Here is a 922,746-nt window from a genome sequence, read left to right as displayed (position 1 = left end):
TGGGTTGTACCAGAGTCGAACCAAACATCCAAAGTGTCACGAACTGCATTATATTGTTCAGCATCTGCACCAATGAACTCAGCGGCATCACGGTTGTACCAACCATCAATGCCTTCTTTTTCGATCAGTTTCGCAACTTCTTCAATGAGTTCAGGTGTGCGAGGATGCAATTCGTTGGTGTCTTTATGCACGAAGAATGGGATTGGCACACCCCAAGTACGTTGACGTGAGATACACCAGTCTGGACGACCTTCGATCATCGCTTCGATACGGTTTTTACCCCAGTCTGGAACAAACCCGATGTCATTTTCAATGGCATTTAACGCATCTTGACGTAAGCCTTTATTGTCCATGCTGATGAACCATTGTGGTGTAGCACGGAAAATAATCGGCGTTTTATGACGCCAGCAATGTGGATAGCTATGTACGATTGGTACATGTGCCCAAAGCTTGCCTGCTTCGGTTAAAGCAGCAATGATTTGCGGATTGGCTTTATAAATGTGCTCACCTGCAAAAATCGGTGCAGTAGGTAAGTACACACCATTACCGCCAACAGGATTGTCCACTTTTAGATTGTACTGTAAGCCAACTTTATAATCGTCCACACCATGACCAGGTGCAGTATGTACAGCACCCGTACCACTGGTTGCAATGACGTGTTCACCTAAGATCACAGGAACTTGACGTTCTGTAATTAAAGGATGTTGTAATTTTAAACCTTCAAGTTTTGCACCAACAAAGTCAGCTAATACTTTCGGGTCTTCGAGTTTATAACGTTCACATGCGGACTCAACCAAATCTTTCGCTAAGATGAGGTTTTGCGCGCCACGTTCAGACTGAACTTCAACCAATTGATATTCAATTTCAGCATGTAGTGCAACTGCTTGGTTGGCAGGAAGTGTCCAAGGCGTGGTTGTCCAGATTACGATATCTGTAGGATTTGCAACAGTCACACCAATTTTTGCTGAAAGATCAGCAAGGTCAACCACGCCAAAACCGACATCAATCGCGTCAGATTTTTTATCTTTATAGTCAACTTCTGCTTCAGCAAGTGAAGAACCACAATCTAGACACCAATTGACTGGTTTAAGACCCGGTTCAATATGACCCGCTTTGGCAATTTCACCCAATGAACGTACGATGTCGGCTTCTTGTTTGAAGTTCATGGTCAAATAAGGATTGTCCCAATCGCCAAACACACCCATACGCACGAAATCTTTTTTCTGAAGTTCGATTTGCGTGTAGGCATATTCACGACATGCTTTACGGAAAGTTGGAGCATCAACTTTTTGACCCACTTTACCGACTTTTTCTTCAACTTTGAGTTCGATCGGTAGACCGTGACAGTCCCAACCAGGTACATAAGGCGCATCAAAACCGTCCATGACACGGCTTTTAATGATGATGTCTTTGAGAACTTTGTTTACAGCATGCCCTAAATGGATTTGACCATTGGCATATGGAGGGCCGTCATGAAGCACATATTTTTTCTTGCCAATACGCGATGCACGAATCTGCTGATAAATGTTGTCGGCATACCACTCTTCCAACCATTTCGCTTCACGTACTGCGAGATTTGCTTTCATTGCAAATTCAGTACCTGGTAGATTCAGCGTAGATTTATAATCCACAGCATTTTCAGGAGTTTGCTTATCGCTCATGCAAGTTGTCATCCAATATTATCAGCCTGATTGCTGACGCGTTTTACAATAAAAAATTTGGGTTTAGAACGGAAAATGGGGTGTATTTTTGCGAAATTCAAGTAATCGCTCAACATCATCGTCAATTCCTGCCTGAAGTGCTTCAAGCGAAGGATAATTTAACTCGCCATGTAAATAGTCGAGAAAAGTTACCCGCATTAACAAGCCATACAGATTAGCAGAAACATCAGGGAAATGTACTTCTAATCGCCATTCAGGATGATCCTGTTTGATGGCAGGGCGAGTACCGACATGTCCAGCACCATATAAGGCATTCGTTTGGTAGCCTAAAATGCCTGTTTTATCTGGATTGTCGGCTTTGACTTTTTCAGTTAAAGATGTGGTTTCACATATCACTTCAACCCCATAAATACCATTTAAACATGGTCGATGGCGCCCCATACGAACATTGATGGTCGGGAAATTGATGGTGCGTCCAATCTGGTCGCCATATTGAACTCGTCCAATCATGCTATAAGGACGTCCCAATAATTTGGCCGCCAAAGCCAAATCGCCCGCTTGCAGCACCTGACGAATACGCGTTGAACTGACACGCTCACCATCAAATTCGATAGTGGTCAGATTGGTGACATCAAAACCATATTTTTTTAAAAATTCGCTGTTGCCCTGACGGTCTTTACCAAAGTGAAAGTCATCACCCAAAATCAGGCTTTGTGCATTGAGTTTATCTTTTAAAACATCAGCAAAATTTTCAGCGCTCAGACTACGGAATTGATTATCAAACTTCGCAATCGCAATGTAGTCCACACCCAATTCAGTCAAATATTCTACTTTTTCTCTGAGTGAGGTGATGCGTGGTGGTGCATCATAAGCTTTAAAAAATTCCAATGGTTGTGGCTCAAAAATCATCACCAATGTTTTCAGATTTTTGGCTTGAGCAACTTCCTGAAGTTGAGAAACCATGGCTTGATGTCCCAAATGGACACCATCAAAATTGCCAATCGTCACTGCGGTTTGGGGCAATTGTAAATTCGGTGCTAAGGCATTTAGACGTAACAGCTGCATGATTTCAAAATAAACTTAAAATTTGAAAGGATATATATTGCCATATTCTCACAGTTTCGTCTTTGTTGTTGTGTTTTTATCCAGAAATTTTTAATGTGAATATACATTTATATCAATAAAACTGATTCATTTTATAAAAACAAATCAATTTTATTTATTAATAAGGCCTTTTATAATCAATTTATCTGCTGAAATGAGGAAAAAGCCATGAAAAAGCCATTTTATCAACTGAAACAAAGCCGTAATGTGATTCGGCAGTTTACCCCGAACTGGTTCACCATGACCATGGGCACAGGTGTGGTGGCATTGATTTTACCCGAATTTCCATTTGCACAAGAGATTTTATGGCAAGGGGCAACAGCATTATGGCAATTCAACGCGTTTGTATTCATCGTATTTAGCTTAGTTTATGCATTACGTTGGTTGATTTATCCTCAGGAAGCAAAGCAGATTTTTTCCCACCCAAGCATGGCATTGTTTTTAGGTGCGATTCCGATGGGTTTAGCGACAGTACTCAATGGCTTTTTAAAATATGGCGTTGCATTGTATGGTGATGTCGCGATTCAGATCGCACAAGTCCTGTGGTTCGTGGATGCGATTTTAGCAGTGGGCATCGGGGTATTGGTTCCATTTTGTATGTTCTATAAGCAAGAGCATCAGTTACATAGCATGACTGCAATGTGGTTACTGCCAATCGTGGCGTGTGAAGTCACAGCAACTTCTGGTGGTTTATTGTTGGCGCATTTGGCAGCAGGGCAACAGGCAGTCGGTATTTTATTTGCAAGTTATATACTATGGGGTATGTCTGTATTGCCTGCTTTTGCAATCTTGACCATTTTAATGTTACGTCTGGCATTGCATAAACTGCCTGGCAAAGAATTGGCAATCAGTGGTTGGCTGGCTTTGGGACCGATTGGTACAGGGGCATTGGCATTGTTGGTTTTAGGTGCTCAAGCACCACAAGTCTTGGCTTATATTCAGTTAGAACAATTGGGTGTGTTCTTTAAAAATGCAGGCATCGTAGCGAGTTTTATCCTGCTTGGCTTTGGGGTGTGGTGGTTTGCCATAGCCGTGTTGACTACATTGAAACATGCGGCCACAGACTTACCGTTTAACCTCGGTTGGTGGGGACTGACATTTCCATTGGGTGTATTTACTTTGGCAGTGTTAAATCTGGGGCATCAGTTGCATGTGAGTTTTATTGTGAATACAGGTTTGGCATTTGCAGCAATTTTGATGATGCTTTGGGTCATGGTGATGGCGAAAACTTTAAAAGGCATGTACCAAGGTCATTTATTCTTTTCTCCTTGCTTAAAGGCGTTATTAGACAGCCAACAACGTTAATGTTTCAACGATAGAAATAAAAAGCCCTTAACCGAGTTGAGTTAAGGGGATGAAGAATCCCCCCTAAACTTTGATCAATATATTTTTTATTCTAGACATATGTTGCTTAGTATTGGTGAAAATATAAAAAGCAGCTTCTCAGCTGCTTTTAAAATATAAATTTATGCTTTTATTATTTTATTCAGATGGATCTTTTAGACTAAAGAACCAGTTTAAAATCAATGCTGCAAATGTTGCAGTACCAATTCCACCTAAGTTAAAGTCACCAAATTGAAGGGCAAAATCACCAGTACCTAAAATAATGGTGACTGCTGCAACCATCAAATTTTTATTTTTGGAAAAATCAACTTTATTTTCGATCCAAATTTTCGCACCTGCAATGGTAATTAGACCAAAAACCACAATCGAAGCACCTGTTAAAATTGCAGTCGGAATGGTGTGAATCACCGCACCAAACTTAGGTGAAAAACCTAAGAAAATAGCAAATACACCTGCGATGACAAAGACAATAGTCGAGTAAACTCGAGTGACCGCCATAACACCAATGTTTTCACCATAGGTGGTCATCCCTGGTGCGCCAACACCACCAGACAGTGTCGTTGCGATCCCATCTGCGACAAACGCTTTACCAATATGCGGATCAAGATTTTCACCTGTCATGGCACTAACCGCTTTGATATGACCTAAGTTTTCAGCCACTAAAATCAAAGCAATCGGAGCAATGATGAGAATAGCATTGACATCAAAAACAGGTGAGTGAAAGCTTGGGATACCAAACCAAGCAGCCTCTTGGATGGGCGCAAAGTTAATCGGTGTACCATTGCCCATGACATTGGCAACGATAAAATAGATCAAATACGCTGACAATAAACCGACTAAAAGCAATAAGCGTTGTAATAAACCTTTGGTGAATACGGCAATTGAGCCCATGCACAGTACAGTGACCAATGCCATCCACATATTAAAGTTATTACCAGCAACACCTTTGACTGTGACAGGAGCAAGGTTTAGACCAATAATCATGACGACGGCGCCTGTAACGACAGGAGGCATGAGTTTTTCGATCCATTTTGTGCCTGTCGCCATGACAATAAAACCGAAAATAGCATATAAAATACCACATGCCATAATCCCGCCTGCTGCATGGGCAATATTCACATTCGGCGCACCTGTACCTGATGCGGCATAACCTGTTGCTGCAATGACGACACCAATAAAGGCAAAGCTAGATCCTAAATAACTTGGAACTCGACCACCGGTGATGATAAAGAACAAGATCGTACAAATCCCTGACATTAAAATCGCAAGATTGGGATCGAAGCCCATTAAAAAGGGTGCGAGTACGGTTGCGCCAAACATCGCGAAAGCATGTTGGATGCCGAGAACAACACTTTGAGCAGGAGGGAGATATTCATTCGTTCCGACAGGCCGTGCATCGATACTGCCATGATAAGGACGCCATTTGGGAAACCAATTGGACATAAATTGAGCGCTCAAAAAACAAATTGCGCCCATCATACTCTTTCTGCTATTGAGTTTTAATCATTTTAGTCAAACTAAAGGGTTGCATTTATTAGGAATTATTGGTGACTTATACCATTTGGTAAAATTTTTTTAAAATCTAAATAAACAAAATCAAAGTATTAAAAATATATAAAATTAAAAAAATGCAGAATTAAATATTAATTTATGGATGAATTTTTTTATTTTTAATGAAGCGGCAAGAGACAAATTTATCCAAAAATAAAAATTTTGCCAAAAAGGGAGAGCATTTATTGTGCTCTCCTGTTTTGAGATGTCTGCTTTTTAGCCTGTGTTACGCAATCCAGCCGCAATTCCTGCAATACTCACCATCAGGGCATGATCTACAGGAGTATGTTCGGCTTGTTTTTCAACCAAATAGGCACGACGGCGTTTCATCAATTCCGCTTGTAGTAAATGCAAAGGCAATAGATACGGCTTACGTACTTTCATCGCTTGATCTAGAACATCATTTGAGCTTAAAAGTTGCGATTCACCTTTCATTGCCAACAATGTTTGTACTGCATCATGTAAGCGTTGACGTAATTCAGCCCCCAATACTTTGAGGTCTTCGTCATCGGTTAAATGCGATTCATAGTACAGTGCAATATTAGAATCTGCTTTTGACAAAACCATTTCGAGCATATCGATTAAGGTTTGGAAATATGGCCATTCTGCGAGCATTTCATCCAACAGATTTTTTTGTCCTTGATGAATCACTTGGTTAATTGCGGCACCTGTACCGAGCCATGCTGGCAGCATCAAACGGATTTGTGTCCATGCAAAGACCCATGGAATCGCACGCAATGACTCAATGCCCCCACTGACTTTACGTTTTGCAGGACGTGAACCGAGCGGCAGCATTTGCAATTCGAGTTCAGGTGTTACGGTGCGTAAGTATTTAACAAAGTGTGGGTTTTCACGTACCGTTTGACGATAGACCTGTACGGATAAATCCGTCATGGTGTGCATCAAATCACGCCATTCCTGTTTAGGTTCAGGTGGTGGTAGTAAGGTTGCTTCAAGTGTAGCAGCGGTATAAATTTCTAGATTTTGTAAGGCAATCTCTTCCAAACCAAATTTAAAGCGAATCATTTCGCCTTGTTCAGTGACGCGAATCGCACCTGAAATTGACCCTGGTGGTTGTGAGAATAATGCTTGTTGCGTTGGTGCACCACCACGACTGATTGAACCGCCACGACCATGGAACAGCGTCAATTGTACGCCGTGTTGTTTTGCCACAGCAGTTAACTCTTCTTGGGCACGATACTGTGCCCAGTTTGCTGACATGAAGCCTGCATCTTTAGCCGAGTCTGAGTAACCAATCATGACTTCGTGTTTGCCTTGAATATGCTGTTTATACCAATGCATATTGAACAAGGTGTTCATGGTATTTGCGGCACTGTCCAAATCTTTTAAAGTTTCAAATAACGGCACCACACGTAATGGATGCTCAATACCTGCTTCTTTTTGCAAGAGTAAAACAGCTAAAACATCACTTGGATATTCCGCCATAGAAATGATGTAAGCACCTAAACTTTCTTTGGGCTGTTCTGCCAACGTGCGCATTGTGGCAAACACTTCTTGTACATCAGGATGTTCAATCAGGCTATTGGCAGGTTCATTTAAATGCTTTGGCAAGAGTGGACGTTTGCTTTGTAACTCTTGAATGAGGAAATTTTGACGTGCTTGTTCTGTCCACGTTTCAAAATTGCCAAGTCCTAAATATTCGGTAATTGCTGAAATCGCTTGGCGATGACGACCTGATTCCTGACGAATATCGAGTTTGAGCAATTCAATACCGAAACAATTCACCCGATAAATAAAGTCGAGCAATTTGCCATTGGCAATTTCAGGTAAATTACTGTCAATCAATGAACGATAGCAGAGCAGCAGTGGTTGTAAGAGTTCATCTTTATGGCGAATGATCAGACTGCGGTCTACATCGGAATGTTGTCCTTGCAGCTTACTTGCTAACCATTGACGAGTAGCCTTTAAGCGGGTACGAGTTGCACGTAAATATTCACGATATGGTTCAGGATGTTCACTGCCTAAGGCTTGTTTGAGTTCATCTGAACATGCAGCGATGGACAGCTCCCAACGTAAGTCTTCAATATCACGTACATATAAGTCTGTCGCTTTCCAACGGGATAACCACAAAACTTCTTGGGTAATGTTGTGGGTCACGTTTGGATTACCATCACGGTCACCCCCCATCCATGATGCAAAGCGAATTGGCGAAATGTCTAAAGGTAAAGCTTTGTCGCAATTTTGTTGTACTAAGTCATCTAATTCACGGATGAATTTTGGCACAGCATTCCACAAGGTTTGCTCAATGGTGGTAAAGCCCCATTTTGCCTCATCTACAGGGGTTGGGCGGTGCTGACGAATTTCATCCGTTTGCCATGCAGAACAGATCAATTGTTTTAAATCTGCTAAAACCTCTGCACGTTGTTTAGGTGTAAGTTTTTGTTGGTCAAATTTGGATAGACAATTATTAATACCATCATACTTTTGAATCAAGGTACGGCGACTGACTTCAGTTGGATGTGCCGTAAGCACTAATTCGATGCTCAGTTCACAGACTTGTTGGTAAAGTTGAGTAGTCGTGATGTTCTTATTTTTAAATTGTTCAAAGAGCGGAACGAGTACATTTGGAGAGGGTTCATTTTCATCAAACTCACTTTGGCGACGACTACGCACGACATGATATTGCTCAGCAATGTTTGAAAAATTCAAAAAATGTGAAAATGCACGAGTCAGTGGCAAAATCTCATCATCTTTTAAGTGAAGAAATAATTGTTCGAGTTGTTTTTCTGCTTCAACTTGACCATCACGTGCACCTTTGGCTAAGGCACGAATTTGCTCAATTTGATTAAACAAATCTTGTCCCGCTTGTTCCTTTAGGGTTTCACCTAAAAGATTCCCGAGTAAACGTACATCCTCACGCAGTGGAGCATTAATTTGTTGAATCATTGCTATTCTCCAATTCTTATCCTGATGACTATAACTTGCTATGCTGACATTCCAAGTAGACCCCCTACAAAAGTAGAAAAGCAGTCGGCGATTTCAACAGCGATTTATATCCTTAAAAACAGTATGCCGTAAAAAAACCAGAAGTATTATTTAGAAATTCAATACATTCACATCGGGTTATAGCGTAAAAGGAATAAATCTATACTCTCTTGAATGATGAGATGTTTTTCTTGAGCATCGGGTATAGGGCGAATACCAAGTAACACTTCATGATGACGTACTCCCAATAATAACGACAGAATCAGATCAGTCTGTTTCTCGATTTCATCAGGGCGAATAAACTTAAAGGTTGTGGCTTGTTGTAAAAACTCTTGCCAAACGTTCCACATACGTTGGTGTGAAGCATTATAAAATTTTAGAGCAAGTGGATTTTTTTGTGCAGCAAGTTCGAGCAGTAAATGATCGAGTTTAAGGGCTTCAGGTAAATAAATGATATTCATTGCCAATTCACAGGCTTGATAAAAACAAGCTTTAAAATCGCTATGTGCATTTAAACCTAATGGTCGAGCATTAATGGATTCTTCACAGGTTTCCTCAATAGCACAGGTAAATAAATTTTCTTTGTCTTGAAAATGGTTATAGACCGTCAGTTTAGTCACACCTGCCGCTTTAGCAATTTGATTCATACTTGAGCCATGATAACCATGTAATAAAAACAATGCTTTGGCTGCTTCTAAAATCTGCTTTCGTTTTTCTAAGTCTTTTGGACGACCAACATGTGTGTGCACTAAATTTTCCAAAAAAAGTCAATTAGGTCATTTACTTTTGCATTCAAAAATAATTAATGTACCTTACGGTATATTAATTAAAAATTGAAAATTTTCAAAAGGAATTAAATCATGATCAGTATGTGATTGATCACAAGATCGATAAAACATTCATTTACTTGATGTCTATTCTGCCCGAAAAAAAACGTTTCAATAAGAGCATTGCGTATGAGTATTTTTAAAGCAAGTATTATTAGCATGATGGTGATGTGTAGTGTGGTTTTAGCGGGGTGTCAAAAACCAGCGCCAGAAGCGGAAGAAATTCCTTTTGTGATGGTCACACAGCCCATGACCTCGAATGAAGACCAAAAAAGTTATGCAGGTGATGTACAAGCTCGCCAAAGCACGGCATTGGCATTTCGTGTGGGGGGACAGATTACAGAACGTTATGTCGATGTTGGAGATCGGGTTAAAGTCGGGCAGATTCTGGCAAAACTTGATATTAAAGATGCTCAACTACAGCTCAACTCAGCCAAAGCGCAACTCGAAAATGCACAATCCTCAGTGAAAACTGCAGGTGATGAATTTAAACGTTTTCAACAATTGCTGCCGAGTAATGCAGTGAGCCGTTCACAATATGATGCGGTGAAAAATCAGTATGAGGCTGCGTTATCGACATTGAAACAAGCACAAGCCAATTATGAAGTGACGGCAAACCAAACGCGTTATAACCAATTGCTTGCCAATAAAAATGGGGTCATTACCCAACGTAATATTGAAGTTGGACAAGTACTGGCCGCAGGACAAACTGCTTATCAATTGGCAATTGATGGTGAGCGTGATGTTGTTATTGGTGTACCTGAACAAGCCATTACACAGATCAAAGTTGGGCAAGATGCATGGGTGACATTGTGGTCAAAACCTCAAGATAAATTTGCTGCTTATGTCCGTGAAATTTCACCTGCGGCAGACCAATCGCGTACTTTTAGTGTCAAAGTAGCATTGAGAGAAGGGCAGTCTGTCATTCAGCTTGGGCAAAGTGCACGCGTCTTCTTTAATCAAAATGTGGGGCATGTCTTAAGCGTACCGTTATCTAGTGTTTCGGCAAATAATGATCAGCCTTATGTTTGGGTGGTGAATAGCGATCAAACGATTCGTAAAGTACCTGTGCGCTTAGGCGCTTATGGACGTGACAGTGTACCCATTCTCACAGGTTTAACTACAAATGATTGGGTGGTGATCGGTGGTGTGCATTTACTGAGAGAAAAACAAAAAATTAAAGCGATCGATCGTGAAAATCGTGTTGTTAGCCTGAATAAAGGAGTGTAATGATGAATGCATTTCAATCCTTTAACTTGTCTGAATGGGCGCTGAGGAATAAAGGTTTAGTCCTTTATTTTATGATTTTGCTCGGTATAGTGGGCATATTTTCTTAGGCTCTAGACTAGCAGATTTACACTTAATTTTACCTAATGAGGTTCCACAGCTCAGTTGCTAACTCATTAGGTTCCCTCATCCAACGCCATTCAGTTTCTTTAAGATGATAATCAAAGTACTCTTTTGATATGCCGTTAAACTTTGCTAGCCTTCTTTTACAAAAGCTCCAAAATGATTCTATTCCATTTATATGACATTCTCCTCTAGCAAACTCATTTGCTCCGTGATTTACCCTAAAATGCTTTGAATAGCCCACATCAACAAGACCATTATAGCCACGCCATCCATCACTATAAATCACACTCTCAAGTGAAACTTTACCAATGATAACCTCTTGTAAAGTCTTCATTTTACAGTCAGGTACGATTTCAGTATAGACGCGCCCATTACGTTCGAATATTCCAAATACTGGCTGTTTTAGAGTCCCACGACCACGCTTTAACTTTCCATGAAACCCACGTTGCCTTTTCGCTCCAAAATAGCTTTCATCTACTTCTATTGAACCAACAAACTTAGCTCTTAAATCTGTTTGATGATCATAGATAGTTTCTCTAAAAAGCATGTACCAATAGTTAATCGTATTACGATTTAAATTGAGTAATAAGGCTGTTTTGGAAGCAGGAATATCAACACAAAAGCATTGAATAATTTTTTTAATCTTGTAGTGACTTAATTTACTGTTTTCTATCATGATTCTAGACTAACATAATCATTTTGCTAGTCTAGAGCCTTTCTTATTCTAAACTTTCTCAAAGTGAAGACCCACCATTTACCTTTAAAGTGATGGTTGTACAGACCTATTGGCCGGGGGCAACGGCAGAAGAAGTGTCATTGCAAGTGACAGATCGTATTGAAAAACAGCTGATGAGTACAGGGTTGTATGATCGGATCGCAGCATATTCACGCCCAGGTGAATCATTGGTTACATTTGTTGCCAAAGACTCGTTGAAATCTAGTGAGATTCCTGATGTGTGGTATCAAGTTCGTAAGAAAGTCGGTGACATTCAGCATCAACTGCCTAGTGGGGTGCAAGGTCCGTTTTTTAATGACGAATTTGGCGATACTTTCGGTAATATTTACGTTTTAACAGGCAAAGATTTTGACTATGCTACTTTGAAAGAATACGCAGACCGTTTACAGCTTCAGTTACAACGGGTGAAAGACGTGGGTAAAGTTGAGCTTGTGGGCTTACAAGACCAAAAAATTTGGATTGAACTGTCAAATACCAAAGCTACTCAACTGGGTATCCCTGTTACCGCCATTCAAGACGCATTACAAAAACAAAATAGCATGGCGAGTGCAGGTTTTTTTGAAACTGGTTCAGACCGTATTCAAGTCCGTGTAGGCGGTGCTTTAAAATCAGTTGATGATTTAAAACAAATGCCATTATTGGTGGGAGATAAAACCATTCAATTGGGCGATGTGGCTGAGGTTTATCGTGGTTTTAGCGAACCTGCACAGCCTCGTATGCGCTTTAATAGTGAAAATGGCATTGGGATCTCAGTGTCTATGCGCAAAGGGGGTGACATCATTGCCTTAGGCAAAAATTTAGAGACAGAATTTACCCATCTACAAAAAACCTTGCCGCTTGGGATGCAGCTACAAAAAGTATCCGATCAACCTGTGGCGGTACAACGTAGTATTCATGAGTTTATTCAGGTTTTAGCAGAAGCCGTTATTATCGTGTTATTGGTGAGTTTTTTCTCACTGGGTTTCCGTACAGGTTTGGTGGTGGCTTTTTCCATTCCATTGGTTCTTGCAATGACTTTTGCAGGGATGAATTTATTCGATGTTGGATTGCATAAAATTTCCTTGGGAGCATTGATTCTTGCCTTAGGTCTTTTGGTGGATGATGCCATTATTGCGGTTGAAATGATGGCAATTAAAATGGAACAAGGCTATAGCCGTATGAAAGCCGCGGGTTATGCATGGACAAGTACCGCTTTCCCGATGCTGACAGGGACTTTGATTACTGCCGCAGGTTTTTTGCCCATTGCAACAGCAGCGTCAAGTACAGGTGAATATACGCGTTCGATTTTCCAAGTGGTGACCATTGCATTGATTGTGTCATGGATTGCAGCTGTCGTTTTTGTCCCATATTTAGGCGACAAACTTTTACCTGATTTTAATCAAACAGTACAAAAAGCGCCGTGGTATCAACGTTTATGGGCACGTCTACGCAAGCAACATGAATCGCAGGCTATCGTGCATCATAGCAATGAACACTATGACCCTTATCAAACCAAGTTTTACCAACGTTTTAGAGCATTGGTCAATGCGTGTGTGATGTATCGTAAAACTGTCATTGCGGTCACTGTTGCTATTTTTGCTTTGTCGGTCGTGATGTTTAAGTTTGTGCCGCAGCAGTTTTTCCCACCGTCAAATCGTGCTGAAATTTTGGTTGATTTAAAATTAGAAGAAGGGGCATCTTTGGCTGCGACTGAACAAGCGGTGAAAAAGGTTGAAGCATTTTTAGCCAAACAAAAGGGCATTGATAATTATGTGGCCTATGTCGGAACAGATTCACCACGTTTTTATTTACCGCTTGATCAGCAGTTACCGCAAGCAAGTTTTGCACAGTTTGTCGTTTTGGCATCATCTTTAGATGACCGTGATGAAATTCGTCAATCCTTAGACACCCAAATTCGTCAACTGTTACCACAAGTACGTACTCGCGTGGCATTATTGGAAAATGGTCCACCTGTCGGTTATCCAATTCAATATCGTGTATCGGGTGAAGATTTAAATACCGTACGTCAGCTTGCACACAAAGTTTCAGGCATCGTAGGACAAAACACCAACACCACCAACGTGCATTTAGATTGGGGTGAGCCAAGTAAAATCATTTCATTGCAAATTGACCAAGACCGTGCACGTCAAATGGGCGTGAGCAGTGTAGATATTGCCAATTTTTTAAATAGTTCAATTTCTGGGGCAATGATTCATCAATATCGTGAAAAACGTGAGTTGATTGATATTCGCTTGCGTGGTGATCAGGCAGAACGCATCGAAGTGGGTTCACTTGCAAATTTAGCTATACCGACAACCCAAGGGGGGGCAGTGCCGTTATCGCAAATTGCCAATATTCACTATAAATTTGAGGATGGTTTGATTTGGCATCGCAATCGTTTACCGACGATTACGGTACGTGCAGATATTCGGAGCCATTTACAACCTGCCACTGTGGTGGGCGAGTTGTCTGAACAGATGGATCAACTGCGTACTGAATTGCCAAATGGTTATTTAGTTGAAGTGGGCGGAACAGTTGAAGAATCCGCTAAAGGACAAAGCTCAGTCAATGCAGGTATGCCGTTATTTCTTGCGGTTGTGTTTACCTTATTGATGATTCAGCTGAAGAGTATTTCACGTTCATTCATCGTATTTTTAACTGCGCCATTGGGTTTAATTGGCGTTGTGTTATTCTTGCTCTTGTTAAATAAGCCGTTTGGTTTTGTCGCCATGCTTGGCACGATTGCGTTATCGGGCATGATCATGCGTAACTCACTGATTCTGATTGATCAAATCGAGCAAGATATTTTATCTGGGCAGGATCCATGGAATGCTATTTTAGATGCTACAGTGCGGCGGTTTAGACCGATTATTCTAACAGCGCTCGCTGCGGTCTTGGCGATGATTCCATTATCTCGCAGTATTTTCTTTGGCCCTATGGCTGTCGCGATTATGGGCGGTTTGATCATTGCGACACTTTTAACATTATTTTTTCTACCCGCGCTTTATGCTGCATGGTTCAAAGTAAAAAAATATGCAAAATCTGCCTAGAAATTTATGAAATTTAGGTGCGAACTTTTGAAAAATTCAATATAGTAGCACCTAAAATTTTTCTAGTAAGTCGTATTAGATGTTTCCACACAAAATATGTAAAATGATGTGATGGATTGAGGTATAAAAAATCACCTATGGGGCAAGACAATCTCAAACAGCATCGTCGCTATATGACGATCTCTTACGTCTTTATGTTTCTCGCATTATTCACAATAATTAGCGCCGTTATTTCGTATTTTCTTGCACGTAAAGTTGCTGTAGCTGAAAACCCAGAGGTTTGGATTCAAGCCCAAGCTTTATGGGTCATGCGAAATATCATTATTTTTCTTCTTTTAGCTGCTTTTGCTGCTTTGTGGTTCATTCCGCTGATTTTCTTTTATTGGGACTCGATGCTTTGGGTTAAAGCATGTACTGTGATTGGGGTGGTTTTTAGCGCAATTTCATGGCTATACCTACTGAATGCATGGTTGAAAGGTTTCAATAAATATCTAAAAAGTAAAGCTGTATTCTAAATTTTTTATGAATGAACTTGTAAAAGTGGAGCAGTGTCCCCATTTTACTTGGCAGTGAAGATTGATCAAATTTTGTGGAGCATCGCCAATCATGGCTAAACGTGATTATTATGAGGTTTTAAGCGTTTCTAAAACCGCTAGTGATGATGAAATTAAAAAAGCCTACCGTAAGATGGCGATGAAATATCATCCAGACCGTAATCCAGACAACGCTGAAGCTGAAGAAAAGTTTAAAGAATGTGCTGAAGCTTATGAAGTTTTATCCGACAGCGAAAAACGTAGCATGTACGACCGCATGGGGCATCAAGCCTTTGAAGGCGGTATGGGCGGCGGTGGTTTCGGCGGTGGCGGATTCAGCGCAGAAGATATTTTCAGCCAGTTCGGCGATATTTTCGGTGGTGCTTTTGGTGGCGGTGGTCGTCAGCAACAGCGTGCACGCCGTGGGTCTGACTTACGCTATGTGATGGAACTGACTTTAGAAGAAGCTGTAAAAGGGGTGAAAAAAACCGTTACCTTTACAGCACCTGCACCATGTGATGTATGTGATGGTAAAGGGTCTAAAAATCCAAATGATGTTGAAACGTGTAAAACCTGTCATGGTGCGGGTCAAGTGCGTATGCAACAAGGTTTCTTCTCTGTTCAGCAAACCTGTAGCACATGTCGTGGACAAGGGAAAATCATTAAAAACCCATGTAATACCTGTCATGGTTCAGGGGTAAAAGATCGTCAACAAACGCTTGAAGTGACGATTCCTGCAGGTGTAGATAATGGTGATCGTGTACGTTTGACAGGTAAAGGCGAAGCCATTCGTGATGGTCAAGCCGGTGATTTGTACGTTGAAGTGGTTGTGCGTGAGCATGAAATTTTCCAACGTGATGGCGCTGACTTATATATGGATGTGCCTGTAACGATTGCAGATGCAGCTTTGGGTAAAGAAATCGAGATTCCGACTTTAGAAGGTCGTGTGAGCTTGAAAATACCTGAAGGTACACAAACAGGTAAAATGTTCCGTTTACGTGGTAAAGGTGTTAAACCTGTGCGTAGCAGTATGCAAGGTGATTTACTCTGCCGCATCGTGGTGGAAACGCCTGTTAACCTAACTGCACGACAACGTGAGTTATTGAAAGAGTTACAAGCAACTATGGATGGTGATGACAATAAATCATCACCAAAGAAAAAATCATTCTTTGACCGTTTATTTGACTAAAATAGTGTTCAAAGTAAAAAAGCCAGCTTGATTTTAAGTTGGCTTTTTTGTTTTCCCATTTTTATTTCATTAGATTTTGAGTATTGAAGTATTGTTATGAAACAAGATTTAGCCTTAGTGATGGCACTCGCAAGTGAGTCAAAAGGTTTATTCGAACAAGAGAATATCGCGGTACATTACAGTGGGATTGGTAAAGTGAATGCTGCATTTAAAGCATTTGAAATTATCCAAAACACTCAATGTAAAACTTTATTAAACTTAGGTACAGCAGGGAGCTCTGTATTTAATGCACATGAGTTGGTAGAAGTCACTACTTTTGTACAACGTGATATGGATGTATCACCTTTAGGTTTTGAGGTGGGTGTCACCCCTATGGATGAGCATTTTCCAAGTGCGATTCATTTAGAACCATACTTTAAGGATTTAGCCAAAGGTGTGTGTGGCACAGGGGATAATTTTGAAATCAGTTTACCGAAAGTATCGTGTAATTTGGTTGATATGGAAGGCTATGCCTTAGCCAAAGTCTGTAAAAAATTAGGTGTACGTTTAATTTCAGTAAAATATATTACCGATGGTGCTAACGACACAGCACATTTAGATTGGGAAGAAAATTTATTATTTGGTGCACAAAAGTTATTAGAATTATATAAAAGTATTTGAGCCCAAATAAAAAATCTGGCGACCATAGTGTTCTATGGTCGTATGCCATACAAGAATTTGCCTGTGCAAATTATCTTGGGATGACACCGTATAAAATCATATGAATCGTGTGTTGAACAGAGCGTTGGAACATCACTTTATTTTTTAAAGTTTTACCTGTCACCATCTCGATCTGGGTACTGAAATCAGCATAATTTTGAGTTAAACCCCAAATATTAATAATCAGTAGCTCAGGATCAATTTGATCGGAAATTTTACCTTGCTCTTGCCATGTCGCAATCACTTTTGCTTTACGTTTAAAAAGCTTTTTAAGTGGTCCTTTAAGGATCTGTAAAATATGGGGTGCACCTTGAATAATTTCTAAAGCGAATAATTTAGAAGCTTTAGGCTGTGTACGAGAAACCTCTATTTTAGTCGTTAAATAATGACTAAGCGCTTCAACAGGTTCTAAATCTGCTTCTAGCATTTGTAAAGGGGCAAGCCATTTTTGCATCACAGTCGTTAAGACTTCAACATATAGCGCTTCTTTATTTTCATAATAATAGAAAATATTGGATTTGTGCATTTCAGCAAGTTGGGCAATTTCCTCAAGACTTGCACCATTGAATCCGTAAATAGAAAATACGTCTAAAGCAGCATTAAGCAACTGCTGTCGTTTCTGAGCACTCTTTTTTTGTTCCATCGCATTACTGAATTAAAAAAATAATCACTAAATTGTACGGTAAAATGTCTGATTTGTGCACAGGTCTAAGTGACTATTTTTAAATATTCTTCACATTTATTATGAAGTTTTATTATTTAATCCCAAAAAGGTATTTATTTAATTTATATGCACAAAAATAATGCATACAGTAGGAAATATGGAAGAAAATAAATCTTTTTTTTTAAGCTGATTTTAATTTTAAATAGAGAAAAATTTTTAGGTTGTTAAGAATTTTTAATCAATTTAATAAAACATGTTTTCTAATTTAAAAAATAATAACTTTAAGAGATTTAAAGTTATTATTATAAAATTAAGTCGACAATACCGTATTTAAAATTTGTTGTTCCAATTCTGCAAATTTAGCACCTTTTTGTCGTGGACGGGGAAGGTCTATTTTAAATTGCTGCGCAATATGACCTTGATCAAGCAAAATAATGCGATCTGCCAATTGGACAGCTTCACTGACATCATGCGTGACTAAGATTGTGGTAAAACCTTGTTCTAACCATAATTTTTCGATCAAATTCTGCATGTCCAAGCGTGTGAGTGCATCCAATGCACCTAAAGGTTCATCAAGCAATAAGACACGTGGCGTATGTGATAATGCGCGTGCGAGTGCCGTACGTTGGCGTTGTCCACCTGAAAGTTGAGATGGCCACAGTTTGGCTTTTTCTTTTAAGCCTACTTTTTCTAATAATTGTTCGGCTTTGTCATATTGTGATTGAGCTAATCCGAGTTTGATATTATCTGCAATACTTTTCCATGGTAAAAGGCGTGGGTCTTGGAACATGACACGAATATCATCTGAGGTAATGCCTTCACGAAAGTTCTGCACAGATTTGAATTTGATCTCACCATAGCTGGGTTGTTCTAAATCTGCAATGAGACGTAAGAGGGTACTTTTACCACAACCACTACGTCCCACGATGGCAACGAATTCACCTGCTTCAATGTTGAGATCAAGGTCTTCTAGCACTTTGACGTCATCATAAAATTTATGCAATTGTTCGATGTGAATTTCTGCACCTGACTTGGTTGGTGTGCCTTGTGCATGGTCTGAAATATCGAAATGATTGACATATTGGCTGATGCTTAAATCGGTCATGAGCGTATTCCTTATTTTTGATAACCTGAATGCCAACGCAATAAATAGCGTTCTAATCCTTGTGCTAAGACATCGGCTAATTTTCCTAAAAGTGCGTAGAGTAAAATACCGACTAATACGATATCGGTTTGTAAAAACTCACGGGCATTCATGGTCATATAACCAATACCAGATTGTGCAGAAATGGTCTCAGCGACAATTAGCAGAACCCACACTAAACCTAATGCAAAACGTAAACCGACTAAAATAGAGGGCATCGCGCCAGGCAAAATAACGTCTTTATACAGTTGCCAACGTGTTAAACCATAGCTTTTCCCCATTTCAATCAATTGAGGGTCGACCGAGCGAATACCATGATAGGTATTGATATAAATTGGGAAAAATACACCTACAGCCACTAAAAATAGTTTTGCTGATTCATCAATACCAAACCAAAGAATCACGAGTGGAATCAATGCGAGTGCAGGAATGTTACGGATCATTTGCAAAGTGGTATCCAGCAAATTTGATGCAATTTTGGATGAGCCATTGAGCAGACCAAGCAATAAACCTAAACCGCCACCGACCAATAAGCCAAGTAGGGCGCGACCTGCACTGACTTTGACATGTTGCCAAAGTTCACCACTGACCAATAGCGTCCAAAAGGCGCTCACCACAGCACTTGGCGCAGGAAGAACACGGCTTTCAAGCATTCCTGTTTTTGAAGCGATTTGCCATACAATGATCAGTAAAATGGGCACAATCCAAGGCAGTAATCGCTGCCAGAATTGTGGTGTTTCACGTGAAACTGTGATGCTTTTATTTTTGAGCTGGGTCGTCATGCAAGTTCCTTTTCAGGTGTTTTTTGCTTGTTTTCCTCAGGTGTATAGTTGTTGGCAACGATTTCACCAAAAGGACCTGTTAAGTTGGGTTGAGTGAGCTTTTGACGTGTTTGCAAAGGCAACAATGGGAATACCAATTCTGCAAAACGAATCGATTCCTCTAAGTGTGGATAGCCTGAGAAAATAAAAGTACTAATACCTAAATCAGCATATTCTTGGATACGATCTGCCACTGTTTGTGGGTCACCAACCAATGCGGTACCTGCACCGCCACGGACTAAGCCCACACCTGCCCAAAGGTTAGGTGAAACTTCGAGTTTGGTACGATCACCATTATGTAACTCAGCCATGCGGCGCTGACCCACAGAATCCATTTGTTGGAATTTTTTCTGTGCCGCAGCAATGGTGGCATCATCGACATATTGAATCAGCTCTTCTGCGGCTTGCCATGCTTGTTGATTGGTTTCACGCACAATCACATGCAAGCGAATACCGTAATTGAGTTGGCGACCTTTGGCTTCAGCACGTGCTCTGACCACGGCAATTTTTTCTTTGACTGCAGCTGGTGGTTCTCCCCATGTAAGATAGGTATCGACCTGATCTGCTGCAAGTTCAATGGCATCTTCAGAAGAACCGCCGAACCACAGTGGGGGATAGGGTGTTTGAATCGGTGGATAAAGCAATTTAGCATCATCGACATGGAGGCGTTCGCCGTGAAAACTAAAAGATTCTCCGGTATGTGAACGTTTTAAAATTTCACGCCAAATGGTGGTGTATTCTGCTGCAGTTTTATAGCGTGTGGCATGGTCTTCATATAAACCATCACCTTTGAGTTCTTCTTCATCACCACCTGTAACAAGGTTAAGCAAGACACGACCATTCGATAAGCGGTCAAAAGTTGCTGCCATACGTGCAGCCAATGCAGGCGTTGTGACCCCTGGACGTAATGCAACTAAGAATTTTAAATTTTTTGTTGCATCAATCAGGCTTGCGGCTGTGATCCATGGGTCTTCACAAGAACGTCCTGTTGGAATCAAGACCCCTTCATAGCCTAAGTTGTCTACGGCAACCGCAATCTGTTTCATATAAGCATGATCTACTTGGCGAGCGCCTTTGCTTGTACCTAAATAGCGACTATCACCATGTGTTGGAATAAACCAAAAAATTTTCATTGCTCAGGTCCTTGTTGATTATTTACCAGTCCAAACGGCTAGCTTAATGTTGATCGGTTTTGGAATAATTTTGAGTTCAGCAAAACGATTTGCGAGTTGTTGCTGATCTGCGATGACTTGGGCAGTTAATGGCGCAGCACGAGAGGGTTTTGGACGTCGTTCAATAAAAACTTGGCTGACTTGAGGTTTTAAACCTGTACTTTGTCCAATGCTTTGTGCTGTTGCTGCGCGGTTGCCTTGCACCCATTTATCTGCAACATTGATTTGTTGAATAATGCTATTCACTGCTTGGGGATTTTTCTTTACAAACTCAGGCGAAGCCAAATAGAACGTATAATTTGGACTTAAGCCTTGACCTGAAGCCAATACTTTAGCTTTGTCTTCGAGTTGTGCAGAGGCAAAATAAGGATCCCAAATTGCCCATGCGTCGACCGCCCCTTTTTGAAATGCTGCTCGTGCATCAGCAGGGCTGAGCCAAATCGGTTGAATATCTGTCCACTGTAAGCCTGCTTTACGTACAGCTTGTACCAAGAGATAATGCGCACTAGAGCCTTTTTGAACAGCAATACGTTTGCCTTTTAATTGACTGAGTTGAGTCAACTTCGAGGTTTTGGGGACTAAAATGGCCGATGCCAAAGGCTTTGCAGCTTCATAAGCAATGTAATACAAGGGTTTATTGGCAGCTTGTGCGTAGACAGGTGGTGTATCGCCTGTCACACCTACATCGATAGAACCCACCGCCAATGCTTCTAAAATTTGTGGTCCTGCAGGAAATTCATTCCAAGAAATTCTGGCATTTGGAAACTCTTTTTCATATAACTTTTGTTGCTTGGCAATGGCGAAGTTAATCGAACTTTTTTGAAAGCCGATGCGTAACTCTTTGACGCTCGGATCTACTGCCCAAACTGCAGTTGTGCCCAACATCGCACAAGCAAGTAACATGGCGGTCATGCCATGACCTGAAACGTGTAACCATGATGTTGCGTGTGTATCATTTTGATGTTGGGTCATGTATATGTCCTCAGTCAGTGTGATGTTATTGGGTTTTAATTTGCCAAAATAGCTGCTTGGATATTGATTTTGTTTGGAATAAGTTTTTGTTGATAAAAGGCATCGGCAACATATTGCTGTTCTTTTGCCACTTCATTGGAAATTGGTTTTACACCAAAGCCCATACGAGAAATTGAGGTAGAGAGAATATCAGCAGATAATCCAGTTTGTTTTTCTAACAGTTTTGCCGCATCAGTTTGATGCTGAGATACCCATTGTGTGGTGGTATTGAGCTCATTCACCACTGCTTTTAAAATTTCAGGATGCTGTTCAGCAAATTTACGATCTGCCAAATAAAATTGATGATTACTTACGAGGTTTTCACCTGTTGCTAAAACTTTTGCACCCAGTTGTTGTTCAGCAGACGCAAAGAATGGATCCCAAATTACCCAAGCATCGACAGCACCTTTTTCAAATGCGGCACGTGCATCAGCAGGTGGTAAATACACCACATCAATGTCCTCAAGCTTTAAGTTGTTGGCTTCTAAGACTTTTAACAGTAAGTAATGCACGTTAGAGCCTTTATTTAAAACAACTCGTTTGCCTTTCAAGTCTTGTATAGTTTTAAGCGATGAATCTTTGGGTACGATCAAAGCTTCTGCTTTGGGTGCAGCAGGTTGGTTTGCTACATAAACTAAATTTGAGTTCGCTGCTTGAGCAAAGATGGGCGGTGCTTCACCCGCTTCTCCAAAAGACACACTGCCGACATTTAGACCTTCAAGCAGTTGTGGGCCAGCAGGAAATTCGACCCATTTCACATTGACGCCTTTTTCTTTTAAAGCTTTGTCTAAGTCGCCACGGGCTTTGATAATGGGCAATAGACCATATTTTTGATAACCAATATTTAAAGTGGTCGTTTCTGTTGGTTTAGAACATGCAGTAAGCATCATGATCGCAGCAAGACTGGCACTCAGTAGTGTGATTTTTTTCCAAGAAGGTTGAAAAAGATGTGCCATGAACAGGATGCTCCTAAACTTTCAATGTTGAACAAAGTGAATGAGCATCAGCTTAGAGATAATTCTATTTTCCAAAAAATAAGATTTTGATGATTAGACATAAAAAAAAAAGATAAAAATAAAAGTGGCAAACTTATCTAAAATTGTGCAAATAAAATACAGTGCTAAAATGCACATTGTTTTTCTAATTGATTGAGAATTATGAAATAAATCTTTTTATAAAATAAATACCTATATAAAGCAGAAGATTGACTAAGGATAAATTCAGTATGTTTCAGTATCTGAAAGAATATCCTTAGCAAAAATGAAGATAAAAGCGCTTTTGTATGGGGTTAAATACGTTTATTAAATACCATGGAATTGCGTTGATAATTATATAACGCTTGTCGTGCTTCAGGTAAATCATCAACACTCGCAGCTGCAAAACCATGTTCTAAGAACCAATGTGCGGTGCGTGTCGTCAGCACAAAGAGTTGTTGAATTTGCATGTGTTTGGCTTTTTCCTCTAAGAAATGCAAAATTTGACTGCCACGATTAGATTTTCTATAACTTGGATGAACGGCAACACAGGCAATTTCAGCAGATCGAATTTCATTGGCTGCGGCAGGAATAGGGTAGAGTGCGGCACAAGCGAGAATCGTACCATCACGTTCAATCACTGCAAATTGCTCAATTTCATTTTCTAAACGTTCGCGAGAACGGTAAACCAAAATACCTTCTTCTTCGAGTGGTCTTAATAAATTAATTAAACCGCCGACATCCCCAATATTTGCCATACGGACTTCTTCATAATGGGCATCGGTGATCATGGTGCCATGTCCATCACGAGTAAAGAGTTCTTCAATCAATGCGCCATCATAAGCATATGACAATAAATGCACACGATGCACACCTTTGAGTGAAGCTTCTTTTGCATTGTGCAAATGTAATGCAATTTCAAAATTTGAATCTTGGTATTTTAAAATATGTTGATCGAGCTGATGCGGCGTAATTTCACGTAATAGTTGCCCAAATTCATCCATCAAACCTTGCTGATTACCCAAAAAAATCAACTTATCTGCTTTGAGATGAATCGCCGTTTTAGTGGCAACTTCTTCTGCCAATAAGTTAAAGACTTCCCCCGTAGTGGAGTAACCTGTTGGACCGAGAACGACGATATTGTGATTGTCCAAATGACGTTGTATGGCTTCCGTATCAATGGTACGTACTTCACCTGTCAGTTGAAAATCTACGCCATCGCGGATGCCATAGGGTTTAGCGGTGACAAAATTACCTGAAACGACATCGATGCGCGCGCCAAACATAGGAGAGTTGGCAAGTCCCATAGACAATAATGCTTCGATTTGTAGACGAATTGAACCTACAGCATTCATCACACAGCTTAAAGCTTCGCGTGTGGTGACACGACGGTTGATATGAATTGGGCTTTGAATGCCTTTTTCTTTTAAGTTTTCATTGATTTGTGGGCGTGCACCATGCACTAAAATCAGACGAATACCTAAGGAGTGTAGGAGGGCAATATCATGAATAATATGTTGAAAATTTTCATGTTCAACCGCTTCACCACCAAACATCAGCACAAATGTTTTAGCACGATGGGCATTGATATAGGGTGCTGAATGGCGAAACCAATGCACATATTGCTGTGTTGTGCTGTGGGTGATTTCAGTATGTTCAGATTGCATATTGCCCATCTCAATGTGTGGTATTCAATAGGTAATTCTAAACAAAAAATACTGCTTCGGCATAGTGCAGAGAAAAAAACACCTGAGGTCTTTTACATAGACCCCAGGTGTTAGGAAAAAGCTTTATACCTTGTTGAGAAGATATAAAGCGTTGGGAGAGAATCTTACATTAACCGATCACTTTGACAATTTTATGATTTGTCTTATTGATCAAGACATAGTTACCGTACAACTTTGTACCATTGTTGAGTTTTGCTTGGTTTACTTAAGCTTTTATACATGTAAAAAGCCCAACAAAGTTGGGCTAATTGAAGTTTCAAGAAAAATATTGCATTAACCAATGATACGAATAATACGATTATTACGTTCATTGACTAAAATATAATCACCATTTACTTGATACCATTGTTGATATTTACCTGGCTTAGGTAAATGACGATGGTTTTTATAATTGACTTGATAACGTGAAGCACTAAATTGGCTCGGTAAATATTGTCCAGAACGCCATTCACGGCTTGGATTCACACGATGATTACGTTCATAACGATTATTGTCCCAACGGTGATCATGTCTTTGATCCCATTTTGCTTGTTGTGCATAACGGTAATTATTTTGATGATCTTGTGGAGCAGCCATTGCAGAAGTTGCTATGAATGCGCTGAGAGATAAAGCAATGCCGGTGATGACCTTGTTCATAAGATACTCCATTATGTTTTAAATTTCTTTCGATAAAGTCAATTTACGCAACAATTGGAGATAAACGGTGAGGGAGATTTAGTTGAATTGTGAAATATATGAAGATTTGATGAAGACAAAAATAAACCTATTTAGCTTGTCTTCCTCAAAATAGGATATGTTAAAAGAATGATCAACTTAGATGAGTTGTAATGGGACTTATTATTCTTTATTGTCGAGACCCTTGCAGCTCATTGCACGTAAATGGTATATGGCATTACATAAAAAATAAAAAACCCAAGCAGATGCTTGGGTAAATGATGACATAGCGGGTTACATACCACGAATACTGACAATATTATTATTGTCTGAATCGACTAAAATGTAATCATTATTAATTTTGTACCATTGTTGATTACGAGACGGCTTTGGTAAATTACTGTCTTTATAGTCTACTTTATAACGATTACCACGATAATGCTGTGGCATCACATAGCCTGTTTGCCATTTATGTTGTTGCAAACGGCGGAAACCACGCTCTTCACGTTCACGGCGTTGTTCTTTGATTTGGTCATCATCCTGTTGAAAATCACGAAATCCTTTTTTATTCCCATGACCACGCTGTTCATAGCCATCACGATCGTAATGGGGACCTGCATGCGTCATTGTGCTGACTGTAGCCAAAACACTGAAAGAAATTGCTAATGCAGTCAACATCTTTTTCATGATAAGCCCTCTTAAGTATCGTTATTCTTACACTGATCACTCTACAAGAAAATTGCAGAGAAACTGTGAAGAAAAATTGACTATTCCTTTAAAAATACAGAGATAATAAGAATACATCGTGTCATACCTTTGCATCATATAATAAAATGACAGCGTTCACCTAGGCATGAATCTGTAGATTTTATATTTCATAGACTCAAAAACGAAGTGTAACAAGGAATATCAAAAGAAATATGTTGGTCATTTTTTGAGAATTTTCTGCTGTTTTAACAGAAATATTTGTGTTTAGACTGCTCTTCACTTTTTATTTTCAAATCATAAAAATGAAATCAAATATAGACATTTAAAATAAACAATAAGTTCTGATCCAATAAAAAACCGAGCTAAAAAGCTCGGTTTTTTGAAGTATGATCCAATATTAGATATCAGATAAATCTACACCAATACGTGCAGCAACTTCTTCATAAGCTTCGACAACACCGCCTAAACCTTGACGGAAACGGTCTTTGTCGAGTTTTTTCTTGGTGTCTTTGTCCCATAAACGGCAACCATCTGGAGAGAATTCATCACCAAGAACAATACGGTCGTGGAACACACCAAATTCAAGTTTGAAGTCAACAAGAAGCATGTTGCCTTGAGCGAACAAGTCTTTAAGTACAACATTCACTTTTTGAGTGAGTTCTTTCATTTGAGCCAATTGTTCAGCAGTTGCCCAACCTAAAGCGATTGCTTGAGATTCGTTCACCATTGGGTCGCCTAAAGCATCATCTTTGAAGAACAATTCGAAAGTAGGTGGTGTAAGTTCGATACCTTCTTCAACACCTAAACGACGGCATAATGAACCTGCAGCGTAGTTACGCATTACGCATTCTACAGGGATCATTTTTAATTTTTTCACTAAAACTTCAGTTGGAGAAAGCAGTTTTTCAAAGTGAGTTTCGATACCAGCCGCAGCCAATTTTTCCATGATAAAGGCGTTAAAACGGTTATTCACCTTACCTTTACGATCTAGTTGCTCTATTTTTTCACCATTAAATGCTGAAGCATCATCACGGAAAACTAGAATTAGATGATCTGCGCTATCTGTTTCATAAACGGATTTCGCTTTACCAGTATAGAGCAAGGTTTGTTTTAACATGGGGGAACCTTTTGCAAAAAAAAATTGCCTAGAACGACTAGGCTGGCCAGTTTTGGTATATCTGGGTCAATACTTCTGCAGCGATCTCTTTATCTGCAAAAGTATTGTCTGCATTGAACAAAGCAATGGTATTGCTTGAACCTACAGAGCTTAATTTTAAAATATAAGTTTTGTCATTTAGTTTAAATGTGACCTCAGTCGCATTTTTACTTTCACCAACAACCTTATAATTTAAGCTACTGAGGGTGGCTAATGCATACTGCCAAATTATAGCAGAATCTCCGTCAACTTTAAGCAGTGGATTAGCATTTCCATCGGTTAAAAGTTGTGGATGACCTGTAGTTACAGATGCATCAGTTTGGCTTTGTTGTAATGTAGTAGTTTGTGTCACTTCAGGGCGAGGTACATCGTAGCGATTACCACGCTTGTTCTCAAACTTTGGTGCGTGTTGAAGAGCAAGCGGGTCAATCACTGGCGCTGGGTACAATGGCGTTGCTGGTCTAACAGTTGTACCTTCAGGGTATTTAAGCGTTTCAACACTGGTTGTATCTTTATAATCCAAAGAACCATTTTTGATTCCAAGTGAACTACAACCCGCTAAGCTTAAAGCTGATAGGGCAAGGGTTAAACCAAAACGTAATTGCATAATACTAAGCTCTTATTTAATGATACCCGCTGCTTTGAGTTCTTCACGCAGAGGGGTACGGTATTGTTCTGCAAGTGGAGTTAATGGCAGGCGAATACCTGTACCAATTAATTCCATTTCATGGAGTGCCCATTTCACTGGAATTGGGTTAGATTCACAAAATAAAATATTGTTTAATTTTGCAACTTGTGCATCTTTGGCTTTCGCTTCAACAGTTTGACCTGCTAATGCAGCTGCACAAAGTTCGCTCATGATTTTTGGTGCGATATTGGCAGTTACTGAGATATTCCCTTTTGCACCAACAGCGATGAGATCACATGCAGTTGCATCATCACCTGAATACACCACCATGTCTTTACCTTGTAGACCTTCGATGAGTGCTTTACCACGAGGTACATCACCCGTTGCATCTTTGATGGCAACAATGTGTGGAATATCTGCTAAACGAATGACGGTTTCATTGTGCATATCGACACCAGTACGTCCTGGTACGTTATACAGAATAATGGGTAAATCGACTGCTTCTGCTACAGCTTTATAATGTTGAAATAAGCCTTCTTGTGTTGGTTTATTATAGTAAGGAGTCACTAGAAGTGCTGCATCAGCACCGAGTTCTTTCGCTTCTTTGGTGAGCTCAATCGCTTCATGTGTTGAGTTTGCACCAGTACCGGCAATAATGGGGATACGTTTATTGGCTACACGAATAATTTCTTTAATTACTTCCGTGTGTTCTGCCATGCTAAGAGTAGAAGCTTCGCCAGTTGTACCGACTGCAACAATACTATTAGTGCCTTGTTCTATGTGCCACTCAACGAGCTTCTCGAGACCCTTCCAATCTACGCTGCCATCTTCTAACATGGGGGTGACGATTGCGACAATTGAGCCTTGAATCTGTGCTTGCTGAGTCATTTTGAAAAAATATCCTATTTATCCATTCGCAGGGTATGACATATACGATAAGAATGGTTGCGTATTTTGATTTGAGCAAAAAACAATCAATTGTTAAAAAATTGCATAATGCTTATGCAAATTATGACTGATTCAGTGAGTGAGAACAATATGCTTTAGTCAAAGCAATGAAAAACTTTATAAAAAGCAACAAATACAACACATTTTTAATGCTTTAAAATGACTTTCAGGTTTTAAAAGCAAATTTTTATAACGTGGTATGAGCGCATAAATTTAAGCCCAAATGCTAAGTTTTACTCTATTTTTGAAGTTTTAAGTATGAAATTTTTCATCTTTAAGATGAAATAGTGATTATACAAGATGATTTTCAAATTAAAGCCTACTGTTCTTTCAGGCTAAAAAATACATTTAAAGCATTTAAGCTATCGTTTTTTTATATATGGGATTTAGCATTGAGTTATTGCTGGATGAGAATGAAGCGAAAAAATATTTAGATTGTTGAGCTTTTTAATCAACTTTATTCAGCGCTTATTGTTTTTATGACTATATACATGACAGATTCAAATCAGACAATTTTTGTTTAGACGTAGAAACTGATTATTTTTATAACACTTATTGATAGTTATTTCATCGACGTTTGTACCGGATGATGCCACAGGTATTCCCTAGTAACATCAACAAGGATTTTCAATCATGGCGCAATCCCATATTTTAGATAAAAAGCATGCCACGATTACCGTACTGATCTGTTTTTTGATTGCGGTAATTGAAGGTTTGGATATTCAAGCCGCAGGTATTGCCGCAGCAGGGATTCGTGAACATTTCGCCTTAGATAGTTCACAACTGGGGGTGTTTTTTAGTGCTGGTATTTTGGGATTACTCCCTGGTGCTTTGATTGGTGGGCGTTTCGCTGATCGTATTGGGCGTAAAAAAGTTCTGATTTGGTCGACTGCAATTTTTGCAATCTTTACTTTATGTACCGTATGGGTCAATAGTTTTAATAGTTTATTAGCCGTGCGTTTTCTTGCAGGAGCGGGTCTTGGTGCTGCAATGCCGATTTTGATTACTTTGGCATCAGAAGCGGTCACACCTGAAAATCGTGGTCGTGCGGTGGGCTTGATGTATTGTGGTATGCCTGTGGGCGCTGCAATTTTATCTTTGGTGGCGAGTACGAATTTTGGTGCTGAGTGGAAAAATATTTTCTATTTGGGTGGTTTGTTGCCGATCATTGTTATTCCAATCATGATTTTATTTTTGCCTGAGTCTAAGGAATATTTAAAAGCACAAGAAAAAGTAGGGACAGCAGTGGCTGAACCACAAGCATCATTTAAAGATTTATTTAATGCACAGAATTTGGCGCGTACAGTGCTGATTTGGGTGAGTTACTTCTTTACCTTAATGGTGGTTTACATCATGTTGAGTTGGTTACCATCATTGTTTACTGAACTTGGTTTTACCCGTAAAGAAGGCGCAACAGCACAGTTCTATTTCATGGTGAGTGCAACGATTGGCACCGTGATTTTAGGCATGTTAACTGACCGTTGGAAAAAAGCCTATGTGATTACTTTGATGTATGGCGGTATTTTGGCAGGATTGTTCGCTTTAAATGCAGCAGGTTCACTCACACAAATGTATCTAGCTTCCGCATTAGTCGGTGCATTTGTGATTGGTTGTCAGGGTGTCTTGTATGCTTTTGGCAGTATTGTTTATCCAACAGAAGTACGTGGCACAGGTGTCGGTATGGCTTCTGCCGTAGGGCGTATTGGGGCAATGCTGGGTCCGACGATTGCAGGTCAGTTACTTGCCGCAGGTTTTGGGGCAGCAGGTGTGATTTCCGCTGCAATTCCATGTATTGTGATTTCTGCAATTTTTATGTTGATTTTGACCCGTCGTTTAAATGCTTAAACAGATGATTTAAGCTGTGTTTGTTTAAAATAAAACTCGCAGTAATGCGAGTTTTTTTATTGTCTAAATTTGTTGAAAATGTGGCGATGTTGCAATTCACGCTGATTTTTACGATATGTTAAAGTGAGCTGAAACAGGATTTTAAGATAGATACTATGCCAAAGAATTCAGCACTGATCGTCGTTGATGTACAAAATGGATTTACGTCAGGTGGAAATTTAGCCGTTGCTCATGCAGAGCAAATTATTCCACTGGTGAATCAACTGATTGAGAAATTTGACCATGTTATTTTGACACAGGATTGGCATCCCGAAAATCATATTTCTTTTGCTGAAAATCATCCTGATCAACAAGCTTATGATACCATTCAGGTTGATTATGGCACACAAGTTTTATGGCCAAGTCATTGTGTGCAAGGTACACAAGATGCTGATTTTCATCCTGATTTAAATACCAATACGGCGCAATTGATTGTACGTAAAGGGATGAATGTTCAGATTGATAGTTATTCAGCTTTTATGGAAGCAGATCGAAAAACCACCACAGGTTTGGCCGGTTATTTAAAAGAAAGAAAAATAGAAACAGTGTATCTCGTGGGCATTGCAACAGATTTTTGCGTGGCGTGGTCAGCAATGGATGCTGCTCAACTTGGTTTTGAAACCTATGTGATTTCAGATGCAACCAAAGCGATTGATTTACAGGGTTCATTGCAACATGCATGGCAAGAAATGCTTGCGAAGGGTGTAAAGCGTACGGTCTCTAAGCATATTTTACAGTCTGAAGATCATTGAACTGAAAAATTCTACATTTCATTTTAATCAGAAAGTGCAATGCTGTATTTTGTTGCAGTTTTCAATATATTTATACTGAATATGTTGGTTAATTTTGGTTGAAAAACGATAAATTAGGGATGATTTTGATGACAGCATTTTTGCGTTTTACCCAATTTATTCAAAAAACTTTTGCGCTATGGGTGGTTCTTTTTGCAGGCATTGCCATGCTTGCACCAGATGCTTTTGTCTGGCTAAAAGCTTATATCACATGGATGTTGGGCATCATCATGTTTGGTATGGGCATGACCATGACCTTAAATGATTTTAAAGGCGTTTTGCAAAGTCCGAAAGCAGTCTGTATCGGTGTATTGGCTCAATTTATTGTGATGCCAAGTTTGGCTTATCTGCTGTGTAAGTTATTCCAATTACCGCCAGAGATTGCGGTAGGGGTCATTTTGGTGGGCTGTTGTCCTGGGGGAACGGCATCGAATGTGATTACTTATATGGCAAAGGGCAATACCGCATTGTCTGTGGCATGTACATCAGTTTCTACGTTGCTTGCGCCTATTTTAACACCTGCGATTTTTTATCTTTTGGCGAGCCAATGGTTACAGATTGATGCTGCATCTATGTTTAGTTCTATTTTACAAGTGGTGTTATTGCCAATTGTTTTAGGGCTTGTCGCTCGCTCAATTTTAAAACAAAAAGTCGAGCACTATATTCAAGTGATGCCTTTGATTTCGGTCTTCGCAATTGTGGCGATCGTGGCAGCCATTATTGCAGGCAGTAAAGCTGCGATTTTACAGTCTGGCGCTTTGATTTTAGCTGTGGTGGTTTTACATAATGGTTTGGGCTATTTATTGGGTTTTTGGGCAGGTCGTTTCTTTCAATTGTCTTATGCTGACTGTAAAGCCGTTGCTGTTGAAGTCGGAATGCAAAATTCAGGTTTAGGGGTAGCACTGGCTGCGGTACACTTTGCAGCATCTCCTGTGACGGCTGTGCCAAGTGCTATTTTCAGCTTGTGGCATAATATTTCAGGCCCTGCATTGGCAACGTATTGGGCGAGTAAAAAAATGCCAGATGTAGCGAGTGAAGAATCAGTTTAGTCGCTAGATATTCGTGGTTGATGGAGCGCATTGTGCGCTCTTTTTTATGAGTAGAATAAACGCTTTTATGATGACAGGAGTTGACTGAGAAATTCATTTTCAGTCATGACCACAAAACCATGCTGTTGCAATAAGGCTGTTGTGACACCCACGCCTTGAATTTTTTGTCCTGTAAATGAACCATCATAAATCAGCGTTGATCCGCATGATGGACTGTTAGATTTTAAAATCACATGGGTGACTTGATGTTGCTGTGCCAAGGCTAAAGTTGCTTTTGCACCTTGTATAAATTCAGCGCTCACATCTTGTCCTGCTAAAGTGATGACTTTTGCTTTTCCTGTCCAGACGTCCACACCATCGCCACCTTGAATTTCTGCTGCTAAACGAGGGATGGATAAACCTCCTGTCACTTCAGGACAAATATACACAGCTTTTTGTTGTTCAATCAGTTGTTTGAGTTGTTGTTGGAGGCAATTTTTTGCATCGTAACGGACATTTTCACCTATGAGACATGCACTGATTAAATATTTCATAAATGATCTATTTTATTGAACCTTTAATATAAAATGAATGATGGGTAAATATATAATAATGTTTGTTTTTATTATGACAAGGTATTATATATATTTAAATAAAAATGTATTTAGAATAAATAATTATTATTAACCTATTAATGCTTTTTAAAGGTCGTTAAATTATAAGTTTTTCAGCATGTCAAATCCTTGATATAAATAATATTGATGTACAATTTTTAATCTATTTAAACTTTTAAATAACATTAAAACATCTTATTATAAAAATAATAAACATTTATTTATAATGATTTTTGTCACAATTTTTAATAAAAATGAATATTAGTTTGAGAAAATATTTTAAAGTCTAATAAATATTCAAACTTTGAGTTTTATTTTAAGCTATTTATGATTTAATCGGTGAGATTTTGCTGAATTGATTTTTAAATTGATAATCATGATATTGATTTCGATGTTAGTGCTTCTTGGCTAAACTGTTTGCAAAATTGAACTGTGATCAGAAAAGTCTTTTATTGTTTTTAGATGCGTGCGTAATATTACATCAAAAAATATCGAAGATTTAAGCATTACGGAGAATTCAATATTATCTCTAGGTACAGTTTACACATGTGTAAAGCGAAATATTTCACATTTTCTCTTAAAAAAATGAATGCTTGTATTGGGCTGAGTTTGTGTTTAAACAGTGTTGTTTATGCGGAAACTCAATCTGGTTATTTGCAAGATATGCAAAAAAATATTGCCAATTTTATTCGTCCTAAAACAGATGATTCTTTTAGTACGGTACAATTGAGTCAGTTGTCTAATTTTCAAGTTCAGCCTGATCCAATCTATCAGCAATTACCTGTAGTGGGAGTCAGTTCTGACATGGATACTACGGCATTTGAGCATACGGCTGAAGTACAGAGCCATTTAAATTTACAAGAAGCAGTACAGATTGCGGTGAAACGTAATCCTGTAATTTCTCAAGCATTAGCCAATTTAGCGGCACAAAATGCCAATATTGATGTAGCCAAAGCGCAATATTATCCACAGTTAAAGGCAGGTTTGAATACAGGTGATTTTACCTCAAGTGATCGGGGACGTCAGTTATATACGATTGAAGCCAACCAATTGCTTTATGACTTTGGTAAAGTGAAATCGAGTGTCGATACGCAAAAAAATAAATTGGAAGCTGAACAAGCCAATGTTTTGTTAAATATTGATGAGATTGCTACGGAAACAGCCCGTTCGATCATCGCAGTATTACGTTATCGGGTATTGTTGAATATCGCACAAGATCAAGTGAAGGGCGTGAGCCGTTTGCATGAAATTGCCCGTTTGCGTTCAGAAGCAGGAATTAGTAGCTATGCCGATCCTGTGCAAGCACAAAGTTATGTCGAATATGCAAAAACCTATTTATTAACACAGCAAAATAAATTGCGCCAAGAAGAACAAAAATTAAAAACTTTATTAGGTTTTGATGTCAGTCGTACAGATTTTATTATTCATGATGAATTTTTAAAGAAATCAGATCTTTATAATGCTCCACAGTTAAATACTATTCCTAGTATGATTGCAGCACAAGCTGAAATTGAAATTGCCAAAAGTCAGAAAAAACAAACAGAACTCAGTCGTTATCCAACGGTTTCATTAACTGCCTCTTTAAATCAGGCATTGAATGGTAAAAATCCAAGCACAGGAAAACAAGACGATACTGATAGTTCGATTGGTATCTCGATGACGAGTAATTTTTATCAAGGAGGGGCTGTCAGCTCTCAGATTCGTTCTGCTGCTTATGCAGAGCAAGCTGCTCGTTCTAAGCTGAATGCAACTTATTTAAATATTATGGATTCAAGCCAAATTGCGCGTGAAAATATTGAAAATATGGACAAGCAAATTTGGGTGTTAATTGACCGTGAACGTTCAACAGCAAAAACTCGTGAGCTATACGAAGAACAATACAAATTGGGCAAACGTTCGATTTTAGATTTGTTGAGTTCTGAACAGTCTTTCCATAGTTCTCGGGCTGAACGTGAATCTGCTCGCTACGACATTTATGACACACTTGCAATGTATATCAATGTGATGGGTAAGAGTCGAGATATTTACCAACTTAATAATACGAAAATTCAAGGGTTTGAAGTACAGCAATGAACCAGACACTCAATTATCAACCTTGGCTACAAGCCCTATTAACGGTTGCCCAACATTATCGTATTCAGCCCTCAGAAGAGCAGATACGCCTACAATTGGATTGGAATAAGTATCAGAATATTGATGATTTATTGCAAATCGTCACCAAACAATTGGGTTTAAATTATCGCCGTGCTGATTTTTCAAAAGATGTACTGAATCCTTGGCGTTTACCTGTGGTCATTGAGTTTAAAGATGGTCAAGTCGCTGTGATTGAAAAGGTCGATCAGCAAGGTAATGCTAGTTTACAACTCAGTGGTGATCAAGGTTTATCTCAGACATTTACGTTAAAAGCACTACAGGAAAATGCGAAACAGATTTTTATTTTTCGTCCTGAAAGTTCCATTCCTGATGCTCGTGTAGATGAGTACATTAAACCTTATGAGCAAAGTTGGTTTTGGAACATCGTATTAAAAGATTGGAAGCGTTATACCGATATTATGGTGGCTTCCATGGTCGCAAATATTTTGGCGTTAGCGACTATTGTCTTTTCGATGCAAGTATATGACCGTGTAGTGCCTTCGCAGTCGATTCCAACTTTATGGGTATTGGCAGGTGGTGTACTGATTGCGGCTATTTTCGAATTTACCTTGCGTGTTGCACGCGTGTATTTATCGGACATTATTGGTAAACGTGCTGATTTAAAAATTTCAGATCGGGTTTTTGGGCATGCCTTACGTATTCGGAATAAAGATCGTTCTAAATCTACGGGTTCTTTTATTTCACAGATTCGTGAATTAGAAGGTGTGCGTGAGTTAGTGACTTCGACCACCATCAGTGCAATGGCAGATTTACCTTTCTTCTTATTGTTCCTTGCAATTTTTTGGATTATCGGCGGTAACCTATTTTGGGTTATGTTATTTGTCGTTCCTCTCATGATTATTCCAGGTTTTATGGCGCAGAAAAAGCTTGCACAACTTGCACAAGAAGGTATGCGTGAAGGTGCTATTCGAAATGCAATTTTAGTTGAAGCGGTACAAGGGATTGAAGATATTAAATTATTACGTGCCGAAGCAAGATTTCAAAATCAGTGGAATCACATGAATGAAGTGTCTGCTGACATTAGTATGCGTCAACGTAAAATCACAGGTTGGCTCAATGCGTGGACGCAGAAAATTCAAGGTTTAGCCTATGCGATTGTAGTATTGGTTGGCTGTTTTGCGGTGATGAAAGGGGATATGACCACTGGTGCATTGGTGGCATGTTCAATTTTATCCTCACGTATGCTTGCACCGATTGCGCAAATTACAGGGGTATTAGGGCGTTGGCAGCAAGCCAAAGTGGCAAAACAGGGTTTGGATGAATTAATGAAAAAACCTGTGGATCGCCCTGATCGTGCACAACTGATTCATCGTAAAGTGATTTTAGGTGATTATGAGTTTAAAGGGGTGATGTTTAAGTATACTGAAGATGATTCTCGTCCATCTTTGTTAATCCCTCAGCTCAAAATTAATGCTGGTGAGAAAATCGCAATTTTAGGTCGAAATGGGGCAGGCAAATCAACCCTATTGCAATTATTGTCAGGTATGCAAAGTCCAGAGCAAGGTAAAATTAGCCTTGATGGGGTAGATCAATCTTTGATTGACCCTGATGATATTCGTCGTGATATGACTTTATTGAATCAAAATGCACAACTTTTTTACGGGACGATTCGCGAGAATTTAACCTTGGGTGCTCCATTAGCTACCGATCAAGATATTCTCAATGCCTTAAAAATTACTAATGCACTCGATATTGTAGAACAGAAAAAGGAAGGTTTAGATCATATTATATTAGAAGGTGGCGCTGGTTTTTCAGGTGGTCAACGACAGTCTTTGTTATTAACCCGCTCTATTTTACGTAATCCAAATATTTTATTACTCGATGAGCCTACAGCAGCATTGGATGATGTATCTGAACGTAGTTTGATTGAACATTTAAAACAATGGTCAGGACATCGTACCTTGATCGTGGCAACCCATCGTCCTGCTGTATTACAGTTGGTCGATCGTATTATTGTGATTCATGATGGAAAAATTGTGAAAGATGGTCCTCGTGATGAAATTTTGAATCCGCATCAAAATAATGCAGGAGGCACTTCAGTATGAGTTCAGCACAATTACCTGAAAATAATACAAAACAAGACAATGGCTTCGATACATTAAAGCGTCCAAGTAATCCTTCTGCACTTAAATTTTCTGAGCCTCCTCTACCCAAAGCTAGTTTAGTCATTTGGATTGTGGCGCTTGGTTTGGCTGCTTTTATTGTTTGGGCATGTATGTTCAAGCTAGAAGAGGTCTCGACTGGTACTGGCAAGGTGATTCCATCATCGAAAGAGCAAACTATTCAATCTTTAGATGGTGGTGTGGTGACCAAACTTGAAGTGAAAGAAGGTGATATTGTTGAAAAAGGGCAGATTCTTGCACAAATTGACCCGACGCGCTTTGAATCACAAGTCGGTGAAAGTTTGAGTAAATTACGTGCGATGCAAGCAACAGCGGCACGTTTAGAAGCTGAAGTAAATGGAACACGTCTGAGCTTTCCAAAAGAGGTGCGTGATATTCCAAACTTAGTCAATGAAGAAACAGCGCTCTACAGCTCTAGACGCTCAAATTTAGAGGAGTCGATTGCAGGTTTAAGACATGCTTTGTCTTTAGTTCAAAATGAATTACAAATGACTGAACCTTTGGTTGCAAAAGGTGCTGCATCTGAAGTTGAAGTATTACGCTTAAAGCGTGATATTAATAATTTTGAAAACCAAATCAATGACAAGCGTAATGATTATTACGTAAAAGCGCGTGAAGAACTTGCCAAAGCCAATGCGGATATTAAGTCTTTACAGCAAGTGGTGACAGGACGAAATGACTCAGTTAAACGTTCTGTTTTCTATGCGCCTGTGCGTGCTGTAGTCAAAGAGTTAGCAATTACGACGATTGGTGGGGTGATTCCACAAAATGGCAAACTCATGACTTTGGTTCCTTTGGATGAAAAGTTACTGATCGAAGCCCGTATTTCACCAAGAGATATTGCATTTATTCATCCTGGACAAGCAGCCCTCGTGAAAATTACAGCCTATGATTACTCAATTTATGGCGGTTTAGCGGGTAAAGTTGTGGTGATTTCTCCTGATACCATTCGAGATGAAGTAAAGCAAGATCAATTTTATTATCGTGTTTATATTCGTACAGATGTTGATAAATTAGTGAACAAAGCGGGGCAATCATTTGCGATTACACCGGGTATGGTGGCAACAGTCGATATCCGTACAGGACAAAAAACAATTATGGAATATTTACTTAAACCATTTAATAAAGCACAAGAAGCATTAAGAGAAAGATAAGTACTTAATGGATGAGAAAGCCAGTATTAAATACTGGCTTTTTTTGATTAAAATTATATAAAAATATTTCTCCAACTTTTACTTTAAATGCAATTTTTGCATTACAAATAAAATTTACATTTATTTTGATTAATGTGTTCTATGGTATTATAATATTTTTTATTGTGATATTTTTCACATTATTGTTTTAATAAAATTTAACATAAAATTTTTAAAAAATAATATAAATAAATATTTAATAATAATTTTAGATAAATTAAATAAAATCATTTTTATATGAATATTTTTTCCAATTAATTGATTTTAAAAAATAAAAATAAAAATATATTTAATATATATTTTAGTTTTTTATTAATTTGATGTAGAAGTTTTAAATATTTAATTAAATTTCACATAATATTTATTAATTTTAAATCATAAAATTATTATGTGATTTTAAAATCATAGTTGCATGGTAGGATTTCAATAATTTTTAAAATCAGTATTTTCTGATAACGGTGGAAGAATGGAAAATATATCAATAGTATCTAAGGATACTGGAAATTTATCGCTAGTAACCAGCTCAAGTTTTTCAGTTCAAGCTCCTTCTGTTGTAGTACTAAAATATAGCAAAGAGCAAATTAAAAATATGATGAGAGAGGGTGATCATTTAATTATCACACTTGATACTGGAGAAGTGATTCAAATCGAAAACTTCTTTACCTTAGATAATAGTTTAGTTTTAGAAAATAATAATGAGTTACTTTGGGTTCAATTTAATGACTTAAATAATGTTTCGTTAGAAACGATTAATTATGCAGGCTTAGATAATGTTGAACCCTTATTATATGATTCTGTAGAAGGGACATTGCCATTTATCGCAGGTATTGCGGGTGCAATAGGAACGGTTGCTTATATCGCGAATACAGATATCAGTCATAATTCTGGTAAAGATATAACAGCACCAAATGCACCAAGTGAACCGTACCGGGTTTGTCGGAGACTTTTTATTTAAGTTAGGCCACGTGACCTAACGGGTTAATCTTATCATAGTACATTGCTTCAAACTCAAAAGGCGATACATAACCCAATGCGCTGTGTACACGCTTTTTGTTGAACCAATCTACCCAATTTAATGTCGCAAGTTGTACATCCGCTAAACCTTGCCAGTCTGCTTTTAAATATTCAATCACCTCTGTTTTGTATAAGCCATTCACTGTTTCAGCCAAAGCGTTATCGTATGAATCACCGGTCGTACCGACTGATGCTCGTAAATTTGCTGCTTCTAAACGATTGGTATAGCGAATGGAAAGATATTGAACCCCTCTGTCACTATGGTGAATCACATTCTTTGGCATGTCTCGAGCATGTAACGCTTGCTCAAGTGCATCGAGCACCATATCTGTATTCATCCGTGTCGATACTTTCCATCCAACAATTGCTCGTGAGAAGACATCAATAATAAATGCAGTATAAACCCAACCTGAATTTGTTTGAATATACGTGAAGTCAGCGACCCATAGCTGGTCAGGATGATCAGCACTAAAATTGCGTTTCACCAAGTCATCTGCTCGTTTTTGATCCTCTCGGCTACGGGTAGTTTGTTTATTCTTACCACGCCAAACACCTTGTATACCTAGTTTTTGCATCAATCGAGCAACTGTACAGCGAGCAATAACATAGCCTTCACGTTTCAATTTTTGCCAAACTTTACGCACACCATATCGACCTGAACTTTCCTTCCAAATTCGTTTAATTTGTTCAGCATGATGCAAGTCATGTAGATCTCGCTTTGCTCGATGTTCTGGGTTTTCAACGAAATCTAGTGTTCGATAATAGGTAGAAGCCGCGATCGGTAAAATCCTGCAAATCGCCTCAACACCATATAACGCCTTATTGTTATGGATGAAATCTACCATTATTTGTGTGGGCGGTCGAGCTCCGCCTGGGCGAAAAAAGCGGCTGCTTTACGTAGAATTTCGTTAGCACGTTGCAGTTCTTTATTTTCACGTTCGAGTTGTTTAATACGTTCTTGATCTGAAAGTTGCTGTACTTTAATTGGGTTTTGTTTATCTAAATATTTTTGATACCAAACACGTAGAGTTTCAGGAGTACAACCTATCTTGGGAGCAATAGCGGTGATCGCAGCCCAATTCGATGGATAATCTTTCTCGGATTCAATCAATAATTCAACCGCTCTTTCTCTGATTTCAGGGGTATATTTTACTTTTTTCATCGGGACATTCTCTCAGAAAGCTTGGTCTCCGACAAACCCGGTACGGTTCAGTTTGAAGTCGAAGCAGGTGCTGGCTGGATTGAATATTTAACCAGTCTAGACATTCCTGTGGAGACCATGACAGAGCCAAATGGTAAAACCATTAAGGTGTATAATCGTCCGTTTGGTGTAGTGGCATCGATTACGCCGTGGAATTGGCCATTTATGATTGCCGTTTGGCATATTTTTCCTGCCCTCAAAACCAAAAACTGTGTAGTCAATAAACCTTCTGAATATACCCCGCTGAGCACGATTAAATTGGTTGAAATTATTAATCGTCATTTACCGCAAGGCGTATGTAATATTGTTTTAGGTCAAGGCGAGGTTGGACAAGCATTAAGTGAACATGCTGCTGTAGATAAAGTGACATTTACAGGTTCTACACGCACAGGACAAAGTATTTTGAGTCATTCTGTACGTTCATTAAAAAGTGTTGTGCTTGAATTGGGGGGTAATGATGCAGGTATTGTGCTTGAAGATGCCGATATAGAGAGGGTGGCAGAAAAGATTTTTGGTTCAGCATTTTTAAATGCAGGTCAAACCTGTGCGGCACTTAAACGCTTATATGTGCATGAAAATATTTATGATGCTCTAGTTAAAAAATTAGTCGAGATCGCAAATCAGCAAGTCATTGGCGATGGTACAGATGCTGCTGTCAGCTTTGGCCCTGTGCAAAATAAAATGCAATATGACAAAGTCAAAGCCCTCCTTCAGGATGCTGTTGCACAAGGTGGAACAGTTGTGAGCACAGCGCAAGCTTTACCAGAGACCGGTTATTTTATTGCGCCAACCATCGTGACCAATGTCCATGAAGGCATGGCTTTAGTGGATCAGGAGCAATTTGGTCCAGTTCTACCTGTACTAAAATTTAGGACTATTGATGAAGTATTACAGCGTAGCAATGCCACAGAATTTGGTTTAGGTGGTTCAGTATGGAGTCAAAATTTAGAACTTGCTGAAAATATTGCCAGTCAAATGGAAACAGGGACAGTCTGGATTAATAGCCATTCTGATTTATCTCCTGCAGCCGTTTTTGGGGGCTGGAAACTGTCTGGTTTAGGTTATTCATTTGGTTTAGACGGTTTATTGTTATTTACCCATAAACAAGCGGTTCATATTACGTCATAAAGTTTGATCAGTCCTTTGCAGGAAGCAAAGGACTTTTTGGCGTATATCTTGCTAATCATATTTCCGAACAGGATCGGTGGAAATTATGCTTAATCATCAGTTTATAACAGATTTTACTCAAAATTTTATTCAGCAAGTGAGTCGAGTCTTTGATTTTGATGGCTACTTGTTGTATTCGATTGACAACATTCACCATGCTTATAACTATCAAAATTTTAATATTCCTGCACAATCATTAACAGAATATTTAAATCGTGAAGTCGAAAATGATCCTGTATCATTTATGAAGCATTATCAACATAAAGATCATAATGTTGAACTACTGAGTGAATATACCTGTGATGATCACTATGCGGATTTTATGCAACGTTGGAAATTAAAAGATACTGCTGAAATTTTTTTTAGAAAACGTAATGGTGAACCTATTTTAGGTTTAAGTATTATTCGAGAAAAGAATAGCCAAATCTTTACTGTACAAGAAAAAAATATGTTGGATGCTTTTTGTGAGCTATCCAAAAAATATTTTTTTAATCAAACAGATCAGTTAGAAAATAGCGCAATATATGATGCTTATCATTTTACTAAAAAAGAAATCGTAGTGCTTGAATTAATATTAAGAGGTTTAAATAATCAGTCAGTTGCGCAGTATTTAAACTGTAGTTTGGCAACAGTGAAAACCCATGTACAGCATATTTATCAGAAAACAGGAATAAATAATCGTCAAGAGATTATGCTGAAGTTTTTAAAATAAAAATCATCCTTTAGGAGGATTTTTTATCGATTGAATTGCATTACTTTAAATCTATCGTCGTGTTTATTATGGATTTTGACACAATGCAATTGAATCAAATTACACAATCATTAAAAAACTTCGCAACGTTCAATGTTGCAATTGCTGCACTTGCTTTAGGGGTTCAACATCATGCATGGGCACATGGTCAAACAGCCGAAATGGTGTCCTTATATCAAAACATGAGCGATTTTGGCGCAGACGTTAAAAAAGATGATTTTACCAATACCTATACCATTGCAAAGGGGTCTTTAATTGTACGGGCAAAAGCAAATTCAGATACCGTTTTGGTCAATGGTAAAGCTTTCAAAGTCAGTGTGCCATTGGTTGAAAAAAATGGTCAGCCCGTGGTGAGTAAAGAATTTGCTTCAGAGATTTTTCAGTCAGGTTTAGATCAAACATTTAAAATTGAATCAGTTGCACATCCACTTAATAGCTTAACATCACAAGAGATTACTCAAACATTTAAAGCGATTACACAGTCAGAATATGCTTACCCAAATATGCGTTTTTCAGAAATTAAGTTGAAAGACCCTGAAAAAGAAAAAGTATGGGATGCTTTTATCGGTGGTAAAGCGTTACAAGAGGATCGAATCGCTGAGTTTACTTTGTTAAAAGGTAAGCAAGTGATCGAAGGTTTAGTCGATCTAAAAACACAAAAAGTCACGCAATGGAAAGTTTTAGACAATACGCATGGTATGGTGTTATATGACGATATGGTTGCTGTACAAGAGATTGTCACGCAAGATAAAAATTATAAAAAAGCGCTCGAAAAAAGAGGGGTTAAAGATATTTCTAAAGTTGTGACGACCCCTTTAACAGTCGGTTATTTTGGTGGTAAAGATGGTTTAGACCGTGAACTCAATGTTTTAAAAGTGGTGTCTTATTTAGATACGGGTGATGGTAATTATTGGGCACATCCGATTGAAAATCTTGTTGCAGTGGTCGATTTAGACAATAAGAAAATTGTGAAACTCGAAGAAGGTGCAATTATTCCTGTGCCGATGACGGCAAACTCTATTGCAAATAAAAATGATAAGAACCAATTTAAACCTTTAAATATCGTTGAACCTGAAGGTAAAAATTTTTCCATTACAGGACAAACCATTCATTGGGGACCTTGGTGTTTCCATGTGGGCTTAGATTCACGGGTGGGGCTAAAAGTTTCAACCGTAACTTATAAAGATAAAGGCGATAAACGTAAAGTCATGTATGAAGGCAACCTTGGGGGCATGGTTGTGCCTTATGGTGATCCTGATATGGGTTGGTACTTTAAGTCTTATCTAGACTCTGGCGAATATGGTATGGGGACACTGACGTCCTCAATTGAAAAGGGTGTAGATGCACCTGATAATGCAGTACTGCTCGATGCTGTGATTGCTGATTACACAGGTCAGCCACGTGTCATTCCCAATGCGATTGCAGTTTTCGAACGTTATGCAGGCCCTGAGTTTAAACATCAAGAAATGAATCAACCGAATATTAGTTCGGAGCGCCGTGAATTGGTGGTGCGTTGGATTAGTACGGTAGGTAATTATGACTATATTTTTGACTGGGTATTTAACAACAACGGTATTATTGGCATTAATGCGGGTGCAACAGGGATTGAAGCAGTCAAAGGCGTTAAAGCACGTACAATGCATGATGCAACAGCCAAAGAAGATACGCGTTTTGGTACGCTGATTGACCATAATATTGTCGGGACAACCCATCAACATATTTATAATTTCCGTTTGGATATGGATGTAGATGGAGGCAATAACAGTTTCGTTGAGATGGACCCTGTCGTGGCTAAAAATACCCGAGGTGGTCCGCGTAGCAGTGCGATGGAAGTCAACGAACGCATTGTCAATACTGAACAAGAAGCTGCCCAAAAATTTGATCCATCGACGATTCGTTTAATTTCCAATCTCAACAAAGAAAACCGTATGGGCAATCCTGTATCTTATCAAATGATTCCATTTGCAGGCGGCACACACCCCATTGCCAAAGGTGCGAACTTCTCGCCAGATGAATGGTTGTTTAAACGTTTAAGCTTTATGGACAAGCAAATTTGGGTCACGAAGCGAGATGCCAATGAACTATTCCCTGAAGGTAAATATTCAAATCGTTCTGTCAAAGACACAGGTCTTGGCGAGTTTGTTGCCAACAATGACAATATTAAAGATCAAGATTTGGTGGTTTGGATGACGACAGGAACTACCCATGTCGCACGTGCAGAAGAATGGCCAATTATGCCAACGGAATGGGTATATACCATGTTGAAACCTTGGAATTTCTTTGACAGTACACCCACCTTAAAAAATGACAACGAGCAACAAAAACAACAAATGCAGCATTAAAACTAATGTGCATTCTGAAAGGATCAGCTTGGTGCTGATCCTTTTTTAGATTGATCACAATGAGAAAAGACATGAACAAAAAAGTATATGCACTCAGCATTTTTACATTGTTGGGGAATGCTGCTGTACAGGCTGACAATGCGCAGATCAATGAAAACTTAAGCATCAAACCGAGTATAGACATGATGTATGGTGCGATGTACAGCAAAAAAAGTTACAACAATCCTGAAGCGCAAGATGATATTTCATGGCAAGAAGCCTATGCGTCTTATGGTGTTGAAGGGCAATATCGCTTAGGTAAAAATGAACTGTACGCCACAGTGAAAGGGCTCAGTTCAGCGACCTTTGGTGATGGCGATGCAGCAGGCTTTAGCGATGGCAGTGAGCGCAAAACAACGGTAGGTGAATGGTCACTGGGCTGGCGAAACGGTGCAGCAGATAAAGCCAAAATTGATCTGAGTATAGGTCGTCAAAGTGTGCAAATTGCAGATGGTTTTTTAGTTGCTGGTGATGCCTTAAATATGGGCAAAGGCATAGCCGATGGTGAACTCAATCGGGGTGGTGGTTATTATATTGCAGCGCGTAAAAGTTTTGATTTTACAACGGTTTTACATTCTCAATTGACGGACAGTTTAAAAAGCCATTGGTACTATTTAAAATCGGATAATCAAGCTCAATATCAACCGACTTTATGGGCAACCGATTGGCAGTATCAATTTAAAAATTATGATTTTGGACTGACGTATTTACAGATAGCAGAGCTTGAAGATCCACAGCATGAATCTGTACGTGATGATTTAAAAGATATTGCTGTTAGAGCAAAGACACAAATCAATGATCAGCTTGCTTTTAGTAGCGAATATGTCTATCAAGATCAGCAACATGAAAATGAAAATGCATGGTATATGGCATTAAATTATCAATTTGAGCACATGCCATTTCAGCCGACTTTGGGGTATCGCTTTTCATCATTTTCAGAAAATTATGATGCATTGTTTTATGGTAATACTGACGCAGGCTTTGGTACATGGTTTCAAGGTGAAGTTGCAGGAAATTATGCGGGGCCATTTAGCAGCAATGCACGTATTCATCAGGTTTCATTGCAAGCTTCCGTTAAGGAAAATTTACATTTAGGCATGTTGGCGTATCAATTTGATACGATTAAAAAAGACACAGAAAATCTAGATGCACATGAGCTTGATATCTTTGCGGTTTGGTCACCGACTCCGCATATCAATGTCATTCCTTTATTGGGGATCTTTAAACCGAAAAAAGCACTTTTAAATGGCGGATCACAAGTAAATGGTACACAGAGCAATACATATGCTCAGTTATTACTACAGTATGTTTACTAGTTATAAATATAAAAATTAACTCATCGTCATCAAACATCCAAGCAATTTCAGTTGCTTGGATGTTCAATAAAATCAATTATGTCGCAACAGCATCTAAAATCAGCTCAATACCTATTGCTGCCTTGATTTGTTCTAGCGTGACATCTTGAGCAAATTCAACATCTAATTCACCCACATAAGATGAAATCATTTTTTGATTTTTGTGGTTTGTAATAATTTACCTAAATCGAAGTCATCTACTCCAGAATGATTGGAAATACAGGTCAAACCCTTGACTGCTGTATTTTTAAAAGCATCGATGAATAGTTCAGGAATATCACATAAACCAAAGCCACCTGCCAGTTCAGCACTTGCAACCCATTTATTCATGAACGAGATCATCCCTAAAATTAAGCATCCACTTTGGCATCAGCTGCATTGTCATCTAATTCAGCAGCATGGAGAAAGTGGGTATGGTGTGGTGCACGTTTATTTTTAGACCATTCTTCTAACATTTCGTGCTTCATTTCTTCGGTGATCATTGCAATTTTTTGCGGTGCTTTTTCATCGTCATATGCCAATTCCAAACGGTGACCATTCGGATCGAAGAAATAAATCGAATGGAAAATACCATGATTAGTGATGCCTAAAACATTGACACCATTGCCTTCTAAATGCGCTTTTGCTTCTACCAACGCAGCACGATCTTTCACTTTTAATGCAATGTGTTGTACCCATTTCGGTGTATTTTCATCACGTCCCATTTCAGGTTGTGTCGGTAGCTCAAAAAATGCCAAAACGTTGCCATTACCTGCATCTAAAAATAAGTGCATATATGGGTCAAATGCTTTGGTTGAGGGCACATAGTCTTCTGCAAATGCTAAGATAAAATCCATATTGAGATTTTTTTTATACCATTCGACCGTTTCTTTTGCATCTTTACAGCGGTAAGCCACATGGTGAATTTTTTCGATTTGAATCGTCATCATTTATATCCTTATAAAAATTTTAATTTGCTTCAGCTTGTGCTTCAGGTGCTGCACGTTGAAATGCATGTAATGTGTTGCAATGTGCATAGATCGATTCAATTTTCGGATATGCAGATAAATCAATATTGAAGCGTTTCGCGTTATACACCTGTGGAATCAGACAACAATCTGCCAATGTTGCCTGTTCACCAAAACAGAATTTGCCATTTGAATGGATTAATTGAGCTTCAAGTGCTTGAAAACCTATCTCAATCCAATGCGCATACCATGCAGATTTTTGTGCATCGCTCAGCTCTAAGGTCTGTGTGAGGTACTGTAAAATGCGCAGATTGTTGAGTGGGTGAATGTCACAGGCAATGCTTAAACTAAATGCACGTACTTGGGCGCGTTGTTGTAAATCCTGTGTGAGTAGACTAGTTTCTGTGTATTTTTCATCTAAGTATTCAATGATGCTGAGCGATTGTGTTAGGGTAAAATCATCATCACAGAGGGCGGGGACAAGTCCACTCGGATTAACTTGACGATATGCAGCACTATGCTGTTCACCGCCATGATTGACCAAGTGTATAGGGATTAATTCTGCATCTAAGCCTTTTAAATTCAGTGCTATACGTACCCGATAGGCGGCTGAACTGCGAAAATAGGTGTACAGTTTCATTTACGCTATCCGTCTTATTCTGCAAAGTTAAATTGAATGGCAGGCAGAATTTTGCCTGATACAGCACCAAAGCCAATACGTACACCTTCTTTTTCACAGAAACCTTTCATCGTGACTGTATCGCCATCTTGAATAAAGGTACGTTGTTCACCATTGGCAAGTGTTAATGGTTTGGTCGCATTCCATGTGATTTCGAGCAGAGAACCGTAGGAGTTTGGCGTTGGTCCTGAAATGGTTCCTGAACCCATTAAATCACCCACTTGCACATTACATCCTGCAATCGTGTGGTGAGTTAACTGCTGTGCCATTGACCAATACATATATTTGAAATTGGTTTCACAAATGACATTTGCTTGCGTTGCACCTTCCGCTTGAATTTCTACAGACAGATGAATGTCATAGCTGTTGTTACTGTGGTCTTCACGTAAATAAGGAAGGGGCTGAGGCTCTTGTATTGGAGAATGTGTTTTAAAAGGTTCAAGCGCTTCTAAGGTCACGATCCATGGGGAGATTGAGGAAGCAAATGTTTTTGCATTGAATGGACCGAGTGGCACATATTCCCATTGCTGTAAATCACGAGCAGACCAGTCATTAAACAGCACCATGCCAAAAATATGATCCCATGCATTTTCAATTGCAATCGGTTCACCTAATGTGTTGGCTTTCCCGACGATAAAACCTGTTTCTAACTCAAAGTCGAGTTTACGGCAGGCTGAAAATTGTGGGCGATCCGCTGTTGGTAATTTAATTTGACCTGATGGACGGACAATGTTTGTGCCACTCACAATCACTGAACTTGCACGACCGTTATAGCCTACAGGTAGCTCAGACCAATTGGCTAAAAGTGCATTTTTAGGATCACGGAACATACACCCCACATTCGTTGCATGTTCTTTGGATGAGTAAAAGTCAGTATATCCCGGTATATGCACAGGAAGATGTAGGCTTACATCAACTTGTTTAAAGAAAACCTGCTCACGTAATGGTTCATTGTCACTGCTTCAGGTTCGTTTACGTGGGTTTGGATCATTTGTATCGTACTGACTATTTTCCTTTATGTTTTTTATTTCTATGGGCTACGTGGTAGCCAAAAGTACCGCAGCGTTGTATGTCCTGAATCTGATTATTCTGCAATAAAAATGCCCACAACGCTTGTGATGGCATCCGAAACAAAGTCTTAAATTTAGTATATATATGACAAGGAGTTCAATATGCATTTTCTAGCACAAGAGCCAAGAAAATCGCTTTACTATCAGTATGAAGTTTTTCCACACTTTCATAGTCAAACAGAAGTTGTGACAGACGAACAAACGGTTACTGTGGTTGGAGCAGGTCCAATCGGGATGACGACAGCACTATTGTTAGCAAAACAGGGGATCAAAGTCATTTTATTGTCTGCTGAATTACAACTGTCTGAAGGTAGTCGCGCACTGGTTTATACCAAACGTTCGATGGAAATTTTACAAGCAGCAGGTGCAGCAGAACGGATCATGTCAAAAGCTTTAGCTTGGACACATGGTAATTCAATTTATAAAGGCCAAGTTGCTTTTCGCATGGCATCACCCACCAATGAACATGATCAGTTTGCACCCTTAAATAATTTACAACAAAATTGGTTAGAGCATTTTTTATTAGAAACGATTCAAGAACAAGACAATATTGAAGTACGTTGGGGAAATAAAGTCGTCGATCACGTACAAGCACAGGATCAGGTTACTTTAACGATAGACACGCCTGAAGGAACATATCAGCATACTTCCAAATGGGTTGTTGCAGCCGATGGTGGTCGCTCCCCGATTCGTGAAAGTATGAAATTGTGGATGGAAGGAGCGAGTTATGAAGGTCGTTTTGTCATTGCGGATATTCGTATTCAGTTGGATTATCCCACTGAACGTTTAGCTTTCTTTTCACCTGATTGGAATCCTGGGAATACGATTTTAATGCATCGTGAACCCGACAATATCTGGCGTTTTGATTATCAATTAGATCCATCGATTAGCCCCGAAGAAGCATTGAAACCAGAAAATTTACATAAAGCTGTCAACGATCAATTAAAAATGATTGGGCAAGATCATCTTGAGTGGGAAATGGACTGGAGTACAGTTTATTCAGCACGTGCATTGACCTTAGATAATTATGTACATAACCGTATTATTTTCGTGGGCGATGCTGCACATTTATTACCAATTTTTGGAGTGCGTGGTGCAAATACAGGTTTTCAAGATGCACAAGATTTAGCTTGGAAATTAGCAGCCGCAGTAAAAGGTTGGGCACCTGAGAAAATCTTACAAAGCTACACTTTTGATCGTGTTGGGGCTGCACGTGAGATTATTGCTGAAGCAGGCAAATCAACGCGTTTTATGGCACCTCCTACGGATGGTTTCCGTTTACTGCGTAATGCTGTACTTTCATTGTCATTAGAACATGAGTTTGTTCGTCCACTTTATCATCGGCGCAACACTGATTCTGAAATCTTTAGTATTTTCAATAGTGTCTGATTTAATCATTAAAAATCATCCATTTATGTTGATTTTGATACTAAATTATTTGCAATAATTTACGCCTAATTTGCACCATTTCGATTAGGATTTACGCCATTTTTACGCCATAATGGCGTAAATTTGTCTGAGGCGTAAATTTTGTGGGTACTATAACACAACGAAAACTTAAGGATGGCACAATCCGTTACCGTGCAGAGATTAGAATCAATAAAAAAGGATTTCCTGTATTCAAAGAAAGCCAGACATTTTCTACAAAGCGATTAGCTAACTTATGGGTTGGTAAACGTGAAGCAGAAATTGATGAAAATCCAGAAATTTTGTTTGGTCAGCAAAATCTAATTGATTTGACCTTAAATGATGCGATCACTAAATATTTAGCAGAGGTTGGTGATCAATATGGACGTACAAAAACCTATTCGCTTAAGTTGATTCAGAAGTTACCTATTGCCCAAAATATGGTTACTGAAATAGGTTCAACTCATATTTCTAACCATGTATCCTTACGGAAAAAAGGAATTGATAAACTGAATTTACAGCCAATCGCCACTAGTACACTACAGCATGAATTATTGCACATCAGAGGAGTATTAAGCCATGCTTCAATTATGTGGAATTTAAAAGTAGATTTATCGTTATTTGATAGAACGACTGCCCAATTAAGAAAGACTCGTCAAATTTCATCTAGTCAAAAAAGAGATAGGTTACCTACTTTTGAGGAGCTAGAAAGCCTGACAAAATATTTTGTTAGAAAGTGGGATCACTCAACTTACAGTTACCCTATGCACTTAATCATGTGGTTTGCAATTTTCTCTTGCAGACGGGAAGCGGAGATTACACGGATGCAATTGGATGACTATGATGAACCGAATAAAATATGGAAAATTCGGGATTTAAAAAATCCGAATGGCTCTAAAGGCAACCACAAAGATTTTAGTGTTCATAGTGATTGTCAGCAAATGATTGATTTATTGCTTGATGGAAATGTTCGGCATCGAATGTTAAAACGAGGTTACGATGAAAATCTACTCGTGCCATTAAGTCCAAAGACAGTGGGGAGTGAATTTAGAAAGGCTTGCAAGTTGTTGGGGATAGATGACTTACATTTTCATGATTTACGTCATGAAGGCTGTACACGGTTAGCAGAGAAAGGAATGACTATTCCACAAATCCAACAAGTGAGTCTGCATGATTCGTGGAGTAGTCTAGAGCGATATGTTTCACTTAAAGTAAGAAAAAATCTTATGAGCCTGAATGATGCTTTAACACTGATTGCATGAATTTATTGAAGTCAGTAAGACTGGCACTGTATTTTTCTTCAAGTAGATAGCTTAATTCAATAATATCAACAAAATATGGTGATTTTTGGCTATCATCTATTTTAAAGCATACGAATGGAAATTCCATATTACGGGCTTTCTCTAATATTTTAGCTTTGCTAAGGTGTGGGTAATATACATTACAGACTTGCTCTAATGATGGTGTTAATGTTCTGAATTGCATGAATAAGTAATCAGAAGTTTTAATTAGTGTATTTTGCATGATGGTATCCTTATAAATAGAGGTTTAATTATCAGATAGGTAAGTTTTTGAATTTTCTTACAACAATCTTGATATCAATCATTGTGATAAATAATGAAAAAGTGGACAATGATGTTAAAAGTTAAGGTTGATTTGGTATTGACAATGGTGAAAAAAACAGAATTAAAAAAATATGCATTAAATGTTTTAGATTATTTGTATTATCACGATTATGTTTTTTTAGAGAACAATACAGATGCTAGAGAAGTTCAGTATTCGCTTATTCTAGAAATGATTGATGATTTAAATTTAGAACGAGGTTATGACGGAAAAAAAGCAGAATTATATAAGCATTTTCTGTTAAGTGGCTTTGAAATTCAGAGCAATATACTTAGGGAAGATTGTAATTTTCAATTGCTTAAAGATTTTGGTCAGCTCTATGAAAAATTATTAAATGAAGTTATAGCTTGTAATTTTTTAGAAGATGATTTTTTAAAAGACTTAGACTGTTTAATGACTAAATTTAAGAAGATAAGTAAAAATTTTATTTTTAAGTTTGTTGGGTTTTGTCTTTACTACGAGTATGGTTTTATGGCTATTGGAGGCTTAATTAGTTTGTTAAGCCGAGAGATTCTAGATTTAAAAAAGTACAGCAGTAAGTTTTGGAATGGATATGAATCATTAATGGGTGATGAGATAAGTACACGAAAAAATAAAACGGGTGAAAAGGAAATTGAAAAAAAATCTTTGGATGTTTTTTTTAGAGCAATGTTGTTTGTTGAATTTGAAATAATGAAAAATCAAATTTTTATTAAAGATAAAATAAATTTAATGACTATTGATTTTAAAAAGGATGAGGCGGAGTTAGATGAAGATATTCTATTTGCTAATTTAATAACAAAGTCGAAAAAATTAATTAATATAAAATATAAGAGTATTTCTTCTCAAGATTTTGATTTTGATAATGATTTTTTAAATTATATTTGCGATATAAGCAATAGGTTAAATCATCAGAAAATATTTTTTGATGACGTGAATGGATGTGCAGGATATATAGGTGGTTTATATGTAAAATATTCTTCAAGATATATGGAGGAGGGTGCAATTAATAAAGTACCTGAATATGAAAGTATAATAGATTTATATAGAGAAACTAATATCGCCTATGCGGAAAATGCGATTTTAATAATGGATAGGTTTGGATTTGAATTTAAAAGTTCAAGAACTCTTTATAGTTATTACCCTAAAAATAAGTTGGTTTGTAATTGGTTTGAAGAAGGTTTGTATAATAAATATATTTCATTTTTTCCTGATTATTTAATTTATTTTCATTATAAAAAGGAGAGGTTTTCTTCCCCTTTTTTTATTAATTTTATCTTAAAATAAAGAAACTCCATTATGGTCTGAACATTCTTTAATAAAACATTCATTGATTAGGCTTTCTATAACCTTTTCTTCGCTCATATTCCTTTTATATTTTATCGCGTCTAAAGCATCCCTAGTTTTTTTTGTTAAAGCATAATAATTTTCTTTTTTACCTTTGTTTTTTTGACGGTATTTTTTTTGATACCAAGCATTTGCTAGCTTATCTTTTAACGCTGCATAGATATCTTCATTCTCATCAAAAATTTTATCAAAGATAATATTAACAGTGGTTCTATACTCTTCCTCTGTTATAGGATTATATGCTGTACTATGGTATTTATTATTATGGTCATCCATATATTTCTTCGCCCATCGGTAAAAATCAATCGTATCATTTTTTATAAAATGGATCAGATGAATGTTTGTAAGTTGACTGAATTTTTCCTCAATAATGTTCAATTCAACAATGCTTTGGCTATAATCAGGATGACAAAATATAACAAATAAAAATTTAAAAAAATGATTATCTATATCATTAATAAAACTATCTCCACGTCTGAATTTTTTTTCATAATAGTTTAGTGCAAAAGCCAATAGTCTTGGATTAGATTGATATTTTGATATATCTCGCCCACGATTTTTTAAATTTAATTTAAATGTCTTAAGCTCTTCTAGATAATCATCTATATAATCCCATTCTTGAGTTGAATAGTAATTTAAAATAATTTGACGAATTTCACTTAATCCTTTAATGGTATTTAATCTTTGGATAAAAGGACGCATTAATTGTCTATCCAAATATTTTTGAAAATCCCTAAAGCTATTAGATTCAATATCCATTTCCATTAAGCATAATGCAGGTACAAGATCCACATCATTTAGTTGCTTGAGTACTTCTTTAAGCTGATTAATTTCTTCAATATTGCTCATAATTTTATCTCTTTACGAAAAACTTACTCTTAAATTTTAGATTTATTCGTTAGAGCTTCAAGTAGTTTTTTAGCCTTATTTCATGCATTTTCTCCTTATTTTTCCAAATGCTTTTTGTAGAGTGCATAGGTGGGTAGTGAGCACCGTAAAGTTGTGGTGGGAGTATCACTACCAACCCAAGTTATATTTTATGAATTACCTTGTGATGTATTGATATTTTAAGGGTACCTTGTATTTATGTAACTATAGTGTGCTAAACGACAGATAATTCAATCTTAAAAATAATAAGTAATTCTTATGGATTATGGTTTTTTAGGTTTACTTTATCTATATATGGTAAGCATTTTGAGTGGTATAGATTATTTTATTTAATGAGTTTTGTTTTATTTTTTTTGTGGGTTTTAATATTATTAATAATTTAAATAATTAATTTACAGGATTGCTCTTTATATGGTGTTAATCAGTATGAGAGGGTGATATGGGAATTAATGAATCAGAATTTTTAATAGAAATTGAAAATTACATTAGTAGTATTTGTGATTGTAAATTAAAGCCTAGAAATTTCTATAATAAATTATCTAAACTTTTAATTGATTTTAATAGTATTTATAATCCAGATTATAGTTACTTTGGTTGTATTGAAGTTTTTATTGAATTAATTTATAAGCTTCATGATTGGATTGATTGTCAAGCTGAGTTAATAAAACAATTAGAGATTTTATCATTTGTGGATATTAAATTCAGGTTTGAGTTTTATATAACTAGGCATAAACGTAAGTTAAGGGATCATCGTTATAGTGAAAATGAAAATACTGAAAGATTAGTTAGACGTATGCGGAAAGTATCAAACCGTTATTCAAGGATATTAGTAGTCAGGTTAGACCTTGCTTATAAGAAACAATATCATCATTTAATTGATGTTGCAGATCTTGATAATGATATGAGAATATTGAGACAGAGGATTAATAATCAGGATAGGATCTTTAGCGGACTAATTGAATATGCATGGGCATTAGAACAAGGAGTAAAAAAAGGTTATCACTGTCATCTACTATTAGTTTATCGAGGACATGAACATAAAAATGCCTATGGCATTGCAAAGCGTGTAGGTGATGTATGGGCTGAAATTACGGAATGCCAAGGTTATTATTTTAATTGTCATGACTTAGATTATTTAAATCAATTTGAGAAAATGGGTAGATTGGGGATAGGCATGATTTATAGAGACGATGCTGGTCAAGTAGATAATATGCTCACTACAATTCAATACCTAGTAAGGCCTGAAAAAGAACAACAACATTTAAGAGTCAAGGTATGTAAGAGAATGAGGACATTTGGTTGATCCCAAAAAATCATAAATACACATCATTAACATGAAGATTGAATGTTTCTTTTATCCTTTACATTCAAATTTACAGGCTTACTCATCAGTAAGCCTTTTTCATTTAATGAGGTTTATCTTATGAATATTACATGTCCATATTGTTGTTCAGACAATGTTAGTCGTGCAAGTGCACAGCCATCAGGCAATAACAGCTTTTCATCGATGGCAGGTGCAGGGTTGGGTGCAAGTATTGCTAAAAGTTTACCTACACCATTTTCCCCCTTACTCGGTGGGCTTGCTGGTGCCGTGGTTGGTGGTTTAATTGAGAGCTTGGTACAGCCTTCACAACCCCAACAGCCAACTGGTTATTTTCATTGCAACAATTGTCAGTGCAATTTCAACTAAGGAAAGGAGGAAGTATCATGGCACATCAAGTTGAACACATGGCGTATGTGGGTGAAACGCCTTGGCATGGTCTCGGTCATCAGCTTACGCGGGATCAGTCAATTGAGGTCTGGGCACAACAAGCAGGAATGGACTGGCGGATTGAAAGTTCAAACGTTAGTTATATGGCGCAGAATGAACGAGGACAAAGCATTATTTTACCCTATGAAGAACAAAGGGTTTTATATCGTTCTGATACCCATGCCCCTTTATCGGTGGTCAGTCAACGTTATCAAGAAGTGCAACCGATTGAGATTTTAGAATTCTACCGTGATCTAACCGAGCAATCAGGTTTTGAACTGGAAACAGCAGGTGTATTGAAAGGCGGTAAGAAATTCTGGGCGTTGGCACGTACAGGGCAAAGTAGCGCACTTAAAGCTAAGGATGTCAGTAATGGCTATATTCTGTTAGCCACAGCATGTGACGGAACGCTAGCCACAACCGCACAATTTACTTCGATCCGTGTGGTATGTAACAACACCTTAGCCATTGCGCTGAAAGGACAAAACAGCAGTGCAGGTGTGGTGAAAGTTCCTCATAGTACTAAGTTTGATGCAGAAAAGGTCAAACAACAATTGGGCATTTCGGTAGGCGCTTGGGATGAGCACATGTATGAAATGAAGCAACTCAGTCAGCGTAAAGTGAGTCAACAGGAAGCGGCAGCCTACTTTGATGCGGTGTTTAATAATACCAGTTTAAGTCTTGCTGAACAGGATGAGAACATTATCCAGTTCTATCGCAATGTGGCGAATGAAGCCAATACAACCAATAAAACTGAACCGAATGGACGAGCCATGTCGAAAGTCATGGATATGTTTAATGGTCAAGGACGGGGTGCAGAACTCAGTTCAGCCAAAGGCACAGCCTACGGCTTGCTCTGTAGCATCACTGAATTTGTGGATCACGAACGTCGGGCGATGAGTACCGACCACCGACTGGATTCTGCTTGGTTTGGTACAGGCTTAGCCATTAAACAACGAGGACTAGAACAAGCACTCAGAATGGTAGCTTAAAACACAAGTGAGTCTGATCAGTCTAAGCTTTGTTCAGTCTTATACAGCGCCTATCCCAACTCCCTTACCGCATCTTCCCGATGCGGTTTTTTATGCCGAAATTTTAATTTTTTACAGAGATGGAGCATCTCATGAATCACATCGTTGAACCACAAACCAATAAATCCACAGCATCAGCATATTTACCATCATCCCCACAATCAGTTAAACCTCATCGTTTCCATGCTAAACGCCTTGCCACAACCAAAGGCATGAGCCATGAACAATGGTTAGATGTTCGCAAACAGGGAATTGGTAGTAGTGATGCAGCAGCAGCTTGCGGACTCAATCCCCACATGAGCATGTTGGAACTATGGATGATTAAAACAGGTCGGATACAAACAGGATCTGATGCATTAACTCAAAACAATTATTCACCTTTGTATTGGGGGCATCAGCTTGAACCCTTGATTGCTCATTATTACCAACATAAAACAGGTCATAAAGTGCGGAAGGTTAATGCTGTATTACAACACCCCGATCCTGACAAATATTTTATGTTAGCTAATTTAGATTACAGTGTTGTTGGCTGTGATGAAGTGCAAATTTTAGAATGTAAATCTGTGGGTGAATGGGGCACAAAATTATGGCGTGATGGTGTACCGTTATATGTGATTATTCAAGTACAACACCAACTGGCAGTTACAGGTAAGCAGGCAGCGCATATCTGTGCCTTGATCTGCGGACATGAAGCCAAGATATTTAAAGTGGAACGCAATGAGAGCGTCATTGAGCAAATCATGGCGTCCGAACAAATATTTTGGCATTGTGTAGAACACGATCTTCCACCTAGTGTTGATGCTAGTGCATCAGCTGCCAAAGCCTTGCAGTTGCTGTATCCACAACATATCCCGTTGCAGACCGTTGATTTTTCTACGCTAGAAGGTGTTGATCAATTGTTTAGTGATCTATTACATGAGGAGGAGCAATTGCTACAACATCAGACTAAATATGACTATCTCAAGCATCGAATTCAAACACTAATGAAAGAGGCTGAAAAAGCCATTTTCTCTAAAGGGACGGTGACTTGGAAGAAATCTAAGGACAGTGTGGTATTGGATCAAAAAGCACTACTACAGGTACAGCCTGAACTCTTGCAACAATATCCTCAAAATCGCCACGGCAGTAGACGATTTAATATTTATCCTGCAACAGTATAAATAGGCTCTTTATCTACTCGCATTATTACACAGCATATCAAATCCATTCATTCCCCCCAAATTTTAAATACGTGCAAAGCCGCCCCTTTTGCCCTTTCCTTAGTGCTAAGAAAAGGGCGTTGGAGAAGCTTTGCATTTTTTAGGATCGCACCTGATTTCTCCCATAACCTGTGACTGAAAATAGTTTTTTAGGAGGGTTAAAAATATGGTGTAGGAGACAGTGCATTCAATGGATTTGGGGAATCAGTAAATAAATAAAATTAAGGAACAATGCCATGATTAAAGGTTTAGCCATTACACCGCCTGTACTTGGACGGATCAGCATTGGTAAAGTCATTGAAAAGAATGGGAAACGACTGCCTGAAAAGGACGATCAATTTACCATTACCAGTCAAATACAGAATAAAGAAGGTTGGGTGAAACATCCATTGGATGAGCAACTTCGCGCACATGCACAAAATGGAAAGCTACGTTCTATTCCTGTGCGAATGATTTTTAATGATCCTGAACTGAATCTACGGGCTGAATACACTTTGTTTGATCGGCAAACAGGGCGTCCCATTTGTATTGGCAATGGGCAAACCTGTCAAAGACTCACCCATCAAGGGGTAGAACAGCATCCTTGTCCATCCCCTGATTTATGCCCCTTGGCACAAGGTGGGCAGTGTAAACCCTTCGGACGGTTGCATGTTAATTTAGATGAGTCGGATGAACTTGGCACATTTATCTTTAGAACCACAGGTTTTAATAGTATTCGGACACTGGCAGCGAGATTGAATTATTACTATGCAGTATCCAATGGTTTGTTGTCCTGTTTACCACTACAACTAACCCTTCGAGGTAAGTCCACCACACAAAGCTATCGCACGCCTGTGTATTACGTGGATTTAACTTTAAGGGAGGGGATTCAACTTCAACAAGCGATTCAAATCGCCAAGGAGATTGATCAGCAAAGTAAGCAGAGTGGATTTAATCAAACAGCTTTAGATCAGATGGCACGGCAAGGCTTTGCCAATGCACAGTTTGAAGTGAATACCGAGGAGGGTTTGGATGTGGTAGAGGAGTTTTATACCGAAGAAACTTCTGAGCTTGAACCGCTACAGCCTAAATCTACACCTCAAGCAAAGTCAAAGTTCAAACAAGGCGAAGCCTTTGCACAGGAGATACAACAGGGCTTACAACAGAGTGTAAAAGTAGTGAATTAAATGCAGTCAAAATAGTCAGGGTAATGCCCAGATTTTAGGGTGTGTTGACATTTACAGCCGATAAATTGAGCTAAAGAGGCAACCATATAAATATACAAGCTAAAGCAACAGCGCTTTGATAGTTACGTTTTAGCTTATCGTATCTTGTGGCAATTCCTCTAAATTGTTTTAATCTACAAAATGCATTTTCAACTAAATGTCTGATTTTATACATATACCAGTCCATATCATCATTGCTAGATTTGGCATTTGATCTTCGAGGAATGTTTGCTTTCGTATTACTTTCTCTAATTTTCTTTCTGAAACTTTCTGAATCATAGCCTTTATCTGCACATAGCATTTCTGACTCTGTTAAATCTAATTTTGATACAAGATCAGGTGCAACCTTAATATCATGTGAAGTTCCATCTGAAATAATAAATTCAATAGGATTACCATTTGAATCGATTGCTAAATGTATTTTTGAACTATTACCACCAATACTTTTGGAAATACTTTGATTCTTAATACCAGCTGAATGTTGATGCGCTCGTACATGGCTCCCATCGATAAAAATCCACTCTTTATCAGCATGCTGGCTGAATAATTTAAAAATATTCATAAACTTACTATTTTTAGACCATCGATTATATTTCTTAAAAATAGAATTTGATTTACCAAACTCTTGAGGTAAATCACGCCAAGGACAGCCTGTTCTAATTCGAAATAAAATCGCTTCAATAAAATTCCGTAAATTTAATTTGAGATAAATATTAAAGTGACGGAAAATAGCAAGTAACTTGGACCAGTGTTGATCATTTAGCATTGTTCGAGGCATAGCGAGTGTAAAATTGGGTTTGGCGATTTAATTTTACTATCTCGCTATTTTTTTAATCAACAAATGTCAACAGACCCTAATTTGATTTATATACATTTTTTTGTTAATTTATGCATGGGTGAAAATAAGTAAAAAATAGAGAGGCTATAACAATTTAATACGACAAATTCATCAATGAATAATAACAGGATCAATCAAGAGTTTATTTTATGAAAATTTCAAAAGTTATTCTTTTCACAAGTGTACTTGCAATGACGACGAGTGTATTTGCAGATGATTTTATTTCTGCAAATGGGGCGAAGCTGACTGTAGGAGACTCACTCAAAAGTGTCACTACTAAACTCGGTAAACCTATAGAGCAAGCAGAAGACTTAACCATTTGGAAACTGAAAAATGGCAATCGGATAGCAGCTCATTTTGGTGAATATGGTTTAAGCAATGTCACACTGAGTGGCAAGAATGCAACAGACTATTTATCGACGGATGGCGTTAAAGTTTTTTTGAATAAAGAAAGCATTAACACCATTGAGAAAAAGCTCAAATATGGGTGCTATCACGAAGGTTGGGGTGAGGGTGCAATCGCAGATTATGTGGTTAGAAGTGGACCTGAAGGCTCTATCAATTTGATATTTAATACTTGGGGTGGGGATATCACAACCCAGCAATTAAAAAATCAAAAAGTGACAGCGCTTAGTTTAGGTGGTGATGAGCCATTTGGTGAAGAAAAGTATTGTCGTTATCCAAATTAATCAGGATTTAAAAATGAAAAAATTTCTAATAGCACTGACTGTGATGTGTAGCCATTCAGCATTTGCAGCATGCCCTAGTCAGAGTCAAACCGTATTTAGTTGTACCACAACGAATAATAAAGTGATTGAGGTATGTGATGCAGGTAAAACTATTCACTATTCATTTGGCAAGGTCAAAACCAAGCCAGAGTTGGCAATCACAGTTCCTCGAAATAAAGTGACAACGTATCAATGGGCAGGGATTGGGCGTTATGAGAATTATGCAATCAATATCCCAAATGGAAAAACGATTTATCGTGTAAGTGAGAGTTCAGACAAAATAGCACAACAATATACCGCAGGTGTTGAAGTGAGTAATGGTGATAAATTACTTGCCACAGTTGAATGTGCTGCCAATAAAAAGGTCATTAGTAAACTTGAGGGGATCAAACTTCAACCTGAAATGTAATTGATACAGCAGTTAACAAGTTGAGAATTTAAACTTTTTCTGGTCAAGCAATCTTAAAAATTAATTTTTAAGATTGCTTTTCATTGAGAATGAGCCTACTTATTTAATTTTTTTATCAAATTCTCTAAGTGCTATTAAGGTATTAAAAAATGAAATTATTTACGAACCAAGCACATTGGTCAGTCAATCAACTCATAACTCTTTTGCCCGTATAATGTCTCAAATGCCAAAACCACTTCAAGCCACCATAACCGTACTGTCGATATCAATGAAGCTCTCGAGCAGACGGCTATATGCAAACAGTTGATTTTAGAGTTATTTAGAGCGCAAAACTAAGACAGCAATAATGATCAGTATTAAAACGCCCCCAATAAATTTGCCCACAGAAGGGAACATCACCGCAGGCCAGACGATTCCACGACCAATGTGATAGGCGAATGACTTATAGCTATATTGCCCCCAGAAGTTCTGATAAACTGTAAAAAAGAAGCCAATCAAGAAATAACCACCAATCACCCAAGCTTTAATATTGTCTTTCATTTTTTATCCCCACCCACAGCAAAATTAACTAAAAGCATAAATAGACCCACCATAAGCATGAAGCCAATAAAAGGCAGACCTAAAAATGCAACAATTACAATGACAACAATAATTCCTGCAAGAAAGCGCATGACACTACTCCTTCATGCATTGCATGCCGTATCGTACAATTTCGTCTTGAAATTCTTGGGTTTGGCTAATGATATAAAATTTTTCTTCTAGTCGATCTGCACCATATTGATCTTCAATTTTTTCATAGACGCATTCACAGGTAGAACCATCAGCACCACTTGATTTACAGCCATTAACGAACTCACGTTCAGATTTACTGGCGCAACCTGTCAGTAGTAAGATCACGGCAAGTAGACTTGGGACATATAAATAAATTTTCATTGTTATTTCATCCATTTTTATTTTTTGAATATGAGTAGGGTTATGGTAAGAGATCTTATTTTTAATCAGCATGTTGCAATAAACCAAAGTACTGACGTGCAGACTCAATCCATCACTCTATAAAGTCATAGTCAAAGAATATAATTTTAGTTAAAGCTTCTAAGCATTTTTTAATTTTTGGTGAGTTTGATGAGGCAATGCTTTTGATAATAGAAGGATATCGATCAGTTGATTTACTAACCTTGATGTTAAAGATGAGATAAAGATTTGCATGGTGACTCCTGTATGTAATAAGAAGTTCTACCAAATCACTGTCAATTGATTATGGTGGCAGAACGAAAGGGGGTTGACAGACTGGACATACAGAACCAGCACGCGCGAACGCGTCCCCCTCCCGTTCTACCGCAAAGGGGGACGAGAAGGTTTCGCACATAACTCACACTCAGAAAGTATAAGTCTGATACGCTGTATGAAACGGTCTGTCAAAACCGACTGACAATGTAGGTCAGTATCTGAATGATAGAATTACCATAATTTTTAGTCAATCAATTCAAACTAAAAATAAATAAAATCAATCTTGGCTATCTTTAGATGACTTGAATAAATTAAAGTACATAGGTGCTTTACTTGTAGAAAATAGTAATACTTTTGAGCATACCTAAGAACAATGGATTCAATTTTATAAGGGGGAAAAATGAAGGGCGAGGCAAAGCAATTTTTGAAATTTATTGATGGTTCAGACAAGAGGTTCATCATTCCTGTATACCAACGTAATTATAGTTGGCAGAATAAGCATTGTGCTCAGTTACTGAATGATCTGAAAAATTTAATTGCTAAACCTGACACACCGCATTTTTTTGGCAGTATCGTTTCTAGTCATATGCAAGGTGGTAAACGTGAAGATTATTTGATTATCGATGGTCAACAGAGGCTGACAACAATCTCTATTCTATTGATTGCGATAGTTGATCTATTAAGACATAAAAAGGTAATACCTAGAGATGAACGCTTAATTGATAAAATTACTAAAAAGCATTTGGTTGATGAGTATCAGGAAGATCAGCGTAAGATTAGACTTAAACCTATTAAAGATGACTGTAAAGCATTTGATGCCTTGTTTGAGGATGAATCGGAATGGATTGAAGGCTCTAATGTAACCTCAAATTTTAGATATTTTAGAGAGCGTATTATTAATGACAAGATTGATATCGATGACTTGTATGATGCTATTTCAAGATTGCAAACCATTGATATATTTTTAGAAAAAGAAGATGATCCACAGCTTATTTTTGAGAGTTTAAATTCTACAGGACTAGAGCTGGAAGAAGGTGACAAAATTCGTAATTTTATTTTGATGGGGCTTTCCAGTGATTTACAGGAAAAATATTACGAAAGCTATTGGAATAAAATTGAAAAAAATACTCAGTTTAAAGTTAGCGAGTTTTTTAAAGATTATCTGACCTTACAGCTTAACCGTACTGTAGTGATTAAAGATATCTATTTTACTTTTAAAGAGTATGTCAAAAAGAAGAATGAGGATGTAGAAAATCTTCTGAAAGACTTACTAGAATATTCAAAGTTATATGCGATTATTTTAGATCCTGTGCAATATAGAAAAAGTTTTTCTTCGGTTTTGGTGAGGCTAAATCAGTTAGAGTTTACGGTTATTTTTCCTACGCTTTTAGCAATTTTAAAACGTTGGGATAGACAAAATATCAATGACGATGAAGTGAATGAGCTTTTACGAATTACTGAAATCTTTTTATTCAGACGTTTGATTGTTGGTTTGGCAACTAATGCATTATCTAAAATTTTTGCGACTTTAGATAAAGATATAATAAAGAGAATGCAATCAGATTCATCAGCTACATATGTTGAAGTTTATAAATATGTCTTATTGAATAAAGACGAATCTAGTCGTTTCCCAAATGATGAAGAATTTGAACAGGCATTATTTAGTCGTAATATCTATGCCATGAGTCCAAAGAACAAGGCTTATTTATTCAGCTTCTTGGAAAATGAAGAAAGTAAAGAGCAAATTAACGTCATTGAGCGTATTAAAGATGGTACTTATACGATTGAGCATATTATGCCCCAAACTCTTTCAAAGGTATGGCAACATGAACTTGGTGAACAAGCACAACAAGTTCATGAACGATGGTTGCATACTTTACCGAATCTGACTTTAACAGGATATAACAGTAAATATAGCAATCGTCCTTTTAAAGATAAGTTAGAGATTGAACATGGATTTAAAGACAGTAATTTACGTTTAAATCAATATGTTAGAGATTGCAGTCAGTGGACTGAAACAGAAATAAAAGAAAGACGAAAGAGATTGTCTGCTAAAGCATTTAAATTGTGGTATTACCCAATAACAGTTTATGCACCACCTGTACAAGACATTAATGAGTATTTACTAGAAGATGATTTTGACTTTACTGGTTGTACGTTGGTGTCGTATAGCTTGTATGGTGTAGAGTCTAAAGTTCAATCATGGAAAGAAATGCAAATGGATGTTGTGAAATACTTTTTAGAGCAACATACAGCAAAGATTATGAACTTATGTTCTGACATAAAATTTTATGATCTTGCCCTCCAAGCGACAACCAATAGTTTTACTGAGATTACTAACTCAGTTTTTCTCTATACCGATTGTTCGACCAAATCCAAAATCAATATTTTGAAAAGGGTCTTTGAACAGTGTGCAGTCGATCAATCAGAACTGAGTCTTTTGATCAAGAAACATGAAAAATTAGATATAGATAAATGACTTTTGCATGTCAAGAATATTTTATATTTATTTGAAAAACTAATAAATCAAGTGGAATATCTTGGATTTAAATTATTTATTGGGGGATTTATGGATAATTCTTTTGTCCAGCAGTTATATACATTACCAGAAATTTTTGAAGGAAAATTTTTTTATATTCCAGACTATCAGAGAGGGTATGCATGGGATGATAAACAGATAGAAGAATTACTAAAAGATGTAGAACATCTTCTTTTAGATGCTACTGCGGTCAGGCATTTCACTGGAACGCTTGTGCTTTCGCAAGTTTTGAATAAACCAAATCATTACAATATTGTAGATGGACAACAACGTTTAACGACTTTAGTCACTTTTTTGAAATGCATCACATCATTTTCTAATAAAAGCGTAAAAGAAATACTCAATTTAAAATACATAAAGCGTGGAGATATAGGTAATGAATCTTATGTTTTTAAATTGAACGTTGATACGTGTAAATTCTTTGAAAAAGTAATTCTAGCTGATGGAAATTTAGAAAATGCTCCTATTACATTAGAATCACATGAACGTTTATTCAATGCGCGAAATAAGATACATAAATGGTTATCTGACAAAATTACATCAGGCATTGATATTGAAAAAATTTTAGATGTTTTAGAAGATAGATTAGGCTTTTTAGTTTATTCACCTATTGAAGATGCTGAAACAGGAATTATGTTTGAGGTTATCAATAATAGAGGGAAACAATTGAGTGAATTAGAGAAAGTTAAAAACTATTTAATTTACTGTTCGATTAAGTTGTCAGCGCTATCACTTAGAGATGAGATTACCGACCATTGGTCTGACATATTACTTGCACTGAATAATGCAAAAAAAACATCACCTGGTGAAGAGAGCTCATTTTTAAGATATTGCCTAGTCGTCTTTTTTAAAATGAATAAGACGGATAGTCAGTACGGCTATGATGTGCTTAAGTCTCGAATAAAAATTGATGAATGTTTAAAATCCCTAGATAAAAAACATGCGGTGATTAAAAAGCTTCAAGACTTCATCTCATTTTTAAAGCTTTCAGCAAAATGGTATGAACATCTTTATGCCCCAAATTATATTGGTCTAGATAAAGCAATTCAGCCATTGATTGAAAATATTCGAGCTCAGAATGTACATGCTTCAATTATGCCGTTGTTTCTTGCTTTAGTCTTAAAAAATAAAGGAGAGGGAGCTGTTCTTGAACGACATCTTGAACTATTGGAGAAGTTAAATTTTCGAATTTATATTGCTAACAACATGACATTTAGAAAGGATACTGGGCAAGGTGATTTATACCAATATGCAAGTAAATACTATCATGACAATTTATTAAATCATTACATAGCAGAAGAAAATCGACAAATTGGTAATATAAATTTAATTAATGATGATCAAGCACTTGAATATTTATTGGTAGATTTTACACAGCGCCATGCTAGAGATAGTTGGTTTAAGGAGTCTTTCCGCTTAGATCCTAAAAACCCATTTGATTTTTACGGGTGGAGAGGGATTCGCTACTTCTTAATGAACTATGAGTCTTCTTTGCAACCTAATAAGACCATCAATATAGATAAAATTTTAAAGAGTAGATCATCTGGTAAAACCAATGATTATTTGTCAGTAGAGCATTTGTGGGCGAAAGAGAATAGAAATCTTGAGGGCCAAAATTGTAGAGAAGTTGATCGTTATCAAAAAAGAAGACTTGGCAATTTTGTGTTACTGGAACTTCGTTTAAATATTCAAGGTAGTGATGATGATGTGTGGATCAAAGCAGATCGATATCTTGATGGGTTTGAACAGGAGGCCCCAACAGATTTATATCATGTACGACTAGCAGGAAAAAGTGTTCGGAAAAACGTTAAAGCTATGAGTGATGTTAAGAAAACTATTAATTATTATTCTGATTTTTATAGTGAAATTATCGATGATCAGGAAGAGCGTTACATTAAGTTTGCAATGCAAAGATGGTCGTTAAAAGGCTATATAGGATATAAAAAGCACATAGAAGCAGTGGAAGAATGAGGTTTTATTTTTTGCAGTACGATAAAAAGTGCAAAATATATTTGCATTAATGGAAGTAACATCGTATAGTGATTTCACGCAGTAAAAAACTTCAGTAGAGGTTCTACTGCGTGAATTTGAAAAATTAGCTAATCGCCAAACCAGTAATTTTTCAAAACAAAACTCACTAATCACAGGAGACTTTGTTAAATAGGATTATATCTGAAAAATAACAAAGTACTCCAAGTTTATTAAAAGGAAAGACTATGGAGACGAAATTAAAAAATATTGCTGAGATTTATACAGGATTTACGCAACGCCCCCCTGAAAAATCAGTAAATGCTTTTGATTTAAAAACGATTCAAATTAAGGATTTAACCAAGGAACAAGTCATTATTTTAGATGATCAACTGGTTGATCTTGAGTGGTCTTATGATTCGAAGCCACAATATTTAAAGCATAATTCACTCATTGTGGTTGCTCGTGGGGAACCAAGAGCATATGTGTTCAAAGGTCAGCAAGTGGATCAGGTTGCTGTGAGTAATCAATTTATCGTTGTGAATTTGAATGTTGATAACATAAAACCCGAATTTTTAGCTTGGTACTTTAACCATTCACAAGCAATGCGATCTTATTTTGAAATGAATAGTCGAGGGTCATTGCTCATGATGCTTAGTATTTCGACCTTAAAAGAAGCTGAAATAGTTATTCCTTCTATGTTTCAACAAGAAGAGATTCTTCGACTTGCCGAAGAAGCACACAATGAAGCTTTAATATTCAAACAATTGACAGCTTTAAGAGCCGAATACAATCAAGCGAAGAGCGAACAAATTTTAGTGCAAGCCAAAGTGGCGCAATAAACCGAATTTTTGAATTGGAGAAATGAAAATGACAAATGAAGTAAATCAACACTCACAACATGGCAAAATTGTAGGATTAGTCTGGAGTATCGCCAACATTATTCGTGGCCCTTATCGTCCACCACAGTATCGTCGTGTGATGTTGCCATTAATTGTATTAGGGCGTTTTGATGCAATTCTTGCACCGTATGCAGATGAGATGAAAGCATGCTATGAAAAAGCTGTGGCGAATTTGCAAGATAAAAATCCGAATGTCTTTTTACAAAAGCAGTTGAGTCAAATTGCGGATAAAAATCGTAAACAAAATCTTTATAACATCAGTGGTTTTAATCTACAAAAACTGTTGGATGACCCAGATCAATTTACGGCAAATTTAACAAAGTATATTGATGGTTTTTCACCTAAAGCAAAGGATATTTTCGCGAAGTTTGAGTTTGCTAAAGAAATTGAAAAACTTGATGATGCAAACCGTCTGTATAAAGTTTTCCAAGAGTTCCGTAATGGTTTGGTAGAGTCAGGTTTAAGTCTTGCGCCTAGTAGTGTGAGTAATCTACAAATGGGTTACTTATTTGAAGAGTTAGTACGTAAGTTCAATGAACAGGCAAATGAGGAAGCAGGGGATCACTTTACGCCTCGTGAAGTGATTGAATTGATGGTGAATTTGATCTTTGAAGAGGATCAGAAAGAGCTTGTTAAAGCTGGCGTACACCGCAGTATTTACGACCCTACGGCTGGTACGGGCGGGATGCTGTCTGAGTCTGAAAAATTTCTTAAGAAATACAATGACAAGATTAGCCTTGATATGTATGGACAAGAGTATAACCCTGAGTCATACGCCATCTGTTGTTCTGACTTGTTGATTAAAGATGAACCTGCTGAAAACATTGTCTATGGCGATACGCTTGGTGTGAAAAATGCCAAGGAAAAAGATGGTTATGTTCCGCGTGATGGTCATGCAGATAAAGACTTCCACTATATGTTCTCAAATCCTCCTTTTGGTGTGGAATGGAAAAACCAAAAAGAATTTATTGATGAAGAAGAGAAACAGGGCTTTTCAGGTCGCTTTGGTGCAGGCTTGCCACGTATCAATGATGGATCATTGTTGTTCGCTCAACACATGATTTCTAAAATGAAGCCTTCGCCTGAAAATGGTGGGGAAGGTTCACGTATTGCCGTAGTATTTAATGGTTCACCATTATTTACAGGTGATGCAGGCAGTGGTGAAAGTAATATTCGTCGTTGGATTATCGAAAATGATTGGCTTGAAGCGATTATCGCTTTACCTGATCAGATGTTCTATAACACAGGTATTTATACTTATGTTTGGATTATTTCGAACAAAAAATCTGAGCAGCGTAAAGGTAAGGTACAGCTTATTGATGGTACGGCGCATTATCAGAAAATGGCGAAAAGTTTAGGTAACAAGCGTCATGAGTTATCTAAAGACCACATTGCTGAGCTGACTAGGTTCTATTCGAAATTTAAAGATCAAGACACCAGTGCAATGATTCAAACCAATGCTGGTGAAGCGAAGGTGTGTTCGAAGATTTTCAATAATCAAGATTTCGGTTATTTAAAGCTGACTGTAGAACGTCCTTTGCGTTTGAACTTTACAATTTCTGCTGAACGTATTGCCTTGTTGGATGATCAATCTGCTTTTGCAAGTTTAGCGAAGAGTAAGAAAGTCAAAGATACTGCTGAAATTTCGAAAGAGGAGCAAGCAGGTCGTTTACAACAGGACGCGATTAAAAAGGCACTTACAGCAAAAATTTCTGATCAGGTTTGGAAGAATCGTGATGCGTTCTTAAAAGTGCTTGAGCCAATTCTAAAAGGTCTAAGTTTTAAACTTGGTGCACCTGTGAAGAAAGCGATTTTGGAAGCGTTGTCTGAACGTGACCAAACTGCGGATGTCTGCAAAGACAGTAAAGGAAATATTGAGCCAGATACGCAATTGCGTGATACGGAACTTGTTTCATTCCCTGACAATTTGACTTTACCTTTACCTGTAAATTATGACAAAGAGCCTGACTTATCTAAGTTATTGCCATTGGTTACAACGCACTGTGAAGCGTATTTAAAGGCGGAAGTTTTACCGCATGTGGCTGATGCGTGGATTGACTATAGTAAAACTAAAGTGGGTTATGAAATTCCAATTAACCGTCATTTCTATGTCTATGAGCCACCACGTCCTTTAGAGGAAATTAAGTCTGAGATTGTTCAGCTTGAGCAGGAGATTATGCAGATGTTAGGAGGTCTGTCTGCATGAGCCAGTTACCACGTTACGAAAGTTATAAGGATAGTGGCGTGCAATGGTTAGGGGAAATCCCTAACCATTGGAATGTTAAGCAATTAAAATTTGCTGTCACTTGCAATGATGAAGCTTTAGGTGAGAACACTGAGCTAGATTATGAAATTCTATATGTTGACATTTCCAGTGTTTCTTTGACTGAAGGTATTAAGCATAAAGAAGAACTCTTATTTGAAAATGCACCATCACGAGCTAGACGAGTGGTTAAAAGTGGTGATGTGCTAGTTTCTACTGTTCGTACTTATCTAAAGGCGATCACTTATGTTGAATCTGCTGAGGAAAATTTAATTGCCTCAACAGGATTTGCAGTGCTTCGACCTTCAGAAAAGTTCGACTCAAAATTCATTGGTTATTGGATTCAGTCAGAAGGTATGGTGGGAAATATTGTCGCGAATTCTGTTGGCGTAAGTTATCCCGCTATTAATTCAACTGATTTAGTCCGATTGCCGATTGTTGAATTACCATTATCAGAACAAAAATTCATTGCAGATTTTTTAGATAAACGCCTTGCCCAAGTTGATGCTTTAATTGCCAAGCAAGAAACTCTATTGGAAAAATTGGCTGAACAACGAGTGGCTTTGATTTCTCATGCGGTGACAAAGGGCTTAAATCCTACTGTAGAGATGAAAAAAACAGGAATTAAATGGATAGGTGATATTCCTAAACATTGGAAAATAATGGGGCTTAAGAAGTCATTAGCTTCTATTGTTGATTATCGTGGTAAGACTCCTGAAAAAGTCGAACAGGGTGTTTTTTTAGTAACAGCGAGAAATATTAAAAATGGTTTTATCGACTATTCGTTATCTAAAGAATATGTCGAAGAAGATTTGTACTTAGATATTATGTCTAGAGGTTTACCAGAAATTGGAGATGTATTATTAACAACCGAAGCACCTTTAGGTGAGATTGCTCAGATTGATAAAACTGATATAGCTTTAGCTCAGCGAATTATCAAGTTTAGAGGAAAAAAAGACGTTATTAATAATACATTCTTAAAGTACTTTATGCTTTCTAGATCTTTTCAGGATAGTTTGTACACCTATTCAAGTGGATCGACTGCTATTGGTATCAAAGCTGAAAGGTTATCATATTTGAAAGTTGCTGTGCCTCCTCTAGAAGAGCAGGAGTTTATCTCAAACTTTATTGCCGAAGGAGTTCACGACATTGATGGTATGGTTGATAAAGTACATCAAACTATTCAGGTCTTAAGGGAATATCGCTCAACCTTAATCACGCAAGTGGTGACAGGGAAAATCGATGTTCGAAATCTTAAACTAAACTAAAAAATCATTGGGTCATATTTTTTTGGGGGAAATGCCATGCATAGCGAATATTATTTTGAACAAGCCATCGAGCAAAGCTTAACAACGGCTGGTGGTTATGTAAAAGGCAACCCGAAAGACTATGACCCAAGAATTGCTTTATTTCCTAAGGATGTCGTTGCCTTTATTCAGGAAACGCAACCAAAAACTTGGGAAAAAATCCATAACTCATGTAAAGATGAAACAGAAACTCGTATTGTCAATGATTTGGCACATGCCTTAGATACTGAAGGCGCATTATCGGTTTTACGCCAAGGCTTTAAATGCTTTGGTAAAAAAATCAAAATGGCATACTTTGCACCCAATACCAGTATCAATAAAACCACCCAAGAACAATACGATGCTAACGTACTCAAATGTACACGTCAGCTTCATACAGAATTTAATGAAATTCCAGATATGGTGCTTTCACTCAATGGGATTCCACTGATTACGCTTGAGCTTAAAAATGAGTTTTCAGCATCGGGTTGGAATGTTGAAGATGCCAAAATTCAATTTAAAAAAGATCGCAATGCAAAAGGACGTTTATTCGATTTTAAAAAACGTACCTTAGTTCATTTTGCTGTAGATACCTGTGACGTCTATATGACCACCAAGTTGGATGGGGAAAATACATTTTTTCTACCTTTCAACAAAGGTTATTTAAATGGTAAGGGTAATCCACCTGTAGAAGGTGATGTACGCACGCATTACCTGTGGACAGAAACTTTAGCTCGTCATAGCTTTATGGAAATCTTTGCGCGATACATGCATTTGAGTGTAGAAACCAAAAAAATTAGAACTGAAACTGGTTTTCGATACATCGAAAAAGAAACCATGATTTTCCCACGTTACCATCAATTAGATGCTGTGCGTAAATTAACGAAACACAGTAAAGCCAATGGTTCAGGTCATAATTACTTAATTCAACACTCAGCAGGCTCAGGCAAATCAAATACTATTGCTTGGCTCGCACACCAATTGGCATCGATGCATAATGCAGATGATCAGAAAATTTTTAATTCCATTATTGTGATTACTGACCGTATTGTACTTGATCGACAGTTACAAGAAACCATTGCACAGTTTGAGCATAAAGATGGTGTGGTTCAAAAGATTGATGAAAATACCTTACAGCTCACCAATGCCTTAGCTTCAAATGTACCAATCATTATTACCACAATCCAAAAATTCCCATACATCATGCAGTCTATTCGTACTCAAGCGAAAAAAGGCATTAAGGTTGATTTAAGTACAGAAGGTAAGAATTTTGCTGTTATTGTCGATGAAGCCCACAGTTCACAAAGTGGTGAAACTGCAATGGAATTGCGTAAAATTCTAAATAAGGATGGGATTGAATCTGCAATTGCTCAAGAGTTTTTAGATGATGGCGATGAGGATGAAAGCGAACTGACCGATGACGTGAAAAAGCATTTATTTGCAGAAGCGTCAAAGCGTAGTCGCCAACCTAACTTAAGTTTCTTTGCCTTTACTGCTACACCCAAATGGAAAACACTCGCTTGCTTTGATGAAGCAGGTGATAACGGAGAAGCTCCATTTCATCATTACAGTATGAAGCAGGCGGTTCAAGAAGGCTTTATTTTAGATGTGCTGGCAAACTACACGACTTATGGGCAATACTATAAATTAATCAAAATTGCTGACAATGATCCAGAACTTGCAAAAAATAAAACTAAAGCCTTAATGGCTCGTTTTGTTTCCATGCATCCAAGCGTGATTGCTCAGAAAGTAGAAATCATTGTCGAGCATTTTAGAACTGTGACGATGCATCGAATTGGTGGTCGTGCCAAAGCTATGGTTGTTACGAATTCTCGTGAGCAAGCAGTACGCTATAAACTCGCATTTGATGAATATATTAAAGAAAAAAAGTATACAGGAATTAAATCCTTAGTCGCATTTTCTGGAAAACTAGAGGTTGATGGTACTGAATATACAGAACCTAAAATGAATGGTTTTAAAGAAACTGAGCTTCCAGATCAATTTGATACTGATGATTATCAAGTACTCTTGGTTGCTGAAAAATATCAAACAGGATTTGACCAGCCCTTACTACACACCATGTTTGTAGATAAGAAGTTATCAGGAATCCAAGCAGTACAAACCTTATCTCGTCTAAACCGTTGTGCTTATGGTAAAGAAGATACTTTTGTATTGGATTTTGTGAATACCCATGAAGATATTTATAAAGCATTTAAGCCATTTTACGAGCTGACAAAACTTGGTGATATTCCAAATGAGCAAAAGTTGAATGAGCTTGGTCATACGTTGGATCAATGGAAGTTTTACTTTGATGCTGATTTAAATGAGTTTGCCAACATTTGGTTTAAGGATCGAAGCAAGCTAACGGGGCATGAACATAAGCAGTTGAATAGTATTATTGATCGTGCTGTTGATAAATATAAGAAAATTCATCCTGATGATCTTGTGCATCAACAAGAGCAACAAAAACTATTTAAAAGCCAATTACAAAGCTATTTGAATTTATATCTGTTTGTCTCGCAAATCATGGATTTTACAGATTCTGAGCATGAGCAACGCTATGCGTATTTAAAAGCATTACTACAAAAGTTACCTAAAGGCTCTAAAGAAAATGAAGTTGATTTATCAAAAATTGTTGAACTTCAATTTTATCGACTACAGAAGTTAAGTGAAAATAGTATCGATTTAGGGCATGGTGAAGCGAATGCCTTGAAAGGTTCAACGGATGTGGGAACAGGGCAGGCAGAGTCTACAGATAATGTATCGCATCTGATTGATGAATTGAATGAAGCTTTTGGCACTGATTTTACAGTAGCTGATCAATTGTTCTTTGATCAGGTTGAGCAAGCAGCTATTGAAAATGAAGAGATCGTACAAGCGGTGAATGCAAACTCTCTAGATAGTTTTACAGAGTATTTATCTGGAAAGTTAATTGATCTGTTTCTTGTTCGACTTGCAGGAAATGAGGAAGTCTGTAATAAGGTAATGAGTACGGATGAATTGCGTAAAAAGGTTGCTAAGCGATTGGCTAAGCATATTTATACACGGACGAAAAAGAAGGTTTCAAAATAGTTCTATTTAAAATTTCACGTCAAATTGTGCCGTGCTGTTGTTAATGTTTATAGACAGTATTGCACAGTTAATTTATGTTAGCATATGACAAGGTCAAATGGGCATAGAGGAGGGAATGTAATGTCAATGCATATCGACACCAACACATTGAATTATTATGTTCAAAATGCCCAAATTTCTTTGAGTGTTTTAAGAACGAAAATTAATAATTTAGATCAATTTTTAAGTGGAGAAAAACAGCCAACTTTTAATCAGTTATCTGAAATAGCAAAAAAGATTAATGTTCCAACGGGTCTTTTATTACTGAATAAAACTATTGATATTGACATCAAGCGATTGGACTTCAGGACACTTGAGTCAGATTCAATCGATGAAGCAAGTGAAGAGTTAAGAGACACCATTGCAGAAATGGAAATCAAACAGGAATTTTTGAAGAATGAAATTACTGACAATTTAGATTTTGTAGGTCAATTTTCTATTGATTCCAATTTTCTAGAGGTGGCTCAAAAAATACGTAATAAGCTAGAAATTCCTTTGTTTTTTCAGAATCAGGCTGATAATCCATTAAACTATCTACGTGATAAGATTAATGATATTGGTGTATTTGTTTTTTTTAATGGTAAAGTGAAAGACAATACACATCGTCCTCTTAGTGTGAAGGAATTCCGAGGTTTTGTATTACTTGACCATAAAGCCCCTATAATTTTTATTAATCAAAAGGATACTAAGACTGGGCAACTTTTTACATTAGTACATGAGTTAGTGCATATTTTTGTAGGTACTGAAGAAATATTTAATATTGTAGATGCTGGTGATTATCAATTTGATCGAACTGAAGCATTTATAAATAAAGTAACAGCAGAAATTTTAGTTCCCCAAGAGATTTTCTTACAGTCTAATTCAACAGATAGTAATTTTTTAGCTAGAAAATTTAAAGTCAGTGAATTTGTAATTATTAGAAGACTATTGGACTTAAATAAAATAACACGCGAAGAATACCAGAGTAGAACTAGAGACCTAAAGGAAAGTCTTGAACGTTTTTTACCAAGTGAATCTAATGGTGGAAGTTATACAAATAACATTAGATTTAGGGTCGATAATAGATTTTTTAAATATGTAATGAATGCAGTAAATCATGATCGTATCTCATATACAGATGCATTTAATATTGTAGGTGTTGGTTTTAAAGGATATAAAATTTTGATGAATAGAGGTGGCAATGACTAAGTATTTATTGGACACTAATATTTATATCAACTTTTATGAAAGATATTATCAATTTGAACCGTACCGGGTTTGTCGGAGACCAAGCTTTCTGAGAGAATGTCCCGATGAAAAAAGTAAAATATACCCCTGAAATCAGAGAAAGAGCGGTTGAATTATTGATTGAATCCGAGAAAGATTATCCATCGAATTGGGCTGCGATCACCGCTATTGCTCCCAAGATAGGTTGTACTCCTGAAACTCTACGTGTTTGGTATCAAAAATATTTAGATAAACAAAACCCAATTAAAGTACAGCAACTTTCAGATCAAGAACGTATTAAACAACTCGAACGTGAAAATAAAGAACTGCAACGTGCTAACGAAATTCTACGTAAAGCAGCCGCTTTTTTCGCCCAGGCGGAGCTCGACCGCCCACACAAATAATGGTAGATTTCATCCATAACAATAAGGCGTTATATGGTGTTGAGGCGATTTGCAGGATTTTACCGATCGCGGCTTCTACCTATTATCGAACACTAGATTTCGTTGAAAACCCAGAACATCGAGCAAAGCGAGATCTACATGACTTGCATCATGCTGAACAAATTAAACGAATTTGGAAGGAAAGTTCAGGTCGATATGGTGTGCGTAAAGTTTGGCAAAAATTGAAACGTGAAGGCTATGTTATTGCTCGCTGTACAGTTGCTCGATTGATGCAAAAACTAGGTATACAAGGTGTTTGGCGTGGTAAGAATAAACAAACTACCCGTAGCCGAGAGGATCAAAAACGAGCAGATGACTTGGTGAAACGCAATTTTAGTGCTGATCATCCTGACCAGCTATGGGTCGCTGACTTCACGTATATTCAAACAAATTCAGGTTGGGTTTATACTGCATTTATTATTGATGTCTTCTCACGAGCAATTGTTGGATGGAAAGTATCGACACGGATGAATACAGATATGGTGCTCGATGCACTTGAGCAAGCGTTACATGCTCGAGACATGCCAAAGAATGTGATTCACCATAGTGACAGAGGGGTTCAATATCTTTCCATTCGCTATACCAATCGTTTAGAAGCAGCAAATTTACGAGCATCAGTCGGTACGACCGGTGATTCATACGATAACGCTTTGGCTGAAACAGTGAATGGCTTATACAAAACAGAGGTGATTGAATATTTAAAAGCAGACTGGCAAGGTTTAGCGGATGTACAACTTGCGACATTAAATTGGGTAGATTGGTTCAACAAAAAGCGTGTACACAGCGCATTGGGTTATGTATCGCCTTTTGAGTTTGAAGCAATGTACTATGATAAGATTAACCCGTTAGGTCACGTGGCCTAACTTAAATAAAAAGTCTCCGACAAACCCGGTACGGTTCAATTTGATTTTTTTCCAAGTTTTTGGGAGAAAATTAAAGTGATCATCAATTCACAAGTAGTACTTCCAGATATTGTTGTTAATGAACATTATCAAGATGAACGTTTTAAAAAATGGCTTGAAGAACACTTTACAGGAGCTTCTTGTAGATACAAAGACTATGCTGATTTATGGGGTGAAGTTATTCAACATATTGCAACACATGATTGTTATAGTGAGAAAGCCTTAACAAATGACAAAAGTTGGACACATGAAAAAATAGCAGATGGATGGCTGATCGCAATTGCAAAAAAAGATAATTTAGTGATTGTAACAAGTGAAGTTAAAAATATTAGTTTAAATAAAAATCAACCTACGCAACACCCTAAAGTTCCTGATATTGCTTATGATTTTGGGGTTCGTTGTATCGATATGAATACTTTTTTTCAAGAGATTGGTTTAAAAATTTAGAACCAATATTTTTAATTTATTTATAAGCTAATTGAATGTGCTAGTTTTAAAAATAGTTTTTAGATTAAGTCATAAGGTTAGTTGAGTAAGCTAATAATGAAATACCAACCGCCTTATACCATCACCTCTAAAATCATTCATCTGATTGCACAGATCAGTGAGAATGTAGGGCGTTTGACTGTTTTAGAGGAAATTCAAGATAGTCTGAAATTACGCAAAGCCAATCGTATCCGTACCATTCAAGGGTCGCTTGCGATTGAAGGCAATACCCTTAGTACAGAACAAATCACGGCGATACTTAATGGTAAAACCGTAATTGCACCTCCGAAAGAAGTTCAGGAAGTACGTAACGCTATCAAAGCCTATGAAGCCTTTCAGCAGTGGCAACCAAGTCAAGAAGCCGACTTATTACAAGCGCATCAAATTTTAATGACAGGTTTGATCGATGAAATCGGTCAGTATCGTCATGGTGGTGTCGGCGTAATGTCAGGTGATCGAGTGGTGCATATGGCTCCAGCTGCGAATCAGATCAACCGCTTGATGGTTGATTTGCTCGATTGGTTGAATGACAGTGATGTGCATCCACTGATTCAAAGCTCAGTATTCCATTATGAGTTTGAATTTATTCATCCATTTGCAGATGGCAATGGTCGGATGGGGAGACTATGGCAAACATTGATCTTGAGTCGATGGAATCCAATCTTTGTTAATATCCCTGTTGAGAGCCTGATCTATCAAAACCAAAAAGCCTACTATGAGGCTTTGCAAGCTAGCACTGACCGAACAGACTCAGCCCCATTTATAGAATTCATCTTACAGATGATTTTAGATGCCATTCTGAGTTCTACTGATACCGCTCAAGATAGCGATCATGCTACCGCTCAAGTGAGCGACCAAGTTCAGCGTTTAATTTCGGCAATGAAACAAGAAGAATACACTTTGGCTGAGTTGATGCAATTGGTGGGTTTAAACCATCGAGCTACTTTTCAGAAGAATTACTTGAACCCTGCCATAGAAGCTGGTTTGATTAAACGTACCATTCCTGATAAGCCGAAGAGTCCGAAGCAAAGGTATCGTCTTAAATCATGATTTAGCTTGAAAAATATTTTGTTACATTTTTACTTAAATAGTTAGACATGAATGAGAATTAAAAAGCGTAAAGTAAGTTTTTTAATAAATAATTTATTATTAATCAATAATTTAAATAAAATTTCTCTTGATTGTGTTATCTGATTTTGATAAAAAGAAAATCACTATCAAGTATGAGATCGGTGTGATGAGTACTTTTGAAATGCAAGGTCTGACATGGAAGGCAAGGTCAAAGTGCCAACAAGATGCCATTTTGATTGAAAATAAAGTTATTCAACATGATGGACTCATCACTAAACTATATAGCCATTCTGACAAAGAACAGTGGTGTGTTGCTGTAGCGGATGGGATTAGCAATAGTCCAGCAGCTGAGCAAGCATCCTATACGGTCTTAAAAGCTTTAATGCAAAATAAAAAGATAGAACCTTGTCAAGCATTTACCATTCAGCAGTATCTTGTTGATCAATTAGCACATCAGAAAAATAGTTTTGGCGCAAGTTCAACACTCGCATTCATTCAAAATGATGGCGATCAAAGTTTTGTGACCATTCAACATCTTGGCGATAGTCGAGTTTATTTGTTTAGCCAACATGATCAAAAGTGGCATTGCCTGACTAGAGATCACAATTATCTTGAACAGTTAAGAGAAAGTGGCGAGCTAAGAGCAGGAGAAAACTACGCCAGTATTTATGGTGCATTATTACAATACTTTTGTGCTGATCCCTTGCATGAAGTGATGGATTTTACAAAAACAGAAGAATATTTGACTGAGAATGATGCCTTATTGGTTTGTACCGATGGTGTGCATGATGTGATGGAGTGTGGGGAATGGCTTCCTTTAAAAGCAGATATGGAGCTTCGAACATGGTTACTCAATATGAAAGCGTCATTAGATTCAAAACAGGCGTATGACAATGTCAGTATGGTCTTAGTACGAGCAAAAATTTAATTCATTGAGAATGGGGAAATTATGCAATCAGATGATCTTTTTGAACGTGCCAAATTATTCACAGAGGAAGTGGGTGTCGTTTCTGTATCGAGTTTACAACGCCATTTTTTAATTGGGTATTCTCATTCAGAACAGCTACTTAGCCAGTTAATTGAAGCAAATATTTGTGAATCTACAAAAACTTTTGTTCTAGATTATGGGTATGGCTATAAATTGCATCAAGGTATGAAATAACAACTTTAACAATAAAAAATTTATTTTTAGGATAATCTTTTATGGCTCAGCATCAAGTTGATCAACTGAAAACAGGGATTTGGTCATTAAAAAAATTGCTATTAAGTTTAGATCATTTGGTTATTCCTCATTACCAACGTCCGTATAAGTGGACGGAAAAGAATTTAAATGCTCTCGTTAACGACATACAAGAGCATCATGATAAATCTGCTTATCGACTAGGTACGATCGTATTACATCGTAACCCAAATAGTGATAGTGATGAAAATATAGATATTGTGGATGGACAGCAACGAACTTTAACTTTAATGCTGCTTGTTTGGGCGATTATTCAGAAGCCAGAATTAGATTTAAAACAAGAGCATCTAAACGAAGATTTAAATGAAATATCGGAGAAAATTGATGCTTTCATGAGCAAGCAAAAATTTAATAGTGATATTAGCCATTACAATATTTATCAGAACTTTAATGTCGCTAAAAGGATCGTTTCAGTAAACTTTTCGGAACAAGATATTGATTTTTTACTCAATAATTGTCAGGTTGCGGTTTTTATTTTAGATGATGTTTCAGAGGCATTTCAGTTTTTTGATTCACAAAATGCACGTGGCCGTGATTTAGAACCGCATGATCTTTTAAAAGCTTATCATCTACGAGAATTTTCTGCGCAGGAACAACACTTAAAAGCTGAAACTGTTGCTTATTGGGAAAGTTTAGACTCGGCTCATTTGGCAAAGTTATTTTCGAACTATCTATTCCGTATTCGTCTTTGGTCAAGAGGAAAGTCCGCAAGATTTTTCAATAAAGATCATGTGCATCTTTTTAAAGGTATTCATCTTGGGCAATCAGACCATCATCCATATTTAGAACCATTACGCATAGCGCATTATTTTATTGATGACTATAACGCACAATATCAACGGCAAATAGATCGACAAGAAATGAGTTTCCCATTTCAGCTTGATCAAATGATCATTAACGGTCGTCGATTTTTTGAAATGGTTGAGCTCTATGAAAAACAGATCAGTAAAGTAGTGGATCATCAAGATCAGTCTGAGAAGATTTCTATATTTGGTGCGACACTACAGGATCGAGCGAATAGAATTATCAAAATATTGAATTCATATGATGCAAGAAATAGGGATGGGGATCGTTATGTGCGAACCTTGTTTGATTCTGCATTGATTTTTTATATCGATAAATTTGCTACAGATCGGTTATCTGAAGCGATTGAAAAGATTTTTATTTGGGCATATCGCTGTCGCATTAGTCAATATTCGGTGCAATTGGCAACGATAGATAATTATGTCTTAGAAAAGAACATATTCAGTTTACTGAAATATGCTCAATCACCAAGTGAACTCATCGGATGGTCGCTCCCCATAGTCGATAAACAGCAAGGCACTAATGTTGTGCCTTTAGTTGAATTATTTAAAGAACTAAATTATCTCTAACAGGAAGATCAGAATGAAAAATGAGTCAATCCAAGCGCTTAAGGTTCAAGCCCTGTTTGAGAATAAACAGACTTATATTATCCCCATGTATCAGCGTAATTATGCTTGGGGTGAGAAAGAAATTGATCAGTTAATTTTGGATATTCAAGATTATCAAAAGCAACCTGAACAGTTAAATCAAGGGCAGACTCAAGGAAGTAAAAAATATTATATTGGAACGTTGGTTGTTTTTGAGCGTAGCAAAGGTACTTATGAAATTATCGATGGTCAGCAACGATTTACCACTTTAACCTTGTTAGCGATTTGCCTGAAACGATTATCCAAAGAAGAAAAAATTGTTCTTGATATGTCTTGGTTTAATCAATTCAATCTTGATTTTGAAAGTCGTCCAAAGTCTTCTTTAACCTTTCAGGCTTTACTTAGAGGCGATCATCTACAACATTTAAAATCATCCGAATATAACGCGGATTTAGTTCAGGGGTTTGAGTTGCTACAACGTGCAATTCAAAAAATCATCAAACAGGGTGACTTGAGTGTTTTTTGCAAATATTTATTTGAAAATGTAGTCATCACACAAGTTTTAGTTCCGAAAGATACTGATCTCAATCATTATTTTGAGGTTATGAATAACCGTGGTGAACAATTAGAAAAGCATGAAATTTTAAAAGCGCAATTGATGAGCGTATTGAATCAAATCAAAGATGAAGCAGATAAAACATCAAGCCTGACACTATTTACGAGTATTTGGGACGCGACTGCCAATATGGAGCGTTACGTTCAATATGGTTTTTCAACAACACAGCGTGATGTGATTTTTGGAAAGGATTGGGGTGATTTTGTTCCTAATGATTTTTCAGAATTACAGAAAAACTATGCAGATAATTTAGTTCAGCCTCATCAACAAAACGAATCTAAATTAAGAATTTTGGATATGCTAACTATTCCTCCTAACAACATTAAAAATCTAGATCAAAGCGAAGAAAAGCCTGAACGATTCAATAGCATTATTAATTTTCCAAATTTTTTATTACAGGTTTTACAAATTTGGCTAAATCAAACTGATCGTAATGAAAAAGTGGCATTGGATGATAAGCAACTGATTGATCAATTTGAAAAATATATCTTGTTAAAAGGGCAGGAAAACCAAGAGCATGAAAGGGTTATTGAGAATGTAAAAGGTTTTATGTTTAGCTTGCTTAAGTGCAAATTTATATTTGATCAATACATTGTTAAACGGGATTATTCTACGGATCATGATGATTGGAGCATAAAAAAACTTAAACGATATGAAAATACAGGTTCTTATGTGAATACTTTTGAGGTAAATAATACTGATATTGCTCAAAGAGTTCTCTTATTGATGACAGCATTTCATGTATCCACGCCCACCTTGTCTTATAAATATTGGTTAAATGGTGCACTGTATTGGCTTTATCAAAATAAAGATAAATCTGTGTCTGACTATTTTAATGCATTACAACATTTAGCGAGAAAGTTTATTTTTCAGCGGTATCTAAATGAAAAACAGATCGATTATTTTGATTTGATTTATGGCAATCAGACAATTGATGATTTTAAAATTGATCAATCCAAACTAAGCTTTGGCAATATTGAAAATAATTTTGTCTTTAACTATTTGGATTTTTTGATTTATTGTGATGCAGAAAATAGCAATGATAAGGTAATCAAAAACTTTAAATTTACGCAACGGAGTTCGGTTGAGCATTTTTATGCACAACAGATAGAGGGAGAGCGTGATAAATTAGATGATGAAAATTTACATCGCTTTGGGAACTTATGTCTCATTAGTTCAAGTAAAAATTCAAGCATAGGGAATCGCTTGCCAAGTGCTAAACGTGATTATTTTATGCCTGAGATAAGGAAGGGTAAAATTGATACCCTTAAATTGTATTTGATGATTCAATTGCTTGAAAAAAAAGGTGACTGGAGCACAACACAGATCGAAAAGCACGAGCAAGCTATGCTTGCTTTGTTTGAGTTAGATTACCAAGACTTTGTGAAATGAGTGTCGGTTAGTCTATTCAATGTTAAAATGAATGTATATAGAAACACCTGATAGGAAGAGGACTATGACTAAACGTTTAAGTGATTTTAAAATTGAAAATAGAAAGCCACGTTCAGCAATGGCTGGTCAACTATTATCAATTCCGTTTGATGACAACGAGGCAACAAAGCGTGTTGTAATGCATAGTGCAAAACGTGTCATTCAACAACATAAGAAAGAAATTCAAGAGTTAGCTTATAAATGAGTACCATCAATTCGACATTTGTAATCGCTGTTCATGATGAAATTTTGAGGCAAACAGGAGTTGGTCGAGAGGGGTGTCATCTTGATAAATTAGAAAGCGTGTTAAGCAGAATTGATCAACAAATGTATTACAATCAGGTTGATGATCTTTATGAAATAGCAGCTTGGTACGGTATTGCAATATCAAAAGGACATGCATTTGTTGATGGGAATAAACGCACAGGCCTTGCTGTAATGCTTACTTTTCTTGAAATTCAAGGCGTTAGTATTCAAGATAATACAGGGCTTGATGATTTAATGGTGGATATTGTTGAAAGTCAGGATGATCATGAAATTCTTGCACAAAAAGTTTCAGATTTCTTGTATGAGCTCTCAGAAATATAGTGAATTGAAGCTTTTTAGGTTAAATAATAATCAAACAAAATTAAAATAATAGAACAGCAAAATTGGATAAAATGTGGACGTTATTTGCGCCTATTTTACGCCTAAAAATTAAAATTTTTTAATAAGTTTTTGATTTAAAATATAAATAAAATTTCACTCGTCCAATCCATCATTGGCGTACCTCACGCCCGCACGCATATACACATTCACCGCTCAACAGTCTGTGTGATGACAATGCACAAATGAATGAGTTGACCGAAAACGGGGCATTGATTCCAAATATCAAATTTGCAGATCATTCATTTTTGTATGATGCAATTTCAGGTAAATTTAGCGTAATTGTATTTACTGAAAAAGGTCAATTACCTACAGCCTTGTCACAAGAAGTTCTGGCATTAAAGCAACAGGGTATTCCTGTACAAATAGTTGCCTTAGCACTTGATCAACACATGGTGGCAAAGGCAGATGTGTGCTTGAGCATCCATCCTGATATTGCAACAGAACGTTTCTTTGCATCTGTCGGCACCGTCTATTTGGTTCGTCCGGGGCATCATATTAATGGGCGTTGGCTGAGCTATCGTGAAAATGCATTAACGCAAACATTTAAACAGTTTACTGACGTTGTGGAAGGAGCAGTAGCATGAGTATTTCTATTGAACATCTAGAAAAAGTGTATGATCACTTGGCTGAAACGATTGATGCTGTACCGTTAGAAAAACGTGAATTATTTTTAGTGAAATTGGCATTACTCAGTGCCAATCAAATTCAAGATAGTGCTATTTTTCAACAATTGATTCATCAAGCAAAGCAGTTTGAAGACTAAGATTTTTCGGCTGTGCAAAGCATTAATAGATTCATTTGATGTTGCTTTGCTTATGCTTGCTTAAACTGTTGCACAAAAAAGCCAGATGTTGATCTGGCTTTTTTAATTTTTATTTTAATATTGATTATTTTTCAATGAGATGATCAAAGCTAAATCGACCTGCACCATGCAACATTAAGAAAAATAAACCACCAGCCATGGCAAAGTTTTTCATAAAGTTAATACTATCTTCTGCACCACCATGGAATAAAAATGCAGTAATTAAACTAAATACAGCTAAGCCGAGTGCTGCAAAACGTGCCTGAAAACCAAATAACAAGGCTAAACCACCACCGAATTCAACCAAAATCGTGAGTGGTAACATTGCTCCCGGCACTCCCATAGACTCCATATAACCTACGGTTGCGCTATATGCTGTGAGTTTGCCCCAACCCGCAACGATAAAGATATATGCGAGAAGTGCACGTGCAATCAATGCAAGTGTTGCATCAGTATGGGCTTGATGGACGATATTTTTGAGAACAACATTTGGATTTAACATGATGAGACCTAATTCGTATTTTTTAACATGAGCTCATGATAGTACGCTGTGATTTTTGGATAAATATGCAAAAATCAGACTTATCGTTTTATAAATGAAACGATAATAGATGTTTTTATTTACTTTTTAATACTGACTTTCATAACACAGACTGCTAGGATTTGAGCACGACTTGGCTTAGCTTTTATTTCATGAATCTCATTGATTTTATTTTACATGTTGACCAGCATTTATTTGAATTTATAACAAATTACGGTTATTGGGTTTACGGAATTTTATTCCTGATTATTTTTGTGGAAACGGGTCTAGTGGTGATGCCATTTTTACCGGGGGACAGCTTACTTTTTGCCGCAGGGGCATTGGCTGCATCTACAGGGGCAATGGATCCTGTTTTATTGGTGATTTTACTGTTTATGGCGGCAGTATTGGGTGACACATTAAATTATCACATTGGTAAATACATTGGACCAAGGGTATTTGAAATCGAATCTCGCTTTATTAACAAAGAACATTTGATTAAAACTTCACAATTCTTTGAAAAGCATGGCGGTAAAACAATTATTTTTGCTCGTTTTATTCCTTTTGCCCGTACTTTTGCGCCGTTTGTTGCTGGTGCAGGCAGTATGAATTATAAATATTTCCTGACGTATAATGTCGTAGGTGCTTTCTGTTGGGTGGGTTCATTTATCACATTGGGCTATTTGTTTGGTGGGCACCCATTGGTCAAAGATAACTTTACTCATTTGGTCTTCGGCATTATTTTCTTAAGTATTTTACCTGGTTTAATCGGTTTTATTCGTCATAAATTTTTCAATAAAGATAAAGTTTAAAAAAATTGAATCACCACAGGCAACATACATAAAATTAAAAACAGTGCTGATCCTTTATAGATACGATCAGCACTGACGCCTTTTATATTTCCTGCCAACACTGTGCGTCCCCAATAAATCCAAAACAAAGAACAGGGGATTAGACATAACACAAATACGCTCATCACCAAAAAATAATGTAAGTAGGAATCCCATGTTTCTACAGGAAAAATACCTGCGGCAAATAAAATCGTTTTTGGGTTTTTTAATGTTGTAATAAACAGTTGTGATGGCGTTAATGTCTTGTGTAACTGACTATGTGTTTTTAAATGTGAAGCTTTCCATAAATGAAATGCCAACCATAGGACGTAAATCGTACTGGCGAAATGTAAAATATCAATCAAAAATGGCCAAATTGGCAAAGTTAAATGAATCAGCAGTGCCCAAATACTGATGCCATATAGATAACCTAAAAGTTGTGCAGGGACTAAAGCAAATGTTTTTGCAATACCTTGATGATGTGCTGAACTGACTAATAATGCATTGGTGGGGCCCGGAATGAGCAGCACAGCCAACATCGCAGCAATAAATAGCCAATTTTCAATCATATAGTGCTTTCAAATAATTTTACAGGGACATACCTTAAACGAAAATATAAAAGCATAACAAGTTTTAAGATGGATTTTGCTTGAATTTTAACCCCTTTATTTAAAGGGATATGATTTAACATTTTATTTTTTATATGATTAATCTTGAAACATTTTGCTAAACATTAAAATGCATACTATGCCAACTGTAGCTCAGTATGCATATATTTGTTACTTTTTCACTTCTTGACGTTTCGGCACATAAGGACAATTTTTAAACTGTGCTGCTTGAGAAATCGCATCTTGCTGGCCATACAGATTAGCAAGCTCAGTGTTCTTGGTATTTGAAGATTGTCCCATATTGACTGAAATACTTGGACCAAAACCCCAACCGCCACGTCCCCAACCACCACCAAGTCCGACACCAACGCCCATACCTGTACGTTTTGCAGGTTGTACGCCACTGTTGATGTATTGTTGAATACGTTGAAATTCAGAATTTAACTGTGCACAATTCATCGCTTGATATTGTGTTGGTGACACATAACTTGGTTTGACTGTGGTGGCACATGCGGTTAAAACAGACAGCCCTATACCGAAAGCTGCCCATTTCATTGCATTTAAATAGCTCATTTTCATGCGATATCTCGATCTTATTTTTGCTCAATCTCATTGAACAATGATTGATATGCCTGCGTCAATTTATGATCTGTAGCAAAATAGATGAGAGGTAAGTTTTTATGATGTGACTCTTTCATAATGACTGAAGGCGGCAACATATTTTCTAATACAGGAAGGTTTTCATCTTTGAGCTGCTGTACCACTTCACGTGGTAATTTTGCTTGCGCTTGGAATTGATTGACAATAATTCCTTCAATTTCCAAACGATCATTATGGTCATCTTGGGTTTCGATAACATTTTCAATCAAAGTTTGTAAGGCGCGTTTAGAAAATACATCGCAGTCAAAAGGAATCAGTACGCGATCTGCTGTAATCAATGCCGACAACGTGAAAAAATTAAATGCAGGTGGAGTATCGATAAAAATACGCTCATATTTTCCAGTAAGGGTTTGAATCGCATCACGTAATTTATAGATTTTATGTTTGGCTTCTAATGCATGTTCCAGACTGCCCAAGGTTGGACTTGCGGGTAATACATCTAAATTTGCAAAAGGTGAGTGGTGAATATACTGTTCGAAGCCTTTATTTTTTGATTTTAATAATGACCCGATGGCATTGCCAATCAAGCCTTTTTGTTGGTTATTGCTCAAAACATCTTGGAAGAAATTTTCGATATTGGGTTCAAGTGCGGTTTTGTCTGCTGAATAAGTTGCATCATCACCTAAAAGATATTGGCTCGAATTTGCTTGCGGATCTAGATCAATCACTAAGGTTTTTAGACCAGCATTGGCACTCATTGCCGCCAAATTTACTGTAATACTCGACTTACCTACGCCACCCTTTTGGTTAAACACCACACGTGTGATCATAATTTCCTCAAATTCATTATTTTTTGACTTGTATACAGTTTAACCTAGACTGCATACAAGTAGGGAATAAGTGTCTAACAATCAACCAAAAACAGGCTTAATTAAAATCAAGGCAAGGATAGAAACAAAGGCAATAGCACCCAATACCAAGCCCGCACGACGTTGTGCCAGCAGAATCGTTTCATCTTTTTTATAAGCTTTAATTTGCGATGATAACAACACAAAAAAGAGTAATATTTTTGCGTAAAACCAAGTTTGTACTTGGAAATGATTCATAACCAATAAAGCCACACCTGTGATTACGAGCAGTGTATAAGAAAAGTGCTGTACAGCAACGAAGGCAACACGACCTTTGGGGTTTGGTTGTTGATTTTGCGTGCCAACAAATAGTGTAAATGCACGTAAAACAAAGACCAGCATTGCCAGTGCTGCACTCGACATGTGGATGATTTTAACAATTAAATGCGTATCCATATTCTACCTTATGCTTTTGGTGCATGTGCACATTCAGGGCTAGCAGGGGCTTGACCTTGCCATTCATTTGGAAGATAAGCGTGGATGGCTAAAGCATGAATTTTACCAGGACTGAGTAAATCTTTAGCTTCAGCATAGATTTTTTGATGACGTTGTACCAAACGTAAACCTGCAAAAGCTTCACTGACAATGATCACTTTGAAATGTGACTCTTTTCCTGGAAAATAGCCACCATGACCAGCTGACTCATTGACGACTTCTAAATGGGTTGGATTTAAAGTTTGTAACTGTTCAATCAATTGTTGTTCAAGGCTCATTTCACACTTCCTCAAGATTTAACTTCAATGGAGTATAACGGATTATATTTTTTGCCCCTAATCTGAGTGTGAGAGATCATAAAATGAGTTTAATTGCTTTAAAGCCTATTTGTTTTTAGGCAGAATTAGCAAAAAAATAAGTCATCTGTGTTAATTTTATGCAAATGAGCGATTTTATAACAAAAAATTGTTGACCCTGATTTTTCTTAATGTATTATAAGCCCCATGCGGGAATAGCTCAGTTGGTAGAGCATAACCTTGCCAAGGTTGGGGTCGGGAGTTCGAGTCTCCTTTCCCGCTCAAAATTTTTTTATTCAGTTTTTTATTTAAAAAATTGGACAGACTCCGCGGGAATAGCTCAGTTGGTAGAGCATAACCTTGCCAAGGTTGGGGTCGGGAGTTCGAGTCTCCTTTCCCGCTCCAAAATTTTTTTGATTTAGTTTTTTATTTAAAAAACCGAATAGACTCCGCGGGAATAGCTCAGTTGGTAGAGCATAACCTTGCCAAGGTTGGGGTCGGGAGTTCGAGTCTCCTTTCCCGCTCCAGATTCAAAAAGCCCTCATCGAAAGATGGGGGCTTTTTTATTGTTGATTTAATTGGTATTTTTTCATCTAATTCAAATTATTTACTACAGCCTAATTATAAATTTTATTCACCTTTGCTATCTTCGGTGACCAAAATGTGACCATTGTGTGCCACACTCTGTATAAAACACTTTAAATGACCTCAATCACCACCAAATTATATGTACTTTACAACTCATCCAAAGCCAAAAACTGGACCTAAAAAATAGAATTTTAGTTTAAGGCTTGAACTTATTTCTCAAGTTTGTGACCAATCACTTTTCTAAAGTGACCATCGGTGACCAAAATTTTTCCCTAAAAAAGCTCATTTTTAGATATTCATCTAGGTTTTAACTATAGCAATTCAAGTTTTGTAGATAAATTTTAACGATCGTTAAAATTCAATATCTACTTTTGTGACCAATCACGATTTCAAAGTGACCATCGGTGACCAAACTACTCTTCATTTATATGATTAGTAAGATTTTTTTCAAAAACAAATAAATCACCTACTTGAATGTCTAAATATTCACAAATACGGTCAATCGTTTCTAAGTCGATGCGAGTTAAGTCACCATTGTATAACTTATGCAAAGTCGTTTTATTGATGCCAGTCCCTCGGATCAGATCAGCAACCCTCATTTTTCGTTCAGCTAACAAAATTGGCAATTTACAAATAACCATTAATTTTTCCTCTAATACAATGAAAATTTAATTGCATTTAATTAAATTTGAGGTTATTTTACGTTTAAGGATGAAAAATTACTTACATCCGATGAATTAATATGGGAATACAATTATGACATATACATACTTAACGGCACAGCAACTCGCTGAAAAAATTCAGTACGACGCTCGGACTATTCGCAATCAACTTAAAGACAGCGTCTTTATTGAAGGTGTTCACTATATTCGTCCTTTTGGTGGGCGCAAAATTCTTTTTGTTTGGGAACGTATTGAAACCGAAATGCTTAAATTTACAGGTTTAAGCATGGATGCTCTTCAATAATTCACTAGAGGATCTATAAATATGGCGACTATCCGTGAACGAAATGGAAGACTCATTGCAGACTTCCGTTATATGGGCATTCGATGCAGAGAGACAACGAGTCTTGAAGATAATGCCTATAATCGAAGAGTCTTAAAAAAGCGTCTAGAACAACTAGAAGCGGAAATAACGCTAGGTACTTTTGAATACGAAAAGTATTTCCCTAAAAGTAAAAAAATTGATGATTTCAAAGAAAAACGAAGTCAGCAAATTGCAGTGCAAACACGAGTACCACTTTTTAAAGATTTTACAGCTTTGTGGTTTAAACAGAAACAAATCGAATGGAGAGGTTCTTATCAACAAAAAGTAGCAATTGTCATTAAAAACTACTTGTTACCTGCTTTTGGTAATCTTGTTTTAACAAAAATTAAGAAGTCAGACTTGCTGAACTTCCGTGCTTCTCTCGCCAAAGTGACACACGGAAAAAATCAAACAAGTCTGAAAGCATCAAGGATCAATCAAATCATGACACCTTTGCGTATGATACTGAATGATGCGGCTGAACGGTATAGTTTTGAGTCGCCTTATAAAAATATTAACAATTTGAAAGAAAGTAAAATCGAGGTAACTCCATTTTCTCTCGAAGAAGTACAGCAGATTCTTACGACTGTACGTGACGATTTTAAACCGTATTACACCATCCGATTTTTCACTGGTATGCGTACCAGTGAAATTGATGGGCTACAGTGGAAAAATGTAGATTTTCAACGTCGAGAAATCCATATCCGAGAAGCATTTGTAAATGGTGTACTCGGTGGTACCAAAACTTATGGTTCCGATCGAACGATTCAAATGAATGAACGTATTTATCAAGCCTTTAAACAGCAACAAAGTTTGAATAATGGAAAATCGGAATTTGTCTTCTGTAATCGAAATGGCAGTCCTTTAGACTATCGTCTTGTTAACAAACGTGTTTGGCACCCTCTGCTACGATTTCTGGGGCTGAAGTCTCGTCGCGCCTATCAGACTCGCCATACAGCAGCAACACTTTGGTTGTCTGCAGGGGAAAATCCTGAATGGATCGCACGACAGCTTGGTCACTCAACTACAGAAATGCTATTCCGAGTCTACAGTCGCTATATTCCCAATGTTACACGTCAGGATGGTAGCGCATTTGAAGCGATGCTTGCACAACTGAATGAAAAGGAGTTTTCACATGAATAGTAAATCATTCTTTGGCGGTGTTGTGGTGAGTCAAGAAGCGGATAATGTTGCTCGTTTACTGATTCAAGAGCTACATATTCAGAAATTATATAATTTAGCTTTCTTACTCAATATCAATAAATGTTTTGATAATCATCAAGCATTACGCTTGTGGCTACAAAAGTTGATGGATGATGAGCAGATCAGTTATGACGACCTAGCTCTACAAGCCCGCATTCGCCTTCGTAATTTAATTTAAACAGATCAAAAGATAAGGTCATCTAAACATGATGATCTTAGCTTTCCTATGCTTAAAAATGGTGAAAAAAATGAATAAAGATACATCCATTTGGATGCCAATTTATATTGGTGATTTACAATCAAAGTTTGCAAGAATGAGCCCAGAACAAATTGGTGCAACGTTTCTTTTGATGATGGATTTTTGGAAGAATGGTCCGATTCCAAATCAAAATGCTATCTTGGCGAGTATTACCAAGCTCCCTCAATCTAAAGTTAAATTGTTAACTCAAACCATTACAGACTTGGGTGTGTTTGAAAGTACCGCGGATCATCTAAAGTCAGACTATTTGTCTGTATTGAAAGAGCAGGCGACTTTGAATCAGAAAATGAAATCTGATAAAGCCAAGCAAGCTGCTCAAGCGCGTTGGGGTAAATCCTCAAGTCATGCTCAAGCATCGCCGAAGCTTATACCAAATGATGCTCATGTAATGCCTGAGCAAAGTTTAAGTAGTACTTTGGCAAAGCCTGAGTTATACCCTTCACCTTCACCTTCACCTTCACCTTCACCTTCACCTTCACCTTCACCTTCACCTTCACCTTCACCTTCACCTTCACCTTCAGACGTAGAAGGTTGTAATCAAAGTAAAAACTGGGTTTAGGAGGGAAATATGAAGTGCTATCTCAATTTAATCAATGACTCATCATCTCTAGCAGAGCAAGTCTGTCCTATTCATGGTCAAACAATATGGTTGATTGCAGGACATTTGATTTGTAAGGAGTGTGCTAAAACCTTGGTATCCGCAGCACAACAGTTACATGAAGATGAAATTCGTCAAAATTTAATTGATGTCAAAATCAAAAAATCTGGTTTATTAAAACGTTATGTAGAAAGTGGATTTAAAAACTATCAATGTTTGTCTTTTGGTCAGGAAAATGCAGTAAAAAATTGCCAAAATTTTGCTCAGCAGATTATAGCAGGGCAATATCCTAATTTAATTTTATATGGACATCCTGGTACTGGGAAAACACACCTGAGTGTATCAATCATTCGCAATATTATTTTAAATAGCCCTTTAACAGCTCGATATTATACCAGTGCTCAGATTGCACAATTGATGATGGATACATGGAGCGATCCTACAAAATCTGAAGCTGAAATCATTCAGCATTTGGCTGGTTTTGATCTGTTGGTGATTGATGAATATGGCTTACATGATCGTCATGAAAAGCGTTTAGAGATGGTACATAAGATTTTATACAGTCGCTATGACAGTATGAAATCAACGTTATTGATTTCCAATTTTGATATCAGAATGCTGGAAAAAGATTTAGGTGTCCGTTTGTGGTCTAGATTCCATGAAAATTCACTATTTTTAATTCCTTGTTATTGGGAGGATTGGAGAAAAAATATGTGAAATAAAATATTGATTTATATTTATTTAAATGTTTTTAAATAGATTTTAAATGTAATTGTTATTTAACGTTAAAATAGTCATAGCGAGAGTGAAATTGAGTTTAGCCATTTGATTTTCCATTCTCGCTATTTTTTAGGCATAAAATATGAATAAGACCCTAAGAAAACTAAGAGTTTATTTTTAATTGTAGGTTCAAAAGTAAAGTGCACTATTGTATTTTTAATGGGTTGATAAAATTAGATGAATTAAAAATCAAATTTTAATTGTGATGGACATAACCTGTCATTTAGAGAATTTATACTTAGAAAAGTGTTAATAAATATATTTTATTAATTTTTATTGATTTTTTTTTAAAATATTGTATTTTAAAGGAAAATTTTTGCTTACTTGAGTTGGAATGCTCATATGGTATTTACACAGCATGATGAAGGGAATCATGAGCGTTTAGCTGATCGTTTAGCTAATATTCTGACCAAATTAAATGATGGACAACATTTGCAAATCAAAACTTTAGCAGAAGAATTTAAGGTCAGTACAAGAACAATTTCTCGAGATTTTGATCGTTTAAGTGCTTCAATACCTTTACTGAGAGATGAAAAAAGTAAAAAATATTATTTACAAGAGAACTATTTAGGTAAAATTACGGCAAAAGACATCATTAATTTTGCTCAGATTTCAGGAATAAGTGATTTATATCCATCATTGGATACATCTTTTTTACGGGAAATTTTAGATAGTCGTGCGCATAAGATTTATAGTGCTAAAAATTATTCTGTCGAAGATGCTAGTCAATTTAAAGAGCTTTTCAAAATTATTAGAAAAGCCATCCAAGAGCATTACGAAATTAGTTTCTTGTATAAAGGCGTAACTAAAAATGTTCAACCTTATCGTTTAATCCATCATCATGGAAATTGGTACTTAGCTGCTGTATATAAAAATAATTTAAGAGCATATCGTTTAAGTCGAATTGAAATGTTATCTGATTCATCTGAAGTGATTTATTTTGTCGTAGATCCTTCTGTTATATCACAATTGGATAAAGAAGATACCATTTGGTTTGGGTTAGAAAAAATAGAAGTGATTTTAACTGTTCATGCTGAAGTTGCAGAGCATTTTCAAGCTCGCTCTCTCTTACCTGAGCAAAAAATAATAAGACAATTAAGTGATGGTAGTTTACTTTTATCAAGTCAAATTACTCATGCAAAACAAATTTTACCTTTGGTTCGTTATTGGATTCCTCATCTTAAAATTATGAGTCCTGAAAGGCTACAAGATGAAATGGAACAAGAAGTGAAAGAATACTTTGGTATTTGAGAACGTATGATTTTTAGACATTGTAACTGAGCGACAGCATGAGTAATGTGATTAATACAACTGACTTGTTAAAAATAAAGCAAGAAGTCCAAGCATTGTTGATAAATGGAATTTCCATTTTTGAGCAAATTGTAGATTTAGATTTATTGGAGTGTTTGGAGCAAGATAAGTCGTTTGCACAACAAGCAATTGCGGTTTTAAATGGTGAATATTTAAAACTTGAAATATTTGAAACAGTTATTGCTGTAGTAGGGACAATGAAAGCTGGTAAATCGACCACGATTAACGCCATTGTTGGTCGTGAAATTTTACCTAATCGTAATGCACCGATGACTGCAATTCCTACTTTGATTAAACATCGTAAAGGACAAAAACAGCCACATTTAACTTTTTCTAAAAAAGCTAGTCAGCCTGCAAATCAATTGGTGCGGGATTTGAAAAAGTGTTTTCAGCAAGAGCAGTATACTGCAACACTTGAAAAATTAAGAACAGATAAAGACTTGTACCTTACGGTTGAAAGAATTCAGCAAGGCATTAAAGTTGTAAATGATGCAGTGGGTGAGAAACAAATTTTCGATTTTTTAGTTTCAATCAATGATCTTGTTCGTATTGCACCACATTTTGATTTGGAATTTCCATTTGATCAATATCAGAATATAGATCAATTACCAATTATTGAGGTGGAATTTGTTTATTTAAAAGATATACCTGAACAATATGGTCAATTGGTGCTATTAGATACTCCTGGACCGAATGAAGCAGGTCAAACCCATTTACGCCCAATGTTACAAGATCAGCTGAAAAAAGCATCCGCTGTTTTAATTGTGATGGACTATACCCAACTTAAATCTGAAGCAGATGCACAGGTGCGTGAGGATATACAAAGTATTGCCCATACTGCAAAAAATCGTATTTATGCGTTAGTGAACAAATTTGATAACTGTGACCGTAATGGGATGAAAGAACCAGAGGTTAAAACATTTGTTGAGGGACTCACTGAAGGAGTGATCAAACAAGAGAATACCTATCCCGTTGCTGCTAAATGGGCTTATTTGGCAAAAAGAGCGAAAAATGAACGTTTTAAAGATGGATCTTTACCTGATGTTGAGAGCAATGGTTGGGTCGAAGATTTTTATGATGAAGCGGGCTTACGCCGTGAATCACATCGAACACCAGAACGGATTGCAGAAGCAATAGATGATTTATGGCAAGACTCTCTGTTTAGTCAGCCTTTAAAAGAGGTGATTACCATATCGTATAAAAATGCTGCTTTTGTTGCTTTGGATTCAGCAATTGATAAGTTAGATCGCTATTTGGAACAATTTAGAAAACTCTATTTTTCTACTGTGCAACCATCTTCTATAGATACATTAAAAGATGAACTAACCCGTTTGACGAAAGAATTTATCTTATTGCACAAAAAAATGGAAAAAATGTTATTACAAAATACTCATCTGTTTGGCACTGAGCGACAAAAAGTAATAAAAAAAATGGAACAGACGTATACACATATTTTTGAGAAGCAGAACTTCTTAATCCAAGTCATAGCACAAAAGCAGAGACCGAATTATTTAGAATCGAATATACAATTTTTGGAATATTCGCTTCCTAACTTAAGACAAAAGCTATTGAACATCAGCTGAGCTTTATAATTTTTTTAACAAATGAAATCGTATGGAATAAGTCAATGAATACAAGTGTTGATACTTTAAGAGAAGAAGCTCAAACTTTATTGGAACTTGAAAAAAATCTATTATCACAGATGTCAGAAAAGGGAGTATTAGATCATGCAAATGAACAAAATCAAGCGACTCTCGATACTACATCAGTCCAACAAGAACTCATGATTTTACGTGGAGAAGCACTTAAAGTCACTGAATTAGAAATGGTGCTTGCTGTTGTTGGAACGATGAAAGCTGGTAAGTCGACCACGATTAACGCCATTGTTGGTCGTGAAATTTTACCTAATCGTAATGCACCGATGACTGCAATTCCTACTTTGATTAAACATCGTAAAGGACAAAAACAGCCACATTTAACTTTTTCTAAAAAAGCCAGTCAACCTGCAAATCAATTGGTGCGGGATTTGAAAAAGTGTTTTCAGCAAGAGCAGTATACTGCAACACTTGAAAAATTAAGAACAGATAAAGACTTGTACCTTACGGTTGAAAGAATTCAACAAGGCATCAAAGTTGTAAATGATGCAGTGGGTGAGAAACAAATTTTCGATTTTTTAGTTTCAATCAATGATCTTGTTCGTATTGCACCACATTTTGATTTGGAATTTCCATTTGATCAGTATCAAGAAGTAGATCAACTTCCTGTCATTGAAGTTGAATTTGCACATTTACAGGAAATGGAAGAGCAAGGTGGCAAACTCATTTTGCTTGATACTCCGGGACCGAATGAAGCAGGTCAAACCCATTTACGCCCAATGCTACAAGATCAGCTGAAAAAAGCATCAGCTGTTTTAGCTGTAATGGATTATACCCAACTTAAATCTGAAGCAGATGCACAGGTGCGTGAGGATATACAAAGTATTGCCCATACTGCAAAAAATCGTATTTATGCGTTAGTGAACAAATTTGATAACTGTGACCGTAATGGGATGAAAGAACCAGAGGTTAAAACATTTGTTGAGGGACTCACTGAAGGGGTGATCAAACAAGAGAATACCTATCCCGTTGCTGCTAAATGGGCTTATTTGGCAAACAGGGCGAAAAACGAACGTTTTGAAGACGGTTCTTTACCTGATGTTGAGAGCAATGGTTGGGTCGAAGATTTTTATGATGAAGCGGGCTTACGCCGTGAATCACATCGAACACCAGAACGGATTGCAGAAGCGATAGATGATTTATGGCAAGACTCTCTGTTTAGTCAGCCTTTAAAAGAAGTGATTGCAGCATCGCATCAAAAGGCTGCATTTGTTGCATTAGACTCAGCAGTTGATAAGTTGGATGAATGCTCTGAAAAAATTAATACAGTGTTGAGTGTAAAAGAAACAGCCATTCATAAAACCACTGATGAGTTACAGCGAGTTATTACACAGTTAGAGCAAGATATAGCTAGTATTGATGATACACAGGATCAGGCTGAAAATTCAATTCAGGGACTTCAAAATAATTTTTCATTAGAGATTAATCAGTTTATTCATGAGCAATTTGAAGATGTTAAGAGTACTATTATTCAAAAGACTTCTGAAGGGAATGAGCAAACAAAAAAATTGGAAAAAAATAAAACTACAATTTCAAATGAGAATAAAGGAGTAGTATCGTTTATTAAACGTTATATGAAAGATAAGGCTAAAAGGTTCTTTGGTTTTGGTAATGCAAAGATTAATTTAGAAAAAGGTCATATTGAATACGATTCTAAAAATCCAATTCTTGATTTTGGGGAAGATAAAACAGCAGCAACAGATTTTTTAAAACAAATAGGTGAGATTCTTCCTGTCGTGAATATGAAGATTAATCAGGAAGTTGAGAAACAGCTAGATACATTGCTAGAAGATTTTGAAAGTGAGTTTAAAGATAAAATCTTAGTACAGGCGCAAAAATCGATTCAAAAAGTCAATCAAACCTTAAGTACAGGCGGTTTTGATGACATTCAACTCAGCCTACCTAGCCATAAACAGTTAGCATTAAAGACTTCGAGTGCGAAGATGATGAAAAATGTTATGAATGTAAAAAGTCATCAGGAAACACGATCAAGAGTGGTTGATAGTGCATGGGGCAGATTTAAAAATTGGTTTAGTGATGATTGGGGTCGTGAGGATTATACTGTGACTGTAAAAAACTATACCATTGATATGAATAAGGTTTCTGAGGAAATTCAGGTAAGTTTAGCGCAAAGCCAAAAAGAGATTCAGACTGCGTTACAGAAAGAAATTAATGCACCTCTAAAACAAGCAAGTTACCAGTTTTTTAAAGTCTTTAAGCAAAAAATTATGGGATTAACTGCGGATATTCAAAACAGTTTAGATGCCAAGCAGCAGTTTCAGCAAAATGAACAAGAAGCAATGGAGATGATTTTGGCACTCAAAAAAGAATGCCAAAATATACAGGCACGTACGCAACAGTTGAAAAGCATTGTGTTACAGAAACTTTAAGGCAAATTTTATTTTTAATTAAATCTACCGAATCGAGGTTGTTTATAACTTTTAAATAACCTCATTTTATAATGAGTGATCTATGTCTTCTCAAGTATTAGAAGTTTTACCCTGTATCGCAGATAAGTTTGTCATTGAAATTGCAAATAGTATCCAAGTGTCACAAGACCATGTGCGAGTACAGTCTAAGCGATTAGGAAAAGTCGCCCGATTAGTCGATGGTTTCACAGGTGCAGGGCAACAACGACAACAGCAAATTAATCAGAATATGACGACGGGTCTAAATGCTGCGTTTGATTGGTTAAATGCTTTGACGTGTGAATTAAGCTTAGGATTTACTGCAATAAAAGTGGTAAATCAGAAAATTACTGAAGTACAAAATGCAGTGACGGATTTAGCAGAATTTAGTTTCGAAACACGGCATCAGTTACAACAATTATCTATTAACTTACGAGATCGTTGTGATGGCTTAGATGAACGACTTTCTCTAGTTGAAGCTGAAATAGGTGCTGAGCGTCAAATTACTTTACTGTTTAAGCAATGGGAAACAGGTAGTTTTGCTCATATTTCTCCCTTGTTAAGATTGTATACCGTTTTGGAACGCCTATATTGGGGCGAGTTTGGATCTTATTACCGACAGTACAATACAAATTTTAAAGCTGAAAAAACGATTCAAAATCTAAAAGAACGAATTTGTTTAGAAGCCATTCAATGTTTAAAAAAAGATAAACAAATAGATCATGAAGAGTTTTTTCATCCATTACAGTGGGCGGAATCTCCAAAAGCATTGGATACTGATGTTATAGAAAGTTATGCATATATGGGGGATTGGGCGCATGTTGACAGAATGCCAATCCATTATTTTGCATCACAACAACCTGAACAATTATCTTTATATCTACCTCGGGTACTTACCGCTGAGGGGTTAGCACGATCTTCTTTGGATGAAATGTTTGGAGTGAGATCATGAAAATGAAGACAGGTTTGGTGTTATCTGGTGGTGGTGCAAAAGGTGCATATCATGTTGGTGTGGTCAAAGCACTTGCTGAATATGGCATTCAAGCAGATGCAATTGCTGGAGCAAGCATTGGCGCTTTAAATGGCTCTTTATTGGCAACAAGTCATTCTATGCAACAAGGTTATGAGCGTTTAAATAAAGTATGGCAACAATTAAGCCAACAATCGCCATTACGGTTTCAGTCTAAAAATGTATTTATTCCATCATATTTAGTATTGTTGGCAAGTTTTGGATTGCATTTTAATACACCTAACATGTTGCGTTATATTGCTTATCGAGGTGGAAAAGGGCTTTTAGAGGCATTTAATCTTTATCCTGATTCTTTAAAGAAATTTGAAGAAAAATTAAGTGGGGCAGACAGTGTATTGGACAATGCTCCATTGACATCATTGATAGATCAATATTTGGATTGGAAGGATTTACAGAATGGTACACCGTTATATGTTTCTGCATATAAAAGTAATGGTGGATTTTTGGATATTTTAGGCTGTATTGCTGCAATGTTAGACATTAAAAATACAGCACCATCAGAATTTTTTTGTCTGCAGCAGTTATCAGAACAAAATTGGAAGAATGCTTTAATGGCATCTGCTGCTTTACCGCTATTGTATGAAAGCCAAAAAATAAATGGGCAAGCTTATACAGATGGTGGACAAGGTGGGTGGAAAACGGTACAAGGAAATACTCCCATTACTCCATTGGTTGAAGCGAATTGTAATTTAATTATTGTCAGTCATTTATCAGATGGATCTCTGTGGGATCGTCATCGTTTTCCAGAAACTACAGTTATTGAAATACGACCACAAAAAGCAATTAACAGAGATGGGATGGCTGATTTATTGGCTTTTAAGCCATCTCGTATCAATGAATGGATGGAACAAGGTTATACAGATACAGTCGCTTGTATTGGGAAAATTAAAGAGGCTTTAGAAAATCGGAATCGCTTGAATACTGTGATGCGAACCCAGCAACAAGCAGAACAGGAAATGCTGAGTAGTTCAGAGCGTATGCAAAATATGATGGCAAAATTAAAAAAATGAGTTGATGTGAAGAAATATACGATCAACAGGGATCATTAAAAATAGTACCATACTGAGATTATGGTGCTATTTTTTGAATTATAAAATAATAATTACTACTTTAAAAATAAACATATAAATTTAATGTCTATAACCAAGCGACATCACCTGTCTGACCCTCATGTTATTTTTATAAAACAATAAACAAGGAAAAGCATTATTTACCTTGTATATTTTTATAGAATCAGAGGGTTAATCATGAAATTATTAAAAGTTTTTGCTGTTGTTGTAATGGGATGTATTTCATTTCAAAGTTATGCAGTAAGTTTAGACGTGACTGATACGTTGTATCATTTTGCAAAAAAATGTAATACGCAAGGGAAGGTGGCTTATTTTTTAGATGATACTGGTAGATGGCAAGGCTATTCTGCAAATCAAATTTATCAAGAATATAGATACATGTTGGATATGTCTTCTTTTGGATCATTGAATAGTGACTCTGCACCTTCTGTATCAAGTAATGATGTGCAGGTATATTTGAAGAATACTAGAGCAAAACGTTTAGCTGCTGCTCAAAATCATTTGATGTGTAAGTAATTAATTTTTTTAAGTTATGTTTCTTTTTGGTTTCTAAAGATGAAACTACTATTGGTTTGTCCTGCATTAGAAGTGATAAATTAAAGGTTAAAATGTTTAGCAACCTTTAAGATATTTTTACGTAGTGATTGTTTATTCATCGATATTGGGCAGAAAAACTAGTTATTTCTAGCTTCATTATAGAGTCAGCAACTCGCAGCTCATATTTTGAATCGCCTAAAATTTAATTTTAGGCTTTCCAATACAAGCTAAATGCAAACAAAACTTAAAAACCCCCAGTGCTCTTTGCTTATTTTTAGAAAAAAGCTGTAACCGAACATAATTATCACGCAAAGTGGGTGCTAATACTTTTTGAGTTCTTAATACTTTAAATAGTAAAGGTTGATTTTTACGTGTAATCAAATCACTTAAATCATTACCGGTAATATTCCAGTATTCCGTTGGGAATAAATTGTGAATTTTGCTATAAAATGCTTCAAGCTGATCCACCTTTTTGCGTGGAAAATGAATTCCTGAGTGAGATGCTGTAACACGCTCTAAAAATAACTGCAGCGCCTGAAGAATCAGTGTTGGATTGTTTTCATATTCACGCTGAAGTTTGTCGAAAAAATATGTATAGATTTTAATTTCCTCCTGTGTATCGACCTTTGCAGGTTTTAAGCCGTTCAGACGTGGCTGTCCTTTTTTTGAGGTCAGTTTCTTGAGCTCTTTGGCATTATTGAACCAATAATCAACGAGTGCAAAAGGCAGACCATATTCGGCAGCGACCTGTTGAGGATCCTCTAAGGTTTCGAGTCGATTTAAGCATTGATAAAACAGTTTAAATGATACTTTTGATTGCGGTGTACCTGCAAAAAATTGAAAATAATCATGTGGTTTATAATTGAGAACTGAAGGATCTACAAAAATAGATTCGAAATTGCTTTTTGACCATTCATTCTGTTGATTTAATAAAAGCTGACTTAATTTTTCAGCATACTGATCAAAATTAAAGGGTTTATTGGGATGAACAGAATTAAGAAATTTAAAACAAGTTAATTTAGGGGTATAGCCCATTATTTTCATGGCTAATTCAGTAGATATATCCGGTTGATGTTTGAGTAATTTTGTACCTGCAATAAAATAGCTGAGGTGGATGTAGCTTCTAAAAGTTTCAGTTGGATCAATATGACCAAGAAGGTGGGCGATGATGAACCAATGATTTTGGTCATGTGAATTGCGCAAAAGTTCTTGCCGAATCTGATGATACTCTTCTAAAGAATAATCTGTGAGCCTTTCTACCCAAGGTGAATATTCACAATTTAAAATCAAAGCAAAATGGTTTGCGGCACTATGTCTGAATGAATGAAAGGAATAATCATGGCTTTGTAAAAGTTGATTTAAGAGTGTAATCAAAGGCACGGTTACAGTATTTTTTTGCAATTTGGTCTGTTGATTCCACTCAGCAAAAATGTAATCGTTTTTAGTACCTGACAGACGTTTTTCAATAATAAATTGGTGGAATAGCTCATATTCTTTCTGTTTTAGCAAACAGTAGGTCGGAATAATACGTTCAGAACTGTCCGTTTTTAACTGGTGTAAATTCCCTTGTTTTTTTGAACCGTAAGGCTGAATCCAAATAGATAGCTTTTCTAATCCTTCTACATCACGAATGCGTAAACCCAAAATTTCATTAATACGCATCCCCGTACGATAGGCCAATATATAAATCAATTTAAGATATTGATATTGGCTATGTTCAATGAGATGTTCGGCATTTTGTTGATCTAGTGTATTGAATAACACTTTTAAAGTTTGATGCCCAATGATTCTTGACCGAGGTCGTGTTTGTGTAGCGATCATTTCAATTTCAAAAGAATCAGCATTAAATACAATTTGTTGAAACTTATGAAACCTTTTGAGCATTTGGATAATTTGGGGTTTAGATTTTTTAGCTTCGTTTTGACTAGGTTCTTCTTCTATTTTAGTTATAGACTCATCTGGAATGAATGTATTACTGATGATTTGTTCGTAAAGCTTATTAAGCAAGATATTTGGATCATCTTCATTACTTATATATTGTAGAGAATAGCTTAACCATGGCTCAGCAATACGTGTGTAATAGGTATAAATGGAATGGTCAGATAATGGATTATTGTTTTGGAATGACTTTTGAAATAGAGCAGCATCGACATTTAAAAGTGCTAAAAGAGGTGAAATTAAAGCGTTAGCGGGTTTATATAAGCTGATTAACCACAATACGATTCTTTGACTATATTCATTTAAGTTAGCATGATTCAACATGATATATTCAATGATTGAATGTTCAGTCGCGTGATCACTTTGCGTAGAACGAATAAATTTTAAAAGATCTTTATGCAGTTTAAGTGTTTGCTTCATGGCTTGATCGGATTGGACAAATGCAGGTTGAGCGGGCGCTGCACTAGATTTCTGCGGATCTGGAGATTGAGTATTTGTAATAAATTGAGGGCGATAAAAGTTTTGAAACTCGTGTTTGGATAATCCACAGGTTTGTATATTTTCAATTAAGCATTGTGACAAAGCAGGGTCAATATCGGCATCTTTCAGTTGAGTCCAATGAAAGTTAGAATGATCTCTTAATAATTTATATGTTCTACGATTAAAATCAGAATTCATCTTTGAAAAAATGAGCTGTAAATATTCGTCAACGGTTAGATTGATTTTACGAATCTGTCGCGTATTAAAATGAATTAACCATAAACGGGTAATATGATCAGGAATAAAATTACGAGACTTTCGAATGGTTTTTTCATCGATAAATAAATCCCCATAGCCCGGTGAGAGGGGAGTTAGAAATATAATATTAGTTTGATCAATACTTTGAATATTGGTTGGATTTTTTAGATATTCCAGCAAGGCATTTAATGAAGACGCTTGATTGAGTCCAGCAAATAACATGGATGAAATCAGTATATTTGCAATAATTTCATCATCTGAAAAAGATTGATGATCCTTAGCCAACTCCCAATAATCCCAAAGCTTTTCGATGATCTCATCAATTTTATACCCAGATTGAAACCATTCAGAATTTCTGACCAAGGCATCCCGTTGCATAGTAAAAGGAAGATAAGGTATTGGAAAAGGATCTAAGCGATTTTGATTTTTCTTTGAAATAAAATTTTTAAAAAATTGATGCGCTTGGATTTTCCAAGCATTACAAGTTGCATGCTGTTGGATAAATTTATAAATTTCATCATATTGATGCTCAAATTGTTCTAAATGTTTCTGATACAGTTGAGTGATATAGGGATGTAGTATTTTCTCAACATCTATTTCAATACGCTTTTTACCATCGAGCCGTTTTTGTTTTCGGCGATCTTCTGCAAATGATATTTTTTTAATTTTCTTAGAGGATGACATCAATATTAATCTCTGGAATTTGAAAAGCCGCTTTCATTTGTTGTAATACATCTGCAATTTTTGAATATTGTGAAAAGGATAAACTAGAAAAAGGATGTGCTACCTCTTGCTGCATTTGTTCATGACCGAAGAGTGCTAAAATTTCAGGTTCAGAAATTTTATCTGTTAAAAATGCACGTGCAGTATGTCGATGCCAATTGGCATGATTTAAACCGAGTTCTAAATGAAAATTTTTGACAATAGCGGGGCTAAGACTTTTCCATACGCCATCTATACATAAAGATAATAGTGGCTTTTTACTGTCGAGAATATCTTGGATATGTTGACCCATTTGCATCTCATTTTTTCCCAAATAATGTTTTATATTATTGAGAAAGCATACGAAATTTTGAACTTCTTGAACTAAGAAATCACAGAGTGGAATGATCCGACCATCACCTTGTCGTCCTCCCACTTCTTTGTCTGAAACATAGAAAATCTTCCTTTTTAAATTAAAGTTTTTTAGAAAACCTGGAAAATCAGCAACAGGTCGGGCAGATGTAAATAGCAGTAAAATATTCCACATCCAAATGCTGTAGTGATTAAACTTTCCGATCCAATCCTCAGCTGCACATTGATACATCTTCGTGGCAAGCACATTGAAAATATGTTGAATAATATGAGCTCTTGGTGCTTTTCGACTTCCAAAATTTAAAGATGAATCTAGGTGAATTTCTGTATATCGTTTTCCTAGATCTTGATTGAGTTGTTGAATAATAGAAATATATTTTTGCTGAATTTTTAATATATTGTGATGACAATATGAAATAGAGGAAGCTTGATTGGCATCAATGCCTAAGAGAATATTGGCGAGTTGTTGATCTCCTGTGAGTTCGTAAATTCTATGGTGTAATAAAGAATTTGTTTTCAATAGTGATAACTTAGGAATAAACAACTTGTTTTTTAATAGATTAATTTTTTTATAAATCGCTTCAATTTCAATCTTTTCGCCAGCCCGTAACCCGTCTATAAGCTCGTTGGCAATGGGAAGATCAAAATAAATAGTATCATTTAATAAGCCTTTGAAAGGAAATTCTTTATTCTCAAAAATGGTAAATTTTGTGGAAAGGTAATATTGCTGATTTTTATATATCAGGGTTTGTCGTGTTGTTAGATTTTTAACCCGACGACTCTGTGCTTTGATCCAATGATCCGCAGAATTTCCGGTCAGAAACATGAGCAATAAAATCAGGCTTTCTTTTTCGCCACGAAGAAAGCCGTGATATAACTCTTTTAGTAAATATTGAATACTGGATGGATTGGGATACAAGCTACTACTTGTCAGTAAATGTTCTTTTCTCTGGATATGTTTAGCAATAACCAAATGAAAGTAGTTTTGGCTACTGGTTGAATAATTTGCGATGGGTGAAATATGACTTGGATTTGTGCTAATCACTCTCGCTTCTGGTTCATCAAGTTGATTTTCAAGATTAAGTGCTTTGCTTTTAGAGACGGTGACTAGGTCAACAGTTTCTTCAATCAGTTGATCTTCATCTAAATAACGCGTTTGGATTTGTCGTTGAACATTTGCACGAGCAATTTTAGCCTTATTCTGTAGAACATAATTAAAAGGAATGCGAATGTCATTGATGAGGTGTTGATCAAATTCATCAAGTTGATCTGAATCAGTAAGAGACTCAAGATAAGTAACAAGGTCTTCTAATGAAAGTGTGGGTTCGGGTAAATACTCCGCAAAGAGTTTCAAATAATTATCAGTATTTTGGTGCTTACGTGAATGGCTTAACACCTTATTGGCATTGCGCATACGATGAAATAAGCGTTTTACAGTATTGAAATGTTCTGTGTAAGCTTCTTTAAATAAATCAGGTCGAAGCGCAGGTAAAGCCATTAAATAAATTGCAGCTTTGATCGATAACACATTCCATATCATCGCTTTATGGTGAGAATCATTTAGCTGAGCGATAGAGTTAACATACCAAACAATAGGGGTGTCACTGACTTTGCGTTTTCGGGTAGGTGCAATTATTTCAAGTGAAAATTCATCTTGAAATTGAATATCAAAATCAATTTGTTCGAGTTGTAATCCCGTTAAATAGCCCTCTGTGTTGACCGAACTAAGAAGATTAGCGACATACTGAATATGTTCTGCTGTTTTTAGATCTTCATCCGTAAACAGTTTATTCAAAATATGTTTTAAGGAAATAATCAGGCTATTGGGATCTTCAAAATTTAAACTTTCTTGGGTCATGAGGAGGTCCAAATTAAGTCAGGTGTTAATACAAAATTGGGATCATTTAACATCGCTTTTGCTATCGCACTATTTTTCTCTAAATCATCGAGTGTTTGCTTACGACGCTTTTCGATGCTTTTGATTTGTCGTTGTAATTGCTGATCTGATACCTTGAGCTCTTTGGCCAGTACCTCTAGTCCCATAGTTTTATGTGCTTTATAGGAGTATTGTTTATTGAGCCTCAGTAAACACTCGCTTGGAATATATTGATTAATAAAGGCTTGTAGTCGTTTAGGATTGAGTTTTGTTAACTGATAGGGGTACTTGCGCAGATCATGTAAAAACTCATTCCCCACATAGACTTTAAGTGCATCTATATCTTCTGCATTTTCAGGATATTGATAAACATGAAAATGAATAAATCGATCTGATTGACTAAAATAATAAAAACGTGTGAGATGATGTACGCAAACGTAACTATCATACTGAGGGGCTTTGCAAACAGCCAAATATAGGTTTGAATCAAATGATAATTCTAAGTTGAAATTTAAGCCTTTAAATAATTCTGTATAACAATTATAGATCCCAATAAAGTCTGGATGAATTTGGTGTTTAACCAGACTAATTTTTTTATCTTTAAGTATTTTGTGTCCACCTAAAATTTGATTTAAATCAATTTGAAAGGCCATCTCAAAATCCATATCTCATTATTTACTTATATATGGATACGATTGTTTTATATACAAATGCAAGTGGTGTTTTCAATATATAGTTATTTTTTACAATAAAAATACAATATCTTGTGTTTTTTATAAAATGTGATATTTCTAATCTAATCAATTTGATTTTACATTGACAGTACCACTTTTATTTAAAATGACATGATTTTTGGTTTAATCTTGAATTCATTTTAGTTGTTCAATATACAGCGATCAGATCTTATTTTTTAATAGCTTGGGAGGATAATTGAAACTACAAATCCTATCAGATACACATAATTCAGACTATCAACTGTCACTAGATGCTGATGTCATTATCCATGCAGGCGATTTTTCCAATTGTTTGAGTGGGGTCACCCACTTTGCAGAATTATGCAAAAGTCTAAATAAAAATTTTATATTTGTTTTGGGCAATCATGACTATTATGGTTCTCATTACAATGAGGTGATCGATTTTTTAACAATAAATTATCCTAATAATGCATTAAGAAATGATAACCATATAAAAATAAAAGATAAAATATTTGTTGGTGGCACGCTTTTTTCAAATTTTCGAACCAATATAGCTGATATAACTCCTGAAATGTTATTACAGTTTAAAAAAGATGCAGAGCAAAGCATTTATGATTTTCAAAAAATTACGATTGAGCCGGGCAATACATATATCAGGGCTGATGATTTCATCATGTTATTTGAACAGTATTATCAGAATATTATGCAATTTAAAAATCAAGGTAATGTCATTGTTGTGACCCATTTTCCACCGAACTTAGCATGTTTGGATCCTTACTGGGGCAATCATCCAATTGCATCTGCTTTGAATCCATATTTTATTAATGATTTGGATTTAAAGGGTTTTAAATTATGGATATCAGGGCATACACATACAGCAATTGATACCGTAGTTGATGGCTGTCATTTGGTCATTAATCCTTTGGGCTATCCACAGGAACAAGGAAAAAATGGTTTTAGAGAGAATTTAATAATAGAAATTTAAAAGGATATTAAATCAAACTGATTTTTATTTTAAATGAGTATATCAACGACAAATTTTGACGCTAAAAAATTCAACAATCATCAATAGCTTTTGCAATGTTTTGTCTATAGAGATTTGTTTTTATATCTGCTTGGTATTTTCTTGATATGAATGCCCTATTTGTGACTTCAGGGTGATATTTCATTTTTTCATAGGGACATTCTTTCAAGAAAATTGGTCTTAGATATAACTGATACGATTCATATTATTATTTTACATTTCAATAAAATATGTTGAATTTGTATTTAGGTAGTAATGGATATCCTAAATAATGTGAAATTTTATTTAAGTTTTTAATTTAATTATTAATTTTTTAAATTTGAGTCTCATCTATTGAAGATTAATAACTTTTATGTTGTTGTACAATTAATTATTTTTGATTGTACGCTTATAGAGAAAGACAGATTGTGTCGTTATAACAGAGTTAGTTCTTGAATAGGATGATAATGATGTATAATCTACTGGAGATATTCTTCCAGTTAATTTAAAGACAACTATGAGTTTTACACTACGCTTTTCAGGTCATGAGACTTTTGCATTAAGATATGGATGGCTTAATAAGTCTTATAATTTATTAGATTACAAAGAAAAAAACGAAGAAAATTTGGTTGTTGACTTAGGTGTAGGTAAAAATATGGTCAACAGTATTAAATATTGGACCGAAATTTCAGGTCTACAACCGTTAAAAGTCAGTGATCAAAAAAAAAGGTATATTTCTAACATTACAAAAATTATTAAGTTATATGATTCTTATTTAGAGAAACCGGTATCAAACTGGCTTTTGCATTATTATATTCAAAAAAATTATTCAGAATTAACTTTTTCTCGATGGTATTTCAATTTTTCAAATAAGCAGTTTTTTGATAAAAATGATTTAATTTTAGATTTAATGGATTGGCTAAACACTGAGGGTTTAAAAGTTCCTGCACTTGCAACATTACAGAAAGATTTTGACTGTTTTGCACTCTGTTATGGGAAAAAACTAAGTAAAACATTTAAAGGAGAAGATAGTTTTATCTCTCCTTTAAATGAGTTAGGTTTACTGTATCATTTAGAAACAAATAAATTTAAGTCCGATTTCACTGAGCAAAAGGGTTTAAAACCTGAAGTGTTTTTATACTGTCTTGTAGATTTTTGGCAAACATTTTTTAAAAACACTTCAACGATTAGTGTTGATAGTATTTTAACTATGCCTGGAAGCCCTGGGCGTTTGTTTAGAATCAATAATATTGGTATTGATTTTTATTTGAATCAATGTTCATTACTTGATAAAAGATTTTTTTGGTCTGATACATTAGGTATTCGTAGTCTAGCATGTGAAGATATTCAAGCTTTTGATTTAAATGAGTTATTAGGAAAAATTTATAGTGAGAGTAAGTAAGATGTCAGCGACTAATTTGAATAAATACTACCAAATTAATGTGAATCATCTACTTTCTACGCGTTTAGATACAGATATTTCAAAAGAATTTTTTGATAAGATTATTTTCCATGGTACAGCATACAATGCTTTGGCGACTATTGCGGATTCAAAATCTTCTACATTTACGATTACAGGTAGTTACGGTACAGGCAAATCAACCTTAGCTGCAATTTTGACAGGTTTTGTACATTCAGATAATAAAATTCGTGATGCTGTCAATAAAATGATTGATGATCCTGTATTATCAGCAAAACTAGAAACAGTATTTAAAACTGAAAATATTGCAAAAAAACCATGGATTACGATCAAAGCTGTAGCAGGTATTATCTCACCAACTGAATTATTTTATCGGTCAGTAGTAGATGCTGTACAGGTTGCAGGGTTATCAAAATATTTTAAAAAATCTGAATTATTAGAACAGTATCCTGAAACTGAAGCACAACTTTTAGATTGGATTATTCAAGTATTTACACAGTTACAAGATAAAATTTCTGGAACATTATTCATCTTAGATGAAATGGGGAAACTGTTAGAAACTTTAGCAAGAGGCTCTGGTAATTTACATTTTTTTCAGGATCTTTCTGAAAAAATTAATCGTTTATCTCAACCTGAATGCCCATTTATTTTTATGGGTATTTTGCATCAATCATTTGCTGATTATGCCAAAGGTTTAAGTCATCAAATTGCTTTAGAGTGGGCAAAAATTCAAGGTAGATATGTTGATATTTCTTATCGGATATCATTAGATGAATCAATTGCTTTAGTTTCAAAAACTCTAAAAAAGTCAGAGACTAAAATTCCTCAATCAGTAGATGAATATAATCATCACTTAATTGATCAGATTCAATCATTTATTGGTTCTCGTCTCTTAGAAAACAGCCCGAAAGTAAAACAATATTTTTATAATGCATTACCATTGCACCCACTTACGACTGTTTTACTTGGTGCTGTATCAAAAAGTAGTTTTAGCCAAAATGAACGGAGTATTTTTAGCTTTTTGCTTTCTGCTGAGCCGTATAGTTTAAGAAAGTTTTTAGATGCTAATACTGTATTAGAGCAGAAGTATTCTATTGTAGATTTATGGGACTATCTAAGTCATAATTTACAACATCAAATTTTAAGTTCTAAAGAAGGGCATGCTTGGAGTCTTGTTGAGCAAGCTTTGACTTTGGTCAGTCAAAAAACAAGTCAAGAAAAATTTTCGATTGCTAAAAATTTATTATATTCAAATTTAATTAAAACAATCGCAATGTTGAATATTTTTGGTAAATCCCTTGGTGTATATCCAACACATGATTTACTTAATTTTAGTTTTTATGTCTCTGAAGAAGAAACTAAACTCATTACAGAATGTTTAGATCAGTTAATGGAATGGAAGATTCTAAGTTATTGGAATAGTACACAATCCTATGAGGTTGTGACGACATCAGATTTAAATGTGCAGCAATTAATTCAAGATAAGTTAGAAACCTTAAATCCAAAACAAAATTATTTGCAATATACAGGTTATAAGGCAAATGTTGTTTTAGCGAAACGCCATTATCAAGAAAGAGGAATAATGCGTTGGATGGGGCAATACCTTATTTATAATGTGAATGAACTCAAGCAATTTTCAGAATTAGAACGTCAAAGTAATCAGTCATATAGAGACTTTGTATTAATTGCTGAAAGCTCACTAACTGATATGCAATTGATGAAGTTGTCTAAAACTCATCCAAACTTAGTGATCGCGAGTTTAAATAACTATAATGAGATTGAAAATTGGGCGAAAGAACTTTTCGTATTACAGCAAATTGTAAAAGAACAGCCTAAATTATTGATTGATCAGGTTGCGAAGAAAGAATATCAGCATCGTTGTGATTATATTTATCAACAATTAACCTTTTTGTTTAGTCATGCTTTTGAGTCTGCTACATGGTTTTACCAAGGTGAAAAACAAGCCCAAAAGCAACTTTCAGTGATTGCTTCTGAACTTGCTGATCAAATTTTTGATCAATGTCCACAGATGTTTAATGAACTTGTGGTAAGAAATGAAATTTCAAGTTCCGCAGCTTCTGGGCGAAGAAAGCTTTTAGAAAAAATGCTTCAGAGTCCAGAAATGGAAAACCTTGGTATTGAGAAATTTCCTGCCGAGAAAGCGATTTATTTATCTTGTTTGAAGCGTTTAGGTCTGCATCAATTCAATAGTGAAACACAAGAATGGGCTTTTGTAATTCCAACAGAACAAGAGGCGAAAGATTCAAAGTCAAATATTTTTTTGGAAAATGGTTTTCAGGTGATTAAAGATCATAAAGGTTTAATCACACTTGCCGATTTCTATGAGAAAGCACGATGGACGATTACACCTTTTGGTTTGCCACAAGGTATTTTACCTATATTTGCACTTGCTTTATTGCAAGCTAGGAAAGAAACGCTCGCATTTTATGATCAAGATATAACGAATGAGTTTCGTTTTATTAGTGATATAGATGAGGAATTTATCAATAAGTTGATTAAGCGTCCTCACGAAATTGCAGTAAAATATGTAAGAGGTCAGGTTGAGAAACAACAGTTTGTTGATCTCTTAGCTAATAGTATTGAAGCAAATTATGGTAGACCTATAGAAGCTACAGCATTACAAGTTGCCCGTTTCATTGTTTCTACATTGATGAAAAAGTCAAAATGGATTAAACATTCACGAAATACAGACTTTTTTACTGAAAAAACACAAAAGTTACGCGCTGTAATTTTAACAGCAGATGATCCTTTTAAACTGTTATTTGAAGATCTATATGACTTATTAGATGCTGAAAATGTACAAAATCATTCTATTCAATCGGATATGAGCAGCTTATTTTTAGAGTTGGATCAAGCAAAATCACGTTTATTACAGCAGTTTGAAACTAATTTAATTCATGAATTAGGAAGTTTAACGCCTGAACTACTTGCTCAAGCAGAGATTATTAGTCAGTCTGCTGCGGACTGGCAATTGCAAAAATTTGCCTTTCATTTAACGAAAAGTAATGATCCTTCTAAGCAATGGCTTAGTAATATTATTACCTTATTATCACAAATGCCTGAACGAGACTGGACAGATGATAGTCTTAAAAAAGCATCTCAAAATATTCCAAATTATGTGCAGCGCTTTAAGCAACTCTGCTTTTTCGTTAAAAATGGTCATCCTCAATTAAGCCAAGTAGATGAGCAAAAACATTTAGCCATTATTGTGAATACACCCCAAGGTTTTGAAGAATATAATCGTGATGTACGGATTACTCCTGAAACAGAGGAAAAAGTTTCATCTACAATAAGTTCATTTAAAAAATATCTAGATAGCAGTGATTTAAATAAAGATACTAAAGCGATTCTATTATATGAATTATTAAAGGAGTATCTAGATTTAGCACATGCTAATCAAGGAGAAAAACATGTCTCATAGAAAAGTAAAACATGTCCTTGGTCTTTCGGGGGGCAAAGATAGTGCAGCTCTCGCTGTCTACATGCGAGATCATTATCCTGAACTAGATATTGAATACTTTTTTACAGATACAGGTAAAGAATTGCCTGAGGTTATGGAATATCTTAATCAGTTAGAATCTTATTTGGGTAAGCCAATTTTACGTTTGGGTTCTGATAAAGATTTTGATTATTGGTTAAAAGAATATAATCACTTTCTACCTTCAGGACATCAGCGTTGGTGCACTGTACAGATGAAATTGGTTCCATTTGAGCAGTGGGTTAAACCATTTTTAGATAATGGTTATGAAATTATTAGTTATGTTGGTATTCGTGCAGATGAGCCTTGGCGTGAAGGTTATGTTCCAACGCAAAAATATTTAACAACCAAAATGCCATTTGCTGAGGATGGTTTGGTCAAGCAAGATATTATTGCCCTGTTGGAAAGCACAGGTTTAGGGCTGCCTAAATATTATGAATGGCGTTCACGTAGTGGGTGTACATTTTGCTTCTATCAACGGAAAATTGAATGGGTGCGTTTAAAAGAGCGACATCCTGAGAAGTTTGAAGAAGCAAAAGCATATGAAAAGCAGTTTGCAGATGATAAATCTACTAATGGTGAAACCTATTATTGGATGGGAAAAGACACGCCATTAAGTACACTTGAAGATCCTGAGCGTATTGCACAAATTAAAGCAGACCATGAAAAAAAGATGGAAAAGTTTAAGAAAAAGCGTCGTCGTAATATGTTACATGATGATCAGTTAATTGAAATGGTTGATCTAGATGCAATTTATGATGATATTGAAGGTGGTGGTGCTTGTGTAACCTGTTATAAGTAGAATACTGCAATAAGGTTCAGCAGATGTTTAGGTTTAGAGAAGTGAAGGCTGAATGTTAATGCTCCCGATCCAAAAGATGGATTCATTTTGCATTTAGAGACAAGATTTATATTCAATCTATGTTGTAAGTTTTGAGCATCTAGAGAGATGGATCCGGAAATTTGAACAACTCCTATAAGTGATACTCTGCTCCTCAAATGATGTTATAAACATCAATATATGGAGTATTTTATGGCACGTAGACCAAGAAGAAATCATTCAAACGACTTTAAGGCTAAGGTAGCACTTGCTGCGATCAAAGCAGAAAAAACACTTGCTGAATTGAGTTCTGAGTTTGATGTTCATCAAAACCAAATTATTGACTGGAAAAATCAATTGATCTCAGCTTCCTCACAAGCTTTCGATCAATCAAAAGCTCCATCAGAACCTCCCATTGATCTTAAAAAGTTACATGCAAAAATCGGTGAGCAGGCATTAGAAATTGATTTTTTAGAAGGTGTGTTGAAGAAACTGGGCCGCTTCAACCACAAAAGTTAATCGATCACTCACTTCAGATTTCAGTATCTAAACAAGCTAAGTTACTGAAAGTCTCTCGTGGTTGTTATTATTATCGCCCAAAACCTGTTAGCTCATCAGATCTGAAGCTGATGCGATGTATTGATGAATTACATATGCAATATCCTTTTGCAGGCAGTCGTATGATGCGTGATTTGTTGAATCGTCAAGGGCATCATATAGGACGACGTCATACACGTACTTTAATGAAGAAAATGGGTATTCAGGCGTTATATTGCAAACCAAATTTAAGCCAGGCTAATCAAGCTCACCGTAAATATCCATATCTGCTCAAAGGATTGGCTATTCAGCGCAGTAATCAAGTGTGGTCTACTGATATAACGTATATCCCTATGGCAAAAGGCTTTGTTTATTTATGTGCTGTGATTGATTGGCATAGCCGCAAGGTACTTGCGCATAGGGTATCGATTAGTATGGAGGTGGATTTTTGTATTTCGGCTTTAAATGAAGCGATTGAAAAATATGGATCACCTGAAATATTGAATACAGACCAAGGCAGTCAGTTCACCAGTGATGCATTTATTGATGTATTGAAATCAAATGGCATTCAAATCAGTATGGATGGTAAAGGTCGATGGGTAGATAATGTGATGGTTGAACGATTATGGCGGAGCGTTAAATATGAAGAGGTGTATCTCAAAGCTTATAGCAGTGTCACAGATGCGAAAAAGCAATTGAGTGCATATTTTGAGTTTTATAATCTGAAACGACCTCATTCGAGTCTAGACAAAATGACACCAAATGAGTTTTACTATGATCAGCTACCCCAACAAAACAAGGTGGCTTAACTAGAGCGGAATATCACTTATAAATACGCTTTTAGTTGTTCAAACAAGTGGAACCACCTCTTAGTGAAGCCTGCTAAACGGGCTCCACTAGATGCTATACCTTATAGGATGAGTTTATAAGGCATGTTCAGCAGCAGCTTACGAATAATAATTTAACCTTATGCCTGGATAGGCATTGGCAGGATTTTTCAATTCAACATTGAAAGTAGTTTCTGCTTTAACTCAGGGCTTAATGTATTAATACGCTCTGCTAAATCCTCTAATGAGATTAAATCTAAAGCAGAAGAAATTTGTTTTTGCAGTGCAAAAATCTTTTGCTCTTGTTCGTCTAATAAAGGTAAAAGTATTTGAGGAACACTATTCAGCTTCGTGCGTAATTGTATTAGTTCTACTTTGCTTGGCGATGTTGATATCAACTCACGCTCAAGAGTTGTAAACCAATGTTGAAAATGCTGCATATGACATTGATTAAACTGTTGAAGGATTTCTTGGTTTAATGCTTGTAAAATACTGATTTGATCTTCGTCGAAAATTTCTGGTGCAGCTTCAATTTTTTGAATAATTGTTCGTAGAATAGAAATATCCTGTTGAGTGAAAGAAAGTTCATTTTGTGTTTGGGTTAACCAATGTTCTGAGATTGATCTTGCTCTTTGTATATATTCATCACGAATAGGTTCAAATACTTCTTCAACAAAATCCCATTCAGCATCAATTTGTTGTTCACTTAAAAAAGCAGAAATTGCCTCATGATCTTTGGTAATCGTCTGATTTAAAAAAGCATATAATTTTTGACTAGATAAACCTTGTGTCATCCAAGACTGAATACGATCAAAGGCGAATTGCAGCTGTTTCTGAATTTTTAATATTTCATCATATTCATCAGTTGAAACAAAGAACTTTAAAAGTTCTTCAGCATCTAATAAGCGAATTTTTAAATCATTGAGCTGATTAAAACCACCATATAAATTTGTAAATTGTTGGCTCGCATCAGTAATACTTTGTCTTAAAATATTTTGCACTGCGCGAATACCATTTTGTTTTTCCACAAGTGTTTGTGTTGAGTCAAAAATTGAAGGTTTATTGTCAATATCAATTAAAAGACGATCACCTTCCTTAATTAGAATTTCTAGATCTTTCTTCTTCATTGTTTGATTCGGTGAGGTATAAATATAACTTTCGATATCTTGAAGAAGATATTTGAAGCGTTCCTTTTCCTCAACTCTTTGAATTAACTGTGCTGTTTTATCCTGTACTTTATTTGCTTCCTGTTGCATTTGTAAATTACTAAATGCGCGTTGATAGTGTTCTGATTTTTCACGGAAGTTAATAATTTCATGATGAGAGGTGAGAATGATATTATCAAAAAAGCGGTTAAATTTTGTGGATAAACTATTTTTACCTTGTGAGATATACTCATGTAAAGATGTTGATTTTGTTGGTAATTCAATATGAATTTTTTTAAGATCGATGTCTTTCGTAATTTTAAGTAAAGCTGAAGTTGCTTGTAAAAGTTTGCTATAGTCACGAATATCCGAACTTTCAAGACCTTTAAGCATTTGTGTAAAAATAGCATCAAATTTATCTTGTTGCTTTTTATATTCTTCATAGGTTGTTTTGAACTTATCGAACAATAAATTATATTGCACTTCTAAATCCAACGGAATTGGGTCTACTTTCTTTTTATTTTCAATGGATTGAAAAATATCGATCATTTTTTTTGGGTGTGATTCTTGGCTCCACTGCTTGAATAGAAGAATCCATTCATCACGTGTACTCATTTCCATTTTCTGTAATTGAGTACGTGCCAAAATATCTAAATTGAGTAAAGTCCCTGTTTTTTTATTGAGAACTAAGTTTAGCCATTCAGCGATATTCTTTGGTTTACCTTGATGTAGGATTCGATATTGTGGTGTTTCTTGCGCAAGATAAATACCTAGAATAAGTGCAAATGAACAATCATTTAAACCATAACTAGGCATTACAAGTTTTTGATACAGTGTTTTTAAATCTAAGTCAGGCTTAATCGTAAATGTAGTTTCTATAAAGTCATATAAACTTTTAACATGTTGCTGTTGGGGCAATGAGAATTTCCCAGTGATGGTATCTATTGATTGCCAATTTTTTTTAAACAGCGTGTCAAAACGGTTATGTAAAGATGTCTTTTGTCCTTGTAACCATGCAACAGAGAATTGGCGATTCACCATAATACTAAAAAGTGCGGCAATATCTGAAGGTGCTGTCGCATTATTTAAACGGAAGCCATCAAAAACAAAAGGAATGGTATTTTTATAGTTATGTTCAAATAATGCTGTTGTTACATTTTTGAGCAAGCCTAAAGGTAAATTAGGATAGTGAGGGGAGAAAAACTCCTTTTGTTTCATTAGTTTTGATGAAGTATTTTTTAATACAGTAAGTACATCATCTTTTTCTTCTTGTATAAAGCGCATGAATTGCTGTTGATCAGCAGTAGACATGATTTCAAAAGATTTAAGGCGTGCTAAAGCAGTACTGAGTTCGTCATTTTGATCATTGATATAACAAAATAGGAAAGGTAATTTGGTTAATTGATGTTTTGCTAAAACAGTTTCTAGCATGCTTTGGATTTTAGTTTGATACTGCTCTAAATTTTGCTGACTATTGACATAGATATAGATAATACGACCTTTAGCATCTTTATAGGTCATATTGTTTTGCCAATCTTGGATCAGAATTTCTAAATTTTCAGATGAAATTTGCTCAGCAACATAGCTTTTGGGTTGGAATACCCAATCAGGCGTTGAAATATTGTGTTTTTGTGCAAAGTCACACTCAACTGGACCTAAACCAATCTCATAAGACTTGCTAATAAATAGTTCACCAATATCCTGTGATGTAAATTGAGCAGCTGTTTTTTTCATCCATGCCGTGAAACTCGCTCGACTTGCTCCATCAGTTAAGAGTTCATATCGCCCTAAGTCTGAATTCCACTCAGTTGCACCTAACTCAGACAAGCCTTTGATTTGCTCTTGAATTTGAATAGCATCAAAATTTGTCAATTCTTGGAGAATTTCGTTGGCTTGAGATTGGTTGAGTTGACGTAATTTTAGGGTTTCTAAAATTGCAATCGCGGTTAAGGTTTTTGGATTATTGGCTTGAAAACCACTGTGAAATTTTTGCAAGAGCATTTGCAATGTTTCAATGACATTTGCACCTGTATCACGTTCAGCTGCAAGCATTTCATCGAGCAAATAATCATGTACAAGTTCAGCAGCCGAAACTTGGAAAAGTTGAGACTGGTTAAAGACATCTAATTGTGCAGATTTTTGTAGTAAATCTCGGATAAACGTCAATGCAGATCGTGATTGTACAGTATGGTCTTGGCGTGTGAGTAACCATGTTGCAAGCGGGTGGAGTGGCCAACAGCCTTTAGCAATTACTTGATTAAATAGGTTTTTATCATGCCAAACAGGATATAGTTTTGTTTTAGGTAAATACTGTGCAAGACGTAACCAAGATTGATGAAAGTTGTCTTCACTTGGATATTGTTGAAATAAGCGCGTTAATTCTTGTGTATCTTTTTGGATAAGATTGGCAAAAATCGTTTCTAAATTTGAAGAAAGATGGACTTTATTCGCCGTATCAAAGCGTGTGATATAGCGTTGTAATTGTCTAGAATCTTTGGCGTTAAAGCGTTTGAGATATGTTTTTAAATCGTACTGAATAAAACCAACAAATCTAACTTTATCTACATTATCTTGAATACCTTGGAAAATTTGTTGTAGTGATGAATCACCCGCAAGATCAGGTCGATCTGCGGCATATTCAAGATATCGACCAAACTCATCAAAAAGCAAAATAATATTTTCGAAAGGTTTATCTATACCACAATAACTATCACATAAGGTTTGTAATAGGTCTTGTGCAGATTCTTGACCTTCTACAGGAATAGCACTGCCCGTTACATCTAAGAAAATTTGATCGACCGCGGTGTAAACTTCTTCATCATTTTCTGCAAGTGCTTGCAAAATTTGTGCTTGATCAAATTGAACTAAGTTTTGTTGAAATTCTACAGCATAAATCTGATAACTACGCTCAACAAAGCGTTGTGCTTTATGAAAGCGTGGAGAGAGATCACGTACAGCTTGGGCATCAACAGCATGAATTTCGAGTTGTTTGAGTACAACTTTATTGAGTTGATTACCAAGATGAAAATTCCCCATGCCATCTAAGGATATGATTAAACTTGGTTTTTTGAGATATTCAAAACATTTTTTTGCACGTTGTCCAAGTGATGCATCTACACGTTCGATATGCGTTAAAATAGTTTGAGCTAAGGGTGTATTCGGTTTTGATAATAGCGTAGCTAAGGTAACTGCTAGATGTGATTTACCTGCACCATATCCTGCTGTTGCTAACCAATAAGGATTATCTTCTCGACCTTGCTGTGCGCGTGACAGGCTTTCGAGCAATTCAACAACAAGTGAAGCGGTGTCTTTCAGTGAATGTTGATCTTGCTCATTGACTGCCCCATGGTAATGCGGACCATGAAAAATAAATGATTCTGCTGCAATATTGGCTTGATCTATACGGTTTTGAAACCAACCAAGTTGTACTGCACCCTCAAAAAAACTTTGTTGATTAAACTGTACTAGTTCTTGTAATTTCATGATTATACAAGCTCACTAAAAAATTCTGCTACAACACGATTAGTAGGAAATAACTTGAGAATAAGCGCATTTCCTGTTAAGCGATCGACTTGAATAAACCCTTTTTCTGCCATCCAATCTAATAAACGATTAAAGTGTTTATTGGACCAATTCATTAATAGGTTCCAACGCGTTTGTGTTAAAAAATCATCAAAACTAATTTGTGTTTGTGATGAAAAGAGCCGATCCCATTCAAGGAATAGAAATGCGCTGTAAGCAGGGAAAAATTTATATTCTAAAGGGGCTATTAAGCGTTTGATTTCAAGTTGTGTTTGAGTTTGTTCAATCTGAAATACAGGAATTTTATAAAAAGGGGTATCTACATTTTTTTGATCATAACTTGTCAGAATGAGGCGCAGGAGCTTGGTTAAATACTTTTGATCACCACGTTTTTCTTTTACATATTGTTCAAGTTGATCAAGATTAAATGTATCTGAAATTTGATATTTACTGGAAATACAGACATCAAACCAAGCGGCATTTAAACCTTCTTGTGGCTGTTGTAGGTCAACACGATTCATCATTAAATGCATCATGAATAAACTTACATCTTCATTTAACATGCTATCTTCTTGCAAAATAGTTTCAGCTAAAGGTGTTAGTTCTAAGGTCCAAATACCTTGTGTTTTTGCAGCAAGAAGCAAACCACTACTAAAACCATAGGCGATCGTGGGTTCGACTTTTCCAGAACTAGCACCTGTAGGAATGCCTGTTAACTCTGAAATTTCATGTGTTGTGCCATGTAAAATATGACATTCATGAGTTTTAATGAGTAATTTAGCAAGTAGAAGTGGTTCTAACTTGAATGTTTGAGGAAAATTGTAAGTGAGGTTCATAGGTTAAAACCTCGTTGTTCAAGTGCCGTGATGTTGGTAAGAATAATTTTTTCGGTTAATTGACCATGCTGATCTTCGACATAACCTAAATAATAACATTGTCCTTTTTTGAGTTGATTTAATCGATCACGCCAATCATGAACACTATAGTCGGAGCTTACTTGGCTTAAAAGTTTAGCGAAACTATCAACTTCAGTTGTTGCAGGTTTAAAGAATAGTTTAGTTGACGCTTGGAAAAGACGATCTTTTTGCTCTTTATCAAAGTTACTAATGGTTTGCGTGGCTAGAATTAAGCTAATACCAAACTTACGTCCCTCACGTAGCATTTTATCAATCGGGGAACCTGATGCATGATCTAAGTTCTGCATTTCATCAAGTACAATAGTCATAGGTTTATCTTTACTGCCATGCTTTTGTACATAGGCCCAAATATCCCATAGAATAAATTCAGTGATGATTCGTTGTAAATCGAGTGGAATATTGGTCAATTGAATGACTTGTACAGGAAACTCATTTCGTAGTTTATCTTCATATAAATTATCTGTTGCATTTGTATCAAAACAATTCACTTTTACTAAAGTACGAATCTTATTAGCGACACTCTCACCACGAACACTATCTGCTTCTAAATCTTCCAAGAAATGAGTGAGTTGATATTGAGGATTATTTTCTAATCCTTGTTCTAGGACTTTATCTATAATAGCCTGCTGTTGACTGCCTAGATCTTTGTAAACAGAACTCAGAATATTTTTGACCCGAATCGCAACATTAAATGATTTTTCTTGTATCTCAATGCCTGGCGCAATTTGATTACTATAAATTTTAAATGGATTGATTGGTAATGGGTGTTTAATTACATAATAGTCTTTAGGGTTACAAATTTTTCGATACACTTCTTCTGTATGATACGTTAAGAATCCATCAGTATAATCTACAATAAAGGATGATAAGCCTACCTGCGCAAGCTCTGATAAAATGCATTGAATAGCATATGTTTTTCCTGAACCTGAAGAACCGAAAATCAGCATATGACGGTTATTCAATTGTTTATGATGGAAAGGCCAATGGATAGGTGTTAACATTTTACCAGTAGTACCAAAACAAATATTTTGTTTGACACTTTGCGATGGTACAGGTTGATCAATGTCCTCAACTACAGTATTTGGGGAGGTTGATGATAATTCCGTTGAAGACCTAGAATCTTCTATTGTTTGAAAATCAGTTAATTCCAAATCAGAGCTTGATGTTTGATCTTGTGACTGTTCTTGATTGAATGTTGAAATATCTTCATGTTTTACAACATCTATGTTTTCAGTTGTTGTAGGTTGTTGAGTATCAACTATCGCGTGAATATCTTCGATATTCGTTAACTCCAAATCCATACCTTTAAGTAAAGCCTGTTCAAAGCTCAAAGCAGAATATTGATGAACAAGATATTTCTTTTCATTACCATGCAGTGAATCATGGGTAAAGAAAAATTCTTTCGTGTCAGATAAATTCTGTTTTGTTTCAGTATTACAAATCACAATTTCAGATGACCAGTGAATTTGGTAGTTACCCTCAGAAAGTTTTTCGAGCGCAATATTCAAGTCATCTAAACGGACTTGAGCTAGATCAAGTTGAGTACGCAATACAAGCGCACGATATAATTGTCCCCACCAATAGCGACAATCATAACTGTTACTTTGTGTTTCATGAATTGGTGTAAATAATTGTTTTAAATGTAATAATCCTGCTTCTATTTGTGCTTCAGCTTTAGTTAATAATGCTTCTACTTCAGCACCGACTTTTGCTTCAATAATTTTTGCATGAATAATTGGTTGATTATTTTCACCAATTTGCAATGCAATTTTAAGTAAATCAGGGCGGTATTCTTGATCGATAAACCAATGTGGGAAGGCATCTAAAGGAATCCATTGTTCAAAAATGGCTGAATCCGTGCAGGATGTTGTTTGCATACAGAGTGCATAGCCATATAAATTACGAATAATTTCTGATTCACCTAAAATAGCTTTGATAGAGGCAACACCAGACAGACCTTCATTGAGTGTAGTAATTTTTTCTACAAGAGGTTTTAAATTACTTTCACGTAAAAATGGCATATTAGCAGAGAGATGACGACGGATTTGTGACGTTAATAAGTCATGGGCTTTTTTGTCAGCAGAAACGGTCACATTGAGTTCGCCATACGCACCATAACCTGAACTAAAGCTGATGACTTTATGGGTATGTTCAGTTTGATGTAATTTTAATAAGTGATGATCAAAATATTGATCAATATTCACCACCCATTGCGCCATTTGATGTAATTTTTCGATCAATTGTTTTGAGTTTTCATCATATTGTGTTTCTGAAATCACAAAAAATTGTTCAGAGTCTTTACGGTCTGTGACTTCTAAGCGAGCAGTTAAATCACTATGCTTGGATTGAACTTGAATTCGTCGATTACTGAGAAGAAGTTGACGACGATCAGCGGTTTGTATGTAGGTTGGTTTTGGATAATAAATAACAGGGTAGACATTTAAACGGTTTGCTGAAGCATCAAACTTATAGATTGGTGCTGCTTCTGTTTTGCCAATAGCTTGTGCTTGTAGAAAATCAAAATTAAAGGCAAGGTCGTAACTTGTCCATGGATATAATTGTTTGTCAGCATCAATTAATAGTCGTTGCTGAATCGTGGTACGTTGCGATATAAAATGCTGGATACGTAAATCTAACTTTTTATCAAGTTTACTGAACTGATCAAGTAAATGACTATGCCAAATTTGCAAGCTATTCACAGCATTTAATTGAGATAGACCCACAGTATAAATAGTTAAGTGCACCGTATAATAAGGTGTAGAATTTTTATCTTTTAATATTTCTTGCTTTAAATATTGCTGTAAACCTGAAAGTAATACTGATAGTTTAGAAACATTAATTGCTAAAATACGTAAACCATTACTCACATGATGATTTGCTAAAGCATAATCAGTTAAAACATTATAAATAATATCTTGTTCAGGTACTTTTTTGATAATTTCTTTGACGTCATCATCTTCGTCAATATCATTATCTTGTAAGAGTGCTTGAATAGACAAATCTAATTCACCTGATGGCTCACTCCCAATAAAATGTAACCATGAAAATGATTTAACTTGTGTGCTAATGCCTTGTTTTTGTTTTAAGGCTAAGAGTGGAGATTGAATTTCGGCAAGGTTACAAATGCGGTCATAAGTGAATGTTGTAGGTAAATTTTCTGATTCTTGATGATTCAGCTCAATTGCTTCATTAATGAATCGAGTTTGTGCTTGAATGAGTTCAAATACACTTGGATGAAATGCTGATAGTAAAACTTGATTAATATTGTGTAAATCTAAGCGTTCAGATTTTTCAATAAAACAGAATGCATAATAGACACGTTCAATTATTTCTTTCGCTTCAAATGTTGCGATAGTTTTGAGCTTTTCACACAATTGCGTGTAGGCTGTAATGAGTAAGTGCGATTGAGTTTGTGCAAAGTAACGCCCATGATCTAAATAGTTTTGAATAAATTGAATATAGTTGGCTTTTAACAGCAGACAAAGCTCATGTATGTCAGGATAATTTTCTAAAGAAAAGTCATGAAATACATCATGCATCTTCATTTCATTTAAACCTAAGCTTAATAAACGACATGCTTCTTGCTCATCGGTTGCATAATAAATCGCTTTAAAAACTTGCTCAGGTAAACTAAATATAGGCAAAGTATATGGAGTGTTAGATTGAAGATGACGATGTAAAATATTGGCTAAACTGACATGAATACGTTCAACTTGATATTCTGAAAATGCCCATTTGAAGGCATATTCTTCCTCTTTTTCTCCTGAAATCTTGACTTTAAATAAGACAACAGGGTTTGTGGTTTTAAAAGAATATTCAACAGTATCTTGATCATCAGATGTTAATAAGGGCGAGCAAACGAGTTCAACTTCATGGAAACCTAAATCTAGGTGATTGATTTGCTCTGCAATGCCTCCTAATGCACTATGTAAGAGCATACGGGCAAGGGCTTCATGAGCAAGATTCTGTGTTGAATTATTGTGATCAGATAAATCATGTTGGAAGTGTTTAACTGCAATATTAATCTGTGTTACTTCTGAAAAATCATTATTTTTTTGATATTGCTGTAAAGCAAAGTGTAGACCTTTTTGAACTGCCTCAAGGCTATGTCCACGGTATAGTGGAATACTTTGTTTAGGTTCAGAAGTTTTCTCTTCTTTTAATCCTAATGCTTTTACAAGGGGTAATAGATCAAGATGTTTGAGGTAATCTTTTGCTTCAGGGTGTGCACTAAAGATAAAAGCTTCAACATTCGCCAAATATGCTTCTACTTCTGTTAAAGATACTCCTTCTATGTCTTGAATTTCAAAATGATCTGCACTTAAGCTTTTGTGGATTTTTTGGAAATCATTTTTTTTACGGGCTTTTGCTTTATAACGAGCATGGCTGATAAATTCATAAGCACTTTTTAAATATTGCAAACCTTTTTTGCTTTGAAAAGCTTTTAGATCATTTTCGATATTTAAGTAAGGAATACCAATTTTAGGCAGTACTTTGAAAAAATATGAAAAAATATCATTGAATTCAGTTGGATCCTTAACATCAGCAAAACATTGCATGAGCAATTGGCTACGTTGATTGAGTGTTAAAGGAATTAGTTGATTGATACTTTCAAAAGTTGCATTGAACTGTTGAAGTTGCGATTCAGAAACATAAATATCTACACTTTCAAAAGCTGTTGTTAACCAAGTTTGATATTTTTTATCTAAAGATAACCAGATTTTTTCATCGTCACAAATAAAGAAATCCGATAAACCACCTTTGTCTGTCGTATGATCAAGCCCGACTAAAAGGATGAGCAATTGATTAACTTGTTCATCATTTAAAGTACGATTACGATACCACGTAAGTTTATCTTCATAATCTAACCAAGCATTTTTTTCTAAATCAGAAAATGCTTGTTGATCTAAAGAATTTAAGTCTTGATTTTCCCAATATTGAATAAGTCCATGAGCGACCTTGAAATAGTTTTTAAATTGATCACTCAAGGGAAGTACTTGACTTAAGTGGGTAAAAATAGTGAAAACCTGATGAGGCATTAAACTTTGTGTTACGATTCTTAATTCATTGGTTTGCAATAAATTTTCTTGAATCGTATTAACTAAAAAATTTTGATAGCTTTCTAAAAAAAAGTCGTTATTCATCTTTGTTCTCAAATTTAAGGATTTTTTACAATAGAAACAGAGTCTGATAATTCAATCAGTAGGCCTGATTGCTTTAAGCTTTCTTCAAACCAAGTTAACTTAATATCAGTGGTCGGATCGCTTGGTTGCTCGTATTGCCATTGCAAAGCTTCTTGTAATTGCTCACCAAAAAATGAAATAGCAAAATGGGTTTGAATTCTGGCTAAAAAATCGGTCATTTGAATTCGTTTTCCAGCAGGAATAAGAGTATATACAAAGAGACGAATCATATTGGCATTGAGTACAAACCGTTGATGCCCCCCTGTGATTGGGATAACAAATCCAATGGTTTTTGCCATTTTTTTGAAAACATCGAAACTTTGTTTATCAATATTTGTATATTGGCTTTCTTGAATTTTATATTTTCTACCTTCAGCACGTAAAACACGATAAATAATTTCTTCACTTTTTTGATAGGAGTTTTCTGCATATTTACGAATAGGGTCAGATGTTGTCGCCGTAGGAGAACAAGCGATCCAAGCATAATGACCATGAAAATTTTTGGTTTCTGGTGCTGTTATATCAAGTTGTCTTGAACGTGCTATGATAGAGCGTAAGACTTGCATGACACAAAGTAATTGTAATAATTCAATTTTTTCTAATTTACTAATGTTTGACTGTAAAAGTGACAAAAGCTCATTAGCAAATAGAAAGGCTTCAAATACATAGTTTTTCGGTATAGTTGCAAATGTGGCATGAGATGCTAATTTTTCTTGAGGCAAATCATAATCTTTGAGGGCATCCTCAATAAAATCACAAATTTTTTCAATGGATTGAGTTTCGCTCTTGAACAGTTTTTGCAGTTCGCTTTCAAGTTTTTGCTGTAAAAATTCTAAATTAAATTCAAGATGCTGATAGTGTTTAGAGGAAGCTTTTTCTTGAAGAAAATGCGAATTTTCTGAGATATTTGAAAATAAATAGCCCAATTGTAAAAATAAAACTTCGCCACCACGTGCCATAAAGTTATGATCACTTTGAGAAAATTCTTTGCTACTTTGCTCCCAATTATCAAAGTGCTCAGTTGTATGTGACCATGTGATTTCACGACCTAAAAGCATAGGTGTAACAGGGAGAAAGTTATACGTTGACCATGTTCTATTTTTCGCTACACCAACGAAACCATAAAGTAAGTTTTGTAAGGTTTGTACCAATTGATTTTTTTCAGTTGCTGATATTGAATTACTCATTCTAGTTTTGAGTTGTTCAAGTGCTTTTAAAAATTCATCTTGATGTACGGGGTGACGCGTTTCTAATTTTGATTGGCTAAAAAAACTAAAGAACTTTAATGCCAATCGTGTTGATGGACAATAATGCGTAGTTTGATCATTCACTTGAAAACTATTTTTGCCGAAAATATTCTCAGTATTTTCAACTTTCTCAACTTTTGCTGAATTAAAAACTAATAAAAACTCAGATAAATATTCAGTAGGTGTCTGGTCTGCATAAAATCGACGCCCAAAAATATCCAAAGCAATATTTGGTGGGGTATTAGTATTAGAAGAATTTTGTGATGGTGTATTTACCTTAGGGAAATAACTATATGTATTTAAAGTGCTCAATGAATTAATCCTCTAAAGTTAAAATTTTATTTTGTTTTGAATCTAATGAAATTTTAATGATATTTTCTTGTACTTCACCACTTGCTAAAGTACGTACAAGTGTAATCTCATCTTCCGAATCAATTTCAGAGTATTTAATTAAACTGAGTTTGAAGCGTTCTAATTGTGTTTTGTAAATAGGTGTGAGAGATTCAGTAATATTACCTTTAATGATATTTTGAATATAATCTAACAAAGGTAAACTAAGCTCTAAACGAATTTCATTATCCTTCTTCAGTGCTAAATAAGGTTGTTGCTTATTAGTACAATAATCAACAATAAATTCTTTTTCCATAAAACTACAAATTTTAATTTGTGAAATTTGGAAAACAGAGCTATCAGCGCGTTTTAATGTAATATTAAGAAATTTATCTTCATTTATACCGTTAAAAAATAAATTTAAAGCTTGTAAACTCATTTTTTTAATATGTCGGGTATATTCAGATGTGAATTTTTGATTATCTAAGCGCCACTTACTATATTTTTCAATATTAGGAGAGCTTAAAAATTGTGCTTGAGCATTCGTATAATTTGAAGGATATAAATTATAAATAAAAATTAAACGCCTTAGAGCAGCTTTAAATTGATGTGTCTGACAGTCTTGGTCTTTTTGAATAAAATTTCTAATAAAGTTATATAATGATGGATCGACTTTTTTAAAATTTTCAAGATTAGTGATCATCTTTTCAATTTCTAAACTACAGTAGCCTGCAAAATTCAAATGATGTAATGAATGAATTGCAGGGAGTTTAAAGGCTTTTTCCCAAGGTAGATTATTTTGATAACCGAAAAATAAATCACTAAAAATGATAGGTTGTGTAGGAGTCTCATCAAGTTCATAGCCTCCAGTTAATGATGCACAAAAATGTGCAAGCATTTGTCTCAGTGTTAAGCGTTTTTCATAGTTAAGCAGGTATAAATAGAGTAAACGTATACTATGAATAACGTGTTCTAGGTTATTTCTAATTGTACTATAATTTTGAATAATTGCATGTTGAGGGTAATCTTGCACTAATTTATCCCATGCACTATGTTGAATAATTTTTCTAAAAATTGATAGCGCAACTTCAATATTATCTAACTTTGCAATATTAATAATAAAAAGTTTCTTATTATTAATATTAAGGCTTAGATTTAATTGATTTAAATTTTCTAATTGGTCAGAGATATTAATTTCTTTATCAAGTAATCTGAAGATTTCAGACTCAATATCTTGTGTTAATTCAATTGATTTTAGGTATTCGGAAATAGAAGTCAAAAGAGGACCTGTATTACTAACAATTAACCAATTATTACTTTCATTAAATGCTTGAGTAAGCCATTTCTTACGTTCAATAAGACTTAGTTCACTCATATCTTTTAATATATTTAAGTTATATTTTTCAGAATACTCATGTTTTTGGAAAGTATGTTGTTGGAACTTCTTATCTAAACGCTTAATTAAGTCAAAAGCAATAGTTGATTTACCATCACCTGCATGCCCTGTAATAATGATGATATTATTTTTATCTTGTGTTAATAAATTATAAATATGATGGACAATAGGAAACTCTGAGTAGATTTCATTGAAATATGTTGTATTTACCTGTGATTCTGCTAGAGCATTTGCACCAGCAGGTGTTAAATTATGTAAAGAATTTAAGTAACTTATAAAGTCCTGTGTCATAGTGTTGTATCCCCAAATTTATTTAAAAATTTTATATTAAATTTGCTAACTGTTTTAAAAGCTCATTAATATCAGATTTTGATGTTGTTAAACCTAAACTGATGCGTATAGTTGCTAAACCTTCTTCTGTAGATAAACCTATTTCTTTTAAAACATAAGACATTTCTAAATTAAGTGATGAACAGGCTGAACCATTTGAACAGAGAAAATTTGAATTTGTGATAAATAATTGGCTTTTTAAGTTTGGAACCGTGAAGTTAATTATATGAGGTATTGCATTTTCAGTTGGAGTATTAAGTTTCCAACCTAAATCTAAAATTTTTCCTTTTAAATAATTCGATAAACTTTCAAAATGATATTTGTGTTCTGGCAGACTCTGATCTGCCACTGCAGTAGAAAATGCAAGAATGAGAGGTGTTGCAAGAGTACCTCCACGAAGTCCAAATTCTTGCCCTGCACCATGAATAATAGGATGAATTTTTGTTTCTCGGATATCTCGGATATATAAGGCACCAATGCCTTTAGGTCCATAAATTTTATGTGAAGATAGCGAAAGAAAATCAATATTTAAATCATCCACATCAATGATTATTTTTTTATATGACTGTGCTGCATCGACATGGAATTTAATATTACGTTGGAAACAAGCTTCACCAACTTCTTTGATTGGTTGAATAGAACCTAATTCATTGTTGACATGCATAATACTGACTAAGACAGTATCTTTACGCATCTGTGAGATAATATCTTGTACTCTTATAATTCCATTTTTTTGTGGTGCAATATATGTAATTTCATAATCAAATTCTTTCTTTAAATAGTTACAAATAGCTAAGATACATTTATGCTCAATTGAGCTAGTAATAATATGTTTTCCCTTATTTTGATTAGCAAGAACATAACCTTTTATTGCTAAATTATTAGATTCTGAAGCACCGCTAGTGAAAATAATTTCACTTGCATAAGCATTTATGGATTCTGAGATAATATGGCGTGCATTTTCTAACTTTTTAGCAGAGAGGCGACCTAATTTATGGGCAGCAGAAGGATTTGCATATTCATCATTAAGTGAAGATGATAATTGCATTTTCACAGATGTAAGAAGAGGAGTAGATGCCGCGAAATCTAAATAAACCATTGTCTTATCAAATTTAGGACTTTATTTGATGATACAGATTCTAATTTTAATTATCAAAAAATAATAACATTAAACGTCAATATGTGTCGCATAAGCTTATTTTAAGCTGGTGGAAATACTTATTATGAAGTATTTTAGATTTGATAATTAAAATATACTATATAAATTATATTTTGAAATGGCTTTGTTGCACAAATCTAACATAAAGGTTTATTCAGCCATATAATTTCAATATGAATAAACCTGCCCCCTAAAAGCTTATCGTAAATCAATTGGTCTTCCTATAATCGAGCCTTAATTAACCGAGGCAATATTTCATTTGGTTTGATCCAAAGACTCAGTGGTATGCACAACTACAAGGCAAAAAGGTTGAAATCAAATTTACTCCGATATAGCTATTCAATGCTGCTTAATAATCAAATCGCTATTTCGACTGTCTTTACGCATAGTCGGCTTTGTTCAACGTCTGATTAAACTGGGCGGCATAGATTGGATTGTCCCGAATATCAGTGATATTCGTACTCCACTCTTTGCAGAAGACAAACGCATATTGATATTGCAATTAGCTACCAAAAAGTAGCGGTGGGCTGCATCTATTTGTGGACTCTACTGGCTTGACGTTTCTAGGTGATGGTAAATGGAAATGCAAGAGATATGGACTTGAAGATCGTCGCCAATGGCGGAAGATCTATATTGCTATAGATGTTGAAAAGCTTCAAATACGTGCAGTATAACTCATGGAAAATCATGTCAGTGACTCACAAGTACTTGAAAATTTACTCTCTCAAATTCCCTTGGATGAAAAAATTGATTCAGTTCTATACAGAGAAATGAGTTATTGAAAACCGTCAAATGGCCAGGAAGGTCACTTTGGAAAAAGTGGTCTGGTGATCATCGTCGAAGTTTGGTGGAAACCAAGATGCATTGCATTAAATTATTAGGTGATAAATTAACAACAATGAGTTTTCTTAGTCAGGTGAATGAGATTCATGCACGCATAGTAGTCTTAAATAAATTCACAGAGTGAGGTCGTCCTCATATCCAAGTTGTCTCTTAAATTTGGCTCAATTAGGGGATTCTGCTTGTCAAACCTTTATGCAATTAAGTATTTTCAAAAATGCTTATACATAATAAATTGATGTTTGATTTATTGTATAAAAGTTAATATCCTTTGTGAAAAACATACCGATATTTCACTCGATAAGCCAAATAGTTAGTCATACGACTAAATCAAAACCTTATTTCACTGTATCCAAACAATTAACACAGAAACTAAATTAGTTTTATAAAGGGGAAAATATGGGTTTTAGATTTCGAAAAAGAATTAAAATTCTTCCAGGAGTAGAGTTAAATCTAACACATAAAGGAATTAGCAGTGCAAGTATTGGCAAAAAAGGTGCGTCTTTAAATATTGGCAAAAAAGGAATCCGAACTAACGTTGGTATTCCAGGAACAGGTCTATCTTATTCAAAGCATCGACCTTATATAAAAAAAGCTGGCGACGAAAAAAATCCAGCTCAGGAACAGCAATTGAGTTATACATCACATACCGAGCAACCAAAATCAAATGTCTGGATTTGGGTAATTTTTGGATTATTTTGTTTTATTGTCGGGGCAATTCTTTTTTAAATTTAGCTATTTTTGTACCTCAAAATACCTACTTCAATGAGTTATATGTGCTGACTTAATAGGAGGTGTTCCTTTGATGATCATTAACAATACTTAATCCGAAAATTTTTCAACCTAACCTAGGTTATAATGCATACTTTCCTAATGACAGTTGATCTAATATGAGCATTTCTAATGACCCTTTACATGGCAAAAAACTTGCTGATATTTTGGATGAATTATTGGATTACTATGGTGGCTTTGAAGGTTTAAGTTGTAAAATTGAAATTAGATGTTTTTGCATAGACCCAAGTGTTAAATCATCATTGCGATTCTTACGTACCACACCATGGGCACGTGAAAAAGTAGAAAACTTATATTTATATGTCTTACGCCAAAAGGCTAAACAGAAATCGTAGCTGTAAAAACGACTTTGTTACATAAAGGTTTGAAAGGGTGACCTATCCTAAAAGATCCAAATTTAAGAGATAACTTGGATATGAGGATGACCTCATTCTGTGAATTTATTCAAAACAGCTACGCGTGCATGAATCTCATTCACCTGACTAGGAAAGCTTCTTGCTGTTAATTTATCGCCTAATCATTTGATGCAATACATCTTGGTTTTCACCAAACGATGATTTAATTCCTACCTAGTAGATTTGTTACTATTCTTTAAAAGTAATTCCTCAAAAAAATTTAATTTTACCAAATGATATAAATAAAATTATCCACAGCCTTGAAAATCACTTTATGTGTGTAATTATTTATAAATTATGTAATTAAAAAGTGACCATAATTAAGTGACTTTAAATAATATAAAATGACATTAAATTTTAAAACTATAATAAATATTTGATTTTAAATAAATATAATTAAATACAGTTGTTGTAGTTTAAGGTAATTTATGTCGGTGACTATTGCCAAGGTTGGGGTCGGGAGTTCGAGTCTCCTTTCCCGCTCCAAAATTTTTTTGATTTAGTTTTTTATTTAAAAAACCGAATAGACTCCGCGGGAATAGCTCAGTTGGTAGAGCATAACCTTGCCAAGGTTGGGGTCGGGAGTTCGAGTCTCCTTTCCCACTCCAGATTCAAAAAGCCCTCATCGAAAGATGGGGGCTTTTTTATTGTTGATTTTATTCATATTTTTCTAGCTGTTTCAAAGTGTTTACTAGAATCTACTTATAAATTTTTTTAGCCGTCCGCATGTTTGGTGATCAAAATGTTACCATTGTGTGCCACACTCTGTATAAAGTACTTTAAATGACAAAGAGCTTTTACTAGTTGGCTGCATAGAAGAATTTCCCAGGTGAAAGTCGCCTGTTATTTCAGTATACATCACCTTAGATTGGATAAAAATTAGAATATTATTTGTGTGATTATATAAATTGCTGTTTGATTGAGTTTAGATTTTTTAACTATGGAATATATTTGTTGACCCAGTTGGGCTCTCCGTTGTATTCGCATATTTCACAAGTACATTTGTGGAAAATTATGCAAATTTGCTGCAATGGTGTGCGTCCTGCGCTGAAAAATGTTAGAATACGGCGCTTAAATCCATTTGCCTGCATAGTTGTATATCCATGACGACCAATACTCAAATTACTGAAGATCGTATCCTCATTCTGGATTTCGGTTCTCAATATAGCCAATTGATTGCACGCCGTGTTCGTGAAGCTGGTGTTTATTCTGAAATGTATGCGTTTGATATGTCAGAAGAAGACATTCGTGCATTTAACCCGAACGGGATCATTCTTTCAGGTGGTCCTGAAAGTGTGCATGAAGAAGGCAGTCCACGTGCACCAGAAATCGTCTTTAATTTAGGCGTACCAGTATTGGGCATTTGCTATGGTTTACAAACCATGTCAGAGCAACTTGGCGGTAAAGTTGAGCCAGGTGATGTACATGAGTTTGGCTATGCTGAAGTCAATATTCAGGTTCGTGACAAATTGATTGGTGATCTTGAAGATAATAAAGACCAATTGAAAGTATGGATGAGCCACGGTGATAAAGTAACGCGTATCCCTGAAGGATTCCAAGTGACTGCAAGCACACCAAGCTGTCCATTTGCGATGGTGTCGGATGAAAATCGTCGTTTCTATGGGATCCAGTTCCATCCTGAAGTGACACATACTGCCAAAGGTGCAGAGATTCTGTCTAACTTCGTTCATGGTATTTGTGGTTGCCGTAACCTTTGGAATTCTGAAAACATCATCGACTTACGTGTAGAGCAATTACGTGCGCAAATTGGTGATCAAAAAGTATTACTAGGTCTTTCAGGTGGTGTGGATTCATCTGTGGTTGCTGCACTTTTACATAAAGCGATTGGCGACCAATTGACATGTGTATTTGTGGATAATGGCTTACTTCGTTTGAACGAAGGCGAACAAGTGATGGACATGTTTGCGAAAAATATGGGCATCCGTGTGATTCGTGCCGACGCTGAAAATCGTTTCTTGTCTGCACTTGCTGGTGAAGTTGATCCTGAGAAAAAACGTAAAATCATCGGTCGTGAGTTCATCGAAGTTTTTGCTGAAGAAGCACGTAAACTTGATGGCGTAAACTTCCTTGCTCAAGGCACGATTTACCCTGACGTGATCGAATCTGCTGCAACTAAAAATGGTAAAGCGCATGTGATTAAATCACACCATAACGTGGGTGGTTTACCAGAAGATTTAGCGTTTGAATTGGTTGAGCCAATCCGTGACTTGTTTAAAGATGAAGTACGTCGTTTAGGGACAACTTTAGGTTTGCCACATGAGATGCTGTATCGTCATCCATTCCCAGGTCCAGGTTTAGGTGTTCGTATCCTCGGTGAAGTGAAAAAAGAATATGCTGACATTTTACGTTTAGCTGATGACATCTTTATGCAAGAGCTTCGTGCAAGCGGTTGGTATGACAAAACTGCGCAGGCTTTCGCTGTATTCCAACCTGTCAAATCTGTGGGTGTGGTGGGTGATGGTCGTCGTTATGCATGGGTCATCGCGCTTCGTGCGGTTGAAACGGTTGACTTTATGACGGCTCGTTTTGCACATCTTCCATACGACCTCGTAGACAAGATTTCTACACGTATTATGAATGAAATTGCAGACGTTTCTCGTGTTGTTTATGACGTTTCATCTAAACCACCTGCAACGATTGAATGGGAGTAAAATCAGGGTTTCAAAATGCAACGCATTTTGCTGATTTTACGCCAAGGGCTGTGCCCGCGGCAGTGAGGGCTTTCAAGAAACAACGTTTCTTGCCTAAATTATGCCAAGAGCTGTGCTCGCGGCAGTTAGGGCTTTCAAGTGAATATCTTTAACATTCAATAAAAAAAGACGCTTAGGCGTCTTTTTTATGCTTATAATGAATTAAAATAATACTTTAGCTTTTATCTATGACTCTGCCTACTTATGATCAATTAATGTTGCCATTAATGAAATTATTGTCTGAACTAGATGAACCAATCAAAATTTCAGATGCCGCTATAATTTTGGCAGAAAGATCAGAACTTCCTGAAGAAGTTTTATTGAAAGCTTTGCCGAGTGGAAAAAATATATTTAAAGATCGAGTAGCATGGGCGAAAACTTATCTTGTAAAGGCGGGTTTAATTTCTCAACCCAAAAGAGCATATTGTGAAATTAGTAACTTAGGTAAAACACTTGATTTTAAAAATTTAAAATCTATAACAAATGATTTCTTATCTCAATTTGAAGGATTTAATGATTTTAAATTTGGTAAGAAACAAGAAGAATTGGATATTTCACAAAATTATATATTAAAAACGAATAAATATAGAGAAAATCAAACACCTGAAGAGACGATAGAAGCTACAACAGAACTATTAATATCCAATTTGAAGAGTGAATTACTTCAAATGGTAAAAGATAAAAACCCTTCTTTTTTTGAACAATTAGTCGTTGATTTACTAGTGGCGATGGGCTATGGAGGTTCACATCAGGATGCTGCACAAGCGATTGGTAAAACCAACGATGGCGGAATTGATGGTGTAATCAGTGAAGATCGACTAGGTTTAGATAAAATCTATATTCAAGCCAAGCGGTGGGAAAATACAGTCGGTCGACCTGATATTCAGCAATTTAAGGGTGCTTTAGCAGATCAAGTAGCAAAGAAAGGTGTATTTATTACGACTTCGAATTTTAGTAAAGAAGCTATTGATTCTGCTAAGAAGTCAGGCATTGTGTTAATAGATGGAGATAAACTCACTTCATTAATGATCGAATTTGGACTTGGTGTACAAATTGAAAGAAGTTTTCATATTTATAAAATTGATCAAGATCGTTTTGATGAAGATATTCTCTAATAATCTTTCATTTTTGATATTAAGATTAAAATTCAAATAAAAGAGTATGTTACTATTTTTATCTATCTGTTAAGATGATTGTCCTGAGCATGTTTTTCATTGATGATCGTAATTTATGGATGACTTAAGTAAAACTCGTGTTCTTCACTTCACACGCTTTACACTCCAACATCATCCCAATTTTTTCTTTTCGCCCTTGTTCATTCATTACCCACGGACGATTTTGCCAAGGTGGCGTATGACGAACATGTTGCGTATGACCGCAAGCAAGCTCAGCCACCCAATGACCTTCATGGTCTATATGAAAAGCAATTATGGCTTGTTGCATATTTATCCTTAAAATATTTAAAAATATAATTCATCAAAGCTTTACTGAAAATGGCATAAATGCAAGAAAAATCTCCGCTATACTAAAACCATTAAATATTGAAAAAGAGCTTAAAAATGCGCGTACTTGTAGTGATGGACCCGATTGAAAATGTAAATCTCAAAAAAGATTCAACCATGGCAATGTTATGGGCAGCATCACGACGTGGGCATGAACTCGGCTATGCATTACAGCAAGATTTATATATTGATCAAGGTAAAGCGTTTGGCTTAATTCATCCTTTAACAGTATTTGAAGATTACAACCACTATTACGAATTGGGTGAAAAACAAAAGCAATCTTTGGCTGATTATGATGTGGTGTTGATGCGTAAAGATCCACCATTTGATATGAACTTTGTTTATACCACTTATATTTTAGAACAAGCAGAGCGTGAAGGTGCATGGATTATTAATAAGCCACAAAGCCTGCGTGACTGTAACGAAAAACTATTTGCAACTCAGTTCCCTGAGCTACAAGTGCCGACTTTAGTGACGTCACAACAAAGTCTGATTCGCGAGTTTTTAAAAGAACATGGTGATGTGATTGTTAAGCCTTTAGATGGTATGGGGGGAATGGGTATTTTCCGTTTATACCAAGATGGAGTAAATATTGGTTCAACCATTGAAATTTTAACAAATAATGGTACACAACCAATCATGGCACAGCGTTATATTCCTGAAATTGTGGATGGTGATAAACGTATTCTCATGATCAATGGTGAAGCTGTTCCATATTGCTTGGCACGTATTCCACAAAATGGAGAAGTGCGTGGTAACTTGGCAGCAGGTGGTTTAGGTGAAGCTCGACCATTGACTGAAAATGACAAAGCAATTGCAGCAAAAGTGGGTCCATTTTTAAAAGAAAAAGGCTTAGTTTTTGTTGGTTTAGATGTAATTGGTGATTATGTCACTGAAATTAATGTCACCAGCCCGACTTGTATTCGAGAAATTGATACACAATTTGGCACTTCAATTGCTGACGACTTATTTGCTGTCCTAGAAGCAGGACGTTAATCGTTTTAAGTCGGTTTGAAAACACCAGCATCAAGCTGGTGTTTTTTAATATGTCTGAAATTTTTAAATGACATTTATTGTATTTTTAAGGGGTGCGCTTTAAATAACTGCCAAACTGCGCCGATGCCAAGTAAAGATAAAGCTGTGGTAATCCAAACTATATTGCTCCAATTATGTGTATATGAAACGAGCATTCCACTCATAGGTGGCAATATAAATTGTCCAAAAGCTGAAATTTGTAATACTAAACCGACACTTGCTGCAATTGCATTCGGATGAGGTGCGTAATTTAAAGTAATCGCAAAAACGGTTGCAGGAATCAGCCCGCCTACAGCAGAAAAAATAATGACGCTTAAATATTGAATTGGAAATGGTAAATATTGATTGAATACGAACATAATGAAACACATCGTACACATGGTCAAAAAACCTGTAATGATGAGTTTTTTAGCCGTAATCCCATGGTGTAAAAGTGCACCTGCAGCCAATGTTCCCGCAATATTAGAAATAGAAACAAGAGCTGTTAATATCCCTGCAACTTGAAAATCAATTTTTGCATTGAGATAAATACTTGGTAAAAAACCAATGACGGTCAGCCATTGACTGGTATAAGCAGCAAAAATGATGGCTAAACAGACAACAGGTGCATGACGCAATGTCATTTTAACAACACTTAAAAATGATAATGATGAGGTCTGTGTTGAATGTGTACGTGGAAGACGAAGTAAAACTTGCACAATTGCGGCAAAGCCTAAACAGAGCAGTCCTAAACCAAACCAAATATGTTGCCAAGAAAAGTACTGTAATAATAACGGAATGCTGAGCATGGCAATCCCTATACCGAGTCCCATATAAGACCCCCAGATGCCCATTTTTACATTCATTTTTTGTGGATCACAGATTCTTTTTAAAATTGCAGGAGCAGTGAGGGTAATCAATAAAAAGCCAATTCCTTCAAAAAATCTAAAGAAAAATAAACTGAATAGTGAATGAATAAAAACACCACTTAAACTTGCACAGCCTAAAATGATTAAACCTGCAATAAAGCACTGTTTAAGCCCAACTTTCTCACTGAAACTTCCTAAACATAACGCAAACAACATACCTGCGGCTTGTACTAAAGACAAAGCAAGTCCTGCTTGTGCAAGATTTAGATGAAGTTGTTTTTGTAAAATAGGCAGAATAGGGGAGAGTTTACCGACATGAATCGCAGCCAAATATCCTGCTGCAATAATCCAAAGATCATGTCGTGAATTATGTTGTGTCACGATGTCTATTCTTCCATGAATAATTTTTAAGTCAAATTTGAGTATAAAGAGAATAAAATATATTTCTATAAAAACAATTTTAAGTTTATAGATAAATTTTTCATATAAAGAGAAAGATACGATAAATACTTAAGGCATACAGGAATCCCGATTTAAAATATATAAATTGTACAAAAATAAGTATTTTCTGATAGATTAATAACAAAACTAGTTTAAACTTTCAAATCAGTAGAAAAAAACAATGAAGTGTCAGGTGAAAAAAAGTAAATAAACTTTTCCCTCTCATGGTTTGTGATTACAATTGTCTGCTTAAAGACTCGTTAAATTTTATTTTTGGTATTGAAGAATTAGACTGTGAGCAAACCTCAACAAACTACACCTAAGCATGTCATGATGATGGCAGCAGGTACAGGTGGGCATGTATTTCCAGCCTTAGCGGTCGCTAAAGAGTTGCAACAACAAGGGTGCCAAGTCTCATGGTTAGCAACCCCGACGGGAATGGAAAATCGTTTATTAAAACAACATGATATTCCAATTTATCAAATTGATATTCAAGGTGTACGTGGCAATGGTCTTGTCCGTAAATTAGCAGCACCTTTTAAAATTTTAAAAGCAACCTTAAGCGCAATGCGCTATATGAAGCAGCTCAAAGTTGATGCTGTTGCAGGCTTTGGGGGGTATGTTGCAGGTCCGGGTGGTTTGGCTGCCCGTTTATTGGGTATTCCTGTGATTATTCATGAACAAAATGCTGTAGCAGGATTTACCAATACACAACTTTCACGTGTAGCAAAAAAAGTATGTCAGGCATTTCCAAATACCTTTCCTGCATCTGAAAAAATTGTGACAACAGGTAATCCTGTGCGTGCAGAAATTACCGCAATTTATAATCCATCTTATCGTTATAAAGAACGTGAAAATTCAGGTGAAACCATTCGTGTTCTCATTGTGGGTGGTTCCTTAGGTGCACAAGCTTTAAATGAATGTGTGCCACAAGCCTTGAAACAGCTTAATGTTCCACTGAGTGTTTATCATCAATGTGGTCAAAATAAGCAAGAAGCCACACAAGCTTTATATGCAAATTTACCTGAAACTTTGCATGTTGAAGTCCAGCCATTCATTGAAGATATGGCAAAAGCGTATAGTGACGCTGATTTAATTATTTGTCGTGCAGGCGCACTCACTGTAACTGAAGTTGCAACTGCGGGTGTCGCTGCGGTCTTTGTCCCTTTACCAAGCGCAGTGGATGACCATCAAACAGCAAATGCTCGTTTTTTGGAAAAAATTGGTGCTGCAAAAATTTGTCCACAAGCCACCATGACACCTGATTCGTTAAAGGATTTATTAATGCCGTTGATGAATCGCCAATTATTGATGGAAATGGCGGTTAAAGCTCGTCAACAAGCCCAACCTGACGCAACACAGCGTGTGGTTGGTTTAATTCAAGATTTGTAAGTTAGAGTTGATTATGTCTCCAACAAGCCCAGCTGATAAAGCAAAAAACCTGATTAAAATTCCTGAAATGCGCCGTATTAAGCATATCCATTTTGTGGGTATTGGTGGTGCAGGAATGTGTGGTATTGCCGAAGTATTGAAAAACCAAGGTTATAAAGTTTCAGGCTCTGATATTAAGGCATCTAAAACAACGGCACAGCTTGAAGAAAACGGGATTAAAGTTTATATCGGGCATGCAGCTCAAAATATTCAAGGTGCAAATGTATTGGTGGTTTCAACTGCCATTGACCCTGAAAATCTTGAAGTTAAAGAAGCAATTGAAAACCGCATTCCTGTTGTTCGTCGTGCCGAAATGTTGGGTGAGTTAATGCGTTATCGTCATGGGATCGCAGTTGCGGGCACGCATGGCAAAACGACAACAACCAGCTTAGTCACTTGCATGCTTGCTGAAGAAAATATGGATCCAACTTATGTGATTGGTGGATTACTCAATCGTACAGGTGTAAATGCTGCACTTGGAGCAAGCCGTTATATTGTTGCTGAAGCGGATGAGTCAGATGCATCATTCTTACACTTAGAGCCAATGGCTGCGATTGTCACGAATATTGATGCAGACCATATGGATACTTATGGTGGTAGCTTTGACGTATTAAAAGATACCTTCGTCAAGTTTTTACAAAAAATGCCATTTTATGGTTTAGCTGTCGTCTGTGGTGATGATGCCAATATTCGCGAAATTATGCCGCGTATCGGTCGTCCTGTTTTAACGTATGGTTTTAATGAAGATAATGATATTCGTGCAATCGATGTTGAACAAACAGGCATGCAATCAAGCTTTACTGTTTTACGTAAAGATCGTGAACCTTTACGTTTAACCATTAACTTGCCAGGCTTACACAATATTTTAAATGCTTTGGCTGCAATTGGTATTGCAACTGATGAAGGTGTTTCAGATGCTGCTATTGCACGTGCTTTAGAAAGCTTTAGTGGCGTGGGTCGTCGTTTCCAAGTACAAGGTGAATTTGCGCTTGGCGAAGGCAATGTAAAACTTGTCGATGACTATGGTCACCATCCTAAAGAAGTTGAAGCGACCATTAAAGCGGCACGTGCGAGTCATCCAGATCGTCGCTTAGTGATGATGTTCCAACCTCATCGTTTCAGTCGTACACGTGATTGTTTTGATGACTTTGTTGATGTGTTGTCACAAGTCGATCAACTATTACTTTTAGAGGTATATCCTGCGGGTGAAAAACCGATTGTGGGTGCGGATAGCCGCTCATTGGCGCGTAGTATTCGCCTGCGTGGCGAGGTTGAGCCGATTTTGATTGATCCTGTCGAAGGTAATTTGCAGAACGTTATACAAAAAGTGTTACAAGCGAATGACTTGTTATTAACACAAGGTGCGGGTAACGTGGGTGCAATTTCGATAGAATTGGCTCAAAATCAATTGTATTTAAAATAATTTACAATGTTGGGTTTTTATTGTTTGACAGAAAAATAGTGAAACCCAATATTTTAATTTAAATTGACTAACATATAAGTTTAAGGATTTAAACGTGTCAAATGCTTCTAAATTCGGCAAAGTAGCGGTGTTGCTTGGTGGTAAATCTGCTGAGCGTGAGGTGTCATTAGATAGTGGTAAAGCTGTATTAGAAGCATTATTACGTTCAGGAGTAAATGCTGAAAGCTTTGATCCACAAGAACGTAGTGTGACGGAACTTGTAAATTACGATCGTGCTTTTATTGTCTTGCATGGTCGTGGTGGTGAAGATGGTCAGATCCAAGGTGTTTTGGAGTGGTTAAACATTCCTTATACAGGAACTGGTGTGCAAGGTTCTGCAATTGGCATGGATAAAGTTAAAACCAAACAAATTTGGCAAGGTTCAGCATTGCCGACTGCACCGTATCGTATCATTTCTAAAGATTCAAACTTAAATGAAGTGATTGAAAGTTTAGGCTTACCTTTAATCATCAAACCTGTACATGAAGGTTCAAGTGTAGGGATGAGTAAGGTTGAAAAAGCTGAAGATCTAGCAAAAGCTATTGAAAAAGCAACAGTTCATGATGCTGTTGTGATGGCGGAAAAATGGATTACAGGGCGTGAATATACCATTGCCTTTTTAAATGGACAGGCTTTACCTGTCATTCGCTTACAACCGCCTGCGGATGTTGCATTCTATGATTATGAAGCAAAATATAACCGCAATGACGTTGAATATGGAATTCCGTGTGGTTTAAGCGAAACAGAAGAAAAACAACTGCAAGAACTATGCTTACGTGCTTTCCAAGCTGTGGGTGCAAGTGGTTGGGGGCGTATTGATGCCATGCTAGATGAACAAGGTAATTTCTGGTTGCTTGAAGTTAACACTGTGCCAGGTATGACCAGTCATTCATTAGTACCAAAAGCTGCTCAAGCGGTTGGTTATGAGTTTGATCAACTTTGTGTGGCAATTTTAGAACAGACTTTGGGCGATACACACTAATTTATGGCTCAACTCCCTGCTTCGATGCGCCGTAAAAAGGCAGCAATTACTTCAATACATGAGAAGCCGCCCACTCGTAAAGAAAAGTTAATTCATACTGGTGGGTGGGTCTTGCTGTGTGTGGCTTTTTTAGTATTGGTTGCTGGTTTGTTTGGTTTATATAAAGTTGTGACAGATGCTAAAGTCGCGACTTTGCAAGTGGTGGGTGTAGATTCACCTATCGAAAATCAAATGCTGTCGCAATATTTAGCCCCTGTGGTCAAGGATAATTATTTTACTTCTGACTTAGAGCAAATTCGAGATCGGGCATTAGAAGTATCTTGGGTAGATCGCGTTGTTGTCGCTCGTGCATGGCCCAATGGGATTCGTGTTCGAGTGATGCCACGTCATGCAATTGCACGTTGGGGAACAGGACGATTGTTGAGTGACAGTGGCGATGTGTATAGTGAAGCACAGTTACGCAATCATCAAAATTTGCCACTTTTGCATGGGCCACTGAGCCAATCTAAAGTTATGATGCGTCGCTATAATGAGATTAATCAATTATTTCATCCTACTCATCTTCGGTTGAAAGAGTTGTATTTAACAGAACGAATGACATGGTTTATGCAGTTTGATTCGGGTATGCGCATTATTGTTGACCAAGATCAAACCATGAGTAAATTACAACGTTTAAGTCATTTGGCACAAACTGATTTAAAACCTGTTTGGTCAAATATTGCTGCCATTGATTTGCGTTATCGAAATGGTCTTGCGATTCAATGGAAAGATGCAAAAATGCCAAAAATTTTAAATGGTGGCTTTGTTGTAACGAACAATGACCCAAGCGTTGCAGATCCAAGCATAGTACAGCCATAATAGATGGCTTTATAAGAGGCGATAAGCCAAAGATAAACAATATGAAGATAATGGTAGTGAAGTGATGAGTGAAGCTGTTCCCTCAGTTGTTGCGATAGACATTGGGACACATAAAGTTTCAGTTCTAATAGGTAAGGTGCATGCCCCTGATAATATTCAGGTTATTGGTATGGCAAGCGCACGTAATAAAGGCATGAATAAAGGCAAAATTGTTAGCCTAGATAAAGTGACCAATGCCATAAAACAAGCCGTGCAAGAAGCGGAAGACATGGCAGAATGTCGTGTACATTCGGCATGGGTTTCTATCCCTAGTACAGAATTACAAAGTCATTATGCTGTGGGACGTACCCCAATTGCGAATCCAGATCGAACGATTACGACTTCAGAAGTTGTTCGTGCATTAGATTTGGCTAAAGCCAGTCATTTAACTGCAGATCATTATTTAGCAACGGCTGTCCCTTTGGGCTTTGAATTGGATGATTCACAAGAATGGGTACAAAATCCAATTAATTTGACTGCACATAGTATGACTGCGCATTATCAGCTCATGATGATGCCGATTGCAACCATGCAGAATCTTGATCGTGCAATGAAAGGTGCCAATATTTCTGTTGAGAAAATGGTGGTATCTTGTTTAGCAACAGCAGAAGGTAGTTTGCTAAAAGACGAAAAAGAATATGGGGTTTGCTTGCTCGATATTGGCGCAGGCACGACCAATATTGCCGTATATATTGAAGGTCATTTGGTACTTGCACATACCATTCAACGTGGTGGTGAAAATGTCACGCGAGATATTGCAGCTGTATTACAAACCACTACAGAAGAAGCAGAGCGAATTAAGTTACTCTATGGTTGTGTAGATATTCATCAAGTCAAACCTGAGCATATGATTCAGTTTGAAGCAATTGATGGTCCACAAACCATCAGCCGCATTGAACTTGCTGAAATTATCATTGCTCGCTATGAAGAAATTTTAGGTTTGGTACGTGATGAATTAGAACAACGTGGTGCATTGCCAAGTTTATATCATGGTGTGGTATTAACAGGGGATGTATGTCAAATCGAAGGTATGGTAACGTTAGCACGTAGAATGTTAGGTGTTTCAGCACATTTGGGGAATCCCACAGTAAATGTATATGCAGATGACCAACATTTATCTGCTTTACGCCGTTCGATGTATGCAACTGCGTCAGGATTATTGTTATTTAGTCAAAGTGAAATGCAAGATGCTGTAGAAGAACCAGAAGTCAATAGCCATCGCTCAGTTTGGGAGCGTATAGCCAATGGTTGGACTGCAATGAATAACAAATTGAAAGGTATTTTTTAGGTTTGATTTTTTGGAATATTGTTAAAAAGTTGTAAGTATGTCGTCCTATACTTGACAAGTTTAACAATGAGCAGCATCCTAAAACAAATTTTATTATTGAAGATCAAGGCAGTATACGGGCTTAAGTGACTGCCATACATTAAGTAGGAAATCTAAAGGTCATGGCCTCATTTGAATTTTTAGAAGATGAACAAACCGATAGTAACGGTCAAGCCCGTTTTACTGTATTTGGTGTTGGTGGTGGTGGTGGTAATGCCGTACAGCATATGGTGCAGTCGGACATTAAAGGCGTAAAATTTGTTTGTGCAAATACGGATAAACAAGCTTTAGATCGTATGAATGCCCCATTTAAAATTCAACTCGGTGAACAAAGTACCCGTGGTTTGGGTGCAGGTGCAAACCCTGATGTAGGTCAAATTGCTGCTGAAGAAAGTCGTGAATTGATTCGCCAACACCTTGAAGGTGCGGACATGGTATTCGTGACTGCGGGTATGGGCGGTGGTACAGGTACAGGTGCTGCGCCAGTTGTTGCTGAAATTGCTCAAGAAATGGGTATTTTGACAGTGGGTGTGGTAACAACACCATTTAACTTTGAAGGTCGCCGCCGTCAACGCTCAGCAGAAAAAGGCATTGAAGCTTTAGAACAACATGTTGATTCATTGATTATTATTCCAAATCAGCGCTTACTTAGTGTGTATGGTGACATCTCTATGCAAGATGCTTACCGCAAAGCAGATGATGTATTGTTAAATGCTGTGCGTAGTATTTTTGATTTAGTTGTTCGTCCGGGTCATATTAACCTTGACTTCGCCGATTTAAAAACTGCAATGAGTACCCGTGGTTATGCCATGATGGGTGAAGGTAAGAGCAGTGGTCCAGATCGTGCTGAAGAAGCTGCACGTTTAGCGATTCGTAGCCCATTATTAGATAATGTGAATATCATGAATGCCAAAGGCGTTTTGATTAACATTACTGGTGGTGCAGATGTTACATTACGTGAAACTGAAATTATCACAGATGTTGTCAATCAGATTGTTGACCTTGATGAAGGCGAAGTCTTCTTTGGTACAGTATTTGATCCAGACGCACGTGATGAAATTCGTGTGACTGTGATTGCCACAGGTCTAACACGTAATGCCAATGAAGCAGAAGTAAAACGTCGTACTCCTGTAAGTGTTGCTGCAAATGTACAGCAATCTACTCAAAATGCTGTAGATGAGGATGATATTCCTGCGATCAGTAAGCGTCAGAACAATGATGCGCCTGTTGCGAATACCAGTGCATCACCACGTTCTACACCGATGAGCATTCAAGATTATTTGAAGAATCAACAACGTAAATAATTGATTATTTAAATAAATACTGATGATGATCGAAAAAGGCAGTAAGTTTTACTGCCTTTTTTGTTTTTTATCAATGGCTAAATGTGCTAACGTATAGCAGATTTAGGTTGAAGAACACAGAAGCATGTTGAAACAGCGTACCCTGAAACGTGTCGTGAAAGCGAGTGGCATCGGACTGCATAGTGGACAAAAAGTGATGATTAACTTTTTGCCACATGTTGCTGATGGGGGTATTGTATTTCGCCGTATTGACCTAAATCCGCCTGTAGAAATTCGTGCTGATGCTATGCTGGTGCAAGAAGCCTTTATGTGCTCCAATTTGGTTGAACATGACGCCAAAGTGGGAACGATTGAGCATGTGACGAGTGCCATTGCAGGTTTAGGCATCGACAATTTAATTATTGAAGTTTCTGCCTCTGAAATTCCGATCATGGATGGCAGTGCAGGACCATTTATCTACTTATTAATGCAAGGCGGTTTGGTTGAGCAGGATGCACCCAAAAAATTTATTCGTATGCTCAAGCCTGTAGAAGCATTAATTGAGGATAAAAAAGCTGTTTTTACCCCTCATAATGGTTTTCAAATTAATTTTGAAATTGATTTTGATCATCCAGCATTTGCTAAAGAATACCAGTCTGCAACTATTGATTTCTCGACTGAAACTTTTGTGTATGAAGTGAGTGGTGCACGTACTTTTGGTTTTATGAAGGATTTAGATTATCTCAAAGCGCATAATTTAGCGCTGGGTGCAAGCCTAGATAATGCTGTGGGGCTAGATGATACTGGGGTAGTGAATGAAGAAGGTTTACGCTTTGCAGATGAGTTTGTACGACATAAAATTTTAGATGCGGTAGGGGATTTATATTTGCTTGGTCATCAAATTATTGCCAAGTTTGACGGTTATAAATCGGGTCATGCCCTGAATAATCAGCTTTTACGCAATGTTAAAAGTGATCCAAGCAGCTATGAAATTGTAACATTTAATGACATATCTTCTTGTCCTATTCAATATGTACAGGTCTTATAAGTCCTTGCTTTTGAGTGGGTATGTTATAAAGTAACATTTAAAAATGTGACTTATTTGGCTTTTTACAAATACAATATATTAATTTTTATTTTCTTGTTTACTTTTTATTGCTTGCCAAACGTAACAAAGCTTGGCTAAGCTTAGCATCGTTCACAAAGCTTGCAGCGTGTTGTAACATTTCTTGCGTTGCGGGAGTAAGGGGTTGAACGGGTTTATTTAAAAGTATAGGTTCTACTTTTCTTGTGCGAAGGCGAATTTGAATTTTTTGTAAATCTTTCAACTCTTCTAATTGTGATAATTGAGAAATATATTGTTTTTGAAGATAACCGAGCTGACTAATCATAGCTTGATTTTCACCGGTAATCGTCAAAATACCGTATTGATAACATACGACCTGCCATACTTCGGGTTGAGGTAATAAGGGTTGAATTAATTTAGTAAGTCTTTGCCATTCGGCAACTTGCTTTTTTAGAAACGATAAGTTTCCTGTTTTTACGTGTTGTCTTGTTTGATGGAAGAGATTTTTAGGTTCAGACATACATTATTCCTACATAGTTATGTCTTATCTTAAGCCCTCGTTTCAGTAGATATCAAGGACGAGATCACTCAAGGAACTTGACTAAGAACAGTTAAAAGAGGTTTTTATGCATTCGCGACGTATTTTATTGGCATTTTCTTTAGCAGCTTCTGCTGCATCGGTTGCATTCGCAGATTTAGTTCAATTAGATGTTTCTAATCCTTCTGCTCCAGATCGTTTAGAGCAGCTTTCGAAAACATTGTCTCAAGGCTCTTATACACATCCTGATGATATGGATATTCCAGGCAGTGTAACATTTCAACCGCATTTACGTACATCAAATGAAAAATCAATTGAATTGAACAATGCAACAATTGCTCAGAAATACGGTTCAGCAGCACTTTCTTCTTCACATGTTGCATCTACAGCGTCTCGCTATTCAGCAGGCTCTCCATATTCATGGTTAGTGACGCATCCATTACCTGATTTAAAACGTGTAAGTTCAAATTATGGTGGTCGTACCATGGGTGGTCGTGCAGAAAATCACTCTGGTTTAGACATGTCAGCACCAAGTGGTACGCCAATCTATGCAACAGGTCCAGGTATTGTGACCAAGTCAGGTTGGGGTACAGGCTATGGTCAATATGTCGAAATTAACCATGGTAATGGTTATTTAACACGTTACGCACACGCTTCACGCTTAATTGCTCGTGTAGGTGATCAGGTGAAAGCAGGTGAACATATTGCTAATGTTGGTTGTACGGGGCGTTGTACAGGCCCACATTTACATTATGAAGTAGTGAAAGATGGTCAACGTAAAAATCCATCTACCTATTTAGCAATGTTGCCATAATCACGCACCATTCGATTGATGTATATTGTTTGAGTGTGGATGCATAGTGAATTCTATATTTCAATAGACTATCATCAAATAAAATCTTAAGTGTATATAAAACCGCCTTTATTGGCGGTTTTTTGTTGCTTTGTGTGAGATTTGGTCAGTATGTATTTAGCTACTAAATAATACAACAGCTCTACATTCATCTGTAACGATAACTTAACACCTCTAAAACATGATACATATAAGATATAGAAAATTAGTCTAAGGAGTAGGTGAAACATGGCGTATTATGGTGATACTGACGCACAGGAAACACAAGAATGGCAAGATGCCTTTGATTCTGTGTTGCAACATATGGGCAGTGAACGTGCTGCTTTTTTGCTCGAAAAATTATACCAACAAGCAATTTCGAAGCATGTCCCTATTCAGCGACTAAATACTCCTTACTTAAATACGATCCCAGTAGAAGAACAACCTGCTATGCCAGGTGATCCAGATATGGAGCGTCGTATCCGTGCGCTCATCCGTTGGAATGCATTGGCAATGGTTTTACGTGCCAACAAAACAGGTGATGATCTAGGTGGTCACTTGGCAAGTTTTGCATCTTCTGCGACGTTGTATGATGTTGGCTTTAACTACTTCTTCCGCGCCAATAGTGACCACTTTGGTGGTGACATGATTTACTATCAAGGTCACTGTGCACCAGGGATTTATGCACGTTCTTATTTAGAAGGGCGTTTGACTGAAGATCAGCTCAATAATTTCCGTCGTGAAGTCGGTGGTCAAGGTCTTTCAAGTTACCCACATCCTTATTTGATGCCTGATTATTGGCAGTTCCCAACCGTATCGATGGGTTTGGGGCCAATCATGTCAATTTATCAAGCACATATTCAAAAATATTTGATGAATCGTGGTTTAATCAAAGAAGAAGATCGCAAAGTTTGGGCTTACCTCGGTGATGGTGAGATGGATGAACCAGAAAGTTTAGGTGCCATTTCACTCGCAGGTCGTGAAAAATTAGACAATCTCATTTGGGTGGTGAACTGTAACTTACAGCGCCTTGATGGTCCTGTACGTGGTAACGGTAAGATTATTCAAGAACTTGAATCATTATTCCGTGGTGCAGGCTGGCGCGTGATTAAAGTCGTCTGGGGTCGTCATTGGGATCCTTTATTAGATAAAGATGCTTCAGGTGCTTTGAAAGCGCGTATGGAGGAAGCATTAGATGGTGATTATCAGCGTTACCAAGTGAAAGGTGGTGGGTATACGCGTGAGCATTTCTTTGGTAAATATCCTGAAGCGGAAGCGCTTGTTAAAGCTTTGAGCGATGAAGATATTGAGAATCTCAATCGTGGTGGTCATGACCCATACAAAGTGTATGCAGCTTATGCCGCAGCGATGACGAGTAATGGTCAACCTACAGTGATTTTGGCAAAAACCGTAAAAGGTTATGGTCTGTCTGAAGAAATTGAAGCGGTCAACAAAACGCACCAAATCAAGAAAATGCATTTGGAATCATTGAAGTATTTCCGTAACCGTTTCAATCTGCCGTTTAAAGATGAAGACTTGGAAGAGCTACCTTTCTATCGTCCAGGTGAAAACTCTCCTGAATTAAAATACATGAAAGCACGCCGTGAAGCATTAGGCGGTTATCTGCCTGCACGTCGTAAAGAAAGTGAAGCGTTGGCGATTCCTGAACTTTCAGTTTTTGATGGTGTACTCAAAGGTAGTGGCGGTAAAGAACAATCAACCACCATGGTGATGGTGCGTTTGATTGCTGCATTATTGAAAGAAAAAGCGATTAAAGATCGTGTTGTGCCAATTGTTCCTGACGAAGCACGTACCTTTGGTTTGGAAGGTATGTTCCGTCAGCTGGGTATCTATGCTGCACATGGTCAGAACTATACTCCTGAAGACCAAGAACAGCTCATGAACTATCGTGAAGCAAAAGATGGTCACATGTTGCAAGAAGGGATCAATGAAGCAGGTGCGATGAGTGCTTGGTCGGCACTAGGTACAAGTTATTCAACCAATAATTTGCCAATGATCCCGATGTATATGTACTACTCCATGTTCGGTTTCCAACGTATTGGTGATATTGCATGGGCAGCGGGTGACTCTCAAGCACAAGGTTTCTTGTGTGGTGCAACTGCAGGTCGTACAACTCTGAATGGCGAAGGCTTACAGCACCAAGATGGTCATTCACATATTTTGGCTGCAACGATTCCAAACTGTGTGGCTTATGATCCTTGCTTTGGTTATGAGTTGGCCGTGATTGTGCATGATGGTTTACAACGCATGTATGTCAATCAAGAGCGTGTGTTCTATTACTTGACACTAATGAATGAAAACTACGATCAGCCTGCATTGCCACAAGAAGCGATTGAAGGTATTAAAAAAGGTCTGTATTTATTCGAAAAAGATGACAAAGCGACAGTTCAGTTGATTGGTTCAGGTGTGATTCTGCGTGAAGTGATTAAAGCTGCACAAATCTTAAAAGATGAATATCAAATTCATGCCAATATTTGGAGTGCGACAAGCTTTAACGAGTTAGCACGCGATGGTATGGCAGTTGAAGAATACAACCGTTTACATCCACTTGAAGATGGTCAAGAGTCTTGGGTATCGCAGCAACTCCGTGGCACAGATGGTATTGTGGTTGCAGCAACCGATCATATGCGCGCATACAGTGAACAGATCCGTGCTTATCTACCAGACAGCCGTCCATATGTGACTCTGGGTACAGATGGTTATGGTCGTTCAGATACTCGTGGCAATTTGCGTAGTTATTTTGGTGTTGATGCTGCACACATTGTGGTTGCAACGCTGAAAAAACTCGCAGATGAAGGCGAAGTAGATCCACGTTTAGTGAAAGATGCGATTTCTTCATTTGAACTTGATGTTGATCGTCCAGTGGCTTGGTTACCACAGGCGCATCCTTCAGTACAAGATGTTGCAGCATATGCAGAACCAACTGAGGAGAATAAATAATGCAAGTTAAAACTCCTGATATTGGTGTAGATAAAGCCACTGTCGCTGAGATTTTGGTAAAAGTGGGTGATACGATTGCTGTAGATGACAGTATTGTATTACTCGAATCGGATAAAGCCTCTGTTGAAGTGCCAAGCACTTCGGCAGGCGTGGTTAAAAACATTGCAGTTACTGAAGGGGATGAAGTTTCTGAAGGTGCAGTGCTGATTGAAGTTGAATCTGCTGAAGCGGAAGCAACGCAATCAGAATCTACGCAAGTCGAAGAAAAAGTGGAAGTAGAACCTACACAAGCAGAAACGGTTGCTGAACAGCCCAAAGCTGAAACAGCATCTCCTGTAACAACATCGCAAACTGTTGAAGTCAAAGTCCCTGACATTGGTGTGGAAAAAGCACTGGTCGGTGAGATTTTGGTGAAAGCAGGCGATGAAATCGCGGTTGATGACAGCATCGTGGTGGTTGAATCGGACAAAGCCACTGTAGAAGTCCCGAGCACGGTTGCAGGTACTGTAGAAAGCGTGATCGTCAAAGAAGGCGACAGTGTCAAAGAGGGTGTGGTTTTAATTACTGTGAAAACAGTATCAGTTGCCCAAGAGACTGTGGCAGTTGCTGAAACCAAAGCGAGCCCTGTAGCATCTACGCCTGCTGAAGCGCCGAAAGCTGAGGCAACAACTGTACAAGCCGGCCCTGTAGAGATTGCTGTACCTGATTTGGGTGTAGATAAAGCATCTGTGTCTGAAATTTTGGTCAGCGTCGGTGATCGTGTTGAAAAAGATCAGAGTTTGGTTGTTGTTGAGTCCGATAAAGCTTCAGTTGAAGTACCAAGTACAGTTGCGGGCACGATCAAAGCAATTCATGTAAGTGAAAACCAAGACGTCAAACAAGGCATGCCTTTAGTGACGATTGATGGGGTTGCTGATGTCAAACCTTCTGAAGTTATCAAAGAAAAAGCAGCTGCCGCACAGACTGAAACAAAAGCTGCACCCAAAGCAGAAAAGGTAGTAGAGCCACAAGCACATCTTGCTCATACCTCAGATAAACTCAGCAAAGAGCAACAGGCTGAAAATGCCAAAGTCTATGCGGGTCCTGCGGTGCGTAAACTGGCTCGTGAACTTGGTGTATTGTTGGCGCAAGTCGAGTCTTCAGGTCCGCATGATCGTGTCGTCAAAGAAGATGTTTTTGCTTATGTTAAACAACGCTTAACTGCACCACCATCTGCACCACAAGCAGCAGTGACTCAGGTTGCTTCAGGCTTGCCTGCATTGCCAGACTTTAGTGCATTTGGTGGCAGTGAAATTGCACCAATGACGCGTTTACAGCAAGTGTCAGTACCACAATTGTCATTGAATAACTTTATTCCACAAGTGACGCAGTTTGATTTGGCAGACATTACTGAACTTGAAGCTTGGCGTGGTGAACTGAAAGGTAAATTCAAGCAAGATGGTATTAGCCTGACGATTTTGGCATTCATTGCTAAAGCGGTGGCATTCTTGTTGAAAGAAGAACCTTATTTTGCAGGGCACTTGGCTGATGATCAAAAGTCAGTTGTGCTACGTCATGAAATTCATATGGGTATTGCGGTTGCAACACCAGATGGCTTGACTGTTCCTGTACTGCGTAATCCTGACCAAAAATCAATTAAGCAAATTGCGATTGAATTGGGTGAGCTCAGTAAAAAAGCCCGTGATAAAAAACTTTCACCGAAAGATTTACAAGGGGCTAACTTTACCATTACCAGCTTAGGCTCCATTGGTGGCACAGCATTCACACCATTAGTGAACTGGCCGCAAGTGGCAATTTTGGGTATTTCACCTGCGACTATGCAACCTGTATGGAATGGTGAAGCTTTTGATCCAAAACTGATGTTGCCGCTTTCATTGTCTTATGATCACCGTGTGATTAATGGTGCAGATGCAGCACGTTTCACCAATAAGCTGACTAAATTATTGGCAGATATCCGTAATATTTTGCTATAAAATTAAATTTTTAATCTGAATGAGAACCTCGCTACGGCGGGGTTTTATTTTGACTAAGTTTAAAATTTATAGAAAATCGCTCAAATTTTTGCTTCGATCATAAATTGACAAGGCTGAATCAGGATTGATATTCCAAATGCTAGGTAAAGGGTGGTCAGTAAATACTTTTTTCCATTGTTTGGCTTTAATTTTTTCAAAATCAGTAAAATCCCTCAAAAACATACGCCAAAAAGATTCATAACGTTTTATTGAGGCAGAATTTTCTGTTGCATAGCCATGACTTTGTCCATTTTCAGTTTTGAAATCAAAGCCAATGAGCACAATATTTTGTGGTTGAAATAAATGGGCAATACACATTGCCTGCAAGCCGCAGTTATTGCCGTAGACCTGCATCGTTGAGCTAAAGAGCTGTTCCCACTGTGTCGGTGGCGTAATTTTGAGTTCGGTCACCGCTTTAGGATAAGTTTTGCTATTACCTAGACCACAGCCTGTGATGAAATCACCTCGAAATTCGCTTGCTAAGCGAAACTGATATTGCTCCCACCACGCATAGTCACTGTGATGAGTGATTTTTGCTGATGGAATCAGTTGAAATGCTTGATTGCAGCAGATGACGAAATGTTCGGGTGTATTCAGTGGTGTCAGATCATGTTTTTTTAATGAAGGACCACCACCAAGGACAAAAATCGTTTGAGGAGATGAGTGTTGCTCAACATATTCGGAAAAATGGGTTGTCGTCATGAGTGAAGATAGGTCTTTCAAGTAAATTATTGGAAAAATAGCTGTAAAATTTTTATAGACATTGTAAACTAGTTCTACACTTCATTGGGGAGTAGCCGCTATTCACATGCATTCTAGTTGTGAATAGGTGATGGTCAACATAATTGTTCAACAGAACATGGTCATCATAGCAAAGAACCAATCTGCTTTTTAAGCATATCTTTTGTTGGCAAGACCTTTGATTTATCACTCCGCATATTATGGTAAATATCATGATACAAGGCTAGCAGGAGGGATAAGTCATTGGTAAATATTGCTAGCCTGAGAATATGACATGTTACATGCCTTCCTCATCTCGCTTGTTGTCGTTGCCCTATCTGAAATGGGTGATAAAACACAATTACTTGCGTTACTTCTTGCGGCAAAATTTCGCAAACCTATACCGATTCTGATCGCTATTTTCTTGGCTACTGTAGTTAACCATGGGGTTTCTGCACTGCTAGGACAATGGATTACCACTGTGTTGAGTCCAACAGTACTGCTTTGGATTGTATCACTTGGCTTTATTGCGATGGCAGGTTGGATGTTGATTCCAGATGAGTTGGATGATGAGTCTGAAAGTATTAACAAATGGCAAAAATACGGTGTGTTTGGGGCAACTTTTGTGTTGTTCTTTCTGGCAGAAATTGGTGATAAAACGCAAATCGCAACCGTTGCTTTAGCTGCTCGTTTTGACAGTATCGGTTGGGTAACTTTAGGGACAACATTAGGGATTATGTTGGTGAATGCACCTGCGGTATTTATTGGCAATAAACTCGCAGAAAAATTACCAATTTCTTTGATTCATAAAATTGGTGCATTGATTTTCTTGGTGATCGGTGTTGCCGCTTTAGTACAGCATTATTTTTTCTAAAAGTTCATCGTTAAACCATTTTGGTTTTGCAGCTGCATTGAGTTGTTCATCAGCTCAATGCTATTTATTAAATATGACTGCAAAATTTCGATATCTGACATTGGGTTTTAATTGTAATTTGATCATAATACTTATAAATTATAAGGAATTTAAAATACGCTTTCGTATTCTTTCATCGGGGTTCTCATCTATAAATTGTTTGAATGACATGTTGTACTATAAATGTCTGATTGCTTGTAGAAAAAGAAAATGAAAGAAGTGAAATATATAAATAATTTTTAGAGGTTGGGGTATGGCTTTAGATCGCACCACATCGCAAGTACTGTTTGATAATGGTATACATAAATGCATTAGTTTTACGAGTTTAGTTAAAGGTGAAGGTGTACAAGCCAATCAGTTTTTAATTTTAGATCATGAAAGAGCAGCAGTGTTAGATCCCGGTGGTGATTTGACCTATGTGCCCCTCACGATGGAACTCAATAAATATACGCGTTTGCAAAATCTTGATTATGTTATGGCATCGCATCAAGACCCTGACATTATTACCTCTATGCCACGTTGGCTCGTTTATACAGATGCCAAAGTGGTGGCTTCAAAATTATGGGCACGTTTCCTACCGCATTTAAACTCAGCATTTATGAGTGATCGCATGAAAGGTGGATGGTTAGAGCGTCTGATCGAATTACCTGACCAAGGGGGCTCAATTACACTAGGACAAAGTCAAATTATTGTTGTGCCTGCACACTTTTTACATTCAGTGGGTAATTTCCAATTTTATGATCCGATTGCGAAAATTTTATTTTCAGGTGATATGGGCGCATCTATGGTCAAAGATGCTTCGAAACCCATTGATAATTTTGCAGCACATATTCCCACGATGAAAGGTTTTCATCAGCGTTATATGTGTTCAAATCGTATTATCCGTTTATGGGTGAAAATGGTACGCCAAATGGACATTGAAATGATCGTCCCACAACATGGAACGCCTTTTGTTGGTAAAGCAATGATTAATGAATTTTTGGATTGGATCGAAAATTTACAGTGCGGCATCGACTTGATGGATGAAACGGTTTTTACCTGCCCGCAATAAGCGAACAAAAAATTAGAAAAAAATATTGAGTTGAAGAAAAAATATTTTTAAGATTTGCAGTGCCAAAATCTTTTTTAAACCTCTTTCATTGTAACTTAATGGGAGAGGTTTTTTTGACCACGAGAATTTTAAAAATATGTTGTCTCAAATCCCAGCACAGGATGCGTGCTTAAGCTGTGGGGCGTGTTGCGCCTTTTTTAGAGTGTCATTTTATTGGGCAGAAGGAGAGATCATGCCCGATGATGTGGTGGAAGAATTAACCCCTGTCTATTCATGTATGAAAGGCACTAATCAAAAAAATCCACGTTGTGTCATGCTGTCAGGTGAGATTGGGCAGCAGGTGAGCTGTACGATGTATGAACAACGCAGTTCAAGCTGTAAGGAAGTTCAAGCAGGCGATGCACAGTGTAATAAAGCACGCTTTGCACATGGCTTGATTCCATTGGTTGAAATTGAACCTGTATTGCCAAGTAATGACGATGGCTACGACCAAGTGTGTTAAAGGACAGGGTATTTTTATTGCTTTAACTTTGCTTGCGGATTATGCCTATTCGACCAGTACTTTTACTTTGGCGCGAACCCATTGGCTCATGAGTGAAATGGGAATAGGCAATGCAGAGTGCACAGACACTTATGGTTTGAGTAAATAAGACTTCCCACTGCGTGGCAAAACATGGGAGGTGCAATATCGTTTTGTGGATTTAAGACTCATTTTGTATGATCCCAAGACGTATGAAATGGCATGTGTCTATGCTGCAAAGTAAGTCTTATTTTTTCATTCAACATAAAATAAGACTTCAAGTTTCTAGAGTTTGATAAATTTTGTATATATGGAAGTCCCATGCAAGTTTAAAAAAGACAATAAAAAATGAAATTTAAACGGAAATTTGTATATAATAGCTCACGGAAATTACCAGCGAGACTGTTATGTTGACCATCGTTCAAGAAGCCCTTACTTTTGATGATGTCTTATTACTCCCTGCCTATTCTACTGTCCTCCCAAAAGATGTCTCTTTAAAGACACGCCTTACCCGCGGCATTCAACTGAATATTCCTATGGTTTCAGCAGCAATGGATACTGTGACTGAGTCACGTATGGCGATTGCAATGGCGCAAAATGGCGGTATCGGTATCCTGCATAAAAACATGGACATTTCTGCTCAGGCTGCAGAAGTACGCCGTGTGAAAAAATTTGAAGCGGGTATGGTGAAAGATCCAATTACTGTGACACCAGAAACGACAGTACGTGAGTTGATTGCGATTACAGAAGCAAATAACATCAGTGGTGTACCTGTTGTAAAAGACGGTAAAGTGGTAGGTATCGTAACAGGTCGTGATACACGTTTCGAAACCAATCTTGAACAACCTGTTAGTAATATCATGACAGGTCAAGACCGTCTTGTGACAGTTCGTGAAAACGAATCTAAAGAACATATTCAAGCACTTTTACAAAAAAATCGCATCGAAAAAGTGATTGTGGTTGGTGAAAATAATGAACTAAAAGGCTTAATTACGGTGACTGACTTCCGTAAAGCTGAATTGTATCCAAACAGTTGTAAAGATGACTTGGGTCGTCTACGTGTAGGTGCTGCGGTGGGTACAGGTGTAGAAACGCCAAGCCGTGTTGAAGCATTAGTAGAAGCGGGTGTCGATGCGATTGTGGTTGATACTGCACATGGTCATTCTGCAGGTGTAATCGAGCGTGTACGTTGGGTAAAAGCGAACTATCCACAAGTGCAAGTCATTGGCGGAAACATTGCAACAGGTGATGCTGCATTGGCATTGTTAGATGCAGGTGCAGATGCGGTTAAAGTCGGTATCGGTCCTGGTTCAATTTGTACCACACGTATTGTGGCGGGCATTGGTATGCCACAAATCTCTGCGATTGATTCTGTTGCAAATGCATTGAAAGATCAAATTCCATTGATCGCAGATGGTGGTATTCGCTTCTCAGGCGATATGGCAAAAGCGATTGGTGCAGGTGCAAGTACCATCATGGTGGGTTCACTCATGGCGGGTACTGAAGAAGCACCAGGGGAAGTTGAATTCTTCCAAGGTCGTTACTATAAGGCATACCGTGGTATGGGTTCATTGGGTGCGATGGCGGGTGCGACAGGTTCTGCTGACCGTTATTTCCAAGACTCAAAAGCAGGTGCTGAAAAATTAGTACCAGAAGGGATTGAAGGTCGTGTGCCGTACAAAGGTCCAATGGGCAATATCGTGCATCAAATGATGGGTGGTTTACGTTCATCTATGGGGTATACAGGTTCTGCAACAGTTGAAGATCTACGTCAAAACGCGAAATTTGTGAAAATTACCTCAGCAGGTATGTCTGAATCACACGTGCATGATGTAACGATCACCAAAGAAGCGCCGAACTACCGTGTAGGCTAATACATCTTTTTTCGTTGTAATTTTGCATTTAAAAACCGTCATTTTATGACGGTTTTTTTATTTTGGTGTAAAGTAATGCGATTGAAAATCAACTGTTAAACAACACGATAAATAAGTGGGTAAAAAATGAGTTATTTTGGTACAGACGGGATTCGAGGCAAATTTGGTGAACTCCCAATTACCCCAGAATTTGCATTAAAATTAGGATTTGCAGCAGGAAAAGTATTAAAGCAAATTAGTCCAAAAACCAAGCCTATTGTTGTTTTAGGTAAAGATACACGTTTGTCAGGTTATATTTTAGAAGCTGCTTTACAAGCAGGATTGAATGCAGCAGGTGTGTATGTGCATTTGCTTGGTCCTTTGCCAACGCCTGCGATTGCACATTTGACCCGTGCTTTACATGCCAATTTGGGTATCGTAATTTCAGCTTCACATAACCCATATTTTGATAATGGGATTAAATTCTTTTCTGATGAAGGTAAAAAATTACCTGACGCCATTCAGGAAGCGATTAATAAAGAATTAGAAAATGACATCGTGATCGAAGACAACGCCAATTTGGGTAAAAGTGTCCGTGTTAAAGATGCCAATGGTCGTTATATCGAGTTTTGTAAGTCGACATTCCCATACCATTTCAACTTACGCCATTTAAAAATTGTGGTGGATTGTGCACATGGTGCAGCTTATAGCGTTGGACCTGCTGTTTTCCGTGAGTTGGGTGCAAAAGTTATAGCTTTATATAATGAACCAACAGGTTTAAATATTAATGAAAGTTGTGGCTCAACACACCCTGAAAAGTTACAAAAAGCAGTGGTACAACACCAAGCAGATTTAGGTATTGCTTTTGATGGCGATGCGGATCGTGTAGTTTTGGTCGATCGTCATGGTCACTTGGTTGATGGCGATGCGATTTTATATATCCTCGCAACACAAGCCGCAAACAAACCTGCGGGTATTGTGGGAACTGTGATGAGCAATATGGCATTAGAACTTGCACTTGAAAAAGCACAAGTGCCATTTGTTCGTGCCAAAGTTGGTGACCGTTATGTATTGCAGGCACTTGAAGACAATCAATGGGTGATCGGTGGTGAGCCTTCAGGTCATATTTTGACTTTAGATAAAAGTACCACAGGTGATGCGATCATTGCAGCACTACAAGTCTTGACGGTTATGGTTGAGCAAGACAAAGCTTTAGATGAATTAATCGCTGACTTTAAACTTTTGCCAAATGTTTTGGTGAATGTACGTTTAGAAGAAATGTATGACCCGTTTGCTGTACCTGCATTGGTTGCCGCATTTGATCAAGCTGAAAAGCAATTGAAAGGTCGTGGTCGTATTCTGATTCGTAAATCAGGCACTGAGCCTGTGATCCGTGTTATGGTTGAAGGGGATAATTTACAAGAAGTAACTGATCTTGCAAATCATTTGGCAGATCAAGTCCGCCAAAATGCGAAGGCTTAAAAGTTAAGGGGATAAGGTACATGAGTGATGTCATTAAAGATTTAAGTGAGCTACGTCTGACTTATGAAAAGGGTGAACTGCATGAAGATCAAGTGGATACAAATCCACATGAACAATTTCTGAATTGGTTCAATCTGGCTTTAACTGCAAAATTACATGAACCTTATGCTATGTCTTTGGCGACTGCGGATGATAAAGGTCGTCCGCATGTGCGTACTGTGCTACTGCGTGGTGCAACGGAAGCAGGTTATGATTTTTATACCAACTATGACAGTCAAAAAGGTTTAGATTTAGCTGCTAATCCTTATGCAGAAATTTTATTTTATTGGGCTGAATTAGAGCGTCAGGTGCGGATTGGTGGTTATGTCACGAAGATTTCACTTGAAGAGTCCACCGATTATTATCATAAGCGTCCACGTGATAGCCAAATTGCAGCGCATATCAGTACACCACAAAGTGGTGTGATCGAAAGTCGTGAATTACTACAACAACGTTTTCAAGCATTGCATGATCGAGTTGAGCAACAGTCTGAGCTGAATAAACCTGAATTTTGGGGTGGTTATCGTTTAGAACCACAACATTATGAATTTTGGCAAGGTCGTCCGAACCGTTTACATGATCGTCTAAGCTATGAAAAAGTGGATGCAGCTTGGCAGATTCGACGGTTAATGCCTTAAAATATGATGAAGATCAATGCTTTGTATTAAGCTATATGTAATGATGAAAAGAGATCGTTTGTGATCTCTTTTTATTTTAAGATTTAATTTTTTAAATACACAATACTTTGAGTTTCATAAATTTTTTGTCCTGAATAAGGATTATCCACTAATTTAAGATTGACACGTGCTTTACGGTCATTCAGTTCATATTCCTGATATTCATCTTCAGCAAGGTGTTGCATCATATTTTCATATGCTTGATGGTATTGCGTGCAATATTGACGGTCGCCACAGAAAGTTGAAAGGTGAACATTGTCTACATTGTCTACATTGTCTACATTGGCAATTTCCATAGATAAATAACAACTATCTGAACCACAAGCAAATGATTTTAAATAGACCTCTTCAGTCATTGTGCTAGGTAAAGCATATGCATGTTGTAGGCTGAATAGTCCAAATGCCAAAAGAATTTTTTTCATCATATCCTCATTATAAAAGTTGAATTGATTATGGTGTATAAATTTGTTGGTATTTTAAGCTAAATGACTGAATTATTTAAGGTCTAAACAAGCACTCAAAAGCTGATTGTTATATTGGACATGCTGCAAAAATCCTATGCTTGCTGAATGAAAAAGGAACTCTTTATAATCCTATTTAATTGATATGACATGTGAATGCAGTGAATAAAATTAAAATTCGACAACGACCCTTGTTAAGCTCTCCTGATGTTTTTCCGCAATTGCCACATTTCGCTGCTGAAATTTTAGCAAGACGTGGTGTGCAGTCTGAGCAAGAACTCGATTTAAAACTGAAATACTTACTTGCGCCAACCTTGAAAGGTCTTGATCAAGCCATCGAGATCATTGACCGTGCGATAGATGAACATCAAAAAATTGTGATTGTGGGTGACTACGATGCTGATGGTGCAACCAGTACCGCATTGATGATTTTAGCACTGACCGAAATGGGTGCGGATGTGCATTATCTGGTGCCTGATCGTTTTAAATATGGTTATGGCTTAACACCTAAAATTGCCGATTTGGCTTTTGAAAGTTTTCAACCTGACCTATTGATTACTGTGGACAATGGCATTTCAAGTCATGCAGGGGTGGAACAGGCACAGTCACATGCGATGCAAGTGATTATTACCGACCATCATTTAACCACTAAAGAAACACCAAAAGCTGAGGCTGTTGTGAACCCAAATCAGTTGGGCTGTGATTTTCCAAGTAAGGCATTAGCAGGGGTTGGTGTTGCCTTTTATTTGCTTGCCAATCTAAGTAGTTATCGTGGCAAACAAGGAAAGTCGGCTGCGAAGATGGCACAGTATTTAGACTTAGTGGCATTGGGAACCTATGCGGATGTGGCAAGTTTAGACTATAACAATCGCATTTTGGTAGATGCAGGTTTAAAACGCATTCAACAAAATCAATGCCGTGTTGGCATCAGTGCATTGCTCGATATCGCAGGGCGTGAACCCGCAGAGTTAAAAGCCTCAGATTTAGGTTTTGTACTCGGTCCTCGGATTAATGCTGCAGGGCGTATGGACACGATGGATATTGGCATTGAATGCCTGTTGGCAACCGATGCACAAAAAGCCTATGCCTTAGCACGCCAACTCAATGATTTAAATTTGGAACGCCGTCAAATTGAATCGCAAATGAAGCAGGAAGCTTTGCTTGAGATGGAGAAATTACAATTAGATCAAAATCATTTACCTGCCGCCTTGGTGATGTTTGATGAAGATTGGCATCAAGGCGTGATCGGCATTGTTGCGGGACGTTTAAAAGAACAGTTTCATCGCCCGAGTATCGTCTTTGCTGCGGATAAAGATGGTATTCATATCAAAGGTTCAGCTCGTTCCATTGAAGGGATCCATATTCGCGATTGCATTGAAAAAGTGGCGGAGCAGCACCCTCACTTGGTCAGTTTCTTTGGTGGGCATGCAGCAGCGGCAGGCTTAACCATCAAAAAGCAGCACTTTGAAGAATTTAAGCAGATTTTTACTGAATTGATTGCCCAATCTGAGGATGAGTTATTTCAAGCAACGTTATGGACAGATGGCGAATTACCATTGCATGAGATTCAACTGACGACCGTGAATACCATTGAAAATTTAGGCCCTTGGGGGCAAAAATTCCCTGCACCTGTATTTGAAGGGCATTTTCAGGTATTAGAACATCGTTGGCTGAAAGACGTGCATTTAAAATTGAAATTGGCACTGGGCAATGGGCAATCTGTAGATGCAATAGCATTTAATGTTGCAGATCGCTTTGATTTTGACCCTGCGAAACCACAGGTACATTTGGTTTATGAATTAGATAAAAATCAGTTCAATGGCAATGTTAGTGTGCAACTGAGAATGTTGCATTTACAACAGTAAGCTATTTTTCCATTTCCATGAAAAAACCGCTCAAAGTTGAGCGGTTTTTTGTTTTGCTAAGCTCGTTTAATCTTAGAAACGATAGCCTGCACGTACGCCATAAGTATTGTAGTCATCACCGAAGCCTACACGACCTTCCACGCTAACATTTTGATTTAAGAATTTCTTCGCAGAAATACCAAATTCATCACGTTCAGTTAAGTCATTGTTGTAGTAATCAGCACCAACACTTAATGTTTTATCTAAATATAAATCGCCACGTACTTTATATTCATCTAAGTCACCAAATGCACCATATGCTTCGAAGTTCGCATCGTATTGACCAACTTGAGTGACATATTTTGCACGTACAGTTGGGTCTACGCCGTCGTCACCATCTTTTTCATCATAGCCTGTTAAACCTAGAGCAAGTAATAAACCTGGCGCAGGTAAATAACCAACTTCAGCACCGTATGTTGTTACTTTTCTGTCAATATTGGTGTTGTCGACTTCAAGATCGTCACGACCAACATTACCACTTAAATAAAAGTCACTACCTGGTACGAAGTACTCAACGCCTGCACCATATTGTGAATCTTTGATGCCATCATTGTCGGCATAATTTACATGTGCTTTTACATTACTTGCACGGTCAAGGAAGGCTGCTTCATTTAAAGGAGCATTACGTGTTTGTACTGGGTTAAAGTAGTAAGTTCCATCTACACCGAATTGATGTGTTGCATCAAAATCATCCCAATCAGTATAAGTATAAGAACCGCCTACTTCTGCTTGATAAGCATTTGCAGTGCCTGAAACTGCGATCGCTGAAAGTGCGATTGCTGAAGCGATTGCTAATTTTTTCATGGATTCTTCTCCCCTCTGAAAGAAATATAGTTTCATCGTTTTAAATCTTTTGTTACAAGTTCAGTCTAAGGGAAATAATAAATGCGTCAATCATTGCAAAGTAACAGAACTGTAATGTTGGTAAATTAATGTAAAATTCAACAATTAAATTATTTATTTTCAATTATATATATTTATGTTTTGTTTTATTAAAACTATGTAGAAAATGTGTGTAATCTTAAATTTTGATTAAAAGTTAAACAAAATATGTAACAATACATTTTTTAGCCGTTGTCATTTTGCCAAAATATTGTGAAATTTAATTGCTCAATTGACCTCAGTATACCGCGTAAAAGTAGGCAATATTTTATAGCTGAAACAAGCAATTTATTCTAAAAATAAAAGCATTTTTTCATGTTTATATGCTCTGTGATAGAATGCCCCCGAATAAATTTTGATACATAGGATAGCACTCGTGGAAATAAATCCATTTCTAAACCAATTAAAAGACTTAAATGACCGTGGTCTTACACTACGGGGGTATCTTTGACTACGATCTAAAGAAAGAGCGTTTAGAAGAGGTTCTCCGCGAGTTAGAAGATCCTGCCATTTGGAATGACCAAAGCCGTGCACAGGCGATGGCTAAAGAAAAAGGTGAACTTGAAAACGTACTCAACGTTTTAGAAGGTTTAGCCACACAAATTGAAGATGCTCAAGCACTTTTAGACTTGGCTGTTGAAGCGGATGATGAAAGTTTATTGGTCGATGTACAAGCAGAGTTAGACACAGCAGAAGCTGAATTGGCGAAGCTTGAGTTCCGTCGTATGTTTAGTAACCCAATGGACCCGAACCCATGTTATGTGGAAATTCAGGCAGGTTCTGGCGGTACAGAAGCACAGGACTGGGCTTCGATGTTACTACGTATGTATATGCGTTGGATTGAACGTCATGGCTTTAAAGCCGAACTGATGGAAGAATCGGATGGCGATGTAGCAGGGATTAAATCTGCAACCATTCGTGTGGAAGGTGAGTATGCTTATGGTTGGTTACGTACCGAATCTGGTGTACATCGTTTAGTGCGTAAGTCACCTTTTGACTCGGGTAACCGTCGTCATACTTCATTCTCAGCAGTATTCGTTTCACCTGAAGTCGATGACAATATTGAAATTGATATTAACCCTGCCGATGTTCGCACAGATACCTACCGTGCATCAGGTGCAGGTGGTCAGCACATTAACAAAACTGACTCTGCGGTACGTTTAACACATGCACCAACAGGTATTGTGGTTGCATGTCAGAACCAACGTTCACAACATGCCAACCGTGACCATGCATGGAAACAGTTACGTGCAAAATTGTATGAACTGGAAATGAGTAAACGTAACGAGGCAGCACAGGCACTTGAAGACTCTAAGTCTGATATTGGTTGGGGCAGCCAGATTCGTTCGTATGTATTGGATGATTCACGTATTAAAGACTTGCGTACAGGCGTGGAAAATTCCAACACAGGTGCGGTTCTTGATGGTGATCTGGATAAATTTATTGAGGCGAGCTTAAAGCAAGGGCTTTAATCGCTGAAATTAAATTTTTATAAAAAGCAAAGCATTATCTGCATGTTTACAATATATCTAAAATAATCGATATTAAAATCGAAAAAATACGATATATTGAGTTTAACGATGCTGGGTAATGCTTTGTTGTGCATTTGAATATGTCTGATACGAGTTCTAAGTATGGATATTGATTTAATTTCTAAAGCTTTGGCAAATCCGACTCGACGGCAGATCTTGGCGTGGTTGAAAAACCCGCAGCAATATCTGTGCGAAGAACAGTGCGGAGGCTTTAGTCGTGGGGTCTGTGCAGGGAATATCGAAAAACTCGGTAAGGTCTCACAATCCACCATGTCAAATCATTTGTCTGTGTTACAACAGTCAGGTCTAATTCAGGCTGAAAAATATGGTCAATGGTCTTATTTTTCCCGCAATGAAGCTCTTATTCAGCAATATATTGAACATTTACAGCAAGCACTGTAAGACTCAGCAGATGCTGAGATTCTCTCTCTTTGGTGCTGAATGAGGCAAAAATGGCTGAACTGAATTCTCCGCTTATTTTAGGTGATTTACACCTTAAAAACCGTGTCATCATGGCACCTTTAACCCGTAGTCGCGCGACCATAGACCGTGTTCCTACGGCAATGATGGCAGAGTACTATGCTCAAAGAGCCAGTGCAGGTTTAATCATTTCTGAAGCGACGGTTATTTCTGAACAAGCCAATGGTTATTTAAACACGCCGGGATTATTCACCGATGCTCAGGTGGAAGGCTGGAAGCTAACCACGCAGGCAGTACATGACAAAGGTGGTTTGATTGTTGCTCAACTTTGGCATGTTGGACGAGTATCACACCCAGATTTATTGAATGGTGAAACCCCTGTTTCGGCAAGTGCAGTACAGCAAGCAGGGCAAGTCAGTTTACTACGTCCAAAACGTGAATATATTGTTCCTCGTGCATTAGAAATTTCAGAAATTAAAAGCATTGTTGAACAATATAAACAGGCTGCAATCCGTGCCAAAGACGCAGGTTTTGATGGTGTTGAACTCCATGCTGCCAATGGTTATTTGATCGATCAGTTTTTACAGAGCAAAACCAATCAGCGTGATGATGAATACGGTGGCTCTGTGGAAAACCGTGCCCGTCTATTGCTTGAAGTGACCGATGCCTTGATCGAAGTTTGGGGGGCGGGTCGTGTGGGTGTGCATTTGGCACCTCGTGGCGATGAACATGACATGGGGGATGCTGATCCACGTGAAACCTTTGGCTATGCACTTGAAGAATTGGGTAAACGTAAAATCGCGTTCTTCTTTACCCGTGAATATCTAGCAGATGACAGTATCAGCATTTATATGAAAGAACGTTCAGGTGGCGTGCCATATATTGCCAATATGAAATTAAGCCGTGCAGATGCCATTGAACTCTTAGCTTCAGGCAAAGCCGATGCGGTGTCTTTTGGTAAAGCTTATATTTCAAATCCTGATCTGTATGAACGTTTACTTCTGGATGCACCTTTGAATGAACTGGTGTTTGAAAATATGATTGGCTCACAAACAGCAGAAGGCTATATTGATTACCCTGCTTTAGCAGAAGATCCGACCGCTTAAACTTTAGCATTCAAGGTTTGAGCGTTTTATGTTGGAATGACTGAAATGTTGTTCCATCATAAATTTGTACTTGATTTCGCCCTGCTTGTTTGGCGTGATAGAGTGCTCGATCTGCTAAATAAATCGCTTGATCAATATTTGCTAAGTTGCGAGTTATGCCTAAACCAAAACTAGCCGTCAGATAAATCTGTTGACCATCATCGAGTTGTAAAGGATGGTGAGCAATCATTTTTCGACACTTTTCTGCGATTTCTAAAGCTTGTGTTTCTGTAATTTGTGGTAAAAGTAAAATAAATTCCTCACCACCATAACGCGCGACAATATCCGTTTTACGAACCGATGCAGATAACGTTTTTGCAATGTGTGTAAGTGCTAAATCACCTGTGTGATGCCCATATCGATCATTAATCGCTTTGAAATGGTCTAAATCAAGTAAAATAATGAGATAAGAAAGCTGCTGTTGTTGTAGCTCTTTGATTTTATCATCAAAAAAGCGTCGATTATATAACCCTGTTAATGGATCGATTTGGCTAATCTGTTGAAATAAAGATTCTCTATGGCGCCATTGCATGAGCAGTATTTCAAAGAAAAATAGACCTGCAAATAACACAGGAATAATGAAATAAATCATGCTATAAACCCAAAAACTATTATGATAGGGAATACTATTTAATAGTTGATGGCTAAAAATAGGTGCATAAGGAATGATATTTTTAGTGGTCAGATAAATTAGAGTGGAAAAAATAGAGGTCGCTAAAACTAAATTAAAATAAATAATTTTTTGATTAAATAAAACTAATCCGATACCTGTGACACAAACACTGGTAAATATTGTTGCGGGGCTATAGATTCCAACTAAATAACCGTCTAATATTAAAATTAAGATAAATGTTGTAATCACAAAATAGCTAAAATAATGATTTACCCATTGTTTTTTATGATTAAAAATACTGATAATAATTAAAATAGTCAGACAAATGATAGAAATAATGTTAATCGAAAGTTGATGTTTTAATAATGAAATGTTTAACCATTGCCACAGTGTTGGTGTGATTAAAATATAAACTTTCCACATAATCCAAAGTAAATGAATTAAAATAGCCAATACCAATACTAAAATACATTTATGAATAGTAGACCAACTCATAATAATGTTAGATTGTATATAATTGATCATTTTTTTTGCTAAATTATTCATGGGAGTTAGCTTAAATCATTATTTATGTATTTTTTATACATACTCTAAAATATAGAATATTTTAATAAAAAACACGGTATTTTTTACGGGAGCATTTTAAGTTAATCTTTTACTAAATTGACTCAAGATATATTTTTATATCGATTCTGAGCCAATTTTAAATAGATTGAAAAGAAAAATAATGCATAAATTATGTGTTATAAAATTATAAACCTAAATGATTATTTTCTAAATATTTTTTTATTTAAAATTATGTCTAAAAATGCGATATAAGCAGTGAGCAGCTATTGCTAACTGACTGCTTAATATTTTTTACAACGTGATTAGCTTTGATCAAGTCGATGGGCAAAGTCAGCAATATCGGCAAGTGCTTTTTTTGCTTCATCAAACCATGGACTAAACATTTGAAAGTTATGCCACATCCCTGTATAGAGTTTATAGGTGACATCTACATCGGCTTTTTTAGCTTTTTTCTCGAAACGGATTGCATCATCCATTAAGATTTCTTTTGAACCCACTTGTACAAGTGTAGGAGGGAGACCTTTAAAATCACCAAAAATAGGTGAAATTTCAGGAATAGAAGCATCTATACCTTGTGGAACATAATAACTAATCCCCGTTTCTAAGGCTTCTACAGAAAGTAAAGCATCATGTTTTTGATTATAACGTAAAGATTCACTGGTTAATGTTAAGTCTAAAAAAGGTGACATTAAAATTAAGCCACTGGGTAGATGTTCGGGATCGTCTTTTTTTAGTTTTAATGCGAGTGCTAAAGCTAAATTTGCACCGCAAGAATCACCTGAAACAATAATATCTTTGGCTTGTACACCTTGATCCATAAGCATTTGATAAATATCATAAATCGCATCGCTTGCTTCAGGATACGGGTGATCAGGCGCTAAAGGATAGTCCACATGTAAGACTTGCATTTGTGTGCGAAGTGCAATTTCAGATAAAAAAGCCCGATGTGTTTTGAGTGAACCAACGAAAAAAGCACCACCATGAATGTGAAAAATCATCTGCGTGGTTGAAGCTTGTGGCTTTATTTCTTCAGCATGTATACCTGCAATACGCAAAGAGCGCAAAACCACGCCTTTGGGTTGAGGAAAAACACGTGTCAGTTGTTCGAGAGCAAAACGTACAGCAGTCGGTGGGAGATTTAAGCGACTAGGCATTTTAAAACTGGTCTTTAAAATAGTTTCTGTGATGAATTGTTTCATTAACGGATTAATCTTCATGCTTTTTCCATTTTGTTTGGTTTTTACTGTTTTTATTTGTTGAATAACCAACATTATTTACAAGGGTACACTAAATAGTCACATTCAAAAATTGCATATTTGTTGTAATTTTTGAATACTATTACATGTTAATGATGACTAGGGAAATCAACAAAAATGAAAAAAATAGCACTAATGATGGGTTTATTGACAGTGACAGCATTTGCCAATGCCGCAGATCCACTTAACGGCACAGTATGGAAAACCATCGATGATGAAACCAAACAAGCTAAAGCAGTGGTGAAATTTACTGAACAAAAAAATGGTACGCTTTCAGCTACGATTCAAAGCATTGTGACGCCAGGTGAAGAAAATGCATGTACGAAATGTGAAGGGAAGTATCACAATAAATCGTTGAAAGGTGTCACCATTGTTTACGGTTTAAAAAATGTAAATGGTAAATATGAAGGCGGCACAATTTTAGATCCCAAAAATGGTAAAACCTATAAGCTTAAAGGTGAGTTAGCAGGTAATAAGCTTAACTTACGTGGTTATATGGGGGTTTCAGCATTGGGTCGTAATCAAACTTGGATTCGTGCCAACTAATCCTGAGTCAATGAATGATTAAAAAAAAGCTCGATGAACATATCGAGCTTTTTTATTGTTAACTTAAAAAGATAGAGTGACAGATGAGATCAAACGCTGTTTAAGTTGTTACCGCGCATTGGATATTATTGGAGTGCTTTGATTTTTTCTTCATCAAAACCGACCACGTACATGCCATCTTTTTCAATCACAGGACGTTTGATCATACTTGTGTGTATGATGAGTGCTTGAATGAGGTTCTCTTGGCTTGCTAAAGCCTCTTGTTGTTCTTGTTCAGAAAGTTTTTTCCAGGTTGTGCCTTTTTTATTGAGAATAATCTCTGCTCCTTGCTGCGTTAACCATTTTTTTAATGTGTCCGCATCTATGCCTTGTTTTTTATAATCATGAAACTCATAAGGAATGGACAATTCATTGAGTAAATCAAATGCTTTTTTCATCGAATTACAGTTTTTGATTCCGTAAATTTTCAACATAGCCGAGAACCTATTTGTCGTTAAATTTGAATACTGATAAATTTTAGGGTAGCAAAAAAATGCGATGACCAAAAACGATTTAAAATTTAAAATGAGAAATGGAAGGTGAAAATATCACTTGTCATAAAAATGAAAGATAAAGTGTTTAAATTAAGAGATATAAACATGAAGAAAAATTATAAAGATAAACAACGAAAACACTTGAAAATAACAAAGTAATTATTTAAAACATAAGAAAGAGAAAACCCGCATCTAATCATCCTGACTATGCGGGTCTCAGTACAACGTCCAATGTCAAATCCATTAAAAATATTAAACTTGCGTTTAGTATTTTCTTTTCATCCTACGGCGTCCTATCCTTTTGCTGTCATCCTGACAATGTCCCTGTGCCGTGAGACAATAATGCGCTTATTGAGGTGAAGAAAAAATACGATAACACGACAAGCATTGTACGATATTTACATATATTAAGTGAACATGTGTTCACTTAATATATTGAGAAAGGACTACAACGCGTTAAATTTGGTAATCAATAATGACCGGTGCATGGTCACTAAACCATTGTTCTTTGTAGACCCAAGCATTGACAGTGCGTGCTTTCCAGTCTGGTGAACATGCTTGATAGTCGATGCGCCAGCCCACATTTTTAGCACGAGCTTGCCCACGATTTGACCACCAAGAATAAACTTCAGCTTCTTTACGTACTTCACGGAAAGTATCTACATAGCCTAAATCATCATAAATATGGTCGAGCCAAGCACGTTCATGTGGTAAACAACCAGACGCTTTTTGGTTGCCTGACCAGTTTTTAATATCAATGCGTTTATGCACGATATTATAATCCCCACAAACGATGACGGATTTATTTTCATCACGCCATTGTTTTAAAATGATTTTATATTCTTCCAAAAAATGATCTTTACGTGTTTGTGCTTCTTCACCTGATGAGCCTGAAGGAAGGTAAAGTGAACAAATATGGATGTTTTGTTCTAAACCGAGATCAAATTCAGCACTGATAAAACGGCCCTGTGAATCGGCTAATTCAAATCCTAAACCATCTTTGACGGATACAAAAGGTAATCGGCTATAGATGGCAGTTCCTGCATAGCCAGCTTTTTCTGCGGGGAATAGGTGTGTGTACCAACCTTCAGGTTTAAACTTGTCTGTCCATTGTGCATGAGTAATGCGACTTTCTTGCATGCAGATCACGTCTGCATCGGATTGTTCCATCCAGTCAAGAAGTCCTTTGGTCACAGAAGCACGGAGACCATTTACGTTAATGGACACAACGCGTAAAATTTTTTGATCACTTGGATAGCTACTCTTTGGTATCATGCGCAAGTCTTTACCTCTATACAGAATATTTGGAGCACCTCATGTCAACGCCAGCTCAGTTTAACCCACAAGCTTTTATCGAACTCGCATTATCACGTGGTGTGCTTAAATTTGGTGAGTTTACTTTAAAATCAGGCCGTGTGAGCCCTTATTTTTTTAATGCAGGTTTGCTCAACGATGGTGAAGCATTATCGCTACTTGCACAGGGTTATGCAGATAAAATCACACAATGTAACAATGTTGAGGTGATTTTTGGCCCTGCTTATAAGGGCATTCCATTTGTTGCAGCAACAGCTGTGGCACTTTCTCAAATTCACGGTGTCAGTGTACCTTGGGGTTTTAACCGCAAAGAAGCAAAGGATCACGGTGAGGGGGGGGTATTGGTCGGTGCTGCGGTTGAAGGTAAAAAAGTGTGGATCATTGATGATGTGATCACTGCTGGAACTGCGATTCGTGAAGTTGTGACTATTTTGAAAAATGCGGGTGCAAGTATTGCAGGTGTATTGGTTGCTTTAGATCGTCAAGAAAAAGGTCAAGGCTCATTGTCTGCTATTCAAGAAGTACAAAAAGAGTTAGAAATTCCTGTACATGCTTTAATTACCATGAAAGATTTGATGGAATATTTAGACGCTAAAGGTGAAAAAGAAGCTTTGGCAAAAATGGAAGCTTATCGTGTTAAATATGGTATTTAAGCCTGTAAAAAATAATGATTTAGAGTAAGGAGCGTAAGCTCCTTATTTTGTTGGTTGATTTGTTTCAGGTGAATGGATAGATGCTTTTTTTAGTTTTAGTTGTCATCGTAATTGTACTTGGTTTTTTTATGATACAACAATTGGATGAACGACGTTGGCAACGTTATCAGTTTGAACGTGATATGTTTTTTCGTGATCATCCTTTGTTATTACAAGACATAGATGACTTTGATTATGCACTGAAATTAAGTCATGCGATGCAGCGTAAAATTATCACTGAACTGATGCTAAAACTCACAATACAACCCATCTATAAAAAAATGCGTTTACAACGCCTACCTGAAATAAGACAAGAAAAATATCATATCCAAGTGTTATTAAATGATATTAAAATCGGGGAATTAGACCGTAATTATGCGCAACAATGTGGAGAGCGTTTAGTTAAAACGGATTTTGAAATTGGTCGCCCGATTGAAGTTTTGGCAGAAATTTTGGTGTTACGTAAAAATAGTCATGAACTCACCTGTCAAATACATTTGAGTTTGCCTCAAGATCCGACACAGATCGCCAATTTATTGGTTGCTGAACAAGCAAGTTTAAAATCGAAAGTGCAAATGCCGCATAGTCAATAGATTGATCTAATTTCAATTTTTTGCTGTGATTTTTTTTACATAAGAATAAAAAAACAATTCTGTTATTGTCCTATCCTTGATATTCAGCGTATTAATTGTGCTATAGGTCAAGGATTTAAAAATTGACTACAATGTGCAATATTCAGCATGACCATAACAATTTTATGGATAGGTAATTTAGGATAACAAGATGACCAATACCAATTATACCGAGATTTCGAATTCAGACGATTGTGAAAAATACGTGAATAAATTTATTCAAGATTTTGAAATTCGCTCTGCTGAGATTGGCAAAGGCACCGTCATTAAACGTGCATTACCGAGTCGTCATAAACGCATGATTGGCGCATGGTGCTTTTTGGATCACGCAGGTCCAGTCCATTTTCCACAAGGCGATGGTTTAGATGTTGGACCACATCCACATATTGGCTTACAGACCTTTACCTGGATGATTGAAGGAACCATGATGCATACAGATAGCATTGGTTCAAAACAATTGATTCGCCCAAAACAAGTCAACTTAATGACGGCGGGTTATGGCATTTCACATACAGAAGTTGCACCAGATACTGAAACCAAGATGCATGCTGCACAGCTATGGATTGCATTGCCTGATGATAAACTCAATATGGCACCGCAGTTTGATCATTATCCAGAGTTGCCTGTCGTGATCCGAGAGGGGGTTGAATTTACAGTATTGGTTGGTGAGTATCTCGATACGACTTCGCCTGTGAAGGTCCATAGTGAACTTTTAGGCGTTGATTTAACAGCTCAAGAATCAACCACGACACGTATTCCACTTAATCCTCAGTTTGAATATGGCTTTTTAGCGTTAGAAGGCAACGCAATCATCAATGGGCATGAACTGACTGATGATAATATGGTGGTGCTAGAACCAGGTTTAAATGAAATAGAAATACAGCTTTATGCGGGTAGTCGTTTGTTGTTACTTGGTGGGGAGCCGTTTGAGTCACCGATTTTATTATGGTGGAATTTGGTTGGGCGCACGCAAGAAGAATTAAAAATTGCACGTGAGCAATGGATAAATCATGATGCGCGTTTTGGCACAATTCCTGACTATGATGGTCCTCGTTTAGAAGCACCTGCATTCCCAGATAAAATGCGCCCGTCAAAATAAGTTTTAAATGTTTAAGATCAGCTCAACATCAGATGTGTGTTGAGTTTTAACATGGCAGCTTGAGCCATATTTTAAATTCATCAGGAGAATAACCATGGCAATGATTGCACATGCAAAAGTAAAAACATTGTCTACAGCATGGTCGGGTGAAGTGACCAGTGGTCAACATCAACTCATGACAGATAAACCTGAATCTTTTGGTGGTCAAGATAAAGGCTTAGCACCCTATGATTTTATTTGTTCAGGATTAATCTCATGCACCATGATTACCTTACGTATGTATGCACAGCACAAAGGTTTTGATTTAGGTGAGTTCACTGTTGAAGCTGATTTTAATGCCAATAAAGAAGGCAAAGAATGGATTGAGCGTCGTTTGTCTTTTGAGCAAGAACTTTCTGCGGAGTTAAAACAAAAGGTCTTAGATATTTGTCAAAAAACGCCTGTCACCAAAACTTTATTGCGTAGTGTCGAGATTCAAACAACATTACTTTAAAGCAGTCATCAAAAGGTATTGTCATGGCAATGCCTTTTTTTATAACTCATCCATTTAAAAATAAGAATGCTTTAACATCTTGAAAGAGATTTGAATTTGCACAATTTTATATTTTTGCCGGGTGCTTCGGGCAGTACAGCATTTTGGCAACCTGTGGTGCAGGCTTTGCCAAGCCATTTGCATCCATCTATTGTGGCTTATCCCAGTTTTGATGGTCAGCCTGATCATGCTGAAGTACAAAGCTTTGAAGATCTACAACATTATGTATTGCAAAAGATTCAGCAGCCGAGTGTGATTGTAGCCCAATCTATGGGTGGGGTTTTTGCGGTGCAAGCGGCTTTACAAAAACCACATTTGGTTCGGGCTTTAGTTTTGGTAGCAACGTCTGGCGGTATTGATTTAAGCCCATTTGATGTGGCGAATTGGCGAGAGGATTATCAGCTTAACTTGGCTGTACCAGATTGGTTTGCGGTACATCATTCCGATGTCAGTACGCAGTTGGATCAAATACAATGTCCTGTGCTGTTGCTCTGGGGCGATGCCGATCCAATCAGTCCTGTTGCTGTGGGTGAGTATTTACAACAGAAATTACCCAAGGCTGAGCTTTTTGTGATTGCACATGGACAGCATGATTTGGCAAATGTTTATGCAGAGCAAGTGTCAAGACTCATTTTAGCGTTTTTTGCAAAGCTGCAATAAAAATGCCCAAGATAGGCTTGAGCATTTTACTGCAGTTGAATAGAAAGAATTAAGCCAAACAGTCCTGTTTAGAAACTAAATCTGGGCAACCCAATGGATTGAGTGCGCATTTTAAATCTTCGATTTGTTCGGGGGTGACATATCCTTTTGACTGTAAATATTCGGCAACCCGGTCATCACGTAGGCTGAGGAATGCGGCATCATATACTTCTAGGTCGACAAATAGGGCAGCGGTTTCTAAGCTATTAAAGCGATCAAGGAAAATGTCATCGCCATACATTAAAAAGATATGGTCATATGCTGCATGTGTGTCAACATTTAAACGCTGTGCCAAAGTGGTGGGTGAGGTTTTAACAAAGAGTAAATCAGACAATTCATCAAATTGGGTTAAGTCAAGCACATTTTCCCCTGTTTTGACTTTGCCTAACCATGCTTTAAACACCAATACTGCACCGCCACGTAATAACATACTCCAAATTTGATGACGAGTTTCATCATCTAAAGATTTACATTCCTCTTTGAGTTCTTGAATGAGTAATTCTTCTTGTTGCGCAATTTTGTCAAATAAACCTAAACCTTGTGGTTGATAAGCAGCCGATGTAAAGACATCAAATTTTAGATCTTCAAACACTTTCAACGCCAACGGTACTGCTGCTTGATAAAGTGCATTCAGTGCATGTAATTGGGCATGTTCAAGCTTGCTATGTGGAAAAACTTCTGCCCAATTAATCTCAGGCAAAATCGCATTCACGCCATACTGACGGTGGAATTGTTGTGTTTGGTGAATACCCTGTGGGACTGCTGCTGAAATGTTCATGGGAAAGCTCCTACTTTTAAATTTTTGTTGCATCATTCCAAATGCAAATTGATCAATCAATGAATAGATTTTATGAGTTATTGAAGATGCAATAGGAATACGACTAAAGTATTAGGTGTGGTTTTATTAATATTATTTTTATTGAAATCATCTATTTAAATAATTGTAACTAAGTGTACAAGTGTATAGTAATAAATTTGATTGAATTTGCCATAGAAAACATCGTGTTGAATTTTTTGGTCAATGAATTTTACTTAAATGGGCAATGTTTTGAGCATTTTCGCCTAATCGTTTTAAAACTCGGTCATTTTACTTAAAAAAAGCGCCTAAAAACGGTGTTTTTAGGCGCGATAAATGTATCAAAACATATTTTGGCGACGGTTTAAAAATGCTATTTAGAGATTTTTAAACCTGATAACCAAGAACGTAATGAGGCAGGTTTTAACGGTTTTTTCAGTAAGACAATATTCAACTCTTTTAAATGTTGTGGTAATTCAGGATCTGAGTCTGCGGTGATTAAGGCAACAGGCACATTCTCCTGACGATTTTCTATAATAAAATTTAAGCCGATTTTATTGTCATTTAAGTGTTGGTCGACCAACCATACTTGAATATTTTCCTGTTGAATGAGGTCTAATGCTTGTTCAGGTTCGGTGGCTTTAAAGACTTGATAACCCCATTTGGTCAGTAAAGTATGCATACCTTCTAAGATCGTCTCATCATTGTCTAAGCATAAAATTTTATAGGCTTTGGTGCGTAATGGGACGGCTTGTACAGGGGCTGCTACGACTTTAGGTGCATCCACAATAGGGACTTCGATCATGAAGCATGAGCCCTTACCTAATTCAGAGTAAACATGTACAGGGTAGTCGAGTAAGCTGGTCATACGTTGTACAATGGCTAAGCCAAGTCCTAAACCTTGTTCGCCCCACGGAGAGGTATGTCCACAGCGTTCAAATTCTTGGAATAGCTTAATGCGTTGTTCTTCCGCAATACCTGGCCCTGTGTCCCATACACCGATGCGAATATGCTTGCTATGAGGCGCTGAACGTAATACGCCCACCACCACGCGCCCTTTGGCTGTATAACGCAAAGCATTACTCACAAAGTTTTGAATAATACGGCGAATCCATTGTGGATCGGTATCAATCCAAAACTGCGCGTCATGTACTACTAATTTGATATTGCGCTGCGCGGCAATGGACTTGAACTGTAGTTCTAAATCGCTGAGTAAATCATGCAATGGATAAATTTGCCGTTTGGGTTGAATCGTTCCCCCTTCTAAACGGGCAATGTCCAATAGCGCAGACAGCATACTTTCTGCGCCATGTAAGGCACGATCCAGTTGTTGTAAAGTTTTACGATCTTCATCGGTTTGCACACTCTGCTCAAGCGCAGTGCTGAATAAGCGTGCGGCGTGCATAGGTTGTAATAAGTCATGACTGGCTGCGGCAATAAAGCGGCTTTTTGACATATTGGCTTTATCGGCTTGTTCACGTGCCAACTGTTGTTCTGCAAGTGCATTTGCCAATTGTTGTGTACGATCAGAAACACGCGCTTCGAGCACGGCTTCATTTTCACGGAACGCAGTAATATCGGCAAAGGTCGTCACAAAACCACCCCCTTCAATGGGGTTACCACGCATTTGAATGACACGACCATCTTTACGAATACGTTCAAATTCATGTGCACTGCCGACTTTCATCCAATGTATACGTTTGCGCACATGTTCTTCGATGGAGCCTGGACCACATTCACCACGTTCAGCGTTATAACGAATCAAATCGGCAATCGGACAGCCGACATACACCAAATCTTTGGGATAATCAAAAAGTTTGAGGTATTGGTTATTCCAAGCCACTAAACACATATTCTCATCGACGACACTCACCCCTTGTGTCATGTGGTCGATCATGGTCATGATCAGGTTTTGGTTAAACCGTTGCCATTGCGATGCCTGATCGAGAATATTGGCAACTTGTCCAAGGGCTAAGCCGTTGTTGACCATTGCTGTTGTAAGGAGTGTACGTGCAGATGCAGCACCAATTGTGCCTGCTAAATATTGTTCGGTGAAACGCCACCACATGCCATTGGCACTGCTATTTTCATTCAGTACCACATTATTCATGATACAAAATTGACGAAAAGCTTGAATGGTCGGACCTTCACCCGTAATGCGTTTGGCAAGCGTAATCAAATCGCCTACTTTTAAACGTGCTACATCATGGTTTAAATAATTGATATCTGTTGAGGTACTTTGTGCAGGTAAAGGTTTAGTTTCATAGTAGAAGAAACTTTCTGCTTGGATTTGTTCTGCAACAGATGGGCGATAAATACGAGAAACCCAAATATAGAGCATGATATTTAAACCCAATGCCCAGATCACGCCATGTGTGAGTGGTGCAAAAGATTCAAAGCCTAATAACGCCTCAGGACGTAACCACTGAATATTGAATGGGCCAGCGATTAAAAACTGATGTGAAAATTGGCTATATTCGGCAGGTAGGCTGCGTAATACAGTGGGCAGTAGGAGGGTATAAGTCCATAAAATAAAACCAATGACTAGTCCTGCGTAAACGCCTTGGCGACTACCACCACGCCAATATAACCCCCCAATTAGGGCAGGTGAAAATTGGGCAACAGCACTAAATGCCAATAGACCAAAGGTTGACAGTTGGTCAATGTCATTAAAGAAATGAAAGAATAAAAAGCCCAAGAACATCACGGCTAAAATACAAATACGCCGCGTCAATTTGAGGACTTGAGGTAAGCGTTTGTCATGGCGTGACAATAAGTTAAATCGCCACAATGCAGGCATGATTAAGTCATTGCTGAGCATAATAGACAGAGCAACAGAAGACACTAACAGCATACCTGTAGATGCAGAAAAGCCACCTAAAAATGCCAATAATGTTAGCCAATCTTGCCCATAACTCAGAGGTAAAGACAACACGGCGACATCGGGAATACTTAAGTACGAAGGTGCGGCATGCAGTGCCCAACTTGCAATGGGAATAATCGCAATAATGGTTAAAATCAGATAAGCCGCAAACCAACGCCGTGCGCCACGAATATGCTTTTCGTCACGCAATTCAACCACGGCAACATGGAACTGTCGTGGTAAACAAATGATGGCTAATGCTGCAAGTAAGGTTTGTACCCAAAAGGTTTCAGGAACACCAAATAATTGTACTTCGTGGAAGGTTTTGGTGACATCTTTAGAAATTTGCAGCAAATTGGCTGGATTTTCAAAAATAAAAAAGAATGCAACACACAATAATGCAAAAAGCTTCACAAATGACTCAAATGCAACAGCAAGCATTAAACCACCATGTTGTTCAGTATTGGCAATTTGCCGTGTACCGAACAACATCGCTAAAATTGCAAGTACAGCGGTTAATGCTAAAACCCCATTGGTCGTAGTCGATACCACTTGGGTATTATGATCAAGCATGACGGATGCACTGAGCGCAATGGCACGTAGCTGTAGTGCTAAATAAGGAATAATGGCGATGACTGCAAGGATCGTCACAAGGGAAGCCAATGTGCCACTTTTACCATAACGTGCTGCGACAAAGTCAGCAATCGAAGAAATGGCATGATGTTGACGTACACGTCCTAAACGACGCCAAATGTCATAACCGAGGCCAACAAAGAGTAGTGGGCCTAAATAGATGGGAAGGAAAATAATTCCTTCGCGAACTGCCGCACCTGTCGCACCATAAAATGTCCAAGATGAACAATAGACACCCAATGTTAGACTAAAGAGAAGCATCCGTCCTCTGGTGCTCAGTCGACTGGCATGTTTTTCACCAAAGAATGCACAGGCAAACAAAATGATGATGTAAAGGGCGAGAACCCCAATAATCAACCAACTATTCATAGCAACTACAGTTCAAAAATCTCAGACTATGATAACGCATCCATGAACTGACGCGTTCATTCTGTTCAAAATTTAACGACCAAAGTCTAAGTTACGCAGCTCAACAACATTGTTAATTTTAGCTTATCAAAATAATGATTAAAAATTGCAACCAGTGGACTGGTCGCAAATCAAGGAGCAAGATTATGGATGAGAGACAGGTAGATGCAATTCTACATAATCCAAAATTCAAAGAAATGGTGGCTAAAAAGAGTAAATTAAGCTGGACACTTACGGCAATTATGCTGTTTGTTTATGTTGGCTTTATGCTTTTAGTGGGTTACAACAAAGAGTTTTTATTGACGAAGGTATCTGAAGGTGGTGTGACCACAATCGGTATTCCTTTGGGACTAGGCATTATTGTGCTTTCTTTCGTGTTATGCGGTGTGTACTCATATATTGCCAATAATAAATTGGATAAATTGACTGAAGATGCAATGAAAGAAGTGGAAGCAATCGCACATGAAAAAGGAATGCACTAAGATGAAATGGAACTCTTTAAAAACTAAAGCAGCTCTTGCATCTACAGCACTGCTTTCAACAATTGCTCAAGCTGGTCCAGACCTTGGTGCAGCAGAACAACAAGCAACCAATTGGCATGCAATCATTATGTTTGCAGTCTTTGTTGGATTAACCTTATTTATTACTAAATGGGCAGCAAAACAAACCACAAGCACTGCGGATTTCTATACTGCGGGTGGTGGCATTTCAGGTTTCCAAAATGGTTTGGCGATTGCAGGTGACTATATGTCAGCAGCATCGTTCTTGGGTATTTCTGCGATGGTGTTTAGCTCTGGCTTTGACGGCTTGCTGTATTCACTGGGCTTCATGGTCGGTTGGCCAATCGTATTGTTCTTGGTTGCTGAACGTCTACGTAACTTGGGTAAATATAACCTTTCAGATGTAGTGTCATTCCGTTTGGAAGAAAAACCAGTACGTACCTTAGCCGCGGTCAGTTCTTTAGTTGTTGTTGCATTTTATTTGATTGCTCAAATGGTGGGTGCAGGTCAGCTCATCAAACTATTATTCGGTTTGAACTATAACATTGCGGTGGTGATCGTAGGTCTTCTGATGATGGCTTACGTGATCTTCGGTGGTATGTTGGCAACAACGTGGGTACAGATCATTAAAGCGGTAATGTTGCTTTCAGGTGCGACATTCATGGCGTTCATGGTGATGCATTCTGTAGGTTATAGCTTCTCTGAAATGTTCAAGCAATCTATTGATGTATTTGCGAAAGTACATGATGTTAGCCTAGATGAAGCTTCTAAAATTATGGGGCCGGGGAGTCTTGCTGCAAATCCATTAGATGCACTATCACTTGGTTTGGCATTAATGTTTGGTACAGCAGGTTTACCACACATTCTTATGCGTTTCTTTACTGTTAAAGATGCCAAAGAAGCACGTAAATCAGTGGTTGTGGCAACAGGTTTCATTGGTTATTTCTATCTATTAACCTTCATTATTGGTTTCGGTGCGATCCTTTTTGTATCAAACAACCCACAATTTATCGACGTTGCGAAAATGGCGGTGACTGGTAAGTTAGAGCTTGTTGGTGGTAACAACATGGCTGCAGTTCACCTTGCAGATGCTGTTGGCGGTGACTTGTTCATGGGCTTTATTTCAGCAGTAGCGTTCGCAACAATTCTTGCGGTTGTGGCTGGTTTGACTTTGTCTGGTGCATCAGCAATCTCTCATGACTTGTATGCAAACGTAATCAAGAAAGGTCAAACGACTCCTGAATCTGAATTACGTATGTCTAAGATCGCAACTTTAGGTCTAGCGATTTTCGCGATGATCCTAGGTATTTTGTTCGAGAAACAAAACGTAGCATTCATGGTGGGTTTGGCATTCTCAGTAGCGGCTTGTGCAAACTTCCCAGTACTTGTACTTTCAATGTTCTGGAAAGGTTTAACGACTCGTGGTGCAGTGATTGGTGGCGTGGTAGGTCTAGTAACAGCGGTAACATTAATCATCTTATCTAAAGCAGTTTGGGTAGATACATTAAAAATCTCTGATACGCCAATTAACTCATTCAATGGCCCTGCAATCTTTGCAATGCCATTAGCATTCATCTGTTGTTGGTTCTTCTCAATTACAGATAAATCAGCACGTGCTGAAGCAGAACGTAAAGCATTTGATGCACAATATGTTCGTTCGCAAACAGGTATTGGTATCTCTGGTGCATCTGATCACTAAGTCTGAACTTATATAAAAAAAGTCCCATCAGGGGCTTTTTTTTATGTGGGGTAGAATCTGGAATTTTAAATCTGAAATCTGAATTGCAATATAAATCCAACCATCTAAAAAACAGCGTCTTGTTTATCTGTTTTAAAGTACTCATCTCATTTTGCATTGGTTCATAGAGCTATATCGTTGTTTGCATCATGCTGTTGTTGTATGATTTTTTGCACCTTACATTCCATCACGAAAATACATGCTCAGAACCCAAGACATTTTGCGAATGTATTGATGAGTTTTTAAAATTTTCTGTAAGATAAATAACATTCAGACTAAAACAACAATGATTAGGAATAAGCATGCAAACTTTGCTTCAGTTTTGGAAAGGCTTCAAACTTTTGCCTTCAGCTTGGTTGCTTTTGGTACAACTGAGTATTTTGATTTTATATGTATTCGCGAGTAGCAGTCGCAGTTATCAAATTTTGATGTGGGCTTTAGGTGTTTTAGCTTTATTGATGATTGCTAAAGTGATTCGTCAAACACCTGTTTATAGTGTCATTGGGCTGTTTTTTGTTGCAGGCGCATTTATATTTTCAATTCTTATGTTGATTGGGCAGCGCTCTGTTGCAATGCAAATTACGGCACATAGTTTTGAAGCCATGGCTTATTTTTGTGCGGCATATGGCTTAGTTCGTTATATGTTTGAAGATCGTTATTTAACGAAGGATGAGCTTTTTGCAGCAGGGGCAGTGTTTACCCTTATCGCATGGGGATTTGCTTTTTTATATAGTATTTGTCAATTGCTTGTGCCCAATAGCTTTCAAAATCCAAATCATGTTGGAGAATACCAAACTTGGTTGGATTTACTATTTTTGAGTTTTAGTTTGCAGTCTGCGACTGGACTTTCAGATGTAATTCCACTTGCACCAGCAGCGCGTATTGTGGCGATGTTACAAATGTTCTGTGGTGTGATGTATTTAGCACTCATTGTTTCACGTTTGATTGCTTTGCATTATGTTGCACATAAAACTGAATAATTTCAATTCACTAATTTTTACAGTAACTAAACTGCATCACTTTTGTATTTGAATTATCATCTTTTTTGAGCTTTTCTTAAGCTGAGCTCGCTTTTTTTCACGCCATGTGAATGCCTTTATTGACCTTTTCGGTCTGTCCATTAATTAAAAAAATGTGAGGAAGATATGCCTTCCAAAAAGTCATCTTGGTTTGACAATGTCAATCGAAATGTATTTTTTAGTAGTGTTGGGATTATTGCAATATTTTTAGCGTTCGTGATTTTGACACCGAATGCATTTGACTTGATGACCAAGCAAATGAATCAGTGGATTACCGATTCATTTAGCTGGTTTTATGTGCTTGCCGTTGCGATTTTCCTAATTGTTTTAGTATTTATTGCTTTATCTGACATGGGTAAAATTAAACTTGGCCCTGATCATAGCCAGCCGACGTATAGCAATGGCTCTTGGTTTGCGATGCTATTTACCGCAGGTATGGGCATCGGTTTAATGTTCTTTGGGGTGGCTGAGCCAGTCATGCACTATGTTAATCCACCAACAGGTGACCCTGAAACCGTGCAAGCTGCTCAACAAGCCATGCGGATCACCTTTTTCCATTGGGGCTTACATGCATGGGCGATTTATGCATTGGTTGGTTTGACTTTGGCTTATTTTGCCTTTCGTTATCACTTACCTTTAAAAGTTCGTTCAGGGTTGTATCCTTTAATTGGGAAAAAAATTTACGGTCCAATGGGGGATGCGGTTGATACCTTTGCCACTATTGGTACAGTGTTTGGTGTGGCAACAACCTTAGGTTTTGGGGTCACACAAATTAATTCAGGTCTCAACTATTTATTGGGTTGGGAAAGTCAGATCAGTACGCAGATTATCTTAATTATTTTTGTGACTGCTTTAGCATCATTGTCTGTGTGTTTGGGCTTAGATAAAGGTATTAAGCGTTTATCGGAACTGAATTTAGTGTTGGCTCTGGCTCTATTGATCTTTGTATTTTTAGCCAGTTCAAGTATTTATATTTTACAAACTACGATTCAAAATGCTGGGCAGTATATGTCCAATTTATTTTCCATGACCTTTAACCTCTATGCGTATCAACCGAGTGGTTGGATTGGAGGATGGACAATTATGTATTGGGCATGGTGGATTTCTTGGTCACCATTTGTCGGTATGTTCATTGCACGTGTATCACGTGGTCGTACCATCCGCGAATTTATTGTCGGAGTGCTGCTGATTCCAACAGGTTTTACCCTGATTTGGATGGGATTCATGGGCAATGCTGCGTTATTTAGTATTTTAGAACAAGGAAATACCAGCCTGATTACTGCGGTGCAGCAAGATTCATCCGTAGCATTATTTGAATTTTTAAATCATTTACCCTTTGCAAGTATCTCTAGTTTTATTGCGACGATTTTAGTGATTTTATTTTTTGTGACTTCTGCCGACTCAGGTGCATTAGTTACAGATTATTTAACAGCGAAAACGGAAAACTCTCCCATTTGGCAGCGTCTATTTTGGACAGTTATCATGGCAGTGTTGTCAATTATTTTGTTAGTTGTTGGAGGCTTGGGTGCATTGCAATCGGCAACCATGATGAGTGCTTTGCCATTTACCTTGATCATGCTGTTGCTCTGTTGGGGATTACTCAAAGCATTACGCTTAGATGTAACCAAAATGCATGCTTTACAAGTTGCCCGTATTACGCCACGAGCTGTACAAAATCCAAGAAGTTGGCAACAACGCCTTGGGCTGATTATGCACTATCCGCATACCCATCAAGAGGTTGAAGAATATATACAAACAGTGGTACGCCAAGCTTTTGAAAATATTCAGCGTGAATTTAAACGTCGACATTTAGACGTGAAAATTCAGGTCGTTGAAGAAGGTTTAGTATTGAGTGTTGATCATCAAAGTGAAGTCAATTTTGTGTATAAAGTTTTGAATCATGTGACGGAAGCTGCAAGTTTCATGCTCGATGAGCAGCATGAAAATATTGATACATTTTATCAAGCAGAAGTCTTTTTACGAGAAGGTGGGCAGGGCTATGATGTGATGGACTGGACACAAGAAGATGTTCTACAAGATATTATTGACCAATATGAACGTCATTTACATTTTTTAAATGTGATTCGCAATTCAAACCTAGACTGATTTTTAAGAGATTAACAATAAAAAAAGGACTCAAATGAGTCCTTTTTTTGCTTCTGAAGAAATATTCTTAGAAACGGAATTTAGCATTAACACCTACAGTTTGAGTGTCATTTGCAGCTTTAGAGTTTGCATTTACGTAGCTTGCACCCACTGCAACAGCAGGAGTGATGAAGTAATTTACGTTTGCACCCCAAGCTGAATCAGGTGTTGCATCGAAGCTAGATTCTGCATAAGAAGCACCAACACTTAATTGTGGGTTCAAATACAAATCAGTTTTTAATTGGTAAGCAGTGTCATCACCGTATACAAGACCAGTTTCAAAACCAATCGCCATATTTGTACCGTCAATGTTACCTACATATTTAGTACGTGCAGTGATTGCATCTTGGTCATCGCCAATTGTTGCTGATTCTGCAACAGCTTTTGCAATGCCTGTACCCATCACATTGAATGCATCAAGTGCAGCTTGGTCTGCAACACTGGTATAACCTACAGCAACCAAGAAGTTTTTAGTTGCAAGCGCACCCACTTCTAATGCATAACGATCACCATTGTCGTCAGCACGATTTTGGTTTTTGCTGTCTAAAATAGTGTGGCTATAAGAAGCACTTGCATAAGCAGGAACAAATTTAGTTGGAATATAAGCTTCAGCTTTAGCACCAAAGTTATGTGCGATTACGTCAACACCATTTGAACCAACTTCGCCATAGTTATAAGCAAGCGAAACGTTAGAAGCTTGGTTTAAAAATGCAGCTTCAGCCAAAGGACCTTTAGAAGCATCAACGTTTTTAAGGTAATATGTACCTTGAATACCACCTGTAAAATCTTTGTCATTTACAGTTGTGTCGATGTATTCAGATTGACCTTGAACTTCAAATTGATACGCTTGAGCACCGGTCATGGCTAATAATAAAGCAGTGGCTAAACCGAGTTTTTTCATAATCATTTCCAGTCTATTGAAATGGGTTAAACAACCTGCATTGTATTGTAACAATATATTAAGTCAATGATGTATAAAGACATTATATTTTGAGTCAATACTCTAAATGTGTTAAAGGTTAAAAAAGAGACAGATGGCACAGCGCAAGTCAACCTCAACAAAATATCAATCAGAACAATGAAATAAACTGTGAAAAATCACAGAAAAATTACTCAACTAGATTAAATTAACAACAAACATTGATTGTTTTTAACGATTTATTTTATTTTTTTAATTGTAATAATTGATTGATTTATTTTCGTTTTTAAATATTGATTTAAAGAAGCTTAAATAAATAATTTGCTAAATTTAAACATAGTTGATGTCACTTAAATGACAGACTTGATTAAAAATAAAACAAATAAAAATATTTATGTGATTTTTTTTGCATTTTTATTTTGAATTGTGTTTTTAATCAAATCATACTAAAACAATCGGCTTTACTTTTTTGCTCAATTTTTACATAATTCTTAGATCAAATTTATATGACAAATTTGATAATTTCTTCATAGTTTTACTTTTTAATGCTCAACTTTCCCCAAGGTTGGGCTTTTTTTTTGGTTTAAATTGAATAATATTAATATTTAAAAAATATGAATAATCATATACGAATTATAACGTCTTTAGCGGAAAACGTCCTGAATCGATAAAAATCTGTAAATAATTCCAGTTTTAATTTTTATTGCACTATATTGGTGCTAATTATGATTAAGTTGGCATGGTTTTTGCCAAAAAAAACCCCAATTTCTTATCGGAATTGGGGTTTTTCGCCAAAATCTTCGGAAAATTTAGAAATTCTGCTGAGGAATATTTCTAAATCGCCCTAATGGAGTGCATTATGCACCTAATTGTTGCACTTGTAAATATTTTCTTACATCCTCGTGAAAAAATTTAGATTTTTAAAAAATAGATCAATTATGATGCTGCTTAGCGCATGTTTTTTTGAGTAAATAATGAATTATATCAAGGGTATGTTTATTTTAGGTTTGCTGAGTATGAGTTTAGGTTGCCAAAAGCAAATGTTATCTCAGACAGATGATGTGATGAAAATGCAGCAAATCGCTGAAAACTCTTCAAGAGCACAAGAAATTCCATACTTATTCGATGAGGCACATACCAAGGCCGTGATGGTGATTTATGACGGACAGCATTTTCAAAAATTTGGGAATGATTTATCTCGTGCCAATCAGGCTTTTGTTCCCGCATCAACGTTTAAAATATTGAATGCTTTGATTGGCTTACAGCATAAAAAAGCAACCCATACTGAAATTTTTAAGTGGGATGGAAAAAAGCGCAGTTTTTCAAGTTGGGAAAAAGACATGACTTTAGCGGAAGCAATGCAAGCATCGGCAGTCCCTGTGTATCAAGAGTTGGCTCGTCGGATTGGTTTAAAACTCATGCAAAGTGAAGTCAAACGTGTGGGTTTTGGTAATGCAGATATTGGTACACAAGTAGATCAATTTTGGTTAAAAGGACCATTAAAAATTACCCCGCAACAAGAAGCTAAATTTGTATATGGTTTAGCAATGGAGGAATTAGGTTTTGATGTAAAAGTACAGCAACAAGTCAAACAAATGCTGTTGATTGAACAACGCGGTGACTTAAAACTTTATGCCAAAAGTGGTTGGGCAATGGATATTGAGCCACAAGTTGGTTGGTACACAGGTTGGGTGGATGACGGGCACGGTAAAATCACCGCATTTTCTTTAAATATGACGATGCAGCATGATTGTGCTGTAGGAGAACGAAAAGAGCTGACTTTAGATGTTCTTGATAAGCTAAATATTTATAGTTATTTGAAGTAAGCAAAAAAAAAGCCCAGTCGATATAGAGGTGACTGAGCAGAAAAGGGTACAGTAAGAAACTTACAGCGATATTTAAAAAAATATATTCATTGACTTACGGTAATAAAATATATTGGTTTTTATATAATCTGTAAAACAGTTTATTTAAATAATATTAATTTGTAAAAGCGATTATTGTTTAGTCAATGTAGAAACTGAATTAAGTATTTAGACTTAATACAGCAATGAAGTCGATCAAGCCTGATCAAGCGATGTCACTAAAGGTATAAGGAGATAGATAGCTTTAGATGTATTGTAATTTATGATCATTTTTTCAATATAAACATATAAATGTAGTAGTTATTATTATTTTTAATAACATTGATTTATTTTATGCTTTGGTAAACCTTTTAATGATTACGTGTTTCTGTATCATTTTGCGTCTCAAGTCTTATCAGTCCAGTCATGAAATTATGGTTAAATATTAATTTTTTAAAAATATTTAGTTGACTATTGGTAGGATATTTTATTCCACCAATAGTCAAAAAATTAATAAGTGCAATATTTTTGTTCACCAAATGGCTCATCATCACCTATTGAAATGGTTGTTAATTTTTTATTTTTAAGGGTATTTTCATCATCATCTCCCCATGTGCTAAAGACTAAGTTCCAAGAGCCTTCAGGACCACTACGGACTACATATTCACCAATCCAACCTTCTCCCCAGCCTTGGTGATAACATCCATATTTATGCTTATTTTGTACACTGCGTAAAGTATCTTGCCCTAACACAATTTTAAATCCATGAGCATAGAGAAAGTCAGGTTTTGAACCACTGATGCTAGCATCACTTAAGCCATATTCATCAAAACTAGCAGATAGGCTGTTTCCATTTTTCAAATTCCATATTACAAAGTTGGCATTTTTTCTTTGTGGTATGCCTAATTTATTTTCTAAGTAACGTTGTGATTGACCAAGTTCAATTTTAAGTCCGTTAGCAGAAATATAATCATCATTATATGCAAATCCTGATGTGCTGATACTTGAAAGAACCATACTTATGGTGATCAACAAAGTTGATTTTTGTCTCAAAATATTCCCCTTAAAATAAAATGATAATTAAATTGTTATGTATTTGATTATATTTGTGAAATATTAATTTTAAAACGCTTTTATAAAATAAATTTTTAAAAATTCAGTCCTGCTCTTCAAGTCTGTCCTTGATTTAGCTAAAAAGGCATTGTAATAAGTGTTTGCTAAGCAAGCCGTTCATTCTTAAGACTGATTAAGCTTGATTGAAAGTTCAGTATAAGATGGATTGATAACTTGATTTGCTAAAATGGGGAAATTAAGAAGTCAAAAAATGATATGAATCAAAAATATTTATTACAAGTTTATGTTGAAATTCAAAAGCGTTAGTCATTGTGGGTAAGTATTTTGAATCGTTCTCAAGAATATGAACTTGATGATGTAATGAATGAGGCTTGGGAGTTTGCATGCTCCAAATGGAAGAAAGGGGATGTTTTTAACATTGATGATGAAAGTGATTGGAAGTATTTATATGGAGTAATTGATAAAAGTTAGTCCAATATAATGAGAAAAATATAAAATATGCAGTCAGGATTGATCAGTCATATAGTAGAGACTCTTTTGAAGAAAATGAACATCCAATTTTAAAAACTTTGTTTGCAGATGAAGATTTAGAACGTTTAAAGCAACTTGAACAATTAGAACAACAACAAGAATACGAACAAAATTTTAGCAAGCAGGTTCAACAACTAGGATATTCAAAAATAGCAGCTTTTTTACAACTCTCATATAGTTTTAATACTTCTCGAGTTCAGACAGCGCATGCTTTGAATATGTCTTATTCATGGTTTTATACAAGTGGTCAGGTTTTTCAGAAACTTTATTCTAAGCAACACTCGCTTTTTGACGATTTAAAAATAATAGTAGAACTAGAAGAACTTAAAACTTGGAGAAAATTTAAAGAAATTCACATAAAAAATACAGTAAATAAAAATCAGCTTTGCCTGAGTTTCCACTTTTAATCTGCAAACCCCTCTTTTAAAAAAGAGGGGAACGCCATTTTTAAAACTGGTTGGGAGCTTCTTATTTCAACATCGGTTTTAAGAATTTCGCAGTATGTGAAACTTTAGATTTCACTACATCTTCAGGCGTACCCTCAGCAATAATTTGCCCACCACCTGCACCACCTTCAGGACCCAAATCAATCACCCAATCCGCAGTTTTGATCACATCCAGATTATGCTCAATCACCACAATGGTATTGCCCTTATTACGCAGCTCATGAAGAATATCCAAAAGTTTCGCAATATCATGGAAATGCAGACCCGTCGTTGGCTCATCGAGTACATATAAGGTTTTACCTGTATCACGTTTAGCAAGTTCACGAGCCAATTTTACACGTTGTGCTTCACCGCCCGAAAGCGTGGTTGCAGATTGACCCAAACGGATATAACCCAAACCAACCTGATTTAAAGTTTCCAAACGACGGTGAATCACAGGAATCGCATCAAAGAAATGCATCGCATCTTCAACAGTCATACCCAAAACATCAGAAATGTTTTTGCCTTTATAGCCAACTTCTAACGTTTCACGGTTATAACGGTCACCATGACAGGCATCACATGGCACATACATATCAGGCAGGAAATGCATTGCCACTTTGATCATCCCATCACCTTCACAGGCTTCACAACGACCACCTTTGACGTTAAATGAGAAACGACCTGCGGCATAACCACGTGCTTTGGCTTCAGGGGTTTGTGCAAATAACTCACGAATTGGCGTGAATAAACCTGTATACGTCGCAGGGTTCGAACGAGGTGTGCGTCCAATCGGACTTTGGTCAATATCAACCACTTTATCCAAGAATTGCAAACCATCAATTGAGTCAAACTTTTCCGCCGTTAAGGTGGTTGCACCATTGAGTTGAGTTGCAGCCAAAGGCAATAATGTACGGTTAATCAGCGTCGATTTACCTGAACCTGATACGCCTGTAACACAAGTCATCACACCTAGAGGAATGGTTAAATCGACACTCTTTAAATTATGACCAGATGCACCCATCAATTTGATTTGTTCATCAGGTTTAGGTGGTTCAACACGTTTTTTCGGTACTTCGATTTTTAATTTGCCTGACAGATATTGACCCGTTAAAGAATTTTCATTGGCAGCCAATTCATCATAAGTACCTTCGGCAATCACATGACCACCATGCACCCCTGCACCTGGACCAATATCAATAATATGATCGGCTGCACGAATCGCATCTTCATCATGTTCAACTACGAGAACGGTATTGCCCAAGTCACGTAAGCGAACCAAGGTTTCCAGTAAGCGGTCATTGTCACGTTGATGTAAGCCAATCGAAGGCTCATCCAGCACATACATCACGCCCATCAGACCTGCACCGATTTGTGAAGCCAAACGAATACGCTGTGCTTCACCGCCTGATAAGGTTTCCGCAGAACGTGATAAGCTTAAATAGTTCAGACCAACCGATACAAGGAAGTGCAAGCGCTCACGGATTTCTTTAAAAATCTTGTCCGCAATCTCGCCTTTAGCCCCCTCAAGGTTTAAATCCTGATAATAGCTTTCCGCATCGCCAATCGACATTTTAGTGATTTCAGCAATGGTTTTGTCTTTCACCCGAACATGGCGTGAAATTTCATTCAGACGTGATCCTCCGCAGGCATCACACGCGGCATTGGAAAGATATTGTGCTAAATCGTCACGGACGTAGTTGCTTTCAGTTTCACGATAACGACGTTCCAGATGAGGCAAGATACCTTCAAAAGGCTGTACACGACTATGTTTACGTCCACGTTCATCGATATAACTTAGATCAACTTTTTCTTTGCCTGTTCCATAGAGAAATTTCTTTTTGGTATCGGCATCCAATTCATTCCAAGGCGTATCCAGTGAAAAGCCAAAATGATCAGCCACTTTTTGAATCATGGAATAATAATATGGACGTTGTCTGTCCCAACCACGGATTGCCCCTTGGCTGATCGAAATATCAGGACTTGGAATGAGTTTGTCCGCACTGAAATGGCTACGTGTGCCCAAACCATCACAAACAGGGCAGGCACCGAATGGATTATTGAATGAGAATAGGCGTGGTTCAAGTTCTGCCACAGCGCGGTCACATTCAGGGCAAGAGTGTTTGGCTGAAAATACCCGTTCAGGCTGTTCGCCATTCATCCACGATAAAATTGCAATATCACCGCCCAAACGTAGTGCGGTTTCAAAACTTTCTGCGATACGGTTGCCAAGGTCATCACGGACTTTAAAGCGATCCACCACCACTTCAATGGTGTGTTTTTTCTTTTTATCCAATTCAGGTGGTGTGTCGATATCAATCACTTCACCATCGACACGAGCACGCACGAAACCTTGGCTTTGTAACTGTTCAAATAAATTGCTGTATTCACCTTTACGCTCACGTACTACAGGCGCGAGTAACATCAGCGCTGTGCCTTCTTCTAAGGCTTTAACGGCATCGACCATTTCCGAAACAGTTTGCGCCACCATTGGCAAGTCATGCTCTGGACAGTAAGGTGTACCAACACGTGCATAAAGCAAACGCAGATAATCGTAAATTTCAGTAATGGTTCCCACAGTTGAACGTGGGTTGTGACTGGTTGATTTCTGTTCAATGGCAATCGCTGGGCTTAAACCTTCAATCGAATCAACTTCAGGTTTTTCCATTTGTGATAAAAACTGACGGGCGTATGCGGACAGTGACTCGACATAACGGCGCTGACCTTCGGCATAGAGGGTATCAAAAGCAAGGGATGATTTACCTGAGCCTGAAAGTCCCGTGATCACCACAAATTTGTCGCGTGGAATATCGAGTGACACATTTTTTAAATTATGGGTACGTGCGCCTCGAATACGGATATGACTTTGACTCATAGAACGATCTCGAATGTATGCAATTTGAAGACTATATATGATAGCGATTTAATTTTGTTCAAGCTGTATTAAATCGTTTTTTCGCGACATTTTATGTCGGATATATGAAAGATCCATTAAATCAGAACCTTTCCTTACATGTTTCAAATGCAATAAAATGAGCTTTTCATCAAGTTAAAGACCAAATTGTTGAAATCTCATTGCTGTTAAATAGCATGTTTGAACAGTAAAATGTTCTATAGAATCAATCATTCGATTTTATCAAAGCCTGATTAGCATGCCATTGCATAAGGTCTTTCAAAAATAGAGTCTAATTCTTCAAAGGCAAATACTCGTGCGGTATCATGATGTTGTCGGGCATAAAAATTAACCTCTTTTTCGAGTAAATGTTAAAATTCATTATATTGATCTTCAAAATCTGCTAAGTCGAGTAAGTCCCAACCTTTTGCAAGATGGCAATTAAATTGTGTAATAAATGCCAACATCAATTTTTGAATATGAGTATTGGTATAATAAATCAGATACGTTGCAGCAGCACTGCAATGCTGACACCCTTTTTCTAGATAAATTTCTTCATTGTTTAGCCAACAACATTGTAAATTGAAAAATGTACGACTTGCCTCTGTAGCTAAAGTTGAATTTTGCATAGGAACCTCACAACGGATCAAATTTGTACATATTGATAATAATCATTATTTTTATTAGTCATCTACTAGTTTAAATCTTTTGGCTAATCTTAACTTTTATTGATTCAATCCCCACTTTGTATGTCGTCATATCAACATTCACGAAAAAATACGTTAAAATTTACCTTGTCAGAATTTTACTTTTGGATCAGATCCACATGCTGTCTTTGTTGTTGAAATGTGTGATTGGGGCAGTCGTCGTGTTGTTGATCGCTGTATTATCTAAAAGTAAGGTGTTTTATATCGCAGGTTTAGTCCCGCTATTTCCCACATTTGCGTTGATTGCGCATGTGATTGTGGCACAAGACAAAGGTGCAGAAGCATTAAGGCAAACTGCATTGTTTGGTATCTGGTCTTTAATTCCTTATTTTGTCTATCTTTTTACGGTGTATATATTGGCAACAAAAATGCCGATTTGGTCGTGTTTGGGTGTTGCAACAGGATGCTGGATTGTGGCGGCAGTCATTTTGATTTTGGGATGGAATAGTTATTTTTCATAAATTTTTGATCAATTTATGGATACGATGATGCTGAATGAATGGTGTATGCTTAAGGCTGAAAAGTGAAAAAGTCATTTATTATTAAAATAGGGAAATCATCATGTACATCATTCAGTTGCAATATCAAAAACCATTAGAAGAAGTCGATGTTTATCTACGCGATCATGTGAAATGGTTGAAACAACAATTTGAATGTGGTCATTTCATTGCGGCAGGGCGTAAAGACCCTGTAACAGGAGGTGTACTGTTTGCGAAGAATATGCCTTTGGCTGAACTTGAAGAAATTTTAAAATTAGATCCTTTTCAGGCGGTTGCTCAGTATGACATTACAAAATTAGATGTGGGCTTAACACATGCCGATTTTGAAAATCTAAAAGGCATTTAAATTTTTTAAATCTATAATAGAACCACTTCTCTTACGCCACATCAAACGTAAGAGAAAGGTAAGATAAATAATTTTTTTTAAACTTATTGCTCATCTAAACTTAACCATTGTCTTTGATGATAAGCGCCATCCCAAAATAAATACTCAAGTTCAGCACCTTTGGTATATGCCTTATGCATTTTCTCGATGGTATCTGCATCACAACGTTCTGCAATACGGTCAATGGTGGCTAAAACATTTTTAACCGCTTCATTAAACTCTTCACCTGAATAAGTATCTACCCATGCCTGATAAGGGTTATTGGTAACAGACGCACTCACAATATCCTTGCCGACTTCTGCATAAATCCAAAAACAAGGTAATAGTGATGCTAAAACAACAGGATAACTTTCAGACCAAGCCGTTGCAGTTAAAAATGAGGTGTAATGATGACAAGCCAAAGTCAAAGGCGTATTTTCAAAATCCTCTTTGCTAATACCAAAATTTTGCATAAAACCATCATGCAAACTGCGTTCAACCACAATGGCTTCTTTAGCACCTTGGGTAAACTGAATAATGTCATCGGCATCAAATGCCTTCGCACCACACACAGCGAGGGCACGACCATATGCCACCAAATAGTGAGCATCTTGAATCACATAGTGACAAAAAGCCGCTTTGTCTAAAGTCCCTGCAGCCAGTTCTTGGTTAAATGGAAGTGCTAAGGTTTTTTGATAGAGTGCGTGATTACGTTGCCAGACATCTTGAGAAAATGACATGTAATGATTCCAAATAGTTTATAAATAATGCCTTAACTATAACAATAATTAAAAAATTTACGACCTGAAAAACCGTTTAAATCATGTCACATGTTCAAAAAAATCATACGAAGAGTTTGAGAAAAATAAATAAAAGTTGTCATAATTAGCATATCTAACTTAAACCTTGCTTTAAGTACTCTCTATTTATTTTTAGGGTTTGTACACATTTCATTCGTGCTTCACATAGATGAACTGTCAGCACACCTTAGATAAAAAATACTCATAGGTCGTTTATCATGTGGAAACATTTTGGTTTCTCAATCATCTTTTCGGTCGTGTGTCTTGCTATTTCTGCCTACTGGGGTTTTCACCATGGTCCAGAAGCTGGCTTAAAGACGATGTTCACGGCATTGACCATTACTGCAATTTTAGCGGTGATGGAAGTTTCACTTTCTTTTGATAACGCAGTTGTCAATGCTTCCGTTTTACGTGGTTGGGATCATTTCTGGAAAATGATCTTTTTAACTGTCGGTATTCTCGTTGCTGTTTTTGGTATGCGTTTAATCTTCCCAATTGTGATTGTGGCAGCAACTGCTGACATGGGCATGATGGAAGTGGTCAATATGGCACTGAATGATCCAAAGAACTATTCAGCACGTTTAATTGCCCATCATGCAGAAATTGCGGCATTTGGTGGTTCATTCCTATTATTGGTATTTTTAAATTTCTTCTTGGATGAAGGCAAAGATACCCATTGGTTCAAATGGCTTGAAGCACGTTTAGCTAATTTAGCCAATGTACCTGCAATGTCTGTATTTTTGGCATTGATTGCATTATTGATCATGGCTGCCTATGTTGACGAAGCTAAACGTCTTGTGGTGACGATGGCCGGAATTTGGGGCATCGTGATTTATATCGGGGTGCAAGTGCTGAGTCATTTACTTGGCGGTGAACCCGAAGTGGATGAAAATGGCAATGCAATTGGTCATGATGCTTCAGGTGCACCAACAGGTGCAATTAAAGCGGGTATAGGTGGTTTTATTTACCTTGAAGTGTTAGATGCATCTTTTAGTTTTGATGGGGTCATTGGTGCATTTGCCATTACTTCAGATGTCGTGATCATCATGTTAGGTCTTGCGATAGGTGCAATGTTTGTCCGTTCAATGACCATTTATCTTGTAGATAAAGGTACTTTAGATGCCTATATCTACCTTGAACATGGCGCGCACTATGCGATTGGTGCATTGGCATTTATTATGCTTGCAAGTGGTACAGGTGTACATGTACCTGAAGTGGTCACAGGCTTGATTGGTGTCGCATTTATTGTATGGGCGGTGATTGCCTCAATTCAATACAATAAACGCATTGCGCAGCATTAATGCTTTTTTAAGAAAAATGCTCATAATAAGGACGTATTTATACGTCCTTTTTTATGCGCAGAGCTCCCACAAACGAGTAGCAATATGCGATGATAGGGTGGAAATAAAGTGAAAAAAATTTTGAAAAGTTTATTGATATGATGAATTCCATAGAGCGCCGTTCCACCTTTGCACTAAGTAGTATTTTCGCCTTACGCATGTTGGGGTTGTTCATGATTATTCCTGTCTTTGCTGTTGCAGGACAGTCATATCAATATGCAACCCCAACATTGATCGGTTTGGCGGTCGGTGTTTATGGTTTGAGTCAGGCCTTATTGCAGATTCCTTTTAGCCTTTGGGCAGACCGTTTTAGTCGTAAGCCACTGATTGTGTTTGGTCTATTGTTATTTGCTTTAGGTGGTGCTGTCGCAGCCATGTCAGAAACCATTTATGGTGTGATCATCGGACGAGCCATTGCAGGAGCAGGAGCGGTGTCCGCAGTGGTGATGGCACTCTTAGCTGATGTTACCCGTGAAGAAAACCGAACCAAAGCCATGGCAGTCATGGGAATGAGTATTGGTTTATCTTTTACAGTCGCTTTTAGCTTAGGCCCTTGGCTCACCACATTGGTTGGAATTTCTGGGTTATTTTGGGTAACGACACTGATGGGATTATTGGCGATTTTGACCTTATTTTTAGTGCCAAAAACTACACGCCATCATAAAAATTTTCAGCAAGGTTATTTCACTCAACTGAAACAAGTTTTGAAAATGGGTGATCTCAATCGTTTACATGTGTCAGTATTTTCACTGCATCTTTTATTAACGGCAATGTTTGTCTATATCCCATCACAGTTGATCAATTTTGCAGGGATTCCATTATCAAAACACGGTATTGTGTATTTACCTTTACTGCTCATCAGTTTGTTTTTTGCATTTCCAAGCATTATTTTGGCTGAAAAATATCGCAAAATGCGTGGCATTTTTCTGACTGCGATTGCAGGGATCATTGCAGGTCTCATGATTTTAATTTTTGGTTATGAGTCTAAATATATTCTTTTACTGGGTTTAGGTTTGTTTTTCATTGCTTTTAATGTCATGGAAGCGTTATTGCCATCTTGGCTATCGAAAGCTGCCCCGATTCAATCTAAAGCAACAGCAATGGGTGTAAATGCTAGTGGACAGTTTTTAGGTGCATTTTTTGGTGGCACATTGGGCGGTCAATTATTGTTGTTAAATAATACGGCCATCGGTTGGAGTATCCTGACTGCTATTGCTATAATTTGGCTGCTAATCAGTTTCGGTTTGGCACAGCCTCGTTATTTAACCTCAATCGTTTTACGTTTACCTGAGGATAAACAAACCGATGATTGGACTTCTCAATTACTGACAATTCGTGGTATTGAAGAAGTGGTGGTGATGTCTGGGCAACAGGTTGCTTATATTAAAGTCGATAAACAGCAAATAGATGATGCTGGGCGACAACATTTAACGCACTTGTTTGGTAAAGAGGTAGCCATTTAAACATAACTCTTATAAAGTAAAACATAGAAATATATAGGAAGATAACATCTGATGCGTGGTGTAAATAAAGTTATATTGGTGGGTACTCTAGGTCGTGATCCTGAGACGAAGACTTTCCCAAATGGTGGTTCTCTCACCCAGTTTTCAATTGCAACAAGTGAGTCTTGGACAGATAAAAATACGGGCGAAAGAAAAGAACAAACAGAATGGCACCGTATCGTATTGCATAACCGTTTAGGTGAAATTGCACAGCAATATTTACGTAAAGGCTCAAAAGTTTATATCGAAGGTTCATTACGTACACGTCAATGGACAGACCAAAATGGTCAAGAGCGTTACACGACTGAAATTCGTGGTGAGCAAATGCAAATGCTTGACTCAAATCGTCAACAAGGCGAACAAGGTCAAGGTTTTGGTGGTGACAATGGTGGTTATAGCCAGCCACGTTTTAACAATAATCAGCAAGGTGGCTACGGTAACCAAGGCAATAACAACCCAGGTGGTTATGGCAATCCGGGCAACCAAGGTGGCTATGGTAACCAAGGTAACTATGGCAATGCGGGCAATAATGTAAATCAAGGTTTCCAATCACCGAAGCCAGCCGCTGCGCCAACACCTGCTCAAGCACCAGCAGATTTAGATGATGATCTTCCGTTTTAACTGATTAAAACAGCAGATCATCATCAAAACCCTTTGTGAACGCAGAGGGTTTTTTATTAGAAAAAATAAGAAGGGCATCACTTCTTCGCAGACACCCACATGGTAATCACTGCTTTAAATACAGTTTCTTGTTTCGTATCTTTCACTTCAACATTGACTAAATAATCACTGCCTTGATTCCATTGAAAATTTGCATCGGCAGGTGTCGCAATTGCCACTAAATCGGTATTGGCTTTTTTCAGATATTCTACGGTCATACCTTTAGGAATCCAACGATGTGTAGATGGCACTGTGGCATCGGTCATGGTTCCACCTGCAAGTTCAGCCATATTACACATCGCAATGGCGTGTACAGTGCCAATATGGTTGAGCACTGAGCGTTGTTTCTTGATTTTAATTTCGCAATAATTCGGTGCAAGTTGTTCAAAAACAGGGGAAATACTACTGAAATAGGGTGCTTTTAGGCAAAGCAATTTTGAAAATGTCCATTTCCCTGCAGGTTTATTTTTAAAGCTATTCCATAGTTTAAGTGCTTGGCTCATTGTGATGTCCCATTCTCATTAAATATTGTATATGATTCTAATACAGAATAATATTCTGTTATTGGCTCAGCAAACATATTCTGCGTAAAATTTGTCAAAGTTAGGTGGTGGAATGAAATATTGATGAAAAATACCGAATTATTACAACGCATTTATGTGGGTAAGCGTGCAGAATTAAAACGTACAATTTTGAATGAAGCTTTAGATTGCTTTTTAAAGTATGGCATCGAAACCACTAATATTGACATGATCCGAGCGCGTGCTGAGACGAGTGTCGGCGCGATTTATCATCATTTCAAAAATAAAGAAGGCATTGTTCAGACCTTATATCTGAGTGCTTTGCAAGATCAAGCACAACGCCGTGAGCAGGCATTATTACATGTACAGTCTTTAGAGGAAGCGATTCAAGCGATTGTTAGTAGTTATATTGATTGGGTGGTTGATTTCCCTGATTTTGCCCGCTTTTTATATATGTCAGCAGCTTTGGTTAACCGTAACGATGAAGATTTGGAATTAAAACACACCAATCAGTTGCGTAACCAAGAATTTATGAAGCGTATGCAATGTTTTGCAGATACTGAAAAAATGAAAAATATTCCACCAGAATTATTATTGTCTTTGATGATTGGAGCGACAGAGAGTTATTGTCGGGCATGGTTGTCACATAAAGTGAAAACCTCACCGCAAAACTATAAAAAAGTATTGGCAAATACAGCGTGGAACAATATTGCTTATTTTCCTGAATAATCTGAAGAGCCGATCAAGATGAGTATTTTTGATCTGAAAAACAGATTATTTTTATGAAAAACTTCTGTTTTACCGATACATGCATTTTGCGTATTCTAACTTCACAGACAAGCAATCCCTACAACGAATTGAAGGAATACCCAATGAGTTTAATCAATACTGAAGTCAAACCATTTCATGCAACAGCGTATAAAAATGGCGAATTTATTGAAGTTTCAGAACAAGATATGATCGGTAAATGGTCAGTAGTATTTTTCTATCCTGCTGATTTTACATTTGTTTGTCCAACTGAATTGGGCGATCTTGCAGACAATTATGCAGAATTCCAAAAAATGGGTGTAGAGATTTATTCAGTTTCAACTGATACACATTTCACACATAAAGCTTGGCATGATGCTTCTGAAGAAATCAAAAAAATCCAATACACCATGGTTGGTGATCCAACGTGGACTTTGGCCAAGAATTTTGAAGTGCTCATCGAAGCTGAAGGCTTGGCAGATCGTGGAACATTTGTAATTGATCCTGAAGGCAAGATTCAAATTATTGAAATCAATGCAGGCGGAATTGGTCGTGATGCTCAAGAGCTTTTACGTAAAGTGAAAGCAGCACAATATGTTCATACGCATCCAGGTGAAGTTTGCCCTGCAAAATGGAAAGAAGGTGAGGCGACACTTGCACCTTCAATTGATTTGATTGGTAAAATCTAAGCGTCTAAAGTTTTAAATATGTTGGTTATCAAAATCCAGAAGTCAGTCTTCTGGATTTTTTATTGGATACTATTTTGATTAAGTTATTTAAGTTAAATAGCCATCAAATTCTTTGGCATAGTCACGAATGCCCTCAACTAAGGTTTCTATCAGTTTTTCCATGACCAAGCGTTGCCCTTTACGAGATGCATAAACCAATTGGACTGTGCCAATATTGGAACACCAATCGGGCAAAATGTGGATTAAACGCCCTGATGCAATATCTTGCTGTACGGTCAAATAAGGTAGATCGGCAATGCCTAGCCCATCTAAAACAGCATAGTACGCACCTGCTAAATCGTTGCTTTTCACCCGAGGTTGTAACAATACATCAATCACCTCATTGTGGGTTTGATTGTGTAAATGCCAATGATAATTTTGTTTTTTAGTTCCCAATACAATCGTTGGATAATCATAGAGTTGCGTAATATGTTTAATTTCTTTTCCTGCTAAAACTTCAGGACTGACCACTAAGCAATGCGTTGTTTTAATTACGTCACGTACGATAATGCTCGAGTCTTCATTGGCAGAAAAATTGGTACGAATTGCAAGGTCAATGTCATCATGCAAAACATCCACACGACGGCTAGTAAGTTCCAATTCTGCTTCAACTTTCGGATATTTTTTTAGAAATTTATTTAAAATAGGGCGAATTTGGTGCTCCATCATCACGGGTGGGCAACTAATTTTAAGCATGCCATGTAATTCGGAACTTTGTTTTAATAATATACTTTGTGCAGAGTCTGCTTGTTCAATGATTTTGACACATTCATTGTAGAACTCATGCCCTAAAGGTGTGACTTTAAAATGGCGTGTGGAACGTTGAATGAGTGTGACATTGAATTTGGCTTCCAAGTCCAAAATGCGCCGACTGAGTTTAGATTTGGTAATGTCGGTTGCTTCACTGGCTGCGCTAAATCCACCATGTTTGACGACAAGGTAGAAATAATAATAGTCATCAAAAGAGTGCATCATACACCTCAAAAATGAGTAATTTTTAAGATTATACCATTTTTAAGACAATCTATTATTTATTCAGAGCGTAAACAAAAGCAACCTGAAAGGTCACTTTTGTCATATCAAATCTGAAAATTATTTCTGTTCAGTATTTTTAATATAGCTTTGGATCAAGTTGCTATAGTCAGGAATGTGCGCACCAAACAATGCACCTAAACCTTCAATATCATTACGCCAGTCACGGTGTAATTCACAAGAAGTACCGAACCATGTCATCAGTTGTGCACCAGCTTGTGACATACGATCCCATGCAGAATCACGTGTTAAATGGTTGAATGTACCAGATGCATCTGTCACCACAAAGACGTCAAAGTCTTCTGCAAGAGCGGAAAGCGTTGGAAAAGCCACACAAACTTCAGTAACAACACCAGCAATAATCAATTGCTTTTTACCTGTTGCTTTTACCGCTTTGACGAAGTCTTCATTATCCCAAGCATTGATTTGACCCGGACGAGCGATATAAGGTGCGTCAGGGAACATTTCTTTAAGCTCTGGAACAAGAGGACCATTTGGACCGTCTTCAAAACTTGTTGTTAAAATGGTTGGAAGGTTAAAGTATTTTGCAGCTGCAGCGAGTGCCAACACATTATTTTTAAATTTATCAGGATCTATATCACGAACTAAAGAAAGCAGTCCTGTTTGATGATCAACCAATAAAACGGCCGCATTGTCTTTATCTAAACGAACGTATGGTTTACCCATGGTCTATGCCTCATTATTAAAATTAAGTCTGAAAGTGTACAGCAATATCTGTGAATCAAGAGATACAGGTATTTGTACTCTATTCATCCTACGTGAAGCTGAGTTTGGTTAAAGCCCAAATACTGAGAAAAATAATCCTATTTATAAGAAAATAGCCTCATCTTTAAAATAATGTAGGACAGAGTGTCTTCCCATTTTTGAGATATAGAATGCCGAATCGTGGCTATATTCAGCATCTCAAAAATTTTAAAATGCATTCATATTATCGTTCCGCAAGAGATGGGGCATTGAAATGAAAAAAATTGTTGGCGTTTATCGTAATCAACACATGCACTGGGTTGGTGATGGCTTTCCTGTGAAAAGTTTGTTTTCTTATGATCGTTTAGGTCAAGCCATTAGTCCATTTTTACTGTTGGACTATGCATCTCCGTACCAATTCGATCCAACTCAAGTGCAACATGGTGTAGGGTCACATCCACATCGTGGTTTTGAAACAGTGACGATTGCCTATCAAGGGGAAGTGACCCATAAAGATTCGCATGGTGGCGGTGGTACGATCAAAACGGGTGATGTGCAATGGATGACAGCGGGTTCAGGCTTAGTGCATGAAGAGTTCCATTCAAAAGAGTTTGCTGAAACGGGTGGATTTTTTGAAATGGTACAGTTGTGGGTCAATTTACCTGCTGCGGATAAAATGACGGCACCAAAATATCAAGCGATTGATGCACAAGATATTCCTGTGATTCAGTTTGAACAGGATGCTGGACATTTGCGCGTGATCGCAGGTTCATTTGCAGAACAACACGGTCCTGCAACCACATTTAGCCCCGTCAATGTGTGGGATGGACGCTTAAATGCAGGGTTTTCGGAGCAAGTTTATGTGCCTGTAGACCATACCACCTTGCTTGTGGTGCTTGAGGGCGAAATGTTGCTCAATGACCATCAAGTGGTGCAAGACAATTCTTTGGTACTGTTTGGCAAAGATGGCGAAGCACAAATTCAGTTGAAAGCGCTGAAAGATACTAAGTTTTTGGTACTGACAGGTCGCCCACTGAATGAACCGATTCAAGGTTATGGGCCTTTTGTGATGAATAGCAAAGAAGAAATCGTGCAAGCTTTTGATGATTTCAATCAGGGTAAGTTCGGCGAAATTGCAATCCAACACTAAGGTAAAGGCGGATTTTCGAATCCGCTTTTTATGTATCTATATGTTTACCATGATGGTTAAGGTCATTGGAGATAAAAAAAAGGACTTCTATCCCACACTATAGAAGTCCTTTTACGCTGTAAGTTTTCTTTATACATTTCACATATTTAACCTTTAAATATGTGAAGTAGTTATCATTTATGTTGCTCATGATAATCAAAGCTTAGGTGTTTGTAAATACAACAATTGGTAAAATATTTAAATTATCTTTATATTTTTAAAAAGGTTTATTTTTAAATTTAAAAAAATTGTTATAAAAAAATAAGTTATATTCATATTGTTTAAATTATATACAGATGTATTTTTTATCAATTAGATTATATTTTTTCATTTGTGAAAAACCATAAAAACTGGAACTTTTTAATAGCCTATTTTTAAGATGCTTCATTCATAATAAAAAAAATAGTTAACGCTTGGATAATAACTTTGAATATTGCAGTGATTGGTAGTGGCATGGCTGGCCTTGCTACAGCAAGAATTCTGAAAGATGCAGGACATCATATAACCATCTTTGAAGCCTTACCTGGTCGCGGAATGGACAGTCATAGTTTAGCATTTGAAGGTGGTTTGATTGATGCACCGTTACGCGTGATGAATCCGCATTTATGGAAAAACACCTTAAGTCTTGCAACTCACTTAGGCATTAAAACCTTTCCTGTACGTACCTTTATGGCATGCAGTTGGTTGTTCGAAGATAAAACAGAAACATGGTTAACAACCACACGATCTCGCATAGGAAATTTTCCGATCATCAATAACCGTAAAGGGATTAAGCAATACGGTTGGCGTTTAGTGAAAGGCATGTTGCAACTTAAAACAGCAATTCATCAATTTTTTAAATCTAAAAATCAAGATATTACATTAGCTGAATTTATTAATCACAATGATATTGAAGAAGTATTTTGGCATGGTGCAGTCATGCCTGTGCTCTATACAATTTGTACGTGTGACCCAAAAACAATTGGTGAATGGCCAGCTAAACCGTTATTGGTTTTCCTACGCCAGTTAACAGATGGTGATGCATTGTTACGTTTGCATGGTGGTACACCTGCATTAGTTGATAAATTGGTCGAAGGCATCGATATCCATAGTGGTTCTGCTGTTTCAAAAGTTGAAGAACGCGGTGACCAAGTCTTAGTGGAAAATGTCCAAGGCGAACAATTGTTTTTTGACCGGGTCATCGTGGCAACCCCAACCAATAAACTGGAGGATTTTTTAAATCCTGAGCAGTTTGCTGAAGATCTAGCATTGTTGAAAAACTTTAAGTTTGAGCAAGGTGAGTTGGTCATGCATACCGATATTACGGTCATGCCGCCGAATCGTAAAGATTGGTGTGTACTGAGTTATATGATGGATCGTAAATTTACCAAGCAACAATTTACGGTGTGGTTAAACTCGGTTGAGCCAAGTCTCGTGGGCAAATCACCAGTGTTTCAAACGTGGCGTCCAGTCACAGCAATTGACCCGAAAAAAGTCATTTCAACGGTGACTTTGACCCGTGCGGTGGTCAACTCTGAAACAGTGGCATTGAATAAAGAATTGCAACAACGTCATCGTCAAGAAAATCGTAAAGTATTCTATTGTGGGTCTTGGTCATGTGATGGTTTGCCTATTTTAGAATCTGCGGTAACGTCAGCTATGCATATCGCCGAGATTTTTGGTGCACCATTGCCATTTGTTGATTTAAAACCTAAAGTTGAGGTTGCTCCACAACTTGGTTACTGATGTGTTATGAAATGGATTCAAGCGATACAGCAACAATTTTCACAACATAAATATGCCATCAATGCAAAAATTTTAGGTGATGATGCGCCGTATGCTTGGACAAATTTAGGATATTGGACGGCAACTACGCAGTCTTATCCACAAGCATGTCGCCAATTGGCAGATCGGTTGGCACATGCTGTCGTTTTAAATTCAAATGATCAGCTTTTAGATTTAGGCTGTGGACGAGGTGCAAGTGTATTGCATTGGCAAAATAACTATAAGATTGAAAATATTAGTGCTGTAGATTTACAGCCACAGTGCATTGTCGATCTTGAAAAAAATTTAAATTCAAATATTCAGTTTCATTGTGCTTCATTCTTAAATTTAAAAAATAGATTGACTAAAACAGATTTTGATGTGGTGCTGTGTATTGATGCTGCCTATCATAGCCCTTTATCTGCATTCTTAGACTCTATTCATTTCGTTTTAAACTCAAAGGGGCGATTAGGCTTTCATTACTTAACATGGTCTGATCAATGGCAAAATTTGTCTCGGTTAGAGCAAAAAAAATATGCGTATTTATTGAAAGCAGCCAATGTGCAGGCACAGCAACTTTTTACAAGTGCACAGACCGCAGATATCCTAAAAACATGTGGTTTTGGGCAAATTGAGATTCAAGATATTTCAGAACAAGTTTTGCATGGCTTTGCACAATATGCAGCACAACGTAAATGGCAGTATTCAGCAGCCTATGCTATAGATCTATTAAAAATCCGTATGACAGCAAAGTTATGTGAGAAACTTTTTAAGGATGGGTTAGTGCATTATGTGCAAATTACGGCACAGAAGATCTGAAGAATATAAATGAAATGCCAAAAACAACAAAGCCTCACTAAAAAGCGAGGCTAAGTATAAAATGGTGCCGGCACACGGATTCGAACTGTGGACCTACTGATTACAAGTCAGTTGCTCTACCAACTGAGCTATGCCGGCAACGTAGCGAGAATTCTACAGAAAAATGACGAGATTACAAGTCAAAAAATAAACAATTGAATCAAAATGTTGATTTATTTTTAGGGTGATGAAAATTTATTCATTTTTTAATTTTCATCACATTTAAATGACCAAAATAGAATTTATAGCTTTGCCAAAGTGGCTTGCGCTAAAGGGTGATTCGCTTGCGCTGCTTTTTGTAACCATTGTTGTGCTTGTAGTTGATCCTGTGCGATACCTATACCTGATCGATATGCTTGAGCCACTTTGAACTGTGCTTTAGCATCGCCTTGATTCGCGGCTTTTAGATACCATTGGAATGCTTCCTTGTCATTTTTTGAACCAATTAAGCCCATTTCTGCAATGGTCGCAAGGCGATATTGTGCTTGGATATGGTGCTGTTCAGCTGCCATTTTTAACCACTGAAGTGCTTTTTTATGGTCACTTTGACCTTCTTCACCATTAAAATATTTCATGCCGACTTGATATTGCGCTTCGATATCGCCTTTATTTGCAGCAGCTAAGTTCCACGCCAAAGATTGACAATCGTATGCGATTTCTTGAGATCTTGTGGTTTGATTCAATACGTTTGAAGGTGTTGATTCTGCGAATGCTACAGATTGCATAAAAAGTAAAGCACATAAAATTGATAATGAATTTTTCATACTTTTTCTTCTTAGTGTGATTTAGTTGGCATTATTTTTATCAAAGTTTAGTTATTTTGTAAACATTAAAAGATGAAAATATAAAAATATTTATTAATTATTATCTAATATTATGTTTTTAAATAATTTTATTTTAAAAGTATTAGTAAGTTTATATAAATAATTATTATAAAATTATTTAGAGGTTTTAAATAAAACCTGATTGTAAGTATTTTTTTAATTTAAAATTTAGTTTTATTAAAAAAATAACCCGCATTTATTTGCGGGTTATGTCGAAGATTTAAAATCTCAAAATAAATCAGAGTCTAAAATATATAAATACTGATATAAAAATTGACATTTACTTACTCCTTAATACTTGGTCTAAATCTTGAGCACATTCTTCTAAAGTGAGCGCCATGTCTATTTGCATTTGTGGCTTGAGTTCATTGGCAAGTTTTCTCCATTGTTCAATTAAGCGAATGGCTTTTTGCACTTTATGTTTATTGATGTCTTTTGCAAGGGTCGGGGTATATCCACCACGTTTCGCATTTTTGATTTGTTTTACAAAGTTGGCACTGTTATTCATTCTAACTCCCGAATACTAGAATCGATGTATTTCGTGTGCTTTGTTCGATTGTGCATACCGCATCTTTGATATTAAGTCTGAATCATTGCATCTAAATGATATTTAAATATGTTTTTCATTATGCTGACGTCTTTGCTGTTTTTAAAATATTCATTTTAATCATTGGGTTGTGATTTTATTTTTGAATTTATAATCTCTTTTTCGTTAGCGGGCTGTAGTGGCAGTTTGTATCTATATGTTTAATTTTAGATAAATAATTTAAGCGAAAAGAGAGATCAATAAGATAAGACGCATGTATGCGGAGGAATTGAGGATATTAAACATGATCATAACGATACCGATCTGATCCCCCAAAGCAGCTTAGATTTCAATGAATTTAGTTGGTAGTGATTAGAAATAAAAAAAGACCTAAACCCTTACAGTCTAAGTCTTTTGGTATTCCATTGGAGAACTTTGGAATTAAATTTGGCGGGAAAGAGGGAATCATATTTTAAATATAAATTATTGATTATTAATGTGATATTATATCGTATTTTTACTTTATACCCCCATTTATACCCCCATTTATACCCCCAGTACGCAAAAGTACCCCATAGTTTTCATGTTAAACGCCTCTTTCACATATTTTCAAACTTATCTATGAATGCTTGAAAGTTTACTAAAAATTGCCTTTCATATTCATCATGCTTGGCAACCATAGCCTTAAATGTCTTGTGGTGCATATTTAAAGGTTTGCTTATTCTTTTAATAAATGGCACATGGTTATAGCTCCAACCTAACTTATCCCTCATTTTGTGCATGTGATAACGTGGCTTATCTTTTTCGCTCATTTGCTGAATGGCATAGTTAGCATTATTACAATGTCTGCATGTGAAATACCCACTTTTTGATAAATACAGTTTGGCAACTCGCTTTCTACATTGTGAGGATGGACATATAAACCATGACCGTGTACCGCCGTAGTGACAAGCTGTCTGATCTATACAAATCATATAGTCATAAGACTGACCGCCACACCGATAAGAAAGCGTTAATTGTTGAGCTTGATAGCTGTAACCTATATTAGCTCGCACCTCGTTAGTGTTTGCATCTTTCCAGTAATATGAGCCTGTACCATTTTTAAAGATGCCTTGTTTCTGCATTATTCGGCTATCCATTGCTCTTAGGCTCTCAACCTGTATTTTTGATTGCTTAAACATGCTTAAAACTCACTATTTTTGGCTAAAAAAGGCTTATTTTTGATGAAAATAGGGCTAAAAATGACTAAAACTAGCTAAAAGTACCTACAGAATAGCTAAAAACAGGCTATTTTGCCTTGACGGATAACATTTTGTATAACAAGGCTCTAAGCCTTACATATCAACACTTACAGCGAATTTAAGCGTGTTTTCGTTGCATTTTTTTCCTAATGATTTAGGTAAATAGGTAGGGGGTAACCAAAAATCTAGAGGTTTAAAGCTACATGACCGCACCTATAAACATATTTTTATACGCCCGAAATTAAAAATTGAGGGTCTTGACTTGATGAATAATAAATGAGTGGTTGGAATGCTATCCCTCATGCGCTCCAGTGCATTTTATTCTACTGGTGACTTGTTCGGGTTCATTATGTTTTTCACATTTAAAATGGTGAGTTCAATCGCCTTGATCTGTAGGCAATGACAACTATAAACAACCATTCAAAAAATATTTTAGGGATTAGGGAAGTTTTAACCTCAATTTGAGGGTGGCATTTGAAATGCGACCCTTTGGGTTGTCGTCACTTTTGACGATAAGCCAAATACCTCTTTTAAGGGTGAATAAAGCAGCATTTAAAATCTATCCATTCATGATTTTTAAGGTGAACGCAAATTTGCGTTTTGTGATATGAGATTATCCCACTTCACTAAATAATTGATTTAATACCAAAGCTCAAAATTGAGCTTTGCAGTTTATTAGGGTCTGTTGACATTTGTTGATTAAAAAAATAGCGAGATAGTAAAATTAAATCGCCAAACCCAATTTTACACTCGCTATGCCTCGAACAATGCTAAATGATCAACACTGGTCCAAGTTACTTGCTATTTTCCGTCACTTTAATATTTATCTCAAATTAAATTTACGGAATTTTATTGAAGCGATTTTATTTCGAATTAGAACAGGCTGTCCTTGGCGTGATTTACCTCAAGAGTTTGGTAAATCAAATTCTATTTTTAAGAAATATAATCGATGGTCTAAAAATAGTAAGTTTATGAATATTTTTAAATTATTCAGCCAGCATGCTGATAAAGAGTGGATTTTTATCGATGGGAGCCATGTACGAGCGCATCAACATTCAGCTGGTATTAAGAATCAAAGTATTTCCAAAAGTATTGGTGGTAATAGTTCAAAAATACATTTAGCAATCGATTCAAATGGTAATCCTATTGAATTTATTATTTCAGATGGAACTTCACATGATATTAAGGTTGCACCTGATCTTGTATCAAAATTAGATTTAACAGAGTCAGAAATGCTATGTGCAGATAAAGGCTATGATTCAGAAAGTTTCAGAAAGAAAATTAGAGAAAGTAATACGAAAGCAAACATTCCTCGAAGATCAAATGCCAAATCTAGCAATGATGATATGGACTGGTATATGTATAAAATCAGACATTTAGTTGAAAATGCATTTTGTAGATTAAAACAATTTAGAGGAATTGCCACAAGATACGATAAGCTAAAACGTAACTATCAAAGCGCTGTTGCTTTAGCTTGTATATTTATATGGTTGCCTCTTTAGCTCAATTTATCGGCTGTAAATGTCAACACACCCTAAGGTCGTCAAAAGAAATGATGACGCATTGACGTTTTAAATGCGGATGGGTGTGCCGTTACATCAGACTATCGTATTCAACTTATTAAGGTCGTCAAAAAAAACGAGCTTTCAATCATCATGATTTCAGTAATAGATCCACTTGGTCACATTTAGAATCGCAGCAAGTTAAACCTCAATGGTTAAAATGACCATGCAGATATTTAAGAGCTTCTTGTGTATGTCGATAGAAAGCTAAAAAATCGACATGAGGTGTCTTATATGTCGATATGGTAAATATGAAAATAGATATACCTTTTTTCACTACTACCTATAAAAATATGATTTGCTCACTTTGTACTCAAGACTACCGTTACTCACCGTGAGTTTTACCCGGTTATAGTTTTTGTTATGTCATAATGAGTTCAATATGTAATCACTGTTACGCCATAAAAAATAGTAGTTCAATAAAAAGCCTCATTTAAGAGGCTCAATGCAGATCAAAGCAACTGTAATACATCCGCCCGAACTTCGACTATCTCCCGATCTACACCGCTTTGATCTTTCCATTTCCGTGTCCTTAAACTGCCCTCAATATAAACCTTACTGCCTTTTTTAAGGTACTTGCCTGCAATCTCTGCCAATCGGTTATTGGTACTGATTCGATGCCATTCGGTGTGTTCTTTACGTTCTCCAGTGGTTTTGTCTTTCCATTGCTCAGTCGTTGCTATGCTGAAATTGGTAATACTGCCACCATTGGGGAAATTCTTTGTTTCAGGGTCACGACCTAAAACGCCCATTAAAATAACTTTGTTCACATTTGGCATTGTTCTAAATCTCTAAAATTCTCTCAGAATGTCAATTTTTAAGGGGCAACATGGGTAACATAGGTAACATGCTTGCTATTAAAGGGTTTCAGCCTGTTACCTACTGATTTTTTAATAGGTAACGTGGGGTAACATGGGTAACAAGCGATAAAAAATTAAACTTAGTGTTAATAAATTCTTAACGTGTTACCTTTGTTACCTGTTGTTACCTCTCCATTTTTACTATAGGTAACGCCCTCAAAGCCTTTATTTATAAGGTTGTTACCTGTGTTACCTCTGTTACCTCGCTTTTTTAGGCTTCCCAACTAAAAATAGCTTCTTTAACGGCATAAACCTTAACGGCATTTTTCTTTGATGGGATTCTAACTGTCTTACTGGTCTTGCCTGTGTCATGCTCTAAGAGTTGCTCAAGCAATAAAGCCTTTGCCACTTTTCTATTGTCATGCCCTTTACACACTTCATTTTTGAATTGTTCAGGCAACACAAGAAATAATTTTTCGCCGTTCTCGATCTTCCAGTACCCCACACGGTTAATGATCTTTTCGATTTGGTCAGGGTCAGGGGTGATAGATTCAAAACGACTTGATTCATTTGCCTCAAAGAATGCCTTAACATGCAAAATATATTCTTTGGTTTGGTAGTCCCCGACATATTCAAAGTCATTGACCCAAGCATTGAATACGTCTTTCACGGCGTTGAATGCTGTACCTGTTTGCCACGCTGTAATTCCTGCCTGTGTAGCGAGTTCACCTGCAACGGCAATCAAGGCAAAGGCATTTGCAACACGGACAATATGACCTTGATTGTGTTCTGCTACTAATTCACGGTGATATTGCTCTAATAGCTGTTTAGCCTGTTGCATGACAGTGTCTTTGTCATGGGTGAGGTATTTCAACCATGCCATGCCTGCAACGCCGTAGAACTGATTAGAACGCTCAACCAATACCCTTGATTGTTTTGCACCATCTTCGGCAAAGTCGATCTGATCAAATAAACCATATTCAGACTGATCTATATCAATATCAATCAAACGGATTTCTTGCCCTAGTTTGGTCTTTTGTCCGTTCTCTTGCATGATTTCTTTCAGGCTCTTTTCACCTGTAGATAGGAAAATGACTTTCCAAGCATAAGAGGGCTTGGCTTTGATTTCCTTAGTTAGCCTTGCTTTGCCTTTACCATTGGCAAGCATGTAGGCAATGTTACCCAACTCTTTAGGGTTGGCGACCTCTCCAATCTCATCTAAGGCGAGGAATCCGTCATTGTGAATATATGCGGTATGTTCTAAAGCGTTGCCTGTTGATTTCCATGTTTTACAATAATTGCTTGGTTTACCCCATACACTACAGCCGACATATAAAGCGGTGGTTTTGCCTTTGGATGATTGTCCTTTGAAATGAACGCCTGCACCTGTCTGCTGTTCCAGTGGTGTGAGTAATTGCCCTGCAAAAGCCGAACTCAATGCCACGACTAATTTAGAGTGAGTAGACAAAGGGATAGAGATATTATTTTGCCACTGTTTTAAACTGCCTTTACTCTGATAGTTGCTATCAATGCCTTGTGTGGTTTGATAAACAATTAAATCATCCTGTTCATGCTGTCCGATCTGCTCATTGGGCAATACAAAAACATTGTCATGCCATCCAACACGATCAACACATAACGCCCTTGTATGGGTCGGGTAGCTCATCAAATAACTTTGTAGCAAATTTCTTGCTTTGCCATCGGGTGCAATGATGACCCCTTGATAAGCCAAAGCCTTGCGGAGTTCCACACCATCAGATTGGAATAGTTCCATTGATAAGGCTTGTGTGTGCTTTACACCGTCTGCATCGTACCATTCAAGCAAGCGACCCCATGCGTTATTGGTGGTGTCCCTTGTTTGTGCCAATACTCGAATAGGACTGGAAATATAGCGTCTATACTCATCATCCTTTGTTTGTTCAATGTAATACAAGCCACTATCTAAAAGATGAAATACACCATCACCATAACGAAATGGCTTGGCTAAATGTCCTTTAGGTAATGGGTCGAGTTCAGGTAATTGACTGATTGCCTCATGAATAAATGCCTGTGCTTCGGCAGCATCATTTTCTTTAATCAGTTCAGTGAAAAACTCATTTTCGCCATATTTCAAATATTGATTTAGTAAACGTCCAGCCGTGTTTTGCTCAAGCTGTTTAAATGGCTCAAGCTGCATCTGTTCAGGTCTAACAGGCATGTATAACTGTTGATAGCCTGCTTTAGATAACTGCTGAATAACATATTGTATTTGCTCAAAATCAAAGGCTTTGAGTTCTGTTAGGTTGATATTGCATAGGTTAGGCAATATCACCAATACAACGGAAAACGGCTGTAATGGTGGTTCAAAACCAATGGCAATACTGGAGGCAAGTTTAAAAAATGCCTCTAAGTTATGGGTGATGATTACAGGTTTATCTTTCTGCATTTCACCATAGCAAGCAAAGCCTTTTGCTAAACCATCAGGTATGACTTGAATACGTTGTTCATTTTGCAATACAGCACATTGCACAAGCTTAAGCTGTCCATTGACGATAGGTAGAATTAAAGGCTGCTCATACGTCAAGCCGTTAATGTCTACCTTGCATTGATCAACATAAATCGGCTGTGATGGACTGCCAAAGCGTTCAATGATGGGATGGTTTAAATATGTGTCATCCGATGGATTAAGCAGCGTACAATTTGCTAGAATCGAATCGGGTTTGATGGTGGAGGTGGTGATATTCATAGTGTCACCGCCTTTTTATTTGCTTCGTATTCTTCTCTGAATTTTTCAGCTTCTTTTTCATGATAACGGCAACGATCTTCTGCTAAATATACAAACATTTCTAAGACTTTCTCTAGGTCTGAAAAATGGTATTCAGCATTTGGATAGCGAGCCATTAAATCTTTTTTAATTTGTTTAACTTTGAGTTGCACATCTGATAGGGCGGTACTCATCCAATCCATATCGCACTCAGCCATTGAAGCTAAATCATGCATGTCACCAGCGTTATAAGTTTTAGGCGTGTTTGTAGTGTTGTTTTGATTAGGCATGATTGCCTCCTAATATTTTTGAGTTGAGAATCACGCTAACTTGAGAAATTAGGGTGAGGGGATTCACTCTCGGCATATTAGAACCGCCCGACATATTCGGCAAAACCTTATTTTGTCGTGTCATCCCCTCATAGAGGGATTGCAGCCTTGTGTGTGTAGCTGAAACACTTGTACCTTGTATTTTGAGCATAGATTGAGAGCCTATGCAAAATTTAGGCACAATAAAACCACAATGACGCTGTGGGGTGACGCTAATATGTTTTGAGAGGTCTACAGCATAACCATACTTGGGCATGTTGGCAATATTAAGTGATTTATTTTTCAGGTTTAAGCGTAAAGCCGATTTTAGATTAATCTTTGAAAACAGCATGTTATATGCCTCAAAATATTGTAGGGGTGTATCCAGTTTTGGGCATACCCCCATAGGATTTAAAATACTGTCAGAATAAATGTGAGCAAATTTGCTCATATCTAAATAGATGCACTCAGATTTGAGCGTATCTATTGCCTGAATTTTAGGGGGTGTATGATTTTTCATTGTGTAACCCCCTCAAAACTAAGTTGAATATTTGCCTTGCATGTTTGGATGCGGATAGCGTTTTGGTGCTTTTCACGTTTACGGCGGTGCATTCCAAGGCTGTGAAACGTACCTTTGTCTTTGGATATTTTTTCCTGTATGCAAAGGCGGTTTAATTCATCAAAAGCGGTTTGTCGTGCTGTAACTGAATAATTACCAGTCTTGCGAATGGTTGGCAGTACCTCTGCAAATATCCAGTTTTGAAAGTTCAATGCTTCTTGTTTATTCGATCTGAAAATGATGCGGTATAAATTAGGTTCATTTACAAACTTAACCTTTTGAGTACCGCCATTTGTAAGGATGTGGCAATCTGCCATACCCTTTGCATCTAATTCACGTAATAAGCGTGATGTACGATCTACAGATAAAACACGGCATACATCAGTAAGACAAAATAAAGGCTCACCATCGACCCCATAAACAACTCGAACGCCGTGTTCATTAAAATTAAAAATAGATGGGTTCATGCTTGCACCTCATTTAATTCATAACGAGCGTGGTAGCCGTCACGGTTTAAGTTCGGCTCTTGGTGGGTTGTAATGTCATAACCTGAACGGCGTAAACGCTGTATAACAGCACTCAGGCGATAGCAATTAAATAGATTGATTGCCTCTGCTTGGCTTAGGGTTCTGCCTTGCTTGAGGTGGTTTAAAACTTGGGTTTGATGGTTCATGTTTAAGCCCCCAATCCTTTGGACTGCATCCATGCTTGTACCTCAGATAAACGCCATACCGTTACACTGTCGGTTAGTTTGATTGGGGCAGGGAACTCGCCACGTTTAACCCATTGCCAAATTGTTTTATCAGACACACCAATCAAGCCTTTTGAGGCAGGGCGAGCATTGATATTTTTGGTTTTACCTTTGTTGATGCCACTTTTATAAGTGTGAATGGTCGCTTGCTTTTCAGGATAATTGGCAAGGTCTTTGATGCGTAAAAACTGTTCTTGGTGAAGTGATGACATAAAGCACCCATCCTATTCATAGATTGAAATAGAGAGCCTTTGCAGTTCGTTGCATCGGCTTGATGGGTGTTAGTATGTTTATGATTTTTATTGTTTTGTTCTAAATAGAATAGGTATCGTTCTATTTAGAATGACTTTCGTTCTATTTAGATTCTATTTAGAATTTTCTAAATTAAAAGCTCTATAAATTTCTTTAAATAAATTTCCGCTTGTATCTTTTTTAGGTATTTCGATACCTCTATTATTACAAAATGCTTCTAGCTGGGTATAAGCTGATTGATGCTGTGATAAGTCTAAATCCGCCATTTTTGCTAAAGCATATATGATCTGATTTATTGAATTAGCCCTTTTAGGGTGTAATTTTATCTGCTCTTTTGCTACTTCTACATTATTTTTTTTAATTCTAGAATTATTCTCAATAGGCTCTCTGTGTTTTCCATCGAGTAATAACTGTAGATCTTCACCAAAGAGATATAAGTCATCAGTTTTTATTGTAATATCTTCTATGTAATCCGATTCTGTTAAAGCAGAGCTGTCTTTAAACCAAAACCCCACCGCCCAATCGTCCTTTAAATAATCTTCGTCAACAAGAGGATAGCCATTTGCTTCTAAATCTTTACGATCTAAGATTATTTTTCTTTTTTTAGAGAACATCGCCATGTCATATAATTTAGAATAATGTAATTTGTTTGCAAAAGAGAAAAAACCTAACTTGGCTATATATTCATTAGGAATAGGGAAATAATTGTTTAGTACTGAATAAAAATTATCAAAACGAATTTCATTAAGATTTATTTCATTATAAAAAATAAAATCCTCAATATAACTCTCATTAACTACTAAAAATGAGGTTTTCTCATCACAGCAGCTTAGTAAATCTCTTATTATTGCTATATGTTCGATTATTTCATCAGGGTCGTCACTTCCCTCATAATTATCTAAATTAATAACTCCATTTTTATCATCAACACAAATATCACTTTTTTTTATAGCTAATCTAATAAATTGCTTAATACCAAGCATTAAAAAATAATTGACATCAATATCAACTCTTTGGGGGAAAAGACTATGGAACAGTCTTACAGCCTCATCCAATGTATAAAATGTTTTTAAAGGTAAACTCATCTCTTTGCCTCCCACAGCATCCCCAAAAATAAACTAGGTAAACACATTGGGTATGTGCTTGTCGGATGCCTCCTATACCTAGCAATCTAAATATATCAAAGAAACAAGTAATTGCTAGGTATTGATAGTCTTAGAAAGACTTAACTTGTCGCTTTAAATTTAAGCCCTTTTATTCTTTGGAAAAGGGACAACATTATGTCTAAGGCTATCAATGAAGTTTGCCCATTCCTGCATCATCTTGGCTCTGTACTGTAAGTGTTGAGCATGGTTATAAGCCTGTGATACTGCGTTACCTGTTTTATGTGCAAGTTGCACTTCGATAGCATCGTGCATATAACCTTGTTCGTGTAGGGTAGTGGATGCAAGTCCCCTGAATCCGTGACCTGTCATTTTGCCCATATAACCCATCGTTCTAATAGCACTGAGCAAAGCGTTATTACTAATCGTTTTCGCTGTACTGTGGTTATAAAATACAAATTGCTTATGACCTGTTAAAGGTTCGAGTTCTTTTAATAGTGCAATGGCTTGGGTAGATAACGGCACAATATGAGGTAATGCCATTTTCATTTTATGAGCAGGGATGCGCCATTCTTTCGCCTCAAAATCTATCTCGCTCCATTCCATGTTGATCAACTCGCCAGTCCTTACAAAAGTTAAAGTCATGAACTGCAAAGCGGTTTTAACCAAGAAACTACCGTGATACTTGTCCATGCGAAGCAAGAAAGGCGGAAACTCAGAAATATCAAGTCTAGCCATATTTTTAACTTTTCTCGGCTTTAAGGCTTCGCCCAAGTGCGGAGTAGGGTCATTCTCAATAAGTCCCTTACGAATAGCAAAACGGAAAACACGCCCAACCAATGGAATAGATCGCTTCGCCATTTCCTGTGCGCCTCGTGCCTCAATTCTTTGGGCGCAATCTAAAACATTTTTTCCTTTAATTTTATCAATGGGCATTTTACCTAGATAAGGAAAAATATCTTTTTCAAATGTTGTGAGGTCACGAAGATAAGTACCCTCCTTAATCATTTCTTTTCTGTTTTGCATCCATTCAAGGGCAAGGGTTTTAAAAAGGGTATCTTGATTTATTTCTTGTTGCTGCTTTTTCTTGGTTTCATTTGGATTTATCCCTTGCTGAATGAGTAACTTTGCTTGATCTCTTTCTATTCGGGCATTGGCTAATGAGATTTCAGGATATGTGCCAATACTAAAAACATTCTCTTTGCCATTCAGTCGGAATTTTAAACGCCAGTACATACCGCCACTAGGTAGCACTTCAAGGTACATACCTTTCTCATCTGTATACTTCGTTCGCTTTTCTAAAGGCTTTATCTTTCTAATTTTTGCATCTGTAAGCATGACTACACCTATTTGGGGGTATAAAAAACGGTGATTTTGGATTTATACCCCCAACTTTGTCGAAAGTTAGGCATTTTTGAGGTTTTTACTCATTTTTCTGGGGGTATAAAAAATAAAGGATTGAAAATATACCCCCATTTATACCCCCACACATACTACGATTGCAATAGATTGCATGTCATTGCGTAGGCATTAAAAAAGGCTTGAACCCTTTAGATTCAAGCCTTTCGACACTGCTTTGGAGTACAGTTCTTTACAATTTGGCGGTGAAAGAGGGATTCGAACCCTCGAAACGCTATAAACGTTTACACACTTTCCAGGCGTGCTCCTTCAGCCACTCGGACACTTCACCAAGGCGAGCGATAATAACCAAAAAAAAGCTTTATGCCAAGTTGAAACAATTGATTTAGAGCAAAAGTTTTTTTGCAGTGCTATGATTGCGAAAAAATCGTGTCTACTTTATAGAAGACGTTTTATGCAAAGCACTGCGAAAAAAACGGCATTACCTGCCATAACCCTGGCTGCACTAGGGGTCGTGTTTGGGGACATTGGAACAAGTCCTCTTTACGCATTGAGAGAGTGTTTCATCTCAGCACATATTGCAATTAATGAAGCAACTGTATTAGGCATTTTGTCACTGATTTTTTGGTGTATGACGCTCAGTATTAGTTTCAAATATATCACTGTGATTATGCGGGCTGATAACAATGGTGAGGGCGGAATTATGTCCTTACTTGCTCTCAACTTACGTTCTAACCGTATTGCAGATCACCGTAAGATTATCCTCATCGCTATCGGATTTATTGGGGCATCGCTATTTTTTGGCGATGGCATTATTACCCCCGCAATTTCAGTCATGTCCGCGATTGAAGGATTAAGTATAGCAACGCCTATTTTTGATAAATGGTTGATGCCACTCGCGATTGGAATTTTGACAGGTTTGTTTTTGGTACAACGTCATGGTACAGGAACGATGGGGAAATTCTTCGGTCCAATCACCTTACTTTGGTTCATTGCAATTGGTTTAGCGGGCATACATAGTATTGTCCAAACACCTTATGTACTTTCGATGCTGAGTCCACATTGGGCAATTAGCTTTGTTTATCATCAACCCTTTGTTGCCTTTATTGCAATGGGTGCTGTGGTATTAACCATGACAGGCGGCGAGGCACTTTATGCGGATATGGGACATTTTGGTCGCATTCCAATTAAGTTAGCATGGTTCACAGTTGTTCTTCCTGCTTTACTACTGAACTATGCTGGGCAAGGTGCGTTGTTATTACGCAATCCTCATGCAATTGAAAATCCATTTTATTTATTAGTTCCACAATGGGCATTGTATCCCATGATTGGGCTTGCGACGGCTGCGGCTGTGATTGCCTCTCAGGCTGTGATTAGCGGTGTCTTTTCCATGGCAAATCAGGCGATCCAATTACGCTATTTACCCCGTTTAACGGTGCAACATACGTCAGATGTTGAGCAAGGACAAATCTACTTACCTTTTATTAATTGGGTACTCTATATTTCAATTTTATTACTGATTCTTATTTTCCAAAGTAGTGCAAATCTAGCAAGTGCCTATGGCGTTGCTGTAACCATGACCATGCTGTGTGACACCATTTTAGTGTCTGTCGTGGCATTTGGACTGTGGCGATGGCCTATATGGAAAGTGGCTTTATTTGCAGTTCCTTTTTTACTGCTAGATTCAGTTTTTATTGCATCTACCTCATTAAAAGTATTTTCTGGAGGATGGGTTCCGATTCTCATTGGCATCATGGCCTTTACAATTTTGATGACTTGGAAAAATGGGCGTGAAATTGTATATAGCAAACTAGAAAAGGATGCATTGCCATTAAGTCTATTTATCCAAAGTGTAAGTCTAAGTAAGGAAACGATTTATGTGCCTGGTCAAGCGATTTTCTTAACAGGGAATACCAATATTGTGCCTCATGCGATGTTGCATAATATTAAGCATAATAAGGTCTTACATGAGCGTAATATCTTAGTTACCGTGATCACACGGGATGTTCCTTATGTGCCTGATCAAGAGCGTATTCGGGTTGAGGTTTTGGATGAGCATTTCCAACAAGTTTTCGTTTATTATGGTTTTAAAGATCAACCCAACATTCCTGTTGCGTTGGAACAAGCCTATGGTCAATTACGAATTCCTTATGACATGATGCAAATTTCCTTTTTCATTTCGCGTGATCGCTTAATCCATACGATTGGTGATGGTATGGCGCCATGGCGTGAGAAATTATTTATTTCTATGCAGCGTAATACCAGTCCAGTGAGTGACTTCTATCAAATTCCACCCAACCGTGTCGTGGAAATGGGCAGTCAAATCGAAATTTAACTCGTTTGTGCTACCGTCATTTAGAAGAAAGCCAAAGTATAGACTTTGGCTTTTTTTGTGTCATTGATTTTAAGCAAGATAATTCTGTTTATGCTCAACAGCCATCTAGTGCAAATGAGATCTCAACCATTTTAAATATAGTTTAGTCATTTAAACTTATAAATACTTTATATTGCGACATTATATGTCGCTGATGCATAGCTTCCCTATAACGAAACTGTCATAATTTAGATGCTAGTTTCAAGTCCAATCATTGCAAAAATAAATGCAATTAAACAATTGTTTAAGAGATGATAAAAATATATCCATACAGTTTTGTCATCTGATAATTGTAGAAGATTTATTCAATTGAAAACTAAGCACATTTCTTTCTCAAAGTTAGCCTGATAAGCTAATTTATACTCAAGTGATTGTGTGATGGCTCGTAAAAAACGTCGTAATCGAAGTACTTATTTAGGGAATGATTTGTTGAATAATTCAGTGGTAAAAATTGTTTTAGGTTTGGTCGCGACAGGTAGTTTCGCAATCGCATTTGGTCAAGAAAAAATAGCGCAATTTATTCCTTTTGTCGGTTCAAACTCATCGACCTGTTTGCAACAATTTTACCGAGATGAGCCGCCATTTTTAGTGAAAGATAGCTTGCAAAAAAATAGTTATCCTTTATGTTTCAATGGTTTCAATGTTATGTATTCAGGGGTGTCGAAAACACCTTTATGGACAGCTGAACATTTATCACCTGCGCGTTTAAGCCAAAAAATTAAACGTGAAGACAGTTTTCATGAAGAAACGCGTGTGAGCCAAAGTCATCGAGCTTTATTGTCTGACTATAGAGCATCGGGTTATGACCGTGGGCACATGTCACCGAATGCAGATATGCCAGATAAAGCCTCGCAATATGATAGCTTTTCATTGGCCAATATGGTTCCACAAGCACCAAAAAATAATCAGCAAATTTGGCGCGAGCTAGAAGAAGCCACACGTGCAATCGTCACCAAGCAAAAAAATGATGTTTATGTGGTGACGGGACCTGTATTTTCAGGTAAAAAACTGAAAACAATTGGGAATGGTGTCATTGTACCAACGGCAGTTTTCAAAGCCATTTATATCCCGAAACAGGGTGTGATTGGGGCGTATTACGCACCGAATGACAATAGTTTGAAAGTGAATGTGGTGAGTGTCTGTGCCCTAGAGGAACAGATTGGTATTAACTTATTTCCACAATTGACTGAAGAGCAGAAGCGTAATACTTATAAGCTCCCTTTGAATGCAACTCAGGTTAAAGCCACCACTAAAATTGAATATTCACATTGGGATGCAGAGAGCCAGTGTGCACCAAATGTTTCGAGTGATCAGCTTAAAGCCTTACAAAAGCAATTCCAACCAACCAATACGCCTACGGCAGCTACGACATCACCGACAGCATCACCAAAAGTAGATGAGCAAACTCAAGATGCTTTAGTCAAACAATTGGTTGAGGCATTATTGCAATATTTATTACAAATTTTGAAATAATCTCACGCACTTTTAATGAGGAAACTCTTTATACTTTTCTCATTAAATCAGATCAAAAATAAGAGAAAAATATGTTTAAAGCTTTTGAAAATGGTACAGAATCACATTCTATTCATGATTTAACTTTGGAGAATCAGGAAGATCGTATCAATATTTATGGAAACTTACAGATCGGTAAAGATCAAGAGGGTTTACAGGCTGCAAAAATTTTACAGGCCTATCTCAATGATATTGTCAAAGCATTAGAACAAGAAACGGATTTACCTGCCAAAATTAGCACGGAAATAGAAGGTGAAGTGGAAAATCCATTTCTATAAATAACATGATGTCGAAATAAAAAAACCTGCAAAATGCAGGTTTTATTTTTTGCATGCTGAGGTTATTTTTGTTGTTCGCCACCCACGACTTTATAGATGATTGCCCCAATCACAGCACCCACAATCGGTGCAACCCAGAACAACCAAACTTGGCTTAATGCTGCTGTTTCAGCAAAGAAAGCAACGGCTGTACTACGTGCAGGGTTAACGGATGTATTGGTCACTGGAATACTGATTAAATGAATTAATGTTAATGCTAAACCAATGGCAATCGGTGCGAAGCCCGCAGGTGCACGTTTGTCTGTCGCACCCATGATCACGATTAAGAAGAATGCAGTCAGTACGATTTCAATGATTAATGCAACGTGAATTCGGGATAAGAAATTTGATAAAGAATAGGCATTTGAGTCACAATTTAATCACGACAAAAAACTGAATAACCTCAAATGCCTATCGATACACAGCTTACAACACTTTTTTGTTTAATTGATGATTTTTGTGCTGATATTACCAACAATGTTGAACAATATAGGCTTACTTCAGGACAAGCTAAGCGATTGCGCCAAAGTAAAATCAGTGCTTCTGAAGTTCTCACTTTATTATTGTGGTTTCATCTAACAGGGAGTAGAAACTTCAAGGCTTTTTATCTTTATTGGGCTAAGCCTTTTCTTTGCTCTTACTTTCCAAACTTACCTAGCTATAACCGATTCATTGAATTAAAAGCAAAATATGTGATGTATTTTGTCGCTCTTATTGAGAGTTTAAAGGTGCAATCCTCTGGAATTGCTTTTATTGATTCTACCAAATTAGCTGTGTGTCATAATAAACGTATTCAGCAACACCGTGTATTTGTAGACAGCGCAAGTCGGGGGAAAACCTCTGTAGATTGGTTTTATGGTTTCAAAATTCATTTGATTTGCGATCATGTTGGACGCTTAGTTTCTTATTGTATAACAACAGGTAACGTTGATGACCGTAAAGTATTACCAGAATTAATAGAACACTCAAAATTAAAAGGTAAGTTGTTTGGTGATCGTGGCTATATTGGTAAGAATTGGAAGGATCGCCTTGCAGAAGTTGGTGTTCAACTGATTACACGTGTAAAAAGAAATATGAAACCACAAGTTTTAGATCCATTTGATCATGCTGTATTAAAAAAACGTGGAATTATTGAAGCACCATTTAATTTGATGAAAAGTCAATTTGATCTTGAACACACTCGCCATAGATCAAAAATAGGATTATTGACGACAATATTCTCAGCTTTAACCTTATATGCGTTGGTACTTGTGAATGGATATAATTCAGGAATTCAGCAGATTTTAAAACCTATTGAATTAAAATCTGCTTAAGCCGAATTCACGTTAATGCAGAAAGCATAGAATATTTACCTGGCGATAAATCACCAAAACCATTGGTTGCAAAATTACCGACACCTGTAAAGTTTGCTTGACCTTGTACAATCATGTACAGAACAAAAGCAGCTAAAGTACCACCGACCACTTGAGAAATAATATATGGGACTAAATCTTTGGCATCAAAACGACCACCGACCCATAAGCCAACACTGACCGCAGGATTAAAGTGTCCACCTGAAATATGACCAAAAGCATATGCACCTGTGAGTACAGTTAGACCAAATGCCAATGCAACTCCAGCAAATCCGATGCCAAGTTCAGGATAGGCTGCAGCTAATACCGCACTACCGCAGCCCCCAAAAACTAACCAAAATGTGCCCAAAAGCTCTGCTAAGTATTTATTCATTTCATTTACCTATTTTTGTTTGAGGTTAAATTAATATATAAACTGTGATTTATATCACATTATTTTGATTCGTAATGTAATTTATTTGATTTTTCCAAGGTGGTTTTTGCGCCATTGGCGAGGGGTTAAACCTGACCAAAGTTTAAAAGCACGTTGAAAAGCACTTTGTTCTGAATAACTCAACAGTATTGCAATTTCATGTAAACTCAAATGGGGATCTTGTAAATACTGCATTGCAAGCAATTGTCGAATTTCTTGTACACGCTCTTGATAGGTCGTATGTTGTTGTTGTAAATAGCGTTGTAATTGGCGTACGGACATGTGTAACTGCGCCGCAATTGATTCAATTTGATAGTTATTTTTTTGTAATCCTTTGAGAATACTTTGTTGTAGGCGTTCGTCAAGTTGTGTACCTTCGGGAAGTTTTTGCAGTAATTCTTTGCCTTGTTGCATCATGATTTGATGCAAAGTTGAATCAGGACTTTTACACGGTGCTGAAAATAATTTTAAGGGTAAAAGTAATTCAACTTTGGGTTGAGAAAACTTAATCGGTGCATTAAAAAACGTTTGATATATACGTGTATTTTTAGGTGGCGGTTGAATAAAGTTCACTTGTTCAATTTGAATATAGTCAAGTTGTATATAAAGGCGTAAAAAACGAACCAATAAAGCCAATGCAATCTCATCGGTAATTTGTGTTGTTAACTCAATAGGTAAAACTTCCCAACCGATTGAAATAAATTCATTTTGCACTTCAATTTTGAGTGGGCCACCGTCATAGATTAAGCGATGAAAATCATAATAACGTGTCAGTGCTTCACCTAAGGTGTCACATGACTGGGTGATATAGGCAATAATTCCTAAATGTTTCGGTTGTACATATTCCGCAATTTCTAAGCCAAGTGCAGGGCTGTGCACTTGCGCATTGATTTCATCTAAAAGCTCACGCCAAATTTGAAACTCAAAACGTTCAAGATTTTGAACACTATGCAGTTTTTCTGAAATATTAAGATTTTTTGCTTGCATATAAGTGTAGAGGAGTTGACCTAACCCCCCATAAACAGTGCCAGAATAATTTTTGAGTTGATGCATATTTTTATTTTCAAAAAAGGTTTTGTTCATATCAAATTGCATTTATACCGTGTGTTTATATCAGGGACAAGTGAGTGCATGTGAAGCGTACTAAAAAGTAAAAAAATGTCGTAATTTGTCAATAATGCCTTATAAAAGGTCAATATCTTTTCAAATAACTGTCCTAGTATGACCATAAGGTTTGAGGAGAATTCACATGATAAAGGGATTTGTTGCAGGAATCATATTTGCTAATGGCTTTGAGTGGATTGCACACAAATATATTTTGCATGGCGTTCACCGTGTAGGGCAGGCACGTTTTAGTCCTGTACCACGGAGTATGAAATCACATTGGGAACATCATCGTGAAGTACGAAAAACAGAATTTCATGATCATGGTTATGTAGAAGGATTAAGCAATTGGCGTACACGCAATGAAGTTATTTCCCTGGTGGTGGTTGCAGGTGCAGCGAGTTTAATTTTCTATCCCATTTCTAAAGGTATGGTTGCTGCATCAGTTTATAGTGCCTGTAATTATTATTATATTCATCGTCGTGCACACTTACATCCTGAATGGGCAAAACGTAAAATTCCTTGGCATTATGATCACCATATGAATTCTAATCAAGATGCCAATTGGTGTGTGACTAAACCATGGTTTGACTATATTTTAGGTACACGAGTAGTGTCATCCGCAGATTTAAAAGAGCAAAATCCTTTGGGGGTGGTATTACCGAAAAATACTGCGCAATGGTTGTCGAAGACTGTGGAGAAATTTTTCCCAGTGAAATGGGCGCAACAAAAGCAACTTAAAGTAGAAAATGACATGACTCACTTGTCATAGCATAAAAAAAAGACAATTTTGAGTGAAAAATACGTGTTTTGTCGCAAATTGTCATAAAAATAGATTTCTGATGTCAATATTGTGCATGCAATTCAGCGTAAATTTAACTCACCCAAAGATCTTTGATGAATCTATGTGCTGTAGTTTCTCTTAGGTAATGTTTAGTTTTTTATATTTCGGTTTATAGGGAGTCTTCAAGACTCCTTTTTTTTGTCTCTCAGATAGATCCATTAAGCAAAATACCGTGCTTTCGCTTTTCTTGACCGTGCGTAGAAAAGTGAAAAAATTGCTTATATTACTTTTTAAAATCGACAGGAGATGATTGCGGTTGTTATTAAATGCTCATAAATCACAAGAACGCATTTTTTGATGATGATGCCATATAAAAATAAAAAAGAGCATTCATTGAACACTCTTTTTTTGATTCTGCGACAGGCTATAAATTAAAGGCGCATTTCAATACCTTGTTCTGCAAGATATTTTTTCGCTTCAGGAATGGTGTATTGACCAAAATGGAAAATAGATGCTGCTAAAACAGCATCTGCACCACCTTTTAAAATACCATCTGCTAAATGCTGTAAATTACCGACCCCACCTGATGCAATGGTTGGAATCGTGACACGGTCATTGATATTGCGCATGAGTTCGATGTCATAACCTGCTTTGGTACCATCGGCATCCATAGAGGTGACAAGTAATTCACCTGCACCAAAGTCAGCCATTTTTACAGCCCATTCAATGGCATCAATACCAGTTGGTTTACGACCACCATGCGTGAAAATTTCCCATTTATTTTCACCTGTTTTTTTCGCATCAATGGCAACGACGATGCATTGTGCACCAAAGCGTTGAGATGCTTCTTGGACAAACTCAGGATTAAACACTGCTGCTGAGTTGATACTGACTTTGTCTGCGCCTGCATTTAACAATAAGCGAATATCTTCAACTTTACGTACACCGCCACCTACAGTTAAAGGTACAAATACGCTTTCTGCCATACGTTCAACAGTACGGTAAGTCGTATCACGTCCATTAGACGTGGCAGTGATGTCAAGGAAGGTGATTTCATCTGCACCTTGTTCATTATAACGGCGGGCTACTTCAACAGGATCGCCTGCATCACGAATATCAAGGAATTGGACACCTTTTACCACACGCCCATTATCTACATCGAGGCAAGGAATAATACGTTTAGCAAGCATAATTTTTTCCAAAAATAACAGCCGATTATGAAACTGAAGGGTGTAGGTGCTACACCTAAAACCTGAGAGAGGGTATTCTATCAAAATTATGTAAGTTTTTTCGCAGGTTTTGTATGTCGGTTTATACCACTTTGAGTTTACAGGAAGTTCAAGCTTTCGCAGCACCTTATGGATTGGAGGTGATTGAGCTGAATCCGATTCAAGGCGGCATTCAAAATACCAACTATTTTATTGTCTGTGCAAATGGTTCACAGTTTGTTTTGACCTTGTTTGAAAATATGGATGCACAAGCCGCAGGTGAGTTAGTGCCTGTGCTTGAACATTTAGGGCAGCATGATTTACCTGTTCCTGTGCCGTTGAAACATTCAGGCCAGTCGATTCACCATTTAAAAGATAAACCCGCACAGATAGCCCCACGCATGCTGGGCAACCACCCGATACCTGCCAGTTTGGCACAAGCTGAAGCCATCGCAATTGCGCAAGCAAAAATGCATGTGGCATTACAAAATTTTGCATTAACACGTAGCAGTGTACGTGACCATGATTATTGGTATCAGGTGGCACGCCAGATTCGCCCAAGCTTAGACATAGCAGACCAAACATTGCTGAATAATTTGTTGGGACTGTATGAAGCTTTAACAGTAATGTATCCAAATCGTCCAAAAGGTTTTATTCATTCTGATTTATTTCGTGACAATACCTTATTTGATGGCGATCAACTCAACGGTATTTTAGATTTTTATGAATTAAATCATGATGAATTACTGTTTGATATTGCGATTACTTTAAATGATTTCTGTACTGAATATCCTGATGTTGCATTGAATGAAGACAAAGCCATTGCCTTTTTAAATGCATACGAAACAGTACGTCCTTTAACGGCAGATGAAAAAGCTTGTTTAGAATTGTATTTGGCAATGGCAGCAGGACGTTTTTGGATGATGCGTTTACAGGTGGCGCAGATGAATGAAGCTGAAGGACGTACAGGCGAGGATATTTTGCAGAAAAATCCTTTAGAAATGCGTAATATGCTGGTAGAAAGATTGAAGTTTGTAACTGCTTAATTGTCATGATTTTGAATTGTATTCTTTTAATGGATTAGATTTCTTGCGTAAGTCGATTTGTGATTAAGATTGAATGCACAGTCTTGCGGAATATCTTCCTCACCTCTCCTTTTTCAGGAGAGGGCTAGGGAGAGAATTTATATGAAAAATCACCTTCTCCTCTTGCGCTACGCTCATCTCACAGGGAGAAGGGACTTTTCAATTCATGGTTATTTTTGACTTTTGCAAGAGAACTATTATTTTTTCTTAATATTTGGAAAATAGAAATGCGCGATCAAGGACGTTTAGTCGAATGGTTTGATGACAAAGGCTATGGCTTTATTCAACCCAATGATGAAGCCAAGGGGCGAGTCTTTCTACATATCAAAGACTTTGCACAAAAAGGACCACGACCAATTTTGGGTTGTGCTCTAGAATATAACGTTCAGGTCGATGCCAATGGACGTTATAAAGCAACACAAGTGGGTTATTTAAAAGCGTCACAAACCCAAAAGAGTGCTAAACCTAAAAATCAAAACTCAGCCAAATCAGTACAGAAAATACCACCGATGCAGGTTTTGTGTATTACCTATATTATTATTTTGGTTGGATTGACGGTGATTGGTTGGTTCAGTGGCATGATTTTATTATTGATCAGTATCATCAATGCCATGACCTATTGGTTCTATGCGCAAGACAAAGAGGCAGCGCAACAGGGCAATCGCCGTGTACCTGAAAATACTTTGCATATTTTCTCATTTTTGGGTGGGTGGCCTGCGGCATGGTTGGCACAACAACGTTTACGACATAAAACACAAAAACAACCGTTTAGAAAAATTTATTTCTGTACTATATTTTTGAATATTTTATTGATTTTATGGCTCATTTCACCTTTGAACGTATTTAAAATTTAAAGATGAGCAGTTGCCTTTATTGAGGATATAACAATGAATAGTTATACAGACACAAATAACAGCAAATCACTGACTTTGATCTTATATATTCTTTATATTATTGGAATTTTTTCAGCAGGCATTTTGGTGCTGATTGCTTTGATCATTAACTATGTCAAATTGGATTCTGTACGTGGCACGATATATGAAAGTCATTTTAAATGGCAAATTCGTACCTTTTGGGGGTATCTAATTTGGACAGTTTTGGCATTTGTACCTTTTATTTTTCTATTTTTTACCACCGATAATGTCAACGCTTTTGCGGGTGTGGCTTTAGGTGCATCTATTTTTTGTGGTGCGGTATTATTTTTCTCTTGGATTTGGATTGTATATCGGGCGATTCGTGGGATTGTCGCTTTGAATGATGATCGTGCTTTGCCTATTTAATGTATTTTAAAAATAAAAACAAGCCTGTCGCTTAGAAGTGACATGTTGAACAATAGTAGCACTCAGCATGATTATAGAACACGTTCATTTACAGATTAAGCCTGAACAAAGTCAGGCTTTTGAAGCCGCATTTCAGCAAGCAAAGGCATTTATTTATCCGATGTCGGGCTTAAATGCGGTGCAATTGATTAAAAATATTCAGGATTCACACCGTTATATTTTATTGGTATTTTGGGACAAGCTTGAAGACCATACTGAGGGTTTTCGTCAATCTGCTGAATATCAACAATGGAAAGCATTATTGCACCCATTTTATGATCCGATGCCTCAAGTTGAGTATTATCAGCCGTGTATGTTGTTGGAGAAGAAAGAGCCATCACGATGATCAACGTGATTGATTGTTTTGTAATTTTGATTTCTCCAAAAACTTTGGTCGCCATTCACTGATGATCACACCCATCACGACCAATAACCCTCCCAATAAAGCCAAGGCAGATAAACGCTCACCTGCCATACGTCCAAACACGGCTGCCCATACAGGTTCACCTGCATAAATAATGGCAGCTTGTGAGGGGTCAACTCTGCGCTGTGCCCAATTCATGACCAATTGAATCCCTGCACTTGCACAGCCTAAAGCACAGAGTACTGCCCATAATTGCCAATGAAATTGTGGCATGTGGTGTTCACCTACCAAGGGGGCAATCATAAAACAGAGGAGCGAAGCAAAAATCAGTTGAAGTACAGTGACTCGATGTACATTCACCTGACCTGCAAAGTGGCTGATCAAAATAATTTCGAAAGCAATAGCAATCGAACCCAGCAGGGTAATGATTTGTCCAAAATGTAGATGAATCGCCCCAAAACCATTGCCCGTTAAAAATACTAAACCCAAAAATGCCAAAAGTACGCCAAGCCAAGTCATGACATGTGGCACATTCTTAAAAATGAACCACATTAAAATCGGGACTAAAGGGACATAGAGGGCAGTCAAAAAAGCGGATTCACTACTACTCATGGTTTTTAAACCAATCGTTTGTAGTCCATAGCCTAAGGCAATCACTAGGCCGATACAAAAGCCTGCGAAGATTTCCTTACGGTTAAAACCTTTTAAATGTTTCCATGACAAAGCAATGACGGCAATGGCTGCGGCTGCAAAACGTAAGGCGACAAATAAAATCGGACTACTGAAATTTAAGCCGTATTGCACAGTGATAAAACTACCACCCCAAATGATGGTAATAAAGATTAAAGCCAGTTGTGGTGCTTTAGGGAAGCGGGTTGGGTTAAACATAGCACGGTGAAGAACTTAACAAGGCTGTAGTTTAACATGCTCTATTTCTTTGTTAGATCAAACTTATAGTAAGAAAATAAATAAAATTATTAAAAATCAGAGTGATATTTTACACATCATATCGTGTGTTAAAAAATAAATTTGAAGTATAAATGGAAGCATTGGCTTGGATTTTTTCATTTGTTGATGTATGCCCCATCTACGCATGATTGTATGGCTGAACTCAGTCAATGGGTGGATAGATAGTTTTAATTGATAATAAAAAAGAGGTCATATTGACCTCTTTTTTACATGTATTTTATTTGGAATAATTACAATGCTTGTTCATCTAATAACAATTGTGCTTCACGAAGGTTTAAAGTCCCTTCATAAATTGCACGACCTGTAATCGCACCTAAAATGCCTGGTTGACCTTTCAAGTTACGTACGTCATCAAGATTGGTCACACCACCTGAAGCAATCACAGGAAGACCAGAATAGGTTGCAAGATGAACAGTTTGTTCAACGTTTACACCTTGCATCATGCCATCACGCGCAATGTCAGTGTAGACAATGCTAGAAACGCCTGCATCAGCAAAACGTTTAGCTAAATCAGTCGCTTTTACATCAGTGACATTTGCCCAACCATCTGTTGCAACCATGCCATTCATGGCATCGATCCCGACAATGATATGACCTGCAAATTTCTTGCATGCTTCTTCAACAAATTCAGGTTCTTTCACAGCTTTTGTACCAATGATGACAAAAGATACGCCTGCATCTAAATAATGCTCAATGGTTTCAAGTGAACGAATACCACCACCGATTTGAATCGGTAAATCAGGTTGAGCTTTAGCGATCGCTTCAACCACAGGTTTGTGAATAGGTGTACCTGCGAAAGCACCATTTAAATCAACCAAATGCAAACGGCGTGCGCCTTCATTTACCCAATGTTGTGCAGTTGCTACAGGATCGTCAGAAAATACAGTATCGTCTTCCATACGCCCTTGTTTTAAACGGACACATTTACCATCTTTCAGGTCAATTGCAGGGATGATCAGCATGCTTTCGCTCCTTGCCCAATCTCATCAAAATTTATTGAGGCTCATCTTAGCAAAAACTTGATCATTTTCTAAGTGATAGTTTTCGCTTTATTCGGGCGAATTCTTAATTTTAGTGAAGTATTAGGAATGCTTGTTGGTAATAAGCCTAAACGCAGCAATTCCTCAAAAATCAACACAGCTGCATAAGCATCGGCTGCAGCATATTCAATTTGTGGCGTGGTTAAGGTTTTTCGAGCCCAATTTGAAGTGCTGACCGATTTACTTTTAGGAAAATTGACTTTAAATAACAATGCCATGGCATTTTTAATGCCCACAGGATTATTGAAACCAAAACTTTTAAAACATTTGGAGAGTTCAATGATGCTGTATAGCTCAATGCCTTTTTTTCGAAACAAATGTGCATCATTTTTGAGACCAAAACCCACTTTGATTTGATCTTTATTTTCAAAAATGGGTTTTAAAAAATTTAGAATTTCATCTGAAACTTGAAATAAATAGGCTTTTTCAAAGGTTGCTAACTGAATTAAATGTGGTCCTGTTTGTACATCATCTTTATGGAAGGTGGGTTTGGACTCACTGTCAAAACCCAAAACTGCTGCTATTTTAAGCTCCGCTTCGATGTTTTGACATTGTTGCACTGTGTTGATCACCACAATATTTTCCAATGCAATATTTTGAAAACGAGGCAAACTTTGGATGTATTCTTTGCTTGGCAAAGCAGAAATAGGCAGTTCCACAGACATTCAGCACATTAAAAATTCATCGTATTGTTATAACAAACTTAGATAAAAGGTGGTAGCTTTGTGAGGTGAGTAATTGGGAGGATAGGTCATGGCTGAAAAAGAGGATGATCTTTTAATTGAAGGCGCAAAACGTTTAAAGCAGTTGATTCAGGACAAAAATATTAAAGCCACTGACATTGTGAATATTTTAGAAAGCTCTAAAGGCACGATGAGCAAATGGTTGCAACACTCAACACCTTCTAGTGCGCAAAGTTTAATTGAATTGGCGCGTTTGGTGGGTATGACTGAGCGTTGGAACAGTGAAATAAAACAACAAAACCAACAAGATCAGGCTGATTTGGTCAATAAAGCTTATGTTGCATCTGAAGTAGATTTAAGCCAAGCCACCATGGAGCAGCTGATGGGAGAAATCAAAGACCGTTATGCAGCTTTAAACTTAAAAGCGGAAATTAAAATTAGTGTAGAGCCTTTAGAAGGCGGCTTTGTGACGAAAAATGAGTCAAATCATTAAGCGCTGAAGGCTTTAAGTGATCATTGACTAAAGAAAAATAGAATCGGTATCATGTAGTATCTTTGAATGATGATAAAAAATTGGCAGACCTGTGTGATGTGTAATTTTTGAAATTCAGACCCAATGTTATAAGTATATCAATCAAGCCAAATGCATTGGCTTGATTGATATTCAAATGAAAAATATTGGGTGGTGTTTCAAAAAGTATGCTGAAACAAAGCAGGTTGAATTTTGATAAAATAGAGAAATGCGAATAACTCTAGAAATCAAATGTCCAACCTGCCTCAGTGACAGTATAAAGAAAAATGGCATCAAAGTAGATGGGAAACAAAACTATCAGTGCAAAGACTGTAAACGTCAGTTTATTGGTGACCATGCTCTGAGCTATCTAGGATGTCATTCAGGCATTACTCGAAAAATATTACAGTTGATGGTCAGAGGTAGTGGTATACGAGATATCGCTGAAGTTGAGCGAATCAGTATCGGTAAAGTTTTACGTACTTTAACCGAATCGACCTACCAAATTCAGCCTAAACAAAGTCATTATGAGTCTCTTGAAGTTGATGAGTTTTGGACTTTTGTGGGAAATAAAAATAATAAACAATGGCTTATTTACGCCTACCATCGAGAAACAGGTGAGATTGTTGCTTATGTTTGGGGTAAAAGAGACTTAGCTACAGTTCAACGATTGAAGGCAAAGCTTAAACAATTAGGTATTCACTACACCCGAATTGCAAGTGATCATTGGGACAGTTTCATAACTGCTTTTAAAAACTGCAAGCAAAGTATTGGTAAATTTTTTACTGTAGGTATTGAAGGTAATAATTGCAAAATAAGGCATCGAATTAGGCGCGGTTTTAGAAGGAGTTGTAATTTTTCAAAAAAGATTGAAAACCATTTTAAAGCTTTCGACTTAACCTTTTTTTACATCAATAATGGCTTCATTTAATGTCAGCATACTTTTTGAAACACCACCAAATATTGATGCTAACGCAGTATTATTCTGAATATTCAGATGTTTGTTCTAGTTGCATTTGTTCCATCTGCATACGCATCGCTTCTGCATTTTTGACATAACTCTGATAAGCAGGAATCGCAACAGCAACCGTTAAAATAAGGCTCAGTGGAATCATAACGATATAAATCCAGCCTAAAACTTTTTCCCAGCCACGCGTTAGGCGAGGTGCACCATAATTATTATTGCCTTCATCGCCTTTGGCACAGGAAATATAAATCCAAAAAAATATCCCGACCAAGGGTATTAATAACACCAATGACAGCCAACCTGTTTTATTGAGATCATGCAAACGACGTATCGCAAAAATATAAGTAAAATAAAGCAGAATGATATAAATCAAAATGATGGGTACAAAAAAGCCAAGTGATGGACTTGCGCCATAGGACATATTTGCCATCATATTCGGTACGATGAATGCAGCGAGAACACCGCAAAACATCAAAAAGAAGCCGAGTAGCATATTCCAAGCAAGATAGGATAAACGCCCAAAGCGTCCATTTGCGCTCAGACCCGAGTCGCTAGATTGAATATTATTGTTCATTTTTTACTCAATTGAGATGGTTAGAAAATGTATTTATTAAAATTTAAACGTATGTTTTGTTTTAAATTTGATTAAATGTTAAACAAAAAAGAAAATAAATCAAATTAAGATTTTAATTTTTAGATGAAATTACGACTCAAGCTGAGCCAAATGATATTGGCTCAGCTCAAATGGGCTCAACTTTAAATATCCCATTCCACAAAGTTTTTGAGCAATTGCAAACCTGCTGTATGACTTTTTTCAGGATGGAACTGGGTTGCGAACAAGTTTTCTTTATGGATAGCTGTACAGAACTCTAAGCCATAATCACAAGTCGCAGCCACTAAGTTTTGATCTTTGGGTTCTACATAATAACTGTGCACGAAATAGAAACGCGCATCCTGATCAATATCTTTCCACATTGGATGAGAAGGATCAGCTTGATGCACTTGGTTCCAACCCATATGTGGAACTTTTAAATTTTCAATTTCAGGAAAATGCTTTACAGAACCTGCAAAGATACCTAAAGCCTCAGTACCACCATTTTCTTCTGAAGATTGCATCAAAGCTTGCATACCGACACAAATCGCAAGCACAGGTTTGTTAAATGCAGCATGACGTACGACTTCATCAATCCCTGCTTCACGCATGCCTTGCATACAGTCGCGCATTGCACCTACGCCTGGGAATACAATTTTATCTGCTTGAGCAATCAGCTTGGGATCATTGGTCACATCCACCGTTGCACCGACATGTTCAAGTGCTTTTGCTGCTGAGTGAAGATTTCCCATGCCATAGTCAAGAAGGGCAATACGGGTCATTACAATGTTCCTTTCGTAGAAGCGACTTTATCTTCAGCACGTGGGTCAATTTCACATGCCATACGCAGTGCGCGCGCAAATGCTTTAAATACACTTTCAATTTGGTGATGGCTATTTTTGCCTTTCAAATTATCGATATGAAGTGTCATCAGTGCGTGATTCACAAAGCCTTGGAAAAACTCAGAGAATAAATCGACATCGAATGTACCAATGCGCGCACGTGTAAATGGAATATCCATCCATAAACCTGGACGACCAGACAAGTCCACGACAACACGGCTTAAAGATTCATCAAGCGGTGCATAAAAATGACCATAACGTTTTAAGCCTTTTTTATCGCCGAGTGCTTGGGCAAACGCCTGTCCTAAAGTGATTCCGCAATCTTCCACAGTGTGGTGATCGTCGATTTCTAAGTCACCATCACAGTGAATATCAATGTCAAATAAACCATGACGCTTGATTTGATCAATCATATGGTCTAAAAATGGAACACCTGTATTGAGCGTGCCTTGACCTGTACCATCAAGATTCACTCGAACTCGAATTTTGGTTTCGTTGGTGTTTCTTACCACTTCACTGATACGTTGTGCCATAGACACGTTCCTCAAAAAACGTCAAAAATTAAAAGTTTGATGTAAAAGATGTTTCGCTGTGACGAAAGTGACAGCATATTAGATTGCTCAGGAGGGTTAATCAATGCCTATAACCGTACATGCTAAAACTTCACTTGAAAATGACGAAGTTCGTAATCAACTTGAGCGCCTCTACGACACTAGTCCAGAATTTGCCGATGGTAAAGATGCCATTGAACAACTTGAGCAAAACTTAGCTCAGTATACCCTACTTTACGTTGCAGAATTTAATACCAAAATTATTGGTGCAATTTGGTGTACGGGGCAAGGTGAAAGCAAAACCTTAGAAAATATTGTGGTACATCCAGCAAATCGTGGGCGTGGTGTTGCAGAACGCTTAGTGGAAGAAGCGTGCCGCCTTGAAGAAGAGAAGGGCGTGAAGAAATTTGAACCAGGCTGTGGTGCAATCCATCGGTGTTTGGCACACATCGATAAACTCTAATTTGTGTATTTTATGAAAAGCAGCTCTATTGGCTGCTTTTTTATTGTTTCTAAATACAAATGGTCATATTGCTGTAAAAATAGACTAATGAATCAATTTTTTCATTCAAGACTTGACGGCAAAAGCATTAAACTGTTTAATACGCTCCATCGGCGTGATAGCTCAGTAGGTAGAGCAACGGATTGAAAATCCGTGTGTCCCCAGTTCGATCCTGGGTCTCGCCACCATATTTAAAAACCGTATTTACGATTTCAATCTCTGATCCCATCAGAGATTTTTTTTGAGTAAAATTTACTCGAATGAATAAAAAAGTAATGATTTATATTGACTAATTTATTCAGATACGGCTTAATACACCCCATCGGCGTGATAGCTCAGTCGGTAGAGCAACGGATTGAAAATCCGTGTGTCCCCAGTTCGATCCTGGGTCTCGCCACCATATTTAAAAAAGCTCTAAATATAAATTTAGAGCTTTTTTTTGTTTAAAATTTTTAGAAAAGTTTTGAACTGGTTTTATCATCACGATATCTTTTTATTTGAAGATGAACGCGACAATAAAGCTTTATCTTGTTAGACAATATAATTTGTATCTCACCAAATTATGCGTATATTAATAAAATGAGAAATATATCACATATTAAAAAATGAAAGATCTATTTTCAAAAGACAGTCAGCTTTATCAACAAGCTCGACCAAGTTACCCGCAAGAGGTATTGCAGGAAATATTACAATATGTACCTGTGAAAAATTTTGCTTGGGATGCAGGTGCGGGATCAGGACAATTTACCCAATTGCTTGCCCCTTATTTTGATCATATTGTGGCAACAGATATAAGTGCCAATCAATTACAATTCGCCCCTTATTTTGAAAATGTTAGTTATCAGGTACAAGCGTCAGAACAAACTTCTTTTGTAGATAAGAGCTTTGATTTAATTACTGTTGCACAGGCGATCCATTGGTTTGATTTTGAAAAATTTTATAAAGAAGTTTATCGTACACTGAAGCCTACAGGAATTTTAGCGGTCATTGGTTATGGTATGATTTGTGTGCAGCAGGACAAGGTTCAGCAGCAGATTCAAACGCTTTATTTTGAAAAATTAAAAGGTTATTGGGATAGTGAGCGTCATTATATTGATGAAGGGTATAAAACAATACCTTTTCCATTTGAAGAAATAGAAGACTGTGCATTTAAGATTCAATATCAATGGTCGGCTGCACAATTGTTGAAATATTTATTGACATGGTCAGCAGTAAAACATTATTGTGAAAAAAATCAAGATCATCCATTGGTTGATTTGGCTGAAGTACTCAATGTTGAAAATGAAGATTTGGTTGTAGAGTTTCCTGTTTACTTGAGAATAGGGAAATTAAAAACATTAAAGAAAAAACGCTTTATGAAAAAATAGAATAAACATGTTAATTTATTTTTGATTACAAGATATACCTTCAACAATATACTAAGAAATATATTATTGTTAGATAAGATGAATCATGAAAGCTACATATCAACTATTACCGTTAGCTTTATTTGTATCTTTATTAAGTTCTATGGCGTATGCAACAACAGGTTATTTTATGCATGGTTATGGCGTAAAAGCACAAGGCAATGCAGGGACTTCGATTGCACAATTTCAGGATGCTTTGACTATTGCCAATAACCCTGCGGGTTTAAGTTGGATGGGTGATCGTGTCGATGTCGGGGCAACTATTTTTTCTCCTGACCGTTCTGCTCAAATCAGCGGTAACCAAATGCCTCAAGGTTATCCCAATGCCAATGGTAATTATGATGGCAATGGGCGCCAGTATTTTGTTTTACCTGAATTGGCTGTGAATCATCAAGTGAATGATCAGGTGGCTTTGGGTCTTGCGATTTATGGAAATGGCGGCATGAACACGGGCTATAAGCAAAATCCGTATGCGGCATTTGGCAATCAGGGCACTGCTGGTGTCGATTTGACCCAAGTCTTTATTTCACCTGCAGTTTCATGGAAATATGCAAAAAATCAATCGATTGGTGTAGCGACCAATATTCTATATCAGCGTTTTGAAGCTAAAGGTATAGGGGCTTTTGCTGGTTATTCTCAAGATGGTCAAAATTTAAGTAATCGTGGTAAAGATGATGCAACTGGCATTGGTGCACGCATTGGTTGGACGGGACAGTTTTTTGATGATCGTTTAACTTTAGGGGCAAGTTATTCATCTAAAATCAATGCAGATCGCTTTAAAAAATATCAGGGTTTATTTGCAGAACAAGGTGATTTTGATGTGCCTGAAAGTTATGGCATTGGTGCAGCCGTCAAAGTCACACCGAAGTTAACTGTAGCAGCGGATGTACAGCGAATTAATTATTCAGATGTTGACTCTGTTGGTCATTCATTTGATGTCGCACAGTTACAACAAGGTCATGTCTTTGGTTCGGACAACGGTCCTGGTTTTGGTTGGGATGATATCAATGTCTATAAAATTGGTGTGAGCTATCAGGCACATCCTAAGCTGACTTTACGTGCAGGCTATAGCCATAATGATCAACCGATTCGGGACAGTGAAGTGTTTTTAAATGTGCTAGCTCCGGGTGTGGTACGTGATCATCTGAGCGTAGGTGCGACGTATAATATTGATCCGCATCAGGAAATTAGTGTGGCCTATACACATGCTTTGGAGGATGAAGTAAAAGGTCCGATTTCACCGGCATTTGGTGGGGGTGAAGCGAAGTTGCAAATGAGTCAGGATATTTTGGGTTTATCTTATGGTTATAAGTTTTAGGGGTTGGGTTTAAGCTATTCATTATATTGAGTTTGGATCTCATCTAATTTGTAATGAAAGTTCCCTCTCTTTTTAAAGGAGAGGGTTAGGGTGAGGATTTTTTTGAAATACCATCTTTATTTTTCAATCCTGAATCAAACGTTTGCCTAAACAGACCACCTCAATTTCCTCATAGCCCAATTGTTCATAAAAACTTTGTACATCAATATTTTCTTTACGAACCAAAAGTTGAAGTTTTGGGCAACCGAGTGCGATTAAACGTTTTTCCAATTGTTGAATCAGTGCAGTTGCGACACCGTTGCGCTGTGCATGTGGGTGAACCGCTAAATAATTTACCCAACCACGATGCCCGTCATAGCCACCCATGACGGTTGCAATGAGTTGCTCATCTTTGACAGCCAATAAAAACAAACCATCTTGCTGCGCTGTTTTGCGGAAAATATCAATTTCAGGATTATTCCACGGACGGGTTAAATCGCAGAGCTCCCAAAGGGCGATGACATTTTCCAGATCATTTTCCTGAAACTGACGAATCATAAACATAAGGTGTACTGACCTTTTGTTTTTAAATGTTATTTGCTACAGATTAATCGAAAATTTAGACAATGATAAGTGTGATTTTTATACAATTGAATCGAAAAATTATTTTTGCACATCATCATAATTGTTGAATTGTTCGGCTGAAATGATTCTTTAAACAGCAAATATGTGCATAATGAAAAAAAGCGTAAATTTAAAACAACAAGGATATCACGTGAATAAAATGGAATTTGATTACATCATCATTGGTGGGGGGAGCTCAGGCTGTGTCTTAGCTGGGCGTTTATCGGAAGACCCAAATGTCTCGGTCTGTTTACTTGAAGTTGGTGGCGGCGGTGATGGCTGGAAAGTTGAAGTGCCCTGTGCAGCGGTGATCAGCATTCCTACAAAAATCAATAATTGGGCATTTGAAACGGTACCCCAAAAAGGACTGAATGGACGCAAGGGCTATCAGCCCCGTGGTAAGTGTTTAGGGGGTTCATCTGCGATTAATGCCATGGTGTATATCCGTGGCAATGCACAGGATTATGATCATTGGGCAGCCTTGGGTAATGATGGATGGTCGTATCAGGATGTCTTGCCCTATTTTATAAAATCTGAGAATAATCAGCGTATTCACAATGCCTATCATGGCAATGAGGGTCCATTATCTGTTACCGATTTACAAAGTGAAAATCCTTTACAAGCGCGCTATTTGGCTGCGGCAAAAGAGCAAGGCTATAAAATTCTGGATGATTTTAATGGCGCAGAACAAGAGGGCTTAGGCGTTTATCAGGTCACGCATATTAATGGTGAGCGTTGTAGTTCGGCACGGGCGTATTTATTTCCGCATCGTGAACGTAAAAATTTAACGGTTGAAATCCATGCACAGACCCAACGGATTTTGATTGAAAATGGTGTCGCTGTCGGTGTGGAATATAAACAAGCGGGACAAGTGAAGCAAATCTATGCACGCCGTGAAGTGTTACTGAGTGCAGGTGCGATGCAATCCCCACAGATTTTGATGTTGTCAGGGGTGGGTGATCAGCATGAGTTGATGGAACATGGCATTGAAGTGAAAAAGCATTTGCCGGGTGTGGGTAAAAATTTTCACGATCATCCTGACTTTATTTTTGGTTATAAAGTCGATGCAATCCCGGGTACTTTTGGTTTGTCCTTGAAAGGTTCTATAGATTTATGGGGGCAAATTCAGCGTTATCGTAAGGAACGCAAGGGGCTTATTAGTACTAATTTTGCTGAGTGTGGCGGTTTTTTAAAAAGTTCGCCTGAACAAACTTTACCGAATTTGCAGCTACATTTTGTCGTGGCACTTGTCGATAATCATGCGCGGACTATGCATATGGGACATGGGATTTCCTGCCATGTGTGTTTGTTAAATCCAAAAAGCCGCGGCACGATTAAAATCAGTGGGGCGAGTATTGATGATCCATTATTGATTGATCCTAATTTTTATGATGATGAGTCTGACTTAGAGGAAATGGTCAAAGGATTCAAGCTGACTCAAAAATTGATGCAGTCGAATGCTTTTAAAGACATCATTAAAAAAGATTTATTCACTGCGGATGTGCAAACGGATGAAGAGATTCGCCATATTCTCAGAGAGCGTTCAGATACGGTATATCATCCTGTCGGAAGTTGTAAGATGGGGGTAGATGATATGGCGGTTGTCGATGCACGTCTGCGTGTTTATGGCATTCAAAACTTGCGAGTGGTCGATGCCTCGATTATGCCAACGGTGGTCAATGGCAATACCAATGCGCCTGCAATCATGATTGCTGAAAAAGCCGTCGCGATGATTCGTCAGGATCAGGCGAGTGTCGCGTTTATTGACAAGAAAGTACGGGTCGGTGAAGTTGCATGATTGAGATTGATCAATATTGAAAAGTCCTCTTTCCCTTTGGGAGAGAGTTAGAGAGAGGGGCATATCAATTATCTCCCATTTGTGCAATAAAAAACGCCCTCACGGGCGTTTCTTATTTCAACTCAAAATTCAACATCTTAAGCAGATTTTTTCTCTTGAGTTTGTGCAGTCAACATATGACCTGTTTCTTCAAAGTTAGAGTGCCAAGAAAGTGCTTCACGGAGAATGTGAGGAGTTTGACCACCTTTTTCACATGCACGATCAAAGTAATCATTCAATGCATCACGGTACATTGGGTGCGCACAGTTATCGATGATGGCACGAGCACGTTCACGAGGCGCTAAACCACGTAAGTCTGCAAGACCTTGTTCAGTCACAAGGATGTCAACGTCATGTTCTGCATGGTCAACGTGAGAAGCAAATGGGACAACAGAAGAAATGTCGCCGCCTTTTGCAATCGATTTGGTTACGAAAATTGCAAGGTGCGCATTACGTGCGAAGTCACCTGAACCACCGATCCCGTTCATCATTTTTGTACCACATACATGCGTCGAGTTTACGTTGCCGTAAATATCAAACTCAAGTGCAGTGTTGATCCCGATGATGCCTAAACGACGAACCAATTCAGGATGGTTTGAAATTTCCTGTGGACGTAATACCAGTTTGTCTTTGTATTGTTCAAGGTTATTAAATACTTTTTCGCCATATTTAGCAGAAAGCGTAATTGAAGAACCTGAAGCAAATTTCATTTTGCCTGCATCGATTAATTCAAAAGTACAGTCTTGTAGTACTTCTGAATACATCACTAAGTCTTCGAAGTTAGATTCTTTAAGACCTGTTAATACTGCATTGGCAATTGAACCGATACCTGCTTGTAATGGACCTAAGTCTTTTGGTAGACGACCTTCAGCCACTTCTTTTTCAAAGAAAGCAATCAAGTGGTTTGCAATGCCTTGAGTCTCGTCATCTGGTTGAGTCACAGTAGATGGAGAGTCATGCAAATCATTATTAAATACAATACCTACAATTTTTGAAGGGTCGATATTGATTGCAGGTGTACCAATGCGTTCATCTACGTGAGTCAATGGAATTGGCTGACGTGTTGGGCGATAGGTTGGAATATAAATATCGTGTAAGCCTTCGAAAGCAGGGCTTAAATTGGTGTTGATTTCAACAATCACTTTTTCAGCAAAAATAGCAAAGCTAGCAGAGTTACCCACAGACGTTGTTGGGATGATGCCGCCATCTTCAGTGATTGCAACAGCTTCAATCACAGCCACATCAGGTTTTTTCAACTGAAGATTACGCATTTGCTCAACAGTTTCAGACAAGTGTTGATCGATGAACATCACTTCGCCTTTGTTGATGGCTTTACGTAGTGTGTTATCGACTTGGAAAGGTAAACGACGTGCTAAAACGCCAGCTTCCGTCAATTTTTTGTCAAGATCGTTACCCAGACTTGCGCCTGTGATTAAGGTGATTTTTAACGGATTTTTTTCCGCTTGTGCTACGAGTGCTAAAGGTACAGCTTTCGCTTCACCTGCACGGGTAAAACCACTCATCCCAACAGTCATGCCATCTTGGATAAAGGTGGCTGCTTGTTCTGCGCTCATCACTTTATTGTGCAGTGATGCTAAACGAATACGATCTAAAGACATGGTTTACGCTCAATTCTTGTTCAAAACTAGACGGATTGTACCGCCCTAAAAGTAAATTGTGCATGCCTCTAATGCTAAGGTCTAATTTTTTCACTAAATGTGGGTATAAAATTTAATGATGGTTTTTAAGTTATTATTTCGCAAGGAAATAATAGTCGCTGTTCGGAAAACAAACAAAGCTAAGTGTTTGTTTATTGAGCAATAGTTAAAAACGATCACTCAATGTTTGCTTAATCTTTTGAATTGGATTATTTACGATATTTTCTTCTGGCTCTGGTGATGAAATAGGTAAGGAAATAATTGCTTGTAGACCACCTTCAGAACGATTGTGAATCTGTAATTCACCTTGGTGAATGTCAACAATTCGTTTCACGATTGCTAAACCTAAGCCACTGCCTTGAACAGTTCTTGCGGCATTGCCACGTACAAAAGGTTGCATGAGATCTGCAATTTGGTCTTCAGGAATCCCTTCACCATGATCAGACACACTGATTTTAATTTTCTCATCTTCTACATATGCTGCAAGTTCAATCGGTTCAGCACCGTAGCGTTTTGAGTTATTAATCAAGTTACCAATCAGACGTTTTAAAGATAAGGATCGAGCTGAAATTTTCGGAATTTCTTGAGGGGTGAAGCGAATATCGAGAGGTTTAAACTGAATACTTAGCTCTTGCAACAGGCTATTAATATCAGTTTCTTGTAATTCTTCATCAGAACCATCTCGCATATAGGAAATAAATTGGTTCAAAATCGCATCCATATCCTCAACATCATAAATTAAGCCCTCTTTTAAAAAGTCTTCATCAGGCATCATTTCAGCACTGAGACGGATACGGGTCAGTGGAGTGCGTAAGTCATGAGAAATCCCTGCGAGCATGATTTGGCGATCACGTTCAGTTTGCTCTAAAGTATAAATCATATGGTTAAAGGCTTGATTGACCTCACGAATTTCTTGTGGTCCATGATTGGTTTCGAGATAGGGCGCTTTTCCTGTTTTACTATAATTATTTGCCGCATTTTGCAACCGGCGTAATGGGCGATTGAGCTGTCTCACCAAGGTTAAAATAATGGCTGCAGCAATCAATGGAACGCCCAATAACCAACCCAAAATCAGCTCAGGACTATAGTTGGCATACGTTTTTAGGGGTTCACGAACCCAGTTGCCATTCATTTCAGGGGTTTGCACCCAAATCCGTGGGCTAGGCTTAAATTGGAAGTAAACGGTTACATCTTTGAGGCCAAGTTCTTGAGCGAGTTGATGCTCAATGCGATTGGTAAAGAAATCTGCAATGATTTTATCTTTTACATTCGGATATTCTTTTGGGTCCGTAATGTATTCGACACCTACACGTTGTTTGAGCCATTCATCAATATCAAGTTGAACCTCATCATGATAAATTTGCAAGCGTGGATTATTTACCATTTCTAATTCAACGGCTAAAAAGCGTGCATGTTGTTGAATTTCAGGTAAATATAAAGTTTTCCAAAAGAACCATAAAGACATAAATAAACTGAAAAATACCACAAATAAAACCAAAACCGTGGTACGCATGGCTGCAGAACGCGGCTTGATTTTGTCAAGAAAGCGTTCCCAAGGCGTACGTTTCTTTTCTTGATAAGCAGAAAATTCAGAAAAAGCTTGTGGATCGATTGGGTCTAATTTCACAGAGGCATTCCCATGCTGTGCAATATTTTGATTGATTTCAGTGTAATGTACGTGGCGTTTAGGTCAAGCTCAAAAATGTTCGGTTATGCGTGTTTAAGCCGTTGCTGATCGCCAATAGTAAGATTGAAATGATCTAAACCTCAACTTAAAATAATAGCAATCAGATTGGTCAAAATTAACTTATTAAATAAAATAAAAGTGCTTAAGCTAAATAAAAGTCATGAGCTAATGAGAAAAAGTTGATCAAATGCAAAACTATAATGATTGTTATAGGTGGAAATTGATCAATCTAAAAGTAAAAAATGCTGATGATATTCAAGCCAGAGAAGATGATCAGCACTTTTTTAAACAGATTCATAGCAATGAATTAGAGTGACTTATTCAGCACCATCTGGAACGAAGACATAACCCACACCCCAAACCGTCTGAATATAACGTGCACGAGCAGGATTTTCTTCAATCAAGCGGCGTAAACGGGAGACTTGCACATCAATAGAACGCTCCATTGCCCCCCATTCACGACCACGGGCAAGATTCATCAATTTATCGCGAGTCAAAGGTTCACGTGGATGTTGGACCAATGCCTTAAGCACGGCAAATTCACCCGTAGTTAATGTCACCACTTGACCTTCACGGGTCAGGGTACGTGTAGATAAATCTAATGACCATGGACCAAATGACACAACTTCTACGTTTTGACTTGGTGCACCAGGTACTTCACGCACTTGACGGCGCAGTACTGCACGGATACGTGCCAATAATTCATTTGGATTAAATGGTTTTGGTAAATAGTCATCCGCGCCCGCTTCTAAGCCAGCAATACGGTCAGAATCGCTGCCACGTGCTGTGAGCATAATGATCGGGGTGTCAATATTAGACTGACGTAAACGACGACAAATGCTTAAACCGTCTTCTACAGGCAGCATAAAATCGAGCACAATCAGTGAAAATAATTCACGTTGTAATAAACGATCCATTTGGGTGGCATCGTGGGCAGTTTTAACCACAAAGCCTTTATCTTCCAAAAAGCGCTGCAAAAGGGTACGCAAACGTACATCATCATCGACCACTAAAATGCGTTCGACTCGGTCAGTTTCGTTTTGTACGACATCAGTATTTTCAGCAGGTACAACCAAACTCATGATGCACTCCCTTAATGTTATCAATTATAAATATTGGTATATCTCAGTATAATGCCTAAGTTCTTGTTAAGACTATGTATCAATTTGCTCAAAATTACAATTTTAAGCCCGATTTGAAACCAAATAACAACATCTATCAATCATTGTGAGCTTCATTTGTTTATACGTAAAAAAGTGCTTGATATGCAAATAAAATTTTCGTGAATTTAAATGGTTTGGCTAAATTTTATAAAATGTTGGCAAGACTCAAGAAAACCTCATTTTTTACATTTGCTTGAACATTTTTGAGTATTTATCAAAAAACAACGTTTTGTAAAAAAGCGTTATGGAGATACGGCATGATTTGTCATTTTAAAAATCAAAAATCATCTAGGAATATACGTTGAGACTTGATAAACAAAGCTTTAACACAGCTTAGAACTTGGCTTCTTCTAAAGTAGATGGGGATAAAACATCATTTTTTCAAGCCTTATTTTGCTTAAATACGGCGTGAAAACTGACTAAATCTATACTTTTATCATTTTTTTCATTGGAAAATTGCAAAACAATTGTGGATTTTATGGTCTTGGTCTTTATAATCACTAACTTTTAGTCCTTATCCTTGTGGAATTAAATACGATGACTGACGTAGTTCAGCAGTTGGCAAGTGAGCTTGCCGTACGTCCAAACCAAGTAGAAGCTGCCATTCAACTGATTGATGAAGGTGCCAGTGTTCCATTTATCGCACGTTACCGTAAAGAAGTGACGCAAGGCTTAGACGACGCGCAGTTACGCCAACTCGATACACGCTTAACATATTTACGTGATTTGTATGAGCGCCGTGAAAAAGTGATCGAATCACTGAAAGAACAAGACAAACTTTCTGATGACTTACTTGCACGTGTGAACGCTGCGGAAACAAAAAATGCATTAGAAGAAATTTATGCGCCTTATCGTCCAAAACGTACCAGTAAGTCGTTTAAAGCGAAAGAAGCAGGTTTAGGTCCGATTGCTGAGAAAATTCTCAGTGAAAATGTTGACCCTACAGAAGCATTAGCAGGCTTTAGCCATGAAGACTATGCAGATCTTGACAGCCAGCTGGATGCAATTCAACACATCATTATTGACGATTGGGCACAAAATATTGCGTTAACGACTGAGTTAAAAGCAACATTTGCCAAAACAGCAGTCCTTAAAAGTCTAGTCGCAAGTGATGAGAAAAAAGAAGTCGGTAAAAAATTCCGTGATTACTTCGATTTCTCTGAAAATTTAAATAAAGTCCCTTCACATCGTTTATTGGCAATGTTACGTGGTCGTCAAGAAAATGTCTTGGGCTTAAAAGTTGATGGGCAAGATGATGCACCATTGGCACGTATTGAAACTGAATATGATCTTGAAACGGTACAACCACAGACTCGACAGGATTTCTTAAAACAAACTGCAAAATTATTCTGGCTCGGTAAAGTACGTCCGACGATTGAACATTCATTATTGACAGAAAAACGTCTTGCTGCTGAAGCAGAAGCGATGAATGTATTTGCTGAAAACTTACGTCATTTGTTACTTTCTGCACCTGCGGGTTCGCGTTGTACTTTGGGTGTAGACCCTGGCATTCGCACAGGTGTAAAACTTGCAGTTGTGAATGAGTCTGGTGATGTCGTTGCACACAGTGTCATTTATCCATTTGCACCAAAAGAAGATAAAGAAGGTTCAATCACTGAACTTGCACGTCTATGCCGTGAATTCAATGTTGACCTGATTGCCATTGGTAATGGTACTGCAAGCCGTGAAACAGAAGCGGTGATCGCAGAGATGATGACTGCAAATTCTGACTTGAAATTGACTCGTGTAACTGTATCTGAAGCAGGTGCATCGGTGTATTCAGCTTCTGAATTGGCATCGAATGAGTTGCCTGATTTAGATGTGTCTATTCGTGGTGCAGTTTCAATTGCACGTCGTTTGCAAGACCCGTTAGCAGAGCTTGTGAAAATTGATCCAAAATCAATTGGTGTGGGTCAGTACCAACACGATGTTAACCAAACAGGTTTGGCAAAAACCCTTGAAGCGGTTGTTGAAGACTGTGTGAACTCTGTGGGTGTTGATGTCAATACGGCATCTGCTGCGATCTTGGGTTATATCGCGGGTTTAAACAAAGCGATTGCACAGCAAATTGTCGATTTCCGTAAAGAAAATGGTCGTTTTGACAACCGTCAAGCCTTGAAAAATGTACCTCGTTTGGGTGAGCGTACCTTTGAACAAGCTGCAGGTTTCTTGCGGATTCAGGACGGCTCAGAGCCGCTAGACGCTTCGGCTGTACACCCTGAATCATATGGTTTGGTGAACAGAATTGTGGAAGCGAAAGCAACCACAGTGAAAGATATTATTGGTAATACCGAAATCATTCGCCAAGTTAAAGCAGAAGATTTTGCAGATGACAAATTTGGTTTACCAACCATTCAAGACGTCTTGAGCGAACTTGAAAAACCAGGTCGTGATCCACGTCCTGAATTCCGTACAGCAAAATTCCGTGATGATATTACTGAAGTGGGTCAGCTTGCAGAAGGTATGCAACTTGAAGGTGTCATTACCAATGTCACTAACTTTGGTGCATTCGTGGATGTGGGTGTGCATCAAGATGGCTTAGTGCATATCTCTGAATTGGCAAATGAATTTGTATCTGATCCACATAAAGTGGTTCGTCCAGGTCAAATCGTACAAGTGCGTGTATTGACTGTAGATGCTGAGCGTAATCGTGTGAATTTGTCAATGCGTCCTGAGGGTTCAGAAGCACCTGCAAAAGCACCACGTCAAAAACGTGAGTTCAATAATGCCCATGGCGAACAACGTGGTGAGCGCAAACCTCAAGGCAAACGCCCACAAGGTGATCGTCCGCATCATCGTCATGACCATAAAGACAAACCACGTCAAGATAAGAAACCGCAAGCTGCGAAACCACAAGAAAATAAAATCGGTGGTTTAGGTGCGTTGTTATTACAAGCAGGGATTAAAGGTTCAAAATAAGTTTGAATCTTGTGGAATAAAAAACCGCCAAAAGGCGGTTTTTTATGGCTTAGTAATCAAGATTACCAATGCTCACCAGGGAATAAACGTGCATACGCTTTTTGTACGAGATTTAATTTTTCCTTCTTCCCAACAGAAGCACTTGAGCTTGGGAATAAATTAAAACCAATCGACATCAGTTTGTTATTAATCTCAGGCGCAATCGAGTAAGTAATTGATGCCAGACGTCCAAGATGAGTTGCCACTTTTTTCGGACGCTTCACGATTGCATAAGCAATCAAATCTGCGGCTTGTTCAGGCGAAAGGGTCGGCACATATTTATAAATTTTGGTCGGTGCAATCATTGGTGTACGCACAAGTGGCATGTAGACCGAGGTAATCGCAATCTTATGTGAATGCACTTCGGCAGATAGGCAGCGGCTAAACGCATCCAATGCTGCTTTTGATGCAACATATGCTGAGAAGCGAGTGGCATTTGCCAATACGCCAATCGAACTGATATTGATAATCTGACCATTTTTACGATGCATCATTTGCGGTAAAATATTGAGCACTAAACGTACTGCACCAAAATAATTTAACTGCATAGTGCGTTCAAAGTCGTGAAAACGATCAATGGACTCATGTACTGCACGGCGAATCGAACGCCCTGCATTGTTGATCAAAATATCAATATGATCGACAGATGAGATAATCTGTTTGGATACGATATCGATGGCATCCATATCATTCAAATCACATGGGAAAATATCTGCTTTTCCGCCCTTGGCTTGAATGTCTGCTTGCACTTTTTTTAGTGTTTCTTCGGTGCGTGAGACCAAAAGAACATGTGCACCTGCATCTGCAAGTTTATGTGCAACGGTTAAACCAATACCACTCGATGCGCCTGTGATTAAAACGACTTTATCCTGTACTTTTTGTTGGAAAAGTTGTTCTAGTTTTTTGTTCATATTTATTTTCCCTGTAAATAAAATATGCCATGAAACAGAGGTGTGTGAATCATTATGAAAAACGAGACTCTATAAGCGGCAAGTTTAACGGAAAATAATGAAAACGCTATAAATAAATATATGAATATAAAGTAATTTTTAGAGTAAAAGCTCTATTTTTTGAATTTTCATAATAGAATGATCAACATACATGGATTGCGTCTAAAAAGCAAAAAAGACCTGAGTTCAGGTCTTTTAAGTGTTTGAAAATTATACTTTGTCAAGTGCTTGTGCTAAATCGGCAATTAAATCATCAATATGCTCAATACCCACAGATAAGCGGACCATATCAATGCTGACGCCCGCAGCTTTGAGTTCATCTTCATTGAGCTGGCGATGGGTTGTTGTTGCAGGGTGGCACGCCAAACTTTTCGCATCACCGATATTCACTAAGCGAGTGAAAAGTTGTAATGCATCAATGAAGCGAGTTCCACCTTCACGGCCATCTTGCACACCAAAAGATAAAATAGCAGAGGGTTTACCTTTGACATATTTTTGTGCCAAAGCATGTTGTGGATGGTCTTTTAAACCTGCGTAATTGACCCATTTCACTTTTGAATGTGCTTGTAAATATTCAGCCACTTTTTGTGCATTTTCAGTATGACGTTCCATACGCAAGTTTAATGTTTCTAAACCTTGAAGAATCAGGAAAACGCTTAGAGGACTGATCGCAGCACCGGTATTGCGTAATGGTACAACACGGGCACGTGCAATATACGCCGCCTCACCTAAAGCTTCTACGTAGTTCACACCGTGATAACTTGGATCAGGCGTATTGAGCACTTTAAAGCGTTCAGGATATTTACCCCACGGGAATTTACCACTGTCCACAATCGCGCCACCGATAGAGTTACCATGACCACCAATATATTTGGTTAATGAGTGTACAACGATGTCTGCCCCATGTTCAAAGGGTTTGAGTAGGGCGGGTGTCGCAACTGTGTTGTCTACAATCACGGGTACGCCATATTCATGGGCAATTTTTGAAATCGCTTCAAGATCAATGATATTCCCAAGCGGGTTACCAATCGACTCTACAAAAACCAATTTAGTTTTGTCATCAATCAGATCATGCAAACTTTCAGGTTTTTGATAATCGAAGAAACGAACTTCGATGCCTTGCTTTGGAAGGGTGTGTGCAAATAGGTTATACGTTCCACCATAAAGCGTTGAAACAGAAACAATATTGTCACCCGCTTCAGCGATGGTTTGAATAGAATAAGTAATGGCGGACATACCCGAAGCCAATGCCAAAGCCCCAATTCCCCCTTCAAGTGCAGCAAGACGTTGCTCTAAAACGGCAGTGGTTGGGTTCATGATCCGTGTGTAGATATTGCCCTGAACTTTAAGGTCAAATAAATCTGCGCCATGTTGGGTGTCATCAAAAGCATAAGAAGTGGTTTGATAAATAGGCACAGCCACAGCTTTAGTGGTCGCTTCAGGTGTATAACCTGCATGAATCGCGAGCGTTTCATCCTTATACGTCATAGTTACGTCATCTTCGTGAGTTAAATATGAAATCAGTTTAGCATTTATTGATATGAAATAAAGCGCAAATATAATGAATATTTATCTAAAAATTTCATATAGATGATTGTTTTTCATTGAATACTGAAAAGCATTCATACTGTTAGGCTTTGATTTAAAATTAAACAGAAAAATTGTTGTAACATTCTATACAAGATGGGTGACATACCTTATGTTTTAGGGACTTTCATCGTATAATGCAGCGATTATTTTTTTGCTCATTGAGCATGGAGTTGGCAATTATCCTGATTTTTTAGGAAAAATGCGAACTCCACCATTTGGTTTTCTATTGAGGAGTCCTACGTGGCCCAATACATTTACACGATGAACCGTGTGTCGAAGATGGTTCCGCCGAAACGCGAAATCTTAAAAGACATCTCTTTATCATTCTTTCCAGGCGCAAAAATTGGTGTGCTTGGTTTAAACGGTGCAGGTAAATCTACCTTGCTTCGTATTATGGCGGGCGTAGATAAAGATTTCTCAGGTGAAGCACGTGCACAGCCAGGTATTAAAATTGGTTATTTAGAGCAAGAACCACCATTAGACGAAACTAAAGACGTGCGTGGTAACGTTGAAGATGGTTTACGTGAACCATTGGATGCTTTGGCGCGTCTTGACGAAGTATTTGCTGAATATGCGGCTGAAGATGCTGACTTCGATGCGCTTGCAAAAGAGCAAGAGAAGTTGGAAGCGATTATCCATGCTTGGGATGCACATAATATTGTCAACCAAATGGACCAAGCTGCTGCTGCGTTAAACCTTCCAGCTTGGGATGCAGACGTATCTAAGTTATCTGGTGGTGAGCGCCGTCGTGTTGCACTGTGCCGTTTGCTGTTGTCTAAACCAGACATGTTGCTTCTTGATGAACCGACGAACCATTTGGATGCATCATCTGTTGCATGGTTAGAACGTTTCTTGAAAGATTTCCCAGGTACGATCGTGGCGATTACGCATGACCGTTACTTCTTGGACAACGTGGCTGAGTGGATTCTTGAACTTGACCGTGGTATGGGTATTCCTTATCAAGGGAACTATTCTTCTTGGTTAGAGCAGAAAAATGCACGTTTAGAGCAAGAGAATAAGCAAGAAGAATCTTTTGCTAAAGCATTGAAAAAAGAACTTGAATGGGTTCGTTCAAATGCCAAAGGTCAGCAAAAGAAAAACAAAGCGCGTATGGAGCGTTTTGAAGAGCTTAACTCACGTGAGTTCCAACAGCGTAATGAAACTTCTGAAATCTACATTCCACCTGGTCCACGCCTAGGTAACAAGGTTGTAGAAGTGGAAGGCATTAGCAAATCGTTTGGTGATCGTACGCTTTATAAAGATTTATCCTTTGTTGTTCCACCTGCTGCGATTGTGGGTATTGTGGGTGAAAACGGTGCGGGTAAAACTACACTATTCCGCATGATGACAGGTGAGCAACAACCTGACACAGGTACTGTAGTGCTAGGTGAGTCAGTTAAAGTGGCTTACGTGGGTCAGATTCGTGACACGCTTGATGACAACAAAACGGTTTGGGAAGAAGTTTCTGGCGGTTTAGACATCTTACGGATCGGTGAATATGAAATTGCATCACGTGCGTATATCGGTCGCTTTAACTTTAAAGGGCAAGATCAGCAAAAACGTGTAGGTCAATTGTCAGGTGGTGAGCGTAACCGTTTACAACTTGCAAAAATCCTGCAAATGGGTGCAAACGTGATTTTACTCGATGAACCGTCAAACGACTTGGACATCGAAACTTTACGTGCGCTTGAGGATGCAATTTTGGTATTCCCAGGTACAGTGATGGTGATCTCGCATGACCGTTGGTTCTTAGACCGTATTGCAACACACATCTTGTCATTCGAAGGTGAAACACCAGAATTCTTCACAGGTAACTATGCTGAATTTGAAGAATACCGTCGTAAACGTGATGGCGATGACCTTGTAACTAAGCGTCAAAAATATCGTAAAATTGGTGTATAAATCACCATGTTGAACATAAAAAACCAGCTTTAATGCTGGTTTTTTATTATGCTGTATTATTTAAAGTCCAAAGTATTGAATTGATCAATCTTAAGCATTTATTTTGATTAAGTAATAAAGCTTGCTAAGCTCATTTGATGCTTCAATATGTCCTTGATTTGCAGCTAAATTTAACCACATTTCTGCTTTTTCTAGATTGGGTTCTAACCCCAATTGACCATTGAGATACAGCATACCCAATTTGAACTGGGCGGTACTATAACCTTGTAATGCAGCATTTAAAAAATACCAAATCGCATTGCGTTGATGGCTATTCGGATTTTCCTCTGTCAGTGTATAGGGTAGCGATGAAAAGCTATTTACAGATAAATGTTCAAAATGTTGGGCACGTTGATAACTGCGCAGGGATTCAGAAAACAAATGGCGATGTAGCACAAGACTTGTTGAAAAGTAAGAGATAATAGATTTTTTTATATAACGCTGTAATTGATTAAAATCCATTTTATTGTGCTCGCAAGACAATAAGTTACTGATAAAGAAAAAGCAAAAAAAACACCCTTTTGCTTTTTCTAGTAGGTTCTCACAAGTTTTCAAGAAACTTATGAGGTTACATGATTATCATTGTGTCGCTCTAAACTTAAAAAATTCTTAGTAAATGTTCAAAATAAATTGGTTTAGGTCAAGATAATTATGAAAATGCCAATTGATTATATGCTTTTTTCAGTTCTTCCTTTGCAAAAGGATGTCCTTGATGAGCAGCTTGTTCTAGCCACTTCTCTGCATGAATATAGCTACGATCTAAACCTAAATGTCCATTGAGATAGTTTAAGCCCATTTGATATTGTGCTTCTTGATCACCGCGTAAAGCAGCACGTAGATAGCCCCACATGATGTTGCGAGTGTCATGATTTTCTATTGAACAGCTAGATGATGGTCGTCCATTGAGTAGAGCTTCATCGTTTATGTTGATCTCAGTCATTGAGTGCGATGAAGTGCTTTCTAAAAAGCGTTTAAAAATATGTACTAACATATAAACCTCCTTGCTAATCCATTAACAAAGTTTTGTCATTACTACCTTTGAATCTAAAGTAGATATCAATAATGTAGCGTTTTTTTTAGTTTTTTCAAATAATAAATTGTAATTTGTCAATATATGAATGTATGAGTTTATATATAAAAGAACGAACGATCTGTAAATTCTTTGAAGGATCATTTATTTTTAAAATAAATTAAATTTTTATCTGTTGGTGTTGAGTGAATGTACAAAAATATGAGGGATGTTTTATTTAATTTATTTGTTTATATATTTTTAATTTATAAATAGTTATGATTTATTTTGTGTGTTATTGAAATTTATTATAGAGTAAATTTTTGTAAAATTAATGATTTAGATATTTATGAGCGCGTTTTGAAAAATGTGAATAGAAACGTGAATAAGTGAATATGCGTTAAGCGTTTAAAGTACTGTTTTTTTCATATTGAGACGTTACAATCAAAAAATCGTTGCTTTTATAGGCTGAGGTAGTGGAATGAGTGATCATCATGGGCATGACCACAGTCATGCGGTTGTGACAGAGCAAAATGCAAAAAAACTCACGATTGCGCTTATTCTTACGACGCTATTTTTGGTTGTCGAAGTCATTGCAGGCTTTTTAACACAGAGTTTGGCATTGTTGTCAGATGCGGCCCATATGTTTACAGATGCTGCTGCCTTAGCGATCGCATTGGTTGCGATTCGAGTTGGAAAACTGCCTGCAGATGATAAGCGCACTTTTGGTTATCAGCGTTTTGAGATTTTAGCTGCATTGTTCAATGCTTCTATGTTGTTCATGGTAGCGATTTATATTCTCTATGAGGCATATCAACGTTTTAGTCAGCCGCCAGAAATTCAAAGTTTAGGAATGTTGATAGTTGCTGTGATTGGCTTGGTGATTAATCTCATTTCAATGAAGATTTTAATGTCGAGTGCCAAAGATAGCCTTAATGTAAAAGGGGCTTATTTGGAGGTATTCAGTGATGCGCTTGGTTCTATTGGTGTAATTATTGGGGCAGCACTGATCTATTTTACTGGATGGGTGTGGGTGGATACCTTGATCGCGGTATTGATCGGATTTTGGGTTTTGCCACGTGCTTGGACTTTACTCAAACAAAGTATCAATATTTTATTGGAAGGTGTGCCTGAAGAAATTGATATTGAGAAATTACGCCAAGACTTATTATCTCTGCAGGGGGTGGAGAGTATCCATCAATTGAAAGTATGGGCGATTAGCTCCAAAAATGTACATTTAACTGTGCATTTATTGGCTCCAACAGCGGATCGTAATGCATTATATCAACAAGCTTTAGAGCTGCTGAGTCATGAATACGGGATCACTGAAATGACGTTGCAAATTGAAGATAACGAATGTGTGGCGCTTACTCATGAGCATGCAAAACCAGATACACATCGTGATGATGAGGGATCTACACACTCACATTCACATTAAATGAATATGAGTGTGGCTTGATCTCTTTTTAATTATTGAATATGCCATTCATGGTTGCATTCACGGCATTTCCAATGTTTATTGGCATTCATAAAAGATTGCATTGAAATTTTAAAGTCAGGTAGATCACGCCAAAAAAATACACCTGCAATGACACAGATCAGGAAAGCCACTACAGTTGCAATTTGTAGAGTTTGTCCAGCACCATCACCAAAGATCCACATTGCAATACTAATGATCACTAAAAGTAATAATACAAATACGGCAGGAATGAGGATAACCAAGCTTTTAGGTACTACAGGGCGAACTGCTGCGGTGTTACCGTTAGCAACAGGAAGAATTTTAGAACTTTGGCATTTTGGGCAACGGTATTGCATTGCGACTCCACATGATATTTTCTGATTTGATTTTAGCGGATTGTGATCAAAATAAAAAATTTTTGGCAATAAAAAAGCCACTGAATATGTCAGTGGCTTTTTCGAATTTGGCGTTCCTACGGGGATTCGAACCCCGGTTACCGCCGTGAAAGGGCGATGTCCTAGGCCTCTAGACGATAGGAACTTATGAGGCAACAGGATTAAGTTTTTCAACCATCTCGCTGTATGGGCGCTATATTAGGGGTATAACGCCCATGCGTCAACTAAAAAATTCATTAAGCTTCATCAACTGCATCATTTTTCGGCAATTTTAAGCTTTCATTGAGTTTTTCCCACGCTTTTGTTTCTTTTTTGCTCGGAACGCCGACAATTTCAAGCGCATGACGTAAACGAGCAAAGGTTAAATCTGGACCAATGGTGACCATAGACTGCATGACAGGGGTTGAAGAGGTTGAACCTGCAATGGCAATAAAGAAGGTTGGCATAAAGTCACGTAGTTTGATTTCCATCTGATTTGCCAAATCCATGAGGGTTTGGCTAACCGTGTCATTGTTCCATGTAAACATGTTCTCTAAACGCCAAATGGCAAATTGTAAGCTTTGACGAACTTGTTCTTCCGTCAATTTTTTGCTTTCAAATTGTTCTTTGGTAATGTTTGGGAATTGGTTGAAATAAAAACCTGCCCAATTGACTGCTTCAGACAATAAATTGATGCGTGGTTGAATAGCAGCAGCAATATCTTCTAAAGTTTGACGGTCAGATTTCCATGCCAATAATGTATCTAGCAGTTCAGAAGGGCTGAGACCTTTGATCCATTGACCATTTAACCAATTGAGTTTTTCCACATCAAAGATTGGTCCACCCAAAGATACACGTTGAATGTCAAAGTGTTCGATCATTTCAGCCAAAGTGAATTTTTCACGCTCATCAGGCATTGACCAACCCATACGACCTAAATAGTTCAATAGGGCTTCAGGTAGCACACCAATATTTTTATAGTAATTAATTGATGTTGGGTTTTTACGTTTAGATAATTTTGATTTATCAGGATTACGTAACAACGGCATATGGCAGAGTACAGGCATCTCCCAGCCAAAATATTGATACAATAATTGATGCTTAGGTGCAGAAGGAATCCATTCTTCACCACGAATGACATGCGTGATTTCCATCAAGTGGTCATCCACGACATTGGCTAAGTGGTAAGTTGGTAAACCATCAGTTTTGAGTAAAATTTGCATGTCGACTTGCGCCCATGGAATTTCAACTTCACCACGTAGCATATCGTTAAATTTACAAATGCCTTCGGTTGGCACTTTCATACGAATGACATGTGCTTCACCTGCTGCTAAACGGCGTTGTACTTCTTCTTCTGAAAGTAATAAACCACGTCCGTCATAACGCGGACTTTCACCACGTGCTTGCTGTTCTGCACGCATTTGATCAAGTTCTTCTGGGGTTGCAAAACAGTAGAAAGCATGACCCTTTTCAACTAAATCAAGTGCATATTGTTTATAGATGCCCATACGCTCAGATTGGCGATAGGGTGCATGTGGACCACCCACATCTGGACCTTCCGACCAATTTAAACCTAACCAACGCAATGAGTCTAAAATCATTTGTTCAGATTCAGGGGTAGAACGTAATTGGTCAGTGTCTTCGATGCGTAGAATAAATTCACCACCATGTTGTTTAGCAAAACACAGGTTAAATAACGCAATATAAGCTGTACCTACATGAGGAAAGCCTGTTGGAGACGGAGCAATACGGGTACGAACGGTCATAATCAACTATTATTCAGAATGTAAATTGGCACTATTATAACGAAAAAGCCCTATTGCTTAAGGTTTAATTCACCAATAAACGATAGGGCGTGTTCATTCTTGGGGGAATGAGGATTTAAAACAGTCTAAAGGAGTTAAAATTAAGAGTTATGCGGTTGAAAAATTGCTTGTACAAAACGAGAAAAACGTTGGTGCTGTTCTGCTAGAAAGTTTTGTGATGCAGGTGTTTTTAAAGACGTAAAAACTTTAATATCATCTTGATTTAAAAGTAGTTTGCCTTCACGTTTTTGCTGACTTAAGGCTTTTTCAATCGGTGATTTTTTGTCTGTGATCACTTGAAATGCTGTTGTATTTTGGTTGTTTGCAATCGCAGCAGCTTGCGCTGCTTCTAGACCTAAACCTAAGGTTAAGCCAAGCATAAATAATTGAACAGTACGTGATTTCATTGTATTCCCCCACCAAGGATATTATTTTTGTCTAAGAAACTCATCTTATGACGGTATTTTAACCAAAAATAGTCACAATATGTACAATAGTGTCACATATTTTTACAAAATTGACTTTTTTTGACAGTGTGTGCCAAAAAATGCGTCTAATTGTAAGAGCGGCATATTATTAGCAAAGAAATGTGTAGTTATTGTGAAGAAGTATACATTTTCATTAAAATAATCAAAATACATATTTTGAGATAAGTATCTATATTTAAATGATATCTAAAATGTAGATATAAGCTTGATTAAAAATTATAAGCATTTGATTGTAAAATAAAAAAATAACAAATAATGTGTTTTTAATATAAAAAATAAGTGTGAATTGCAATGAAAAAAATGATATGGGTTAGTCTTTTGGGTTTATTAGGACTCAATAGTGCAACATATGCGGCAAGAGAGTTTTTAAATGTTTCTTATGATCCTACACGAGAGTTTTACCAAGAATACAATAAAAATTTTGGACAGTATTGGAAGTCGAAAACAGGGCAGGATATTGATTTTAAACAGTCGCATGGGGGATCAGGTAAACAAGCACGTTCTGTGATTGATGGCTTGCAAGCTGATGTAGTGACGCTGGCTTTGGCAAATGACATTGATGAAATTGTGAAAGCGGGTCTGATACAAAAAGATTGGCAAAAAGAATTTCCAAATAATTCGGCACCTTATACTTCAACAGTAGTTTTTTTGGTACGTAAAGGTAATCCTAAGAACATTAAAGATTGGAACGATTTAATCAAACCAGGTGTTGAAATCGTCACACCAAATCCGAAAACAGGGGGAGCACCACGTTGGATTTATCTCTCTGCGTGGGGGTATGCACTCAAACAACCTGGTGGGAATGATGCTAAGGCACGTGAGTTGGTTAAAAAGCTGTATAAAAACGTCAAAGTATTAGATTCAGGGGCGCGAGGTTCATTAACTACTTTTGCTGAACGTGGCATAGGGGATGTGCTGTTGTCTTGGGAAAATGAAGCAATCTTGGCAACTTCAGGTCCTGATAAAGACAAGTATCAAATTATTTATCCATCTATCTCAATTTTAGCTGAGCCTTCGGTGGCAATTGTTGATAAAAATGTGGATAAAGATGGTAATCGTAATTTAGCCAAAGGTTATTTAAATTACTTGTATTCTCCTCAAGGGCAGGAGTTGGCAGCTAAATATCATTTCCGCCCTCGTGATGCTAAAGCTGCTGCTAAATATGCTGCTAAATTTCCAAAAATTAAATTATTTACCATTAATGATGTATTTGGTGGTTGGGCAAAAGCACAGCAAACTCATTTTGTGAATGGGGCGATCTATGACCAAATTTCCGCTGAAAAATAAAACAGAATGATTTGCATCTCTGTAGCAAAAAGAGAATTTCATATTCTCTTTTTTGTATAAGCAATGCTAAAAAATCTATAAAATATAAATAAGTAGATTGTTTTATCATTTTTATAAAGAGAAACAAATAATTAACGATTTATTTTGATATGGTTTTGAGACCCACAAGAAAATTATTAAATTGCGGTTTATCTGCTTATTTCATATATTTAGCACAATTCAAGATTTTAGTGCTGAAATGTCATGAAAATTCAAGTGAAAACATGGCTACATGTTGCATTGCTTGCAGCAGGTGTAGCGGTGACTTCAAATGTAGCGCAAGCTGCTGATCGTCAATTTTTAAATGTTTCTTATGATGCAACTCGTGAGTTCTACGATGAATTTAATCAATCGTTTGGCACATATTGGAAGAATCGTACAGGGCATACCGTAAATTTTAAACAATCACATGGTGGTTCGGGCAAGCAAGCACGTTCAGTTGTGGACGGTTTAAAAGGTGATGTGGTCACACTTGCTTTGGCGAATGATATTGAAGAAATTGTAAAATCAGGTCAGATTGATAAAGGTTGGCAGAAAGAATTTCCGTATAACTCTGCGCCTTATACTTCAACGATTGTTTTTATGGTGCGTAAAGGTAATCCAAAACATATTAAAGATTGGACAGACTTGACTAAACCAGGTGTACAGATCATTACCCCTAATCCAAAAACAGGTGGTTTACCCCGTTGGATCTATTTATCTGCATGGGGTTATGCACTGAAACAGCCAGGTGGTAATGATGCTAAGGCACGTGATTTTGTTTCAAAAATGTACCATAATGTCAAGGTAATGGACCCTGCTGCACGTGCGTCTATGACGACTTTTGCTGAGCGTGGCATTGGGGATGTTTTACTGACTTGGGAAAATGAAGCCATGATCAGTAAAAAAACGTTGGGTAATAAGTTTGATATTGTTTATCCATCAATGTCGATTTTGACTGAGCCTTCTGTTGCGATTGTAGATAAGACCGTGGCGAAAAACGGGAATAAATGGTTAGCAACAGGCTATATTAACTATTTGTATTCTCCATTAGGTCAAGACATGGCAGCACGTCATTTCTATCGTCCACGGAATGAGAAAATTTTAGCGAAGTATGCAAAACAATTCCCTGCTTTAAAAACGTTCACGATTGATGAAGTCTTTGGTGGTTGGCCTAAAGCGCAACAAACCCACTTTGTAAATGGCGGTGTGTTTGATCAAATTTATAATGACAAACGTTAATTTGGTGGTGTTTCAAAAAGTATGCTGACATTAAATGAAGCCATTATTGATGTAAAAAAAGGTTAAGTCGAAAGCTTTAAAATGGTTTTCAATCTTTTTTGAAAAATTACAACTCCTTCTAAAACCGCGCCTAATTCGATGCCTTATTTTGCAATTATTACCTTCAATACCTACAGTAAAAAATTTACCAATACTTTGCTTGCAGTTTTTAAAAGCAGTTATGAAACTGTCCCAATGATCACTTGCAATTCGGGTGTAGTGAATACCTAATTGTTTAAGCTTTGCCTTCAATCGTTGAACTGTAGCTAAGTCTCTTTTACCCCAAACATAAGCAACAATCTCACCTGTTTCTCGATGGTAGGCGTAAATAAGCCATTGTTTATTATTTTTATTTCCCACAAAAGTCCAAAACTCATCAACTTCAAGAGACTCATAATGACTTTGTTTAGGCTGAATTTGGTAGGTCGATTCGGTTAAAGTACGTAAAACTTTACCGATACTGATTCGCTCAACTTCAGCGATATCTCGTATACCACTACCTCTGACCATCAACTGTAATATTTTTCGAGTAATGCCTGAATGACATCCTAGATAGCTCAGAGCATGGTCACCAATAAACTGACGTTTACAGTCTTTGCACTGATAGTTTTGTTTCCCATCTACTTTGATGCCATTTTTCTTTATACTGTCACTGAGGCAGGTTGGACATTTGATTTCTAGAGTTATTCGCATTTCTCTATTTTATCAAAATTCAACCTGCTTTGTTTCAGCATACTTTTTGAAACACCACCGTTAATTTTTTGTGTCCTAGTATCCGAAAGCCAATCAAATAAGATTGGCTTTTTTTATTGTGTAGCATAATGAGCAATAGAGCCTAAATGCTCTTTAAGGTTTAGACCTTATTATTTGTACCCGTAGCTTGAAGATATGGCATGTGCATCACTGAGGTACTCATTTACATATAATCATTTCTAAAAAGTCTGAAAACAACTCTACTTTTACTTAAATAAACGGTTTTCCCCATCGAAAGTAATATTTTCCTACAAAAAGACGTTTGGAGCTTTGCAAAAACAAGGTAATAATGTGCAGTTACATTTTCTGACTGAATTGAACCTAAACTTATGTCCCATATTTCTGTATTGCTACATGAAACTGTTGATGCGCTCCTTGCTGACCGAGATACAGGAATTTATATTGATGGGACTTTTGGACGTGGTGGTCATACCCGATTATTACTGTCTAAATTAGATGAAAATTCACAAGTTTTTGCCTTTGATAAAGACCCTCAAGCTTTGGCGGTGGGAGCTGAACTTGAGCAAGAAGATTCACGTTTTAAAATTATTCACGCCAGTTTTGCGGACTTACAACAAGAATTGAATCAGCGTGGTATTGAACAAGTTGATGGTGTGATGGCAGATTTAGGCGTATCTTCACCTCAGCTAGATCAAGCAGAGCGTGGTTTTAGCTTTATGAAAGATGGCCCTTTAGATATGCGAATGGACAATTCGCAAGGTCAAACTGCGGCTGAATGGTTGGTTGAGGTGGATGAGGAACATTTGGCAAATGTGATTTTTCAGTATGGCGAAGAGCGTTATAGTCGCCGCATTGCCAAAGCTATTAAACAAGCAGGTTATATTGAAACCACAGCACAATTGGCGGAAATTGTAAAAGTTGCACATCCAAAATGGGAAAAAAATAAACATGCTGCAACCCGTACTTTTCAGGCGATTCGTATTGAAATTAATAAAGAATTAGATGATGTGCATACATTTTTGCCTCAAGCGGTAGAGGTATTAAAAGCACATGGGCGTTTAGCTGTTATTAGTTTTCATTCTTTAGAAGATCGAATTATTAAACAATTCATACAAAAAGAATCGACCTTAGCAGAAGATAATGGTTGGGGATTACCACAAAAAATCAGCGATACACGTCGTTTGAAAAAAATTGATCGTGTACGTGCAAGTGAAGCAGAAGTGAAAGAAAATCCACGTTCACGGAGTGCTTGGCTTCGTGTCGCAGAACGCTTAGAACCTAAAGGCGCAGAATGAAAGAAGAAATTATAGAAGAGCGGACAAATCGACAAGCAATAAAAAAAGTAGTGTATTACGCTTTTTTGTTAGTATTGGTACTAGGTAGTGCCTTTATGGTGGTGCTGCAAGTTTTTGCTTATCGTCATGATTTCCGCGAATTGAATAGCTATATGCGTGAAAGAGAAACCATTAATGCAGAGTGGGGACGTTTGTTGATCGAACAACAAACTTTTGGTGCAACTGCACAGATTGGTACACGTGCAGTGACGCAACTTCGTATGTATTCTCCACCCGCAGCGCAAACCGTTGTGATTTCATTACCGTCTGAAACTGAGCAAAAAAAATAGGCACGTTGTATGGCAGATCAGCAAAACAAAGCAACACGTCAACCACGAAAAAAACAGCAGCCTATTTCCGCTAAGTCTTCTGTTGCTGTGGATATGTGGCGTTATTATTTGATGTGGGGCGTAGTGCTCCTGTGTTTTATCATGTTGGTTGGGCGTGCTTTTTACGTGCAAGTGATTAATAAAGACTTTTTACAAAATAAAGCCAACGCTAATATTTTAAGAACAGAAAAACTCAAAGCGATGCGTGGTGTGATTAGTGATCGTCATGGTGTACCTTTGGCCATCAGTACGCCAATCATGAAAGTGGTGATTGATCCACGTGAATATTTTGAAACCAAAGCACAGTTTGACAAAGTTACTGAAGAGCTGAAAAAAACACCAGACAGTCGTAAATTAAAACGTCAATTACCTGATGAAAATTTAAATTTAGATGAACTTGCTGATGCAGTGGGTATTGATCGTGCGGATTTAAAGAAAAAATTAGCTGAGCGTCCACGTTCACGTTATTTGGTACTGAAAAAAGAAGTGCCACCGCCGCAAGCAGATTTGATTACACAGCGTAAATTTGCGGGTGTGTATTCGGAAAAAACCTATAAACGTTATTATCCACAACCGCAGCCCAATGCGCAGATTATTGGTTTGACCAATAGTGAGGGTACAGGGATTGAGGGCTTGGAAATGCAGCTCAATACCCGTTTGGCAGGTGAAGATGGCGAGCAAAGAATTTCCCGTGATAAACATGGTAATCGCATCACAATTCCTGAAGTGGTTAAAGAAGTCACGCCTGGTGAAAATATTACGCTCAGTATTGACTCACGTTTGCAATATATTATGTACCGTGAGTTGACGGCGGTAGGTGTGGCGAATAGTGCTCGCTCTGCATCTGCGATTGCAGTGGATGTAAAAACGGGTGAAATTTTAGCCATGGGGAGTTGGCCATCTTATAATCCAAATGATAAAAATGGTTTAAAAAACAAAGATGCCATGCGTAACCGTGGGGCGATTGACATGTTTGAACCTGGTTCAACCATGAAACCATTTACCGTTGCAGCAGGTTTGGAAAGTGGTAAATACACGCCAAATTCTATTGTAAATACCAGCCCTGGTTCAATGCGTTTGGGTTCACATACGATTCGTGATACGCATAACTATGGTGCATTGACAGTCACAGGTGTGATTATCAAATCTTCCAACGTGGGTTCTGCTAAAATTGCTTTATCTTTACCAAAAGAGGCTTTGCCAAGTTTCTTCCGTAAAGTCGGTTTTGGTGAGCGTTCTGCGGTGAAGTTCCCAGGCGAAAGTAGTGGTCTGGTTTTACCGCCAAATAAACTGAATTCTTCGCAAATCGGTACGATGGCCTATGGTTATGGTTTGAACGCGACGATTTTACAGTTAGCACAAGGCTATGCCATGTTAGCCAATCATGGAGTGGAATATCCACTTAGCCTATATAAACTGCAAGATCAGCCAAAAGGCAAACAGGTTTTAGAACCTAAAATTGCCGATGATGTGCTGTTGATGCTTGAGCAAGTGACCATGCCAGGTGGTACCGCTCGGCAAGCCAATATTCCCGGTTATCGTGTTGGGGGTAAAACAGGGACAGCACATAAACTGCGTCCTGACCATAAAGGGTATTCGAATACCGAGTATCGTGCGCTATTTGCGGGTGTTGCCCCGATTAGCGACCCACGTTTAGCCATTATTGTGGTCGTGGAAAATCCACGTGGGCAATATTATGGTGGTTTGGTTGCTGCCCCTGTTTTTGCAAAAATCATGCAAGAATCTTTACGTTTAATGAACGTACCCCTTGATAAACCTCTCGATTCTGTAAATCCATCCAAATAGGTGAATGATGACGATCCATTTTCAAGACATTTATCCCGTCGACAATCCCCCAACTTGGATGGTCACACCATTTCAAGGCTTTTGTTTAGATAGTCGAGCTATAAGCGCAGGGCAAATTTTTATTGCCCTGAATAGCTTTTCACAACCTGAAAAAACCTTACAATTTGCTCAGTCTGCACTAGATAAAGGTGCTTTGGCAGTGATCAGTGAGAATGATCTTACACTTGAAAATAGTTGGACGTTTCCTGATGTGCGCCAGCATATGGGGCAATGGCAAAAACAATATTTAGCAGCGACTCAACCCGTAGGTGCTGCACGTGTATTGGCTGTAACAGGGACCAATGGTAAAACCACGATTTCTCGTTTGGTTGCTGAGCTGTTGATGCTCAAAGGCAAAAAATGCGCTGTGATGGGCACCACAGGGAACGGGATTTTACCGAATCTTGAAGCCTCTTCGCATACCACTTTAGATGCGTTGCAAATGCAAAATTCACTGCATCAATTTGCTGCAAACGGTGCGGAATTTGTGTCTTTAGAAGCGAGTTCCCATGGTTTAGAGCAAGGGCGTTTGAATGGTGTTGATATTGAAATCGCTGCTTATAGTAACTTAAGTCGTGATCATTTAGATTATCACGGTACGCTTGAAGCATATGCTGAAGCCAAGTCCCGTTTGTTTAAATTTCCAAGTTTAAAAGTGGCGATCATCAATGTGGATGATGCACATGCAGACGTGATGTTGGATGCAGCGAGTAGCAATCAATCACATCCGAAAGTGTTGACTTATTCCACCTCGAAAGCCGCAGATTATCAAGTCTTTGGGATTCAATACAGTTTGGAAGGCGCAAGTTTTCATTTAAAAACTGAAAAAGGTGAATTTACCGTTAATAGTCCTTTGCTTGGGCATTTTAATATTGAAAATTTGCTTGCGAGTCTGATTATGGCTGAACAGGCAGGTTATGACTTGGCAGATCTCATTGCATTGGTCCCTCAGTTAAAAGGTGCACCAGGACGTATGCAGGTGATTCGTGATGAAGATCGTTTGTTTGTCGTGGATTATGCACATACGCCTGATGCATTGACACAGGTGTTAAAGACACTGAAACGCCATGTTGAAAATCAGTTATGGGCTGTGTTTGGTTGTGGTGGTGATCGTGATCGTGGCAAACGTCCATTGATGACCAAGGCAGCTTTGGAACAAGCCAATCCGATTATCATTACATCAGACAATCCGCGTACTGAAGATCCTGAACAAATTTTTGCAGATATGAAACGTGATGTTGACTTCAGTCAGCATGATGTTTATGAAATCCATGATCGTCGTGAAGCGATTAAATATGCGGTAAAACATGCCCAATCAGGCGATATTGTTGTGATTGCAGGAAAAGGGCATGAAGACTATCAGGAAATTGATGGCGTCCGTCATTGGTTTGATGATGTCGTTGAGGTGCAGTCTGCAGTAGATATGCACCGTCATAAAACAAATTCTCCAGCTCAGTAGGAATAGAGATGCACACCTCGACCACCAGTACTGTGCCTTTAGAGCCATGGTCAGCAGCTGAGCTTGCTGAAGCGACTCAAGGTTATTGGTATTTAGACAAAGCACCTCAAGGTGAAATAAAACGTATTTTGACAGATTCACGTCATGCTGAATCGGGTGATGCATTTCTTGCGCTTAAAGGTGAGCGTTTTGATGCACACAACTTTGTGGCACAAGTGGCAAAAAATGGTTGTCAGGTTGCCATTGTCAGTCAACCTGTTGATGCCGATATTTGTCAGCTTGTGGTTGCAGATACACGCTTAGCTTTGGGGCATTTAGGTGCATTCCGCCGTGCTCAATATCCACAGTTAAAAGTGATTGCGTTAACAGGGAGTAGTGGTAAAACCACTACCAAAGAAATGTTGGGCAGCATTCTTTCACGTCTAGCACCGACTCTGATTACCCGTGGTAATTTAAATAATGATCTAGGCGTACCGATGATGCTTTTAGAGCTTCGTGCTGAGCATCAGTATGCTGTGATGGAACTCGGTGCTAGCCATCAGGGTGAAATTGATTATACCTCGAAGCTTGTGCAACCGCATGTGGCAGGGATTTTAAATATCGGTACTGCACATTTGGGTGAGTTTGGTGGGCGTGATGGTATTTGCCGTGCCAAGTCTGAAATTTATGCGCATATCGATTCAGTAGGCACTTCGATTGTCCCTGCTCAGGATGATTTTAGCGATGCCATTCGCCAAGCTGTAAAAACTGAACAGGTGCTTAGCTTTGGTCAGGGCGGTGAAGTTTTTGCAACAGATGTGCAATTACAACCACAATCGGCAATCTTTACGCTCAATACGCCTCAGGGCACACGAACAGTGAATTTGCCTTTTGCGGGTGAGCATAATGTACACAATGCTGAAGCAGCAACTGCTTTTGCTTTAGCGATTGGCATCGCTTTAGATGATATTGTTATGGGTCTTGAGCAAGCGCAAGGGGCTAAAGGTCGTCTAAATTTTATTCAAAAAGACAATTATTTGTTTATTGATGACACCTATAATGCCAACCCAACTTCGATGCGTGCTGCGGCTGAGGTCTTAGCACAGCAAGAAGGCATCAAAGTGATGGTGATTGGGGATATTGGCGAGCTGGGTAATACTGCTGCACAACAGCATTATATGTTGGGGCGTGATCTTGTTTCGGTTAAAGGAATTAACTTTGTGGTTGCAGTGGGTGAGTTTTCACCTGCAATCCAAGAGGGTGCAAGAAGCACGCAATATGGTAAAAAATTGCAGGCGTTTTTAACACAAGCGCAAGCATTACCCCTTTTAATGAGTTTAATTGAAACGCATCAACCACAGTCCATGAGTTTCCTGTTTAAAGGTTCTCGTTATACCCATATGGAAACGTTGATGGCTGATTTGATGGAGAAAGTTTAATGCTGTTTTGGTTGTTTCAGCATCTAGCGGGTTATGAAAACTCATTTCAAGTAGTACGCTACTTGTCGCTACGTGCTTTGCTCAGTGTCTTAACGGCACTCGCAATCGGTTGGGCTTTAGGTCCTGTCATGATTCGTAAATTGCAAGCCTTAAAATATGGTCAAGCAGTCAGTTCTTTTGCACCAGAAAATCATGCGAAGAAAATGGGTACACCGACCATGGGCGGGATTTTAATTCTTTTGTCGATTGGGATTAGTACTTTACTTTGGGCAGATTTATCCAATCCTTATGTTTGGATTGTGTTGGCAGTCATGGTGATTTTTGGTGCCGTGGGTTGGGCCGATGACTGGATTAAAGTACGTTATAAAGACAATGCTGGTCTACCTGCAAAGAAAAAGTTTTTCTGGACTTCTGTAGGTTCATTAGGTGCAGGTATTGCGTTGTATATCATTTCAACGCAACAGGAAAATCCTGTACATGCAGCGAATATGTTGGATCTACTGATTCCATTTTTTAAAAACCTCAGTATTCCTTTGTCTGCAATTCCTTTTGGTATTGGCTTCATTATTTTCACTTATTTAGTGATTAATGGTGGATCAAATGCAGTCAACCTAACCGATGGTTTAGATGGTTTGGCGATCATGCCGATCGTATTGGTTGCGGCAGGTTTGGGTGTATTTGCTTACTTGGCAGGTGATATTCGTTTTGCCAATTATTTACATATTCCTTATGTAAAATATACCTCAGAACTTGTGATTGTCTGTGCGGCAATGATTGGTGCGGGTTTGGCTTTCCTTTGGTATAACGCGCATCCTGCACAGGTGTTTATGGGCGATGTTGGCGCATTATCACTCGGTGCGATGCTTGGTACAATTGCGGTTATGGTTCGCCAAGAAATCGTATTTGCCATCATGGGTGGTGTATTTGTCGTAGAAGCAATTTCGGTATTCCTACAAATCGGCTCATTGCGTATGCGGAATAAACGTGTGTTTTTAATGGCGCCTTTGCATCACCATTATGAGAAAAAAGGCTGGCGTGAAACCCAAGTCGTGATCCGTTTCTGGATTATTACAATTATGCTGGTAGTTTTAGGTCTAATGACTTTAAAATTGCGTTAAGCAAAAGTTGTTGAAGAGAGTCGGCATCTGCCGACTTTTTTTTATGGCTTTAAAATGAGTTTGGAGAAGGTTTTGAAACAAATCAGGAATGTGTTGATGTGTCCCGTGTGCCGTGAAGCACTCAGCTTAACTGAACGCACATGGCGCTGTATCAACAATCATAGCTATGATGTTGCTAAGCAAGGTTATGTCAATTTGCATGTGGTTCAGCATAAACACAGCAAAAATCCGGGCGATACACCTGAGTCTGTTCAAGCCCGTCGTGCATTTTTAAGTGCTGGCTTTTATGCACCGCTACAACAAGCTGTAGTGAATAAGATTCGTGCTTTACGTATTGAAAACTTACTTGATATTGGTTGTGGTGAAGGCTATTACACGGATGCGATGCAGCAAGAAGTCATGCAATGTGTAGGGGTGGATATTGCCAAAAATGCAGTTCAAGTTGCAGCTAAACTCAATAAAGAAGTGGATTGGGTTGTGGGTACTGGCGCAACTTTGCCTGTAATGGATCATTCAATCGACCTATGTACTAGTTTATTTAGTCCGATTCCACAAGAAGAAATTTTGCGGGTATTAAAACCTGAAGGTTATTTGATGGTGGTGACGCCCGCACCTAATCATCTCTATGCGATGCGTGAAGCTTTATTTGATGAGGTCAATGCCCATGATCCACATAAGTTTGTGGAACAGTTACAAGCACATTTCACTTTGGTGGAGCAACCGATTGTAGAATCTACATTTGAGTTAGATCAGACACAATTAAAAAATTTAATTGCAATGACCCCATATGCCTATAAAGCCAAGCCTGAAAAACGCCAAGCGCTTGAGCAGCTTGAAAAGATCAGTCTGACTGCGAGTTTTCAGGTGTATTTATTTCAGAAAAATTGATGTGATGTTTAAGTTTAAAATGTCTTAACAGCATTGGTTTGGAAATGAAAATAATAAGGTGCTTAAGTCCTCAAGATCTATAAAATATCTGCTAAATTCTTAAGCACCTAAAAATAATAACAAGATACATCACATGGATTGAGTTCTATGCAGTGCATTGTGCATAAGGTGTATGATGTAAATTGTTGATTGAATCAGAAATCAATTTAAAAACAAAAGCAATAAAATAAGCTATAGAAGAAATTTACTTTTGATCAATATTGGCAATCACCATCTGAGCAGAAATACTTCCATTTTCGGCAGCTTTCCTATACCAATAGATTGCTTTGTCTACATCACGAGGGACTCCGTTCCCATACGCGTATAGCATACCGATATAGAGCTGTGCTTTAGCATAATTTTGTTCAGAAGCTTTTAAGTACCATTCCATTGCTTTTTGGTAGTTCTCCCTGACAGAATAAGATAGTCCCACATCATATTGGGCTTCAGGATCTCCTTGTAAAGCCGCCTTGGTTTCCCATTTCAATGCTTCATCTAGGTCCTGTGCGATTCCAAGTCGTCCCGATGCATAGGCGATTGCTAAATCTTTTTGTGCACGAACATTTCCCTTTTCAGCACACTCTTTTGTTAGTTTTAAATCAAGTTTGATTAAGCCATCGATAATCGCTGCTGTTCTATTTTCATCGTTTTGTGGGCATTGTTCTGCAAATACATTTTGTGCATTTAGAGATAAGTACATTATTAGAATAGTTTGAATCATCAGTTTCATTTATAAGATCTTCTTTTGTGTGAAAAGGGCTATATTATCATCGTTTAATATTATGGTATTTTGCACAATATTTATGAATTATTTATTAGAGAGCATTTGATTCATTTTGATAAATGGTTATTAGTCAAATATCTTGGTGAATTTTACTAAAAAACAGAAATTTTGCTAAAATTCTTTTATAAATATGCCTGAGCTTTTCTATGTCCAACCTCCCTTGTCCCTGTGGTTCACCTCTATATAGTGAATGCTGTCAGCCTTTACATCTAGGACAGAAAAAAGCCGAAAGTGCAGAACAACTCATGCGTTCACGCTATAGTGCATTTGCAACGCAAGAGATTGATTACATCGTCAAAACCACTGCACTAGGGCAACAACAAGCTTTAGATGTTAACGCCATTGCAGAGTGGAGCAAAGCCAATCTTTGGTTAAAACTAGACGTGGTCCAAGCCAAAGAAAAACTGGGTAAAAACCATGCCCAAGTTGAGTTTAAAGCACACTATGCAGATGCCAATGATCAAGCCCAAAAGGTACAAATTCATCATGAAGTTTCGTATTTTGTAAAACATGAAGGGACTTGGTATTTTCTTGATCCAACTACAGATCAGCAAATCACCATGAAACAGCCATGTATTTGTGGTTCAGCTAAAAAATTTAAGCAATGTTGTGCTGAATTTTTATAACTTTTCATGCAATTTATTCTAGAATAGCGCGCATCGATAACCCTCAGTGGAAGAAGGGCAATGTTGTTGTTAGTCATCTACATTATTGCAATCACGGCTGAAGCTATGACAGGTGCACTGTCGGCAGGTCGACGTAGTATGGACTGGTTTGGTGTGGTGCTGATCGCCTGCGTAACCGCTTTGGGTGGTGGTTCAGTGCGAGATGTATTATTAGGGCACTATCCATTGACATGGGTCAAGCATCCTGAATATTTGGTGCTCACCTGTTGTGCAGCCTTTGTCACGATTTTGATTGCCAAATGGATGAAACATTTGCATTCCATTTTCCTGTTGCTGGATGCATTGGGATTGATTGGCTTTACCATTATTGGTTGTCAGATTGCTTTAGATATGGGACATGGCTTTGTGGTGTCTGCGGTTGCAGGCGTGTTGACAGGAGTCTCGGGTGGTATTTTGCGTGATATTCTGTGTAATGACGTACCGTTAGTATTCCGTCGTGAACTCTATGCCTCGATTTCTTTTGTTGCCGTGATCTTCTATTGGTTCTGTATGGATGTTGGCTTGTCATTGGAAGTGACTGTGATTTCGACTTTGATCTTTGGCTTTTCACTGCGTTGTATTGCGATTTACTTTGGTTTGGAAATGCCGAAATTTATCTATAAAGATGATGATGAACAATCTGCGTCTTCTAAAGATGAAACTTGATTAAACTGTTTAAAAGTTTTAATTTTTAAATCGATTCAAATTCGGTGCTGACTTTGCAACAGATCAGCATCTTGATTGATAATAATGACGACAATTATAAATCCTGTTGTGAAAGCAGTACCTCCAACGTTCACCGACACAGATCATTCATGTAGAGCACTCTTATGGATTTAGTTTCACGCGTACAACGCCTACCGATTGGAAAATTTCACTATACCTTGTTATGGGTGATCGGACTCGGTTGGATGTTCGATGCCATGGATACAGGATTAATCTCGTTTATCCTGACCAAAATGGCAGAAGAGTGGCAAATGACACCTTCGGAAAAAGGCTGGGTGGTGTCGATTGGTTTTGTCGGTATGGCAATTGGTGCTGTATTTTCAGGTGGATTAGCAGATCGGATTGGGCGTCGTACTGTATTTGCGATTACTTTAGTGACCTATAGCATTGCTACGGCATTATGTGCGGTTGCGCCAAACCTGACATGGTTATTGGTGTTTCGCTTTATTGTTGGGCTTGGCTTGGGTGGGCAGTTGCCTGTGGCTGTGACTTTGGTCAGTGAATACATTCCTGCACAGGTGCGTGGTCGTTTTATTGTTTTACTCGAAAGTTTTTGGGGCTTAGGTTGGCTCGTTGCTGCACTGATTTCCTATTTTGTGATTCCTGATTATGGTTGGCACATTGCCTTTTTAATCGGTGGTTTACCTGCAATTTATGTATTTATGATTCTGAAAAAAGTCCCTGAATCTGTGCCGTATTTGATCAATCGTGGACGAATCGAAGAAGCACATGCCTTAGTACAAAAGCTTGAACGTGAATGTGGCGTTGAAGTGATTGAAATTATAGAAGTAAAACCTGTTGCAGAAAAACAAAACATTTCATTTTCACAGCTTTGGTCAAATCCTTTTGCGAAACGCACGTTGATGTTGTGGTTGATTTGGTTCGGTATTGTATTTTCCTACTACGGCATTTTTACATGGCTACCGAGTTTATTGGTTAAACAAGGCTATAGCATCGTTCAGTCATTTGAATATGTGTTGGGCATGATCTTGGCACAACTGCCGGGTTATGTGGCTGCTGCTTGGTTGGTGGAAAAGTTAGGACGTAAAGCAACGTTAGCAGGCTTTATCGGCATGTGTGCAGTGTCGGCTTATTTCTTTGGGCAAGCCACTTCAGTTAGTATGATTATGCTGTGGGGTTGTTTGATGTCATTCTTTAATTTGGGGGCTTGGGGCGTTCTCTATACTTATACACCTGAACAGTACCCAACCAATATTCGTGCTTTTGGTTCAGGTTGGGCATCTGCGATTGGGCGTATGGGGGGGATCGTTGCGCCTTTAGTCGTCACGCATATGATGGTCGCAACGAATGGTTTTAGCGCGGTCTTTATGATGTTTACGGCTGTACTTTTAGGTGTGGCTGCGGTGATTTTGGTTTTGGGTGAAGAAACCAAAGGTAAGACTTTAGAAGAGATTGGTTTATAAGATGACTTAATGTGGAGAGATCAAATGGGGGATACACCTCCATTTGATCTTGCACAGTTAAAATAAAATTGTATGACTACATATTTACTTTTCTGAAATTCAAAGAAAAATGATTTTATGACAGAGAAAGTCATGAACAAAATAAAAATAATCAGTTGCCCATTGAACTAAAAATGGATAATTTTACAGCGCTAGATTTAGTGAAAGACGCAAATTGTCGCAGAGTTACAAGACTGCCCCTTGTGTCGTCTCAGTATGCGACTTAGCATAAGAACATAGAGATATAAATTTTTAGAACGCATTTATTTAGGATTAAAGGTTGTTATGACAAGCCTTGCGCATCATGCGACAGAAAACCGTTCCGTAGCAGAATTTACCGAACAAGCTTACCTCAACTATGCCATGTACGTGATTATGGATCGTGCATTGCCCCATATCAGTGATGGTTTAAAACCTGTACAGCGCCGTATTGTCTATGCGATGAGCGAGTTAGGCTTAAAAAACAGTGGTAAGCCGAAAAAATCGGCACGTACCGTCGGCGATGTGTTGGGTAAATACCATCCACATGGTGACTTGGCTTGTTATGAAGCCATGGTGTTGATGGCGCAACCCTTCAGTTATCGTTACCCATTTATTGAAGGGCAAGGTAACTGGGGTTCACCTGACGATCCTAAATCCTTTGCAGCAATGCGTTATACCGAAGCAAAACTCTCACAGTATAGTGAAGTGCTATTGTCTGAATTGGGGCAAGGCACCTGTGACTGGCAAGACAACTTTGATGGTTCGATGAAAGAACCTGTACATTTGCCTGCACGTGTACCGAATATTTTGTTAAATGGTACCACAGGCATTGCAGTCGGGATGGCGACAGACATTCCACCGCATAATTTACGAGAAGTGGTCAAAGGCACGATTGCCTTAATTCGTAATCCAAATATCAGCGATGAAAAAGTTGCCGAATACATTCCTGCACCAGACTTACCGACCAAAGCGGAAATTATTACGCCACCTGAAGAATTATTAAAATTACAAATTACAGGGCGTGGTAGCTATCGCACGCGTGCAATTTACACGATTGAAAAAAATGAAATTGTGATCACAGAGCTCCCTTATCAGGTCTCAGGTTCAAAAGTCATTACTCAGATTGCAGATCAAATGCAGGCGAAAAAATTGCCTTTGGTCAGTGACTTACGAGATGAGTCTGATCATCAAAATCCGACACGAATCGTGATTATTTTACGATCAAATCGGATCGATGCTGAAGCAGTGATGAGCCATTTATTTGCGACGACTGACTTAGAGTCGAGCTATCGTGTCAATATGAACATGATCGGCGCTGATGGTCGTCCGCAAGTGAAATCCATTCGTAAAATATTATTGGAATGGATCGAAATTCGTAAACAAACGGTCACACGCCGTCTGCAATATCATCTGAATAAAATTGAAAAGCGTTTACATATCCTCGGTGGTTTGATTATTGCTTATCTGAATATTGATGAAGTGATTCAAATTATTCGAGAAGAAGACCAACCGAAACCTGTGTTGATGTCACGCTTCAATATTGATGAAATTCAGGCAGAAGCCATTTTAGAACTTAAGTTACGCCATTTAGCAAAACTTGAAGAAATGGAAATGCGCCGTGAACAAGATGAGCTTGAAGCACGTGCTGCGGTGATTCGCGAACAATTAGAAAATCCTGAATCATTGAAAAATCTGATTATTTCTGAGCTGAAAGAAGACGCGAAAAAGTTTGGTGATGATCGCCGTTCCCCAATCGTGCAACGTGCTGAAGCACATGCGATTAAAGAACAAGATTTGATGCCGGCTGATCCTGTCACGGTGGTATTATCAGAGGCAGGTTGGATTCGTTCTGCCAAAGGTCATGAGATTGATGTCGAAAAATTGAATTTCCGTGCAGGCGATCAGTACCTTAGTTCAGCGCAAGGTAAGTCCAACCAAAAAGTCTATATTTTAGATGAAACAGGGCGTAGTTATGCACTTGCAATCAATAGCTTGCCGTCCGCACGTGGCTTGGGGGAACCGCTGAGCTCAAAACTTTCACCAGCCAATGGTGTGAGCTTTGTTCAGGTCTTGGTCGAGGAGGATGACAAAGAAATCCTTGCTGTTAGTTCTAAGGGCTACGGTTTTAAAACCCAAGCCAAACAATTGGATACCAATGCCAAAGCAGGTAAAGCTTTCTTAACGCTCTCTGATGATGCTAAAGCATTACCACTTAGAGTGATTGAAAATCATACGCATTTGGCTATACTCAGTTCAGCAGGCCGTTTACTGTGTATAGCGTTGTCAGAATTGCCAATTCTAAATAAAGGTAAAGGAAATAAGTTGATACAACTTGAAAGTGAAGATCAAATTTTAGATCTACTTACTTTCAACTTAGATGATACAATTCAATTGCTTGCAGGTCAGAAGCAATTAAAACTAAAAGGCAATGATTTATTACAGTTCATTGGTAAACGCGCGTCTAAGGGGCAACTCTTAACACGTACTTATCAAAAAGCAAATAGACTGTTGATTCAAAGATAAAACTAGCATCCATTGCTCAAAATACGTTATATATGATCTGTATTTATGAAAATGGATGCCAACATTAAGCGCAACAAGCCAAACAAATATGCTTAATGTTGAGAAAAACAGCTGAAAACTAAGGATTACTGATTGGAGAATATGGCATTATGGAAAAGATTTGGTACGCAGAATATCAAAAAACAGGCATTCCTGAGACTGTAGAATTGCCACAGGAAAATACATCGCTTATTGATGTTTTTGAGCGTAATTTCCAAAAATTTGGTTCACGAGATGCCTTTATCTTTATGGATAAGACGCTATCTTTTAGTGAATTAGAACTCGCTAGCCGTAAGTTTGCCACATATCTTCAAAGTTTAGGCTTAGCAAAGGGCAGTCGTGTTGCAGTGATGATGCCAAATGTACTGCAATATCCTGTGGTTGCTTTAGGTGTGTTCAGAGCAGGGTTAGTTTTGGTCAACGTCAACCCACTGTATACAGCACGTGAGCTTGAACATCAGCTCAATGATTCGGGTACAGAAGCACTTGTGATCATTGAAAACTTTGCTTCAGTCTATCAAAGCATTATTGGTAAAACACCCGTTAAACATGTGATTGTTGCTTCAGTGGGTGATATGTTAGGTACATTAAAAGGTACCTTGGTGAACTTTGTTTTACGTTCTGTACGTAAACAAATTCCTGCTTGGAACATTCCGGGTCATGTTAAATTCAATGCCGCAATGTCCAAAGTCAGTGCTAATAACTACAAACGCCCAACCATGACTTTGAGCGATACTGCGGTATTGCAATATACCGGTGGTACCACAGGCGTTTCAAAAGGTGCTGAACTGACACATCGCAACTTAGTGGCTAACTTGCTGCAATGTGATGGTATTTTCCAAAGTAAATTTGGTAAAGGCGATGGTGCCAAAGATGACCGTATTTTCTGTGCATTGCCGTTGTATCATATCTTTGCATTTATGGTGTGTGCACTGTATGGCATGTACAAAGGTCAAGCCAATATCTTGATTCCAAATCCACGTGACCTGCCTGCTGTGATGAAAGAGTTACGTAAGTATCAACCAGGATTCTTTCCTGCGGTGAATACGCTCTTCAATGCGTTGGTGCATAATGAAGAATTCCGTCAGCTTGATTTTAGTAAACTAAAAATGGCAATGGGCGGTGGTATGGCAGTGCTACCTTCAACAGCTGAAGAATGGAAAAAAGTCACAGGTACGGTCATTATCGAAGGATATGGTTTATCTGAAACATCTCCAGTTGCAACAGCAAATCCACCTGCATCGGATGAATTTAGCGGTACGATTGGTATTCCTTTACCATTGACTGATGTCGCAATTTTAGATGACGACGGTAATCACTTGGCACAAGGTGAGCAAGGTGAGATCTCGATTCGTGGTCCACAAGTGATGAAAGGCTATTGGAACCGTCCTGATGAAACTGCAAAAGTCATGACTGCTGACGGCTATTTCCGTACAGGCGATATCGGGATCATGAATGAACGTGGTTTCTTTAAAATTGTAGATCGTAAAAAAGACATGATTTTGGTGTCTGGTTTTAATGTTTACCCATCTGAAATCGAAGAAGTGATTGCAAAACATCCGAAAGTTTTGGAAGTTGCTGCAATTGGGGTGGAAGATGAGAAATCAGGTGAAGTGCCAAAACTGTTTGTGGTGAAAAAAGATCCGTCTTTAACCACTGAAGAAGTTTTAGCCTATGCCAAAGAAAACTTAACGGGTTATAAACGCCCACGTTATGTTGAGTTTATGGATGAATTGCCAAAATCAAATGTCGGTAAGATTTTACGTAAAGATTTGCGTAAGTAATTCAAGCTATAAAAAAGCGCCATATATTGGCGCTTTTTTTATTTGTTAAGGTTGATTTTTCCCCTGACTTTTTAAATACCATTGGTCAATATAGGGACGACCGTAACCTAAAATAGCCGTAAAAGTGAGCATCGTACCGAGTTGGCGGCCAATCGCAGACGAAGGAAAGGCTGAATAACTGAAATAAATATCGACTAAGCAATATAAAGTAATGATGGCAAACCAAAGATAAAGGTTCATCTTCAGAATACCTACCGCGTAAAAAGCGACAAGCAGCATAACGAAGGTGCCGAGTGTAGATTGCCAGTTAAAATTGGCGCAAATTACGCAAAGTAAAAACGCAGCAATCGGCAGCACAATTTTTAAAACACGATCCACTTGTTGCAGTTGTTGACGCTGTTGTTCTAAGACATTCAACAGGTCTTGCTGATCAGAAGGCTGCATGATTTCTCCATTACACAATATTTGCAAAACGCTATACTTAGAGAAAATTATAACAACATTGACGTGTTATGATATTCAACTTGTAAATTTCATGAGAATAAATTCATGTCTGGGATAAATGGCATCATATATTTAATTCTAATCGCCTGTTTATTGCCTTATATTTTTACCATTATTGCTAAGGTGACAGGTGGTTTTAAAGGCAGTGATAATCAAAATCCACGTGAATTTTTAGCAAAAACAACAGGTTTGTCGGCACGTGCCAATGCTGTACAGCAAAATAGTTTTGAAAGCTTGCCTTTATTTATTGCGGCAATTTTGATGGCTGAATATATGGTGGTACCGCAAGGCTTTACCATGATGATGGGCAGTGCTTATATTGTGCTTAGAATCATTTATGGTATTTGCTATTTATTAAACTTATCGACTTTACGTTCGATTATTTGGTTTATGTCGATGGCATGTCCAATATTTTTACTCATTACAATTATTCGAATGATTTAAAAAAATATGTAATGTGTGGCATATTCAATTGCACCATGCAAATTGTATAATTGCACCAGTTCGCTAAATTAGCGTTATAATCAGCACGATTTTAAATTGGCTTTCACTGAAAAAGAGTATCTTATGAGCTATAGCAATATCCCTGCGGGTAAAGATGCACCAAATGACATCTATGTAATTATTGAAATTCCTGCAAATGCATCTCCAATCAAATATGAAGTAGATAAAGATTCTGATGCATTATTTGTAGACCGTTTCATGGGTACTGCAATGTTCTATCCAGCAAACTACGGTTATGTACCAAACACATTATCTGAAGATGGTGACCCATTAGACGTATTGGTTGTAACACCACACCCATTGGTTCATGGTTCTGTGATTCGTTGCCGTCCAGTCGGTAAATTGAACATGGAAGATGACGGTGGTATCGATGCGAAACTTGTTGCAGTTCCGCATGAAAAATTAACACCACTTTATAAAGATGTTCAAGAATATACAGATCTTCCTCCATTGTTGATCAACCAAATTGAACATTTCTTCCAACACTACAAAGATTTAGAACCAGGTAAATGGGTTAAATTGACAGGTTGGGAAGGTTCAGAAGTTGCTAAAGCTGAAGTATTGAAATCAATCGAAGCTGCTAAAAAATAATTTGAATTGATTAAAAATTCAAAGCAATTGGGTGATCAAATGATCACCCAATTTTTTATAGATCAGATTAAAAAATAATATGATCCAAAATTAAGGTGTAACACCTTGAGGATTTCGATACCAACTTTCAATAAATAATGCTGCGGCAACACTATCCGCGGCTAAGTTTTTAGCACGACCTTGTGCCTGATAGTGATCCAGCTCATCTCTTGCTTCACGTGTCGTTAGGCGCTCATCCACCATCAAAGTTTCAATGTTGGTTTGATGACGTAAACGGCGTGCAAATTTACGGGCACGTGCTGATAATTCCGACTCGGAATCATCCATATTTAAAGGCAAACCGACCAAAAACAAATTGGGTTGATGTTGTTTTACGATTTTGAGTAATGCTTCCCAATTGGGAATTCCATCTTTCATGGGAAATAAATTGAGTGGGCTTGCACTTTCAATCAGTGATGAGCCAACCGCCATCCCCATTTTTTGCGTACCAAAGTCAAAAGCTAAAATAAGTTGTGGTTGGGATAAATCAGGCATGTCCAATCTCAGAGGCTAACCAAGTACGATCAATGCCTATTTTACGATATGCAGCGTCCCAGCGCTCGTCATAAGGTAAATTAAATACTAAATCCATGTCTGAATCACAGACTAACCAATCACCACGGGCGATTTCATTTTCCAATTGATTCTTTTCCCAGCTGGCATATCCTAATGCGATTTGATAACGTCCGACACCTTCATTGTGTGCAATCGCATCTAAAATATCTTTACTGGTGGTAATACAAATGTTTTCACCTACCGCAATCGAAGAATGCCAAGTCGGTTGACCTGTATGAAGCACAAAGCCTGCTTCGGGGCGTAAAGGGCCACCTTGTAAAACCTCATGTGGGTGAACATGGTCTGCTGCAATTTCTAAATCTGTCAATAACTCTTTAATTTGTAAGCCTGTAGGACGATTGATAATAATGCCTTGCGCACCATCGTCATCATGTCGTGCAATATAAATCACCGTATGCGAAAAAAAATCATCCGCCAAATCTGGTGGCGCAATTAAACAACGATGTTTTAAATATTGTTTAGTCACCGAAAGGCTGCTCCTTATTCTTAAAAAACGTATAAAATTATGTAAATCATTTTGAAATACCATAACTTATTTATGCTGTCTTGTGGCATGATCTTGGAAAATAAATATTTAATATGCTAAAAAATTGCAGAAAAAAGTTGAAATTAAAATTTATTGATTAATAAATGGTCGATTGGAATTTTTTAAACAGCATTAAAATAATCCTTCGACTATATATATTTGCTTAATAAAAAGTCAATAATTCTGTTAATTTAGAACAATTACTCTAGCTTTATTTAGCTTTGTTTAATGAATGAAATATGAATAATTTAATGAATAAATGTTGGATTATTGAATAAAATCATATAAATTTGTATTATTCATGTATCGAAAATTATAATTTTAAACTTTATGAAACGTTTTAATAACAAATTATTACTCATTTTATTGGCAGTTTCTTTTAATTCTCAAGCGGGGGTTTTTGGAAGTTATGATGATGAGGGGATGGCATTCAGAAGTAGTTTAAATGCCACCATGCCGACTGCATTTGCAGCAACAATCGATAAGAAAATGGATTCTAAGGACGCAATTTTGTATCACTTAGAAAAAGCACGCATTTTACAGGTCAACCAACAATACCAAGAAAGTAGTCAATTATATAAAAAAGCATTTGAATTATTGGACAAACAAAATAATCGAGCAACAGTCAGTGCTTCTCGTTTAGGTTTTAAAGCACTTTCAATGTTGAGTAATGACTCCATTGTTCCTTATGAGGTTCCACCTTATGAGCAGGTGTTAGCGCATATTTCTCAAGCTAAGAATTATATTTATCTCAAAGATGCTGAAGCAGCAGGTGTTGAGATGCGAATCGCACAACGTATTCAACGTGAAATTGAAATTAAGCATGAAAAAGAGCTAGAGAAAAAATCGGAAAAAGAAAAAGCCAAACAAGAAAATGCGCAAGCTGTGAATAATTTAGATGAAGCATTTTCAGGTTTAGACACAATTGCAGGACGTATTAAAAACACTTATCAAAATGCCTATGCCTTTTATATGGCAGCCAATTTATGGGAAGCATTAGGTGAGTATAACGATGCTTTGGTTGACTATAAAAAAGCCTATGAATTACAAGCGGACAGTAATATTGCCAAAGATGTACAGCGTTTAGATCGTATGACTGCGAAAAGTAAAGACACGGTACCTGTTGTTGTTTTTATCGAGCAAGGCATTGTGCCGAAAAAAATTGAGAATAAATTAGCGATTCCTGTGCCAAATGGTCTTGTAAATATTGCTTTTGCAACGTATGAACCGAGTACATATACCGCACCACAGAGCCTAAGAGTACGTTTAGGTGACCGTGAAACACAGCAAAGCTTTATATTAAATGATATTGGCGCATTAGCGGTTAAAGAATTAAAAGAACGCACGACAAGTACAGTCTCTAGTCAAATTGTACGTGCAACCACTAAATTTGTGGCACAGCAGCAGTTAGGACAGCATCTGGGTGCTTTGGGGCAACTTGCAGGTAACTTGATGAACGTTGCCACAGAGCGAGCTGACTTGAGAGCATGGTCAACTTTGCCAAGCAATACACAAATTGCACGCTTTGAAGTAAAGCCTGGTAGCCATAATCTACATATTTCAGGCAATGGAGCGATGAGTGACACGATAAAAGTTGATGCGAGTCCAAACCAAACTATTTTTGTCTATGTCAATGATGTCAATAATAAAATTTCAACGAGCGTTAGTGCGATTAATCATTAATCTAAAAATTGAGAAATGTATGAAAATAGCTTCAAAACTAATTTTTGCGGGTGTGCTTGTGGCAAGTCTTGCTGCGTGTACTGCACCTAATTCACTGTCTACGCAAACTGCGGCTGATGGGACTTATAGCGTAAAAACGATCAGTAATAATCCTGTGTTAAGTACGAAGGTTGGTGTGGATCGCATCAATATGACCTACGTGGGTGACCTGAAAAAAGTATCGCTAGCAATTAAAGACCGTTGGTTTGTCAGTCGCTCTTTTGAGTACAAAATTGTTTGGGTTGACGCACAAGGCATGGAAATCAATCCAGAAGGTGCGCGTTGGAAACCTATTCAGTTGACAGGTCGTGAAGTGAAAACGGTGCAATCTGTTGCGCCAAACCCATCGGCAGTTGATGTTGTTGTTTATTTGAAGAATGATTAATTAGGGTAAAATTCATGAAAATTAAATTTGTTGTTGCATCACTTTTTGCTGCGTCAGTTTTGACAGGTTGTGCGAGTACCAATGTCAGTTATGGCGATGCACAAGCTGTTGAGTCATTAACCAAGGATTTTGGTTCTACTGATTTACAAATGATTGCGGACAAAATGGTTGACGATATGTTGACATTTCCAGTGGTGGTTCAGTTAACCCAAAACCGCCGTCCTGTGATGTTTGTTGACCGTATCCGTAACAAGACGCAAGAACATATTGATACTGAATCAATTACTGACACCATTCAAAATAAACTGATTAACTCAGGTAAATTCCGTTTTGTGGATATGACGGCAGCAAATGCCATGGCTGAGCAATTAAACTACCAAAAAAATAGTGGTTTAGTGAATCAAGCGACATCTGTAAAAGCAGGTGGTCATATTGGCGCTGAGTATATGCTTAATGGTAATTTATCAAGCATTGTGAAAAACTCAGGCAATAAGAGCGATGTATATTATAAATTCACATTAAAACTTCAAAATATTCAAACAGGTATTGTTGAGTGGACCAGCGAAAAAGAAATTCGTAAGTCAGCTAAACGCTCTACTTTTGGTTTGTAATTGATAAAGTTGCAACTGCTATTCAACGCAGTTGCACGAGATCATAATCATGATGAAAAAAATTATTCTTTCAGCATTGCTTACGGCGGGTCTTTGCTCATCGGCATTTGCTGCATTAAAAGAAGTGGTTAAAGAAGCATCGGGTAGCGGTGAAACACAGCATCAGGCAATTTCTGAAGCATTACTTATTGCTGTACAGTCTGTAAATGGTGCAACGGTTTCACCACGTGCAGATCTTGAAGAAACAGTGAATATGTCCATGAGTGGTAATAATTGGAGTTATTCAGGTAAAGTTTCACCTGTATTTAGTGTGAACAGTGTTGGCTCAGGTTCAGTAACCAAGTTCCAAGTGTTGAGTGTTACGGGTTCAAAAAATAACTATCGTGCACGTGTGCGTGCGCATGTTGTTCAATATGAATCAACTGTGCAAGATCAACATTTAAGACGCATTGCCGTTTTACCCTTTCAGTTTTATGAAAAAAATAATCGCTCAGCACAATCTGACTCAGCAGGTGAGTTTAGCGAAGAATTGGCAGATGCATTGGGTAATTCTTTAGCACAATCAGGGCAATTAAGTTTGTTGGATCGTCATTATATTGATGAAATGCAATATGAAAATGCATTTTTACAATGGGATGGTGCACCACATGAGATGGCGCGTATTGGGCAAAAAGTAGGTGCAGATTATTTATTGGTTGGGCGGATCAATGATTTGTCTGCAGCAAGTTCACATCAAATGTATGGTTTAAATCAAGGTGCAGAACAAGTGCGTTTAACTTGGCGTGTGATTGAAGCAAATACCAGTAAAGTGGTGGCATCAGGTACATTTAACCGTGCGTTACCGAAAAATTCTGTGCAAAATCTGTTAAATAATAATTTAGATAACAGTAGTGCAGAAACCTTGGCTCAAAATTTAAGTCAGGAAATTTTAGTGGGTTTAAAGTTGCAGCCAAATGCCAATTATGGTTCGCAAGGTTCAAGTTTTACCCCGACCTATGACATGACACCAGGTTCAAGTGAACAGCCGATTAAGTGGTAATTTTTGATACTTTACAATAAAAAACCAGTGCATTATTCACTGGTTTTTTTTCTAGCATACATTTAACTCAAGCATGTTGAAACTTGAGTTGGCGTAACTGTTTGGCATGTTGCAAAGTCGTTTCGCTAATTTCTACACCACCTGTCATACGTGCTAATTCGAAAATGCGTTGTTCTTCCTCAAGTTCAATGATGGTACTGCTTGCAGGGTTTGTCTGTAATTTTTTCACCAATAAATGTTGATCAGATTGCGCGGCAACTTGCGCTTGATGTGTAATACATAAGATTTGTACATGTTGTGCCAAATTCGCCAATAAACGCCCGACAATTTCTGCAGTACCGCCACTGATTCCTACATCAATTTCATCAAAAACCAAAACTTCAGATTCAGTTTTTTCAGCATTCATAACCTGCATAATTAAAGCAATACGTGATAACTCACCGCCAGAGGCCACACGAGCCAAGGGTTGTGCAGGAATGCCTTTATTGGCAGTAAATAGCAGTTGAATAAAGCTTAGACCCTCGCCAGAAACCTGCTCCAATGGGTCAAATCGAAACTCAAAATGTGCTTCAGGCAGAGCCAGTTGCTTGACTTGTTCAGTGAGTTGTTTGGCAAGCGGAATAGCAGCTTCTCTACGAATTTGATCTAAATATTGAGCTTTATTTAAAAAATCTTGATGTGCAAGTTCAACTTGTTCAGCTAAAGTTTCAGGGGCTTCAAGCTGATGTAATTGTTCAAGCTCAGCTTGCCAAGTTTCATATTGCTGTTTGAGTTCATCGGGTTGGGTACGATATTTTCGTGCTAAACGGTGGAAAATCTCTAATTGTGAGTTAAGTTGCTCCATTCGTTCAGGATCAAAACTTTGTCGGTCAATAAACTGACGTAAGTTTGCTGTTGCATCTTCTAATTCACTTTGTGCATTGAGCAGTGAGTTATAAATTTCTGAAAGTTGCTCACTGCGTCCTGAATGAGATTCGATACGGCGTAAAATTGAAGATAATTCTTGTGTGATATTTTGTTCAGATTCATCTAGTGTATTTAGACTATAACTACAGTCTTGCATGATGTGTTCGTGATGGCTTAAACGGTCAAACTCTTGTTCAATCTCTTTATAATCAGTCGTGATGACATCTTCAAGTTCTTCGAGTTGTAGCTCTAAGGTTTCTATACGTTGTAGACGTGTGGCTTGAGCATCTAAAGCTGCCTGATGAAGTTTAATATTTTTTTGCCATACATTATAGGCATCACGCACAGCTTGAGCAGGTGTATGAAAGTCACTATAACGGTCTAGCCAATGTTTAGGGTAGGGGGGCTCTAACAGTTGTTGCTGGCTGTGTTGGCTATAGAGTTGTACCAATAAACGCCCGATTTCTTTGAGTTCTGACAGGCTACTTGGGCGACCATTGATCCATGCTTTGCTACGACCTGTAGCAAAAATGACTCGTCTTAAATGAATTTCACCAGACTCATCATCTAACTCATGGGTTTTTAACCATAAATCTTCTGGGCTATTGTTTTGATAACTAAAAACTGCCGTAATATCGGCTTTTTCTGCACCGTAACGCACGTAATTGGTATCTGTACGTTCACCTAAACATGCTGATAATGCATCTAAAAGAAGCGACTTTCCTGCACCTGTTTCACCTGTTAAAACATTAAAACCTTGTTCAATATCAATCGCAAGGTTATCTGCTAAAGCAAAATTAAGTAGATTTAAATGTGTCAGCATACACGCATCCAAGCTGCGAAAAGTTCAGTTCTAAGATAGTCAAGTTTTGTTGTAGTCACAAGTCAGAATAGATTCTAATGGTGAAGAATTTTGGATATTTTAGCGTAAATTAAAGCAAAAAATACCGATTCTTGGAGATAAATTTACATTTAATAAAATGCAGATTTTGTCTGGAATTATTTTCCTTAAAACAAGAGATTGATTAGTTTGGGGAGTGCAATTAAACTAGGCTGAACGACATAATATCAATGCGCATTATCTGGAGAATACGCATGCCTACTCAGTTTGATCATGTATCAGTGATAAAAAAATCAAACGTTTATTTTGGTGGTCTATGCATTAGCCACACAGTACAGTTTGAAGACGGAACGAAAAAAACGCTTGGGGTGATTTTACCAACAGAAGAAGCATTGACGTTTGAAACACATGTACCTGAACGTATGGAAATCATTTCTGGTGAATGTCGTGTCAAAATTGCAGACAATGCGGAAAGTGAATTATTCCGTGCTGGACAGTCATTTTACGTACCAGGCAACAGCCGTTTCAAAATTGAAACTGATGATGTACTTGACTATGTCTGTCATTTAGAAGGTTAAGCAAAGTTGATTCAATCGAAGATAAGCAGGGTATTTTCAGCTTAAATCGGTTAAACTAAGCACATTATGAAATCCTGTAAAGTTGGCTTTGCAGGATTTTTCTTTTCTCTCCCCAGATTTTAGTTATTAGAGGTCGTTCATGGCGAAGCCCGAGTATTATTATGGCGTGCATTCAGTTGAGTCATTATTGGAGTTGGAACCAGAACGCGTTTTAACACTTTTTACTTTAAAAGGGCGTGATGACCAACGCTTACAACATATTTTAAAAATGGCTGAGCCGTTTGGTATTAGTATTCAAAAAGCCAGTCGAGATAGCTTAGAGAAGTTAGCAGGGCAGCCTTTTCATCAAGGTGTTGTCGCAGCGGTACGTCCGCATCCTGTATTAAATGAAAAAGACTTGGAGCAATTGCTGAGTACTGAACAGCAGCCTTTATTATTGGCTTTAGATCATATTACCGATCCGCATAATTTAGGCGCATGTATTCGAACAGCAGCGGCAATGGGTGTTTCAGCAGTGATCGTGCCACGTGACCGTTCAGCAAGTTTGACGCCAACAGCACGTAAAGTCGCGGCAGGTGGTGCTGAAAAAGTTAAATTCATTCAAGTGACCAATTTGGCGCGCACTTTAGGACAAATCAAACAAGACTTTAATGTGCGTGTTGTAGGGACGATGTTGGATGAAAAAGCATTACCTATTCAACAATTTGATTTTACAGGCACAGCGATTTGTGTAGTGATGGGGGCTGAAGATACAGGCTTACGTCCAATCACGCAGGCACAATGTGACCAAACTGTATTTATTCCAATGGCTGGAAATCTACAAAGTTTGAATGTCAGTGTGGCTACAGGTATGGCACTCTACGAAGCGTGTCGTCAACGTCTGATTGACTAAGCGATATCCCCCCATTTTTATTGTTGAAATTTGAGAAAGATCATGATGACCTCCCGCACGCAAGGCTATGTTTTTGTAGCAATCACGATGTGTATTTGGGGAGGTTTTACGATTACATCAAGGCTTAATGCATTATGGCATATCAGTCCTTGGGATATTACCGCATTACGTTTTAGTTTGGCATTTTGCATTTTGATGCCGATTCTCATTTATAAAAAAGATACGGCTTTTTTATGGAAAAAAGAGCCTTTTATTCTGGCAATGTTAGGTGGGGTTACATACTGCCTGACATCCTATAGCGCTTTTCATTATGTCCCTGCTGCACATGCAGCAATTTTTTTAAATGGTTGTTTGCCGTTGTGTACTGCGCTTGCAGCTTATTTCTTATTTAAACAGCCGTTTGATCGCCATACATGGTTCAGCCTAACGATTATGCTGAGCGCGATTGCAGGCATGAGTTATCTCATGTACCAAGAAACAGGTGTTGCTTTTAGTTTCGGTGATGGCTTATTTTTTCTGAGTGCAATTTGGTGGGGCATATTTACCGTGCTGTTAAAGCAGTGGAAATTGTCAGCTTGGCATAGTATGGCAGGCGTTGCGATTTGGTCTGCATTGATCTATGTGCCGATTTATTTACTCTTTTTACCGAAGCATTTAGATCAAGCAACAGTGCCTCATTTGATGATGCAAACCATTTTTCATGGTGTTTTTGTGGTGATTGTCGCGACATTAACTTATGTTGAAGCCATTAAACGACTCGGTGCTTTCCAAACGGGGAGTATTGTGACTTTAGCACCTTTTATTGCGGCAATTATTGCTGTGCCACTGTTAGGTGAGCCATTAAGTTTAGCAATTGTATGTGGTTTGCTGGGGATGGGGATAGGAGCCTTGCAGCCGTGGCGTTGGCTTGGACGCAAAGACAGTTTGCAAGCACGATTGGATCAACAAAAAAATAAATAACATCAGCTGATGAGCGCGTGTATTCATTGCAAGGTGAATACACTTTAGTTACTTTTTAGTGTGAAAATTATTCAGCCATGTTTAGATATTTTTGATGTAAAGGGGCTAAATGTGCGTATAAGTGATCAAGATGCCCATCATTAACCACAATATCATTGGCAAGTTTTTGTTTTTCGGCTCTTGGCATTTGTGCCGCAATAATATTTTTAATCTGTTCTATATTCTGCCCATCACGTTGTGAGGCACGGAAGATTTGTAATTCTTCTGATGCATCAATTAAAAGGGTGTGTTGTGTGAGTTGATGCTGATTGGTTTCAAATAATAAGGGTGAAACCAAAATGACATACGGGCTTGTTGCAGCTTGGAGTTGTTGAATAATCGACAGGCGAATTGCAGGATGCGTAATCTTTTCTAGTGTGTGGCGAGCTGAAGGGTCTTTGAAAATATGCTCTCTTAGTGCACGACGATCAAGTTCACCATTGTCTAAAAGAACCCATTCTCCAAAACTTTGAGCAATTTGCGTTAAGGCAGGTTGCCCTTTTGCCACAATTTCACGTGCGACAAGATCTGCATCCACAACTTGGATTCCTTGGGTTTCAAACCATTGTGTTGCTGCGGTCTTCCCACTGCCAATACCACCTGTTAAACCCAAGATAAACTTCATATTTCGACCTTTTAATTTTGTCCTAAATAGACTTTCATAATTTGTTCGCCCCATAAAAAGGCAATCCAACCCGCAATTGCGATATAAGGACCAAAAGCGAAAGGCTGATTTTCTTTACGAACTTTAAGTAAAATAATACCAATAATCGCCCCCACCAAAGAGGAGAGTAAGACGATTAACGGTAGCATGAGAGGTCCCATCCATGCGCCTAGAGCAGCGAGTAATTTAAAATCGCCATAGCCCATGCCTTCTTTGCCTGTGATGATTTTAAACGCATAATAGACCACCCATAAGCATAAAAAACCGATGATATAGCCCCAAATCGCAGAAGTTGCAGAGGTATAAATGGCAAAACTATTAATACCCAAACCTAGTGCAGCTAAAGGCAAAGTGAAGCGGTCTGGCAGCAGTTGTGTATCGAAATCGATAAACGTGAGTGCAATAAGTGTCCATGTTAGGATGAGACCAAATAGCATCGCAAGCGTTGGTCCATAAACCGCAACCACTAAAAGAGAGCAACAGGCAGTTAAGACTTCAATAAATGGATAGCGAATGCTAATTGGGTTTTTACATGTGCCACATTGACCACGTAAAACTAACCAGCTGATCACAGGAATGTTTTGATACCAATGAATCGGCGATTTACATTTTGGACAAGTTGAAGCAGGTGTGCTTAATGTCAGTTTACTTTGATCAATAATGGCTTGTTCTGGATGCAGCAAGAGTTGGCATTCTTGTTGCCATTCTTGCTCCATCATTTTCGGTGTGCGATAAATCACAACATTTAAAAAACTACCAATACATAAACCAAGTAAACCAACCAAAAGATATAGTGCACTGGGTGTGATGATGAAATAGTTGAGAATATCAGCCATTAGACTACAGAACCCATTTGGAAGATTGGAAGGTACATGGCAATCACGAGGCCACCGACAAGCACCCCGAGTACAGCCATGATTAATGGCTCCATCATTGAGGTTAAGCCATCTACCGCATTATCTACTTCATTTTCAAAGTGTGTTGCGACTTTATCAAGCATGGCATCTAACGAACCTGATTCCTCCCCAATTGCAACCATTTGAATGGCCATTGAAGGGAATAAATTGGTGAGGCGCATTGCAAATTGTAATTGTTGACCTGTTGCCACGTCATCACGAATTTTCATTACGGCTTCTTCATAAACAACATTATTGGTTGCGCCTGCTGTAGATTCGAGCGCATCAATTAATGGCACACCCGCTGCAAAGGTCGTGGCAAGCGTACGACTATAACGCGCAATAATTGCTTTATAGACCAAGTCGCCAAAAATAGGGGCTTTGAGTGCAGCTTTATCTAAGAAGTCACGAAATTTTTTACTCCGCTTTTTGGTTTCAAGAAATGCAGTAATCACGACCCCAATACCAATAATCAAGATAAACCAATAGCTTTGCATCCATTTTGACATGTTGACCACCATCTGAGTGAAAGCAGGAAGATCAGCGCCAAAAGATGAGAAAAGATCTTGGAAAACGGGAACAACTTTAACCATCAAAATAATGGTAACCACGATTGCGACGACAATAACTGCAATAGGATATTTCATGGCTTTTTTAATTTTTTGTTTTAAAAGCTCACTTTTTTCTTTATAAATCGCGACACGGTCTAACATAGTTTCAAGTGCACCCGATTGTTCACCTGACTCAACCAGTGAGCAAAACAAGCGGTCGAAATATTGAGGATATTTCTTTAATGCCCCAGCAAAAGTATTCCCCCCTTCAACTTCACCTTTAATCCCTAACACGACTTCACGCATTGCGGGATTATCTAGACCTTCGGCAACAATTTCAAAGCTTTGTACTAAAGGTACCCCCGCTTTCATCATGGTCGCAAGTTGTCGAGTAAAAATCGTGATATCTAAAGTGGTGACTTTCTTTTTCATTAAACCCTCGAGAATATTTTTCTTCTTTTCTCGAATGGTTTTAATATTAATGCCTTGTTTTCTTAGTGTGACTTTGGCTAAAGCCATATTACGCGCAGGCAGTTCCCCTTTAATCTTAACCCCTTTACGATCTACCCCGTCATAAATGAATGTCGGCATCATTTGTGCTTTCTTGACAGCCATAATTGTATTCCTTTTTAGTATTCTGTTTATTCGCTGGTGACGCGATTAATTTCTTGTAGTGATGTTAAACCATTCATGACTTTAATCAGTCCTGAGCGTCGTAAATTATTAAACCCCAGTTTGGCAGATGCTTCAGCAATTTCTAAGGCATTACCATCTTCCATAATAATTTTTGAAATCTCAGGTGTCACTTTCATCACTTCATATACCCCAACACGCCCTTTATAGCCTTCACGACATTCTGGGCAACCCACAGGTTGAAACACTTGGAAATCAGGGTGTGCTAAATCCTCTTCAGTAAAGCCCATTTCTAAGAGGCTATGTTTAGGAATTTCAACAGGTGCTTTACAATGTGTACATAAGCGGCGTGCCAAACGTTGTGCAATGACGAGATTGACAGAGGTTGCAATATTAAAAGAAGGAACGCCCATATTTCTTAAACGTGTTAAGGTTTCAGGCGCACTATTGGTATGTAGTGTAGACATGACCATATGACCTGTTTGAGCTGCTTTAATCGCAATTTCAGCAGTTTCAAGGTCTCGAATCTCCCCGACCATAATGATATCAGGGTCTTGACGTAAGAAAGATTTCAAGGCGACAGAAAACGTCAGTCCGACTTTAGGATTAACATTGACCTGATTAATCCCTTCTAAGTTAATCTCTACAGGGTCTTCGGCTGTTGAAATATTAGAACTTTCAGTATTTAAAATATTTAAACCTGTATAGAGTGATACCGTTTTACCAGAGCCTGTCGGTCCTGTGATTAAGAGCATACCTTGAGGTTTATCTAAAGCTTCCATGAATAAAGCTTTTTGATCTTCCTCATAACCTAGAGCATCAATACCTAGCATCGCACTTGATGGATCTAAAATACGCAGTACGAGTTTTTCACCAAATAGCGTCGGGAGAGAGTTGACACGAAAGTCGATGGCTTTGGTTTTGGATAATTTAAGTTTAATACGACCATCTTGTGGAATACGCTTTTCAGAAATATCCATTTGTGACATCACTTTTAAGCGTGATGCGAGTCGTGTGGCAAGTTGCAGTGGGGGATTGGTAATACTTCTAAGCACACCATCTACACGATAACGCACACGATAGGATTTTTCATAAGGTTCAAAATGTAAATCTGATGCACCCATACGAATAGCATCAATAAGTAACTTATTAATATACTTTACAATCGGAGCTTCATCTTCGCTTTCATTATCGTCGTGATCATCTGCAGGATTTACATCATCAGTTGAGATGATATCAACATCAATATCATCACCACCAAAATCAAAACTGGTGTCTTCAGTAAAGTATTTTTCTAAGCATTTGACGAGTTTGTGATGTTCAACGATGACGACTTCAATATTCAAGCGACTATTAAAACGTGCAGCATCCAAAGCCTCAATATTGGTTGGATCGCTCATGGCGATATAAAGCACATTTCCACGTTGAACCAAAGGCAGCATCAGATGTTTATGTAATAAACCACTTTCAATAACATCTTTAGGGAATTGCTCGGGATCAAAGCTATCAAGGTCAAACAAAGGCTCGGCGAACTCAAGCGCAATGGTTTCAGCAATTTGCAAAGGTTTTAAATTTGCATATTCAATCAGATAAGCTACGATGTTGAGCTTACTTTTTTTAGCATTGTCTAGCGCAGATTGCATTTGTTGCGCAGCAATAACACCGTCATCGACTAAGCGACGAATAAACCCCGAAAACTTCGGAGTGCCTTGTTGTGACACCATCCCCAATACACCTTTAATTTATTTTATAATTCAAATACTGAGTACTTACAAACAGATTGATATCTGAAGACTTCTTATTATGGATCTTTTTATAGATATCTCAATAGTTTTATCGAGCAACTAAAATACATGCAACACAAGGTATCCCCATACTTTGTGTTTCATTTGTTAAAATGAATTTAAAAGCTGCAACTCGGTATTCAGTATTTTGAAGAATAATTATATTAACCAAAGATTTTGATAAGCTAAAGCACTAGACTGGATTTTTTCACTTTAAAATACAAATAAACCACTATTCTCAGGGTTAAGCGTGGTTTTGTTACAAAAAAATGCGCAGACAAAATCGTGCTTTTAAATTTTTGCAACAAGCGAATAAAGAAAAAAGCAGAAATCCTTAAAAATACGTGTAGAATGTGCACATTTTTCGATAATAGGGTTATGTGTATGTCGGGTTCGACGATTATTCCTTGGGTTGTCGGCAATTGGAAAATGAACCCAATGCAAGCGAATTCGCAGCAACTCATTCAAGATTTAAAGCAACAATTACAGCAAGAACCTATTTCTGAACAGCAATGTCATATAGGTGTAGCACCGACTACACTGACATTACTCTTTGTTCAGCAACAATTTGCAGATGCACCGAATAAAATTATCAGTGTGGCACAAGATCTTTCATCTATGGCAGGTACAGGCGCTTATACTGGTGAAGTAAGTGCAGACTTATTAAAAGATAGTGGTATTGAATTTGTTTTAATTGGACACTCAGAGCGCCGAGAAATTTTTGGTGACACTGTTTCTGTTGTGCAAGAAAAAGTTAAAAATGCTTTAAATGCGAATATGAAGATCATCTACTGTGTTGGTGAAAGTCTAACACAACGTGAAGGAGGTCAAGCAGAACAAGTTGTTTTACAGCAAATTTGTGATATCGCTGCACTTGTAAAAGCTGAACAATGGAACAATATTATTGTAGCCTATGAACCCATTTGGGCGATTGGGACAGGTAAAACAGCTTCTCCTGAAGATGCGCAAGCGATGCATGCAAAAATTCGAGAAGGTTTATCGCAAATTACGCCTCTTGGTGCAGAGATTGCCATTTTGTATGGTGGTAGTGTCAAACCAGAAAATGCTGTTGAATTGGCTGCATGTGCAGATATTAATGGTGCACTTGTGGGTGGTGCCTCTTTGAATGCTGAGTCTTTTTATCAAATTGCTCAAGCTTTCGCAAAATCAAAAAAATAGGAGTTCAGCATGCATAGTTTTGTGCTGGTAGTACATATCATTTTAGCCGTATTGATGATTGTATTGATTCTTGTACAACACGGTAAGGGTGCTGATGCAGGCGCTTCTTTTGGCGGTGGTGGTGCGGCAACAGTGTTTGGTGCCTCGGGTTCAGCAAACTTTTTAACCCGTTTGACAGCGATTTTGACAGCTTTGTTTTTTGTGACCAGTCTTAGTCTAGCAGTATTTGCAAAAAAACAAACTTCAGATGCTTATGGCCTAAAAACAGTGCAGACAACAACACAACCAGCACCTGCTACACAGTCAAATACGGGTGAAACTTCGCCAACTGCACCAAAATAAATGCAAATTTTGCAATTAAACCTTTCAATTTGTGACGCAAGCTACTAGAATGCGTCACAGCTGCGGTGGTGGTGGAATTGGTAGACACGCTACCTTGAGGTGGTAGTGCTTTCGGGCGTGGGGGTTCAAGTCCCCCCTTCCGCACCAACTTATAATCCAGAAATTTAAGTTGGTGTATGCAGCAAAATCTGTTGATGCGGGATGGAGCAGTCTGGTAGCTCGTCGGGCTCATAACCCGAAGGTCGTTGGTTCAAATCCAGCTCCCGCTACCAATCAACTTTATTTTAGATGCAAACTAAAATAAACAATTTAGTTTTAAATTGAGATAATATTTGCAATGTTGATGCGGGATGGAGCAGTCTGGTAGCTCGTCGGGCTCATAACCCGAAGGTCGTTGGTTCAAATCCAGCTCCCGCTACCAATCTTAATCAAGCTGCAACTTGGTTAAGGCGAAAAATAAATTTACGCTTGAAGTTGTTTTATTTTTTGTATATAATTTTGCAGCATTGATGCGGGATGGAGCAGTCTGGTAGCTCGTCGGGCTCATAACCCGAAGGTCGTTGGTTCAAATCCAGCTCCCGCTACCAAGTTTCTAAAAAGGGCTCACAGATAGGTGGGTCTTTTTGCATAATGGGCTAAGGTTTATTATGTGATAATAGGGGCGAATTTCGCCCTTTTTTATTGGCTATCGTGTAGTGTCGATGTGAGCCGTATAGGCAAAGTTAAAGTGTCATGTTTCACTACTACTATAGTGTGTATGGGTCTGTGGTGGTCATTTCGACCATGAATCGCACAAAATGACGAGAGTAAATGAAGCTATCAAATAAAACTCAAGCACTTCAAGATTTAATTGCTCCTGCGGTGCAAGCTTGTGATGTGGAATTGTGGGGAATTGAATTTTTACCTCAAGGTAAACGTTCATTACTCCGTATCTATATTGACAAAGAAGTTGATAAAAATGCTGAACCTGTCATCAATGAAGATGGTGAGGTTGAGTTGGGTCAAGGTATTGGCGTACAAGATTGTGTACGTGTGACTCAGCAAGTGGGTGCAATGCTAGATGTACATGACCCAATTTCGGGTGAATATGCATTGGAAGTATCATCTCCAGGGTGGGATCGTCCTTTTTTTGAACTGAAACAAATGTCTCAATATGTCGGTCAACAAGTTGCATTACGTTTAATCGCAGCTGTAGAAAACCGTCGTAAATTCCAAGCAAAGCTTGTATCTGTTGATCTTGAAAATGAAATGATTCAAGTTGAAGTTGAAAAACAACAAATCTTGGAAATTGACAGTAACAATATCGACAAAGCCAATTTAATCTATCAAGACTAAATTAATTTTAACGAATAAGAATTTGAATAGTAGGTGACTTATGGGCCGTGAAATTCTTACCGTTGCAGAGACGGTTAGTAATGAAAAAGGTGTTAGTCGTGAAGCGATCTTTGAAGCACTTGAGCAAGCACTTGTAGCTGCAACAAAGAAAAAATTCTACGAAGGCACAAATTCTGAAGAAGCACGTTTACGTGTAGAAATTGATCGTAAAACAGGTGAATACAGTACTTTCCGTCAATGGGAAGTTGTAGCTGATGAAGATCATGAAATGCCAGCATGCCAAGATGCAATTTCTGATGTTGATCCTGCAAAATGGTCAATTGGTGATATTCGTGAGCTCGAAGTACCTTCTATCGAGTTTGGTCGTATCGCTGCACAAATTGCAAAACAAGTGATTGTGCAAAAAATCCGTGAAGCGGAACGTGCATTAATTGCAGATGCATACGAGTCAAAAGTGGGTGAATTGATCTACGGTGAAGTGAAAAAACAAACCAAAGATGGCTTCATTATTGACTTAGGTGATAATGCAGAAGCATATTTAGCACGTGAAGAAATGATCCATAAAGAAATTCTTCGTCCTAAACAACGTGTAAATGCCATTTTATACAGCGTGAATAAAGAAGGTCGTGGTGCACAATTATTATTGTCACGTGCAAAACCTGAAATGTTAATGGCATTGATGAAAAAAGAAATTCCTGAAATTTCTGAAGAAATCATTGAAATTAAAGCTGCTGCACGTCAACCCGGTGTTCGTGCTAAAATTGCAGTGAAAACTAACGATCATCGTATTGATCCAGTAGGTGCTTGTATTGGTATGCGTGGTACACGTATTCAAGCCGTACAACAAGAACTCAATGGTGAGCGTATTGATGTCGTGGTTTGGTCTGATGATCCAGCACAATATATTGCAAGCGCATTAGAACCTGCGGATGTATCAGGTATTGTGATTGACGAAGAAGAACGTACAGCAGATATTATTTTTGCAACCAGTGATCAGCTTGCACGTGCAATTGGTTCACAAGGTCAAAATGTTCGTTTGGCTTCAGAACTCACAGGTTATAAGCTAAATATGATGCTTGAAGATGAGTATCGTGCTCGTCAACAAAATGAAGCTCAACAATATTTAGACATGTTTGTGACACGTCTTGATATTGAAGAAGATCTTGCAATTGCGTTAGTGGAAATGGGCTTTACTTCGCTTGAAGAAATTGCTTATGTTCCTGCTGAAACATTTGATGAGATTGAACTTGATGCTGAGCTTGTGGAAATGTTGCAAAGTCGTGCGAAAGAAGCGGCTTTGGCAGATGCATTGAAACAGCAAGAAAATATTCAAGAGCCAAGTCAAGAACTTCTAGAAATGGAAGGAGTGACTTCTGAAATTGCTTATGCTTTGGCGGCTCGTGGGGTTATTACAGTCGATGATTTGGCTGATCAGGCAACTGACGATATCGCAGATATTGAAGGTTTGGATGCTGAGAAAGCGGGTCAACTCATTATGAAAGCGCGTGAATCATGGTTTAACTAGGAGGTAATACATGACGGATAAGTCAATTAAAGAGTTAGCGGTCAGTGTAGGACTTCCTGTTGAAAAGCTCCTTGATCAGGTGCGTGAAGCTGGATTGCCACAAAAGAAAGCTGAAGACAAGATTACAACAGAACAGCAAAGTGCCCTTGTCGACCATTTGAAAAAATCACATGGTCAAGATGCGGGTAACGCAGGAAAAATCACGTTGAAACGTAAAACGACTAGTACTGCTAAAGTAGCAAGTACATCGGGTAAGGCGAAAACGATTAATGTAGAAGTACGTAAAAAGCATACTTTTACTAAGCCAGATCCAGAACAAATCAAAGCTGAGGCACTAGCAAAAGCGCAAGCGGAAGCAAAAGTTGCAGCGACACAGAAATCTAAGGTTGATGCACCTGTAAAAGAGCAAGAGAAATCTGAAAGCTCTGCAAAAGCGAATTTGGAAAAAATGCGTGCTGCTGCAAAACAGCAAACAGCTGCAAAAGAAACACCAAAAGCGGCGGTGGTGGTTAAGCGTAAATCTACGAATAAGCCAATTACCAAAGCAACCGTGAAAACGATTGAAACACCTGAACAGAAAAAAGCACGTGAAGCTGAGGCTGCAAAACTTAAAGCAGCTGAAGAAAATGCACGTCGTAAGGCAGCAGAAGAGGCGCAACAACGTACGCTAGAACAAATGCGTAAAATGGCGTCTAAATATTCAAATGAAGATACCACAGCAACCATTCGTGTTGTTGATGACTCTCCATTAGCAGCAGGTTTAGTGGGTCAAGCCTACGAAGACTCGTTTGCGAAAGAAGACCGTGAAATTAAACGTGGTACCAACACGAATAATCCACGTGGTCAAAAGAAAGGTGGTCGTCGTGGTCAAGAAGAGCAATCTTTCAGCCATAATCCACATAAACGTGGCTTAAAAACAAGCCAAGCCAATAAACATGGTTTTGAAAAACCTGTTAAAAAGCAAGTTTATGATGTTGAAATTGGTGAAACCATTGTGGTTGCTGACTTGGCTGCGAAAATGGCAGTTAAAGTCCGTGAAGTGATTAAATCACTCATGAAAATGGGTGAATTGGTTACGCAAAACCAAGCGATTGACCAAGAAATTGCAGCACTTGTTGTAGAAGAAATGGGTCATAACCCCGTATTGATTTCTGATACACAGGCGGAAGATAACTTACTTGAAGCGGCAGAAGAAGCACGTGGTGCGCAAACTACACGTCCTCCTGTCGTGACAATCATGGGTCACGTTGACCATGGTAAAACATCGTTACTTGACCGTATTCGTCGTGCCAAAGTTGCACAAGGCGAAGCAGGTGGTATTACCCAGCATATTGGTGCTTATCATGTTAAAACAGAGAAAGGCATTATTACTTTCTTAGATACACCAGGACATGCTGCCTTTACAGCAATGCGTTCACGTGGTGCGAAAGCAACGGATATCGTGGTCTTGGTTGTTGCGGCAGATGATGGTGTAATGCCACAAACTGCGGAAGCAATTGATCATGCACGTGCAGCAGGTACGCCAATTATTGTTGCTATCAACAAGATGGATAAAGAATCTGCAGATCCAGACCGCGTATTAAACGAATTAACCACCAAAGAAATCGTACCTGAACAATGGGGCGGTGATGTACCTGTTGCAATGGTTTCAGCACACTCTGGTCAAGGTATTGATGAACTTCTTGACCTCATTTCAATTCAAGCTGAATTGTTAGAATTGAAAGCATCTGAAGAAGGTGCGGCGCAAGGTGTTGTAATCGAAGCACGTGTTGATAAAGGTCGTGGTGCAGTAACTTCTATTCTTGTACAAAATGGTACATTGAATGTAGGTGACTTAGTACTTGCGGGTGCATCTTATGGTCGTGTTCGTGCAATGACCGATGAAAATGGTCAACGTATTAAATCTGCGGGTCCTTCAATTCCAGTTGAAATCTTGGGTCTTCCTGAGGCACCAATGGCGGGTGATGAAGTTCTTGTGGTTGACGATGAGAAGAAAGCACGTGAAGTTGCTGAAGCTCGTTTGGATCGTGAACGTCAAAAACGTCTTGAACGTCAATCTGCAATGCGTCTTGAAAACCTTATGGCTTCAATGGGCAAAAAAGATGTGCCGATTGTGAATGTTGTATTGAAAACAGACGTACGTGGTACATTGGAAGCATTGATTGTTGCGCTTTCTGAATTGTCTACAGACGAAGTAAAAGTCCGTGTAATCAGTTCAGGTGTCGGTGCGATCACTGAATCTGACGTAATTCTTGCTGAATCTTCAGAAGCGGTTTTACTGGGCTTTAACGTTCGTGCTGATAACACTGCACGTCAAAAAGCAGATGCTGATGACATCGACATTCGTTACTACAGCGTAATCTATCAATTGATCGATGACGTGAAAGCTGCGATGAGTGGTAAACTTGCACCAGAGCATCGTGAAACGATTCTGGGCGTGGCTGAAGTACGTGAAGTCTTCCATTCAAGTAAATTCGGTGCAGCTGCAGGTTGTATGGTACTTGAAGGTGTATTACACCGTAATAAACCGATTCGTGTCCTTCGTGATGACGTGGTTGTATTCCAAGGTGAACTTGAATCTTTACGTCGTTATAAAGACGTGGTTGAAGAAGTTCGTGCAGGTATGGAATGTGGTCTTGCAGTCAAAGGCTATAAAGACATCAAACCACAAGACAAGATCGAAGTGTATGATGTTCAACTCATTAAACGGAGTCTTTAATGGCGGGTAGTCAGCGTCTTAAGCGTATGGCAGATACAGTTCAGAGAGAACTCTCTGAACTGATTCGTCAAGAGCTGAAAGATCCACGCTTAGGTGGTCTTGTGACCATCTCAGCGGTGAAAGTCAGCCCAGACTTAGGGTATGCAGAAGTTTACGTGACTGTAATGGGGCGTGAATTAGGTGATGAACAAAGTGAAGCGGCAAATAAAGAAACTTTAGAAGTATTAAATAAAGCTTCTGGTTTCTTGCGCCATGAGTTAGGTCATCGCATTAAAACACGAATTACACCTCGTTTGCGTTTTCACTATGACAAAACCAATGCATACGGTAACTATATGTTTGGTCTGATCGCAGAAGCTGTGAAGGATTTACCTCCTTCAGAAGAAAAGAAAGATGATGAATAAAACATCTTAATCAGAGCCATCTTCGGGTGGCTTTTTGATTTTCAAGCAATTTAAAATATAAAAATGAATAAATAAAATAAATGTTCTGATATACCAAAAATGAACATAAATCGATTTTAAAAGCAGCTAATATGCTTTTAAATGAACAATTACAAATAAATACTTGAGGGTACACATGATGAATCCAATGAAAAAGGCTGCATTAGCATTAACATTAGCAAGTACATTAGCATTCTCAGGCTGTGGCTATAACACTTTGCAAGCAAAAGATGAATCTGTCACTGCTGCTTGGTCAGAAGTGGAAAACCAATATCAACGCCGTGCGGACTTAGTGCCAAACCTTGTAAATGTCGTTAAAGGTTATGCTAAACATGAAGAGCAAGTGCTAACAGAAGTGACACAAGCACGCGCCAACGTTGCAGGCTTAAAAGTGGATAAAGAAGTTTTAAATGATCCAGAACTCTTTAAAAAATATCAAGAAGCACAATCGCAAATGACAGGTGCATTATCACGCTTACTTGCTGTGACTGAAAACTATCCCGACCTCAAAGCCAATGAGCAATTCCGTGATTTGCAAGTACAGCTTGAAGGGACAGAAAACCGAATCAGTACCGCACGTACACGTTATGTAGAAACGGTGCAAGATTACAACACCTACGTACGTCAGTTCCCACAGGCAATGACTGCAAAAGTGATTGGTATGAAAACAAAACCTAACTTTAGTGCAGAAGCAGGTGCTGCCAAAGCTCCAACTGTAAATTTCTAAAAGCATCACAATTGAAAATACAGTGAGAAAACTATGATTGAAATGTGCAAATATATTCATCGTAAAATGAAAGCAGTTTTTATACTGTTGGTCTGCACGTTGCTATTTGCTTTTCAATCGTTAACGTGGGCGGAGGTGGCGACCGCAACGGACAGCATTGAAGATGCTGTGGTGATGGGGAAAGTGATTCAAAATCAAAATTCCACATCATCTAATCCACCTCAGCCAAATCAACAACCCACAACGAATACACAACAAAATACTGCACCGACTGTTGCCAATGATATGGCAGCAGGGCAAGGCACGCGTCAATTACCTACACTCAATCAACCTGTTATTGACCAAGCGAATATTCTTTCTGCGAGTGAAAAGCAAAATTTAGAAGCGCAAATTCGTAATCTGCACAATCAAGGTAAAGCACAAATTGGCGTGATTATTGTACCGACTACGGGCAATGAAGGTATTTTTGATTTTGCGATGCGTGTGGCGGAGCAGTGGAAATTGGGTTCTGCCAAACAGGACAATGGCTTATTGATCGCAGTTGCCGTGAATGACCGTAAAATTCATATTGCTACAGGTTATGGTTTAGAAGGTGTATTGCCTGATATTATGGTTAGCCGAATTATTCGAAACCAAATCACACCTTATTTTAAACAAGGGCAATATGGGCAGGGTATTCAAGCAGGTGTGACTGAAATTGAAAGAGTTTTAAATTTAGATCCAGACATTGTAAAGCAAGCTGCTGATGAATTAAAAGCACGTCAAGATCAAGCCATTCAAGAACAAGAAGCCAAAGATCGCACCATGACCACAGCGATGATTATTTTAATTATTGGTATTTTTGCCTCCTTTATTATTGGTAATCGTTTGAGTGCCTCAGTTGCAGGGGTAACTGCATTTGCTGCAGGTTTGATTTATGGGTCAGGGATTTTGATGAGCCTTGTATTGGGTTTTGGGATTTTCTTTTTACTCATCACTTCTTTAGCACAGCTTATTTTCCAAATGTTCCTGTCTGGTGGTGGACGAGGTGGAAGTGGCGGCGGCTTCGGTGGCGGTGGTGGATATAGCGGCGGCGGTGGCGGCTTTGGTGGGGGAGGTGCTTCAGGCTCATGGTAAGTAAAACAGATACAACACAAATCGTCACAGAACCCAAACTACAGCAGCATGTAGCACCGAGTTTTGCACGTTGGCTTAAGCATTTTTTTTATATGCCTGCATCGAAGCGATATTTCTCTAAAACTGATCAAATGGCGATTGCAGAGGCGGTTAAACAAGCAGAGCAAGGACATGTCGGTGAGATTCAAGTGGTGATCGAAGGGCATATTCCAAGTCATCAAGCTTACCACCAAGATACACGTTTACGTGCACAGCAACTTTTTGCTGAACTTGGGGTATGGGACACTGAAAAGAACAGTGGGATATTACTGTACTTGAACTTGTGTGAACAAAAAGTAGAAATTGTGGTCGATCGTGGTATTAAAAATGCGACTGAGCAACAGGTTTGGCAAACCATATGTGACCAAATGATCATGGAATTAAAAGCAAAACGCCATAGAAGTGCAGTGGTAGAGGGTGTTATAAGTATAGGTAATATATTGAATCTATATTATAAAAAAACAGATTTACAAGATGATAACGAGCTTTCGAATCATCCCATTATTTTAAACTAATGATGGCTCAGATTAAGTGACACAAAGTGTCACTTTTTTACATAAAGACACTTAAAAAGAACAGAAGTAAAAATTGTTGTTGTAAAAAAAGCCAAACTCGATAAGAATAGCAAAGTGTTAAATGGTTGGCGTTTTATCACTTTGGGGTTAGAGCGCAAACTACAATTGATTTTATAAAAAATTAAAATATTGGAGAAATGTTATGAACGCTCAAAAAGGTTTTACCTTGATCGATACTCCATAAGTGTCCATATAAAATGAACAATCCATAAGTAAGTCAATATGGACATAAAAATAATAAATTTGATATGAAGAATCACTATTATCTTTTTCTACTTTTTTCAATCTCCGTTTTTACTCATGCTCAAGAACTAGACTTCATTCAATATTCAGATATTTCATCAATTCCTCAAATTGTTTTGAATCCAAAAATCCAAACAGGACTTCAAACATTGTTAAAGCATGATTATCTAAAATTTCAATCTAATTTTGACAATTACTCAGCGCCATATTTACTGAAAACAGATGAGGCGCTGTATTATGAAGGTCGGTCTGTAAGCAGTTTAGATGCTTCATCCGCGATTGTGTTTAAAGATGGGCGATTGTTTGCTGCAATATATTTTTCCAATACCAAGACTTTAAAATACTTTAGCAACGATGCCAGTTGCTCAGAACAGTTACATCCTGCGATTCAAGTTTTTGCTCAGCAGCGTGAAATTCAAGGTATTGAATATGCAACAGCTCGAGCCAATACCGCTTTAAAATATAATTTTGGCCCCGCTTCAAAATGTGAAACCTATTTTAAAAAGATAGGAAGATAGCTGTGTTAGCGGCAGTGTAAAAATGCCCCCCCTTGGTTAATATAGTGGTCGATTTATTGTTCGTGTTCCATCATTGTTCATCAAAAACTTGCCTTGGAAGCAGCATGGCGTGGTGTAAGTATGAATCATCAGGTGTCGGCAAAATTAGCTTATGTGACTATTTCTGGTCGTCTAACAAGTAAGAATAACCGGTATGCTACGAACAGGAATAGGTGATTGTTTTATCTAGAAATTTGTATGATATTGTTAGATTTAAGGCTTGATCAGTAAAATTAGAGCTTGAGGTGATGCTATGACGTTATTGGAACAGCAGGTAGTACCAGCAGCTGTATTGGGAAAGTCAGTACTTAGGGCTGCTAAACTACTTTCCCTTAGTCAGTCTCAGCTCGCAATAGTGCTAGATATGGATGTTGAGGCAATCACTCAATTGCAAAACCAACCTGAATTAGATCCAAATTCTAAACAGGGGAAATTAGCACTGTTGCTGATTCGTCTATACCAGGCTTTACATGCTTTGACAGGTGGTGATCAGGCTGCGATGAAGATTTTTTTAACGTCCGAAAATAGAGTCACTAGCGGTATCCCAATTCATCAAATAGAAACGATGAGTGGCTTGATTTCTGTTCTTAATTTTGTTGAAGCCCTTGAGTGACAATATACTCCTATGGACTAACTTACAATCAACTTTCACAAATTATGTTGTGTAACGCATGTAACAAGTTGGAATTATTTAAAAAAGGATAACTAAAAATGCAACCGACTGAATTAAAACAATTACCAGACTGGCTGTTAGAACAGTTACCCCAAATAACTGAACCAGCAATTTTATCACTGCGAGATACGAAACTTGTCGTCACTTACCCTGATCGTATGGAAGCAATTCATGAAAGCTTAAAAGACGTACAACACCAGATCCATCATGTCAAACCTACAGATTTACAGATTCTACCAGAGGTTTATCAATATTTTGGTGAGAATAAAGAGAGTGGTTGCCTATTTTTTAAAACCTCTGAGCATCTTTCTAGTAGTTTGTTTTCCTACACCGATAAAAATAAATTTGAGCATTTACAATCTGCTTTACAGACTGCCTTTGAAAATGAGCAAGCATATCTCGCAAATCCAACAGACTTTTTAACTGCCTATCATTTTATTGATACACACCCAGCTTTTTGGACGGTTATTGGTGATGTACCATCATGGCACTGGAATACATGGGGGCACTGCCAAAATGTTTATCACGGTGCATATAATGATGAAGATAATGGGCAATTAGTGATTTATTTAGAAACTGGCTCACATCTCAATAAAGTAGAAGATGGTGGTAAATTATACCAAGAGCATTATCATGATTATCGTTTAGATGTTTGGGCAAATACGTTTGAACAGGCGTTTATCAAGTTGGCGGCAAAGGTGTATAAGTTTTTTGACCATCAAGGTGTTGAGCGCCTAAATGTGCCACATATAAAACCAGCATGGACGAGGGAGCTTGAAGAACGAATTGCAGAATTTAAAAAATGGAAAGATGAGGAGCTGTGAGTATTCACTATTAGGTGGCGTCCACGAGTTGTTAAAGTATGTCGCTTAAAACTTCTGCCAATGTTTGACCATTTTGACGATTGATCAATCTAGCAGACATACCAAATGCTGTCGGCCCTGTAAAATCTGCAAGTGCTGTATCCCCAATAAATAGGACTTCTGAAGCTTGGCAACCTAGTTGGTTAATGAGTGACTGATAGATTTTCGACTCAGGTTTAATTGCAGCAACTTCATAACTCCGAGCATAAGCATCAAGGGGCGGTAATAATGGAGAAACAATTTTTCCATATGGCATAGCTAAATTTGAGCATAATGCCAATTCAATCCCTAATTTCTTTAATTCTTCCAAAGTTGATAAGGTATCTTCATACAGTGTAATAGAGCGTAACTCTTTATCTAAATCATGCTCAAGTTCTTGCAAAATTGGTCTGGAATATTTACTGCTAATCGCTTTGCAAGCTCTGCCAAATTTAAATTGTGGGACATAATAAATTTGGCATCATCAGGTTTTGGTTGTCGTCCATGTTCTTTTAGCCATTTCATTAATTTTCTATATGGGGAACGTCTTTCCCCTATTTTTACAAGTGTACCAAACACGTCAAAAGCAATGACCGATGGCTCAATATGACTTGCTTTTATCGATGAATCCATATTTTTACAACCAATTAAATTAAGTTTCACTTTTAATCGAGATTACAATAAGAAGGTCCGTTAAAAATTAAGAGAGATATTTGATATCTCCCTTTGTTTATTTTATTCACTAAAGTTTGTAAACATAATTTTAGGAAAATTTTTCATAAAGTGGCGTCTAACAAGATTGAAATCACTGATATCATGTTGATTTTTTTCAAAATAGTTCACCCACGCTAAAGTCGCATCTTGGTCATTTAAGTTGGGATTAACATTCAGAAACAAAGCTAAATCAAATGTACGGTCAATATTAAACTCTTTGATTAGTGCAACAGCAGTTGAACGAACTTCCTCAGAAACAGAGAATTTTGGAGAAAAGTAGTTATTCATAGCTGAACTTCCTTAAAAAACTATATAATGAAATTTAGAACGGCTAATTTGTTTTTAATAAGACAATATAACCTGCTGTAGGTTAAATTAGCATAGTAAAAGTTATTCATCAAGTTAAATTAACCTTCTGTAGGTTAATTTTTTTAATTTAAAGGTTGTTATGATTAGATGTAGGTTGTCAAATTTGATGGGTGAGCGAAAAATTTTAAAGCTAAGTGAGGTGGCTCAAGCGACTGGTATCAATCGTAATACGCTAACAAGTCTTTACTATGATCGTGCAGTACGAATTGAACTTTCAGTCGCTGATACCTTATGTAAATATTTTAATTGTAATATGCAAGATTTATTTGAATATACCAATGAGTCTAGAAAAAGGGATGGCACTTAGTAAAATGTCATCCCTTTTTTAAAACTCAATAGGATGCTTTAAATACAACTCAGGATCATTCCAAATTTCCTGAATGTATTCTTTCGCTGCAAAGTCTCGTAGTATTCTTGCTCTTAACGTATCAAAACCATCCCAATAATCTAAATTTTTATTTGGGAGTCTATCCGCTAAATCATCAATCCAAGGAATATGATGTAATTTTTCTGCAATTGTTAAGGGATGAACTGTTCCAGTCAAAATAAGTTTAAACTGCTCTTCTGAAAGCAGATGACTATATACATTCACCTTAGATTTATAATATCGCAACAGTACTTTGGTCAATAAACAAAAATATAACAATGAGTTATATCCACCAACACCATTTACGTCACTGATATGATATGGGGGATAAAAAGTCTCAACTGCGTAATTTTCATAAATTTTAAGAATAATTAACTGCCCTGTTTCTGATAATTCGCGAATAAATTTTATTTCTTTCACTTTTGATGCAGATAAATATTCATTACTAGGGTCTGAAACTAAAAGCAGCTTTATATCTTGATCTAAATATTCATTTAAACGTATGTGCTGAATATCATATGGAGTCTGTTTACCAAAGAGTAACCAGTTTGGATTCACTGAAGTATGTTGCGCTATTTTTTCCAATTGTCCGAAGGTGGGTTCTAATTCTGCTCTAAACCATGCTTCAGCCTCATCAGCCGTATCTTCATTGATCTCAAAAGCTAATTCAGCAATTGTAAATTCATTGAAATGATAAATTTTTTTCAATTCACTTAATACAAAATTTAAACGTTCAGCTACCACTTTTTTTCGCTCTGTCGGAGATCGAGCTCGAAGAAAGTTTTCAACGATTTTTGCTGCTTCAACTTGAATATTGTCATTCATGACGAATGAATCGTAAAGTCGAGAGGTCGCTTCTGCATTGATAGAGCGTTGATTCGCTTTCGCTGCAGCATCAATTTTGGCTTTTAGCTCTTCAGGAATACGAAGATTAAATTGGATATCTTTCTTACTCATACATTTTTAAGTCGGTAAAAAATAGCACTAGCATTATGCTATAAAAAAAGAGTTGACATAAGTGTTAGCATATTGCTATGTTAGCAATATGCTAACAATTGGTGTGATGCACATGAAACAGACGAATCTTCGTTTACCCATAGATTTAGTTTTTTGGGTCAAACAAATGGCAAAGCAAAGACATCAGTCAATGAATGCTTTTTTTATTACGGAATTGGAACGATTAAGAAAAGAGGAACAGAGAGAATTGACAAAAAAGTAATTATTTTCATTCGGCAAAAAGTATAAAAGCCCATGTGGGAACATGAGCTTTTATGAATGTCTTGATTGGCGTCCAGACACTTCGATTTTGATGGATAGGGGCATTTTTGTCAATCCTATCTTAAGATCACTTTTTGCCTGTTTTTTAATAAACAGGAGGCTCAAAATGAGCACTAAACTTAAAAATGGTCAGTCACGCTACCAATCAAAAGCCAAAGTTGTGACCATTAAAAAATTTCAGTTATCGACGTTGAGAAAGGCAACTGATCGTTTAAATGATGCAGTGTTCGAAAAACATGGTGATGCGTATCTCGAATTCCCTGTGATTATCCATGGAGATGGTAGCCCTTCTGACGTTTTTAATCTGTATTTGCTGAAAAAACTTGAGCAAGCAATACAGTATGATTTTAAAACATTTGCATCTATTGCCAATCAGCTTGTTGATTTTCAGCGGTTTCTTGAAGATGAACAGCTTGACTGTTTAAAGTTTCATAAATTGAAACAACAAAACGCAATTTTTAAATATCGTACGCGTCTTATTGAACAAGCCAATGCAGGCCTAATTTCAGCCAGTTCTGCACGTGGTCGAATTAATGCAGTGGTGAATTTTTATCGATTTCTTGTCACAAAAGACTTGGTTGACCATCAACGCTATGGACTGCCATTTCAAGATGTGTACAAATATATTGCGGTAGACAATGAGTTTGGCGCACGTCGAAAAATGGCAATTAAGTCGCATGACCTTGCGATTCATGTTCCTGCTAAAGCTCATAACCCTGAGGCGATTAAGGATGGTGGTGAATTAAGTCCACTCAGCGTTGAAGAGCAAGCTATTATCTTAAAAGCATTGAAAAAATCATCACGTGAATATCAGTTGATGTTTTATCTTGCATTGTTTACAGGTGCCCGTTTACAAACGATTTGTACTCTACGAATCAAAAACTTAATTGGTCGTGAGCCTGATAATCATGGCTTTATCCGTCTGCCTGTTGGGGCTGGGACAAGCATTGATAGCAAATTTCAAAAGCCGATGACGCTGCTAATTCCGCATTGGTTAGTGCAAGATCTTAAAATTTATATCAATAGTGAGCAAGCACGTCAGCGTAGACAGAAGTCAAACTATGCTAACTCGGATGAAAACTATGTGTTTCTCACTAAGCTTGGTACACCTTTCTATACAAGCAAAGCTGAACAGCAAGAATTGACCGAGAAGATCAAAAGCTCTAACTCATTTGGGGCTAGGCTTAAACTCTATGAAGGCGAAGCGGTACGTAGTTATTTAAAAGGTGTGTTATTACCCGAAATTCGCTTGATTGATCCACAATTTAAAAGTTTTAAGTTTCATGATTTACGCGCCAGTTTTGGTATGAACCTGCTTGAAAGTCAGTTACAACACCTGCCAGAAGGTCACTCGGCGATGACAGCTGTCGAATATGTGCAAGCTCGCATGGGTCATCGCAATATCAGTACCACTTTACAGTACTTGAATTATAAATCACGACTGGAATGGCGCAGTAAAATTCAGCATGAGTATGAATCAAGTTTGATGAAGTATGTGATGTCTTCTGTTAATTCAGCAGGAGATTTGTCATGAATTTCACACGCACTCCATTGTTTGTTCATATCACCGATATCAATAAACAGCTTACTGAGCATGAGCGCCTAATACTTGTAATCAAAGATAAAACGGCCTCATTTTCTTTTAGAACTTTAGATATTGGTACATTCTTTTTTGCTAAAAGAGCATGTTCTTTCGATGTATCAGACAATGAGCTTGTCGCTTCTTTTGATGAAAAAAGACGCTATTTTTTAAAATGTTTTACAGATTATCTACTGCAAATGGATGGATCGAACCTATCAAAAGGGTTGTTCTATTCCATCATCAAGATGTTTTTGGATTGGATTGATCAACAAAAGAAAATTTTTGATTTATCCGATAAGGACAGCATGATCGATGCCTATCGTCGCTATAGTAAATCTCTGGTTGATCGGACTTTGCTTGCGGACACTGATGAAGATAACTTGGCTGCGCATACCGCAAAGCAGTATCAGCGTTATGTTGCCAAACTGATTGCATATGTATTTGATTGTCATGAAATTGATATTTCTAGTCAAGCGATGCAAGTACAGTCTCAGCGTTATGATGTGCCTATTTTACCGATTGCAGAACAAGATCATCAAAAAACTTATGCAACTTTGTTAAATGTCTTTCTTGAAATTCATCATATTGTTGTACAAGAAAATGACTTTCCTGCGCATTTTCAATCTGTAGATGACGAAGTTTTTAATTTCTATTCTGGATTTCATCATCAAGTTGAAAAACAGCATATTCAGTTCGATATGCAGAGGTATCTAGCTAAATATACGGCTATTCCATCTTTGTCAAAAATGCTAGCTGATTTTGAGTTAGAAGAAGATAGTGAGCATCGAAAGCGTATACGTGAAAACCGCAATCAAGCGATCCGTAAACTTGAAGAACGCAACAAAAATAAGCGGCATTTAGAGCGTGAAAGACTTGCATCCTACGGCCTGACCATCGGCATGCTGTTATTTATTGCACAAACTGGAGCAAATCTAGACACTGCTCAACAGTTACACCTTGATACGATGGAAATCCTACCGAGTACACAAGGCCGACGCTTTTCAGGAACGAAAAGCCGTGCAAGAGGCAAGACAGTACGGCCAGAGTTTGGAGTTAAATTTGAGCCGATTTTTAGAAAAATTTTAGAACTTCGCGCTTGGTATATTCAAGATGAGTCATGTGATTTTGTATTTCTGCTACGTAATGAAGTGCGAAAATTAAGCGCAATTGGAAATAATAAACTTCAATTACTTAAAAGATTTTTGCAGCGTATTTTCCCGAAAATGGCTTGGATCACCCCACAAGAGTGGCGCAAGCATGTTAGCAGTCAATATGTTGAATTGAGCGATGGTGATTTATTGCTTGAAGTCGAAAAAATGGGACACTCACTCGATACTGCGAAGAAAAATTACAGTCGAACTTCATTTAAAGATGCAAGCCAACAGATTTCACAATTCTTTTATGAACTGCGAGAAGTTGCAGTGTCACAAACTCGAACCGTTGAACGTATTCCTGTGCAAACGCTAGATGAGCCTGTTGATGTTCAGACCTTGCCAGTCGGGGCTTGTATGACAACAAATCTACAGCCTGAAAAAGCAACGGGTTTTGCTGCACAAGCTCCATCGCCTAACTGCCAACAATTTGAGCATTGCTTATTCTGCCAACACTATGCAGTCCACGCTGATGACGAAGATGTGCGTAAGCTTTTATCACTGAAAAGCCTGCTCGGCTACGTTAAACAAAAAGCTACGGACTTAATCAAGTGGGAACAGCAGTTTGGGGTTGTACTACACCGAATTGACGAAGTACTCAACGATTTATCAAATACTTATGAAAATTTACGTAATCGTATTTTTTCAATTCAAGAAGAAGTAGAAAGCGGTGATTTAGATGCGTATTGGCTGAATCATTTTGAATTGCTAATTGATTTGGGGTGGATATCATGAGTTCATTTAATTCGTATTTGTATGCCAGTGGCGTTGCTGAGCAGTTTTTACCAGATGAATATCGTTTGGAGAATAATCAGCTGACTGTTCCCACAAGCTTTATTTTATCCCGTATGTCAAATGGCACAACATTATCTCAATTTGGCGATGATGTTTGGGACTTTTCACCCTATCTGCCGAAGTGTCACTGTAAATTAAATTTTAAAAGCTGGTTGAAACATGCTCGTGAGAATGATTTTCTCTTCTGTCAAATACGTGCTGAAATGAAAAAAATCATTTTTGCGTTGCTTTATATAAAATCAGGTAAGTCGATTATTAAAAGTGTTGAGCAACGCCATCTTGTCTTGCGACAGTTTGCTGCAATTGCTTACCGCAATGGTTGCACATTGACACAATTATTTAGTGATGCAGGTTATATTGCGAAAGTGCATGAGGCTTATGCTGGTATCAGTTATCAAAGAGCTAATCACATCAAAGCATTTTTAACTGATTGTTTTGCATTACAGCAGCAGTACCCATTGCTCATTCCTGCGTTTAGTACATATAAACCGATTGAGAATTTAGCAAGACTTGCTGCACAAATACGCTTGCGATCAGGTAAAGTCGGCCCGCAAACAAAACTTATTCCTTCACGTATTTATATTGCCTTAATTAATGCTTTAGCAGATTTATTAAACGAGTTTAATCAAAATGCGCCTGCTTTGCTGAAATGGTTTCAACGGATTCAGCAAGATGTAAATTTTGCCCTGATGCCTGTTGAGCTTAGACGTGCTAAACGAGCGATAAGTTTCAACGATGCACGTGATTTGCTGGGGTTAACTCAGCTTTTTGAGAATCATCAGATTCAAAAACATGCCAATCTCACTCGTTATATGACGTTGATTCAAGGCATGGCCAAACTTTGGATTCATCTATTTACAGGTATGCGGGATAATGAAGTTAATCAACTGTCTTATGATTGCTATCAAACTATTCAAAGTAATGAGCATCTTGTGCATGTCATTATGGGTTATACCTCCAAGTTGCATGGTGGTGGAAATAAATCGACGTATTGGATCACGTTTGAAGATATTCAAACTGGCGTACATGCAGCACAAAGTATTGGTGAAATCTACGCCATATTTAATCCGCATTACGATTTTTCTAATCCTGCTGAATATCCATTATTTCCAACACGATATTCACAAAAACATAGGCATAAAAACAATCGAAATATCGAAAATGAAACGGATTTTATCTCTAATTTTGAAGGTGCTCCAACGCGAACCAATGCTAGTTTTAATCAGTATTTAAGCCGTATTTCTGTATTGCTTGGAGAGGGGTTGAAAATCACAGAAAGTGATATCGCCGAGCTTGAAGCTTTTGATGGTTTCCGTAACTGGCGTGAAGAAAAAGACTGTCAAATTGGTCAATATTGGAATATTTGTACCCATCAATTCAGGCGTTCACTGGCTGTGTATGGCGCTCGTTCAGGCATGATCGGACTTGGCGCTTTGTCAGTCCAATTTAAGCATCTAACAGAGTCTATGACGTTGTATTACCGTAATAATGCGGTATTTGCACCAAGTATTTTAGTGAGTGACAGTCAAAAAGAGTTTATTCAAGAACTGGAATATCAGCGCTTGGTACATTCTTATGCGCAATTTGAAGAGGGTGTAATTAATAGTGCTGGCCGTTTACTTGGTGGGGCAGGAACCTATTTGCAGCTACAAAAAGACCGCGAGCAATTACTCACAGTATTTCCAAACCGTGATGAAACCATTAAGCGTATGAAAAAGGGTGAAATTGCCTATAAGCCTAGCTTGTTTGGCGCATGTACCAACCCTGATTCTTGCGAAAAAATTTCTTTTACGGCTATTACGAGCTGTTTGAGTTGTGCCCATGCTGTGTTTGATGCAACAAGTGCTGAAAAAATACAAAAAGCGGTTCAGCGACTACAACGGCAGCGAGATATGCAAGTACAGAACAGTCTGCTATACGAGCAAATGGACAGTGATATTTTGGCTTTAAACAAAATGATTCAAAAAATTAAAATGATTAATATTGAGGTGTAAAATATGAGTGTACTTAATGATTATTACGCTGCTTTAGAGCGATTAAAAGCCAACAAACCGATTGTTCTACCGAAAGGCTCTGCCATTAATAACGATACGGTTGCAATGGAGGCTGGACGTAAACGAGGCTCGATTAAAAAGAGCCGTCATGCAGCATTAATTGAGGCAATTGAGCAAGCTGCACAGGCAGCAGGGCAAAATCTTCTTTCGCCTGCCCAGCAAATTGAGCAAGCGAAAACTAAGACCAAAGCGGTGAAAAGTGATTATGAGCAGCTGAAAGAAGATTATGAAATACTGCTGGAAAAGTGCAATTCTTTATTGTTGGAAAATTTTGAGTTGAGGCAAAGTACTCGGACTATTTGATTGATATAGCCACTCAGTTTATGAACTTAGTGGCTTTTTAATAAACGGAGTAAAAAATATGCCGTTAAACTTATTTCCACGGTCTGAGGTCTACTATTTTGATGATGCTCGAAGATTCTTTATTGACTAATACCACCATATCTACAGCATTGGCTTTTAAGGGTAGCCACGCATCTGCTTTTGGATATTTGGCTAAAGTTTTTTCAACGTCTGCTTTTGAGTTGTACTGTTGCAGTTCTACAAGTGGTAATGCACGTTGTTGGATTTGGTGTTTGGCTTGAGTGAGTTCTACATAGCGTTCTGGACGCTGTGCAATTGAAATACCGCTAAATACTTCTGCAAACATTTCATCATTGCGTTGTTGTGTGTCTTTGGCAAATTCAGCGGCAACATATTGCGGTTTAAACCATGAAGGTTTTTGGAATTGTGGCTGTGCTTGCTGAATATTCGTATCAACTAATTCATTTTTTCTAACCAACTCAAAACGATCTACATTATAAACCAACCATGCAGGGCGACCTTGTTCGATACTAAATACCCCATAACATAAAGCCACAATTTGAATGAGAATAATGACACTTAGGTCAAATTTTAGTGTTTTTTTACCTTCTTTATAAACCAATAAACCTAAAAGTGGTCCTAAAATCACATCGATGACCAATAGCATTAAAAAAATATGGGTTACACCAACAGCAGAGGCAAGTGGAGATGGATACCAGACAAAAAAAACTAATGCGACAATACAAAGTGCTATCCCAAAGGAAATAGTGAGATGGCTTAGAAAAAATTTTAGACGTTTAGACATTACAATCATTTTAATACATAAAAATATTTTTGCTGCTTTGTTAAAGAATCAACCATACATAAAAATTCGGTAAAGTGTTGAGTTGGTGGTTTTCCACGTCCATTAAATTTTGTGTCAGGAATAATTTTAATCAGACGTTTCAAGTGCTCACGAAATCTAAAAAGTGCTAATGTATCAATAATATGATTTGCATTTTCAACCAGTTCGTTAGGTGGGCTTTCAAAATTAACTGCTTTGAGTTGTGATGAAATAGCACACGCATCAACCAAACATTCTTCAACCAAATGCGTCGCAGTCGCTTTTATTTGTTGCTCGGTCTCATTCTCAACCGTCCAATCTTCTAATAAAATATTCAAATCTTGTTTCATGAGTTGAAATTGAGATATGAACATTTTTACTGGGATATAACTCATGATTTAGCCTCTAAATAAATTATCTGAAATTCGCTGGTGCAAACTTAGTACAATCAGCATCAGATGAACCCGTCCATTCTAATGAGCCAGTTGTTGTATTAATAGTAGGGGTTAAAGTTAAAGCAGGTGTTGCGGCATCACAAGCTGTATCAATATCCTTAACAGTTACATCGATTACACCATTAGTTACAGTTAAATCATTCACATATTTAGATGTAATATCGGTAGCGTCGGCTAAACCTGCTTTTGCATTATCAATACTCATCAAAGTATTTAAGTCTGCATAGCTTTCTGCCACGCCTGTTTTTGCCACATCAATAAACATCACGACTTCAGAGACTTTGGCACGTTTAACATAGTTACTGTATAGTGGTAATGCTATAGAAGCCAAAATACCAATTATTGCTACCACAATCATCAGTTCTATCAAGGTAAATCCTTGTTGTTGTGACATAGCCTTACTCCCAGCCATTAGTTATAAAAATACAAAGCAAGAACCAAGCCAAAATAAATTTTAATTTATTTCAATAACTTAATATTATTATTCTTTATTGTAAACTCTACGGTTTCCGTCGAAAAGTGACAAATATTTTACATTTAAGCTATTTTACTCGCAAATGCAACCAACTCACTTTCCATGGAATAATGTGTGAAATATCATCTTCTCCCCACATTGGCGGTTGATGGTCACCCACAACGACAATTTCCACACCTTGCATTTCAGGTTTTTGAATCATGATGGCAAGGTCATCAAAAAACTGTGTTTGTAATTGTGCATTACGGCAAGCATCACTTTTGGGATTTATGGCAAACTTTTGACAGTCAAAACGCTGATTATGAATATCTTGTTTTGCATAAGGTTGATGTGATGTCAGCGTCATCCAATAGAAAAATAGTTTATCTTGCTGGTATTTTGAAAAAATCTGACTTACTTGATTCATCAATGCACTATCACAAGCACCTTTAAATGCAGCACAGCGACGCAACTGCATAAAATGCTCACCAAACAAAGTGTGTTGAAAACCTGCTTTGGGATACCACTCCACTCTGTCATACAGCAAACCACTTGTACCATGTAGAGCGATGGTCTGGTAGTTATTTGCCTTGAATAGATTCGGTAAGCAGTTTACATATTGTTCTTGTTCAAGTTTTCCTAAAGCAAAGCCGCTATTCGCTACTAATTTTAATCCACATAATTCTCTTAATTCACCTGCCACAGTGGCACCAAATGTCCGAATTGTACCTGTATGAATAAAATCGAAATTTCCTTGTTGAGCATAAATTTTATTTAATACCTCTCGTTGTGCTTGTAGGTTGCGTAATTCTCCCCATGACTCTGCTACAATAAAAAAGATTTTATCCGAATAGGGTTGTTGTAATAAGGTTGCGGCACGTTGTTCTGGTTGCTCTAAAGGCTCAAATTTGGGTAGAACATTGACTAAACCGACAAAATTATCTTGAATAATCTCTTTATATAATAAGCTCTGACTATGTGCAATATAGTAATTATCTCTACCCAAGATGGCTTTAAAATTTGAATACATTATCCCCAAATTCATAAAAACATAAGAAATAAGTAGTAAAATAATTAAAATAATACTTGGGTAAGGTGGCGGTAAGCGTTTAGGTGTAGAATAATAAGTAATCACTACAACCATGACTATGATACAAATGCAAAAAAACACCATCAGTACCAAATAATTTGTAGGGGCTTGCGGAATAAATGATACAAGATAACGAATCGCAGCTAAGTCCATAAATGGAAAAATTTGCACCACGAACATGAGTAAATCGACACACATTGCCAATACTAAAAGCAATCCGCCAAACAAACGAATTGCTCTATAGGGCAGCACGATAAAAAACAAAGCAAGCAGATAATCAAAGTTAAATAATGGGCGAGAAACTGCTGCATAATATGCTAAAGTTAGAAAAATAAGATTAGGTAAAATAATAAGCAGACCAATATGCCCTAATTCACTTAATTTAGGCAGAGGAAATTCTCGTTTTAGGAAATTTTTTAAGTCCATGATATTTCTTGTATTATAAAAAAAATCATAAAGCTCATTTTTCTTGCATACTCCACAACAAAATTCTTGGACATATTATTTATACTGCTACATTATAATACTTTATTTTTAAACTCTAAAATTAAATCACTTAAATAATTATGACACAAAGGATTCAAGCGTTTATAAGCAGATTGAATATCATTGAGTTTTCTAATGTCTACATCTCCAGCAGATTTTTCTGTCGTTTCGACATAATTCAACGGCTTTCCTTCAATCCAGTCATTGTATGCGGCGAGTTTATCATCTACCCACCCACTATGTTTTATGCAATTATTAATAAGTCTTAACTCATTCATCGCCTTATAATCTGTAAAAGTTTCAATATCTATTTCTTTGTCTTTTAATTGTTTTTTTAAAAAGTCAATGCGGTATAAACTTTTTTGATTAATGTCAGGGTAAAGAATATTAATTGCTTTTTTGGTTGTAATTTCAACTTTTTTATATAAGGCAATAATCGCCAGTTCATATGTCAAATCTAAAACATCTTTCAGATGCTCATTTTGGTCAATTAGCCCCTCTTGTATATCGTATTTTTCATCTTCACTCAATTCATTATCAGCATCAAGCTCCTGATATTGTTGGCTGATTTCATTAGATTCAATCGCTTGAGCATGACTGATGTGTTGTATTAAATGGTCAATTTCTTCGCCTAAATGTGTCAGAGATTCCAATTGTAGTCGTTTGAATCCGTTTATATTTTTTGAATGTTTCTTTGGCAACATCGCTTAATTCCTGATTTTGATTTTATCAACAATACGCACACAAATAAAAAAGAGTGTGGACTAAGCCACACCCTTTTTATTGCAAATTACGCTAAGATTAACGGAAGTTTGCAGGGACAAATTTAGTACAGGTTGCATCAGATGTACCAGCCCAGTCCAATGAACCAGTAGTTGTATTAGGGGTTGGCGTTAAAGTTAAAGCAGCTGTTGCAGCATCACAACCTGCATCAATATCTTGAACATCAACTGTAATTACACCATCAGTAACAGTCATTTTTTCCACATACTTAGATGTAATATCTGTTGCGGCAGCCAAACCTGCTTTAGCGTTATCAATACCTGTCAAAGTATTTAAGTCTGCATAACCTTCTGCAACGCCCGTTTTTGCAGATGCAATGAATGCAACCACTTCAGACATTTTTGCACGTTTAGTGTAGTCTTGGTACGCAGGAAGTGCGATTGCAGCCAAGATACCAATAATAGCGACAACAATCATCAACTCGATAAGCGTAAAGCCTTTTTGAGCGTTCATAAACATTCTCCACAAATGTTGTTAATTTAATTATAAGCTTTGTAAGCTATTTTAATATTAGCACTAAACGTGCCAACTTTTATTATAGACAATTTACACAGAAAAACAGCACCTTACACATAAAAAATTTAAGTCTTTTTATTCGACTATATATTTTTGTTAAAAAGTGACAAATTTTATCAGGTTGAATTTTATGCTCTGGACAAATATTGTCATTGTGTGATGCGTGTCACATATATTCGGTTGTTCTTTTTTCGGTGTTGTAATGTCGTTCTTTATGTTGAAGTCTATCGCTTGAAATTTTCTGGGTATAGTCGGGCGCTATTTCTACCATCGTTAGTGCATCTCAATCTCACTCTTTACTTAGTTTATGACACGTTGTTTCAGTTGCTTCAATTTGCACGATTGAGTCGCTTAACCGTTTTGCATTGGCAGGAATTTTGATTAGGTACGCTGTTTCTTTAAAGGCACTACAATCATCTAGACTTATTATCACTACGGCTTGTTTATCTTCTCTATTAATAAGTACAGGTGCGTGATCGTCTATAACGTAATCGAGTATATCTGCTAAATTGTCTTGCAGCTCAGCACATGTAATGACTTTCATTTCTGCTCCTTAAAAATTTTGTTTATCTAAAAGCTGGGCAGCCTGTTTTAATCGGGCAGGAACGGTATTTTGAGTGCGACATGCTTCGATAAATTGCTTGAACTGAGTATGACTTAACTGAATATGAGTGTGTTCATGCAAAATTTGTGGTGCGTGATTTTGAATTAAATAAATGAAAAAATCACTGAGTGTAGGGTAGTCTAGAACAATCGCAGCTTGTTCTGCAAATTGCTTTGTTTCAGCATCTAGATGTATTTCTATAGATTCATTGTTGGTCATCATTCGTCTGTTTTTGAGCATAAAATTTTAAGGTCGATATGAATACAAAAAGTCTCTTTTGGTGATTGCTTATTTTTAATTAGGCGGACTAAAACACGTTTTTAACACTTTACGCATTTTTTAGGATATGGACAAACGTGAAAAATTTGTCGTTATAAAAGCATGTCTATATGGACAAAATATAAAATAGAGTAAATGAATAGAATTCAAAAGTTTGGAGCGTGTCCATATAAAGTGACTTATGGAATGTAGATAGTTAATGATCGTTGTTGCGATTATCGGTATTTTGGCTGCGATTGCGATTCCTGCTTATCAGAATTATATTGCACGCTCTCAAGTTACAGATGCATTAAGCTTAGCTTCTGGTTTAAAAACTCCTGTAATGGAAGTAGTTAGTCAAACTAATGTATGCCCTGTTAACTCAGCTGCTGATACAGCTGCTGGTTTGGCTGTTGATACGACGATATCAAGCAAATATGTTCTCAAAGTTACTACAGGTGGTAATGCTCCAGCTTGTACAATTACTGCAACTTTCCAAGGTTCAGGTGTAAGTGCTGGCTTAGTAAGTAAAACTTTAACATTAACAGCTGTAAATAAAGGTGGTTCGACAGATTGGACTTGTACAACACCGTCATCAGGTGGTATTGAACAAAAATACTTACCATCTGCATGTAAAGTATCTTAATATTTAATTTTAAAATATTAAATTTGAAAAAAGTGCCTATAGGGCACTTTTTTTTGGAAAATTATATGTATTACCTATGTATTATTTATCTGATCCTTTTTGTATTAGGGAAGAATTTTAGTTATATAAATAATCCATTTGATGAATATCGTGTTTTTGAAATCTTTTTAGCATTAATCTCTTGTATTTTTATACTTGTTAGAAAAATTAATTTTTCAAAAGAAACTTTATTTATTTTATCTTTGATTATTATTTATTTTATTTTTTCATATCAATATTTTGATCCGTATTCAATTCAAGATATTATTTTGTGGTTAAGTATATATTTTATATATTTATCTTTATATCAAGAGCAATATGTAGAGTCTAAAATTAATATTGCTTATTCTGTTTTGGTTTTATCTTCAATATTTTCATGTTTTTTTGTTTTTGTGTCTATTTTTAATTATTTAAATTATAATAGTTGGTATGATTGGCAGTTAAATTCAGGTACAAGAAGAATATTTGATAGTTTTATTATTCCAATATTTTGGTTGTGTCTTTATATAAGTCAAGGTGAACGGAATCGATCATACTATTATATTTTTTATTTTTTTATTGGTTTAGCTTTGTTTTTTAGTGGTGCTCGTTCTGCTTTATTGAGTATATTTTTTCCTCTAATTATTCTAATATTTTTATCAAAAGAAAATAGATTAAGTAATATTAAAATCGGAATTTATTTAATGTTATCTTTTTTTGTTTATTTTGCTGTATGTAAAATGCATGGCATAATTTATGGAATAGATAATGATTTGAGTATTTCAAGATTTACAACTTCAAAAAGGTATGAAATATGGGAGTTCATGTTTAAAAATTGGATTGATTATCCTATTTTTGGAGTTGGAGGTGGATTTCTAGCAAAAGAACAATTTCTATATGGTCATCATTCACATAACTTATTTTTACGTTTAATATTTGAATGGGGTATTTTAGGAGGGATATTTTTAATATTTTTACTATATAAATTTTATTTTTTGTTTAAATCAAATGTAAGTATAATTTTGAAAATGGGTGTTTTATCTATATTGATAGATGCATTTTTTTCTGGAAACTTTATTTATCCTGCAACACAAGTTATTTGTGTTTTATTCTTGGCATTTTCTTTTTCAAAAATAAAAGTACAACATAATTTGAATAATGAATATTTGTCTAAAATATTAATGGTGGTTTATATAAGTTTTTATTTATTTCTAATTTTTAATTTTCTGTGGGTTGATATGTCATGTATAGATTGCTCTAGTCAAGATGGTAGGGCAGCACCATTTTTTTGGGAGCATGGTGCTAGTGAGCATTTAAAGCCTAATAAATAATTTAGTTCAGCTCGACTCGAATACCTAAAGATTAATGAAAAACTGAGTGTATAATTCACTCAGTTTTTTTTTGCGCATTGTTCAATGAAAGCAATTTTACCTATATTCTCCGCAATATTTTTAGCACTGGCATATCTCTTGCCTTTTCATAAACTGCCATGGACAACTTTTGGTAGTGAAGTTTTGACTTTTTTATCAGGCATCACATTACTGTGTATGTTTTTGAAAAAAGATCTAAAAATTCCAAAGCCACAGCTTTTGGCACTTCCGATTTTATGCATCCCGATGTTGCAGTATGGCTTTGGGCACATTCTGTATTTTAGTAATGCTTTGCTATGTACAGCATATCTATTGATGTTTTGGCTGATGATTGTTGTTGGCTATAACTTATCACTAGACAAGTTTCATCGAGAAAAAACATTTACAGCGTTGAGTATTGTGATTTTAATTGTAGCGCTCCTTTCAAGTGTAATCGCAATTTGTCAGTGGTTAGGTATTAATTCATATTTTGCGCCATTGATGAATTTCCTTAAAGGAAACCGTCCTTATGCCAACTTTGCACAGCCCAATAACTTAGCGACTTTTTTAACGATGGGGGTTTTCGCATGTTTATATTTTTATGAAAAGCGCTTGATTTCAAATATCGTTTTGATTCCATCTGCGTTGATTTTAGTCTTTACGATTGCGTTAACACAGTCTCGTACCTCTTGGGTAGTGTGTTTATTTGTTCTTATTTATTTAGCAATTAAACAATTTAATCAGCCAAAACGTTTCAGTTTTGCAAAATTATTGCTTTGGGTAGGCATCTTTGTTGCTGCAATTGGTTTATTGCCTTATTTCAATGCTTTAATCAGTACTGTTTCACAGCAAACAGTTGTGGATACTGCAACTGCTGTCGAGCGTGCATCTTCAGGTTATTTACGACTTGATATGTGGTCACAAGCGTGGGTGGCAATTCAGCAACAGCCTTGGTTGGGTTATGGTTGGAATCAAACAGGCATGGCACAGATTGCTGCATTTGATCTTTATCCGTCACATGAATGGTATAAGACAGCGCATAATGTCATTTTAGACTTGTTGATTTGGAATGGCATTCCCTTAGGTGCTGTGATTATTTTATATGTTGTCGGTTGGTTGTATTGGCTCAATAAAGGCATTAAAGATCCGATTTCTTTGACAGCAACACTCATGGTTTGTGCGATTTTGATCCATGCTTTGTTGGAGTATCCGATTCATTATGCTTATTTCTTATTACCAATGGGCTTTTTGTTGGGCATTATTCAAGCACAATATCCATATTTACCAAGTAAAAATTTAAAACCTGCCGTTACGCTGAGTTTAGTATTAATCGGTCTTTCCTTATGTGCTGTAGTGTATCGGGATTATCTGTTATATCGTCAGCAGAGCGTATTTATCAATCTTAAAAAGCCCCTGACAGCTGCACAGCAAACCGTGATGGATCAACCGATTTGGTTGTTATCACAGTTTGAGGAGCGGGTCTGGTGGATTGGTTTAGATCCATTGACCAAAATGTCGGATGAGCAGTTGCAACACATTGATCGTATGGTGGCAAATCTGGCTTCTAAATATGACCTATTAAAATATGCACAAATCCTTGCATTTAATGGTAAAAAAGCTGAAGCAGAACATCAACTTTGGATTTTGGCTCAATTGCATCGAGATAATCACAGTTATCAGGATTTATTGCCAAAAGCTGAAAAATAGTCATAAAAAAACCCTTTGTATCTACAAAGGGTTTTTTTATTTAGCTCATGCTTAGAGTTGGCTTTGAATATAATTTTCGATACCCACATTGTCGCTGAGATCAATTTGGGTGGTCAGCCAATCCCAATATTCTTCTTCTTTCTCTAGAATTTCTTGGACTAAATCACGTGTCACATAGTCAAGATGTTCTTCAGCAAGCGCGACAGTTTTTTGTAGTGCTTGAATATTTTCTTTGACTTTGCGAATGTCGCAATTCAGTACTTCTAGTGTATGTTGCCCGATGTACAATTTACCCAAATGTTGCAAATTAGGTAAACCTTCCAAAAATAAAATGCGTTCAATGACTTTGTCTGCATGTTTCATTTGGCGAATAGATTCTTTATATTCTGCTGAACCTAATTGCTCAATGCCCCAATCATTAAACATACGTGAATGTAAAAAGTATTGGTTAATTGCGGTTAAATGGTGATAAAGCACTTGATTCAGTTGATTGATAACGTCACGATTGCCTTTCATGGTGAATGCTCCATTTTAAATCTGTGCCTCAAAATATTTTTAAGGCAATCCATTGTTTTATAGTAATCAAAATTGCACACAGTTTCGAGCTCTTTATAGAACAGCAAATGAAAATCGCAATCAAAATCATGGAAGATGAAGATTTCACTCAGGCTTAAGGGTCATAAAAATGATTGGGTTTGTATTTAAAATAAGATCAAAAAGAATTAAAAAGAAACCCGCTTTGAGTCGAAGCGGGGGAGGAAGATGATCATGACTGATCATAGAGGGATTATTATGGTTATTTAAATATCAAAAAAGCGGTTAAGCAGCGACAGAAATTCGTGCAGCAATTAAGGCTAATTCTTCATTAATAATACTTTTTGCTTCAGGTGCACAACGCCCACAGCATGTCCCTAAGTCCAATAATTCACGAACTTCACGATAGCTTTCAGCACCATTTGCCATGGCATCTTTAATATCTTGATCGGTAATACCACGACATAAGCAAACGTACATGAGAATCAACCACAGGTTTAAATGCGATAATTGATATTATTGATAATTATTATCGTTTGTCAATGAAATTCATTTAAATATCGATATTTTGTTCATTGAGTTTTTGGATAAAAAAATACCACTTGATCGGTGGTATTTTAATTTGGGTGGTGTTTCAAAAAGTATGCTGACATTAAATGAAGCCATTATTGATGTAAAAAAAGGTTAAGTCGAAAGCTTTAAAATGGTTTTCAATCTTTTTTGAAAAATTACAACTCCTTCTAAAACCGCGCCTAATTCGATGCCTTATTTTGCAATTATTACCTTCAATACCTACAGTAAAAAATTTACCAATACTTTGCTTGCAGTTTTTAAAAGCAGTTATGAAACTGTCCCAATGATCACTTGCAATTCGGGTGTAGTGAATACCTAATTGTTTAAGCTTTGCCTTCAATCGTTGAACTGTAGCTAAGTCTCTTTTACCCCAAACATAAGCAACAATCTCACCTGTTTCTCGATGGTAGGCGTAAATAAGCCATTGTTTATTATTTTTATTTCCCACAAAAGTCCAAAACTCATCAACTTCAAGAGACTCATAATGACTTTGTTTAGGCTGAATTTGGTAGGTCGATTCGGTTAAAGTACGTAAAACTTTACCGATACTGATTCGCTCAACTTCAGCGATATCTCGTATACCACTACCTCTGACCATCAACTGTAATATTTTTCGAGTAATGCCTGAATGACATCCTAGATAGCTCAGAGCATGGTCACCAATAAACTGACGTTTACAGTCTTTGCACTGATAGTTTTGTTTCCCATCTACTTTGATGCCATTTTTCTTTATACTGTCACTGAGGCAGGTTGGACATTTGATTTCTAGAGTTATTCGCATTTCTCTATTTTATCAAAATTCAACCTGCTTTGTTTCAGCATACTTTTTGAAACACCACCTTAATTTGAATTTAAATTTTTGATATTTCTATAAATTATTTTTCAATAATCACAATGCCGTCCATCTCAACCAAAGCATTTTTAGGCAGGCTTGCAACACCGAGTGCAGCACGTGCTGGATAAGGTTGTGCAAAATATTCACCCATAATTTGATTGACCAATTGGAAATGAGACAAATCAGTTAAGAAAATATTGAGTTTTGCGATGTCTGCAAGAGAACCGCCCGCAGCTTCACAAACAGCTTTTAAGTTATCAAATACACGGCGAATTTGCGCTTCAATACCTTCTACGAGTTCCATGCTGTATGGATCTAAACCAATTTGACCTGAGAGATAAAGTGTGTTGCCAACAAGAATGGCTTGAGAGTAAGTACCGATCGCAGCAGGGGCATTTTCAGTATGAATCACTTGGCGGGACATCAATTTCTCCTATTTTTCAATTCAATCCATCATATCGGATGAATGATATTCTCGAAAGGTATATCGGTTTATCTGATTAACACGCTTTAGAAACTTGTGGGCTTGCGAGCGGCATGGCTAAACGTGTGACCCGTGGGAAGCCAAACAACATTCGAATTTCACGAATAATTTGTGCAATTTGTTTGCGGTCTTTAACAACAATATTGACAAAAGTTTTTTCATCTCGACTTTGTACAGATTCAACGCCAGTTTTGAGTTTTCGACATAAATAAATCAATTCTGAAATTTGTTCGTCATTTAAAATTAAATCTATACTTAAATAAGCACTAAAGTTGATGTCATCTTCGGTTTCAGAGTTCCAGTGCAATGGCATGATATTTTCAGGATGTAAATGTTGCTCGTGCAGTAGGTTATGACAACGTGAACGATGCACAATCAAACCACGGCGTGAAATATGCCCTTGAATTGGGTCGCCGAGTACAGGATTGCAGCAATGTGCATATTTAACATCGACACCTTCCGTGCCTTGAATGAGGCGCTCAGACGCGGCGTTATCTTCTTGATCTTGGGCAAAGAGATGGTTGGCCACCAGTTGTGGTAGTAAGTCGCCCACTGCGATTTGCTCATATAGGGCTTCTTTACTACTGACATGTCGCCATTGTAATAAATCGATCCAATCAGACTCAGCGAGATCTTTAACAGAAAGATTAAATAGTTTTAATGCGCGATTTAGTGCTTGCTGACCGACAAGACGTTGTTCTTCAATATCCTGATCTTTTAAAATATGTTGAATTGCACGGCGTGCTTTTTGTGTATTGATAAAACTAAGCCAATCTGGATTAGGTGTTGCTAATACATCGGTGATGACTTCAATGACTTGACCGCTTTGTAGTGGTGTAGAAAGCGGTTTAATCTCACCATTAATTTTTGCACCTACGGCATGGTTGCCTAAAAACAAACTGGCAGAATAGGCGAAATCCACTGCTGTTGCACCTTGTGGTAGTTCATGCAATTGACCATGGGGTGTATAGACCCAAATTTTTTCTTGATGTAAATAATCTAATAAGTCATTAAAGGTTGTTTTGGCACAATCCCCATCCACCAAAATATTTAAATTTTTCATGGAAGCTTGAATGGCTGAACGACACGCTTGCGGTGCATTTTCGCCTAATACCACGCCGAAACGTGCAGCTTTACGCATGAGCTCCGTTTGAATGGTCAGTGATAAGGTGGTTTTTTCACCTTTTAAGCGTAGCATTAACGACTGATTTCCACCTGGGAGTGGATAACGAATATGATCTTCGTAATGTAATACTTGGAAATTTTCACGTAATGCTTCAACCAAGCGGTCACAATCGGCAATACTTTGTAAAATAATTTCAAAGGCATGACTATGTGTTAGTTCTTGTAAATCAATTTCATTTTTAACAAAGTGACGAAGTAATTCAATATTATTATTTTTCTTTTTGATCCGACCTTGAATGCTATAGGTATGCAATAAGTCTGCTAGATTTTGTTCCCATGTGGTTTGATATTTACAGCGTTCAGGCTTAGTTGTAAGGAGTGATGCTTGCACATCATTATACATGTCAAGATCAAGATTTTGATAACACAAATGTTCTAAGTTATCCGCCATCTCATTCATACCAACAAGACGTGCCATGGGTACAAATACATCAAAAGTTTCTTGAGCAATACGTGCACGTTTATCTGGGCGTAATGAACCTAACGTCGTCATATTATGATAACGGTCTGCTAATTTAATAATAATGACACGTGGGTCTTGTAAGGTGGCTTGCAATATTTTTCGGAAAGAAGCTGCTTTATTGTATTCTTTATCACTTGAATGGCTGAGTTTGGTCACACCATCTACGAGTTCAGCAACAACACGACCAAATTTTTCTGCAATATCCTCTTTGCTAAAATCTGTATCTTCAATGACGTCATGTAAGAGTGCTGCCATTAATGTCTCTGCATCCATGCGCATGTGTGCCAAAATACAACTGACCGCAATCGGATGAAGAATATAGGGTTCACCACTTTTGCGAGTCACACCATCATGTGCGATGTCTGCATAATCGCATGCCGTAAGCACTTGCTCGACTTCGCTTGGTTTTAAATAAGCGTCGATAATAATATTGAGCTGTTGCTTGGCTTGGCTGACCACTTGGCCTGGCATAGAACACCTATTTCCGTATTACAAAATCAAGGGATATTTCGTCAATGCTTTAATGAAAAGCATATTGAATGAGTTGTCAATTTTAAAAAATAAAAACCTTTATTTTTTTTAACAAATATTTTGAATTTTGTCGATTACTTATCTAAATAAATTGCAATAAAAAAGCCTAGTAAATACTAGGCTTTTTTAGAAAGCTCAACTTATTGGAAAGAAAAGCCTTCTAAGTTTAAGTTATTCACTGAAAGTGCAAGGTCAAGACTTGAGGTTTGATAGTCTTGATCACGTTGTTTCAAAATGTCTTTGGTTACATGTCCTGCTGCAATTTCACGTAAAGCAACAACAGTCGGTTTGTCATTGTCCCACTCTAAAGTTGGTTCAATGCCTTGACGTGCCAATTGACGCGCGCGTTTGCTTGCCACTAGTACAAGCTCAAAGCGGTTGTCTACATGGTCTAAACAATCTTCAACGGTTACGCGTGCCATAAGAGTTCTCGTATGAATGTAAATTTTTAAATAGACTGTTAAGTATAAAATGCTTTAACTTTATACTCAAGTTTAATCACACACTCATTTAGGTTCAGGTGTAATTAATTTCTCAATTAAAGCTTGATGACGATTTGCTTGTTGACTGAGTTTAAGGCGATTGGCATTGATCACAGATTCAAGGTCATGCAGTGCTTTATTAAAGTCATCATTGATAATAATATAATCAAAATTGACATATTGTTGCATATCTTCTACGGCGCAGCTTAAGCGATGCTCAATCACTTCTACCGAGTCTGTGCCACGATTTGACAAGCGTTGACGTAAATCAAATTGAGTGGGAGGGAGAATAAAAATTTGTTTTGATTCAGGAAAAAGTTTACGAACTTGCTCAGCGCCTTGCCAATCAATTTCAAGTAAAACATCATGTTCTTTGGTCAATTGTTCTCGTACAGTCGCTTGAGACGTACCATAATAATTACCAAAAACTTCAGCATATTCGATGAAACCGCCTTGATTGACCTGCTCAAGAAAAATTTCTTTACTGGTGAAATGGTAATGAACGCCTTCGAGTTCACCCACACGTTGACCACGTGTAGTGTGAGAAACAGAAACGTGCAAATTACTTACACGCTCAAGCAGGGCTTTCACGAGAGATGTTTTGCCTGTTCCTGATGCAGCAGAAACGACAAACAATAGACCCGACATGATATTTTTCCTGATATGATAAAATATCTTCTCTATTTTAGAGTAGAGTGCGCACAAACAAAATAGCTTTTGAATATTGTTTGTCATTTTCTGAATAAATTTTATTGAAACTTTGAGTGAGCCTTGAGGGTGTTATGAAAATTGTATTGGCCAATCCACGTGGTTTTTGTGCAGGTGTAGACCGTGCAATTGCGATCGTCAATCGTGCACTTGAATGTTTTAACCCGCCGATTTATGTCCGTCATGAAGTGGTACATAACAAATTTGTGGTGGATGACTTGCGTCAGCGAGGCGCAATCTTTGTTGATGAGCTTGATGAAGTCCCTGATAATAATATTGTTATTTTTAGTGCACATGGGGTATCTAAGGCTGTACAACAAGAAGCTGAGCGCCGTGGCTTAAAAGTCTTTGATGCAACCTGTCCCTTAGTTACCAAGGTTCATATTGAAGTGACCAAGTACGCACGTGAAGGTACGGAAGCGATTCTGATTGGTCATGAAGGACATCCTGAGGTTGAAGGCACAATGGGACAATATGACACCAAAAATGGTGGACATATTTATCTGGTTGAAGATGAAGACGACGTTGAGTCTCTACAGGTAGAAAATCCGAATAAAGTTGCATTTGTTACTCAAACGACTTTATCCATTGACGATACAGCAAAAGTAATTGACGCATTGCGTGGAAAATTCCCCAATATTCAAGGGCCACGCAAAGACGACATTTGTTATGCCACACAAAATCGTCAAGATGCTGTTCGAGATTTGGCACAGCAATGTGATGTTGTACTTGTGGTGGGTTCACCAAACTCATCCAACTCTAACCGTTTACGTGAGTTGGCACAACGTATGGGGAAACATGCGTATTTAGTTGACAATGCAGATGAATTAAAAAAAGAATGGTTTGCTGGCATTGAGAAAATTGGTGTGACGGCAGGCGCATCGGCACCAGAAATTTTAATTAAGCAGGTTATTCAACGTTTACAGGACTGGGGCGCAGAAGCACCACAAGAATTAGATGGGCGTGAAGAAAATATTACGTTTAGTTTACCTAAAGAATTAAGAATTCAAGTTACACAGGCTTAGAATTTAACTCACCTTTATTGCCGATAATTATTAAACAGTTATCGGTTTTTTTGTGCCATTTGTCTACTATGTATTGGTTTTGTATAAATTGTTATTAAAATATAGATAATAATAAAGTTTTGTCGGTGAAGGAAGAATGCAAAAAAACAGGGGATTCACCTTAATAGAGCTTATGGTTACGCTTGCTGTTTTAGCGATTATTGCTGCACTGGCTATGCCATCTTTTGTGAATACAATTAAGCAACGACAATTAGATACAGCCTTTAGAGAGCTTTCACTTGCAATAACTGATGCAAGAAGTCAGGCAGTGAATATACGACAAGATGTTGAGTTAAAACTCAATTCTAATGATGCTAATACAGCTACTTTACTGAATTGGAATTCTAATATAAGCGAAGTTTCTTTAGAAAGTGGGAGTGTAACGAATATTGTTTTTGAGCCAACTGGAGGTGTAAAAAACTTTAATCAGACCACGATGTCTTTTTCTATTTGTCATGCAGATTTAGGTATTTCTAGGCGTTTACAGCTTACTCGTATGGGCTCTATTACTACGTTGGCTGAGGGGACATGTTGATGAATTTACAAATACAAAAAGGTGTTGGATTAATAGAAGTAATAGTTGCTTTGGTTATTTTGGTTATTGCAGTTCTGGGTTTTGTTGCTTTACAAGTCAGAGCTATTGAAGCTTCTCAAGATTCTGTTTTTAAAACACAAGCTGTGCATTTAATGCAGTCACTCTCTGAAAGTATTCGTGTAAATAATACAGCTAAAGCAAATTATGTGACTGATGTAAATACTTATCTTTTGGCATCTTCAAAACCGACAGCGACAGTAAATTGCAATACTACGGTTTGTACTCCTGCACAACTTTCAACTTTTGAGTCCTATGCCATAGCACGACAAGCGGCTATACAGGGGTTGAGTTTAGGTATAGCAACTTGTCCAGGAATTGCTACAAATACACCTGTTGCAGATAGACGTTTATGTATTTTTAGTGTTTGGAAAGATACGACACTGACTGGAACTGCAGCAAATTTAAATGTGACTAGCTGTATGAGTAATACAGGTGTTTATGTTGCTTCTTCAAACTGCTTGATGATGGAGAGCTATTAAAAATGATAATTAAAAAACAAAAAGGTTTCACATTAGTTGAGTTGATGGTTGCTATTGCACTAGGCTTATTAATTGTAGCTGCTGGTTTAGCTATTTTTTTAAACAGTTTGAAAAATTCTCGTTTACAACAAAGTGTAGCACAAGTTCAGGATGGGGGAATTTTTGGTCTCGAATATATAGCAAATCATGTGAGGTTGGCGAATTATGGTAATGTCGAAAATCGAAACTTAAATGATCAAACTGTAAAAGGGGGAGTTGTTTTTACAACAGGTTTGCCCACACAAACCAATATTAATTTGGCTATAGGTAATGCAAATGCGACAACTGCTTTTGCAAATACAATTGTCACGAGATCTAGTGGTTTAAGTAATGTAAGTCTTGCGAGTGATCAATTAACAATACAATTTGTTGCACCAACAGATATGCAAAATTGCGTAGGTGAGAATGTTCGCAAAGGCGATAGAGTTGTACAGAGATACTTCTTACGTCAAGAAAATAATAAAACGGATCATGATACAAATATTACAAGCTTAGGTTTAGCCTGTGTAGCCAATACTCCATTAGATATTCCAAATGCAAACCCGACGTTTTTGACAGGGTTTGGGACGACTAACATAGGTGAAATTATTATTCCTAATGTAGATTATTTTGGTTTTCTATTGGGTGCACGTACAGGTAATAATTATCGTTATTATACAGTAGATGAATATATAGCAGCAGCCGCAGCAGCAAGAAATGCACAACCTGCTCAGGAAGTACCTTCGATTGAAATGATTAAAATGGCAGTGCTAATTCGCTCACAAAATGAAGTGAGAACAGCACCCATTACGCTATCGACATATGAAATTTTCGGAAGAGCCGTCACTTTAAATACACCAACTACAAAAGGTGTAACGAATAAATTTGTACGCAATGTATATGTCACTACAATAGCTTTGCGTAATGCTTTGGGAGATAAACTATGAGAACTACCCAATCATTAGCACAACAAAACGGTATGACACTGATTACAATTATGATTATTTTACTTTTAGTCACTGGAATCGGTGCATTAGCAGTAAAATATTCTATAACAAGTTTGCGAATTGCAAGCAATAGTCAAGTACGTCAGCTACTTACTCAGTCATCCGATTTACCCTTATATATTATGCGTAATAAGTCACCTGTGGTATTGCGACGTTTGGATAATGTAGTGGGTTTAGCGATTAATAATAGTTTGCCCGATCGAGAATATATATTTTGTTATCGTCCACAATCACAGAAAAATTTTGCCCCTATTAATAATGTTGCGCAAATCTCACCCTATAGTACGACGGGAACAGCCATTACAAGTGATGTTATGCGTTTAATTTCTGGTACAAATAGTAGTTTTTGTGATCTGAATGCCGATTTTGGGAGCGCAAGAACAGGTGTTGTGACTCAAGTTGCAATTTCATTGATTACAGAGAGTGCCGGTGAGACAGAGAAAGGTGAATATTTACCCGAAGGAACTAATGCAAGTGGAGCAGCTCATTTAGGTGCACAAATTACAGGTAGTCAACGTGTAAGGATTACTACAACTTCGATGTTACCTGCATATTCAACTGCTTCTATAAGCACAGTCCAAAGTGAGTGTTTAAGTACATCTAAACCAAGATTAAATGATAATACTGAACATCCATCATTACGAACTTTAAAAGATTGTATATCTGATTATGGAATTCCGGTGGTATCGCAAACGCAAGAATTTGTATTGGCAAATACGCTCATCGAAGTTTCTAAACCTGAATAAAGCATATTTTAATTAAATAGATTTTCTCACTAGCCGGAAGGTGGAGAATGGAAATGAAAAAAACATATCTAAGTTACCTATTAAAAGTAATGATGAGTGGTAGCATCCTGGTTGCCGTACCATCTTTATTGCAAGCATCAGATTTACAAATTTATGCAGGCCCTGGTACAGCAGGTCAAAAAACATTAATTATGATGCTAGATCGTTCAGGGAGTATGGGTGTTCTTGCAGATAACTCAGCAAACCATTCAATTGTTGCAGATTATCCAGATATTTTTACTTATCAAACATGTAGTTCTGGGGTTTATGGGAGGACAAAATATAGTACAGAGACAGTAACAGATAGCGTGTTTAGTGATATTTCTTATACACGAGTTTACTGTAAACAGCGTAATAACCCCAAATTTTATTATGATCGATTATCTCGTTTAAAAGATGGCATGTTTGCGCTTTTAAATAGTACAGATGCCAAATTGGAAAAAGCCTATATTGGCTTGGGTTATTACTCTGCGGAAGATAGTGTATCCGGAGTTATTAAAGTACCAGCAAAACCCTTAGGTGCTGTTAATTCAGCTCATCGTAAGGATCTAAAAAAAGCGATTGCTGCGTTGTCTGCAGGATGGTCCACACCGACTTCACATGCCTATGCTGAAGCAGCAGCTTATTTGTTAGGCACAACAACAGTAAGTACAAATGTTGGTAATAATAGTGGCTTTTCTAAATCCACTGATACAGCAAAAAATTTAGGGAGAACAGCTTATAGCAGTCCCTTACCTACGACTGCTGCAACTTGTGATGGGCAAGGGGTATATATTTTATCTGATGGGCAGCCAAATAATACAAGTGATACTAACTCTGCCAATATTATGGCAAAAGCCTTAAATCAAAGCTCTTTTTCATGCGACGTCTCTAATGGTTTAATGAATAGTCATTCGGGGAGTGGTTGGAAGTGTATGGGGGCTTTTGCAAGAAGCCTATATGCAGAAACTAATCCTAAGCAGCGCCCGATACAGACAGCTTTCGTTGGTTTTGGTAAAGAATTTGAAGGAGCGATGTCTTCTAGTTTGTCAGTAGACACACGTAATGCATGTCAGCTTGGTTCAGCTAAAGAGGGTGATGATTGTTCATTCTATAATAAGGATAAAACCGAAAAACCAAATACAATATTTCGGAATAGTATGACTGGTTTTGGTAATGGTGGATTTTTCCAAGCAAAAGATGCTGTAGATGTTACAAATAGTGTATTGGCTGCTTTAAATAATTTAGATACAGGAACAATTGAGCCATTAACGACAGGTGCTTGGTCTGTACCTATTGATGATTTAAATCCAACGGGAGTTACATCGTATGGTTATGTTCGAGCATTTCAACCAAGACCAGGTAGCACAGATGTATTGTGGGCTGGGAATTTAAAAAAATATGATATTGTGAATGGTGCTTTAGCTGAAGGTACATCCACCACCTCTTCATTAGTATTAGATAATAAAGGTAAGTTTAATACAGGGATTAATGATCTTTGGGGAAATGTAGGTGCTGATGAAGGAGGAAGTGTCTATAAAGGTGGTGCTTATAAAAACATCCCAATGCCGATTGTTAGTGCACCAACTCAAGTACGTAATCTTTATACCAATTTTAAATTAGATACGAATGATAATTTAACTTCCCAATTATCTAAAGGGGCTAATTTATTGCGTTTACCAGAAGTGGCAAACTCTACTTTAGCAACGACAATAACAAATCTAAATGAAAATGCAGTAACCTCAAAATTTACTAATTTATTAAAACGTAAAATACTTAACTATTTAGGTTTTAAAATTGATTTAAATGATACTGCTTTACCAACAGATTTAACCACTGTGCCTTTGCAAGAACAAGGAAAAGAATGGAATAGCTTAGGAGGGATTTCTCATTCACTACCCGTGCAAGTCACTTATGCAGGGGTATTAAATAGTGATGGCGAATTACAGTCTGCACGTAGTCAATCAATCTTATTTGGAACAATGGAGGGGGGGCTACATTTAGTAGATGCAGATACTGGAGCGGAACAATTTGCATTTATTCCATCGGATATTTTATCTGACCCAGTACAATCTTTAGCTTTGAAAAAGGATGAAACATCTACAGTCGGTGTTGCAGCAGGCACAGATGCGGCTTGGGTCGCTGATCCAACATATAAATATGAGCAGGTGGGTTCAGGGGATACCGCTGTAACAAAGATTGTTGCTGAGAAAATGTATGTGTATGGCGGTTTACGTATGGGTGGTAGTAGTTACTACGGCCTAGATATTACGACAAAAACTTCACCGAAGTTTTTATTTAGAATTAGTGCTGATCAATCGGCATATAGTCGTATGGGGCAATCTTGGTCGAAACCGGTACTAGGGAATATTCGAATTAATGGTGTGATTAAGCGAGTTATGTTTATTAGTGGTGGTTATGACACATGTTATGAAGATCCACGATTTAAACTTGGTACAGATTACACAGCAGATGCATCAAAAAGTCCGACTTTCCAAGCACAATGTTCAAACAGAACAGAGGCAAAAGGTAATGCAGTTTATGTTGTTGATGCTGAAACAGGAGACCGCTTATTCTGGGTGAGTAATACGAATGCGGATAAAAATAATGCAGATATGAAACATAGTATTGTAAGTGATATCTCTACATTAGATACAGATGCTGATGGCTTAGTAGATCATTTATATTTTGGAGATCTTGGAGGGCAAGTTTTCCGTGTTGATTTAAATAATAAAAATAAAACATCAAATAATGAAAGTTTTGGTGTACGTGTTGTTAAAGTTGCAAATTTAGCGACAAATGCAGCAGGTACAAATATTACGAATGGTAATAATCCACGTTTTTACGAAGCACCTACATTAACCATGCATCGTGAGCAAGGGAAAAGGTTTGTATTAATGACGGCTGCATCTGGTGATCGTAGTTCACCATTAGATGTTGCACCTTTAGGGCGTGCACGTCCCTCATCATTACCTACGGCATTAACGGGTCAATTGGCAAATAATATTTATGCCATTATGGATACGGATGCTCTGAAAAAAGATTTAAATACAAATTATGCAACTGATTATGCATTGGCGATTAAAGATTTGACTTTAGCAAGTCTTATACAAAATCCTCAAGTTATTGTTCGAAATAGTAGTTTTTCTACATTAAAGAATCAACTCATTCCTTATGTGGCTACGGTAACGACAGCAACTCGTTATGGTTGGTATCGTTCTTTATCGAGTAATTCGCAAGGCACAGAAAGAGCAAATAATAGTTATCGACAATTAGGTGGGATTAAAGCTTTTGAACCATTAATTGCGATAGCTAACACTTTGGTCGCGACAGTTTATGATCCAGAAAGCGAAATTATTAATCCAAATCCAGATCCATGTCAGGTTCGAGTTATTGGAGAAACTTACCGTCAATATTATTGTTTGCCATTTGGTGTCTGTATAACAGGAACTGGTACGAATGTAACACTTAACAATACTGTAGAAAATAAAACAGGTTATCGTCCAGGACGAGACTCAGATAAGGTCTCTGGCGAGACTGTTAGCCCACCTGTCGGGCAGGGGATTTTAGGAAGTACATTTGCACCAAAAGATTCAGATGGAAATTGTGGTGGTTTACAGTTGGCAGATAATCTTCAAGGTACGGGCGAATGGAAATGTATCGCCCAAACAAAACCAATGAATTGGTATGCTAAATAGGTGAAAAATGAATTTAAAAAATGGTTTTACACTTATTGAGTTGATGATTGTGGTCGTTATGATTGCAGTACTTGCTGCAATTGCTTACCCAAGTTATCAGCAATACATACTCAGAAGCAATGCTTCATTGGCTGAGGCGGAAATGCAACGCATAGCCCAGGATTTGGAACGTTATAAATCTAGAAATTTTAGCTACAGATTGTATACCCCTATTTCAATAAATGTTGGAGATCCACTTAAATATACAATTACTGTTCAAGCAACAGCGACCACCAATTTAGCCACAGATGGTTCTGCATGGGTAATGAAAGCTGTTCCACAAGATGTGAAAAATTTCACATATTTATTTAATAATCAGGGGCTTAGGTGTAAAAATAAGGTGGCGTCTAAAGTAACATTTACAGATTGTGGGGCAATAGCAGATGGAAGTGAAGATTGGTAAGCAAATTGGTTTTACATTATTGGAGCTGATGATTATAGTCGCTGTAGTCGCTATTTTGGCTGCGATAGCGATTCCTAATTATTCAGAATATGTTAAAAGAGGGAATAGGGTAGATGTGCAAACCCATATTATGAATGTTGCACAAAATTTGGAAACTTATCGGTTGGTGAATCATAGTTTCTTTGGGGCTAATTTAACTCAATTGGGTGGCGCCACATATCCTCTTAATAATCCATATTATCAATTAACTTTAACAGATATGTCTGGTGTTGCTTTTACTAATGCACAGGCGAATCTACAATCATGGTTATTGGTTGCAAGACCAATAGCCACAGGAAGACAAAAAGGTACAGGAGCTATTTCTTTAAATTCAGCAGGTGTAAAATGTTGGTATAAAAATAACGATAATGCCAATGTCACAGCAACAATTGATAATAAAGGTAATCCTGTTCCAGCTACAACTTGTAGTAATCAATGGGAAGATAGATAAATAAAGTAATCTTCTATAAACTTAGATTAGCATTTGAAGTGCAACACCATGTTGTTGCCATAATACCTGACTCGGACTTTTAAAGCCGAGTCTTTTTCTTGGACGATGATTCAAGCGTTGAGTAATTTCTGCAATATATGCATCCGTATAGTCATTCAAGTCACTGCCTTTTCTAATATATTGTCTGATCAATCCATTCGTATTTTCATTTGTTCCACGCTGCCAGGCGCTATAGGGATCAGCGAAATACCAATCTATATCTAATTCCTGAGCAGCATACTCATGCAGGCTGAATTCTTTACCATTGTCCGCGGTAATTGTTTTTAGGTGTGCTTTGATCGGTTCCAATAATCTGATCGTAGCCTGGCAAACTTCCTCAGCCTTGCGCGTGCTGCACTTTTTCAGCCAAAGATAACCTGTCTTCCGATCTACAATTGAAACCAGGGATTGTTGGTGATTCTTGCCAACAATCGTATCTATTTCCAAATCACCGAAACGGGAGCGCTGCTCAATCTCAGCAGGTCGATCGTGAATGCTTTTGCGGTTTGTCAGTTGGCCACGAGTCTCAATGGAGCCATATTTTCTCTTTCTTTGATTTCTGAAACGTAAGTTGCGGAAGAGCACACCACCTCTGCTTTTATCCTGCTGTATAAACCTGTATATGGAATGCAGGCTGACTGAAACATGAGAAGCAATCTGTTCGGGGCTCCACTGAAGTTCAAGGTAAGCCATAACTTGTGCCCAAACCTCTCGAGAGATTCTTTTAGGATTAGGACAATGCCGTCTGCAAGCTAATTTATGGGCATGTTGAGCGAAATAACCATTCCTTGCTCGATTGCGTGCTATTTCTCTAGAAATAGTGGAAGGTGAACGATTTAGCCTCCAGGCGATATAACGTTTAGAAAAACCTTCACGTAACAATGTGGAAATCTGATATCTTTCTTCTTGAGTAAGATGAGTATAGTTCATGATGCAACTTTGACTTTGGTCGGTCGGAAGCAAAATGCTAGCTCATCTTGCTTCCTTCCAATAATTTAATCTCTGTTGCACTTCATTTGAGAATCCAAGGGCGAGCCAATGTTGCTCAAGCGCAACAAGAAATGCAGAAAATTGCAGAGCAATTAGAGCGTTATAAGGCTCGGAATTTTAGTTTTAAAGGGTTTAATGCCAATTATCTGTACCCAAGTAACTCTGTATTTGATGTGTCATCACAAACTTTAAATTTAAACTCAAAATATACGATTACTTTGGTCGATAGTATGACTGGAAATCCACTGTTGACAGACTCGTCTTCAAGTGGGCAAGGCTGGTCAATTAAAGCCATAAGCCAAGATCCTGCGAATTACTCATTATTATTAACCAGTGCAGGTGTACATTGTAAAAATATCACACAGAAAAATATGGACTATGACTCGTGTGGTGATGCAGGTTTTGAGGAGTGGTAAGGGTGAGAAAAACAGGATTTACTTTAATTGAACTCATGATCGTCGTTGCTGTTATTGCTATTTTGGCTGCAATTGCTTATCCCTCTTATATTCATTATAAAGTGAAAGTGAATAGAACGGATGCCCAAGCTGAAATGATGGCTATAGCACATATGCTCAGTCAATATAAAATAACAAATGGTCATTATACCAATGCAACGATAAGTCAAATGTATGGCGGAAATTTAATACCAAATCATGGTGAAGCATTATATGAGTTAGATTTACAAACAACAGCTGCGACATGGATTTTAACAGCGCAACCCATAAGCGGAACATTGATGCAAAATAATGGCGATATTGTTTTAACCAGTGATGGAGAAAAATGTTGGACGAAAGGCACCTCTTGTACTCCATCAAGTAGCACAGACTGGGATGGCAAATAGGAGGTTAAATTCAAAACTGTGGATAAACAGAAATTGATCTTTATTTCGCAGTAAATTTAACGTAAAATACCGCCCTCTATGAAAGGGGTTTGAAATGTTTCGATGGTCGAAACACGGATAATCCGTAAAAACTATAAGGTTCTATCATGGTTGTTATTCGTCTTGCACGCGGTGGTGCTAAAAAACGTCCATTCTATCAAATCATTGTGACTGATAGCCGTAATGCACGTGATGGTCGTTTCATCGAACGTATTGGTTTCTTTAACCCTACAGCTCAAGGTAAAGCAGAAAAACTTCGTTTAGACGCTGACCGTTTTGCACATTGGGTTTCACAAGGTGCGCAACCTTCTGAACGTGTTGCTTCTTTAGCTGCTCAAGCTAAGAAAGCTGCAGCTGCTGCATAATTTTTGAAAATTAAGTAGTAGATTGCCCATGACACCAACACAGAATGTGCCCGAAGATCGTATTCAGATTGGACAGCTACGTTCAGCATATGGATTAAATGGGTGGCTCTGGGTCTATTCCAATACAGAACCCATGAGCAATATTTTTGACTATCTGCCTTGGTACATTGAAACCAAAGCAGGTTGGCAAATGGTTGATGTAAAACGTTGGAAACCACATGGCAAAGGCTTAGTTGTTTCGCTCAAAGGTGTAATTGATCGTACCGCAGCGGATAATTTAGTTGGCGCAAATGTTTGGATTTCAAAGTCTCAACTGCCTCAAGCGGGCGTGGACGAGTATTATTGGTCAGATTTGAAAGGCTTAACCGTGTTAGGTCTAGACGATGAAGAACAAGAAGTGAATCTCGGTCAAATCCATGAACTGTTTGAAACAGGCGCCAATGATGTGATGGTTGTTCGTGCAACACCAAATAGCATTGATGGTGAAGAGCGCATGATTCCATGGCATAAAGATGTAGTACAGCGTGTTGATCTCGAAGCTGGTCGTATCTACGTAAATTGGGGCGTAGATTATTAATCCGAAAGGATAAACGCAGTAGGAAAATAGAGGAGTCTGCGATGTTTTTTGCAGTCATTACGCTTTTTCCTGAAATGTTTGAAGCGATTACAGCCTACGGTATTAGCGGACGTGCAGAAAAACGTGATTTGATCCAAGTTCATTGTATCAATCCACGTGAATTTGCTGAGGGCAACTACAAGCGAGTGGATGAACGTCCATTTGGTGGTGGTCCTGGTATGGTGATGATGGCTGAGCCGTTGGCAAAAGCAATCCATCGTGCCAAACAACTTGCAATACAAGCGGGTGCAGTGAACGTTCCTGTGGTGTATATGTCACCACAAGGAAAAACCTTGAATGAAAATGCAGTACAAAAATTTGTCGATTATGACGGATTGATTGTGTTGTGTGGACGTTATGAAGGGGTTGATGAGCGTTTGATCCAAACTTATGTTGATCAGGAATGGTCGATTGGTGATTACGTTTTATCGGGTGGTGAACTCCCTGCGATGGTTTTATTGGACAGTATTATTCGGAGACTTCCGGGTGCCATGTCCGATGAGCAATCCCATGTGCAAGATTCATTTGTGGATGGTCTTTTAGACTGCCCACAATATACCAAGCCAGATCATTTTGAAGGTTTGGATGTGCCTACAGTACTTAAATCTGGGCATCATGCAAATATTGAAAAATGGCGGTTTTTGCAGCGTTATCAACGAACACTTGAACGTCGACCTGAATTGGTTGAAAAAGTGGAATTGACCAAGCAGCAAAAAAAATGGCTAAAAGATTCGCAAGAACAAAAGAATTAGTTCATTTGTTTAAGCAGATTTGCTCTAAGCATTTTGTTTAGAGTCATTAATAGGCTCTTTATGCATTGAAGCGGTCAAGCATGAAGGGAAAGCTAAACGGGTCTATGCGCCTTAGCCTCTAGCCCCTGTGGAATTCAGACCTCTTCTGACCCACACATATTGGAGATACCCCATGAGCGGTAAGCATCCTTTAGTACAAGCTGTAGAAAATGCTCAGCTTAAACAAGACATCCCTGCTTTTGCACCTGGTGACACAGTTGTTGTTCAAGTAAAAGTAAAAGAGGGTGATCGTGAACGTCTTCAAGCATTTGAAGGTGTTGTAATCGCTAAGAAAAACCGTGGTTTGAACTCTGCGTTCACAGTACGTAAAATTTCTAGCGGTGTTGGTGTTGAGCGTGTTTTCCAAACTCATTCACCAATCGTTGCTGGTATCGAAGTGAAACGTCGTGGTGACGTTCGTCGTGCTAAACTTTACTACCTACGTGAATTGTCTGGTAAAGCTGCACGTATTCGTGAAAAATTGCCAGCTCGTAAAGCGAAATAATACGTTTTACGTGACTAAAAAATGCGCCTTGTGGCGCATTTTTTTATGGATGTATTTTGCTTATGGCATTTTATAAGCCTTGTAATTTCAAACGGTTTGCATGTTGGCGAAAGATATCTACAGGGTCTGGTGCAAATAATCCTTTAAGTCCAAGTACTTGGTTAACTTCATCAAAATGATTCCATTGGTAATTATCTCGGATCGTTTTGCCAAGTTTACTGCTACATACACTAACTAAACCATCATTGGCTTGACCATTGAATGCGATTGGACCCATAGCTGTTAATAATGTGTCAGGATCAAGTGGATTCGTGGCGTTAGAGATTCCTGTCCATGAATAAAAAGCAATACCATTGGCTTTTTGAGGACCATCGGCACATTTCGTGCTAGGTAAACCTAGTGGAAATTTATGGTTAAATGCTTGAACACCTGGTTGAGACATGCTGTAAATAGAGGCTTTAAAATTTGAGGGTAGATTGGATTGCTGTGCAAAGTTAATAACAGGTGTCATGAGTGCATCCATCACGATAGCCAGCACACCATTGAGTACAGGTGTATTTTGTACTAAGTCTGCTACAGGTGAGCCATCGTTTGTACCCGCGACAGAGCTTACAGAGGCAACAAGGTCAGGGCGTACACCAGCAATATAACGAGCCGTAGGACCACCATGACTATGTCCAATCAGGTTCACTTTAGACTGTCCTGTGAGTGCGAGCACTTCTTCTACTTGGGTGAGAAGTTGTTCTCCACGTACTTCGGTTGACTCTAAAGGAGAAACTTGAGCAGCATAAGCAGTTGCATTATGGCGAGCCAGATCAGGTAAAATTTGATACCAATAATCTAGACCAAAGACAGCATTGCCTAATCGATTGAAACCAAACATGCCATGTACAAAAACAAGCGGATATTTGGTTTGCGCATAATTGTCTATCGTATAGAGCGTATTGGCTTTTTGAAGCCCAGCAGTTGCATTGACTTGATTGATACACAATGAAGTCAATAACCCGACGAATAATGTTTTTAATTTCATTGGATTGTCCTTTTAAACCTTATTTTTGTTTTTAACGCAAGATGAATTATTTTTTACTGAGTAAAGGGTAACTTGCCTCCTTGATCGTGAACGGTTTCAAATGTTTGAAGGCGTAATTTTTCTTGGGGATTTTGAAAATATTGATTTTTTAATTGAATTATTGCATGACTTTGAGTCTCGTAAGGCATTGAACTTTTGATAATCTGATCGCGTTCTGTGAGGTAACTATTGACTTTATTTTGCCAATTATTGTGTTGAATATCTAAATCTTCTAGCCGTTGTGTTGCTTCAATTCCCACTAGATTAACTCGCATTTGGTGTAGTTCTGCATCAGAGCCATGATGTGCTTTTATTTCAGCAGTAAGTTGGTGTAGGTCTGCAAGTTGATTTAGTTGTTTTAAATTTTCTTGCCAATCTCTTGGCAGTTGTTGAAAGAGCTGATTGATTTGAGAGGCTTTTTCTATAGCTGAAAGCTGTTGATTTTCCATGATCGCCATGCGTTGTACGGTGTATTGATCATAGAGGTCTTGTTGACCAAACAAGCCAACCATTTCTTGATTGGAGAAAATATTTTTTCTTAAGTGCTGGATGTTTTGTTGGATCTCTTGATAATAATTAACGCTGTCTTTTGATGTTTTCGCGGACTGAAGTTGTCCAAGTTGCTCTCTATATCGCAGATATCGTGTCCAAAGTTCATTGAGTTGAGCACGTAAAGGGTTTTGATAAGTGACTTCGGTAAATTTAAAAAAATCACTTTTGATGGTGTTTAGATTTTTTTCACCTAATTGTGTTAAAAAGTATTCAAAGCAATTTTTTGTTTGTTCATTGACGATGAGCTGATGTGCGGTATCAGTGCGAATTTGACAGTTGATTTGGGTATCTTGTTGGCTTGGACTTGAAAATGATGCTATATCTTTATTTGAATTCACTATGTGAGATGGTACTTGTCCCATATTAGAGGCAGAAAAGTGATGAAATGCTGTAGTATCTATTGGCTGATTTTGAGGTTTGAGCCAAAAAATAATGAGGACGGTGCATACTGCACACATCCCTAATATACTTTTGTGTACGCGCTTCATTTTAAATCCTTTTCATCAATATTATTTTTATGGTTGAAAAATAATCTAATATGGGATTTGAATTTGTACAATGCAAATTTATAAAAATAGATAAATGGATTTGTTAGAATAGTGACACATTATTTTGATCCCCTTGTTATGTCTGTCAAATCACCCAAAATCCAGCGTCGTCCCATTAGTGGCGTTTTTTTATTAAATAAACCACTTGGTATTAGCTCAAATGCTGCTTTACAACGTGTACGATGGTTATTTCGTGCAGAAAAGGGAGGGCATACGGGTGCATTAGACCCACTTGCTTCTGGACTATTGCCCATTTGTTTAGGTGAGGCAACTAAATTTTCTCATTTTTTACTCGACTCAACTAAACGTTATCAGACCACTATTCATTTAGGTCATAGTACAACTACAGGTGATGTCGAAGGTGAAGTCTTACTTGAACAAGCCGTACCTGAACTGACTCAAGCGCAAATTCAGAAGGTACTGACACAGTTTACAGGTGATCTCCTCCAAGTTCCTCCGATGTATTCAGCATTGAAAAAAGAGGGTCGTCCTTTATATGAGTTGGCACGTAAGGGGATTGAGATTGAACGTGAAGCACGTCCTATTGTTATTGAAAATATTCAATTATTATCTTTTACGGCAGATTCTATCACTTTAGATGTCACGTGTTCAAAAGGAACGTACATTCGTGTTTTAGGTGAAGATATTGCGCAAGCATTGGGTACATATGGGCATTTAACTTATTTACATCGAATTCAAACAGGGCAGTTTGAACTGAATGCTGAATGGACCATTGAATATTTAGAAAGTTTAACTGAGCAAGAACGTGAAGCTTTGTTGCTGCCTGTGTATGCACCGATTGACCACTTTCCAAAAGTGCAAGTGCCTGAAGGGCGTGCAGAATATTTTTGTCGAGGTATGGAAAGTAATATTGATCATGTTGCGGCAGCGCACGCAGTGGTATTTGATGGGGAAAAATGTTTAGGCTTGGCAGAAATTACTGAGAAAAAACGTTTGGTGCCCAAACGTGTCTTGAACTTGTAATCCACCCGATGTAAAAGGAACGTCCATGGAACTCGAACTGATTCTGAGTTTAGTATTTTTTGCCTTTTGTGCAGGTGCGATTGATGCAGCAGTCGGCGGTGGAGGCTTGATTCAAATTCCTGCTTTGATGGGTGCGTTGCCACATTCATCGACAGCAACGATCTTTGGTACCAATAAACTGGCTTCTATTTGCGGTACAGCATCTGCGGCATTTTCTTATTTACGTCAGGTTAAAATTCAGTGGAAATTATTGGCTGTGATTGCGATCACGGCTTTTATCAGTGCCTTTGGTGGTGCGGCTTGTGTATCCATGATTCCACAAGACATTTTACGCCCATTTGTTCTGTTTATGCTGATTGTAATCGCCATTTATACTTTGGTTAAAAAGCAATTTGGGCAGGTGCATATCCAGCAAGAGATCACACGGAAAGTTTTGATTCTTGCAGGCATAGGTGGTTTGTTGATTGGTTTTTATGATGGTATTTTTGGTCCAGGTACGGGTAGTTTTTTTATTTTCTACTTTATTCGTTATTTAAAAGTCGATTTTTTACATGCTTCAGCATTGTCGAAAATCGGGAACTTTATGACCAATTTTGCAGCTTTAAGTTTTTTTATTCCGACAGGACATGTCCTGTTTCAGTTGGGTTTGATGATGGCTGTTGCGAATGTTTGTGGTTCATTGGTCGGCGTGAAAATGGCATTAAAATATGGTAGTGGTTTTATCCGTATTTTATTTTTGATTTTGGTCAGTATCTTAATTTGTCGTCTTGCTTATCAAATGTTTTGGATGTAAGTCATTCTCATTACTAAAATTTCTTATACAAATGATTGCAAGCGCTGACAATATCAGCGCTTTTTATTTTCTATGATGATAACGCTCTGATCAAAAAATGTTTGAAATCTTTTAGGATAAAAGGAAAATCATCATGAATATATTTGAAGCTTTAAGAGAAAGTCACGACATTCAAAGAGAATTATCTGAAAAATTATTAAAAACTTCAGGGGATACACCTGAACGCAGAACTTTATTTGAGCAATTAAAAAATGAATTGTTTGCACACGCTGTAGGCGAAGACCGCTATTTTTATATTCCTCTGATGATGACAGATTCGGGTTTGAATATTACTCGTCATGCTTTGTCTGAACATCACAAAATGGATGAGCTTTTGGAACAACTCAGTGAAACTGAATTTAGTAATCCTGGTTGGTTAGCTATTGCTAAAAAACTGTCTGAAACTGTGCATCATCACTTACAAGAAGAAGAGCATGGTTTCTTTCAGCAAGCAGGTAAAATTTTAGAGGATAAGCAAAAAGAAAGCTTAGCTAAGCAATATTTAGCTGAGTATAAAAAATATAAAGCGAAAGAAAAGGACAGTTTGGTTTAGTGAACACACAAGAATGGGCAGATGCATAATCAGCCCATTTTTATTAAAGTGGTTTTAATTTTCAATCACAGTTGATTTGGGTTTGAATGTTACCCCAATCGAAGCAATCATAATGCATAGTAAAGCGATACTTTGCCCAAGGCTAATGTGTTCTTTGAGCAGTACCATGCCTGCTATGGCAGCTAAAGCAGGAGAGAGGCTGGATAGTGTTCCGTAGCTTAGTTTGCTTAAGGTTTTGAGTGCCATTAAATCTAAAGCATAAGGAATTGCTGTCGCTAATAGTGCTATGATGAGTGCTTGTCCCCAATACTGAGTTTGCATTAATGCAGTTGGGTTATGTACCGCACTGATGGGGAGCATCACTAGCGCAGACAAGGTGATGGCAATCGTCAGCGCATGCATACCAATATTTTGCCGTACCACTTTTTGCCCAAAATAAATATAAAATGCCCAACATATACCCGCACCGAGCGCAAAAGCTGCACCCACGTAGGAAAAATGATCTTGCTGGGTATCTTGCCAAGGCACCATTAAAGCAATACCGATCATGGCAAGAACGACCCAGATATAATCGATTTTGCGTTGGATCGACAGGAGTGCCAGTGTTAAGGGTCCTAAAAATTCTAAACCTACAGCAATGCCTTGTGGTAATTTACCCAAAGATGCATAAAACAAGACATTCATTAAGCACACTGAAGCGCTATAAAATAATAAGTCTTTCCATTTTAAATGGGGCAAACGTTTGATGATTTTCCACGAACGGAACATCATAAAAATTAAAATAGAGGCAAAACACAAGCGTAATGTAACGACAGTTAACGGGTCTAAAACTTGAAAGAGTTGTTTGGCAAATGAGGCACTGATCTGATATGCCACCATCGACATGATCATGTAAAATACAGCAAGAAATTGAGAGTTTTGCATAGTGCAGACAAGAAGAAATATTGTGCAATTCTAACATTTTATTATTTCAAAAAGGCATATTCTCATTTATATATAAATATCTTAGAATAGCTTAGCTTGAAAGTTTTTAAAATTTGAATGGCTTTGATTCTTTTATCAATATTGGTCGTTTTTAGCTCAAATAAAATTGAAAATATGCTTGAAAGAATAGAAAAATGAAGTCCTTGAAAATTGTAAATTTATGAATAGGTAATATGATGTCAGACATTAAAATAGAAAATAAAAAATCTTTACAATCGAAAGATGTGGTGCACTATGGGGATGATCATGCTGTAAATTATCAGCATATCTTATATTTAGAAAAACAAGGTGCGGCAAAAACAGATCAAGATGCGCAGCAACGCGTGGATATTTTAGTGAATGCTTCCAATGACAATTTTGCCGCAGCGAGTATGCTGTTAGGGCAATGGCATTTCTTGGGGCATTATGTCGAACAAAATATTGAATCGGCTGTGTTATTTTTTAAACATGCTGCGAAACTTGGCGATGCTTTGGCGATGGTTGAGTTAGCGCATATTGGACGACAAGCTTTAAGTGCAAATGTCAGTGCTGAAGAAGGTTTAAATTATTTACAACAAGCTCTGGATTTAAAGCATCCTGAAGCAATCTATATGTCTGCATTAAATATTTTGCAAAATGATGCTGAGGCTGCTTTAAATTTATTATTGAATAATTACCAACAGCATCAACATGAAATGAGTTTAAAAACTTGTATTGAAAATCTTGCATTTGATCCAAATGTAGTCATTGAGCAATTGGAAAATTTGGCGCAAAACGATCACTTTGCGAGTGCTTTGGTTGCTTTTCAGTATTTTAAACAAGGTAATGACAAAAAAGCGTTTAAATACGCACAAAAAGCACAAGAGCACAATGATGCATATGGTTGCTATGTACGTGCATTAATTGAAGAAAAAGACCCCAAAGGTGACCCAGATGTAGCTTATGAATTTTTAGGCAAAGCTGCACAGTTAGGGCATATTGAAGCATGCTATTGGTACGGAATCGAGACTTTACGTAAAGCTGAAAGAGCACAGGATGAAGCAGAGACATTGCAGCTCAATCAACGCGCGTGTCAATTTCTTCAAGTTGCAGCATTACATGGAGATGTTGCCGCAAAATTTTATTATGGACAGTGTTTACGTATGGGAATCGGTATAGAGAAAAATCCTGACGAGGGTATACAGTGGTTGGATCAGGCAGCGCAACAAGGCAATACAGATGCACAATTTGAATTGGCGATGTTATTAAATCCTGAAGATCCTCGTCATGTGGCTTTATTAAGTGCAGCTGCAAAAAATGCTCATGTCCAAGCAATGTTATGCATGGCTATTTATGAACAGCAAAAGCAACAATTTGGGCAAGCAATTCAGTGGTTAGATCTTGCACAGCAAGCAAAATCAGCCCGTGCTTCTTATTTATTGGCACGTATGTATCGTGCTGGGCAAGGGGTGGATGTTGATCTAAAACATGTGGTGACGTTGTTGCAACAAGCTGCTGAAGGGGGAGATGTTGATGCATATTTTGAGTTGTATCAGGCATATTCACAAGGTTTAGGCATTCGAAAAAATAAGAAAAATGCTGAAAAATATTTGGCTTTGGCACAGCAAAATCAACATATTGAAGCCTGTGCAATCGCATTGTAATTGAGCAGTTAGATGCAGTTTAACAACCCAATTGAATACTATCATCACCGACACGGTCGCTTATTTGTGGTGGGAGATCTGCATGGTTGTTATGATCAATTAATGCAAAAGCTCACCCGAATTCAATTTGATTTTCAACAGGATGTCTTGGTTTGTGTGGGTGATTTGGTAGATCGAGGTGCTGACAGTTTAAAATGTCTGAAGTTGATTGAGGCACCTTGGTTTAAAAGTATTATAGGTAATCATGAAGAGATGTGTTTGCATTCTGCGATTGATCCGATAATGGCACGCTTACATGCACAACATGGCGGTGAATGGTTTTATGCTTTATCAGAAGCTGATCGAAATCAGGTGGTTGAGTTGTGCCAAAAAATGCCGATTCTCTTAGAGGTTGAGTATCAAGGGAAAAAGTATGGCTTTGTGCATGGTGATATTAAGCATCATGATTGGGATGCATTTAAAGCCATGATTCATGATGAAAAGCAGCGTGAAATTGCATTGTGGGGGCGTTCTCGCATTAGAAATGCTAGCAAGAAAAACTTTCAAAGCATTCAAGGCATTGATACCGTTTTTCTTGGGCATACGGTGGTCGATTTCGTGACTAGGCGACATAACTGTTATTTTATTGATACGGGCGCTGTATTTGGTATGCATCTAACGGTATTGCAAATCCATGCTGATTTACCTATCGAAAAACAAGTGACAGTTGTCTAAATAGATCTTTGAGCAACATTTAAAACTTACTTTTTTAATTTGTCTTCAATGGCTTGCTTTGCTTGTTGTGTGGTGTAGGTACAGCCAATCGATGCCACAATAATGACCATTAAAGCCAACCATTGTGTCCATAATAATTGTTCATGTAAAAATATAAAGCCCGAAAGTGCGGCAATGGCTGGCTCTAAACTGGTCAGCGTACCAAAAACAAAAGGGGATAATGTGCGAAGGGCAACCATCTCCAAACTAAAGGGTAATGCACTCGCAAGAATTGCCAAAATCATCAATAACAGTAAGTTGTCAGCATGGAACGTGGCGAGTGGCATGCCAGCAAAAATCGCAATGGGCATCAAAAAACACATGCCAATAAACATACCTAAACATACGGTATGATTGCCCGAAATACCCGAAGGTTTTTGTCCAAAAATGATATACATTGCCCAACATGCACCTGCACCTAAAGCGAAAGCAATGCCTAAGGGGTCTAAGCGGTGTTGACTTTGATCAAAGGGGAAAAGCAAAATTAAACCTAAAATTGCAAGTCCAACCCAAATGAAATCAAATTTTTGTCGTGCATAAAACAGTGCCACGCTAAGTGGACCAATAAACTCAAAAGAAACAGCAATACCCAATGGTAAACGATCAATAGATAGATAAAACAACGCATTCATGCCAGCTAAGGCAATGCCATAGCGAATGACTGCGGGCCAATTGATTTGTTTAAAATTGACCTGCCAAATTTTAAAAATCACCGCCAAAATTGCTGAACCCAATAACAAACGCATAGCGGAAACCGTGAGAATGGGGAACTGATCAAATAATATTTTGGCAAGTGAACCACTACTTTGCATACTGATCATGGCAATGAACAATAAAATCAGTGCATGTAGATGAGGCGCATTTTTTAAATTTGGCATTGAGTAGACTAAATAGGTATAAGTGATTCAGCTTTTATCAATGATTTGATTGAAACCGTAGAAAATGAAAAGCATAAAAAAACCACAGCCCGAAAGCTGTGGTTTTACAATACGCTAAAACTTAGAACAATACACGTACACGAATTGTGCCTTCAACTTCATGTAGCGTATCAAGTGCTTCTTTTGATGCAGTTGCATCTACATCCATCACTAAATAGCCGACATCACCTTTGGTCATTAAAGATTGACCAGAGATGTTGATGCCATGTTCAGCAAATAAGTTGTTGATTTTAGATAAAACGCCTGGTACGTTTTTATGAATGTGTAGTAAACGGTGTTTACCTTCAGTCAATGGCAACGCAATTTCAGGGAAGTTTACTGCAGATAAAGTCATACCTTTATCAGAGTAAGCAACGAATTTCTCAGCAACTTCTAAGCCGATGTTCGCTTGCGCTTCCATGGTTGAACCACCTACGTGCGGTGTTAAAATCACGTTAGGAATGTTGCGAAGTGGAGAAACGAATTCTTCACCGTTTGCTTTTGGTTCTTTCGGGAATACGTCAACCGCAGCACCTGCGATATGACCTGATTTTAATGCATCAGCAAGATCTTCAATCACCACACATGTGCCACGTGCAGCATTGATGAAGATAGAACCTTCTTTCATTTGTGCAAATTGTTCTTTGCCCATGAAGTTACGTGTAGAAGGAACGTCAGGTACATGGATCGATACTACGTCAGCATTGGCAAGAAGTTCACCCATAGAACCGACTTGACGTGCATTACCTAAAGGCAATTTAGTCACAGCATCATAATAAATGACATGCATGCCCATACTTTCTGCAAGGACAGAAAGTTGAGAACCGATAGAGCCGTAACCCACGATGCCTAAAGTTTTACCACGTGTTTCAAATGAACCGACAGCAGATTTGTTCCAACCACCTGCATGTGTGTCTGTAGATTTTTCAGGCACACGGCGAAGAAGGAGAATTGCTTCAGCAAGTACAAGCTCTGCAACAGAACGTGTATTTGAATAAGGAGCATTAAATACTGGAATACCACGAACCATGGCAGCATTTAAGTTCACTTGGTTTGTACCAATACAGAAACAACCGACAGCAATGAGTTTTTGTGCTGCTTCAAAGACTTCTTCAGTCAATTGAGTACGGGAACGAATACCAATAAAGTGTGCATCCTTAATCGCTTCTTTCAACGCTTCACCCTCAAGCGCAGTTTTACGATAGTCGATGTTGGTATATCCAGCAGCATTTAATGTGTCGATTGCATTTTGATGAACGCCTTCTAACAACAAGAAACGAATTTTATCTTTAGGCAGTGAAAGATGTTGGCTCATTACGGCTCCGCTACAAAGGCCAAATTTAGTGGCGATATAATAGCATAGGACAGCGACCGATATACATTTCCTTTATGGCGATGATTGTAGGTATTTTTGCAAAATATAAGACATAACTTGTCGTATATGGTCTATTTAAATGTGTAATTTCCATAGTGACATTATGGAAATAGTTTTTTTAAGGGTTTTATTGAAAAATGCCTTATAATGAGCCTTCGTGAAAATAGCCTGTCTCTACGGTGCTGCTTTTATATTCACATTGGTCTAGAAATCACACGATTTGATTGATTTATTTTTAGACACTTTTTACTTGTTTACTTCTGCTAGGTCTGCAAACGATGAACGCTCCAGTCGCTTTAACACCTGAGTTATTAACCCAACTAACTGCAATTGTCGGTGAAAACCGCATTAAAACAGATGCGGATAGTCTCGAAAATTGGGGACGTGATCACACCAAACATTTTGATCCAAATCCATCGGTCATCGTTTTTCCATCAAGCACAGAACAAGTTCAAGCCATTGTAAAACTTGCTAATCAATTTAATGTTGCAATTACGCCATCAGGTGGTCGTACAGGTTTATCTGCAGGCGCAGTGGCTGCCAATGGCGAAATCGTGATGAGCATGGACAAGATGAACCAAATTTTGGAATTCTTCCCTGCCGATCGTATGGTTCGTGTACAAGCAGGTGTCGTGACTGAACAATTACAAAATTATGCTGAAGAACAAGGCATGTATTATCCAGTCGATTTTGCATCTTCTGGTTCATCACAAATCGGTGGGAATATCGGAACCAATGCAGGCGGGATCAAAGTCATTAAATATGGCATGACGCGTAACTGGGTGTTAGGTTTGACTGTTGTGACAGGTAAAGGCGATGTGTTGCGTTTAAATAAAGGCATGATCAAAAATGCCACTGGCTATGCAATGCAGCACTTATTTATCGGGGGTGAAGGGACTTTAGGTTTAGTGACTGAAGCGGAAATTAAGCTTGAGCGCCAACCGCATGATTTACAGGTTTTAGTCCTTGGTGTGCCTGATTTTGATGCCATTATGCCTGTGTTACATGCATTCCAAAAGAAAATTGACCTTACTGCATTTGAATTCTTTGGTGAATTGGCAATGCAAAAAGTGTTAGATAATGGTCATGTACAACGTCCATTTGAAACACAATGTCCATTCTATGTTTTGCTTGAGTTTGAAGCGCCATATGAGCCTATCATGGATGCGGCGATGGAAATCTTCGAGCATTGTATGGAACAAGGCTGGGTGCTTGATGGTGTGATGAGCCAAAGCCTTGAGCAAGTTCATAATTTATGGCGTTTACGTGAAGATATTTCAGAATCTATCGCGCCATTTATTCCATACAAAAATGATATTTCTGTACTCATTACACATGTTCCTGCATTCATTAAAGAAATTGATGCAATTGTGGAAGAAAACTATCCTGACTTTGAAATTTGCTGGTTCGGTCATATTGGTGACGGTAACTTACACTTAAATATCTTAAAACCTGCGGATTTAAGTAAAGATGAATTCTTTGCAAAATGTCAGGTTGTAAACAAATATGTGTTTGAAACTGTGAAAAAATATGATGGTTCAATTTCAGCTGAACATGGCGTAGGCATGACCAAAAAGCCATATTTAGACTACACACGTACAGCTGAAGAAATTGAATATATGAAGGCCTTGAAAAAAGTATTCGATCCAAACGGGATTATGAATCCGGGTAAATTATTTGATCTTTAACTATTTAAAGTAAAATTAAAACGCTCTTTCGGGAGCGTTTTTTTATATAAAATTTTTTAAATAATGTAATATATTGATTAATAACTGAAATAATAAATAATTGAAACGGGGAAAATATGAATCTAAAAAAATGTACAGATTGTGGACAAGATTATAGTTTGCGAGCGCCTGCCTGTATTCATTGTGGTGCACCGAATGATGATATGCAGTCTGTTGCAACAAAAAGTGAAAGTTCATCTTTTTTAGGTTGGATCGGGGCGGCAATTTGTGTTGCGATAGGCTTTTATAGTGTAAATCCGAGTGGATTTATTGACATCATTCGTTTTTTTAAACCTGATGTGAATGTCATTGCAGAGTCAGATATCCGTTCGTGTAGTTCAAATGGTGCACAAGCACAGATGAGATCTGCTTTTGACCAAAGCCAATATGCTTTAGCAAATAGCTTAAAAGTCATTTCAATTGAGACGCAGAAAGTGGCAACTGAGGATGGTAGCGCTTTGAGTTGTCATTCGCAATTGATGCTGAATAACAGTGAAAAAGTTAATTTTATTTTTAATTTTACACAAAAAGATGATCAATATTTAATTACGGGCAGACCCTTGTAACTCAATTTTTCATTTTTATAAGCGTGTTTTATCGGTCTATTTATTTTTTTGTTTAACTTATCTAATTGATTTTAATTGTTTAAATAAATTAATTTTTTGATTTGTTACATTGCTTAAGTAGTATCCTGAGCTAAAAACAGGCATGATGGTTTTATGGATAAAAGATTTGGTTGAGTATTATGATTCGTTTATTTTCTATTTCTGCACTGTGTTTTGCAGTATTGACAGGCTGTGCGACAACTGAAAAATTAGTAAGTAAAGTAAGTTTTGGTGGGGCAGATACACCGATGCAACAGGTGATTAAAGCTCAGCCATCCATCCTAAAAAACCAAAATAGTCTGTCTGTTCGTCAAGTATTTAATCGTGTGGAAAATCCAACAGCAGCACAAATCGCAGTGATTGATTCAAACTTATTGGATGATTCTGTGAGTGCGATTCGTACAGATTATATTTTTAAACGCGTAGAAAATGAATGGAAACTACAAGAAACGAAAAAGACTTATCAATGTAGACGTGGTCATTCGAAAGAGTTTCAGTCAAATTTATGCTCTTAATTTCGGTGTCGTTGAGTGAACTTACGAGATGAGCGATCTCGTAAGTTGAATTTAGTACATGCGTTGGAATAAACGTATTTCATCTGCTTTTGGTAAAACATCACCATAACCCAGTTCTTTGTACAATGCTGTCGCTTTAGCTCGCCAAATTTTGGCTTGTTTGGCATCAGCTTTAAAAGCTTTGTTGCCATTTTCATACAAGTTCACCAGCAAAATGCCCGCAGTTGGGTTACCTTGTTGTAGCGATTTTTTATAAAGTTCTGCGGCTTTGGCAGGGTCTGCTTTTACTAAATAGCCATGTTCATAATAACGTGCTAAATCTAGTAATGCCCGATCATGTCCAAGTGCAATGGCTTGATTTAGAGAGGCAATAGATTTTTTAGGGTCATAAATTTTCCACTCTTTTTGTGCGTAAAGTTGTGAGAGTGTATAGAACGCATCTTTTTCTTTTTTTGCAGCTTTATGTTCTGCCATAAATAACTCAGGTTCATAGGTTAATTCTTCAAATTTTTTATTGCTATTTAATAGCTTTAAAACGGCTTGTTGTGCTGCAATATTATCTTTATGAGCAGACATTTTGTAATATTGCATTGCATCTTCAATGGGTTGATTATTCATATTTTTATCTTCAATCATTTTCCCCATCATATAGGCAATAAAGCCTGTCGGGTCAATTTGTATAGAATATAAATGATTGGCTTTTTTCCAATATTGCAGTGCTTTTTCTTGATCTTCAGGCCGCCCAACGCCATAAGCATAGCTATAAGCAATATATGCCCAAAATGCAGCAGGGTAATCGGCATTGCTAGGTTCATCTGCAAAAAAACTAAAATAATCAATGGCATTTTTTTGTAGTCCAACATGACCAATTTGATGTATGAATCGAATACCAAGTAATTCGAGTGCTTGAGAACTACCGAGCTCTGTTGCTTCATAGATTAAATCATTGGCTTTGCTTTGGTCTTTTTTTACACCATCGCCCAAATCGTACTTTTTAGCTTCGAGAAGTTTTTTATAGATTTTCAAATCATTTTCATCGACTTCGGGCATATTTTGAGTAGTTGCATCCACTGTTTGATTTGATGTTCCGATATTGATTTCAGCAGGATCCATACCGAGTGCTTTTGCCAGCATTTGTTGTATTTTTTGCTGTGGACGTGTTGGGTCTATGAGATATTCATTCCAAAGCGCAAGATTGAATTTTTCCATGTCATTGCGTTGATGGAATTCAGCAAAGATCGGTGTGTGTTGCACAGAGGATGGTGAATTATGTTTTATGCTGTTTGGTGTTGTACTTGCCAATACATTTTGAAATGGTATAAAAGGCATTAAAATTGCGGTGCAAAGGCTTAGGGTGAGAAGTGGTTTTTTCATTTCTAGTTAAAATATGTGATTGAATTTCGTTAAGTATTTATAGCAAAAATAGCTTTTAAACTGTGTTAAGTTGAGTAAATTTTAAATGCTTGGAAAATATAATTTTAAAGAGATGCAAAAAATCCTAACATTGCCAAAATTAATGATATAAAACCTGTAGTCTTACCTCAAACGTGAAAATAATGAATATCCAACAAGAAATCCAAAATCTATTTCAAAACCGAGATGAGCATCCGCTGTTTTATATTGAAAGTGGCAGCCGTTTATGGGGTATGGCAAGCCCTGACAGTGACTATGATGTACGTGGTTTTCACCTGCCTTGCAAAGCCCAATATTACGACTATCGAAAGCATCGTGATTTAATTGAAATTATGGATGGTGATTTTGACTTTGTTTCTTTTGACCTTAATAAAATGTTTGGTCTACTTGCTAAAAGCAATCCCACTGTTTTGGAATGGGTACGTGCACATATTGTTTACTTTAATCAATTTCCTGAATGGGAAAAATTTAGAGATGGATTGCTGGAGCGTATCGATTATAAGGCTCTGTATTATCATTATTTGTCGCTTGCCAAAGGCGGTATGCATGTGATGCAGACAGCAGATAACTTTACCTACAAAAAAGTGTTTTACTCGATTCGAGGTCTAATGTCAGCCGAACTTGCAACTCAGGAAATCATGCCTGAACTCCTGATCACCCACTTATTTGCCCAAATTGATGAAAATGATCCACTGCGCCATTGGGCAGAAGATTACTTGGAAATTAAAAAACAACAGAAAGAAAAAGCTCAGGTTCCTGCACCTGAACAGGCACAGATTTTAAAATTGTTAGATGATAAAATTGAAGCTTTAAATTTGCGTGTAATTGAGCCAACCAATGATGTGGCACAGCTTCAGCAATATTTAACCGAATATAACTTTCATTTAAAACAACATTTTTATGGGTGATACTTTAAAAATAGAAATTAAAAATAGGAATATAACATCATGAAAAAAACGCTTTTATCCACTGTAATGACACGATACTTTCGGTTTGGGGATTTTCATCCTGCTAAAACTATTTTTCTCCAGAACAGGGCGACTGCAATTTTAGCAATAAAATGGGGCATTGGATGATGACATATTAGAAGATCAGGCACTTGTAGCCATAGTGAGCAGGTTCAGGTGACCGCCTTGGATGACAGTAAATTTTTATTGCTCAGTGCTGCACCATTACTATAAATGAACCGGTCAAGGCTAAAGGTTTTTTTTGATGAATACTTACACAGAAATTTTACAGGCTTATGACGATCTGAAAAATGGGAGATTTATTCAGCAATCGTCAATACGCTAGCTTCATAACAAATGGATAACTTTCACTCAAAAAAAGCCTGTGTTACACTCAACATTCTGCGTTTGGTTGTACTCTGTTTCAACGTGAGTCTGTAGGACTCAAGTGAACATTGACGCAGACTTATCTCACTCTATTTTCTATTTTGACTTGATTTAGACACCTTGTGAATACGGTGTTGATCTCGCTTGATTAAAGCAAATCTCAATTTATTTTAAATTCTCAGTGCTTGTCATTGGGCTGACGTTTATTTACTGAAAAATAAGCGTAGACCTACAAGCCATTATGATCTGTAGAAAACAATGCAAAATAATGCACACAACGTAATGCAAAAAGAGCAGATGACGACTTTGAGCCGTGCAACATTCATGTTCCCATTGGCGTTAGTTTTGTTCGAATTTTCAGTCTATATCGGTAATGATTTAGTACAACCTGCGATGTTAGCGATTACCAAAGAGTTTGGTGTCAGCAGCACTTGGGCACCTTCATCCATGTCTTTTTATTTGTTGGGAGGGGCCTGTGTCGCATGGTTATTGGGTCCCTTATCAGACCGTTTAGGACGTAAAAAAGTCCTGTTGGCAGGTGTAATTTTCTTTGTGATGACCTGCGTACTCATTTTATTCACACATCATATTGAAAGCTTTTTAGCCCTACGCTTTTTACAGGGTTTTGGTTTATCGGTCATTGCAGCAGTGGGTTATGCCGCAATTCAAGAAACCTTTGAAGAACGTGATGCGATTAAAGTCATGGCACTTATGGCAAATATCTCTTTGCTTGCACCTTTAATTGGACCTGTTTTAGGGGCTTTTCTGATTGACCATGTGTCTTGGCACTGGGGTTTTATTGGGATTGCCTTTTTTGCATGTTTGAGTTGGTTTGGTTTAAAAGCCAAAATGCCTGAGTCAAAAGTGAGTATTCCTAAGCAGCCTTTGCGTTATATTTGGGATGATTATAAAAAAGTCCTGAAAAATAGAACCTTTATTGGCATGACTTTAGGTTTGCCTATGGTAGCGATGCCATTGATGTTATGGATTGCGCTTTCACCTGTCATGTTGGTTGAGGAGTTAGGACTCAGTAGTCTGCAATATGGCTTGGCTCAGTTTCCTGTGTTGGGCGGTTTAATTGTGGGTAATCTTGTCCTGATTAAAATCATTGACCGTTTAGCCTTAGGTAAAACAGTTTTAATGGGCTTACCGCTGATGCTGTTAGGAACTGCAATCATCTTACTGGGAGTGATTTGGCGTGAATATTTTCTCTACTGTGTCATTTTAGGCATGACTTTGGTTAGCTTTGGTGAAGGGATTAGCTTTTCAGTACTCTACCGTTTTGCATTGATGGCATCAGATGTGTCTAAAGGAACGGTTGCTGCGGCAGTTTCAGTGTTGATGATGTTTATCTTTTTCTTTGTGATTGAGTTTATTCGTATCATGTATGCACATTTTAATTTATGGGCATATGCTTTGGCATGTTTTATCTTGATCGCGTTATGGTTTACCATTCCGCGTAAATTATTAAAAGAAATCATGCAACAACGTCAGGCAAAAGGTGAGTTTTAAAAGCTTATTTTAGTTTTAGGGAGAGGGTTTTTAAAATGAGCTCTCTTTCATCCCTCCTGTGAGAAGGGATATTTTGAAGAGAGATTTTTTAGATCGTTTAAGCAGAGAAAATTCAAGGAAGAAAGGATTTTATTGCGCTAATTTCTTTAGTTTATGATCAAAGACAAAAGGTCCAAACGGTAAAATCGAAGCAATTAGTCCTAAAATAAACATTTTAATCGACCATTTTTGCTTTTCACAGACCACAAATAAAACCACTAAAAATAAAATGAACAGTACGCCATGCCCCATTCCGACATATTTCACTAAAATAGGGTTATCAAACATATATTTCATCGGCATTGCAATGAATAATAACAATAAAAATGAAATGCCTTCGAGAAGTCCAACAAGTCTTAAGGTTTTGATATTCATGGTCACTGCATAAAATGAGAATGAATATTCAGTGTAACGGATTAATGCTTGAAAGCAAAATAAAACATCAATAATAAAATATATTAAATAATTGAATTTATTGAAAATAAAACCAAGCTATTGGCTTGGTTTTAATCCGAAAATTGACTTAACTTGTTCAGTATAAAGTGAATTTGATGCGCTTGAAATTCAATGTTTTTATTTAATTTCAAGTTTTAATAACGTCATTTTGAGCTTCAATAATTCAGGTAAAGTTTCCAATAACAAACTGATTTGTTTCAGTGCCAATAATAAATCATCGGATAGGTTTTCTTGTTCAGTGAATTGTTTAATTTCTTGTAATTTCTCTTGAATGATCAGCTCATCTAAGGGGTGTTGTTGAATTAAGGCATGATGTAAGGTAGCTTTACACCATAACATGAGCTCTAAAACTTGTGCATCATTGACCTGTGTGCGATGTGTACCCAATGCAGATACATAGCTGAGTTGGCTATGACTATAAACCAAATACCGAAAAGCGGTGTGGATCAAGTCCTGATTGGGATTAGGTTCAGTACTTAAACTTGAAATCATACTCGACAGTTCGATTTGTGCATTATGTGCAAAGCGCCGAGCTTGACGGTATTCCACACTGTTATTTTTACCGTGTTGGTACTGTGCCACGATTGCATCAAAATAGTTCAATGTTGCCTGACTACTTTTGCGGATATTGTTGGAAATATTACGAAAATTCCAATCCGGCCAAATAAAACTGACTGCAAACCATGCGATTAAACAACCTAAAATCGTATCGATGATACGCGGTAAAATAATCGCATAGCCTGCACCTTTGAGATTAAAAATCAATAACACCATTAAGGTTGCCATTAAAGTGGCTATGGCATATTTTTTGGAACGTAAATAAAAGAAATACACACCAAAAATGATGGTAAGCACCAATTGACCTTCAACACTAGGTACAAAATATAAAATTGGAATGCCTAAAAGCACACCTAAAACAGTACCTAAGGTGCGCAGTTGCAAACGGCTTTTGGTGGCAAAATAACTGATTTGACAGACGAATAAACTGGTCAATAAAATCCAATAGCCATTTTTAGCAAAGGGTAACAGTGAAATGCTATAGCCGACAGCAAAGACAAAGGCGATCCGTACTGCATGTCGAAATAGGGCAGAATTCGGCGTGAAATGAGGTTGAAGTTTCAACCATAAATCATGCATGCCATGAATATCATCATCCAATAAATTTAAATTATCCTGATGTTCACTATAACTTTGCTGATAATTACCTTGCTCAATACTTAAATTATGAAATTGTTCTTGGACATTTTTTAAATTGCGCAGGATAAGTTGTAGATTTTTCACTTCAAGATTACGTGGATTTTCCACAATCCATTCATGCATAGAGTGTTCTAGATTGTGTAGGGCGGTGGTGTTTTTAGGCGTAATTGAAAAATTTTCTTGTTGAACAATAGCATGTGCCAAGCGTTGACAATTTTCTGCATGCAAGACAATATTTTTCTGAATCCGATAAATTAAATCTGTACGACTAAAATTGCGCTGAATATGTTCATAATGCAAATAATTCGAGGTTGCTTGCTCATGAATATCTTGTGCTAAAAAGTATAAATTTAAACAATAAATTGTATTTTTATTGGCACGAGAGGCTTTTAAGCGTGTGAGTAAAGAGGCTTTGGTAAAATTCAGTTGTTGTACAACAATGCTGTTTTGTAAGGATAAATCATATAAGAGCTGTTCGACATTGTCTTGATTGTCTGGGTCAAAGAGTTTAGATTTTGCCAAAAGTAAGTTCGCAAGCGATTGAAAATTATTGGCTAAATTATCTTGTAAAGCTTGTGTGGGTTTGAGTAAATAAAAAATAATCGAGCTCATGCCATACCATGCAACCCCTAATACAAAATAGCTAGGCTGATCGTACCATTGATCGTATTCCCCCAAACCGAACATGGTGTAGATGGACAAAAGTACAGTGCCAAATGAAATGGTGGCATAACGTTGCCCCAATGCACCCATGAGTATAAATAGCCCACTCGAAAGCGATAAATAAATTAAAAAGAGGAATTTATACGGATATAAAAATTCTAAAATACTGCTCACACTAAAAAATAAAATCGCTACATAGACCAAATTTCTGAGACGAATACTGAGTCGATCATCAAAATCGGTGAGTGCCGTTGCAATTGCACCTAAGGTCACAGGCACAATTAAATATTTCAAATCTAAAAAATATAATCCTAGCGTTGTTCCACTTAATACAATCAACATCTGTAGGCAATAGATCAGAATCGAATTTGATTTAAAAGCGTGTAGATGGATTGAAAAATGATTCACAGGAATAGACTGACATTGAAGAGAAAGGGTAAGGATTAGCGTGATATTATTTTAATTTATTGTCAATTTCTAAGAACGATTCACTACAAAAATGTGCAGATTTGATGGGAAGATTGCTTCTGAGGATAAGTTTGAGCTACTGTGAATAAATCTGAATTTATCCACAGTTGCGCTATTGTGTTTGTAGATTTAAAAAATCTTAAATCACCCCACAAGCAATACGATCACCACCACCGCCTAATGGTTTAGGATGATCAGAATAATTGTCACCCCCTGCATGAACCATAATGGCTAAGCCTTGAACGTCTGCAAGTTTTAAACGAGGCGCATAGACCGTGGTTTTAGCATGACCTTCTGTATCGACATTAAGCACAGGTAAGTCCCCTAAATGCCCATCATTGGGTGTGCCATGACCGGTGGCTTGTGTTGGATTAAAATGCCCACCCGCAGCCAATGCAGCAGCCATTTTCCCATCTTTTTCGGCAGCTTCACATGAACCTTTTTCATGAATATGGAAACCATGAAAGCCGGAAGGAAGTTGCGTGAGATCGGTTGAAATTTTTAAACCTTGCGTGCTGTCTTCTAATTGAATAGTACCAATTTTTTCACCAATTCCTTCCGCACTGACGGCATGTACATCCACAGTTTCATGTGCTGCCTTTTTTGCAGAAGTGATTGATGTGGTTGTACAAGCAACAGTAGTCAAACTAAGCAATACAGATAACGCCGTGAATTTAAAAATCTGATGAGATAACATGCACAAGCATCCTATGTTTTGTTGTTTATTGCATTATTCAAACAAAATACGGTGTATTGCACAGTAGAAAATAAGTGTTTGAATGTAAATATTTATAAATGAAAAATATTTACTTCGGTGCTTTGAAATCATTGTTCTCAATGTCATAGGCCATGGTTGCATCAGGGACTTGTTGTGCTTCATGGGTTTCATGTAACCATTCACGCCAAATCGCCAATAACACCGCTAAAATCACAGGGCCGATAAATAAACCAACCAAACCGAAACTCGCTAAGCCACCTAAAACACCAAACATGATCAATAAAAAAGGAATTTGGGTTGCACCAGAGATAACCAAAGGACGGATGACATTATCTGCTGTACTCACAATACACACTCCCCATGCCATGACCCCAATTGCTTCAATGGTCATGCCTTTAGAGAACAGCCAAAGTGAGACGGCTCCATACGCCAACGGTGGACCAAAAGGAATGAGTGCCATTAAAAAGGTGATAATGGTCAATACCATCGGGTTGGGTGCACCCGCTACAAAATAGCTTACGCCTGCAAGTAAGGATTGAGCAACCGCAGTTAAACCTACCCCATAGACAACCGCACGTGTGGTTTCAGAAATCGTATCTAAATAATGATGGATACGTGGACCGATGACCATTTCTAAGGCTTTACTGACTTGTTGTAAAATGGTTTGTCCGTCACGATAAAAGAAGAATAACGACATAATGGCAAAACAGAGTTTCACCAAATTTTTCGAAATTTCACTCAGAACAAATTTACCGTAATTAAGATGCCCCTGAATCCAAACGCCGATATTTTGTGAAATGCTGCTTGGATTTTCATTGATATCACGGACGATGCGAGAAATTTCTTTACCAATAATTGGTAGTTGACGTAAGACATCAGGCACATCAAGATGTCCTGAAGATAGTTGACGTTGAATATCAAAATATAAATTTCGACCTTCATGTTGCAACATGAAAATACCAAAAATCAAAGGAATACCAATCACCAAAACCACCATAGTGATCATGATTGAGGCGCTCAGACTCGGACGGTTTTCACCACACATACGCAAAATGCGTTTATACAGCGGCCATGTCATATAGGCAATAATACATGCCCATAACACAGGAACAATAAAGTATTTGAGAATATCAAAACCTAAAAAAACCAGGATAAATAATAAACCAAATAAAAGCACACGCTGTAAAGTGGAAGTGAAATCGGACACGAATTTCTCGAAATTAATTAATTATCGTATAGTTCATATTAACTGAAAAATAGCCTCAGGCAATGTTAAATGCACCGCCTGAAATATTATTTTTGAAAATGCTGACCATGATCTATTTAGAACCAATCACTCGGATCATCAATTAAGGCATCCAACAGCGGTTGCCATTGCATTTGAATTTGGACAAAATTCTTTTGATTTTTATCAAAAATAGATAAGCCTTGCATGGCCAGTTGCCCATAAGCACTGCGTTCAGAGATCCAAGCCACAGGTTGCTGTTCGATTTTTTCAAAAAACTGTTGAATATCTTTAGCACTAGCACTGTTGGGTTTAACACGATTGGCAAGCAGTAAAATATCAACTTTACCCTTACGAATACGCTTAATCTCTTGAATATGCTTTAAAAAGCGTTTGGTGCTGTCGATGTCGAAAAAGGAGGGTTGTAAGGGCGTGACGATGGCATGACATCCACTAATGAGTTGTTCAGCATGTGCACCTGTCAAAGCCCCAGGCGCATCAATAATTAAATATTGTAAATTTTTTGGCGCATCTCCAATCGACTTTTCATGACGCCAATCTAAGCTTTGAATTTCATTGGCATCGTTTGGTCGCTGTTTTAACCACTGCAAGGCAGATTTTTGATTGTCTGCATCGGCAAGTGCCACGCTATAGCCTTTTTGTGCAAGCGCAGATGCGAGTGTAATCGCAGTAATGGTTTTTCCGCAGCCACCTTTTTGATTTGCAATGAGAATTGTTTTCATAGTTTTCATTGATTCACCCAACCCGTCCTGCCACTAGCTTAGCATTATTTTTAAAGTGATAGGTTACAGATGACAAAAGTCTTAGAGTTGTTTACATTGAAAATTATTTTACAAAACCTAAGCTTAATTTTAAGCCCAATGAATGATAGATAGGAACTCATTATGTCGCTGTGGATGGCAATGTTGCTTGGTGCATGTATCGGCATTGTTTTAACAACATGGGTGCTGTCCAGTACACGAAATGGAAAAATCAAAGCAGAATATGAGCGTTATATTGCCGAGTTAGAACTTGAACATCAGCACGCTTTAGCTGAGGCAAAAAAACGCAGTGTAAATACCAGTCGTGCAGTTTTAAAAGGGAAAATGGCAGAGCAACTCGCACCCATCATGCCACAGTTTCAATATTTACCCAGTGATGCCAAGTTCTTAGGCGATCCCATCGATTATGTCGTCTTTGATGGGTATAGCGCATTTCGTGATGATGAAGGTGCGGCTGAAGATATTGAAATCGTACTGATTGATATCAAAAGTGGGGGCGCACGTTTGACAAAGGGGCAACACGCTATTGCCCAAGCCATCCGAGCAGGGCGAGTGCGTTTTGAAACCATTCGTATCGATTTTGATGATTAAAAAAATATCAATTGAGCTAGGCTTTTTGTACACGTGCCAACAACATACGGCATCCCACTTTGGGTAGGTCATCGGCATCAAAATAATATTTTTCGACAAATTTAAAGTTTGCATTGGATAAATACAGTTCAATATTGCGGTTTAAATGACAACCATCTGCAATGACTTTTTGTACAGGGGTGAGTAAGTTTTGCAATTTTTTCAGGGTTGGATGATCGTGATATTGCACATGTTCAACCAAATGAAAAGTTCCCTCAGGTTTCAGCACCCTATAAATTTCAGCTAAAGCTTGTTCTAAATGGGCAATACTACACATCGTCCATGTACTGACAATATGATCTAAAGAATGGTCAGCAAAAGGTAGTTTTTCAGCACTGGCTTGAATGTGCTGGACATGAAAAGGAGTATTTAAAACCTGTTTTTGTGCCAACTGATAAATATCAGCATTGGGTTCTAAGGCGATGAGTTCTTCGACTTGGTAAAAGGGTAAATTTAGACCTGTCCCAAAACCAATTTCTAAAGCACGGCCATGCACTTTTCTGAGTAGCTCTGCACGTGCTTCCATCATACTTGGGGTTTGCATAATGTGATTGAGTAAATATGGAAAAATACGTTGTTGATAAAATTTATAAATCATTGCTTTCACAGTTTTATTATTAAAAAAATAGTGTAACGAAAATATAGACTTAAATATAAGACAAACAAGTGACAAAATTTCTATATTTTGTTACTTAAACTTGATTTTATTTTAATTTTCATCAGCGATACTGATACTGAAGAAATCGTTCAAAAGAGATGTTGAAGGTGAAGAATATGACACGGAATTTATGGTGCGCAGCAGTTTTGGCATTATGTTCAGCATCTGTGAATGCATCTCAATCTGCTGAATATAATATTGCTAATGGATTAGCGCCGATTATTAAAGATCAACGCATCTCTGTACTTGAACCCTTTCATGGTGAGTTTCGTATTTTAGGTTCGAAAGAATATCAAGATGATGAACAAGCCAAATTTTCACCCATCGATTATGCAGTCACACGTGGCATTTTTACTGAACCTGAAATTGCTCGGCAGATTTCAATTAACCAATATGATCGTTATTTGAATTGGAAAATGGCACGTCCACCTGTGCCGCCAAAACTGGCAACGCAAATGGTGAGTAATATGCATATTATTCCTGCCAATCCCAAAATTGCCCAAGAAATTAAGAAAGTTAAACGAGGTGATCTCGTCCGTTTAACGGGAGATTTAGTGCAGATTAATGATAAAGACTTGGTTTGGAAGTCAGCCCTAGATTGGACTGGAATTGGCGATGGCGCATGTAAATTGATTCGAGTCGACTCAATTCAGTGGGTTGAAAAGCAGAATATTTAAAATCAAAAAAAATGATGGGAGAACTGGGTAGAAAGTTCAATATCCTGCGTATTTCTGAAATACATAACATAAAGCTGCTGGGATCGATCTCAGCAGCTTGCTCTTGAAAGCAAATTTTCAATCTCTTATTAAATGTTTATGGGGTTGTTTTGGTTTTCCAATGATCTAACTGTGCTTCTGCACTCAGCAAATCACTCATACCACGGACAGATTCAGCAGGATTATTCGCTTGATCCTTCGTTTGCATTTTACTGTCAAAGGCTTTGGCTTGATTTTCCCAATATTGATAGAGCAAACCTTGAATATAGCGACCTTGTTCAGTTTTTAAATCTAACTCTTTGAGCATATTTAAAGCAGATTGGATGCTATCTCGTTTACGTTGTTGGTCAATTTCCTCAGTCAATGTGCCTTCAGCATCCATTTTTTCTAAATCAGCCTCTAAAGCTTCATTCATGGCATCGAACTTTTCTTGATATTCATCAAGTAAAGTAATGTCGGCTGCATCTTTAGGTGTACTTGGAAAATTTTGAATCGGCTTAGTTTTGAGTTCTTTCATGACCGCTTCAGAACTTTGTTGGGTTTTATGTGTTGATTGTTCTGCATTCTTATCATTTTGTGATGAACATGCACCAATCAGAACAGCGCTTAGGAGGACTGAAATATAAGCCAAGGGACGTAAGAGGTGCATGAAACTAAAACTCCTTAAGATATTCATCGGGTTTGCTTTTTAAAGTGATAAGCATAAGTGACGTAAGGAAACTCGATTTCGTCATCTGCATATTTGCCTGTATGTTCTAATATAATAGCTTCAAATTGTTGTTTTAGCTGTTGCTGTTGTGTGGAAGGCATAGCAGCAATAAAGCTAGTTGACAATAATCGTTTACTGACCACATTTTCAACTGTTCCTTTATGAATTTGTGAAAATAATTTTAAACTTTCGAGCTGAAATAAAAATTGATGTTCAAAGACGTGTTGCCAATCGCCACGATGATAACGAGGTGTATTTCCTTCAAAGGGAGCAATTAAGTCGGCTAATGCTTTAACCCATGGTACATTTTCATCGCGCTGATTCCACACTAAGCCTAAATGTCCTTCGGGTTTTAGGATATGGTAAATTTCATTCAAGCTCTCGATATTGGCAAACCAATGAAAGGATTGAGCACATAAAATGGCATCAACACTTTCTGAAGCCAGTGCGATCTCATCACTTTTTGCTTGTAATGTTTGGACATCGGGATGAGCAAGATGTAACTGAGTAAGCATTTCTGCCACAGGTTCTACTGCAATAATTTGCGAGCTTGCTTGCTTTAAATAAGGCAAAAACTTACCTGTTCCTGCACCTAAATCAACCACAGTCGAGTTGGATTGAATTTTCAGCTCATCAATTAGCCAATTAACAATTTCAGATGGATAATTTGGACGTACTTGTTGATATAGTTCAGCAGCAGAACTAAAGCCTTTCTGTGCAGCAGGATGTAGAGAATGTGTCATATTTTGCGCTTTTTTATCTGTGCAGACTCTATAAAATATGACACTTGATACGATGAATAGGCAAGTTATCTATTTATTTAATTTTAACGAAAGATAAGAGAGCCGTTTTTCGGTATTGCAATGGACAAGCAAATCATTTTTGAAGACGATCATATTCGAGCAATTTACTTACAAGGCACAACTGACACTTTGGTTTTGTCATTTGGTGATTTGATTACACGTGCCAAAGGCTTGTCGATTAATGCTGAAAAATCATTGATGAAATATGACTATAGTATGGTTGGCATCATGCCAAAACAAAAGTCATGGTTTCCTATGTCAAGCATGTTGGCTTTACTTGAACAGTTACAACCGATTTTAAAACAATTTAAAAAAATCGTGGGGTATGGCGGCTCAATGGGTGGCTATGCTGCAATTAAATATTCAAAACCATTACAAATGACACGTGTCGTGGCGATGGTGCCACAATATTCAATCGACCCGAATGAAGTTGAAGATAAACGTTATACCGACTTTTATGATGCCAAATTAAATGCAGATATGCGGATTCAGCCACAGGATATTGTCGAAAATTGTGAATATATTATTGTTTACGATCCGTATTTTGAAAATGACAAAGAGCATTATTTAAAAATAAAACCACTGATTCCACAATTACATACCTTGCATTTGCCTTATACAGGACATGATGCCATTGCGGTTTTAGCAAACTCTGCTTTATTACATGACTTTATTGAACATCCTTATGATCAGACTTATTTTTATAAGCAAATTCGTGAAGTCAAAAAGAACAGTAAATTTTACTATCGCAGTGTGATTGCGCATTTGTTAGGTACGCATAATGAAGCGTTAGGAAAAATATTAAAAGGGGTTGATTTACAACTCGATAGCACTTTTTTTGATACCAATTTAAAACAGACCATCACCCGTATTTTACTGACGAATAAACGTGTCGATGAGCAAGATTTACAAAAGCTTGGCATTCAAGTGAACTTGCCTTTTGAAGAAAAAACTCAGTTACAGGACTGTTTTGGCAATATCATTGTATTTAATGTTATTACCCAAAAACTTGAAAGCTATAATCAGCAAGTGATTGATATAAATGGAAAATATATTATTCCTTTGAGTGTTGAACACACGGGTTTAGTTGAAATCGAAGTGAAAAAACAGACCTATTTGATCTGTATGAATGATCGCCGTGTGACCAAATTATTCAAATGTGATGATGCTTTGTCGATGGATATGAACCCAATTGTCATTAAAAAATGTGCAGATTTTTATGTGTTGAGCTATAAAAATTTATATATGCGTTGTGATGAAGCTGGAAATTGTTATTTTGATGCTGAAAGTGTGCAAGAGACTGAAAAATACAGCATTATCTAGCGACATTTGTTTAATTCCATGCGTGAAAATAAAGATCGATATTCCTGAAAGTCGGCGAGTGTTTGCGGTGCTTGAGGGTTTAACTCAATACGCTGGTGTTGAGTTGTAAAATGACCTTTATTTTCCGATAGATTGGTTAAACCACCATCGGTATAGCGATATTCATAACGTGCTGCATAATTTAATTGTTGCTGTTGAAACAGATAATTTTCTTTAATTTTGCCTGTTTCACCAAAAAATAGCGCTTCGATTTTACAGCCTTGTTTGAGTTTGGAAAGTCGTATAGCATTTCCTTCAGTTGATGAGTATTGTTCAACATTTTCAATTATTTGTAGTGTGGTATCAGCCTGACAAAAAGAACTGAATAGATACATACAGCACATGCTGAATCCAAACTGAATCTTTGCAAAACAGTGTACATTGAACATTTTTGTCTGACCCAACAAATGAAGATTTAAATATGCAATAAATCAGGCACAAAAACAAATTTAAGTTTGATACTGATGAAAAGTCTCTTATTGTTCAGATACTGTGTTATATTTCATCAAATTCATTTAAATTTTTATTGCAATTTCAATCGTTACAAAATGAAAAATAGAGAATGATGTGAAATACAAGTCAGGGATTGGCTGTTCGATATTCAACATAAATGTGTTGATATTGAGATGATAAAATAAGGGCTAAGTATGATTAAGGCACAGGCGACATCAGTTTTGAAAAAAATAAGAAAAAAAGCAGTGCAGCCTAAGCAAGAGCGTACCCAGAAACGTATGCAGATGGTGATTGAAAAAACCCAAGAATTATTACTTGCAGTCGGCATTGAGCGGATTTCGATTCCTGAAATTGCCAATGCGGTGGGTATTCCTCGTACCAGTATTTATCAGTTCTTTCCCAGCAAATATGATCTACTTCGACATATTGCATTGCTGCATTTAAATGAGTTAGTAACAAGAATTGGGCAGGCCGCAATCTCAGTGCTGAGTGAACATCCGCAATCTTCCATTGAAGACTATGGCAAAAAACTTTCTGCGAGTATGATCCGAACCACCGCCGATTTTTTTAATGACTCTGAAGTGGCGAGTTTAATTATTTTAAGTGGACCTTTTACTCGTCAAGCTTATATGGAATATCAAGTTGAGCTAAAAAAGGTCAGTGCCAGTGTACGTAAGGCATTGGAAATGATTCAAGTCGATAGTTATGTACCCCAAGAACCTGATGCTTTGACTATTCTGATGGAATTGGTGTTTACCTGTATGAAGCATGGGTATTACACAGAAAATTATATTTCTGAAGCCATTATTCAAGAAGCTTATCGTATTGCGATTAGCTATTTATTTTCCTTAAAAAATAATGACTTTGTATTAGACGCAGAGCGACCATAGTCATATGAATAAAGCAGTTTTTATAGATAAATTATGGTAAATTTCAATCGTTTATTGATTAATTTGTGCAGGGATAGCCATGAAAGGTGTATTTTTAGATTATTCATCATTAGATAAAAATGACTTAAATTTTAATGATTTAAAGTCCTATTTTGATGATTTTAAATTATATACATCGACGACACCTGAACAACTGCTTGAACGTATTCAAGATGTCGATGTAGTGATCAGTAACAAAGTGGTGCTTGCGGCTGAGCATATTCAACAAGCTAAAAATTTGAAATTAATTTTGATCTCTGCGACAGGGACAAACAATGTTGACCTTGTGCAAGCGAAACAACACGGCATTGTGGTGTGTAATTGTCAGGGTTACGGCACTGCTGCTGTAGCACAACATACACTTGCGCTGATGCTGGCATTGGCAACTTCTTTAATTCAATATGATCGTGCAGTTAAGCAAGGTCAGTGGAATAATTCCCCAATTTTTTGTTTGTTGGATTTTCCTATTGTTGAATTATCAGGTAAAACCTTAGGGATCGTGGGCTATGGTGAACTGGGTCAAGCTGTTGCACGTTTAGCAGAAGCATTTGGCATGCGTGTTTTACTCGCTGCATTGCCTAATCGTAAGATGGATGCAAGTCGTATTGCCTTGGCTGAATTATTGCCACAGGTAGATTTTTTAACTTTACATTGCCCTTTAACCGAACAAACCCGTGATTTAATTGGGGCAAAAGAGTTTGAATTAATGAAAAATTCTGCTTTTCTAATTAATTGTGCTCGTGGTGGTATTGTTAATGAACAGGCTTTGGCAAATGCACTGCGACAAGGGCAAATCGCAGGGGCGGCAACGGATGTTTTAACTGTTGAACCACCAACACAAGGCAATGTTTTGTTGGGAGAAGACATTCCAAATTTAATAATTACCCCACATAGTGCATGGGGCAGTGTGGATGCAAGGCAGCGCATCGTGAGTCAACTGACTGAAAATTTAAAAGCATTTATAAATGGCAATGTAATTCGACAAGTGAATTAATTTTTTATTCGCATTAATCATAAAAAATCCCTCAATCAATGAGGGATTTAAAAAGTATTTAAAATAGATTGCTAAACATTAAGCACCTGTTTTTGTTGTATGTTCAGCAGCTTTTGTTTCTTCACCACGGAAGAAATTTTTAGTTTTTTCCCATGTTCTAGAGAAAAAACCTTGAGTTTTTTCAGATTGTTCTTTGACGACGTCTTTGGTCTGTTCTGCTTTTTCTACAACAAACTCTTTTGCTTCAACAGACTTTTCAACAGCAGCATCTTTTACTTCAGTTGCTTTCGTTGCAGTTGCATCGGTTGCATGCGCAATTTTATCTTTTGCCACATCTTTAGTTTCAACTGTTTTAGCCACGACAGCATCTTTTACTTCAGTCGCTTTTGTTGCAGTTGCGTCGGTTGCATGCGCAATTTTATCTTTTGCCACATCTTTAGTTTCAACTGTTTTAGCCACGACAGCATCTTTTACTTCAGTCGCTTTTGTTGCAGTTGCGTCGGTTGCATGTGCAATTTTATCTTTTGCCACATCTTTAGTTTCAACTGTTTTAGCCACGACTGCATCTTTTACTTCAGTCGCTTTAGTTGCAGTTGCATCGGTTGCATGCACAATTTTATCTTTTGCCACATCTTTAGTTTCAACCGTTTTAGCCACGACAGCATCTTTTACTTCAGTCGCTTTAGTTGCAGTCGCATCGGTTGCATGCACAATTTTATCTTTTGCCACATCTTTAGTTTCAACCGTTTTAGTGATTACGGTATCTTTTGCTTTAGCCGCAGCATCCGCTTTAGCCACAGCGTCTACTTTTACTTGAGTTACAGCAGTTGTTTCAGCAAAAACAGGTGTACAAGCCAAAATACTTGCAGCGATGATCGTTGTTTTTATGGTTTTCATAAATGACATTCCTCAAAGGTGAGGAGTACCGATTGTACCCCAGTAATAAGGCCGAAATATTAAAACTAAGTTATTGATAAATGTAAAAAAGAAATGAAAGTTATACATCTTGGATACAACAAGACCACAAAAATAGACATTATAGTTAAAGCATTGTTTTTAAAAAATAACTTTTATATTTCAAATGTTTTTTTTTATTTTTATAGTCTATTTGTTATATTTATATTACATAAAATTACAATATGATTAAAATAAAAGCAGTGAAAATGGCCAAGTTCTACACAGAAATTTTCATCATGATATATCGTCATTATATGCTGCACAGATCAGGGCTTGGTGAATGAATATGACTGATGCTCCAAGCCCAAATTTAGCGTGCACGTTTATTGTGGAATATCTTCTTTTTGGGCTGAAGGTTGAGTTGAGTCTGTTGTGTTGCTTGCCTGTGGTAGTGGCAGTGATTTAAAAGAAATCTCTGGTTCTTCAGGTGCTGTTCCATTTTGTTGGGTTGGATCTATGGTCTTTGCAACATGAGCAACAGGCACAGTAGATGTCGTTGTTTCTAAGGGTGTTGTTTGAGCGGTTGTATTTGCAACTTGTGTTGATGTTGCTTGTTGGGTCGTGGTCGTTGATGAGGATTGACTCAAACGACCACGTTCAATAGGAACTGTGCCCTGATTTGTTCCCACTATAGCGTCACGGGTGTTATTGGCGGTCTCTGTCACTTTTTCCGCACCTTTTTGTACACCTGTTTTTGCACGTTCAGTCTGTTGTTCTGTAAAGGTTTTTGTTTCTTCCCATGCATTGTCTACTTTCGGCTTAATTTTTTCTACACCACGTTCAGCAGCAGCACCTACACGCTCAGCAGTATTTTGAATTTTTTCACCTGTTTTATGTGCTAATACTTTGAAAATATTTGGGTTGTCACCATAAGGTGCGGGTGTTTTTGTTTCTGCATAAATTGAAGATGTTGCCAAAATGGCAGTAGCAAAAGACAAAATTTTAATACTTTTCATTATGACTCATTCCTTCATATATGTGTAGATCAATAACGTGTTTACTCAGCATCATACTGTGAAAAAAGTAGTGACATCGGCTCTGTACGCAAAGTAATACAGAGTAAAAACAAAGATATTGTATAGTCTACATGTAGAAGAAGATCATCGAGAAATTAAAAATGATAAAAATTAAATATTTAAATATATTTTGGCTAATTCTCCCGATTTTATTTTTACAACCGAGCTTTGCCTGTGGTTGTGGTGGGGAATATTCTTTAAGTCTTGGTCATCAAATTTTAACGTGGATGATCAGGTTGATCGTCCTATTCATTTATTTAATACCGAGCTTGTGGTTTGTAAAATTTTATCAGTTTTTATTATTAAGAATAGTTCATCTTATTGTTCCTCATATGATTTTATTTTTAATGATTGGGGTATTACTTAATACAGATACTTTGGGGTTAATGAAAATTTATGATCAAATTCGAGATGTTATACCCCCATTTTTTGTGATTTTTGTCGTGGGAATATTTGCGCTATTTTTGTGGTTCTATCCAATTCTTTATGTTTTAAAGATGAATGGAAAAAGAACTACTTCAAAGCTTTAATTTAAAGTAGTTCTGTCATGATTATTGGCATTTTTCTAAGTTTGTTGCTTTAAAATTCTTTTGTAAGGCTGCAAAATTTTTCAGTTTTTCAGTATCTTGAATGTCGAAAACGGTTTGTTTATTTTCTACTTCGGCATTTACATTTGAAAATGCGGAAATGAGTTGATCACCTTTAAAGATCCAATGTTCTGTGGCTTTGCCTGTTTCAAAGTTGCCTGTAAATTCGATTACGCAGTTGTCTTTTTGCTTAATGAGACGAGCAAGGTTGTGTTTGGTTGTCGGTTCAGCAGAGATGTTTTTGTGTTGTTCTAAAACAACAGGTAAGTTTGGATTTGTAGGTGTGGTTGAGCAGGCGGTGAGGGTTGTAAGAGCAACCCAAATAAGTCCTTTGAATTTCATTAGGCTCTTTCTTGTTGAGTGTTGTTATCTTTGAGTATAGGGAATTGGATGAAAATTGGCTATAGATGATAAGCTTGCTATTTAAAATTGAAGATCTGATTGTACTTTTCTAGTTTAATTATGATAAAAAATCTTAATTTGATTTTTAGAAGTAAGCATTATCTTTACTTGCTTGGAAACTTATTTAATTTATATTATATTGTTTTTTAATAATTGTAATAAAATATTTTAAATGAAAACAGATGTCATAAAATATATCTTAATTTATCTTTTAATTTATGTAGTCATGGTTATTGGTTATGGAGTTTTGCAAAATTATTACGTTTGTACGGATATGAACGGATTTACATGTAATTTTAATGAACAAAAACTTCTAAATTTTCTGACTGTTGTTAGTTACATCTTAACTCCTTTAGTTGCTATCATAGGTTTTCTATCATGGAAAAATCAACATAACAAGCATATTCAAAATGAAATTATCCAAACTGCTATTAATGAGTTAAATTTTTGTCGTGTTCAACTAGACTGTTTTATATTAAACCTTTTCAGTAATTCTGAAATCAATCCAAAAGAATGCGATAAAATTCCTGAAACAATTAATCCACAATTATTTTTAAGAGTAGATAGTAGTTTTCATGACTATATAAAAAGTTTTTATATGTCTACATCTGCTTTAGATGTTGCTTTGAATAGTTTTCATAATAGTTTTAAAAAATATGATAAAGAGACAGGAACATATCATTATGAAATTAAAACAATACAACAATATATGGAGATCAGTTATAAAATTAAGAATCTTGGACAAATAATATTACATGAATATCAATCGCACTATTTAGATACCAGTAATGAAGAGTTTGAACGTTATGTACTTAATACAGCGTATCATTCTGAGGATTTAAGAATTTATCATGACCAAATAATTAGCTATTTACATGAGAATAATAAGGCTTAATTAGTAAGTAGTAAAAAACCCGCTTAAAAGCGGGTTATTTTAATAATTTGACTTAGTGCTGCAACACCGAAATATCCGCCACAGCCGTAAACAAACCACGCAACTGCGCAAGGATGCGTAAACGGTTGGCTTTCAATTCAGCATCTTCAGCCATGACCATAACATTGTCAAAGAACGCATCAATCGGCGCACGTAAAGCAGCCAACTTAGAAAGCGCTTCAGTATAATCTTTCGCAGCCAAAAGTGGTTGAACCACAGGAAGCAACTTTTGAATCTCGGCATAAAGTGCTTTTTCAGCATCCTCAACCAGTTTAGATTCAACGATTTCACCTGTAGGCGCAGCTTCTTTCGCCAAGATATTCGCAACACGCTTATTGGCAGCAGCAAGTGCAGCAGCTTCAGGCAAGTCACGGAAATGATTTACCGCATTTACACGCTTATCAAAATCTAAAGGAGATTTTGGAGAAAGCGCTTGAACCGCTTGGATCACATCAACCGCAACGCCTTGATCTTCATACTTCGCACGATAACGACCTTCAAGGAATGCAACCGCATCATTTAAAGTCTTCGCATGATCTTTAATCACATCGCCATAGGCAGCCAAAGCAAGCTTGATCAATTCTTCAATTGAAACATCAAGATTGTTTTCAGTCACTAAACGCAAGATACCAATCGCAGAACGGCGAAGTGCAAACGGGTCTTTCGAACCTGTCGGTGCTTGACCGATACCGAAAATACCTGTGAGCGTATCTAAACGATCTGCAAGGGCAATAGTCGTACCTGTCTTAGTTTTCGGTAAAACATCACCCGCGAATTTAGGCAGATATTGCTCACCTAAAGCCTCGCTTACTTCATCATTTTCGCCTTCAATGCGCGCATAGTAAGTTCCCGCGATCCCTTGAAGTTCAGGGAATTCACCCACAAGCTCAGAGGTTAAGTCGCATTTGGCAAGCAGTGCCGCTTTTTCAGCATCGGCAGGATTTGCACCTGTAATTGGCGCTAAAGCCACAGCAAGTTTGGCAATACGTTCAGATTTGTTCCATAAAGTACCCAATTCAGCTTGGAACACCATGTTCGCAAGTTTCTCTTTACGAGAAGCAAGCGGTTGTTTTTGGTCTTGCAAGAAGAAGAATTCAGCATCCGACAAACGTGGACGCACAACTTTTTCATTCCCTTCAATGATTTGAGTCGGGTCTTTCGACTCAATGTTTGACACAGTTATGAAGTATGGTTGAAGTTTATTGTCAGCATTCACCAAACAGAAATACTTTTGGTTGTCTTGCATGGTAGTGATTAACGCTTCTTGTGGAACAGCAAGGAAACGTTCCTCAAAACTTGCACGAAGCGCAACAGGCCATTCAACCAAAGCAGTCACTTCATCACGAAGGTCGCTTGGTACAATCGCAATCGCATTCACTTCATCTGCAAGTGCTTTAACTTGACTGTCAATGAGTGCTTGGCGTTCTTCAAAAGAAGCAACAACATGCGCTGCTTTTAATTTTGGTAAATAATCATCTGCATTTGCTAATGTAATCGCTTCAGGTGCATGGAAACGGTGACCATACGTCACATTGCCCGCTTTATGATCCTGAATGGTTGCATCAACCACATCATTGTCTTTCAGCAATACAACCCATTTTACAGGACGAACGAATTCAGTACGGCTTGCCGCTGAACGCATACGTTTTGCAATTGGTAGATTGTCCAACGCAGTTTGTAGAATTTGTGGAAGTAAAACGTCAAGGCTTTGACCTTTGACATCTTTCAAATAACACACTTTTTCAACTTTACCTGCTTGGAAAGTTGAAACTTGATCGACGGTGATGCCTTGACCACGCATAAAGCCTTCAAGTGCTTTAGTTGGTTTGCCTTCAGCATCAAAAGCGGCTTGTTTTGCAGGACCATCAAAACGTTTTTGAGTGTCTGCTTGAGCACCGTCAACATTGACAATTTTCAATGCCAAACGACGTGGTGCTGCATAAGCTTCGATAGAATCAAATGCTAAGCCTGCATCTTTTAAACCTTTAACCGTTTCAGCTTGTAATGCATCACGTAAAGTTTTTAAGCTTTTTGGTGGAAGTTCTTCACAGCCTAATTCGAACAATACTGTATGTTTAGACATTATTTGCTCTCCTTAGATTCAGCATTTGCTTCAGCTTCAACTTGTGCTTTTAACTGTGCCAATACCTCATCACGTAAGTGTGGTTCAGCCATTGGGAAACCAAGTTTTGCACGAGCAGCTACATAACTTTGTGCGATTGAACGGGCCAATGTACGTACACGTAAAATATAGCGTTGACGTTCAGTTACAGAGATTGCGCCACGCGCATCGAGCAAGTTAAAGCTATGTGATGCTTTGATGACTTGTTCATATGCAGGCAGTGGAAGTTCAGCTTCCATTAAACGTGTTGCTTCAGCTTCGTAGAAGTCGAACAGCTCAAACATTTTTTCAACGTTGGCATATTCAAAGTTATAAGTCGATTGTTCTACTTCGTTTTGATGGAACACATCGCCATAAGTCACAGTACCGAATTGACCCTTAGTCCAAACAAGATCGTAAACAGAATCTACACCTTGGAGGTACATGGCTAAACGTTCTAAACCGTATGTGATTTCACCCGTAACTGGGTAACACTCAACACCACCGACTTGTTGGAAGTAAGTGAACTGAGTCACTTCCATACCGTTGAGCCAAACTTCCCAACCTAAGCCCCATGCACCAAGTGTTGGAGATTCCCAGTTGTCTTCTACGAAACGAATGTCGTGAGTCAACGTGTCGATCCCAATCGCTTTTAACGAGTCAAGGTATAACTGTTGGATATTGTCTGGGTTTGGCTTAAGCACCACTTGGAATTGGTAATAATGCTGTAAACGGTTTGGGTTTTCGCCATAACGTCCGTCTTTTGGGCGACGTGATGGTTGAACGTATGCTGCGTTCCATGTTTCAGGACCAAGCGCACGAAGGAAGGTTGCTGTGTGGAATGTCCCTGCACCCATTTCCATATCGTAAGGTTGTAACACCACACAACCTTGTTCAGCCCAGTAGTTTTGTAAGGCAAGAATTAAGCCTTGGAATGTATCAATATGCGATATGGCGCGACTCATGCAGCATCCACTATAAGTATTAGAAAAAATTGGTTCTAAGTATAAGGATTTTGGGGGAGAGTGGCAAAGGTTATAGATCAAGTTATACTGTTTTTCATGGTGATCAGAATTAAAGCAAAACATGTATCTAACCGATTATGAAAATAAATTCAAAAGTTGGACAAGTTTTAAAGACTTGCCATTTGGATTGTCTTTTTTAGATGATGAATATGAAATAGAGAATTATCTTGCTGAGCGGACAACTTTTTTAAAGGGATTCGAGGCAACTGAGTTTTCTCGACTGTTTTTTAAAGAAATGCCAAAGTCTTTTAAGTATGAGAAATTTTTAAATATTGTAGATAGCTGGAATTCTGAACAAGATATTGCCAATGTTCGTGAATGGTTATTTGAGCTAAAAATTCCTTTCGATCAAGATATTTACATGCTTTATGATGAAAATGTTATAAAAACCAAATGGAGAGTTTTTGTAAAACATTGGGATGTTTTTAGTTGGTTAGTCGGGTTTAGTTTAAATATTGTTGATCGTACAAGAAGCTGGATGTTAGAAGTTCATCATGATCAAGTCATGAATTTTTATTCGATGGAAAATAGATGAATCATTTAGAAATTATTGGCAAAAATTTAGTTCATGAAAGAAGTGTGGAAGATTATATTGATTGGGCAATTTTGAAACTTGAGCAAGGTTTTGAAACAGAGTCGATTATTGCTTTAGTGTCTTTGATGTTGGAAGTTTTTCCTGAGTTGAATATTGCTGAACACTTTTTTACTCAGTCTATTGACGAAATTGGTTTAGTTCATCCAAGTGATAAAGCAGCAATTTATGCATATTTGCAGTTTTATTGTGATGAAGTGATTCTTGGGAAAATTAAACCTGAAAAGGCTGTCAGTGAATTAACGGAGATTTGTGAAAATATAAATTTAAGCCCAGAATTAAAAGAAATTTATCATCCAGCAATGACAGTCTGGTATCAGTTAAGTGAGGATTTATATATGTTTTCTATGGATGAATCTTCAATTTATCATTATGAATTTAACCATTTAAATACAGATGCTTATATTTTAAAAATGATACATCAATTTCAATCAAAACTAATGATAGATTGATCACAATAACTTAAAATGATTTAGGTGGATGATGAAATTAGCTTTGTTTGACCAGAAATGGTTAGTTTGGCAAAAAGGTCGACAACAATCAGGCTATGACAAACTGCTCTTAGCCTATATTCCAATGGGTATTAAAGTAGATCTATTTTTATTGCGCTTTCCGATAGGCTCAGAAATTCCACCTCATCGGGATATTGTCAAAGCAGCGCGACATTTTCGTTTAAATATCATCATTAAAAAATCAAAGAAAGGCGGTGAGTTTATCTGTGAAAAGCCTATTTTAAATTTAGACCGAATCAAATTATTTCGTTCAGATGTATATACACATTCAGTCACGAAAGTCAGTGGTTCTGCACGATATGTATTGAGTGTGGGGTGGATATTAGCAGCATAAATCAAAACTTAATCTTCAAACCATAATTTTTTTCATAAGATGGATATTAAATATATCTTATGACTACAACGACGTATAATTATACTCAAATCGGTAAAATCAAGGAACGACGTGTTTCATACTCAACTTGAATGGCTTAATACCCTAAAACCCAATTTTAAAGTTTTACCCCTCAAAGACCGATTGTTATGTGGTGTTGGCGCATTACTAGGTTTAGCAATCTCATCGCTCATCAGTTGGTATGTGTTGGGTGATTTTAATGCATGGTATATCGCCCCGATGGGCGCATCGTCAGTTTTACTCTTTGCCGTTCCTGCAAGTCCCTTAGCACAACCGTGGAATATGGTGGTGGGCAATATCATTGCAGGGGTGATAGGGGTGACTTGTGCGATGTTTATTTCCAATCAAACAGAAGCATTTAGTATTGCAGTTGCTACGGCTATTTTCTTGATGATGACCACAGATTCGCTACATCCACCGAGTGGGGCAGTTGCAATTACGGCCGTGTTAGGCGGAGATTCGATTCATCAATTGGGCTACAACTTTATTTTCTATCCTGTTTTATTAAATTCTGTTTTGCTTTTGGCTGTGGCAATTATTTTTAACCGTTTACTTGGCAAGCAATATCCACAAGTGGCTCAAGTCAATACACGTTCTAAAGATCCCACACCGACACAAAAAGTCACCATTCAACCGCAAGATATTCAAGAGGTTTTAGAGCAACAAACTCAGTTGTTAGATATTAGCGAATATGACCTGCAAAAAATTATTTTACAGGCACAAGAAAAAGCCAGTGCGCGTGTAGTGACACAGTTTCTCTGTGAAGACATTATGTCGAAAGATGTGATGAGTTTGCAGGAAAATGATAATATTCATCATGCTTTAGATCAGTTTAAAAAAGTGAATTTGATGAGCTTACCCGTCATTAATGTACAACAAGAATTGGTTGGAACGTTGGCTTTATATGATGTCGTTGAGTGGTTTAAACGAGCTGCCGATCCACGAGCATCATGGGAACATATGGTCAAACAAATTATGAATCGGAAAGTCGTTACGGTGCAACCACAGCAAGACATTCAAGATTTAGTGCCTTATTTTGTAGAACGTTCTTTTAACTATATTCCTGTGGTTGAGCAACATCGATTGGTGGGTATTATTAGTCGTGCAGATATGATTGCTGCCTTACAACAACAGATCAATAGCTTGAAAAGTTTAAAAAATTAAAATTTGGATATAAAAAACGCTACGACAGTTTAGGGGATACTTTGTCGTAGCGGTGAAAATGAAACAGTGTATTAAAACAATGAGTGAAAGATTATTTAAATTTTTCGTTTTGCACAGTACGAATGGGTTGTTGATAACCATTTGAGTATGGGGACTGCAATTGCAAATCCTGTTTAGGAATCAATAACCAAAGCACCAGATAAACTAAAATTCCTGGAAAAGCCGCACTCATACATGAAACGATAACGAAAATGATGCGTAATAATGTGACATTCCAACCAAAACGTTCAGCAATACCGCCCATGACACCGGCGATCATATTATGTCGGCTAGAACGATATAAACCAGATTTGGCCATGAATTGTTTCTCCTAAAAAATTTAAAAAGGAAAATACCTTTAAAATATATATTGGGCGAGTTGAATGGTTTTAAAGAGGAAATCTTATTGCGATTGTGTATTTTCTGTAAATAACAAGCAGATATTGATCTCATCCATAGTGATAAATTTGAGATAAAAATGTGTGCTAATGATTTGAATAGTTGTGTCTTTTTGTAACAATTGCGGTTGATCAATTTATAGTTTATATAAAAATAAATTACTATAGAGCGATTATTACAAAATTTGAATTTTAAGCTCAAAGATCGTTTTATAGATATGAAATATGAAGTTATCTCTAAATTTTCAATCCTATCTCGCTAAAATTATCACGGTTGGAATATGTAGTTTTCTTACAGCGTGTGATTTCCCGAAGCAATCTGCGGATCAAATAGCAGCAAATAGTACAAATCTTGGGGAGCAGAAACAGGATGCACAACAAGAGGGTAAACGTCTAACCGAAGTTGCAGGCAGAACAGCATTGCCACATGCACAATCTTCTGAATCTGCTGCTCAAGAAATTGTCTCTACACAGTCGCGACCTTATGTTGGGCGTTATCATGTAATTGTTGATTGCAGGGAAAAATTCGCATTATGTGCACAAGGTAAAGCTGAGTTTATGATTAATTTACTTAAAGATGGTACTTCACATCGAACCTTAATTTATTTGGGGAAAATGAGCTATGAAAAGAAATCTAACCAAGCAACTCGCGTATATCAACAAAATACATGGCGATTTAATCCCCAAACACGGCAAATCGAAATACGTCGTATAGAAGGTGTATATTTTTATTATAACGTTAATGAAAATGGTGATTTAGTTATTGATTTAAAAAACATTTATTCAAATAATGAGATAGAAAATGGTCGATTTATTGACGGTACATATGTTCCAACGCAGGAATATGTATTGAAAAAGTTGATAAGCGAAGAAGAAAATTAAAACAAAAATAAATTGATAGGTTATGTGGGGCGAACCCCTAATCCACTTGCTGAATCGCTTAGGACGTACGTGTATTTATAAATGGGGGTAATTATTGGATTTAAAGGGCTTTGTTGCACAAAACTACCGTTAAAGGCTTATTCGGTATTATAATTCTCAAATGAATAAGCCCACACCTAAAATCTATCGTACAACCCATTGGTCTTCTTATAACAGAGCATTAATAAATCGAGGAAATATTTCTATTCGTTGATTCTATTGGCTTAAAGTTTTTAGGTAAAGGCGAATGGAAACCTAAAAAACATCAGCCTGAATATCGTCGCCAATGGCGTAAATTACATATTGGTATCGATGCTGAAACCCTTCAAATACGCGCTATTCAGCTCACAACCAACAATATGAGTGATTCACAGGTGCTTGGTGATTTACTGGATCAGATTCCACAAGAAGAACAGATAGACTCGGTCTATACTGATGGGGCTTATGATACCAAGCAATGCCGTCAGGTCATCGCAGAGCGACAAGCGCATGCGGTGGTTCCACCAAGAAAAATGCGAAACCTTGGAAAGATACAAAGACCAGCTCGTTAGAGCGAAATGAATGACTTTGAAGAGTTAAACGTTTAGGCAGGACATTATGGAAAAAATGGTCAGGCTATCATCGCCGAAGTTTGGTCGAAACCAAGATGCATTGCATCAAATCTTACGAAGCAGTGCTTCTTGTATCTTGATTGATATAGTGATTAGCTACCACTATACGCAAATTGTAGAGTTTGGAGTGCTGCTAAAATCTTAAATTTGAACCTGAGATAAAACCTACAATTTGCCCTTATCCCTCATACAACTCTGAACGGTAACTAAGCACTTTGATGCTGTATTCACAAGGTAAGATGATGGTTAATGGGATAAAAATCATAGCTTAAACTCAAGGAATATCACCATGATTATGCTAGGTATTGATGTCAGTAAAACCAAAATAGATTGTTGCATTTTCCCTCAAGGTTTGACTGGAAAAAGAAAAAATAAAATATTTACTAATACAGAAAGTGGCTTTGGCAGTCTGCTCAAATGGCTCATCACTCTTAAAATTGAACCTGATCAAGTGACAGCAATCATGGAAGCGACTTCGGTTTATCATGAGAATTTGGGATATTATCTATATGATGCAGGTGTAAAGGTTTGTGTGGCTAATCCTTCACGAGTAAGAGCCTTTGCCAAAGGCATGTCCATGCTAAATAAAACGGATAAAGCTGATAGTGAAGCTCTTTCACGTTATGGTTACACCGCAAAGTTAATCATATGGCAGCCTGAACCTGAAAATGTCAGATTATTAAAAGCTTTACTAGGCAGACGAGATGTCTATCTAGGTAGTCTATTGCAGGAAAAGAATCGACTTGAAAAGGCACAGTCCACTCATACCTCTGTTGTTGTGATTAAATTACTTGAAAAAAATATTGAGTATTTAAATCAGCAACTTGAACATATTGATAAGTTAATAAATGATCACATAGATCAAGATCCAACATTGAAACAGGATTTGAAATTACTGCAAACTATTCCTTCAATCGGTGAACGATCAGGCTTATTACTGTTGGGGTTATTTCATTCGCACAAGTTTGAAAAAGCAAGTCAAGCTGCTGCATATGTAGGTTTGGTTCCAGTACATCAGTTGTCTGGCAGTTCAGTCAACAAGCAAAGTCACTTATCAAAAGCAGGTGACAGTAAAATACGCTCAGTATTGTATATGTCAGCATTAACAGCGATTAAATATAATCCACACATTGAAGCTTTATATCAACGATTATTAAGCCAGGGTAAAAATAAAATGTGTGCTTTAGGTGCTGCAATGCGCAAGCTTATACATCTGTGTTATGGCGTTTTAAAACATCAGACTGCCTATCAAAGAGATTATTTATTGGTCGAATAATCTCAAAACCTGATTGACTACCAAGACGGTATCTCAGGTGATAAACTCAGTTCGACAAACTTCCAAAGCCAAGTCAACGAGATGCATGCACGTGTGGCAGTATTAAATACATTTACGGCGTTGGGTTGACCTCACACCCGAGTTATCACCTAAATTTGGATAACTTGGGGAAAGTTTAGCTTTTGAATGTTTGTGCGACAAAGCCTATTTCCTTGTTAATTTGGCTTTTTATGAGCGATTTAATGCCACTTTTACCACTGTTCTTTTCATGCAGTTTATTTTTGTCTTCTTCGCTTAATGATTCAAAAATTTTTATTAGATAATCGCAAGCTTGCTCAGTCATAGATTTTGTAGGAGCTGATCTTGTTTCAAGATGATAGATAAATTGTTTAAATTTAGCGGAATCTATAAAAAAATAATTTAGTATTGAATGTAATGTATACCAGTCATTAAAAGTACGGAAATTTCTATACTCGTGGGGCTGTATTTCTTTAATGAAAATTGGAGAGATATTTGTAAGGTATGTTTCATTTTCTATGGAAAATGGTCTAGGTGGGTGAAGCACTTTACTTAGAATGACATCGAGACTATTAATGAATTTTTTGACAATAGTCTATTCTCCGAATTTAAGTATTTGCTTATTTGTATGTAATTTGCATACTATAAGATTAATACAAATTTGAAGATTGATTTTTGTATCGAGATTTCTAGTAATACGATTGTCTTCAGCTTCTAAGATTTTTTGAATTTCAGAATTAAGTCTTTCAGCTTGTCTCTTGTTTTCATATTCTAGATTTCTTAATCCATCAATCAAATTATTCATTTTTCGCTGCCTATTTGCTACCTATTCATAAATAGCTAATTTTGTTTTTATTTTATTTTCTATAAGTTGTTGAAATATATGGTGGGTTGTGTGGGGTTCGAACCCACGACCAATAGATTAAGAGTCTACTGCTCTACCAACTGAGCTAACAACCCTGAAAAAACTTTAAAATATCATTTTAAAATTTTACAAGAAAACGCCGTGTCTGATTTTTAATACTAGACCACAATACCATCTAACTGTTTTTAAGTTAAATAATTGATATATAATATCAAATTTATAGCTTTAACAGATAAAATTAACAAAATTTCGAGAATGGCGAAGCATCTGAAGAAGATGTTTAGTCTTGGTCGGAACTTGTAGGTTTCTATTCATTATATACCAATCTGGTATAGAAAGAAGCCCTAAGAAAGAATGGTGGGTCGTCCGCGATTCGAACGCGGGACCAACGGATTAAAAGTCCGCTGCTCTACCAGCTGAGCTAACGACCCTGAGCAAGGATAAGCGATCCTGAGCAGGTATTGTAAAATTAGCTTTTACAATAAGATGGTGGGTCGTCCGCGATTCGAACGCGGGACCAACGGATTAAAAGTCCGCTGCTCTACCAGCTGAGCTAACGACCCATCTAAAGATGATCAAAATAAGTGGTGGGTCGTCCGCGATTCGAACGCGGGACCAACGGATTAAAAGTCCGCTGCTCTACCAGCTGAGCTAACGACCCACTATATCTAAGTTTTCACTTAAATACGTAGTGTAAAATAAATTTAAACACTACTTTGTTTTGATGGAGCGTATTTTAGCAATTTATTGATAGAGCGCAAGTAAAAATTAATAAAGTTTGCAGCGTTCGGTTATAAATAACACAATTTTAGGGGTTATTTTCTAAAAATTCCATTTATAACCGAAGCTGGCATTAGAAACGATACTTATATGCTTCTATATTTTGGCAAATTTCATCGTTAATTTCACAATAATGATTTGCACCTGGTAAAAGAACATATAAACGATCTGTGGTTTTTTTCGGATCGTAGCCTTGTTCTTTGAGTTTATTTTTTTGGTATTTAAAAGTACCCGTGGTTTCTACGGCTTCTTGAATACGTAAAAATACAGGTACTGCATAAGAAGGTAAACCTTTTTTGAACTCAGTGACCATATTGGTTAAGTCTTGTTCGCTAAGTTCAGCACCATCATTTAACGTGATGGCTGCCATACCTGCACGTCCATTGGTGTTTGGAATTTCGACTCCATAAACCACCGCTTCAGTGATTTTTTGGTATTCACTGACAATATTTTCAACTTCAGTGGTCGATACGTTTTCACCTTTCCAACGGAATGTATCGCCTAGACGGTCAACGAATTGTGCATGACGGAAGCCAATATCACGGACTAAGTCACCGGTAATAAAGTAAGAGTCACCTTGAGTAAAAACATCATGCATGATCACAGATTTATTTTTTTCAGGGTCAGTATAGCCATCAAAAGGTGAGCGTTTCGTGATTTTACCCAGCAGTAAGCCAACTTCACCTTTTTTAACTTTAATGCAATAACCTTTTTTATCACGTACAGCTTCGTTCTTTTCTTTGTCAAACTGGATGATTGCATAAGGGACTGGTGAAAAACCGACTGTATTATCAAAGTTGAAGATGTTGCTAAAACCGACATTACCTTCGCTTGATGCATACAATTCTAAAATTTCTTTAATACCAAAGCGTTGTTTGAATTTGCTCCAAATATTCGGGCGCATCCCATTGCCGATCATTTTGGTGACACGATGTTTGCGATCATTGTCTGATGGTGGTGCATCCATTAAATAGCGGCAGAGTTCACCGACATAACCAATGGCAGATGCATTAAATTTCTGTACATCAGTCCAGAAACTAGAAGTTGAATATTTTCGGCGAATTGCAAGTGTAGCTGCGCCTGCGATTACTCCACACCAACACACCACCATACCTGTTGCATGATAGAGGGGTAGGGTGCAGTACAAGACATCATCTTCATTTAAATTGAGTACATGCCCATAGGTTCCAAAAGCGAGCATCCAACGGCTATTGGTAAAGATAACTGCTTTGGGTAAACCTGTCGTCCCTGAGGTATAGATGTAAAATAAGCCATCTTTGCCTGTGACTTTATGGGTCGTTGGGACATTGAATTTAGGGAAACGATCAATGACTTCTGCAATGTTGACATAGTTTTTAGGTGCTTGACCTACATCTTTTTGTGTTTCTTGGTCAGCAAACCAGTGGAAGCGATCTTGTGCAATATTAAGATCTTGGCGGATGTCATCCACTGCTGCACGACATTCTTCACCAACAATAATTGCGATAGGATTTACGAGGTTAATGCTATGGGCAAGTACTTTGCCGACTTGAGAGGTATTGACCAGTGCAGAGGTTACCCCAATTTTTGCTAAAGCAATAACTGTTGCAATTAATTCAGGGCGGTTTTCAATCATCACCGTGATGACATCACCTTTGCTTGCACCAATCGACAAATAGTAGTGTGCAATTTGGTTTGCCCAATTGTTAAGTTCTTTATAGCTAAAACGTTGCTCTTCAAAAATCAAAGCATCGCCATAAGGGTTACGTTTCACTGCACGTTCAAATGCTAGACCTAAACCCGAAGGCGTATTGGGTGTACGTAAATAGGCTTGTTTTAGTCCTGTGAGTAAATTGGGTACTTTACTGAGAAACTGAGGTAATCGTGCTGCGACATCAGTAATCCCAATAAGATCATTTTGTATATTTGCGCTCATAAGCATCCTATTTATTTTTCGTAATCCAATAAAGTCTATTTTGTTTGCGAGTAACTTTACGTAAATTTTACAGTTGTCCTTTTTAGGGTATAGTGCTAGAGCAATCAACCTAATTTGACAAAACTCATCAAAATAGTATTAAAAATAGCAAAAAAACCTAGCCATCGAAATGACTAGGTTTTTTTAAATTACCCGCAATTCAGCAAATTAGTCAGCTGCAGGCGGTGTCGCTTTTTTTGGTGGGCGACCACGAGGACGGCGTGGGCGCGCTGGTTTTTCACCATCAGCTTTGTCAGCATCTGCATTTGTCTCAGCTTTTTTACTGGTTTTTTCTACTGGTGTAGATGTTGCAGTATCAAGTACTAAGTCTTGTTGTGCTTTTGCTTTGCTTTGCGGTTTTTCAGTTGTTTCTACCTTTGCTTCAACAGCTTGTGGCTCAGCGTGTACTTCAACTTTTGGTGTTATTTCAACCGTAGTTTCAGTTGCTGTGTCAGAAGGGTTTTCAGTGTGTACAGCATCATTTTGTGTTGCTGCTGTTTCGACGATCGCTACTTCAACAGTAGGTGCTGCAGCTACGGCTTGAACAGGAGTTATTGTTTCAGTCGCATGCTTTTGTTCCACATGTGCTTGTTTTGCTTGTTCAGCAGCAAGCTTTGCTAAACGGCGACGTTCGCGAGGATCGTTAGCAACACGTTTGTCTGAAACAGGTTTTGGCGGTGTTAAGTCTAACACTGGCGCAGGTTCAGCTTCAGGTGCAGCCTTGCTAATTTCCACATCACGAGTGACTGCTTTTTTCTCTACTGCGACTTCAGATTTTTCAATTTGAAGTGTAGATGCATACTCATCTGTGAACTTTTGTAGTGCACGATTGAAGGTTGGAATCAGTCCAAATTGTTCAATCAATACCGCACAGTCTTCACCATATACATGACGAATTAAGCTGCCAATGGTGTATTGACCTAAAGTTGGCACTTGTGACGGTGTTAGCCTTGGTGCTGCAACAGGTGTAGCTTTTGTTGCTTCACGTTGTTGACGGCGGCGTTGGCGTGGATCATTGCTTGCACGTTTTACAGGTTGGCTTGGCGCTTCAAGCTGCTGCTCAGGTACAGATGTAACCTCAACTTTTTTTGCCACAGGCTGAGCGATATCTTGGCTCACCAGTGCTTCAACTTCAGTTTTAGCGACAACAGGCACTGTCACTTCTTTTGAGGTTGGCACAGCTTTTTGTTGTGGTGCTAAAGCGATGATTTCACTTTTTGATTGATCTACATTCACCACAAGTGCAGTGGTCAATGTGTCATTGCGTGGAGCATCAACCAAGTCCACTTTAATGCTTGCAGTTTTCTCTACTGCTTTTGCTTCAACAGGTGCAGTGACCTGTGCTTGTGCAGTTGGATTTTGCTCATCATTAAACACGCTTGCATCGCGGTGGCGATTTGGACGGTTTGGACGTTGATGGTTGTTACGATCACGGCGTGGAACTGCAGGTTCAGCGTGATGATTTACATCTGCATGCTGCTGTTGCTGATCGTGTTGAGGACGCTGTTGTTTCTGTTGACGGCGTTGCTCTTGACGTGGTTCACGCTGTTCATGACGTGGCGCTTGCACAACTTCTTCAATCACTTGATTTTGTTCATGTGACTGTTCGCGCGCTTCTTTGTGCTTATTATTGTTATTACGTTTTTTGTTGTTACGTTGAGATTTTTCATCTTTCTCAAGCGTTTTTTCAGCGTAATCACGTTGTTCATTTTTTTGAACAGGCGTGTGACTTAAATAAGCATTGGTGTCTGCGACTGGACGTTGAGGTGCTGTTGTTGGTACTGGCGCAGCGACAACGTTTGTATTCACTTGGCCAAACTGACCACGACTGACTGCACCACCATTGATCATTTGTTCAATCGCAGCTGCTGCATTGTTTGCAGTACGTGATTGATCAATAGTTGTTGCTTGTTTTTGTACAAACAAGTTTTCTAACCATGCGCATGGGCTAGATGAAGGTTGTGCAACTTGTGCTTGCACCACTTGTTGTGGTTTTTGTTGTTGCGCTTGTGCTGCATTTTGCTTTCTATTGCTGTTGCCTTGCTTTTGATTTTGCTGTTGAGCAGGCGCAGCTGGGTTGAGTTGAGCAGCTTGTTGCTGTTCTTCTTCTAAATGCCATTCAGAAGACTCATAACCTAACTCTTTTTCGCTTGAACGAGTTGCTTCAGTCCGTTCATAACTGGTTGGTGCAAAGCCTTCAGGGTTATATGAAATTTCGTAATGAGGCGTTTCTAAATGTGGATGTGGCAATACAGTCACACGTACATTTGAAGTTTGTTCTAAGTAGACAAGGCTATGACGTTTTTCATTCAATAAGAATGCTGCAATTTCAACAGGAACTTCAACTTGAACTTCACCATGACGTTCACGAAGCGCAATTTCTTCTACTTTACGCATGATTGAAAGTGAAAGTGAACGTAAGTCACGTACCATGCCTGTGCCATGACAGCGAGGGCAGACATAACCTGTTGCTTCTTCAAGAGAAGGGCGTAAGCGTTGACGGCTCATTTCCATCAAACCAAAGCGTGATAACTGACCGAATTGAATACGTGCACGGTCGCTTTGTGTTGCTTCACGCAGTTTCGCTTCAACCATACGTTGGTTGCGCTCTTTGGTCATGTCGATAAAATCAATCACCACTAGACCGCCAATATCACGTAAACGCAGTTGACGAGAAATTTCTTCAGCCGCTTCTAAGTTAGTACTTAACGCAGTTTCCTCTACGTCATGACCACGTGTCGATTTTGCTGAGTTAATATCAATCGAAACCAACGCTTCAGTTTGGTCAATGACAATTGAACCACCAGAAGGAAGTTTTACTTCACGCTCATAGGCTGTTTGAATTTGGCTTTCAATCCCGAAATGGGCAAATAGAGGCTCATTGATGGTGTAGGTTTTGAGTTTGTCGAGTTGGTTCGGCATCACGGCTTTAACAAAGTTATACGCTTCGTTATACGCTTGCTCAGAATCAATTAAAATTTCGGCAACATCATCACGTAGATAGTCACGAATGGCACGTGTTACTACACCTGCTTCTTGGTGTACTAACATCGGAGATGGACCTGAATTCGCAGTGCCTTGAATCTGTGCCCAAAGGTCTAATAAATGTTGTAAGTCGAGTTGTAGTTCTTCTTGTGAGCGTCCAATGCCTGCGGTACGAACAATCACACTCATACCACGTGGGGTATTTAATGAAGCCAACATTTCTTTCAGTTCTTCACGGACTGAACCTGAAATTTGACGACTGATACCACCACCTTTTGGATTGTTTGGCATCAAGACCAAATAACGACCTGCAAGCGAAATATAAGTGGAAAGTGCTGCACCTTTGTTGCCGCGTTCTTCTTTTTCTACTTGGACAAGAAGCTCAGTACCTTCAGTAATGAGTTCACGAATGTTTGAAGTTTGGCGAGGATCTGCTTTGTAGTAAGAGTTGGCAATTTCACGCATCGACAAGAAACCTTGACGACCTGCACCATATTCTACAAATACAGCTTCTAAAGACGGTTCTACACGAGTCACATGACCTTTGTAGATATTGGCTTTCTTTTGTTCACGCGTGCGATTTTCTAAGTCAAAATCGTAAAGGCGGTGACCAGTGATAAGTGCAACGCGAATTTCTTCGGCATGTGTTGCATTAATCAACATACGTTTCATGGGTGTAACACCTAATAGTGATCCACACCGACAACTCGCTGTTTTAGTCTAACAAACATCATGGCTTAGAAATACATTGTTGATTTTGGATAAATCTTAATGCGTCTAAAGATGATTTGCCTGCCTATGAATGGGCGGGGAATTACATCTGTGTGATGTTGCAATCCTACTTTAACCTTTGCACGATTAAAGTTTTTGAGCGCTTCACTGGCACTAAAAAGTGGTGCATTGGATGACTGTTATGTCGTCTTTCACTGGCACATACTGCTCGAAGATTAACTCGTCTTATTTGAGATCAAGTATGTCTTGATACGGAATGATCATCGTATCTTTACAAGTTGTGCAGTTCCAATGCCTCAAACACTTATGTCCTGAAATTGCTCTAGCGACTTGTCTGATGTGTATCAGTTTATGTTTAAAAACCAACGTAGAGGTTGGCGCATATATTTTTAAACAAACTGATTTATGTACTTTAAGTACAATTAAACGCAACAGTCTGTCATTTTGCCGATATAATAAGCCTTCGGCGTCGGCATATTCTTTTGGGACCATTCCGAGCTTTGGGTGAATGCTTTATCACGTCTATGCTTTCAAAAAGTTTTTCGTTTCAAAAGTTTCTGAGAACATACGTGTAAAGTTCACTTACGGTGGTATCCGTGCGCTGACTATAGCAAACCTTGCATCATCTGCCTATGGGCTATACGGTTATTTTGTATGAAATGTATAGTCTAAGTGATCAGTTTTTAATCAAAATTTCGTTTTTATTGGGTCATCGTAACTGTATGAATTCTACGCAAGATTGGCAAAGTGTCACCTGGTTTGAAGTTGACGAACATCAGGAAGCGCAACGCATTGATAATTTTTTATTTTCACGTTTAAAGGGCGTACCGAAAAGTCGTATCTATCGTTTGATTCGTGAAGGTCAAGTTCGAGTCAATAAAAAACGAGTAAAGGCAGAAACCAAACTTGCCATTGGTGATCAAATTCGTGTTGCTCCAATTCGCTTTGAACAAAAAGATCAATCTACTGTACCTGTATCTGATAAGGTTGCACAAAGTCTACTCAGCCGTGTGGTGTATGAAGATGAAGGTTTGATGGTGGTCAATAAGCCTTCAGGTATTGCTGTACATGGTGGGAGTGGTGTGGCATATGGCTTAATTGAGGGTTTACGCGCGGCGACAGGTAAAAAATATTTAGAACTGATTCATCGTATTGACCGTGATACATCGGGCTTAGTGATGATTTCTAAAAAACGAAGTGTCTTGAAAACATTGCAAGATTTATTGCGTGAACACAAAATTCAAAAAACGTATGCTGCGATTGTTAAAGGGCAAGTGAGTTTAGATAATCAATTGATTGATCAGCCTTTGTTACGTTATGAATTGGCAAATGGTGAGCGTCGTGTCCGTGTGTCAAAAGACGGTAAAGATTCTAAGACACAATGGAAAGTGGCTGAACGTTTTATGCATGCCACATTGGTTTATGCATCACCACTTTCAGGACGTACGCATCAGATTCGTGTGCATGGTTTAAGTATTGGGCATCCTTTGGTGGGGGATGACAAATATGGTCATGAGACTGAATACCGTGGACCAAATCCACGCCGTTTATGTTTACATGCGATGCGTTTGGAAATTCCAGGTTATGAAACTATTGAAGCACCGTTGCCTGAAGACATGCAGAGTTTGGTTGCTCAGTTAAGAGCGCAAAAAGCGGATAAGCCAATTGCTTAATTGCTTAAAAATACTCTCCTTTTATGAAGTGGTATTGATTAATTAAAAGGGCAGGCTGATCAGTTTTTACCTAAATGATCAACCATAGTTATTCATTTTATTAGATTGAACATTCCTTCTATTTACCATATGTGGCTCAGGGAGAAGGTTAGGATGATGGAATTTATTTAATAAAACCCCTTCCTAACCCTCTCCTAAAAGGAGAGGGGATTTTATTGAGAAAAGTCATGCAAAAACCTGTAGAGCTGATTATTTTTGATTGGGATGGAACATTGTTTGATTCTGTCGGGCAAATTGTGGCAAGTTTAAAATTTGCCGCACAGCAATTTGAACAGCCTTTAACAGATGATGCGGCAAAAAGTATTATTGGTTTGGGCTTGCCTGAAGTGGCGCAAGTTTTATTTCCAACAGTACCGAAATTACATCGTGATATTTTGAAAACCTACGGTGATCATTATGTAGAGCATTCTAGAGGTGATCAGTGGTTTGCGGGGGTGTCGGAAATGTTACATGATTTGAGTGCAAAAAATCTCAAGTTGGCCGTTGCAACCGGTAAAAGCCGTAAAGGTCTAGACCGTGTTTTAGGACAAACCGATAGTCGTGATTTATTTTGTGTGACCCGTGCTGCAAGTGAAACCAAGTCCAAACCTGATCCATTAATGTTGGCTGAAATTTTACAACAGACAGGTATTCAGGCAGATCGTGCGATTATGGTGGGTGATACCTCATATGATTTGGAAATGGCAAAAAATATTGCAATGCCGCGTGTAGGGGTGAGTTATGGTGTACATAGTGTTGAAGTTTTACAAAGCTTTCAGCCACTCAGTATCGCGCATGATGTCGCTGCTTTGCATCAATTTTTAAATGCACAAGTCGATGCTTAGCGTGTTGCTGCCGAATATGGGTTAATCATCCATAAAAATCAAAAAAGCTACGTTATTGAAGTCACGCAGCTTTTTTATTTAATTTTAAAGTTTTGAATTTCAGGTTGATGCGTGTTCCAGTCGATCCAATAGTGAGTAACAGTGACCATTTTATTTTGAATTTTCATAATTTTATAAACATCATGTCGTGGTGGTTAGATTTCATTTGTATTTTTATAACCACGAGAACATTCCATGTCATTTTGCCATGCAGCCGCTGTGGCTTGAGCATTAAATTTTAAGCCCGCGCAAGTTGCCCTATTTAAAATGAGATATTTCCCTTTCAGTTGAGCTTGATCGTTGTTTGCGAAAGCGTCTGAGGAAATAGAACCCAGTGAAAGAAGTGTCAGTAGACCGAGTATTTTAGAAAAAGATGTGATCATTGTGTTATTTTTATTATAAGTTGATAAGGCTCAAGCATAAGTGTTCTTCATCATGATTCAAAAATTGTGAGTGAATATACAGGCTCATATTATCTTTTAGTCGTAGAAAAAGAAAAAATTAAAAAATAATTAAATCTTAATTCTGAGTAATTTAGTGGTCTTTGTGATTGATTTTAAACAGTTGTTTTTTATGTTGAAAATTATTCCTATTATTTATAGGTTCTAACTATTGTTATAAATAAAATAAGTATTGGCACAAAAACAGCATTTTACCGATGCTTAAACTGTTCATAAAAGTATCCGTTTTAAAGAAATAATCAGATGCAGACAAACTGCAATGATTGGTCTGATCTATTTGCAAAACCTTGAGCGCTGTGTTGTGAAGGTTGCGCCATCTAACGGTATAACTCTATTTTTGTCGTTTAAGGAAATATTGATGTCGAATTCTGCTGTTGTTGAATCAGTTGCCCAAGCCATCCGTGATGCTGAAATATCAAAAACTGCGATTGCACCAATTCGCCCACAATTGGGCGGTGAGTGTGCCGATGTCGATATCGCTTATGCTGTTCAAGAAGTCAATACTCAACGTGCGCTTGCTGAGGGTCGCCGTTTAGTGGGGCGTAAAATCGGTTTAACTTCAATTGCTGTACAGAAGCAATTGGGTGTTGATTCTCCTGACTTTGGGATGCTATTTGCAGACATGGCATATGGCGATGGTGAAGCCATTCCTGCGGGTTTATTGATTCAGCCGAAAGTTGAGGCTGAAATTGCGTTAATTATCAATAAAGATTTAACCCAAGAAAAACACACTTATGCAGATATTATCAGTGCAACTGAATATGCCTTGCCTGCTGTTGAAGTGGTGGATAGTCGTATCGAAAATTGGAAAATCAGTTTGATTGATACGGTTGCAGATAATGCATCTTCTGCTGCTTATGTACTGGGTTCAAAACCTGTGAAACTTGAAAATCTTGACCTCGTCAATTGCAAAATGACGATGACACGTGCAGGTGAAGTGGTCTCTCAAGGTGTGGGTAAAGCATGTCTTTCAAATCCATTGAATGCGGCTGTGTGGTTGGCAGATGAAATGGTGCGTCGTGGTCGTCCATTGTTGGCAGGTGACATCATCTTAACGGGTGCACTTGGACCGATGGTTGTGGCACATGCGGGTGATGAATTTGTTGTGGAAATCGAAGGTTTTGGTTCAGTGACTGCAGCTTTTGCAGCTGAATTAGCTTGAATTTTACAGCGTATTTTAAGAGATATTGTTCATGAAAAAGATTAAATGTGCATTGATTGGTCCAGGAAACATTGGTACTGATTTACTTTATAAATTGCAACGTAGCGAATTTTTAGAACCTGTATGGATGGTGGGAATTGACCCAACTTCGGAAGGTTTGGCACGTGCGGCAAAAATGGGCTTAAAAATCACCAGTGATGGTGTTGATGGTTTATTGCCACATGTTTTAGAAGATGACATCAAAATTGCTTTTGATGCGACTTCTGCATATGTTCATGCTGAAAATAGCCGTAAGTTAAATGAGCTTGGCGTACAAATGATTGATTTAACGCCTGCGGCAATTGGTCCTTTTTGTGTACCGCCTGTGAATCTTGCAGCATTGCTTGAAGCGGGTGAGTTACCAAATGTAAACATGGTGACGTGTGGTGGGCAAGCAACCATTCCGATGGTGGCGGCGATTTCTCGTGTTCAAGCTGTTGAATATGGCGAGATCATTGCCACTGTATCGACTAAGTCAGTGGGACCAGGTACACGTAAAAATATTGATGAATTTACACGTACTACTGCGGGCGCAATTGAAAAAGTCGGTGGTGCAAAAGCAGGTAAAGCGATCATCATTATTAACCCTGCTGAGCCACCACTCATGATGCGTGACACAGTGCACTGTTTGGTTGAAGGTGAACCTGATCAAGCGGCAATCACTGAATCTGTGCATGCCATGATCAAAGAAGTTCAAAAATATGTACCAGGTTATAAATTGGTGAATGGTCCTGTATTTGATGGTAACCGTGTATCTATGTTCTTAGAGGTAGAAGGTTTAGGTGACTACTTACCTAAATATGCAGGTAACCTTGACATCATGACCGCAGCCGCAGCACGTACTGCTGAAATGTTTGCAGAGCGTTTGATCGCTAACCAAGTAGAAGCATAAGGAGCATTTTCATGTCTAAGATTATTATTAATGATATGACTTTACGTGATGGTATGCATCCAATGCGCCATCAAACAACACCTGAACAAATGGTTGCAATTGCCACTGCACTCGATGAAGCAGGTGTGCCATTAATCGAAGTGACACATGGTGATGGCTTGGGGGGTAACTCAGTCAACTATGGTTTTGCTGCCGCAACTGATGAAGAATATTTAAAAGCAGTCATTCCAAACTTAAAACAAGCCAAAGTTTCAGCTTTACTTTTACCTGGGATCGGTACGGTTGATCACTTGAAAATGGCACATGATGTTGGTGTGGCAACTATTCGTGTGGCAACGCATTCAACAGAAGCGGATGTGTCTGAACAGCATATTACTGCTGCGCGTAAACTCGGAATGGACACAGTGGGCTTCTTAATGATGGCACATATGGCATCTCCTGAGAAATTACTCGAAGAAGCACAGAAAATGGTGTCATACGGTGCAAACTGTATCTATGTTACTGATTCAGCAGGTTATATGCTTCCACAGGATGTGACTGACCGTGTCGGGATTTTACGTGCAAACTTAGGCTCAGACATCGAAATCGGTTTCCACGGTCACCATAACTTGGGTATGGGTGTCGCAAACTCGGTTGCGGCTGTAGATGCGGGTGCAAAACGTGTGGACTTGGCTTCAGCAGGTTTAGGCGCAGGTGCAGGCAATACACCACTTGAACTGTTTGTTGCGGTTGCGAACCGTATGCAAATCGAAACAGGTGTGGACTTGTTTAAAGTACAGGATATTGCTGAAGAACTGATTGTACCGATGATGCAACAACCGATTCGTGCGGATCGTGATGCAGCGACTTTGGGTTATGCAGGGGTTTATTCTTCATTCTTGCTATTTGCAAAACGTGCTGAAGCAAAATATGGCGTATCTGCACGTGAAATTTTACTTGAACTTGGTCGTCGTGGTACGGTCGGTGGTCAAGAAGATATGATTGAAGATTTGGCACTCACCATGTCAAAAGCGAAAGAAGCGAATGCTTAATCATTTTTGATGTTTAAGAATATGAAAGCGTCCGAAAGGGCGCTTTTTTATTTTGTGATCCTTTGAGTTAAATTTTGATTTGTAGCGTATGTTGAATATTGGGCTATAGGAAATTTCTTTTACGTAAACGTTTTTTTTTATAAATCTAAGGCTTAAAGTTTTTCTAAATGAAAATAACTTAAACAAAAAAACACTAACAGATTTCATAATGTAAGAATATTTAAGATAATTTAGAATTAATAAAGGTATTTAAATAGATTTAAAATCATAAACTGAAATAAAGGTGTTAAAAGCCTTATTGTTAAAAAATATTAAAAAATAAAGTATTCAAATGATGGTTTTTATCCATCGATATTTCGCTGAAAATTCTTATACTGTGGTCTGATATTAACTTTTTATATCGTTCAGCATGATGGTGACATAGCTTAATTTGATTATTGGGAAATTTAGCCATGCGTCGTCAATCATTATGGATAGCAATGTGTGCTGCAACTGCTGCTTTAGGGACAACTGCAACTTATGCAGATTTTTTTGACGATAGCCAAGTGCAACTCAAACTGAGAAATTTTTATCTAGATCGTCAAATCGACCAACCTGATCCCAACAAAACTCAGGATTTTGGTAGTTGGTCTCAAGGTATCACCTTAGATGCAAAATCAGGTTATGCCGAAATTGGCCCTGTACAAATGGGTGTGGATGTTTTGGCACAATACGCGGTGCGTTTAAGTGGTGATCGTGGTGATAACGATTACATTATGCCGTACGATTATGCCACTAAAGAACAAGCACGCGATAATGCTAAGCTTGGCGCGACTTTAAAGGCGAAAGTGAGTCAAACGGAATTACGTATTGGTGAAATTTTACCTGCAACCCCAGTGGTGCATTTTGACCCATCACGTCAATTATTGACTACCTTTGAAGGGGTGTGGTTAGAGTCTAAAGATCTGAAAAATACCAAACTGACTTTAGGTTATTTAGATGGAATCAATGCCCGTTATGAAAACCAAGTCCATGATTTTAAACTTTGGCCAAATGAATTAAATACAGAAAAGAATCAAGTAAAGTCTGGTGATAGTGAAGCAATGTGGGTTGCGGGAATTGACTATCAAGTGACACCTGAATTATCTGCAAGTTATTTCTATGGTGATGTAGAAAATATTTATCGTCAAAATTATGTAGGCTTTGCCTATAACAAAAAACTAGATGCCAAGAATAAACTCGCAACTCATGCACGCTATTTTGATAATCGTGAATCGGGTGAGGCTTTATATGGTGAGATTGATAACCAAGCTTTGTCATTAAAAGCAGCTTGGACACATGGTAACCACACAATGGATGCAGGTTGGCAGCAAATGTTTGGTGAGCATGGTACACATACACCATTTATGCCAACGCTGTCGGGTTGGGTACCACAGCCGTATTTAGCCAATTGGTCTGTCGCAAGTTTTATTCGTAAAGATGAAAAATCTTGGAGTCTAGGTTATACCTATGACTTTAAAGATACTGTTGCGCGAGGTTTGACCGTGACAGCACGTCATTATGATGGATCTAATATTGATAATAAAAATGGTACAAGAGGCAAAGAGCAAGAAGATAATTTGATCGTGAATTATGTTGTGCCTGAAGGTAAGCTCAAAGGTTTAGGTTTTCAGTGGATGTATATCGATGTGAACTATGACAATGTCCCGGGCTTCGTTGATTTACAAGAACATCGTGTTGCAACGACTTATACGTATCGTTTCTAATTAAACAAGCTTAAAAACGTGCTGCATAGACGGCACGTTTTTATTATGGCTTTAAATCGTATTAAATCATTATAAAACATATGTTTAAATAATCGTTTTTTTGTAGTTTGTCATCGTTATTAAATATCAATTTCGCTTGCATTCACAGGTACTATGAAACGGTAAATTAGGTCATTTGAATCTATTGAGAACGATATTTTAAATAGGTTCAACCCATAGATAAGCTGTAAAAGGAATAGGTATGAGTACTGTACAAATCCCAGATTATAAAACTGATGCTTTCTTCGGTTTGGAAGATAAATGGATTGAAACGGCTGAAGGTGAATTAACACATTACCATGAAGTGGGTGAGGGTACACCGATCCTATTCTTACATGGTTCTGGTACAGGTGTTTCTGCTGCAGCAAACTGGTGGTTAAACTTGCCACAAATCGGTGAGCAAGCGCGTTGTATCGCCATTGATACTATTGGTTATGGTCAAACTGTTGTTGCACCAAATACCGCCTATGGTATCCGTGCGTGGGTGGATCATGCAGTGCGTACTTTAGATGCCTTAGGCATTGAAAAGACTTGGCTTGTGGGTAATTCTTTGGGTGGTTGGTTGGCATTCCAAATGGCGCTTGATTATCCAGAGCGTGTACTCGGTATTGTTTCAATGGGTACAGGTGGTGCAAAACAAACTGCTGCACTTAAAGCACATGCCAATCCTGTATTGACTGAAGAAGGCATCAAGAAAACATTGTCAATGTTCGTTGTGAACAAAGACTTGATCACTGATGAGCTGGTAAAAGTACGTTTTGCTTCTGCTGCAAATGATTATGCATCTAACCGTCTGATGGATGTTGTGGGTGCACGTGACCGAGATCGTTTTGAGTTCCCGCTTGATTTTGAAAAAATGAAAGACATTACAGTCCCTGTATTATTGATTCATGGTACGCAAGATGTGGTAATTCCTGTTTCTCGTACATGGGATATCTTAAATATTGTGCCACATGCAGATGCGCACATTTTCAGCCAATGTGGTCACTGGTCACAAGTTGAGAAAGCAGAAGAATTTAATACTGTAATTAAAAATTATTTAACCGCACGTGGCGTGTAAACGGTCTGTATTGCAGTTAATAAAAGGGCAGCGAAAGCTGTCCTTTTTTATGCTTGATTTGATATGTAATTGAGCACCTTTCAGCTCATAATAAAACTTGCGGCAACATTGATGCAAATTGCTAAAATGGTGGTATTAAAGCCATAGGCGAGCAGGATATGAAGAGTATTCAAAACACGCATTGGACGAGAGCTAATAGAAACATCAGCAGTTTGTGCAGAGGTGCCACAGACATAACTAAAATAGACAAAGTCAGGGTAAATTGGATTGGGCGTCTTTGGAAAATCTAAACCACCCTCCAAATGTTTGGCTTTGGCTAAATAAAAGTCATGTGCATAATGAATAGCAAAAATAGTATGCATAAAAAGCCAAGCAAAAATAATGGTAAGAATGGCTAAAGATAAATGACCAAAACGAATCGTGGGCGTAGAGGGTAACTGTGACAATTCAACTATAATGGCAATAAAACACATGATTAATGTCATGATGAGGAGGACTAAGATCGCCCATTTACTTTCATCCTGTTGTTGGGCACGTTTTAAAATACTATGCGTATCTGCTCGCCACAGTGCATGCATGGTCAACGCTAAATACATCACAATGGCAAGATTCCAACTGAGTAAAAGTCGTGTAGACCATAAAAAATCAGTGCTAAAAGTAATGATGCAATAAAGTAAAGCTGTGATTAAAAATGTACTAAAAAAGAGAATTCGAGTGCGTATAATGGTTTTAAATATTTGAAAAATATTAATCATTTTCTAATACCTAGATTATGTGATTTTTTATTCTATGGCGCTAAAAAACAGTTTAAAGCAATTGTCGATAAATCATTAGACTTAAGTTGTATAAAAAACCCAAAATGATCATGAATAGATGTCGTGCAAAAAATAGCACTTTAAAACGATGTAAAATTATAGGTGTGGATAAAAATCTAAGATCTATATATCATTTTAAAGTGTGAACTGGGTCTTGGTTTTAACTCACTATTATTCATTGAAAAAATAGTAGTGAGTGAATAGCGTAAAAAAATAATGAAAATAAAATTATTATTCAGCACGATTGATATCGAGATAAAACACTTTGGTGAGCAGTTCGATGAACTTTTGTACAGCGAATGAGTTGCTATGTTTACGATAACTGACGTAGAGATCGAGATAAGGTAATTCGACATCCAAAGGTCGAATCACAGAGTTATTCATGGTCAGTGGGGCAATATAGCCAGGCAAAATGGTGCAGCCTAAACCCATACCGATTGAGTTGATATTAAATAAAATATTGTCAGCCGTTTGGACAATATTGAACTCAATCCCTTGTGCTTTAGCAAAGTCTAAAATGGCATTATGCAAAGTGCCAGATTGCTCCAAAGCAGGGATAATAAAGTCTATACCATTCAAGGCTTTCACAGGAATACGCTCATATTTTGCCAAAGGATGATTTGCAGGCAAAATAAAGATCAAAGGTTCACGGAGCACAAATTTACTTTCAATTTCCTCATTATGAAAATTATGACGTGTGAAAGTAATGTCTAATTCACCTTTTTGAATAGCACGCATTTGTTCAAGGTTATTTAAACTGAGCAATTCAATTTTAAGTTCTTGATTTTGAACACGTAAATTTGGGAGTACATAAGGGAATACTTTCATCTCGGCAACAGGCACGAAACCAATACGCAATAACTGTTGTTTGGCTTTTGACACTTGGCGTGCCATTGCGACAGCTTTATCCGCTTGGGCTAAAGTGAGACGAGCTTGTTCAAGAAATACAGCACCTTCTTCAGTAAGTTCTACTTTACGTTTGGTTCGATTTAAAAGTTTAACCCCGACATCTTCTTCTAAGTCTTTAATTTGCTGACTAAGAGAGGGTTGTGCGGTATATAACTTTAAGGCTGCCTTACTGAAATTAAGCTCTTCAGCTACAGTGATGAAATATCTGAGGTGTCGTAATTCCATATAACTCTTCCAAAGAGTAATCCAAAAAATGTCTTAGTATGTTACTGCTTGAGTATAATCTATAATTTACCATTCCGTGAAGATGATTATGATATTTAGAAAATAAATGATTTGTTGCTAATCATCAAATTTTTAGATAAAAAATAATCGAATTATTAATTCATAAAATATCTTAATTAAAACAAAATAAATATTTCCATAAAGTGCCCCTCAAAAGCGATGATCACCTCAACTTAAGTCATTTAGTTTGTGACCCCACGTTTGTCGCAGGAGAGCTTTCATGAGTGGAAAAATTGATGTGCGCGAAATCGACGCATTAGTCGATGCACAAAATGGCCGTATTTCACCTTCTATTTATACAGATCCAGATCTTTATGAATTAGAACTTGAACGTGTATTTGGTCGTACGTGGTTATTCCTTTGCCATGAAAGCCAAATTCCAAAGGCAGGCGATTTCTTCAATACATATATGGGTGAAGATCCAATCATTGTTGTCCGTCAAAAAGATGGCTCAATTAAAGCATTACTCAATCAATGCCGTCACCGTTCGATGCGTGTGAGCTTTGCAGACTGTGGTAATACACGTGCATTTACTTGCCCATACCACGGCTGGTCTTATGGTGTTGATGGTTCTCTTAAAGATATTCCACTTGAAGATCGTGCATTTCCACAAGGTGCTTGTAAAGAGCATTGGGGCTTGATCGAAGTTAACCGTGTCAAATCTTATAAAGGTTTAATCTTCGGTTGTTGGGATGAAACCACACCTGACTTAGAAGAATACATGGGTGATATCGCTTGGTATTTAGATGGTGTTTTAGACCGTCGTCCGGGTGGTACAGAAATCATCGGTGGTGTGCATAAGTGGGAAATCGAGTGTAACTGGAAATTTGCAGCAGAACAGTTTGCATCTGACCAATACCATGCATTGTTCTCTCATGCGTCCGCGATTCAAGTTTTGGGTGCAAAACCAGATGATGAATCATCGAAAAAATTAGGTGCTGCCCAAACGGCTCGTCCTGTATGGGAAACGGCGAAAGATGCAATCCAATACGGTTCACGTGGTCATGGTTCAGGTTTCTTCTTTACAGAACAACCCGATGCGAACGTATGGGTGGATGGTGAAGTTGCCAACTATTTCCGTGAAACTTATGAAGAAGTAAAAGAACGTTTAGGCGAAGTTCGTGCATTACGTCTTGCAGGTCATAACACCATGTTCCCAACATTATCTTGGTTGAACGGTACTGCAACGCTTCGTGTATGGCACCCACGTGGTCCAAACAAAACTGAAGTATGGGCATTCTGTATTGCAGATGCTGAAGCATCTCAAGAAGTGAAAGAAGCATTTGAGCGTTCAGCGACTCGTGCCTTCGGTCCTGCTGGTTTCCTAGAGCAAGATGACTCTGAGAACTGGATTGAGATTCAAAAAGTCTTACGTGGTTATAAAGCACGTAAAAACCAATTGATCATGGAAATGGGTTTAGGCAAAGAAAAAATCCGTGAAGATGGTATTCCAGGTATTACCAACTACATTTTCTCTGAAACTGCAGCACGTGGTATGTACCGCCGTTGGGCAGATTTGTTAATCCATGAAAAATGGGAAGACGTAGAGAAAGCCGCTGACGAATATGAGAAGGAGCTTATGAAATGAGTCAGATCAGTTTAGAACTTCATCACGAGATTAGTCAGTTTCTATATCGTGAAGCAAAATTGCTAGATGATTGGAAATTCCGTGAATGGTTAGACACCTTAGCTGAAGATATTTCTTATACGCTTCGTACTACACCAAACGCGCAAACACGTGATCGTCGTCGTTCAGTTGAGCCTCCTACAACTTGGGTTTTCAATGACACGAAAGATCTTTTAGAGCGTCGAGTGGCTCGTCTTGAAACAGGCATGGCTTGGGCAGAAGAGCCTCCTTCACGTACCACCCATATGGTTTCAAATGTCATCGTAGAAGCGACAGAAGTTGAAGGCGAATATGACGTTTACGTGACTTACTTATTGTACCGTACACAAAAAGAGAAAGACGTGACGATTTACTGCGGTAAACGTCATGACAAAATCCGCAAAGTTGAAGGCGGCTTAGGATGGCAGATTTTCAACCGTAAAATTACCCTAGACCAAGTGACGTATAACTCACACAACCTGAGCGTATTCTTCTAATGAATAAGATTTTTGTTTGCCAAGTTGATGACTTGGATGAAGGCGAAGCCCTTAAAGTAGATTGTGGTGTGAATGGTATCGAAGCGCTTGCTGTATTTAATAACGGCGGTGAATTCTTCGCGATGAATGACAAGTGTAGCCATGGTAATGCATCCATGTCTGAAGGTTATCTCGAAGACGACGGTACGGTTGAATGTCCACTACATTCTGCACGTTTTTGTTTGAAAACAGGTGAAGCATTGTGTCTACCTGCAACTGATCCAATCAAAACATTCCCTGTGATTGTTGAAGATGGTCAATTGTTCGTAGAAATGGCAGGAGAGTAATCATGGGTTGGCTACAAGGCGAAGTTGCATTAATTACGGGTGGTGGTTCAGGTTTAGGCTGGGCATTGGTGGAGCGTTTTATTGAAGAAGGTGCGCAAGTGGCCGTTCTTCAGCGTTCAAAGGCCAAAGTCGATGCCTTAAATGAGCACTTCGGCGGTAAGGTTCTTGCAATTGAAGGCGATGTAGCTAGCTATGCAGACAATCTTCGTGCTGTAAATGCTACCGTAGAACGTTTTGGTAAACTGGATTGTTTTGTTGGAAATGCGGGTATTTGGGATCACTATGCCGATATCGTCAATACCTCAGGTGAGCAGTTAGAAAAAGCTTTTGATGAAATCATGGGCATTAACACCAAGTCGCTGATCCTTGGTGCCAAAGCTGCACTCGATGCATTGATCGCTTCTGAAGGTTCTATCATATTTACTTTGTCTAATTCAGCACTGTACTCTGCTGGCGGAGGCCCTGTATATACAGCGTCTAAGCATGCAGGGGTTGGTGTTATGAAAGAATTAGCCTATGAGCTTGCGCCTAAAGTACGAGTGAATGCAGTTGCGCCGTCAGGTATGAATGTGAATATCAAAGGTGCGGCATCTTTAGGTCAAGAAAATTTGGGTCTACTCGATGCTCGTGATCCTGAGAAAATTGCGCGTGGCATGCCACTGAATTTCTTACCTGAGCCTGAAGATATGACAGGTTCATATGTCTTGCTTGCATCACGTGCCAATAACCGTCCATTAACAGGCGTATTAATTAACGCTGAATGTGGTTTGGGTATTCGTGGTTTACGTCAGCCACGCGCTGGTTTTTTTGATGAATAATTGCGTTATCGCATCAATGGATTAATTTGGCAGCCTATTTGGCTGCCTTGCCTGTTTAGGAGTCTCTCATGGCTGTGAAACTGATTTGTGCATCGCACAGTCCTTTAATGGAGTTTGCTTCACCACAAGAACAACGTAAAGAACAAGCCGTTCGTGATACGTTTGAAAAACTTGCGGCTGAAGTTAAAGCCTATGATCCGACTTTGATTATTACTTTTGGTCCAGACCATTTTAATGGTTTCTTCTATGATTTGATGCCAAGTTTCTGCGTGGGTATTCGTGCCACTGCCGCAGGCGATTGGGACTATGGTAAAGACAATGCACACATTGATGTGCCTGAAGAAAAGGCATTAGGTTTAGTCCGTCGTGTGTTGGACGAAGGCGTTGATGTTGCGTATTCATACCGTATGCAAGCGGATCATGGTGTGACTCAGCCACTACATTTCTTGTGTGGCGGTCAGCTTGATCGTTATCCAACCATTCCCATTTTTATCAATGGCGCTGCTGCACCGATGCCAACCACCAAGCGTACTTTAGCGCTCGGTCGTGCAGTGGGTCAGTTCATTAAGTCGTTAAATCTTGAAAATGAACGTGTGCTTGTTTTAGGCACAGGCGGATTATCACATGATCCACCGACACCACAAATGGGCTCAGTACCACCAGAAGTGGAAGAATTCCTCATCGCGGGTCGTAACCCAACTGAGGAAGCACGTAACACCCGCCAAGGTAAAATTATTGCGGTGGGTCAAAAGTTGGCAGCAGGTGATACCTCTGTGGCTGTGCCGTTAAACCCTGAGTGGGATCGTGCATTGTTAGACACTTTTGCTAAAGCGGATTTTGCAAGCATCGAAGCCATGACAGAAGCTGAAATTCGTCGTGATGGCGGTCGTGGTGGTCAAGAAGTGCGTTCGTGGATGGCAGCCTTTGCAGCCTTGCATGAAATTGGTGAATATGACATGACAACGCATTGTTATGAAGATATTAGTGAGTGGATTGCCGGTTTCGGTATTGTATCTGCAGAATTGAAATAAGGATAAAACCCATGAGCCAAAATGAAATTGAAACAATCGTGATTGTTGGTGCTGGTCAAGCTGGTGCGAGCGCCATTTTAGAACTTCGTGCAAACAAGTATGAAGGCAAAATCATTTTGGTGGGTGATGAAACACATCTGCCTTATGAACGTCCACCTTTATCTAAAGATGTTATTCTAAAACCTGAAGAGACCAAGATTGAGATCTTGTCAGAGCAAAAACTCATCGACTTAGGTGTTGAGCATATTGCTGACAATGGCGTGGTTAAAATTAATGCAGATGCCAAAACCATCGAATTGAAAAATGGCGAAACGCTTGCCTTTGATAAGTTGTTGCTTGCAACAGGTGGGGCAGCACGTCGCTTACCCAATTTCGATGCTCTGGGTAAACACGTTTATACCTTGCGTAATCTTGAAGATTCACAAGCGCTTGTGCCTGTTTTACAAGCGGGTCGCCGTATTATTTTAATTGGTGGTGGTGTGATTGGGCTTGAGCTTGCATCATCTGCACGTTTCAAAGACTGTCAAGTGACCGTGATTGAAATGGGACCAATGGTGATGGGACGTTCATCGCCTCGCATTTTGAGTGAGTTGTTGCTCGAACAACAACGTCTTGCAGGTGTTGATGTACGGTTATCTACTTCAATTGCAGACTGTAAGCTTGACGGTGAAGAAGTTGTCGTAACTTTGGCTGATGGCGAAGAACTTCGTGCAGATGCAGTGGTGTATGGTATTGGTATTGTGCCGAATGCTCAGCTTGCAGTCGATGCTGGTTTAGATGTTGATTTTGCAGTTAAAGTGAATGAAAACTGCCAAACCTCACATGCTGATATCTATGCAGCGGGTGATGTTGCGACTCAACTTCGTGATTGTGGTCAGCATCGTCGTGTAGAAACATGGGAAAATGCCAATTTACAAGCGGGTATCTTTGCTCGTCATGTGATGGGGGTTGAGCATCCTGTGGCAAATCCAGCATGGTTCTGGACAGATCAGTTAGACATTAACTATCAGTTTGTCGGTGATATGGCAGCAGCAGAATGGTTGGTACGTGGTGAAATCAATCCGGCACAACGTGCTGAATCATCATTTGTATTATTTGGTGTGACGGATGGCGTGATTGTGGGTGGTATTACCGTGAATGCGGCCAAAGACATGCGTCATTTGAAAAAATTGATTAGTAAGCAAGCGCCTTTTGAAGCAGAGAAATATCTCGATTTAACACAAGACTTACGTAAACTTGTCAAATAATCTGCTAGATAAAAAACCTGAGTACTTTTACTCAGGTTTTTTTATGGATTTAGCAAGGCGTATGTAGGCGTAAATGTAATGTTGGACAAAGTTGTCCCTGCGTATCCCAGGGTGAACGCGCAATGACTTGGAAACCATGTTTTTGATAAAACTGTTGTAAATCTGGATAATTTTCCAAGACTTCCACTTCTCGAATTCCTAAAGATAAAGCATATCGAAGTAAAGTTGAACCTATGCCTAACCCGACATATTGTGGATGTACATAGAACATTTCAATTTTTTGATAAGCCAAACCTATAAAGCCGACAATTTCATGATTGATTTCAATATGAAATAACTGTAAATGTCTAAAATAATGATATTCAGTGATAAGTTCTTTTATTTTTAATAAATGTTGTTGATGAGATGTATTGTGAATATTTTCTGTACATTTTTGCCAAACAGATAAAAGCTGCCGATGCTCAGAGATTAAAGATGAACGAATTTTGGTTTGCATAAAAAGCTCGCTCAAATGTGAAAAGCAACAAAAATTAAAGGAAAAACACATGTTATTGCATGAATATGACTTAAAATGCAGATAAAAATCAAATTACTATATTTGATGATAAAAAATAGGACAATAAATGTCAGATTCGAACAAAATCGTGGTGTATGCAGCACTTTTGGGTAACCTTGTGATTGCCTTGGTGAAGTTTATTGCTGCTTATATTACAAATAGTTCTGCGATGCTCAGTGAAGCGATTCATTCGGTAGTCGATACACTGAATGAAATATTATTGTTGTATGGTATGAAAAAATCGCAGCAAGCGCCCAATGTAAAACATCCCTTTGGTTATGGACGGGAACTTTATTTTTGGGCATTTATTGTATCGCTCATGGTGTTTGCATTGGGGGCGATTGTGTCGATTTATCAAGGGGTGCAGCATGTTCTACACCCTGAAGAGATGACATCTCCTTATGTTAATTATATTGTGTTATCTATTGCAATTGTCTGTGAAGGAACATCTTGGTTTGTTGCTTTAAAATCTTTTAAAAAAATGAAAGGTAAAATGAGTTACTTTCAAGCATTCAGGCGTAGTAAAGATCCCACTACATTTACAGTGTTATTTGAAGATTCGGCAGCCTTGATCGGTTTGTTTATTGCCTTGATTGGTATTTTTTTGGCACATCAATTGAATCTTCCTGTGATTGATGGTATTTCTTCGATTTTGATTGGCGTGGTTTTGGCGATTTCTGCTGTTCTTTTGGCAAGAGAAACCAAAGGTTTACTTTTAGGTGAAATTGCTGATCCACAATTAAGAGAAAATGTGTTAAAAGTGGCAAGGCAAGATCCTGCGGTGCATTATGCCAATGGTGTTTTGACTGAACAAATGGGTGCGCATCAAGTGCTCGCCTCACTGAGTTTAGAATTTAAAGATAATTTAACTTCAGATGATATCGAAGCTTGTGTTAATCGTATCGAAAGCAAGATTAAAGAAATTCATCCTGAAATTATTGCGTTATTTATTAAACCGCAAACACAACAGATGTGGTTAGAACGAATGAAAGGGCGTTTAGAGTCGTAATGTCAAAAGAGATTGAACAGAATTCGGTTGAAGATCGTACTTTACATACCGAAGAAGTTGTAGCGACCGTTCCTACACAACAACTACACTATAGATTAGAAACAGAGGCTTGTTTAGCACATACATGGTACAGACCCATATTTCGAGTGTTGGCTTCAGATCACCATAATGGAGAGAAATTTTTTAATCCTGTCCGTAGACCTGAGGGTAATCGGCGTTGGGATTTAGTTAAATGGCTCAGTACGCGCAAGTCTTCAACATGGAAAGTCGACTCAGCCAAAGAAGCTGCCGAGTTTTATGCAACACCGCGTGCTCTACCACAAAACCGTCCCAATGCACCTGAAAATGATTGGCAAGTTTGGTTTGTTGGGCATGCAACAGTTTTATTGCAAATCGGACCTTATAACTTTTTAACAGACCCTGTTTGGGCAGACCATGTGAGTCCAAAACAAGGGCGTGGTCCTAAGCGTGTTATTCCTGCGGGAATTGCTTTAGAGCATTTACCGACCATCCATGCTGTATTGCTCAGTCATAACCATTATGACCATATGGATATTGCAAGCTTGCGCTGGTTGCATGATAAATTTGCCATGCCAATTTATACAGGATTAGGGAATAGTCATTATTTACCAAGCGATTGGCATGTGATTGAAATGGATTGGTGGCAATCGGCACTCTTTAGAAATTTAAAAATAGTTTACACCCCCGCTCAACATGGCTCAGGTCGTGGCTTCCGTGATCAAAATGCGGCATTGTGGGGAGGATTTTCCATTATTTCACAGCATGGACATTTTTTCTTTGCAGGGGATTCGGGGTATTCAGGACATTTTAAAGAAATTCAAAAGCGTTTAGGTTCACCACGCATTGCCTTGATTCCGATTGGTGCTTATGAACCACGTCAGTTAATGAAATATATGCACATGAATCCACAGGATGCCTTTCAGGCACATGTCGATTTACAAGCAAAACGCTCTTTGGCAATCCATTACCGTACTTTCCAACTGACAGATGAAAGTCGTGAACAACCTGAACATGACTTGCAACTTGCGATGAAAAATACGTCTAAGTTGATGAATCCATTCTATTGTATTAAAGAGGGGCGTAAATTAATTGTTTAAATAACCCTTTGCAATCAGAGGCGTTCAAACATGGCGTGTATTATTCAAGGTTGAATTGATCAAGTAAAGTTGCAAGACATTATTCAGCCCATATTGTTACCTTTAAATATAAAAGTTATTGAAGATTGTTCTGAAATGGCTGAACCGAATTATTTAAATTTCGATAGCCATTTCGAAGTATGTTATCTATCTAACCACACACTCATGGGCAATGCTCCAAACTATGTTGGGCGGAAACCATCTTTCCTTTGAGTTTGAAGAATATTTGGCTGATCAACTGAAGCGACAATACGATTGGGTTACCGTTGCTGATAACTATCGCTTAATGGCTGATCGTCTTAGAGGTAATGTGCTTTCAGGTTATTACTCGATTTTATTTGAGTAAGATCATTCGATTTTTTTAGTCGATAATGGCACTTTTGATGATAATAACCACCTGTATTTTAAGAACTATCTTGTATAGCACCCACCCACAGAACAACAGAAAATAGTGGATCAAAATTATAAATTTGAAACCTATTTAAATGAACAGTATATTGGTTATGTTTCAGAAGATGCGGTATTTTACCCAATAATGAAAAGTACTTATGTTCCTTTAGTGCTATCTGAACTGATAGAGCGAGCGTGTATTGAATAACCTATTATAAGGAACACAATAATGAAAATACTCCAAACTTTATTTTTATCTCTCACATTGACCCATATCGCTTTTGCAGAAACTCAAACCATTCAAATTCATCATTCAAATTTTGAATTTAAAACTGTCAAAAATCAAAGTGAAGAAGGCTTTGAACGTAAAGACCTTGAATTATATCGAGATCATAAGAAATTATTCAGTCATACACTGCATTACAATACAGGTGATTGCAGTATTCTCACCACCGAAATCGGTGATTATGAAGTGAAAGGCAATCAACTGATTTTTTACACCTATTGGGCAGCAGGGGATGGTCAGGGCTTGTGGGCTTTTCCCTATGGTGTACGTAAACAGGTCTATGCAGTAGATGCCAAAGGCACAGTCAAACCTGTCAGCGCCTTGATGTATGTGGAAGATATTATGGGCAATCCTTTGGAGCATGATCCACAACAGGAATATTTACAATTTTTAAATCGTCCACCCAAAACAGCTCAACAGCAAAAAACACTGAATAATTATATTCAGGTGATGCAAAGCAGATATCATGCTCGTTTTGTACATGATCAGCAACGTGAACAATTATTAAAAGAGGTGAAAGGCAGGCTAGCAAAACAAATTGCAGTGGAAACCAAAGGCTGGAAAGAACACTTTGGGGCTAAGGTCAGAATGTAGTTGAGAGCTGCTGTCCCATGCTCATAAACTGCATCGGAAATATGGAAAAGTAACATTAAAATTTTAAATCCATATAAAAAATAGTGATTTTTCTCTCTCATTATAGTTATGCAAATCGCTATCTATATGAAAAATAAAAAAGTCATTTATTTTTAATATTTTAAATAGAAATATTCGATTGTTTTAATTGGTTAAATTCGCTGTGATTTACTAAAAAAAACAGCTATGTTTTTAAAGTAGGCCATTCAACAAAACTTACTTTATCTCTTTAATTTATAATTGTATGCGGAGAATAATTATGGATAACAACACGCCAGCTTCAGGTTGCCCATTTCATCAGGCAGGTGGACAAACCAGTGTAGCCAGCACCGACAATACGGATTGGTGGCCAAATGCACTGAACTTAGACATCCTTTCGCAGCATGATACAAAAACCAATCCACTGGATCCTGATTTTGATTATGCCAAAGCATTTAAATCACTTGATCTAGAAGCAGTTAAACAAGATTTAAGAGAACTGATCAACAGCAGTCAAGACTGGTGGCCATCTGACTATGGCAGCTATATTGGTATGTTTGTTCGTACTGCATGGCACTTAGCAGGTTCATACCGTAAACAAGATGGTCGTGGTGGCGCAAATACAGGTAACCAACGTTTTGCACCATTGAACAGTTGGCCTGATAACGTCAATACCGATAAAGGTCGTCGTTTACTTTGGCCCATCAAGAAAAAATACGGTAACAAACTGTCTTGGGGTGACTTGATTGTATTGGCAGGTACAGTTGCGTATGAAGTTGCAGGTTTAAAAACCTTTGGTTTTGGTGGTGGTCGTTTAGATATTTGGGCACCTGAAAAAGACATTTACTGGGGTGAAGAGCGTCATTGGCTAGCGCCAACCAAAGAACGTTATAAAGATGATCAAGATCGTTCATCTTTGGATAATCCACTTGCTGCAGTTCAAATGGGTCTGATTTATGTCAACCCAGAAGGTGTGGATGGGGTTCAAGACCCACTACGTACCGCGCAGGACATGCGTGTGACCTTTGACCGTATGGGCATGGATGATGAAGAAACCGTTGCACTGACTGTGGGTGGTCATACTGTTGGTAAGGCACATGGTAACGGTAAGGCAGAAAACCTCGGCGCAGATGTTGAAGGTGCAGATGTCGAGTTTCAGGGCTTAGGTTGGCACAACTCAGAAGGCACAGGCAATGGTCCAAATACTATGGTCAGTGGTTTAGAAGGTGCTTGGACAACCCATCCAACCCAATGGGACAATGAATTTCTTTATTTATTATTTACCTATGAATGGGAAAAGACCACCAGCCCAGCAGGCGCAAAACAATGGGAACCCATTAACATCAAAGAAGAAGATAAACCTGTTGATGCATTTAACCCAAATGTGCGCCGTAATCCAATGATGACAGATGCCGATATGGCACTGAAATTTGACCCTGAATACCGCAAAATTGCAGAAGATTTCTATCATAACCCAGACAAATTGGCTGATGTGTTTGCGCGTGCTTGGTTCAAATTGACGCATCGTGATATGGGACCGAAAACCCGTTATTTAGGTGCTGACGTGCCTGCTGAAGATCTAATTTGGCAAGACCCAATTCCAAAAGTAGATTACACACTATCTGATGTGGATATTGTTAGTTTAAAAACTAAATTACTCAATAGTGGATTAACGTCTGCTGAACTGATTGCAACTGCTTGGGACAGTGCACGTACTTTCCGTGGTTCTGACTACCGTGGTGGGGCAAATGGTGCACGTATCCGTCTTGCTCCACAAAAAGATTGGGAAGGAAATGAGCCTGCACGTTTAGCGAAAGTTCTGGCGAAACTTGAAGAAATTCAGAGCACATTGGTTAAAAAAGTCAGCATTGCTGACCTGATTGTTTTGGGTGGTACAGCAGCTGTTGAGAAAGCAGCACGGGATGCAGGTGTGAATGTCAAAGTTCCGTTCCTTGCAGGACGTGGTGATGCAACTCAGGAGCAGACTGATGTTTATTCTTTTGAGGACTTTGAACCTAAAGCGGACGGTTTCCGTAATTTTGTTAAAGCAGACTATGTAGTTCAGCCTGAAGAATTATTGTTAGATCGTGCGCAATTGCTTGGTTTGACTGCACCTGAAATGACGGTGTTGATTGGTGGTTTACGTGTATTGGGCGTGAACTATGCTGACTCAAAACATGGTGTGTTTACGGACAACGTAGGCGTACTCAGCAATGACTTCTTTGTGACATTGACTGATATGTCATATAACTGGAAGCCTACGGGTAAGAACTCTTATAACATCGTGAGTCGTGCGACAGGCGAAACGAAGTACACAGCAACGCGTGTAGACCTTGTGTTTGGTTCTAACTCGATTCTGCGTTCTTATGCTGAAGTGTATGCTCAGGATGACAACAAAGAGAAGTTTGTCAAAGACTTTGTGGCGGCATGGACGAAAGTGATGAATGCGGACCGTTTTGATGTGAAGTAATTAATTTAAGATTTTAAAAAACCGCCTGAGGGCGGTTTTTTGTGGAACAGTGAAATTTCATGTAAAAAGCCTAGGTTTTTTAAACTAGACTTTTTTATGGATTGCAAAACACTGATTTAAATAAAGTTATACATTGCATTTCGCATAAGGTGTATTATGTTAATTTTAAATATTCTTAAAAAGGATTAGATAATAATACGGCTAATTTAATGTCATTAGGAATCTAATTTCTTAAATCATTTTTGAATATCAATATTATTTCTTCTACATTTTTCCAGTATTAAATCAATAAAATTACTAAATTTTAGTTCAATTGAATATATATTACCTATATCACACTCAATGAAATCAACATCTAACTCGCTATGAATAATGGTTCTATCCCAATAGAATATATTACTATTATCTTTATTCATTATAAAAAAATTTCCACCAGGATCTGATCCAATAATAATAAATCTAGAATTAGGCAAATCACTACCTAATTCTTTATTTATACTAAGTAAATCATAACTATCATTTTCTGAAGATACTTCTAGAATTGCATCGAAAGATATTTCCAAACCATTTAAAGTTGAAAACTCTATATCTAAATAATCTGGATCCGTAATAATCAATCCGTTATATTTCTCATAAAATCTCAAATAATCTTCAGGTAAACTATCAAAATATTCCATTAATTCTTGAAGAAATACTTTTTTCATTTTTTTTAACACTACAGGCATTATTTTCTCCTTTGAAATATTAGCCTTTTTTAATTCCTGATACTCCACCACAATGAGTGAATCTATTATGAGTATCTTTTGGCATTTCCTGCATCGTTACTTTATCCTCATGATGATGCCAAGTATTTTTAGAATAATCAGCCTTACCGTTAGGAGCAAGGGCATCAGCTCTGCCAAAATCCCCAGTCGGTGATTTTGAATGGTTTCCTTTTAAATTAGGAATTTTAACTTCTTGTTTCACATAAGAGGAAAAATCTGGGTAACCGTTTGGATAACGTACTACATTTCCATCCCAATCTTTATACACCCAAGTTTTTGTATCCACCTCTTGCCAAACTGTTCCACCTTTGTCTATCCACTTATCTATAAGAGGAGAATTCAATGGTTTATTATATTTAGGATTTAATCCATATGGATCAATCCAATAAATTGGATTCGGCGCATAAGCAAAAGTATTTAACCCACCGAGTAGACCAATCGGATCTTTAGAAATAAACCGTCCCACATAAGGTGAATAATAGCGATAACGGTTGTAATGCAGTCCTGTCTCTTGGTCGTAGTATTGCCCTTGAAATCTCAGGTTATTAGTAATGATTTCACTGTCCCAAATGTCTCTCTTGGTGTGGTTTTCAGTCTTACACTCACCCCAAGCTTTGTAATTTGCACTCCAAACAATCGCCCCTGTTTGGTCACTCATTTCCTGTGGTGTACCTAAGTGGTCACAGTGGTAAAACCAGACTCGGTCAAATGGGTTGGCTTTTTGTTCTGTATGCCAAAGTGGATCTTTGTCGTAATCGTACTGGTTTGTCCATTGTGGCGTTTGATGTTGGTTGATCTGTTGGCGGGGTTCTGTCGCATTAAGAAATTAATAGCTATTTTTGATAAAAATATATTCTGATTTTCATAAGGTTATGTAACTTAATTTTTTTTAAAAACCTTAATGCGACAGAACCCTATTATTTACTGCAATTTAAAGTTTTGAAGATAGGTTATACTGGATCAACAAAAACACCAACGTCCCCTGTTGTTTGCTTCTCAAAATAAAATTCTAATGTATCTAAATTTTGCCAAGGTGCATTATCTAAATCAAAAAACTGCACTCCTTCCAAACCTTTTTCAATAAAATTATTTCTAAATTTTTCAGAGCAAATAGGAGATTTAAATTGGTTTCTCATTTCTGAAATGAGAAAGACATCATAATTCAAATCACTTTTTAACTTGATTTTTTCTATGCTATCAATAGTATCTTCATACTCTTGAAATATATTACTATGATTTAAATCAATAACTTCTTTAAAACTAACTGAATTAAATTCAATTAAAATAAAATTCTCATTTTGTTTACTATGATTTTTATGATCAACCACAACTAAATTAATTGTATTTTTTAAAACAACATCAAACTCTTCTAGAATTTCATAAAACTCTTTAGAAACTATGTAAATTTCATTAACAAATCGCCTAATAGCAAAATTATATTTCTTAAAAAATGTTGTTACCAAATACATTTTTTTAATTTTATCTAATTTAAAATATGAGGTATAAAATATCTGATCTGCATAATTGTTACATTGTGACAAATCTTCAACTAAAAAAGCATTATTTCCAATAATTGAAGTCAAAATATTTTTTCCATACTTCTTAGACATCACATAATATTTTTCCACTTCTAACTCTCCTTACATGGTTTGTTATTCCCAAGTAGAAATGTCCTACCTAATAACCAAATAGAAATGTCCTATATGGACATTTCCAAGTCAAGCACAGGATTCAGATTTCGTTGTTCAATCGCTGTTTTCTGTGCACGTCTACTTGGCATCTTTTGAGAACGATTGCGTTTGTTTTGTTGTTCCAGTTCTTCATGCTGTTGTTGGATATGATTCAGAACAGCACCCAACCGTTTATTCTCAACAATCTCTCGCTGATTCAGCTGACTTAATTTATCGAATAGGCTGTAATTGATCTTTCGGCCATCATGCATGAGGGCTACAGTACCATCCGGGTATTCCAGGAACTCAAGATACTTACCGATCAACCTTTGATTTTCTTCGGTGTTTTCTAGGAGATATACGCATTTATCATAAGTAATCGTCAGGCTATTCGTGACTCTGCGGGGTTCACGCCAAGTAAAAATATCATCTAATTCTTCGGCTGTTTCAGTGATAGGCCGATGTAGATTCTTAGGATTAAAAGCCATCTTGGCGAACTTCTGATTGAACTGCTCAATGAAGCAGGGTAGCCAGGCATTCGCTTGCTCAATCGAACAGATACCTTCCAAGCGCATTTCTTTGATCAGACGGTCCTGAAGCGTTCTATTCGCCCGTTCTACACGGCCTTTAGCTTGTGGTGAGTTGGCGAAGATGATATCGATATTGAGGGTACTGAGCACACGTCCAAATTGCGTGATCTTGGTGTCTTTATTGCTGCTTTGATTCACCCTGAAGACTGAATGTTTGTCGCTGTAAAATGCTAAAGGCTTACCGTGCTGTTCGACATATAAGCGTGTTGAAATCATATAGTCAAAGGCTGATTCTGATTCACAGAAGCGTAAATGCTGTAATTTTCCTGTGGCATCATCGATAAATACCAGTAGGCAGCACTTGGCAGAACGGCCTTCAAACCAGTCATGATATGAGCCATCAATCTGGATCAGTTCACCGACGCAATCTCGGTTATAACGAGGCTGATACGGTCGTTTCAGACGCTTGGCGCGAGGAATCCATAAATTAGCTGCAATCATCCAAGAACGTAGTGTTTCCACTGAAATATCAAATCCATGAACAGTGGTGAGCTTTTCATGCGCTAAAGTGGGTCCAAAACCGTGGAATTGCTCAGCAACAAGATTGAGGCACTTGAGCCTGATTTCTTCAGGAAGCCTGGAGTTGCTGGTTTGGCCACGTGCAGCATGTGCTAATGCAGCTGGGCCTTGAGCTTTATATTTCTGCAGTAATCGTCTGATTTGACGTTCTGAGATATGAAGTAGCTGAGCAGCCTGAGGTTGAGTTATGCGTTGATCGCAGATTTCCTGCAAGACCGACAATCGTTTAAGTTCTTTATCCGACATAGACACCAACATATCAAACCGTCCGCTTAGATAATCGCAAAAGCGCATATTCTAAAAGCGGACATTTTTACTTTGGAGAAACCGGACATTTCTATTTTGGAGTTACATCAGCATTTCGTATAAGGTGTATTATGTTAATTTTAGATTTTCTAACAAAATTGACTGTCTCGAATCTCCCTAGTGGAAGTCTCCTGTTATTTCAGCACACATCACTACTTATTATACAAAGTAAATTTGTAGAAGTTATTGCTTAGTTCACCACTTTTATATTTAGATAACATCGTAATAGTTAATTTTTCTTTAGTTAAATCTTTGTTTCTAATAGACTTCGGTATTTCATGAGAGTGAATTACAAAAGGTATTATTACTGTTTCATTTTTTAAAATAGTAATTTTATCTAAGTAGTTATTATTTAATAAATTTGACTTGTCTAACTCTATAAGTTCTTTTTCGAAAAATATTGATAAAACTGGAGATGAAAGCAACCCTTTGGGTTTAGTTAGTTCTGAAATACCTTCTAAATCAAAATAATTTGAACCCATATTTTTAAGTTTTAAATTAAAAGTATAGTCTTCCCCATTTTTTAAAATATCTACCGATGGTTCAAAGCAATACTCACAATCTGTATGTTGGCTATAGAGTTTTTCTTTAATTTTATTTGCATTTATAAAAAAATTATTTCTCATTTTAATTTCATTTTCAGTAGTATCTTTTATTGGGTAAGTATATATTTTTTCATCTTTTTTTAATGTGACAATTGAATCAGAGTATATATTTTTATTGCTATGATTTTTAATAAATCTTTCAGCCCATTTAATTTGCAATTTATCATTAGGGTCATTGGATAAAAATCTTCCGATTATTTTAAACTTATCTCTATTTTCATATGAAGACTCACTAGAATCTAAAATTACATAATAGCTTTGTTGATCTTGATAGCCAAAATATTCATTAGTAGAGATATATACTAAGTCAGATTTTGTATAAAATGATATCTCTGCTTTTTCTTTTTGATGATTTATATTCATTGAGTTACAACCTATTAATCCAAAAACTATAGACGCTATTAACCATTTTTTTAAGTGACGATATTCCATTGAATCCTCGTTTTTCTCTCGAACCAATCTTTAATAAAATTAAAATAATATTTAGGGAGTTCTGGGTCTAACTTTGTTGCCCCTTGTCCCATTAGATTATCTAGTGAATAGCGTTTCCAATCATCTACTGGCTCAGGAATTGTTAGATCAACAATTTTTGTTCGAGGATTGATATACATCTTATGTACCATTCCTCCACTAAAATAATATTCATCTGGGAAGTTGAAATAGTGACCAACTTCATGAGCTAAAGCATGTTCACGATCAGGGGACATAACTTGATTATTAGTATCTAATCTTTCCTCCGCCCAATTGTCTGTATTAGGGCGAGGTGATTTTGGAAATAGATTTACTTTTTGATGAAATCTACCGTTTTCAACAAACTCTACTTCTAAATACATTGGTATTTTACAAGCACAGCCACCTGCTTGATTACACTGTACTGGAGTTAAGTATTTAATTTCTTTGTTTAAAGTTTCTTCAATTTTTGTTTTTATTGTAGCTAATTTAATAGCATCATAAGGTCTAGAAACATGATTTTGAATGCTATTCTTATCATATGGTACGTTTGTTACTACTCCATTTATAGTTTGTTGAGCTTCCATAAATTGAATCTTAATTATTACCTTTGCGGTAATTTTATTTAGAGCTGGATCATATAATAAGTCAAATTTTCTTCTGGAAATTTCTTCCCATCTATTTAATATATTACTGATTTTAATACCTTGTTCATCAACATTATAATTATTTTTCACAGGAAATCTTAGATCATAATTTTTATCTTCTTTTTTAGGGATGTGTGATGAACATTTTACTGTTGATGATGTTGGTGTAGAGCTTGTAGGTGTTGTATTCGATGCTACAAGACTATTTGTTGTTATAGGTGGAGCATAGACCACAGGTTCACTATAGACTTGCTTGATAGGACATAGTTCACTCTGTAAATTAATTAAAGCTGGCACGAATGGTAAACTATATGAAACTCTTTCTCCACTTTCAAAAAGATGTTGTCCTGCTTTTACCTCAAATTTTCCACCAGTCTTAATAAATACACCACTACTATTAATTAAGAGCTGCGATCCCCCTGCAGTCAGAATAATTTCTTTCGGACTGGTAACTTCAATTTTATCCTCAGTAGAAATAATCTGAATATTCTGTCGAGCAATGGCATCTAAGCCACCATTCTGTGCTTGTAGCTCAATCTTATCTTTGCCTGCAAATAAACGAACACCTTTGGATTGGGTAAATAAACTAATCCCTTGATTTGCACTGGCAAATAAACGTTCACCCACAGCAAGACTGACATCTTTGCCACTGGTCAATGCTATTTGCTCATTACTATTCAGGTGAATACTTTGTTCAGCCACTACCGCAACACCCGTCGAAGAACCCACCACGACTTGTGCAGCTTGTAATTCCGCTTGTTCACCACTGCCTGAAATGGCTTTTTCTTGTGTTGCTAAATCAGTCTGCGCAGTAGAGGCTAGGCTGCGTTCATCTGCTTTTTGATTTATCGCTGTTTGTGTTTGTGTCTTATGTTGTTCAATCGCTTGTTTTAACTGTGCTGTAGTATTTTGAATATTCTTGGCATAGCTTTCCGCCTGATTCTTCGCATAAGTCGTCAAGATCATTCCTTTGGCAGAACGAATCACGCCATGCCCATCGGTACGTAGCTCAAAACCTTGCCCACGATAATCCTTACGTCCACTCGAATCAGGAATACGGGTGATATAACCCAAGTTCAATTCACTCGATTGATGGTCAGATTTTAAATGGACTTGTACTTGTCCTTGAGTGTCGTCCATCACCAATTGGTTGGCTTGGCTTCCGCCCAATTCTTTCGACTTAATCCCTGAAAGTGCTTTTTGATCAGGCAATTCCCACAGTGGCATGTGTTCAGGATTGGTCAAACGTCCTGCCACAAAAGGCATATCAGGATCACCATTAAAGAAATCGACTATCACTTCCTGACCAATCCGCGGTAAATGAATGGTTCCGAAATTATTACCTGCCCAAGCGGTGGACACCCTTAACCAACATGTATTGGTACCATCGCTATAGGTCCAATCATCTTCATCTTTTGGCCTAAGACTCGGATGTAAGCGATCCCAATGGAATCTCACCTTCACACGTCCATATTGATCGGTATAAATCTCCTGTCCTTCTGGTCCTACCACTGTAGCGGTTTGTGGTCGTCCTTGTGGCTTGTCTAAGGTTCGATCTGGGCGGAAGATTTGTGCATCGGGTTGAACTAAAAATTCCACTTTGGAATCGTAGAATTGGTTATCGGCTTTCTCTTCACTGAGGTCTTGAATGATGGTCTGTGTACCGAGCACGAGCCAGCCTTGGTTAGCATCTCCATTGGGATGGTTTTCTAGGTTAAAGCGATAGCCTGTTTGTAAGCCTTTGAGATGTCCTTTGCCTTGCGCACGATAACCATGTTGATAGAGTTGTTCAACCCGTTGTTTGGCTTTGTGCTCGCCACCATCTTCCGCAGAGATAAAATCACCTTGTTGCCATTCATAAATTTCTTGTTCAGCAAAATGATGATCCCATAGGAATTGATCTTGGGCGGTTTGGGTCAGACTCGGTTTTTTAAATTGGAAATCGCTGAGTTGCACTTTACCACTGACCAACTGCTGTGCAGGCTCAAAGAATTCAATGTATTCGGCTTGATTGGGAAAGCGTTGATTCGGTGGATAAATACTCAGGTTACGATAGCCTTCGGCATCCATTTCTTTAAATGCCGCATTATGATCAGAAAGCACCAAGGTGAGATGGTTTTGGCTATGTTCAAAATGAAAATTAATGCCATGTTCTTGCATCAAACGCTGAATAAAAGAAAAATCATCTTCGCCATACTGGATCTGAAAATCCAGTGTGGGGTAATTGCCACTGCAACGATATTCTACAGGGTAAGGATAGCGTTCTAGGACTTCTTCAATGATGTGTAAGACGCTTTTCTTTTGATAAATTTTATAGTTTGTAGTTTTGGTCAACAGCCATAACCACGGTACCAACGTGATTTTATAAGTGGCATGGCGGTTACGTACAGGCAGGACTTCAACTCGATTGACCAGACCACGGTAAAAACGACTTCCACTAAAACTGCTTTGTTCAGTGTATTCACCATGATTATGGTTACCGAGTCCCAATTGTGAATATTCTAATTTTAATCCATCAAGGCGAATACGTACTGCGATTTCAGTGCCGATTAGACTTTGTAGATTCAGATCTGAACCTGGTGTTCCGCCATTGTCGGCTGTTTGTTTGGAAACAAAGCCTTCCAATCCACGATAACCATGTGCAGGATTATGATATTCATCCCGAACTTTGACAATGAGCTGATATTCAAACAGTTCATTGATTTTTTCAGATCCTGAAAGAGAATCGAACCAAAAAAAAGCGGTTCCATAAGGACTGGTCGGTAGGGCTTCGCCGAATAATTTTATCTGATGGTTCATTTTTTAATATAAATATTATTGAATAACATCAGGATATGTAAAAATACCTTAAAAATCATTTTAATATTTGTAATCTGACTTTTAATACTTAAAAATACATGAAATATCCACTAACTTCTTCTCCACTTAACATAATGGCGCTTATGCGAAATTAAAAGTTAAATATTATTGTTTTTCAAAAACTTAATTAATTAAAAAATTGTCATTCATCCGTAAAAAAGCGACTTGAAATATGCCGCTTTGTTTTTGAGCTGTTTTGGTGTCTTTTGCCAATAAATAGACACATTTATTTACAAACCTAATATGCGTTAAGCTAAATTATTTAGAATACAGATTACATCCCCCTCCAAAGCCTCCCAGTCCTTAAAATCAGGTTCAATCAGTAAAGTCTGAGAAATAAAACCATAGCAAATCCGTTGCACATTTAAACTCATACGTTGCAATTGCTTATCATCCTGTACAAAAGGCACAAGAATACTGCGCCACATCTGTACCATCATGGCATAACTTTTCTGATAAATTTCAATACTCGAAATCTGTCGTTCCAACAAAAAAGACTGCGCCCATAAAAACTGCTGCACCTGCATTTCTTGCAACTGAAAATGAATCACCTGCTTTAAATAATCACCCAACAGTAAATTTGTGGATAACTCATACAGACTTTGTGCATAACTTTGAACTGTTTCAGCATTGGTTTTTACATGCTGATGAATCAGCAAGGCAATCAAATCTTCCTTTTTGGAAAAATACTCATAAAACGTGCCCAAACCGACACCTGCAAGCTCGGTGATTTCCCGAATGGTAATTTCATGCGCAGCACGTTCATGCAAAAGCCGAACAAAACTTTCCATCAGCGCTTCTTGAGTCATACGCGCTCTTGATTGACGGGGCTTACGCCGTACATTGATGCTTGCTAAAGCCATAAAAATAATCCGAACATCCAAGTCTGAATTTTCTTCTATACTGAATGTAATCGGACAAAACAACAAGACAGGAGTTGAAAATGAATACAGCACAATCTCAGGCAATCACAGCATGGCAAACCCACGAGATTAACAATCAGTTTGATGAATTGCAAAACTACAATTTATTCAGCACAGATCAGGTTTTACAAGAAATTCTGCAACGTTATGGCAGTCAGGATCAAAAAACACTGACTGAACTCGCACAGATTGCTGGTTCGACTGAATATTATCAATATGCAGATTTAGCCAATCGACACACGCCGATTTTGCATGCTTTTGATGCCCGAGGTCGCCGTAAAGATTTCCTTGAATTTCACCCCTCATGGCACAAATGGATGTGTTTAAATCGTCAATATAATACGCATGCATATCCATTTAACCATCCACAATCGCCTTCAAAATGGGTGGATTGGGCTGCACGTTTCTTTCTTGCAGGACAAGTAGAGTGTGGAAATTTATGTCCCAACTCTATGACTTTAGGCAGTATTCCACTACTTCAAAATGAACCTGAACTGTGGGCAAAAGTCGCCGAAAAATTATTATCCAATGAATATGATGAGCGAGATGTGCCTATTGCTCAAAAGAAATCCATCTGGATGGGCATGGGCATGACCGAAAAGCAGGGCGGTTCAGATGTTCGTGCCAATGAAACTTTTGCTGTGCCTGTGGCTGAATCAGGGCGTGGCAAAGCTTATTTACTGACAGGGCATAAATGGTTTTTCTCTGCGCCAATGTGTGATGCGCACTTGGTTGTCGCAAAAACTGAACACGATGGTTTGGCGTGTTTCTTTGTGCCACGTTGGTTGGAAGATGGCACAAAGAATAATATTCACATTCAACGCTTAAAAGACAAAGTCGGCAACCGCAGTAACTCAAGCTCGGAAGTTGAATTTAAAAATGCGTGGGGCATCATGATCGGTGAAGCAGGACGGGGGATTCCCACCATTATTGAAATGGCGAATTACACACGTTTGACTTGTTCTGTCGGTTCAAGTGCGATGCTGCGTCAGGCATTGGTACAGTGCATCGCCTATACCCGTCAGCGTAAAGCTTTTGGGAAACATTTAGCTGAACAGCCTTTAATGCAAGCAGTACTTGCCGATTTGGCTTTGGAAACTGAAGCGGCAATGCAGCTCTCATTTCATCTTGCACATTGCTATGAGCATGATGATGCCTTGTCTCAGGCTTGGAAACGCATCATGACCCCTGCAGCGAAGTTTTGGGTGTGTAAACGTACTGTTGAACTGACGGGTGAGATGATGGAAGTCTTTGGTGGCAATGGCTATGTTGATACAGGCATTATGGCACGTATTTTTAAAGAAGCGCCGGTCAATACCATTTGGGAGGGTTCGGGCAATGTCATGTGTCTGGACGTGTTACGTGCCATTCAGCGGGATCGTGAATCTATAGAAGTATTGTTCAAGTCTTTTGCTGAAATTGCTTCACAAGATGTGATTTTACAAAATGAATTACAGTCCTTATTTAAATTATTTAGCAGTTTACAGGCAGATGAATTGCAGTTTATGGCACGTAGTTTGGTCAGCCGTTTGGTCATTCTCGCACAGGCGATTTTACTGAAACAGTATGCGCCTGATTTTGTAGCAAATGCGTTTATTCAAACCCGTTATAGCGAATTTCATGGACGTGTGGTGGGCATGGTCGATGCGAAAACTGTAGATGTGGAAAGGTTGTTGGAAAGAGCTTTGGCTGCCTAAACGTTTCGAGATTCAAAACAGATCAGTTTTAAACACGAAGGTCATCATTTTATGATGACCTTCATTTTAAGCGTTTTGATTAAGGTTCAAGCTTGGAAAAGTAATCGCGATTACTTTTGTTTTTTCAGCTTTTTTTGGAGCTTTTTCAATTTACCTTCGTGTTTTGAAATTTTGTCCAAACGTGCTTTGATTTTTTTCTTTAAAGATTTAACTTGCTTTGACATCATGTTACTCCTTCGATTGAAGATCCGTTGGCTGATGTTTTTTGATAAAACTACGGATAAATTTTCTTAATTCACGTGCTGCACTGGTGTCCAGATGCTCACAGAGTTGTAAAAACTCATCGCGCTCAGCACTATTAATGCGAATTAAGAGCTGTCCATCTTTTTTATTCACCTTTGTTTTTTTGGGTAATTCAGCCATAACGTTTTTATCCCTAAAGGTGATGATTAAAAATGTATATACAATATATATACGTTTTTAAAATAAAGCAAATTTATCTTTTTGAAAATATTTAATAAATTGTTAAATTATGATTTTAAATACTTAAGATATTGAGTTATTTATGAAAATAAGTTAGAAGTTTGCTGATTTCTAAAGTTATTATTAAAATATCAGTGATAGAAAATAACATTTTTATATCAAATGAGTACTTGATCCGCTTGTATTTTGCACAAAAAAGCGCATTATATGCTTCACATCATGCTGATGTTTTTAATATAAAAGGTCAATCAAATGGCGAAGAAAAAAGCTACGCCAGAAGTTGTGATTCACAACTTTGTGGCGAAACACATGAACGATTTTAACAAAAGCCAAACTTTTGTAGATCGAAAAAAAGATGCAAAACGTGGTTATTCTAAACACAAAAAAGGTCGATATTCTGATGATTATCGACCTTTTTACTTTCTATTACTTTGTTAAAATTGATAAACGATTTAAATTATAAACTGACCACACGAGAAGAGTTTTTCACCATATCTGCTAAGCCATGCGTTTTAAAATAATATTCTAATAAACTTTTAACCATGAGTGGATTATTCATTTTTAAAGATTGATCTAATAGTGCTTGGGCATCAGGCATAGGCACATGACAAATTGCTTTACGTACGCGTAAAATATTACTTGAACTCATCGACAGGGTATTGAAGCCCATCGCCATGAGTAAAATTGCAGTCAATGGATCGCCCGCCATTTCGCCACAAATACTGACAGGTTTATCGTACTTATGACATTCTTGTACTAAGCGTGTTAAGGCACGAAGTACCGCAGGATGTGAATGCGAATAAACATTGGCTACACGTGGATTATTACGGTCAACAGCAAGTAAATATTGAGTTAAATCATTAGAGCCGACAGAGAAAAAGTCGACCAAAGGCGCAAACTCATCAATCTGTAAAAGTACACTTGGAACTTCAACCATGATGCCGATTTTAGGTTTGGTGATCCTGACCTGTTCTTCCTCTTGTACAGCTACCCAATCACGCTCAAGTAAATATAATGCTTCTTCAACTTCACTGACACTAGTCACCATAGGCAGTAAAATATGTAAGTTATTTAAACCAATGCTGGCTTTGAGCATGGCACGGATTTGTGAAGAAAAAATTTCAGGATGATCAAGGGTAAAGCGAATACCACGCCAACCTAATGCTGAGTTTTCTTCTTCAATCGAGAAATAAGGTAAGTCTTTGTCCGCACCAATATCTAGTGTCCGCATGACCACAGGTTTATTGGCAAAGTGGCTGAGTTGTTGACGGTAAATTGCCCGTTGTTCTTCTTCACCCGGAAAGCGCTCACGCAGCATAAATGGAATTTCAGAACGATATAAACCAACGCCTTTGGCACCACGTTGCACGCCACGAACGACATCAATCATTAAGCCTGTATTGACATAGAGTTTGACTGCAACACCATCAGGTGTGACAGCATCCTTCGTTTCATACTGTTTTAAATCTTTGGCAATTTGTTCTTCTTCTTTTTGAATTTCTTTATAGCGGGTACGCAAGCGACGAGGTGGATTGATAAAAACACGCCCTTGATGTGCATCGACAATCATTTCCACATCATCGAGTGTATTGACGGGAAGTTCAGTGACCCCAACGACAGTTGGAATGCCAAGTGCACGTGCGACAATCACCATGTGTGAGTTCATGGCTCCTTCAGTGGTAACAATCGCTGCAATTTTATCGACAGGCAATTCTACCAAGGCGGCAGTAGAGATTTCATCTCCAATCAGAATACTTTCATCTGTCAACTCACGATGACTCGAATCGGCTTCTTGTAAATAGGCTAAAATACGACGACCCAAATCTTTTAAATCTGAGACACGTTCACGTAAATAGTCATCTTCCATTTGTGCAAAGAGCGCAATATGTTTGTCGATGACAATACGTACCGCACCTTGTGCCCAATGACCATCACGAATTTCTGTTTTAATCTCAGACGGTAATGCATTCTCATCAAGCATACGCAAGAACACACTAAACAGGGCACGTTCTTCTGCCATTAATGCATCTTGCATTTTGTCATCTAGAGACTGAATTTCATTGCGTACTGAAGCAATGGCATGGTCTAAAAGTTGCAACTCTTCACTAATATCGTCTGCTTCACGGTCAGGTACTGCTGCCAGATCTGCAGGTGGATATAAAATAACGGCACGACCAATGGCAATGCCTCCTGAACCTGAAATGCCTTGGAAGGTTTTATAGGTCGGTAAACTATTGGGTTTACGAAAAACATCGATATTACCCACGGCATGCGCATGCGCAATAACACCTGACAGTTGAGCGCACAGTGTGACCAAGAATGACTCAGCCGCTTCGCTGAAATCCTGAGGTTCTTTATTTTGTACCACGAGAACGCCCATCACCTTACGGCGATACATGACAGGTACACCAAGGAAGGAATTATAAATTTCCTCGCCTGTTTCAGGAAAATAGGCAAAGCGTTCATGTTTGAAGGCATTGTCTAAATTGACGATTTCCTCACGTTGCCCAACTAAGCCCACTAAACCTTCACTGGTATGTAATGATACCGTTCCAACAGAGTTTGGGTTTAGTCCTTTGGTTGCCATGAGGACAAAACGTTGATTACGCTCATCCAACAAATAAATGGAGCAGACATCCACGTGCATGGCTTCAGAAACTTGATTGACCATAATTTCTAAAGATTCATGCAAGCTGACCGAGGTATTAATCTCTTGGACAATACGTCTTAGCGTGTCCAGTTGCATGTTCGACATGAATATAAGCTCCTTAAATTTAGATGGTGCTTGAGTTGCAAGATGACCTATTATTTATAGCAGTACCTCCCTGAAAAATCATTTACATTTTTATGGCATTTTCAGGTAAACGCTGTGGCATTTGCATACATAACTCCATCATTGCTTTACGATAAACATCACGTTTAAAATTCACCACTTGTCCAAGTGGATACCAATAGCTGACCCATTGCCATTGATCAAACTCTGGTGGGTCAGAAAGATTCAACTGAATATACTTCGTTGAAGCGACCAATTTTAATAAAAACCATTTCTGCTTTTGTCCAATACATACAGGATCGGAGTCCGATCTAATGTATCGAAGTGGCAAACGATAATGCAGCCAACCTTCGGTTTGCGCAATTATTTGGACATGCTCTGGTAAGAGACCAACTTCCTCATGGAGTTCTCTAAAAAGTGCTTGTTCAGGAGTTTCTCCAAACTGGATCCCTCCTTGAGGAAATTGCCATGCATTGTGACCAATGCGCTTTGCCCATAAGACTTGTCCAATATCATTTGCCAAAATGATCCCGACGTTGGGTCGGAAACCTTCTGAATCGATCATTTGGCTACCTAAAAATTGTGAATTTCATTGACTTTGTATATGGGGACATACACTCTTTTGTCCAACTCGATAAAGTCAAAGTAATAATGTTGTAAAATTGCTATGATCTTACCGAATTTCTATCGACTAGCGGAGATAGATTTACAATTTTTTTCTTAAATTTCAGTTTGAACGAGTATTTTCATGAAATTGGCGTTGTTTGACCTAGATCACACCTTATTAAATACCGACTCTGACCACTCTTGGGGAGAGTTTTTAGTCAATGAAGGCTTGGTCGATCCAGTCCGACATCGTGCAATGAATGATAAATTTTATGAAGACTATAAAGCAGGGCAGCTTGACCCGATTGCGTATAATGAATTTGTTTTTGAGTTTTTAACACAACATGATCATGATTATTTGACCGAGTTGCATCAGTTATTTATGCAAAAAGTCATTCGCCCACAAATGCGTCCTAAAGGTTTTGAAGCAATTCAAAAGCATAAAGATGCAGGGCATGCATTGGTTGGGATTACAGCAACTTCAGACTTTATTACTGCACCGATTTTTCGTGAGTTTGGAATCACGGAAATTATTGCCACCAATGCTGAAGTAAAAGATGGAAAATACACAGGAAAAGTCATCAATATTCCGTGTTATCAAAAGGGTAAATTGGCACGTTTAGATCAATGGTTAGAAGGACGTGATGTCACTGAATCTTGGGCATATTCAGACTCAATCAATGACCGTTTTTTATTAGAATATGCTGATCATGCTTTTGCAATTAATCCAGATGATCGTCTAGAAGCACTTGCTAAAGAGCAAGGTTGGGATATTCAAGATTGGTCGATTTGATTACTTCTGACTTAGATGAATGACAGCACTTCGGTGCTGTTTTTTATTGCCATATTTTGAAAATAATCAGCATCGTGAGAAGATTATATCTATGTCTTAACTTTGTAAATATTTTCAGATGTTTAAGATTTGCTACTTCACTTTAAAATTAAAAATGTTATGTTGAAATAAGAAATTTTAAAACTGATGGAGAAAATAAAATGAGCCAAACACGTCCAAGAATGACCAATTTATTTGAACAATTGGGTTTAGACTCAAGCGAAGCGGGAATTGCAAAATTTATTGAAACACATCAGTTAGATGCAAGTACATTTTTGACTAAAGCTGATTTTTGGACGGAAGCACAACGTCAATTTTTAGCTGAAAAACTCAGTTCAGATGGTGAATGGGCAACGATTGTTGATCAGTTAAATGAATCATTACATGAAGATTCAGTCAGGTAAAACGAAACGATATATTATTTTTTAAAAGCTCTCCTCGCTAAACTAAGGAGAGCTTTTTTATTTATTTCATCATATCAATAAGTTCTAAAACAGCACGAGATTGACTACGTGCAGGATGCCAAACCATCCCTAATTGGCGATACATATTGACAGGTATATCAAGCTGTTTCAGGTCGGGATTTAACAAAGTTTTAGGGAGTACAGACCACCCTAAGCCTATAGATACAAGCATACGAATGGCTTCGAGTGTGTTATTACTCATCGTAATTTTCGGTTTTAAGCCTTGTTTTTCAAACTCAGCTAAAGTGATTTGACTGGTATATGTTTGTGATGCAGGAATTAAACTTGAATATTCAATTAAGTCTTCAAGTGTTAGATTTTCCTTTTGTGCCAAAGGATGAAATGGTGCAACAACAAAAACCAAAGGGTCATTCCAAATTTTCACATATTTCAGGCGTTCATCACCTTGTGGCGGTAAAGTGAGAAAGGCAAGTTCTAAGTCACCAGCTAAGACTTGTTCATGTGCTTGTTCTGAGTCTACAAAATGCACATCTAAAGTCACATTTGGAAAATCTTGTACATATTTTTTGAGATGTGTTGGCAAGTGATGTAAACCAATATGATGGCTTGTGCCAATTTTTAATTTACCTTGCACTTGTCCTTGTTCGTGACTAAGCGTGTGGTGAATATCACCTAGCTCATTTAACCAATTTTTAACTTTAGGAAGCAATGAGTTAGCAGCATGAGTTGCTTGGACGCCACGACCTGCGGACTCAAAAAGTTTGACACCAAAATAATCTTCTAAGCTATGTATTCGTTTGGTGACCGCAGGTTGGGTGATAAACAGTTGTTCTGCTGCCATCGAAATAGACCCAGTTTCCATTACTTTTACAAAAGCTTCAAAGGCAGCAAGATTCATAACAATTTCCATCCATAAAGAATTTTTATGCGTAATTCATTATTCAGAAATTTTAAGAATTAATCAAAGCAATTTTTACTTTTTTTAAATTGCATAAAAAATAACGACGTTTTTTATTTCTCCATAAAAATGCTATACAGATTTTCACGGTATAAAAAATAGAAGGTCTATTTGTAGAAAACATCATAAAAACAATAAAAAGCGGGTTTTATTTATAGATAGAACATCATCACTTTTAAGCACTTCAGGATACTTGGTGGATATATTTGAGAGCTTATGAGATTTAGATTTTTGACTGATTGCTTTTATTTTGGTGTGATTGGGTGCTGTATTTTTTTATGAGATGAGCTTGTACGTTATTTTGTTTAGGATCATCAGGATGTTTTCATCGCTGCGGTGGAGTGGTGATTAACCTCCATAACAGATTTTTTACGATGCTTTTGCTTCTAGTTCTAGAGCTTGTGCTGCTTGAGCATCTTTTTTGTTCCATACTTTTTCATGGAAGAAAAAAGCAACAGCTTGAACAGTGGGTTCAAGTAAACTTAATGTGATTGCCATCCATACGTTGCCTGTAACAAGATAGCCCACAAGCATTGCTACTGTAATGTGCATGATGTAGTAGCTTAATGTTTTTTTGAAAATACGTTGATTGGTATGTACGAAATTTTGAATACGAGCCATGAGAATCACCACAAATGCTTTCAACTTAAATAAATAATAATCATTATCATTTAAAAAGTAAAAAAGTTTTTTTGATTGATGATGATTGGTTTTGAGAATGTTTCGTTTATGATTTAAATTGAATACTTTGGGGTGTTGATAATAAAGGGAAAAATGGACAAAGAACTTATCTTGTTGCATGGAGATATTACTTCAATTCATGAAGTGGAGCAAAATTATATCCCTTGGTTTAACAACAGAATGAAAATCATTAAACGTATACCAGTAAAAGAGTATTCAGCAAAATTAAATAATCAAGATGTTCATTTCGTTTTAAGTGATCATTATATTTCCTCATACAATAAAGTAGAAGTTGTTGCTTTTAGAGAGAAAGATGAAGATGGTTTTTTAGTCGTGGCATTGAAGCATAATCAATTATTGTATTTGAATCCTTATCTACATGACCGAGCGATTAATCCTTATGATGCATTCACCATTGAGTTTTGGCATGTACTACTAATGATGATTTGGGGAATCTTGCATGTTTTTAAACAGGATTGGACATTGTTTGGCACGCTAACCGGCTGTTTTAGTGTTTTAGGTATTGTGTGTATGATTTCAGGATATTCCAAATTACAAAAGAATTTTGCCGAGAGAAAGGCTATTAGAGAGCAAGTCCTTATTTTTTTTAAACTTCCTATCAGTTTAGAAGACCAAATTTTTAGTAAAAAATGGCGCTATTGTGATGTGGTAGGTATGGTTGATTTAATTAGACTTAATGATAAGTATATGAAAATTAAATAAAATTAAAATGATTAAAGTTTTAAGTTCATTGTTTTTAGTGAATAGAATGAGCTAAATTTTAAATATTTAGTAATTCCAAAAAGTTTTTAAATTAATAAAAATGATAAATTTGTTTTATGTGAAAACGTCGTTATAATCGAAGTTAATGAAAGAATTACCCAGTCCAGTGGAGCACCTCGACATGGCAGGCGAAAACCAAAAAGCAAAAACATTGTATGACAAATTGTGGGATGACCATTTAGTAAAACAACGAGATGATGGCTCTGCACTTCTTTATATTGACCGTCATTTATTACATGAAGTGACTTCACCACAAGCATTTGAAGGCTTACAACTTGCAGGACGTAAACCGTGGCGTTTAAGTGCTAATGTGGCAACTCCTGACCATAACGTACCCACTTCAAGCAAAGAGCGTACAGCAGGTATTGCAGGGATCGAAGATGATACATCTCGTATTCAAGTACAAACTTTAGATGATAACTGTAAAACATTTAATGTGGTTCAGTTTGACATCAATGATGTTCGCCAAGGGATTGCACATGTTGTTGGTCCTGAGCAAGGTTTAACTTTACCGGGTATGACGGTGGTATGTGGTGACTCACATACAGCAACACATGGTGCCTTTGGTTGTTTGGCGCATGGGATCGGGACATCAGAAGTTGAACATGTATTGGCAACCCAATGCTTAGTTCAAAAGAAAATGAAAAATATGTTGGTGCGTGTTGACGGTAAATTAGGTCAGGGCGTCACACCAAAAGACGTTGTATTGGCAATCATTGGTAAGATCGGTACTGCGGGCGGTACAGGACATGCGATTGAATTTGGCGGTCAAGTCTTTCGTGATATGTCCATCGAAGGTCGTATGACGGTTTGTAATATGGCAATCGAAGGCGGTGCACGTGTGGGTATGGTTGCAGTCGATGACAAAACGATCGAATATGTAAAAGACCGTCCATATGCACCGAAAGGCGAACAATGGGATGCTGCGGTAGCTTATTGGAATACTTTGCATTCTGATGAAGGTGCACATTTCGATACTGTAGTCGTTTTACAAGGTGAAGAGATTGAACCACAGGTCTCTTGGGGAACTTCACCTGAGATGGTCATTCCAGTGTCTCAAGCAGTACCAACATTAGAACAAGCCAAAGATGACGTACAACGTAATGATTGGACACGTGCTTATCAATACATGGGTTTAAATGGTGGTCAAGCATTGGCTGATATCCAATTAGATCGCGTATTTATTGGTTCATGTACCAATTCTCGTATCGAAGATATTCGTGCAGCGGCTGAAGTGGCTAAAGGTAAGAAAGTTGCATCTACGATTAAACAAGCGATGGTTGTACCGGGTTCAGGTTTAGTCAAAGCACAAGCTGAAGCTGAAGGTTTGGATAAAATCTTGATCGAAGCGGGCTTTGAATGGCGTGAGCCGGGTTGTTCAATGTGTTTAGCGATGAACGCTGACAAATTACAGCCGGGTGAGCACTGTGCTTCGACGTCAAACCGTAACTTTGAAGGTCGTCAAGGTAATGGTGGGCGTACGCATTTGGTGAGTCCAGCAATGGCGGCAGCGGCTGCAATTGCAGGTCATTTTGTTGATGTACGTTCGTTCTAATTTGGACTAATAGGAGCAAAGATAATGAAAAAATATACCGTTGAACAAGGTATCGTTGCACCATTAGACCGTGCCAATGTCGATACAGATTTAATCATTCCAAAACAGTTTTTGAAATCAATCAAACGTACAGGTTTTGGTGAAAATTTATTTGATGAATTGCGTTATTTAGATGAGGGTTTTCTAGGACAAGACAATTCTAAACGTCCTAAAAATCCTGATTTTGCCTTGAATCAACCACGTTACCAAGGTGCAACGGTTTTGATATCTCGTGCTAACTTCGGTTGTGGTTCAAGTCGTGAACATGCGCCTTGGGCGTTGGAAGAATATGGTTTCCGTACGGTCATTGCACCAAGTTATGCGGACATTTTCTTTAATAACAGTTTTAAAAATGGCATGTTACCTGTCATTTTGTCAGAAGAAATTGTTGATCAATTATTCAAAGAATGTTTTGCAACTGAAGGCTATCAGTTAACGATTGATTTAGAAGCGCAAGAAGTTCGCACTCCAAACGGTGAAGCATTTAAGTTTGAGGTTGATCCATTCCGTAAACACTGTTTATTGAATGGCTTGGATGATATTGGTTTAACTTTACAAGCGGCAGATGAGATCAAAGCTTATGAAGAAAAAACCAAAGCTGCTCGTCCGTGGGTTTTCTCTGACATACAGGCTTAATTGCATAATAGATAGCGTGAAGGTTCAACTCTTGCTAACATGTGGAACATAAGAATATATATGTTTTAGGTGGCAGGGTTGGACCAAAATAATGATTAAGGTCTTTGATTATCGTATTGTACTAGGTGCATTGGGTCTTTTATTGAGTGCATGTCAAACATCGGACTTTTCACGCATTCAAAAAGCGGAAACCCAATATTATGATCCACGCAATAATGTCAGTATTTATTGCACGGGAGCAGAAAACTGTGAATTTAGCCGACTCAATAACATCACGTTGATCGATGAAAATACCCATCGTATTCATAAAGATGCATTGAAAACAGGTTATCTCAAGCTTTCAAGTCAAGATCCGAAAAATCACGCTGTGTATTTGAAAATACCTGCAAATCAGTATGAATTGGTGATACGTTTTTATCCTATTTCTCAACAACATGCTGAAGTTTTTCATGTGATTCATCGTTTTAAAGCGAATCAGCAATATACCTTTAAAATGTATCGTAAACGCTCTGAAAGTGCAGGAAGTTTATTGAATGTATCAGCACCTTCACCGCTATGTGTCGATTTGCTGCAAGAGAAACGCACCATACGTCGTTTTTGCCGTCCCTATAATGCAGAGACAGGCTTAAGTGAATATATTGAACAAAAAATTTAAACTTACTTGGCGGTTTAACTGTCAACAATGAAAATGGAAATACAAATGTCTAAACAAATTTTGATCTTGGCGGGTGATGGGATTGGTCCTGAAATTGTTGCTGCTGCTGAAAAAGTCCTGACCAGCGTCAATGAAAAATTTAATTTAGGTTTAACATGGGAACATGGTTTGCTCGGTGGTGCTGCGATTGATGCACATGGTTCACCTTATCCAGAGGTCACTGCTGAGCAAGCAAAAAAAGCGGACGCGATTTTATTAGGTGCTGTGGGTGGTCCAAAATGGGATACGATTGAGCGTTCAATCCGCCCTGAACGTGGTTTATTAAAAATTCGTAGTGAATTGAATTTATTTGCAAACTTACGTCCTGCGATTCTTTACCCACAACTTGCTGATGCTTCAAGCTTAAAACCAGAAGTGGTGTCGGGCTTAGATATTTTGATCGTACGTGAACTGACAGGTGGGATCTACTTCGGTCAACCACGTGGTATCCGTGAACTGGAAAATGGTGAGAAGCAGGGCTATAACACTGATGTTTATGCCGAATCTGAGATCAAACGTATTGCCAAAGTTGCTTTTGAAATGGCAAATTTACGTGGCGGCAAAGTCTGTTCAGTCGACAAAGCCAATGTCCTTGAAGTGACAGAGCTTTGGAAACAAACGGTAACTGCATTGAAAGAAGAACAATATCCAAATATTAATCTTTCACACATGTATGTCGACAATGCTGCAATGCAACTTGTACGTGCACCTAAACAGTTTGACGTGATTGTAACAGGTAACTTGTTCGGTGACATTCTCTCTGACGAAGCTGCAATGTTAACGGGTTCTATTGGTATGTTGCCATCAGCATCTTTGGATGAAAATGGTAAAGGGATGTATGAACCATGTCATGGTTCTGCGCCAGACATCGCAGGTCAAAACGTAGCGAATCCGCTTGCGACCATTCTTTCTGTTGCAATGATGCTTCGTTATACCTTCCGTGAAGAAGCGGCTGCTAAAGCGATTGAAGACGCTGTAGGTAACGTTTTAGATCAAGGTTTGCGTACAGGTGATATCATGTCAGAAGGCATGAATCAAGTCGGTACAGTAGAAATGGGTGATGCAGTCGTTGCAGCACTCGCTTAATATTTTATTTTAGATATCATATAAACGCAGCTTAGGCTGCGTTTTTTTATATAAAAAATTTAGTCTTTAGCAAGCTCGTCCTGTATAGTGAACAGCTTTCGCAATATTTTGATCTAACTCAAAAATGATTTTACATTGGAAGTGAATATCATAACTACTTGCACCAGACTGTACTTTACCTAGATGTGCATCCCCTTGTGGAATAGGAATATTTAAAGGACGATAAACAGTATAAATTATTTGTGATTCAGTTATTTGTGGTAATTTGCTCTGATAACCTAATTTTTTAAAATTCAAGTTATCTTGGATATTTTGACTGGATTGACCAAGAAATTGATGTAAATATGCATTGAGATCATAAGGACGATTAAGCTCAGTTTGACATGCGATTAAGCCTAAACCTATACAATACACCCCGATGAAAGACATAATTTTTTGCATAAATATTTTTCCTCATGTCCAACACATTATTGATATTGACATTCCTGATCAGTGTAGTAAAAAATTTCATGATGTAGTGTTGTTTGATTGCTAAAACAGCATTTAAAAATAAAAATCAAAGATGATTAGGATTAGAAAATGAAAAAGATAACGCTGTGTTTGGGTGTAATATGCCTGTCAAGTTTTGCATTTGCAGATAATTGTGACAATGCACGTAATGCTTATGATGATATTTATTGTAGTAATAAAATTTATGCCAGCGCAGATGCTGAATTAAATAAAAATTATCAATTGCTCAGAAGTAAGTTAACAACAAATCAAAAAACGATTTTAAAACGTTCTCAAATTTCTTGGATCAAAGCGCGTGATGCACAATGTTCAGATGAAGCAGAACGTACAGTTTTTGTGAACTGTAATTTAGAGAAAACACAAGAACGCAACGCTTGGTTAAGAGAGCGAATTCGTGAGTGTGATACGGTGGGTTGTAAAAATAGTACGCTGAATTAAAACATTAAAAAAGCCACAAGGGTGGCTTTTTGCTTGCTAAAACTTAGCGTGCACGGTATGTAATACGACCTTTACTTAAGTCGTAAGGTGTCATTTCGACTTTTACACTGTCGCCAGTTAAAATACGAATATAATGTTTACGCATTTTACCAGAAATGTGTGCAATCACTTCGTGACCGTTTTCTAAACGCACACGGAACATAGTATTAGGAAGCGTTTCGGTGACAACGCCTTCGAACTCGATAAGTTCCTCTTTATTGGCCATAGCCTACCTGATGATCAAATTGGAAAGGCGCAAATTATAGGCAAAAAAATAGAAAAAAACAAGTCGGCAGTCAGTTATAGCGAAGTAAATGTAGTCAAAATAGACGAACAAAGAAATAAATTATTTCAACAAAAAGTTGCTTATATGTGTTGTCAGTTTGGTCAATCGTCTGTAATCTAAATCTTATGATTTAAGTATAAATGAATAAGATACAAGGAAGGGCACTGCGTGAGTCAGCTAACTGATGCTTCGGTTGTTTTGCGATTAGGCTATCAAGCAATTCGTCGTGCGGGATTGCCAACTGAAGAACTATTATCAAAAGCCGGTGTGGCATTAAATCAAATTGATCAAAATGCCCGTACTCCTTTAAGTGCGCAATATGCTTTTTGGATTGCCGCTGAAGAGGTGAGTAAGGATCCAGACATTGGATTACATCTTGGTGAACATTTACCATTATACCGTGGGCAAGTGATTGAGCATTTGTTTATTTCAAGTGAAAACTTCGGTGAAGGGCTCAAACGAGCATTGGCATATCAACGGTTAATTAGTGATGCTTTTCATGCCAAGTTGGTCGTTGAGAACGATGGACGGTGTTATCTAACCAATGGTGAGCAACCATGGGGGGAAAATATTGTCAATCGGCATTTTTCTGAATGTGCATTGTCAGGAATTTTACGCTTCTTTAAGTTTATTACCGAAGGGCGCTTTCAGCCTATTTATATCGATTTTAACTTTAGTGAAGGTGCTTCCGATGATGAATATTTTCGTGTGTATGAGTGTCCTGTAAGTTTAGGACAAAAAGAAACCCGTTTATATTTTGATGCTGCGATTTTGGATTATCCTTTGTGGCAAGCGGAACCTGAACTTCTACAGTTGCATGAGCAGCTTGCGATTGAAAAATTGCAAGAGTTAGCACGTTATGATTTGGTCGGTGAAGTACGTCGTGCGATTGGTTCAACTTTAGAAAGTGGTGAAACAACCCTTGAAACTGTCGCTGCTCAATTGCACATTACGCCACGTCGTTTGCGTACTCAATTGTCTGAAGCAAATACGAGTTTTCAGCAGATTCTTTCTGATTACCGTTGTCGTTTAGCCAAGAAACTTTTGGCAAACACCAATGAAAGTGTTGAGCGCATCGTATATCTGACGGGCTTTTCTGAGCCGAGTACTTTCTATCGTGCATTTAAGCGTTGGACGAACGAAACACCTGTCGAATATCGAAAACGTAAACAGCATTAAGTAAGAGTATCACTCACGATACAAAGCTTCGGGTGTTATGAACCGAAGCTTTTTGCATTCTAAGTAAGAGCAAACATACATTGTTTGTAGCATGAGTAATACAGAGTCAGTTTAAGTTTATTCAGGCATGTTGAGCCAATGTGGTCCCAAAGGCATTTGGGGTAATTCAAATTGCTCAGGATAATCCGCATGGATGAAATATAAACCATCTGGAGGCGCGGTAATTCCTGCTGCTTTACGGTCTTCGGCTGCAAAAATTTCATCAATATGATCAATCTCATACATTCCTTGTCCGATTTCTAATAAACATCCCATAATGTTACGTACCATATGATGTAAAAAACCATCTGCTTGGATATCAAGAACAAGATAATTGCCGTGACGGATCAAGCGACAATGCTTTACATGGCGTACAGGTTGATTTGATTGACAGGCTGCGGCACGAAAGCTTTCAAAATTATGTGTGCCTTCAAATTTCTTGGCAGCAGCAATCATTTTGTCTACAGCCAGTGGATAGTAGGCATGTGTCACTTGCTTGAACAGTAAAGCGGGACGGCTTGGTGATTGATAAACCACATAACGATAACGGCGAGCTTTGGCTTTAAAGCGTGCATGAAAATCATGATCCATTTCCTTGATCCACTGGATAGAAATGTCTTTCGGAAGTTGGCTATTTGCACCCATGAGCCAGCCACGCATCGGGCGAATTGCGTTGGTGTCAAAATGCGCCACCATATTGGTTGCATGTACGCCTGCATCTGTACGACCTGCACCATGTAAAATAATCGGCTCATCGGCGATGGTGCTGAGGACTTTTTCCATGGTTTCCTGAATGCTGCGTACGCCAGCCTGTTGAGTCTGCCAACCTTTATATCGAATGCCACAAAACTCAATACCAATTGCAAAGCGTTGCATAATTACCTCTATTCAGGCTGATTGTTTAAGTGATCATACCAATGGTCATGCCACTGTTGGGAGCTTGGGTATTGTAAATAAATTTTTAAGATTTTGGCATAGAGATCGGCTTGGCTTTGAGCATCACTGCATAAAATGTTGGCATCTTGTATCCATTGACTGACTGCATAACGTTGGTCTAAGCCGCCAAAAGGGACTTGGCTGCTTAAAATTACACAGCAACCATGCGCTTTTAAGCGTTTTAAATATTGAATAATCGTGGCGTTAACCGCTAAATTTCCAACACCGTAAGCCTGCAAAATGAGAAAATGAGGTGGTTTATGCAGTAAAGTAGCGAGATTATTTTCCAGTTGTTGTTGTTCAATCGGTGAGATCATCCAATTGAGAATATTCAGCTGTTGTGCTTTTTCTATGTCGGCTTGGTCAATAATATAGGCTTGATTTTGAGAAGGAAAAATATTCTTCTGCAAATTTTCAACCTTTTGACCATGAAAAGCATCTAAAGTCGTACCATGAAATTTTAAAGCAGTACGGGCATAAAAGACTTGGTGATAAAACGCTAAATACACACCTGAAGGAACTTTTGTCAAATTTTCTAGCGCAGTGTTGAGGTTGTCCATTGCATCGCTCAATTCACGTATACCATCGCCTTGAGTGTCTAATAGCGGATATTGGCTTCCTGTCAGGATCACTGTGCAAGAGTCGGCTAAAAAGCGTGACAGTACAGCAGCAGCGTAACTGAGTGTATCTGTTCCATGAATCACCACAAAATATTCAAAAGCATGTTGTAGGTTTTGAATTTGCTGAATGAGTTTCAACCAAACTTGGGCAGTGCAAGCACTGCTGTCTAGGATTGCAGGTGCTTTAAAGCATTCTATCTGTAAATGTGATGGTAATACTTTTTCAAGCTTTGGAATAAACTCGGTTTCAGGCATGGGTGCTAAAGGTTCGCCTATACACCCAAAAGTTCCACCCATGTAAATTAAGGCAATTTTTTTGTTCATCATTTTCAGGCTCAGGATGTTTTGTTCGCTGTTTTCAGGTGGCTGAATGGGCTTAATTTTTGAGGCTGCATAATAAAAAAAGCAGCCATCTAGGACTGCTTTATCTTAAAACGAATTATATTATGATGCTATTTGATTAAGTAAGTTTTGTGACTGTAACTTTTGCTCAGTTGAATAATGATCCTGATCTTGCGCTAAGAGTTGGCGTGCAGCATCGTATGCACCCAAAGTAATATATTGTTCAGCAAGATCTAAGTTTAATTCAATTTCATTTGTATTTAAAAGATCTGGAAATGCTTGCGCTAAAGGGTCAAGCGTTGCTGCTGTTTCTTGAATCTGACTTTGAGCTTGAGAATCTAGGCTTGGTACAATTTGCGGTTCATTAACATCAAAATTAAAGTTTGGTGCTGGCTCTATTGCAAAGCTATCTAGTTTAAAGTCTAAGCTATGCTCTGAGATCGTTGGCTCAGACGTTGCTGTATCGATGTTAATCGACTCTGAACTGCTTGGTGTAACAGGTGCTTCAAAATCGAGTTTAAATTCACTTAAGCTTTCTACTGGAGATGTGAGCTTAGTCACTGTTTCAGTTGGGGGGGATACAGCATCTAGGCTAAATTCAAGTGGTGTCTTGTTTTCAGGCGCTACGACAAATTCTTCAACGACAGGTGATGCTGTAGGTGTTTCTAAACTAAAGCTAAAATCTAATGCATCGCGTGTTTGTGGTTTATCTGTATGTGTTCCAGGTTGAGTTAAATCAAATGCGAGTGCATTATTTTCAGTTTCTGCTTTTTCTTCAGCAGGTGTTGCAACTTTTTCAGTGGTTAAACTCGGTGTGAACTCTAAATCAACATGTTCATTTGATACTGTACTTACAGGCGTCGCTAAAGTTTTCTCATCTGCTAATTCAATTGGTTGAGGTTCATTTTTTGCACTTGGGCTATATTCATTTTGCAGTAAATCAAAACTGTTATTGTTTGTTGGTTTATGATCAACTAATGCGTCAAAAGCATCTGCGGGAACTGGATTTTGGATCACAGAAGTAATTGTTGGTGTTGTTGCTTCAGTCGATGTTTTAAACTCAATAACTTCAATGGTTTGTGCATCAATTTGAGTTTTTTTATCTTCAATTTGTTGAGCGATATCATGCAAATTTAAAGAGCGTAAATACTGAACCAATTGATTAATTGCAAATTCATCTTTTTGTGCTAAATGAATGTCCAATAAGTACAAATATAAGCCATGTTGACGGTTGTCTTGGTTCAAGGCTAAATTGATCTGAGCTTCAGCAGCAGAATAATTTTTAGCGCTGATTAAACTTTCAATTTTTTGCTTTAAATCGGCACTGACAGCTATAACTTGATCTTGAACAACAGGTTCTGGTTCAGATACTTGTGTTTGTTGACGCTGACTCGTACGGGCACTTTTCGCCACATTCTTTTTGGCTGTTTTTTTGTTGCTGACTTTTTTGTTGGTCTTACTGCGGTCAGCATCCTGATTGTTTGCTTCACGTTTTTTTAAGACAATCGCAACCACTAATAATAAAACAAAAGGAATGATATACAACAACATATTCGGTTACCCCTTCATTGTATCCAATGAACCTTAATTTAAAAAATACGTGAATTACTTAGGTTTTCTTGCTTGAGCTTGCTGTTGCAATTGTTGCTGAATTTGAGCAAGTCGTGCATTGAGCAATTGAATTCGATTGTTCTTTTGATTTAGAGCTGAACTCAATTGCGTCACGTGATTTTGTAATTTAACTGTTTTTTCACGTGCTGTCATAACTTTTACAGATAATTCTGCTGAAGTTGTCTTTTGTAGACCATTTTGATGTGCTGCGGATGTCGTTTGTAATGGTTTTTGATCTGCCACAATACTCATTTCTGCTTGGTTAAGTCGATATTTGGTTTTGGTATTGGCTCTTTGTTGTGCGGTTTGTGGTGGAGCAGGTTTAAATTTCTGCTGGGCATTCGGCATTGGTTGTGCAAGATTCAAAGCCACACCTTGACGCAATCGGTTGGGATTACCTTGTACAAAAGCTTGAGGATTATTGGCTTGTAATTGGCGCATTACTTCTGGAATGCTTTGTTTGGTTTTTGCTGCAATTTTACTTGCAATAGACCATAAAGACTCATTGGCTTGGACAGTATGTTGTCCTTTTATTGCAGCCGATGCAGCTTTTGCTTGTGGTGTAGCTTGTGTATTTTGTGGTTTATTGGTTGTTTGAGGTTGTGGCTTAGCTTTGGGGTTTACTTGTGCCATGTGTTGTTGTGGTATAGGTTTTGGGCTTACTTGTGCTGTTTCAGTCTTCTCTGTTGGAACAGGGTGATGCTTCAAGAAAGCAGCACGTGTTGCTTCACGATCTTCACGTATCTGATGGGGATTATTATTTTGAATAGAAGGTTGCGATGCTGAAGACGTGTTCGCCGTATTGGTGGCTGTACTTAATGCAGGCAGTGCTACTGTTGAAATAGCGAGATTGTTTGCTATAGCCGTGTCTTGTTTTACTGGCTGAGATGGTTGTAGCGAAGCACTTTCAGGTAAATTTAAAGCAATATCCTTTTCACTAACAATCATTTGTGGGGTCAGTGCTGTTTCATTACTCGGCATTGCCATTGGCGGGGTCGCTGTTTTGGTACGCGGTAAGCTGGCTTTGACTTGTTGGATATAAGTTGAACTACCTTCCTGAATTTTCAATAAAATATTCAGTTCTGGTTCAATCACAGGGCGAGAAGAGGTAATGACAATGACGCCACTGCCATCACCTGAACGACGTGTAAAAAAGTTTAAATGTCCAGGCGGTTGATGCGATGCACGAATATTCATCATATCTTCTGCTGATGCAAGATTAACATCAATTTTTTCGTTTGGATTCGAATTGCTAAATTTCATCTCTGCATAGAGTAAATCTCCTGAACTCGACTGGATTTGAATTGGATCAAGTTGAATTGCAGATACAGATTGTGATGCAATAATAGCTAATATGGCAATTTTTAGTTTGTTATATACGGTCATCGCTTTCATTGCTCTAATGAAATTGTCGTCAATTAACTAAGCACGGATTTGCTTAGTTATATCCCCAAATAAATTTTTAACCGTATAGTTACACAAAAAAACCGAACTTTACAGTTCGGCTTTCATTATTTGACTAAAAATTTCAAAAATTAACTATTTTTGTAGTCAATCAGGATACGTAACATACGGCGTAAAGGCTCAGCAGCACCCCAAAGTAATTGGTCACCGACTGTAAATGCGCCTAAGTATTCTTTACCCATATTAAGTTTACGTAAACGACCTACAGGAACAGACAGTGTTCCAGTCACTGCAACAGGTGTTAAATCTGTCATGGAAGCTTCACGGGTATTCGGTACAACTTTAGACCAGTCATTTGCACTTGCGATAATATCTTCGATTTCATCCAATGGAATATCTTTACGAAGTTTTAACGTTAAAGCTTGAGAATGGCAACGCATTGCACCAATACGCACACAATGACCATCAATAGGTACAATTTGCTGATTGCCTAAGATCTTGTTGGTTTCAACTTGACCTTTCCATTCTTCTTTTGACTGACCGCTTTCGAGCTGTTTGTCGATATATGGAATGAGAGAACCCGCTAAAGGCACGCCAAAGTTTGCAGAAGGGAAGCCTTCACCACGTTGTAATTGTGCAATTTTAGAGTCAATGTCTAAAATTGGTGAACGAGGATCATCAAGCAAATCTTTGGTATTGTTATATAAATACCCCATACCTGTGATCAGTTCACGCATGTTTTGCGCGCCTGCACCAGAAGCTGCTTGGTAAGTCATTGAAGTTGCCCATTCCACTAAATTGTTTTGGAATAGACCGCCTAAGCCCATCAGCATCAATGAAACAGTACAGTTACCGCCCACGAAAGTTTTGGTGCCTTTCACTAAACCATCTTTGATGACATTCATATTCACAGGATCGAGAACGATGATGGCTTCATCATCCATACGTAAGGTAGATGCAGCATCAATCCAGTAACCATTCCAACCGTCAGCTTTGAGTTTTGGAAAAACTTCAGTGGTATAGTCGCCACCTTGACAGGTAATAATGACATCCATTTGCTTCAGACTGTTAATGTCTGATGCATCCATAAGTGCTGGGGCGGTCTTACCGCCAAACGCAGGAGCTTCACCACCTGCATTACTGGTAGAAAAATAGAATGGCTCAAAATGAGCAAAATCATTCTCTTCAACCATACGTTGCATAAGGACGGAACCAACCATCCCGCGCCAACCGACCAGACCTACTTTCATGTCACTTCGCCTCGGTGCGTTAAAAAATTAATAGGGGGGTTCGAGTGTATCAAAAGGACGTGTAACTGCAATAGCTACACAATCAAAACACCAACAATATTGTGCAATATATCTTGTTTATGTTACATGCAAAACTGATATAAATTTATAAATGAATAAAAATTTAAGAATATAAAGAGTGTAAATTATGTTTTGGATTGAAATTTTAGCAGGATTGGTGATTTGGCTGAGCTTTTGGTCATTGATTCCACGAGATGAATGGTGGTTTCGCGGCGCAGATTTTCCACGACTACAAATCTTAGTCTTGGGTGTCGTGGCATTGCTTTTCCTTATTTTTTGGCAAGGAGAATGGGATGTCAAACGAGATATTATTCTGATTTTGTTGATTGCGGCTTTGGCGTATCAGTTAAAAATGGTGTTGCCTTATACTTTTCTGTGGAAGAAGCAAGTTGCACAAGTGCGCCCAGAACAATTAGAGCCAGATCGTCAAATTTCTTTAATTGTATCTAATGTGCTGACACCAAATGATCAATATCATTTATTGATTGAACAAATTGAAAAGTATCAACCTGACATCGTATTAACGTTAGAAACAGATCAAACTTGGCAGAATGCTTTGTCTAGCATCGAGAAAGATTATCCTTATCGCGTGCCTGTACCTTTAGATAATTTGTATGGCATGCATTTGTATAGCAAACTGAAATTGCTCGACACTGAAGTGAAATTTATTCTGAGTGATGAAATTCCCTCGATTCATACCACCGTGATCTTACGTTCAGGACAGCCTGTGCAGTTGTATTGTTTGCATCCAAAACCACCAAGTCCAACCGAAGCAAAAGACTCGACCTTACGTGATGCCGAGTTATTGATTGTAGGAGATCAAATTAAAGATTTGGATGAAAGTTGCATTGTGATGGGTGATTTAAACGATGTTGCTTGGTCTCGCACGACACGTTTATTTCAACGAATTAGCGGTTTATTAGACCCACGTGTTGGACGTAAATATGTCAATACCTTCCACGCTGATTATAAGCTGTTAAGATGGTCGCTCGATCATATTTTCCATAGTACTGATTTTGCTTTGGTGCAGATGCAACGCTTGCCACATATTGGCTCAGACCATTTTCCTGTATATGTGACTTTACAAACAGGGCGTGTGTTTGAACAAATTCAAGAAGAATTAGAGCAAACCGATGCCGATGAGCAAGAAGCACAACAAGCGATTCAAGAAGGAATTGAAAAAGCAGAGCGTGAAGAAAAAGTAGTCACCGATGAAATTGCACAGGATTATAAATGAGGCTAACCGATTATTATGAAGTTTGTAGCCTTTGTACGAAAAAGCTTACGTCTATTTAGGTGCATAGCGGATAGGCAACGCATGCCGTTGGTTTTAATATAGGCTTATCGGCACACGGAGTAGGGAAAGGAAGAGTCCCCTTAAGGAAGACGAAGCCGATGGAAAATCATCATGGACATGATGTTGGAATGGACAACCAAACACAATAAAAAGAACAGCACTTGAAAGCACAACCTCATATACCCGAGTTTTGCAGGATGCAGAACTCGGGTTATGCTTATTTAGGGTGAGCAAAAATATAAGACCAATACCAGCGTCGAATTCACACTAGACAAATGATGACAAGATAAAAATGTCAATGTTATGATTTCGGCTCACAAACACAATTAGAATATTGGTTATGCACAAAAAAAAATCACCTGAATTGCCGCAATTTTTATGGACAGATTTCAGTATAGACCTGACCTCACATCAATATAAAAATAAGCTTTTAAATCAGCAACAAGGCTTTGACTTAGGTAAAGCACAGCGAAAACTAATTTCACGTTCAGAACTGAGTCAACTCTCAGAGCGCCCAAAGGGAGTCGATGCATTAACGATTTATCATTGGAGTAATCAAGGGCGTGTAGATCATTTAAAACCTGTACGTGCGAAACGAATGAGCGTTTCGCCATTTGCTTATTTTCGTGGTATGCCTTCTTTGATGTTATATGACCTTGCATGGGAAAAAAGCCATTCAGGTTTAATGCAGCAAATTTGTGGTGATTGTCATTTGTTAAATTTTGGTGGTTTTGCCAGTCCTGAGCGTAATTTATTATTTGGAATTAATGATTTTGATGAAACGTTAGTTGCGCCTTTTGAGTGGGACTTAAAACGCCTTGCAACGAGTTTTATTATCGCAGCAAGTGAAATTAAACTCGGTGAAAAAGTCGGTTTAAAAGCGATTGAAGTCATGCTTAATGCTTATCGGCAGCATTTACAACATTTTAGAACACTATCACCCTTACAAACTTGGTATGAAAAAGTAGATGCAGCGGTACTTTTGCAACATACCGAAGACCAAAAAATTCGTAAAAAACGTGAAAAACATTTAGCGACAGCGCATCGTCGTACTTCTGCTTCGGTATTGCCGAAACTTACGGATTATGATGCAGAAACTGGGCATCGTTGTTTTATTGATGAGCCACCATTATTGCGTCATCCTGAAAAAGGTGAAGTTTTTGCGAAAAATTCCAAAGCATTTTTTAAGCGTTACCGTGACTCTTTAAAGTCTGACCGTCAGGTATTATTTGATCGTTATCGTTGTACCGATATCGCATTAAAAGTTGTTGGCGTGGGGAGTGTAGGTACACGTGCTGCGATTGCTTTGTTTGAAGATGCAGATCGTGAACCTTTAATTTTACAAATGAAAGAAGCAAATCCTTCGATTTTAAGCCCATTATTTCTTGAAAAAGCCAAACATGAAGGCGAGCGTGTCATTTCAGGGCAACAGTTAATGCAAGCAGCAAATGATATTTTCTTGGGTTTTGCCTCATATAGTCAGGAGCATCAACAGTTTTATGTCCGCCAGTTACGTGATATGAAAATCTCAATCGACCTTGAAGATATGGACGATGTATATCTTTATGAATATGCCGACAGTTGTGGTTTGGCATTGGCACATGCGCATGCAAAAGCAGGCAATGCCGATGTCTTGATGGGCTATTTGGGTGAAGGTAAGCAAATTGTCAAAGTTCTTCAAGAATATGCGGTTCAATATGCCGAACGCAATGCGGCAGATTATGCACAATTTTTACAAGAAATTGAAAATGGGAAAATAGACGTTGCAGGGGATGAGGTTCTTTAAAATGATCTAAGTCTTACAGCAGCTAAAAATGCCTTTACTTAATCAAAGGCATTTTTTATTCCTACGTAATAAAAGCACGTAATGCTTCGTCAAGCTTATTTATTGCTGTAACACTTGTTTATAAAGCTCAATCGTTTGATCACACATATCTTTTAAACTGAACTGTGTGACAGGTGCAACCTGCTGTGGCTGATCAATATGTAATTTTACAGCATTCAAAAGCGCAATGTTGTCATCTACCGCAATTTTACCTTGTGGATAGACATTTGCTAAAATTTCAGCGACACCGCCTCGATCCCAACCAATGACAGGCGTACCAACAGAAAGTGCCTCCAATGCTGTACGACCAAAAGTTTCGGCTTGATTAGACAAAGACAGCACCAAGTCAGAAAATGCCAGCCATTCTCGGATGTCTGAACGATGACCCACAAAGGTGATGTGATCAGTTAATTTTTTGCTTTTAATGGTGTTTTCTAATTCATCTAAATAAGCTGCTTTTTTCGGGTCTGCGCCACCGACCACAACAGCATGCAGTTGTGGATATTGATCACGCAATTTTTCCATCAGTTCTATTAGGGTTTCATGACCTTTAAGGCGAGTAATACGTCCAGGCAAGCAAATTAAAAACTTATTTTCTAATTGTGGAAAATCTTGAAAAGTTTTATTGATCCATTGTGCAGGAGCTTGATAACCATGTGGAAATGCTTTGGGATCAATGCCTCGATAAATACGGACAATATCTTCAGGTGGGCAGTTTTTATAATGATCGGTAATATATTTGACCACGCTGTCAGAGACGGCAATGACTTTTTCAGCGTGAGTCATGATGGCACTGTAACGATTAATGGAATAAAAACCATGCACAGTGCTGATCAGATGCGGACGTTTTTCTACAGCAATGCCTTTGAGGGCAAAATGCGTTAGCCATGCGGGCACCCGTGAACGTACATGTACAATATCAGGTTGATGCTGTTCAATCAGTTTACGTAGTGGTCGGATTTGCCACAGACTAGACAAAGCTTTTTTATGAATGGGCAGCGTTAAATGGGTTGTTCCTTCTGCTTCTAGTTCGGGAACTAAGCGTCCGCCATTGGACACCACTAAGGATTGATGACCCTCTGCAACGAGCGCTTTGGCAATTTCCAAAGTACCACGTTCTACACCACCACTATTTAGTTCGGGAAGAAGTTGCATTACTTTCATACGTTTTTCCTTGTCATTGTGAGGTTGGTGCAGCGTTTAGAACAGTGTAATCGCACTTTGTGCAACAGATTAATAAATCTTTTCATAGCCGTCAGGACGGGTTTTGAAGCGACGATGAAACCACATATATTGAGTTGGTGCGATGCGTAATTGCTGTTCAATGATTTTGTTGACACGAATCGCATCATCTAGTTCATCATCACTTGGCAGATGATCCACCGCAGGTTCAATCAACACTCGGTATTGTGGATTTTTAATGTCACCATGACGATAAAAATACAGAGGAATGGCGACCGCTTTAGAAATTTTTAATAAACGACGATGCGCCGTCACTGTTGCTGCAGGTGTACCAAAAAATGGGGCCATAACCCCTTGTTTTAGGCCAAAATCTTGATCAGGGCTATACCAAATCGCATCCCCTTCCTTTAAATGGCGGATAAGTCCCCGCATATCATCATGGTCGATTTGTGCTTTGTAAATGGTGCCACGACAACGATAAATCAGCATATCTAACAAAGGATTGTTTTGTGGACGATAGACCACATCAGGTTCAAAATATTGCGCACATAAATAACCACCCGCATCGAGTAAAGTGCTGTGTGTGCCTAATAACAAAATCCCTTTACCTGCGGCTTGTGCATTTTGAATATGCTCTAAACCCTCAACTGTTACGCGACCTTTAAACCATTGTGGTGAGTACCAAGCATTTAAGGTTTCAAAAACACCAATCATCATGTCAATAAAAACCTGACGGGCGTGCTCTTGTACTTGTTCAGCCGACCATTCAGGGAAACATACTTCGAGATTACGCACAGTGGTTTTACGTCTTGATTTCAGTCGTTTAAATGCAACATTTCCTAGAAAAGTCGCTAAGCGATGCTGAATAGGCCAAGGTAAAATTGCAAGTAACATTAAAAAGACAATGGCGATCCATATTCCCCAATATTGTGGCAATAAGAATGCCCAATAAAACTTTCCTGATACGTACTGATGCTTTTTACTCATATGAATGTGAGGAGTGGCAATGGTTGAGATGGCTGAAGTTTAACATGAACTAAATTTAAAGATGGTAGGCATTGTTTGATAATATAACCAACAAGAATCAGACTGCGATGGCTTTAATTTAATGAAAAGTATACGGTTAATTCAAGGTGATATTACCCTTCAAAAAGTCGATGCAATTGTCAATGCTGCCAATACATCACTTCTCGGTGGTGGTGGAGTAGATGGGGCGATTCATCGGAAAGGCGGCGAAACCATTTTAGCTGAATGTCAAAAAATTCGTGCAAAGCAAGGGGGATGTGCTGTCGGGGAAGCAGTGATGACGACAGCAGGCGCATTACCGAGTCATTATGTCATTCATACTGTAGGTCCAACATGGCAAGATGGGCAACAACAGGAAAAACAATTATTGCAAAAAGCGTATAGCAATAGTTTACATCTGGCAGATGAAAAACGGTTGCAAAGTATTGCTTTTCCAAATATTTCTACAGGGATTTATCGTTTTCCAAAATATGATGCAGCAGAAATTGCAGTACAGAGTGCAGTTGATTTTTTGAAAAATGCACAGTATGTGCAAGAGATTCATTTTGTGTGTTTTGATGTGGAAAATTTTAAAATTTATCGTCAACAATTAGCGCAAATAGATGCAGCCGATGTGCAAATATTAGGTATATAATTTCTCAAATTTTCTGTTTACCAGCCACTATGCGTAATCATTTTCTCGATACTCATAAAGCGATTTTGATCTTTTTAGTGGTCTTGGGACATTATATAGAACGTATGATCGGATGGCATAATCCAATCAGCCATACATTGTTGGCAACAATTTATTTGATTCATATGCCTGCCTTTATTTTTGTATCGGGTATTTTGTATAAAGATCATAATTGGCTGAAAAATATTGTATTTTTTCTATCACTTTATCTTCCATTTCAGCTTTTATTTATCGCATTTGATGGCCTATGGTCAGGACAGTTTCATTGGAACTGGAATGTGTTGATTAAGCCTTATTGGGTGCTTTGGTATTTGCTCGGTATGATGGTATGGACTGTGCTGACTCATTTTCTTATTAAAACCTCAAATCAGTTTGCTTTATTTGTATGTCTCTTATTGTCCATTATTGTTGGTTTAAGCCCTTGGAATAACTATCTATATTCAGTGGGTCGGATTTTTGTATTTTTCCCATTTTTTATTTTTGGGGTGTTGTATGGCAAAGTCATCATTGCTAAAATTCAACACTCAATGAGTGCCAAATGGTGGGGCGTGATCTGTCTACTGATATATGCAGCATTGATGTATTTTTCTCAGATCAATCAATATTGGTTATATGGTAGTTTGAGTTATACACAATTAAAAGTCAGTATTTTTGATGGAATATTCATACGAACTTTATGTTTGATGCTATCTGCAGTAGGGGTAGTAGCATTACTGTCTGTTACGCAATTTTTTCAAGGCAAATGGTTGCAATTAGGTACTTATACTTTGCCTGTGTACTTGTTACATGGTTTTGTGGTGATCGCAATTTCGCGGCTTTATTCTCTAGATCTTAATATTTTCATGGAAATAGCGATGTGTATGGCTCTTTCTGTTTTGACGTCTTGGATATTGCAACAATCTGTTTTTGATCAAGTATTAAGAAAAATATCATTATGGTTAGTCAAGCCGACTGAAAAATTTATGCATATACAAAATAAAAAATAGGTCTAGGTGTTATGTTTTGGTGCGTTTTTTGCTTTAGATAAAATAGGATCTAAAATAAAACATGCTAGGTGTGGATGAATATATCAAACTTAAAAAATACATTTGAAAATGCACAATATTGGTACGCAAAATTAGAATTATCTTTTAAGGGTGATCATAAACGCACCATTTTACATCGCCGTAAACATTTTGGACCTGTTCGGGTGCAAAAAATGCTGTGGCCTGAAAAAACAGGGGTATGTCATGCCATTATTGTACATCCACCCGCAGGCATTGCGGGGGGCGATCACTTAAGTTTTCAAATTGATGCTGAGCAGTATGCCCATGCCGTGGTTACAACGCCCGGTGCAGGAAAATGGTACAAAAGTAATGGTAAGCCTGCCTTTCAGCATATTCATATTCATGTCAAAAATCATGCGATATTGGAGTGGTTGCCACAGGAAACGATGCTCTTTAATGGTGCAAATGCCAATTCTGAAACGATTGTTGATTTAGATCAGACCGCAAGTTTTATCGGTTGGGATCTGTTGGTCTTGGGGCGTCAGGCACAACAAGAAAAATTTGAGCAGGGGCGTTATCAAAATCATTTTAAACTGTATCGAAATCAGACACTTTTAGTTGCAGATTCACTGAATTTTGTGGGAAATGATCGTTGGTTGAGTTCTTGTTTAGGCATGAATAGTTGCGCTGTGATGGGCAGTTTTTGGGCTGTGCCTCCTGAGAAATTTCGTGCAAATATGCATTTGGATCAGCAGCTTGATTTGATCCGAGAATTGATTATGCGGATGAATACGCCTGTGACCTTGACTATTTTAGGTGATGTGATTTGTGCACGTTATTTAGGACAAGATGTTCGACAATGCCATGACGCTTTTGCAGCCATTCGGGCAAAACTTAGACGTTATTGGTTTGATTTAGATGAAGAATTTCCAAGAATTTGGCGGACTTAGTTTTTAAATATGATTTAGTTTTTAGATGGTAATGTGATGAATATCTCGATAAACTGATTAAAAAATACAACCTTAAAAAGATAAGTTAATGAAAATATTAATATTATTCTGTTGCTTAATACCTTTGTTCTGTTATGCGATGCCTGAAAATGACATTTTCGAAATCAAGCAAGGTATGTCAAAAAATCCGATATTTATAAATAATTTAGAGCGATGTCCAGCGGATACATCACCCAATAAAAAAGCCAAATTCTTACAAGATGATACTATTTTGGCTGCATATTGTCAGAAAAACACTTTAGCATGTTATAAAAAATGTGAGCATGATCAAGGATATGCTTGTTATTTTACAGCATTGAGTTTACAGCAAGCGCATCAAGTACAAGCTGCTGAGCAATTATTTCAAAGAGGCTGTGAATTAGGTGTCGCATCGGCATGTACCAATCGAGCAGCGGGTGCAATGACGTTTATGGACTCATTAAGTTTAGAGCGAAAACAATGTATTACAAGGACATTTGAAAAATCATGCCGTTGGAATGACCCTTGGGGCTGCACAATGTATGCATCTGAGTTAATTAAGAATGATGACTCGAAAGAAAGCTATGATAAAGCGTTAGATGCGCTGATTATGAGTTGTGTTTACGGCAAGTCAGATCCTGCCTGTACACAGGGTTTAGAACTCAAGCGTTATATTTTAGATCATCGTGATTAGAAAAATGAGCACGATTTTTGCATGAATTAAAAAAACAGGAAAATGTTATGGAACTTAATCCCACAGAAAAAGACAAATTATTGATTTTTACCGCAGGGTTGGTGGCAGAGCGTCGCAAGGCGCGCGGTTTAAAACTCAATTATCCTGAAGCGATTGCATTTATTTCTGCAGCATTGTTGGAAGGTGCACGTGATGGGATGACCGTCAGTGAACTCATGCATTACGGCACCACACTACTCACACAAGATGATGTGATGGATGGCGTGGCGGACATGATTGCTGAGGTTCAGGTTGAAGCCACTTTTCCTGATGGTTCAAAGTTGGTGACGGTTCATCAACCCATTCTGTAATAAGGAGCAAAGCATGATTCCCGGTGAAGTGATTACCCCTGAAGCAGAGATTGAACTCAATGTAGGACGCAAGACCTTAAGCATCAATGTTGCAAATATGGGAGATCGCCCGATTCAAGTGGGTTCGCATTTTCATTTTTATGAAGCCAATGATGCTTTGCAGTTTGACCGCGAGCAAACCAAAGGTTATCGCCTCAATATTGCGGCAGGGACAGCCATTCGTTTTGAGCCGGGGCAAAGTCGTCGTATTGAATTGGTGGCATTGGCAGGCAAGCGTGAAGTGTATGGTTTTGCAGGACGAGTCATGGGAAAACTTGATGATGCGTCAGATACATAATTTAAAATATCCACGAAATTAAGGTATTCAACCATGAAAATATCACGTCGTGCTTATGCAGAAATGTTTGGTCCTACGGTTGGAGATCGTGTTCGCCTTGCGGATACCGAGTTATTTATACAAGTGGAACAAGACCTGACCACTTACGGCGAAGAAGTTAAATTTGGTGGTGGGAAGGTCATCCGTGATGGCATGGGACAGTCACAACTTTTGGCAGATGAAGTTGCAGATACCGTCATTACCAATGCGTTGATTGTGGATTGGTGGGGCATTATCAAAGCCGATGTTGGTCTGAAAAATGGGCGAATTTGGAAAATTGGTAAAGCAGGCAATCCTGATATTCAGCCAAATATCACCATTCCTTTAGGTGCGGCAACCGAAGTCATTGCAGGTGAAGGGCAGATTTTAACCGCAGGGGCAATTGATACCCATATCCATTGGATTTGCCCACAACAAGTAGAAACCGCATTGATGGCAGGAACCACGACCATGATTGGTGGCGGAACAGGTCCTGCGGCAGGGACATCGGCAACTACGGTTACTCCGGGTCCTTGGCACATTTCCACCATGCTACAAGCGATTGATGATTTGCCGATGAATATCGGGCTATTGGGTAAAGGAAATCTGAGTCAACCTGAACCGATTGCAGAACAAATCAAAGCAGGGGTGGTCGGGCTTAAACTGCATGAAGATTGGGGCTCGACACCTGCAGCAATTGACAATTGTTTGAGTGTTGCAGATGAATATGATGTACAAGTGGCGATTCATACCGACACTTTAAATGAAAGTGGTTTTTTGGAAGAAACCCTTGCTGCATTTAAAAATAGAACCATTCACACCTACCATACTGAGGGCGCAGGTGGTGGACATGCCCCTGATATTTTAAAAGCGATTGGTCAGGACAATGTATTGCCATCTTCAACCAATCCAACCCGCCCTTATACGGTCAATACCATTGATGAGCATTTGGATATGCTGATGGTTTGTCACCATTTAGACCCTGCAATTGCCGAAGATGTGGCATTTGCTGAAAGTCGAATTCGCCGTGAAACCATTGCCGCAGAAGATATTTTACAAGACTTAGGTGCAATTTCGATGATGTCATCGGATTCGCAAGCGATGGGACGGGTCGGTGAAGTGATCATTCGAACGTGGCAAACTGCCCATAAAATGAAAGTGCAACGTGGCGCATTACAAGGGGATACACCGCATTGTGATAATCAACGGGTGAAGCGTTATATCGCCAAATATACCATTAACCCTGCCATTACCCATGGTTTAAGCCATGAAGTCGGTTCCGTTGAAGAAGGAAAATTGGCAGATTTGGTGTTGTGGAAGCCTGCATTTTTTGGCGTTAAACCGTCCATGATCATTAAAGGTGGCATGATTGCAGCCGCACCAATGGGCGATATTAATGCGTCGATTCCAACCCCTCAACCTGTGCATTATCGTCCAATGTTTGGGGCTTTTCCGCGTGGTGTACATAACACCTGTATTACCTTTCTTTCACAAGTGGCAATTGATGCAGGTGTGGCGGAAAAATTACAGCTGAAAAAGATTATTTCCCCATCAAAAAATACGCGAAAAATCACCAAAAAGGACATGAAGCACAATGATTATTGTCCTGTGATGGAGGTTCATCCTGAAACTTATGAAGTGAAAGCTGATGGGGTACATTTGACCTGTGAACCTGCCGAAGTGTTACCGATGGCACAACGCTATTTTTTATTTTAAGGGACGGGTTTGATGGCAATTTATTTGATTCGACATGCAGAAAGTGTGGGAAATGTTGATGGTCAAACAGAATCACATGCAAATATTGCACTGACTGAATTGGGGCATTTACAGGCACGACAGCTTCTAGCACAGTTGCCGAAGGCTGATCATGTCATTATTTCACCCTTTTTAAGAACCTTACAAACTGCTCAACCCTTGCTTGATCGGGATCAATTAAGTGCCGAAATTTTGCCGATAGAGGAATTCTCTTATCTTTCCGATGTGAAATGCAAAGGTACAACTTTATCGCAGCGTAAACCGTGGGTAGATGCCTATTGGCAGTTGGAGGATGTAGATTATGTCGATGCTTCGGATGCTGAATCTTTTCGAGATTTATATCAAAGAGTTGAAGCTTTATTCACATTTCTTGATCGAGAACAACAACGTTATTTAGATCAAAACTTGATGATTTTTAGTCATGGTCAATTTTTACAGTTATTTCAAATGTTAATGACTGAACCACAGGCAGTTTCAGCCGAGTTAATGCGAGCATTTCGCCACAATATGTTGCATCAACCGATTAAAAATACAGAATTTTTTATTTATAAGTAGGATGCTGATGAAAATATTTACCCAACGATTGGAGCAGACGGAAACTGAAGAGGCATTTGAAACGGTTGCTCTGACTTTTGATACCCGTCAAAAAAGTCGTTTTCGTGCCACTTTGGACAATGGCGATGATATAGGCGTGGATTTACCACGTACAGGTATTTTAAGAAGTGGCGCATTGATTGCGACCGAGCAAGGCGAGATTTTAAAGGTCAATGCCAAAGCGGAACATTTGATGCAAGTTACGGCAAAGACTGAATTTGAGCTGTTAAAAGCGGCATATCACTTGGGCAATCGGCATGTGCCACTGATGTTGACCCCGACCGCTTTGTATTTTGAGCCTGATCATGTGCTTGCGGAAATGGTGCAGGGCTTAGGTTTGGTTGTCACGGAGGTTGATCACCCCTTTGAACCTGAAAGTGGTGCTTATGCGCAACATGCACACAGTCATGAGCGTTTATCGAAAGCAGAAACGAAGCCTTTAAGCCCAATCAAGTCTTTACACCATGTCCATTAATGCCGCGCAACTGCTCAAGCTCTTAACGCTTTCTTCAACGGCTTTGCCTGTGGGTGCTTATTGTTATTCACAAGGTGTGGAAAGTGCGATTGAAAAAGGCTTGATCCATGATGAAAACAGCAGCAAAGCCTATTTTGAAGATGTTTTGGAAATGCTGTTGCTTCGCTTCGAGCTGCCTATTTTGCAACGGTTAATGCAGCATTTTTCACAGGAAAATGAATTTTTATATTGGGCGCATTTATATCGGGCGAGTCGTGAAAGTAAGGAACTCTTGGCTGAGTCACAACAGTTGGCATTTTCCTTAAATGCATGGATCAAAGATGTCCTTTTACTTGATGTCACGGTGAAAAAACAGTTTGGTTTTGTGCCTGTCTATGCACAGCTCTGTGGTCGTCTAGGCTTAAACGAGGCGGATGTTTTAACTGCTTATAGTTTTTCTGTTTTAGAAAATCAGGTCTTGGCTGCGGTTAAAACCATTCCATTGGGTCAAATGAGCGGTCAACGGATTTTATGGCATTTGCATGGCTTGGTTCCTGCTGCGGTAGAGAAGGCGATGGCGCTACAGGATGATGAAATGAGTAGCAGTTTGCCACAGTACGCCATGCTCAGTATGCAACATGAAACGCAATATTCAAGATTATTCCGTTCTTAAATTAACAACATTTAACTTTAGTATTCACACAAAATAAAGGAAGAAATCATGTCAGAACGTAGTCCATTACGTGTTGGAATTGGTGGTCCTGTTGGATCAGGTAAAACGGCATTGACCTTAAATTTATGTCGTGCATTACGTGACAAATATAATATGGCAGTGGTCACCAATGATATTTATACCAAAGAAGATTCTAACTTTTTAACCCGCAATGAAGCCATGTCACCTGATCGTATTGTGGGGGTGGAAACAGGTGGTTGTCCACATACTGCGATTCGTGAGGATGCTTCAATTAACCTTGCTGCAATTGATGATTTATGTGAAAAGTTTGAGGGTTTGGAACTGATTATCATTGAAAGTGGTGGTGATAATTTAGCTGCAACCTTTAGCCCTGAGCTATCCGATTTAACCCTTTATGTGATTGATGTTGCAGGGGGGGAAAAGATTCCCCGTAAAGGTGGACCGGGTATTACCAAGTCAGATTTATTGATTATTAACAAGACAGATTTAGCGCCAATGGTCGGGGCAAATCTTGAGGTGATGGATCAGGATGCAAAACGCATGCGTGGTGATAAACCCTTTTTATTTTCCAATATGAAAACTGAAGCTGGTTTGGCTGAAATTATTTTATTTATTGAAAAACAAGGTTTATTTAAAGCCTGAGGAGCGATGAAAATGACAAAATTTGGGCAAAAAAGTGTTTTATTTTTCTTATCCTTGAGTCCTGTTTTTGCAATGGCACATCCCGGGCATGATCAAACTCACTCAGGTTTTGCAGCAGGATTTACACACCCATTCACAGGACTTGACCATATGATGATGGCGATTGCTTTGGGGGTGTTATTTTATTCAGCCGCTAAAAAATGGAATGTGATCGGCATGATTGGTATGGTCTTGGCTTTGGTTGGTGGCTTTGTAATTGGGGTGGCACATTGGATACCTGAAGCATTTGCAGAATATGGCATTGTGGCTTCGCTGATGGTGGTTGCGATTGCATTATGGTCGAAGTCAAACATGATTTTACCTGTGGCAACGGCGATGTTGGTTACTTTTCATGGTGTTGCGCATGGTGCTGAACTGGGTGGTGCAGGGCATGTCGTAGGCTTGGTTACAGGTATGGTGGTGGCAATGTCACTGATTTATGCTGTGGGTCTACTGTTAGGGAAAGTGATTGCGGACTACATGCCTTATGGTAAAAAAATCGTGGGTGTTTTTGCTGCCTTTGTTGCGTTGATTACTTTGGCTTAATGTATAGAACATTTCAAAAAATCCTGCATGAAAATGTGGGATTTTTTGTATCTGATCGTTTTATATAAAAATACTTAACTCACTGAAATTACTCCTCATCCCTGATTCATATATGGCATAAGACAAGGAACTTTCAATATTAATTTTTCTATCAATCTTGGTTTGTTTTTACTTTTGTAAGTACTTTATTTTAAAAAAACACAAAAAATAAGGCTTCAAATGAAGCCTTAAATTTAACCAAACTATTTTTATTTTAGTTTTATTATTTTTCCATGGTTTTGCACAATGAACAGATCACGCCATTATGTTGATGTGAATACATAATATCAGGACGTTCATAATCTTCATGACATGATACACAATGATAAACCGTCGCAACAGGTGTACCTTCAGCATCATAACGAGGCTCTTTGATGCCATCATTTTCAGACTTAATATAATATTTCCCTTGGGTGATTAAGCCCATCACAGGAGTCAGTACAAATGCCACAACCAAGGCAATCAATGGAGAATAGGCAGCAAGGAAATCCCCAAACAAGCCAAAGAATGCAGCAATGGACAGACCCGCAGCCGCAAGGAAAGAAACCATTCCAACAGGGTTGACGTTATACAACATGTCACGACGATATTCAGGCTCTTTCGGTGACAGCTTAAGCACATATTTATTGATGGCAATATCCGTTGCAACTACAACCACCCAAGCAATGGCAAAGTTAGAATAGAAACCTAAAATTTTACCTAAGACCGCAAACATATTGCCTTCCATCAATGCAAGGGCAATGACAAGATTAACAATGACAAAAACAATGCGTCCCGGATAATGTTTGCTGATACGGGTATACGCACTCGTCCAAGCCAAAGAACCCGAATAAGCATTGGTGACATTAATTTTAATTTGTGAAATCACCACTAAAATCACGGCTAAAGACAGCGCCAACCAACCCGGTAACATGTCATGGAAAGCGGCATTGAACTGTTGTACAGGCTCAGTTGCATTGACACCTGGAATTTTTGTCAGTAAATAAAAACCTAAAAATGCACCAATGATTTGTTTAATTGCACCCAAAATGACCCAACCTGGACCTGCTGAGATGACTGCAATCCACCAAGATTTGCTATTTTCTTTGGTTTTTGCAGGCATAAAGCGCAAATAATCAATTTGCTCACCAATTTGCATAATCAGCGACAAACAAATCCCTGCACCTAGCATAATCGCTGCCATGTCCATAGGTGCATAGCCGCTTGTACCTGTATAGGTGGCAAAAGAGCTGACCAAACTCGGTTCTTTATGAATTAAATATGCCACAGGTCCAATCATCAAAATTAACCAAATCGGCGTGGTCCATACTTGTAATTTACTCAGTGCTTTCATGCCATAAATCACAAGGGGAATGACCATCACTGTGGAAATCAGATAACCAGCCCAGAGCGGAATACCAAGCCCGAGCAGTAAACCTTGCGCCATGATTGAACCTTCAAGCGCAAAGAAAATAAAGGTAAAACTCGCAAAAATAATACTGGTTAACACTGAACCCATATAGCCAAAGCCTGCGCCACGAGTAATCAAATCTAAATCAATATTGTAGCGAGCAGCATAATAGGCAAGTGGAATACCTGTCAGGAAAATAATGATCGCAGCGAAGAGGATCGACATGACAGCATTGGTTGTACCATACGTCATACCAATACTTGCGCCAATTGAAAAATCAGCTAAATAGGCAATGCCGCCTAATGCGGTAATGGCAACAACTTTAGGGCTCCAACGACGAAAACTATGTGGTGCATAACGTAATGTGTAATCTTCTAATGTTTCATTTGCAGCTGAGGAAGTGGCTTTATCCTCAAAAGTATCTGTTGTAGATGGGTTATGCATCGCAAACACTCCTGTATTTTAATTTTGTGTTTGTCTGGTGTTTTGCAAAATAGATGCCAAATGTTTGAAGGATGTTTTATTTTTACTAAAACTTTGAATTTTAATATAATAATTTTGTGTGATGATTGATGGTGATAGATTTAAGCGCTATTTTTATCTATCAATGCACCTAAATAAATGCACAAAAAATGACAGAAAATAATGTTTTAAAAATACTATGAGCATTTTTAGCGCATCAAAAAATGAAAATATCGTGTTGATCATATTGAAAAATTCGGGTCTGAATCAAAAACTCCGCACTAAATGCGGAGTTTTTTGCAGCTAAAAAAATATAGAAATTAACCTTTACTCATTTCTTCAAGCTCTTCCCAACGCTCAAGTTTTTCTAGCAATAAATCATCAATTTCGGTTAAGCGATTGGACAGTTTCATGGCTTGATCTGAGTCAGAAACAAACAATGAACCATCTGCAAGTAGGTCATTAATTTCAGCTTGTTCCTTTTCCAAAGCTTCCATTTCAGCAGGAAGTTGCTCTAAAGCACGTTGGTCTTTATAGCTCAACTTAACTTTTTTCGGTTGCGTAGCTTGTGCTGCCGCCGCTTCAGCTTTTGCTGCAGCTTTTTTTACTGCACTCTTTTGATCCACAACGGTTTGGTCAGGGCGCTGTTCAAGATAATCCTGATAACCACCAATATATTCATCAATATTGCCTTTACCATCAAAGACCCAAGTCGACGTCACGACATTGTCCATAAAGGCACGGTCATGCGAGATGAGAAGTAATGTACCTTTATAGCCACCGAGCATTTCTTCGAGTAGCTCAAGTGTTACCATGTCCAAGTCATTGGTTGGTTCGTCCATGACAATCAGGTTGGATGGTTTAAGTAAAAGCTTAGCCAAAAGAATACGGTTACGTTCACCACCAGACAGTGCTTTTACAGGTGTACGGGCACGTTCAGGTGAGAATAAAAAGTCTTGCAAATAACTATAGATATGACGGCGACCACCATTCACATCTACAAAATCAGAACCTTCTGATACGTTATCTTTGACTGATTTTTCTAAATCTAGCGCATTACGCAGTTGGTCAAAATAGGCGACTTCAAGCTGTGTTCCTGTTTTAACGCTGCCCGTATGTTCTTGCTCACCTAAAATGGCTTTAATCAGGGTGGTTTTACCTACACCATTATCACCGACTAAACCAATACGATCACCACGCAAGACCAATGCAGAGAAATCTTTGATGATCGGTGCATTGTCACCAAAAGTAACGCTGAGATTTTCAATCTCAAAGACCACTTTACCTGAGCGTTGTGCTTCTTGCGTCGCCATACTGACTTTACCTTGTTGTGAGCGACGCGCTTTCGATTCTTCACGTAAAGCTTTTAACGCACGGACACGACCTTCATTACGGGTACGACGTGCTTTGATCCCTTGACGAATCCACACTTCTTCTTCAGCTAAACGTTTATCAAACAGCGCATTTTGCTTTTCTTCAGCTTCCATTTGCTGTTCTTTTAGCTCAAGATAACGTGAATAGTTACCCTCATAGCTACGTAAAATCCCACGATCTAGCTCAACAATACGGGTTGCAATGCTGTCAACAAATGAACGGTCATGCGAAATAAACAATAAAGTTAAATTGTTTTGATCCAACAAAAATTTTTCTAACCATTCAATACTTTCAACGTCTAAATGGTTAGTTGGTTCATCGAGTAATAGGACATCAGGCTGGGTCAGTAAAGCACGAGCCAATAACACACGGCGTTTACGTCCACCTGATAAATCTGCTAAGTCTGCTTCTGGGTCTAAGCCCATTTTACTTAAAATTGCATTGACTTTGGTTTCAAGTGACCAACCATCGAGTTGATCCATCTGATGTTGTAGATTGCCCATGCGTTCACAGGCTTCCATGTCGCCGAGTACACAAGCATCGCTCGCTTCATGATATGCTTTTAATACTGAAGCTGCTTGACCTGCACCGTCAGCAACGATGTCAGCAACTTTGCCCGAATCCATGGGTACATCTTGCGCCAACATGGCAATGGTGATGCCATTTTGCAAGGAAACTTCACCTGCATCAGGTAATAAACTTCCCTCAATCAGTTTAAGTAAAGTAGACTTACCTTCACCGTTACGCCCAATCAAACAGACTCGTTCGCCACGTTCTAAACTGAAGTTTGCGCCGTCGAGCAGGGCAGGTCCACCAAACGCAAGTTGGACATCCCTTAAAGTAATATAGGCCATAATGTTTCCTAAACATCCCACAGTGAGGACTAAAAAGTGACTAAACAGAAAAATTTTGATGATCAAGCGTCATTTTCCGCACCCATAGAAGATTTGCAAGTCCGAATTACATTTTTAGATGATTTAGTCGAACAATTAAATGATCAAGTGGCACAACAAAGTTTGGAAATTGCAGATTTAAAGAAACAAATGAAGCTACTTTATCAGCGTGTGGAGTCTGCGGATTTATCAGAAGGCGTTGCAGCTTTTGATCCAATGACCAATCGCCCACCTCACTATTAAGATATTGGCTGAGGTTGTTTTTTCGCTGTAAATTGTGAGATCGCACGGAAAATATATTTGACCTTTGTGTAAAAGCTCGGTGTAATGCTGACTTCCATTTCATTGTTAACATTGAATTATGCAGAATAAAGTCGTACTTCTTGATATTGAAAATAATATGCCAACATTAAAAATGTTAAGGGATATTATGGAACATTATTCGGCTTTATATCTATTTAATTGTGCAGGGAAAATTGAGTTTGCACTGGATGATTTAACGGAGTTGGCAAGCCTGATTGCAAGTGGGCAAATCATCATTTTAGATGTACCTGAAACCACTGAAAAAGAATATGAATATGCGGTGGTGGTCGGGCAACTTTTAGCATTACTTGAGCAAGATAGCCATATTGAAGTTATTTCTGCGATGCCAACTTGTCAGATGCTCATTGATATGTTGCGTAGTTCGGAGTTGAGTTGTCATTTCATTCAAGTTGAACCTGAAAGTACCACCAAAGCATCAAAACATACGCTTCCAAGTATTGAAGCGATTCAAAAAAAGCCTGCTTTGCAGTTAATTAAAAAATATTGTGATGTTGTCGCAAAAATGACAGGTAAACCCAATACGGTTGAAAAATTAAAAAATTCCCTTGTCAATTGTTTACAGATTGTGCCTGAAAAAGCCCAACATTTATTGGGCATGTTAATTAATCTAAAAATAGTCAAAAAACAGGATGAGCAAGTTTGGTTTCGCAAAAAATTGTTGAAACAATGGTCACAACTTGATTTAGAACAAAAAAATGGGGTTTCAGAGCGTAAAGTATTAGAAATTGATGCTGTTTTAGAAAAACTCAGTGCTGGTGCAAAACAGGTGATTTCTGAGTTGGAAAAGCAGCAAAATAAAGCAAGTGACACAACATTTTTAAATCAAGATTTTGAAAAAATTGATCCAATTCAGTGGGAAGTAATTCAAAAATTAAATGAATTAAAAACCAATAAACCCAAAGATATTTATGCGCTGCGAGATTTGTTGGAAAAAATGTTTCCACAAGCAGATGTGCGTTTATTGCTCAAAGAATTGATTGAAAAAGGTTATATTTATTGGAATGGGCATGATGTGATTTATAGTCATGAGATGTATTTGAATTAAAAATTAAAATTGTGTTGGGGGACGCATGAAAAAAATCTTATTACTTGATATTGAGAATTTACATAAAACCGAAAAAGAACTACTTAAATATTTATCTCAATATCAATTAATCTATCTTGTTTATGCAAAATCACCCGTGAATTTTAGTTTAGATGGATTGGTAAAACTTGCGCCATTTGTGATAAATGGAAAATTAAAAATTTTAAAAATGCCTAAATTAGGCAAAGATGCTGCTGACTTTGGTTTAGCGTTTATTGCAGGACAATTATCCGTTCAAATGCAAGCAAAAGAGTATTGTTTTGACGTCATGTCCAATGATCATTCAATGGAATATGTTGTGGATTTGCTTAAATTGGCACAATTTGATGTGAAAATTATCCATGAAAAGCCATTGATTGCATATCAACAGATACAAGAAATTAAATCTGAATTCAATCTAAATAAAATGCTTTATCAATATTGTGAAAATTTGACCAAATCGAATTTTTCTAAACCTGCAAAAGTAGAGTCATTAATTAACTCTTTGAAGGCAAATTTAAAAATTGAGGAGGATATTGCAAAAGCAGTGATTGAAGAGCTAAAAAAATTAAAAGTCATTAAAATTAATGAAAATAAAGTACAGTATTTTCAAAATATTATAGGGAAATTAGTACAGGATTTTTCTGCTGAAACTGCTGAAACTGCTGAAACTGCTGAAACTGCTGAAACTGCTGAAACTGCTGAAACTGCTGAAACTGCTGAAACTGCTGATTTTGAAGTATTAGAACAAAGATTAACTGAAATTCAATTTAAACTCGTGACTTATTTTAATTCACAGAATAAACCTTATCCAAAAACATTAAGCGGTTTTACGACAATTTTAAAAAAATGTTTAGATGAAACATTAATAGAAGAAAGTTTATATTTATTAAAGAAATATGAGCTTATTCAGGTGAATAGTAAAAAACAAATTTCATATAGTCCAATTTTATTTGCGAATTAATTTATCAAACAAACTTGCGTTTTATATTCAGCTTATGCAAATCTAATATAGGAATAAAAAGGTGAATTATGGAACACACAGGTCTTTGGGTAGCAGTCATTGTTATTGTTTTTGTCATGGGCTCAATTTTTGGTTTGCGTGTAAGCCCAAGAGAAAAAGCACTGGGTATGATGCGAGAAAAAGCCAGAAAAATGGGATTACATCCACGATTGGTGGCAGCGCCTGATTGGACAAAAGTACCAATGGCAACTGAAAGTCGTGCCAGTATGGTGGCGTATTATAGTGTGTTAATTCCAGAAGCTCGCCTCCCTTTGATGCGTGCACGTGTAGAAGATCAAAAACTTAAACTGTTGCAGGGCGATGCGAAATTTAATGATTTTCCCATTGCATTAAAAGGTATTTATGCTATTCATATGCAAGCTAACTGTGTGGGACTCTATTGGGATGAAGAATCAGACCTTCGAGCAACCCAGCTAGAAGATATGAAAGCATATTTATTCTCCTTGGCTGAAATTTAACTTAAAAAAATAGGATAGACGGTTCATTATGGCGCAAGCTCCTCGGTCCACAACCAAAAGCACAACTGCAGAAACTCCCAATGCAGGCAAGAAACGTGCCTTAGTGATTGTGGAGTCGCCTGCAAAAGCGAAAACCATTAATAAGTACTTAGGTTCAGATTACATTGTAAAGTCATCTGTAGGTCACGTGCGTGATTTACCGACAGGTGGTTCAAGTAAAACGACAGAAAAAAAACCTGTAACGCGTGCCAAATTGACAGATGCACAGAAGGCTGAAAAAGCACAAACGGCATTGGTCAACCGTATGGGGGTTGACCCAGAGCATGACTGGAAAGCGCAGTATGAAGTGCTTCCAGGCAAAGAGCATGTTGTTGCTGAACTGAAAAAACTCGCTAAAGATGCTGACGAAATCTATCTCGCAACGGATTTGGATAGAGAAGGGGAAGCGATTGCTTGGCATTTACGTGAAGTGATCGGGGGGGACGATAGCCGTTACCATCGTGTTGTTTTTAATGAGATTACCAAAAATGCGATCCAGGATGCGTTTAAACAGCCGACACGCCTTGATTTAAACCGAGTGAATGCACAACAAGCCCGCCGTTTCTTAGATCGTGTGGTGGGCTTTATGGTGTCACCATTGCTATGGGAAAAAATTGCCCGTGGTTTGTCAGCAGGACGGGTACAGTCTGTGGCAGTGAAACTGGTGGTCGAGCGTGAACGTGAAATTCGTGCTTTTATTCCTGAAGAATATTGGCAAGTGTTTGCAGATACTAAGTCTCACAAAGATGACATTCGCTTAGAAGCCGTCAAGCAAGGTGGTAAAACTTTAAAATTGCAAAATAAAGCCCAAACCGATGCTTTATTAAAAATTTTAAATAATGCTGAATATAAAGTTTCAGCCCGTGAAGATAAACCAACGAAGGTCAATCCAAGCGCACCATATATCACCTCGACGCTCCAACAAGCCGCAAGTACACGTCTCGGCTTTTCTGTAAAGAAAACCATGATGCTTGCACAGCGTTTGTATGAAGCAGGTTACATCACCTATATGCGTACTGACTCAACATTCTTGAGTGATGACGCAGTGAATATGGTTCGTACACATATCGAAGCTGAATTTGGTACGAAATACTTGCCGGTAAAGCCAAATCGTTATGGCAATAAAGCAGGTGCACAAGAAGCTCATGAAGCAATTCGTCCATCGAATGTGGCACTAAAAGGTGATCAACTCGCAGGCGCGGAACGTGATGCACAGCGTTTATATGATTTGATTTGGCGTCAATTTGTCGCATGTCAAATGACCCCTGCTGAATATTTATCTTCAACGATTCTGGTGGATGCCAATGGGGTAGAACTTAAAGCCAAAGGTCGTACTTTAGTTTTTGATGGTTTTACCAAAGTTCGTGGTCAAAATAAATCAGATGATGATGTATTACTTCCTGCGGTGAAAGTGGGTGAAATTCTCAAGTTAGAAAAACTTGATCCATCACAACATTTTACTAAACCACCTGCACGTTTTACCGAAGCATCTTTGGTGAAAGAGCTTGAGAAAAAAGGCATTGGTCGTCCTTCGACTTATGCTGCGATTATTTCAACGATTCAAGATCGTGGTTATGTCAAACTCGACAATCGCCGCCTTTATGCTGAGAAAATGGGTGAAATCGTTACAGATCGTTTGGACGAAAGTTTTAACAATCTAATGAATTATGCTTTTACTGCTGATCTTGAAGGTCAACTGGACAAAGTTGCCGATGGTGAGCGTAATTGGAAAGAGTTACTCGACAGTTTCTATGGCGATTTTAAGAAACGTTTGACGACTGCACAGGGTGAAAATGGCATGCGCCGTAATCTTCCTGTTGAAGTTGAGGCAGTACATTGTAAAGAATGTGAACGCCCAATGCAGATTCGTACAGGGACAACTGGTGTGTTCCTTGGCTGCTCTGGTTATAACTTGCCGCCAAAAGAGCGTTGCAAAGGGACATTGAATTTAACGCCTGTCGAGTCACTTGCTGCATTGTCGGACGATGACGGCGCTGAAACTGCAGATTTGATGTCGAAAAAACGCTGCCCAATCTGCGGTACGGCCATGGATAGTTATGTCATTGACGGTGGTCGTAAGCTACATATTTGTGGTAATAACCCTGATTGTAATGGTTATGAACTCGAAGAAGGTGAGTTCAAAATCAAAGGATATGATGGGCCAACTATTCCTTGTGATAAATGTGATGGCGAAATGCAGCTGAAAACGGGACGCTTTGGTCCTTATTTCGCATGTACAAGCTGTGACAACACCCGCAAAATGTTAAAAAATGGTCAACCTGCGCCGCCGCGTGTAGATCCGATCAAAATGGAACATTTACGCTCAACCAAACATGATGATTATTTTGTATTACGTGATGGTGCGGCGGGTCTGTTCTTAGCAGCAAGTAAGTTCCCGAAAGTTCGTGAAACACGTGCACCTAAAGTTGCTGAGTTGCGTACAGTTGCAGATCAGATTGATCCAAAGTACCAATTTATCTTACAAGCTCCTGATCAAGATCCAGATGGCCATCCAACTTTGGTGAAATTTAGCCGTAAAAACCAAGCGCAATATATTGGTTCTGAAACGCCTGAAGGTAAACAAACCAAATGGTCATTGGTTTATCAAGATGGAAAATGGGTTGAAGCTTAATTTTTAATTTTATTAAAAATTTTCAAGAAAATGCTCACTTTGGTGGGCATTTTTTATATGATTTTGGAAATTAAGTAAAAAATTATTTGAGTTAAGTATTTTTTAACTAAGAGAATAGTAATATGAAAACTGCAATAGAAATGCTTATAGTGTTGTGGTTTGATCGGGTGAATGCTCAACAGATTAATCAGTGGGCAAGTGAATATATTGAAAATCAAAATGTTACATTGGATAAAGAATATTTTGAGCTTTTAGATTCTAATTTAAATGATAGTGAAAATTTGTTCGTTGAATTAGTTAAAAAGATAGATTCAAACTTTACTCAAAGTCGTGTTTTAGCTGAAATATATACAGCTAAATATTGATTAGGGAAATTGAAAGAGTATTTAGACCGTCAAATTACACCACTATTTGTATGCAACGTAATCATGGACATTGAGGTGGTTTTTTTAAGCGCTTCACGAGGTTTAGCTGAAAATATTGCTTATTATCCAGAATGGTTGGGTAGCCTTTGAAATGCTTGTGATTGGTGTGATGAAAGCTGGACATTTGAAAATTCTCCTCACTTGGAAACTGAAATTCAAATACAGGTGGAAAAAATTGAAGAATGGTTATTAAAACAAAAGATTGATGATCGCAAATAAAAGCGATGATGATTGGTGCTGAAAATGTGGAAAAAAATCCGAGTTGTAATTTTATTACTCATTTTATTGATTGTCGCCGTGAATGCTTGGCGTGATATGAATCAAGATTGGACTAAACCCATTATCGTGTTACTTCATCCAATTAATGCGGATGGGCAAACGGCAACAGAGCACTATATTCAGCAGCTTTCGATTGATGATTTAGATGAATCAAAACTATATTTAATGCAACAGTCAAAACAATTTCGTGGACAGCCCATTCAAGTCTATTTCCAACTCGGACGAGAACTTAAAAATATTCCCCCTAAAGTTCCAGAAAATCCAAGTCTGCTCAATAGTATTCTATGGAGTCTAAAGTTTAGGTTTTATGCTTGGAAACAACATGAAAATGGTGATGGTGCACCTGCTGTCACACTTTATTTAAATTATTATGATCCTCAAAATATACATATTCTAAAACACTCAACAGCACTTGAAAAAGGTCGTATTGGTTCAGTCAATTTATTTGCTTCTAAAAAGCAGAGTGAAAGCAATAAAGTCATTTTAGTACATGAACTCTTACATACCTTTGGTGCAAAGGATAAATATGACCTGAACACAGGACAGCCGATTTTTCCATTGGGATATGCACATCCTGAGCAAAATCCAAGATATCCGCAACAATATGCTGAAATCATGGGTGGCTATATTCCACTGAGCGCAACGAAAAGCAAAACCCCTGATAATTTAGAAGATACCATGATCAGTGATTTAACCGCTCAGGAAATAGGCTGGGTTAAGTAAAGATTATTCATTTATCTTCAATTCTGGATAAGCTTTTACTTTTATCACTACGTTTGTCTTGCACTTCGAATAAAGCATGCATTTTTTTATTGCTACGCAAGTCTTGTGCTTCGAACAAAGCGATGCATTTTTTATCACTACGTTTGTCTTGCGCTTCGAACAAAGCGATGCTTTGTTCTCGCTCAAGATGCAGATTTTATACAGACAAATTTAACTTCTTGTTCAACAATAAAATGAGTCTTTATAACAACTACGAGAAGAACTATGCGTACAGTGGGAAATGATATTGTCCGTCATCAATTGCATGAAAATCGGAAATGGTATTTGTTATTGGGAGCATTATTGGTCATTTTTGGCTTAGTTTTACTTGCTTCTTTAAGTATGGCTACACTGACTGTTGTTTTACTTTTTGGTGTGCTGATGATGATCGGTGGCGTGATTCACTTAATTGCAGCATTCAAAATATTTGATGGTGGCTTTAGATGGCTGTGGGCATTGTTTGGTATTTTATATTTGATCGCAGGTTATTATGCGTTTAACTCACCAATCAAAGCTGCTGTCGTGTTGACGAATTTACTTGCAATTGCTTTGTTAATTGGTGGTTTTATTCGTATTTTTAATGCCTTTATGCTCAAACCTATGTCTGGTTGGGGGTGGACACTCTTTTCAGGGATTTTAACTTTAGTTACAGGTGCGATTATTTTGGCTTCTCCTGATTCACCATTTTGGGTGCTAGGGCTATTTTTAGGGGTAGATATTCTATTTCAAGGGGTGAATTATCTAACTTTTGCAGCAGCAATTAAAAATATTCCACCTGCGAGTTCTTAATTATTGAAATAAAAGAGAAGAATATATTTTCTCTCTCTAACTCTCTCCCATTGGGAGAGAGGACTTCAGGCTTTACTCCACTTCGTTAGGTCTTGCGCTTCGTTTAAAGCAGTGCTTGGTTCGCATTCCACTTCGTTCCGTCTTGCGCTTCACTTAAAGTAGTGCTTTAAGTTTACTCAAGGAGTGACTTTATACTGACTTGAAATGGCAATTCGGTTCCATGTGTTAATCACAATTGCAATCCATTCAATCGCAGTTATTTCATCATCACTTAGTATTTCTTTGGCTGCTGCATAGACCTGATCAGGAAAATGCTGTTGTGTAATCAGGGTAATTTCTTCAATCAAAGTCAAAGCAGCACGTTCTTTTTCAGAAAAATAATCACTTTCACGCCATGCACTGATTAAAGCAATCCGATCAATAGATTCACCGACTTTAATGGCGTCTTGCGTGTGCATGCGTACACAAAAAGCACATTGGTTAATTTGTGAAGCTCTTAATTTCAGCAGATGCGAGAAACCCATCTCGATTCCTGCCTGCTGAGCTTTTTGCATAGATAAATTTTCAAGCTCAATCACGTTTTTATAAAGCTCAGGTGCTGCTTTGCCAAGATTTACACGTTGCATACTGATTACTTCTTTATTTTTAAAGAAGTAGTTTAATACATAGATAAAAATGGTTATGTTAGATTTCAGAAAAGATGAATAAAAGTAACCCGATGGTAAAAACCTTTGTACTCGCCCCTGACTCATTTAAAGAAAGTATGACGGCTGAACAAGCTTGTTTAGCAATGCAACGTGGCATTCAAAAAGTTATACCTGATGCCACTTTCATACATGTGCCTATGGCAGATGGTGGTGAGGGCACAGTCGATGCGCTTATTTCTGCGAGGAAGGGTCGAAAAGTCGAAATTGAGGTTTCAGGACCGCTGATTCATCAAAAAGTGAAAAGCTATTTTGGCTTGATTGAACATGACCAAACTGCAGTGATTGAAATGGCACTTGCCAACGGCATTCATCTGCTTGAACAATCACAACGAAATCCGATGCTCACTTCAACTTTGGGCACAGGGGAAATGATTAAGGCTGCATTGGATTTTGGGGTATCTAAAATCATCATTGGGCTTGGTGGTAGTGTTACCAATGATGCAGGTGCAGGTATAGCACAGGCATTGGGGGCAAGGTTTTTAAATGTGAATGGTCAGCCTGTTGCGGTGGGTGGTGGTCAGCTTAATCAAATCCAAAGTATTGATCTTTCACAACTAGATACTCGTTTAAAACAGACTGAAATCATTATTGCGAGTGATGTGAATAATCCATTGTGTGGAGAAAGTGGCGCATCTTATGTTTTTGCGCCTCAGAAAGGCGCAAGCTCTGAAATGGTCAAGATTTTGGATCAAAATCTAAGTTATTTTGCCGATTTGGTGAAAAAGCAACTTGGTTTGGATTTTGCTCATGTTCAAGGTGCAGGTGCAGCAGGTGGGTTGGGTTTTGGCTTAATGGCATTTGCAGGGGCAACCATCCGTTCAGGTGTGGAAATCGTGATTGAAGAAACACAACTTGCTGAAAAAATTGCGCAAGCGGATTATGTCTTTACAGGTGAAGGCGGGATTGATTTTCAAACCAAATTTGGCAAAACCCCGTTTGGTGTGGCGCAAGTGGCGAAGCGTTTAAATAAGCCTGTGATTGCGTTTGCAGGCTATGTCGGTGAAGGTGTTGAAGAACTATATAATGAAGGTTTTACTGCTATTTTCGGGATAGTTGATGGTGCATATGATCTGCAAACTGCACTAAAAAATGGTGAGAGAAATTTGGAAAGAACATGTGGAAATGTGGTGAGGTTGATAAAAGATCGTATTTGATTTTAAATTTAGAATCATAGAATATTAAAATAATGAGAGTTAAAATCCATGTTAAGTGCTGCTAATCTGAATGGGCTTTATGCATTTCCATATTTATTGATCGCTTTCTTTTTAAGTATAGGAATTATTTGGCTGAGCTATTCCCAAATGAAAGGATCAGAAAAGAAAGATCAAGCCGTAAGAAAAAATAAATTCAATTTTAAAATTGCTATTTTGATTTTTATGGTTATGAGTTTTATCTATTGTATATACAAAATTTTATTTTATTGGAGCTAATAGATTAGATCATTAAAATCACTCATTTCCCCAATAATATTCTGGCTTTTTCCCATATTTTTCGAGCAATAATTTCCTCACGGTATGAAATTGTTCATTGCCAAAACGATTTAAAATATCTAAGGCATCAACATACAGAAATTGATGATCTAGGATATAACTCTCCCCAAGCCGTAATGAGTAGATCCGAATTAAACAACGTATCTTGTGGAAACGAATCAAGTCAAAACTTGGATAAATATCAAAGTCATCATGAGGATACATGACGACTTCGCTTTTATAATCGTATTCTTCTTTTATGAAAGGGTTGAATTTAATCCCTTTTTCTTTATCAAAACCTTTTGTTCGAATGAGTTGGTAAAAGCAATTACCTTCAGTCTGAAAATTAAAAATCTGGTAAATGGTATTTTACTTCATTTTTATGAGGTGCTGATACGACATTATCAGACTTGATTCTAAGTCAAAGACACATAATTTATCTATAGCTCTGCTAAACTACTCACCATCCACCAAACGATGAGTATCCATGAGTTTAGCCAACCTGATTAACGAATTAAACCCTCAGCAAAAACAAGCAGCTACGACTGAAAGCAAACACAGTCTAGTCCTTGCAGGGGCAGGTTGTGGCAAAACCAAAACCATCGTGGCACGTGCAGCTTATCTTATAGATCAAGGTGTGCCTGCCAATCAAATTCAGATTTTGACCTTTACCCGCCGTTCAGCAAGTGAAATAGTCGCTCGTGTGGAACTTGCCTTAGGTGATGCTGCTAAAGGTCTGCGTGCATCAACCTTTCATACATTTTGTATGTACCTGCTGCGCCGTGTACCGAAAGCATTTGGATTGGAACAATTCTCCATTATTGATCGTGATGATCAACTCATGTTGTTCCGATTGATTCGGGGCAAAGACGATAAAAAGAATCCAAATGCCTTACCCAAACCGCAACAACTCTGTGATCTATATTCATTTGCCCGAAATACTCGTCAAAAACTCAGTTTGGCTTTAGAAAAGCAATTGCCTGAGTTTTTAGAATATAAAGATCAAATTGCTGAGATCATGAAAGAGTACGAGACACGTAAACAGGCACGTCATTTTCTCGATTATGATGATATTTTGGCAGTGGTGGCTTCAGGCTTGGCGCAATCCGAAGGTTTGACCGATTATGTTGTAAGCTTGTGTCAGCATATGTTGGTGGATGAAATGCAAGATACCAATCCACTGCAATGGGCAATTCTAGAACCACTCAAAGACAAAACTTCATTGTTTTGTGTAGGGGATGATGCACAGTCAATTTATGGTTTTCGTGGCGCAGATTTTGAAAATATTCACCATTTCAAAGAACGTGTGCCTGATGCACAGATTTTTAAACTCGAAAAAAACTATCGTTCAACCCAAGAAATTTTAGACTTATCCAATTGGTTGCTCGATCAAAGTGCCATTAAATATGATAAAAAACTCGAAGCTTATCGGGGTGATGGCATCAAACCACGCATGCATGTTTTTCCAAATGAGTTTGATGAGGCAAAATGGATCGCCATTGATATTAAAGAGCGTCATTTACTTGAAGCCGCAGCGTGGAATGATCATATGGTTTTGGTACGCTCAGCTTTTGCCGCGCGTCATATTGAAGCAGCATTTATCCAAGCCAATGTGCCGTATCGTTTTATTGGTGGCATGAAGCTGCTCGAAACTGCACATGTGAAAGATTTACTCAGTTTACTGCGTGTGATTGCTAATCCTTTGGATGATATTGCATGGATGCGATTCTTGACGCTGTGGAATGGTGTCGGTGATGTCGGTGCAAGTAAACTCGCACAGCAACTTTTAACCGATCCTGATCTGGATAAAATTGCTGAAAAATTGGAAAAGTTTGGACGTATTCCTGAAAATACTTTGCTGATCATGAAGCAAATGTCCGTGCTAAAAACCGAAGTTGAAGCCTGTGTCAAATTGGGCGTCGAAGCGATCATTAATCAACTTGAAGAAAACTATGCCAAAAAAGACTGGCATAAACGCGTAGGTGATTTTGATCTGGTGAAACAGTTGGCGTCTAAGCATTCTCAACTCAATGAATTTTTAGAAGAATATGTACTCGATCCTATCTCTATTTCTGAAATTGAGCGTCAGTCAAACGATGATGTTGTTACGCTCATTACCATTCATTCTGCAAAAGGGACAGAACAAAAAATATGTTATGTTGCTAATGTGTCAGCAGGGCAATATCCACATGCCCGTGCACAAGGGGATTTTGATGAAGTTGAAGAAGAACGTCGTGTGCTTTATGTGGCATTGACTCGCGCACAAAATGAACTGATTTTGACCAAACAAAATTTAAGTTTCTGGGCACAGAGCCAAATTGATGAACAAGGACGTAAAGTAGAAAGCTATTTTCTAAATGATTTAACACGCAATTTATGCATCACTGAAACACATTATCGTCAACGTGAACAAACGGTGAAAAGTGCCTTGATCGAACGAAAGGCGATTCATTTAGATTTTGGTATTGATTTAGATTAAACTATAGTGAAGATAATGAAGGTTTGATCATGAAAATTTTAGTGCGTAATTTAGAGCGTTCAGTAACTGAAGCAGAATTACTTGAATTGTTTAAGCCTTATGGTGCAGTAGATTCAGCTGTGGTGGTGATGGATGCTGAAACCAAAAAATCTAAAGGTTTTGGTTTTATTGAAATGCCAAATGGGCGTGAAGCGATCAAAGCCATTAAAGGTTTAAACACCCTTAAAGTGAAAGGTATGGGGATTCGTGTGAAAGCTGCGGAAGAAAAGCCTAAACCTTAATTTTATACAGTGAAGAGGGAGCATTGATTTGCTCCTTTTTTATTGCTTGAAAATATTTGATGGAACTTATGCATGACCAAAACATATCCTGCTTTATCTATTGTTGCACCCAGCGCAAGCAAAATTGCTCAAGGTTTAAAAACGTTAGAAATACGCTCTTGGACGCCTAAAGAATTACCTCTGCATGACTTGGTCATTGTTGAAAATACTCAATTTCTAACATTTGAATATCCTGAAGAAATAGGCAAAGCAGTTGCTATCGTCGATATTGAATCAGTGCATCGTTGGCGAGCAGACGAATTTGACGCAGCCTGTGCAAGCTACTGGGCGGAAGGTTATTGGGCATGGGTCATCAATAATGTCCGTCCTATTTCACAGCCATTTGATGTACCTGCAAAGCGTAAAATCTATTGTATTGATACGGATCATTTATAAATTTTGTTGTGCATTGATACTAAGAAAGTTTAATCTTAGTCAGATAAATGCTGCCAAAATTTAGGAAATAAAATCATGTCACGAGTTGCTCGCTTTCATGCAGACCGCACCAATCAAAAACTGTATTTTGCTCGACTTTCATGTTTGCAAGCGGAACAATCTGAAAATGTACAACAAGCACAGGCACAGCGTGAAGCAGCAGTCTTTCATTTACATGGTGCTGTTTTGGCATTTTTACAAGAATTAGTCCGTTACTATCGTCTGAATGATTTTGCACCGACGCTTAAATCGATCGAAGAACTGATGGCAGAAAAAGGACAAGTGTCACCAGAAGTGGTGGTGATGCAACAACTGGCAAAAAATGGTTTTATTGCTGAACTTAAACGTGCTTATCGCTCATGTCAGTATGCACCTGAGCCAAGTGCGCCAGAACCTGAAGATGAAACCTCATCTAATTTAATTATTAAAGTGACACAAACCCCACAAGCATGGTTACCTGACACCAAAATTTTAAGAGAGTGGCATCGTGATTTAACCCAACTGATTGATGGTTTTCGTAATGAAATGGTGGAATTCTGATCTTTTTACTTGAATTCACTTGAAATTCATCAATTGAATGACAATATACCAATATCTACAAGATGCAAAGTACATACAGTATTTTGCCCCATGTTGAGCATGGAGGGTGATTGATATGTCTATTGAACAGTTAAAAGAGTTATTTGGGAATCAAGAAGCGATTTTAGAGTTAGTACAACTTGAAAGTGGAGAGTTGGCGCTACGTAATGCAGGCTCAGAACAAGAGCCACTGGTTACTATTCAGTTTAATGAACAAGTGAAAGCTTTGCTTGGTGAACAAACCCCTGTTGTTGCTCAACACATGATTCAAGCAGCATTGTACGCTTTGATGGAAAATCAAGTGAATCAATTGAACGCTGAGGTGCTTGATGAACAGCCGAAATATATGAGTTAAATGACAAAGTTTGATAAAACGCACTGTGAAGTGCGTTTTTTTATACGTACATTTTCAGGTTTTAGTGTATTGCTAAAGGTTGTGGCGCAAAAAAGGATCTACCTACACACATAATGGCTAAGCCAATCAGTTGTAGAAAAAATGGGTTTTTCGCTTGATGCCAATGCATGATGAGAAAAATCAGAGAAATTGGAGAAAGCAATAAACAGCCTAAGCCCCACCAAATGCTTTCTTTGAATGCAGCGATGAGAAAGCCAATCGAAGCAATCACGAGAATGAGTAGCCCAAAATAAAATAAAAACATATTGTCCTCTTATTGATCTTTTATATTTAAATTACATTTATCTATCGTTCAAGTGTGCAGAGTAAAATGCATTTTATAAAGTTATAACGTATGTGACTTTTGTTTAGCATGATTTTAATCAAACAAAAACAGACTACCCTATTTGATAGTCTGTTAAAAATATTCAATGAATCAATGTGTTGGTTCGTGATGATGCGCAATTTGGATCTGATTTAAAATATGATTGCTCATATTTTTCGCCATTTCCTCTTTGGCATAATATACTTCTCCAATTTGATCTTGGCGAATCACTTCCGCCTCTTCTTTACTTTCAGCACAGACCAAAACTTGAATTTGCGGATTCAATAATTTTGCTGTATCAACAATTTTATGAATATCTAAAATATCCATCGGAGAGAGCACCAAGAGCCGTGCATGTTGAATATGTGCTTGAATCAACACACCAGCTTCTGTGGCATGACCAGAAACCGCAGCAATGCCTTTTTCACGCAGATTTTCCACAATCTCACGATTTTCTTCAGCAATGACGACTTTGATGCCATCATCCATTAACGTTTTAGTAATACGTCGTCCAACTTCACCATGCCCAACGATAACGACTTGATCACGCAGATAGTCTTGATCCACTTCATCAGGAAGCATGGCCAATGGATCGCCGCTACGTTCAAGTAAACGTGCCAAATGTGAACGTTCACGAATCCAATTTTGTACAGGTTCAATGGCTGAGAATAAAAATGAATTGAGTGTGATGGAGAATAAAGCACCCGCTAAAATTAAGTTTTGTGCTTCAGGTGTAAGCAAACCTAAAGACAAGCCTAATGTCGCAAGGATAAAAGAAAATTCCCCGATTTGTGCCAAACTTGCACCTACAGTTAATGCAGTATTCAATGGATAACGGAAAAATAAGACGAGTGCCATAGCAGCCAAAGTCTTACCAATCATAATGATGGCGATCACCGCTAAAATATGTAAAGGTTGTTCAATAATGATTCTTGGGTCAAACAACATACCCACTGACACAAAGAATAAAATCGAGAAAATTTCTCTTAAAGGTAGCGTTTCTTCTTCTGCACGATGGCTAAAGTCAGATTCTTTAACAACCATTCCCGCAAAGAATGCACCGAGCGCCATAGAGACGCCAAAGATAGCGTATGAGCCGTATGCAATGGAGACGGCTGCTGCCACCACAGTCAGGGTGAAAAGCTCTCTAGAGCCTAAACGAGCGACATATTGCATGATCATTGGTACAAGGCGCTTACCAATAATAAGCATAAAGGCAATAAAGCCAGATACCTTGAGTAAGGTAATGCCTAAGGTGAGCCAAATATTTTCATTGCTGTCATGTCCTGCAAGTGCTTGTCCCCCGAGTAAAACTGCTGTTGCAGGCAATAAAACCAGAACTAACACCATCACAAGGTCTTCGACCAAGAGCCAACCAACCGCAATTTTACCATTGACGGAGTTGAGTAAGCCTTTATCACCCAGTGCTTTGAGGAGAACAACCGTACTGGCACAGGATAAACTTAAACCGAATACTAAGGAGGAACCCCAACTCCATCCCCAAAAGTGTGACACGATCATGCCCAAGAGCGTGGCAACGGTAATTTGTAAAATCGCACCGGGCAGTGCAATACGTCGAACTTGAATTAAATCATTTAAAGAAAAATGCATACCTACGCCAAACATCAGGAACATGACGCCGAGTTCTGCAAGCTGATTGGCAAGGGTAATATCTCCGACGATTCCTGGAGTATTTGGACTAATAATAATTCCGGCAATCAAATAGCCGATCAAGGGAGGTAAACGCAAACGAGCAGCGATATAGCCGAAAATGAGCGCTATACCAAAACCAACTGCAAGTAAAATAATCAAATCTACATCATGTGGCACTCAACACTCCTTAATTGGTGGGGAAAGTTATAGGACAACGCCAATGTACAGACTAAGCACAAAGGGTGCCAAAATAAAAAACTGTGAGGATTTTAACAATTTGCATAAAAAAAAAGCAAAAAAAACGACCCAAAAGGGCCGTGTTTTTTTAGAAAACTAAAATTATTTAATTTTAGCTTCTTTGAAAATTACGTGTTGACGGATTTTTGGATCAAATTTTTTGATTTCCATTTTTTCCGGCATAGTACGTTTGTTCTTGGTTGTGGTATAGAAATAACCTGTACCAGCAGTAGAAACTAGGCGAATTTTATCACGCATGGTTCAGACTCCTTAGATCTTTTGACCTTGAGCACGTAGGTCAGCAACAACCTTTTCGATGCCCAATTTGTCGATAATACGCATACCTTTAGTAGTTAGACGAAGACGTACGAAACGTTTTTCGCTTTCTAACCAGAAACGGTGGTGGTGCAGGTTCGGCTCGAACCGGCGTTTAGTTTTGTTGTTGGCGTGTGAGACGTTGTTACCAACGACTGGACGCTTGCCGGTAACTTGGCAAACCTTAGACATGGTGTAACTCCATTGATTTAGCCAACAGCAAATCTGTATGGCCAGTCAAAATAAAACGGATTGAATTCTTTCAAGGGGCGTTTTATACCAAAATTTCGCTTAAAAGACAAGCGGAATCGATGAAAACACTGCATGATCTTTGACGATAGATCATGCCTTGATCATTTAGCGGATAAAAGTTTTCTCTAAAATTTTATGAACAGCACCACCAAATGGCGGTAGGATGAATTTTATGCTAAATAGTTTTGGCATCGACATCATAGAGCGTTCATGCGATAAACTGAAAAAACCTTCTGGACCGTGATATTTCCCCATACCTGATGCACCAACGCCTCCGAACGGTAGGTCGTCTTGCGCGACATGGGTCAATAACGCATTTTGACCGAAGTGCCCTGAATGAGTACGCTGAGCGACATACTGTGCTCGCGCATCGTCAAAGTCGAAATAGTATAATGCAAGTGGACGTGGACGGCTATTAATAAAGTCGATAACCTCATCGATTTGATCATATTCCATGATTGGCAATACTGGACCAAAGATTTCATTTTTCATGATGTCCATTTCAGTTGTGACACCTGTGACTAAGGTTGGTGCAATCTTACGTGCTTGCGTTAAATCTTCATTTTTAGGATTGATTTCAATCAGTTCAGCACCTTGAGCTTGTGCATCCTCTAAATAGCCTAGTACACGTCTATATTGCTTATCATTAATCATCGAGGTGTAATCTTGATTGTTGGCAATGTTTGGATACATGCCTGTCACGATCGTTTTATAATGCTCTACAAATTCAGCAGTTTTACCTTTCGGTAAGAATAAATGGTCAGGTGCAACACAGGTTTGCCCCGCATTCCATAATTTACCAAAGGCTAAACGTTGTGCGACATCTTTGATTTCAGTTGATGGATGCACAATTGCAGGGGATTTTCCACCAAGTTCTAAAATCACAGGGACTAAGTTTTCTGAAGCTGCCGCCATGACGGTTTTACCCACATTGGTTGAGCCTGTGAAAATTATTTTGTCAAACGCCAAATGACTAAAAGCATCGGAAATTACACCGCCTCCTGTAATGACGGCAACGAGTTCACGTGGAAAAGCTTCAGCAAGGGCATTTTCTAAGACATAACCAAGGTTCATGGATGAACTTGAGATTTTGATCATGGCATGGTTACCTGCGGCTAATGCGCAGATCAGTGGGCCGACAGAAAGTAGCAATGGATAATTCCACGGTGTAATAATCCCGATCACGCCAAGTGGTTGATATTGTACCCATGCTTTAGATGGTTGATGCATGATACCCACATGGCGTTTAGATGGTTTCATCCATGTACTAATATTTTTACTATAATATTTGATTTGTTCTAAACAAGTGATGAGCTCACCAATTTTTGTTTCGGTGATAGAGCGATTACCATAATCTTGATTAATTGCTTCTGCAAGTTGATCTTGATATTTTAGTAACACTTTTTTAAGGCGTGCTAAACGCTCAATACGCTCTTTTGCAGTAGGTACTGGATAACGTTGATAGGCTTGCTTTTGCTGAGTAAGCGTATCATGTAAATGTTGAACTTCAGGGGTATAAGAAGTCATTGAATTTGTTTTTGTTTGACTGTTCATCTCGAACACCTTTAGAGAGGAGCTGATTTATGATAATTTTTAGAGTAAAAGCTCTAATTAGTCAAGTTACTTTATATGTTAGCCTAAGCTAACACTGAAATATGGTATTAGGATGTCGCATACTAAAACGGTAAAAACCAAAGATCGAATTTTGCAGATTAGCTTGCAACTTTTTAATGAGCGTGGCGAACGTTCAATTACCACGAATCATATTGCTGCTGAGCTTGGGATCAGTCCAGGTAATTTGTATTATCATTTTCGCAACAAACAAGAAATCATCAAAGAGTTGATGGAGCGCTATCAAAAAGAAACCTTAGAGATGTTGGCATTGCCTGATGACCGGACAGTCAACGCAAACGATAAAATCCGTTATTTCCAAGTGTTGAGTAGTCAACTTTGGGAATATCGTTTTTTGCATCGAGATGTTTATCATTTGATTGAAAATAATGCTGACTTTAGAAAAATTTATCCACGTTTCGCAGGTAAGGTCATGCAACAAGGGCAAAAAATTTATCATGCTTTTGTTGAAGCGGGTTTGATGCAAATGACGGCTTCTGAAATTGAAGCGTTGATTATTAATATTTGGATTGTATTGACCAACTGGACAAATTTTTTATACATGTCAGGACATTTAAGTGATTCTAATCATTTAGATGAAAAATGGATGTGGCAAGCTTTGCGTCAAATGGTGTTCTTAGAAGGTCCTTACTTGCGTGGAGAGAGTCGTGAGACTTATGAGCGCTTGCTTGAAAGTTTTGGTTCTTCTGAGTTATTTGCGAGTTTATCGACTTTAAAACATGATTGAATTGCGTTCGATGATTGAAAGCTGTGTAAAAAGCGTTAGAATATTCGGCTGTTTTCAAATTAACGTATAAGTGATATCAATTAACATGAACATGACTACTGCCAACACAGCACGTCTCCTGATTACTTGTGAAGATAAGCCAGGAATTGTGCAAGCTGTATCGAGCTTTTTGTATCATCAAGGAGCAAATATTACTGCGCTTGATCAATATGCAACAGAAGCTCAAGGCGGGCGTTATTTTATGCGTGTTGAGTTCGAGTTAGAAAATCTACAAAGCCGTCGTGAAACTTTGTTACAGACGTTTGCTACGAATGTAGCAGAGCGTTATAGCATGCATTGGCGTCTAGCTTTGGTCAGTGATTTGAAAAAAGTGGGGATTTTAGTATCAAAAGTTGACCATGCTTTACTTGAGCTGTTATGGCGTCATGCGCGTGGCGGTTTACCGTGTGAAATTACCCAAGTTGTGTCAAATCATCCTGATTTAAGAGAAGCTGTGGAAAATTTTGGTATTCCATTCCATGTCGTGCCTGTAAATAAAGAAAATAAACGTGAAGCCTATGCACAAATTGATGAAATGATGCAAGGCAATGATTTATTGATCTTGGCGCGTTATATGCAAATTTTGGATGAAGAATTTGTACAAAAATGGGAAATGAAAATCATTAATATTCACCATTCATTCCTACCTGCCTTTGTCGGAGCAAATCCATACAAACAAGCCCATGAGAAAGGGGTGAAATTGATTGGTGCGACGGCACACTACGTCACGGCAGATTTAGACCAAGGTCCGATCATTGAACAAGATGTAGAACGTGTAAGCCATGATTTTACGGTGGAACAATTACGTGAACTTGGACAAGATGTAGAACGTAATGTGCTTGCACGTGCAGTAAAATGGCATTTAGAAGATCGTATTATTGTTGATGGGAACAAAACAGTTGTATTTCAATAATATATAGATTTTTGATGTCAAGAGAGGATGCCATAGTGCATCCTTTTTTACATTTTTGCTTGATAAAACGCTTAAAAGCAACCAAAAAGTAGTTGCAAATGAAAACACTTCTCATTTATTATTGGCGCACTTTCATTGTTCTATCCGATGAGTTCAATCTAAACAAGCTATCTTGTATATAGATTTTCTCAGATTTAGGTATTTAGATTCGTATGAGTCAATCTTCCACTTCTAACATGCAGGCACCCAACCCAATGAAGAAAAAGGTCATTGCTGCTGTAATTGCCGTTCTTGTGGGACACATGGGGGCATTATGGGCATTGAGTCATCTAAAAACACCTGAGTTAAAACCCATCGAGAAAAAACCGATTCAAGTCAAATTTGTTAAAATCAAAGAAGAACAGGTGATTCCACCACCACCGCCTCCACCTCCTGTCAAGCCGAAGGTTGAACCGAAGCCTGTGGTTGAGAAAAAAGCACCGCCACCGCCCGTGGAAAAACCAAAATTGATTACCCAGAAAAAACCTGTAGTGGAAAAGAAAGCCATTCAACAGGAAGAACCCAAGATTGATCAAGAAAAAATTAAACGTGAGCAAGAGCAGCGTCAGCAAGAGCAACAACGTCAAGAGCAGCAACGTTTAGAGCAACAGCGTCAGGAACAACAACGCCAAGAGCAGCAACGTCAAGATCAGTTAAGACAACAGCAAGAGCAACAACGTCAAGAGCAGTTAAGACAACAGCAAGAGCAACAACGTCGCCAACAAGAAGCACAGCAACCACGTAAGTTGAGTGCAGGCGAGATCTCTTGGAAAAAAGCACCTGCATTTGATTTTGATGATGACTTGCTTAAAAATCAAAGTAGATCTTTACTTGTTCGTATAGAGATTAATCCTGCGGGTAAAATCACCAATGTGACTGTTTTAAAATCAAGTGGTTTACCTAGTCTTGATCGTGAAGTACGCAGTGCTGTACGTTTTGCAAGGATGAATCCATCAAGTGATGGGCGTGCAATGATTGCAGATTTACCTGTAAGTCTGAAAACCTCTGGACAATAAATTTAACCGGCTAACCTTATCAGGAGTTCAAATATGAACTTTTCAGTTTATTGGCAACATGCAGATGCAGTCAGTAAGACACTGTATTTCGTGTTATTGGCAATGTCTATTGCCACATGGACAGTATTCATTTTACGTTTGATGGGTACACGTCAGCTTAAACAACAAGCGCAAGCACATCTTGCGCAAGCGGTCAATCAGCTGAAAGCAAAACTTGCTCCTTTAGGTTTTGATCAACGTAAAGCAGTCGCTGAACAAGCCTTGTTACGCCAAATCTCGGTTGAAAAGTCAAATGCTGAAAAAGGGGTTTCGGTTCTAGGAACTATTGCTTCTATCGCACCATTTGTGGGTTTGTTTGGTACAGTTTGGGGGATTTTCCATGCGCTTGTCGCTGTGGGTAAAAGTGGTCAAGCAGGCTTAGCACAAGTGGCAACACCAGTTGGTGAAGCTTTAATCATGACAGGTTTGGGTTTGGCTGTCGCAATTCCTGCGGTATTGGCATATAACATTTGTGTGCGTTTCAACCGTACATTGTCAAATGAATTGCAAGACCAAGCACACGGTTTATTGATTGATACCATGTTGCAACAAGACTCAACTACGAAAGTTGAACATCAAGCAACACAAAAAAGTTTAGTTGGAGGTCAAGCTTAATGGCTTTTCAATTGGGTGAAGACAACGATGCTGGCATGAATGAGATGAATCTCATTCCGCTCATCGACATTATGTTGGTATTGATGATCATCTTTTTGGTGACTGCAACCGTTGCTAACCCATCAATACCATTAACCTTGCCAAAAACCACTGCGGAAATTACGGATCCGCCACCTGAAGCCATTACCATTAGCATCAATAAAGAGGGTGAAGTGGCTTGGAATGATCAGGTGATTGGTTTGCCTGAATTGGAAAAACGTTTCCAAGAAGAGGCAGCAAAACCAGTAAAACCTGCGGTTCAATTGAGAGCAGACCAAGATTCTCGTTATGATACTGTTGCTCAAGTCATGTCTCGTGCCAGTGAAGCCGGACTGAACGATCTTGCCTTTATGAGTGATAATTAAATTTTATATCGTGTAAATTTTAAAAAAGCGATCTTGATAGATCGCTTTTTTTATGTCTTATCTTTATTATTTTTTAACATAATTTGTTTTTCAGTTTGCAATTAACTCTCTTTGAGTAAGTCTTTAAATTGGCTTTGTAATTTCATCAGTTTGGGTGGAATCGCAAAGTTGCAATACCCTTGTGACGGGTTTTTGGCGTAATAATTTTGGTGATAGTCTTCTGCAGGGTAGAAGGTTGGCACAGGAGAAAGTTCGGTGACGATATTTAAATCTTGTGCGGTTAATTCTGCAATATAGCTTTCAGCTTGTGCTTTTTGCTCATCATTAAAATAATAAATCACTGAACGATATTGTGTGCCAATATCATTGCCTTGACGGTTGAGTGTAGTTGGATCATGTGTGGTAAAAAAAACATTGAGTAATTGTTTAAAACTGATTTGCTGCTCATCGAAATCAATTAAAATTACTTCTGCATGGTTAGTGTTACCTGTGCAGATTTGCTCATAAGTCGGGTTTATCGTATTACCACCTGCATAACCGCTGACGACTTTGTCTACGCCCTTAAGTTGTAAAAATACAGCTTCAGTACACCAAAAACATCCACCACCAAATAATGCCTGTTGCATCATGATCTCCCTTCTATTTTATTTTCTAGATCAAAAAAGAAAAATGAAACAGCATAAAAACCTAAATAGTGCGGATACTTATGCTGCTTGAATATATTCAAACTTATGGTGCGGTGTGGTATTGCAACACCACATTGCCATGCTGATCTAACAGTTTTAAAGTTTGATCATACGCTTGATAACCCATGACTTTCTTTAAAGCCGTATGGTATTTTGCAACAATATCTTGATTGTTTGGGCATAACATTTTTGTTGAAGCGATGTCACCGAGGTTTAAATGATGATTTTTTACTGCATAATTGCCCATAATACGGTTACATCCATCTGAGCCACTGACACGTAAGTCACTGCCAAATTGAATCATAGGCGTTTCTGCTTTTTTCGCAAATTCGGTTGCGCCAATATGGGTCATGACCCACGTTTTATTTTGCAACACTGCTAAATTTTCTTGTTGTTGCACTGACTGTGTTGTTGTCGTACAGCCAACGATTGCAGTTGATACAATACCGATCCATAACAGATTTTTTAGCATGATTTTCTCAGAAATATAGACTGCTTCTATATAAACAAAAAATCATGCAAATCACTAGCTTGACAATGTATCTAAGCGTTAAAAATCTACTGAATTATGAACCCTTTGTGACCGTTTTCGGTAAACCTTCACGAATCACTTGAGAGTAGTTCTCACTGCTTTGATATTTAAAATGTTTAAACTGATCTGTACGAGGATTGACATGTGCATGTTGATACCACTGGTGCATATTCCATTGTGGATTTAAGGCACCTAGATCATAGAGATAATTCGGTAAATAACCTGAGGCAAGCAAACGATAATCTATCGGTAACTCTTTAGGTGAAATGGCTTGGATCATGTCAAAAACGAGCGTCGTACAATTACTGGTGAGCGTGTTATACCATTTTGCTTGTTGTGCCAACTCATCGCTTTTACTCAAATATTCTTCAAATAAGGCACGCATTTCAGCTTTGGGCATATTGATTGGGAAGAAATACACTTGTTCATTGCGTACATTACTACGGGTATAAATTAAATCTTTTTCATCTGAGGCAATTAAACTCAACTCATATTTACGGAAAAAGCCCCCGATTGCAGAAAAACTTTCAGTTTTTTCTTTACGGATTTCAATTGAAAATACCAAAGGTTTTTGATCAGAAAAATCAAAACTTACCAAAGTATGTGCAATTTGTGGTCCCATCCAATAAGAGGTAATGATATTGACCCCTGTAATATGATTTAAATTATAACGGCGTGTATCCCAATGCACATCGTATTGGTCTTCAGTTTTCCAATTAAAATTACGAATATTCTGAATGGTGACGATATCACCTTGTTTTTGATAGGTAAATAAACGGTCTACTTCAGGATTCCAGTCACGGTTTTGTTTGGCAGGAATATTAAAATACCACAGCAGACTCAGTATAAAAACGACGCTATACAGCAAAATATCTTTATTGCGACTAAACAGATTTTGACGAATATAAATGCCTAAAATACTGAGGGAAAATATGATCCAAATGGCGATGAGGACACGGCTGAATAGTATACCTAAAGGTTCTTGAAACCAAATGACACCACATAGCCAAATAGAAGAAATGAGCACAAAAAGACTAAAAATGGAATGGAGTAATCCCATTCCAAATGTATGAAAAATAGATTTTTTTTGGAATTCTGGCATATTTCAAAATCATAATTTGAATTGATGCTTATTTTCGATAAGTTGCAAACTCAAAAGCAATAGCTGTTTTGTCATCAATATGTGATTCAGAAGCAACTTTTTTAAATGCCGTCGGGATTTCTGGATAGAAAACATCTCCATCAACAAGAATATCAACATGAGTAAGTTCTAAGCGGTCAGTTATATTTATTGTCTGTTGGAAAATTTCACCACCACCAATGATAAAAATTGTATCAGGTTTTTCAGATATTTTTATATCTTCAATTGATTTACTAAGGGCTTCGTCAATAGAGTGAGCAACTTTAACTCCATTGAAGCTCCAATCAACATTCCTTGTAATTACCCAATTAGTTCTATTCGGTAAAGGACGTCCAATAGAGTCAAAATTTTTTCGACCTAAAATAATAACCCCACCCTGAGTAATTTCCTTAAAGTGTTTTAAGTCGGCTGAAATATGCCAAGGTAAATCATTGTCTTTACCAATACAGCGTTGCTGGTCCATAGCAACAACATGAACAACTTCTAAACCTTGGTAAGACATAATAATCAACCTGAACTTTAATTTAAACTGCGCCCTTAAAAGACGTAACCCTCAATTGTAGCATCATGTAAGGTAAGATTTAAAATCTTTTAATAAGGCGCATATATCTTAAAAGTTGGTTAGATTAAACCGCAACAGGTGCTTTAATTGCAGGATGAGATTCATAACCGACAATTTCAATATCTTCAAATTTAAAATCAAAAATATCTGTGATTTCAGGGTTGAGCTTTAATTGACATAGTGGCAAGGGTTCACGCGTTAACTGTAACTGTGCTTGTTCAAAATGGTTGGCATATAAGTGTGTATCACCACCTGTCCAAACAAAATCTCCCACAGCTAAACCACAGACTTGTGCAATCATATGGGTGAGTAGTGCATAGCTTGCGATATTAAATGGAACACCTAAAAATACATCCGCACTGCGTTGATAAAGCTGACAAGATAATTTGCCATCTTGTACAAAAAACTGAAATAACGTATGACAAGGCGGTAATGCGACTTGACCTGCTTCTTGAGGGTTCCAACCTGAAACAATCAAACGGCGTGAATTCGGATTGGTTTTGATTTCATTAACGAGCCATTTGATTTGATCAAAGCCGTCATTTTCATATAAGCCATTTTCAAGCTTTGTTGCACCAAAATTACGCCATTGATGACCATATACAGGGCCGAGTTCACCTTCGGGACGACCAAAACGTGCAGTTTGTTCAGCAGTAGACCATTCATCCCAGATAGAGACTTTATTGTCTTTTAAATACTGAACGTTGGTATCGCCTTTTAAAAACCATAATAGTTCAATCACAATTGAACGAAAATGCACTTTTTTAGTCGTGAGTAGTGGAAAACCTTTGGACAAGTCAAAACGCATTTGATGACCAAATACAGAACGTGTTCCTGTGCCTGTACGGTCGCCCTTGTCGCCACCATTGTCGAGGATGTGTTGTAAAAGGTCTAAATACGCTCTCATATCAATTCCAAAAAATCTGTTTTTAAACGACACAACTCGTCTTATAGCACAAGATGGTCATATTTTGCTTAACCGCTCAGTTTATACTAAACGCTAATTTATTTTAACTAGAGATAACAAGAGAGAAAAACAATGCACATCAATTCGAGCGAAATTCCTGAGTTTATTCAGCACTATAAAGCACAAATTTTAGCAACAAAAAAGTCAGCGATTGCGTTGAATTTAACGCCTGCTGACGATTTGATGCTATGGCAAAGCAAAGTCGGCGGTGAACCTTATTTTCCTTTAAGTAGAGACTATCCATACAATGCAGAAGGTCGAGCTTTGGTTTTATTGGCACAGATTAATTTTGCTGAACTCCCTGAGAATAATCTTTACCCAAAAACAGGAATTTTACAGTTTTTTATTGATATTGAAGATGATTTATGGGGGCTAGATTTTGATGAGCCACAAAATCAAAATAATTTTCGGGTGATTTTTCATGAGCAAGTGATACAAGATACCACACAGTTGTTACATACATTTCCAATACAAACTTTAGATCAGGAGATGAACCCTGTAACAGGGCAATATGCTGTACAGTTTCAGGCACAAGAGTGCTATATTTCGATATCTGATTATCGGTTTGCTGAGCAGATTTGTGATCTTTATGAGATGGACGATGATGCCGCAGAAGATCTGTATGATGCATATGAAGACGCATTTTCTGCTAGTGGGCACCATCTAGGGGGTTATCCTTACTTTACACAGGATGATCCACGAGGCAATGATGAACGCTTTAAAGATTATATTTTACTGTTTCAGTTGGATAGTTCAGGACAAGAAAATGTGGAAATTTTATGGGGAGATTGTGGGGTTGCCAATTTCTTTATCCACCCCGATGACCTGAAGAAAAGCGATTTTTCTAAAGTGATGTATAACTGGGATTGTTCTTAATGACATGGCATGGACCTATCGAGAGATAGGTTTCTTATTGATTGTGTGATATATTTCACATTAATATTCTATTTCATAAAAAAGTATAAATATATAAGCATAATTGATATAAAAAATAATCTTGTAAAATAACCGCAGAAAGAGCAACTTAAACTATTCTCATTTACATTCACAAATTTTATTACATTTACATTAACCACTTTTTAAGAATCTATGGCTAGTATCACTGCTTCTTTCATAAGTGTATTGGTTTTTTTATGGTAGGACAGGTTCAAAGAAACAAGGATGAGGTTGAGCAATGATTATCGATTTAAATACTCAACCCGTGTCAGATTTACATGCAAGTAATACTGAGAGCCAGTTTATTTTCCAACTTGAAAGCGGTTCTTTTTACCCTCAGCAAGATGACTTCAATCCAACAGCGATTATTCAACAGAATAAATTGAAAGTTGCACAAGCGAATAAGTTTTCGTTGAGTAATGCATTTCAAATTGATATTGATAAGTTCATCAATAAATTAGACAGTATTTCTGCACGTACCAGTTCAGCACGTTGCGCACGCAGTATCCGTATTGCATTACAAACAGCAGGTGCTAAATTTACCAATCATCCAATCGCTGCGGCAGATTGGGGTGGAACACTCGAAGAAATTGGTTATAAACAGATTCAACCTGCTTTTGATCATCCTAAAGAAGGTGATATTTATATTATTGATCGCACCGCTAAACACCGTTATGGGCATATTGCAGGCTATACGGGGACTGAGTGGGTATCAGACTTTAAACAACGCAGTTATGACGTTTACAAGGGCGATGTAACGTATAAATACTATCGTTTACCTGTTTAATCCTCACCCGTGCAAGCGCATTTTTAGAGTGAAAATGTGCATATTAAAAAGGAAGCTTATTCGGAAAACCTTCCTTTTTAATTGATACGCTTCGCACGATTTTCATAATTGGCAATGAGAATAAAACCCAATGCCATAAAGCCAAGACATTGTAAGATCAGGTAGATTAGATCTTGCTGTGGCAGATACCAAGCCATGATGGTCAAAGTTAAAATGGGGAGAAACATGATTAATATTTTCAAAAATTTGACTTGGCTGCTATGTTGTAAACGTTTCAAACTGAGCTGTTTTAGCAGGTGTAAGATGATGCCTATTGCTAAACTGATTCCCACAAAGAATGGACTGAGTTTGACAATGCTTGAACAATAATAAATCCCAATACACAGCCCAATGCTGACCATCAATTTTATTTGTCGGGTACAACGTTGCGAATACCAAAAATCGAGCATATTTAAGAGACTTGTGTGGGTTTGTTTTGATGGAGTAATGACAAGGGTGAAAATAGACATACTGCCAATGCCATAAAGCAAATACCTTGTGAACCAGGAATTAAAATTTCACCTTGATTCATATTTTTAAAAATCAATGCCAATAAAAGCGCGATTGGAATCCATGTCAGGACACGATACACAATACCCGTTGGCTTCTGTGCCACAAAATGTATTTTACAATAACGACAAATCAGGAAGATCACACCTGTTGCGACAAACATTAAGATCGCGCTATAGGACAAAGGTTGCATACGATAGAGCACTACAGTTGCAATGGCGATGACAATCAAGAAAAATAGCTTTTTCAAGATTGGGGTTTTTGGATCAAACCAGAATTCAAGCATAATGGATGTGTATTTTTAAAAGACGCTTTTAGTATAAATGAACTGATTGAAAAGATGAGTTTTAGTTACGTAGTCATTAAAAAATAAGAAAATAAAAGATAAAAAGCGGATGCTTGTGCATCCGCTCGTTGTCGCTTCAAAGTGAAGTTTGGCTTTTAAGTGTTTTTCTGTGGACCCCAGTCAAAAATTTTCTTTTGGTAGGCATACCAAATCATCCAAACTCCAATCAAAATCATCGGGAAAGATAAAATCTGACCTTTGGTCATCCAACCAAATAAAATGTAGCCTTGATCTGCATCGGGTTCACGGAAGAATTCCATAAAGAAGCGTGCACAACCATAACCGATCAAAAAGATAGCTGAAACAGCATAACGAGGACGAGGTTTCGAGCTAAACCACCATAAGATAATAAAGAGTAATAAGCCTTCACATAATGCTTGGTAAATTTGTGATGGATGACGGACCAAATGTAGTGGATCTGTCGGGAAAATCATGCCTAAAGCAAAGTTTGGATCGGATACTTGACGACCATAAAGTTCGCCACCGATAAAATTACCAAAACGACCAAACATTAGACCTGTCGGAACACAGGGTGCGATAAAGTCCAGCGTTTCAAACCAAGTTTTTTTGTATTTATGACACCATAACAGCATCGCGATCATCACACCGAGGAAGCCGCCATGAAAACTCATGCCACCAGTCCAGACTTTAAATAACCAGATTGGGTCGGCAATAAATTTGTCAAACTCATAAAATAGTACGTACCCAATACGTCCACCGAGCACCACACCTAAGGCACCATAGAATACTAGGTCGGAAATCATTTCTGAGTTCCAATTGGTGCGCTGTTTTGCACGGTAAGTTGCCAGTCCCCAAGCACATAAAAATGCAAGAAGATACATGATTCCATACCAATGTACTTTAAGTGGTCCCAATGCGATTGCGACTGGGTCGATATTCGGGTAGGTCAGCATGCCTTGTCCTTTGTATTCTGTTTTGCACAGATTTTAGCTGAAAGATATGAAAAATGTTGTACATTCAATGTGTAAACTTAAAGTAATCTGAGATGGAATAAAAATATGTGTATCGTGGCTTTGGCATGGCAAGTCTTTGATGATATGCCATTGTGTTTGATTTCAAATCGAGATGAATTTTATCATCGTGCTGCTTCACAGCTACATCACTGGGAAAATAGTCCAATTATTGCAGGGCAAGACTTGCAATCTGGCGGGACATGGATGGGTGTAACTGCGCAAGGACGTTGGGCGATTGTCACTAATTTTCGAGATGGACAGGATAAGAAACAATATGCAACTTCACGAGGACATTTGATTCAGGCCTTTTTACAGTCCGCACAACCCCCCATTCGTTTTGCCCAAGATTTAGAAAAAAAACAATGTGATTATGCGGGATTTAATTTATTTATCGGAGATCGAAACCAAGCGGTATATATGAGTAATCGTGGAGAAGCCCCACAGGTCTTAGCCAAAGGTGTGTTTGTGGTATCGAATGGGTTATTGAATGAAAACTGGGAAAAAACGCAACATTTGCGTAAGCGTTTTACACAGGAATTTTTACCGATGCTGCAACAGCCATTGATACCTGAGCACGATATAGTCTCTGCCGTATGGGATCTTTTACAAGATGAACGTAAAATCATTCCTGACTTATTGCCCAATACTGGTATTAGTACTGAAATGGAACATTTATTGTCTTCTACTTTTATTCAAAGTCCAATTTATGGCACGCGATGTTCAAATTTTTTAACCATTCAGCTTTCTAAAATGCAATGGTTTGAAAAAACCCAACAGGGTGAAAAATCAGGGGAAGTGATTCAGATCGCTCGATTGTTTTCACATTAAAAAACGCCATATGTAGTGAATACATATGGCGTATAAAGCAGATTACAATCATATAATAAGCGTATTAGCCTGCGATTGTACCGCCATCTTTACGTGTAATAACCACGGTTGCTGAACGTGGGCGAGCAGTTTTATTGCTGGCATCTTTTTGAGTTGCAGGCCAATGACTTGATGGTTTGTCATAGCTTGCTGAATCTTCACCCGGATGTTGTACATTGATGAAGATTGCTTTATGGTCAGGTGTCATTGTGACCCCTGTAATCTCACATTCTGTTGGGCCTGTGAGGAAACGACGTAAATTATCATCGGTCATTTTCGCACCAACAATGGTTTCTTGACCTGTTGATGTCGTTGCTTTAGTACCATCACCCACTTTACCTGGTAATGCTGCTAGCATCATACAGTTGGTCGTATCTGTATATGCACCATCATCTGTTTGAATCCAAAGCACACCACGTGGGTCAAACCACATACCATCTGGAGAAGACAAGTCATTGTTATCATTTAAGCCAGACAAGTTAATGTTATTTGCCATTTTTGCTTCCGCACCAAATAGGTAGATGTCCCATTTAAATGTTGTTGCCGTTGTTGTATTACCATCTTCATGGAAGCGGATAATATGACCATTCACATTACCTTTTCCACCTTCAGGATCTTGGTAGTTACGTGGATTGGCTGCATCTGTTGGATAGGCTGTACCACGGTTTGAGTTGTTGGTCAGTGTCACATAAACTTCTCCATTTTCAGGGTTTACCGCAACCCATTCAGGGCGATCCATTTTGGTTGCGCCCACTGCATCGCCTGCAAGACGAGCAAAGGTTGTGACTTCTGCTTGTGATTGAAATGGATAGACGCTATTTGTCGCATTTAAGCCATTTTTACCATAAGCCAATTCGATCCATTGACCTGTTCCATCACTGTTGAACTTGGCAACATAAAGTTTGCCTGAGTTCATATATTTATCGCCTGATTTATAGCCGCCGTTAATATCTTTGGCAGACCATTTTGCATCAGAAACAAATTTGTAAATATATTCGCCACGTGAGTCGTCACCCATATAGAACGCAAGGTTTTCACCTTCGATCAAACGGCTTGCACGACAGTCTTCATGCGCAAAGCGACCTAAAGAAGTACGTTTGACTGGATTTTGACGATTATCAAATGGGTCGATTTCTACGATCCAACCAAAAGTATTGGCACTGTTACGATAGTCTTGGGTCGCTTTGTCTGCAGTGATTGAAGAATTCCAACGGTCATATAAGTCTTGGCTTTCTAATTGACCGAGGGCAGTTTCCCATTTGTAGCGTGAGCTTGCACCATCTTTTAGACCATAACGTTTAAGTGCGATAATTTCTGCTGCCGTACGTTTAGCGTCATCACCTTTATTACGGATGAAATAACCAATATAGTTTTCTTCAGTGGTTAAGTATGTTCCCCATGGTGTATAGCCATTACCACAGTTGTTATGAGTACCGCGAGTTTGTTTACCTGCTGCTGAATATTTGGTGACTAAAAGGTCTGAACCTGCCACAACACCTGCAAAATCCATCACTGTTGATGCAGTAATACGGCGATTAAACAGTGAGTTTTTAACAATCTCGACTTTTTGTGTTGTTTTGTCTTTTTTCAACTCAATGATTGAAACACCGTGTGCATTCATTTCACGAATCACTTCATCTTCAGGGCGGCGACCGTCAGCACTCAGTGTCGGACCCTGAGGATGCAAGAACGTTGGATTGATATATTCATGGTTCATGACCAATAAACCACTTTCCGATACGGTTGGATCGTAGTTTTTGGTGGTCTGATTTAAACCAAAATAGCTCATACCGTCATGACAGTCACCTGATCGATACTGAAAACTTGGACCCGATGGAACAGCATTATCATTCCATTCAGCATAGGCAGGATTAATGGAGTCGCCCATTGCATACAGTACAGTCGCTTCATAACCTTCAGGTACAGTCACAATGTCATTCAGATTTTTAGCGACAGGCTTAAAGGTTAATTTTTCAGGTTTTTTATTAGGATCAACAGGTGTAGGCGTTGGGGGTGTTACATTATTAGATGAATCTTTATTATCACCACAGCCTGTTAATGTAGAAGCTAAAGCCAAAGCAGCTGCACCACTGGCTGTTTTTGCAATTAAGCTACGGCGTGTAATATGTTGTTCTAAAATGTCACGAAAATGGATGTTATCAGAAGTATTATTATCAAGTTCTTGATCTTCATGATATGGCGTCAGCTCGGTCATGGAAGTTTCCCTAAAATTAATCAATGGTGATAAAAGTTGTTATTAACTTAGAGAAGAAATATGACGACGCTTTGACAGCTAGGTGACAGTCTAATGAAGAAAAAATGTCAAAATGGTGAAATTAAACATATTGTTAATTACAGAGGTTAATCTGTGCTGAGGCGTCTTTTTTCAAGAATTTTGCCGAACATTAGACCCAGTTCAAAGAGTAACCACATTGGAATTGCCAACATAATCATAGAAATGGCATCAGGTGGGGTAATAAACATTGCGATAAAAAAACAACCCACAATAATATAACGGCGTTGGTTGACGAGGTCTTGTGTAGAGACGACGCCGATTAAAATCAGCAATAAGGTAATAATTGGGATTTCAAAAGTGAGTCCAAAGACCAAAAATAGCTTTAAACAAAATGCCAAATAACTATTAATGTCGGTCATCGGTGCGACAGTTTCAGGAGAAACACTCATGAAAAAATGTAAAATCGAGGGCAAAGCCACAAAATATGCAAAGGCAATACCTGCATAAAATAGGCTAATACTGCCAATTAACAAAGGCAGTGCTAAACTTTTTTCTTTGGCATATAACGCAGGTTTCACAAATGCCCAAATTTGATAAAGAATAAAAGGCATTGCCAACATCAAAGCAATAAAGAAATTTAGCTTAAAAGGTGCCATAAATGTTGCAGTCACATCGGTAGCAATCATGGTCGATGTTACGGGCAATTGCGCTCTTAACGGTGCAGATAAGGCGATGTAGGTTTTATTGGCAAAGGGCAATAAACAAAAAAATAGTGCAATCAATACACCAATAATTTTAAACAAATGACGTCTTAATTCGATCAGATGTTTTGTGATCGGCATAGCTTCTAATTCAGGCTGAGGATTGGGCTCAGAGGAATGAACCTGTGGGGTGAAAGAGCTGTTCATACCGCAACCTCGAAGTGTTTCATTGTAAAAGCTTGCTGTTCAATTTGTTGAATTGGATGGTTAGATGTTGCCAATATTTTCAGCCAAATATGAGCGATATATACGGTTGGAACTGAAGCTTGCATAAAGTGGTAAGTGGTGTTTTGCGGCTGAGTCGTGACATTTGCTGTAATATTTTGTTTTTCTTCAGCATGTTTGTTTTGTTGTAGTTCCTGCATTTGCGCTTGCATTTTTTGTTCAAGCTTTTGAATACGTTGCATCTCAAGCTGCATCTGCTCACGCAATTCGGAAAGACGGAGTTCGCGGTCAATGTCATTTTGCACATTACTGACAGTACGTTTGATTTTAGAATACCATTTGCCTACAAAACGTGCAGCGACAGGCAGCTTTTCAGGACCTAAAACCAATAAAGCGATAACGCCAAAAACCAGTAATTCAGAAAAACCAACATCGAGCATGATCTATACTCCCGTATCAGTGTTTTACGGTAGAGTTCACATCATGGGTATTTTGATGTTCTAAAGTACGTGGCTCTTGTAGATTAGGAGTTGCAACTTCATCCTCTTTGATAGATTTTTTAAAGTCTTTTACCGCACCGCCCACGTCTTTCCCTAAGTTTTTAAGTTTTGATGTACCAAATAATAAAATCACTACAATTGCAAAAATCAGTACGTGCCAAATTGATAATCCAGCCATGATAAAATCTCCTGTTTCATTAGGGCTTATCTCAACAGGTATCTGTGACAAAAAAGTGACACCAATATTTCAATTTAAAGACATGGGTTTTAAAGTTGCTTTTTCAAAAGCATGTTGCGGTGCATCATGCTAAAATTCTGTGAAATTATTTTAGGTGAATGCGAGTGTCTACGGTATTACCTCTTTTGGGGTTTTGTAGTGGCTTAATCTTAGCAACAACGTCATTTTCACAGCATTTAAAAAGCTTATTTTCTTCTGTTTTATCACGCTTATTCATTCCAATTGTGATTATTTACAATATGGTTTTTTATCAGGCGGGCAGTTTGGGCTTGATGCTATTTAGCTTTTTTTCAGCAGTTTTATTATTTTTTATTTACCTATTTTTATCCAAAGACCGACTACAGTCACTCTGTTTTAGTTATACCAATATGGCTTGGCTCGGTTTTCCCATCGCCATGGCTTTGTTTGGAGAACAAATCAGTGCATCTATTATTGCCATCTATGTCGGTGGTTCTATTTTTGGCAATATTTGGGCAGTAACTTCTGTCAGCTCCGAACCTTTAAATATTCAAGATATTTTTAAAAAAGTCATCAAGTCACCTCCTGTCATTGCCTTGATTTTGGCAGCTATTTTAAGACTGTTGAATGTGCAAAGTGTACAAGAGCATGCGTGGATCGATGCGATTTATTCTTTTTCAAAATGGGGGATGGTCTTTACGGGTATGTCTGTATTAGGCATGTGGTTACGCAAAACCAAAGTACATTTAGAGGATTTGACCTATAGTTGTAAAGTAGCACTGATCAAAGTGATCTGTGGCATCATTTTCTGTACATTTGCTTATTATTTTTTACCAATCGCACATGTTCAGGACAATATTGGTGTGATGTTTTTATTATTCTGTTTACCTCCCGCAGCGAATATTGTGGCACTTGAAACGCATTATCAAGGGACAGGTATTTCAGCCAAATACATTGCAGCAGGAACGATGGTCAGTTGTGGCATATGCTTAATTTATGGGGTAATGGTGCATTTATTGTAGGGCGGCTTAAATCATGCAAATTCCCTTGTTTTATAGGGCTGAGGTAAAGGGCATTATAATTCTTATAGGGAAAATACCTCTCCTTGTTGTGCGTATAAACACTCATTCTTTCAAGGAGAGGGCAGGTTCTTACTTTTCTAAACTTGCTTTAAATAATTGCATGGCTTGTCCACGATGACTGATTTTATTTTTTTCTTCTTTACTCATTTCGGCACTTGAAATCTGCAACTCAGGTAACCAAAACAAAGGATCGTAACCAAAACCATTTGCTCCACGTGGAGCATCTAACACTTCACCTTGCCAAATGCCTTGAAAAATTTGTGGAAGTGGGTCATCCGCATGTTGAACCAAAGCTAAAACACAAACAAACATGGCTTCAATCGTGTTTCCATCTTGGCGTAAAGGTTTTAGGTTTTCTAAAAGTTGGGCATTGTTTGCGGCATCATCACCGTGTTCACCTGCATAGCGTGCAGAGTAGATGCCAGGTGCACCACCTAAGAGCGGCACACAAATCCCTGAATCATCTGCAATCGCTGGTTTTCCTGAAATACGACTTGCATGGCGTGCTTTGATGATGGCATTTTCAATAAAACTTAAACCATCTTCTATGGCATCTTCAATATTGAGTTTTCCTTGAGGAATGACCTCGACAGGAAGGTTTAACTCTGCAAACATTTTTTCAAATTCAGCAATTTTACCTTTGTTATTACTTGCGAGGACTAATGTTCCTTGGGATAACCAATCTTGTGCAGACATGTCAATTGCTCTGAGTTTGAATCGTGAAAGCTATTTTAACTGATTCTGAGTGCGGTTTGAAAATTAGAAGTTTTTCCATGAAATGGAAGATGATTTAAAAAATCATGATGCTAAAAAAGCATATTCTATTCTCAAATAAAAAAAAGCACCTTAATGGTGCTTCCTTTATTGTATTTTATTTAAAAATAAAACTTATTGTGTTTGAATCCAACGGTCAGCACGGTCACGCGCAGTACGGATTTGTTCAGGCGTTAAGTTGGCAGCTAAAGCCGTTTTTTTGGTTTCAGACATATTAATGACTTTATTGTCTAACATGCCATCACGAGTTGAAAGTTCATACCACTGGTAAGCACCAATGTAGTTTTTCTTTTGCTCTTCCATCACAGCTAAGTTAAAGCTTGCACGATTATCGCCGTGGCTTGCGGCTTTTTCAAAGTATTGACGTGCAGACGCTTCGTTTTTAGATACCCCAATACCATCAGCATACATACGACCCACGTTCAATTGAGCTGCTGAAATCCCTTGATCCGCCGCAGCTTTAAACAAACTAAAAGCTTCTTTTAGATCTTTAGAAACACCATTGCCTGATTGATAACGCGTCGCAAGATAAAACTGTGCAGCAGGTTGACCTGCTTTTGCTGCTTTGGTTAAGTCAGCCACATTCATATGTGCATACTGTGCAGCAAGTGCAGCAGTTGATTTTTGTTGTTGCGGAATATAGTCCGCATGGACTTGAAAACTAAGCAGCCCAAAAAATAATGTACTACCTAATAATAATTTTTTCATATAGCGCTCACTCGATAGATTGCGACTTCGCCGAACAAGTTTGGGATCGACTTACTCAGTAAGCTCCCTTGTTGGTTCCCATTTACAGCAAGTCGATTAATAATACGAATATGATTTTCCGCACAAAGTGCTTCAAAGTCACGAAAGGTGCATAGGTGTATATTTGGCGTATTATACCACATATACGGTAATGCATCTGAAACGGGCATCATCCCTTTTAAGGCAAGAAAAGAACGAGTCTTCCAATGCGCAAAGTTAGGAAATGTAATGATTGCCTGTTTCCCCACACGCACCATGTCGCGCAATAGCACATCGGGTGCATCCACTGCTTGTAATGCTTGAGCCATGACCACATAGTCAAAAGACTGATCAGCAAAACGACCTAAACCCAAATTTAAGTCTTGTTGGATAATATTTAACCCTCTACTGACTGCAATTGCAATCTTTTCTTGATCAATTTCGAGTCCGTATGCACGAATATTATGTTTTTTACTCATGTGTGCAAGTAACTCGCCATCACCACAACCTAAGTCGAGGACACGTGAGTCGGGTTGAATCCATTTTTCAGCAAGTTGGTGGTCAATACGCATTATGCTATCTCCTTCGGTGTTGCTTGAAGGTGTTGTTCACCACCTAAAAATGCTCGTAATGATTTGACATATAACGGAATAGGAAACAAGAATGAGTCATGACCTTGTTCTGCATCAATGTCTAAATAACTGACTGGTTTGTTTGTAGATACGAGCGCATCTACGATTTCCTGAGAGCGTTGTGGGCTAAAACGCCAGTCTGTAGTAAATGAAACCACCAAGAAACGACATTGAGTATTGGACAATGCTTTGACTAATGATTGCTCATATTCACGCGATGGATCAAAATAATCCAAGGCTTTGGTCATGATCAAATAGGTATTAGCATCAAAGTTACGGCTGAATTGCTCACCTTGATAACGCAAATAGCTTTCGACTTGGAATTCCACATCAAAGCCATACATAAATTTGCCTGATTTTAAGTCACGACCAAATTTTTGTTTCATCGCTTCTTCAGACAAATAGGTAATATGACCGACCATGCGTGCCAAAATTAAGCCACGTTTTGGATAGCTATCATGTTCAAGATAACGTCCATGATGGAAATCTGGATCGGACAGAATGGACTGACGTGCCACCTCGTTAAAGGCAATATTCTGTGCTGATAGCTTCGGTGCGGAAGCAATGATGACGCATTTTTGTAAACGATCAGGATAATCTACAGACCATTGTAACGCCTGCATCCCCCCCAATGAGCCTCCAATGACCGCATACCAAACATCAATGCCTAAACGGTCAGACAACATGGCTTGAGTTTTGACCCAATCTCGCACCGTGACAAGTGGAAAGTCTGGACCATAAGGACGGTTTTCATTTTCAGGATTTGGTGAAGTTGGTCCTGTAGAACCGTTACAACCGCCAATATTATTTAAGGCGACGACAAAAAACTTTGAGGTATCAATGGCTTTGCCTGGACCAATACAAGCATCCCACCAACCTGGCTTTTTATCATCTGCATGATGATAGCCAGCAGCATGATGATGCCCTGACAATGCATGACAAATTAAAATAGCATTCGATTGATCTGCATTCAGTTCACCATAAGTTTCAACCATGATTTCGAAACGAGGTAATACACGACCACATTCGAGTTCTAAGGGTTCTTTAAATTCAAACTTTTGCGGGGTAACGAGACCCACTGAATCTGCTGGAAATGACACAGGAAATGTTCGCCTTAAAATTTGAGAAAATAGGTAACTTTCATCAATCAATGTCTGATCAGAAAACGACTTGTTTTGATCATTTGAACTTCGCTATATTTCACCAAGAAAGCTCCCTCCATCTTTTGGAAGAGGGTAAGGCTGGGGGACATTATTGGAAATTTGCCCTCATTCTCACCTTCTCCAACTTGGTCGTGTGTCTCAACAAAGCACTGCTTTGTTTTACTTAGGGAGAAGAGACTTTCTAATGCTTAAATAGCACTTTAGTCGTTAAAGTCGTTCATTTTTTGATTTGTGAAAATACGCATATCTAATGATTACATAAACAAAAGGATACCACTTGGGGCATCCTTTCTAAAGTCTTTTAATTGATATTGCTTATATACAATCTAGCTTATACAGCAGCAGCGATCACTTGATCTGTGCTCAAGACACCTTGGTCGATCAAACGGTTGGTTGCCGCAATAATCGCTTCGATAGATGAAGTGACAATATTGTCATGAACACCCGCACCAAAGGCAGATTTACCTGTACCATGTACCTGAAGTTCGATCAATGCCAAGGCTTTAGCGCTAGCACCTGAGCTAATGCTACGTTCTTCATAATTCAAGACATCAATCGGCAATTGAAGTGCATTCAAAATTGCTGAAATTGGGCCGTTACCTTCACCACGTAAATGTTGAGTTTCACCATTTACTACGACATCAAGCTCAATCACTTGATTGCCGTTTTCATCAGACAATCTGTAATTCTGCGCTGAATAATGTGCATCTTTAGCTGCAACATAGGTCTCTTTGAACAAGTTCCAAATTTGTTGTGCTGAAACTTCAACGCCTTCATCATCAGCAACCTGTTGTACCACTTGCGAGAATTCAACTTGTAAACGACGCGGTAAAACCACGTTATAGTTTGATTCTAATAAGTAAGCGATACCGCCTTTACCAGATTGTGAGTTAACACGAATCACGGCGTCATAGTCACGACCTAAATCTTTAGGGTCGATTGGTAAATAAGGCATATCCCAAATTTCTTGATCTTTTTGGAACTCAAAACCTTTCTTAATCGCATCTTGGTGAGAACCTGAGAATGCAGTAAACACCAAGTCACCTGCGTATGGATGACGTGGATGTACAGGCAAGCCTGTACATTCCTCAACAGTGGCAATGATTTCGTTGATGTTCGAGAAATCTAATTCAGGTGCAACACCTTGAGTGTACATATTCAATGCAATCGCTGCAACGTCCACATTACCTGTACGTTCACCATTTCCAAACACACAACCTTCGACACGGTCAGCACCTGCCATGATCGCAAGTTCAGATGCTGCAATGCCGCAGCCACGGTCATTGTGACAGTGAACTGAAATGATCACGCCGTCACGACGAGCAAGATTACGGTGCATCCATTCAATTTGGTCGGCATAGACATGAGGACCTGAAACTTCAACCGTCGCAGGTAAGTTTAAAATCACTTTATTGTCAGGAGAGGCTTCCCAGATTTCTGTTACAGCGTCGCAGACATCTTTGGCAACTTCTAATTCTGTTGCAGTAAAACATTCAGGGCTGTATTGGAAAATAAATTCGGTTTCAGGTTGTTTTGCTGCATATTCTTTGACTTTAGTTGCAGCATTGATTGCCAATTGTTTTGCACCTGCAATATCTACATTCAAGACTTTCTGACGGAAGGTCGGTGAGTTTGAATTATAAATATGCACAATGGCACGTTTTGCACCTTGCAAAGATTCAAAAGTACGTTGAATCAAATGATCACGTGCTTGTACCAAAACTTCGATATAAACGTCGTCTGGAATATGACCTTCTTCAATCAATTTACGGGTGAAGTCAAAGTCAATTTGCGAAGCAGAAGGGAAACCAATCTCAATATGTTTAAAGCCGATTTTCACCAACATTTGGAACATTTTGAATTTTTGTTCAATGTTCATGGGTTCAAAAATCGCTTGGTTTCCGTCACGAAGGTCGGTACTCATCCAAATTGGCGCTTTATTGATTTCTTTATCTGGCCATTGGCGGTCTGGCAAGTCTACACGTTGGTACATGCGACGATATTTTTTACTTGGATCAGCCAACATCATGAGGAAACTCCTTGTGTAGTGTGTACTGCTCGTATCTTGGGTAAAGGCAGCTTACTACAAATATAGATTGTGTCTATTCTAACGATTTACAAGTATTTTTCGGAGAATATTCGCCTAAAGTGGCATAACATGATGGTGTTCTTAACATCACATGAATGGAACTTTGATGACTTGTAAATAAATTAACTTAAGCTTAATTCTAAAACATATACTTTGGAAATAATTTCCTTAATGTGCAGCATTTCATTTAAATAAGAAAAATATTTTCATGAAAATGATTATTCTTGAGAAATATAGTCTGTGTTAATGTCATCTGGTGTAGAAGTTCCCATTAAAGCCATAGTCACCTCAAATTCTTCCTTTAAGATTTTAATCACATGCGCCACACCCAAAGCCCCGGCAACGGCCAAACCGTGAATATAAGGACGCCCAATCAACACTGCAGACGCACCTATGGCCAGTGCTTTAAATACATCTGTCCCACGGCGCACACCGCCATCAAGGAGTAAAGGAAAATCAGCAGGGACAACGCTTTTAATTTTTGCTAAAGCTTTGAGTGGTGAAATCGCGGTATCTAAAACTCGTCCACCGTGATTGGAGATAATTAAACCTTTTACCCCGATTGCTATAGCTTTACGGGCATCAGCAGGATGTAGTACACCTTTTAAAATCACAGGTAAATGTGTGTTGGCAATGATAAATTCAATATCTGCCCATTTCGGTGCAATTTGCATTAAGCCATTAAATACAGGATGTTGATCTTCACGAAGTTCAGGCAGAGGAATATGAGTGGGAGTATGCGGATGTTGCATATTTTCAGGTAAATGGAAAAACACACGACGTTCACGATCACGAATACCTGTATGCGGAGCATCTACTGTAATGACGATCGCTTTAAAATTTTGAGCTTCGGCAAGTTTGACTAAAGCAAGTGATTTTTCACGTTCGCCTTGCCAATAGAGCTGAAACCATTTGAAAGGATTTTCTGCTTTTAAACGGCGTAAATCGGTATTGGTGAAGGTACTGAGTATAAAGTTGCTACCCAATACTTCAGCGGCTAAAGCAGTGGCTGCTTCGGCATCGGGATAGAACTGTTGTTGATGTCCAATTGGAGCAAGAAAAATCGGATGTGGAAATTTTTGACCTAAGATTTCTATTTCTGTTGAGCCTTGTGTGAGGTCATTGAGTAATCTTGGAACAAGTTGGATTTTGGAGAATTGTTGGCGATTGTCTCGGACACTATATTCATCCATTGCGCCGCCTTGTAGATATTGCCACACCATATCTGATAAATGTTTTTGCGCTTGAGTCTCATAATCTGCCAAGGTTTGTAGATGGGGGGGAATTTGGCTAAGTGGGGAGAGGACAGAGGAGCTCATAAGAAACCTATTCATCTACAAAATGTGGGCTAAAAATACGTTGGCTGAATAAATTTATAACTCAGCCCATTTACGAATTAAATTGTGGTAAAGACTGGTGAGTTTGACGACTTCGCTATGTTGATCGCCCAATTCAACTCTAAGGTTTTGAATACTTTGATCTAAATTAAATAACATATGACGATTGGCATCATCACGAATCATACTTTGTAGCCAAAAAAATGAGGCTGTACGACAACCTGAGGTGACAGGACTGACCTCATGTACACTGCTTGAAGGATAGAGGAGTAAATCCCCCGCAGGCAGTTTAACTTCATGGTAGCCGTAAGTATCCTCAATGACCAATTCACCACCGTCATAGTCTTCAGGTTCGGTTAGAAATAGGGTACATGAAAGATCTGTACGGATGCGTTGTTGTGTTCCTCGAATATGGCGAATGGCATTATCAACATGAAATCCAAATTTTTCGCCTTGTTCATAACGATTAAAGTAAGGTGGTAAAATTTCCAACGGAAGTGCAGCTGATAAAAATAAAGGGTGCTGTGCCAATGCATCTAAAATGATGCTGCCCAAATGCTGTGTGAGTGGGTGGTTTTCAGGAAGTTGTTGGTTCTGTTTAACATTTGCAGACAATGACCCTGTGGTTTTTTTACCATCCTCCCAATTAACTGTATTCATTTCTTGTCGGAAATAAGCGGTTTGTTCTTTGCTTAATACATTTGGAATATGGTGAATCATCGTCACACCTTGAACGTTGTTGGATGAATAAAGGGAAAATAGAAAAATAGCCTCTAAATTTAGAGGCTATTTTTATAATATGCAATCTAATCCATAAAAGCTATATGGATTAATGTCATAACTTAGTATTTAAAGTTTAAAGACAATACAGCATTACGACCATCTGCTTCTGTTGCATAGTGAGATGCATAAGCTTTTGTGAAATAGCGTTTATCAGACAAGTTATTGACATTTAATTGTACATTTACTTGTTTGTTTACGTCATAACGTGCCATAGCATCGTAACGGACATAAGATGGTGCCCATTTGATGTTTGCGATATCGCCATATACTGTGTCTGAATATACTACACCGCCACCTAGTGTTAACTGTGGTAAGACTTTATAGGTTGTCCATAACGTTGCAGCTTGTTTTGGAACGTTTGGCATTTGGTTGCCATTATAAACTGCATTGTCAGTACATTTTCCATTACGGCAAGATTTACCATTCTTGGTTAACTCGCTATCAAGATAGGTATATCCTGCAGAAATATCCCATTTTTCAGTAATTTTACCGTTTAAGCCCAGTTCAATACCATCAACTTTACTTTCACCAACATTGGCATAAGTCGTTGGATCAAGTTGTACACGGGTATTTTGTTTTTCAGTACGGAAAATTGCAGCAGTTAGATTTAAACGATCATCTAACAAATCCCATTTTGTGCCTAACTCAAATGTTTGTGCTTCTTCCGGATCAATCATTTGGTTATTGGCATTAATGGTTTCGCTATTATCTCCCCAACCCGCATTTAGACCTACAGGGCTTGCAGATGTTGCATAACTTGCATAAATCGAACCATTTTCAACAGGTTTAAAAGTTACGCCTGCTTGGTAAGTAAAAAAGTCTGAATCATTATTGGCTGTATATGCCGCAGCTGAAGACGTTGCAAGGAAATTTTGTTCAGCTTCAAACTTGTCCCAACGTACACCGAGGTCAAGTAACCATTGTGGTGTAATTTCAATATTGTCTAATAAATATACTGAAGTACTTTCAACAGTGGCATCAAAATCTTGGCGTGCCTCTAAACGGTCTAAGAATGGTTTTTGGGTTGGATTATTAAGAGAAGTACACCAATTTGTTGATAAGTTTGAGCAGTCGCTAAAAAAGCCAGTTGTAGATACTTTGCCATTTTTGTCGATGATGTTATAGCCGCCTTTATCAGTTTCTTGCTTGCTATATTCAGCGCCGACATTAAAGCTGTGCTTAATTGAACCTGTATTAAACTTACCTGTTAATGCCAATTGATCAGTGAAGGTATCGCTGTCAGTAATTGCTGAATTTAGACGATGCCAAACTTTTCCATTAGCGACATTACCTTTTGAGTCATCAGGATTTGTCCAAACATAATCATTTTTAGATTTGCTGTACATTGCTGTGTTCGTAAGGGTTAAGTTGTCAGTTAAGTCATGTTCTAACTTAATCGTACCCGCGTGGTTTTCTTGTTTTTGGAAATCACGGTCTAACCAACCATAGTAAGTGCCTTGTTTTACTTCAGCAGGTTTACCTTGTGCTTTACCCAAAGCTGCATTCCAGTAAGGGATACCTGAATCAGGCGTATCATCTGATTTTAAGTAGTAATAACTTAATGTCGCACGAGTAGGGGTATTTAAACCAAAAGTAATACTTGGTGCAATACCAGCACGAGCATATTCCGCACCATTAGATTGACCTGGTTTTTCATTTTTATGACCTAGGACAGCAACACGCGCTGCGATGCCATTACCAAAATCTTTATTACCATCTAAGGTGATACGTTGATAGTTGTCAGTACCCCCAGCAACTGAGCCTTCTAAAAAGTCACCTTTTTTAGCCACTTTAGAGATCATGTTGATACTACCGCCGACTGTACCCGCACCACCCATGGCAGAAGCAGAACCTTTGGTGACTTCAACTTGTTCAACTGCGAACATTTCACGGTTTTGTGAAGTTGAGTTACGGATACCATCTAGATACATTGAGCTTTCAGAGCTGTAACCACGAATAAATGGGCGGTCACCATTTGGATTGCCCCCTTCACCTGCACCTAAAGTAATCCCTGGAACAGTACGAAGTGCATCTGCAAGCGTAGTCACTTGTGTGTCTTCGATTAATTTTTTAGAAATTACAGACACAGATTTTGGTGTGTCTAAAAGAGGAGCAACAAATTTACTATTTGCTGATTCATCAACTTTTAAACTTTCTTTTTTTGTTGCGTGAGCTTGCGCATGGATTGTAGGTAGTTGTTGAATCGTATCTTCTTGTGCAATCGCAGTTGTAGTAATGACAGACAAAGAAGAAGCAAGGGCTGAAACAACAACCTTTTTGCGTGATTTAATAAATGACATAACGACTCACTGGTGAATGCAAATTTGTATGCGAATAATAATAATTCTTATTTGTTTTAACTATTCTTTGTTATTGGTTTTAACTATGGATATATTTATTGTTATTTGTAAATATAATGTTTAATAATGTAAAAGAATATTAAGTTTATGATTTTTATGTTAAATAAAAAACTCTTTTAAAAAATGGTTTTTTATTGGTTTTACGAATCAGAGATCATGTGAGAGGAGTTGTTAGAAGTTTTACTCTAGTGAAGTGGTTTTATTTATTTCTGAAAGAATGACGTCATCGGAAAATAAATTTGAAAAATTACTGAAAAGAAATATAGAGAAATTTTTATTTTAGGGGTTAAAATAGCCGACATTTTGTATATCTATAAAGTTGTCATATAATGTGGCACTTTTTTAAATTGTAACTACTATTATATAGAGGAAGCCATGCAAGTAACTTCTGAAGCGGTTTCGGGCATTGCCCGTCGTTTAAATGTATCTGTACCGACGAGCCGTGTAAATGAGCAATTTGAAGCTCGTTTAAAACGCGCTGCCAAAACTGTAAAGATTAACGGCTTCCGTCCAGGTAAAGTACCTGTAAACGTTGTTCGTCGTGAATATGGTGCTGGTATTTACCAAGAAGTGGTAAATGACATCATCCGTGACTCAGTATTCGAAGCAATTCAACAAGAAAAAATCAATGCTGTTGGTATGCCAAACATTGATAAAGTTGAAAACAAAGATGATGCTTTGGTTTTTCAAGCAACTGTAGAGGTTTACCCAGAAGTTTCAGTAAATGCACTTGATACTTTAGAAATCGAACGTAAATCGACTTCAGTGAATGATAAAGATGTCGACACTATGCTCGAAAACCTTCAAAAACAACGTCAAACTTGGGCTGAAACCAAAGGTATGGCGAAGAAAGACATGCAAGTGACTTTCGACTTTGAAGGTACAGTGGATGGCGAAAAATTTGAAGGCGGTGCTGCGCAAGACTTTAAACTTGTTTTAGGTTCTGGTCGTATGATTCCTGGCTTCGAAGATGGCATCATCGGTATGAAGAAAGGTGAAGAGAAAGTCATTGATGTTACTTTCCCTGAAGACTACCAAGCTGAAAACCTTGCAGGTAAAGCGGCTCAATTCAAAATCAATGTGAAATTGGTTGAAAAACCAAAACTTCCTGAAATTGATGCTGAGTTCTTAAAAATCTTTGGTATTACTGAAGAAGAAGGCGTTGAAAAATTAAAAGCTGACGTTCGCAAAAACATGGAACGTGAAGTGAAAAATGGTCTACGTAACCAAGTTAAATCTGCTGCATTTGATGCATTAGTTGCTGCAAATGAAGTTGAACTTCCTTCAGCAATGGTTGCTCAAGAAATTGACCGTCAACGTCAACAAATGATTCAACAGTTCACTCAACAGTTTGGTGCTCAAGGTGCGCAAGCATTTGACAGCAGCATGTTGCCTGATGACTTATTCAAAGAACAAGCTGAAAAGTCAGTTAAATTGGGTGTACTTGTAAGTAAAATCTTAGCAGATGCTAAACTTGAAGTAGATGCTGCTCGTGTTGAAGCATACATCGAAGACATGGCAACTTCTTATGAAGATCCTGCTGAAGTGATTGAATACTTCAAAAATGATGAAAAACAACGTGCTCAAATTGAAGCTGTTGTTTTAGAAGACCAAGTTGTAGATTATATTTTAGCTGCTGCTAAAGTATCTGACACTGAAGTGAGCTACCAAGATTTATTGAAAGAACAACAAGCACGTCAACAAGGCTAAGTTGTTTTTTATTAAAAGGCGCTTTCGAGCGCCTTTTTTTATGCTGTATTAAACTTGTAATTGTCCCAAATTCAAAATGCTTATTCAAAAAAATTTGATATTTAATGGGGAATATTTTGCAATTTCAATCATTATCCCTCATATTGTCACTATGAGCTGAGTAACAAAAAATTCAGGAATAAATAACATATGTATGTTCCATCTATTGAAAACGCTTTAGTCCCTGTGGTTGTAGAACAGTCATCTCGTGGTGAACGTTCTTTCGATATTTTCTCACGTCTTTTACGTGAGCGTGTAATTTTCTTAACAGGTGAAGTTGAAGACAACATGGCAAACTTAATCGTTGCACAAATGTTGTTTTTAGAAGCTGAAAACCCAGAAAAAGATATTCATTTATATATTAATTCACCAGGAGGGTCAGTGACTGCAGGTATGGCAATTTACGATACCATGCAATTTATTAAGCCCGATGTGGTGACGTATTGTATGGGGCAAGCTGCATCGATGGGTGCATTCTTGTTAAATGCGGGTGCGAAAGGTAAACGTTATTGTCTTGAAAATGCGCGCGTGATGATTCATCAACCATTGGGTGGTTTCCGTGGTCAGGCATCAGATATTGAAATCCATGCACGTGAGATTTTATTTATTAAAGAACGTTTAAATCGCTTAATGGCAGAACATAGTGGCCAAGACTATGAGCGTGTCGCAAAAGACACAGATCGTGATAACTTTATGACTGCAGAACAAGCGAAAGAATACGGTTTAGTGGATCAAGTGTTATCAAAACGCCCACAAAACTAAGCTTTAACGTACAGATTTAAGATTTGGAGTGAAAATGTCCGATAATCCTCAAGGACAAAAACATTGTTCATTTTGTGGAAAAACACAGTCTGAAGTTGGAAAACTGATCGCTGGAGAGGACGCGTACATTTGTAATGAATGTGTGGATGTCTGCTTAGATTTAGTTCAAACCAGTCAACAAGTTGAAACTGGAGATTGGGCAACACGTCCATTGCCTAAACCTCATGAGATTCGTGCTGCGCTTGATCAGTATGTGATTGGTCAAGATACTGCAAAGAAAACGTTATCAGTTGCGGTCTATAACCATTACAAACGTTTAAAAGTAACGCAATCTGCAAATAAACCTAAAGATGCTATTGAGTTAGCAAAAAGTAATATTTTGCTGATTGGACCAACAGGTTCTGGTAAAACATTATTGGCGCAAACACTTGCGCGTTTACTTGATGTACCTTTTGCGATGGCAGATGCAACCACTTTAACCGAAGCAGGTTATGTGGGTGAAGATGTTGAAAACATTGTACAAAAGCTGTTACAAAAAGCGGATTATGATGTAGAAAAAGCCCAAAAAGGTATTATCTACATTGATGAGATTGATAAGATTACGCGTAAATCTGAAAATCCATCGATTACCCGTGATGTATCAGGTGAAGGCGTACAACAAGCACTTCTGAAAATGATTGAAGGCACGGTTGCATCTATTCCACCTCAGGGCGGACGTAAGCACCCACAACAAGAGTTTATTCAAATTGATACCTCAAATATTTTATTTATTTGTGGTGGTGCGTTTGCTGGACTTGAAAAAGTGGTACAACAACGTCAAGAAAAAGGTGGTATTGGTTTCACTGCTGATGTGAAAAATAAAGATGATACTAAGAAAGTATCAGAATTGTTCCGTCAAGTTGAAGCAACTGACTTAGTAAAATTTGGTTTAATTCCTGAGTTTATTGGTCGTTTGCCTGTGATTGCGACGCTTGAAGAGCTCGATGAAGAAGCATTAATGCAAATCTTGACTGAACCAAAAAATGCATTAACGCGCCAGTATCAGTACTTGTTTGAAATGGAAGATGTCGATCTAATTTTTGAAGACTCAGCATTACGTGCTGTGGCAAAAAAAGCGCTTGAACGCAATACAGGTGCGCGTGGTCTACGTTCGATTTTGGAAAATGTTTTACTTGAAACTATGTATGACTTACCAAGCCGTGAAGATATTGGCACAGTCATCATTAATGCTGATGTGATTAATCATCAAGCAGAACCTGTTTATCAAGCAGAACGTCAACCGAAGCAAGAACAAGCTGTTGAAGAAAAAGTCGATTTAAAAGTGATTGATAGTAAATCTGCTTAAGATGATTGAGTTGTGATCTGCAACTTATCTGAAACGTGTAAGAAGCTGGACTTTTTACACGTTTTTTATTTTTAAATCGCCAATGAAATGTTAAGCTGATGTTGAGAAAATCATCTTCATTCAAAAAATGAAAATAAAAATACGTGGTGAGGGATAATCATGCGTTACTTTGGTCTAATTATTTTAACCAGTTGTGGATTGGCTGCTTGTCAAAGTCATCAGGCTGTCGAACAACCAACTACAAGTCAAGCTGTGTCTACTTTAGATGCCGTAAATTTTGAAAAAGAAAATTCTTTTGTTCATGAAAAGTTAGATCAATATAAACTCGGTAAGTTTTCTGTAGGTTCATGGGTCAATCAGGAGCCTGGGCAGTATTTCAAACTGGTAAAACCCCAAAATCCGAATGCTGCTGTGATTTATTTTTATCGTCCTGATAGTAAGTGGAATCGCCAAGAAATTATTGCACAGAGCTTTTATTTAAATGGAAAACGAATTCCTAGTCTCATTAGCAATCATTATTATTGGATTGAGCTGGCTGAGGGCGATTATAAACTCAGTTTAAGTCGACCATTGGCAGTGGTACATTTTCAAAAGCCTAAAGTTGCTTATTTTCACGTGCAAGCAGGTCAGCAATACTTTGTAAAGTATGAGGAAGAGAAATTCCGTGGTGGTCCAAATGGTGGTGGTGATTTATTGAAAGTTGGTCCATTGATGCAAATGCCAACGCGCCAAGGATTAAAAGAAATTGCCATGACGCAATTAAAATCGCCTGGTTTAAACTTTGTTGGCGAAATGACCGCAGATGGAAAGTTGATCAAACCTCAGGAAAAAATTAATAGTGGAGATTATCAAGCCAGTGATGATGTGCATTTGAGTACACCATTTAAGATTTGGAATCCTTTAACATGGTAAATGAGATACCGAAATCATCCATTTAAAAAGAGGCAATTGCCTCTTTTTTATAGAAATAAACAGTATTATTTGTTTTCTGCGGCTTTTTTAAGTGCTTCGAGTTTTTTATTGACTTGAGCAAAGTCTTTTTCAGTCGCTTGAATGGTCGACATCAGTTGAGTATTGAGGATTTTCATGGATTCTTGGGTAACAACAGGACTTTTAGCTAAAATGGATTGTCCAACTTGGCTTGAGTAAAAATCAATTTGTGCTTGTACTTCTTCAGCACTATAAACATCTTTATAAATTTTTTGATAAATCGGCTGCATTTTTTCCCAAGAAATACTTTTCTTATTTTGCTCATGTAATTGATCTGCTAATTCATTGGCAACGATTTGTTCTTGTGGGCTAAGTTGTTCATGCCGCACAATATTTTGTACAATCGTATATGCTTGCTGATCAAGCTGAGGGCGAATTTGTTGTATAGTTTGTTGTAAAAGTTGATCGATTTTCATCACTTCTATTAATTTTTGCACTTGTTGGTCGCTTGCAGGAGCAGCAAAAGTATAAGGTGTAATCAGTATTAACCCACTGAGTAATAAGGTTTTAAATTTTTTCATCTGACTGTCCTTAAAAGATAATGAATAGAAAACTTATTGAGAGAAAAATTTCTGCATGACTTGCGTAAGTTTAGCTTGTGCTTGCGCTGATGGTTCGGCATTTTCAGGGAAAATTTGTTCAACAGCATCAATGATTTTCTGTTCAAAATTTTTATTATTTAAAATAGATTGTCCGACTGCTGTTTTATAAAATTTAATCCATTGCTGGGTTTCTTCTTCAGTCATGTTTTGATTGTAAATATTAAATAAATTTTGTCTAAATTCACGTTTATAAGCATCACTTAAATAATATTTTTGAATCGCATTATAAATACGGGTTTGGTTTTCCTTGGTTGGCGGAATGGAATAATACTCAATGATTTGTTGTGTCAATTGTTGAAAAGTTTCACTCTTTGCGAGGTCTTCGATTGCTTGATTGATATGAATAACATTAAGTAGTTGTTCGGTACTTTCTGTACTTGCAGGTGCTGCATATACACCTGTGTGCAGTAGGCAAAGGCTGAGGCTAAACATTATTTTTTTGATCATTTTTGGTTCTCGCGAATAATGCTTTGAATATCGTCTAAGTTGACCAGCTTATTAAAATCATTACTTGAAGCATCTACAATTTTTGCAATTATAATTGGAGTGTTTTCTCCTGCATTTTGCATATTAGGTTGTTGGTAAACATCGATCAAGGCTTGGGCTTGTTCTTGACTAAGTGCTTGATATGCTGCACGAATATTGCTTAGCAAAACTTTTTCATCTACTTGTTCGATCATGTCATTAATCATAATATCCGATATTTGGATGATTAAAGCTTGCTTTTCAGCTGAAAGCGCTTGTCTATATTGTAATTGGTCAAACATCAATTCTTCAGTTGCACTTTTCATATTCGGCATACTTTGTTTGAGTAAAGCAGGTTTAAATTGATTCCAATATTCAAGTTTAATGAGCTGATCAATTTGTTGTGATGTCGCAGAGGCTGCGAAAGTTTGAAAGCTGAAACTTAGTAAAAATATAGAAAATATATAGGATTTAATTTTCATCTTCTTCTCAGAAATAAAAAAGCACCCTAATCATAGAGTGCTTTTTCATCAATATTCAAGCAATAAATCTATTTCGCGTTGAATAAAGACTTAGTTCGCTGCAGCATCAACGACTGGAATTTTACCAATTTTTGCTTGCCAGATTTTTGGTGCTGTTGCATGAATTGATGTACCGTTTACATCAACTGCAACAGATACTGGCATATCTTCAACCACAAATTTGTAGATTGCTTCCATACCTAAGTCAGCAAATGCAACCACTTCAGCTTGACGAACAGCTTTAGAAACAAGGTACGCAGCACCACCAACAGCCATTAAGTAAGTCGCTTTGTTGTCTTTGATTGCTTCGATTGCAGCCGGACCACGGTCTGCTTTACCAATCATGCCGAACAAACCAGTCGCTTCTAACACTTGACGAGTGAATTTATCCATACGTGTTGCAGTTGTTGGACCTGCAGGACCAACCACTTCATCACCAACAGGATCAACAGGACCCACGTAGTAAATAAATTTACCTTTCAGGTCTACAGGAAGCTCTTCGCCTTTGTCGAGCATTTCGCACATACGTTTGTGCGCAGCATCACGACCTGTATAGATTGTACCGTTAAGCAATAGCGTGTCGCCTGGTTGCCAAGAGTTCATTTCTTCTTGCGTAATGTTGTCTAGGTCAACACGTTTAGATTTTGAAGAATCCCAAGTCACTTCTGGATAGTCAGAAAGTTTAGGTGCTTGAATATGTGCAACACCTGAACCATCTAATTGGAAATGTGCATGACGAGTTGCAGCACAGTTCGGAATCATACCGACAGGTTTACCTGCAGCATGACAAGGGTAATCTTTGATTTTAATATCAAGGACAGTGGTTAAACCACCAAGACCTTGTGCACCAATACCCAATGCATTTACTTTTTCAAAGATTTCAATACGAAGCTCTTCGATTTTGTTTTGTGGTCCACGACGAAGTAATTCGTCCATGTTGATTTCTTCCATGAGTGATTCTTTTGCAAGCATCATGGCTTTTTCAGCAGTACCACCAATCCCGATTCCGAGCATACCCGGTGGACACCAACCTGCACCCATGGTTGGAACAGTTTTAAGTACCCAGTCAACGATTGAATCAGAAGGGTTTAACATCGCAAGTTTAGATTTATTTTCTGAACCACCACCTTTTGCAGCAACAGTGATGTCTACTTTGTTACCCGGAACGAGTTTGTAGTGAATCACAGCAGGAGTGTTGTCTTTGGTATTTTTACGACCAAAAGCAGGGTCAGCAAGTACAGATGCACGGAGTACGTTACTATTTTCAAGATAGCCTTGACGTACACCTTCATTGATTGCGTCATCTAAGCTCATGGTTAAATCAAATTTAACATCTAAGCCCACATCAACAAATACGTTAACAATACCAGTATCTTGACAGATTGGACGATGACCTTCTGCACACATACGAGAGTTAATTAAAATTTGTGCAATGGCGTCTTTTGCTGCTTTGTTCTCTTCACGATCATAAGCACGGCTCATCGCTTGGATGAAGTCTTGTGGATGATAATAAGAAATGAACTGAAGCGCATCCTTGACCGATGTGATCAAGTCATCTTGCTTGATAATAGTTGTCATATCGAAAATCTCTTGAGCGGGCTGATAGCTAGCGGGCTAAATTATACGTGATATTGTTTGTGTTGTGGGAGCTTTGGCTAAGATTTGGGCTAAAGTTTAATAAATCTTATTCTAGGTTAATTGGTCAGATTGATGCATGAAAAAAGCTTGTTTTATAAACAAAAATAATGTGGGGTTTAATATTTTATTGGTATGTTTTATTTTATAACTATTTGATATATATTTCATTTAAAGGTGATTTGATAAATATGACAATATTGTCATAAAGTTGTCATAAAAATTTCACATAATGAATATAACAAAACTTAAGTGAAGACACATATGACAGTTTCAAGTGTTTTGATGGTTGTAGGCTTTAGTGTTTATATTGTTGCAACTTGGATGTATGGACAGAAAGAAGATCAGGCATAAGCTTTATCTTCTTTTTTTATGCTTGCATTTTTATTGTATTGATCATTTGTGTATTACTCTTTATTTCAAAAAATTAAGTTAATATAAAAGATATCAAAAAGTATTTATTCTTTAAAATTTAAATATTTAATAGTAAAAAGTAGAGTTGTGAAATGAAGAAGTTTTTGTATTTATCTTTATTGATGAGTAGTGCGATGGTTCAGGCAGCAGATTGGACACCTGTCTTTAAATCGTTGGAAGAGGGGTGCATTGGTGACAGTCCAGTTTTATCTAAAATTACTGAGCAATTATTTACATGGCAACGGTTAAAAGATGGTTCAGTATACCCAGTGATTAATAAAAATGCCCAACAAGGAAAATATCGTAATATCCCACAAAATTATTTAAGCGATATGAAGCCTACAATCATGAAAAAAATGAATCTAGGAGAGGATTATCCAAATTATTATAAACACATCTACGTGGGCTTAAAAAATGCACAGCTTTATCAGCTTGCAATCGATGGTTTCGCTGAATATGTAGATGGTGAAAATGGAATATCGGGGAAAATTATTTTATTTAAACCCATGACACAGCAGAATTATAATAGATTGAAAAAGATTAAATTTAAGGTGGTGTTTCAAAAAGTATGCTGAAACAAAGCAGGTTGAATTTTGATAAAATAGAGAAATGCGAATAACTCTAGAAATCAAATGTCCAACCTGCCTCAGTGACAGTATAAAGAAAAATGGCATCAAAGTAGATGGGAAACAAAACTATCAGTGCAAAGACTGTAAACGTCAGTTTATTGGTGACCATGCTCTGAGCTATCTAGGATGTCATTCAGGCATTACTCGAAAAATATTACAGTTGATGGTCAGAGGTAGTGGTATACGAGATATCGCTGAAGTTGAGCGAATCAGTATCGGTAAAGTTTTACGTACTTTAACCGAATCGACCTACCAAATTCAGCCTAAACAAAGTCATTATGAGTCTCTTGAAGTTGATGAGTTTTGGACTTTTGTGGGAAATAAAAATAATAAACAATGGCTTATTTACGCCTACCATCGAGAAACAGGTGAGATTGTTGCTTATGTTTGGGGTAAAAGAGACTTAGCTACAGTTCAACGATTGAAGGCAAAGCTTAAACAATTAGGTATTCACTACACCCGAATTGCAAGTGATCATTGGGACAGTTTCATAACTGCTTTTAAAAACTGCAAGCAAAGTATTGGTAAATTTTTTACTGTAGGTATTGAAGGTAATAATTGCAAAATAAGGCATCGAATTAGGCGCGGTTTTAGAAGGAGTTGTAATTTTTCAAAAAAGATTGAAAACCATTTTAAAGCTTTCGACTTAACCTTTTTTTACATCAATAATGGCTTCATTTAATGTCAGCATACTTTTTGAAACACCACCAAATTTAAGATAGAACCTGATGCTGAGTTTCAAGGCAGTATTCAGCAAGCACCAAATGGGCAAGTCTATTTGTGGTGTGATACGAGTATGTAATTAATCAAAAATATAATAAAAAAGACCACCCAATCCGTAAATTGGGTGGTTTGAGTATTAAACTTTAATAATCTTGTATAAGTCCAAATTATTGAACGGCTTGTTGTTCTGCTTGAATCGCAGTTAGGGCAATCGTAAAGACAATATCATCGACCAAAGCACCGCGTGACAGGTCATTTACAGGTTTATTTAAACCTTGCAACATTGGACCAACACTGACCACGTTTGCAGAGCGTTGAACCGCTTTATAGGTGGTATTTCCTGTATTGAGGTCAGGGAAAATAAACACATTGGCACGACCTGCAACTTTTGAATCTGGTGCTTTTGATTTACCTACGCTTTCAACAGAAGCTGCATCGTACTGTAATGGACCATCAATAAGTAAGTCAGGGCGACGCTGTTTTGCAATTTCAGTGGCTTTTGCTACTTTTTCTACATCAGCACCCATTCCTGAGGTGCCTGTAGAATATGAAATCATGGCAATACGTGGATCGATCCCAAAGGCTTTTGCAGAGTCCGCAGACTGGATGGCAATCTCAGCCAATTGTTCTGCATCTGGGTCTGGATTGATTGCACAATCACCATAAACATAAACTTCATCAGGCAAGAGCATAAAGAATACTGAAGATACCAATGAATACTCAGGCGCAGTCTTAATCAGTTGGAAAGCAGGGCGTACAGTATTTGCTGTGGTATGCACCGCGCCAGACACCAAGCCATCAACTTGATCGAGTGCGAGCATCATTGTGCCAAGTACAACGGTGTCTTGTAGCTGATCACGTGCTTGTAAAGCATTGAGTTTACCTTTACGCAATTCCACCATTTTTTCGACATACTGTTCACGAATCAAATCTGGATCAATAATTTCTAAATCATGAGGCAGTTCAATATTGCGTGCACGTGCGACTTCAACGACAGCTTCAGGTTTTGCCAATAATATACAGTGTGCAATTCCACGCGCCTGACAAATCGCAGCAGCTTGAATGGTACGATGTTCATCACCTTCAGGTAGTACAATACGCTTTTTCGCAGCAATAGATTTTTGTACCAATTCATGACGGAAAGCAGAAGGGGATAGACGAGGTTGATAGTCACCATTTAATAACAAGACTAACCAGTCCATATTAATATGGCTCGAAACAAAACGTGTGACTTGTTCTGCACGCTCAGTATCATCGACTGGAATTTCATTGCTTAGATTTGAAAGTAATTGAGTTGTTTCAAATGTACTTAATGGCGTATGTAAAATAGGTAAACCATTTTTAATTGCTGTTTGACAAAATGCCAATGCAGCAGGGTTGGGTTCATGTTGCTCAGCTAAGACTAAGCCAGCCAATGGAATTCCATTACTGGTTGCAAGACTTGCTGCAAGTAACACATCAATACGATCTGAAGCAGAGATGATTAATTCACCCGCAATAAATTTTTGTAATTCATGTTCAATATTAGAAGCAATTAAACTGCTGTGTAAAACACGGCGTACATTTGATTTACCTTCATTAATCCAACTTGCTTGGATATGTGTGGCAAGGTCTGAAACACGCGGTACACTTAAAGTATCACTGAATGGGACTAAACCAATCACAGGTAAATGTTCAGTGCCAATATGTGCATGTGTGCGTTGAATGGCTTGTGTAAATTGTTTTGTTTCTTCAACTAAACGTAAATCTGGCGCAAATGTCACAGGAATTTGTGCTGATTCTTCTGGTAAACCACGTGTACGCATAAACAATACACCAACATTACGCGCTGATGCTGCACCACCAAAATAGCGTAATTGTGCTTCGACTTTCTCAGCAGTTTGTTCAGGCTTGGCAATATTGGCATTGCTGACAAAAATAACTTTTGCGTCAAGGGCTTGGGCAAGTGAAGCGTTAATTTCACTCGCAAAAGCATCACGTGCATTTGGGACTAGACCTTCAACAATAATAATGTCATGTGTGCGAGCAACTTCACGATGTAAACGAACAGCTTCTTCAAGTAGTTCGTCGGTTTCACCTGTGTTGAGTAAATGATTTAATTTTGCATATGGAATTGGTTCAACCGTTTCAGTTTTCGAAACATGGCGATAGAGTGCAGTTGTACGGTCAGATTCGGCTTTCTCATCTTGTGAAAAAGGTTTTAAAAATCCCGCTTTTACTCCCTGACAATCTAGAGCATAAATAAGTCCAAGACATGCAGAGGTAAGACCTACGCCTTCACCTGTAGGAACCAATAAAATTGTTTTCATACGCTATTCTTAATCAGATAAATCAAAATAAATTTTAAATCACATCCTGCGACAGCTTAAGCTGTCACAGTTTCCGCATTAGACTTTTTTGCAGTTACATTTCCTTCTTGTAATGCAACATGCTCAGTTTCTTTGGCAATACGACCTTCTTCATCGGTTGGTACAACCCAGATTTGCGGACCTGTACCAGCATCAATACGACCTTCAGTACCACGTTTTAAGCTATTATTTTGTTCTTGACTCAAGTTAAAGCCAAAATGTGGTAGATACGCAACGGTTTTTTCACGAATATAAGCGGAGTTTTCACCAATACCACCTGTGAAAAATAAGCCATCAATACGTGGTAGACCACAGCTTAAACCTGCTAATGATTTTGCTAAACGGTAGCAAAAAACTTCAATCGCAAGCGTTGCATCTTCATTACCTTGTTCAGATGCTTCGATGAGCGTACGCATATCATTTGAAAGATCAGATAGACCCAGTAAACCAGATTGGCTATTGAGCATTTTGTCAATTTTATAAATGTCCCAACCTAAGTTTGAAGCTAAGAAACTATGAATACTTGGGTCTACATCACCACTACGTGTACCCATTACCACACCTTCAAGTGGTGTTAAACCCATAGAGGTATCGACAGATTGACCATTCCAAATGGCACAAGTCGAGCTACCATTACCTAAATGTGCGGTGAGCCAACCGCCTTTTTTGTAGCTGCCTGCAAGTTCAGAACCACGTTCAGAGACATACGCGTGGCTTGTGCCATGGAAGCCATAACGGCGAACATTATGTTCTGTATATAAAAATTTTGGTAATGCATAACGATAGGCATGTGCAGGCATCGTTTGATGGAAAGCTGTATCAAAAACTGCAACTTGTGGCAAATGTGGGAACAAACGGATGGTTGCTTCAATACCCACTAAATGCGCAGGATTATGCAAAGGTGCAAGTGGCGTTGCTTCACGAATACGTTCAATAATTTCAGGTGTTAATAATTCAGCTTTGGTTAATGTGCCTCCATGTACAACACGGTGACCAATCGCTTGAGGATTATGATGAGCTAAACGTTCAAGAATGGTTTCCAATGCTTTTTCATGATCTGCATGTGGAATAGAAAGTTCAAGCTCTTCACCACCAGTCGTAATACCTTTAATACGTGCATTCGCAGAACCTAAGTTTTCTGCCAAACCAAAGATTCGATCTTTACGGTGCTCTGAAACCAAAGCATATTTAATTGATGAAGATCCGCAGTTAATTACTAATACTGATGTAGACACGTTTTATTACCCGAAATTGTAATTTGATATTCGTCCTGATTGATCTGATTACGCTTTTTGTTGGTGCAATTTAGATCAGTAGTGATGTTGTACCATGTGTTGTTTTTCTGTCCTAGATAGACTTTAGGTGATTAGACTTAAGCACTATCGACCACTTTAAGAATTATAATTAGAATTTATCAGTTGATAGATTTCATTTATAAATAAAATAGTACAGGACATAAAGTATCATCTATTTCAAACATAGCATGATTTTTATACATCTTGGCTGAGTTTTATGTTAACAAGTTTGTATTTCAACGGTTGTGTATCATTAATTTTTATATTTAATTTCAGACCAACGCACAATCACATAAGCAATTAAAGCCACCATAAAAAAGACGAGCATCATCCATGCCAAACCTTGTAATGTCTCAATAATGGTGCGATAAACCTCTAAAAACCAACGTTCTTGGGTGAGTTTTAAAATGATTGGTGCTTTCTCGTTGGTGTAAGTGATTGGGCTAATATACTTTTCCATATCATATATGCGAATGCCTGAAGACGTACCCACCACCATACCTGCAAATTTGGTGTATTTAGCCCAAGCTGTATGGATTGGATCATGGATAATACGCGCTAAAATGGCATTGATAGAACCTGAAAAAATACGCATGACCACAAACGAAACCAATAATGCCAAGCAAAATGTAATGATGATTAAAGCGTAAAACATAATTTTTCCCTTCTTTTTATATATTTTTTTATTTTAGGAAATTTTTTTTGTTGCAATGTAATTTTTTAATGCCACAAAAATAAAAAACCGTCCAATTTTCAAAAACTGAACGGTTTTACTTCAATGTACTAACTTACTGACGAATTTGACCATCGCCTAAAACAATCCATTTTTGAGAAGTTAAGCCTTCTAACCCCACTGGACCACGGGCATGAATTTTATCGGTTGAAATACCAATTTCAGCACCTAAACCATATTCAAAACCATCAGCAAAGCGAGTAGACGCATTCACCATGACAGAGCTCGAATCAACACGAGTTAAAAATTGACGTGCCAAACTAAAGTTTTCAGTGATGATCGAGTCAGTATGATGTGAACCATATTTATTAATATGATCAATCGCTTCATCTAAACCAGATACAACTTTAACAGCTAAAATTGGACCGAGATATTCTTCATACCAATCTTCTTCAGTGGCTGTTTTTACACTGGCACCTAAAATACGACGAGTTTCTGCATCACCACGGAGTTCAACTTGCTTTTCAGCATAAAGTTCTGCAATACGTGGTAAAAAATCTTCTGCGATTTTTTCATCGACCAGTAACGTTTCCATAGCATTGCAGACACCGTAACGGTGTGTTTTTGCATTTAAAGCAATCGGAAGTGCTTTGTGTAAGTCAGCTTGTGCCTCAACAAAAACATGGCAATTTCCATCTAAATGTTTGATTACAGGAATAGTCGCTTCATTGGTAATCAGTTCAACTAAGCCTTTACCACCACGCGGAACGATGACATCGACATATTCTGACAATGTAATTAATTGACCCACTGCAGCACGGTCTGTGGTATTGATCACTTGTACACAAGTTTCAGGTAAACCAGCCGCTTTTAGACCATGTTGAATGGCTTCCGCGATTGCTTGGTTGGAGTGGAGTGCTTCTGAACCACCACGTAAAATAATCGCATTACCTGATTTAAGCGCAAGCGAAGCTGCTTCAAGTGTGACGTTCGGACGCGACTCGTAAATCATGCCCACAACACCTAAAGGTACGCGCATTTTACCAATTTGAATGCCTGTTGGGCGATAGGCTAAATCAGTGATTTCACCGATAGGGTCAATTAAGCCAATGACATCTTTTAAACCTTCAAGCATCGCTTGAAAGCGTTTGGGGTTAAGTTCTAGGCGATCAAGCAGGGCGCTATCTAAATTTTTTGAGCGACCATTGTCCATATCAATTTTATTTGCAGCTAAAATTTGCGGTTGGCTATTTTCCAAAGCGGTATAAATCGCAGATAGCGCATTGTTTTTTTGCAGTGTGGAAGCACCTGCCAAAAAGCGAGAAGCTTGGCGTGCCTGTTTCCCTACAGTTTGCATATACTGTTCAATAGAATCTTGCATAGCGTTTTAATTGATCACCTAGAAATTTCCCTTTGATAGTAGCAGCCAATGTGAAAGCAAGGAAGTCTGATTCGAAAATAAAACTAAAAATGCAAGTGAAAACCATGGTTTGTAAATATTTTGCAATGCTTTTCCCTTTTAAATATGATGAGCGGTCATTTCAGCAATTGCGGAGAATTCACATATTTGTATAGAATGAAACTATAAGGACATTGAAATGATACAAAAGTAGGTCTGTATCACGATTTGATAAAACAACGCGAGCGATAATAATCTTGCAGACTAAAAGAATAAAGCAAGGATGGAGGAAGGATATGAATTCCATTATCCAAATGGACTCAGAATCAAATCAAAATTTTACTAATTTTGGTTTTTTCGATATTTACAATAAAAATAGCTTCAAACAACCAGCACGTACGACGTGGATTGACGGTTGGAAAATTGAATATATGGCGATTGCTGATCCAGAGACAATCCATAACACGCCTATTGTAATTATCGGTGGTGCTTTTCAAAACTTTAACTCATATAAATATTGCGTTGAGCAGTTTTTTGAAAGCGGACCTGTGATTTTAATTGACCTCCCCTCTATGGGAGCAAACCAACAGATTACCAATGTCGACACAGGCTTGTCTGCGGGCACCTTGGAGCTTCCAGATTTATCTCAAATGTTAGGACAGTGGTTTGATATTATTGGCATTCCAAAAGTTGATGTTGTCGGGATTTCCTTAGGTTCAGTGATAGCCTCATTTTTTGTAGAGCAACGTACTGAATTGGTTGAAAAAATGATTCTAATGGGTGTGATGCAAAAAACGCGTAAGAGTTGGCGTATGCTGCTTGAAGAATCATTAATGCTGATGAAAGAACAACGTATGGATGAGTTTGGTCAGGCTGTAATTTTGTATTTGGTCAATCATGCAAAGCTTGACAAAACACGTATGTCTCCAACCGCAAAGCGCCTTTTCTTTAAACAAATGGCTGAGTTTTCAGTCACCGAACAAGAACGTTACGAAATTAACTGCAATCGTTTGTTGCGCTTGTCCAATGTGCCCGTGCCACAGTGCGACACATTAGTTGCTTGTGGGCAGTATGATAGTTTTACTTTGCCTCACGAAAATGCAGCTTTTGCATTGCAATGCCCAGACATGCAATTTGCCATGATTGCCAATGCCGATCATGTGCCACAGTTGCAACGTCGTAAAGAAACCATGACTTTATTTACCACCTATTTAAAAGGTGAATCGATTCAGGGTCTGGATGGCATTATTCATTTAAGCCGTGAGGACATGCAGAATATGGAACGCCGTGGCGAAGACCGTATTCAGATTCGACAACCTACACGCCAATTACGTCATCGTCATTTGGCGCGTGAAATCTCTGTATATGTGAATGATGTGAATTATTTTGGGCTTTCAATGACACTTAGTGCAGAAGATGTTGAATTTGCAGCACAACATACTCGAGATTTGGCATTGAGTTTAGAGGATGAACAAGGTGAGTTCACCATTGAATGTTTGATTTTTGAAACGGGTGAAAATCACATACGCGCTTTATTTAAACATGGCAGCTTTGAAAATGCAGATCGTCTATTGCAATTTATTGCAGCGGAACGAGCAAATTTAGAGACTACAGTATGTGAAACGGTTTAATCATTTTAAAATGAGTAAAAAATCAGTCATATTCGACTGATTTTTTTTGTACCTAAAATTGACTATTTTTCAGCGTGAATCATCCATACTAAATCACCTAAATGTTCTTCTAGGTTCACTTGTTTAGCTTGTTGTGGTTGAAAATAAACATGTGGTTGTAGCACTTCGACCTGTGTAAAACCTGCCATTTTAAAAAATGTTTGGATTTCTTGAGGTTTTTGAAAGTGGAAACTAAAAGCACTACGCGAAATGACTTTGAGTAATTTACTGCTATTCCAAATAACACTTGCGAGTTTATTTTTGACAGGTTCAGGATAAATATCGGTCAGATAATGTAAGGTCTTAAAATCTTGCCCATAATCTACAATAGATTTTAGGAGTTGTTGTAATAAATTTTTTTCAAAATAATTTATCAGACCTTCACTGATGATCACCAAAGGGCGCTGTGGATCAAAGACAGCAAAGGCACTTTTAAAGTCTTCGGTAAACAAGTCTGCAGATAATACGTCAGGACTGGCTGCATTGATTTTTTTTAATGCTGTTTGCTTAGTCTTTGCCATATCAGGCAAATCAAGTTCCCGATAATCAATGTGTGGGAAGTGCTCTCTAAACCACCAACCGCGTGGTGATAGTCCTGTGGCAATTTCTAACACTTGTAGATTAGGATACTGATGAATTAATTGTTTTAGAGTGTCATCTAGCATGGTGTGACGTTCTTTTAAGGTCGTACGCATGCTGCCACCCACATACTTTTCTGCCCATGTTTCAATAGGATTGGCAATAAAAGCGAGTGACTTTCCTTTTGATGTTGCAAGTAAGGGGTGAGAAATTCCCATTTGATACCAAATATACCCTGTATAGTGTGCGGTAAAGGAAATATGCCGATGTTTAGAAAGTTGTTGAGTCATGGTTATCCTTAACTTTATTGTTGTTATTTTGACTGTTTAAAATCAAAAAAAGGGCATATCGAATGCCCCTCTAGTTTTAAAGTGAATTTTTAAATTCTTCAATGACTTTTTTGACAGTTTGCCATTCTTCACCTAAATCCAGTGCTTCACCTATCTGGAGCTGTGGAATTTTGCCACGCATACGTTCAAGACGTTCTTGGTTTGGTAATGGCAAATCTGAAATTCCAGCCAAAGCCATACAGGCAGATTCACGATTATTACAGACTAAGCCCATATCACAACCGGCATTTAAAGCTGCTCGAATACGTGCATCTGCACCACCTGCGACACAAGCTGCTTGCATACTTAAGTCATCTGAGAACAGTACGCCGTCAAATTTTAAATCTTGGCGTAAAACTTTTTGTAGCCAATAGGGTGAAAAACCTGCTGGATTTGGGTCAATATTTTCATAAATCACATGTGCAGGCATTAGGGCATCAAGTTGTGGCTGTAGCTGAATAAAGCTTTGCATGTCATTTTGGTAAATTTCGTCATAAGAACGTGGATCAATCGCTGCTGCAACATGCGAGTCCGCTTTAACAGAACCATGACCAGGGAAATGCTTGCCTGTTGTTGCCATGCCTGCACGTTGCATCCCTCGCATAAAGGCACTTGCTAAAGGCACGATGTCTTGTACATTGTTTGCAAAAGCACGATCACCAATGACATCACTAATGGCATTGATATCTAAAACAGGTGCAAAGCTAAAATCAATCCCGACAGCAAGAACTTCGGTTGCCATAAGCCAACCACATTTTTCTGCAAGGTCAAGTGCTTTTTCAGGTGCGTTTAAGTAAAGTTCACCAAAATGACCCATGGCCGGCAGTAGCGTAAAGCCTTGTTTTAAGCGTTGTACACGTCCACCTTCTTGATCGACAGCAATAAGAATATCAGGACGAATTTGACGCATATGGTCAGTGAGTTGACGTACTTGAGCAGGAGATTGAATATTTCTTGAAAATAAAATCACCCCACCGACTTGCGGAGCACGTAATAGTTCAATATCTTCTTGATTAAGTTCTGTGCCTGCAATGTCAAGCATCAATGCGCCGATCATAAGAAATCCGAATTGTATTTATTTAAAAAAGAAACAATAACCGAATTTTGCAATGATTTGCTACATTTTGTCAGTACAGTTTATGATAAAACTACACGATATAAACAGATAAAGTTGTTTAAGATTTTGAATTGCATGAATTCATTTCAAAAAACAGCGCTGAAATTGGTAAATCCAAGGAAGTACACACAATTTATGAAACTTCAAACAATCGCATGTGCAGTTGCTATCGCAACGGGTGGTTTATTTTTCAACCATGCTATTACAATGGCTATGGCGGCAACTGAAACAACTGCTGTTTCAGAATCTATTCAACCAACAAAAGAACAAGCTTTGGTGACACGCCAGTTGGCAACTTTGGTGGATCGTCAGCATTATTTAAATATGCGTTTGGATGCAAATACCTCTGCACGTATTTTAGATATGTATATAGATAGTTTAGATCCTGATCATTCTTTATTCTTAGCCCCTGAAATTGAGCAGTATAAAAAGCAATATGGTGCAACCTTGGGTGCTGCTTTAAAAGCAGGGGATTTGACAGGATCATACGCAATTCATGCGCAATATCGAGCACGTCTAAAAGAATTTTATACGTATATGTTGGCAGAGCTGAAAAAGCCGCAAAATCTGAATCAGCCTGATGCTTATATCGAAACAGATCGAGAAAAAGCGCCATTTTTTAGTCACAAGGCTGAACAAGAACAGTATTGGAATAAAATGTTGGTGTCTCAGCTCATCAACTTAACCATTACCAAACAAGAAGAACAAGCGAAACAAAAAGCGCTGAAAGATGACCCTTCTTTGGCAAATGGACAGGATCTGACTGCTTCTGAAGATTTAACGCCTGTTCAAACTTTGACGAAGCGTTATACGCGTCAGTTAGAACGTATGGGACGTGTCAAAAGTGATGATGTGCTTGAGAAAATTTTAAACTCAATGACATTAACTTATGACCCACATAGTAATTATTTCCCACCACTTGATGCAATGGAGCTGAATCGTCAAACTACGTTGCAGCTTGAAGGGATTGGGGTCTCAATTCGTCCTGAACGGAGTAATGAAGATTACACCAAGATTGAAACCATTGTAGAAGGTGGGCCTGCAAGTAAGTCGGGACAAGTGAAATCAGGTGATCGGATCATTGGTGTCGCACAAGATGGCGAAAAAATGATTGATGTCATCGGTTGGCCAAGCTCGGAAATTGTTGGGTTAATTCGTGGTAAGCGTGGTACCAAAGTCAGTATTAAGCTGTTAGGTGCAGGTGCTTCTATGAACCAAGCCCGTACAGTGACATTGACTCGTGATGTGATTCAAGAAGAAGATGCAGGGGTGCGCTCTCGTACAGTTGAAGTAACACGTGATGGGGTTAAACATAAGTTTGGTGTGTTGGAAATTCCATCATTCTATTTGAACTATCGTGCACGTCGTGCAGGCAATGAATACCGTTCAGTTGCAGAAGACACCAACAAAGCATTGCAAGATTTAGCGAATCAAAAAGTCGAAGGGGTTATTATTGATCTACGCAATAATCCAGGTGGTTCTTTAGAAGAAGTTGCGAAAATGATTGGGCAAGTGGTAAAAGAAGGCCCTGTGGTGCAAATTCGTGATGGCAATGGCACAGTGAACGTATTTGAAGATACTGATGGAGGCGCTCAGACTTATGCGGGGCCTCTAGCTGTACTGATCAATCTTGCATCTGCTTCGGCAAGTGAGATTTATTCGGCTGCAATCCAAGATTATGATCGTGGTGTGGTACTAGGCAGTACGACTACAGGCAAAGGCACAGCCCAAGTTCAATTAGACAGTTTGGCGTATGGTCAAGCCACCTTAACACAACGTAAATTCTATCGAATCACAGGTGGAAGTACCCAAAACAAAGGTGTGATTCCGGATATTAAACTGGTGGATATCTATGATGAAGAGTTTGGAGAACGTAAAGCGAAGAATGCATTGAAATGGGATACGATTCCAACAGCGCCATTTAAGCGTGAAGGTTCTATTAAACCGTATTTGCCACAATTAGCTGAAAAATCAAAAATACGTGTATCTTTAGATCCTCAATTTCAGTATTTAGCGCAAAGAACTGCAATTGCGCAGCAAACCAAAGATCAAAAGCAAATTGTTTTAGATATTGAAAAGCGTAAAGCAGAGCTTAATACTCTGGAGTTAAAAACTTTAGCTGCTGAAAATAAACGACGTGCTGAAACAGGGTTAAAAGCTTATCCAAATTGGGAGAGTTATCAGGCTTCTTTTGATGCACTTGCTGAATCTCGTGCAAAAATGAAAGCAAATAAGCGACCTGCTTTACCTGAAGAAGAAACTTTTGTGACTGAAGCGGCAAATGTGTTAATTGACTTGGCAAAATTACAGAAGTAAATTTGTCTAAACACTCTGTTAAATCAAGATTAAAAGCATATTACGATATGCTTTTTTCTTATCTAAAAAGTTAAGAATAACTTGACCTTCAATAAGATAATGCTATTTTAACCATATATTTTACATTCTTTAAAAGGCGAACCTTCACACAGTTTTCTGTTGTAAAAAAATTGGGGTTTTATAAAAATAATAGGTTCTCTATTGGAAGATAATTTTTATGAATGATATGGGTTATGACAGTAGTCTCGTAATGGGGTCTGCATGTGTTGCAGTATTTATCTGTTATGTTGCTATATCATTAGAACAACTCATATTTGTTTCAAGGACGCCCCGTATACAAAAAATGATCCTTTGTCTGAGCGGTATGGTTTTTGGTTTTGCAATCTGGGCGATGCATTTTTTGGGGTTGTGGGCGAGTGATTTACCAGAAGGTTATACGTTTGATCTGTCATTAACCATCATTTCTTATGTAATTGCAGCACTTGCTTCAACTTTTGCAATTTGGTTAATGACGCGTGAAACGTTACCCATAGTCCGTTTAGTCTTAGGTGCATTGCTGATGGGTTTAGGGATCTCGGGTATGCATTATGTAGGAATGATGGGCCTACAAATTCCAAATCAGGAAATTCACTATAATATTTTATTGGTTGTATTTTCTGTTTTGATTGCGATTAGTGGAGCTGGTTTATCTTTTTGGTTGGCATTTAAATATAAAAATACCTTTAAACACAAAACACTCTATAAAATCGCTCTTTCTGTCATGCTCGCTTTTAGCATTGTTGGCATGCATTATACTGGTATGGCGGCTACAACTTTTCATTCTCTTGGAAATTTATTACATACGACACATCATGTTCATGGGGGGCAAGGGATTTTATTATTAACCATCATTTTTGTGACCAGTTTAATTTTGGTTTCTGCTTTTAGTGTTGCGGTGTTAGAGCGCAGATTAGAAGAGCGTAATTTACAATTATTACAAGCCAATAAAGAACTTGAAGATTTAGCATTACAGGACAATTTAACTAAGCTGCCGAATCGATTATTTTTAGAAGATCATATCCAAAAATTATTTCAGCATTATAAAGTAACTCACCAAAAATTTGCTTTGATTTACTTAGATTTAGACTTTTTTAAGGCCGTAAATGATAATTTTGGTCATCAAGTTGGTGATGATTTATTGGTGGCTTTGACCACGCGATTACAAACAGTGTTACATGATAATCAAACTTTATTACGCTTAGGTGGTGATGAATTTTTAGTGATTGTTCCACAAATTAAAGAAGTTAAACTGGATGTCCTGGCAGAAAAAATTTTAGAAAGAATTCAACAGCGTTTTTTAATTCATGAAAAGCAAATTAATATTTCAGCAAGTTTAGGAATTGTGTTATATCCTGATCATGGGCAATCTTTACAAGATTTATTGATTCATGCGGATACGGCAAAAATGCTTGCCAAAGAGCAGGGGCGCAATACTTTTTGTATTTATCATCAAAATTCAGATGATTATTTTCAACATCGTCATCAATCTAAACTGGTGAATGATTTATATTGTGCCGTTGATGAGCAGCAGTTTGTTTTATATTATCAGCCTAAATTTACAGCGGATTATAAAATTTGTGGTGTTGAAGCTTTGATTCGTTGGCAGCATCCAACTTTAGGTTTGCTGGCACCGAACAAATTTATTGAGGTGGCTGAACAAACAGGTTTAATTATTCGCATGGGCTATTGGGCATTAGAACAAGCCTGTATTCAGTTGCAATCATGGCATCAACGTGGGATGCCATTTTGTCCAATCGCAGTGAATTTGTCGGCAATGCAGTTTGAGCATAAGCATTTAATTACCACTTTAGATAATTTAATGCAAAAGTATCAGATCCAAGCCAAAGAGCTGATTGTTGAAATTACTGAATCGACGGCTATGCATCACATTGAAAAAAGTATCGCAACTTTTGAGCAGCTAAAAGCATTGGGTATTTTATTGGCAATTGATGATTTTGGGACAGGACATTCTAGCTTTTTATATCTGAAGAACTTACCTGTGGATGAATTGAAAATTGATCGTGAATTTATTCGTAACTTATGTGAAGGCTCAAAAGATGAAATTATTTTGGAAAGTATCATTCATCTCGCAATACGACTGGGTTTAATTGTCACTGCTGAAGGTGTAGAAACCGAGCAGCAAGCTGCAATTTTAAAACGCTTAAATTGTCAGCAGTTACAGGGTTTTTTATTTGGAAAACCAAAGCCAATACAATGTTTGGAAAATAAATATTTCGCAGCCCAACTCGCTGCTCATAAGACAGTTCATCTTGACTAAAACGCAAGTCACAAACAAAAAATAAAAAATGATCTGTGCTGAAAACATGTCTAATTTATTCGCAGATATCAGCGTATTCATATACAATTACGCCAATTTTTAATTTATTTTCTCTCACACAAAACACGCCATAGGATGCTGTGTACAAATTTGTGTGCCAATTTAAGATTTATTCTATGTTTAAAGATCAATTAGCAAAAGAAGTTGCGGCACGCCGAACCTTTGCCATCATTTCCCACCCCGATGCGGGTAAAACCACAATGACAGAAAAACTGTTGTTATGGGGACAAGCGATTCAGGTTGCGGGGATGGTAAAAAGTCGTAAAGCCGATCGTGCTGCGACATCGGACTGGATGGAAATGGAAAAAGAACGTGGGATTTCGATCACCACATCTGTGATGCAATTTCCATTTAAAGATAAAATGATTAACTTGCTCGATACCCCAGGGCACGAAGACTTTTCGGAAGATACCTACCGTACCTTGACGGCAGTGGACTCTGCGTTGATGGTGATTGATGGTGCAAAAGGTGTCGAAGACCGTACCATCAAATTGATGGAAGTGTGTCGTATGCGTGACACGCCGATCATTTCATTTGTCAACAAAATGGACCGTGAAATCCGTGAGCCATTAGAGTTACTTGATGAAATTGAAAATGTTCTCAAAATTAAATGTGTACCACTGACTTGGCCTTTAGGTACAGGGCGTGATTTTGCGGGTGTATTTAATTTAATTGAAGAAAAATTTTACGTTTATAAAGCAGGTTTTGGTTCAACCATTACTGAAATTGAAGTTCGTGATGGCTATAACCATGCAGACCTTCGTGAAAAAGTCGGTGAACTCGCATGGGCTGCATTTGAAGAGTCTTTAGAACTCGTACAAATGGCAAATGAGCCGTTGAATCGTGAAGAGTTTTTGGCAGGTCGTCAAACGCCTGTATTGTTCGGTACGGCTTTGGGTAACTTTGGTGTAGACCATGTTTTGGATGCATTTAGTAACTACGCACCGCCACCTAAAGCACATCCAACGGAAGTGCGTACTGTTGATGCGACTGAAGAAGGCTTTACAGGCTTTGTCTTTAAAATTCAAGCCAATATGGATCCGAAACATCGTGACCGTATTGCATTTATGCGTATCTGTTCAGGTCGCTATGAAAAAGGCTTGAAAATGAAGCATGTACGTATCGATAAAGATGTACGAATCAGTGATGCTTTGACTTTCTTGGCCGGTGATCGTCAACACTTAGAGGAAGCTTGGCCGGGCGATATCATTGGTTTGCATAACCATGGTACGATTCAAATTGGTGATACCTTCACTTCAGGTGAAAAATTACAATTTACAGGTATTCCTCACTTTGCCCCTGAAATGTTCCGCCGTGTACGCTTAAAAGATCCTTTGAAATCGAAACAGTTGCAAAAAGGTCTTAAAGAGCTTTCAGAAGAAGGTGCAACACAAGTATTTATGCCGCAAAACAGTAATGACTTAATCGTAGGTGCTGTGGGTGTGCTGCAGTTTGAAGTGGTGGCATATCGCTTGAAAGAAGAGTACAAAGTGGACTGTATTTATGAGCCTGTGAGTATCAATACTGTGCGTTGGGTGTCATGTAGCGATGAGAAAAAATTCAATGAATTTAAGAAAAAAGCGCATGATCAGCTTTCTGTAGATGGTGGTGGTCATTTGACCTATCTTGCACCAAGTCGCGTAAATTTACAGTTGATGCAAGAGCGTTATCCTGACATCGAATTCCGTGCGACACGTGAACATTAATTATAGATTGTGATATATCATTGTCTTGAATCAAAAACAGCTTCCTGGTGAAGCTGTTTTATTTGGTCATAGGTTCAAAATACTGAAATATAAGAGACAAAATGAGAGGGCGTAATGTACATTCATAAACGTTTCATGCTGATGCTTTGCCTGGGGATCTTTTTGTCAGCATGTGATTCAAATAAAAAATCATCACCACAAGAAGAATCGAGAGATGCCACTGTACAAGAAAAAGTAGTTGAAAAAGCTGAGGTTTTACCTTATCTAAATATTCAAGAAACAAAAGCAGATTATGCTGTACCATTTTGTGAAAAGAAAAATTGTATAGAAATCGACATACAAACTTTAAAAACTCAAGACCCTTGGTTAAATACTTGGATTGCCAATAACCAGGCCAAGGTGATTCAAGACCAAATTGGGTTAAAACAAAGCATGACTTTGCAGCAAGCTGTGAATGCCTATGTGAAAAAGTCAGATGCGTGGCAAGATGAGTTTTCTAAAAATAAAGCCTATGAACTACATCTGAGTACGAGAATGGCATCACAACGTAATCAGTATGTTTTATTGCAATTGTCGGTGGATACACAACAAGCTGAAGTTACTGTCAAAGCGCGACAATACTTTTTTGTGGCAGATCGTAAAACACAGAAAAGCTTAAGTATTTTGGATGTGATCCAATCGAAACAACAAAATAAACTCAATGCTTGGGTGCAAGAGAAATACCAAGCATGGTTAAAAAAACAAGACAGTCTTGTGCAAAAATCTGCCCCGAAAAAGTTGTATTGGGGGCAGTCAGATTGGTTCTTTGATGGCGAAGGGGTGGGCTTACATTATCGTGCAGGAGAAATTGTGGAAGACGCTCAACAGTTAGATATATATTTTTCTAAACAACAAACCCAAGAAATTTTACAAGCACCCGTGTTTCAATATATGTTTTAAGCTTGGATACAAATAAATATTGAGTGTGTGATGGAGGAGGCATAAGCTAGCAGTATGCCTTTTTTATTTCTATTTGTTTTAAGGTTTTATGAGATGTTAGATCGGAAACACACATGTGTATTGTCTATTTTGATGGTAAGCCTTGCCTTATCTGCTTGTCAGCCGAAAGCAGATCAAAAAGAACAAAAACCGCCTGTAGAACAACAAAGCAGTTCAGAGGTCATCGACACGACATTGACTTTACAAGGTGAAGCCGAAAAAGTGGTATTGGATTTACCTGAATGTAATGGCAATAGTTGTTCTGAATTCACAGTTGAGCGCTTACATACCAATCAATTTGTCGTGGATAGTATTATTGATCAAGCCATCTTAAAAAACTTAGATCAAATCTTGGATGTTGGGCATCAAAGTAAAAGTATTCAAGAAGAAAAGAAAAAGAGTGAACAGCAGCAAAAACAAGATGAACAGCAAGCCAGTAGTAGTGTGATCGCTGCCAATGCGGCAAAAACACCTGCACAAACCATGGCGGATCAGCTTAAACCTTATGTCACGACTTTTGCAGCATTACAAAAAGAGCTGACCAGTTTAGGGGCGAGCAGTAAAATCAGTGTCAGCGTGAGTCCAAAAATTTTGAACTCGACTGAGCCCTTAGCAACAGTTGTATTAAATACCAGTAGCTATTTGGGAGGGGCACATGGTTCAGCTTCACAGGTTTACTATAACTTTGATTTAAAACATCAAAAGCAAGTCAGTTTAGATGATATTGTTGAGCCAAACCAAAAGAAAGCATTAGAAAAATTGGCTTATGAGGCATTTAAAGTTTGGGTAGCGGATAATAAATTGGCGGATAATTTGCAAGAGTATGAGCAAGTCTGGAAATTTAAACTGTCGGATAATTTTTATCTGGGTAAGCAAGGTTTAATTTTACAATATGCTGAATATGAAATTGGTCCATATGTGGTGGGTTTACCCCGCTTAGAGATCCCTTATGACGCACTTAAAACTGTGTTGAAAAAACCGTATTTACCTGTGGAATTGGTGGTAGATCAGCCTGCATCAACCGTGGTTAAAAACTAAATGTTTAAATAGGCAGCGAATACGCTAGCAAAATATATGTCTAAATTGGCTTTGTTTGATACGCATACACATTTTGATGTGGAAGACTTCGATGTAGATCGAGAGGTTTTAGCGTATCAAGCCAAAGCGGTAGGCGTAGAACGTTTGATTCTCATCGGTTTTCAGCAACAACGGTTTGCTGCTTTAATTCAAACGCAACATTTTTTAAATCAATTGCATCAGGCACCGCAAAGTTATTTAGCACCTGGTCTGCATCCGTTTTATATTGAGCAACATGAACAGCAGCATTTGGCAGAGCTAGAACATATTTTAAATCATGAAGATTGTGTGGCAATCGGTGAAATTGGTTTAGATACTTTTTTAAAGCAACATAAACAACCTGCTATGTTGCAAAAGCAAAAAGATTTTTTTGCAGCCCAAATTGAACTTGCACAACAATTTGACAAACCCATACTGTTACATATCCGTAAATCCCATGCGGATGTTCTTGCGATGTTAAAACGACACCATTTTAAACTCGGTGGAATTGCACACGCATTTAGTGGTGGAGTGGAAGAAGCCAAAGCCTTTATTCAACTTGGTTTTAAAATTGGTGTAACAGGACAGATCACCAATCCGAATGCCAAAAAGCTGATCAATGTCGTACAGGCTATTGGGGCAGAACATTTGGTTTTAGAAACCGATTGTCCAGATATGACACCTTTATGCTGCCAAACCTCGCATGAGCACCGTACACGTAATACCCCTGCCAATTTACCTTATGTGCTAGAAGGATTGGCTCAGCAACTCAATATTGCACCTGAAAAACTTGCTGCAATGCTTTGGGAAAATACGTTACAGGCATTACATTTGCCATTTTAAAAAAGTGAAAGTGCTAGAAATTTAACCAATTCATAACATCTATAAATTTGAATTGGCTTACATTAGAACAAGAGCGACTTCTTGCCATCCAATAAAAATGTATTTTACCAAAGGAGTAACCCCATGGGTAAATATAGCCACAAAAACAGTTTTAAAGCATTCAAAGATTTACAGGTTGGTTCAGCACAGTACAAAATTTTTAGTTTAAATGCTGCCCAAGCACAGTTAGATGACTTTTCAAAATTACCTAAATCATTGAAGGTATTGTTAGAAAATCTACTGAGATTTGAAGATGATGTCACAGTCAAAACCGAACATATTTTAGCGTTGGTGAATTGGCAGAAAACACAGAAGTCTGATCAAGAAATCCAATATCGACCTGCACGGGTTTTGATGCAAGATTTTACAGGCGTACCTGCGGTGGTAGATTTGGCTGCTATGCGTGCCGCGGTAGCCAAAGCAGGGGTTGATCCTGACAAAATTAATCCATTGTCTCCTGTCGATTTGGTGATTGACCATTCTGTGATGGTGGATCATTTCGCAACGCCGCAAGCCTTTGAAGAAAATGTCGATATTGAAATGCAAAGAAATGGCGAGCGCTATCAGTTCTTACGTTGGGGACAGTCTGCATTTGATAATTTTAGTGTTGTTCCACCCGGAACAGGGATTTGCCATCAGGTCAACTTAGAATATTTAGCACAAGCGGTATGGCTAGGTGAAAGTGAAGGCGATACTTTTGCATTTCCAGATACCTTGGTCGGGACAGACTCGCACACCACCATGATTAATGGTTTAGGTGTTTTGGGTTGGGGGGTGGGAGGAATCGAAGCTGAAGCGGCAATGTTAGGGCAGCCCATTTCCATGCTGATTCCCGAAGTCATTGGCTTTAAGCTCACAGGCAAATTAAAAGAAGGCATTACTGCCACAGATTTGGTATTAACCATTACACAAATGTTGCGTCAAAAAGGCGTGGTTGGAAAATTTGTAGAATTTTATGGCGATGGTTTAGCGGATTTACCTTTGGCAGATCGTGCCACCATTGCCAATATGGCACCTGAGTATGGTGCAACCTGTGGTTTTTTCCCTGTCGATGAAATTACTTTAGACTATTTAAGACTGACTGGGCGTAAAGCCGAGCGAATTGCCTTGGTGGAAGCCTATTGTAAAGAGCAAGGTTTATGGCGCAATGCAGGTGATGAACCGATTTTTACGGATGTATTAAGCTTAGATATGAGCACAGTACAAGCGAGTGTTGCTGGGCCAAAACGCCCACAAGATCGAGTACTTTTGGCGGATATTCCACACGTATTTGATGCGTTGATGGCACTTGATCTTAAACCTGCCAAAGAAGACAAAGAGCGTTTGGTCAATGAAGGTGGTGCAGGTGCAGCTGTTGATGCTAAACAATCTGCGGTACAAAATGATGAGCCGCACTGTGTGATTGAGGGTAAGCGTTATCCATTGGTGGATGGTGATGTGGTGATTTCAGCAATTACTTCATGTACCAATACCTCTAATCCAAGTGTCATGCTTGCAGCAGGGCTTTTGGCGAAAAAGGCAGTTGAAAAGGGACTGCATCGTAAACCGTGGGTAAAAAGCTCTCTGGCACCAGGTTCAAAAGTGGTGACAGATTATTTGGCTGCGGCAGGTTTAACCCCGTATTTAGATCAATTGGGTTATAACTTAGTGGGTTATGGATGTACCACCTGTATTGGTAATTCTGGGCCTTTACCTCAGCCGATTGAAGATGCAATTCAATGCTATGACTTAAATGTTGCTTCGGTACTTTCGGGTAACCGAAACTTTGAGGGACGTGTACATCCTTTGGTGAAAACCAATTGGTTAGCATCCCCCCCTTTGGTGATTGCATTTGGGCTTATGGGGACGATTCGCAAAGACATTACCCAAGAGCCTTTAGGTGTGGATTTACAAGGGAATAATGTCTATTTAAAAGATATTTGGCCGAGCCAAACAGAAATTGATGCGGTTTTACAAAAATTAAATACCGAGATGTATCATAAAGAATATGCAGCGGTATTTAACGGTGATGAAAAATGGCAAGCTATTTCAATTCCTAATAGCAAAACCTATGAATGGAATGCACAATCGACTTATATTCGTCATCCCCCATTTTTTGAAGGCATTGATCAGCCTGCAAAACCGATAGCCAATATTCTGAGTGCTAATATTTTAGCTGTGCTGGGTGATTCTGTGACGACAGATCATATTTCACCTGCAGGAAATATTAAAGCAGATAGCCCAGCGGGCAGATATTTACAGGCTCAAGGCGTGACACAAAAAGACTTTAACTCCTATGGTTCACGCCGTGGTAATCATGAAGTAATGATGCGAGGCACATTTGCCAATATTCGGATTAAAAATGAAATGTTGGGTGGTGAAGAAGGTGGTAATACGCTTTATATTCCGACAGGTGAGAAGTTGGCAATCTATGATGCTGCTATGAAATATCAAAGCACACAAACGCCATTGGTGATTATTGCAGGGAAAGAATATGGTACAGGTTCATCCCGAGATTGGGCAGCGAAAGGAACAAATTTACTCGGGGTGAAAGCGGTCATTGCAGAAAGTTTTGAGCGTATTCACCGTTCAAACTTGGTCGGAATGGGGGTATTACCTTTGCAGTTTGTGAATAATCAAAGTCGTCAAAGTTTAAACTTAACAGGGCACGAGCAGTTGTCGATTAGGGGGCTGTCGGATGAATTACAACCCCATCAAACTTTAGATGTGGAGTTAAAACGTGCAGATGGTTCAATTGAGCAATTTAAAGTGTTGTGCCGTATTGATACTTTGAATGAAGTAGAATATTTTAAAGCAGGTGGTATTTTACATTATGTATTACGTCATCTGATTGCTGCTTAAAAAATTCAGTTCTCCAAGCCCTACCAGAATGTAGGGCTTTTTTTTATTCATAGATTTAAAATAATCTGCGCTCAATCGAGTGATTCAAGCAAGAGGAAATGGAAAATTTTCGATTTGGCAGTGGAGTTTGTTAAAATGGACAGGATTTTATCAATTTTAGATTTTTGCCATGACTGATGTACTCCAAAATGATGAATATGACCGCCGTTTTGCTGGTGTTGCCAAAATTTATGGAGAAGATGCATTTCAATATTATGAAAAAAGCCATGTCATGGTAATTGGAATTGGGGGAGTAGGTTCGTGGGCGGTTGAAGCTTTGGCGCGTACGGGGGTTGGTGAGTTGACCTTGGTTGACATGGACTCGATTGCAGCCTCAAATATTAACCGCCAATTGCCTGCGATGACGGCAACATTGGGACAAGAAAAAATTGAAGTGATGGCAGAGCGTTGTCGTTCGATTAACCCGAGAATTAAAATCAATTTAGTGGATGATTATCTCAGTGCTGAAAATATCAAAGAAATTTTGGCAGATGCCCCTGATTTAATTTTAGATTGTATTGATGATGTCAAAGCCAAATTGGCGTTAATGTTACATTGTCGTTTTAATAAAATTCCTTTAATTGTATCGGGTGGTGCAGGGGGTAAATTAGACCCACTAAAAATTCGAGTGGCTGATTTATCAAAAACGGAACAAGATCCGATGTTAGCCAAGTTGCGTACACAACTGCGTGGTATGGGCATTTGCAAAAAACCGAAAGATAAATTTGGCATTACCTGTGTTTATTCCATTGATAATCCATTTTCGAGTGCCGATGTATGCGCAAGTGCAGGTTTACGTTGCGGTGGCTATGGCTCAGCTGTTGTGGTGACCTCAAGTTTTGCCATGGTGGCTGTGGCGGAAGTATTGAAAAAGTTGGATCAAATAAAGTCTAAACAGAGAGGTTAAGAGGGTTAAGATTAGCATCTACCAACATAAAAATCCTCAAATATACAAAAACCGTTAGATGTTGTTGCTAAGATTTATATTTTAGTGGCGATCATTAGGGATTTTACGAAATATTTGACTGAATAAAATGATTTCATTTTCGCGTATATCGCGTTATTGGATGTATTTGAGGAATGCTTTGATTAAGCTAGATGACTTCATTCAAGGTATGATTGAGCTTTAAAAATATAAAATAAAAACCATTGAACTTGGAATAGAGATTGTTTAACGTCATCCTTGTGAATCTTATTCTATTTGATTCATAGCGTTAATGATGAATGGCGAGAATCAAAGGTTAGCACGTGAAGACATTATTTTTGGTTTTATTTTTTATGTTGAGTGTTGGATGCTCTTATTTGAAGACGACTCAACAAGTTGAAAATGATGTTAAGGCTCAAATTCAGGAAGCTTTTGATTTAAAAACAAACTTTAAGGATTATCATTTTAAAATTATTGATTTAAAAATTATTGATGAAAGTTTAAATCAATATACGGGTTTAGCCACTGTTGAATATCAAGGTCAAACTCACAAAATGACCGTAAAAATCATGAGAAATGGTGATGAGCTTGTTTGGCGGATTCCTGCGGAAAATTTTGCTTTTGTAAAACAAATACAGCTTGAAAAATATCAGCATGATTTAGATGCAAAACTAAATGCAATCACCATTACCGATAATGATCGACTTTCATATGTCAATCCTAATCTAAATGCTGCGAGTTCTGCAGAAAATGTCGCTGAGATGTTTGCAGCAGAGACTTCTTCTGCATCAGAAATCCTTGAAGATGGAGTAAATTTATCAACTGCGCTTTTAAATGTGGAAGATCGATCCTTAAAATCTTCAGAAGTGGCTGAGAATTTGGAGCAAAAAAATAAAGTTGGGATGGATGTGGAGCATTTAGAATCTAAAAATCTCTATAAAGCTGCTATTCAGGAGCAAGTAAAATAAAGGCTTAAAATTTGAGTAGCATTTAAAAAGTTTCGTCCAACTTATTTTGAAGCTGAGTATATAAAAAATATAAATTATTCGCATTGATTGATATTCATGATTCCACTAAAGTAAAAGAAATTGTACTTACTAAAATGTTTCAAAATGAACAATAAAATTAAAAATACACAACGTTATAATTTTTTGTCGGCTTTTTTTGCTTTTCTACTTTGGGGTTCATGGTCATTTTACATCAACATGACTCAAGGCAATTTGAAAGCAGGCATCATTTCAGGGCTTGCACAAGGCATCTGTAGTTTTATCATTACGCTGCTCATTACACATCTAATTGAAAAACAATTTAATTTTTATCAAATAAAAAGGTTGAAATTATTACTTCCGCCGATGTGCACAATTCTTTTTACAGGGAGTATATTGGTCTTGGTACATCATCTTATTCATACCCCCAATATTTTTAAAACAGTTGCACCTGCATTAACAGTTGCATTTATTTTTGCATTTTTCACTAATTTAAAACTTTATAAGCAATATCAAAATGTTGAATTGTGAGGGAAATATTGGATGTCACAGGAAAATAATTCACCTGAAAACCGCCGCCCGTTGAAAGTACGAGGTGTAGGTTCGGTTAATCAATTTGCCAAATGGTTAAGTCAAAAGTCAATCACGCCGAATCACATTTCATTGCTCAGTATTGTTTTTGCTGCATTTGCTGCAGCATGTTTATTCGCTGCGCCGTACTATGTCGGGAGGATACAATTTGCATTGTATCTTTTAGCTGCATTGTTTATTCAAGGGCGCTTGCTGTGCAATTTGTTTGATGGATTGGTGGCGATCGAGGGTGGAAAGTCTACAGCTTCAGGTGAACTGTTTAACGATATTCCAGATCGAATTTCAGATCCGTTGATTATTATTGCCGCGGGATATTCTATTGGTTGTGTGAGTTATGGTGATATTTTGGGATGGTGTGGGGCATTGCTCGCAGTATTAACCGCATATGTACGAACATTGGCGGTATCGATTGGTGCACCTGCGAATTTCATGGGGCCAATGGCAAAACAACATCGTATGGCATTATTAACCGTTGCCTGTGTGGCGAGTGCAGTGGAACAATGGATTTGGCAACATGATTTTGTCATGTTGTTTGCATTGGTATTGTTAAATCTAGGGGCAGCTGTCACTACGTGGCGTAGGGCTGCATTTGCATATCGCTTTTTAGAGAATAAGTAGCTGAAATATTCCATGTAAATAAGCTCCCGATTTGGGAGCTTATTTTTTAGTGTTGCTTTTCTAAAATGTATTCTTCAGTGCGTTTCATGGCTTCTTTGATATTCATGATTGCATTTTCAACATCAGCAAAAGTTTTGGCATTACCACCACTTAAAGCCTGACGCCATTTACGTGCACCTGGAAGATTTTGGAATAAGCCTAAAATATGACGCGTGATAATGGACAGGGGGGCACCTTCTTCCATACGTTTAGCAATATAAGGCATCATCTGATCCATAATATCAAAACGGTCAGGCAAGTCTAAATTCCACAATTGCCCCAATTCAGCTAAAAGGTAAGGATTGTGATAGGCTTCACGACCAATCATTACACCATCGACATGTTTAAGGTGTTCTTGTGTTTCCGCGAAAGTTTTGATGCCGCCGTTGATCTCGATGAGTAAATCTGGACGTTCTTGTTTTAAACGATAAACATCTTCATAACGTAGCGGTGGCACATCGCGATTTTCTTTGGGGGATAGACCTTTGAGGAGTGCAATGCGTGCATGCACAATAAAATTATTACAGCCTGTTTTAGCCACAGTATCGACAAAATTCAGCATTTCTTCATAAGATTGCATGTCATCAATACCAATACGATGCTTCACGGTCACAGGGATATCTACCGCATGACGCATTTCAGCAATACATTCGGCTACAAGTTCTGGCTCAGCCATTAAACAAGCCCCGATTTTATTATTCTGTACACGGTCACTTGGACAGCCGACATTTAAATTGACTTCATCATAACCCCAGTCTTGCGCCATTTTTGTACATGTCGCTAGCTCTTGGGGGTTGGAGCCACCAAGCTGTAATACAATCGGATGTTCTTCATGGTTATAGTCTAAATGACGATTTGCACCACCGTAGATGATTGCACCTGTCGTGACCATTTCGGTATATAAAATCACGTTTGGATTAAATAGACGTGCAAAAAAACGGTAATCCTTAGTCGTCCAATCCATCATAGGTGCAACGGATATACGTGGAAGCCTTGATATATCAGTGTTTTGTTTTAAATCAGTCATTTAAGCACCTATGAGCATTCGTATCATTTACGATAAATTTGTATCTTTTCCTATCTTTTTGCAACTCTTGCAACTATATTTGCAACCATTCCCCGTTCATTTGAGAAATAGTTGCAAGTATGGGCTATATCACAGAGTTAAAATCCAAAACTAAAGGTACCAGATACAAGGCTGTGATCAATATTCGCAAGCCAAGTGAGGGTATCGAGTACTTTGATACTGAAACATTTAGCACCAGAGCTTTGGCAAAAGCGTGGCTAAAAAGAGAAGAGGACAGATTAGAAAAGAATCCTCACTTGTTGTCAACCGACAAAGATGCTGTGGCATCTGCAGCCATGTCTTTGGCATCCGCAATTACCAGGTATAAATCTGAAACTTCAGACTATGGCAGGACTAAGGCATTTACTCTTGAGATGCTGAAAAAGTTCGATATTTCTCAAAAGTCTTTGGCAGATCTGAAGCGTACTGACTATGCACAACATGCTTTGCGTAGACGTGACGGCTACAAAAATGAAAATTATGATTTAGATCCTGTTGAGCCGAGTACTATTCTTTTTGAGTTCCAGTGCATCAAATCAGTATTGGACCATGCAGAATTGCTTTGGGGTGTCGAGATTGACTTCAATGAATATGAAAAAGCAGTTAAAGGTCTAAGAAAGTCCCGTGTGATTTCAGAATCTGAAGAACGTGATCGATTGCCAACTTCAAAAGAATTACAAGACCTGACCACCTTTGGATATATCGACTTTCATCTGCGTAATCATTCCAGTGTGCCAATTCACCTGATTATGTGGTTGGATATTTATACTGGTAGACGGCTGGGGGAGTTGTCGCGTTTAAAAATAGATAACTTTGATCGTGAACATAAAAAATGGTATCTGGAAGCAGTGAAGCATCCGACCAAAAAGAACAATGACAAATGGTTTGTGGTATCTGACCAGGCTTTGGAAATTATTGATCTGCTACTGCAGCCAGAGATCCGCAAACGAATGCTTAAACGTGGCGGTGATGAATCCATGTTGATTCCATGCCATGAAAATAATATTGCAAAGCAGTGGCAGAAAATTAAGAAACAGGCGGGCATTGATGATCTTCGCTTTCATGACCTACGGCATGAGGCTGCTACACGTTTAGCAGAACAAGGACTGACTATTCCACAGATTCAGCAATATACGCTACACGATGACTGGAACAGCCTTAAACGCTATGTGAATTTGGATATCATAAGAAAAGAATTATTAAATTTCTCAAATGCTATGGATAGAACTGCAAATATTGAGCTGTCTAAAATATTAAATATAAAGGGTTTCTGATGTTGGATAAGAGGAATTAGAACACTATTATGAATATTAAATTACTGTTGTGATTGTTGTATATAATGTATAAAATGTGGCCTGCTTTAACTTAGGGGAAATAATTCTCCTAATTTTTTTATCTGAAAAGATAGGAAAAGTTATATATATTTTTGTTATCTGTGGATAACATGGTTGACTTTTGTGCAACCGACCTAATATAAAGGATATAGACATGATTCGTGATGTAAAACTTGAAGACCTGACCTCCGATGAAAGATTAGCTCTTGAAGAAATCGTGAATGATGCTTATGACAAAATCTTAAGTGCAGCTAATATTGTTTTAAGTCGTTGTCGTAAATCCTTAAATATTAATTATCTGAGAAAAGAAAATCCAACTTTGACTGAGATTTTGAAACAAATGCAAGAGATTTCGGGTCTTATGCAAAATCTTAATCAGGCTGGGTACGTAACTTTTAAAGCAGAAGAATATGTAAAACATGTACAAGACATCGTTGAGGCTGTGGAGTCTGGTCATACAGAGGATCTAGAGCGTCATGTACGTGAACTTAACCAAAGGAGCTTCCTATGAGTCGTTTAGAATTGCAACTTACCCTTGCTAAATTACAAGCTGCTACTGCTAAATTAGATCAGCTGACTAAGCAGTGGGATGCCGCTATGGCAACGCATGATAAGCAGCATAGCCAAGCAGCATGATACGTAATTAATTAAATTAATTAGTTCAAAAAAGGTCTCTAAATAGAGGCCTTTTTGTATTTCTGAAGCCATAAAAAAAGCCTCTGATTAAGAGGCTTTCGATTAACTCTGGGTTAGCTTTTCTTGATTCGACTTGCTTTAACGTTTGTAAGCACTTCATCAACGAGGTCATGCAATATTTTTGCGGCACTGTCTAGTTTGTCAGTGCGTGTCCGACTTAAGCATAGACTAATGCCATTACCTGCAATTATGGTGACGAATTGCATCGCAGACAAGGGTGCATCTTTTGCAATTTCATTGAATGTCGGCACGATATAGCCACCGAAAATTTGATCGGCAACTTGTTTAGCATCACCTTCTAAAACATTATTTACTTCAATTACTTTTGCATCCATCACGCCACCGCCATTTTTTTAATTTTATTAAACGTCTTTGCATCCAATTCCTTTTCAGCAACTTTGAAAAAACGCATCGCCAGCTCCTGCACTGAGTGATTATTTTTCTTCATGATCTTGGCATCTTGATCAAGCAAAGTGACGGTCTGATTGATGCGAGTCAGCATTGAATTAACTTGAGATAATTCAATGTTCAGCAAAGCAATTGAATTACCGTTTTTGCATTTATCCTTTGATTCAATCAAGCCAGCGCGTTTGGCTTTGAGTTGGTCACGTAGATCCAAAAGATCATCACGGCTAAATTGTTGGCTAAGTTTTAAAGGGCTCAGTTCTAACATCTGTTCTTGTGCATTTTCGAGTTTCATCAACAGTTCCAAATTAAATGTTTACAAAAAGAAATTGGTCGTAGGCTGTGTTTTTCTGCAACAACTTAAATTCTAAATCTGCACAGCTTTGAGAAAGCTCATTAAACGATTGACCTTGTTCAATGAGCTGCTGTTGTTGTTTGGCCTGCTTTCGTTTAATTTTAATAAACTGTTTAGCCTGGTGAATTGCGTCATCGAGTGCGTTGTGGGGCATACCTACAAAATCCAAATCAAATTTAGGAACTGACTTGAGTAGTGTTCTAAAACAAAATTCGTTGTAAAATTCCCACGGGTGTTCTATACCAAAATGATCAAGGGCATTATTGATCCAACGAATATCTGCCAAGGCACCTTTAGACCAAATTTCAGAACACTCATTTAATTCGTAAAATTGGACAAGAGCTTTCAGGGCTTCTTTTATATCTCCCTCACCATTGAACGCATAAGCGCGAGCATCAGGATCTTGTTGATCCCACCAATCAAGTGTGCTTTGACTAACAGTAAAACCTTCTCTAATAGCGGTTTCTTTATCGATAAAGTATTCAAAATAATCTTGAATTTGGTTGTCATCAAAAACTACAGCACCAATACTAAGTAAGACAGGACGTTCACCAATATCTAGGGTTTCGCAATCAACCATTAATTTCCTATTCATGCTGCCAATTCCTTTTTGCGTTTAAAGATTTCTGCTTTGCATTCAATGCAGTGATGTTTTTGGTTTGATTTATAGACTTTGAAAAGTGTTTCTCCATGCTTTAAGCATTTTCCTGTGAAAGTATCTAGGTCTGCTTTCAGTGCCTTATGCTTTTCGTCAAAGTTATATTTTTGACGTTGTTGTTCAGCTGTTAGAGGCTTTTCAATCGTTTTTAAAACAGGACGTTTTTTACTGACTGAGCTTGTCATGGTCTGACGCATGGCATGCTGTGAGCTTGTCATGGTCTGACGCATGGCATGCTGTGAGCTTGTCCATTCCGGCTGTTTTGATTTGTCATTCAGACCTGAATAACCTGTAGGTAATTGATCTGGACACTGTTTTTTTTGCTTGCGCAGGAACCAACGAACTTGAATATCAAGTCGTCTTGATTCAGCTTTTTTGCGCAAAATGTCATGGCTTGAATTAATGTGCATACTGTTCACCATTCATGGCTTTATGATCGTGCTGGGCCAATGCAGTTTGCTGATCGATATACACAGCAAGATCATGCAAATTGACCATCCAAGATGCTTTCTGTTTTTCGCCCAAACGGATCACAGGAAACGGCAATTCTTGTTTCACTGCTTTACGTTTGGCAATTTCGAGTGACATGTGGCTCAAGTAGTCTTCAACCACATTTTCAAGCGGTACCACTGGAGACATGTAGCGCAACACAAGCATCGTGTACGTGTTGATAACTGGAGCAAATTTACCTTTCACTTCAATTCCCCTAGTTCCTTGAAGATACGTTCAGCCGTTTTTACATCAACGGTTGCAGGTACCACATGCTGACCAGGCATGTGAAAAGTAATCACATGCGCACCATTGTTATTACGGATCACCACGTTGTTCACATTGCTGATATTGATAATGTGCTGTGTGTGGTTTAAATCAGTGAATTGCAGCATCGTCGTTCTCCAGCAGCTGCTTCAATGCAGCTTGTTTTCGCTTGAGTTTGAGTTGATGTTCATACGCTTTTAAGACAATAAAAACAGAGAAAACGAACATAAAAGCAATAATGTAAAACGGTGCATATTCGTTCATGACACATACTCCACAGCTTTTAGTGCTGCATTTAAATGTTTTTCTTCATCAGACAAATAGCTCAAATACTCTTCATCAATTTCTTTAAGCATGCATTCGCAGCATTTTGATGGATGATGTTCACAGCCTTCAGGTTCAGGCTGCTCAACTTCAGCAATTAGGCAATGGCAGCACTGTTCATCCGTGAAATTTGGACATTTATTCTGGCATGGGTGCTGATTCATGCTGATTCCTCAATCAATTGAGCACGCATAGCCTTTGCAACGTCATCAAGCCATTTAGCTTTTTCAGTTAAGTCAATAAATTCGAAATTGATCGCAGCATCAATGAATGCATTTGCTTGTGCAATTGCGATTGTAAATTCGTGTTGATTGTTTGATTTGTAGATGCCGTGAATAGCAGTCTGTATCTGTGATACAGCACGTTCTTTGTAGAAATCAAAGTCTTTAATTTGTGGTTGGGCAAAGTCGTCTGCGAGTAGACGACTTAAAATGATTTGATCAAATTGATCAGTTTTTTGAGGATTTGAACTTTTCATAAAATACCTAACTCTGGTTAGCTTGTGTTATTAAGCTAATCTAAGTTAGGTATTTCGTCAATTTAAAAATTACCTAAAGTTAGTTTTGTGTTTTTTATTATTGAATCTAAATGAATTTTTTACTGGCTTCAAATTTACCAACATACTTACCTTTGTATTCACAGTTTTCTTTTAATTCAAGAATATTTGGTTGGAAATTTGGGTTAAGTGCTTGTAAATACATTCTATTATAATCTTTGACTAATGCTTTGAATGTTGCTTCACCATCACATTGAGCAACGATCATTTCACCAGTTTGCACATGCTCAATGTCGACATCGGGGTCAATGCAAACATAGTCACCATCTTTAAAGTGTGGAAAATTGCTAACACCGCGAACAATCATATAAAAACTATTTTTCCCAGCGTTTGGAGGAGCTGGGAGCCATTGATTAATATCGAGTTTACTAACAGCTTGTACATTGGTCCAATTCCCAGCTTGTACGTCTGAAAGCACGGGTAGCATTCTAGTTACGGGTCTGAAGTCAGTGACATTGTTGGTCGACGGGTCTTTGCCATGAAGTAAATATTCAACAGTAGTATCAAGAACAACGGCAAGTTCATGTATGTTTTCTAATTTAGGGGTATTTGTTTCATTCTCCCATTTTAGAACAGATACATCTGAAACACTGATTAACTTGCCTAAGTGTTTTTGGGTAAATTTTTTTTGTTTACGTAACTGTTTGATTCGAGTGCCTATTGTTTCCATGACAGCTCCATATTTAAAAAACTAATCTATGTTAACTATTGACTAACTACTGTTAATCACATTAAATAAACTAACTTGAGTTAGTTTTGGGTGTGCTATGACACGTCAAGAAGCAATTAAATTATTGAACTGCTCTTATTCTGAGTTAGCAGAAAAATTAGGAATCACCACAGCAGCAGTAGCACGTTGGGGAGATGATGTTCATATCCCATCATTCCGTGAGTATCAGATTAGAGAGCTTGCTACCGGGCGAAAACCTTTAGGTATTAAAGAACCTAAGCAAAATGTAGCTCATGCAAATAACTAAAAAAATGAATGAATTGGGAAATTTTAAACATGCAACTTACAAGCACTCAGCGTTTAGAACGTACAGTACTGTCATTGTCTATGGCATTGAAAGCAGCAGTGTATCGCCAAAATGATGATTCAATCATGGCAATTATTGCTGAAAAGAATGGTTTTAATATCAATACATTTCGCAGTTCGTTAAATCCAACGACACCCACGCACAAAGCCAATATTTATCATTTAGAAGCGGTTTTGTCGGAAACTCAAGATGCCCGAATTATGGATAGCATTTGTGCTATTCATGGCAATGCTGCTTGGTTTGAATTGCCGAAACATGAAAATCTAAATATAGCTGATTTTGTGATGAAAATCGGAAAGTTAGCACGTGAACAGGGGGATTTGTCACAATCAATTGCGACTGCAATTGGTGATGGGGATGTTAGTAAAGATGAATTAGCCATTATTCAAAAAGATGTCATGGATCTTATTAGAGTGGCACTAACACTATTGGCTATGGTTGAACAACAGCATGAGCAGGTAGTGTGATGGTGAAACCTAGATTTCAATTGGATGATGTAAAAGCCAAAGCGCAAGGTCTTTGGGCTGATACGATTTTTCCAAGATTCAATATCGATGTGCGATTTAAGAAAAAAACGCCATGTCCAGCCTGCGGTGGCCGTGATCGCTTTCGCTATGACGATAAAAATGGAAATGGTGATTATATCTGTCAGCACTGTGGAGCTGGTGATGGCATCAGTTTAATTCAGAAAGTGACAGGACTGACATTTCCAGAAGCTCTGTCAGAAGTAGCAGCCATCGTTGGTTTAGATGCTACATCCAACATCACTGATGCGGACCGTGAAAAATGGCGTAAAGAACGTGAATTTCGTGAAAAAGAGCAACGTGAACGTGAGCGTAAACGTCAGGAACAAATTGCACGTAAAGCTGACGGTCTATTTCGCAATGCTTATTTGGGCGAATCAAGTCTGTATTTAAAAGACAAACAGGTCGATAAGGATCCCAATATAAAAATCGATCATCACGGCAATCTATTAATTCCTGCCTACGATGAACACGGCAAAATTTGGAATTTGCAGACCATAGAACCTGATGGCACCAAATATTTTATTAAGGGTGATACCAATGATTCAGGCGAATGGGAAGCCGGTGGTGGTCGTATGGGTGGTTTGTTTTTTATGATCGGTGAAGTACAGCCTGATTTGTATGACGCTCACATCATCTGCATCGCTGAAGGTTATGCAACAGGTATGTCTATTCACATGGCAGCCGGTCATCCTGTGGCGCTGTCCTTTGTCGCAAATAATTTACCCAAAGTTGGTGCCGCATTACGCAGAAAATATCCAAAAGCAGTGTTTGTCTACTGCGCTGATGATGACAGTGCTAAAGAAGATACAGGCATTAAGTATGCCCAAGAAGCACAATCAATTACAGGTGGCATAGTGATTTTGCCTGATTTTACGCAAGTTCAGGAGTCTATCGCATGAATTCCAAAGCTTATACAGACTTCAATGATTTGCATGTTGTTTGCGGGTTAGAAGAGGTAAGCAAACAGATTAATTCTGCTATTTCTTCTTTGCAGTTTTCCCCCGAACCCCCAATAAATGAAGCCCACAATTTTCAGGGTCAAACATTGGATGAAATGGAAAGTAATGCTGTTTGTGAAGGGGTGCAGGGGAGTATTTCGCAGGAAAATGATGCACCTGCGGAAAATAAGCAGAAACCTGAAATTAATGAGGTTTTACTGCAAGGTTATTTGAATCGTTATTTTTTAGTTGAAGGTAAAACTGAAATTTGGGATAGCGAACAAAAAACAGTAATGAAAAAAACTGCTTTTATCGCACTGATTAGTCAAAAGTATTTCAAGCTATGGTCCGCTAAACGTCAAGTGATTTCGCAGGATGTGTTCCGCAATCACATGGACGAAGCCAATACAGCGACTATTCAAGAATTATTGGATAACTTTGTCGTTTTGGCGGGTACACAAGAATCATGGAATATTAATCGTCGTGAACGTTGGCTGAACAAAGCAATCAAAGAGGCATATCCAAATATCTTTGATTTATGGTTTAAGTCTCCAGTGCGTAAACAAATCTATCACCGTAATTTGATCTTTGATCCGACTTGCTCCCATGACTTAGATGAAAATTATATCAATATGTTTAATGGATTGCCGTTGGATGTATTACGCGATGCGAATGGTACTCAAATCTCTGTACAGGATGCTGCAAAAATGTGTCCTGGTATTATTAGTTTGATTCATCATTTATGCAGTCATGAAAAAGAAGCGGTGATGTTCCTGCTCAAATGGTTAGCTTATCCGCTTCAGAATATGGGTGGAAAAATGGCGACTTGTGTACTCATGCATGGTGATACTCAAGGCGCGGGTAAATCATTATTGTTCGGTAAAATCTTTAAAAAGATTTATGGAGACTATCACACAACTGTTGGCCAACAGCAGCTGGATTCTAACTATAATGAATGGATTGAAAATAAACTTTTCGGTTTGTTTGAGGAAATTGTAGATAACAAGAAAAAGCATAACGTGATGGGGATGATTAAGCATTTGATCACTGGTGAGACTTTGTATGTCAGTAAAAAGTTTGTTAGTGGTTGGGAAATGGATAATCACTTAAACACAGTGTTTTTATCTAACAATACGCAGCCATTGCCTATTGAAGAAAAAGACAGACGCTTCCTTGTCCTTAATCCGACTAAAGCTTTGGAAGGTAAATTGTATGAAGCAGTGATGCAAGAAATCAATTCTGAAGGTATTCGTGCTTTCTTCACTGTGCTCATGGGTATGGATCTAGCTGATTTTAATGGTCACACAAAGCCACCAATGACCAAGGCTAAAAAAGCTTTGATTGACTATTCACGTCCAGGCTTCGATACGTTCTATACGGATTGGAAAAATGGCGAGACGAAGTATCCGTTTATCTCGTGCAAATCCGAACAGCTCTATCAAGCATTTATTCAATGGACTAAAAAGACAGGTGAGCATCCAATCAGTATGAAGCGATTCATAGGAGAAGGGCGCAAGCACGGCTTTATACCGAGTGAAAAAGCCAAGCATTGGAAGGGGATGAAGAAGAGTGGCCAGAATAAAATTATTATTATTGGAGTTAAGCCAGATGACAAGAAAGAGCAGGATTGGTTGGGGTTGCAAGTTGAAGAATTTCAAGATAGTCTCGATGGTATTCCTGAGGTTACAGGTTATGGCAATAACTAAAATAAGCCAAAAATGTGAACCATGTGAACCATCATGTGAACCATTTTGCAACAATGGTTCACACGCTAAAATACTGAAATCATTAAGTAATTATGCCCATGTGAATGATGTGAACCATTTGCATGCGCGCGCGCGCGTAGAGAAAATTTCACTTTTATGTTTTTCCGTCCTTAAAAACACGAAAAAACGAATTTTTCTCACACGGGAGAAAACACAAAAACCATTCACATCATTCACATTTTTTAAAAATGCTTTTAAAGCATTAATAATTAATAAGAATTTATGTGAACCTTTTTTGATTAATCATTCACACATCATTCACATCATTCACAAAATTTAAAAAGGACAACAAAATGGAAAAATATTTACGATTGTTAAATCCTAAAACTACAAATTTTGATGCAATTGGTGGTGGTAGTCATGGTTCAATCACAGCTCAGGATGTATGTGTGGCAATGAGTTATGCCAAACTCACACCACTCCAAGATAATTTGGTGCGCATGAAGTGCCTAGGTGCGAACTCAATTGAGAATATTGAAGAGTTTGCTACGGTACTTTTGGGTAAGTATGATACTCGGCTAATGAATGCAGGCTTGGCGAATAGGTATCACTTGGTGGTTATTCGTGTTGCCCTTATTGAGTTTTGTAAAGTTCCAGCCAACTACAAGCCAACTGAGCGAAATCGTGAGGTTCTTTCGGGTTTTAGCGATTCAACTGTGCGAAAGCATCTCGCTAAACATATCGATGCAATTCTTGAAGACTTTCAGGATGAATATGAGTTAAGCGAAGAAAAGATATTTTTTCAGCTTAATAAAACTAACTAAAAATTAGTTATTGACACAAAAGCAAACTTAGGTTAATTTTTCCCACAATGCAAAACTGTATTTAAAGCGCTGTAAGTTCTTAAGAGTCTCTCCCCAGAGGCTCTTTTTTTATGGCTGTATGTCAGGCGCGGGGCAGGGCATACAGTCTTTTTTTAAGGATGACCGCATGGCAAACAATCAGATGATCGTTCGCATCTCAGTTCAGATGCCTAAACGTCGAATGGTATTGCTCACAGCGCTTCATGCAGTGGACAAGATCATTCAACTGAAAGCAACACAGAAACTGCGTGAATTAATTATTAAACGTTCCATCAAAGTTACTCCGGTGAAACATGAACAAAGCACCACAGAAAGCTAAGCGTCCATGTCTATCATCGGGCTGTAAAGACTTTGCATCGAACAAAGGATATTGCAACAAACATCAGAGCCGAGTGAAGCAACGTGATCGTGATCGCGGGACTGCACATCAACGTGGCTATGATGCCGAGTGGAAAAAACATCGTGACCAATTCTTGTCGGAACATCCACTGTGTGTTGAGTGTCGTCGCAAAGGTTACGTGATGCCGGCAACGGTGGTCGATCACATCATTCCACACAAGGGCGATAAGGATCTGTTCTGGAACAAATCAAACTGGCAACCGTTATGTGAAACACACCATAACATCAAGACTGCATCAGAAGATCGCGGGGCTTGGATGCCAGTGACAACCAAGGCAGTGAATGATCCAGATCGTAAGAGTCCATTCAAAGTTGGTGATGTATTGACGATTACAAATGATGTGATCCTCAGCCGACTTGGTTGTACTGATCAGGATCAATGGGAAGTACTCGATGTGATTAATGAAAAGATTCTTGAAGTATCTAGTGGCATGAAGATACAGCAGCTGCATTTTTCACATTTCAAGCGAGTTGATCAATGAGAGAAATTATTTTACTTGGTGACTCTGTTGTCTACCGTGATGACATCAAAGGATTCGATGATGTTGGTGTGGTTATTCAAGCAGGTTCAAGCCTTCATGTACTTTGGAGTGGTGAGGCTCACCATCGAGTAGAAAACTATGATCGTCTGCGTCCTGCAAGGCTTGATGAAGTTGATGCACAGTGTCGAATGGTAAGAAAGGATATTTAAAATGCGTTATCAAACAATAGTCAAGTCGGTGTTTGCTTTACCAGTTAAAGAAATTATTGAACTCACACAGACTGATTTTAAAAGATTACCAGTTTGGTTTAAGAAACATTATCAAGCTGGAAATATTGCAATCGGATCAAACAAAATAATTTGTGAAAATGATCATTGGCGTTTTGAAGCTGGCTTAGATGATTATTTGATTCGTGATGATAAGAATCAACTTGATTCAATGAAAGCTGTAGCTTTTCATGAAATGTTTGAAGATCCATTTACAAAAAAATAGGGGATATGGGGTCAAAAGTCAAAACCGACCTCCCGATAAAGACCGCCCCCCCATGAAATTTTCTCTCCGCGAGAAAAAATCAAAAGGGAGGGGGGTATCAGAGGTGATTTATGACTGATAAAGATTTCACATTTCGCAGTGGATCAGATCTGCTGCAACCGAAAGTAGCAGTGAAGGCGAAAATCCCGCCTAAGCCTGCAGGCTTGACCAAAGTTGCAAATGCAGTTTGGGAAGAGTTAGGACCTAAACTTGTTGAAGTTGGTCTGCTTAGTGAAGTGGATGGGGCAGCGTTTACATTGCTCTGCCGAAATATTTCTGACTATGAACAGGTCTTGGCCAAGCTACAGACCGTCGATGACTTCGTTGATGAGACACCAAATAAATTTAAGGTCCAATCAGTGTGGTTCACATTACGGAACCGACTGCATGATGACATTTTGCGTCTAGCCAAAGAGTTTGGTCTGACTCCAGCTTCTCGCAGTGGTATGCGGGGTGCTCAGACGGATCAAAGTCAACAGCTTGGACTTCCACTTGATGGTGCTCAGCCACAAAAGCCTGAAGGTGCTTATAGTGGTTTTTCTGTGCGTAGAAAATCATGAATGAACGAAATTACTTAGAAATCATGCACCAGTACTGCAAAGATGTGCAGTCTGGTATACGAATTGCGGGAAAATTTGAAAAATTAGCGGTAAAACGCTTTCTGAATGATCTAAAACGTCAAGAAAATGATCCTGAATTTCCTTATTCGTTCAATGAAGAACGTTTAAATCATGTGTGCTCGTTCATTGAATCATTGCACCATGTCAAAGGGAAGTTAGCGCGTAAGCATTTTATTCTTGATCCTTGGCAGGTTTTTGTCGTTGGCAATATCTTTGGCTGGGAAGATCATGACGGTATTCGTCGTTTTACCGATGCCTATATCGAGATTTCTAAGAAAAACGGCAAATCCACACTTGCTGCTGCCATTGGTTTGTATATGACGGTGGCTGATGGTGAGGTGGGGGCTGAAGTTTATGCAGCAGCTGCCAACTATGACCAGGCTAAAATCGTTTGGGAAGATGCCAAACAGATGGTGCTTTTCAATCCAGAGCTTCAGGCGCATTTTGGCGTGGCAACGACTCAGTATGAAATTCGAGTCGGTGATGACAACTCCAAGTTCAAGCCATTAGCAACGGATAAAGACGGCAGTAAGGATGGTAAAAACGTTCATTGCGGCATTTTAGATGAAATCCATGCCCATAAGGATTCTGATACTTACGACATTATTGCCGATGGTGTCATTGCCCGTACTGAGCCTTTGATTTTAGGGATTACCACAGCAGGCAGTAGCAAAATCGGTGTCTGTTGGCGTGAGCGTTGCAAGGTCGTCGATATTCTGTACGGCAAAGATAAGTTGGAGCGTTATTTCGGGATTATTTTTACCATTGATAAGAATGATGATTGGCGAAATCCTGACGTTTGGCCAAAAGCCAATCCAAGTATGGGTATTGCTTTTGACAATGGGTACCTGAAAGACAAATACAGCAAGATCAAAACAGCAGCTGAAGAAAGCCGATTCAGACAGAAAAGTTTGAACGAATGGGTTCAAGGTGCAGACAGCTGGATTGCTTCCAGTGAATGGGAGTTGCTGGCAGATCCGAACGTCACTGAAGAACAATTCAAAGGCTGTATTGGTTTTGGTGGTGGTGACTTGGCAAGCAAATTGGACTTGGCAGGTTTTGTGAAATGGCACCCGAAATTGATCAATGGTCGTGTGCATTGGTATCTGTTTACTCGCCAATATATCAATGAGCATGTCGTAAATCAAAGACGGCAAACGGATGGTCAGAAACGTCCAGATGAATATTTAGATTGGGTTGAAAGTGGCCATTTAATTGAGACACCAGGAAACGTCACCAGTTTTAATCAGATCAATGAAGATATCGTGGACAGTCATGCCCAAGCGCCTTTTTATGAGTTCGGATTTGACCCGTTTAATGCATCTCAATTTGCTGAAGATTTGATCTTGCATGGAATTGATGCAGTTGAGGTCCGTCAGCAGGTCAATCCTTTAAGTATTGGCATGCGCTGGATGGAGGAGTTGATCCGTGATGGGCGACTGCATCATGACGGCAATCCTGTACTGCAATGGTGTATTTGCAACATTGAAGTTAAAGAAGACAACAACAACAACATTTTTCCACGTAAGCCTGACAAGGCACGAAAAATTGATGCTGGTGTGGCTGCCATTATTGGTGCTACACGGGCAATGCTTTGGGATAAGTTGGACGTTTTCGATTTGGTGCCAGGTGAAGAAGATGGAAACATTGATGACTGGTTGAATGACATGATTAAGGTAGCGAAGCGATGAGTAAAAAGCGCGATAAAGTGAAAATTCGTGATAAAACCAATCGCGATAAGCTGAAGGTTCGGGGAACTGGACCAATGCAAGACAAAACGGGGACTGTCATTTGGGATCGTCCCCGTTCTAGTTTTAAAACAGCGAAGCCTGTGACATTCGACAGTGCGATGACGCTCAGTGCTGTATTTGCCTGTGTAAAAATCCTGACTGAATCTGTGGCCACCTTGCCTTTGCAGATGTACAAGCTCAATGCTGATGGTACACGTACTCAAGTTAAAGATCATGATGTGATTCGGCTGCTATATAACAAGCCGAACCGATACCAGACACGGGTTGAATTTTTTGAACAGTTAATGCTGAACCTCGTTGCCGGTAATGCATACGTCAAAAAGGATTATTCGGGCAAAAAGCTAGTCAGTCTGCAAGTCATCAACTCAGGATCTGTGGACCCAAGTATTCAAGAAAATGGTACGCCTTTGTATAAATGCAAGATTGGCAATAAAACCTATGAATACAGTGACAAAGAAATTTGGCATATCAAATTATTTGGCACTGGCTTTGTAGGGATGTCGCCTATTGCATACGGTGCGCAATCGATTGGCGTTGGTCTTGCTGGTGTCGATAAAACATCGCGTCTAATGTCAAACGGTGCTAAGCCGACAGGGGCATTGAAAACTGAAAAATATCTGAAAAAAGAACAGCGTGATGCGCTGCGTGGTGAATTGGATATTTTGATCAATGGTGATGATGGTGATTTGGCAGTACTCGAAGGCAATATGCAATTCGAGCAAATTAGCTTAACGCCTGAAGACCTTGAGTTGATTGAAATTCGCAGATTATCAGTCGAAGAATCTTGTCGTTATTTTGGTGTCAATCCAATTCTGATTTTCAGTACTGATTCTAGTACGACTTGGGGTAGTGGTATCGAACAATTGGTCGATGGATTCCATAAATTTGGATTGCGTCCTTATCTGGAGCGTATTGAAGAAAGTGCGCGGATTCATCTATTGCAAAGGCATGAATGGGATGAATATGAGTTCGAATTTAAGACAAAAGACTTGTTGAGAGCTTCTTATCTTGAGCGGATTAAGTCGAATAAAGATCGAATCCTGTCAGGTCAAGCGAGTCCGTATCAAATCCAAATGGAAGAAGGGGAAGTCGCCTATAAAAACTCTGACTTTATTTTGGTTCCTGTGAATATGACTACTGCCGAACGAATGAAAGAAGGCAATTATGGAGCGAAAGCTGATGAATCAAAACCTGCTAGTACGGAATAAAGTACTGCCAAATTTGCCGAAAGTTCAATGTCGGCGCATGCCAATTACTGTGGATAACTGTCGATTTATCAACAAAGATGAAAAGACAGGTGTGGTAAAGATTAGCGGTTACGCTGTCAAATGGGATTCAGTCAATTATTACGGTGAAAAATTCGTTCGTGGTGCCTTTGCTGAAGTTTGTGCAGCATTTGCAGCTGGTACGAAGAAAGTTCACTGCTATTACAACCACGGTTGGCGCCTGTATTACGTTGATTCCCGTATGGGGATGCGTGTCGGCAAAATCACGGTCTTAAAAGAAGATGAAGAAGGTCTATATCTTGAGATCGAACTGACACCAGGACTAGCAATCGCTCAAGATGTGGCAGCAATGGTCCTGCATGGCACGATTGACGGATTTTCGATTGCATTCTATCCACCGACATCGATGGATATGGAAGATAAAGGCACTTATATCGAAATTAAACGTGCTGATATTTATGAAATCAGTATCGTGGATGAGCCAGCCGACAGTGCAGCACGAATTATCAGTGAAGAGGCAATTGAAGCAATTCAATCGGCAGATGATGCTGAAGAATTATTGCGATCCGTTGGTCTTGTTGGTGATTATGCCAAAAAGCTGATGGCTCGACTGTCTGGTATTCAACAGCCTGAATCAACTCCACCAAATGCTGAACCTGTTAAAGATCCTTTCGAGTTTCTTGACACCGTATAAAGCAATTTTTTTTAAACATGACCCGCTCTAAATAGGCGGGTTTTTCATTTTCTATGCATGGAAAAAAATTATGAACGCACTACCAAAAACTGCTATCGCATTGGCTTTGGCAACTGCAGCAACACAACAGGCTCAACCTTTATCAAATTTGCAAACTCGTGATACTTCACAGCTTGACACACTGGCACTTCAACTCCGTGACCGTGTTGGTCAAATCGATAAACTACTTGAACGTTACAAAGACAAACTTGAAGCACTTGATGGTTTGCCAGATGACCTAAAAACAGATTTAGAAAATCGTTCGAAAGAAGTCGCTCGACTCACAGGTGAAATTGAAGAAATTCAGCAGCAACTGGTCGATGGTGTTCATGAGCGTAGCAAGTCTGAACAAGACACCATTGCAGCAGCTCTGATCCGCAACAAGGATGCGGTTGAATTTGCCAAAACAATGGCAACTCGTTCAGGCAAGAAAAAAGAATCAGTGGTCTTTGAAGGGATCAATGCACGTAACGTCATCACCTTGGCAGGCTTAGGTACTAATGGATCGTTGGCAAAAAATGATGTGTCTCGTACATCATTCCAAGCACCTTTATCAGTGATTGATTTGATCAACTGGGGTTCAGCTGATGGTGATGTGGCTGTATTCCTGCGTGAATCTGCTTTCGAAATCATGGCTGATATTGCGCCTGAAAACACGGACAAAAAAGAGTCTAATCTTCAGTTTGGTCCTGTTCAGTTGAATATCGGTACGATTGCACACTGGATTCGTGCATCTAAGCAAGTTTTGGCAGATATGACATGGCTTGCAAACTACATCGAAACTCGTATGACATACGGTGTACGTTTGAAGCTTGAATATTTTGTCGTTAATGGTCATACACCAACATCACAGAATCCAAAATGCTTCAGTGGTCTGCTTGAAGAAGACAACTATGTTGAAATCACTGCAGAAGCAGATGCAACAGCAATTGATGTATTGAACCAAGCGAAATATAAAGCCGCTGATTCATATCTTTTACCTGACAGCATTATTTTAAACCCAGAAGATTGGGGCAAAATTGAGCGTATCAAAGGTGAAGATGGCCATTATGTATTTGGCGCACCTGGTGCAGCGGTTCAGCCAGTACTTTGGGGCGTGCCTGTTGTTTTCGCAGCTTCAATGCCTAAAGGTAAATATTGGGTAGGTAATTTAGCAATTGGTTTTGACGGTTTAATTCGTGAAGATGTTGCTGTGACTGTATCAACAGAAGATGGCAATAACGTCACCAAAAACTTAGTCACTATTTTGGCAGAAATGCGTGCATCTGGTGCTGTCGTATTACCTGATGCCTGCGTTGCTGGTGATTTACCTGAAATCCCTGCAGTAACGCCTCCAGTCGGTGAAGGCTAATTTCTGAAATAAAAAGCACCCTACGGGGTGCTTTTTTTAACTCTTTTCATGTCGCAAAAAGGCTATTTTTATGAGTGATTTAATTGACCCCAACATTGTCAAAAAGCAGTTACGTGTCCTGCATAACCGTGATGATGATTACATCGGATTACTCACAAAAGCAGCTTTAAAACATATTCAAAATTTCTTAGATCGGCCACTTGAAGAAGTGACGGTCAATGGTGAATTGCATGAAGATTTGACCATTGCTGCCTTATTGATCATCACTGATATGTATGAGAATAGAGCAGCTCAAACTGAAGTCAATTTGTATGTCAACCAAGCAGTTGAAATGTACATGCTGCCATACCGAAAAATGGGGGTGTGACATGCAATCAGGTGATTTAGACCATTTATACGAAGTACTGCAACGTACTGAACAAAAAGACAGTGCAGGTCAAAAAAAGTGGGTATGGAACAAGATCGGTGAATTTTACGGTGGTGAAGTACCTGTCAGTACTTCAGCATTTTCATCATCTGGTGCAATGGGATCGGCTTTAGTCGTTCAGATCAATTACCGACCTGAAGATTTTCCAGACTTGTTGCCTGTACATCAGTTACGTGATGCAGACAGCCAAAACATTTATGCGATTACGGGTATTTTGCCTGTCAGTCGTGCTAAGCATCGAATTATGTGTGCGGTAGGGAAAATATGATTAATTCGTCTGTGGAAGTTGAAGGCTTAGACGATCTGACAGAAAAGTTGGAAGGTCTAGTCAATCTAGCGAAGCAGACGAGTGTAACGCAATCCGTTTGCCGATTCGCTTTAAAAGAATTGCATGCCGATGTGGTCGCAGATGCACCACGGGCAGAGGAAGCATATTACCGATATTCACGGGGATCTGCTCGATCACGTAGGCGTGGCAATCCGCAAAATTCAAGACGATTGGTTCAACCAGGTACGCTTCAGGAATCAATCAAATTTAAGCGGATTAAATTGCCTAAAAGTGTCGGTGTCGGCATTTATGTCACCAATAAAGCCTTTTATTGGCTATTTATTGAGTATGGAACACCTCACATGGCAGCAGACCCATTCTTGCGCAATAACTTTGATGGCCAAAAACAACGTGTCGTCGAACGATTTAAAACCAGTTATGCAAGACGTATTAAAGCCATTATTAAAAAACAGCAGGTGAATGCAGATGCTGGCGATTGAAATTTGTAATGTCCTGCTGAGTGGTGCTGGATTTAAGTGTGGACCTGCACCCATTACTGCAGGTGAAGACCTGACAGATGGCTATGTCACCTTTCAGGACATCAGCACGGTACCGCAAAACGATGTAACAGGTTGGACGGGTATTGATTATGTCCGCATGCAAGTGAATGTCTATCATCATGAAAAATTGAAAGCATCACAGCGTGCCAATCAAATTAAGAAATTATTTTCAAAACAGAATCCGTACTGTGAATGCACGCCAGCTGGTGAGCGTGGATCACATGATACTGAAACCTTGCTGCACTGTCAGCAAATCGATTTTTACATGACTCAATCTGATAACAGTTGTTAGGAGACACTATGACTGATTGCGCAGCGGGAACAGTTGATTCCCAGGGAATTAAATTAAATGTATCTGGTGGTATTTTTACACCAAAAACGTATATTGCAGATATTTTAGATCTGCCTTTACCTGCGGGTGAACGTTCAACTGATGATGTGACTTCGGTTTTATCAAAATTCGCTGAAAAACTGGCATCTGGTGTTATTGATTACGGCAATATTGAACTTAGTTTGCTTCAGCGTACCAATACTGATCAGCAAGTGACACTGGAACGAGCTTTCATTGATGGGGACTGCTTTGATTGGGAAATTGAACTGCCAGATGAAGCCAAAACTTCATATAAATTCTGCGGATCAATTACCAAGTTTGCACCATCCCGCGAAGCATCCAAGAAAAACCGTGTTGCGCTGACAATTGCAATCTCCGGTGCAGTGGATCACCTTGAAAATGGTGTTTCAAAGCTGACAGTACCAGCAGGAACCTAATTTAAAACTTTCAAAAAGACCCCGTTTCGACGGGGTTTTTTCATTCTATCTATTTAAAAAAATGAGAGGCAATCATGTCTAATTTAGTAAATGCATTCTTGGCAACAGTTGGTAAAAAACAATCTCAAATTGTTGAAATTAAAGATGTGGGAAGTGTTGGTGTCCTAACTTCATTAACCATGAAGCAACGTGCTGAATATTTTAATGAGCGTAAAAGCCTTGAAGACTCGAAAGGCAATGCACTTTTACTGCAAACAACTGTATTTGACCCCGAAACTGAAGAACATATTTTCAAAAAATTATCGTTGGACGATATTAATAACCTTCCAACATACGTGACAGATCCATTGATCAAAGTGGCACTGCAAGCAATTGGTGTAACGCCTGAAATGATTGCACAGCAGGCCAACAAAGAGGTGGAGCCTGAAGAACTAAAAAACTCCGCGAACGACCAGAGCTAATGTTTATGTTTCAGCTCGCACTGCGGTTGGGTCGGACCGTAAACGAGTTGATGAGCAGTATGAGTGCTGAGGAATTCGAGTACTGGAAAGCATTTTCAGTATTCGAGCCAATCGGTGTTCTACGTGAAGATGCATTATTTGCCAATGTCTGTAAAACACTTGCAGATTTACAAGTGAAAAATGAACTGACATTACGTGATTTCACTGTGTTCAATCGCAATAAAGCAGAGCCTGAACCTGATCAAGAGCAAGTGATGCGTAACATCAAAGCAGTGTTTGGAGCATTAAGTGCCAAGTCAAAAGCATAATTTTAAGGTCGGTGATGAAGTTTATATTCCTGACCTGTTTGCCCGTCACAAATTTCGGGTACCAGATGATGAACAATATGTCGTGGATAAATTGATTGATGATGAGCGTTTGCAAGTCAGTATCGAAGACCGTTCATTTGTTGGCCATTATTCGCATTTTGCAATTGTTCAAAATTAAAGGTGTAATACCCGATCAAACAATAAAATTGGATGGGGTATTCATGAATAAGTTTCTTATGGCAAGTCTGATGCTGATTAGTATTAATCTGCATGCATCAGACGAGCCACGAAATGAACGTCTGGAGGGATTGCAGAAACTTTTAGAAGAGGGTTCAGTATCAGAATTTAATGATTGGTACCCAGTATGCAACAAAGACCGGTTTAATGGATCTAAGAGCTGTACTTTGTCGAAAGATACAGTTTTGATCATGTTAAAAGACGGTACCTTTGCAGTATCAGTCGGTAAACGGCATTATCCACGATCAAAAAGCGCAATAAAAATTGATAATAACGCAACGATTTATGGATATGAGGGAATTTTAGAATCCCCAAAGAAAGTGATAGAACAATTAAAACAAGGTAAAAAAGTTTTCACACGTTATCAGGAATGGCCATATCAGCATAACCGTGACAGTGAAATTAATTTGACAGGTTTCCCCGAAAAGTTTGAAGAAATGTTGGAGCTGTATAGACGGCTCTAAAATGCAAATACAAATGACCTCGCTTCTGGCGGGGTTTTTTTATGGGTGAAATTTATGTCAGGTGATATTTTAAGTCGGATTCAGATTTTGCTGGATGCAAACACAGCAAACTTTGAACAAAATCTGCAGAATGCACAGCGAACATCTGTATCAACCTTTGACAAAATTAAATCCAGTGCAAAAGTCATGGGTACCGCAGTTGCTGCGGGTGCAGCATCAGCGACAGTGGCACTAGCAGCAATGGCTTGGGAAACAGCAAATCAAGCCGTTGAACTCGAAAAATTCGCGCTGCGTGCCAATACAACAACTCAAGATTTCCAAAAAATGGCGGTGGGTGCTCAAGCTTATGGCATTGAGCAAGAAAAACTCAGCGACATGATGAAGGACTTCAACGAAAAGCTGGGTGAGCTCACAACGATTGGTGCCGGTGGTGGTGTCGATTTCTTTGAACAAATTGCAGTTAAAACTGAAGGATCTGCAGCAGCAGCTGAAAAGCTGATTCTGAAAATGCAGAAGCTTTCGGGACCTGAAGCACTCCAGCTCTATGTCGATAAACTCGAAGAAGCGGGGGTGACACAACAGCAAATGTCATTCTATCTTGAGTCGATGGCTTCAGATATGACCGACCTCATTCCATTGTTGATCAATGGTGGTGAGGGTATGCAACTTTATTCCGATGCTGCGGAACGTGCCGGCATCGTGATGAACGATGAAACCATTGCTCAGGCTAAAATTCTCAAAGAGCAAATGTATTTGCTCGATTTACAGTTACAAGGTGCTAAAAATCAGCTGATGCAGGCGGTGATTCCTGCATTCGTCGATATTGCGCAGGCATTCTTTGGTGGATCTGAACAAGGCATTCAATTCACAGGTGTTGCTGAAGGTATTGCGAAAGCCTTAAAAATTGTTGCTTCAATTGCGATTGGTGCTGTCACAGCTATTCAGTTAGTGGGTAAGGCACTAGGTGGTATGGCTGCTGTCGGTGGTGCTTTATGGAACGAGCTTGATTGGTACGAAATGAATCCAATCGGTCTAGTAAAAGCAGCGTATGAGGCACGTGCTGAAATTTCAGCTTTAACAAATGAGATGAAAGCCGACATGCACAGCACCATTATTGGTGCGGCTGAACGTCTAGACGGGATGTGGTCAGGTACGAGTTCTGGCACAGCAGCTCAAATGGCAGCCTTGCGTAGTGTTGAGAAAACAACAGGCGGTGTGAATGCAGGTTTAGGCACATTAGTTGAGAAGCAGGACAAGGCAGAGAAATCCGCGAAAAAAGCCACTAAAGCCAATTCTGAATTGAATAAAGCCTTGCGTGATCAAGAGCGTGCTTTAGAACAAGCCAAGCGTCTGGTGTATGAATATGGCGATGAATTGCTTCGTATTGAAGAGGATCTGAGAAAAGACCTTGAAGAAATTCAGGGTGCAACCTTAAAGGCTGAAGCGAAAGATCGTTATTCTGCCCTGGCTAAAGCGCAGGCAGCTTCACGAAAACAGTTATACGTGGCTGAGCTTGAAAATGAGCTATATGAGCACCGTAAAACTGAAGAAGAAAAGCTTGCTGATGAATTGCGCATTAATAAGCTTCGTTTAGATGCTCAGCGTGGTCTAAACAAGAACGAGCTTGAACTGCGTAAAAAGGCTTTAGAAGACAAGTATCGGTTAGAGCTTTCTCAAATTGAGGAAGAAAAGCGTGCCCGTGTTAATTCTGCAAGTGCGGCATGGGGCGGTACTTTTGCAGATATGACTGGGCAGGGTGAAGATCATGCTTTGTCACAACAGCGTTTTTCACGCATTGACGAATCGCAGGAGCTGTTTGACGCTCAAATGGCGTTGGCAGATACCGCTGAAGAACGTGAAGCGATTTGGGAAGCACACCACAACCGCATGCAGTTCATTGAGCAAGAGTACTTCCGTTCTCGTGCCAATATGCAACTGCAATGGGGCATGAGCTATGTCCAAGGTGCAGCTGGTGTCATGGCTCAAGTTTTTGGCGAAAACTCCAAAGCTTATCAGGCCATGTTTGCAGTGCAAAAAGCCATGGCGATTGCTCAAGTCATGATGAATGCGCCTGCCACGTTCTCTGCAGTAATGACATCTGCTTCAGCTATTCCAGTGGTCGGCCCATTCATTGCTCCAGGATTGGCAGCGGGTGCTGTGGCATTACAAATGGCTCAGGCTGCAATGATTGGATCTGTATCATTCCAGCCAACCGGTATGGCGCATGATGGTATTGATCGAATTCCAGAGGAAGGGAGCTGGTGGCTCGATAAAGGTGAACGTGTCCTAAAAGAGCAAACATCATCAAAACTTGATAGCACGCTCGATGAGATCCGTCGAAACAATCGTGAACCTGCGTACGATATGCCATCAGTACAACAGCCGATTTATAACATTCAAGCCTTGGATGGTAAGAGTGTCGAGCGGGTACTGAAAAAACATAGCCGGCATGTTGCTGGCAGCATGAAGGGTTATGCAAGGAACTTCGGGAGATATAAATAATGTCTGATGTTTTATTTCCAGAACTAAGGATTGGTTATGACCTGACGCGAAAGCCGATGTTTAATACCAAAATTATGACTTCTGTGAATGGTCGTGAACTTCGTGCAAGTTATCAAGCGGTGCCAAAATATGAGTTTTCATTGACTTTGCCAGGTCTTCAGGAACGGAAAGGCGAACTTCAGGCAATTGAAGATTTCTTCGTTGCCCGTCGCGGGGCCTTTGATTCCTTTCTGTTCAAAATGCCGTGGGACAATGAGTACGATTGCACATTCAATGGTGACGGCACAACGACTTCATTTCAATTGTATAAAGGTCAGTTGCCATTGGGAAATACACAATCTCAGGTTGCAATCGATCTTGATCCGACATTTTGGAATGAAGATGACGATCAGCAGTTTTGGAGCGATAACGATGACGAATTGTTCTGGGATGACACGAAAATTACAGTCAGCAAAAGTGGCATTGTTCAAGCAACAAAGCCATTGAAAGCAGGGCATAAGTTTTCAGTGAAAGGCACGTTTTATTATCGTTGCCGATTTGCTGATGATGGTCAAGCTTTTACGCTGTTTAGTTATCGTTTATGGAAAGGTGAGGTTACCTTGATCGGATCTTTGGGAAATAAAGTATGAGAGCAGCTTCTGCAAAACTAATTGCGTTACTTGATGCTGATCAGTTTGTGATGGCTGATCTGTATACGATCACAACTGTACAAGGTGATGAATTCCGATATACGAATTATGACTTTGACCTGGTGGTTGCAGGTCAGGTCTATAGCTTAGAAGGCCCTATCATCAGTCGTGATGGAATTAGCCTGTCACTCGGTATTGAGGTCGATAATTTATCGATCAGTATTGATTGTGTTGATGATAATGAATGGAACGGCATCAATGTTGTTCAAGCGTTTCATAATGGCCAATTAGATGGTGCTCGATTTAAATTAGAGCGCATATTTATGGATATGAATACACCAACGGACACCAGTGCTGGCACCATCAAATTGTTTGAAGGTCGAATCATTGAGCCTGACTTAGATCGTAATTCAATTCAAGCCAGTGTCGCGTCAGATCTGGACGAATTGAACGTGCAAATGCCAAGAAACCTATATCAGCCAAGCTGTACCAATACGCTATTTGACACGGCATGCGGTCTATTGCGTCAAGATTTCATGGTGCAGACAACCATTGAAACGGGCAGTACTTCAGCACGGATTTTATGCCAGGTGAATCAGCCTCAAGGTTGGTTTACTCAAGGTGTAATTGAATTCTTGGATGGTGGCAATGCAGGTTTAAAACGGACGATTCGCATGCATGAATCAGGTGCTTTGTTATTGACTTTGCCATTGTTGGAAGCACCGCAGGCGGGGCAGCGAATCAAGATTTATCCTGGATGTGATAAGCGCTTAGAGACCTGCCAAAACCGTTTTAACAATTTAGCTCGTTTCCGTGGTGCGCCATTTATACCTGTGCCTGAAACAGCGGTTTAACTAAATTTGTATTAATCCATACCCGCTTAAGGCGGGTTTTTTTATGGGGTGGGAAAATGCCTTTACCAACTGTTGAAGAAATTACAGACCCAACTGCTACGAATACGCAAATGAAGCAACGTTTGGGGCAATTAGTGGGAAGCGTCGTAGATTCAGAAAATTTAAATACTCTGACAAGATCGTATGCAACTATTCAAGATGCATATAGTGATATAGCAAATATTCCACCTTTTGTTTTAGTTCGAGTTTTGAATGATGGAGAGTTTTATAAAGAAGCAAACGATTCATTAATTTTAAAAAAACTACCCGAAAGTATTTCATCAATTCTAGCTAATAAAAATAAAAAAATTTTAGAAAACAGAGAGGGTAATAATATTCTTAATGTCCTAGACAAAGATAACCAGCTGACTATGTATCTTGATCAATATAGCCAGCTATTTTTAACTGGGGTTGACAAATCTGTGCAAGCATATCTTGATGATGTTGAATCAATTAAAGATACTTTAGGCGATAAGGAAAAGAAAAATTTAGTTGAGTTCACTGATGCAATTGATGGTCTATATGCTTATTTTAGTGAAAATGCACATTTATTTTTGGCTGAGCTAACACAATCTGTTCAGGCAATACTAAACAGCGATAATCTAAGCGCAAAATCAAATCAATTTGTACATGACAAGAAAAGCGTTATTGCTAATGAAGTCCAGCCATATTTGTTGAGCTGCTTAAGCGGTGGTGGTGTGATAGCCCCGATGCCTTTTTCTCAAGCTCCTCATCAGTTCACTCCGCCTGAAGATTTAATTAATGTGAAAGTCACGCAAGGTCAAAGACTTACAGTTGATACTGTATATAAAAAAGATGATGGTGTTGTACATCCGCATATTCTTGAGTTTAGAAACGGTTTTTTGGGGTATCGCTATATCCTTGGCTTAACACCTTACTTTCTAACTCAAGATAAATATGAAAATCCATGTATTTACGGCTCTCATGATCTGTTAAATTTTGAGCTAATTGATAAGTTCCCTCAGCCATTTTCTGAACGCCCTATCGTTGAGTTTGAAAACCAACACGCATATAACTCAGACGACTTTTTCACCTATGATTTTTATTCTGGTGAATTAATATTTGGATGGCGACGTAGTTATGAGGGAGCTGGTGGTCGTAATGAGCTGTGGGGGAGAAGGACCAAAAATGGACTTGATTGGACAAGTGAAGAGCTTATTTATGACGGAAAAACATTAGGTGGAGTTTTACTATCACCGTCCATTATTTTCAACTTTGAAACTGGTCTATATGAGCTTTATATAGTTGAAGGAACCGCAAATGGTTGGCGTATCCGTCGTATGACATCCCCAACACTTAAAAACCCAAGATGGACGCATTCTAAATATTTTCAACCGATTCCCAATGCGAACATATGGCACTTTGAAATCCGTTGGGTTGGTAGTGAATTATTCGGACTTGGACATGATGATGCCATGACTGGATCGGATTCGTCAAAAAATCTTTACCTATGCAGATATGACAAGGCATCAGATGAATTTGTTTGGTCAGATAAAGTTATAACAGGTGAACATTACGATCCCTACAAAGCAACCTTTGCACCAATTCTTAATCTTGAGAACAACACAATAGCCCTGCAAATTTTATGGTCATCCCGATCTGGTGGTGATGAAAATATGTGGAAACTTTACAGCTCAAAATCAAACTCTATTGAATTATAGGTGTCAAAATGACAATCGTACTTAAATCAAATAATGTCGCTAAAGCAGCAATTTCTGACAAACACGGATTGCAGGTTGCTCAAGACTGGAAAGTTATGCTTGATTTTGAAAACAATCAGTATTTAGAAAAATCAGCATCTGATGTGTTGTCAAGAACTATTACGGATTTATTAAGTGTAGAAAACACAAATCCGATCGCCTATACGAAAGATGGGGAATATGTTGTTTTAGCAGACAACACACCTAGACTTTCGTTAAACAGAAACGGTACAGTTTTTGGTCTACTTGAAGAAGCGACAGCGACGAATTATTACTTCCCAAGTGATGCTCCAGTGAGCAAAACCATTAATTTAGTACAAGGGTCGAATACAGGCCCTTGGATAGTAAAAATGGTGGGCGCAGGTTCAGTGAAGGTCACAGGCAGCTCTATTACAAGCTCAACTTCGGCAGAGTTTACAGAGCTACAACCTGGATATTTCATGGCAGACAGCCCATCAGCCATTGCTCAAGTCGCAGTTGAAGTTATTGGAGAGGTTAAACATTTATCAATCATGGGCTCAGGATTTGGCCCAAATGGTTACACTGACAATGCTTTAATTAAGACCCAATTTGGGACTTGGTGGGCTGCGTCAGGTGTGACTAAAGTAAGACCAGAAAAAGTGACGCAACATCTTCTCAATAAGAAGAATTTTTCAATTGTTTTTCAATGTATCGATAATGATTATTTGAATTTTAGTTTTAACGACACTGTTTATAAACCACTGGTTGAACTTGTAAACCTAAGCAAACATATTTCAATTATAAAGCGAAAAATAGGCAGTGCTGCTGCTGAAGAAATCGCAATTCGTTTATTCAATAATACAGAAGTTGTAATTCCGTTAACAGGCACACAAAAAGTAAGCACTATCGCTATTTCTTCGGGCGACAATGGACTAATGTTTGCAGTGAATGGGAATGTGACTAATCCGAGTCAAGTAATGAAAGACTTTACAGTTGCTGATATTTTAATCGGTAGTTCAAGCCAATGGATTTCAACAATCGGCGTAAAAGCTCAGGGTGTGTTTACTAAGTTTGCAATGTATGATCGTCAATTGAACTCGGATGAACTACGAGTATTATCACAATCATTTCAATAATTATGAGAAATCTTGAAGCCGTTACCGAAGCCATGACGTGGCTCGGCACACCATATCATCATCAAGGTCGTGTCAAAGGTGTAGGTGTCGATTGTGCAACGCTGCTTTGTGAAGTCTATGAAGCAGTGGGTTTAATCGACCACTATGATCCACGCCCTTATCCAGCCGATTGGCATATGCACCAGATGGGGCAGCGATATCTTGAGCACATAAAGAAATTTTGTGATCCGGTCGGTGATCCTCAGCCTGGTGACATAGTTCTTTATCATTTTGGCAAATGCATCAGTCATGCTGCAATTGTCGTTGAGTGGCCAACGATCATCCACTCATATATCCATCAGGGGGTCATCCTCCAGGATGGAACCAAAGGAAGTTTAGCCCGGCGAATTGCCGGGTTTTATCGTTTAAGAGGGCTATAAAATGGGTGGTGTTTTTGGTGGTGGTACCGTCAGTACATCTGACAAACGTATCAATTCAATGCGCATTCAGCAGTCAGCCTACGGTCTAGCGCAAGCATTGGTGTACGGTAAAAACCGTGTCGCTGCAAATATGTTCTGGTATGGTGACTTTACCGCCACAGCACATACAACAACGACAAAACAGGGCGGTAAGGGAGGTGGCGTAAAAACCAAAAACACAACTTATACCTATAGCGCGTCCTTTATGCTTGGGCTTTGTGAAAACAAAATCAAAGACATTGGGATTATCTGGCGTGACAAAGAACAGATTGTTCCTAAAACGGAAGGTGGTATTCAGCTTAAACCTATTGATCAGCTGGGGTTTGAATTATTTGATGGTGATCATAATCCTGTTTGGGGCTATCTCCCATCAAAGCATCCTGACCAGGCATTGCACTATCCATTTCTCGGTTATGTCGCATGTGCCAACTACGATCTGGGGGGGAGTGCCAGCTTATCGAATCACAATTTTGAAGTAATTAGCGATATTACATTCTCAGAAACGATTCAAGATGCCAATCCTGCAGATGTAATTGAAGACTTCATTACCAATCCACGATATGGCGCATCACCCAGTCTGCAAATGGCAGATTTGTCTGAATTTCGGACCTACTGTACAGCAACCAATTTGTTGATCAGTCCTGCTTTGACAGAACAGCGTGAAGCATTCGAAATCATCAATGAAATTGTTGAAGCGGTGAATTGTGCCGTGGTACCTAGTCCCGACGGTTTGAAGATCCGGTCTTATGGTGACAGTGTCGTCAGTGGAAATGGGGTAACGTTCGTACCTGATCTAGAGCCGGTTTATCACCTTACTGATGACGATTTTCTAGGTGAAGATCAGCCAGTTCGGGTACGCCGAAGTCGTGATACTGATGCCTACAATCATTGCCAGATTGAATATGTAAACCGCTTCAATCAATACAATACTGAAACCGTTGAAGCTAAAGACCAGGCAAATATTGAAATGTTTGGTCTACGTACGCAAGATCCGGTCAAGCATGATTTTTTCTGTGAACCTAAAATTGCCCGTCATGCAGTGCAGTTGCTATTGCAGCGAAAACTTTATGTCCGTAATGAATATGAGTTTGAATTGGGCTGGAAGTACTGCCGTTTAGAGCCAATGGACATTGTGACGATCACAGATGAATCTTTAGGCTTGAATCGTTTTCCGGTACGTATCACGCGTGTCGAAGAAGATGAAGATGGAATGTTGTCTATTACGGCTGAAGAACTGGCTGTTGGATCTCGCTCTGCGGTTGAATATGATCTTCAATCATCTAATGGGTACCAAGGTGGAAATGAAGAACCAGGAAACGTGAATGCACCGAATATTTTTGAGCCACCATTAGATTTAACTAGCGGTAAAAATCAGATCTGGGTAGCTGTATCCGGTGGAATCAACTGGGGCGGCTGTAATGTCTGGGTCAGCCTGGATAATACAACTTATGAAATGGTTGGTACGATCTATGGTTCTGCCCGATATGGTGCCCTGGTTTCAGCGATTGATGCAGATGATACCGAGATGCAGATTCAGTTGAATACATCCAGCCAGATGTTCAGTGGTACGGTTGAAGACGCTGAAGTTGATGCAACTCTATGTAGAGTCGGTGACGAATATATTAACTATATTGAGGCCACATTGAATGGATCTGGGCTGTATACATTGAGCGATGTGATCCGTGGACGTTTTGATGATGCAGGTCCACATAATTCAGGTGAATCATTTGTCCGTATTGATCGTGCCATTTTTAGCCATGATTACAATGAAAATATGGTTGGAAAACAGATTTATCTGAAGTTCACCAGCTTCAATGGATTGCAGCAAAAAGAACAGACTCTGGATGAGGTGGCGGCTTATAGTCACACCATTACTGGCAGCCGTCCAGCTGGCGTAAAAGGTCTATCCCTTCAGTCAGCCTTTGAAGGTACAAGCTTTAAGGTTCAATGGCAAAGTGCAGCTGGTGCCACAGGGTATATCGTTCAAATCATGTCAGGTGGTGTATTGCTACGTGAAGTTGAAACGACAAATACTGATTACAGTTACAGTATGGATGAAGCCAAGATTGACGGTATTCAGCGTGCTTATACAATTCGTGTTGCAAGTAAAAACGGCTCGATTGTCAGTACCTTTGCGGAGCTGAATATCAGTAATCCGGTGCCACCACAATTGTTGAATGTGTACACATCTGCAACAGCAGATTCGATCACAGTGACTTGGATTCCAAGTGAAGTACCGGATCTGAAAGATTACCAGGTGTGGATCAGTACCAATGCTAATTTTGATCCTGATTCAACAGAAGCACGTTGGACCGGTACCGAAAATGCTTGCACGATTACTGGCTTGCAATCGACGACCACATATTATGTGCGTGTTGCTGCACGAGATGTTTGGAAGCCGACATCATGGAATTACTCGGCACGGATCACACAAGCCACTGCAGAAAGTTAAATTTTTCAAGTTCTAAGCACCTTCGGGTGCTTTTTTATTGCCAAAAATAGGGGGGCATATGCCTGACAGCGAAACATACGGAATGCGACTTGAAAAGAAACTCGATCAACTCCGACAAGAAATGGGTGTGTTGAATAACAACGTTATTCGACTGTCAGAACGTAATGAGCATTACCAGTCCCAAGCTGTAGCCAATCGACGTGACATTGATTTGCTGCAGGCTGATATGAACAGAGCTAAAGGCGGACTCACTTTTGCAAAAGCATTAGGTGGTTCTGCTATTGCGATGCTTATTGGATTTGGTGGCTATGTTGTTCAAGGGAATAAAGCAATTGAAAAAGATAACGCTCTACTGAATCAAAAATTGGCTATTGCTGAATCTAAGCAGATCCGCATGGATACAGACCTTGCAGCAATACGAAATCAAATTGATCAGCAGAAAAATAAACCGTGAAGTGAGAAAAATCATGAATTTTATAAACGAAAGTGCCTGGAAATATCTTTCCGTAAAGCTCCCGATTTTGGGAGCTTTTTTAATGCTTGCAGCTTTAGTGTTGCAATGGGCATTAGACTTTAATTTTATTCCTCAGCAATATGCGCCTTTCATCATTGGCACTGTATTGCCAGCTTTGAGCTGGATAGGTCGTAAAATTGCACAGCCAAACCTGCAGCAACAATCTTTGAGGTTTGCCACTATTACTGCAGGCCATAGTAATTCTGATCCTGGTGCAGTGAATGGCAAAATTAAAGAAGCTGACCTGGTGACTAATTTCAGGAATGCGGTTTCTTTTTATTTGCGTGAAGCTGGTGTCCAGGTCAAAAACGATGGTACCGGATCGCAGAATGATCCGCTTTCATCGGCAATCAAGCTGATCAAAGGATCTAGTGTTGCGGTTGAATTCCATATGAATGCTGCTACTTCCAAACAGGCGAATGGAGTTGAAACAATTGCACTGCCACAAGATAAAGAATTGGCTCAGGATTTGTCAGCAGCTGTGGCAACGGCTTTGGGTAGCCGATTACGTGGTGAAGATGGCTGGATTGATCAGAGCCAATCGGCCCGGGGGAGTTTGGGCTATATCAATGCCGGTGGTCTGATTGTAGAACTTGGTTTTATCTCAAATGAAGCTGAGCTTGCAGCATATCAGGCACGTTATTGGATCGCAGCAAAAGCTGTGGCCAAAGTTCTGATTGACTATGAAAAGCGCAATTAAGACTTTAATGCTGTGCCTTCTTCTCCAAGGTTGCACGGCTCACTCGATTACGACAAATATAAGTATCGGGGTACACGTTAAGGCTCTTTAAGGAGGGCTATTGTACTATTACGTTGTCCACTTATTTTTATGCCCTTGGTCTTCGGACTGAGGGCTATTTTTTCGTTTATATGCAACCATATTGCAACTATTGATTTTATTAAATTTATAAGTTATTGAATTTATATTAATAAGTATATGGTTATTGCCAATCCATCATCGGGGCAACCGAAATGCGAGGCTGTAAAGAATGGAGATCAGACATAACATAATCCACAAGGAGCAAAACGAAAGGGCAAATTATACGGGTTTTAGTTATAAATCTACAGTACTGTGATAATGCATAATTTTTGTCGCAATTTTATTGCTCGTGTTTTAGTTATTTTAAATAAAGTTAAATATTTAGGCTTGATGCATCGCTTAAATTTCAGTAATGTAATTTTATAAATATAAAGAATGGAGTGATAAACCATGTTGGTTTTAGAAGAAACTTACAAAAGTAAGAAAGCGCAAAATTCAGACCAATTTAATTTAAGAATTCATCGTGGTTTGAGTTGGTTGAAACAAGCTATATTATTAGATAAAAGTTTAGATTTAAAATTTATCAGTTTATGGGTTGCATTCAACGCAATTTATGCGCAAGACGGTGATGACATCAAAGATCGACAGCAATTTAGACGCTTCTTATTGGAACTGTGTCAGGCGGATACTGAACATAAAATTTACTATTTAATTTGGACGAAATATAGTCATTCAATACGTATATTGCTTGATAATCCTTATACTTTTCAACCTTTTTGGGATTATCAAAACCAAAAAATCAGCCAACAAGAGTGGAAAATAAGTTTCGAGAAAGATAAAAATAAAGTACATCAAGCTTTGCAACAAAAAGACAGCGTGGAAGTGCTATATGTGATTTTTAATCGGCTCTATACCTTACGTAACCAAATTATGCATGGTGGCTCGACGTATAACAGCTCAGTGAATCGTGCACAGATTCAGGATGCATGTCATATTTTAACCGCAGTGTTGCCTACATTTATGCATATCTTATTGGAAAATGAAAAGATTATAGATTTAGGTAAACCCTTTTACCCTGTAGTTCAGGTGTCTTAAGCAAAAAATCCCTCACATATTGTGGGATTTTGCATGGGTTTTAAGCTTGGATTTTATTTAAAAATAAGCGGTCTAGCAGTGCAAAAAATGCTGAACAAAGGACTAAACACAAACCAACGAGACAAGTCATTGTCCACCCACCATGATGCCAAGCATAAACACCAAGTGCTGACCCACACGCACCACCCGTAAAATAAGCTGTCATATAAATTGAATTAATACGAGATTTTGCATCAGGGCGTAAACGGAAAATAATGTTTTGGTTACTACTGTGCACGATGGCTAAACCAAGGCTAATCACACCATACCCGATGATATAACTGAAGAGCGATGTGCCGCCAAAATATAAAAATACCCAACTACAGGCTAAAATAATCACACCGATGAGGGTTAAACGATTGGTATAGCCTTTGTCTGCGATTTTACCGATTTTTGTAGTACTGAGTGCGCCAAAGACACCGATGAGTGTCGCAACGCCCACCATGACATCGGGGAGTTCAAAAGGTTTTGAAGTGAGTAGAACGGCAATGGTTGAAAATAAAATACTCATTGCAGCAAAGGCAAAACCGCCAATCAATGAGCGATAGACTAAACGTTTTTCTTCAACAATCAACGTTGCCATCGACTGAAAAATTTTACGATAACTCATCTTAAATGTAGGTACTGCAGGCAAACGAGTTCTTAATAAAAATGCTAAAATTAACATCAATATAGAACTTAGGGCATAGATCACTTTCCAGTGAAATAAGTTAGAGAGTAAACCTGCCAAACTGGTCGAAAGTAATAATCCAACCAATAAACCACTCATTAAAAAGCCAATGACTTCACCCGTTTTTTCAGGCTTGACTGCCATCGTTGCCAAGGGAATCAAAACTTGTGCAGCCACAGAAAATAATCCTGCGATGACTGTACCGAGCCAAAGCATGGGTAAATTCACAGCAAAAGCACAAAGTAATAAACCGATTGCGGCAAAAAACATCAATAAAGGAATAAACTTGGTTTTATTTACAATATCGCCAACAGGCACAATAAATAATAGCCCTAAAGCATAAGACACTTGTGCAAAAGTTACAGTCAGTGCCACCTGTGATTCAGGGACTTGAAAATATTGTTGAATCGAATGCACTAAAGGTTGGCAATAATAGTTCGCACCTGCACATAAACCACAGGAGATCGCCATCAGCCACAATAATCCTTTATTTTGGCTAATATCGAGTTGAGGTTGCATAAAAGCTCCGTATGGGGTTTATAAACAATAGGCTGCTGCTTCAATGTCAAACTGCATTGCGGACAGTGCAAGACATAGGAATCAATATACATGCAGGGAAAACGTGATTTTTCCATAAATGTTGCATTTCTTGAATTAAGCTTTGATGCTTCTTTGTAGAATGATCTACCACTAAAATTCGTAAGACGGCAATATCAAAGAGTGATGTATCTACATCAGCCAAGGCCAGTTGTAAATTTGCAAAAGCCTGATGAGTTCGTACTGCAAAATCACTTGATAATTGCCCCTGTCGTGTTTCACCATCTTGTCCTGAAATATACAGAATTCTTAAAAAATGCTTCACTTCAGTGATGTGACTATACGCAAATGCACGTGGATTATAAAGTGTGTTTGGATTAATTCAGGTGAAGGCTTGGATACTTGAAAGTGATGACTTAGAACATTAGATAATCAACTGTGATGCTGAAATATTCCCGTTTTTTCCAATCCAAAATGGCTGGTTACTCGCACCGTGCCCAAACCAATCACATTGATAAAGTGGAATGTTTAATGGCTCTAAATGTTCGGCAACAATTTCTCCAATACTTTGAGGAACATTTTTTTGAGGGCATGCATAGAAATCACCGAGGACCAATCCTTTTAAGTTCGAGAGATCAAGGCTTTGTAATAGCTGTGTCAATGCACGCTCAATACGGTAATAGGGTTCACCAACGTCTTCGAGTAAGAGCATACTCGGTTGCTCTAATTTCAATGCATTACTTGTCCCTTGTAGACTGCACAATACGGTAAGATTTCCCCCTAACACTTTGAGTTGACCTGAACAGGCTTGAGCATGATTTGAATAAATCTGCGTGAGTGGATAAACATTTTCTGACGTTAAAGCTAAACGTTGAGCATCAAGCAGTTGAATAACAGATTGGGCATCGGGTGAAAGCGTATGCTGAGCTAAATTTTTTACAGCAATTTCAGAAAATACAGGTGCATGTAACGCCTGACCGTGATGCATTGCAACATAGTTTAGCAACACGGTTGCATCTGAATAGCCAATAATCGGTTTGTTTAATATCCAGTTTTCTAGATAAGGCACGAGCATGGCTGCTCCAGAGCCACCGCGTGCCAACCAAATAGCATCGACTTCAGGATCTAAACACGCCATTTTTAAGTCTGAAAGACGTTGTTCGACTGTACCTGCCAAATAGCGATATTGAGCAAAAACATGAGTGCCTAAACTGACTTGATGACCCAGTTGTTCAAGCTGAGTTTGAGCTAATTTAATATTTTCAACATCTACACATGCGCTAGGCGAAACAATTCTAAAATGCATATTTATTCCAAAATTTTATACGGTTTAACTTGCAAGTTTCTTCTTGGATAATGTGATCATCATGACACCAATGATATTTAAGATGCAACCAAACCATTGAATACTATTCATCTGCTCGCCCAATAAAGCAACAGCTAAAATAATGGTTAAAATTGGTCCAATAGAGCCAATCATTGCAGATTGTGCTGCACCTAAACGGGAAATACTTTGCGCAATTAAAATGGTGGGTAAAACCGTGACCAATAAACCCAAAGCAATGCCATACCCAATAATTTCACGCGGTAACTGAGCAAGTAAAGTCAAAGGTTGTGGGGTCGCAATCAGAAAATGGGTCAATGTCCCTATACATGCAACACTGAGTGCTAAACCTGTAAAGTTCCACGAACCAAAACGCACGATTAAACGAGGGGTTAAGAGCAAATAGGCTGCAAAACTGATTGCACTTGCAAATACCAAGCTGACCCCGAGCCAAAAATTACCTTCATGTGTAACGGTACTTTGCTCTTGTAACATCACAATTACAGTACCACCGTAGCTTAAAGCAATAGCAATAAGACTTTTGACGCTGAGTTTTTGTTTATAGATCGCGCAAGATGCCAATACGGTTAAAGTTGGATATAAAAATAAAATAATTCTTTCCAAGGATGCACTGATATACATTAACCCTGAAAAGTCTAACCAACTTGAAAAGTAATAACCAAGTAAACCCGCAAAAACTAACAGCCCCCAATCTTTCAGTGTAATATTTTGACTATGTTTACGGTTTAACCAACACAACAAGAGAAAAAATGGCAAAGCACTTGCCATACGCAATGCCATCAGTACTGTGCCATCGACCAAAGGTGATAGTGCATAGGCTTGTTTAATGAAAATAGCTTTGGTACTAAACAAAAATGCAGCACCCAAAGCAAACAAAGAACCTAATTGTGTGCTAGATAAAGAAAATGTCATGGATTGATCACAATTTAAAAATGAGGGCTTTCGATATATGCATTTTCAGTATAAAGGCTCTTAATTTAGAGATGAAATGCAAAAAAAGAATCAATTCCATCAAAAGATGGAATGCAATATCTATGCAAGTGTTATATGAAGCTGTTTATTGAGATCAAAGCGAGATGATGTCATTTAAGCACACCAAACGAGTTTGTTTAAAAATGCACTAAAAATGTGCATATTATGCCAAAGTGTTTCAATAATGCCGTTTGGTCATCATTTGGCAAAATGGCGAATAAAAAAATTAAAAAATTTTTGCATTTTAAATTATGGTAAAAAAGGCAATTTAAGATATTTTACCCAAGTACTTTTATTTATTAATGAAATTAAAAAAAGTAATGATAACATTCTTGCATAATTGACATTTTTTGTATGAAATTAAGTCAATAAAACAAGAGAGGTAAAACGATAAAATTGTCAGAAAGGCGAATTTAGAAAATTATGCAGCTAAAAAGCTTGTTTTCTAAATAAATATCTAAAAGTGATTAAGATAAATTTTATAAGTCTAAGTGTAGTAAAAGCCAATTTAAATGTGATGTTCGATATTACAATCTTGATTTAACAAGCTCAAATGCTTCATAAATCACTTTAATTTTTTTATTTTGATTAAAAAATAGGCTTGAATGGCATAGGTGCTATTACTTTAAATAAATGTTGCATATGTTTTTAATTTATAAAAGTGAATCTTGAGTTCAAAATAATCACATTTATTAAATAAATATTGGGTAGTATTTTAAAAAAGTTCAATTAGAATCCAAAAATTAGAAGAAAACGCATCCTAGGGGGAGACATCGTTTACACGATGTTTGCTTGAAGAAAAATTAGCTTGAGGAACGCTCATGCAGATCGGAATCCCAACCGAAACTGTCGTCGGAGAAAGTCGTGTAGCTGCTACACCTGAGACAGTAAAAAAGTTGATCAGCGCTGGTCATAACGTAGTCATTGAACGTGGAGCAGGTAAAAAAGCTGCTTATATTGACAGTGCTTACGAACAGGTCGGTGCAAAAATTACGGATGATGCCTACACGGGTAGTCAATTGATTTTGAAAGTTCGTGCACCTAAGAATGATGAAATTCAAAAACTTGCTGCGGGCACAACAGTGGTTGCTATGTTTGATCCCTATCGTAATCCTGACCTTGATCAGTTTGCGTCACAACAGGTATCTGCATTTGCATTAGAGCTTTTGCCTCGTACACTTTCTCGTGCGCAGAACATGGACGTATTGTCTTCTCAAGCGAACCTTGCAGGTTATAAATCTGTACTTTTAGCTGCTGCAGAATATCAACGTATGTTCCCAATGCTCATGACGGCTGCTGGTACTGTGAAACCAGCTCGTGTCGTGATCATGGGAGTTGGTGTTGCAGGTCTTCAAGCGATTGCGACTGCAAAACGTCTAGGTGCTGTGGTTGAAGCCACAGATTTACGTCCAACTGCACGTGACCAAGTAGAATCACTTGGTGGTAAGTGGTTAGACGTACCAATGTCTGATGAAGAAAAACAAAAAGCTGCAGATGCTGCAAAAAATGGTTATGGATGGATGCCAGGTGAGCAATACATCAAAGACCAAGCCATTATCGTCGATAAAGCAGTTTCAAATGCGGATATCGTAATTACGACGGCATTATTGCCAGGTCGTGATGCACCGCGTCTGATTAAAGCTGAAACTGTTGCCAAAATGAAACCAGGTTCAATCATCCTTGATATGGCGGTTGAAACAGGCGGTAACGTTGAAGGCTCGAAATGTGGTGAAAATGTTGTAACAGATAATGGCGTGACTATTTTGGGTATCCCAAATATTCCTGCAACTGTTTCGACAGAAGCTTCGGCGTTGTATGCACGTAACGTTTTCAATTTCGTAGAAACGTTGTTTGATAAAGAGAAAAACTTTGCCATCAACCAAGAAGACGAAATTCAAAAAGCACTTCTAGTAACTCATGGCGGTCAAGTACTGCTGAAGCGTGGTTAAGGAGAGTCATCATGGTTGAAACTATTACTATTTTCGTCTTAGCCATCTTTGTTGGTTACTACGTGGTTTGGGGTGTAACACCTGCATTGCATACGCCGTTAATGGCGGTAACCAATGCTTTGTCATCAATCATTATCGTGGGTGCGATGCTACAAACTGTTGGTATCCCAGGTGTTGTTGATGCAAATGTACAATTCCAATCAATCAATGCTGTGAGTGTACTTGGTGCAGTTGCAGTGTTCTTGGCAAGTATTAACATTTTTGGTGGTTTCGCAGTCACTGCGCGTATGCTTGAAATGTTTAAGCCTAAACAAAAGAAAAAAGAGGGCTAATCCATGGAATTCATTAAAGAATATGCGGATTGGTTCTACCTAGTAGGTGCTGTCCTTTTTATCTTAACTTTACGTGGTCTTTCGGGCCCTAAAACTGCGATCCAAGGTAACCGTTACGGTATGGTTGCGATGGCAATCGCTGTCATTACAACTTTCTTCGTGGCAGATCATCCTGTTGTTTGGATGATTGGTGGTGCGATGGTGTTGGGTGCGATTGTGGGTATTGCGCGTGCTCGTACAGTGCCAATGACACAAATGCCTGAAACTGTTGCGTTAATGCACTCATTGGTGGGTTTGGCTGCGGTATTGATTGCGATTGCTGCAATTTTACACAATAACCAGCTCACAGCATTATTTGCTGAAAATGAAGCTGCTTTGACTGCTGCCGGTGTACAACACGCTCATATGAGCAAAGTCCATTTATTTGAATTATTTGTAGGTTGCTTCGTAGGTGCGATTACCTTCACAGCTTCGGTATTTGCTTATGGTAAATTGGCTGCGAAGAAATGGGCAAAAACCATTTCAGGTGGATGGGTTAAACCTGTTCAAGCAATCATTTTCATTGCAATGTTGGTATGTGGTATCTACTTCTTTACCACTGGTAATATGCAAGCATTCTGGGCAATGACAGCACTTGCACTTGCATTCGGCTGGGTGTGGATTGCACCAGTTGGTGGCGGTGATATGCCAGTGGTGGTATCGCTTCTTAACTCATTCTCAGGATGGGCTGCTGCAGGGATTGGTTTCACGCTTGAAAACAACATGTTGATCGTTGCAGGTTCGCTTGTAGGTTCATCAGGTGCGATTCTGTCTTACATCATGTGTAAAGCGATGAACCGTTCAATCATCAACGTATTGTTTGGTGGTGCAATGGGTGGTGCAGCTGCTGCGACTGCTGAAAAAGGTGAACAGGTTCAACGTAATTATCGCTCAGGTTCTGCGGATGATGCTGGCTTCTTGATGTCAAATGCGGATAGCGTTGTGATTGTACCAGGTTATGGTATGGCGCAAGGTCGTGCGCAAAATGCTGTGAAAGAGTTGTGTGAAATCTTGAAAGAACAAGGTGTAACGGTTCGTTTTGCGATTCACCCAGTTGCTGGTCGTATGCCAGGTCACATGAACGTACTTCTAGCTGAAGCTGATGTTGCTTATGAAGACATCTTGGAAATGGATGAGATTAACTCAGATTTTCCTGCAACAGACGTGGTACTTGTGATTGGTGCGAACGACGTAGTGAACCCAGCTGCTAAAGATGATCCAAGCTCTCCAATTTATGGTATGCCAATTCTTGAGGCGCATAAAGCACGTACCATCATGGTGATCAAACGCTCTATGGCAACAGGTTATGCTGGCTTAGATAACGATTTGTTCTACAATGAAAAAACCATGATGATCTTTGGTGATGCGAAGAAAGTGGTTGAAGATATGACGAAAGCGATTAATGGCGGCGGTCACTAATCTATGCTTCTAAAGTCCCTCTTTTGTAAAGAGGGACTTAGGGAGAGTAAAAACCACCTTCGGGTGGTTTTTTGTTGTGCTATTAATTTACACTGAATTTTTGCTATGCTTTCAAACTGATGACGACTTGATTTGTTTCAGTCACTTATTTATGCAATGTTATGCATTAAACCGATCCCTAGCCAATTCACGTGGATGATGAGCCAATGGAACTTCGACAATTACAATCGTTTGTTATGATTGTGGAACAGGGCAGTATTGGTAAAGCCGCGCAAAAACTTGAAATTGGTACATCTGCATTAAGTCAGCAAGTTTCAAAATTAGAATCAGAACTTTCAACTCGTCTATTACAAAGATCTGCCTTAGGTGTGACGCCTACGCCTGCGGGTATGGCTTTTCTCAAACAAGCTCAATTGGTTTTAAGGTATGCCAATCAAGCTATCGAAGCTGCACAATCTTCAAGATTAGCAGGTTATGTGAGTGTAGGATTTCCGCCGAGTACAGCATCTATTTTGGGAGTTCCTTTTACTAAAATGATGGCTGAACGCTATCCAGATATCAAAGTTCATTTGGTGGAGAGTTTATCTGGAAATTTAGTGCAAATGATGAACTCAAGACAGCTCGATATTGCGATTATCTTTAGTCAAGATATTGCTAAGAATTGGTCGATTCAGCCCTTGGTATCGGAATCTATGTTTTTGATTGGAAATGATGAATTCTTTAAAATTTATCATCTAAATGATTATCTAACACAAGGGATGATCCCTTTAAAAGTTCTCGAAAATTTTCCCTTGGCATTACCTAGTGCGAGTCATGGTTTAAGAAAATTGATGGAACAGCAACATTATGAACTTAATGTTAGTTATGAAATTGATGGCTTGAGTTTGTTGATGAATGCGGTTGCAAATCTATGCGTTGGGACGATTCAACCCGGGAGTGCATTTATGAATTTAAGTCATCAGCATTTAAATTTTTTAAAAATATGTAGTCCATCTATTGACCGAACCAATTATTTAATCAGTTACCCTGAAGATGAACTGTCACCAGCGAGTTTGGCTGCAAAAGCTGTTATTCGTTCATGTCTTACAGAGTTGATTCAACAACAAGCTTGGCCAAGTGCAAAATTGGTTTAAATAAATGATCCGCTTAAGTCTTTAAAATAATTAAATACCCCATCTACATCAGCCTCTCACTCTACATATCTATCATCCTTTAAAGTCTCTGCAAAGAGTAAAGGATGAAATACATGTACGATGTACTTGTTATTGGCGGCGGTAATGCCGCGCTATGTGCAGCAATTATGGCACGTGAGGAAGGCGCATCTGTTTTATTGTTGGAAGCTGCGCCGAAAGAGTGGCGTGGGGGAAACTCTCAACATACGCGCAATTTACGTTGTATGCACAATCAGCCTCAGGATGTTTTGGTTGATGCTTATCCAGAAGAAGAATATTGGCAAGATCTTTTAAAAGTCACAGGTGGTAAGACCAACGAAGAGTTAGCGCGCTTGGTGATTCGTAGTACTGAAACATGCCGTGAATGGATGAAAAAGCAAGGTGTGAATTTCCAACCACCATTATCAGGTGCTTTGCATGTCGCAAGGACGAATGCTTTTTTTATGGGCGGTGGTAAAGCATTGGTGAATGCTTACTATCGCAGTGCGCAAAATCAAGGGGTTGTGGTTCAGTACGATACTAAAATCGCGAGTTTAGATATTCAGAATGGCCAGTTTAAAGCTGCAATTGCGGAAAATGGTCAGCGTTATGAAGCCAAGGCATGTGTGCTTGCTGCAGGTGGTTTCGAATCAAACTTAGAATGGCTTCGTGAAGCTTGGGGACAGAATGAGCGTGGAGAATGGCCTGCAGATAATTTCATCATACGTGGGACACGCTTTAATCAAGGTAATTTATTAAAATTTATGATTGATCAAGGCGCTGATGTGATCGGTGATCCTTCGCAATCGCATTGTGTTGCTGTAGATGCAAGAGCTCCTCTGTATGATGGTGGTATTTGCACTCGTATCGATTGTGTATCACTTGGAATTGTAGTGAATAACCAAGCAGAGCGTTTTTATGATGAAGGCGAAGACTTTTGGCCAAAACGTTATGCAATTTGGGGGCGATTGGTTGCGAAGCAACCGGGTCAAATTGGCTTTTCAATTATCGACGCAAAATCTGTTGGGCGTTTTATGCCTCCCGTTTTTGAAGGTAAAAAAGCCAACAGCATCCGTGAATTAGCCGTATTGATGGACTTAGATCCAGACACATTAGAAAAAACCGTACAAAATTTTAATCAGTCTTGTGTCAAAGGTGAATTTAACCATACCGTTTTGGACAACTGTCATACGGAAAATTTAAGCCCTGCAAAAACCCATTGGGCCGTACCACTCGATTCACCTCCATATTATGCCTATGCCTTGAGACCAGGAATTACTTTCACTTATCTGGGAATGAAAGTCGAAAAGGATGCCGCTGTACGCTTTAACAATGTTCCAAGTCCAAATCTATATGTCGCAGGTGAAATGATGGCTGGCAATGTACTTGGGCAAGGCTATACCGCAGGTGTAGGGATGTCGATTGGAACGACGTTTGGTCGAATCGCAGGGAAAAATGCAGCATTAGCAGCATTGAATAAAAGTGCTTTGCAAAAGGAGGCTGTATAAATGAATATTCAAGCGAAAAATTTAATTCCAATCGTTCAGCTTACCGACAGCGAAGAACAGGTCAAACAAGCTCTGCAGATTTGTAATGCCTGTCGTTATTGTGAAACTTTTTGTGCTGTTTTCCCTGCAATGACCAAGCGTTTAGAATTTAATGAAGCAGATATACATTATTTAGCCAATCTTTGTCATAATTGCGGTGCATGTCTACATGCCTGTCAATATGCTCCTCCGCATGAATTCGGGGTCAATATTCCACAAGCAATGGCTCAAGTACGCCTTGAAACCTATCAAAAATTTGCAGTACCCCTGAGCTTTGGCAAGCTATATCAAAAAGCCGGCATTACTTTGGTGAGTGCGCTGACGATTACACTAATTCTATTCATGCTGGCCGCATCTTTGATGCGTGGAAATCAATTATTCGGTTTACACCAAGGCAACTTTTACGCCATTTTCCCACATAATTTTTTAGCAGTACTTTTTGGATCTGTTTTTGTTATTGCCTTTATTTTATTGGGGCTAGGCGTTCGAAAGTTCTGGAATCAAACTTCAGAGGTTGTACTTGGTGGTGTTGAGCAACCAGATATTTTACAAGCCACTAAAAATGTACTGACATTGAAATATTTAGATGGTGGACATGGTAAAGGCTGTAATGAGCAAGATGACCGTTATACCTTGATCCGCCGTCGTTTTCACCACTTTACAATGTATGGTTTTTTACTGTGCTTTTTAGCCACCATTGTTGCAACGGCATATCATTATTTATTGGGAATACACGCCCCATATCCTGTAAGCAGTGCTCCTGTGATTTTAGGAACATTAGGCGGTTTGGGCTTAATTATTGGTCCTAGTGGTTTGTTATATCTGAATATTAAACGCGATCCGTTGCATGGCGATGCAAAACAAAAACCAATGGATCGTGGCTTCATTTTCCTTTTGCTGATGATTAGTGCGACGGGTCTTGGGTTGTTAGCATTTCGAGATAGTGCATGGATGGCCGTATGGTTGATTGCACATTTGGCAACGGTAATGAGTTTTTTCCTGACGATACCTTTTGGAAAATTTGCTCATGGCTTTTACCGCAGTGCGGCCTTGTTGAAGTTCGCAGTAGAAGAACGTCGTAGTAAAAAAACTAAATCTTAATTTCATACATAAGTTTATGCATTTTATTTACAGCTTGGAATATAGCCAGGGAGGTTTGCTATGTCTGTAGGAAGCAAGAGCAGTGGCAATTTAAGGAAAATTTTAAATGTCACGAGTGGTAATTTTTTAGAACAATATGATTTTTTCTTATTCGGATTTTACGCTACGTATATCGCAGCTAAATTTTTCCATTCGGATAATGAATATGTCTCTTTGATGATGACATTTACCGTGTTTGCCGCAGGCTTTCTGATGCGACCACTTGGTGCTATTTTTTTAGGTGCTTATGTAGACCGAATTGGGCGACGTAAGGGATTGATTGTTACATTAAGTTTGATGGCACTCGGTACGATATTGATTACATTTGTTCCAGGTTATGAGCAAATCGGCATTATTGCACCCATCCTGGTCGTAATTGGTCGTTTGCTACAAGGCTTTTCAGCTGGTGTGGAAATGGGTGGGGTATCAGTATATCTTGCTGAAATTGCTACAGATAAAAACCGTGGGTTTATTACCAGTTGACAATCTGCAAGTCAACAAGTTGCTGTGGTTGCTGCGGCGATTTTAGGCTTTGGTTTAAATCAAATTTTAACCGTAGCGCAAATTGGTGATTGGGGTTGGAGAATACCATTTTTCGTTGGTTGTCTCATTATTCCATTGATCTTCTTTTTACGTCGGAACCTTGAAGAAACTGAAGCATTTAAAGCACAAAAAACACATCCTACTGGTAAAGAAATTTTACAAACCATGGTCAGTAATTGGAAAGTTGTGATTGCAGGTATGTTGATGAGTGCAATGACGACGACTTTCTATTTTATTACAGTATATACGCCTATTTATGCGAAGCGTGCACTCGAACTTTCAACAGGTGAAAGTCTTTTAGCTGCCGTCATTGTTGGGTTATCTAATTTTATTTGGCTGCCTATCGGTGGTGCAATTTCTGACCGTGTGGGGCGTCGACCTGTTCTGGTTGGAATTAGTGTTCTCGCAATTTTTACCGCATATCCTGCCTTAAGCTGGTTGGTTAACCATATTAGTTTTGGCAACTTGCTTATTGTATTACTGTATTTTTCATTCTTTTTTGGCATGTACAACGGTAGTATGGTGGCGACTTTGGCCGAATGTATGCCAGCCCGTGTACGAACAGTTGGTTTTTCATTGGCATTTAGCTTCGCGACCGCACTCTTTGGTGGTGTAACGCCAATGATGAGTACTTTTATTATTGAAAAAACAGCGGATCCGAGTATGCCAGCAGCATGGTTAATGTTTGCTGCAACTTGTAGTCTATTAGCCAGTTTATATCTATGTAAGCGATTACCGAATCGAAAAATTCAATATCAAGAAAGTCAGATTTAGTTTTCCAAACCACCTTCGGGTGGTTTTTTATTGTGACTGAAGAGATATTTAGCCATTAATTGAATTTCAAATTTTGGAACTGGATTAAAAGCTTGACTAAGTTTTAAATAATATTTATTACATGCAGTAAGGCAAGTTCAATAAATTTAAATGATTTGCTTTAAACATCTAATTAAAATTACTGTTTGATAAATAGTATAAAAAATGAGAAAACGTGAAAAGTTGTTTTTTAAAAGACAAAATCACTTTATAATTCAAACAAATTGATAACTATGTAACATTAGTATTATTAATTGTGATTTTTTTAAAATAAATAAAATATCATTTAAACAATGGGATAGAGGAATTCATGCTGAATTGGAAGTACGCTAAGTATCTTGCTTTATTCATGTTGCTTGTCCCATGCTGTGTATTTGCTTCGAATTTAGATCAAGATATTGCTGCATTTAATCTCATAACTGACTACCGATTACTGTTTTTTGGTGGGGTATTCGTGATTTTTGTTCAAGCTGGTTTTGCTATAGTTGAAGGTGGATACCAGTTTAATCTTAAGTCTATTTTTGCGCTGTTGATCAGTTATTTATCTTCAATTTTAGGTGCTGTACTTTTTGGCTTATTGTGTGTGGGGGGATTCATTTTGGCGTAATAGATCACCCCAATGATAAGCCATATTTTTATTCTGGTTGGCATAGGAATTTATTGTTTTTCTATATACTTATGGCAACTACAATTACTACAGTTGTAGGGCGAATTATTCCTAATAAAAGTTCACTTATCATGAGTTGGGGAGTGGGTTTAACCATTTCTGCAATTATTTTTCCTTTCTTTAGTAGTTGGGTTTGGGGCAATATTTTATGGGGTGGTGGCTGGCTAAAAAATATTGGATTTATTGATTTTGCAGGTTCTACCGTTGTTCATTCTGCGGCAGCATGGGTGCTTCTTGCAGGTTATTTGACATTGAAGTCTGCTGGAAAAGAAGAAGAAAAGAAGAAGAATTTAATCTTTGAAGATTATCGAATTTTATCATTTGCAGTTGCAGGTTTTATTCTTTGGCTCGCGTGGTCAGGATTGAATGTTGTTTATATCACTGCGATTCCAGTCGATGTTAGTGTAGTTGTGAGCAATGCTTTTATTGCGCTGTTCACAGCCTTCATTGCTCCCCTGATTTTAGTTTCAGCATTTGATCGTCGGATGATCTCTTGGAATGAATTAATTAAATCTGCACTCGGTGGATTGGTAGCTATCACTGCAAGCTGTGGATTTGTTGATTATTTCACAGCAACACTGATTGGCGCAGTAGGAGGTTTACTAACCGTTTATGTACCCCGAATATTGATTCATCGAGTAACATCTCGACATGTTAGAGATGTGATTGCAGTACATGGAATGTGTGGTGTGTGGGGGACTTTGGCAGTTGCCATGGTTGAAAGTTCAATGGGACTTTCTATAGCAGAAGCTTTTGTTGTTCAAAGTTTTGGTGTTTTGGTTAATTTTGTTTGGAGTTTCGGGCTGGGTTATCTTGTCTTTAAGCAGTTATCCAAAATGAATTTTTTATAAAAATTCGCAAAAAATCAAATAATAGTGACAAAAAAAGCGACAAATACGTCGCTTTTTAAGTTTCTCATTTTATAAATGAGCTTTAGGCAACTTCAGGAGTTACACGCCATAAGCTTTCTAAATCATAAAATTTACGAGCTGTCGGTAGCATGACATGTACAACAACCAATCCTAAATCAATCAGGATCCATTCTGCATCACGCTCACCTTCTACCCCGATCGGGCGGAAGCCAGCTTTACGTGCTTCTTCAGCAACATTATCAGCAAGCGCTTTAACATGACGTGTTGATGTACCACTTGCGATGACGATAGCATCTGCTACGTTGCTAATGCTGCTTACATCAAGTTCAAGAATATCTTTTGCTTTTACATCTAGTAGGGCTTCATGTACAACTTTTAAGCAATTTTGTACATCTTGTTTGTGAGAATTCATTGCAAGTTCAAGAGAATTAGAAGCGCTGGGCGATGGTTCTAAATTCATGGTAAAATATATTTTCCAGACAATTACTCATCCTCTAATATAGCGCCTTTATCGAATAAATTCAAATTTATACAATAAGACTTGTGGATATTTTTTCCAGTTTAAGCTTGGTGGTTGTCGGTAAAATATTTTCTTTTCCATGCAAATGATTGATTGGAATCAACTTGTGGTTTGTATTCTGCGGCGATATAGCCTGTGTATGAACTTTGTCCAAGCCATGTGAAAATTTCTGCATAATTTATCTGAGCTGTATCGGGTTCATGTCGCCCTGGGCAGTCAGCAAATTGAATATGCCCAATCCAGTTTATATTTTCCTGTAGTGCCAGCAAAATATTTTCGCCCATCATTGCCATGTGGTAACAATCATATTGTATTTTTAAAGCAGGATGTTGTACGGCTTCGAGCATTTCTTGGGCTTGGGCAATATTTTGCACTAAAAAGCGTGGTATATCTGTGCCATTAATCATTTCAAAAACAGGCTGAATGTGATGTTCCGAACACAGGTGACATGCAAGCTTTAAGTTTTTAGATAGGGTGTTGAGGCAGGGAAGTAGATCTGCATCTAGAGGTTGTTTACCTGCAAGAATATTCACACTGGGGACATTTAGCGCAGTGGCATATTCAATTGCTGTTAATAGCGCTTGATGAAATTCAAGCTCTTTGCCAGGAATACCTGCTAAACCATTACCGCCATGCATTAAGTCGCCCGCAGGGACATTGATCAAGCAGAGTTTTAAGGCATATTGATCAAGTTGATTTTGAATTTCTCTAATACTGAGCTCATAAGGAAACTGAATTTCAATGTGTTGGAAGCCGTGCTGATGTGCTAAAGCAAAGCGTTCAATTAAGGGGACTTCAGTAAAAATCATTGAAAGATTTACTGCGAGTTTACTCATATATCTGCTCCATGCTGATCTATCATATTATTAATTCTCAATGTTTTATTGATTTTCAACGTGTTTAATTACACTTGCTAGGTCTGAATCAGCATAACCATTGTTTTGGTGTGCTTGCAATTGCGACAATGCTTTTTTTGCTACAGGAATATCGAGTTGGAATTTTTCAGCTAAGTGAACTGCATTATTTAAATCTTTTGATAATGTTTGTACTTTCCATTGCACAGGCTCAAAGTGATGTGCTGCCATGCGAGGCGTTAAAATTTGAAAAGGTTTTGAGTCAGCAAAACCACCTGCGAGCGCAGGCGCAAGTAGTGTGGTATCTACACCTGCTTGTTGTGCAAGTGCAACCGCTTCAGCAATCAGTGTACTGTTTGCGGCAACAATAAGTTGATTACAGATTTTAGTGGCTTGTCCTGTTCCTGAATCACCCATGCGTGTGACACGTTGCGAAAGAACATTGTAGATTAAGCTTAAATGCTCAATGGTTTCGGCATCTCCCCCAGCAAAAATGACCAAAGTGCCATTTTCTGCACCTGCTGTTCCACCTGATACAGGCGAGTCAATCCAAGTGACACTAAGTTGCTGTGCTTTATCCGCAAGTATCAGCGTTTTATCCACAGATAAACTCGAAAAATCCACAATGACCTGTTGAGGTTTGAGATGTGGTGCGATGAGATCAAACACATTTTGTACGGCATGATCATCGGCAAGGCAGCTTAAAATAACAGGATAGTCTGCAATATTGTCGAGTTGAAGAGCATGTGCTCCCATGTCAATCAAGCTTTCACATGCACTCGCAGTTCGATTCCATATCGCTACTTGAAAACCAGCTTGGACTAAACGCGTTGCCATGCGGCTGCCCATCAATCCCATTCCAAGAAATGCAATTTTAGTATTACGATCAAAACTCATATTCACGATCTCAAACTATTCCCTGTAAATTTAAATGATTTCACATATCTATTATTTAAATTGGCGAGGTAAAAACTCCACGTCTGGGTTTTTATCTTTTTTACGTGCAATTTGACTGTTCTTACCTAAAAGTAATTTCAATTGCCAAATTTTTTCTAAACGCAATGACTTTTTAGGTTCATGCTCCATTGCATCGAGCACGCGTTTTGCTGCTGCAAGCGCATCCGGTGAGCGTTGTAACATTTCTTCAGCAATGGCTTGAGCTTTTGTAAGCGGTGCTGGATCAGTATGAGTGACTAAGCCGATCTCTTTGGCGTAATTGCCATCAAAAATACGCGCAGTTAAAGTCAACTCTTTTGCTAAATCTAAGCCAATAACGCCTTTGATTGAGCGAGATAATCCCATATCAGGTACTAAGCCCCAACGACTTTCCATGATTGACATTTTCGTATCAGGATGAGCGATTCGAATATCTGCTGCAAGCGCCAATTGCATCCCTGCGCCAAAGCAAAAACCTTCTAGTGCTGCAATGACAGGAACTGGGAGTTCTTGCCAAATGAGAAAGGCTTTTTGAAATAAACTTTGTCCTGGTTTTAACAACTCCCAAGCAGCAAAAGCTGTATTTTTGGGGTTGTTTAAATCAGCAAGATCAATGCCAGCACTAAATACATTGGCTTCGCCTGTTAAAATGACAGCACGGATACTACGATCTTTTTTAATCTTTTGGGCAGTAATGACCAACTCTCGTAGTAAAGCAAAGCTCATTGCATTGCGTTTTTCTGGGCGGTTGAGATATACCGTAGCAATGCCATTTTGTTTTTCAATGCGTAATAGCGACATGTTTTTTACTCTTCTTGATTTGTCATTTAGCATAGCATGCACATGTCATGGGAACATGACAGTGCAGTCACAGAAAGTAGTCATTAGTGATACCTCAATAGTTCTGATCTACACATTAGCTACTGAGCACTTGCTGCGCGGCTGACTCCACTTCATGAATGACTAATTGTAAATGGTCTAAACGTTGCAAAGTTTCTTGAATAAATGGTTCATCGGCTTTACGGCGTTCTTTTCTTAAAGTCGATACAAACTGTTCAAACTCACCTGTAGCGCGTTGTAATTTTGGTGTACCTACATAACGTGTTGCACCATATAAACGATGTAATACATGTTCAAGCTGTGGGAAATCTTCAAGTTCAATCAATTGTGAAATTTCATCTAATTCTGTTGGGAAGCTATCGACTAACATTTTGAGTAAATCTTGTGCTAAATCTTCTTTATTGGCTGCTAAAGAAAGACTTTGTTTCCAATCTAAGATATCGGGGTCGAGTGCATCGACATAGACCGTATTTTCAGTAGCTTGTTGTGATTGAACAAAGTTATCAGATGTCCATTGCGTTAAGATTTGAATCAATTGATCAATCTGAATGGGTTTGGTGACATAGTCATCCATACCTACTTTTAGAAGTTTTTGTTTTTCATCTGCCAGTGCATGAGCAGTGAGCGCAATGATCGGCATGCGCATGCCATCCAAAGTTGACTCTAAAGAACGAATGGCACGGGTGGTATCAATACCTGACATGACAGGCATTTGAATGTCCATAAACACGAGATCATGTGGTTTTAAGCCTTGTTCAATACCTTGTTGGATGATGGTTAATGCTTCTTGACCACTTTGCGCTTTGGTGGTTTTGACATTGAGTTCAGCAAGCAGGGCTTCAAGTACAATTAAGTTGGGCAAATGGTCATCGACTGCCAAGACATGCAGATCACGTGCTTTAAAATCTTGGTGTTGCTCAGGTTCAAAAATTGGCTGATTGCTGAGCAGTTGAATGACGCCTGTACGACTGAGCGGTTGATATAATGGACGAGCACGATATTCATTGAGCATATTTGGCTCTAATGACATTTGATAGCCATATACGGCTAAATGACCTTGATAACGTGCACGAATTTCTTTTAATAATGCTTCTGTATCACCGCTATGATCAACAATTAACCATGTGTTTTCAGGTAGTCGCTCTAAGCTATTGAGCTTGCTAAACAAGTCTAAAATAGACTGTGTTTCAATATGCGTCACTTGATAGTCTTCTAAATAATGACGTAATACATTGGCAGTTGCAGGGTGTGCGAGGAAGGAAACGACATGCATATCTTTAAAGACCGGATGGATAATTTCCTCATGTTCATCCACATCAAACTGTGCGGTAAACCAAAAGGTTGAGCCTTTTTCTGTGGGTGCACGTTCTTGATTGTCTTCAAAACCAATTTGCCCGTGCATTAAATGTACAAGCTGTTTGGAAATGGCAAGTCCTAAACCTGTACCACCGAACTGGCGTGTGACAGAAGCATCACCTTGTGAGAAAGATTCAAATAGTTTTTTACGATCTGTACCACTTAAACCGATTCCGCTGTCTTGTACACTAAAGTGCAATAAGCATTGTCCAATATCATCATGTTCCATACGCACACGTACAATAATTTCGCCATCTGGGGTGAATTTAATCGCATTGGAAATCAGATTAGTCAGAATTTGCTTAAAGCGTAAAATATCACCATTGACATGTTTCGGAACGGTATCGTCATAGTAAAATGCCATTTCAATCTGCTTTTGTGCAGCCAAAGGTGACAACATATCCATGACGTCAAAAATTGCTTCTTCAAGATCAAAAGGTGCAGTTTCGAGTTCTAATTTTCCGGCATCAATTTTGGAAAAGTCGAGTACATCATTAATTAATGCCAATAAATGGGCCGAAGATTTACGAATGGTTTGTAGGTATAAGCTTTGGTCATTGCTGAGATTATCTTGTCGAAGCAATAAATGAATAAAGCCATCGATACTGTTTAATGGGGTGCGTAATTCATGACTGATATTGGCTAAAAAGACCGATTTTGCCTGATTGGATGAAATCGCTTGGTCACGTGCCTGTTTATAGGTAATGTTTTGCACTTCGAGTGTATCTAAGGTACGTCTTAAATCATCCTCAGTTTGTTCGGTATGTTCTTTTAATTCTAAGAAACTAAAATGCAGACGTTTGACCACATTGGCAATGTCACGTTGTAGTAGGCGTAGCTCGCCTGTACTGTTGATGACCATGTGCTGATCGAGCGTGTCAGCATTTAGACGTTGTAACTGCATACGAATCTCGTACATTGGTGCGATCCAACGGCGAGAATAAAAATTTAAGCACAGTAATAATAAAAGTAAAGTAAATAGCCCTGTGGTAATCAACACGATCATGACCCGATAGTGGGCAATTTCTAAGGGTTGATTGTCCAACTCAATCATGAGCCAAACGGGTGGTTGTTGCGTATTATTGTGTAAAAGAGTGGCGTAAATATTATTATGCTTTGCTGTAAGAGGTCCGACAAAAGTACCTTGTGTGGGGGGCTTTGGCCAAGACTGCTGACTTTGATAACCAACATTGAGCAATACTTTGCTATTTGACTGAACGATTGCAGCACGAATCAAATATTTTTCATTAAACATATGCTGCAAAATATTTTCAGCATGGGGTTTTTGTTTGGGATCATTCTGTATTAAGCGAATCAACTGTTCAGCAGTATTTTGATAACGGCTCAAAATCGCAATTGCGGCATAGCGTTGATTGGATTTGGTCGCGGAAGAAGTCTCTTTGATCACTAAGAGTGCACCAACACACGCTAAAATAGTGATCGGTACAAAAATTAATGCAATAAGTTGCCCATAAGCATGATTGAGTTTTAAACGTTTAAAGAGTTTTTTATTGAAATTCGACATGGTTCCAGCAACTCATTGACCATGCGCATGATATTAACATGCTTTATTCATCCTGCATGACAATCTGATTAAAAATCTTAGCGTTTGGAAAATATACTTTGCTGATTTATAGATAATCTTATTATTTTAAATGCTAAGTAAAGTTTCAATTATTTTATATCAATGATTTTAAAAATAAAATATTAAATGCTATGAAAGTAAAAAATATACTGAATCGCTTTAATAGAGGCATAGTATTTTGAAAAATGAATGGAAAGTTGTGCAGTAAGTTTTATTTTTTCATACAATATCGCCACCTCAATATAGGTGCAAATGATGAGTAACACACAACCTGATTTCTTCGCTGATGATTTTCTACTTGACCATTATGTCGGAAAAACGCCTTTAGTGCGTTTGCAGCGTTTGGCAAATCATACTCAAGCAACGGTATTGGCAAAACTTGAAGGCAATAATCCTGCGGGTTCTGTTAAAGATCGTCCTGCATACAATATGATTATGCAAGCTGAAAAACGTGGACAAATTCAGCCGGGAGATACCTTGATTGAAGCGACCAGTGGGAATACAGGAATTGCATTGGCGATGGTTGCGGCAATGCGTGGTTACAACATGCGTTTGATTATGCCAGCTGCATCGAGCCAAGAGCGTAAAGATGCGATGCGTGCATATGGTGCTGAGCTGATTGAAGCAGCAAGCATGGAAGAAGCACGTGACATGGCATTACAAATGGAAAAAGAAGGGCAAGGTCTGGTTTTAAATCAGTTTGGTAATCCTGATAATGTTGAAGCACATTACCTCACGACAGGTCCAGAAATCTGGCAACAAACAGGGGGTAAAATCACCCATTTCGTGAGTTCTATGGGAACAACGGGAACCATCATGGGGATTTCAAAATATTTAAAAGAACAAAATCCTGACATTCAAATTGTGGGTTTACAACCGTCTGAAGGTTCAAATATTGCAGGGATTCGCCGTTGGCCACAAGAGTATTTACCTACGATTTTTGATCCATCACGTGTCGATCACATTATGGATATTCCACAAATTGAAGCTGAAAAAACTGCACGTGCTTTAGCACGTAAAGAGGGGATCAGTGCGGGAACATCATCAGGTGGAGCTGTGTGGGCTTCAATCAAAATTGCAGAAGAAAATCCTGATGCGGTGATTGTATGTATCGTGTGTGATCGTGGCGACCGTTATCTTTCAACAGGTTTATTCTCTGTTGAGGATTAAATTTTAAAAGATTTAGACTTTACAATTATTTGCCTATCTGCATTGATTCTCTGAAAAGAAGCGAGTTAATGTGTAAAATAGTCTATGTCGTTTAGGGAAATCTTATTTATGCGTTTACCCGTACTGGTTTTTGATATTGAAACATTGACTGATCATCAGTCGGGTGCACATTTGTATGGGTTGGATTTACCTGCAGAAGATTTAGAGCACGCATTAATGAAAATCCGCCGTCAAGAAGCAGGGACGGATTTTCAACGCTTACCTTTACATGAAATTGTCTGTATTTCAGGTTTATGGATTGATGAAAATGGTTCGATGAAGCTGTTTTCATTTAGCCAAGAACATTTTTCTGAAGCAGAAATTTTAAAGAAATTTCTATCGATTTTTGATAAGCGTCATCCTACTTTGGTCAGTTGGAATGGTTCGCAGTTTGATTTACCTGTGATTTTGTTCCGTGCCATGTATCATGGTTTATCTGCACCAAGTTTGTTCGATCAAGGTGAGATTGACACACAAAAACGGTATAATAACTACCAAAATCGTTATCATCATCGTCATGTTGACTTGATGGATGTGATGGCAATGTTTAATGGTCGACATTTTCAGAAATTAGATGATATTGCACATTTATTGGGTTTTCCTGGTAAACGAGGTATTGCAGGTTATTTTATTCCTGAATATGTGAAAACCAAACAATGGCTCAAGTTGACCAGTTATTGTGAAGGTGATGTCTTAAATACATGGTTGATATTTTTGCGTTGGAATTTACTCAAAGGTCAAATTTCACTCGCAGATCATCAGCTTTGGATTCAAGCGACGATTCACTATTTACAAGGTCAACCGCAGCAAGCTGAGTTTGTACAGATTTGGCGTGAAAGCGCACAAAAAACTGCTTTTAGCGCTACAGATTTTCCCACTACTCCCAATTAGGTATTCCTTTGAAACATAGAGCTAAACCTCGTCCATCTCAACGACCACAGTCTATTTTTAACGTTGAGAGACTTTCACATGAGGGGCGAGGCATAGCACGCTATGGTGATGATCCAAGTCATCCATCTGATAAAAAAGGCAAAAGTGTTTTTATTCGTTTTGCTTTACCGGGTGAAAAAGTCAAAGTACAAATTACGCGTCAAGTGTCTAAGCTTGAAGAAGCCGATACGATACAACTTTTAAGTGAACCACATCCGCAACGGATCGAACCGATATGTCCACATTTTGGCACATGCGGCGGCTGTAACTTGCAGCATTTACATCCTGATGAGCAAATCCGTTTTAAACAAGATGTATTAAAATCGCATTTAAAACATTTTGCAGGTTTGGAGCCTAAAGAATGGCTAGCGCCTATTCGTTCTCTTAAAGTTGATTATCGTCATAAAGCCCGCATTGGTGTGCGCTATATTGCAAAAACGAAAAAACTGTTAATGGGCTTTCGTGAGTCGCAAAGTAATCAATTGATTAATATCCACACGTGTAAGATTTTAGATCAACAATTAGATAAAGCTTTACCTAAACTGCGTGTATTACTCGAAAGTCTTACAGGCAAAGCCGATATTGGTCATATAGAATTAGCAAAGGGTGATCAGGAAATTGCATTATTAATTCGCCATACAGCGGATTTATCGACACAAGATGTCAACCGATTAAAACAATTTGCGTTAGAGGAACAGTGGCAACTGTATTTTCAACCTGCGGGGAATGAGAGCTTACATCGTGTAGATGATGCTCAAGCGGCGATGCATTTACATTATAGTTTGAATGATTTTGCAATTCATTTTGCATTTAAACCTACAGATTTTACGCAGGTGAATCCTACTGTAAATCCACAAATGGTAAAATTGGCATGTGATTTGCTTGATTTAAAACAAGGTGAGCGTGTGCTTGATCTTTTCTGCGGTCTAGGTAATTTTTCTTTACCACTCGCTAAAAAAGTTGGGCAAACTGGATCGGTGATTGCTGTTGAAGGTAGTCCCGAGATGGTTAAGCGCGGTACAGAAAATGCACTGAAAAATTGCATAACTAATGTTACGTTTTACTCACAAGATTTAACAAAAGATTTTTCTCAAAATTCTTGGGCAAATCAAGGATTTGATGCATTATTAATAGACCCACCTCGTGCGGGGGCGGAGCAAATCATGCATTATGTACCTAAGTTTGGTGCAAAAAAAATCGTTTATGTATCCTGTGACCCTGCAACGCTTGCGAGGGATGCTGGGATTTTAGTGCAACATGGGTATCAGCTGAAAAAGGCGGGTGTGATGGATATGTTTACACATACAGGTCATGTTGAATCCATTGCCTTATTTGAAAAAAATGTTGAGATAAACGATTTATAATGAACTGTAGATTCACAGGAGAAGGGTATGGTCACAGTACGTGAACAACTTCCAGAACAGCTAAATGAGTTGTCTGAGGAAGCGACTGTAGAACATGCCGTAGAAGCGCAACAGGCTTTAGCGACTTGGCTAGATCGTGTACGTGGAATTTTAGACGGTGCAGAGCTGGATCAGCTTCAAGAAGTAGCTCAATTAGTTTTACAAAAAGAATTAGCGACCATAGCAAATAGCCGAACCAATACCTTTGCAACAGGAATTGGGATGGCTGATATTTTGGCGCATTTACATGTCGATGAAGATACCTTATCTGCTGCTGTTTTATACCGTAGTGTGCGTGAAGGTATTACCACCCTTGAAGAAATTCAAGAAAAGTTTGGAGAGCATGTTTTTAATCTTGTCAAAGGTACTTTGGCAATGGGGAAACTCTCTGAACTGATCGAAAAAAACAAACGTTTAGAAGACCATTTTAATAATAACCAACGTGAGCATTTGTCTGGTATTTATAAAATGCTGATTTCTGTGACCGAAGATGTCCGGGTTGTATTAATTAAATTGGCTGAACGTACTTATGCTTTACGTGAATTAGCAAAATCACCTAGAGAGCGTCAAGAACGTGTTGCACGTGAAATTCTTACCATTTATTCGCCTTTGGCGCATCGTTTAGGGATTGCACAGTTAAAGTGGGAACTTGAAGATTTAGCCTTTCGTTATTTAGCGCCTGAACGTTATAAAGAAATTGCATCATTGCTCAATGAAAAGCGTTTAGAGCGTGAGCAATATATTCAGTTTGTGGTGGAAAAACTCAAAAGTGAATTGGCAGCACATGATATTCATGCGGAAATTTCAGGGCGTGTAAAACATATTTATTCTATTTATCGTAAGATGAAGAGTAAAAATCTGAGTTTTGACCAACTTTATGATATTCGCGCTGTGCGTGTGTTAGTAAAATCGGTTCCTGAATGTTATCACGCTTTGGGTATTGTGCATCAAATTTGGCGACATATTCCGCATCAGTTTGATGATTATATTACTAATCCTAAAGCCAATGGTTATCGTTCCTTACATACGGCTGTTATTGCTGAAAATAAATCGCTTGAAATTCAGATTCGTACTGTAGAAATGCATGAAGAAGCTGAACTAGGTGTTTGTTCACATTTCAATTATAAAGAAGGTTCAAAAACCACAGATTATTCATTTAATCATCGGTTGCATTCTTTGCGTTCAGTACTTGAGCATTATCAAGAACGCAATGAAACCAATGTGCATCCAAATGAAGATGACACTGAAGATTTTGAACATATTCAAGACTTTGAAGGTTTTGAGAAAATTTATGTCTTTAGTCGTGATGGTGATATCAAAGAATTACCACGTGGTTCAACCGTCTTAGATTTTGCTTATCACGTACATACAGAAGTGGGCAATAAGTGCTATGCCGCACGTGTGAATCAGCGTTATGTCCCACTTACTTACACCTTGAAAACAGGTGAACAAGTTGAAATTTTAACCAAAAAAGATCGTGAGCCAAATCGGGATTGGTTGGTAAATTCTTTAGGTTATATCAAAACTGCGCGAGCGCGTGACAAATTGCGTCATTGGTTTAGACAGCAAGATCGCAGTAAAAACTTGGAAGTTGGACGAGAGATTTTAAATAAAGAACTTTCTCGTTTAGCGATTCACCCGAAAAGTATTGATTTAAATGATTATTGTAATCATTTTAATGTCAAAACAGGGGACGATATTTTAGTGGCATTGGTGAGTGGTGACATTAGCCTACATGCCATGATTAACCAAGTAAATCGTCATATGCACTTAGATCAGGATGAGCCTGAACTGGTGTTAAAGCCGACGTTGAACCCTCGTGCAAGTCATACCTTGTCAGCACATGGTATTTTGATTGACGGTTTGGATAATGTTGAACTGCATATCGCACAATGTTGTCAGCCTGTGCATGGCGAGTCGATTGCAGGTTATATCACTTTAAATCGTGGTGTGAGTATTCATAAAGTGACCTGTACTGATTATATGCGTATGATCAATTTAGAGCCTGATCGTGCGGTAGAAGCTGATTGGGAAATGCAGCCGACACGTGGGCAAAGTGTGCAAATCGTGGTGGAAGCTTATGATCGTCGTGGTTTGTTGAAAGATTTAACCCAAGTGATTTTCTCTGATCAGATCAATATTCGTCAGGTTAATACCATTTCTGAAGCAGATGGCATTGCCAATATGAAGCTTTTGATTGAAGTCAAAGGCTTGGCGCAACTGTCTCGTTTGTTGGCACGTTTAGAGCAACAACCCGGTATTATTAGCGCAAGACGCTTAGTGCAAGGCAACTAGTGTAGATCTGATAAAAAACCTGCGTTACGCAGGTTTTTTATTGGCTGAAATTATATTCATTTTTTATTTTCGACTTAATAACATGTTACTTAGGCGATTGATAATTTGTGGGCTGATATTTGAAAGTTGATACATGGCTTTGGTTTTAAAACCAATTGGATGATGTGTTGGTGTGAGCATGTTACCTTTGCAATTCACTAAGGTGAATACTTCATCAGCAATATCTTGTGGTTTTAAACTCACACCAATATTGTGAATGGTGCCTGCATCCATATCCTTTACCATTGTGGTTTGTACAAAGAGTGGCATGACATCTAAGACTCGAATACCATATTTTTGCCACTCAATATCTAAGCCTTCAGTGATACCTCGTACTGCAAATTTACTGGCAGAATAGGAAATCAGGTCGGCTTGACCATAAATTGCAGAGGCTGAAGATAGGTTGATAATACGTGCAAAATTTGCTTGTTTTAAAAAAGGCAATGCAGCATGGCAACCATTTAGAACACCTTTAACATTAATGTCAATGGTGCGATGATGGGCTTGAATTTCGGTTTTTTCAAATGCGCCAGAGTATAAAATGCCTGCATTATTGACTAAAACATTGAGCTGACCTGCCCAAGTGCTAAACTCGTCTAAGGCATGTTGCCATTGTATATAATCGCTGACATCAAGTTTTCCAGCTTTGGCGTTATTGCCGAGTTGTTGTGCAAGCTGTTGTGCTAAATTTTCGTTGATATCATAAATGCCCACTTTATAGCCTTGTTGATAAAAAGTTCGAGCAATCGCAGCACCAATGCCTTGTGCTGCACCACTAATAAAAATACTTTGCTGCATGTGGCTATCCTTTTTGTTTTAAAATATTGATCTTAGTTCAGTTGAACATAAAATACTTTTAGCTGACAAGCCTGCGTAGTCATCGATTTTATTGTGTTATCTATAGGACGTTTTATGGAAAAGTTACTCAACATCATGCAACAGTTGCGTCAAGAATGCCCTTGGGATCGTGAACAAACGCCAGAATCTTTAACACAATATGCCATCGAAGAAGCGTATGAAGTTGAGTCCGCAGTACGCTCAGGTCATGCCAATGATGTACGTGATGAGTTGGGAGACTTGTTATTGCAAGTCGTTTTTCAAGCGCAAATGTACAGTGAGCAAGGGGCATTTGACTTTAATGATGTGGTTGAGGCAATTTGTCAAAAATTGATTCGCCGTCATCCACATGTTTTTGAGAAAGATAAATTTAATGATTTAAATGCAGAAGAAGTTTCACAGCTTTGGCAGCAAATTAAACAGCAAGAAAAGCAAGGTAAAACACAGTCGCGTTTGGATGAGGTGAAACATGCGCCAGCTTTGATTCAAGCGGAAAATATTCAAAAAAATGTTGCAAAGATTGGTTTTGACTTTTCTGATGCAGCAGAAGCTTATGGCAAAGTGAAAGAAGAGTTGGCTGAGTTAGAGGCAGCAGTTGCCGCTAAAAAATCCGACGAAATAATGGATGAATTTGGTGATTGTTTGTTCTCATTAATCAATGTTGGGCGTAAACTAGGGATCTCAAGTGAAATGGCGTTATTGAGTACCATTCACAAGTTTAAAAAACGTTTTGCTTTTATAGAAGATCAAGTATTACAACAAAATAAAAGATTAGAGCAGATGAGTTTAGCGCAATTAGATCAGCTATGGGAGCAAGCCAAATTACATTTAAAACAACAGGCTGCGTATGAAAAACAATCAGGAATATCCATTTAAAAATGCTTTTTTGTTTTTAGCATTATTTTTCAGTATGTGTGTGTTGCCTCATACGCATGCTGAAAAATTTGACCAAAATTATTTGCAATGGAAAGCCAAACAACAAGCACGTGATGAGCAACTTAAAAGGCAAGACCCTAATTATTATTTAGGAAAGCCAACGGTGAGCAATCATCAAACATCGAAGCAAGCAAACAGTGCTAGCGCTGCTGTATCGGGGGCAAAAATTAATATTAATACAGCCAATGTTCAGCAATTACAGCAATTAAATGGGGTAGGTGAAAAGAAAGCCCAAGCCATTTTGGAATATAGACAACAAAATGGAAAATTTAAAAATATTGATGAGCTGCAAAATATCAAAGGAATTGGTCCCAAATTGCTAGAAAAGAATCGTACGATGATTGTTTTATAAGAAAAAAATATGTGGTTGAACTGTGTGCAGTATGTATTCGACAATAGATTATTTCGGGCAAGATTGAGAGAATCAAATTGCCCTTTGATTGTGTTAGAGATATTATTAGCATAATTATTATTTTTACGTCCTGACGTAGGAGACAGCGTCTTTTGCAAACTTTGCGTGCGTCAAAGTGTGGATTATCCACCGCTCAATTACCTTCTTCCATTTTAGATGTTATTGATTCTTTAACAAAAGCGGGCTATGAAGCTTATATCGTCGGTGGCGGCGTTCGTGATCTGATGTTGGGACAAAGCCCAAAAGATTACGATGCTGTGACCAATGCAACACCATCCCAAGTTAAAGAAGTCTTTGGACGTCGTTGTCGTATTATTGGTCGCCGTTTTGAATTGGCACATGTCTATTCAGGGCGTGAGTTGATTGAAGTTGCGACTTTCCGTGCACCACCGAAAAAAGCCATCACCTCTGCCGCAGGGATGATTTTACGCGACAATAATTGGGGCACGATCGAGCAAGATTTTGCTCGCCGAGATTTTTCGATCAATGCTTTATATTATCAACCACGTAAAGGTATCGTGCTTGATTTTTGTGATGCAGTCGAGGATATAAACAGTAAAACCTTACGTTTATTGGGTGATCCTGCACAGCGTTTTGAAGAAGACCCTGTACGGATGTTGCGTACTTTACGTTTTGCAGCCAAGCTCAATTTTAATATTGACCAGACGATTTTAGATATATTCACCCCTGAAATGACTCAGCTTTTGCGTGATGTATCACCCCATCGTTTATATGATGAGTCACAAAAATTATTCACCATGGGGCATCTCAATCGTGTTATGCCGATGTTGATCGAGTTTGGTATTTGGCAACAGCTATTTGCCGATTTAAACCCTGAAGTCACTCCATTTATGGAACGTGCTGCAAAAAATACCGATCAGCGTATCCAAATTGGTAAAACCATAAATCCTGCATTTTTCTATGCGGTGTTGTTATGGGAAAACTTCCTGCAACGTTGTGATGTGTACCAAGCCAAAGGTATTGTTGCAGCAGAAGCACGTGCGCAAGCAGGTTTAGATGTACTAAAACGCCAAGCGACACGTACTATTATTCCTCGTTTTGCAGAAACGTTTATTCGTGAAGTGTGGGAAATGCAAACGCGTTTGTTGAATCCGAAGCCACAGCAAATTGAAGCATTATCAGGGCATGCACGTTTTAGAGCGGGTTTTGACTTTTTGTTATTGCGTGAAAAGGCAGGCGATACAGCAACACAAGGCATGGGCAGTTGGTGGGAAGCCTATCAAAATATGTCTTTGGATGAGAAAGAACGTGCGATCAGCAGTTACAATCGTCAACGTGCTAAAAACCGTCGTAAAGCCACAACAGATGAGTCTGTAGAAAGCAAAGTTTCAACGCAAATTGAGCCTTTGGTAAAAGAAGTTGAAACACGCAATCGTCGTAGTCGTAAAGCACGTGTTGAGGAGAAAAAACCTGTAACACAAGCCACTTCTCATCAAGCGGATACGATTCATCCTGATCATCCAATCTTAAAACGTAAACGTGTACAACGTGATTTGACGCAAGTGATTTTTGGACCAACACAATGAGTGTGCTGACGTATATTGGTTTAGGCAGTAACCTCGGTGACTCACAGCAAATTTTACAAGAAGCGGTGCAAAAGCTTGCGACTATCGGGCAAGTGAAAGTCTCGAAATTGTACCAAAGTCCACCGATGGGACCGCAAGATCAGCCGAATTATCATAATGCTGTTGCACAATTGGTGACGGATTTAGCGCCTTTGGCATTGTTAGATGCTTTACAGCGCTTTGAAAATGAATCAGGGCGCGTGCGTTTACGCCGTTGGGGGGAACGCACTTTAGATTTAGATCTTTTGCTTTATGCTGAAAAAAACATTATAAATGAGCGGCTCACTGTGCCACATATTGGTATTTTAGAGCGCGATTTTGTAGTGATTCCTTTGTTGGATTTAGATCCTGATCTCAAAGTGAATGGGCAAGCTTTAAAAAACTCAGAACTGCTACAACATTCAACTTTAACTGTTTTAGCTGATACAGATTGGGCAAACATTTAAGCCTGTTGAACGCTAAGGAACTCTGAATGAGAGGATTATCATCATGATTAGTCTAAGTGATTTACGCAAATTTAAAACGCAAGGACGTAAATTTTCATGCTTAACTTGCTATGATGCAAGCATGGCAAAAGCAATGCAAATTGCTGAGATTGATAGTATTTTAATCGGTGATTCTTTAGGTATGACCATTCAAGGGCATGATTCAACTTTGCCTGTCACTGTCGCAGATATGGCTTATCATACTGCTGTGGTACGCCGTGGTAATCAGCATTCTTTTATCATGTGTGATTTACCTTTTATGAGTTATGCAACGCTTAATGATGCGTTGGTCAACTCAAAAACAGTGATGCAAGCTGGCGCACAAATGGTCAAAATCGAAGGTGGTGCGTGGTTAGCTGAAACTGTGCAAACTTTGACGCGCAATGGTATTCCTGTCTGTGTGCATTTAGGTTTAACGCCACAGTCTGTGCATGTATTTGGTGGTTATAAATTACAAGCAAAAACCCGTGCAGCAGCAGATCAGCTGATTGCAGATTGTAAAGCGGTGGTTGCAGCAGGCGCAGCAATTTTATTGCTTGAATGTGTGCCTGCACAGTTGGGGCAAGAAATTTCTGAATTATTCCCTGAAGTTCCTGTCATCGGCATTGGTGCAGGTAAAGAAACGGATGGACAAGTGTTGGTGGTACAAGACATGTTAGGTTTAACCTTTGGTCGTGTAGCACGATTTGTCCGTAATTTTATGAAAGAACAAGCAGGGGAAACCGCAATTTTGGATGCTTTTAAAGCTTACCATGCGGCTGTACAAGATCAATCGTTCCCTGCAGCTGAACATACTTTCCAAGTCGAGCTATAAACATGAAAACTGAAACTACCATACAAGGATTATCTGCATCGTTAAGTCCTGCTCGATCAGCACGTAAAATCATAGGTTTTATCCCCACGATGGGGAATTTGCATGAGGGGCATTTGAACCTTGTGCGTGCTGCACGAAAATTGTGTGATGTAGTGGTGGTCAGTATTTTTGTGAACCCGATTCAGTTTGGTCCAAATGAAGATTTTGATAATTATCCTCGCACCTTAGAGCACGACAGTCATCTTTTGGCTGAAGTTGGATGTGATATTGTATTTGCACCTTCTGTAGAGCAAATGTATGGCAAACAACCGCGTTTGACCAATATCAGCGTGAGTGATATTACCAATGACTTATGCGGTTTACAACGTCCGGGACATTTTGATGGTGTTGCCGTTGTTGTGACTAAACTGTTTAATATTGTGCAACCTAATTTTGCATTTTTTGGGCAAAAAGATTATCAGCAATTAGCAGTGATTAAGCAGTTAGTTCAAGATTTAAGTATGCCAATAGAAGTCATTGCTGTGCCTATTGCGCGTGCAGAAGATGGTTTGGCATTAAGTTCTCGTAATGGTTATTTATCTGAGCAAGATCGTGCAACTGCACCGACCATTTATGCAACTTTGCAAGCAGCTGAAAAGCAATTGCATGATGGGCTTGAATTAGATGTTGTGTTAACGAATATTCGTCAAATACTCACTGAGGCAGGTTTTGAAGTAGATTACGTGGAAGCACGTACGCCAACGTTGCAAAAAATTGGTCAATTTGATCAAGATATAGTATTGTTTGTTGCTGCAAAATTAGGAAAAACCCGTTTGATTGATAACTTACAGGTTAAACATTCTACTTAAAACAATAAATTAGGGTCGCCATGCCATGAAGCGTATACTTATCGTGACAGGACAATCTGGATCAGGAAAATCCTCTGCATTGCAGGTTTTAGAAGATTTGGGCTATTACTGTATTGATAATTTACCTTTGGCATTGCTGCCTGAAATTGTAGAAAAATTAGACAAAGAAAACAATCTAGAGCAATTGGCTCTAGGGGTTGATGTCCGTAGTACACGTGCTGATTTACAAGGTTTCGACCATGTTTTTCAAATGCTACAAAAGCATGGTGAAGTCGATGTGATTTATCTTACGACACGTGATCAAGAGCTGATTTCACGATTTAGTGCATCACGTAGACCACATCCCTTGTCTACACGTTTTAAAAGTTTAAATGAGTGTATTCAAGAAGAAAAAAATTTATTACTGCCAATTCAATTACGTGCCACAGTCCATATAGATACATCAGATAAAAGCGTACACGATTTAAAAGATATATTATTGTCCAAATTGGGGCAGTCAGATAAACTGATTTTGATTTTACAGTCATTTGGTTATAAATACGGTATTCCTTTAGATGCCGACTTTGTTTTTGATGTTCGTCATTTACCTAATCCACATTGGGATTTAGAGCTCAGAAAATTTTCAGGTTTGGATGAACCTGTGAAAGTTTTTTTAGAGGAAAGTCCACAAGCCAATGACATGTATAACGATATTTACCAATTTTTAAATAAGTGGTTGCCTGCATTTGCGGAAGGACATCGACATTATATTACGGTGTCTATTGGTTGTACGGGTGGACAGCACCGTTCGGTTTATATCGTTGATCGGTTGAAAACAGCGTTACAGTCAAAATGGACGATTCAAGTATTACATAGAGAAATGAAGCACTGGTCATGATTGACACAACTGTTGACGTAATTAATAAATTAGGGTTACATGCGCGAGCATCTGGAAAACTCATTGAAGTGACGACCAAATTTCGTTCATCGATTCAGATTGGTAAAGATGATAAATTGGTTGATGCAAAGAATATCCTTTCTTTACTTATGCTTGGTGCAGGTAAGGGAACCACTTTACGTCTAGTGATTGACGGTGCAGATGAAGAAAAAGCTTTGTCTGAAGTTCAAGCACTATTCGCAGCTAAATTTTACGAGGCAGAATAATCGTGGCACGTCGTCCGCAACGTTTTACTGAAGACGATTTTGAGTCTTTAGAAGGACGTGCAAGTAAATCAGAACAGAAAAGAGCTGTACAACGTATGGCTGCTTTGGGTGAGCAATTGGCTGAATTGTCGAAAAAACAAATCGAAGCCTTGCCTGTTGCAGAACGTTTGATCGAAGCTTTGCTTGATGTGCAATTAATCACATCATTTGAAGCACGCCGCCGTCAATTTCAGCGTATTGGTAAATTATTGCGTAATGAAGATGAAGCAATGATTTTATCTTACTTGACTCCGAAACAAGGTGCAAAAAAACTTGCACAATTGGATCGTTGGGTTGAACGTATGATTGAGCAGCGTGATCCTGCCATTAAAGAATTTTGTAAATCTTATAATGCCGCAGAAAGTCATTCATTGCGTCAACATGTGCTTCGTATTCATCGTGATAAGTCATTGCAAGCAACTGAAGAAGAGTTGGCTGAATCTAAACAGAAGTTTTTAAACTATGTTCAACAAGTGGCGCTATTGTCTGAACAAGGTCGAGCAAAGTAATTTGATTTACTTAAGTTTGATGATAAAAAACGACCTTTTGTAGGTCGTTTTTTACTGTTTGTGCTATTCATACTTGTTTGGGATTATCAGAATTCATATTGATCCATCATTTTTATGCGTTTATTTTGGCTCTGCCTAGCCCTCTCCTGAAAAGGAGAGGGCTATTTACAGGATTAGCTAAACTCACCCACTGAACGCTCTTTTGCCCAATCACGTAAGATAAATTTTTGTAATTTACCTGTAGAGGTTTTTGGAATTTCACCAATCACTACATCTTTTGGCACTTTAAAACGCGCTAGATGTTGCTTACAGAACTCGATCACTTCTTCTGGTGTGATTTGTGCACCTTGTTTTAACTCAATAAAGGCACATGGTACTTCTTGCCAACGTGGATCAGGTTTTGCCACTACAGCAGCCGTCATGATGGCTGGATGGGTATAAAGGACTTCTTCCACTTCTAACGATGAAATATTCTCACCTCCTGAAATGATGATGTCTTTGGAACGATCCATAATCTTGGCATAACCATCAGGTTGGCAAACTGCGAGGTCACCTGTATGGAACCATCCCCCTTTAAAGGCTTCTTCTGTTGCTTGTGGATTTTTTAAATAGCCTTTCATCACAATATTGCCACGGAACATAATTTCGCCCATGGTGGTACCATCGTTAGGCACAGGTTGCATGGTTTCAGGGTCAAGCACACGCATACCATCTTGCAATGGATAAGGTACGCCTTGACGCGAATGTAGCTGTGCCTGTTCACTGATTGAAAGCTCACTCCAACCTGCTTGTGAGGCACATAGTGCAGATGGACCATAGGTTTCGGTTAAGCCATACACATGGTTCACTTGTACACCAATGTGATGCATGCCTTCAATGATTGCCGCAGGTGGGGCAGCGCCTGCCACCATCACTTCAACACGATGATTAAATTTGATTTGCTTATCTTTTGGTGTGTTAATGAGCATAGACAATACAATTGGTGCACCACAAAAATAATCGACTTTGTATTGATCAATCAATTTATAAATCAATTCTGGGTCGATTTTACGCAAGCAAATATTGGTACCGCCATTTGCCGCTACTGTCCACGCAAAACACCAACCATTGCAGTGAAAGAGGGGTAATGTCCATAAATATTTACAACGTGGGGTCATGCCGCAGGCAATGATATTACTTGCTGCATTAATATAAGCACCACGATGATGATAAACCACACCTTTCGGATTGCCTGTCGTACCTGAGGTGTAGTTTAAACTGATGGCATCCCATTCATCTTGTGGTAGATGCCATTCAAAATTTTCGTCACCTGCTTTGAGCCAGTCCTCATATTCGACCTGACCGATACGTGGAGTGGTATCATTGGCTTCGTATTCTGCATCTGCCACGTCAATAATATAGATTTCCTGATCTATGAGTGAGATTGCTTCTTGTGCAAGTGCTGCAAATTCAGGATCAACCAAAAGAACTTTGGTTTCAGCATGCTCAAGCATAAAGGCAATGGTCTTTGCATCTAGACGGGTATTTAAAGTGTTGAGTACTGCACCTGCCATAGGAACTGCAAAGTGTGCCTCAATCATTGCTGGAATATTAGGTAATAATACCGAAACGGTATCATTCTTTTGAATGCCTAAATTTTGTAATTGATGTGCAAACTGACGGCAACGTGTATACGTTTCACGCCAAGAAATATGTCGTGCACCATGTACGATCGCATCCTGATGTGGATAGATGTACGCAGCACGCTCTAAATAGCGTAAAGGTGATAATGCGACAAAGTTCGCAGGTGTGCGTGGTAATTCATCGTATGCACTGATCATATTTTTTAACTCCATTTCATATTTGTTTTAATTTCCATGTCTAAAAGATATGCATATCTTGATTATAAATCATTTATTCTTTAGTCGAGTATTTGTCTAAATTTACATTTTATTTTTAACATGACTATTTAAAATAAAGTGACTACTACACCTTAAAAATAACATTAAAAAACCGCCGTAATGGCGGTTTTTTAAAAACAAAGTTCTATCAAAGCACTTTGTTTAATGCATTTGCCAATGTCATCATGGCTGTTTTATTAAAGTAAGTTTCAGACATATCCACATTTTTTTCTGATGGATCCATTTGCATTTTAATTAAATCTCCAGCAGGAAAATAGGCTGCTGAATAGATCTTACCGTTTAATCTTACAGCTGTGTAGTTTTGAGTAAATGGATATCCTATTCCTGTCGAACTACTCACTGGATAAGCAACTTGATATCCTGCAAATTGGTCTGTTTTCCAAACATAACCTTTAGGGATTTTTGTATTTGCTATAAATTCTTCTATTGTTTTGTAATTGGTTAAGTTACTGTCATTAAATGTAATATTGGGAGCATTTAAAATTGTTTGATCAATGTAGCCAATTTTTGATCCCGCAGGAAATTTAGTTTGATCTAATAATAGTGAATTTAGTAATTTTTTATCATGATATTTGAGAAAGTTTACAATATTAGAGCTGATATATCGTTGAGCATTTCCTGAATTAGGGTAATCATAATACTTAAATAAATCAGCAACTGTTTTACCTGAAATATCAATTTGTATCGCATGGGATTTAACTTGAGTTTCGGCTTGAATTGTACATTCATCACTAAATTGATTTAATACAGTTGAATTTCCATTTTGAGAAATGACATAACCGAGTGGAAAACCACTACTCGTCAGCGTTTGTTTGAAACTCGTGTCTAATTTTGAGGGTGTTAGACGATATTGATCTATATAATCAGTACTGATGGATGTAGGTGAGTTTTTAAGAAAGTGAGTTAAGTTTTGATAGATGACACCATTGTGGAGTGTATTTGAATAAAAAACGAGATTACTTTCTCTTTCTAATGAAAAAATTTCTTCACTAAAGAAACCTGAACCCGTTGTCTTTAAATTCTTAGGAATACCATTGACACATTCAATATTTGTTGGGGTAGTGGGTGTAGTTGGATTGGTCGGTGTTGTGGGATGGGTTGGATTAGTGGCAGCAGAATTTCCATCATTAGAACTTCCACCTCCACATGCACTCAATGCCATAGATATAACAACACTTGTACTTATAAGTTTAATTTTCTTGTTGAGCTTTTTCATCATTTGCCTTTTTTAGTCTTAGATGGAGATTTGAAACTCTAGTTTTTCTTTAAAGTGATAAATATATCACTGTATTTTTATTTTTAGTAATTTGTTTCAAAAAAAATAGACCAACGCGTTATATCTGCGTGAAGAGGTTTATCAATCATCATTTAAGGTGTAAAATTATCCGCACTTTTTATTTGTTCCACCGATTTTATCTTTTGAGCTTCGCTCGATCATAATCTCGCGGTGATATGCTCTATTGTACGGGGCATCACTCCTTAAGGATTTTTTCTTATGCCTATTATCACATTGCCAAATGGCGATCAAAAAACTTTTGACCAAGCCGTTTCTGTCATGGAAGTTGCACAAAGTATTGGACCTGGACTTGCTAAAAATACAGTCGCAGGTAAAGTCAATGGTCGTTTAGTGGATGCAAGTGATTTCATTACCGAAGATGCCACACTTGAAATTATTACACCTAAAAACCCAGAAGGTGTAGAAATCATTCGTCACTCATGTGCGCACTTGGTGGGACATGCGGTAAAACAACTTTTCCCAGAAGCCAAAATGGTGATTGGCCCTGTGATTGAAGATGGTTTTTATTATGACATCTTTAGTCCAAAGCCATTTACACCAGAAGATATGGCTGCCATCGAAGCACGCATGAAAAAGCTGATCGATGAAGATTATGATGTCATTAAAAAAATGACCCCTCGTGCAGAGGTCATCAAAATCTTTACTGAGCGTGGTGAAGATTATAAATTACGCTTAATTGATGATATGCCTGATGAAACTCAAATGGGCTTGTACTATCATCAAGAATACGTTGACATGTGTCGTGGTCCACACGTGCCCAATACTAAGTTCTTAAAATCATTCAAACTTACTAAAATGTCAGGTGCATACTGGCGTGGTGATGCGAAGAATGAACAGCTTCAGCGTATTTATGGTACAGCTTGGGCGGACAAAAAAGAATTAGCTGCTTACATCAAGCGTATTGAAGAAGCTGAAAAACGTGACCATCGTAAAATTGGGAAAGCTTTAGACTTATTCCATATGCAAGAAGAAGCGCCTGGTATGGTGTTTTGGCATGCCAATGGTTGGACGATTTACCAAGTACTTGAACAGTACATGCGTAAAATTCAACAAGACAATGGCTATCAAGAAATTAAAACGCCGCAAATTGTAGACTTTACACTTTGGGAAAAATCTGGTCACGCTGCTAACTATGCTGAAAACATGTTTACGACGCATTCAGAAAGTCGTAACTATGCTGTAAAACCAATGAACTGCCCATGTCATGTGCAAGTTTTCAACCAAGGTTTGAAATCTTACCGTGATCTTCCAATTCGTTTGGCAGAGTTTGGTTCATGTCACCGTAACGAACCATCAGGTTCATTACACGGCATTATGCGTGTACGTGGCTTTACCCAAGATGATGCACATATCTTCTGTACCACTGAACAAATTGGTAAAGAAGTTGCAGACTTTATTAAACTTACTTTAGATGTGTATAAAGACTTCGGCTTTGAAGAAGTTCAAATGAAATTGTCTACTCGTCCTGAAAAACGTGTAGGTGCAGATGAGCTTTGGGATGTTGCAGAAAAATCTTTAGCAGATGCTTTAGACGAAGCAGGTCTAGATTGGGAGGAACAGCCAGGTGAGGGTGCCTTCTATGGTCCGAAGATTGAATTCTCTCTGAAAGACTGTTTAGGTCGGATCTGGCAGTGCGGTACAATTCAGTGTGACTTTAACTTGCCGTTACGTTTAGATGCCTCATATGTAACAGAAGATAACGATCGTGACCATCCTGTGATGTTACACCGTGCAATTCTTGGCAGTTTTGAACGTTTTATTGGTATACTTATTGAACACTACGCAGGCTTTATGCCACCATGGTTGGCACCAGTCCAAGCATGTGTGATGAATATTACCGATTCTCAAGCAGCAGCATGTGAAAATGTAGTTGCAAAACTCAAAGAAAATGGCATTCGAGCAATTTCAGACTTGAGAAATGAGAAAATCGGCTTTAAGATTCGTGAGCGTACATTAGAGCGTATTCCATACTTATTGGTACTTGGGGACCGTGAAGTGGAAGAAGGTACGGTTAATGTTCGTACCCGTTCTGGAAAAAATTTAGGGACTATGTCAATTGATGCATTTGTTGACTTAGTGAAAGCAGCCGTTGCCGAACGTGGCCGGTATATTGTGGAGTAAGAAAGATTAAACAGCCTGACCGTAACCAACAACAAGGTGCTAAAAGCAATCGTCCTGCATTAAACGACGAGATTAAGGCAAAAGAAGTCCGTCTCGTTGCTGCAGATGGAGAACAAAAAGGCATTGTGACGCTTGCAGAAGCGTTGCGTGCTGCTGAAGACGCAGATCTTGACCTTGTTGAGATTGTGGCAAATGCAGAACCGCCTGTTTGTAAAATCATGGACTTTAACAAGCATTTATTTGATTTAAAGCAAAAGCAAAAAGATGCTAAGAAGAAACAGCATCAAGTGCAAGTTAAAGAAATCAAATTGCGTCCTGGTACAGATGTTGGTGATTACAACGTTAAGTTGCGTGCTATTCTGAAATTCCTTGAAGAAGGCAACAAAGTCAAAATTACTCTACGTTTCCGTGGTCGTGAAATGGCTCACCAACAGTTAGGTTTGGCTCAATTACAAAAAATTGAGGCTGATGTGGCTGAAAGTGGTGTTGTTGAACAAGCACCAAAAATGGAAGGTCGTCAAATGGGTATGTTACTTGGTCCTAAAAAGAAAAAGTAATCATCCAGTGATCAAAAAAGCCCTGCTCGAATAGCAGGGCTTTTTTGATTTAAAGCATAATTACTCAATACTTACAGTTTTGTCTGTAGATTCAGGCTGATCAAGTAAAAGTTTTTTCTTACCAATTGGGATTTCGCGTGGAAGTTTTTCTTCTGGTATGATTCGTTCCAAGTCAATGATCAATAAACCATTCTCATAATCAGCTTGTTGAACTTCAATATGTTCATCTAAGCGTAAAGACAATTTAAAAGCACGACGCGCGATTCCTTTATGCAGATATTCAGTTGATTCTTTCTGAACAGCCTCAGGTTTACCTGAAATGGTAAGTAACTGATTTTCTAGACTCAGTCCTAATTCCTCTAGGCTAAAACCTGCGGTAGCCACCACAATGCGATAACGGTTTTCACCAGATTTCTCTATGTTATATGGAGGGTAGTTGGGTGCATCACTTTGCATGGCGTAGTCAATAAAATCATTTAAACGGTCAAATCCAATGCTACGACGAAATAAAGGATGAAGATTTAGATTACTCATGATTAGAACCTCCTGAGGTCAGCAAAGTTTTAAAAATAAGAAGATAAAATTAAACCTGCCATGTATAAACATCGACAGAATGTTAAAAATCGTCATTTCTAACACAATAATTAATATGTGTTTGAGTTTAAAAAATTCAAGTAAAATATCTATTTTTTTAAATAAACTTTTTATATATATGATAATTATAGGAAATTATTTTTAATTTGCAAAACTTGTTGTTTCTTTTTAAATCTATTAAGGTGTGTAAAGAGCCACCATCTACGGTGTATGGAGAATAATTTTAAAATGATTGATCTTTATTATTGGGGAACACCCAATGGACATAAAATAACCATTGCACTTGAGGAAATGGGCTTAGATTATCAAATTTTTCCAATTAATATTTTGGAAAATGATCAATTTCAACCTGATTTTTTACGTATTTCGCCAAATAATAAAATTCCTGCGATTGTTGATCAAAATGGACCAAATGGTGAGGCGATTTCAGTTTTTGAATCAGGTGCAATTTTACAATATTTAGGTCGTAAAACAGGTTTATATTATCCTGAAAACGAACAGGATCGTGTTGAAGTAGAGCAATGGTTGATGTGGCAAATGGGCGGGTTTGGTCCAATGTTAGGACAGAACCATCATTTTAGTCGTTTTGCTAAAGAGCAAGTGCCTTATGCTATAGATCGTTTTGTGAGTGAAACGCAACGCTTATATTCAGTTTTAAACAAGCAATTAATTGGGCAAAAATTTGTCGCAGGAGAATATTCAATTGCTGATATGGCGATCTTACCTTGGATCTTACGTCATGAGTGGCAACAAATTAATTTAGATGATTATCCTTATGTGAAAGCGTATGTAGAACGTATGACGGCACGTCCCGCAGTACAGCGAGCATTATCGATCAAAGTCTAAAACCAGAATATGCTACACTGCTGAACCACCTGCTACGGTGGTTTTTTAATGTTGGATATGAACGATGAAAGCATTCTTTTTAAATCTCACCCTTATTTTAGAAAAAAATCCTAAAGTTTATTGGTGCATAATTATGGGGATCGCCCTATGTTCAGTGTTGTATGTTGTGGAAGTGGTTCATATTCAAAATTTATTACCTGATGTGAAAGTACAAGATAGATCGGCATTACGTGCCCTGATTGATCCGATTGCTCAGCGTTATTCTTGGGCGCGTATAGTGGTGATAATTGTGGCAATTATTGCTGCAAATGTTCAATATTTAAAAACTAAAAAATCACTAGGCTTATAGGTTAGATCATGGATCTTGATTGATTTTATGGCATATTTTTTACTGTTTTTATCTGCGTTTGGTGCAGCGACTTTACTTCCTTTACAGTCTGAAGCAGTGTTAGTTGGCTTATTAGCTCAAGAGAAATATTCAGTTTTTGGATTGGTTTTAATTGCATCTATAGGGAATATATTAGGTTCGTGTATAAATTGGTACTTGGGTTTAAAAATAGAGCAATTTAAACATAAAAAATGGTTTCCTGTAACTGAACAGAATATGTTAAAAGCCGAAAAGACTTATCAAAAATATGGGTTTTGGTCGTTATTTCTCAGTTGGATGCCGATTATTGGAGATCCAATTACTTTAATTGCTGGATTGCTGAAAGAAAGTTTTTGGCGATTTTTATTGATTGTCACGCTAGCAAAGACAGGCAGATATATTTTTATCTACCTGTTGTATATAGGATTATTTTAATTGCTTAATCATTTTCACAATCACTGCTATCGAGACGAATTTGATCTGTAGCAGTCATTTTAAAAAATGGAAACCATGATTTTTTAGATTGAACTGCGGTATTGGAGATGATTTGTTTGATTTGTTCATCGATATATCGATTACCAGAGCTTTCTATCTCTTTAATCTCTGGATGGGTTATCGTATTTTTTTTCATCGTGAATGATACGGAGATAGATGGACTGGTTTTAGTGAACAGATTTCTGTCTAAGTAGATAGATCGCAAAGTTTGTTCATATTTAAATGAGGTTTTTTCGCCTTTGTGTTGAGCATCATAAGCATTTGAATGAAGTTTTATTTTGCATTCAGGTGAAATGCTACTTGGAGAGTTAGTATTCAGATTAATAGGTATTTCAGCAATGAATGAAGAGGCTTGACCATTCTCTATATACGGCTTAAATCTTGCATTTTTTAAGGATGAACTTATTTTTCGATCCAAACGATCTAAGCCTGTACTTTTGATGATTTCGACTTGAGTCACTTTGCCTATCTCATTTACATATAAATGTGCAAGCAATTGACGAGATTTACCTTTTAGATCAGTGTCTTCAAATTCAATATTTGGAGTTCTAAGCCAACTAATGCCGCTAGGTTGTACTTTAACCTCTTTGGGGCTGTTATTTAGATTGATATCGGCATAGGAATAGCCACATAAAATACTGCTCAGTAAAATCAAAGTTTTAATTTTCATAAAATAAATCTTAAATTGTAAAAATAATGAGAAAAATGGAGTATAAATCATCCATAAAAAAGGGCAAAATGAATATTTACCCTTTAAAATATATCTGTTTATTTTCTTAAATCATCATGACCTTGGGTAATATCGACTTTGAATAAGTCCTGTGTTTTTGCCCAACTGATCGCAACGACAACCATAGTCATACAACCACCAAAAACAGTAGCAGCAATCGTTCCCATATATTTGGCTGCAAGACCTGACTCAAAAGCACCCAGTTCATTACTGCTTGATACAAACATGCCATTTACCGCAGCAACACGACCACGCATATTTTCAGGTGGATACACTTGTAAAATAGTTTGACGTACGACGACTGAGATACTGTCACATGCACCCGTCATGGCTAAAGCAAAAAGAGAAAGCCAAAGTGTATTTGAAAATGCAAAAACAAGCGTGAATACACCAAAACCAGCAACTGCCAAAAGCATATTACGCCATGCATGATGTGTTGGTGGGAACTTGGTGAGAACAATCATGGTGATTAGTGCACCGATTGAAGGGGCTGAACGTAAATATCCTAAACCTTCTGGACCAATTTTTAAAATATCTTCAGCAAATATCGGGAGTAGAGCAATCACACCACCGAACAATACAGATACGAGATCAAGTGAAATCGCCCACAATACGATTTTAGTTTTCCAGATAAAACGGAAACCTTCACTTAAACTATCCCATAAATTATCTTTTTCCATCGTAGGAAAAATGCGCTTTTTAAGAAGTGAAATCAGGAAAAAGCAAATAAACAGTAAAACAGCAACCGATAATAAACTGGTTTCTCGTCCGAGCCATGCCAACATAAAACCACCGAGCATTGGACCGATAATGACGCCACTTTGCCAACCAATGGTGGTCCATGTTGCACCATTGGCATATAACTCACGTGGAATGAGAAATGGCTTTAGCGATGTTGCAGAGGGATTGTAAAAACCACGAATTGTACCTAATCCAAAAATAACGGCATAAATTCCCCATGATAATGTCTGAATCCCGATATGCCCATGATCATAGCTATGAAATAACCACCATAAAACCAGTGGAAGAGGAAAGGCGAAAAATAAACAAATTTTCATAATGATTTGTTTGTTGAATTTATCCGCGAAATAACCACCCCATAATGAAAGCGCGATGAAAGGAATTGCTTCAGCTAAACCAATTAAACCAAGTGTTAGGGGATCTTTGGTAATTTGATATAAAGAATAAGCAACAATAATTTCCTGAATCAAAATCGCTAAAGTTAAACAAAATTGGTTAACGGTGACGATAGAGAAATCTCGGTAGCGGAGCGCTGCGAATGCATCCTGTGCAGGGTTCATAATGTTCCAAAATTATCATGATGTGATGATTATAAGGAAATTTTTTTGAAGTATTTATTGTTTAGGTTAGAAATATCATTTTAAGCGTACATGCCATTGCATCTGTTTAAAAGTTAAATTTAAAAGTTATTGCTTTTGTTTTATACGCAGATGATTTAGAATATTGCCTCCCTTACCTGCAGGTTGTCTCGCAATGGTGCGAACATGCCGAACAGGTGTTTAAAGAGGTTGTTATGGCTAAGTTAAAAACTCGCCGTGGTGCAGCTAAGCGTTTCAAAGCGACTGCTAACGGTTTCAAGCGTAAACAAGCGTTCAAACGCCACATTTTGACCAAAAAATCTGCTAAACGTATTCGTCAATTGCGCGGTTGTGTCATGGTTCACGTAAGTGACATGAATTCAGTTCGTCGTATGTGCCCATACATCTAAGGAGATTATAAATGGCTCGTGTAAAACGTGGTGTACAGGCTCATCGCCGTCATAAAAAAATTCTTGCTCGTGCTAAAGGTTACTATGGCGCGCGTTCACGTGTTTATCGTGTAGCGTTCCAAGCAGTAATCAAAGCAGGTCAATACGCTTACCGTGACCGTCGTCAAAAGAAACGTCAATTCCGCGCTTTGTGGATTGCACGTATCAATGCGGGCGCACGTCAAAATGGTTTATCGTACAGCCGTATGATTTCTGGCTTGAAAAAAGCGCAAGTGATCATCGACCGTCGCGTACTTGCTGACATCGCTATGCATGACGCAGTTGCATTTGCTGCTTTAGCTGAAAAAGCGAAAGGTGCATTGGCTGCATAATCATCATTGATGATTGAAAAAGACCGCTATTTTGCGGTCTTTTTTATGGATTGATTTTATATTGATTGATCATCTTTTATTTTAAGGGCTTTGTATAATGCATAAAATAACGCAATGATAATAATGAAAATATTCCCCCAATGTACTGTGAAATATGCCAATGTCCATAGAGCACAATAACACCACAGCATAAACCATAAAAACTTGATGAGTCCAACCCAGTGAAATCCAGACGGTGTTTCATCTAACGCGATATGTTCAGTGTTCGTTATATTTGAATCGTGAGCTGAATCATCTTGTGATTTTGCTATGATTGTGGGTGGTGTAATCAAGGGTGTAAATCGCTGTGTTTGTGAATTGAGTACAGCCTCTTGATGATGATTAGCACTATGCTTTAACAAAATTGGAAAAAGCTCATCTAAGGTCTGAGATGCTTTTGAAAACTCTTTTCTTTCATTTTCAGACATATGCCAATATGCTGCATATTCATTTTTAGCATGAGATTCAACATGAAAAGCATGCGTGAGTGCGGCAGCATTGATGATTAAATTACTGGCATAATTGCGTTTTAAGCTAAAAGGTAATAAAGGAAACTGTTCTTGTTTTTGATAATAATTACCTTCATAACAATTACTTTCTGTTAATGGAACAGGAAAGGTTCCATAACGTTTGGAAATGTCAAAGGCGTAGATGGAGTTTTGATAATCATCATAAAAAGATTGCCATGAGAAAGCTTGTAGATCTGCTAAAATTTTGTCTGAATAATCATGAGATATATCCATTAAGACGTAGTTTTCAACACTGTCATGATAATTATTATAGTTTGATTGCTGTGGAAATCCATTTTCATCATATTCTTGCCAAAGTGGCTCTTCCTCAGCATAGATCAAAACTTTAAAGATTTGGTTTGGAAAATGACAGACAATACAAAAGTCATTTTCAGTGGTTTTTAGATCGAATATTTTAGATTCGGTAATATCTTCTAATACATCTGCAGCAAGATGTAAGCTGATTTTAAAAAGCCCTTGAGTTTTAAGATGATTGAGTAGATGTGAGGCTGAGCCAGCCAATAAAGTCCCTGTGTCTAGATCACGTAAAATCGGAAAATGAGTAAAAAGGAGTGGATGGCGATCTAAAATTTCGGAATCGACAGAGCCGCTCAAAAATTCATTGCCATAACTCACTAAAGCGACTTGGCGATAAGCCCTTTCCAAATACATGTGTTTTTTCCTGTTATTATGCTTTTTGATTGTGTAATAGCATGCGTAAAAAATAATGAGAAAACAATATCATTTCTGCCAAGTTGGTGAAGACATGCTGATTTGGGATGTACATCATCTCATTGAATTGATTCAAAATTTTCCTATTCAAAATATTGAGTTAGTAGATATTCAAGAACTCAGCGAAGCGTATTGGCATCCCAGATACACATCCAACGACACAACAAATCATTGAGCATATTCAATTGATTCAAGATGCCAATCTAAGTTATCCCATTATTTTATGTGCAGATAGACGAGTGATGGATGGTATGCATCGAGTCGCAAAAGCTCAATTATTGAATCAAAAAATGATTCAAGCGGCGCAGTTTAAGGAAACGCCTTCACCATATTTTATGAATATCAATGAAGATGATCTCGAATATGATGAAGATTAAAACTGCTTAAGATATACACAATATCAACAGGAATATTCTAGTTGTTTAAAGTTGAATCAAATACATTAGAACGATAATAAAATCAGGAGCTTCATATGCTTGTTGCAATTCAAGGTTTAGATCAAGGTACAATAGATGTTAACTTAGATGTTTTACCGCGAGAAGGTGAATATTTAAAAATAGTTTATGGGGCAGATGCAGAAGTTGAAGGCGAAGTTGCTTCAATTAATCATTATATTAATCAACATGCAGATGAGCATAAAATTACCATCGTGTTAAAACCAATTAACTAATTGATAAAAATTAGATGATTAAAAGTAGCTTTTTTGCTACTTTTTTCATGTTGCAATACTTGATGAGGCTGAACAGATTGCACAAGATCATGTACATAGTTGGCATGAGACCTATACAGGCATGATTAGACAAGAAGTTTTAGATAGTCGAACTGTAGAGGGCTGTAAGCAACTTTGGCAAAAGTTAATTGTTGATCAACAGCATCGAATTACGGTGTATGAGAAAGATGATGTCATTTTCGGTTTTTTAGATGGTTATTTAAATCCTGAGCAAACGATAGCAGAAATTCGTGCATTTTATTTGTTGAAAGAAATCCATGGGCAAGGCATTGGTCGTGCCATGTTTGAGCAGTTCTATCAATCTTTGCAGCCAGATCAATATTCTATTTTACGATTAGGTGTTTTGAATAAAAATTTAAGCCGCTATTTTTATGAAAAAATGGGTGGTATTTAGGTAGATGAAGAAAGGATTCCTGAGTATGGTGATGGAATTTCAGAAGTTTTTTTATCAGTGGAATCTTCTCAAGAGTAGAAAATAATATGTCAGATCAACGCTATTTAACAGATTTACAAGAAGCCCTTAGAAAGGGAAAAAACTTTAAATATCTTTGCTTTTGGGGACATACGCCCAAGCAACAAGATCTTGTGGATAAAAGCTGTTTTAGCCAATGGTATCCTGCGGCTTTTCAGGTCGATGGAATCGACTATAAAACGGCTGAACATTTTATGATGGCGCAAAAAGCGCGGTTATTTGCGGACGAAGAGATTTTTCAAAATATTATTCAGGCAAATCATCCTAATGAAGCCAAAGCTTTGGGACGAAAAGTCAAAAATTATCAGGAAGATGTATGGCTAAAGCATCGTTTTGATATTGTGGTGCAAGGTAATTTAGCAAAGTTTTCGCAAAACGCGGAATTGAGAAAGTATTTATTGGACACAGGAGATCGTGTGTTGGTCGAAGCATCGCCTGTCGATAAAATTTGGGGCATTGGTTTAGCTGCGGATGATAAAAATGCTGAAAAACCATTGCAATGGAAAGGTTTAAATCTGTTAGGTTTTGCATTGATGGAAGTGAGGAAGCAACTTTAATGCTGCTTGCTCACAAGGTTTGATTTTATTGAAAATGCAAATTTACAAGCCAAAATAATATGCTGCGATACAAATTAAAATAGTCATGACAATTAAAGTCATAACTCCTGATTTACCAACTTTGGACTCCGAATTTTGACTAAAACGTTGCTGTTTATTTTCAGTGCCTGTTGCCTCAAACGGTGATGGTGCTTGTTTAGGCGTTAAACGTGCTGATTGATAATGGTTGGCAACTTTGGTGATAAACTTGCTGTATAAATCATCAAGTTTCTGTGAAAAATGACGTAAATTCATTCGCTCTTCTGGACTCATTTCTTGTTCTAAATCATTTGAAGAATATTGCATTTTATTTTGAATAAAAGTCGATAAAGCTTCTAAGCGATGTAACGTTTCATGTGCATAATCTGCTGAGTAAGCACTTGGAAATAAGGCAAGATTGTTGGTATTTTCTTGAGCAGACTGAGCTTTACTCAAACCTAAATAAGGGAGTGTTACTGTACTTGGTTCAATAAAACCTTGTGCATATTTACTATTAAAGAGCTCGTTGTCCGTGTACACCTGAATATCATCCCAATTCGGCTGTGCTAAATCTTGCTCAATGGGTTTATTATATTTTGTGCTGAGTTCAAAACGCCAAAATGTTTCCTGACGGGTACTATTGTGTTGTGCTGTCGGCACTTCATAATCATTGTCCGCAGTGTACCATTCAGCCAATTCTTTACCTAAAATCCAAGCTGTATGCTGTTGCTTATGATGACTAATAATAAAGTGTGGCGTTGCTAAGAGCTCTACATTCGCATTTGGATTTTTTTCGTCATTGAGTAGGCTTGAGCTATGTAAGCTAAGGCGATAAACCCCTTGTTTTTTTAAGCCTTCTAGCCATATTTGAAAATGTTGTGCCAATAAATGTTGATTGAGTAAATCTCGAAAATACAAACGGTGTTGATTAAAAATAGCGTGATTGACCCATTGATTAAAGCTTAAATCTTGGGACAAAAATTCGTTGCCATAAGTGACAAGCGTGAGTTGTTGCTTCCAAATTGGGTCAAGTGCCATGTGTTCTTGATCTCGGTGACATCATTCTTATGAAATTCTGATTATCTTATACTTTTTATACTTAAAAATACTAATTTGATTTTCCTGTTTATGAAGCTTCATCCATCTGCATAAAAACTGTTAGAATATGCAGTTATATTATTTTCTAAATTGTTGCTTTGAGAGTTACTATGTCACTGGAAGCCCTGACCACTGAAGCGCTCGCTGCGATTGCAGCAGCTCAAGACCTTGCTACACTCGACCAAGTGCGAGTGCAATTTACAGGGAAAAAAAGCCAGCTTGCGGAACAATCTAAGTCGTTGGGTAAAATGGATCCCGAAGAGCGTAAAGCTTTTGGTGCGCAAATTCATGCGGTACGTGAAGCAATCAACGCTGCCTTAACTGAGCGTCAAGCAGCATTACAAAAAGCAGCACTAGAACAAAAGCTTGCAAGTGAAACGATTGATATTACTTTGCCAGGTCGTGGGCAAACTATTGGTAGCATTCATCCTGTGACGCAAGTTCAAGAGCGTATTTGTCAATTCTTTACTAAAGCTGGATTTACGGTTGCGACGGGTCCTGAAGTAGAAGATGACTACCATAACTTTGAAGCATTAAACATTCCGGGGCATCATCCTGCGCGTGCGATGCATGATACGTTTTATTTTGATGCGACACATTTGTTACGTACACACACATCAGGTGTACAAATTCGTACTATGGAAACGCAACAACCACCGATTCGTATCGTTTGCCCGGGTCGTGTTTATCGTTGTGACTCGGATCAAACTCATTCACCGATGTTCCATCAAATTGAAGGTTTATACGTTGCAGAAAATACCAGCTTTGCTGAACTAAAAGGTTTATTGGTGAATCTTTTAAATGAATTCTTTGAAAAAGATTTAAAAGTACGTTTCCGCCCTTCTTATTTCCCATTTACAGAGCCAAGTGCTGAAGTGGATATTATGGATGAACGTGGTAAATGGCTTGAAGTTTTAGGTTGCGGTATGGTGCATCCAAATGTATTACAAGCTGCGGGCATTGATCCTGAGAAATATAAAGGTTTTGCTTTTGGTTTAGGGGTAGAGCGTTTTGCGATGTTACGTTATGGCATCAATGACTTACGTATGTTCTATCAAAATGATGTGCGTTTCTTACGCCAATTTGCTTAACAAATTTATACCTCTCCCTAACCTCTCCTGAAAGGAGAGGGGTGTTCTTTAACATGAGATGAAGGGGCCTTCGCTGCTAAAAAGCGAAGTTGAAGAGGGATTGGAAATTTAGAAATAATAGGTTTTTTGAAATGAAAATTAGCGAAAATTGGCTACGCACGTGGGTAAACCCTGCTATTGATAGCGAAACTTTATCTGACCAACTCACCATGTTGGGTCTTGAAATTGATGATTTAACACCTGCGGCTAAAGCATTTACAGGTGTGGTTGTGGGTGAAGTACTGACAGTTGAACAACATCCCGATGCCGACCGTTTGCGTGTAACTACAGTCAATATTGGTTCAGGTGAGCCATTACAAATTGTATGTGGTGCACCAAACGTACGTGCAGGTATGAAAGCACCTGTTGCAACGATTGGCGCAGTACTTCCTGGCGATTTCAAAATTAAGAAAGGCAAACTGCGTGGTATCGAATCACAAGGCATGTTGTGTGGTGCTTCGGAAATTGATCTTGAAGATAAAATTGATGGTCTGTTAGAACTTCCTGATGATGCACCTGTAGGTGTGAATATCCGTGAATATTTAAATTTAGATGATAATGTCATTGATATCAGTATCACCCCAAACCGTGGTGACTGTTTTAGTATCCGTGGTATTGCGCGTGAAATTGGGGTGATTAACCAACTTGCTGTAACCGCACCCGAAATTAAAGAAGTTGTGGCAACAATTGCAGATCAGAAGCAAGTTGTAGTGACAACCGAAGGTTGCCCACGTTATTTAGGTCGTGTGATCAAAAATGTCAATACCAAAGCGCCTACACCTACATGGATGGAACAAGCGCTTGCTCGTTCAGGTATTCGTCAGCACAGCATCTTGGTGGATATTACCAACTATGTATTGATGGAACTTGGTCAACCTTTACATGCCTTTGATGGGGGGAAAGTTCAAGGTTCAGTGCATGTTCGTCAAGCCACTGCGAATGAAAAGCTCGTATTGTTAAATGAGCAAGAAGTTGAGCTTTCTGAAAATGTCATGGTCATTGCAGATGATGCCAAAGCATTGGCAATTGCAGGCATCATGGGTGGTTTATCTTCAGCGGTGTCTGATGAAACGACTGAAATTTTCCTTGAATCAGCATTCTTTGAACCTATTCATATTGCAGGTCGTGCCCGTAGTTTCGGTTTACACACCGATGCATCTCAGCGTTATGAGCGTGGTGTAGATTTTGAATTGCCAATGCTTGCGATGCATCGTGCATCACAGTTGATTCATGAACTTGCAGGTGGTGAGTTTGGTCCAATCACTATGGCTGAACAGGCAGCATTATTACCAAAACGTGAAGCGATTGAATTGAATCAAGCACAAGTGGATCAGTTATTAGGTTATACCGTTGCCTCTGACTTTATTACTGATGCATTACAACGTTTAGGTTGTGACGTGACTGTAAAAGCGCAAGGTGAGTGGGTGGTTGTACCACCATCGCACCGTTATGATATGGTGATCTATCAAGACTTAATCGAAGAAGTAGCGCGTATTCATGGTTATGACAATATTCAAATGAGCCTGCCTGTGATCGATGTGAAATTAGCGAAACATCAAGATCAATTTGAGTTGCCACAATTACGTCAAACTTTGGTGACTTTAGGTTACCAAGAAGCGATTAGCTTTAGCTTTGCAGATTTAAAACTTGAAAAACAGTTGAATTCACAAGTAAATCCTTTGGCTTTAGCAAACCCGATTTCAAGTGATCTTGCTGTTATGCGTTCAACTTTGTTGTCGAGTTTGATTCCATGTGTACAATACAATGTGAATCGTCAACAAAGCCGTGTGCGTTTCTTTGAGTTAGGCTTACGTTTTGATTATCAAGATGCACAAGGTATTGATGATCTTAAACAGATTCCTACATTGGCAATGATTGCCACAGGTGCTAAACAAGCTGAATCATGGCATGGTAAACCACAAGCAATGGATTTCTTTGACTTTAAAGGTGAAGTAGAGGAATTACTTGCTGCTGCGCGTGTACAGGTTGAATATGTGCGTTCTGAGCGCGAATGGTTGCATCCTGGACAAGCTGCTGAAATATTAGTTGCTGGAAAATCGATTGGTTATTTAGGTCGTTTACATCCATCATTGGAAAATGAACTAGATTTGGCAACAACTTGGGTTGCAGAACTCGATCAATTGGTTGTTTTGCAAACTTATGTATCTAATTTTACAGAATTATCACGATTTCCATCGGTTAGACGTGATATTGCTGTTTTAATTAGTGATAAGATTAATGTCAGTGAAATTCAGCAACTTATCGAAAAAACGGGTGGTGAGCTCTTAGACTCAACTTGGTTATTCGATGTGTACACAGGTCAAGGTGTGGCAGAAGGCAAGCGCTCTCTAGCATTTGCATTATTATGGCAACATCCAACGCGTACACTTGAAGATGCTGAAATAAAATCTGGTATGGACAACATTATACAAGTGTTGCAAGACACTTATGAAGCGACATTGAGGGCCTCATGACAGCATTAACAAAAGCAGAAATGGCTGATCATTTAAGTGAGCTTACGAGTTTAAATCGTCGTGAAGCAAAACAAATGGTTGAGTTATTCTTTGATGAAATTAGCCAAGCATTGATTGCTGGCGAACAAGTGAAACTTTCAGGATTTGGTAATTTTGAATTGCGTGACAAACGTCAGCGCCCTGGTCGTAATCCAAAAACTGGGGAAGAGATTCCAATTTCTGCACGCCGTGTTGTGACTTTCCGTGCGGGTCAGAAATTTAGACAACGTGTTGGTACTGAACAAGAGGATTAATTTTCTCTATTATAAAAAAGCCCTGTATACATGACAGGGCTTTTTTTATATCAGATGTTAAGTATTGATTGAAATTTTTTGAGTTTGATATGGAAAGAAGGTAGGAGGGTTCCCTATCTGTTCAGTTATATTCAAAAGTGTATTGGATTTCAGAAAAAGTTTAAGTTTTTAAAAAATATGTATATGTATAGCTTAAGAGTGGGTTTTTGATATTGATACTTTTGAATATTGAGTATTTTGGGTTCTGATCTTTAAATTTAAGATATAAAAAAAGAGAACCAAAGGTTCTCTTTTTCTGATAATAATCTAAAGTGATTATTATTGTGCAGCAGAAGCAGCAGCAGTAGCGTCAGCAGCAGCATCAGTAGCAGCAGAAGCGTCAGCAGCAGCATCAGAAGCAGCAGCAACGTCAGTTGCAGCAGAAGCAGCAGCAGCGTCAGCAGCAGCAGTAGCTTCAGAAGCAGCTTCTACAGCTTGAGAAGCAGCAGCGTTTGCGTCAGCAGCAGCTTCTTCAGTTTTTTTAGCACAACCAACGAAAGCTAAAGTAGTAGCAACTGCAGCAGCAATAGCGATTTTTTTGAATAACATGGCATCACTCTCATAAAATAAATTGAGACAAAAAACCCAAGTTAGCCTGTTTTTTGCTTTGTGCATAGCAGTCTAACTGGTATGCGAATATGCTATCACTGCGCATTTAGAATTGCTACTGCCCAAAATCAAAAAAATGGCAAAAATGACTAGAAAATGACGTTTTTTTAACAGGTATTTACAATTAATTTGAGCGTTTATATTGGTTTATTGCTATCTAACTGCTTAAAAAATATAAGGATTAATATTTAAAAATATTAATATTCAATAGCTTGTAATACATATTAACAATCTATAATGGTATGTGTAATTTTATGTAAATAAAGTCAACCAAATAAAAAGGCTATCGTTATAGATAGCCTTCTTAAGATAAATAAAATTTTAGTTAGTGGCTTTACGCTTCATCTGATCAAAGAAATCATCGTTGGTCTTCGTTTCTTTCATACGGTCAAGTAGGAATTCCATCGCTGCTAATTCATCTTGTGTATGTAAAAGTTTACGTAAAATCCAAACCTTGCGTAGATTTTCTTCGCTCATTAAGCGTTCTTCACGACGAGTACCTGATTTTTTGATATTCATTGCAGGGAAGACGCGTTTTTCAGCAATACGGCGATCAAGTGTAATCTCTTGGTTACCTGTACCTTTGAATTCTTCATAGATCACTTCATCCATTTTACTGCCTGTTTCAATCAAGGCAGTAGAAATGATGGTGAGAGAGCCACCTTCTTCAATATTACGTGCCGCACCAAAGAAACGTTTTGGACGCTCTAAAGCATGTGCATCTACACCACCTGTCAGTACTTTACCTGACGACGGAATAACCGTGTTATAGGCACGTGCGAGACGCGTGATTGAATCAAGTAAAATCACGACATCTTTTTTATGTTCGACGAGACGTTTTGCTTTTTCAATCACCATTTCAGCAACTTGTACATGACGAGCAGGTGATTCATCAAATGTAGAGGCAACGACTTCACCACGTACTGTACGTTCCATTTCTGTGACTTCTTCAGGACGTTCATCAATGAGAAGAACGATCAGGAAGCATTCAGGGTTATTACGTACGATAGATTGTGCAATGTTTTGTAATAACATTGTTTTACCGGCTTTTGGCGGTGCAACAATGATTGAACGTTGACCTTTACCAATCGGTGCGATCAAATCAACTACACGTGCGGTTAAATCCTCGGTTGAACCATTGCCTAATTCCATGATCAATTGTTCAGTCGGGAATAAAGGTGTTAAGTTTTCAAATAAGATTTTATTACGTGAATTCTCAGGTGTGTCATAGTTAATTTGATTTACTTTAAGTAAAGCAAAATAGCGTTCGCCTTCTTTTGGTGGGCGAATTGTACCAGTAATGGTGTCACCAGTTCTAAGGTTAAAACGGCGAATTTGTGACGGGCTCACATAGATATCATCTGGTCCTGCAAGGTAAGAGCCAGCAGCCGAGCGTAAGAAGCCAAACCCATCAGACAAAATTTCTAGAACACCATCACCAAAAATTTCTTCGCCATTCATTGCATGGCGTTTTAAGATGGCAAAAATAATGTCTTGTTTACGGTTACGAGCCATTCCTTCAAGGCCCATAAACTCCGCAATCTTAATGAGTTCGCCAATCGGTTTTTTCTTGAGTTCAGTTAAGTTCATAGATGGTCAGATTGATTTAAGGATGTGTGGTACACAGAGATAATAGAAAGAAGCAAAAGTCGCCCGCAGTACAATAGGTGAGTGTAATTGTATTTGCACAATAACAAAACTCAGAATCTAATTAGTTCTTTCGAGGAGAAATGTGTAAAACAATTTCTGTTGCCGAGCGGCGATCTTATGTGTTGTGTTGTAAGAAATTGGAATAAACCCCAAAATTTCTTATGCATGGAATATAAGTGAGAACTTTAAAATTGTCAATGTATAGAAGAAAAATACGCCATATTTTTATAGCGTATTTTTGAAGAATAACGAAAGCTTAAACACTGAATTAGATGTTTTCGTCGATGAATGCAGTCAATTTAGACTTAGGTACCGCACCGATTTGTTGTGCTACAACTTCGCCATTTTTAAACATGAGCAATGCTGGAATGTTGCGAATGTTATAATTTACTGCGGTTGCTTCACATGCAGTTACGTCAACTTTAACGATTTTTACTTTACCTTGGTATTCATCAGATAAAACTTCAAGTACAGGTGCAATGGCTTTACATGGTGCACACCAACCTGCCCAAAAATCGACAAGTACAGGAGTTTCAGATTGTAAAACGTCTGCTTCAAAGTTGGCATCGGTTGTGTTTACGATATTGCCTGACATGGATATTGCTCCAAAATATTTTAAAGATGTCATCTATGTCTATAAGTATTACATAGACATCTCTTACAAAGTAGGGGAATAGGTAAATTTTCGATCTTAATTGTGGATTTGTCTAATTGATGCTCACGATAAGCCTAATCGGAGGCTTGAAATTGTCATACAATTGTCACAAATGTAGAAAAAATAATGGCTCAGTGAATTGTCATCATAAATGGCTTTTCAATTGTCTTTAGGTGAATTAATCTAGGCATACTTCTGAATGAGTTTGTATGAATAATGTCTGATTTTTTAATTGATGAAGAATTACTTGCTGCCATTGATATGGGGTCAAACAGCTTTCATTTGGCAATTGCTCGTGTCGATCATGGTGAAGTAAAAAAAGTCGCATCAATGTCAGAAAAAGTTCAACTTGCGGCTGGATTAGATGAAAATAAAAATTTAACAGAAGCAGCGCAGCAGCGAGGCTTGGCGTGTTTAGCACGATTTGTAGGACGTTTAAGTTCAGTTCAACCCAATCGTTTACGTATTGTGGCAACCAATGCATTGCGTCAAGCGAAAAATGGTCAAGAGTTTATTCAAAAAGCCGCAGAAATTTTACCTAAACCGATTGAAATTATTGCAGGGCGTGAAGAGGCTCGTTTAATTTACCTAGGTGTTTCACATACGATGGCGAATAGTGGTCGTCGTTTGGTGATTGATATTGGCGGTGGTTCGACAGAGCTCATTATTGGTGAAGAGTTTGAACCTATTCATACAGAATCCTTACAAATGGGTTGTGTTGCTTTTACCAAGTCTTATTTCCCTGATGGCGAAATCAACGCTAAAATTTTTGACAAAGCTGTTGTTGCGGCACGAAAAGAATTATCTTCGATTGCAAATACATATAAAGCAGCAGGATGGGACACGGTAGTCGGTTCGAGCGGTACAATTAAGGCGTGTCGTCAGATTACGGTCAATATGGGATGGAGTGATGATCAGGAAAATCTGACACGTGAAGGATTGGAAAAACTCAAAGATAAAATGCTGAAATATAAACATGTTTCAGATATGGAATTTGATGGCTTAAAAGAAGATCGTCGTGCAGTTTTACCTGCAGGTGTCGCTATTTTGTATGCAGTATTTGAAATTTTAAATATCGATAAACTGGTCTATTCCGATGGTGCTTTGCGTGAAGGTGTAATGTACGACTTGCTTGGTCGTTTTCAGCATGAAGATATTCGTGACCGCAGTGTCCAAGCGATGATTGGGCGTTATAGCGCAGACTTAAAACAAGCACAGCGTGTGGTTGATACCGCACAGTATTTATTTGATAGTGTGGCTGTTGCACTTGATTTAAATAATGATGATAGCGATTTATTGCGTCGTGCTGCATATTTACATGAAATTGGTTTAGCAATCAGTCACAGTGGTTATCATAAGCACAGTGCGTATTTGTTACAGCATTCAGATATTCCTGGTTTTTCACAAATTGATCAAAACCATTTGTCACATTTGGTCGCTCATCATCGTCGAAAATTGCGTACTGACAGTAAAATTGATGTGATGAGAGTAGGTGGATACAAGCTTATTTACCTCTGTTTATTGCTTCGTCTTGCAGTTTTACTGAATCACAGTCGTAGTGATGAGATGCTTCCTGCCATTGAATTAACAGTTCAGAATGAGCAACAATGGCAACTCAGCGTTTCTGGTGATGCCAAACAATGGCCATTGCTCGTTGCCGATTTGCATGATGAGCAAGTGCAATTTAAGCATTGGGACATTGAATTGAATATTCAGTCGGAACAGTTTATCGATTAACACAAATTTCTCGGTGTGAGTCATCGGCGAATTAGGGATAATACTCGACTTATGAAAAATAAAGCTGCTCAATCTAAAGCTTGGAAAACGGTTCAAATTGCACGTCATCCAGAGCGTCCGCAATTTTTGGATTATGTAGGCGAAATTTTTACACAATTTGATACGCTACATGGCGATCGTCTTTATGGTGACGATGGTGCAATGGTCGGTGGTTTAGCACGTTTTAACGGTCAACCTGTGATGGTGGTGGGGCAACATCGTGGTCGCAGCACGCGTGAAAAATTACAACATAACTTTGGGATGTGTAATCCTGAGGGCTATCGTAAATCACAGCGTTTACTTGATATGGCGGAACGCTTTAATCTACCTGTATTTACTTTTATTGATACGATGGGTGCATATCCAGGTGTTGGTGCAGAAGAACGTGGTCAAGCAGAAGCGATTGCAACGAGTTTGGCACAGCTTTCAAGCTTAAAAGTGCCTGTCATTGCCACTGTGCTTGGTGAAGGTGGTTCTGGCGGTGCATTGGGCATTGGGGTTGCTGACCGTGTAATTATGTTATCACATAGTATTTATTCAGTGATTTCACCTGAAGGCTGTGCTTCGATTTTATGGAAAACTGCTGAAAAAGCAGAACAAGCGAGTGAAGCATTGGCATTAACTGCTGATAAATTGCAAAAAATGGGTATTGTTGAATATGTCGTTGATGAAGGCGAAGGTGCACATTTACATCCATTGGAAGTGATGGAATCTTTGAAAAATGTGTTAAAACAAGCGCTTGATGAATTACAAACTATGGATGCTAACGAGCGATGCGAAGCACGTTACCAACGTTTAATGAAGTTTGGCAGCGACAATTTAGGTCTGGCTTCTTAAAACAATCTAAGCAATTTCAAAATAATACCCGATTTTTAATTGGGTGCAGCGGCGGCATGGACTCCATGCTGCTGTTGTATTTAATGGCAGCACTATGTCCTCAACAGGTGCGTGCCATTTATATTAATCATCAATTACAAACTATGAGTGATGACTGGGGAAATTTTGTTGCTCAACAATGTCAATCTTTAAATATTCCCTCGATTATCGAAAATGTTTGTGTTGCCAAAGGCAATCTTGAAAATCAAGCGCGAGAAGCACGTTATCAAGCCTATTTAAAACATTTACAAGCCAATGAAATTTTAGTACTTGCCCATCATCAGCAAGATCAAGCAGAAACGTTGATGTTACGTTTACTCTCGGGCGCAGGTGTCTCTGGTTTGGCTGCGATGCACCCTGTCGATGTTCGTGAAAAAATGACGATTTGGCGCCCCCTTTTAGAGATCAGTCGTGAGCAGATTTGCCAATGGGTTGAACAAACTCATATTCCTTATGTGAATGATCCGACCAATCTCGATACACATTATGATCGGGCATGGTGTAGGCATGAACTTTGGAATATTTTGCAAAGCCGTTACCCAAAAATGCAACAGGCGTTGGCGCGTACGAGTGTATTGATGCAGGATGCTGATGAGATTTTGAACGAGGTTTTAAAGCAAGATTTAGCATGGTGTGGCGATGCTGAACAATTAGATTTAGCAAAATTTGTAACTTTGTCACCAGCACGGCAACGACAGCTTTTATCAGTTTGGATGAAAGGTGAAGGCGATTATCGTCCGAGTTTTGAAATGGTGCAACGATTACAACATGAAGTGATTGCTTCAAAAAATGATGCCCAAGCTGCCTTGCATTGGAATCAATTTTATTATTTACGATTTCAAAATGTTTTATATCGTTTAACTGCTGAGGTTTATCTTGCAAGTAAGCAAGTACCTGAGCAAAATATGACAGAAGTTTGTTATGAAATGGGGCAACATTTGACTGTGGCAGCAGGTCATTTTCAGATTCAAACAGAAAAAATGGGTCTATCGGCAAGGTTGCTGAACACAAATCTGACTTTGCAATATCGCGTTGGCGGAGAAAAAATTCATTTGTATGGACGAGTTGGGGCATGGCCGTTAAAAAAAGCCATCCAAAATCAGCAAATTTTTCCGTGGTTGCGTCATACAATTCAAATATTAAGCATAGATAATGTTATGCTTGGTGTTTTTACACCGAAAGGTTTTTGGTTAGCACAATCGGACTATGTTGAAGTCGATGGTTGGCAGCCAAATTTAATGTCTTAGCGAGCAAAAAGTTAAACGAGCGTAATTCATGAGTGCAGCTTTAAATTGTAATATTACTTTCATTGGTGGTGGCAATATGGCACAAGCCCTGATAGGGGGCTTGATTACCCGTGGACTCCCAGCAACACGGATTACAGTGTCTGATCCTGTAGAAAAAATACGTGAACTATTACAAGAGAAAGATGTACACGTCACCGATGATAATGTTGTTGCAATTGAAAATGCAGATGTTGTTGTTTTAGCCGTAAAACCACAGGTGTTAGGGGCTTTGCTAAAACCGTTAAATGGTTTGTTTAAAAATAAACTGATTATTTCGATTGTAGCAGGTGCTGAAATTGCAACGATTGCAGCGTTAACAGGGTCTGAACGTATTGTTCGTGTCATGCCAAATACGCCTGCATTGGTACAAACAGGTGCACATGGTTTGTTTGCACAAGATAATGTTGTTCGTGAAGATCGTGATTTAGCGAGCCAAGTTTTAGCCGCGACAGGTTTAACCATTTGGGTGAGTGCTGAAGCACAAATTGATGCAGTCACTGCGGTCTCAGGTTCGGGTCCTGCGTACTTCTTCTATATGATGGAAAGTATGATTCGTGCAGGCAAAAACATGGGCTTGGATGAAAAAGTGGCGACGGCATTGACGTTACAAACGGCTTTGGGTGCTGCACAAATGGCAATTACTAGCTCAAATACGCCTGCTGAATTACGCAAAAATGTGACTTCTCCAAATGGTACAACACAAGCGGCATTAGAAGTTTTTGATCGTGCACACATTTCACAAAATATTCAAACTGCCTTGGCTGCGGCACAAAAGCGTAGTCAAGAGTTAGCACAAGAATTAAGTGATAGCACGAAATAATTAATTTAATTATTGATTTTATTTAGGAATATTCCGATATGGGTGCAAATTCTGCGCAGATTTTTGGCATTATTATTAACGTCGCAATTTTGCTTGTATTCTTTCGTTTTTTAATGCAATTGGCAATGGTGAGTCCATATAATCCAGTTGTATTGTCTACAGTGAAAGCGACCAAAATTGTAGATGTTTTTAGTCGCATCTTCCCAACCGTTGCTAAAGGACGTGTGAATACGGCTGCATTGGCATTATTGATTATTCTATATTTATTGAAAATTTTTGGAATCATGTATTTGCAAGGTGCTATGCCAAATAGCCCTTTACATCTTTTGATTTTAACTTTTGTCACCATGATTCAGGATTTGATTCGCTTCTGTCGTTATTTAATTTTTGCAACGATTATTTTAAGTTGGGTAGTGATGTTTACCCAATCTCGTTCACCTTATATTGAAGTGATCCAAGAACTCGCTGAGCCTTTATTAGCCCCATTTCGTAAAATTATGCCAAACATGGGAATGATTGATCTTTCTCCGATTTTGGCCTTCCTTGCATTGTATATTGCTGAAATTCTAATGAATGAAGTTGCAAAAGTTTTATTAACAGGTTTGTAATTTATTAATTGAAAATAAAAAAGGACTCAATTGAGTCCTTTTTTATGCACTGTAGTTTTCATTCAAATTAAAGAAATTGTGATCTTTCTTTTGATGTTTGAAAACGACCTCCATCCTAGCCTTCCTCCTAGAAGGAGGAAGGTACTAAAAGCGATTAATGTGCTTCATCCCAATTGTTGCCTTTGCCGACTTCAACCAACAAAGGCACAGACAAGGTACACACTTTTTGCATGACGTCCTGAATCTGTTTTGCTAATTCATCAGCAATCGCTTCATCGACTTCAAAGACTAATTCATCGTGAACTTGGAGTAGAAGTTTGGCTTGATCTTTCGGTAAGATTTTATCAACTTCAATCATGGCCATTTTAATGATTTCAGCAGCAGAACCTTGTAGTGGTGCATTGATTGCTGCACGTTCAGCCGCTTTACGCACCATCATATTACGAGCATCAATATCAGGTGTGTAAAGACGGCGACCTGTAATCGTTTCCACGAAGCCTTGTTCCAAAGCCACTTGGCGAGTACGTTGCATATACTCATAAATGCCAGGATAGCGATGGAAATATTGTTTGATATAGTTTTGTGATTCTTCACGGGTAAAGCCAAGTTGACGAATCAAACCAAATTCAGACATACCATAAAGCAAACCAAAGTTAACGGCTTTGGCTTGGCGACGTTGATCATTGGTGACATCTTCAAGTGCAACACCCAAAACTTCTGATGCTGTACGACGGTGTACATCTTGCCCATGATTAAAAGCATGAACTAACGCTTCATCTTGGGAAAAATGTGCCATTAAACGCAGTTCAATTTGTGAATAATCGGCTGCAAGCAATACACGACCTTGCGGCGCAATAAATGCTTTACGAATTTGACGTCCAATCTCTTCACGAACAGGAATATTTTGTAAGTTTGGATCGGTCGAAGATAAGCGACCTGTCGCCGTTAATGCTTGATGATAACTGGTGTGTACACGATGCGTTTCATTATTGGCTTGTTTGCTTAAACCTTCGGTATAAGTACTTTTCAGCTTGGTTAAACCACGATATTCAATAATTAATGAGGTAATTGGATGATCAATTTTTTCTAAAATAGCTTCAGACGTGCTGTATTGACCTGTAGCTGTTTTCTTGCCACCTTTTAAACCTAATTTTTCAAATAGGACTTCACCCACTTGCTTTGGTGAACCGACATTAAAAGATTCGCCTGCAATTTCAATAATTTGATTTTCAAGGTTTTGAATAGTTTCAGTAAAATCTACACTAAGTTGGTCTAAAAATGCCAGATTTAACGCAATGCCATTTTCTTCCATTATCGTGAGAACACGAGCAACAGGCATTTCAATATTGTGCAAAATATTGCTGAGTTCAGGAATTTCTTTTAGCTTACGATCGAGTACTTCATATAAACGATAGGTCACATGTGCATCTTCAGCGGCATAATGTGCAGCTGTTTCAAGCTCAATTTGATTGAAAGTTTTTTGCTTCGCGCCTTTGCCTGCAATTTGTTCAAAGCTTGTGGTCAAGTGACTTAAATAAACACGTGCAACATCATCCATACCGTGACGCGTCGCCACTGAGTTGAGGACATAAGATGCCAACATGGTATCGAAATACCAACCTTGCAAATGGATACCATGATTTTCAAAGATATGTGCATCATATTTTAAATGATGTCCAATTTTTTCAACAGTTACATCTTCTAAAATAGGTTTAATGTGTTGAAGAATAACATCACGATTCAGTTGTTCAGGTGCACCTTCATAATCATGTGCAAGTGGAATGTAATAGGCATCTTTCGCATCAAAAGCAACTGAAAAACCCACCATTTCTGCAACACGATAATCTAAACTGGTGGTTTCAGTATCAATGGCAAAACGCTTTTCTGTACTTAAACGCTTGAAAAACTGCTCCCAATCCGCCTGAGTTAAAATAGTGTGGTAAGTTGCTTGTCCAAGTTGATCATCAATACTACTTGAAATGGCTTGATCATTGTTATTTTCAGTATTTTGTGCGGTTTTTTCGATTTGTTTTGAGGTCTGTTTATACGCAGCACTGTTTGGATTATTGGGATGATCTAACGATTGTAATTGATTACGGAATTCTAACTCAGTATACAAATGACGTAATTCTTCGACATTCGGGTCTGTCAGTTTCAAATCATCATAGGTCAAACCCATATCAAGGTCGATAATAATACTTGCAAGTTGGTGATCAAGTTTAATACCGTCTTGGTTTTCTTTAATACTTAAACCAACTTTACCTTTAATATTGTCAACATTGGCAATAATGTTTTGTAAATTACCATATTCATTTAAAAGCTTGGCTGCTGTTTTTGCACCGACGCCAGGGACACCTTTAATGCCGTCTGAGGCATCGCCCATCAATGTTAAATAATCAATGATCTGATCTGGACGGACACCAAACTTTTCAATGACCCCTTCAATATTCATGGGTTTATCTTTAAAGCTGTCTTCGAGCGTCACTTTTTCAGTGACCAATTGCGCCATGTCTTTGTCGCCTGTTGAGATCAGGACTTGATGACCTGCAGCTTCAGCACGTTTGGCTAAAGTACCAATAATATCATCCGCTTCGGCACCAGGTAGCATATGAAGTGGAATCCCTAGCGCACGAATTAAGGCATGTAAATAAGGAATTTGTTGAGCAAGTTCGTCAGGCATACTTGGACGATCACCTTTATAAATCGGTGAAAGTTGATGACGAAAAGTAGGTTCTGGTGTGTCGAAAATCACGGCCATATGCGTAGGTTGAACACGGCGCATTAACTTTTGAATTGCAGAAATAGCACCACGAATTGCATTGGTTTGTAAACCTGTTGAGGTGGTTAATGGTGGTAGTGCATGAAAGGCACGAAATAAAAAGTATGACCCATCGACCAAAACAAATGGTGGCATTGCAACATTCCTAATTCAATTAATAGCAGTATTGTACGTGATTTTGGAAAGGAGCATAGCATCATGATGTAGAACGATAGTTACCGAATATCTGATGAATTCATCAGAACTCAGCGTTTGACTGTTGTATCATCCAAATACTCAGGAGAGAGACAGAGAAATATGCTCAAAGGGCAGAGTGAGATTCGTATTATTTGGTTAATGGTCTTAACGATTGTTGCGGTTTCAGCGTGGTTTTTAAAGACGGAAGTCGTGACCTATGTCTGCGCTTTGGCATTTGTGATGAGCGTAATGCATTATGTCGATGTTTTGCAAAAGCCTTTGCTTGATCTTTCAGCGCAACAACATCTGACTTTACGGTTCACCTCTAAAGTACCGCTTTATATTTCCTCGTTGCTTGCGGTTGTGGGCATGAGCCTGCAATGGGGTTGGCTAATAGGCTTGGGTTTAACCTGTTGGATTTTCTTTTTTCTAAGGTGGCTAAGACGTTTAGAGCGTTCTGTACAGCAATTACAAGAAAAGCTGAACCATGTGCAGCAACAATCTATCACACCAGAAAACAATGCTGCGGCTATTTCAAATTCGACCCAACAGTTATCTGAAACTCATCCTGAAATGAGTTTAATCCAGCAAATTAAACAATGGATTTTTCAAGGCAATCCTGTCTTAAAAGCCGCAACTGTTGTATTGGTCATTGGGATTATTTTATTACTGCGTTTTGCAACGGAACATTGGCAGGTCAGTTTATCTTTAAAATTGGCAATCGTTGCAATACTAAGCTTCGTGCTTACAGGGATTGGTATTTTTCTACAGAATAAAAATAGAAGTTTTGCTTTAGCACTTGAAGGACTTGGATTGGCGGGACTATTTTTAACGCTATTTTTTGCTTATTACAATCATGTCATTCCGAATATTTATGTTGCGAGTATCTGTTTTGCTATGGTCATGGCACTCACGCTGACTTTAAGTTTAAAACAGCAGAGTATTGAATTGGCTTTAATGGCAATGGTCGTTGCCGCCGCAGCACCTTTTACTTTGCCTGTGCGGGCAGCAACAGCAGTAGAATTTGTTGCATATTATTGGGTCATTAATTTCTGTGTCGCGATTTTAACGACCTTGCGCCCGTGGAAAATTCTCAATCAAATCGCATTTTTAATGACGGTGATTGTTGCAGGAAGCTATGCCTTTATTCATGGGCAAACGCAGCAACATGATGCTTTGGCATTTTTGGTGCTTGCACATACAGCCATTTTTATTTGGTTAGGGTTTCGTTTTAGTCAGTTGATCGCACAAAAAGATGTACAACAATTTCAGTTAAAACCTGCTTTAGACATCGCCCTCATTTTTGGTGCGCCATTGGTTGCTTATACTTTTTTATATTTGATTTATTTTGAAAAAACAGTTTGGCAAGCCAGTCTGAGTCTAGCATTTGCGGTGTTATTTGCGGTGCTGTATCTATTGGCGAAGCGCAATCAAGCCGTCAAAATTATTTCACAAAGCTATTTTAGTTTAATGTTGATTTTTATCACATTAATTCCGCCACTTCTTTTACAAGATGAATGGAGTGTGATGGGATGGGCGGTGGAAGGTGTACTGATTTTTGTATTTGCTTTATATAAAAAATCTACAGTGAGTCGTTATCTGGCGAGTGCTTTATTACTGGTTGCGGGCTTGTCGAGCTTATATTATTTATTTGAATCTGCACATTTTCCAAGTTTGATGTATTGGGTGCTGAGTATCAGCTATTTTGCTGTGGTTTTACTTGCTAATGCCTATGAAAAGTTTCAACAACAATTAACCTATAGCAGTATTACTTTTTTGAGTATGTTGTTGCTGTCGGCAACCGCTATGCAATTGTTTTTGTGGGTGGATTATCTTGAAGGACCATCTCAGTATATTGTCACTTTAATATTGATGAGTGGCTTATATGTCATTTTAAATCGCGTGATGTTATGGCGTAAAGCATCATGGTCATGGCTGATTCCAAAATGGATTGGGGTGATCCCACTTTATATTTTTGCATTATTCTTCGTCATTCATCGTAGTGAAAATGGCAGTATCCTCTGGTTAAATACGATTGAGCAAGCAGGCATTTTCTTTAGTGGTGCACTGTTGACAGGGTTATGGTTGCGTCCGGCTATTGGTTTAAAACTTGAAAAAGAATGGGTGAGTTTGGGAACTTTGTTGAGCTTAAGCTTGATGAGTTTGAGTATTTTGCCTGCGCTGCCTTATATCAGTGTGGTGATTCTACCTTTAGTATTCTGTGCATGGTGTTTTAGTCAAAAAGAAAATTTGAATTGGACAATGTTTTGGCAAACACGAAGTAGCTTGGTTTTGATGCTTATCTGGATTGTATGTTCACAATTATTTTCACAACAACCTTTTCAGTTTTATCTACTTCCTGTATTCAATCCTTTTGACTTGATCAGTATTGCGATTTTATTTGGTTTTATTTGGATGTTGAGTTTGCAACTTAAACAGGGAATGGATCGTGGAATTGTGGCTGTGTTGTCAGTTTTAAGTTTACTTTGGTTGAGTAGTTATGTGATTTTACGGGCATTACATGTCTATTTGTCTACACCATATAATACGCTTGCGATTTGGCAAAACGCGACAATTCAATTGAGTTTTACTTTGCTTTGGGTGAGTTTGGCTTTTATTACCATGAGTTATGCAACAAAGAAAAATATGCGCGCTTTATGGATTTTAGGCGGCAGTATTTTAATGCTTGTGACCTTAAAATTAGTCTTACTTGACCTCTCACATATCGGCACATTAACACGGGTTATTTCTTTTTTAGGCGCAGGTTTTGTCATGCTGATCATTGCTTATATTGCCCCTATTCCTGAAACAAAAGCGTTAAATCATTAGAAATAAAAAACCCTCTAGAGATTAGAGGGTTTTTTCTATCGCAATTTTTAATTGAAATTGTGCGTGTTTATAAATGCTTATCTTGATCTTTTTGCATTTTGAGTTCTTGCGCATTTGCATAGGCATCCACATCTTCATTGGCTAATGCGCTATGTTGGGTTATGGGACGATCTACAAAACCAATTTTAGGCACAGGAATTTCAATCTGATTTTCAACAAAACGATTGCGAATTTGTTCATGGATTTCATCTTTGACTTGCATATAATTGCTTTGTTTACACCACAACGCATAATGCAACTCAATTGAAGATTCACCAAAAGAGGTCACACTTAAACGTGGTTTAGGGTCAGCTAAAACCAAAGGATAATCATTGGCAAGGTCTAACAACACTTCACGTACTTTGTTGATATCTTCATTAAAATTAATTGCCAAAGTGATCAAGATGCGCCGTATCGGAAACTTTGATAAATTATGTACAGGTGCCCGAATGAGTTGCTCATTCGGTAAACGTACATACACATTATCCCAAGTGAGCAGTTTGACAGAAAGTAAATCAATCGAAATCACTTCACCTTCAATAGTATGCCCACGGATTAAGGTGATCTGAATGGTATCGCCAATTTCAAAAGAGCCTTCGCCAATCAAGAACAAACCACTAATTAAATTTGAGGCTGACGTTTGTGAGGCAAAACCCAAAGCAACGGTCAAAATCCCTGCTGCACCTAAAAAGACACTGAGTTTAAAGCCTGCTTCTTTTAAACTCGCCATCACAAAAATCATGAAAATAAAATAAAAAATCCCTCGTCGCCATACCAAGCGTTGATGTGCATTAAACTTGGCACCAATGGTTCGAATAAAAGTATTGGAAATGATTCGTGCCAATAAAAAACCCACAAAACACAGTACAATTGCGACCACAATTTCACTGAGTCGGTCAGTATTAATATTGGTGAAAATACCTTTTAAATTATCAGCAATGTCTTTGGGAATATTACTGTCTGCCATGCTGACCTCTTAGAAGAATGAATCAAACATATTAAATAGCGCACCACCTGGCGAACGTGGTGGATGTACATAACTGACTTCACCTGCCAAAGGCGGCGTGCGATTTTCAATTTTAATTCGTGCAGGGCGGTCATCACCTTCATAAATGACTTTAATTTGCGATGTCCAAAGCCGTCCTGTACTTTCACTATAAAATAACGGTAATGCCGGTACAGGTACATTCATACGATCAAAACGTAATTGATGATGACTAATATTATGAAAAACAATCGGCGTGACAGCACGAAAGGCACGAGGACGTAATAGATTAAGTTCGGTACGTCCATCTACTGAAGTGGCATAACACATTTCACCAGTACGATGGTCAGGGCCAAACCATGTATCTTTGGGCAAAATGACGGGAATATCAAATAGGGGTTCTTTCTGCGCTTGTACAAAACCTGCCACCCAAAGTGGGGTGCTAATATATAAAGTTCCACGTTGCCCTGCAGGAATATAAATGGGATCTACAGGGCGAATCACCACTGAACGATCCGCTAAGCGTGGCATCAGTTGAAAATGATTATGGGTTTCTCTAAACATATAGCGTTCAACATGCACAGGCTGTGGAAAGCCAAAATTGACATCTTGAATACAACTCCATTGTTGCTCATAGTCATATTGCATTTGTGGGCGATAATATTCCAAGCGCCATTCTTGGAGTCCTCGAGTTAGACGCATCATTAATGAGCCAAATTGCCATGCTTTGGCTTGATTTAGCTCAAATTTTTGTTCTCCCCACCATTTTAGATCAGGAAGCTCTGGTTCTAGATGTTCATTTTTGATCGACAAAGCTCATTATTCCTCTGATCATTTGTTGAAAACAGACTTCACGCTGTCATGCGCTTAGAGTACACTCAAAACAATTTTAATCATTAATATAAGTTGTAATGCAAGTTCTTAAACAATTACAAATACCTTATAGTTTTGCGAAACGGCATGGAGTGCTATTGCGTTACGAAGGCGACCAAGTTTTTATTGTCCGTCGTGAAAATACCACACAGATTGCCATTCAAGAAGCCCGCCGTTATTTAGGTCGTCCTGCACAGCATCAACTTTCTACCGAAACTGAGTTTAATCAATTACTCACGTCAAGTTATGCGGGTGAAACAGGTGAGTCTCAACAAGTTGCAGCAGGCTTAGAAGACCATCCTGATTTATTGAGTTTAGCAGATCAAGTTCCTGAAACAGAAGATTTAATGGATCAGGAAGATGATGCACCGATTGTTCGCCTAATTAATGCCTTACTCTCCGAAGCCATTCGTGTAGGCGCATCCGATATTCATATTGAAGCTTTTGAAAAGAAACTTTCTGTACGTTTACGGGTTGATGGTCAGTTACGTGAAATCGTCCAACCACGCCGTGAACTTGCACCACTTTTGGTTTCTCGTATCAAAGTCATGGCAAAACTTGATATTGCTGAAAAGCGTATTCCGCAAGATGGTCGTATTTCTTTGCGTCTTGCAGGACGTGAAGTCGATGTTCGTGTTTCAACTTTACCCTCCTCGCATGGTGAACGTGTGGTGATGCGTTTGCTGGATAAGCAAGCAGGGCGTTTGAACATGACCCATTTAGGTTTAATGCCAAGTGATTATGAGCGTTTAACAACTTTGGTTCATCGTCCGCACGGCATTATCCTTGTGACAGGGCCTACGGGTTCGGGTAAAACCACCACGCTGTATGCTGCGCTTTCTGACTTAAATGATGGTTCTAAAAATATTTTGACTGCCGAAGACCCGATTGAGTATCAGCTTGAAGGGATTGGACAGACACAAGTCAATAGTAAAGTGGATATGACTTTTGCCCGTGCTTTAAAAGCCATGCTTCGTCAAGACCCTGATGTGGTGATGGTGGGTGAGATTCGTGATCTTGAAACCGCAGAAATTGCCGTGCAAGCCTCATTAACAGGTCACTTGGTTTTATCTACGCTACATACCAATACCGCAATTGGTGCAGTGACACGTTTAAAAGATATGGGAATTGAACCGTTTTTATTATCGAGTTCCTTGATTGGGGTGATTGCGCAGCGTTTGGTGAGAACAATCTGTTCGCAATGTCATACATGGCGTGAAGCGGATGATTTTGAAAAAGCTATTTTTAAGCCTGTTTCTAACGCAGTTGATTTAAAACTTCCTGTACCACAAGGCTGTGACCATTGTTCGCATACTGGTTTTACAGGTCGTACCGCAATTTATGAAATTGTGCCTATTGATGAGCAAATGCGTCGTTTGATTCATGGCAATGCGGCTGAGTATGAACTTGAGGAATATGCACGTCGTGATGCAGGTTCGATTCGTGATGATGGTTTGCGTAAAGTCTTGGCAGGTAAAACTACGATGGAAGAGGTTTTACGTGTGACGAATGAAGCAGCAGAGTGATGAGAATATTATTCTTGCTCGGTTTTTTAGCTTTAGCACTGTGCGGATGTCATCGTAATGTCACACCGCCAAAAGCAAAATTTGATGAGCCTGAACGTGAACAGTGTTATCAAACATGTTTAGGCAGTTATAAAGGTAATGCGGAAGGTGCGCGAAATAAGTGCTTTCGTATCGCTTCAAAGTATCAAGAAGGGCGTTCATGTCATGGTGGGCATGGTCCTTAAAATTTTGCATTTATTTTTATGGACGAATGGATGATAACCTTAGCGCTAATACCTGTTATTGAATTGGGGTATAACAATCAAGGCATTTCACCTCCTGATCAATATCCATATTGGGATTATGCTCATTTATGGAATCAATATCATGCTGACTGTTATAAAAAAGCGGGTTTTTTAGATGATTTTAAGCCTTATAGCCCAGGGTCATCAATTTGTAAAATTTTAGAAATTTCAGAACGTAATTTGATCAAAATAATCATTGATCATACGCAAGATTTGAGAGAAGGAATATACGAACGGTCTCAAGTAGTCGCATTTTTTGGCGGTTATGTTTTACAAATAAATGGGACTGATCAATATTTTCCACAATGCTGTGGCACTCTTTCTGATATTCAGTATTGGGAAAATTTAGCAACGAATAAGGCATTTTTTTATGAGGGGCATCCTGAGCCACAAATTAAAATTTAAGGTGAGCAGATAACGTTTGATTTTACAGTTGATGAGCATGATGAAGGATTTTTTCCACCACCTGCACAAGATCCGATCCATTTTTATCGTTCTGATTTGGAAAATGCCGTTGAATTAGCGAAAAAAGAATTAGAAATTTTTGAACAGCGATTAGAAAAAATGAATCATATGCATAAGCTTCATATAGATGATATTGGTAAACTGCTCATTTGGGGAGATAACTAAAAATTATTCATAGCTTTTATAGGATTAGCCTAATTAAAACGTTTCATGATGTTTTAAGTCATTTGAAGCTGAATCATCATAATAATTTTTTTAACAATGACGTATTTTAAAAAGAATAGAGCATGTTTTAATTTATATTGAAATACAACCCAAAGAAAATTTATATCCTTCAGGTTGATTTTACTTATACAACGTTTTAAACAATCACATTTAACGTCACATCAATATTACCACGTGTTGCATTTGAATAAGGACAAACAATATGTGCAGCGTCTACCAATTTTTGTGCTTCAGCTTGCTCTAAACCTTCCAAATGAATATCAAGTTTCACTTCGATGCCGAAACCTGTAGGAATTGGACCAATGCCGACATTGCCTTCAATAAAAGCATCATGTGGAATTTTGATGTGATCACGATTCGCCACAAACTTCATTTCACCTAAGAAACATGCAGAATAACCCGCAGCAAAAAGCTGTTCAGGATTGGTTCCACCACCTGCACCTCCCATTTCTGTAGGTACTGCGAGTTTTACATCTAAAATATTATCTGAGGAAGTAGCACGACCATCACGACCGCCTGTAGCTTTTGCATGTGCGGTATAAACAACTTTTTCTAAAGACATGGTAAATCCCTGTGTATGTTATTTGAACCATTATCCTGTCTGAAAGTGAGAAAAGAATAAGCAGTGTTTTTGTAAATTTATCAGGGATTGAAAAGTGAGATGCAATGCAAAATGATGTTCAGTATTGCACTAAAATACGATGTTGCATCAAAGGCATAGAAGCACGAATGGCTTCCTGCTCTGCTAAATCAAAAGGTACAGTCAAAAGCTGCGCACCTTCTTGATTGGTGATCTCTAAAATCTGACCACGACTATTGCTTGCGCCTGCATGCCCCCAAGTTTGACGCTTTTCACCATGCCAACCTTGTTGCGCTGCACCTAAAACCTGACATTGACTGTCCATGGCACGTGCTTGAAGCAATAACTGCCAATGCATTTCGCCAGTGGTATAGGTAAATGCAGCAGGCGCAGTCAAAATATTGGCACCTTGCGATCTCAAGGTTAAAGCAAGTTCAGGAAAACGTAAGTCATAACAGACCATTAAGCCAATATTGCCAAAAGGTGTTTTTGCTACAACCACATCTGTACCAGGTTCAAAGAATTTTGACTCTTGATAGCCCCCCACCGAATCACCGACTTGCACATCAAACAAATGAATTTTGTCATAACGTGCTTCAGTCCGTTCAGGGCTGATACACAGGCTTACTGTACGAACACGACCATCTGAAATCGTCGAACCGTCGGGGCGGAAAGGGCAAGGCAAGGTGCCTGCAACAATCCAGATTTGATATTGCACTGCAAGACGCTCTAAACGCTGTTGAAACTCTTCAAAGCGTTCAGCTGTTTCACGCTGTTTACCTGCAGCAAAACAGACAAAATTTTCAGGAAAAACAATTAAAGAAGCACCATTTGCTTTACTTTGTTGAATCAACGACTCAATCACACTAAAGTTGGCCTCAATGTCATTTTGAGAGTTCATTTGAACAACAGAAAGTAAAGTCATGATTTTTCCTTATTTTAATGCTAAGCGTTATGCTGTGGCACACTTTGAGATACACATTCCATGTCATCTTGCTGTTTTTCAAGCTGTTTTACCAATGGCTCGAACATATTTTGATTGTTTTCATTGAGCTTCATTAATGTTTTATGCGCATCTAAAACCGTGGTTAACATCGTACTATGATTGACATTATCATCGAGTAATGCCTGAGTGCAGACATTCGGATCACCACAATAATTGAGGATGACAAAAACCTGCCCTAAGCCCATGCTATTGGCAAGCGTTGTAATATCGGGATTTGTGGATAGCATTACAGCTTGGATATGATGGATTTGTTTCAGCTTTAAGCCTAACTTTGCCAGTACACCTAAAACTGTACTATCTATAAATGTGGTTTGGGTTAAATCAACAATAGCGCCAATGACGTTTTTTTGCTGTTCAATCCGCGCCAAAAGTTTATCTAAGCTTATACAAGATTGGGCTCGCACTTCACCAATAAGTTTGAAAATATGCGTTCCATTCAAGCTTGCATATTCAACATGACCTGTTGACATATAAATGCCATTTGCAGAGAAGGATGGGAAAATTATCACATAGCGCAACTCTATACTCAAGTATTGACGCGTTAGAGAATAGTCTATATTGAATTAAGTTTTTGAATAATATGCTAATTCATTCTTCTTAAACTGAGGATGGCAATATCATCAGCAACGTGATTTGGGGTTTGGAATGATTGATTTTGCAAATGATAGACGAGTTGTGAAAACTGTTCGTTTAAGCCACCTGTATAAGGTTCAAGCGCACCATCTGAGCAAATAATAAAACGTGCATGGCGATTTAATACCAAATCAAACTCTTCAACTTCAAGGTCTTCGGTTAACCCTAAAGGAAAACTACTGGTATTTAAAACACGAGGTGCTTGGTTCGGTTCAAAAATAATCGGAGGAGGATAGTGTCCTGCACTTGACCATTTTAAAGCATGGGTTTCTAAGTTTAAAATCCCTGCAATCATGGTAATGTGCTTTTCGATATTTTCCTGCACCAACATTCCATTGAGTTTTTTAATCAATTCTCTAGGTGTTTTAGAACGCCCATGAAACGCTGCCATCCATGATGTTAGCAAAGAGCTAGTAACGCCATGTCCTGAAACATCAGCAAGATAAAAAATGATTTCTTTATCGCTAATTTTCCAATAATCGTACCAATCTCCAGACAAATATGCTGAAGGCTTAAATAAAGTTTCTACTTTATAGTTCTGTAGTTCAATTGGATTTGGCAGTAGTTTTTTTTGTAATTCTGCAGCAGACGGTAAATCACGACTGTCTTGATTACGTTTATATTGTGCGTCTATTTTTAATAATGAATGTTCAGGGTGTGCAGGCAAACGTGTCCAAATCCAACCTGCTAAAGCACCAAGTTCCCAAGCTTGGGAAAGCGCTGTACCTTCATTTTCAAATGCAATAGCAACTGTCGGTAAGTTCCACTGGTGTTGTAAATAGTCTTGTACATCTGCAATGGCAATGACTGTAGGATCATACAAATGAATATCTTCAATATTGATCATTTGCAGACTCGGAAGGGCATTTAGTACTTGGTCTAAATTGGGTATGGTACGAGTGGGCTGAATGAAATACATAAAGTGATTCAATAATCCTGCTATAAAGCGTATATGTCTGAATATATGTTAGACGATGTAAAATAGATAACCAAGAGATATTGACACATCCGAGGATATGCCAATATCAGATAATTTTTTACAAAATATGTGAAAAAGGTGGATTTAAATTATTGCTCGGCATCTGTTGAAGTATCTTCATCTACATCATCAACAAAGGAAATAGCTTCGCTATCTAACCCTTTTTTCTTGGCAATATTATAACTTTGACGTTGTAAATAAATATCACGAATCGCAGCATATCTATCACCTTGTAAAGCACCTTCAAACTCTAATAAGCGTGAACGGGCATTAATACCCCCCATTAGACGATTTCCCCAGATATAACCTGACTGATCTGCATTATCTACTGTATAAGTCAGTGGGTTTGCATAACTTTCAGCAACATAATCTAAAGAATTACGTAAAGTGCTTGGTCCAAAAAGTGGCAACATTAAATAAGGACCACTTGGAACACCATAATAACCTAAAGTTGTACCCAATGATTCATCTTCATTTGGCATACCTAAACGTTTTGCAGGATCTGCAAAACCTAAAGAAGTCACTGTATTAATCGTAAAACGACCTAATGTTTTTGCGGCACGGCTAAAACGACCTTGTGCTAATTGATTGACCGCATTCCACGGCTCACTCAAATTTTTACGGAATGAGCTATAAGAGCCACGTACATCTTCAGGCACTTTTTCTGAATATTGCACAGCAAGTGGACGTGCAACATTACGATCTAACATATCATTAAATGCAAAGATTTCACGATTTAATGGTTGTAATGGATCTTTTACATCATCCGCTTGAGCAGCATTAGCATTCACTTTTAAGTTTTCAACTTTGACATACTTTAATTCTTTTAAAGCATCAAAACGTGGATGCTTACTATCTATAGTTGCATTTTCTATTGTAACAGCTTCAGTATTCTCTGTTGTTTGGGTAGCCTTCTCGCTTTCCTGAACAAGAGATTCTGAAGATGCATCTTGAGCAAATGCAGTTGAGGTCAAGCCTATGCACAGCATACTTGCCCATAAAAAATTAAAACGATGCATATAAAGTCCTAAATGTAAGTTACAAGGAACGAACTTGTGACAATCATGGCGCTATTCTAACAGCAGTTCGACAGTATGTATTTAACTCAAATCACCTTAAAAGTTAAAAACAACATAAAAAATTGCTTAAAAAGGTAGCGAATGAGTAAAAAAAATAGGAAAAGATAAAAAAAGGGGTTGCGTCGTATCTGAAATGCTGTAGAATGCACATCCATCGGCGGTGATGAAGATTAAAACTTCTGATAAAACAATGACTTGGTTGAATTGATTAAGTTGGGTTTTAGAAGGAAGGATTAAAAATAATTTTCATTACATGTTGACTTTCTAGAGATAGAGAGTAATATAGCCGACCTAGCTTGATGCTGACGAAGCATTAAGAAGATCATTAAGAGAATATGAAGAACAACTTGTGTGGATTTTTACTGATTGATTGATCGAAATTATTTTCATTGATTAATGGTAGAAATTACTCGAAGTTTATTTGAGAAATTAATGTCAGAAAATTGATGAGCCAAGATTTGGTGTTTTGAATAAAGCACTATTGATTTTAAACTGAAGAGTTTGATCATGGCTCAGATTGAACGCTGGCGGCAGGCTTAACACATGCAAGTCGAGCGGGGAAAGGTAGCTTGCTACTGGACCTAGCGGCGGACGGGTGAGTAATACTTAGGAATCTGCCTATTAGTGGGGGACAACGTTTCGAAAGGGACGCTAATACCGCATACGCCCTACGGGGGAAAGCAGGGGATCATTTGACCTTGCGCTAATAGATGAGCCTAAGTCGGATTAGCTAGTTGGTGGGGTAAAGGCCTACCAAGGCGACGATCTGTAGCGGGTCTGAGAGGATGATCCGCCACACTGGGACTGAGACACGGCCCAGACTCCTACGGGAGGCAGCAGTGGGGAATATTGGACAATGGGGGGAACCCTGATCCAGCCATGCCGCGTGTGTGAAGAAGGCCTTATGGTTGTAAAGCACTTTAAGCGAGGAGGAGGCTACTTTGGTTAATACCTAAAGATAGTGGACGTTACTCGCAGAATAAGCACCGGCTAACTCTGTGCCAGCAGCCGCGGTAATACAGAGGGTGCGAGCGTTAATCGGATTTACTGGGCGTAAAGCGTACGTAGGCGGCTTTTTAAGTCGGATGTGAAATCCCTGAGCTTAACTTAGGAATTGCATTCGATACTGGGGAGCTAGAGTATGGGAGAGGATGGTAGAATTCCAGGTGTAGCGGTGAAATGCGTAGAGATCTGGAGGAATACCGATGGCGAAGGCAGCCATCTGGCCTAATACTGACGCTGAGGTACGAAAGCATGGGGAGCAAACAGGATTAGATACCCTGGTAGTCCATGCCGTAAACGATGTCTACTAGCCGTTGGGGCCTTTGAGGCTTTAGTGGCGCAGCTAACGCGATAAGTAGACCGCCTGGGGAGTACGGTCGCAAGACTAAAACTCAAATGAATTGACGGGGGCCCGCACAAGCGGTGGAGCATGTGGTTTAATTCGATGCAACGCGAAGAACCTTACCTGGTCTTGACATAGTAAGAACTTTCCAGAGATGGATTGGTGCCTTCGGGAACTTACATACAGGTGCTGCATGGCTGTCGTCAGCTCGTGTCGTGAGATGTTGGGTTAAGTCCCGCAACGAGCGCAACCCTTTTCCTTATTTGCCAGCACTTCGGGTGGGAACTTTAAGGATACTGCCAGTGACAAACTGGAGGAAGGCGGGGACGACGTCAAGTCATCATGGCCCTTACGACCAGGGCTACACACGTGCTACAATGGTCGGTACAAAGGGTTGCTACCTAGCGATAGGATGCTAATCTCAAAAAGCCGATCGTAGTCCGGATTGGAGTCTGCAACTCGACTCCATGAAGTCGGAATCGCTAGTAATCGCGGATCAGAATGCCGCGGTGAATACGTTCCCGGGCCTTGTACACACCGCCCGTCACACCATGGGAGTTTGTTGCACCAGAAGTAGGTAGTCTAACCGCAAGGAGGACGCTTACCACGGTGTGGCCGACGACTGGGGTGAAGTCGTAACAAGGTAGCCGTAGGGGAACCTGCGGCTGGATCACCTCCTTAACGAAAGATTGACGATCGGTAAGAATCCACAACAAGTTGTTCTTCATTGAAGTATCTGAGGGTCTGTAGCTCAGTTGGTTAGAGCACACGCTTGATAAGCGTGGGGTCACAAGTTCAAGTCTTGTCAGACCCACCATTCTGACGAACACATTATTTAATTGAAAAATTAAATATTGAGTACAGGGAATTAGATATTTTAGATCTTAAGCTGGGGACTTAGCTTAGTTGGTAGAGCGCCTGCTTTGCACGCAGGAGGTCAGGAGTTCGACTCTCCTAGTCTCCACCACATTCTTACGGAATGTTAACTAGCTAATAAACAAGCAAATAAAATGATAGCTTATAGAGCTTAGTGATAAAGAAGCGTATAATACGCTGCATTGTTATTAAGCTCTGTGATTTATCACAGTTGACTGCGATCTGACGAAGACGTAGTGAATCATTAACAGAATATATTTGAGTTGAAATAAATTGTTCATACTCGTTTCAAGTAGGCAACTACAAGAAATGAGTTACTAGCGATAAAACTGAATCAAGCGTTTTGGTATATGAATTTAGATTGAAGCTGTACGGTGTTTAGATACACAGTACTTCAAACTGTAATGTTGGTTATCCTACTTGTAGGGATGAACGACTGTTTGGGGTTGTATAGTCAAGTAATTAAGTGCATGTGGTGGATGCCTTGGCAGTCAGAGGCGATGAAAGACGTAATAGCCTGCGATAAGCTTCGGGGAGGCGGCAAATATCCTGTGATCCGGAGATTTCTGAATGGGGAAACCCACTTACCATAAGGTAGGTATCGTATGATGAATACATAGTCATACGAGGCGAACGAGGGGAAGTGAAACATCTCAGTACCCTTAGGAAAAGAAATCAATTGAGATTCCCTCAGTAGCGGCGAGCGAACGGGGATCAGCCCATTAAGTTATATGTGTTTTAGCGGAACGCTCTGGGAAGTGCGACCGTAGAGGGTGATAGTCCCGTACACGAAAGGGCACATATAATGATGACGAGTAGGGCGAGGCACGTGAAACCTTGTCTGAATATGGGGGGACCATCCTCCAAGGCTAAATACTCCTGACTGACCGATAGTGAACCAGTACCGTGAGGGAAAGGCGAAAAGAACCCCTGTGAGGGGAGTGAAATAGATCCTGAAACCGCATGCATACAAGCAGTGGGAGCCGACTTGTTCGGTGACTGCGTACCTTTTGTATAATGGGTCAGCGACTTATATTCAGTAGCAAGGTTAACCGTATAGGGGAGCCGTAGAGAAATCGAGTCTTAATAGGGCGTATAGTTGCTGGGTATAGACCCGAAACCGGGTGATCTATCCATGAGCAGGTTGAAGGTTGGGTAACACTAACTGGAGGACCGAACCCACTGTCGTTGAAAAGCCAGGGGATGACTTGTGGATAGGGGTGAAAGGCTAATCAAACTCGGTGATAGCTGGTTCTCCCCGAAAGCTATTTAGGTAGCGCCTCGGACGAATACCATTGGGGGTAGAGCACTGTTTCGGCTAGGGGGTCATCCCGACTTACCAAACCGATGCAAACTCCGAATACCAATGAGTACTATCCGGGAGACAGACTGCGGGTGCTAACGTCCGTAGTCAAGAGGAAAACAATCCAGACCGCCAGCTAAGGTCCCAAAATCTATATTAAGTGGGAAACGATGTGGGAAGGCATAGACAGCTAGGAGGTTGGCTTAGAAGCAGCCACCCTTTAAAGAAAGCGTAATAGCTCACTAGTCGAGTCGGCCTGCGCGGAAGATGTAACGGGGCTAAAATATAGTACCGAAGCTGCGGATGTATACTATGTATACGTGGTAGGGGAGCGTTCTGTAAGCCGATGAAGGTGGATTGAGAAGTCTGCTGGAGGTATCAGAAGTGCGAATGCTGACGTGAGTAACGACAAAACGGGTGAAAAACCCGTTCGCTGAAAGACCAAGGGTTCCAGTCCAACGTTAATCGGGGCTGGGTGAGTCGACCCCTAAGGCGAGGCCGAGAGGCGTAGTCGATGGGAAATTGGTTAATATTCCAATACTTCTGTGTAATGCGATGAGAGGACGGAGAAGGTTAAGTCAGCCTGGCGTTGGTTGTCCAGGTGAAAGGTTGTAGGCATGTATCTTAGGCAAATCCGGGGTACTCTATGCTGAGAACTGATAGCAAGCTGTACTTGTACAGTAAAGTGGCTGATACCATACTTCCAAGAAAAGTCTCTAAGCTTCAGTTACACAGGAATCGTACCCGAAACCGACACAGGTGGTCAGGTCGAGTAGACCAAAGCGCTTGAGAGAACTCTGCTGAAGGAACTAGGCAAAATGGTACCGTAACTTCGGGAGAAGGTACGCTGCTTTTGGTGATGGAACTTGCTTCCTGAGCTGAGAGCAGCCACAGAAACTAGGCCCCTGCAACTGTTTATTAAAAACATAGCACTCTGCAAACACGAAAGTGGACGTATAGGGTGTGATGCCTGCCCGGTGCTGGAAGGTTAATTGATGGGGTTAGCGTAAGCGAAGCTCTTGATCGAAGCCCCAGTAAACGGCGGCCGTAACTATAACGGTCCTAAGGTAGCGAAATTCCTTGTCGGGTAAGTTCCGACCTGCACGAATGGCATAATGATGGGGGCGCTGTCTCCAGCAGAGGCTCAGTGAAATCGAAATCGCCGTGAAGATGCGGTGTACCCGCGGCTAGACGGAAAGACCCCGTGAACCTTTACTGCAGCTTGACATTGAACTTTGATCTTACTTGTGTAGGATAGGTGGGAGGCTTTGAAACCGAGACGCTAGTTTCGGTGGAGCCAATCTTGAAATACCACCCTGGTAATATTGAGGTTCTAACTCTGTCCCGTGATCCGGGACGAGGACCATGTCTGGTGGGTAGTTTGACTGGGGCGGTCTCCTCCTAAAGAGTAACGGAGGAGTACGAAGGTGCGCTCAGCGTGGTCGGAAATCACGCGTAGAGTATAAAGGCAAAAGCGCGCTTAACTGCGAGACCCACAAGTCGAGCAGGTACGAAAGTAGGTCTTAGTGATCCGGTGGTTCTGTATGGAAGGGCCATCGCTCAACGGATAAAAGGTACTCTGGGGATAACAGGCTGATACCGCCCAAGAGTTCATATCGACGGCGGTGTTTGGCACCTCGATGTCGGCTCATCTCATCCTGGGGCTGAAGCAGGTCCCAAGGGTATGGCTGTTCGCCATTTAAAGAGGTACGCGAGCTGGGTTTAGAACGTCGTGAGACAGTTCGGTCCCTATCTACCGTGGGCGCTGGAAATTTGAGAGGATCTGCTCCTAGTACGAGAGGACCAGAGTGGACGAACCTCTGGTGTACCGGTTGTGACGCCAGTCGCATCGCCGGGTAGCTATGTTCGGAAGGGATAACCGCTGAAAGCATCTAAGCGGGAAGCCTACCTCAAGATAAGATTTCCCTAGGACTTTATGTCCTCTAAAGAGCCGTTGAAGACTACGACGTTGATAGGTTGGATGTGGAAGTGCAGCGATGCATGAAGCTGACCAATACTAATTGCTCGTGAGGCTTGACTATACAACACCCAAACAGTTGTATGTTTCAATGAATTCAAAGCAAAATGCTTGATTTAGTTCAAAAGCTAGTTACAATAGCAACTCAAATTATCCTGTTAATAACTCATTTGGTTGAAAGCCGTGGCATCTAAATAAGACCATAGCGAGTATCCATAACAGTTTGCTGGCGACAATAGCAAGAGTGAACCACCTGATCCCTTCCCGAACTCAGAAGTGAAACCTCTTAGCGCTGATGGTAGTGTGGGATTACCCATGTGAGAGTAAGTCATCGCCAGCTTTTAAATTTAAACACCCTCAACTGAAAGGTTGGGGGTGTTTTTTATGGCGGGTGGGAAAATAGTATTTATAAATAAGGAATAATTATTTCAATTATTCCTTGTTATATTTTATTGATTTAATTGTCTTCTTGCATGTTTTCTAGAGCATTATGCTAGTTTTTCTAAATAAATTTGTCTATTTTGATCATTCAAAATGATATTATATTTTTTACGTGTTACATGTTGGGCAATGCAAAGTTCATCTATAAAAAATAATTCATAACCAAGATTAGTTGTTAGATATTTAATTAATTTTTCTTTTTTAGTTTTTTGTTTTTTCATATAGTCACCCCATACTTCAAGAAAAATCGGAGGGTAATTACTGTATTTTAACCACTTTTTTGCTCCTTTAATGACATCTAGCTCCATACCTTCGACGTCAATTTTAATAAGGTCCGCGGAGGGGAGTGTTAAATGATCTATTTTTTGTAAATCTACAGACTCATATTTTTTATCATGATGATGAGCAAACTGGTGTTCGCTTTGTTCAGCCCGAATTTCGGCATCTAAAGACAATGCACCAACATTGATGTCGGTATGTAAATCTAAAATGGGTACTTGAATGGTGCCTTGTTTATTTCCAATCGCTAAGTGATGAGCATGACAAGTTTGTGTAAGATGATTAGCAAAAATATTGCCACAGAGTTGATAAAATACCGCTCGTTGTGCTTCAAAGCTATGCACGATACCTTGTCGTGGTTGAATGTGTTTCGCAATTGGAATGGAAATAGCACCTAAATTGGCACCAATATCAATAAATATGGGATGATCTATATCTTTTAAAAAGTGCTCTGATAAAACTAAAATCAATTGATCCCAATATTGTCCTTTTTTGATTTGTGTACTGATTAAATCAGGTCCTGCAGTCAGTAAAAATTGTAAATTTTCTACAGGATATAATTTTACATTCAATGAATGTTTGTTTTGTTGTTCTAAATTATTTTCCATCTATTTTATTCCAAATGAAAAAAAAGAATTGCGATGTGTTTGTTTAAAATACAATGTGATAGATACATAATGCAATTTTTATTCAAGTAATTTCATTACATCTTCTTCAGTTAATTTTACTTCATGTTCATAGTCTGTGCTGAGAATTGATTGGGTTAATTGGGCTTTATTTTTCTGCAAAGCTAAAATTTTTTCTTCTATACTTTGATTTGTAATTAGTTTATAAACAAACACAGGTTTGTCTTGACCAATTCGCCAAGCTCGGTCAGATGCCTGATCTTCAGCAGCCGGATTCCACCATGGATCATAATGAATTACAGTATCAGCTGCTGTCAGATTTAAGCCAACCCCTCCAGCTTTTAAACTGATTAAAAATACTGGGATATCGCCAGATTGAAAGGCTGTAATCACTTCATCTCGTTTTTTTGTTTTTCCAGTTAATTTGGTATGCTTTATTTTTAGAGTATTTAATTGATTTTCAATAAGTTGCAACATGCTTGTAAATTGTGAAAAAACTAAAATTTTACGTCCTTCTTCGACCATATTGGTCAGCATTTCAATCAGTTGATCTAATTTTGCAGACTGAATATTATCATCTTTAAGATAGTCTAGCTGTAACAGATGAGGATGACAGCAGATTTGTCTGAGTTTTAATAATGCACTTAAAATTTGAATTTGGCTACGTTTAAAGCCCCGAGCTGCAATAAGTTCGCGAATATCTTTTTGCATGGTTGCTCGAACAGCTTCATATAGTTTTGACTGCTGTTCATTCATGTCAATATTCACTTCAATTGTTGTTTTTTCTGGCAGTTCTTGAGCAACATCAGTTTTTAAACGGCGTAACATAAAAGGTTTAATACGAGCAACTAAGCGATTTTTGATCATTGTATCGCCTTCTTTTTCAATCGGCGTACGATACTTTTTATTAAATACATCCTGTGTATATAAGAACCCTGGCATTAAAAAGTGGAATAATGACCAAAGTTCGCCTAAATGGTTTTCTATTGGCGTGCCTGTTAAGCACAGGCGATGCTGAGCTTGAATTTGTCTCACCACTTGAGCCGCTTTTGCACGTGGGTTTTTGATATTTTGAGCTTCATCCAAAATTAGAATATGATATTGATATTTCAAAATATATTCTTCATCACGCACTAAAAGTGGGTAGGTACTGAGAATAAGATCTGCATGTGGAATATTTTCGAAATGCTCAAGACGATTTTGCCCCTGTAAAATTAAAACTTTTAATTCAGGTGCAAATTTTTCTGCTTCTTTACGCCAATTTTGCATTAATGATGTCGGTGCAATAATTAAGGCAGGACGCTCATCAAGTCTTCCCGCTTGTTTTTCGATCAATAAATGTGCCAAGGTCTGAGCTGTTTTGCCTAAACCCATATCATCAGCAAGAATACCGCCATGGTGGGTTTCACGTAAAAATTGTAACCAACCTAAGCCTTGTTGTTGATAAGGACGTAATTCACCTCGAAAGCCTTGAGGCGTTGCAATTTGTTGTTGGTAGCATTGATTGAGTTTATGGGCAAATTGGTATAAAGGTTCTGAACTTTGCCATGGCATACCTAAAGTATGTTTTAAATCAATAAGTTGTGCTGCATCATAGCGATCAAATCCTGCTGAATCAGGATGTTGCAAGATCTCTTTAAGATAAATAAAAATAGGTTTTATTTCTTGTACTTTTAAGGTCAATTGTGGTTTTTGATCACCTAAATTTACGATAAAGTAGCCATCATCTTCTAATTCTTCAATGAATTCAGGATCTAACATGGTGGGCATTTTAGCAACAAGATGTGCTAAAAGTTGGATGACATCATATGTGTTACCCTCAAGGTCTTGAACTGTTGCACCGACTTCAAACCAATTTTGTTTTTTTGTTGACTCCACTAAATTTAATTGAAAATTTTGTGTTGCTAATAATTGAAATAAGCTGTCGGGTGTATGTTCAACTTTCCATCCTAATTGTTCAATTTTATTGGCAGGAATCAGGTGATGAATCCAATCTTTTGGATCAGCACAAATAATTGAGTTTTCAGTCATTGTGTCAAACGCAGGGCGTTTGTTTTTATTGATTTGTGCGAGCCATTGAAAAGAGGGGATTAATTTTTTTAAAGATTCAACTTGTTGTTTTTCAAATTTTAAATCACGTTGTTGTTTGACTGCTTTTTCATTCAAAATTTGAATGACATATTCCTCAGTGACGCCTGCTTTGATTCGTCCTGATGGATATTCAAATTCAATTTCAGCAATGGCATAGTGATACATATCGCTTAAACGATGATATTGTGGAAATCCACCAAAACGTATAATCGGAATCGGTTGACCTTGAATCGTTTCTAAGTTTTGTGAAAATTGTGTTTGGGGCAAATCTCCAAAAGCAGAATAGGGTTGAATGACTTGTTCAAACTCAGCTAAAAGATCCGCAGGAAGTTGCGGCATATTGATTAATTCTTCAATCATTTCACTTGAATAAGACGACTCTAATACGCCCACCTGATTTTTAACAGCATCAAGGTAACTCAAAGGATGTGAATGAATAATATAAATCTGTTGGTTATGCTCAGCATCTAATTTTTGATGACTTTGGTCAAAAAATTGTGCTTTTAATTTTTCAGTTTTTTGTGCAGGCTGTGCATGCCAATTAAATTCAAGTTGATAAAGTTCATCAGACCATGTGAGTGCAGAATTGAGGGTATTTAGATGATAACAAACACCTTTTTGAATCACCATTTTGAGTTGTTCTTGGTAAATACCTGAAATGTCCCACGTGGGTGGATAGTTATATATATTTGCATGGTTGAAGTTTAGTTTTGCAAAAAAATAGAGATGATTAAAAATATTTTTATCTTCATTGGATACTTTTAAGCGGCCATTAGGCACATTGTCATAACTAGTATAATGCTCTGTTCTACTGATACTACCATCTTTAATGCGACGTGCTTTATTGACTGTTAATTGTAATTTTTTTGAATTTTTCTTCGGTTCAAAAATATAGATGAGTTGGTGATGTTTTAAGATTTGTGTCGATTTTTCAAGGGCTAATTGTTGGCGGAACTGCTCCAGCCATGCTTTGGCAGTGTCATGTGTGGCGTGATTTGATTGATGATGTACTGAATGCGTTGCTGTATTTTTATGAGATTGATGAGGATGGTAATCTGATCGTTTTTTGAATGGCTTTTCATGTTGATGATTATAATAATAATGTGCTAATGCTGCTGCATGTTTACAATTAAAACCGACAGGGCAACTGCATTCATTATCTATGATGCTGCTCTTGTTGAGGTCAACACGAATAAAAGTATCATACCAATCATTGCCTTCAATTTGTGCTTCAATGTCCAAGCGGTTATTGTCAAGATGTGTTTCTAAATTTGCCACGTCAATTTTTTTTACATAATTTAGACTGCGTTGAAGAGTGACAGTGCTAAAACGAGATAAAAATTGAGACAGTGTGATCATCGGTACATCATAATAAAAAGCAAATAGTTCAAGATTGTAAAGGATTTTGCTGTCATAAAAAATCAATATTTGTGAGTCAAATGAAAGTTATGTTTTGGCTGAAAAGATCATGACTTTCGGGTTTAAATGATGCTTTTAGCACATTGAAAAGCTTAAAAATCTGTCACTATAAGTTTGAAAATTAATAAGGAAGTGTATAAAAATGAAGCCGAATCCAATTTACTATAGCCCGCAACATTTTGAATTTTCCGATTCAGTACGAAGATTTGTACAAAAGGAAATGCTGCCTTATGTAAATGAATGGGAAGATGCTGAAACTTTTCCACGTGAACTTTATAAAAAAGCAGCTGATATTGGATTACTTGGATTAGGGTTTGATGAAACTTATGGGGGTATTGCACAGACCGATGCATTTCATGTTTTATTGTCTTCGATCGAATTAGCCAAAACAGGTTCAGGTGGTTTGTGCGCATCATTGCTTTCGCACTCCATTGGTGCCCCACCGATTAATCATTTTGCATCTGCTGAAATTAAAGAAACGGTTTTAACGAAAATATTGGCAGGTGAAAAAATATCTGCTTTAGCAATTACAGAACCCACTGGCGGCTCAGATGTCGCAGCATTAAAAACCAAAGCTTTTCGGGATGGAGATGATTACATTGTCAGTGGGGAAAAGACCTTTATTACTTCGGGAATGCGAGCAGATTATTATACGGTTGCAGTGCGTACTGACCCCGATGCCAAAGGTCCGAATGGCATTTCCATGTTGTTGATTGATGCACATAGTGAAGGGATCAGCAAATCTAAGCTCGATAAAATGGGCTGGTGGGCTTCAGATACCGCACATTTACATTTTGACAATGTCCGTGTCCCTGTAAAAAATTTGTTGGGTGTTGAAAATATGGGCTTTCTTGTCATTATGAATAACTTCAACATGGAGCGTTTCTTTCTTGCAGCCAGTAGTTATGGTTTTGCTTTGACCTGTTATGAAGAAGCTTTAGAATGGGCAAAAGAGCGTAAGACTTTTGGTAAGCGCTTGGTCGATCATCAAGTTGTACGTCATAAATTGGTCGATATGGCAACACGTTTAACCACGACACGCGCTTTACTTGAAGATACAGCTTATCGTTTGGGACGACCTGAGTTACAAGGCAATGAATTGATTGCACAGATTTGTATGCTAAAAAATGTTGCAACACAAACCATGCAGTTTTGTGCAGATGCAGCAGTGCAAACACTGGGTGGCATGGGCTTCATGCGTGGCACAAAATCTGAGCGTATTTACCGTGACGTCAAAGTAAATATGATCGGTGGTGGCGCTGAAGAAATCATGAAAGATTTGGCAAGTCGTCAGTTAGGGTACTAGTTTGCTGGAAGCTTTAGAATCAATGCGGTGAAAATTTTCACCGCATTTCATCTGTGATATTAAGAAATGTTTAATTGAGTGTTGCGAGTTCTTCTAATGTCACCTGACGAATTTCAAAAATCGGGTCTTTCAGCAAAGCATTGAGTGACTTGATCCAATTAAATGAGTCTTGGTCAGCAAAACTTTTGACTTTTAATTGTTGATTTTCATAACTGAGCCAAAAATTATCATCAATGAGTTGTTGCAATAATGTCGGTGAATCACTCAGTTCTTCTAATGTACCATTCAATTCAAGTTTTAGATCAGCAAAAAAATCGTTAATGGTTTGTTCTTGCCAATAATCATCAACATAGTTTTTACCATCAAATAAAAATAGTTCATTTTGACCTGTTAAGAGTACGGATTCTTCAGGTGTAGAGGCATAGACATAGCTTTGGGTTGCTGGGTTGAAAAGTACGTAATTCGGTAATGAATCATCAATTTCAATGAGCTGATAATGCAAAATGCCTGAAAGTTTAGCAAACTCAAAAGCATCATCTTCATTCATTTCGGGAATCAATTCACCATCAAATTCTTCGCCCGTTTTTTCTAAGATAAAGGCTGCAATGGCTGCATATTGTTGGTCATCACCTTCGCCATTTGCAATGGAAAAATTATAGTAATCATCTTGATATAAGGCACGTACAATCAATTTTTTATACTGCTCTTCAGCTTCACGTTGATCACTGTAGACCGCTTTAATTGCCCCTTGCATTGCCCAATCAAGCACATACCATTCATCATTATAACCAAATGATTGATGGCGAATCACATATTTGTTATTACTCATTTTCTTCTCCATTGCTGATTTTATTGAGTTGTTCTAAGCTAATTTGTCTCACTTCAAAAATGGATTGTTTGAGTAATGCATTGAGTGATTTTAAGTCGGTGAAAGCAAGGTTGTACCAATCAATCTCAGTGATGCTATTTGTATCAACATCATAGGTGATGTCTGAAAGGGTATGGATAAGATTTTTTAATAATTCAGGACTATCACTTAATTCATTTAAGTCGTGCCCAATGACATCTTGAGTAAAATCATCTTCAAAAATATACAGATCTAAATCCTCTCGATCCGCAAAATTTTCGTCGAGACTATCAAAAGTATTGTTATATTCTCCTTTGAGATAATCATTTTGTGTGTTTGACCAAAGGATATGAATGGGCTGAGTTTGATCAATTTCAATCAGTTGGTAATGTAAAATTCCTGCAATTTGCGCAAATTGAAAAGCATCCTCAAGTTCCATTTCTGGAATTTCATCATCGGTGTCAAATTCTTCGCCTGTTTTTTCTAGTACAAAGGCTTCTAAATTTTCATAGGTTGCGTCATCAGCATAGCCGTTGCCAATATCATAATTACTCAGGTCATCATTATGATATAAAGCCTCAACAATCAGCTGTTTATAGGCTGTTTCGGCTTCCGATTTATCTGTATAAACTGCTTGTATTGCGCCTAAAATTGGGGTGTGGGTTTGATACCATTCATCATTATAGGCAAAGTCATTGTGGCGGATGACGTATTGAGTGGTCATAGTATTTTTTCCTTTTCTAAAAATAGAATTAAGCAATTTTTGTTTTCAATTCTTGAAGTTTTAATGCACTTGGTGGAACAACCGTGCCATTGTCCATCCAAAGTTCAAAACGCATCGGATTGAAAAACATGGCAGGGGTGATATCAAACTCGATGAACTTGGCTTCACTTTTGCCCATCATGGGTAAAATGGTGTTAATAAACCAACTGTTATGTGTGATGAGTAAAGACTTGAGCTGACCTGTCACTGACAAGGGGGAAAGTAGAGTGGCTGAAAGTTTTGGGTCATCAATGACTTCGGTATGGAATTTTTCTAAGCGTTTGGCTAAACCTTCGGTTGGAATATCTTGCATTGCTGCCACAAAATCGCCCAAAGTTGGAATAAAACGATGATGAAAATCCACCAATAAATGATCTTTTTCACAAAGGTCTTTGACTTCAATACTTGAGCCTGCACTGTTTTGAAAATGATGACCAAAAATTGGAATAATGACTTCTTGCACACCCCAAAAAGTATGCAAAATTCGATGACGGTTGTCGGTACAGAGCATTTTGGTGCTGTCGATTAAGGCGTGAATATCGATATAATCTTCGAGTTCGCCACCTCTGCGTTTTTGTGAAATTTGAGCATGTTGGACTGGATTCATTGTTCTAGTTTAATTGTTTTAAAGTCAGTAGATTAGCAAAAATGAATGACAATAAAAATAACTTTTAAATTGGCTGCGTTAAGTCATGTCGTTTAGTTTTTTATTTAATTGGGTTCAATGGTCTTAATTTAATTTATCTCATCACCATTTCCCAAACCATTTCCGTCAATTGCTCCAAAGAAATTTTGCCATTGGGGTTATACCACGTCACCGTCCAGGCAATCGCACCACCGAGTAAACGTCGCCAAATAAAAGCATCATGCTGAATTTTATTTTGTAGGCGTAATTGTTCAATCACATTGAGCCAAATTTGCTCATAATCATGACGCAGTTTCAACAATTCATCCTGACGCTCTTTCGACAGTGCAAACCATTCATAGACCAAAACTGCCATTGCCGAACCTGTATCGCCTGTAATGGAGGTCAATTCTGCTTTGATTAAATGCTTCAATTGTTGCTCAGCATCATCCGATTGTGCAGTTGCATCCAACAAACGTGCATGGTTATAAATGATCGTTTCGTGCATCACATTGGCAAGAATATCATCCTTACTTTTAAAATGATGAAACAAACTACCTGACTGAATGCCAATAAAATTTGCCAACTCACGCACCGTGGTTTTTTCATAACCTTGCTTATGAAACAAATAGGCAGCGCCTTGTAATAAACGCCCACGAGCACTTGCATCGAAGCAGGCAATCGGTTGAATTTCATTTATAGAACAGGCGGTCATCGGTATTTTTCCAAATAAATGAATGGCTTATGTTTTTTTATAGCAAAATAAACACATTTGCCAATTCAGCATAACATTTTGTACTTTACAAACCAAGCGCTTGCTTGGTAGATTAAAGTATAAATTTTATTCACAACAATGAAAATAATCGAGCTGTGGAAAGGGTGCGAAAATGGAAGATCAACGTATAGTCAAAATTGGATGTGCTTCTGGTTTTTGGGGAGATACCAATACCGCCGCATTCCAATTGGTACATTTATCCGATATCAATTATTTAGTCTTTGATTATCTTTCAGAAATCACCATGTCCATTATGGCAAAAGCCATGATGACCAATCCCGAACACGGCTATGCGCTTGATTTTGTCAGTCGTGTCATAACGCCATTGCTGAAAAAAATCAGTGAAAAAAACATTAAAGTGATCAGCAATGCGGGTGGGGTAAATCCATTAGCATGTCGTGATGCTTTACAAAAAGTCATTGAAGCACAGGGTCTGAATTTAAAAGTGGCTGTGGTGTTGGGGGATGACCTGATGCCGAATTTGGCTGAATTAAAAAGCCAAAACATTAAGGAAATGTTCAGTGGTGAAGAGTTGCCAAGTCATTTAGCAAGTTGTAATGCTTATCTTGGTGCGATTCCAATTCGTGATGCATTGGCAGCAGGTGCAGATATTGTGATTACAGGGCGTGTGGTCGATTCAGCCGTTGTGCTTGCACCTTTGATGCATGAATATCAGTGGTCAGTTGATGATTATGACAAGCTTGCGCAGGGTTCATTGGCAGGACATATCATTGAATGTGGTGCGCAATGTACAGGCGGAAATTTTACCGATTGGCGTTTGGTTGAAGGCTTTGACAATATGGGTTTTCCCATCGTTGAAGTCAAAGAAGATGCCTCTTTTATTGTCACGAAACCCAAAGGCACAGGTGGTTTGGTTTCAACAGCAACGGTTGCCGAGCAGATTGTCTATGAAATTGGCAATCCGCAAGCTTATTTATTACCTGATGTAAGCTGTGATTTCAGTCAGGTCAAATTAGAACAAGTCGCTGAGCACCGAGTGTTAGTGACAGGGGCAACAGGGCGTGCACCGACACAGCAGTATAAAGTCAGTGCCACTTATCCTGATGGTTATCGGGTCTTGGTGAGTTTCCTGATTGCAGGGCGTGAAGCACCTGAAAAGGCACAAGTCATTGCCGACGCCATTTTAAATAAATGTGAACGCGTTTTAGCTTTGCGTTCTGTTCCACCATTTCAAGAAAAATCGGTTGAAATTTTGGGTATAGAAAGTACCTATGGGGCAAATGCCCGACATACCGAAAGCCGTGAAGTTGTGGTGAAAATCGCAGTGAAACACATGTTTAAAGAAGCTTGTATGTTCTTTGCTTCGGAAATTGCACAAGCCTCTACAGGCATGGCACCTGCATTGGCAGGGATTGTTGGTGGTCGTCCCAAAGCTTCACCTGTGATCAAACTGTTCTCTTTCCTTGTTGATAAATCCAAGCTCAATGTTGAAATAGACATCAATGGTCAGCGTCAAAATGTAGAGATTCCGCAAGGTTCAACAGATCAATCATTTACACAACTTGAGGTGGGTGAAACCGCACAATTTACTGGCGATGAAGTCGAAATGGCATTGGTGGATATTGCCCATGCACGCAGTGGTGATAAAGGTAATCACAGCAATATCGGGGTTATCGCACGTCAGCCTGAATTTTTACCATGGATTCGCGCCAATTTGACCTCTGAAAATGTCGCGAAATATATGCAACACGTGCTGAATCCTGAAACAAGCAAAGTCATTCGCTATGAGATTGAAGGTTTTAGTGCCTTAAACATTCTATTGGAAAATGCTTTAGGTGGTGGTGGTATTGCGAGTCTGCGTATTGATCCACAGGGCAAAGCTTTTGCACAGCAGTTGTTGGATATGCCTGTGAAAGTGCCGAAAGGATTAGTTGGTAATTGATATGGAAAGATGAAATTTCCCCTTTTTAAAGGGGGGATTTTTATTTAAAAACACCTCTCCCTAACCCTCTCCTGAAAGGAGAGGGAGATCTTTCCAATCATTTTCGTAATGGAAAACTCCTTCTCCCTTTGGGATGAGGACTGAAAGTCCGCAAGGGGATGAGGGGCTTTTAGGAAGTCAAAGAAAACACATTGGAAATAACCTTTCCCTGACCCTCTCCTAAGAGGAGAGGGGATTTAAGAAAATAAATTGGAAATAAAAAATGCATTATCACTCAATATTTAGATCAAATGCTTTTCAGGACAAAGTCGTGATTGTGACAGGTGGTGGCTCAGGCATCGGGCGGTGTACCTCACATGAGTTAGCAGCATTGGGCGCGCAAGTGGTGATCACAGGACGCAAAATTGAAAAATTGGAAAAAGTCAGTGCTGAAATCACGGAAGATGGTGGCAAGGTTCATTTTATCGTTTGTGATAACCGTGAAGAACAGCAAGTCAAAAACATGATTGCCGAAGTGCTTGAAAAATTCGGCAAGCTCGATGGCTTGGTGAATAACGCGGGCGGTCAATTTCCGTCAAATTTAGAAGGCATCTCAGCAAATGGTTTTGATGCAGTGGTACGTAATAACCTGCATTCAACATTTTACTTAATGAAAGAAGCCTATAACCAATGGATGGCAAAACATGGCGGTAGCATTGTCAATATGGCAGCAGACATGTGGGGCGGAATGCCGGGGATGGGGCATTCAGGTGCGGCACGTTCAGGCGTGGATAATTTAACAAAAACGGCTGCGGTGGAATGGGGACGTTCAGGTGTTCGAGTCAACTGTGTTGCACCGGGTTGGATTGTATCATCGGGTATGGACAATTATTCGGGTGATTTTGCCAAATTTATTATTCCAAGTCTTGCTGGTAATGTGCCTTTAAAACGTATGGGTACGGAGTCAGAAATTTCATCGGCAATTGTTTATTTACTTTCAGAAGCAGCAGGTTTTATTTCAGGGGTAACACTACGAGTGGATGGTGCAGCTTCACAAGGTACACGAATGTATCCACTGGCTGATGCAACCAATAGTGTCTCGTTCAATGGTTTCCATCGTGCCTTTATACCAGATGTATTAAAAGATGAGCTTGGAAAAGTAGAGCAACGCTCTACCCAAGCGCAAGAGCAGAAGCAAACACAACACAATAAATCTACAGGGGAAAATTCATGACGATTCTCCAATCTGAAATTGCTGTGGGTAGTGAACAATATGAACAAAATAAGGCAACACTTTTAGCTCAAATTGCCGAAGTTCGTGCTGTGCAAAATAAGAGTATTGAAAAATCTTATGCCGCCAAACCGAAGTTTGATAAACGCGGTAAAATTTTACCGCATGAACGTGTTCGCCTTATTTTAGATGCAGATTCACCTTTTGTAGAACTATGCGGTTTGGTCGGCTATGGCATGCATGATGATAAAGATGGTTCTGATGCAGGTGGGGGAATTCTTGCAGGCATTGGTTTTGTCAGTGGTGTACGCTGTTTAGTCACAGCAAGCAATAGTGCAATTAAAGGGGGCACAATTTCCCCGATGGGTGTCCGTAAAACGCTACGTATCCAAGAAATTGCCATGAAGCAGAAACTTCCTGTCGTGGCTTTAACTGAAAGTGGTGGGGCAAACCTAACCTATGCGGCAGAAGTATTTACTGATGGTGGTAAGACCTTTGCCAATCAAGCACGTATGTCAGCAATGGGTATTCCGCAGATTTCTGTGGTACATGGTAATGCTACAGCAGGCGGTGCCTACCAACCGGGTTTATCGGATTACGTCATTTCAGTGCGTAAAAAGACCGAGATGTTTTTAGCTGGACCACCTTTGTTATTGGCTGCAACAGGTGAAGTGGCAAGTGCTGAAGAATTGGGTGGTGCTGAAATGCATGCTCAAGTTGCAGGTACTGCAGAATATTTAGCTGAAAATGATGCTGATGGTTTACGAATCGCGCGTGAAGTTCTTGAACATTTGAATTGGAAGGAACAAACGCATTCACTGAGTGAAAGTTATAAAGAACCGCGTTATGCCATTGAAGAACTACTGGGCATTATTCCCACTGATCCAAAGCAACCTTTAGAGATGAAAGAGATTATTGCCCGTCTGGTTGATGATTCAGACTTTCTCGAGTTTAAACAAGAATACGACTCACATACGGTATGTGGATGGTCAAAAATCGGTGGCTTGAATGTCGGGATCATAACTAACAATGGTCCAATTACCACACAAGGTGCGGCAAAGGCGGCACAATTTATTCATCTTTGTGAGCAGACACAGCGACCGTTATTATTTTTGCATAACACCACAGGTTTTATGGTGGGAACAGATGCGGAGCAGAACGGTATTATTAAACATGGTTCGAAATTGATCCAAGCAGTAGCTAATTGTACCGTTCCAAAAGTATCTATAGTCGCGCATGGTTCTTATGGTGCAGGAAACTATGCGATGTGTGGTCGCCCTTTAGATCCAGACTTTATTTTTGCATGGCCAAATTCTCATGTCGCCGTGATGGGTTCTGCACAGGCAGGTAAGGTTCTACGTATTGTGGCTGAAGAAAAGCAAAAAGCTGCGGGTATGGAACCCAATGCACAAATGTTAGATTTTCTAGAACAAAGTACAGCGGTCAAATTAGAGCAGCAATCTACGGCTTTATTTAATACGGCCATGCTGCATGATGATGGCATTATTGACCCACGAGACACACGTAAAGTACTTATTTTTCTATTTAAAACAATTTATGAGTCAAGAGCCCGTCAATTGAATGCATCAAAATTTGGCGTATCCAGATTTTAAAAATCAAAAATTGATCGTTGAAAAACGATGATATGGAACATTAAAAATAAATTTAGGACAAAACAATGAAATTTACTCCAGAACATGAAGCACTACGCCGTACCACACGCCAGTTTGTAGAAACTGAACTGAATCCATTCATTCCAACATGGGAAGCGGAAGGGATTTTCCCGATTCACGATGTATTTAAAAAAATGTCAGATTTGGGTTTATTGGGCATTTGTAAGCCTGAAGAAAATGGTGGTTTAGGTTTGGATTATTCTTATAACCTCGTGGTTGCAGAAGAGTTGGGACGAGCAGCATGTGGTGGTGTACCGCTTGCGATTGGTGTGCAAACTGATATGGCAACACCTGCTTTAGCACGTTTTGGCAGTAAAGAATTACGAGATGAATTTTTAACGCCTGCCATTGCGGGTGAATATGTCGCTTCGATTGCAGTTTCAGAAGTGCATGCAGGTTCAGACGTTGCAGCCATCAAAACCACAGCAAAAAAAGACGGTGATGATTACATCATCAACGGAAGCAAGATGTGGATCACCAATTCACTGCAAGCAGATTTCTTCTGTTTACTTGCGAATACATCTGACGATAAACCGCATGTCAATAAATCGATGATTATTGTCCCTGCAAAAAGTGCTGGGATCAGTTTTTCAGAGCCATTAAATAAATTGGGAATGCGTTCAACCACAACTGCTCAAGTCTATTTTGACAATGTCCGTGTTCCACAACGTAACTTGGTGGGTGCTGAAGGCATGGGCTTTATGATGCAGATGATGCAATTCCAAGAGGAACGTATGTGGGCAGCAGCGAATGCCATTGGTGGTTTGGAGCATGTGATTAAACAAACCATTGAATATACCAAAGAGCGAGCTACTTTTGGTCAGCCATTGATTAATAACCAATATGTACATTTCCGTTTTGCAGAAATGATGACGGAAGTCGAAGCTTTACGTGCCTTGACCTATCGTGCCTGTCAGATTCATTTGGAAGGTGGCAATGCCACTGAGATTGCATCTATGGCAAAACTCAAAGCAGGGCGTTTAACCCGTGAAGTGGCTGATAGTTGCTTACAGTTTTGGGGGGGTAATGGTTTTATGTGGGATAACCCTGCGTCGCAACTGTATCGTGATGGTCGTTTAGGTTCAATTGGTGGTGGTGCAGATGAAATCATGCTCGGCATTATTTGTAAATTGATGGATATTTTGCCGTCAAAGCGTAAATAAGGAGAATGCGTATGACACTTTCAGCCGCTCTCACTTCACAACAATTTGATGACAGTATTGAATTGGAACAAGAGGGAAGTATTTTAAGCGTGTGGCTCAACCGACCAGAAAGTCGTAATGCCATGAGTTTAAATATGGTCAAAACTATTCAACAAGTGTTTAAAGCCATTGAAAATGATCTGTCGATCCGTGCGGTGATTCTACGTGGTAAAGGTGGACATTTTTGCGCAGGGGGTGACATCAAAGACATGGCGCAACTGCGTGGCGAAGCTGCCAGTGCAGGTTCAAACCAACCTTATGCAGATTTTAACCGTCAATTTGGCTATATGATTGAACAGGTTGATCAAGCACCACAAACAGTGGTGGCTGTGCTTGAAGGTGCGGTTTTGGGTGGTGGTTTTGGTTTGGCATGTGTGTCTGATATCGCCATTAGTCTTACTGATGCAAAGTTTGGTTTGCCCGAAACAGGTTTGGGCGTCATTCCTGCACAGATTGCGCCTTTTGTGGTGAAACGCATCGGTTTAACGCAAGCACGTCGTTTGGCATTATTGGGCAATCGCTTTGAAGGACAGACAGCGCTTAAAGTGGGGGTGGTGCATGAAGTGGCAGATCATCTTGCCGATTTAGAAATTTTATTGGCTGAAACCATTCAGCAAATCAAACGCACAGCACCGCATGCTTCTCGTGTTACCAAAGCGTTATTGCATCGTACATTGAATGAGCCACTCAACAGTTTGTTGGATGATGCCGCGCAACAATTTGCCAATGCGGTAGGTAGTGAAGAAGGCATGGAAGGTACCATGGCATTTATTCAAAAACGCAATCCAAGTTGGTTTGATGGTGGGTAATTCACATCCAAACTTATAGAACAAAATATAAAACCAAGAATAGGGAAAACGAGAATGGCATTTTCAAAAGTATTGGTGGCGAATCGTGGTGAAATTGCTGTTCGCGTAATGAAAACAGCACGGGCAATGGGTTATGAAACTGTAGCGGTGTATTCCGATGCAGACCGTCATGCACGTCATGTGCAAGTTGCCGATGAAGCTGTATATATCGGAGCTTCAAAAGTTTCAGAATCTTATCTGTCGATTCAAAATATTATCGATGCCTGTAAAAAAACAGGTGCTGATGCAGTCCATCCTGGTTATGGATTTTTGTCTGAAAATACAGAATTTGCAGCCGCATGTGCTGAAAATGGCATCACCTTTATTGGACCACCCGCGCCTGCAATTGAATTGATGGGCAGTAAGCGTCTTTCAAAAATCGCGATGATTCAAGCAGGTGTGCCATGCGTCCCCGGTTATGAGGGCGATCAGCAAAAGATTGAGCATTTAGAACAACAAGCTAATCAAATTGGTTATCCATTGATGGTCAAAGCCTCGGCAGGCGGTGGCGGGCGAGGCATGCGTTTGGTACAAAGCTCAGCGGACATCGTCGAAGCATTGAAAACAGCACGTTCTGAAGCAGAAAATGCCTTTGGTTCAGGTGAGCTCATTCTTGAAAAAGCGGTGATCGCACCACGTCATGTGGAAATTCAAGTCTTTGGTGATACGCATGGTAATTATGTCTATCTCTTTGAGCGTGATTGTTCGATTCAACGTCGTCATCAAAAAGTTGTTGAAGAAGCACCGTGTCCTGTCATGACTGAAACTTTACGTCAGCAAATGGGCGAGGCAGCCGTTGCCGCAGCGCGTTCATGTGATTATGTCGGTGCAGGAACAGTTGAGTTTTTACTTGACCAATCAGGTGAATTTTATTTTTTAGAAATGAATACTCGCTTACAGGTTGAGCATCCTGTAACAGAACTGATTACAGGGCTTGATCTAGTCGAGTGGCAATTGCGTGTTGCTAATGGTGAGACATTACCCTTACAACAATCTGAGTTGACGTTGACAGGTCATGCGATAGAAGTGCGTTTATATGCCGAAGATCCACGTCAGGACTTTTTACCACAAACAGGGCAAGTACAGCGTTGGTTGCCTGCGCATTTACCGAATGTCCGAATTGATCATGGTTTATTGAGCCAAGATGAAATCAGCCCATTCTATGATCCGATGGTGGCAAAAGTCATTGCTTATGGAAAAACTCGTCAGGATGCGATTCGTCTTTTGGCACGAGCAGTCAATGATTGTGTGTTGTTGGGGGTAAATAGCAATAAGCAATTTTTGGTGAATTTATTAAAGCATCCCATTATTGTCCAAGGCGATACCAATACCGCTTTTATCCAAGAATATTTTCAAGATGATGTAAGCTTACATAAGCAAACTTTGGGCTTAGAGCATTTGGCGGTGAGCGCAGCATTATTCACCAATGCCTCAAGCAATCGTAGTTGGAATACAGGGATCGCTTTGTCGTTGCCATTAAAGCTCAAACATGATGATCAACAATTACAGCTTTTGGTGAAACGTGATCAAAATCAGGTTGAAGTTGAAATTTGCGGTCAGATTTTTACAATCCAAGTTCTTGAGCAAACTGCACAAAAATTGATTTACACTGCAAATGGTGTACGCCGTTCAATTGACTATGTTTTGGATGGTCATCGTCTGTATTTAGATGCAGTCAATGGCAATATTAGTATTGAAAATGTTACTTATGCTGTACCTGAAACCTCTGATGTGGCAGGGGATGGCAAGATCCGTGCGCCGATGGATGGTTCAATGATTAATATTTTGGTGAATGTTGGTGATACGGTAACAAAAGGTCAGACTTTAATTGTATTAGAAGCGATGAAAATTCAGCAACAGATTAAATCAGATGGTGATGGTGTTGTTGAGGAAATCATTGCACAAATTGGTCAACAGGTGAAAAAGCGCCAAGTTTTACTAAATATTGCATTTGCTACACAATAAAGATTGATCGAAGCGCAAAATAAAAGCCATTTCACTTGAAATGGCTTTTAAAAATGATTTATGAACTATGTGCTGCAATATTATTGCTCGCTGTTTTTAGATTATAAAGTAATTGTCCTAATAAAATATCTTTTGCGGCTAAAGTGACTAAAACCATGGGATGTTTTGCAGCAGGGACAGCAGTTAAAACTGCTTTACCATTTTCTGCATCAAGCGTAATACTATTACAACCGACCAATTCGATTTCACCTAAAAAAGCGCTTACCATGGCTAAAATAGAACTACTGACAGCTGCAAGTTTGCTTGAGTTATAGGTGTTTTTGCGATACACCGAGCATAATTCAAAACCATCGGTTGAACATGCCATAATGAAATCAATTCCTTTTACATTCATTAAAACATCATGAATTTCGGCTTTGGTAAAATCGATTAATTCATCTGGCGCACTACGTTGTTCAGCGATATTCAGCATTCTATTCTCTCTATAAATATTTAATTTCTAACGTGGTAATAACGGTTTCAAGTAACATGAGCACATCATCTTTTTGGCGAGCATCGACAAAAAATAATGGATAATTCAAATTGTTTTCGATGAGCCAAGTGCGGTATTTGTGGCTAGAAATGTCTGTATTTTTATCTAAATGACTAATACCAATCACAATGTTATCATCATATTTTTTGAAAATATCGACATAATATTGAAGTTCTTCAAGGCTGTTAGGGTTGCTATGGTCAATCAAAATAATGGTGCCTATCGCACCTTGACAGATGACGCCCCACATAAAGTCAAAGCGACCTTGCCCAGGTGTGCCATATAACCCAATTTTGTTCCCATCTTCAAGGGTAATCTCACCATAATCAATACCTACGGTAGTATTAAGTTTCTGATGGCGTTCTTGGTCAGTATTATATGCTTCGGTCGCTAAAACAGGAATTTCAGATAATGCTTTGATCGCTTCGGTTTTTCCTGCCCCCATTGAACCTGCAAAAACAATTTTATATTTTTGAATAATCATCGGTGATGTTCCTAAAAGCCGAATCGACGTTTTAATTTACCGAAAAAGCTACGTAAACCATTCACGTCTTGTTGCTGAGTTTCATTCTTTGTTGTTTGATCAAATTGGCATGCCTTAGCATTGACCAGCTCAGCATTATGTATTGCCAGATTGGCATTGATGAAACGTTGGACAATTTGGATATCGATTCCCAATTTATTTGCCACGTGTTGTACTTCCGCACCTTGAATAAAACAGGCAGAAAGCTGCAAAATTAATTTACGATCTGTACGTGTAGGCTGAGGCCAAAATTTAAGCTTGAAATGTGCGGATGCGTGAGGAAGTATACATAAGTCTGTCGAATTCCACAGTAATTCAAAGAGCCAATTTTCTAAATTCAGTTGTTGTTTACGTGAAACAGCCGAAAAATCCTCAATCGTTGCGGATGCATATTGCAATGAGCCATCGGTATGTGGAAGCATCCGCTTTGGGTTAATCCAAGCAACATGCATATGATGATCAATCACTGCTAAGCTACCAAGCTGATCGAAAAGATGTACTTTTCTTTGTAAATCATGATAAATTTCAGCAATATATTGCACATTTAAAAGAGGAAAATCATGCCGTAAAGGTACTAGAGTTTCGTTTGTTTCTAAAGGCGCTTCCACAACAATATTGTGTCGATCTAAAACATGAGTTTGAATCCAATTCTTTAAAATCTGCGAATCTTGTACAGGTAAAAATAAAGTATTGTCTTGAATTGAGCCTTGGGTCAGATTATCTTTAGATATTTTTAAATATGCTAAATTATTGGAAAAAATAATTTTCTGGATGTTTTCAGTTTCAAAAAAAAATTCATGAATAAAGACAAGGTGAATCTCAGGGTCATTCATTTTACCCCAATGGATGTCAATAGATGATGGAATGACTTCACGTAATTTTGCTTTTAGTTTTTCAGTTGTAATTAAGCCAAGACCTGAAATTGCGATATTGATACGAGCTTTATTCATAATATCACTTTAAGGAAAAGTTAAAAAACGTACAATATCTTGAAATCTAAAATAGTGATAAAACCGTTTACCAACAAATATTCTCATTTAAATAAATATAAACTTATTTAAGAGAATAGTTTCTTTTCTAACCGTTTAACCAACCAAAGCATTGTTAATGTGTCAATGTTTTATTTTGTGTTTTAAGTCACGTTTCTTTGCAGTATGTGATCTTAAGCTACATTTATTTAAAAATCAAAGATATAATATGTATTTATTATATTGAATATAGTATTTAAAGCAATAAAATTTACTGACTATTTTTTTATTTTTCAGTTTAACTGAGTAATGTCTTTTTTTATTTTAGATAAACTCAATATTTTAAAATATTCCAAAATATTTTTGCCGCAAACATAACCAATTTTTGAAAAAATACAATTGTAAAATAAATATAACAACTGCAATGCTGAAATAGAAAATATTGCAGTTGTATATTTCTGAAGTCCTGTAAAAAGAACTCAATTAAGCAAATGCGGATTGTAGTGCTTCAAATAAAATCCAAAGTACCACCAATGCAACAATTGGTTCACAGACTTTTGCCCAAGTTGGATTGATTGTTGTCGCAGGTTTTACAGCTAAAACTTCAGCCTGAGTGTGCTCTTTTTGCGTATTCACCATTTGATTAAACTCCTTCATTGTCTCATCTAATGATAGCTCTTCTTGCATGATAGGTTTAGAACCTATGAGCACTTTTAGGTTATTGGTTGACCAAACCCAATCTTCGGCTTGACCTGAGAGATGTTCTATTTGACCTAAGATTAATTCACGTAGACCTCTTTTGCCAAAACTACCCGTTTCATCTAACTGTTTTAACTCTTTGAGTTGTAACTCCAAAATTTCAATTGTGGCATGTTCTAGGTCAGGTTTCGTGAGTTGTGATTGATTATGTGAGGATGTTGTCAAATGCCGTGCAATTTCTTGCAGATATAAATGATCCACATTTTGAATTTCTTGATAGACCACATCCTCTTTTTGTTCCCAAAGATTAACTAATTTTCCTAAAGTTAATGCATTAATTTCTAATAAATAATTCTTTCTTTCTTCAGGAGGATACTGGTTTAAAAGCTGAGGCTTTTGAATCTTAATCTGCTCAGCAAAGTATTGTACGAGATCAAAAGCCATCGAATGCTCCTTTATTCTATTCTAAAATTCTTAAACTTGGTTTTTTCTTTGGTGTTTCGTCAGTTGTTTCGGATGTCTCTGTAGTATTTGATTTTAAAGCATCTTCATTAATTTGCACATTGGCATATTCGTCAGGATCAAAGAATAAACCTTGTCCATTTTCGCGAGCATACAAACCTAATACTGCATTCATGGGTACATAAATATCTTTAGGCACACCACCAAAACGTGCGGAGAATGTGACGGCATCATTGCTCATATTAAGCATATGTACAGCGTGTGGCACGATATTCAGGACAATTTGACCATCTTGTACAAATTGAGTTGGGACATCGGTATAGGGTTGTGTTGCATCCACTAACAGATAAGGTGTTAGATGATTATCACAAATCCACTCATAAATCGCACGTGCAAGATATGGGCGAGTGGGGGTTAAGTTTAATTCTGGTTCAGACATGAGAAATTTACTCTATTCTTTGGCTAAAAATTCTTGAAAGCGATTCTTTTCTTGAAGGGTCATGGACTTCAAAAAACTAGGTCGATTAAAAATTCTTTGGCAATATAATAAAATTGGACGGCATTGCTGCTTTGGTAACTCAATTCCCATTTGTCTTAACCGTATGAAAATTGGTGCTAACATGCAATCTAAAATTGTAAAGTGTTCAGACATAAAATATGGAAAATGCTGAAACAGAGGCGTTAATGAAATCAATGTATCACGCAATTGTTTTTGTGCTTTTTTCTGTGCATCTATATTTAAGGTGTCTGGATGGCGCAGCATAATGTCTGCGAGTTTGAGCCAATCTTGCTCAAAACGCCAAATATATTGACGTTGTTCAGAACGCGGAGCGGGTGCATCTGCATACAATTTATTTTGACGATAACGGTCATCAATATATTCAGAAATAATCGCCGTATTAAACAGTTTTAAATCATTTTCAATGAGCATGGGCAATTGATTATAAGGATTTAAGCTGGCTAAATCTTCATCATCCTCGTCAACAATAATCAGATTATGTTTAATTTGTTTTTCGGTCAGAACAAAGCGTACCCAATGCGAGCGAAAATCATCTGCATGACTATAAAGTGTAATCCCTTGCAATTGTGTGTTTTCGAGGTTCATATTCCAAAAACTGAGCTGCGTGAATAGGATAGGATACTAAAAATAAGCAATAAAATCACGGATACTTTTATCATGCATTATTTTATCGCTTTTAAAAAATGAATAAAACGGAAATTTAAATGAAAGCAAAGGTCATGATTAGACTCATAATGACCATAAAAAAACCTCGGCATAAGCCGAGGTTTTTTGTCCGATTCGGTAAACGAATTAACGTTTAGAGAATTGAGGACGTTTACGCGCTTTACGTAAACCAAGTTTCTTACGTTCAACTTCACGAGCATCACGAGTAACGAAACCAGCTTGACGAAGAGCAGGTTTTAAAGTTTCGTCAGCAGCGATCAATGCACGAGTAATACCGTGACGGATTGCGCCAGCTTGACCACCGATACCACCACCAGCAACAGTGATGTAAAGGTCATATTTGTTAGTCGCTTCTAAAAGCTCAAGTGGTTGGTTAACAACCATACGTGCAGTTTCACGACCAAAGTACTGTTCAAGAGTACGGTTGTTGATTACGAGTTTACCAGTACCAGCTGATAGGAAAACACGTGCAGTTGCGGTCTTACGGCGACCTGTACCATAATTAGTAGCCATGTGCTGTATCCCTTAGATGTCCAAAACTTGTGGCTGTTGAGCAGTATGTGGATGCTCAGTACCAGCGTACACTTTCATCTTCTTGATCATTGCATAACCAAGAGGACCTTTTGGCAACATGCCTTTTACAGCACGTTCAAAGATTTCTTCTGGTTTGTGAGCAACTAATTTTTCGAAATTAGTTTCACGGATACCACCAGGGAAACCAGTGTGGCGATAGTATTTCTTATCAAGTGATTTTTTACCAGTCACTTGTACTTGTTCAGCATTGATCACAACGATGTAGTCACCAGTGTCAACGTGAGGAGTATAAGAAGTTTTGTGTTTACCGCGTAAACGACGAGCGATTTCAGTCGCAAGGCGACCTAAAGTTTTGCCAGAAGCATCAACAACGTACCAGTCGTGTTGAACTTCAGCAGGCTTAGCGCTGAGAGTTTTCATTAAACCACTACCTATTATAGTTGGTTTGGACTATGGAATCTGTCCAAACAAAAGGAGCGCGAATTCTACCTGAAACCTGAAGAATCCACAATCGAAATCTAATATTTCAAGCGCATTATTATATTGAGTGCTGATTAAAAATGCAAAGCTTAGTTCAAGGTATTTTGTACATGTTCATTGTGAAAGAATGTATTTGGCATGCCTTTAGGAAGGATGAATATTTTTAGATAAAATATTGAGCTGAATTAAAAAATTTAGACTGACATTCAAATCAATACGTTGCTAGTCATAGTGATCTAGATGGAATAGATCAATAAAGTAAAATTTTCAAATGAAAATACTTTTCCCGCTTATAATAAAGCAAATGCAATGGGTGTAATGAAAATGCTTCCTTTATATATCACTAGTGGTGAGCCTGCAGGCATTGGTCCTGATATTTGTCTGAGTCTTGCAGAGCGTGTTGATGAGCGACCAATTGTAGTATTGGCGGATATCAATATGTTGCGTGATCGTGCCGAAATTTTAAAACAAGAGATACAGATCATTGAATATATGGGGCAAAAAGATTCATCCACGCAAGGTCAACTCTATGTTGAGCATGTGCCTTTATATGAAGATGTTGTACTCGGACAATTAAATCCTAAAAATTCAGCCTATGTATTAGAACAATTACATCGTTCAGCCTATTATGCTCTACAAGGTCAAAGCGTTGGGGTAGCCACTGCACCTGTACAAAAGTCAGTGATCAATGATGCTGGGATTCATTTCAGTGGTCATACTGAGTATTATCAAGAATGTGCAGAAGTTGACCGTGTCGTGATGATGTTAGCCACTAAAACATTACGTGTGGCATTGGCAACAACCCATTTAGCACTGCGTGACGTTGCAGATGCGATTACCAAAGAAAGATTACATCAAGTAATCGACATTTTGATTCATGATTTAAAAACCAAATTTAAAATTGAACATCCTAATATTCTGGTGTGTGGGCTTAATCCCCATGCAGGTGAGGGCGGGTATTTAGGGCATGAAGAAATAGATACGATTAACCCTGTGCTTGAAAGCTATCGGCTACAGGGTGTCAACATGAGTTTAAGTCTACCTGCTGATACTTTATTTACCCCTGAGCATTTAAAAGATGCTGATGCAGTATTGGCAATGTATCACGATCAGGGTTTACCTGTGTTAAAATCACAAGGATTCGGTGAAGCGATTAATATTACTTTAGGCTTACCATTTATTCGTACCTCTGTCGATCACGGTACAGCACTCTCCCTTGCAGGCACAGGACAGGCAAAAAGTTCTAGCTTAAATGTTGCTGTTGACCTTGCACTTGATTTGGCAAGACACTAATTCACGTTGGAAAATATTTTATGTATCAAATTAATGCCTTAAACCCAAAAGATGAAGGGCATCACACGCGGAAGCGTTTTGGACAAAACTTTTTACACGACCAACGTGTGATTGCCAAAATTGTACGTTCTGTTGCACCGCGTTCAGGGGACAATATTGTTGAAATTGGTCCCGGTCTTGCGGCATTAACATCGCCTTTGATTGGTGAATGCGATGCTTTGACTGTGGTTGAGCTTGACCGTGATTTGGCGGCAGGTTTACCGGGTCGAGTACCTCATCCTGAACGTTTGACCATTATTGAAACTGATGCCTTGAAATATGATTTCACTGAACTTTTTCAGGAAAATCGTCCTTTACGCGTGGTGGGGAATCTCCCTTATAATATTTCAACTCCGCTTTTATTCCATCTCTTAGAGTTTGGTGACAAAGTCAAAGACATGCATTTTATGCTGCAAAAAGAAGTGGTTGATCGTATTACTGCTTCGCCAAATACGAAAGAATATGGACGTTTGTCTGTCATGATTCAGTATTTTTGTAAGCCAACATTTTTATTTGAAGTGCCGCCAGGTTCATTCAATCCACCACCTAAAGTCACCTCTGCGGTATTTCGTTTGGAACCTTATGCCAATAAACCAATTGTGGCGAAAAATGAAAAAGCATTGGCTCGTTTAGTTTCTCATGTCTTTACTCAGCGCCGTAAAACTTTACGTAATAGTTTAAAAGGTATGCTTGTTGAAAATGGTTTTGAAAATGCAGGTGTAGATCCAATGGCGCGCCCTGAAACTTTAACATTGGCACAATTCGTTGCTTTGTCTGATCAAATGGTGGCTTAACTGATGACCCGTGCAATTCGATATAACTATGTGATTGGTGATGTACAAGGCTGTTTTGAAGCTTTGAAAATGTTGCTAAAAGAAATCCAATTTGATTCAGATCAAGATTTTATTTGGTTCGCAGGTGATCTGATTGCACGTGGTGAAAACTCAGTGGGTGCGATTCGTTTTATCAAGAAATTGTGTGAGCGTGGTGCAGCTGCAACAGTATTGGGAAATCATGATCTAAATCTTTTGGCTGTCGCACGTGGCATTAAAAAACTCAAAGAAAAAGATCGTATTGACGATGTGATTCATGCGCTTGAAAGTGATGAGTTGATTGAATGGTTACGACGACAACCTTTGTGTTTATTTCCGAATGATCAGACCATTTTAACTCATGCAGGAATTCCACATATTTGGGATGCAGCTCAAACAGCTCAATATGCCAAAGAAGTTGAGGCGGTAATTTCGCATGAGGATTTTGCTGTTTTAGATGCGTTCTTACAAGAGATGTATGGCGCTGAACCTGATGTCTGGTCAGAGGATTTACAAGGTCAAGCTCGCCTACGTTGTATCACCAATTATTTGACTCGTATGCGTTTAACTGACGTACAAGGACGTTTAGAGTTTAGTTTTAAAGATGCTTTGGATGAGCCGATGCCTAAAGGTTTTCAACCTTGGTTTGACTATGCGTCAAAGGCTGCGCAAACACATCAAATCATTTTTGGGCATTGGGCTGCATTACAAGGTAAAACCATCAGTCAACCCAATCAGAAACAGATTCAAAATGTAGATGGTGGTTGTGTTTGGGGGCATCAATTAATTGCTTATCGTTTGGAAGATAAACAAAGCTTTAAAGTTGATAATCCAATGTTTTAACCACAATTAATCAGATCAAAATGAAAAAATGAAGCCATCTTTTGAGATGGCTTCATTTTATTTTTAAGTATGATTATTCAACACGTACCCAAGTTTGACTACGTCCTAAAATAGATGTTCCTAAGTAACCTCTTAAGCGTAACATTTTACCAGTTTGGTTTAATTTGGCTTTTAGGCGATATACTTTTCCTGTTAAAGGATCAATGATTTTACCCTGATCATAATCTTTGTCTTGAATATGTTTTAACCCTGTAATGAGGTTTAAACCTAATACAGGTTTATTGGTATAGGGTGCAGGACAGTTCACACATAATTCTTTTGGTGTATAACCAGGTCGAGGTGTAATTTTAATAATCGTTCCCGTATAAGCACCAGTACTGTCTTTTTTAAATGCAATTTGTGCTTTGGCTTCACCTGACTGATCATCAATTTGTTGCCATATGCCTGTAATATCCTGTGCAAAGAGGCTAGAGTGGGTGCAAAGTCCGATTAATAGTGCAGCAATTTTTATTTGAATTTTCATCTTACTTTCCTTGATATAAAAATTCATTGATGTAAATATCCCACGATATTTCAGCAATTTTTTGTGTATATTTCAAGTGTTGAAAGTACACTAAAATATATTGAAGTTGCCAATGAAAGTACGAAATGAATATAGGATGAAGAATTGATATAAAAGGTAGTCACTATTATTTTGAGTTGAATAATATGAAAGTAAACGATCCATATAAATATCCTTGTTTATATGGATTTAAAAAATAATGTTTAACTACTTTTGCTGCTTGATAGAACCTGCAAGATTAATTTATACGTATCCATGTTTGACTACGTCCAATGGTCGAAAAGCCATAATAGCCACGAATATTCAACTTACTTCCATTTTGTGAAAGCTTTGCTTTTAGGCTGTATAAACGACCACTGTTTGGATCTAAAATTTTGCCATTTTCATATTCATAGTCATTGATACGTTTTAAGTTGGTAATTGCTTTCAGACCCAAAATAGGCTTGTTGGTATAGGGTGCAGGGCAGTTGACGCATATTTCTTTAGGTTGATAACCGACACGTGGCGTCACTTTGGTAATGATGCCGTAATATGTGCCATTTTGATCTTTTTTAATTTCTACAATGCCTTTAGGCGAGCCTGTTTTATCGTCAATGCTTTGCCAAGACCCTGTAATATCTTGTGCAAAAATTGTGCTACTTAGACAAGTTAGAAGACACGCTGCAATCCAATTTACTGTATTTTTCATGATATTTTTCTCTTTTACATTGTATTTTCAATTGTTGAATAAAGACACAATTTATAGGGTGAGTTTGCCATATTTATTAAATATTGAGCAATTACTATTTAAAAAATATGATTTATTTCACAATATTTTATCAAAAGTGACATTTTTTGTTAATTTATAAAAATGAAAACGAACGTAAAAAAAGAGATTGTATAGAAACAATCTCTTTTAAATGAATTATTCATTATTGAATAAATAAGATAAAACTAGGTAGCCAAATGGCAGTGAAGACTGCATTCACTGCCATACCAAAGGCAGCATATCGACCAGCAACTGCGCCACGTTGCCAAGCTTGCGCTGTTCCAATCGCGTGTGCAGCCAAGCCGAGTGCTAAGCCAGATGCACGCTCATCATTGATATTGCGAAGGATAATTGAGGAAAATGCAGCCCCAATCACCCCAGATAAAATCACAATCAAAATTACCATGGACACAGGTGAATGTAGAAGTGTAGCAATATTAATGGCAATAGGGGTGGTCACTGCACGTGTTGCAAATGCCATGATGGTGGGTTCAGACATGTGGAGTAAATACGCTAAACCCATAGGTAAAGCCACAGCACTGATACTCGCAAAAACCAAAATGCCTACGACAGATTTAATCGGTAAGTCATCATAACGCATGGCTGCTAAAGGGATGGCAAGCGCAACAGTGACATAACCTAACAGATGACTGAAAATCCCATTCATTTGGGTATTATATTGTTCATACGGAATTTTAAAGATCATTAAAATACCAATGACAAAGAACATGGCAATGACCAATAAAGGGACTTGTGGAAATTTTTTGTTGATTGGTTTAGCTGCCAAATATGCGGTAAGCGTAATCAAAAATCCTGTTAAAATACTGAGCATTGTCATCTCCTTATAACCATTTTTTTGCCATTTTTGCATAGACCCAAAGTGGAATAAGGGTACTGACAAACATGACTAATAAAAATAAAGGGATTTCTTTGCCCATGCTCACAAGCATCAGTAATGAACCTGCACAAATGGGTAGAAAAGCAAAACCACTTTCCTTCATGAGTTTGTTGTTGGTGTCAACTAAGCGAGATGGAATTTTTTTAAATCGACGCCAAATGATGAGAATCAGTAAAAGACTCAGTAAGCCTGTGAGGTTGCCGAGTTCAGGATGATTAAATTGCCTCATGATCCACACTGAGGCTTCTCGAAAGAAAATGATCAGGGCGATGGTGGCGATCCATGCGAGCCAATCTATATTTTTGAACAAGTCCATGCTATTTTTTAATCAACTTAATTTATCTTTCACGTTTTAACTCATTCAGCGCTTAATTTCAAATTCTTCTAAAGGTCTTGCAAACTGTTGTGCTTTATCACCTAAAATTTGATCGATTGGTAAATGTGCTTGTTTAATGAGTTGTTCAAGTTTATAGGGTGCAATATTTACTTCTAAAAGTAATTGACCATTTTCATCGTAATTTTCAGATTGAATTACATTCAGGGCATAAAGTTGATTACGTAATTTGCCATATTCAGGTTTCAGGACAAGGTGAAAATTTTGGAGCTGTCCCATTAAACATTCTTGTACCGCTTTACGCAGTAAGTCTAAACCTTGTCCTGTATGTGCAGAGACATACACTCGGTCAGGTTGGTGAGGTCGCGCATAAATGATTTTGGCATCTTCACCCGATTGGTCAATTTTGTTATACACTTTTAAAATAGGGACATCGACGCCAATTTCTTTGAGTACAATTTCTACCGCCTCAATTTGCTCAAGCATATCAGGGCTACTCGAATCAATCACATGCAGCAGTAGACTGGCTTGTAAGGTTTCTTCGAGGGTCGCTTTAAAAGATTCAACGAGGGCATGAGCAAGATTACGGACAAAACCTACGGTATCAGCAAGGACTAATGTCCCGATGCCATCCCAATCTAAGCGTCGGAGTGTCGGGTCAAGGGTGGCAAATAATTGGTCTGCAGCATAGACATCGCTATTTGCTAGAATATTGAATAATGTCGATTTTCCTGCATTGGTATAGCCGACCAAAGACACGGTTGGAATAGCTGCTTTTTGTCGTGCTGCTCGTCCTTGGCTACGTGTTTTACGCACTTTTTCTAAACGATCTTTGAGTTGATCCATACGAATACGTAATAAACGGCGATCTGTTTCTAAAATCGTTTCACCTGGACCACGCAGCCCGATCCCCCCTTTTTGACTGTCGAGGTTACTGTGACGGCGAACAAGGCGAGATGAAAGGTGATCAAGCTGAGCCAATTCAACTTGGAGTTTGCCTTCATGGGTACGGGCACGTTGTGCAAAAATATCTAAGATTAGACCTGTGCGGTCAATCACACGACATTTTAAAATATTTTCTAAATTACGTTCTTGTGCAGGGGAAAGGGCATGATCAAAAATGACCAATTCAATGTCTAAAGCTTCAACTTGTACTGCAATTTCTTCAGCTTTGCCTGAGCCGATAAAGAACTTAGGGTCAGGTTTAATGCGTTGCACATGCAAATGTTCTAAAATTTCTGCACCTGCGGATTTGGCTAATAATCGAAATTCCTCATGATCGATATCATCTAAAATTTGTACGGCGACACTGACTAAGATTGTTCGTTCATTGATTGGTGTTCGATTTGCATATTCCACAGATATTTAGACTCTCAAATAGATTGATTTCAATCCATTCTAAAGTAATTTCTGATAAAAAATGCAGTTATTGTCAAAGAAGTGCAATAAAAATTTTAGAGAGTAGAACCAAACTGCCACAATATAAAACAACATAACCCAGTAGTTTTCTAAATGAAAATTTGAGGTCAAGATGCTGTGAAATAGTGCTATTTTTACTGAGTTGCATTTGCTTTTTATGCCTTCTTTTTGATCACTTAATGGTTGAATTTTAGAATAAACAGGTGTAGATAAAAATGAGCTTAAGTTATCTAATTGTTGTGTTTATATGATCAATGCAACTTCTTGTATATGTGGTATACAATACGTACAAATGAATTTGATTAATACTGATTTTAGTGAGCAACTATGCCGCAACAACAGACAAATATGACCTTACCGTCAGACGCAACTAAGAAATTAAATCTATTTTCGAAAACTTTTTTATATAGCAAAAAACTCATCAAAGGCACAGCAGTTGTCTCAGAAGGTTTCTATTTGGTTTTTCGCCATCAACTCTATAAAGATCCCAATAATTCGAATAATACACGTTATGTGCAGTATTTCTGTCGCCGTCTTGCCGAGGTTTTTAATGTCGATGTTCATGTGCATGGGACAATTCCACGCGAGCCTGCTTTATGGGTAAGTAATCATATTTCATGGTTAGATATCGCCGTTTTAGGCTCAGGTGCACGGGTGTTCTTTTTGGCAAAGGCTGAAATTGAAAATTGGCCGATTTTGGGCACTTTGGCAAAAGGGGGCGGCACACTCTTTATTAAGCGTGGTTCAGGCGATTCGATTCGTATTCGTGAACAGATCGCAAAATTTTTAAGTCAAAATGTGCCTGTGTTATTTTTCCCTGAAGCGACCACAACAGATGGTACACGAGTAAAGAAAGTGCATGGACGTATTTTGGGCGCAGCGATTGAAGCGCAAAAACCTGTGCAAGCTTGTGTGATTTGTTATGTAAATCAACAAGGTCAATTAGACACAGTTGTGCCCTTTATTGGCGAAGAAACATTTATCGATAATGTTCAAGCTGTATTAGAAATGCCAAAAGTGACCGCACATTTACGTGCGTTACCGTTGATTTCTACGGAAGGGCATACGGTGGAAACCTTGACGAAATTGGTTCAGGAAAAGATGCAAGAAGGTTTGGCTCAGTTGCAAAAAGAAGTGTTGGGTTAGCTTTTAGCGCATGCGATTAAAAAATCTGATTGATCGCTCAATCAGATTTTTTTAGTACATCTTTTATTTTTACATGAAGCCTTCAATTGGCAACCATGAAATAATTTTCACACCTGCTTTTTGCCACCATTTCATTTTTGGTTCTTTACGAATGGTCCGAATTTCGGTCGGTGTGGTACGAACCCAGTGAATTTTTTGTTGCGAGTTCAGCACCAATTTATAGGCATATTTAGTCAGGTTTTTATCCATGGTTGAATGTACAGCCTGTGCTAAGGATGGACTATTTAAAATCACGCCAATTTCAGTATTTAGATTGGCAGAGCGTGGATCAAAATTAAAAGAACCAATAAAGACTTGTTTATCATCTAATGCCATGAGTTTGGCGTGTAGGCTAGAACGACTTAAACCTTTTAAACTCACTTTGGTTTCTTTGGAGAGCTTTTTAATATTTTCATCGAGTTCTTGTTCAGGAATTGCAGGTAAAAACTCATATAACTCCACACCATTTTTCAGTAAGTTTTCTCGATATTTTGCATAGAATGCATGGACTAAAGCAACATCATTGGCTTTAAATGAATTGGTGAGTACACGAACTTGTACGCCTTTTTGTGCCAATTCAATCAGGCGCTCTTCACCTTCTTTTTGTGGCACGAAATAAGCAGAAACAAGATCTACACTTTGTTCAGGTTTTTCTAAATGCGTCAGCATTTGAAAGTTGAGATGTTCTTCTTTTTTTGCTTTAGATTTAATTTTGTCAGGAGCATCTTTAATGACTTCTGCTTTGACCCAATCGAGCTGAATGTGGTGATTTAACCAATTGTCAAAATCATGAGAATGTGAACTGAGGTTCATATAATTTTGCGTGGTGATTTCTTCATAATGTTGGGTCAGTTGTTGTTTGAGTCCTTCATAACGCAAGGTATATTTTTTGTGGCTAACAATGTCACGCACAGGAAAAGCATATTCGTGGTTCCAATATTCATCAAAAGAGTGATTAATATCTTCAACCGCTTTACCGACCAACATGACATCAACATCAGAGAACTGATAATTGTCGCTGATATTGTAATATTGGTTACTCATATTTCGTCCACCAATCAAACTAATTTGTTGGTCGGCAGTAAAGGTTTTATTGTGCATACGGCGATTGATACGTTTTAAATCGATCACCATGTCAAGTGGGCGAAATGAACGAAAGCGGTAGGGGTTAAACAGTTTGACATCAATATTAGAGTGTTGGTCGAGTGCTAAATAAATCGCTTCCATGTTTTGTGCGTTATTATCATCGACCAATAAGCGAACTTTGACTCCCCGATCCGCAGCTTGAATGATTTTATACAGTGCCAATGAACCGATCTTGTCATTGTCCCAAATATAATATTGTAAATCTAAAGTTTTTTCAGCTTTATCAATCAGATGAATACGTGCGGCAATCGCATCAAAAGGGTCGTATAAAACATGAAAACCTGTGAGATCAGGATTTTGTGCTTTTAAAGGGTTAATGAGTTGTGCCAAAGTCGTTTGATCTGTCGGCGTGTCTTTAGCATAAACGGGAGTGATGGGGTGTTGCTGTGTAGGTAGGGTATTACACGCAGGCAAACCACATACGATAATGGCAGAAAGTAGCACCATTTTTGTATTAAAAATCTTAAGTTTGTGATGCTGTTGGTACTTTTGTCGTATCGGATTTGTGGTTTGCGTCATAATTTAATCTAAGAATTCACAGAGCTAGAGTATAATTGCCAATGTTGAAAAGATAAATAAAGTTAATCGGCGTTAGTCGCCTTTTTGAGATTCAGTATGTGGATGACAGATTCAATCATTTTTTACTTTTTCCTCTGCTTTGCCTTGGTTGCAATTTGGGGGGTGGCACAGGCTTGGATTAGTCAATCACGTACCGAAACGATTCATCCCTTTAAATCTTTCGTCCATTTGCTCGCATTCTACCTATCTTATTTATTATTTCCGTTGTTCTTTTTTAGTTTGTATGCAGGTTGGGTTGAATATTTCTCATTGCATGAAAGTATTTTTGTTTTCTTGTTATCGAGTTTATTGATTTATGCACGTTTTATTGAACCACATTTGGTTCGTGTTGATTATCAACATTATAAATTAAGTCCTGATCAGGCTTTTCAACGACCTTTTAAAGTGGCATTGATTGCAGACTTACATATTGGTTTATTTTCAGGACATGAGCGTCAACTCAAAATTATTGTTAAAAAAATTAATGCAGAGCAGCCTGATATTGTCGTAGTTGCAGGTGATTGGACGTATGAGCCTGAAAATAAACTCGCTGAAGAATTGGCTGTTTTGAAAGAGATTCAAGCCCCTATTTATTCAGTCAATGGTAATCATGATGAGCAATATCCTGGCCCACCGATTCAAGATTTATTAGCCCATGCTTTACAGGTGAATAATGTCATTGATATTGAAGGGCAGATGGTTGAGTTTGACGATTTTCGTTTGATTGGGGTAGGGGATTTGTGGGCAGGTAAAACCGATATGCGCAGTATGCCGTTATTACCACAAGATAAACCTTGGCTGATTTTGTCACATAACCCTGATACGGTTGATATGGTGCCCAAGTTACCCACACGTCCTTTAATGCTAGCAGGGCATACGCATGGGGGACAGGTGCAATTACCTTGGCTGACCAGTTATATCATGAAAAAAGTATCGATTTTGGGGCATAAAAGAGGTTTGTATCAGCATGAAAATGCAGCTGTGTTTGTCAGTGTTGGTACGGGGATGGTGGGCGTGCCTTTTCGTTTTTGTGTGCCGCCAACCATTGATATTATTGAGTTGAGTTAATATCTAAAGTTTTAGCAGAGAATGTTTGGATCAGGATTATCCTCCGAAATTTGTCGCAGAATATTTTGTTGTGTAAAGACTAAAAAGCAGCAACAACATGAAAGTTAGGACGTTCGGTGTTGACTTAAATAGATCATTTAAAAGCTAAGTTATTTTTTATTTTATTCAGCATTGAGTGTTTTTTATCTTATTTGTTATTCATGATCTTAGTTGAAAAAAATTAAAGTAAATAAAAAGCCTGCATAGTTGCAAGCTTTTTATTTGGAGTAACGCGATTAGATTTGGTTATTTACGTCATCATTTTTTGTTTCACGAATTGCTAAGAAAGCAAGCAGTGAAAGAATCGATGCGGCCGTTAAATAATAACCCACCGCATATAAACCATAGGTTGTTGCTAGTTTCGTTGCAATTAATGGGGCAAAAGATGCACCAAAAATACCTGCAAGGTTAAAAGTCAAAGCTGAACCTGTGTAACGTACTGAAGTGGGGAAAATTTCAGACAGTACCGTACCAATTGGACCATAGGTTAAACCCATGATGGCAAGACCCGTACATAAGAAGAGAAATACGACAAAGGTATTACCAGATTCCAACATGCTTGAAAACACTAAACCAAATAATGCAGAAACAACACATACACCAATAGACGTTGCCTTACGACCAAATTTTTCTGCCAATACTGCAGAAAGAGGAATGAAAGCAGCAAAGCAAAGTGTTGCAAGTAATTGAAGTTCTAGGAATTCTGCACGAGAATAACCGAGTTTAGTCGTACCCCAGTTTAAAGCAAATACTGTCGTTAAGTAGAACACAACAAAGGTACAAATCGCAGCGATTGTACCAAGAATGAGCATTCCCCAGTGTTTAGTTAACACTTCTTTAAATGGAATGTTCACTTCTTTTTGTTTATTTAACACTTTTTGGAAGGCAGGTGTTTCATGTAACTTCAAGCGAATCCAAAGACCGACGATTACCAATGCAGCACTGGCAATAAATGGAATACGCCAACCCCATTGCATAAACTCAGCTTCAGACATGAAAGCACCAAGGGTTAAGAATGAGCCTGTTGCAAGAATAAAACCAATCGGTGCGCCGAGTTGAGGGAACATACCGTACCATGCACGTTTACCTTCAGGGGCATTTTCAGTAGCAAGTAGTACTGCACCTGACCATTCACCGCCAAGGCCAAGCCCTTGTCCTAAACGACAAAGTGCGAGGAGTAACGGTGCCATGATTCCAATTTGATGATAGGTTGGCAGTAAACCGATACAGACGGTTGAAATACCCATGGTCAGGAGGGCTGCAACTAATGTTGCTTTACGACCAATACGGTCGCCTAAATGTCCAAATAAAGCCGCACCAATTGGACGTGCAATAAAGGCAATGGCGAAAGTCGCAAGAGACTGAATCGTTGCTGTGGTCGGATCTGTACTTGCAGGGAAGAACAAATGAGGGAAGATGATGACTGCCGCAGTTGCATAAATATAAAAGTCAAAAAACTCGATTGTTGTGCCTACGAGGCTGGCAAAGAGTACACGAGTTTTTGAATTTGTCTGAACTTCGTCAGTCAGAGTCGTATTAGATGACGCCATGGTGAACCTTACACTTTTAAAAGTAAAAACTAGTTTTCTAAAGCGTAATCTTTTTAAAAAAGGCGTAATTTCTTAAAAAAACAACGAGATTAATCCAAATTTACTCGATCAGGGTCACTGATATATGAATATTTAAGGATTAAATGACGTAAAGATAGATGGCAAAGAAATGTGATCCTGCCCCGATCAAAACAAAAATATGCCAAATGGCATGGGTGTATCTTACTCTTTTTAAGGCATAAAACAATGCACCAATCGTATAAGCAAGCCCACCAATGACCAATAATTTGAGTGCGCCGCTATTTAAAAAGCGTTGCATATCATCCATCACCAGTACAGCGAGCCATCCCATTGCCAAATAAGCAATGAGCGAAATTTTCTGAAAACGATGAATGAAAAATAACTTGAAGAGTGTACCAATGGCTGCAATAACCCAAAGTGCAATTAAAAGGTAATGGGCTTTAGCTGTCGGAATAGCGATTGCAAGAAAAGGGGTATAGGTTCCTGCAATCAAATAATAAATCGCCGTATGATCGAGTTTTTTATACCATTGACGCTTTGTCTCATCGACAGAAAAATGGTAAATCGCAGAACTAGAAAATAGCAATACCATGCTGAGACCATAGACCAACAAGCCTAAAAATTGCCATGCAGGTAAATAACTGCCTTTGATGAGCATAAAAATAGTTGCAATGGCAGCACAGACAGCGCCAATCGCATGGCTAATGGCATTAATACGTTCTTCTTGTGGTGCATAGGTCTGAATCAAATTTGCATTCATACGTATCATTTTTTTAAAAATACATCTGTATAGTAATGGAGTTTTACCTTTAAAGTAAGAACATTTAAAATGACAACTTGTATCTATATGAGTTTGTACTATGTCACACGTGGCTTTGATGTCTGAGCAGGAACAAAAATTTATCAATGCTGTACAGCAAGCCATTGAAACACAAAGTTTTGAACGTTTAATTTTGAGTCAATATAAAGGTGAGTTAGCGCAGCTTGAAAAAATGACTTTTCGTATTATTTCATTACAAGATCAGTCAATGATGAGTTGTCTATATCGTTATAAAACCCAAGATGTCACGAAAAATTATGCAATAGATGAAAGTTTTACGGTCATTCAAGAACTATTTTCACAATGCAAACAGGCGAACCTATTTAGTACTGAACAAGAAATTCAACTGAAAAAAAATAAGAAAAAAGCCTTATTAACTTATAGTAAAGTTACACCGCAAGTGAAGCAACAGGAACAACAACATGACCGATCAAAGCATCGTTATGTCGATCAGGACAGCTATTTTTTACAGCCTTTAGGCATTACCGACAGCAAAGCACAAATTATTCCGAGCATGGCACGAAAATGGAAACAGATTAATAAATTTGTTGAAATTTTTGCAGGTGCTTTGGATAAAATTGATCATCAAGATCAAGCCTTACAAGTGGTCGACTTCGGCTTAGGTAAAGGTTATTTAACCTTTGCACTCTATGATTATTTAGCAAAAAATCAGTTTATTCCTCAGGTTACAGGCGTTGAACTTAATCCTAAAATGGTCGAGTTTTGTCAAAAAGTTGCGACTGAGGCAAATTTCCAACATTTGGATTTTTTCCAAGGTGATGTACGTACTTATGCACCTAAAAAACTAGATGTCATGATTGCGTTACATGCCTGTGATGTTGCAACTGACTTTGCCATTCATACTGGCATTCGTTTAAATGCACAGATGATCATGTGCGCACCTTGTTGTCATAAAGAATTACGTCCTCAGTTAAAAAGTCCGAAAGTACTTGCACCGATGTTGCAATTTGGCATTCATGCAGGGCAACAAGCGGAAATGTTGACGGATACCATTCGTGCATTATTGCTCAATGCTTATGGCTATGACACCAAAGTCTTTGAATTTGTGGCTTTGGAACACACCAGTAAAAATAAAATGATTTTAGCAACCAAACGTAAAAAATTTACTGCGCCCGATAAGGATGTTTTGGCACAGATTGCGGCATTAAAACAGATGTATGGTATTCAACAACAGTCCTTAGAACTTTTACTGAATGACCAATGGGACCAACAAGGGATTGGTTGTAAATGTTAATGGGATGAAAAAGATGTGTGACTCAATGCATCTTTTATTTAAAAATTTAATCATGAAATAGTGGAGAGTTGATGTCAGATTATGTCATTCGTAGTGGTTCTTGGGTACTTTTAGCCACTGAGGCGAAAATGGTTCGTACGGATGTTTTTATCCAAGAACAAAATATTGCTGAACATGATGAATGGGATACTGAAGATGACACCTCTCTACATTTCGTGATGTATGATCAACAACAAGCCATTGCCACTGCACGATTGCTTAAAAATAACAGCATTGGGCGCGTTGCTGTGCTCAAAAATTACCGAGGACAGGGCATAGGGCAGCAGTTGATGCAGTATATTATTATGGTTGCAGCGACAGAACAGCGTGCTTTTCTAAAACTATCTGCACAGGTTCATGCGATTGGTTTTTACGAAAAATTAGGTTTTCAAGTCAAAGGTGAACGTTATTTAGATTGCGGAATTCCCCATGTTGATATGTTTTTGATGACTTGATGATAAGTTTTAAAATTGACACACTATGCAAAAATTCGAATCTGTTTTTCAAATATGAACAAGGAGAATAGCCGTGATAAAAGCCATTCTTTTTGATTTAGACCAGACTTTATTGGATCGAACGTACTCGCTCAGGCAGTTTATTAATTGGCAAGTTAATTTTTTTCAGCTTGTCCCACAGGCAAAAAAGTCTGAGTTTATTGAAAAATTTATACAATTGGATGCAAATGGTACGGTCTGGAAGGATGTGGTTTATCGGAAATTAATACAAGAATTTGCCATTAAAACATATACCGAACAGTTGCTATTACGATCTTATATACAAGATTTTAATAAATTTTGTTGCAGCTTCGCAGATGTGGACAGTGTTATTTTAAAACTACATCAAGCAGGGTATCTCTTAGGTTTAATTTCAAATGGTCAATCGCCATTTCAAGAACATAATTTTCAGGCTTTAGGATTAGCAGAATTTTTTTCGACAGTGTTGGTGTCTGAAGCAGTTGCTTTGCGTAAACCTGATGCGGCAATTTTTCACTTGGCATGTGAAAAACTCAAAGTACAAGCAGAACAGTGTATTTTTATTGGTGATAATGAAAATGCAGATATTCGAGGTGCGAATGCAGTGGGAATGAAAAGCATTTTTTTCAATCCTGACGCCAAGATTGTTTCAGCAGATGCCGATGCAAATTTAAATGACTATGCAAATTTGTGGGAGATTATTCAGAAAATACAATCAAAAGGTTTTATATCTAAAATTGATATAAAACCTAAGTGTTAATGATTATTCATGTGTGTGATGTTCACTTGTTTCATCATGCTGCATATTCTTCATTTCAGCATCAGACATGTGGTGTGAACTTGCTGTTTGATTTTTTTGTTCAGCATTTGCCAAAGCTTCTTGAGACATTACAGGTGCGCTTTTAAAAGAAGTTTGATTGGTTTCTTGCTGCTTACTTGGCATATAATCAGGCTCATTTTGTATGGCAAGATAAAAAATTACAAGAAACAGCACACTTAAAATAAAAGCAACTAAAAGCCCTTTCCAACCTTTTTTTTCATCAGCTACTTTTTGAGACTCAACAGCATTTGACATGGGAGTATTCCAAATTGAAAAAATGAGAATCTATGTAATGTTATAACACAAAAAAGTTTAATCTCCGATATTTTTCATGTAAAAGTCTTAATAAAATTATGGTTATATAAAGTACAAATTAAATATTTAGAGCAAAGAAAAGAGGCACATTTGCCTCTATTTCTCTAAATCGATGGTGTTAAATATCAGTCAATTTTACCACTTGCAGCTTTGTCTTTGAGCATTTGTGGTGCTTTAAAACGTTCGCCATATTTGGCTTCAAGTTCATTGGCACGAGCTAAGGCTTTGTCTAAACCGTATTGATTTAAGAACTGAATTGCACCACCAGTCCATGGCGCAAAACCGATGCCGAAAATCGAACCGATGTTGGCATCGACTACTGACTCCAATACGTTTTCTTCGTAGCAACGTAAAGTATCGAGTGACTGAACAAACAAAATACGGTCAATCATTTCTTGTTCAGAAATATCAACGTCTTTTTTCCAATGGCTTAAACCCTCCCAAAGATGTTTTTTACCGCCTTCTGGATAATCATAGAAACCTGCACCTGCCGCTTTACCTTTACGGTTAAACTCATGGATCATGGTTTTCAAGACATCTTCAGAAGGAGAGTGTGGCAAGTCTTTGCCTGCCGCTTGGAGTGCCTTACGGGTTTCATTGGTGACATGTTCAGATAACGTCAATGCAACTTCATCTTGAATGGCGAGTGGACCAACAGGCATACCTGCTTTAAGTGCTGCCATTTCAATACGTGCAGGATGCACACCTTCAGCAAGTAAGCGTAGACCTTCATTGACAAATGTACCGAAGACTCGGCTAGTGAAGAAACCACGGCTGTCATTGACCACGATTGGCGTTTTGCCAATTTGCTGAACGTAATCGTAGGCTTTGGCCAATGTTTCAGCAGAGGTATTTTTCCCTTTGATGATTTCAACCAATTGCATTTTGTCGACTGGGCTAAAGAAGTGTAAACCGATAAAGTTTTTATCGTCTTTAGACGCTTTTGCTAGACCTGTAATTGGCAATGTCGAGGTATTTGAAGCAAATATACCACTATCCGCGAGGAAAGCTTCCGCTTCTTGGGTGACTTTAGCTTTAAGTTCTTGATTTTCAAAAACAGCTTCAATGATCAAATCACAGCCTTGTAGATCGGCTGCATCAGCAGTTGCAGTGATTAGGCTTAAGACTTGGTCACGTTTCTCAGCAGTCATACGGCCTTGTGAAACTTTTTTGTCCAAAAGTTTTTGGCTATATGCTTTGCCTTTTTCTGCATTTTCAACAGAAACGTCTTTGAGTACTACAGCAATGCCTTTGGTCGCCGTTGAGTAAGCAATACCTGCCCCCATCATCCCTGCACCCAATACACCGACTTTAGTCGCTTGCCATTTTGCGACATCTTTCGGACGGCTCGCACCTGCTTTAATAGCATTTAGACCATGCCAAAACGTACCGATCATGTTTTTCGCCACTTGACCTGTTGCAAGGTAAGTGAAATAACGTGATTCGATGGTGAGCGCTGTATCAACATCGACCTGAGCACCTTCAACCGCTGCTGCCATGATCGCTTCAGGCGCAGGGTAGCAACCTTTGGTTTTGTCACGCAGCATTGCAGGGGCAATCGCAAGAATCTGTGCCACTGCTGGGGTTTTAGGATCACCACCTGGGATTTTATAGCCTTTTACATCAAATGGTTGTTGTGATTTTGGATTGGCTTTGACCCATGCGATGGATTTTTCCAGCAACTCATCAAGTGAGTCCGCAGTGTCATGAATCAGACCTAAAGATTTGGCTTTATCGACACCAAATTGTTTGCCTTCCATTAGGAATGGGAATGCATTTTGTAGACCTAACAGGCGTACCATACGCACGATGCCGCCACCGCCTGGGAGTAAACCTAAAGTCACTTCCGGCAGACCAAACTTAGACTTCGGATCATTCAAGGCAATACGGGCGTGACAGCCAAGCGCGATTTCCCAACCCCCGCCAAGCGCTGTGCCATTGAGTGCTGCAACCACAGGTACACCTAAAGTTTCGATGTAACGTAGTTCTTTTTTCATCAGTTCAACCACAGCCATGAATTCTTTGGCATCTTCAGGGCGTGCTTGAATTAAATCATCCAAATCACCGCCCGCAAAAAAGGTTTTTTTCGCAGAACGGAAAATGATGCCTGTAATGCCTGATTCAGCTTTTAATTTTTCAACTGTTTCAGTGAGTGCTTTTTGAAAGTCAGCATTCATGGTGTTTGCAGATTGATTCGGAGAGTCTAAAGTCAGAATAACAATGCCGTCCGCATTTTTTTCGTATTGAATTGCGCTCATTCTTATTCTCCTTATACCAACTCAATAATGGTCGCAATACCCATGCCACCACCCACACACAATGTTGCTAAACCACGTTTTTTGCCTTGACGTTCAAGTTCATCAAGCAATGTACCCAAGATCATTGCACCTGTTGCACCCAATGGATGCCCCATAGCAATTGCACCACCATTCACATTGACTTTTTCAGCAGGAACATTCAGCTCATTCATAAAGCGCATGACTACCGATGCAAATGCTTCATTCACTTCAAACAAATCGATATCATCAATACTTAAGCCAGCTTTTGCCAATGCTTTACGTGCAGCAGGTGCAGGACCAGTCAACATAATGGTTGGATCTGTTCCCACGAGCGCAGTCGCCAAAACTTTGGCACGTGGTTTTAAGCCTTGTTCTTTGACTGCTTTTTCAGAAGCAAGAAGCACAACCGCAGCACCATCGACAATACCTGATGAGTTTCCTGCATGATGTACGTGATTGATTTTTTGTGCTTCAGGATATTGCTGTAATGCGACCGCATCAAAGCCCATGCTGCCCATCATTTCAAAGCTTGGATTGAGTTTTGCCAAGCCTTCAGCAGTGGTGGTTGGTTTGATAAATTCGTCTTTATCTAAGATCACCACCCCCGCTTTATCTTTTACAGCCACAATAGACTTATCAAAATGACCCGCCGCTTGTGCCGCAGCCGCTTTGCGCTGTGAGTTTGCCGCAAATTCATCAACATCTGTACGACTATAGCCATCTAAAGTCGCGATCAAGTCTGCACCAATGCCTTGTGGCACAAATTTAGACTTTAGGTTGGTTTCAGGATCAAGTGCCCAAGGTCCGCCATCGGAACCCATTGGAATACGAGACATAGACTCGACACCACCTGCAACAACCACATCTTCCCAGCCTGAACGGACTTTTTGTGCTGCCATGTTGACCGCTTCAAGACCTGATGCACAGAAACGGTTGATCTGCACACCTGCGACATCATTGTCCCAACCTGCGGCAATTGCGGCAGTTTTAGCAATATCACCGCCTTGGTCAGCGATTGGGGTAACGCATCCCAGTACGATATCATCTACTTTTGAAGTATCTAGATGGTGACGGTCTTTTAATTCATTGAGTAATGTTGTGAGCAACGTAATGGGTTTCACACTGTAGAGTGAACCATCTTTCTTTCCTTTTCCGCGTGGTGTGCGAATGGCATCAATGATATAAGCCTCGCTCATAGCTATTCCTTTTTATGACTTCTAAAATTGTTATGTGTTTTGAGTGTACTTTATAAGCTTGATAGTGCAATGACGAGAACGGGAAAGTCAATTGATAGTTTTGGTCAATTGAATTCAAAGAAAAAATATACAATGAACCTTGTAAGACATTGTATTCTAATCCTGCAAGTGAATTGTTTTGTTCAAAATATTACATGTGATGAGATTTGAATGAGTTTAAGAATGAATTTTAAAGTCTCTGTGAAATGGATTTTATATCTTGTTTCAATAAGCTTATTGGGCGTGCTTTTATTATTGGTTTTTTATGTTTGGATGATCTACGGTACTCATACTTCTGATGAGGGGCAGAGCAGTCTCGCCTGTGAATATGATCAAAATTTTCAAGTGACCAAGGCAGAAATGATGACCATTCAAAATGGTAAAAGAGTGATCTCTAAAGCAGATCCATTATTGTGTGAAAAAGATCGAAATAATTTTTAATGAAATAAAAACCTGATTTATATCAGGCTTTTATTTGAAAATATTATTATATTAATGATAACCATGCAACTGACGGTATAAACCAGGAGTGACACCTGTCCATTTCTTAAATGCACGGTGGAATGTTGAGGTTTCACTAAAGCCAACTTGTTGAGCAACATCTTCCAAAGTTAAATCAGGATTTAACAGTAAATGAATGGCAGCATCACGGCGTAAAGCATCCTTCACGCCTTGATAACTTTTACCTTCAGCCGCTAAACGACGACGTAAGGTTTGCGGTGACAAATACAACATCGACGCTACATCATTTAAGGTTGGCATTTCTTCACCAATTTGGCTCTTTAACACTTCGCGAATACGTGAAGTAAGCGAGTTGGTGTTTTTGAATTTGACCAAAAGTTGTGCAGGGGCAGCTTTTAAGAATTCTTCTAATGATGCTTCATCTTGACGAATTGGCAGATCTAAATAATCCGCAGCAAAGGTAATTTCAGTGCGCGGCATGTCAAATTGCATCACTGGCGCAAAGAATAACGCATCGTATTCATCTGCATGATTTGGACGCGGATAACCAAAATGTACACGTTCTAACGGAATACGACGTTCAATGAGCCATGATGCCAAACCATGCCAAATCATGAGCATACTTTCAGTAATAAAATGATCAGGATCCATCGTTTTTGGTATTAATGGAACTAAACGCGCTTCGTGTTTATCACGTTCAACTGCAACAGACCATTCATCGCCAAATAGCTTATAAAACTGTGAAGAAAGCTCTAAAGCATCACCTAAGGTCTTGGCATGAATGATCAATTGACACATGATCGCGAAAGAACCCAAGCGTCGTGGCTGAATATCAAAGCCGACGTGTTCATCTTGTGTCACCATCCAAAGCATTTTCACAAAACGAGTGTATTGCTCAGGTGAAATTCTCGCTTTGGGTTGACGCAATAATTCTGCTTCAATTCCGACATGTGATAATAATGTTTCGACATCCATGCCTAGGCGTTTAACACCTGTGAGGGCTGCATTCACGAAATGGATACTGATCGTATCACGACTCATGTTAAATCCTTCTGATTCTTTGATGTTCACTAGCGATTGACCTAATACACTCTAAAAAATGTTGGATTGGCGATTTACAACAGTGCGAATTGCCTTTTTACATCTTAAATTGCCGAAATGATCAAGGTAAATGGCTGAACATGACATTGTTATGTTAGTTTTATATTTCTAATATGAGATATAAATCAACCCAAATTTGGTAAAAACTATTATGACAACTGCTTTAAAAGGATTGAAAGTACTCGATTTTTCCACATTATTACCAGGACCATTTGCCACTATGTACCTTGCGGATATGGGTGCAGAAGTGATTCATATTGAATCACCAACACGTCCTGACTTGGTTCGTTTGTTTCCTCCGTATGCCAATGGGCAAGCCACTTCCCACAGTTATTTAAACCGAAATAAACAATCTGTGGCACTTGATCTGAAAGATCCAAAAAATATTGAATTGATCAAACAAAAAATTTCTGACTTTGACATCGTGGTGGAACAATTTCGCCCAGGAGTGATGCAACGTTTAGGTTTGGACTATGCAACTTTGGCGGAAATTAACCCGAAGTTGATCTATTGCTCAATCACAGGGTATGGGCAAACAGGTGCCTATAAAGATAAAGCGGGTCATGACATTAACTACGTGTCTTTGTCGGGTATTGCAGGGCATAGTGGGCGTCAAGACAGTGGGCCGCCTCCAATGGGGATTCAAATTGCTGATGTCGCAGGTGGGTCTTTACATGCGGTCATTGGAATTTTAGCAGCAGTGACAGAGCGATACAGCAGTGGTCACGGACAATATATTGATATTTCCATGACTGATTGTGTGGTCAGTATGAATAATATGGCAGCAGCTGCAAGTTTGGCAGGAGGTCAGCCTCAAAAAGCTGAAAATGAGCAGCTGAATGGTGGCACTTTCTATGATTATTATCGTACTCAAGACGGTCGTTATCTTTCAGTGGGAAGCTTAGAGCCGCAGTTTATGAATGGTTTGGCAGCTACTTTGGAATTACCGATTATTTTGCAAAAAGGTGCGTCTTTTGATGCAGAAGACCGTCAAGCGGTTAAACAGGCGATTCAGGAAAAAATTCTCAGTAAAACATGGGCTGAATGGAATGAAATCTTTGGGCAGTTGGACTTTTGTGTAGAGCCTGTATTGAGCTTACATGAAGCTTTAAGCTCGCCATTGGCACAGCAAAGAAATTGGGTCGTGAACGTCCCCCTAAAAGCCCATGCAGAACAAGCAGAACCCCAACTTGCTTGTCCAATTAAATTTTCTCGTTCTCAGATGCGTTATGATTATATTGGTCAAGAACTAGGTGAAGGACAATGGTAAAGCGATGTATATTTCAACAGAGTACAGATAAATAAAATTACAAAGCAGGTATTTTGTTAACAAATTAGATGATTTGTAAACCAATAAATTCAAGTAGTCTTTAAGGTCACGAGGAGATTACTTTTTTCGTTCAATATTTGAGTATATAAAAATAAGTAGATGTTTTTTAAGGTTTTACAAGGTTGTGTTGTGGCTATTTAATCTCTTGATTGTTTTGTTTTATTTTCAATTGATGATAATTTATTGTTTTAATGTGTAGTTTTTTTATTAAAAACATTATCACTTTGTATTCATGTGAGAGTATTATGAATAATTAGTTACAGTTTTGTTATAAAGGTCACTGAATATGAAAAAAATGCGTGATTGTTTATATTGGGCTGTGAGCCTTTTATCTTTAAATAGTGTTTTTCAATCTACTTATGCAGCTGATGCTTTTGATGCAAATAGCCAATGGATGTTTGGCGATTGGAATGGAAAACGAACACAATTACAGCAACAAGGTTATGATTTTAACTTTGGCTATACGGGGGAAATGGCAACCTTGTTGCATGCAAAACAAGCCTCTAGTCACGGTACGGAATATGCAGATCAATTTGCCATTGGTTCACATCTTGATTTGGAAAAAATCTTAGGTTGGCAAGATACCGAAGCACAAATCACAGTCACACAGCGCAACGGTCGCTCACTTTCACAAAACTCTGATGCATTGGCAGGACATTTAAGTTCAAGCCAAGAAGTGTGGGGGCGTGAACAAACATGGCGTTTGACTGATTTCTGGATTAAAAAGAAATTTTTAGATCAAAAACTTGATATTAAAGTCGGTCGTTTTGGCGAAGGTGAAGATTTTAATAGCTTTGATTGTGATTTCCAAAACCTTGCACTTTGTGGTTCTCAAGTTGGCAACTGGGTTGGAGATCAATGGTATAACTGGCCCGTGAGTCAGTGGGCGGCGCGGGTCAAATACAACTTACAGCCAGACCTCTATGCACAAGTGGGGGTCTATGAATATAACCCTGAAAATCTTGAACGAGGCAAAGGGTGGAACTTAAGTACAGATGGCTCGCATGGTGCAATTATTCCTGCTGAAGTGGTGTGGACACCGAAAGTAGGTACACAGAAACTTGATGGTGAATATCGAGCAGGTTATTACTACAGCACTGCCGATGCACAAAATATTAACCATCCTGAGCAAACATCGCATAAACAAGGGATGTGGGTGGTTGCTAAGCAACAACTTACCGCTCATCAAGATGACCCACATCGTGGTTTGACTGGTTTTGTCAATGTCACTGTGCACGACTCAGACACCAATACGGTCGGCAATATGCAAAATATTGGCTTGGTCTATAAAGGTGCTTTTGATGCACGGCCTCAAGATGAAATTGCTGTAGGTCTTGCTCGAATTCGTATCAATGATGATGTCAATGATCATCAAGAACGTCCACAAAATGAAGAATACGATGCAGAGATTTATTACGGTATCCATGCAGCCAACTGGCTGACGATTCGTCCGAATGTGCAATATATCCGCCATGTGGGGGCATATAAGAACGGCGAAAATGCGTGGGTGGGTGGCATTAAGTTACAAACCGCATTCTAGTTTTTAGATTGTGAATACGGATAGGTCAAATACGATGTAATGAGTATTTGATTTTTCTTTTGATCATTATTGGTATTTAGAATCTAGAAATTTATCCATGAACACCATAATTCTTGAGAAAGAAATATGGAACATATTTAACAGATTCAAAGCATAGAGGTCGTCAATATGAGTACTCCGTCTTCAGGATCAGTGCTAAAAACCATTGCGGCAGTGATTGCTGCAATTTTTGGTTTGGTACTACTGATTGGAGGAATTTATCTTGCAGTGCTCGGTGGTTCTTGGTACTACATCATTGCAGGTTTATTTTTCCTTATTACCGCAATTTTATTACAAAAATTAAAAAGTTCCGCTTTAATTGTTTATGCAGTTTTAGTGTTAGGTACCGTGGTCTGGGGCTTGTGGGAAGTCGGTTCTGACTTCTTTGCGCTTGCACCACGGTTAGATATTTTAGGCTTATTTGGTCTATTCTTACTCATTCCAGCAGTAACACGTGGTTTTGCCAATAGCAAAGGTGCAAAAGTTGCATTAACAGGTTCATTGGCAATCACCATTGCCGTGATGATTTATTCTATTTTTAATGATCCACAGGAAATCCGCGGCACTTTAACTAGTCAACAACCTGCAACTGCACAAGCGATTGCAGGTATTGCAGAGGGTGACTGGCCGGCATATGGTCGTACCCAATCTGGTTTACGCTATTCACCTTTGACGCAAATTAATGCTGACAATGTGAAAGATCTCAAAGTGGCTTGGACATACAACACAGGTGATTTCAAAACAGACCATGACTCAGGTGAAACCACCAATCAGGTCACTCCAATTAAAGTGGGTGACAATATGTACATTTGTACGACGCACCAAAAGTTGGTGGCTTTAGACCCTGCAACCGGCAAAGCAAAATGGACGTTTGATCCTAAGCTTAAAGCGGACAATACCTTCCAACATTTGACCTGTCGTGGTGTGTCATATTTTGATGCCAACAATACCGTCGGTTTTGAAGCGAGTTTGGCTGCGAAAAAAACGACTTCTGAACAATGTCCACAAAAAGTCATTTTACCTGTCAATGATGGTCGTTTAGTTGCGATCAATGCGACAACAGGTAAGCCATGTACAGACTTCGGTCATAATGGTGAGGTTGATCTACAAAAAGATATGCCATTCCCATATCCGGGTGGCTATATCCCGACTTCTCCACCTGTGGTCACAGGAACGACGATTATCATCGCAGGTTCAACAACAGATAATTACTCTACCGAAGAACCATCAGGCGTGATCCGTGGTTATGACGTGAATACAGGTGAATTGCTTTGGGTGTTTGATACGGGTGCAGAAGATCCAAATAAAATCCCAGCTCCAGGTCAAAAATATGTCCAAAATTCACCAAACGCTTGGGCACCATTAGCATACGATGCAAAACTTGATATTGTTTATGTACCTACAGGTGTCGGTACGCCCGATATTTGGGGTGGAAACCGTACTAAATTGCATGAGCGTTATGCAAACTCAATGTTAGCCATTAATGCAACAACAGGTAAATTGGTGTGGAACTTCCAAACTACCCATCATGATTTATGGGATATGGATGTACCCTCACAACCTACACTTGCAGATATTCAAGACAAATCGGGTCAAACGGTACCTGCCATTTATGTGTTAACCAAAACAGGCAATGCTTTTGTTTTAGACCGTCGTACAGGTAAAGCAGTTGTTCCAATCACTGAAAAACCTGTGCCACAAACTGTTAAACGTGGTCCACAAACCAAAGGGGAACATTATTCAGCAACGCAACCTTTTTCTGATTTTGACCTCGCGCCAAAAGACAAATTAACCGACAAACAAATGTGGGGGGCTACCATGTTTGACCAGTTGATGTGTCGTGTGTCATTCCATAAGCTGAACTATGAAGGGATTTACACACCACCTTCTGAAAATGGGACGCTCGTATTCCCAGGTAACTTAGGGGTATTTGAATGGGGCGGGATGTCTGTTAACCCAGACCGTCAAATTGCAGTCATGAACCCGATTGGTTTGCCATTTGTGACCAAACTCATTCCTGCTGACCCGAAACGTAAACAAACCGCAAAAGGTGCGGGTACGGAAGCAGGTGTGCAGCCGATGTATGGTGTGCCTTATGGCGTTGAAATTAGTCCATTTTTATCGCCATTTGGTTTGCCATGTAAACAACCTGCTTGGGGCTATGTAGCGGGTGTAGATTTGAAAACTCATGATATTGCATGGAAGCGCCGTATTGGTACGATCCGTGACAGTTTACCGGGTATTCCATTACCACCATTTAAAATGGGTGTGCCAATGCTCGGTGGCTCAATTTCAACAGCAGGTAACTTAATGTTTGTTGGTGGTACGCAAGATAATTATATTCGTGCGATCAATGTGACAAATGGTGATGAGTTGTGGAAAGGTCGCTTACCTGCTGGTGGGCAAGCAACGCCAATGACCTATGAGTCAAACGGTAAACAGTATGTGGTGATCATGGCCGGTGGTCATGGCTCATTTGGTACGAAAATGGGTGATGCTTTAGTGGCTTATGCCTTACCTGATCCAAAATAATAGATGCAATTTGAGAGTTTAAATTGAAATAAAAAGTCTGATTCGTCAGGCTTTTTTTATTGTGTGTCTATGTCGCTATAAAATGTTGAGAAAGATTGTGTATTGACTAGAAAATGAGTAATAATCAAAATCTAGACTAAAGTCTAAGAATTTTTAAAACGAAGGATTGGGTTAAAAATGGATTTAATACAGGCGAATGGATTACCTCGTTATGGGCGTTTCACCACTTTACCCACTTCTATTAATATTGATCGTTATATTTATAAAACCCCTTATGGAAAAACCTTAAAAGGTTGGCGTAAAAATTTAAAATATAAGAAATTTAAATTTTGTAGTATTCAGCATGAACACTACAGTATCGGCTTTGCAATTGTCGATATCGGGTGGGCTGGACATGCTTTTATTTATATCTATGATCATGCAAATGATGACGTTTTAGAGTGGAATGCGAATAATATTTTAGGACATCATACATCGGTTGATGAACAACCTCTTTACAATCAAAGCTTATTTAAAAAATCGCCTTTTCAAATCGAGATGCAACATGCCAATGGTGTGCGATATATCAATATCACTAAACATGGCGATGAAAAACTCAAAGCACGTATTTTTTGCGCTGCTACAGATCCTTTAAGTTTATGTAGTCCGACAGGAATTAATGGCTGGACTTATACACAAAAGCTCACGACTTTGGGAGTAGAAGGTTTTTTCATCAATAAGCAGAATGAAAAGATATATTTCAATGAAAAAAGCTTCGCATCTTTGGATGATACGTGTGGGTTTTTGCGTCCTGAAACAGCATGGTTTTGGTTATCCTGCAATTTTTGGGATCAACAAGGTCAACGTGTGGGTTTAAATCTTGCTTCAGGTGTCAATGAAAGTTTTGGCAATGAAAATTGTCTTTGGGTGAATGGTGTATTATACCCTTTGAGTGATGTGCTATTTGAAAAAGTATCCGACCAACATTGGACGATTCGATCATTAGATGAAAAATTAAAGCTTGAAGTGCTGATTGGTTGGCGCCGTTTTGAAAATTTAAATCTACGTTTAGTTGGTAGCCAGTTTAGTCAGTGGCAATCTAAAATTAGCGGCACAATTGCAACTGAAACAGGTGGAATTATTTATTTAAATCAAGAGTATGGTATGTTGGAGCAACATTATGCCAAGTGGTGATCGGGCTTGTTTTAAGTTTTTCAAATAATTTAAAATTGCATATAAAAAACGACATAAGAGAACATTCATGCTTATGTCGGGGAAAGTATTTTGAAATACAGGCTTTTATTTAAAAGTGGCTTATAAAGCCGCTTGCCAAAATGCTTCGCCAGCTGCAATAGGGTCATTGCTTTGCGCTAAAGTGTCAACCCACACGTGATATTGCGCAATAATTGGATGCTGACTTGGATGAAAATCCTTTTTGTACCAATCCATATAGGGTTTACGCATACGAGTAAACACACCTTGTTTACCAAATAACCATGGCATACCTGTGAGTGCGAGTTTTAGACGTTGGGTGCGACTAAAACCATCATGTGCCAACATGACATTAGCACGATATGTGGTGAAGCCCATCATTGCAACAGTGGTTAAAGCTAAGGTAAATTTTCTTAAATATTCAGGTACTTCACCGACTTGTTGCATGACATCAAATGCCACATCACGATGTTCCATTTCCTCAATTGCATGCCATGCAAATAATGCGCGTACATAGGGATGCGCATCGCTTAAGGTTGATTTATGGCTATAAAAAGTATCTGCCATCAATGCCGTTAAATGTTCCGCTGCTGCTGTCATGGCAATATTGTATTGTGGAGAGCGATTTTTCAGTTCAGATTTAAACAGGCGTTGTAAAAAGTTGATGAATTGATCAAGTGGCATGCCTTGTTTCCGCATTTCTTCATTCATTTTGTCATGGGCAATACCATGTTGTGCTTCTTGACGAATAAAATCTGCAACACGTTTTTGCAAGTCGGGATCTGTAATTTTGTCGCGAAATAAGCGCACACATTCGATAAAATAACGCTCGCCATCAGGAAAAGTCAGGCTGAGTGCATCAAACATACGTGTTTTAAATGGGTCGCCACCGAACCAAAAGCGCGGAACTTCATCTAATTTAAAATTGAGTTTGCTTCTGACCACAGGATCGACTTGATATTGAACTAAAGCATTCATTTTATTTTACTCACATTGCTTTCATGTTTTGAGTATGTCGTGCTTCGTCTAGTTTGTTTTGACAGTTATTGCCAATTTTTATACATTTTACGACAAAGTAAAAATCCATCATGTCAGACTGCATGATAAAAAAGTGAGCAATGCCATGCAAGAATTAAAAATACCCAATGGTTATTATCACCTTTGGCAAACTTATTTGAATGTACAAGGTTTAGAGATTCTAAGCCTGCCATTTTTGCCTGAAGAACAACTTAAATTAAAACAAGTCTTGAACCAAGCGATAGATGCTCAAAGTTCTTATGGCTTCTTTATGCAAATTATTGAAAAAACAAAAAAAGAACTGGATTGTCCACATTTAGCCTTTGAAATGGCACAGCATGTGCGAGCGGAACATTTTGGCGTATTAGGTTATATGGCGACACGTAGCAATAGTATTGCTGAAGCTTTGCAGTACATTTTGCGTTTTAGTCGTTTGGTGATTGATGGTGATGAAATTAAACCGATGCAAATGTTGCAAACAGGGCAAAATATTCATTTGTTTTGGCCTTTTTTACATGAAAAATATTGTTTTATTAATGAGTTGACCAATGCCTTAATGGTACATTTAGCACGCAAAATGATGCCGCTAGAGTTATTCCCCTTGTTATGTGTCAATTTTGCTCATGCACCTCAAATGGCGATTTATCATTATCAAAAGTTTTATGCTTGCGAGGTGAATTTTAATCAACCTGAATACAGTTTTGTACTGAGTTTGAATGCTTTAAATCTAAAAATTGAAGATGCAGACCCTTCTTTGACACAGTTGTTGGTTCGGCAAGCAGAGGAAGCGATAGCCTCTAAAGCTCGTTTCGACAATATTGTGCAATATTGTCATCAATGGATTGCTGACGATTTAAGGCAGCATGAACATGCACCTAAAATTGAAGATCTTGCAATACATTTGAATATTTCAGTGCGTACTTTACAACGTCAATTAAGTAATTTGGATTGTTCTTTTAAGAAGATTTTAGAAGTTGAACGTATGAAACGTTGTGAGCAATTACTTTTGGATAATGTCAATCTGACAGAAATCGCCATGCGTTTGGGGTATTCTGACCAATCTGCTTTGGCGAGAGCATATAAAGCCTTTAGTGGGCAGACTTTATTACAAAAGAAACAACAATTGAAAGAATAAAAACCCAAATGAGTATAAGGAAAAATATGAATACTTGGCATGAACAGCATTTGGCGGAAGTCAGCCAATTGATTTTTGATGAATTATTTAAAAAAGTCCATGGTAGGTAGATGAATGAAGTTAAAAAAAACCTCTTCGTAGTTTACAAAGAGGTTTTTAATTTGCTGTACTTTTCTCAGTTAAGCTGTTTTTAACTTTGGAATTCTAAAAATAATCGCGATAATTGCAAATATCGCCAAAATCCAACAATAATAAATTGAGCCAATTAACTCAATAGGTGACAGTTTTGCAATAGAACATGCCAACAAAAGCTGTGCACCGTAAGGAATAATGCCTTGTATCACACAGGAAAAAATGTCCATTAATGCTGCGGCACGTTTAGGATCAACCCCATATTCGTGGGCAACTTCACGTGCCATATCGCCTGACAAAATAATCGCAACAGTATTATTTGCGACAAATAAATTGGAAAAGATCACCAAAAAACTGATGCCAATTTCACCTGCACGTTGTTTACCCACTTTAAAACAACGTGTTATGGCATAAATACGTTGAATCAACCATTGCAAACCACCTTCTTTTTGCATGATGGCAGATAAGCCACCTAAGAACATGGACAATAATGCAACTTCAAACATACCCACAAAGCCGTCATAAATGGCATTATTAAATTTTAAAATTTCAAAATTTGGTTGTGCAACTAAACCGATGATACCCGACAACACGATGCCGATGGTGAGAACGGCAAGCACATGTAAACGGGTAAATGCCAAAGAGAAGACAGCTAAATACGGGAGCATTAACCAAATGTCATATTCTTTATATTCAATATGCTGCGATGGTTGAGTATTTAAAATATAAATCAGAATGGTGAGGATTGCCGCAGGCAGTGCAATCCATACATTGACCCGAAACTTATCTCGCAATTCAACATTCAAACTCCGTGTTGCTGCAATGGTAGTGTCTGAAATCATGGACAAGTTATCGCCAAACATAGCACCACTCACCACAGCACCAATGGCATAAATAGGCTGAATGTCCGTTGCTTGTGAAAAACCAAAAGCAATGGGAGCACAGGCAGCAATAGTGCCCATTGAGGTTCCCATTGCTGTGGCAATAAATGCTGAAATGACAAATAGCATCGGTAAGACAAACTCAGGTGAGATGATCGATAAACCAAATTGTACGGTGGCATCGACACTGCCAATGGCACTCGAAACACTGGCAAATGCACCAGCGAGCATAAATACCATAAACATCAAAATCAGATTAGGGTGGCTTGCTCCTTTTAAAAACGCATCAATCGCTGTGTTGATTTTTCCACGATAAATTAAAATTGCTAAAATAATCGCAGGAAGTGCGGCGACAGGGGCTTTCATTTGATAAAAAGCGAACGCAGTGCCAATGATTGAGTGGTAAATACCACTGCCTAAAAATATGGCTAAAAATACAATAAGTGGCAGTAGCGCAAGCCCACGAGCTTGCACTTTACTGTGTGTGGGAGTGGTCATATTCAAAAAATAAAAAACATTAGCCGCTATAGTATAAACAGCTTTTGCAATTTCTTAAAAATTAAAATGTATACCGTTTTATACTGTTTATGATGCTATTTAAATGATTTATTTTAAATTTTTATATTTAATTGCGAATTTTAAAAAAGCGAAAAATAGGTAGCTTTGATCATTGTTCAAAAAACATAAATAGCGCTAAATGTATGCCATAGGTTGTTCGTTATTTTGTATTAAGATGAGATAACATTGTGCTACTGAGTTACTCTATTCAATGAGTAAAAAATAGCGTTACAATGCAAAGTCTTGTATTTATACAAAATCAACTCCTCAAGTTTAACAATTCAAGGAATGTACAACTCTATGTCACGTCTAGCCACCCGATTTGCACAGCTTAAATCACAACAGCGTAAAGCATTGGTTTCTTATGTTATGGCGGGTGATCCTCAACCACATGTAACAGTACCCTTGTTACATCAAATGGTTGAAGCGGGCGTAGATGTTGTTGAACTCGGATTACCATTTTCCGACCCAATGGCAGATGGACCAGTGATTGCACTTGCCGCAGAGCGTGCTTTAGCGGCAGGAACAAATACCCTTGATGCTTTGAATATGGTCAAAGAATTTCGTCAAAAAGACACAACAACACCTGTGGTTTTAATGGGGTATTTAAATCCTGTTGAAGTCATCGGGTATGAAAAATTTGTGGCTTATGCGAATGACTGTGGTGTGGATGGTGTACTTTTAGTGGATTTACCACCAGAAGAAGCAGCAGATTTTGATGCCGTATTACAAAAATACAGTATGGATCAAATTTTCTTGCTTGCACCTACGTCAACAGATGAACGTATTCAACGTGTAGTAAAACAAGCGAGTGGCTTTATTTATTATGTGTCATTAAAAGGGGTGACTGGTGCAGCGACACTCGATACCACAGAAGTTGCAACACGTATTCAAAAAATCAAAACCGTGACAGATATTCCTGTTGGTGTGGGTTTTGGGATCAGTGATGCAGCTTCTGCTAAAGCGGTTGGACAGGTTGCCGATGCGGTCATTGTGGGAAGTGCATTTGTCAAACCATTTGCAAACTTAGCACCCGAACAAGCTGCTGAACAAGCAGTGAATAAAGTCAAGGAGCTTCGAGCAGCGCTCGATGAGTTAGTATGAATCAAGAAGTGAAATCAGGGAAAATTCTCAGCCCAGTGACGCCGTGGACTGAACGTTCGATTCCAGGCATCCATTTGCCTGATCAACAACAAACACTCAAAGCAACATTTACTGAACCAACGATTGAGTGCCCTGAGTGTCATGCTTTAGTGACTCGTACAGCGATGTCGTTTAACGCCTACGTATGTCCATCGTGTGATGAACATTTAAAAATGAAGGCACGTGATCGCTTAAATTGGTTTTTTGACAATGTGACTGCGGAACTTGGTCAAGAATTTGTTGCCAAAGATCCATTACATTTTGTTGACAGTAAAGCTTATCCCGACCGTATGAAAGAAGCGCAGGATAAAACAGGTGAGTCAGAAGCACTTGTGGTGATGCAAGGTCAGCTAAAAAATATTCCTCTAGTGGCATGTGCCTTTGAATTTGACTTCATGGGTGGTTCAATGGGTACCGTGGTCGGTGATCGTTTTGTGCAGGCTGCTGAAAAAGCGATTGCTGCCAAACAACCATTGATCTGTTTTGCAGCTTCTGGTGGTGCGCGTATGCAAGAAGGCATGTTGTCTTTGATGCAAATGGCACGTACTTCTGCTGCGATCCAAAAAATGAAAGATGCACATCTTCCGTATATTGTGGTATTAACCCATCCAGTATATGGCGGTGTTACCGCATCATTGGCTATGTTAGGTGATGTGCATATTGCAGAACCGAAAGCGATGATTGGTTTCGCAGGTAAGCGTGTCATTGAACAAACTGTACGTGAAAAATTGGAAGAACCATTCCAACGTGCAGAATTCTTGCTTGATCATGGTGTGGTCGATCAAATTGTTCATCGTCATGCATTACGTGATACTGTATATCGCATCGTAGCGAAACTGATGAACTTGCCTTGAACAACATTGCTCCATTAAATACTGATAGTTTACAAACATGGCTCAATTATTGGAGCCATGTTCACGTTACAGGGATTGATTTAGGCTTAGAACGGGTCATTCCTGTCGCAGAAGCATTGGGTGTAACCAAGCCCAATGCCAAAGTTTTTACGGTTGCAGGAACCAATGGTAAAGGTTCAACCACTACGACCTTGGCTGCGATTCTGAATGCACAAGGTTTTAATGTTGGACTGTACCAATCCCCACATATTTATCGTTTTAATGAGCGCGTCAAATTAGCAGGACAAGAAGTTTCTGATCAGACCTTGATTGATGCATTTGTCTTAGTTGATGCAGCACGTCGTCAGTGTGATCTCAGTTTATCTTTTTTTGAAGCAACCACTTTGGCTGCTTTTGTCATTTTTAAGCAAATGAATTGTGATGTTTGGGTGCTTGAAGTTGGACTTGGTGGTCGTTTAGATGTGGTGAATGTCATCGACCCTGATGTTGCGGTTATTACCAATATTGGGCTTGACCATACCGATTGGCTCGGTGATACCATTGAAAAGATTGCTTTTGAAAAAGCAGGAATTATTCGTCCAAATATTCCTGTGGTTTTTGGTGGTTTACAGCAGCTCCCACTTGCCATTAAAACAAAAGCACAACAGTGTCAGGCAAAATTACATGTTGTGAATCAAGATTATTTCTATGATTATGCAGCAGATGGTCAAACGTGGAACTTTGCCACATCAGGTTTAACGCTAAAACTGCCGCTTGGTCAGCTTGCATTGGAAAATATTTCTACAGCCGTTGCCGCGATTTTACTCAGTGATTTAACCGTGACACAACACGCGATTGCACAAGGTATTTTGCAGGCACGTTTACAAGGTCGTTTTGAAGTTGAAACGATTCATCATAAAACCCAAGATAAAACTGTCATTTTTGATGCAGGACATAATCCGCACGGTGTTGAATTTTTGTTAAAGCAATTGCGAAAATTCATGGAATACAATAAACAGTACACAGAAGTTGTCACTGTTTTTTCAATGTTGACTGATAAAGATATAGAAACCGTCGTCAAGTTATTGAAAAACACTGTATTAAAGTGGAAAATTGCGCCATTGACTGTGCCTCGTGCGGCATCGATGGATCAATTAAGATCGGCTTTGCAGGATGAAACAGTTGAACAGTTTGAAAATGTACAAGCTGCCTTTTTATCAGCGCTTGAAGAAACAAAAAATAATCAACTGATTTTGGTATGTGGTTCATTCCATACCTTAGAAGCGGTCTGGGAGTATTTAGAAGAATGTCAATGAATAACAAGCAACGCTGGATGGGTGGTGTTGTTTTATTAGGTGGTGGTGTTTTATTAGCGGCATTGCTTCTAAAAGGTAAAGATGAAATTTATCAAGATCAGACGCCACCGCCTCCTGCTGCTCATGTCCAACAAAACGGTAAACCTGCACCCGCTGAGGAGACTGTACAATTACAGCCACTCACGGTTGATGTGGCAACTGAAAAACGTTTGCTTGAAGAACAGCGCCGTTCACGTGAAAAAGCAGTCGCTGAGCAAGAAGCAAAAGCAGCTGAATTTTTACGTATGCAACAACAAGCTGAAGCGGATGCTGCACGTAAAGCAGCGGAAGAATATGCTGCTGCTAATTTACGCCGTAAATCTGCACAAGAAAGTTCAGACAATATCCCACCTGAGTTGAATGTAGACGATAAAACTAAAGCACAACAAAAAGCAGAAGCAGATAAAAAATTACAACAACAAAAAGCAGAAGCAGAAAAAAAGCGAGCTGAGCAGAAGCGTCAAGCTACCGCAGAAGCTGATAAAAAAGCCACTGAAGCACAAAAGAAAGCTGCTGAGGAGAAAAAACAACGTCTAGAAGAGCAGCGCAAAGCGGATGAGAAAAAGGCTGCTGAAGAAAAAAAACGTAAGCTAGAAGAGCAGCGCAAAGCAGATGAGAAAAAAGCTGCTGATGAGAAAAAACGTAAAGCTGAGGAAGCCAAGAAAAAGGCAGAAGCTGATAAAGCCCGTAACTTATTAGAAAATGGCGATAAGCAATGGATGGTACAAGTGGCGTTGGCGGCAAATGAAGCGAATGCTGATGCGGTTGCTGCAAAATTACGTGCCAAAGGTTATAAAGTAACCAAGAGCCCAACATCAAAAGGGATCCGCATTATGGTTGGGCCTGCTAAAGACCGTGAAACTGCGGATAGTACACGTAAGAAGATCAATTCAGATGCAAGCTTAGGAATGAAATCTGCGTGGGTGATTGATTGGGTTCCTCTAGATCGCCGTTAAGTAAAATGAGTGAAGGGGGATAGTGCTTTAACAAACCCCATACATTAAACCTTATGTTGTTTACATCGATGGATTCGTGAGTTGATCACGGATCCATTTTATATTTTCAGGGCTAAACTGTTTGTCGATATTGACCCAAATCGGGTGAAAGCCATAACCACCATGCTTCATTTCGTTTAAGGCAGCTTCAGTTGACCAATTTTCAAAAATAATGCGGTACATCGCAATACTTGCACCTGTACGGTCAGAACCATGATAACAATGAATCAATACTTTCTGATTTTGCTGTTGCGCTATTTGAATGTTTTGCATCACTTTGAGTAAATCGTATTTATCCAATGCCCATGTATGAATTGGAATATGGATCAGTTTTAAATTTTTTCCTGCCAACGTTGTACGGTCTTGATCACGACTGCGTAAATTAATGACCACATCAATTTGATGCTCTTTAAGCAGAGGGATCAGTTGAGCATTGGGTTGTTCACTGCGAAATATAGAGTCACTCATTTGATAAAAATTAGAAGACTTTTGGATTAAATCTCCCCACTGTTGTGGACGTTGTTGTTGTGGCAGTGCTGATGAGGTGATACACCCTGTCATCATGCTAGAGGTGAGTAAAATAGCTAAAAAATGTAATTTCATAAAATAGAATAACGCTGTAATTCAAAAGGGTCATGTGCACACACGAGTTCAATGTGCGGTTCATTCTGTGCCAATGTTTGAATGGCTTTTAAGCTATGTAGGCGTTGTTGATTATTCAATGCAAAGAGACGTTCCATTAAATTTAACCCAAAAGCGTTATACTGTGGATTAAGCTGCAAGTGTGAATAATAAGCATCACCACAGAACAGTAGCCATCGATCTTTCTGACGAATAGCAATACCACAATGTCCTGCTGTATGCCCAAGCAGGGGAATCATCAAGATTTCATCTTTAAATATATTAAAACCTTGCACGCGATTAAAATTAAACCAAGGCTCACCTGCTTCATGTTCTAAAAAATGCCAATAAGCATGATGTTTGAATTGTTGTGGGCGATAGCGCAATTTATTTTTACCTGACAAAGATTGTGTGGCATTCAATTCATTCGACAGAATATGTACTGTTGCATTAGGGAAGTCACTTATTCCACCTGCATGGTCAAAGTCTAAATGACTCAGCAAAATATGCCGAACATCACTCGGCTGAAAACCCAATTTTTGAATTTGGTGAAAAGCTGACAAAGTCGGATCAGTTATGAGTGCACTCATTGTATAGATCAGCTTGCCTAAGCGTTGTTGAGGATGTAAATAGTCTTGTAACCCTAACCCTGTATCGACTAACACCAAACCACGATCGGTTTCAATCAACAGGCAATGACAGACTAAATTGGCTTTTAAACCTTTTTGCCCAAACAAGGGTGCACATAAAGGACACAGACTGCCACAGTGTAAATGGTGAATGTTATAGATCATCATCGCGAGTTTTAAATTTTTCTAAATCATTTATATCTTATTTTTAAGTCAGAACCAATGCTTACAAAATAAGCAAAATAAATTTTTAATTTCATATTTTTATGTCACATACTGTACATAAAAGAACAATCATAAGGAGCAGGCAGATGCAATTATACTATTCCCCTACATCACCTTTCGCTCGTAAAGTTCGAGTTCTGATTAATGAATTAAAAATTCAAGACCAATTCGATTTGTTAGCCGTGGATCCTTGGACTGACCCGAATTTAAGACCAATCAATCCCTTGTCCAAAGTCCCGACTTTGGTGCTGAACCATAAAGAGGTTTTGTTTGACTCAGCATTGATTTGTGAATATTTGAGTACGCTAAAAGATAAAAAGCTTGGTTTATCCCACAGAGCATGTGGCATATTTTAAAAGTTTACGTCTGCAAGCATTAGCAGATGGAGCAATCGCATTCGTCGGTTGGTTATATGCAACATTACAGAAAACTGAGCAATTACAAGCACAAAAAATGATGCAACGCTTTACTGCAAGCTAATACAGCACATTATCGCGGTTAGAACAGCAGTTGGATAATTTTACTGAGCTTTTTGGAATAGGGGAGATTGCGGTTGCATGTTTGCTTGAATATATTGATTTTCATTTTCCTGAAAAGTGATTGGAAACATCAGCATCCACCATTAGCTGTATGGCTTGAACACGTCGCACATCGTGAATCTATGCAAAACACACGCTTTCATGCGTTGTAGTAAATGTGTGTTAAGTACGCATCGAATAACAGTTTTTCTGAAGCATGTTTATGGGAAGGTTAAAATAAAAAAACTCCTATCGTAAGATCGGAGTTGATGGAAAAAATCGCACTTTTTTATTTGATGTATTGATGTATTAAACATTAGTTTTTATTCGGCTGTGGTGTTAAACGCAGATAGGGTTTAACCGCCGTATAACCTTTTGGGAAGCGTTCTTTTAACTCAGCTTCATCTTTAATCGAGGGCACGATCACGACATCTTCACCTTCTTGCCAATTGGCAGGTGTTGCCACTTTATAATTATCTGTAAGTTGTAGTGAATCGATCACGCGTAAAATTTCATTAAAATTACGCCCTGTAGATGCAGGGTAAGTGATGATTAAGCGCACTTTTTTATTTGGATCAATGATCACTAAAGAACGTACAGTCAGCGTCTCACTCGCATTGGGATGAATAAAATCATAAAGTGTTGAAACTTTTCGATCTTTGTCTGCAATAATCGGGAAATTTACTGTCGTATTTTGGGTTTCATTAATGTCTTGAATCCAACCCTGATGTGATGTTACATCATCGACAGACAGGGCAATTGCTTTTACACCACGTTTGCTGAATTCATCTTTAAGTTTTGCTGTGTAGCCGAGTTCAGTGGTACAGACGGGCGTATAGTCGGCAGGGTGGGAAAATAAAATGCCCCAATCATTGCCTAAAAAATCATAAAAATGAATCTTACCTTCACTTGAGTCTTGCTCAAAATCAGGTGCAATATCACCTAAGCGAATCGTCATTGGATTTACCTCAAAATTTAGAATAGTTAAAATCGGTCTTTGCTCGTCAAAATCACTATGGCTTAAATTTCTTATAATTAAAAATAGTGTTTTTATATTTCTTTATGATAATTTTTCATAAAACACTGTGAACTTATATAAAAAAAGATGAAATTCTATCAACAGAGTCTATCTGTCCATCGTGCAAATTTGCTACATTAGACCGCCTAAACTCATACACGCGAAAGTCGGTGTACAGATTTTTTTAATTGGTTTTGTGTAAAAACCTTGTACTTCAAATTTCTAACACCATAATAACGTCTGAGAAAAATTTATTTTGATAAGCAAGTTTTAGAGAGTCTATATGTTGGCAAGCCTGATCGGAGGAATCTTCGGTACTAAAAACGAGCGTGAACTGAAACGCATGCGTAAAATTGTCGATAAGATCAATGCGCTTGAGCCGACCATATCTGCTTTAAGTGATGCTGACTTATCTGCCAAAACTGAAGAATTCAAACAAAGATATAAAAAAGGTGAAAGCTTAGATCAGTTGATGCCAGAAGCATTTGCTGTGTGTCGTGAAGCAGGTAAGCGTGTGATGGGCATGCGTCATTATGATGTGCAGCTGATCGGCGGTATTACCCTGCATGAAGGTAAAATTGCAGAAATGCGTACAGGTGAAGGTAAAACCCTCATGGGCACTTTGGCTGTGTATCTCAACGCGATCAGTGAACAAGGCGTTCATGTGATTACCGTGAACGATTACTTGGCACAACGTGATGCTGAGTTAAATCGTCCACTTTATGAGTTCTTGGGTTTAACGGTCGGCGTGATTTATTCTATGCAAGCGCCTATGGAAAAAGCCGAAGCCTATCTTGCAGACATCACTTACGGCACCAATAACGAATTTGGTTTTGATTACTTACGTGACAACATGGTTTTCTCCATGGCTGAGAAAAAACAGCGTGGATTGGCCTATGCCATCATCGATGAGGTCGATTCGATCTTGATTGATGAAGCACGTACACCGTTGATTATTTCGGGTCAAAGTGAAGATTCATCTCAGCTTTATCAGTTGATCAATACTATTCCACCAAAACTAACCCCACAGAAAGAAGAAAAAGTGGCTGATGGTGGTCATTTCTGGATTGATGAAAAACAACGTTCTGTTGAAATGACTGAAGTCGGTTATGAAACAGTAGAACAAGAACTCATTCAAATGGGCTTGTTGGCTGAAGGTGAAAGCTTATATTCAGCAGGTAATTTGAACCTTGTTCATCACGTTTCAGCAGCAATTCGTGCACATTTTTTATATCAACGTAACGTGCAGTATATTGTTAATGATGGCGAAGTGATCATCGTCGATGAAAATACAGGTCGTACCATGCCAGGTCGTCGTTGGTCAGAAGGTTTGCATCAAGCGGTTGAAGCGAAAGAAGGCCTAGAAATTCAACCTGAAAACCAAACATTGGCGACAACGACATTCCAAAACTATTTCCGTTTATATAAAAAACTTTCAGGCATGACCGGGACAGCAGACACTGAAGCTGCGGAAATGAAAGAGATTTACGGTTTAGATGTCGTATTAATTCCAACACATCGTCCAATGGTACGTAAAGACCTGAATGATTTAATTTATTTAAATCGTGCGGGTAAATACAACGCGATTATTGAAGAAATTCAGAAAATCCATGCTGCAGGTGTTGCGCCGATTCTGATTGGTACAGCAACCATTGAAGCGTCTGAAATTTTATCGGACAAGCTTAAAGAAGCAGGCATTCACCATGAAGTTTTAAACGCAAAACAACATGAGCGTGAAGCAGATATTATTGCCCAAGCAGGTGCACCGAATGCTGTGACTATTGCCACCAACATGGCGGGTCGTGGTACAGATATTTTGCTAGGCGGTAACTGGAAAGCATTATTGGCTAAAATTGAAAATCCAACTGCTGAAGATGAAGCTCGCCTACGCGCAGAATGGGAAAAGAATAATGAAATGGTGTTAAGTTCAGGTGGTTTACATATCATCGGTTCAGAGCGTCATGAATCACGCCGTATTGACAACCAATTACGCGGTCGTTCAGGTCGTCAAGGTGACCCTGGTGTATCACGCTTCTTCTTATCACTTGAAGATGACCTAATGCGTATTTTCGCAGGTGATCGTGTGATTGCGATGATGCGTGCAATGGGCTTGCAAGAAAATGAAGCTATTGAACATAAAATGGTGTCACGCTCGATTGAAAATGCGCAACGTAAAGTTGAAGCACGTAACTTTGACATTCGTAAGAACTTATTAAAATACGATGACGTCAACAATGAACAACGTAAAATCATTTATTCACAACGTGATGAAATTTTAGAAGAAGCAACACTTCAAGATTATATTGAAGAGATGCATCAAGAAGTGATGAAAGGTTTAATCGAAACGTATATTCCACCAGAGTCAATTCACGACCAATGGGATATTGAAGGTCTAGAAAATGCCTTGCGTATGGATTTCGGTATCGAGCTTCCTGTTTCACAATGGCTTGAAGAAGATCGTCGTTTAGATGAAGAAGCTTTGGTTGAACGTATCAGTGATGAAGTGATTGAACGCTATCGCCAACGCCGTGAAAATATGGGTGCTGAGTCTGCTGCAACTTTAGAGCGTCATTTCCTATTGGGTTCATTAGATCGTCACTGGAAAGACCATTTGGCTGCAATGGATTACTTACGTCAAGGGATTCATTTACGTGGTTATGCACAGAAAAATCCTGAGCAAGAATATAAAAAAGAAGCATTCAACTTATTTGTAAATATGCTTGGTGTGATTAAATCGGATGTCGTAACAGATCTTTCTCGTGTCCATATTCCAACTGCGGAAGAGTTAGCAGAGATGGAAGCACAGCAACAGGCGCAAGCAGAAGCGATGCGTTTAAACTTTGCACACGATGATGTAGATGGTTTGACTGGCGTAGTTAATACAAATGTCCAAACAGAAGATGAGCTAAATCTGAATAAAACAGAAACAACATTTACACCGCCTGAAAGCCGTAATGCGCCATGCCCATGTGGTTCAGGTTTAAAATACAAACAATGTCACGGTAAAATTTAATTTTTTACTGAGTTTGAATCAAGTGTAAAAAAGCAGAACAAATGTTCTGCTTTTTTACAAGTTATTACATGCGGTGAATATTGATTGCACCATTCACAATTAAATGTTATTTACTTGCTCAACCCATTTTTAAAGATTTAGGAACGATAATGAAAATACAATTCAAAGCATTATTTGTCGCAGCTTTAGCAATGCCAGTGCTTACTTTTGCCGACACCCAACCACAAACGACCACTGTTGCAAACTTGCAAGCAGCAGCAGGGACTGTGACTGCACAAGCCGAAGTAAAAAATGATTCAACAACAGTGATTAGCCCACGCACAGGCATTCGTTATACTTTGGGAAATACAGGTGGTCGTCCAATCATTTTAAAAACAGCAGCAATTGCAGCAGTGACGCCTGCAACCATTAATCGTGTGGTTGCTTCAAATCCAGCATTATCGGTATCAAGTCAAGAAAAAGTAAAACAAGCACTTTTACCAACAGAACAAACTGTTGCTCAAGTACAGGCTCAACCGCAAGCAGCCGCTCAGCAATAATTTCAACGTTGTATCATTTTCAAAGTCAGTGCTCAGGTTGAATGCTGACTTTTTATATCGTATATGCCGTATTTATCATATTGTTTCACTTTGATTTTTTAAATATTAACCATAAAAATAACTCAAAATCGCTCGATTGATAATAAAAAACAATTCACTTGGGAATAGGCTCGATTTTTTATGCATTTTCTAATAAGCTGTTGTTTTCTTAATTTCATTCCGGATATTTAAAAATGGCGGTTGGTGACGTAACTATGCCACACATGCATGTGGTACAAGGTGTAAAAATTGGCTCGGCAGAAGCGTATGTACGTTATCCTAATCGACGTGATTTAGTTATTTTTGAATTTTCTGAAGGTACAAATGTTGCGGGTGTATTTACCCAAAATGCATTTTGTGCTGCACCTGTACATGTGTCTAAAGCACATTTAGCACAAGCTAATCCCCGTTATTTAGTGATTAATACAGGCAATGCCAATGCAGGTACGGGTAAGCTTGGTATGCAAAATGCACAACTGACATGTTTGAAACTTGCTGAATTGGCACAGATCGAAGAATATGAAGTTTTACCTTTTTCTACAGGTGTAATCGGTGAACAACTGCCGATTGAACGTTTAACACAAGGTTTACAGCCTGCATTAGATTCGCTGAATGAAAATGCTTGGGTGGATGCTGCAACAGGTATTATGACCACTGACACGACACCTAAAGGGGCATCTGAGCAATTTGAGTTAGATGGTGTGGCATATACCATGACTGGGATTTCAAAAGGTGCGGGTATGATTCGTCCCAATATGGCGACGATGTTAGGCTTTGTGGCAACCGATGCACCTATTTCACGTGAATTAACACAGCAGATGTTAAAAACTGCTGTAGATCAATCATTTAATCGTATTACTGTCGATGGCGATACGTCGACCAATGATTCATGTATTTTTGCAGCTACAGGACTTGCTGGTGGTGCAGAAATCCAGTCGATAGATGATGCTCGTTATAGCGTTGTTGTGGATGTTTTAATACGTGTGATGAAACGTTTGGCACAACTCATTGTACGCGATGGAGAGGGTGCAACTAAATTCATGACTGTTGCAGTTGAGGGTGGGCATAATACGCAAGAGTGCTGCGATATTGCATATAGCATTGCACATTCACCTTTAGTAAAAACTGCATTTTTTGCATCAGATCCAAACTGGGGGCGTATCCTTGCTGCGATTGGCTATGCGGGTGTGAAAGATTTAGATGTGGAAAAAATTCAAGTCTGGTTGGATGACGTGCAAATCTGTAAAGATGGTGGTGCAGCTGTAGATTACACTGAAGCAGAAGGTGCACGAGTTATGGCACAGACTGAAATTACCATTCGTGTCGATTTAGGGCGTGGACAGGCTAAAGATACAGTTTATACCTGTGATCTGTCGTATGACTATGTCAAAATTAATGCAGATTATCGCTCTTAAGATTTAAAAATATAAAAAAGCCTCCGTTGTGAGGTTTTTTTATAAGTGGATGTTTTTTTAATAACTGGTCAAATTAGCCAATGCCAAATTGATCAGTGAATTACTTGAAACGCTTGTTGAGTGACAAGCATATGGATAGAGAATACCTTTTATGAATGATGCGACCAATTTAATTGCCAATGAAGCAAAATCAATTGTCACAGCACATTTGGATCGATTAGGAGAGCCAAAGGACAAAACTTTAAGTCCTGAGCTAAAACAGCAAAAATTTGCCCAAATTAAAGCGGAATTAGACAAGCGTGATGCGGTTTTAGTCGCGCATTATTACTGTGATCCTGAAGTACAAGAGTTAGCAGAGCTGACTGGAGGTTGTGTTTCTGATTCATTGGAAATGGCGCGTTTTGGACGTGATCATGCTGCATCAACGTTGGTGGTTGCAGGGGTCAAATTTATGGGGGAGACATCTAAGATTCTATCCCCTGAGAAAAAAGTCTTAATGCCTACACTTGAGGCGACTTGCTCACTTGATTTGGGTTGTCCTGTGGATGAGTTTACAGCGTTTTGTGATGCACATCCTGATTATACCGTTGTGGTCTATGCCAATACTTCAGCTGCTGTAAAAGCCCGTGCTGATTGGGTCGTTACATCAAGCTGTGCAGTGCAAATTATTGAACACTTAGATAGTTTGGGTGAAAAAATTATTTGGGCACCTGACCAACATTTAGGACGCTATATTCAAAAGAAAACAGGTGCAGATATGTTGCTGTGGGATGGTTCATGTATCGTGCATGAAGAATTCCGTGCACGTGGCATTGCCAACATGAAAGCATTGTATCCAAATGCAGCTGTACTGGTACATCCTGAATCACCCGAATCGGTCATTGAAGTGGCAGATGCAGTTGGAAGTACATCTCAACTTATTAAAGCAGCTCAAACACTACCGCATGACACATTGATTGTGGCAACAGATCGTGGCATTTTCTATAAAATGCAACAAGCTGTGCCAAACAAAACCTTGATTGAAGCACCAACTGCAGGAGAGGGGGCAACGTGTCGCTCATGTGCACATTGTCCGTGGATGGCAATGAATGACTTGGATGGTATTTTGGAAGTTTTGCAAAAAGGCGATCAAGAAATCTTTGTGGATGCACAATTGGCAGAGCGTGCCAAACTTCCACTTGATCGTATGTTGAACTTCAGTGCGAGTTTAAAGCGTTAAAATTGTATAAAAAATAATAGAAATGCTTGATAAATATACACTTGATGATTTTTTTTAGTTTTTTTTGAATATAGGTGTTGACGTTCAAGGGCGTCACGCCTAGAATGCACACCGTACCGAACGACATGTTCGATACAAAAAGCTGAGATGAATCGGAGCATAGCACAGCCTGGTAGTGCACCTGGTTTGGGACCAGGGGGTCGTAGGTTCGAATCCTACTGCTCCGACCAATTCTTCAAGGCAAAGGTTTATTGATAGTGAAAATTATCAGTCATGCGCCTGTAGCTCAGTTGGATAGAGCATCCGCCTTCTAAGCGGATGGTCACAGGTTCGAATCCTGTCAGGCGCACCATTGTTGCTTGATATTGTAGAATCTAAAGTTTGTTGTGATGGTGGATGTAGCTCAGTTGGTAGAGCCCCGGATTGTGATTCCGGTTGTCGAGGGTTCGAGCCCCTTCATTCACCCCAATTCGGAGCATAGCACAGCCTGGTAGTGCACCTGGTTTGGGACCAGGGGGTCGTAGGTTCGAATCCTACTGCTCCGACCAATTTAAGTTTATCTAAGTTGAAAACTTAAATGTAAATTATCCGCTGATTAGGCGGTTTTTTTATGCCTGAAATTTGATACTCCAATCTTTGAATATAAAAAAAGGTCTATTAAAGACCTTGAATAGTTAAAATAAAGTTATGGAATAATAATGATGGATACGCGGCGGTTTTCTGCACGGTGCTCTTCGCTGTCATTGGCTTTAATCGGTTGCTCTGCACCTTTACCGATAATCTGAATATTATTGGGATTGAAATGCTGCGAAATAAAAATATTTGCTACGCTTTGGGCGCGTTTTTGAGACAGTGCTGTATTGTAGTTAGCAGAGCCAACATCATCGGTATGTCCCACAATTTTAACTTTGGTTAGGTTGTATTTCTGCAACTGTTTTGAAAGATGTAGAATAGAGTCGCGGTTTTGAGTTTTGATTTCAAATTGATCAAAATCAAATAATAATCTTTCAGGAAGTCCTAAACTCCAGCCTTCGTCTGTTAATACAAAGCCTTCTTTTTTTAATGCGCGGACTTGATTGTATTTTAAGCCGCCTAAATTTAGACAACCTGTAAGTGCTAAACATAATAAAGCAAGAATTGGAAGTTTTAGGTGCGTTACAGACATACGATATACCCTGATAAAGTTAATTATGATAAATGAACCAATGATGAGTTAATGATTTTGCTTTATACATGGCCTGATCTGCCTGAGAAATTAAATCTTCAGGGGAAATGGCTTGATTAGATAAAGCTATTCCTAAGCTGAAATTAAAAGTTATACTTTGATTTTTATACACCAAAGGTTTTTCGCAGCTTTTAATTAAATTTTCAGCAATTGAAATTAAATGATCTACGCGTTGGATGGAGCTTAAGATAATGGCAAACTCATCGCCGCTTAAGCGGGCGACAAAGTCATCCTGTCGAATATTTTGCTTTAAGCGAGTCGCCATTTCTTTTAAAACAGCATCACCTGCCTGATGACCATATTGGTCATTAACGACTTTGAAATTATTAGCATCAATAAAAAGCAATGCAATTTTTTGTTTTTCTTGATTATTTTTAAATAAATTAACAAGAACTTGATAGAAGTAATTACGATTTGGTAGACCTGTTAAATGGTCATGCTGAACCTGATAGGACAGTTGTTGATTTTCATTTTGTAAATGTGTATGCCATGATTGAATTTCTTCAAGTAGTTGGTTAAATACACTATTTACATGGTTAAACTCTTGAATATCATTTTTTGGAAAACGTAAATTATAGGCGCTTTGTGTGCTGACTAATTGTGCGATTTGCACCATAGGTGTAATGGATTGCATAATATGGCGATAAGTCAGATTTACTGACCACCATAAAGCAAGGATCATGAATAACATCCCAACACCTAAGCCAATAAAAATTTTGATGATAAACATCATGATTTCATTTGAACTGCCATATAAAATAATTTTCCCAACATAATTTCCATTATGTAGTACAGCTACATCGATTGGATTACGCAAAAAGAGATGATCAAACAAATTTTGTAATGCAGAATAATGATCTATATCTTTAATACTTTCATATATTTTTTGATTTTGTGTATCGTAGACTTCAATCAAGCGTACGGAATGTTGTTGTGTGTATTCATGCAAAATTTGTGATAAAGCTAATTTATCTTGAAAAACTAAGGCAGGTTGAATACGTTCAGAAACGGTACGACTGATTAACTGTAAATTTTGTTCCGCATAAGACTCAACGGTAAAAACTGAAATTGTGGCAAAGGTAAATGTACAAATTAAAAAAGTAATCGCAAAAATTGTGAATTGGGATTTACGGAATAAGGTTTGTAAAGAAGTCGATTGATAAAATTTATGAATCATCTGTATTACTCCGAATTCTTAGCTAAGAGTAAAACACGAGGATCAACATGCACTTTAGCGCGTGCTAGGCTGTCTAAATTTACTTTAAAAATGGTATTGCCATTTTTTGTATTTTGTAAGCAAAAAGAACTTCCGATTTCACAATCATTATTACTTGTACTAAAAGACAGCATATTTGGTTTCAGTGAGCTATTAATTAATTTTTGCTCTGTTGAAGCGGATAGATTAGAAAAAAATACCGCATCACATTCAATATTTTTAAGCGCGTCATGTGAAATACTTTTTACACTAAACGGTGAATTTTGAGCTTTAATAGATAAACTGAATTGTTTGGCAGCATTATTATTATCTACCACGCATAAAGTAGGTGACTGATTATCCCACTTTGCATAACTTAAAATAGAAAGCGTCATCATATAAAAATTATGCGTAGAGTTTGCTAAAGAAAAATTACTGAAACTCAGTAAAACCCCTATAGCTAGAAACAGTCTAAATTTACTTAACTGCATAATCATAATGAAAGTGGAATAATAATATTTTTATTCTAATGAAAAAGGAGATATAGTTCAAAAAAAACTATGTAAATAGAAAAAATTTAGAAGATGGATTGTTAGTGATCATAGATATTAAAATTTAAATAGTATTTTATATGTACATAAAAATAATAAAAACATCTAAAATTGTAGAATAAATAAGCAAGCGATAAGCTTTTTAAAAAATAAATCAAAAAAGGGGTTGCGTCGTATCTGAAATACTGTAGAATGCACATCCATCGGCGGTGATGAAGATTAAAACTTCTGATAAAACAATGACTTGGTTGAATTGATTAAGTTGGGTTTTAGAAGGAAGGATTAAAAATAATTTTCATTACATGTTGACTTTCTAGAGATAGAGAGTAATATAGCCGACCTAGCTTGATGCTGACGAAGCATTAAGAAGATCATTAAGAGAATATGAAGAACAACTTGTGTGGATTTTTACTGGTTGATTGATCGAAATTATTTTCATTGATTGATGGTAGAAATTACTCGAAGTTTATTTGAGAAATTAAAGTCAGAAAATTGATGAGCCAAGATTTGTACCCTTATAGGTACTAATGATTTTAAACTGAAGAGTTTGATCATGGCTCAGATTGAACGCTGGCGGCAGGCTTAACACATGCAAGTCGAGCGGGGAAAGGTAGCTTGCTACTGGACCTAGCGGCGGACGGGTGAGTAATACTTAGGAATCTGCCTATTAGTGGGGGACAACGTTTCGAAAGGGACGCTAATACCGCATACGCCCTACGGGGGAAAGCAGGGGATCATTTGACCTTGCGCTAATAGATGAGCCTAAGTCGGATTAGCTAGTTGGTGGGGTAAAGGCCTACCAAGGCGACGATCTGTAGCGGGTCTGAGAGGATGATCCGCCACACTGGGACTGAGACACGGCCCAGACTCCTACGGGAGGCAGCAGTGGGGAATATTGGACAATGGGGGGAACCCTGATCCAGCCATGCCGCGTGTGTGAAGAAGGCCTTATGGTTGTAAAGCACTTTAAGCGAGGAGGAGGCTACTTTGGTTAATACCTAAAGATAGTGGACGTTACTCGCAGAATAAGCACCGGCTAACTCTGTGCCAGCAGCCGCGGTAATACAGAGGGTGCGAGCGTTAATCGGATTTACTGGGCGTAAAGCGTACGTAGGCGGCTTTTTAAGTCGGATGTGAAATCCCTGAGCTTAACTTAGGAATTGCATTCGATACTGGGGAGCTAGAGTATGGGAGAGGATGGTAGAATTCCAGGTGTAGCGGTGAAATGCGTAGAGATCTGGAGGAATACCGATGGCGAAGGCAGCCATCTGGCCTAATACTGACGCTGAGGTACGAAAGCATGGGGAGCAAACAGGATTAGATACCCTGGTAGTCCATGCCGTAAACGATGTCTACTAGCCGTTGGGGCCTTTGAGGCTTTAGTGGCGCAGCTAACGCGATAAGTAGACCGCCTGGGGAGTACGGTCGCAAGACTAAAACTCAAATGAATTGACGGGGGCCCGCACAAGCGGTGGAGCATGTGGTTTAATTCGATGCAACGCGAAGAACCTTACCTGGTCTTGACATAGTAAGAACTTTCCAGAGATGGATTGGTGCCTTCGGGAACTTACATACAGGTGCTGCATGGCTGTCGTCAGCTCGTGTCGTGAGATGTTGGGTTAAGTCCCGCAACGAGCGCAACCCTTTTCCTTATTTGCCAGCACTTCGGGTGGGAACTTTAAGGATACTGCCAGTGACAAACTGGAGGAAGGCGGGGACGACGTCAAGTCATCATGGCCCTTACGACCAGGGCTACACACGTGCTACAATGGTCGGTACAAAGGGTTGCTACCTAGCGATAGGATGCTAATCTCAAAAAGCCGATCGTAGTCCGGATTGGAGTCTGCAACTCGACTCCATGAAGTCGGAATCGCTAGTAATCGCGGATCAGAATGCCGCGGTGAATACGTTCCCGGGCCTTGTACACACCGCCCGTCACACCATGGGAGTTTGTTGCACCAGAAGTAGGTAGTCTAACCGCAAGGAGGACGCTTACCACGGTGTGGCCGACGACTGGGGTGAAGTCGTAACAAGGTAGCCGTAGGGGAACCTGCGGCTGGATCACCTCCTTAACGAAAGATTGACGATCGGTAAGAATCCACAACAAGTTGTTCTTCATTGAAGTATCTGAGGGTCTGTAGCTCAGTTGGTTAGAGCACACGCTTGATAAGCGTGGGGTCACAAGTTCAAGTCTTGTCAGACCCACCATTCTGACGAACACATTATTTAATTGAAAAATTAAATATTGAGTACAGGGAATTAGATATTTTAGATCTTAAGCTGGGGACTTAGCTTAGTTGGTAGAGCGCCTGCTTTGCACGCAGGAGGTCAGGAGTTCGACTCTCCTAGTCTCCACCACATTCTTACGGAATGTTAACTAGCTAATAAACAAGCAAATAAAATGATAGCTTATAGAGCTTAGTGATAAAGAAGCGTATAATACGCTGCATTGTTATTAAGCTCTGTGATTTATCACAGTTGACTGCGATCTGACGAAGACGTAGTGAATCATTAACAGAATATATTTGAGTTGAAATAAATTGTTCATACTCATTGAAATCAAAAACGAAGAAGCAATTCTAAGTTTGAGAGATTGATGAGTAACTAGCGATAAAACTGAATCAAGCGTTTTGGTATATGAATTTAGATTGAAGCTGTACGGTGCTTAAGTGCACAAGACGCCAACTGTATGATTGACTGAGTAATTGGTTGATCTGTTGCTCATCCTACTTGTAGGGATGAACGACTGTTTGGGGTTGTATAGTCAAGTAATTAAGTGCATGTGGTGGATGCCTTGGCAGTCAGAGGCGATGAAAGACGTAATAGCCTGCGATAAGCTTCGGGGAGGCGGCAAATATCCTGTGATCCGGAGATTTCTGAATGGGGAAACCCACTTACCATAAGGTAGGTATCGTATGATGAATACATAGTCATACGAGGCGAACGAGGGGAAGTGAAACATCTCAGTACCCTTAGGAAAAGAAATCAATTGAGATTCCCTCAGTAGCGGCGAGCGAACGGGGATCAGCCCATTAAGTTATATGTGTTTTAGCGGAACGCTCTGGGAAGTGCGACCGTAGAGGGTGATAGTCCCGTACACGAAAGGGCACATATAATGATGACGAGTAGGGCGAGGCACGTGAAACCTTGTCTGAATATGGGGGGACCATCCTCCAAGGCTAAATACTCCTGACTGACCGATAGTGAACCAGTACCGTGAGGGAAAGGCGAAAAGAACCCCTGTGAGGGGAGTGAAATAGATCCTGAAACCGCATGCATACAAGCAGTGGGAGCCGACTTGTTCGGTGACTGCGTACCTTTTGTATAATGGGTCAGCGACTTATATTCAGTAGCAAGGTTAACCGTATAGGGGAGCCGTAGAGAAATCGAGTCTTAATAGGGCGTATAGTTGCTGGGTATAGACCCGAAACCGGGTGATCTATCCATGAGCAGGTTGAAGGTTGGGTAACACTAACTGGAGGACCGAACCCACTGTCGTTGAAAAGCCAGGGGATGACTTGTGGATAGGGGTGAAAGGCTAATCAAACTCGGTGATAGCTGGTTCTCCCCGAAAGCTATTTAGGTAGCGCCTCGGACGAATACCATTGGGGGTAGAGCACTGTTTCGGCTAGGGGGTCATCCCGACTTACCAAACCGATGCAAACTCCGAATACCAATGAGTACTATCCGGGAGACAGACTGCGGGTGCTAACGTCCGTAGTCAAGAGGAAAACAATCCAGACCGCCAGCTAAGGTCCCAAAATCTATATTAAGTGGGAAACGATGTGGGAAGGCATAGACAGCTAGGAGGTTGGCTTAGAAGCAGCCACCCTTTAAAGAAAGCGTAATAGCTCACTAGTCGAGTCGGCCTGCGCGGAAGATGTAACGGGGCTAAAATATAGTACCGAAGCTGCGGATGTATACTATGTATACGTGGTAGGGGAGCGTTCTGTAAGCCGATGAAGGTGGATTGAGAAGTCTGCTGGAGGTATCAGAAGTGCGAATGCTGACGTGAGTAACGACAAAACGGGTGAAAAACCCGTTCGCTGAAAGACCAAGGGTTCCAGTCCAACGTTAATCGGGGCTGGGTGAGTCGACCCCTAAGGCGAGGCCGAGAGGCGTAGTCGATGGGAAATTGGTTAATATTCCAATACTTCTGTGTAATGCGATGAGAGGACGGAGAAGGTTAAGTCAGCCTGGCGTTGGTTGTCCAGGTGAAAGGTTGTAGGCATGTATCTTAGGCAAATCCGGGGTACTCTATGCTGAGAACTGATAGCAAGCTGTACTTGTACAGTAAAGTGGCTGATACCATACTTCCAAGAAAAGTCTCTAAGCTTCAGTTACACAGGAATCGTACCCGAAACCGACACAGGTGGTCAGGTCGAGTAGACCAAAGCGCTTGAGAGAACTCTGCTGAAGGAACTAGGCAAAATGGTACCGTAACTTCGGGAGAAGGTACGCTGCTTTTGGTGATGGAACTTGCTTCCTGAGCTGAGAGCAGCCACAGAAACTAGGCCCCTGCAACTGTTTATTAAAAACATAGCACTCTGCAAACACGAAAGTGGACGTATAGGGTGTGATGCCTGCCCGGTGCTGGAAGGTTAATTGATGGGGTTAGCGTAAGCGAAGCTCTTGATCGAAGCCCCAGTAAACGGCGGCCGTAACTATAACGGTCCTAAGGTAGCGAAATTCCTTGTCGGGTAAGTTCCGACCTGCACGAATGGCATAATGATGGGGGCGCTGTCTCCAGCAGAGGCTCAGTGAAATCGAAATCGCCGTGAAGATGCGGTGTACCCGCGGCTAGACGGAAAGACCCCGTGAACCTTTACTGCAGCTTGACATTGAACTTTGATCTTACTTGTGTAGGATAGGTGGGAGGCTTTGAAACCGAGACGCTAGTTTCGGTGGAGCCAATCTTGAAATACCACCCTGGTAATATTGAGGTTCTAACTCTGTCCCGTGATCCGGGACGAGGACCATGTCTGGTGGGTAGTTTGACTGGGGCGGTCTCCTCCTAAAGAGTAACGGAGGAGTACGAAGGTGCGCTCAGCGTGGTCGGAAATCACGCGTAGAGTATAAAGGCAAAAGCGCGCTTAACTGCGAGACCCACAAGTCGAGCAGGTACGAAAGTAGGTCTTAGTGATCCGGTGGTTCTGTATGGAAGGGCCATCGCTCAACGGATAAAAGGTACTCTGGGGATAACAGGCTGATACCGCCCAAGAGTTCATATCGACGGCGGTGTTTGGCACCTCGATGTCGGCTCATCTCATCCTGGGGCTGAAGCAGGTCCCAAGGGTATGGCTGTTCGCCATTTAAAGAGGTACGCGAGCTGGGTTTAGAACGTCGTGAGACAGTTCGGTCCCTATCTACCGTGGGCGCTGGAAATTTGAGAGGATCTGCTCCTAGTACGAGAGGACCAGAGTGGACGAACCTCTGGTGTACCGGTTGTGACGCCAGTCGCATCGCCGGGTAGCTATGTTCGGAAGGGATAACCGCTGAAAGCATCTAAGCGGGAAGCCTACCTCAAGATAAGATTTCCCTAGGACTTTATGTCCTCTAAAGAGCCGTTGAAGACTACGACGTTGATAGGTTGGATGTGGAAGTGCAGCGATGCATGAAGCTGACCAATACTAATTGCTCGTGAGGCTTGACTATACAACACCCAAACAGTTGTTGTATAAACTGAAATCGATTCATATCTGATCTAACAGTCAGATCAAACCTTGATTTAGTTCAAAAGCTAGTTACAATAGCAACTCAAATTATCCTGTTAATAACTCATTTGGAAAAAGCATTGGCATACACTGAAAAGTGAATAAATAAGACCAAAGCAAGTATCCATAACAGTTTGCTGGCGACAATAGCAAGAGTGAACCACCTGATCCCTTCCCGAACTCAGAAGTGAAACCTCTTAGCGCTGATGGTAGTGTGGGATTACCCATGTGAGAGTAAGTCATCGCCAGCTTTTAAATTTAAACACCCTCAACTGAAAGGTTGGGGGTGTTTTTTATTGTTGTGAGGTTTAAGGCAAATTAATCAAAAATATGTAGTATATGCTTAGAACTATATTAATGATTTATTATTTTTTGTTGTCTAGTATTTGTTGTGTAAAAAATAATCAACAAGAATTTGAGAATACTAAAATATATCAAGGTGAATATATGAATGAACAAAAAAATGAAATAATGACTGTACAAATGTTTTTAGAAACAGTAAAAAATAGAATCCTAAATAGGGATGAACAGCATGATTTTCTTGCTGAAGCAAAATCAGTTAACATGACTGATGGTGGATTTTGGTATGAATATACAGAAATACTTAGATCATTACCCCCGTCCAATAATATGGATTTAAGACCAAATGGTTCTTTGATGGCAGCAGAATATGCATCTAGTCGTTGTTATGAGCTTATGCCGAATATTCCTGGTGCATTGGCTGAAAGAATCTTAGTTTTGGAAATGCTTACTTATGGACTGGGATCAGTGATTAGTACAGGTTTTAATCCCTTTGCAGAAGATTTGCAGAAGATACGCCTCATTTTCATCAACGGTTTTTAAATGCACGTGATGCGTATAGAGCAATTGTGATTGATGCAACACAAAAAATTCCTGAAGATGCTTGATTTCTTGAAAAGAAATTACAACTTGAAGAAGATTATGGATTAGGAGAGTAAAATAAGTCATTCATTATCAAATGAAAGTGAAAAAGCCTTTAAAAAAATTTGAATTAATAAATAGGTAGGAACATTGTTAATCTTAAAAAAGATAAGCTTTAAATAAATCATTTGAAAAATGATAGTCTACATTGATGGTGAAGTGGTATTTTGCAGTGTGATCAAATCAATATAAGAAAAAACCCCGAATAAATCGAGGTTATTATTTTACAAATTAAAAGTAATTAATGGACTGCCGATATTTTCTCTAAGAAAAATTTGGTGCGTTCGTGACGTTCTTCAGGTTTGTGGAAAAAGTCATTGGTTGCACAATCTTCTAAAATTTTACCTTGATCCATAAAGATGACACGATTTGAAACTTTACGGGCAAAGCCCATTTCGTGAGTGACGCACATCATGGTCATGCCTTCTTTAGCAAGTTGGCTCATCACTTCTAAAACTTCACCCACCATTTCAGGGTCAAGTGCAGAAGTTGGTTCATCAAATAACATGCAGACGGGATCCATACAAAGTCCACGTGCAATGGCAACACGTTGTTGTTGACCCCCTGAAAGCTGACCGGGGAATTTATTTTTATGGGCAGCTAAACCAACACGATCTAAATATTGTAATGCTTTCTTTTCAGCGTCTGCTTTAGAACGATTTAAAACCTTAATTTGTCCAATGGTTAAATTATCCAAAACTGTCATATGTGGGAATAATTCAAAATGTTGAAACACCATACCAACACGAGAACGGAATTTAGCTAAATCAGTTTTTGGGTCTTTGAGTGCAGTGCCATCAACGATGATATTGCCTTGTTGGAACGGTTCTAAAGCATTTACAGTTTTGATTAATGTTGATTTTCCTGAACCTGATGGACCGCATACAACGACAACTTCTCCTTTTTCAATTGATGTGCTGCAATCTGTAAGGACTTGAAAGTCACCGTACCATTTTGAGATTTGTTGTATTTCTATCATTGGCATATGGATTCTCCTTATCTGATGATTGCTATTTTTTGATGTAAACGTTTCACTAAGCGTGATAGCGTAAAAGAAATACAGAAATAAATGACTGCAACCAATAAATAGAACATTGCTTTTGTTTCTGAGCCATATGTGTTGGCTAAAGTATTGGCATTTCCTAAAAAGTCAGGTGCACTGATCACATAAACTAACGATACATCTTGGAAAAGAACGATAGATTGAGTGAGTAAAATGGGAAGCATGTTGCGGAATGCTTGCGGTAAGATTACATTGGACATGGTTTGTCCGTAAGTGAAACCAAGTGCATAGCCTGCATTCACTTGTCCTTTAGATACCGATTGAATCCCTGAGCGGACAATTTCAGAAAAGAAAGCTGCTTCAAAAATTGCAAATGTTACGACACTCGAAAATAATGGCCCCCAGTAGGTATCTGATTGAAATTCAAAAAATTTAGGTAATAAAAAGTAGAAAATGAAGATGACTTGAATTAGTGGTACACCACGAAAGAAATCTACGTACACTTTTGCAAAATTACTCGCAACTTTATTATTTGATAAGCGCATCATTGCTAATGGTGTGCCGATCAGAATCCCACCAATGATGGAAAGAATAGTCACTGTTAAAGTAAATTTAAACCCAGCAATGAGTGTTTGAATCACATCTTGATTTTGTAATACACTGAAATCCATGACTATTTACCTCCCGAACCTAGACCAGGAACAGCCATTCGTTTTTCAATCCAAGCCATAATGAGTTTAATGGTATAGGTGATTACGAGATAAACTGGAGTCGAAAGAATTAAAATGACAATATCTTGAGAGGTTTCTTCACGCATGGTTTTGGTATAAGCAAAGAAATTTAAAATACTGAGCGCATAAAGTACGGCAGAATTTTTGAAAATATTCATTGCTTCAGAGGTTAATGTTGGCCAAACGATGCGATATGCGACAGGTAAAATGACATAACGGTAACTTTGACTTTGATTCAAACCAATGGCAAAAGCAGCATTTTTTTGACCACGTGAAACCGTATTAATGCCTGAACGTACTTGCTCTGCAATACGTGCGGCAGTATATAGACCTAACGCGAATACTCCGACCACTGCGGGATTATCATTTAGTAGGTTTTGCCACCATCCGCCATGTACCATTTCTCCGCTGCCTGTACTTAGACTGAGTGGTAATAGTTCAGGGAAGACAAAAGCCCAAAAAAATAGTTGAACTATAAGTGGAATATTTCGGAACAATTCGACATAACAAGTCCCCATAAATGCCAATGGTTTATTGGGGAGTGTGCGAAGAATACCGATTAATGAACCCAGAATAAAAGCGATAAAAAAAGCAGCAACGGCTGTCCAAACCATTGTCCAAACACCTGAACCGAGCAGTTGTAACCAAGTTGGTGCATCTGCGACAGGTGAATAACTTTCACCTCCAATGACTTTACAGACGGATTCAGCCCAAGCAGATTTATCTAAACTATATTCATTTGAGGGGAGGCAATAAGCCGTCCAATTAAGTGAGCCAACTGACATGTGTGCTCCTTTGATTTTATAATCTTGAAATAGATATAGATCAACATACAAAAATGTATATTGATCTATAAGGTTTTATTTTTTATAAAGTATTAATTAATACCCGTATCATTTGGTTTTGCCATCAGGTTTTTATACGAAGAACTCATTGGCATATTCATATTGACATTTTTTGGTGGAATTGGTGACAAGAACCATTTTTTATACAATGCTGCCATTTGCCCATTTTTCCACATGCCTGTCACCACACGATCTGCAATCGCTTTGTATGCAGCATCACCTTTTGGAATCATGATGCCATACGGTTCGGAAGATAATATAGGTCCTACAATTTTGAAATCTTTAGGATTTGATGACTTAGCAATTAATCCTGCCAAAATATTATCATCCATGACAAAAGCAGCAGCTCGACCAGAAGCTACCATAGCAAATGAGTCAGAATGGTCTTTGCCATAGACATTGTTGACATTCACTTTTTGACCTTTTTCCCCCATTTTGATGTATTTATCAGAGGTCGTCCCTTGAGTAGTCACAACTGCTTTGCCATTTAAATCAGCAATAGTTTTGATTGGGGAGTTGGCTTTGACAACCATACGTACTTCGGTTGCGTAATAGTTGGTTGAAAAACTAACCTGCTGTTGGCGCTGAATAGAGTTAGTGGTTGTACCACACTCCATGTCAATGTTGCCTGCGAGCATTTCTGGAATACGCGTTGAAGATGTAACTGCTTTATATTCAACTTTTAAATTGGGTAATTTGAGATCTTTTTTCAGTTGATTTGCAAAGTTATTACAAATATCAACAGCATAGCCCAATGGTTTGCCACCTACAACATAAGAGATTGGATCGGAGGATTCACGATATCCAATTACAACTTTGCCTGAAGTTTTGATTTTAGCCAAAGTATCTGCTGCTTGTACTTGAGAAAATGCACCGCCTGCGATCAAAATACCTAATGTTGTTGTAAATACTTGCTTTGAAATTTTTTTCATTCTGATCTCTCCAATCATATTTATTTATGTCATGCATAGATGCTGCATTAAAAATAAAGCATTTAACATGCCAATCGTTTTATTTAGAAATATAGATCCTTGATATTTCTTTATGCATTCATTTTTATACGTTCATTTCTCAGAAGTAAAGCGATAAAACATATAAATTGTGTGCTTCTTTAGTCGAAAGAAGATCAGTCTAAGTGGTGTTGAATGTTTTTAAAATTGAGAAATCATATGTTTTGGATCTTTGATTTGCAAAATAGGATGAATTTTCCATTTATTTTGAATAAATGATTCATTTTATAGGTAAAGCTTTTGGTGAAAGGAATGATTTTTGCTAGGCGCTGTTGAATTCTTATGCTATAACAATAAAAAGGCATGATTTTTGCTTAGTATAGAATGTGATTTTGAGGATGTCGCTAAATGAAGTTATCAGTCGGGTTAAAAGTTGCAAATACGTTGTCATTAACACCACAACTGCAACAAGCAATTCGATTGTTACAATTGTCGAGTTTGGAACTTGAGCAGGAAATTCAAATTCAGCTCGATAGCAACCCTTTACTTGAAAAAGTAGAGGAAGAATCATCCACTGAAAGTTTAGAACAATTACAAGAACAAGATTCAAAAGATTTAACCAATGAATTAAATGCAGACCATCTACCTGATGAATTACCTGTCGATACGGATTGGGATGATGTTTATACCCATCAATCTACTGCGATGGAGCGTCCAGAATTTGAAGAACGAGAAGATAATCGTGAAGGTCATACATCACTGAAAGAGCATATGTTGGTGCAAATTAATTTACTACACTTTTCACCTGTGGATAAATTAATCGCCTATTGTATTGTCGATGCATTGGATGAAAAAGGCTTTTTGGATGCTACAATTTCTGAGATTATACAGTCGGTTGCGCATATATTGACGCAAATGGATTATGATATTGAAGTTGAAGAAGATGAGGTTTTAGTCGTATTGAAGCATATTCAACGTCTAGAGCCAGTAGGGGTGGGATCGCGTCATTTGGCTGAATGTTTGTCTTTGCAAGTTGAAGCTTTACCGCATGGGACATTGTATAAAAATGAAGCCGCTATCTTATTAAAATATTATGAACTTTTGGTCAATAATGAATTACCAAAATTACTTAAACAAACAGGTTTAAATACCGAGCAATTAAAATCTGCCGTTGAGTTGTTAAAAACTTTAAAAGCTTATCCAGGGGCAGAGTTTGCCGAAAAAGATTCAGATTATCAAATTCCTGATGTTGTTGTATCAAAAAAAAATGGGCATTGGCATGTGCAGTTGAATCCTGACATTTTGCCTAAGTTGCGAATTAATTCATTCTATTCAGGTATGATTAAGCGTGCTGATCAAAGTGATGATAATCAATATTTACGCAATCAAATGTTGGAAGCGAAAAACTTTATTAAAAGTGTAGATGAACGCCATAAGACTTTATTAAAAGTGGCAAGTTGTATCGTGCAACATCAACGTGAGTTTTTGGAAATTGGTGCAGAAGGGATGAAACCTTTGGTACTGCGTGATGTGGCAGAGGAAGTAGAGTTGCATGAGTCTACGGTATCTCGTGTCACGACCAATAAGTACCTGCTTACGCCTCGGGGTTTATTTGAGTTGAAATATTTCTTTTCAAGTCATGTAGGGACGACTTCGGGTGGCGAGGCATCTTCTACTGCGATTCGAGCAAAAATTAAAAAATTAGTTGCCGAAGAAAATCCACGTAAGCCTTTGTCTGATAATACAATTGCAAATATGTTGAAAGAGGATGGGATCGATGTGGCACGTAGGACAGTTGCAAAGTATCGTGAATCTTTAAATATTCCATCATCTTCTGATCGAAAAGTCTTGATCTAAATTTAAAAATGTGACTATTCTAGAGATTCATTATGACGATTTGACGAAAATAATGAATCTCTTTTTTAGTTTTGGAGTAGTCTAAATGATTGCATGATGTAATAAACGCAGAATTTTCCTAAGTGAATTCTGTCATTCGATCATTTCGGCTATGACGTGTCACATCCTTTGGTAAGGAGAGGGTTATAATTATGCAAATTACAATTCGTGGACATCATTTAAGTATTACACCCGCGATTGAGGATGATATTCGTGGGAAATTTGCTCAGATGGTGAAGCATCTTGATCAAGTGAATAGTATGCAAGTCAAACTGAGTAAAGATCACCAATTAGACAAAATCTCTAAAAAAGGCAGTGCCAATCATATCGCTGAGGCAATTGTGCGTTTACCTGGCGTAGAGTTATTTGCGCAAGCAACAGCAGATGATATGTATACTTCTATTAAAAAATTAACTGAAAAATTAAAAAAACAATTGCAGCGACATCGTAAAATGCAGCTCGATTCTTCACCTATTTTGATTGCAGAATGATCAATATATTCACTTGCAAAAGAGGTTGAAAAAGACCTCTTTTTTTTATCAATAATTTTTGTACAAGATAATGAATTATTTTGATGAGTTTATAGTAAAATACTCGGTTTTTACACTGACAGTCCTATAATGAGGTCGATGCCATGAATAGTGAACAGCTCACTGAAATCCTTAAAGCAGCTTTTCCTGATGCTGAAGTCGCTGTCAGTGGACAAGCAGGTAAGTTTGATCTACGTATTGTCGATGAGCAATTTGAAGGTAAACGCCCAGTTGCTCGTCAACAAACTGTTTATCAACCGCTCAATTCTTATATTGCGAGTGGTGAAGTACATGCTGTAACTATTCGTGCAATGACTAAAGAAGAATGGCGCAAAGCCAGTATGTTTGGAGCTTAAGCGTCAATGGATAAATTTGTCATTCAAGGTGGTGCAAAGATTGAAGGTGAAGTGCGTATTTCTGGTGCGAAAAATGCAGCTTTACCTTTGTTAGCGGCAATGATTCTTGCTGATACCCCTATTACGCTCAAAAATGTTCCAAATCTAAAAGATGTGAGAACATTGGTTAAGTTAATCAGTGGTTTAGGCATTACCATGAGCTATGAAGGCGAAACGGTTATTGCAGACACGTCTACTTTAGATAATCAGTTTGCACCTTATGAATTGGTTAAAACGATGCGTGCATCAATTTTGGTGCTCGGTCCATTATTGGCACGTTATGGTAGTGCGAAAGTTTCATTGCCAGGCGGATGCGCGATCGGTTCACGCCCTGTCGACCAGCATTTAAAAGCATTAGAAGCTTTAGGTGCACACATTGAGGTTGAAAATGGCTATGTTATCGCGAGTGTTGACGGTCGTTTAAAAGGTGGTGAAGTTATCTTTGATATGGTGACTGTGGGGGGGACGGAAAATATCCTCACTGCTGCAGTGCTTGCAGATGGTGTAACGACGATTCGTAATGCGGCACGTGAACCTGAAATCACAGACCTTGCACAAATGCTTATTAAAATGGGTGCGAAAATTGAAGGTTTAGACACAGATACTTTAGTCGTGACGGGCGTTGAAAGCCTACATGGTTGTGAGTATTCAGTGGTTGCTGATCGTATTGAAACCGGTTCATATTTAGCTGCTGCTGCAATTACAGGCGGTAAGGTAAAAACCACACATACAGATCCAAACCTACTTGAAGCTGTATTAGACAAGTTTGAAGAAATGGGCGCAGAAGTGACCCGTGGTGATGATTGGATCGAATTGGATATGATGGGTAAACGTCCAAAAGCGGTGAGCTTTCGGACTTTACCGCATCCAGATTTTCCAACAGATATGCAAGCACAGATCATGGCAGTCAATGCGATTGGTCGTGGTTTTGCAACAATTTCAGAAACGATTTTTGAAAATCGTTTTATGCATGTGCCTGAGTTGGCACGTATGGGTGCAAATATTCAGGTCGAAGGTAATGATGCTGTAGTCACGGGTGTGGAAAAATTATCTGCAGCACCTGTGATGGCAACAGACTTGCGTGCCTCATTTTCTTTAGTTTTAGCAGCTTTAGTTGCTGAAGGTGAAACCACAATTGATCGTATTTATCACATCGATCGTGGCTATGAGAATATTGAAGCAAAATTGCAAGCTCTGGGTGTCCAAATTAAGCGAGTGAGCGAGTAAGTTAATGAGCGATATGAGAAACGATGATCCAAACTTTGACGTCATGGGTAATTTTGATCATGGTTTAACTTTAGCATTGAGTAAAGGTCGTATTTTAAAAGAGACATTGCCTTTACTTGAAACAGCTGGAATTAACTTATTGGAAGATCCTGATAAATCTCGTAAGTTAATTTTTCCAACGACCCATAAACAAGTGCGTATCTTGATTTTACGTGCTTCTGATGTACCGACTTATGTCGAAAATGGTGCAGCGGATATTGGTGTTGCAGGTAAAGATGTATTGATGGAGCATGGCGCGCAAAATGTGTATGAACCATTAGATTTAAAAATTGCCAACTGTAAGTTAATGACAGCGGGTAAAGTTGGCATGGTTCGTCCGAAAGGTCGTTTAAAAATTGCCACTAAATATGTCAACTTAACTCGTCAATACTATGCAAGCTTAGGTGAGCAAGTGGATGTGATTAAACTTTACGGCTCAATGGAATTAGCCCCACTGGTCGGTTTAGGTGATTACATCGTCGATGTGGTGGATACAGGAAATACTTTACGTGCCAATGGTTTAGAGCCTTTGGAAGAGATTTGCAAAGTATCTTCACGCTTGATTGTCAATAAAGCTAGCTTTAAACGTAAACAGACGTTGTTAAATCCAATTCTTGCACAACTTGAAAAAGCTGTTGAAGAACGTGAAAATGCGAAAAAAGCTTAAATAGATTTAAGTGTAAATGACCGTCCAAAAGGGCGGTTTTTTATTGTTTTAAACACTTATGAAGATGAAATAAAGTGGTCATTTTCATTGAACTCATCTGTTATTGTTGGAAGGTATGATGCTTTGAAGTGGTGAATGTATTCAGAAGATGAAAGAGATCATCCTGATACGCATGCATAATTTTAATAGAAATAGATATTTCCTATTTAATGAAAAGCATTTTCCTGTCACATTCCTTATTTTCATGATGAATCCTTACCCACAAATCACCTAAAACAAGGTAAACTAAATCTTTACTAATTAACCTTGTGGGTAAATAGATGCGCCGTTTATCGACTCAAGAGCAGAACTTCAAACAAGTCTTTGCTGATTTGTTGGCTTTTGAAACAGTGAGTGATCCTGAGCTTTTAAAAACAGTAGACCAAATTATTGCAGATGTACGCCAACATGGTGATGCACATGTACTGAAACTCACTCAACAGTTCGATCGACATCCAGCGCATCAATTTTCAGATTTAGAACTGTCACAAGAGCAACTTAAGGCTGCATTTGAAGGTTTAAGTACTGAAGTACGTGAAGCTTTGGAAATGGCTGCTAATCGTGTACGTGAATTCCACCAAGCCCAAAAGCAAGATGGTTGGACTTATGTCGATGCTTTGGGTAATACACTCGGTCAAAAAGTTACACCTTTAGATCGTGTGGGTATTTATGTCCCTGGCGGTTTGGCTTCTTATCCATCTTCAGTGCTTATGAATGCTGTACCTGCACATGTAGCAGGTGTGCAAGAAATTATCATGGTGGTTCCAGCACCAAATGGAGATTTAAATCCATTAGTATTGGCTGCAGCATATCTTGCAGGTGTGCATCGTGTATTTACTATAGGTGGAGCACAAGCAGTTGCTGCACTCGCTTATGGTACTGAGACTATTCCTCAAGTGGATAAAATTACAGGACCAGGAAACCGCTTCGTGGCTGCGGCAAAACGCGCCGTGTTTGGTCAAGTTGGTATTGACATGATAGCAGGACCTTCTGAAATTTTAGTCTATGCAGAAGGTAAAAATAACGCTGAATGGTTAGCCATGGATTTATTGTCACAGGCTGAGCATGATACAGTTGCGCAAGCAGTATTCATTACACCTGATGAACAACTTTTAACTGAAGTTGGGCAATGGATTGAAAAGCATTTAGAAGCCTTACCGAAAGCAGATATTGCACGAACATCAATTGAAAATCGTGGTGCATTGGTTCTCGTGAAAGACCGAGCTGAAGGTGCGGAGCTGATTAACCAAGTTGCACCTGAACATTTGATGCTTTGTTTGGACGAAGCTGAGAAAATGTCAGAAAGCATTCGCCATGCAGGTGCGATCTTTATGGGACGTTATACGCCTGAAGCGATTGGTGATTACTGTGCAGGGCCAAACCACGTATTACCAACATCAGGTACAGCACGATTCTCATCACCTTTAGGTGTGTATGACTTCCAAAAGCGTTCAAGTTTGATCATGTGCTCTGAGCAAGGTGTGAAAACTTTAGCCAAAACTGCAGATATTCTTGCGCAGCAAGAAAACTTGGATGCACACGCGAGATCTGCACGTTATCGTTATAAATAAGTTATTACCTAAATAATGAAGTATTGAGTGTTCCTCTCCCTTTAGGATGAGTAGCGAAGCTACGCAAGAGGAGAGGGAGCATAGAGAAAATAAAATGCCAAATATTACCTCTGAACAAATGCGTTTTTGGAGTCCTGATGTACGTGAGCTAGAGCCGTATACGCCTGGTGAACAACCAAAAATTCAAAATATTTTAAAATTGAATACCAATGAAAATCCATACCCGCCATCACCCAAAGTAGTTGCTGCAGTGCAAGCGGTATTGGAAAATTCAGCGGATGCCTTACGTTTATATCCAGATCCTGATGCAACAGCACTAAAACAAGCTATCGCAAATCAACAACATGTCGATATTTCAAATGTCTTTGTTGGAAATGGCTCGGATGAAGTCTTAGCACATATTTTTAAAGCATTTTTTGTGCAAGATAAACCGATTTTATATCCAGATATTACCTATAGTTTTTATCCTGTTTATAGTCAGTTTTTTGGTATTGCAACGAATACTAAAATTTTGCCTTTAAATGATGATTTTGAAATTGTCGTAGATGATTATAAGCAACCGAATGGTGGCATTATCATTACTAATCCCAATGCACCAACCAGTATTGCATTAGGATTATCTGCAATTGAAGAAGTTCTACAAGCAAATCCTGATTCAGTGGTTTTGATTGATGAAGCTTATGTAGATTTTGGTGCAGAATCTGCGGTAAGTTTAGTTGAAAAGTACGAAAACTTAGTGGTATGCCAAACAACGTCTAAATCACGTTCATTGGCAGGATTGCGAGTTGGTTTTGCCATTGCACAACCGCATTTGATTGCAGCACTTGAAGCAGTTAAAAATAGTTTTAACTCCTATCCGATTGATCGCTTTGCTATCGCTGCGGCTGTGGCATCATTTGAGGATCAAGCTTATTTTGAACAACAAAATCAAAAAGTCATCGATAGTCGTGAGAAATTGACGGCTCAATTGGTTGAAATTGGCTTTAAGGTTCTCCCTTCAAGTGCGAACTTTATTTTTGCATCTTTGCCAACGAAAGATGCGGGCGAATTAGCAGGCAAATTGCGTGAACAAGGTATTATTGTGCGTTATTTCAATAAACCACGCATCAACCAATTTTTACGTATCACCATTGGTACGGATGAACAAAATCAACGCTTAGTCGATACGTTAAAAAAAGATATTTTAGCTTGAAGTTTAAAGCTTCCTAAAACTTTTATTGCAAAAAAGCGAATCCTAGGATTCGCTTTTTTATTTTAAGATTCAGGTGTATACCATGTATTCAGTAGATCGAGCATCGCAGACACTTTATCAAAACATTCCTGATATTCAGCATCACAATCGGATGCGATTGTGATGCCACCGCCTGCCCATAAAGACACATCTTCTTGAAATTTTTGAACTGTACGAATCAAGATGTTCCAAGAGCCTGTGCCATCAAAATTAAAATAACCCATTGAACCACAATATGCCCCACGTGGTGCACCTTCGAGTTCTTCAATGATTTGCATGGCACGAATTTTAGGGGCTCCTGTAATGGACCCTCCTGGAAGCGCAGATAGCAACATATCAAAGGGATTAACATCATTTTTTAAGGTTGCAGTGACTTCACTGACCATATGGTGCACTTGATTAAAAGATTCAATATTAAACAGTTTAGGGGTTTTTACTGTACCTGTTTCAGCATAAACACTTAGATCATTACGCAATAAATCGACAATCATGACATTTTCAGCCTGATCTTTTTGTGAATGTATTAAGGTGTTTTTTGATTGTTCGTCTAATATTGGATCATCATAGCGTGGCATCGTACCTTTAATGGGTTTAGTTATGATTTTTCGATGGGATTCAAAATCAATAAATAATTCAGGTGAACAACTTAATAATTCAAACTCATTGATTTTTAAATAACCAGAATAAGGTGCATGAGTTAATGTCCAAAAATGATCAGCTGTATCAATTAAACGACCTTGAGCTTTAGCTTTAAACTCTTGTGTAAGATTAATTTGATAACAATCACCTGCTTTAATATAATCATGTATCTTATTAAAATTTTGATTATATTGTTGTTTTGACCATCTTTCTTGGCAGCTCTGCATTAATTTAAATGCATGAATATGTTTTTGCTGAGAGTTTAATTTAGCTTGAATAATGTCAAAAATATGTGCTGCATTTTCTTCGGAACTATAAAAAATCCATTTTCCCTGAATGTATTTTAAATAACTTTCATATTGACCTAAAAATAAATTTGGCTGTGATTTTAATTGATTATTAATATGAAGTTGGGCGGATAAATTATAATCAATAAATCCAATATATCCGCCATTAAATTGTTTGTTATCAGATGAGTTTGTATTTATATTTTTAAAATTGATAAAGTTTTTAATATTTAAAATACTACCTGTGAGAAGGTACTCAAAATGAGTGATTCGTTCATAAATGCTATATTGTCCCGCTTGTTTTATAACATACTGAACAGGTAAAACGGCAATGATAGGTTGATGATTATTTTCTAGATAAACACAACCCAATAGATCATTCAGTTTTTGTAAAATAACAGCGGGTGTTAAATCTGTGATATCTAAATTTTTGCAGAAAATAGATTGAGTTAGCATCTTGTCAACTAATAAAACGGTTAATGAGATTATACGATATTTTTTGTACACTCGGTCACAAAAATACCGCTTATCGGGAACTTTAACTTTTTAGCAGACAACTATTGAACAAAAAATAACATAAGGTTAATTTAATAGAGCAAATCGGACTACTCAAGGAAGAAAGTTTCTGTTGTAAAAAAATAAAAACAACGTGAGACTGCGGCGAGTGGTTAAAAATGAAAAAAAATGCTCTTGGGAGAGTACAAATGAAATTATTTACTAAAGTTGCTTTAGTTTCTGCTGTAGCTGTAAGTTCAAATGCAATGGCAATGCAAGCGATGGATGATGCTGCATTAAGCGCTGCAACAGGTCAAGACGGTATTTCGATTGGTATTGATATTTCTAAAGTTGATATTGCAAAACTTCATGTTTTTGATGGTGATGGCTTACCAACAACTGCAGGTACACCTCCAACAACTACAGCTGGTAAAACAGGCGCAATTACTTTAAATAATGTAGTGTTAACGAAAAGTGCTACATCAGCATTAACAACAGGTAACTTAGCTGATCTTGTTATTGATACAGATGGTGGTACTGGTACACCTGCAAAACCTTTCTTAAATGTTGCTGCTAACGTTGGTGGTTTGAATATTTCTTTAGGTAAAATTGAAGTAAATGATGCTACTGGTACTGCTGGTGCTTATAAAGTAGGTACAGCTTCTGCGGAAATTTTAAGTGGTTTATCTTTAACTACGGGTAAATTAAGTGCAAACATTCAGTTAGGTAACACACCTCAAGGTGCGATGATTAAATTGAATGGTTCTATGACAGGTGGTTTGTCAATTAATAACTTGGCAATTAAAGATGCTGCTGCTGGTGGTTACATTTCACTAGGTGGTATTAAAGTTAATGACAATGGTAGTACTGATCTTGCGATGGATGCAGATGTCGCTGTTAAGCCAGAAGGTTTAGCAATCACTGCACTTAAAAATGCAACAGGTACAGATATTTATATCAAACAAGTTGTATTAGGTGGTGGTACTGGATTTGTTGCACCTACAGGTGGTAATCCAGCAACTCTAGGTACAGGTACCGGTTCTGGTTCAATTGGTGATGTTGCAATCTCTGGTATGAAAATTACGAACAGTGCTGGTGTTGGTGCTGTAATCAAAATCTCTGGTCACTAAGTTGATCTGATTTGAAAAAAGACGCGTGAATATCACGCGTTTTTTTATTCAAATGGCAAAATCAAACAAAAGTAAAAAAAAGCTATCTTTTTCTGAAAAAACAGGTATCTTAAAGGTACATGGAAGTAGAGTGTTCACTCTAAAAATAAAATTAACACTTCGGGCAGTTTATTGCCGATACTTGAACAGTTCAAAAATATGTTAGAGATTACTTTAGGTTCGGCACGGCTTTGTTGCACAAACCTACGGTTAAAGGCTTATTCAATATTATAATTCTCAAATGAATAAGCCCACTGTTAGCGGCAGTGGGCTTTGTTGCACAAACCTATCTGTAAAGGCTTTTTCAGCGATATAATTTTCAAATGAAGAAGCCTACACACAAAATCTACCGTACAACCAATTGGCCCGCATATAACCGAGCACTCATGAGTCGCGGAAATATTGCCATTTGGTTTGATCCTGCTACGCAATGGTATGCTCCATCAAAAGGCAAACAAGGGCGAAATCAAACCTACTCCGACGCAGCTATCCAATGCTGCTTAATGATTAAATCCTTATTCCGTCTATCTTTACGTATGGTCACTGGCTTTGTGCAAAGTCTGATTAAACTTTGTGGATTAAATTGGACCGCACCAGATTACAGTACGCTTTGTAGAAGACAAAAGCATATTGATATTGCAATCAGCTACCAAAAAAGTAGCGATGGGCTGCATCTACTCATAGACTCTACAGGCATGAAGTTTCTAGGTGAGGGCGAATGGAAACGCAAGAAACATGGACCTGAATATCGTCGCCAATGGCGTAAACTTCATATTGGTATAGATGCTAAAACCCTTCAAATACGCGCTATTCAACTCACTACAAATAATGTGAGTGATTCACAAGTGCTTGGTGATTTACTCGATCAAATTCCACAAGATGAGCAGATTGACTCTGTTTATACCGATGGAGCTTATGACACCAAGCAATGCCGTCAGGTCATTGCAGATCGGCAAGCGCATGCAGTGATTCCACCTAGAAAAAATGCGAAACCATGGAAAGATACAAAGAGTAGCTCGCTAGCGCGAAATGAATTACTTCGAACAGTTAAACGTTTAGGCAGGACACTATGGAAAAAATGGTCAGGCTATCATCGCCGCAGTTTGGTGGAAACCAAGATGCATTGCATCAAATTATTAGGCGATAAATTAATGGCAAGAAGCTTTCCTAGTCAGGTGAATGAGATTCATGCACGTGTAGCAGTCCTCAACAGATTTACGGAATTAGGTCGACCACTTACCCAAGTTACGCCTTAAATTTGGCTCAATTAGGGGCGCTTTGCATTTCAAATCTTTGTGCAACAAAGCCGTTCGGCACTAATTTACTATTTTGCCAGCCATGCATTAGACATTAAAGAAAAACCTACTGATGCTGTGTATTATACAGAGCTTGCTGATCCTCGTAATGCTTCCTTCTCTCGAAATCATCGTGAGATGGTTCAAATTAAACCTGCTTTAGAGAATCAATTTAGAGGCATTGTACGTCAAGCCTATGATTATAGTTGTGGTTCTGCAGCCTTAACCACATTATTAAATGGTTATGTAGGAACGAGTTTGACTGAGCAGCAGACCATGGAAGGTTTATTGCGCTATGGTGAATATAATCGTATTATTGAGCGCCGCAGCTTTTCATTGCTCGATATGAAGCGTTTTGTGACTGCTATTGGTTTTGAAAGTGGTGATTATAGGGGCGAGTTTTCTGATTTAGTGAAGCAACACCAACCGGCAATTGTCCCGATTTCTTATGCGGGCTTTAAACATTTCGTGGTTTTTAAAGCATATAGGAATGGGCGTGTTTACGTTGCTGATCCTGCTTTAGGGAATATCAGTTTCGATCAAGAGCGTTTTAAAGAAATTTGGGAAAATAATACATTATTCTTAATTAATGTTCCCAAAGATCAACAAAAGGAATTTTTAGCACTACAAGATGCGGATTTAAGGCATGTTGAGGATGCAACAATTAATAGATATGCTTTGGTTGATGCACAGTATTCGTATGATTATATTAATAAAATTGCAGATAAAGCATCTACGATGCGTCGAGTAATTGACCGTGGTGATAATTCAGATACCAAAGGTCAGCCAATTACATCATTCATGCGACTATATTATAAACGTAAGTAAAAGCAGATTAGAAAAAATCGAATAATCACACTTTTAGGTAGGAATAAAATGAATAATCATTGGATGAGACGAACTTTACTAGCCGTTAGTATTCAACTTGCGATTGGTGGAGTATATGCTGCGGAAACTTCAGAAAAGGTCACAGATACAACTGAAGCCGCTCAAAATGTCGGTCAAGTCGTAGATGAATCTGATGCTACAGTAGATGCAGCAAATACTACAGCTGCTGAGCCTGTAGCAGTCGAAGCCACATCTCAATCCGCTGTAGAAGTTGATAAAGACGCAACGCCATCCTTAGTGCCGCCTGCTGGTTCGCAAGCTGCAAGTGCTTTACAGCAAAAAGAAGGTGATGCAACACAAGAAACCAATTTACAAGAAGTATTTACCTCGAATGAACGCCAATATTCTTTGATTAAAAAAGGTGAATTTTCAGCGTTTTATGATTTAGATTATTCTTATTATCGTGATCAACAAATCAATGCTGCAATGAATGATGGTGATTTGTATCAACTACGTGTGGATGAAGATGCGAGTCATACCATTACCAATACCTTTACTGCGCAGTATGGTGTATTGGATAATTTAACTTTTAGTGCTTCTCTTCCTTTCGTTGCAAAGTCGGATAATATTAAAGATACAACAGCAGCTGGTTTGGGGGATATTAATTTAGGGGCACGTTGGGAGCCTTTCCCATTAAAAGCAGGGCGTTTGCCTCTTATTTTATTTGGTAATGTTTCGACCAAAACGGGTGATAGTCCATACGAAATTAATCCAACCACTGATTTGTCTACAGGTAAAGGTTATTACTCTGTAGGTGTTGGTGCAAGTACCCGTAAATATATCGATCCAGTGGTATTATTTGCTTCAATTTCAGGAAATTATGGTTTTAAAGAGACAGGTCTAAATCAAGTCCGTGGTGGTGGTGATGCAGGCCCTCGTATTTTAGATGAGTTTGAACCAGGTATTACAGGTGGCTTCTCATTTGGTTTTGCTTATTCATTTAACTATGATGTCTCGATGACCATGTCATATCAGCAAACCTTTAATACAAATACATCATTTACATATACAAACGGCGAGTCTTATAAAGCCGCTGATCAATCAAGTGGTATGTTTTCAATTGCATTAGGGGTACGTGTATCGCCTGAAACGATTGTGAATGGTACTTTAGGAATTGGTTTAACGGAAGATTCACCTGACATTTCTTTAGGTTTATCATTCCCACTTGATATTTTAGGTTTTGGTAAGAAAAAAGCAAGCTAATGGAGAGCTGGTATGAAATACCCACGCTTACGCCCGTTAGTGACTGCTATTTTTTTAACGGGTTGTTCAACACAAGTCTTTGCACATTTAGGTTTAAACTTATCTGTTGATATTCGTTCTTTATCTATGGGAAATGCAGTCACTGCGGATCCACCAGGGATTAGTGCAATTCACTTTAACCCTGCTGCATTGACAAAGTTAAAAGGTTTGCAAACGGATGTTCAAGGGATTGTTGCGAACTTTGATATACAAAAAGAATTTTCTGCGCCAGATGGTTATAACGTTTTTGGTTATTCTGATGACCCCTTAATTTGTAATGATGCACCTGATAATCCGTCAAATTTATGTACAGATTATAAAGGGTCAGTGAGTGGTGATGTTGAATATGCAAGTTTATATGTCCCAATTTTAAAAAAGGTGGTGGACTTAGGTCCAGGTTGGCCTGTTTTAGCACCTACGGGAGGCGTCTCTTATAATCCACCAGGTTCAAAATTAACATACGCAACAGCCGTTTATGCACCTATGGTGGCGGGTTTTGGTTCAGAAAATGGCAATCCTGGAAACTTTATGGGACAGCAAGTTGCCATTGAGCGTATTACCTATTTGTCGCCTTCGATTGCGTATGAAGTTAATGATGAGCTGTCGATTGGGGCGTCGATTGGGATGTCATATAATGCGGTTGCTTTAAAAACTGATTTACGTTTCCCGAATGAAATGGTCGGGGTATTGCGTATGGTGGATGAAGCTGTTTGCGCACCTTTTAGAGAAAACTCTAATGTGATTACTGACCTACTTTTATTTGGTCTATGTAATGCAAATGAAGCGGTCAGTCCATTTAATAAGTTTGCTGCAATGGAAGTTTCATTAGAACAAAGTTTAAGTCCAAGTTATAACTTAGGTATGCTTTGGGAGCCAACTGAAGAATTTGGCTTCGGGATGGTCTATCAAAGCGCAGCTAAAATGCGGATGAAAGGAAAGTATTTTATTGATACTGCCAATGCACCGAGAGAGTTAATTAAAGGGTTGAACTCATCTGCAACGGGACAAATTTTAGCAGCAATTTTAGGTTTCCCAGGCTATATTCCACCAACTGAATCAGGCTTGATTGCGATGGATTTAGAATATCCTGCACATTTCCAAGCGGGTATTAAATATAAAGTATTACCTGACTTACAAGTGAACTTTGATCTAGGTTGGACTGATTTTAAAGCGTGGGAGAAATTCCAATTTGAGTTTGACCGCCAAATCTCTGCACTTAAAATTGCAAAATTATTGTCGAATGAAGTTTCGGATAGTTCATTATCTGTGCCTTTAGGCTTTAAATCACCATGGAGTTGGGGAGTTGGTGTTGAATATTCAGCAACAGATCGTTTGAAGCTTCGAGCAGGTTATGAGCCACGTGCAAGTGCAATTCCAGATGATAAGCGTAATAGTTTAGTGCCAATTAATAATGCGCAATTGTTTGGTTTAGGCTTAGGGTATCGTTTTGATGAAGATACTGATATCGATTTATCTGTGGGTTTTTTGCGTAGCCGAGACAATATTCCTGCATGCTCAAGCTCGATGTCAAATGCATGTGGGGTAGATAATCTGATTTTAAACCCTTATGCAGGATTAAATGTAAAAACCAATACGAAAGTGACCATTTTAGGTTTGAACTATAGAACAAGATGGTAAGGTCATTGCAGAATAAGGGAATAGCAGTATGAGATTAACTTTAATATTTTTAGCAATGAGTATTGTTCCTGTCACTTATGCTGCTAATTTCTATACGATTATCGGACCTGATGGACGACCTATGGTGGTCCAAAAACCGATTGAAACTGAAAAAAAGGAAAAAATAAAAGTTCAGGTTGAGCAAAAAAATAATGCTACGGTAGTGCAGACACCACAAATAGTGCCCCAAACGCAAACTCAAATTGTTTCACCTACGCTTACTGTACAACCGATACAGCCTGCACAGGTTATAGAAAAACCAGAGGTTGTTTTGCAAAATAACGGGCGTGCTCCAAATTCTCATATTGTGTTATCACCAGTTGCAGTTACGCAACAAGAGCCGCTCCAATCCGTTGAAATGATGCCAAGCCAAATTAAGCAGAAAACACAAACTCAACCTTCACCTCAGCAAAGAGAGGCATCCGAAACAATAATAGCAAGTCCTGTTTCTGAAAAGGCAACAACCGTTTTAGTTCCAAAACAAGTGGTACAGCAAGGTACAAAAACAGTAGATGATCTAAAAAAAGTTGAAGAGAGCGCAAATCCGAATCGTAATATTACTGAAATTGACGGTGTTCAATATGTCAATAATGAATATTTGGAAGAGCGTGAATTTAATTTAGAAGGCAAAAAACGCTTTTATGTCATGCCTGAAACAGGGGGGATGACAGGAGGACGTTTTGAAACGGTTGAGCGGCAAAAAGGGTTGAGTAAAAGTTTACTTGATCGTATTCGACAGCCTAAGCCTTTAGAGCATAAGCCAATTGTACTCGCGACAACATATTATCGTTTACCTAAAGAAGAAGTTGTAAAAACGTTAGAACAAGCATGTTTTACAGGTAAAAAAATGGATAAAGCCAAAACAATGTCCATGAAGAATCAAGAAGTGAGTTTTTTCCCAGTTGCACCGATTAAGGAAAACTTTTCTTATGAAGTGGTGAAATTAGACCCCGCGATTCAAAATATTTTGTTTTCCTCTTTTGCTTCTTCACAGAAAAAACCAAGTTACTACTGGCCTTTAGCGGTATTTTTAGATGAAAAAGGTTGTGTAGTTGAAGGTGTGAGTGGATTTAAGAATGAAGAACAAAATGAAAGTTCAACACATTATGCATCGCTTGAAGGTGTGCTCAAGAAACCAGATTCAGCACATTATTTATTTATGACACCTCTTTCGCAAGCGATTGATATTCAAAATCATGAATTAACAAATCAAGGACAAATTAAACTGAGTGTTATTCAGTAAGGATCGTCAACCATGAACAAGAACATAATATTACCCTTTGCTTTAACAGGCTTAATGGCTGCACTAACGGCATGTGGGGGTGGTGAAAGTGCTACGATTCACGAAGACCCAAATAAAGGTGTTACAACCTCAACCAATGGTTGTGAAGATATGGTTGATAACAAATGTCAATCTTTTGTGGTGGATTATCCTGTTGCAGGTTTAAATTTTGATTGTAGTAGCGATAAGAACAATCATTTTGTCACTGAAATCGTGAGTAGTGTGGCAATGGGTGCTTGTCCATCTGGCGATAAAATAAATTTCTATATTCAAGGTGCACAATCTGCTCGAAAAATTGAATTAGGTACTGTGGATTTAGCGAAGATTCGTCCATTAAAGGTGAATGGTCAGCCTGCGCAAATTAGCTTGATGGACATGGCAAGTGGTTTAACAGGAAAAGGCATTAGCAGTGCAAATGGTAATGATGAAACCTTTAGAGTCTTAACGGCATTGGTTCGTATCTTGCAAGCTGCAGGAATTCAGCAAGATATAGATGCTGTTGAAGGTGATATTCAGCCTGTGACATTATCAAAAGATTTAAAAGAAGATTTAAAAAATATTCAGTCAGATGTGACTGCACAAAACTTTAAGGATGGGACGTATCTTGCTCTCATTAAACCATGGTTAGATGCTTCTACGATTACAGAGGCATCGGCACAACAAGCCGCAGCACGTTTAATTAAACAAAATCAGGTCGGTATTTACACTACAAATTTCTTATATTTTACGAATGAGAAAGTAAACATTGATATTCGTGGTTTTAGTGGTAAGAGTACAAGTAATAGTAAAAAGGAAACCATTGCCAATATGTACTTACTCACGACGCGTGATGGCTATAGTACAGGCTATACAATACAGTGGATGGGTGTTCCTACAGTGAAGGATTCGTTACCAACAGGTAGTGAATCATTATTAAAATATGCACTTTTGACACAAGTTGAACCGAAGAAATTAAATGCAGATGCACAAGATGCATTACTGAATGAATTTAATAATAAAATTACTCAACCATTTATTTTCAAAGCTGCGAATAGTACAACTGATAATTTACAGCTGGTACAAGGTACTCTAGTCAATGGAACTAATATTGCGGGTACAGCAGATATGTACAAGCGAATTTTACGTATAGATAAAGCACCTACTGATAAAACCGTGTATGGCGAATGGCGCCAAACACAAGGGAGTGAAAACTTTACAGGTACTATTGATATCTATAAATCTAATCCTGCAACTTATTTAACTAATAAAGTTTTCCGTACAGTAAATACGGTGAAAAAAGGGCAGAAATATATTTTCCCATTGTACGCAAATATTATCTTTAACTTTGAGGATAAGAGCGTCGCACCTGTGAAATTAGGGATTGTAATTGATGAAAATGGTGATATTCGTACCAATATCGGGGCAAATCCTACAGCAAATAATTTGACTTCTGATAAATGTAATAATATCAATCCATCAACTTATAAAGATGATGATGGTGTGCAGCAATATCGAATTGGGACTACAGGTGCGGCAAACTACACCACGACTGTTCCAGATAAGTCGATTACCATTCGTATGATTTTAGCGAATCCAATCTTTGGTAATATTGATGGTGCATTGGTCGGGTTAAATGATGCAATTATTTATTTGCCGGGAGCATCGATTACAGATGAAAATACATTAGTACCGGGTGGTGTGCGTTTAAATTTACAAAACTTATTGGTTGATGGAACCACCGCTCGCGGTATTAATATTACTGGTTGGAATGGTAATCAGGCGATTGAAGCACAATGGGCAAATATGCAAGCTGTGTATCAAACTATCTATAATGCAGCCAATAAAGATAAAGTAAATGATGCGCAAAAAGCGTTGGCAAAACGCACTTTTGGTAGCTTACAAGTTGAATTACCAAGCTGCTATCAAATTAAAACTAAGGGTGGTGTTTCAAAAAGTATGCTGAAACAAAGCAGGTTGAATTTTGATAAAATAGAGAAATGCGAATAACTCTAGAAATCAAATGTCCAACCTGCCTCAGTGACAGTATAAAGAAAAATGGCATCAAAGTAGATGGGAAACAAAACTATCAGTGCAAAGACTGTAAACGTCAGTTTATTGGTGACCATGCTCTGAGCTATCTAGGATGTCATTCAGGCATTACTCGAAAAATATTACAGTTGATGGTCAGAGGTAGTGGTATACGAGATATCGCTGAAGTTGAGCGAATCAGTATCGGTAAAGTTTTACGTACTTTAACCGAATCGACCTACCAAATTCAGCCTAAACAAAGTCATTATGAGTCTCTTGAAGTTGATGAGTTTTGGACTTTTGTGGGAAATAAAAATAATAAACAATGGCTTATTTACGCCTACCATCGAGAAACAGGTGAGATTGTTGCTTATGTTTGGGGTAAAAGAGACTTAGCTACAGTTCAACGATTGAAGGCAAAGCTTAAACAATTAGGTATTCACTACACCCGAATTGCAAGTGATCATTGGGACAGTTTCATAACTGCTTTTAAAAACTGCAAGCAAAGTATTGGTAAATTTTTTACTGTAGGTATTGAAGGTAATAATTGCAAAATAAGGCATCGAATTAGGCGCGGTTTTAGAAGGAGTTGTAATTTTTCAAAAAAGATTGAAAACCATTTTAAAGCTTTCGACTTAACCTTTTTTTACATCAATAATGGCTTCATTTAATGTCAGCATACTTTTTGAAACACCACCAAACTAAGCAATAATCAATCTATGATTTGAAATAAAAAACCATCTTTAAAGATGGTTTTTTATATTTTAAGATTATTTATATCATTAGCCTGTATGGTCTAAGCGTGTGCCTAAAGTTTCTAAATGCGTTGGGAATACATTGTTTTGACGATCTGCAAAATAGTGGCGTAAAGTCCGTTCTACACTTGGAAAGGCGAGTTCATTCCACGGAATATCTTTTTCTTCAAACAAACGGCTCTCGATGGTTTCTTCACCTGCACCAAATTGTCCATCAATGATATTGCCTTTGAATAAGACATAGATTTGCCCAATTCGCGGGATATTGTACATACAATAGAGCTGTTCAATGTCAATCTCAGCTTCAGATTCTTCACGTGTTTCGCGTGCTGCACCTTGTTCCATGGTTTCAAACAATTCCATATAACCAGCAGGAAGTGTCCATAAACCATAGCGTGGTTCAATTGCTCTACGACACAAGAGCACTTTATTTTCCCAAAGGGCGAGTGCACCACAAATCACTTTTGGATTGACATAATGAATCGTACCACAATGGGTACAGACCTTTCTGACTTGATGATCACCCAAGGGAATTTTATCTATTGTTGTATGTCCACAGGCTGTACAAAAATGCATAGGCTTGATTGAAATAAAAAGATAACTCAGCATAACTGAATTTTAGTACTTTCGCATCATTTATAGCCTTCTGTATAAAATTTCATATATGATGTAAAAATAACAAAAACAGCCAAGTGAGGGATTATGCAGGAGCAATTATTAACACAGGTATTGCAACAACGATTACGTTTTGCAAAAAGGACGTATCCTGCTCAAGCTGCTGTGTTAATCGCCATTACCCATGAAAAAGATCCTAAAATTTTATTAACCCGCCGTTCTGTATATTTAAATAATCATGCAGGTGAGGTATCTTTCCCGGGTGGAAAACGGGATCCAAATGATACCAGTAATATCGTGGTGGCTTTACGTGAAGCATGGGAAGAAACAGCTTTGAGCCCTTTTCAAGTGACTTTGCTCGGTGATTTACCCATGGAGCGGGCACGTAACGGAATGACGGTTAAGCCTGTGGTGGGTTTAATTCCACCTGATATCAATTTAATTGCACAACCCACTGAGATTGATCGTATTTTTTATGCACCGCTGAAAAAATTAATGGAATCTCAACCCATCCCATATGAAGTACGTTTGGCGCATCAGTCGGTTTATTTTCCGAGTTTAAGAGTTGAAAATGAGATCATTTGGGGCTTAACTGCCCGTATTTTAATATCATTATTTCAATATGGTTTGGACTATCAAAAAAATTGGCCATTTTTATTAAATTCGCCAAACTTTCATTCCAAAATGATGAATAAAAAATAGAATTTTAAGACAAACGCATCGGCATAGGAAGATTCACCATGATGTATAAATTTAAAGGACATTCACCAAAAGCGTTGCAAGTGCCATTTGATGGTTGGATTGCTGATAATGCAACTGTGATTGGTCAAGTGGAACTTGGACAAAGAGTCAGTGTTTGGTTTGGGGCGGTGGTTCGTGCTGATAATGCTAAAATTCATATTGGGAACTTTAGCAATGTGCAAGAAAATGCTGTGTTACATACAGATGCAGGGATTGAACTCACGGTAGGAGAGTATGTCACAATTGGACATCAAGCCATGCTACATGGTTGTACTATTGGTGATAATAGCCTCATTGGTATTAATGCTGTGGTTTTGAATCATGCAGTGATTGGGAAAAATTGCATTGTGGGAGCAAATGCATTGGTTCCTGAAGGTAAAGTAATTCCTGATAATTCTTTGGTGGTTGGTTCGCCTGCACGTGTGGTTAAAACCTTGGATGCACAAGCTGAAGTGCGTTTGAAAATGAGTGCAATGCATTATGCTGAGCATTTTCAAAATTTTATAGATTTAGAAGAAGTGCATTTTTAATTTGAATTTTTAAGCTCATTTTAGCCAAGTTGATCCTTGGCATTTGTGTATTTTGCATGTCGGAATGTGATGGGAAATAGTCGCATGAATGACATGAGTGGAGTATCATAGTCAACATTTTTAAGACTGATTAGGTTGTGCATGAAATTGCTGGCATTGGAAACTGCCAATGAGCAGTGTTCCGTTTCAATTGTTGATGAAACAAAAACACTTTTTTTTCAACTTGATACGCGAGCGAAAGCACAAACTCAAACCATTTTGCCCATGATTGAGCAAGGTTTTGAGCAAACTCAAATACAAAACGCTGATTTGACTGCAATTGCTTTTAGTCGTGGTCCAGGCTCATTTAGCGGTGTACGAATTAATGCAGCAGTGACACAAGCATTGGCTTGGGCAAATGATATTCCTGTGATTCCTGTGTCTACTTTACAAGCTTTGGCACAGGCAGCTTATCGCTTTCATGGTTTAACTGAAGTATCTGCGGTATTAGATGCACGTATGAAAGAAGTGTATATGGCAAGTTTTCGTTTAGATGAAAATAACATTATGCAACTTGTAGATGAAGAAAAATTACTAGATTATCAGCAAGCTTCTGAGTATCAAAAATTTACCTTAGTGGGTTCTGGTTCATCTTTAGTTAAGGATGATGCAATAGAGTTCCAAGGTGTGATTGCAAATGCTGAAGATATTGCAACAATTGCACGGCAACAAGCGCAACAAAAACATTGGTTGAGTGCTGAATTGGCATTGCCTGTTTATTTGCGTGATGACGCATGGAAAAAAATTCCAGAACAAGGTAAACCTTAATTTTTAGGATTGAATATGGATCTTTTACTGCTCTTAAAAGCAGCCATTATGGGGATTGTTGAAGGGATCACAGAATTCCTTCCGATTTCAAGTACAGGGCATTTAATTCTGGCATCAGAATTGATGAACTTCTGGACGAAAGAAAAAAGTGATTTATTTGTCGTTGCAATTCAAATGGGAGCAATTATTGCTGTTATTTATGAATATTGGGGCAAATTATGGGGTGCAGCAGTAGGATTATTCTCTGGTGAGCCTAAAGGTCGTCATCTTGGGATCAGTTTAATTTTAGCTTCTATTCCAATTATGATTGTTGGGTTGACCTTCGGTGATACCATTAAGGCATTATTGTTTAATGATGTTTCAGTTGCAATTGGTTTAATTGTTGGTGGTTTAATCATTTGGTGGGTTGAAAAAAATCCGCCTAAAATGGATGCACCAGAAGTGGAAGATATTTCCATTAAACAAGCCATTTATATTGGTTTGATTCAAGTCTTGGCTTTGATTCCGGGAACGTCACGATCAGGTGCAACACTTGTTGGCGGTATGATTCTCGGAGTTTCACGTAAAGCTGCAACTGAGTTTTCATTCTTCTTAGGGATTCCTGTACTTGTTGGTGCGGGTGTACTTGATCTATTAAAAAATCATCAGATTTATCAAACAAGCCAAGACTGGACAGTATTTTTTGTTGGTCTCGTGGTGTCTTTCGTTGCAGCATTGATCTGTATTCGCGTACTCGTTGCTTATGTGGCAAAACGTGATTTGATGGTATTTGCTTGGTATCGTATTGCATCAGGTTTGTTAATTTTATTGTTTGCATTTACAGGTTGGAAATTATGGTAAGCGAAATTCGCTTATTTACAGAATCCACATTTTTAGAGAAAGCACAGTCTTATCAGTCTGTGCTTTCTTTACGTGGAGTGGTTGTTCATATTGAAATTGTTGAAAAAATCAATGCACGTTTTTTAAGATTGCATCCTGAGTTAGCCTTGTGTGTGGATGATTTAGGCTTAAGTTTATCTGCCAATGGCATGAAAATGCAGCCCGATTGGAAAGCAGAAATTCCACGACTCAAACGTGCGAGTTTAAAATCTGAAATGATTGCTCGCGCATGTAATCTTTCAGAAAAACCTAACCTGATTGATGCAACAGCAGGTTTAGGACACGATACATTGCTCATGGCACACTTAGGTGCAACAGTCACTTTGATTGAGCGTCATCCAATTTTATTTACTTTATTAGAAGATGCAAAAAATCAGGGTGAATCTGATCCATTTCTTGCGCCTGTGGTGAGTAGAATTCAATTGGTATTTTCAGACTCTAATACATATCTGCAACAGTGTATTGATGAAAATAATAGCGTTGATGTGGTGTATTTAGACCCAATGTTCCCCCAACGAGATCAAAATCAACAAGCAGTAAAGAAACAAGCACAAGTGAAAAAACAAATGCAATTGCTGCACATGTTATTGCCTGAAGAGGGTGAAATGGATTTAGGTGATCGTCTTTTAGTCTTAGCTCAAGTAATTGCGAAGCGTGTTGTGGTAAAAAGACCAAGGCTCGCCGTTTTTTTGAATGACCAGCAACCTGATCATCAATGGCAAGGAGATGCGTGCCGCTTTGATGCCTATTTTAACGGATAGCTTATAAGGAGTTTGGTAACTGTTTCAAAAAACATCAAAAAATTGTTATATAGTCGTATTATACATTGATAATATTTTAAGCAAGCATAAACTAGCTATGCTGATTTAAGCCACCCGCAATTACAGAATCTTTATGATAGACCTCAAACCTTCCATTAATTTTTGGCATGATTTAAAAAGTAATCAACGTGCAGGACTTTGGTTGTTTCTAGGGTCTCGTAAGGCATTACAAATAGTTCGACCATCCATTTTACAGCTTATTTTTTGGGGCATTTTGGGTGGTTGTGCGAATACATTATTTAGCTGGCTGGTGGCAGGCGAGAGCGGCGTTTTTAATCGGCAAGGTCTAATTAGTTATGCGCTATGGCCGTTTATTGCGTTAATTGTTGGGATTTTTTTGTCTCAGCGGACGGAAAATCCTCGTTTGATGCTTGTGCCTGCCTTGTTGTGGTTGGTCTTAGATACACATATTGCATTTTTGCAAAGTTTTATTCAGTTTTTAGGTTCACTCGACTATCTGCCTAATTTCACCTATGACTATTTGCCCATCATATTCATGGTACTTTTTGTTTGGCAAAGTTTGGCGGTGGTTTGGGTTTTTGCACGTGAGTTGCAATGGCCTTGGTGGGAACGTGCGCTGATTATTTCAGCGACATTGTTTACATTAGTCGTTTGGCAGACCTCAATTCAAGATCAACCGATTTGGAAAGTTGAAGAAGTTCCACCTACTTTTGCAGAAAATGCATTTTATGCGCAAAGTAATCTGTTAAATAAAGCATTAGAACAAATTCAATATGGTGAATTTGCTGAGACACATTGGTATTTCTTGGGTGTCGCGGGTGTCAGTTATCAAGATGTTTTTAAATATGAAATTGAACGAATTAAAGAGCAATTTGATACACGTTTTGGTACTTTTGGACGCTCGATTGAACTGATTAATAACCCTGAAACACGTACAACTGTTCCATTGGCATCTAAAACCAGTATGGAGCTTGCATTGCGCCGTATCGGTCAGCAAATGAATCGTGAAAGTGATGTTTTATTTTTATATATGACTTCACATGGTTTGCAAAATCAGTTTGAAATGGAAAATGACCCACTTGATTTAAATGATGTTGATCCTAAATGGTTACGTGATACTTTAGATAAATCAGGCATTCGTTGGAAAGTGATTGTGATTTCAGCGTGCTATTCAGGGAGTTTTATTCCTGCACTACAAGCACCAGACACTTTAATTATTACGGCTTCTGCCGCAGATCGTGCTTCATTTGGGTGTTCAAATGAAGCGGATTACACCTATTTTGGACGCGCGTTCTTTGATCAGGCGATGCGTGAACAAACCTCATTGAAAGCGGCATTTCAGCAAGCTGCTGAAACTGTGGCAAAATGGGAAAGTGCACAAGGTTTTGAACCTTCTGAGCCACAATGGGTGATGGGAAAAAATATTGAATTGGTCTTGCCGCAGTTAGAACAGCATTTATTTCCACGACAAAATGTGACTTCTGCTGTGAGTTCAACACCTGTGAAATCAACAGACGATAAAGCAGCACAAACGCTTGCCGTTGCCGCACAGTAGGGAATACGCCATGGAATTATTACAAAAAAATAAATGTTTTGAGGGTGAGCAACGCATCTATCAAACAGATTCGAAATACTTAAAGCATCCAAGTAAATTTGGGGTATTTATACCGCCACAAGCGACCACGCAGAAATGTCCTGCTTTAATTTATTTAGCGGGTTTAACTTGTAACGAAGAAACGTTTGTTATTAAAGCACATGCACAGCGTTTAGCTGCACAATTGGGCTTAATCTTAATCACCCCAGATACCTCACCACGTGGTGAGGATGTTCAGCAGGGGGATTCATGGGACATTGGGCAAGGTGCTGGATTTTATCTGAATGCAACACAACAACCTTGGGCAGAACACTTTCAAATGGAAGCTTTTTTGCTTGAAGAGTTGTATCCCTTATTGTTACAAAAACTACCGATTTTAAAGCAAAAAATTGGGATTTTTGGGCATTCTATGGGCGGGCATGGTGCATTAACTTTGGCGTGGAAATATCCTGAAAAATTTAAATCGGTTTCGGCTTTTGCACCCATTTGTGCACCCAGTGCATGTCCTTGGGGGGAAAAAGCATTTTCAAATTATTTAGGTCATGACCAAGCTGAATGGGCAAAGCATGATGCAACACAATTAATTTTAGCCAAAGGCGCATTATTTACTGAAGTGCTCATTGACCAAGGGACAAATGACCAATTTTATAGTCAATTGCATCCTGAAGCCTTACAACGTGCATGTCATCAAGTTGGACAAAAACTTACTTTACGTATGCAGAATGGCTATGATCATGGTTATTTCTTTATTCAAACTTTTATGGATGAGCATTTGCAGTTTCATGCCACACAATTACAAAAGTAATTAAAAAATGTCGAGTCATTGATTGTAAGGATCATGACTCGAACAAAATATCTGCTATTTATTTTAATTAAAAAACGCTATACACTGATTTTGTTAACATTGAAAACATATTGTTGCCGAATTATCTTGATGATACTGACATATTAAAAATAAGAGAAAACGATGCAAGAACAAACACCACCACCATTTTCAGGTCAGGGAAGTCTCAGCCTGACCAAAAGCTCAGAGCTTCCATCTGAAAATAATGTACCAACACCAGCATTTTCTCAAGTACGCCGTTTTAAATTTCATGGCGATGCGATGGAGTATTTTGGTATTTGGATTGTAAATATTTTACTGACCATTGTGACGCTCAGCTTGTATGCGCCTTGGGCGAAAGTACGCCGTTTACGTTACTTTTATGGTAATACTGAATTTTTTAGACGACGTTTTGATTTTACAGGTGTACCGAAAAAAATTCTGATTGGACGTTTGATTGCACTGGGAATTTATGGAGCAATTTCGGCAATTTCGCAATATTCGTTAACGGCAACCTTGATTGGTTTTATTGTTCTTTATCTTGCCGTGCCTTGGTTGATTCGTGCCACACTGCGCTTTACGGCACGTAATAGTAAATATGCCAATAGCCGTTTTTATTTTGCAGGGACAAGTAAAGAAGCCTACAAAGTATTCTTAAAATGTATTGCAATTTACATTATCAGTTTGGGGTTATTTTATCCTGTGCTGATTTGGTTATATAAGCGTTATTGCATCGATCATTTATACGCAGGACAGCTAAAGTTTAAATTACAAGCAGATTGGCCTGATTATATGCGTGCGGTCTATATTCCAACCTTTATGTTTATAGGCATTATTTTGGTCGCTGCCATGATTGGTGGCGTCTTGGGTAGTCTTTCTCGTCCTGAAGTATTTGCAGGGGTGTTAGGGGTGGCTTATATCGTGGGCGGTTTGTTTGTTTTCCCATTGATGAGTGCGCGTATTTTTATCACCACGTGGAATAATACTGTGATTGGGAACAGTAAATTTGCCACAGACTGTAATCAATGGCGTTTTGCATGGATTGTTGGTACCAATTGGATCGTTAAAATTTTGTCTTTGGGTCTTATGTCTGCATGGGCTGCAATTCGTATCTATCGCTATAAAGTTGACTCACTTAGCCTGACTTTACTTGATGATCCTGATCAAATGATGAATTTGGCACAGGCGGATCACAGTGCCTTAGCAGAAGAGATTAGCGATATTTTTGATATAGATGTTTCACTTTAACTGAACGAGCTGAAAACCACATGACACAATCTGCACAAGTCATTTTTTATGATGGTGTGGTGTCCAAGCCACACCAAGCCCAAGTTTTTGCCGTGGATGCGCAGACGGTACAAGTACGTTATGGGGAAGATCAGCGCTTAGTGCGGCATTATCGCTATGCAGATATGCAGCTGATTGGGGCTTTGGGGCAACTTAAACCTGCAGTTGAGCTCAATGATGATGCCCGTATTGAATTTTTAGATCATTTACCTGAATGGTTTCAGTTAGACAGTAAAAAAGCCTATCGTTCGATTTGGAAATTAGAACGTTCACCTACACTGATTTTGTTTAGTGTGGTGTTTGTGGTCTTTTTGGGTTTTGCTTTAGTGAAATGGGGTATTCCTGCTGCTTCGCATTATATTGCGTTTCAATTACCTGAAAACAGTATGAAACGTTTAGGTGATGAAGCTGAAACCTATGTTGATCAATATTTGACAGCACCGAGTCAATTGGCAAAGGGGCAACAAGAACAAATTCGTAAACAATATCTTGAAAAAATTGCTGAGGGGCGCCCTGCAAAATTATTGTTTAGGAAGGGCAGTAGTCTAGGTGCAAATGCGATTGCTTTGCCGAATAATACCATCATTGTTACAGATGAATTGGTTGAGTTAGCACATAGTGATCAAGAAATTTTAGGGGTGCTTGCCCATGAACAAGGACATTTGATAGAGCGCCATAGTTTACAACAAGGCTTATCAAGTTTAGGTATGAGTGCATTATATATTGCGATTACAGGTGATAGCTCAGACCTCTTTAGCTCCTTGCCAGCAGCGATGTTGAGTGCAAAATACTCGCGTAAATTTGAACAGCAGGCTGACTTATATGCTTTAAATTTGATGGATCGTCAGCATATTGAAGTTGCACATTTTGCTAACTTGTTACAGCGTTTGAATGATGAATATGAAAAAACAGACAGTAAAGATGATAAAGAACAGTCTGAACAGGCGCAGAAAAAGTCAGATGAAGTCACGAGCGACTCACAAATAGATCGAATTTTTGAAGTATTTGAGTCACATCCTGCAACGCAAGAGCGCATACAGATGGTTCGTGATTTTGAAAAACAACAGAAAAAATAGCCATAATTAAAAGGCTATTCTTTTATTGAGTACTTTCATTTCAAGTTTATTTTAAGCCTGATGTTGCCATTGAACGCTAAACTGTTGCTGTGCCATTCGATTTAAATGATCAATGATAACATGCTGTAAATGGGCGTCATCTTGTTGCTTTGTTTCTAGATCGACAACGAGGCGTTCAGGTTGTGCATGTAAAATGACTGTAGCATCAGGCATAAAAATACTGAATTTTTCACCTGTTTCAGCGACTTCAAATTTATGTTTCCAATGATTGAGTAAGCGTTTAGCAATGCGCTTTGCATCATGGGTTAAAATAACAGTATTGCTTTTCATTCTCATTTACTCCTTGGCTTGCTTAAAGCTAACAAAAAATGACGTACGAAGCTGTCATTTAAATAGAACGCTTCGTTGCATTATTGCAATGCTGAGTCGAGTTTCATGTGCGATTACAGGCTTTTTCAGCAAAGTTTAGTCAGAAATTTGCTATAATTGAGTAAATCCATATTTCAAGCTAGGTTGATCCATGTCCAAGCCATTTTTAATTGCACCTTCTATTTTATCTGCTGATTTTGCTCGTTTAGGTGAAGAAGTAGACAATGTTTTAGCAGCAGGTGCGGATGTTGTGCACTTCGATGTCATGGATAACCACTATGTACCTAACTTAACTTTTGGTGCAGGCGTGTGTAAAGCTTTGAAAAAATATGGCATTAAAGCACCGATTGATGTGCATTTAATGGTTTCACCTGTAGATCGCATGATTGGTGATTTTCTTGAAGCGGGTGCAGATATCATTACTTTCCACCCAGAAGCAACGGATCATATTGACCGTTCTTTACAGCTCATCAAAGATGGTGGTGCGCAAGCAGGTTTAGTGTTTAACCCTGCGACCCCTTTGCATTATTTAGACTATGTCTTGGACAAAGTTGATCAGGTGTTATTGATGAGTGTAAACCCTGGTTTTGGTGGACAAAAATTCATTCCGATGACTTTGGCGAAATTACGCCAAGCACGTAAAATCATTGATGCATCAGGTCGTGATATCCGTTTAGAAGTAGATGGTGGTGTAACACCTGCAAATATTCGTGCAATTGCGGAAGCGGGTGCAGATATGTTTGTTGCAGGTTCTGCAATTTTTGGTAAACCTGATTATAAAACTGTGATTGATGAAATGCGTGCTGAATTGGCATTGGTTGGTTCACAACAGGCTTAGACTTTTACACAATAATATGGATAAAATTGTGGATAAGTTTGATGATAACTCTATGGATAACTGTGTAGATAAGCTTGCTGATAAATTGTTTAGCATTTAAGCGAAATAAGATCAATCGCTTATGAATTATACAAAATAAGTTTAAAAAGAGTCCAAGTGGGCTCTTTTTTTATTGGAAATAGAATTATATTTTCGCTTTATTTTTAGTCGTTTTCTTGTGGTGATGCTGTTTAATAATTATGCATCAGGATATGGGGAATCGCTGCATTGCAAAATTTTTAACTGAAGCATTGAATGGATCAATGATGAGCAATGAGTAGCACTTTAGATAGAAAAATAATCTTGAGTTCAGGGCTTCATTTGCTACTGCTTAAATTATTGGGTATGCTAAATCGGTATTTATTTTTAATTGACTGCTGACATGTTCACACAACTTTGCAAACAAGCTTGGTTTGTTTGTCTTATGGTATTTGCCATAGGATGGAGCAGTGTGTCTGTTGCTTCTGTGAAAACCATGCAGATAAGCATGCAGATGCAACACCAGCCTATACAAAAGCAGAAAAATAGCAGTCATGCAACAATGATGCAAAACATGTCGCTGCAAGAGATGAAGCAACATTGTGCCGATTTAGCGGCGCTAGAGCTTCAGAATAACGAGCTGGCACAAAATTCAAACGACTGTCATCAGCAATTGATTCAAGCTCAACAAGTAAAGCATGCCGATTGTCAGCATTGTGCATTGTTCTCTTGTCAGTCTTCAATTGTTTGGTTTAATACCGATATTCCCAAATTGATTGTTCCTGAAGATCATTTCGAACAAAATTCACTACAAGCTCATTACCAAGCTCAGCATCTTGCAGGGTATTGGCAGGAAATTTTACGTCCTCCTAAAGCTTAACCCGTTTTTCCGAAGCATTATTTTCAAAATAATTTCAGAAATTTAGGTTGAGTTATGTCTATTCAATTTTCAAAAAGCGTTATCGTCGCTGTGGCTGTGTTGTCTTCAACATGGAGTTTTGCAGCGGTTAAGGAATATCACCTAAACATTGATGAAGGAATGGTCAATGTCACAGGCAAAGCGGTCAAACGCATCACTGTCAATGGCAAGTTTCCTGCGCCTTTACTTGAGTTTGAGGAAGGCGATGATGCAGTCATTCATGTGCATAATAATTTAAAAAATCAAGATTCTTCAATCCATTGGCACGGGCTGTTATTGCCTGGCATTATGGATGGCGTTCCAGGCTTTAATGGTTTTAACGGGATTCGACCGCAAGGTGATTTTGTCTATAAATTTAAGGTTCGCCAAAGTGGTACGTATTGGTACCATGCCCACTCTAAAGGTCAGGAACAGGACGGTTTATATGGCGCTTTGGTGATTTATCCGAAGGAAAGAAAGCCACTCGCTGCACATGAACAAACCGAGCGTGACTATGTGGTGATGCTGTCCGATTTTCATGACAAAACCAGTGATCAAATTCAAAAAGATCTGAAAATTTCGGCTGAATATTATCAAGATCGGCGTGAAACTTTGGGCGATGTGTGGAAGCAAATTCAACGTGATGGTGTCAAAGCCACATGGTCTGACCGCAAAATGTGGAATCAGATGCGTATGCTGAAAACTGATCTGTCTGATGTCACGGGTTATACTTTTTTGATCAATGGTAAAACCCCTGAACAAAATTGGACAGGCATGTTTAAACCGAATGAAAAAGTTCGTTTGCGTTTTATTAATGCTTCAGCTATGTCCTTTTTTGATGTACGCATTCCGAACTTAAAAATGACCGTGGTCGGTGCAGATGGTCAGCCTGTACAGCCTGTGCCTGTAGACGAGTTTCGTATAGGGACAGCCGAAACCTATGATGTGGTGGTTGAACCAAAGAATGAACATTATCAGATTGAAGCGGAGTCGATTGACCGTTCAGGTTTTGCCATTGGGACGTTGCACAATGAGCTGACAGCAAATATGCATGGGATTCATCTGCCACAAGCACGTCCTCGCGCCATTTTAAATATGGCAGACATGGGGCATGGCAGTGCTGATATGAAAGGTATGGATCATTCAGCTATTCATCAAAAAGCAGAGAATCATGGTGATATGCAAGACATGGATCATTCGAAGATGGATCACTCAGAACATCAAGCAACAACAGCAAAATCTGATGTTGTGGTTGAAGGTTGGGCAAATGCATCAACTCCGCAAGGCGACAAAGCTTTGCAATATAGTGATCTGAAATCCTTAACCCCACAACCCGATACCCGTGAAGCGACAAGTGAATTGGTGATTCGTTTGGGTGGCACCATGGAGCGTTATATCTGGACAATTAATGGCAAGAAATTCAGCGATGCTGAACCGTTAAAAGTGAAGTACGGCGAGCGGATTCGTATTAAATTTATCAATGACAGTATGATGGCGCACCCGATGCATTTACATGGCATGTTTATGCAACTAGAAAATGGTCAGCCTGCGGTAGATAGGCCAAATAAGCACACCATTATTGTGCCGCCTGCAAAAACCGTGACTGCATTATTAACCGCAGATGAGCTAGGGGAATGGGCGATTCATTGTCATTTGCTCTATCACATGAGCGCAGGCATGATGAATAAACTGATTGTTGCCAATGTTTCCGAAGGAGAAACCAGCACCACACCGATTCAAAAATCGACGACAAACACTTCGAATCAAGCTGAACAGCAAGGAGATCAACATGCACACCACTAAGTTATTTCCACACACTGTTTTGGCAAGTTCATTATTGATGATGAGCAGTTGGGCAATGGCGCATGAAGGACATGACATGATGTCAGCATCGCCAACCACAACGACGTCAAATAGTGAAATGGTTGATCATTCGCAGATGAATCATTCAAAAATAGATCATTCACAGCATCAACAAACGACTGAGCAAGTAATATCTCCACAAGCAACTGCACATATAGAACATCAAGGACATGACCATCGTAAGGAACATGGCGCACAAATTTATGCCGTCAGTACGGTAGATACAAAATGGCTGCTCAATGAAGATGGTGAAGGTGCATTAAAGTCCGAAATCGAAACCCGAATTGGGACGGATGAAAATAAGCTCTTTATTAAAGTTCATGCGGATAAAGCAGAATCTCATGATGCGCACGTTGATGCCAAAGTTTTATATAGCCGTATGATTTCAGATTTTTGGGATGCGCAAGTTGGTGTGCGTTACCGATCTGAAAAAGTCGAGTTAAAACATCATGCTAAAGATAGCGAAGAAAAACTTGATGCGGTGATAGGTTTGCATGGCATGGCGCCATATTTCTTTGAAACCGATGCTTATCTCTATGCAGGGGAAAACCAGTATTCAGGTTTTAGTCTAGAGACAGAACGAGATTTGCTGTTGACGCAAAAACTGATTTTTAAACCCTATTTAGATCTCGATGTGGTTTTCAGTGATGATTCTAAATATGCCAAAAAATCAGGTTTAAGCAGCCTGACCACAGGTATTGAAACCCGTTATGAAATCAGTAAAAAAGTCATGCCATATTTGGATATTGCCTATGAGTACAGTAAGGGCAATGATGAAACTGCATGGCAAGTCAAAAGTGATGCTGAAAAGGGTTGGCGCTATGGTGCAGGGGTGCGGTTTAAGTTTTAAACTTTAAGTTTGATGTTTTAAAGCTTGCTTTATTTTAGGGTTTTAATTTTAAAACCCTAATTTTTCTCGGTGTATTTTGGGTCAAATTTTGTAAAACATGCTCAGTTATAGAGCGAAATACGTTAAAATGTGTTTATTCAAAGGAGGAACGACCTCCCTTTGTGCGATATCATCAAAATCTGCACCAAGAAAACTCGTCAGGACGACCTGACTCTAATTCAAATTTGGAGCTGGTCATGGCTTGGGTCATTCTTGTTTTTGCAGGCATCTTTGAAATTGTTTGGGCATATACTATGAAAATGTCCGAAGGTTTCACCAAGCTCACCCCGAGCGTTATTACGATTTTCTTTATGATCCTGAGTTTTGGTTTATTGGCTTATGCTATGAAATCATTGCCTTTGGGAACTGCTTATACGATTTGGACAGGAATCGGGGCAATTGGTTCATTCCTTGTGGGTATTTTTATTTTAGGTGAACCGACCACTGCCATGCGAATGTTGGCGGCGGTACTGATTGTATCGGGTTTAATTCTGATGAAACTGTCTTCTTCTTAAAACCGCTATTTTCTGATCCAAGTTGACTGATGCAGTTAACTTGGATTTTTTGATTTTAATACATTGATTTTTAGGAGTATTGCTATGGCTTGGGTATTACTTGTGGTGGCTGGTTTATTGGAAGTGGTTTGGGCATACTTTATGAAAGTGTCTGATGGCTTTAGCAAACTCACGCCCAGTATTTTGACCAGTGTGTTTATGATGGCAAGTTTTGCTCTATTGTCCTATGCCATGAAATCCTTGCCATTGGGTACAGCCTATACCGTTTGGACAGGCATCGGTGCGGTTGGCTCATTTGCTGTGGGGATTTTCTTTTTAGGCGAACCTGCTACTGCCATGCGAATGTTGGCTGCAGTTTTAATTATTTCTGGGTTAGTATTAATGAAACTTTCTTCTTGATGATTATGCACTACAGGGGATTAAATATGAAACTTGCTTATATGGAAATGCCTTCTCCCGTGGGTGTTTTAAAGTTGGTTGCAACGGACACCGCTTTGGTGGCGGTCCTTTGGGAAAATGAAGATCCTAAACGTGTGCGGTTGGCTGAGTTGATTGAAAATACACAGCATCCCATTTTGCTCGAAACACAAAAGCAGTTGAATGAATATTTTGCAGGACAGCGTCAAAAGTTTGACGTGCCTTTAGACTTTGAGGGGACAGAGTTTCAACAAAAAGTCTGGCAGGCATTGCTCACCATTCCATTTGGGGAAACCCGCAGTTATAAAGACATTGCTGAACAGATTGGCAATGTCAAAGCGGTGCGTGCGGTGGGTGCGGCAAATGGTAAAAATCCGATTTCGATTATTGCGCCGTGTCATCGGGTGGTGGGCGCAAATGGAAAATTGGTGGGCTTTGCTGGTGGGTTGGAGAATAAGGATGTTTTGTTAAAGTTAGAGTCGATTTAATATTGGATGATACAAAATGGAATGGATTGAACCATGGCATCTTATTGATTTAGATAAGCAAGAATTATTTAATGCCGAATTAGAAAAAGAACTTCATCCTGCTCACATTTTATTTAATTCGAAGTTAAATGCGATTGCGAAAAGTAGTGCGAATGACGATGTTTTATATGCATTTACTGATGGAACGATACGAGTTGCAGATGTTCATTTGACATGGAAAGGGCGTACAGAAATCTCTCAATATCCTATTTCTATTATTTATTGTAGTTTAGATAAATGGAAAAGCTTTGTTCTTTATGATGAAGTATTACCACTAGTAGATTATTCCAATACTATTTGTATGTTGGGATATTTTTTAATGAATCATCTTGAATATGAGGATTATTTTAAATGGGCTGAAAAATTAGTAGAGCAAAATTGTTCATTGGATGAGCTTGATATTTTACTGAGTTATTCTTTAGATGAGCATATTCAGTCTGTTGAATTTTTAGATTTTATTGAGTGCTTTTTTAGAAAATTGGGATTTAATCTTAAGCATACTGAGCAATGTTTGTATAAGTTTATAATGTATTTATGTGATCGTATCATCGTAGATTCAAGTGAGTTAGATGACGCGATTCGAATATTTAAAAAGCTAGATCAAATATTTGGGGATGGGTTTGATTTTATTGTTGAGTGGGCGCGTTTAAGAATTGATTTATATAATATTTATACTTATGAGGAAACAGTCTACTTTAAAGAGCTGTCATTGATGAATGATCAGAATTTTGCGATTGAATTTGCTCAACGTTTTAAAGAAAAAATAATGATTTCACAATTAAATAGATTTTGATTTATTTTAAAAATATATAAATTACAATAAAATAGATTTAATTTTTAAAAGTCATAAAATTTTAAATGGACATTTCTCAAATCATCGCCCCCATTTTTTCACAACTATGGTGGATGATTCCGTTATTTTTGATTGCTGGGGCAATCAAAGCATTCAAACCATTTTTAAAAGGCAAAATAGGTGAGTTTGCGGTGAGTACGCATGTCAAACTTTACTTGGACAAAGAAAAGTACATTTTGTTGAATGATAGTACCTTACCTGATGAACAGAACACGACAACACAAATTGATCATATTATATTGAGTCCTTATGGCATTTTTGTTGTTGAAACCAAGAATTATAAAGGTTGGATTTTTGGTGATGAACGTCAGAAAACATGGACGCAAAAAATCTATAAAAATAGCTATAAATTTCAAAATCCACTGCATCAAAATTATAAACATCAAAAAGTTTTGGAAACTATTTTGGCAGATATTGTGGACCCTGCTGTGATTCATTCTATTGTGGTTTTTATGCCTGACTGCGAGTTTAAAACACAAATGCCTGCTAATGTATTTCGAGGGGCAGCGTGGATAGATTATGTGAAAGGCTTTAAAGATGAGGTTATTTCATCCAAAAAAATGAAACATGTTCAGTTACGTATAGAAAAAGAAGTATTGGAAAAATCATGGAAAACTAATCGTCAGCATGTGCAGAATTTAAAAGATAAACGGACTGAAAATATATAAGTAAATGCATTATGAGTAGTCAGTTTTTTTAATATTTTGGCGTGATTATCTATGTCTATTGGTTTTAAAAAAACAGATGATCGAAAGATGAAGAATTAAAAATTGAACTTGATCAAATTTTAAAACTAAGGTATCAACGTTTTAAGGGACTTATAATATCTATAAAATGAGGAATTAGGGGGGGATTTGAAAGAATTTTTTTCTAAAATATTTAAAAAAATAAAGTTTCAATTATTTGAAACGGATGACTTAATCATTAATTGGAATGATTTTGATAAAGGCGTCTTGTTGCTGTTTTTTGGTGCGCTAAATCAAAGCACTTCAATACTCTGGTATTGGCATAATGTAAAAATAAAAAAGCAAGTACAGTGGTTAAATATTGATTTTTATCCTTCGAGGATGAGCAGTTTAATTATTTGTACCATGCTTTTTTCGGTCTTATTGATCCTGTGTCACTACTTTAAACATAATCAAAAATTTAGAACATTAATCTCTTATTCTTCTCCTGCGCTGTTTGGTATGGTCATGATTTATGGGGGATACACTGTAGGCATTTATAGTGTGCCAACGGTTTCAGGATTTGTTTGTATCGTTTTGGTTGGGCTAGTTTTTTATAATCGAAAAATTTTATATGGTGTCGCGATTCCAATCGCCATCTTTACAGTGATTGTTTGCTACCAAAGTTCCAATAACATGATTGCGTATGCGCCTTTATTTACCGAAGCATTAAATCATACGCAAGTTTTTGAAAATGCATTTTGGGTAAGAAGCATGGCAGAGCTTTTCCTGCCAATTTTATTGATTAGTATTTTATTCTTTGAAGTTTTACTGTCGCAATGGCGTAGACGAGAGAAAAAAATAGAATACTTAAGTACCACCGATGCACTGACTGAAATATACAACCGTCGTTATATCGGTCATCAACTTAATCATATTTATACAGATGCAGTTTCAGTCATTATTCTGGATTTAGACCATTTTAAAGCCATTAATGATGGCTATGGTCACCATGTCGGAGATGAAGTATTGTGTCGTGTTGCACGAACTTTAGAATCAAGCATTAGACAAAAGGACATTGTGGGTCGTTTTGGTGGTGAAGAATTTATTGTGTTGCTGCCCTATGCTGACTTGAAACAAGCACAGGAAGTTGCGGAACGTTGTCGGGAAAAAATTGCTCAGGAATTGATTATTTTAAAAGATAAACAGCAAATTTCGATTACTGCTAGTTTTGGTATTGCAAGTTCGACGGGGGATTTAAGTCAAGAAGAATTAATTCGCTTAGCTGATCAAGCGCTTTATTTGTCTAAACAAAAGGGCAGAAATTGCGTCAGTCATTATTTAGAAATCAGTTAATTTTTAAAGTAGTGATTTACAAGTTCCAATTTAACCTTGAAACTTGTAAATGTCATGCTTCATTTAAAACCGTTTCGGTATTTTCTGACCACCTACAACAGGGGTTTCAGCATTTTTTAACACGCCAAATAACCAAGTTTCTGCATAATTCACCGCAACATTTAAAGCATCACCCAACGCTAAACGACCTGCAATAAAACTTGCAAGCGAGCAGCCTGAACCATGATACTCACCGTCTAAACGTGGACATTTGGTTTCAGAAATCATTTCACCATTGACATATAAAGCATTACGAATATAGTCAGGCGTATCTTCATGTCCACCTTTGACCAATATTGCTTTGGCACCCATTTCAAACAGCTTAGCTGTGGCTTTATCTAAGTCTTGTTCACCTGTTAAAGCACGTAATTCAACGGTATTTGGCGTTAACACCGTAGCTAAAGGAATCAGCTCGACAAAGGCTTTGACTAAAGTCTCTTGATTGCCCAATGAACCACCGCTATTTGCCACTAAAACAGGATCAAGAACATATAAATAATCAGGATGTTCACGTAAAAATTCAGCCAAGGCTGCAATATTATCGGTAGTGCCAAGCATGCCCGATTTCACAGCTTTAATTGGTAAATCCTGAACCAAGGCATTGGCTTGTGCCAGGAGTAAGTCTTTAGACGTTGCTTCAAAACCAAAAACCTGTTGCGAGTTTTGAATGGTCAGCGCCGTACAGGCAATTGCTGCATGTGCGCCACTTTGTCCAATGGCTTCAATATCTGCTTGCAAACCTGCACCACCAGAAGGATCGAGACCAGAAAAACACAATACAGTAGGGCGCACAATGATATCCTTAAATTGATAAATTTGAGTTAGTATAGGCAACTTTAGCAAAACTCTCGACTGTAATTTTGCATTGCTTGAATTTAGTAAAAGGTAAATCTGTGCTTAAAAATATTCTGATTGATTTAGACGGAACGTTGACCGATCCTAAAGTTGGTATTACCACTTCTGCACGTTATGGTTTGGCAAAAGTCGGGCATCCGATTCCTGAGTCTGAAAATATAGATTGGATTATTGGTCCACCGCTGAAGGCTTCTTTGGCAAAATTACTGGGTGTGGATGTTCAGGATGTGTTGGCTGAACAGGCTTTATTGGGCTATCGTGAGCGCTTTGCGGTGACAGGTCTATTTGAAAATCATGTTTTTGAGGATGTGGCACAGACGCTCGATGCTTTAAAGCATCAAGGTTATCGCCTATTTTTAGCTACAGCGAAACCTGAAGTTTATGCACGTCAAATTTTAGATCATTTTAATTTATTACCATATTTTGAATATCCGTATGGTAGCGAGCTCAATGGCGAACGTACCAACAAGGGGGAGTTGATTGCGTATATTTTAGAAAAAGAACAACTCAAGCCTGAAGAGTGTTTAATGGTGGGTGACCGTGAACATGATATTTTGGGTGCACGTCAAAATGGCATTGAAACCATTGCTGTAGAATATGGTTATGGCTCAACAGCCGAGTTAGATGCCGCCAAACCTAAAGCACGAATTGCAAAATTTGCTGAGATTTTAAAGATAGTAAACGGGGATGTTTAATCATAAAAATATTGATAAAAGTTGATGGTATTTGCTATGAAAAAAAAAGCTGCTAAGTTTTTAATTTAGCAGCTTTTTAAATTAAGTAATATTCAAAATCTGTTTAATATTTTGTACTAAATTTGGCACTGAAACGCCCTGATTCGGAATGCTTATACTACGTAATTGATCACCACGAAATTTACGATCAACTTCAAGCATGACGTGGGTTTGATGTTCTTGAGCGACAAATGAGACTTCCACTTCATTGATGCCACTAAAATGCTGTTTTGGTAAAAATTCAAGCTCTTGGTAACAACCAATAGTCGAAAAATAGTGACCACCACGCAATTGACCTTTTTCTACATCCGCAGTTGCTAAAAAGAAACCACATTGTTGCATCGCTTGCAAAAATGCTTGCATGGCAGGTGTCGGCAGAATACGCAAATAATCTTGATCGGTTGCATCCAACCCCCAGTCAACATCTAAATGAGTATGTAACCACACACGGGTTTTATTCTGATGACATTGCACTTCGGTGATTGGCGTTTCAAAAGGCAATTGGATTGAAAATGGAAAGCTATGAGATTGATTAGCTTTCAGTTCAAATGCACCGCTAATATGCCACTGTGCGATGGTCAACGCTTGGTTAAACTCATGATCACTGCTTTCAACTTCAGCAGTTGTCATGAGTTTGAGATAGATGCCATTAATATTTTTATTGGATGCAGCCCCTTTAAAAATTACTTCACCGTTGACAACTTGACCTGCTTGAGGTGTCGAAGTGTAAATACAAGTGTTGACTTCAACACCCTGTAATCCCAGATTTGATATGATTTTATTGAACATTTTTGTAGATGACCAAAAATTAGCGTTGTTAAAATTCATGCTATTGAAATGGGATTCTAACGATGTGTCAATGTTATGATTGTGATTATTTTTACGATTTTACGATCCATTTTTTGATGTGATGACAACATAATGACGATACGATTAAAAAAAATGTGTTTGGGGTTGTTTGGGTTTGTTTTACTGCTGAGCGGACTGGTTTTCGGGTTGATCCAAGATGAACCGATTTCACAGAACGCTACAGCACTTTTAGCTGATGTCCGTTTTTATGACACAGATTTAAAACAAGACCCGTACTTTTTATGGTTGGGTTTTGATGCAAAAACCGATGCTGAACAACAGCTTTTGGGGCAAAAGATTTATCATCGTGATTGGAAAAATTTCTATCAAACCAACAGTGTTTATATTGATGAACCGATTGAAAAATTTAGCGAATTGCAGGGCGATTTTTTAACTGAAGCAGATGAAAAAGTGTTTGAACAGTTAATAAAAGATTTACAGGTCGAGATTGGGATTGAGGCTTATCAAAAACAACAAAGAGCTTTAGAAGAGATTTATAGCCGTCAAAGCGTGTTAAATGCACGTTGGCAAGCTCTGCTTCATCAAGCACCGACGCAGAAAGTGCTCGTGTTGAGTGTAGAAGGAGCGATCCCGAATTTTACACTGATGATGAAAATTCACCGCTTATATGTGGCACATTTGCTGTTTCAACAGGATGTTGCAGCTTTGGTGCGTTATACCGAAGCCTTGATTGCCAAAGATCAAAGTGCAGTAAGCTTGCTAGATAAAATGATTATGTTGAATTTAATTTCAGATAATATTGAATTGATTCATCAGCTTAATCAGCGCTTAGGGCAAAAACATACGCTCTCTGAGTTGTCGCTCGCACAAATGTCGATGCGCTTTCCTTTTGCCAGTGAAACTGCTGTGATGCAACAGGTGACCAATCGACTTGTTGATCGACAAAGTCCACAAGGCTTGTTTGATTTTATTTATGAAGATGAAAATCAGCAAAAAAGTGTTGAAAAGCATCCTATTGCAGATTTTTTTACGCCTTTATTATTGCTTAAAAACCAATCGCTGAATCGTTATGTGTCTTATATTTACCTCACTTTAGTGATTTCTGAATTACCTAATCCTCAGTTTAAGCAAGCTTTGCAACAACCGCATGACAGTACAGTAAAACGCAGTTGGCTGAAAAATTTTATGGGCAATAAATTGGTTGATGTCGCTTTACCACGTTGGGAAACTTATGCCATACGTCCACGTTTAATCAATCAAAAAATTGTTCTACTGAATGTTTTGGCACAACATCAAGCGATTGATTTGGCGAGATTAAATCAAAATACACAAGGCTATGCGTTTTATCAAACCAAAACGGCGCTGTGTATTAAAACGCCAAATCCTTATTTGGATGAGGAAGAACAACGTAAATATGGCAGTTGTTTAAAATTAGAAGATTAGAAAAGGAAAAAATAATGACAGAGTGTTGCGATGCGTAATATTAAAATTGATGTTTTACGTGGCATTTCAATTCTTTTGGTGTTGCTCCACCATTTTAATATTCCCTACAAGTTGCATGATACTTTTTTGGGCGTGCAGATTTTTGGGGAAAGTCTCAGTACTTTGATTGCGCGTAATGGCAATTATGGCGTGACCATGTTCTTTGTGATCTCAGGTTTTTTAATTACTCAGCATACTTTGCAACGCCACGGCTCATTGGTACAGATAAAGCTTAAAGATTTTTATATGCGCCGTGTTGCGCGCATTATGCCATGTTTGGTTTTATTGGTGGCTATGGTGACGGTATTGGGAAGTTTAGGGTTAAAACCTTTTATGAACCAAGTACCGAATGGCATCGAAGTGTCTTATGCCTTAACGGTTTTTTCAGCCTTCAGTTTTTGGATGAACATTCTGATTATTGACTATGGTTGGGTGAATTATGCTTTGGGTGTGTTGTGGTCATTGTCTGTAGAAGAAGTTTTTTATCTCGTATTTCCACTTTTATGTTTGCTTTTAGGGCGTAGTCAAAAACACTTTATTTTACTGTTGCTTGCTCTTATTGCTTATGCACCGTATTTCCGTTCACTGCATTTTGGTGCAGAAAATGGTGCTTATCTTTATCATTATTTTTCCAGTTTTGATGGAATAGCAATGGGGTGTTTAACGGCACTCATCGCACAGCATGTCAAAATTAATGCGCAAACGCTGAAAGTGATTATGCCTATCGTTTCGGTCTTGATGATTGCACTGTATTTTTACGCACCTATCAAAGAAGTCAGCACATGGGGGATTTCGCTCTTTGCCCTATGCACTGCAATATTAATTTTTTGTTTTTCGCAAAATACTCCATCAGAAGCATCTTCGATCACCTCAAAAGTGATGGTTTGGATTGGGCAACGTAGTTATGAAATGTATCTATTTCATTTAATTATTTTAGGCTTATTTAAAGTGATTTATTTGCCCAAAGAAACCTTGCCTGCTGAAAAATTGATGTTATTGCCGATTTATTTTATTTTGGTGTTTGTGTTGAGTTGGGCCATTGAAAAATATTATTCAACGCCTTTAAATCATAAAATTCGGCAACGTTTTATACGCTCAAGCTATTAGGAAATAAGAGCTTATAGGCGCAATCTTTGAGTTTGAGTGATTCGATGAGAAAATGATTGAGCATCAAAAAACAGAATCTATAGACAAAAATAAACCGACGATTCGAGTGATGAATAAATCGTCGGTTAAGATACTTCGCTCAATTTGATTTAGGCTGCTGTTCCAAATCAAATTGTAGAAGCATGAGTTTATAGGTCTCATGGGATAGAAGGTTACCGAGTCAAATCTGCGGATGCCAGTGCAAATTGTTCGCGGTTGCTGCAACCTTATACTTATATAACGACAGTCTTTTTGATTTGGTTGACAAGAAAATTAAAAAAAATTAAAAAATTTTCCTATAATGTATTTTTAAGTTGTGGAAATACTGCTATGGCATCGCTAAGTAAATATTTTTTATGGTTTTTTGTAATTTGTTTGGTGTTGACAATGGTGGTTGGTATTTTGGTTGCTTTACTACCGAGTCAAATTGCTGGGATTCTCACTGCATTACCTTATCTAATTTCTATGGTGATTGTTTTACAACTTTTTTTAAAGCAACAAAAACGTGCACCCAGTAAAATCGAGCAGAAAAAGTTCTCTATTGGTTTTAGCCTGATTTTTTGGATATATAATTTAATTGGCATTTTCATTGGGGTGATGATTTTTGCACGTCATGATGCTGAAGTATGGAATAATTTTCTGCTCTATATGCAAAGCCCACAATTTCTCATGGTCTCTGGCATGATGTGGTTAATGTTAGCGATTCCATTATTTCTGATTACTTACTGGTTTTATGGTAAACAGGCACAGCGTATGGCCGCGAAAATGTTTTCATAAGTAAATAATGCAGCTTTGTGAGTGTTTAAAAAGTATGCTTGAATGGAGTTTATAATAATCAAAAGAGTGTTTCATTCATGCAGACCGTTTTAGTCACTGGTGCAACAGGTTTTATTGGCAGCCATTTGTTACGCTATTTGTTACAGCATGATTTTCAGGTCATTGCATTGTCACGAAAGATGCATATTTCAAACCATGCAAACTTACAATGGATTGACTCATTCACTGCACTCGAAAATATTTCACTAGATTATGTGGTGAATTTGGCAGGTGAGAGTATTGGTCAAGGTCGCTGGACAGAAGCACGTAAACAAAAACTGCTGCAAAGCCGAGTCAATACCACAAAAAAATTGTATCAAGCACTCACACAATATCAAATTAAGCCTAAATGCATAATTTCAGGTTCTGCCATTGGTTATTATGGGGTAGATTTTACTGAGCAGTGGTTAAATGTTTGTGATGAATCTTCACCTCCTCAAGCGATTTTTATGTCTGAACTTTGCCAAAAATGGGAAGCAGTAGCATGGTCTAATCCATCGCAAAACACCAAAATTATGCGTTTAGGTGTCGTGTTTGGTAAAAATGGTGGCATTCTTCCACAAATGTTATTGCCCATTAAATTGAACTTAGTTGGACGCATTGGATCAGGACACCAACCGATGACTTGGGTGCATATTGATGATGTCATTCAAGCGATTTTATTTTTATTTCAAAGCAAATCAGACCAAAAAATTTATAATGTGGTTGCACCTGATCATATTGATCAAATGCAATTTGTAAATGTTGCTAGCAAATTATTTAAGCGTAAACCATTTTTGCCATTACCGGGTTTTGTGATGAAACTCTTGATGGGCGAGCAGTCACAATTGGTGTTAAATGGTCAATATGTGCAACCCAAAGGTTTACTGAATGAAGGCTTTAAATTTCAATATATAGACTTGGACAGTGCCTTAAAACAAATTATCCATTGATGATTTTGCATCATCATACTGCGTCAAGTTGGGTTAAACGTTGAGTTGAATAGGCATGTGGGTCGACTATAGTGTCTTGTTTGAGCATCATCTGACGCAGTAAGCGTGCTGAAGCGGGACCCATACAAAGCCCATTGCGATAATGCCCAAAATTTGCCCAAAGGTTTTCTATGTCAGGCATTTGTCCAATATAGGGAATGCCTGTCGGTGAACTTGGTCTTAAGCCTGCCCATTGTTTCACAATAGGGAAATTTGCCAGTTCAGGTACCATTTCCGTACAGGCTCTATAAATATTTTGCTGTGTTTGTACACTTGGACGTTGGTCAAAACCAAGATGATTCATGCTCGAGCCACACACGACATGACCATCCATACGTGGAATCAGGTACATGACATTGTTCATACACATGGTGGGCAACCAATTTTCAGGCGTTTTAAACAATAACATTTGCCCTTGTACAGGCTCAACGGGAATGCTGCATTTTAGCTGTGTTGACCATGTATTTGACCAAGCACCTGTCGTCATCACAAATTGATCTGCTGCACAATGTTGACCATTTGAGCTTTGAATAGACTGAATTTGATTATTTTGAAGATTAAACTTTTCAATCCAAGTATTTTCAATCACTTCGACATTAGGATGCTGTTTTAAATATGAAATTAATGATTTGAGTAATCTTGGATTACGCACATTTGCCAAGTGTGGGAAATAAATCGCATGTTGGAATTGTTCGGCAATATGTGGGTTAACGGTTTCTAGTGATTCGCGTTGTAAATATTCACAATGTTGCATCGGTTCTTGGTATTGGTCTTTGTAATTGAGTCCAATTTCAAAATCAGCTTCATCAAAGATCAGCATTCCTGTTTCATGAATTTCAAAATCGATGCCTGTTGCAGGGAAAAGTTTTTGATTCCAATCTTGATAGAGTTGTTTACCATGTTGTGCGAGATAGTTCACTTCTCGTGGATAGCGCCAAGGATACATGGGTGAAAGAATGCCTCCACCTGCCCATGAGGCTGCATGACCTGCATGTTGTTGGTCAAATATGGTGACTGTGCAACCTTGTTCAACAAGTTCGAGGGCGGTGAGTAAGCCACTTACTCCTGCACCAATGATGGCGATATGCATGAAAACCAATACCACTTTTTTAAGTTGAAATGATCTGAATGATGTTTCAACGCGTAACACTAAAAAATGAGCACAACCACAAATATTGATTTGAGGGCATGTACCTTTGCGTAGGTAATTCCTTACTTTTCAAAGATGAAAAGTAACAAAAATCTTTTGTTGGACTGAGAGGAATTCCCTTTCCTCCAGTCCAACGGTGGCATCCATGCCACCTACCGCGAATTAAATACTGAGTAGAATTTAAATTAAAAAAATAAGAAGTAGAAAGTCTTACTTCATCTCTTTTAATTGGCGTGCTGCTTGTTCTGCATAGTACGTCCAAATTCCATCTGCACCTGCACGGCGGAAGCACATGAGTGATTCCATAATCACGCTTTCAGAAAGCCAACCATTTTGAATGGCAGCAGCTAACATGGCATATTCACCACTGACTTGATAAACAAAAGTAGGCACGCCAAAGGTGTCTTTGACTTCACGCACGACATCAAGATAAGGCATACCAGGTTTAACGATCACCATGTCAGCGCCTTCTTGAATGTCTAAAGCGATTTCATGTAAAGCTTCTGCACGGTTACCGACATCCATTTGGTAGTTGTATTTATTACCACCTTTAAGGTTTGATGAAGAACCGACAGCATCACGGAAAGGGCCATAGAAGCTAGACGCATATTTTGCTGAATACGCCATAATACTAGTATAAATATGACCATTGCTTTCTAAAGCTTGACGAATTGCCCCAATACGTCCATCCATCATGTCACTTGGCGCAATGACATCGGCACCCGCTTCAGCATGACTGAGGGCTTGTTTGATGAGGCATTGTACAGTTTCATCATTGAGCACATAACCTGTATCGTCAATGATGCCATCTTGACCGTGTGTCGTATATGGGTCGAGTGCGCCGTCTGTGATCAGCACCATCTCTGGTAATTCTTTTTTAAGTAAACGTAAGGTGTTTTGAACTAAACCGTCTTCATGCCATGCAGCTTCTGCGGTTAAGCTTTTATCTTCTTGGGGTGTTACTGGAAATAAAGCCAATTTAGAGACACCAAGCTCAAGCAATGTTTCTGCTTTTTTCAACAATAAATCCGCTGATAAACGTTGAATATTTGGCATACTAGCCACATCTTGGGTTTGGTTTTGTCCCGGCAGTACAAATACTGGATAAATGAGATGATCTGCTGTCAGTTGTGTTTCTCTGACCATGGCACGGAGCTTGTCGTTTTTACGGATACGGCGCATGCGAGTGGCTGGAAAAGCAGGACGATTGAACGTATAAGTCATAACAATCTCGATATTCAGTATTAAACTAAGTCACTCATTGTAGCCCTTTCATCTATTTTTTTGCAAAAAGCTGAAAGTTTTTCTCTGTATTGGTTTTTAAATTATGACGATTGATTCTCCCAAAGATGATTCAAATAAAAGTGAATCACCAAAAAAGTGGACTGGAAATTTACATCTAGGCGCTAAAGCTGATTTAAATGTTGTTCTCAGTCAACTCACCAAAGCTTTTAATACATCACCTTATTTTTCACATAATGCAATGCAAATGCGTGTAGTCAATGATGAAATTGAAGGTTATATTGAAATGCAACCATTTTTGATTGGCAATGTTGCATTTCAAATCTTACATGGTGGTGTCGCTGCAACTTTACTTGACAGTATTGGTGGAATTGTGGCGATGGGCGAGCTTTATAAAAAAGCAGAGCCTGAGCAACTAGCAGACACGTTGAAAAAAGTTTCTCGTTTGGCGACCGTAGATATGCGGGTGGATTATCTTGCACCAGGTCGTGGTCAATATTTTATTGCCAAAGCGGAAACTTTGCGTATGGGGCGTAAGGGTTGCACCATGCGCATGACTATGGTCAATGATGAAGGTAAGGCAATTGCGACAGCGATTGCATCTTATGCATATTGATTGATTTGACTAAATGTACTCAGTAGTACACTTTGTATGATTTATGTCAATATAGAGCATTAAAATAATGCTTTTAATGCTCTATTTTTTATTTAAAAAAATATAAATATCAATAGTCTCTATATAAAAAATGAAGTTAAACTCTTGAGTAATATTTTTATTCTCACGATATGATTTTTATCTGTAAAATTGACCCCCACATTTTTAAAAAAGCTTTATTGCATCAGTTTGAATCTTGAAATCATGATTCATTTCTATTTGGTTTGGTGCAATGAGGTGATTAGGTTCATAAAAGCTAGGAATATGCGATGACCGAAGCGCAGATGACGAATGCATCCCCAAATGAAACTCCATCTCAAGCAGACGATGAAGCCAAACAAAAACGTAAAAAAATGCTGAAAATATTTGCATTATTGGTGATAGGAATTGCCATTTTGTATGCCATTTGGGCATTGCTATTTGGTAATAAGGTTGAAACTGACAATGCTTATGTTGGCGCAGAAACTGCTGAAATCACCTCAATGGTCAGTGGTCAAGTTGAAAAAGTGTTGGTGAGTGATACACAGCAAGTCAAGAAAGATGATGTCTTAGCGATAATTGACAATCGTGATGCCAAAATTGCAGTTGCTCAGGCAGAGGCAGAGTTGACGAAAGCAAAACGTCAATATACACAAAGCTCAGCAAATAGCAGTTCATTGTCTTCACAAATTTTAGTCAGTGCCGATGATATTAACAGCGCAAAAGCACAGGTGGCACAAGCTGAAGTCGGGTATCAACAAGCACAGCAAGAATTTGCCCGTCGTCAACAATTGAGTGCTTCAGGAGCGATTTCTAAAGAAGAATATACCAAGTCGCAAAGTGCTTTAAATAATGCCAAAGCCAGTGTTGATGTTGCTAAAGCTGCTTTGGCACAAGCAGAGTCAAAACGTAAAGCAGCGCAAAGTAACTTAGATGCCAATGAAGCTTTAATCAAGGGTACATCACAAACATCAACACCAGATGTTTTAGTGGCTCAAGCCAAACTTGATCAAGCACTTTTAGATTTAGAGCGTACAGAAATCAAAGCACCTTTGGATGGTGTAATTGCGCGTCGTAGTATTCAAGTTGGACAGCGTATCGCACCGGGTACAAGTGTGATGAAAATCGTGCCATTATCTGAGTTGTACGTCGATGCAAATTTTAAAGAAAGCCAATTAAAAAATGTGAAAGTCGGACAGAAAGCGACTTTAACTTCAGATTTATACGGTAAAAAAGTTGAATATCATGGCACCGTGATCGGTTTCTCTGGGGGCACAGGTTCGGCATTTGCTTTGATTCCTGCACAAAATGCAACAGGAAATTGGATTAAAGTGGTACAGCGTTTACCTGTACGTATTCAGCTAGATGCAAAAGAGTTAGCAGCGCATCCTTTACGTGTAGGATTATCGATGACAGTTGAGGTTGATACCTCATCAGCGAAGTAATCGCCTATGAACAGCTCAACATTTCAAGGTGAGTTAAAGGGCGGTAAATTATTACTTGCCGCCTTTTTCCTTGCATTGGCAAATTTTATGGTTGTGTTAGATATGACCATTGCCAATGTATCTGTTCCTCATATTACAGGCAGTTTGGCAGTTTCAAGTTCACAAGGAACTTGGGTGATTACCTCCTATGCGGTTGCTGAAGCAATTTGTGTTCCATTAACTGGGTGGTTGGCAGGGCGTTTTGGCGCTGTTCGTGTTTTTAGCATTTGCCTGATTGGATTTACGACATTTTCAATTTTATGTGGTTTATCGAACAGTTTAGTTATGTTGGTGATCTGTCGTATTGGTCAAGGTTTGTTTGGTGGGCCGATTATGCCACTCAGCCAAACTTTGCTGATGCATATTTTCCCTCCCGAAAAGCATTCTCAAGCCATGGGAATGTGGGCAATGACGACTGTTGTGGGTCCGATTTTAGGACCGATTTTAGGCGGTACGATCAGTGATAACTGGTCATGGCACTGGATTTTCTTTATCAATATTCCTGTAGGCCTACTGTGTGCTATAGGGGTCATGCGTCTGCTGAAAGTTGCTGAAACACCAACTGCAAAACTACCTATTGATGGGATTGGTTTGGCTTTACTGATTGTTTGGATCGGCGCTTTACAATTAATGCTTGATTTAGGGCATGAACGGGACTGGTTTAACAGTAATTTAATTTGTGTTTTAGCCGTTATTTTGGTGGTTGGTTTCATTGCTTTCTTTATTTGGGAATATTACGAAAAACATCCAATTGTGAATATTCAAATCTTCCGTTATCGAGGATTTACCATTGCGACCTTATCTCTTGCGTTTGCCTTCGCCGCATTCTTTGGCAGCATTGTACTGATCCCACAATGGTTACAGATTAACTTAGGATATACTGCATCATGGGCAGGTTATCTGACTGCAACCATGGGGTTTGGTAGCTTGATGATGTCACCTATTGTGGCAAAGTTAGCCACCAAATATGACCCACGAGCTTTGTCGAGTTTTGGTCTCATGATGTTGGGTGGGGTGACCTTGATGCGGTCATTTTGGACCAGTGATGCTGATTTTATGGCATTGGCATTACCACAAATTATCCAAGGTTTTGCGGTACCATTTTTCTTTATTCCGCTTTCAAATATTGCATTGGGTGTGGTAAGACCTGATGAAGTCGCTTCAGCAGCAGGTTTAATGAACTTTATGCGAACAATGGCAGGCGCGATCGGGGCGTCCATTGCGGTAACGATTTGGGATGATCATACCAAAATAGCACGCAGCGAAATTGTTTCTACAATGCATGTGGAAGAGACTCAGCGGAATTTGGTCAATAGCGGCTTTAGCCCAGAAATGGCGCTCGGTACCATCTCAAACTTGGTGGATAAAGAGGCTTTAACCATTTCAGTGAATCATGTGTTTTTAATCTTTGCGATGGTTTTTATTTTCGCAGGTTTCATCATTTGGTTATGCCCAAGACCAAAAGGTAATGTGGGGGCAGGGCATTCACATTAATCAACGGTTGTAGCAAGCCCGATATTTATCGGGCGTACTTTTTGTCTCGGAATAAAAACTGAGGTATTTTGACTACATGCTCATATGAGCATTGAATTTTAAAAATTTATAGATCAGATGTAATCAAATTCAAACCTGTCACACGCTGAATGTATTCTAAACTCACGCCATTTGCTAACTCGATCAATTTAACACCTGCACTTGTAATATCCATGACACCTAAGTCACTGATAATACGACTGACTACAGCTTTGCCTGTAAGTGGTAAACGACATTGTTCTACAATTTTCGGGCTGCCATCTTTGGCGCAATGTTCCATTAAAACAACGACTTTTTTAACACCTGCTACCAAGTCCATGGCACCGCCCATACCCTTGACTTTTTTGCCGGGAATCATCCAATTGGCAAGGTCACCTGTTTCGGAAACTTCCATTGCCCCTAAAATCGCAATATTGACATGACCACCACGGATCATGGCAAAGGATTCAGAGCTTGAGAAAAAGGAGGCCCCCTGACGTGCAGTCACAGTTTGTTTACCTGCATTAATCAAGTCTGCATCGACTGTATCTGCGGTTGGAAATTCATCTATACCGAGTAAGCCATTTTCCGACTGTAACCACACATGTATGCCTTCAGGAATATAATTCGCAACCAGCGTTGGCAGACCAATCCCCAAATTGACATAGAAACCATCTTCAAGTTCAAGTGCTGCACGTTGTGCCATTTCATTGCGTGTCCAAGCCATGTTTTAAGCCTCCACTGCTTTTAAAGTCATTTGTTCAATGCGCTTTTCAGGGTTAGCATTGAGCACGATTCGGTTGACATAAATGCCGGGCAAATGAATATCATCAGGGTCGATTTCACCAATTTCTACAATCTGTTCTACTTCGACAATGGTGAATTTTCCTGCCATCGCACAGTCAGGATTAAAATTTCGTGCAGTTTTACGGAACACCAGATTACCTGCTTTATCTGCTTTATAGGCTTTAACCAAAGCAAGATCTGCGGTGAGTGATGGCTCTAAAATATAAGGTTTTCCATCAAATTCACGGACTTCTTTGCCTTCTGCAATCAAGGTACCGACGCCTGTCTGTGTATAAAATGCAGGAATACCTGCCCCCCCTGCACGGAGTTTTTCGGCTAATGTCCCTTGTGGTGTCAGTTCAACTTCTAGTTCGCCTTGCAAAAATTGACGTTCAAATTCTTTATTTTCACCGACATAAGATGAAATCATTTTTTTAATTTGTTTGGTGGCAAGTAATTTACCTAAGCCTATGCCATCTGTTCCTGCATTATTAGAAATACAGGTTAAACCTGTTACACCCGTATCCATTAACGCATCAATTAAAAGTTCTGGGATACCACATAAGCCAAAGCCACCTACGGCAATGGTTTGATGATCTTTGACCACATCTGCTAAAGCAACGTGTGCATTGGTAACCACTTTATTCATTGTGCTGACTCCATGTCCTTTTACTTATTATTAACATTGCAGCAAGCGCATGAGAAATTGAAAGATTTAAAGGATTAATGAGCAAAACTCATTAATCAGCAAAATTGCTTGAGTCGTGTGTAAATGCATGCCGCTTTTTTAAAATGAATATGCAGTGACAATTTCAATAAATTGAGCGGAAATATGTGAAAGTTCCGTGTCTTTTTTATATATCAATCCTAAATTAAGCTGTACATTGCCTTCATTGATTTCAACGAGGACATTATTTTTTAAATCAATAAATTGCTGAAAATGTCGTGGAATTGCACTGACACCCATTCCATAGGCAACAAAATGGGACAGCGAACTGATTTGATGACATTCCAATTTTAAGTCCAAAACGAAGTTGTTTTGTATGCAGCATTCTTCAATCACATGACGAATGATGGACGGTTTTTGTAAAGTCACAAATGGGGAGCTACACAGCGTTGCCATACTGATGGATGGATGTTTTGCCAGTGGATGATCTTTAGGAACAACGGCGACAAAATCTTCTTTAAATAAAGGTTCAAATACCATTTGATGATGAAATGGCGGTTCGAAGCAAATCCCAATTTCAAATATACCTTCCTGAATTTTTTCAATAATTTTTTCATTAGGTACATCATGAATAGAAAAATTAATATTCGGATGCTGTTTAGAAAACTCATTCAAAATGGCAGGTAAGACAGTATGGGTGGCAAAGGGCATGGAGGCAATATTTAAGTTGCCACGATGTAACTGAAAGCGTTGTTTGACATCTTTTTCCATGTCTTCCCAATTGGCGAGCAATTTTTTGGCATAGGGAATTAAGGATTGTCCTTCAGGGGTCAGGTTGACCAGACGGGTGGTACGTTTAAAGAGTTTCCCACCTAATTCTTCTTCTAAAGCTTTGATAGTCAAACTCAAGGCGGACTGACTCAAGCACAGTTCATCGGCGGCATTGGCATAATTTAAAACACGGGCAAGCACCAAAAAGGCTTTGAGTTGTTTGAGGGTCATCCGTTTTCCTTTATTCGTTTCAACAGCTAACCCACCTTAAAGCATGTTGAAAAAATAGGGAAGTTGCTAAATGAGATGAGATTGAAGGGCGTTAAACCTATTAGCTAAAGTAATGAAAGAGTATTTTTTAACCAAAAAAATTAAAAAACCAAGGGGATTTGAACAAACTCATTTAAAAGATTGTGTCGTAAAATGTTAAGTCACTGTCGTCAAATGTAAAGGGTAAAGAAGTCGGGTGTTGTAGTTTTAGATTATGCATTTAGCAATCAATAATAAGCAAAACATGGATAGGAAAATGACACAGACACAAGCAGTACGTTTTTATGAAACCGGTACACCTGATGTAATGCGCTTAGAAACAGTAAATTTAGGTGAGCCCCAAGCAGGTGAAGTCCGTTTACGTCACGTTGCAGTGGGTTTGAATTATGCCGATACCTATTTCCGTAATGGGACTTATCCGATTCCACTACCCAATGGGATTGGTACAGAAGCTTCGGGCATTATTGAAGCTCTTGGCGAAGGTGTGACTGACTTTGCAGTGGGTGATCGTGTCACATATACAGGTTTTTTAAACACGCTAGGTGCATATAGCATTGCACGCAATATTCCAGCCAATGCTTTGATCAAACTGCCAGAAGCCATTTCTTGTGAAACAGCAGCCGCAATGACGATGAGAGGCTTAACTGCTTCTTATTTAATGCGCCGTATTTATGACTTCAAAGCAGGTGACACAATTTTGCTGCATGCCGCAGCAGGTGGGGTTGGACTGATTGTATCGCAATGGGCAAAATTACTGGGTTTAACGGTGATTGGTACAACTTCTACTGAGGAAAAAGCAGCTGTTGCTCGTGCACATGGCTGTGATCATGTGATTAATTATAGTCATGAAAATGTCGCTGAGCGTGTGCGTGAGCTGACCAACGGTGTGGGGGTTAATGTCGTCTTTGATAGTGTCGGCAAAGATACCTTTATGTCATCGTTGGATTCATTAAAACGCCGTGGTTTGATGGTGTGTGTAGGGACGGCGTCAGGTCCAATTGCAGAATTTAATCCTGTCTTACTTGCAATGAAAGGTTCATTATTTATTACACGTCCAGCACTTGCAGATTACATCGCCGACCCAGCCGAAAAGCAGGCTTTGGCCAATGAATTATTTGATCATGTTGCCAATGGTCGTATCAAAATTGAAATTAATCAACGCTATGAACTCAAGGATGCAGTTCAAGCTCATCGTGATTTAGAAGCTCGTAAAACTATCGGATCTTCTATTTTTATGATCTAAATCTCACGCTTGTGAGCTACTTACTTCAGTCTAGAAACGAAGGTTTTTTGCTAGAAAGGATTTCTTATGCAAGTAGAAAAGTTAACCTGCAATATTGGTGCAGAATTACGTGGTGTAAATTTGGCGGATGCCATCCATAATTCAGATATGTTTGCTGAAATACGCTCGCATTTACTTCAACATAAGGTCTTGTTTTTAAGAGATCAAAATATTTCACGCGCTGACCATGTCGCGTTTGCTGAACTTTTTGGTCAGCTTGAAGATCATCCTGTGGCAGGTAGCCATGCTGATCACCCTGGTTTGGTTCAGATTTATAAGACACCAGAAAGTCCTGTAGACCGCTATGAAAATGCATGGCACAGCGATGCAAGCTGGCGCAAAATCCCGCCAATGGGTTGCGTATTGCGCTGTGTAGAGTGCCCACCAGTTGGGGGCGATACTATGTGGACCAATATGGCGATGGCATATGAAAATTTACCCGAAGATGTTAAAGCCAAAATCGCAGATTTACGTGCTTATCACAGTATCGAAGCCAGTTTTGGTGCGGCGATGCCGATAGAAAAACGTTTAGCGTTAAAAGCACAGTACCCTGATGCTGAGCATCCTGTCGTACGTACTCATCCTGAAACCGGTGAGAAGATTTTATATGTAAATGCTTTTACGACCCATTTCAGCAATTTTCATACGAAAGATCGTGTACGTATAGGGCAAGATGCCAATCCGGGTGCTGGCGAGTTGTTACGTTATTTAATTACTCAAGCCTATATCCCTGAATATCAAGTACGTTGGCGTTGGCAACCCAACAGTATTGCGATTTGGGATAACCGGAGTACGCAGCATTATGCTGTGATGGATTATCCCGCATGTCATCGCAAAATGGAGCGAGCGGGTATCATCGGTGATGCAACATATTAATTTTAAAAATTATTTTATCTAAAAAATATTCTATAAATCGCATAGGAGATGCACATGCAATTTTTTGATGATTCTTTACATCCTGAAAATATGGAAAAAGTGGTGATTACTGTTGCACCGTATGGTCCAGAGTGGATGCCTGAAGATTTTCCAGAAGATATTCCTGTGACAATGGAAGAACAAATCCAAAAAGCAGTGGAGTGTTATGAGGCAGGTGCATCGGTACTGCATTTACATGTACGTGAATTAGATGGTAAAGGTTCAAAACGCTTATCTAAATTTAATGAACTGATTGCGGGTGTACGTGCGGCTGTGCCCGACATGATCATCCAGGTGGGCGGCTCGATTTCTTTTGCACCTGAAAGTGAAGGTGAAGCAGCATTGTGGTTGAGTGACGATACGCGTCATAAATTGGCTGAATTAGATCCAAAACCTGATCAAGTGACTGTTGCTGTTAACACCACGCAAATGAATATTATGGAACTTTTATATCCAGAATATCTCAAAGGTACATCACTTGAACATCCTGCAATTCAAGCAGCTTATGCAGAAATGACAGTACCTGCAGGTCCCGAATGGTTGATTGAGCATTTAAAACGTTTGGCTGCTAATGGCATTCAACCACATTTCCAATTAACAGGAATGCACGGACTAGAAACTTTAGAGCGTCTTGTTCGTAAAGGTTTGTATAAAGGACCAATGAACTTAACTTGGATTGGGATTGGTGGTGGTTTTGATGGCCCAAACCCATTTAACTTCTTTAACTTTATTCACCGTGTACCTGATGGCTGTACCTTAACTTCTGAGTCTTTACTGAAAAATGTATTACCACTGAACACTATCTCAATGGCAATGGGTTTACATGCGCGAGTGGGGAATGAAGACACCATTATTAACCATAAAGGTGAGCGCTTCTCTTCGGTTGAGCAGATCAAACAAACTGTACGTATTGCACATGAGTTAGGGCGTGAAGTGGCAAATGGTCAAGAGGCACGTGACATTTATCGCATTGGCGTGCAGTACGACACCATTGAAGAAACTTTACTTGCAAATGGGATGGCACCCAATCGTAAAGCAGGACAAAAGGGCGTACCACAGCGCTAATTACATTCAAGCGAAAATCAAGAGTTATACGGAATTTTAACTCGAATCGCTGGAATTTAGGAGGATTATACTTTTTTAAGCGAAGTGTAATCCTCCAAAGATTAAAAACTACAAATGATAAAAAATACAAGGAGGTGGTTATGGGTGTACATCACTATACATCCGATGCGACAGGTGTTGATACGTCAATCGGTATTCCGCGTCGTTATGCTTGGATGGTCTTTGCCCTTACTTTTGGTTTACTGATTTCAGACTACATGTCGAGACAAGTGTTAAATGCTGTTTTTCCACTGATTAAAAGTGAGTGGGCATTAACTGATAGTCAGTTAGGTCTACTCAGTGGCATTGTGGCATTAATGGTGGGTTTGCTCACTCTACCATTATCACTACTGGCTGACCGTTTTGGACGGGTCAAAAGTTTAACAATCATGGCTGTGTTGTGGAGCTTAGCAACTTTAGGGTGTGCGCTTGCTGAAAGCTATCAACATATGTTTATTGCTCGTTTTTTTGTCGGTGTCGGTGAGGCTGCTTATGGCAGTGTAGGTATTGCTGTTGTGGTTGCCGTATTTCCAAGAGAAATGAGAGCAACATTAGCCAGTGCATTTATGGCGGGTGGTGTTTTTGGTTCATTCTTAGGCATGTCACTCGGTGGTGTCATGGCGGAACATTTTGGATGGCGCTGGGCATTTGCAGGGATGGCAATTTTTGGTCTAGTTTTGGCAATGCTTTATCCACTTGTGGTAAAAGAGAAAAAAATAGCAGCACCCAAAGTGCTTGATCATCATGGGCAAAAAATAAAATCAGCAAAAAATCCGCTCAGAAGTTTGTATTCAAGTCGTTCTGTCGTTGCGACTTATATCGGCAGTGGTTTACAGCTTTTTGTTGGTGGCACGGTGATTGTATGGATGCCAAGTTATCTGAATCGTTATTACGGTATGAGTACTGATAAGGCAGGGATTACTGCTGCCATCATTGTATTGTTTAGTGCGGTGGGGACAATTTTATGCGGCATGCTATGTGACCGTTTAGGGAAAGATCGTCCTGATCGTAAAGTTGTTTTAGCAATAATTTATTGTATTGGTGGTTGCATTCTTTTGTCTGTTGCCTTCGCCTTACCGGCAGGAACAGCACAATTATTATTGATTTGTTTAGGTATGTTTATCGCTTTGGGTACCAATGGTCCTTCGAGTGCAATGGTGGCGAATTTAACCCATAACTCGGTACATGGTACTGCATTTGCAACTTTAACTTTAGCCAATAACTTTTTAGGTTTAGCCCTTGGTCCATTGGTGATTGGAAAGCTGTCCGATGTCATTGGTTTACATGATGCTTTTCGAGTGATGCCTTTGGTCAGTATTTTAGCGGCTGTGGTGTTCTTATATGCCAAACGGCATTACCACAAAGACATGGAACGTGCCAATCAGCAAGCTTTGGCAACAAATGATGTACAAGATATGGAAGAGAAATCATGACACGTCAATTAACGATCGATGTTTTTTTTGAGTTTATTTGTCCTTGGTGTCTGATTGGAAAGCGTCAATTAAATAACGCTATACAACAATTAAAACAAAGCCATCCAGATGTAAATGTGCTGCTTCAGTGGCGTGGTGTACAGCTTTTACCGCAAATTCCAAAAGACGGCGTGCCATTTAAAGCATTTTATTTGGTCAGATTAGGCAATGCGACAGCTGTACGTCAACGACAAGAACAAGTTCGTCAAGCCGCAAAAATTGTAGGTATCGATCTTGATTTTAATTTGATTCCTCGAATGCCCAATACAAGTAAAGCACATGTTTTATTTAAAAATGCGTTGAAATTTGCAAGTCCAACACTCTGTGATCGTTTGCTTGAAGCTATTTTTACAGCTTATTTTCATCATTCAGAAGATATCAGTGATATTGCAACCTTACAAAAAATAGCAAGCTATTGTGGGTTTACCGATGAGGTCTTAGAAAAAATATTTGCAGCACAGAATAACACGGCATTTATTTCAGCAGATACAGGGGGTAAAGGGGTACCGTACTTTGTATTTGATGGAAGTTTTGCAATGGCAGGCGCTCAGCCTGCGCAAGCTTTATATCAGGCAATGCTTGAGGCATTGGAAATGCAGGAGCAATATGCATGACCAGTCGTTTTCACGTTCCTCAGGATAAAATTCCGACTTTAGGGCAACGTACATTTTTGCAAGTTGCAGATCAGTTTATTGTTTTAGTGAATGTTGAGGAAAATCTCTATGCGATTAATGATTGTTGTCCTCATCAGGGTGCATCTTTATTCAGTGGTAAACTTGAAGGACAAACGATTCAATGTTGCGCACATGGGCTTAAATTTGATTTGGCAACAGGATATTTGAATAACTCAACTCATTTTAAAGTCACTACATATCTCGTAGAAAAGATCGATGATCAAATTTTTATCGTGATGGATTGAGGGGAAGTACATGCCAAATATTCAAACTCTCCATTTACGCACACGTGAATTGATGCCAGGTTTTGTTGTAAGTGTTGTCGTTGCCGCCGCTGCGTGCTTTTTATCTGAGCATTATGGTGCACCTGTGATGCTATTTGCTTTATTGCTCGGAATGGCACTTAATTTTCTATCGAATGATGGAAAATGCAAAGCAGGTATAGAGTTTACAGCACGTACTGTGTTAAGAATCGGCATTGCACTTTTAGGCATGCGAATTACCTTAGGGCAAATCACAGCATTAGGGTGGCAGCCTGTTGTTATGGTGATTACCTTAGTGGCAGTCACGATTTCTACATCTGTGTTTGCTGCAAAGGCGCTTGGCTTTAATAAGTTTTTTGGCATGCTTACAGGGGGAGCGACTGCAATTTGTGGTGCATCAGCAGCATTAGCACTGTCTGCGGCGTTACCAAATCATCCACAAAAAGAAAAAGCGACTTTATTTACCGTGATAGGTGTATCTGCACTTTCAACATTGGCAATGATTGTTTATCCCATGATTGCAAGAGGGTTGGAACTCTCTCCATTGGCATCAGGTGTTTTTTTGGGGGCAACCATTCATGATGTTGCACAAGTGGTCGGTGCTGGTTATAGCATGTCAACAGAAACAGGCGATACTGCAACGGTTGTGAAGTTAATGCGTGTGGCGATGTTACTGCCTGTCATTGTCTGTGCAGCCATGATTACGCGAATGCAAGGTGCAGATGATGGCACAGGGCAACGTCCACCATTGTTGCCGATGTTTGCTGTAGGTTTTTTGCTTCTTGCATGTATTAATAGTACGGGATGGGTTCCACCGATCATTCAAGGTGGACTGAATGAATTGTCACGTTGGTGCTTAATTATCGCGATTAGTGCATTAGGCATGAAAACACAGCTGAAAGAGTTGGCAAGTGTGGGAATGAAACCAATTTTATTGATGATTGGGGAAAGTATCTTCTTGGTGGTATTGGTCTTAGCACTTATGAAATTATGGCTATAGTATAGCGGTTGATTGATGAGTATTGGACAGTACAAAAAAGGCTTCTCCATCATAGAGACGCCTTTTTGTATAATTTCAATGGATAGATGATTGCTGTTGATGATTCGACTTAGTGCAATAAGGTTTTGTTCATTTCACGCCATGTATTTGGCGCCATTTTAAATTGACTGATAAACCAACGCGTAAATGAACTTGGCATTGAATATCCTAAAATATCAGAGATTTGCCCTAATGAATAATTTAAATTTTTTAAATAACGAAATACCAGATCACGGCGAACATCATTGACCAAATCACTAAAATTAGTTTGGTGTGCAACTAAACGACGTTGTAGTGTTCGTACATTTAAGCCATGCGTATGAGCCACTTGGTCAATGGTGGCACGTCCCATCGGTAATAATAAATAAATGCTTTTACGAAGGTCAAAAATAAGCGAGGACTCACCATCATTTTGTAAAATATCAAGATAACGTTGCGCATGATCTGCCATTGCCGTATTACCTAAGGGATTAGCAGTATCTAGCTCTGTTGCTGTACAGACAATCCCATTAAATTCACTGCCAAATTTTAAAGTACAGCCGAAAATACGCTTATGTGTGGATAAATCTTTGGGTGCAGGATGGGTAAAATGAATACTTAAAGGACGCCATTTAGGGCCTAGTAATGCTGCGCAAAAACGATGGGTAATACCGATTGCGAGTTCAATTGCTTGGCGGCTATAGGCGGATATACCTGTCACAACCTCCTCTCGAATAATGACTGTTTTATCGATTTCTTCAATGTAAATTGCCAGTGCATCATTAAATAAATTTCGATAGCGCACAATGATATTTAAGGCATCACGTAAAGTCTGTTGATAATTTAACAATAGACTAATTTCACCAAAATCAGCTAGGTGGCGTTCTTCAGCCATACGTAAACCAAAAGATTCACAGTGGCTCATTTGGGCAGATTGTTCGAGTAATGAAATCGCTTTATCTACAGGTATACGTTGTTTTGCATTGGTCAGTTGAGTCGGACATAGTCCAACATCAGACAATAAATAATAAGGATTAATGTCTAATTGTTGTGTGACATGGACGTAATTTTTTAACACCGCCATATGAGCAAGAGGAATCACCTGAATTTCTCCTTTTTAAAATTTGACCTTCCTAGTCGAGTTTTATTTATAACGAAAATTTTCTGTTCATCATAGTTTTCATCACGACTTTAATCGTAACGAGATGTAGCTATTTTCAAGATTGAATGAATGTAAATCTGATTTTATACAGATGAAATGGTTTTAGTGAAAGTGTCATCAAATGAAAAGTAAATGTCATCTAATGTGTATTTTAGGAAATACTGAACTTGTATTGTGACTGAGTATTTTGATGAATTATTGTCCTTTTATTGCAGGATGCAAAAGGTAGAAAATATGGAAAAAATGAGCACAAAGGCAACGATTTTAATCATTCCAGGACTGCGAGATCATGTGGAAGAGCATTGGCAGACTTTATTGGCTGCGCAGTTAGAAAAGGTACGTACTGTTCCTCCGACTGAAGTAGATAAATTAAGTTGTGCTAATCGGGTAGCACGTATTCAAGCTGAGTTAGATCAAATTGAAGGTGCAGTGATTTTAGTTGCACATAGTGCAGGGGTATTAATGACTATTCATTGGGCACAAATTTATTCATCACAAAAAATCAAAGGTGCGTTGTTGGTTACACCCCCTGATCTAAAGCAAAGTTGGCCAGAAAATTATCCAAGTTCTCAAGTATTGGCACAACAGGGTTGGTCGCCTTTACCTGAACAAACTTTACCCTTTCCAAGCATTGTAATTGCAAGTGAAAATGATCACTTAGCCAGTCAAAAAGCTGTTGAAACAATGGCGAAAAACTGGGGCAGTGAATGGGTGAATTTGGGTGAAGTGGGGCATATGAATCCTGCCTCAGGATTTGGTCTTTGGCCTGAAGCGGTCAAATTTATCACTCAATTGGACGCTATAGAACAGCGTGTTGATACCGTCTTATAAGTGTCCAAATATAAATAAAAACAGATGGGTTGAAGAGGATGAAGCCATCTTTGAGAAAAAGCATTGAATAAAATCAATGCGAGAAAAAGATTTTATATAACAAAAACCACAGTTTAGCTCATCACCTACACGATGTTCGCCAAAACTTATCATGAATAAATCATATCGATATGGAGATGATATGGTCAGTAACACTTTGTTTTTAAAAAATACCAAACAGCCTATTGTTTCATTGACTCAGCTTTGTATGTGTATGGGGTTAGTGTTCAGCATAGCAGAGGTTTCTGCTACGTCGTTTGAATTTAATGAGGATTGGAAACTTGAAACTCATACTCAGTTAAGTATCGGGCAGAGTTGGAGTACTCAAGCTCCTGATCCTGCTTTACTATACCGACCTGATGCGCTGAGTATCGGTAAAGAGGGAAGCAGTATCGATATTAATGGTGATAATGGACGCGCTAACTTTGAAAAAGGTGATGCGATTTCACAAGTTGTAAAAGGTTTAACAGAATTCCGTCTCAATGGAAAAAACCAAGGCGCCGTACTTAGTGCAAAGTATTGGTATGATCACGCTTATGAAACAGGCAAAGGGGATTTTATCCCTTTTGATGATTCAGCATGGCCGCGTTTGGTGAAATACAAAGGAATTGACCTTTGGGATGCTTATCTTTGGAAAAATTTAAGTTTTGATCATGGCAAAAGTCTAGATTTAAAACTCGGTAAACATGCTTTAAATTGGGGGAAATCTCAATTCTTTCAAAACGGTTTAAATTCAGTCAGTGCTTTTGACTATGCAGCCATGAACCGTCCAGGAGGTGATGTCAAAGAACGCATCATTCCTGTGGAGATGTTTTCCTTTGTCGCTGGATTATCGGATAAAACTAAAGTTGAAGGTTTTTATCAGTTTAAATTTCGTCCATCAACGATAGATGGTTGTGGAACTTTCTTTGAAATCTCTGATGTTTTTGCAGAAAATTGTGGGCCTTTATTGATTGGTGGTCCGGGCTTTACTACAGACCAAGCCATCAATGGTCCATTAGATTTTACTGTTGCTCGATTACCTAGTGAATATGCTAAGAACAGTGGTCAATATGGGGTGTCAATTAAACAGATTATTCCAAGTTTGAATAATGCCGAATTAGGCGCATATTTCGCCAATTACCATAGTCGAATTTTGCATTTTGATGGCATTGTCGTGTCTGAACCAGGCGCTACCAATTATCATACTGCTCGCATTTTATCGGTTTATCCTGAAGATATTAAAATGTATGGTTTAAGTTTGACAGGTAAAGTGGGTAAGACTTCTATTTTTAGTGAGTTAAATTATAAACCGAATATGCCATTGCACTTTAATAGTACCGATATGGTCTATGCACAAGCCCTCTATAATGACACGCCGATCACAGTGCCAGGTGAAACTTTAAAACTTGGTGAACGAATCAACGGCTTTGCTGAAGTCCCTGTTACACAGTTGACTTTGGGTGCTGCAACAGTGATTCCGAATATTTTGGGTGCAAGTACGTTATCGTTGGTGGGGGAGTTAGGGGTTAATCACATCGGTGATACGGATCAATACCATTTTGGACGTAGTGGTGCTTTTGGACGTAGTGGTTTGTCAACAGGAGCATATGACCCAAATAAAGTGGAAACCTATTGTATTGCACCAAAAACAGCGCAATTATCTGATCAAGAAATTCGAGATCTCAATGCCAAATACTGTAATGATGAAGGCTTTTTTGAAGAGTGGTCAACAGGTTATCGTTTAAGAGGTGCGTTGAGTTATAACGACTTACTGGCTGATACTACAGTTTCACCAAGTTTAATGTTCCGTCATGATATCAAAGGTTATGGGCCTAATTTTCAAGAGGGGCAAATGGCCATCAGTGCGGGCGTTTCGGCAACGTATCAAAAGAAATATGTGACAGAGCTTTCTTACACAAATTTCTTTGGGAATAATGAGTTTAGTGTTTTAGATGATCGTGATTTTGCATCATTGGTCTTTAAAATGCAGTTCTAATCTAGGACATGTTAACTCTTTCCAATATTTTTAATTTAGCTCTTCTTTTTGTCTACTTTTGAAAGTGGAGAGGAGGAAGGGCTTTATTAATTAAAAAGGGACAACTGATCATGTATATATTTTAGTGAAAGCGAGGTTTCTTTTATCAGGTAAAAATCGAGTTCGATGTGTCGAAAAGATAAGTCTGTGTCGTGAAAAGATAAAAACAATAAAAAAATTAAGCTAATTTAGAGCCCAATTTATGCAGCAATGCATAATCAATATTCAAAAAACATTTTAAAAAATTCGGGAATAAGGACATTTTCCATGTACGGCAATATGATGTTTCAGCCACTTTTGATCAGCAGTTTAATTGAACATGCACAAATGTATCATGCAGATACCGCGATTATTTCAAAAAATACAGATGGCATGATGACGCATACCTGTTGGGGGGAAATTGCTGAAAATTCGAAACGCTTTGCCAACTATTTAACAAAGCTCAACTTAAAACAAAGTGATCGTGTGGCAACCATTGCATGGAACAACCATCGTCATTTGGAAACTTGGTATGCTGTTTCGGGTAGTGGTTTGATTTGTCACACCATTAACCCACGCCTGTTTCCTGAGCAACTCAGTTTTATTATCAATGATGCAGATGACCAAATCCTGATTTTTGATAAAACATTTGTCAATTTAGTCTTGTCAATTAAAGAGAGCATTCCACAGGTCAAACAATTTATTTGCTTGGATGCTTATGATGCAGACATTGCTCAAATTTTCCCTGATATTCAGTTTTATGATGAGTTAATTGAAAATCAGTCAATTCGATTTACATGGCCAATCTTAGATGAAAATACCGCCAGTTCATTGTGTTATACCTCAGGGACCACAGGCAATCCGAAAGGCGTGTTATATAGCCATCGTTCAACTGTTTTACATAGTTATGCAAGCAGCTTACCCGATTCATTTAATTTATCTGCTAAAGATCGAATATTACCTGTCGTTCCGATGTTCCATGTCAATGCATGGGGAACACCCTATGCAGCCGCAATGACGGGGGCAAGTTTAGTCTTACCTGGACCAATGCTCGATGGCACAAGTTTGGTTAGTCTGATTGATGATTATCAAGTCACTGCAGCATTGGGCGTTCCAACGATTTGGCAAGGTTTACTCAATGCTGCACAGCAGTTAGGTAGTGAGCTCAGTAGTTTAAAACGCAATGTTGTGGGTGGGGCAGCTTGTCCACCCTCCATGATTAAAGCCTTTAAAGAAAAATATCAATGTGAAACTATTCATGCATGGGGAATGACTGAAACCAGTCCAATGGGCGTGGTGAATCAACTCAAAGCCAAACATCATCAATGGGATGAAGCCAATCAATCGCAAGTGCGTCTAGCCCAAGGTCGTCCACCATTTGGCGTGCATTTACGTGTTTGTGAAGAGGAAAAAGGCACAGTTGAGCTAGAACGAGATGGTCACTCAACGGGGCACTTGCAGATTCAGGGACATTGGATTGTTGATCGTTATTTTGCGCAAACTGAGTCCGCTTTAACAGAAGATGGTTGGTTTGATACAGGTGATATTGCGACTTTAGATGAAGATGGTTATCTGAATATTGCTGATCGTGCCAAAGATTTGATCAAATCAGGGGGAGAGTGGATATCCTCTGTAGAGCTAGAAAATATTGCGCTTGCTCATCCTGAAATTGATACCGTTGCAGTAATTGCAGCACATCATCCACGTTGGGATGAACGCCCTATTTTAATTGCGAAAAAATCTATAGAAAGTCAGGTGACTGAGAGCCAAATTCTGGATTATTACAATGACAAAATTGCCAAATGGCAAATTCCTGACAAGGTGATTTTTGTTGATGCCATTCCTGTCGGGGGGACGGGTAAAATTTTAAAGAAAGATTTACGTGAAATGTATGGCTCAGTTTTATTAGAAACAGAGTAAGTCTTTTATTTGCATAGTGTTTTGGCAATAGAGTGACACACTTTATTTTCAAAAGATGAAAAAATGATCAAGGAAAGGAATATGACACAAGAAACGTCTGCAGGCTTAAGATTTAGACAAGCACTGGAAGTGGAAAAACCATTACAAATTATCGGTACAGTCAACGCTTATGCAGCGATGATGGCGAAACAAGTCGGCTACAAGGCGATTTATCTTTCGGGTGCGGGTGTTGCCAACTATTCTTATGGTTTACCTGACTTGGGTATGACCAGCTTAGACAACGTATTAGAAGATGTGCGTCGTATTACCGAACGTGTAGATACTCCCTTACTTGTCGATATTGACACGGGGTGGGGCGGTGCATTCAATATTGCACGTACTGTGAAACAAATGATTGCCGCAGGTGCAGCCGCTGTTCATATTGAAGACCAAGTGGCACAAAAACGTTGTGGACATCGTCCAAACAAAGAAATCGTGTCTCAACAAGAAATGGTAGATCGGATCAAAGCGGCAGTCGATGCAAAAACTGATTCAAATTTCGTAGTGATGGCACGTACAGATGCTTTACAAAAAGAAGGTTTGCAAGCGGTGATTGACCGTGCATGCGCATGTGTAGAAGCGGGTGCAGATGCGATCTTCGCAGAAGCGATGACGGATATCACCATGTATAAAACAGTCTGCGATGCAGTGGGTGTACCAGTATTGGCAAATATTACAGAATTTGGTGATACACCGTATTACACAACGCAAGAACTCGGTGAGCAAGGGATTTCAATGGTGTTATATCCATTGTCAGCTACGCGCGCGATGCAAAAAGCAGCACTCGAAGTATTCCGTTCTATTCGTGAAAATGGTACGCAAGTGAATGTGTTAGATACCATGCAACAACGTAAAGAGCTGTATGAATTCCTTGATTATCATACATTTGAAAATACATTAGACAAACTATTCACAGAAGGAAAATAAAAATGGCTGAAGGAAAAGTACTTACAGGCGCAGGCTTACGTGGTCAAGTTGCAGGTAAAACAGCATTATCTACAGTAGGTAAGAGCGGCGCAGGCTTAACTTACCGTGGTTATGATGTGCAAGATCTTGCTGAAAATTGCCAATTTGAAGAAGTCGCTTATTTAATCTTCTTTGGTGAATTACCAACAGCAGAACAACTTGCTGCATATAAAGCAAAATTGAAATCACTTCGCCAATTACCACAAGCATTGAAAGAAGTATTAGAACGTATTCCTGCTGACTCACACCCAATGGACGTGATGCGTACAGGCGTTTCAATGTTAGGTAATCTTGAAACAGAAAAATCATTTGATGAACAGCAAGATGTTGCAGACCGCATTTTAGCGACTTTACCTGCAATCATTTGCTACTGGTACCGTTTTAGCCATGATGGCGTACGTATCGAAGAAAATACAGATGACGATTCAATTGGCGCTCAATTCCTGCATTTACTACGTGGTGAAAAACCAAATGAATTACATGAGCAAGTGATGAATGTATCGTTAATTCTTTATGCAGAGCATGAGTTTAACGCATCGACATTCACAGCACGTGTATGTGCTTCGACGCTTTCTGATATGCATTCTTGTATTACAGGTGCAATTGGTTCACTTCGTGGTCCACTCCATGGTGGTGCAAACGAAGCTGCGATGGAAATGATCGAAAACTGGACGTCACCTGAAGAAGCTGAACGTGAAATGTTGGGTAAACTTGAACGTAAAGAAAAGATCATGGGCTTTGGTCATGCGATCTACAAAGATAATGACCCACGTAACGGCATCATCAAAATCTGGTCTGAGCGTTTAGCGAAAGATGTCGGTGACACTGTACTTTATCCAGTATCAGTACGTTGCGAAGAAGTGATGTGGCGTGAGAAGAAATTATTCTGTAACGCAGACTTCTTCCATGCATCTGCTTATCATTTCATGGGAATTGCAACCAAACTATTTACACCAATCTTTGTGATGAGCCGTGTAACAGGTTGGGCCGCACATGTAATGGAACAACGTGCAGACAACCGTATTATTCGTCCAAGTGCGGACTATACAGGTCCTGAACTGCGTAAAGTGGTTCCAATTGCTGAGCGTTCTGCTGCGTAATTGTTTAAAATCTTAATGCTCTAATGATAATCTCATTAGGGCTTATTCAAATCATATATGCTGGATTATGTGATGTGTACTGAAATAACAGGACACCTCCGCTAGTGTAATTTTGTCTATCAAAAGTAAATTCAAGCTATATGGTTGTGTATTTAGTTCTTTTTAACTGGATAATGCTTTGATCTGCAATTTCTTCTAAATAATTGGCGTACCACTGCATCATATTGGCTCTGTCCTCTAAATACTGAGCCTTGCTATAAACACCTGCTACACCATCCTTTATGTGTGCCAATGCAGCTTCAATATGACGCTCATCAAAACCACGATTATTTAAAAGGGTACTGGCGATATGCCTAAAGCCGTGAGGTGTTTGTCGACCCTCATAACCCATACGGCGCAAAGCCATAATAAAAACGGTATCTGATTTAGGCTTACTCTTGTCCGAACGACTTGGAAATAAAAACTCGGAATTAGTTTCATACGTTTTTAATTCTTGCAGAATGGCAACGGCTTGTTTTGATAAAGGTACGACATGCTCACGGCGTTTCTTCATGCGTTCTTCGGGGATATTCCATACAGCAAGATCAAAGTCGAACTCATCCCATTTTGCTTGTCTTAATTCACTTGGACGACAAAACAACATTGCCAAAAGCTGTAAACCGATTCTTACGTCCATCGTAGGGTAGTTATTGATGGCTCTGATCAATGTCGGTAATTCCTGTTCACTGACATGCGCCATGTTTTCTTTTTTGCCTTGTTGCAAATACTTTTGAATACCCTCTAAAGGATTGTAGTCAATACGACCAGTGACCTTTGCATAGTCATAAATATCTCGGCACATTGCCCGAACTCGGTTGACCTGTTCATAGATGCCTTGCTTCTGTTGAATACTTTGTAAATGGTTCATCCATTCAATCGGCTTGATCGTGGTGTACAAGCGTTTGCCGAAAACAGGGAATATATGTTTTTCTAATGCGCCTTTATTTCGGGTCATGGTGTCATTCACCCAAGTATTTACTTTGGTGTCTAACCATTCTCTAGCCAATAATTCAAAAGTAGCATTATTCTGTTCTAACTCTTGGCGGTTTCTTTCTTGTTTGGTAATGATTGGGTTGTCGCCGTGAGAAATGTCGTTAACAATCTCAGACGCTTTTTTTCTTGCGCCTTTACCTGACAATTCAGGATAAGTACCTATCCCAAGCCATGACCATTTACCATCAGCCTTTTTGTATCTGAATAACCACGCTTTTTTACCATCAGGCTTTACACGGAAATATAAACCTTCATCATCTAGTTCCCGATACTCTTTTAATTCAAGTCCAAGATTGGCAATTACAGTATCAGACAACAGATGGCGTTTTATATCTGATCTTTTCATGGCTTGTACACCAGCGAGTTCAATAAAATGTGCAATGTACAAGACAGTGTACACGGTGTATGTACACTATAGCTAGTTATGTTTGGTTATGTTTAGGCAAGAAAAAAGGCTTAATCCCTTTAGAATTAAGCCTTTTATCTTTAAAACTTGGCATATTTTGCCATGTTTTGGAAGGTATTTGGTGGAGATGGCGTCAGATGAACACATTCTCTAACCAATTAATTTTAAAAGCAATTAAACAATAAAAATTAATCTATTACCCAATCGTTACCCAAAAGATTTAGACACACCTTTATGCCTGAAATTCACTTGAGTTCAAATCCTGTTTCAGGATTTGAACATGTGGTTATGTTAACAGATAAAATATTTGTATAGAAAGAATAGTTAAATACAGTAAGGGGGGAAGTGTACTTAGGATTATCTATTTTCAGGCTTTCTGTTGGTCATATTTTTCATTTCAAGTTTATTTTATTGAGAAAAAATTCAAACTAGAAAATTATTATCTCACCTGTAGTCAATAACGCGGAAGATTAAAAGTAGAATAGAAAGAAAAGTAAAATATAGAAAACAAAAAGTGACAAAAATGTGGCAGAGTTGAAAAAGTCTTTGGTTATAATTTAAGACATATCAAGTTTTTTAATATCAAAAAAATGAACCATCAAATAAAATTATTTGGCGAAGCCTTGCCAATCAGTCCGTATGGAACCGCTTACTTTTGGTTTGATTCTCTTTCAGGCACTGAAAAAATCAATGAACTGTTTGAATACCACCTCATCGTCAAAGTTCGGGATGAATATCATAACCCTGCCCATGGCTATCGAGGATTGGAAGGCTTTGTCTCGAAACAAACTGCCGACAATGGGGGGACACCAGGTTCAGATCTGAATCTACAAAGTCTAATCGGCACTGAAATCGCAGTACGTATTCGCCTTGATGGCTTAAAAGTAGAATATTCACAACTGGGCTTAGTCAATAACATCAATGGTGATGCGACCCACCAAACGAGTCTGAACGGTGCACGCTTTTACCGTGGTTTGGTCAATCGAGTGGAAGTTCTCCCAGTACGTAACCGTCATGCCACTTATAAAATCACCTTGGTACCCTGGTTGTGGTTATTGACTAAAACCAGCAATTATAAAATCTATCAAAAGAAAACCGTCCTTCAAATCATTGAAGAAGTTTTGGAACGCTATCCTTATCCCGTTGAATACCGTTGCAGTGCTGACTACCCAATATTAGATTTTCAAGCACAGTATGGCGAAGATGATTTTTCTTTTATTCAGCGTTTAATGCAAGAACATGGCATTAATTTTCATTTTGAACATAGCCAAAACCATCTCACCTTGGTGCTTTCTGATCACAATGCGGCATTTAAAGAAATGGATGCCGAAGGCTATCGTAAGCTCAGTATTTATCCACCCAATCAACGCTTTCCCAATCAAGCTGAATACATTGAATTCTTTGAACCTGCACAGCAATTGGTCAGTGGTAAAGTGCAACTCAGCGATTTCCAATTTAAAAAACCGAGTCTCACGCAAACTGCACAAGATCAATTTTTATGGGATCACCATTTTGCTGAACAAGAAATTTATGAATGGCAACAAGGCGACTTTATCTCCGCGGAAGACGGTGGTGAACTCAAAGCCAAACAACGAGTCGAGCAGTTATATCAACATGGTTATCGTGCGCAAGGCAAAGGACATCTCAAAGGTTTACAAACAGGCTATCGTTTTAACTTAGAAAACCATCCGAATGCTGATTCCAATCGAAGTTGGCTTGTCCTTGGTACACAAACCACCATTCAAGATTTGAGTGAAGAACGTGCGGATAATCAATTCTACGATTCCAAAGTTGAATTCCTTGTCCAACCTGATGCACAGATCTTCCGTCCAGACAAAACTATAGATAAACCCCAAGGACGACCCCAAACCGCTACCGTGGTCGGCCCTGCGGGAGAAGAAATCTATACCGATCAGTTTGGACGCGTAAAAGTTCAATTTCATTGGGACAGACTTGGTGCCAAAGACCAAAACAGTACTTGTTGGTTAAGGGTTTCCACCGCTTGGGCGGGCAATAACTTTGGAACAATTCATTTGCCGAGAATTGGGCAAGAAGTGATTGTTGACTTCTTTAATGGTGATCCTGATATGCCATTTGTGGCAGGTAGACTCACCAATCCTGAACATATGCCATTGTGGGAACTCCCAGAGCAAAAAGCACTTTCAGGGATTAAGTCGAAAGAATTGGGCGGAAGCCAAGCCAACCAATTGGTGATGGATGACACCCAAGGGCAGGTACAAGTCCATTTAAAATCTGATCATCAAGCCAGTGAACTCAACCTTGGTTATATCACGCGTATTCCAGAGCCGAGTGGGCGGAAAGATTATCGTGGGCAAGGGTTTGAACTACGTACTGATGGGCATGGGGTTTTACGTGCCAATAAAGGTTTATTAATTACTAGTCAAGGGCGTAGTGAGGCAAGCGGTTTTATCAAAGAAGCGAAAGAAGCGGCTTTGGTGTTAGATACGGCGTATCAGCAACATTTAAACTTAGCCAATTCTGCAGTCGAACATAAAAACCAAGATGTAGATGATCAGTCTGAAACTGTGAAAGCTGTCCAAGCTTTAAACCAAGCTGTTTATCCAAAGGATAAACAAGATGGCGAATTACAAAATCCGCAAGTGGTGATGCACAGCCCAACAGGAGTGAATCTAGCGTCAGAAAAAACCACACAACTTGCCAATGGTGAACATATTTCACTGGCTGCAGGACAGCACATTAGCATGAGCGCAGGTAAGAATCTGCTTGCGAGTGTACGTGGTGCGATCCGTTTATTTTCCCAGTTAAAAGGCATTCGTTTGTTTACTGCAAAAGAGAAAATTGAGCTGAATGCACAAACCGCAGGAATAGATGTTTTAGCACAGGAAAAAGTGCAGATTCATTCTCATGGGGACTGGGTAGAGATCACCGCCAAGCAAGGTATTATGATCAATGCGGGTGGAAGTTATATCAAAATCACCCCTGATGGCATTGAGCATGGGACGACGGGTGGTTGGAAAGCACAGGCCGCAGATCATAAGTTTGAGGGGCCTGCGAGTCAGCCGATTAACAGTGAAAGTCCGTTGTTTAATGATGAGATGTTTGTACTTAAAGATATCAATGGAGACCCAATTACTGGATTTAAATACAAAGTCATAGATGATGCGGGTAATATTTTTTATGGTATTACAGATAATAAAGGGCAAACTGATCGTATTTTTAGTGGCGCTAAAAATTCTGGTCTAAATATTTATCCTGATGATCGTGGCATTTTACAAGATGAAGAAGGGATTGAGAAATAAAGGTAAAAATATGCTAAATGAGAATTCTACAAATAGTACAGAGAAACAGAAGCCTTCAAAAGCGAATAAAGTAGAGGCTATTCAACCTAATAATGATCAAACGAATTCAACACCAGAATCCCAAAGCACAAAAACTCTTAAAAGACTTGAAATCAGTATATTTTTTGATGGAACATGGAATAACAGAACAAATTCAGATTTATACAATGGTCAGAAAAGATTTGATGGGACTACAGAATCCTTACCAAGACCATTGGATAAAATGAATAAATATTCATATGATCCAGATTTGGGTCCGTTAGGAGATAATATTAGTTATGCTCGGCTTCCAACAACAGTTGACCGTATGCATAGAGCATATAAAGAAGATTTACCAAACCACTATAGTTTATATATTGATGGTTGTGGCACGGGAAATGCTGCAGATATTGGTGGTGATTGGAAGTTGTTTTTTGCAGATAACCCGATTGGTGCAGGACTTGGATGGGGCTCTACTGGGGTGAAATCTAAAATTAAAAAAGCCTTTAAACAACTCAATCAAATGATTCGGGATAAGACTAAAACTGAAAAATATGATGTATTGGTGTTAAATTTATTTGGCTTTAGTCGTGGTTCTGCAACGGCTCGTATCTTTGCCAATTTATTGTTACGTAAAATATCTTTGAGAGACACTTCGGCAAATCAACGACAAATCGTAATGCCTAAAGGCAAAGCAATGCATGTGCAACTCAAATTTATGGGAATTTTCGATTGTGTATCCTCAATTGGTTTCAACCATGGTGATGATGAAGGATTGGATTTTGCTCAAGATTTACATGTTGTAGATGAAGATATGCCACCATCTGATATGGGTTTGATGATTGAATCTCATGAAGCTTGCCGTATAGTACATTTGGCAGCTTTAACTGAATATAGGGATAAGTTTTCTTTATATGATATCAGTAGTGCGATAGAAAAAGGCGTTGGTGTTGAAATACGAATACCAGGCTGTCACACCGATTTGGGAGATGGTTTAGGAACGAAAGGGGAGATCAAACATAGGAAGCGGGAGCCTAGTTTAGGTGATCATAAAACAAATAGTGAGTCTAGAAAAAATAGTGAGCCTAAAAAAAATAATAAAACTACTGCAAATCAGCCTTACTGGTATGAATCTTCTCGTGATGAGCCAAAAATTACTATTGCACAAAAAAAAGTAGCTTATATCGATGGCAACAGTAAGTATAATCAAACCTCTAATGACGTGGTATTAGAGAAAAAAGCCAAAAGTATCATGAATTATGACCAGTATAACCAACATAAACCAAATGTATTCGGTACTAAAGATAGTGCTCTTGCACAAATGGAACGTGTCGACTTTAATCAGCTCAAAGCCAATCTTGTGGCTAAAGGATTATTTATAGAGACTGTAGATAAAAATACACAAATATGGATTGAAAATACTGGCAAAGAGCTTAAAAAAATTGGGATATTCTCTACAGATACACAATATCAACGCTTGATTATTAATCGCAAACAACTCTCTATGCTTTACCCAATTATTCCTGCCAATATTATGATTGAGCTGTGTAAACGACATAATCTTGATGCATTTGATGATACCAAACTATTCGAATATGATGAGCGTTATGCGAAGGCAAATGACACCATCAATAATGAGATTGATCAAATGTGTGAACCAGGTATCTGGGGTGCTGCCTATGATGATATGAAAGCTCAAGCCTTGGCATGGGATGCGGAGTTAGATCGAATCCGTTTAACCATAGAACAACAGAACCAGAAAGATGCAGCCAGTCAGCAAAATATGTGTAAGCCTTTTGATAACAATCAACTCATCAAAAGTATAGAACCTCAAGATGAAATAGTGCGTAAGAAGTTATATAACCACTATATCCATTGGTCTAGTCAATTAGCGACAGAAGGATTTATCTCTCAATTTGCCCAAGTCAGTTTAGGGCAGATTAATGCTGAGACAAATATGTTTGAACGTACTATTTATAAAGGATAATGATGATGAAAAAATTAAGATTAATCAGTATTTTCAGCCTATCTATATGTTTAACTGCTTGTGCTGAAATGTTAGGTGCACCTGTAGGAATAAAAAATGATTATTTAAGAGATAAGCATGGGGAGATTGTGATGGATTGTGATGGATCTGCATTATCTGGGAATAGTTTACCTACAAGACGTTTTTGGGATGAGAATAATTTACCACATGGCACTACAGATTTTGTATGTAAAGGTGGTAAAGCGTATTTACCAGGTCAGGTACCGAAGTAATTGTATGTATAAATTCAAGATTTCATTGATGATTTGTGTTCTTAGTAGTGGTCTGAGTGGTTGCTTCCTCGCTTCTTTTGGACCATTACCAATGGATGTAAATAGAAAGACTAACTATATGGAATATCCTGGAGGGGGGTTGATAATGGATTGTAAAGGCTCACCTTTATCAAAAGATGGCCCATGGACAGAAGCTTTTTGGGATAAAAATAACCTGCCGCATGGAACAACAAAGTTTGTTTGTAAAGATGGTAAAGCTTATTTACCAGGTCAGTTACCAAAGTAATTTATATGTACAAAAGCATATTTATCAAATAATAATTTGAATAATCATATACGAAAAATATTGAGAGGAAATATAGATGTTTGGGTCTGAGAGAATTGAATGGAATACAGAAATATTTGCCCCACGTTACTATCCGATTAGATTAATTACTGGTGACTGTTTTTGGTTTTATAACCGTTCTGAATCAAGGATTGGGTTTGCAGGTGGTGCGTCAGGTGGATGGCGATCTACTGGTGTTTACATTCGAGGAGGCATGCCTGATAAAAAAGTCACTTTACCAGATGCTGTACAGTTGACATGGTTATCTGAAACAGAAAGAAAGTTTTATCAAGTGCAAATTGAATTGCCACGTAAAGAAATTTTAGAGCAATTTAAACAGGAGACAATTACACTTGAATATGGCGAAAAAGTGAAAAACGTTCAAGATGGAATAAATTTTGCATTTGAACCAGGCGGAATGGTTTTTTTACGTACGAGTGGTGCGAAGATTATAGAATTAGGTCGATATCAAGCGCAAGAAATACCGATGGAATGGTGGTATTTTGCAAAAGCAGAAGGGTTCGATGCAAGATGGATCACACAAGAGCAATATTTCGACATGAGATTTGAAAAATTACCTGAACGCATTCAACAACAATATATAGATAAAAAAATACCAATAGGACGTTGGACCGAATATAGTAAAAATGAATATGCATGGAAAATATTACTTTCAGGATTAAAGTTGGATGCTTATTTTATTCAATATGTAAATGCAGAACAGTGTTTGGTCGATCAAAGTAATTTAGCAGAAGAACAAGGTAAACTTAAACATGTTCCCGCTGTGCTTACTTTTTATTATGATATAAATAATAAACGTTATAAACATCATGTTTATTTTACAAATGGCACTTGGGGGAAAGCTGAACAGCCAGAAGATGATTTACCTATTTTTAATGCATTTAAAAATTATTTTGGAGATGCAAAGACATCAGCCATTTTAGAGTTTAAGTTAATAAATGGAAATTTCAGTGCATTTTTAAATAATGGGCAAAAAAGAGAGCAGTTAAAAATTTATTCACAGAGTTTTGAGATTGTTCAAGAAAATGAATTTTAATTGATGAGTAAAAACTTTATCAGCTGTCACCAGATTATCCAAAAGCTTATACCTATATCATGATTGAAATGATAAAAAAATTTAATGCATATTATTTTAAGGAAGATTATTTAATTAAATATAAAATTGAAACCACTAAGGATAAAAAGCTTGAAAAAATGTTTGATAATTTAAAACCACAAGCATTTGAGTTACTTGAAAAAAATATGGCAGGTCAAGAAAAGCGCTTTGTAGAAACAAGAATTCAAGATGGTTTACAAAAGAATGCTCATGAATATGAAGGTGTGAAAATTGATATGCCTTATATTGATATTCAAGATGATGATGAATTGAAAAAAACATGTATAACAAATATTTACATTGGTGTAGTTCAATGGATACAAAATTTTTATCTCTTGCATTTACACAAGTAAATATTGCACATATTGATATTCGAACCAACCGATTTTATCGAAATGTTGTAGAAGGATAAATTATGAAGAACTTAATATTTTTATGTGGTATTGGAATTAGTTTAGCAGGTTGTATTGACTACAATATTTTACCAACAGTTGAGAGTAAAGATATTTTAAGAAATAAAAATGGTGGTATTGTTAAAGATTGTCAAAACGATTTCTTACTTAAAAAATCACCTTTCACTGATAATTTTTGGAAGGAAAATAATTTACCTAAAGGCACAACTGAATTTGTCTGTGTAAATGGTAAGGCTTATTTACCAGGAAAGGAACCAAAATAGCTATAAAAATATAATGGTTAATTCTTTAATTAATCATTATATATTCTTTAATATTAAAAATATTATTTATTAAGTTTTTTAATTAATAGTAAAAGGATCGTTTTTAAATGGCAAAAGCAAGTACAAGTATAAAATGGTCAACAGAAATTTATGCGCCATTTCCTTACCAAATTGAGTTGGTCAGTGGAGAATGCTTTTGGTTTTATGATGCCAAAGGTCAAGATGGTTTAGGATTTTATGGTCATGCTGGTGCTGGTTGGAAAATTGGTGGCGTTGATGTTGGTTTATCTCCAAGCAATAAAGTTGAAATTCCACTAGGGGTGAATTTAACTTGGTTATCGCATACTGAACGTAAATACTATAATACTATCATATTAAATGTCATTTACCTCGCCAAGCTATTGCAGAAGCATTTGCAGAAAAATTTGATTTTGAAATGGATCAAAAAAGAAATGCGAGATTTTATAAAAGTATTGATTTCGCTTTTGCACCTGGTGGATTTGTATCTTTAAGAGTGAGTGGTGTTAAGACTAAAGAAATTGCAAACTTTCAAGCTGAAGAAGCACATATTTCATGGGAATTTTTTGCAAGGACAAATAATTTTAATCCTGAGGGATTGACTGAGGAAAAATATAATAGCGGTTTTATTAATGACATGCCTGAACCATATAAACAACAAGCACTTAAAGGAGAGTTTTCCAAAGAGCGTTGGAAAAACTATTCAAATAATAAATATCCTTGGCATATTGCAACGAAAATGGATCTTTACGGCTATCGCCAATCATGCGTGAATGGAAATTCATTTTTTATCACCAAAAACAATTTTAAAGATGTAGATTTAAAGCAATTACAAGCAGTACCTACTTGGTATAAATGGTTTTACAAAGAAAATGGTAAACGATATTTTGCTTCAATTAGCTTTAGTAAAAATATAGTAGGTAGAAAAGAAGATCCTGAGGGGGATTTACAAGTTTTTGAAACCTTTATAATGAGTATTTTTCTAATCATCAACTATCTACAGCACTTGTAATCGATAAAATTGATGGTCAGTTTATTGCCTACTTAACGAATGGTACCAAAAAAAGTTGATTTAACTTTGCATCATTTGACTAACAGAGAACTTCGTGAAGAGGAGTTTACTTGGTTTTGATGATTAATAATTGCTTGAATCTCATTATTGTTTATCGATACGTGGTAATTTTTTAAAAATTATTCGCTTCTATGAGTTGTGTTTTTCTTGGCTCAGCTTGTAACTTTGATATTTTAGGCATGCCAAAGTCCTCGCCATATTTAAGAAGGAGCTTAGGATGTTAAAGATGATTTTCACTGAGCAGTTTAAGAAATTAAGGTACAGATGGCTATACCGATGATTAAAGCGATACTCTGTGTCTTTAAGATGCAGATAAAACACTTTGGTGGTGTTTCAAAAAGTATGCTGAAACAAAGCAGGTTGAATTTTGATAAAATAGAGAAATGCGAATAACTCTAGAAATCAAATGTCCAACCTGCCTCAGTGACAGTATAAAGAAAAATGGCATCAAAGTAGATGGGAAACAAAACTATCAGTGCAAAGACTGTAAACGTCAGTTTATTGGTGACCATGCTCTGAGCTATCTAGGATGTCATTCAGGCATTACTCGAAAAATATTACAGTTGATGGTCAGAGGTAGTGGTATACGAGATATCGCTGAAGTTGAGCGAATCAGTATCGGTAAAGTTTTACGTACTTTAACCGAATCGACCTACCAAATTCAGCCTAAACAAAGTCATTATGAGTCTCTTGAAGTTGATGAGTTTTGGACTTTTGTGGGAAATAAAAATAATAAACAATGGCTTATTTACGCCTACCATCGAGAAACAGGTGAGATTGTTGCTTATGTTTGGGGTAAAAGAGACTTAGCTACAGTTCAACGATTGAAGGCAAAGCTTAAACAATTAGGTATTCACTACACCCGAATTGCAAGTGATCATTGGGACAGTTTCATAACTGCTTTTAAAAACTGCAAGCAAAGTATTGGTAAATTTTTTACTGTAGGTATTGAAGGTAATAATTGCAAAATAAGGCATCGAATTAGGCGCGGTTTTAGAAGGAGTTGTAATTTTTCAAAAAAGATTGAAAACCATTTTAAAGCTTTCGACTTAACCTTTTTTTACATCAATAATGGCTTCATTTAATGTCAGCATACTTTTTGAAACACCACCAACACTTTCTTGTCAACTTCATTGAACTTAATCAGACCTTTCTTCGCATATCTCAAGAACGATTCAATCCTATTAATATGATGGTCGCCACATGCAAATTGATTCACTCGTAGATGCTTAAACCTATATCTATCAATCCATCCATCAGTGTTAATGATTGACTTAAACTCAATATGTCCCCTAATAATCCCTTGTAACGTAGCTTTGGAGCAATCAGAAATAATTTCTGTATAAACTTTTCCTTCCCACTTTAGCAAACTAAAGACAATTCTTTTACCTGCTGCACCACGTCCACGTTTAGCACGAATGTGACGAGTAACAAAGTAAGATTCATCCAGTTCAATAATACCTCCAAGGGGAGAAAGTTTTTCACATTATTTAGCAATTTTTGCCGAATTTTGATGAATATAGAATTGATAGAGAGATCTTGGTTAATTCAGCTATGTCAGTAGCGGTAAAATCCATGGCAAAAAAGCGAATAATCGAACGGAATTTCGCTTCACTGATTTTAGAACGAGAATAGTATTTATTTTTACTTTTTATATTAGTAAGTTACCATACATTTTGTATATTTTTACTTCCTAAGTCCTTAGTTATTAACAAAAAAACACATCAAAAGTGAAAGTTATTATTTTACAATATATTAGTTATTTATTTGCTTTATTTTTAAGGTTGGGTTGAATACAACATTTTGAATAATAAAAATTTCCTTGTAGAATCATATGTGTGTACAAAATTTGAAAGAAAAACTTTATCTTTCATTAAAATTTTAGCGCAAATATAAAAGCTATATTTTATTTATATAATGAACTATTTTTCGTAGGTGTTTTATGAACTTAAATAAAAAAAATCTCCTTTTTATCTGCGTGATTGGGGGGGCTTTTCAAGCAAATGCTTTACCTTTATCAGAGCACACAGCTGAACAATATTATAAGTATAATGATTTTGATAATATGATTAAATTAAATACAATTGATAGTCAAAAATATACAAATTATGCAATAAATAAAGTCGATATGGCGCTACAAGGAAGGGTTGTTCCAGATCAAATTCGTCAACAAGCTATCAGAGAGGTAGAGGTTGTATATAAAAACTTTGTTGAAGAAAAGATGGAACAAATTCAAAGAGAAGCAATTCAAAAGTATAAAAGTGAATTTACTAAAACACAAACGGAAGAAAGTGTAAAACATCAAATTAATTTTTATCAATCAAATCAGGGTAAAAATATTTTGGCCAAACAGCAAATTAGACGAACAGCTATTCAAAATCTGCAAAAGACAATTCCATTAGCCTTAGCATCACAGTCACATTTACAGGCAACATTGAGCCAAGTGTTAGAAGGGAGTAACTAAGTGAAAATACGATCACTTTCGAGCTTACTTTGCTTAATATTAGCATCTAATGTTTTTGCAAATGATGAAAATGATAAATATTTCATTGCTTATAATGCTTCTCAAACTAGTAGGTTACCAGATGTTCTGAAAAAGCAGATGCAAAGTGATGTAATACTAGATCAGATTGCAGTTGAAGCATTGAAAAAAATAGGCGAAACACAACTTGCTGAGGAGTATTATCATCGTCCAGACTTACAAAATAAGTTAAGACCACTTGTACAAAACTTTATTGTCAGTAAATCTGGCAGTGAATTATTTGATGAAGCGAGCACTCAATTATTTAGCACCATTTATAGTGTAGAAGAATTAAAAGCACTTTATCAAAATAATAAGTCAGTAGAAGGTCAGAAGTTTATCAATGCAAGTATGGGTGTTGATTTATCAACACAAGATTATATAAATCATCTATATAAACAGAAGTTTGATCAAACAAGCCTTGATCAATTAGAAGAAAATCTAGATAAAATTTATACAAAATATAATTTTAATAGTGTGTCTGTAACGCCAAAAACATATTCTAGTTCTGAGCAAGATGATTCAGAGCCAAAAAAAGCGATAAGCATAGATCCTACAGCTCAAAACACAATGAATCCGAGGGGAGTATCTGGAATTTCACAAAACGTAGAAAAAACAGATGTTGACCAAATAGATCAATCTAAAGCTGTAGTAGAAGAGCCAATAAAATAATGAGTGATAGCTAAAGTAATCAAATATATACAAATCAAAAAGATTTCATAAATTAAAAATAGGATGAGAAGATGTACCGTTTTAAATATGTACTCATAATGTGTTTATCCATGGTTTTGATGGCTTGTAATGCTATACCTAAAAAAAATACTGAGAAAAATGAGATAGATGTGTATATATTTGCAGATGAAGATATTAATCGAAATTTACTCAATGATCCATCGCCTGTAAAGGTAAATTTATTGCAGTTAAAAACAGAAGTTGAATTTAATCAAATGAATGAATTAAGCCCAGATGGGACATATAAAAAGCATCTTGGTGAAAGTGTAATAGATGACTTGAGTATGATGATTCGCCCAAAATCACATTTAGAATTTAAATTACCAAAAAAAGAAGAAGCACCTTACCTAGGGATTGTAGCTGCTTATCGTGATTTAAATAATAAATGGAAACTATCTTTTTATAAGCAAGATAAACGATGGTATCAAATTGGTGGTGAATATTTATACCTAGATATTAAGGCAGATGGTATTCATCAAATTACCCAAAAAGAAGCGATTGAAAAGATTTTGAATGCAAAGCTTGAAAAAGAAGGTAAGGATCTTGCTGAAATGACAGAGAAAGAAAAAGAAAAATGGCGGAAAAAAATTGAGAAAATAATGGAAAAGAAAAAAGCTGCCAATTTAGAAAAAGGCATTTATATACCGACAGAAGTAATTCAATAATTTGGAGTAATTAATGTCAATCGAACGCAAAGTAGTATGGAACGAAGGAACACTGATTGCTCCACAGCATTTCCAGCAGACAGAACGTTATTATGATGCAATGCTTGGGCAATACTATGTTTCGAATAACTATTATGGTTGGGGTTTAAAAGAACTTGTCTTGAACTTATCTTCACTGCGTTTAGGTGAGGTTTTAGTTGAACGAGTCGAAGGGTTCTTTCCAGATGGAAGTTATTTTAATGAAACGTTTGAATCAGCACCAAACTTAACACTTACAATTCCTGCTAATACTGAAAATGAATTTATTTATTTGGTATGGTCAAAAGCTTCAAGTTATAAGCGAAATTATGGTTTCATTGATGAATCTGATATTCGAGAGGTCAGATATATTATCCGTAATGTAGATTTGGAAGATAGTTCAAATCCCACTTTACCAAAAAGAGAGTTATTGTTGGGTGCGCCGAATTTAAAATTATCTCTATTAAGAAATATTAGTGAAAATGAAATTAAATTACCGATTGCCAAAATTATTTCAACATCATCAACTGGTGAGATCACACTTGATGACCAATTTATTCCAGCTTATTTAAATTGTAAACATACGCAGTTAAGTCATTATGTGGCTGAAATTATGGGGCTTTTGAAACAACGTGCTATGGCTCTAGCGGGTGTACTTACTAATCCAACATTAAAAGGAACAGGTGAAGTACGTGATTTTTTAATGTTACAAACGATAAATCGCTATTTTGCTTATATTCATCATCTTTCAACATCTTTACCAGCAGTACATCCCTATACGTTATATGAAAATTTGCTTAAGTTATATGGTGATTTAAGTACATTTAATTTGGAAAAGTTAAATTTTAATCTGCCTGTATATGATCATGAGAATTTAAGTGTTTGCTACAAAACACTTTATCTATTATTGAAAGAGGCTTTATCAATCGTACTGCAACAACGTGCAATGATGATTCCATTAGAGCTTCGTGATGAAGCAACTCGTGTTGCGATTACACCTGATACATCGATGTTGAATACTTGTACATTTGTTCTTGCGATCCATGCAAGTTTAGCTTCAGAAGTATTACGTCAACGTATTCCAACGACGATTAAGATTGGCTCAGTCGAAAAAGTGCGTGATTTGGTGGCCTATCACTTGCCTGGTATTCATGTACATGCTCTATCTACAGCTCCAAGAGAATTACCTTATCATTCAGGATATAGTTATTTTGAGATTGATAAAGGCTCTGAATTATGGGAAGACTTACACCAATCATCTGGTATGGCGATACATTTAGCTGGTGACTTCCCTGATTTGGAAATTGAATGCTGGGCGATTAAAACATACTAAATAATATAGAGAATAGTCATGCAAACAATTAAGTTTGAAGAGATTGAAAATAATATCGCAGCACAAAGTTCAGATGTGAAAAAAGATAACTCACACAATATTTTAGTGGAAGCTGCTATTCCTTTGCTTAATAAAGCCTCTCAAATGAAGTATTTTCAAAGTAAAGTTTCAACGCAAGAAGTGTTGAACCGTTTGAAAAAAGATATCGAGAATTTTGAGGAAACTGCTGAAGAAAATGGTGTTCGCTATGAAACGGTAAAGGCTGCACGTTATTGTCTTTGTACCTTATTAGACGAATTCGCAGCAAAAAATGGTTGGGCGGATCAAGAGTGGAGTGCGCACAGCTTATTGGTGACATTTCATAACGAAACTTGGGGGGGCGAGCAATTTTTCCAGTTATTGGATCGTATCAAACAAGAGCCACTAAAGAATATTAACTTAATTGAGTTAATGTATTATTGTTTGGTACTTGGTTATATGGGCAAATATCAAGTTTTAAATAATGGTAAAGTCAGCGTTGAAAATATTAAAAAAGAATTAGAAAAAATTATTCGTGAATATGGTGGGCAGAAAAAGTCACAAATTTTATTGAGTAGCTCTGCTGCGAATAATGCAATTACAAAACGTAGAAAATTTATTCCTTTATGGATTTTATTTGCATTAAGCGGTGCTGGTATTTTATTGTTATATACTGTACTTAATTGGAAGTTAGCACAGGATACCAATGATATTAATACCCGTATTAATAAATTAAGTGTCGAAACGGTGCGTCCAAGTGGTGAAAGTATTCAGTTACTTGCACCGTTATTGAAAAATGAGATTGATGCTAATTTATTAAAAGTCAGTGAAGTTCCTGGAAAAAGTACCATCACTATTTTGGGTGATGAATTGTTTGGGTCTGGTTCAGATCAGATTATTGATCGTTATTATCCTGTTATGGCAGCAGTTGGTCAGGCACTCAATGAAGTGAAAGGTCGAGTTGTTGTGTCAGGATTTACAGATGATCAACCGATTCGCAGTTCAGCATTTCCTTCCAATTGGCATTTATCACAAGGGCGTGCAGATGCGGTGAAAACTATTTTGTCGAATTATGTGCAAGATGCTTCCCGTATTCGTTCAGAAGGTAAAGGCTCTGAAAATCCAGCTTTCGCCAATAATTCTGTAGAAAATAGAGCGAAAAACCGTCGTGTTGAGATTACTGTTTATATTGAGCAAGGTGCAAATCAACCTAGCTTAGGCAGTACAACTACAGTTCGAAATTAATCAAATATTCAGAATTAAAAAGGTATTAACATGGGATTTTTAACAATGTTTAGTTGGACTTCAATGTGGAGTCTATTTGGATTAATTTCGATTGTTACAACGATTTGGTTTGCAGGTCCAATGATTGCTTTTGCAGAATATAAGCCTTTAGAGCCCGTATTAAATCGTGTATTGTTAATCATATTAGTATGTTTGATCTTTTTAGGGATCTATTTATTCAAACTCTACAAAACCAAAAAAATGAATGAACATGTTTTAGAAGAAATTAAAGCAAGTGATATTCATGATCGTGCTGAAAGTCCTGTAAAAAATGAAAGTGGTTTACAAGAACAATTTAATAATATTGATACGATTTTGCAGCGCCAACAAGTTAAACAGGAACAGAATTTCTTTCAACGTATTTTTGGTTCAAAAGAGGATTATATTTATGATAAACCGTGGTTTATTGTTATTGGTGCACCTGGGGTAGGTAAAACAACAGCGATTTTAAACTCAGGATTGACTTTTCCAATTGGGACAACAGATCATGTTTCAAAATTAGCTGGTACACGAGATTGTGATTGGTTTTTAACAGATGAAGCCTTGCTTTTAGATACAGCTGGTCGCTTTGTTGAGCAAAATAATGATGTAACGAATAGTAATGATTGGAATGAATTATTAGGCCTATTAAAACGTTGTCGACCAAAACAACCAATCAATGGTTTAGTCCTTATGTTGAGTGCTGATGATATTTTAAATAATAATGATGAAAAAATTCAAAGCCAAATTCAACAGATTCGTGTGCGTTTACAGGAAATGCAAGCATCCTTTAATACCACTTTCCCACTCTATATTATGGTCAATAAAGTTGATCTGATTTCTGGTTTTAATCAATATTTTAACTATTTAGATGAGACAGAAAGACAGCAAACATTTGGTGTGAGCCTAGATCCTCTAAGTATTACATCTGCTGAAAAAATTAATAAATTAACTGATGAAATTGATGTGATTGTTGCAAAATTACAAAACAATTTATTTACGAGTATTTCATTTAATAATCAACAGAATGATCCTGCTGATTTAGCCATTGGATTTCCAAATGAGTTTGAGAGGTTTACATTTACTTTAAAAAGTTATTTGAAAAAGTTATTAAATTTATCTCGTTATGATTCAGAAATTAATCTTTCAGGTGTTTATTTTACTAGTGCTGTACAGTCAGCAGATGATGGTTTTATTTTAGATGCCGAAAATAGTGCAGCTTTAAAGCATAAGTATTCTCAAAATATTAACTCAACACTAGTTCCGAACTCTAAGTCATACTTTATTCATTCAATTTTTAAAGAGCTATTATTAAATACAGCTAATATTGCAGGAATAGATACAAGTTGGATTAAGAAGCGTAGAAAGATCTACTGGACGGTTGCAATTTTATTGGGACTGTTGTTACTGGCATTATTGTTATTATTATTGAGATCATTTGCATATAATCATAAATATCAAGAAGCGGTCGCAACCCAATTAACTCAATTAGAAGCTGAATCAAAAAAAGTTGATATTAACAATGTATCTTCATTGTTGGGGTTTACTAATAAAGTTTATAATTTACCAACATGGAATATTAATAAAGAATTATTAAGTAAATCATTCTTTAAAAATATGGGTTTGAGCCAACATAAAGATATTGAAAAAGCAGCCTTGTCAAAACATCAAAGCTTGATTGATGAAAGTTTATTTCCTGTTATTTCCAATGAAGTTTATAAGGATCTGAAGAATAATATTGAATCGAAAGATTATAATAAGATTTATAATAATCTTAAAACCTACTTGATGCTGTATCAGGTTGACCATTATGACAAAAAATACATCCATCAGTGGGTGGTGAATAATATCATTTTAAAATCGGATCATGATCAAAATGTAATTAAGTCATTTGAAAAGTTGCTTGATGAAAAAAAGTTAACACCGCAGCAAAAGTTTGATCCTGCTTTAGTACAGCAGGCAAGGGATTTATTAGTTTATACCGATATTGCTTCAGTGATTATGCAAGATTTAAATATGCATATTAAAACTTTAGATCAGCAAAGTTTACCTGCGGTTTCTTATGTATCAATGGGTGGTCCATCGACCAATAATGTTTTTCGTCGTGTCTCTGATCGAACTTTAAACGATGCTGTAAATGTTTTATATACAAAATATGGTTATGAAAACTTATTTGTACCCTTTGTAAATAGACGCTTAAACAATATTTATAAAGAAGAGAAATGGGTAATTGGAGATACTGCGCAGTTTAAATCTGCTGATGATGTGATTTCAGATATTTATCGCCTCTATTCATTACAATATGTTGCAGCTTGGAAATCGTATTTACAAGATGTGCGGATGGTTCAACCGCAGAATTTACAACAAGCGATTGTGATGTCAAAGCAACTTTCGGAGAAAAACTCTTCTTTGGCTGGAATTATCCGGGGTATTAGCCAAAATACAAATTTAATATCGCCAAAAGCTGTTGTGAGTTCTGATACTGAAAAATCTGAAAATATAGCTGATGCTCAAAAAGCGGCTCAAGCTAAAGCAGTCACTACGGCTCAAAAGGCAGCTCCTGTATTTATCACAGAGGCAAAAGTTCAAGGGTATTTAGAAAATATTGCAAATAATTTTTCGCAGTTTCAAAGCCTAACATTAACAACAGCTGAGTCTGGTTCACAACTGGATGAAATTATTAAATCTATTAATGATTTGTATGTATATTTGGTGGCATTGGAACTGAGCATCCAAAGTGAAGATCAACTGATGCCAGATACCAAACCATTGATTAATTATAAGGCGCAAGTCAATCGATTACCTGACCCATTTAGACCAATGTTGGATGTTTTTGTGGGAAAGATCACGGAGTCAAGCCAAGCCTATAAAGATGGACAACTTTCAGCTGTAGTGAAACAACAAGACCAGATGGTACAAAATAGCTGTAAAAACTTGTTGGCAAATAAATATCCATTTAACCGTGCTGCAAAACAAGAAATTTCTATTCAAGAATTGAGTCAAGTATTTGGTAAAGATGGATTATTTCTATCAACTTTATCAAGTAACGTTATGGTGAGTGCCAATAATCAAGTTCCTTTCCGTGTGTTGCTCGATCAAGGTGTAATTAATCGTTCTGCAACGTATAGTGCGGCAGAAGCTGTAAATACGCAGTATTTCGGTGGTAATAGTCAGCCTAAAGTAGACATTGCATTGCGTATTAAGGCGATGGACAAAGACATTGATAACTTAAGTATTGCATACGATGGTAAGAAAACTAATTATTATCATGGACCTGTAAACGACATAGTTGTGTCTTGGCCTGCGAAGGATGGTTCTTTTACACTTGAGGCGACAGCTGCCAATGCTTCTCCTGTAAAAATTGAAACAAAGGGGGATTGGGCACTTTATCGTATGTTGGATCAAGCTCAAAAAATTATTCCATTGCCTGATGGTAAGAGTGTGTTAGCAATTTATCAATTGGGTAATAAAACAGTTCAAATCGAATTTAGTGCATTATCAGGACAAAACCCATTTAATTTAACAGGTTTAAAGGATTTTAAATGTTAAATGAAAGCTTAGGTTGGTGTGGGAAATTACCGATTTATTCTGATTTTATACAATCAAATCATTTTAGAGATGTGGAACAAGCATTGATGAAGTGGATGATGAAAGGTCAGGATCATATCGGAGAACAATTTTTTCAATCTTACGATACAAGATTTACACTGTATTATTATTTTTTAGAAAGCTCGATCACTGACCATAAGCGGATACAAGGTATTTTTTTTTCAAGCCATGATAGTCGTGGTCGGCATTTTCCATTTATGATTTTTACGCATCAACATCAACTGCAACCAACTCAGGCGTTGCAGTATTTTGATGAACAATTAAAGAAAATGAATTTGGATTGGCATTTGATTTCAGAACAATTGAATGCTGATTTTTTAACGCAGATGCAACAACATTTGGCACAAATTGAAGTAAATGAAATGTTTGAAGGCGACAAAGATTTATGGTTAGAGTTATATCCTCAAACCTTTCACCATAACTTTAAAATTGATTCAACCAATCATGTTGTATATCGAAAATTATTAATAAGGTGAGCTTGAATGATTGCTACAGAAATCTATATTGAGCCAATCTCTCAGGATAATCCTGTGGGGGACAACATAGAATATGATGAACAATATCAAAAACTGGTCAATTTACTGCAAGAAAAGCCAGAACAACAGTTTGGTGATTTAATCATTGAAGCACAAGGTCAAGATTGGGAAGCAATTTATAATCTCGCAAGTGATATTTTGCTTGAGAAAAGTAAAGACCTAACAGTTATGTCATATTTTACGCAGAGTGCAATTTATTGTTATGGTTTATCGGGTTTGCTCAATGGTCTAGAGATTATTTATCAAAATTTAAATATGTATTGGGATGATGTGTTTCCGCAACTTTATGATGAGGATCAAGATTATGATCCAGATTATCGTATCAATGCTCTTTCTATTTTTAATGCCAATGATGGTGTAATCAAAGCGATTAGAAATGCTTTTTTCATCAAAAATGGATTATCACAAGAAAATTTCACAATAAAAGACATTGAACATGTGCTTGAAAACTCGAATACCAGTCACGAGATTTATCCTGGTGGTATTGAACGTTTGAGTTTAGATTTACAAATTGCATCTGATGTTGCCAATTCAGAAATTAATTGTTTAGTAAAATCAATTGTTCTTATAGAACAAATTAAGCATTTGTTTATCAAGCGAATTAGCGATACTGAAATAAAATTTGATACTTTAGAAAAATTTTTACTTAAATTTAAATCGTTGATTCAGCAGAGTGAAATTATTAATCCAATTCAGGTAGATATGGTTACAAAAAGTGAAAGTATTACTGCTGTACAGTCTAGTTTAAATTGGGCAAACTACTCCATCAGCACTCGACAAGATGTCGAGTTGCTGTTAGAAAAAATTCATGTATATTTTGAGAAAAATGAACCTTCACATCCAGCACCATTGTTTATTCGACGGATTCAAAGGTTAATGAATTATAATTTTTATGAAATTATGCGGGATATTAGTCCTGATTCATTAGATAGATTGGAAACCCTTGTTGGGCAACCATTTGACAATAATAGTAATGATTATGATTAGCTAATAGGTGGAATATGAGCAAGAATTCAGGACAAAAATTTTTAGCTAGAAACCGTTCGCCACGTGTTCAAATTGAATATGATGTTGAAATTTACGGTGTAGAGAAAAAGGTAGAATTACCTTTTGTAATGGGGGTTTTTTCAGATTTAGCTGGAAAATCAAAACAAGAACTTCCAAACTTAAATGAACGTGGTTTTTTAGAAATTGATGTGGATAATTTTGATGACCGTATGAAATCAATTAAACCACGAGCTGCATTTAGTGTTGAGAATGCTTTGACTAATGAAGGGCATCTTAATATTGATTTAGAATTTGAAAGCATTGAAGATTTTTCTCCAAACCGTATTGCTCAAAAAGTTGAACCTTTAAAAGAATTATTAGATGCGCGTACTGAATTATCAAATTTACTGTCTTATATGGATGGTAAAACAGGTGCAGAAGAATTGATTAGCAAGGTGTTAGCAGATAATGATTTACTGAAGTCATTGGCTAGCCTTTCTAAGCAAAACGAAGATTCAAAAGATTAAATAAGGATTACTTATGTCTAATACTTCACAATTAGAATCTTTACAACAGACTGAAACACTCCAAACTAATGAGTTTGAGCAGTTAATTAATAAAGAATTTAAACCAAAATCAAAACAAGCAGAAAATGCTGTGCAAGAGGCTGTAAAAACATTAGCTCGTCAAGCCCTAGAAAGTGTAGTGCAGCATTCAAATGATACTTATCAAACGATCGAAGCTATTATTGCTGAGATTGATAAGAAACTTTCTGATCAGGTCAACAAAATCATTCATCATCAAGATTTTAAAGAGCTAGAAAGTGCATGGAGTGGTTTGCATTATCTTGTAAATAATACTGAAACTAATCAGTTGCTCAAAATTAAATTCATGCCTTTGAGTAAAAAAGAACTCGGTAAGAATCTTAAAAAATTTAAAGGTGTGATGTGGGATCAAAGCCCTATCTTTAAGAAGATTTATGAAGAGGAATATGGGCAATTTGGTGGTGAACCATTTGGTTGTTTAGTGGGTGATTATCATTTTGATCATGGTGCACAAGATGTTGAAATTTTGACTGAAATGGCAAAAATTTCAGCAGCATCTCACTGTCCATTTATTACGGGTGCTAATCCAAGTCTAATGCAGATGGAATCTTGGCAAGAGCTTTCAAACCCACGTGACATTTCCAAAATTTTCCAAAATACTGAATATGCTGCATGGCGTAACTTGCGTCAGTCAGATGATGCACGTTACTTGGGCTTAGCACTACCACGTTTTATGGTACGTTTACCTTATAGTTTTAAAGAAAACCCTGTTGATGACTTTAATTTTGAAGAAGTCACTCATGGTCATGAAGATTATGCTTGGGCAAATGCTGCGTATGCGATGGCTGTGAATATTAACCGTTCATTTAATGAATTTGGTTGGTGTACATCAATTCGTGGAGTGGAGTCAGGTGGTATTGTTGAAGAATTACCAACGCATACTTTTGAGACAGATGATGGTGGTGTGGATTTAAAATGCCCTACAGAAATTGCAATCAGTGATCGCAGAGAGTCTGAATTGTCGAATAATGGTTTAATGCCATTGATCTACCGTAAAAACTCAAATTTGGCTGCATTTATAGGTGCACAATCATTGCAACAGCCGGCTGAATATCAAGATTCAGATGCAACAGCGAATGCTAAACTTTCAGCACGTTTGCCATATCTATTTGCATGCTGTCGTTTTGCCCACTATTTAAAGTGCATTGTACGTGACAAAATTGGTTCTTTTCGTGAACGTGAAGAAATGGAACGTTGGTTGAACGATTGGTTAATGAATTATGTCGATGGTGATCCTGTTAACTCATCACAAGAAACTAAAGCTCGTAAGCCATTAGCAGCAGCTGAAGTCATTGTTGAAGAAATTGAAGATAATCCTGGTTTTTATGCGTCAAAATTCTTTTTACGGCCACATTATCAACTTGAAGGTTTAACTGTTTCTTTGCGTTTAGTTTCAAAACTTCCTTCTTTGAGGAAGGAATAGTAAAGAAATGTATACTTAGTGTATAAGCCTTAGAAAATTGTGAGCAAGTATGCTATTTTTTTACTGCACATAAAACGTACCTAGTTAAGGTAAAGTTTTATTATTGTGCTTATTATAAAAGTTGTACAACTATAAATTTTATTTATCAAAAAAGGCAATTTTATGGCTATTGATATTTTTTTAAAAATCGATGGAATTAATGGTGAGTCGAAAGACTCAAATCATAGAGATTGGATTGATGTACAAGATTTTACTTGGGGTGCTAGTCAACCTGCGACTTTAACAAGTGGTGGTGGTGGTGGTGCAGGTAAAGTTAATTTTCAGGATCTTAATATTACTGCAGCAATTGATAAGGCAGCACCAGTTATTTTAAAGCATAGTGCTATTGGTCGTCATATTCCTAAGCTTGAAGTTTCCGTATGTAAAGCAGGTGGTGAGCAAATTGAGTATTCTCGTATTACATTAGAGGATGTCATTGTGACTGCTGTTGAGTTTGTTGGTTCTAAAACAAATGAAGTGCTATTCGTAAACTATAAGTTCCAAGCTGTCAAAGTTAAGAATCAGTATTGGGAGCAAACTGAGCGTGGTGGCCGTGGCCCTGAAACTCAAATGGCTTATGATATCAAGCTTAACAAATCTACAGGTTAATTCTGTTTGATTTGAAATTAGCGTAGCTTAGTCTGCGCTAATTTTTATTTTACTTATTTGAAATAATTATATTATGTCACTTCAAAAAAATATTTCTAAAACGATTGAGCAGATTAGAAATAATCCTTTAAATCATAATCTTAGACTGCACTTAATTCAGTTGTATTGTATGGCTGGGCAATGGCAACAGGCAAAAAAAAACCTTAACCAATATTTAAAACTGAATCCTAGTGATCAACAAACACGAGCTTTATTTCTTGGAAATATTGCGTGTGAAATTCAGCGTTTAGATGTTTATACTGCTAATTCTTCTGCCATGCCTTATATTGAAGATCATGACATTGCAATTCAACAAAAGATTGTGAAACAGTTACAAGCACCAAATACTCTAAATGATCTTTTCCTAGAGTTGCATGAACAAGTACAGCCAAATTTCTTAATACAATTGAATGATCTGACTGAAATCCAAGATGAGTTTATAGATACAGATATTCGTTTTAGTCATATCTTTGAAATTTTTGAAGAAAACAGATATACATGGCTAAGTTTAGCTGACATAGAGTCTGTACAGTTTAAACCGACTGAAATTTTAACGGACTTAATTTGGCGTAGAGCTGAAATTATTTTAAAGAATAAACAAAGCATTGCCTGTTTTGTTCCTGTACGTTATCCATTTACGGAACAGCAGCATTTAGAAGATAGTTTACTGTACGCCCGGAGTACGAATTGGGAAAATCTAGGTGATTTTGCTGTTGCGCTTGGTCAAAAGACGTTTAGCAATACCACACTAGATATTGGTATTTTGGATATTGCAAATATTTATAGTATTTAAACCCCATGATAAAAAATCGTAGTGATAAAAATATTGCTTCATTATTTGATCGTCTTACAGAAGAGCATCATTTGGATGGGGTTAAGGGGCTAGATAATCAGAAGATGAAACAAATGGTTATCCGAGATTTATTATTTTTGTTAAATACACCAAGTTATTATTATTCAAAAGAAGATGAACAAATTTTTGAATATGAAAGTTCAGTATTGAATTTTGGTATTGAACCTATTTCTGGAAAGCGTGTTTCTGAGATTGATTGGGGGCATGTAGAGCGAAATATTCAAAAAGCAATTGGTCTGTTTGAGCCAAGAATATTGAAATCTAATTTGGAAGTAAAATGTATTTTCGGTTTAGAAAATAAAGCAAAATATAATTTAATGAATATTGAAATTAAAGGCTATATTAAATCAACACCGTTTCCTGAAAGATTTGTTCTTAAAACACACTTAGATGTTGAAACTGGAAACTTTGATCTTATAAATTAGGGGTAAATTTTGGATAAGGTATTTTTAGAGAAATATCATCAAGAGTTAAAATATTTCCGAGATGCATCGAAAGAATTTGCACAACAACATCCTCGTGCTGCAACTCGATTAGGTTTATCTGCACCAGAAATTGAAGATCCTTATGTAGAGCGTTTAATTGAAGCTGTGAGTTTTTTAACGGCACGTGTAAACTTAAAAATTGATGCTGAATACCCTAAGTTTGTACAACATATTTTAAAAGTGATTCATCCTGATTTAACTCAATCTATTCCAAGTGCTGCTGTTGTAGAGTTAAAATCTCTAAGTAAATCTACATTTACTGTGCCCAAATTGAGTAGTATTAGTACACTCGATATTTCAAAGGGTAATGCAACCTGTAAGTTTTCGACGTGTAATGAGATTCAAGTTGTTCCATTTTTACTTGAAAATATTAAATATAGCCATAAGCTTGTAGATGTTCTACAAGCATCTATATCGCAAAACAAATCAAAATCATTGCTAAGTTTTGATATTATTTTACCCACAGGCTTTTGTTTAGATAAACTTGATGTATCAAATTTACGTTGGTTTATTTCTGCACATGATTTAAAAGTCAGTTCTGAATTACTTTATTTCTTAGCTGAAAAGTGTGAAGGATTTCAAGTCGAACTTGCTGAAAGTGAGCAGAATAGTCAATGGCATTATAAATTTAAACCTCAGTTTAATTTTGTTGGTTTCAATGAATCATTGGCGTTTTATAATACGCGCAGTTCTAATTATTTGAAGCATATTCTTGAATACGCTGTATTACCTGAGAAATATCTCTTTTTTAAAATAGAAAATTTACAAGATGTATTTGTGCAGTTGATTCGTCAGCACGTAATAAAATTTAATGAGAATGATACTGATCAAATTTTATTGAAACCTTTACAGCTACAGTTCAAGTGTGTGTTTAATGATACGTCTGAGTTATTAGATCGCTATATTGATCATGATAGCCTTAGCTTCAATAGTGTGGTTATTCACAATGTGTTCAGTAAAAAAGCACGTATTATTGTTGACCAATTTGTGAATGAACAACATATTGTAATGGATAAATTACGCCCCGTTGATTATGAAGTCATTAAAATTGATAAAATTGAAGGGTATAGTAAGCTTAATCATCAAGTTAAAACATTTGAACCGATTTATAAATTGACCAATGATACAGGTCATTTTGACCAAGCGGGTTATGGTTTTTTTTCAGAGTTTCATAAGCAATCGAATATCTCAAATAAAAAACACTCCTATAAAGGTAGTGAGTGCTATGTTTTATTGACCAATCAATTGAAATCCATTATCGAAGATGATTTAGATCAGCTTGCTGTTACTGCATGGTGTAGTAATCGTGCTTTGCCAAGTGAAATCAGTTGGAGTTTAGATCGTGATTTAAAAATGACAGATGATTCTTTTAAAGTTCATAAAATTAAACGACGTTCAAGTTTTACTCAACCCATTTCAGCACCTATGGAAAATGCCTCACTTTGGCGTTTGCTTAACTTATTATCTTCAAATTTTATTAGTTTAGATCATGCTAATCCAAACGCTTTAACTCAGCAAATTAAAAATAATTTATATCTGTTTTTTGAAATAACCGCAAATGTTGCATTTAAGGCACAGGTAAATGCTATACAAAATATTCGTGCGGAAAAAACCCGTAAGGTCAAAAGGATAGAGCATCAATTGACGCCTATTACAGGTTTACATTTTAATATCATCATTGATGATATGCTCATGAGTCACGTTCACCCATATTTGTGGGGAAAAGTATTGTTGGAGTATTTTAAAGGATTTTCACCGATTAACCAATTTGTTGAAATGAGCTTAAAAAATCAAAATAATACTTTAATTGCTCAATATTCAAGTATTTGAGGGTTTAGATATGAGTGATGTCAATCCTTTAAATGAGTTTGAATTACTTAACCGTCATGAATTTATTGGGCAAATGCAGTTATTTGCGCTTATTCGCTCATTGGAAAGTTTATGTAATTTTGAGCATAAAATTGGTGATGAAAAAAGATTTGGTACAAATAAAGTTCGATTTACTCAAACGGCTTTTCTAGCTTTTCCAGATAAGCAAATCAATCATTTAGAGCAAAAAAATGATATTTTAAATGTTGATATTAAAGGTTTTGGATTATTTGGACCAAATGGTGCCTTGCCTATTCATATTTCAGAACAAATTTATGAAAGAAGAATTCATCAAAAAGATCATACATTTAATGATTTTGTCGATATTTTTCATAATCGTTTGATTGCTTTGTTTTATAAATCTTGGCGTGATGCACAAGATATTGTTTCACTAGAAGGCAAAGATGCATGGCATTTTAGCCGCTTTATTGCGAGTATTTTAGGGTTAGAGCATCGCAAAGAATTAGAAACAGAGATTCATCATTATTCAAAATTTGATGCTGCTAATTTATTACTGAATCAAAATATGCCAATTGATAATTTAAAAGTAATTATTGAAAATTATTTTGATGTACCTGTGGAAATTTTGCAAAATATTGGGCAATGGATTGATGCATCAGAATTTAGTACACAATTATCTAATCCTAATAAACTGATGCTTGGACAGGGCTTATTGATCGGAGATAAAATTTTTGATGCAACACAAAAAATTCGTATACGCATTGGACCAATTAAACCTGAGCAATATTTAAAATTTTTACGAGGTCAGAAGGCTGCATTAAAACTCGCAGAATGGGTTGAACATTATACACGGCATCAATTTCAATGGGATGCTGAGTTTATTGTTGATAAAGAGTTTATTTCACAACAACAATTGGGGCAAGGACTTGCTTTGGGGTATACCTCTTGGCTTGGTCAGCCTATTGCAAATCCAGAAGTCATTATAGAATATTAAAATTAGAGGATGCATACATGTCAGAGGTTAGTCGTTCAGCATTATTTTCAAAACTCAATAAAACACTGTATAAAAGTTTAGAAAATGCTTTTTTCTTTGCAAAATTGCGTGAAAATCGTTTTGTAGAGATTCTACATTGGTTATATCAACTCGAACAGCAAAGTGACAATGATTTATTTTTCATCCAACAGCATTTTTCACTCAATCAAGAAAAGATTTTGAATGATATTGAACAACAAATTAGTCAGCTAAAAAGTGGACATACCTCAGTAAATGATTTTTCTGATGATATTATCCAACTGATTGAAGAAACTTGGTTATATAGTTCATTGAAGTTTTCGAGTCAAAATATTCGTAGTGGACATCTCATATATTGTTTATTGACTTCAACGCCATTTAAACGAGTTTTGTTGAACATATCAGATGAATTTTCAAAAATTAGTCCAGAGTTATTGCAGGAAGACTTATTTAAGCTGTGCAAAGATTCGGTTGAGCAGCAACAAATCCAGTCTGATGCTACTGCACATGAAATATCAAGTACTAGTCAATCCAGTTTAGCTAAGTTTGCAACGAATTTAACCCAGCAAGCGCGTGAGAAGAAGTTAGACCCTGTGACTGCACGTGATGATGAAATTCGTCAAATGATCAATATTTTATTGAGAAAAAGACAGAATAATCCACTGCTTACAGGTGAGGCAGGAGTCGGGAAAACTGCAGTTGTGGAAGGTTTGGCGATCAAGATAGCAGAGCAAGATGTACCACCTGCTTTACAAAATGTTGAAATTTATCTGCTTGATATTGGTGCTTTAAAAGCTGGTGCGAGTGTTACAGGTGAGTTTGAAAACCGTCTAAAATCTGTTATTCGTGAAGTGAATGAGAGTGCTAAGCCAATTATTTTATTTATTGATGAAATTCATACTCTAGTAGGTGCAGGCGGCGCAGCTGGTACTGGAGATGCTGCAAATCTGTTAAAACCTGCTTTGGCACGTGGGGAGTTACGAACTATTGGTGCAACGACTTGGGCAGAATACAAAAAATATTTCGAAAAAGATCCAGCATTAACTCGTCGTTTTCAGACTGTACAAGTTGCAGAACCTTCTGAGGAGAATGCGACATCAATGTTACGTGCATTGGTCGAGCGTTTAGAACAGCATCATCAAGTTAAAATTTTAGATGAAGCCGTTGTTGCATCAGTTAAATTATCTAAACGTTATATTCCTGCCCGTCAGTTGCCAGATAAAGCAATTGGTATTTTAGACACCGCTTGTGCACGTGTATCGGTCAGTTTAAGTGCAATACCAGTTCGTCTAACTGAAATTCAGCAACTTATTTTAAGTGCTGAACAGGAAAAGAGTCATTTATTAAAGCAACAAGAATTTGGGCACCAAGTGAATGCTAATCGATTGATCAAAATAGATGAAAGTATTCAATCTTATATTGCTGAACGAGATTTAATTAAACAACAATATCAACAAGAGAAGCAAATTGTTGATCATTTACAACAAGTGCGTGAACAGCTACATATACCAAAAGATTTACTTGAAAATCGATCTGAGCAAGAGGTGTTAGCTTTACGAGAGCAACAACAACAACTTTTAATTGAGTTACGTAAAGTTCAAGCTGAACAGTCTTTAATTTTTCCTGTTGTAGATGCTGAGTTAGTTGCACAAGTTGTTGCTGATTGGACAGGTATTCCTGTTGGTAAAATGCTTGGGGATGAAGTACAACGCATTTTAGATCTTTCAAATGTTCTAAATCAACGTGTGATTGGTCAAACACATGGTTTAGATGCGATTAGTAAGCGGATTCGAACATCACGTGCAATGTTAGATGATCCAAATAAACCTATTGGGGTCTTTATGTTGGCAGGTCCTTCAGGTGTTGGGAAAACTGAAACAGCATTGGCCTTGGCGGATACGATCTATGGTGGTGAGCATAATTTAATCACAATTAATATGAGCGAATACCAAGAACCACATACTGTTTCAACCTTAAAAGGTGCACCTCCAGGCTATGTTGGTTATGGTGAAGGAGGTGTTTTAACTGAAGCTGTGCGTCGTAAACCATATAGTGTAGTTTTGCTTGATGAAGTCGAAAAAGCACATCCAGATGTACATGAGGTTTTCTTTCAGGTTTTTGATAAAGGATGGATGGAAGATGGTGAAGGACGTTATATTGACTTTAAAAATACAGTGATTATTTTGACTACTAATGTTGGATCAGACTTGATTATGGACCTTTGTCAAGATGAAGATTTAAAACCAACAGTTGATGGTCTACAAAAAGCCTTACGTGAGCCATTGCTTAGAGTATTTCCTGCTGCCCTGCTAGGACGTATCCAAACAATTCCGTATTATCCTCTTTCACAAGAAATGTTGGAAAAAATTGTTCAATTACAATTAAATCGTGTAGTGAAGCGGATTTATACAAATCATGAAATCGAACTGAGTTATTCTGATACTGTATTGACTCATATTGTAGAACGTTGTACCGAACTAGAGTCGGGTGGTCGAATGATTGATGCTATTATTAGCAACCATATTTTGCCTGAACTCAGTTTAAAAATACTGTCTGTTATGGGGGGAGACGATAAAATTAAACAAATTAAGATAAATATTCAAGATCAACAATTGAGTTATGAATATTTAACTTAATTCTATCTCAATATTTTGGTGATATTGAGGAAGAGTTTTTGAAAAACTCTTCTTTTTATTTAAATTTTAGCCTGCTGAAGTAACGGTAGTTTGAATGGCAATAAAACTTGCCCCACATGAGGCTTGATCTCCTTGTAAAATAACAGTTCGACCTTTGAGTTTTGGTGTTTGTCCACTTGCAATTGCAGTTACTGTGGTTTGACATTTTGGACAATAATGAGACATGCCTTCGAGGTGTACAGCAATACCGTTCAAAGTCATGGATGAATCGACCTCACTGACAATGCCACCATGTGAGGTTGTACTTCCTAAGGTTATAATTGGTTTTGTCATAAATAAAATCTATAATTATAATGTGTTTGGATTTTAACAAATTTAGTAATTTAATTTGAAATTAGAAATGTAAATTTAAGTTAAAGATTCGATGTATTTACATGAGATTTTGATAACTTATTGTATTTATGTTATTTTAAATATTAATTAACATAATGCTACTTAAAAAAATAGGTTTATAAAGTATAGTTAATAGTTAGATAGCTCATCACTACAAATTTATTAAAAATGAACCATCAGATAAAATTATTCGGCGAAGCCCTACCGACCAGTCCCTATGGAACCGCTTTTTTTTGGTTCGATTCTCTTTCAGGATCTGAAAAAATCAATGAACTGTTTGAATATCAGCTCATTGTCAAAGTTCGGGATGAATATCATAATCCTGCACATGGTTATCGTGGATTGGAAGGCTTTGTTTCCAAACAAACAGCCGACAATGGCGGAACACCAGGTTCAGATCTGAATCTACAAAGTCTAATCGGCACTGAAATCGCAGTACGTATTCGCCTTGATGGATTAAAATTAGAATATTCACAATTGGGACTCGGTAACCATAATCATGGTGAATACACTGAACAAAGCAGTTTTAGTGGAAGTCGTTTTTACCGTGGTCTGGTCAATCGAGTTGAAGTCCTGCCTGTACGTAACCGTCATGCCACCTATAAAATCACTTTGGTGCCTTGGCTGTGGCTACTGACCAAAACCACAAACTATAAAATTTATCAAAAGAAAAGCGTCTTACACATCATTGAAGAAGTCCTAGAACGCTATCCTTACCCTGTAGAATATCGTTGCAGTGGCAACTACGCTACATTAGATTTTCAAGCCCAGTATGGCGAAGATGATTTTTCTTTTATTCAACGGTTGATGCAAGAACATGGCATCAATTTCCATTTTGAACATAGCCAAAACCATTTAACCCTCGTACTTTCAGATCACAATGCCGCATTTAAAGAAATGGATGCCGAAGGCTATCGTAAGCTCAGTATTTATCCACCCAATCAACGCTTTCCCAATCAAGCCGAATACATTGAATTCTTTGAGCCTGCACAGCAGTTGGTCAGTGGTAAAGTTCAGCTCAGCGATTTCCAATTTAAAAAACCCAGTCTAACCCAAACCGCCCAAGATCAATTCTTATGGGATCACCATTTTGCTGAACAAGAAATTTATGAATGGCAACAAGGTGATTTTATCTCTGCGGAAGATGGTGGCGAGCACAAAGCCAAACAACGGGTTGAACAACTCTATCAACATGGTTATCGTGCGCAAGGCAAAGGACATCTCAAAGGCTTACAAACAGGCTATCGCTTTAACCTAGAAAACCATCCCAATGGAGATGCTAACCAAGGCTGGCTCGTGCTCGGTACACAGACCATCATTCAAGACCTCAGTGAAGAGAAAGCCGATAACCAATTCTACGATTCCAAAGTGGAATTTTTAGTTCAACCCGATGCACAAATCTTCCGCCCAGATCGAACCTTAGACAAGCCACAAGGACGACCACAAACCGCTACAGTGGTAGGACCAGAAGGACAGGAGATTTATACCGATCAATATGGACGTGTGAAGGTGAGATTCCATTGGGATCGCTTACATCCGAGTCTTAGGCCAAAAGATGAAGATGATTGGACCTATAGCGATGGTACCAATACATGTTGGTTAAGGGTGTCCACCGCTTGGGCAGGTAATAATTTCGGAACCATTCATTTACCGCGGATTGGTCAGGAAGTGATAGTCGATTTCTTTAATGGTGATCCTGATATGCCTTTTGTGGCAGGACGTTTGACCAATCCTGAACACATGCCACTGTGGGAATTGCCTGATCAAAAAGCACTTTCAGGGATTAAGTCGAAAGAATTGGGCGGAAGCCAAGCCAACCAATTGGTGATGGACGACACTCAAGGACAAGTACAAGTCCATTTAAAATCTGACCATCAATCGAGTGAATTGAACTTGGGTTATATCACCCGTATTCCTGATTCGAGCGGACGTAAGGATTATCGTGGGCAAGGTTTTGAGCTACGTACCGATGGGCATGGGGTGATTCGTTCAGGGCAAGGTTTAATTGTCAGTACCTATGCCAAAGCCAATGCGGAAAGTTTTGTTAAAAATATTAAAGAAAGCATTGTGCATTTAAAAAATGCTGTGGATGTACATAAATTACAGTCAGAAATTGCAATTAATCATCAAGCAGATGAGCGTAGTATTGATGAAACTGTACAGGTTGAGCTTAACAAACAATTATCAGAAATAAAGGGTACTGCACAAACAAAATATCCCGAACTATCAACCTCTGAAATTGTGATGGGGTCATCAAGTGGTATTGCGGTTGTTTCTGAAAAAGGCACACATTTATCAAGCCAAGCACATATTGCACTCACAAGCAAAAAAGATATTAGTTTAGTAAGTGAGCATAATTTATTTGCTAGTGTTGCAAAAGGAATTTCATTATTTGCCCAAAATTTAGGAGCGCGATTATTTGCTGCGAAAGGAAAAATACAAATTGAAGCACAAAGTGATGAGATTGAACTCATTGCTGATCAAAGTGTAAAAATGATGAGTTTAAAGCAAAAAATTGAGATCGTGGCAGCTGAAGAAATTTTACTCAATGTTAATGGCAATTATATCAAAATTGATAAAAATGGAATTGAACAAGGTAGTCAAAATAGTTGGGTTGTACATGCAAATCATCATAAATTTGAGTCGGAAAAAACAATTTCCTATGTATTACCTGCGTTTAAAGGCACCAATGATGAAGCTTTTCGTATTTTAGATCAGCATGGCAATGTATTGGCTGGTTTTAAATACAAAATTGTGATTGGAGATAATGAGGAAGTTTTTAAAGGAGAAACTGATGAAAATGGCTTTACAACACGTATTAATACAGGATTTGAAACAAAAAAAGTAACAATTTATCAAGACATGGAAAATGAAGAGGTACAAGAAAATAATGGCTGAAATTCAAAAAAAACCAGGAGAACAAGCACTTACTATAGGAAATACAACACCTCCAGGAAATACTCATGTTGATGCCAACCTAGACATATTTACAGTACATGTTTTTTTTGATGGCACGGGGAATAATCGATTTAATACCGCATCACATAGAACGAATCCTCGAAGCTCGCCAGATGGAAGCGTAAGTTATGAGAATTATTATTCAAATATTGCACTTTTATTTATGGCGATGCGGGAAACAGATACCGTGAAGAAATTATATGCCGAAGGATCTGGTACAACACAGGGTCAATCAGATGATAGTCGTGGTTTGGGGCTAGCAATGGGAGGATCGGGGCGATGGACACGTGTTTCTGAACTCTTACATCGTTTAAATAATCTTGTTGGGAGTAGAAATAAAGCGAATGTCGTGATTAATGTGTATGGCTTTAGTCGAGGTGCGGCTTGGGCACGATATTTTTGTCATTTATTAAGGTCGACATTAGGAGGGGCGTGGGTCGATCAGAAACATGAAGAATGGAAAAAAGCAAAAATTAATTTTGTTGGCATTTTCGATACAGTTTCATCAGATGGAACGAGACATTATAACGATGTCAGAGAATTAGGCTTAGATATTGGTAAACCTGAAGGTATTAATTACATTGCACATTTAACAGCGCAGAATGATTATCGTGAACATTTCCCTCTAACACGTATTCGAGGGGCTATTCGAGACGGTATAGGCTTTGAATGTAGTTTTCCTGGCGCACATTCAGATATCGGTGGTGGATATTCTGAAATTTATTTAGAAACTAACAAAGCATTAGGTCGGCAAGATCGAGCTGCGCAGTATCAAGGTGCTGAATATATTGATTATCAATGGTTTGTGAATAAAGGATATTATAAAACTGAGCAAATAACAAAAAAAATGGAGATGAGCGGGCGCGATAATTTCATACCTAAACTATATGCTAATAGGAAAACATATTTTCATTATCAATTTATTGTCGGAAATATTATGTATGAACTTGCGAATCGACGAGCATCTTATCAAAAAATTAGTAGTTCTTCTTTAGAGCGAGGCGTAAATGATATGAAAAAGATTGATCTTTTAAATCGTTTTTATTCAGGTGCATTAGCATATGTCTTGCAAAATTATCAGAAGAAAGGAGGAGGATATCATGTTCCTATTTTAAATAATCCAGAAGAAATGAAGACCATATATAATTTATTTATTCATAATTCATTGGGTTATGGAACTATTGCAAATGGTGGAACAATTTTAAGTAAAACACGAAATGCCGATCAATCCTATAATTATAGCAATCCGATACGTCCACAAGTGACTGAAGGATTTAGATAATTGAATAAAAAAGCAAAGATTATTTTGATATGTAGCCTTCTTGGCATTTTGATTATTTGTGTTTTAGTTTTATGGAAAAGAAATATGCTTGAGCAGGCAAATTATGCGGTTTACGTGGGTTATCCCAAAGGATATATCTCGGAATATAATCATACTCATTCTGTGTTAAAAAACGATCAGGGAGATGTTATCACCCATTTTGGTGGAGATAATGCCACGCAAGGACAATTAGGCAGTGGCGTACAAAATTCACCTGCGATGGTGATGGAAGTCCCCTCTAAAATGGAGGTCATGTGGTTCTCTGTGACCGAAAATCAATTTTGGCGCGGTGAATTTGATTTGCCAAAAGAAAAAATCGCCCATGCATTAAAGGATGAAAAAATCTTAGATTTGTTTACAACACGTGCAGGAAATAGGGTCACAAAATATGATCAAATTGTTGTGAATGTGGCGCCAAAAGGGAAAGTATATGTCTATTTAAATGGTATTCCTACACAACTTCTTGCAACCTATCAGGCACAACCCATTCAATATGAATGGTCACAACATGTTCATGAAACATGGGCAATTCAAGGTCAGGAGGTCATAAGCCAAGCAGAATTTAGGATCGCCATGAAAAAAGATTACGGCACCATTGTGAATGAAATCGATCAGAATTATAAAGAAGATTTTTTTACAGCAGTGCGTTGGCGATTAAATATTCAAGGTGAGAAAAAAATATTGGCTTATGCTGTACGTACATTAAATGGCGAATATACGCAACTATTTGAAAATACCGCCCAACAAGAAATAAAAAGTATTCCTAGTGAAATTGTGGCGGATGTTGAAGATCAAGGTCAAGTAAAGCGTTATCGTATACAGTTGAATAATAGTTATGATTTTTATAAGAAGCATTTTAAAAATACCTCTTTGGTGAATGTATTCATTGATCTTCCAGATGCTGATCATGGTTTTTTATATTTTCAACAAGATGATCAAAAAATTGAATTTGATGATTTTAGTATTTCAGAATTAGTACGTTAATGTTGCAGTTGAACGGTAATGCTCCCGAAAATTTAAGTGAGATTTTTCTAGTGTTATATAACTTTTTAGATGAAGGTCTGATCAGAGAAAAAATGCAAAAGCTACTCTATAAGCGATTAGAGTATTTTTTAAGCATTTAGAGGGGTTTATATCCACGAGATTCTCTAAAATCATAGGATTGATTTATGAAGAATAAAAAAGAAGTTATTTATACGATTTTGAGCATCGTTATTATTTTAATTGTTTTTTTAGGCTATAAAGCAAAATATTTTTTTGACTGTGATTTCAGCCTAGACTTAGGAGGTGGACCGAGTGCGCCACGCCCAGCCTATTGCGAAGCAAAACAACGAAAACAGGATAAACAAATGGCAAACCAATTTATACAAGATTATACTTTTCAATGCAAAATTCAAGAAAAACCAGCACTATCTCCTGAAACTCAAGCACTTTATAATTATGCGTATTACCATGATTTACATAATCTATGGGATGAAAAAGAAGGCCTATTTGACAGCCTAGCTCATTACTACCGCATTGCAGCAGCCAATGGTGATTATAAAGCCAATGTACGATTGCAGTACTTGCTTGAAGAAGGAAAAATAAAAAGTGTCGATAGCGAGCAAGAAATATTTGATTTGAATAAAGAACTAGTAAAACAGCTTCCAGCAACAGCTTACTATAAAACTTATGGTGCCATAGAAAATGGGGATTTGACAACAGAAGACTATGGGCAATATAAATTTTTAAGGAAGGCTGCTGAGTTGGGTAGTGCAGAAGCACAATTTGAATTATCGAATGTGATCATGCAAATACAGGATGATGTTACGCATGATAAAAGATGGGAATTTTCACAAGAATTAGTAAAATGTTCATCAGAAAATGGGTATGGAGAAGCAAGTATTTTTTATGGAATGCAAACTCGTGATAAAAAAGACCTGAAAGTTGCTTTACAAGCATTTCATAATGCAACTAAGCAAGGTAGTAATCAGGGTGCTTTAAGATTGATGCATGCTTTTGATTTTAAATCAAAAGATATTCCAAAGGATTCTCCAGATAATAGTTTTAACCTTGATCTTGATCTTGATCTTGATCGCAGTAAACGTTATGCCATTATCCAAGATTATTTATCAACAAACGACTATCTCAACCCCAAAGTTCCTGACTTAGACCAAATCGTCCCTTTACCTCCTGCTAAACTGCCTGCATGGGATGGAAAGATTGCATTTCAACGTTGGTATGAAGGACCAAGTCCTGAAAAACCAAGCGAAGCACTTGTTGAAAGATTAGCAAAAGCCAAAGGCTTAGATCCAAAGACAGGATTGACCTTGCAGAAATAAAATATAAAAACTATATCGTAGGAATCGATATATGAACTCTAAAGTAAGTACAGACGTTCCATTATAATGCCATGGGGCGTTTAATCCAACGTACCGCAGGCTTTAGCCACAACATTGAAAAATTGCTCCTTGAGCAAGATGAAGATGCAGAAGAACTGAATGCTGAAAATGCCCTACAACGCCTAGAACATGCGATTAGTGAAGAATTTGCCTACGATGGCAATGGACAACTGATCCAAGCGAAAAATGAGAGCAGCCGTGTACAATTTTTCTATAATGAAGTGGGTAACCTTAGCCATGAACATCATCATGACAGCAAAACCCAACGTACAGCAGTATGGCAACACCTCTACGATGAACTGAATAATCGCACCACCACCCACCGTCCCGATGGACAAAAAGTGGATTGGTTACTTTATGGTAGTGGGCATGTTTACGGCTTGGCGCTCAATGGTAAAGACACCGTCAGCTTTAAACGAGATGATTTGCATCGAGAAATCGAACGCCACTATGCCAATGGACTGAGCCAACAACAGCAATACGATCAAGTGGGACGTTTAATCCTGCAACATATCGAACAGGACAATGAAGCAGGCTATACTGCCAATCAAAATACGCAACAAAACAATGCGCAAAGCCAAACCAAAGCCTTACTGAAACGACTGTATCACTATGACAAAGTCGGACAACTGACGGATATCCACGACAAACGACGTGGACATATCGAATACAAATATGACCCAGTTGGACGCTTACTCCAAGCCAATAGCGCACTGGGACAAGAAACTTTTGCCTTTGACCCTGCAAGCAACATTATCAATCCAAACAAAACACAGCACTCAAATCAAGGCATACATAACCACAAACAAAACACCTACTTTGAGCCTACCCATAAACATGGCTATAACAGCCTCGTCAATAACGTGGTGCAGGATTATATCAATCAGAAATACCAATATGATGACTATGGGCAAATGATCCGCCAAAGTGAAGGTGGGCATTTACAGTATTTTAAGTGGGATGCACTTGGCAGACTTGTTCGTAGCAAAAATGACAAAGCCGAAACCTATTACCGATATGATGCCTTGGGTCGACGGATTGAAAAATCCAAACAGCACATTCAAGCTGGTAGAAACCATTACACCGAAACCACACAATACGGTTGGGATGGCGATACGCTCGCTTATGAGAGTAGCAACCAATATACCAAACACTATGTCTATGAAAATGGTAGTTTTGTCCCTTTAATACAAGCCACGTACAGGCAACAGATTAACCAACACCAGACGCCACAGTGGACAAACCAATACGACTACGACAAAGATCCGTTATGGCATACAGAACAAAAAGCCAACACCTTTGACCGAGTATGGTTCTACCACTGTGACCACCTAGGTACGCCACAGGAAATGACGGATCAAACAGGGGCGATTGTTTGGAGTGCGAATTACAAAGCTTGGGGTGAATGTAAAACTGAAAACCATAGCAAACGAGATATTTGGGATAGTGAAATTATTACCAATAACATCCGTTTTCAGGGTCAGTATTTCGACCAAGAAACAGGTTTACACTACAACAGATATCGTTATTATTCACCTTATGTAGGACGGTTTATAAGTAAAGATCCGATTGGATTGTTGGGTGGTAATAATATTTATGCGTATGCACCGAATCCAGTGGAGTGGATTGATCCTTTAGGGTTAGAAAGAAAGAAAAAAAATTCAAAGGAGTTAGGAAGAAATGTTACGGGGCAATGTAATTGGCCTGGTAAGCAAGCTCACCATATTATACCTGAAGATTTTGAAGATCATGATACTTTAAAAAATATTGGTTTTAAAATGAATAGTGCTTCAAATGGAATGATGTTACCCAAAAAACCGAATGATTTTATTAGTTCTCATAGTGGGTATCATTCAGACTATAATAAAGCTGTTGGATCAGAATTAGATCATATAGGTAAAAAATATGCTAATGATGCAAATGGTAGAAAGAGAGCAGTTCAAGAATTGCAAAGAAGTTTAGATTCAGCATTAAGAAGTAAAAAACTTCCCTTATATAAAACTATTTGTGATGAACCAACAGGTTTGAAAAATGGAGATTGGGCTAGATATATCAAATCATCTAGGAGATATTAAAATGAATACTCAAAAAATAGATTATGCGAAAAAATTAATAAAATTTGATAAGCTTGTAGAAGCTACAAATATTCTTGAAAAAATTTTAGTTGAAAGTGATGATGAAGCTTTACTAAGAAGTGTTATTGAGTTGTTACTTGTTGAAGTTGAATTTAAACAAGTTGAAATTAATAAAGTAAAAATTAATTATTTAATAACTAAGTTTAAAGCATTAGGTGGTGAATACAATAAAATTAAAAAATTTGAGAACTTAATGAAAGAAAATTCAGAGCTGATAAAAGACAAAATATTAGGTTTTTCAGAAGAGTTTAATGAAATTTATTGTTTTTTTGAACATAATTTTTTAACGAGTAAATCTACTGAAGAAGTATTTAATAAAAATACTTTTAAAATCGTAGATTTTAATTTGGCAAAAGTGATAGCTCACGATCAAGATGTAGATGAACCATATGAGAGTTGGAATGATTTAAGAAGTAGTATTTCAAAAGAAATTTATAGCATTATTTTTAGAGAAAGAATAAATATAAAATTATTTGAAGAAAAAATAAACTATTTGAATGAAGTTATAGAAAAAAAAATTGATGATAATAATAAGGTTTTTTATTATTTTTTAGATGATATAGAAAGTGATATTCATCTGATATTAATGGCAACTTATGTTAAATATTCAGAAAAATTAATTAATCTTTTATTGGATGCTTATAAAAGTAATTTTTTCCCCTGTGGTTGGCAAGGTGAATATCCAACTGGACAACTATGTATCACTAACGGTATGTATTAAGTTTAAATAGGGTTTGTTGACATTTACAGTTGACTTTGCAAGTACATCAATCCAAATAAAACACAAAGTCATCAACAAACCCCATATAGCAATACACGCCAAGACACCTACTTTGAGCCTACCCATAAACATGGCTATAACAGCCTTGTAAATAATGTGGTACAGGATTACATCAACCAAAAATATCAATACGATGACTATGGTCAAATGATCCGTCAAAGCGAGGGTGGACATTTACAGTACTTTGAATGGGATGCATTGGGTAGGCTTGTTCGCAGTAAAAATGACAAAGTAGAAACCCACTACAGATACGATGCATTGGGTCGACGCATTGAAAAACAGAAACAGCATAGCCAAGCAGGGCGAAACCATTATACTGAAACCACCCAATACGGTTGGGATGGTGACACCATGGCGTATGAAAGCTCAAATCAATACACCAAACATTATGTTTATGAAAATGGTAGTTTCGTTCCTTTAATTCAAGCGACGTATAGACAACAGATCAACCAGCACCAAACGCCACAGTGGACAAACCAATACGACTACGACAAAGATCCACTGTGGCATACGGAACAAAAAAGCCAACGCATTTGACCGTGTATGGTTCTACCATTGTGACCACCTAGGCACACCACAGGAAATGAGTGACCAAAATAGATAAAGCTAAAGAATTAAATAAGTTAAAGTGCCCACATTCTTAATTTTATGGAGTAAATGAAAATGAAACCTCAAGATATTATTTTTGATGAAAATTTAATGTTATCAGATGTAAAAATTGCGGAGCAAAAAGAGCCCTTCATTTTAGCATTGTCAGATGGTTTAAGTTTAGCTGAAGAAATCGTAAGTAATGATTTTAAAAATAAAATTATTACATTTATTAATAGTTCTAGTAAATGGTTTGAAATAGCAAAAGATCGAGTCTTTAAAGATACAGGAGATACTAAGGGATTAAGGTTGATAACCTTATATGTTTTAAGTGAACAATCAGCTGATTATATAATTTTTGGATTAGAATTTAGTCTTGATTTTGAGCGAGAACATGGGCGTGGATTACAAATAAATGCTGAAACTTATGAAATACTTGATTATGGCACAGCCGATATTTCCTTCAGTTTATAGTTGTCAATGGATTTTTTGAATAAATCTAATAAAGCTAGATAGAATCTTTAGGTTATATTTAATATTAATATAATATTTTGATATTTATTAACTTAATTGAAAAATGTAGTCACAGAGAATTATTTATCTATAATAATAGCTATGGGTTAGAGGTGCAGTTTTCCCTAACCCATTAACCAACATCATTAATCCAAACAAAACACAAAGCCATCAACAAAGCCCATATAGCAATACACGTCAAGACACCTACTTTGAACCGACCCATAAACACGGCTATAACAGCCTCATCAATAATGTGGTGCAGGATTACATCAATCAAAAATACCAATATGACGAATACGGACAACTCATCAAACAAAGTGATGGTGGACATATACAACACTTTGAATGGGATGCACTCGGCAGGCTCATTCGTAGTAAAAATGATAAAGCCGAAACGCATTACCGTTATGATGCACTCGGACGACGTATAGAAAAATCTAAACAACACATCCAAGCAGGACGCAGTCACTATACCGAAACCACGCAATATGGTTGGGATGGTGACACCTTGGCTTATGAGTCAACCAACCTTTATACCAAGCATTATGTTTATGAAAATGGCAGCTTTGTTCCTCTAATTCAGGCGACCTACCGCCAACAGATTAATCAGCATCAGACGCCACAGTGGGATGAGCGAGGAATAGCAAAGCACTGCTTTGCCCAAGCGCAAGATGTAACGAAGTGAAGTGGGTTACGATTACGACAAAGACCCACTGTGGTATACGGAACAAAAAGCCAACGCATTTGACCGAGTATGGTTCTACCATTGTGACCATCTAGGTACGCCACAGGAAATGAGTGACCAAACAGGTGCGATTGTTTGAAGTGCGAATTATAAGGAATGGGTGAGCGAGGATAAGAAAAACAACGTTTTTCCCGAAGCGCAAGACGAGAGCTTTGCTCGAGTGGTAAACCTGAAAACCATATGAAACGTGATATTTGGGATAGTGAAATCATCACCAACAATCTGAGATTCCAAGGTCAATATTTCGACCAAGAAACAGGGTTGCATTACAACCGTTATAGGTATTATTCGCCTTATGTAGGAAGATTTATTAGTAAAGATCCGATTGGGTTGTTGGGTGGATTTAATACCTTTGCTTATGCGCCTAATCCTGTGGAGTGGGTGGATCCTCTAGGGTTAGCAAAATGTAAAATGTGTTGTGATGATAAAAAGGCCCTTGGTGCTCCACCTAACAATATGAAATCTCCACATATGCATCATATTGTTAGAGAAAATGCGCCTGCGAATTGGAATGACAGTGACAGAAGATATATAACTGCATCGCAAATGATAGTAAAAAAATATTTAACGACAAATGGGGGAACTTTTGATATCAATAAAGACCCTCGAAATTTTGTTTGGGCTGAAAATGGTTGTGGAGTTCATACACAAGTTAGTGCAAAAAGAGTATATGATGTTTTGAGTTTAGCAAAAAATACGGCTCTCAAAACAGGACGTGATCCTGCAAATGCTATTGAGTTAGCATTGAAGCAATTAGGACGAGATTTCAACAACATGAGGTAATAATTTATGAAATCTTTAAAAATTTATGAGTATATTACTAATGATGATATTGCTAAATTTAGTATTGAGTTGAATGATATTAGTCATAAAGTAGATGTAATTGATTTAGTTTTTGATGCTATTAATGAAAAGTCATATAAAATTGTTGAATATTTATTAAAAAAATATTCTATTGCAAATAAAACTATTTTTTTATATGAGACTCCTATTGCACGGGCATGTCTTCATAATGATTATAAAATGGTAGAGCTTATTTTAATGAATAAAGGAGACCCCAATGGTTCTCCTCTATCATCGTTAAATCCTTTGGATATTTCATTAAGTGAAGATAATTTTGAAGTTTTTAATTTACTTTTGAAATATAATGTTGATGTAAACTATTTTATACCCAAACTAAATAGAACTATTTTAGATAGTGCTTATTTTTTATATGAATTAGAAGGAAGGCAATATTATAAATATATTGAGTTGCTTTTAAGTAATAATGCTATTTCTTCTAGAGGTTTTAATATTAAAGAAAAACCTAGGCATCTTTTAGATCATATTGGTAAGGTGTTGAACTATGAATTTATTTATCTAGATTCAGTTGTTAAAATTGGATTTCTAAACAACAGGACAAATTTTATTTTTTCTGAAAATAGAAATATAGTTAATATTATATTTATAACCTATGATTGGCCGCTTAATAATTCAAAAGATTACTATGATACTGACTATAGTTTTTTCTTTAAAGTTTTGAATGATTTGAATAATGAGTGTATTGTTGGTGATGTTGATTATTTGGGTGTTTTTTTTGAATATAATGTTCCGATTAATTTAAATAAAATACAAGTATTAAATATTACTAAGTTTTTTGAAAATCCTGATAAAGTAGTTAATATTTTGATTCCTGTTGATCAAAGAATGAAAAAATTTGATATTAATAATATTAAGTTAGATGATTTTGAGAGATGTAGTTATAATTGGCCTAATAATAAACGTGGCTATCCTATATATGAAGACTTTTTTGAACATAAGTTTGTTGTCTCTAAAAATAATTAATAATTAACGTGAATTAGGGATAAGAAATTTGATAAAGAATAGGCATTTGAGTCACAATTTAATCACGACAAAAAACTGAATAACCTCAAATGCCTATCGATACACAGCTTACAACTTTTCAACTTCATTTATGTTACCTGTATATAGGTGTGTTGCTTTTAATAATGATCCCATAACTCTCATTATATTTTGTATCAGGATCATTAGACTTTTTCATGAGCATGGTAAAGTCTTCATAGCTAAGTCTGATACCATCATGATTTTTGTCAAAACGCTCCACAACGTAGGTTTCTAAATTTTCAGATAAATACGTTTTAGGTGGTTCTAATTCACATGCTTTAACGGCTTCCATACAGACAAACTCATTCACTGTGAGTAATAGAAATTCTGAGTCAAAGGATTTTACAATCAAATCCTTTTATTGAACGGTTCTATATGTCTGAGGTGTTACTGCATTGGGGATACTCGCTTTAGTGATGTGTGCTGATAAAAACGGAGACTTTAACTTGGTAAACTAAACTTACTCAACAGGAGTTTACCATGAGTAAAAAGCAAAAAATTTATACAACAGAATTTAAAGCTGAAGCAATAAAAGCCATTGAAGAAAACAAAGGTAATGTTTCCGAAACAGCACGACAACTCGGTATTTCCATGCAAACGCTATCGAATTGGCATAAAAAAGCAAAGGCAGGAACATTAGCTGGCACACAACAATATTCGCCTGATCTCGTTGCTCTACTCGAAGAAAATAAGAAGCTGAAACAACAACTTAAAACTTCCGAAATGGAAAGAGAATTTCTAAAAAAAGCAGCGGCGTACTTTGCCAAGGAAAATCAGTGAAGTACGCTTATATGAAAGAGCATAAAAACACATATCCAACAATAATGATGGCTAGGTTGCTAAAAATTTCAATATCAAGGTTTTATGATTGGTTAAAGCGGGGCTTAAGTAAACGAGTTATTCAAAGAAACCAACAGACCATCTTGGTCAAAATTGCCCATCAAGAAACTAAAGAAAGTTATGGACATATTCGCTTAACAAGGTATTTACAGTCACAAGGCATTCAAATTAGCGAGTATGCAGTACGTTGCATTAAACAGCAGAATCATCTGTATTGTAAGCGTCATAAGCGTTTCAAAAGGACAACAAATAGCGATCACAATCGTTCTGTTTACAATAATTTGTTAGAGCAAAACTTTATAGAGACTACCCCAAACATTGCGTGGGTAAGTGACATTAGTGTGCCGCAGCAAGCGGCGTAAGAGATGAGGGTATGGCCCCTCGCTATCGGCTTGCAGGAGCAGGTAGCAAACCACCATAAGCGGCTTGGATCAAAAGTCCCGGTCGTGAGCGTTATGGAAAAGGCGTTGTATAGGCGTCAGGTAAGAATTAGGAAGGCGAACACCAGTGAACTGCCGTTCAAGTGTCGAAAGTACTCAAATGACATCAAAACCGGGGATGGATGTTGCCCCGCGATCAGTTTGGCCGTTACCTGCTTACGGGCCATTCGGTGTCCGGCGTAGAGGCAGCGCGATCCTAATTCAGGCTCTTACGTTGAACTGCGGGAACCTTCGGTGGCGATGTCAAGCGAAAGGCACAAGCTCAAAAGGCAAGGCTGATAATAGCAATGCGTCACCAAGGGGCGGAGCAACTCGTAGTAGTGTTGAAGTTACTGTAATGGTAATGGAGCGAAGGGGTTGCATTATCCAGGTCTACGGATTTGTCAACTGTGCAAGCAGGAGGAGCAAAACTTTATGACCAAACCATTTAACATTCCTAAAGCGTTAATCTGGGAGGCATTTAAGAAAGTCAAAGAGAATGGCGGTGCTGCAGGCATCGATCATGAATCTATTGAGCAATTCGAACACCACTTAAAAGGCAACCTGTATAAACTATGGAATCGACTTTGTTCAGGCAGTTATTTTCCATCGCCAGTCAAAGGTGTACCGATTCCAAAGAAATCAGGTGGGGTACGTATGTTAGGCATTCCAACAGTAGCGGATCGAGTAGCACAAACAGCTGTCAAGCTTATATTGGAGCCACGGATTGATCCTCTATTTCATCCAAACTCTTATGGCTATCGTCCAGGGCGTTCTGCCCATGATGCGATAGCTATGGTGAGGCGACGAAGTTGGGAGTATGACTGGGTTGTGGAATTTGATATCAAAGGTTTATTTGATAACATTGATCATAATCTACTCATGCGTGCACTTAAGAAACACTGCGAAATTCCATGGATTCTTCTCTATGTAGAACGCTGGTTAAAAGCACCTATGCAAAATGTAGATGGTCAAGTTTTAGAAAGGAATCGCGGCACACCGCAAGGTGGAGTTATCAGTCCTCTATTGGCTAATTTATTTATGCATTATGCTTTTGACATGTGGATTACCAAGAATCTTGCGAGTGTAAGATTCTGCCGCTATGCGGATGATGGAGTAATTCATTGCCGAAGTTTATCTCAAGCCAAACTTGTTTTACAAAAGATTGGTGCACGATTTCGTGAATGTGGACTCGAATTACATCCAGATAAGACAAAGATTGTTTATTGCCAAGATGTGAATCGTCGCCAAGCATATCCCGATGTTCAATTTACTTTTCTCGGGTACACGTTTAGGCCCCGTAAGGCTGTGGACAAGTATAAAAGAGTTTATGTAAATTTCTCTCCTGCAGTCAGTCGTGATGCACTTAAAGCAATGCGACAGACTATTCGGAAATGGCATCTACATCTGATGTGTAATCGCGAATTAAGTGATTTATCTGCAATATTCAATCCAATTCTTCAAGGTTGGCAGCAATACTATGGTCGATTCCATGGTTCAGCAATGTCAGCGATCTGGCAACACATGAATGCTTATCTTATACGCTGGATGAGGCGTAAGTATAAAAACTTGGCCCGTCATAAAAGACGGGCTAGATATGCCTTAGGGCGACTTGCGCGTGATTTTCCAAATGCCTTTGTGCACTGGAAAATGGGATGTTTACCAACGGTTGGATAATGGGAGCCGGATGAGCTGAGAGGTTCACGTCCGGTTCTGCGAGGGGCTAAGGGTGAGATTCCCTTGGTCTACTCACCCATATATATGGACAGCTGAAGGCTGGCTGTATTTAGCTGCGTTAAAAGACCTTTGCACTAAACAAGTAGTTGGGTATAGCTTGAGTGCAAGGATGACAACACAACTTGTTTGTAATGCACTGAGTATGGCTATTCGCAATCATAAACCACCTCGAAACTTAATTATTCATTCGGACAGAGGCAGTCAATATTGTAGTCATGAATATCGGAATATGCTTGAAAAATATAGTTTTCAAGGTTCGATGAGTAAAAAGGGTGACTGTTTTGATAATGCACCAATTGAAAGTTTCTGGGGAATATTAAAGAACGAACTTGTACATCATCGGAACTATAAAACGAGGGAAGAAGCTAAGGCAGATATTACAAAATACATAGAGCTCTTCTATAATCAGCAGAGAATTCAGAAAGGACTGAATTTTAAGACACCAAATCAAATGGCAGAGGACTTTTACAAGTTAGTTGCCTAGAATCTCCCAAGTGGAAGTGTCCTGTTATTTCAGCACACATCATATTTCAGCACACATCATTTTTTATAGAACCATTGTTTCTGGTTAACATTGATAATTAAGAGAGACGACTTATGAACAGTTTTAACATTAGAGTAGTGATGGTTTTACAATTAGTATTATTTCTTAGTGCATGTAATTTAGCAGATTGGAGTCCAATTAATAAATCTCCTGAATTTTTAAGACATCCTGATGGGCAAATAATTCGACAGTGTGATGGATCAGGAATTGCAATGAGGGGTGGGGCAAGAGAAAAATTTTGGAGGGATAATGATTTACCTAAAGGCACCATAAACTTTGTTTGTAAAAATGGTAAAGCCTATTTACCAGATCAAGTTCCGAAAGATTAATTATCTTATAAGGCAAAGGACATCTCAAAGGTTTACAAACAGGCTATCGTTTTAACTTAGAAAACCATCCGAATGCTGATTCCAATCGAGGTTGGTTGGTACTTGGTACGCAAACCACTATTCAAGATTTGAGTGAAGAACGTGCGGATAACCAATTCTACGATTCCAAAGTAGAGTTTTTAGTTCAACCTGAACCGTACCAGGTTTGTCGGAGACTTTTTTATTTAAGTTAGGCCACCTGACCTAACGGATTAATCTTATCATAGTACATTGCTTCAAACTCAAAAGGCGATACATAACCCAGTGCGCTGTGTACACGTTCTTTATTGAACCAATCGACCCAGTTTAGTGTCGCAAGTTGTACATCTGCTAAACCTTGCCAATCTGCTTTTAAATATTCAATCACCTCTGTTTTGTATAAGCCATTCACCGTTTCAGCCAAAGCATTATCGTATGAATCACCCGTTGTACCGACTGATGCTCGTAAATTTGCTGCTTCTAAACGATTGGTATAGCGAATGGAAAGATATTGCACACCTCTGTCGGAATGATGAATCACGTTCTTTGGCATGCCTCGATCATGCAATGCTTGCTCCAGTGCATCAAGTACCATATCTGTATTCATCCGTGTTGATACTTTCCATCCAACAATTGCTCGCGAGAACACATCAATAATAAATGCAGTGTAGACCCAGCCAGAATTGGTTTGAATATACGTAAAGTCACTGACCCATAATTGGTCAGGTCGATCAGCACTAAAATTCCGTTTCACTAAATCATCTGCTCGTTTTTGATCATCTCGGCTGCGGGTAGTTTGTTTGTTCTTACCACGCCAAACACCTTGTATATCTAGCTTCTGCATCAATCGAGCAACTGTACAACGTGCAATAACATAGCCTTCACGTTTCAATTTTTGCCAAACTTTACGTACACCATATCGACCTAAACTTTCTTTCCAAATACGTTTGATTTGCTCTGCATGATGTAAATCATGCAGAGCACGTTTCGCTCGATGTTCTGGGTTATCAACGAGATCTAAAGCCCGATAATAGGTCGAAGCTGCAATCGGTAAAATTCTACAAATCGCTTCAACACCATATCGATCTTTATTGTTATGGATAAAATCCACCATTATTTGTGTGGGCGGTCGAGCTCCGCCTGGGCGAAAAAAGCGGCTGCTTTGCGTAGAATTTCATTGGCACGCTTTAATTCTTTAATTTCACGTTCCATTTGCTTCATTTTTTCTTGGTCAGATATCTGTTGTACTTTGGCAGGATTTAGTTGATCCATATGCTTTAAATACCAAACACGCAATGTTTCAGGAGTACAACCGATTTTAGGAGCAATAGCTGTGATCGCAGCCCAATTCGATGGATAATCTTTTTCAGATTCAATCAATAGTTGAACCGCTCTTTCTCTGATTTCAGGGGTATATTTTAATTTTGTCATCGGGATAGTCTCTCAGAATATTGACTCTCCGACAAACCCGGTACGGTTCAACCCGATGCACAGATCTTCAGACCAGATCGAACCTTAGATAAACCGCAAGGACGACCCCAAACCGCTACCGTGGTCGGCCCTGCGGGAGAAGAAATCTATACCGATCAATTTGGACGCGTCAAAGTGCAATTCCATTGGGACAGACTCGGTGCCAAAGACCAAAACAGCACCTGTTGGTTAAGGGTCTCCACCGCTTGGGCAGGCAATAATTTCGGAACCATTCATTTACCTCGTATTGGTCAGGAAGTGATTGTCGACTTCTTTAATGGTGATCCTGATATGCCTTTTGTGGCAGGACGTTTGACCAATCCAGAAAACAAGCCACTGTGGGAACTCCCTGAACAAAAAGCACTTTCAGGGATTAAGTCGAAAGAATTGGGCGGAAGCCAAGCCAACCAATTAGTCATGGATGACACCCAAGGGCAGGTACAAGTCCATTTAAAATCTGACCATCAATCCAGTGAACTCAACCTTGGCTATATCACCCGTATTCCTGAACCGAGTGGAAGAAAGGATTTCCGTGGTGAAGGCTTTGAACTGCGTACTGATGGGCATGGGGTGCTTCGCTCTGGTAGTGGTCTAATCTTAACCACTTATGCCAAAGCTAATGCTGAAAGCTTTATTAAAAATATCAAAGAAAGCACAGAGCAACTCAAGGAAGCAGTAGAACAGCAGAAAGTTCAAACCCAAATTGCCATTGATCAAAAAGCCGATGAACGTGCCATTGATGCGACAGCACATGTAGATCTCAATACCCAACAAGAAGAGATCAAAGGCAAAGGCGGCCAATTTCCTGAATTGTCTGCACCACATGTATTGGTTAGTACGCCTGCGGGTGTGGCGGTGGTGGCTGAACAAAGTATTCATTTAAATAGTATTGAACAGATTGCCTTGACCAGTGGTAAAGATGTGAGTCTTGCTACAGGTGAGAGATTTTTTGCCAGTGCCAGTCAAGGGATTAGCTTATTTACCCAGTCTAAAGGTGCACGTTTATTTGCAGGCAAAGATAAGATTGAGTTACAAGCACAGAATGGTGGCTTAGATGCGATAGCCCGACAGAATATTCAGATTATTTCAACTGAAGATAAGGTTGAAATCACTAGTCCAACAAAAATTATATTGAATGCAGGCGGTTCGCAAATTGAGATTAGTGAAAATGGCGTGTTTATCACGACAGCTGGAAAGTTTGAGACTAAGGCATCTGAACATAAGTTTGAGGGAGGAGGTAGTGTTCCATTAAAACTTCCAATGCTGCTTAATTTATATCAGGCACAATATAAAATTGTAGATGAAGAAACTCAGGAACCTCTCGCATTTTACCCATATGAAATTGAGATGGCAGATGGTCGTAAAGTCGTCGGATTTACCAATAAAGATGGTATGACCAAAATAGTTTATTCAAAACAAGCTGAAGGAACAAAGCTTTTGACAAAAGAAGATAAAAAAAATAAATAGTTCCAAATTGTATTTTTCAGGTAAACCTGAAGAAAAATTTATTTATTCCAATTATGTTGGTCAGTCTGAAAATGATGAGGATGGAGAATAGAATATGGGCGCTACAGTGAATAAAGCACAATGCCAAACAACCAATGATAGTCTACATCCTGAATTCGCACGATTACCCAACCAATTTACCAAATGGTATATAAATGAAAAAGTTAAATTCGCATTAAAAACAAGTGAGATTATCACAGTTATAACTAAAAAAAAGACTTATGTTGCTGCGCTTTCGCAAGTAGCAATGAGTGGCGCTATTATGATGGAAGAAAAAGCGTTAAATTTTAAGGCATGGTATCGAGCCGAAGTAGTTTTTAATATGAATTTAAATAAAGGGAAAGGGGCTGTACCAACTCCATATCTGAGTCGTTCTAATAAAGTGGATGGAGATTATAGGCGTTCTTTAAGCCCCTTTAGAAATGGGAGCCGGAGACCTGACTTAATCGTAGTTAATACGCCAACGAATTTATGGTGTGGAAGAGCTGCAACAGATGAGAATGGAAAACAACGCACAGATAATTTGTTACGAGTAGTTGAGGTGAAATTTCCTGGAGATAAATTGGATGAATTACAGGAAAGTGCATATATTCAAATTGCTGGTGGTAATAAAAAGTTTACGGTAGTTAATGCCTCAGATTGTAATGATGATGAGAAGAAAAGAATTAGACAACATGAAAAACAACTTGATGAACAAGAAGCAAAGAATGATGCTAAGCAAAGAACAGTAATAAACGTCCCTGTTCGATTACCGGAACAAAAAAATGACCAATATTTTTATGAGCCATGGTTAAATAATTTAACTCAAAACTTTGATGCAGTGAAAAAGAATATCGATGATTTTTCAGAAAGTACTTATACGTTTTTAAAAGAAAAAGCACCGTGGCTTTTTGAGGCTGGTCAATGGGTAAAAAAATCAGGTACGCAGGCTTGGGACTTTGTGAATGAAAAAGGACAAAAAATTGCAACATGGACACAGCAGCAATTAGATGCAGGCATGAAAGAAATCACCCGTTATACTGATATTACACTTGAATATATGAAGGAAATTGATTGGTATCATGTAATAGCAGAATCTGCGAAAACAATTGGTATAGTCATTGTGGCTGTAATTTGTGCAGGAGTTGCAATTGCGTTAAGTATTCCTGCTGGTGTCGTTGCTGCTTTTGCTGCAATAGTTGGTATTGCAACTGCGACTACGTAATATATAGAGAGAAATAATGAAAAATTTTAATCAATTTGAAACTTACCAGCAAATCAAAAAAAATGAACTTTCTCTTTATGATTTTGATCAAGAGCATTGCGTAATCCGACCATGTTTATCAATTACTTTATTTTTTAAGCATGGTGGACGTGCCTATGTACGTGAAAATTTACTTGAACTGTTAAATGCTTATTTGGCTGAATTTGGTCAATTTATTATCGCAGGTAAATTTTCACCTAATAAATATGCAAAAAAAAATGAAAAAGGAATCAATAAAATAAAAGATCATCTCATCAATAATCCTCGGAATTTACAAACCTACTGTGAAGTCTCCAGTGGGAAAACTGCATATGATGCATCTGAATATAATTTTTCTATGTTTTTAAATGGAGAGTTTACAGAGGATTTTCATGAAAATAATGGTCAACTGTATTTGGCAGGGCATGATGCAGGAACACTCTCTAGCTTAAAAATGCACTTTCCGATTGATTTTTTTAATGACAATGCAAAGTTTGACGTATTTAAGCAATTTTTAAATCAAGCATGTCATCGTTTACCTATTCGTGGTGGCTATGCTGGGATCAGTTTATCTTTGCCATCAGATCGTCATGCTTATTTGCCACAAGAATATCAGATTGCAAAGAACTTCAGTGGACTTGATATGAATTCATATTGGTTTGTTGAGGATACGAAATATGTGGTTCTGAGTACTAGAGGGGAAGAGCCAAAATTAGAGTTTTTCCCTTATGAATATCGAGAGAACGATGGGGGAAAAGTTGAATTTCAAGGCTTTATAAAATCAACAAATTGGATCAATATATTTCCAAAAATCTTTTTTGATCGTGTAGGTGGTTATGATAAAGCGATTCAGCAATTACAACGTAAAGACATTAAAATAACAGATTTAGATGATTGTGTTATGATTCAAGCAGGAGAAAACCCTCAACTTGGGTCAAAAGAGCAAGGTTTGCCTGAAGCATATGTTTTTGTAAATAAAGTTTTGAAATATTTAAGAGATCCAGAATCTGATGCTTTGCAGCCTGATCTTGGTGATATTGATACTGCAGATGAAAATAATACCAAGGTTTGGTTAAATCGTTTCGATATAAATGAAAATGAGAAAAACGGTGTCGACCCTCAACAATCATTACGTTTATACCCTGATGAAATATGCCCAAAAACAGGTTGGTGGGATGCACCAAATCTATTAGGGAGAAAACAATTTATACAACAGGGCGAAAAGGCGACAGGACCTCATCAGACAGAAGGAGGGAATTTAGTCATTTGGTATTGGCGTGACATAAATAATCAATAGAACATTGTAATTTGTGCTATCGGACAACTAGAAAAAATCATCCATGCTGACGGTGCAACAGAACACTTTATCCATGATGCTGAAGGACGGCTTTTAGTCCACATTGATCCAAAAGGACAACGCACTCAGTACGAATACGATGTGGCAGGACGCATGAGTAAACGTACCGATGCCATGCAGCAAACGCTGAAATACCATTGGGATAAATTGGGACGACTCACCAAACTCAGCAATGAAAATGGTGCAAGTTACCATTTCCATTACGATGTCATGGGACGTCTCACCAAAGAAGTAGACTTTGACGGTAAAGAAACAGTTTATCATTACTCAGACAGCACAGGCGAATTACAACGCAGTATCGAACTTGCCAAAGCCACACAAGGACATCAACCGAAACACCGTATCCAAGCCTTTGAGTTTGATGCGATGGGACGTTTAACCCAACGTACTGCAGGCTTCAGCCACAGCATTGAAAAACTATTACTAGAGCAAGACGAAGATAGCGAAGAACTCAATGCTGAAAATGCCCTACAGCGCTTAGAACACGCCATCAGTGAAGAGTTTGCCTACGATGGCAATGGACAACTGATCCAAGCCAAAAACGAGAGCAGCCGAGTACAATTCTTCTATAACGAAGTGGGTAATCTGAGTCATGAACACCACCACGACAGCAAAACCCAACGCACCGCAGTATGGCAACACCTCTACGATGAACTGAATAATCGTACTACCACTCACCGACCTGATGGGCAAAAAGTGGATTGGCTCCTCTATGGCAGCGGGCATGTTTACGGCTTAGGTTTAAATGGTAAAGACACCGTCAGTTTTAAACGAGATGATTTGCATCGAGAAATCGAACGCCACTATGCCAATGGACTAAGTCAGCAACAGCAATACGACCAAGTGGGACGTCTGATTTTACAAAATATCGAACAAGATAATGAGGTAGGCTATACCGCCAATCAAAATACACAGCAAAACCCAAACCAAAATCAAAACAGCGCTCAAAACCAAACCAAAGCCTTACTGAAACGTCTGTACCATTATGACAAAGTTGGACAACTAACTGACATCCATGACAAAAGACGTGGACACATCGAATATAAATATGACCCAGTCGGACGCCTACTCCAAGCCAATAGCAACATGGGTAAAGAAACCTTTGCCTTTGACCCTGCAAGCAATATTATCAATCCCAATAAAACACAGCACTCAAATCACGGCATACACCATCATAGACAAGACACCTACTATGAACCGACGCATAAACATGGCTATAACAGCCTCGTCAATAATGTGGTGCAGGATTACATCAATCAGAAGTACCAATACGATGACTATGGACAATTGATCCGACAAAGTGAGGGTGGACATGTACAAGACTTTGCATGGGATGCCCTTGGCAGACTTGTTCGGAGTAAAAACGACAAAGCAGAAACCCACTACCGCTACGATGCATTGGGTCGACGGATTGAAAAAGCTAAACAACACATCCAAGCAGGACGCAGTCACTATACCGAAACCACGCAATATGGTTGGGATGGTGACACCTTGGCTTATGAGTCAACCAACCTTTATACCAAGCATTATGTTTATGAAAATGGCAGCTTTGTTCCCCTAATTCAGGCGACCTACCGCCAACAGATTAATCAGCACCAAACGCCAAGTTGGGAAAATGGATACGACTACGACAAAGACCCACTGTGGCACACAGAACAAAAAGCCAACCCCTTTGACCGAGTATGGTTCTACCATTGTGACCACTTAGGTACACCACAGGAAATGACTGACCAAACAGGTGCGATTGTTTGAAGTGCGAATTATAAGGAATGGGTGAGCGAGGATAAGAAAAACAACGTTTTTCCCGAAGCGCAAGACGAGAGCTTTGCTCGAGTGGTAAAACTGAAAACCATACCAAACGAGACATTTGGGACTCGGAAATTATTACCAATAATATCCGTTTTCAAGGACAGTATTATGATGATGAGACAGGGTTGCATTACAACCGTTACAGGTATTATTCGCCTTATGTAGGAAGATTTATTAGTAAAGATCCGATTGGGTTGTTGGGTGGATTTAATACTTTTGCTTATGCACCGAATCCAATCCAGTGGATTGATCCTTTGGGATTAGCTAAAAAAGATATTTGTAAAGCATCTGATTTAGGATGGAAGAGTTTTTCGACAACTAAAACATACAAAGTTGATGGGAAGAGTCTTACATCTCTCCAATATCATTACGATAAGCATGGTCATGAATTTGGTAATATTTCACAAAGTCAATATGCTAAAATGGCTAGAGAGTTTGCTGCAACAGATACCTCAACAACAGTGGATACTATTGTCGGTAATACCTTTGTTGTAAAAATGGATACATTAACTGGAACAATTTTTGTTGGAAATATAAAATCAAGAATAATTAACACTTTTTATAAAGATGATGGTCGAGATGAAGATCCTTATGCTGCTGCAATAGCATTGGCTGCAAGTAAATGTGGTTTATAAGAAGGAAAAAGATATGAATAGAAAATCAGTAGCTAATGAAATAGCAAAAAAGGCAGTTTTAGATTTGTCTGTTGAAGAAAGAAATGCGTTAGTGTTGAGTGTTTGGCATGTAGTTGATCAACAAGATATTGATGAAGGTTTTGATGTTAGTCAAATTGATATTGATTATTCAATTTTAGAGTTTTTTTTAAATAATGAATTTGATGATGATATGGTGTATGGAGAGTTTTTTACTCCAGCAATAGTATATATGTTAAGTCAAAGGTATTTACTGTATAATAATATGAAATTAAAAAAAATGTATAAAATTTTATATTGTGAGGATATTTGTATATCAGAAGACTCTAGAGATTTCTTTTCAAAATGTAAGTGCTGTGGTTTTTACACTCTGCCTTTAGAGCCTGATTTTGAAGCTTGCGGATTATGTTTATGGCAAGATGAAGGGAAAAATGATTATGATTTCTCACCTGTTAATGGAATGACTATTATAGAATATAGAGAAATTTTTTTTGTAAATAATGCAAAAGCTAAATTAGAGAAATTATACATAAGTGATAACTCTATATAATTTTTTAATTATATTAAGTGGTCTAAGTAAATTAATTATGTAATAGATTTTTCATAGGCTTAAAAATAATCACTATGAAGTTTTTATTGCCTTGTTCCACCGTTGTACGGTGGAACACCAAACGGTTTCATATATAAATAAATTCTGATGGAAAATCTATAGATTTCAATCCATACAATAGTCTTGTAAATAATGTGGTGCAGGATTACATTAATCAAAAAATACCAATACGATGACTATGGACAACTGATCCGACAAAGTGAGGGTGGGCATTTACAGTACTTTGAATGGGATGCCCTTGGCAGACTGATTCGTAGTAAAAATGACAAAGCCGAAACCCACTACAGATACGATGCACTGGGTCGACGCATAGAAAAATCTAAACAACATATCCAAGCAGGACGCAGTCACTATACCGAAACCACGCAATATGGTTGGGATGGTGACACCTTGGCTTATGAGTCAACCAACCTTTATACCAAGCATTATGTTTATGAAAATGGAAGTTTTGTCCCCTTAATACAAGCAACGTACAGACAACAAATTAATCAGCACCAAACCCCAATGTGGGAACATGGTTACGATTACGACAAAGATCCACTATGGCACACAGAACAAAAAGCCAACGCATTTGACCGAGTATGGTTCTACCACTGTGACCACCTAGGTACACCACAGGAAATGACTGACCAAACAGGTGCGATTGTTTGAAGTGCGAATTATAAGGCTTGGGGTGAATGTAAGACGGAAAACCACACAAAAAGAGACATTTGGGATTCTGAAATCATCACCAATAATCTCAGATTTCAGGGGCAATATTTCGACCAAGAAACGGGACTTCACTACAACCGTTATCGGTATTACTCACCGTATGTGGGGAGGTTTATAAGTAAAGATCCGATTGGGTTGTTGGGTGGGAATAACATTTATACTTATTCTCCTAACCCAATTATGTGGGTAGATCCCTATGGGTTATCGCCAAAAGGTGCTAATAGGGGAAAAAATAGTAGAAATGAAGAAGAAGCTTGTGCATTACCTAAAATGGTCGAAATGTACCACTATACTAATAAAGCTGGATATAATGCTATTAACTCAAATACTAAAAAATATCATTTTAAAGCATCGAAACCTAATCGTATACATCCTGTAGGTGTTTATTTAACACCTCTATCAATTGGTGATATGAGGGCTAAAGGAGCAGGAGGAATAAAAGGTTCATTAGGGGTTACCTCAGATAAAGTCGAATATTATTTTCATTTTAAAGTTGATGAATGCAAACTTAAAACGGTAAAAAATAGTGGAAGAACTCATGTAACATATAGTCCTTCAGATTTAGAAATAGATTCAAGCGATATGATATCTAAAGGCCCAACAGTAATACCAACATGGAATGAGTAATGATAGGATATAGTGTATTTGCAGTTTCAAAACTAAAACCAGAATTTGTTTTTGAGCAGTTTGAATTTTTATTAAAAGAGTTATGGAAAGTTTTTACTGTGCAAAATACTAATTTCAACCCAACGGCAATAGGAAAATTATATTTTAAAGATCAAGAAATGTATGAATTATGGTCAGATCATGTGTTTACATTAAATAAAGATGGAGAAGCAGCTTTTCTTATAACATATCAATTTTTTGAAAGAATAAATATGCAAACGAGATTATTAGAATCACTTTATCCTGGAATTGATTACCCTAGTGGCAACTATGCTAATCCGCATTATTATATTTTTCAGAAAAATATTTATGAATATGCATTAGTTTTACCTGAAGCTATAGCCTATTGTGAGTTTTCAGAAAAATTATCAAACCTATTTTTAAGCATATTCAAATGTGAAACAAGGCTAAAGAGGTAGTATAAATGACTTGGCTATTTGGATATTGTGTATTTGCAGTTTCAGAATTACCACCTGAATTTGTATATGAAAAATTTCATGATTATTTAAAGAAACATAGAAGTGACTTTATGTGGAAGGAAAGTGAAGGCGTAGAGGAAAGTTTTAACGGAAATATATATTTTAATTCTCAAGAAATGTATGACTATTGGGAAGAAAATCTTTTTGTCTTAAATGATAATAATGAAGGCTCGTTTGAAATCTCATATAATTTTTTTGATGTAATTGATCTTCAAACTCGTGCAATTAAATTGGAATATAATAAAAGTAAATTTTATATTTCAAATATAACAAACCCATATTATTATATTTTTCCAAAAAATATTTATGAGTATTGTTTAACTCTGCCTGCGCCTGTTGAAGATAATGATTTTTCAAATCAAATTTCTAAGATTTTTTTAAAAATATTTGAAGATGAATAACTAAGTGATGGTGGACATATACAGGACTTTGTATGGGATGCCCTTGGCAGACTTGTTCGTAGCAAAAATGACAAAGCCGAAACCCACTACCGCTACGATGCACTGGGTCGACGGATTGAAAAATCCAAACAACATATCCAAGCAGGACGCAGTCACTATACCGAAACCACGCAATATGGTTGGGATGGTGATACCCTTGCTTATGAGTCAACGAATCTCTACACCAAACATTATGTTTATGAAAATGGTAGTTTCGTTCCTTTAATTCAAGCGACGTATAGACAACAGATCAACCAGCACCAAACGCCACAATGGGAACATGGTTACGACTATGACAAAGATCCATTATGGCACACCACTCAACAACCTAATTCATTTGATCGCGTATGGTACTACCACTGTGACCACTTAGGTACACCACAAGAAATGAGTGACCAAACGGGGGCAATTGTTTGGACAGCAAATTACAAAGCGTGGGGCACATGTAAACCTGAGAATCACACCAAACGAGATATTTGGAATTCTGAAATCATCACCAATAATATCCGTTTCCAAGGACAGTATTATGATGATGAAACAGGGTTGCACTACAACCGATACAGATATTATTCGCCTTATGTAGGAAGATTCATCTCTAAAGATCCGATTGGTTTATTGGGTGGTAGTAATATTTATGCTTATGCACCGAATCCTGTGGGGTGGATTGATCCTCTAGGGTTAACTCCAAAGAAAAAAGATTGTTGTGAGGTGGAGGATCCTTGTACAGGACCAATAGTTAGTAAAAGTACTAAGCAGTTTGGTCATGCATTTAAAGAGCATGGCAAAAATGTATCTCGACAATCTTTACTTGATAGGGCTAAAGATCCAGCTAATTTTCCTGAGCAACTTATAGCTCCTTATAGAAACACAAACCATGTTGTAGAAGTAAATATACCAAGTGGTATAGGTGAGGTTATAAAATCTGACGGGACAATCCATCCAGCCACTAAAATGAGAGTTGTACCTCAACCACTTCGTGGGCAGAATGGAAAAAATTGTATTAAAACAGCTTACCCTATTTTATAATGGTGAAAATATGATAATGGAAATAAAGTATTTAAAAAATAATTTTAAAATGAGTACTATTGAAGGGCTTTGTTGCACAAAGATTTGAAATGCAAAGCGCCCCTAATTGAGCCAAATTTAAGGCGTAACTTGGGTAAGTGGTCGACCTAATTCCGTAAATCTGTTGAGGACTGCTACACGTGCATGAATCTCATTCACCTGACTAGGAAAGCTTCTTGCCATTAATTTATCGCCTAATAATTTGATGCAATGCATCTTGGTTTCCACCAAACTGCGGCGATGATAGCCTGACCATTTTTTCCATAGTGTCCTGCCTAAACGTTTAACTGTTCGAAGTAATTCATTTCGCGCTAGCGAGCTACTCTTTGTATCTTTCCATGGTTTCGCATTTTTTCTAGGTGGAATCACTGCATGCGCTTGCCGATCTGCAATGACCTGACGGCATTGCTTGGTGTCATAAGCTCCATCGGTATAAACAGAGTCAATCTGCTCATCTTGTGGAATTTGATCGAGTAAATCACCAAGCACTTGTGAATCACTCACATTATTTGTAGTGAGTTGAATAGCGCGTATTTGAAGGGTTTTAGCATCTATACCAATATGAAGTTTACGCCATTGGCGACGATATTCAGGTCCATGTTTCTTGCGTTTCCATTCGCCCTCACCTAGAAACTTCATGCCTGTAGAGTCTATGAGTAGATGCAGCCCATCGCTACTTTTTTGGTAGCTGATTGCAATATCAATATGCTTTTGTCTTCTACAAAGCGTACTGTAATCTGGTGCGGTCCAATTTAATCCACAAAGTTTAATCAGACTTTGCACAAAGCCAGTGACCATACGTAAAGATAGACGGAATAAGGATTTAATCATTAAGCAGCATTGGATAGCTGCGTCGGAGTAGGTTTGATTTCGCCCTTGTTTGCCTTTTGATGGAGCATACCATTGCGTAGCAGGATCAAACCAAATGGCAATATTTCCGCGACTCATGAGTGCTCGGTTATATGCGGGCCAATTGGTTGTACGGTAGATTTTGTGTGTAGGCTTCTTCATTTGAAAATTATATCGCTGAAAAAGCCTTTACAGATAGGTTTGTGCAACAAAGCCCTATTGAAGTGGAAAAATTGATTAGAGTTATTAATAAAGAGATGAAGGAAGACCCTTATAGTGATGAGTACACTTATTATTTCTTATTAAATGTACTCCATAAGTGTCCATATAAAATGAACAATCCATAAGTAAGTCAATATGGACATAAAAATAATAAATTTGATATGAAGAATCACTATTATCTTTTTCTACTTTTTTCAATCTCCGTTTTTACTCATGCTCAAGAACTAGACTTCATTCAATATTCAGATATTTCATCAATTCCTCAAATTGTTTTGAATCCAAAAATCCAAACAGGACTTCAAACATTGTTAAAGCATGATTATCTAAAATTTCAATCTAATTTTGACAATTACTCAGCGCCATATTTACTGAAAACAGATGAGGCGCTGTATTATGAAGGTCGGTCTGTAAGCAGTTTAGATGCTTCATCCGCGATTGTGTTTAAAGATGGGCGATTGTTTGCTGCAATATATTTTTCCAATACCAAGACTTTAAAATACTTTAGCAACGATGCCAGTTGCTCAGAACAGTTACATCCTGCGATTCAAGTTTTTGCTCAGCAGCGTGAAATTCAAGGTATTGAATATGCAACAGCTCGAGCCAATACCGCTTTAAAATATAATTTTGGCCCCGCTTCAAAATGTGAAACCTATTTTAAAAAGATAGGAAGATAGCTGTGTTAGCGGCAGTGTAAAAATGCCCCCCCTTGGTTAATATAGTGGTCGATTTATTGTTCGTGTTCCATCATTGTTCATCAAAAACTTGCCTTGGAAGCAGCATGGCGTGGTGTAAGTATGAATCATCAGGTGTCGGCAAAATTAGCTTATGTGACTATTTCTGGTCGTCTAACAAGTAAGAATAACCGGTATGCTACGAACAGGAATAGGTGATTGTTTTATCTAGAAATTTGTATGATATTGTTAGATTTAAGGCTTGATCAGTAAAATTAGAGCTTGAGGTGATGCTATGACGTTATTGGAACAGCAGGTAGTACCAGCAGCTGTATTGGGAAAGTCAGTACTTAGGGCTGCTAAACTACTTTCCCTTAGTCAGTCTCAGCTCGCAATAGTGCTAGATATGGATGTTGAGGCAATCACTCAATTGCAAAACCAACCTGAATTAGATCCAAATTCTAAACAGGGGAAATTAGCACTGTTGCTGATTCGTCTATACCAGGCTTTACATGCTTTGACAGGTGGTGATCAGGCTGCGATGAAGATTTTTTTAACGTCCGAAAATAGAGTCACTAGCGGTATCCCAATTCATCAAATAGAAACGATGAGTGGCTTGATTTCTGTTCTTAATTTTGTTGAAGCCCTTGAGTGACAATATACTCCTATGGACTAACTTACAATCAACTTTCACAAATTATGTTGTGTAACGCATGTAACAAGTTGGAATTATTTAAAAAAGGATAACTAAAAATGCAACCGACTGAATTAAAACAATTACCAGACTGGCTGTTAGAACAGTTACCCCAAATAACTGAACCAGCAATTTTATCACTGCGAGATACGAAACTTGTCGTCACTTACCCTGATCGTATGGAAGCAATTCATGAAAGCTTAAAAGACGTACAACACCAGATCCATCATGTCAAACCTACAGATTTACAGATTCTACCAGAGGTTTATCAATATTTTGGTGAGAATAAAGAGAGTGGTTGCCTATTTTTTAAAACCTCTGAGCATCTTTCTAGTAGTTTGTTTTCCTACACCGATAAAAATAAATTTGAGCATTTACAATCTGCTTTACAGACTGCCTTTGAAAATGAGCAAGCATATCTCGCAAATCCAACAGACTTTTTAACTGCCTATCATTTTATTGATACACACCCAGCTTTTTGGACGGTTATTGGTGATGTACCATCATGGCACTGGAATACATGGGGGCACTGCCAAAATGTTTATCACGGTGCATATAATGATGAAGATAATGGGCAATTAGTGATTTATTTAGAAACTGGCTCACATCTCAATAAAGTAGAAGATGGTGGTAAATTATACCAAGAGCATTATCATGATTATCGTTTAGATGTTTGGGCAAATACGTTTGAACAGGCGTTTATCAAGTTGGCGGCAAAGGTGTATAAGTTTTTTGACCATCAAGGTGTTGAGCGCCTAAATGTGCCACATATAAAACCAGCATGGACGAGGGAGCTTGAAGAACGAATTGCAGAATTTAAAAAATGGAAAGATGAGGAGCTGTGAGTATTCACTATTAGGTGGCGTCCACGAGTTGTTAAAGTATGTCGCTTAAAACTTCTGCCAATGTTTGACCATTTTGACGATTGATCAATCTAGCAGACATACCAAATGCTGTCGGCCCTGTAAAATCTGCAAGTGCTGTATCCCCAATAAATAGGACTTCTGAAGCTTGGCAACCTAGTTGGTTAATGAGTGACTGATAGATTTTCGACTCAGGTTTAATTGCAGCAACTTCATAACTCCGAGCATAAGCATCAAGGGGCGGTAATAATGGAGAAACAATTTTTCCATATGGCATAGCTAAATTTGAGCATAATGCCAATTCAATCCCTAATTTCTTTAATTCTTCCAAAGTTGATAAGGTATCTTCATACAGTGTAATAGAGCGTAACTCTTTATCTAAATCATGCTCAAGTTCTTGCAAAATTGGTCTGGAATATTTACTGCTAATCGCTTTGCAAGCTCTGCCAAATTTAAATTGTGGGACATAATAAATTTGGCATCATCAGGTTTTGGTTGTCGTCCATGTTCTTTTAGCCATTTCATTAATTTTCTATATGGGGAACGTCTTTCCCCTATTTTTACAAGTGTACCAAACACGTCAAAAGCAATGACCGATGGCTCAATATGACTTGCTTTTATCGATGAATCCATATTTTTACAACCAATTAAATTAAGTTTCACTTTTAATCGAGATTACAATAAGAAGGTCCGTTAAAAATTAAGAGAGATATTTGATATCTCCCTTTGTTTATTTTATTCACTAAAGTTTGTAAACATAATTTTAGGAAAATTTTTCATAAAGTGGCGTCTAACAAGATTGAAATCACTGATATCATGTTGATTTTTTTCAAAATAGTTCACCCACGCTAAAGTCGCATCTTGGTCATTTAAGTTGGGATTAACATTCAGAAACAAAGCTAAATCAAATGTACGGTCAATATTAAACTCTTTGATTAGTGCAACAGCAGTTGAACGAACTTCCTCAGAAACAGAGAATTTTGGAGAAAAGTAGTTATTCATAGCTGAACTTCCTTAAAAAACTATATAATGAAATTTAGAACGGCTAATTTGTTTTTAATAAGACAATATAACCTGCTGTAGGTTAAATTAGCATAGTAAAAGTTATTCATCAAGTTAAATTAACCTTCTGTAGGTTAATTTTTTTAATTTAAAGGTTGTTATGATTAGATGTAGGTTGTCAAATTTGATGGGTGAGCGAAAAATTTTAAAGCTAAGTGAGGTGGCTCAAGCGACTGGTATCAATCGTAATACGCTAACAAGTCTTTACTATGATCGTGCAGTACGAATTGAACTTTCAGTCGCTGATACCTTATGTAAATATTTTAATTGTAATATGCAAGATTTATTTGAATATACCAATGAGTCTAGAAAAAGGGATGGCACTTAGTAAAATGTCATCCCTTTTTTAAAACTCAATAGGATGCTTTAAATACAACTCAGGATCATTCCAAATTTCCTGAATGTATTCTTTCGCTGCAAAGTCTCGTAGTATTCTTGCTCTTAACGTATCAAAACCATCCCAATAATCTAAATTTTTATTTGGGAGTCTATCCGCTAAATCATCAATCCAAGGAATATGATGTAATTTTTCTGCAATTGTTAAGGGATGAACTGTTCCAGTCAAAATAAGTTTAAACTGCTCTTCTGAAAGCAGATGACTATATACATTCACCTTAGATTTATAATATCGCAACAGTACTTTGGTCAATAAACAAAAATATAACAATGAGTTATATCCACCAACACCATTTACGTCACTGATATGATATGGGGGATAAAAAGTCTCAACTGCGTAATTTTCATAAATTTTAAGAATAATTAACTGCCCTGTTTCTGATAATTCGCGAATAAATTTTATTTCTTTCACTTTTGATGCAGATAAATATTCATTACTAGGGTCTGAAACTAAAAGCAGCTTTATATCTTGATCTAAATATTCATTTAAACGTATGTGCTGAATATCATATGGAGTCTGTTTACCAAAGAGTAACCAGTTTGGATTCACTGAAGTATGTTGCGCTATTTTTTCCAATTGTCCGAAGGTGGGTTCTAATTCTGCTCTAAACCATGCTTCAGCCTCATCAGCCGTATCTTCATTGATCTCAAAAGCTAATTCAGCAATTGTAAATTCATTGAAATGATAAATTTTTTTCAATTCACTTAATACAAAATTTAAACGTTCAGCTACCACTTTTTTTCGCTCTGTCGGAGATCGAGCTCGAAGAAAGTTTTCAACGATTTTTGCTGCTTCAACTTGAATATTGTCATTCATGACGAATGAATCGTAAAGTCGAGAGGTCGCTTCTGCATTGATAGAGCGTTGATTCGCTTTCGCTGCAGCATCAATTTTGGCTTTTAGCTCTTCAGGAATACGAAGATTAAATTGGATATCTTTCTTACTCATACATTTTTAAGTCGGTAAAAAATAGCACTAGCATTATGCTATAAAAAAAGAGTTGACATAAGTGTTAGCATATTGCTATGTTAGCAATATGCTAACAATTGGTGTGATGCACATGAAACAGACGAATCTTCGTTTACCCATAGATTTAGTTTTTTGGGTCAAACAAATGGCAAAGCAAAGACATCAGTCAATGAATGCTTTTTTTATTACGGAATTGGAACGATTAAGAAAAGAGGAACAGAGAGAATTGACAAAAAAGTAATTATTTTCATTCGGCAAAAAGTATAAAAGCCCATGTGGGAACATGAGCTTTTATGAATGTCTTGATTGGCGTCCAGACACTTCGATTTTGATGGATAGGGGCATTTTTGTCAATCCTATCTTAAGATCACTTTTTGCCTGTTTTTTAATAAACAGGAGGCTCAAAATGAGCACTAAACTTAAAAATGGTCAGTCACGCTACCAATCAAAAGCCAAAGTTGTGACCATTAAAAAATTTCAGTTATCGACGTTGAGAAAGGCAACTGATCGTTTAAATGATGCAGTGTTCGAAAAACATGGTGATGCGTATCTCGAATTCCCTGTGATTATCCATGGAGATGGTAGCCCTTCTGACGTTTTTAATCTGTATTTGCTGAAAAAACTTGAGCAAGCAATACAGTATGATTTTAAAACATTTGCATCTATTGCCAATCAGCTTGTTGATTTTCAGCGGTTTCTTGAAGATGAACAGCTTGACTGTTTAAAGTTTCATAAATTGAAACAACAAAACGCAATTTTTAAATATCGTACGCGTCTTATTGAACAAGCCAATGCAGGCCTAATTTCAGCCAGTTCTGCACGTGGTCGAATTAATGCAGTGGTGAATTTTTATCGATTTCTTGTCACAAAAGACTTGGTTGACCATCAACGCTATGGACTGCCATTTCAAGATGTGTACAAATATATTGCGGTAGACAATGAGTTTGGCGCACGTCGAAAAATGGCAATTAAGTCGCATGACCTTGCGATTCATGTTCCTGCTAAAGCTCATAACCCTGAGGCGATTAAGGATGGTGGTGAATTAAGTCCACTCAGCGTTGAAGAGCAAGCTATTATCTTAAAAGCATTGAAAAAATCATCACGTGAATATCAGTTGATGTTTTATCTTGCATTGTTTACAGGTGCCCGTTTACAAACGATTTGTACTCTACGAATCAAAAACTTAATTGGTCGTGAGCCTGATAATCATGGCTTTATCCGTCTGCCTGTTGGGGCTGGGACAAGCATTGATAGCAAATTTCAAAAGCCGATGACGCTGCTAATTCCGCATTGGTTAGTGCAAGATCTTAAAATTTATATCAATAGTGAGCAAGCACGTCAGCGTAGACAGAAGTCAAACTATGCTAACTCGGATGAAAACTATGTGTTTCTCACTAAGCTTGGTACACCTTTCTATACAAGCAAAGCTGAACAGCAAGAATTGACCGAGAAGATCAAAAGCTCTAACTCATTTGGGGCTAGGCTTAAACTCTATGAAGGCGAAGCGGTACGTAGTTATTTAAAAGGTGTGTTATTACCCGAAATTCGCTTGATTGATCCACAATTTAAAAGTTTTAAGTTTCATGATTTACGCGCCAGTTTTGGTATGAACCTGCTTGAAAGTCAGTTACAACACCTGCCAGAAGGTCACTCGGCGATGACAGCTGTCGAATATGTGCAAGCTCGCATGGGTCATCGCAATATCAGTACCACTTTACAGTACTTGAATTATAAATCACGACTGGAATGGCGCAGTAAAATTCAGCATGAGTATGAATCAAGTTTGATGAAGTATGTGATGTCTTCTGTTAATTCAGCAGGAGATTTGTCATGAATTTCACACGCACTCCATTGTTTGTTCATATCACCGATATCAATAAACAGCTTACTGAGCATGAGCGCCTAATACTTGTAATCAAAGATAAAACGGCCTCATTTTCTTTTAGAACTTTAGATATTGGTACATTCTTTTTTGCTAAAAGAGCATGTTCTTTCGATGTATCAGACAATGAGCTTGTCGCTTCTTTTGATGAAAAAAGACGCTATTTTTTAAAATGTTTTACAGATTATCTACTGCAAATGGATGGATCGAACCTATCAAAAGGGTTGTTCTATTCCATCATCAAGATGTTTTTGGATTGGATTGATCAACAAAAGAAAATTTTTGATTTATCCGATAAGGACAGCATGATCGATGCCTATCGTCGCTATAGTAAATCTCTGGTTGATCGGACTTTGCTTGCGGACACTGATGAAGATAACTTGGCTGCGCATACCGCAAAGCAGTATCAGCGTTATGTTGCCAAACTGATTGCATATGTATTTGATTGTCATGAAATTGATATTTCTAGTCAAGCGATGCAAGTACAGTCTCAGCGTTATGATGTGCCTATTTTACCGATTGCAGAACAAGATCATCAAAAAACTTATGCAACTTTGTTAAATGTCTTTCTTGAAATTCATCATATTGTTGTACAAGAAAATGACTTTCCTGCGCATTTTCAATCTGTAGATGACGAAGTTTTTAATTTCTATTCTGGATTTCATCATCAAGTTGAAAAACAGCATATTCAGTTCGATATGCAGAGGTATCTAGCTAAATATACGGCTATTCCATCTTTGTCAAAAATGCTAGCTGATTTTGAGTTAGAAGAAGATAGTGAGCATCGAAAGCGTATACGTGAAAACCGCAATCAAGCGATCCGTAAACTTGAAGAACGCAACAAAAATAAGCGGCATTTAGAGCGTGAAAGACTTGCATCCTACGGCCTGACCATCGGCATGCTGTTATTTATTGCACAAACTGGAGCAAATCTAGACACTGCTCAACAGTTACACCTTGATACGATGGAAATCCTACCGAGTACACAAGGCCGACGCTTTTCAGGAACGAAAAGCCGTGCAAGAGGCAAGACAGTACGGCCAGAGTTTGGAGTTAAATTTGAGCCGATTTTTAGAAAAATTTTAGAACTTCGCGCTTGGTATATTCAAGATGAGTCATGTGATTTTGTATTTCTGCTACGTAATGAAGTGCGAAAATTAAGCGCAATTGGAAATAATAAACTTCAATTACTTAAAAGATTTTTGCAGCGTATTTTCCCGAAAATGGCTTGGATCACCCCACAAGAGTGGCGCAAGCATGTTAGCAGTCAATATGTTGAATTGAGCGATGGTGATTTATTGCTTGAAGTCGAAAAAATGGGACACTCACTCGATACTGCGAAGAAAAATTACAGTCGAACTTCATTTAAAGATGCAAGCCAACAGATTTCACAATTCTTTTATGAACTGCGAGAAGTTGCAGTGTCACAAACTCGAACCGTTGAACGTATTCCTGTGCAAACGCTAGATGAGCCTGTTGATGTTCAGACCTTGCCAGTCGGGGCTTGTATGACAACAAATCTACAGCCTGAAAAAGCAACGGGTTTTGCTGCACAAGCTCCATCGCCTAACTGCCAACAATTTGAGCATTGCTTATTCTGCCAACACTATGCAGTCCACGCTGATGACGAAGATGTGCGTAAGCTTTTATCACTGAAAAGCCTGCTCGGCTACGTTAAACAAAAAGCTACGGACTTAATCAAGTGGGAACAGCAGTTTGGGGTTGTACTACACCGAATTGACGAAGTACTCAACGATTTATCAAATACTTATGAAAATTTACGTAATCGTATTTTTTCAATTCAAGAAGAAGTAGAAAGCGGTGATTTAGATGCGTATTGGCTGAATCATTTTGAATTGCTAATTGATTTGGGGTGGATATCATGAGTTCATTTAATTCGTATTTGTATGCCAGTGGCGTTGCTGAGCAGTTTTTACCAGATGAATATCGTTTGGAGAATAATCAGCTGACTGTTCCCACAAGCTTTATTTTATCCCGTATGTCAAATGGCACAACATTATCTCAATTTGGCGATGATGTTTGGGACTTTTCACCCTATCTGCCGAAGTGTCACTGTAAATTAAATTTTAAAAGCTGGTTGAAACATGCTCGTGAGAATGATTTTCTCTTCTGTCAAATACGTGCTGAAATGAAAAAAATCATTTTTGCGTTGCTTTATATAAAATCAGGTAAGTCGATTATTAAAAGTGTTGAGCAACGCCATCTTGTCTTGCGACAGTTTGCTGCAATTGCTTACCGCAATGGTTGCACATTGACACAATTATTTAGTGATGCAGGTTATATTGCGAAAGTGCATGAGGCTTATGCTGGTATCAGTTATCAAAGAGCTAATCACATCAAAGCATTTTTAACTGATTGTTTTGCATTACAGCAGCAGTACCCATTGCTCATTCCTGCGTTTAGTACATATAAACCGATTGAGAATTTAGCAAGACTTGCTGCACAAATACGCTTGCGATCAGGTAAAGTCGGCCCGCAAACAAAACTTATTCCTTCACGTATTTATATTGCCTTAATTAATGCTTTAGCAGATTTATTAAACGAGTTTAATCAAAATGCGCCTGCTTTGCTGAAATGGTTTCAACGGATTCAGCAAGATGTAAATTTTGCCCTGATGCCTGTTGAGCTTAGACGTGCTAAACGAGCGATAAGTTTCAACGATGCACGTGATTTGCTGGGGTTAACTCAGCTTTTTGAGAATCATCAGATTCAAAAACATGCCAATCTCACTCGTTATATGACGTTGATTCAAGGCATGGCCAAACTTTGGATTCATCTATTTACAGGTATGCGGGATAATGAAGTTAATCAACTGTCTTATGATTGCTATCAAACTATTCAAAGTAATGAGCATCTTGTGCATGTCATTATGGGTTATACCTCCAAGTTGCATGGTGGTGGAAATAAATCGACGTATTGGATCACGTTTGAAGATATTCAAACTGGCGTACATGCAGCACAAAGTATTGGTGAAATCTACGCCATATTTAATCCGCATTACGATTTTTCTAATCCTGCTGAATATCCATTATTTCCAACACGATATTCACAAAAACATAGGCATAAAAACAATCGAAATATCGAAAATGAAACGGATTTTATCTCTAATTTTGAAGGTGCTCCAACGCGAACCAATGCTAGTTTTAATCAGTATTTAAGCCGTATTTCTGTATTGCTTGGAGAGGGGTTGAAAATCACAGAAAGTGATATCGCCGAGCTTGAAGCTTTTGATGGTTTCCGTAACTGGCGTGAAGAAAAAGACTGTCAAATTGGTCAATATTGGAATATTTGTACCCATCAATTCAGGCGTTCACTGGCTGTGTATGGCGCTCGTTCAGGCATGATCGGACTTGGCGCTTTGTCAGTCCAATTTAAGCATCTAACAGAGTCTATGACGTTGTATTACCGTAATAATGCGGTATTTGCACCAAGTATTTTAGTGAGTGACAGTCAAAAAGAGTTTATTCAAGAACTGGAATATCAGCGCTTGGTACATTCTTATGCGCAATTTGAAGAGGGTGTAATTAATAGTGCTGGCCGTTTACTTGGTGGGGCAGGAACCTATTTGCAGCTACAAAAAGACCGCGAGCAATTACTCACAGTATTTCCAAACCGTGATGAAACCATTAAGCGTATGAAAAAGGGTGAAATTGCCTATAAGCCTAGCTTGTTTGGCGCATGTACCAACCCTGATTCTTGCGAAAAAATTTCTTTTACGGCTATTACGAGCTGTTTGAGTTGTGCCCATGCTGTGTTTGATGCAACAAGTGCTGAAAAAATACAAAAAGCGGTTCAGCGACTACAACGGCAGCGAGATATGCAAGTACAGAACAGTCTGCTATACGAGCAAATGGACAGTGATATTTTGGCTTTAAACAAAATGATTCAAAAAATTAAAATGATTAATATTGAGGTGTAAAATATGAGTGTACTTAATGATTATTACGCTGCTTTAGAGCGATTAAAAGCCAACAAACCGATTGTTCTACCGAAAGGCTCTGCCATTAATAACGATACGGTTGCAATGGAGGCTGGACGTAAACGAGGCTCGATTAAAAAGAGCCGTCATGCAGCATTAATTGAGGCAATTGAGCAAGCTGCACAGGCAGCAGGGCAAAATCTTCTTTCGCCTGCCCAGCAAATTGAGCAAGCGAAAACTAAGACCAAAGCGGTGAAAAGTGATTATGAGCAGCTGAAAGAAGATTATGAAATACTGCTGGAAAAGTGCAATTCTTTATTGTTGGAAAATTTTGAGTTGAGGCAAAGTACTCGGACTATTTGATTGATATAGCCACTCAGTTTATGAACTTAGTGGCTTTTTAATAAACGGAGTAAAAAATATGCCGTTAAACTTATTTCCACGGTCTGAGGTCTACTATTTTGATGATGCTCGAAGATTCTTTATTGACTAATACCACCATATCTACAGCATTGGCTTTTAAGGGTAGCCACGCATCTGCTTTTGGATATTTGGCTAAAGTTTTTTCAACGTCTGCTTTTGAGTTGTACTGTTGCAGTTCTACAAGTGGTAATGCACGTTGTTGGATTTGGTGTTTGGCTTGAGTGAGTTCTACATAGCGTTCTGGACGCTGTGCAATTGAAATACCGCTAAATACTTCTGCAAACATTTCATCATTGCGTTGTTGTGTGTCTTTGGCAAATTCAGCGGCAACATATTGCGGTTTAAACCATGAAGGTTTTTGGAATTGTGGCTGTGCTTGCTGAATATTCGTATCAACTAATTCATTTTTTCTAACCAACTCAAAACGATCTACATTATAAACCAACCATGCAGGGCGACCTTGTTCGATACTAAATACCCCATAACATAAAGCCACAATTTGAATGAGAATAATGACACTTAGGTCAAATTTTAGTGTTTTTTTACCTTCTTTATAAACCAATAAACCTAAAAGTGGTCCTAAAATCACATCGATGACCAATAGCATTAAAAAAATATGGGTTACACCAACAGCAGAGGCAAGTGGAGATGGATACCAGACAAAAAAAACTAATGCGACAATACAAAGTGCTATCCCAAAGGAAATAGTGAGATGGCTTAGAAAAAATTTTAGACGTTTAGACATTACAATCATTTTAATACATAAAAATATTTTTGCTGCTTTGTTAAAGAATCAACCATACATAAAAATTCGGTAAAGTGTTGAGTTGGTGGTTTTCCACGTCCATTAAATTTTGTGTCAGGAATAATTTTAATCAGACGTTTCAAGTGCTCACGAAATCTAAAAAGTGCTAATGTATCAATAATATGATTTGCATTTTCAACCAGTTCGTTAGGTGGGCTTTCAAAATTAACTGCTTTGAGTTGTGATGAAATAGCACACGCATCAACCAAACATTCTTCAACCAAATGCGTCGCAGTCGCTTTTATTTGTTGCTCGGTCTCATTCTCAACCGTCCAATCTTCTAATAAAATATTCAAATCTTGTTTCATGAGTTGAAATTGAGATATGAACATTTTTACTGGGATATAACTCATGATTTAGCCTCTAAATAAATTATCTGAAATTCGCTGGTGCAAACTTAGTACAATCAGCATCAGATGAACCCGTCCATTCTAATGAGCCAGTTGTTGTATTAATAGTAGGGGTTAAAGTTAAAGCAGGTGTTGCGGCATCACAAGCTGTATCAATATCCTTAACAGTTACATCGATTACACCATTAGTTACAGTTAAATCATTCACATATTTAGATGTAATATCGGTAGCGTCGGCTAAACCTGCTTTTGCATTATCAATACTCATCAAAGTATTTAAGTCTGCATAGCTTTCTGCCACGCCTGTTTTTGCCACATCAATAAACATCACGACTTCAGAGACTTTGGCACGTTTAACATAGTTACTGTATAGTGGTAATGCTATAGAAGCCAAAATACCAATTATTGCTACCACAATCATCAGTTCTATCAAGGTAAATCCTTGTTGTTGTGACATAGCCTTACTCCCAGCCATTAGTTATAAAAATACAAAGCAAGAACCAAGCCAAAATAAATTTTAATTTATTTCAATAACTTAATATTATTATTCTTTATTGTAAACTCTACGGTTTCCGTCGAAAAGTGACAAATATTTTACATTTAAGCTATTTTACTCGCAAATGCAACCAACTCACTTTCCATGGAATAATGTGTGAAATATCATCTTCTCCCCACATTGGCGGTTGATGGTCACCCACAACGACAATTTCCACACCTTGCATTTCAGGTTTTTGAATCATGATGGCAAGGTCATCAAAAAACTGTGTTTGTAATTGTGCATTACGGCAAGCATCACTTTTGGGATTTATGGCAAACTTTTGACAGTCAAAACGCTGATTATGAATATCTTGTTTTGCATAAGGTTGATGTGATGTCAGCGTCATCCAATAGAAAAATAGTTTATCTTGCTGGTATTTTGAAAAAATCTGACTTACTTGATTCATCAATGCACTATCACAAGCACCTTTAAATGCAGCACAGCGACGCAACTGCATAAAATGCTCACCAAACAAAGTGTGTTGAAAACCTGCTTTGGGATACCACTCCACTCTGTCATACAGCAAACCACTTGTACCATGTAGAGCGATGGTCTGGTAGTTATTTGCCTTGAATAGATTCGGTAAGCAGTTTACATATTGTTCTTGTTCAAGTTTTCCTAAAGCAAAGCCGCTATTCGCTACTAATTTTAATCCACATAATTCTCTTAATTCACCTGCCACAGTGGCACCAAATGTCCGAATTGTACCTGTATGAATAAAATCGAAATTTCCTTGTTGAGCATAAATTTTATTTAATACCTCTCGTTGTGCTTGTAGGTTGCGTAATTCTCCCCATGACTCTGCTACAATAAAAAAGATTTTATCCGAATAGGGTTGTTGTAATAAGGTTGCGGCACGTTGTTCTGGTTGCTCTAAAGGCTCAAATTTGGGTAGAACATTGACTAAACCGACAAAATTATCTTGAATAATCTCTTTATATAATAAGCTCTGACTATGTGCAATATAGTAATTATCTCTACCCAAGATGGCTTTAAAATTTGAATACATTATCCCCAAATTCATAAAAACATAAGAAATAAGTAGTAAAATAATTAAAATAATACTTGGGTAAGGTGGCGGTAAGCGTTTAGGTGTAGAATAATAAGTAATCACTACAACCATGACTATGATACAAATGCAAAAAAACACCATCAGTACCAAATAATTTGTAGGGGCTTGCGGAATAAATGATACAAGATAACGAATCGCAGCTAAGTCCATAAATGGAAAAATTTGCACCACGAACATGAGTAAATCGACACACATTGCCAATACTAAAAGCAATCCGCCAAACAAACGAATTGCTCTATAGGGCAGCACGATAAAAAACAAAGCAAGCAGATAATCAAAGTTAAATAATGGGCGAGAAACTGCTGCATAATATGCTAAAGTTAGAAAAATAAGATTAGGTAAAATAATAAGCAGACCAATATGCCCTAATTCACTTAATTTAGGCAGAGGAAATTCTCGTTTTAGGAAATTTTTTAAGTCCATGATATTTCTTGTATTATAAAAAAAATCATAAAGCTCATTTTTCTTGCATACTCCACAACAAAATTCTTGGACATATTATTTATACTGCTACATTATAATACTTTATTTTTAAACTCTAAAATTAAATCACTTAAATAATTATGACACAAAGGATTCAAGCGTTTATAAGCAGATTGAATATCATTGAGTTTTCTAATGTCTACATCTCCAGCAGATTTTTCTGTCGTTTCGACATAATTCAACGGCTTTCCTTCAATCCAGTCATTGTATGCGGCGAGTTTATCATCTACCCACCCACTATGTTTTATGCAATTATTAATAAGTCTTAACTCATTCATCGCCTTATAATCTGTAAAAGTTTCAATATCTATTTCTTTGTCTTTTAATTGTTTTTTTAAAAAGTCAATGCGGTATAAACTTTTTTGATTAATGTCAGGGTAAAGAATATTAATTGCTTTTTTGGTTGTAATTTCAACTTTTTTATATAAGGCAATAATCGCCAGTTCATATGTCAAATCTAAAACATCTTTCAGATGCTCATTTTGGTCAATTAGCCCCTCTTGTATATCGTATTTTTCATCTTCACTCAATTCATTATCAGCATCAAGCTCCTGATATTGTTGGCTGATTTCATTAGATTCAATCGCTTGAGCATGACTGATGTGTTGTATTAAATGGTCAATTTCTTCGCCTAAATGTGTCAGAGATTCCAATTGTAGTCGTTTGAATCCGTTTATATTTTTTGAATGTTTCTTTGGCAACATCGCTTAATTCCTGATTTTGATTTTATCAACAATACGCACACAAATAAAAAAGAGTGTGGACTAAGCCACACCCTTTTTATTGCAAATTACGCTAAGATTAACGGAAGTTTGCAGGGACAAATTTAGTACAGGTTGCATCAGATGTACCAGCCCAGTCCAATGAACCAGTAGTTGTATTAGGGGTTGGCGTTAAAGTTAAAGCAGCTGTTGCAGCATCACAACCTGCATCAATATCTTGAACATCAACTGTAATTACACCATCAGTAACAGTCATTTTTTCCACATACTTAGATGTAATATCTGTTGCGGCAGCCAAACCTGCTTTAGCGTTATCAATACCTGTCAAAGTATTTAAGTCTGCATAACCTTCTGCAACGCCCGTTTTTGCAGATGCAATGAATGCAACCACTTCAGACATTTTTGCACGTTTAGTGTAGTCTTGGTACGCAGGAAGTGCGATTGCAGCCAAGATACCAATAATAGCGACAACAATCATCAACTCGATAAGCGTAAAGCCTTTTTGAGCGTTCATAAACATTCTCCACAAATGTTGTTAATTTAATTATAAGCTTTGTAAGCTATTTTAATATTAGCACTAAACGTGCCAACTTTTATTATAGACAATTTACACAGAAAAACAGCACCTTACACATAAAAAATTTAAGTCTTTTTATTCGACTATATATTTTTGTTAAAAAGTGACAAATTTTATCAGGTTGAATTTTATGCTCTGGACAAATATTGTCATTGTGTGATGCGTGTCACATATATTCGGTTGTTCTTTTTTCGGTGTTGTAATGTCGTTCTTTATGTTGAAGTCTATCGCTTGAAATTTTCTGGGTATAGTCGGGCGCTATTTCTACCATCGTTAGTGCATCTCAATCTCACTCTTTACTTAGTTTATGACACGTTGTTTCAGTTGCTTCAATTTGCACGATTGAGTCGCTTAACCGTTTTGCATTGGCAGGAATTTTGATTAGGTACGCTGTTTCTTTAAAGGCACTACAATCATCTAGACTTATTATCACTACGGCTTGTTTATCTTCTCTATTAATAAGTACAGGTGCGTGATCGTCTATAACGTAATCGAGTATATCTGCTAAATTGTCTTGCAGCTCAGCACATGTAATGACTTTCATTTCTGCTCCTTAAAAATTTTGTTTATCTAAAAGCTGGGCAGCCTGTTTTAATCGGGCAGGAACGGTATTTTGAGTGCGACATGCTTCGATAAATTGCTTGAACTGAGTATGACTTAACTGAATATGAGTGTGTTCATGCAAAATTTGTGGTGCGTGATTTTGAATTAAATAAATGAAAAAATCACTGAGTGTAGGGTAGTCTAGAACAATCGCAGCTTGTTCTGCAAATTGCTTTGTTTCAGCATCTAGATGTATTTCTATAGATTCATTGTTGGTCATCATTCGTCTGTTTTTGAGCATAAAATTTTAAGGTCGATATGAATACAAAAAGTCTCTTTTGGTGATTGCTTATTTTTAATTAGGCGGACTAAAACACGTTTTTAACACTTTACGCATTTTTTAGGATATGGACAAACGTGAAAAATTTGTCGTTATAAAAGCATGTCTATATGGACAAAATATAAAATAGAGTAAATGAATAGAATTCAAAAGTTTGGAGCGTGTCCATATAAAGTGACTTATGGAATGGATCGAATTATGTTAATAAAATACTAATTGATAATATATCATTCGATTTTTATTTAGAAATATGTGGTTTTCAAAAAAGATCATATAAATATGTTTTTAATCAGCTTTTAGATATTTTACCAGATATATTAAAATCATTAAAAATAGGAGGGGATTTTGTTGTTGATATGATCGAGCAAGGTTATAATAATTATTATAATTTTAGTATAAAGAAAGAATTTTATTTGGTTAAATCTATAAATATTTATCAAGAGCCAGTTGGTAAGGATGAAATATTAAATGTAAGTGACCTAATTTTAACTTTTGATAATATCAAAAATAATTTTCTAGAATTAATAGCTAATCATTTTTCTGATGAATTATATCAAATCTATTATGATTATTTGAATTTCGATAGGAGTTAAGTTTTAATGTTTATCTCATCTTTCAACTGTTATATTGTGGAATGCTAAACAAATTAGTAGGGGCAATACCCAGGAAACAGGACTTCATTACAATAGATACAGGTATTATTCACCTTATGTAGGGCGCTTTATCAGTAAAGATCCGATTGGATTATTGGGTGGATTGAATACTTTTGCTTATGCGCCGAATCCTGTTGAATGGGTCGATCCATTGGTTTAGCAAAAAAATTATGCTGTATTTGTAATGATGGTTCTACAGGCCGATCTAATAAACAAGAAGTAATAAAGGCCTTAGCCGATGATCCATTACAACCGAAACATGTACGTGGATGGGTTAAAAATGAATTAAGGCATATTGAGACTGGTAATAGAAAAACCGTTAGATTACCAGGTAATTCCAGAAATTCTAGATCAAAAGGTTATGAGTTGGCTCATGGTCGAAATACAGAGGCTAAAGACGGTTATTGCTATAGACACTCACAATTACAAAATGCAGATTTACATAAAACTCAACATAAAATAGGAGGATATTGATTTGGCTATTGAAAAGAAAATTAAGAATATTTTGAATTTTTCTTCTCAAGAAAGATATGATTATTTTATTAGAAAAGCTGTTGATTTTGAAAAAGTTTGGGGGCTGTATAATAATGGTTGGGCAACCTCTAAATTTAATGAAGACTATGTAATTCCCTTTTGGCCAGAAAAAATCTTTGCAGAACTTTGTGCTAATAATGAGTGGGAAGGGTATACCCCTAAATTTCTATCGTTAAAAGTATTTATGGAAAAATGGATAATAGGAATGCAACAAGATAGCTATGGTGCTTTAATTTTTCCTATTCCAAATGGTCAGGGTATTCTAGTACCACTGCACATTTTAAAAGAGGATTTATTGAATGAACAAGAACAGTATGAATAGGTGGTTCTGTCGCATTAAGGCGATCTTCAGCTACTATTGAATTTTGTAGGAGCTGAATATGTCATTGATCCAAGATGCTTTTAAACGATTACATTACCCTAGTGATGTAATTGCTCAATGTATTCGATGGTATCTAACTTATTCACTAAGTTTACGTGATTTAGAAGAAATGATGATAGAACGTGGCATTCTAGTAGATCACTCAACGATACATCGTTGGATCATCCGTCTTGTTCCAATCATCAGTAAAAAAATGGCTCGATGCAAGAAATCAGTTAATCAGTTTTGGCATATTGATGAAACCTATATCAAAATTAAAGGACAATGGCATTACTTATATAGAGCTATTGATTCAAATGGAAAAACAGTCGATTTTTTACTAACAAAACACCGTGATACCAAAGCTGCCCATCGGTTCTTTAAAAATGCAATCAGTAAACATGCTTGCCCTATTCGTGTGACAATGGATAAAAGTGGAGCAAATAAAAAAGCAGTTGAAAGCTTTAATGTTGGATTTACTCGTTTTAGACCTATTAAAATTCGGCAAAATAAATATTTAAATAATCGAATTGAACAAGATCATCGTTTTATTAAAAAGAGAGTGCGAGCAATGTTATGTTTGAAAACTTTTCACACAGCTAAAATTATGTTGGCTGGAATAGAATTGATACATATGATTCATAAAGAACAGTTTAATTTTTCAGGTGAAAAACCGACTTCTATAGGATCATTTTATCAATTGATTAGCTAATACAAATGGTTAGCTCAGTTTTTCGACTTAAAATCCTTAATGCGACAGAACCGGTTTTTTATATCGAAGTTGCCATGACTTATTACCATCAGTTTTGACACGAATGTATAAACCATTGCCATCGAGTTCCCGATACTCTTTTAATTCAGGTTCAAGATTGGAAATTACAGTATCAGACAAAGGACGGCGTTTTATTTCTGATCTTTTCATTTATCCGTGTATCCCTTGAGTTCAATATTTCTCAAAGGATACACAAGGGGATACATGGAAAGCAACACTATAGCTAGTTATGTTTGGTTATGTTTAGGCAAGAAAAAAGGCTTAATCCCTTTAGAATCAAGCCTTTTGTCTTTAAAACTTGGCATATTTTGCCATGTTTTGGAAGGTATTTGGTGGAGATGGCGGGAGTACAACTCAATTTTTAAATCTTTGATTTATTAATATGTTTTTGGTGTGGGAGTTGCACTGTGTAACATATGTGTAACAAGTTGATTTGATGCATCATGATTAATTGTGATTGATTATGATGAATCGTGATGAACAGCCGATTTAAACTGAGTTCAGTTGAGTTTTTTGGATTTGAACTCAAAACCAATATACCATATTTTTAAAATTAGAAAAGGCGCTTAAATTGCGCCTTCTTCTTTTAAGATTTCTCTTCGCATTTTTTGAACTGATGAAGCCGTCCAATCTTTGCGATTTGCAAATTCACGATCTGGAGGGTATTGGTCCAAGTAATACTTTTTAAATGTATTTACTGCCATGCCCAATTCTTGAGCAACTTTTGTCATAGAGTACCATTTCATCAACCTTCCTCCTTCCTGTAAGCCCAATAATCGATACTCGGCTCAGCAGTTAAAACCAAATCTTTTTTACAGTTTGTGCACTTAATATCCCATTCACCAATGTGATTATCTTCATGCACTTGATTGTTAATATCTTCTCGATTCATACCCCATGAACAGTAAGGGCAATCAAAGTCCATCATGCTTCCAACACTCCTTCACTCACCAGCTTCTCAATAACCCACGCTTCACCCAAAGTGGTAAACATTGGCTGTGAAAAACCAAGTTCGGTTTGTTTTACCTCGCCAAAACCCTTGTCAATAAACCACTGCTGAAAAAGTCGAGCACGCTTAACGCCACGATGATAAACATTGAGCGAATCTAGAATTTTATTCATCTTGATTGCTGACATTTTAATTTTTTGAGCAACTTGTGAAGCATTGAGTAGGGTAGAGCGCTCAACAACAGTGTCATAATAAGTGACTTTCGGTGCAGCAAGTTCAAGCTGTTTTGCTTGATCAGCTGCAAGCTGCAATGCTTCCGAGAAAGTTTGGGGGACCGCACTTTTAGCACAATTCTCCAATTCATGTAATCGTTGAATAACCTGATAGCGCAATTTAATGCTATACCCAGTAATAAGTGTTTCCACTAAATTTTTAGGTAATAAATATTCAGTATAAGTTTGACCATTTTGGGGGTGTATCCAGTTTTGGATATACCCCTTTGGATCTAAATCCAATTCACTAAACATGGTTTCACAATCACGCTTTACATGAAAATGCTCTTTACCTGTCAGCTCTGCAATTAAGCGAGTGGACATAGTGAGCTGCGAACTTTTAACAATTAACTCATTCATGCCCTTGCTCCTGTGCTTCAATTATTGCTTTGAATTCCTCAAAATCGCAATTTTCAGGATCTGTATCAGTAAGTAATTCTTGAATTTTGCAAGCTGTACGCCACCATTCCACCACACGTGGATTTTCAGATTCAAAGGGGTAAACTTTGCTTTTCGGATCACGCTGAAAAACATTTGTTGATGATGCTAAAAGATCAACTAATTTTAAAGTTTGCTCAATGATTTCAAAGTCTGTGCGATATGGATCTGAACCACTTTCTCCAATAAAGCGCTTCTGTTTTTCATGATCAAGAACAACAAATTGTTTAGCAGACTCTTTAAACTCAGATGCCATGTAATTTAAATGATAAAGAACAGTGTCTTTCTCATCTTGATGCTTAAAGCTAAGTTCAGGCACTTTGTTAAATAAGTAATTAGCTGAAAGCTTTGGCACCAAAACAAACCCTTCTGGTACGGCTTGGGCTTTAGATCTTCTCAATCCGATAAGCCATGAGTCCCACGCAACCCGAGTTGGTTCATGCAAATACTCATCACACTCATCAACCTCAAATCCATACCCTGCAAATTCAACAAGACCTGCATCTGTTATATGTTCCTCAAACGCTTCACGTTCTTTATTAATTTCCATCTCATCACCCTAATATCTGAAAATTATGATGCTTCAAGTTGATTGCTGTCATTTTGGTACAGTGTTGGCAGCGTGTTCTTGAGCGCTTCTTTAATTCAGCTTCATCTTCTTTTAGCCTTTCGCGCTGGTCCGCAATATCTTGCTGAATACGAGTGAAATAACTTACTGAATCTTTAATCCATAAAACTGGATTAACTTTTGTGCCACATTTCTTACAAACCAATTCAAGGGCTTTGGTATCAATTTCAACAAACATGTGTTGGCATTTCTTGGTATTTTTTCTAGGAAATTCCAACACATTGTTTTCAATATCAACAACCAAGTGATCTTGAAGTGGATATCTGCTATTCGGTGGGTATGTTTTTTCCATCACGCCACCTTCTTTGCTGCAATATGCAACTTAGATAAAAGTAAGCAAGTTTCGTTGGTTTCAGCATTGGAAACCTTTGAAAACTTGATATTTTTAACAGCAAGCTCCGCATCACTAACAAGCATTAAATTATCAATGCGAATATCGGTTTTATCTTCATTAATAAAAACGATTTTATGATTTTCTGGGATAGGTCCTTTGACCTGCTCCCACAGCCAACGATGTTTTAAAACAAATTGAGGGTGTTCTTCGCGAATCTTTATCAAGACATAACCATCTTTTGCACATGTGCGCTCACTAAATAAAGGCTTGGTGTTGTGTGGTACATTGCCTTTTTTAAAGCTTGTAGCATTTGCGCCCATGTAACCAGTTTTCCCATCATTCCATGCACTTTGACCCTTGATAAATCTTCCTGTGTTTGGAACACCTAAAAAATTATTTTTACTGCACCAGCGCTGCATAGAATCATTTGTGCGATTCTCACCAAATTTGGCATTAAATTTTTCAGCCATTTGAGTACGTGGCAGGTGTGCAATCGACTTTAAAAACTCAACCTGGTCGACTGTAAAGTGTTTTCGACTCATGTCACACCTCAATATTGCCAGTTTCAATGCGTGGCGCTTCTTGGTTTGGATTTAAGCCTTTATAGCCAGCAACAAGCTTTACTGCTTCAAGTTGTGTATTGTGTGCTTTAATGATTTCAGCACTCACAACCTGCATTGTTTCAGCACGCTTTACTTCCATTTCCAAATTGTCTTTGCTAGCAGTAGCAAGTCGATCCAATTGATCGAATAAGTGTTTGTTCAAATCTTTTAATGTGCTCATCACGCCACCTTCCTTAATTCACTGATAAATTCTTTACCAATCGCAAGCCAATGATTTAAATAGTCTTGCCATAAAATTTGACAAGCTTTATTCATTTTTCCGCTTGCCCACAAAACAATTTGTCTGCGCTCTTTCGGCATTTTTGGATTAATACAAAGCATCGAGCCATCGCCATTCATTTTCGCTTTGTAGCCAATTACCGTGAGGAATGCAGCGAATAATTGAAAATGAGTTTTAGGGATTTTTTTCATGCCGCAATTCTCCCTTTGCTTCGTTCAGCAAATAACTTTTCGTAATAAGCCTGACAGTGTGGAATTTTGTCTTTTATCTTCTGAATTATTGACTCATCACGCTCAATAACAACAGTCGTAAGACGTTCACGAATATCGATCATTTCAACAAGATCAATTAATTGCTCTCGATCATCCCAATCTTTTGTAAGTTCAATAGGACAAGGGAATAACCAAAAATCAATGTTTGCTACTTCACAATCGTAAAGCCACATATACGCCTGCATCTGAATGTTGTAACCCGCTTTTTTGACTTTTTCTTGCGCCTCATCCTGGAAAAATGGGTGAGTACCAATATCCCAAGTGCATTTAGTGTCGATGATCAATTTTTTGCTTAAATCAAGAACATCACATTCACCAGTGATCAAATCATTACTGATTCGACCATTGTGTTTTTGATAGTTACGCTTACGTGTACGACCTGACATTTGAATTGCAATATCTTCAAGCATATTGCCTTTTGCTGTGTAACTATTGCCTGTAAATGATCGGAAAGTGTATAAATCCTCTTTAACAATTGAGCGAATTTCTGACTTTGCTGTATCACTAATGGCAGCCGATTTTACTCGACTATCACCAATTAATTTATGCAGAGATGAGGCACGGAATAGTTTCATTATTGAGCCTCCACCGCTACTTTTTGAGCATCTGTCAGCTCGTAACTATTAGAAATGTATGCTTTATCAATTGCACCTGCATTTAATTGTTCGAGTAAATCATTAAATTCACCATCTAAAAGCACAAGCTTCGGAGCTTCGATAGGGGTGACTACTGACTTATTATCAATGTAGTCGGGCGCTTGCTCACCATTAACAGTGCGCATTACTGCCTGATCTGAATCAATGGCTTTTTGAAGATCAACTGACAGTGGTGCCCAGTGAGTTAATAATTTTTTGAGTACAGTTTTCTTGCTCATAGCATCAAAATTTTGATGCCAAGTGCTGTAGTTTTTATCATCATCTACAGCTTTTTTATAAGTCTTGCTGTAGTTGTAAGCATGATTCTTCAGCTCATCAAGAGTCATATTTTCATGAGCTTCAAACCCATCCAATAACTTAAACCAAGCCACATAACCAACAATTTGACCACCGTCAACTCTAGGTGGGAAAAGTGATGTTAAACGACTCATAATCATTTCATTTGTATCACCATAAAATACAGGGCAGACATTGATTGATTTAAACTGATTTGAGCGTAGAGCTAACTGAATGAAACCTTTATAGCCAATTTGCAATTGTGCCTCAGTGTGCCATTCATCCTTCCAACCATTTGCTTTGCACTTTTTATTTACGTTGTAAGGCAAAATATAAGCAAACCCAAAATTTGGATTAACAGGCAAGTCTAGTGTGGCAGCGGTTACAGCAGCAGCATAAACAGTTTCAGGATTTGCACTAGCAAGTTGACTATTTGTTGCTGTTAATTGCAAAACTGTAGTTACAAAGCTTTTTGCTTTTTCACCCAAAATACTTTGAATCTTTTTTAACGCACCTTGATCTTTGAAGTATTGCTGAACAGGGTTGACTTGTGGAGTTGCCACTTGATTTGTATTCACTGGCGCATTCATATTCATCTCCAAGGCGGACTATGCCGCACATTCCAAAATATAGTTTTTGATTTTATTCAATTGATTTAAAACATCAGTCATGTAATAAATTTTTGATTTCAAAGTGAATTCATTACTCAAATACAAATGAATGCTTTCAAATCCACGACCTGTATATGTCATATGTAAAGAACCACCAACCATCTCAATGATGGTGTCATTTGGATCAGAAAGAGCGATTAGTTCATCAGCAATTTGTGATACAAGTGACTCAAGGCGAGCTACTTCGATTGAATCAGTATTGACTTGAATGTTCATCTCAATCCCCTTGATACGCACCCACGACGTTTTTACGTGGGTAAATTGGGTTGTCATAAACAGGTGTTGGATAATATGCACGACCTGAATATTGATTTTTTTCAGTCACTTTTTGCATATTTTTTAAGAAGTCTTGAGCTGAACAACGAATGTCTAACTCAACCCAAGATGCACCATTCCATTTTTGAACCATGTCACCAACTTGGCGATACAAGAATTCACCGTAGCCAGTGCATTCCTTGTGTGTCGCAAGGAGTGAAAGAGGGAGAGGCATGTTCACTTCACACCCCCGACAATCGCTGCGCTGATCCGCTCATATTCAGAGCGATCAAGATAAACTTCGCTTAACTCTTTCGAGTTTTTAAACACGGTTACATCGTCAATTTGCTGCACAGAACCATCAACAAGTTCATAATCCAAGTTGATTGTCAGGTCATCAGCTTTAAGTTGAGCAGGGCAGAAGCCTTTGCAATTTGGCAAGTAGGTCAACACTTCGTACTTGCTTGGGTGGATGTTTACAGGCAATTCCTGAGCTGTTGGCTCCAATGCCCAAGCAGTTGCAAGGATTGCGGAAAGACCAAGGGCGGTGACCGCAGTCTTGTAATGTTGTTTGAATAGAGTCATACTTATCTCACTCTTTGAGTAAAAGCACATTTGATTTCGAGGTCGGTGTGCTTTTTTGTTGTTTGGTGAGATAATAATAACGATGTTATTATTTTATATCAATAGCAATGTTATTAAATTTACAAATTTTTAAAAACAAAGTTATAAAAAACCCGCCTAAGCGGGTAAATAATAAAATTGTTATTAAGATTTTATTAATTATAGCGAGCAGACTTCTTAAATGTTCTTCGATGCTCAACAACTGTGCCAATAATTTCTACATGTTGTCGATCTGAACTAATGATTGGAAAGTCTGGATTTAGCGGTACTAGGTCAAAAACCTCAATACCATTCTCATTAATTCCACGACTGCGGTACTTTTTAAAAGTAATTTCACCCTTATTGTTTTGAGCAAGAACGAAATCAGTTGGTGCAGGCTCCACTTTTGTATCAATGATAATTAAATCACCCTCCCTAAACTCATCCATCATACTATCGCCAACGACATGTGCAGCGAACGTCTGGTTGCTCACATCAATACTAGTGAAAGTGTAGTCGTCAGCAGGTAGGAATATTGTTTCCCGCCAATTGCCAGCTTGCACATAAGTCAGTATTGGTACGCGCTTCAACCCTTTGATTGACGCTATTTCAGCGTTATTGTCGAATGCATCAGTAGTAATCACAGCAGCATTATTTATTGTTGATGCTAATTCAGGACTAATATCAGAAGGGTTGATATTAAAATAAGTAGAAAGCTTCACCAATGCATCTAAATTAAGCGGTGTTCTTGCATTTAAGTATGCACTAAAAGCTCCTTGAGTGCTCCAACCGCAGGCAGCCGAAACATCTTCTTGAGTCACTTTTCGACCCTGAGCTTTTTCGAAATCACGAAATTTCACCCAAGCATCTTTTAGTCGCTCAGCATCTTTCTGTCTTTCAAACGTCAACGGTTTTCTCGCCATGATGCACATTTCTTTTAATACCTTTGATGCATTTATCTTAATAACGCTGTTATTAAACAACAAATAACAATGTTATTGCAACTATTAAATAGCAATGTTATTATTTTGATTGTTTCAATAGCAAAGTTATTATTTTATGGAAACCTTACCTTTAACCGCTTTGGTTGAGAAACATGGACGAGAAGAAGTTGCAGAGATGGTCGGCTGTCACTTAACAAATATAAATCATGTGATTGCGAATGATCGTGAAGTGTATGCCGTTTTGAATGACAACAAGCAAATTATGCACTGCTTTGAAGTTCGGAAATTCCCAAACAGGAAAATTTCAAAAGCTAAAAAACAAAAAACCTCAGCTGGCTAGAGCTGAGGTTTCTTTAATTCAAACTTTAGAAGGCATGAATATGAAATCAAATTTAGCACATGAGCCACTACAACCGCAAGGTCAAATGGTTCAGTTTCCAAAGAAAGAGCGACAAATCATGTCGGGCAATAAGTTTAACTATGTGAATGGTATCCGAGACATTCCAATGGAGAAAACAACCAAGCATGTAGCCATCACTCTAGCAACGTATGCAGACTATGAGACTGGTATTTGTTACCCAACAATTAAAACTCTAATGGCTGCCACAGGACTATCAAATCGCGCTGTTTGTTTGCATCTAATGAAACTAGAAGAGCTTGGTTTTATGGTTTCAAAAAAAGCAGATGGTCGCAATTCGAAATACAAATTCATTGCTAAGAACATCCATAAAGCAGTGACGGAAAGTCACCGCTTAAATAAGTCAAGCAGTGACTTTGACGACATAGAAGCAGTGACCCTGAAGCAAGAAGCAGTGACTTTGACGACACAAAGCAGTGACGCAGGGTCACACAAACATTTAATAACTACCAATAACAATCAAATTAACTCACACACAGGGGAAAAAGCGCCTGAATTTTTTGATCAAGACGATTCCTGGAAACCAAATCAAAACTTCCTAAAAACAATTTTGCTTCAAACAAAATTCAGCAACCGTGCGGATGAAATTATCTCGGTCCCTGATTTCGATTTTCACTTGGGTAATTTCAATGCTCACTGGGAAAACAAAATTGATCTCACTGAAAACCAAAAAACAAGAAAGTTTGCAGCTTGGTTGGTTCAGGAGTTTGAAAAGCAATTGGCTAAGGCTAATCGTGCTGAAAAACAAAAAGTGTCTTATCAACCTGCTTCATCGAAAAATTCACAAACGATGAAAGCACATGATGAATTCTTTGCCCAGTACGGCATTGGATCTACAAGCCAAGAATCAGATTTTATTGATGTTCACTCATCTGAAATCAAAACGATTGGGGGTAACAACCAATGACACAGTTTTCGACACAAGACGCAGCACGTTTGATGAACAAAATGAAAGCGTTCTACGGCAAAAAGTATGCTGAACAATGGTGTGATATTCCTGCTTCTGAAATCGCTGACGCAATGGTTGAGTGTTTGCAAGGTTTGTCAGCAGAAGATTTTAAGCGTGGTTATTTGCGTATGCAAAAATCTACGTTCTGCCCAACAATTCCTGAATTTCGCTCATGGTGCGAACCACAAACAAGCGAGTGGCTTGGCGCTCACGAAGCATGGGCAATTGCTGAGAAGTCAATCGGTTTTGATGGCGAAGAACTCACAGTGATCTGGACTGAGCAAATGGCCCAAGCATTCAGTCGTTGTGAAAACTTGGTAAAGACTGGCGATAAATTTCAACGTGCTGAAGCGAAGAAGATTTTTTGTGATGTTTATGATCGTCTTGTTGATCAAGCGAAAGACCAAGGTCTGAAGCCTGAGTACATCACAAGTCTAGGCACAGACAAAGACCAAGCGATTACAGCTATCCAACAAGCCGAATTAGAGGGGTTTTTAACTGATCCTATGGCTCAGCATCAACTTGAGCATAAAACCTCAACAGCGGACTTGCAGAGAGAATCTGAGCAATACAAAACAACAGCGCAAAAGGCGTTAGCTTCAATTGCTGACAAGATTAAGCGCAACGTGAACAAGATGCAGCCTGAGCACAAAGAAGTTCAAGCGTGGGAAACAGTCGATATTGCACATGTGGATCCATTCGATGACTTGGAGCAGTACAAGGCGAATTTAGCACTTGATGGAAAGCCAGTACCACCTGCGGTGAAAACTTGGGAAATGACTTTGGCTCAATTGGTTGAAAAGCGTAGAGCGATGATGAAAGGAGACGCAGCATGAAAAATATTGAACGAATCGTTTGTTGGTTTAGTTGCGGTGCTGCATCTGCTGTTGCAACAAAAATCATGCTTCAACAAGCATCGAAGATTTTTCCAAATGTTCCCGCTGTCATTGCGAATAGTCCGATTCAAGAAGAGCACTCAGACAATAAGCGTTTCTTTGGTGAGTGTCAGCAGTGGTTTGATCAAGAGATTATCAAAATCTTTAATCCGAAATATCCAGAAGGTCAAAACTCAATTTTTGAAGTATTTAAAAAAGGATATTTAAAAGGTGTGAATGGTGCGCCATGCACGACTCAACTGAAACGCATCCCTCGCGGCTCATTTCAAAAAGAGGGTGACTTGCATGTTTTTGGGTACGACTTGGATGAAATTGATCGAGCGCAAGATTTTGAAGAAAGAAACCCATCTTTGAATGTGTATTTCCCGTTAATTGAATCTGATTTAACAAAAGCTGATTGCTTAGCGATGCTTCAAGACGCAGGTATTCGCATTCCAAAAATGTATGAGCTTGGGTACATGAATAATAACTGCATTGGCTGTGTGAAAGGGGGGGCAGGATATTGGAACAAGATTCGTAAAGATTTTCCTGAGACTTTTGAGCGCATGGCAATCGTTGAGCGTGAAATTGGGCATTCAATTTTAAAGAATGAAAACGGTCCTATTTTTCTTGATGAGTTGAATCCAAAAATGGGGCGATACAAAGACGAACCAGATATTGACTGTTCTTTCAGTTGTCAGATTGCGAAAGAAGATAACGACTGGAAAGTATTGAAGTTTAAGGAAGAAGCATGAAACAACTCCTAATTTTAATCGCAGTTTGCGCCCTAGTTTGGGTTAGTGGTCAGTGTGAGAACGTTATGCATGGGGGTGGGGTGTGAAATCACAAGATATTCGTCAAGCGTTAATTCAAATTGCAGAACGCAACAATAGACCGCATTACACGGCTTGCGTTGTGCGTGATGTATTGTTTGCTTTTCACAATGATTTAGATCATCCGTTGAAGCGAGCGGTAATGAATGAGGTTGTAGTAACAGTGGATATTGATGGCACCTCACAATTAGCTCAGCTTAAAAAATTCTGCTTGTTATATGGAATGCGTGAAATTTTGGCTCAGGTTGCAGGTGTTCCACTGAGAACACTCCGAGCTTATTTAGCTTGTGAGCGTGCAATAACAGATAAAACTTGGGTGAAATTACAGTCATCTTTTGATGCAGCTCTAAGTGAATATGAACGCAAAAACAAGAAGTCAACAACGATTGAAAATCTAACTAAAAAATATTGTGGCGGTGCGGCATGAGAAACACAGCACTAGAAATCTTCGAGAATCGCTTTGATATTTTAATGTTTGCAGCACATGCAAAGACTTTCAATGTGACAGACATATTCGAAGCTGTACTTGATACGTCACGTATGACGATTCGCAAATGCTTGAAAGACTTGGTTGATAGTGGGTATATCGAAAAGATTTCAGTTTATGACTTTCAAGCAACAGCTAAAACAAAAGAACTTTTTAAGGTGGCACTATGACAACTATAAACAACCTTATTGATCGGGTTGGTGGCATTGATACGGCAAAATCAATGCTTAAAAGAGCTAAAGCAAAGAATCTAACAAAGATTAGTTATCAAATCATGGTTGGTAATGTGCAGTGCACCACTGGTGTGTTTGTTAATGATCTAGAGGAAGCTATTGCTCAACATGACCAACTATCTGGAATTTCCAGAGAGTTCAAGGTGGGCATGAATAAATTCAACATAAACAACTATGTATTTTTTAAACCAACTCCACTTGCACATGAAATTTATGAGAATTACTACAGCTCAGTAGGTGGTTTGAAATTAGATATCGATTCACAGGGATTTGCAAAACTTCAACTGCATTCATTTATGCATATTTTTGGTGAAGTTTCTTTTGTTGGTATGGGTAGGAATGTTTCAGAAAAGTGTGAAATTTGGATTAAGGATGAGGATTTGGAGCGAGTGATTTGAGTAGCATATCAACCGCTGAATACAAAGCCAAATACGCAAAACCACGCCGAAGCAAGCGCCGTGTGACAGTGAAAAAAGAACGAGTAGTCAGTGAGGGTGAGGCTACGCTCGCACAGCATTTAAAGTTGTACAACATCGAGTTTCAGGCTGAGTTTCAATTTAATCCTGAACGTAGGTGGAGGGCGGATTTTTATATTGTGGGTAGCAATGTTTTGATCGAGGTTGAAGGTGGGATTTGGAGTAGTGGGAGGCACACAAGAGGGAAAGGCTACATAGCAGATATGGAGAAATACAACTCAGCTACAGCGTTGGGTTATTCAGTGTATCGGTATAGCACTGAGCAGGTGAAAAGCGGTAAGGCGATTGATGAGATTAGACGGTTGGTGGAGTGATTTATGGATGGATTTGAATTTCTTGCATGGGTAGCAGCTGGAGCGATCATCTTTGGTGTGACTGCGGCAATTTTAATTTTTCGAATGGCGTGTCGTAATCACAAGAAGGCTATTGAAGAGTTTGAAGAATTTAAGAAGCGTAGAAATTTAGGGTGATGGAATGAATATGGCGACAGAAGATTTTGCAAAACATAAAGACTTAATGATTGTTCATGATTTACGCCGTTTATTGTTTAAACCAAGTGCAGCACTTGTAGATTTCACATTATTGGATCTTGCACAAAAAACAATGGATGGTTTTAAAGATGGGGTGGGTGGTGCTCCCACATATGGTAGCAAAGCAAATAGTTCTGCTTTGATGATGCAGGATATGAATGCAGAAAATTGTGCAATGTTATGGGCTTTGGTTCGATCAATTACTCCGAATGATCGTCACTTTGCCTTATTACATAATCTCCTAACCAGTGAGATCCGTTTAAAATTTAAAGAAGATGGGTTTCAAACAAAGCAGATCCCTAGTAAAGAGGCTGCTAAAGGTGTGGCGCGTTCTGCATTGATTCAGTTTTTATTTAAACGCGGTCTTTGTACTAAGTGTAATGGTAAGGGTTTTTTATTCGCTAAAGATGCTAGAAAGCATATTGAGTGTAGCAAGTGTGAGGGTAAAAAAGAGAACTCTTATAATCAGTCTGAGCGTCATCGTATTTCAGGGTTACCTATAGATCGTAAAGCGTATTTAAGAACCTACGATAAGTATGAGCAATATGCTTTAGTAAAACTTGGTGATTGGCGAGTTGATTTAGATACGCATTTACGTGGATTTTTCTTTAAAGTTGCTGAAGAATACGATTTGTAATTGCATAGTCCCAAAATTAAGGGTATATTTTTCTATACTGGTCGTATTACGGTTTTCCGAGACCAAATCATTAAAACCTCGCATTGTGTGGATGCAATGTAAATTTGTTGACAGCTCGGAAAGACGAGCACTAAATTTTTAGTTTATATACTTACTTAGGGATATGCAGCTAAGCTAGTAAGTATTTTTTTATTTAGAGTTGATATACCTACATTCCCCTACGTTTGTGGGTATTTTTTTTGTATATGAAATCCTATTCTTAATTTAAGCATGGGATTTTTTATTGCCTCAACCCTTGGCATTGGACTAATCACCCAGCACATCATAGGGGCGTAAAGGGTTTAGACAGGGCATGGTTAACCACCTAACACATCCGCTTGTATGTGGTCGAGCACAAGCAAAAAACGAGAGCTACTTATCAGGTTCTTTAATGTTGATAAGCGCTTTATTTGGTCAATAAAGTGAGTAGAAGGGTGCGGAGTTTTTTGTACGCATAAACACTACCCTTGGTTTGACCTCCTAAAGAGGCGAGTATTTACTTGGGATTGGCGACCTCTTAACGCATACAGTAGCCATTACAAGAACCGTGCGTTACTCAGCCCGACCTTCTAATACTTCCAGATGGTTGGGTTGTTTTAATTAGGTGTAATCACACCATTTCAAACCTATCGAATTCGATACCTTTAACCCCGCATGTTGGGGTTTTTTAATGCCTAGAGGAAAGTGAAGTGGAAAATCAACACCGTAAAATTACAGGTTATCGTGAACTTAGTGCGGAAGAAATTGCATTAATGAATGAAATCAAAGAGCTTGGTCCTAAAATTGAAGAGGTCATCATTAAGGTTCAAAACCATGTAAAACAACAGCGTGATAGTTGCTGCATCATTGAGCAATTTGTAGAAGTTACAGATCAGGCAACCTATGACCGTCTTGATGACGCAACACCTGAGCGCTTTGCAGCCTTGGCTAAAACGGATTTTCAAACAGGTTTGATGTACCTGGTTCGTGCAGTAGCTCAACCAACAACGTTTTAACCATCACTGATTTCACTTAGCCCCGAAAGGGGTTTTATTTTATCTTGGAGAAAGCAAAACAATGAAAAAACGTCTTTTAGCTGTTGGTATAATGTGTGCCATGGCGATGGTCGGTTGTTCTCGTGATGCTCAAGTCGCATCTAAGAATTTATCTTATGCTGCGGATAACTTTGAACTGGATCGCCGTGTGGTTTTCTACAATGGTATTACTGGTGAATACATTTTAACGATTGAAGGTAAATGTTCATTTGATGCTATCAGTGAACGAAAGGTTGATGTGACTTGTAAGACTGGACCTACTGAATTCAAAAAACATTCGTTAGGCATCTCAGACAATGTAACTTACTTTTCAGAACAGTTATCCAGTAAGGGTGTGAGTGCTTATCACTATAAAGTTGCATTCAAGCCACAGTCAATTATTCCTGATATAGATTTAAAGTTAAATTAATTGATTATATGTAATATTTTGCAAATGAATAGGTCTAGATTTTATACTATATTGCACTCGCAGTAAAAAAACCTGAATCAGCGCAAGAATCGGGGAAACCTCACAGGGAGTGAGGTTTTTTAAATTCTTAAGCTACTCATATATTGCTGTAAGTTTTACATTCATATTCCCTAGTTATGAATGATTCAACCTCCTTCGGGAGGTTTTTTATTTTATATATCTTTTAAGATGTATCACATTTTGTTATAATAGTGTGATTGTTTATTCATTTTAATGAAAAACATACAACAACCTGAATCAGCGCAAAAGATCAGGGGTAGCCCTTCAGCAATGGAGGGCTTCTTTTTGGGTGAAATTTATGGAAATTTCCGAATACGCCGCATTAACCAAGAAGAGACTATTAAAACCAAAATCCAAAACTCGCCCATTACCCAAAGCTAGAGAAGCATACATAGAGGCTGAAGAAGCCTTTGAACACGCATTAAATATTTTTGAAATTAAATATCAAAAGAAATTCCAAATTAAAACCACTAAGCATTGGCGTTTTGATTTCTATATTGTGAAACTCAATCTTCTGATTGAAATTGTGGGCAGCTCATGGTCGGTAGGTCGTGGTGGTAAGAAGATTGCAAACGCATTTAACAAATATGAACTCGCTGAAAACATGGGTTATACGATTGAACGATTTGAACCACATACAGTTGAATCGGGTTATGTGATTCGTTGGATCAAGTCGAAGTTAGAGAGTTTAGAATATGAAACAAAGAATATATAAGAAACTGTGCAAACAGGCAGAAGTAGTTTTGGTTCATGGTTTTGGGTTTTCACAAGATGAATTTAAGAATGATTCCAATGGTGTACCTCATGTTGTGATTGATGAATGTTATGATGAGTTTGAACAATCAGCTTTAGATGAGCTGTTGGTAATGATGGAATGTCAGGATTTGGACATTGACGTATATAGCCTGAAAGCCAATGCAAAACTTATTAAAGAGGCTATTCGGTTTATGTATATCCCACCCCACTTATACTCATTTTTCCGTATTTAAATGGATTGTTGCAATGGGACAGATCAGACCATTCCCACCAACAGAACTACTTGATCAAGCTGAGGAAGAAGAAACAATCCGTTTGGCACCTGCACCAGATCTAAAAGATTGGGTTGTTAAAAACTTTCTTACTATTGGCGGCGCGTTACATAATCCAGATCATGACCATATTGCTGAGCTACTTCATGACAATGACGAGTTTCTAGCATTTGCTTGGGCATCATCTGCGGCTCAATCTAAAAAACGTATGGTGTTGGGTCAATGTGAAAAGGTGATGTTTAATGTTGGTGGATGGAAGAAAGCACGACAAGAACAACAGATGCGGGATTGGTTTGGCTTTGTACCGACGTATTTAATTACGATCGATGCGAGTTATTGTGAAAACACCAATGACCGTAACTTTTGCGCGTTACTGGATCATGAGCTTTATCACATCGGTGTAGAACGTGATGAAGATGGTGAAATACTGTATAGCGATATGACAGGTTTACCTAAACATTATTTGGCAGCTCATGACGTTGAAGAGTTCTTTGGCGTGGTCAGACGTTGGGGAGCAAATGAATCAGTTAAACGTTTGGTCGAAATCACAAAGAATGCGCCGTTTGTTCCTGATGTTGATATTTCTAAGTGTTGTGGGACGTGTGTGATTTGAGCCTAAGGGCTCTTTTTTTTGGCAATCTTGCTTGACGTAGCATGACAAAGGTGAGTTTATGGCAGCACTTAAAGAGCCTGTAAAAATCTTTATAGTTCAGTCTCTTGCTTGCTTTGAAACCCCTCAACAAGTAGCCGATGCTGTCAAGCAAAGATTTGGGTTAGAAATTGAAAGACAGCAATGTGAAAATTACGATCCGACCAAATATGCAGGTCGAAACCTGAGTAAAAAATTAAAAGATTTATTTGAGCGAACTCGAACAGATTTTAGAGAAAATATTGAAGACATTGCGATTGCGAATAAAGCATTCCGACTTAAAGAACTTCAAGGGATGTATGACGACTCTGGTAGGAATAAGCGACTTAAGCAGAATCTACTAAAACAAGCTTTTCAAGAAACAGATGGGCGAGTTACACGGCAGGAACATACTGGCGCAAATGGTGGTGCAATAAAAACTGAGACTGAACAAAAACAATCTCTACCAAAATACACACCAGATGAACTCGCTAACATGACACCACAAGAGCTTTCGCGTTTAGCGATTACAGGTAAGTTATGACTTATGCATTAGAAGAAATCGCACCACTTATTAAAGAGTGGACGATCAATATACGCTTGCCTGAAGTTGTAGCTGAAATGACACGCCGTTATTACTACAAGGCTTTAATTGAACAATGTGAGCTAAGTCAAGAAGCTGAGTTATATAAATGCAAGAATGATCCTGTGCATTGGTTTAATCAGTGGATTTGGACATACGATCCACGTGGTATGGCATTTGGTTTGCCTGCAAATATTCCGTTTGTGCTACGCCCTAAGCAGGTTGAATTGGTTGATTGGCTTTTAGAGCGTGAGAGTACACAAACACACGGTTTAATTGAAAAAAGCCGTGATGAGGGAATGTCTTACGTTGTTTTAGGTTTTTTTCTACATCGTTGGTTGTTTGTCGAAGGCTTTGCAGGTGGCGTGGGAAGTCGTAAAGAAGAACTCGTGGATAAAAAGGGGGATCCTAAAACCCTATTTCATAAGTTCCGTGACATGTTCTCAAAAATGCCAGATTGGATGAAGCCTAAAAAGTTTGTCGAAAAAGTTCATGATAACTATATGCGAATCATTAACCCAGACAATGGTGCAACGATCACAGGTGAGGCTGGCGATAACATTGGTCGTGGTGGACGTACCACAATGTACTTCCTTGATGAATGGGCATTCGTAGAACACCAAGAAGCAGTAGATGCAGCAATATCACAGAATACGAACGTACACATCAAAGGATCTACGCCCAATGGTATTGGTGATCGATTCTATCGAGATCGTTTCAGCGGCCGTTATTCCGTATTTACAATGCCTTGGCGAGCCAATCCAGATAAAAATTGGACCATTGAATATAGTGGAAAAATTATTCATCCTTGGTATGAAAAGCAGTTGGCCACATTGGATGATGTTGTTTTAGCGCAAGAAGTTGATATTAACTATGCTGCATCTGTAGAAGGCGTGTTGATTCCAAGTGCTTGGGTTCAAGCTGCAATTGATGCGCATATTAAACTTAAAATTCAACCATCGGGTGAACGTATAGGTGGTCTCGATGTTGCAGATGAAGGTAAAGATAAGAATTCATTTGCTGATCGTCACGGTATTGTCTTGCAGTATTTGGCTACATGGTCAGGTGTTGGGGATGACATATTTGGAACTACGCAAAAAGCGATTGATATTAGTCTTGAGCGTAATTTAGATCATTTTCTTTACGATGCTGATGGGTTGGGTGCTGGATGTCGAGGTGATGCGCGTGTGATCAATGAGCTCAATCAGGAAAAAGGCATTCCTAAGATTGATGTGGATCCATTTAGGGGTTCAGGTTCTGTATTTGAGCCAGATGAGGAAATGGTTGAAGCGCGAAAGAATATTGATTTCTTTGCAAACTTGAAAGCGCAAGCATGGTGGTCACTCCGTTTACGATTCCAGAACACGTATCGTGCGCTTAAGGGAATGGAGTTTGATCCTGATTCGATTATTTCATTGTCCAGTGAAGACCTGCCCAAGGCTGAATTAGAAGCCCTAACAACTGAGCTTTCACAACCTACATACACAAAAAATGGCGCAGGTAAGATTCTAGTCAATAAGCAACCTGATGGTGCCTCATCTCCAAACCGAGCAGACAGTGTGATGATCTGTTTTAGTGGGGTTGAGGGTCGCAAAGGTATTCAGCCTACAGGTGCAGGCTCTCGAATTTATTAATAAGGAAACCAACATGGCAAAGCCAAAGAAAGGCAAGGCACAAAAGGCTTTGTCTTATGGAAACTTATACGCTCAAGAAGCTGTAACTCAGTTTTTGTATAACTTCGGACGTCAGCCGGATATTGATGAAGTACTACGTAAGGCAGGTATTGCACGTCATCGTTTAAAAATATTGCTAGATGATGATGAAATTGCCCAAGTTGTTGAAACGCGCTTAGATGCTCTACTTGCTGCACCATTTCGGATTGAACCAAATGATACACCTGAAGCAGAATTACTTAATGAGATGATTAAAGAGTGGTATTTTGAAATTGTATCATGCAGTTTAAATGCGTTGTTCTTTGGTTATTCTGTTCAAGAAGCTGTGTACGAATTAAAGCCTCAAGGGCATGTTGGTTTGAAATGGATCGGTGAAAAACCGATGCAATGGTTTGAGCCAAAGAATGACGGACGTTTGATCTATCGACAAGACGGCACTGTTAATGAAAGAGAGGTTGATCAAACTTTTAAATTCTTTCTAACACGCCGTAAAGCAACCTATGAACAGCCTTATGGTAAAGCCCTTTTAGCCACATTGTATTGGTTGTTTTTCTTTAAACAGAATGGTTTTAAGTTCTGGGCAAAATTTCTTGAAAAGTTCGGCACACCAATTTTACTTGCCAAGGTGGGTAGCAAAGATACCACTACAACAGCGATGAACAATGCTCTATTGAATGCACATGCTCAAAGCGTATTGACCATTGATAATAAAGATGATGTGCAACTCCTTTCAACACCAGGTAATGGGACAGCAGGATCTTCGTTTGAATCTTTTAACAATCAATTGCTTCGTCAAATCCAAAAAGTTGTATTAGGTCAGACGCTCACGAGTGGAAATGATCGTGGTGGTAGTAATGCTCTAGGTCAAGTACATGAGAATGTACGGCTTGATAAATTGAAATCTGATATTCGTTTGGTCACACCTACACTTCAAGCAGTGGTTAATGCATTGTGCAAATTAAACAATTGGAATGAATATAAGGTGATGGTGGGTGAAAAACCTAAACCATTAAATAAAGATCAAGCTGAGCGTGATGCACATTTAAAGAATGCTGGAGCAAATCTTACACCGCAGTACTTTAAGCGTGAATATGGCTTGCAAGATGGGGATGTTATAGAGACTGAGGTGTCAAACATTCAATTTAGCGCGCTACCAAAAAGAGCATTTAGCTTTAAAGGTGATACCCATAAACTTTCAAGTGAACAGCAGGAAGTTGAAGAATTAACCACTGAACAGCATGTAATTGAGTTGTTAAATCAAAAGCAAGTAAATGAGTTAATTCAATCAAGTGAATCACCTGAAGATTTAGCATTTAACTTAATGCAGTTGATGCCAAGTGCTTCGCAATCGCAATTTACAGCAAACCTTGAACGAGCTCTATATGCAGCAGATGTATTGGGTTATGTGAGTGCAAGCGGAGAGTAATAAATGCAACCAGTTACTTTCCTTGAAGCACTTCGATTTGCACATGAGCGAAAAATAGTGCTACCCGATGAATTTTATTCGATGGACCTTAAGACCCGACAGTTGGCAACAACCGTCGGGTTTTTATCGAGCATTGAGCAAGTAGAGACTGTTATTAAAGCGGTCAACAAATCGATTGCCGATGGTAGTACATACAACGACTTTAAGAAATTGGTTGCTGAGAATGAGATTGTACTTAGTGATGGATATCTAAAGAACGTATATCGAACAAATATTCAAACAGCTTATGGTCATGGTCGTTGGCAACAACATCAAAGGAATAAAGATAAACGTCCTTATCTTATGTATTCTGCGATCAATGATTCTCGCGTCCGTCCGAGTCATTTAGAGTTGAACCGAATTATCAGACACATAGATGATCCATTTTGGCTGTTGTATTACCCGCCGTGGGGATTTATGTGTCGATGTACTGTAATTGCTCTAAGTGAGGCTCAGGCGAAAAAATACGGCATTACGTCAGATGAGGATTTACCTGTGATTGCAGGGGAGTCTGGGTGGTCAACCAGCCCTTTAACTTTTGGTGAAATGGAATCTGTAGTTGATCAAAAAATTTCTGATTCAATTTTAAATCAAGAGTATTTGTTTGATCAAAAAAATGGAATTAAAGCGGAATGGACTGCAAGCAAAAAGTTAAACAGTCTTTTATCGCCAATGAGCCCATCAAGTCGAGACCTGTTTGACACAATTGCAAATACTGTTATTCCGCTAGATCCATCAATTAGACCAAGTGCTATTAAAACATTGATCGATTATGTGCAAAGTAATGATGCTGCTTTAACTGCTTATTTAACTCAACCATCAATCAGCCTTGCCGATGATGTACTTAAGCGTTGGGTAAAAGAGGACATGGCAAAACTTCAGGCAATATCAGTAAATACAGCAAACACAGTAACAGGTTCAACAATGCTTGCGTTTGCAGCATCTCTTGAGGTTGGTAAGACCATTACTCTGAATGCACCATTACTTTTATCAGGTCAGTCCAATGTAATGATTCAGGTTGAAAATGCTAAAGGGCTTGGGATTGATCTTGAAAAGTTGAATGCTGGGCAAGGTGTTTTATTTGAGCTTGGTTTGGTATTTGAAGTGGTTTCGATTGAAACCAAGGATGGGCAGATGATTTATACAGTAAAGGCTTTGATTAATTAAATGTAATAGTGATTAACAGTCAACAGAACAAGATAACCACCTTTGGATGGTTTTTTATTAACAGAGGAATAAATATATGCGCGTTTCTGGAATTGATTGTGTGGTACCTCATATTGAAGTGAAAGAAGGTGTGGAGCTTCCCAAATTTATACGAACTATTACAGTTGAGACGGCTAAGGAGGAGCAAGAGATCCGCTTGTTCTTGACGGGGGCTTTAAGCATCGATAATGGTTCGAATGCCTTAGCGATAAATCCAGATGTATCAAACGGAAGTCGAGCGCTAGGTAATGAGGCAACCAAGGATGCTGACTTAAAATTCAACTACTCACTAGAAGAGAAGTTACGAATTATTGATACATTGGCTTCTGTTCTTAAAAGAGAGAATTCGGTGTTCCATGAACACACCAAAGAAACTAAAGAAAAACTCTTGGCATTAATTCGAAGTATTTAAAAACACAATCATTCAAGACCACCTTCTCAGGTGGTTTTTTTATGGAGCATGAAAATGCCAGAGGTAAACAAACAAAGTGAATATTGCTTTCAGCTTGGGCAGTTGAATGTCAATCAAGCCGAGGAGGGTAAGAAAAAACGTACCTTCTCGGGTGTTGCTTATAGTGGAGAACCCATCACTGACCATTGGTATTGGGATCGAGTCGTTTTTGATTTGGATTCTATGGAAGTGAAAGGGCGTATTCCTGCCTTGTTAGAACATTCACCACGGCAACGTGCAGGGGCAATTAATACACACTCTATTGACCATCAAACAGGTTTAACTGTTTCAGGTGATCTGATGAGTAATGAGTTTGGCACTCAGGTCGCCCAAGACTCGGACGATGGATTTCCGTGGCAGATGTCTGTGCGAATTGAACCATCAGCCATTGAAGAAATTCAGGCAGGTGCATCCGTATCAGTCAATGGAAAGATCCATCAAGGCCCAATCACCGTGTTCCGTGGTGGTCGTATTCGTGAAGTTTCTTTCTGTGCTTTAGGTGCGGATGACAATACCAACGCTGTGGCAGCCAGCCACACCCCTAAATCTAACTTTAATCAAGAGGACACAGATGTGACCGAACTCGAACAGGCGAAAGCTCGTATTACAGAGCTAGAAGAGAAAAATACAAATCTTGAAAAAGATATCCAGAAGTTCAAAGCAGATAAGCGTGAAGAAGATATCCAATCGCTTGAAACTGCATTAAATAAGCAATTTAGTGCTGAAGAAAAAGCATCTTATATGAATATGGATGATTCATCTTTTGCATTCATGTCACAACAAATGAAGCAGTTTGCGGGTGGTCAGCCTGCACCAGTACCACAACAAAACAATGCAGTGCCAACGCATTTGGCTAACTTGTTTCAACATCAAGCAACAGGTGGTCAAGGTGGCGGGCAACAGGGTGGTGAAGATAAACACCAATTTACAGCAGGTGCTCAAGCATTTGCAGCGCAAAACAAGGGGGCTTAATCCATGAGTAATAAAACATATTTAGGCACAGTAACTCGCGAAACGCGCCCATTTAATTTGGATGTTTCTAAATTACGTCGTGCGAATGCCAAAGTTACAACTGCAAAGGCATATAAAGCAGGTGATCTGCTAACGCTGTCTGAAACCAATGTAGTTGATCATGCACTTGATGAAAAAACATGGAATGTTGTTTGTGGTCAAGATGTAACAGCTGTTCAAGCAACCAAAATGGCGGCAGACGGGATAGAAATCCCGATTTATTTTGGTGGCGTGTTTAGTATTGAAGCGATCTGTTTAGCAGGCGTGTATTTAGATACTGCCAAATATGATGCAGCACGCGCCAAAGCAACACTCAACCATATTGAATTTTCAAAAGTATAAGGATCTAAATTAATGGCTCAATCATTTATTATCGATGGTGCACCACTCGAATTACTCGACGTAGGCGAGTTGGCGCTGATCCACTCAAACTACAAACCAATGAGCACTTGGATTTTAGAAAAGTTTTATCCAAATCGCCCTGCATTTGATCGTGACGAAGTTCCATTAGCTGAACTTAATACAGTCCATGATCTCGCTCCATTGGTTTCACCACAACAACCTGGTAAACCATTTGACACTAAACGCGCTGCAAAAGTTGATTTTGTTAAACCTGCATACTACAAACCTAAAAACATGGTCACTGCCGCAACGTCATTTGATGAAGCTTTAATGGAACGCTTGCGTACTGCTGGCATCATCTCGACAGGTAGTCAAAAATTATCTGATCAGGAAAAAATGATCATTGCTCAAATTGCGGTAATGAAACGTAACCATGATGCGATTGATAACTCAATTTTACTGATGGCGACAGAGTTATTGTTAAATGGTAAGTACCTGCTTCAGTCGGATGACTATGAATACAACATGGTTGATTACGATCGCGATGCATCTTTAACCTTTACACCTGCAACTCCATGGAATCAACCAGGTGCAAAACCAATTTCAGATTTGGAATTGATTGAAAAGCTACTACTTGATGCAAATGGTGGAAGCTCGAAAGCTTATTTGATGTCGGGTAAGGTCTGGGCTGCATTATTTGCAAACGAAGAGTTCAAAGAGCGCTTCATTAAGCCTTATGCGGGTATTGCTGTGCCATATAAACCAAGTCTAAATGTTCAAGAAGATGCCTCTTTTAAAGGTTACTTGGATGATAAAGAGCTTTGGGTTTATGACGGTACTTATCGCCTGAAATCTGGTGTTAAACGCTTTATTCCTGATGATTATTTTGGTGCTATCTCTGATCTAAATGGTTCTATTGCTCAGTGTAAAATTAAAAATACACTAGCAAATGGTGCGGTTCAGAAATACTTTGACCGCCAATGGTATAACGAAGATCCAAGCGGTATTTTCTTAATGACCGAATCTGCTCCACTTGCCGTGCCATCAAATAAAAATGGCGTGTGTGGTGGTACAGGCTTTATTGTGTAAGGGGTAAAAATGCCAAAGTATATTGCGCAACAATCCATCGGGCATTTTATGCCGGGTGATGAAATTAAGGGCTTGAGTGATGAACGCATTCAAGCCCTTTTAGTATCTGGTGCTATCGCAGAACCGAAAGAGCCAGAACTTGAAAAGGATGACGGTACAGCAGCTCAGTTAGCGAGTTTGACTGCTGAAAATGCTGACTTAAAAGCCAAAGTGACAGAGCTTGAAAAGTCGCTTGCTGCATCTGAAAAGAAACTTGCTGCTGAAATTAAAAAGACAGCAGCATCTTAAAAATAGGTGATCTATGTACGCCACCCGAAATGATTTAGAAACACGTTTCGGGGAAGGGGAAATGCAGCAATTAGAAATAATGCAAACAGCAAGTAATTCCTTTGAAGAAGCTTTGCAAGATGCATCAGAAGAAATTGATAGCTATATTGCTGTGCGTTACAAACTCCCTTTACCCCAAACGCCAAGTACTTTGAAGCGAATAGCGTGCAATATTGCGCGTTACCGACTTTATTTCCAACGCCCGACTGAAGAGGTTGAAAACCGCTATAAAGCTGAAATCGACTTCTTGAAACGTGTTGCCGATGGAAAGGCTGTCCTGAACATTCTCAATGCCCAAAATGAAGTGACTGAAGAAAGACCTGTGAACTCGCCAACAACAATGCCAATCGGCAGTACTTATCGTGGTGGTATTTTTGGTGATGATGTACTAGGAATGATGCCAAGCATTAAGTGAGGTGTATATGTCAGGTATTGGTATAACGATTGATGCGGATGCTGAATCTGCTTTAATGCAAGCCTTAGCGCGTTTAACAACTTTTGATCAACAAAAGCCTGAACTATTCGATGCGATCGGTTATTCGATTGTCAGCAATATTCGTAGCAGATGGATGAAAGGTGAGGGTCTTGAGGGTAAATGGCGTGTATCAGGACGAGTAAAGCGACAAGGTGGAACAACTTTACGTAATACATCACGCTTAATAAATTCTATTACTCACAATGTCACAGCAAATGGCGTTGAAATCGGGACCAATGTTGAATATGGAGCAATCCACCATTTTGGTGGTGAGATTCACTATGCTGCACGTATGCGCCGTATGTACTTTAGACAAGATCAGCGTACAGGCTTAGTAGGCAATAAGTTTGTCAGCAAAGCGCGTTCTAACTTTATGCAAGAGGTCATGGGTAAAGCATACAAAGTTAATATGCCACGTCGACCATGGCTAGGTCTAACCGAGAGTGATGAACTTGAGGTGTTGGGCATAATTCAGGAGCATTTAATAAATGACAGAAGAAAGTAACTTTTTTGCTGTGCGCAGTGAAATTGCTGAGAAATTAGCTGAAATTGTTGATTTTAAAAAGATCTATACACCTGCGAATTCAGCACAGGTGACAGAGTTATCTCAAGTGACTCCTAACGCCCAAGTTTACTATCGTCGGGTGCGTAAAACTGATGATGCAGGTAAGTCATCGGCAAATATGTTGGTCCAACAATGGGAAGTCACAGTTAGTGAGCGCCATGCTGCATCGCAATTATTAGATGGTTCTGCAGTGCTTGAGAGTGTTGGTCAACTCACAATGAAAGTACTGAAACTATTGTCAGGTTGGCAACCCAAGTCAAGCATTCGACCTCTGAATTTAATTGCCATTGAAGAAGATTATTCAGCAACATGTGTATATATCACGCTTGTTTTTGAATCTAAAGTTATTGTTTAAGGAAAATTATGGATAAGCAATATAAAGCATTAAAACCTGTTGGTCGCTTTGAAGAGGGCGATACGGTTGGCGGTCTGTCAAATGAACAGATTAAAAAATTAGTAGCAGATAAAGTCATTGAAGAAGTGAAATCATCTGCAACGGTAAAACTCGCTAAAGAGGTAAATAAAGCAAATGGCTAAGAAGAACTATATTTCATTGCAAGGTAAATTTTATTTATCTGAAATCGTAAACGGTGTTGCAGGTGCAATGCGCCACATTGGTAACGTTCCTGAATTTGAGCTTGAAATTACTACAGATCAAGTGGAACATCAGGAAAGTACTTCTGGACAACGTACAACTGACTTTGTGTTGACAAAAACTACAGGCGTGAACTTTAAAGGTCAGCTTGAAGAAGTTGACGAAGCTAACTTGCAATACATTTTATCAGGCATGAAAACCGAAGTAGCAAGCAAGACTGTTGCAGATCAGGCGCTGGGAACTGTGAAAGTTGGGCAAGAAATTAAACTTAATGGTTATGCATTAACTGATGTGACTTTTAATGCAGGCGCTACACCTGTAGCTAAGGAAAAATACACGCTTGATGCAGTCTTTGGAACTGTGATTTTTCACGAAGCAATCGTAGAGCCCTTGACAGCAAGTTACACCACAGGGGTGGTAAGCAATACCACGATTGCAAGTGATTTTGGTAAAGAATATGAGTTATTCTTCAAGGGTATTAACACAGCCACTGGTAGCTATATGGCTGTTAGTTTGTGGCGTACCAAAAAGTCACCTGAAACAACATTCCCATTAATTCATGAAGAATTAGGTCAGTATGAAATTTCAGGGCAGGCGCTTTCACATACTGAAAAAGGCTCGGATCCAACACTTGGCTTGTATGGGCATGTTGTAAATATTCCAGCAGCATAAAAAATTATAGGCACAAACTATGGCGCATTTAGCGTCTTTTTTTGTGCTCTTAAAAAGCAAAAACCCAAGACTGAGAATCTTGGGTTTTTTGTTTTCCGTTGAACAGAGCAAGAACAAGAGGAAAAGATTTTACATGTCAGAAAAGAATACCAAATTTTTAGTGAAGTTTCTAGGAGCAACTATGGAAGCTATGAACTTAAACCCCGAAAGTTTTGTAAAAATATTTTGGAATATTGCATTTATTGTAGCTTTTATCATGATTGTAAATTTCATTTTAAAAGCTACATCACATTATCTAGGAATGTAGTTAAAATAGTGAGTAGAATTAATGAATGATTTTTTTCTTGCAAATAATGATGTACATATCAACCAATACGGTCAGGAAATTAGACAGTTTAAAGTCAGAGAATTGGAAAGCTGGGCTTCGATTGCCGAACCTATTCGGATTGCACTTAAGCGAAATTATTCAGATGAAAGCATTGAAGCTGCAATTAAAACAAATAAGTTTAAAGCAATATCGATGTGCTTACTTGTAACAGATTCAACAGGTGCGCAAATTGATGAAATGATTCAAAATGATGCTGATAGATTTATTGAATTATTTAAAGATGTAATCAATGTGAATAAAGCATTTTTTGATCAAGAAGATGCTAAAAAATCAAAGGATAAAAAAGCCGAAAAAGATAAAACTACTTGGTTTGATTCATTCCAAACATTGATCAGCAAAGGACATAAACATAAAGATATTCTGAATTATAGCTTTGGTGCATTTTTAGAATATTTAAAAGCAGCTCAACGTCATGAGAAAAACTATATTTTAAGTCAAAGTACTACAATGCGTGTTGCTTATCATGCTGATAAAAAATGTTTTAGCAATTATACAAGTGAAGTCAATAAAGACTAAATGCGCATTGCTCAAAAATTAACTTTTAGATACTCTTGTTTAAGAATATGGGGGTATTTATGAAAAAGTTATTTTTAGCATGTTTATTGTGCGTTTCTACATTGGCTGCTGCGACAGAAGTTCGCTCTATTCGCACATCGAATGATTTTGTTGAAATCGGAAGCTCTAAAGATTCTGTTTATCAGAAGTTAGGTAAACCTAACAGTGTTAACCACTACGTGTTGAGAGATCGTGCAGGGTGGTCTCATGCTGCTACTGATTTGAGTTATAAAGTCGATAATGAAAATTATATTGTCACCATTGTAAATGGCAGTGTTTATAAAATTGAATGGGTGCGGTGATTATGAGTTTTATTAAGGCTTTTCAAGTCATTGATAAAAAATTAAACACTTAGTAGTATGTTTTGACTTTGGACACTTAAGTAGAAGAATATGGGAAATTATATTGAGGAAAACTTAGCAAGAGATGAGAAAATCATTGTTAAGGCGCAGGTAACATGGTTATCTCAATTTTGGTATTTATTGTTTGGTGGTTTGTTTGTTTTAATGGCTTTACCATCAAAAAATGTAATCTTTTTCCTATTGGGTATTATTTTTATTGCTATTGCAGTAATTCATGTTGTTACAACAGAGTTAGCACTAACTAGTAGACGTATTATTGCAAAATCGGGTTTGGTGCGACGAAATACTATTGAATTAAAAGTTAATCGTATTGAGAGTCTTGGTGTTGATCAAGGGGTATTGGGGCGTATATTAAATTTTGGTTCAATTGCAGTTAAGGGGATTGGCGGATCACACGCTCCCATCCCATATATTGCACGCCCAATGGAATTTAGACAGCAAGTGAACAGCTTCCTAGACGAACTTGATGATCAAGAAAAGAAAATATCTTAAATTAAAAGCACCCTAGGGTGCTTTTTTAACACCTGAATTTAACCTTTTTCTAAACCCTGAGCTTTTTTGCTTGGGGTTTTTTTATTGCCTATATAAAAGTCGAGATAAATAGATGGCTAGAGATCTTACATTTAAATTAATACTTAATGCAGACACAAATAACCTCACTCAAAATTTAGAAAGAAGCTCTGATGCTGCCAAGCAAATGTTTGATCGCATTAAACTAGAAGCAGATCGTTTACGTCAGTCGATGCAAATGTCGAACGAAGTCAGCATGCTTGTTCAAAGTTTTGATAATGCACGCTTAGAACTAAATCGACTTTCAGATGCATCAGAGGTCAGCTCTGAAAATATTCAGCAGATGGGTGAGTACGGTCAGCAAGCAATTAACCGAATGCAAGGTGAGTTACAAGAGGCACGCTTAGAATTAAACCGCTTGTCTGCTACAAATGCCACACCACATGATATTCAAAATGCTCAAGATCGAGTTCGTCAATTAGAACGCAGCATTGATCAAACACGCACTGCTGTGGATGCATACCAAGATGCAGCCCGTGCAGCATCAGAAACTTCACCTGTACCTACACAATTTCAGCAACAAATTTCCCGACTTGTCACAAACTTAGATGATGTGCGCAATAGCATTGATCAAAATGGTCGAAGCGCAACACATACAAGAGAGCAATTAGAACAACTTGCACGAAATGCAACACAACAATTACAACTATATGAGCAACAACTTGAAAGCGCACGCTTAGAAGTCAATCGCCTCGCTGCCACTAATGCATCACCACAAGACATTGAACAGGCGCGACAACGAGTTCGTGAGCTTGAAACAGGTATTGATCAAGCGACAACATCGTTACGTGGTTTTGAAAATGCCGCAGGTCGTGGCACAAGAGAGTTGGAGCAGGGTGCTGAGCGGTCAGATTCAGCACTGGGTAAGGTTAGTCGTAGCATTAATGTATTGCAAGGTGCAATGGCTGCACTTGGTATCGGTTTTGGTGTACATGAACTGGCGCAGATTGCTGATAACTTTCAAAATATTTCAGCGCAAGTAAACCTTGTTTCTAATGATAGTAAAGAATTGCACGAAGCACTTGAGGGTGTGAGACAGGTTGCAACTCGCACAACTTCAAGCCTTGAAGCTACAGCCAACTTATACGCACGTATTAATCAAGCGGGTAAAGACTTAGGTGTTACTCAAAAGCAAGCACTACAAATTACTGAAGCAATCAATCAGTCGATTCAAATCAGTGGTGGTAGTGCAGCATCAGCTGAGGCGGCAATTACCCAGTTAATTCAAGGACTTCAATCAGGTGTTCTTCGTGGCGAAGAATTTAACTCTATGATGGAGCAAGCGCCACGTTTAACTACAGCATTAGCTGATAGCTTGAATGTCACCAAAGGCGAATTGCGTGAAATGGCAGGTGAAGGTCAGTTAACTGCTGAAGTTGTAATTAAGGCGCTTAAAGAACAGTCTGATGTCATTAATGAAGAATACAAGAAAATCCCGACCACGATTGGCGGTGCATTAACAAACCTGAAAACAAATTTCACAATGCTTATTGGTGAAATTGACTCAACAAATGCAGCAAGTAAGGGAATTGTTAGCACATTACTTGCGCTGAGTGAAAACTTAGATGTTTTAAAAGTCTTGTTTAATGACGCTGCTCAAGTTGCCGCCTATTTTAGTGATCGACTAGATAAGACTGACCCATCCACGATTGAAGCTGTAAAAAATGCTGTTATTACAGCTTATGATGCATTAAAGACATTAATTTCAACACTTACAGAAGTTGGCGACACAATCAATGACGTGTTTTTCACCGGATTAGATGTTTTATTTAACTGGGGTGGTGCAATTGATGGAACATCTGAAAAAGTTAATGGCTTAGCTGTTCTTATTAATGGCTTAGCGGTTGCTATAGGCGCTTTGTCAGATGGAACGAAAACGATAGGAATTGGAGTTAGTCTTTTAATAGGTGCTTATTACGATGTTGCAGCAGCAGCTACGTATTACATTAAAATGTTTACATGGGGTGATGTTCGAGCAAAATTAGATAATGACTATAAAGTATTAACAGAGCAGCGTGATAAATATTACGCAAAAGCCAAAGAAGATGCTTTGAACTTTGAGTCTGACACTCAAAAAGCCCTAGATAATAGTGTCCTTAATGCAGAGCAAGCGAACCAAAAAAAGGTTGAGAGCAGCAAAAAGGCATTACAAGACATACTTGATGCAGAAGCAAAAGCAGATCAACAGCTTGTAGATAATGCAACCAAGAAAGCTGAGTTAGATAAACAACTCATCGAGGCGAGAAAAGCAG

Annotated in this window: 871 protein-coding genes, 25 tRNA genes, 6 rRNA genes, 34 pseudogenes, 1 riboswitch and 3 other annotated features (2 of these 940 running past the window's edge); of the genes and pseudogenes, 590 read left to right on the top strand and 346 right to left on the bottom strand. The window is 38.1% G+C overall.

Features of this window, described 5'->3' with window-relative positions:
- Both ileS and ribF read right to left on the bottom strand, forming a co-directional pair.
- Positions 1-1,661 carry the 5' portion of an isoleucine--tRNA ligase gene (gene ileS, locus G0028_RS18760; protein ID WP_180047367.1) on the bottom strand. It extends 1,183 nt beyond the left edge of the window, so only the first 1,661 of its 2,844 coding nucleotides appear in the window; its start codon is at positions 1,659-1,661; the stop codon falls past the left edge of the window.
- A gap of 63 nt (positions 1,662-1,724) precedes the next feature.
- Positions 1,725-2,726, bottom strand: a complete 1,002-nt coding sequence (gene ribF / locus G0028_RS18755; RefSeq protein WP_180047369.1) for a riboflavin biosynthesis protein RibF — start codon at positions 2,724-2,726, stop codon at positions 1,725-1,727.
- A gap of 207 nt (positions 2,727-2,933) precedes the next feature.
- On the opposite strand from ribF, the gene G0028_RS18750 reads away from it, so the two are divergent.
- Positions 2,934-4,070, top strand: coding sequence for a TDT family transporter (locus G0028_RS18750; RefSeq protein WP_180047371.1), 1,137 nt, complete (start codon positions 2,934-2,936; stop codon positions 4,068-4,070).
- A 177-nt stretch (positions 4,071-4,247) separates the two neighbouring features.
- Here G0028_RS18750 and G0028_RS18745 read toward each other — a convergent pair whose 3' ends face one another.
- The 3 genes from G0028_RS18745 to G0028_RS18735 all read right to left on the bottom strand — a co-directional run bounded on the left by G0028_RS18745 (position 4,248) and on the right by G0028_RS18735 (position 9,355).
- Positions 4,248-5,552, bottom strand: a complete 1,305-nt coding sequence (locus tag G0028_RS18745) for a solute carrier family 23 protein (RefSeq protein WP_180047373.1) — start codon at positions 5,550-5,552, stop codon at positions 4,248-4,250.
- Positions 5,553-5,876: 324 nt separating this feature from the next.
- The gene (gene ppc, locus G0028_RS18740; protein WP_180047375.1) at positions 5,877-8,567 is read right to left on the bottom strand and encodes a phosphoenolpyruvate carboxylase; all 2,691 of its coding nucleotides are present in this window, start codon (positions 8,565-8,567) and stop codon (positions 5,877-5,879) included.
- 167 nt (positions 8,568-8,734) lie between these two features.
- Positions 8,735-9,355: a TetR/AcrR family transcriptional regulator gene (locus tag G0028_RS18735; protein ID WP_180047377.1), complete on the bottom strand. Its 621-nt coding sequence runs from the start codon at positions 9,353-9,355 to the stop codon at positions 8,735-8,737.
- Positions 9,356-9,562: 207 nt separating this feature from the next.
- Between G0028_RS18735 and G0028_RS18730 the strand changes: the two genes are divergently transcribed.
- A complete protein-coding gene (locus tag G0028_RS18730; protein ID WP_180047379.1) occupies positions 9,563-10,663 on the top strand; it encodes an efflux RND transporter periplasmic adaptor subunit in 1,101 nt (366 codons plus the stop codon).
- 2 nt (positions 10,664-10,665) lie between these two features.
- Positions 10,666-10,767: pseudogene (locus G0028_RS21410) on the top strand (hypothetical protein); the annotation flags it as partial.
- A gap of 32 nt (positions 10,768-10,799) precedes the next feature.
- On the opposite strand, the gene G0028_RS18725 reads toward G0028_RS21410, so the two are convergent.
- Positions 10,800-11,462, bottom strand: coding sequence for an IS1595-like element ISAcra1 family transposase (locus G0028_RS18725; protein ID WP_004783898.1), 663 nt, complete (start codon positions 11,460-11,462; stop codon positions 10,800-10,802).
- A gap of 35 nt (positions 11,463-11,497) precedes the next feature.
- On the opposite strand from G0028_RS18725, the pseudogene G0028_RS18720 reads away from it, so the two are divergent.
- From G0028_RS18720 to G0028_RS18705, 4 genes and pseudogenes are all read left to right on the top strand, one after another.
- Positions 11,498-14,551 (top strand): annotated as a pseudogene (locus tag G0028_RS18720) (efflux RND transporter permease subunit); the annotation flags it as partial.
- 137 nt (positions 14,552-14,688) lie between these two features.
- Complete coding sequence (locus G0028_RS18715) at positions 14,689-15,066, top strand: hypothetical protein (RefSeq protein WP_180047084.1); 378 nt, start codon at positions 14,689-14,691, stop codon at positions 15,064-15,066.
- 91 nt (positions 15,067-15,157) lie between these two features.
- Positions 15,158-16,273: a molecular chaperone DnaJ gene (gene dnaJ, locus G0028_RS18710; RefSeq protein WP_130075233.1), complete on the top strand. Its 1,116-nt coding sequence runs from the start codon at positions 15,158-15,160 to the stop codon at positions 16,271-16,273.
- Between the two features lie 96 nt (positions 16,274-16,369).
- Complete coding sequence (locus tag G0028_RS18705; RefSeq protein ID WP_130075232.1) at positions 16,370-16,933, top strand: 5'-nucleosidase; 564 nt, start codon at positions 16,370-16,372, stop codon at positions 16,931-16,933.
- A 70-nt stretch (positions 16,934-17,003) separates the two neighbouring features.
- On the opposite strand, the gene G0028_RS18700 is transcribed toward G0028_RS18705, so the two are convergent.
- The 12 genes from G0028_RS18700 to dapA all read right to left on the bottom strand — a co-directional run bounded on the left by G0028_RS18700 (position 17,004) and on the right by dapA (position 28,519).
- Positions 17,004-17,615, bottom strand: a complete 612-nt coding sequence (locus G0028_RS18700; protein ID WP_130075231.1) for a TetR/AcrR family transcriptional regulator — start codon at positions 17,613-17,615, stop codon at positions 17,004-17,006.
- 331 nt (positions 17,616-17,946) lie between these two features.
- The gene (locus G0028_RS18695; RefSeq protein WP_180047082.1) at positions 17,947-18,741 is read right to left on the bottom strand and encodes an ATP-binding cassette domain-containing protein; all 795 of its coding nucleotides are present in this window, start codon (positions 18,739-18,741) and stop codon (positions 17,947-17,949) included.
- Between the two features lie 11 nt (positions 18,742-18,752).
- The gene (gene ssuC / locus G0028_RS18690) at positions 18,753-19,562 is read right to left on the bottom strand and encodes an aliphatic sulfonate ABC transporter permease SsuC (RefSeq protein ID WP_180047080.1); all 810 of its coding nucleotides are present in this window, start codon (positions 19,560-19,562) and stop codon (positions 18,753-18,755) included.
- Positions 19,559-20,734 carry an FMNH2-dependent alkanesulfonate monooxygenase gene (gene ssuD, locus G0028_RS18685; protein ID WP_180047078.1) on the bottom strand — a complete coding sequence of 392 codons (1,176 nt, stop codon included), beginning with the start codon at positions 20,732-20,734 and terminating at the stop codon, positions 19,559-19,561. The genes ssuC and ssuD overlap by 4 nt, the downstream gene beginning before the upstream one ends.
- An 18-nt stretch (positions 20,735-20,752) precedes the next feature.
- Entirely contained in the window at positions 20,753-21,685 is a 933-nt protein-coding gene (locus tag G0028_RS18680) for a sulfonate ABC transporter substrate-binding protein (protein WP_180047086.1), read from the bottom strand.
- A 95-nt stretch (positions 21,686-21,780) separates the two neighbouring features.
- Positions 21,781-22,740: a sulfonate ABC transporter substrate-binding protein gene (locus G0028_RS18675; RefSeq protein ID WP_174494026.1), complete on the bottom strand. Its 960-nt coding sequence runs from the start codon at positions 22,738-22,740 to the stop codon at positions 21,781-21,783.
- A gap of 332 nt (positions 22,741-23,072) precedes the next feature.
- Entirely contained in the window at positions 23,073-24,425 is a 1,353-nt protein-coding gene (gene argA / locus G0028_RS18670) for an amino-acid N-acetyltransferase (RefSeq protein ID WP_180047076.1), read from the bottom strand.
- Positions 24,426-24,758: 333 nt separating this feature from the next.
- On the bottom strand, positions 24,759-25,121 hold the full coding sequence (locus G0028_RS18665) for an RcnB family protein (protein WP_130075225.1): 363 nt from the start codon (positions 25,119-25,121) through the stop codon (positions 24,759-24,761).
- 312 nt (positions 25,122-25,433) lie between these two features.
- The gene (locus tag G0028_RS18660) at positions 25,434-25,826 is read right to left on the bottom strand and encodes an RcnB family protein (protein ID WP_180047074.1); all 393 of its coding nucleotides are present in this window, start codon (positions 25,824-25,826) and stop codon (positions 25,434-25,436) included.
- Positions 25,827-26,244: 418 nt separating this feature from the next.
- Complete coding sequence (gene purC, locus G0028_RS18655; RefSeq protein WP_130075223.1) at positions 26,245-26,964, bottom strand: phosphoribosylaminoimidazolesuccinocarboxamide synthase; 720 nt, start codon at positions 26,962-26,964, stop codon at positions 26,245-26,247.
- Between the two features lie 37 nt (positions 26,965-27,001).
- Complete coding sequence (locus tag G0028_RS18650) at positions 27,002-27,610, bottom strand: lipoprotein-34 precursor (NlpB) (protein WP_130075222.1); 609 nt, start codon at positions 27,608-27,610, stop codon at positions 27,002-27,004.
- A 12-nt stretch (positions 27,611-27,622) separates the two neighbouring features.
- Complete coding sequence (dapA, locus tag G0028_RS18645; protein WP_130075221.1) at positions 27,623-28,519, bottom strand: 4-hydroxy-tetrahydrodipicolinate synthase; 897 nt, start codon at positions 28,517-28,519, stop codon at positions 27,623-27,625.
- A 693-nt stretch (positions 28,520-29,212) separates the two neighbouring features.
- Here dapA and mhpT point away from each other — a divergent pair.
- From mhpT to G0028_RS18630, 3 genes are all read left to right on the top strand, one after another.
- On the top strand, positions 29,213-30,424 hold the full coding sequence (gene mhpT / locus G0028_RS18640; RefSeq protein ID WP_130075220.1) for a 3-(3-hydroxy-phenyl)propionate transporter MhpT: 1,212 nt from the start codon (positions 29,213-29,215) through the stop codon (positions 30,422-30,424).
- A gap of 155 nt (positions 30,425-30,579) precedes the next feature.
- Positions 30,580-31,215 (top strand): bifunctional nicotinamidase/pyrazinamidase, encoded by a 636-nt coding sequence (gene pncA, locus G0028_RS18635; RefSeq protein WP_180047072.1) that lies wholly within the window; start codon positions 30,580-30,582, stop codon positions 31,213-31,215.
- Positions 31,216-31,343: 128 nt separating this feature from the next.
- Positions 31,344-32,303, top strand: coding sequence for a bile acid:sodium symporter family protein (locus G0028_RS18630; protein ID WP_130075218.1), 960 nt, complete (start codon positions 31,344-31,346; stop codon positions 32,301-32,303).
- A 65-nt stretch (positions 32,304-32,368) separates the two neighbouring features.
- Here G0028_RS18630 and G0028_RS18625 read toward each other — a convergent pair whose 3' ends face one another.
- Positions 32,369-32,836, bottom strand: coding sequence for a DUF523 domain-containing protein (locus G0028_RS18625; RefSeq protein ID WP_130075217.1), 468 nt, complete (start codon positions 32,834-32,836; stop codon positions 32,369-32,371).
- Between the two features lie 606 nt (positions 32,837-33,442).
- Between G0028_RS18625 and G0028_RS18620 the strand changes: the two genes are divergently transcribed.
- The 4 genes from G0028_RS18620 to G0028_RS18605 all read left to right on the top strand — a co-directional run bounded on the left by G0028_RS18620 (position 33,443) and on the right by G0028_RS18605 (position 39,321).
- Positions 33,443-34,969, top strand: a complete 1,527-nt coding sequence (locus G0028_RS18620) for a TolC family protein (RefSeq protein WP_174494020.1) — start codon at positions 33,443-33,445, stop codon at positions 34,967-34,969.
- The gene (locus tag G0028_RS18615; protein WP_174494019.1) at positions 34,966-37,095 is read left to right on the top strand and encodes a type I secretion system permease/ATPase; all 2,130 of its coding nucleotides are present in this window, start codon (positions 34,966-34,968) and stop codon (positions 37,093-37,095) included. The genes G0028_RS18620 and G0028_RS18615 overlap by 4 nt, the downstream gene beginning before the upstream one ends.
- On the top strand, positions 37,092-38,327 hold the full coding sequence (locus tag G0028_RS18610) for an HlyD family type I secretion periplasmic adaptor subunit (RefSeq protein WP_130075214.1): 1,236 nt from the start codon (positions 37,092-37,094) through the stop codon (positions 38,325-38,327). Before G0028_RS18615 ends, G0028_RS18610 begins: the two co-directional genes overlap by 4 nt.
- Positions 38,328-38,832: 505 nt before the next feature.
- The gene (locus tag G0028_RS18605; RefSeq protein WP_180047070.1) at positions 38,833-39,321 is read left to right on the top strand and encodes a BapA/Bap/LapF family prefix-like domain-containing protein; all 489 of its coding nucleotides are present in this window, start codon (positions 38,833-38,835) and stop codon (positions 39,319-39,321) included.
- Between the two features lies 1 nt (position 39,322).
- Here G0028_RS18605 and G0028_RS18600 read toward each other — a convergent pair.
- Positions 39,323-40,542, bottom strand: a protein-coding gene (locus tag G0028_RS18600) for an IS3 family transposase (RefSeq protein WP_194088711.1) whose coding sequence is annotated in 2 segments (ribosomal slippage) — positions 39,323-40,266 and positions 40,266-40,542 — 1,221 coding nt in all. Because the reading frame shifts where the segments join, the coding sequence is not laid out codon by codon here.
- Positions 40,151-40,267: a sequence feature (AL1L pseudoknot), on the bottom strand. (Overlaps the previous gene by 117 nt.)
- An 18-nt stretch (positions 40,543-40,560) precedes the next feature.
- Here G0028_RS18600 and G0028_RS18595 point away from each other — a divergent pair.
- The 4 genes and pseudogenes from G0028_RS18595 to G0028_RS18580 form a co-directional block, all read left to right on the top strand.
- Positions 40,561-41,709, top strand: a pseudogene (locus G0028_RS18595) (aldehyde dehydrogenase family protein); the annotation flags it as partial.
- 85 nt (positions 41,710-41,794) lie between these two features.
- Positions 41,795-42,460, top strand: coding sequence for a helix-turn-helix transcriptional regulator (locus tag G0028_RS18590; protein WP_174493994.1), 666 nt, complete (start codon positions 41,795-41,797; stop codon positions 42,458-42,460).
- Positions 42,461-42,543: 83 nt separating this feature from the next.
- Positions 42,544-44,841: a primary-amine oxidase gene (gene tynA / locus G0028_RS18585; RefSeq protein ID WP_180047350.1), complete on the top strand. Its 2,298-nt coding sequence runs from the start codon at positions 42,544-42,546 to the stop codon at positions 44,839-44,841.
- A gap of 71 nt (positions 44,842-44,912) precedes the next feature.
- Positions 44,913-46,196 (top strand): hypothetical protein, encoded by a 1,284-nt coding sequence (locus tag G0028_RS18580; protein WP_180047348.1) that lies wholly within the window; start codon positions 44,913-44,915, stop codon positions 46,194-46,196.
- Positions 46,197-46,362: 166 nt separating this feature from the next.
- Here G0028_RS18580 and G0028_RS18575 read toward each other — a convergent pair.
- The 4 genes and pseudogenes from G0028_RS18575 to fahA all read right to left on the bottom strand — a co-directional run.
- Positions 46,363-46,565, bottom strand: a pseudogene (locus G0028_RS18575) (CoA-transferase); the annotation flags it as partial.
- A gap of 20 nt (positions 46,566-46,585) precedes the next feature.
- Positions 46,586-47,161 (bottom strand): VOC family protein, encoded by a 576-nt coding sequence (locus G0028_RS18570; protein ID WP_130072505.1) that lies wholly within the window; start codon positions 47,159-47,161, stop codon positions 46,586-46,588.
- Positions 47,162-47,183: 22 nt separating this feature from the next.
- The gene (maiA, locus tag G0028_RS18565; protein WP_180047346.1) at positions 47,184-47,822 is read right to left on the bottom strand and encodes a maleylacetoacetate isomerase; all 639 of its coding nucleotides are present in this window, start codon (positions 47,820-47,822) and stop codon (positions 47,184-47,186) included.
- Positions 47,823-47,836: 14 nt separating this feature from the next.
- Positions 47,837-48,817, bottom strand: a pseudogene (gene fahA / locus G0028_RS18560) (fumarylacetoacetase); the annotation flags it as partial.
- 216 nt (positions 48,818-49,033) lie between these two features.
- On the opposite strand from fahA, the gene G0028_RS18555 reads away from it, so the two are divergent.
- Positions 49,034-50,320: an FAD-dependent monooxygenase gene (locus tag G0028_RS18555; protein WP_227554754.1), complete on the top strand. Its 1,287-nt coding sequence runs from the start codon at positions 49,034-49,036 to the stop codon at positions 50,318-50,320.
- Between the two features lie 143 nt (positions 50,321-50,463).
- Complete coding sequence (gene xerC / locus G0028_RS18550) at positions 50,464-51,600, top strand: tyrosine recombinase XerC (RefSeq protein ID WP_180047344.1); 1,137 nt, start codon at positions 50,464-50,466, stop codon at positions 51,598-51,600.
- Here xerC and G0028_RS18545 read toward each other — a convergent pair.
- The gene (locus G0028_RS18545; protein WP_180047342.1) at positions 51,563-51,862 is read right to left on the bottom strand and encodes a pyocin activator PrtN family protein; all 300 of its coding nucleotides are present in this window, start codon (positions 51,860-51,862) and stop codon (positions 51,563-51,565) included. The two genes, xerC and G0028_RS18545, sit on opposite strands and share 38 nt — an antisense overlap.
- 93 nt (positions 51,863-51,955) lie before the next feature.
- On the opposite strand from G0028_RS18545, the gene G0028_RS18540 reads away from it, so the two are divergent.
- Entirely contained in the window at positions 51,956-53,227 is a 1,272-nt protein-coding gene (locus G0028_RS18540; protein WP_180047340.1) for a hypothetical protein, read from the top strand.
- Here the strand turns inward: G0028_RS18540 and G0028_RS18535 are convergent.
- Complete coding sequence (locus G0028_RS18535; protein WP_180047338.1) at positions 53,219-54,136, bottom strand: hypothetical protein; 918 nt, start codon at positions 54,134-54,136, stop codon at positions 53,219-53,221. The two genes, G0028_RS18540 and G0028_RS18535, sit on opposite strands and share 9 nt — an antisense overlap.
- A gap of 478 nt (positions 54,137-54,614) precedes the next feature.
- Between G0028_RS18535 and G0028_RS18530 the strand changes: the two genes are divergently transcribed.
- From G0028_RS18530 to G0028_RS18510, 5 genes are all read left to right on the top strand, one after another.
- Positions 54,615-55,478, top strand: coding sequence for an inovirus-type Gp2 protein (locus G0028_RS18530; protein ID WP_180047336.1), 864 nt, complete (start codon positions 54,615-54,617; stop codon positions 55,476-55,478).
- 120 nt (positions 55,479-55,598) lie between these two features.
- Complete coding sequence (locus G0028_RS18525; RefSeq protein ID WP_180047334.1) at positions 55,599-55,865, top strand: hypothetical protein; 267 nt, start codon at positions 55,599-55,601, stop codon at positions 55,863-55,865.
- A 17-nt stretch (positions 55,866-55,882) separates the two neighbouring features.
- A complete protein-coding gene (locus tag G0028_RS18520) occupies positions 55,883-56,917 on the top strand; it encodes a DUF932 domain-containing protein (RefSeq protein ID WP_180047332.1) in 1,035 nt (344 codons plus the stop codon).
- Between the two features lie 131 nt (positions 56,918-57,048).
- Positions 57,049-58,116: a YqaJ viral recombinase family protein gene (locus tag G0028_RS18515; RefSeq protein ID WP_180047330.1), complete on the top strand. Its 1,068-nt coding sequence runs from the start codon at positions 57,049-57,051 to the stop codon at positions 58,114-58,116.
- Positions 58,117-58,391: 275 nt separating this feature from the next.
- On the top strand, positions 58,392-59,321 hold the full coding sequence (locus tag G0028_RS18510) for a hydrolase or metal-binding protein (RefSeq protein WP_180047328.1): 930 nt from the start codon (positions 58,392-58,394) through the stop codon (positions 59,319-59,321).
- A 70-nt stretch (positions 59,322-59,391) separates the two neighbouring features.
- On the opposite strand, the gene G0028_RS18505 is transcribed toward G0028_RS18510, so the two are convergent.
- Complete coding sequence (locus G0028_RS18505) at positions 59,392-60,138, bottom strand: IS5 family transposase (protein ID WP_026056797.1); 747 nt, start codon at positions 60,136-60,138, stop codon at positions 59,392-59,394.
- 209 nt (positions 60,139-60,347) lie between these two features.
- Here G0028_RS18505 and G0028_RS18500 point away from each other — a divergent pair, with 209 nt between their 5' ends.
- Positions 60,348-60,887 carry a hypothetical protein gene (locus tag G0028_RS18500; protein WP_180047517.1) on the top strand — a complete coding sequence of 180 codons (540 nt, stop codon included), beginning with the start codon at positions 60,348-60,350 and terminating at the stop codon, positions 60,885-60,887.
- A gap of 13 nt (positions 60,888-60,900) precedes the next feature.
- Complete coding sequence (locus tag G0028_RS18495; RefSeq protein WP_180047518.1) at positions 60,901-61,335, top strand: hypothetical protein; 435 nt, start codon at positions 60,901-60,903, stop codon at positions 61,333-61,335.
- Positions 61,336-61,650: 315 nt separating this feature from the next.
- On the opposite strand, the gene G0028_RS18490 is transcribed toward G0028_RS18495, so the two are convergent.
- The 3 genes from G0028_RS18490 to G0028_RS18485 are packed head-to-tail and all read right to left on the bottom strand — an operon-like array spanning position 61,651 to position 62,268.
- Positions 61,651-61,875 carry a hypothetical protein gene (locus G0028_RS18490; protein ID WP_180047519.1) on the bottom strand — a complete coding sequence of 75 codons (225 nt, stop codon included), beginning with the start codon at positions 61,873-61,875 and terminating at the stop codon, positions 61,651-61,653.
- A complete protein-coding gene (locus G0028_RS21275) occupies positions 61,872-62,006 on the bottom strand; it encodes a hypothetical protein (protein ID WP_257222300.1) in 135 nt (44 codons plus the stop codon). The genes G0028_RS18490 and G0028_RS21275 overlap by 4 nt, the downstream gene beginning before the upstream one ends.
- A gap of 4 nt (positions 62,007-62,010) precedes the next feature.
- Complete coding sequence (locus G0028_RS18485) at positions 62,011-62,268, bottom strand: hypothetical protein (RefSeq protein WP_180047520.1); 258 nt, start codon at positions 62,266-62,268, stop codon at positions 62,011-62,013.
- 694 nt (positions 62,269-62,962) lie between these two features.
- On the opposite strand from G0028_RS18485, the gene G0028_RS18480 reads away from it, so the two are divergent.
- The 19 genes and pseudogenes from G0028_RS18480 (at position 62,963) to G0028_RS18395 (ending at position 84,828) form a co-directional block, all read left to right on the top strand.
- Positions 62,963-65,041 carry a DUF262 domain-containing protein gene (locus G0028_RS18480; RefSeq protein WP_180047521.1) on the top strand — a complete coding sequence of 693 codons (2,079 nt, stop codon included), beginning with the start codon at positions 62,963-62,965 and terminating at the stop codon, positions 65,039-65,041.
- 90 nt (positions 65,042-65,131) lie between these two features.
- Positions 65,132-67,072, top strand: coding sequence for a DUF262 domain-containing protein (locus tag G0028_RS18475; RefSeq protein ID WP_180047522.1), 1,941 nt, complete (start codon positions 65,132-65,134; stop codon positions 67,070-67,072).
- A gap of 245 nt (positions 67,073-67,317) precedes the next feature.
- Entirely contained in the window at positions 67,318-67,911 is a 594-nt protein-coding gene (locus G0028_RS18470) for a restriction endonuclease subunit S (RefSeq protein ID WP_180047523.1), read from the top strand.
- 28 nt (positions 67,912-67,939) lie between these two features.
- Positions 67,940-70,177, top strand: a complete 2,238-nt coding sequence (locus G0028_RS18465; RefSeq protein WP_180047524.1) for a type I restriction-modification system subunit M — start codon at positions 67,940-67,942, stop codon at positions 70,175-70,177.
- Complete coding sequence (locus G0028_RS18460; protein WP_180047525.1) at positions 70,174-71,502, top strand: restriction endonuclease subunit S; 1,329 nt, start codon at positions 70,174-70,176, stop codon at positions 71,500-71,502. The genes G0028_RS18465 and G0028_RS18460 overlap by 4 nt, the downstream gene beginning before the upstream one ends.
- A 36-nt stretch (positions 71,503-71,538) precedes the next feature.
- On the top strand, positions 71,539-74,592 hold the full coding sequence (locus tag G0028_RS18455; RefSeq protein WP_180047526.1) for a type I restriction endonuclease subunit R: 3,054 nt from the start codon (positions 71,539-71,541) through the stop codon (positions 74,590-74,592).
- Between the two features lie 120 nt (positions 74,593-74,712).
- Positions 74,713-75,819 carry an ImmA/IrrE family metallo-endopeptidase gene (locus G0028_RS18450; protein WP_180047527.1) on the top strand — a complete coding sequence of 369 codons (1,107 nt, stop codon included), beginning with the start codon at positions 74,713-74,715 and terminating at the stop codon, positions 75,817-75,819.
- Positions 75,812-75,877 (top strand): annotated as a pseudogene (locus tag G0028_RS21305) (DUF4411 domain-containing protein); the annotation flags it as partial. The gene G0028_RS18450 and the pseudogene G0028_RS21305, both read left to right, overlap by 8 nt.
- A gap of 46 nt (positions 75,878-75,923) precedes the next feature.
- A protein-coding gene (locus G0028_RS18445; protein ID WP_194088711.1) for an IS3 family transposase occupies positions 75,924-77,143 on the top strand; the annotation gives its coding sequence in 2 pieces (ribosomal slippage) (positions 75,924-76,200 and positions 76,200-77,143; 1,221 coding nt in all).
- Positions 76,199-76,315 (top strand) — a sequence feature (AL1L pseudoknot). (Overlaps the previous gene by 117 nt.)
- 36 nt (positions 77,144-77,179) lie before the next feature.
- Positions 77,180-77,629, top strand: a pseudogene (locus G0028_RS18440) (DUF4411 family protein); the annotation flags it as partial.
- Between the two features lie 96 nt (positions 77,630-77,725).
- Entirely contained in the window at positions 77,726-78,718 is a 993-nt protein-coding gene (locus G0028_RS18435) for a Fic family protein (RefSeq protein ID WP_180046541.1), read from the top strand.
- Between the two features lie 187 nt (positions 78,719-78,905).
- The gene (locus G0028_RS18430; RefSeq protein WP_180046543.1) at positions 78,906-79,667 is read left to right on the top strand and encodes a PP2C family protein-serine/threonine phosphatase; all 762 of its coding nucleotides are present in this window, start codon (positions 78,906-78,908) and stop codon (positions 79,665-79,667) included.
- A gap of 21 nt (positions 79,668-79,688) precedes the next feature.
- A complete protein-coding gene (locus tag G0028_RS18425) occupies positions 79,689-79,901 on the top strand; it encodes a DNA translocase FtsK (protein ID WP_031978088.1) in 213 nt (70 codons plus the stop codon).
- 41 nt (positions 79,902-79,942) lie between these two features.
- Positions 79,943-81,352: a DUF262 domain-containing protein gene (locus G0028_RS18420; protein ID WP_180046545.1), complete on the top strand. Its 1,410-nt coding sequence runs from the start codon at positions 79,943-79,945 to the stop codon at positions 81,350-81,352.
- 13 nt (positions 81,353-81,365) lie between these two features.
- On the top strand, positions 81,366-83,378 hold the full coding sequence (locus tag G0028_RS18415; RefSeq protein WP_180046546.1) for a DUF262 domain-containing protein: 2,013 nt from the start codon (positions 81,366-81,368) through the stop codon (positions 83,376-83,378).
- A 64-nt stretch (positions 83,379-83,442) separates the two neighbouring features.
- A complete protein-coding gene (locus tag G0028_RS18410) occupies positions 83,443-83,622 on the top strand; it encodes a hypothetical protein (protein ID WP_005218293.1) in 180 nt (59 codons plus the stop codon).
- A complete protein-coding gene (locus G0028_RS18405) occupies positions 83,619-84,005 on the top strand; it encodes a type II toxin-antitoxin system death-on-curing family toxin (RefSeq protein WP_005218292.1) in 387 nt (128 codons plus the stop codon). Before G0028_RS18410 ends, G0028_RS18405 begins: the two co-directional genes overlap by 4 nt.
- A gap of 242 nt (positions 84,006-84,247) precedes the next feature.
- Positions 84,248-84,649, top strand: a complete 402-nt coding sequence (locus G0028_RS18400; RefSeq protein ID WP_227554753.1) for a hypothetical protein — start codon at positions 84,248-84,250, stop codon at positions 84,647-84,649.
- A complete protein-coding gene (locus G0028_RS18395; protein WP_130072450.1) occupies positions 84,646-84,828 on the top strand; it encodes a hypothetical protein in 183 nt (60 codons plus the stop codon). Before G0028_RS18400 ends, G0028_RS18395 begins: the two co-directional genes overlap by 4 nt.
- A 124-nt stretch (positions 84,829-84,952) precedes the next feature.
- Here the strand turns inward: G0028_RS18395 and G0028_RS18390 are convergent, their stop codons facing one another.
- Positions 84,953-85,369, bottom strand: coding sequence for a DoxX family protein (locus tag G0028_RS18390; protein WP_180046548.1), 417 nt, complete (start codon positions 85,367-85,369; stop codon positions 84,953-84,955).
- Between the two features lie 191 nt (positions 85,370-85,560).
- On the opposite strand from G0028_RS18390, the gene G0028_RS18385 reads away from it, so the two are divergent.
- Positions 85,561-86,199 carry a DedA family protein gene (locus tag G0028_RS18385; protein WP_130072448.1) on the top strand — a complete coding sequence of 213 codons (639 nt, stop codon included), beginning with the start codon at positions 85,561-85,563 and terminating at the stop codon, positions 86,197-86,199.
- Here the strand turns inward: G0028_RS18385 and G0028_RS18380 are convergent.
- From G0028_RS18380 to G0028_RS18360, 5 genes are all read right to left on the bottom strand, one after another.
- Positions 86,196-86,786, bottom strand: a complete 591-nt coding sequence (locus tag G0028_RS18380; protein WP_130072447.1) for a LysE family translocator — start codon at positions 86,784-86,786, stop codon at positions 86,196-86,198. The two genes, G0028_RS18385 and G0028_RS18380, sit on opposite strands and share 4 nt — an antisense overlap.
- Before the next feature lie 210 nt (positions 86,787-86,996).
- A complete protein-coding gene (locus tag G0028_RS18375) occupies positions 86,997-87,398 on the bottom strand; it encodes a hypothetical protein (RefSeq protein WP_373687890.1) in 402 nt (133 codons plus the stop codon).
- Between the two features lie 20 nt (positions 87,399-87,418).
- Positions 87,419-88,255 (bottom strand): ParA family protein, encoded by an 837-nt coding sequence (locus tag G0028_RS18370; RefSeq protein WP_180046550.1) that lies wholly within the window; start codon positions 88,253-88,255, stop codon positions 87,419-87,421.
- 81 nt (positions 88,256-88,336) lie between these two features.
- Entirely contained in the window at positions 88,337-88,729 is a 393-nt protein-coding gene (locus G0028_RS18365) for a SirB2 family protein (protein ID WP_180046552.1), read from the bottom strand.
- Between the two features lie 8 nt (positions 88,730-88,737).
- Positions 88,738-89,046 carry a BolA family protein gene (locus tag G0028_RS18360; protein WP_180046554.1) on the bottom strand — a complete coding sequence of 103 codons (309 nt, stop codon included), beginning with the start codon at positions 89,044-89,046 and terminating at the stop codon, positions 88,738-88,740.
- 227 nt (positions 89,047-89,273) lie between these two features.
- Between G0028_RS18360 and G0028_RS18355 the strand changes: the two genes are divergently transcribed.
- The 3 genes from G0028_RS18355 (at position 89,274) to G0028_RS18345 (ending at position 89,591) form a co-directional block, all read left to right on the top strand.
- Positions 89,274-89,346, top strand: a tRNA-Gly gene (locus G0028_RS18355).
- A 47-nt stretch (positions 89,347-89,393) separates the two neighbouring features.
- Positions 89,394-89,469: transfer RNA gene (locus G0028_RS18350), tRNA-Gly, on the top strand.
- Between the two features lie 46 nt (positions 89,470-89,515).
- Positions 89,516-89,591 (top strand) — tRNA-Gly (locus G0028_RS18345).
- A 474-nt stretch (positions 89,592-90,065) separates the two neighbouring features.
- Here G0028_RS18345 and G0028_RS18340 read toward each other — a convergent pair.
- The gene (locus G0028_RS18340; RefSeq protein ID WP_180046556.1) at positions 90,066-90,293 is read right to left on the bottom strand and encodes a helix-turn-helix domain-containing protein; all 228 of its coding nucleotides are present in this window, start codon (positions 90,291-90,293) and stop codon (positions 90,066-90,068) included.
- A gap of 115 nt (positions 90,294-90,408) precedes the next feature.
- Here G0028_RS18340 and G0028_RS18335 point away from each other — a divergent pair, with 115 nt between their 5' ends.
- The 11 genes from G0028_RS18335 (at position 90,409) to G0028_RS18285 (ending at position 101,508) form a co-directional block, all read left to right on the top strand.
- Positions 90,409-90,618, top strand: a complete 210-nt coding sequence (locus G0028_RS18335; protein WP_005403933.1) for a hypothetical protein — start codon at positions 90,409-90,411, stop codon at positions 90,616-90,618.
- A gap of 21 nt (positions 90,619-90,639) precedes the next feature.
- Positions 90,640-91,821 (top strand): tyrosine-type recombinase/integrase, encoded by a 1,182-nt coding sequence (locus tag G0028_RS18330; protein ID WP_180046558.1) that lies wholly within the window; start codon positions 90,640-90,642, stop codon positions 91,819-91,821.
- Positions 91,814-92,059: a hypothetical protein gene (locus tag G0028_RS18325; protein WP_180046560.1), complete on the top strand. Its 246-nt coding sequence runs from the start codon at positions 91,814-91,816 to the stop codon at positions 92,057-92,059. Before G0028_RS18330 ends, G0028_RS18325 begins: the two co-directional genes overlap by 8 nt.
- A gap of 70 nt (positions 92,060-92,129) precedes the next feature.
- On the top strand, positions 92,130-92,699 hold the full coding sequence (locus G0028_RS18320) for a DUF1376 domain-containing protein (RefSeq protein ID WP_180046562.1): 570 nt from the start codon (positions 92,130-92,132) through the stop codon (positions 92,697-92,699).
- A 9-nt stretch (positions 92,700-92,708) separates the two neighbouring features.
- Positions 92,709-93,455 carry an ATP-binding protein gene (locus G0028_RS18315; protein WP_180046564.1) on the top strand — a complete coding sequence of 249 codons (747 nt, stop codon included), beginning with the start codon at positions 92,709-92,711 and terminating at the stop codon, positions 93,453-93,455.
- 405 nt (positions 93,456-93,860) lie between these two features.
- On the top strand, positions 93,861-94,769 hold the full coding sequence (locus tag G0028_RS18310; RefSeq protein ID WP_180046566.1) for a helix-turn-helix transcriptional regulator: 909 nt from the start codon (positions 93,861-93,863) through the stop codon (positions 94,767-94,769).
- 38 nt (positions 94,770-94,807) lie between these two features.
- Positions 94,808-96,412, top strand: a complete 1,605-nt coding sequence (locus G0028_RS18305) for a dynamin family protein (protein WP_180046568.1) — start codon at positions 94,808-94,810, stop codon at positions 96,410-96,412.
- A gap of 44 nt (positions 96,413-96,456) precedes the next feature.
- Positions 96,457-98,874, top strand: a complete 2,418-nt coding sequence (locus G0028_RS18300) for a dynamin family protein (RefSeq protein ID WP_227554751.1) — start codon at positions 96,457-96,459, stop codon at positions 98,872-98,874.
- A gap of 82 nt (positions 98,875-98,956) precedes the next feature.
- Entirely contained in the window at positions 98,957-99,844 is an 888-nt protein-coding gene (locus G0028_RS18295) for a diguanylate cyclase regulator RdcB family protein (RefSeq protein ID WP_180046570.1), read from the top strand.
- Entirely contained in the window at positions 99,841-100,932 is a 1,092-nt protein-coding gene (locus tag G0028_RS18290; RefSeq protein WP_218946339.1) for a patatin-like phospholipase family protein, read from the top strand. The genes G0028_RS18295 and G0028_RS18290 overlap by 4 nt, the downstream gene beginning before the upstream one ends.
- A 237-nt stretch (positions 100,933-101,169) precedes the next feature.
- A complete protein-coding gene (locus tag G0028_RS18285; protein WP_180046572.1) occupies positions 101,170-101,508 on the top strand; it encodes a hypothetical protein in 339 nt (112 codons plus the stop codon).
- Between the two features lie 216 nt (positions 101,509-101,724).
- Here G0028_RS18285 and G0028_RS18280 read toward each other — a convergent pair whose 3' ends face one another.
- The 3 genes from G0028_RS18280 to G0028_RS18270 are packed head-to-tail and all read right to left on the bottom strand — an operon-like array spanning position 101,725 to position 107,808.
- Positions 101,725-104,889 carry a tyrosine-type recombinase/integrase gene (locus G0028_RS18280; RefSeq protein WP_373687889.1) on the bottom strand — a complete coding sequence of 1,055 codons (3,165 nt, stop codon included), beginning with the start codon at positions 104,887-104,889 and terminating at the stop codon, positions 101,725-101,727.
- On the bottom strand, positions 104,876-107,137 hold the full coding sequence (locus tag G0028_RS18275) for a hypothetical protein (RefSeq protein WP_180046576.1): 2,262 nt from the start codon (positions 107,135-107,137) through the stop codon (positions 104,876-104,878). The genes G0028_RS18280 and G0028_RS18275 overlap by 14 nt, the downstream gene beginning before the upstream one ends.
- Positions 107,134-107,808, bottom strand: coding sequence for a hypothetical protein (locus tag G0028_RS18270; RefSeq protein ID WP_180046578.1), 675 nt, complete (start codon positions 107,806-107,808; stop codon positions 107,134-107,136). The genes G0028_RS18275 and G0028_RS18270 overlap by 4 nt, the downstream gene beginning before the upstream one ends.
- A 277-nt stretch (positions 107,809-108,085) precedes the next feature.
- Between G0028_RS18270 and G0028_RS18265 the strand changes: the two genes are divergently transcribed.
- The 5 genes from G0028_RS18265 to G0028_RS18245 all read left to right on the top strand — a co-directional run bounded on the left by G0028_RS18265 (position 108,086) and on the right by G0028_RS18245 (position 115,938).
- Positions 108,086-108,835, top strand: coding sequence for a metallophosphoesterase family protein (locus G0028_RS18265; RefSeq protein WP_180046580.1), 750 nt, complete (start codon positions 108,086-108,088; stop codon positions 108,833-108,835).
- Positions 108,836-109,370: 535 nt separating this feature from the next.
- Entirely contained in the window at positions 109,371-110,255 is an 885-nt protein-coding gene (locus G0028_RS18260; protein ID WP_180046582.1) for a DUF4007 family protein, read from the top strand.
- A gap of 1 nt (position 110,256) precedes the next feature.
- Positions 110,257-113,715 carry a hypothetical protein gene (locus G0028_RS18255; protein ID WP_180046584.1) on the top strand — a complete coding sequence of 1,153 codons (3,459 nt, stop codon included), beginning with the start codon at positions 110,257-110,259 and terminating at the stop codon, positions 113,713-113,715.
- Positions 113,705-114,574, top strand: a complete 870-nt coding sequence (locus G0028_RS18250; protein WP_180046586.1) for a phosphoadenosine phosphosulfate reductase family protein — start codon at positions 113,705-113,707, stop codon at positions 114,572-114,574. The genes G0028_RS18255 and G0028_RS18250 overlap by 11 nt, the downstream gene beginning before the upstream one ends.
- A 219-nt stretch (positions 114,575-114,793) precedes the next feature.
- Positions 114,794-115,938 (top strand): IS3-like element ISAba14 family transposase gene (locus G0028_RS18245; RefSeq protein ID WP_099046175.1). Its coding sequence is split into 2 segments (ribosomal slippage): positions 114,794-115,058 and positions 115,058-115,938, totalling 1,146 coding nucleotides; the frame shifts between segments, so codons are not numbered across the junction.
- Positions 115,939-116,126: 188 nt separating this feature from the next.
- On the opposite strand, the gene G0028_RS18240 is transcribed toward G0028_RS18245, so the two are convergent.
- Genes G0028_RS18240 through G0028_RS18215 form a run of 6 tightly spaced genes read right to left on the bottom strand, consistent with a single transcriptional unit; the run spans position 116,127 to position 131,125 of the window.
- Positions 116,127-120,584 carry a hypothetical protein gene (locus G0028_RS18240; protein ID WP_180045506.1) on the bottom strand — a complete coding sequence of 1,486 codons (4,458 nt, stop codon included), beginning with the start codon at positions 120,582-120,584 and terminating at the stop codon, positions 116,127-116,129.
- A 2-nt stretch (positions 120,585-120,586) separates the two neighbouring features.
- Positions 120,587-121,459, bottom strand: coding sequence for a hypothetical protein (locus tag G0028_RS18235; protein WP_180045507.1), 873 nt, complete (start codon positions 121,457-121,459; stop codon positions 120,587-120,589).
- Positions 121,456-126,684 (bottom strand): ATP-binding protein, encoded by a 5,229-nt coding sequence (locus G0028_RS18230; protein WP_180045508.1) that lies wholly within the window; start codon positions 126,682-126,684, stop codon positions 121,456-121,458. The genes G0028_RS18235 and G0028_RS18230 overlap by 4 nt, the downstream gene beginning before the upstream one ends.
- A 14-nt stretch (positions 126,685-126,698) precedes the next feature.
- Positions 126,699-128,282: a hypothetical protein gene (locus G0028_RS18225; protein WP_180045509.1), complete on the bottom strand. Its 1,584-nt coding sequence runs from the start codon at positions 128,280-128,282 to the stop codon at positions 126,699-126,701.
- A gap of 4 nt (positions 128,283-128,286) precedes the next feature.
- The gene (locus G0028_RS18220; RefSeq protein WP_180045510.1) at positions 128,287-129,987 is read right to left on the bottom strand and encodes a hypothetical protein; all 1,701 of its coding nucleotides are present in this window, start codon (positions 129,985-129,987) and stop codon (positions 128,287-128,289) included.
- A gap of 31 nt (positions 129,988-130,018) precedes the next feature.
- Positions 130,019-131,125 carry a cysteine desulfurase family protein gene (locus tag G0028_RS18215; protein WP_180045511.1) on the bottom strand — a complete coding sequence of 369 codons (1,107 nt, stop codon included), beginning with the start codon at positions 131,123-131,125 and terminating at the stop codon, positions 130,019-130,021.
- Between the two features lie 233 nt (positions 131,126-131,358).
- Here G0028_RS18215 and G0028_RS18210 point away from each other — a divergent pair.
- From G0028_RS18210 to G0028_RS18200, 3 genes and pseudogenes are all read left to right on the top strand, one after another.
- Positions 131,359-132,152, top strand: a pseudogene (locus G0028_RS18210) (IS5 family transposase).
- A 272-nt stretch (positions 132,153-132,424) separates the two neighbouring features.
- The gene (locus tag G0028_RS18205) at positions 132,425-132,754 is read left to right on the top strand and encodes a DUF4236 domain-containing protein (protein ID WP_180045512.1); all 330 of its coding nucleotides are present in this window, start codon (positions 132,425-132,427) and stop codon (positions 132,752-132,754) included.
- A 161-nt stretch (positions 132,755-132,915) separates the two neighbouring features.
- Positions 132,916-133,152: a VF530 family DNA-binding protein gene (locus G0028_RS18200; RefSeq protein WP_180045513.1), complete on the top strand. Its 237-nt coding sequence runs from the start codon at positions 132,916-132,918 to the stop codon at positions 133,150-133,152.
- A gap of 92 nt (positions 133,153-133,244) precedes the next feature.
- Here the strand turns inward: G0028_RS18200 and G0028_RS18195 are convergent.
- A pseudogene (locus G0028_RS18195) lies at positions 133,245-133,367 on the bottom strand (IS5/IS1182 family transposase); the annotation flags it as partial.
- A 377-nt stretch (positions 133,368-133,744) separates the two neighbouring features.
- On the opposite strand from G0028_RS18195, the gene G0028_RS18190 reads away from it, so the two are divergent.
- The 3 genes from G0028_RS18190 (at position 133,745) to G0028_RS18180 (ending at position 137,038) form a co-directional block, all read left to right on the top strand.
- A tRNA-Gly gene (locus tag G0028_RS18190) sits at positions 133,745-133,820 on the top strand.
- Positions 133,821-134,315: 495 nt separating this feature from the next.
- Positions 134,316-135,884, top strand: coding sequence for a glutamine-hydrolyzing GMP synthase (guaA, locus tag G0028_RS18185; protein WP_130072393.1), 1,569 nt, complete (start codon positions 134,316-134,318; stop codon positions 135,882-135,884).
- A 227-nt stretch (positions 135,885-136,111) separates the two neighbouring features.
- Positions 136,112-137,038 (top strand): restriction endonuclease, encoded by a 927-nt coding sequence (locus G0028_RS18180; RefSeq protein ID WP_180045514.1) that lies wholly within the window; start codon positions 136,112-136,114, stop codon positions 137,036-137,038.
- A gap of 124 nt (positions 137,039-137,162) precedes the next feature.
- On the opposite strand, the gene G0028_RS18175 is transcribed toward G0028_RS18180, so the two are convergent.
- Positions 137,163-137,366 (bottom strand): DUF3565 domain-containing protein, encoded by a 204-nt coding sequence (locus G0028_RS18175; protein ID WP_180045515.1) that lies wholly within the window; start codon positions 137,364-137,366, stop codon positions 137,163-137,165.
- Positions 137,367-137,482: 116 nt separating this feature from the next.
- Here G0028_RS18175 and gshB point away from each other — a divergent pair, with 116 nt between their 5' ends.
- Complete coding sequence (gene gshB, locus G0028_RS18170) at positions 137,483-138,421, top strand: glutathione synthase (RefSeq protein WP_180045516.1); 939 nt, start codon at positions 137,483-137,485, stop codon at positions 138,419-138,421.
- A 74-nt stretch (positions 138,422-138,495) separates the two neighbouring features.
- Here gshB and G0028_RS18165 read toward each other — a convergent pair whose 3' ends face one another.
- A complete protein-coding gene (locus G0028_RS18165; protein WP_180045517.1) occupies positions 138,496-139,689 on the bottom strand; it encodes a CynX/NimT family MFS transporter in 1,194 nt (397 codons plus the stop codon).
- 354 nt (positions 139,690-140,043) lie between these two features.
- On the opposite strand from G0028_RS18165, the gene murG reads away from it, so the two are divergent.
- From murG to lpxC, 7 genes are all read left to right on the top strand, one after another.
- Entirely contained in the window at positions 140,044-141,141 is a 1,098-nt protein-coding gene (murG, locus tag G0028_RS18160) for an undecaprenyldiphospho-muramoylpentapeptide beta-N-acetylglucosaminyltransferase (RefSeq protein WP_180045518.1), read from the top strand.
- A gap of 13 nt (positions 141,142-141,154) precedes the next feature.
- Complete coding sequence (gene murC, locus G0028_RS18155) at positions 141,155-142,603, top strand: UDP-N-acetylmuramate--L-alanine ligase (protein WP_130072388.1); 1,449 nt, start codon at positions 141,155-141,157, stop codon at positions 142,601-142,603.
- Positions 142,604-142,697: 94 nt separating this feature from the next.
- On the top strand, positions 142,698-143,624 hold the full coding sequence (locus tag G0028_RS18150; RefSeq protein WP_130072387.1) for a D-alanine--D-alanine ligase: 927 nt from the start codon (positions 142,698-142,700) through the stop codon (positions 143,622-143,624).
- Between the two features lie 3 nt (positions 143,625-143,627).
- Positions 143,628-144,482 carry a cell division protein FtsQ/DivIB gene (locus tag G0028_RS18145; RefSeq protein ID WP_180045519.1) on the top strand — a complete coding sequence of 285 codons (855 nt, stop codon included), beginning with the start codon at positions 143,628-143,630 and terminating at the stop codon, positions 144,480-144,482.
- 64 nt (positions 144,483-144,546) lie between these two features.
- Positions 144,547-145,809, top strand: a complete 1,263-nt coding sequence (gene ftsA / locus G0028_RS18140) for a cell division protein FtsA (protein WP_130072385.1) — start codon at positions 144,547-144,549, stop codon at positions 145,807-145,809.
- A 161-nt stretch (positions 145,810-145,970) separates the two neighbouring features.
- A complete protein-coding gene (ftsZ, locus tag G0028_RS18135) occupies positions 145,971-147,152 on the top strand; it encodes a cell division protein FtsZ (RefSeq protein ID WP_130072384.1) in 1,182 nt (393 codons plus the stop codon).
- A 124-nt stretch (positions 147,153-147,276) separates the two neighbouring features.
- Positions 147,277-148,179: a UDP-3-O-acyl-N-acetylglucosamine deacetylase gene (gene lpxC, locus G0028_RS18130; RefSeq protein ID WP_130072383.1), complete on the top strand. Its 903-nt coding sequence runs from the start codon at positions 147,277-147,279 to the stop codon at positions 148,177-148,179.
- Between the two features lie 97 nt (positions 148,180-148,276).
- Here lpxC and G0028_RS18125 read toward each other — a convergent pair whose 3' ends face one another.
- Positions 148,277-148,717 (bottom strand): DUF721 domain-containing protein, encoded by a 441-nt coding sequence (locus G0028_RS18125; protein WP_180045520.1) that lies wholly within the window; start codon positions 148,715-148,717, stop codon positions 148,277-148,279.
- Positions 148,718-148,823: 106 nt separating this feature from the next.
- Between G0028_RS18125 and G0028_RS18120 the strand changes: the two genes are divergently transcribed.
- From G0028_RS18120 to G0028_RS18110, 3 genes are all read left to right on the top strand, one after another.
- On the top strand, positions 148,824-149,549 hold the full coding sequence (locus G0028_RS18120) for a M23 family metallopeptidase (protein ID WP_174493955.1): 726 nt from the start codon (positions 148,824-148,826) through the stop codon (positions 149,547-149,549).
- Positions 149,550-149,816: 267 nt separating this feature from the next.
- Positions 149,817-152,528, top strand: a complete 2,712-nt coding sequence (gene aceE, locus G0028_RS18115) for a pyruvate dehydrogenase (acetyl-transferring), homodimeric type (RefSeq protein ID WP_130072380.1) — start codon at positions 149,817-149,819, stop codon at positions 152,526-152,528.
- Positions 152,528-154,501: a 2-oxo acid dehydrogenase subunit E2 gene (locus tag G0028_RS18110; protein WP_180045521.1), complete on the top strand. Its 1,974-nt coding sequence runs from the start codon at positions 152,528-152,530 to the stop codon at positions 154,499-154,501. The genes aceE and G0028_RS18110 overlap by 1 nt, the downstream gene beginning before the upstream one ends.
- A gap of 66 nt (positions 154,502-154,567) precedes the next feature.
- Here G0028_RS18110 and G0028_RS18105 read toward each other — a convergent pair whose 3' ends face one another.
- The gene (locus tag G0028_RS18105) at positions 154,568-155,242 is read right to left on the bottom strand and encodes a methyltransferase type 11 (protein WP_180045522.1); all 675 of its coding nucleotides are present in this window, start codon (positions 155,240-155,242) and stop codon (positions 154,568-154,570) included.
- Positions 155,243-155,316: 74 nt separating this feature from the next.
- Positions 155,317-155,464, top strand: a riboswitch (yybP-ykoY riboswitch).
- Between the two features lie 91 nt (positions 155,465-155,555).
- On the opposite strand from G0028_RS18105, the gene G0028_RS18100 reads away from it, so the two are divergent.
- From G0028_RS18100 to pdxH, 7 genes are all read left to right on the top strand, one after another.
- Positions 155,556-156,134, top strand: a complete 579-nt coding sequence (locus tag G0028_RS18100; protein WP_130072377.1) for a TMEM165/GDT1 family protein — start codon at positions 155,556-155,558, stop codon at positions 156,132-156,134.
- A 292-nt stretch (positions 156,135-156,426) separates the two neighbouring features.
- The gene (locus G0028_RS18095; protein ID WP_180045523.1) at positions 156,427-157,224 is read left to right on the top strand and encodes an MBL fold metallo-hydrolase; all 798 of its coding nucleotides are present in this window, start codon (positions 156,427-156,429) and stop codon (positions 157,222-157,224) included.
- 136 nt (positions 157,225-157,360) lie between these two features.
- Positions 157,361-157,726, top strand: a complete 366-nt coding sequence (locus tag G0028_RS18090) for a YkgJ family cysteine cluster protein (RefSeq protein WP_130072375.1) — start codon at positions 157,361-157,363, stop codon at positions 157,724-157,726.
- Positions 157,704-157,874, top strand: coding sequence for a hypothetical protein (locus G0028_RS18085; RefSeq protein ID WP_180045524.1), 171 nt, complete (start codon positions 157,704-157,706; stop codon positions 157,872-157,874). The genes G0028_RS18090 and G0028_RS18085 overlap by 23 nt, the downstream gene beginning before the upstream one ends.
- Positions 157,875-158,151: 277 nt before the next feature.
- Entirely contained in the window at positions 158,152-159,618 is a 1,467-nt protein-coding gene (guaB, locus tag G0028_RS18080) for an IMP dehydrogenase (protein WP_130072374.1), read from the top strand.
- A 126-nt stretch (positions 159,619-159,744) separates the two neighbouring features.
- On the top strand, positions 159,745-161,079 hold the full coding sequence (glmM, locus tag G0028_RS18075; RefSeq protein WP_180045525.1) for a phosphoglucosamine mutase: 1,335 nt from the start codon (positions 159,745-159,747) through the stop codon (positions 161,077-161,079).
- A gap of 20 nt (positions 161,080-161,099) precedes the next feature.
- Complete coding sequence (gene pdxH / locus G0028_RS18070) at positions 161,100-161,756, top strand: pyridoxamine 5'-phosphate oxidase (protein WP_130072372.1); 657 nt, start codon at positions 161,100-161,102, stop codon at positions 161,754-161,756.
- A gap of 83 nt (positions 161,757-161,839) precedes the next feature.
- On the opposite strand, the gene G0028_RS18065 is transcribed toward pdxH, so the two are convergent.
- Positions 161,840-162,217: a hypothetical protein gene (locus G0028_RS18065; protein WP_180045526.1), complete on the bottom strand. Its 378-nt coding sequence runs from the start codon at positions 162,215-162,217 to the stop codon at positions 161,840-161,842.
- Between the two features lie 200 nt (positions 162,218-162,417).
- Here G0028_RS18065 and recJ point away from each other — a divergent pair, with 200 nt between their 5' ends.
- Positions 162,418-164,121, top strand: coding sequence for a single-stranded-DNA-specific exonuclease RecJ (gene recJ, locus G0028_RS18060; RefSeq protein ID WP_180045527.1), 1,704 nt, complete (start codon positions 162,418-162,420; stop codon positions 164,119-164,121).
- A 72-nt stretch (positions 164,122-164,193) separates the two neighbouring features.
- Here the strand turns inward: recJ and G0028_RS18055 are convergent, their stop codons facing one another.
- Positions 164,194-164,964, bottom strand: a complete 771-nt coding sequence (locus G0028_RS18055) for a putative porin (RefSeq protein WP_130072369.1) — start codon at positions 164,962-164,964, stop codon at positions 164,194-164,196.
- A 454-nt stretch (positions 164,965-165,418) separates the two neighbouring features.
- Between G0028_RS18055 and prfB the strand changes: the two genes are divergently transcribed.
- From prfB to G0028_RS18040, 3 genes are all read left to right on the top strand, one after another.
- Positions 165,419-166,514, top strand: a protein-coding gene (gene prfB / locus G0028_RS18050) for a peptide chain release factor 2 (protein ID WP_130072368.1) whose coding sequence is annotated in 2 segments (ribosomal slippage) — positions 165,419-165,490 and positions 165,492-166,514 — 1,095 coding nt in all. Because the reading frame shifts where the segments join, the coding sequence is not laid out codon by codon here.
- 162 nt (positions 166,515-166,676) lie between these two features.
- A complete protein-coding gene (locus tag G0028_RS18045) occupies positions 166,677-166,976 on the top strand; it encodes an ArsR/SmtB family transcription factor (RefSeq protein ID WP_130072367.1) in 300 nt (99 codons plus the stop codon).
- Positions 166,977-167,026: 50 nt separating this feature from the next.
- On the top strand, positions 167,027-168,100 hold the full coding sequence (locus tag G0028_RS18040; protein WP_180045528.1) for an alkene reductase: 1,074 nt from the start codon (positions 167,027-167,029) through the stop codon (positions 168,098-168,100).
- A 10-nt stretch (positions 168,101-168,110) separates the two neighbouring features.
- Here the strand turns inward: G0028_RS18040 and G0028_RS18035 are convergent, their stop codons facing one another.
- Together G0028_RS18035 and G0028_RS18030 are read right to left on the bottom strand one after the other, a co-directional pair.
- Positions 168,111-169,277: a GGDEF domain-containing protein gene (locus G0028_RS18035; RefSeq protein ID WP_227554750.1), complete on the bottom strand. Its 1,167-nt coding sequence runs from the start codon at positions 169,275-169,277 to the stop codon at positions 168,111-168,113.
- A 344-nt stretch (positions 169,278-169,621) separates the two neighbouring features.
- Positions 169,622-170,536, bottom strand: coding sequence for an alpha/beta hydrolase (locus G0028_RS18030; RefSeq protein WP_130072364.1), 915 nt, complete (start codon positions 170,534-170,536; stop codon positions 169,622-169,624).
- A gap of 156 nt (positions 170,537-170,692) precedes the next feature.
- Here G0028_RS18030 and G0028_RS18025 point away from each other — a divergent pair, with 156 nt between their 5' ends.
- The gene (locus G0028_RS18025; RefSeq protein ID WP_130072363.1) at positions 170,693-171,121 is read left to right on the top strand and encodes a DUF2147 domain-containing protein; all 429 of its coding nucleotides are present in this window, start codon (positions 170,693-170,695) and stop codon (positions 171,119-171,121) included.
- A 125-nt stretch (positions 171,122-171,246) separates the two neighbouring features.
- Here the strand turns inward: G0028_RS18025 and G0028_RS18020 are convergent, their stop codons facing one another.
- Positions 171,247-171,594 carry a Spx/MgsR family RNA polymerase-binding regulatory protein gene (locus G0028_RS18020; protein WP_180045530.1) on the bottom strand — a complete coding sequence of 116 codons (348 nt, stop codon included), beginning with the start codon at positions 171,592-171,594 and terminating at the stop codon, positions 171,247-171,249.
- A gap of 516 nt (positions 171,595-172,110) precedes the next feature.
- Complete coding sequence (locus G0028_RS18015; protein ID WP_130072361.1) at positions 172,111-172,929, bottom strand: exodeoxyribonuclease III; 819 nt, start codon at positions 172,927-172,929, stop codon at positions 172,111-172,113.
- Between the two features lie 41 nt (positions 172,930-172,970).
- On the opposite strand from G0028_RS18015, the gene pyrE reads away from it, so the two are divergent.
- From pyrE to G0028_RS17990, 5 genes are all read left to right on the top strand, one after another.
- Positions 172,971-173,621, top strand: coding sequence for an orotate phosphoribosyltransferase (pyrE, locus tag G0028_RS18010; protein WP_130072360.1), 651 nt, complete (start codon positions 172,971-172,973; stop codon positions 173,619-173,621).
- An 80-nt stretch (positions 173,622-173,701) separates the two neighbouring features.
- Positions 173,702-174,253, top strand: coding sequence for a hypothetical protein (locus G0028_RS18005; protein ID WP_180045531.1), 552 nt, complete (start codon positions 173,702-173,704; stop codon positions 174,251-174,253).
- Between the two features lie 190 nt (positions 174,254-174,443).
- Entirely contained in the window at positions 174,444-175,391 is a 948-nt protein-coding gene (locus tag G0028_RS18000; protein WP_130072358.1) for a pirin family protein, read from the top strand.
- 94 nt (positions 175,392-175,485) lie between these two features.
- Entirely contained in the window at positions 175,486-175,884 is a 399-nt protein-coding gene (locus G0028_RS17995; RefSeq protein ID WP_130072357.1) for an OsmC family protein, read from the top strand.
- Between the two features lie 96 nt (positions 175,885-175,980).
- The gene (locus tag G0028_RS17990) at positions 175,981-176,583 is read left to right on the top strand and encodes an alpha/beta fold hydrolase (RefSeq protein WP_180045532.1); all 603 of its coding nucleotides are present in this window, start codon (positions 175,981-175,983) and stop codon (positions 176,581-176,583) included.
- 49 nt (positions 176,584-176,632) lie between these two features.
- On the opposite strand, the gene G0028_RS17985 is transcribed toward G0028_RS17990, so the two are convergent.
- Together G0028_RS17985 and G0028_RS17980 are read right to left on the bottom strand one after the other, a co-directional pair.
- Entirely contained in the window at positions 176,633-177,400 is a 768-nt protein-coding gene (locus G0028_RS17985) for a hypothetical protein (protein ID WP_130072355.1), read from the bottom strand.
- 391 nt (positions 177,401-177,791) lie between these two features.
- Positions 177,792-181,283: a PAS domain-containing hybrid sensor histidine kinase/response regulator gene (locus G0028_RS17980; RefSeq protein ID WP_130072354.1), complete on the bottom strand. Its 3,492-nt coding sequence runs from the start codon at positions 181,281-181,283 to the stop codon at positions 177,792-177,794.
- A gap of 185 nt (positions 181,284-181,468) precedes the next feature.
- On the opposite strand from G0028_RS17980, the gene G0028_RS17975 reads away from it, so the two are divergent.
- From G0028_RS17975 to G0028_RS17960, 4 genes are all read left to right on the top strand, one after another.
- Positions 181,469-181,804 carry a DUF485 domain-containing protein gene (locus G0028_RS17975; protein ID WP_130072353.1) on the top strand — a complete coding sequence of 112 codons (336 nt, stop codon included), beginning with the start codon at positions 181,469-181,471 and terminating at the stop codon, positions 181,802-181,804.
- 1 nt (position 181,805) lies between these two features.
- Entirely contained in the window at positions 181,806-183,521 is a 1,716-nt protein-coding gene (locus G0028_RS17970) for a cation acetate symporter (RefSeq protein WP_130072352.1), read from the top strand.
- Positions 183,522-183,862: 341 nt separating this feature from the next.
- The gene (locus G0028_RS17965; RefSeq protein WP_180045533.1) at positions 183,863-184,540 is read left to right on the top strand and encodes an ion channel; all 678 of its coding nucleotides are present in this window, start codon (positions 183,863-183,865) and stop codon (positions 184,538-184,540) included.
- Positions 184,541-184,705: 165 nt separating this feature from the next.
- Positions 184,706-186,685, top strand: coding sequence for a BCCT family transporter (locus tag G0028_RS17960; protein WP_130072350.1), 1,980 nt, complete (start codon positions 184,706-184,708; stop codon positions 186,683-186,685).
- A gap of 67 nt (positions 186,686-186,752) precedes the next feature.
- Here the strand turns inward: G0028_RS17960 and omp33-36 are convergent, their stop codons facing one another.
- The gene (gene omp33-36, locus G0028_RS17955; RefSeq protein WP_174493936.1) at positions 186,753-187,625 is read right to left on the bottom strand and encodes a porin Omp33-36; all 873 of its coding nucleotides are present in this window, start codon (positions 187,623-187,625) and stop codon (positions 186,753-186,755) included.
- A gap of 1,058 nt (positions 187,626-188,683) precedes the next feature.
- Here omp33-36 and blaOXA point away from each other — a divergent pair.
- Positions 188,684-189,469: a class D beta-lactamase gene (blaOXA, locus tag G0028_RS17950; RefSeq protein ID WP_227554828.1), complete on the top strand. Its 786-nt coding sequence runs from the start codon at positions 188,684-188,686 to the stop codon at positions 189,467-189,469.
- 528 nt (positions 189,470-189,997) lie between these two features.
- Here blaOXA and G0028_RS17945 read toward each other — a convergent pair.
- The gene (locus G0028_RS17945; RefSeq protein WP_227554749.1) at positions 189,998-190,540 is read right to left on the bottom strand and encodes a hypothetical protein; all 543 of its coding nucleotides are present in this window, start codon (positions 190,538-190,540) and stop codon (positions 189,998-190,000) included.
- Between the two features lie 345 nt (positions 190,541-190,885).
- Between G0028_RS17945 and G0028_RS17940 the strand changes: the two genes are divergently transcribed.
- Positions 190,886-191,032 (top strand): hypothetical protein, encoded by a 147-nt coding sequence (locus G0028_RS17940; RefSeq protein ID WP_180045534.1) that lies wholly within the window; start codon positions 190,886-190,888, stop codon positions 191,030-191,032.
- 98 nt (positions 191,033-191,130) lie between these two features.
- Complete coding sequence (locus tag G0028_RS17935) at positions 191,131-191,499, top strand: hypothetical protein (protein ID WP_180045535.1); 369 nt, start codon at positions 191,131-191,133, stop codon at positions 191,497-191,499.
- 61 nt (positions 191,500-191,560) lie between these two features.
- Here the strand turns inward: G0028_RS17935 and uvrA are convergent, their stop codons facing one another.
- Both uvrA and G0028_RS17925 read right to left on the bottom strand, forming a co-directional pair.
- Positions 191,561-194,392 (bottom strand): excinuclease ABC subunit UvrA, encoded by a 2,832-nt coding sequence (gene uvrA, locus G0028_RS17930; protein ID WP_180045536.1) that lies wholly within the window; start codon positions 194,390-194,392, stop codon positions 191,561-191,563.
- Positions 194,393-194,664: 272 nt separating this feature from the next.
- Positions 194,665-195,039 (bottom strand): annotated as a pseudogene (locus tag G0028_RS17925) (hypothetical protein).
- 197 nt (positions 195,040-195,236) lie between these two features.
- Here G0028_RS17925 and G0028_RS17920 point away from each other — a divergent pair.
- The gene (locus G0028_RS17920) at positions 195,237-195,578 is read left to right on the top strand and encodes a GlpM family protein (protein ID WP_130072346.1); all 342 of its coding nucleotides are present in this window, start codon (positions 195,237-195,239) and stop codon (positions 195,576-195,578) included.
- 100 nt (positions 195,579-195,678) lie between these two features.
- Positions 195,679-195,963, top strand: coding sequence for a YciI family protein (locus G0028_RS17915; RefSeq protein WP_130072345.1), 285 nt, complete (start codon positions 195,679-195,681; stop codon positions 195,961-195,963).
- A gap of 83 nt (positions 195,964-196,046) precedes the next feature.
- Here G0028_RS17915 and tenA read toward each other — a convergent pair whose 3' ends face one another.
- A complete protein-coding gene (tenA, locus tag G0028_RS17910; protein WP_174493929.1) occupies positions 196,047-196,721 on the bottom strand; it encodes a thiaminase II in 675 nt (224 codons plus the stop codon).
- Positions 196,722-196,999: 278 nt separating this feature from the next.
- Here tenA and G0028_RS17905 point away from each other — a divergent pair, with 278 nt between their 5' ends.
- The 3 genes from G0028_RS17905 (at position 197,000) to ssb (G0028_RS17895) (ending at position 200,244) form a co-directional block, all read left to right on the top strand.
- On the top strand, positions 197,000-198,082 hold the full coding sequence (locus G0028_RS17905; protein ID WP_130072343.1) for a DUF475 domain-containing protein: 1,083 nt from the start codon (positions 197,000-197,002) through the stop codon (positions 198,080-198,082).
- 137 nt (positions 198,083-198,219) lie between these two features.
- Positions 198,220-199,584, top strand: a complete 1,365-nt coding sequence (locus G0028_RS17900; RefSeq protein ID WP_180045537.1) for an MFS transporter — start codon at positions 198,220-198,222, stop codon at positions 199,582-199,584.
- A 51-nt stretch (positions 199,585-199,635) separates the two neighbouring features.
- Positions 199,636-200,244: a single-stranded DNA-binding protein gene (gene ssb / locus G0028_RS17895; RefSeq protein ID WP_174493927.1), complete on the top strand. Its 609-nt coding sequence runs from the start codon at positions 199,636-199,638 to the stop codon at positions 200,242-200,244.
- A gap of 77 nt (positions 200,245-200,321) precedes the next feature.
- On the opposite strand, the gene G0028_RS17890 is transcribed toward ssb (G0028_RS17895), so the two are convergent.
- Positions 200,322-200,786 carry a hotdog fold domain-containing protein gene (locus tag G0028_RS17890; protein ID WP_130072340.1) on the bottom strand — a complete coding sequence of 155 codons (465 nt, stop codon included), beginning with the start codon at positions 200,784-200,786 and terminating at the stop codon, positions 200,322-200,324.
- Positions 200,787-200,909: 123 nt separating this feature from the next.
- Here G0028_RS17890 and G0028_RS17885 point away from each other — a divergent pair, with 123 nt between their 5' ends.
- Positions 200,910-201,533: a TetR/AcrR family transcriptional regulator gene (locus G0028_RS17885; protein ID WP_180045538.1), complete on the top strand. Its 624-nt coding sequence runs from the start codon at positions 200,910-200,912 to the stop codon at positions 201,531-201,533.
- A gap of 143 nt (positions 201,534-201,676) precedes the next feature.
- Positions 201,677-202,240 (top strand): alkyl hydroperoxide reductase subunit C, encoded by a 564-nt coding sequence (gene ahpC, locus G0028_RS17880; protein ID WP_180045539.1) that lies wholly within the window; start codon positions 201,677-201,679, stop codon positions 202,238-202,240.
- A gap of 87 nt (positions 202,241-202,327) precedes the next feature.
- Here the strand turns inward: ahpC and G0028_RS17875 are convergent, their stop codons facing one another.
- Both G0028_RS17875 and ycaC read right to left on the bottom strand, forming a co-directional pair.
- Complete coding sequence (locus G0028_RS17875) at positions 202,328-203,251, bottom strand: LysR substrate-binding domain-containing protein (RefSeq protein WP_180045545.1); 924 nt, start codon at positions 203,249-203,251, stop codon at positions 202,328-202,330.
- Positions 203,252-203,371: 120 nt separating this feature from the next.
- The gene (gene ycaC / locus G0028_RS17870) at positions 203,372-203,998 is read right to left on the bottom strand and encodes an isochorismate family cysteine hydrolase YcaC (RefSeq protein ID WP_130072337.1); all 627 of its coding nucleotides are present in this window, start codon (positions 203,996-203,998) and stop codon (positions 203,372-203,374) included.
- A gap of 292 nt (positions 203,999-204,290) precedes the next feature.
- On the opposite strand from ycaC, the gene G0028_RS17865 reads away from it, so the two are divergent.
- The 3 genes from G0028_RS17865 to G0028_RS17855 all read left to right on the top strand — a co-directional run bounded on the left by G0028_RS17865 (position 204,291) and on the right by G0028_RS17855 (position 207,767).
- Positions 204,291-205,166: a pirin family protein gene (locus G0028_RS17865; protein WP_130072336.1), complete on the top strand. Its 876-nt coding sequence runs from the start codon at positions 204,291-204,293 to the stop codon at positions 205,164-205,166.
- A gap of 465 nt (positions 205,167-205,631) precedes the next feature.
- On the top strand, positions 205,632-206,930 hold the full coding sequence (locus G0028_RS17860; RefSeq protein ID WP_130072335.1) for an FAD-dependent oxidoreductase: 1,299 nt from the start codon (positions 205,632-205,634) through the stop codon (positions 206,928-206,930).
- Positions 206,931-206,936: 6 nt separating this feature from the next.
- Entirely contained in the window at positions 206,937-207,767 is an 831-nt protein-coding gene (locus G0028_RS17855; RefSeq protein ID WP_180045540.1) for an SAM-dependent methyltransferase, read from the top strand.
- Positions 207,768-207,829: 62 nt separating this feature from the next.
- Here the strand turns inward: G0028_RS17855 and G0028_RS17850 are convergent.
- From G0028_RS17850 to G0028_RS17835, 4 genes are all read right to left on the bottom strand, one after another.
- A tRNA-Thr gene (locus tag G0028_RS17850) sits at positions 207,830-207,905 on the bottom strand.
- Positions 207,906-208,048: 143 nt separating this feature from the next.
- Positions 208,049-208,570 (bottom strand): tetratricopeptide repeat protein, encoded by a 522-nt coding sequence (locus tag G0028_RS17845; RefSeq protein WP_180045541.1) that lies wholly within the window; start codon positions 208,568-208,570, stop codon positions 208,049-208,051.
- A gap of 340 nt (positions 208,571-208,910) precedes the next feature.
- Positions 208,911-209,138, bottom strand: coding sequence for a hypothetical protein (locus G0028_RS17840; protein ID WP_130072332.1), 228 nt, complete (start codon positions 209,136-209,138; stop codon positions 208,911-208,913).
- A gap of 617 nt (positions 209,139-209,755) precedes the next feature.
- Entirely contained in the window at positions 209,756-210,337 is a 582-nt protein-coding gene (locus G0028_RS17835) for a hypothetical protein (RefSeq protein WP_180045542.1), read from the bottom strand.
- Between the two features lie 815 nt (positions 210,338-211,152).
- Between G0028_RS17835 and G0028_RS17830 the strand changes: the two genes are divergently transcribed.
- The gene (locus G0028_RS17830; RefSeq protein ID WP_026056797.1) at positions 211,153-211,899 is read left to right on the top strand and encodes an IS5 family transposase; all 747 of its coding nucleotides are present in this window, start codon (positions 211,153-211,155) and stop codon (positions 211,897-211,899) included.
- Positions 211,900-212,414: 515 nt separating this feature from the next.
- Here G0028_RS17830 and ssb (G0028_RS17825) read toward each other — a convergent pair.
- The 10 genes and pseudogenes from ssb (G0028_RS17825) to G0028_RS17780 all read right to left on the bottom strand — a co-directional run.
- Positions 212,415-212,738: pseudogene (gene ssb, locus G0028_RS17825) on the bottom strand (single-stranded DNA-binding protein); the annotation flags it as partial.
- A gap of 292 nt (positions 212,739-213,030) precedes the next feature.
- A complete protein-coding gene (locus G0028_RS17820) occupies positions 213,031-215,484 on the bottom strand; it encodes a DUF927 domain-containing protein (protein ID WP_194088735.1) in 2,454 nt (817 codons plus the stop codon).
- Positions 215,481-215,792 carry a hypothetical protein gene (locus G0028_RS17815; protein WP_180047629.1) on the bottom strand — a complete coding sequence of 104 codons (312 nt, stop codon included), beginning with the start codon at positions 215,790-215,792 and terminating at the stop codon, positions 215,481-215,483. Before G0028_RS17815 ends, G0028_RS17820 begins: the two co-directional genes overlap by 4 nt.
- The gene (locus tag G0028_RS17810) at positions 215,785-216,087 is read right to left on the bottom strand and encodes a hypothetical protein (RefSeq protein ID WP_227554827.1); all 303 of its coding nucleotides are present in this window, start codon (positions 216,085-216,087) and stop codon (positions 215,785-215,787) included. The genes G0028_RS17815 and G0028_RS17810 overlap by 8 nt, the downstream gene beginning before the upstream one ends.
- Before the next feature lie 239 nt (positions 216,088-216,326).
- Positions 216,327-216,836: a Bro-N domain-containing protein gene (locus G0028_RS17805; protein ID WP_180047631.1), complete on the bottom strand. Its 510-nt coding sequence runs from the start codon at positions 216,834-216,836 to the stop codon at positions 216,327-216,329.
- Positions 216,833-217,042 (bottom strand): helix-turn-helix domain-containing protein, encoded by a 210-nt coding sequence (locus tag G0028_RS17800; protein ID WP_180047633.1) that lies wholly within the window; start codon positions 217,040-217,042, stop codon positions 216,833-216,835. The genes G0028_RS17805 and G0028_RS17800 overlap by 4 nt, the downstream gene beginning before the upstream one ends.
- Before the next feature lie 2 nt (positions 217,043-217,044).
- Positions 217,045-217,332 (bottom strand): helix-turn-helix transcriptional regulator, encoded by a 288-nt coding sequence (locus G0028_RS17795; protein ID WP_180047635.1) that lies wholly within the window; start codon positions 217,330-217,332, stop codon positions 217,045-217,047.
- A gap of 153 nt (positions 217,333-217,485) precedes the next feature.
- Positions 217,486-218,457, bottom strand: a complete 972-nt coding sequence (locus tag G0028_RS17790; RefSeq protein ID WP_180047625.1) for a hypothetical protein — start codon at positions 218,455-218,457, stop codon at positions 217,486-217,488.
- A gap of 159 nt (positions 218,458-218,616) precedes the next feature.
- Positions 218,617-219,813 (bottom strand): tyrosine-type recombinase/integrase, encoded by a 1,197-nt coding sequence (locus tag G0028_RS17785; RefSeq protein WP_180047637.1) that lies wholly within the window; start codon positions 219,811-219,813, stop codon positions 218,617-218,619.
- A gap of 261 nt (positions 219,814-220,074) precedes the next feature.
- Positions 220,075-220,165, bottom strand: a tRNA-Ser gene (locus G0028_RS17780).
- A gap of 123 nt (positions 220,166-220,288) precedes the next feature.
- On the opposite strand from G0028_RS17780, the gene G0028_RS17775 reads away from it, so the two are divergent.
- From G0028_RS17775 to G0028_RS17765, 3 genes are all read left to right on the top strand, one after another.
- Entirely contained in the window at positions 220,289-222,169 is a 1,881-nt protein-coding gene (locus G0028_RS17775) for a potassium transporter Kup (protein ID WP_180047639.1), read from the top strand.
- 417 nt (positions 222,170-222,586) lie between these two features.
- Positions 222,587-223,681, top strand: coding sequence for a DNA/RNA non-specific endonuclease (locus G0028_RS17770; RefSeq protein ID WP_180047641.1), 1,095 nt, complete (start codon positions 222,587-222,589; stop codon positions 223,679-223,681).
- 71 nt (positions 223,682-223,752) lie between these two features.
- The gene (locus G0028_RS17765) at positions 223,753-223,998 is read left to right on the top strand and encodes a hypothetical protein (protein ID WP_180047643.1); all 246 of its coding nucleotides are present in this window, start codon (positions 223,753-223,755) and stop codon (positions 223,996-223,998) included.
- Between the two features lie 62 nt (positions 223,999-224,060).
- Here the strand turns inward: G0028_RS17765 and G0028_RS17760 are convergent.
- Positions 224,061-224,360: pseudogene (locus G0028_RS17760) on the bottom strand (aquaporin); the annotation flags it as partial.
- Between the two features lie 84 nt (positions 224,361-224,444).
- Here G0028_RS17760 and G0028_RS17755 point away from each other — a divergent pair.
- Positions 224,445-225,350, top strand: coding sequence for an IS982 family transposase (locus tag G0028_RS17755; RefSeq protein ID WP_194088734.1), 906 nt, complete (start codon positions 224,445-224,447; stop codon positions 225,348-225,350).
- 16 nt (positions 225,351-225,366) lie between these two features.
- Here G0028_RS17755 and G0028_RS17750 read toward each other — a convergent pair.
- A pseudogene (locus G0028_RS17750) lies at positions 225,367-225,762 on the bottom strand (aquaporin); the annotation flags it as partial.
- An 81-nt stretch (positions 225,763-225,843) separates the two neighbouring features.
- On the bottom strand, positions 225,844-226,854 hold the full coding sequence (locus G0028_RS17745) for an AraC family transcriptional regulator (protein WP_180047828.1): 1,011 nt from the start codon (positions 226,852-226,854) through the stop codon (positions 225,844-225,846).
- A 196-nt stretch (positions 226,855-227,050) separates the two neighbouring features.
- Between G0028_RS17745 and G0028_RS17740 the strand changes: the two genes are divergently transcribed.
- On the top strand, positions 227,051-227,677 hold the full coding sequence (locus G0028_RS17740) for a hypothetical protein (protein ID WP_130072314.1): 627 nt from the start codon (positions 227,051-227,053) through the stop codon (positions 227,675-227,677).
- Between the two features lie 443 nt (positions 227,678-228,120).
- Here the strand turns inward: G0028_RS17740 and hisF are convergent, their stop codons facing one another.
- Positions 228,121-228,882, bottom strand: coding sequence for an imidazole glycerol phosphate synthase subunit HisF (gene hisF, locus G0028_RS17735; RefSeq protein WP_320109291.1), 762 nt, complete (start codon positions 228,880-228,882; stop codon positions 228,121-228,123).
- Positions 228,883-228,992: 110 nt separating this feature from the next.
- Here hisF and G0028_RS17730 point away from each other — a divergent pair, with 110 nt between their 5' ends.
- The 4 genes from G0028_RS17730 (at position 228,993) to G0028_RS17715 (ending at position 231,647) form a co-directional block, all read left to right on the top strand.
- Complete coding sequence (locus tag G0028_RS17730) at positions 228,993-229,943, top strand: homoserine kinase (RefSeq protein ID WP_180047826.1); 951 nt, start codon at positions 228,993-228,995, stop codon at positions 229,941-229,943.
- Positions 229,944-230,209: 266 nt separating this feature from the next.
- The gene (locus G0028_RS17725; protein WP_180047824.1) at positions 230,210-230,836 is read left to right on the top strand and encodes a DUF1294 domain-containing protein; all 627 of its coding nucleotides are present in this window, start codon (positions 230,210-230,212) and stop codon (positions 230,834-230,836) included.
- Between the two features lie 33 nt (positions 230,837-230,869).
- Positions 230,870-231,262, top strand: a complete 393-nt coding sequence (locus G0028_RS17720; RefSeq protein WP_174493902.1) for a DUF4870 family protein — start codon at positions 230,870-230,872, stop codon at positions 231,260-231,262.
- A gap of 67 nt (positions 231,263-231,329) precedes the next feature.
- Complete coding sequence (locus G0028_RS17715; RefSeq protein WP_130072309.1) at positions 231,330-231,647, top strand: antibiotic biosynthesis monooxygenase family protein; 318 nt, start codon at positions 231,330-231,332, stop codon at positions 231,645-231,647.
- On the opposite strand, the gene G0028_RS17710 is transcribed toward G0028_RS17715, so the two are convergent.
- The 3 genes from G0028_RS17710 to G0028_RS17700 all read right to left on the bottom strand — a co-directional run bounded on the left by G0028_RS17710 (position 231,648) and on the right by G0028_RS17700 (position 234,339).
- Positions 231,648-232,553: a DMT family transporter gene (locus G0028_RS17710; protein WP_180047823.1), complete on the bottom strand. Its 906-nt coding sequence runs from the start codon at positions 232,551-232,553 to the stop codon at positions 231,648-231,650. It abuts the gene before it with no gap.
- A gap of 311 nt (positions 232,554-232,864) precedes the next feature.
- On the bottom strand, positions 232,865-233,596 hold the full coding sequence (hisA, locus tag G0028_RS17705) for a 1-(5-phosphoribosyl)-5-[(5-phosphoribosylamino)methylideneamino]imidazole-4-carboxamide isomerase (protein WP_130072307.1): 732 nt from the start codon (positions 233,594-233,596) through the stop codon (positions 232,865-232,867).
- 68 nt (positions 233,597-233,664) lie between these two features.
- Positions 233,665-234,339 carry a 3'-5' exonuclease gene (locus G0028_RS17700; RefSeq protein WP_180047821.1) on the bottom strand — a complete coding sequence of 225 codons (675 nt, stop codon included), beginning with the start codon at positions 234,337-234,339 and terminating at the stop codon, positions 233,665-233,667.
- Positions 234,340-234,427: 88 nt separating this feature from the next.
- On the opposite strand from G0028_RS17700, the gene G0028_RS17695 reads away from it, so the two are divergent.
- Together G0028_RS17695 and G0028_RS17690 are read left to right on the top strand one after the other, a co-directional pair.
- Positions 234,428-234,850 carry a transcriptional regulator gene (locus G0028_RS17695; RefSeq protein WP_174493900.1) on the top strand — a complete coding sequence of 141 codons (423 nt, stop codon included), beginning with the start codon at positions 234,428-234,430 and terminating at the stop codon, positions 234,848-234,850.
- Positions 234,851-235,097: 247 nt separating this feature from the next.
- On the top strand, positions 235,098-235,799 hold the full coding sequence (locus tag G0028_RS17690; protein ID WP_015586042.1) for an IS1-like element ISPa14 family transposase: 702 nt from the start codon (positions 235,098-235,100) through the stop codon (positions 235,797-235,799).
- A gap of 49 nt (positions 235,800-235,848) precedes the next feature.
- Here G0028_RS17690 and G0028_RS17685 read toward each other — a convergent pair whose 3' ends face one another.
- The 3 genes from G0028_RS17685 to hisB form a co-directional block, all read right to left on the bottom strand.
- On the bottom strand, positions 235,849-236,409 hold the full coding sequence (locus G0028_RS17685; RefSeq protein WP_180047088.1) for a DUF805 domain-containing protein: 561 nt from the start codon (positions 236,407-236,409) through the stop codon (positions 235,849-235,851).
- A gap of 182 nt (positions 236,410-236,591) precedes the next feature.
- Positions 236,592-237,209 carry an imidazole glycerol phosphate synthase subunit HisH gene (gene hisH / locus G0028_RS17680; RefSeq protein WP_130072303.1) on the bottom strand — a complete coding sequence of 206 codons (618 nt, stop codon included), beginning with the start codon at positions 237,207-237,209 and terminating at the stop codon, positions 236,592-236,594.
- A complete protein-coding gene (hisB, locus tag G0028_RS17675) occupies positions 237,209-237,802 on the bottom strand; it encodes an imidazoleglycerol-phosphate dehydratase HisB (RefSeq protein ID WP_130072302.1) in 594 nt (197 codons plus the stop codon). The genes hisH and hisB overlap by 1 nt, the downstream gene beginning before the upstream one ends.
- A 103-nt stretch (positions 237,803-237,905) precedes the next feature.
- Here hisB and G0028_RS17670 point away from each other — a divergent pair, with 103 nt between their 5' ends.
- From G0028_RS17670 to G0028_RS17650, 5 genes are all read left to right on the top strand, one after another.
- Positions 237,906-238,283, top strand: a complete 378-nt coding sequence (locus tag G0028_RS17670; RefSeq protein WP_130072301.1) for a GNAT family N-acetyltransferase — start codon at positions 237,906-237,908, stop codon at positions 238,281-238,283.
- A gap of 151 nt (positions 238,284-238,434) precedes the next feature.
- A tRNA-Phe gene (locus G0028_RS17665) sits at positions 238,435-238,510 on the top strand.
- A gap of 136 nt (positions 238,511-238,646) precedes the next feature.
- Positions 238,647-238,722: transfer RNA gene (locus G0028_RS17660), tRNA-Phe, on the top strand.
- 205 nt (positions 238,723-238,927) lie between these two features.
- Positions 238,928-239,689 carry a class I SAM-dependent methyltransferase gene (locus tag G0028_RS17655; RefSeq protein ID WP_180047090.1) on the top strand — a complete coding sequence of 254 codons (762 nt, stop codon included), beginning with the start codon at positions 238,928-238,930 and terminating at the stop codon, positions 239,687-239,689.
- A gap of 85 nt (positions 239,690-239,774) precedes the next feature.
- Positions 239,775-241,046, top strand: a complete 1,272-nt coding sequence (locus G0028_RS17650; protein WP_180047092.1) for an OmpP1/FadL family transporter — start codon at positions 239,775-239,777, stop codon at positions 241,044-241,046.
- A gap of 123 nt (positions 241,047-241,169) precedes the next feature.
- On the opposite strand, the gene G0028_RS17645 is transcribed toward G0028_RS17650, so the two are convergent.
- Positions 241,170-241,589, bottom strand: coding sequence for a GNAT family acetyltransferase (locus G0028_RS17645; RefSeq protein WP_180047094.1), 420 nt, complete (start codon positions 241,587-241,589; stop codon positions 241,170-241,172).
- A gap of 211 nt (positions 241,590-241,800) precedes the next feature.
- On the opposite strand from G0028_RS17645, the gene G0028_RS17640 reads away from it, so the two are divergent.
- On the top strand, positions 241,801-243,447 hold the full coding sequence (locus tag G0028_RS17640) for a GMC family oxidoreductase (protein ID WP_180047096.1): 1,647 nt from the start codon (positions 241,801-241,803) through the stop codon (positions 243,445-243,447).
- Between the two features lie 137 nt (positions 243,448-243,584).
- Here G0028_RS17640 and G0028_RS17635 read toward each other — a convergent pair whose 3' ends face one another.
- The 3 genes from G0028_RS17635 to ompR all read right to left on the bottom strand — a co-directional run bounded on the left by G0028_RS17635 (position 243,585) and on the right by ompR (position 247,913).
- Positions 243,585-245,105: an acetyl-CoA hydrolase/transferase family protein gene (locus G0028_RS17635; RefSeq protein WP_174493893.1), complete on the bottom strand. Its 1,521-nt coding sequence runs from the start codon at positions 245,103-245,105 to the stop codon at positions 243,585-243,587.
- A 205-nt stretch (positions 245,106-245,310) separates the two neighbouring features.
- Entirely contained in the window at positions 245,311-246,771 is a 1,461-nt protein-coding gene (locus G0028_RS17630; RefSeq protein WP_180047098.1) for an ATP-binding protein, read from the bottom strand.
- Positions 246,772-247,148: 377 nt separating this feature from the next.
- Positions 247,149-247,913 carry a two-component system response regulator OmpR gene (gene ompR / locus G0028_RS17625; protein ID WP_111858908.1) on the bottom strand — a complete coding sequence of 255 codons (765 nt, stop codon included), beginning with the start codon at positions 247,911-247,913 and terminating at the stop codon, positions 247,149-247,151.
- A gap of 618 nt (positions 247,914-248,531) precedes the next feature.
- Between ompR and G0028_RS17620 the strand changes: the two genes are divergently transcribed.
- On the top strand, positions 248,532-250,913 hold the full coding sequence (locus tag G0028_RS17620; RefSeq protein WP_174493892.1) for a Tex family protein: 2,382 nt from the start codon (positions 248,532-248,534) through the stop codon (positions 250,911-250,913).
- Between the two features lie 62 nt (positions 250,914-250,975).
- On the opposite strand, the gene G0028_RS17615 is transcribed toward G0028_RS17620, so the two are convergent.
- Entirely contained in the window at positions 250,976-251,863 is an 888-nt protein-coding gene (locus tag G0028_RS17615) for an SDR family NAD(P)-dependent oxidoreductase (protein ID WP_180047100.1), read from the bottom strand.
- A 249-nt stretch (positions 251,864-252,112) separates the two neighbouring features.
- Positions 252,113-253,390, bottom strand: a complete 1,278-nt coding sequence (locus G0028_RS17610; protein ID WP_130072293.1) for an O-acetylhomoserine aminocarboxypropyltransferase/cysteine synthase family protein — start codon at positions 253,388-253,390, stop codon at positions 252,113-252,115.
- A 342-nt stretch (positions 253,391-253,732) separates the two neighbouring features.
- Here G0028_RS17610 and ettA point away from each other — a divergent pair, with 342 nt between their 5' ends.
- Complete coding sequence (gene ettA / locus G0028_RS17605; RefSeq protein WP_130072292.1) at positions 253,733-255,394, top strand: energy-dependent translational throttle protein EttA; 1,662 nt, start codon at positions 253,733-253,735, stop codon at positions 255,392-255,394.
- Between the two features lie 90 nt (positions 255,395-255,484).
- Here the strand turns inward: ettA and G0028_RS17600 are convergent, their stop codons facing one another.
- Entirely contained in the window at positions 255,485-255,895 is a 411-nt protein-coding gene (locus tag G0028_RS17600; RefSeq protein WP_165353027.1) for a tetratricopeptide repeat protein, read from the bottom strand.
- A gap of 187 nt (positions 255,896-256,082) precedes the next feature.
- A complete protein-coding gene (locus tag G0028_RS17595) occupies positions 256,083-256,424 on the bottom strand; it encodes a tetratricopeptide repeat protein (RefSeq protein WP_180047102.1) in 342 nt (113 codons plus the stop codon).
- Between the two features lie 499 nt (positions 256,425-256,923).
- On the opposite strand from G0028_RS17595, the gene G0028_RS17590 reads away from it, so the two are divergent.
- Positions 256,924-257,880: a cation diffusion facilitator family transporter gene (locus G0028_RS17590; protein WP_180047104.1), complete on the top strand. Its 957-nt coding sequence runs from the start codon at positions 256,924-256,926 to the stop codon at positions 257,878-257,880.
- A 32-nt stretch (positions 257,881-257,912) separates the two neighbouring features.
- On the opposite strand, the gene G0028_RS17585 is transcribed toward G0028_RS17590, so the two are convergent.
- From G0028_RS17585 to G0028_RS17570, 4 genes are all read right to left on the bottom strand, one after another.
- Positions 257,913-258,257, bottom strand: a complete 345-nt coding sequence (locus tag G0028_RS17585) for a hypothetical protein (RefSeq protein WP_180047106.1) — start codon at positions 258,255-258,257, stop codon at positions 257,913-257,915.
- A gap of 108 nt (positions 258,258-258,365) precedes the next feature.
- Positions 258,366-258,441 (bottom strand) — tRNA-Glu (locus G0028_RS17580).
- A 91-nt stretch (positions 258,442-258,532) separates the two neighbouring features.
- Positions 258,533-260,041 (bottom strand): glutamate--tRNA ligase, encoded by a 1,509-nt coding sequence (gene gltX / locus G0028_RS17575; RefSeq protein ID WP_130072288.1) that lies wholly within the window; start codon positions 260,039-260,041, stop codon positions 258,533-258,535.
- A 140-nt stretch (positions 260,042-260,181) separates the two neighbouring features.
- On the bottom strand, positions 260,182-260,487 hold the full coding sequence (locus G0028_RS17570) for a DUF4179 domain-containing protein (RefSeq protein WP_180047108.1): 306 nt from the start codon (positions 260,485-260,487) through the stop codon (positions 260,182-260,184).
- A 372-nt stretch (positions 260,488-260,859) separates the two neighbouring features.
- Between G0028_RS17570 and G0028_RS17565 the strand changes: the two genes are divergently transcribed.
- Entirely contained in the window at positions 260,860-261,855 is a 996-nt protein-coding gene (locus tag G0028_RS17565; RefSeq protein WP_174493886.1) for a sulfate ABC transporter substrate-binding protein, read from the top strand.
- Positions 261,856-262,098: 243 nt separating this feature from the next.
- On the top strand, positions 262,099-263,115 hold the full coding sequence (locus tag G0028_RS17560) for a sulfate ABC transporter substrate-binding protein (RefSeq protein ID WP_130072286.1): 1,017 nt from the start codon (positions 262,099-262,101) through the stop codon (positions 263,113-263,115).
- A 30-nt stretch (positions 263,116-263,145) separates the two neighbouring features.
- On the opposite strand, the gene G0028_RS17555 is transcribed toward G0028_RS17560, so the two are convergent.
- Complete coding sequence (locus G0028_RS17555) at positions 263,146-263,847, bottom strand: IS1-like element ISPa14 family transposase (RefSeq protein WP_015586042.1); 702 nt, start codon at positions 263,845-263,847, stop codon at positions 263,146-263,148.
- 389 nt (positions 263,848-264,236) lie between these two features.
- Here G0028_RS17555 and rsmH point away from each other — a divergent pair, with 389 nt between their 5' ends.
- The 7 genes from rsmH to G0028_RS17520 all read left to right on the top strand — a co-directional run bounded on the left by rsmH (position 264,237) and on the right by G0028_RS17520 (position 272,259).
- Positions 264,237-265,163 (top strand): 16S rRNA (cytosine(1402)-N(4))-methyltransferase RsmH, encoded by a 927-nt coding sequence (gene rsmH, locus G0028_RS17550; protein ID WP_180046497.1) that lies wholly within the window; start codon positions 264,237-264,239, stop codon positions 265,161-265,163.
- Entirely contained in the window at positions 265,160-265,492 is a 333-nt protein-coding gene (ftsL, locus tag G0028_RS17545; protein WP_130072284.1) for a cell division protein FtsL, read from the top strand. Before rsmH ends, ftsL begins: the two co-directional genes overlap by 4 nt.
- A gap of 9 nt (positions 265,493-265,501) precedes the next feature.
- Positions 265,502-267,337, top strand: a complete 1,836-nt coding sequence (ftsI, locus tag G0028_RS17540; RefSeq protein ID WP_180046495.1) for a penicillin-binding protein PBP3 — start codon at positions 265,502-265,504, stop codon at positions 267,335-267,337.
- A 7-nt stretch (positions 267,338-267,344) separates the two neighbouring features.
- Positions 267,345-268,835 carry a UDP-N-acetylmuramoyl-L-alanyl-D-glutamate--2,6-diaminopimelate ligase gene (locus G0028_RS17535; protein ID WP_180046493.1) on the top strand — a complete coding sequence of 497 codons (1,491 nt, stop codon included), beginning with the start codon at positions 267,345-267,347 and terminating at the stop codon, positions 268,833-268,835.
- A gap of 8 nt (positions 268,836-268,843) precedes the next feature.
- Positions 268,844-270,253 (top strand): UDP-N-acetylmuramoyl-tripeptide--D-alanyl-D-alanine ligase, encoded by a 1,410-nt coding sequence (locus G0028_RS17530; protein ID WP_180046491.1) that lies wholly within the window; start codon positions 268,844-268,846, stop codon positions 270,251-270,253.
- Entirely contained in the window at positions 270,253-271,371 is a 1,119-nt protein-coding gene (gene mraY, locus G0028_RS17525) for a phospho-N-acetylmuramoyl-pentapeptide-transferase (RefSeq protein ID WP_130072280.1), read from the top strand. The genes G0028_RS17530 and mraY overlap by 1 nt, the downstream gene beginning before the upstream one ends.
- Before the next feature lie 96 nt (positions 271,372-271,467).
- A complete protein-coding gene (locus tag G0028_RS17520; protein ID WP_180046501.1) occupies positions 271,468-272,259 on the top strand; it encodes a putative RNA methyltransferase in 792 nt (263 codons plus the stop codon).
- A 244-nt stretch (positions 272,260-272,503) separates the two neighbouring features.
- Here G0028_RS17520 and G0028_RS17515 read toward each other — a convergent pair whose 3' ends face one another.
- Positions 272,504-273,028 (bottom strand): tetratricopeptide repeat protein, encoded by a 525-nt coding sequence (locus G0028_RS17515; RefSeq protein ID WP_180046489.1) that lies wholly within the window; start codon positions 273,026-273,028, stop codon positions 272,504-272,506.
- 200 nt (positions 273,029-273,228) lie between these two features.
- Here G0028_RS17515 and G0028_RS17510 point away from each other — a divergent pair, with 200 nt between their 5' ends.
- From G0028_RS17510 to G0028_RS17490, 5 genes are all read left to right on the top strand, one after another.
- Positions 273,229-273,708, top strand: coding sequence for a YchJ family protein (locus tag G0028_RS17510; RefSeq protein WP_180046487.1), 480 nt, complete (start codon positions 273,229-273,231; stop codon positions 273,706-273,708).
- A 60-nt stretch (positions 273,709-273,768) separates the two neighbouring features.
- Positions 273,769-274,413, top strand: coding sequence for a trimeric intracellular cation channel family protein (locus G0028_RS17505; protein WP_130072277.1), 645 nt, complete (start codon positions 273,769-273,771; stop codon positions 274,411-274,413).
- 164 nt (positions 274,414-274,577) lie between these two features.
- The gene (locus G0028_RS17500; RefSeq protein ID WP_180046485.1) at positions 274,578-275,897 is read left to right on the top strand and encodes an MFS transporter; all 1,320 of its coding nucleotides are present in this window, start codon (positions 274,578-274,580) and stop codon (positions 275,895-275,897) included.
- Between the two features lie 324 nt (positions 275,898-276,221).
- Complete coding sequence (gene parC, locus G0028_RS17495) at positions 276,222-278,441, top strand: DNA topoisomerase IV subunit A (RefSeq protein WP_180046483.1); 2,220 nt, start codon at positions 276,222-276,224, stop codon at positions 278,439-278,441.
- A gap of 149 nt (positions 278,442-278,590) precedes the next feature.
- Entirely contained in the window at positions 278,591-280,264 is a 1,674-nt protein-coding gene (locus G0028_RS17490) for an AMP-binding protein (protein WP_180046481.1), read from the top strand.
- 45 nt (positions 280,265-280,309) lie between these two features.
- Here the strand turns inward: G0028_RS17490 and G0028_RS17485 are convergent, their stop codons facing one another.
- Positions 280,310-280,708, bottom strand: a complete 399-nt coding sequence (locus tag G0028_RS17485) for a hypothetical protein (RefSeq protein ID WP_130072272.1) — start codon at positions 280,706-280,708, stop codon at positions 280,310-280,312.
- Between the two features lie 105 nt (positions 280,709-280,813).
- On the opposite strand from G0028_RS17485, the gene G0028_RS17480 reads away from it, so the two are divergent.
- Both G0028_RS17480 and ppa read left to right on the top strand, forming a co-directional pair.
- Positions 280,814-281,212: an MAPEG family protein gene (locus G0028_RS17480; RefSeq protein WP_130072271.1), complete on the top strand. Its 399-nt coding sequence runs from the start codon at positions 280,814-280,816 to the stop codon at positions 281,210-281,212.
- Between the two features lie 123 nt (positions 281,213-281,335).
- Entirely contained in the window at positions 281,336-281,863 is a 528-nt protein-coding gene (gene ppa / locus G0028_RS17475) for an inorganic diphosphatase (RefSeq protein WP_065993797.1), read from the top strand.
- Positions 281,864-281,953: 90 nt separating this feature from the next.
- Here ppa and ruvX read toward each other — a convergent pair whose 3' ends face one another.
- Together ruvX and G0028_RS17465 are read right to left on the bottom strand one after the other, a co-directional pair.
- Complete coding sequence (gene ruvX, locus G0028_RS17470; RefSeq protein ID WP_174493881.1) at positions 281,954-282,397, bottom strand: Holliday junction resolvase RuvX; 444 nt, start codon at positions 282,395-282,397, stop codon at positions 281,954-281,956.
- Positions 282,390-282,944 carry a YqgE/AlgH family protein gene (locus tag G0028_RS17465; RefSeq protein ID WP_130072269.1) on the bottom strand — a complete coding sequence of 185 codons (555 nt, stop codon included), beginning with the start codon at positions 282,942-282,944 and terminating at the stop codon, positions 282,390-282,392. Before G0028_RS17465 ends, ruvX begins: the two co-directional genes overlap by 8 nt.
- 390 nt (positions 282,945-283,334) lie before the next feature.
- Between G0028_RS17465 and G0028_RS17460 the strand changes: the two genes are divergently transcribed.
- From G0028_RS17460 to G0028_RS17445, 4 genes are read left to right on the top strand one after another with little or no spacing between them, the layout of a single operon-like run.
- Positions 283,335-284,687, top strand: coding sequence for a COG3014 family protein (locus G0028_RS17460; RefSeq protein WP_130072268.1), 1,353 nt, complete (start codon positions 283,335-283,337; stop codon positions 284,685-284,687).
- A gap of 19 nt (positions 284,688-284,706) precedes the next feature.
- The gene (locus G0028_RS17455) at positions 284,707-285,111 is read left to right on the top strand and encodes a YcfL family protein (protein ID WP_174493880.1); all 405 of its coding nucleotides are present in this window, start codon (positions 284,707-284,709) and stop codon (positions 285,109-285,111) included.
- Positions 285,112-285,125: 14 nt separating this feature from the next.
- On the top strand, positions 285,126-285,722 hold the full coding sequence (lpoB, locus tag G0028_RS17450) for a penicillin-binding protein activator LpoB (RefSeq protein WP_130072266.1): 597 nt from the start codon (positions 285,126-285,128) through the stop codon (positions 285,720-285,722).
- Between the two features lie 52 nt (positions 285,723-285,774).
- On the top strand, positions 285,775-286,761 hold the full coding sequence (locus tag G0028_RS17445) for a CsgG/HfaB family protein (RefSeq protein WP_180046499.1): 987 nt from the start codon (positions 285,775-285,777) through the stop codon (positions 286,759-286,761).
- A 67-nt stretch (positions 286,762-286,828) separates the two neighbouring features.
- Here G0028_RS17445 and recN read toward each other — a convergent pair whose 3' ends face one another.
- Entirely contained in the window at positions 286,829-288,490 is a 1,662-nt protein-coding gene (gene recN, locus G0028_RS17440) for a DNA repair protein RecN (RefSeq protein ID WP_180046479.1), read from the bottom strand.
- A 272-nt stretch (positions 288,491-288,762) separates the two neighbouring features.
- Here recN and G0028_RS17435 point away from each other — a divergent pair, with 272 nt between their 5' ends.
- The 3 genes from G0028_RS17435 to G0028_RS17425 all read left to right on the top strand — a co-directional run bounded on the left by G0028_RS17435 (position 288,763) and on the right by G0028_RS17425 (position 290,938).
- A complete protein-coding gene (locus G0028_RS17435) occupies positions 288,763-289,086 on the top strand; it encodes a pyrimidine/purine nucleoside phosphorylase (protein ID WP_065993789.1) in 324 nt (107 codons plus the stop codon).
- A gap of 139 nt (positions 289,087-289,225) precedes the next feature.
- Positions 289,226-289,978 carry a 23S rRNA (guanosine(2251)-2'-O)-methyltransferase RlmB gene (gene rlmB, locus G0028_RS17430; protein ID WP_174493878.1) on the top strand — a complete coding sequence of 251 codons (753 nt, stop codon included), beginning with the start codon at positions 289,226-289,228 and terminating at the stop codon, positions 289,976-289,978.
- A gap of 42 nt (positions 289,979-290,020) precedes the next feature.
- Positions 290,021-290,938, top strand: coding sequence for a DMT family transporter (locus tag G0028_RS17425; RefSeq protein WP_130072263.1), 918 nt, complete (start codon positions 290,021-290,023; stop codon positions 290,936-290,938).
- Between the two features lie 67 nt (positions 290,939-291,005).
- Here the strand turns inward: G0028_RS17425 and coaE are convergent, their stop codons facing one another.
- Genes coaE through pilB form a run of 4 tightly spaced genes read right to left on the bottom strand, consistent with a single transcriptional unit; the run spans position 291,006 to position 295,445 of the window.
- Positions 291,006-291,602 carry a dephospho-CoA kinase gene (coaE, locus tag G0028_RS17420; RefSeq protein ID WP_180046477.1) on the bottom strand — a complete coding sequence of 199 codons (597 nt, stop codon included), beginning with the start codon at positions 291,600-291,602 and terminating at the stop codon, positions 291,006-291,008.
- Positions 291,603-291,613: 11 nt separating this feature from the next.
- Positions 291,614-292,477: a prepilin peptidase gene (locus G0028_RS17415; protein WP_130072261.1), complete on the bottom strand. Its 864-nt coding sequence runs from the start codon at positions 292,475-292,477 to the stop codon at positions 291,614-291,616.
- The gene (locus G0028_RS17410) at positions 292,477-293,703 is read right to left on the bottom strand and encodes a type II secretion system F family protein (RefSeq protein WP_130072260.1); all 1,227 of its coding nucleotides are present in this window, start codon (positions 293,701-293,703) and stop codon (positions 292,477-292,479) included. The genes G0028_RS17415 and G0028_RS17410 overlap by 1 nt, the downstream gene beginning before the upstream one ends.
- A 26-nt stretch (positions 293,704-293,729) precedes the next feature.
- Complete coding sequence (gene pilB, locus G0028_RS17405; RefSeq protein WP_174493874.1) at positions 293,730-295,445, bottom strand: type IV-A pilus assembly ATPase PilB; 1,716 nt, start codon at positions 295,443-295,445, stop codon at positions 293,730-293,732.
- 444 nt (positions 295,446-295,889) lie between these two features.
- Here pilB and tpiA point away from each other — a divergent pair, with 444 nt between their 5' ends.
- The 16 genes from tpiA (at position 295,890) to G0028_RS17325 (ending at position 307,802) form a co-directional block, all read left to right on the top strand.
- The gene (tpiA, locus tag G0028_RS17400; protein ID WP_180046476.1) at positions 295,890-296,684 is read left to right on the top strand and encodes a triose-phosphate isomerase; all 795 of its coding nucleotides are present in this window, start codon (positions 295,890-295,892) and stop codon (positions 296,682-296,684) included.
- Positions 296,685-296,693: 9 nt separating this feature from the next.
- Positions 296,694-297,026 (top strand): preprotein translocase subunit SecG, encoded by a 333-nt coding sequence (secG, locus tag G0028_RS17395; protein ID WP_130072257.1) that lies wholly within the window; start codon positions 296,694-296,696, stop codon positions 297,024-297,026.
- A gap of 62 nt (positions 297,027-297,088) precedes the next feature.
- A tRNA-Leu gene (locus G0028_RS17390) sits at positions 297,089-297,173 on the top strand.
- 48 nt (positions 297,174-297,221) lie between these two features.
- Positions 297,222-297,298 (top strand) — tRNA-Met (locus tag G0028_RS17385).
- A gap of 72 nt (positions 297,299-297,370) precedes the next feature.
- A tRNA-Met gene (locus G0028_RS17380) sits at positions 297,371-297,447 on the top strand.
- Between the two features lie 89 nt (positions 297,448-297,536).
- A tRNA-Met gene (locus G0028_RS17375) sits at positions 297,537-297,613 on the top strand.
- 223 nt (positions 297,614-297,836) lie between these two features.
- On the top strand, positions 297,837-298,361 hold the full coding sequence (rimP, locus tag G0028_RS17370) for a ribosome maturation factor RimP (protein ID WP_130072256.1): 525 nt from the start codon (positions 297,837-297,839) through the stop codon (positions 298,359-298,361).
- 40 nt (positions 298,362-298,401) lie between these two features.
- Complete coding sequence (gene nusA, locus G0028_RS17365) at positions 298,402-299,886, top strand: transcription termination factor NusA (protein WP_130072255.1); 1,485 nt, start codon at positions 298,402-298,404, stop codon at positions 299,884-299,886.
- Between the two features lie 10 nt (positions 299,887-299,896).
- Positions 299,897-302,605 (top strand): translation initiation factor IF-2, encoded by a 2,709-nt coding sequence (infB, locus tag G0028_RS17360; RefSeq protein WP_130072254.1) that lies wholly within the window; start codon positions 299,897-299,899, stop codon positions 302,603-302,605.
- Positions 302,605-303,009, top strand: a complete 405-nt coding sequence (locus G0028_RS17355) for a ribosome-binding factor A (RefSeq protein ID WP_174493872.1) — start codon at positions 302,605-302,607, stop codon at positions 303,007-303,009. Before infB ends, G0028_RS17355 begins: the two co-directional genes overlap by 1 nt.
- Positions 303,010-303,187: 178 nt before the next feature.
- Entirely contained in the window at positions 303,188-303,775 is a 588-nt protein-coding gene (locus G0028_RS17350) for a LemA family protein (RefSeq protein WP_130072490.1), read from the top strand.
- A 66-nt stretch (positions 303,776-303,841) separates the two neighbouring features.
- Positions 303,842-304,891 (top strand): TPM domain-containing protein, encoded by a 1,050-nt coding sequence (locus G0028_RS17345; protein WP_227554826.1) that lies wholly within the window; start codon positions 303,842-303,844, stop codon positions 304,889-304,891.
- The gene (locus G0028_RS17340) at positions 304,885-305,445 is read left to right on the top strand and encodes a TPM domain-containing protein (RefSeq protein ID WP_180046472.1); all 561 of its coding nucleotides are present in this window, start codon (positions 304,885-304,887) and stop codon (positions 305,443-305,445) included. The genes G0028_RS17345 and G0028_RS17340 overlap by 7 nt, the downstream gene beginning before the upstream one ends.
- Positions 305,446-305,753: 308 nt before the next feature.
- Positions 305,754-306,266 carry a hypothetical protein gene (locus G0028_RS17335; protein ID WP_180047488.1) on the top strand — a complete coding sequence of 171 codons (513 nt, stop codon included), beginning with the start codon at positions 305,754-305,756 and terminating at the stop codon, positions 306,264-306,266.
- A gap of 292 nt (positions 306,267-306,558) precedes the next feature.
- On the top strand, positions 306,559-306,918 hold the full coding sequence (locus G0028_RS17330) for an antitoxin Xre/MbcA/ParS toxin-binding domain-containing protein (protein ID WP_005018086.1): 360 nt from the start codon (positions 306,559-306,561) through the stop codon (positions 306,916-306,918).
- A gap of 98 nt (positions 306,919-307,016) precedes the next feature.
- Complete coding sequence (locus G0028_RS17325) at positions 307,017-307,802, top strand: hypothetical protein (protein WP_180047487.1); 786 nt, start codon at positions 307,017-307,019, stop codon at positions 307,800-307,802.
- A gap of 31 nt (positions 307,803-307,833) precedes the next feature.
- Here G0028_RS17325 and G0028_RS17320 read toward each other — a convergent pair.
- A pseudogene (locus tag G0028_RS17320) lies at positions 307,834-308,453 on the bottom strand (HAD family hydrolase).
- A 102-nt stretch (positions 308,454-308,555) separates the two neighbouring features.
- Complete coding sequence (locus G0028_RS17315) at positions 308,556-308,822, bottom strand: hypothetical protein (protein ID WP_180047486.1); 267 nt, start codon at positions 308,820-308,822, stop codon at positions 308,556-308,558.
- Between the two features lie 160 nt (positions 308,823-308,982).
- Between G0028_RS17315 and G0028_RS17310 the strand changes: the two genes are divergently transcribed.
- Positions 308,983-309,210, top strand: coding sequence for a helix-turn-helix domain-containing protein (locus tag G0028_RS17310; protein ID WP_180047485.1), 228 nt, complete (start codon positions 308,983-308,985; stop codon positions 309,208-309,210).
- A gap of 18 nt (positions 309,211-309,228) precedes the next feature.
- Here G0028_RS17310 and G0028_RS17305 read toward each other — a convergent pair whose 3' ends face one another.
- Positions 309,229-310,227, bottom strand: coding sequence for an Arc family DNA-binding protein (locus G0028_RS17305; RefSeq protein WP_180047484.1), 999 nt, complete (start codon positions 310,225-310,227; stop codon positions 309,229-309,231).
- Between the two features lie 112 nt (positions 310,228-310,339).
- Between G0028_RS17305 and G0028_RS17300 the strand changes: the two genes are divergently transcribed.
- The 5 genes from G0028_RS17300 to G0028_RS17280 all read left to right on the top strand — a co-directional run bounded on the left by G0028_RS17300 (position 310,340) and on the right by G0028_RS17280 (position 316,433).
- Complete coding sequence (locus tag G0028_RS17300) at positions 310,340-310,489, top strand: transcriptional regulator (RefSeq protein WP_373685911.1); 150 nt, start codon at positions 310,340-310,342, stop codon at positions 310,487-310,489.
- A 165-nt stretch (positions 310,490-310,654) separates the two neighbouring features.
- Positions 310,655-312,082 carry a tyrosine-type recombinase/integrase gene (locus G0028_RS17295; RefSeq protein ID WP_180047482.1) on the top strand — a complete coding sequence of 476 codons (1,428 nt, stop codon included), beginning with the start codon at positions 310,655-310,657 and terminating at the stop codon, positions 312,080-312,082.
- Complete coding sequence (locus G0028_RS17290) at positions 312,079-314,016, top strand: hypothetical protein (protein WP_180047480.1); 1,938 nt, start codon at positions 312,079-312,081, stop codon at positions 314,014-314,016. Before G0028_RS17295 ends, G0028_RS17290 begins: the two co-directional genes overlap by 4 nt.
- A complete protein-coding gene (locus tag G0028_RS17285) occupies positions 314,013-316,070 on the top strand; it encodes a hypothetical protein (RefSeq protein WP_180047478.1) in 2,058 nt (685 codons plus the stop codon). Before G0028_RS17290 ends, G0028_RS17285 begins: the two co-directional genes overlap by 4 nt.
- 3 nt (positions 316,071-316,073) lie before the next feature.
- Positions 316,074-316,433: a hypothetical protein gene (locus tag G0028_RS17280; protein ID WP_180047476.1), complete on the top strand. Its 360-nt coding sequence runs from the start codon at positions 316,074-316,076 to the stop codon at positions 316,431-316,433.
- Between the two features lie 70 nt (positions 316,434-316,503).
- Here G0028_RS17280 and tfpZ (G0028_RS17275) read toward each other — a convergent pair whose 3' ends face one another.
- From tfpZ (G0028_RS17275) to G0028_RS17240, 8 genes are all read right to left on the bottom strand, one after another.
- The gene (gene tfpZ / locus G0028_RS17275; RefSeq protein WP_180047474.1) at positions 316,504-317,238 is read right to left on the bottom strand and encodes a TfpX/TfpZ family type IV pilin accessory protein; all 735 of its coding nucleotides are present in this window, start codon (positions 317,236-317,238) and stop codon (positions 316,504-316,506) included.
- Between the two features lie 5 nt (positions 317,239-317,243).
- Positions 317,244-317,651, bottom strand: coding sequence for a hypothetical protein (locus G0028_RS17270; RefSeq protein WP_180047472.1), 408 nt, complete (start codon positions 317,649-317,651; stop codon positions 317,244-317,246).
- A gap of 19 nt (positions 317,652-317,670) precedes the next feature.
- A complete protein-coding gene (locus tag G0028_RS17265; protein WP_180047470.1) occupies positions 317,671-318,105 on the bottom strand; it encodes a pilin in 435 nt (144 codons plus the stop codon).
- Positions 318,106-318,253: 148 nt separating this feature from the next.
- Entirely contained in the window at positions 318,254-319,681 is a 1,428-nt protein-coding gene (locus G0028_RS17260) for a sulfatase-like hydrolase/transferase (protein WP_180047468.1), read from the bottom strand.
- 92 nt (positions 319,682-319,773) lie between these two features.
- Positions 319,774-320,445, bottom strand: a complete 672-nt coding sequence (locus G0028_RS17255) for a hypothetical protein (RefSeq protein ID WP_180047465.1) — start codon at positions 320,443-320,445, stop codon at positions 319,774-319,776.
- A gap of 97 nt (positions 320,446-320,542) precedes the next feature.
- Positions 320,543-320,977 (bottom strand): pilin, encoded by a 435-nt coding sequence (locus G0028_RS17250; RefSeq protein ID WP_180047463.1) that lies wholly within the window; start codon positions 320,975-320,977, stop codon positions 320,543-320,545.
- Positions 320,978-321,329: 352 nt separating this feature from the next.
- On the bottom strand, positions 321,330-321,584 hold the full coding sequence (locus G0028_RS17245) for a type II toxin-antitoxin system Phd/YefM family antitoxin (protein WP_180047461.1): 255 nt from the start codon (positions 321,582-321,584) through the stop codon (positions 321,330-321,332).
- A gap of 9 nt (positions 321,585-321,593) precedes the next feature.
- Positions 321,594-321,866 (bottom strand): DUF1778 domain-containing protein, encoded by a 273-nt coding sequence (locus G0028_RS17240; RefSeq protein WP_227554732.1) that lies wholly within the window; start codon positions 321,864-321,866, stop codon positions 321,594-321,596.
- A gap of 256 nt (positions 321,867-322,122) precedes the next feature.
- On the opposite strand from G0028_RS17240, the gene G0028_RS17235 reads away from it, so the two are divergent.
- The 3 genes from G0028_RS17235 (at position 322,123) to G0028_RS17225 (ending at position 325,622) form a co-directional block, all read left to right on the top strand.
- Positions 322,123-322,548, top strand: coding sequence for a pilin (locus tag G0028_RS17235; protein WP_180047975.1), 426 nt, complete (start codon positions 322,123-322,125; stop codon positions 322,546-322,548).
- 53 nt (positions 322,549-322,601) lie between these two features.
- Positions 322,602-323,897, top strand: coding sequence for an O-antigen ligase family protein (locus tag G0028_RS17230; RefSeq protein WP_180047972.1), 1,296 nt, complete (start codon positions 322,602-322,604; stop codon positions 323,895-323,897).
- Between the two features lie 84 nt (positions 323,898-323,981).
- Positions 323,982-325,622, top strand: coding sequence for a PglL family O-oligosaccharyltransferase (locus G0028_RS17225; protein ID WP_180047970.1), 1,641 nt, complete (start codon positions 323,982-323,984; stop codon positions 325,620-325,622).
- Between the two features lie 51 nt (positions 325,623-325,673).
- On the opposite strand, the gene bfr is transcribed toward G0028_RS17225, so the two are convergent.
- From bfr to gmk, 7 genes are all read right to left on the bottom strand, one after another.
- Complete coding sequence (gene bfr / locus G0028_RS17220; protein ID WP_130072232.1) at positions 325,674-326,138, bottom strand: heteropolymeric bacterioferritin subunit Bfr; 465 nt, start codon at positions 326,136-326,138, stop codon at positions 325,674-325,676.
- A gap of 303 nt (positions 326,139-326,441) precedes the next feature.
- The gene (locus G0028_RS17215) at positions 326,442-326,636 is read right to left on the bottom strand and encodes a bacterioferritin-associated ferredoxin (RefSeq protein ID WP_130072231.1); all 195 of its coding nucleotides are present in this window, start codon (positions 326,634-326,636) and stop codon (positions 326,442-326,444) included.
- Positions 326,637-326,808: 172 nt separating this feature from the next.
- The gene (locus tag G0028_RS17210; RefSeq protein WP_015586042.1) at positions 326,809-327,510 is read right to left on the bottom strand and encodes an IS1-like element ISPa14 family transposase; all 702 of its coding nucleotides are present in this window, start codon (positions 327,508-327,510) and stop codon (positions 326,809-326,811) included.
- Positions 327,511-327,604: 94 nt separating this feature from the next.
- Positions 327,605-327,988: a RidA family protein gene (locus G0028_RS17205; RefSeq protein ID WP_111859199.1), complete on the bottom strand. Its 384-nt coding sequence runs from the start codon at positions 327,986-327,988 to the stop codon at positions 327,605-327,607.
- 76 nt (positions 327,989-328,064) lie between these two features.
- Entirely contained in the window at positions 328,065-330,167 is a 2,103-nt protein-coding gene (locus G0028_RS17200; RefSeq protein WP_174493857.1) for a RelA/SpoT family protein, read from the bottom strand.
- A gap of 200 nt (positions 330,168-330,367) precedes the next feature.
- The gene (rpoZ, locus tag G0028_RS17195; protein WP_065993767.1) at positions 330,368-330,649 is read right to left on the bottom strand and encodes a DNA-directed RNA polymerase subunit omega; all 282 of its coding nucleotides are present in this window, start codon (positions 330,647-330,649) and stop codon (positions 330,368-330,370) included.
- A gap of 84 nt (positions 330,650-330,733) precedes the next feature.
- Positions 330,734-331,357: a guanylate kinase gene (gene gmk, locus G0028_RS17190; protein WP_180047647.1), complete on the bottom strand. Its 624-nt coding sequence runs from the start codon at positions 331,355-331,357 to the stop codon at positions 330,734-330,736.
- Between the two features lie 134 nt (positions 331,358-331,491).
- Here gmk and ispH point away from each other — a divergent pair, with 134 nt between their 5' ends.
- The 8 genes from ispH (at position 331,492) to G0028_RS17150 (ending at position 339,974) form a co-directional block, all read left to right on the top strand.
- Positions 331,492-332,442, top strand: a complete 951-nt coding sequence (gene ispH / locus G0028_RS17185; protein ID WP_180047649.1) for a 4-hydroxy-3-methylbut-2-enyl diphosphate reductase — start codon at positions 331,492-331,494, stop codon at positions 332,440-332,442.
- A gap of 136 nt (positions 332,443-332,578) precedes the next feature.
- Positions 332,579-333,016 (top strand): Tfp pilus assembly protein FimT/FimU, encoded by a 438-nt coding sequence (locus G0028_RS17180; protein ID WP_174493855.1) that lies wholly within the window; start codon positions 332,579-332,581, stop codon positions 333,014-333,016.
- Positions 333,016-333,555, top strand: coding sequence for a type IV pilus modification protein PilV (gene pilV / locus G0028_RS17175; RefSeq protein ID WP_174493854.1), 540 nt, complete (start codon positions 333,016-333,018; stop codon positions 333,553-333,555). The genes G0028_RS17180 and pilV overlap by 1 nt, the downstream gene beginning before the upstream one ends.
- A gap of 2 nt (positions 333,556-333,557) precedes the next feature.
- Complete coding sequence (locus G0028_RS17170) at positions 333,558-334,520, top strand: PilW family protein (RefSeq protein WP_180047651.1); 963 nt, start codon at positions 333,558-333,560, stop codon at positions 334,518-334,520.
- Positions 334,517-335,326, top strand: coding sequence for a pilus assembly protein (locus tag G0028_RS17165; RefSeq protein ID WP_180047653.1), 810 nt, complete (start codon positions 334,517-334,519; stop codon positions 335,324-335,326). Before G0028_RS17170 ends, G0028_RS17165 begins: the two co-directional genes overlap by 4 nt.
- 53 nt (positions 335,327-335,379) lie before the next feature.
- Positions 335,380-339,042: a pilus assembly protein gene (locus tag G0028_RS17160; RefSeq protein ID WP_218946377.1), complete on the top strand. Its 3,663-nt coding sequence runs from the start codon at positions 335,380-335,382 to the stop codon at positions 339,040-339,042.
- Positions 339,043-339,049: 7 nt separating this feature from the next.
- A complete protein-coding gene (locus tag G0028_RS17155) occupies positions 339,050-339,484 on the top strand; it encodes a type IV pilin protein (protein ID WP_180047655.1) in 435 nt (144 codons plus the stop codon).
- Positions 339,465-339,974, top strand: coding sequence for a type IV pilin protein (locus tag G0028_RS17150; RefSeq protein WP_218946376.1), 510 nt, complete (start codon positions 339,465-339,467; stop codon positions 339,972-339,974). The genes G0028_RS17155 and G0028_RS17150 overlap by 20 nt, the downstream gene beginning before the upstream one ends.
- A gap of 21 nt (positions 339,975-339,995) precedes the next feature.
- Here G0028_RS17150 and G0028_RS17145 read toward each other — a convergent pair whose 3' ends face one another.
- Positions 339,996-340,943 carry an IS30 family transposase gene (locus G0028_RS17145; protein WP_180048122.1) on the bottom strand — a complete coding sequence of 316 codons (948 nt, stop codon included), beginning with the start codon at positions 340,941-340,943 and terminating at the stop codon, positions 339,996-339,998.
- A 47-nt stretch (positions 340,944-340,990) separates the two neighbouring features.
- On the opposite strand from G0028_RS17145, the gene G0028_RS17140 reads away from it, so the two are divergent.
- From G0028_RS17140 to rplS, 6 genes are all read left to right on the top strand, one after another.
- Positions 340,991-341,419 carry a type IV pilin protein gene (locus G0028_RS17140; RefSeq protein ID WP_227554747.1) on the top strand — a complete coding sequence of 143 codons (429 nt, stop codon included), beginning with the start codon at positions 340,991-340,993 and terminating at the stop codon, positions 341,417-341,419.
- A gap of 35 nt (positions 341,420-341,454) precedes the next feature.
- Complete coding sequence (locus G0028_RS17135; RefSeq protein ID WP_218946327.1) at positions 341,455-341,844, top strand: type IV pilin protein; 390 nt, start codon at positions 341,455-341,457, stop codon at positions 341,842-341,844.
- 146 nt (positions 341,845-341,990) lie between these two features.
- Positions 341,991-342,248, top strand: coding sequence for a 30S ribosomal protein S16 (gene rpsP, locus G0028_RS17130; protein WP_004826436.1), 258 nt, complete (start codon positions 341,991-341,993; stop codon positions 342,246-342,248).
- Between the two features lie 28 nt (positions 342,249-342,276).
- Complete coding sequence (gene rimM / locus G0028_RS17125) at positions 342,277-342,825, top strand: ribosome maturation factor RimM (protein WP_174493842.1); 549 nt, start codon at positions 342,277-342,279, stop codon at positions 342,823-342,825.
- A 41-nt stretch (positions 342,826-342,866) separates the two neighbouring features.
- Positions 342,867-343,616: a tRNA (guanosine(37)-N1)-methyltransferase TrmD gene (gene trmD / locus G0028_RS17120; protein WP_180046332.1), complete on the top strand. Its 750-nt coding sequence runs from the start codon at positions 342,867-342,869 to the stop codon at positions 343,614-343,616.
- A gap of 172 nt (positions 343,617-343,788) precedes the next feature.
- On the top strand, positions 343,789-344,160 hold the full coding sequence (rplS, locus tag G0028_RS17115; RefSeq protein ID WP_174493840.1) for a 50S ribosomal protein L19: 372 nt from the start codon (positions 343,789-343,791) through the stop codon (positions 344,158-344,160).
- A 70-nt stretch (positions 344,161-344,230) separates the two neighbouring features.
- Here the strand turns inward: rplS and G0028_RS17110 are convergent, their stop codons facing one another.
- Both G0028_RS17110 and G0028_RS17105 read right to left on the bottom strand, forming a co-directional pair.
- Complete coding sequence (locus G0028_RS17110; RefSeq protein ID WP_180046331.1) at positions 344,231-345,190, bottom strand: lipase family alpha/beta hydrolase; 960 nt, start codon at positions 345,188-345,190, stop codon at positions 344,231-344,233.
- Between the two features lie 53 nt (positions 345,191-345,243).
- Positions 345,244-346,269: a lipase secretion chaperone gene (locus tag G0028_RS17105; RefSeq protein ID WP_180046329.1), complete on the bottom strand. Its 1,026-nt coding sequence runs from the start codon at positions 346,267-346,269 to the stop codon at positions 345,244-345,246.
- Positions 346,270-346,407: 138 nt separating this feature from the next.
- On the opposite strand from G0028_RS17105, the gene truB reads away from it, so the two are divergent.
- The 3 genes from truB (at position 346,408) to G0028_RS17090 (ending at position 348,698) form a co-directional block, all read left to right on the top strand.
- Positions 346,408-347,313: a tRNA pseudouridine(55) synthase TruB gene (gene truB / locus G0028_RS17100; protein ID WP_180046327.1), complete on the top strand. Its 906-nt coding sequence runs from the start codon at positions 346,408-346,410 to the stop codon at positions 347,311-347,313.
- Positions 347,314-347,338: 25 nt separating this feature from the next.
- On the top strand, positions 347,339-348,106 hold the full coding sequence (locus G0028_RS17095) for a sulfite exporter TauE/SafE family protein (protein ID WP_174493836.1): 768 nt from the start codon (positions 347,339-347,341) through the stop codon (positions 348,104-348,106).
- A 133-nt stretch (positions 348,107-348,239) separates the two neighbouring features.
- Positions 348,240-348,698: a hemerythrin domain-containing protein gene (locus tag G0028_RS17090; protein ID WP_174493835.1), complete on the top strand. Its 459-nt coding sequence runs from the start codon at positions 348,240-348,242 to the stop codon at positions 348,696-348,698.
- A 54-nt stretch (positions 348,699-348,752) separates the two neighbouring features.
- On the opposite strand, the gene G0028_RS17085 is transcribed toward G0028_RS17090, so the two are convergent.
- Entirely contained in the window at positions 348,753-349,622 is an 870-nt protein-coding gene (locus tag G0028_RS17085) for an EamA family transporter (protein WP_174493834.1), read from the bottom strand.
- A 236-nt stretch (positions 349,623-349,858) separates the two neighbouring features.
- Here G0028_RS17085 and G0028_RS17080 point away from each other — a divergent pair, with 236 nt between their 5' ends.
- On the top strand, positions 349,859-351,304 hold the full coding sequence (locus G0028_RS17080; protein ID WP_180046325.1) for a tetratricopeptide repeat protein: 1,446 nt from the start codon (positions 349,859-349,861) through the stop codon (positions 351,302-351,304).
- A gap of 12 nt (positions 351,305-351,316) precedes the next feature.
- Positions 351,317-352,018, top strand: a complete 702-nt coding sequence (locus tag G0028_RS17075) for a metallophosphoesterase (protein ID WP_180046323.1) — start codon at positions 351,317-351,319, stop codon at positions 352,016-352,018.
- A gap of 26 nt (positions 352,019-352,044) precedes the next feature.
- Here the strand turns inward: G0028_RS17075 and G0028_RS17070 are convergent, their stop codons facing one another.
- Together G0028_RS17070 and serA are read right to left on the bottom strand one after the other, a co-directional pair.
- Positions 352,045-352,935, bottom strand: coding sequence for an EamA family transporter (locus G0028_RS17070; RefSeq protein ID WP_180046321.1), 891 nt, complete (start codon positions 352,933-352,935; stop codon positions 352,045-352,047).
- 121 nt (positions 352,936-353,056) lie between these two features.
- Positions 353,057-354,289: a phosphoglycerate dehydrogenase gene (gene serA, locus G0028_RS17065; protein ID WP_130072212.1), complete on the bottom strand. Its 1,233-nt coding sequence runs from the start codon at positions 354,287-354,289 to the stop codon at positions 353,057-353,059.
- A 338-nt stretch (positions 354,290-354,627) separates the two neighbouring features.
- Between serA and G0028_RS17060 the strand changes: the two genes are divergently transcribed.
- The 3 genes from G0028_RS17060 to G0028_RS17050 all read left to right on the top strand — a co-directional run bounded on the left by G0028_RS17060 (position 354,628) and on the right by G0028_RS17050 (position 357,196).
- Positions 354,628-356,037: an FAD-binding oxidoreductase gene (locus tag G0028_RS17060; RefSeq protein WP_174493830.1), complete on the top strand. Its 1,410-nt coding sequence runs from the start codon at positions 354,628-354,630 to the stop codon at positions 356,035-356,037.
- Positions 356,038-356,153: 116 nt separating this feature from the next.
- Positions 356,154-356,642, top strand: coding sequence for a hypothetical protein (locus G0028_RS17055; protein ID WP_180046319.1), 489 nt, complete (start codon positions 356,154-356,156; stop codon positions 356,640-356,642).
- Between the two features lie 179 nt (positions 356,643-356,821).
- Positions 356,822-357,196: a hypothetical protein gene (locus tag G0028_RS17050; protein WP_180046317.1), complete on the top strand. Its 375-nt coding sequence runs from the start codon at positions 356,822-356,824 to the stop codon at positions 357,194-357,196.
- A gap of 51 nt (positions 357,197-357,247) precedes the next feature.
- On the opposite strand, the gene G0028_RS17045 is transcribed toward G0028_RS17050, so the two are convergent.
- Positions 357,248-358,525: a tetratricopeptide repeat protein gene (locus G0028_RS17045; protein ID WP_180097335.1), complete on the bottom strand. Its 1,278-nt coding sequence runs from the start codon at positions 358,523-358,525 to the stop codon at positions 357,248-357,250.
- Positions 358,526-358,752: 227 nt separating this feature from the next.
- Between G0028_RS17045 and G0028_RS17040 the strand changes: the two genes are divergently transcribed.
- Positions 358,753-359,517 carry a DNA polymerase beta superfamily protein gene (locus tag G0028_RS17040; protein ID WP_180046313.1) on the top strand — a complete coding sequence of 255 codons (765 nt, stop codon included), beginning with the start codon at positions 358,753-358,755 and terminating at the stop codon, positions 359,515-359,517.
- 708 nt (positions 359,518-360,225) lie between these two features.
- A complete protein-coding gene (locus G0028_RS17035; RefSeq protein ID WP_180046339.1) occupies positions 360,226-361,455 on the top strand; it encodes an MFS transporter in 1,230 nt (409 codons plus the stop codon).
- Between the two features lie 129 nt (positions 361,456-361,584).
- Here the strand turns inward: G0028_RS17035 and G0028_RS17030 are convergent, their stop codons facing one another.
- From G0028_RS17030 to G0028_RS17010, 5 genes are all read right to left on the bottom strand, one after another.
- Positions 361,585-361,869, bottom strand: a complete 285-nt coding sequence (locus tag G0028_RS17030) for a DUF3817 domain-containing protein (protein ID WP_130072206.1) — start codon at positions 361,867-361,869, stop codon at positions 361,585-361,587.
- Between the two features lie 198 nt (positions 361,870-362,067).
- Positions 362,068-364,218 carry a YccS family putative transporter gene (gene yccS, locus G0028_RS17025; RefSeq protein WP_227554746.1) on the bottom strand — a complete coding sequence of 717 codons (2,151 nt, stop codon included), beginning with the start codon at positions 364,216-364,218 and terminating at the stop codon, positions 362,068-362,070.
- 199 nt (positions 364,219-364,417) lie between these two features.
- The gene (gene sodC, locus G0028_RS17020) at positions 364,418-364,975 is read right to left on the bottom strand and encodes a superoxide dismutase family protein (protein WP_130072204.1); all 558 of its coding nucleotides are present in this window, start codon (positions 364,973-364,975) and stop codon (positions 364,418-364,420) included.
- Between the two features lie 109 nt (positions 364,976-365,084).
- On the bottom strand, positions 365,085-366,203 hold the full coding sequence (locus tag G0028_RS17015) for an AI-2E family transporter (RefSeq protein WP_130072203.1): 1,119 nt from the start codon (positions 366,201-366,203) through the stop codon (positions 365,085-365,087).
- Positions 366,204-366,319: 116 nt separating this feature from the next.
- Positions 366,320-366,964: a ParA family protein gene (locus G0028_RS17010; RefSeq protein ID WP_180046337.1), complete on the bottom strand. Its 645-nt coding sequence runs from the start codon at positions 366,962-366,964 to the stop codon at positions 366,320-366,322.
- Positions 366,965-367,126: 162 nt separating this feature from the next.
- On the opposite strand from G0028_RS17010, the gene G0028_RS17005 reads away from it, so the two are divergent.
- Complete coding sequence (locus G0028_RS17005; RefSeq protein WP_180046309.1) at positions 367,127-367,594, top strand: Holliday junction resolvase-like protein; 468 nt, start codon at positions 367,127-367,129, stop codon at positions 367,592-367,594.
- 16 nt (positions 367,595-367,610) lie between these two features.
- On the opposite strand, the gene G0028_RS17000 is transcribed toward G0028_RS17005, so the two are convergent.
- Positions 367,611-368,231 carry a class I SAM-dependent methyltransferase gene (locus G0028_RS17000; protein ID WP_180046307.1) on the bottom strand — a complete coding sequence of 207 codons (621 nt, stop codon included), beginning with the start codon at positions 368,229-368,231 and terminating at the stop codon, positions 367,611-367,613.
- A gap of 176 nt (positions 368,232-368,407) precedes the next feature.
- Between G0028_RS17000 and G0028_RS16995 the strand changes: the two genes are divergently transcribed.
- Positions 368,408-368,968 (top strand): hypothetical protein, encoded by a 561-nt coding sequence (locus G0028_RS16995; RefSeq protein WP_180046305.1) that lies wholly within the window; start codon positions 368,408-368,410, stop codon positions 368,966-368,968.
- 136 nt (positions 368,969-369,104) lie between these two features.
- Here the strand turns inward: G0028_RS16995 and G0028_RS16990 are convergent, their stop codons facing one another.
- Entirely contained in the window at positions 369,105-369,656 is a 552-nt protein-coding gene (locus G0028_RS16990; RefSeq protein ID WP_180046302.1) for a hypothetical protein, read from the bottom strand.
- 23 nt (positions 369,657-369,679) lie between these two features.
- Positions 369,680-370,459, bottom strand: a complete 780-nt coding sequence (locus tag G0028_RS16985; protein ID WP_130072198.1) for a class I SAM-dependent methyltransferase — start codon at positions 370,457-370,459, stop codon at positions 369,680-369,682.
- A gap of 120 nt (positions 370,460-370,579) precedes the next feature.
- On the opposite strand from G0028_RS16985, the gene G0028_RS16980 reads away from it, so the two are divergent.
- Positions 370,580-371,842, top strand: coding sequence for a hypothetical protein (locus tag G0028_RS16980; RefSeq protein ID WP_130072197.1), 1,263 nt, complete (start codon positions 370,580-370,582; stop codon positions 371,840-371,842).
- Here G0028_RS16980 and G0028_RS16975 read toward each other — a convergent pair.
- Entirely contained in the window at positions 371,839-372,216 is a 378-nt protein-coding gene (locus G0028_RS16975) for a hypothetical protein (protein ID WP_180046300.1), read from the bottom strand. The genes G0028_RS16980 and G0028_RS16975 overlap by 4 nt on opposite strands.
- A 312-nt stretch (positions 372,217-372,528) precedes the next feature.
- On the opposite strand from G0028_RS16975, the gene G0028_RS16970 reads away from it, so the two are divergent.
- Both G0028_RS16970 and G0028_RS16965 read left to right on the top strand, forming a co-directional pair.
- Positions 372,529-373,224, top strand: a complete 696-nt coding sequence (locus tag G0028_RS16970; protein WP_130072195.1) for a TetR/AcrR family transcriptional regulator — start codon at positions 372,529-372,531, stop codon at positions 373,222-373,224.
- Positions 373,225-373,303: 79 nt separating this feature from the next.
- On the top strand, positions 373,304-374,257 hold the full coding sequence (locus G0028_RS16965; protein WP_130072194.1) for a 2-hydroxyacid dehydrogenase: 954 nt from the start codon (positions 373,304-373,306) through the stop codon (positions 374,255-374,257).
- A 78-nt stretch (positions 374,258-374,335) separates the two neighbouring features.
- Here the strand turns inward: G0028_RS16965 and G0028_RS16960 are convergent, their stop codons facing one another.
- Positions 374,336-375,154 carry a hypothetical protein gene (locus G0028_RS16960; RefSeq protein WP_180046298.1) on the bottom strand — a complete coding sequence of 273 codons (819 nt, stop codon included), beginning with the start codon at positions 375,152-375,154 and terminating at the stop codon, positions 374,336-374,338.
- Positions 375,155-375,537: 383 nt separating this feature from the next.
- Positions 375,538-376,170, bottom strand: coding sequence for a hypothetical protein (locus G0028_RS16955; protein ID WP_180046296.1), 633 nt, complete (start codon positions 376,168-376,170; stop codon positions 375,538-375,540).
- A 161-nt stretch (positions 376,171-376,331) separates the two neighbouring features.
- On the opposite strand from G0028_RS16955, the gene G0028_RS16950 reads away from it, so the two are divergent.
- The gene (locus G0028_RS16950; RefSeq protein WP_130072192.1) at positions 376,332-376,760 is read left to right on the top strand and encodes a hypothetical protein; all 429 of its coding nucleotides are present in this window, start codon (positions 376,332-376,334) and stop codon (positions 376,758-376,760) included.
- Between the two features lie 21 nt (positions 376,761-376,781).
- Here G0028_RS16950 and G0028_RS16945 read toward each other — a convergent pair whose 3' ends face one another.
- Positions 376,782-377,159 carry a hypothetical protein gene (locus G0028_RS16945; protein WP_180046294.1) on the bottom strand — a complete coding sequence of 126 codons (378 nt, stop codon included), beginning with the start codon at positions 377,157-377,159 and terminating at the stop codon, positions 376,782-376,784.
- A gap of 232 nt (positions 377,160-377,391) precedes the next feature.
- Between G0028_RS16945 and G0028_RS16940 the strand changes: the two genes are divergently transcribed.
- Positions 377,392-378,114: a hypothetical protein gene (locus tag G0028_RS16940; protein ID WP_180046292.1), complete on the top strand. Its 723-nt coding sequence runs from the start codon at positions 377,392-377,394 to the stop codon at positions 378,112-378,114.
- Between the two features lie 52 nt (positions 378,115-378,166).
- On the opposite strand, the gene glyS is transcribed toward G0028_RS16940, so the two are convergent.
- Both glyS and glyQ read right to left on the bottom strand, forming a co-directional pair.
- Positions 378,167-380,236: a glycine--tRNA ligase subunit beta gene (gene glyS / locus G0028_RS16935; RefSeq protein ID WP_180046290.1), complete on the bottom strand. Its 2,070-nt coding sequence runs from the start codon at positions 380,234-380,236 to the stop codon at positions 378,167-378,169.
- Entirely contained in the window at positions 380,236-381,219 is a 984-nt protein-coding gene (gene glyQ, locus G0028_RS16930; protein ID WP_130072187.1) for a glycine--tRNA ligase subunit alpha, read from the bottom strand. Before glyQ ends, glyS begins: the two co-directional genes overlap by 1 nt.
- A gap of 121 nt (positions 381,220-381,340) precedes the next feature.
- Here glyQ and G0028_RS16925 point away from each other — a divergent pair, with 121 nt between their 5' ends.
- The 4 genes from G0028_RS16925 to G0028_RS16910 all read left to right on the top strand — a co-directional run bounded on the left by G0028_RS16925 (position 381,341) and on the right by G0028_RS16910 (position 383,941).
- Positions 381,341-381,814 carry a hypothetical protein gene (locus tag G0028_RS16925; RefSeq protein ID WP_130072186.1) on the top strand — a complete coding sequence of 158 codons (474 nt, stop codon included), beginning with the start codon at positions 381,341-381,343 and terminating at the stop codon, positions 381,812-381,814.
- Positions 381,811-382,323 carry a hypothetical protein gene (locus tag G0028_RS16920; RefSeq protein WP_130072185.1) on the top strand — a complete coding sequence of 171 codons (513 nt, stop codon included), beginning with the start codon at positions 381,811-381,813 and terminating at the stop codon, positions 382,321-382,323. The genes G0028_RS16925 and G0028_RS16920 overlap by 4 nt, the downstream gene beginning before the upstream one ends.
- A 28-nt stretch (positions 382,324-382,351) precedes the next feature.
- The gene (locus G0028_RS16915) at positions 382,352-382,717 is read left to right on the top strand and encodes a 2OG-Fe(II) oxygenase (RefSeq protein WP_257222249.1); all 366 of its coding nucleotides are present in this window, start codon (positions 382,352-382,354) and stop codon (positions 382,715-382,717) included.
- 111 nt (positions 382,718-382,828) lie between these two features.
- The gene (locus G0028_RS16910) at positions 382,829-383,941 is read left to right on the top strand and encodes an HPP family protein (protein ID WP_130072184.1); all 1,113 of its coding nucleotides are present in this window, start codon (positions 382,829-382,831) and stop codon (positions 383,939-383,941) included.
- A 91-nt stretch (positions 383,942-384,032) separates the two neighbouring features.
- Here the strand turns inward: G0028_RS16910 and G0028_RS16905 are convergent, their stop codons facing one another.
- Positions 384,033-384,299 (bottom strand): PspC domain-containing protein, encoded by a 267-nt coding sequence (locus tag G0028_RS16905; RefSeq protein WP_130072183.1) that lies wholly within the window; start codon positions 384,297-384,299, stop codon positions 384,033-384,035.
- A gap of 304 nt (positions 384,300-384,603) precedes the next feature.
- On the opposite strand from G0028_RS16905, the gene G0028_RS16900 reads away from it, so the two are divergent.
- The 3 genes and pseudogenes from G0028_RS16900 (at position 384,604) to G0028_RS16890 (ending at position 387,186) form a co-directional block, all read left to right on the top strand.
- On the top strand, positions 384,604-385,260 hold the full coding sequence (locus tag G0028_RS16900; protein WP_180046288.1) for a hypothetical protein: 657 nt from the start codon (positions 384,604-384,606) through the stop codon (positions 385,258-385,260).
- Positions 385,261-385,420: 160 nt separating this feature from the next.
- A pseudogene (locus tag G0028_RS16895) lies at positions 385,421-385,960 on the top strand (IS5 family transposase); the annotation flags it as partial.
- Positions 385,961-386,199: 239 nt separating this feature from the next.
- Positions 386,200-387,186 carry an IS110 family transposase gene (locus tag G0028_RS16890; protein ID WP_111885219.1) on the top strand — a complete coding sequence of 329 codons (987 nt, stop codon included), beginning with the start codon at positions 386,200-386,202 and terminating at the stop codon, positions 387,184-387,186.
- A 175-nt stretch (positions 387,187-387,361) separates the two neighbouring features.
- Here G0028_RS16890 and G0028_RS16880 read toward each other — a convergent pair whose 3' ends face one another.
- From G0028_RS16880 to G0028_RS16845, 8 genes are all read right to left on the bottom strand, one after another.
- Entirely contained in the window at positions 387,362-387,529 is a 168-nt protein-coding gene (locus G0028_RS16880) for a hypothetical protein (RefSeq protein WP_165353025.1), read from the bottom strand.
- 270 nt (positions 387,530-387,799) lie between these two features.
- Positions 387,800-388,009, bottom strand: coding sequence for a hypothetical protein (locus tag G0028_RS16875; protein WP_130072181.1), 210 nt, complete (start codon positions 388,007-388,009; stop codon positions 387,800-387,802).
- A 79-nt stretch (positions 388,010-388,088) separates the two neighbouring features.
- Positions 388,089-388,164 (bottom strand) — tRNA-Lys (locus G0028_RS16870).
- Positions 388,165-388,424: 260 nt separating this feature from the next.
- Positions 388,425-388,500, bottom strand: a tRNA-Lys gene (locus G0028_RS16865).
- Positions 388,501-388,556: 56 nt separating this feature from the next.
- A tRNA-Lys gene (locus G0028_RS16860) sits at positions 388,557-388,632 on the bottom strand.
- A gap of 22 nt (positions 388,633-388,654) precedes the next feature.
- Positions 388,655-388,730: transfer RNA gene (locus G0028_RS16855), tRNA-Lys, on the bottom strand.
- A gap of 192 nt (positions 388,731-388,922) precedes the next feature.
- Entirely contained in the window at positions 388,923-390,764 is a 1,842-nt protein-coding gene (locus G0028_RS16850) for a long-chain-acyl-CoA synthetase (protein ID WP_180046859.1), read from the bottom strand.
- A 207-nt stretch (positions 390,765-390,971) separates the two neighbouring features.
- Positions 390,972-394,460 carry an Rne/Rng family ribonuclease gene (locus G0028_RS16845; protein WP_180046861.1) on the bottom strand — a complete coding sequence of 1,163 codons (3,489 nt, stop codon included), beginning with the start codon at positions 394,458-394,460 and terminating at the stop codon, positions 390,972-390,974.
- A 782-nt stretch (positions 394,461-395,242) separates the two neighbouring features.
- Here G0028_RS16845 and G0028_RS16835 point away from each other — a divergent pair.
- Together G0028_RS16835 and G0028_RS16830 are read left to right on the top strand one after the other, a co-directional pair.
- A complete protein-coding gene (locus tag G0028_RS16835; RefSeq protein ID WP_180046863.1) occupies positions 395,243-396,193 on the top strand; it encodes an RluA family pseudouridine synthase in 951 nt (316 codons plus the stop codon).
- 227 nt (positions 396,194-396,420) lie between these two features.
- Positions 396,421-397,077 carry an HAD-IA family hydrolase gene (locus G0028_RS16830; protein ID WP_130072177.1) on the top strand — a complete coding sequence of 219 codons (657 nt, stop codon included), beginning with the start codon at positions 396,421-396,423 and terminating at the stop codon, positions 397,075-397,077.
- A gap of 194 nt (positions 397,078-397,271) precedes the next feature.
- Here the strand turns inward: G0028_RS16830 and G0028_RS16825 are convergent, their stop codons facing one another.
- Positions 397,272-397,499 carry a hypothetical protein gene (locus tag G0028_RS16825; RefSeq protein ID WP_174493807.1) on the bottom strand — a complete coding sequence of 76 codons (228 nt, stop codon included), beginning with the start codon at positions 397,497-397,499 and terminating at the stop codon, positions 397,272-397,274.
- A 436-nt stretch (positions 397,500-397,935) separates the two neighbouring features.
- Between G0028_RS16825 and mhpD the strand changes: the two genes are divergently transcribed.
- The 5 genes from mhpD (at position 397,936) to G0028_RS16800 (ending at position 403,545) form a co-directional block, all read left to right on the top strand.
- Positions 397,936-398,739: a 2-keto-4-pentenoate hydratase gene (mhpD, locus tag G0028_RS16820; protein ID WP_180046865.1), complete on the top strand. Its 804-nt coding sequence runs from the start codon at positions 397,936-397,938 to the stop codon at positions 398,737-398,739.
- Between the two features lie 31 nt (positions 398,740-398,770).
- A complete protein-coding gene (locus G0028_RS16815; RefSeq protein WP_180046867.1) occupies positions 398,771-399,670 on the top strand; it encodes an acetaldehyde dehydrogenase (acetylating) in 900 nt (299 codons plus the stop codon).
- Between the two features lie 11 nt (positions 399,671-399,681).
- On the top strand, positions 399,682-400,701 hold the full coding sequence (dmpG, locus tag G0028_RS16810) for a 4-hydroxy-2-oxovalerate aldolase (protein WP_130072173.1): 1,020 nt from the start codon (positions 399,682-399,684) through the stop codon (positions 400,699-400,701).
- A 452-nt stretch (positions 400,702-401,153) separates the two neighbouring features.
- Positions 401,154-402,446: an OprD family outer membrane porin gene (locus tag G0028_RS16805; RefSeq protein ID WP_174493805.1), complete on the top strand. Its 1,293-nt coding sequence runs from the start codon at positions 401,154-401,156 to the stop codon at positions 402,444-402,446.
- 241 nt (positions 402,447-402,687) lie between these two features.
- On the top strand, positions 402,688-403,545 hold the full coding sequence (locus G0028_RS16800; RefSeq protein WP_130072171.1) for an alpha/beta fold hydrolase: 858 nt from the start codon (positions 402,688-402,690) through the stop codon (positions 403,543-403,545).
- 80 nt (positions 403,546-403,625) lie between these two features.
- On the opposite strand, the gene G0028_RS16795 is transcribed toward G0028_RS16800, so the two are convergent.
- A complete protein-coding gene (locus G0028_RS16795) occupies positions 403,626-404,300 on the bottom strand; it encodes a DUF1345 domain-containing protein (RefSeq protein ID WP_174493804.1) in 675 nt (224 codons plus the stop codon).
- A 291-nt stretch (positions 404,301-404,591) separates the two neighbouring features.
- Positions 404,592-405,494: a DNA-binding transcriptional regulator HcaR gene (gene hcaR / locus G0028_RS16790; RefSeq protein ID WP_130072169.1), complete on the bottom strand. Its 903-nt coding sequence runs from the start codon at positions 405,492-405,494 to the stop codon at positions 404,592-404,594.
- A 280-nt stretch (positions 405,495-405,774) separates the two neighbouring features.
- On the opposite strand from hcaR, the gene hcaE reads away from it, so the two are divergent.
- The 6 genes from hcaE to hcaD all read left to right on the top strand — a co-directional run bounded on the left by hcaE (position 405,775) and on the right by hcaD (position 411,079).
- Entirely contained in the window at positions 405,775-407,142 is a 1,368-nt protein-coding gene (hcaE, locus tag G0028_RS16785) for a 3-phenylpropionate/cinnamic acid dioxygenase subunit alpha (RefSeq protein ID WP_174493803.1), read from the top strand.
- Positions 407,139-407,657, top strand: a complete 519-nt coding sequence (gene hcaF, locus G0028_RS16780) for a 3-phenylpropionate/cinnamic acid dioxygenase subunit beta (protein ID WP_130072167.1) — start codon at positions 407,139-407,141, stop codon at positions 407,655-407,657. The genes hcaE and hcaF overlap by 4 nt, the downstream gene beginning before the upstream one ends.
- A complete protein-coding gene (gene hcaC, locus G0028_RS16775; protein ID WP_130072166.1) occupies positions 407,657-407,983 on the top strand; it encodes a 3-phenylpropionate/cinnamic acid dioxygenase ferredoxin subunit in 327 nt (108 codons plus the stop codon). The genes hcaF and hcaC overlap by 1 nt, the downstream gene beginning before the upstream one ends.
- 2 nt (positions 407,984-407,985) lie before the next feature.
- Entirely contained in the window at positions 407,986-408,801 is an 816-nt protein-coding gene (hcaB, locus tag G0028_RS16770; RefSeq protein WP_130072165.1) for a 3-phenylpropionate-dihydrodiol/cinnamic acid-dihydrodiol dehydrogenase, read from the top strand.
- Positions 408,802-408,869: 68 nt separating this feature from the next.
- Positions 408,870-409,832 carry a 3-carboxyethylcatechol 2,3-dioxygenase gene (locus G0028_RS16765; RefSeq protein ID WP_130072164.1) on the top strand — a complete coding sequence of 321 codons (963 nt, stop codon included), beginning with the start codon at positions 408,870-408,872 and terminating at the stop codon, positions 409,830-409,832.
- Between the two features lie 11 nt (positions 409,833-409,843).
- A complete protein-coding gene (hcaD, locus tag G0028_RS16760) occupies positions 409,844-411,079 on the top strand; it encodes a 3-phenylpropionate/cinnamic acid dioxygenase ferredoxin--NAD(+) reductase subunit (protein WP_180046869.1) in 1,236 nt (411 codons plus the stop codon).
- A gap of 49 nt (positions 411,080-411,128) precedes the next feature.
- Here hcaD and G0028_RS16755 read toward each other — a convergent pair whose 3' ends face one another.
- On the bottom strand, positions 411,129-411,575 hold the full coding sequence (locus G0028_RS16755) for a GNAT family N-acetyltransferase (RefSeq protein ID WP_180046871.1): 447 nt from the start codon (positions 411,573-411,575) through the stop codon (positions 411,129-411,131).
- Between the two features lie 127 nt (positions 411,576-411,702).
- Here G0028_RS16755 and G0028_RS16750 point away from each other — a divergent pair, with 127 nt between their 5' ends.
- The 5 genes from G0028_RS16750 (at position 411,703) to katG (ending at position 417,559) form a co-directional block, all read left to right on the top strand.
- Complete coding sequence (locus tag G0028_RS16750; protein WP_130072161.1) at positions 411,703-412,644, top strand: cation diffusion facilitator family transporter; 942 nt, start codon at positions 411,703-411,705, stop codon at positions 412,642-412,644.
- Complete coding sequence (locus tag G0028_RS16745; RefSeq protein WP_130072160.1) at positions 412,644-413,762, top strand: MBL fold metallo-hydrolase; 1,119 nt, start codon at positions 412,644-412,646, stop codon at positions 413,760-413,762. The genes G0028_RS16750 and G0028_RS16745 overlap by 1 nt, the downstream gene beginning before the upstream one ends.
- Positions 413,763-413,985: 223 nt before the next feature.
- On the top strand, positions 413,986-414,147 hold the full coding sequence (locus G0028_RS16740) for a hypothetical protein (RefSeq protein ID WP_180046873.1): 162 nt from the start codon (positions 413,986-413,988) through the stop codon (positions 414,145-414,147).
- A 273-nt stretch (positions 414,148-414,420) separates the two neighbouring features.
- The gene (locus G0028_RS16735) at positions 414,421-415,071 is read left to right on the top strand and encodes a hypothetical protein (RefSeq protein WP_180046875.1); all 651 of its coding nucleotides are present in this window, start codon (positions 414,421-414,423) and stop codon (positions 415,069-415,071) included.
- Positions 415,072-415,369: 298 nt separating this feature from the next.
- On the top strand, positions 415,370-417,559 hold the full coding sequence (gene katG / locus G0028_RS16730) for a catalase/peroxidase HPI (protein ID WP_180046877.1): 2,190 nt from the start codon (positions 415,370-415,372) through the stop codon (positions 417,557-417,559).
- Between the two features lie 236 nt (positions 417,560-417,795).
- On the opposite strand, the gene G0028_RS16725 is transcribed toward katG, so the two are convergent.
- From G0028_RS16725 to G0028_RS16695, 8 genes and pseudogenes are all read right to left on the bottom strand, one after another.
- Positions 417,796-418,284 carry an SMI1/KNR4 family protein gene (locus G0028_RS16725; RefSeq protein WP_180046879.1) on the bottom strand — a complete coding sequence of 163 codons (489 nt, stop codon included), beginning with the start codon at positions 418,282-418,284 and terminating at the stop codon, positions 417,796-417,798.
- Between the two features lie 19 nt (positions 418,285-418,303).
- A pseudogene (locus G0028_RS21150) lies at positions 418,304-418,546 on the bottom strand (HNH endonuclease); the annotation flags it as partial.
- 123 nt (positions 418,547-418,669) lie between these two features.
- Positions 418,670-419,119 (bottom strand): annotated as a pseudogene (locus G0028_RS16720) (RHS repeat-associated core domain-containing protein); the annotation flags it as partial.
- Positions 419,120-419,273: 154 nt separating this feature from the next.
- Positions 419,274-419,951: a hypothetical protein gene (locus G0028_RS16715; protein ID WP_180046882.1), complete on the bottom strand. Its 678-nt coding sequence runs from the start codon at positions 419,949-419,951 to the stop codon at positions 419,274-419,276.
- Positions 419,952-420,022: 71 nt separating this feature from the next.
- Positions 420,023-421,348, bottom strand: a complete 1,326-nt coding sequence (locus G0028_RS16710) for an ISNCY family transposase (protein ID WP_180048085.1) — start codon at positions 421,346-421,348, stop codon at positions 420,023-420,025.
- 212 nt (positions 421,349-421,560) lie between these two features.
- Positions 421,561-422,445 carry a hypothetical protein gene (locus tag G0028_RS16705; RefSeq protein ID WP_180048076.1) on the bottom strand — a complete coding sequence of 295 codons (885 nt, stop codon included), beginning with the start codon at positions 422,443-422,445 and terminating at the stop codon, positions 421,561-421,563.
- The gene (locus G0028_RS16700) at positions 422,427-425,909 is read right to left on the bottom strand and encodes a type VI secretion system Vgr family protein (RefSeq protein WP_194088733.1); all 3,483 of its coding nucleotides are present in this window, start codon (positions 425,907-425,909) and stop codon (positions 422,427-422,429) included. The genes G0028_RS16705 and G0028_RS16700 overlap by 19 nt, the downstream gene beginning before the upstream one ends.
- Positions 425,910-426,217: 308 nt before the next feature.
- The gene (locus G0028_RS16695) at positions 426,218-426,832 is read right to left on the bottom strand and encodes a TetR/AcrR family transcriptional regulator (RefSeq protein ID WP_180045500.1); all 615 of its coding nucleotides are present in this window, start codon (positions 426,830-426,832) and stop codon (positions 426,218-426,220) included.
- Positions 426,833-426,912: 80 nt separating this feature from the next.
- On the opposite strand from G0028_RS16695, the gene G0028_RS16690 reads away from it, so the two are divergent.
- Positions 426,913-428,589: an acyl-CoA dehydrogenase family protein gene (locus G0028_RS16690; RefSeq protein ID WP_180045499.1), complete on the top strand. Its 1,677-nt coding sequence runs from the start codon at positions 426,913-426,915 to the stop codon at positions 428,587-428,589.
- 228 nt (positions 428,590-428,817) lie between these two features.
- Here the strand turns inward: G0028_RS16690 and G0028_RS16685 are convergent, their stop codons facing one another.
- A complete protein-coding gene (locus G0028_RS16685; protein WP_130072152.1) occupies positions 428,818-429,012 on the bottom strand; it encodes a hypothetical protein in 195 nt (64 codons plus the stop codon).
- Between the two features lie 312 nt (positions 429,013-429,324).
- Between G0028_RS16685 and G0028_RS16680 the strand changes: the two genes are divergently transcribed.
- Positions 429,325-429,510 (top strand): hypothetical protein, encoded by a 186-nt coding sequence (locus tag G0028_RS16680; protein WP_130072151.1) that lies wholly within the window; start codon positions 429,325-429,327, stop codon positions 429,508-429,510.
- Positions 429,511-429,529: 19 nt separating this feature from the next.
- On the opposite strand, the gene ptsP is transcribed toward G0028_RS16680, so the two are convergent.
- Positions 429,530-431,827, bottom strand: coding sequence for a phosphoenolpyruvate--protein phosphotransferase (gene ptsP / locus G0028_RS16675; protein WP_130072150.1), 2,298 nt, complete (start codon positions 431,825-431,827; stop codon positions 429,530-429,532).
- Positions 431,828-431,909: 82 nt separating this feature from the next.
- The gene (locus G0028_RS16670; protein WP_130072149.1) at positions 431,910-432,410 is read right to left on the bottom strand and encodes an RNA pyrophosphohydrolase; all 501 of its coding nucleotides are present in this window, start codon (positions 432,408-432,410) and stop codon (positions 431,910-431,912) included.
- 183 nt (positions 432,411-432,593) lie between these two features.
- Here G0028_RS16670 and G0028_RS16665 point away from each other — a divergent pair, with 183 nt between their 5' ends.
- Both G0028_RS16665 and G0028_RS16660 read left to right on the top strand, forming a co-directional pair.
- Entirely contained in the window at positions 432,594-433,244 is a 651-nt protein-coding gene (locus tag G0028_RS16665; protein ID WP_174493793.1) for an HAD family hydrolase, read from the top strand.
- 200 nt (positions 433,245-433,444) lie between these two features.
- Positions 433,445-433,687, top strand: a complete 243-nt coding sequence (locus G0028_RS16660) for a DUF2789 domain-containing protein (protein WP_180045498.1) — start codon at positions 433,445-433,447, stop codon at positions 433,685-433,687.
- Positions 433,688-433,748: 61 nt separating this feature from the next.
- Here the strand turns inward: G0028_RS16660 and G0028_RS16655 are convergent, their stop codons facing one another.
- Both G0028_RS16655 and G0028_RS16650 read right to left on the bottom strand, forming a co-directional pair.
- Positions 433,749-434,606 (bottom strand): LysR family transcriptional regulator, encoded by an 858-nt coding sequence (locus G0028_RS16655; RefSeq protein ID WP_130072146.1) that lies wholly within the window; start codon positions 434,604-434,606, stop codon positions 433,749-433,751.
- 429 nt (positions 434,607-435,035) lie between these two features.
- A complete protein-coding gene (locus tag G0028_RS16650; protein ID WP_171457442.1) occupies positions 435,036-435,293 on the bottom strand; it encodes a DUF2061 domain-containing protein in 258 nt (85 codons plus the stop codon).
- Positions 435,294-435,440: 147 nt separating this feature from the next.
- Here G0028_RS16650 and G0028_RS16645 point away from each other — a divergent pair, with 147 nt between their 5' ends.
- The 5 genes from G0028_RS16645 to leuB all read left to right on the top strand — a co-directional run bounded on the left by G0028_RS16645 (position 435,441) and on the right by leuB (position 440,140).
- Positions 435,441-436,070: a hypothetical protein gene (locus tag G0028_RS16645; RefSeq protein ID WP_180045497.1), complete on the top strand. Its 630-nt coding sequence runs from the start codon at positions 435,441-435,443 to the stop codon at positions 436,068-436,070.
- A 181-nt stretch (positions 436,071-436,251) separates the two neighbouring features.
- Positions 436,252-437,685 (top strand): 3-isopropylmalate dehydratase large subunit, encoded by a 1,434-nt coding sequence (gene leuC / locus G0028_RS16640; RefSeq protein ID WP_130072143.1) that lies wholly within the window; start codon positions 436,252-436,254, stop codon positions 437,683-437,685.
- Positions 437,686-437,709: 24 nt separating this feature from the next.
- A complete protein-coding gene (leuD, locus tag G0028_RS16635; RefSeq protein ID WP_174493790.1) occupies positions 437,710-438,360 on the top strand; it encodes a 3-isopropylmalate dehydratase small subunit in 651 nt (216 codons plus the stop codon).
- Between the two features lie 91 nt (positions 438,361-438,451).
- A complete protein-coding gene (locus tag G0028_RS16630) occupies positions 438,452-439,015 on the top strand; it encodes a hypothetical protein (RefSeq protein WP_130072141.1) in 564 nt (187 codons plus the stop codon).
- Between the two features lie 45 nt (positions 439,016-439,060).
- On the top strand, positions 439,061-440,140 hold the full coding sequence (gene leuB, locus G0028_RS16625; RefSeq protein WP_174493788.1) for a 3-isopropylmalate dehydrogenase: 1,080 nt from the start codon (positions 439,061-439,063) through the stop codon (positions 440,138-440,140).
- A gap of 66 nt (positions 440,141-440,206) precedes the next feature.
- Here leuB and G0028_RS16620 read toward each other — a convergent pair whose 3' ends face one another.
- Positions 440,207-440,581, bottom strand: a complete 375-nt coding sequence (locus G0028_RS16620) for a hypothetical protein (RefSeq protein ID WP_180045496.1) — start codon at positions 440,579-440,581, stop codon at positions 440,207-440,209.
- Between the two features lie 138 nt (positions 440,582-440,719).
- Between G0028_RS16620 and G0028_RS16615 the strand changes: the two genes are divergently transcribed.
- The gene (locus G0028_RS16615) at positions 440,720-441,088 is read left to right on the top strand and encodes a lysozyme inhibitor LprI family protein (protein ID WP_130072478.1); all 369 of its coding nucleotides are present in this window, start codon (positions 440,720-440,722) and stop codon (positions 441,086-441,088) included.
- Positions 441,089-441,131: 43 nt separating this feature from the next.
- Here G0028_RS16615 and infA read toward each other — a convergent pair whose 3' ends face one another.
- On the bottom strand, positions 441,132-441,353 hold the full coding sequence (infA, locus tag G0028_RS16610; protein WP_004692529.1) for a translation initiation factor IF-1: 222 nt from the start codon (positions 441,351-441,353) through the stop codon (positions 441,132-441,134).
- Positions 441,354-441,581: 228 nt separating this feature from the next.
- On the opposite strand from infA, the gene G0028_RS16605 reads away from it, so the two are divergent.
- The gene (locus tag G0028_RS16605) at positions 441,582-442,592 is read left to right on the top strand and encodes an AraC family transcriptional regulator (protein ID WP_130072138.1); all 1,011 of its coding nucleotides are present in this window, start codon (positions 441,582-441,584) and stop codon (positions 442,590-442,592) included.
- 117 nt (positions 442,593-442,709) lie between these two features.
- Here G0028_RS16605 and truA read toward each other — a convergent pair whose 3' ends face one another.
- From truA to asd, 5 genes are all read right to left on the bottom strand, one after another.
- Complete coding sequence (truA, locus tag G0028_RS16600; protein WP_180045495.1) at positions 442,710-443,507, bottom strand: tRNA pseudouridine(38-40) synthase TruA; 798 nt, start codon at positions 443,505-443,507, stop codon at positions 442,710-442,712.
- 8 nt (positions 443,508-443,515) lie between these two features.
- Positions 443,516-444,511, bottom strand: a complete 996-nt coding sequence (locus tag G0028_RS16595) for an asparaginase domain-containing protein (protein ID WP_180045505.1) — start codon at positions 444,509-444,511, stop codon at positions 443,516-443,518.
- Positions 444,512-444,631: 120 nt separating this feature from the next.
- Positions 444,632-446,080 carry a hypothetical protein gene (locus tag G0028_RS16590; RefSeq protein WP_180045494.1) on the bottom strand — a complete coding sequence of 483 codons (1,449 nt, stop codon included), beginning with the start codon at positions 446,078-446,080 and terminating at the stop codon, positions 444,632-444,634.
- A 54-nt stretch (positions 446,081-446,134) separates the two neighbouring features.
- Positions 446,135-447,526, bottom strand: a complete 1,392-nt coding sequence (locus tag G0028_RS16585; protein ID WP_180045493.1) for a hypothetical protein — start codon at positions 447,524-447,526, stop codon at positions 446,135-446,137.
- A 149-nt stretch (positions 447,527-447,675) separates the two neighbouring features.
- Positions 447,676-448,794, bottom strand: coding sequence for an aspartate-semialdehyde dehydrogenase (gene asd / locus G0028_RS16580; RefSeq protein ID WP_180045492.1), 1,119 nt, complete (start codon positions 448,792-448,794; stop codon positions 447,676-447,678).
- A gap of 187 nt (positions 448,795-448,981) precedes the next feature.
- Here asd and G0028_RS16575 point away from each other — a divergent pair, with 187 nt between their 5' ends.
- The gene (locus G0028_RS16575; RefSeq protein WP_174493784.1) at positions 448,982-450,091 is read left to right on the top strand and encodes an endonuclease/exonuclease/phosphatase family protein; all 1,110 of its coding nucleotides are present in this window, start codon (positions 448,982-448,984) and stop codon (positions 450,089-450,091) included.
- A gap of 400 nt (positions 450,092-450,491) precedes the next feature.
- A complete protein-coding gene (locus G0028_RS16570; RefSeq protein WP_180045491.1) occupies positions 450,492-451,937 on the top strand; it encodes a DUF2252 domain-containing protein in 1,446 nt (481 codons plus the stop codon).
- 99 nt (positions 451,938-452,036) lie between these two features.
- Here the strand turns inward: G0028_RS16570 and G0028_RS16565 are convergent, their stop codons facing one another.
- Both G0028_RS16565 and G0028_RS16560 read right to left on the bottom strand, forming a co-directional pair.
- Positions 452,037-453,140, bottom strand: a complete 1,104-nt coding sequence (locus G0028_RS16565; RefSeq protein ID WP_180045490.1) for a glycosyltransferase family 4 protein — start codon at positions 453,138-453,140, stop codon at positions 452,037-452,039.
- A gap of 69 nt (positions 453,141-453,209) precedes the next feature.
- The gene (locus G0028_RS16560; RefSeq protein WP_174493781.1) at positions 453,210-454,145 is read right to left on the bottom strand and encodes a lauroyl acyltransferase; all 936 of its coding nucleotides are present in this window, start codon (positions 454,143-454,145) and stop codon (positions 453,210-453,212) included.
- Between the two features lie 121 nt (positions 454,146-454,266).
- On the opposite strand from G0028_RS16560, the gene G0028_RS16555 reads away from it, so the two are divergent.
- The 12 genes from G0028_RS16555 (at position 454,267) to G0028_RS16500 (ending at position 462,934) form a co-directional block, all read left to right on the top strand.
- On the top strand, positions 454,267-454,818 hold the full coding sequence (locus G0028_RS16555) for an O-acetyl-ADP-ribose deacetylase (protein ID WP_180045489.1): 552 nt from the start codon (positions 454,267-454,269) through the stop codon (positions 454,816-454,818).
- Positions 454,819-454,847: 29 nt separating this feature from the next.
- Entirely contained in the window at positions 454,848-455,843 is a 996-nt protein-coding gene (locus tag G0028_RS16550; RefSeq protein WP_180045488.1) for an acyltransferase family protein, read from the top strand.
- A 74-nt stretch (positions 455,844-455,917) separates the two neighbouring features.
- Positions 455,918-456,793, top strand: coding sequence for an urease accessory protein UreD (locus G0028_RS16545; protein WP_180045487.1), 876 nt, complete (start codon positions 455,918-455,920; stop codon positions 456,791-456,793).
- 88 nt (positions 456,794-456,881) lie between these two features.
- Positions 456,882-457,505 (top strand): hypothetical protein, encoded by a 624-nt coding sequence (locus G0028_RS16540; RefSeq protein WP_130072126.1) that lies wholly within the window; start codon positions 456,882-456,884, stop codon positions 457,503-457,505.
- A 47-nt stretch (positions 457,506-457,552) separates the two neighbouring features.
- The gene (gene ureA, locus G0028_RS16535; RefSeq protein ID WP_130072125.1) at positions 457,553-457,855 is read left to right on the top strand and encodes an urease subunit gamma; all 303 of its coding nucleotides are present in this window, start codon (positions 457,553-457,555) and stop codon (positions 457,853-457,855) included.
- Between the two features lie 13 nt (positions 457,856-457,868).
- Entirely contained in the window at positions 457,869-458,192 is a 324-nt protein-coding gene (locus G0028_RS16530; protein ID WP_180045486.1) for an urease subunit beta, read from the top strand.
- A 33-nt stretch (positions 458,193-458,225) separates the two neighbouring features.
- Positions 458,226-459,926 carry an urease subunit alpha gene (gene ureC / locus G0028_RS16525; protein ID WP_130072123.1) on the top strand — a complete coding sequence of 567 codons (1,701 nt, stop codon included), beginning with the start codon at positions 458,226-458,228 and terminating at the stop codon, positions 459,924-459,926.
- Positions 459,927-459,938: 12 nt separating this feature from the next.
- Positions 459,939-460,520: a histidine phosphatase family protein gene (locus G0028_RS16520; RefSeq protein WP_180045485.1), complete on the top strand. Its 582-nt coding sequence runs from the start codon at positions 459,939-459,941 to the stop codon at positions 460,518-460,520.
- A 7-nt stretch (positions 460,521-460,527) separates the two neighbouring features.
- Positions 460,528-461,034 carry an urease accessory protein UreE gene (ureE, locus tag G0028_RS16515; protein WP_130072121.1) on the top strand — a complete coding sequence of 169 codons (507 nt, stop codon included), beginning with the start codon at positions 460,528-460,530 and terminating at the stop codon, positions 461,032-461,034.
- Positions 461,024-461,686 carry an urease accessory protein UreF gene (locus G0028_RS16510; protein ID WP_130072120.1) on the top strand — a complete coding sequence of 221 codons (663 nt, stop codon included), beginning with the start codon at positions 461,024-461,026 and terminating at the stop codon, positions 461,684-461,686. Before ureE ends, G0028_RS16510 begins: the two co-directional genes overlap by 11 nt.
- 48 nt (positions 461,687-461,734) lie before the next feature.
- On the top strand, positions 461,735-462,349 hold the full coding sequence (gene ureG / locus G0028_RS16505; protein ID WP_130072119.1) for an urease accessory protein UreG: 615 nt from the start codon (positions 461,735-461,737) through the stop codon (positions 462,347-462,349).
- A 12-nt stretch (positions 462,350-462,361) separates the two neighbouring features.
- Positions 462,362-462,934 (top strand): HupE/UreJ family protein, encoded by a 573-nt coding sequence (locus G0028_RS16500; protein ID WP_180045484.1) that lies wholly within the window; start codon positions 462,362-462,364, stop codon positions 462,932-462,934.
- A 262-nt stretch (positions 462,935-463,196) separates the two neighbouring features.
- Here G0028_RS16500 and G0028_RS16495 read toward each other — a convergent pair whose 3' ends face one another.
- Both G0028_RS16495 and G0028_RS16490 read right to left on the bottom strand, forming a co-directional pair.
- Positions 463,197-464,807 carry a purine-cytosine permease family protein gene (locus G0028_RS16495; protein ID WP_130072117.1) on the bottom strand — a complete coding sequence of 537 codons (1,611 nt, stop codon included), beginning with the start codon at positions 464,805-464,807 and terminating at the stop codon, positions 463,197-463,199.
- Positions 464,808-465,145: 338 nt separating this feature from the next.
- Entirely contained in the window at positions 465,146-467,053 is a 1,908-nt protein-coding gene (locus tag G0028_RS16490; RefSeq protein ID WP_180045483.1) for an ATP-binding cassette domain-containing protein, read from the bottom strand.
- A 36-nt stretch (positions 467,054-467,089) separates the two neighbouring features.
- Here G0028_RS16490 and G0028_RS16485 point away from each other — a divergent pair, with 36 nt between their 5' ends.
- From G0028_RS16485 to G0028_RS16450, 8 genes are all read left to right on the top strand, one after another.
- Complete coding sequence (locus tag G0028_RS16485; protein WP_174493770.1) at positions 467,090-467,335, top strand: SlyX family protein; 246 nt, start codon at positions 467,090-467,092, stop codon at positions 467,333-467,335.
- 118 nt (positions 467,336-467,453) lie between these two features.
- Positions 467,454-468,461 (top strand): hypothetical protein, encoded by a 1,008-nt coding sequence (locus tag G0028_RS16480; protein ID WP_180045482.1) that lies wholly within the window; start codon positions 467,454-467,456, stop codon positions 468,459-468,461.
- A 25-nt stretch (positions 468,462-468,486) separates the two neighbouring features.
- The gene (locus G0028_RS16475) at positions 468,487-469,443 is read left to right on the top strand and encodes a PIN domain-containing protein (RefSeq protein WP_180045481.1); all 957 of its coding nucleotides are present in this window, start codon (positions 468,487-468,489) and stop codon (positions 469,441-469,443) included.
- 68 nt (positions 469,444-469,511) lie between these two features.
- Positions 469,512-469,961, top strand: a complete 450-nt coding sequence (locus tag G0028_RS16470; RefSeq protein WP_180045480.1) for an ammonium transporter — start codon at positions 469,512-469,514, stop codon at positions 469,959-469,961.
- A gap of 28 nt (positions 469,962-469,989) precedes the next feature.
- Positions 469,990-472,632 carry a type I DNA topoisomerase gene (gene topA, locus G0028_RS16465; protein ID WP_180045479.1) on the top strand — a complete coding sequence of 881 codons (2,643 nt, stop codon included), beginning with the start codon at positions 469,990-469,992 and terminating at the stop codon, positions 472,630-472,632.
- A gap of 122 nt (positions 472,633-472,754) precedes the next feature.
- Positions 472,755-472,997, top strand: a complete 243-nt coding sequence (locus tag G0028_RS16460) for a hypothetical protein (protein WP_180045478.1) — start codon at positions 472,755-472,757, stop codon at positions 472,995-472,997.
- 303 nt (positions 472,998-473,300) lie between these two features.
- Positions 473,301-474,059, top strand: coding sequence for a hypothetical protein (locus tag G0028_RS16455; RefSeq protein WP_180045477.1), 759 nt, complete (start codon positions 473,301-473,303; stop codon positions 474,057-474,059).
- Between the two features lie 264 nt (positions 474,060-474,323).
- On the top strand, positions 474,324-474,887 hold the full coding sequence (locus tag G0028_RS16450) for an HdeD family acid-resistance protein (protein WP_180045476.1): 564 nt from the start codon (positions 474,324-474,326) through the stop codon (positions 474,885-474,887).
- Between the two features lie 176 nt (positions 474,888-475,063).
- Here G0028_RS16450 and G0028_RS16445 read toward each other — a convergent pair whose 3' ends face one another.
- A complete protein-coding gene (locus G0028_RS16445; protein WP_180045475.1) occupies positions 475,064-475,513 on the bottom strand; it encodes a carboxymuconolactone decarboxylase family protein in 450 nt (149 codons plus the stop codon).
- Positions 475,514-475,605: 92 nt separating this feature from the next.
- Between G0028_RS16445 and G0028_RS16440 the strand changes: the two genes are divergently transcribed.
- Positions 475,606-476,748 (top strand): glycerate kinase, encoded by a 1,143-nt coding sequence (locus tag G0028_RS16440; protein ID WP_180045504.1) that lies wholly within the window; start codon positions 475,606-475,608, stop codon positions 476,746-476,748.
- 294 nt (positions 476,749-477,042) lie between these two features.
- On the opposite strand, the gene G0028_RS16435 is transcribed toward G0028_RS16440, so the two are convergent.
- Positions 477,043-477,288: a hypothetical protein gene (locus G0028_RS16435; RefSeq protein WP_180045473.1), complete on the bottom strand. Its 246-nt coding sequence runs from the start codon at positions 477,286-477,288 to the stop codon at positions 477,043-477,045.
- Between the two features lie 262 nt (positions 477,289-477,550).
- Between G0028_RS16435 and G0028_RS16430 the strand changes: the two genes are divergently transcribed.
- From G0028_RS16430 to G0028_RS16410, 5 genes are all read left to right on the top strand, one after another.
- Entirely contained in the window at positions 477,551-479,542 is a 1,992-nt protein-coding gene (locus G0028_RS16430; RefSeq protein WP_180045472.1) for an ATP-dependent helicase, read from the top strand.
- Between the two features lie 29 nt (positions 479,543-479,571).
- Positions 479,572-479,823 (top strand): RNA recognition motif domain-containing protein, encoded by a 252-nt coding sequence (locus tag G0028_RS16425; RefSeq protein WP_174493762.1) that lies wholly within the window; start codon positions 479,572-479,574, stop codon positions 479,821-479,823.
- Positions 479,824-479,895: 72 nt separating this feature from the next.
- A complete protein-coding gene (locus tag G0028_RS16420; protein ID WP_180045471.1) occupies positions 479,896-480,258 on the top strand; it encodes an ASCH domain-containing protein in 363 nt (120 codons plus the stop codon).
- Between the two features lie 75 nt (positions 480,259-480,333).
- Entirely contained in the window at positions 480,334-480,837 is a 504-nt protein-coding gene (locus G0028_RS16415; RefSeq protein WP_180045470.1) for a DUF6586 family protein, read from the top strand.
- A gap of 115 nt (positions 480,838-480,952) precedes the next feature.
- Entirely contained in the window at positions 480,953-481,231 is a 279-nt protein-coding gene (locus G0028_RS16410; protein WP_180045469.1) for a hypothetical protein, read from the top strand.
- Between the two features lie 61 nt (positions 481,232-481,292).
- On the opposite strand, the gene G0028_RS16405 is transcribed toward G0028_RS16410, so the two are convergent.
- From G0028_RS16405 to G0028_RS16385, 5 genes are all read right to left on the bottom strand, one after another.
- Positions 481,293-481,535, bottom strand: a complete 243-nt coding sequence (locus G0028_RS16405) for a hypothetical protein (RefSeq protein WP_180045468.1) — start codon at positions 481,533-481,535, stop codon at positions 481,293-481,295.
- A 171-nt stretch (positions 481,536-481,706) separates the two neighbouring features.
- The gene (locus tag G0028_RS16400) at positions 481,707-483,425 is read right to left on the bottom strand and encodes a cation:proton antiporter (RefSeq protein WP_130072101.1); all 1,719 of its coding nucleotides are present in this window, start codon (positions 483,423-483,425) and stop codon (positions 481,707-481,709) included.
- A gap of 162 nt (positions 483,426-483,587) precedes the next feature.
- Positions 483,588-483,743, bottom strand: a complete 156-nt coding sequence (gene rpmG, locus G0028_RS16395; RefSeq protein ID WP_003654787.1) for a 50S ribosomal protein L33 — start codon at positions 483,741-483,743, stop codon at positions 483,588-483,590.
- A gap of 12 nt (positions 483,744-483,755) precedes the next feature.
- Complete coding sequence (gene rpmB / locus G0028_RS16390; protein WP_000048256.1) at positions 483,756-483,992, bottom strand: 50S ribosomal protein L28; 237 nt, start codon at positions 483,990-483,992, stop codon at positions 483,756-483,758.
- A 165-nt stretch (positions 483,993-484,157) separates the two neighbouring features.
- Positions 484,158-485,606 (bottom strand): coniferyl aldehyde dehydrogenase, encoded by a 1,449-nt coding sequence (locus G0028_RS16385; protein ID WP_180045467.1) that lies wholly within the window; start codon positions 485,604-485,606, stop codon positions 484,158-484,160.
- Between the two features lie 112 nt (positions 485,607-485,718).
- Here G0028_RS16385 and G0028_RS16380 point away from each other — a divergent pair, with 112 nt between their 5' ends.
- The 5 genes from G0028_RS16380 (at position 485,719) to G0028_RS16360 (ending at position 489,476) form a co-directional block, all read left to right on the top strand.
- Positions 485,719-486,411, top strand: a complete 693-nt coding sequence (locus G0028_RS16380; RefSeq protein WP_130072099.1) for a TetR/AcrR family transcriptional regulator — start codon at positions 485,719-485,721, stop codon at positions 486,409-486,411.
- Between the two features lie 85 nt (positions 486,412-486,496).
- On the top strand, positions 486,497-487,363 hold the full coding sequence (gene purU, locus G0028_RS16375) for a formyltetrahydrofolate deformylase (protein ID WP_130072098.1): 867 nt from the start codon (positions 486,497-486,499) through the stop codon (positions 487,361-487,363).
- 212 nt (positions 487,364-487,575) lie between these two features.
- A complete protein-coding gene (locus G0028_RS16370; protein ID WP_227554745.1) occupies positions 487,576-488,418 on the top strand; it encodes an energy transducer TonB in 843 nt (280 codons plus the stop codon).
- 33 nt (positions 488,419-488,451) lie between these two features.
- Complete coding sequence (locus G0028_RS16365; protein WP_174493759.1) at positions 488,452-489,072, top strand: MotA/TolQ/ExbB proton channel family protein; 621 nt, start codon at positions 488,452-488,454, stop codon at positions 489,070-489,072.
- Positions 489,072-489,476, top strand: a complete 405-nt coding sequence (locus tag G0028_RS16360) for an ExbD/TolR family protein (RefSeq protein WP_180045466.1) — start codon at positions 489,072-489,074, stop codon at positions 489,474-489,476. Before G0028_RS16365 ends, G0028_RS16360 begins: the two co-directional genes overlap by 1 nt.
- Positions 489,477-489,577: 101 nt before the next feature.
- On the opposite strand, the gene msrA is transcribed toward G0028_RS16360, so the two are convergent.
- The 5 genes from msrA to thyA form a co-directional block, all read right to left on the bottom strand.
- On the bottom strand, positions 489,578-490,102 hold the full coding sequence (gene msrA / locus G0028_RS16355) for a peptide-methionine (S)-S-oxide reductase MsrA (RefSeq protein WP_174493758.1): 525 nt from the start codon (positions 490,100-490,102) through the stop codon (positions 489,578-489,580).
- 103 nt (positions 490,103-490,205) lie between these two features.
- Positions 490,206-490,634, bottom strand: coding sequence for an META domain-containing protein (locus tag G0028_RS16350; protein ID WP_130072095.1), 429 nt, complete (start codon positions 490,632-490,634; stop codon positions 490,206-490,208).
- Positions 490,635-490,728: 94 nt separating this feature from the next.
- On the bottom strand, positions 490,729-491,796 hold the full coding sequence (locus G0028_RS16345; RefSeq protein WP_227554744.1) for a DUF4105 domain-containing protein: 1,068 nt from the start codon (positions 491,794-491,796) through the stop codon (positions 490,729-490,731).
- 28 nt (positions 491,797-491,824) lie between these two features.
- The gene (locus G0028_RS16340; RefSeq protein WP_180045465.1) at positions 491,825-492,337 is read right to left on the bottom strand and encodes a dihydrofolate reductase; all 513 of its coding nucleotides are present in this window, start codon (positions 492,335-492,337) and stop codon (positions 491,825-491,827) included.
- A 124-nt stretch (positions 492,338-492,461) separates the two neighbouring features.
- Positions 492,462-493,304, bottom strand: a complete 843-nt coding sequence (thyA, locus tag G0028_RS16335) for a thymidylate synthase (RefSeq protein ID WP_174493756.1) — start codon at positions 493,302-493,304, stop codon at positions 492,462-492,464.
- A 132-nt stretch (positions 493,305-493,436) separates the two neighbouring features.
- Here thyA and G0028_RS16330 point away from each other — a divergent pair, with 132 nt between their 5' ends.
- Together G0028_RS16330 and G0028_RS16325 are read left to right on the top strand one after the other, a co-directional pair.
- Positions 493,437-494,240 (top strand): YwqG family protein, encoded by an 804-nt coding sequence (locus G0028_RS16330; protein ID WP_180045464.1) that lies wholly within the window; start codon positions 493,437-493,439, stop codon positions 494,238-494,240.
- A 298-nt stretch (positions 494,241-494,538) separates the two neighbouring features.
- Positions 494,539-495,087: a CHAP domain-containing protein gene (locus tag G0028_RS16325; protein ID WP_130072091.1), complete on the top strand. Its 549-nt coding sequence runs from the start codon at positions 494,539-494,541 to the stop codon at positions 495,085-495,087.
- A 77-nt stretch (positions 495,088-495,164) separates the two neighbouring features.
- On the opposite strand, the gene G0028_RS16320 is transcribed toward G0028_RS16325, so the two are convergent.
- The 3 genes from G0028_RS16320 to lgt all read right to left on the bottom strand — a co-directional run bounded on the left by G0028_RS16320 (position 495,165) and on the right by lgt (position 496,896).
- Complete coding sequence (locus G0028_RS16320; protein WP_180045463.1) at positions 495,165-495,596, bottom strand: hypothetical protein; 432 nt, start codon at positions 495,594-495,596, stop codon at positions 495,165-495,167.
- Positions 495,539-495,922, bottom strand: coding sequence for a hypothetical protein (locus tag G0028_RS16315; RefSeq protein WP_180045462.1), 384 nt, complete (start codon positions 495,920-495,922; stop codon positions 495,539-495,541). Before G0028_RS16315 ends, G0028_RS16320 begins: the two co-directional genes overlap by 58 nt.
- A 155-nt stretch (positions 495,923-496,077) precedes the next feature.
- The gene (gene lgt / locus G0028_RS16310) at positions 496,078-496,896 is read right to left on the bottom strand and encodes a prolipoprotein diacylglyceryl transferase (RefSeq protein ID WP_130072088.1); all 819 of its coding nucleotides are present in this window, start codon (positions 496,894-496,896) and stop codon (positions 496,078-496,080) included.
- Between the two features lie 105 nt (positions 496,897-497,001).
- Here lgt and G0028_RS16305 point away from each other — a divergent pair, with 105 nt between their 5' ends.
- Positions 497,002-497,784 (top strand): NRDE family protein, encoded by a 783-nt coding sequence (locus G0028_RS16305; protein WP_180045461.1) that lies wholly within the window; start codon positions 497,002-497,004, stop codon positions 497,782-497,784.
- Between the two features lie 64 nt (positions 497,785-497,848).
- Here the strand turns inward: G0028_RS16305 and G0028_RS16300 are convergent, their stop codons facing one another.
- The 4 genes from G0028_RS16300 to tatA form a co-directional block, all read right to left on the bottom strand.
- Positions 497,849-500,038, bottom strand: coding sequence for a PhoX family protein (locus G0028_RS16300; protein ID WP_180045460.1), 2,190 nt, complete (start codon positions 500,036-500,038; stop codon positions 497,849-497,851).
- A gap of 146 nt (positions 500,039-500,184) precedes the next feature.
- On the bottom strand, positions 500,185-500,967 hold the full coding sequence (gene tatC / locus G0028_RS16295) for a twin-arginine translocase subunit TatC (protein WP_130072085.1): 783 nt from the start codon (positions 500,965-500,967) through the stop codon (positions 500,185-500,187).
- Positions 500,964-501,425 (bottom strand): Sec-independent protein translocase protein TatB, encoded by a 462-nt coding sequence (gene tatB, locus G0028_RS16290; RefSeq protein ID WP_180045459.1) that lies wholly within the window; start codon positions 501,423-501,425, stop codon positions 500,964-500,966. Before tatB ends, tatC begins: the two co-directional genes overlap by 4 nt.
- A gap of 16 nt (positions 501,426-501,441) precedes the next feature.
- On the bottom strand, positions 501,442-501,663 hold the full coding sequence (gene tatA / locus G0028_RS16285) for a Sec-independent protein translocase subunit TatA (protein WP_130072083.1): 222 nt from the start codon (positions 501,661-501,663) through the stop codon (positions 501,442-501,444).
- A 164-nt stretch (positions 501,664-501,827) separates the two neighbouring features.
- On the opposite strand from tatA, the gene G0028_RS16280 reads away from it, so the two are divergent.
- On the top strand, positions 501,828-502,703 hold the full coding sequence (locus G0028_RS16280) for a permease (RefSeq protein WP_130072082.1): 876 nt from the start codon (positions 501,828-501,830) through the stop codon (positions 502,701-502,703).
- A 129-nt stretch (positions 502,704-502,832) separates the two neighbouring features.
- On the opposite strand, the gene rdgB is transcribed toward G0028_RS16280, so the two are convergent.
- From rdgB to G0028_RS16240, 8 genes are all read right to left on the bottom strand, one after another.
- Positions 502,833-503,459: an RdgB/HAM1 family non-canonical purine NTP pyrophosphatase gene (rdgB, locus tag G0028_RS16275; protein ID WP_180045458.1), complete on the bottom strand. Its 627-nt coding sequence runs from the start codon at positions 503,457-503,459 to the stop codon at positions 502,833-502,835.
- Positions 503,460-503,651: 192 nt separating this feature from the next.
- Complete coding sequence (locus tag G0028_RS16270) at positions 503,652-504,245, bottom strand: tetratricopeptide repeat protein (protein ID WP_180045457.1); 594 nt, start codon at positions 504,243-504,245, stop codon at positions 503,652-503,654.
- The gene (metW, locus tag G0028_RS16265; RefSeq protein ID WP_130072079.1) at positions 504,242-504,835 is read right to left on the bottom strand and encodes a methionine biosynthesis protein MetW; all 594 of its coding nucleotides are present in this window, start codon (positions 504,833-504,835) and stop codon (positions 504,242-504,244) included. The genes G0028_RS16270 and metW overlap by 4 nt, the downstream gene beginning before the upstream one ends.
- Positions 504,835-505,995, bottom strand: a complete 1,161-nt coding sequence (metX, locus tag G0028_RS16260; protein WP_130072078.1) for a homoserine O-succinyltransferase MetX — start codon at positions 505,993-505,995, stop codon at positions 504,835-504,837. The genes metW and metX overlap by 1 nt, the downstream gene beginning before the upstream one ends.
- Before the next feature lie 394 nt (positions 505,996-506,389).
- Positions 506,390-508,087 (bottom strand): 2-isopropylmalate synthase, encoded by a 1,698-nt coding sequence (gene leuA, locus G0028_RS16255; protein ID WP_130072077.1) that lies wholly within the window; start codon positions 508,085-508,087, stop codon positions 506,390-506,392.
- A gap of 278 nt (positions 508,088-508,365) precedes the next feature.
- Entirely contained in the window at positions 508,366-509,466 is a 1,101-nt protein-coding gene (locus G0028_RS16250) for an alpha-hydroxy acid oxidase (RefSeq protein WP_180045456.1), read from the bottom strand.
- Positions 509,467-509,520: 54 nt separating this feature from the next.
- Positions 509,521-510,204 carry a Fe2+-dependent dioxygenase gene (locus G0028_RS16245; RefSeq protein WP_180045455.1) on the bottom strand — a complete coding sequence of 228 codons (684 nt, stop codon included), beginning with the start codon at positions 510,202-510,204 and terminating at the stop codon, positions 509,521-509,523.
- 122 nt (positions 510,205-510,326) lie between these two features.
- On the bottom strand, positions 510,327-512,567 hold the full coding sequence (locus G0028_RS16240; RefSeq protein ID WP_180045454.1) for a TonB-dependent receptor: 2,241 nt from the start codon (positions 512,565-512,567) through the stop codon (positions 510,327-510,329).
- A 435-nt stretch (positions 512,568-513,002) separates the two neighbouring features.
- On the opposite strand from G0028_RS16240, the gene tig reads away from it, so the two are divergent.
- The 4 genes from tig (at position 513,003) to G0028_RS16220 (ending at position 517,395) form a co-directional block, all read left to right on the top strand.
- A complete protein-coding gene (tig, locus tag G0028_RS16235) occupies positions 513,003-514,337 on the top strand; it encodes a trigger factor (RefSeq protein WP_130072073.1) in 1,335 nt (444 codons plus the stop codon).
- A gap of 189 nt (positions 514,338-514,526) precedes the next feature.
- Positions 514,527-515,138 (top strand): ATP-dependent Clp endopeptidase proteolytic subunit ClpP, encoded by a 612-nt coding sequence (gene clpP / locus G0028_RS16230; RefSeq protein ID WP_130072072.1) that lies wholly within the window; start codon positions 514,527-514,529, stop codon positions 515,136-515,138.
- Between the two features lie 34 nt (positions 515,139-515,172).
- On the top strand, positions 515,173-516,483 hold the full coding sequence (clpX, locus tag G0028_RS16225; RefSeq protein ID WP_130072071.1) for an ATP-dependent Clp protease ATP-binding subunit ClpX: 1,311 nt from the start codon (positions 515,173-515,175) through the stop codon (positions 516,481-516,483).
- 159 nt (positions 516,484-516,642) lie between these two features.
- Entirely contained in the window at positions 516,643-517,395 is a 753-nt protein-coding gene (locus tag G0028_RS16220) for a DUF2846 domain-containing protein (protein ID WP_130072070.1), read from the top strand.
- Between the two features lie 65 nt (positions 517,396-517,460).
- On the opposite strand, the gene G0028_RS16215 is transcribed toward G0028_RS16220, so the two are convergent.
- The 4 genes from G0028_RS16215 to G0028_RS16200 form a co-directional block, all read right to left on the bottom strand.
- A complete protein-coding gene (locus tag G0028_RS16215) occupies positions 517,461-517,994 on the bottom strand; it encodes a DUF2059 domain-containing protein (RefSeq protein WP_180045453.1) in 534 nt (177 codons plus the stop codon).
- A 33-nt stretch (positions 517,995-518,027) separates the two neighbouring features.
- Entirely contained in the window at positions 518,028-518,522 is a 495-nt protein-coding gene (locus tag G0028_RS16210) for a DUF2059 domain-containing protein (RefSeq protein ID WP_180045452.1), read from the bottom strand.
- On the bottom strand, positions 518,519-519,022 hold the full coding sequence (locus tag G0028_RS16205) for a hypothetical protein (protein ID WP_180045451.1): 504 nt from the start codon (positions 519,020-519,022) through the stop codon (positions 518,519-518,521). Before G0028_RS16205 ends, G0028_RS16210 begins: the two co-directional genes overlap by 4 nt.
- A gap of 90 nt (positions 519,023-519,112) precedes the next feature.
- Positions 519,113-520,639 (bottom strand): fumarate hydratase, encoded by a 1,527-nt coding sequence (locus G0028_RS16200; protein ID WP_130072066.1) that lies wholly within the window; start codon positions 520,637-520,639, stop codon positions 519,113-519,115.
- Positions 520,640-521,202: 563 nt separating this feature from the next.
- On the opposite strand from G0028_RS16200, the gene G0028_RS16195 reads away from it, so the two are divergent.
- Positions 521,203-521,685, top strand: coding sequence for a hypothetical protein (locus tag G0028_RS16195; protein WP_180045450.1), 483 nt, complete (start codon positions 521,203-521,205; stop codon positions 521,683-521,685).
- A gap of 34 nt (positions 521,686-521,719) precedes the next feature.
- Positions 521,720-522,421, top strand: a complete 702-nt coding sequence (locus G0028_RS16190; protein WP_015586042.1) for an IS1-like element ISPa14 family transposase — start codon at positions 521,720-521,722, stop codon at positions 522,419-522,421.
- A gap of 208 nt (positions 522,422-522,629) precedes the next feature.
- Here the strand turns inward: G0028_RS16190 and pta are convergent, their stop codons facing one another.
- From pta to G0028_RS16170, 4 genes are all read right to left on the bottom strand, one after another.
- The gene (pta, locus tag G0028_RS16185) at positions 522,630-524,771 is read right to left on the bottom strand and encodes a phosphate acetyltransferase (protein ID WP_180044992.1); all 2,142 of its coding nucleotides are present in this window, start codon (positions 524,769-524,771) and stop codon (positions 522,630-522,632) included.
- 56 nt (positions 524,772-524,827) lie between these two features.
- Complete coding sequence (locus G0028_RS16180; protein ID WP_130072063.1) at positions 524,828-526,045, bottom strand: acetate/propionate family kinase; 1,218 nt, start codon at positions 526,043-526,045, stop codon at positions 524,828-524,830.
- 313 nt (positions 526,046-526,358) lie between these two features.
- Positions 526,359-526,760 carry a hypothetical protein gene (locus G0028_RS16175; protein ID WP_180044993.1) on the bottom strand — a complete coding sequence of 134 codons (402 nt, stop codon included), beginning with the start codon at positions 526,758-526,760 and terminating at the stop codon, positions 526,359-526,361.
- A gap of 133 nt (positions 526,761-526,893) precedes the next feature.
- Positions 526,894-528,159 (bottom strand): glutamate-5-semialdehyde dehydrogenase, encoded by a 1,266-nt coding sequence (locus G0028_RS16170; RefSeq protein ID WP_180044994.1) that lies wholly within the window; start codon positions 528,157-528,159, stop codon positions 526,894-526,896.
- Positions 528,160-528,473: 314 nt separating this feature from the next.
- Between G0028_RS16170 and G0028_RS16165 the strand changes: the two genes are divergently transcribed.
- Positions 528,474-529,808: an alpha/beta fold hydrolase gene (locus G0028_RS16165; RefSeq protein ID WP_180044995.1), complete on the top strand. Its 1,335-nt coding sequence runs from the start codon at positions 528,474-528,476 to the stop codon at positions 529,806-529,808.
- Between the two features lie 62 nt (positions 529,809-529,870).
- Here the strand turns inward: G0028_RS16165 and G0028_RS16160 are convergent, their stop codons facing one another.
- Both G0028_RS16160 and nagZ read right to left on the bottom strand, forming a co-directional pair.
- Positions 529,871-530,716, bottom strand: coding sequence for a class I SAM-dependent methyltransferase (locus G0028_RS16160; RefSeq protein ID WP_180044996.1), 846 nt, complete (start codon positions 530,714-530,716; stop codon positions 529,871-529,873).
- 76 nt (positions 530,717-530,792) lie between these two features.
- Positions 530,793-531,812 (bottom strand): beta-N-acetylhexosaminidase, encoded by a 1,020-nt coding sequence (gene nagZ / locus G0028_RS16155; protein ID WP_180044997.1) that lies wholly within the window; start codon positions 531,810-531,812, stop codon positions 530,793-530,795.
- A gap of 195 nt (positions 531,813-532,007) precedes the next feature.
- On the opposite strand from nagZ, the gene G0028_RS16150 reads away from it, so the two are divergent.
- The 11 genes from G0028_RS16150 to G0028_RS16100 all read left to right on the top strand — a co-directional run bounded on the left by G0028_RS16150 (position 532,008) and on the right by G0028_RS16100 (position 547,187).
- On the top strand, positions 532,008-534,188 hold the full coding sequence (locus G0028_RS16150; RefSeq protein ID WP_180044998.1) for a carboxy terminal-processing peptidase: 2,181 nt from the start codon (positions 532,008-532,010) through the stop codon (positions 534,186-534,188).
- Positions 534,189-534,405: 217 nt separating this feature from the next.
- On the top strand, positions 534,406-536,505 hold the full coding sequence (locus G0028_RS16145; RefSeq protein WP_180044999.1) for a putative bifunctional diguanylate cyclase/phosphodiesterase: 2,100 nt from the start codon (positions 534,406-534,408) through the stop codon (positions 536,503-536,505).
- A gap of 176 nt (positions 536,506-536,681) precedes the next feature.
- Complete coding sequence (locus tag G0028_RS16140; RefSeq protein ID WP_130072055.1) at positions 536,682-538,271, top strand: peptide chain release factor 3; 1,590 nt, start codon at positions 536,682-536,684, stop codon at positions 538,269-538,271.
- A 114-nt stretch (positions 538,272-538,385) separates the two neighbouring features.
- Positions 538,386-539,210 (top strand): hypothetical protein, encoded by an 825-nt coding sequence (locus tag G0028_RS16135; RefSeq protein WP_180045000.1) that lies wholly within the window; start codon positions 538,386-538,388, stop codon positions 539,208-539,210.
- Positions 539,211-539,303: 93 nt separating this feature from the next.
- Entirely contained in the window at positions 539,304-540,287 is a 984-nt protein-coding gene (locus G0028_RS16130) for an RsiV family protein (RefSeq protein ID WP_180045001.1), read from the top strand.
- A gap of 36 nt (positions 540,288-540,323) precedes the next feature.
- The gene (locus tag G0028_RS16125; protein WP_180045002.1) at positions 540,324-541,148 is read left to right on the top strand and encodes a TatD family hydrolase; all 825 of its coding nucleotides are present in this window, start codon (positions 540,324-540,326) and stop codon (positions 541,146-541,148) included.
- 123 nt (positions 541,149-541,271) lie between these two features.
- Positions 541,272-544,028 carry an aconitate hydratase AcnA gene (acnA, locus tag G0028_RS16120; RefSeq protein ID WP_180045003.1) on the top strand — a complete coding sequence of 919 codons (2,757 nt, stop codon included), beginning with the start codon at positions 541,272-541,274 and terminating at the stop codon, positions 544,026-544,028.
- A 169-nt stretch (positions 544,029-544,197) separates the two neighbouring features.
- Positions 544,198-544,974: a ThiF family adenylyltransferase gene (locus tag G0028_RS16115; protein ID WP_130072050.1), complete on the top strand. Its 777-nt coding sequence runs from the start codon at positions 544,198-544,200 to the stop codon at positions 544,972-544,974.
- Positions 544,975-545,315: 341 nt separating this feature from the next.
- Positions 545,316-545,960, top strand: coding sequence for a hypothetical protein (locus tag G0028_RS16110; RefSeq protein ID WP_180045004.1), 645 nt, complete (start codon positions 545,316-545,318; stop codon positions 545,958-545,960).
- 144 nt (positions 545,961-546,104) lie between these two features.
- Positions 546,105-546,509, top strand: coding sequence for a hypothetical protein (locus tag G0028_RS16105; protein WP_180045005.1), 405 nt, complete (start codon positions 546,105-546,107; stop codon positions 546,507-546,509).
- Positions 546,510-546,521: 12 nt separating this feature from the next.
- Positions 546,522-547,187, top strand: coding sequence for a CDP-alcohol phosphatidyltransferase family protein (locus tag G0028_RS16100; RefSeq protein WP_180045006.1), 666 nt, complete (start codon positions 546,522-546,524; stop codon positions 547,185-547,187).
- Between the two features lie 46 nt (positions 547,188-547,233).
- Here G0028_RS16100 and dusA read toward each other — a convergent pair whose 3' ends face one another.
- A complete protein-coding gene (gene dusA / locus G0028_RS16095; RefSeq protein ID WP_180045007.1) occupies positions 547,234-548,253 on the bottom strand; it encodes a tRNA dihydrouridine(20/20a) synthase DusA in 1,020 nt (339 codons plus the stop codon).
- Positions 548,254-548,372: 119 nt separating this feature from the next.
- Here dusA and G0028_RS16090 point away from each other — a divergent pair, with 119 nt between their 5' ends.
- The 3 genes from G0028_RS16090 to G0028_RS21265 all read left to right on the top strand — a co-directional run bounded on the left by G0028_RS16090 (position 548,373) and on the right by G0028_RS21265 (position 550,262).
- A complete protein-coding gene (locus G0028_RS16090) occupies positions 548,373-549,566 on the top strand; it encodes a tyrosine-type recombinase/integrase (protein WP_180045008.1) in 1,194 nt (397 codons plus the stop codon).
- Between the two features lie 214 nt (positions 549,567-549,780).
- Entirely contained in the window at positions 549,781-550,137 is a 357-nt protein-coding gene (locus G0028_RS16085; protein WP_120367357.1) for a hypothetical protein, read from the top strand.
- Positions 550,134-550,262 carry a hypothetical protein gene (locus G0028_RS21265; RefSeq protein WP_257222157.1) on the top strand — a complete coding sequence of 43 codons (129 nt, stop codon included), beginning with the start codon at positions 550,134-550,136 and terminating at the stop codon, positions 550,260-550,262. Before G0028_RS16085 ends, G0028_RS21265 begins: the two co-directional genes overlap by 4 nt.
- Before the next feature lie 113 nt (positions 550,263-550,375).
- Here the strand turns inward: G0028_RS21265 and G0028_RS16080 are convergent, their stop codons facing one another.
- The 10 genes from G0028_RS16080 to G0028_RS16035 all read right to left on the bottom strand — a co-directional run bounded on the left by G0028_RS16080 (position 550,376) and on the right by G0028_RS16035 (position 554,046).
- Positions 550,376-550,657 (bottom strand): hypothetical protein, encoded by a 282-nt coding sequence (locus tag G0028_RS16080; RefSeq protein WP_180045009.1) that lies wholly within the window; start codon positions 550,655-550,657, stop codon positions 550,376-550,378.
- Entirely contained in the window at positions 550,657-551,022 is a 366-nt protein-coding gene (locus tag G0028_RS16075) for a hypothetical protein (protein WP_180045010.1), read from the bottom strand. Before G0028_RS16075 ends, G0028_RS16080 begins: the two co-directional genes overlap by 1 nt.
- Positions 551,023-551,035: 13 nt before the next feature.
- Positions 551,036-551,677: a 3'-5' exonuclease gene (locus tag G0028_RS16070; RefSeq protein WP_180045011.1), complete on the bottom strand. Its 642-nt coding sequence runs from the start codon at positions 551,675-551,677 to the stop codon at positions 551,036-551,038.
- Entirely contained in the window at positions 551,674-552,150 is a 477-nt protein-coding gene (locus tag G0028_RS16065; protein ID WP_180045012.1) for a hypothetical protein, read from the bottom strand. The genes G0028_RS16070 and G0028_RS16065 overlap by 4 nt, the downstream gene beginning before the upstream one ends.
- On the bottom strand, positions 552,140-552,436 hold the full coding sequence (locus G0028_RS16060) for a pyocin activator PrtN family protein (RefSeq protein ID WP_373686371.1): 297 nt from the start codon (positions 552,434-552,436) through the stop codon (positions 552,140-552,142). Before G0028_RS16060 ends, G0028_RS16065 begins: the two co-directional genes overlap by 11 nt.
- Entirely contained in the window at positions 552,433-552,624 is a 192-nt protein-coding gene (locus G0028_RS16055) for a hypothetical protein (RefSeq protein ID WP_180031483.1), read from the bottom strand. Before G0028_RS16055 ends, G0028_RS16060 begins: the two co-directional genes overlap by 4 nt.
- A complete protein-coding gene (locus G0028_RS16050; protein WP_164836591.1) occupies positions 552,608-552,760 on the bottom strand; it encodes a hypothetical protein in 153 nt (50 codons plus the stop codon). Before G0028_RS16050 ends, G0028_RS16055 begins: the two co-directional genes overlap by 17 nt.
- The gene (locus G0028_RS16045; protein WP_180045013.1) at positions 552,757-552,984 is read right to left on the bottom strand and encodes a hypothetical protein; all 228 of its coding nucleotides are present in this window, start codon (positions 552,982-552,984) and stop codon (positions 552,757-552,759) included. The genes G0028_RS16050 and G0028_RS16045 overlap by 4 nt, the downstream gene beginning before the upstream one ends.
- Complete coding sequence (locus G0028_RS16040; RefSeq protein ID WP_120367364.1) at positions 552,981-553,298, bottom strand: hypothetical protein; 318 nt, start codon at positions 553,296-553,298, stop codon at positions 552,981-552,983. Before G0028_RS16040 ends, G0028_RS16045 begins: the two co-directional genes overlap by 4 nt.
- A gap of 106 nt (positions 553,299-553,404) precedes the next feature.
- On the bottom strand, positions 553,405-554,046 hold the full coding sequence (locus G0028_RS16035) for a LexA family protein (RefSeq protein ID WP_180045014.1): 642 nt from the start codon (positions 554,044-554,046) through the stop codon (positions 553,405-553,407).
- A 97-nt stretch (positions 554,047-554,143) separates the two neighbouring features.
- Between G0028_RS16035 and G0028_RS16030 the strand changes: the two genes are divergently transcribed.
- The 33 genes from G0028_RS16030 (at position 554,144) to G0028_RS15870 (ending at position 581,154) form a co-directional block, all read left to right on the top strand.
- Positions 554,144-554,353, top strand: a complete 210-nt coding sequence (locus tag G0028_RS16030; RefSeq protein ID WP_180045015.1) for a ribonuclease D — start codon at positions 554,144-554,146, stop codon at positions 554,351-554,353.
- A gap of 29 nt (positions 554,354-554,382) precedes the next feature.
- Entirely contained in the window at positions 554,383-554,880 is a 498-nt protein-coding gene (locus G0028_RS16025; RefSeq protein WP_180045016.1) for a phage regulatory CII family protein, read from the top strand.
- Positions 554,880-555,839: a primase-helicase zinc-binding domain-containing protein gene (locus G0028_RS16020; protein WP_180045017.1), complete on the top strand. Its 960-nt coding sequence runs from the start codon at positions 554,880-554,882 to the stop codon at positions 555,837-555,839. The genes G0028_RS16025 and G0028_RS16020 overlap by 1 nt, the downstream gene beginning before the upstream one ends.
- Positions 555,836-557,584 (top strand): primase-helicase family protein, encoded by a 1,749-nt coding sequence (locus tag G0028_RS16015; RefSeq protein ID WP_180045018.1) that lies wholly within the window; start codon positions 555,836-555,838, stop codon positions 557,582-557,584. Before G0028_RS16020 ends, G0028_RS16015 begins: the two co-directional genes overlap by 4 nt.
- Positions 557,585-557,937: 353 nt before the next feature.
- Entirely contained in the window at positions 557,938-558,408 is a 471-nt protein-coding gene (locus G0028_RS16010; protein ID WP_180045019.1) for a hypothetical protein, read from the top strand.
- A 166-nt stretch (positions 558,409-558,574) separates the two neighbouring features.
- Entirely contained in the window at positions 558,575-558,766 is a 192-nt protein-coding gene (locus tag G0028_RS16005; protein ID WP_075167504.1) for a hypothetical protein, read from the top strand.
- Positions 558,741-559,328, top strand: coding sequence for an HNH endonuclease signature motif containing protein (locus G0028_RS16000; RefSeq protein WP_180045020.1), 588 nt, complete (start codon positions 558,741-558,743; stop codon positions 559,326-559,328). The genes G0028_RS16005 and G0028_RS16000 overlap by 26 nt, the downstream gene beginning before the upstream one ends.
- Positions 559,325-559,537 carry a phosphohistidine phosphatase gene (locus tag G0028_RS15995; RefSeq protein WP_180045021.1) on the top strand — a complete coding sequence of 71 codons (213 nt, stop codon included), beginning with the start codon at positions 559,325-559,327 and terminating at the stop codon, positions 559,535-559,537. The genes G0028_RS16000 and G0028_RS15995 overlap by 4 nt, the downstream gene beginning before the upstream one ends.
- A 1-nt stretch (position 559,538) precedes the next feature.
- Positions 559,539-559,820: a hypothetical protein gene (locus tag G0028_RS15990; protein WP_180045022.1), complete on the top strand. Its 282-nt coding sequence runs from the start codon at positions 559,539-559,541 to the stop codon at positions 559,818-559,820.
- 170 nt (positions 559,821-559,990) lie between these two features.
- Positions 559,991-560,419, top strand: coding sequence for a P27 family phage terminase small subunit (locus G0028_RS15985; protein ID WP_180045023.1), 429 nt, complete (start codon positions 559,991-559,993; stop codon positions 560,417-560,419).
- The gene (locus tag G0028_RS15980; protein WP_180045024.1) at positions 560,416-562,170 is read left to right on the top strand and encodes a terminase large subunit; all 1,755 of its coding nucleotides are present in this window, start codon (positions 560,416-560,418) and stop codon (positions 562,168-562,170) included. The genes G0028_RS15985 and G0028_RS15980 overlap by 4 nt, the downstream gene beginning before the upstream one ends.
- Positions 562,167-563,438, top strand: a complete 1,272-nt coding sequence (locus tag G0028_RS15975; protein WP_180045025.1) for a phage portal protein — start codon at positions 562,167-562,169, stop codon at positions 563,436-563,438. The genes G0028_RS15980 and G0028_RS15975 overlap by 4 nt, the downstream gene beginning before the upstream one ends.
- Positions 563,410-564,150: an HK97 family phage prohead protease gene (locus G0028_RS15970; RefSeq protein ID WP_180045026.1), complete on the top strand. Its 741-nt coding sequence runs from the start codon at positions 563,410-563,412 to the stop codon at positions 564,148-564,150. The genes G0028_RS15975 and G0028_RS15970 overlap by 29 nt, the downstream gene beginning before the upstream one ends.
- A 70-nt stretch (positions 564,151-564,220) precedes the next feature.
- On the top strand, positions 564,221-565,540 hold the full coding sequence (locus G0028_RS15965) for a phage major capsid protein (RefSeq protein WP_180045027.1): 1,320 nt from the start codon (positions 564,221-564,223) through the stop codon (positions 565,538-565,540).
- A 70-nt stretch (positions 565,541-565,610) separates the two neighbouring features.
- Positions 565,611-565,907 (top strand): head-tail connector protein, encoded by a 297-nt coding sequence (locus G0028_RS15960; protein ID WP_180045028.1) that lies wholly within the window; start codon positions 565,611-565,613, stop codon positions 565,905-565,907.
- A 1-nt stretch (position 565,908) separates the two neighbouring features.
- A complete protein-coding gene (locus G0028_RS15955; RefSeq protein ID WP_180045029.1) occupies positions 565,909-566,235 on the top strand; it encodes a phage head-tail adapter protein in 327 nt (108 codons plus the stop codon).
- Positions 566,232-566,735: an HK97-gp10 family putative phage morphogenesis protein gene (locus tag G0028_RS15950; protein WP_180045030.1), complete on the top strand. Its 504-nt coding sequence runs from the start codon at positions 566,232-566,234 to the stop codon at positions 566,733-566,735. The genes G0028_RS15955 and G0028_RS15950 overlap by 4 nt, the downstream gene beginning before the upstream one ends.
- A complete protein-coding gene (locus G0028_RS15945) occupies positions 566,722-567,087 on the top strand; it encodes a hypothetical protein (RefSeq protein WP_180045031.1) in 366 nt (121 codons plus the stop codon). The genes G0028_RS15950 and G0028_RS15945 overlap by 14 nt, the downstream gene beginning before the upstream one ends.
- A gap of 8 nt (positions 567,088-567,095) precedes the next feature.
- Positions 567,096-567,563 carry a phage tail tube protein gene (locus G0028_RS15940; protein ID WP_180045032.1) on the top strand — a complete coding sequence of 156 codons (468 nt, stop codon included), beginning with the start codon at positions 567,096-567,098 and terminating at the stop codon, positions 567,561-567,563.
- 74 nt (positions 567,564-567,637) lie between these two features.
- A complete protein-coding gene (locus G0028_RS15935; protein WP_180045033.1) occupies positions 567,638-568,024 on the top strand; it encodes a hypothetical protein in 387 nt (128 codons plus the stop codon).
- Positions 568,024-568,332, top strand: a complete 309-nt coding sequence (locus G0028_RS15930) for a phage tail assembly protein T (RefSeq protein ID WP_081410062.1) — start codon at positions 568,024-568,026, stop codon at positions 568,330-568,332. Before G0028_RS15935 ends, G0028_RS15930 begins: the two co-directional genes overlap by 1 nt.
- Complete coding sequence (locus tag G0028_RS15925) at positions 568,313-568,510, top strand: hypothetical protein (protein WP_075167490.1); 198 nt, start codon at positions 568,313-568,315, stop codon at positions 568,508-568,510. The genes G0028_RS15930 and G0028_RS15925 overlap by 20 nt, the downstream gene beginning before the upstream one ends.
- A gap of 43 nt (positions 568,511-568,553) precedes the next feature.
- A complete protein-coding gene (locus tag G0028_RS15920; protein ID WP_180045034.1) occupies positions 568,554-569,033 on the top strand; it encodes a hypothetical protein in 480 nt (159 codons plus the stop codon).
- A gap of 54 nt (positions 569,034-569,087) precedes the next feature.
- The gene (locus G0028_RS15915) at positions 569,088-571,535 is read left to right on the top strand and encodes a hypothetical protein (RefSeq protein ID WP_180045035.1); all 2,448 of its coding nucleotides are present in this window, start codon (positions 569,088-569,090) and stop codon (positions 571,533-571,535) included.
- The gene (locus G0028_RS15910) at positions 571,535-572,164 is read left to right on the top strand and encodes a DUF2460 domain-containing protein (protein WP_180045036.1); all 630 of its coding nucleotides are present in this window, start codon (positions 571,535-571,537) and stop codon (positions 572,162-572,164) included. Before G0028_RS15915 ends, G0028_RS15910 begins: the two co-directional genes overlap by 1 nt.
- The gene (locus G0028_RS15905) at positions 572,161-573,018 is read left to right on the top strand and encodes a DUF2163 domain-containing protein (protein WP_180045037.1); all 858 of its coding nucleotides are present in this window, start codon (positions 572,161-572,163) and stop codon (positions 573,016-573,018) included. Before G0028_RS15910 ends, G0028_RS15905 begins: the two co-directional genes overlap by 4 nt.
- A gap of 56 nt (positions 573,019-573,074) precedes the next feature.
- On the top strand, positions 573,075-574,739 hold the full coding sequence (locus G0028_RS15900) for a hypothetical protein (protein WP_180045038.1): 1,665 nt from the start codon (positions 573,075-573,077) through the stop codon (positions 574,737-574,739).
- 8 nt (positions 574,740-574,747) lie between these two features.
- Entirely contained in the window at positions 574,748-575,875 is a 1,128-nt protein-coding gene (locus G0028_RS15895) for a hypothetical protein (protein ID WP_180045039.1), read from the top strand.
- A gap of 2 nt (positions 575,876-575,877) precedes the next feature.
- Complete coding sequence (locus G0028_RS15890) at positions 575,878-576,294, top strand: NlpC/P60 family protein (protein ID WP_180045040.1); 417 nt, start codon at positions 575,878-575,880, stop codon at positions 576,292-576,294.
- Between the two features lies 1 nt (position 576,295).
- The gene (locus tag G0028_RS15885; RefSeq protein WP_180045041.1) at positions 576,296-578,785 is read left to right on the top strand and encodes a phage tail protein; all 2,490 of its coding nucleotides are present in this window, start codon (positions 576,296-576,298) and stop codon (positions 578,783-578,785) included.
- Positions 578,786-578,843: 58 nt separating this feature from the next.
- The gene (locus tag G0028_RS15880; RefSeq protein ID WP_180045042.1) at positions 578,844-579,239 is read left to right on the top strand and encodes a hypothetical protein; all 396 of its coding nucleotides are present in this window, start codon (positions 578,844-578,846) and stop codon (positions 579,237-579,239) included.
- 13 nt (positions 579,240-579,252) lie between these two features.
- Complete coding sequence (locus tag G0028_RS15875; protein WP_180045081.1) at positions 579,253-579,999, top strand: N-acetylmuramoyl-L-alanine amidase; 747 nt, start codon at positions 579,253-579,255, stop codon at positions 579,997-579,999.
- Between the two features lie 510 nt (positions 580,000-580,509).
- Positions 580,510-581,154, top strand: coding sequence for a HEPN domain-containing protein (locus G0028_RS15870; RefSeq protein ID WP_180045043.1), 645 nt, complete (start codon positions 580,510-580,512; stop codon positions 581,152-581,154).
- 40 nt (positions 581,155-581,194) lie between these two features.
- Here G0028_RS15870 and G0028_RS15865 read toward each other — a convergent pair whose 3' ends face one another.
- From G0028_RS15865 to G0028_RS15850, 4 genes and pseudogenes are all read right to left on the bottom strand, one after another.
- Entirely contained in the window at positions 581,195-582,382 is a 1,188-nt protein-coding gene (locus tag G0028_RS15865) for an MFS transporter (RefSeq protein ID WP_130072044.1), read from the bottom strand.
- A gap of 18 nt (positions 582,383-582,400) precedes the next feature.
- A pseudogene (locus G0028_RS15860) lies at positions 582,401-582,782 on the bottom strand (RidA family protein).
- Between the two features lie 42 nt (positions 582,783-582,824).
- Positions 582,825-583,706 (bottom strand): S66 peptidase family protein, encoded by an 882-nt coding sequence (locus G0028_RS15855; protein WP_180045044.1) that lies wholly within the window; start codon positions 583,704-583,706, stop codon positions 582,825-582,827.
- 24 nt (positions 583,707-583,730) lie between these two features.
- Positions 583,731-584,657, bottom strand: coding sequence for a DMT family transporter (locus G0028_RS15850; RefSeq protein WP_180045045.1), 927 nt, complete (start codon positions 584,655-584,657; stop codon positions 583,731-583,733).
- Between the two features lie 881 nt (positions 584,658-585,538).
- On the opposite strand from G0028_RS15850, the gene G0028_RS15845 reads away from it, so the two are divergent.
- The 9 genes and pseudogenes from G0028_RS15845 (at position 585,539) to G0028_RS15810 (ending at position 595,168) form a co-directional block, all read left to right on the top strand.
- Positions 585,539-586,666, top strand: a complete 1,128-nt coding sequence (locus tag G0028_RS15845; RefSeq protein WP_130072041.1) for a Re/Si-specific NAD(P)(+) transhydrogenase subunit alpha — start codon at positions 585,539-585,541, stop codon at positions 586,664-586,666.
- An 11-nt stretch (positions 586,667-586,677) separates the two neighbouring features.
- Positions 586,678-586,998, top strand: a complete 321-nt coding sequence (locus G0028_RS15840) for a proton-translocating transhydrogenase family protein (RefSeq protein ID WP_130072040.1) — start codon at positions 586,678-586,680, stop codon at positions 586,996-586,998.
- A 3-nt stretch (positions 586,999-587,001) separates the two neighbouring features.
- Complete coding sequence (locus G0028_RS15835) at positions 587,002-588,456, top strand: NAD(P)(+) transhydrogenase (Re/Si-specific) subunit beta (protein WP_180045046.1); 1,455 nt, start codon at positions 587,002-587,004, stop codon at positions 588,454-588,456.
- A gap of 206 nt (positions 588,457-588,662) precedes the next feature.
- Complete coding sequence (locus tag G0028_RS15830; protein ID WP_180045047.1) at positions 588,663-589,589, top strand: LysR family transcriptional regulator; 927 nt, start codon at positions 588,663-588,665, stop codon at positions 589,587-589,589.
- A gap of 113 nt (positions 589,590-589,702) precedes the next feature.
- Positions 589,703-591,115, top strand: coding sequence for an FAD-dependent tricarballylate dehydrogenase TcuA (gene tcuA, locus G0028_RS15825; RefSeq protein WP_180045048.1), 1,413 nt, complete (start codon positions 589,703-589,705; stop codon positions 591,113-591,115).
- Entirely contained in the window at positions 591,116-592,255 is a 1,140-nt protein-coding gene (gene tcuB / locus G0028_RS15820; RefSeq protein WP_180045049.1) for a tricarballylate utilization 4Fe-4S protein TcuB, read from the top strand.
- Positions 592,256-592,315: 60 nt separating this feature from the next.
- Positions 592,316-593,611 (top strand): annotated as a pseudogene (locus tag G0028_RS15815) (MFS transporter).
- A gap of 349 nt (positions 593,612-593,960) precedes the next feature.
- Positions 593,961-594,257 carry a hypothetical protein gene (locus tag G0028_RS21145; RefSeq protein ID WP_227554743.1) on the top strand — a complete coding sequence of 99 codons (297 nt, stop codon included), beginning with the start codon at positions 593,961-593,963 and terminating at the stop codon, positions 594,255-594,257.
- 71 nt (positions 594,258-594,328) lie between these two features.
- Entirely contained in the window at positions 594,329-595,168 is an 840-nt protein-coding gene (locus tag G0028_RS15810; protein ID WP_257222161.1) for a hypothetical protein, read from the top strand.
- A gap of 82 nt (positions 595,169-595,250) precedes the next feature.
- On the opposite strand, the gene rsfS is transcribed toward G0028_RS15810, so the two are convergent.
- The 5 genes from rsfS to G0028_RS15785 form a co-directional block, all read right to left on the bottom strand.
- Positions 595,251-595,649 (bottom strand): ribosome silencing factor, encoded by a 399-nt coding sequence (gene rsfS, locus G0028_RS15805; RefSeq protein ID WP_130072033.1) that lies wholly within the window; start codon positions 595,647-595,649, stop codon positions 595,251-595,253.
- A gap of 101 nt (positions 595,650-595,750) precedes the next feature.
- Positions 595,751-596,545 (bottom strand): hydroxypyruvate isomerase family protein, encoded by a 795-nt coding sequence (locus tag G0028_RS15800; protein WP_180045050.1) that lies wholly within the window; start codon positions 596,543-596,545, stop codon positions 595,751-595,753.
- Positions 596,546-596,590: 45 nt separating this feature from the next.
- Complete coding sequence (locus G0028_RS15795) at positions 596,591-597,460, bottom strand: NAD(P)-dependent oxidoreductase (protein ID WP_180045051.1); 870 nt, start codon at positions 597,458-597,460, stop codon at positions 596,591-596,593.
- A 51-nt stretch (positions 597,461-597,511) separates the two neighbouring features.
- Entirely contained in the window at positions 597,512-598,300 is a 789-nt protein-coding gene (locus tag G0028_RS15790) for a crotonase/enoyl-CoA hydratase family protein (protein ID WP_180045052.1), read from the bottom strand.
- 115 nt (positions 598,301-598,415) lie between these two features.
- On the bottom strand, positions 598,416-601,220 hold the full coding sequence (locus G0028_RS15785; protein ID WP_180045053.1) for an ATP-binding protein: 2,805 nt from the start codon (positions 601,218-601,220) through the stop codon (positions 598,416-598,418).
- A 315-nt stretch (positions 601,221-601,535) separates the two neighbouring features.
- On the opposite strand from G0028_RS15785, the gene cysM reads away from it, so the two are divergent.
- From cysM to G0028_RS15765, 4 genes are all read left to right on the top strand, one after another.
- A complete protein-coding gene (cysM, locus tag G0028_RS15780; protein WP_130072028.1) occupies positions 601,536-602,450 on the top strand; it encodes a cysteine synthase CysM in 915 nt (304 codons plus the stop codon).
- A 108-nt stretch (positions 602,451-602,558) separates the two neighbouring features.
- Positions 602,559-603,380 (top strand): 3'-5' exonuclease, encoded by an 822-nt coding sequence (locus G0028_RS15775; RefSeq protein ID WP_180045054.1) that lies wholly within the window; start codon positions 602,559-602,561, stop codon positions 603,378-603,380.
- An 8-nt stretch (positions 603,381-603,388) separates the two neighbouring features.
- Positions 603,389-604,783, top strand: coding sequence for a 23S rRNA (uracil(1939)-C(5))-methyltransferase RlmD (gene rlmD / locus G0028_RS15770; protein ID WP_174493713.1), 1,395 nt, complete (start codon positions 603,389-603,391; stop codon positions 604,781-604,783).
- Between the two features lie 27 nt (positions 604,784-604,810).
- Positions 604,811-607,117 carry a RelA/SpoT family protein gene (locus G0028_RS15765; protein WP_130072025.1) on the top strand — a complete coding sequence of 769 codons (2,307 nt, stop codon included), beginning with the start codon at positions 604,811-604,813 and terminating at the stop codon, positions 607,115-607,117.
- Positions 607,118-607,180: 63 nt separating this feature from the next.
- On the opposite strand, the gene G0028_RS15760 is transcribed toward G0028_RS15765, so the two are convergent.
- Positions 607,181-607,954: an SDR family oxidoreductase gene (locus G0028_RS15760; protein WP_180045055.1), complete on the bottom strand. Its 774-nt coding sequence runs from the start codon at positions 607,952-607,954 to the stop codon at positions 607,181-607,183.
- Between the two features lie 114 nt (positions 607,955-608,068).
- Here G0028_RS15760 and mazG point away from each other — a divergent pair, with 114 nt between their 5' ends.
- From mazG to yjgA, 9 genes are all read left to right on the top strand, one after another.
- Positions 608,069-608,869 carry a nucleoside triphosphate pyrophosphohydrolase gene (gene mazG / locus G0028_RS15755; RefSeq protein WP_180045056.1) on the top strand — a complete coding sequence of 267 codons (801 nt, stop codon included), beginning with the start codon at positions 608,069-608,071 and terminating at the stop codon, positions 608,867-608,869.
- On the top strand, positions 608,841-609,281 hold the full coding sequence (locus tag G0028_RS15750; RefSeq protein WP_372403503.1) for a ComEA family DNA-binding protein: 441 nt from the start codon (positions 608,841-608,843) through the stop codon (positions 609,279-609,281). Before mazG ends, G0028_RS15750 begins: the two co-directional genes overlap by 29 nt.
- A gap of 152 nt (positions 609,282-609,433) precedes the next feature.
- Positions 609,434-610,888 (top strand): polynucleotide adenylyltransferase PcnB, encoded by a 1,455-nt coding sequence (pcnB, locus tag G0028_RS15745; RefSeq protein WP_130072022.1) that lies wholly within the window; start codon positions 609,434-609,436, stop codon positions 610,886-610,888.
- On the top strand, positions 610,885-611,373 hold the full coding sequence (folK, locus tag G0028_RS15740; protein ID WP_130072021.1) for a 2-amino-4-hydroxy-6-hydroxymethyldihydropteridine diphosphokinase: 489 nt from the start codon (positions 610,885-610,887) through the stop codon (positions 611,371-611,373). The genes pcnB and folK overlap by 4 nt, the downstream gene beginning before the upstream one ends.
- A 43-nt stretch (positions 611,374-611,416) precedes the next feature.
- On the top strand, positions 611,417-612,226 hold the full coding sequence (gene panB, locus G0028_RS15735) for a 3-methyl-2-oxobutanoate hydroxymethyltransferase (protein ID WP_174493709.1): 810 nt from the start codon (positions 611,417-611,419) through the stop codon (positions 612,224-612,226).
- Positions 612,227-612,228: 2 nt separating this feature from the next.
- Positions 612,229-613,074, top strand: a complete 846-nt coding sequence (panC, locus tag G0028_RS15730; RefSeq protein WP_130072019.1) for a pantoate--beta-alanine ligase — start codon at positions 612,229-612,231, stop codon at positions 613,072-613,074.
- Between the two features lie 25 nt (positions 613,075-613,099).
- Entirely contained in the window at positions 613,100-613,951 is an 852-nt protein-coding gene (rapZ, locus tag G0028_RS15725) for an RNase adapter RapZ (protein WP_130072018.1), read from the top strand.
- Complete coding sequence (locus G0028_RS15720; RefSeq protein ID WP_130072017.1) at positions 613,948-614,217, top strand: HPr family phosphocarrier protein; 270 nt, start codon at positions 613,948-613,950, stop codon at positions 614,215-614,217. The genes rapZ and G0028_RS15720 overlap by 4 nt, the downstream gene beginning before the upstream one ends.
- Before the next feature lie 2 nt (positions 614,218-614,219).
- Positions 614,220-614,765, top strand: coding sequence for a ribosome biogenesis factor YjgA (gene yjgA, locus G0028_RS15715; protein WP_180045057.1), 546 nt, complete (start codon positions 614,220-614,222; stop codon positions 614,763-614,765).
- Between the two features lie 173 nt (positions 614,766-614,938).
- On the opposite strand, the gene G0028_RS15710 is transcribed toward yjgA, so the two are convergent.
- On the bottom strand, positions 614,939-616,585 hold the full coding sequence (locus G0028_RS15710; RefSeq protein WP_180045058.1) for an acyl-CoA synthetase: 1,647 nt from the start codon (positions 616,583-616,585) through the stop codon (positions 614,939-614,941).
- A 208-nt stretch (positions 616,586-616,793) separates the two neighbouring features.
- Entirely contained in the window at positions 616,794-617,885 is a 1,092-nt protein-coding gene (locus tag G0028_RS15705) for a hypothetical protein (protein ID WP_227554741.1), read from the bottom strand.
- 276 nt (positions 617,886-618,161) lie between these two features.
- Here G0028_RS15705 and thrS point away from each other — a divergent pair, with 276 nt between their 5' ends.
- A complete protein-coding gene (gene thrS, locus G0028_RS15700) occupies positions 618,162-620,084 on the top strand; it encodes a threonine--tRNA ligase (RefSeq protein ID WP_180045060.1) in 1,923 nt (640 codons plus the stop codon).
- 5 nt (positions 620,085-620,089) lie between these two features.
- Complete coding sequence (gene infC, locus G0028_RS15695) at positions 620,090-620,641, top strand: translation initiation factor IF-3 (protein ID WP_130072012.1); 552 nt, start codon at positions 620,090-620,092, stop codon at positions 620,639-620,641.
- Between the two features lie 60 nt (positions 620,642-620,701).
- On the opposite strand, the gene G0028_RS15690 is transcribed toward infC, so the two are convergent.
- Positions 620,702-621,175 (bottom strand): Hsp20 family protein, encoded by a 474-nt coding sequence (locus G0028_RS15690; protein WP_180045061.1) that lies wholly within the window; start codon positions 621,173-621,175, stop codon positions 620,702-620,704.
- Positions 621,176-621,463: 288 nt separating this feature from the next.
- On the opposite strand from G0028_RS15690, the gene G0028_RS15685 reads away from it, so the two are divergent.
- From G0028_RS15685 to G0028_RS15675, 3 genes are all read left to right on the top strand, one after another.
- Entirely contained in the window at positions 621,464-622,081 is a 618-nt protein-coding gene (locus tag G0028_RS15685) for a glutathione S-transferase N-terminal domain-containing protein (RefSeq protein ID WP_130072010.1), read from the top strand.
- 64 nt (positions 622,082-622,145) lie between these two features.
- On the top strand, positions 622,146-622,430 hold the full coding sequence (locus G0028_RS15680) for a hypothetical protein (protein ID WP_174493706.1): 285 nt from the start codon (positions 622,146-622,148) through the stop codon (positions 622,428-622,430).
- 27 nt (positions 622,431-622,457) lie between these two features.
- Positions 622,458-622,883: a YqaA family protein gene (locus G0028_RS15675; protein ID WP_130072008.1), complete on the top strand. Its 426-nt coding sequence runs from the start codon at positions 622,458-622,460 to the stop codon at positions 622,881-622,883.
- A 4-nt stretch (positions 622,884-622,887) separates the two neighbouring features.
- Here G0028_RS15675 and G0028_RS15670 read toward each other — a convergent pair whose 3' ends face one another.
- Entirely contained in the window at positions 622,888-623,613 is a 726-nt protein-coding gene (locus tag G0028_RS15670; RefSeq protein WP_180045062.1) for an energy transducer TonB, read from the bottom strand.
- A gap of 98 nt (positions 623,614-623,711) precedes the next feature.
- Positions 623,712-624,974 carry an MFS transporter gene (locus tag G0028_RS15665; RefSeq protein ID WP_180045063.1) on the bottom strand — a complete coding sequence of 421 codons (1,263 nt, stop codon included), beginning with the start codon at positions 624,972-624,974 and terminating at the stop codon, positions 623,712-623,714.
- Between the two features lie 233 nt (positions 624,975-625,207).
- Here G0028_RS15665 and rpmI point away from each other — a divergent pair, with 233 nt between their 5' ends.
- Together rpmI and rplT are read left to right on the top strand one after the other, a co-directional pair.
- Positions 625,208-625,402 (top strand): 50S ribosomal protein L35, encoded by a 195-nt coding sequence (rpmI, locus tag G0028_RS15660; RefSeq protein WP_002054552.1) that lies wholly within the window; start codon positions 625,208-625,210, stop codon positions 625,400-625,402.
- 11 nt (positions 625,403-625,413) lie between these two features.
- Positions 625,414-625,773: a 50S ribosomal protein L20 gene (gene rplT, locus G0028_RS15655; protein WP_120401613.1), complete on the top strand. Its 360-nt coding sequence runs from the start codon at positions 625,414-625,416 to the stop codon at positions 625,771-625,773.
- Between the two features lie 56 nt (positions 625,774-625,829).
- Here rplT and G0028_RS15650 read toward each other — a convergent pair whose 3' ends face one another.
- Entirely contained in the window at positions 625,830-626,993 is a 1,164-nt protein-coding gene (locus tag G0028_RS15650; RefSeq protein WP_180045064.1) for a hypothetical protein, read from the bottom strand.
- A gap of 55 nt (positions 626,994-627,048) precedes the next feature.
- On the opposite strand from G0028_RS15650, the pseudogene G0028_RS15645 reads away from it, so the two are divergent.
- The 4 genes and pseudogenes from G0028_RS15645 (at position 627,049) to G0028_RS15630 (ending at position 628,812) form a co-directional block, all read left to right on the top strand.
- Positions 627,049-627,430 (top strand): annotated as a pseudogene (locus tag G0028_RS15645) (hypothetical protein).
- A 95-nt stretch (positions 627,431-627,525) separates the two neighbouring features.
- Positions 627,526-627,723, top strand: coding sequence for a hypothetical protein (locus tag G0028_RS15640; protein ID WP_130072003.1), 198 nt, complete (start codon positions 627,526-627,528; stop codon positions 627,721-627,723).
- A 55-nt stretch (positions 627,724-627,778) separates the two neighbouring features.
- Positions 627,779-628,262, top strand: a pseudogene (locus G0028_RS15635) (N-acetyltransferase family protein).
- A gap of 1 nt (position 628,263) precedes the next feature.
- Positions 628,264-628,812, top strand: coding sequence for an NADAR family protein (locus G0028_RS15630; protein WP_180045066.1), 549 nt, complete (start codon positions 628,264-628,266; stop codon positions 628,810-628,812).
- Between the two features lie 42 nt (positions 628,813-628,854).
- Here the strand turns inward: G0028_RS15630 and G0028_RS15625 are convergent, their stop codons facing one another.
- On the bottom strand, positions 628,855-629,868 hold the full coding sequence (locus G0028_RS15625) for a hypothetical protein (protein ID WP_180045067.1): 1,014 nt from the start codon (positions 629,866-629,868) through the stop codon (positions 628,855-628,857).
- Positions 629,869-630,038: 170 nt separating this feature from the next.
- Here G0028_RS15625 and pheS point away from each other — a divergent pair, with 170 nt between their 5' ends.
- From pheS to G0028_RS15610, 3 genes are all read left to right on the top strand, one after another.
- Complete coding sequence (gene pheS, locus G0028_RS15620; RefSeq protein WP_130072000.1) at positions 630,039-631,019, top strand: phenylalanine--tRNA ligase subunit alpha; 981 nt, start codon at positions 630,039-630,041, stop codon at positions 631,017-631,019.
- A 131-nt stretch (positions 631,020-631,150) separates the two neighbouring features.
- Positions 631,151-633,532 carry a phenylalanine--tRNA ligase subunit beta gene (gene pheT / locus G0028_RS15615; RefSeq protein WP_180045068.1) on the top strand — a complete coding sequence of 794 codons (2,382 nt, stop codon included), beginning with the start codon at positions 631,151-631,153 and terminating at the stop codon, positions 633,530-633,532.
- Positions 633,529-633,825, top strand: coding sequence for an integration host factor subunit alpha (locus tag G0028_RS15610; RefSeq protein WP_004723042.1), 297 nt, complete (start codon positions 633,529-633,531; stop codon positions 633,823-633,825). The genes pheT and G0028_RS15610 overlap by 4 nt, the downstream gene beginning before the upstream one ends.
- A gap of 318 nt (positions 633,826-634,143) precedes the next feature.
- Here G0028_RS15610 and G0028_RS15605 read toward each other — a convergent pair whose 3' ends face one another.
- From G0028_RS15605 to trxA, 3 genes are all read right to left on the bottom strand, one after another.
- On the bottom strand, positions 634,144-634,413 hold the full coding sequence (locus G0028_RS15605) for a hypothetical protein (protein ID WP_180045069.1): 270 nt from the start codon (positions 634,411-634,413) through the stop codon (positions 634,144-634,146).
- 381 nt (positions 634,414-634,794) lie between these two features.
- Entirely contained in the window at positions 634,795-636,063 is a 1,269-nt protein-coding gene (gene rho / locus G0028_RS15600) for a transcription termination factor Rho (RefSeq protein ID WP_111859432.1), read from the bottom strand.
- Between the two features lie 328 nt (positions 636,064-636,391).
- Positions 636,392-636,718, bottom strand: a complete 327-nt coding sequence (gene trxA, locus G0028_RS15595; protein WP_130071997.1) for a thioredoxin — start codon at positions 636,716-636,718, stop codon at positions 636,392-636,394.
- Between the two features lie 276 nt (positions 636,719-636,994).
- Here trxA and ppx point away from each other — a divergent pair, with 276 nt between their 5' ends.
- Genes ppx through G0028_RS15570 form a run of 5 tightly spaced genes read left to right on the top strand, consistent with a single transcriptional unit; the run spans position 636,995 to position 642,144 of the window.
- Positions 636,995-638,515 carry an exopolyphosphatase gene (gene ppx / locus G0028_RS15590; RefSeq protein WP_180045070.1) on the top strand — a complete coding sequence of 507 codons (1,521 nt, stop codon included), beginning with the start codon at positions 636,995-636,997 and terminating at the stop codon, positions 638,513-638,515.
- Between the two features lie 51 nt (positions 638,516-638,566).
- Positions 638,567-639,391: an acetyl-CoA carboxylase carboxyltransferase subunit alpha gene (locus G0028_RS15585; protein ID WP_180045071.1), complete on the top strand. Its 825-nt coding sequence runs from the start codon at positions 638,567-638,569 to the stop codon at positions 639,389-639,391.
- On the top strand, positions 639,328-640,677 hold the full coding sequence (tilS, locus tag G0028_RS15580; RefSeq protein ID WP_180045072.1) for a tRNA lysidine(34) synthetase TilS: 1,350 nt from the start codon (positions 639,328-639,330) through the stop codon (positions 640,675-640,677). The genes G0028_RS15585 and tilS overlap by 64 nt, the downstream gene beginning before the upstream one ends.
- Before the next feature lie 28 nt (positions 640,678-640,705).
- The gene (gene proC, locus G0028_RS15575) at positions 640,706-641,536 is read left to right on the top strand and encodes a pyrroline-5-carboxylate reductase (RefSeq protein ID WP_174493697.1); all 831 of its coding nucleotides are present in this window, start codon (positions 640,706-640,708) and stop codon (positions 641,534-641,536) included.
- Positions 641,537-641,574: 38 nt separating this feature from the next.
- Positions 641,575-642,144 carry a YggT family protein gene (locus tag G0028_RS15570; protein WP_180045073.1) on the top strand — a complete coding sequence of 190 codons (570 nt, stop codon included), beginning with the start codon at positions 641,575-641,577 and terminating at the stop codon, positions 642,142-642,144.
- 154 nt (positions 642,145-642,298) lie between these two features.
- Here the strand turns inward: G0028_RS15570 and polA are convergent, their stop codons facing one another.
- Positions 642,299-645,058, bottom strand: a complete 2,760-nt coding sequence (gene polA, locus G0028_RS15565) for a DNA polymerase I (protein WP_180045074.1) — start codon at positions 645,056-645,058, stop codon at positions 642,299-642,301.
- A 162-nt stretch (positions 645,059-645,220) separates the two neighbouring features.
- Here polA and G0028_RS15560 point away from each other — a divergent pair, with 162 nt between their 5' ends.
- Positions 645,221-647,929 (top strand): DUF2339 domain-containing protein, encoded by a 2,709-nt coding sequence (locus G0028_RS15560; RefSeq protein WP_180045075.1) that lies wholly within the window; start codon positions 645,221-645,223, stop codon positions 647,927-647,929.
- Positions 647,930-647,996: 67 nt separating this feature from the next.
- Here G0028_RS15560 and G0028_RS15555 read toward each other — a convergent pair whose 3' ends face one another.
- Together G0028_RS15555 and G0028_RS15550 are read right to left on the bottom strand one after the other, a co-directional pair.
- Complete coding sequence (locus G0028_RS15555; protein ID WP_174493694.1) at positions 647,997-648,935, bottom strand: mechanosensitive ion channel family protein; 939 nt, start codon at positions 648,933-648,935, stop codon at positions 647,997-647,999.
- 9 nt (positions 648,936-648,944) lie between these two features.
- On the bottom strand, positions 648,945-649,766 hold the full coding sequence (locus G0028_RS15550) for a hypothetical protein (RefSeq protein ID WP_130071988.1): 822 nt from the start codon (positions 649,764-649,766) through the stop codon (positions 648,945-648,947).
- 98 nt (positions 649,767-649,864) lie between these two features.
- Here G0028_RS15550 and gspE point away from each other — a divergent pair, with 98 nt between their 5' ends.
- The 3 genes from gspE to G0028_RS15535 are packed head-to-tail and all read left to right on the top strand — an operon-like array spanning position 649,865 to position 652,041.
- Complete coding sequence (gspE, locus tag G0028_RS15545) at positions 649,865-651,352, top strand: type II secretion system ATPase GspE (protein ID WP_180045076.1); 1,488 nt, start codon at positions 649,865-649,867, stop codon at positions 651,350-651,352.
- Positions 651,352-651,576, top strand: a complete 225-nt coding sequence (locus G0028_RS15540; protein ID WP_174493692.1) for a hypothetical protein — start codon at positions 651,352-651,354, stop codon at positions 651,574-651,576. Before gspE ends, G0028_RS15540 begins: the two co-directional genes overlap by 1 nt.
- A 30-nt stretch (positions 651,577-651,606) precedes the next feature.
- The gene (locus G0028_RS15535) at positions 651,607-652,041 is read left to right on the top strand and encodes a hypothetical protein (RefSeq protein ID WP_218946251.1); all 435 of its coding nucleotides are present in this window, start codon (positions 651,607-651,609) and stop codon (positions 652,039-652,041) included.
- 421 nt (positions 652,042-652,462) lie between these two features.
- Here G0028_RS15535 and G0028_RS15530 read toward each other — a convergent pair whose 3' ends face one another.
- From G0028_RS15530 to G0028_RS15510, 5 genes are all read right to left on the bottom strand, one after another.
- Positions 652,463-652,888, bottom strand: coding sequence for an organic hydroperoxide resistance protein (locus tag G0028_RS15530; RefSeq protein WP_180045077.1), 426 nt, complete (start codon positions 652,886-652,888; stop codon positions 652,463-652,465).
- Positions 652,889-653,006: 118 nt separating this feature from the next.
- Positions 653,007-653,831: a carbon-nitrogen hydrolase family protein gene (locus tag G0028_RS15525; protein ID WP_180045078.1), complete on the bottom strand. Its 825-nt coding sequence runs from the start codon at positions 653,829-653,831 to the stop codon at positions 653,007-653,009.
- Positions 653,832-653,851: 20 nt separating this feature from the next.
- Positions 653,852-654,382, bottom strand: a complete 531-nt coding sequence (gene gigB / locus G0028_RS15520) for an anti-anti-sigma factor GigB (RefSeq protein WP_180045079.1) — start codon at positions 654,380-654,382, stop codon at positions 653,852-653,854.
- Between the two features lie 113 nt (positions 654,383-654,495).
- Positions 654,496-655,464: an RsbU family protein phosphatase GigA gene (gene gigA, locus G0028_RS15515; RefSeq protein WP_130071980.1), complete on the bottom strand. Its 969-nt coding sequence runs from the start codon at positions 655,462-655,464 to the stop codon at positions 654,496-654,498.
- A 149-nt stretch (positions 655,465-655,613) separates the two neighbouring features.
- Positions 655,614-656,543 carry a VacJ family lipoprotein gene (locus G0028_RS15510; protein WP_180045080.1) on the bottom strand — a complete coding sequence of 310 codons (930 nt, stop codon included), beginning with the start codon at positions 656,541-656,543 and terminating at the stop codon, positions 655,614-655,616.
- Positions 656,544-657,092: 549 nt separating this feature from the next.
- Between G0028_RS15510 and G0028_RS15505 the strand changes: the two genes are divergently transcribed.
- The 5 genes from G0028_RS15505 (at position 657,093) to rrf (G0028_RS15485) (ending at position 662,445) form a co-directional block, all read left to right on the top strand.
- Positions 657,093-658,629, top strand: a 16S ribosomal RNA gene (locus G0028_RS15505).
- A 59-nt stretch (positions 658,630-658,688) separates the two neighbouring features.
- A tRNA-Ile gene (locus tag G0028_RS15500) sits at positions 658,689-658,765 on the top strand.
- A gap of 74 nt (positions 658,766-658,839) precedes the next feature.
- A tRNA-Ala gene (locus tag G0028_RS15495) sits at positions 658,840-658,915 on the top strand.
- Between the two features lie 361 nt (positions 658,916-659,276).
- A 23S ribosomal RNA gene (locus G0028_RS15490) occupies positions 659,277-662,169 on the top strand.
- A gap of 161 nt (positions 662,170-662,330) precedes the next feature.
- Positions 662,331-662,445: ribosomal RNA gene (gene rrf / locus G0028_RS15485) — 5S ribosomal RNA — on the top strand.
- The 16S, 23S and 5S rRNA genes sit together here with 2 tRNA genes alongside, the layout of an rRNA operon.
- Positions 662,446-662,593: 148 nt before the next feature.
- Here the strand turns inward: rrf (G0028_RS15485) and G0028_RS15480 are convergent.
- Positions 662,594-663,433, bottom strand: a complete 840-nt coding sequence (locus G0028_RS15480; protein WP_180045615.1) for an FkbM family methyltransferase — start codon at positions 663,431-663,433, stop codon at positions 662,594-662,596.
- 78 nt (positions 663,434-663,511) lie between these two features.
- On the bottom strand, positions 663,512-666,901 hold the full coding sequence (locus tag G0028_RS15475; protein WP_180045616.1) for a DEAD/DEAH box helicase: 3,390 nt from the start codon (positions 666,899-666,901) through the stop codon (positions 663,512-663,514).
- Between the two features lie 202 nt (positions 666,902-667,103).
- Between G0028_RS15475 and G0028_RS15470 the strand changes: the two genes are divergently transcribed.
- Entirely contained in the window at positions 667,104-668,267 is a 1,164-nt protein-coding gene (locus G0028_RS15470) for an acyl-CoA dehydrogenase family protein (RefSeq protein ID WP_180045617.1), read from the top strand.
- 70 nt (positions 668,268-668,337) lie between these two features.
- On the opposite strand, the gene G0028_RS15465 is transcribed toward G0028_RS15470, so the two are convergent.
- The 4 genes from G0028_RS15465 to G0028_RS15450 all read right to left on the bottom strand — a co-directional run bounded on the left by G0028_RS15465 (position 668,338) and on the right by G0028_RS15450 (position 671,217).
- Entirely contained in the window at positions 668,338-669,096 is a 759-nt protein-coding gene (locus tag G0028_RS15465) for a hypothetical protein (RefSeq protein ID WP_180045618.1), read from the bottom strand.
- A complete protein-coding gene (locus tag G0028_RS15460) occupies positions 669,089-669,838 on the bottom strand; it encodes a hypothetical protein (RefSeq protein ID WP_180045619.1) in 750 nt (249 codons plus the stop codon). The genes G0028_RS15465 and G0028_RS15460 overlap by 8 nt, the downstream gene beginning before the upstream one ends.
- Positions 669,839-669,866: 28 nt before the next feature.
- Positions 669,867-670,484 carry a DUF6915 family protein gene (locus G0028_RS15455; protein WP_130074983.1) on the bottom strand — a complete coding sequence of 206 codons (618 nt, stop codon included), beginning with the start codon at positions 670,482-670,484 and terminating at the stop codon, positions 669,867-669,869.
- A 133-nt stretch (positions 670,485-670,617) separates the two neighbouring features.
- On the bottom strand, positions 670,618-671,217 hold the full coding sequence (locus tag G0028_RS15450) for a TetR/AcrR family transcriptional regulator (RefSeq protein ID WP_180045620.1): 600 nt from the start codon (positions 671,215-671,217) through the stop codon (positions 670,618-670,620).
- 172 nt (positions 671,218-671,389) lie between these two features.
- Here G0028_RS15450 and G0028_RS15445 point away from each other — a divergent pair, with 172 nt between their 5' ends.
- The 6 genes from G0028_RS15445 (at position 671,390) to G0028_RS15420 (ending at position 680,078) form a co-directional block, all read left to right on the top strand.
- Entirely contained in the window at positions 671,390-673,180 is a 1,791-nt protein-coding gene (locus G0028_RS15445; RefSeq protein WP_180045621.1) for an acyclic terpene utilization AtuA family protein, read from the top strand.
- Between the two features lie 262 nt (positions 673,181-673,442).
- On the top strand, positions 673,443-674,393 hold the full coding sequence (locus G0028_RS15440; protein ID WP_180045622.1) for an SDR family oxidoreductase: 951 nt from the start codon (positions 673,443-673,445) through the stop codon (positions 674,391-674,393).
- The gene (locus G0028_RS15435) at positions 674,390-676,003 is read left to right on the top strand and encodes an acyl-CoA carboxylase subunit beta (protein WP_180045623.1); all 1,614 of its coding nucleotides are present in this window, start codon (positions 674,390-674,392) and stop codon (positions 676,001-676,003) included. Before G0028_RS15440 ends, G0028_RS15435 begins: the two co-directional genes overlap by 4 nt.
- Positions 676,004-676,068: 65 nt before the next feature.
- Entirely contained in the window at positions 676,069-677,226 is a 1,158-nt protein-coding gene (locus G0028_RS15430) for an acyl-CoA dehydrogenase family protein (RefSeq protein ID WP_130074988.1), read from the top strand.
- 11 nt (positions 677,227-677,237) lie between these two features.
- Complete coding sequence (locus G0028_RS15425) at positions 677,238-678,074, top strand: enoyl-CoA hydratase/isomerase family protein (protein WP_180045624.1); 837 nt, start codon at positions 677,238-677,240, stop codon at positions 678,072-678,074.
- A gap of 54 nt (positions 678,075-678,128) precedes the next feature.
- On the top strand, positions 678,129-680,078 hold the full coding sequence (locus tag G0028_RS15420) for an acetyl/propionyl/methylcrotonyl-CoA carboxylase subunit alpha (RefSeq protein ID WP_180045625.1): 1,950 nt from the start codon (positions 678,129-678,131) through the stop codon (positions 680,076-680,078).
- A 58-nt stretch (positions 680,079-680,136) separates the two neighbouring features.
- Here G0028_RS15420 and G0028_RS15415 read toward each other — a convergent pair whose 3' ends face one another.
- The 8 genes from G0028_RS15415 to rplM form a co-directional block, all read right to left on the bottom strand.
- The gene (locus G0028_RS15415) at positions 680,137-680,550 is read right to left on the bottom strand and encodes a roadblock/LC7 domain-containing protein (RefSeq protein ID WP_130074991.1); all 414 of its coding nucleotides are present in this window, start codon (positions 680,548-680,550) and stop codon (positions 680,137-680,139) included.
- 10 nt (positions 680,551-680,560) lie between these two features.
- Positions 680,561-681,094: a GTP-binding protein gene (locus tag G0028_RS15410; protein ID WP_130074992.1), complete on the bottom strand. Its 534-nt coding sequence runs from the start codon at positions 681,092-681,094 to the stop codon at positions 680,561-680,563.
- Between the two features lie 11 nt (positions 681,095-681,105).
- The gene (locus tag G0028_RS15405) at positions 681,106-682,083 is read right to left on the bottom strand and encodes a hypothetical protein (protein WP_180045626.1); all 978 of its coding nucleotides are present in this window, start codon (positions 682,081-682,083) and stop codon (positions 681,106-681,108) included.
- 501 nt (positions 682,084-682,584) lie between these two features.
- Positions 682,585-683,244, bottom strand: a complete 660-nt coding sequence (locus tag G0028_RS15400; protein ID WP_180045627.1) for a hypothetical protein — start codon at positions 683,242-683,244, stop codon at positions 682,585-682,587.
- Between the two features lie 16 nt (positions 683,245-683,260).
- Positions 683,261-683,701 (bottom strand): ClpXP protease specificity-enhancing factor, encoded by a 441-nt coding sequence (locus G0028_RS15395; RefSeq protein ID WP_130074995.1) that lies wholly within the window; start codon positions 683,699-683,701, stop codon positions 683,261-683,263.
- A 12-nt stretch (positions 683,702-683,713) separates the two neighbouring features.
- Positions 683,714-684,367: a glutathione S-transferase N-terminal domain-containing protein gene (locus tag G0028_RS15390; protein WP_130074996.1), complete on the bottom strand. Its 654-nt coding sequence runs from the start codon at positions 684,365-684,367 to the stop codon at positions 683,714-683,716.
- A 207-nt stretch (positions 684,368-684,574) separates the two neighbouring features.
- Positions 684,575-684,961 (bottom strand): 30S ribosomal protein S9, encoded by a 387-nt coding sequence (gene rpsI / locus G0028_RS15385; protein WP_068886068.1) that lies wholly within the window; start codon positions 684,959-684,961, stop codon positions 684,575-684,577.
- A 12-nt stretch (positions 684,962-684,973) separates the two neighbouring features.
- On the bottom strand, positions 684,974-685,402 hold the full coding sequence (gene rplM / locus G0028_RS15380) for a 50S ribosomal protein L13 (protein WP_004722943.1): 429 nt from the start codon (positions 685,400-685,402) through the stop codon (positions 684,974-684,976).
- Positions 685,403-685,786: 384 nt separating this feature from the next.
- Here rplM and pdxA point away from each other — a divergent pair, with 384 nt between their 5' ends.
- The 3 genes from pdxA to G0028_RS15365 are packed head-to-tail and all read left to right on the top strand — an operon-like array spanning position 685,787 to position 688,449.
- On the top strand, positions 685,787-686,755 hold the full coding sequence (gene pdxA / locus G0028_RS15375) for a 4-hydroxythreonine-4-phosphate dehydrogenase PdxA (protein ID WP_373687878.1): 969 nt from the start codon (positions 685,787-685,789) through the stop codon (positions 686,753-686,755).
- A gap of 20 nt (positions 686,756-686,775) precedes the next feature.
- A complete protein-coding gene (gene rsmA / locus G0028_RS15370; RefSeq protein ID WP_130075001.1) occupies positions 686,776-687,588 on the top strand; it encodes a 16S rRNA (adenine(1518)-N(6)/adenine(1519)-N(6))-dimethyltransferase RsmA in 813 nt (270 codons plus the stop codon).
- Positions 687,589-687,591: 3 nt separating this feature from the next.
- Positions 687,592-688,449, top strand: a complete 858-nt coding sequence (locus G0028_RS15365; protein WP_180045629.1) for a symmetrical bis(5'-nucleosyl)-tetraphosphatase — start codon at positions 687,592-687,594, stop codon at positions 688,447-688,449.
- A 73-nt stretch (positions 688,450-688,522) separates the two neighbouring features.
- On the opposite strand, the gene G0028_RS15360 is transcribed toward G0028_RS15365, so the two are convergent.
- The 5 genes from G0028_RS15360 to hflX form a co-directional block, all read right to left on the bottom strand.
- A complete protein-coding gene (locus G0028_RS15360; protein ID WP_180045630.1) occupies positions 688,523-688,972 on the bottom strand; it encodes a DUF2147 domain-containing protein in 450 nt (149 codons plus the stop codon).
- 277 nt (positions 688,973-689,249) lie between these two features.
- On the bottom strand, positions 689,250-689,699 hold the full coding sequence (locus G0028_RS15355) for a DUF2147 domain-containing protein (RefSeq protein ID WP_130075004.1): 450 nt from the start codon (positions 689,697-689,699) through the stop codon (positions 689,250-689,252).
- Positions 689,700-689,922: 223 nt separating this feature from the next.
- Entirely contained in the window at positions 689,923-690,591 is a 669-nt protein-coding gene (locus G0028_RS15350; protein WP_180045631.1) for an LrgB family protein, read from the bottom strand.
- A gap of 10 nt (positions 690,592-690,601) precedes the next feature.
- Complete coding sequence (locus G0028_RS15345) at positions 690,602-690,973, bottom strand: hypothetical protein (RefSeq protein WP_174493668.1); 372 nt, start codon at positions 690,971-690,973, stop codon at positions 690,602-690,604.
- A gap of 45 nt (positions 690,974-691,018) precedes the next feature.
- Positions 691,019-692,350 (bottom strand): ribosome rescue GTPase HflX, encoded by a 1,332-nt coding sequence (gene hflX / locus G0028_RS15340; RefSeq protein ID WP_180045632.1) that lies wholly within the window; start codon positions 692,348-692,350, stop codon positions 691,019-691,021.
- A 408-nt stretch (positions 692,351-692,758) separates the two neighbouring features.
- On the opposite strand from hflX, the gene G0028_RS15335 reads away from it, so the two are divergent.
- Positions 692,759-693,556 carry a lysophospholipid acyltransferase family protein gene (locus G0028_RS15335; RefSeq protein WP_130075041.1) on the top strand — a complete coding sequence of 266 codons (798 nt, stop codon included), beginning with the start codon at positions 692,759-692,761 and terminating at the stop codon, positions 693,554-693,556.
- Between the two features lie 69 nt (positions 693,557-693,625).
- On the opposite strand, the gene G0028_RS15330 is transcribed toward G0028_RS15335, so the two are convergent.
- Positions 693,626-695,260 carry a phospholipase D family protein gene (locus G0028_RS15330; RefSeq protein ID WP_180045633.1) on the bottom strand — a complete coding sequence of 545 codons (1,635 nt, stop codon included), beginning with the start codon at positions 695,258-695,260 and terminating at the stop codon, positions 693,626-693,628.
- Positions 695,261-695,356: 96 nt separating this feature from the next.
- On the opposite strand from G0028_RS15330, the gene G0028_RS15325 reads away from it, so the two are divergent.
- Complete coding sequence (locus G0028_RS15325) at positions 695,357-696,367, top strand: metallophosphoesterase (protein ID WP_130075009.1); 1,011 nt, start codon at positions 695,357-695,359, stop codon at positions 696,365-696,367.
- A 275-nt stretch (positions 696,368-696,642) separates the two neighbouring features.
- Here G0028_RS15325 and G0028_RS15320 read toward each other — a convergent pair whose 3' ends face one another.
- Together G0028_RS15320 and trhA are read right to left on the bottom strand one after the other, a co-directional pair.
- Positions 696,643-697,956 carry an MFS transporter gene (locus G0028_RS15320; RefSeq protein WP_130075010.1) on the bottom strand — a complete coding sequence of 438 codons (1,314 nt, stop codon included), beginning with the start codon at positions 697,954-697,956 and terminating at the stop codon, positions 696,643-696,645.
- 139 nt (positions 697,957-698,095) lie between these two features.
- A complete protein-coding gene (trhA, locus tag G0028_RS15315; RefSeq protein ID WP_180045634.1) occupies positions 698,096-698,737 on the bottom strand; it encodes a PAQR family membrane homeostasis protein TrhA in 642 nt (213 codons plus the stop codon).
- 100 nt (positions 698,738-698,837) lie between these two features.
- Here trhA and G0028_RS15310 point away from each other — a divergent pair, with 100 nt between their 5' ends.
- The 3 genes from G0028_RS15310 (at position 698,838) to G0028_RS15300 (ending at position 701,324) form a co-directional block, all read left to right on the top strand.
- Positions 698,838-700,052 (top strand): class I SAM-dependent methyltransferase, encoded by a 1,215-nt coding sequence (locus tag G0028_RS15310; RefSeq protein WP_180045635.1) that lies wholly within the window; start codon positions 698,838-698,840, stop codon positions 700,050-700,052.
- A gap of 71 nt (positions 700,053-700,123) precedes the next feature.
- Positions 700,124-700,546 (top strand): GNAT family N-acetyltransferase, encoded by a 423-nt coding sequence (locus G0028_RS15305; protein WP_180045636.1) that lies wholly within the window; start codon positions 700,124-700,126, stop codon positions 700,544-700,546.
- Positions 700,547-700,619: 73 nt separating this feature from the next.
- Positions 700,620-701,324, top strand: a complete 705-nt coding sequence (locus G0028_RS15300; RefSeq protein WP_373687877.1) for an HAD family hydrolase — start codon at positions 700,620-700,622, stop codon at positions 701,322-701,324.
- 170 nt (positions 701,325-701,494) lie between these two features.
- On the opposite strand, the pseudogene G0028_RS21405 reads toward G0028_RS15300, so the two are convergent.
- From G0028_RS21405 to G0028_RS15285, 3 genes and pseudogenes are all read right to left on the bottom strand, one after another.
- A pseudogene (locus tag G0028_RS21405) lies at positions 701,495-701,639 on the bottom strand (hypothetical protein); the annotation flags it as partial.
- Between the two features lie 185 nt (positions 701,640-701,824).
- A complete protein-coding gene (locus G0028_RS15290) occupies positions 701,825-703,957 on the bottom strand; it encodes a 3-hydroxyacyl-CoA dehydrogenase NAD-binding domain-containing protein (RefSeq protein WP_174493664.1) in 2,133 nt (710 codons plus the stop codon).
- Between the two features lie 11 nt (positions 703,958-703,968).
- Positions 703,969-705,174: an acetyl-CoA C-acetyltransferase gene (locus tag G0028_RS15285; RefSeq protein WP_130075017.1), complete on the bottom strand. Its 1,206-nt coding sequence runs from the start codon at positions 705,172-705,174 to the stop codon at positions 703,969-703,971.
- Positions 705,175-705,396: 222 nt separating this feature from the next.
- Here G0028_RS15285 and G0028_RS15280 point away from each other — a divergent pair, with 222 nt between their 5' ends.
- The gene (locus G0028_RS15280; protein ID WP_180045637.1) at positions 705,397-705,654 is read left to right on the top strand and encodes a hypothetical protein; all 258 of its coding nucleotides are present in this window, start codon (positions 705,397-705,399) and stop codon (positions 705,652-705,654) included.
- Positions 705,655-705,705: 51 nt separating this feature from the next.
- On the opposite strand, the gene G0028_RS15275 is transcribed toward G0028_RS15280, so the two are convergent.
- Positions 705,706-706,716, bottom strand: coding sequence for an AraC family transcriptional regulator (locus G0028_RS15275; protein ID WP_130075019.1), 1,011 nt, complete (start codon positions 706,714-706,716; stop codon positions 705,706-705,708).
- 211 nt (positions 706,717-706,927) lie between these two features.
- Between G0028_RS15275 and G0028_RS15270 the strand changes: the two genes are divergently transcribed.
- The 4 genes from G0028_RS15270 to G0028_RS15255 all read left to right on the top strand — a co-directional run bounded on the left by G0028_RS15270 (position 706,928) and on the right by G0028_RS15255 (position 713,390).
- Complete coding sequence (locus tag G0028_RS15270; protein ID WP_180045638.1) at positions 706,928-708,046, top strand: CaiB/BaiF CoA transferase family protein; 1,119 nt, start codon at positions 706,928-706,930, stop codon at positions 708,044-708,046.
- 355 nt (positions 708,047-708,401) lie between these two features.
- Positions 708,402-709,646 carry a carbohydrate porin gene (locus G0028_RS15265; protein WP_373687879.1) on the top strand — a complete coding sequence of 415 codons (1,245 nt, stop codon included), beginning with the start codon at positions 708,402-708,404 and terminating at the stop codon, positions 709,644-709,646.
- Between the two features lie 168 nt (positions 709,647-709,814).
- Entirely contained in the window at positions 709,815-712,217 is a 2,403-nt protein-coding gene (locus G0028_RS15260; protein ID WP_180045640.1) for a glucose/quinate/shikimate family membrane-bound PQQ-dependent dehydrogenase, read from the top strand.
- Between the two features lie 177 nt (positions 712,218-712,394).
- Positions 712,395-713,390 carry a DUF2804 domain-containing protein gene (locus G0028_RS15255; protein WP_130075023.1) on the top strand — a complete coding sequence of 332 codons (996 nt, stop codon included), beginning with the start codon at positions 712,395-712,397 and terminating at the stop codon, positions 713,388-713,390.
- A 120-nt stretch (positions 713,391-713,510) separates the two neighbouring features.
- Here G0028_RS15255 and G0028_RS15250 read toward each other — a convergent pair whose 3' ends face one another.
- Positions 713,511-714,386 carry a metal-dependent hydrolase gene (locus G0028_RS15250; RefSeq protein ID WP_180045641.1) on the bottom strand — a complete coding sequence of 292 codons (876 nt, stop codon included), beginning with the start codon at positions 714,384-714,386 and terminating at the stop codon, positions 713,511-713,513.
- A gap of 145 nt (positions 714,387-714,531) precedes the next feature.
- Between G0028_RS15250 and G0028_RS15245 the strand changes: the two genes are divergently transcribed.
- Positions 714,532-715,560: an AraC family transcriptional regulator gene (locus G0028_RS15245; RefSeq protein WP_180045642.1), complete on the top strand. Its 1,029-nt coding sequence runs from the start codon at positions 714,532-714,534 to the stop codon at positions 715,558-715,560.
- A 179-nt stretch (positions 715,561-715,739) separates the two neighbouring features.
- On the opposite strand, the gene G0028_RS15240 is transcribed toward G0028_RS15245, so the two are convergent.
- Entirely contained in the window at positions 715,740-717,071 is a 1,332-nt protein-coding gene (locus G0028_RS15240; RefSeq protein ID WP_180045643.1) for a Na+/H+ antiporter NhaC family protein, read from the bottom strand.
- 360 nt (positions 717,072-717,431) lie between these two features.
- On the opposite strand from G0028_RS15240, the gene trpA reads away from it, so the two are divergent.
- From trpA to G0028_RS15220, 4 genes are read left to right on the top strand one after another with little or no spacing between them, the layout of a single operon-like run.
- Positions 717,432-718,235 (top strand): tryptophan synthase subunit alpha, encoded by an 804-nt coding sequence (gene trpA / locus G0028_RS15235; protein WP_174493658.1) that lies wholly within the window; start codon positions 717,432-717,434, stop codon positions 718,233-718,235.
- Complete coding sequence (accD, locus tag G0028_RS15230) at positions 718,232-719,128, top strand: acetyl-CoA carboxylase, carboxyltransferase subunit beta (protein WP_130075028.1); 897 nt, start codon at positions 718,232-718,234, stop codon at positions 719,126-719,128. The genes trpA and accD overlap by 4 nt, the downstream gene beginning before the upstream one ends.
- Entirely contained in the window at positions 719,125-720,423 is a 1,299-nt protein-coding gene (gene folC, locus G0028_RS15225; RefSeq protein WP_130075029.1) for a bifunctional tetrahydrofolate synthase/dihydrofolate synthase, read from the top strand. Before accD ends, folC begins: the two co-directional genes overlap by 4 nt.
- Positions 720,414-721,418: an SPOR domain-containing protein gene (locus G0028_RS15220; protein ID WP_180045644.1), complete on the top strand. Its 1,005-nt coding sequence runs from the start codon at positions 720,414-720,416 to the stop codon at positions 721,416-721,418. Before folC ends, G0028_RS15220 begins: the two co-directional genes overlap by 10 nt.
- 60 nt (positions 721,419-721,478) lie before the next feature.
- Here the strand turns inward: G0028_RS15220 and G0028_RS15215 are convergent, their stop codons facing one another.
- Together G0028_RS15215 and G0028_RS15210 are read right to left on the bottom strand one after the other, a co-directional pair.
- Complete coding sequence (locus G0028_RS15215; RefSeq protein WP_180045645.1) at positions 721,479-722,060, bottom strand: dual specificity protein phosphatase family protein; 582 nt, start codon at positions 722,058-722,060, stop codon at positions 721,479-721,481.
- On the bottom strand, positions 722,057-722,872 hold the full coding sequence (locus G0028_RS15210) for an MBL fold metallo-hydrolase (RefSeq protein ID WP_180045650.1): 816 nt from the start codon (positions 722,870-722,872) through the stop codon (positions 722,057-722,059). Before G0028_RS15210 ends, G0028_RS15215 begins: the two co-directional genes overlap by 4 nt.
- Positions 722,873-723,018: 146 nt before the next feature.
- Here G0028_RS15210 and G0028_RS15205 point away from each other — a divergent pair, with 146 nt between their 5' ends.
- Together G0028_RS15205 and G0028_RS15200 are read left to right on the top strand one after the other, a co-directional pair.
- Positions 723,019-723,288, top strand: a complete 270-nt coding sequence (locus tag G0028_RS15205; protein WP_180045646.1) for a glutathione S-transferase N-terminal domain-containing protein — start codon at positions 723,019-723,021, stop codon at positions 723,286-723,288.
- On the top strand, positions 723,275-723,412 hold the full coding sequence (locus G0028_RS15200; RefSeq protein WP_180045647.1) for a hypothetical protein: 138 nt from the start codon (positions 723,275-723,277) through the stop codon (positions 723,410-723,412). The genes G0028_RS15205 and G0028_RS15200 overlap by 14 nt, the downstream gene beginning before the upstream one ends.
- A 354-nt stretch (positions 723,413-723,766) precedes the next feature.
- Here the strand turns inward: G0028_RS15200 and G0028_RS15195 are convergent, their stop codons facing one another.
- Positions 723,767-724,408 carry a peroxiredoxin gene (locus G0028_RS15195; RefSeq protein WP_130075034.1) on the bottom strand — a complete coding sequence of 214 codons (642 nt, stop codon included), beginning with the start codon at positions 724,406-724,408 and terminating at the stop codon, positions 723,767-723,769.
- A gap of 343 nt (positions 724,409-724,751) precedes the next feature.
- On the opposite strand from G0028_RS15195, the gene secA reads away from it, so the two are divergent.
- The 8 genes from secA to G0028_RS15155 all read left to right on the top strand — a co-directional run bounded on the left by secA (position 724,752) and on the right by G0028_RS15155 (position 731,241).
- Positions 724,752-727,481 (top strand): preprotein translocase subunit SecA, encoded by a 2,730-nt coding sequence (gene secA / locus G0028_RS15190; RefSeq protein ID WP_130075035.1) that lies wholly within the window; start codon positions 724,752-724,754, stop codon positions 727,479-727,481.
- 149 nt (positions 727,482-727,630) lie between these two features.
- On the top strand, positions 727,631-728,020 hold the full coding sequence (locus tag G0028_RS15185; protein ID WP_130075036.1) for a hypothetical protein: 390 nt from the start codon (positions 727,631-727,633) through the stop codon (positions 728,018-728,020).
- 233 nt (positions 728,021-728,253) lie between these two features.
- Positions 728,254-729,474 (top strand): bifunctional glutamate N-acetyltransferase/amino-acid acetyltransferase ArgJ, encoded by a 1,221-nt coding sequence (gene argJ / locus G0028_RS15180; protein WP_174493651.1) that lies wholly within the window; start codon positions 728,254-728,256, stop codon positions 729,472-729,474.
- A gap of 151 nt (positions 729,475-729,625) precedes the next feature.
- A complete protein-coding gene (gene nadA / locus G0028_RS15175; RefSeq protein ID WP_180045648.1) occupies positions 729,626-730,693 on the top strand; it encodes a quinolinate synthase NadA in 1,068 nt (355 codons plus the stop codon).
- Positions 730,694-730,846: 153 nt separating this feature from the next.
- Positions 730,847-730,923 (top strand) — tRNA-Pro (locus tag G0028_RS15170).
- 45 nt (positions 730,924-730,968) lie between these two features.
- Positions 730,969-731,045, top strand: a tRNA-Arg gene (locus tag G0028_RS15165).
- Positions 731,046-731,085: 40 nt separating this feature from the next.
- Positions 731,086-731,161: transfer RNA gene (locus G0028_RS15160), tRNA-His, on the top strand.
- 3 nt (positions 731,162-731,164) lie between these two features.
- Positions 731,165-731,241, top strand: a tRNA-Pro gene (locus G0028_RS15155).
- 137 nt (positions 731,242-731,378) lie between these two features.
- On the opposite strand, the gene G0028_RS15150 is transcribed toward G0028_RS15155, so the two are convergent.
- The 3 genes from G0028_RS15150 to G0028_RS15140 are packed head-to-tail and all read right to left on the bottom strand — an operon-like array spanning position 731,379 to position 733,604.
- Complete coding sequence (locus tag G0028_RS15150; protein ID WP_130075039.1) at positions 731,379-731,858, bottom strand: OmpA family protein; 480 nt, start codon at positions 731,856-731,858, stop codon at positions 731,379-731,381.
- Between the two features lie 19 nt (positions 731,859-731,877).
- Positions 731,878-733,095: a sensor domain-containing diguanylate cyclase gene (locus G0028_RS15145; RefSeq protein WP_130075040.1), complete on the bottom strand. Its 1,218-nt coding sequence runs from the start codon at positions 733,093-733,095 to the stop codon at positions 731,878-731,880.
- A 5-nt stretch (positions 733,096-733,100) separates the two neighbouring features.
- Positions 733,101-733,604, bottom strand: coding sequence for a YfiR family protein (locus G0028_RS15140; RefSeq protein WP_227554739.1), 504 nt, complete (start codon positions 733,602-733,604; stop codon positions 733,101-733,103).
- A 595-nt stretch (positions 733,605-734,199) separates the two neighbouring features.
- Between G0028_RS15140 and G0028_RS15135 the strand changes: the two genes are divergently transcribed.
- From G0028_RS15135 to G0028_RS15110, 6 genes are all read left to right on the top strand, one after another.
- A 16S ribosomal RNA gene (locus G0028_RS15135) occupies positions 734,200-735,736 on the top strand.
- A gap of 59 nt (positions 735,737-735,795) precedes the next feature.
- Positions 735,796-735,872 (top strand) — tRNA-Ile (locus G0028_RS15130).
- 74 nt (positions 735,873-735,946) lie between these two features.
- Positions 735,947-736,022 (top strand) — tRNA-Ala (locus tag G0028_RS15125).
- 404 nt (positions 736,023-736,426) lie between these two features.
- Positions 736,427-739,319 (top strand): 23S ribosomal RNA (locus G0028_RS15120).
- A gap of 195 nt (positions 739,320-739,514) precedes the next feature.
- A 5S ribosomal RNA gene (gene rrf / locus G0028_RS15115) occupies positions 739,515-739,629 on the top strand.
- Positions 739,630-739,825: 196 nt separating this feature from the next.
- The gene (locus G0028_RS15110) at positions 739,826-740,221 is read left to right on the top strand and encodes a hypothetical protein (RefSeq protein WP_180047539.1); all 396 of its coding nucleotides are present in this window, start codon (positions 739,826-739,828) and stop codon (positions 740,219-740,221) included.
- A 340-nt stretch (positions 740,222-740,561) separates the two neighbouring features.
- Here G0028_RS15110 and G0028_RS15105 read toward each other — a convergent pair whose 3' ends face one another.
- The 4 genes from G0028_RS15105 to G0028_RS15090 all read right to left on the bottom strand — a co-directional run bounded on the left by G0028_RS15105 (position 740,562) and on the right by G0028_RS15090 (position 743,831).
- The gene (locus G0028_RS15105) at positions 740,562-741,305 is read right to left on the bottom strand and encodes an amino acid ABC transporter ATP-binding protein (RefSeq protein WP_174492124.1); all 744 of its coding nucleotides are present in this window, start codon (positions 741,303-741,305) and stop codon (positions 740,562-740,564) included.
- An 11-nt stretch (positions 741,306-741,316) separates the two neighbouring features.
- Entirely contained in the window at positions 741,317-741,994 is a 678-nt protein-coding gene (locus G0028_RS15100; protein ID WP_130075045.1) for an amino acid ABC transporter permease, read from the bottom strand.
- Between the two features lie 2 nt (positions 741,995-741,996).
- Entirely contained in the window at positions 741,997-742,839 is an 843-nt protein-coding gene (locus G0028_RS15095) for an amino acid ABC transporter permease (RefSeq protein WP_174492125.1), read from the bottom strand.
- A gap of 92 nt (positions 742,840-742,931) precedes the next feature.
- A complete protein-coding gene (locus G0028_RS15090; RefSeq protein ID WP_174492126.1) occupies positions 742,932-743,831 on the bottom strand; it encodes an amino acid ABC transporter substrate-binding protein in 900 nt (299 codons plus the stop codon).
- A gap of 426 nt (positions 743,832-744,257) precedes the next feature.
- Between G0028_RS15090 and G0028_RS15085 the strand changes: the two genes are divergently transcribed.
- The 7 genes from G0028_RS15085 (at position 744,258) to hisC (ending at position 751,405) form a co-directional block, all read left to right on the top strand.
- On the top strand, positions 744,258-745,706 hold the full coding sequence (locus G0028_RS15085) for an RNA polymerase factor sigma-54 (RefSeq protein WP_174492127.1): 1,449 nt from the start codon (positions 744,258-744,260) through the stop codon (positions 745,704-745,706).
- Between the two features lie 191 nt (positions 745,707-745,897).
- Positions 745,898-746,236 carry a ribosome hibernation-promoting factor, HPF/YfiA family gene (gene hpf, locus G0028_RS15080; protein ID WP_180047538.1) on the top strand — a complete coding sequence of 113 codons (339 nt, stop codon included), beginning with the start codon at positions 745,898-745,900 and terminating at the stop codon, positions 746,234-746,236.
- A gap of 143 nt (positions 746,237-746,379) precedes the next feature.
- Positions 746,380-746,631, top strand: a complete 252-nt coding sequence (ibaG, locus tag G0028_RS15075) for a BolA family iron metabolism protein IbaG (protein WP_111859958.1) — start codon at positions 746,380-746,382, stop codon at positions 746,629-746,631.
- Between the two features lie 6 nt (positions 746,632-746,637).
- A complete protein-coding gene (murA, locus tag G0028_RS15070; RefSeq protein ID WP_130075050.1) occupies positions 746,638-747,897 on the top strand; it encodes a UDP-N-acetylglucosamine 1-carboxyvinyltransferase in 1,260 nt (419 codons plus the stop codon).
- Positions 747,898-747,901: 4 nt separating this feature from the next.
- Complete coding sequence (gene hisG / locus G0028_RS15065; RefSeq protein ID WP_130075051.1) at positions 747,902-748,603, top strand: ATP phosphoribosyltransferase; 702 nt, start codon at positions 747,902-747,904, stop codon at positions 748,601-748,603.
- A 320-nt stretch (positions 748,604-748,923) separates the two neighbouring features.
- Entirely contained in the window at positions 748,924-750,213 is a 1,290-nt protein-coding gene (hisD, locus tag G0028_RS15060; protein WP_180047537.1) for a histidinol dehydrogenase, read from the top strand.
- Positions 750,214-750,307: 94 nt separating this feature from the next.
- Positions 750,308-751,405, top strand: coding sequence for a histidinol-phosphate transaminase (gene hisC / locus G0028_RS15055; RefSeq protein ID WP_130075053.1), 1,098 nt, complete (start codon positions 750,308-750,310; stop codon positions 751,403-751,405).
- A 62-nt stretch (positions 751,406-751,467) separates the two neighbouring features.
- Here hisC and G0028_RS15050 read toward each other — a convergent pair whose 3' ends face one another.
- Positions 751,468-752,826, bottom strand: a complete 1,359-nt coding sequence (locus tag G0028_RS15050) for an anthranilate synthase component I family protein (protein ID WP_180047536.1) — start codon at positions 752,824-752,826, stop codon at positions 751,468-751,470.
- 248 nt (positions 752,827-753,074) lie between these two features.
- Between G0028_RS15050 and G0028_RS15045 the strand changes: the two genes are divergently transcribed.
- The 8 genes from G0028_RS15045 (at position 753,075) to G0028_RS15010 (ending at position 763,096) form a co-directional block, all read left to right on the top strand.
- The gene (locus G0028_RS15045) at positions 753,075-753,995 is read left to right on the top strand and encodes a DUF6160 family protein (RefSeq protein WP_180047535.1); all 921 of its coding nucleotides are present in this window, start codon (positions 753,075-753,077) and stop codon (positions 753,993-753,995) included.
- Positions 753,996-754,357: 362 nt separating this feature from the next.
- Positions 754,358-755,290, top strand: a complete 933-nt coding sequence (locus G0028_RS15040) for an IS5-like element IS17 family transposase (protein WP_174894013.1) — start codon at positions 754,358-754,360, stop codon at positions 755,288-755,290.
- Positions 755,291-755,329: 39 nt separating this feature from the next.
- Positions 755,330-756,157, top strand: coding sequence for a C39 family peptidase (locus G0028_RS15035; RefSeq protein ID WP_227554738.1), 828 nt, complete (start codon positions 755,330-755,332; stop codon positions 756,155-756,157).
- Between the two features lie 48 nt (positions 756,158-756,205).
- Complete coding sequence (locus tag G0028_RS15030) at positions 756,206-757,420, top strand: hypothetical protein (RefSeq protein WP_180045852.1); 1,215 nt, start codon at positions 756,206-756,208, stop codon at positions 757,418-757,420.
- Positions 757,421-757,432: 12 nt separating this feature from the next.
- On the top strand, positions 757,433-759,097 hold the full coding sequence (locus G0028_RS15025) for an OmpP1/FadL family transporter (RefSeq protein ID WP_130075057.1): 1,665 nt from the start codon (positions 757,433-757,435) through the stop codon (positions 759,095-759,097).
- A gap of 28 nt (positions 759,098-759,125) precedes the next feature.
- Positions 759,126-760,379, top strand: a complete 1,254-nt coding sequence (gene filE, locus G0028_RS15020; RefSeq protein WP_180045850.1) for a putative pilus assembly protein FilE — start codon at positions 759,126-759,128, stop codon at positions 760,377-760,379.
- 12 nt (positions 760,380-760,391) lie between these two features.
- Complete coding sequence (locus tag G0028_RS15015; protein ID WP_227554737.1) at positions 760,392-762,404, top strand: hypothetical protein; 2,013 nt, start codon at positions 760,392-760,394, stop codon at positions 762,402-762,404.
- Complete coding sequence (locus G0028_RS15010) at positions 762,395-763,096, top strand: IS1-like element ISPa14 family transposase (protein ID WP_015586042.1); 702 nt, start codon at positions 762,395-762,397, stop codon at positions 763,094-763,096. The genes G0028_RS15015 and G0028_RS15010 overlap by 10 nt, the downstream gene beginning before the upstream one ends.
- 111 nt (positions 763,097-763,207) lie before the next feature.
- Here G0028_RS15010 and G0028_RS15005 read toward each other — a convergent pair whose 3' ends face one another.
- The gene (locus G0028_RS15005) at positions 763,208-763,756 is read right to left on the bottom strand and encodes an NUDIX hydrolase (RefSeq protein ID WP_130075106.1); all 549 of its coding nucleotides are present in this window, start codon (positions 763,754-763,756) and stop codon (positions 763,208-763,210) included.
- A 126-nt stretch (positions 763,757-763,882) separates the two neighbouring features.
- On the opposite strand from G0028_RS15005, the gene G0028_RS15000 reads away from it, so the two are divergent.
- The 9 genes from G0028_RS15000 (at position 763,883) to G0028_RS14960 (ending at position 772,314) form a co-directional block, all read left to right on the top strand.
- Positions 763,883-764,497, top strand: coding sequence for a CoA pyrophosphatase (locus G0028_RS15000; protein WP_180045846.1), 615 nt, complete (start codon positions 763,883-763,885; stop codon positions 764,495-764,497).
- Positions 764,498-764,535: 38 nt separating this feature from the next.
- The gene (locus tag G0028_RS14995) at positions 764,536-765,066 is read left to right on the top strand and encodes a gamma carbonic anhydrase family protein (RefSeq protein ID WP_180045844.1); all 531 of its coding nucleotides are present in this window, start codon (positions 764,536-764,538) and stop codon (positions 765,064-765,066) included.
- A 141-nt stretch (positions 765,067-765,207) separates the two neighbouring features.
- Positions 765,208-765,873 carry a tRNA (adenosine(37)-N6)-threonylcarbamoyltransferase complex dimerization subunit type 1 TsaB gene (tsaB, locus tag G0028_RS14990; RefSeq protein ID WP_174492137.1) on the top strand — a complete coding sequence of 222 codons (666 nt, stop codon included), beginning with the start codon at positions 765,208-765,210 and terminating at the stop codon, positions 765,871-765,873.
- Positions 765,874-765,888: 15 nt separating this feature from the next.
- The gene (locus G0028_RS14985) at positions 765,889-766,713 is read left to right on the top strand and encodes an undecaprenyl-diphosphate phosphatase (RefSeq protein ID WP_130075063.1); all 825 of its coding nucleotides are present in this window, start codon (positions 765,889-765,891) and stop codon (positions 766,711-766,713) included.
- A complete protein-coding gene (locus G0028_RS14980) occupies positions 766,707-767,513 on the top strand; it encodes a class I SAM-dependent methyltransferase (RefSeq protein ID WP_180045842.1) in 807 nt (268 codons plus the stop codon). The genes G0028_RS14985 and G0028_RS14980 overlap by 7 nt, the downstream gene beginning before the upstream one ends.
- 133 nt (positions 767,514-767,646) lie before the next feature.
- On the top strand, positions 767,647-769,089 hold the full coding sequence (locus tag G0028_RS14975) for a C13 family peptidase (protein WP_130075065.1): 1,443 nt from the start codon (positions 767,647-767,649) through the stop codon (positions 769,087-769,089).
- Positions 769,090-769,099: 10 nt separating this feature from the next.
- Positions 769,100-769,933 (top strand): S-formylglutathione hydrolase, encoded by an 834-nt coding sequence (fghA, locus tag G0028_RS14970; protein ID WP_180045840.1) that lies wholly within the window; start codon positions 769,100-769,102, stop codon positions 769,931-769,933.
- A gap of 162 nt (positions 769,934-770,095) precedes the next feature.
- Entirely contained in the window at positions 770,096-771,199 is a 1,104-nt protein-coding gene (locus G0028_RS14965) for a YjgN family protein (RefSeq protein WP_180045838.1), read from the top strand.
- Between the two features lie 20 nt (positions 771,200-771,219).
- Positions 771,220-772,314: a M48 family metallopeptidase gene (locus G0028_RS14960; RefSeq protein ID WP_130075068.1), complete on the top strand. Its 1,095-nt coding sequence runs from the start codon at positions 771,220-771,222 to the stop codon at positions 772,312-772,314.
- 51 nt (positions 772,315-772,365) lie between these two features.
- Here G0028_RS14960 and G0028_RS14955 read toward each other — a convergent pair whose 3' ends face one another.
- Positions 772,366-772,644, bottom strand: a complete 279-nt coding sequence (locus tag G0028_RS14955; protein ID WP_130075069.1) for a DUF2218 domain-containing protein — start codon at positions 772,642-772,644, stop codon at positions 772,366-772,368.
- Positions 772,645-772,834: 190 nt separating this feature from the next.
- On the opposite strand from G0028_RS14955, the gene rpe reads away from it, so the two are divergent.
- The 10 genes from rpe to G0028_RS14905 all read left to right on the top strand — a co-directional run bounded on the left by rpe (position 772,835) and on the right by G0028_RS14905 (position 781,522).
- Complete coding sequence (gene rpe / locus G0028_RS14950; protein ID WP_180045836.1) at positions 772,835-773,521, top strand: ribulose-phosphate 3-epimerase; 687 nt, start codon at positions 772,835-772,837, stop codon at positions 773,519-773,521.
- Positions 773,522-774,011: 490 nt separating this feature from the next.
- Positions 774,012-774,419 carry a hypothetical protein gene (locus tag G0028_RS14945; protein WP_227554736.1) on the top strand — a complete coding sequence of 136 codons (408 nt, stop codon included), beginning with the start codon at positions 774,012-774,014 and terminating at the stop codon, positions 774,417-774,419.
- A 54-nt stretch (positions 774,420-774,473) separates the two neighbouring features.
- A complete protein-coding gene (locus G0028_RS14940) occupies positions 774,474-776,240 on the top strand; it encodes a multicopper oxidase domain-containing protein (protein ID WP_180045834.1) in 1,767 nt (588 codons plus the stop codon).
- A complete protein-coding gene (locus tag G0028_RS14935) occupies positions 776,227-777,150 on the top strand; it encodes a copper resistance protein B (protein ID WP_180045832.1) in 924 nt (307 codons plus the stop codon). The genes G0028_RS14940 and G0028_RS14935 overlap by 14 nt, the downstream gene beginning before the upstream one ends.
- 236 nt (positions 777,151-777,386) lie before the next feature.
- On the top strand, positions 777,387-777,704 hold the full coding sequence (sugE, locus tag G0028_RS14930) for a quaternary ammonium compound efflux SMR transporter SugE (protein ID WP_130075073.1): 318 nt from the start codon (positions 777,387-777,389) through the stop codon (positions 777,702-777,704).
- An 84-nt stretch (positions 777,705-777,788) separates the two neighbouring features.
- A complete protein-coding gene (gene sugE, locus G0028_RS14925) occupies positions 777,789-778,103 on the top strand; it encodes a quaternary ammonium compound efflux SMR transporter SugE (RefSeq protein WP_180045830.1) in 315 nt (104 codons plus the stop codon).
- Between the two features lie 26 nt (positions 778,104-778,129).
- A complete protein-coding gene (locus G0028_RS14920; RefSeq protein WP_180045828.1) occupies positions 778,130-778,609 on the top strand; it encodes a methylated-DNA--[protein]-cysteine S-methyltransferase in 480 nt (159 codons plus the stop codon).
- Positions 778,610-778,625: 16 nt separating this feature from the next.
- The gene (locus tag G0028_RS14915) at positions 778,626-779,441 is read left to right on the top strand and encodes a hypothetical protein (RefSeq protein ID WP_180045826.1); all 816 of its coding nucleotides are present in this window, start codon (positions 778,626-778,628) and stop codon (positions 779,439-779,441) included.
- A gap of 65 nt (positions 779,442-779,506) precedes the next feature.
- A complete protein-coding gene (locus G0028_RS14910; protein WP_180045825.1) occupies positions 779,507-780,169 on the top strand; it encodes a nuclease-related domain-containing protein in 663 nt (220 codons plus the stop codon).
- Positions 780,170-780,355: 186 nt separating this feature from the next.
- A complete protein-coding gene (locus G0028_RS14905; RefSeq protein ID WP_180045823.1) occupies positions 780,356-781,522 on the top strand; it encodes a GGDEF domain-containing protein in 1,167 nt (388 codons plus the stop codon).
- A gap of 63 nt (positions 781,523-781,585) precedes the next feature.
- Here the strand turns inward: G0028_RS14905 and G0028_RS14900 are convergent, their stop codons facing one another.
- Positions 781,586-782,353 carry a hydroxymethylpyrimidine/phosphomethylpyrimidine kinase gene (locus G0028_RS14900; RefSeq protein WP_180045821.1) on the bottom strand — a complete coding sequence of 256 codons (768 nt, stop codon included), beginning with the start codon at positions 782,351-782,353 and terminating at the stop codon, positions 781,586-781,588.
- A 101-nt stretch (positions 782,354-782,454) separates the two neighbouring features.
- Here G0028_RS14900 and G0028_RS14895 point away from each other — a divergent pair, with 101 nt between their 5' ends.
- Positions 782,455-783,111 (top strand): HAD-IA family hydrolase, encoded by a 657-nt coding sequence (locus G0028_RS14895; RefSeq protein ID WP_130075080.1) that lies wholly within the window; start codon positions 782,455-782,457, stop codon positions 783,109-783,111.
- An 81-nt stretch (positions 783,112-783,192) separates the two neighbouring features.
- Here G0028_RS14895 and G0028_RS14890 read toward each other — a convergent pair whose 3' ends face one another.
- Positions 783,193-783,939, bottom strand: a complete 747-nt coding sequence (locus G0028_RS14890) for a sporulation protein (RefSeq protein ID WP_180045819.1) — start codon at positions 783,937-783,939, stop codon at positions 783,193-783,195.
- Positions 783,940-784,071: 132 nt separating this feature from the next.
- Here G0028_RS14890 and G0028_RS14885 point away from each other — a divergent pair, with 132 nt between their 5' ends.
- The 4 genes from G0028_RS14885 (at position 784,072) to G0028_RS14870 (ending at position 788,336) form a co-directional block, all read left to right on the top strand.
- On the top strand, positions 784,072-785,403 hold the full coding sequence (locus G0028_RS14885) for a hypothetical protein (RefSeq protein ID WP_180045817.1): 1,332 nt from the start codon (positions 784,072-784,074) through the stop codon (positions 785,401-785,403).
- Positions 785,404-785,433: 30 nt separating this feature from the next.
- A complete protein-coding gene (locus G0028_RS14880) occupies positions 785,434-786,549 on the top strand; it encodes an acyltransferase family protein (protein ID WP_180045815.1) in 1,116 nt (371 codons plus the stop codon).
- A gap of 369 nt (positions 786,550-786,918) precedes the next feature.
- Entirely contained in the window at positions 786,919-787,365 is a 447-nt protein-coding gene (locus G0028_RS14875; protein WP_180045813.1) for an ABZJ_00895 family protein, read from the top strand.
- A gap of 77 nt (positions 787,366-787,442) precedes the next feature.
- Positions 787,443-788,336, top strand: coding sequence for a TIGR01777 family oxidoreductase (locus tag G0028_RS14870; protein WP_180045811.1), 894 nt, complete (start codon positions 787,443-787,445; stop codon positions 788,334-788,336).
- A 13-nt stretch (positions 788,337-788,349) separates the two neighbouring features.
- Here G0028_RS14870 and thiO read toward each other — a convergent pair whose 3' ends face one another.
- The gene (gene thiO / locus G0028_RS14865) at positions 788,350-789,465 is read right to left on the bottom strand and encodes a glycine oxidase ThiO (RefSeq protein ID WP_180045809.1); all 1,116 of its coding nucleotides are present in this window, start codon (positions 789,463-789,465) and stop codon (positions 788,350-788,352) included.
- A gap of 270 nt (positions 789,466-789,735) precedes the next feature.
- Positions 789,736-790,749: a porphobilinogen synthase gene (gene hemB / locus G0028_RS14860; protein WP_130075088.1), complete on the bottom strand. Its 1,014-nt coding sequence runs from the start codon at positions 790,747-790,749 to the stop codon at positions 789,736-789,738.
- A gap of 103 nt (positions 790,750-790,852) precedes the next feature.
- Here hemB and G0028_RS14855 point away from each other — a divergent pair, with 103 nt between their 5' ends.
- The 3 genes from G0028_RS14855 to G0028_RS14845 all read left to right on the top strand — a co-directional run bounded on the left by G0028_RS14855 (position 790,853) and on the right by G0028_RS14845 (position 794,379).
- Complete coding sequence (locus G0028_RS14855; RefSeq protein WP_130075089.1) at positions 790,853-791,383, top strand: thioesterase family protein; 531 nt, start codon at positions 790,853-790,855, stop codon at positions 791,381-791,383.
- Positions 791,384-791,691: 308 nt separating this feature from the next.
- The gene (locus tag G0028_RS14850; RefSeq protein ID WP_180045807.1) at positions 791,692-792,846 is read left to right on the top strand and encodes an HlyD family efflux transporter periplasmic adaptor subunit; all 1,155 of its coding nucleotides are present in this window, start codon (positions 791,692-791,694) and stop codon (positions 792,844-792,846) included.
- Positions 792,847-792,852: 6 nt separating this feature from the next.
- Positions 792,853-794,379, top strand: coding sequence for a DHA2 family efflux MFS transporter permease subunit (locus tag G0028_RS14845; RefSeq protein ID WP_180045805.1), 1,527 nt, complete (start codon positions 792,853-792,855; stop codon positions 794,377-794,379).
- A 106-nt stretch (positions 794,380-794,485) separates the two neighbouring features.
- Here the strand turns inward: G0028_RS14845 and G0028_RS14840 are convergent, their stop codons facing one another.
- From G0028_RS14840 to G0028_RS14830, 3 genes are all read right to left on the bottom strand, one after another.
- Complete coding sequence (locus tag G0028_RS14840; RefSeq protein ID WP_174492160.1) at positions 794,486-795,124, bottom strand: 3-oxoacid CoA-transferase subunit B; 639 nt, start codon at positions 795,122-795,124, stop codon at positions 794,486-794,488.
- Between the two features lie 3 nt (positions 795,125-795,127).
- Complete coding sequence (locus tag G0028_RS14835) at positions 795,128-795,832, bottom strand: CoA transferase subunit A (RefSeq protein WP_180045803.1); 705 nt, start codon at positions 795,830-795,832, stop codon at positions 795,128-795,130.
- A gap of 138 nt (positions 795,833-795,970) precedes the next feature.
- Positions 795,971-796,852, bottom strand: a complete 882-nt coding sequence (locus G0028_RS14830; protein WP_180045801.1) for a LysR family transcriptional regulator — start codon at positions 796,850-796,852, stop codon at positions 795,971-795,973.
- Positions 796,853-797,147: 295 nt separating this feature from the next.
- Here G0028_RS14830 and G0028_RS14825 point away from each other — a divergent pair, with 295 nt between their 5' ends.
- From G0028_RS14825 to G0028_RS14795, 7 genes are all read left to right on the top strand, one after another.
- Positions 797,148-798,134, top strand: a complete 987-nt coding sequence (locus tag G0028_RS14825; RefSeq protein WP_180045799.1) for a quinone oxidoreductase family protein — start codon at positions 797,148-797,150, stop codon at positions 798,132-798,134.
- 66 nt (positions 798,135-798,200) lie between these two features.
- Positions 798,201-799,049, top strand: a complete 849-nt coding sequence (locus G0028_RS14820) for a TauD/TfdA dioxygenase family protein (protein WP_180045797.1) — start codon at positions 798,201-798,203, stop codon at positions 799,047-799,049.
- A gap of 54 nt (positions 799,050-799,103) precedes the next feature.
- The gene (locus tag G0028_RS14815; protein ID WP_180045795.1) at positions 799,104-800,153 is read left to right on the top strand and encodes a 3-keto-5-aminohexanoate cleavage protein; all 1,050 of its coding nucleotides are present in this window, start codon (positions 799,104-799,106) and stop codon (positions 800,151-800,153) included.
- 140 nt (positions 800,154-800,293) lie between these two features.
- A complete protein-coding gene (locus tag G0028_RS14810; protein ID WP_130075098.1) occupies positions 800,294-801,625 on the top strand; it encodes an MFS transporter in 1,332 nt (443 codons plus the stop codon).
- Entirely contained in the window at positions 801,622-802,278 is a 657-nt protein-coding gene (locus G0028_RS14805; protein ID WP_130075099.1) for a DsbA family oxidoreductase, read from the top strand. Before G0028_RS14810 ends, G0028_RS14805 begins: the two co-directional genes overlap by 4 nt.
- Entirely contained in the window at positions 802,275-802,583 is a 309-nt protein-coding gene (locus tag G0028_RS14800) for a Rieske (2Fe-2S) protein (protein WP_130075100.1), read from the top strand. The genes G0028_RS14805 and G0028_RS14800 overlap by 4 nt, the downstream gene beginning before the upstream one ends.
- Positions 802,584-802,593: 10 nt before the next feature.
- Positions 802,594-803,601, top strand: coding sequence for a YeiH family protein (locus G0028_RS14795; RefSeq protein WP_130075101.1), 1,008 nt, complete (start codon positions 802,594-802,596; stop codon positions 803,599-803,601).
- Between the two features lie 109 nt (positions 803,602-803,710).
- Here the strand turns inward: G0028_RS14795 and G0028_RS14790 are convergent, their stop codons facing one another.
- Entirely contained in the window at positions 803,711-804,721 is a 1,011-nt protein-coding gene (locus G0028_RS14790) for an AraC family transcriptional regulator (RefSeq protein ID WP_130075102.1), read from the bottom strand.
- Positions 804,722-805,015: 294 nt separating this feature from the next.
- Between G0028_RS14790 and G0028_RS14785 the strand changes: the two genes are divergently transcribed.
- The 5 genes from G0028_RS14785 (at position 805,016) to prpC (ending at position 811,672) form a co-directional block, all read left to right on the top strand.
- Positions 805,016-805,612: an RBBP9/YdeN family alpha/beta hydrolase gene (locus tag G0028_RS14785; protein WP_180045793.1), complete on the top strand. Its 597-nt coding sequence runs from the start codon at positions 805,016-805,018 to the stop codon at positions 805,610-805,612.
- A gap of 181 nt (positions 805,613-805,793) precedes the next feature.
- Positions 805,794-807,629, top strand: coding sequence for a DUF1302 domain-containing protein (locus tag G0028_RS14780; protein WP_180045791.1), 1,836 nt, complete (start codon positions 805,794-805,796; stop codon positions 807,627-807,629).
- A gap of 306 nt (positions 807,630-807,935) precedes the next feature.
- Complete coding sequence (locus tag G0028_RS14775) at positions 807,936-809,567, top strand: long-chain fatty acid--CoA ligase (protein ID WP_130075105.1); 1,632 nt, start codon at positions 807,936-807,938, stop codon at positions 809,565-809,567.
- An 81-nt stretch (positions 809,568-809,648) separates the two neighbouring features.
- The gene (prpB, locus tag G0028_RS14770; RefSeq protein ID WP_111858393.1) at positions 809,649-810,533 is read left to right on the top strand and encodes a methylisocitrate lyase; all 885 of its coding nucleotides are present in this window, start codon (positions 809,649-809,651) and stop codon (positions 810,531-810,533) included.
- 2 nt (positions 810,534-810,535) lie between these two features.
- Positions 810,536-811,672: a 2-methylcitrate synthase gene (gene prpC / locus G0028_RS14765; protein WP_180045789.1), complete on the top strand. Its 1,137-nt coding sequence runs from the start codon at positions 810,536-810,538 to the stop codon at positions 811,670-811,672.
- A gap of 136 nt (positions 811,673-811,808) precedes the next feature.
- On the opposite strand, the gene G0028_RS14760 is transcribed toward prpC, so the two are convergent.
- Positions 811,809-813,050: a tyrosine-type recombinase/integrase gene (locus G0028_RS14760; protein WP_180045856.1), complete on the bottom strand. Its 1,242-nt coding sequence runs from the start codon at positions 813,048-813,050 to the stop codon at positions 811,809-811,811.
- 650 nt (positions 813,051-813,700) lie between these two features.
- On the opposite strand from G0028_RS14760, the gene G0028_RS14755 reads away from it, so the two are divergent.
- The 9 genes and pseudogenes from G0028_RS14755 (at position 813,701) to G0028_RS14715 (ending at position 822,961) form a co-directional block, all read left to right on the top strand.
- Positions 813,701-816,391 (top strand): type VI secretion system Vgr family protein, encoded by a 2,691-nt coding sequence (locus G0028_RS14755; protein ID WP_180045787.1) that lies wholly within the window; start codon positions 813,701-813,703, stop codon positions 816,389-816,391.
- Positions 816,369-818,396 carry a T6SS phospholipase effector Tle1-like catalytic domain-containing protein gene (locus G0028_RS14750; protein WP_180045785.1) on the top strand — a complete coding sequence of 676 codons (2,028 nt, stop codon included), beginning with the start codon at positions 816,369-816,371 and terminating at the stop codon, positions 818,394-818,396. The genes G0028_RS14755 and G0028_RS14750 overlap by 23 nt, the downstream gene beginning before the upstream one ends.
- Positions 818,397-818,401: 5 nt before the next feature.
- Positions 818,402-818,668 carry a hypothetical protein gene (locus G0028_RS14745; protein ID WP_180045783.1) on the top strand — a complete coding sequence of 89 codons (267 nt, stop codon included), beginning with the start codon at positions 818,402-818,404 and terminating at the stop codon, positions 818,666-818,668.
- Positions 818,669-818,672: 4 nt separating this feature from the next.
- The gene (locus G0028_RS14740; RefSeq protein WP_180045781.1) at positions 818,673-818,954 is read left to right on the top strand and encodes a hypothetical protein; all 282 of its coding nucleotides are present in this window, start codon (positions 818,673-818,675) and stop codon (positions 818,952-818,954) included.
- A gap of 76 nt (positions 818,955-819,030) precedes the next feature.
- On the top strand, positions 819,031-820,050 hold the full coding sequence (locus tag G0028_RS14735) for a DUF2931 family protein (protein ID WP_180045779.1): 1,020 nt from the start codon (positions 819,031-819,033) through the stop codon (positions 820,048-820,050).
- 59 nt (positions 820,051-820,109) lie between these two features.
- Positions 820,110-820,463, top strand: a complete 354-nt coding sequence (locus tag G0028_RS14730) for a hypothetical protein (RefSeq protein ID WP_180045778.1) — start codon at positions 820,110-820,112, stop codon at positions 820,461-820,463.
- 62 nt (positions 820,464-820,525) lie between these two features.
- Positions 820,526-820,786 carry a hypothetical protein gene (locus G0028_RS14725; protein ID WP_180045776.1) on the top strand — a complete coding sequence of 87 codons (261 nt, stop codon included), beginning with the start codon at positions 820,526-820,528 and terminating at the stop codon, positions 820,784-820,786.
- Positions 820,787-820,893: 107 nt separating this feature from the next.
- A pseudogene (locus G0028_RS14720) lies at positions 820,894-821,816 on the top strand (DUF2931 family protein).
- 443 nt (positions 821,817-822,259) lie between these two features.
- Entirely contained in the window at positions 822,260-822,961 is a 702-nt protein-coding gene (locus tag G0028_RS14715) for an IS1-like element ISPa14 family transposase (protein ID WP_015586042.1), read from the top strand.
- Between the two features lie 2 nt (positions 822,962-822,963).
- Here G0028_RS14715 and G0028_RS14710 read toward each other — a convergent pair.
- Positions 822,964-823,531: pseudogene (locus G0028_RS14710) on the bottom strand (IS1595 family transposase).
- Positions 823,532-823,818: 287 nt separating this feature from the next.
- Here G0028_RS14710 and G0028_RS14705 point away from each other — a divergent pair.
- The 16 genes from G0028_RS14705 to tssH all read left to right on the top strand — a co-directional run bounded on the left by G0028_RS14705 (position 823,819) and on the right by tssH (position 843,089).
- Positions 823,819-824,340, top strand: a complete 522-nt coding sequence (locus G0028_RS14705) for a hypothetical protein (protein WP_180047229.1) — start codon at positions 823,819-823,821, stop codon at positions 824,338-824,340.
- Positions 824,341-825,069 carry a hypothetical protein gene (locus G0028_RS14700; RefSeq protein WP_180047227.1) on the top strand — a complete coding sequence of 243 codons (729 nt, stop codon included), beginning with the start codon at positions 824,341-824,343 and terminating at the stop codon, positions 825,067-825,069. It abuts the gene before it with no gap.
- A 71-nt stretch (positions 825,070-825,140) separates the two neighbouring features.
- Positions 825,141-825,794, top strand: coding sequence for a type VI secretion system lipoprotein TssJ (gene tssJ / locus G0028_RS14695; RefSeq protein ID WP_180047225.1), 654 nt, complete (start codon positions 825,141-825,143; stop codon positions 825,792-825,794).
- A 13-nt stretch (positions 825,795-825,807) separates the two neighbouring features.
- Positions 825,808-827,145, top strand: coding sequence for a type VI secretion system baseplate subunit TssK (gene tssK, locus G0028_RS14690; RefSeq protein WP_180047222.1), 1,338 nt, complete (start codon positions 825,808-825,810; stop codon positions 827,143-827,145).
- Between the two features lie 18 nt (positions 827,146-827,163).
- Positions 827,164-828,408 carry a type VI secretion system protein TssL, long form gene (tssL, locus tag G0028_RS14685; protein WP_180047220.1) on the top strand — a complete coding sequence of 415 codons (1,245 nt, stop codon included), beginning with the start codon at positions 827,164-827,166 and terminating at the stop codon, positions 828,406-828,408.
- A 30-nt stretch (positions 828,409-828,438) separates the two neighbouring features.
- The gene (gene tssM / locus G0028_RS14680; RefSeq protein ID WP_180047218.1) at positions 828,439-831,975 is read left to right on the top strand and encodes a type VI secretion system membrane subunit TssM; all 3,537 of its coding nucleotides are present in this window, start codon (positions 828,439-828,441) and stop codon (positions 831,973-831,975) included.
- Positions 831,969-832,511 (top strand): type VI secretion system-associated protein TagF, encoded by a 543-nt coding sequence (gene tagF, locus G0028_RS14675; RefSeq protein WP_180047216.1) that lies wholly within the window; start codon positions 831,969-831,971, stop codon positions 832,509-832,511. Before tssM ends, tagF begins: the two co-directional genes overlap by 7 nt.
- 6 nt (positions 832,512-832,517) lie before the next feature.
- Complete coding sequence (gene tssA, locus G0028_RS14670; RefSeq protein ID WP_180047214.1) at positions 832,518-833,558, top strand: type VI secretion system protein TssA; 1,041 nt, start codon at positions 832,518-832,520, stop codon at positions 833,556-833,558.
- Positions 833,559-833,572: 14 nt separating this feature from the next.
- The gene (gene tssB / locus G0028_RS14665; protein WP_180047212.1) at positions 833,573-834,085 is read left to right on the top strand and encodes a type VI secretion system contractile sheath small subunit; all 513 of its coding nucleotides are present in this window, start codon (positions 833,573-833,575) and stop codon (positions 834,083-834,085) included.
- Between the two features lie 13 nt (positions 834,086-834,098).
- A complete protein-coding gene (tssC, locus tag G0028_RS14660; protein WP_180047209.1) occupies positions 834,099-835,586 on the top strand; it encodes a type VI secretion system contractile sheath large subunit in 1,488 nt (495 codons plus the stop codon).
- Positions 835,587-835,748: 162 nt separating this feature from the next.
- A complete protein-coding gene (locus G0028_RS14655) occupies positions 835,749-836,234 on the top strand; it encodes an Hcp family type VI secretion system effector (RefSeq protein ID WP_180047207.1) in 486 nt (161 codons plus the stop codon).
- Between the two features lie 73 nt (positions 836,235-836,307).
- Complete coding sequence (locus G0028_RS14650) at positions 836,308-837,066, top strand: type VI secretion system accessory protein TagJ (RefSeq protein ID WP_180047205.1); 759 nt, start codon at positions 836,308-836,310, stop codon at positions 837,064-837,066.
- 5 nt (positions 837,067-837,071) lie between these two features.
- Positions 837,072-837,551, top strand: coding sequence for a type VI secretion system baseplate subunit TssE (gene tssE / locus G0028_RS14645; protein WP_180047203.1), 480 nt, complete (start codon positions 837,072-837,074; stop codon positions 837,549-837,551).
- 9 nt (positions 837,552-837,560) lie between these two features.
- Positions 837,561-839,441, top strand: a complete 1,881-nt coding sequence (gene tssF, locus G0028_RS14640; RefSeq protein ID WP_180047201.1) for a type VI secretion system baseplate subunit TssF — start codon at positions 837,561-837,563, stop codon at positions 839,439-839,441.
- Between the two features lie 10 nt (positions 839,442-839,451).
- Positions 839,452-840,435: a type VI secretion system baseplate subunit TssG gene (gene tssG / locus G0028_RS14635; RefSeq protein WP_180047199.1), complete on the top strand. Its 984-nt coding sequence runs from the start codon at positions 839,452-839,454 to the stop codon at positions 840,433-840,435.
- 17 nt (positions 840,436-840,452) lie between these two features.
- Complete coding sequence (gene tssH / locus G0028_RS14630; RefSeq protein ID WP_180047196.1) at positions 840,453-843,089, top strand: type VI secretion system ATPase TssH; 2,637 nt, start codon at positions 840,453-840,455, stop codon at positions 843,087-843,089.
- A gap of 66 nt (positions 843,090-843,155) precedes the next feature.
- Here tssH and G0028_RS14625 read toward each other — a convergent pair whose 3' ends face one another.
- Positions 843,156-843,422, bottom strand: coding sequence for a PAAR domain-containing protein (locus G0028_RS14625; RefSeq protein ID WP_180047194.1), 267 nt, complete (start codon positions 843,420-843,422; stop codon positions 843,156-843,158).
- 228 nt (positions 843,423-843,650) lie between these two features.
- On the opposite strand from G0028_RS14625, the gene G0028_RS14620 reads away from it, so the two are divergent.
- The 13 genes and pseudogenes from G0028_RS14620 to G0028_RS14575 all read left to right on the top strand — a co-directional run bounded on the left by G0028_RS14620 (position 843,651) and on the right by G0028_RS14575 (position 856,731).
- Complete coding sequence (locus G0028_RS14620) at positions 843,651-846,380, top strand: type VI secretion system Vgr family protein (RefSeq protein ID WP_194088732.1); 2,730 nt, start codon at positions 843,651-843,653, stop codon at positions 846,378-846,380.
- Positions 846,373-847,722, top strand: a complete 1,350-nt coding sequence (locus tag G0028_RS14615) for a phospholipase effector Tle1 domain-containing protein (protein WP_180047722.1) — start codon at positions 846,373-846,375, stop codon at positions 847,720-847,722. Before G0028_RS14620 ends, G0028_RS14615 begins: the two co-directional genes overlap by 8 nt.
- Before the next feature lie 84 nt (positions 847,723-847,806).
- Complete coding sequence (locus tag G0028_RS14610; RefSeq protein WP_180047720.1) at positions 847,807-848,745, top strand: DUF2931 family protein; 939 nt, start codon at positions 847,807-847,809, stop codon at positions 848,743-848,745.
- A 185-nt stretch (positions 848,746-848,930) separates the two neighbouring features.
- On the top strand, positions 848,931-850,082 hold the full coding sequence (locus G0028_RS14605; protein WP_180047718.1) for a DUF6396 domain-containing protein: 1,152 nt from the start codon (positions 848,931-848,933) through the stop codon (positions 850,080-850,082).
- Positions 850,083-850,129: 47 nt separating this feature from the next.
- A pseudogene (locus tag G0028_RS14600) lies at positions 850,130-852,217 on the top strand (RHS repeat-associated core domain-containing protein); the annotation flags it as partial.
- Between the two features lies 1 nt (position 852,218).
- Positions 852,219-852,998 carry a hypothetical protein gene (locus G0028_RS14595; RefSeq protein ID WP_227554734.1) on the top strand — a complete coding sequence of 260 codons (780 nt, stop codon included), beginning with the start codon at positions 852,219-852,221 and terminating at the stop codon, positions 852,996-852,998.
- A gap of 207 nt (positions 852,999-853,205) precedes the next feature.
- A complete protein-coding gene (locus G0028_RS21130; protein WP_227554733.1) occupies positions 853,206-853,595 on the top strand; it encodes a hypothetical protein in 390 nt (129 codons plus the stop codon).
- The gene (locus tag G0028_RS21125) at positions 853,555-853,662 is read left to right on the top strand and encodes an RHS domain-containing protein (protein ID WP_320109290.1); all 108 of its coding nucleotides are present in this window, start codon (positions 853,555-853,557) and stop codon (positions 853,660-853,662) included. Before G0028_RS21130 ends, G0028_RS21125 begins: the two co-directional genes overlap by 41 nt.
- A gap of 59 nt (positions 853,663-853,721) precedes the next feature.
- On the top strand, positions 853,722-854,120 hold the full coding sequence (locus G0028_RS14585) for a hypothetical protein (RefSeq protein ID WP_180047714.1): 399 nt from the start codon (positions 853,722-853,724) through the stop codon (positions 854,118-854,120).
- A gap of 298 nt (positions 854,121-854,418) precedes the next feature.
- A complete protein-coding gene (locus G0028_RS21400) occupies positions 854,419-854,847 on the top strand; it encodes a hypothetical protein (RefSeq protein WP_218946382.1) in 429 nt (142 codons plus the stop codon).
- 1 nt (position 854,848) lies between these two features.
- A complete protein-coding gene (locus G0028_RS21395) occupies positions 854,849-854,986 on the top strand; it encodes an RHS domain-containing protein (RefSeq protein WP_218946381.1) in 138 nt (45 codons plus the stop codon).
- Between the two features lie 101 nt (positions 854,987-855,087).
- The gene (locus G0028_RS21390; protein ID WP_218946380.1) at positions 855,088-855,690 is read left to right on the top strand and encodes an RHS repeat-associated core domain-containing protein; all 603 of its coding nucleotides are present in this window, start codon (positions 855,088-855,090) and stop codon (positions 855,688-855,690) included.
- A 6-nt stretch (positions 855,691-855,696) separates the two neighbouring features.
- On the top strand, positions 855,697-856,731 hold the full coding sequence (locus tag G0028_RS14575; RefSeq protein ID WP_180047712.1) for an ankyrin repeat domain-containing protein: 1,035 nt from the start codon (positions 855,697-855,699) through the stop codon (positions 856,729-856,731).
- Positions 856,732-856,864: 133 nt separating this feature from the next.
- Here G0028_RS14575 and G0028_RS21260 read toward each other — a convergent pair whose 3' ends face one another.
- On the bottom strand, positions 856,865-857,101 hold the full coding sequence (locus G0028_RS21260) for a HipA domain-containing protein (RefSeq protein ID WP_320109288.1): 237 nt from the start codon (positions 857,099-857,101) through the stop codon (positions 856,865-856,867).
- Between the two features lie 170 nt (positions 857,102-857,271).
- Between G0028_RS21260 and G0028_RS14565 the strand changes: the two are divergent.
- The 5 genes and pseudogenes from G0028_RS14565 to G0028_RS21385 form a co-directional block, all read left to right on the top strand.
- Positions 857,272-857,972: pseudogene (locus tag G0028_RS14565) on the top strand (IS3 family transposase); the annotation flags it as partial.
- A 513-nt stretch (positions 857,973-858,485) separates the two neighbouring features.
- Entirely contained in the window at positions 858,486-859,727 is a 1,242-nt protein-coding gene (gene ltrA / locus G0028_RS14560) for a group II intron reverse transcriptase/maturase (protein WP_180047752.1), read from the top strand.
- 64 nt (positions 859,728-859,791) lie between these two features.
- Positions 859,792-860,271, top strand: a pseudogene (locus G0028_RS14555) (IS3 family transposase); the annotation flags it as partial.
- 113 nt (positions 860,272-860,384) lie between these two features.
- On the top strand, positions 860,385-860,660 hold the full coding sequence (locus tag G0028_RS14550) for a hypothetical protein (RefSeq protein ID WP_180048095.1): 276 nt from the start codon (positions 860,385-860,387) through the stop codon (positions 860,658-860,660).
- Between the two features lie 11 nt (positions 860,661-860,671).
- Positions 860,672-860,854, top strand: a pseudogene (locus tag G0028_RS21385) (hypothetical protein); the annotation flags it as partial.
- 35 nt (positions 860,855-860,889) lie between these two features.
- Here the strand turns inward: G0028_RS21385 and G0028_RS14545 are convergent.
- Positions 860,890-862,109, bottom strand: a protein-coding gene (locus G0028_RS14545) for an IS3 family transposase (RefSeq protein WP_104915068.1) whose coding sequence is annotated in 2 segments (ribosomal slippage) — positions 860,890-861,833 and positions 861,833-862,109 — 1,221 coding nt in all. Because the reading frame shifts where the segments join, the coding sequence is not laid out codon by codon here.
- Positions 861,718-861,834: a sequence feature (AL1L pseudoknot), on the bottom strand. It overlaps the preceding gene by 117 nt.
- Before the next feature lie 63 nt (positions 862,110-862,172).
- Between G0028_RS14545 and G0028_RS21380 the strand changes: the two genes are divergently transcribed.
- The 10 genes and pseudogenes from G0028_RS21380 to G0028_RS14490 form a co-directional block, all read left to right on the top strand.
- Complete coding sequence (locus G0028_RS21380; protein ID WP_180113490.1) at positions 862,173-863,615, top strand: DUF2345 domain-containing protein; 1,443 nt, start codon at positions 862,173-862,175, stop codon at positions 863,613-863,615.
- A gap of 94 nt (positions 863,616-863,709) precedes the next feature.
- Entirely contained in the window at positions 863,710-864,858 is a 1,149-nt protein-coding gene (locus G0028_RS14535) for a VRR-NUC domain-containing protein (RefSeq protein WP_180047804.1), read from the top strand.
- Positions 864,859-864,874: 16 nt separating this feature from the next.
- A complete protein-coding gene (locus G0028_RS14530; protein WP_180047802.1) occupies positions 864,875-866,173 on the top strand; it encodes a type VI immunity family protein in 1,299 nt (432 codons plus the stop codon).
- Positions 866,174-866,599: 426 nt separating this feature from the next.
- Positions 866,600-868,308 (top strand): annotated as a pseudogene (locus G0028_RS14525) (RHS repeat-associated core domain-containing protein); the annotation flags it as partial.
- Positions 868,309-868,690: 382 nt separating this feature from the next.
- Positions 868,691-869,245: a CPCC family cysteine-rich protein gene (locus G0028_RS14515; protein WP_180047798.1), complete on the top strand. Its 555-nt coding sequence runs from the start codon at positions 868,691-868,693 to the stop codon at positions 869,243-869,245.
- Positions 869,246-869,418: 173 nt separating this feature from the next.
- Positions 869,419-870,229: pseudogene (locus G0028_RS21120) on the top strand (RHS repeat-associated core domain-containing protein); the annotation flags it as partial.
- Between the two features lie 57 nt (positions 870,230-870,286).
- A complete protein-coding gene (locus G0028_RS21245) occupies positions 870,287-870,643 on the top strand; it encodes an HYD1 signature containing ADP-ribosyltransferase family protein (protein ID WP_373688247.1) in 357 nt (118 codons plus the stop codon).
- A complete protein-coding gene (locus G0028_RS14500; RefSeq protein ID WP_180047796.1) occupies positions 870,643-871,101 on the top strand; it encodes a hypothetical protein in 459 nt (152 codons plus the stop codon). Before G0028_RS21245 ends, G0028_RS14500 begins: the two co-directional genes overlap by 1 nt.
- Before the next feature lie 5 nt (positions 871,102-871,106).
- Entirely contained in the window at positions 871,107-871,562 is a 456-nt protein-coding gene (locus tag G0028_RS14495) for a hypothetical protein (RefSeq protein WP_180047794.1), read from the top strand.
- Positions 871,563-871,595: 33 nt separating this feature from the next.
- Positions 871,596-872,286 (top strand): annotated as a pseudogene (locus G0028_RS14490) (RHS repeat-associated core domain-containing protein); the annotation flags it as partial.
- Between the two features lie 458 nt (positions 872,287-872,744).
- On the opposite strand, the gene G0028_RS14485 reads toward G0028_RS14490, so the two are convergent.
- Complete coding sequence (locus G0028_RS14485; RefSeq protein WP_174894013.1) at positions 872,745-873,677, bottom strand: IS5-like element IS17 family transposase; 933 nt, start codon at positions 873,675-873,677, stop codon at positions 872,745-872,747.
- Between the two features lie 221 nt (positions 873,678-873,898).
- Here G0028_RS14485 and G0028_RS14480 point away from each other — a divergent pair, with 221 nt between their 5' ends.
- The 3 genes from G0028_RS14480 (at position 873,899) to G0028_RS14470 (ending at position 875,947) form a co-directional block, all read left to right on the top strand.
- A complete protein-coding gene (locus tag G0028_RS14480; protein WP_180047488.1) occupies positions 873,899-874,411 on the top strand; it encodes a hypothetical protein in 513 nt (170 codons plus the stop codon).
- Positions 874,412-874,703: 292 nt separating this feature from the next.
- Positions 874,704-875,063, top strand: a complete 360-nt coding sequence (locus G0028_RS14475) for an antitoxin Xre/MbcA/ParS toxin-binding domain-containing protein (protein WP_005018086.1) — start codon at positions 874,704-874,706, stop codon at positions 875,061-875,063.
- Positions 875,064-875,161: 98 nt separating this feature from the next.
- The gene (locus G0028_RS14470) at positions 875,162-875,947 is read left to right on the top strand and encodes a hypothetical protein (RefSeq protein ID WP_180047487.1); all 786 of its coding nucleotides are present in this window, start codon (positions 875,162-875,164) and stop codon (positions 875,945-875,947) included.
- 31 nt (positions 875,948-875,978) lie between these two features.
- Here G0028_RS14470 and G0028_RS14465 read toward each other — a convergent pair.
- Both G0028_RS14465 and G0028_RS14460 read right to left on the bottom strand, forming a co-directional pair.
- Positions 875,979-876,598 (bottom strand): annotated as a pseudogene (locus tag G0028_RS14465) (HAD family hydrolase).
- 102 nt (positions 876,599-876,700) lie between these two features.
- On the bottom strand, positions 876,701-876,967 hold the full coding sequence (locus tag G0028_RS14460; protein WP_180047486.1) for a hypothetical protein: 267 nt from the start codon (positions 876,965-876,967) through the stop codon (positions 876,701-876,703).
- A gap of 160 nt (positions 876,968-877,127) precedes the next feature.
- On the opposite strand from G0028_RS14460, the gene G0028_RS14455 reads away from it, so the two are divergent.
- The gene (locus tag G0028_RS14455) at positions 877,128-877,355 is read left to right on the top strand and encodes a helix-turn-helix domain-containing protein (RefSeq protein ID WP_180047485.1); all 228 of its coding nucleotides are present in this window, start codon (positions 877,128-877,130) and stop codon (positions 877,353-877,355) included.
- 18 nt (positions 877,356-877,373) lie between these two features.
- On the opposite strand, the gene G0028_RS14450 is transcribed toward G0028_RS14455, so the two are convergent.
- Positions 877,374-878,372: an Arc family DNA-binding protein gene (locus G0028_RS14450; protein WP_180047484.1), complete on the bottom strand. Its 999-nt coding sequence runs from the start codon at positions 878,370-878,372 to the stop codon at positions 877,374-877,376.
- A gap of 112 nt (positions 878,373-878,484) precedes the next feature.
- Here G0028_RS14450 and G0028_RS14445 point away from each other — a divergent pair, with 112 nt between their 5' ends.
- From G0028_RS14445 to G0028_RS14425, 5 genes are all read left to right on the top strand, one after another.
- Complete coding sequence (locus G0028_RS14445) at positions 878,485-878,634, top strand: transcriptional regulator (protein ID WP_373685911.1); 150 nt, start codon at positions 878,485-878,487, stop codon at positions 878,632-878,634.
- A 165-nt stretch (positions 878,635-878,799) separates the two neighbouring features.
- Positions 878,800-880,227 (top strand): tyrosine-type recombinase/integrase, encoded by a 1,428-nt coding sequence (locus tag G0028_RS14440; protein WP_180047482.1) that lies wholly within the window; start codon positions 878,800-878,802, stop codon positions 880,225-880,227.
- On the top strand, positions 880,224-882,161 hold the full coding sequence (locus G0028_RS14435) for a hypothetical protein (protein WP_180047480.1): 1,938 nt from the start codon (positions 880,224-880,226) through the stop codon (positions 882,159-882,161). The genes G0028_RS14440 and G0028_RS14435 overlap by 4 nt, the downstream gene beginning before the upstream one ends.
- On the top strand, positions 882,158-884,215 hold the full coding sequence (locus G0028_RS14430; RefSeq protein ID WP_180047478.1) for a hypothetical protein: 2,058 nt from the start codon (positions 882,158-882,160) through the stop codon (positions 884,213-884,215). Before G0028_RS14435 ends, G0028_RS14430 begins: the two co-directional genes overlap by 4 nt.
- Before the next feature lie 3 nt (positions 884,216-884,218).
- Positions 884,219-884,578, top strand: a complete 360-nt coding sequence (locus tag G0028_RS14425) for a hypothetical protein (RefSeq protein WP_180047476.1) — start codon at positions 884,219-884,221, stop codon at positions 884,576-884,578.
- A gap of 70 nt (positions 884,579-884,648) precedes the next feature.
- On the opposite strand, the gene tfpZ (G0028_RS14420) is transcribed toward G0028_RS14425, so the two are convergent.
- From tfpZ (G0028_RS14420) to G0028_RS14385, 8 genes are all read right to left on the bottom strand, one after another.
- Entirely contained in the window at positions 884,649-885,383 is a 735-nt protein-coding gene (gene tfpZ / locus G0028_RS14420) for a TfpX/TfpZ family type IV pilin accessory protein (protein WP_180047474.1), read from the bottom strand.
- A 5-nt stretch (positions 885,384-885,388) separates the two neighbouring features.
- Positions 885,389-885,796 carry a hypothetical protein gene (locus G0028_RS14415; protein WP_180047472.1) on the bottom strand — a complete coding sequence of 136 codons (408 nt, stop codon included), beginning with the start codon at positions 885,794-885,796 and terminating at the stop codon, positions 885,389-885,391.
- A gap of 19 nt (positions 885,797-885,815) precedes the next feature.
- Positions 885,816-886,250: a pilin gene (locus tag G0028_RS14410; RefSeq protein ID WP_180047470.1), complete on the bottom strand. Its 435-nt coding sequence runs from the start codon at positions 886,248-886,250 to the stop codon at positions 885,816-885,818.
- Positions 886,251-886,398: 148 nt separating this feature from the next.
- Positions 886,399-887,826: a sulfatase-like hydrolase/transferase gene (locus tag G0028_RS14405; protein ID WP_180047468.1), complete on the bottom strand. Its 1,428-nt coding sequence runs from the start codon at positions 887,824-887,826 to the stop codon at positions 886,399-886,401.
- A gap of 92 nt (positions 887,827-887,918) precedes the next feature.
- Positions 887,919-888,590 (bottom strand): hypothetical protein, encoded by a 672-nt coding sequence (locus G0028_RS14400; RefSeq protein WP_180047465.1) that lies wholly within the window; start codon positions 888,588-888,590, stop codon positions 887,919-887,921.
- A 97-nt stretch (positions 888,591-888,687) separates the two neighbouring features.
- Entirely contained in the window at positions 888,688-889,122 is a 435-nt protein-coding gene (locus G0028_RS14395) for a pilin (RefSeq protein WP_180047463.1), read from the bottom strand.
- 352 nt (positions 889,123-889,474) lie between these two features.
- On the bottom strand, positions 889,475-889,729 hold the full coding sequence (locus G0028_RS14390; RefSeq protein WP_180047461.1) for a type II toxin-antitoxin system Phd/YefM family antitoxin: 255 nt from the start codon (positions 889,727-889,729) through the stop codon (positions 889,475-889,477).
- A 9-nt stretch (positions 889,730-889,738) separates the two neighbouring features.
- Positions 889,739-890,011, bottom strand: coding sequence for a DUF1778 domain-containing protein (locus G0028_RS14385; RefSeq protein WP_227554732.1), 273 nt, complete (start codon positions 890,009-890,011; stop codon positions 889,739-889,741).
- Positions 890,012-890,424: 413 nt separating this feature from the next.
- Here G0028_RS14385 and G0028_RS14380 point away from each other — a divergent pair, with 413 nt between their 5' ends.
- From G0028_RS14380 to G0028_RS14360, 5 genes and pseudogenes are all read left to right on the top strand, one after another.
- On the top strand, positions 890,425-890,661 hold the full coding sequence (locus tag G0028_RS14380; protein WP_180048051.1) for a hypothetical protein: 237 nt from the start codon (positions 890,425-890,427) through the stop codon (positions 890,659-890,661).
- Positions 890,662-890,731: 70 nt separating this feature from the next.
- A pseudogene (locus G0028_RS14375) lies at positions 890,732-890,875 on the top strand (RHS repeat-associated core domain-containing protein); the annotation flags it as partial.
- Positions 890,860-891,195, top strand: coding sequence for a polymorphic toxin type 8 domain-containing protein (locus G0028_RS14370; RefSeq protein WP_194088731.1), 336 nt, complete (start codon positions 890,860-890,862; stop codon positions 891,193-891,195). The pseudogene G0028_RS14375 and the gene G0028_RS14370, both read left to right, overlap by 16 nt.
- A 1-nt stretch (position 891,196) precedes the next feature.
- Entirely contained in the window at positions 891,197-891,577 is a 381-nt protein-coding gene (locus tag G0028_RS14365; protein WP_180048049.1) for a DUF2750 domain-containing protein, read from the top strand.
- A gap of 58 nt (positions 891,578-891,635) precedes the next feature.
- Positions 891,636-892,328: an IS6 family transposase gene (locus G0028_RS14360; RefSeq protein ID WP_180048047.1), complete on the top strand. Its 693-nt coding sequence runs from the start codon at positions 891,636-891,638 to the stop codon at positions 892,326-892,328.
- A 51-nt stretch (positions 892,329-892,379) separates the two neighbouring features.
- On the opposite strand, the pseudogene G0028_RS14355 reads toward G0028_RS14360, so the two are convergent.
- The 15 genes and pseudogenes from G0028_RS14355 to G0028_RS14285 form a co-directional block, all read right to left on the bottom strand.
- Positions 892,380-892,538, bottom strand: a pseudogene (locus G0028_RS14355) (Arm DNA-binding domain-containing protein); the annotation flags it as partial.
- Positions 892,539-892,954: 416 nt separating this feature from the next.
- On the bottom strand, positions 892,955-893,134 hold the full coding sequence (locus G0028_RS14350) for a hypothetical protein (protein ID WP_180048045.1): 180 nt from the start codon (positions 893,132-893,134) through the stop codon (positions 892,955-892,957).
- The gene (locus G0028_RS14345) at positions 893,134-893,316 is read right to left on the bottom strand and encodes a hypothetical protein (protein ID WP_194088730.1); all 183 of its coding nucleotides are present in this window, start codon (positions 893,314-893,316) and stop codon (positions 893,134-893,136) included. The genes G0028_RS14350 and G0028_RS14345 overlap by 1 nt, the downstream gene beginning before the upstream one ends.
- A complete protein-coding gene (locus G0028_RS14340) occupies positions 893,313-893,969 on the bottom strand; it encodes a Rha family transcriptional regulator (protein ID WP_194088729.1) in 657 nt (218 codons plus the stop codon). The genes G0028_RS14345 and G0028_RS14340 overlap by 4 nt, the downstream gene beginning before the upstream one ends.
- Positions 893,962-894,597 carry a hypothetical protein gene (locus G0028_RS14335; protein WP_180047950.1) on the bottom strand — a complete coding sequence of 212 codons (636 nt, stop codon included), beginning with the start codon at positions 894,595-894,597 and terminating at the stop codon, positions 893,962-893,964. The genes G0028_RS14340 and G0028_RS14335 overlap by 8 nt, the downstream gene beginning before the upstream one ends.
- 4 nt (positions 894,598-894,601) lie before the next feature.
- Positions 894,602-894,967: a hypothetical protein gene (locus G0028_RS14330; protein ID WP_180047952.1), complete on the bottom strand. Its 366-nt coding sequence runs from the start codon at positions 894,965-894,967 to the stop codon at positions 894,602-894,604.
- A complete protein-coding gene (locus G0028_RS14325; RefSeq protein ID WP_194088720.1) occupies positions 894,967-895,479 on the bottom strand; it encodes an HNH endonuclease signature motif containing protein in 513 nt (170 codons plus the stop codon). The genes G0028_RS14330 and G0028_RS14325 overlap by 1 nt, the downstream gene beginning before the upstream one ends.
- 73 nt (positions 895,480-895,552) lie before the next feature.
- Positions 895,553-895,792, bottom strand: a complete 240-nt coding sequence (locus G0028_RS14320; RefSeq protein WP_180047956.1) for a hypothetical protein — start codon at positions 895,790-895,792, stop codon at positions 895,553-895,555.
- The gene (locus G0028_RS14315; protein WP_180047958.1) at positions 895,792-896,043 is read right to left on the bottom strand and encodes a hypothetical protein; all 252 of its coding nucleotides are present in this window, start codon (positions 896,041-896,043) and stop codon (positions 895,792-895,794) included. The genes G0028_RS14320 and G0028_RS14315 overlap by 1 nt, the downstream gene beginning before the upstream one ends.
- Positions 896,040-896,699, bottom strand: coding sequence for a hypothetical protein (locus tag G0028_RS14310; protein WP_180047960.1), 660 nt, complete (start codon positions 896,697-896,699; stop codon positions 896,040-896,042). The genes G0028_RS14315 and G0028_RS14310 overlap by 4 nt, the downstream gene beginning before the upstream one ends.
- Positions 896,699-897,646, bottom strand: a complete 948-nt coding sequence (locus G0028_RS14305) for a recombinase RecT (protein WP_180047962.1) — start codon at positions 897,644-897,646, stop codon at positions 896,699-896,701. The genes G0028_RS14310 and G0028_RS14305 overlap by 1 nt, the downstream gene beginning before the upstream one ends.
- Positions 897,647-897,664: 18 nt before the next feature.
- Positions 897,665-897,943, bottom strand: a complete 279-nt coding sequence (locus tag G0028_RS14300) for a hypothetical protein (RefSeq protein WP_180047964.1) — start codon at positions 897,941-897,943, stop codon at positions 897,665-897,667.
- Between the two features lies 1 nt (position 897,944).
- Positions 897,945-898,217 carry a hypothetical protein gene (locus tag G0028_RS14295; RefSeq protein WP_227554723.1) on the bottom strand — a complete coding sequence of 91 codons (273 nt, stop codon included), beginning with the start codon at positions 898,215-898,217 and terminating at the stop codon, positions 897,945-897,947.
- Positions 898,218-898,219: 2 nt separating this feature from the next.
- A complete protein-coding gene (locus G0028_RS14290; RefSeq protein ID WP_180047968.1) occupies positions 898,220-898,567 on the bottom strand; it encodes a hypothetical protein in 348 nt (115 codons plus the stop codon).
- Between the two features lie 194 nt (positions 898,568-898,761).
- Entirely contained in the window at positions 898,762-899,508 is a 747-nt protein-coding gene (locus tag G0028_RS14285; RefSeq protein WP_180048059.1) for a S24 family peptidase, read from the bottom strand.
- A 266-nt stretch (positions 899,509-899,774) separates the two neighbouring features.
- On the opposite strand from G0028_RS14285, the gene G0028_RS14275 reads away from it, so the two are divergent.
- The 33 genes from G0028_RS14275 to G0028_RS14115 form a co-directional block, all read left to right on the top strand.
- Positions 899,775-900,854, top strand: a complete 1,080-nt coding sequence (locus G0028_RS14275; protein ID WP_227554731.1) for a helix-turn-helix domain-containing protein — start codon at positions 899,775-899,777, stop codon at positions 900,852-900,854.
- Positions 900,851-901,732 (top strand): hypothetical protein, encoded by an 882-nt coding sequence (locus G0028_RS14270; RefSeq protein ID WP_227554730.1) that lies wholly within the window; start codon positions 900,851-900,853, stop codon positions 901,730-901,732. The genes G0028_RS14275 and G0028_RS14270 overlap by 4 nt, the downstream gene beginning before the upstream one ends.
- The gene (locus G0028_RS14265) at positions 901,729-902,526 is read left to right on the top strand and encodes a hypothetical protein (protein ID WP_194088719.1); all 798 of its coding nucleotides are present in this window, start codon (positions 901,729-901,731) and stop codon (positions 902,524-902,526) included. Before G0028_RS14270 ends, G0028_RS14265 begins: the two co-directional genes overlap by 4 nt.
- Positions 902,527-902,608: 82 nt before the next feature.
- A complete protein-coding gene (locus G0028_RS14260) occupies positions 902,609-903,031 on the top strand; it encodes a hypothetical protein (RefSeq protein WP_180047282.1) in 423 nt (140 codons plus the stop codon).
- A complete protein-coding gene (locus tag G0028_RS14255; RefSeq protein ID WP_180047280.1) occupies positions 903,028-903,261 on the top strand; it encodes a hypothetical protein in 234 nt (77 codons plus the stop codon). Before G0028_RS14260 ends, G0028_RS14255 begins: the two co-directional genes overlap by 4 nt.
- Entirely contained in the window at positions 903,258-903,722 is a 465-nt protein-coding gene (locus G0028_RS14250) for a hypothetical protein (protein ID WP_180047278.1), read from the top strand. Before G0028_RS14255 ends, G0028_RS14250 begins: the two co-directional genes overlap by 4 nt.
- Positions 903,719-904,114 carry a hypothetical protein gene (locus G0028_RS14245; protein ID WP_180047276.1) on the top strand — a complete coding sequence of 132 codons (396 nt, stop codon included), beginning with the start codon at positions 903,719-903,721 and terminating at the stop codon, positions 904,112-904,114. Before G0028_RS14250 ends, G0028_RS14245 begins: the two co-directional genes overlap by 4 nt.
- 3 nt (positions 904,115-904,117) lie before the next feature.
- Positions 904,118-904,270 carry a hypothetical protein gene (locus G0028_RS14240; protein WP_180047274.1) on the top strand — a complete coding sequence of 51 codons (153 nt, stop codon included), beginning with the start codon at positions 904,118-904,120 and terminating at the stop codon, positions 904,268-904,270.
- 10 nt (positions 904,271-904,280) lie between these two features.
- A complete protein-coding gene (locus G0028_RS14235) occupies positions 904,281-904,967 on the top strand; it encodes a hypothetical protein (RefSeq protein ID WP_180047272.1) in 687 nt (228 codons plus the stop codon).
- A 728-nt stretch (positions 904,968-905,695) separates the two neighbouring features.
- Complete coding sequence (locus G0028_RS14230) at positions 905,696-906,001, top strand: hypothetical protein (protein WP_111860690.1); 306 nt, start codon at positions 905,696-905,698, stop codon at positions 905,999-906,001.
- Positions 906,002-906,062: 61 nt separating this feature from the next.
- Positions 906,063-906,449, top strand: a complete 387-nt coding sequence (locus tag G0028_RS14225) for a hypothetical protein (protein ID WP_180047269.1) — start codon at positions 906,063-906,065, stop codon at positions 906,447-906,449.
- A 358-nt stretch (positions 906,450-906,807) separates the two neighbouring features.
- Positions 906,808-907,224, top strand: coding sequence for a hypothetical protein (locus G0028_RS14220; protein WP_180047267.1), 417 nt, complete (start codon positions 906,808-906,810; stop codon positions 907,222-907,224).
- Positions 907,205-907,498: a hypothetical protein gene (locus tag G0028_RS14215; protein ID WP_180047265.1), complete on the top strand. Its 294-nt coding sequence runs from the start codon at positions 907,205-907,207 to the stop codon at positions 907,496-907,498. Before G0028_RS14220 ends, G0028_RS14215 begins: the two co-directional genes overlap by 20 nt.
- 13 nt (positions 907,499-907,511) lie before the next feature.
- Positions 907,512-908,150, top strand: coding sequence for a putative metallopeptidase (locus G0028_RS14210; RefSeq protein WP_180047263.1), 639 nt, complete (start codon positions 907,512-907,514; stop codon positions 908,148-908,150).
- A 58-nt stretch (positions 908,151-908,208) separates the two neighbouring features.
- Positions 908,209-908,709: a DUF2280 domain-containing protein gene (locus G0028_RS14205; RefSeq protein WP_180047261.1), complete on the top strand. Its 501-nt coding sequence runs from the start codon at positions 908,209-908,211 to the stop codon at positions 908,707-908,709.
- The gene (locus tag G0028_RS14200; RefSeq protein WP_180047259.1) at positions 908,706-910,382 is read left to right on the top strand and encodes a terminase; all 1,677 of its coding nucleotides are present in this window, start codon (positions 908,706-908,708) and stop codon (positions 910,380-910,382) included. The genes G0028_RS14205 and G0028_RS14200 overlap by 4 nt, the downstream gene beginning before the upstream one ends.
- Before the next feature lie 13 nt (positions 910,383-910,395).
- Positions 910,396-911,847, top strand: coding sequence for a DUF935 family protein (locus tag G0028_RS14195; protein WP_180047257.1), 1,452 nt, complete (start codon positions 910,396-910,398; stop codon positions 911,845-911,847).
- Positions 911,848-911,850: 3 nt separating this feature from the next.
- Positions 911,851-913,053 carry a phage minor head protein gene (locus G0028_RS14190; protein ID WP_180047255.1) on the top strand — a complete coding sequence of 401 codons (1,203 nt, stop codon included), beginning with the start codon at positions 911,851-911,853 and terminating at the stop codon, positions 913,051-913,053.
- A gap of 76 nt (positions 913,054-913,129) precedes the next feature.
- A complete protein-coding gene (locus G0028_RS14185; protein WP_180047253.1) occupies positions 913,130-913,504 on the top strand; it encodes a hypothetical protein in 375 nt (124 codons plus the stop codon).
- A 54-nt stretch (positions 913,505-913,558) separates the two neighbouring features.
- Positions 913,559-914,515, top strand: a complete 957-nt coding sequence (locus G0028_RS14180; protein WP_180047251.1) for a hypothetical protein — start codon at positions 913,559-913,561, stop codon at positions 914,513-914,515.
- 3 nt (positions 914,516-914,518) lie between these two features.
- On the top strand, positions 914,519-914,896 hold the full coding sequence (locus tag G0028_RS14175) for a hypothetical protein (RefSeq protein ID WP_171530057.1): 378 nt from the start codon (positions 914,519-914,521) through the stop codon (positions 914,894-914,896).
- 12 nt (positions 914,897-914,908) lie between these two features.
- Positions 914,909-915,985 carry a major capsid protein gene (locus tag G0028_RS14170; protein WP_180047249.1) on the top strand — a complete coding sequence of 359 codons (1,077 nt, stop codon included), beginning with the start codon at positions 914,909-914,911 and terminating at the stop codon, positions 915,983-915,985.
- Between the two features lie 9 nt (positions 915,986-915,994).
- Positions 915,995-916,273, top strand: a complete 279-nt coding sequence (locus tag G0028_RS14165) for a hypothetical protein (RefSeq protein WP_180047247.1) — start codon at positions 915,995-915,997, stop codon at positions 916,271-916,273.
- 13 nt (positions 916,274-916,286) lie between these two features.
- The gene (locus G0028_RS14160) at positions 916,287-916,727 is read left to right on the top strand and encodes a gp436 family protein (RefSeq protein ID WP_180047245.1); all 441 of its coding nucleotides are present in this window, start codon (positions 916,287-916,289) and stop codon (positions 916,725-916,727) included.
- A gap of 7 nt (positions 916,728-916,734) precedes the next feature.
- Positions 916,735-917,292 (top strand): phage virion morphogenesis protein, encoded by a 558-nt coding sequence (locus G0028_RS14155; protein ID WP_130075320.1) that lies wholly within the window; start codon positions 916,735-916,737, stop codon positions 917,290-917,292.
- Complete coding sequence (locus G0028_RS14150; RefSeq protein ID WP_130075319.1) at positions 917,276-917,707, top strand: hypothetical protein; 432 nt, start codon at positions 917,276-917,278, stop codon at positions 917,705-917,707. Before G0028_RS14155 ends, G0028_RS14150 begins: the two co-directional genes overlap by 17 nt.
- Positions 917,708-917,715: 8 nt before the next feature.
- The gene (locus G0028_RS14145) at positions 917,716-917,889 is read left to right on the top strand and encodes a hypothetical protein (RefSeq protein ID WP_180047243.1); all 174 of its coding nucleotides are present in this window, start codon (positions 917,716-917,718) and stop codon (positions 917,887-917,889) included.
- The gene (locus G0028_RS14140) at positions 917,882-918,619 is read left to right on the top strand and encodes a hypothetical protein (protein ID WP_180047241.1); all 738 of its coding nucleotides are present in this window, start codon (positions 917,882-917,884) and stop codon (positions 918,617-918,619) included. The genes G0028_RS14145 and G0028_RS14140 overlap by 8 nt, the downstream gene beginning before the upstream one ends.
- A gap of 133 nt (positions 918,620-918,752) precedes the next feature.
- Positions 918,753-918,926 carry a hypothetical protein gene (locus G0028_RS14135; RefSeq protein ID WP_180047239.1) on the top strand — a complete coding sequence of 58 codons (174 nt, stop codon included), beginning with the start codon at positions 918,753-918,755 and terminating at the stop codon, positions 918,924-918,926.
- A 21-nt stretch (positions 918,927-918,947) separates the two neighbouring features.
- Positions 918,948-919,523 carry a hypothetical protein gene (locus tag G0028_RS14130; protein ID WP_180047237.1) on the top strand — a complete coding sequence of 192 codons (576 nt, stop codon included), beginning with the start codon at positions 918,948-918,950 and terminating at the stop codon, positions 919,521-919,523.
- Between the two features lie 59 nt (positions 919,524-919,582).
- Positions 919,583-919,864, top strand: coding sequence for a hypothetical protein (locus G0028_RS14125; RefSeq protein WP_180047235.1), 282 nt, complete (start codon positions 919,583-919,585; stop codon positions 919,862-919,864).
- Positions 919,865-919,954: 90 nt separating this feature from the next.
- On the top strand, positions 919,955-920,416 hold the full coding sequence (locus G0028_RS14120) for a PH domain-containing protein (protein ID WP_180047233.1): 462 nt from the start codon (positions 919,955-919,957) through the stop codon (positions 920,414-920,416).
- A gap of 112 nt (positions 920,417-920,528) precedes the next feature.
- On the top strand, positions 920,529-922,746 hold the 5' portion of the coding sequence (locus G0028_RS14115; RefSeq protein WP_194088728.1) for a tape measure protein. It continues 2,084 nt past the right edge of the window; only the first 2,218 of its 4,302 coding nucleotides appear in the window; the start codon lies at positions 920,529-920,531; the stop codon falls past the right edge of the window.

The sequence above is a fragment of the Acinetobacter piscicola genome (assembly GCF_015218165.1).
GTDB lineage: Bacteria > Pseudomonadota > Gammaproteobacteria > Pseudomonadales > Moraxellaceae > Acinetobacter > Acinetobacter piscicola_A.
This window is presented reverse-complemented; position numbering and strand designations above follow the sequence as displayed.

Bases quoted from the DNA above. Each gene is read 5' to 3' on its own strand.
- ribF (WP_180047369.1), bottom strand. From the start codon at position 2,726: ATGCAGCTGTTACGTCTAAATGCCTTAGCACCGAATTTACAATTGCCC.
- G0028_RS18750 (WP_180047371.1), top strand. From the start codon at position 2,934: ATGAAAAAGCCATTTTATCAACTGAAACAAAGCCGTAATGTGATTCGG.
- G0028_RS18745 (WP_180047373.1), bottom strand. From the start codon at position 5,552: ATGTCCAATTGGTTTCCCAAATGGCGTCCTTATCATGGCAGTATCGAT.
- ppc (WP_180047375.1), bottom strand. From the start codon at position 8,567: ATGATTCAACAAATTAATGCTCCACTGCGTGAGGATGTACGTTTACTC.
- G0028_RS18730 (WP_180047379.1), top strand. From the start codon at position 9,563: ATGAGTATTTTTAAAGCAAGTATTATTAGCATGATGGTGATGTGTAGT.
- G0028_RS18725 (WP_004783898.1), bottom strand. From the start codon at position 11,462: ATGATAGAAAACAGTAAATTAAGTCACTACAAGATTAAAAAAATTATT.
- G0028_RS18715 (WP_180047084.1), top strand. From the start codon at position 14,689: ATGGGGCAAGACAATCTCAAACAGCATCGTCGCTATATGACGATCTCT.
- dnaJ (WP_130075233.1), top strand. From the start codon at position 15,158: ATGGCTAAACGTGATTATTATGAGGTTTTAAGCGTTTCTAAAACCGCT.
- G0028_RS18705 (WP_130075232.1), top strand. From the start codon at position 16,370: ATGAAACAAGATTTAGCCTTAGTGATGGCACTCGCAAGTGAGTCAAAA.
- G0028_RS18700 (WP_130075231.1), bottom strand. From the start codon at position 17,615: ATGGAACAAAAAAAGAGTGCTCAGAAACGACAGCAGTTGCTTAATGCT.
- G0028_RS18695 (WP_180047082.1), bottom strand. From the start codon at position 18,741: ATGACCGATTTAAGCATCAGCCAATATGTCAATCATTTCGATATTTCA.
- ssuC (WP_180047080.1), bottom strand. From the start codon at position 19,562: ATGACGACCCAGCTCAAAAATAAAAGCATCACAGTTTCACGTGAAACA.
- ssuD (WP_180047078.1), bottom strand. From the start codon at position 20,734: ATGAAAATTTTTTGGTTTATTCCAACACATGGTGATAGTCGCTATTTA.
- G0028_RS18680 (WP_180047086.1), bottom strand. From the start codon at position 21,685: ATGACCGCCATGTTACTTGCTTGTGCGATGTTGGGCACAACTGCAGTT.
- G0028_RS18675 (WP_174494026.1), bottom strand. From the start codon at position 22,740: ATGGCACATCTTTTTCAACCTTCTTGGAAAAAAATCACACTACTGAGT.
- argA (WP_180047076.1), bottom strand. From the start codon at position 24,425: ATGCAATCTGAACATACTGAAATCACCCACAGCACAACACAGCAATAT.
- G0028_RS18665 (WP_130075225.1), bottom strand. From the start codon at position 25,121: ATGAACAAGGTCATCACCGGCATTGCTTTATCTCTCAGCGCATTCATA.
- G0028_RS18660 (WP_180047074.1), bottom strand. From the start codon at position 25,826: ATGAAAAAGATGTTGACTGCATTAGCAATTTCTTTCAGTGTTTTGGCT.
- purC (WP_130075223.1), bottom strand. From the start codon at position 26,964: ATGTTAAAACAAACCTTGCTCTATACTGGTAAAGCGAAATCCGTTTAT.
- G0028_RS18650 (WP_130075222.1), bottom strand. From the start codon at position 27,610: ATGCAATTACGTTTTGGTTTAACCCTTGCCCTATCAGCTTTAAGCTTA.
- dapA (WP_130075221.1), bottom strand. From the start codon at position 28,519: ATGACTCAGCAAGCACAGATTCAAGGCTCAATTGTCGCAATCGTCACC.
- mhpT (WP_130075220.1), top strand. From the start codon at position 29,213: ATGGCGCAATCCCATATTTTAGATAAAAAGCATGCCACGATTACCGTA.
- pncA (WP_180047072.1), top strand. From the start codon at position 30,580: ATGCCAAAGAATTCAGCACTGATCGTCGTTGATGTACAAAATGGATTT.
- G0028_RS18630 (WP_130075218.1), top strand. From the start codon at position 31,344: ATGACAGCATTTTTGCGTTTTACCCAATTTATTCAAAAAACTTTTGCG.
- G0028_RS18625 (WP_130075217.1), bottom strand. From the start codon at position 32,836: ATGAAATATTTAATCAGTGCATGTCTCATAGGTGAAAATGTCCGTTAC.
- G0028_RS18620 (WP_174494020.1), top strand. From the start codon at position 33,443: ATGTGTAAAGCGAAATATTTCACATTTTCTCTTAAAAAAATGAATGCT.
- G0028_RS18615 (WP_174494019.1), top strand. From the start codon at position 34,966: ATGAACCAGACACTCAATTATCAACCTTGGCTACAAGCCCTATTAACG.
- G0028_RS18610 (WP_130075214.1), top strand. From the start codon at position 37,092: ATGAGTTCAGCACAATTACCTGAAAATAATACAAAACAAGACAATGGC.
- G0028_RS18605 (WP_180047070.1), top strand. From the start codon at position 38,833: ATGGAAAATATATCAATAGTATCTAAGGATACTGGAAATTTATCGCTA.
- G0028_RS18590 (WP_174493994.1), top strand. From the start codon at position 41,795: ATGCTTAATCATCAGTTTATAACAGATTTTACTCAAAATTTTATTCAG.
- tynA (WP_180047350.1), top strand. From the start codon at position 42,544: ATGCAATTGAATCAAATTACACAATCATTAAAAAACTTCGCAACGTTC.
- G0028_RS18580 (WP_180047348.1), top strand. From the start codon at position 44,913: ATGAACAAAAAAGTATATGCACTCAGCATTTTTACATTGTTGGGGAAT.
- G0028_RS18570 (WP_130072505.1), bottom strand. From the start codon at position 47,161: ATGACGATTCAAATCGAAAAAATTCACCATGTGGCTTACCGCTGTAAA.
- maiA (WP_180047346.1), bottom strand. From the start codon at position 47,822: ATGAAACTGTACACCTATTTTCGCAGTTCAGCCGCCTATCGGGTACGT.
- G0028_RS18555 (WP_227554754.1), top strand. From the start codon at position 49,034: ATGCATTTTCTAGCACAAGAGCCAAGAAAATCGCTTTACTATCAGTAT.
- G0028_RS18545 (WP_180047342.1), bottom strand. From the start codon at position 51,862: ATGCAAAATACACTAATTAAAACTTCTGATTACTTATTCATGCAATTC.
- G0028_RS18540 (WP_180047340.1), top strand. From the start codon at position 51,956: ATGAAAAAGTGGACAATGATGTTAAAAGTTAAGGTTGATTTGGTATTG.
- G0028_RS18535 (WP_180047338.1), bottom strand. From the start codon at position 54,136: ATGAGCAATATTGAAGAAATTAATCAGCTTAAAGAAGTACTCAAGCAA.
- G0028_RS18530 (WP_180047336.1), top strand. From the start codon at position 54,615: ATGGGAATTAATGAATCAGAATTTTTAATAGAAATTGAAAATTACATT.
- G0028_RS18525 (WP_180047334.1), top strand. From the start codon at position 55,599: ATGAATATTACATGTCCATATTGTTGTTCAGACAATGTTAGTCGTGCA.
- G0028_RS18520 (WP_180047332.1), top strand. From the start codon at position 55,883: ATGGCACATCAAGTTGAACACATGGCGTATGTGGGTGAAACGCCTTGG.
- G0028_RS18515 (WP_180047330.1), top strand. From the start codon at position 57,049: ATGAATCACATCGTTGAACCACAAACCAATAAATCCACAGCATCAGCA.
- G0028_RS18510 (WP_180047328.1), top strand. From the start codon at position 58,392: ATGATTAAAGGTTTAGCCATTACACCGCCTGTACTTGGACGGATCAGC.
- G0028_RS18505 (WP_026056797.1), bottom strand. From the start codon at position 60,138: ATGCCTCGAACAATGCTAAATGATCAACACTGGTCCAAGTTACTTGCT.
- G0028_RS18500 (WP_180047517.1), top strand. From the start codon at position 60,348: ATGAAAATTTCAAAAGTTATTCTTTTCACAAGTGTACTTGCAATGACG.
- G0028_RS18495 (WP_180047518.1), top strand. From the start codon at position 60,901: ATGAAAAAATTTCTAATAGCACTGACTGTGATGTGTAGCCATTCAGCA.
- G0028_RS18490 (WP_180047519.1), bottom strand. From the start codon at position 61,875: ATGAAAGACAATATTAAAGCTTGGGTGATTGGTGGTTATTTCTTGATT.
- G0028_RS21275 (WP_257222300.1), bottom strand. From the start codon at position 62,006: ATGCGCTTTCTTGCAGGAATTATTGTTGTCATTGTAATTGTTGCATTT.
- G0028_RS18485 (WP_180047520.1), bottom strand. From the start codon at position 62,268: ATGAAAATTTATTTATATGTCCCAAGTCTACTTGCCGTGATCTTACTA.
- G0028_RS18480 (WP_180047521.1), top strand. From the start codon at position 62,963: ATGAAGGGCGAGGCAAAGCAATTTTTGAAATTTATTGATGGTTCAGAC.
- G0028_RS18475 (WP_180047522.1), top strand. From the start codon at position 65,132: ATGGATAATTCTTTTGTCCAGCAGTTATATACATTACCAGAAATTTTT.
- G0028_RS18470 (WP_180047523.1), top strand. From the start codon at position 67,318: ATGGAGACGAAATTAAAAAATATTGCTGAGATTTATACAGGATTTACG.
- G0028_RS18465 (WP_180047524.1), top strand. From the start codon at position 67,940: ATGACAAATGAAGTAAATCAACACTCACAACATGGCAAAATTGTAGGA.
- G0028_RS18460 (WP_180047525.1), top strand. From the start codon at position 70,174: ATGAGCCAGTTACCACGTTACGAAAGTTATAAGGATAGTGGCGTGCAA.
- G0028_RS18455 (WP_180047526.1), top strand. From the start codon at position 71,539: ATGCATAGCGAATATTATTTTGAACAAGCCATCGAGCAAAGCTTAACA.
- G0028_RS18450 (WP_180047527.1), top strand. From the start codon at position 74,713: ATGTCAATGCATATCGACACCAACACATTGAATTATTATGTTCAAAAT.
- G0028_RS18435 (WP_180046541.1), top strand. From the start codon at position 77,726: ATGAAATACCAACCGCCTTATACCATCACCTCTAAAATCATTCATCTG.
- G0028_RS18430 (WP_180046543.1), top strand. From the start codon at position 78,906: ATGAGTACTTTTGAAATGCAAGGTCTGACATGGAAGGCAAGGTCAAAG.
- G0028_RS18425 (WP_031978088.1), top strand. From the start codon at position 79,689: ATGCAATCAGATGATCTTTTTGAACGTGCCAAATTATTCACAGAGGAA.
- G0028_RS18420 (WP_180046545.1), top strand. From the start codon at position 79,943: ATGGCTCAGCATCAAGTTGATCAACTGAAAACAGGGATTTGGTCATTA.
- G0028_RS18415 (WP_180046546.1), top strand. From the start codon at position 81,366: ATGAAAAATGAGTCAATCCAAGCGCTTAAGGTTCAAGCCCTGTTTGAG.
- G0028_RS18410 (WP_005218293.1), top strand. From the start codon at position 83,443: ATGACTAAACGTTTAAGTGATTTTAAAATTGAAAATAGAAAGCCACGT.
- G0028_RS18405 (WP_005218292.1), top strand. From the start codon at position 83,619: ATGAGTACCATCAATTCGACATTTGTAATCGCTGTTCATGATGAAATT.
- G0028_RS18400 (WP_227554753.1), top strand. From the start codon at position 84,248: ATGAATGAGTTGACCGAAAACGGGGCATTGATTCCAAATATCAAATTT.
- G0028_RS18395 (WP_130072450.1), top strand. From the start codon at position 84,646: ATGAGTATTTCTATTGAACATCTAGAAAAAGTGTATGATCACTTGGCT.
- G0028_RS18390 (WP_180046548.1), bottom strand. From the start codon at position 85,369: ATGTTAAATCCAAATGTTGTTCTCAAAAATATCGTCCATCAAGCCCAT.
- G0028_RS18385 (WP_130072448.1), top strand. From the start codon at position 85,561: ATGAATCTCATTGATTTTATTTTACATGTTGACCAGCATTTATTTGAA.
- G0028_RS18380 (WP_130072447.1), bottom strand. From the start codon at position 86,786: ATGATTGAAAATTGGCTATTTATTGCTGCGATGTTGGCTGTGCTGCTC.
- G0028_RS18375 (WP_373687890.1), bottom strand. From the start codon at position 87,398: ATGAGCTATTTAAATGCAATGAAATGGGCAGCTTTCGGTATAGGGCTG.
- G0028_RS18370 (WP_180046550.1), bottom strand. From the start codon at position 88,255: ATGATCACACGTGTGGTGTTTAACCAAAAGGGTGGCGTAGGTAAGTCG.
- G0028_RS18365 (WP_180046552.1), bottom strand. From the start codon at position 88,729: ATGGATACGCATTTAATTGTTAAAATCATCCACATGTCGAGTGCAGCA.
- G0028_RS18360 (WP_180046554.1), bottom strand. From the start codon at position 89,046: ATGAGCCTTGAACAACAATTGATTGAACAGTTACAAACTTTAAATCCA.
- G0028_RS18340 (WP_180046556.1), bottom strand. From the start codon at position 90,293: ATGGTTATTTGTAAATTGCCAATTTTGTTAGCTGAACGAAAAATGAGG.
- G0028_RS18335 (WP_005403933.1), top strand. From the start codon at position 90,409: ATGACATATACATACTTAACGGCACAGCAACTCGCTGAAAAAATTCAG.
- G0028_RS18330 (WP_180046558.1), top strand. From the start codon at position 90,640: ATGGCGACTATCCGTGAACGAAATGGAAGACTCATTGCAGACTTCCGT.
- G0028_RS18325 (WP_180046560.1), top strand. From the start codon at position 91,814: ATGAATAGTAAATCATTCTTTGGCGGTGTTGTGGTGAGTCAAGAAGCG.
- G0028_RS18320 (WP_180046562.1), top strand. From the start codon at position 92,130: ATGAATAAAGATACATCCATTTGGATGCCAATTTATATTGGTGATTTA.
- G0028_RS18315 (WP_180046564.1), top strand. From the start codon at position 92,709: ATGAAGTGCTATCTCAATTTAATCAATGACTCATCATCTCTAGCAGAG.
- G0028_RS18310 (WP_180046566.1), top strand. From the start codon at position 93,861: ATGGTATTTACACAGCATGATGAAGGGAATCATGAGCGTTTAGCTGAT.
- G0028_RS18305 (WP_180046568.1), top strand. From the start codon at position 94,808: ATGAGTAATGTGATTAATACAACTGACTTGTTAAAAATAAAGCAAGAA.
- G0028_RS18300 (WP_227554751.1), top strand. From the start codon at position 96,457: ATGAATACAAGTGTTGATACTTTAAGAGAAGAAGCTCAAACTTTATTG.
- G0028_RS18295 (WP_180046570.1), top strand. From the start codon at position 98,957: ATGTCTTCTCAAGTATTAGAAGTTTTACCCTGTATCGCAGATAAGTTT.
- G0028_RS18290 (WP_218946339.1), top strand. From the start codon at position 99,841: ATGAAAATGAAGACAGGTTTGGTGTTATCTGGTGGTGGTGCAAAAGGT.
- G0028_RS18285 (WP_180046572.1), top strand. From the start codon at position 101,170: ATGAAATTATTAAAAGTTTTTGCTGTTGTTGTAATGGGATGTATTTCA.
- G0028_RS18280 (WP_373687889.1), bottom strand. From the start codon at position 104,889: ATGTCATCCTCTAAGAAAATTAAAAAAATATCATTTGCAGAAGATCGC.
- G0028_RS18275 (WP_180046576.1), bottom strand. From the start codon at position 107,137: ATGACCCAAGAAAGTTTAAATTTTGAAGATCCCAATAGCCTGATTATT.
- G0028_RS18270 (WP_180046578.1), bottom strand. From the start codon at position 107,808: ATGGCCTTTCAAATTGATTTAAATCAAATTTTAGGTGGACACAAAATA.
- G0028_RS18260 (WP_180046582.1), top strand. From the start codon at position 109,371: ATGAGTTTTACACTACGCTTTTCAGGTCATGAGACTTTTGCATTAAGA.
- G0028_RS18255 (WP_180046584.1), top strand. From the start codon at position 110,257: ATGTCAGCGACTAATTTGAATAAATACTACCAAATTAATGTGAATCAT.
- G0028_RS18250 (WP_180046586.1), top strand. From the start codon at position 113,705: ATGTCTCATAGAAAAGTAAAACATGTCCTTGGTCTTTCGGGGGGCAAA.
- G0028_RS18240 (WP_180045506.1), bottom strand. From the start codon at position 120,584: ATGAAATTACAAGAACTAGTACAGTTTAATCAACAAAGTTTTTTTGAG.
- G0028_RS18235 (WP_180045507.1), bottom strand. From the start codon at position 121,459: ATGAACCTCACTTACAATTTTCCTCAAACATTCAAGTTAGAACCACTT.
- G0028_RS18230 (WP_180045508.1), bottom strand. From the start codon at position 126,684: ATGAATAACGACTTTTTTTTAGAAAGCTATCAAAATTTTTTAGTTAAT.
- G0028_RS18220 (WP_180045510.1), bottom strand. From the start codon at position 129,987: ATGACACAGGACTTTATAAGTTACTTAAATTCTTTACATAATTTAACA.
- G0028_RS18215 (WP_180045511.1), bottom strand. From the start codon at position 131,125: ATGGTTTATTTAGATTTCGCGGCATCTACTCCTCTTCTTACATCTGTG.
- G0028_RS18205 (WP_180045512.1), top strand. From the start codon at position 132,425: ATGGGTTTTAGATTTCGAAAAAGAATTAAAATTCTTCCAGGAGTAGAG.
- G0028_RS18200 (WP_180045513.1), top strand. From the start codon at position 132,916: ATGAGCATTTCTAATGACCCTTTACATGGCAAAAAACTTGCTGATATT.
- guaA (WP_130072393.1), top strand. From the start codon at position 134,316: ATGACGACCAATACTCAAATTACTGAAGATCGTATCCTCATTCTGGAT.
- G0028_RS18180 (WP_180045514.1), top strand. From the start codon at position 136,112: ATGACTCTGCCTACTTATGATCAATTAATGTTGCCATTAATGAAATTA.
- G0028_RS18175 (WP_180045515.1), bottom strand. From the start codon at position 137,366: ATGCAACAAGCCATAATTGCTTTTCATATAGACCATGAAGGTCATTGG.
- gshB (WP_180045516.1), top strand. From the start codon at position 137,483: ATGCGCGTACTTGTAGTGATGGACCCGATTGAAAATGTAAATCTCAAA.
- murC (WP_130072388.1), top strand. From the start codon at position 141,155: ATGTCTCCAACAAGCCCAGCTGATAAAGCAAAAAACCTGATTAAAATT.
- G0028_RS18145 (WP_180045519.1), top strand. From the start codon at position 143,628: ATGGCTCAACTCCCTGCTTCGATGCGCCGTAAAAAGGCAGCAATTACT.
- ftsA (WP_130072385.1), top strand. From the start codon at position 144,547: ATGAGTGAAGCTGTTCCCTCAGTTGTTGCGATAGACATTGGGACACAT.
- ftsZ (WP_130072384.1), top strand. From the start codon at position 145,971: ATGGCCTCATTTGAATTTTTAGAAGATGAACAAACCGATAGTAACGGT.
- lpxC (WP_130072383.1), top strand. From the start codon at position 147,277: ATGTTGAAACAGCGTACCCTGAAACGTGTCGTGAAAGCGAGTGGCATC.
- G0028_RS18125 (WP_180045520.1), bottom strand. From the start codon at position 148,717: ATGTCTGAACCTAAAAATCTCTTCCATCAAACAAGACAACACGTAAAA.
- G0028_RS18120 (WP_174493955.1), top strand. From the start codon at position 148,824: ATGCATTCGCGACGTATTTTATTGGCATTTTCTTTAGCAGCTTCTGCT.
- aceE (WP_130072380.1), top strand. From the start codon at position 149,817: ATGGCGTATTATGGTGATACTGACGCACAGGAAACACAAGAATGGCAA.
- G0028_RS18110 (WP_180045521.1), top strand. From the start codon at position 152,528: ATGCAAGTTAAAACTCCTGATATTGGTGTAGATAAAGCCACTGTCGCT.
- G0028_RS18105 (WP_180045522.1), bottom strand. From the start codon at position 155,242: ATGACGACAACCCATTTTTCCGAATATGTTGAGCAACACTCATCTCCT.
- G0028_RS18100 (WP_130072377.1), top strand. From the start codon at position 155,556: ATGTTACATGCCTTCCTCATCTCGCTTGTTGTCGTTGCCCTATCTGAA.
- G0028_RS18095 (WP_180045523.1), top strand. From the start codon at position 156,427: ATGGCTTTAGATCGCACCACATCGCAAGTACTGTTTGATAATGGTATA.
- G0028_RS18090 (WP_130072375.1), top strand. From the start codon at position 157,361: ATGTTGTCTCAAATCCCAGCACAGGATGCGTGCTTAAGCTGTGGGGCG.
- G0028_RS18085 (WP_180045524.1), top strand. From the start codon at position 157,704: ATGGCTACGACCAAGTGTGTTAAAGGACAGGGTATTTTTATTGCTTTA.
- guaB (WP_130072374.1), top strand. From the start codon at position 158,152: ATGTTGACCATCGTTCAAGAAGCCCTTACTTTTGATGATGTCTTATTA.
- glmM (WP_180045525.1), top strand. From the start codon at position 159,745: ATGAGTTATTTTGGTACAGACGGGATTCGAGGCAAATTTGGTGAACTC.
- pdxH (WP_130072372.1), top strand. From the start codon at position 161,100: ATGAGTGATGTCATTAAAGATTTAAGTGAGCTACGTCTGACTTATGAA.
- G0028_RS18065 (WP_180045526.1), bottom strand. From the start codon at position 162,217: ATGAAAAAAATTCTTTTGGCATTTGGACTATTCAGCCTACAACATGCA.
- G0028_RS18055 (WP_130072369.1), bottom strand. From the start codon at position 164,964: ATGAAAAAATTAGCAATCGCTTCAGCAATCGCACTTTCAGCGATCGCA.
- G0028_RS18045 (WP_130072367.1), top strand. From the start codon at position 166,677: ATGGATATTGATTTAATTTCTAAAGCTTTGGCAAATCCGACTCGACGG.
- G0028_RS18040 (WP_180045528.1), top strand. From the start codon at position 167,027: ATGGCTGAACTGAATTCTCCGCTTATTTTAGGTGATTTACACCTTAAA.
- G0028_RS18035 (WP_227554750.1), bottom strand. From the start codon at position 169,277: ATGATCAATTATATACAATCTAACATTATTATGAGTTGGTCTACTATT.
- G0028_RS18030 (WP_130072364.1), bottom strand. From the start codon at position 170,536: ATGAAGATTAATCCGTTAATGAAACAATTCATCACAGAAACTATTTTA.
- G0028_RS18025 (WP_130072363.1), top strand. From the start codon at position 170,693: ATGAAAAAAATAGCACTAATGATGGGTTTATTGACAGTGACAGCATTT.
- G0028_RS18020 (WP_180045530.1), bottom strand. From the start codon at position 171,594: ATGTTGAAAATTTACGGAATCAAAAACTGTAATTCGATGAAAAAAGCA.
- G0028_RS18015 (WP_130072361.1), bottom strand. From the start codon at position 172,929: ATGATACCAAAGAGTAGCTATCCAAGTGATCAAAAAATTTTACGCGTT.
- pyrE (WP_130072360.1), top strand. From the start codon at position 172,971: ATGTCAACGCCAGCTCAGTTTAACCCACAAGCTTTTATCGAACTCGCA.
- G0028_RS18005 (WP_180045531.1), top strand. From the start codon at position 173,702: ATGCTTTTTTTAGTTTTAGTTGTCATCGTAATTGTACTTGGTTTTTTT.
- G0028_RS18000 (WP_130072358.1), top strand. From the start codon at position 174,444: ATGACCAATACCAATTATACCGAGATTTCGAATTCAGACGATTGTGAA.
- G0028_RS17995 (WP_130072357.1), top strand. From the start codon at position 175,486: ATGGCAATGATTGCACATGCAAAAGTAAAAACATTGTCTACAGCATGG.
- G0028_RS17985 (WP_130072355.1), bottom strand. From the start codon at position 177,400: ATGAACATTTCAGCAGCAGTCCCACAGGGTATTCACCAAACACAACAA.
- G0028_RS17980 (WP_130072354.1), bottom strand. From the start codon at position 181,283: ATGAATAGTTGGTTGATTATTGGGGTTCTCGCCCTTTACATCATCATT.
- G0028_RS17975 (WP_130072353.1), top strand. From the start codon at position 181,469: ATGGATGAGAGACAGGTAGATGCAATTCTACATAATCCAAAATTCAAA.
- G0028_RS17970 (WP_130072352.1), top strand. From the start codon at position 181,806: ATGAAATGGAACTCTTTAAAAACTAAAGCAGCTCTTGCATCTACAGCA.
- G0028_RS17965 (WP_180045533.1), top strand. From the start codon at position 183,863: ATGCAAACTTTGCTTCAGTTTTGGAAAGGCTTCAAACTTTTGCCTTCA.
- G0028_RS17960 (WP_130072350.1), top strand. From the start codon at position 184,706: ATGCCTTCCAAAAAGTCATCTTGGTTTGACAATGTCAATCGAAATGTA.
- omp33-36 (WP_174493936.1), bottom strand. From the start codon at position 187,625: ATGAAAAAACTCGGTTTAGCCACTGCTTTATTATTAGCCATGACCGGT.
- blaOXA (WP_227554828.1), top strand. From the start codon at position 188,684: ATGTTATCTCAGACAGATGATGTGATGAAAATGCAGCAAATCGCTGAA.
- uvrA (WP_180045536.1), bottom strand. From the start codon at position 194,392: ATGAGTCAAAGTCATATCCGTATTCGAGGCGCACGTACCCATAATTTA.
- G0028_RS17920 (WP_130072346.1), top strand. From the start codon at position 195,237: ATGCTGTCTTTGTTGTTGAAATGTGTGATTGGGGCAGTCGTCGTGTTG.
- G0028_RS17915 (WP_130072345.1), top strand. From the start codon at position 195,679: ATGTACATCATTCAGTTGCAATATCAAAAACCATTAGAAGAAGTCGAT.
- tenA (WP_174493929.1), bottom strand. From the start codon at position 196,721: ATGTCATTTTCTCAAGATGTCTGGCAACGTAATCACGCACTCTATCAA.
- G0028_RS17905 (WP_130072343.1), top strand. From the start codon at position 197,000: ATGTGGAAACATTTTGGTTTCTCAATCATCTTTTCGGTCGTGTGTCTT.
- G0028_RS17900 (WP_180045537.1), top strand. From the start codon at position 198,220: ATGATGAATTCCATAGAGCGCCGTTCCACCTTTGCACTAAGTAGTATT.
- ssb (WP_174493927.1), top strand. From the start codon at position 199,636: ATGCGTGGTGTAAATAAAGTTATATTGGTGGGTACTCTAGGTCGTGAT.
- G0028_RS17890 (WP_130072340.1), bottom strand. From the start codon at position 200,786: ATGAGCCAAGCACTTAAACTATGGAATAGCTTTAAAAATAAACCTGCA.
- G0028_RS17885 (WP_180045538.1), top strand. From the start codon at position 200,910: ATGAAAAATACCGAATTATTACAACGCATTTATGTGGGTAAGCGTGCA.
- ahpC (WP_180045539.1), top strand. From the start codon at position 201,677: ATGAGTTTAATCAATACTGAAGTCAAACCATTTCATGCAACAGCGTAT.
- G0028_RS17875 (WP_180045545.1), bottom strand. From the start codon at position 203,251: ATGCACTCTTTTGATGACTATTATTATTTCTACCTTGTCGTCAAACAT.
- ycaC (WP_130072337.1), bottom strand. From the start codon at position 203,998: ATGGGTAAACCATACGTTCGTTTAGATAAAGACAATGCGGCCGTTTTA.
- G0028_RS17865 (WP_130072336.1), top strand. From the start codon at position 204,291: ATGAAAAAAATTGTTGGCGTTTATCGTAATCAACACATGCACTGGGTT.
- G0028_RS17855 (WP_180045540.1), top strand. From the start codon at position 206,937: ATGAAATGGATTCAAGCGATACAGCAACAATTTTCACAACATAAATAT.
- G0028_RS17845 (WP_180045541.1), bottom strand. From the start codon at position 208,570: ATGAAAAATTCATTATCAATTTTATGTGCTTTACTTTTTATGCAATCT.
- G0028_RS17840 (WP_130072332.1), bottom strand. From the start codon at position 209,138: ATGAATAACAGTGCCAACTTTGTAAAACAAATCAAAAATGCGAAACGT.
- G0028_RS17835 (WP_180045542.1), bottom strand. From the start codon at position 210,337: ATGTTTAAGCAATCAAAAATACAGGTTGAGAGCCTAAGAGCAATGGAT.
- G0028_RS17830 (WP_026056797.1), top strand. From the start codon at position 211,153: ATGCCTCGAACAATGCTAAATGATCAACACTGGTCCAAGTTACTTGCT.
- G0028_RS17820 (WP_194088735.1), bottom strand. From the start codon at position 215,484: ATGAATATCACCACCTCCACCATCAAACCCGATTCGATTCTAGCAAAT.
- G0028_RS17815 (WP_180047629.1), bottom strand. From the start codon at position 215,792: ATGCCTAATCAAAACAACACTACAAACACGCCTAAAACTTATAACGCT.
- G0028_RS17810 (WP_227554827.1), bottom strand. From the start codon at position 216,087: ATGCCCAAGTATGGTTATGCTGTAGACCTCTCAAAACATATTAGCGTC.
- G0028_RS17805 (WP_180047631.1), bottom strand. From the start codon at position 216,836: ATGAACCCATCTATTTTTAATTTTAATGAACACGGCGTTCGAGTTGTT.
- G0028_RS17800 (WP_180047633.1), bottom strand. From the start codon at position 217,042: ATGAACCATCAAACCCAAGTTTTAAACCACCTCAAGCAAGGCAGAACC.
- G0028_RS17795 (WP_180047635.1), bottom strand. From the start codon at position 217,332: ATGTCATCACTTCACCAAGAACAGTTTTTACGCATCAAAGACCTTGCC.
- G0028_RS17790 (WP_180047625.1), bottom strand. From the start codon at position 218,457: ATGAGTTTACCTTTAAAAACATTTTATACATTGGATGAGGCTGTAAGA.
- G0028_RS17785 (WP_180047637.1), bottom strand. From the start codon at position 219,813: ATGCTTACAGATGCAAAAATTAGAAAGATAAAGCCTTTAGAAAAGCGA.
- G0028_RS17775 (WP_180047639.1), top strand. From the start codon at position 220,289: ATGCAAAGCACTGCGAAAAAAACGGCATTACCTGCCATAACCCTGGCT.
- G0028_RS17770 (WP_180047641.1), top strand. From the start codon at position 222,587: ATGGCTCGTAAAAAACGTCGTAATCGAAGTACTTATTTAGGGAATGAT.
- G0028_RS17765 (WP_180047643.1), top strand. From the start codon at position 223,753: ATGTTTAAAGCTTTTGAAAATGGTACAGAATCACATTCTATTCATGAT.
- G0028_RS17755 (WP_194088734.1), top strand. From the start codon at position 224,445: ATGCCTATCGATACACAGCTTACAACACTTTTTTGTTTAATTGATGAT.
- G0028_RS17745 (WP_180047828.1), bottom strand. From the start codon at position 226,854: ATGCATCAACTCAAAAATTATTCTGGCACTGTTTATGGGGGGTTAGGT.
- G0028_RS17740 (WP_130072314.1), top strand. From the start codon at position 227,051: ATGATAAAGGGATTTGTTGCAGGAATCATATTTGCTAATGGCTTTGAG.
- G0028_RS17730 (WP_180047826.1), top strand. From the start codon at position 228,993: ATGTCGGTTTATACCACTTTGAGTTTACAGGAAGTTCAAGCTTTCGCA.
- G0028_RS17725 (WP_180047824.1), top strand. From the start codon at position 230,210: ATGCGCGATCAAGGACGTTTAGTCGAATGGTTTGATGACAAAGGCTAT.
- G0028_RS17720 (WP_174493902.1), top strand. From the start codon at position 230,870: ATGAATAGTTATACAGACACAAATAACAGCAAATCACTGACTTTGATC.
- G0028_RS17715 (WP_130072309.1), top strand. From the start codon at position 231,330: ATGATTATAGAACACGTTCATTTACAGATTAAGCCTGAACAAAGTCAG.
- G0028_RS17710 (WP_180047823.1), bottom strand. From the start codon at position 232,553: ATGTTTAACCCAACCCGCTTCCCTAAAGCACCACAACTGGCTTTAATC.
- hisA (WP_130072307.1), bottom strand. From the start codon at position 233,596: ATGCTGATCATCCCTGCAATTGACCTGAAAGATGGTAAATGTGTCCGT.
- G0028_RS17700 (WP_180047821.1), bottom strand. From the start codon at position 234,339: ATGTCTGTGGAACTGCCTATTTCTGCTTTGCCAAGCAAAGAATACATC.
- G0028_RS17695 (WP_174493900.1), top strand. From the start codon at position 234,428: ATGGCTGAAAAAGAGGATGATCTTTTAATTGAAGGCGCAAAACGTTTA.
- G0028_RS17690 (WP_015586042.1), top strand. From the start codon at position 235,098: ATGCGAATAACTCTAGAAATCAAATGTCCAACCTGCCTCAGTGACAGT.
- G0028_RS17685 (WP_180047088.1), bottom strand. From the start codon at position 236,409: ATGAACAATAATATTCAATCTAGCGACTCGGGTCTGAGCGCAAATGGA.
- hisH (WP_130072303.1), bottom strand. From the start codon at position 237,209: ATGACCCGTATTGCCCTTCTTGACTATGGCATGGGAAATCTTCACTCA.
- hisB (WP_130072302.1), bottom strand. From the start codon at position 237,802: ATGGCACAACGTATCAGTGAAGTGGTAAGAAACACCAACGAAACCAAA.
- G0028_RS17670 (WP_130072301.1), top strand. From the start codon at position 237,906: ATGCCTATAACCGTACATGCTAAAACTTCACTTGAAAATGACGAAGTT.
- G0028_RS17655 (WP_180047090.1), top strand. From the start codon at position 238,928: ATGAAAGATCTATTTTCAAAAGACAGTCAGCTTTATCAACAAGCTCGA.
- G0028_RS17650 (WP_180047092.1), top strand. From the start codon at position 239,775: ATGAAAGCTACATATCAACTATTACCGTTAGCTTTATTTGTATCTTTA.
- G0028_RS17645 (WP_180047094.1), bottom strand. From the start codon at position 241,589: ATGTTTATGATTCGTCAGTTTCAGGAAAATGATCTGGAAAATGTCATC.
- G0028_RS17635 (WP_174493893.1), bottom strand. From the start codon at position 245,105: ATGTCTTTAGATCGTATTCGTTTAGCATCACTGCACAATAAAGTGATG.
- ompR (WP_111858908.1), bottom strand. From the start codon at position 247,913: ATGAGTTTGGTTGTACCTGCTGAAAATACTGATGTCGTACAAAACGAA.
- G0028_RS17620 (WP_174493892.1), top strand. From the start codon at position 248,532: ATGACTGACGTAGTTCAGCAGTTGGCAAGTGAGCTTGCCGTACGTCCA.
- G0028_RS17615 (WP_180047100.1), bottom strand. From the start codon at position 251,863: ATGAACAAAAAACTAGAACAACTTTTCCAACAAAAAGTACAGGATAAA.
- G0028_RS17610 (WP_130072293.1), bottom strand. From the start codon at position 253,390: ATGACGTATAAGGATGAAACGCTCGCGATTCATGCAGGTTATACACCT.
- G0028_RS17600 (WP_165353027.1), bottom strand. From the start codon at position 255,895: ATGGATTTTAATCAATTACAGCGTTATATAAAAAAATCTATTATCTCT.
- G0028_RS17595 (WP_180047102.1), bottom strand. From the start codon at position 256,424: ATGTTAGTACATATTTTTAAACGCTTTTTAGAAAGCACTTCATCGCAC.
- G0028_RS17590 (WP_180047104.1), top strand. From the start codon at position 256,924: ATGAGTGATCATCATGGGCATGACCACAGTCATGCGGTTGTGACAGAG.
- G0028_RS17585 (WP_180047106.1), bottom strand. From the start codon at position 258,257: ATGCAATACCGTTGCCCAAAATGCCAAAGTTCTAAAATTCTTCCTGTT.
- gltX (WP_130072288.1), bottom strand. From the start codon at position 260,041: ATGACCGTTCGTACCCGTATTGCTCCGTCTCCAACAGGCTTTCCTCAT.
- G0028_RS17570 (WP_180047108.1), bottom strand. From the start codon at position 260,487: ATGAAATCACGTACTGTTCAATTATTTATGCTTGGCTTAACCTTAGGT.
- G0028_RS17565 (WP_174493886.1), top strand. From the start codon at position 260,860: ATGAAAAAAATGATATGGGTTAGTCTTTTGGGTTTATTAGGACTCAAT.
- G0028_RS17560 (WP_130072286.1), top strand. From the start codon at position 262,099: ATGAAAATTCAAGTGAAAACATGGCTACATGTTGCATTGCTTGCAGCA.
- G0028_RS17555 (WP_015586042.1), bottom strand. From the start codon at position 263,847: ATGCGAATAACTCTAGAAATCAAATGTCCAACCTGCCTCAGTGACAGT.
- rsmH (WP_180046497.1), top strand. From the start codon at position 264,237: ATGTCCCATATTTCTGTATTGCTACATGAAACTGTTGATGCGCTCCTT.
- ftsL (WP_130072284.1), top strand. From the start codon at position 265,160: ATGAAAGAAGAAATTATAGAAGAGCGGACAAATCGACAAGCAATAAAA.
- ftsI (WP_180046495.1), top strand. From the start codon at position 265,502: ATGGCAGATCAGCAAAACAAAGCAACACGTCAACCACGAAAAAAACAG.
- G0028_RS17535 (WP_180046493.1), top strand. From the start codon at position 267,345: ATGACGATCCATTTTCAAGACATTTATCCCGTCGACAATCCCCCAACT.
- G0028_RS17530 (WP_180046491.1), top strand. From the start codon at position 268,844: ATGCACACCTCGACCACCAGTACTGTGCCTTTAGAGCCATGGTCAGCA.
- mraY (WP_130072280.1), top strand. From the start codon at position 270,253: ATGCTGTTTTGGTTGTTTCAGCATCTAGCGGGTTATGAAAACTCATTT.
- G0028_RS17520 (WP_180046501.1), top strand. From the start codon at position 271,468: ATGTGTCCCGTGTGCCGTGAAGCACTCAGCTTAACTGAACGCACATGG.
- G0028_RS17515 (WP_180046489.1), bottom strand. From the start codon at position 273,028: ATGAAACTGATGATTCAAACTATTCTAATAATGTACTTATCTCTAAAT.
- G0028_RS17510 (WP_180046487.1), top strand. From the start codon at position 273,229: ATGTCCAACCTCCCTTGTCCCTGTGGTTCACCTCTATATAGTGAATGC.
- G0028_RS17505 (WP_130072277.1), top strand. From the start codon at position 273,769: ATGTTGTTGTTAGTCATCTACATTATTGCAATCACGGCTGAAGCTATG.
- G0028_RS17500 (WP_180046485.1), top strand. From the start codon at position 274,578: ATGGATTTAGTTTCACGCGTACAACGCCTACCGATTGGAAAATTTCAC.
- parC (WP_180046483.1), top strand. From the start codon at position 276,222: ATGACAAGCCTTGCGCATCATGCGACAGAAAACCGTTCCGTAGCAGAA.
- G0028_RS17490 (WP_180046481.1), top strand. From the start codon at position 278,591: ATGGAAAAGATTTGGTACGCAGAATATCAAAAAACAGGCATTCCTGAG.
- G0028_RS17485 (WP_130072272.1), bottom strand. From the start codon at position 280,708: ATGCAGCCTTCTGATCAGCAAGACCTGTTGAATGTCTTAGAACAACAG.
- G0028_RS17480 (WP_130072271.1), top strand. From the start codon at position 280,814: ATGTCTGGGATAAATGGCATCATATATTTAATTCTAATCGCCTGTTTA.
- ppa (WP_065993797.1), top strand. From the start codon at position 281,336: ATGAGCTATAGCAATATCCCTGCGGGTAAAGATGCACCAAATGACATC.
- ruvX (WP_174493881.1), bottom strand. From the start codon at position 282,397: ATGCCTGATTTATCCCAACCACAACTTATTTTAGCTTTTGACTTTGGT.
- G0028_RS17460 (WP_130072268.1), top strand. From the start codon at position 283,335: ATGAAACGTTTTAATAACAAATTATTACTCATTTTATTGGCAGTTTCT.
- G0028_RS17455 (WP_174493880.1), top strand. From the start codon at position 284,707: ATGAAAATAGCTTCAAAACTAATTTTTGCGGGTGTGCTTGTGGCAAGT.
- lpoB (WP_130072266.1), top strand. From the start codon at position 285,126: ATGAAAATTAAATTTGTTGTTGCATCACTTTTTGCTGCGTCAGTTTTG.
- G0028_RS17445 (WP_180046499.1), top strand. From the start codon at position 285,775: ATGAAAAAAATTATTCTTTCAGCATTGCTTACGGCGGGTCTTTGCTCA.
- recN (WP_180046479.1), bottom strand. From the start codon at position 288,490: ATGCTGACACATTTAAATCTACTTAATTTTGCTTTAGCAGATAACCTT.
- G0028_RS17435 (WP_065993789.1), top strand. From the start codon at position 288,763: ATGCCTACTCAGTTTGATCATGTATCAGTGATAAAAAAATCAAACGTT.
- rlmB (WP_174493878.1), top strand. From the start codon at position 289,226: ATGGCGAAGCCCGAGTATTATTATGGCGTGCATTCAGTTGAGTCATTA.
- G0028_RS17425 (WP_130072263.1), top strand. From the start codon at position 290,021: ATGATGACCTCCCGCACGCAAGGCTATGTTTTTGTAGCAATCACGATG.
- coaE (WP_180046477.1), bottom strand. From the start codon at position 291,602: ATGAAGTTTATCTTGGGTTTAACAGGTGGTATTGGCAGTGGGAAGACC.
- G0028_RS17415 (WP_130072261.1), bottom strand. From the start codon at position 292,477: ATGGCTGATATTCTCAACTATTTCATCATCACACCCAGTGCACTATAT.
- G0028_RS17410 (WP_130072260.1), bottom strand. From the start codon at position 293,703: ATGGCTGTCAAGAAAGCACAAATGATGCCGACATTCATTTATGACGGG.
- pilB (WP_174493874.1), bottom strand. From the start codon at position 295,445: ATGGTGTCACAACAAGGCACTCCGAAGTTTTCGGGGTTTATTCGTCGC.
- tpiA (WP_180046476.1), top strand. From the start codon at position 295,890: ATGTCGGGTTCGACGATTATTCCTTGGGTTGTCGGCAATTGGAAAATG.
- secG (WP_130072257.1), top strand. From the start codon at position 296,694: ATGCATAGTTTTGTGCTGGTAGTACATATCATTTTAGCCGTATTGATG.
- rimP (WP_130072256.1), top strand. From the start codon at position 297,837: ATGAAGCTATCAAATAAAACTCAAGCACTTCAAGATTTAATTGCTCCT.
- nusA (WP_130072255.1), top strand. From the start codon at position 298,402: ATGGGCCGTGAAATTCTTACCGTTGCAGAGACGGTTAGTAATGAAAAA.
- infB (WP_130072254.1), top strand. From the start codon at position 299,897: ATGACGGATAAGTCAATTAAAGAGTTAGCGGTCAGTGTAGGACTTCCT.
- G0028_RS17355 (WP_174493872.1), top strand. From the start codon at position 302,605: ATGGCGGGTAGTCAGCGTCTTAAGCGTATGGCAGATACAGTTCAGAGA.
- G0028_RS17350 (WP_130072490.1), top strand. From the start codon at position 303,188: ATGAATCCAATGAAAAAGGCTGCATTAGCATTAACATTAGCAAGTACA.
- G0028_RS17345 (WP_227554826.1), top strand. From the start codon at position 303,842: ATGAAAGCAGTTTTTATACTGTTGGTCTGCACGTTGCTATTTGCTTTT.
- G0028_RS17340 (WP_180046472.1), top strand. From the start codon at position 304,885: ATGGTAAGTAAAACAGATACAACACAAATCGTCACAGAACCCAAACTA.
- G0028_RS17335 (WP_180047488.1), top strand. From the start codon at position 305,754: ATGAAGAATCACTATTATCTTTTTCTACTTTTTTCAATCTCCGTTTTT.
- G0028_RS17330 (WP_005018086.1), top strand. From the start codon at position 306,559: ATGACGTTATTGGAACAGCAGGTAGTACCAGCAGCTGTATTGGGAAAG.
- G0028_RS17325 (WP_180047487.1), top strand. From the start codon at position 307,017: ATGCAACCGACTGAATTAAAACAATTACCAGACTGGCTGTTAGAACAG.
- G0028_RS17315 (WP_180047486.1), bottom strand. From the start codon at position 308,822: ATGAATAACTACTTTTCTCCAAAATTCTCTGTTTCTGAGGAAGTTCGT.
- G0028_RS17310 (WP_180047485.1), top strand. From the start codon at position 308,983: ATGATTAGATGTAGGTTGTCAAATTTGATGGGTGAGCGAAAAATTTTA.
- G0028_RS17305 (WP_180047484.1), bottom strand. From the start codon at position 310,227: ATGAGTAAGAAAGATATCCAATTTAATCTTCGTATTCCTGAAGAGCTA.
- G0028_RS17300 (WP_373685911.1), top strand. From the start codon at position 310,340: ATGAAACAGACGAATCTTCGTTTACCCATAGATTTAGTTTTTTGGGTC.
- G0028_RS17295 (WP_180047482.1), top strand. From the start codon at position 310,655: ATGAGCACTAAACTTAAAAATGGTCAGTCACGCTACCAATCAAAAGCC.
- G0028_RS17290 (WP_180047480.1), top strand. From the start codon at position 312,079: ATGAATTTCACACGCACTCCATTGTTTGTTCATATCACCGATATCAAT.
- G0028_RS17285 (WP_180047478.1), top strand. From the start codon at position 314,013: ATGAGTTCATTTAATTCGTATTTGTATGCCAGTGGCGTTGCTGAGCAG.
- G0028_RS17280 (WP_180047476.1), top strand. From the start codon at position 316,074: ATGAGTGTACTTAATGATTATTACGCTGCTTTAGAGCGATTAAAAGCC.
- tfpZ (WP_180047474.1), bottom strand. From the start codon at position 317,238: ATGTCTAAACGTCTAAAATTTTTTCTAAGCCATCTCACTATTTCCTTT.
- G0028_RS17270 (WP_180047472.1), bottom strand. From the start codon at position 317,651: ATGAGTTATATCCCAGTAAAAATGTTCATATCTCAATTTCAACTCATG.
- G0028_RS17265 (WP_180047470.1), bottom strand. From the start codon at position 318,105: ATGTCACAACAACAAGGATTTACCTTGATAGAACTGATGATTGTGGTA.
- G0028_RS17260 (WP_180047468.1), bottom strand. From the start codon at position 319,681: ATGGACTTAAAAAATTTCCTAAAACGAGAATTTCCTCTGCCTAAATTA.
- G0028_RS17255 (WP_180047465.1), bottom strand. From the start codon at position 320,445: ATGTTGCCAAAGAAACATTCAAAAAATATAAACGGATTCAAACGACTA.
- G0028_RS17250 (WP_180047463.1), bottom strand. From the start codon at position 320,977: ATGAACGCTCAAAAAGGCTTTACGCTTATCGAGTTGATGATTGTTGTC.
- G0028_RS17245 (WP_180047461.1), bottom strand. From the start codon at position 321,584: ATGAAAGTCATTACATGTGCTGAGCTGCAAGACAATTTAGCAGATATA.
- G0028_RS17240 (WP_227554732.1), bottom strand. From the start codon at position 321,866: ATGATGACCAACAATGAATCTATAGAAATACATCTAGATGCTGAAACA.
- G0028_RS17235 (WP_180047975.1), top strand. From the start codon at position 322,123: ATGATCGTTGTTGCGATTATCGGTATTTTGGCTGCGATTGCGATTCCT.
- G0028_RS17225 (WP_180047970.1), top strand. From the start codon at position 323,982: ATGAAAGCAATTTTACCTATATTCTCCGCAATATTTTTAGCACTGGCA.
- bfr (WP_130072232.1), bottom strand. From the start codon at position 326,138: ATGAAAGGCAATCGTGACGTTATCAATCAACTGAATCAAGTGCTTTAT.
- G0028_RS17215 (WP_130072231.1), bottom strand. From the start codon at position 326,636: ATGTACGTTTGCTTATGTCGTGGTATTACCGATCAAGATATTAAAGAT.
- G0028_RS17210 (WP_015586042.1), bottom strand. From the start codon at position 327,510: ATGCGAATAACTCTAGAAATCAAATGTCCAACCTGCCTCAGTGACAGT.
- G0028_RS17205 (WP_111859199.1), bottom strand. From the start codon at position 327,988: ATGTCCCGCCAAGTGATTCATACTGAAAATGCCCCTGCTGCGATCGGT.
- G0028_RS17200 (WP_174493857.1), bottom strand. From the start codon at position 330,167: ATGCCAGGCCAAGTGGTCAGCCAAGCCAAGCAACAGCTCAATATTATT.
- rpoZ (WP_065993767.1), bottom strand. From the start codon at position 330,649: ATGGCACGCGTAACCGTTGAAGATTGTTTAGACCATGTAGACAACCGC.
- gmk (WP_180047647.1), bottom strand. From the start codon at position 331,357: ATGTCGGGTCTATTGTTTGTCGTTTCTGCTGCATCAGGAACAGGCAAA.
- ispH (WP_180047649.1), top strand. From the start codon at position 331,492: ATGAAAATTGTATTGGCCAATCCACGTGGTTTTTGTGCAGGTGTAGAC.
- G0028_RS17180 (WP_174493855.1), top strand. From the start codon at position 332,579: ATGCAAAAAAACAGGGGATTCACCTTAATAGAGCTTATGGTTACGCTT.
- pilV (WP_174493854.1), top strand. From the start codon at position 333,016: ATGAATTTACAAATACAAAAAGGTGTTGGATTAATAGAAGTAATAGTT.
- G0028_RS17170 (WP_180047651.1), top strand. From the start codon at position 333,558: ATGATAATTAAAAAACAAAAAGGTTTCACATTAGTTGAGTTGATGGTT.
- G0028_RS17165 (WP_180047653.1), top strand. From the start codon at position 334,517: ATGAGAACTACCCAATCATTAGCACAACAAAACGGTATGACACTGATT.
- G0028_RS17160 (WP_218946377.1), top strand. From the start codon at position 335,380: ATGAAAAAAACATATCTAAGTTACCTATTAAAAGTAATGATGAGTGGT.
- G0028_RS17155 (WP_180047655.1), top strand. From the start codon at position 339,050: ATGAATTTAAAAAATGGTTTTACACTTATTGAGTTGATGATTGTGGTC.
- G0028_RS17150 (WP_218946376.1), top strand. From the start codon at position 339,465: ATGGAAGTGAAGATTGGTAAGCAAATTGGTTTTACATTATTGGAGCTG.
- G0028_RS17145 (WP_180048122.1), bottom strand. From the start codon at position 340,943: ATGAACTATACTCATCTTACTCAAGAAGAAAGATATCAGATTTCCACA.
- G0028_RS17135 (WP_218946327.1), top strand. From the start codon at position 341,455: ATGATCGTCGTTGCTGTTATTGCTATTTTGGCTGCAATTGCTTATCCC.
- rpsP (WP_004826436.1), top strand. From the start codon at position 341,991: ATGGTTGTTATTCGTCTTGCACGCGGTGGTGCTAAAAAACGTCCATTC.
- rimM (WP_174493842.1), top strand. From the start codon at position 342,277: ATGACACCAACACAGAATGTGCCCGAAGATCGTATTCAGATTGGACAG.
- trmD (WP_180046332.1), top strand. From the start codon at position 342,867: ATGTTTTTTGCAGTCATTACGCTTTTTCCTGAAATGTTTGAAGCGATT.
- rplS (WP_174493840.1), top strand. From the start codon at position 343,789: ATGAGCGGTAAGCATCCTTTAGTACAAGCTGTAGAAAATGCTCAGCTT.
- G0028_RS17110 (WP_180046331.1), bottom strand. From the start codon at position 345,190: ATGAAATTAAAAACATTATTCGTCGGGTTATTGACTTCATTGTGTATC.
- G0028_RS17105 (WP_180046329.1), bottom strand. From the start codon at position 346,269: ATGAAGCGCGTACACAAAAGTATATTAGGGATGTGTGCAGTATGCACC.
- truB (WP_180046327.1), top strand. From the start codon at position 346,408: ATGTCTGTCAAATCACCCAAAATCCAGCGTCGTCCCATTAGTGGCGTT.
- G0028_RS17095 (WP_174493836.1), top strand. From the start codon at position 347,339: ATGGAACTCGAACTGATTCTGAGTTTAGTATTTTTTGCCTTTTGTGCA.
- G0028_RS17090 (WP_174493835.1), top strand. From the start codon at position 348,240: ATGAATATATTTGAAGCTTTAAGAGAAAGTCACGACATTCAAAGAGAA.
- G0028_RS17085 (WP_174493834.1), bottom strand. From the start codon at position 349,622: ATGCAAAACTCTCAATTTCTTGCTGTATTTTACATGATCATGTCGATG.
- G0028_RS17080 (WP_180046325.1), top strand. From the start codon at position 349,859: ATGTCAGACATTAAAATAGAAAATAAAAAATCTTTACAATCGAAAGAT.
- G0028_RS17075 (WP_180046323.1), top strand. From the start codon at position 351,317: ATGCAGTTTAACAACCCAATTGAATACTATCATCACCGACACGGTCGC.
- G0028_RS17070 (WP_180046321.1), bottom strand. From the start codon at position 352,935: ATGCCAAATTTAAAAAATGCGCCTCATCTACATGCACTGATTTTATTG.
- serA (WP_130072212.1), bottom strand. From the start codon at position 354,289: ATGAGCCAACATCTTTCACTGCCTAAAGATAAAATTCGTTTCTTGTTG.
- G0028_RS17060 (WP_174493830.1), top strand. From the start codon at position 354,628: ATGAACGCTCCAGTCGCTTTAACACCTGAGTTATTAACCCAACTAACT.
- G0028_RS17055 (WP_180046319.1), top strand. From the start codon at position 356,154: ATGAATCTAAAAAAATGTACAGATTGTGGACAAGATTATAGTTTGCGA.
- G0028_RS17050 (WP_180046317.1), top strand. From the start codon at position 356,822: ATGATTCGTTTATTTTCTATTTCTGCACTGTGTTTTGCAGTATTGACA.
- G0028_RS17045 (WP_180097335.1), bottom strand. From the start codon at position 358,525: ATGCCTTTTATACCATTTCAAAATGTATTGGCAAGTACAACACCAAAC.
- G0028_RS17040 (WP_180046313.1), top strand. From the start codon at position 358,753: ATGAATATCCAACAAGAAATCCAAAATCTATTTCAAAACCGAGATGAG.
- G0028_RS17035 (WP_180046339.1), top strand. From the start codon at position 360,226: ATGCAAAAAGAGCAGATGACGACTTTGAGCCGTGCAACATTCATGTTC.
- G0028_RS17030 (WP_130072206.1), bottom strand. From the start codon at position 361,869: ATGAATATCAAAACCTTAAGACTTGTTGGACTTCTCGAAGGCATTTCA.
- sodC (WP_130072204.1), bottom strand. From the start codon at position 364,975: ATGTTATCTCATCAGATTTTTAAATTCACGGCGTTATCTGTATTGCTT.
- G0028_RS17010 (WP_180046337.1), bottom strand. From the start codon at position 366,964: ATGAAAACAATTCTCATTGCAAATCAAAAAGGTGGCTGCGGAAAAACC.
- G0028_RS17005 (WP_180046309.1), top strand. From the start codon at position 367,127: ATGTCGCTGTGGATGGCAATGTTGCTTGGTGCATGTATCGGCATTGTT.
- G0028_RS17000 (WP_180046307.1), bottom strand. From the start codon at position 368,231: ATGATTTATAAATTTTATCAACAACGTATTTTTCCATATTTACTCAAT.
- G0028_RS16995 (WP_180046305.1), top strand. From the start codon at position 368,408: ATGACACGGAATTTATGGTGCGCAGCAGTTTTGGCATTATGTTCAGCA.
- G0028_RS16990 (WP_180046302.1), bottom strand. From the start codon at position 369,656: ATGCACCTCTTACGTCCCTTGGCTTATATTTCAGTCCTCCTAAGCGCT.
- G0028_RS16985 (WP_130072198.1), bottom strand. From the start codon at position 370,459: ATGACACATTCTCTACATCCTGCTGCACAGAAAGGCTTTAGTTCTGCT.
- G0028_RS16980 (WP_130072197.1), top strand. From the start codon at position 370,580: ATGGACAAGCAAATCATTTTTGAAGACGATCATATTCGAGCAATTTAC.
- G0028_RS16975 (WP_180046300.1), bottom strand. From the start codon at position 372,216: ATGTATCTATTCAGTTCTTTTTGTCAGGCTGATACCACACTACAAATA.
- G0028_RS16970 (WP_130072195.1), top strand. From the start codon at position 372,529: ATGATTAAGGCACAGGCGACATCAGTTTTGAAAAAAATAAGAAAAAAA.
- G0028_RS16965 (WP_130072194.1), top strand. From the start codon at position 373,304: ATGAAAGGTGTATTTTTAGATTATTCATCATTAGATAAAAATGACTTA.
- G0028_RS16960 (WP_180046298.1), bottom strand. From the start codon at position 375,154: ATGAAAACCATAAAAACAACGATCATCGCTGCAAGTATTTTGGCTTGT.
- G0028_RS16955 (WP_180046296.1), bottom strand. From the start codon at position 376,170: ATGAAAAGTATTAAAATTTTGTCTTTTGCTACTGCCATTTTGGCAACA.
- G0028_RS16950 (WP_130072192.1), top strand. From the start codon at position 376,332: ATGATAAAAATTAAATATTTAAATATATTTTGGCTAATTCTCCCGATT.
- G0028_RS16945 (WP_180046294.1), bottom strand. From the start codon at position 377,159: ATGAAATTCAAAGGACTTATTTGGGTTGCTCTTACAACCCTCACCGCC.
- G0028_RS16940 (WP_180046292.1), top strand. From the start codon at position 377,392: ATGAAAACAGATGTCATAAAATATATCTTAATTTATCTTTTAATTTAT.
- glyS (WP_180046290.1), bottom strand. From the start codon at position 380,236: ATGTCTAAACATACAGTATTGTTCGAATTAGGCTGTGAAGAACTTCCA.
- glyQ (WP_130072187.1), bottom strand. From the start codon at position 381,219: ATGAGTCGCGCCATATCGCATATTGATACATTCCAAGGCTTAATTCTT.
- G0028_RS16925 (WP_130072186.1), top strand. From the start codon at position 381,341: ATGTATCTAACCGATTATGAAAATAAATTCAAAAGTTGGACAAGTTTT.
- G0028_RS16920 (WP_130072185.1), top strand. From the start codon at position 381,811: ATGAATCATTTAGAAATTATTGGCAAAAATTTAGTTCATGAAAGAAGT.
- G0028_RS16915 (WP_257222249.1), top strand. From the start codon at position 382,352: ATGATGAAATTAGCTTTGTTTGACCAGAAATGGTTAGTTTGGCAAAAA.
- G0028_RS16905 (WP_130072183.1), bottom strand. From the start codon at position 384,299: ATGGCCAAATCTGGTTTATATCGTTCTAGCCGACATAATATGATCGCC.
- G0028_RS16900 (WP_180046288.1), top strand. From the start codon at position 384,604: ATGAAGTTATCTCTAAATTTTCAATCCTATCTCGCTAAAATTATCACG.
- G0028_RS16890 (WP_111885219.1), top strand. From the start codon at position 386,200: ATGATTATGCTAGGTATTGATGTCAGTAAAACCAAAATAGATTGTTGC.
- G0028_RS16880 (WP_165353025.1), bottom strand. From the start codon at position 387,529: ATGACTGAGCAAGCTTGCGATTATCTAATAAAAATTTTTGAATCATTA.
- G0028_RS16875 (WP_130072181.1), bottom strand. From the start codon at position 388,009: ATGAATAATTTGATTGATGGATTAAGAAATCTAGAATATGAAAACAAG.
- G0028_RS16850 (WP_180046859.1), bottom strand. From the start codon at position 390,764: ATGAGCGCAAATATACAAAATGATCTTATTGGGATTACTGATGTCGCA.
- G0028_RS16845 (WP_180046861.1), bottom strand. From the start codon at position 394,460: ATGAAACGTATGTTGATTAATGCAACACATGCCGAAGAAATTCGCGTT.
- G0028_RS16835 (WP_180046863.1), top strand. From the start codon at position 395,243: ATGAATTCTACGCAAGATTGGCAAAGTGTCACCTGGTTTGAAGTTGAC.
- G0028_RS16830 (WP_130072177.1), top strand. From the start codon at position 396,421: ATGCAAAAACCTGTAGAGCTGATTATTTTTGATTGGGATGGAACATTG.
- G0028_RS16825 (WP_174493807.1), bottom strand. From the start codon at position 397,499: ATGATCACATCTTTTTCTAAAATACTCGGTCTACTGACACTTCTTTCA.
- mhpD (WP_180046865.1), top strand. From the start codon at position 397,936: ATGTCGAATTCTGCTGTTGTTGAATCAGTTGCCCAAGCCATCCGTGAT.
- G0028_RS16815 (WP_180046867.1), top strand. From the start codon at position 398,771: ATGAAAAAGATTAAATGTGCATTGATTGGTCCAGGAAACATTGGTACT.
- dmpG (WP_130072173.1), top strand. From the start codon at position 399,682: ATGTCTAAGATTATTATTAATGATATGACTTTACGTGATGGTATGCAT.
- G0028_RS16805 (WP_174493805.1), top strand. From the start codon at position 401,154: ATGCGTCGTCAATCATTATGGATAGCAATGTGTGCTGCAACTGCTGCT.
- G0028_RS16800 (WP_130072171.1), top strand. From the start codon at position 402,688: ATGAGTACTGTACAAATCCCAGATTATAAAACTGATGCTTTCTTCGGT.
- G0028_RS16795 (WP_174493804.1), bottom strand. From the start codon at position 404,300: ATGATTAATATTTTTCAAATATTTAAAACCATTATACGCACTCGAATT.
- hcaR (WP_130072169.1), bottom strand. From the start codon at position 405,494: ATGGAATTACGACACCTCAGATATTTCATCACTGTAGCTGAAGAGCTT.
- hcaE (WP_174493803.1), top strand. From the start codon at position 405,775: ATGAGTGGAAAAATTGATGTGCGCGAAATCGACGCATTAGTCGATGCA.
- hcaF (WP_130072167.1), top strand. From the start codon at position 407,139: ATGAGTCAGATCAGTTTAGAACTTCATCACGAGATTAGTCAGTTTCTA.
- hcaC (WP_130072166.1), top strand. From the start codon at position 407,657: ATGAATAAGATTTTTGTTTGCCAAGTTGATGACTTGGATGAAGGCGAA.
- hcaB (WP_130072165.1), top strand. From the start codon at position 407,986: ATGGGTTGGCTACAAGGCGAAGTTGCATTAATTACGGGTGGTGGTTCA.
- G0028_RS16765 (WP_130072164.1), top strand. From the start codon at position 408,870: ATGGCTGTGAAACTGATTTGTGCATCGCACAGTCCTTTAATGGAGTTT.
- hcaD (WP_180046869.1), top strand. From the start codon at position 409,844: ATGAGCCAAAATGAAATTGAAACAATCGTGATTGTTGGTGCTGGTCAA.
- G0028_RS16755 (WP_180046871.1), bottom strand. From the start codon at position 411,575: ATGCAAACCAAAATTCGTTCATCTTTAATCTCTGAGCATCGGCAGCTT.
- G0028_RS16750 (WP_130072161.1), top strand. From the start codon at position 411,703: ATGTCAGATTCGAACAAAATCGTGGTGTATGCAGCACTTTTGGGTAAC.
- G0028_RS16745 (WP_130072160.1), top strand. From the start codon at position 412,644: ATGTCAAAAGAGATTGAACAGAATTCGGTTGAAGATCGTACTTTACAT.
- G0028_RS16740 (WP_180046873.1), top strand. From the start codon at position 413,986: ATGTTGGGCGGAAACCATCTTTCCTTTGAGTTTGAAGAATATTTGGCT.
- G0028_RS16735 (WP_180046875.1), top strand. From the start codon at position 414,421: ATGAAAATACTCCAAACTTTATTTTTATCTCTCACATTGACCCATATC.
- katG (WP_180046877.1), top strand. From the start codon at position 415,370: ATGGATAACAACACGCCAGCTTCAGGTTGCCCATTTCATCAGGCAGGT.
- G0028_RS16725 (WP_180046879.1), bottom strand. From the start codon at position 418,284: ATGCCTGTAGTGTTAAAAAAAATGAAAAAAGTATTTCTTCAAGAATTA.
- G0028_RS16710 (WP_180048085.1), bottom strand. From the start codon at position 421,348: ATGTCGGATAAAGAACTTAAACGATTGTCGGTCTTGCAGGAAATCTGC.
- G0028_RS16705 (WP_180048076.1), bottom strand. From the start codon at position 422,445: ATGGAATATCGTCACTTAAAAAAATGGTTAATAGCGTCTATAGTTTTT.
- G0028_RS16700 (WP_194088733.1), bottom strand. From the start codon at position 425,909: ATGAACCATCAGATAAAATTATTCGGCGAAGCCCTACCGACCAGTCCT.
- G0028_RS16695 (WP_180045500.1), bottom strand. From the start codon at position 426,832: ATGGCTTTAGCAAGCATCAATGTACGGCGTAAGCCCCGTCAATCAAGA.
- G0028_RS16690 (WP_180045499.1), top strand. From the start codon at position 426,913: ATGAATACAGCACAATCTCAGGCAATCACAGCATGGCAAACCCACGAG.
- G0028_RS16685 (WP_130072152.1), bottom strand. From the start codon at position 429,012: ATGGCTGAATTACCCAAAAAAACAAAGGTGAATAAAAAAGATGGACAG.
- G0028_RS16680 (WP_130072151.1), top strand. From the start codon at position 429,325: ATGGCGAAGAAAAAAGCTACGCCAGAAGTTGTGATTCACAACTTTGTG.
- ptsP (WP_130072150.1), bottom strand. From the start codon at position 431,827: ATGTCGAACATGCAACTGGACACGCTAAGACGTATTGTCCAAGAGATT.
- G0028_RS16670 (WP_130072149.1), bottom strand. From the start codon at position 432,410: ATGATCGATTCAGAAGGTTTCCGACCCAACGTCGGGATCATTTTGGCA.
- G0028_RS16665 (WP_174493793.1), top strand. From the start codon at position 432,594: ATGAAATTGGCGTTGTTTGACCTAGATCACACCTTATTAAATACCGAC.
- G0028_RS16660 (WP_180045498.1), top strand. From the start codon at position 433,445: ATGAGCCAAACACGTCCAAGAATGACCAATTTATTTGAACAATTGGGT.
- G0028_RS16655 (WP_130072146.1), bottom strand. From the start codon at position 434,606: ATGAATCTTGCTGCCTTTGAAGCTTTTGTAAAAGTAATGGAAACTGGG.
- G0028_RS16645 (WP_180045497.1), top strand. From the start codon at position 435,441: ATGGACAAAGAACTTATCTTGTTGCATGGAGATATTACTTCAATTCAT.
- leuC (WP_130072143.1), top strand. From the start codon at position 436,252: ATGGCAGGCGAAAACCAAAAAGCAAAAACATTGTATGACAAATTGTGG.
- leuD (WP_174493790.1), top strand. From the start codon at position 437,710: ATGAAAAAATATACCGTTGAACAAGGTATCGTTGCACCATTAGACCGT.
- G0028_RS16630 (WP_130072141.1), top strand. From the start codon at position 438,452: ATGATTAAGGTCTTTGATTATCGTATTGTACTAGGTGCATTGGGTCTT.
- leuB (WP_174493788.1), top strand. From the start codon at position 439,061: ATGTCTAAACAAATTTTGATCTTGGCGGGTGATGGGATTGGTCCTGAA.
- G0028_RS16620 (WP_180045496.1), bottom strand. From the start codon at position 440,581: ATGCAAAAAATTATGTCTTTCATCGGGGTGTATTGTATAGGTTTAGGC.
- G0028_RS16615 (WP_130072478.1), top strand. From the start codon at position 440,720: ATGAAAAAGATAACGCTGTGTTTGGGTGTAATATGCCTGTCAAGTTTT.
- infA (WP_004692529.1), bottom strand. From the start codon at position 441,353: ATGGCCAATAAAGAGGAACTTATCGAGTTCGAAGGCGTTGTCACCGAA.
- truA (WP_180045495.1), bottom strand. From the start codon at position 443,507: ATGCAACGCTTTGCAATTGGTATTGAGTTTTGTGGCATTCGATATAAA.
- G0028_RS16595 (WP_180045505.1), bottom strand. From the start codon at position 444,511: ATGAACAAAAAAATTGCCTTAATTTACATGGGTGGAACTTTTGGGTGT.
- G0028_RS16590 (WP_180045494.1), bottom strand. From the start codon at position 446,080: ATGTTGTTGTATATCATTCCTTTTGTTTTATTATTAGTGGTTGCGATT.
- G0028_RS16585 (WP_180045493.1), bottom strand. From the start codon at position 447,526: ATGACCGTATATAACAAACTAAAAATTGCCATATTAGCTATTATTGCA.
- asd (WP_180045492.1), bottom strand. From the start codon at position 448,794: ATGAAAGTAGGTCTGGTCGGTTGGCGCGGGATGGTTGGTTCCGTCCTT.
- G0028_RS16575 (WP_174493784.1), top strand. From the start codon at position 448,982: ATGTTTTGGATTGAAATTTTAGCAGGATTGGTGATTTGGCTGAGCTTT.
- G0028_RS16570 (WP_180045491.1), top strand. From the start codon at position 450,492: ATGCACAAAAAAAAATCACCTGAATTGCCGCAATTTTTATGGACAGAT.
- G0028_RS16565 (WP_180045490.1), bottom strand. From the start codon at position 453,140: ATGAAAGTAATGCAACTTCTTCCCGAACTAAATAGTGGTGGTGTAGAA.
- G0028_RS16560 (WP_174493781.1), bottom strand. From the start codon at position 454,145: ATGAGTAAAAAGCATCAGTACGTATCAGGAAAGTTTTATTGGGCATTC.
- G0028_RS16555 (WP_180045489.1), top strand. From the start codon at position 454,267: ATGAAAAGTATACGGTTAATTCAAGGTGATATTACCCTTCAAAAAGTC.
- G0028_RS16550 (WP_180045488.1), top strand. From the start codon at position 454,848: ATGCGTAATCATTTTCTCGATACTCATAAAGCGATTTTGATCTTTTTA.
- G0028_RS16545 (WP_180045487.1), top strand. From the start codon at position 455,918: ATGAATATATCAAACTTAAAAAATACATTTGAAAATGCACAATATTGG.
- G0028_RS16540 (WP_130072126.1), top strand. From the start codon at position 456,882: ATGAAAATATTAATATTATTCTGTTGCTTAATACCTTTGTTCTGTTAT.
- ureA (WP_130072125.1), top strand. From the start codon at position 457,553: ATGGAACTTAATCCCACAGAAAAAGACAAATTATTGATTTTTACCGCA.
- G0028_RS16530 (WP_180045486.1), top strand. From the start codon at position 457,869: ATGATTCCCGGTGAAGTGATTACCCCTGAAGCAGAGATTGAACTCAAT.
- ureC (WP_130072123.1), top strand. From the start codon at position 458,226: ATGAAAATATCACGTCGTGCTTATGCAGAAATGTTTGGTCCTACGGTT.
- G0028_RS16520 (WP_180045485.1), top strand. From the start codon at position 459,939: ATGGCAATTTATTTGATTCGACATGCAGAAAGTGTGGGAAATGTTGAT.
- ureE (WP_130072121.1), top strand. From the start codon at position 460,528: ATGAAAATATTTACCCAACGATTGGAGCAGACGGAAACTGAAGAGGCA.
- G0028_RS16510 (WP_130072120.1), top strand. From the start codon at position 461,024: ATGTCCATTAATGCCGCGCAACTGCTCAAGCTCTTAACGCTTTCTTCA.
- ureG (WP_130072119.1), top strand. From the start codon at position 461,735: ATGTCAGAACGTAGTCCATTACGTGTTGGAATTGGTGGTCCTGTTGGA.
- G0028_RS16500 (WP_180045484.1), top strand. From the start codon at position 462,362: ATGACAAAATTTGGGCAAAAAAGTGTTTTATTTTTCTTATCCTTGAGT.
- G0028_RS16495 (WP_130072117.1), bottom strand. From the start codon at position 464,807: ATGCATAACCCATCTACAACAGATACTTTTGAGGATAAAGCCACTTCC.
- G0028_RS16490 (WP_180045483.1), bottom strand. From the start codon at position 467,053: ATGGCCTATATTACTTTAAGGGATGTCCAACTTGCGTTTGGTGGACCT.
- G0028_RS16480 (WP_180045482.1), top strand. From the start codon at position 467,454: ATGCAGAATAAAGTCGTACTTCTTGATATTGAAAATAATATGCCAACA.
- G0028_RS16475 (WP_180045481.1), top strand. From the start codon at position 468,487: ATGAAAAAAATCTTATTACTTGATATTGAGAATTTACATAAAACCGAA.
- G0028_RS16470 (WP_180045480.1), top strand. From the start codon at position 469,512: ATGGAACACACAGGTCTTTGGGTAGCAGTCATTGTTATTGTTTTTGTC.
- topA (WP_180045479.1), top strand. From the start codon at position 469,990: ATGGCGCAAGCTCCTCGGTCCACAACCAAAAGCACAACTGCAGAAACT.
- G0028_RS16460 (WP_180045478.1), top strand. From the start codon at position 472,755: ATGAAAACTGCAATAGAAATGCTTATAGTGTTGTGGTTTGATCGGGTG.
- G0028_RS16455 (WP_180045477.1), top strand. From the start codon at position 473,301: ATGTGGAAAAAAATCCGAGTTGTAATTTTATTACTCATTTTATTGATT.
- G0028_RS16450 (WP_180045476.1), top strand. From the start codon at position 474,324: ATGCGTACAGTGGGAAATGATATTGTCCGTCATCAATTGCATGAAAAT.
- G0028_RS16445 (WP_180045475.1), bottom strand. From the start codon at position 475,513: ATGCAACGTGTAAATCTTGGCAAAGCAGCACCTGAGCTTTATAAAAAC.
- G0028_RS16440 (WP_180045504.1), top strand. From the start codon at position 475,606: ATGGTAAAAACCTTTGTACTCGCCCCTGACTCATTTAAAGAAAGTATG.
- G0028_RS16435 (WP_180045473.1), bottom strand. From the start codon at position 477,288: ATGTATCCTCATGATGACTTTGATATTTATCCAAGTTTTGACTTGATT.
- G0028_RS16430 (WP_180045472.1), top strand. From the start codon at position 477,551: ATGAGTTTAGCCAACCTGATTAACGAATTAAACCCTCAGCAAAAACAA.
- G0028_RS16425 (WP_174493762.1), top strand. From the start codon at position 479,572: ATGAAAATTTTAGTGCGTAATTTAGAGCGTTCAGTAACTGAAGCAGAA.
- G0028_RS16420 (WP_180045471.1), top strand. From the start codon at position 479,896: ATGACCAAAACATATCCTGCTTTATCTATTGTTGCACCCAGCGCAAGC.
- G0028_RS16415 (WP_180045470.1), top strand. From the start codon at position 480,334: ATGTCACGAGTTGCTCGCTTTCATGCAGACCGCACCAATCAAAAACTG.
- G0028_RS16410 (WP_180045469.1), top strand. From the start codon at position 480,953: ATGTCTATTGAACAGTTAAAAGAGTTATTTGGGAATCAAGAAGCGATT.
- G0028_RS16405 (WP_180045468.1), bottom strand. From the start codon at position 481,535: ATGTTTTTATTTTATTTTGGGCTACTCATTCTCGTGATTGCTTCGATT.
- rpmG (WP_003654787.1), bottom strand. From the start codon at position 483,743: ATGCGTGATAAAATTCGCCTAGTTTCTACTGCTGGTACAGGTTATTTC.
- rpmB (WP_000048256.1), bottom strand. From the start codon at position 483,992: ATGTCTAAGGTTTGCCAAGTTACCGGCAAGCGTCCAGTCGTTGGTAAC.
- G0028_RS16385 (WP_180045467.1), bottom strand. From the start codon at position 485,606: ATGAACAGTCAAACAAAAACAAATTCAATGACTTCTTATACCCCTGAA.
- G0028_RS16380 (WP_130072099.1), top strand. From the start codon at position 485,719: ATGTCGCATACTAAAACGGTAAAAACCAAAGATCGAATTTTGCAGATT.
- purU (WP_130072098.1), top strand. From the start codon at position 486,497: ATGAACATGACTACTGCCAACACAGCACGTCTCCTGATTACTTGTGAA.
- G0028_RS16370 (WP_227554745.1), top strand. From the start codon at position 487,576: ATGAGTCAATCTTCCACTTCTAACATGCAGGCACCCAACCCAATGAAG.
- G0028_RS16365 (WP_174493759.1), top strand. From the start codon at position 488,452: ATGAACTTTTCAGTTTATTGGCAACATGCAGATGCAGTCAGTAAGACA.
- G0028_RS16360 (WP_180045466.1), top strand. From the start codon at position 489,072: ATGGCTTTTCAATTGGGTGAAGACAACGATGCTGGCATGAATGAGATG.
- msrA (WP_174493758.1), bottom strand. From the start codon at position 490,102: ATGCAACAGGCATTATTTGGTGGTGGATGTTTTTGGTGTACTGAAGCT.
- G0028_RS16350 (WP_130072095.1), bottom strand. From the start codon at position 490,634: ATGCTAAAAAATCTGTTATGGATCGGTATTGTATCAACTGCAATCGTT.
- G0028_RS16345 (WP_227554744.1), bottom strand. From the start codon at position 491,796: ATGCCAGAATTCCAAAAAAAATCTATTTTTCATACATTTGGAATGGGA.
- G0028_RS16340 (WP_180045465.1), bottom strand. From the start codon at position 492,337: ATGTCTTACCAAGGTTTAGAAGTTGTTCATGTTGTTGCTATGGACCAG.
- thyA (WP_174493756.1), bottom strand. From the start codon at position 493,304: ATGAGAGCGTATTTAGACCTTTTACAACACATCCTCGACAATGGTGGC.
- G0028_RS16330 (WP_180045464.1), top strand. From the start codon at position 493,437: ATGCACATCAATTCGAGCGAAATTCCTGAGTTTATTCAGCACTATAAA.
- G0028_RS16325 (WP_130072091.1), top strand. From the start codon at position 494,539: ATGATTATCGATTTAAATACTCAACCCGTGTCAGATTTACATGCAAGT.
- G0028_RS16320 (WP_180045463.1), bottom strand. From the start codon at position 495,596: ATGTCTATTTTCACCCTTGTCATTACTCCATCAAAACAAACCCACACA.
- G0028_RS16315 (WP_180045462.1), bottom strand. From the start codon at position 495,922: ATGCTTGAATTCTGGTTTGATCCAAAAACCCCAATCTTGAAAAAGCTA.
- lgt (WP_130072088.1), bottom strand. From the start codon at position 496,896: ATGCTGACCTACCCGAATATCGACCCAGTCGCAATCGCATTGGGACCA.
- G0028_RS16305 (WP_180045461.1), top strand. From the start codon at position 497,002: ATGTGTATCGTGGCTTTGGCATGGCAAGTCTTTGATGATATGCCATTG.
- G0028_RS16300 (WP_180045460.1), bottom strand. From the start codon at position 500,038: ATGACCGAGCTGACGCCATATCATGAAGATCAAGAACTTGATAATAAT.
- tatC (WP_130072085.1), bottom strand. From the start codon at position 500,967: ATGAACAGCTCTTTCACCCCACAGGTTCATTCCTCTGAGCCCAATCCT.
- tatB (WP_180045459.1), bottom strand. From the start codon at position 501,425: ATGCTCGATGTTGGTTTTTCTGAATTACTGGTTTTTGGCGTTATCGCT.
- tatA (WP_130072083.1), bottom strand. From the start codon at position 501,663: ATGGCTGGATTATCAATTTGGCACGTACTGATTTTTGCAATTGTAGTG.
- rdgB (WP_180045458.1), bottom strand. From the start codon at position 503,459: ATGTCTGCACAAGATTGGTTATCCCAAGGAACATTAGTCCTCGCAAGT.
- G0028_RS16270 (WP_180045457.1), bottom strand. From the start codon at position 504,245: ATGAAAAAATTATTATTAGGTAGTACATTATTTTTTGGGCTGCTTAGT.
- metW (WP_130072079.1), bottom strand. From the start codon at position 504,835: ATGCGTATTGACCACCAACTTGCTGAAAAATGGATTCAACCCGACTCA.
- leuA (WP_130072077.1), bottom strand. From the start codon at position 508,087: ATGATGTTGGCTGATCCAAGTAAAAAATATCGTCGCATGTACCAACGT.
- G0028_RS16250 (WP_180045456.1), bottom strand. From the start codon at position 509,466: ATGAGCTCCTCTGTCCTCTCCCCACTTAGCCAAATTCCCCCCCATCTA.
- G0028_RS16245 (WP_180045455.1), bottom strand. From the start codon at position 510,204: ATGATTCACCATATTCCAAATGTATTAAGCAAAGAACAAACCGCTTAT.
- G0028_RS16240 (WP_180045454.1), bottom strand. From the start codon at position 512,567: ATGTCATTTATTAAATCACGCAAAAAGGTTGTTGTTTCAGCCCTTGCT.
- tig (WP_130072073.1), top strand. From the start codon at position 513,003: ATGCAAGTAACTTCTGAAGCGGTTTCGGGCATTGCCCGTCGTTTAAAT.
- clpP (WP_130072072.1), top strand. From the start codon at position 514,527: ATGTATGTTCCATCTATTGAAAACGCTTTAGTCCCTGTGGTTGTAGAA.
- clpX (WP_130072071.1), top strand. From the start codon at position 515,173: ATGTCCGATAATCCTCAAGGACAAAAACATTGTTCATTTTGTGGAAAA.
- G0028_RS16220 (WP_130072070.1), top strand. From the start codon at position 516,643: ATGCGTTACTTTGGTCTAATTATTTTAACCAGTTGTGGATTGGCTGCT.
- G0028_RS16215 (WP_180045453.1), bottom strand. From the start codon at position 517,994: ATGAAAAAATTTAAAACCTTATTACTCAGTGGGTTAATACTGATTACA.
- G0028_RS16210 (WP_180045452.1), bottom strand. From the start codon at position 518,522: ATGATCAAAAAAATAATGTTTAGCCTCAGCCTTTGCCTACTGCACACA.
- G0028_RS16205 (WP_180045451.1), bottom strand. From the start codon at position 519,022: ATGAAAATTAAATCCTATATATTTTCTATATTTTTACTAAGTTTCAGC.
- G0028_RS16200 (WP_130072066.1), bottom strand. From the start codon at position 520,639: ATGACAACTATTATCAAGCAAGATGACTTGATCACATCGGTCAAGGAT.
- G0028_RS16195 (WP_180045450.1), top strand. From the start codon at position 521,203: ATGAAGAAGTTTTTGTATTTATCTTTATTGATGAGTAGTGCGATGGTT.
- G0028_RS16190 (WP_015586042.1), top strand. From the start codon at position 521,720: ATGCGAATAACTCTAGAAATCAAATGTCCAACCTGCCTCAGTGACAGT.
- pta (WP_180044992.1), bottom strand. From the start codon at position 524,771: ATGAAAACAATTTTATTGGTTCCTACAGGTGAAGGCGTAGGTCTTACC.
- G0028_RS16175 (WP_180044993.1), bottom strand. From the start codon at position 526,760: ATGTTTTACGCTTTAATCATCATTACATTTTGCTTGGCATTATTGGTT.
- G0028_RS16170 (WP_180044994.1), bottom strand. From the start codon at position 528,159: ATGCAAGATTCTATTGAACAGTATATGCAAACTGTAGGGAAACAGGCA.
- G0028_RS16165 (WP_180044995.1), top strand. From the start codon at position 528,474: ATGAATTCCATTATCCAAATGGACTCAGAATCAAATCAAAATTTTACT.
- G0028_RS16160 (WP_180044996.1), bottom strand. From the start codon at position 530,716: ATGACTCAACAACTTTCTAAACATCGGCATATTTCCTTTACCGCACAC.
- nagZ (WP_180044997.1), bottom strand. From the start codon at position 531,812: ATGATCGGCGCATTGATGCTTGACATTGCAGGCACAGAACTTAATCAA.
- G0028_RS16150 (WP_180044998.1), top strand. From the start codon at position 532,008: ATGAAACTTCAAACAATCGCATGTGCAGTTGCTATCGCAACGGGTGGT.
- G0028_RS16145 (WP_180044999.1), top strand. From the start codon at position 534,406: ATGAATGATATGGGTTATGACAGTAGTCTCGTAATGGGGTCTGCATGT.
- G0028_RS16140 (WP_130072055.1), top strand. From the start codon at position 536,682: ATGTTTAAAGATCAATTAGCAAAAGAAGTTGCGGCACGCCGAACCTTT.
- G0028_RS16135 (WP_180045000.1), top strand. From the start codon at position 538,386: ATGTACATTCATAAACGTTTCATGCTGATGCTTTGCCTGGGGATCTTT.
- G0028_RS16130 (WP_180045001.1), top strand. From the start codon at position 539,304: ATGTTAGATCGGAAACACACATGTGTATTGTCTATTTTGATGGTAAGC.
- G0028_RS16125 (WP_180045002.1), top strand. From the start codon at position 540,324: ATGTCTAAATTGGCTTTGTTTGATACGCATACACATTTTGATGTGGAA.
- acnA (WP_180045003.1), top strand. From the start codon at position 541,272: ATGGGTAAATATAGCCACAAAAACAGTTTTAAAGCATTCAAAGATTTA.
- G0028_RS16115 (WP_130072050.1), top strand. From the start codon at position 544,198: ATGACTGATGTACTCCAAAATGATGAATATGACCGCCGTTTTGCTGGT.
- G0028_RS16105 (WP_180045005.1), top strand. From the start codon at position 546,105: ATGAACAATAAAATTAAAAATACACAACGTTATAATTTTTTGTCGGCT.
- G0028_RS16100 (WP_180045006.1), top strand. From the start codon at position 546,522: ATGTCACAGGAAAATAATTCACCTGAAAACCGCCGCCCGTTGAAAGTA.
- dusA (WP_180045007.1), bottom strand. From the start codon at position 548,253: ATGACTGATTTAAAACAAAACACTGATATATCAAGGCTTCCACGTATA.
- G0028_RS16090 (WP_180045008.1), top strand. From the start codon at position 548,373: ATGGGCTATATCACAGAGTTAAAATCCAAAACTAAAGGTACCAGATAC.
- G0028_RS16085 (WP_120367357.1), top strand. From the start codon at position 549,781: ATGATTCGTGATGTAAAACTTGAAGACCTGACCTCCGATGAAAGATTA.
- G0028_RS21265 (WP_257222157.1), top strand. From the start codon at position 550,134: ATGAGTCGTTTAGAATTGCAACTTACCCTTGCTAAATTACAAGCTGCT.
- G0028_RS16080 (WP_180045009.1), bottom strand. From the start codon at position 550,657: ATGGATGCAAAAGTAATTGAAGTAAATAATGTTTTAGAAGGTGATGCT.
- G0028_RS16075 (WP_180045010.1), bottom strand. From the start codon at position 551,022: ATGAAACTCGAAAATGCACAAGAACAGATGTTAGAACTGAGCCCTTTA.
- G0028_RS16070 (WP_180045011.1), bottom strand. From the start codon at position 551,677: ATGAATAGGAAATTAATGGTTGATTGCGAAACCCTAGATATTGGTGAA.
- G0028_RS16065 (WP_180045012.1), bottom strand. From the start codon at position 552,150: ATGCACATTAATTCAAGCCATGACATTTTGCGCAAAAAAGCTGAATCA.
- G0028_RS16055 (WP_180031483.1), bottom strand. From the start codon at position 552,624: ATGCTGCAATTCACTGATTTAAACCACACACAGCACATTATCAATATC.
- G0028_RS16050 (WP_164836591.1), bottom strand. From the start codon at position 552,760: ATGAACGAATATGCACCGTTTTACATTATTGCTTTTATGTTCGTTTTC.
- G0028_RS16045 (WP_180045013.1), bottom strand. From the start codon at position 552,984: ATGAATCAGCACCCATGCCAGAATAAATGTCCAAATTTCACGGATGAA.
- G0028_RS16040 (WP_120367364.1), bottom strand. From the start codon at position 553,298: ATGAAAAGTTCAAATCCTCAAAAAACTGATCAATTTGATCAAATCATT.
- G0028_RS16035 (WP_180045014.1), bottom strand. From the start codon at position 554,046: ATGGAAACAATAGGCACTCGAATCAAACAGTTACGTAAACAAAAAAAA.
- G0028_RS16030 (WP_180045015.1), top strand. From the start codon at position 554,144: ATGACACGTCAAGAAGCAATTAAATTATTGAACTGCTCTTATTCTGAG.
- G0028_RS16025 (WP_180045016.1), top strand. From the start codon at position 554,383: ATGCAACTTACAAGCACTCAGCGTTTAGAACGTACAGTACTGTCATTG.
- G0028_RS16020 (WP_180045017.1), top strand. From the start codon at position 554,880: ATGGTGAAACCTAGATTTCAATTGGATGATGTAAAAGCCAAAGCGCAA.
- G0028_RS16015 (WP_180045018.1), top strand. From the start codon at position 555,836: ATGAATTCCAAAGCTTATACAGACTTCAATGATTTGCATGTTGTTTGC.
- G0028_RS16010 (WP_180045019.1), top strand. From the start codon at position 557,938: ATGGAAAAATATTTACGATTGTTAAATCCTAAAACTACAAATTTTGAT.
- G0028_RS16005 (WP_075167504.1), top strand. From the start codon at position 558,575: ATGGCAAACAATCAGATGATCGTTCGCATCTCAGTTCAGATGCCTAAA.
- G0028_RS16000 (WP_180045020.1), top strand. From the start codon at position 558,741: ATGAACAAAGCACCACAGAAAGCTAAGCGTCCATGTCTATCATCGGGC.
- G0028_RS15995 (WP_180045021.1), top strand. From the start codon at position 559,325: ATGAGAGAAATTATTTTACTTGGTGACTCTGTTGTCTACCGTGATGAC.
- G0028_RS15990 (WP_180045022.1), top strand. From the start codon at position 559,539: ATGCGTTATCAAACAATAGTCAAGTCGGTGTTTGCTTTACCAGTTAAA.
- G0028_RS15980 (WP_180045024.1), top strand. From the start codon at position 560,416: ATGAATGAACGAAATTACTTAGAAATCATGCACCAGTACTGCAAAGAT.
- G0028_RS15975 (WP_180045025.1), top strand. From the start codon at position 562,167: ATGAGTAAAAAGCGCGATAAAGTGAAAATTCGTGATAAAACCAATCGC.
- G0028_RS15970 (WP_180045026.1), top strand. From the start codon at position 563,410: ATGAATCAAAACCTGCTAGTACGGAATAAAGTACTGCCAAATTTGCCG.
- G0028_RS15965 (WP_180045027.1), top strand. From the start codon at position 564,221: ATGAACGCACTACCAAAAACTGCTATCGCATTGGCTTTGGCAACTGCA.
- G0028_RS15960 (WP_180045028.1), top strand. From the start codon at position 565,611: ATGAGTGATTTAATTGACCCCAACATTGTCAAAAAGCAGTTACGTGTC.
- G0028_RS15955 (WP_180045029.1), top strand. From the start codon at position 565,909: ATGCAATCAGGTGATTTAGACCATTTATACGAAGTACTGCAACGTACT.
- G0028_RS15950 (WP_180045030.1), top strand. From the start codon at position 566,232: ATGATTAATTCGTCTGTGGAAGTTGAAGGCTTAGACGATCTGACAGAA.
- G0028_RS15945 (WP_180045031.1), top strand. From the start codon at position 566,722: ATGCTGGCGATTGAAATTTGTAATGTCCTGCTGAGTGGTGCTGGATTT.
- G0028_RS15940 (WP_180045032.1), top strand. From the start codon at position 567,096: ATGACTGATTGCGCAGCGGGAACAGTTGATTCCCAGGGAATTAAATTA.
- G0028_RS15935 (WP_180045033.1), top strand. From the start codon at position 567,638: ATGTCTAATTTAGTAAATGCATTCTTGGCAACAGTTGGTAAAAAACAA.
- G0028_RS15930 (WP_081410062.1), top strand. From the start codon at position 568,024: ATGTTTATGTTTCAGCTCGCACTGCGGTTGGGTCGGACCGTAAACGAG.
- G0028_RS15920 (WP_180045034.1), top strand. From the start codon at position 568,554: ATGAATAAGTTTCTTATGGCAAGTCTGATGCTGATTAGTATTAATCTG.
- G0028_RS15915 (WP_180045035.1), top strand. From the start codon at position 569,088: ATGTCAGGTGATATTTTAAGTCGGATTCAGATTTTGCTGGATGCAAAC.
- G0028_RS15910 (WP_180045036.1), top strand. From the start codon at position 571,535: ATGTCTGATGTTTTATTTCCAGAACTAAGGATTGGTTATGACCTGACG.
- G0028_RS15905 (WP_180045037.1), top strand. From the start codon at position 572,161: ATGAGAGCAGCTTCTGCAAAACTAATTGCGTTACTTGATGCTGATCAG.
- G0028_RS15900 (WP_180045038.1), top strand. From the start codon at position 573,075: ATGCCTTTACCAACTGTTGAAGAAATTACAGACCCAACTGCTACGAAT.
- G0028_RS15895 (WP_180045039.1), top strand. From the start codon at position 574,748: ATGACAATCGTACTTAAATCAAATAATGTCGCTAAAGCAGCAATTTCT.
- G0028_RS15890 (WP_180045040.1), top strand. From the start codon at position 575,878: ATGAGAAATCTTGAAGCCGTTACCGAAGCCATGACGTGGCTCGGCACA.
- G0028_RS15885 (WP_180045041.1), top strand. From the start codon at position 576,296: ATGGGTGGTGTTTTTGGTGGTGGTACCGTCAGTACATCTGACAAACGT.
- G0028_RS15880 (WP_180045042.1), top strand. From the start codon at position 578,844: ATGCCTGACAGCGAAACATACGGAATGCGACTTGAAAAGAAACTCGAT.
- G0028_RS15875 (WP_180045081.1), top strand. From the start codon at position 579,253: ATGAATTTTATAAACGAAAGTGCCTGGAAATATCTTTCCGTAAAGCTC.
- G0028_RS15870 (WP_180045043.1), top strand. From the start codon at position 580,510: ATGTTGGTTTTAGAAGAAACTTACAAAAGTAAGAAAGCGCAAAATTCA.
- G0028_RS15865 (WP_130072044.1), bottom strand. From the start codon at position 582,382: ATGCAACCTCAACTCGATATTAGCCAAAATAAAGGATTATTGTGGCTG.
- G0028_RS15855 (WP_180045044.1), bottom strand. From the start codon at position 583,706: ATGCATTTTAGAATTGTTTCGCCTAGCGCATGTGTAGATGTTGAAAAT.
- G0028_RS15850 (WP_180045045.1), bottom strand. From the start codon at position 584,657: ATGACATTTTCTTTATCTAGCACACAATTAGGTTCTTTGTTTGCTTTG.
- G0028_RS15845 (WP_130072041.1), top strand. From the start codon at position 585,539: ATGCAGATCGGAATCCCAACCGAAACTGTCGTCGGAGAAAGTCGTGTA.
- G0028_RS15840 (WP_130072040.1), top strand. From the start codon at position 586,678: ATGGTTGAAACTATTACTATTTTCGTCTTAGCCATCTTTGTTGGTTAC.
- G0028_RS15835 (WP_180045046.1), top strand. From the start codon at position 587,002: ATGGAATTCATTAAAGAATATGCGGATTGGTTCTACCTAGTAGGTGCT.
- G0028_RS15830 (WP_180045047.1), top strand. From the start codon at position 588,663: ATGGAACTTCGACAATTACAATCGTTTGTTATGATTGTGGAACAGGGC.
- tcuA (WP_180045048.1), top strand. From the start codon at position 589,703: ATGTACGATGTACTTGTTATTGGCGGCGGTAATGCCGCGCTATGTGCA.
- tcuB (WP_180045049.1), top strand. From the start codon at position 591,116: ATGAATATTCAAGCGAAAAATTTAATTCCAATCGTTCAGCTTACCGAC.
- G0028_RS21145 (WP_227554743.1), top strand. From the start codon at position 593,961: ATGCTGAATTGGAAGTACGCTAAGTATCTTGCTTTATTCATGTTGCTT.
- G0028_RS15810 (WP_257222161.1), top strand. From the start codon at position 594,329: ATGGCAACTACAATTACTACAGTTGTAGGGCGAATTATTCCTAATAAA.
- rsfS (WP_130072033.1), bottom strand. From the start codon at position 595,649: ATGAATTTAGAACCATCGCCCAGCGCTTCTAATTCTCTTGAACTTGCA.
- G0028_RS15800 (WP_180045050.1), bottom strand. From the start codon at position 596,545: ATGAGTAAACTCGCAGTAAATCTTTCAATGATTTTTACTGAAGTCCCC.
- G0028_RS15795 (WP_180045051.1), bottom strand. From the start codon at position 597,460: ATGAGTTTTGATCGTAATACTAAAATTGCATTTCTTGGAATGGGATTG.
- G0028_RS15790 (WP_180045052.1), bottom strand. From the start codon at position 598,300: ATGTCGCTATTACGCATTGAAAAACAAAATGGCATTGCTACGGTATAT.
- G0028_RS15785 (WP_180045053.1), bottom strand. From the start codon at position 601,220: ATGTCGAATTTCAATAAAAAACTCTTTAAACGTTTAAAACTCAATCAT.
- cysM (WP_130072028.1), top strand. From the start codon at position 601,536: ATGAGTAACACACAACCTGATTTCTTCGCTGATGATTTTCTACTTGAC.
- G0028_RS15775 (WP_180045054.1), top strand. From the start codon at position 602,559: ATGCGTTTACCCGTACTGGTTTTTGATATTGAAACATTGACTGATCAT.
- G0028_RS15765 (WP_130072025.1), top strand. From the start codon at position 604,811: ATGGTCACAGTACGTGAACAACTTCCAGAACAGCTAAATGAGTTGTCT.
- G0028_RS15760 (WP_180045055.1), bottom strand. From the start codon at position 607,954: ATGCAGCAAAGTATTTTTATTAGTGGTGCAGCACAAGGCATTGGTGCT.
- mazG (WP_180045056.1), top strand. From the start codon at position 608,069: ATGGAAAAGTTACTCAACATCATGCAACAGTTGCGTCAAGAATGCCCT.
- G0028_RS15750 (WP_372403503.1), top strand. From the start codon at position 608,841: ATGAAAAACAATCAGGAATATCCATTTAAAAATGCTTTTTTGTTTTTA.
- folK (WP_130072021.1), top strand. From the start codon at position 610,885: ATGAGTGTGCTGACGTATATTGGTTTAGGCAGTAACCTCGGTGACTCA.
- panB (WP_174493709.1), top strand. From the start codon at position 611,417: ATGATTAGTCTAAGTGATTTACGCAAATTTAAAACGCAAGGACGTAAA.
- panC (WP_130072019.1), top strand. From the start codon at position 612,229: ATGAAAACTGAAACTACCATACAAGGATTATCTGCATCGTTAAGTCCT.
- rapZ (WP_130072018.1), top strand. From the start codon at position 613,100: ATGAAGCGTATACTTATCGTGACAGGACAATCTGGATCAGGAAAATCC.
- G0028_RS15720 (WP_130072017.1), top strand. From the start codon at position 613,948: ATGATTGACACAACTGTTGACGTAATTAATAAATTAGGGTTACATGCG.
- G0028_RS15710 (WP_180045058.1), bottom strand. From the start codon at position 616,585: ATGATCAGTGCATACGATGAATTACCACGCACACCTGCGAACTTTGTC.
- G0028_RS15705 (WP_227554741.1), bottom strand. From the start codon at position 617,885: ATGATGAAAAAGCTCAACAAGAAAATTAAACTTATAAGTACAAGTGTT.
- thrS (WP_180045060.1), top strand. From the start codon at position 618,162: ATGCCTATTATCACATTGCCAAATGGCGATCAAAAAACTTTTGACCAA.
- G0028_RS15690 (WP_180045061.1), bottom strand. From the start codon at position 621,175: ATGAGTAATCTAAATCTTCATCCTTTATTTCGTCGTAGCATTGGATTT.
- G0028_RS15685 (WP_130072010.1), top strand. From the start codon at position 621,464: ATGATTGATCTTTATTATTGGGGAACACCCAATGGACATAAAATAACC.
- G0028_RS15680 (WP_174493706.1), top strand. From the start codon at position 622,146: ATGAAAGCATTCTTTTTAAATCTCACCCTTATTTTAGAAAAAAATCCT.
- G0028_RS15675 (WP_130072008.1), top strand. From the start codon at position 622,458: ATGGCATATTTTTTACTGTTTTTATCTGCGTTTGGTGCAGCGACTTTA.
- G0028_RS15670 (WP_180045062.1), bottom strand. From the start codon at position 623,613: ATGAAAATTAAAACTTTGATTTTACTGAGCAGTATTTTATGTGGCTAT.
- G0028_RS15665 (WP_180045063.1), bottom strand. From the start codon at position 624,974: ATGAACCCTGCACAGGATGCATTCGCAGCGCTCCGCTACCGAGATTTC.
- rpmI (WP_002054552.1), top strand. From the start codon at position 625,208: ATGGCTAAGTTAAAAACTCGCCGTGGTGCAGCTAAGCGTTTCAAAGCG.
- rplT (WP_120401613.1), top strand. From the start codon at position 625,414: ATGGCTCGTGTAAAACGTGGTGTACAGGCTCATCGCCGTCATAAAAAA.
- G0028_RS15650 (WP_180045064.1), bottom strand. From the start codon at position 626,993: ATGTATTTGGAAAGGGCTTATCGCCAAGTCGCTTTAGTGAGTTATGGC.
- G0028_RS15640 (WP_130072003.1), top strand. From the start codon at position 627,526: ATGCTTGTTGCAATTCAAGGTTTAGATCAAGGTACAATAGATGTTAAC.
- G0028_RS15630 (WP_180045066.1), top strand. From the start codon at position 628,264: ATGTCAGATCAACGCTATTTAACAGATTTACAAGAAGCCCTTAGAAAG.
- G0028_RS15625 (WP_180045067.1), bottom strand. From the start codon at position 629,868: ATGGCACTTGACCCAATTTGGAAGCAACAACTCACGCTTGTCACTTAT.
- pheS (WP_130072000.1), top strand. From the start codon at position 630,039: ATGTCACTGGAAGCCCTGACCACTGAAGCGCTCGCTGCGATTGCAGCA.
- pheT (WP_180045068.1), top strand. From the start codon at position 631,151: ATGAAAATTAGCGAAAATTGGCTACGCACGTGGGTAAACCCTGCTATT.
- G0028_RS15610 (WP_004723042.1), top strand. From the start codon at position 633,529: ATGACAGCATTAACAAAAGCAGAAATGGCTGATCATTTAAGTGAGCTT.
- G0028_RS15605 (WP_180045069.1), bottom strand. From the start codon at position 634,413: ATGTTATTCAAAAAAATCGCTATTGCTGCTGCAGTTGCTACTACTTTA.
- rho (WP_111859432.1), bottom strand. From the start codon at position 636,063: ATGAACTTAACTGAACTCAAGAAAAAACCGATTGGCGAACTCATTAAG.
- trxA (WP_130071997.1), bottom strand. From the start codon at position 636,718: ATGTCAGGCAATATCGTAAACACAACCGATGCCAACTTTGAAGCAGAC.
- ppx (WP_180045070.1), top strand. From the start codon at position 636,995: ATGTCTGATTTTTTAATTGATGAAGAATTACTTGCTGCCATTGATATG.
- G0028_RS15585 (WP_180045071.1), top strand. From the start codon at position 638,567: ATGAAAAATAAAGCTGCTCAATCTAAAGCTTGGAAAACGGTTCAAATT.
- tilS (WP_180045072.1), top strand. From the start codon at position 639,328: ATGCGAAGCACGTTACCAACGTTTAATGAAGTTTGGCAGCGACAATTT.
- proC (WP_174493697.1), top strand. From the start codon at position 640,706: ATGAGTGCAGCTTTAAATTGTAATATTACTTTCATTGGTGGTGGCAAT.
- G0028_RS15570 (WP_180045073.1), top strand. From the start codon at position 641,575: ATGGGTGCAAATTCTGCGCAGATTTTTGGCATTATTATTAACGTCGCA.
- polA (WP_180045074.1), bottom strand. From the start codon at position 645,058: ATGCCACCATTTGTTTTGGTCGATGGGTCATACTTTTTATTTCGTGCC.
- G0028_RS15560 (WP_180045075.1), top strand. From the start codon at position 645,221: ATGCTCAAAGGGCAGAGTGAGATTCGTATTATTTGGTTAATGGTCTTA.
- G0028_RS15555 (WP_174493694.1), bottom strand. From the start codon at position 648,935: ATGGCAGACAGTAATATTCCCAAAGACATTGCTGATAATTTAAAAGGT.
- gspE (WP_180045076.1), top strand. From the start codon at position 649,865: ATGCAAGTTCTTAAACAATTACAAATACCTTATAGTTTTGCGAAACGG.
- G0028_RS15540 (WP_174493692.1), top strand. From the start codon at position 651,352: ATGAGAATATTATTCTTGCTCGGTTTTTTAGCTTTAGCACTGTGCGGA.
- G0028_RS15535 (WP_218946251.1), top strand. From the start codon at position 651,607: ATGATAACCTTAGCGCTAATACCTGTTATTGAATTGGGGTATAACAAT.
- G0028_RS15530 (WP_180045077.1), bottom strand. From the start codon at position 652,888: ATGTCTTTAGAAAAAGTTGTTTATACCGCACATGCAAAAGCTACAGGC.
- G0028_RS15525 (WP_180045078.1), bottom strand. From the start codon at position 653,831: ATGACTTTACTTTCTGTTGTTCAAATGAACTCTCAAAATGACATTGAG.
- gigB (WP_180045079.1), bottom strand. From the start codon at position 654,382: ATGTCAACAGGTCATGTTGAATATGCAAGCTTGAATGGAACGCATATT.
- gigA (WP_130071980.1), bottom strand. From the start codon at position 655,464: ATGTATTTCATTCAGCCCACTCGTACCATACCCAATTTAGACCAAGTA.
- G0028_RS15510 (WP_180045080.1), bottom strand. From the start codon at position 656,543: ATGCATCGTTTTAATTTTTTATGGGCAAGTATGCTGTGCATAGGCTTG.
- G0028_RS15480 (WP_180045615.1), bottom strand. From the start codon at position 663,433: ATGGAAAATAATTTAGAACAACAAAACAAACATTCATTGAATGTAAAA.
- G0028_RS15475 (WP_180045616.1), bottom strand. From the start codon at position 666,901: ATGATCACACTGTCTCAATTTTTATCTCGTTTTAGCACTGTCACTCTT.
- G0028_RS15470 (WP_180045617.1), top strand. From the start codon at position 667,104: ATGAAGCCGAATCCAATTTACTATAGCCCGCAACATTTTGAATTTTCC.
- G0028_RS15465 (WP_180045618.1), bottom strand. From the start codon at position 669,096: ATGAGTAATAACAAATATGTGATTCGCCATCAATCATTTGGTTATAAT.
- G0028_RS15460 (WP_180045619.1), bottom strand. From the start codon at position 669,838: ATGACCACTCAATACGTCATCCGCCACAATGACTTTGCCTATAATGAT.
- G0028_RS15455 (WP_130074983.1), bottom strand. From the start codon at position 670,484: ATGAATCCAGTCCAACATGCTCAAATTTCACAAAAACGCAGAGGTGGC.
- G0028_RS15450 (WP_180045620.1), bottom strand. From the start codon at position 671,217: ATGACCGCCTGTTCTATAAATGAAATTCAACCGATTGCCTGCTTCGAT.
- G0028_RS15445 (WP_180045621.1), top strand. From the start codon at position 671,390: ATGGAAGATCAACGTATAGTCAAAATTGGATGTGCTTCTGGTTTTTGG.
- G0028_RS15440 (WP_180045622.1), top strand. From the start codon at position 673,443: ATGCATTATCACTCAATATTTAGATCAAATGCTTTTCAGGACAAAGTC.
- G0028_RS15435 (WP_180045623.1), top strand. From the start codon at position 674,390: ATGACGATTCTCCAATCTGAAATTGCTGTGGGTAGTGAACAATATGAA.
- G0028_RS15430 (WP_130074988.1), top strand. From the start codon at position 676,069: ATGAAATTTACTCCAGAACATGAAGCACTACGCCGTACCACACGCCAG.
- G0028_RS15425 (WP_180045624.1), top strand. From the start codon at position 677,238: ATGACACTTTCAGCCGCTCTCACTTCACAACAATTTGATGACAGTATT.
- G0028_RS15420 (WP_180045625.1), top strand. From the start codon at position 678,129: ATGGCATTTTCAAAAGTATTGGTGGCGAATCGTGGTGAAATTGCTGTT.
- G0028_RS15415 (WP_130074991.1), bottom strand. From the start codon at position 680,550: ATGCTGAATATCGCTGAACAACGTAGTGCGCCAGATGAATTAATCGAT.
- G0028_RS15410 (WP_130074992.1), bottom strand. From the start codon at position 681,094: ATGATTATTCAAAAATATAAAATTGTTTTTGCAGGTTCAATGGGGGCA.
- G0028_RS15405 (WP_180045626.1), bottom strand. From the start codon at position 682,083: ATGAATAAAGCTCGTATCAATATCGCAATTTCAGGTCTTGGCTTAATT.
- G0028_RS15400 (WP_180045627.1), bottom strand. From the start codon at position 683,244: ATGGCTTTTGATCTCGTACAATACTTTGCTGAGCAGATTAAGATTCAA.
- G0028_RS15395 (WP_130074995.1), bottom strand. From the start codon at position 683,701: ATGTCTGAACCAGAATTAAACTTAACCCCCACTCGCCCATATCTTGCA.
- G0028_RS15390 (WP_130074996.1), bottom strand. From the start codon at position 684,367: ATGAACCTCGAAAACACACAATTGCAAGGGATTACACTTTATAGTCAT.
- rpsI (WP_068886068.1), bottom strand. From the start codon at position 684,961: ATGGCTACTAATTATGGTACAGGTCGCCGTAAGACCGCAACTGCACGT.
- rplM (WP_004722943.1), bottom strand. From the start codon at position 685,402: ATGAAAACTCTCAGCGCTAAGCCTGCTGAAGTTCAACACGACTGGTAC.
- pdxA (WP_373687878.1), top strand. From the start codon at position 685,787: ATGCTTCCTTTATATATCACTAGTGGTGAGCCTGCAGGCATTGGTCCT.
- rsmA (WP_130075001.1), top strand. From the start codon at position 686,776: ATGTATCAAATTAATGCCTTAAACCCAAAAGATGAAGGGCATCACACG.
- G0028_RS15365 (WP_180045629.1), top strand. From the start codon at position 687,592: ATGACCCGTGCAATTCGATATAACTATGTGATTGGTGATGTACAAGGC.
- G0028_RS15360 (WP_180045630.1), bottom strand. From the start codon at position 688,972: ATGAAAATTCAAATAAAAATTGCTGCACTATTAATCGGACTTTGCACC.
- G0028_RS15355 (WP_130075004.1), bottom strand. From the start codon at position 689,699: ATGAAAAATACAGTAAATTGGATTGCAGCGTGTCTTCTAACTTGTCTA.
- G0028_RS15350 (WP_180045631.1), bottom strand. From the start codon at position 690,591: ATGCTCAGTATTTTAACAGGATTTTTGATTACGCTTACCGCATATTTG.
- G0028_RS15345 (WP_174493668.1), bottom strand. From the start codon at position 690,973: ATGGACTTGTTCAAAAATATAGATTGGCTCGCATGGATCGCCACCATC.
- G0028_RS15335 (WP_130075041.1), top strand. From the start codon at position 692,759: ATGACCTTACCGTCAGACGCAACTAAGAAATTAAATCTATTTTCGAAA.
- G0028_RS15330 (WP_180045633.1), bottom strand. From the start codon at position 695,260: ATGACGCAAACCACAAATCCGATACGACAAAAGTACCAACAGCATCAC.
- G0028_RS15325 (WP_130075009.1), top strand. From the start codon at position 695,357: ATGTGGATGACAGATTCAATCATTTTTTACTTTTTCCTCTGCTTTGCC.
- G0028_RS15320 (WP_130075010.1), bottom strand. From the start codon at position 697,956: ATGGCGTCATCTAATACGACTCTGACTGACGAAGTTCAGACAAATTCA.
- trhA (WP_180045634.1), bottom strand. From the start codon at position 698,737: ATGAATGCAAATTTGATTCAGACCTATGCACCACAAGAAGAACGTATT.
- G0028_RS15310 (WP_180045635.1), top strand. From the start codon at position 698,838: ATGTCACACGTGGCTTTGATGTCTGAGCAGGAACAAAAATTTATCAAT.
- G0028_RS15305 (WP_180045636.1), top strand. From the start codon at position 700,124: ATGTCAGATTATGTCATTCGTAGTGGTTCTTGGGTACTTTTAGCCACT.
- G0028_RS15290 (WP_174493664.1), bottom strand. From the start codon at position 703,957: ATGAGCGCAATTCAATACGAAAAAAATGCGGACGGCATTGTTATTCTG.
- G0028_RS15285 (WP_130075017.1), bottom strand. From the start codon at position 705,174: ATGAGCGAGGCTTATATCATTGATGCCATTCGCACACCACGCGGAAAA.
- G0028_RS15280 (WP_180045637.1), top strand. From the start codon at position 705,397: ATGAATTTTAAAGTCTCTGTGAAATGGATTTTATATCTTGTTTCAATA.
- G0028_RS15275 (WP_130075019.1), bottom strand. From the start codon at position 706,716: ATGAGTCGTGATACGATCAGTATCCATTTCGTGAATGCAGCCCTCACA.
- G0028_RS15270 (WP_180045638.1), top strand. From the start codon at position 706,928: ATGACAACTGCTTTAAAAGGATTGAAAGTACTCGATTTTTCCACATTA.
- G0028_RS15265 (WP_373687879.1), top strand. From the start codon at position 708,402: ATGCGTGATTGTTTATATTGGGCTGTGAGCCTTTTATCTTTAAATAGT.
- G0028_RS15260 (WP_180045640.1), top strand. From the start codon at position 709,815: ATGAGTACTCCGTCTTCAGGATCAGTGCTAAAAACCATTGCGGCAGTG.
- G0028_RS15255 (WP_130075023.1), top strand. From the start codon at position 712,395: ATGGATTTAATACAGGCGAATGGATTACCTCGTTATGGGCGTTTCACC.
- G0028_RS15250 (WP_180045641.1), bottom strand. From the start codon at position 714,386: ATGAATGCTTTAGTTCAATATCAAGTCGATCCTGTGGTCAGAAGCAAA.
- G0028_RS15245 (WP_180045642.1), top strand. From the start codon at position 714,532: ATGCAAGAATTAAAAATACCCAATGGTTATTATCACCTTTGGCAAACT.
- G0028_RS15240 (WP_180045643.1), bottom strand. From the start codon at position 717,071: ATGACCACTCCCACACACAGTAAAGTGCAAGCTCGTGGGCTTGCGCTA.
- trpA (WP_174493658.1), top strand. From the start codon at position 717,432: ATGTCACGTCTAGCCACCCGATTTGCACAGCTTAAATCACAACAGCGT.
- accD (WP_130075028.1), top strand. From the start codon at position 718,232: ATGAATCAAGAAGTGAAATCAGGGAAAATTCTCAGCCCAGTGACGCCG.
- G0028_RS15220 (WP_180045644.1), top strand. From the start codon at position 720,414: ATGTCAATGAATAACAAGCAACGCTGGATGGGTGGTGTTGTTTTATTA.
- G0028_RS15215 (WP_180045645.1), bottom strand. From the start codon at position 722,060: ATGAAATTACATTTTTTAGCTATTTTACTCACCTCTAGCATGATGACA.
- G0028_RS15210 (WP_180045650.1), bottom strand. From the start codon at position 722,872: ATGATCTATAACATTCACCATTTACACTGTGGCAGTCTGTGTCCTTTA.
- G0028_RS15205 (WP_180045646.1), top strand. From the start codon at position 723,019: ATGCAATTATACTATTCCCCTACATCACCTTTCGCTCGTAAAGTTCGA.
- G0028_RS15195 (WP_130075034.1), bottom strand. From the start codon at position 724,408: ATGACGATTCGCTTAGGTGATATTGCACCTGATTTTGAGCAAGACTCA.
- secA (WP_130075035.1), top strand. From the start codon at position 724,752: ATGTTGGCAAGCCTGATCGGAGGAATCTTCGGTACTAAAAACGAGCGT.
- G0028_RS15185 (WP_130075036.1), top strand. From the start codon at position 727,631: ATGAAAATACAATTCAAAGCATTATTTGTCGCAGCTTTAGCAATGCCA.
- argJ (WP_174493651.1), top strand. From the start codon at position 728,254: ATGGCGGTTGGTGACGTAACTATGCCACACATGCATGTGGTACAAGGT.
- nadA (WP_180045648.1), top strand. From the start codon at position 729,626: ATGAATGATGCGACCAATTTAATTGCCAATGAAGCAAAATCAATTGTC.
- G0028_RS15150 (WP_130075039.1), bottom strand. From the start codon at position 731,858: ATGTCTGTAACGCACCTAAAACTTCCAATTCTTGCTTTATTATGTTTA.
- G0028_RS15145 (WP_130075040.1), bottom strand. From the start codon at position 733,095: ATGATTCATAAATTTTATCAATCGACTTCTTTACAAACCTTATTCCGT.
- G0028_RS15140 (WP_227554739.1), bottom strand. From the start codon at position 733,604: ATGCAGTTAAGTAAATTTAGACTGTTTCTAGCTATAGGGGTTTTACTG.
- G0028_RS15110 (WP_180047539.1), top strand. From the start codon at position 739,826: ATGAATGAACAAAAAAATGAAATAATGACTGTACAAATGTTTTTAGAA.
- G0028_RS15105 (WP_174492124.1), bottom strand. From the start codon at position 741,305: ATGCCAATGATAGAAATACAACAAATCTCAAAATGGTACGGTGACTTT.
- G0028_RS15100 (WP_130075045.1), bottom strand. From the start codon at position 741,994: ATGGATTTCAGTGTATTACAAAATCAAGATGTGATTCAAACACTCATT.
- G0028_RS15095 (WP_174492125.1), bottom strand. From the start codon at position 742,839: ATGTCAGTTGGCTCACTTAATTGGACGGCTTATTGCCTCCCCTCAAAT.
- G0028_RS15090 (WP_174492126.1), bottom strand. From the start codon at position 743,831: ATGAAAAAAATTTCAAAGCAAGTATTTACAACAACATTAGGTATTTTG.
- G0028_RS15085 (WP_174492127.1), top strand. From the start codon at position 744,258: ATGAAGTTATCAGTCGGGTTAAAAGTTGCAAATACGTTGTCATTAACA.
- hpf (WP_180047538.1), top strand. From the start codon at position 745,898: ATGCAAATTACAATTCGTGGACATCATTTAAGTATTACACCCGCGATT.
- ibaG (WP_111859958.1), top strand. From the start codon at position 746,380: ATGAATAGTGAACAGCTCACTGAAATCCTTAAAGCAGCTTTTCCTGAT.
- murA (WP_130075050.1), top strand. From the start codon at position 746,638: ATGGATAAATTTGTCATTCAAGGTGGTGCAAAGATTGAAGGTGAAGTG.
- hisG (WP_130075051.1), top strand. From the start codon at position 747,902: ATGAGCGATATGAGAAACGATGATCCAAACTTTGACGTCATGGGTAAT.
- hisD (WP_180047537.1), top strand. From the start codon at position 748,924: ATGCGCCGTTTATCGACTCAAGAGCAGAACTTCAAACAAGTCTTTGCT.
- hisC (WP_130075053.1), top strand. From the start codon at position 750,308: ATGCCAAATATTACCTCTGAACAAATGCGTTTTTGGAGTCCTGATGTA.
- G0028_RS15050 (WP_180047536.1), bottom strand. From the start codon at position 752,826: ATGCTAACTCAATCTATTTTCTGCAAAAATTTAGATATCACAGATTTA.
- G0028_RS15045 (WP_180047535.1), top strand. From the start codon at position 753,075: ATGAAATTATTTACTAAAGTTGCTTTAGTTTCTGCTGTAGCTGTAAGT.
- G0028_RS15040 (WP_174894013.1), top strand. From the start codon at position 754,358: ATGAAGAAGCCTACACACAAAATCTACCGTACAACCAATTGGCCCGCA.
- G0028_RS15030 (WP_180045852.1), top strand. From the start codon at position 756,206: ATGAATAATCATTGGATGAGACGAACTTTACTAGCCGTTAGTATTCAA.
- G0028_RS15025 (WP_130075057.1), top strand. From the start codon at position 757,433: ATGAAATACCCACGCTTACGCCCGTTAGTGACTGCTATTTTTTTAACG.
- filE (WP_180045850.1), top strand. From the start codon at position 759,126: ATGAGATTAACTTTAATATTTTTAGCAATGAGTATTGTTCCTGTCACT.
- G0028_RS15015 (WP_227554737.1), top strand. From the start codon at position 760,392: ATGAACAAGAACATAATATTACCCTTTGCTTTAACAGGCTTAATGGCT.
- G0028_RS15010 (WP_015586042.1), top strand. From the start codon at position 762,395: ATGCGAATAACTCTAGAAATCAAATGTCCAACCTGCCTCAGTGACAGT.
- G0028_RS15005 (WP_130075106.1), bottom strand. From the start codon at position 763,756: ATGCATTTTTGTACAGCCTGTGGACATACAACAATAGATAAAATTCCC.
- G0028_RS15000 (WP_180045846.1), top strand. From the start codon at position 763,883: ATGCAGGAGCAATTATTAACACAGGTATTGCAACAACGATTACGTTTT.
- G0028_RS14995 (WP_180045844.1), top strand. From the start codon at position 764,536: ATGATGTATAAATTTAAAGGACATTCACCAAAAGCGTTGCAAGTGCCA.
- tsaB (WP_174492137.1), top strand. From the start codon at position 765,208: ATGAAATTGCTGGCATTGGAAACTGCCAATGAGCAGTGTTCCGTTTCA.
- G0028_RS14985 (WP_130075063.1), top strand. From the start codon at position 765,889: ATGGATCTTTTACTGCTCTTAAAAGCAGCCATTATGGGGATTGTTGAA.
- G0028_RS14980 (WP_180045842.1), top strand. From the start codon at position 766,707: ATGGTAAGCGAAATTCGCTTATTTACAGAATCCACATTTTTAGAGAAA.
- G0028_RS14975 (WP_130075065.1), top strand. From the start codon at position 767,647: ATGATAGACCTCAAACCTTCCATTAATTTTTGGCATGATTTAAAAAGT.
- fghA (WP_180045840.1), top strand. From the start codon at position 769,100: ATGGAATTATTACAAAAAAATAAATGTTTTGAGGGTGAGCAACGCATC.
- G0028_RS14965 (WP_180045838.1), top strand. From the start codon at position 770,096: ATGCAAGAACAAACACCACCACCATTTTCAGGTCAGGGAAGTCTCAGC.
- G0028_RS14960 (WP_130075068.1), top strand. From the start codon at position 771,220: ATGACACAATCTGCACAAGTCATTTTTTATGATGGTGTGGTGTCCAAG.
- G0028_RS14955 (WP_130075069.1), bottom strand. From the start codon at position 772,644: ATGAAAAGCAATACTGTTATTTTAACCCATGATGCAAAGCGCATTGCT.
- rpe (WP_180045836.1), top strand. From the start codon at position 772,835: ATGTCCAAGCCATTTTTAATTGCACCTTCTATTTTATCTGCTGATTTT.
- G0028_RS14940 (WP_180045834.1), top strand. From the start codon at position 774,474: ATGTCTATTCAATTTTCAAAAAGCGTTATCGTCGCTGTGGCTGTGTTG.
- G0028_RS14935 (WP_180045832.1), top strand. From the start codon at position 776,227: ATGCACACCACTAAGTTATTTCCACACACTGTTTTGGCAAGTTCATTA.
- sugE (WP_130075073.1), top strand. From the start codon at position 777,387: ATGGCTTGGGTCATTCTTGTTTTTGCAGGCATCTTTGAAATTGTTTGG.
- sugE (WP_180045830.1), top strand. From the start codon at position 777,789: ATGGCTTGGGTATTACTTGTGGTGGCTGGTTTATTGGAAGTGGTTTGG.
- G0028_RS14920 (WP_180045828.1), top strand. From the start codon at position 778,130: ATGAAACTTGCTTATATGGAAATGCCTTCTCCCGTGGGTGTTTTAAAG.
- G0028_RS14915 (WP_180045826.1), top strand. From the start codon at position 778,626: ATGGAATGGATTGAACCATGGCATCTTATTGATTTAGATAAGCAAGAA.
- G0028_RS14910 (WP_180045825.1), top strand. From the start codon at position 779,507: ATGGACATTTCTCAAATCATCGCCCCCATTTTTTCACAACTATGGTGG.
- G0028_RS14890 (WP_180045819.1), bottom strand. From the start codon at position 783,939: ATGTTCAATAAAATCATATCAAATCTGGGATTACAGGGTGTTGAAGTC.
- G0028_RS14885 (WP_180045817.1), top strand. From the start codon at position 784,072: ATGACGATACGATTAAAAAAAATGTGTTTGGGGTTGTTTGGGTTTGTT.
- G0028_RS14880 (WP_180045815.1), top strand. From the start codon at position 785,434: ATGCGTAATATTAAAATTGATGTTTTACGTGGCATTTCAATTCTTTTG.
- G0028_RS14875 (WP_180045813.1), top strand. From the start codon at position 786,919: ATGGCATCGCTAAGTAAATATTTTTTATGGTTTTTTGTAATTTGTTTG.
- G0028_RS14870 (WP_180045811.1), top strand. From the start codon at position 787,443: ATGCAGACCGTTTTAGTCACTGGTGCAACAGGTTTTATTGGCAGCCAT.
- thiO (WP_180045809.1), bottom strand. From the start codon at position 789,465: ATGCATATCGCCATCATTGGTGCAGGAGTAAGTGGCTTACTCACCGCC.
- hemB (WP_130075088.1), bottom strand. From the start codon at position 790,749: ATGACTTATACGTTCAATCGTCCTGCTTTTCCAGCCACTCGCATGCGC.
- G0028_RS14855 (WP_130075089.1), top strand. From the start codon at position 790,853: ATGACGATTGATTCTCCCAAAGATGATTCAAATAAAAGTGAATCACCA.
- G0028_RS14850 (WP_180045807.1), top strand. From the start codon at position 791,692: ATGACCGAAGCGCAGATGACGAATGCATCCCCAAATGAAACTCCATCT.
- G0028_RS14845 (WP_180045805.1), top strand. From the start codon at position 792,853: ATGAACAGCTCAACATTTCAAGGTGAGTTAAAGGGCGGTAAATTATTA.
- G0028_RS14840 (WP_174492160.1), bottom strand. From the start codon at position 795,124: ATGGCTTGGACACGCAATGAAATGGCACAACGTGCAGCACTTGAACTT.
- G0028_RS14835 (WP_180045803.1), bottom strand. From the start codon at position 795,832: ATGAATAAAGTGGTTACCAATGCACACGTTGCTTTAGCAGATGTGGTC.
- G0028_RS14830 (WP_180045801.1), bottom strand. From the start codon at position 796,852: ATGACCCTCAAACAACTCAAAGCCTTTTTGGTGCTTGCCCGTGTTTTA.
- G0028_RS14825 (WP_180045799.1), top strand. From the start codon at position 797,148: ATGACACAGACACAAGCAGTACGTTTTTATGAAACCGGTACACCTGAT.
- G0028_RS14820 (WP_180045797.1), top strand. From the start codon at position 798,201: ATGCAAGTAGAAAAGTTAACCTGCAATATTGGTGCAGAATTACGTGGT.
- G0028_RS14815 (WP_180045795.1), top strand. From the start codon at position 799,104: ATGCAATTTTTTGATGATTCTTTACATCCTGAAAATATGGAAAAAGTG.
- G0028_RS14810 (WP_130075098.1), top strand. From the start codon at position 800,294: ATGGGTGTACATCACTATACATCCGATGCGACAGGTGTTGATACGTCA.
- G0028_RS14805 (WP_130075099.1), top strand. From the start codon at position 801,622: ATGACACGTCAATTAACGATCGATGTTTTTTTTGAGTTTATTTGTCCT.
- G0028_RS14800 (WP_130075100.1), top strand. From the start codon at position 802,275: ATGACCAGTCGTTTTCACGTTCCTCAGGATAAAATTCCGACTTTAGGG.
- G0028_RS14795 (WP_130075101.1), top strand. From the start codon at position 802,594: ATGCCAAATATTCAAACTCTCCATTTACGCACACGTGAATTGATGCCA.
- G0028_RS14785 (WP_180045793.1), top strand. From the start codon at position 805,016: ATGGAAAAAATGAGCACAAAGGCAACGATTTTAATCATTCCAGGACTG.
- G0028_RS14780 (WP_180045791.1), top strand. From the start codon at position 805,794: ATGGTCAGTAACACTTTGTTTTTAAAAAATACCAAACAGCCTATTGTT.
- G0028_RS14775 (WP_130075105.1), top strand. From the start codon at position 807,936: ATGTACGGCAATATGATGTTTCAGCCACTTTTGATCAGCAGTTTAATT.
- prpB (WP_111858393.1), top strand. From the start codon at position 809,649: ATGACACAAGAAACGTCTGCAGGCTTAAGATTTAGACAAGCACTGGAA.
- prpC (WP_180045789.1), top strand. From the start codon at position 810,536: ATGGCTGAAGGAAAAGTACTTACAGGCGCAGGCTTACGTGGTCAAGTT.
- G0028_RS14760 (WP_180045856.1), bottom strand. From the start codon at position 813,050: ATGAAAAGATCAGATATAAAACGCCATCTGTTGTCTGATACTGTAATT.
- G0028_RS14755 (WP_180045787.1), top strand. From the start codon at position 813,701: ATGAACCATCAAATAAAATTATTTGGCGAAGCCTTGCCAATCAGTCCG.
- G0028_RS14750 (WP_180045785.1), top strand. From the start codon at position 816,369: ATGAAGAAGGGATTGAGAAATAAAGGTAAAAATATGCTAAATGAGAAT.
- G0028_RS14745 (WP_180045783.1), top strand. From the start codon at position 818,402: ATGAAAAAATTAAGATTAATCAGTATTTTCAGCCTATCTATATGTTTA.
- G0028_RS14740 (WP_180045781.1), top strand. From the start codon at position 818,673: ATGTATAAATTCAAGATTTCATTGATGATTTGTGTTCTTAGTAGTGGT.
- G0028_RS14735 (WP_180045779.1), top strand. From the start codon at position 819,031: ATGTTTGGGTCTGAGAGAATTGAATGGAATACAGAAATATTTGCCCCA.
- G0028_RS14730 (WP_180045778.1), top strand. From the start codon at position 820,110: ATGATTGAAATGATAAAAAAATTTAATGCATATTATTTTAAGGAAGAT.
- G0028_RS14725 (WP_180045776.1), top strand. From the start codon at position 820,526: ATGAAGAACTTAATATTTTTATGTGGTATTGGAATTAGTTTAGCAGGT.
- G0028_RS14715 (WP_015586042.1), top strand. From the start codon at position 822,260: ATGCGAATAACTCTAGAAATCAAATGTCCAACCTGCCTCAGTGACAGT.
- G0028_RS14705 (WP_180047229.1), top strand. From the start codon at position 823,819: ATGAACTTAAATAAAAAAAATCTCCTTTTTATCTGCGTGATTGGGGGG.
- tssJ (WP_180047225.1), top strand. From the start codon at position 825,141: ATGTACCGTTTTAAATATGTACTCATAATGTGTTTATCCATGGTTTTG.
- tssK (WP_180047222.1), top strand. From the start codon at position 825,808: ATGTCAATCGAACGCAAAGTAGTATGGAACGAAGGAACACTGATTGCT.
- tssL (WP_180047220.1), top strand. From the start codon at position 827,164: ATGCAAACAATTAAGTTTGAAGAGATTGAAAATAATATCGCAGCACAA.
- tssM (WP_180047218.1), top strand. From the start codon at position 828,439: ATGGGATTTTTAACAATGTTTAGTTGGACTTCAATGTGGAGTCTATTT.
- tagF (WP_180047216.1), top strand. From the start codon at position 831,969: ATGTTAAATGAAAGCTTAGGTTGGTGTGGGAAATTACCGATTTATTCT.
- tssA (WP_180047214.1), top strand. From the start codon at position 832,518: ATGATTGCTACAGAAATCTATATTGAGCCAATCTCTCAGGATAATCCT.
- tssB (WP_180047212.1), top strand. From the start codon at position 833,573: ATGAGCAAGAATTCAGGACAAAAATTTTTAGCTAGAAACCGTTCGCCA.
- tssC (WP_180047209.1), top strand. From the start codon at position 834,099: ATGTCTAATACTTCACAATTAGAATCTTTACAACAGACTGAAACACTC.
- G0028_RS14655 (WP_180047207.1), top strand. From the start codon at position 835,749: ATGGCTATTGATATTTTTTTAAAAATCGATGGAATTAATGGTGAGTCG.
- G0028_RS14650 (WP_180047205.1), top strand. From the start codon at position 836,308: ATGTCACTTCAAAAAAATATTTCTAAAACGATTGAGCAGATTAGAAAT.
- tssE (WP_180047203.1), top strand. From the start codon at position 837,072: ATGATAAAAAATCGTAGTGATAAAAATATTGCTTCATTATTTGATCGT.
- tssG (WP_180047199.1), top strand. From the start codon at position 839,452: ATGAGTGATGTCAATCCTTTAAATGAGTTTGAATTACTTAACCGTCAT.
- tssH (WP_180047196.1), top strand. From the start codon at position 840,453: ATGTCAGAGGTTAGTCGTTCAGCATTATTTTCAAAACTCAATAAAACA.
- G0028_RS14625 (WP_180047194.1), bottom strand. From the start codon at position 843,422: ATGACAAAACCAATTATAACCTTAGGAAGTACAACCTCACATGGTGGC.
- G0028_RS14620 (WP_194088732.1), top strand. From the start codon at position 843,651: ATGAACCATCAGATAAAATTATTCGGCGAAGCCCTACCGACCAGTCCC.
- G0028_RS14615 (WP_180047722.1), top strand. From the start codon at position 846,373: ATGGCTGAAATTCAAAAAAAACCAGGAGAACAAGCACTTACTATAGGA.
- G0028_RS14610 (WP_180047720.1), top strand. From the start codon at position 847,807: ATGCTTGAGCAGGCAAATTATGCGGTTTACGTGGGTTATCCCAAAGGA.
- G0028_RS14605 (WP_180047718.1), top strand. From the start codon at position 848,931: ATGAAGAATAAAAAAGAAGTTATTTATACGATTTTGAGCATCGTTATT.
- G0028_RS14595 (WP_227554734.1), top strand. From the start codon at position 852,219: ATGAATACTCAAAAAATAGATTATGCGAAAAAATTAATAAAATTTGAT.
- G0028_RS21130 (WP_227554733.1), top strand. From the start codon at position 853,206: ATGATCCGTCAAAGCGAGGGTGGACATTTACAGTACTTTGAATGGGAT.
- G0028_RS14585 (WP_180047714.1), top strand. From the start codon at position 853,722: ATGAAACCTCAAGATATTATTTTTGATGAAAATTTAATGTTATCAGAT.
- G0028_RS21390 (WP_218946380.1), top strand. From the start codon at position 855,088: ATGAAACGTGATATTTGGGATAGTGAAATCATCACCAACAATCTGAGA.
- G0028_RS14575 (WP_180047712.1), top strand. From the start codon at position 855,697: ATGAAATCTTTAAAAATTTATGAGTATATTACTAATGATGATATTGCT.
- ltrA (WP_180047752.1), top strand. From the start codon at position 858,486: ATGACCAAACCATTTAACATTCCTAAAGCGTTAATCTGGGAGGCATTT.
- G0028_RS14550 (WP_180048095.1), top strand. From the start codon at position 860,385: ATGAACAGTTTTAACATTAGAGTAGTGATGGTTTTACAATTAGTATTA.
- G0028_RS14535 (WP_180047804.1), top strand. From the start codon at position 863,710: ATGGGCGCTACAGTGAATAAAGCACAATGCCAAACAACCAATGATAGT.
- G0028_RS14530 (WP_180047802.1), top strand. From the start codon at position 864,875: ATGAAAAATTTTAATCAATTTGAAACTTACCAGCAAATCAAAAAAAAT.
- G0028_RS14515 (WP_180047798.1), top strand. From the start codon at position 868,691: ATGAATAGAAAATCAGTAGCTAATGAAATAGCAAAAAAGGCAGTTTTA.
- G0028_RS21245 (WP_373688247.1), top strand. From the start codon at position 870,287: ATGGTCGAAATGTACCACTATACTAATAAAGCTGGATATAATGCTATT.
- G0028_RS14500 (WP_180047796.1), top strand. From the start codon at position 870,643: ATGATAGGATATAGTGTATTTGCAGTTTCAAAACTAAAACCAGAATTT.
- G0028_RS14495 (WP_180047794.1), top strand. From the start codon at position 871,107: ATGACTTGGCTATTTGGATATTGTGTATTTGCAGTTTCAGAATTACCA.
- G0028_RS14485 (WP_174894013.1), bottom strand. From the start codon at position 873,677: ATGAAGAAGCCTACACACAAAATCTACCGTACAACCAATTGGCCCGCA.
- G0028_RS14480 (WP_180047488.1), top strand. From the start codon at position 873,899: ATGAAGAATCACTATTATCTTTTTCTACTTTTTTCAATCTCCGTTTTT.
- G0028_RS14475 (WP_005018086.1), top strand. From the start codon at position 874,704: ATGACGTTATTGGAACAGCAGGTAGTACCAGCAGCTGTATTGGGAAAG.
- G0028_RS14470 (WP_180047487.1), top strand. From the start codon at position 875,162: ATGCAACCGACTGAATTAAAACAATTACCAGACTGGCTGTTAGAACAG.
- G0028_RS14460 (WP_180047486.1), bottom strand. From the start codon at position 876,967: ATGAATAACTACTTTTCTCCAAAATTCTCTGTTTCTGAGGAAGTTCGT.
- G0028_RS14455 (WP_180047485.1), top strand. From the start codon at position 877,128: ATGATTAGATGTAGGTTGTCAAATTTGATGGGTGAGCGAAAAATTTTA.
- G0028_RS14450 (WP_180047484.1), bottom strand. From the start codon at position 878,372: ATGAGTAAGAAAGATATCCAATTTAATCTTCGTATTCCTGAAGAGCTA.
- G0028_RS14445 (WP_373685911.1), top strand. From the start codon at position 878,485: ATGAAACAGACGAATCTTCGTTTACCCATAGATTTAGTTTTTTGGGTC.
- G0028_RS14440 (WP_180047482.1), top strand. From the start codon at position 878,800: ATGAGCACTAAACTTAAAAATGGTCAGTCACGCTACCAATCAAAAGCC.
- G0028_RS14435 (WP_180047480.1), top strand. From the start codon at position 880,224: ATGAATTTCACACGCACTCCATTGTTTGTTCATATCACCGATATCAAT.
- G0028_RS14430 (WP_180047478.1), top strand. From the start codon at position 882,158: ATGAGTTCATTTAATTCGTATTTGTATGCCAGTGGCGTTGCTGAGCAG.
- G0028_RS14425 (WP_180047476.1), top strand. From the start codon at position 884,219: ATGAGTGTACTTAATGATTATTACGCTGCTTTAGAGCGATTAAAAGCC.
- tfpZ (WP_180047474.1), bottom strand. From the start codon at position 885,383: ATGTCTAAACGTCTAAAATTTTTTCTAAGCCATCTCACTATTTCCTTT.
- G0028_RS14415 (WP_180047472.1), bottom strand. From the start codon at position 885,796: ATGAGTTATATCCCAGTAAAAATGTTCATATCTCAATTTCAACTCATG.
- G0028_RS14410 (WP_180047470.1), bottom strand. From the start codon at position 886,250: ATGTCACAACAACAAGGATTTACCTTGATAGAACTGATGATTGTGGTA.
- G0028_RS14405 (WP_180047468.1), bottom strand. From the start codon at position 887,826: ATGGACTTAAAAAATTTCCTAAAACGAGAATTTCCTCTGCCTAAATTA.
- G0028_RS14400 (WP_180047465.1), bottom strand. From the start codon at position 888,590: ATGTTGCCAAAGAAACATTCAAAAAATATAAACGGATTCAAACGACTA.
- G0028_RS14395 (WP_180047463.1), bottom strand. From the start codon at position 889,122: ATGAACGCTCAAAAAGGCTTTACGCTTATCGAGTTGATGATTGTTGTC.
- G0028_RS14390 (WP_180047461.1), bottom strand. From the start codon at position 889,729: ATGAAAGTCATTACATGTGCTGAGCTGCAAGACAATTTAGCAGATATA.
- G0028_RS14385 (WP_227554732.1), bottom strand. From the start codon at position 890,011: ATGATGACCAACAATGAATCTATAGAAATACATCTAGATGCTGAAACA.
- G0028_RS14380 (WP_180048051.1), top strand. From the start codon at position 890,425: ATGATCGAGCAAGGTTATAATAATTATTATAATTTTAGTATAAAGAAA.
- G0028_RS14370 (WP_194088731.1), top strand. From the start codon at position 890,860: ATGGGTCGATCCATTGGTTTAGCAAAAAAATTATGCTGTATTTGTAAT.
- G0028_RS14360 (WP_180048047.1), top strand. From the start codon at position 891,636: ATGTCATTGATCCAAGATGCTTTTAAACGATTACATTACCCTAGTGAT.
- G0028_RS14350 (WP_180048045.1), bottom strand. From the start codon at position 893,134: ATGAAATGGTACTCTATGACAAAAGTTGCTCAAGAATTGGGCATGGCA.
- G0028_RS14345 (WP_194088730.1), bottom strand. From the start codon at position 893,316: ATGATGGACTTTGATTGCCCTTACTGTTCATGGGGTATGAATCGAGAA.
- G0028_RS14340 (WP_194088729.1), bottom strand. From the start codon at position 893,969: ATGAATGAGTTAATTGTTAAAAGTTCGCAGCTCACTATGTCCACTCGC.
- G0028_RS14335 (WP_180047950.1), bottom strand. From the start codon at position 894,597: ATGGAAATTAATAAAGAACGTGAAGCGTTTGAGGAACATATAACAGAT.
- G0028_RS14330 (WP_180047952.1), bottom strand. From the start codon at position 894,967: ATGGAAAAAACATACCCACCGAATAGCAGATATCCACTTCAAGATCAC.
- G0028_RS14325 (WP_194088720.1), bottom strand. From the start codon at position 895,479: ATGGCTGAAAAATTTAATGCCAAATTTGGTGAGAATCGCACAAATGAT.
- G0028_RS14320 (WP_180047956.1), bottom strand. From the start codon at position 895,792: ATGAGCACATTAAAAGATTTGAACAAACACTTATTCGATCAATTGGAT.
- G0028_RS14315 (WP_180047958.1), bottom strand. From the start codon at position 896,043: ATGAAAAAAATCCCTAAAACTCATTTTCAATTATTCGCTGCATTCCTC.
- G0028_RS14310 (WP_180047960.1), bottom strand. From the start codon at position 896,699: ATGAAACTATTCCGTGCCTCATCTCTGCATAAATTAATTGGTGATAGT.
- G0028_RS14305 (WP_180047962.1), bottom strand. From the start codon at position 897,646: ATGAATGCGCCAGTGAATACAAATCAAGTGGCAACTCCACAAGTCAAC.
- G0028_RS14300 (WP_180047964.1), bottom strand. From the start codon at position 897,943: ATGAACATTCAAGTCAATACTGATTCAATCGAAGTAGCTCGCCTTGAG.
- G0028_RS14295 (WP_227554723.1), bottom strand. From the start codon at position 898,217: ATGCCTCTCCCTCTTTCACTCCTTGCGACACACAAGGAATGCACTGGC.
- G0028_RS14290 (WP_180047968.1), bottom strand. From the start codon at position 898,567: ATGACTCTATTCAAACAACATTACAAGACTGCGGTCACCGCCCTTGGT.
- G0028_RS14285 (WP_180048059.1), bottom strand. From the start codon at position 899,508: ATGGCGAGAAAACCGTTGACGTTTGAAAGACAGAAAGATGCTGAGCGA.
- G0028_RS14275 (WP_227554731.1), top strand. From the start codon at position 899,775: ATGACAACAAGCAAATTATGCACTGCTTTGAAGTTCGGAAATTCCCAA.
- G0028_RS14270 (WP_227554730.1), top strand. From the start codon at position 900,851: ATGACACAGTTTTCGACACAAGACGCAGCACGTTTGATGAACAAAATG.
- G0028_RS14265 (WP_194088719.1), top strand. From the start codon at position 901,729: ATGAAAAATATTGAACGAATCGTTTGTTGGTTTAGTTGCGGTGCTGCA.
- G0028_RS14255 (WP_180047280.1), top strand. From the start codon at position 903,028: ATGAGAAACACAGCACTAGAAATCTTCGAGAATCGCTTTGATATTTTA.
- G0028_RS14250 (WP_180047278.1), top strand. From the start codon at position 903,258: ATGACAACTATAAACAACCTTATTGATCGGGTTGGTGGCATTGATACG.
- G0028_RS14240 (WP_180047274.1), top strand. From the start codon at position 904,118: ATGGATGGATTTGAATTTCTTGCATGGGTAGCAGCTGGAGCGATCATC.
- G0028_RS14235 (WP_180047272.1), top strand. From the start codon at position 904,281: ATGGCGACAGAAGATTTTGCAAAACATAAAGACTTAATGATTGTTCAT.
- G0028_RS14225 (WP_180047269.1), top strand. From the start codon at position 906,063: ATGAAAAAACGTCTTTTAGCTGTTGGTATAATGTGTGCCATGGCGATG.
- G0028_RS14220 (WP_180047267.1), top strand. From the start codon at position 906,808: ATGGAAATTTCCGAATACGCCGCATTAACCAAGAAGAGACTATTAAAA.
- G0028_RS14215 (WP_180047265.1), top strand. From the start codon at position 907,205: ATGAAACAAAGAATATATAAGAAACTGTGCAAACAGGCAGAAGTAGTT.
- G0028_RS14210 (WP_180047263.1), top strand. From the start codon at position 907,512: ATGGGACAGATCAGACCATTCCCACCAACAGAACTACTTGATCAAGCT.
- G0028_RS14205 (WP_180047261.1), top strand. From the start codon at position 908,209: ATGGCAGCACTTAAAGAGCCTGTAAAAATCTTTATAGTTCAGTCTCTT.
- G0028_RS14200 (WP_180047259.1), top strand. From the start codon at position 908,706: ATGACTTATGCATTAGAAGAAATCGCACCACTTATTAAAGAGTGGACG.
- G0028_RS14195 (WP_180047257.1), top strand. From the start codon at position 910,396: ATGGCAAAGCCAAAGAAAGGCAAGGCACAAAAGGCTTTGTCTTATGGA.
- G0028_RS14190 (WP_180047255.1), top strand. From the start codon at position 911,851: ATGCAACCAGTTACTTTCCTTGAAGCACTTCGATTTGCACATGAGCGA.
- G0028_RS14185 (WP_180047253.1), top strand. From the start codon at position 913,130: ATGCGCGTTTCTGGAATTGATTGTGTGGTACCTCATATTGAAGTGAAA.
- G0028_RS14180 (WP_180047251.1), top strand. From the start codon at position 913,559: ATGCCAGAGGTAAACAAACAAAGTGAATATTGCTTTCAGCTTGGGCAG.
- G0028_RS14175 (WP_171530057.1), top strand. From the start codon at position 914,519: ATGAGTAATAAAACATATTTAGGCACAGTAACTCGCGAAACGCGCCCA.
- G0028_RS14170 (WP_180047249.1), top strand. From the start codon at position 914,909: ATGGCTCAATCATTTATTATCGATGGTGCACCACTCGAATTACTCGAC.
- G0028_RS14165 (WP_180047247.1), top strand. From the start codon at position 915,995: ATGCCAAAGTATATTGCGCAACAATCCATCGGGCATTTTATGCCGGGT.
- G0028_RS14160 (WP_180047245.1), top strand. From the start codon at position 916,287: ATGTACGCCACCCGAAATGATTTAGAAACACGTTTCGGGGAAGGGGAA.
- G0028_RS14155 (WP_130075320.1), top strand. From the start codon at position 916,735: ATGTCAGGTATTGGTATAACGATTGATGCGGATGCTGAATCTGCTTTA.
- G0028_RS14150 (WP_130075319.1), top strand. From the start codon at position 917,276: ATGACAGAAGAAAGTAACTTTTTTGCTGTGCGCAGTGAAATTGCTGAG.
- G0028_RS14145 (WP_180047243.1), top strand. From the start codon at position 917,716: ATGGATAAGCAATATAAAGCATTAAAACCTGTTGGTCGCTTTGAAGAG.
- G0028_RS14140 (WP_180047241.1), top strand. From the start codon at position 917,882: ATGGCTAAGAAGAACTATATTTCATTGCAAGGTAAATTTTATTTATCT.
- G0028_RS14135 (WP_180047239.1), top strand. From the start codon at position 918,753: ATGTCAGAAAAGAATACCAAATTTTTAGTGAAGTTTCTAGGAGCAACT.
- G0028_RS14130 (WP_180047237.1), top strand. From the start codon at position 918,948: ATGAATGATTTTTTTCTTGCAAATAATGATGTACATATCAACCAATAC.
- G0028_RS14125 (WP_180047235.1), top strand. From the start codon at position 919,583: ATGAAAAAGTTATTTTTAGCATGTTTATTGTGCGTTTCTACATTGGCT.
- G0028_RS14120 (WP_180047233.1), top strand. From the start codon at position 919,955: ATGGGAAATTATATTGAGGAAAACTTAGCAAGAGATGAGAAAATCATT.